The sequence below is a fragment of the Actinomyces qiguomingii genome (assembly GCF_004102025.1).
Lineage (GTDB): Bacteria > Actinomycetota > Actinomycetes > Actinomycetales > Actinomycetaceae > Actinomyces > Actinomyces qiguomingii.
This window is the reverse complement of the sequence record NZ_CP025228.1, coordinates 2,189,878-3,112,623: the sequence shown is the minus strand read 5'-3', so window position 1 is coordinate 3,112,623 and position 922,746 is coordinate 2,189,878. Positions and strand designations below refer to the sequence as shown.

Annotated in this window: 817 protein-coding genes, 7 tRNA genes, 3 rRNA genes, 1 other RNA gene, 12 pseudogenes, 3 CRISPR repeat arrays and 1 riboswitch (1 of these 844 only partly in view); of the genes and pseudogenes, 481 read left to right on the top strand and 359 right to left on the bottom strand. The window is 67.0% G+C overall.

The genetic code is table 11. The annotated features are described in order from the left end of the window. The 31 genes and pseudogenes from rplW to rplQ all read left to right on the top strand — a co-directional run. A protein-coding gene (rplW, locus tag CWT10_RS13150) for a 50S ribosomal protein L23 (RefSeq protein WP_103063278.1) crosses the window boundary here: on the top strand, positions 1-120 show its 3' end. Its footprint begins 186 nt before the window's first position; only the last 120 of its 306 coding nucleotides appear in the window; its start codon lies beyond the left edge, outside the window; its stop codon occupies positions 118-120. Between the two features lie 21 nt (positions 121-141). Beyond that, positions 142-978 carry a 50S ribosomal protein L2 gene (gene rplB, locus CWT10_RS13145; RefSeq protein ID WP_103063277.1) on the top strand — a complete coding sequence of 279 codons (837 nt, stop codon included), beginning with the start codon at positions 142-144 and terminating at the stop codon, positions 976-978. A 12-nt stretch (positions 979-990) separates the two neighbouring features. Continuing rightward, complete coding sequence (gene rpsS, locus CWT10_RS13140) at positions 991-1,269, top strand: 30S ribosomal protein S19 (RefSeq protein ID WP_103063276.1); 279 nt, start codon at positions 991-993, stop codon at positions 1,267-1,269. Positions 1,270-1,299: 30 nt separating this feature from the next. Next, positions 1,300-1,677, top strand: a complete 378-nt coding sequence (rplV, locus tag CWT10_RS13135; RefSeq protein ID WP_103063275.1) for a 50S ribosomal protein L22 — start codon at positions 1,300-1,302, stop codon at positions 1,675-1,677. After that, entirely contained in the window at positions 1,677-2,477 is an 801-nt protein-coding gene (gene rpsC / locus CWT10_RS13130) for a 30S ribosomal protein S3 (protein WP_103063274.1), read from the top strand. Before rplV ends, rpsC begins: the two co-directional genes overlap by 1 nt. Positions 2,478-2,480: 3 nt before the next feature. Further along, the gene (gene rplP, locus CWT10_RS13125) at positions 2,481-2,900 is read left to right on the top strand and encodes a 50S ribosomal protein L16 (protein WP_103063273.1); all 420 of its coding nucleotides are present in this window, start codon (positions 2,481-2,483) and stop codon (positions 2,898-2,900) included. After that, positions 2,900-3,145 (top strand): 50S ribosomal protein L29, encoded by a 246-nt coding sequence (gene rpmC, locus CWT10_RS13120; RefSeq protein ID WP_103063272.1) that lies wholly within the window; start codon positions 2,900-2,902, stop codon positions 3,143-3,145. Before rplP ends, rpmC begins: the two co-directional genes overlap by 1 nt. Next, the gene (gene rpsQ / locus CWT10_RS13115; RefSeq protein WP_416171712.1) at positions 3,142-3,456 is read left to right on the top strand and encodes a 30S ribosomal protein S17; all 315 of its coding nucleotides are present in this window, start codon (positions 3,142-3,144) and stop codon (positions 3,454-3,456) included. Before rpmC ends, rpsQ begins: the two co-directional genes overlap by 4 nt. A 384-nt stretch (positions 3,457-3,840) precedes the next feature. Beyond that, a complete protein-coding gene (gene rplN, locus CWT10_RS13110; RefSeq protein WP_103063271.1) occupies positions 3,841-4,212 on the top strand; it encodes a 50S ribosomal protein L14 in 372 nt (123 codons plus the stop codon). 3 nt (positions 4,213-4,215) lie between these two features. Beyond that, positions 4,216-4,560, top strand: a complete 345-nt coding sequence (rplX, locus tag CWT10_RS13105) for a 50S ribosomal protein L24 (protein ID WP_103063270.1) — start codon at positions 4,216-4,218, stop codon at positions 4,558-4,560. Positions 4,561-4,562: 2 nt separating this feature from the next. Further along, positions 4,563-5,144 carry a 50S ribosomal protein L5 gene (gene rplE, locus CWT10_RS13100; RefSeq protein ID WP_103063269.1) on the top strand — a complete coding sequence of 194 codons (582 nt, stop codon included), beginning with the start codon at positions 4,563-4,565 and terminating at the stop codon, positions 5,142-5,144. Between the two features lies 1 nt (position 5,145). Continuing rightward, a complete protein-coding gene (locus tag CWT10_RS13095; RefSeq protein WP_092532989.1) occupies positions 5,146-5,331 on the top strand; it encodes a type Z 30S ribosomal protein S14 in 186 nt (61 codons plus the stop codon). A gap of 58 nt (positions 5,332-5,389) precedes the next feature. Next, positions 5,390-5,788: a 30S ribosomal protein S8 gene (gene rpsH, locus CWT10_RS13090; protein ID WP_103063268.1), complete on the top strand. Its 399-nt coding sequence runs from the start codon at positions 5,390-5,392 to the stop codon at positions 5,786-5,788. A 21-nt stretch (positions 5,789-5,809) separates the two neighbouring features. Next, complete coding sequence (gene rplF / locus CWT10_RS13085; protein ID WP_103063267.1) at positions 5,810-6,349, top strand: 50S ribosomal protein L6; 540 nt, start codon at positions 5,810-5,812, stop codon at positions 6,347-6,349. A gap of 2 nt (positions 6,350-6,351) precedes the next feature. Then, the gene (gene rplR / locus CWT10_RS13080; RefSeq protein ID WP_128683482.1) at positions 6,352-6,726 is read left to right on the top strand and encodes a 50S ribosomal protein L18; all 375 of its coding nucleotides are present in this window, start codon (positions 6,352-6,354) and stop codon (positions 6,724-6,726) included. Positions 6,727-6,757: 31 nt separating this feature from the next. Beyond that, positions 6,758-7,465 (top strand): 30S ribosomal protein S5, encoded by a 708-nt coding sequence (rpsE, locus tag CWT10_RS13075; protein WP_103063265.1) that lies wholly within the window; start codon positions 6,758-6,760, stop codon positions 7,463-7,465. Beyond that, positions 7,465-7,680 (top strand): 50S ribosomal protein L30, encoded by a 216-nt coding sequence (gene rpmD / locus CWT10_RS13070; RefSeq protein ID WP_103063264.1) that lies wholly within the window; start codon positions 7,465-7,467, stop codon positions 7,678-7,680. Before rpsE ends, rpmD begins: the two co-directional genes overlap by 1 nt. 1 nt (position 7,681) lies before the next feature. Next, a complete protein-coding gene (gene rplO, locus CWT10_RS13065) occupies positions 7,682-8,152 on the top strand; it encodes a 50S ribosomal protein L15 (protein WP_103063263.1) in 471 nt (156 codons plus the stop codon). A 202-nt stretch (positions 8,153-8,354) separates the two neighbouring features. Continuing rightward, positions 8,355-9,257, top strand: coding sequence for a transposase (locus tag CWT10_RS18035; RefSeq protein ID WP_128683480.1), 903 nt, complete (start codon positions 8,355-8,357; stop codon positions 9,255-9,257). Beyond that, on the top strand, positions 9,215-10,507 hold the full coding sequence (secY, locus tag CWT10_RS13055) for a preprotein translocase subunit SecY (protein ID WP_103063261.1): 1,293 nt from the start codon (positions 9,215-9,217) through the stop codon (positions 10,505-10,507). The genes CWT10_RS18035 and secY overlap by 43 nt, the downstream gene beginning before the upstream one ends. Beyond that, the gene (locus CWT10_RS13050) at positions 10,504-11,088 is read left to right on the top strand and encodes an adenylate kinase (RefSeq protein ID WP_174721967.1); all 585 of its coding nucleotides are present in this window, start codon (positions 10,504-10,506) and stop codon (positions 11,086-11,088) included. Before secY ends, CWT10_RS13050 begins: the two co-directional genes overlap by 4 nt. A 24-nt stretch (positions 11,089-11,112) precedes the next feature. Continuing rightward, positions 11,113-11,994, top strand: coding sequence for a type I methionyl aminopeptidase (gene map, locus CWT10_RS13045; RefSeq protein ID WP_103063259.1), 882 nt, complete (start codon positions 11,113-11,115; stop codon positions 11,992-11,994). 274 nt (positions 11,995-12,268) lie between these two features. After that, positions 12,269-14,920, top strand: coding sequence for a sialidase family protein (locus tag CWT10_RS13040; RefSeq protein ID WP_103063258.1), 2,652 nt, complete (start codon positions 12,269-12,271; stop codon positions 14,918-14,920). A 74-nt stretch (positions 14,921-14,994) separates the two neighbouring features. After that, positions 14,995-15,612 carry an alternate-type signal peptide domain-containing protein gene (locus CWT10_RS13035; RefSeq protein WP_103063257.1) on the top strand — a complete coding sequence of 206 codons (618 nt, stop codon included), beginning with the start codon at positions 14,995-14,997 and terminating at the stop codon, positions 15,610-15,612. A gap of 37 nt (positions 15,613-15,649) precedes the next feature. Next, positions 15,650-16,213: a signal peptidase I gene (locus tag CWT10_RS13030; RefSeq protein ID WP_103063256.1), complete on the top strand. Its 564-nt coding sequence runs from the start codon at positions 15,650-15,652 to the stop codon at positions 16,211-16,213. 191 nt (positions 16,214-16,404) lie between these two features. Continuing rightward, positions 16,405-16,626, top strand: a complete 222-nt coding sequence (gene infA / locus CWT10_RS13025; protein ID WP_003781847.1) for a translation initiation factor IF-1 — start codon at positions 16,405-16,407, stop codon at positions 16,624-16,626. A gap of 33 nt (positions 16,627-16,659) precedes the next feature. After that, positions 16,660-16,773: a 50S ribosomal protein L36 gene (gene rpmJ / locus CWT10_RS13020; RefSeq protein WP_009748913.1), complete on the top strand. Its 114-nt coding sequence runs from the start codon at positions 16,660-16,662 to the stop codon at positions 16,771-16,773. Positions 16,774-16,931: 158 nt separating this feature from the next. Further along, entirely contained in the window at positions 16,932-17,306 is a 375-nt protein-coding gene (gene rpsM / locus CWT10_RS13015) for a 30S ribosomal protein S13 (protein ID WP_103063255.1), read from the top strand. Between the two features lie 58 nt (positions 17,307-17,364). Continuing rightward, complete coding sequence (gene rpsK, locus CWT10_RS13010) at positions 17,365-17,766, top strand: 30S ribosomal protein S11 (RefSeq protein ID WP_092532957.1); 402 nt, start codon at positions 17,365-17,367, stop codon at positions 17,764-17,766. A 153-nt stretch (positions 17,767-17,919) separates the two neighbouring features. Continuing rightward, complete coding sequence (locus tag CWT10_RS13005) at positions 17,920-18,921, top strand: DNA-directed RNA polymerase subunit alpha (RefSeq protein WP_103063254.1); 1,002 nt, start codon at positions 17,920-17,922, stop codon at positions 18,919-18,921. A 30-nt stretch (positions 18,922-18,951) separates the two neighbouring features. Continuing rightward, a pseudogene (gene rplQ / locus CWT10_RS13000) lies at positions 18,952-19,473 on the top strand (50S ribosomal protein L17); the annotation flags it as partial. Between the two features lie 159 nt (positions 19,474-19,632). On the opposite strand, the gene CWT10_RS12995 reads toward rplQ, so the two are convergent. Further along, entirely contained in the window at positions 19,633-20,391 is a 759-nt protein-coding gene (locus CWT10_RS12995) for an ROK family protein (protein WP_103063252.1), read from the bottom strand. Positions 20,392-20,916: 525 nt separating this feature from the next. Here CWT10_RS12995 and CWT10_RS12990 point away from each other — a divergent pair. From CWT10_RS12990 to glmM, 6 genes are all read left to right on the top strand, one after another. Continuing rightward, complete coding sequence (locus CWT10_RS12990; protein ID WP_103063251.1) at positions 20,917-21,615, top strand: ABC transporter ATP-binding protein; 699 nt, start codon at positions 20,917-20,919, stop codon at positions 21,613-21,615. Next, entirely contained in the window at positions 21,612-23,825 is a 2,214-nt protein-coding gene (locus tag CWT10_RS12985; protein WP_103063250.1) for a hypothetical protein, read from the top strand. The genes CWT10_RS12990 and CWT10_RS12985 overlap by 4 nt, the downstream gene beginning before the upstream one ends. A 226-nt stretch (positions 23,826-24,051) precedes the next feature. Further along, a complete protein-coding gene (gene truA / locus CWT10_RS12980; RefSeq protein ID WP_199176346.1) occupies positions 24,052-24,999 on the top strand; it encodes a tRNA pseudouridine(38-40) synthase TruA in 948 nt (315 codons plus the stop codon). 237 nt (positions 25,000-25,236) lie between these two features. After that, entirely contained in the window at positions 25,237-25,680 is a 444-nt protein-coding gene (gene rplM, locus CWT10_RS12975; RefSeq protein WP_103063248.1) for a 50S ribosomal protein L13, read from the top strand. 43 nt (positions 25,681-25,723) lie between these two features. Further along, complete coding sequence (gene rpsI / locus CWT10_RS12970; RefSeq protein WP_103063247.1) at positions 25,724-26,215, top strand: 30S ribosomal protein S9; 492 nt, start codon at positions 25,724-25,726, stop codon at positions 26,213-26,215. Positions 26,216-26,354: 139 nt separating this feature from the next. After that, positions 26,355-27,713, top strand: a complete 1,359-nt coding sequence (gene glmM / locus CWT10_RS12965) for a phosphoglucosamine mutase (RefSeq protein WP_103063246.1) — start codon at positions 26,355-26,357, stop codon at positions 27,711-27,713. Between the two features lie 2,117 nt (positions 27,714-29,830). Here the strand turns inward: glmM and CWT10_RS12960 are convergent. Together CWT10_RS12960 and CWT10_RS12955 are read right to left on the bottom strand one after the other, a co-directional pair. Beyond that, positions 29,831-31,339 carry an NAD(P)(+) transhydrogenase (Re/Si-specific) subunit beta gene (locus CWT10_RS12960; RefSeq protein WP_103063322.1) on the bottom strand — a complete coding sequence of 503 codons (1,509 nt, stop codon included), beginning with the start codon at positions 31,337-31,339 and terminating at the stop codon, positions 29,831-29,833. Between the two features lie 4 nt (positions 31,340-31,343). Continuing rightward, positions 31,344-32,906: a Re/Si-specific NAD(P)(+) transhydrogenase subunit alpha gene (locus CWT10_RS12955; RefSeq protein ID WP_103063321.1), complete on the bottom strand. Its 1,563-nt coding sequence runs from the start codon at positions 32,904-32,906 to the stop codon at positions 31,344-31,346. Between the two features lie 339 nt (positions 32,907-33,245). Here CWT10_RS12955 and CWT10_RS12950 point away from each other — a divergent pair, with 339 nt between their 5' ends. The 4 genes from CWT10_RS12950 (at position 33,246) to CWT10_RS12935 (ending at position 37,224) form a co-directional block, all read left to right on the top strand. Further along, positions 33,246-33,878: an NADPH-dependent F420 reductase gene (locus tag CWT10_RS12950; protein WP_103063320.1), complete on the top strand. Its 633-nt coding sequence runs from the start codon at positions 33,246-33,248 to the stop codon at positions 33,876-33,878. A 153-nt stretch (positions 33,879-34,031) separates the two neighbouring features. Further along, positions 34,032-34,418 carry a winged helix-turn-helix transcriptional regulator gene (locus tag CWT10_RS12945; protein WP_103063319.1) on the top strand — a complete coding sequence of 129 codons (387 nt, stop codon included), beginning with the start codon at positions 34,032-34,034 and terminating at the stop codon, positions 34,416-34,418. A gap of 1,484 nt (positions 34,419-35,902) precedes the next feature. Beyond that, positions 35,903-36,127, top strand: a complete 225-nt coding sequence (locus tag CWT10_RS12940; RefSeq protein ID WP_103063318.1) for a hypothetical protein — start codon at positions 35,903-35,905, stop codon at positions 36,125-36,127. 719 nt (positions 36,128-36,846) lie between these two features. Next, entirely contained in the window at positions 36,847-37,224 is a 378-nt protein-coding gene (locus CWT10_RS12935) for a hypothetical protein (RefSeq protein ID WP_103063317.1), read from the top strand. A gap of 101 nt (positions 37,225-37,325) precedes the next feature. Here the strand turns inward: CWT10_RS12935 and coaA are convergent, their stop codons facing one another. Continuing rightward, positions 37,326-38,324 carry a type I pantothenate kinase gene (gene coaA / locus CWT10_RS12930; protein ID WP_103063324.1) on the bottom strand — a complete coding sequence of 333 codons (999 nt, stop codon included), beginning with the start codon at positions 38,322-38,324 and terminating at the stop codon, positions 37,326-37,328. 152 nt (positions 38,325-38,476) lie between these two features. On the opposite strand from coaA, the gene glmS reads away from it, so the two are divergent. The 9 genes from glmS (at position 38,477) to CWT10_RS12885 (ending at position 49,468) form a co-directional block, all read left to right on the top strand. Beyond that, positions 38,477-40,411 carry a glutamine--fructose-6-phosphate transaminase (isomerizing) gene (gene glmS, locus CWT10_RS12925; RefSeq protein ID WP_103063316.1) on the top strand — a complete coding sequence of 645 codons (1,935 nt, stop codon included), beginning with the start codon at positions 38,477-38,479 and terminating at the stop codon, positions 40,409-40,411. Between the two features lie 135 nt (positions 40,412-40,546). Beyond that, positions 40,547-42,196, top strand: coding sequence for a bifunctional ADP-dependent NAD(P)H-hydrate dehydratase/NAD(P)H-hydrate epimerase (locus CWT10_RS12920; protein ID WP_233188176.1), 1,650 nt, complete (start codon positions 40,547-40,549; stop codon positions 42,194-42,196). A gap of 58 nt (positions 42,197-42,254) precedes the next feature. Continuing rightward, complete coding sequence (alr, locus tag CWT10_RS12915) at positions 42,255-43,616, top strand: alanine racemase (RefSeq protein ID WP_103063315.1); 1,362 nt, start codon at positions 42,255-42,257, stop codon at positions 43,614-43,616. Next, entirely contained in the window at positions 43,613-44,227 is a 615-nt protein-coding gene (gene tsaE, locus CWT10_RS12910) for a tRNA (adenosine(37)-N6)-threonylcarbamoyltransferase complex ATPase subunit type 1 TsaE (protein ID WP_103063314.1), read from the top strand. Before alr ends, tsaE begins: the two co-directional genes overlap by 4 nt. A gap of 15 nt (positions 44,228-44,242) precedes the next feature. Then, complete coding sequence (gene tsaB, locus CWT10_RS12905) at positions 44,243-45,016, top strand: tRNA (adenosine(37)-N6)-threonylcarbamoyltransferase complex dimerization subunit type 1 TsaB (protein ID WP_103063313.1); 774 nt, start codon at positions 44,243-44,245, stop codon at positions 45,014-45,016. A 53-nt stretch (positions 45,017-45,069) separates the two neighbouring features. Further along, positions 45,070-45,606, top strand: a complete 537-nt coding sequence (locus tag CWT10_RS12900) for a GNAT family N-acetyltransferase (protein ID WP_103063312.1) — start codon at positions 45,070-45,072, stop codon at positions 45,604-45,606. A 327-nt stretch (positions 45,607-45,933) separates the two neighbouring features. Next, positions 45,934-46,680, top strand: coding sequence for a succinate dehydrogenase cytochrome b subunit (locus CWT10_RS12895; RefSeq protein WP_174721966.1), 747 nt, complete (start codon positions 45,934-45,936; stop codon positions 46,678-46,680). Between the two features lie 17 nt (positions 46,681-46,697). Further along, on the top strand, positions 46,698-48,698 hold the full coding sequence (locus tag CWT10_RS12890) for a fumarate reductase/succinate dehydrogenase flavoprotein subunit (RefSeq protein ID WP_103063310.1): 2,001 nt from the start codon (positions 46,698-46,700) through the stop codon (positions 48,696-48,698). Continuing rightward, on the top strand, positions 48,695-49,468 hold the full coding sequence (locus CWT10_RS12885; protein ID WP_103063309.1) for a succinate dehydrogenase/fumarate reductase iron-sulfur subunit: 774 nt from the start codon (positions 48,695-48,697) through the stop codon (positions 49,466-49,468). Before CWT10_RS12890 ends, CWT10_RS12885 begins: the two co-directional genes overlap by 4 nt. Before the next feature lie 54 nt (positions 49,469-49,522). On the opposite strand, the gene CWT10_RS12880 is transcribed toward CWT10_RS12885, so the two are convergent. Continuing rightward, on the bottom strand, positions 49,523-50,581 hold the full coding sequence (locus tag CWT10_RS12880; RefSeq protein ID WP_103063308.1) for a hypothetical protein: 1,059 nt from the start codon (positions 50,579-50,581) through the stop codon (positions 49,523-49,525). A 165-nt stretch (positions 50,582-50,746) separates the two neighbouring features. On the opposite strand from CWT10_RS12880, the gene CWT10_RS12875 reads away from it, so the two are divergent. After that, positions 50,747-52,234, top strand: coding sequence for a L,D-transpeptidase family protein (locus CWT10_RS12875; RefSeq protein ID WP_103063307.1), 1,488 nt, complete (start codon positions 50,747-50,749; stop codon positions 52,232-52,234). 48 nt (positions 52,235-52,282) lie between these two features. On the opposite strand, the gene CWT10_RS12870 is transcribed toward CWT10_RS12875, so the two are convergent. Next, positions 52,283-52,999, bottom strand: coding sequence for a TetR/AcrR family transcriptional regulator (locus CWT10_RS12870; protein WP_103063306.1), 717 nt, complete (start codon positions 52,997-52,999; stop codon positions 52,283-52,285). Between the two features lie 169 nt (positions 53,000-53,168). Here CWT10_RS12870 and CWT10_RS18130 point away from each other — a divergent pair, with 169 nt between their 5' ends. The 3 genes from CWT10_RS18130 to tsaD all read left to right on the top strand — a co-directional run bounded on the left by CWT10_RS18130 (position 53,169) and on the right by tsaD (position 58,047). Next, positions 53,169-55,088, top strand: coding sequence for an ATP-binding cassette domain-containing protein (locus tag CWT10_RS18130; RefSeq protein ID WP_168190771.1), 1,920 nt, complete (start codon positions 53,169-53,171; stop codon positions 55,086-55,088). Between the two features lie 142 nt (positions 55,089-55,230). After that, a complete protein-coding gene (locus CWT10_RS18125; RefSeq protein WP_463604182.1) occupies positions 55,231-56,907 on the top strand; it encodes an ABC transporter ATP-binding protein in 1,677 nt (558 codons plus the stop codon). 75 nt (positions 56,908-56,982) lie between these two features. Further along, positions 56,983-58,047 (top strand): tRNA (adenosine(37)-N6)-threonylcarbamoyltransferase complex transferase subunit TsaD, encoded by a 1,065-nt coding sequence (tsaD, locus tag CWT10_RS12860; protein WP_103064234.1) that lies wholly within the window; start codon positions 56,983-56,985, stop codon positions 58,045-58,047. A gap of 204 nt (positions 58,048-58,251) precedes the next feature. Here the strand turns inward: tsaD and CWT10_RS12855 are convergent, their stop codons facing one another. Beyond that, positions 58,252-59,517 carry a glutamate--cysteine ligase gene (locus tag CWT10_RS12855; RefSeq protein ID WP_103064232.1) on the bottom strand — a complete coding sequence of 422 codons (1,266 nt, stop codon included), beginning with the start codon at positions 59,515-59,517 and terminating at the stop codon, positions 58,252-58,254. A gap of 97 nt (positions 59,518-59,614) precedes the next feature. Continuing rightward, positions 59,615-60,907: a class I SAM-dependent methyltransferase gene (locus tag CWT10_RS12850; RefSeq protein ID WP_103064231.1), complete on the bottom strand. Its 1,293-nt coding sequence runs from the start codon at positions 60,905-60,907 to the stop codon at positions 59,615-59,617. Positions 60,908-61,226: 319 nt separating this feature from the next. On the opposite strand from CWT10_RS12850, the gene CWT10_RS12845 reads away from it, so the two are divergent. The 3 genes from CWT10_RS12845 (at position 61,227) to guaB (ending at position 64,178) form a co-directional block, all read left to right on the top strand. Next, on the top strand, positions 61,227-61,922 hold the full coding sequence (locus CWT10_RS12845; RefSeq protein ID WP_233188377.1) for a SanA/YdcF family protein: 696 nt from the start codon (positions 61,227-61,229) through the stop codon (positions 61,920-61,922). 284 nt (positions 61,923-62,206) lie between these two features. Further along, the gene (groES, locus tag CWT10_RS12840; RefSeq protein WP_103064229.1) at positions 62,207-62,503 is read left to right on the top strand and encodes a co-chaperone GroES; all 297 of its coding nucleotides are present in this window, start codon (positions 62,207-62,209) and stop codon (positions 62,501-62,503) included. Positions 62,504-62,654: 151 nt separating this feature from the next. Continuing rightward, on the top strand, positions 62,655-64,178 hold the full coding sequence (gene guaB, locus CWT10_RS12835) for an IMP dehydrogenase (protein WP_103064233.1): 1,524 nt from the start codon (positions 62,655-62,657) through the stop codon (positions 64,176-64,178). A gap of 112 nt (positions 64,179-64,290) precedes the next feature. Here guaB and CWT10_RS12830 read toward each other — a convergent pair whose 3' ends face one another. Then, positions 64,291-65,055 carry an exonuclease domain-containing protein gene (locus CWT10_RS12830; protein WP_103064228.1) on the bottom strand — a complete coding sequence of 255 codons (765 nt, stop codon included), beginning with the start codon at positions 65,053-65,055 and terminating at the stop codon, positions 64,291-64,293. Positions 65,056-66,242: 1,187 nt separating this feature from the next. Here CWT10_RS12830 and CWT10_RS16840 point away from each other — a divergent pair. The 8 genes from CWT10_RS16840 (at position 66,243) to CWT10_RS12795 (ending at position 75,628) form a co-directional block, all read left to right on the top strand. Next, positions 66,243-66,380: a hypothetical protein gene (locus tag CWT10_RS16840; RefSeq protein WP_158247704.1), complete on the top strand. Its 138-nt coding sequence runs from the start codon at positions 66,243-66,245 to the stop codon at positions 66,378-66,380. Positions 66,381-66,736: 356 nt separating this feature from the next. Then, positions 66,737-68,047, top strand: coding sequence for a hypothetical protein (locus CWT10_RS12825; protein ID WP_103064226.1), 1,311 nt, complete (start codon positions 66,737-66,739; stop codon positions 68,045-68,047). Continuing rightward, positions 68,037-69,161 carry a GuaB3 family IMP dehydrogenase-related protein gene (locus CWT10_RS12820; RefSeq protein ID WP_103064225.1) on the top strand — a complete coding sequence of 375 codons (1,125 nt, stop codon included), beginning with the start codon at positions 68,037-68,039 and terminating at the stop codon, positions 69,159-69,161. Before CWT10_RS12825 ends, CWT10_RS12820 begins: the two co-directional genes overlap by 11 nt. A gap of 403 nt (positions 69,162-69,564) precedes the next feature. Continuing rightward, on the top strand, positions 69,565-71,748 hold the full coding sequence (locus CWT10_RS12815; protein WP_233188376.1) for an alpha-galactosidase: 2,184 nt from the start codon (positions 69,565-69,567) through the stop codon (positions 71,746-71,748). Between the two features lie 134 nt (positions 71,749-71,882). Continuing rightward, the gene (locus CWT10_RS12810; RefSeq protein WP_103064223.1) at positions 71,883-72,791 is read left to right on the top strand and encodes a carbohydrate ABC transporter permease; all 909 of its coding nucleotides are present in this window, start codon (positions 71,883-71,885) and stop codon (positions 72,789-72,791) included. Positions 72,792-72,806: 15 nt separating this feature from the next. Further along, a complete protein-coding gene (locus tag CWT10_RS12805; protein ID WP_103064222.1) occupies positions 72,807-73,754 on the top strand; it encodes a carbohydrate ABC transporter permease in 948 nt (315 codons plus the stop codon). 8 nt (positions 73,755-73,762) lie between these two features. Beyond that, positions 73,763-75,139 carry an ABC transporter substrate-binding protein gene (locus CWT10_RS12800; RefSeq protein ID WP_103064221.1) on the top strand — a complete coding sequence of 459 codons (1,377 nt, stop codon included), beginning with the start codon at positions 73,763-73,765 and terminating at the stop codon, positions 75,137-75,139. 222 nt (positions 75,140-75,361) lie between these two features. Beyond that, positions 75,362-75,628 (top strand): HPr family phosphocarrier protein, encoded by a 267-nt coding sequence (locus tag CWT10_RS12795; RefSeq protein ID WP_073328472.1) that lies wholly within the window; start codon positions 75,362-75,364, stop codon positions 75,626-75,628. A gap of 340 nt (positions 75,629-75,968) precedes the next feature. On the opposite strand, the gene CWT10_RS12790 is transcribed toward CWT10_RS12795, so the two are convergent. Further along, on the bottom strand, positions 75,969-77,057 hold the full coding sequence (locus tag CWT10_RS12790) for an integrase core domain-containing protein (RefSeq protein WP_128683167.1): 1,089 nt from the start codon (positions 77,055-77,057) through the stop codon (positions 75,969-75,971). Beyond that, positions 77,057-77,404 (bottom strand): hypothetical protein, encoded by a 348-nt coding sequence (locus tag CWT10_RS17475; protein WP_128683201.1) that lies wholly within the window; start codon positions 77,402-77,404, stop codon positions 77,057-77,059. Before CWT10_RS17475 ends, CWT10_RS12790 begins: the two co-directional genes overlap by 1 nt. A gap of 635 nt (positions 77,405-78,039) precedes the next feature. On the opposite strand from CWT10_RS17475, the gene CWT10_RS12780 reads away from it, so the two are divergent. Next, positions 78,040-78,636, top strand: coding sequence for a ribonuclease H family protein (locus CWT10_RS12780; RefSeq protein ID WP_103061881.1), 597 nt, complete (start codon positions 78,040-78,042; stop codon positions 78,634-78,636). Positions 78,637-78,718: 82 nt separating this feature from the next. Further along, positions 78,719-79,054: pseudogene (locus CWT10_RS12775) on the top strand (transposase); the annotation flags it as partial. A gap of 141 nt (positions 79,055-79,195) precedes the next feature. Here CWT10_RS12775 and CWT10_RS12770 read toward each other — a convergent pair. The 4 genes from CWT10_RS12770 to CWT10_RS12755 form a co-directional block, all read right to left on the bottom strand. Beyond that, positions 79,196-80,380 carry an acetate/propionate family kinase gene (locus CWT10_RS12770; protein ID WP_103061880.1) on the bottom strand — a complete coding sequence of 395 codons (1,185 nt, stop codon included), beginning with the start codon at positions 80,378-80,380 and terminating at the stop codon, positions 79,196-79,198. Between the two features lie 95 nt (positions 80,381-80,475). Next, positions 80,476-82,530: a phosphate acetyltransferase gene (pta, locus tag CWT10_RS12765; protein WP_103061879.1), complete on the bottom strand. Its 2,055-nt coding sequence runs from the start codon at positions 82,528-82,530 to the stop codon at positions 80,476-80,478. 301 nt (positions 82,531-82,831) lie between these two features. After that, positions 82,832-83,830 carry a sugar phosphate isomerase/epimerase family protein gene (locus CWT10_RS12760; protein WP_103062347.1) on the bottom strand — a complete coding sequence of 333 codons (999 nt, stop codon included), beginning with the start codon at positions 83,828-83,830 and terminating at the stop codon, positions 82,832-82,834. A 93-nt stretch (positions 83,831-83,923) separates the two neighbouring features. After that, a complete protein-coding gene (locus tag CWT10_RS12755; RefSeq protein WP_103062348.1) occupies positions 83,924-85,123 on the bottom strand; it encodes a Gfo/Idh/MocA family protein in 1,200 nt (399 codons plus the stop codon). A 355-nt stretch (positions 85,124-85,478) separates the two neighbouring features. Between CWT10_RS12755 and CWT10_RS12750 the strand changes: the two genes are divergently transcribed. Continuing rightward, positions 85,479-86,531 carry a LacI family DNA-binding transcriptional regulator gene (locus CWT10_RS12750; protein ID WP_103062349.1) on the top strand — a complete coding sequence of 351 codons (1,053 nt, stop codon included), beginning with the start codon at positions 85,479-85,481 and terminating at the stop codon, positions 86,529-86,531. Positions 86,532-86,609: 78 nt separating this feature from the next. Here the strand turns inward: CWT10_RS12750 and iolG are convergent. The 3 genes and pseudogenes from iolG to CWT10_RS12735 form a co-directional block, all read right to left on the bottom strand. Continuing rightward, a pseudogene (gene iolG, locus CWT10_RS12745) lies at positions 86,610-87,598 on the bottom strand (inositol 2-dehydrogenase). A 14-nt stretch (positions 87,599-87,612) separates the two neighbouring features. Further along, positions 87,613-88,695, bottom strand: a complete 1,083-nt coding sequence (locus CWT10_RS12740; RefSeq protein ID WP_103062351.1) for a transaldolase family protein — start codon at positions 88,693-88,695, stop codon at positions 87,613-87,615. Between the two features lie 408 nt (positions 88,696-89,103). Beyond that, on the bottom strand, positions 89,104-89,850 hold the full coding sequence (locus CWT10_RS12735) for a GntR family transcriptional regulator (protein WP_103062352.1): 747 nt from the start codon (positions 89,848-89,850) through the stop codon (positions 89,104-89,106). A gap of 268 nt (positions 89,851-90,118) precedes the next feature. On the opposite strand from CWT10_RS12735, the gene iolC reads away from it, so the two are divergent. The 13 genes from iolC to CWT10_RS12670 all read left to right on the top strand — a co-directional run bounded on the left by iolC (position 90,119) and on the right by CWT10_RS12670 (position 106,357). After that, the gene (iolC, locus tag CWT10_RS12730; protein WP_103062353.1) at positions 90,119-91,108 is read left to right on the top strand and encodes a 5-dehydro-2-deoxygluconokinase; all 990 of its coding nucleotides are present in this window, start codon (positions 90,119-90,121) and stop codon (positions 91,106-91,108) included. A 12-nt stretch (positions 91,109-91,120) separates the two neighbouring features. Next, a complete protein-coding gene (locus CWT10_RS12725) occupies positions 91,121-91,999 on the top strand; it encodes a Cgl0159 family (beta/alpha)8-fold protein (RefSeq protein WP_103062354.1) in 879 nt (292 codons plus the stop codon). Further along, positions 91,996-92,883, top strand: coding sequence for a 5-deoxy-glucuronate isomerase (iolB, locus tag CWT10_RS12720; protein WP_103062355.1), 888 nt, complete (start codon positions 91,996-91,998; stop codon positions 92,881-92,883). Before CWT10_RS12725 ends, iolB begins: the two co-directional genes overlap by 4 nt. Before the next feature lie 56 nt (positions 92,884-92,939). Next, complete coding sequence (iolD, locus tag CWT10_RS12715) at positions 92,940-94,847, top strand: 3D-(3,5/4)-trihydroxycyclohexane-1,2-dione acylhydrolase (decyclizing) (protein WP_103062356.1); 1,908 nt, start codon at positions 92,940-92,942, stop codon at positions 94,845-94,847. 80 nt (positions 94,848-94,927) lie between these two features. Beyond that, on the top strand, positions 94,928-96,421 hold the full coding sequence (locus tag CWT10_RS12710) for a CoA-acylating methylmalonate-semialdehyde dehydrogenase (protein ID WP_103062373.1): 1,494 nt from the start codon (positions 94,928-94,930) through the stop codon (positions 96,419-96,421). A 240-nt stretch (positions 96,422-96,661) separates the two neighbouring features. Further along, entirely contained in the window at positions 96,662-97,705 is a 1,044-nt protein-coding gene (locus tag CWT10_RS12705; RefSeq protein WP_218937320.1) for a Gfo/Idh/MocA family protein, read from the top strand. Between the two features lie 72 nt (positions 97,706-97,777). Next, a complete protein-coding gene (locus tag CWT10_RS12700) occupies positions 97,778-99,313 on the top strand; it encodes a sugar ABC transporter ATP-binding protein (protein ID WP_103062357.1) in 1,536 nt (511 codons plus the stop codon). A 2-nt stretch (positions 99,314-99,315) separates the two neighbouring features. Then, on the top strand, positions 99,316-100,323 hold the full coding sequence (locus CWT10_RS12695) for an ABC transporter permease (RefSeq protein ID WP_103062358.1): 1,008 nt from the start codon (positions 99,316-99,318) through the stop codon (positions 100,321-100,323). A 77-nt stretch (positions 100,324-100,400) separates the two neighbouring features. Next, on the top strand, positions 100,401-101,360 hold the full coding sequence (locus tag CWT10_RS12690) for an ABC transporter substrate-binding protein (RefSeq protein WP_103062359.1): 960 nt from the start codon (positions 100,401-100,403) through the stop codon (positions 101,358-101,360). Positions 101,361-101,778: 418 nt separating this feature from the next. Further along, on the top strand, positions 101,779-102,720 hold the full coding sequence (locus CWT10_RS12685) for a sugar phosphate isomerase/epimerase family protein (protein ID WP_103062360.1): 942 nt from the start codon (positions 101,779-101,781) through the stop codon (positions 102,718-102,720). A gap of 86 nt (positions 102,721-102,806) precedes the next feature. Beyond that, positions 102,807-103,817: a Gfo/Idh/MocA family protein gene (locus CWT10_RS12680; RefSeq protein WP_103062361.1), complete on the top strand. Its 1,011-nt coding sequence runs from the start codon at positions 102,807-102,809 to the stop codon at positions 103,815-103,817. 33 nt (positions 103,818-103,850) lie between these two features. Continuing rightward, positions 103,851-104,723 (top strand): sugar phosphate isomerase/epimerase family protein, encoded by an 873-nt coding sequence (locus tag CWT10_RS12675; RefSeq protein ID WP_103062362.1) that lies wholly within the window; start codon positions 103,851-103,853, stop codon positions 104,721-104,723. Positions 104,724-104,902: 179 nt separating this feature from the next. Next, complete coding sequence (locus tag CWT10_RS12670) at positions 104,903-106,357, top strand: sugar porter family MFS transporter (RefSeq protein ID WP_103062363.1); 1,455 nt, start codon at positions 104,903-104,905, stop codon at positions 106,355-106,357. A gap of 1,723 nt (positions 106,358-108,080) precedes the next feature. Here the strand turns inward: CWT10_RS12670 and CWT10_RS12665 are convergent. Beyond that, a complete protein-coding gene (locus CWT10_RS12665) occupies positions 108,081-109,097 on the bottom strand; it encodes a LacI family DNA-binding transcriptional regulator (protein ID WP_158247600.1) in 1,017 nt (338 codons plus the stop codon). A 213-nt stretch (positions 109,098-109,310) separates the two neighbouring features. Between CWT10_RS12665 and CWT10_RS12660 the strand changes: the two genes are divergently transcribed. Continuing rightward, complete coding sequence (locus CWT10_RS12660; RefSeq protein WP_103062365.1) at positions 109,311-110,465, top strand: zinc-binding dehydrogenase; 1,155 nt, start codon at positions 109,311-109,313, stop codon at positions 110,463-110,465. An 18-nt stretch (positions 110,466-110,483) separates the two neighbouring features. On the opposite strand, the gene CWT10_RS12655 is transcribed toward CWT10_RS12660, so the two are convergent. From CWT10_RS12655 to CWT10_RS12645, 3 genes are all read right to left on the bottom strand, one after another. Beyond that, on the bottom strand, positions 110,484-110,990 hold the full coding sequence (locus tag CWT10_RS12655; RefSeq protein ID WP_103062366.1) for a pre-mRNA-splicing factor: 507 nt from the start codon (positions 110,988-110,990) through the stop codon (positions 110,484-110,486). 90 nt (positions 110,991-111,080) lie between these two features. Then, on the bottom strand, positions 111,081-112,007 hold the full coding sequence (gene iolE / locus CWT10_RS12650; RefSeq protein ID WP_103062367.1) for a myo-inosose-2 dehydratase: 927 nt from the start codon (positions 112,005-112,007) through the stop codon (positions 111,081-111,083). 59 nt (positions 112,008-112,066) lie between these two features. Beyond that, positions 112,067-113,263, bottom strand: a complete 1,197-nt coding sequence (locus CWT10_RS12645) for a Gfo/Idh/MocA family protein (protein WP_103062368.1) — start codon at positions 113,261-113,263, stop codon at positions 112,067-112,069. Positions 113,264-113,458: 195 nt separating this feature from the next. Between CWT10_RS12645 and CWT10_RS12640 the strand changes: the two genes are divergently transcribed. The 7 genes from CWT10_RS12640 (at position 113,459) to guaA (CWT10_RS12610) (ending at position 119,898) form a co-directional block, all read left to right on the top strand. Then, a complete protein-coding gene (locus CWT10_RS12640) occupies positions 113,459-114,187 on the top strand; it encodes a sulfite exporter TauE/SafE family protein (protein WP_416171696.1) in 729 nt (242 codons plus the stop codon). Positions 114,188-114,277: 90 nt separating this feature from the next. Further along, positions 114,278-115,879, top strand: a complete 1,602-nt coding sequence (guaA, locus tag CWT10_RS12635; protein ID WP_233188046.1) for a glutamine-hydrolyzing GMP synthase — start codon at positions 114,278-114,280, stop codon at positions 115,877-115,879. Positions 115,880-115,975: 96 nt separating this feature from the next. Beyond that, positions 115,976-116,221, top strand: coding sequence for a type II toxin-antitoxin system RelB/DinJ family antitoxin (locus CWT10_RS12630; RefSeq protein WP_103062371.1), 246 nt, complete (start codon positions 115,976-115,978; stop codon positions 116,219-116,221). Continuing rightward, the gene (locus tag CWT10_RS12625) at positions 116,208-116,540 is read left to right on the top strand and encodes a type II toxin-antitoxin system PemK/MazF family toxin (RefSeq protein ID WP_103062372.1); all 333 of its coding nucleotides are present in this window, start codon (positions 116,208-116,210) and stop codon (positions 116,538-116,540) included. The genes CWT10_RS12630 and CWT10_RS12625 overlap by 14 nt, the downstream gene beginning before the upstream one ends. 259 nt (positions 116,541-116,799) lie before the next feature. Beyond that, positions 116,800-118,110, top strand: a complete 1,311-nt coding sequence (locus CWT10_RS12620) for an ISL3 family transposase (protein ID WP_103062545.1) — start codon at positions 116,800-116,802, stop codon at positions 118,108-118,110. Positions 118,111-118,327: 217 nt separating this feature from the next. Beyond that, complete coding sequence (locus tag CWT10_RS18025; protein ID WP_103061806.1) at positions 118,328-118,564, top strand: type II toxin-antitoxin system RelB/DinJ family antitoxin; 237 nt, start codon at positions 118,328-118,330, stop codon at positions 118,562-118,564. 350 nt (positions 118,565-118,914) lie between these two features. Beyond that, complete coding sequence (gene guaA, locus CWT10_RS12610) at positions 118,915-119,898, top strand: glutamine-hydrolyzing GMP synthase (protein ID WP_199176296.1); 984 nt, start codon at positions 118,915-118,917, stop codon at positions 119,896-119,898. Between the two features lie 377 nt (positions 119,899-120,275). Here the strand turns inward: guaA (CWT10_RS12610) and CWT10_RS17700 are convergent, their stop codons facing one another. Next, positions 120,276-120,404, bottom strand: coding sequence for a hypothetical protein (locus CWT10_RS17700; protein ID WP_269843702.1), 129 nt, complete (start codon positions 120,402-120,404; stop codon positions 120,276-120,278). Positions 120,405-120,469: 65 nt separating this feature from the next. Between CWT10_RS17700 and CWT10_RS17090 the strand changes: the two genes are divergently transcribed. From CWT10_RS17090 to CWT10_RS12585, 5 genes are all read left to right on the top strand, one after another. Then, the gene (locus tag CWT10_RS17090; RefSeq protein WP_199176297.1) at positions 120,470-120,841 is read left to right on the top strand and encodes a Fic family protein; all 372 of its coding nucleotides are present in this window, start codon (positions 120,470-120,472) and stop codon (positions 120,839-120,841) included. A 46-nt stretch (positions 120,842-120,887) separates the two neighbouring features. Next, a complete protein-coding gene (locus CWT10_RS12600; protein WP_103061808.1) occupies positions 120,888-121,415 on the top strand; it encodes a GNAT family N-acetyltransferase in 528 nt (175 codons plus the stop codon). A gap of 343 nt (positions 121,416-121,758) precedes the next feature. Beyond that, a complete protein-coding gene (locus tag CWT10_RS12595; RefSeq protein ID WP_103061809.1) occupies positions 121,759-123,021 on the top strand; it encodes an ATP-binding protein in 1,263 nt (420 codons plus the stop codon). A gap of 166 nt (positions 123,022-123,187) precedes the next feature. Beyond that, on the top strand, positions 123,188-123,412 hold the full coding sequence (locus CWT10_RS12590; RefSeq protein ID WP_269843703.1) for a helix-turn-helix transcriptional regulator: 225 nt from the start codon (positions 123,188-123,190) through the stop codon (positions 123,410-123,412). Between the two features lie 316 nt (positions 123,413-123,728). Then, on the top strand, positions 123,729-124,988 hold the full coding sequence (locus CWT10_RS12585) for an ATP-binding protein (protein WP_103061810.1): 1,260 nt from the start codon (positions 123,729-123,731) through the stop codon (positions 124,986-124,988). Positions 124,989-125,100: 112 nt separating this feature from the next. Here the strand turns inward: CWT10_RS12585 and CWT10_RS12580 are convergent, their stop codons facing one another. Further along, positions 125,101-126,348, bottom strand: coding sequence for an ATP-binding protein (locus CWT10_RS12580; protein WP_233187990.1), 1,248 nt, complete (start codon positions 126,346-126,348; stop codon positions 125,101-125,103). 300 nt (positions 126,349-126,648) lie between these two features. Between CWT10_RS12580 and CWT10_RS12575 the strand changes: the two genes are divergently transcribed. Both CWT10_RS12575 and CWT10_RS12570 read left to right on the top strand, forming a co-directional pair. Further along, complete coding sequence (locus CWT10_RS12575; RefSeq protein ID WP_103061812.1) at positions 126,649-127,659, top strand: aldo/keto reductase; 1,011 nt, start codon at positions 126,649-126,651, stop codon at positions 127,657-127,659. 413 nt (positions 127,660-128,072) lie between these two features. Beyond that, positions 128,073-129,566 (top strand): ATP-binding cassette domain-containing protein, encoded by a 1,494-nt coding sequence (locus CWT10_RS12570; protein WP_103061813.1) that lies wholly within the window; start codon positions 128,073-128,075, stop codon positions 129,564-129,566. Between the two features lie 112 nt (positions 129,567-129,678). Here CWT10_RS12570 and CWT10_RS12565 read toward each other — a convergent pair whose 3' ends face one another. From CWT10_RS12565 to CWT10_RS12555, 3 genes are read right to left on the bottom strand one after another with little or no spacing between them, the layout of a single operon-like run. Continuing rightward, the gene (locus tag CWT10_RS12565; RefSeq protein WP_158247580.1) at positions 129,679-130,794 is read right to left on the bottom strand and encodes a substrate-binding domain-containing protein; all 1,116 of its coding nucleotides are present in this window, start codon (positions 130,792-130,794) and stop codon (positions 129,679-129,681) included. A gap of 44 nt (positions 130,795-130,838) precedes the next feature. After that, complete coding sequence (locus tag CWT10_RS12560; RefSeq protein ID WP_103061815.1) at positions 130,839-131,822, bottom strand: ABC transporter permease; 984 nt, start codon at positions 131,820-131,822, stop codon at positions 130,839-130,841. Continuing rightward, entirely contained in the window at positions 131,819-133,333 is a 1,515-nt protein-coding gene (locus CWT10_RS12555; RefSeq protein WP_103061816.1) for a sugar ABC transporter ATP-binding protein, read from the bottom strand. Before CWT10_RS12555 ends, CWT10_RS12560 begins: the two co-directional genes overlap by 4 nt. Positions 133,334-133,592: 259 nt before the next feature. Here CWT10_RS12555 and CWT10_RS12550 point away from each other — a divergent pair, with 259 nt between their 5' ends. Beyond that, the gene (locus CWT10_RS12550; protein ID WP_103061817.1) at positions 133,593-134,612 is read left to right on the top strand and encodes a LacI family DNA-binding transcriptional regulator; all 1,020 of its coding nucleotides are present in this window, start codon (positions 133,593-133,595) and stop codon (positions 134,610-134,612) included. Between the two features lie 22 nt (positions 134,613-134,634). On the opposite strand, the gene CWT10_RS12545 is transcribed toward CWT10_RS12550, so the two are convergent. The 5 genes from CWT10_RS12545 to CWT10_RS12525 all read right to left on the bottom strand — a co-directional run bounded on the left by CWT10_RS12545 (position 134,635) and on the right by CWT10_RS12525 (position 140,140). Beyond that, the gene (locus tag CWT10_RS12545; protein WP_103061818.1) at positions 134,635-136,557 is read right to left on the bottom strand and encodes an ABC transporter permease; all 1,923 of its coding nucleotides are present in this window, start codon (positions 136,555-136,557) and stop codon (positions 134,635-134,637) included. Next, complete coding sequence (locus CWT10_RS12540; RefSeq protein WP_103061819.1) at positions 136,554-137,351, bottom strand: ABC transporter ATP-binding protein; 798 nt, start codon at positions 137,349-137,351, stop codon at positions 136,554-136,556. Before CWT10_RS12540 ends, CWT10_RS12545 begins: the two co-directional genes overlap by 4 nt. 113 nt (positions 137,352-137,464) lie before the next feature. Further along, complete coding sequence (locus CWT10_RS12535; protein WP_103061820.1) at positions 137,465-138,460, bottom strand: sensor histidine kinase; 996 nt, start codon at positions 138,458-138,460, stop codon at positions 137,465-137,467. Beyond that, positions 138,457-139,173, bottom strand: a complete 717-nt coding sequence (locus tag CWT10_RS12530; protein ID WP_103061821.1) for a response regulator transcription factor — start codon at positions 139,171-139,173, stop codon at positions 138,457-138,459. The genes CWT10_RS12535 and CWT10_RS12530 overlap by 4 nt, the downstream gene beginning before the upstream one ends. Before the next feature lie 46 nt (positions 139,174-139,219). After that, positions 139,220-140,140 (bottom strand): LysR family transcriptional regulator, encoded by a 921-nt coding sequence (locus CWT10_RS12525; protein ID WP_103061827.1) that lies wholly within the window; start codon positions 140,138-140,140, stop codon positions 139,220-139,222. Between the two features lie 153 nt (positions 140,141-140,293). Here CWT10_RS12525 and CWT10_RS12520 point away from each other — a divergent pair, with 153 nt between their 5' ends. Beyond that, positions 140,294-141,277 (top strand): alpha/beta hydrolase, encoded by a 984-nt coding sequence (locus tag CWT10_RS12520; protein WP_103061822.1) that lies wholly within the window; start codon positions 140,294-140,296, stop codon positions 141,275-141,277. A gap of 373 nt (positions 141,278-141,650) precedes the next feature. On the opposite strand, the gene CWT10_RS12515 is transcribed toward CWT10_RS12520, so the two are convergent. The 3 genes from CWT10_RS12515 to CWT10_RS12505 are packed head-to-tail and all read right to left on the bottom strand — an operon-like array spanning position 141,651 to position 144,961. Further along, positions 141,651-142,865 (bottom strand): ABC transporter permease, encoded by a 1,215-nt coding sequence (locus CWT10_RS12515; RefSeq protein WP_174721965.1) that lies wholly within the window; start codon positions 142,863-142,865, stop codon positions 141,651-141,653. Further along, complete coding sequence (locus CWT10_RS12510) at positions 142,852-144,000, bottom strand: ABC transporter permease (protein ID WP_103061823.1); 1,149 nt, start codon at positions 143,998-144,000, stop codon at positions 142,852-142,854. Before CWT10_RS12510 ends, CWT10_RS12515 begins: the two co-directional genes overlap by 14 nt. 1 nt (position 144,001) lies before the next feature. After that, positions 144,002-144,961, bottom strand: coding sequence for an ABC transporter ATP-binding protein (locus tag CWT10_RS12505; protein ID WP_332881172.1), 960 nt, complete (start codon positions 144,959-144,961; stop codon positions 144,002-144,004). A 97-nt stretch (positions 144,962-145,058) separates the two neighbouring features. Between CWT10_RS12505 and CWT10_RS12500 the strand changes: the two genes are divergently transcribed. Together CWT10_RS12500 and CWT10_RS12495 are read left to right on the top strand one after the other, a co-directional pair. Continuing rightward, positions 145,059-146,252, top strand: coding sequence for a sensor histidine kinase (locus tag CWT10_RS12500; protein ID WP_103061825.1), 1,194 nt, complete (start codon positions 145,059-145,061; stop codon positions 146,250-146,252). Continuing rightward, positions 146,249-146,896, top strand: coding sequence for a response regulator (locus tag CWT10_RS12495; RefSeq protein ID WP_103061826.1), 648 nt, complete (start codon positions 146,249-146,251; stop codon positions 146,894-146,896). Before CWT10_RS12500 ends, CWT10_RS12495 begins: the two co-directional genes overlap by 4 nt. A gap of 502 nt (positions 146,897-147,398) precedes the next feature. Here the strand turns inward: CWT10_RS12495 and CWT10_RS12490 are convergent. The 3 genes and pseudogenes from CWT10_RS12490 to CWT10_RS18020 form a co-directional block, all read right to left on the bottom strand. Continuing rightward, positions 147,399-148,972 (bottom strand): annotated as a pseudogene (locus tag CWT10_RS12490) (IS1634 family transposase). Positions 148,973-149,382: 410 nt separating this feature from the next. Continuing rightward, positions 149,383-150,066, bottom strand: coding sequence for a response regulator (locus CWT10_RS12485; protein ID WP_103061992.1), 684 nt, complete (start codon positions 150,064-150,066; stop codon positions 149,383-149,385). Next, complete coding sequence (locus CWT10_RS18020; RefSeq protein ID WP_103061993.1) at positions 150,063-150,902, bottom strand: sensor histidine kinase; 840 nt, start codon at positions 150,900-150,902, stop codon at positions 150,063-150,065. Before CWT10_RS18020 ends, CWT10_RS12485 begins: the two co-directional genes overlap by 4 nt. 196 nt (positions 150,903-151,098) lie before the next feature. Here CWT10_RS18020 and CWT10_RS12475 point away from each other — a divergent pair, with 196 nt between their 5' ends. The 10 genes and pseudogenes from CWT10_RS12475 (at position 151,099) to CWT10_RS12430 (ending at position 165,358) form a co-directional block, all read left to right on the top strand. After that, the gene (locus tag CWT10_RS12475) at positions 151,099-151,806 is read left to right on the top strand and encodes an ABC transporter ATP-binding protein (RefSeq protein ID WP_103061994.1); all 708 of its coding nucleotides are present in this window, start codon (positions 151,099-151,101) and stop codon (positions 151,804-151,806) included. Next, positions 151,803-152,576 (top strand): ABC transporter permease, encoded by a 774-nt coding sequence (locus CWT10_RS12470; RefSeq protein ID WP_103061995.1) that lies wholly within the window; start codon positions 151,803-151,805, stop codon positions 152,574-152,576. The genes CWT10_RS12475 and CWT10_RS12470 overlap by 4 nt, the downstream gene beginning before the upstream one ends. Position 152,577: 1 nt before the next feature. Further along, entirely contained in the window at positions 152,578-153,267 is a 690-nt protein-coding gene (locus CWT10_RS12465) for a hypothetical protein (protein WP_103061996.1), read from the top strand. Positions 153,268-153,829: 562 nt separating this feature from the next. Then, positions 153,830-155,011, top strand: a complete 1,182-nt coding sequence (locus tag CWT10_RS12460) for an ISAs1 family transposase (RefSeq protein WP_128683221.1) — start codon at positions 153,830-153,832, stop codon at positions 155,009-155,011. A gap of 505 nt (positions 155,012-155,516) precedes the next feature. Then, entirely contained in the window at positions 155,517-156,983 is a 1,467-nt protein-coding gene (locus CWT10_RS12455; RefSeq protein ID WP_103063000.1) for a DUF3375 domain-containing protein, read from the top strand. Continuing rightward, positions 156,980-157,762, top strand: a complete 783-nt coding sequence (locus CWT10_RS12450) for a DUF4194 domain-containing protein (protein ID WP_103063001.1) — start codon at positions 156,980-156,982, stop codon at positions 157,760-157,762. The genes CWT10_RS12455 and CWT10_RS12450 overlap by 4 nt, the downstream gene beginning before the upstream one ends. Then, positions 157,755-161,138 (top strand): ATP-binding protein, encoded by a 3,384-nt coding sequence (locus CWT10_RS12445; RefSeq protein WP_158247638.1) that lies wholly within the window; start codon positions 157,755-157,757, stop codon positions 161,136-161,138. Before CWT10_RS12450 ends, CWT10_RS12445 begins: the two co-directional genes overlap by 8 nt. Position 161,139: 1 nt before the next feature. Next, the gene (locus CWT10_RS12440) at positions 161,140-162,432 is read left to right on the top strand and encodes a DUF3322 domain-containing protein (protein ID WP_103063003.1); all 1,293 of its coding nucleotides are present in this window, start codon (positions 161,140-161,142) and stop codon (positions 162,430-162,432) included. Positions 162,433-163,147: 715 nt separating this feature from the next. Further along, positions 163,148-163,417, top strand: coding sequence for a response regulator transcription factor (locus CWT10_RS12435; protein ID WP_244936744.1), 270 nt, complete (start codon positions 163,148-163,150; stop codon positions 163,415-163,417). A gap of 294 nt (positions 163,418-163,711) precedes the next feature. Beyond that, positions 163,712-165,358 (top strand): annotated as a pseudogene (locus tag CWT10_RS12430) (IS1634 family transposase). A 103-nt stretch (positions 165,359-165,461) separates the two neighbouring features. Here the strand turns inward: CWT10_RS12430 and CWT10_RS12425 are convergent. Beyond that, positions 165,462-166,232 carry an SDR family NAD(P)-dependent oxidoreductase gene (locus tag CWT10_RS12425; protein WP_103063211.1) on the bottom strand — a complete coding sequence of 257 codons (771 nt, stop codon included), beginning with the start codon at positions 166,230-166,232 and terminating at the stop codon, positions 165,462-165,464. Between the two features lie 346 nt (positions 166,233-166,578). Between CWT10_RS12425 and CWT10_RS12420 the strand changes: the two genes are divergently transcribed. From CWT10_RS12420 to CWT10_RS12385, 8 genes are all read left to right on the top strand, one after another. Continuing rightward, positions 166,579-167,337, top strand: a complete 759-nt coding sequence (locus CWT10_RS12420; RefSeq protein ID WP_233188173.1) for a class I SAM-dependent methyltransferase — start codon at positions 166,579-166,581, stop codon at positions 167,335-167,337. 250 nt (positions 167,338-167,587) lie between these two features. After that, positions 167,588-168,598 (top strand): LacI family DNA-binding transcriptional regulator, encoded by a 1,011-nt coding sequence (locus tag CWT10_RS12415; protein ID WP_103063209.1) that lies wholly within the window; start codon positions 167,588-167,590, stop codon positions 168,596-168,598. 111 nt (positions 168,599-168,709) lie between these two features. Continuing rightward, positions 168,710-170,365: an ABC transporter substrate-binding protein gene (locus tag CWT10_RS12410; protein WP_103063208.1), complete on the top strand. Its 1,656-nt coding sequence runs from the start codon at positions 168,710-168,712 to the stop codon at positions 170,363-170,365. A 49-nt stretch (positions 170,366-170,414) separates the two neighbouring features. Then, positions 170,415-171,395 (top strand): ABC transporter permease, encoded by a 981-nt coding sequence (locus CWT10_RS12405; protein WP_103063207.1) that lies wholly within the window; start codon positions 170,415-170,417, stop codon positions 171,393-171,395. Positions 171,396-171,407: 12 nt separating this feature from the next. Beyond that, positions 171,408-172,340: an ABC transporter permease gene (locus CWT10_RS12400; protein WP_103063206.1), complete on the top strand. Its 933-nt coding sequence runs from the start codon at positions 171,408-171,410 to the stop codon at positions 172,338-172,340. A gap of 1 nt (position 172,341) precedes the next feature. Beyond that, on the top strand, positions 172,342-173,382 hold the full coding sequence (locus tag CWT10_RS12395) for an ABC transporter ATP-binding protein (RefSeq protein ID WP_103063205.1): 1,041 nt from the start codon (positions 172,342-172,344) through the stop codon (positions 173,380-173,382). Continuing rightward, entirely contained in the window at positions 173,379-174,437 is a 1,059-nt protein-coding gene (locus CWT10_RS12390; RefSeq protein WP_103063204.1) for an ABC transporter ATP-binding protein, read from the top strand. Before CWT10_RS12395 ends, CWT10_RS12390 begins: the two co-directional genes overlap by 4 nt. Beyond that, positions 174,434-176,014 (top strand): glycoside hydrolase family 32 protein, encoded by a 1,581-nt coding sequence (locus CWT10_RS12385; RefSeq protein ID WP_128683478.1) that lies wholly within the window; start codon positions 174,434-174,436, stop codon positions 176,012-176,014. Before CWT10_RS12390 ends, CWT10_RS12385 begins: the two co-directional genes overlap by 4 nt. Positions 176,015-176,038: 24 nt before the next feature. On the opposite strand, the gene CWT10_RS12380 is transcribed toward CWT10_RS12385, so the two are convergent. From CWT10_RS12380 to dapD, 4 genes are all read right to left on the bottom strand, one after another. Continuing rightward, complete coding sequence (locus CWT10_RS12380) at positions 176,039-176,794, bottom strand: succinate dehydrogenase/fumarate reductase iron-sulfur subunit (RefSeq protein ID WP_103063202.1); 756 nt, start codon at positions 176,792-176,794, stop codon at positions 176,039-176,041. After that, positions 176,791-178,752 carry a fumarate reductase/succinate dehydrogenase flavoprotein subunit gene (locus tag CWT10_RS12375; RefSeq protein WP_103063201.1) on the bottom strand — a complete coding sequence of 654 codons (1,962 nt, stop codon included), beginning with the start codon at positions 178,750-178,752 and terminating at the stop codon, positions 176,791-176,793. Before CWT10_RS12375 ends, CWT10_RS12380 begins: the two co-directional genes overlap by 4 nt. Further along, positions 178,749-179,567, bottom strand: a complete 819-nt coding sequence (locus tag CWT10_RS12370; RefSeq protein WP_199176343.1) for a succinate dehydrogenase cytochrome b subunit — start codon at positions 179,565-179,567, stop codon at positions 178,749-178,751. Before CWT10_RS12370 ends, CWT10_RS12375 begins: the two co-directional genes overlap by 4 nt. 181 nt (positions 179,568-179,748) lie before the next feature. Beyond that, complete coding sequence (gene dapD, locus CWT10_RS12365) at positions 179,749-180,726, bottom strand: 2,3,4,5-tetrahydropyridine-2,6-dicarboxylate N-succinyltransferase (protein WP_103063199.1); 978 nt, start codon at positions 180,724-180,726, stop codon at positions 179,749-179,751. Between the two features lie 118 nt (positions 180,727-180,844). Between dapD and CWT10_RS12360 the strand changes: the two genes are divergently transcribed. From CWT10_RS12360 to CWT10_RS12350, 3 genes are all read left to right on the top strand, one after another. Beyond that, complete coding sequence (locus CWT10_RS12360) at positions 180,845-181,576, top strand: histidine phosphatase family protein (RefSeq protein ID WP_103063298.1); 732 nt, start codon at positions 180,845-180,847, stop codon at positions 181,574-181,576. Between the two features lie 248 nt (positions 181,577-181,824). Further along, entirely contained in the window at positions 181,825-182,472 is a 648-nt protein-coding gene (locus tag CWT10_RS12355) for a hypothetical protein (RefSeq protein ID WP_103063297.1), read from the top strand. Positions 182,473-182,986: 514 nt separating this feature from the next. Continuing rightward, a complete protein-coding gene (locus tag CWT10_RS12350; protein ID WP_128683476.1) occupies positions 182,987-183,250 on the top strand; it encodes a hypothetical protein in 264 nt (87 codons plus the stop codon). 12 nt (positions 183,251-183,262) lie between these two features. On the opposite strand, the gene CWT10_RS12345 is transcribed toward CWT10_RS12350, so the two are convergent. From CWT10_RS12345 to CWT10_RS12325, 5 genes are all read right to left on the bottom strand, one after another. Beyond that, complete coding sequence (locus tag CWT10_RS12345) at positions 183,263-184,927, bottom strand: ABC-2 family transporter permease (RefSeq protein ID WP_103063197.1); 1,665 nt, start codon at positions 184,925-184,927, stop codon at positions 183,263-183,265. After that, positions 184,924-185,736, bottom strand: coding sequence for an ABC transporter ATP-binding protein (locus tag CWT10_RS12340; protein ID WP_103063196.1), 813 nt, complete (start codon positions 185,734-185,736; stop codon positions 184,924-184,926). Before CWT10_RS12340 ends, CWT10_RS12345 begins: the two co-directional genes overlap by 4 nt. A gap of 108 nt (positions 185,737-185,844) precedes the next feature. Next, positions 185,845-186,567 carry a response regulator gene (locus CWT10_RS12335; protein WP_103063195.1) on the bottom strand — a complete coding sequence of 241 codons (723 nt, stop codon included), beginning with the start codon at positions 186,565-186,567 and terminating at the stop codon, positions 185,845-185,847. Continuing rightward, positions 186,564-187,829: a sensor histidine kinase gene (locus CWT10_RS12330; RefSeq protein WP_103063194.1), complete on the bottom strand. Its 1,266-nt coding sequence runs from the start codon at positions 187,827-187,829 to the stop codon at positions 186,564-186,566. The genes CWT10_RS12335 and CWT10_RS12330 overlap by 4 nt, the downstream gene beginning before the upstream one ends. A 59-nt stretch (positions 187,830-187,888) precedes the next feature. Continuing rightward, positions 187,889-188,344, bottom strand: a complete 456-nt coding sequence (locus CWT10_RS12325) for a PLD nuclease N-terminal domain-containing protein (protein ID WP_103063193.1) — start codon at positions 188,342-188,344, stop codon at positions 187,889-187,891. A gap of 61 nt (positions 188,345-188,405) precedes the next feature. Between CWT10_RS12325 and CWT10_RS12320 the strand changes: the two genes are divergently transcribed. Both CWT10_RS12320 and CWT10_RS17460 read left to right on the top strand, forming a co-directional pair. After that, positions 188,406-189,773 (top strand): AMP-binding protein, encoded by a 1,368-nt coding sequence (locus CWT10_RS12320; RefSeq protein ID WP_332881189.1) that lies wholly within the window; start codon positions 188,406-188,408, stop codon positions 189,771-189,773. A 281-nt stretch (positions 189,774-190,054) separates the two neighbouring features. Further along, positions 190,055-190,471, top strand: coding sequence for a hypothetical protein (locus tag CWT10_RS17460; RefSeq protein WP_233188162.1), 417 nt, complete (start codon positions 190,055-190,057; stop codon positions 190,469-190,471). Positions 190,472-190,487: 16 nt separating this feature from the next. On the opposite strand, the gene CWT10_RS12310 is transcribed toward CWT10_RS17460, so the two are convergent. The 9 genes from CWT10_RS12310 to CWT10_RS17455 all read right to left on the bottom strand — a co-directional run bounded on the left by CWT10_RS12310 (position 190,488) and on the right by CWT10_RS17455 (position 195,709). Continuing rightward, on the bottom strand, positions 190,488-190,961 hold the full coding sequence (locus tag CWT10_RS12310) for a hypothetical protein (protein WP_233188161.1): 474 nt from the start codon (positions 190,959-190,961) through the stop codon (positions 190,488-190,490). Positions 190,962-191,037: 76 nt separating this feature from the next. Beyond that, on the bottom strand, positions 191,038-191,913 hold the full coding sequence (purU, locus tag CWT10_RS12305) for a formyltetrahydrofolate deformylase (RefSeq protein WP_103063191.1): 876 nt from the start codon (positions 191,911-191,913) through the stop codon (positions 191,038-191,040). A gap of 483 nt (positions 191,914-192,396) precedes the next feature. Then, entirely contained in the window at positions 192,397-192,933 is a 537-nt protein-coding gene (locus CWT10_RS12300; protein ID WP_103062304.1) for a P-loop nucleotide/nucleoside kinase family protein, read from the bottom strand. Positions 192,934-194,378: 1,445 nt separating this feature from the next. Next, positions 194,379-194,501, bottom strand: coding sequence for a type B 50S ribosomal protein L36 (gene ykgO / locus CWT10_RS12295; RefSeq protein ID WP_103062046.1), 123 nt, complete (start codon positions 194,499-194,501; stop codon positions 194,379-194,381). A 29-nt stretch (positions 194,502-194,530) separates the two neighbouring features. Next, entirely contained in the window at positions 194,531-194,782 is a 252-nt protein-coding gene (locus CWT10_RS12290) for a type B 50S ribosomal protein L31 (protein WP_103062047.1), read from the bottom strand. A gap of 40 nt (positions 194,783-194,822) precedes the next feature. After that, a complete protein-coding gene (rpsN, locus tag CWT10_RS12285) occupies positions 194,823-195,128 on the bottom strand; it encodes a 30S ribosomal protein S14 (protein ID WP_103062048.1) in 306 nt (101 codons plus the stop codon). Further along, the gene (gene rpmG / locus CWT10_RS12280; RefSeq protein WP_103062049.1) at positions 195,128-195,301 is read right to left on the bottom strand and encodes a 50S ribosomal protein L33; all 174 of its coding nucleotides are present in this window, start codon (positions 195,299-195,301) and stop codon (positions 195,128-195,130) included. The genes rpsN and rpmG overlap by 1 nt, the downstream gene beginning before the upstream one ends. Beyond that, positions 195,301-195,537, bottom strand: a complete 237-nt coding sequence (gene rpmB / locus CWT10_RS12275; RefSeq protein ID WP_103062050.1) for a 50S ribosomal protein L28 — start codon at positions 195,535-195,537, stop codon at positions 195,301-195,303. The genes rpmG and rpmB overlap by 1 nt, the downstream gene beginning before the upstream one ends. Before the next feature lie 34 nt (positions 195,538-195,571). Beyond that, on the bottom strand, positions 195,572-195,709 hold the full coding sequence (locus CWT10_RS17455; RefSeq protein ID WP_233188015.1) for a hypothetical protein: 138 nt from the start codon (positions 195,707-195,709) through the stop codon (positions 195,572-195,574). A 6-nt stretch (positions 195,710-195,715) separates the two neighbouring features. Here CWT10_RS17455 and CWT10_RS12270 point away from each other — a divergent pair, with 6 nt between their 5' ends. Then, entirely contained in the window at positions 195,716-196,744 is a 1,029-nt protein-coding gene (locus tag CWT10_RS12270) for a GTP-binding protein (protein ID WP_233188016.1), read from the top strand. A gap of 61 nt (positions 196,745-196,805) precedes the next feature. Continuing rightward, positions 196,806-206,052: a CRISPR direct-repeat array (repeat unit 28 nt; unit sequence GGATCATCCCCGCTCGCGCGGGGTCGAC). Positions 206,053-206,108: 56 nt separating this feature from the next. Here the strand turns inward: CWT10_RS12270 and cas2e are convergent. The 8 genes from cas2e to CWT10_RS12230 all read right to left on the bottom strand — a co-directional run bounded on the left by cas2e (position 206,109) and on the right by CWT10_RS12230 (position 215,281). After that, a complete protein-coding gene (gene cas2e, locus CWT10_RS12265) occupies positions 206,109-206,501 on the bottom strand; it encodes a type I-E CRISPR-associated endoribonuclease Cas2e (RefSeq protein ID WP_103062191.1) in 393 nt (130 codons plus the stop codon). Beyond that, positions 206,495-207,433 (bottom strand): type I-E CRISPR-associated endonuclease Cas1e, encoded by a 939-nt coding sequence (gene cas1e / locus CWT10_RS12260; RefSeq protein ID WP_103062190.1) that lies wholly within the window; start codon positions 207,431-207,433, stop codon positions 206,495-206,497. Before cas1e ends, cas2e begins: the two co-directional genes overlap by 7 nt. Positions 207,434-207,436: 3 nt before the next feature. Next, on the bottom strand, positions 207,437-208,120 hold the full coding sequence (cas6e, locus tag CWT10_RS12255; RefSeq protein WP_103062189.1) for a type I-E CRISPR-associated protein Cas6/Cse3/CasE: 684 nt from the start codon (positions 208,118-208,120) through the stop codon (positions 207,437-207,439). Then, entirely contained in the window at positions 208,111-208,848 is a 738-nt protein-coding gene (gene cas5e, locus CWT10_RS12250; protein WP_103062188.1) for a type I-E CRISPR-associated protein Cas5/CasD, read from the bottom strand. The genes cas6e and cas5e overlap by 10 nt, the downstream gene beginning before the upstream one ends. Next, positions 208,848-209,975 (bottom strand): type I-E CRISPR-associated protein Cas7/Cse4/CasC, encoded by a 1,128-nt coding sequence (gene cas7e / locus CWT10_RS12245; protein ID WP_103062187.1) that lies wholly within the window; start codon positions 209,973-209,975, stop codon positions 208,848-208,850. Before cas7e ends, cas5e begins: the two co-directional genes overlap by 1 nt. A 1-nt stretch (position 209,976) precedes the next feature. After that, complete coding sequence (gene casB / locus CWT10_RS12240; protein WP_233188031.1) at positions 209,977-210,582, bottom strand: type I-E CRISPR-associated protein Cse2/CasB; 606 nt, start codon at positions 210,580-210,582, stop codon at positions 209,977-209,979. Positions 210,583-210,674: 92 nt separating this feature from the next. Beyond that, positions 210,675-212,333: a type I-E CRISPR-associated protein Cse1/CasA gene (gene casA / locus CWT10_RS12235; protein ID WP_103062185.1), complete on the bottom strand. Its 1,659-nt coding sequence runs from the start codon at positions 212,331-212,333 to the stop codon at positions 210,675-210,677. Beyond that, positions 212,330-215,281: a CRISPR-associated helicase/endonuclease Cas3 gene (locus tag CWT10_RS12230; protein WP_103062184.1), complete on the bottom strand. Its 2,952-nt coding sequence runs from the start codon at positions 215,279-215,281 to the stop codon at positions 212,330-212,332. The genes casA and CWT10_RS12230 overlap by 4 nt, the downstream gene beginning before the upstream one ends. A gap of 331 nt (positions 215,282-215,612) precedes the next feature. On the opposite strand from CWT10_RS12230, the gene glyA reads away from it, so the two are divergent. From glyA to CWT10_RS12215, 3 genes are all read left to right on the top strand, one after another. Further along, positions 215,613-216,932, top strand: a complete 1,320-nt coding sequence (gene glyA, locus CWT10_RS12225; RefSeq protein ID WP_103062183.1) for a serine hydroxymethyltransferase — start codon at positions 215,613-215,615, stop codon at positions 216,930-216,932. After that, entirely contained in the window at positions 216,929-217,831 is a 903-nt protein-coding gene (locus tag CWT10_RS12220; protein WP_103062182.1) for a bifunctional methylenetetrahydrofolate dehydrogenase/methenyltetrahydrofolate cyclohydrolase, read from the top strand. The genes glyA and CWT10_RS12220 overlap by 4 nt, the downstream gene beginning before the upstream one ends. A 259-nt stretch (positions 217,832-218,090) precedes the next feature. Further along, positions 218,091-219,164: a hypothetical protein gene (locus CWT10_RS12215; RefSeq protein WP_128683472.1), complete on the top strand. Its 1,074-nt coding sequence runs from the start codon at positions 218,091-218,093 to the stop codon at positions 219,162-219,164. Positions 219,165-219,737: 573 nt separating this feature from the next. On the opposite strand, the gene CWT10_RS12210 is transcribed toward CWT10_RS12215, so the two are convergent. After that, positions 219,738-220,610 carry an exodeoxyribonuclease III gene (locus tag CWT10_RS12210; RefSeq protein ID WP_103062180.1) on the bottom strand — a complete coding sequence of 291 codons (873 nt, stop codon included), beginning with the start codon at positions 220,608-220,610 and terminating at the stop codon, positions 219,738-219,740. Between the two features lie 154 nt (positions 220,611-220,764). Between CWT10_RS12210 and CWT10_RS17790 the strand changes: the two genes are divergently transcribed. After that, positions 220,765-221,187: an acylphosphatase gene (locus tag CWT10_RS17790; RefSeq protein WP_332881178.1), complete on the top strand. Its 423-nt coding sequence runs from the start codon at positions 220,765-220,767 to the stop codon at positions 221,185-221,187. A gap of 9 nt (positions 221,188-221,196) precedes the next feature. Here the strand turns inward: CWT10_RS17790 and CWT10_RS12200 are convergent, their stop codons facing one another. The 4 genes from CWT10_RS12200 to galK form a co-directional block, all read right to left on the bottom strand. Continuing rightward, entirely contained in the window at positions 221,197-222,555 is a 1,359-nt protein-coding gene (locus CWT10_RS12200; RefSeq protein WP_103062179.1) for an ABC transporter permease, read from the bottom strand. Continuing rightward, positions 222,552-223,370, bottom strand: coding sequence for an ABC transporter ATP-binding protein (locus CWT10_RS12195; protein ID WP_103062178.1), 819 nt, complete (start codon positions 223,368-223,370; stop codon positions 222,552-222,554). Before CWT10_RS12195 ends, CWT10_RS12200 begins: the two co-directional genes overlap by 4 nt. Continuing rightward, on the bottom strand, positions 223,367-224,422 hold the full coding sequence (locus CWT10_RS12190) for an efflux RND transporter periplasmic adaptor subunit (RefSeq protein ID WP_233188030.1): 1,056 nt from the start codon (positions 224,420-224,422) through the stop codon (positions 223,367-223,369). Before CWT10_RS12190 ends, CWT10_RS12195 begins: the two co-directional genes overlap by 4 nt. Before the next feature lie 225 nt (positions 224,423-224,647). Then, a complete protein-coding gene (galK, locus tag CWT10_RS12185) occupies positions 224,648-225,949 on the bottom strand; it encodes a galactokinase (protein ID WP_103062176.1) in 1,302 nt (433 codons plus the stop codon). 134 nt (positions 225,950-226,083) lie between these two features. On the opposite strand from galK, the gene CWT10_RS12180 reads away from it, so the two are divergent. The 10 genes from CWT10_RS12180 to deoC all read left to right on the top strand — a co-directional run bounded on the left by CWT10_RS12180 (position 226,084) and on the right by deoC (position 236,811). Next, a complete protein-coding gene (locus CWT10_RS12180; protein WP_103062175.1) occupies positions 226,084-226,629 on the top strand; it encodes a 2'-5' RNA ligase family protein in 546 nt (181 codons plus the stop codon). 40 nt (positions 226,630-226,669) lie between these two features. Further along, positions 226,670-227,833, top strand: a complete 1,164-nt coding sequence (locus CWT10_RS12175; RefSeq protein ID WP_103062174.1) for a mannose-1-phosphate guanylyltransferase — start codon at positions 226,670-226,672, stop codon at positions 227,831-227,833. A 249-nt stretch (positions 227,834-228,082) separates the two neighbouring features. Beyond that, a complete protein-coding gene (locus tag CWT10_RS12170) occupies positions 228,083-229,180 on the top strand; it encodes a BMP family lipoprotein (RefSeq protein WP_103062173.1) in 1,098 nt (365 codons plus the stop codon). A gap of 162 nt (positions 229,181-229,342) precedes the next feature. Next, on the top strand, positions 229,343-230,869 hold the full coding sequence (locus tag CWT10_RS12165; protein WP_103062172.1) for an ABC transporter ATP-binding protein: 1,527 nt from the start codon (positions 229,343-229,345) through the stop codon (positions 230,867-230,869). Next, entirely contained in the window at positions 230,866-232,167 is a 1,302-nt protein-coding gene (locus tag CWT10_RS12160) for an ABC transporter permease (RefSeq protein ID WP_103062171.1), read from the top strand. The genes CWT10_RS12165 and CWT10_RS12160 overlap by 4 nt, the downstream gene beginning before the upstream one ends. Positions 232,168-232,170: 3 nt before the next feature. After that, positions 232,171-233,463, top strand: coding sequence for an ABC transporter permease (locus CWT10_RS12155; protein ID WP_103062170.1), 1,293 nt, complete (start codon positions 232,171-232,173; stop codon positions 233,461-233,463). 74 nt (positions 233,464-233,537) lie between these two features. Next, on the top strand, positions 233,538-233,960 hold the full coding sequence (locus tag CWT10_RS12150) for a cytidine deaminase (RefSeq protein WP_103062198.1): 423 nt from the start codon (positions 233,538-233,540) through the stop codon (positions 233,958-233,960). Positions 233,961-234,025: 65 nt separating this feature from the next. Beyond that, on the top strand, positions 234,026-235,345 hold the full coding sequence (locus CWT10_RS12145; RefSeq protein WP_199176305.1) for a thymidine phosphorylase: 1,320 nt from the start codon (positions 234,026-234,028) through the stop codon (positions 235,343-235,345). Next, positions 235,302-236,147, top strand: a complete 846-nt coding sequence (locus tag CWT10_RS12140) for a hypothetical protein (protein ID WP_233188029.1) — start codon at positions 235,302-235,304, stop codon at positions 236,145-236,147. Before CWT10_RS12145 ends, CWT10_RS12140 begins: the two co-directional genes overlap by 44 nt. A gap of 13 nt (positions 236,148-236,160) precedes the next feature. Further along, positions 236,161-236,811 carry a deoxyribose-phosphate aldolase gene (deoC, locus tag CWT10_RS12135; protein WP_103062169.1) on the top strand — a complete coding sequence of 217 codons (651 nt, stop codon included), beginning with the start codon at positions 236,161-236,163 and terminating at the stop codon, positions 236,809-236,811. A 39-nt stretch (positions 236,812-236,850) separates the two neighbouring features. Here the strand turns inward: deoC and CWT10_RS12130 are convergent, their stop codons facing one another. Next, on the bottom strand, positions 236,851-237,843 hold the full coding sequence (locus tag CWT10_RS12130) for a LacI family DNA-binding transcriptional regulator (RefSeq protein ID WP_103062168.1): 993 nt from the start codon (positions 237,841-237,843) through the stop codon (positions 236,851-236,853). Positions 237,844-237,974: 131 nt separating this feature from the next. Here CWT10_RS12130 and CWT10_RS12125 point away from each other — a divergent pair, with 131 nt between their 5' ends. The 6 genes from CWT10_RS12125 to CWT10_RS12100 are packed head-to-tail and all read left to right on the top strand — an operon-like array spanning position 237,975 to position 244,006. Then, positions 237,975-239,267: an MFS transporter gene (locus CWT10_RS12125; RefSeq protein WP_103062167.1), complete on the top strand. Its 1,293-nt coding sequence runs from the start codon at positions 237,975-237,977 to the stop codon at positions 239,265-239,267. 36 nt (positions 239,268-239,303) lie between these two features. Next, the gene (locus CWT10_RS12120; RefSeq protein ID WP_103062166.1) at positions 239,304-240,149 is read left to right on the top strand and encodes an MBL fold metallo-hydrolase; all 846 of its coding nucleotides are present in this window, start codon (positions 239,304-239,306) and stop codon (positions 240,147-240,149) included. A gap of 56 nt (positions 240,150-240,205) precedes the next feature. Continuing rightward, complete coding sequence (locus CWT10_RS12115) at positions 240,206-241,408, top strand: metal ABC transporter substrate-binding protein (protein WP_103062165.1); 1,203 nt, start codon at positions 240,206-240,208, stop codon at positions 241,406-241,408. Then, entirely contained in the window at positions 241,405-242,247 is an 843-nt protein-coding gene (locus tag CWT10_RS12110; protein ID WP_103062164.1) for a metal ABC transporter ATP-binding protein, read from the top strand. Before CWT10_RS12115 ends, CWT10_RS12110 begins: the two co-directional genes overlap by 4 nt. Further along, positions 242,244-243,134 (top strand): metal ABC transporter permease, encoded by an 891-nt coding sequence (locus CWT10_RS12105; protein ID WP_103062163.1) that lies wholly within the window; start codon positions 242,244-242,246, stop codon positions 243,132-243,134. Before CWT10_RS12110 ends, CWT10_RS12105 begins: the two co-directional genes overlap by 4 nt. Before the next feature lie 8 nt (positions 243,135-243,142). Next, complete coding sequence (locus CWT10_RS12100; RefSeq protein ID WP_332881177.1) at positions 243,143-244,006, top strand: metal ABC transporter permease; 864 nt, start codon at positions 243,143-243,145, stop codon at positions 244,004-244,006. Here the strand turns inward: CWT10_RS12100 and CWT10_RS12095 are convergent. Then, positions 243,972-245,708 (bottom strand): phospho-sugar mutase, encoded by a 1,737-nt coding sequence (locus CWT10_RS12095; RefSeq protein WP_103062161.1) that lies wholly within the window; start codon positions 245,706-245,708, stop codon positions 243,972-243,974. The two genes, CWT10_RS12100 and CWT10_RS12095, sit on opposite strands and share 35 nt — an antisense overlap. A 178-nt stretch (positions 245,709-245,886) precedes the next feature. On the opposite strand from CWT10_RS12095, the gene CWT10_RS12090 reads away from it, so the two are divergent. Continuing rightward, a complete protein-coding gene (locus CWT10_RS12090; protein ID WP_103062195.1) occupies positions 245,887-246,714 on the top strand; it encodes an LOG family protein in 828 nt (275 codons plus the stop codon). A gap of 139 nt (positions 246,715-246,853) precedes the next feature. Continuing rightward, complete coding sequence (locus CWT10_RS12085) at positions 246,854-247,021, top strand: DUF3117 domain-containing protein (RefSeq protein WP_103062160.1); 168 nt, start codon at positions 246,854-246,856, stop codon at positions 247,019-247,021. Positions 247,022-247,128: 107 nt separating this feature from the next. On the opposite strand, the gene CWT10_RS12080 is transcribed toward CWT10_RS12085, so the two are convergent. Continuing rightward, a complete protein-coding gene (locus tag CWT10_RS12080; RefSeq protein ID WP_103062194.1) occupies positions 247,129-247,764 on the bottom strand; it encodes an O-methyltransferase in 636 nt (211 codons plus the stop codon). A 160-nt stretch (positions 247,765-247,924) separates the two neighbouring features. On the opposite strand from CWT10_RS12080, the gene CWT10_RS12075 reads away from it, so the two are divergent. Further along, positions 247,925-248,779: a twin-arginine translocase TatA/TatE family subunit gene (locus CWT10_RS12075; RefSeq protein WP_128683470.1), complete on the top strand. Its 855-nt coding sequence runs from the start codon at positions 247,925-247,927 to the stop codon at positions 248,777-248,779. Between the two features lie 75 nt (positions 248,780-248,854). Here CWT10_RS12075 and CWT10_RS12070 read toward each other — a convergent pair whose 3' ends face one another. The 3 genes from CWT10_RS12070 to CWT10_RS12060 form a co-directional block, all read right to left on the bottom strand. Further along, positions 248,855-250,009, bottom strand: coding sequence for an Mrp/NBP35 family ATP-binding protein (locus CWT10_RS12070; protein WP_103062158.1), 1,155 nt, complete (start codon positions 250,007-250,009; stop codon positions 248,855-248,857). Between the two features lie 167 nt (positions 250,010-250,176). Next, positions 250,177-250,800 (bottom strand): DUF1003 domain-containing protein, encoded by a 624-nt coding sequence (locus tag CWT10_RS12065; protein ID WP_103062157.1) that lies wholly within the window; start codon positions 250,798-250,800, stop codon positions 250,177-250,179. After that, a complete protein-coding gene (locus tag CWT10_RS12060) occupies positions 250,793-252,085 on the bottom strand; it encodes a magnesium transporter MgtE N-terminal domain-containing protein (protein WP_103062156.1) in 1,293 nt (430 codons plus the stop codon). Before CWT10_RS12060 ends, CWT10_RS12065 begins: the two co-directional genes overlap by 8 nt. Before the next feature lie 98 nt (positions 252,086-252,183). On the opposite strand from CWT10_RS12060, the gene CWT10_RS12055 reads away from it, so the two are divergent. After that, positions 252,184-253,014 (top strand): YflT domain-containing protein, encoded by an 831-nt coding sequence (locus tag CWT10_RS12055; protein ID WP_233188028.1) that lies wholly within the window; start codon positions 252,184-252,186, stop codon positions 253,012-253,014. 55 nt (positions 253,015-253,069) lie between these two features. Next, positions 253,070-253,915, top strand: a complete 846-nt coding sequence (locus CWT10_RS12050) for a sugar phosphate isomerase/epimerase family protein (RefSeq protein ID WP_233188033.1) — start codon at positions 253,070-253,072, stop codon at positions 253,913-253,915. Positions 253,916-253,937: 22 nt separating this feature from the next. On the opposite strand, the gene CWT10_RS12045 is transcribed toward CWT10_RS12050, so the two are convergent. The 3 genes from CWT10_RS12045 to CWT10_RS12035 all read right to left on the bottom strand — a co-directional run bounded on the left by CWT10_RS12045 (position 253,938) and on the right by CWT10_RS12035 (position 257,849). Then, complete coding sequence (locus CWT10_RS12045; protein WP_103062154.1) at positions 253,938-254,861, bottom strand: cation diffusion facilitator family transporter; 924 nt, start codon at positions 254,859-254,861, stop codon at positions 253,938-253,940. Between the two features lie 77 nt (positions 254,862-254,938). After that, the gene (locus tag CWT10_RS12040) at positions 254,939-256,573 is read right to left on the bottom strand and encodes an aminopeptidase P family protein (RefSeq protein ID WP_103062153.1); all 1,635 of its coding nucleotides are present in this window, start codon (positions 256,571-256,573) and stop codon (positions 254,939-254,941) included. Between the two features lie 112 nt (positions 256,574-256,685). Further along, entirely contained in the window at positions 256,686-257,849 is a 1,164-nt protein-coding gene (locus CWT10_RS12035; protein WP_416171690.1) for a Gfo/Idh/MocA family protein, read from the bottom strand. 57 nt (positions 257,850-257,906) lie between these two features. Here CWT10_RS12035 and CWT10_RS12030 point away from each other — a divergent pair, with 57 nt between their 5' ends. Next, positions 257,907-258,752 carry a PHP domain-containing protein gene (locus CWT10_RS12030; RefSeq protein ID WP_103062152.1) on the top strand — a complete coding sequence of 282 codons (846 nt, stop codon included), beginning with the start codon at positions 257,907-257,909 and terminating at the stop codon, positions 258,750-258,752. A 60-nt stretch (positions 258,753-258,812) separates the two neighbouring features. Then, complete coding sequence (locus tag CWT10_RS12025) at positions 258,813-259,448, top strand: MarC family protein (RefSeq protein WP_103062151.1); 636 nt, start codon at positions 258,813-258,815, stop codon at positions 259,446-259,448. Between the two features lie 19 nt (positions 259,449-259,467). On the opposite strand, the gene CWT10_RS12020 is transcribed toward CWT10_RS12025, so the two are convergent. Beyond that, positions 259,468-261,222: a DEAD/DEAH box helicase gene (locus CWT10_RS12020; RefSeq protein WP_416171689.1), complete on the bottom strand. Its 1,755-nt coding sequence runs from the start codon at positions 261,220-261,222 to the stop codon at positions 259,468-259,470. A 276-nt stretch (positions 261,223-261,498) separates the two neighbouring features. Between CWT10_RS12020 and CWT10_RS12015 the strand changes: the two genes are divergently transcribed. Further along, positions 261,499-262,161, top strand: a complete 663-nt coding sequence (locus CWT10_RS12015) for a ferritin-like fold-containing protein (protein WP_103062149.1) — start codon at positions 261,499-261,501, stop codon at positions 262,159-262,161. 58 nt (positions 262,162-262,219) lie between these two features. On the opposite strand, the gene CWT10_RS12010 is transcribed toward CWT10_RS12015, so the two are convergent. Further along, on the bottom strand, positions 262,220-262,969 hold the full coding sequence (locus CWT10_RS12010; RefSeq protein ID WP_103062148.1) for a sulfite exporter TauE/SafE family protein: 750 nt from the start codon (positions 262,967-262,969) through the stop codon (positions 262,220-262,222). A gap of 506 nt (positions 262,970-263,475) precedes the next feature. Between CWT10_RS12010 and CWT10_RS12005 the strand changes: the two genes are divergently transcribed. Beyond that, on the top strand, positions 263,476-263,700 hold the full coding sequence (locus tag CWT10_RS12005; RefSeq protein ID WP_103062147.1) for a hypothetical protein: 225 nt from the start codon (positions 263,476-263,478) through the stop codon (positions 263,698-263,700). 192 nt (positions 263,701-263,892) lie between these two features. Here the strand turns inward: CWT10_RS12005 and CWT10_RS17085 are convergent, their stop codons facing one another. The 6 genes from CWT10_RS17085 to CWT10_RS11980 form a co-directional block, all read right to left on the bottom strand. Then, complete coding sequence (locus CWT10_RS17085; protein ID WP_425321000.1) at positions 263,893-264,135, bottom strand: integrase core domain-containing protein; 243 nt, start codon at positions 264,133-264,135, stop codon at positions 263,893-263,895. Continuing rightward, positions 264,108-264,983, bottom strand: coding sequence for a DDE-type integrase/transposase/recombinase (locus tag CWT10_RS17080; protein WP_244936740.1), 876 nt, complete (start codon positions 264,981-264,983; stop codon positions 264,108-264,110). The genes CWT10_RS17085 and CWT10_RS17080 overlap by 28 nt, the downstream gene beginning before the upstream one ends. Next, positions 264,983-265,330 carry a hypothetical protein gene (locus CWT10_RS17450; RefSeq protein WP_128683201.1) on the bottom strand — a complete coding sequence of 116 codons (348 nt, stop codon included), beginning with the start codon at positions 265,328-265,330 and terminating at the stop codon, positions 264,983-264,985. Before CWT10_RS17450 ends, CWT10_RS17080 begins: the two co-directional genes overlap by 1 nt. Positions 265,331-265,350: 20 nt before the next feature. Further along, complete coding sequence (locus tag CWT10_RS16950) at positions 265,351-266,046, bottom strand: hypothetical protein (protein WP_174721964.1); 696 nt, start codon at positions 266,044-266,046, stop codon at positions 265,351-265,353. Positions 266,047-266,174: 128 nt separating this feature from the next. Further along, entirely contained in the window at positions 266,175-266,849 is a 675-nt protein-coding gene (locus CWT10_RS11985) for a DUF6318 family protein (protein WP_128683468.1), read from the bottom strand. A gap of 238 nt (positions 266,850-267,087) precedes the next feature. Next, a complete protein-coding gene (locus CWT10_RS11980; RefSeq protein WP_103061953.1) occupies positions 267,088-267,303 on the bottom strand; it encodes a DUF3107 domain-containing protein in 216 nt (71 codons plus the stop codon). A 232-nt stretch (positions 267,304-267,535) separates the two neighbouring features. Here CWT10_RS11980 and CWT10_RS11975 point away from each other — a divergent pair, with 232 nt between their 5' ends. Together CWT10_RS11975 and CWT10_RS11970 are read left to right on the top strand one after the other, a co-directional pair. After that, positions 267,536-271,045: a UrvD/REP family ATP-dependent DNA helicase gene (locus CWT10_RS11975; RefSeq protein ID WP_103061954.1), complete on the top strand. Its 3,510-nt coding sequence runs from the start codon at positions 267,536-267,538 to the stop codon at positions 271,043-271,045. Beyond that, positions 271,042-274,464, top strand: a complete 3,423-nt coding sequence (locus tag CWT10_RS11970) for an ATP-dependent helicase (protein ID WP_103061955.1) — start codon at positions 271,042-271,044, stop codon at positions 274,462-274,464. Before CWT10_RS11975 ends, CWT10_RS11970 begins: the two co-directional genes overlap by 4 nt. Here CWT10_RS11970 and CWT10_RS11965 read toward each other — a convergent pair. Then, positions 274,458-275,651, bottom strand: coding sequence for a phosphotransferase (locus CWT10_RS11965; protein ID WP_103061956.1), 1,194 nt, complete (start codon positions 275,649-275,651; stop codon positions 274,458-274,460). The two genes, CWT10_RS11970 and CWT10_RS11965, sit on opposite strands and share 7 nt — an antisense overlap. Positions 275,652-275,928: 277 nt before the next feature. Between CWT10_RS11965 and CWT10_RS11960 the strand changes: the two genes are divergently transcribed. The 8 genes from CWT10_RS11960 (at position 275,929) to prfB (ending at position 281,927) form a co-directional block, all read left to right on the top strand. Further along, positions 275,929-277,215, top strand: coding sequence for a TadA family conjugal transfer-associated ATPase (locus CWT10_RS11960; protein ID WP_103061957.1), 1,287 nt, complete (start codon positions 275,929-275,931; stop codon positions 277,213-277,215). Next, positions 277,215-278,066 (top strand): type II secretion system F family protein, encoded by an 852-nt coding sequence (locus CWT10_RS11955; protein ID WP_103061958.1) that lies wholly within the window; start codon positions 277,215-277,217, stop codon positions 278,064-278,066. The genes CWT10_RS11960 and CWT10_RS11955 overlap by 1 nt, the downstream gene beginning before the upstream one ends. Further along, positions 278,063-278,992 (top strand): type II secretion system F family protein, encoded by a 930-nt coding sequence (locus CWT10_RS11950; protein ID WP_103061959.1) that lies wholly within the window; start codon positions 278,063-278,065, stop codon positions 278,990-278,992. Before CWT10_RS11955 ends, CWT10_RS11950 begins: the two co-directional genes overlap by 4 nt. Positions 278,993-279,090: 98 nt before the next feature. Continuing rightward, entirely contained in the window at positions 279,091-279,291 is a 201-nt protein-coding gene (locus tag CWT10_RS11945; RefSeq protein WP_103061960.1) for a hypothetical protein, read from the top strand. Next, entirely contained in the window at positions 279,281-279,712 is a 432-nt protein-coding gene (locus CWT10_RS11940) for a TadE/TadG family type IV pilus assembly protein (protein ID WP_103061961.1), read from the top strand. Before CWT10_RS11945 ends, CWT10_RS11940 begins: the two co-directional genes overlap by 11 nt. Continuing rightward, complete coding sequence (locus CWT10_RS11935) at positions 279,709-280,218, top strand: peptidase T4 (protein WP_233188004.1); 510 nt, start codon at positions 279,709-279,711, stop codon at positions 280,216-280,218. Before CWT10_RS11940 ends, CWT10_RS11935 begins: the two co-directional genes overlap by 4 nt. Further along, on the top strand, positions 280,215-280,730 hold the full coding sequence (locus tag CWT10_RS11930; protein ID WP_416171682.1) for a glycosyltransferase: 516 nt from the start codon (positions 280,215-280,217) through the stop codon (positions 280,728-280,730). Before CWT10_RS11935 ends, CWT10_RS11930 begins: the two co-directional genes overlap by 4 nt. Before the next feature lie 75 nt (positions 280,731-280,805). Next, entirely contained in the window at positions 280,806-281,927 is a 1,122-nt protein-coding gene (gene prfB, locus CWT10_RS11925) for a peptide chain release factor 2 (RefSeq protein ID WP_103061962.1), read from the top strand. 47 nt (positions 281,928-281,974) lie between these two features. Here prfB and CWT10_RS11920 read toward each other — a convergent pair whose 3' ends face one another. From CWT10_RS11920 to CWT10_RS11915, 3 genes are all read right to left on the bottom strand, one after another. Continuing rightward, positions 281,975-282,496 carry a type II toxin-antitoxin system RelE family toxin gene (locus CWT10_RS11920; RefSeq protein WP_103061963.1) on the bottom strand — a complete coding sequence of 174 codons (522 nt, stop codon included), beginning with the start codon at positions 282,494-282,496 and terminating at the stop codon, positions 281,975-281,977. Positions 282,497-282,836: 340 nt separating this feature from the next. Further along, positions 282,837-282,965: a hypothetical protein gene (locus CWT10_RS17695; protein ID WP_269843707.1), complete on the bottom strand. Its 129-nt coding sequence runs from the start codon at positions 282,963-282,965 to the stop codon at positions 282,837-282,839. A gap of 123 nt (positions 282,966-283,088) precedes the next feature. Next, positions 283,089-284,135, bottom strand: a complete 1,047-nt coding sequence (locus CWT10_RS11915; RefSeq protein WP_103061964.1) for an LD-carboxypeptidase — start codon at positions 284,133-284,135, stop codon at positions 283,089-283,091. A gap of 151 nt (positions 284,136-284,286) precedes the next feature. Here CWT10_RS11915 and CWT10_RS16835 point away from each other — a divergent pair, with 151 nt between their 5' ends. From CWT10_RS16835 to ettA, 3 genes are all read left to right on the top strand, one after another. After that, positions 284,287-284,748, top strand: a complete 462-nt coding sequence (locus CWT10_RS16835) for a hypothetical protein (RefSeq protein ID WP_146032373.1) — start codon at positions 284,287-284,289, stop codon at positions 284,746-284,748. Further along, positions 284,657-285,172 carry a CPBP family intramembrane glutamic endopeptidase gene (locus CWT10_RS11910; RefSeq protein ID WP_103061965.1) on the top strand — a complete coding sequence of 172 codons (516 nt, stop codon included), beginning with the start codon at positions 284,657-284,659 and terminating at the stop codon, positions 285,170-285,172. The genes CWT10_RS16835 and CWT10_RS11910 overlap by 92 nt, the downstream gene beginning before the upstream one ends. Positions 285,173-285,469: 297 nt before the next feature. Further along, positions 285,470-287,152, top strand: a complete 1,683-nt coding sequence (gene ettA / locus CWT10_RS11905; RefSeq protein ID WP_103061966.1) for an energy-dependent translational throttle protein EttA — start codon at positions 285,470-285,472, stop codon at positions 287,150-287,152. Between the two features lie 732 nt (positions 287,153-287,884). Continuing rightward, a CRISPR array of direct repeats spans positions 287,885-288,282; the repeat unit is 38 nt; unit sequence GTCTCAATGCACCTGGAGGTGCGAGGTGCTTCCTGACC. 1,228 nt (positions 288,283-289,510) lie between these two features. Here ettA and CWT10_RS11900 read toward each other — a convergent pair. The 3 genes from CWT10_RS11900 to ptsP form a co-directional block, all read right to left on the bottom strand. Continuing rightward, entirely contained in the window at positions 289,511-290,854 is a 1,344-nt protein-coding gene (locus CWT10_RS11900) for an Ig-like domain-containing protein (RefSeq protein ID WP_103064075.1), read from the bottom strand. Between the two features lie 283 nt (positions 290,855-291,137). Then, positions 291,138-292,133: an acyl-CoA thioesterase gene (locus CWT10_RS11895; RefSeq protein ID WP_103064076.1), complete on the bottom strand. Its 996-nt coding sequence runs from the start codon at positions 292,131-292,133 to the stop codon at positions 291,138-291,140. Continuing rightward, positions 292,130-293,827, bottom strand: coding sequence for a phosphoenolpyruvate--protein phosphotransferase (gene ptsP / locus CWT10_RS11890; protein WP_103064077.1), 1,698 nt, complete (start codon positions 293,825-293,827; stop codon positions 292,130-292,132). Before ptsP ends, CWT10_RS11895 begins: the two co-directional genes overlap by 4 nt. A gap of 193 nt (positions 293,828-294,020) precedes the next feature. Between ptsP and CWT10_RS11885 the strand changes: the two genes are divergently transcribed. The 3 genes from CWT10_RS11885 to CWT10_RS11875 all read left to right on the top strand — a co-directional run bounded on the left by CWT10_RS11885 (position 294,021) and on the right by CWT10_RS11875 (position 297,214). Further along, the gene (locus CWT10_RS11885; protein ID WP_103064078.1) at positions 294,021-294,251 is read left to right on the top strand and encodes a PTS sugar transporter subunit IIB; all 231 of its coding nucleotides are present in this window, start codon (positions 294,021-294,023) and stop codon (positions 294,249-294,251) included. A 293-nt stretch (positions 294,252-294,544) separates the two neighbouring features. After that, positions 294,545-296,701 carry a 4-alpha-glucanotransferase gene (gene malQ / locus CWT10_RS11880; RefSeq protein ID WP_103064079.1) on the top strand — a complete coding sequence of 719 codons (2,157 nt, stop codon included), beginning with the start codon at positions 294,545-294,547 and terminating at the stop codon, positions 296,699-296,701. Between the two features lie 54 nt (positions 296,702-296,755). Continuing rightward, positions 296,756-297,214: a PTS sugar transporter subunit IIA gene (locus CWT10_RS11875; protein ID WP_103064080.1), complete on the top strand. Its 459-nt coding sequence runs from the start codon at positions 296,756-296,758 to the stop codon at positions 297,212-297,214. 108 nt (positions 297,215-297,322) lie between these two features. Here the strand turns inward: CWT10_RS11875 and pepN are convergent, their stop codons facing one another. Continuing rightward, a complete protein-coding gene (gene pepN / locus CWT10_RS11870) occupies positions 297,323-299,914 on the bottom strand; it encodes an aminopeptidase N (RefSeq protein WP_103064081.1) in 2,592 nt (863 codons plus the stop codon). 282 nt (positions 299,915-300,196) lie between these two features. Between pepN and CWT10_RS11865 the strand changes: the two genes are divergently transcribed. The 13 genes from CWT10_RS11865 to CWT10_RS11805 all read left to right on the top strand — a co-directional run bounded on the left by CWT10_RS11865 (position 300,197) and on the right by CWT10_RS11805 (position 315,049). Further along, entirely contained in the window at positions 300,197-301,264 is a 1,068-nt protein-coding gene (locus tag CWT10_RS11865; RefSeq protein ID WP_103064082.1) for a substrate-binding domain-containing protein, read from the top strand. 19 nt (positions 301,265-301,283) lie between these two features. Continuing rightward, on the top strand, positions 301,284-302,789 hold the full coding sequence (locus CWT10_RS11860; protein WP_103064083.1) for a sugar ABC transporter ATP-binding protein: 1,506 nt from the start codon (positions 301,284-301,286) through the stop codon (positions 302,787-302,789). A gap of 33 nt (positions 302,790-302,822) precedes the next feature. Further along, complete coding sequence (locus CWT10_RS11855) at positions 302,823-303,908, top strand: ABC transporter permease (RefSeq protein WP_158247691.1); 1,086 nt, start codon at positions 302,823-302,825, stop codon at positions 303,906-303,908. Next, on the top strand, positions 303,901-304,782 hold the full coding sequence (locus CWT10_RS11850; protein WP_103064085.1) for an amidohydrolase family protein: 882 nt from the start codon (positions 303,901-303,903) through the stop codon (positions 304,780-304,782). The genes CWT10_RS11855 and CWT10_RS11850 overlap by 8 nt, the downstream gene beginning before the upstream one ends. Before the next feature lie 86 nt (positions 304,783-304,868). Continuing rightward, the gene (locus CWT10_RS11845) at positions 304,869-305,810 is read left to right on the top strand and encodes a sugar phosphate isomerase/epimerase family protein (RefSeq protein ID WP_103064086.1); all 942 of its coding nucleotides are present in this window, start codon (positions 304,869-304,871) and stop codon (positions 305,808-305,810) included. Beyond that, positions 305,807-306,742 (top strand): ribokinase, encoded by a 936-nt coding sequence (locus CWT10_RS11840; RefSeq protein WP_103064087.1) that lies wholly within the window; start codon positions 305,807-305,809, stop codon positions 306,740-306,742. Before CWT10_RS11845 ends, CWT10_RS11840 begins: the two co-directional genes overlap by 4 nt. A 177-nt stretch (positions 306,743-306,919) precedes the next feature. Further along, positions 306,920-308,245: an MFS transporter gene (locus CWT10_RS11835; protein WP_103064088.1), complete on the top strand. Its 1,326-nt coding sequence runs from the start codon at positions 306,920-306,922 to the stop codon at positions 308,243-308,245. A 143-nt stretch (positions 308,246-308,388) separates the two neighbouring features. After that, the gene (locus CWT10_RS11830; RefSeq protein WP_158247692.1) at positions 308,389-309,285 is read left to right on the top strand and encodes a DeoR/GlpR family DNA-binding transcription regulator; all 897 of its coding nucleotides are present in this window, start codon (positions 308,389-308,391) and stop codon (positions 309,283-309,285) included. Continuing rightward, entirely contained in the window at positions 309,282-310,349 is a 1,068-nt protein-coding gene (locus tag CWT10_RS11825; RefSeq protein WP_199176384.1) for an alcohol dehydrogenase catalytic domain-containing protein, read from the top strand. Before CWT10_RS11830 ends, CWT10_RS11825 begins: the two co-directional genes overlap by 4 nt. 169 nt (positions 310,350-310,518) lie before the next feature. Then, positions 310,519-311,346, top strand: a complete 828-nt coding sequence (locus CWT10_RS11820; RefSeq protein ID WP_103064090.1) for a class I fructose-bisphosphate aldolase — start codon at positions 310,519-310,521, stop codon at positions 311,344-311,346. A gap of 43 nt (positions 311,347-311,389) precedes the next feature. Beyond that, positions 311,390-312,847: a xylulokinase gene (locus tag CWT10_RS11815; protein ID WP_103064091.1), complete on the top strand. Its 1,458-nt coding sequence runs from the start codon at positions 311,390-311,392 to the stop codon at positions 312,845-312,847. A gap of 47 nt (positions 312,848-312,894) precedes the next feature. Further along, a complete protein-coding gene (locus tag CWT10_RS11810) occupies positions 312,895-313,899 on the top strand; it encodes a 2-hydroxyacid dehydrogenase (RefSeq protein WP_199176385.1) in 1,005 nt (334 codons plus the stop codon). A gap of 46 nt (positions 313,900-313,945) precedes the next feature. Then, positions 313,946-315,049 (top strand): glycerate kinase, encoded by a 1,104-nt coding sequence (locus CWT10_RS11805; RefSeq protein WP_103064092.1) that lies wholly within the window; start codon positions 313,946-313,948, stop codon positions 315,047-315,049. Positions 315,050-315,225: 176 nt separating this feature from the next. Here the strand turns inward: CWT10_RS11805 and CWT10_RS11800 are convergent, their stop codons facing one another. The 3 genes from CWT10_RS11800 to CWT10_RS11790 form a co-directional block, all read right to left on the bottom strand. Then, complete coding sequence (locus CWT10_RS11800; protein ID WP_103064093.1) at positions 315,226-316,308, bottom strand: LCP family protein; 1,083 nt, start codon at positions 316,306-316,308, stop codon at positions 315,226-315,228. Between the two features lie 22 nt (positions 316,309-316,330). Next, positions 316,331-317,302 (bottom strand): LPXTG cell wall anchor domain-containing protein, encoded by a 972-nt coding sequence (locus CWT10_RS11795; protein ID WP_103064094.1) that lies wholly within the window; start codon positions 317,300-317,302, stop codon positions 316,331-316,333. A 293-nt stretch (positions 317,303-317,595) separates the two neighbouring features. After that, positions 317,596-319,728 carry a M13 family metallopeptidase gene (locus CWT10_RS11790; RefSeq protein ID WP_103064095.1) on the bottom strand — a complete coding sequence of 711 codons (2,133 nt, stop codon included), beginning with the start codon at positions 319,726-319,728 and terminating at the stop codon, positions 317,596-317,598. A gap of 86 nt (positions 319,729-319,814) precedes the next feature. Between CWT10_RS11790 and CWT10_RS11785 the strand changes: the two genes are divergently transcribed. Both CWT10_RS11785 and CWT10_RS11780 read left to right on the top strand, forming a co-directional pair. Beyond that, complete coding sequence (locus CWT10_RS11785; RefSeq protein WP_103064096.1) at positions 319,815-320,273, top strand: ribose-5-phosphate isomerase; 459 nt, start codon at positions 319,815-319,817, stop codon at positions 320,271-320,273. Positions 320,274-320,351: 78 nt separating this feature from the next. Continuing rightward, positions 320,352-321,326, top strand: a complete 975-nt coding sequence (locus CWT10_RS11780; RefSeq protein WP_103064097.1) for an Fpg/Nei family DNA glycosylase — start codon at positions 320,352-320,354, stop codon at positions 321,324-321,326. A 138-nt stretch (positions 321,327-321,464) separates the two neighbouring features. On the opposite strand, the gene CWT10_RS16830 is transcribed toward CWT10_RS11780, so the two are convergent. After that, positions 321,465-321,920 (bottom strand): hypothetical protein, encoded by a 456-nt coding sequence (locus CWT10_RS16830; protein ID WP_158247693.1) that lies wholly within the window; start codon positions 321,918-321,920, stop codon positions 321,465-321,467. 30 nt (positions 321,921-321,950) lie between these two features. Continuing rightward, positions 321,951-324,110 (bottom strand): PspC domain-containing protein, encoded by a 2,160-nt coding sequence (locus CWT10_RS11765; protein WP_103064100.1) that lies wholly within the window; start codon positions 324,108-324,110, stop codon positions 321,951-321,953. A 136-nt stretch (positions 324,111-324,246) separates the two neighbouring features. On the opposite strand from CWT10_RS11765, the gene CWT10_RS11760 reads away from it, so the two are divergent. The 14 genes from CWT10_RS11760 to CWT10_RS11700 all read left to right on the top strand — a co-directional run bounded on the left by CWT10_RS11760 (position 324,247) and on the right by CWT10_RS11700 (position 345,503). Next, a complete protein-coding gene (locus CWT10_RS11760; RefSeq protein ID WP_342353541.1) occupies positions 324,247-325,641 on the top strand; it encodes a PspC domain-containing protein in 1,395 nt (464 codons plus the stop codon). Between the two features lie 35 nt (positions 325,642-325,676). Beyond that, complete coding sequence (locus CWT10_RS11755; protein ID WP_269843813.1) at positions 325,677-326,381, top strand: response regulator; 705 nt, start codon at positions 325,677-325,679, stop codon at positions 326,379-326,381. 118 nt (positions 326,382-326,499) lie between these two features. Then, positions 326,500-327,564, top strand: coding sequence for a 3-isopropylmalate dehydrogenase (locus CWT10_RS11750; RefSeq protein WP_103064102.1), 1,065 nt, complete (start codon positions 326,500-326,502; stop codon positions 327,562-327,564). Positions 327,565-327,730: 166 nt separating this feature from the next. Then, entirely contained in the window at positions 327,731-328,900 is a 1,170-nt protein-coding gene (locus CWT10_RS11745) for a branched-chain amino acid aminotransferase (RefSeq protein ID WP_103064103.1), read from the top strand. Positions 328,901-328,974: 74 nt separating this feature from the next. After that, complete coding sequence (locus tag CWT10_RS11740; RefSeq protein ID WP_103064104.1) at positions 328,975-330,102, top strand: LCP family protein; 1,128 nt, start codon at positions 328,975-328,977, stop codon at positions 330,100-330,102. 126 nt (positions 330,103-330,228) lie between these two features. Further along, positions 330,229-331,479: a UDP-N-acetyl-D-mannosamine dehydrogenase gene (gene wecC / locus CWT10_RS11735; protein ID WP_103064105.1), complete on the top strand. Its 1,251-nt coding sequence runs from the start codon at positions 330,229-330,231 to the stop codon at positions 331,477-331,479. Positions 331,480-331,581: 102 nt separating this feature from the next. Next, complete coding sequence (locus CWT10_RS11730) at positions 331,582-334,515, top strand: CDP-glycerol glycerophosphotransferase family protein (protein WP_158247694.1); 2,934 nt, start codon at positions 331,582-331,584, stop codon at positions 334,513-334,515. Then, complete coding sequence (locus tag CWT10_RS11725; RefSeq protein ID WP_233188342.1) at positions 334,508-336,436, top strand: CgeB family protein; 1,929 nt, start codon at positions 334,508-334,510, stop codon at positions 336,434-336,436. The genes CWT10_RS11730 and CWT10_RS11725 overlap by 8 nt, the downstream gene beginning before the upstream one ends. A gap of 58 nt (positions 336,437-336,494) precedes the next feature. After that, entirely contained in the window at positions 336,495-337,070 is a 576-nt protein-coding gene (locus tag CWT10_RS17070; RefSeq protein ID WP_199176386.1) for a helix-turn-helix domain-containing protein, read from the top strand. A gap of 64 nt (positions 337,071-337,134) precedes the next feature. Continuing rightward, positions 337,135-337,434 carry a hypothetical protein gene (locus CWT10_RS17065; RefSeq protein WP_199176387.1) on the top strand — a complete coding sequence of 100 codons (300 nt, stop codon included), beginning with the start codon at positions 337,135-337,137 and terminating at the stop codon, positions 337,432-337,434. A 61-nt stretch (positions 337,435-337,495) separates the two neighbouring features. Continuing rightward, complete coding sequence (locus CWT10_RS11715; RefSeq protein ID WP_128683464.1) at positions 337,496-339,925, top strand: CDP-glycerol glycerophosphotransferase family protein; 2,430 nt, start codon at positions 337,496-337,498, stop codon at positions 339,923-339,925. A gap of 41 nt (positions 339,926-339,966) precedes the next feature. Then, positions 339,967-341,130, top strand: a complete 1,164-nt coding sequence (locus CWT10_RS11710; protein WP_233188344.1) for a glycosyltransferase family 2 protein — start codon at positions 339,967-339,969, stop codon at positions 341,128-341,130. Positions 341,131-341,264: 134 nt separating this feature from the next. Next, the gene (gene tagD, locus CWT10_RS11705; RefSeq protein WP_103064109.1) at positions 341,265-341,660 is read left to right on the top strand and encodes a glycerol-3-phosphate cytidylyltransferase; all 396 of its coding nucleotides are present in this window, start codon (positions 341,265-341,267) and stop codon (positions 341,658-341,660) included. Between the two features lie 21 nt (positions 341,661-341,681). After that, positions 341,682-345,503, top strand: a complete 3,822-nt coding sequence (locus CWT10_RS11700; RefSeq protein ID WP_103064110.1) for a CDP-glycerol glycerophosphotransferase family protein — start codon at positions 341,682-341,684, stop codon at positions 345,501-345,503. A 197-nt stretch (positions 345,504-345,700) separates the two neighbouring features. Here CWT10_RS11700 and CWT10_RS11695 read toward each other — a convergent pair whose 3' ends face one another. The 8 genes from CWT10_RS11695 to CWT10_RS11660 all read right to left on the bottom strand — a co-directional run bounded on the left by CWT10_RS11695 (position 345,701) and on the right by CWT10_RS11660 (position 355,710). After that, the gene (locus tag CWT10_RS11695) at positions 345,701-346,612 is read right to left on the bottom strand and encodes an ABC transporter ATP-binding protein (protein WP_103064111.1); all 912 of its coding nucleotides are present in this window, start codon (positions 346,610-346,612) and stop codon (positions 345,701-345,703) included. After that, a complete protein-coding gene (locus CWT10_RS11690) occupies positions 346,596-347,522 on the bottom strand; it encodes an ABC transporter permease (protein ID WP_233188345.1) in 927 nt (308 codons plus the stop codon). The genes CWT10_RS11695 and CWT10_RS11690 overlap by 17 nt, the downstream gene beginning before the upstream one ends. Beyond that, complete coding sequence (locus CWT10_RS11685; RefSeq protein ID WP_128683462.1) at positions 347,519-349,258, bottom strand: glycosyltransferase; 1,740 nt, start codon at positions 349,256-349,258, stop codon at positions 347,519-347,521. The genes CWT10_RS11690 and CWT10_RS11685 overlap by 4 nt, the downstream gene beginning before the upstream one ends. Continuing rightward, complete coding sequence (locus tag CWT10_RS11680; protein ID WP_103064113.1) at positions 349,251-350,495, bottom strand: glycosyltransferase family 4 protein; 1,245 nt, start codon at positions 350,493-350,495, stop codon at positions 349,251-349,253. The genes CWT10_RS11685 and CWT10_RS11680 overlap by 8 nt, the downstream gene beginning before the upstream one ends. A 5-nt stretch (positions 350,496-350,500) precedes the next feature. After that, positions 350,501-351,538: an MraY family glycosyltransferase gene (locus tag CWT10_RS11675; protein WP_103064114.1), complete on the bottom strand. Its 1,038-nt coding sequence runs from the start codon at positions 351,536-351,538 to the stop codon at positions 350,501-350,503. Beyond that, entirely contained in the window at positions 351,535-353,412 is a 1,878-nt protein-coding gene (locus CWT10_RS11670) for a polysaccharide biosynthesis protein (RefSeq protein ID WP_103064115.1), read from the bottom strand. The genes CWT10_RS11675 and CWT10_RS11670 overlap by 4 nt, the downstream gene beginning before the upstream one ends. Positions 353,413-353,505: 93 nt before the next feature. Further along, complete coding sequence (wecB, locus tag CWT10_RS11665) at positions 353,506-354,693, bottom strand: non-hydrolyzing UDP-N-acetylglucosamine 2-epimerase (protein ID WP_103064116.1); 1,188 nt, start codon at positions 354,691-354,693, stop codon at positions 353,506-353,508. A gap of 231 nt (positions 354,694-354,924) precedes the next feature. Beyond that, the gene (locus CWT10_RS11660) at positions 354,925-355,710 is read right to left on the bottom strand and encodes a DUF6270 domain-containing protein (protein ID WP_103064117.1); all 786 of its coding nucleotides are present in this window, start codon (positions 355,708-355,710) and stop codon (positions 354,925-354,927) included. Positions 355,711-355,894: 184 nt separating this feature from the next. On the opposite strand from CWT10_RS11660, the gene CWT10_RS11655 reads away from it, so the two are divergent. Beyond that, positions 355,895-357,652 carry an alpha-isopropylmalate synthase regulatory domain-containing protein gene (locus tag CWT10_RS11655; RefSeq protein ID WP_103064118.1) on the top strand — a complete coding sequence of 586 codons (1,758 nt, stop codon included), beginning with the start codon at positions 355,895-355,897 and terminating at the stop codon, positions 357,650-357,652. A 74-nt stretch (positions 357,653-357,726) separates the two neighbouring features. Here CWT10_RS11655 and CWT10_RS11650 read toward each other — a convergent pair whose 3' ends face one another. Continuing rightward, positions 357,727-358,590, bottom strand: coding sequence for a polysaccharide deacetylase family protein (locus tag CWT10_RS11650; protein WP_103064119.1), 864 nt, complete (start codon positions 358,588-358,590; stop codon positions 357,727-357,729). Positions 358,591-360,363: 1,773 nt separating this feature from the next. Here CWT10_RS11650 and CWT10_RS11645 point away from each other — a divergent pair. After that, positions 360,364-360,594: a hypothetical protein gene (locus tag CWT10_RS11645; protein ID WP_103062947.1), complete on the top strand. Its 231-nt coding sequence runs from the start codon at positions 360,364-360,366 to the stop codon at positions 360,592-360,594. 688 nt (positions 360,595-361,282) lie between these two features. Here the strand turns inward: CWT10_RS11645 and CWT10_RS11640 are convergent. From CWT10_RS11640 to CWT10_RS11445, 42 genes are all read right to left on the bottom strand, one after another. Further along, positions 361,283-361,666, bottom strand: a complete 384-nt coding sequence (locus tag CWT10_RS11640) for a hypothetical protein (RefSeq protein ID WP_128683455.1) — start codon at positions 361,664-361,666, stop codon at positions 361,283-361,285. Beyond that, positions 361,659-361,961 carry a phage holin gene (locus CWT10_RS11635; RefSeq protein WP_103061596.1) on the bottom strand — a complete coding sequence of 101 codons (303 nt, stop codon included), beginning with the start codon at positions 361,959-361,961 and terminating at the stop codon, positions 361,659-361,661. The genes CWT10_RS11640 and CWT10_RS11635 overlap by 8 nt, the downstream gene beginning before the upstream one ends. A 15-nt stretch (positions 361,962-361,976) precedes the next feature. Then, the gene (locus tag CWT10_RS11630) at positions 361,977-362,939 is read right to left on the bottom strand and encodes a peptidoglycan recognition protein family protein (RefSeq protein WP_103061595.1); all 963 of its coding nucleotides are present in this window, start codon (positions 362,937-362,939) and stop codon (positions 361,977-361,979) included. A gap of 47 nt (positions 362,940-362,986) precedes the next feature. Beyond that, positions 362,987-363,601, bottom strand: a complete 615-nt coding sequence (locus CWT10_RS11625) for a hypothetical protein (protein ID WP_103061594.1) — start codon at positions 363,599-363,601, stop codon at positions 362,987-362,989. Positions 363,602-363,735: 134 nt separating this feature from the next. Further along, positions 363,736-364,527 carry a hypothetical protein gene (locus CWT10_RS11620; RefSeq protein WP_103061593.1) on the bottom strand — a complete coding sequence of 264 codons (792 nt, stop codon included), beginning with the start codon at positions 364,525-364,527 and terminating at the stop codon, positions 363,736-363,738. An 18-nt stretch (positions 364,528-364,545) separates the two neighbouring features. Then, positions 364,546-365,655 (bottom strand): hypothetical protein, encoded by a 1,110-nt coding sequence (locus CWT10_RS11615; RefSeq protein ID WP_103061592.1) that lies wholly within the window; start codon positions 365,653-365,655, stop codon positions 364,546-364,548. Further along, on the bottom strand, positions 365,652-366,452 hold the full coding sequence (locus tag CWT10_RS11610; protein WP_103061591.1) for a hypothetical protein: 801 nt from the start codon (positions 366,450-366,452) through the stop codon (positions 365,652-365,654). Before CWT10_RS11610 ends, CWT10_RS11615 begins: the two co-directional genes overlap by 4 nt. Continuing rightward, positions 366,452-370,801, bottom strand: a complete 4,350-nt coding sequence (locus tag CWT10_RS11605) for a tape measure protein (RefSeq protein ID WP_128683453.1) — start codon at positions 370,799-370,801, stop codon at positions 366,452-366,454. Before CWT10_RS11605 ends, CWT10_RS11610 begins: the two co-directional genes overlap by 1 nt. A 47-nt stretch (positions 370,802-370,848) precedes the next feature. Further along, positions 370,849-371,235, bottom strand: a complete 387-nt coding sequence (locus CWT10_RS11600; protein ID WP_103061589.1) for a hypothetical protein — start codon at positions 371,233-371,235, stop codon at positions 370,849-370,851. 47 nt (positions 371,236-371,282) lie between these two features. Further along, on the bottom strand, positions 371,283-371,648 hold the full coding sequence (locus CWT10_RS11595; RefSeq protein WP_103061588.1) for a hypothetical protein: 366 nt from the start codon (positions 371,646-371,648) through the stop codon (positions 371,283-371,285). Then, positions 371,648-371,812 (bottom strand): hypothetical protein, encoded by a 165-nt coding sequence (locus tag CWT10_RS16825; protein ID WP_158247566.1) that lies wholly within the window; start codon positions 371,810-371,812, stop codon positions 371,648-371,650. Before CWT10_RS16825 ends, CWT10_RS11595 begins: the two co-directional genes overlap by 1 nt. A 24-nt stretch (positions 371,813-371,836) precedes the next feature. Then, on the bottom strand, positions 371,837-372,499 hold the full coding sequence (locus CWT10_RS11590; RefSeq protein ID WP_103061587.1) for a hypothetical protein: 663 nt from the start codon (positions 372,497-372,499) through the stop codon (positions 371,837-371,839). A gap of 34 nt (positions 372,500-372,533) precedes the next feature. Further along, positions 372,534-372,932: a hypothetical protein gene (locus CWT10_RS11585; RefSeq protein ID WP_128683451.1), complete on the bottom strand. Its 399-nt coding sequence runs from the start codon at positions 372,930-372,932 to the stop codon at positions 372,534-372,536. A gap of 6 nt (positions 372,933-372,938) precedes the next feature. Beyond that, on the bottom strand, positions 372,939-373,319 hold the full coding sequence (locus CWT10_RS11580; protein ID WP_128683449.1) for an HK97 gp10 family phage protein: 381 nt from the start codon (positions 373,317-373,319) through the stop codon (positions 372,939-372,941). A 5-nt stretch (positions 373,320-373,324) separates the two neighbouring features. Beyond that, positions 373,325-373,684: a hypothetical protein gene (locus CWT10_RS11575; protein ID WP_103061584.1), complete on the bottom strand. Its 360-nt coding sequence runs from the start codon at positions 373,682-373,684 to the stop codon at positions 373,325-373,327. Further along, positions 373,681-374,085, bottom strand: coding sequence for a hypothetical protein (locus CWT10_RS11570; protein WP_103061583.1), 405 nt, complete (start codon positions 374,083-374,085; stop codon positions 373,681-373,683). Before CWT10_RS11570 ends, CWT10_RS11575 begins: the two co-directional genes overlap by 4 nt. Next, on the bottom strand, positions 374,009-374,218 hold the full coding sequence (locus CWT10_RS11565; protein ID WP_128683447.1) for a hypothetical protein: 210 nt from the start codon (positions 374,216-374,218) through the stop codon (positions 374,009-374,011). The genes CWT10_RS11570 and CWT10_RS11565 overlap by 77 nt, the downstream gene beginning before the upstream one ends. Positions 374,219-374,233: 15 nt before the next feature. Then, entirely contained in the window at positions 374,234-375,199 is a 966-nt protein-coding gene (locus CWT10_RS11560; protein WP_103061582.1) for a phage major capsid protein, read from the bottom strand. Positions 375,200-375,258: 59 nt separating this feature from the next. Further along, positions 375,259-375,684: a hypothetical protein gene (locus CWT10_RS11555; protein WP_103061581.1), complete on the bottom strand. Its 426-nt coding sequence runs from the start codon at positions 375,682-375,684 to the stop codon at positions 375,259-375,261. A 158-nt stretch (positions 375,685-375,842) separates the two neighbouring features. Then, complete coding sequence (locus CWT10_RS11550) at positions 375,843-377,006, bottom strand: VG15 protein (RefSeq protein ID WP_103061580.1); 1,164 nt, start codon at positions 377,004-377,006, stop codon at positions 375,843-375,845. A 6-nt stretch (positions 377,007-377,012) separates the two neighbouring features. Beyond that, a complete protein-coding gene (locus tag CWT10_RS11545; RefSeq protein WP_103061579.1) occupies positions 377,013-378,404 on the bottom strand; it encodes a phage portal protein in 1,392 nt (463 codons plus the stop codon). A 26-nt stretch (positions 378,405-378,430) separates the two neighbouring features. Next, positions 378,431-379,870 (bottom strand): hypothetical protein, encoded by a 1,440-nt coding sequence (locus tag CWT10_RS11540; protein WP_103061578.1) that lies wholly within the window; start codon positions 379,868-379,870, stop codon positions 378,431-378,433. Beyond that, a complete protein-coding gene (locus tag CWT10_RS11535; protein ID WP_128683460.1) occupies positions 379,779-380,087 on the bottom strand; it encodes a hypothetical protein in 309 nt (102 codons plus the stop codon). Before CWT10_RS11535 ends, CWT10_RS11540 begins: the two co-directional genes overlap by 92 nt. 240 nt (positions 380,088-380,327) lie before the next feature. Beyond that, the gene (locus tag CWT10_RS11530) at positions 380,328-380,504 is read right to left on the bottom strand and encodes an HNH endonuclease (protein WP_233187960.1); all 177 of its coding nucleotides are present in this window, start codon (positions 380,502-380,504) and stop codon (positions 380,328-380,330) included. 80 nt (positions 380,505-380,584) lie between these two features. After that, entirely contained in the window at positions 380,585-380,887 is a 303-nt protein-coding gene (locus CWT10_RS11525; RefSeq protein ID WP_103061576.1) for a hypothetical protein, read from the bottom strand. After that, positions 380,884-381,642, bottom strand: coding sequence for a hypothetical protein (locus tag CWT10_RS11520; RefSeq protein WP_128683431.1), 759 nt, complete (start codon positions 381,640-381,642; stop codon positions 380,884-380,886). The genes CWT10_RS11525 and CWT10_RS11520 overlap by 4 nt, the downstream gene beginning before the upstream one ends. A gap of 32 nt (positions 381,643-381,674) precedes the next feature. Beyond that, positions 381,675-383,024, bottom strand: a complete 1,350-nt coding sequence (locus tag CWT10_RS11515) for a hypothetical protein (RefSeq protein WP_103061574.1) — start codon at positions 383,022-383,024, stop codon at positions 381,675-381,677. 95 nt (positions 383,025-383,119) lie between these two features. Further along, positions 383,120-383,464: a hypothetical protein gene (locus CWT10_RS11510; protein WP_199176281.1), complete on the bottom strand. Its 345-nt coding sequence runs from the start codon at positions 383,462-383,464 to the stop codon at positions 383,120-383,122. Beyond that, positions 383,461-383,724: a hypothetical protein gene (locus CWT10_RS11505; protein ID WP_103061573.1), complete on the bottom strand. Its 264-nt coding sequence runs from the start codon at positions 383,722-383,724 to the stop codon at positions 383,461-383,463. The genes CWT10_RS11510 and CWT10_RS11505 overlap by 4 nt, the downstream gene beginning before the upstream one ends. 17 nt (positions 383,725-383,741) lie before the next feature. Next, positions 383,742-384,248, bottom strand: coding sequence for a single-stranded DNA-binding protein (locus tag CWT10_RS11500; RefSeq protein WP_103061572.1), 507 nt, complete (start codon positions 384,246-384,248; stop codon positions 383,742-383,744). Continuing rightward, positions 384,248-384,838 (bottom strand): hypothetical protein, encoded by a 591-nt coding sequence (locus tag CWT10_RS11495; protein WP_103061571.1) that lies wholly within the window; start codon positions 384,836-384,838, stop codon positions 384,248-384,250. The genes CWT10_RS11500 and CWT10_RS11495 overlap by 1 nt, the downstream gene beginning before the upstream one ends. Before the next feature lie 2 nt (positions 384,839-384,840). Beyond that, positions 384,841-385,614, bottom strand: coding sequence for a nucleoside triphosphate pyrophosphohydrolase family protein (locus tag CWT10_RS11490; RefSeq protein WP_128683428.1), 774 nt, complete (start codon positions 385,612-385,614; stop codon positions 384,841-384,843). Further along, entirely contained in the window at positions 385,611-386,042 is a 432-nt protein-coding gene (locus CWT10_RS11485) for a RusA family crossover junction endodeoxyribonuclease (protein ID WP_103061569.1), read from the bottom strand. Before CWT10_RS11485 ends, CWT10_RS11490 begins: the two co-directional genes overlap by 4 nt. Next, the gene (locus CWT10_RS11480) at positions 386,039-386,311 is read right to left on the bottom strand and encodes a hypothetical protein (protein ID WP_103061568.1); all 273 of its coding nucleotides are present in this window, start codon (positions 386,309-386,311) and stop codon (positions 386,039-386,041) included. Before CWT10_RS11480 ends, CWT10_RS11485 begins: the two co-directional genes overlap by 4 nt. Then, positions 386,308-387,243 (bottom strand): hypothetical protein, encoded by a 936-nt coding sequence (locus CWT10_RS11475; RefSeq protein ID WP_103061567.1) that lies wholly within the window; start codon positions 387,241-387,243, stop codon positions 386,308-386,310. Before CWT10_RS11475 ends, CWT10_RS11480 begins: the two co-directional genes overlap by 4 nt. Continuing rightward, the gene (locus CWT10_RS11470; protein ID WP_103061566.1) at positions 387,240-387,587 is read right to left on the bottom strand and encodes a hypothetical protein; all 348 of its coding nucleotides are present in this window, start codon (positions 387,585-387,587) and stop codon (positions 387,240-387,242) included. The genes CWT10_RS11475 and CWT10_RS11470 overlap by 4 nt, the downstream gene beginning before the upstream one ends. Continuing rightward, positions 387,584-388,033: a DUF4326 domain-containing protein gene (locus CWT10_RS11465; protein ID WP_103061565.1), complete on the bottom strand. Its 450-nt coding sequence runs from the start codon at positions 388,031-388,033 to the stop codon at positions 387,584-387,586. The genes CWT10_RS11470 and CWT10_RS11465 overlap by 4 nt, the downstream gene beginning before the upstream one ends. Then, entirely contained in the window at positions 388,030-388,455 is a 426-nt protein-coding gene (locus CWT10_RS11460) for a hypothetical protein (RefSeq protein ID WP_128683425.1), read from the bottom strand. The genes CWT10_RS11465 and CWT10_RS11460 overlap by 4 nt, the downstream gene beginning before the upstream one ends. A 140-nt stretch (positions 388,456-388,595) precedes the next feature. Continuing rightward, positions 388,596-389,276, bottom strand: coding sequence for a hypothetical protein (locus tag CWT10_RS11455; RefSeq protein WP_103061563.1), 681 nt, complete (start codon positions 389,274-389,276; stop codon positions 388,596-388,598). Further along, positions 389,273-389,521: a hypothetical protein gene (locus tag CWT10_RS11450; protein ID WP_103061562.1), complete on the bottom strand. Its 249-nt coding sequence runs from the start codon at positions 389,519-389,521 to the stop codon at positions 389,273-389,275. The genes CWT10_RS11455 and CWT10_RS11450 overlap by 4 nt, the downstream gene beginning before the upstream one ends. After that, positions 389,518-389,646: a hypothetical protein gene (locus CWT10_RS17690; protein ID WP_269843693.1), complete on the bottom strand. Its 129-nt coding sequence runs from the start codon at positions 389,644-389,646 to the stop codon at positions 389,518-389,520. The genes CWT10_RS11450 and CWT10_RS17690 overlap by 4 nt, the downstream gene beginning before the upstream one ends. 71 nt (positions 389,647-389,717) lie before the next feature. Further along, positions 389,718-390,056, bottom strand: coding sequence for a helix-turn-helix domain-containing protein (locus CWT10_RS11445; RefSeq protein WP_103061561.1), 339 nt, complete (start codon positions 390,054-390,056; stop codon positions 389,718-389,720). Positions 390,057-390,373: 317 nt separating this feature from the next. On the opposite strand from CWT10_RS11445, the gene CWT10_RS11440 reads away from it, so the two are divergent. Further along, positions 390,374-391,006 carry a hypothetical protein gene (locus tag CWT10_RS11440; RefSeq protein WP_103061560.1) on the top strand — a complete coding sequence of 211 codons (633 nt, stop codon included), beginning with the start codon at positions 390,374-390,376 and terminating at the stop codon, positions 391,004-391,006. 356 nt (positions 391,007-391,362) lie between these two features. Here CWT10_RS11440 and CWT10_RS11435 read toward each other — a convergent pair whose 3' ends face one another. Further along, positions 391,363-391,788 carry a helix-turn-helix domain-containing protein gene (locus CWT10_RS11435; protein WP_103061559.1) on the bottom strand — a complete coding sequence of 142 codons (426 nt, stop codon included), beginning with the start codon at positions 391,786-391,788 and terminating at the stop codon, positions 391,363-391,365. Between the two features lie 106 nt (positions 391,789-391,894). Here CWT10_RS11435 and CWT10_RS11430 point away from each other — a divergent pair, with 106 nt between their 5' ends. The 4 genes from CWT10_RS11430 (at position 391,895) to CWT10_RS11415 (ending at position 393,943) form a co-directional block, all read left to right on the top strand. After that, positions 391,895-392,326, top strand: a complete 432-nt coding sequence (locus tag CWT10_RS11430) for a helix-turn-helix domain-containing protein (protein WP_103061558.1) — start codon at positions 391,895-391,897, stop codon at positions 392,324-392,326. Between the two features lie 101 nt (positions 392,327-392,427). Next, the gene (locus CWT10_RS11425) at positions 392,428-393,042 is read left to right on the top strand and encodes a DUF433 domain-containing protein (protein WP_103061557.1); all 615 of its coding nucleotides are present in this window, start codon (positions 392,428-392,430) and stop codon (positions 393,040-393,042) included. After that, the gene (locus CWT10_RS11420) at positions 393,039-393,455 is read left to right on the top strand and encodes a hypothetical protein (RefSeq protein ID WP_103061556.1); all 417 of its coding nucleotides are present in this window, start codon (positions 393,039-393,041) and stop codon (positions 393,453-393,455) included. The genes CWT10_RS11425 and CWT10_RS11420 overlap by 4 nt, the downstream gene beginning before the upstream one ends. Before the next feature lie 95 nt (positions 393,456-393,550). Continuing rightward, entirely contained in the window at positions 393,551-393,943 is a 393-nt protein-coding gene (locus tag CWT10_RS11415; RefSeq protein WP_128683423.1) for an ImmA/IrrE family metallo-endopeptidase, read from the top strand. A gap of 116 nt (positions 393,944-394,059) precedes the next feature. Here CWT10_RS11415 and CWT10_RS11410 read toward each other — a convergent pair whose 3' ends face one another. From CWT10_RS11410 to CWT10_RS11185, 48 genes are all read right to left on the bottom strand, one after another. Beyond that, positions 394,060-394,983, bottom strand: a complete 924-nt coding sequence (locus CWT10_RS11410) for an LAPAL motif-containing putative phage structural protein (protein WP_103061554.1) — start codon at positions 394,981-394,983, stop codon at positions 394,060-394,062. A gap of 196 nt (positions 394,984-395,179) precedes the next feature. Beyond that, a complete protein-coding gene (locus CWT10_RS11405; RefSeq protein WP_103061553.1) occupies positions 395,180-396,565 on the bottom strand; it encodes a tyrosine-type recombinase/integrase in 1,386 nt (461 codons plus the stop codon). A gap of 339 nt (positions 396,566-396,904) precedes the next feature. After that, entirely contained in the window at positions 396,905-397,288 is a 384-nt protein-coding gene (locus CWT10_RS11400; protein WP_128683455.1) for a hypothetical protein, read from the bottom strand. Next, positions 397,281-397,583: a phage holin gene (locus tag CWT10_RS11395; RefSeq protein ID WP_103061596.1), complete on the bottom strand. Its 303-nt coding sequence runs from the start codon at positions 397,581-397,583 to the stop codon at positions 397,281-397,283. The genes CWT10_RS11400 and CWT10_RS11395 overlap by 8 nt, the downstream gene beginning before the upstream one ends. A 15-nt stretch (positions 397,584-397,598) precedes the next feature. Next, entirely contained in the window at positions 397,599-398,561 is a 963-nt protein-coding gene (locus CWT10_RS11390) for a peptidoglycan recognition protein family protein (RefSeq protein WP_103061595.1), read from the bottom strand. A 47-nt stretch (positions 398,562-398,608) separates the two neighbouring features. Next, complete coding sequence (locus CWT10_RS11385; protein ID WP_103061594.1) at positions 398,609-399,223, bottom strand: hypothetical protein; 615 nt, start codon at positions 399,221-399,223, stop codon at positions 398,609-398,611. Between the two features lie 134 nt (positions 399,224-399,357). After that, complete coding sequence (locus tag CWT10_RS11380; RefSeq protein WP_103061593.1) at positions 399,358-400,149, bottom strand: hypothetical protein; 792 nt, start codon at positions 400,147-400,149, stop codon at positions 399,358-399,360. Positions 400,150-400,167: 18 nt separating this feature from the next. Continuing rightward, positions 400,168-401,277 carry a hypothetical protein gene (locus tag CWT10_RS11375; protein WP_103061592.1) on the bottom strand — a complete coding sequence of 370 codons (1,110 nt, stop codon included), beginning with the start codon at positions 401,275-401,277 and terminating at the stop codon, positions 400,168-400,170. Then, positions 401,274-402,074, bottom strand: a complete 801-nt coding sequence (locus tag CWT10_RS11370) for a hypothetical protein (RefSeq protein ID WP_103061591.1) — start codon at positions 402,072-402,074, stop codon at positions 401,274-401,276. The genes CWT10_RS11375 and CWT10_RS11370 overlap by 4 nt, the downstream gene beginning before the upstream one ends. Next, positions 402,074-406,423 carry a tape measure protein gene (locus CWT10_RS11365; protein WP_128683453.1) on the bottom strand — a complete coding sequence of 1,450 codons (4,350 nt, stop codon included), beginning with the start codon at positions 406,421-406,423 and terminating at the stop codon, positions 402,074-402,076. Before CWT10_RS11365 ends, CWT10_RS11370 begins: the two co-directional genes overlap by 1 nt. Before the next feature lie 47 nt (positions 406,424-406,470). Next, entirely contained in the window at positions 406,471-406,857 is a 387-nt protein-coding gene (locus CWT10_RS11360; protein WP_103061589.1) for a hypothetical protein, read from the bottom strand. 47 nt (positions 406,858-406,904) lie between these two features. Then, a complete protein-coding gene (locus tag CWT10_RS11355; protein WP_103061588.1) occupies positions 406,905-407,270 on the bottom strand; it encodes a hypothetical protein in 366 nt (121 codons plus the stop codon). Then, the gene (locus tag CWT10_RS16820; RefSeq protein WP_158247566.1) at positions 407,270-407,434 is read right to left on the bottom strand and encodes a hypothetical protein; all 165 of its coding nucleotides are present in this window, start codon (positions 407,432-407,434) and stop codon (positions 407,270-407,272) included. The genes CWT10_RS11355 and CWT10_RS16820 overlap by 1 nt, the downstream gene beginning before the upstream one ends. 24 nt (positions 407,435-407,458) lie before the next feature. Beyond that, complete coding sequence (locus CWT10_RS11350; protein ID WP_103061587.1) at positions 407,459-408,121, bottom strand: hypothetical protein; 663 nt, start codon at positions 408,119-408,121, stop codon at positions 407,459-407,461. Between the two features lie 34 nt (positions 408,122-408,155). Then, on the bottom strand, positions 408,156-408,554 hold the full coding sequence (locus CWT10_RS11345; protein WP_128683451.1) for a hypothetical protein: 399 nt from the start codon (positions 408,552-408,554) through the stop codon (positions 408,156-408,158). A gap of 6 nt (positions 408,555-408,560) precedes the next feature. Next, a complete protein-coding gene (locus CWT10_RS11340; RefSeq protein ID WP_128683449.1) occupies positions 408,561-408,941 on the bottom strand; it encodes an HK97 gp10 family phage protein in 381 nt (126 codons plus the stop codon). Positions 408,942-408,946: 5 nt separating this feature from the next. Continuing rightward, a complete protein-coding gene (locus tag CWT10_RS11335; protein WP_103061584.1) occupies positions 408,947-409,306 on the bottom strand; it encodes a hypothetical protein in 360 nt (119 codons plus the stop codon). Next, on the bottom strand, positions 409,303-409,707 hold the full coding sequence (locus tag CWT10_RS11330) for a hypothetical protein (RefSeq protein ID WP_103061583.1): 405 nt from the start codon (positions 409,705-409,707) through the stop codon (positions 409,303-409,305). Before CWT10_RS11330 ends, CWT10_RS11335 begins: the two co-directional genes overlap by 4 nt. After that, positions 409,631-409,840, bottom strand: a complete 210-nt coding sequence (locus tag CWT10_RS11325; protein ID WP_128683447.1) for a hypothetical protein — start codon at positions 409,838-409,840, stop codon at positions 409,631-409,633. The genes CWT10_RS11330 and CWT10_RS11325 overlap by 77 nt, the downstream gene beginning before the upstream one ends. Positions 409,841-409,855: 15 nt before the next feature. Then, complete coding sequence (locus tag CWT10_RS17060; protein ID WP_218937319.1) at positions 409,856-410,149, bottom strand: hypothetical protein; 294 nt, start codon at positions 410,147-410,149, stop codon at positions 409,856-409,858. Next, the gene (locus tag CWT10_RS11315; protein ID WP_128683445.1) at positions 410,146-410,820 is read right to left on the bottom strand and encodes a phage major capsid protein; all 675 of its coding nucleotides are present in this window, start codon (positions 410,818-410,820) and stop codon (positions 410,146-410,148) included. Before CWT10_RS11315 ends, CWT10_RS17060 begins: the two co-directional genes overlap by 4 nt. 59 nt (positions 410,821-410,879) lie before the next feature. Then, entirely contained in the window at positions 410,880-411,305 is a 426-nt protein-coding gene (locus CWT10_RS11310) for a hypothetical protein (RefSeq protein ID WP_103061581.1), read from the bottom strand. A 158-nt stretch (positions 411,306-411,463) separates the two neighbouring features. Continuing rightward, positions 411,464-411,847: a CdiA C-terminal domain-containing protein gene (locus tag CWT10_RS11305; RefSeq protein ID WP_128683443.1), complete on the bottom strand. Its 384-nt coding sequence runs from the start codon at positions 411,845-411,847 to the stop codon at positions 411,464-411,466. Continuing rightward, on the bottom strand, positions 411,834-412,298 hold the full coding sequence (locus CWT10_RS18120) for a VG15 protein (protein WP_483396344.1): 465 nt from the start codon (positions 412,296-412,298) through the stop codon (positions 411,834-411,836). The genes CWT10_RS11305 and CWT10_RS18120 overlap by 14 nt, the downstream gene beginning before the upstream one ends. A gap of 337 nt (positions 412,299-412,635) precedes the next feature. Further along, positions 412,636-413,160 carry a phage portal protein gene (locus CWT10_RS11295; RefSeq protein ID WP_244936739.1) on the bottom strand — a complete coding sequence of 175 codons (525 nt, stop codon included), beginning with the start codon at positions 413,158-413,160 and terminating at the stop codon, positions 412,636-412,638. Between the two features lie 49 nt (positions 413,161-413,209). Next, positions 413,210-414,028, bottom strand: coding sequence for a hypothetical protein (locus CWT10_RS11290; RefSeq protein WP_128683437.1), 819 nt, complete (start codon positions 414,026-414,028; stop codon positions 413,210-413,212). Positions 414,029-414,054: 26 nt separating this feature from the next. Continuing rightward, the gene (locus tag CWT10_RS11285; protein ID WP_128683436.1) at positions 414,055-414,300 is read right to left on the bottom strand and encodes a hypothetical protein; all 246 of its coding nucleotides are present in this window, start codon (positions 414,298-414,300) and stop codon (positions 414,055-414,057) included. Between the two features lie 267 nt (positions 414,301-414,567). Continuing rightward, positions 414,568-415,044, bottom strand: coding sequence for a P-loop NTPase family protein (locus tag CWT10_RS11280; RefSeq protein WP_128683434.1), 477 nt, complete (start codon positions 415,042-415,044; stop codon positions 414,568-414,570). 457 nt (positions 415,045-415,501) lie between these two features. Continuing rightward, on the bottom strand, positions 415,502-415,723 hold the full coding sequence (locus CWT10_RS11275) for a hypothetical protein (protein WP_128683433.1): 222 nt from the start codon (positions 415,721-415,723) through the stop codon (positions 415,502-415,504). Between the two features lie 238 nt (positions 415,724-415,961). Then, entirely contained in the window at positions 415,962-416,138 is a 177-nt protein-coding gene (locus tag CWT10_RS11270) for an HNH endonuclease (protein WP_233187960.1), read from the bottom strand. 81 nt (positions 416,139-416,219) lie between these two features. After that, positions 416,220-416,522, bottom strand: coding sequence for a hypothetical protein (locus CWT10_RS11265; RefSeq protein ID WP_103061576.1), 303 nt, complete (start codon positions 416,520-416,522; stop codon positions 416,220-416,222). After that, positions 416,519-417,277: a hypothetical protein gene (locus CWT10_RS11260; RefSeq protein ID WP_128683431.1), complete on the bottom strand. Its 759-nt coding sequence runs from the start codon at positions 417,275-417,277 to the stop codon at positions 416,519-416,521. Before CWT10_RS11260 ends, CWT10_RS11265 begins: the two co-directional genes overlap by 4 nt. 935 nt (positions 417,278-418,212) lie before the next feature. Further along, complete coding sequence (locus tag CWT10_RS11255) at positions 418,213-418,659, bottom strand: hypothetical protein (protein WP_168190769.1); 447 nt, start codon at positions 418,657-418,659, stop codon at positions 418,213-418,215. 95 nt (positions 418,660-418,754) lie between these two features. Beyond that, positions 418,755-419,099 (bottom strand): hypothetical protein, encoded by a 345-nt coding sequence (locus CWT10_RS11250; RefSeq protein WP_199176281.1) that lies wholly within the window; start codon positions 419,097-419,099, stop codon positions 418,755-418,757. Continuing rightward, positions 419,096-419,359 (bottom strand): hypothetical protein, encoded by a 264-nt coding sequence (locus CWT10_RS11245; protein ID WP_103061573.1) that lies wholly within the window; start codon positions 419,357-419,359, stop codon positions 419,096-419,098. The genes CWT10_RS11250 and CWT10_RS11245 overlap by 4 nt, the downstream gene beginning before the upstream one ends. A 17-nt stretch (positions 419,360-419,376) precedes the next feature. After that, positions 419,377-419,883, bottom strand: coding sequence for a single-stranded DNA-binding protein (locus CWT10_RS11240; protein ID WP_103061572.1), 507 nt, complete (start codon positions 419,881-419,883; stop codon positions 419,377-419,379). Continuing rightward, positions 419,883-420,473 carry a hypothetical protein gene (locus CWT10_RS11235; protein ID WP_103061571.1) on the bottom strand — a complete coding sequence of 197 codons (591 nt, stop codon included), beginning with the start codon at positions 420,471-420,473 and terminating at the stop codon, positions 419,883-419,885. Before CWT10_RS11235 ends, CWT10_RS11240 begins: the two co-directional genes overlap by 1 nt. A 2-nt stretch (positions 420,474-420,475) precedes the next feature. Continuing rightward, on the bottom strand, positions 420,476-421,249 hold the full coding sequence (locus CWT10_RS11230) for a nucleoside triphosphate pyrophosphohydrolase family protein (RefSeq protein ID WP_128683428.1): 774 nt from the start codon (positions 421,247-421,249) through the stop codon (positions 420,476-420,478). Then, positions 421,246-421,539 (bottom strand): RusA family crossover junction endodeoxyribonuclease, encoded by a 294-nt coding sequence (locus tag CWT10_RS11225; RefSeq protein ID WP_128683426.1) that lies wholly within the window; start codon positions 421,537-421,539, stop codon positions 421,246-421,248. The genes CWT10_RS11230 and CWT10_RS11225 overlap by 4 nt, the downstream gene beginning before the upstream one ends. A gap of 135 nt (positions 421,540-421,674) precedes the next feature. Beyond that, the gene (locus CWT10_RS11220; protein WP_103061568.1) at positions 421,675-421,947 is read right to left on the bottom strand and encodes a hypothetical protein; all 273 of its coding nucleotides are present in this window, start codon (positions 421,945-421,947) and stop codon (positions 421,675-421,677) included. Next, the gene (locus tag CWT10_RS11215) at positions 421,944-422,879 is read right to left on the bottom strand and encodes a hypothetical protein (protein WP_103061567.1); all 936 of its coding nucleotides are present in this window, start codon (positions 422,877-422,879) and stop codon (positions 421,944-421,946) included. The genes CWT10_RS11220 and CWT10_RS11215 overlap by 4 nt, the downstream gene beginning before the upstream one ends. Continuing rightward, complete coding sequence (locus tag CWT10_RS11210) at positions 422,876-423,223, bottom strand: hypothetical protein (protein WP_103061566.1); 348 nt, start codon at positions 423,221-423,223, stop codon at positions 422,876-422,878. Before CWT10_RS11210 ends, CWT10_RS11215 begins: the two co-directional genes overlap by 4 nt. Further along, the gene (locus CWT10_RS11205) at positions 423,220-423,669 is read right to left on the bottom strand and encodes a DUF4326 domain-containing protein (RefSeq protein ID WP_103061565.1); all 450 of its coding nucleotides are present in this window, start codon (positions 423,667-423,669) and stop codon (positions 423,220-423,222) included. Before CWT10_RS11205 ends, CWT10_RS11210 begins: the two co-directional genes overlap by 4 nt. Next, positions 423,666-424,091, bottom strand: a complete 426-nt coding sequence (locus CWT10_RS11200; protein WP_128683425.1) for a hypothetical protein — start codon at positions 424,089-424,091, stop codon at positions 423,666-423,668. Before CWT10_RS11200 ends, CWT10_RS11205 begins: the two co-directional genes overlap by 4 nt. Positions 424,092-424,231: 140 nt before the next feature. Next, positions 424,232-424,912 (bottom strand): hypothetical protein, encoded by a 681-nt coding sequence (locus tag CWT10_RS11195; RefSeq protein WP_103061563.1) that lies wholly within the window; start codon positions 424,910-424,912, stop codon positions 424,232-424,234. Continuing rightward, on the bottom strand, positions 424,909-425,157 hold the full coding sequence (locus CWT10_RS11190; RefSeq protein WP_103061562.1) for a hypothetical protein: 249 nt from the start codon (positions 425,155-425,157) through the stop codon (positions 424,909-424,911). The genes CWT10_RS11195 and CWT10_RS11190 overlap by 4 nt, the downstream gene beginning before the upstream one ends. Continuing rightward, positions 425,154-425,282: a hypothetical protein gene (locus tag CWT10_RS17685; protein WP_269843693.1), complete on the bottom strand. Its 129-nt coding sequence runs from the start codon at positions 425,280-425,282 to the stop codon at positions 425,154-425,156. Before CWT10_RS17685 ends, CWT10_RS11190 begins: the two co-directional genes overlap by 4 nt. Before the next feature lie 71 nt (positions 425,283-425,353). Further along, positions 425,354-425,692: a helix-turn-helix domain-containing protein gene (locus tag CWT10_RS11185; RefSeq protein WP_103061561.1), complete on the bottom strand. Its 339-nt coding sequence runs from the start codon at positions 425,690-425,692 to the stop codon at positions 425,354-425,356. Positions 425,693-426,009: 317 nt separating this feature from the next. On the opposite strand from CWT10_RS11185, the gene CWT10_RS11180 reads away from it, so the two are divergent. Then, positions 426,010-426,642, top strand: a complete 633-nt coding sequence (locus CWT10_RS11180; protein WP_103061560.1) for a hypothetical protein — start codon at positions 426,010-426,012, stop codon at positions 426,640-426,642. 356 nt (positions 426,643-426,998) lie between these two features. Here the strand turns inward: CWT10_RS11180 and CWT10_RS11175 are convergent, their stop codons facing one another. Then, positions 426,999-427,424 (bottom strand): helix-turn-helix domain-containing protein, encoded by a 426-nt coding sequence (locus CWT10_RS11175; RefSeq protein ID WP_103061559.1) that lies wholly within the window; start codon positions 427,422-427,424, stop codon positions 426,999-427,001. A 106-nt stretch (positions 427,425-427,530) separates the two neighbouring features. On the opposite strand from CWT10_RS11175, the gene CWT10_RS11170 reads away from it, so the two are divergent. The 4 genes from CWT10_RS11170 to CWT10_RS11155 all read left to right on the top strand — a co-directional run bounded on the left by CWT10_RS11170 (position 427,531) and on the right by CWT10_RS11155 (position 429,579). After that, positions 427,531-427,962: a helix-turn-helix domain-containing protein gene (locus CWT10_RS11170; RefSeq protein ID WP_103061558.1), complete on the top strand. Its 432-nt coding sequence runs from the start codon at positions 427,531-427,533 to the stop codon at positions 427,960-427,962. A 101-nt stretch (positions 427,963-428,063) separates the two neighbouring features. Continuing rightward, positions 428,064-428,678 (top strand): DUF433 domain-containing protein, encoded by a 615-nt coding sequence (locus tag CWT10_RS11165; RefSeq protein WP_103061557.1) that lies wholly within the window; start codon positions 428,064-428,066, stop codon positions 428,676-428,678. Continuing rightward, entirely contained in the window at positions 428,675-429,091 is a 417-nt protein-coding gene (locus CWT10_RS11160) for a hypothetical protein (protein ID WP_103061556.1), read from the top strand. Before CWT10_RS11165 ends, CWT10_RS11160 begins: the two co-directional genes overlap by 4 nt. A gap of 95 nt (positions 429,092-429,186) precedes the next feature. Next, positions 429,187-429,579 (top strand): ImmA/IrrE family metallo-endopeptidase, encoded by a 393-nt coding sequence (locus tag CWT10_RS11155; protein ID WP_128683423.1) that lies wholly within the window; start codon positions 429,187-429,189, stop codon positions 429,577-429,579. A 116-nt stretch (positions 429,580-429,695) separates the two neighbouring features. Here the strand turns inward: CWT10_RS11155 and CWT10_RS11150 are convergent, their stop codons facing one another. From CWT10_RS11150 to orn, 4 genes are all read right to left on the bottom strand, one after another. Then, positions 429,696-430,619, bottom strand: a complete 924-nt coding sequence (locus CWT10_RS11150) for an LAPAL motif-containing putative phage structural protein (protein WP_103061554.1) — start codon at positions 430,617-430,619, stop codon at positions 429,696-429,698. 196 nt (positions 430,620-430,815) lie between these two features. Next, the gene (locus tag CWT10_RS11145) at positions 430,816-432,201 is read right to left on the bottom strand and encodes a tyrosine-type recombinase/integrase (protein ID WP_103061553.1); all 1,386 of its coding nucleotides are present in this window, start codon (positions 432,199-432,201) and stop codon (positions 430,816-430,818) included. A gap of 130 nt (positions 432,202-432,331) precedes the next feature. Then, a tRNA-His gene (locus tag CWT10_RS11140) sits at positions 432,332-432,407 on the bottom strand. A gap of 216 nt (positions 432,408-432,623) precedes the next feature. Further along, positions 432,624-433,244 (bottom strand): oligoribonuclease, encoded by a 621-nt coding sequence (gene orn / locus CWT10_RS11135; RefSeq protein ID WP_103061599.1) that lies wholly within the window; start codon positions 433,242-433,244, stop codon positions 432,624-432,626. Between the two features lie 72 nt (positions 433,245-433,316). On the opposite strand from orn, the gene CWT10_RS11130 reads away from it, so the two are divergent. After that, complete coding sequence (locus tag CWT10_RS11130; RefSeq protein WP_103061552.1) at positions 433,317-433,601, top strand: hypothetical protein; 285 nt, start codon at positions 433,317-433,319, stop codon at positions 433,599-433,601. Between the two features lie 594 nt (positions 433,602-434,195). Here CWT10_RS11130 and CWT10_RS11125 read toward each other — a convergent pair. Continuing rightward, a tRNA-Arg gene (locus tag CWT10_RS11125) sits at positions 434,196-434,271 on the bottom strand. Positions 434,272-434,407: 136 nt separating this feature from the next. Here CWT10_RS11125 and CWT10_RS11120 point away from each other — a divergent pair. The 4 genes from CWT10_RS11120 (at position 434,408) to CWT10_RS11105 (ending at position 441,395) form a co-directional block, all read left to right on the top strand. Next, on the top strand, positions 434,408-437,128 hold the full coding sequence (locus CWT10_RS11120; RefSeq protein WP_103061551.1) for an ATP-binding cassette domain-containing protein: 2,721 nt from the start codon (positions 434,408-434,410) through the stop codon (positions 437,126-437,128). A gap of 73 nt (positions 437,129-437,201) precedes the next feature. Continuing rightward, positions 437,202-438,797 (top strand): GTPase domain-containing protein, encoded by a 1,596-nt coding sequence (locus CWT10_RS11115; protein ID WP_103061550.1) that lies wholly within the window; start codon positions 437,202-437,204, stop codon positions 438,795-438,797. After that, a complete protein-coding gene (locus tag CWT10_RS11110) occupies positions 438,794-440,281 on the top strand; it encodes a GTPase (RefSeq protein WP_103061549.1) in 1,488 nt (495 codons plus the stop codon). The genes CWT10_RS11115 and CWT10_RS11110 overlap by 4 nt, the downstream gene beginning before the upstream one ends. Before the next feature lie 445 nt (positions 440,282-440,726). Next, positions 440,727-441,395, top strand: a complete 669-nt coding sequence (locus tag CWT10_RS11105; RefSeq protein WP_103061548.1) for a single-stranded DNA-binding protein — start codon at positions 440,727-440,729, stop codon at positions 441,393-441,395. Between the two features lie 54 nt (positions 441,396-441,449). Here the strand turns inward: CWT10_RS11105 and CWT10_RS11100 are convergent, their stop codons facing one another. Then, complete coding sequence (locus CWT10_RS11100) at positions 441,450-442,025, bottom strand: TY-Chap domain-containing protein (RefSeq protein ID WP_103061547.1); 576 nt, start codon at positions 442,023-442,025, stop codon at positions 441,450-441,452. Between the two features lie 150 nt (positions 442,026-442,175). Here CWT10_RS11100 and ftsE point away from each other — a divergent pair, with 150 nt between their 5' ends. From ftsE to smpB, 4 genes are all read left to right on the top strand, one after another. Then, on the top strand, positions 442,176-442,865 hold the full coding sequence (gene ftsE, locus CWT10_RS11095; protein WP_103061546.1) for a cell division ATP-binding protein FtsE: 690 nt from the start codon (positions 442,176-442,178) through the stop codon (positions 442,863-442,865). Between the two features lie 71 nt (positions 442,866-442,936). Continuing rightward, positions 442,937-443,851 carry a permease-like cell division protein FtsX gene (gene ftsX, locus CWT10_RS11090; RefSeq protein WP_103061545.1) on the top strand — a complete coding sequence of 305 codons (915 nt, stop codon included), beginning with the start codon at positions 442,937-442,939 and terminating at the stop codon, positions 443,849-443,851. Between the two features lie 59 nt (positions 443,852-443,910). Then, on the top strand, positions 443,911-445,227 hold the full coding sequence (locus tag CWT10_RS11085; RefSeq protein ID WP_103061544.1) for a peptidoglycan DD-metalloendopeptidase family protein: 1,317 nt from the start codon (positions 443,911-443,913) through the stop codon (positions 445,225-445,227). 173 nt (positions 445,228-445,400) lie between these two features. Then, entirely contained in the window at positions 445,401-445,910 is a 510-nt protein-coding gene (gene smpB / locus CWT10_RS11080) for an SsrA-binding protein SmpB (RefSeq protein ID WP_103061598.1), read from the top strand. A gap of 144 nt (positions 445,911-446,054) precedes the next feature. Here smpB and CWT10_RS11075 read toward each other — a convergent pair whose 3' ends face one another. Then, the gene (locus CWT10_RS11075) at positions 446,055-447,050 is read right to left on the bottom strand and encodes an aldo/keto reductase (protein ID WP_103061543.1); all 996 of its coding nucleotides are present in this window, start codon (positions 447,048-447,050) and stop codon (positions 446,055-446,057) included. A 174-nt stretch (positions 447,051-447,224) separates the two neighbouring features. Between CWT10_RS11075 and ssrA the strand changes: the two genes are divergently transcribed. After that, positions 447,225-447,596, top strand: a transfer-messenger RNA (tmRNA) gene (gene ssrA, locus CWT10_RS11070). A 113-nt stretch (positions 447,597-447,709) separates the two neighbouring features. Further along, positions 447,710-448,558 (top strand): hypothetical protein, encoded by an 849-nt coding sequence (locus tag CWT10_RS11065; protein WP_103061542.1) that lies wholly within the window; start codon positions 447,710-447,712, stop codon positions 448,556-448,558. Positions 448,559-450,308: 1,750 nt separating this feature from the next. On the opposite strand, the gene CWT10_RS11060 is transcribed toward CWT10_RS11065, so the two are convergent. The 8 genes from CWT10_RS11060 to CWT10_RS11025 all read right to left on the bottom strand — a co-directional run bounded on the left by CWT10_RS11060 (position 450,309) and on the right by CWT10_RS11025 (position 455,545). After that, positions 450,309-450,551: a hypothetical protein gene (locus tag CWT10_RS11060; protein WP_103062200.1), complete on the bottom strand. Its 243-nt coding sequence runs from the start codon at positions 450,549-450,551 to the stop codon at positions 450,309-450,311. After that, complete coding sequence (locus tag CWT10_RS11055) at positions 450,548-450,787, bottom strand: hypothetical protein (protein WP_103062201.1); 240 nt, start codon at positions 450,785-450,787, stop codon at positions 450,548-450,550. Before CWT10_RS11055 ends, CWT10_RS11060 begins: the two co-directional genes overlap by 4 nt. Next, a complete protein-coding gene (locus CWT10_RS11050) occupies positions 450,784-452,076 on the bottom strand; it encodes an AAA family ATPase (protein ID WP_128683421.1) in 1,293 nt (430 codons plus the stop codon). Before CWT10_RS11050 ends, CWT10_RS11055 begins: the two co-directional genes overlap by 4 nt. Beyond that, on the bottom strand, positions 452,073-452,600 hold the full coding sequence (locus CWT10_RS11045) for a hypothetical protein (protein ID WP_103062203.1): 528 nt from the start codon (positions 452,598-452,600) through the stop codon (positions 452,073-452,075). The genes CWT10_RS11050 and CWT10_RS11045 overlap by 4 nt, the downstream gene beginning before the upstream one ends. Continuing rightward, on the bottom strand, positions 452,597-452,830 hold the full coding sequence (locus CWT10_RS11040; protein ID WP_128683419.1) for a hypothetical protein: 234 nt from the start codon (positions 452,828-452,830) through the stop codon (positions 452,597-452,599). The genes CWT10_RS11045 and CWT10_RS11040 overlap by 4 nt, the downstream gene beginning before the upstream one ends. After that, on the bottom strand, positions 452,827-453,051 hold the full coding sequence (locus CWT10_RS11035; RefSeq protein ID WP_103062205.1) for a helix-turn-helix domain-containing protein: 225 nt from the start codon (positions 453,049-453,051) through the stop codon (positions 452,827-452,829). Before CWT10_RS11035 ends, CWT10_RS11040 begins: the two co-directional genes overlap by 4 nt. 152 nt (positions 453,052-453,203) lie before the next feature. Next, the gene (locus tag CWT10_RS11030) at positions 453,204-454,187 is read right to left on the bottom strand and encodes a hypothetical protein (RefSeq protein ID WP_103062206.1); all 984 of its coding nucleotides are present in this window, start codon (positions 454,185-454,187) and stop codon (positions 453,204-453,206) included. Further along, complete coding sequence (locus CWT10_RS11025) at positions 454,184-455,545, bottom strand: tyrosine-type recombinase/integrase (RefSeq protein WP_128683417.1); 1,362 nt, start codon at positions 455,543-455,545, stop codon at positions 454,184-454,186. Before CWT10_RS11025 ends, CWT10_RS11030 begins: the two co-directional genes overlap by 4 nt. A 594-nt stretch (positions 455,546-456,139) precedes the next feature. Between CWT10_RS11025 and CWT10_RS11020 the strand changes: the two genes are divergently transcribed. Both CWT10_RS11020 and CWT10_RS11015 read left to right on the top strand, forming a co-directional pair. Beyond that, a complete protein-coding gene (locus CWT10_RS11020; protein WP_128683415.1) occupies positions 456,140-456,964 on the top strand; it encodes a MerR family transcriptional regulator in 825 nt (274 codons plus the stop codon). Between the two features lie 175 nt (positions 456,965-457,139). Continuing rightward, a complete protein-coding gene (locus CWT10_RS11015; protein ID WP_103062208.1) occupies positions 457,140-457,952 on the top strand; it encodes a hypothetical protein in 813 nt (270 codons plus the stop codon). A gap of 95 nt (positions 457,953-458,047) precedes the next feature. On the opposite strand, the gene CWT10_RS11010 is transcribed toward CWT10_RS11015, so the two are convergent. After that, on the bottom strand, positions 458,048-458,638 hold the full coding sequence (locus CWT10_RS11010; RefSeq protein ID WP_103062209.1) for an NAD(P)H-dependent oxidoreductase: 591 nt from the start codon (positions 458,636-458,638) through the stop codon (positions 458,048-458,050). Between the two features lie 99 nt (positions 458,639-458,737). Between CWT10_RS11010 and CWT10_RS11005 the strand changes: the two genes are divergently transcribed. Together CWT10_RS11005 and CWT10_RS11000 are read left to right on the top strand one after the other, a co-directional pair. Further along, positions 458,738-459,370 (top strand): TetR/AcrR family transcriptional regulator, encoded by a 633-nt coding sequence (locus CWT10_RS11005; RefSeq protein ID WP_103062210.1) that lies wholly within the window; start codon positions 458,738-458,740, stop codon positions 459,368-459,370. A gap of 99 nt (positions 459,371-459,469) precedes the next feature. Continuing rightward, on the top strand, positions 459,470-460,588 hold the full coding sequence (locus CWT10_RS11000) for an alpha/beta hydrolase fold domain-containing protein (RefSeq protein WP_103062211.1): 1,119 nt from the start codon (positions 459,470-459,472) through the stop codon (positions 460,586-460,588). A 41-nt stretch (positions 460,589-460,629) separates the two neighbouring features. Here the strand turns inward: CWT10_RS11000 and CWT10_RS10995 are convergent, their stop codons facing one another. Next, entirely contained in the window at positions 460,630-461,355 is a 726-nt protein-coding gene (locus CWT10_RS10995; protein ID WP_233188035.1) for a FadR/GntR family transcriptional regulator, read from the bottom strand. Positions 461,356-461,560: 205 nt separating this feature from the next. On the opposite strand from CWT10_RS10995, the gene CWT10_RS10990 reads away from it, so the two are divergent. The 13 genes from CWT10_RS10990 to CWT10_RS10930 all read left to right on the top strand — a co-directional run bounded on the left by CWT10_RS10990 (position 461,561) and on the right by CWT10_RS10930 (position 476,728). Continuing rightward, positions 461,561-463,186 carry an ABC transporter substrate-binding protein gene (locus CWT10_RS10990; RefSeq protein WP_103062212.1) on the top strand — a complete coding sequence of 542 codons (1,626 nt, stop codon included), beginning with the start codon at positions 461,561-461,563 and terminating at the stop codon, positions 463,184-463,186. Between the two features lie 236 nt (positions 463,187-463,422). Next, entirely contained in the window at positions 463,423-464,388 is a 966-nt protein-coding gene (locus CWT10_RS10985; protein WP_103062213.1) for an ABC transporter permease, read from the top strand. Next, positions 464,388-466,532, top strand: a complete 2,145-nt coding sequence (locus tag CWT10_RS10980; RefSeq protein WP_103062214.1) for a dipeptide/oligopeptide/nickel ABC transporter permease/ATP-binding protein — start codon at positions 464,388-464,390, stop codon at positions 466,530-466,532. The genes CWT10_RS10985 and CWT10_RS10980 overlap by 1 nt, the downstream gene beginning before the upstream one ends. After that, a complete protein-coding gene (locus CWT10_RS10975) occupies positions 466,532-467,356 on the top strand; it encodes an ATP-binding cassette domain-containing protein (RefSeq protein WP_103062215.1) in 825 nt (274 codons plus the stop codon). Before CWT10_RS10980 ends, CWT10_RS10975 begins: the two co-directional genes overlap by 1 nt. Before the next feature lie 46 nt (positions 467,357-467,402). Next, on the top strand, positions 467,403-468,320 hold the full coding sequence (locus CWT10_RS10970) for a dihydrodipicolinate synthase family protein (RefSeq protein ID WP_103062216.1): 918 nt from the start codon (positions 467,403-467,405) through the stop codon (positions 468,318-468,320). A gap of 1 nt (position 468,321) precedes the next feature. After that, a complete protein-coding gene (locus tag CWT10_RS10965) occupies positions 468,322-469,344 on the top strand; it encodes an ROK family protein (protein WP_103062217.1) in 1,023 nt (340 codons plus the stop codon). 49 nt (positions 469,345-469,393) lie between these two features. Beyond that, on the top strand, positions 469,394-470,083 hold the full coding sequence (locus CWT10_RS10960; RefSeq protein ID WP_103062218.1) for an N-acetylmannosamine-6-phosphate 2-epimerase: 690 nt from the start codon (positions 469,394-469,396) through the stop codon (positions 470,081-470,083). A gap of 198 nt (positions 470,084-470,281) precedes the next feature. Continuing rightward, positions 470,282-470,566, top strand: coding sequence for an HU family DNA-binding protein (locus tag CWT10_RS10955; RefSeq protein ID WP_103062219.1), 285 nt, complete (start codon positions 470,282-470,284; stop codon positions 470,564-470,566). A gap of 214 nt (positions 470,567-470,780) precedes the next feature. Next, entirely contained in the window at positions 470,781-471,590 is an 810-nt protein-coding gene (locus CWT10_RS10950) for an ABC transporter ATP-binding protein (RefSeq protein ID WP_103062220.1), read from the top strand. Further along, positions 471,566-473,296: a transporter gene (locus CWT10_RS10945; RefSeq protein WP_103062221.1), complete on the top strand. Its 1,731-nt coding sequence runs from the start codon at positions 471,566-471,568 to the stop codon at positions 473,294-473,296. Before CWT10_RS10950 ends, CWT10_RS10945 begins: the two co-directional genes overlap by 25 nt. Before the next feature lie 314 nt (positions 473,297-473,610). Beyond that, positions 473,611-474,348, top strand: coding sequence for a glucosamine-6-phosphate deaminase (gene nagB, locus CWT10_RS10940; protein WP_103062222.1), 738 nt, complete (start codon positions 473,611-473,613; stop codon positions 474,346-474,348). 182 nt (positions 474,349-474,530) lie between these two features. After that, positions 474,531-474,911, top strand: coding sequence for a DUF3039 domain-containing protein (locus tag CWT10_RS10935; protein ID WP_103062240.1), 381 nt, complete (start codon positions 474,531-474,533; stop codon positions 474,909-474,911). Continuing rightward, a complete protein-coding gene (locus CWT10_RS10930; RefSeq protein ID WP_103062223.1) occupies positions 474,908-476,728 on the top strand; it encodes a DEAD/DEAH box helicase in 1,821 nt (606 codons plus the stop codon). Before CWT10_RS10935 ends, CWT10_RS10930 begins: the two co-directional genes overlap by 4 nt. 91 nt (positions 476,729-476,819) lie before the next feature. Here CWT10_RS10930 and CWT10_RS10925 read toward each other — a convergent pair whose 3' ends face one another. Together CWT10_RS10925 and CWT10_RS10920 are read right to left on the bottom strand one after the other, a co-directional pair. Further along, on the bottom strand, positions 476,820-477,215 hold the full coding sequence (locus CWT10_RS10925) for a hypothetical protein (protein WP_128683414.1): 396 nt from the start codon (positions 477,213-477,215) through the stop codon (positions 476,820-476,822). 87 nt (positions 477,216-477,302) lie between these two features. Next, positions 477,303-478,697: a nicotinate phosphoribosyltransferase gene (locus tag CWT10_RS10920; RefSeq protein WP_103062225.1), complete on the bottom strand. Its 1,395-nt coding sequence runs from the start codon at positions 478,695-478,697 to the stop codon at positions 477,303-477,305. A gap of 76 nt (positions 478,698-478,773) precedes the next feature. Between CWT10_RS10920 and clpS the strand changes: the two genes are divergently transcribed. Genes clpS through CWT10_RS10895 form a run of 5 tightly spaced genes read left to right on the top strand, consistent with a single transcriptional unit; the run spans position 478,774 to position 482,135 of the window. Then, positions 478,774-479,193, top strand: coding sequence for an ATP-dependent Clp protease adapter ClpS (gene clpS / locus CWT10_RS10915; RefSeq protein ID WP_103062226.1), 420 nt, complete (start codon positions 478,774-478,776; stop codon positions 479,191-479,193). Next, the gene (locus CWT10_RS10910; RefSeq protein ID WP_103062227.1) at positions 479,193-479,870 is read left to right on the top strand and encodes a DUF2017 family protein; all 678 of its coding nucleotides are present in this window, start codon (positions 479,193-479,195) and stop codon (positions 479,868-479,870) included. Before clpS ends, CWT10_RS10910 begins: the two co-directional genes overlap by 1 nt. Before the next feature lie 31 nt (positions 479,871-479,901). Further along, a complete protein-coding gene (gene murI / locus CWT10_RS10905) occupies positions 479,902-480,810 on the top strand; it encodes a glutamate racemase (RefSeq protein WP_218937341.1) in 909 nt (302 codons plus the stop codon). Further along, a complete protein-coding gene (locus CWT10_RS10900) occupies positions 480,807-481,607 on the top strand; it encodes an MBL fold metallo-hydrolase (protein ID WP_103062229.1) in 801 nt (266 codons plus the stop codon). The genes murI and CWT10_RS10900 overlap by 4 nt, the downstream gene beginning before the upstream one ends. A 3-nt stretch (positions 481,608-481,610) precedes the next feature. Then, the gene (locus tag CWT10_RS10895) at positions 481,611-482,135 is read left to right on the top strand and encodes a DUF485 domain-containing protein (protein ID WP_103062230.1); all 525 of its coding nucleotides are present in this window, start codon (positions 481,611-481,613) and stop codon (positions 482,133-482,135) included. A gap of 325 nt (positions 482,136-482,460) precedes the next feature. Here the strand turns inward: CWT10_RS10895 and rdgB are convergent, their stop codons facing one another. From rdgB to CWT10_RS10880, 3 genes are all read right to left on the bottom strand, one after another. Continuing rightward, complete coding sequence (rdgB, locus tag CWT10_RS10890) at positions 482,461-483,207, bottom strand: RdgB/HAM1 family non-canonical purine NTP pyrophosphatase (RefSeq protein ID WP_103062231.1); 747 nt, start codon at positions 483,205-483,207, stop codon at positions 482,461-482,463. After that, on the bottom strand, positions 483,207-484,040 hold the full coding sequence (rph, locus tag CWT10_RS10885) for a ribonuclease PH (protein ID WP_103062241.1): 834 nt from the start codon (positions 484,038-484,040) through the stop codon (positions 483,207-483,209). Before rph ends, rdgB begins: the two co-directional genes overlap by 1 nt. Before the next feature lie 48 nt (positions 484,041-484,088). Continuing rightward, positions 484,089-484,170: transfer RNA gene (locus tag CWT10_RS10880), tRNA-Leu, on the bottom strand. Between the two features lie 202 nt (positions 484,171-484,372). Here CWT10_RS10880 and CWT10_RS10875 point away from each other — a divergent pair. Then, positions 484,373-485,494 (top strand): Gfo/Idh/MocA family protein, encoded by a 1,122-nt coding sequence (locus CWT10_RS10875; protein WP_103062232.1) that lies wholly within the window; start codon positions 484,373-484,375, stop codon positions 485,492-485,494. A 117-nt stretch (positions 485,495-485,611) separates the two neighbouring features. Here the strand turns inward: CWT10_RS10875 and CWT10_RS10870 are convergent, their stop codons facing one another. The 4 genes from CWT10_RS10870 to pip form a co-directional block, all read right to left on the bottom strand. Continuing rightward, on the bottom strand, positions 485,612-486,091 hold the full coding sequence (locus CWT10_RS10870; RefSeq protein WP_103062233.1) for a peroxiredoxin: 480 nt from the start codon (positions 486,089-486,091) through the stop codon (positions 485,612-485,614). 243 nt (positions 486,092-486,334) lie between these two features. Beyond that, the gene (locus CWT10_RS16815; RefSeq protein ID WP_168190768.1) at positions 486,335-486,499 is read right to left on the bottom strand and encodes a hypothetical protein; all 165 of its coding nucleotides are present in this window, start codon (positions 486,497-486,499) and stop codon (positions 486,335-486,337) included. A gap of 320 nt (positions 486,500-486,819) precedes the next feature. Continuing rightward, positions 486,820-486,896, bottom strand: a tRNA-Lys gene (locus CWT10_RS10865). 105 nt (positions 486,897-487,001) lie between these two features. Then, on the bottom strand, positions 487,002-488,069 hold the full coding sequence (gene pip / locus CWT10_RS10860; RefSeq protein WP_103062234.1) for a prolyl aminopeptidase: 1,068 nt from the start codon (positions 488,067-488,069) through the stop codon (positions 487,002-487,004). 70 nt (positions 488,070-488,139) lie between these two features. Between pip and CWT10_RS10855 the strand changes: the two genes are divergently transcribed. The 4 genes from CWT10_RS10855 (at position 488,140) to CWT10_RS10840 (ending at position 490,710) form a co-directional block, all read left to right on the top strand. Beyond that, positions 488,140-489,060 (top strand): ATP-grasp domain-containing protein, encoded by a 921-nt coding sequence (locus tag CWT10_RS10855; RefSeq protein ID WP_103062235.1) that lies wholly within the window; start codon positions 488,140-488,142, stop codon positions 489,058-489,060. A 121-nt stretch (positions 489,061-489,181) separates the two neighbouring features. After that, positions 489,182-489,820, top strand: a complete 639-nt coding sequence (locus CWT10_RS10850) for a MarR family transcriptional regulator (RefSeq protein WP_128683412.1) — start codon at positions 489,182-489,184, stop codon at positions 489,818-489,820. Beyond that, the gene (locus CWT10_RS10845) at positions 489,817-490,230 is read left to right on the top strand and encodes a hypothetical protein (protein WP_103062237.1); all 414 of its coding nucleotides are present in this window, start codon (positions 489,817-489,819) and stop codon (positions 490,228-490,230) included. The genes CWT10_RS10850 and CWT10_RS10845 overlap by 4 nt, the downstream gene beginning before the upstream one ends. A gap of 96 nt (positions 490,231-490,326) precedes the next feature. Further along, on the top strand, positions 490,327-490,710 hold the full coding sequence (locus CWT10_RS10840) for a YccF domain-containing protein (RefSeq protein WP_103062238.1): 384 nt from the start codon (positions 490,327-490,329) through the stop codon (positions 490,708-490,710). 160 nt (positions 490,711-490,870) lie between these two features. On the opposite strand, the gene CWT10_RS17445 is transcribed toward CWT10_RS10840, so the two are convergent. Then, positions 490,871-491,482, bottom strand: coding sequence for a hypothetical protein (locus CWT10_RS17445; protein ID WP_233188036.1), 612 nt, complete (start codon positions 491,480-491,482; stop codon positions 490,871-490,873). Between the two features lie 273 nt (positions 491,483-491,755). Beyond that, positions 491,756-492,520: a CRISPR direct-repeat array (repeat unit 37 nt; unit sequence GTCTCAATGCACCTGGAGGTGCGAGGTGCTTCCTGAC). Positions 492,521-493,220: 700 nt separating this feature from the next. Between CWT10_RS17445 and CWT10_RS10830 the strand changes: the two genes are divergently transcribed. Further along, positions 493,221-493,733, top strand: coding sequence for a GNAT family N-acetyltransferase (locus CWT10_RS10830; RefSeq protein ID WP_103063325.1), 513 nt, complete (start codon positions 493,221-493,223; stop codon positions 493,731-493,733). Positions 493,734-493,775: 42 nt separating this feature from the next. On the opposite strand, the gene CWT10_RS10825 is transcribed toward CWT10_RS10830, so the two are convergent. Continuing rightward, positions 493,776-496,466 (bottom strand): DEAD/DEAH box helicase, encoded by a 2,691-nt coding sequence (locus CWT10_RS10825; protein WP_233188177.1) that lies wholly within the window; start codon positions 496,464-496,466, stop codon positions 493,776-493,778. A gap of 134 nt (positions 496,467-496,600) precedes the next feature. On the opposite strand from CWT10_RS10825, the gene CWT10_RS10820 reads away from it, so the two are divergent. The 6 genes from CWT10_RS10820 to CWT10_RS10795 all read left to right on the top strand — a co-directional run bounded on the left by CWT10_RS10820 (position 496,601) and on the right by CWT10_RS10795 (position 505,110). Next, on the top strand, positions 496,601-497,839 hold the full coding sequence (locus tag CWT10_RS10820) for a DUF4241 domain-containing protein (RefSeq protein ID WP_103063333.1): 1,239 nt from the start codon (positions 496,601-496,603) through the stop codon (positions 497,837-497,839). A gap of 126 nt (positions 497,840-497,965) precedes the next feature. Then, positions 497,966-499,426: an alanine/glycine:cation symporter family protein gene (locus CWT10_RS10815; RefSeq protein ID WP_103063326.1), complete on the top strand. Its 1,461-nt coding sequence runs from the start codon at positions 497,966-497,968 to the stop codon at positions 499,424-499,426. A 71-nt stretch (positions 499,427-499,497) separates the two neighbouring features. Beyond that, positions 499,498-500,994, top strand: a complete 1,497-nt coding sequence (locus CWT10_RS10810) for an alanine/glycine:cation symporter family protein (RefSeq protein ID WP_103063334.1) — start codon at positions 499,498-499,500, stop codon at positions 500,992-500,994. A gap of 3 nt (positions 500,995-500,997) precedes the next feature. Next, on the top strand, positions 500,998-502,479 hold the full coding sequence (locus tag CWT10_RS10805; protein WP_128683410.1) for an alanine/glycine:cation symporter family protein: 1,482 nt from the start codon (positions 500,998-501,000) through the stop codon (positions 502,477-502,479). A 219-nt stretch (positions 502,480-502,698) separates the two neighbouring features. Continuing rightward, the gene (locus CWT10_RS10800; RefSeq protein ID WP_103063328.1) at positions 502,699-504,216 is read left to right on the top strand and encodes an alanine/glycine:cation symporter family protein; all 1,518 of its coding nucleotides are present in this window, start codon (positions 502,699-502,701) and stop codon (positions 504,214-504,216) included. Between the two features lie 66 nt (positions 504,217-504,282). Further along, entirely contained in the window at positions 504,283-505,110 is an 828-nt protein-coding gene (locus tag CWT10_RS10795) for a fumarylacetoacetate hydrolase family protein (protein ID WP_103063329.1), read from the top strand. Between the two features lie 49 nt (positions 505,111-505,159). Here the strand turns inward: CWT10_RS10795 and CWT10_RS10790 are convergent, their stop codons facing one another. After that, a complete protein-coding gene (locus CWT10_RS10790; protein WP_103063330.1) occupies positions 505,160-506,401 on the bottom strand; it encodes a MalY/PatB family protein in 1,242 nt (413 codons plus the stop codon). 35 nt (positions 506,402-506,436) lie between these two features. Beyond that, positions 506,437-507,195, bottom strand: a complete 759-nt coding sequence (locus CWT10_RS10785) for a hypothetical protein (protein ID WP_103063331.1) — start codon at positions 507,193-507,195, stop codon at positions 506,437-506,439. 796 nt (positions 507,196-507,991) lie between these two features. Here CWT10_RS10785 and gltX point away from each other — a divergent pair. The 4 genes from gltX (at position 507,992) to CWT10_RS10765 (ending at position 510,281) form a co-directional block, all read left to right on the top strand. Continuing rightward, positions 507,992-509,560, top strand: coding sequence for a glutamate--tRNA ligase (gene gltX, locus CWT10_RS10780; protein WP_103063908.1), 1,569 nt, complete (start codon positions 507,992-507,994; stop codon positions 509,558-509,560). Between the two features lie 383 nt (positions 509,561-509,943). Then, positions 509,944-510,015, top strand: a tRNA-Gln gene (locus CWT10_RS10775). A gap of 84 nt (positions 510,016-510,099) precedes the next feature. Then, positions 510,100-510,172, top strand: a tRNA-Glu gene (locus CWT10_RS10770). A gap of 33 nt (positions 510,173-510,205) precedes the next feature. Further along, positions 510,206-510,281 (top strand) — tRNA-Glu (locus CWT10_RS10765). A 317-nt stretch (positions 510,282-510,598) separates the two neighbouring features. On the opposite strand, the gene CWT10_RS10760 is transcribed toward CWT10_RS10765, so the two are convergent. Continuing rightward, on the bottom strand, positions 510,599-511,741 hold the full coding sequence (locus CWT10_RS10760) for an IS1249 family transposase (protein ID WP_128683330.1): 1,143 nt from the start codon (positions 511,739-511,741) through the stop codon (positions 510,599-510,601). Then, a complete protein-coding gene (locus CWT10_RS10755) occupies positions 511,644-513,020 on the bottom strand; it encodes an IS1249 family transposase (protein WP_280525554.1) in 1,377 nt (458 codons plus the stop codon). Before CWT10_RS10755 ends, CWT10_RS10760 begins: the two co-directional genes overlap by 98 nt. 670 nt (positions 513,021-513,690) lie before the next feature. Here CWT10_RS10755 and CWT10_RS10750 point away from each other — a divergent pair. From CWT10_RS10750 to CWT10_RS10710, 9 genes are all read left to right on the top strand, one after another. After that, positions 513,691-515,325, top strand: coding sequence for a ribonuclease J (locus CWT10_RS10750; protein WP_103063685.1), 1,635 nt, complete (start codon positions 513,691-513,693; stop codon positions 515,323-515,325). Between the two features lie 47 nt (positions 515,326-515,372). Beyond that, complete coding sequence (locus tag CWT10_RS10745) at positions 515,373-516,287, top strand: PfkB family carbohydrate kinase (protein WP_103063686.1); 915 nt, start codon at positions 515,373-515,375, stop codon at positions 516,285-516,287. A gap of 54 nt (positions 516,288-516,341) precedes the next feature. Next, a complete protein-coding gene (locus CWT10_RS10740) occupies positions 516,342-519,044 on the top strand; it encodes an FtsK/SpoIIIE family DNA translocase (RefSeq protein WP_128683407.1) in 2,703 nt (900 codons plus the stop codon). Positions 519,045-519,197: 153 nt separating this feature from the next. Further along, positions 519,198-519,815 carry a CDP-diacylglycerol--glycerol-3-phosphate 3-phosphatidyltransferase gene (gene pgsA / locus CWT10_RS10735; protein ID WP_103063665.1) on the top strand — a complete coding sequence of 206 codons (618 nt, stop codon included), beginning with the start codon at positions 519,198-519,200 and terminating at the stop codon, positions 519,813-519,815. Beyond that, positions 519,812-520,369 (top strand): CinA family protein, encoded by a 558-nt coding sequence (locus CWT10_RS10730; RefSeq protein WP_103063666.1) that lies wholly within the window; start codon positions 519,812-519,814, stop codon positions 520,367-520,369. Before pgsA ends, CWT10_RS10730 begins: the two co-directional genes overlap by 4 nt. A gap of 164 nt (positions 520,370-520,533) precedes the next feature. After that, positions 520,534-520,956, top strand: coding sequence for a helix-turn-helix domain-containing protein (locus CWT10_RS10725; protein WP_174721963.1), 423 nt, complete (start codon positions 520,534-520,536; stop codon positions 520,954-520,956). Positions 520,957-521,094: 138 nt separating this feature from the next. After that, entirely contained in the window at positions 521,095-521,331 is a 237-nt protein-coding gene (locus CWT10_RS10720; protein ID WP_103063667.1) for a DUF3046 domain-containing protein, read from the top strand. A 206-nt stretch (positions 521,332-521,537) separates the two neighbouring features. Then, on the top strand, positions 521,538-522,731 hold the full coding sequence (gene recA, locus CWT10_RS10715; protein WP_103063668.1) for a recombinase RecA: 1,194 nt from the start codon (positions 521,538-521,540) through the stop codon (positions 522,729-522,731). Next, a complete protein-coding gene (locus CWT10_RS10710; RefSeq protein WP_103063669.1) occupies positions 522,731-523,291 on the top strand; it encodes a regulatory protein RecX in 561 nt (186 codons plus the stop codon). The genes recA and CWT10_RS10710 overlap by 1 nt, the downstream gene beginning before the upstream one ends. Before the next feature lie 77 nt (positions 523,292-523,368). Here the strand turns inward: CWT10_RS10710 and CWT10_RS10705 are convergent, their stop codons facing one another. Next, the gene (locus CWT10_RS10705) at positions 523,369-524,661 is read right to left on the bottom strand and encodes a hypothetical protein (protein ID WP_128683405.1); all 1,293 of its coding nucleotides are present in this window, start codon (positions 524,659-524,661) and stop codon (positions 523,369-523,371) included. 194 nt (positions 524,662-524,855) lie between these two features. Here CWT10_RS10705 and CWT10_RS10700 point away from each other — a divergent pair, with 194 nt between their 5' ends. After that, entirely contained in the window at positions 524,856-526,394 is a 1,539-nt protein-coding gene (locus CWT10_RS10700) for an NAD(P)/FAD-dependent oxidoreductase (protein WP_103063671.1), read from the top strand. 6 nt (positions 526,395-526,400) lie between these two features. On the opposite strand, the gene CWT10_RS10695 is transcribed toward CWT10_RS10700, so the two are convergent. The 4 genes from CWT10_RS10695 to CWT10_RS10680 are packed head-to-tail and all read right to left on the bottom strand — an operon-like array spanning position 526,401 to position 529,830. Continuing rightward, positions 526,401-527,333 carry an amino acid ABC transporter permease gene (locus CWT10_RS10695; RefSeq protein ID WP_103063672.1) on the bottom strand — a complete coding sequence of 311 codons (933 nt, stop codon included), beginning with the start codon at positions 527,331-527,333 and terminating at the stop codon, positions 526,401-526,403. After that, positions 527,330-528,010: an amino acid ABC transporter permease gene (locus tag CWT10_RS10690; protein WP_103063673.1), complete on the bottom strand. Its 681-nt coding sequence runs from the start codon at positions 528,008-528,010 to the stop codon at positions 527,330-527,332. Before CWT10_RS10690 ends, CWT10_RS10695 begins: the two co-directional genes overlap by 4 nt. Before the next feature lie 36 nt (positions 528,011-528,046). Then, positions 528,047-528,961: a glutamate ABC transporter substrate-binding protein gene (locus tag CWT10_RS10685; protein WP_103063674.1), complete on the bottom strand. Its 915-nt coding sequence runs from the start codon at positions 528,959-528,961 to the stop codon at positions 528,047-528,049. Positions 528,962-529,008: 47 nt separating this feature from the next. Further along, positions 529,009-529,830 carry an amino acid ABC transporter ATP-binding protein gene (locus tag CWT10_RS10680; protein ID WP_103063675.1) on the bottom strand — a complete coding sequence of 274 codons (822 nt, stop codon included), beginning with the start codon at positions 529,828-529,830 and terminating at the stop codon, positions 529,009-529,011. Between the two features lie 230 nt (positions 529,831-530,060). On the opposite strand from CWT10_RS10680, the gene miaB reads away from it, so the two are divergent. Then, positions 530,061-531,764: a tRNA (N6-isopentenyl adenosine(37)-C2)-methylthiotransferase MiaB gene (gene miaB, locus CWT10_RS10675; protein WP_103063688.1), complete on the top strand. Its 1,704-nt coding sequence runs from the start codon at positions 530,061-530,063 to the stop codon at positions 531,762-531,764. A 54-nt stretch (positions 531,765-531,818) separates the two neighbouring features. Here the strand turns inward: miaB and CWT10_RS10670 are convergent, their stop codons facing one another. Beyond that, positions 531,819-532,871 carry an FAD:protein FMN transferase gene (locus CWT10_RS10670; RefSeq protein WP_103063676.1) on the bottom strand — a complete coding sequence of 351 codons (1,053 nt, stop codon included), beginning with the start codon at positions 532,869-532,871 and terminating at the stop codon, positions 531,819-531,821. Positions 532,872-533,060: 189 nt separating this feature from the next. Between CWT10_RS10670 and CWT10_RS10665 the strand changes: the two genes are divergently transcribed. The 14 genes from CWT10_RS10665 (at position 533,061) to CWT10_RS10600 (ending at position 547,687) form a co-directional block, all read left to right on the top strand. Then, positions 533,061-534,806: an FTR1 family iron permease gene (locus tag CWT10_RS10665; protein ID WP_103063677.1), complete on the top strand. Its 1,746-nt coding sequence runs from the start codon at positions 533,061-533,063 to the stop codon at positions 534,804-534,806. 31 nt (positions 534,807-534,837) lie between these two features. Beyond that, positions 534,838-535,479 carry an iron transporter gene (locus tag CWT10_RS10660; RefSeq protein ID WP_103063678.1) on the top strand — a complete coding sequence of 214 codons (642 nt, stop codon included), beginning with the start codon at positions 534,838-534,840 and terminating at the stop codon, positions 535,477-535,479. 87 nt (positions 535,480-535,566) lie between these two features. Beyond that, positions 535,567-536,838 carry a DUF2318 domain-containing protein gene (locus tag CWT10_RS10655; RefSeq protein WP_103063679.1) on the top strand — a complete coding sequence of 424 codons (1,272 nt, stop codon included), beginning with the start codon at positions 535,567-535,569 and terminating at the stop codon, positions 536,836-536,838. Then, on the top strand, positions 536,839-538,128 hold the full coding sequence (locus CWT10_RS10650) for an ABC transporter permease (protein WP_103063680.1): 1,290 nt from the start codon (positions 536,839-536,841) through the stop codon (positions 538,126-538,128). Positions 538,129-538,176: 48 nt separating this feature from the next. Continuing rightward, complete coding sequence (locus CWT10_RS10645; protein WP_103063689.1) at positions 538,177-539,496, top strand: ABC transporter permease; 1,320 nt, start codon at positions 538,177-538,179, stop codon at positions 539,494-539,496. 1 nt (position 539,497) lies between these two features. Next, positions 539,498-540,274: an ABC transporter ATP-binding protein gene (locus CWT10_RS10640; RefSeq protein WP_199176364.1), complete on the top strand. Its 777-nt coding sequence runs from the start codon at positions 539,498-539,500 to the stop codon at positions 540,272-540,274. Beyond that, a complete protein-coding gene (locus CWT10_RS10635; protein ID WP_233188238.1) occupies positions 540,271-540,831 on the top strand; it encodes an FMN-binding protein in 561 nt (186 codons plus the stop codon). The genes CWT10_RS10640 and CWT10_RS10635 overlap by 4 nt, the downstream gene beginning before the upstream one ends. 88 nt (positions 540,832-540,919) lie before the next feature. Next, complete coding sequence (locus CWT10_RS10630) at positions 540,920-541,393, top strand: YbjN domain-containing protein (protein WP_103063682.1); 474 nt, start codon at positions 540,920-540,922, stop codon at positions 541,391-541,393. Then, the gene (locus CWT10_RS10625) at positions 541,390-542,085 is read left to right on the top strand and encodes a type III secretion system chaperone family protein (protein WP_233188239.1); all 696 of its coding nucleotides are present in this window, start codon (positions 541,390-541,392) and stop codon (positions 542,083-542,085) included. The genes CWT10_RS10630 and CWT10_RS10625 overlap by 4 nt, the downstream gene beginning before the upstream one ends. A gap of 97 nt (positions 542,086-542,182) precedes the next feature. Next, positions 542,183-543,160, top strand: a complete 978-nt coding sequence (miaA, locus tag CWT10_RS10620; RefSeq protein ID WP_233188240.1) for a tRNA (adenosine(37)-N6)-dimethylallyltransferase MiaA — start codon at positions 542,183-542,185, stop codon at positions 543,158-543,160. 16 nt (positions 543,161-543,176) lie between these two features. After that, positions 543,177-544,139, top strand: coding sequence for a diaminopimelate epimerase (locus CWT10_RS10615; protein ID WP_103063684.1), 963 nt, complete (start codon positions 543,177-543,179; stop codon positions 544,137-544,139). Positions 544,140-544,360: 221 nt separating this feature from the next. Beyond that, entirely contained in the window at positions 544,361-545,653 is a 1,293-nt protein-coding gene (clpX, locus tag CWT10_RS10610) for an ATP-dependent Clp protease ATP-binding subunit ClpX (RefSeq protein ID WP_103063692.1), read from the top strand. 50 nt (positions 545,654-545,703) lie between these two features. Next, positions 545,704-546,039, top strand: coding sequence for a chorismate mutase (locus tag CWT10_RS10605; RefSeq protein WP_103063693.1), 336 nt, complete (start codon positions 545,704-545,706; stop codon positions 546,037-546,039). A 442-nt stretch (positions 546,040-546,481) separates the two neighbouring features. After that, positions 546,482-547,687, top strand: coding sequence for an IS110 family RNA-guided transposase (locus tag CWT10_RS10600; protein ID WP_128683273.1), 1,206 nt, complete (start codon positions 546,482-546,484; stop codon positions 547,685-547,687). A gap of 1,300 nt (positions 547,688-548,987) precedes the next feature. On the opposite strand, the gene CWT10_RS10595 is transcribed toward CWT10_RS10600, so the two are convergent. Then, positions 548,988-550,628: a variant leucine-rich repeat-containing protein gene (locus CWT10_RS10595; protein WP_103064151.1), complete on the bottom strand. Its 1,641-nt coding sequence runs from the start codon at positions 550,626-550,628 to the stop codon at positions 548,988-548,990. Positions 550,629-550,811: 183 nt separating this feature from the next. Between CWT10_RS10595 and CWT10_RS10590 the strand changes: the two genes are divergently transcribed. Further along, a complete protein-coding gene (locus CWT10_RS10590; RefSeq protein ID WP_233188369.1) occupies positions 550,812-551,111 on the top strand; it encodes a chorismate mutase in 300 nt (99 codons plus the stop codon). On the opposite strand, the gene CWT10_RS10585 is transcribed toward CWT10_RS10590, so the two are convergent. The 7 genes from CWT10_RS10585 to valS all read right to left on the bottom strand — a co-directional run bounded on the left by CWT10_RS10585 (position 551,080) and on the right by valS (position 563,219). Next, positions 551,080-551,721, bottom strand: a complete 642-nt coding sequence (locus tag CWT10_RS10585; protein ID WP_158247696.1) for an ATP-binding cassette domain-containing protein — start codon at positions 551,719-551,721, stop codon at positions 551,080-551,082. The two genes, CWT10_RS10590 and CWT10_RS10585, sit on opposite strands and share 32 nt — an antisense overlap. Further along, complete coding sequence (locus CWT10_RS10580; protein ID WP_233188360.1) at positions 551,714-553,672, bottom strand: hypothetical protein; 1,959 nt, start codon at positions 553,670-553,672, stop codon at positions 551,714-551,716. The genes CWT10_RS10585 and CWT10_RS10580 overlap by 8 nt, the downstream gene beginning before the upstream one ends. Positions 553,673-553,769: 97 nt before the next feature. Then, positions 553,770-554,180, bottom strand: a complete 411-nt coding sequence (locus CWT10_RS18015; RefSeq protein WP_103064155.1) for a lactococcin 972 family bacteriocin — start codon at positions 554,178-554,180, stop codon at positions 553,770-553,772. Between the two features lie 173 nt (positions 554,181-554,353). Beyond that, positions 554,354-556,177 (bottom strand): AMP-dependent synthetase/ligase, encoded by a 1,824-nt coding sequence (locus CWT10_RS10570; protein ID WP_103064195.1) that lies wholly within the window; start codon positions 556,175-556,177, stop codon positions 554,354-554,356. A 92-nt stretch (positions 556,178-556,269) separates the two neighbouring features. Next, positions 556,270-558,072 carry an AMP-dependent synthetase/ligase gene (locus tag CWT10_RS10565; protein ID WP_233188370.1) on the bottom strand — a complete coding sequence of 601 codons (1,803 nt, stop codon included), beginning with the start codon at positions 558,070-558,072 and terminating at the stop codon, positions 556,270-556,272. A 265-nt stretch (positions 558,073-558,337) separates the two neighbouring features. Beyond that, entirely contained in the window at positions 558,338-560,251 is a 1,914-nt protein-coding gene (locus tag CWT10_RS10560) for an AMP-dependent synthetase/ligase (protein ID WP_103064157.1), read from the bottom strand. 148 nt (positions 560,252-560,399) lie between these two features. Then, positions 560,400-563,219, bottom strand: a complete 2,820-nt coding sequence (gene valS, locus CWT10_RS10555) for a valine--tRNA ligase (protein WP_103064158.1) — start codon at positions 563,217-563,219, stop codon at positions 560,400-560,402. Positions 563,220-563,479: 260 nt separating this feature from the next. On the opposite strand from valS, the gene CWT10_RS10550 reads away from it, so the two are divergent. Next, positions 563,480-564,055, top strand: a complete 576-nt coding sequence (locus tag CWT10_RS10550; RefSeq protein ID WP_103064159.1) for a hypothetical protein — start codon at positions 563,480-563,482, stop codon at positions 564,053-564,055. Here CWT10_RS10550 and CWT10_RS10545 read toward each other — a convergent pair. From CWT10_RS10545 to CWT10_RS10535, 3 genes are all read right to left on the bottom strand, one after another. Next, positions 564,052-564,729 (bottom strand): YveK family protein, encoded by a 678-nt coding sequence (locus tag CWT10_RS10545; protein WP_103064160.1) that lies wholly within the window; start codon positions 564,727-564,729, stop codon positions 564,052-564,054. The genes CWT10_RS10550 and CWT10_RS10545 overlap by 4 nt on opposite strands. 72 nt (positions 564,730-564,801) lie before the next feature. Beyond that, positions 564,802-565,989, bottom strand: coding sequence for a DegT/DnrJ/EryC1/StrS family aminotransferase (locus tag CWT10_RS10540; RefSeq protein WP_103064161.1), 1,188 nt, complete (start codon positions 565,987-565,989; stop codon positions 564,802-564,804). Beyond that, positions 565,986-567,890, bottom strand: a complete 1,905-nt coding sequence (locus tag CWT10_RS10535) for a polysaccharide biosynthesis protein (RefSeq protein ID WP_103064162.1) — start codon at positions 567,888-567,890, stop codon at positions 565,986-565,988. The genes CWT10_RS10540 and CWT10_RS10535 overlap by 4 nt, the downstream gene beginning before the upstream one ends. Positions 567,891-568,169: 279 nt before the next feature. On the opposite strand from CWT10_RS10535, the gene CWT10_RS10530 reads away from it, so the two are divergent. Further along, the gene (locus tag CWT10_RS10530) at positions 568,170-569,600 is read left to right on the top strand and encodes a lipopolysaccharide biosynthesis protein (protein ID WP_103064163.1); all 1,431 of its coding nucleotides are present in this window, start codon (positions 568,170-568,172) and stop codon (positions 569,598-569,600) included. Positions 569,601-569,704: 104 nt separating this feature from the next. On the opposite strand, the gene CWT10_RS10525 is transcribed toward CWT10_RS10530, so the two are convergent. From CWT10_RS10525 to proC, 5 genes are all read right to left on the bottom strand, one after another. Beyond that, positions 569,705-571,264 (bottom strand): O-antigen polysaccharide polymerase Wzy family protein, encoded by a 1,560-nt coding sequence (locus CWT10_RS10525; protein WP_103064164.1) that lies wholly within the window; start codon positions 571,262-571,264, stop codon positions 569,705-569,707. Continuing rightward, on the bottom strand, positions 571,261-572,547 hold the full coding sequence (locus tag CWT10_RS17680; RefSeq protein ID WP_103064165.1) for a glycosyltransferase: 1,287 nt from the start codon (positions 572,545-572,547) through the stop codon (positions 571,261-571,263). Before CWT10_RS17680 ends, CWT10_RS10525 begins: the two co-directional genes overlap by 4 nt. Further along, positions 572,547-575,048 (bottom strand): ATP-grasp domain-containing protein, encoded by a 2,502-nt coding sequence (locus CWT10_RS10515; protein WP_158247697.1) that lies wholly within the window; start codon positions 575,046-575,048, stop codon positions 572,547-572,549. Before CWT10_RS10515 ends, CWT10_RS17680 begins: the two co-directional genes overlap by 1 nt. 49 nt (positions 575,049-575,097) lie before the next feature. Then, complete coding sequence (locus CWT10_RS10510; protein WP_103064167.1) at positions 575,098-575,793, bottom strand: sugar transferase; 696 nt, start codon at positions 575,791-575,793, stop codon at positions 575,098-575,100. Between the two features lie 161 nt (positions 575,794-575,954). Beyond that, on the bottom strand, positions 575,955-576,779 hold the full coding sequence (gene proC / locus CWT10_RS10505) for a pyrroline-5-carboxylate reductase (protein ID WP_103064196.1): 825 nt from the start codon (positions 576,777-576,779) through the stop codon (positions 575,955-575,957). 183 nt (positions 576,780-576,962) lie between these two features. Here proC and CWT10_RS10500 point away from each other — a divergent pair, with 183 nt between their 5' ends. From CWT10_RS10500 to CWT10_RS10490, 3 genes are all read left to right on the top strand, one after another. Further along, a complete protein-coding gene (locus CWT10_RS10500; RefSeq protein WP_103064168.1) occupies positions 576,963-577,580 on the top strand; it encodes a hypothetical protein in 618 nt (205 codons plus the stop codon). A gap of 342 nt (positions 577,581-577,922) precedes the next feature. Further along, on the top strand, positions 577,923-579,686 hold the full coding sequence (locus tag CWT10_RS10495) for an alpha,alpha-phosphotrehalase (RefSeq protein WP_103064169.1): 1,764 nt from the start codon (positions 577,923-577,925) through the stop codon (positions 579,684-579,686). Positions 579,687-579,700: 14 nt separating this feature from the next. Continuing rightward, entirely contained in the window at positions 579,701-581,716 is a 2,016-nt protein-coding gene (locus CWT10_RS10490) for a PTS sugar transporter subunit IIABC (RefSeq protein WP_103064170.1), read from the top strand. Between the two features lie 77 nt (positions 581,717-581,793). Here CWT10_RS10490 and CWT10_RS10485 read toward each other — a convergent pair whose 3' ends face one another. The 8 genes from CWT10_RS10485 to CWT10_RS10450 form a co-directional block, all read right to left on the bottom strand. Then, entirely contained in the window at positions 581,794-582,564 is a 771-nt protein-coding gene (locus tag CWT10_RS10485; protein WP_244936738.1) for a UTRA domain-containing protein, read from the bottom strand. Positions 582,565-582,738: 174 nt separating this feature from the next. Beyond that, a complete protein-coding gene (locus tag CWT10_RS10480; protein WP_103064171.1) occupies positions 582,739-583,446 on the bottom strand; it encodes a sirohydrochlorin chelatase in 708 nt (235 codons plus the stop codon). After that, positions 583,443-584,324 (bottom strand): sulfite exporter TauE/SafE family protein, encoded by an 882-nt coding sequence (locus tag CWT10_RS10475; RefSeq protein ID WP_103064172.1) that lies wholly within the window; start codon positions 584,322-584,324, stop codon positions 583,443-583,445. The genes CWT10_RS10480 and CWT10_RS10475 overlap by 4 nt, the downstream gene beginning before the upstream one ends. A 37-nt stretch (positions 584,325-584,361) precedes the next feature. After that, entirely contained in the window at positions 584,362-585,123 is a 762-nt protein-coding gene (cobA, locus tag CWT10_RS10470) for a uroporphyrinogen-III C-methyltransferase (protein ID WP_103064173.1), read from the bottom strand. 71 nt (positions 585,124-585,194) lie between these two features. After that, a complete protein-coding gene (locus tag CWT10_RS10465) occupies positions 585,195-586,547 on the bottom strand; it encodes a sulfate adenylyltransferase subunit 1 (protein ID WP_103064174.1) in 1,353 nt (450 codons plus the stop codon). Between the two features lie 74 nt (positions 586,548-586,621). Then, positions 586,622-587,554, bottom strand: coding sequence for a sulfate adenylyltransferase subunit CysD (cysD, locus tag CWT10_RS10460; RefSeq protein WP_103064175.1), 933 nt, complete (start codon positions 587,552-587,554; stop codon positions 586,622-586,624). Between the two features lie 54 nt (positions 587,555-587,608). After that, positions 587,609-588,451: a phosphoadenylyl-sulfate reductase gene (locus CWT10_RS10455; RefSeq protein ID WP_416171725.1), complete on the bottom strand. Its 843-nt coding sequence runs from the start codon at positions 588,449-588,451 to the stop codon at positions 587,609-587,611. 44 nt (positions 588,452-588,495) lie between these two features. Continuing rightward, entirely contained in the window at positions 588,496-590,217 is a 1,722-nt protein-coding gene (locus tag CWT10_RS10450; protein ID WP_174721962.1) for a nitrite/sulfite reductase, read from the bottom strand. 1,377 nt (positions 590,218-591,594) lie between these two features. On the opposite strand from CWT10_RS10450, the gene ileS reads away from it, so the two are divergent. The 13 genes from ileS to ndk all read left to right on the top strand — a co-directional run bounded on the left by ileS (position 591,595) and on the right by ndk (position 609,243). Beyond that, a complete protein-coding gene (ileS, locus tag CWT10_RS10440) occupies positions 591,595-594,954 on the top strand; it encodes an isoleucine--tRNA ligase (protein WP_103064178.1) in 3,360 nt (1,119 codons plus the stop codon). A gap of 1,112 nt (positions 594,955-596,066) precedes the next feature. Beyond that, entirely contained in the window at positions 596,067-596,279 is a 213-nt protein-coding gene (locus tag CWT10_RS18010) for a nitronate monooxygenase (RefSeq protein ID WP_103064179.1), read from the top strand. Positions 596,280-596,531: 252 nt separating this feature from the next. After that, on the top strand, positions 596,532-597,326 hold the full coding sequence (locus tag CWT10_RS10425; RefSeq protein ID WP_103064180.1) for an MBL fold metallo-hydrolase: 795 nt from the start codon (positions 596,532-596,534) through the stop codon (positions 597,324-597,326). Between the two features lie 815 nt (positions 597,327-598,141). After that, on the top strand, positions 598,142-598,888 hold the full coding sequence (locus CWT10_RS10420; protein WP_233188365.1) for a sugar transferase: 747 nt from the start codon (positions 598,142-598,144) through the stop codon (positions 598,886-598,888). Between the two features lie 2 nt (positions 598,889-598,890). Continuing rightward, a complete protein-coding gene (locus CWT10_RS10415) occupies positions 598,891-599,649 on the top strand; it encodes a glycosyltransferase family 2 protein (RefSeq protein ID WP_103064182.1) in 759 nt (252 codons plus the stop codon). A gap of 65 nt (positions 599,650-599,714) precedes the next feature. Further along, complete coding sequence (locus CWT10_RS10410) at positions 599,715-600,875, top strand: glycosyltransferase (RefSeq protein ID WP_103064183.1); 1,161 nt, start codon at positions 599,715-599,717, stop codon at positions 600,873-600,875. 77 nt (positions 600,876-600,952) lie between these two features. Beyond that, positions 600,953-601,978 (top strand): EpsG family protein, encoded by a 1,026-nt coding sequence (locus tag CWT10_RS10405; protein ID WP_233188367.1) that lies wholly within the window; start codon positions 600,953-600,955, stop codon positions 601,976-601,978. Then, positions 601,975-602,409, top strand: coding sequence for a serine O-acetyltransferase (locus CWT10_RS10400; RefSeq protein ID WP_342353539.1), 435 nt, complete (start codon positions 601,975-601,977; stop codon positions 602,407-602,409). Before CWT10_RS10405 ends, CWT10_RS10400 begins: the two co-directional genes overlap by 4 nt. An 88-nt stretch (positions 602,410-602,497) precedes the next feature. After that, a complete protein-coding gene (locus CWT10_RS10395) occupies positions 602,498-603,940 on the top strand; it encodes a lipopolysaccharide biosynthesis protein (RefSeq protein WP_103064185.1) in 1,443 nt (480 codons plus the stop codon). 288 nt (positions 603,941-604,228) lie between these two features. Continuing rightward, entirely contained in the window at positions 604,229-604,996 is a 768-nt protein-coding gene (locus CWT10_RS10390; protein ID WP_233188368.1) for an ATP-grasp fold amidoligase family protein, read from the top strand. Between the two features lie 118 nt (positions 604,997-605,114). After that, complete coding sequence (locus CWT10_RS10385) at positions 605,115-606,479, top strand: tyrosine-protein kinase domain-containing protein (RefSeq protein WP_158247698.1); 1,365 nt, start codon at positions 605,115-605,117, stop codon at positions 606,477-606,479. Between the two features lie 325 nt (positions 606,480-606,804). Beyond that, complete coding sequence (locus CWT10_RS10380) at positions 606,805-608,673, top strand: bifunctional folylpolyglutamate synthase/dihydrofolate synthase (RefSeq protein ID WP_103064188.1); 1,869 nt, start codon at positions 606,805-606,807, stop codon at positions 608,671-608,673. A 135-nt stretch (positions 608,674-608,808) separates the two neighbouring features. Beyond that, entirely contained in the window at positions 608,809-609,243 is a 435-nt protein-coding gene (gene ndk / locus CWT10_RS10375) for a nucleoside-diphosphate kinase (RefSeq protein ID WP_103064189.1), read from the top strand. Positions 609,244-609,368: 125 nt separating this feature from the next. Here ndk and CWT10_RS10370 read toward each other — a convergent pair whose 3' ends face one another. The 3 genes from CWT10_RS10370 to CWT10_RS10360 all read right to left on the bottom strand — a co-directional run bounded on the left by CWT10_RS10370 (position 609,369) and on the right by CWT10_RS10360 (position 613,017). Then, a complete protein-coding gene (locus CWT10_RS10370) occupies positions 609,369-610,562 on the bottom strand; it encodes an IS1249 family transposase (protein WP_280525553.1) in 1,194 nt (397 codons plus the stop codon). 250 nt (positions 610,563-610,812) lie between these two features. Continuing rightward, entirely contained in the window at positions 610,813-612,072 is a 1,260-nt protein-coding gene (locus CWT10_RS10365; RefSeq protein ID WP_103062984.1) for an ABC transporter permease, read from the bottom strand. A 3-nt stretch (positions 612,073-612,075) separates the two neighbouring features. Beyond that, a complete protein-coding gene (locus tag CWT10_RS10360) occupies positions 612,076-613,017 on the bottom strand; it encodes an ABC transporter ATP-binding protein (RefSeq protein ID WP_103062983.1) in 942 nt (313 codons plus the stop codon). A 309-nt stretch (positions 613,018-613,326) separates the two neighbouring features. Between CWT10_RS10360 and smc the strand changes: the two genes are divergently transcribed. The 16 genes and pseudogenes from smc (at position 613,327) to CWT10_RS10280 (ending at position 632,779) form a co-directional block, all read left to right on the top strand. Next, positions 613,327-617,058 (top strand): chromosome segregation protein SMC, encoded by a 3,732-nt coding sequence (gene smc / locus CWT10_RS10355; protein ID WP_244936737.1) that lies wholly within the window; start codon positions 613,327-613,329, stop codon positions 617,056-617,058. Between the two features lie 107 nt (positions 617,059-617,165). Next, on the top strand, positions 617,166-617,519 hold the full coding sequence (locus CWT10_RS10350) for a hypothetical protein (protein ID WP_103062992.1): 354 nt from the start codon (positions 617,166-617,168) through the stop codon (positions 617,517-617,519). Between the two features lie 81 nt (positions 617,520-617,600). After that, positions 617,601-618,803, top strand: coding sequence for a signal recognition particle-docking protein FtsY (ftsY, locus tag CWT10_RS10345; protein WP_103062982.1), 1,203 nt, complete (start codon positions 617,601-617,603; stop codon positions 618,801-618,803). A gap of 208 nt (positions 618,804-619,011) precedes the next feature. Beyond that, complete coding sequence (gene ffh / locus CWT10_RS10340) at positions 619,012-620,709, top strand: signal recognition particle protein (RefSeq protein ID WP_103062981.1); 1,698 nt, start codon at positions 619,012-619,014, stop codon at positions 620,707-620,709. Positions 620,710-621,418: 709 nt separating this feature from the next. Next, positions 621,419-622,906, top strand: coding sequence for an alanine/glycine:cation symporter family protein (locus tag CWT10_RS10335; protein ID WP_103062980.1), 1,488 nt, complete (start codon positions 621,419-621,421; stop codon positions 622,904-622,906). Positions 622,907-623,220: 314 nt separating this feature from the next. Next, positions 623,221-623,664 carry a 30S ribosomal protein S16 gene (gene rpsP / locus CWT10_RS10330; protein ID WP_103062979.1) on the top strand — a complete coding sequence of 148 codons (444 nt, stop codon included), beginning with the start codon at positions 623,221-623,223 and terminating at the stop codon, positions 623,662-623,664. Between the two features lies 1 nt (position 623,665). Next, the gene (locus CWT10_RS10325; RefSeq protein WP_103062978.1) at positions 623,666-623,902 is read left to right on the top strand and encodes an RNA-binding protein; all 237 of its coding nucleotides are present in this window, start codon (positions 623,666-623,668) and stop codon (positions 623,900-623,902) included. A gap of 467 nt (positions 623,903-624,369) precedes the next feature. Further along, positions 624,370-624,921 carry a ribosome maturation factor RimM gene (gene rimM, locus CWT10_RS10320; RefSeq protein WP_103062977.1) on the top strand — a complete coding sequence of 184 codons (552 nt, stop codon included), beginning with the start codon at positions 624,370-624,372 and terminating at the stop codon, positions 624,919-624,921. An 86-nt stretch (positions 624,922-625,007) separates the two neighbouring features. Next, a complete protein-coding gene (gene trmD, locus CWT10_RS10315) occupies positions 625,008-626,525 on the top strand; it encodes a tRNA (guanosine(37)-N1)-methyltransferase TrmD (RefSeq protein ID WP_174722007.1) in 1,518 nt (505 codons plus the stop codon). A 291-nt stretch (positions 626,526-626,816) separates the two neighbouring features. Next, complete coding sequence (rplS, locus tag CWT10_RS10310) at positions 626,817-627,167, top strand: 50S ribosomal protein L19 (RefSeq protein ID WP_103062976.1); 351 nt, start codon at positions 626,817-626,819, stop codon at positions 627,165-627,167. Between the two features lie 110 nt (positions 627,168-627,277). Continuing rightward, positions 627,278-628,093 carry a signal peptidase I gene (lepB, locus tag CWT10_RS10305; RefSeq protein ID WP_233188129.1) on the top strand — a complete coding sequence of 272 codons (816 nt, stop codon included), beginning with the start codon at positions 627,278-627,280 and terminating at the stop codon, positions 628,091-628,093. Then, a pseudogene (locus CWT10_RS10300) lies at positions 628,090-628,779 on the top strand (ribonuclease HII); the annotation flags it as partial. The gene lepB and the pseudogene CWT10_RS10300, both read left to right, overlap by 4 nt. A gap of 151 nt (positions 628,780-628,930) precedes the next feature. Continuing rightward, positions 628,931-629,236 (top strand): DUF2469 domain-containing protein, encoded by a 306-nt coding sequence (locus tag CWT10_RS10295; protein WP_103062974.1) that lies wholly within the window; start codon positions 628,931-628,933, stop codon positions 629,234-629,236. Positions 629,237-629,289: 53 nt separating this feature from the next. Continuing rightward, complete coding sequence (locus tag CWT10_RS10290; RefSeq protein ID WP_233188128.1) at positions 629,290-629,865, top strand: YraN family protein; 576 nt, start codon at positions 629,290-629,292, stop codon at positions 629,863-629,865. Continuing rightward, entirely contained in the window at positions 629,865-631,442 is a 1,578-nt protein-coding gene (locus tag CWT10_RS10285; protein ID WP_103062973.1) for a YifB family Mg chelatase-like AAA ATPase, read from the top strand. Before CWT10_RS10290 ends, CWT10_RS10285 begins: the two co-directional genes overlap by 1 nt. Next, on the top strand, positions 631,439-632,779 hold the full coding sequence (locus CWT10_RS10280) for a DNA-processing protein DprA (RefSeq protein ID WP_103062972.1): 1,341 nt from the start codon (positions 631,439-631,441) through the stop codon (positions 632,777-632,779). The genes CWT10_RS10285 and CWT10_RS10280 overlap by 4 nt, the downstream gene beginning before the upstream one ends. A gap of 333 nt (positions 632,780-633,112) precedes the next feature. On the opposite strand, the gene CWT10_RS10275 is transcribed toward CWT10_RS10280, so the two are convergent. Both CWT10_RS10275 and CWT10_RS10270 read right to left on the bottom strand, forming a co-directional pair. Beyond that, entirely contained in the window at positions 633,113-633,952 is an 840-nt protein-coding gene (locus CWT10_RS10275; RefSeq protein WP_103062971.1) for an ABC transporter permease subunit, read from the bottom strand. Then, positions 633,949-634,878, bottom strand: a complete 930-nt coding sequence (locus tag CWT10_RS10270) for an ABC transporter ATP-binding protein (protein ID WP_103062970.1) — start codon at positions 634,876-634,878, stop codon at positions 633,949-633,951. The genes CWT10_RS10275 and CWT10_RS10270 overlap by 4 nt, the downstream gene beginning before the upstream one ends. Positions 634,879-635,237: 359 nt before the next feature. On the opposite strand from CWT10_RS10270, the gene CWT10_RS10265 reads away from it, so the two are divergent. Beyond that, positions 635,238-636,179, top strand: a complete 942-nt coding sequence (locus CWT10_RS10265; protein WP_179952365.1) for a tyrosine recombinase XerC — start codon at positions 635,238-635,240, stop codon at positions 636,177-636,179. Positions 636,180-636,281: 102 nt separating this feature from the next. Here CWT10_RS10265 and CWT10_RS17435 read toward each other — a convergent pair whose 3' ends face one another. Further along, complete coding sequence (locus CWT10_RS17435; protein ID WP_233188127.1) at positions 636,282-637,019, bottom strand: M23 family metallopeptidase; 738 nt, start codon at positions 637,017-637,019, stop codon at positions 636,282-636,284. 521 nt (positions 637,020-637,540) lie between these two features. Between CWT10_RS17435 and rpsB the strand changes: the two genes are divergently transcribed. Together rpsB and tsf are read left to right on the top strand one after the other, a co-directional pair. Beyond that, positions 637,541-638,473 (top strand): 30S ribosomal protein S2, encoded by a 933-nt coding sequence (rpsB, locus tag CWT10_RS10255; protein WP_103062968.1) that lies wholly within the window; start codon positions 637,541-637,543, stop codon positions 638,471-638,473. Between the two features lie 50 nt (positions 638,474-638,523). After that, entirely contained in the window at positions 638,524-639,363 is an 840-nt protein-coding gene (gene tsf, locus CWT10_RS10250) for a translation elongation factor Ts (protein ID WP_103062967.1), read from the top strand. A gap of 107 nt (positions 639,364-639,470) precedes the next feature. On the opposite strand, the gene CWT10_RS10245 is transcribed toward tsf, so the two are convergent. From CWT10_RS10245 to CWT10_RS10230, 5 genes and pseudogenes are all read right to left on the bottom strand, one after another. Further along, complete coding sequence (locus CWT10_RS10245; RefSeq protein ID WP_103062966.1) at positions 639,471-639,887, bottom strand: hypothetical protein; 417 nt, start codon at positions 639,885-639,887, stop codon at positions 639,471-639,473. A gap of 2 nt (positions 639,888-639,889) precedes the next feature. Further along, complete coding sequence (locus CWT10_RS10240) at positions 639,890-641,536, bottom strand: hypothetical protein (RefSeq protein ID WP_103062965.1); 1,647 nt, start codon at positions 641,534-641,536, stop codon at positions 639,890-639,892. After that, complete coding sequence (locus tag CWT10_RS17430; RefSeq protein WP_233188126.1) at positions 641,533-642,246, bottom strand: ABC transporter ATP-binding protein; 714 nt, start codon at positions 642,244-642,246, stop codon at positions 641,533-641,535. Before CWT10_RS17430 ends, CWT10_RS10240 begins: the two co-directional genes overlap by 4 nt. Before the next feature lie 303 nt (positions 642,247-642,549). Next, positions 642,550-642,948, bottom strand: a pseudogene (locus CWT10_RS18005) (CPBP family intramembrane glutamic endopeptidase); the annotation flags it as partial. Between the two features lie 1,016 nt (positions 642,949-643,964). Beyond that, positions 643,965-645,290, bottom strand: a complete 1,326-nt coding sequence (locus CWT10_RS10230) for a PqqD family peptide modification chaperone (RefSeq protein WP_103062963.1) — start codon at positions 645,288-645,290, stop codon at positions 643,965-643,967. Between the two features lie 476 nt (positions 645,291-645,766). Between CWT10_RS10230 and pyrH the strand changes: the two genes are divergently transcribed. The 9 genes from pyrH (at position 645,767) to CWT10_RS10185 (ending at position 655,054) form a co-directional block, all read left to right on the top strand. After that, positions 645,767-646,519: a UMP kinase gene (pyrH, locus tag CWT10_RS10225; protein WP_103062962.1), complete on the top strand. Its 753-nt coding sequence runs from the start codon at positions 645,767-645,769 to the stop codon at positions 646,517-646,519. A gap of 87 nt (positions 646,520-646,606) precedes the next feature. Beyond that, on the top strand, positions 646,607-647,164 hold the full coding sequence (gene frr / locus CWT10_RS10220) for a ribosome recycling factor (RefSeq protein WP_103062961.1): 558 nt from the start codon (positions 646,607-646,609) through the stop codon (positions 647,162-647,164). Between the two features lie 51 nt (positions 647,165-647,215). After that, positions 647,216-648,145, top strand: coding sequence for a phosphatidate cytidylyltransferase (locus CWT10_RS10215; protein WP_103062960.1), 930 nt, complete (start codon positions 647,216-647,218; stop codon positions 648,143-648,145). Between the two features lie 185 nt (positions 648,146-648,330). Further along, complete coding sequence (rlmN, locus tag CWT10_RS10210; RefSeq protein ID WP_233188133.1) at positions 648,331-649,560, top strand: dual-specificity RNA methyltransferase RlmN; 1,230 nt, start codon at positions 648,331-648,333, stop codon at positions 649,558-649,560. Further along, positions 649,557-650,102 (top strand): DivIVA domain-containing protein, encoded by a 546-nt coding sequence (locus tag CWT10_RS10205; RefSeq protein ID WP_103062958.1) that lies wholly within the window; start codon positions 649,557-649,559, stop codon positions 650,100-650,102. The genes rlmN and CWT10_RS10205 overlap by 4 nt, the downstream gene beginning before the upstream one ends. Continuing rightward, a complete protein-coding gene (gene dxr, locus CWT10_RS10200; RefSeq protein ID WP_103062957.1) occupies positions 650,099-651,418 on the top strand; it encodes a 1-deoxy-D-xylulose-5-phosphate reductoisomerase in 1,320 nt (439 codons plus the stop codon). Before CWT10_RS10205 ends, dxr begins: the two co-directional genes overlap by 4 nt. Before the next feature lie 13 nt (positions 651,419-651,431). Then, positions 651,432-652,748 carry a M50 family metallopeptidase gene (locus CWT10_RS10195; RefSeq protein WP_103062956.1) on the top strand — a complete coding sequence of 439 codons (1,317 nt, stop codon included), beginning with the start codon at positions 651,432-651,434 and terminating at the stop codon, positions 652,746-652,748. 125 nt (positions 652,749-652,873) lie between these two features. After that, the gene (ispG, locus tag CWT10_RS10190) at positions 652,874-654,055 is read left to right on the top strand and encodes a flavodoxin-dependent (E)-4-hydroxy-3-methylbut-2-enyl-diphosphate synthase (RefSeq protein WP_103062987.1); all 1,182 of its coding nucleotides are present in this window, start codon (positions 652,874-652,876) and stop codon (positions 654,053-654,055) included. Between the two features lie 30 nt (positions 654,056-654,085). Beyond that, positions 654,086-655,054 (top strand): GNAT family N-acetyltransferase, encoded by a 969-nt coding sequence (locus CWT10_RS10185; protein ID WP_416171709.1) that lies wholly within the window; start codon positions 654,086-654,088, stop codon positions 655,052-655,054. A gap of 869 nt (positions 655,055-655,923) precedes the next feature. On the opposite strand, the gene CWT10_RS10180 is transcribed toward CWT10_RS10185, so the two are convergent. Both CWT10_RS10180 and CWT10_RS10175 read right to left on the bottom strand, forming a co-directional pair. Next, positions 655,924-656,229 carry a transcriptional regulator gene (locus tag CWT10_RS10180; RefSeq protein WP_103062985.1) on the bottom strand — a complete coding sequence of 102 codons (306 nt, stop codon included), beginning with the start codon at positions 656,227-656,229 and terminating at the stop codon, positions 655,924-655,926. 5 nt (positions 656,230-656,234) lie between these two features. Further along, positions 656,235-656,909, bottom strand: coding sequence for a hypothetical protein (locus tag CWT10_RS10175; protein ID WP_103062955.1), 675 nt, complete (start codon positions 656,907-656,909; stop codon positions 656,235-656,237). A gap of 611 nt (positions 656,910-657,520) precedes the next feature. On the opposite strand from CWT10_RS10175, the gene CWT10_RS10170 reads away from it, so the two are divergent. Both CWT10_RS10170 and CWT10_RS10165 read left to right on the top strand, forming a co-directional pair. Beyond that, positions 657,521-659,356 carry a proline--tRNA ligase gene (locus CWT10_RS10170; RefSeq protein ID WP_103062954.1) on the top strand — a complete coding sequence of 612 codons (1,836 nt, stop codon included), beginning with the start codon at positions 657,521-657,523 and terminating at the stop codon, positions 659,354-659,356. Further along, positions 659,343-662,249, top strand: a complete 2,907-nt coding sequence (locus CWT10_RS10165) for a DEAD/DEAH box helicase family protein (protein ID WP_103062953.1) — start codon at positions 659,343-659,345, stop codon at positions 662,247-662,249. The genes CWT10_RS10170 and CWT10_RS10165 overlap by 14 nt, the downstream gene beginning before the upstream one ends. Here the strand turns inward: CWT10_RS10165 and CWT10_RS10160 are convergent. Then, a complete protein-coding gene (locus CWT10_RS10160; protein WP_244936736.1) occupies positions 662,237-663,121 on the bottom strand; it encodes a Tat pathway signal protein in 885 nt (294 codons plus the stop codon). The two genes, CWT10_RS10165 and CWT10_RS10160, sit on opposite strands and share 13 nt — an antisense overlap. A 248-nt stretch (positions 663,122-663,369) precedes the next feature. Here CWT10_RS10160 and CWT10_RS10155 point away from each other — a divergent pair, with 248 nt between their 5' ends. From CWT10_RS10155 to infB, 4 genes are all read left to right on the top strand, one after another. Then, positions 663,370-663,846: a ribosome maturation factor RimP gene (locus CWT10_RS10155; RefSeq protein ID WP_103062951.1), complete on the top strand. Its 477-nt coding sequence runs from the start codon at positions 663,370-663,372 to the stop codon at positions 663,844-663,846. 76 nt (positions 663,847-663,922) lie between these two features. Beyond that, the gene (gene nusA / locus CWT10_RS10150; RefSeq protein ID WP_103062950.1) at positions 663,923-664,969 is read left to right on the top strand and encodes a transcription termination factor NusA; all 1,047 of its coding nucleotides are present in this window, start codon (positions 663,923-663,925) and stop codon (positions 664,967-664,969) included. A gap of 112 nt (positions 664,970-665,081) precedes the next feature. Next, on the top strand, positions 665,082-665,417 hold the full coding sequence (locus tag CWT10_RS10145; RefSeq protein WP_103062949.1) for a YlxR family protein: 336 nt from the start codon (positions 665,082-665,084) through the stop codon (positions 665,415-665,417). A 90-nt stretch (positions 665,418-665,507) separates the two neighbouring features. Continuing rightward, on the top strand, positions 665,508-668,474 hold the full coding sequence (infB, locus tag CWT10_RS10140; RefSeq protein WP_103062948.1) for a translation initiation factor IF-2: 2,967 nt from the start codon (positions 665,508-665,510) through the stop codon (positions 668,472-668,474). Between the two features lie 525 nt (positions 668,475-668,999). On the opposite strand, the gene CWT10_RS16805 is transcribed toward infB, so the two are convergent. From CWT10_RS16805 to rarD, 5 genes are all read right to left on the bottom strand, one after another. Further along, the gene (locus CWT10_RS16805) at positions 669,000-669,161 is read right to left on the bottom strand and encodes a hypothetical protein (RefSeq protein ID WP_168190766.1); all 162 of its coding nucleotides are present in this window, start codon (positions 669,159-669,161) and stop codon (positions 669,000-669,002) included. A gap of 402 nt (positions 669,162-669,563) precedes the next feature. Further along, positions 669,564-669,830: a hypothetical protein gene (locus tag CWT10_RS18000; protein ID WP_158247699.1), complete on the bottom strand. Its 267-nt coding sequence runs from the start codon at positions 669,828-669,830 to the stop codon at positions 669,564-669,566. Beyond that, complete coding sequence (locus CWT10_RS16800) at positions 669,814-669,975, bottom strand: hypothetical protein (protein ID WP_158247700.1); 162 nt, start codon at positions 669,973-669,975, stop codon at positions 669,814-669,816. The genes CWT10_RS18000 and CWT10_RS16800 overlap by 17 nt, the downstream gene beginning before the upstream one ends. 147 nt (positions 669,976-670,122) lie before the next feature. Then, on the bottom strand, positions 670,123-670,380 hold the full coding sequence (locus CWT10_RS17995) for a transposase (protein ID WP_174722006.1): 258 nt from the start codon (positions 670,378-670,380) through the stop codon (positions 670,123-670,125). Positions 670,381-670,489: 109 nt separating this feature from the next. Next, the gene (rarD, locus tag CWT10_RS10125) at positions 670,490-671,476 is read right to left on the bottom strand and encodes an EamA family transporter RarD (protein WP_103064201.1); all 987 of its coding nucleotides are present in this window, start codon (positions 671,474-671,476) and stop codon (positions 670,490-670,492) included. Positions 671,477-671,785: 309 nt separating this feature from the next. Here rarD and rbfA point away from each other — a divergent pair, with 309 nt between their 5' ends. The 5 genes from rbfA to CWT10_RS10100 all read left to right on the top strand — a co-directional run bounded on the left by rbfA (position 671,786) and on the right by CWT10_RS10100 (position 678,090). Continuing rightward, positions 671,786-672,229, top strand: a complete 444-nt coding sequence (gene rbfA / locus CWT10_RS10120) for a 30S ribosome-binding factor RbfA (RefSeq protein WP_103064202.1) — start codon at positions 671,786-671,788, stop codon at positions 672,227-672,229. Further along, positions 672,226-673,236 carry a tRNA pseudouridine(55) synthase TruB gene (gene truB / locus CWT10_RS10115; RefSeq protein ID WP_233188373.1) on the top strand — a complete coding sequence of 337 codons (1,011 nt, stop codon included), beginning with the start codon at positions 672,226-672,228 and terminating at the stop codon, positions 673,234-673,236. Before rbfA ends, truB begins: the two co-directional genes overlap by 4 nt. 115 nt (positions 673,237-673,351) lie before the next feature. Further along, complete coding sequence (locus CWT10_RS10110; RefSeq protein WP_103064203.1) at positions 673,352-674,392, top strand: bifunctional riboflavin kinase/FAD synthetase; 1,041 nt, start codon at positions 673,352-673,354, stop codon at positions 674,390-674,392. 185 nt (positions 674,393-674,577) lie between these two features. Further along, complete coding sequence (locus CWT10_RS10105; RefSeq protein ID WP_158247701.1) at positions 674,578-676,563, top strand: beta-glucoside-specific PTS transporter subunit IIABC; 1,986 nt, start codon at positions 674,578-674,580, stop codon at positions 676,561-676,563. A 90-nt stretch (positions 676,564-676,653) separates the two neighbouring features. After that, entirely contained in the window at positions 676,654-678,090 is a 1,437-nt protein-coding gene (locus CWT10_RS10100; protein WP_103064205.1) for a glycoside hydrolase family 1 protein, read from the top strand. Positions 678,091-678,207: 117 nt separating this feature from the next. On the opposite strand, the gene CWT10_RS10095 is transcribed toward CWT10_RS10100, so the two are convergent. After that, positions 678,208-679,104, bottom strand: a complete 897-nt coding sequence (locus CWT10_RS10095) for an extracellular catalytic domain type 1 short-chain-length polyhydroxyalkanoate depolymerase (RefSeq protein ID WP_233188374.1) — start codon at positions 679,102-679,104, stop codon at positions 678,208-678,210. Between the two features lie 22 nt (positions 679,105-679,126). Between CWT10_RS10095 and CWT10_RS17425 the strand changes: the two genes are divergently transcribed. Continuing rightward, positions 679,127-679,315: a hypothetical protein gene (locus CWT10_RS17425; protein ID WP_233188375.1), complete on the top strand. Its 189-nt coding sequence runs from the start codon at positions 679,127-679,129 to the stop codon at positions 679,313-679,315. Positions 679,316-679,520: 205 nt separating this feature from the next. Further along, on the top strand, positions 679,521-679,790 hold the full coding sequence (rpsO, locus tag CWT10_RS10090; RefSeq protein ID WP_103064206.1) for a 30S ribosomal protein S15: 270 nt from the start codon (positions 679,521-679,523) through the stop codon (positions 679,788-679,790). Between the two features lie 73 nt (positions 679,791-679,863). Here the strand turns inward: rpsO and CWT10_RS17785 are convergent, their stop codons facing one another. From CWT10_RS17785 to fucO, 4 genes are all read right to left on the bottom strand, one after another. After that, positions 679,864-680,214, bottom strand: coding sequence for an ATP-binding cassette domain-containing protein (locus CWT10_RS17785; RefSeq protein ID WP_332881199.1), 351 nt, complete (start codon positions 680,212-680,214; stop codon positions 679,864-679,866). Between the two features lie 2 nt (positions 680,215-680,216). Continuing rightward, a complete protein-coding gene (locus CWT10_RS17780) occupies positions 680,217-680,342 on the bottom strand; it encodes a hypothetical protein (protein WP_332881200.1) in 126 nt (41 codons plus the stop codon). Positions 680,343-680,942: 600 nt separating this feature from the next. Then, positions 680,943-681,383 carry a hypothetical protein gene (locus CWT10_RS10080; RefSeq protein WP_103064208.1) on the bottom strand — a complete coding sequence of 147 codons (441 nt, stop codon included), beginning with the start codon at positions 681,381-681,383 and terminating at the stop codon, positions 680,943-680,945. Positions 681,384-681,436: 53 nt separating this feature from the next. After that, a complete protein-coding gene (fucO, locus tag CWT10_RS10075; RefSeq protein ID WP_103064209.1) occupies positions 681,437-682,588 on the bottom strand; it encodes a lactaldehyde reductase in 1,152 nt (383 codons plus the stop codon). Between the two features lie 514 nt (positions 682,589-683,102). On the opposite strand from fucO, the gene CWT10_RS10070 reads away from it, so the two are divergent. The 3 genes from CWT10_RS10070 to dapB all read left to right on the top strand — a co-directional run bounded on the left by CWT10_RS10070 (position 683,103) and on the right by dapB (position 688,185). Then, on the top strand, positions 683,103-685,469 hold the full coding sequence (locus tag CWT10_RS10070) for a polyribonucleotide nucleotidyltransferase (RefSeq protein ID WP_103064210.1): 2,367 nt from the start codon (positions 683,103-683,105) through the stop codon (positions 685,467-685,469). Between the two features lie 250 nt (positions 685,470-685,719). Continuing rightward, positions 685,720-687,081 carry a M16 family metallopeptidase gene (locus tag CWT10_RS10065; RefSeq protein ID WP_103064211.1) on the top strand — a complete coding sequence of 454 codons (1,362 nt, stop codon included), beginning with the start codon at positions 685,720-685,722 and terminating at the stop codon, positions 687,079-687,081. A 351-nt stretch (positions 687,082-687,432) separates the two neighbouring features. Next, positions 687,433-688,185 carry a 4-hydroxy-tetrahydrodipicolinate reductase gene (dapB, locus tag CWT10_RS10060; RefSeq protein WP_128683397.1) on the top strand — a complete coding sequence of 251 codons (753 nt, stop codon included), beginning with the start codon at positions 687,433-687,435 and terminating at the stop codon, positions 688,183-688,185. 92 nt (positions 688,186-688,277) lie between these two features. On the opposite strand, the gene CWT10_RS10055 is transcribed toward dapB, so the two are convergent. Continuing rightward, a complete protein-coding gene (locus tag CWT10_RS10055) occupies positions 688,278-688,901 on the bottom strand; it encodes a GNAT family N-acetyltransferase (protein WP_103064212.1) in 624 nt (207 codons plus the stop codon). 145 nt (positions 688,902-689,046) lie between these two features. Between CWT10_RS10055 and dapA the strand changes: the two genes are divergently transcribed. After that, positions 689,047-689,943, top strand: a complete 897-nt coding sequence (dapA, locus tag CWT10_RS10050) for a 4-hydroxy-tetrahydrodipicolinate synthase (protein ID WP_103064213.1) — start codon at positions 689,047-689,049, stop codon at positions 689,941-689,943. Between the two features lie 123 nt (positions 689,944-690,066). Further along, the gene (locus tag CWT10_RS10045) at positions 690,067-690,672 is read left to right on the top strand and encodes a hypothetical protein (protein ID WP_128683395.1); all 606 of its coding nucleotides are present in this window, start codon (positions 690,067-690,069) and stop codon (positions 690,670-690,672) included. Positions 690,673-690,675: 3 nt separating this feature from the next. Here CWT10_RS10045 and CWT10_RS10040 read toward each other — a convergent pair whose 3' ends face one another. The 11 genes and pseudogenes from CWT10_RS10040 to CWT10_RS10005 all read right to left on the bottom strand — a co-directional run bounded on the left by CWT10_RS10040 (position 690,676) and on the right by CWT10_RS10005 (position 701,186). Then, on the bottom strand, positions 690,676-692,463 hold the full coding sequence (locus tag CWT10_RS10040) for an AMP-binding protein (protein ID WP_103064214.1): 1,788 nt from the start codon (positions 692,461-692,463) through the stop codon (positions 690,676-690,678). Continuing rightward, positions 692,460-694,343, bottom strand: coding sequence for an AMP-binding protein (locus CWT10_RS10035; RefSeq protein WP_103064215.1), 1,884 nt, complete (start codon positions 694,341-694,343; stop codon positions 692,460-692,462). The genes CWT10_RS10040 and CWT10_RS10035 overlap by 4 nt, the downstream gene beginning before the upstream one ends. Before the next feature lie 387 nt (positions 694,344-694,730). Beyond that, positions 694,731-694,904, bottom strand: coding sequence for a hypothetical protein (locus tag CWT10_RS16795; RefSeq protein WP_158247702.1), 174 nt, complete (start codon positions 694,902-694,904; stop codon positions 694,731-694,733). A gap of 211 nt (positions 694,905-695,115) precedes the next feature. Then, entirely contained in the window at positions 695,116-695,367 is a 252-nt protein-coding gene (locus CWT10_RS16790) for a DDE-type integrase/transposase/recombinase (RefSeq protein WP_158247703.1), read from the bottom strand. Between the two features lie 196 nt (positions 695,368-695,563). Continuing rightward, entirely contained in the window at positions 695,564-695,758 is a 195-nt protein-coding gene (locus CWT10_RS16785) for a hypothetical protein (protein ID WP_168190765.1), read from the bottom strand. Between the two features lie 799 nt (positions 695,759-696,557). Next, positions 696,558-696,782 carry a hypothetical protein gene (locus tag CWT10_RS10025; protein ID WP_103064049.1) on the bottom strand — a complete coding sequence of 75 codons (225 nt, stop codon included), beginning with the start codon at positions 696,780-696,782 and terminating at the stop codon, positions 696,558-696,560. 72 nt (positions 696,783-696,854) lie between these two features. Continuing rightward, positions 696,855-697,109 (bottom strand): recombinase family protein, encoded by a 255-nt coding sequence (locus CWT10_RS17675; protein ID WP_269843806.1) that lies wholly within the window; start codon positions 697,107-697,109, stop codon positions 696,855-696,857. Next, positions 697,072-697,404: a recombinase family protein gene (locus CWT10_RS17670; RefSeq protein WP_269843809.1), complete on the bottom strand. Its 333-nt coding sequence runs from the start codon at positions 697,402-697,404 to the stop codon at positions 697,072-697,074. The genes CWT10_RS17675 and CWT10_RS17670 overlap by 38 nt, the downstream gene beginning before the upstream one ends. 374 nt (positions 697,405-697,778) lie before the next feature. Further along, positions 697,779-698,063 (bottom strand): annotated as a pseudogene (locus CWT10_RS17990) (Fic/DOC family protein); the annotation flags it as partial. A 190-nt stretch (positions 698,064-698,253) separates the two neighbouring features. Next, positions 698,254-698,451 carry a hypothetical protein gene (locus tag CWT10_RS10010; RefSeq protein WP_103064048.1) on the bottom strand — a complete coding sequence of 66 codons (198 nt, stop codon included), beginning with the start codon at positions 698,449-698,451 and terminating at the stop codon, positions 698,254-698,256. A 209-nt stretch (positions 698,452-698,660) separates the two neighbouring features. Beyond that, positions 698,661-701,186, bottom strand: a complete 2,526-nt coding sequence (locus CWT10_RS10005) for a HelD family protein (RefSeq protein ID WP_103064047.1) — start codon at positions 701,184-701,186, stop codon at positions 698,661-698,663. A gap of 376 nt (positions 701,187-701,562) precedes the next feature. Between CWT10_RS10005 and CWT10_RS10000 the strand changes: the two genes are divergently transcribed. Then, a complete protein-coding gene (locus tag CWT10_RS10000; protein WP_103064046.1) occupies positions 701,563-702,480 on the top strand; it encodes a PAC2 family protein in 918 nt (305 codons plus the stop codon). Positions 702,481-702,543: 63 nt separating this feature from the next. Here CWT10_RS10000 and CWT10_RS09995 read toward each other — a convergent pair whose 3' ends face one another. Then, positions 702,544-703,302, bottom strand: coding sequence for a spermidine synthase (locus CWT10_RS09995; protein ID WP_103064045.1), 759 nt, complete (start codon positions 703,300-703,302; stop codon positions 702,544-702,546). Between the two features lie 180 nt (positions 703,303-703,482). Between CWT10_RS09995 and dinB the strand changes: the two genes are divergently transcribed. From dinB to dnaE, 24 genes and pseudogenes are all read left to right on the top strand, one after another. Continuing rightward, entirely contained in the window at positions 703,483-704,721 is a 1,239-nt protein-coding gene (gene dinB / locus CWT10_RS09990) for a DNA polymerase IV (RefSeq protein ID WP_103064044.1), read from the top strand. Positions 704,722-704,937: 216 nt separating this feature from the next. Continuing rightward, positions 704,938-705,318 (top strand): DUF3040 domain-containing protein, encoded by a 381-nt coding sequence (locus tag CWT10_RS09985; protein WP_103064043.1) that lies wholly within the window; start codon positions 704,938-704,940, stop codon positions 705,316-705,318. Positions 705,319-705,978: 660 nt separating this feature from the next. Then, positions 705,979-706,410 carry a division/cell wall cluster transcriptional repressor MraZ gene (gene mraZ / locus CWT10_RS09980; RefSeq protein WP_103064042.1) on the top strand — a complete coding sequence of 144 codons (432 nt, stop codon included), beginning with the start codon at positions 705,979-705,981 and terminating at the stop codon, positions 706,408-706,410. Between the two features lie 281 nt (positions 706,411-706,691). Beyond that, the gene (gene rsmH, locus CWT10_RS09975; RefSeq protein ID WP_103064041.1) at positions 706,692-707,765 is read left to right on the top strand and encodes a 16S rRNA (cytosine(1402)-N(4))-methyltransferase RsmH; all 1,074 of its coding nucleotides are present in this window, start codon (positions 706,692-706,694) and stop codon (positions 707,763-707,765) included. Further along, positions 707,762-708,232, top strand: a complete 471-nt coding sequence (gene ftsL / locus CWT10_RS17420) for a cell division protein FtsL (RefSeq protein ID WP_233188328.1) — start codon at positions 707,762-707,764, stop codon at positions 708,230-708,232. The genes rsmH and ftsL overlap by 4 nt, the downstream gene beginning before the upstream one ends. A gap of 38 nt (positions 708,233-708,270) precedes the next feature. Then, entirely contained in the window at positions 708,271-710,055 is a 1,785-nt protein-coding gene (locus CWT10_RS09965) for a peptidoglycan D,D-transpeptidase FtsI family protein (protein WP_103064068.1), read from the top strand. Between the two features lie 72 nt (positions 710,056-710,127). After that, positions 710,128-711,756: a UDP-N-acetylmuramoyl-L-alanyl-D-glutamate--2,6-diaminopimelate ligase gene (locus CWT10_RS09960; protein ID WP_103064040.1), complete on the top strand. Its 1,629-nt coding sequence runs from the start codon at positions 710,128-710,130 to the stop codon at positions 711,754-711,756. After that, complete coding sequence (locus CWT10_RS09955) at positions 711,753-713,225, top strand: UDP-N-acetylmuramoyl-tripeptide--D-alanyl-D-alanine ligase (protein ID WP_103064039.1); 1,473 nt, start codon at positions 711,753-711,755, stop codon at positions 713,223-713,225. Before CWT10_RS09960 ends, CWT10_RS09955 begins: the two co-directional genes overlap by 4 nt. Next, positions 713,222-714,310 carry a phospho-N-acetylmuramoyl-pentapeptide-transferase gene (gene mraY, locus CWT10_RS09950; RefSeq protein WP_103064038.1) on the top strand — a complete coding sequence of 363 codons (1,089 nt, stop codon included), beginning with the start codon at positions 713,222-713,224 and terminating at the stop codon, positions 714,308-714,310. Before CWT10_RS09955 ends, mraY begins: the two co-directional genes overlap by 4 nt. 85 nt (positions 714,311-714,395) lie before the next feature. Then, entirely contained in the window at positions 714,396-715,919 is a 1,524-nt protein-coding gene (gene murD, locus CWT10_RS09945) for a UDP-N-acetylmuramoyl-L-alanine--D-glutamate ligase (RefSeq protein WP_103064067.1), read from the top strand. Position 715,920: 1 nt separating this feature from the next. Next, positions 715,921-717,207: a putative lipid II flippase FtsW gene (gene ftsW / locus CWT10_RS09940; RefSeq protein ID WP_233188326.1), complete on the top strand. Its 1,287-nt coding sequence runs from the start codon at positions 715,921-715,923 to the stop codon at positions 717,205-717,207. Then, entirely contained in the window at positions 717,200-718,471 is a 1,272-nt protein-coding gene (locus tag CWT10_RS09935) for a UDP-N-acetylglucosamine--N-acetylmuramyl-(pentapeptide) pyrophosphoryl-undecaprenol N-acetylglucosamine transferase (protein ID WP_233188324.1), read from the top strand. Before ftsW ends, CWT10_RS09935 begins: the two co-directional genes overlap by 8 nt. Then, positions 718,468-719,985, top strand: coding sequence for a UDP-N-acetylmuramate--L-alanine ligase (murC, locus tag CWT10_RS09930; protein WP_416171724.1), 1,518 nt, complete (start codon positions 718,468-718,470; stop codon positions 719,983-719,985). The genes CWT10_RS09935 and murC overlap by 4 nt, the downstream gene beginning before the upstream one ends. Continuing rightward, a complete protein-coding gene (locus CWT10_RS09925) occupies positions 719,982-720,926 on the top strand; it encodes a cell division protein FtsQ/DivIB (RefSeq protein WP_103064036.1) in 945 nt (314 codons plus the stop codon). Before murC ends, CWT10_RS09925 begins: the two co-directional genes overlap by 4 nt. Before the next feature lie 148 nt (positions 720,927-721,074). Continuing rightward, positions 721,075-722,331 (top strand): cell division protein FtsZ, encoded by a 1,257-nt coding sequence (gene ftsZ / locus CWT10_RS09920; protein ID WP_103064035.1) that lies wholly within the window; start codon positions 721,075-721,077, stop codon positions 722,329-722,331. Between the two features lie 3 nt (positions 722,332-722,334). Beyond that, positions 722,335-723,141 carry a purine nucleoside phosphorylase YfiH/LACC1 family protein gene (locus tag CWT10_RS09915; RefSeq protein WP_174721960.1) on the top strand — a complete coding sequence of 269 codons (807 nt, stop codon included), beginning with the start codon at positions 722,335-722,337 and terminating at the stop codon, positions 723,139-723,141. Between the two features lie 135 nt (positions 723,142-723,276). Beyond that, entirely contained in the window at positions 723,277-723,738 is a 462-nt protein-coding gene (locus tag CWT10_RS09910; RefSeq protein WP_103064034.1) for a cell division protein SepF, read from the top strand. A 15-nt stretch (positions 723,739-723,753) separates the two neighbouring features. After that, entirely contained in the window at positions 723,754-724,041 is a 288-nt protein-coding gene (locus CWT10_RS09905; RefSeq protein ID WP_103064033.1) for a YggT family protein, read from the top strand. 234 nt (positions 724,042-724,275) lie between these two features. Continuing rightward, positions 724,276-724,491, top strand: a pseudogene (locus CWT10_RS09900) (DivIVA domain-containing protein); the annotation flags it as partial. 113 nt (positions 724,492-724,604) lie between these two features. Next, entirely contained in the window at positions 724,605-725,213 is a 609-nt protein-coding gene (locus tag CWT10_RS09895; protein WP_174722004.1) for a DivIVA domain-containing protein, read from the top strand. Between the two features lie 212 nt (positions 725,214-725,425). Continuing rightward, the gene (lspA, locus tag CWT10_RS09890) at positions 725,426-726,001 is read left to right on the top strand and encodes a signal peptidase II (RefSeq protein ID WP_233188322.1); all 576 of its coding nucleotides are present in this window, start codon (positions 725,426-725,428) and stop codon (positions 725,999-726,001) included. Further along, a complete protein-coding gene (locus CWT10_RS09885; RefSeq protein WP_103064030.1) occupies positions 725,998-726,918 on the top strand; it encodes an RluA family pseudouridine synthase in 921 nt (306 codons plus the stop codon). The genes lspA and CWT10_RS09885 overlap by 4 nt, the downstream gene beginning before the upstream one ends. A 188-nt stretch (positions 726,919-727,106) precedes the next feature. Beyond that, a complete protein-coding gene (locus tag CWT10_RS09880) occupies positions 727,107-727,736 on the top strand; it encodes a GNAT family N-acetyltransferase (RefSeq protein ID WP_103064029.1) in 630 nt (209 codons plus the stop codon). Positions 727,737-727,746: 10 nt separating this feature from the next. Beyond that, positions 727,747-731,358, top strand: a complete 3,612-nt coding sequence (gene dnaE / locus CWT10_RS09875) for a DNA polymerase III subunit alpha (RefSeq protein WP_103064028.1) — start codon at positions 727,747-727,749, stop codon at positions 731,356-731,358. Between the two features lie 154 nt (positions 731,359-731,512). On the opposite strand, the gene CWT10_RS09870 is transcribed toward dnaE, so the two are convergent. Together CWT10_RS09870 and CWT10_RS09865 are read right to left on the bottom strand one after the other, a co-directional pair. Beyond that, complete coding sequence (locus tag CWT10_RS09870; RefSeq protein WP_103064027.1) at positions 731,513-732,016, bottom strand: hypothetical protein; 504 nt, start codon at positions 732,014-732,016, stop codon at positions 731,513-731,515. A gap of 207 nt (positions 732,017-732,223) precedes the next feature. After that, positions 732,224-732,463: an RNA-binding S4 domain-containing protein gene (locus CWT10_RS09865; protein WP_103064026.1), complete on the bottom strand. Its 240-nt coding sequence runs from the start codon at positions 732,461-732,463 to the stop codon at positions 732,224-732,226. Positions 732,464-732,563: 100 nt separating this feature from the next. Between CWT10_RS09865 and CWT10_RS09860 the strand changes: the two genes are divergently transcribed. Continuing rightward, on the top strand, positions 732,564-732,965 hold the full coding sequence (locus tag CWT10_RS09860; RefSeq protein WP_103064025.1) for a hypothetical protein: 402 nt from the start codon (positions 732,564-732,566) through the stop codon (positions 732,963-732,965). A 159-nt stretch (positions 732,966-733,124) separates the two neighbouring features. On the opposite strand, the gene CWT10_RS09855 is transcribed toward CWT10_RS09860, so the two are convergent. After that, positions 733,125-734,723 (bottom strand): xylulokinase, encoded by a 1,599-nt coding sequence (locus tag CWT10_RS09855; protein ID WP_103064024.1) that lies wholly within the window; start codon positions 734,721-734,723, stop codon positions 733,125-733,127. A gap of 278 nt (positions 734,724-735,001) precedes the next feature. On the opposite strand from CWT10_RS09855, the gene CWT10_RS09850 reads away from it, so the two are divergent. Together CWT10_RS09850 and CWT10_RS09845 are read left to right on the top strand one after the other, a co-directional pair. Next, a complete protein-coding gene (locus tag CWT10_RS09850) occupies positions 735,002-735,763 on the top strand; it encodes a hypothetical protein (RefSeq protein ID WP_103064023.1) in 762 nt (253 codons plus the stop codon). A gap of 67 nt (positions 735,764-735,830) precedes the next feature. After that, positions 735,831-735,986: a hypothetical protein gene (locus CWT10_RS09845; RefSeq protein ID WP_199176380.1), complete on the top strand. Its 156-nt coding sequence runs from the start codon at positions 735,831-735,833 to the stop codon at positions 735,984-735,986. Positions 735,987-736,070: 84 nt separating this feature from the next. On the opposite strand, the gene CWT10_RS09840 is transcribed toward CWT10_RS09845, so the two are convergent. Beyond that, entirely contained in the window at positions 736,071-737,174 is a 1,104-nt protein-coding gene (locus CWT10_RS09840; RefSeq protein WP_103064021.1) for an ADP-ribosylglycohydrolase family protein, read from the bottom strand. A gap of 120 nt (positions 737,175-737,294) precedes the next feature. Here CWT10_RS09840 and CWT10_RS09835 point away from each other — a divergent pair, with 120 nt between their 5' ends. The 19 genes from CWT10_RS09835 (at position 737,295) to CWT10_RS09745 (ending at position 759,022) form a co-directional block, all read left to right on the top strand. Continuing rightward, positions 737,295-739,715 (top strand): glycoside hydrolase family 3 N-terminal domain-containing protein, encoded by a 2,421-nt coding sequence (locus tag CWT10_RS09835; protein ID WP_233188320.1) that lies wholly within the window; start codon positions 737,295-737,297, stop codon positions 739,713-739,715. 9 nt (positions 739,716-739,724) lie between these two features. Next, positions 739,725-741,107: a histidinol dehydrogenase gene (gene hisD, locus CWT10_RS09830; RefSeq protein ID WP_103064020.1), complete on the top strand. Its 1,383-nt coding sequence runs from the start codon at positions 739,725-739,727 to the stop codon at positions 741,105-741,107. A 491-nt stretch (positions 741,108-741,598) separates the two neighbouring features. After that, positions 741,599-742,978, top strand: coding sequence for a glycosyltransferase (locus CWT10_RS09825; RefSeq protein WP_233188318.1), 1,380 nt, complete (start codon positions 741,599-741,601; stop codon positions 742,976-742,978). Continuing rightward, positions 742,975-743,658 carry a hypothetical protein gene (locus CWT10_RS09820; RefSeq protein ID WP_103064019.1) on the top strand — a complete coding sequence of 228 codons (684 nt, stop codon included), beginning with the start codon at positions 742,975-742,977 and terminating at the stop codon, positions 743,656-743,658. Before CWT10_RS09825 ends, CWT10_RS09820 begins: the two co-directional genes overlap by 4 nt. Positions 743,659-743,707: 49 nt before the next feature. Then, complete coding sequence (gene wecB, locus CWT10_RS09815) at positions 743,708-744,919, top strand: non-hydrolyzing UDP-N-acetylglucosamine 2-epimerase (protein ID WP_233188316.1); 1,212 nt, start codon at positions 743,708-743,710, stop codon at positions 744,917-744,919. Further along, a complete protein-coding gene (locus CWT10_RS09810) occupies positions 744,920-746,845 on the top strand; it encodes a DUF2334 domain-containing protein (RefSeq protein WP_233188314.1) in 1,926 nt (641 codons plus the stop codon). Positions 746,846-746,855: 10 nt separating this feature from the next. Beyond that, on the top strand, positions 746,856-748,487 hold the full coding sequence (locus CWT10_RS09805) for a Tat pathway signal sequence (RefSeq protein ID WP_103064018.1): 1,632 nt from the start codon (positions 746,856-746,858) through the stop codon (positions 748,485-748,487). Between the two features lie 102 nt (positions 748,488-748,589). Next, positions 748,590-748,692, top strand: a riboswitch (SAM riboswitch). Between the two features lie 8 nt (positions 748,693-748,700). Further along, positions 748,701-749,897 carry a cobalamin-independent methionine synthase II family protein gene (locus CWT10_RS09800; protein ID WP_103064017.1) on the top strand — a complete coding sequence of 399 codons (1,197 nt, stop codon included), beginning with the start codon at positions 748,701-748,703 and terminating at the stop codon, positions 749,895-749,897. Positions 749,898-749,934: 37 nt separating this feature from the next. Continuing rightward, positions 749,935-751,233 (top strand): cation:proton antiporter, encoded by a 1,299-nt coding sequence (locus tag CWT10_RS09795; RefSeq protein WP_103064016.1) that lies wholly within the window; start codon positions 749,935-749,937, stop codon positions 751,231-751,233. Positions 751,234-751,265: 32 nt separating this feature from the next. Next, complete coding sequence (locus CWT10_RS09790) at positions 751,266-752,477, top strand: histidinol-phosphate transaminase (RefSeq protein WP_103064015.1); 1,212 nt, start codon at positions 751,266-751,268, stop codon at positions 752,475-752,477. After that, a complete protein-coding gene (hisB, locus tag CWT10_RS09785) occupies positions 752,474-753,073 on the top strand; it encodes an imidazoleglycerol-phosphate dehydratase HisB (RefSeq protein WP_103064014.1) in 600 nt (199 codons plus the stop codon). The genes CWT10_RS09790 and hisB overlap by 4 nt, the downstream gene beginning before the upstream one ends. Then, positions 753,073-753,957, top strand: a complete 885-nt coding sequence (locus CWT10_RS09780; protein WP_103064013.1) for a hypothetical protein — start codon at positions 753,073-753,075, stop codon at positions 753,955-753,957. Before hisB ends, CWT10_RS09780 begins: the two co-directional genes overlap by 1 nt. A 43-nt stretch (positions 753,958-754,000) precedes the next feature. Then, a complete protein-coding gene (gene hisH / locus CWT10_RS09775; RefSeq protein ID WP_103064012.1) occupies positions 754,001-754,666 on the top strand; it encodes an imidazole glycerol phosphate synthase subunit HisH in 666 nt (221 codons plus the stop codon). Between the two features lie 52 nt (positions 754,667-754,718). Next, the gene (gene priA, locus CWT10_RS09770) at positions 754,719-755,459 is read left to right on the top strand and encodes a bifunctional 1-(5-phosphoribosyl)-5-((5-phosphoribosylamino)methylideneamino)imidazole-4-carboxamide isomerase/phosphoribosylanthranilate isomerase PriA (protein WP_103064011.1); all 741 of its coding nucleotides are present in this window, start codon (positions 754,719-754,721) and stop codon (positions 755,457-755,459) included. A gap of 90 nt (positions 755,460-755,549) precedes the next feature. Then, the gene (locus CWT10_RS09765) at positions 755,550-756,305 is read left to right on the top strand and encodes an SseB family protein (protein WP_103064058.1); all 756 of its coding nucleotides are present in this window, start codon (positions 755,550-755,552) and stop codon (positions 756,303-756,305) included. Positions 756,306-756,602: 297 nt separating this feature from the next. Continuing rightward, positions 756,603-757,250, top strand: a complete 648-nt coding sequence (gene infC, locus CWT10_RS09760) for a translation initiation factor IF-3 (RefSeq protein ID WP_103064010.1) — start codon at positions 756,603-756,605, stop codon at positions 757,248-757,250. 118 nt (positions 757,251-757,368) lie between these two features. Then, a complete protein-coding gene (rpmI, locus tag CWT10_RS09755; RefSeq protein WP_103064009.1) occupies positions 757,369-757,563 on the top strand; it encodes a 50S ribosomal protein L35 in 195 nt (64 codons plus the stop codon). A 30-nt stretch (positions 757,564-757,593) separates the two neighbouring features. Then, complete coding sequence (rplT, locus tag CWT10_RS09750; RefSeq protein WP_103064008.1) at positions 757,594-757,974, top strand: 50S ribosomal protein L20; 381 nt, start codon at positions 757,594-757,596, stop codon at positions 757,972-757,974. 139 nt (positions 757,975-758,113) lie between these two features. Beyond that, positions 758,114-759,022: a TrmH family RNA methyltransferase gene (locus tag CWT10_RS09745; protein ID WP_103064007.1), complete on the top strand. Its 909-nt coding sequence runs from the start codon at positions 758,114-758,116 to the stop codon at positions 759,020-759,022. 468 nt (positions 759,023-759,490) lie between these two features. Here CWT10_RS09745 and CWT10_RS09740 read toward each other — a convergent pair whose 3' ends face one another. From CWT10_RS09740 to CWT10_RS09715, 6 genes are all read right to left on the bottom strand, one after another. Further along, positions 759,491-760,801: an ISL3 family transposase gene (locus CWT10_RS09740; protein ID WP_103062545.1), complete on the bottom strand. Its 1,311-nt coding sequence runs from the start codon at positions 760,799-760,801 to the stop codon at positions 759,491-759,493. Between the two features lie 59 nt (positions 760,802-760,860). Beyond that, entirely contained in the window at positions 760,861-761,247 is a 387-nt protein-coding gene (locus CWT10_RS17985) for a WD40 repeat domain-containing protein (RefSeq protein ID WP_416171675.1), read from the bottom strand. 370 nt (positions 761,248-761,617) lie between these two features. Next, positions 761,618-765,040: a pentapeptide repeat-containing protein gene (locus CWT10_RS09730; protein WP_103061829.1), complete on the bottom strand. Its 3,423-nt coding sequence runs from the start codon at positions 765,038-765,040 to the stop codon at positions 761,618-761,620. After that, the gene (locus tag CWT10_RS09725) at positions 765,037-765,534 is read right to left on the bottom strand and encodes a toll/interleukin-1 receptor domain-containing protein (RefSeq protein ID WP_103061830.1); all 498 of its coding nucleotides are present in this window, start codon (positions 765,532-765,534) and stop codon (positions 765,037-765,039) included. The genes CWT10_RS09730 and CWT10_RS09725 overlap by 4 nt, the downstream gene beginning before the upstream one ends. Beyond that, positions 765,531-766,235, bottom strand: coding sequence for a toll/interleukin-1 receptor domain-containing protein (locus CWT10_RS09720; RefSeq protein ID WP_103061831.1), 705 nt, complete (start codon positions 766,233-766,235; stop codon positions 765,531-765,533). The genes CWT10_RS09725 and CWT10_RS09720 overlap by 4 nt, the downstream gene beginning before the upstream one ends. Then, positions 766,228-768,627, bottom strand: a complete 2,400-nt coding sequence (locus CWT10_RS09715; RefSeq protein WP_128683391.1) for a toll/interleukin-1 receptor domain-containing protein — start codon at positions 768,625-768,627, stop codon at positions 766,228-766,230. Before CWT10_RS09715 ends, CWT10_RS09720 begins: the two co-directional genes overlap by 8 nt. Before the next feature lie 341 nt (positions 768,628-768,968). Between CWT10_RS09715 and CWT10_RS09710 the strand changes: the two genes are divergently transcribed. The 4 genes from CWT10_RS09710 to CWT10_RS09695 all read left to right on the top strand — a co-directional run bounded on the left by CWT10_RS09710 (position 768,969) and on the right by CWT10_RS09695 (position 772,396). Further along, on the top strand, positions 768,969-769,736 hold the full coding sequence (locus CWT10_RS09710; RefSeq protein ID WP_103061833.1) for an amino acid ABC transporter ATP-binding protein: 768 nt from the start codon (positions 768,969-768,971) through the stop codon (positions 769,734-769,736). Positions 769,737-769,793: 57 nt separating this feature from the next. Next, positions 769,794-770,786 carry a glutamate ABC transporter substrate-binding protein gene (locus CWT10_RS09705; protein WP_103061834.1) on the top strand — a complete coding sequence of 331 codons (993 nt, stop codon included), beginning with the start codon at positions 769,794-769,796 and terminating at the stop codon, positions 770,784-770,786. Positions 770,787-770,891: 105 nt separating this feature from the next. Continuing rightward, complete coding sequence (locus tag CWT10_RS09700) at positions 770,892-771,545, top strand: amino acid ABC transporter permease (protein ID WP_103061835.1); 654 nt, start codon at positions 770,892-770,894, stop codon at positions 771,543-771,545. Beyond that, the gene (locus CWT10_RS09695) at positions 771,542-772,396 is read left to right on the top strand and encodes an amino acid ABC transporter permease (protein ID WP_103061836.1); all 855 of its coding nucleotides are present in this window, start codon (positions 771,542-771,544) and stop codon (positions 772,394-772,396) included. The genes CWT10_RS09700 and CWT10_RS09695 overlap by 4 nt, the downstream gene beginning before the upstream one ends. A gap of 34 nt (positions 772,397-772,430) precedes the next feature. On the opposite strand, the gene CWT10_RS09690 is transcribed toward CWT10_RS09695, so the two are convergent. Continuing rightward, a complete protein-coding gene (locus tag CWT10_RS09690; protein ID WP_174721958.1) occupies positions 772,431-772,985 on the bottom strand; it encodes a hypothetical protein in 555 nt (184 codons plus the stop codon). A gap of 29 nt (positions 772,986-773,014) precedes the next feature. On the opposite strand from CWT10_RS09690, the gene CWT10_RS09685 reads away from it, so the two are divergent. From CWT10_RS09685 to CWT10_RS09660, 6 genes are all read left to right on the top strand, one after another. Next, the gene (locus tag CWT10_RS09685; protein WP_103061837.1) at positions 773,015-773,599 is read left to right on the top strand and encodes a TetR/AcrR family transcriptional regulator; all 585 of its coding nucleotides are present in this window, start codon (positions 773,015-773,017) and stop codon (positions 773,597-773,599) included. A 255-nt stretch (positions 773,600-773,854) separates the two neighbouring features. Then, complete coding sequence (locus CWT10_RS09680) at positions 773,855-775,177, top strand: SWIM zinc finger family protein (RefSeq protein WP_103061838.1); 1,323 nt, start codon at positions 773,855-773,857, stop codon at positions 775,175-775,177. Then, positions 775,174-776,640, top strand: a complete 1,467-nt coding sequence (locus CWT10_RS09675) for a DUF5691 domain-containing protein (protein ID WP_103061839.1) — start codon at positions 775,174-775,176, stop codon at positions 776,638-776,640. The genes CWT10_RS09680 and CWT10_RS09675 overlap by 4 nt, the downstream gene beginning before the upstream one ends. Next, positions 776,637-777,728 (top strand): ATP-binding protein, encoded by a 1,092-nt coding sequence (locus CWT10_RS09670; protein ID WP_103061840.1) that lies wholly within the window; start codon positions 776,637-776,639, stop codon positions 777,726-777,728. Before CWT10_RS09675 ends, CWT10_RS09670 begins: the two co-directional genes overlap by 4 nt. Then, positions 777,725-779,998 (top strand): DUF5682 family protein, encoded by a 2,274-nt coding sequence (locus CWT10_RS09665; RefSeq protein ID WP_103061841.1) that lies wholly within the window; start codon positions 777,725-777,727, stop codon positions 779,996-779,998. Before CWT10_RS09670 ends, CWT10_RS09665 begins: the two co-directional genes overlap by 4 nt. Next, a complete protein-coding gene (locus tag CWT10_RS09660; RefSeq protein ID WP_103061842.1) occupies positions 779,995-781,227 on the top strand; it encodes a VWA domain-containing protein in 1,233 nt (410 codons plus the stop codon). The genes CWT10_RS09665 and CWT10_RS09660 overlap by 4 nt, the downstream gene beginning before the upstream one ends. Here the strand turns inward: CWT10_RS09660 and CWT10_RS09655 are convergent. Both CWT10_RS09655 and CWT10_RS09650 read right to left on the bottom strand, forming a co-directional pair. Then, on the bottom strand, positions 781,207-781,566 hold the full coding sequence (locus CWT10_RS09655) for a DoxX family protein (protein ID WP_103061843.1): 360 nt from the start codon (positions 781,564-781,566) through the stop codon (positions 781,207-781,209). The genes CWT10_RS09660 and CWT10_RS09655 overlap by 21 nt on opposite strands. A 2-nt stretch (positions 781,567-781,568) precedes the next feature. Then, positions 781,569-782,174 (bottom strand): TetR/AcrR family transcriptional regulator, encoded by a 606-nt coding sequence (locus CWT10_RS09650; RefSeq protein WP_103061844.1) that lies wholly within the window; start codon positions 782,172-782,174, stop codon positions 781,569-781,571. A gap of 365 nt (positions 782,175-782,539) precedes the next feature. On the opposite strand from CWT10_RS09650, the gene CWT10_RS09645 reads away from it, so the two are divergent. After that, positions 782,540-783,508: an inositol-3-phosphate synthase gene (locus CWT10_RS09645; protein ID WP_233187993.1), complete on the top strand. Its 969-nt coding sequence runs from the start codon at positions 782,540-782,542 to the stop codon at positions 783,506-783,508. A 220-nt stretch (positions 783,509-783,728) separates the two neighbouring features. Here the strand turns inward: CWT10_RS09645 and CWT10_RS09640 are convergent, their stop codons facing one another. The 3 genes from CWT10_RS09640 to CWT10_RS09630 all read right to left on the bottom strand — a co-directional run bounded on the left by CWT10_RS09640 (position 783,729) and on the right by CWT10_RS09630 (position 784,941). Next, entirely contained in the window at positions 783,729-784,124 is a 396-nt protein-coding gene (locus CWT10_RS09640) for a type II toxin-antitoxin system VapC family toxin (protein ID WP_103061845.1), read from the bottom strand. Beyond that, positions 784,121-784,378 carry a type II toxin-antitoxin system Phd/YefM family antitoxin gene (locus CWT10_RS17775; RefSeq protein ID WP_174721957.1) on the bottom strand — a complete coding sequence of 86 codons (258 nt, stop codon included), beginning with the start codon at positions 784,376-784,378 and terminating at the stop codon, positions 784,121-784,123. Before CWT10_RS17775 ends, CWT10_RS09640 begins: the two co-directional genes overlap by 4 nt. A 95-nt stretch (positions 784,379-784,473) precedes the next feature. After that, the gene (locus CWT10_RS09630; protein ID WP_103061847.1) at positions 784,474-784,941 is read right to left on the bottom strand and encodes a MarR family winged helix-turn-helix transcriptional regulator; all 468 of its coding nucleotides are present in this window, start codon (positions 784,939-784,941) and stop codon (positions 784,474-784,476) included. Positions 784,942-785,028: 87 nt separating this feature from the next. Between CWT10_RS09630 and CWT10_RS09625 the strand changes: the two genes are divergently transcribed. Beyond that, complete coding sequence (locus CWT10_RS09625; RefSeq protein WP_332881173.1) at positions 785,029-785,346, top strand: hypothetical protein; 318 nt, start codon at positions 785,029-785,031, stop codon at positions 785,344-785,346. Between the two features lie 111 nt (positions 785,347-785,457). On the opposite strand, the gene CWT10_RS09620 is transcribed toward CWT10_RS09625, so the two are convergent. From CWT10_RS09620 to CWT10_RS09600, 5 genes are all read right to left on the bottom strand, one after another. Then, on the bottom strand, positions 785,458-787,101 hold the full coding sequence (locus CWT10_RS09620; RefSeq protein WP_233187994.1) for an ABC transporter permease: 1,644 nt from the start codon (positions 787,099-787,101) through the stop codon (positions 785,458-785,460). Next, entirely contained in the window at positions 787,098-787,955 is an 858-nt protein-coding gene (locus CWT10_RS09615) for a MerR family transcriptional regulator (protein WP_103061848.1), read from the bottom strand. Before CWT10_RS09615 ends, CWT10_RS09620 begins: the two co-directional genes overlap by 4 nt. Positions 787,956-788,031: 76 nt before the next feature. Beyond that, positions 788,032-789,666: an ABC transporter permease gene (locus CWT10_RS09610; RefSeq protein WP_103061849.1), complete on the bottom strand. Its 1,635-nt coding sequence runs from the start codon at positions 789,664-789,666 to the stop codon at positions 788,032-788,034. Continuing rightward, positions 789,663-790,619, bottom strand: coding sequence for an ABC transporter ATP-binding protein (locus CWT10_RS09605; protein ID WP_103061850.1), 957 nt, complete (start codon positions 790,617-790,619; stop codon positions 789,663-789,665). The genes CWT10_RS09610 and CWT10_RS09605 overlap by 4 nt, the downstream gene beginning before the upstream one ends. 69 nt (positions 790,620-790,688) lie before the next feature. Then, complete coding sequence (locus CWT10_RS09600; RefSeq protein WP_103061851.1) at positions 790,689-791,537, bottom strand: MerR family transcriptional regulator; 849 nt, start codon at positions 791,535-791,537, stop codon at positions 790,689-790,691. A 193-nt stretch (positions 791,538-791,730) separates the two neighbouring features. Between CWT10_RS09600 and pheS the strand changes: the two genes are divergently transcribed. From pheS to CWT10_RS09500, 20 genes are all read left to right on the top strand, one after another. Then, a complete protein-coding gene (pheS, locus tag CWT10_RS09595) occupies positions 791,731-792,819 on the top strand; it encodes a phenylalanine--tRNA ligase subunit alpha (protein ID WP_103061852.1) in 1,089 nt (362 codons plus the stop codon). Position 792,820: 1 nt separating this feature from the next. After that, positions 792,821-795,475, top strand: coding sequence for a phenylalanine--tRNA ligase subunit beta (gene pheT / locus CWT10_RS09590; protein WP_103061853.1), 2,655 nt, complete (start codon positions 792,821-792,823; stop codon positions 795,473-795,475). A 78-nt stretch (positions 795,476-795,553) separates the two neighbouring features. After that, complete coding sequence (locus CWT10_RS09585; protein WP_103061854.1) at positions 795,554-796,048, top strand: flavodoxin domain-containing protein; 495 nt, start codon at positions 795,554-795,556, stop codon at positions 796,046-796,048. Positions 796,049-796,165: 117 nt separating this feature from the next. Beyond that, a complete protein-coding gene (gene argC, locus CWT10_RS09580) occupies positions 796,166-797,266 on the top strand; it encodes an N-acetyl-gamma-glutamyl-phosphate reductase (protein WP_174721955.1) in 1,101 nt (366 codons plus the stop codon). Then, a complete protein-coding gene (gene argJ, locus CWT10_RS09575; protein ID WP_103061856.1) occupies positions 797,263-798,459 on the top strand; it encodes a bifunctional glutamate N-acetyltransferase/amino-acid acetyltransferase ArgJ in 1,197 nt (398 codons plus the stop codon). Before argC ends, argJ begins: the two co-directional genes overlap by 4 nt. Beyond that, entirely contained in the window at positions 798,456-799,394 is a 939-nt protein-coding gene (gene argB, locus CWT10_RS09570) for an acetylglutamate kinase (protein ID WP_103061857.1), read from the top strand. The genes argJ and argB overlap by 4 nt, the downstream gene beginning before the upstream one ends. Next, positions 799,391-800,638, top strand: a complete 1,248-nt coding sequence (locus CWT10_RS09565) for an acetylornithine transaminase (protein WP_103061858.1) — start codon at positions 799,391-799,393, stop codon at positions 800,636-800,638. The genes argB and CWT10_RS09565 overlap by 4 nt, the downstream gene beginning before the upstream one ends. Continuing rightward, positions 800,635-801,198 (top strand): arginine repressor, encoded by a 564-nt coding sequence (locus CWT10_RS09560; protein WP_103061859.1) that lies wholly within the window; start codon positions 800,635-800,637, stop codon positions 801,196-801,198. The genes CWT10_RS09565 and CWT10_RS09560 overlap by 4 nt, the downstream gene beginning before the upstream one ends. A gap of 70 nt (positions 801,199-801,268) precedes the next feature. Further along, positions 801,269-802,492 carry an argininosuccinate synthase gene (locus tag CWT10_RS09555; protein WP_103061860.1) on the top strand — a complete coding sequence of 408 codons (1,224 nt, stop codon included), beginning with the start codon at positions 801,269-801,271 and terminating at the stop codon, positions 802,490-802,492. A 94-nt stretch (positions 802,493-802,586) separates the two neighbouring features. Beyond that, on the top strand, positions 802,587-803,951 hold the full coding sequence (locus tag CWT10_RS09550; protein ID WP_233187995.1) for an O-antigen ligase family protein: 1,365 nt from the start codon (positions 802,587-802,589) through the stop codon (positions 803,949-803,951). Positions 803,952-804,063: 112 nt separating this feature from the next. Continuing rightward, positions 804,064-805,587: an argininosuccinate lyase gene (argH, locus tag CWT10_RS09545; protein WP_103061862.1), complete on the top strand. Its 1,524-nt coding sequence runs from the start codon at positions 804,064-804,066 to the stop codon at positions 805,585-805,587. Between the two features lie 12 nt (positions 805,588-805,599). Further along, positions 805,600-806,310: a DNA-3-methyladenine glycosylase gene (locus CWT10_RS09540; protein WP_103061863.1), complete on the top strand. Its 711-nt coding sequence runs from the start codon at positions 805,600-805,602 to the stop codon at positions 806,308-806,310. Next, positions 806,307-806,942, top strand: coding sequence for a class I SAM-dependent methyltransferase (locus CWT10_RS09535; RefSeq protein WP_103061864.1), 636 nt, complete (start codon positions 806,307-806,309; stop codon positions 806,940-806,942). Before CWT10_RS09540 ends, CWT10_RS09535 begins: the two co-directional genes overlap by 4 nt. Next, positions 806,939-807,604 (top strand): endonuclease III domain-containing protein, encoded by a 666-nt coding sequence (locus CWT10_RS09530; RefSeq protein ID WP_103061865.1) that lies wholly within the window; start codon positions 806,939-806,941, stop codon positions 807,602-807,604. Before CWT10_RS09535 ends, CWT10_RS09530 begins: the two co-directional genes overlap by 4 nt. A 181-nt stretch (positions 807,605-807,785) precedes the next feature. After that, a complete protein-coding gene (gene tyrS, locus CWT10_RS09525) occupies positions 807,786-809,048 on the top strand; it encodes a tyrosine--tRNA ligase (RefSeq protein WP_103061866.1) in 1,263 nt (420 codons plus the stop codon). 344 nt (positions 809,049-809,392) lie between these two features. Then, positions 809,393-810,959, top strand: a 16S ribosomal RNA gene (locus tag CWT10_RS09520). A 386-nt stretch (positions 810,960-811,345) separates the two neighbouring features. Further along, a 23S ribosomal RNA gene (locus tag CWT10_RS09515) occupies positions 811,346-814,553 on the top strand. 343 nt (positions 814,554-814,896) lie between these two features. Beyond that, positions 814,897-815,015: ribosomal RNA gene (rrf, locus tag CWT10_RS09510) — 5S ribosomal RNA — on the top strand. The 16S, 23S and 5S rRNA genes sit together here, the layout of an rRNA operon. A gap of 92 nt (positions 815,016-815,107) precedes the next feature. Then, positions 815,108-815,863, top strand: coding sequence for a polyphosphate--glucose phosphotransferase (ppgK, locus tag CWT10_RS09505; protein ID WP_103062069.1), 756 nt, complete (start codon positions 815,108-815,110; stop codon positions 815,861-815,863). Between the two features lie 83 nt (positions 815,864-815,946). Further along, positions 815,947-816,342, top strand: coding sequence for a NifB/NifX family molybdenum-iron cluster-binding protein (locus CWT10_RS09500; RefSeq protein ID WP_199176304.1), 396 nt, complete (start codon positions 815,947-815,949; stop codon positions 816,340-816,342). 151 nt (positions 816,343-816,493) lie between these two features. Here the strand turns inward: CWT10_RS09500 and deoD are convergent, their stop codons facing one another. Further along, positions 816,494-817,210 carry a purine-nucleoside phosphorylase gene (gene deoD / locus CWT10_RS09495; protein ID WP_103062067.1) on the bottom strand — a complete coding sequence of 239 codons (717 nt, stop codon included), beginning with the start codon at positions 817,208-817,210 and terminating at the stop codon, positions 816,494-816,496. A gap of 336 nt (positions 817,211-817,546) precedes the next feature. On the opposite strand from deoD, the gene CWT10_RS09490 reads away from it, so the two are divergent. The 8 genes from CWT10_RS09490 (at position 817,547) to CWT10_RS09455 (ending at position 827,307) form a co-directional block, all read left to right on the top strand. Beyond that, positions 817,547-819,124 carry a sodium-dependent transporter gene (locus CWT10_RS09490; protein WP_103062066.1) on the top strand — a complete coding sequence of 526 codons (1,578 nt, stop codon included), beginning with the start codon at positions 817,547-817,549 and terminating at the stop codon, positions 819,122-819,124. Between the two features lies 1 nt (position 819,125). Next, a complete protein-coding gene (locus tag CWT10_RS09485) occupies positions 819,126-819,299 on the top strand; it encodes a methionine/alanine import family NSS transporter small subunit (RefSeq protein WP_103062065.1) in 174 nt (57 codons plus the stop codon). Between the two features lie 70 nt (positions 819,300-819,369). Further along, positions 819,370-820,194: an HAD-IIB family hydrolase gene (locus CWT10_RS09480; RefSeq protein WP_103062064.1), complete on the top strand. Its 825-nt coding sequence runs from the start codon at positions 819,370-819,372 to the stop codon at positions 820,192-820,194. Positions 820,195-820,304: 110 nt separating this feature from the next. After that, positions 820,305-822,041 carry a metallophosphoesterase family protein gene (locus CWT10_RS09475; protein ID WP_233188019.1) on the top strand — a complete coding sequence of 579 codons (1,737 nt, stop codon included), beginning with the start codon at positions 820,305-820,307 and terminating at the stop codon, positions 822,039-822,041. Between the two features lie 131 nt (positions 822,042-822,172). Next, on the top strand, positions 822,173-822,919 hold the full coding sequence (locus tag CWT10_RS09470; protein ID WP_103062063.1) for a vitamin K epoxide reductase family protein: 747 nt from the start codon (positions 822,173-822,175) through the stop codon (positions 822,917-822,919). Next, positions 822,916-823,656: a metal-dependent transcriptional regulator gene (locus CWT10_RS09465; protein ID WP_103062062.1), complete on the top strand. Its 741-nt coding sequence runs from the start codon at positions 822,916-822,918 to the stop codon at positions 823,654-823,656. Before CWT10_RS09470 ends, CWT10_RS09465 begins: the two co-directional genes overlap by 4 nt. A 17-nt stretch (positions 823,657-823,673) precedes the next feature. Next, complete coding sequence (locus CWT10_RS09460) at positions 823,674-824,144, top strand: HIT family protein (protein WP_103062072.1); 471 nt, start codon at positions 823,674-823,676, stop codon at positions 824,142-824,144. Between the two features lie 202 nt (positions 824,145-824,346). Beyond that, a complete protein-coding gene (locus CWT10_RS09455; RefSeq protein ID WP_103062061.1) occupies positions 824,347-827,307 on the top strand; it encodes a leucine--tRNA ligase in 2,961 nt (986 codons plus the stop codon). Between the two features lie 151 nt (positions 827,308-827,458). Here CWT10_RS09455 and CWT10_RS09450 read toward each other — a convergent pair whose 3' ends face one another. Beyond that, positions 827,459-829,453: a helicase HerA-like domain-containing protein gene (locus CWT10_RS09450; protein WP_103062060.1), complete on the bottom strand. Its 1,995-nt coding sequence runs from the start codon at positions 829,451-829,453 to the stop codon at positions 827,459-827,461. A gap of 1,026 nt (positions 829,454-830,479) precedes the next feature. Between CWT10_RS09450 and CWT10_RS09445 the strand changes: the two genes are divergently transcribed. The 4 genes from CWT10_RS09445 to holA all read left to right on the top strand — a co-directional run bounded on the left by CWT10_RS09445 (position 830,480) and on the right by holA (position 834,959). Then, positions 830,480-831,310, top strand: a complete 831-nt coding sequence (locus tag CWT10_RS09445; protein WP_103062059.1) for a DegV family protein — start codon at positions 830,480-830,482, stop codon at positions 831,308-831,310. 108 nt (positions 831,311-831,418) lie between these two features. Next, positions 831,419-832,204 (top strand): helix-hairpin-helix domain-containing protein, encoded by a 786-nt coding sequence (locus CWT10_RS09440; protein WP_233188018.1) that lies wholly within the window; start codon positions 831,419-831,421, stop codon positions 832,202-832,204. Then, on the top strand, positions 832,201-833,922 hold the full coding sequence (locus CWT10_RS09435; protein WP_103062058.1) for a ComEC/Rec2 family competence protein: 1,722 nt from the start codon (positions 832,201-832,203) through the stop codon (positions 833,920-833,922). The genes CWT10_RS09440 and CWT10_RS09435 overlap by 4 nt, the downstream gene beginning before the upstream one ends. Before the next feature lie 2 nt (positions 833,923-833,924). After that, entirely contained in the window at positions 833,925-834,959 is a 1,035-nt protein-coding gene (gene holA / locus CWT10_RS09430; protein WP_103062057.1) for a DNA polymerase III subunit delta, read from the top strand. Positions 834,960-835,023: 64 nt separating this feature from the next. On the opposite strand, the gene CWT10_RS09425 is transcribed toward holA, so the two are convergent. The 3 genes from CWT10_RS09425 to CWT10_RS09415 form a co-directional block, all read right to left on the bottom strand. Then, positions 835,024-836,511 (bottom strand): DUF1846 domain-containing protein, encoded by a 1,488-nt coding sequence (locus CWT10_RS09425; protein WP_103062056.1) that lies wholly within the window; start codon positions 836,509-836,511, stop codon positions 835,024-835,026. 275 nt (positions 836,512-836,786) lie between these two features. Beyond that, complete coding sequence (rpsT, locus tag CWT10_RS09420; protein ID WP_103062055.1) at positions 836,787-837,047, bottom strand: 30S ribosomal protein S20; 261 nt, start codon at positions 837,045-837,047, stop codon at positions 836,787-836,789. 228 nt (positions 837,048-837,275) lie between these two features. Continuing rightward, positions 837,276-837,908, bottom strand: coding sequence for a type II toxin-antitoxin system PemK/MazF family toxin (locus tag CWT10_RS09415; RefSeq protein ID WP_103062054.1), 633 nt, complete (start codon positions 837,906-837,908; stop codon positions 837,276-837,278). A 180-nt stretch (positions 837,909-838,088) separates the two neighbouring features. Between CWT10_RS09415 and CWT10_RS09410 the strand changes: the two genes are divergently transcribed. From CWT10_RS09410 to CWT10_RS09400, 3 genes are all read left to right on the top strand, one after another. Beyond that, the gene (locus CWT10_RS09410; protein WP_233188017.1) at positions 838,089-838,481 is read left to right on the top strand and encodes a GntR family transcriptional regulator; all 393 of its coding nucleotides are present in this window, start codon (positions 838,089-838,091) and stop codon (positions 838,479-838,481) included. Beyond that, positions 838,478-839,362, top strand: coding sequence for an ATP-binding cassette domain-containing protein (locus CWT10_RS09405; RefSeq protein ID WP_103062053.1), 885 nt, complete (start codon positions 838,478-838,480; stop codon positions 839,360-839,362). Before CWT10_RS09410 ends, CWT10_RS09405 begins: the two co-directional genes overlap by 4 nt. Before the next feature lie 141 nt (positions 839,363-839,503). Next, positions 839,504-840,190 carry a hypothetical protein gene (locus CWT10_RS09400; protein WP_128683389.1) on the top strand — a complete coding sequence of 229 codons (687 nt, stop codon included), beginning with the start codon at positions 839,504-839,506 and terminating at the stop codon, positions 840,188-840,190. On the opposite strand, the gene CWT10_RS09395 is transcribed toward CWT10_RS09400, so the two are convergent. From CWT10_RS09395 to CWT10_RS09380, 4 genes are all read right to left on the bottom strand, one after another. Beyond that, entirely contained in the window at positions 840,187-841,497 is a 1,311-nt protein-coding gene (locus tag CWT10_RS09395; protein ID WP_103062545.1) for an ISL3 family transposase, read from the bottom strand. The two genes, CWT10_RS09400 and CWT10_RS09395, sit on opposite strands and share 4 nt — an antisense overlap. Positions 841,498-841,791: 294 nt before the next feature. After that, positions 841,792-842,649, bottom strand: coding sequence for an ABC transporter permease (locus CWT10_RS09390; protein WP_103061495.1), 858 nt, complete (start codon positions 842,647-842,649; stop codon positions 841,792-841,794). A 5-nt stretch (positions 842,650-842,654) separates the two neighbouring features. Next, complete coding sequence (locus tag CWT10_RS09385; RefSeq protein WP_233187950.1) at positions 842,655-843,491, bottom strand: ABC transporter permease; 837 nt, start codon at positions 843,489-843,491, stop codon at positions 842,655-842,657. Beyond that, positions 843,491-844,513 (bottom strand): ABC transporter ATP-binding protein, encoded by a 1,023-nt coding sequence (locus CWT10_RS09380; protein WP_233187951.1) that lies wholly within the window; start codon positions 844,511-844,513, stop codon positions 843,491-843,493. Before CWT10_RS09380 ends, CWT10_RS09385 begins: the two co-directional genes overlap by 1 nt. A 199-nt stretch (positions 844,514-844,712) precedes the next feature. Between CWT10_RS09380 and CWT10_RS09375 the strand changes: the two genes are divergently transcribed. Next, positions 844,713-846,050 (top strand): sensor histidine kinase, encoded by a 1,338-nt coding sequence (locus CWT10_RS09375; protein WP_425320999.1) that lies wholly within the window; start codon positions 844,713-844,715, stop codon positions 846,048-846,050. Next, positions 846,047-846,745: a response regulator gene (locus tag CWT10_RS09370; RefSeq protein WP_103061473.1), complete on the top strand. Its 699-nt coding sequence runs from the start codon at positions 846,047-846,049 to the stop codon at positions 846,743-846,745. Before CWT10_RS09375 ends, CWT10_RS09370 begins: the two co-directional genes overlap by 4 nt. Before the next feature lie 92 nt (positions 846,746-846,837). Here CWT10_RS09370 and CWT10_RS09365 read toward each other — a convergent pair whose 3' ends face one another. The 7 genes from CWT10_RS09365 to CWT10_RS09335 form a co-directional block, all read right to left on the bottom strand. Then, positions 846,838-848,025 carry a YeiH family protein gene (locus tag CWT10_RS09365; RefSeq protein WP_103061474.1) on the bottom strand — a complete coding sequence of 396 codons (1,188 nt, stop codon included), beginning with the start codon at positions 848,023-848,025 and terminating at the stop codon, positions 846,838-846,840. After that, positions 848,025-848,222, bottom strand: coding sequence for a hypothetical protein (locus tag CWT10_RS09360; RefSeq protein ID WP_103061475.1), 198 nt, complete (start codon positions 848,220-848,222; stop codon positions 848,025-848,027). Before CWT10_RS09360 ends, CWT10_RS09365 begins: the two co-directional genes overlap by 1 nt. Before the next feature lie 360 nt (positions 848,223-848,582). Beyond that, positions 848,583-849,458 carry a tryptophan synthase subunit alpha gene (trpA, locus tag CWT10_RS09355; RefSeq protein WP_103061476.1) on the bottom strand — a complete coding sequence of 292 codons (876 nt, stop codon included), beginning with the start codon at positions 849,456-849,458 and terminating at the stop codon, positions 848,583-848,585. A gap of 1 nt (position 849,459) precedes the next feature. Beyond that, complete coding sequence (trpB, locus tag CWT10_RS09350; RefSeq protein WP_103061477.1) at positions 849,460-851,751, bottom strand: tryptophan synthase subunit beta; 2,292 nt, start codon at positions 851,749-851,751, stop codon at positions 849,460-849,462. Beyond that, on the bottom strand, positions 851,748-852,845 hold the full coding sequence (gene trpD / locus CWT10_RS09345; protein WP_103061478.1) for an anthranilate phosphoribosyltransferase: 1,098 nt from the start codon (positions 852,843-852,845) through the stop codon (positions 851,748-851,750). The genes trpB (CWT10_RS09350) and trpD overlap by 4 nt, the downstream gene beginning before the upstream one ends. A gap of 60 nt (positions 852,846-852,905) precedes the next feature. After that, on the bottom strand, positions 852,906-853,559 hold the full coding sequence (locus CWT10_RS09340) for an anthranilate synthase component II (protein ID WP_103061479.1): 654 nt from the start codon (positions 853,557-853,559) through the stop codon (positions 852,906-852,908). 1 nt (position 853,560) lies between these two features. Then, complete coding sequence (locus CWT10_RS09335; RefSeq protein ID WP_103061480.1) at positions 853,561-855,255, bottom strand: anthranilate synthase component 1; 1,695 nt, start codon at positions 855,253-855,255, stop codon at positions 853,561-853,563. A gap of 425 nt (positions 855,256-855,680) precedes the next feature. On the opposite strand from CWT10_RS09335, the gene CWT10_RS09330 reads away from it, so the two are divergent. Then, a complete protein-coding gene (locus CWT10_RS09330; RefSeq protein WP_199176278.1) occupies positions 855,681-858,725 on the top strand; it encodes a glycoside hydrolase family 3 protein in 3,045 nt (1,014 codons plus the stop codon). 40 nt (positions 858,726-858,765) lie between these two features. Here the strand turns inward: CWT10_RS09330 and trpB (CWT10_RS09325) are convergent, their stop codons facing one another. Continuing rightward, a complete protein-coding gene (gene trpB / locus CWT10_RS09325; RefSeq protein ID WP_416171665.1) occupies positions 858,766-860,097 on the bottom strand; it encodes a tryptophan synthase subunit beta in 1,332 nt (443 codons plus the stop codon). Between the two features lie 368 nt (positions 860,098-860,465). Here trpB (CWT10_RS09325) and CWT10_RS09320 point away from each other — a divergent pair, with 368 nt between their 5' ends. After that, on the top strand, positions 860,466-862,871 hold the full coding sequence (locus tag CWT10_RS09320) for a glycoside hydrolase family 3 N-terminal domain-containing protein (RefSeq protein WP_103061482.1): 2,406 nt from the start codon (positions 860,466-860,468) through the stop codon (positions 862,869-862,871). A gap of 67 nt (positions 862,872-862,938) precedes the next feature. Here CWT10_RS09320 and CWT10_RS09315 read toward each other — a convergent pair whose 3' ends face one another. After that, the gene (locus CWT10_RS09315; RefSeq protein ID WP_103061483.1) at positions 862,939-863,724 is read right to left on the bottom strand and encodes a hypothetical protein; all 786 of its coding nucleotides are present in this window, start codon (positions 863,722-863,724) and stop codon (positions 862,939-862,941) included. Positions 863,725-863,965: 241 nt separating this feature from the next. Here CWT10_RS09315 and CWT10_RS09310 point away from each other — a divergent pair, with 241 nt between their 5' ends. The 4 genes from CWT10_RS09310 to CWT10_RS09295 all read left to right on the top strand — a co-directional run bounded on the left by CWT10_RS09310 (position 863,966) and on the right by CWT10_RS09295 (position 871,240). After that, complete coding sequence (locus CWT10_RS09310) at positions 863,966-866,890, top strand: glycoside hydrolase family 3 C-terminal domain-containing protein (RefSeq protein ID WP_103061484.1); 2,925 nt, start codon at positions 863,966-863,968, stop codon at positions 866,888-866,890. Positions 866,891-866,894: 4 nt separating this feature from the next. After that, positions 866,895-869,312: a glycoside hydrolase family 3 C-terminal domain-containing protein gene (locus tag CWT10_RS09305; RefSeq protein ID WP_103061485.1), complete on the top strand. Its 2,418-nt coding sequence runs from the start codon at positions 866,895-866,897 to the stop codon at positions 869,310-869,312. A 72-nt stretch (positions 869,313-869,384) separates the two neighbouring features. Continuing rightward, positions 869,385-870,023, top strand: a complete 639-nt coding sequence (locus CWT10_RS09300) for a hypothetical protein (RefSeq protein WP_103061486.1) — start codon at positions 869,385-869,387, stop codon at positions 870,021-870,023. Between the two features lie 128 nt (positions 870,024-870,151). After that, positions 870,152-871,240 carry a glycosyltransferase family 2 protein gene (locus tag CWT10_RS09295; protein WP_158247565.1) on the top strand — a complete coding sequence of 363 codons (1,089 nt, stop codon included), beginning with the start codon at positions 870,152-870,154 and terminating at the stop codon, positions 871,238-871,240. Between the two features lie 37 nt (positions 871,241-871,277). Here the strand turns inward: CWT10_RS09295 and CWT10_RS09290 are convergent, their stop codons facing one another. Beyond that, the gene (locus tag CWT10_RS09290) at positions 871,278-872,615 is read right to left on the bottom strand and encodes a GHKL domain-containing protein (RefSeq protein WP_103061488.1); all 1,338 of its coding nucleotides are present in this window, start codon (positions 872,613-872,615) and stop codon (positions 871,278-871,280) included. Beyond that, positions 872,612-873,346: a LytR/AlgR family response regulator transcription factor gene (locus tag CWT10_RS09285; RefSeq protein WP_233187952.1), complete on the bottom strand. Its 735-nt coding sequence runs from the start codon at positions 873,344-873,346 to the stop codon at positions 872,612-872,614. The genes CWT10_RS09290 and CWT10_RS09285 overlap by 4 nt, the downstream gene beginning before the upstream one ends. A 225-nt stretch (positions 873,347-873,571) precedes the next feature. Here CWT10_RS09285 and glf point away from each other — a divergent pair, with 225 nt between their 5' ends. The 9 genes and pseudogenes from glf to hemW all read left to right on the top strand — a co-directional run bounded on the left by glf (position 873,572) and on the right by hemW (position 882,284). Beyond that, positions 873,572-874,726 (top strand): UDP-galactopyranose mutase, encoded by a 1,155-nt coding sequence (gene glf / locus CWT10_RS09280; protein ID WP_103061489.1) that lies wholly within the window; start codon positions 873,572-873,574, stop codon positions 874,724-874,726. Positions 874,727-874,873: 147 nt separating this feature from the next. After that, positions 874,874-875,227: a hypothetical protein gene (locus CWT10_RS09275; protein ID WP_103061490.1), complete on the top strand. Its 354-nt coding sequence runs from the start codon at positions 874,874-874,876 to the stop codon at positions 875,225-875,227. A 1-nt stretch (position 875,228) separates the two neighbouring features. Continuing rightward, positions 875,229-876,632, top strand: a complete 1,404-nt coding sequence (locus CWT10_RS09270; protein WP_233187953.1) for a hypothetical protein — start codon at positions 875,229-875,231, stop codon at positions 876,630-876,632. 30 nt (positions 876,633-876,662) lie between these two features. Next, entirely contained in the window at positions 876,663-877,217 is a 555-nt protein-coding gene (locus CWT10_RS09265) for a hypothetical protein (RefSeq protein WP_244936734.1), read from the top strand. A gap of 78 nt (positions 877,218-877,295) precedes the next feature. Then, complete coding sequence (locus CWT10_RS09260; RefSeq protein WP_233187954.1) at positions 877,296-877,856, top strand: hypothetical protein; 561 nt, start codon at positions 877,296-877,298, stop codon at positions 877,854-877,856. Positions 877,857-877,981: 125 nt separating this feature from the next. After that, a complete protein-coding gene (gene lepA, locus CWT10_RS09255) occupies positions 877,982-879,853 on the top strand; it encodes a translation elongation factor 4 (RefSeq protein ID WP_103061491.1) in 1,872 nt (623 codons plus the stop codon). A gap of 62 nt (positions 879,854-879,915) precedes the next feature. Continuing rightward, positions 879,916-880,050: pseudogene (locus CWT10_RS17415) on the top strand (MOSC domain-containing protein); the annotation flags it as partial. A 57-nt stretch (positions 880,051-880,107) separates the two neighbouring features. Next, entirely contained in the window at positions 880,108-881,016 is a 909-nt protein-coding gene (gene trmB, locus CWT10_RS09245) for a tRNA (guanosine(46)-N7)-methyltransferase TrmB (RefSeq protein ID WP_103061492.1), read from the top strand. Then, on the top strand, positions 881,013-882,284 hold the full coding sequence (gene hemW / locus CWT10_RS09240; protein WP_103061493.1) for a radical SAM family heme chaperone HemW: 1,272 nt from the start codon (positions 881,013-881,015) through the stop codon (positions 882,282-882,284). Before trmB ends, hemW begins: the two co-directional genes overlap by 4 nt. Positions 882,285-882,548: 264 nt before the next feature. On the opposite strand, the gene CWT10_RS09235 is transcribed toward hemW, so the two are convergent. Continuing rightward, positions 882,549-882,731 carry a hypothetical protein gene (locus tag CWT10_RS09235; protein ID WP_103061494.1) on the bottom strand — a complete coding sequence of 61 codons (183 nt, stop codon included), beginning with the start codon at positions 882,729-882,731 and terminating at the stop codon, positions 882,549-882,551. 148 nt (positions 882,732-882,879) lie between these two features. On the opposite strand from CWT10_RS09235, the pseudogene CWT10_RS09230 reads away from it, so the two are divergent. Then, positions 882,880-884,453, top strand: a pseudogene (locus CWT10_RS09230) (IS1634 family transposase). 305 nt (positions 884,454-884,758) lie between these two features. Here CWT10_RS09230 and CWT10_RS09225 read toward each other — a convergent pair. Then, a complete protein-coding gene (locus CWT10_RS09225) occupies positions 884,759-885,556 on the bottom strand; it encodes a transposase family protein (RefSeq protein WP_128683388.1) in 798 nt (265 codons plus the stop codon). An 881-nt stretch (positions 885,557-886,437) separates the two neighbouring features. On the opposite strand from CWT10_RS09225, the gene CWT10_RS09220 reads away from it, so the two are divergent. Continuing rightward, a complete protein-coding gene (locus tag CWT10_RS09220) occupies positions 886,438-887,841 on the top strand; it encodes a sodium:proton antiporter (RefSeq protein WP_103062845.1) in 1,404 nt (467 codons plus the stop codon). 223 nt (positions 887,842-888,064) lie between these two features. Here the strand turns inward: CWT10_RS09220 and CWT10_RS09215 are convergent, their stop codons facing one another. Further along, positions 888,065-889,138, bottom strand: a complete 1,074-nt coding sequence (locus tag CWT10_RS09215; RefSeq protein WP_179952363.1) for a DUF3097 domain-containing protein — start codon at positions 889,136-889,138, stop codon at positions 888,065-888,067. 185 nt (positions 889,139-889,323) lie between these two features. On the opposite strand from CWT10_RS09215, the gene hrcA reads away from it, so the two are divergent. Next, positions 889,324-890,391 (top strand): heat-inducible transcriptional repressor HrcA, encoded by a 1,068-nt coding sequence (hrcA, locus tag CWT10_RS09210; protein WP_103062847.1) that lies wholly within the window; start codon positions 889,324-889,326, stop codon positions 890,389-890,391. Positions 890,392-890,468: 77 nt separating this feature from the next. After that, a complete protein-coding gene (gene dnaJ, locus CWT10_RS09205) occupies positions 890,469-891,590 on the top strand; it encodes a molecular chaperone DnaJ (RefSeq protein ID WP_103062848.1) in 1,122 nt (373 codons plus the stop codon). 59 nt (positions 891,591-891,649) lie between these two features. Here dnaJ and CWT10_RS09200 read toward each other — a convergent pair whose 3' ends face one another. Further along, positions 891,650-892,483, bottom strand: coding sequence for a YggS family pyridoxal phosphate-dependent enzyme (locus CWT10_RS09200; RefSeq protein WP_103062849.1), 834 nt, complete (start codon positions 892,481-892,483; stop codon positions 891,650-891,652). 55 nt (positions 892,484-892,538) lie between these two features. Between CWT10_RS09200 and CWT10_RS09195 the strand changes: the two genes are divergently transcribed. Further along, positions 892,539-893,405, top strand: a complete 867-nt coding sequence (locus tag CWT10_RS09195; protein WP_103062850.1) for a 16S rRNA (uracil(1498)-N(3))-methyltransferase — start codon at positions 892,539-892,541, stop codon at positions 893,403-893,405. 9 nt (positions 893,406-893,414) lie between these two features. Here CWT10_RS09195 and CWT10_RS09190 read toward each other — a convergent pair whose 3' ends face one another. Then, entirely contained in the window at positions 893,415-893,672 is a 258-nt protein-coding gene (locus CWT10_RS09190; protein ID WP_103062851.1) for a hypothetical protein, read from the bottom strand. 511 nt (positions 893,673-894,183) lie between these two features. On the opposite strand from CWT10_RS09190, the gene CWT10_RS09180 reads away from it, so the two are divergent. The 5 genes from CWT10_RS09180 to CWT10_RS09160 all read left to right on the top strand — a co-directional run bounded on the left by CWT10_RS09180 (position 894,184) and on the right by CWT10_RS09160 (position 897,793). Next, positions 894,184-894,885, top strand: a complete 702-nt coding sequence (locus CWT10_RS09180; protein WP_128683386.1) for an alcohol dehydrogenase catalytic domain-containing protein — start codon at positions 894,184-894,186, stop codon at positions 894,883-894,885. Positions 894,886-894,890: 5 nt separating this feature from the next. Beyond that, entirely contained in the window at positions 894,891-895,250 is a 360-nt protein-coding gene (locus tag CWT10_RS09175) for a zinc-binding dehydrogenase (RefSeq protein WP_103062854.1), read from the top strand. A gap of 275 nt (positions 895,251-895,525) precedes the next feature. Beyond that, positions 895,526-896,194, top strand: a complete 669-nt coding sequence (locus tag CWT10_RS09170; protein WP_103062855.1) for a TetR/AcrR family transcriptional regulator — start codon at positions 895,526-895,528, stop codon at positions 896,192-896,194. 70 nt (positions 896,195-896,264) lie between these two features. After that, positions 896,265-897,050: an ABC transporter ATP-binding protein gene (locus CWT10_RS09165; RefSeq protein WP_233188111.1), complete on the top strand. Its 786-nt coding sequence runs from the start codon at positions 896,265-896,267 to the stop codon at positions 897,048-897,050. Continuing rightward, positions 897,047-897,793 carry an ABC transporter permease gene (locus tag CWT10_RS09160; RefSeq protein WP_103062856.1) on the top strand — a complete coding sequence of 249 codons (747 nt, stop codon included), beginning with the start codon at positions 897,047-897,049 and terminating at the stop codon, positions 897,791-897,793. Before CWT10_RS09165 ends, CWT10_RS09160 begins: the two co-directional genes overlap by 4 nt. A 253-nt stretch (positions 897,794-898,046) precedes the next feature. Here the strand turns inward: CWT10_RS09160 and CWT10_RS17405 are convergent, their stop codons facing one another. Beyond that, complete coding sequence (locus tag CWT10_RS17405; protein WP_233188112.1) at positions 898,047-898,355, bottom strand: ATP-binding protein; 309 nt, start codon at positions 898,353-898,355, stop codon at positions 898,047-898,049. Between the two features lie 527 nt (positions 898,356-898,882). Further along, positions 898,883-899,047: pseudogene (locus tag CWT10_RS17400) on the bottom strand (AlbA family DNA-binding domain-containing protein); the annotation flags it as partial. Between the two features lie 329 nt (positions 899,048-899,376). On the opposite strand from CWT10_RS17400, the gene CWT10_RS09150 reads away from it, so the two are divergent. The 6 genes from CWT10_RS09150 to CWT10_RS09125 all read left to right on the top strand — a co-directional run bounded on the left by CWT10_RS09150 (position 899,377) and on the right by CWT10_RS09125 (position 905,412). Then, entirely contained in the window at positions 899,377-900,453 is a 1,077-nt protein-coding gene (locus tag CWT10_RS09150; RefSeq protein ID WP_233188113.1) for a PhoH family protein, read from the top strand. Continuing rightward, positions 900,450-900,908 (top strand): rRNA maturation RNase YbeY, encoded by a 459-nt coding sequence (ybeY, locus tag CWT10_RS09145; RefSeq protein ID WP_103062857.1) that lies wholly within the window; start codon positions 900,450-900,452, stop codon positions 900,906-900,908. The genes CWT10_RS09150 and ybeY overlap by 4 nt, the downstream gene beginning before the upstream one ends. Beyond that, positions 900,905-902,224: a hemolysin family protein gene (locus CWT10_RS09140; protein ID WP_103062858.1), complete on the top strand. Its 1,320-nt coding sequence runs from the start codon at positions 900,905-900,907 to the stop codon at positions 902,222-902,224. The genes ybeY and CWT10_RS09140 overlap by 4 nt, the downstream gene beginning before the upstream one ends. Beyond that, entirely contained in the window at positions 902,217-903,254 is a 1,038-nt protein-coding gene (gene era / locus CWT10_RS09135; protein WP_103062859.1) for a GTPase Era, read from the top strand. The genes CWT10_RS09140 and era overlap by 8 nt, the downstream gene beginning before the upstream one ends. Before the next feature lie 156 nt (positions 903,255-903,410). Beyond that, positions 903,411-905,144, top strand: a complete 1,734-nt coding sequence (locus tag CWT10_RS09130) for an alpha/beta hydrolase (RefSeq protein WP_103062860.1) — start codon at positions 903,411-903,413, stop codon at positions 905,142-905,144. Positions 905,145-905,169: 25 nt separating this feature from the next. Beyond that, positions 905,170-905,412, top strand: coding sequence for a hypothetical protein (locus CWT10_RS09125; protein ID WP_103062861.1), 243 nt, complete (start codon positions 905,170-905,172; stop codon positions 905,410-905,412). Between the two features lie 23 nt (positions 905,413-905,435). Here the strand turns inward: CWT10_RS09125 and CWT10_RS09120 are convergent, their stop codons facing one another. The 5 genes from CWT10_RS09120 to CWT10_RS09095 form a co-directional block, all read right to left on the bottom strand. After that, positions 905,436-907,187, bottom strand: coding sequence for an ABC transporter ATP-binding protein (locus tag CWT10_RS09120; protein WP_103062862.1), 1,752 nt, complete (start codon positions 907,185-907,187; stop codon positions 905,436-905,438). A gap of 558 nt (positions 907,188-907,745) precedes the next feature. Beyond that, a complete protein-coding gene (locus CWT10_RS09115; protein ID WP_103062863.1) occupies positions 907,746-908,093 on the bottom strand; it encodes a type II toxin-antitoxin system PemK/MazF family toxin in 348 nt (115 codons plus the stop codon). Between the two features lie 296 nt (positions 908,094-908,389). Continuing rightward, positions 908,390-908,614, bottom strand: coding sequence for a helix-turn-helix transcriptional regulator (locus tag CWT10_RS09105; protein WP_103062865.1), 225 nt, complete (start codon positions 908,612-908,614; stop codon positions 908,390-908,392). A gap of 1 nt (position 908,615) precedes the next feature. Then, the gene (locus tag CWT10_RS09100; protein ID WP_103062866.1) at positions 908,616-909,467 is read right to left on the bottom strand and encodes an ABC transporter permease; all 852 of its coding nucleotides are present in this window, start codon (positions 909,465-909,467) and stop codon (positions 908,616-908,618) included. After that, positions 909,464-910,399, bottom strand: a complete 936-nt coding sequence (locus CWT10_RS09095; protein ID WP_103062867.1) for an ABC transporter ATP-binding protein — start codon at positions 910,397-910,399, stop codon at positions 909,464-909,466. Before CWT10_RS09095 ends, CWT10_RS09100 begins: the two co-directional genes overlap by 4 nt. A 333-nt stretch (positions 910,400-910,732) precedes the next feature. Between CWT10_RS09095 and leuA the strand changes: the two genes are divergently transcribed. Genes leuA through uppS form a run of 3 tightly spaced genes read left to right on the top strand, consistent with a single transcriptional unit; the run spans position 910,733 to position 914,113 of the window. Continuing rightward, positions 910,733-912,514 (top strand): 2-isopropylmalate synthase, encoded by a 1,782-nt coding sequence (leuA, locus tag CWT10_RS09090; RefSeq protein WP_103062868.1) that lies wholly within the window; start codon positions 910,733-910,735, stop codon positions 912,512-912,514. 11 nt (positions 912,515-912,525) lie between these two features. After that, entirely contained in the window at positions 912,526-913,275 is a 750-nt protein-coding gene (gene recO / locus CWT10_RS09085) for a DNA repair protein RecO (protein WP_103062869.1), read from the top strand. A gap of 1 nt (position 913,276) precedes the next feature. Next, positions 913,277-914,113 carry a polyprenyl diphosphate synthase gene (uppS, locus tag CWT10_RS09080; protein WP_103062870.1) on the top strand — a complete coding sequence of 279 codons (837 nt, stop codon included), beginning with the start codon at positions 913,277-913,279 and terminating at the stop codon, positions 914,111-914,113. Positions 914,114-914,167: 54 nt separating this feature from the next. On the opposite strand, the gene CWT10_RS16780 is transcribed toward uppS, so the two are convergent. After that, a complete protein-coding gene (locus CWT10_RS16780; RefSeq protein ID WP_158247625.1) occupies positions 914,168-914,338 on the bottom strand; it encodes a hypothetical protein in 171 nt (56 codons plus the stop codon). 771 nt (positions 914,339-915,109) lie between these two features. Here CWT10_RS16780 and CWT10_RS17980 point away from each other — a divergent pair. Both CWT10_RS17980 and CWT10_RS09065 read left to right on the top strand, forming a co-directional pair. Then, entirely contained in the window at positions 915,110-916,258 is a 1,149-nt protein-coding gene (locus tag CWT10_RS17980) for a radical SAM/SPASM domain-containing protein (protein WP_103062871.1), read from the top strand. Between the two features lie 27 nt (positions 916,259-916,285). Then, the gene (locus tag CWT10_RS09065; RefSeq protein ID WP_103062872.1) at positions 916,286-917,497 is read left to right on the top strand and encodes an MFS transporter; all 1,212 of its coding nucleotides are present in this window, start codon (positions 916,286-916,288) and stop codon (positions 917,495-917,497) included. A gap of 543 nt (positions 917,498-918,040) precedes the next feature. On the opposite strand, the gene CWT10_RS09055 is transcribed toward CWT10_RS09065, so the two are convergent. The 5 genes from CWT10_RS09055 to CWT10_RS17395 all read right to left on the bottom strand — a co-directional run bounded on the left by CWT10_RS09055 (position 918,041) and on the right by CWT10_RS17395 (position 922,223). Next, on the bottom strand, positions 918,041-918,202 hold the full coding sequence (locus CWT10_RS09055; RefSeq protein ID WP_103062873.1) for a transposase: 162 nt from the start codon (positions 918,200-918,202) through the stop codon (positions 918,041-918,043). A 24-nt stretch (positions 918,203-918,226) separates the two neighbouring features. Further along, complete coding sequence (locus tag CWT10_RS09050; protein WP_128683380.1) at positions 918,227-919,585, bottom strand: IS256 family transposase; 1,359 nt, start codon at positions 919,583-919,585, stop codon at positions 918,227-918,229. Positions 919,586-919,599: 14 nt separating this feature from the next. Further along, positions 919,600-919,737 carry a transposase gene (locus CWT10_RS17975; RefSeq protein WP_425320992.1) on the bottom strand — a complete coding sequence of 46 codons (138 nt, stop codon included), beginning with the start codon at positions 919,735-919,737 and terminating at the stop codon, positions 919,600-919,602. Positions 919,738-920,787: 1,050 nt separating this feature from the next. Beyond that, positions 920,788-921,876, bottom strand: a complete 1,089-nt coding sequence (locus CWT10_RS09040; RefSeq protein WP_128683167.1) for an integrase core domain-containing protein — start codon at positions 921,874-921,876, stop codon at positions 920,788-920,790. Continuing rightward, a complete protein-coding gene (locus tag CWT10_RS17395) occupies positions 921,876-922,223 on the bottom strand; it encodes a hypothetical protein (RefSeq protein WP_128683166.1) in 348 nt (115 codons plus the stop codon). The genes CWT10_RS09040 and CWT10_RS17395 overlap by 1 nt, the downstream gene beginning before the upstream one ends. Between the last annotated feature and the right edge of the window lie 523 nt (positions 922,224-922,746).

The following is a 922,746-nucleotide window of genomic DNA, read 5'->3' as shown; positions in this document are numbered from 1 at the left end:
AACCGCCGCGGCAAGACCCGCCGCACCCGCACGGGCATCGGCAAGTCGAAGGACACCAAGCGCGCGATCGTGACACTGCGTGAGGGCACCATCGACATCTTCGGCGACGTGACGGACTGACACGGAAGGTAGAAGATCTAGATGGCAATCCGTAAGTACAAGCCGACCACGCCCGGTCGCCGCGGCTCCTCCGTCTCCGACTTCAGTGAGCTGACGCGCAACCGTCCCGAGAAGTCGCTGGTTCGGCCACTGAGCAAGACCGGTGGTCGTAACTCCTCCGGTCGTATCACCACCCGCCACAAGGGCGGCGGGCACAAGCGCGCCTACCGGCTGATCGACTTCCGGCGGCATGACAAGGACGGCGTGCCCGCGAAGGTCGCGCATATCGAGTACGACCCCAACCGCACCGCCCGCATCGCCCTGCTGCACTACGCCGACGGGGAGAAGCGCTACATTCTGGCACCCGAGGGACTGCGTCAGGGGGACCGGATCGAGGCCGGGCCCGAGGCCGACATCAAGCCCGGCAACTGCCTGGAACTGCGCAACATTCCCACCGGCACCGTGGTTCACGCGGTCGAGCTGCGGCCCGGCGGCGGCGCCAAGATCGCCCGCAGCGCCGGCACCTCGGTGCAGCTGGTTGCCAAGGAGGGCAAGTACGCGCAGCTGCGCATGCCCTCTGGCGAGATCCGTAACGTCGAGGCCGCCTGCCGGGCGACCGTAGGCGAGGTCGGCAACGCCGAGCAGTCCAATATCAACTGGGGTAAGGCCGGCCGTATGCGGTGGAAGGGCGTGCGCCCGACCGTACGCGGTGTGGTCATGAACCCGGTGGACCACCCCCACGGTGGTGGTGAGGGCCGTACCTCCGGTGGCCGCCACCCCGTATCGCCCTGGGGCAAGCCTGAGGGCCGTACCCGTCGTCCCAACAAGTCCAGTGACCGGCTTATCGTGCGCCGTCGCCGGACCGGCAAGAAGCGCTGATAGGAGCCAGTCATGTCGCGAAGCCTGAAGAAGGGCCCCTTCGTCGACGAACACCTGCAGAAGAAGGTGGACGTCCAAAATGAGAAGGGCACCAAGAACGTCATCAAGACCTGGTCCCGTCGTTCGGTCATCACGCCGGACTTCATCGGGCACACCTTCGCCGTCCATGACGGCCGCAAGCACGTCCCGGTGTTCGTCACCGAGTCCATGGTGGGTCACAAGCTCGGTGAGTTCGCGCCCACCCGCACCTTCCGTGGGCACGTCAAGGACGACCGTAAGGCGCGTCGCTGACGGGCGCCGTAGAGTTTGAGAGGCAAGAACATGGAAGCCAAGGCGCAGGCCAAATACGTGCGCTGCACGCCGATGAAGGCACGCCGGGTCGTGGACGTGGTCCGCGGCAAGCGCGCCGTCGACGCTGTGGGCGTGCTGCGTTTCGCACCGCAGGCCGCTGCGGTGCCCGTCCGCAAGGTCATCGAGTCCGCCATCGCCAACGCCCGGTACCAGGCCGAGCGCGACGGTGAGCGCTTCGACGAGAACGACCTGTTCATCACCGAGGTGTACGCCGACGAGGGCCCGACCCTCAAGCGGTTCCGTCCGCGCGCCCAGGGACGTGCGGCCCGCATCCTCAAGCGCACCAGTCACATCACCGTCGTCGTCGGCGATCGCGCCGACGCCCCCAAGCAGGAAGGAGCCCGGTAATGGGGCAGAAGGTCAATCCGACCGGGTTCCGCCTGGGCATCACCACGGACCACCGTTCGCGCTGGTTCGCCGACTCCACCAAGCCCGGTCAGCGTTACCGCGACTTCGTGGACGAGGACGTGAAGATCCGCCGCCTGATGGAGAACGGCATGGAACGTGCCGGCATCTCCAAGGTCGATATTGAGCGCACCCGGGACCGGGTCCGCATCGACCTGCACACGGCCCGCCCCGGCATCGTCATCGGGCGACGCGGCGTGGAGGCCGAGCGGCTGCGCGGCCAGCTGGAGAAGCTGACCGGCAAGCAGGTGCAGCTGAACATCCTTGAGGTCCGCAACCCGGACCTGGACGCCCAGCTGGTTGCTCAGGGCATCGCGGAGCAGCTGGCCAGCCGCGTGTCCTTCCGTCGCGCCATGCGACGCGGACTGCAGTCCGCCATGCGCGCCGGCGCCAAGGGTGTGCGCGTGCAGTGCTCGGGCCGCCTGGGCGGGGCGGAGATGAGCCGCAGCGAGTTCTACCGCGAGGGCCGCGTGCCGCTGCACACCCTGCGGGCCAACATCGACTACGGCTTCTACGAGGCCAAGACCACCTTCGGGCGCATCGGCGTGAAGGTGTGGATCTACAAGGGCGACATCACCGAGCGCGAGTTCGCCCGTCAGCAGGCTGAGTCCACCCAGCGTGGCCGGGGCCGTGGCGAGCGCCGTGGACGCCGTGGTGAGCGTGCCCCGCGCCAAAGCGAGCAGCAGGCCGAGCAGGCGCCGGCCACCGACAACGCTGCCCCCGATCAGGGAACGGAGGCCTGAGCCGTGCTCATCCCCCGCCGTACCAAGTACCGCAAGCAGCACCGCCCGCACCGTTCGGGCATGTCCAAGGGCGGAAACCAGATCGCCTTCGGTGACTACGGCATCCAGGCCCTCGAGCCCGCTTACGTCACCAACCGGCAGATTGAGGCGGCCCGTATCGCCATGACCCGCCACATTAAGCGTGGCGGCAAGGTGTGGATCAACATCTTCCCGGACCGCCCGCTGACCAAGAAGCCCGCCGAGACCCGCATGGGTTCCGGTAAGGGCGCCCCGGAGTGGTGGATCGCCAATGTCAAGCCCGGACGCGTCATGTTCGAGCTGGGCGGGGTGGACGTGGAATTGGCCCGGGAGGCCATGCGCCGCGCCCAGGCGAAACTGCCTATGAAAACTCGTTTCGTGACTCGTGAGGGTGGTGACATCTGATGGCTATCGGCTCCAAGGGACTGACTCCAGCCGACCTCGATGCCATGGACAACGAGCGACTCGCAGAGGAGCTCTCCAAGGCCAAGGCGGAGCTGTTCAATCTTCGCTTCGCCTCCGCGACCGGGCAGCTGGAGGACCACGGCCGCATGAAGGCCGTGCGCCGGGACATCGCCCGCATCTACACCATCGTGCGCGAGCGCGAGCTCGGCATCCGCACTGCTCCGAGCACCGAGGAGGCCAAGTGAGCGAGCAGACCACCCACAACGAGACCGGCCAGAACGAGCAGTCCGGCACCGGCGCTCCCGAGCGCAACCACCGGAAGGTGCGCCGCGGCTACGTCGTGTCGGACAAGATGCAGAAGACGATCGTCGTCGAGGTCGAGGAGCGCTACAAGCATTCCCTGTACGGCAAGGTCCTGCGTCGCTCCAAGAAGTACAAGGTGCATGACGAGCACAATGACGCCCACCCCGGCGACCTGGTGCTGATCATGGAGACCCGCCCGCTCAGCGCAACCAAGCGCTGGCGACTGGTGGAGATCATCGAGAAGGCCAAGTGACCTCACTTCGGGCCATGTTGGCCGGCTGATCCGATCGGCCGCATCACAACTCACCTTCCGGCTACGCCGCAGTCACGGGTTCTCCCGTCGGCTGCGGCGTAGCCGTCTGCGCTTAGCCGTCGGGTGCCGGTGAGCAAGGGCACAGGCCCGGACTTCCGGCTCGACTACCGGTCAATACCCGCATTGCACTAGGGTTGGGGAGTTGCGCGCGCCCTAGGTGCGCCCGACAGAGACCTCGTGCCCGTGCACCTGTGTCTGTCGGGTCCCGCGTACCGGGGTCGGCCCGCCGTCGGTGGGTGTTGCGCACAGGAAGAAGGAACGTTCGGCCAGGCTCGTCCCGCCAAGCGCGGGGTGAGAACCGGCTCGACGACAGGAGAACACTCAATGATCCAGCAGGAGTCGCGACTAAAGGTCGCCGACAACACCGGTGCTAAGGAGATCCTTTGCATCCGCGTGCTCGGCGGCTCGGGTCGGCGCTATGCGGGCATCGGCGACCAGATCGTCGCCACCGTCAAGGACGCCATCCCCGGCGGCAACGTCAAGAAGGGCGATGTGGTCAGGGCTGTGGTCGTGCGCGCCGCCAAGGAACGTCGCCGCCCGGACGGCTCGTACATCCGCTTCGATGAGAACGCGGCCGTCCTAATCAGGGATAAGGACGGTGAGCCGCGCGGCACGCGCATCTTCGGCCCCGTCGGCCGTGAGCTTCGCGAGAAGAGGTTCATGCGCATCGTTTCACTCGCCCCGGAGGTGATCTGACCCATGGCACGTGTCAAGAAGGGCGATCAGGTCATTGTCATCGCCGGCAAGGACAAGGGCAAGACCGGCCGGGTCCTTCGGGTCATCCCGAAGGAGGACCGGGTTGTGGTCGAGGGCGTGCAGCGCGTCACCAAGCACACGCGTCCTCGCCAGACCGCCCAGGGAGCCCGCGCCGGCGGCATCGAGACCGTCGAGGCCCCCATCCACATCTCCAACGTGATGCCCATCGACCCCAAGACCAAGCAGCGTACCCGCGTCGGCTTCAGGGTCGAGGAGGGCGTGCGTCCCAATGGCCGCAAGCGCATGGTGCGCGTGCGTTATGCCAAGAAGTCCGGGGAGGATCTGTGACCATGACCGAGAACACGGCTCAGACCACGGCTGCCGCCGTCACCCCCCGACTGAAGACCAAGTACGCCGACCAGGTGCGTCCCGCCCTGCAGAAGGAGTTCAACCACTCCAATGTCATGCAGGTCGGGCGCGTGGTCAAGGTAGTGGTCAACATGGGCGTGGGCGAGGCCGCCCACGATTCCAAGCTGATTGAGGGCGCCATCCGCGACCTCGCAGCCATCACCGGCCAGAAGCCGCAGGTGACTCGTGCCCGCAAGTCGATCGCCCAGTTCAAGCTGCGCGCGGGACAGCCGATCGGCGCCCACGCCACGCTGCGCGGTGACCGCATGTGGGAGTTCCTTGACCGGCTCATCTCGATCGCCCTGCCGCGCATCCGCGACTTCCGCGGGCTTAGCCCGAAGCAGTTCGACGGCAACGGCAACTACACCTTCGGTCTCACCGAGCAGTCCGTGTTCCACGAGATCGACCCAGACGCCATTGACCGCGTGCGCGGCATGGACATCACCGTGGTCACCACGGCCAAGACCGATGAGGAGGCCCGCTCGCTGCTGCGGCAGCTCGGCTTCCCCTTCAAGGAGAAGTGACATGGCAAAGACCTCTCTGATCGCGAAGGCGAACCGCAAGCCGAAGTTCGGCGTCCGCGCCTATACGCGCTGCCAGCGCTGCGGCCGGCCCCGCTCGGTGTACCGCAAGTTCGGCCTGTGCCGCATCTGCCTGCGTGAGATGGCCCTGAGTGGCCAGCTCCCCGGCGTGAGCAAGTCCAGCTGGTAAGAACTTACGTCGCAGGTCCGAAGAGGAAACCGCGACGAGGAAGGGCGCAGGCCCACTCATGACAATGACAGACCCGATCGCAGACATGCTGACCCGTCTGCGCAATGCCAACAACGCATACCACGAGACCGTCTCCATGCCCTCCAGCAAGCTGAAGGTGAATATCGCCAATATGCTGAAGAACGAGGGCTACATCGACGGCTACGAGGTTACCGACGCCCAGGTCGGCAAGACGCTCACCCTGAACCTGAAGTACGGTGCCAACCGGCAGCGTGCCATCCAGGGACTCAAGCGCGTCTCCAAGCCCGGTCTGCGCGTGTACGCGAAGTCCACCAACCTGCCCAAGGTCCTCGGCGGCCTGGGGGTGGCGATCCTGTCCACCTCCTCCGGCCTGCTCACGGACCGCCAGGCCGAGTCACGGGGCGTAGGCGGCGAAGTGCTCGCCTACGTCTGGTGAGAGAAGGAGCGGAGAAGAAACATGTCTCGTATTGGACGTCTCCCCGTTCCGGTCCCCGCCGGAGTGGACGTGACCATTCAGGGCAATGATGTGACGGTCAAGGGCCCCAAGGGCACCCTGAGCCGCACCATCGCCCAGCCGTTGACGGTCGCCCGCCAGGAGGACGGCTCCATCCTGGTAACCCGGCCGAATGAAGAGCGCCGCTCGCGCTCGCTGCACGGCCTGTCCCGCACGCTGATCAACAACATGGTGATCGGCGTGACTGAGGGCTATTCCAAGGAGTTGGAGATCGTCGGGACCGGATACCGCGCCGCCCAGAAGGGCAGCGGCATCGAGCTGTCTCTCGGCTTCTCCCACACCGTCGTCGTCGACGCTCCCGAGGGTATCGAGTTGAAGGTGGATGGCACCTCCAAGGTGATTGTCTCGGGCATCTCCAAGGAGCAGGTCGGCGAGGTCGCCGCGAATATTCGCAAGATCCGCCCGCCGGAGCCCTACAAGGGCAAGGGTGTGCGCTACGCCGGCGAGAACGTGCGCCGCAAGGTCGGAAAGGCTGGTAAGTGACCATGGCTTATGCGATCAAGAGGGACAAGACCAAGAACGTTGCCCGCAAGATCCGCCACCAGCGCGTGCGCAAGCGCGTGTCCGGCACTGCCGAGCGCCCCCGCCTGGTTGTCAGCCGCTCCAACCGGCACATGGTGGCTCAGGTCATCGACGACACCATCGGACATACGCTCTGCTCGGCCTCCACCCACGAGGCCGCCGCTCAGGGCGTTGAGGGCCACAAGGTCGGCGCGGCCCGCCGCGTCGGTGAGCTAGTGGCCGAGCGCGCCAAGGCGCTGGGTATTGAGAAGGTCGTGTTCGACCGTGGTGGATACAAGTATCACGGTCGCGTGGCGGCCGTAGCGGAGGGCGCCCGCGAGGGCGGCTTGGATTTCTGAGCCGGACGACGAGAGAGTTAAGGAGTTTCTGATGGCTGCACCGCAGCGAGACAGGTCCGCGTCGTCTGACGGCTCGGCCCGGCGTGAGGGCGAGCGCGGCGAGGGCCGCGCGCGTCGCGACCGCAACAACGATCGCCGCGACCGGGGCACCGGCCGTGGCAATGACGACAAGTACATCGAGCGTGTCGTCACCATCAACCGCGTGTCCAAGGTCGTCAAGGGCGGCCGCCGCTTCACCTTCACGGCGCTGGTCGTGGTTGGTGACGGAGAGGGCACCGTCGGCGTCGGCTACGGCAAGGCGAAGGAGGTCCCCGCGGCTATCGCCAAGGCCGTTGAGGCGGCGAAGAAGGAGTTCTTCAACGTCCCGATGATCCGCCGCACCATTCCGCACCTGGTTCAGGGTGAGGACGCCGCTGGCATTGTGCTGCTGCGCCCGGCCTCACCCGGTACCGGAGTTATCGCCGGTGGCCCGGTTCGCGCCGTCCTGGAGTGCGCGGGCGTGCACGACATCCTGTCGAAGTCGCTCGGCTCTTCGAACGCGATCAACATCGTCCACGCGACGGTCGCCGCGCTCAAGCAGCTCGAGCAGCCCGAGTCGGTCGCGGTGCGCCGTGGTCTGCCCCTGGAGGAGATTGCGCCGCAGTCGATGCTGCGCGCCCGGGCCGAGGGCGAGGCTGCCAAGCGCGCAGAGGCCGAGAAGAAGGAGGCCGAGAAGGCCGCTGAAGGAGTGGGTGCGTGATGGCTGACGCCGCAACTGCAAAGACACAGCACGACGCCCGGCAGATCAAGGTCACCCAGGTCCGCTCCGGGATCGGGGGTACCCGCCGCCAGCGCGAGACCCTCAAGGCCCTTGGCCTGCGCCGGATCCGCCAGTCCGTGGTCCGCGAGGACAACCCGTCCGTGCGCGGCATGATCGCCAAGGTGGCGCACCTCGTCACCGTTGAGGAGGCCTGAGATGGCTGACACGAACAAGCAGGAGGAGGGCCGGGTCATCCGGCTGCACGACCTCCGCCCCGCACCGGGGGCGAAGAAGGCCAAGACCCGCGTGGGTCGTGGTGAGGCCTCCAAGGGCAAGACCGCCGGTCGCGGAACCAAGGGCACCAAGGCCCGCAACCGGGTGCGTCCCGGTTTCGAGGGCGGGCAGATGCCCCTGCACATGCGGCTTCCCAAGCTGCGCGGCTTCCGCAACCCGAACCGGGTGGAGTACCAGCCCGTCAACGTGGGACGTATCGCTGAGCTGTTCCCGGCCGGCGGCACCGTCACCGTTGAGGATCTGGTCGCCAAGGGCGCGGTGCGCAAGGGCCGGCTCGTGAAGGTGCTGGGCGGCGGCGAGGTGACGGTCAAACTTGACCTCACCGTCGACGCCTGGTCGAACTCCGCAAAGGAGAAGGTCGAGGCCGCGGGCGGAACGCTGGCGGGCCGCTGAGTGCCGGTCGGATGCGGCGGTCGGGGCTGAAGCTCTACAGGCGTCGCATCCGATAGTCGGCGCGCAGCATGACGAATACGACGGCTCCGGCCGGGCAGGGATTTTCCCAGCCCGGCCGGAGCCGTTATTCCGCCGCCCTTATTGACGCCCCGCGCGTACGCCTCCGGCTCCGACGTATGGGTTCGGCCCCGACGCACGCGTTATGGAGTTTCCGTGTCTGGAGATCGCCTGGCTTCACAACGCGTGCGTGTGGCGGGAACTTCTAGGTGTGCGCGGTTGCCGTACCGGAGTTCGGCGGCGCTTCGGGTTTGAGGGCTTGGTTCGTGTGGGTGTGTGTTTGCGGGCCCGTCCCATCGTTCAGGTGGACCGGGTTGGTTTCTGTGGTTGTTGGGGGTGGTGTGGGTATGGGTCCGGTCGGCTGCCGGCCTCGTACTTGGACCGGGTTTCTGCCGTTGGACCGTCTGAGAGTGCGTTTCAGGTGGTCCATCCGCAGGCAGGTGGTCCAACCGCAGGCAGGTGGTCCATCCGTGGCCGCCTATCGGGCCAACAACCTCACCGAAGGCAAGACCCAGAAGGACAAGGCCTCAAGACCCTCGAGACCGGTTTGCCTGACACCCTCGAAGAGCTGAAGTCGGCGGGCCAGACGCTGAACCAGCGGCGCAAGGACATACTCGCCTACTTCGACCATCCCGGCATCTTCAACGGGCCCACCGAAGCGGTCAACGCACCGCCTGGAACCTTGACGCGGCATCGCCCTGGGCTTGCCGAACCTGACCAATTGCATCACCCGCGGCCTCATCCACGTCGGAGGCTTCCGCAACCAGCTGCTACACCCTCGAACCTGAAGAGCCGGTTTGGCGGGGCCGGGGCAGGGCGGCGTGACCGATACCCCGTTTCGCAGCGACGTACGGGCGTGGCGTGTGCGGCCGAGAGGGGTAGTGTGACCCAGGGCTGCACTCTGCGGTTCTCCCGCGGGTACCGCCCGGGCGTCTGTCTATGCGTCACAGGTGTGGACAGACGCGATGCCCCACATCCACAACCAGCCGTCCATCAGGAGACCGAGTGTTCAGTGCGTTCATCCAGGCGTTCAAGACGCCGGATTTGAGGAGAAAACTCCTGTTCACCCTGGGAATTATGGCGTTGTTCCGGATCGGCTCGGTGCTGCCCACTCCCGGTGTGCATCTGGCCAACGTGCAGATCTGTGTGGGGGAGAGCCAGGATGAGGGCCTGCTCGGGTTGATCAACGTCTTCTCCGGCGGCGCCCTACTGCAGCTGAGCGTTTTCGCGTTGGGCATCATGCCCTACATCACAGCCTCCATCATCATCCAGCTGCTACGCGTGGTGATCCCGCGTTTCGAGGAGCTGCACAAGGAGGGCCAATCGGGCACCGCCAAGCTGACCGAGTACACCCGCTACCTGACCATCGGGCTGGGCGTGCTGCAGTCGGCCACGATCGTGGCCACTGCCGCCAACGGCAACCTGTTCACCGGTTGCTCGGTGCCGGTGATCCCCGACGACTCGCCGTTGAATCTGGCGTTGATGATCGTGACCATGACCGCCGGCACCGGCCTGATCATGTGGCTCGGAGAGCTAATCACCGAGCACGGCATCGGCAACGGCATGTCGCTGCTGATCTTCACCTCGATTGTTGCCGGCATGCCGCAGAACCTCTTCTCCATTCTGGGTGGCTCCGGCGGTCCGTCTCGCTTCCTGGCGGTGGTGGCCGTCATCCTGGTGGCTACGCTGGCGGTGGTTTTCGTTGAGCAGGCCACGCGACGCATTCCCGTCCAGTACGCCAAGCGCATGGTTGGGCGGCGTCAGTACGGCGGGTCGACCACCTATATCCCTATCAAGATCAACACCGCGGGCGTCATCCCGGTGATTTTTGCTTCCTCACTGCTGGCCATGCCGCAGTTGGTGGCGCAGTTCGGCAGCCCCACCAGCTCCTGGGTGCAGTGGATCGCTACGAACCTGCGGCAGACCGACACGATCTATCTGGTGGCTTATGGTGCACTGGTCTTCGCTTTCACCTTCTTCTACACGGCCATCACCTTCAATTCCGAGGAGATCGCCGATAACATGAAGCGGTACGGCGGCTTCATCCCGGGCATCCGGGCCGGAGAGCCGACCGTGCGCTACCTCAGCTATGTCATCAACCGGATCACCGCGGCCGGAGCCGTCTACCTGCTGATCCTCGCGCTGTTGCCGACGCTGGCTGTGATGCAGCTGGGGCTGTCCCAGAATCTGCCGTTCGGCGGTACGACCATCCTGATCATGGTGGGGGTCGGTTTGCAGACGGTCAAGGAAATCAACTCCCAGCTGCAGCAGCGGCACTACGAAGGGTTCCTAGCATGAGCGCACGCATGGTCATCCTCGGCCCGCCCGGGGCCGGCAAGGGTACCCAGGCCGCCCGCATCTGCGAGCGGCTGGGCATCCCCGCCATCTCCACCGGCGACATCTTCCGTGCCAATGTGGCCGGCGGCACCGAGCTGGGCCGACAGGCCAAGCAGTACATGGACGCCGGAGAGTACGTGCCGGACTCGGTCACCAACGCCATGGTCGCCGACCGTCTATCCGCCGACGACGCCGCCGATGGCTTCCTACTGGACGGTTACCCTCGCACCGAGGCGCAGGTCCACGAGCTCGACACCATGCTCGCCGCAGCTGAGCTCGCCCTGGATGTGGTCCTGGAGATCACCGCCGACGCCGAGGTGGTGGTGCAGCGCCTGCTGGGGCGCGCCGCCGAGCAGGGGCGCGCCGACGACACCGAGCCGGTGATTCGGCGACGGCTGGAGGTGTACGCCGAGCAGACCGAGCCCCTGGCGGCTGTGTACGAGCGGCGGGGCCTGCTGGTGCGTGTGGACGGTGTGGGTGAGCTGGATCAGGTCACCGACCGCATCATGACGGCGTTGGCTGCCCGCGGCGTAACCGCCTGAGCGGGGTAATGCGGGCGGATCAAAATGCTGACGCGTGAACGCATTCAGCTTAAGAGCCCCGACCAGGTAAGGCACATGCGCCGAGCCGGTCTCGTGGTCGCGGATATCCATGCTGCCCTGCGGGAGGCGGTGCGCCCCGGCATCACCACAGGAGAACTGGACGCGGTTTCCGCCGACGTCATTGCCCGCGCCGGAGCGCGCTCCAACTTCCTGGGCTACCACGACTACCCGGCAACCGTGTGCATCTCCGTCAACGATGAGGTGGTCCACGGAATCCCCGGCCAGCGGGTGCTCCGGGCCGGCGACCTGGTCACCTTCGACTGCGGTGCCTACATCTCCGACGACGACGGCGTCCAGTGGCACGGTGACGCTGCCTTCACCACGGTTGTCGGCGGCAGCTATGCCACCGATGCCGACCGGGTGCTGGATACCACCACCCGACGGGCACTGTGGGATGCCATCGCCGCTCTCGCCCGCGGCGTCGCCGGCGACGCCGGCGGGCGGGCCGGAAGGCTGAATGTTGTGGGTGACGCTGTTGAGGCCGCAGTCGCGGCGACGATCGAGCAGGAGGGCGTGCGCCTGGGGATCCTGGAGGACTACGTGGGTCACGGGATCGGCACCGCCATGCACATGGCCCCGGATGTGCTCAACTACTCGGTCAAGCGCAAGGGCCCCAGGCTACGGCCCGGCATGGTGCTAGCCATTGAGCCGATGCTGACCTTGGGCTCAGCGGAGGTGGACGAGCTTGACGACGGCTGGACCGTGGTCACGCGGGATGGCGCCCGCGCGGCGCAGTGGGAGCACACGGTTGCGCTTGTTCCCGGGGGAGTGTGGGTGCTCACCGACCCTGACGGGGGAGTGGAGGGCTTGGCCCCCTACGGCCTGCAGCCCCGCCCCCTCGACTGACCTATCCCCGCCCCCACTGCCGAGGTCGGTCGACGTTACTGCCGAGGTCGGTAGATGTTACTGCCGAGGTCGGTCGACGTTACTGCGGAGGTCGGTCGACATGGCGGGTGATGCCGCTCGCGATACGTACCGCATCAGCGCGGTCCGGCTGAACGGTCGACGCCGACTTCTTGTGATTTGTCTGACCAGCGGGGTTTCGCTACACTGAGCTAGACATCAGACATCGCACGTCTGATGTATCCCGTGGCAATGATGCCCTACCGAGAGGAATCCCATGAGACCAAAGCGGTTCTCTGTTCGCCGGCTGGGGGTGCTGCTCGCATCTGGTGCGCTCGCCGTCGCCGGTCTGGCAACTGCCGTGCCGGCCGCCGCCGTGATAGTCGATGCTGCTGAGCTAGATGTGGAGATCGTGCTCGATCCCGACGACGGCCCAAAAGACGTCTATGACATTGGAGAGACGATCGGCTTCCAGCTGAAGGTGACCAATAGGTCCACGCAAACGCGCTCCGTGACCGTCACGGACTCCAACCTCACCAACTACGCCGGCTGCAAGTGGCGTTCCATCGATCCCGGGGCCACCAAGACGGACTGCAAGTCCACAGCAGCGAACCGTTTCATCACGCATGTGGTGACCAAGGAAGACGTCCTGACAGGTTCCTTCACGCCGAGCGTGACACTGAAGACGCAGCAGGCCGGTTATGTCGGAGACACAATCGCCACCACTGGAATGATCAGCGGGGAACCCGTATCCGTACGCGCCTCGCACTTCTGGATCGACTCCCTAAACGCTCAGGGAAGCACCGACGCCGTCTTCCGTGCCGGGGATGAGGTGCTCTATACGGCGACGCTCGCGGGCGTCTCCCAGCAGCACAGCTACGTGGTGGTCGACTCCGCCTTCGACGCCGTCGGGCAATGCGAGTCCGACCAAGCAGGAACCGTCAGCTGCGGACCCCTCAAGCACACGATCACCGATGCCGATGCCCTCAACCAGAGCTGGCAGCCGACCGTGACCATTGCCGCTGTCGATACCGAGGGCAATGAGGTGCACCGGGAGACCGCATCGGCTCCGTCGCTGAGTGTCATTGGCGATTACCCGCAGGCCGGACCCGCACCCGCTGCCGACGCCGATCCGGGCCTAGAGGGCGACATAACCGACCCGGTGGCCTTGGCGGAGAGTCGAAACGGGGTCAACTACCGGATTCCGGCCATCGCGACCGCACCGAACGGTGATCTGTTGGTCTCCTACGATGAGCGTCCCACGGGAAACTGGATGGCCAGTGGTGGCGACTCGCCCAATCCCAACTCGATCGTCCAGCGCCGTTCCACCGATGGCGGGAAGACCTGGGGGCCGCCGACCTATATCCACCGGGGCAATCCCACCTCGGACACGTCACTGATTGAGGGCTACTCGGACCCGTCGTATGTGGTGGACCAACAAACTGGCACGATCTTCAACTTCCATGTCAAGAGTTTTCGGGCAGGCCTACCTAACGCCTCGTCGCGTGACAACAACCCCGATAACCGCGACGTGGTACATGCGGAGGTCTCCGCGTCCACCGACAACGGCTACACCTGGACACACCGGGTCATTACGGAAGTGGTCAACCCGGACCGTTCCAGCGTCTGGCGCTTCGCGGCCTCAGGGCAGGGCATACAGATTCAGCACGGCGCCTACGCCGGCAGGCTGGTGCAGCAGTTCACCGAGGCTCCTTATCGTGGCGGGCCCCAGATCGCCTTCTCCGTGTACTCCGATGACCACGGTGTTACGTGGCAGCGCGGTCAGGGCATCGGCACCCATATGGATGAGAACAAGGTAGTGGAGCTGTCCGACGGCTCGCTCATGCTCAATTCCCGTGACCGTGACTCCTCCGGACGGCGCATCGTCGCCACCTCCCCCGACGGCGGACACACCTGGACCGGCGAACGAATCGCTCAGGATCTGCCGGACTCGCGTAACAACGCCCAGCTCATCCGTGCCTTCCCCAACGCCGCCGGCGACGATCCGCGAGCGAAGGTGCTGCTGTTCACCAATGCGCCGGGCTATCCGGGCACCAACTCATGGAGTGCGCGTGACCGGGGCACCATCTCGGTGTCCTGCGACGACGGGAATACCTGGCTGCCGGCCAACCAGCGCATCTTCCAGGCGGGCAACACCGGGTACTCGACGATCGCCGTCCAGCAGGACGGGCGCCTCGGACTGGTCAGTGAGGACAATGGCAGGGGCATCTATTACCGCAGCCTGCCGTTGAGCTGGATCGGATCCCGATGCCCGTCGATCAGTGCCGCACCCGCAACCGTTGAGACCGGCACGCGCAGCGTTCGGGTCTCGGTCACCGCAACCGACGCCGTGGCAGCTGCAGTCAGTGGCACGCTGGTCGCGGTCGGTCTGCCGGCCGGATGGAGTGCCTCGGAGATGAAGCTTGAGTCCGGCGCCGATGCCGCCATCGAGCTGGCGCTGCCCCGTGACGCCGCATTGGGTGAGCATACGCTCACCGTTGAGCTGCGTGGAGACGACGGTGCGACGCTGGCGAGCACTTCCGGCGTGGTGACGGTCACCGCAGCCGCCCGCCCGGCCTATGTGGATCAAGTTGCCGCCTCGGGCAATGGCAGCGTGCTTTGGGGCGACTGGGACGGTGACGGTCACGCCACTTACGGCGTGCGGGTGGGTACCCGCGTCATCCTGTATGCGAATAACACTCCTGATGCCCGACCCCTAACCGTGCTGGTGCTTGGCCGGGCCTCGGACCGGGTGTACGTGGGTGACTGGAATGGCGACGGCCGGGACAGCCTCGCGCTCGTACGCGGGACCACGGCATTGCTGCAAGTCGATCCGCTGACCACCGCCATGCAGTCGCAGAGGGTGGACAGGGGCGAACTCGAGGTGATCCGCGAGAACGGCAAGGACGTACTGCGCCCCAGGGCCTGACACGTCGTCGTCTCGGGGGCTTGAAACAACCCATATCTCTCATTGTCAATCACAACCACTACAGGAGGTTTTCCATGTCTCGTCCCACTCGTGCTCTGGTGGCCATTGGTGTCGCCGCTGTGCTCGTAACCGGCTCCGGAGCCACCTTCGCCCGCTGGTACGACGAGCGTGCGATTGATCCAGGCAGGATCACCACCGGGAGTCTGTCTCTCAGTCCCGTCGCTGGCTCGGACTCCTGGCTGATCAACCGGGCCGACGAGGACTCCGACGCGGACCCGTCCGTTCCGTTCGACCCGGTGACCGATCGTGTGGTCCCCGGCGATGTGGTCAGCTACACCACCCAGGTGAAAGTGAGTCTGGTGGGCAAGAACCTGCGGGCCTCTTTCGCCGTCCTGCCTCCAGACGCCAAGGAGCTCGGCGACGACATCGTGGCCCAGGTGGAGAGTGCCGAGTGTGAGGGGGCGAATCTCAGCCTGCTCACCGAGGCGGACAACGGCAAGATTTGCACGGTCAAGACCACCATCACCTATCCGATCGGCGCTGACGACACCACCTCTGCGCTACCGGAGAAGAATCTGGGCAACTCCGCCGGCATTCACGGCGAGGGCTGGCAGGCCGCACCGCAGGCCCAGGGGCGAACCATCAGCCTCGACGGATACAAGCTTGTCCTCGAGCAGAACGCACGTCCCTAAACACGCGCGGTGCGGCCCATCAGCGCTGCGTGGGTCGGTGACCGTGGCGGCGAGAGTCACTGAAACGCTCGCCGCCACGGCGGTGGTGGTCGGGGTGATGCTCCTGGCCCTGGTCCCCGCCATTACCGGTTGGGTGCCGCTGGTGGTGCTGACCGCGTCGATGTCGCCCGGCATGCCGCCGGGCAGCCTGTTGGTGGTCGAGTCGCTCAACCGGGAGCGAGCGGCGCATCTGGAGATCGGCGACGTGGCCGCCTACCTGCCCACGGCGGACAGCGACGTGTTGGTAACCCATCGGGTGGTCGGGATGGCTGCTGGCGCCGACGGCAGTGTGACCTATTCATTCCAGGGTGACGCAAACTCCAGGCCCGACCCCGAGCCGGTGCGGCCGGAGCAGATTCGGGGGCTGCGGCGGTACCATGTGCCGGTGCTGGGGCGGGTATTGGCCGTGCTTTCTCCCGACGGCAAAAGAGTCGGCAGGATGGTACTCGTCACTGGACTGGCGTTGTACGCTGTGTCGCAGTTGGCGGCAGCCATATGGGAGCGGCGCAAGCGACGCGCCGGGGGTGCCCCGTCCAGTGTGTCGGGAAACACCGCCCGATAATGCCCCTCTGCGGTGGTCAGATACGACGGATTTGCCGTATCGTTGGCAGTCGGCGCGCCTGAGGCGTGGCGCCCCGCTGTCATGTCCACCGCAAAACTGGCAACAGCATGGTGGGGCGGCCGCCAGGTGTGTCATGCCGGCGGCGTCGTCGCCGGGAGGAGTTTCCAGCGAGAAAGCACCGATGGAGGAACATGGCTAAGAAGGACGGCGTCATCGAGGTCGAGGGATCGGTCGTCGAGGCCCTTCCGAACGCGATGTTCCGGGTTGAGTTGAGCAACGGGCACGTCGTGCTCGCGCACATCTCGGGCAAGATGCGGCAGCACTACATCCGCATCCTGCCGGAGGACCGCGTGGTTGTTGAGCTCAGCCCCTACGACCTGTCCCGGGGCCGCATCGTCTACCGGTACAAGTGACAGTCCTCCCCGGTGGGGGGACGGAGGAACATCATGAAGGTCAAGCCGAGCGTCAAGAAGATCTGTGACAACTGCAAGGTGATTCGTCGTCACGGCCGTGTCATGGTCATCTGTGACAACCCGCGGCACAAGCAGCGTCAGGGCTGACTGCCGCGGGCCGTCGGTCCTGTATCGGCGGCGAACAATCCAGCACTCACCCCAGTGGCGCTGCGCGCCACCACCCCCGGTTCCTGGAGGCCGGGGCCACCGGTAGGCGGTGGAGGGGATGGGTGACGACCTCCGGGAACACATAGGAGAACCACACAGTGGCACGCATTTCCGGCGTCGACCTGCCTCGCGAGAAGCGAGTCGAGGTCGCGCTGACCTACATCTACGGAATCGGACGCACCCGCGCCCTCAAGACCCTTGAGGCCACGGGGGTGAGTCCGGACACCCGCGTGAAGGACCTGACTGAGGACGAGCTGGTCGCCCTGCGCAACCACATCGACTCCAGCTACCAGGTTGAGGGCGACCTGCGTCGTGAGGTCCAGGCGGATATCCGCCGCAAGATCGAGATCGGCTGCTACCAGGGGCTGCGCCACCGCAGGCACCTGCCGGTCCGCGGTCAGCGCACCAAGACCAACGCCCGTACCCGCAAGGGCCCCAAGCGCACCGTGGCCGGTAAGAAGAAGGCCAAGTAACCAGCCGTCATCCGGGCGGGGAAGGCCCGGGGAATAGATCTGATCCGAAGAAGGAAGCATGCCCCCTAAGACTCGTTCCACTGCGCGTAAGCCGCGCCGCAAGGACCGTAAGAACGTCACGCACGGTCACGCCTACATCAAGTCCACCTTCAACAACACCATCGTTTCCCTGACGGATCCGGCCGGATCGGTCATCGCCTGGGCCTCCTCCGGCCAGGTCGGTTTCAAGGGCTCACGCAAGTCGACGCCGTATGCCGCCCAGCTTGCCGCCGAGGCCGCCGCCCGGCGTGCTCAGGACCACGGCATGAAGAAGGTCGACGTGTTCGTCAAGGGGCCCGGCTCCGGTCGGGAGACGGCGATCCGCTCGCTCCAGGCCGCCGGACTCGAGGTCGGCTCCATCACCGACGTCACCCCCCAGGCACACAACGGCTGCCGCCCGCCGAAGCGGCGCCGCGTCTGAAACCACTATCGATGCCTCGCCTCCGCGCCCGCGGCAGGCGGGGCCGGCCATTGGCTCCGCCCCTGAGCGGCGGACCGGGCCTCGGCGTGCGCCGATGGCCAACACCATGAGTAACGGCGTCATATAGCGGGCGCCGCGACGAAAGGAACCCCAGTGCTCATTGCACAGCGACCCACACTCTCCGAGGAGGTCATCGAGGAGGACCGCCGCTCGCGGTTCATCCTGGAGCCCCTGGAGCCCGGCTTCGGCTACACGCTCGGAAACTCACTGCGCCGCACACTGCTGTCCTCGATTCCGGGCGCGGCGGTGACTTCTGTGCGCATTGAGGGCGTGCCCCATGAGTTCCGCACCATCGCCGGAGTCAAGGAGGACGTCGCCCAGATCATCCTGAACATCAAGGAGATTGTCCTATCGTCTGAGAATGACGAGCCGGTGGTGATGTACCTGCGCAAGTCGGGACCGGGCGTCGTCGTCGCCGGCGACATCACCCCGCCGGCGGGCGTAGAGATCCACAACCCCGACCTGGTGATCGCCACCCTGAATGAGAAGGGCAAGCTGGAGATCGAGCTTACGGTTGAGCGCGGCCGCGGCTACGTGTCGGCCAACCAGAACAAGGATCCTAATGCCGAGATCTCTCGCATTCCGGTTGACTCGATTTACTCGCCGGTCAAGAAGGTCTCTTACGCGGTAGAGGCGACCCGTGTGGAGCAGCGCACCGACTTCGATCGCCTGGTGGTTGACGTGGAGACCAAGGTCTCCATGACCCCTCGTGATGCGCTGGCCTCAGCCGGAAAGACGTTGGTTGAGCTGTTCGGGCTGGCCCGGGAGCTCAACGTGGAGGCCGAGGGCATTGAGGTCGGCCCCTCACCGATGGATCAGGCCCTGCAGCAGGACCTGGCCATGATGATCGACGAGCTGGACCTGCAGGCCCGCTCATCCAACGCCCTCAAGCGCGAGGGCATCCACACCGTCGGTGAGCTCGTCGCGCGTAGCGAGGCCGACCTCCTCGACATCCGCAACTTCGGTGCCAAGTCGATCTCCGAGATCAAGGACAAGCTGGCCGAGCTCGGGCTGTCCCTCAAGGGGTCCCCGGTCGACTACGCCCCGGAGGGCGATTACACCAACCCCACCTTCAGCGACGAGCAGCAGGCCTGACGCCGGCTCGCCATTCCACTAGGAGACAACATGCCTCGCCCCACCAAGGGTCCCCGGCTGGGCGGATCCCCCCAGCACCAGCGCCACATGCTGGCCAACCTGGCTACCCAGCTCATCGTCCACGAGTCGATCACGACCACGGAGGCGCGCGCTCGGCGTCTGCGCCCCTACGTCGAGAAGCTCATCACCAAGGGTAAGCGCGGCGACCTTCACGCCCGTCGCACCGTGATGAAGAAGGTGACGGACAAGTACGCCGTTTACCGTCTTTTCGATGAGATTGCCCCGCAGATGGCCGACCGCGATGGCGGTTACACCCGCATTATTAAGACGGCTCCGCGCCGGGGTGACAACGCCCCTATGGCGGTGATCTCTCTGGTGCTGGAGCCGGTGGCCAAGAAGAAGGTTGTCGACGACGCCGTGCGGACCGCCAAGCGCGCGGCCGAGCAGGCCGTGGCGGAGGTTGAGGAGACGGCCGCAGAGGTCGAGGACACCCCCGTTGCCGAGTCTGCGGAGGAGGCGGCGCCGGTCGAGGATGAGGCCGAGAAGACGCAGGCCGAGGACTGAGCCGCCGGTGAGTTCCCGGTAGGGCTGCATACAACAGCGCATCAGGTGAGGGTCGGTCGCCGCGGGGCGGCCGACCCTCACCGTTTTCGAGCTCGGCGGCGGGGCCGGGCAGGCACCGCCGCGTCACGGGGGAGGGGCGGAGTGCGGTTAGGGGCGGGTCATCTCCCAGCAGCGGGCGCCGCCGGTCATGCCCGCCTCATTGGGGACGACGACGACGTCGTCGCCGATCTTGTTCAACTGGAAGGCGGTGATGCGGCGGGAGTTGCCGCCGCCCAGGTAGAGCCGGTCCCACATGTACATGGGACGCAGCGCCTCAACCACGCGCCGCACCCGCCGCGACCAGTGGGCGTCGCCCAGGCGCAGCCGCTCGTGTTCGCCGATGTAATCGTCGTAGGTGAGTCCCCAGCGCACCGGTCCCTGGGAGACCTCCACGTGGGGCGCGAGCACGCCGTTGTCGAAGACGGCATTGCCCAGGCCCGTTCCCAGGGTCACGATCATCTCCAGGCCGTGACCGGTGACGACGCCGGCGCCGGCGACCTCGGCGTCGTTGAGCACCAGCACGGGGCGGCCGAGGGCCGCCTCCAGGTTCCCGCCCATGTCGAAGCGCGCCCAGGCCTCAACCAGCTCGGGCAGCACCCGGGAGCGCGGGCCGTCCCTGGTGATGTAGTGGGGGGTGGCGATCACGACCCCGTGGCGGATCATGCCGGGCATGCCCACGGTCACCCGGTCGGCGGGCGGCAGCTGGTCGGCCAGTTCCTTGATGGTGTCCACCAGTAGCTCGGGCGGCAGCGGGTAGGGGGTGGGGGTGCGCAGGGCGCGGGAGATGATGGCGCCGTCGGCGTCGAGTACGGAGGCCTTGATGCCGCCGCCGCCGCAGTCGACGCTGAGCGTGGTCGTAGTGCTCACGCCCCGACGCTACCGCCTCCGGCGCTCAATGAGCATGTCGGCCGTACCGGTGGCTTGGCCACAAGTGAAGGCGCGCCGCGCCGGAGAAAAGGATATAAGCGCATACGAATGCACAACAATCTCGCATCTTGGCACTAGGGTAACGGTGTGTGTGCGCTAGGTGTTGGTTTGGCGGCGCAGATAATTCCTGTTGACAGGCCGGGAATTCCGTGCCAAGATGTATGCGTCACTGGCGTTGGTGCTGGTGGCGGTGTCAACCACGGGGGCGTCCGCAAGTCGTTCCGGTAACACGGTCACCATTACGGATACGGCTGCGGAAAAGCACTCGGTGTATGCGAATGTCAACAACACCCGCAATCGTCTCGACAATACTGCCGGGAGGGGGGCTTCGGTCTCGCGGACCTACGGCTTCAGGGTTACCTCTGTGAGAGCGTGTGTGAATATTCAGCGGGCGAGCGACCGTTGCTCCAACTGGGGCTGAACGGGCAGGTTGCCCAACGGTCTAGTAGGAGTCATATACCCGCCATGAATGCTACGAACATCGTGCCTCCCGAATCGGATGTGTCGGCCCTCGTTATGGACGGGGTCAGCTTCTCCTACGGCAAACAGCAGGTGCTCCACGATGTGTCGCTGACCGTCCCTGCGGGGCGGTCAGTGGCCATAGTGGGCCCCTCCGGCAGCGGCAAGTCCACGCTGCTGTCGATCGTCTTGGGACTGCTGAAGCCGGACGCGGGCAGGATTCGCATTACCGGTAAGCCGGTGGACGCGGGGCTGTCCGGGGCGACCTCGCGCCTGCGCCGCGAGACTATCGGCATGGTATTCCAGTCCGGCTACCTGCTCAACGAACTCAGCCCGGTGGAGAACGTGATGCTGTCCGCGTTGGCCGCCGGTGTGGACGCGGGCGAGGCCCGCAAACGGGCTGAACACGCACTGAGCGAGTTGGGGCTGGCCGAACTGGAACGGCCCGTGGGCACCTACTCCGGCGGGGAGCAGCAACGTGTGGCCATCGGGCGCGCACTGGTGAATTCTCCCCAACTGCTCGTTGCGGATGAGCCCACCGCCTCCCTCGACCCCGACAACCGGCAGGCGGTGGTGGACCTGCTGCTGGGGCAGGCGAGCACACGCGGCTGTGGCATTCTCCTGGTCACCCACGACATGAGCGTGGCCGAGCGTGCCGACGCGGTGCTGCGCCTGGCCGACGGACGCCTGGAGCCACAGTTGTGAGTGGTGCACTGCTAAAGGGATTGGTCGGGGTTGCGCGTGCGCTGCGGCGCCAGCATGCCCATGCCGGCACGCGCGCCGGCGCAATCGTAGTGGCACTCGGAACCTTCCTCACCTGTGTCGGGGCACTCGGAGCCGTCTTGGCCGCCGCCACCGTTGACCTGCGTACCGAGCGCTCGGCTGCGGCCTCCCCGGTCTTTGTGGACTCCGAAGACGACGCCCAACTGCTGTACCACTACGCCTACGGCAGCAGCAATGACCGCCCCGTGACAATCGGCGTGATCGAGCCGCTCTCCGGTGACGCACCGTTGCCCCCGGGTGTGGATCAGTGGCCAGAGCCTGGCCAGGCGGTGGTCTCCCCACAGCTCGCGGAAGAACTCACCGGAGATGCCGCCCTGAACTACGGACAGGTGGTCGGCACTATCGACCCGACCGCCCTAGAGAGTCCCACCGAGCGACGCGTGTACATGCGCCCAACTTCCGATGCGCTGCAAGCCGAGGCGATGTTCCCGGTTTCGGGCTTCGGGGCGCCGCCGGAAGACGAAGACATGATGCTTCATGGCGTCGGCTATCTCTACGGCAGCCCCAAGGGCGAGACAGTGCCGCTGGCGCTCATTGCGCTGTCAGTCACCGGGCTTATCACCGTGGCCGCCGGTGCCTGTGTGGGCGCGCAGTCGCTGCGCCGCGACGGGCTGATGTTCATGACCATCGGCCTGCAGCGCCGCCATATGGCGATCGTGGATGCGCTCGAGCTTCTGCGTGCGACGCTCGTCGGTGCCGTAGGCGCCGGGGTGCTGCTGGCGGTCGCCTGCCTGCAGGACATCAGCATCCCATTCCTGGATACCCGGTACCTGGCAACCGACACCCGCGCAGCCCTGGTGGTCTTCATCGTGGCCCTCTTGGCGGCTTGGCTGGTGTCCAACCTGGCGCTCATCCTGGCCCGTGCCGCGGTGCGGCGTCTGGGAGGAAGGTACCGGTCCCGGGGTGGCGAGCCCAACCGCGGGCTGGCCAGTTCCATCTGCCTGTTCGCCATTGTGGCAGCCGTCAGCGTGCCGCAGCTTTGGCCGAACTGGCCCGATAAGACAATCCTGTGCACGCTGGCCGGCGCGGTGGTCGCCGTAACCGCGTGGGCGCCGATTACTGTCTGCACCCAGGCCATCGGCGCCGGGCTCGCGCGAGCAGGGCTGTGGCGCCGCTCCCCGGGGGCCCTGGTGGGAGGCCGGGTGCTGCAGCGGCAGACCGTGCGCAGCAGGCGTCTGGCCACCGGGGTGTGCGCCGCGGTCCTTATGGCTGGATTTGTACAGCTGTGGGTTGGCTCGCTCGGGGTGGCCTACTACGGCTCAGTCGCTAACAGGGACGCCTTCGGAACCAGCGTGCTGGAGATCACCAGCCGTATTGACACAAGTGCCTTCGTGGCGGCGCTGCCTGAGAATACGGGTGTGGTTGGCGTGGGTCAGGCTGATTGGGACGAGGAGCTGCAGCAGGACGTGACCACGCTTAGTGCCGACTGCGTGACGCTCGAGGCACTGGAGCTGGATTGCCCTGCCGGCGGTGCCGAGCGCGCCACCCTGACCACGGCTCGCCAACGCTACGTGGCCGGAGCGCAGCTGGCGGATGTCACTGCGGTGGATGCCACCGCCGCGGTAAGCGATGACCAGACTCTCGTTCTCGTCTCTCTGGACGGCAGCGATCTGGACACTAACCAGTTGCAGGCGCTGGCCAGCGAGCGCATCCCGGGTGCGGTGGTTGGCCTCCGCTCCGAGTGGATCGTCTCCGGCGTGGACACCCTCCTCAAGGCCAACTGGGTCATCACGCTCGCCATCGTGGGGCTCACTGGCGTATTCGTGGCGCTCGCGGTGGTTGTCGCCACCGACGCCCGCGGGCTCGGCGCGCTACTAGCGCCGCTGGGCTCCCTGCTGGGCCGACCCCGGATAGCCTCTGCCGCCGCGGCCTGGAGCGCGGGCGTGCCCCTGCTGGTTTCGGGCGGATTCGGCGTGCTCGCCTACCAGATCATGCCCATGGGCATGGACAAGGTCACCGGAACAACGGACGAGTTCGCCACCCTGTGGCACCCCAGTCCAGCATTCACCGCGGCGGCGCTGGCGCTGACGGTGGTGGCCGCGCTCGTCGCCGCGGTGCTGGCCGGCAACCTGGCGCGGCGCTACGTGCGCGCCTGGCGTCCGGGCGCCACCGCGGCCGAGCTGCGCAGATAGAGCTTTCGTCCCTGGGTGCGCGTGCGAAGGACCGGGCTGGCTGCTGAAGATGTCGCCGTTGCTTTTGCACGACCCTGGGCCACGTTGCACGACCCTCGGGTGTTTTGCGCGACCCCGGGGTGGTCGTGGAACGCACACCAAGGTCGTGCAAGTGGGACGTGGCCCGACGTCTAGCACCGAGGCGGACGGGCTAAGGCAGCACCCGGGCTGTGGTGTCATGGTGCCCATGAGCAATGCCCCCGACTCGACGCGCCCCGAGTCGGTGCGCGTGCGCCTGGACCTGGCCTACGACGGCACCGGTTTTCACGGCTGGGCGGCCCAGCCCGGACAGCGCACCGTGGAGGGTGTGCTGACCGATGCCCTGGCCACCGTGCTGCGGTCTCCGGTGCGGCTGACCGTGGCCGGGCGCACCGACGCCGGCGTACACGCGTGCGGGCAGGTAGCCCACCTGGACGTACCCACCGCGGCCTGGCGGGCGCTACCCGGGCGCTCGACGCGTACCCCCGAGCAGGCCCTGCTGGATCGACTCGCCGGCGTGCTCGCCCGCGAGGCTCAGCACGGGCCCGTCCCGGCCCCCCGCGGCACCGGGGACCTCGTAGTGCACGGTGCGCGCCTGGTCCCCGCCGCCTTCGACGCCCGCTTCTCCGCCCTGACCCGCCGCTACCGCTACCGCATTGCCGACGGCGGCCCCACCGGTGCCCCGCGCGACCCCGCCCGCCGCGGGCAGGTCCTCTGGCTGAACGAGACCCTCGACGTCGACGCCATGCAGGCCGCCGCCCAACCCCTGCTCGGCGAGCACGACTTCCTGTCCTACTGCCGTCCCCGTGCGGGCGCCACCACCATCCGCACCCTGAAAGAACTATCCTGGCTGCGCCTGCCCGCCGACGCGCCCGGCGCCGACGGCGGCCTGGTGACCCTCACCGTCGTCGCCGACGCTTTCTGCCACTCCATGGTGCGCTCCCTGGTGGGGGCCGCCCTCACGGTCGGGACCGGGCGGCGAGACGTCGACTGGCCTGCCCGGCTGCTGGCCGCCTGCAGCCGCGAACAGGCGGCACCCGTAGCCCCCGCCCACGGCCTCACCCTAGAAGCTGTCAGCTACCCCGCCGACGCCGATCTGGCCGCTCAGGCCGAGCGGGCCCGCACCCTGCGCCGGGTGCCGGGCTGTTGCGAGTGACTGCGGGCGTGTCAGGTTTCACGGCCCCGGGGACACCACCGGCTTTGACCGTTCAGAGCGGCTGCCGGTAGGGTTGGGCAACGTCGTGCAGCATGCGATCACGTTCGTGGTGCCATCCCACTCGCCACTTGCGGCCGGTGCTCCGACCACCTCATCTGACCATGGCGGTCCCGCCGATGCCAGCGTCCGCGCTGTATTCGCGTGCCCGCCCGCCAAAAAGAAACGAAGGCAACGCCAGTGCGCACGTACACACCGAAGCCAGGCGACGTCAAGAAGAACTGGTACGTCATTGACGCCAGTGACGTTGTGCTCGGCCAGCTCGCAGCCAAGGCTGCCACCCTGCTCCGTGGGAAGCACAAGCCGCAGTTCACCCCGAACGAGGACTGCGGCGACTACGTCGTCATCATCAACGCCGACAAGGTCGTCCTTACCCGCGGTAAGGCCGACAAGAAGTTTGCCTACCGCCACTCCGGCTATCCGGGCGGTCTGACTGCCATCTCTTACCGGGAGCTGCTGGCCACCCGCCCCGAGCGGGCCGTGGAGAAGGCCGTCAAGGGCATGCTCCCCCACAATCGTCTGGGCCGCGCCCAGCTGAAGAAGCTGAAGGTGTACGCCGGCCCGGAGCACCCGCACGCCTCTCAGAATCCGCAGAGCTACGAGCTCACCCAGGTCACCCAGTAAGCGCCCAGCGCCCGGCACCCGATAAGCAAAGGACAGACACATCGTGGCTGAGACCACCGTCGACATCGACGCGCTGGACGAGGACAACGCCCCCGCCAGCTACACCACCGAATCCACGCCCACCGAAGGGCGCGGCCAGTCCATCACCGCCCCTGGCATGGGGCTAGGCCGCCGCAAGGAGGCCGTTGCCCGCGTCCGCCTCATTCCCGGCACCGGCCAGTGGAAGATCAATGGCCGTGAGCTTGAGGACTACTTCCCCAACAAGTTGCATCAGCAGCTCGTGCGCGCCCCCTTCACGCTCCTCGAGCTCGAGGGCCGCTTTGACGTGGTTGCCCGCATCAACGGCGGCGGAATTTCCGGTCAGGCCGGAGCCTTGCGCCTGGGTATCGCCCGCGCCCTGAACGCGATTGACCGTGAGGCCAACCGTCCGGCCCTGAAGAAGGCCGGTTTCCTGACCCGTGACGCGCGCATTGTGGAGCGCAAGAAGGCCGGTCTGCACAAGGCCCGCCGTGCTCCGCAGTACTCCAAGCGCTGACCGCGGCGGCGCGGACACCGTATTCGCCGCACCGAGCAAAGCGTTGCATACCGGCGGTCACCTCCCGACGCGGAGGTGACCGCCGGATTACGTTCTGGCGTGTAATGATGGGCCCGCTTTCAACCAACAGGAGGATCCCATGACACGACTCTTCGGCACCGACGGCGTCCGTGGACTCGCCAATGAACTGCTCACCCCTGATCTCGCAGTCAGCCTCGGCCGCGCCGCGGCTAGTGTGCTGGTCGGCTCGGATGAATCCCCGCACCGGCTGGGCCGCCGTCCCCGCGCCGTCGTCGGCCGCGACACCCGTGCCAGTGGTGAGTTCCTCGACCACGCCATCAGCGCTGGCCTGGCCGCCTCCGGAATGGACGTCACTCGGGTGGGCGTGCTGCCCACCCCCGCCATCGCGCACCTGACCGCCAGCCAGGATGTCAGCCTGGGCGTGGTTATCTCCGCCTCCCACAACCCCTTCCCGGACAACGGCATCAAGTTCTTCGCCCGCGGCGGCTACAAGCTGGAGGATGCCGTGGAGGACCGCATCGAGGCGGCCCTGAGCGAGGACCTTCCCCGCCCCACCGGCGCCGACGTGGGCCGCGTCATCAAGGGCGAGACGGTGGCCGATCAGACCTACATCAACCACCTGGTGGACTCCGTGGCCACCGACCTGTCCGGCCTGCGCATCGTGGTGGATGCCTCCAACGGCGCCGCCAGCAGTGTCGGCCCCGCCGCCCTGCGCAACGCGGGCGCCGAGGTGATCGCCATCAACGCCTCCCCGGACGGGCTGAACATCAACGCCGACTGCGGCTCCACCCACCCCGAGCAGCTGCAGGCCTACGTGCGCAGCGTCGGGGCGGACATGGGGGTGGCTTATGACGGCGACGCCGACCGCTGCCTGGCCGTGGACGCTGAGGGCAACCTGGTGGACGGTGACCAGATCATGGGCCTGTTGGCCGTGGGCATGAAGGCCGACGGCACCCTCGGCTCCGACACGCTTGTGGTCACTGTGATGAGTAACCTCGGCCTGATCCTGGCCATGCGTGAGCACGGCATCCGCATCGTGCAGACCGGCGTGGGCGACCGCTACGTGCTGGAGAAGATGCTGCAGGGCGGTTACACCCTCGGCGGCGAGCAGTCCGGGCACGTCATCGACACCCTCCACGCCACCACCGGCGACGGCGTACTCACCTCCCTGCGCGTGGCCGCCCGCATGAAGCGCACCGGCAAGTCCCTGGCCGAGCTGGCCAGCATCGTGCAGCGGCTGCCGCAGACGCTCATCAACGTCCCCGGGGTCGACAAGGCCGCCGCCGGCACCAACAAGGCGGTGCAGGATGCCGTCGCCGACGCCGAGAAGCAGCTTGGACAGACCGGCCGCGTGCTCCTGCGCCCGTCCGGTACCGAGCCGCTGGTGCGCGTGATGGTGGAGGCCGCCAGCCAGGAGGAGGCTGACCGCGTGGCCGCCGGCCTGGCCGCCGTCGTCAAGGACAACCTCGCCCTGTGACGCGGCCCGACGCCGGGGGCGGCGGCCTGCGACTGCTGGACGCCGCGCATTAGCACGCGCTTGCCGCCGAGTCCCCGGTTCGTCAATGCCTGCGCGGGTGCCCATCGCCTTGATCGGGCGCGACCTCGACTTGCGCGTGGTGGAAGAGGCGGTCGCCACTAGCGGTTCGGCTGTCCCCCTCACGGAGACGGCGGCGGCCGCCCTCTTCCACGACCGAACTTTGGTGGCGCGGCCGCGCCAGGCGCCAGGACCGGGCCGATGTAGTGGCCCGTCCGGTTTGGTGGCCCTTCCGGTTTGAGGCGCGTCCGCCGAGTTCGGTCGATATAACCATCGAGTTCGGTCGATATGACGATCGAGTTCGGTTGGTGGGGTTGGCGGGGTGGGGGAGTGTCCGGATTCGGCACGAACGATGTTCCTTCGTCCGACGTCGTCTACCAGGTCCGCATGGTTTCAACGAGTCTGAGGGTGTGTGTTGGGAGGGGCGGGGTGTTTGTGCCGATTCTGGACACTTTGGCTCCCAGGTGCCGGCCTACCGCGTTGATGTGGTGGGCAGATCAGGGCGTCTGGTTGTAGGCCGGGTCCTTCCTTTGTTCGATCGGGCCGCGGTTGGACCACCAGCTGCCGTTGGACCGTCTGGCTGCCGTTGGACCGTCTGGCTGCCGTTGGACTGCCTGGAACGCACTCTCAGACGGTCCAAGCGCAGGAGCCCGGTCCATGCGCAGTAACGCGGTCCAAGTACGCGGCCGGCAGCCGCCTGGGTCCACACCCACCACCGCCAGCACCCTCAAACTGGAAGAGCCGTTTTGGGGCCGGGGTCGGGGTTGGTGGGTTTACTACTCCGGTTGGAGCTCTACTACTCCGGTTGGAGCTCTACTACTCCGGTTGGAGCTCTACTACTCCGGTTCGATGTCTACTACTCCGGTTCGGGCTCTACTACGCCATTTAGGTGTTTGTTGAAGGCCTCTGGACCGTTCAGCAGAGTCCTAAGTGGCGTACTCAACGGTGAAGTGGCGTAGTAGAGGTCCCGGCGGGGTTGGTGGGTGTTCGAGGTGGTGCTTGCCGGGGGCGTTGGTGGTCGGTGGTGTTGGTTGGGTGTAGGTGGGTGGTGTCCGGGGCTGTGGCGTGCGGTGCTGGTGTGGCGTGTGTGGTTGGTGGGGTGTGGCGGTGAGGTTGCGATTTGGTCTACGGTACAAAGTTTGGTGCGTTTTGACCCCGACTTTTCCGCATGACTTCGTTGAAAGTTGGTGGCTGGAGGGGGCTTGGGGGGTGTCGGTGGCGCTTGGCTTGTTTTCAACGAAAGGTGGTAGTTTTGGGGTGGTGTTAGCCGGTCTCGTGGGGTGCTTGCGGGGTCGGTGGCGATCTGGCCTCTGGAAGTGGCGGTATGACGCGGTTTCCAGAGGTAGGGGTCAGGAAGCACCTCGCACCTCCAGGTGCATTGAGACGATAGTGGCCAGGCGACAATCAACAATATCATTGGCGTCAGGAAGCACCTCGCACCTCCAGGTGCATTGAGACAGGCAGCCGTCTGAGTGGTGTACACCACCACCCGACGTCAGGAAGCACCTCGCACCTCCAGGTGTATTGAGACGTTCTCGAAGGTGTGACCCGCCGCGGTATTTACGTCAGGAAGCACCTCGCACCTCCGGGTGCATTGAGATGGAGGTGCGCCTGCCTCCCGATCGTCGAGTTCGGTTGTTGTGACGATCGAGTTCGGTTCTGCGCGGTTTTTGGCTTTGGGAGTGGGCCCGGGGTGTGGAGACCCAGTAGGGATGGAGGGCCGGTGGGGTGGAGTGTTCCCGGCGTGCGTGCCGGAACGATCTGGTGGTTTCGTGTGTCCACTGCGGTGGTCGCGGCCGCCGGTGGTTTCGCCACGTGTCGGGCGCCGGATGCTGGGGTGGAGTGTCGGATTTTGGGACAAGCGCTGCCGACGCCAACGTCAAGCGCTGCGGCATCGGTATCACTCCAACGCCCTGTTCACCGCCGCCAACGCCTTCGGGGCGCCTGATGCACGGCTTCTTCACCGCAGGTACTCGTACGTGAGGGACTTAGCGGCCGGGCCCCGCGCCGTTCGCCGGTGCGGGGCCCGGCCCGGTTTCAGGGGAGTTCACCGCATGGACTCACTCCATGGCGCGGATGACTTCCTCCACGGTCTCCTTGGCATCGCCGAAAAGCATGGCGGTGTTGTCCTTGAAGAACAGCGGATTCTGCACGCCCGCGTAGCCTGAGGCCATGGAGCGCTTGAACACCACGACCCGCTTGGCGTCCCACACCCGCAGCACCGGCATGCCGGCGATGGGGGAGCCGGGTTCCTCAGCGGCCGGGTTGACCGTGTCGTTCGCGCCGATGACCAGGACGACGTCGACGTCGGAGAAGCCATCGTTGACCTCGTCCATCTCCAGCACGAGGTCATAGGGGACCTTCGCCTCAGCCAGCAGCACGTTCATGTGCCCGGGCAGGCGGCCGGCCACGGGGTGGATGCCGAAGGTGACGTCCACGCCCTCCCTGCGCAGCATCTCCGTAAGCGTGGCCACCGGATACTGTGCCTGCGCCACCGCCATGCCGTAGCCGGGGGTAATGACCACGCGCTTGGCATCCTGCAGCGAACGGGCCACGGCTCCCACGTCGGTGCGCTGGATCGCGCCCGCCTCGCCCTCTACGGGGGCGGCTACCGACCCCTCAGTGCCGTAGCCGCCCAGCAGCACGGCGACGAAGGAGCGGTTCATCGCCTGGCACATCAGGTAGGACAGGTAGGCGCCGGAGGAGCCCACCAGGGCGCCGGTGATGATCAGCAGGTCGTTGTTGACCATGAAACCGGTGAAGGCGGAGGCCCAGCCGGAGTAGGAGTTCATGATGGCCACAACCACGGGCATGTCACCGCCACCGATGGCGATCACCAGGTGTGCGCCCAGGGCCAGGGCGATCACCGTCATCACCGCCAGGCACACCCAGGCTGCCGTAGAACCGGAGGGCAGTGCGATGAAGGCAATCATCAGCACCAGGCTGACCAGCAGCGCGGCGAGGTTGAGTCTGTTGCGGCCCGGCAGGGTGATCGGTCGGCCTGGCACGCGCCCGGCCAGCTTGAGCGCCGCCAGCACCGAACCGGTGAAAGTCACCGCACCCACGAACACGCCCAGGAACACCTCGCCCAGGTGAAAGCCGCCCAGTGACTCGGCCAGCGCGTCGGGGGAGGCGTAGGAGCTGTAGCCCACTAACACGGCGGCCAGGCCGACCAGGCCGTTCAGGACGGCGATCAGCTGGGGCATGCCGGTCATGGCGACTTTTCCGGCCAGCACCATGCCGATTACGGCGCCTATGCCGATCGCCAGGAAGATCAGGACCGCCGTCGTCACCACGCCCTGACCGGGGTCGGAGGTAAGCGCCAGGACAATGGCGGCCGCGATCGCAACCCCCATGCCGACGGCGCCGGCAATGTTCCCGGTCACCGCCGTCTCGTGGCGGGACAGCCCAGCGGCGGCCGCGATGAACAGCACCGCCGCGGCGACGTAGGCCAGTGCTACCGGCGAGGGCAGAGCCAGGCCGACGCCGTCGCTCGCGGCGGCTGAGAGCTCGGACGGCACAGCCGCAGACGTGAATGCGGGCAGGCAGGCAGCAGTTGCGCGGGACATGCCCTCACTCCTTCCGGAACATGGCGAGCATGCGGTTGGTGACCGCGAAACCGCCGAAGACGTTGATGGATGCGAGCATGATCGCGATGAAGGCGACCGCGCTGACCGCCGGGTTGTCGTTGCCGACCTGGGAGATGGCGCCCAGCAGGATGATGCCGGAAATGGCGTTCGTCACCGACATCAGCGGCGTGTGCAGTGCCGGGGTCACGTTTGAGATGACGTGGAAGCCGAGGATGATCGCCAGTGCCAGCACAATGTAGTGATTGGTGGCGGCGGCGGGGGTGACCAGCACCAGTGCGGCGAGGGCCGCGACGGCCAGCGCGACGCCGATTTTCAGGTGGCGGCGCGAGCGCGCCCGGGCGGCGGCCTCGGACTCGGCCTGGGCCTGCACCTCGGCTGCGGACCGCTCCGGGGCCGGGGCTGCGGGCGCCGCCTTGGGGGCAGCCGAGACCGCCACTGGCGGCGGAGGCCACAGCAGTTCGCCGGCCTGGCACACGGTGATCGCCCGCACCACCTGGTCGTCCAGGTCCAGGGTTAGATTACCGTCCTTGGCGGGCGTGACCAGCGTGAGCAGGTTGAGAATATTGCGGCCGTACAGTTGGGAGGCCTGGGCCGGCAGGCGCTCGGCCAGGTCGGTGTAACCGACGATGATCACTCCACCCTCGGTCGTGACTACTTCTCCGGGCACGGTCAGTTCGGTGTTGCCACCGTTGGCTGCGGCCATGTCCACGATCACCGAGCCGGGCTGCATGGCGTCTACGGCGGCCCGGTCCAGCAGTAGCGGGGCCTTCCTGCCGGGGATGTTCGCCGTCGTGATCACGATGTCCGCGGCGGCGGACTGCTCGGCGTACAGCGCGTTGGCCAGAGCTGCCTGGTCGGTGCTCATCTCTTTGGCGTAGCCGTCGGCGGAGACCTCCTGGGCGGTGGGAACGGGCACGAACTCGGCGCCCACCGACTTGACCTGGTCGGCCACCTCCGGACGAACATCGGTTCCCTTGACAACGGCTCCCAGCGAGTAGGCGGTGCCGATTGCGGCCAGGCCGGCCACACCCGCGCCGATTACGTACACGGAGGCGGGCGGAAACTTGCCGGCCGCGGTCACCTGGCCGTTGAGCAGTCGCCCGAAATGTGTGGCGGCCTCAATCACGGCCCGGTAGCCGGCCAGGTTCGCCTGGGAGGAGAGCACGTCCATGGACTGCGCTCGCGAGATGCGCGGCACCGTGTCGATCGCGAGAGCCGTCAGGGAGTGTTCTTGTAGGGCCTGAACGAGTTCCGGACGACGGGCGGGATCGAGCCGGCCGATGAGAGTGGCGCCGGGGTGCATGAGGTCGAGTTCGGCGTCGTCGGGAGCATAGGCGGTGACGACGACGTTACAGCCCCAGGTCTCGTCACGATCGGCGAGCCGGGCACCGGCATCCTCGTAGGCGGTGTCGGGAAAATGAGCCGGCGCTCCGGCTCCGCGCTGGACGACGACGTCGTAGCCCAGGCGGGTCAGTTGCTCGACCGTCTGCGGGGTGGCCGCGGTCATGGAACGGTCCGGAGGCTGACAGGGGATTCCCAGACGCATAGAAACTCCTTTCAGCGGGCGCGCCCGGCGGCGCAACTCGGCTCTGCGCGGGGAAGGCGGGTGCGCATGGGGTGACTGGCATAACAGTAGAACGTGGCGGGGGAGGGTGTCACGTGGTATCACACCGCCGCCGGAGGCGGGGTGGAGGCGCCTGCCATGCCAGGCGCTCGGCGTCGGCCCGGACACCGCCGCCGGACGCGGGCTGGAGGCAGGTAGGCCGGCTACTCACCCCCGCGCCCATACTGCGGCTCAGCTCACACTGATGATCTCTTGTGGAAAGTGAGTATCCGCGAGAGAGTAACGTTTGTCGGAACCGCCGCACGCAACAAGGAGAACATCGTGGCTACTACTTCACTCCCGTCCGTCACCGTTTTCGGGGCCGGCGCTATCGGCTCCGCCGTCGCACAGCTCGCCGTCAAGGCGGGAGCCTCCGTCCAGGTCCTGGCCCGCGACGAGACGAAGGCTGCCGCGGCGGCCGACGGCGCGACCGCAGGAACCGTCGGCGACGCCGTCACCGGCACCCTGGTAGTCCTGGCCCTGCCCTACCCGGCCATCGCTGAGGTGTTGTCCGCATACCCGGCCGACACCTTCGCCGGCAAGATCGTGGTCGATCCCTCCAATCCGATCGACTTTGGCACGCTCGACTCGGTCGTCGCACCCGGCTCCTCCGCTGCTGCGCAGGTTGCCGACCGCCTGCCCGGCGCGCAGGTCGTCAAGGCCTTCAACACGAACTTCGCCGCGACCCTCGCCACCGGCACCATCGCCGGTGAGCCGGCCACCGTCTATGTCGCCTCGGACAGTCAGGACGCCAAGGCGACCTTGCGTGGGCTCGCGGAGGCTGCGGGCCTGGCGTATGCGGACGCCGGAGCGCTCAAGCGGGCGCACGAGTTGGAGGCCATGGGTGCGCTCCAGATAGGCCTGGCCCTGAGCGAGCAGGTCGCCTGGACCGGAGGCTTCGCCGTCGTCAAGTGAAGCTGTCCGCCGGGCAGCCCACCAACCGTGTGACGCGTGTGCCCGCCGCCCTACTCGGGACGGCGGGCACAGCCCTGTACGCTGTACCTTCATCAGGGATCGATATAACCCATCGGTCGGGTGTCGACGGCGGGGTGAAGGGAGGACCAGCGCATGAGCGCGGCAGGCGAGGGCGATCACGCCTATAACCCCTACACTCGATCCTGCCCCTCGCGACGGCTGCTGCGTGAGCTCGGCGAGCTGTGGAGCGTACTGGTCTTCGGCGCCCTGTACGACGGCCCGCTGCGCTTCACCGAGATTGCACGGCGGGTGGACGGCATCTCCACCAAAATGCTCACCCAGACGCTGCGTACGCTCGAGCGCGACGGTCTGGTCAGCAGGGAGTACTACACCGAGTCGCCTCCGCGCGTCACCTACGCGCTGACCGAGCTGGGGCGAGACCTCGCCGATGTCATGGATGCCCTGGAGAAATGGGCCGTCGGGCACATGGATGAGGTGCTCGCCGCCCGCGAGGCGTACGACGCCGAGCATGCGGGTTAGCCATTTCCCGCAGGCCCCAGCTGTTGTCGGCGCTGGGGATCGCTGCCCGTAGCCCGCGTCTACTACGCCACTTGGGCGTTGGGTACGCCGGTTAGGCGTTGGTTGAAGGGCGCGGAGGCCTTCAGTAAAGGTCTAAGTGGCGTAGTAGAGGCCGAACGGGCGTGGTAGACACCCGCGGACGCGCCGGCGGTGACGCGGTCGGACGGTGGTAGAGGCCGGGCCGGCGTAGTAGACATCTGCGGGGGTGGCCGGGGTGGAGGTCTGGTCTGCGATTCGTGGTTGCGGCTGTTGTCGGCGCTGGGGATCGCTGCCCGTAGTCTCTCGTGTGCTACGCCACTTAGGCGTTGGGTACGCCACTTAGGCGTTGGGTACACCACTTAGGCGTTGGGTACGCCGGTTAGGTGTTGGGTGCGCCGGTTAGGTGTTGGGTATGCCGCTTGGGCGTTGGGTGCGCCGGTTAGGTGTTGGTTGAAGGCCCTGGAGGCCTTCAGCAAAGGTCTAAGTGGCGTAGTAGAGACCGAACCGGCGTAGTAGAGGCCGAACCGGCGTGGTAGACACCCGTGGTTGCGGCCGGGGCGGAGGTCTGGTCTGCGATTCGTGGTTGCGGCTGTTGTCGGCGCTGGGGATCGCTGCCCGTAGTTCCTCGTGTGCTACGCCACTTAGGCGTTGGGTACGCCGGTTAGGTGTTGGGTACGCCGGTTGGGTGTTGGGTACGCCAGTTAGGTATTGGGTACGCTGGTTAGGCGTTGGTTGAAGGGCGCGGAGGCCTTCAGCAAAGGCTTAAGTGGCGTAGTAGAGGCCGAACGGGCGTGGTAGACACCCGCGGACGCGCCGGCGGTGACGCGGTCGGACGGTGGTAGAGGCCGGGCCGGCGTAGTAGACATCCGTGGTTGCGGCCGGGGCGGAGGTCTGGTCTGCGATTCGTGGTTGCGGCTGTTGTCGGCGCTGGGGATCGCTGCCTGTAACCCTCGTGTGCTACGCAACTTGGGTGTTGGGTACGCCGGTTGGGTATTGGGTACGCCGCTTGGGTGTTGGGTACGCCAGTTAGGTATTGGGTACGCTGGTTAGGCGTTGGTTGAAGGGCGCGGAGGCCTTCAGCAAAGGTCTAAGTGGCGTAGTAGAGGCCGAACCGGCGTGGTAGACACCCGCGGACGCACCGGCGGTGACGCCGTCGGACGGTGGTAGAGGCCGGGCCGGCGTAGTAGAGACCGAACCCGCGTAGTAGAGGCCGGGGCGGCGTAGTAGACACCCGCGGGGCCGGGCCGGGTCGGGCTGGGCCGGATGGGGTCGCGCGCGTTGGCGGCCGTGCGCTTCTGGCAGCAGCGGCGGTGGCTGTGAGATAACCCTCCTGCCGGGGCGCGAGGCGGCACGGCGACTCTGCTGCGGTCAAAGTAACGGGATGGATGCGGTGGTGGCATGTCCTGCTGCCGGTCCGGGACCGACCGGGGTCAGGCCCCGCCCGCGAGTCGATTGAGGGAGTTGACATGCCTGCGTCCGTTCACAACGATCCGCCCGATTCGTACGGGGGCGTCCCCGCAGTCGGCGCGTCGATGCAGGCACCGGAGGCGCTGGTGCGCCGGCCAAGCTCCTTCACCTACGTCTTCGGCGGATTCTTCGCGCTGGTGGGAATCATGTTTCTAACAATCGGCTCCCGGTTGCTCGCCTTCGGGGTAGCCGTGCCGCCGTTAGCCGAGGTCGACGAGATCTGAATATGGGCTGAGTCTCGCGGCTACGCACGCGAAGTCGGCTACGCACGCGAAGTCGGCGCCGCACCGGTCGGAGCGATACCGCCGTCACCGTCCGCGCCGGAGACAGCCCCCCGATACGGCGCTCGATACGACGGGCCGTATGCGGCGCCGCCGGCGCCCGCAGGCGGACTATCGCCCGAGGATAGGGCCTCCTCGCCGCTGACGCCGAGGTGGAGCACCGCCGCGTCGCCACCGCCCAGCACATCGAGTATCGGCGCGCATATCCCCAGGAGCAGCGATGACTGAATACACCCGGCAAAGCCCCCAAGGCGGGTCCGATCGCGGTGCCGCACCCTTTTGATGTTCACGGCATACATTCACGAGGCCTGCTACGGATGGTTCACCTGTCCTGGCCCGATTCCCGTGCCGGATTCATCGTCGTCACAGACGCCACCGGCAAACACGCCCCGGTGACCGTGGTAGAGGTGGAAACGGCTGGCAAAAGAACGAGACTGCCCGCTCCGCGCCTAATCCTCCCGAACGCGACTCGAGGTCGAGGCCGACGCCGTTTGGTCCTGGGCGCTGGCCCGCGGCTACGCCAGCGAGACCGTGCCCGCTCTGCGCACCCGGCAAGGCGTGGACCCACGTGCCGCGCAAGCCATACAAAATGCCCCGACCTGAAACCATCAGGCCGGGGCGTGGACCCACGTGCCGCGCAAGCCATACCTTCCATAGGAGTGGTGCCACGCGCCCTGCCCGTCGATCGGACACTGCTTGCCCATGAGCCCCTGATGCTCAGGGACAAGCCGAACTGGCGCGGTCTCATCCCCAACATCGTCATGCTCTTGTTCCTATGCATCGTGGCGCTGCCGGCGGTGCTCGGTCCGGAGTGGACGTCGCAGGCATTTGCCGGAGTGTTCCGGGAGGACGGTACGCTGCGCGTGCCCGGCACGGCGCGTTTCTCCAAGCATGAGGACCAGGCCCTGCTGGCCGCTGCGGCCGCGGTGGAAACGATCTGGGAGTGGGGCGGCTCCCGTGCAGCTGCCTACGACGACGGCTCCTACTGGCCAGTCCCCAACGACGAAATCGAACAGGAGCGCCGCGCCAATAATCGCTGAATCGCTTATCTCATGTCCCGCCGCTTCATGCAGCAGGCGGACACAGTCGGCCGTCACTGACGGTCGGCGCTGCCGCAGGGTCCCAACTCGGTCGGGAGCAGTCAGGCCTTGCGCAGCAGCACCCGGCTCATGTGGTGGTCGGCGTCCTTGCGCAGCACGAGCGTGGCCCGTCCGCGCGTGGGGGCGATGTTCTCCCGCAGGTTGGTCAGGTTGATGCTCTCCCACACCTCGTTGGCCGCCGCCAGGGCGATATCGTCCGGGATGGCCGCGTAACGTCGGAAGTAGGAGTTGGGGTCCTTGAATGCGGTGTGCTTCAGCGTCAGGAAACGATCCAGGTACCAGCGGCGGATGTGCTCCGGATCGGCGTCCACGTAAATGGAGAAGTCGATGAAATCGCTCACCGCCAGCGCCGACGCCGCCGGCAGACCGTCGTCGTGAACCACCCGCCGCCCCCGAGGCGCGGGCTGCAGCACATTCAGCCCCTCCAGCACCAGCACGTCGGGGTGCTCCACCACTTTCTTCGCTCCCGGCACGATGTCATAGACGGTGTGGGAGTACACCGGTGCTTCCACCCTGGGCGCACCGGACTTCACCGCGGTCACGAATTCCAGCAGGGCGCGCTGGTCGTAGGACTCCGGGAAGCCCTTGCGTGCGGTCAGCCCGCGCTCCTCCAACACCGCATTGGGCAGCAGGAAGCCGTCGGTGGTCACCAGGTCCACGCGCGGGGTGTCGGGGAAGCGGGCCAGCAGATGGGCGAGCAGGCGCGCCGTCGTCGACTTGCCGACGGCCACCGAACCGGCCACAGCCACCACGAACGGCGTCGGGCGCTCATCAACCCCCAGGAAGCCGGCCGTGCGGCGGGCGCGCTCACGAGCGGTGGCGATGAAATGCTCCAACAGCGCCGTCAGCGGCCGGTAGACCACGTCGACCTCCGGCAGGTCGATCGGGTCGCCCAGGCCCCGCAGCTTCTCAACATCCGCCTGGGTCAGCGGCAACGGCGCAGAGGATGCCAGCGCACGCCACTGGTCGCGGCGCAGCTCGATGTACGGCGAGGGAGCCGCTCCGGACGGCGCCGCGGGGCAGACGGGGGTGTTCACCATGCCAGTGTGGCGCATTGTCACCTTACCCGCACGCGCCGCCGTCCCCCCGAGGCTGTGACGGTGCACCTCTCAATCGGTCATCGCTCCGCGTGTCAGTCCACATGCAGCAAGCACGTTGAATCGGGAGGCGGGTTGGTGGTTCGATCAGCCACATGTGTGGAATCGTCGGCCACGTCGGCCCCCTGACCTCAATCAGCTCCGCAGACGCCCCCGGCTCCGGCCGCTCCCTGGAGGTACTGCTGGACGGACTGTCCCGCCTGGAGTACCGCGGCTACGACTCGGCCGGCATCGCCCTGGTGCGCCCCAACGGGACCGAACGACTGACAACCGTGAAGGCCGCAGGCAAATTGGACAACCTGCGCGCAGCCTTGGACGGGGCCAAGCCCGCCCCGGCCACCGCCGGCATCGGCCACACCCGCTGGGCCACCCACGGCGGCCCCACCACCGCTAACGCCCACCCCCACCGGGCCGGCTCCCTGGCGGTCGTCCACAACGGCATCATTGAGAACTTCCGCGCCCTGCGCGCAGAGGTTGAGGATGCGGGTCGCACCCTGCTTTCCGCCACCGACACCGAGGTTGTCGCCCACCTGCTCGACCTCGACTTCACTGCCCGGCTGGCCGCCGCGGGCGAGGCCGACGCCGTGGAACCGGACGCGGCCGCCGCGGCCCTGGTTGAGTCCATGCGCGCCGTCACCGCCCGCCTGGAGGGAACCTTCGCCCTGCTGGCCGTCACCGAGTTCGCCCCCGGCGCGATCGTCGCGGCCCGGCGCTCCAGTCCGCTGGTGATCGGCCTGGGAGAGGGGGAGAACTTCCTCGGCTCGGACGTGGCCGCCTTCGTCGCCTTCACCACCCACGCCGCCGAGGTCGACGACGACCAGGTCCTGCTGCTGACCGCCGACGCCGTCACCGTGTGGGATGCCGCCGGCAACGTCGTCGCCCCGCGCACCTGGGAGGTCTCCTGGGACGCCTCGGCCGCCGTCAAGGGCGGGTACGAGACCTTCATGGACAAGGAGATCCACGATCAGCCCACCGCCGTCGCCGACACCCTGCTCGGACGCGTCAACGACCGCGGCGAGCTGGTGCTGGACGAGATGCGCATCGAGCCGACCGTGTTGCGCAGTATCGACAAGATCATCGTGGTCGCCTGCGGGACGGCCGCCTACGCCGGGCATGTGGCCAAATACGCCATTGAGCATTGGTGCCGTATCCCGGTGGAGATCGAACTCGCCCACGAGTTCCGCTACCGCGACCCGATCGTTTCGGAGAAGACCCTGACCGTGGCCATCTCCCAATCCGGGGAGACCATGGACACCATTCACGCGGTCCGCCACGCCCGCGAGCAGGGCAGCCGGGTCCTGGCCATCGTCAACACCTACGGCTCGACCATCGCCCGTGAGGCCGATGCGGTCCTGTACACCCACGCCGGGCCGGAGGTGGCCGTGGCCTCCACGAAGGCCTTCATCGCCCAGATCACCGCCTGCTACCTGCTGGGCCTGTACCTGGCGCAGTTGCGCGGCAACAAGTGGCCCGACGAGGTCGCCGAGTACTTGGACAACCTGGGGCGGATGCCCGCCAAGATTGAGCGCCTGCTCGCCGAGCAGGAGGACATGGTGCGCGAGCTGGGGGAGCAGCTGGCCGACCGGAGCTCCTTCCTGTTCCTGGGGCGGCACGTCGGTTATCCGGTGGCCCTGGAGGGGGCACTGAAACTCAAGGAGGTCGCCTACGTGCACGCCGAGGGCTTCGCCGCTGGTGAGCTCAAGCACGGCCCCATCGCTCTGGTAGAGGACGGGCTGCCGGTGTTCGTCATTGTGCCGACCCCGCGCCGCCCCGTTCTGCACGACAAGGTTATCTCCAACATTCAGGAGGTGCGCGCACGTGGCGCCCGCACCATCGTTATCGCCGAGGAGGGCGATGAGGCGGTCACGCCCTTTGCGGACACCGTGATTCACATCCCGGCCGCCCCGACCCTGATGTGGCCGCTGCTGACGGTGGTGCCGTTGCAGATCTTCGCCGCCGCCCTGGCCAAGGCCAAGGGCCTGGACGTGGACCAGCCACGCAACCTGGCCAAGTCCGTCACCGTGGAGTAGCCGGTGGCGCTAACGCTGTGACGCGATGATGATGGGACGGTGAGTACCGCCATAGGACCCGGCCCTGTGCCACGCCCATTCGATTCCATCAGCGGTGGCGGCGCCGACGCTCGGAGCGCCCCCGGACGGGCAACGGTGGCCGCCCGCGCCTACCCCGCCCGCGCCGTCGCCGACGCCGAGGCGGCGCTGACCGCGGGCACCGACCGTTACATGCACTCCGCCGCGCATGCGCTGGCACTTGCCGCCGTGGAGGAGCTCCGGGAGGTGCGTGGCACCGTGCCCGGGGCGCGCGTGCTGCTGCTGGTGGGTGGCGGGCACAACGGCGGGGATGCCCTGCTGGCAGGCGCCCTGCTGGCGCGCCGCGGCTGCGCAGTTACCGCCGCCCCCGCAACCGACTCCTCCCGCTTACATGCCACAGCGCTGGCGGCGGCTCGCGCCGCCGGAGTGCGCCTGGCAGCAGAGCCTCGGTCCGCGGCCCGCAGCGCCGCCGGAGGGGGCGGGGGACGGGTCGGAGTCGACCTGGTGATCGATGGGCTGACCGGCATCGGTGCCACCGGACCGCTGCGGTCCGCCGCGGCCGAACTCATCGCCCCGCTGCGCGACGCCGGGCAGCCGGGGGAGCGGGACTTCCGGGTGCTGGCCGTGGACCTGCCCTCCGGCCTCGGCGTGGATGACGGTACTCTGCCCGGTCCTGTGCTGGCCGCCGACTGCACCGTCACCTTCACCTGCTACAAGGCCGCTCACCTGCTGCCGCCCGCCGCACCCCTGTGCGGGCGAGTGGAGGTGGCCGACCTGGAGTTGCCGGTGCCGGCCGGGACCGCGCTGACAGTCAGGCCCGCGGATGCCGAATTCGGCCGCCTGCTGCGCGTGCCCGGGGACCGCGACCATAAGTACACCCGGGGCGTGGTTGGCTTGTGGGCCGGCAGTCAGACCTACCCGGGGGCAGCGGTGCTGGCCGCATCGGCGGCTGTGCGCACCGGTGCAGGCATGGTGCGGTTGACCGCACCGCAACGGGTGGTGGATCTGGTGCTCGCTCGCCGCCCCGAGGTCGTGCCCGCTGACGGGCGCTGCCAGGCGCTGGTGATCGGCCCCGGCACTGACCCGGCCGACGCCTCGCGCGCCGCCGAACTTGACGCGGCCCTACAGCGGACGCTCGGCGACCATGGTGAGCCTGTCTACGCGGTCATTGACGCCGGGGCCTTGCCCCTGCTGGCCGCCCGGGTCACCGCCGGGGCCCGCTGCGCACCGCGACATGTGCTCACCCCGCACGCCGGCGAGGCGGCCGCTCTGCTGAGTGCACTGGGGGAGGGGACAACGCGGGAGGCCGTTGAGGCGTCCCCGGCCGCCGCAGTGCGTTGCCTGGCGGAGGCGACCGGGGCCAGCGTGCTGTTGAAGACGACGCCGACGCTGATCGCCTCCCCGGCTGGGACTGTGCTGTCGGTCGGCTCCGGCCCGGGTTGGTTGGCCACCGCCGGCAGTGGAGATGTGCTGGCCGGCATTATCGGCGCCCTACTGGCGGCCGTTCGGGCCGATGTTGACAACGGCGTACTTCCAGCTGTCCGGGGCGCTGAGGCGGTGGACGCAGCCCGCTGCGCGGCCCTGGGGGTACGGCTGCATGCACTCGCGGCCGCGCGGGCGGCGGATACGGCAGTAACCACCGCGGCCGGACGGCCGTATGAGCGCGCGGGACATCCGGTTGCCGCGTTGGACCTTACCGAGGCGATCCCGGCGGCCTGGGAACAACTCTGGAGAGCCAGCCGGAGCCGATGTTCTGGACGAGGATGACAAGCCGCACCGGTGTCACAGGCCGCGTCTGGACAGGATCATCACCGAGTCGGTGGCGATGACCAGGCGCCGGGCCGCATGGAGTGGAACAATCAGTCCCGTGAACGCGTCCACTGGCACCCCGCTTCCAGCGACGACCTCCCGCGCCGTCATCGACCTCGACGCCATCGCCCACAATGCCCACGTGCTCGCCGCGGTTGGCGGCGTGCCCTGGATGGCGGTGGTCAAAGCCGACGCCTACGGTCACGGCCTCGCCCCGGTGGCCATCACCTGCCTGCGCGCCGGTGCCACCTGGCTGGGGGTGGCCCAACTCGCCGAGGCCCTGCACCTGCGTGCTCTGCTCGACGCTGCAGGTGTGGCCCGCCCCGCTCACCACCCCGACTCCGTCCCCACCTCCGAGCGTCCCCGCCTGCTGTGCTGGCTGATGCCCGTGCTCACCCCCGAACAGGCCGCCGCCCCCGGATCCGTGCTGCGCGCCGCGCTCGCGGCCGGAATCGACCTGTCGGTGTCCACTCGCGCCCAACTAGACGCCATCGCCGCCGCGGCCCGTGCTGAATCGGCCGCTGCCGGAGTCCCCGCCCGCATCCACCTCAAGGTTGATACCGGCATGTCCCGCGGCGGCGCGGCCGCGGCCGACCTGCCCGCCCTCGCCGCCGCGGCCAAGGCCGCCGAAGACGAGGGCACCGTCGCCGTGGTTGCGCTTTGGAGCCACTTGTCCCGCGCCGAGGAGCTCGGCTCCGGCTCCACCGCAAAACATCTGTCCCGCTTCCTGGAGGCTGAGCGGACAGTGGCCGAGGCCGGCCTGAACCCGCGGCTGCGTCACCTGGCCGCCACCGCCGGGCTGCTCTGGCATCCGGACGCCCGTCTGGATCTAGTGCGCATAGGCATCGGCCTGTACGGGCTGTCCCCTGATCCGGCCGTGGCGAACTCCGCGGCCTTGGATCTGGTGCCGGCCATGCGGCTGGAGGCGCCGTTAACCCAGGTCAAACGCATCCCGGCCGGACAGGCGGTCTCCTACGGCGGCACCTGGCGCGCCCCCACCGACCGCTGGCTCGGGCTAGTCCCCCTCGGTTACGGTGACGGAGTCCCCCGTGCCGCATCCAACGGCGGTCCGGTGGCCGTGGGCGGCATTCGCTCCGCCATCGTTGGGCGGGTGTGCATGGATCAGGTGGTCATCGATCTAGGTCCGGCCACCACACCGGAAGGTGCACCACTGGACCCTCCCGCTGCGGCCGGCGACGTGGCCGTGCTGTGGGGCGCTCCCGATGCGGTGATCCCCGCCGCCGACGAGTGGGCCCAGGTCTGCTCCACCATCAACTACGAGATCGTCACCCGCCTGGGTGAGCGCGTCCCGCGTGTATACCTGGGCCGCGATGCCGCCCGTATCTCCTCCCTGCATGACCAGGAGCCGCGCGCATGAGCAAGCGTGAAGTCTGGAGCACCGCCCCGAGGGCCGGAAGCGTCACCGTTCCCACCGACTCCGCCGACGCCACCCGGGGACTCGGCGCCCGCGTCGCCGCACTGCTGCGAGCGGGGGATGTGGTGGTACTAACCGGTGGGCTGGGGGCAGGTAAGACCACCCTCGCTCAGGGGATTGGTGCCGCCATGGGGGTGCGGGGCCGCATCTGCTCGCCGACCTTCGTCATTGCCCGCGTACACCCCGCCCCCGGCGCCGGCCCCGACCTGATCCACGTGGACGCCTACCGGATCTCCGGCCTGGAGGAGCTTGACGCCCTCGACCTGGACTCCTCCGTCGCCGAGGCGGTCACCCTGATGGAGTGGGGTGAGGGCAAGGCCGAGGCGCTTTCGGAAGACCGCCTGGAGATCACCGTCACTCGCCCCCGCGGCGGACTGGCCGCCGCCTCGCCCACCGGTCACAGTGAAACAGGCACGGTCACCGACCTGGCCCGGGCCGACGACGGGCAGCGCGTCATCACCATCACCGCGGTCGGGCCCCGGTGGGACGGCGTGGACCTCGGTGCGCTGGCCGTCCAGGACCCCGGCCACCGACCGCACAGCCGGGACCACTGATCTAGGCTTGCGCCCGTGCGCATCCTCTCCATTGACTCCTCGTTCGGAACCCAGCTGCTCGTAGCCGATGTGCTGGGCGCGGCGGCGGACGAGGCCTCCGCCGCCGGCACCACCCTGAGGGTACTGACTACCGCGCAGCAGGACAGCCCCCGCCGTCACGCCGAGTCCCTGGGGCCCATGCTCGCTGCCGCGCTCGCGCACCCAGATGTGGCCCAGGCCCCGCTTGACGCCGTGGTCGCGGCCACCGGTCCGGCCCCCTTCACCGGGCTGCGCGCCGGACTCGTCACCGCCCGCACCGTTGGACGTGTGCGCGCCATTCCCGTGTACGGTGTCCCCAGCCTCGATGCGGTTGCCCGCGCCGCCCTTGATGAGCTCGGGCGCCAGGGCCGGGAAACGGCCTCAGCCACCGTGCTGGTTGCCACCGACGCCCGCCGCAAGGAGGTCTACACCGCTCGGTACCGGGCCCGGGGCTCCGACGACGTCGAGCGCCTGGGCGACTACGAAGTCCTGCCCCCGGCCGTTGTGCGCGAGCGGGCGGAGCGCGGGCAGCTGCCGCCTCCCGACGCGGTGGCCGGATCCGGTGCCGCCCTGTATCCCGAGCTGGCGGACGGAGGAGAGGTTCTGGTGCCTGTTTCGGGTGACGTTGCCACCCAGGTGCGCATCGTCGCGGCCCGGCTGCGTATGCTCCCCGGCCCGGGGGAGGAGGCGCTGGCGGCGGCCGGACTGGGCGCGCAGCCGCTGTACCTGCGGCGACCGGATGTGCACATGCCGGCAGGGCGCACCCAGTGAATCCGGTCACGCACGATACCGACCACTCGCGGGCGGAAGTAAGGCTGAGGCCCATGGTCCCCGCCGACATGGAAGCTATCTCCCGCTTGGAATCACAACTATTCGGTGCCGAGGGCTGGAGTCCGGCAGTGCTCGCCGCCGAACTAGACCGCACCACTGGCCCGGGCGCCGACCGCACCTATCTGGTGGCCCACCTGGCCGCCCCGGTCGATAGGGGCGTTTCAGACTCGGGTCTTGGTGCTGGCGCTCTCGATGCGCTTGCGCAGGTCGGCGCGGGCGGGTCCGAGGCCATTGTGGGCTACGCAGGCCTCTGGTACGGGGACGGGCGGGGTGATGCCGACCTGCTCACCATTGCCACCGTTGCGGCCGCCCGCCGCCGTGGGGTTGCCACGGCCCTGCTGACGGCTCTGCTGGGCGTGGCCGCGCAGGCGGGATGCCGCGCCGTCCTGCTTGAGGTGCGCGCCTCTAACGAGGGCGCCCAGCGCCTGTATGCCGCCCACGGTTTCACTCCGATCGGCCGCCGGCGGCGCTACTACCTGGCGCCGGTGGAGGATGCCGTGGTCATGCGCCGGTCATTGAGCGCCACCTGAACGGTCTCCTACTGTTCGCGGTGCTTATCCGAGAGGTGATCCGGGCATCTTCAAGGATCGCTGCAGACGGCTGATATTTGTCTGACAATGATGTGACGAAATGGTGGCGCCCACTGATGGCGGCGGGTCGGATGCGACGGGCCGAGTGACTGCCTACCGCGGCTGCTGTGCCGCCGCTTTTCCGCGCTATGGCAAGGATTCGCCGATTGCTGCGGAGGGTGGGCGGGGGGATTGGGACTATCGGCCAATGGGCGTTCGTAAACTGCATCCGTGGTGAAAACGTCTGCTCCCCCCAACAAGAGGGCCGCGTACACGACGACGGTCTTCATGAAGCGTCTGATGGCCTGGTCGGGCATCGCCTTCATCGTCTATTTGGTGCTCCACGCCTACGGCAACACCCACTACTTCCAGGGCGAGATCGCCTATGACCACTATGCGGTCTGGCTGCGTACCCTGCTTGAGCCCCTGATGCCCTACAGCGGCGTGCTGTGGCTACTGCGCTTGGTTCTCTTGGCGTGCCTGTTGGCCCATGCGGGCAGTGCCTTCCACCTGTGGCACCGCAACCGCAAGGCCCGCGGCAATGACAGGTATGAGGTCAAGAAGGCGGGTGCCGATTACTTCGCCTCCCGCTATGCCATGCGCACCATGCGCTGGGGCGGCGTGATTCTGCTGCTGTTCATCATCTGGCACATCCTGCAGTTCACCACCCTGACGCTGACGCCCGGGGGCGAGTACGTGCATGGTCGCGCCTACGCCAACATGTACTACGGCTTCCAGTTGTGGTGGGTCTACCTGATTTACCTGGTGGCACTGGTGGCCCTGTGCCTGCACGTGTGGCACGGCGTCTGGTCGGCGTTGCAGACACTCGGCGCCACTCGCGGCAGCACCATCCCACTCATCCGGCTGATTGCCTTCATCGTCGCCTTCGGCCTGTTCGCAGTGTTCATGTCCGTGCCGACGGCGATCCTGTTCGGCTGGGTGGACGCCCCGATGGCCGCGGCCGACTACTACCCCCAGTTCTGCGACGCGATCGGCTCGGCTTCCGAGCAGTTCGCTCACTGCGCTGCCCACTGATCGAGAGTGAGTGAATGATGACCGAACTCATCGACGGCCTGTACCTTCAGGGCGAGAAGATTGCCGACACCAAGGCTCCACACGATGTCCCCATTGCGCAGCGCTGGGAGCAGCGCAAGTTCAACGCCAACCTGGTCAACCCCGCCAACCGGCGCAAGCTGGATGTGATCGTGGTCGGCTCCGGCCTGGCCGGCGGCGCCGCCGCCGCGTCGCTGGGGGAGCAGGGCTACAACGTCAAGTGCTTCTTCTACCAGGACTCCGCCCGGCGGGCCCACTCGATCGCCGCCCAGGGCGGCATCAACGCCGCGAAGAACTACCGCAACGACGGCGACTCCGTCTACCGGCTCTTCTATGACACAGTCAAGGGGGGTGACTACCGCGCCCGGGAGGACAACGTCTACCGGCTGGCGGAGGTCAGCGCCAATATCATCGACCAGTGCGTTGCCCAGGGCGTGCCCTTCGCTCGCGAGTATGGCGGACTGCTGGACAACCGCTCCTTCGGCGGGGTGCAGGTCTCCCGCACTTTCTACGCCCGTGGTCAGACCGGCCAGCAGCTGCTGATCGGGGCCTACCAGGCTCTGGAGCGGCAGGTTCATGCCGGCACGGTCAAGGAGTACCGTCGCCACGAGATGGTTGAGCTGATCGTCGTGGACGGCCGTGCCCGCGGCATCGTCACCCGCGACATGGTCACCGGTAAGATCGACACCCACCTGGCCGACGCCGTCGTGCTGTGCACCGGCGGTTACGGCAACGTGTTCTTCCTGTCCACCAACGCCATGGGCTGCAACGCCACCGCTATTTGGCGGGCATACCGCAAGGGCGCCTACTTCGCCAACCCCTGCTACACCCAGATCCACCCGACCTGTATCCCCCAGTCCGGCGACTTCCAGTCCAAGCTGACCCTGATGAGCGAGTCGCTGCGCAACGACGGCCGCATCTGGGTGCCCAAGAGGGCCGAGGACTGCGACAAGGACCCGCGTGAGATTCCCGAGGAGGACCGCGACTACTACCTGGAGCGGATCTACCCCGCCTTCGGAAATCTGGTTCCGCGTGACATCGCCTCCCGGCAGGCGAAGAACATGTGCGATGAGGGCCGCGGCGTGGGCCCCGCCATCAAGGAGCGCGACGCCCAGGGCAATGAGCGCATGATGCGCCGCGGCGTCTACCTGGACTTCTCCGAGGCCATCGGGCGGCTCGGCCGGGACGCCGTCTCCGCCCGCTACGGGAACCTGTTCGAGATGTACCAGCGCATCACGGGTGACGACCCCTACGAGGTTCCCATGCGCATCTACCCGGCCGTGCACTACACCATGGGCGGGCTGTGGGTCGACTACGACCTGGAGTCCAACATCCCGGGCCTGTATGTGGCTGGCGAGGCCAACTTCTCCGACCACGGCGCCAACCGCCTGGGGGCATCGGCCCTCATGCAGGGACTGGCCGACGGCTACTTCGTGCTCCCGGACACCATGAACGACTATCTGGCGGACATGCTGCGCGAGGGCAAGGTCGATCCGGATGCCCCGGAGATCGCCGAGGCCCGCAGGAGCGTGGAGGACCGCGTCGAGCGGCTCATGGCGCTGCGCGGCACCCGCTCAGTGGATGACTTCCACATGGCGCTCGGCCGCATCATGTGGGAGTACTGCGGCATGGAGCGCCGCGACGAGGGTCTGCGTGAGGCCATCGGTCAGATTCGCGCCCTCAAGGAGGAGTTCTGGCGGGACGCTCGCATCACCGGCGAGGCCATGGAGCTCAACCAGGCACTGGAGAAGGCGGGCCGGCTGCTCGACTTCTTCGAGCTGGCCGAGCTGATGTGCATCGACGCCCTGCACCGCCGCGAGTCCTGCGGCGGCCACTTCCGCGCTGAATCCCAGACCCCCGAGGGTGAGGCGCTGCGCCACGACGACGAATTCCTCTACGTGGCGGCCTGGGAGTGGGGCGGCGAGAACCAGCCTCCGATCCTCCACAAGGAGGACCTCATCTACAAGGACATCGAGCTCAAGCAGCGGAGTTACAAGTGAACATCAAGCTGAAGATCTGGCGCCAGAAGAACCAGAACTCTAAGGGCCATTTCGAGGAGTACTCGATGACCGGCATTGAGGAGCACATGAGCTTCCTCGAGGTCCTCGATCTGCTCAACGAGCAGCTCTTCGCCGAGGGCAAGGAGCCCGTCGCCTTCGACTCGGACTGCCGCGAGGGCATCTGCGGGCAGTGCGGCGTGGTCATCAACGGGCAGGCCCACGGCCCGATCCGCTCCACCACCTGCCAGCTGCACATGCGGCACCTGGCGGAGGACCCCTCCTTCAAGGACGGCTCCACCATCACCATCGAGCCGTGGCGCTCCACCGGTTTCCCGGTGCTAAAGGACCTGATCGTGGACCGCTCCGCCCTGGACCGCATTGTCCAGGCCGGCGGCTACATCTCCGTCAACACCGGCGCCGCCCCCGAGGCGCACTCCGTGCCCGTGCAGAAGGACAAGGCCGACGCCGCCTTCGAGGCCGCCGCCTGCATCGGCTGCGGTGCCTGTGTGGCCGCCTGCCCGAACGCCTCCGCCATGCTGTTCACCGGCGCGAAGATCTCCCACCTGGGCCTGCTGCCGCAGGGGCAGCCCGAGCGGCTCGCCCGCGTGGTCAACATGCTCAACCAGCACGACGCCGAGGGCTTCGGCGGCTGCACCAACATCGGTGAGTGCGCGGCCGTGTGCCCCAAGTCGGTGCCGCTGGAGGTCATCACCCGGCTGAACCGCGACCTCGGCCACGCCCTGTGGAAGGGACAGAAGACCACCGCCTGAGGTGCTTGACTTCGGCTGAGGCCGCCACACCTGTGCGCCGCGCAGCGGCTCCGCTCAGAGCCGCTGCGCGGCGTCGTATACCTCCCGTGACTGCTCACGTGGGTAGCCGCTGTCTCGGTCAACTTTGCCGTCGTGCATGTCGTAATACACGCAGGAGTAGCCGGAAGTGCCCTTGACCGCACCGGCCGCGGTGCACAGCTTTACGTCGGTGAATCCTTGTGCCCCGTCAATAGCGGCGAGGATCGGGGCGGCATGGTCAAGGGCAGGAGTGTCCTCATCGCCTAGGGGTAGACCGCGTACTTCGATGGTGGGTTGAAGCTCGTTGCCCGGATAGGTGTTGGTTGTATCTATTGACAGCTTCGGCTCGATGCCGGGTTCGAGCTGAATCGACGTTACTTTCTCGATGACCTCGCGTGGCGGCTGATTTACCGGGGTGGATGTGATCTCCACGCTCCATCCGCCGTAAGTCGTAAAGCGATCAATGAGCCGAACATCAGTGAAACGATCGCTGAAGAGACGATGGGCCAAGAGAGTCGAGGGGACCTCATCGACCTCGCCGCGCTCCAGAACGAGCGAACCAAGCCCCACATCCACGGACTGGACGCCGTCTTCGGCCAAGTCGGTGGCGATGTCGAGCAGTTCCACCCTGCGGGTTCGTGTCTTGGCGGTGAGCTGCTCGGCGGTGATCTCCCCAGAGGTGGAGGGATACGGAATCGTCATACCGCCATGGCGGATGACAGCAGTCGAACCGTACTGCCACTCCAGGCTGATCCTGAACTCGTTAGCGGTGACGAGACTGCTGCGCATGGACTCCTCCAGCGCACCGTTGAAAACAGCTGCGGCGGACTTCGCGCTCGTGTCCGGAACCAGAGTGACCTTGGCAGTGAGACTGCATCCCGTCTCCATGTACGGAACGCAGTAGACCGCCGCGCGTGCCACGGCGTCCTGATTACTCAGCCAGTGGTGCATGTATGTCTGCCCCTTCTCAATGCAACTTACGAACGGGAGCAGGATCATCAGCGCCAGGGCGAGCACAATCGTCACTCTCACGAGCGTGGGCGGCCGGGCGTTCTTGGCGGCGACGGCGGCGGTGCCCTGGGAAGGCGCATTCATATACGGATCGTGACAGGTTTCTGCGATGTCCACCAGGGGCAGTGCTCCCCGGAGCAGCACTCCCCGTCGCGTGTGTCACAGCCGTGGCAGGTGATTATTCACAGGTGATGGCGGTATCGTGACCTTCTCCCCATCAGGCTCAGTTACACTTCCTTGGCCGGAGGTATGGTGAAGAGGTTCCCGCAGTGGCGACGCGATGACGCTGCGCATACGCCCAGACACGCAGTGGACGGCGTGCGCGCCCGTAGGCGACTGCTGTCGCTGCTACTCGCGCTCATTCTGGCAGCTCCGCTGGCGGGCCTGACCGGGCGCGCCGCCTACGCCGCAGACCTGGCCCCAGCCGGCGCGAGCGTCGGTGGGCAGAGCGTGGCCGGTATGACCCGCGATGAGGTAGCCGCCGTCGTCACCAGTCAGGCGGCCGACACCACTGTCTCCGTGACCGTCGCCGGGCAGACCATAGAGATCCCGCTGGAGCAGGCCGGCGGTAGCATCGATGCCGTGGCGCTGGCCGATGCGCTCATCGACGGCGCCGACCTCACCGACTCGACGGCTCCGCATTTCGTGAACAACGCTGGAGGAGGATCGGCCGCCTCCGTGGATGCCGATGCCGTCGCCGCCCTGGCCGACCGCATCGACGCCCGAGTCGGCACTCCCGCGGTGAATGCGTCCATTCAACCCACCGCCGACGGGGACGCATTCGAAGTCGTGGACGGCTCCCCGGGGCGGGGCGTGGATCGGGACTCCTTGACCGAACTGGTGGAGACCGCCACCCTGACGGTGACCTCCCAGAGCATTGAACTGCCATTGGAGGACGTCGTCCCCGCCGTCTCCGATAAGGCCGCCGAACAGGCCGCCGCCGCCGCCGACGCACTCATCGCCCCGGCGGTGACCCTTACCGGTGCAGGGAAGACCATTGAAGCCGACGCCGCGACTCGTGCCTCCTGGGTGGGCACCACCGTCATCGACGGTGAGCTCGTGCCCGTGCTGCTGAAGGAGAGTGTGGCCGCCTGGGTCGATCAGGCGGCAGCCGGCATCGAACTGGACCCGATCAGCGCCATCGACAATGTCGACGCCGACGGTGATCTGCTCGAACCCGCTCGGCCGGCTCAGGCGGGTCTGGAGGTCACCAACCGCAGTGCAGTCACCGACGCGATCATTACCTCCCTGGACGCGCACCAGCCCTACACCGGAGAACTGGCAACCCAGGAGGTGGCGGCCGACACCGAGCAGCGGGTCGTCTCCTCCGGCACGGACCGCTTCGCCTACACCGCCGCGCCCGGCGAGAAGTGGGTAGACATTAACCTCACTGACTCCACCATCACCGCCTACGAGGGATATGAGCAGGTACACGGTCCGATCCTCATGAACCACGGCGGACCCGGGAATGAGACCATCACCGGCACCTACCAGGTCTATCTGAGCTACGAGAAACAGGACCTGGGCTGCACGGCCGGCTGGTCGTACTGCCAAAAGGACGTGCATTGGGTGACCTACTGGCACGGAAACTACGCCATCCACTCCGCCCCCTGGGCCAAGCACTTCGGCGTCGGTGCCGACGCCGGCTCACACGGCTGCATCAACCTCCCGGAGGAGGAGGCCCACTGGTATTACGACTGGGCCGAGACCGGCACCGTCGTCGTCAGCCATTACTGAAGTCATTACGGCGCCGCGGCGGCTTCGGCCTCCTGTTCGGCCTTTTGTCTACTCGCCGCCTACCGGCCGCTCGGCAGTACTGGCGATGCCGCGGATGATGACCTCAATCTTGCGGTCCAGCCAGCCGCGTTCGGCCCAGCTGCTGGAGGGCGCCAGCTCGGCGGGCAGCTGCGCCGCTCGCCCGTCCGCCTCGTAGCGCCTGCGGGCCTCCTCCAGACCGCTCGGGGTATCCGGGCCTTCTCGCTCGTCGGCGATCATCCCCTCCGGCGAGGTTCTCGGTGCCTCGCCGGAGGGGGCGCGGGCTACCTCAACCTGTAGGTGCACGCTGATCACCGTGTCGGCGATGAAGTCCAGTGCCAGGACGGCGTCGTCGGGGGATAGGCCGCCTTGCGTGAGCGCGCGCTGCGCCTGGGTGATGGGCCGGGCGAAGAACTGGTAGGCCCAGGAGGTTGACACCAGCACGCCGGCCAGTCCGGGGCGTTCCTCCAACAGTGCCCACAGATGCTCGGCGTAGTCGCGTGCCACCCGCCGCCAGGGACCGGTCAGGTCGGAGAAGTCGGTGTCGGCGGCCACTCGCTCCAGGCAGGCACGTAACAGATCCTCGCGCGAGCTGATCGTGCGGTACAGCGCCGAGGTCGCCACCCCCAGTCGCTGGGAGACGTCGGAGAGCGTAAACCGGGCGATGCCGATCTCAAGCGCGGCATCTACCACGTCCCGGCGGGTGAAGCCGGGTTTGGGCCCGGTGGGATTGCCAAGACGAGTCATGTGCCCGACCTTACGCGGTCGGCCGTGCCCGTGACGGCGCGGCCGGCGCCGGGCGACGCACGTCGCGTCCCATGAGTCGCTTTGAGTACGGCACTTGCCTGCCGCCCCCAAGAGAACTAAGGTCACGCTCAGTCAATAGAGAAAACCGTTCTTGATTGGAGTGTGAGGCATGCCCGCTGCACGTACCGCGACCACGAACGCATCCCCGACCCGGGCGCCGGACGCCTCCCTCCCGGCCGTCGCGGGGCAAGCGGTCGCCGCCGAGCACGATGAGCGGGGAGCCGGCCCACGCCCCGGCACCGCCGATGCCGGTGACGATCGAGCTCGCGCCATCGCCGGGCAGGCGGCCGTAAAACGCCTCGGTGCGCCGGTACGCTCCCGGCTGCGGCTCGGCCAGGCACTCGTCGTCGTCTCCGGGCTGCTGTCCATCGCCCCGTATGTGGCGCTCGTGCAGCTGGGCGACATCCTGCTGGCGGCGCATGACGCCGGAGCGGATCCCGACCCGGAGCGCGTGCGCGCCACGGTGATGGTGCTGATCGGCGCCTATTCCACCCGCCTGCTGCTGTACTCCCTGGCCCTGCTGATCACCCACTTCGCCGACCTCGCCCTGCGCGACCGACTGCGCCGCGACATCGTCGCCCGGCTGGCCCGCACGCCCCTGAGCTGGTTCACCTCCTCCACCTCCGGACGGCTGCGCAAGGCGGTGCAGGACGACACCACCACCGTGCACACCGTCATCGCCCACGGGCCGGTGGAGCGCCTGAATGCGGTGGTTACCCCGGTGGCGCTCCTGGCCTGCGCCTTCTGGATCGACTGGCGCCTGGGACTGTTGAGCATCGGCACCATCCCCCTGTTCTTCGCCACCTACTCCCTGTCCATGCGCGGCATGAATGAGAAGACCATGGAGATGGATCGCCGCCTGGAGAACATCTCCTCCGCCATGGTGGAGTTCGTCGCCGGTATTGGGGTGGTCAAGGCCTTCGGGCGGGTCGGCCGCGCCCACGCCGCCTACCTGCGCGCCGGCGACGAGTTCTCCACGTTCTACCGCGCCTGGGCCATGTCGATGATGAATATCAGCTGCCTGTCCATCACCTGGGTTTCCATCCCGGTGCTGCTGCTGGTCAACCTGGGCGGCGGCGCATTGCTGGCGCACGCCGGAGCGGTCACGCTGCCGCAGATGCTCACCACCACGCTTATCGCCCTGGTGCTGCCCGGAGCCATGGTCACCATCGCCTCCGTCTCCTGGTCCTACCAGCAGGCCGGGGCGGCCGCGCTGCGCCTGTGCGACATCCTCGACGCCCCCACCCTGCCCGCCGCCGTCCACCCGCGCCGCCCCGACGGCGCCCGGGTGGAGATCGAGCACGTGTCCTACTCCTACGGCGACACCCTCGCCGTCGACGACGCCTGCCTCACCCTGAAGCCCGGCACCGTCACCGCCCTGCTGGGACCCTCCGGCTCCGGCAAGACCACCCTGGCCACCCTGATCGCCCGCTTCGCCGACCCCGACACCGGCGCCGTACGCATCGGCGGGGTGGACCTGCGCGACATGGACGAGGACACCCTGTACGAGACCGTCTCCTTCGTCCTCCAGGACCCCCAGCTGCTGACCGCCACCATCGCCGAGAACATCGCCCTGGGCCGCCCCGGCGCCACCAGGGAGCGGATCCGCGCCGCCGCCCGCGTCGCCCAGATCGATGACTTCATCATGACGCTCCCAGACGGCTATGACACCGTCGTCGGCCGGGAGGTCGCCCTGTCCGGTGGGCAGGCCCAGCGCATCGCCATCGCCCGCGCCGTCCTGTGCGACACGCCGGTGATCCTGCTCGACGAGGCCACTGCCTTCGCCGACCCGGAGTCGGAGGCGGAGATTCAGCAGGCCCTTTCGGAATTGGTCAAGGGCCGCACGGTGCTGGTGATCGCCCACCGGCCCGCCGCCGTCCGCGGCGCCCACCGCATCGCGGTCATGGACCACGGCCGCATCACCGCCGCCGGCACCCACGCCGAACTGCTGGCCGAACCCCACTACCAGGCGCTCCTGCGTCAAGGCGGCATCGACGTCGACGACCCCCAGGAGAACAGCCATGACTGAAACCATGAACTCGGCCACACCGACCACCGTGAAACCGACCGCGGTCGCCCGGGCCGGAGATCATCCGGACGCCTCCCGCTCCCTGATGGCCCGGTACCACCGCCTCATGGGCCCCGTCGCCTGGCGGCAGGTGATCGGCGGCATGGGAATCGGCGTCCTCAGCGGCATCTTCTCGGGGCTGGCGCTACTGTTCCTCCTCCCGGCCTCCGTGGCGCTGGCGACCGGCCGAAGCAGCTGGGGGCTGGGCTTCGGCACCTGGCTGATCGTCCTCGCCGTCCTCGCCGTCGCGGCCGCCGTCGGCGACTACTCCAGCCAGCGGATCGGCATGACGGGCGCACTCGGCTTCCAGCACGACGTTCACTACGCCATCGGCGACCAGGTTGCCCGCGTGCCACTGAGCTGGTTCACCGCCGACTCCGCCGGCGTCATGTCCCGCGCCGTGTCCCGGGAGATGATGTCGCTGTCCGAGTCGGCGGCACACTTCCTGAATTCGCTGAGCACCACGGTGGCCGGCTGCGTGGTCATCTGGCTCGGCTCCTGGGCCTGGGACTGGCGGCTGGGGCTGCTGCTGACCTGTGCGGCGCCGCTACTGGCCGTGTTCCTACGAGTCTCACGCCGTCTGATCGACCGCGGCAAGGCCGTCTCCGAACCCGCCGAACGCGAGCTCGCCGCCCGCATCGTGGAGTTCGCACGCTGCCAGGGGGCGTTGCGCTCCTGCCATGCGGGTACCGACTACCGCCAACTGGCCGACGCCTTCGACGTCGTCGCCCGCACCTCCCGCCGCGGCCTGTGGTGGGAGACCGCCGGCAACCTGGTCAACGGAGTCCTGGTCCAGATCATCATCGTCGCCATGATCGCCCTGTCTGCGGCACTGACCGTTTCCGGCGCCTTGGAACCGCTGCAGGCGGTCGTCACCATCGGCATCTGCCTGCGCTTCACCACCATGCTCGACACTATCGGCACCACCGCCGCCGGCATTGAGGAGCGCCGCCAGATGATGAACCACCTCGACGCCGTCATGGACGTGCCCCCGCTGCCGGAGCCGGCCACCGCCGCCGCGGAGCCCGAGCCCGGCGCTGTGGAGCTGGACGATGTCCACTTCTCCTACCGGGCCGGAACGCCGGTGCTGCGCGCAGTGAGCATGCATGTGCCCGCACACTCCATGTGCGCCATCGTGGGCCCGTCCGGCAGCGGCAAGACCACCATCGCCCGCCTGGTCGCTCGTTTCTACGACGTCGACGCCGGCACCGTGCGCGTGGGCGGCACCGATGTGCGTGACATGCCGGTGTCTCAGCTCATGGGGCATATCTCCATGGTCTTCCAGGACGTCTACCTCTTCGATGACACCCTGGAGGCCAATATCCGCGTCGGCGACCCCGGTGCGGATGATGCCCGGGTGCGCTGGGCGGCCGACCTGGCCGGAGTGAGCGAGATCGTGGACCGATTGCCCGACGGCTGGGACACGCGCGTCGGCGAGGGCGGGCGGGCCCTTTCCGGCGGGGAGCGGCAACGCGTGTCCATCGCCCGCGCCCTGCTCAAACGCGCTCCGATCGTCCTGCTGGATGAGGCCACCAGTGCCCTGGATGCGGAGAACGAGGCGCATATCGTGGCCGCCATGCAGGAGCTGCGGCGCACCTCGACGCTGTTGGTCATCGCCCACAAGCTGGAGACCATCGCCGCCGCCGACCAGGTCGTCGTCCTGAACGAAGCCGGGCAAGTGGCCCAGCACGGCGCCCACGCCGACCTGGTGGACGCCCCCGGCCCCTACCGGGACTTCTGGAGCTACCGCAGCCGCGCCGCCGGTTGGCGGATCGTGTAAGCGGGGCCCGGGGCTCGCTACAGCGCCCGCCCGGGGGACCCGTCAGGGCAACTGGGGCGGCTACGCTTGGGCGCCGTGAGTGAACCTTTGATCCTCGGCATCGAGTCGACCTGCGACGAGACCGGCGTGGCCCTGGTGCGTGGGCGCGAGCTGCTCGGCGATGTGGTGGCCACCTCCATGGACGAGTACGTCCGCTTCGGCGGCATCATCCCCGAAATTGCCTCCCGCGCCCACCTGGAGGCATTCCTCCCGACCCTGGATGCGGCCCTGGAGCGGGCCGGAGTGGATTTGGGTGATGTCGACGCCATCGCCGTCAGCGCCGGCCCCGGGCTGATCGGTTCCCTCACCGTCGGCGTCAGCGCCGCCAAGGCCCTGGCCGCCTCGCTGGGCAAGCCCATCTACGGCGTCAACCACGTGGTCGGGCACATTGCCGTCGATGAGCTTATCGACGGGCCGGTGCCGGAGCACTTCATCGGCCTGATCGTCTCCGGCGGCCACTCCAGCCTGCTGGACATCCACGATCTGGCCACCGACGTCGTCGAACTGGGCGGTACCCTCGACGACGCCGCCGGGGAGGCCTTCGACAAGGTCGGCCGGCTGCTCGGCCTGCCCTACCCGGGCGGACCGCACGTGGACCGGCTCGCCCAGCAGGGGGATGTGGAGGCGATTCGCTTTCCACGCGGACTGGCCGCTGCTAAAGACCGTGAGCGCCACCGCTACGACTTCTCCTTCTCAGGGCTGAAGACGGCGGTGGCCCGCTACGTGGAGTCCCTGGCGGACGCCGGTCGGCAGGTGCCCGCCGCGGACGTGTGCGCCGCCTTCTCCGAGGCGGTCAATGACTCGCTGACCGCCAAGGCGGTACAGGCCTGCTTGGATACCGGTTGCGACACCCTGGTGATCGGCGGCGGCTTCTCCGCCAATTCCCGGCTGCGGGCGCTGGCGGCGCAGCGCTGCGAGGCGGCCGGAATCACCCTGCGGCTGCCGCCGCTGAAGTACTGCACGGACAACGGTGCACAGATCGCCGCCCTGGGCGCGGCGGCCGTGCGGGCGGGCGTGGAGCCGAGCCCCCTGGACTTCGCCCCCGACTCCGGCATGCCGTTGGAGGTCCCTGTAGCCGGACGCCGAGTTCGGTCGATATGACTGCCGAGTTCGGTCGATATGACTGCCGAGTTCGGTCGATATGACTGCTGGCCTGCCTGGCTGCGCTTGGACGGCCTGAAACGCGCTCTCATACGGTCCAAGCGCAGAGACCCGGTCCAAGTAGGAGGTCGGAAGCAGGCCGGGTCCACACCAACGACTCACTCTCAAACCCGAAGAGCAGGTTATTTCGACCGGTCTCGGTGGTTATTTCGACCGGTCTCGGGAGGAGCGGCGCGCGGGCGAGACCGGGCCGGGGCGGATGTCATCGGTCACCAGGGCCGTCACCTCGGCGGGTGTTAGCGGCCTGCCGGCGCGCACCTCCTCCAGCAGCAGACGCATGGCCGCCTCATTGCTGCTCGCCGCTTCGGCGGCGGTGAGCTGACGCTGGTAGGAGGCGCCAGCGGCCAGCGTTATGCGCACGCTATCAAGCTCCGCCTCGCAGCCCAGATCCGCTGCCACCGGCTCCAGGTCGGTCAGCATTCGCTCGACCGTTTCCGTAACCAGTTCTTCCGTGCCGGCGGAGTCGGTAATGAGAATCGCGTCCATGCCGTAGCGGGCGGAACGCCACTTGTTCTCATTTACGTACCAGGGGGGCAAGGCATCCAGCTGCTCACCGCGGTCCAGACGCCGTGAGAAGTCCTCCACCAGGCACTGGGTCAGGGCGGCGATGCCGCCCAGCTCGGTGAGGTTGGTGGCGGCGTCGCAAGAACGGACCTCGATGGTCCCCAGGCGTGGTGACGGGCGCACATCCCAGCGGACCTCCGTGAAGTCCTCAATGACACCAGTGTGGACCATGTCGCCGACGAATCCCTCCAATTCGTCCCAGGTGCCCAGCTGATGCGGCGCGCCGGCGGTCGGCAGCTGCTGGAACATCATGGCGCGGTTATCCGCGTACCCGGTCGAGGCCCCCGCCCAGAACGGGGATGAGGCGCTCAAGCACTGCAGGTGAGCGGCGCGGGTGAGCAGTGCCGACAGGATGGGCAGGACCTTGCCCCGGTCCTCAATCCCCACATGTACATGCGTGCCGAAGATGAGCATCTGATGGCCCCACAATCGGGTGCGCTCCACCAGTCGGGCGTAACGCTCGGCGTCTGTGACTTTTTGTACGAGCGGATCGGCGAAGGGGTGAGTTCCGGCACTGGCCAGCTCCACTCGCAGCGGCTCGGTGACCGGCAACAGCCGGTCATAGGCCAGGGCGATGTCCTCAATGCACTCGGCGACCGTGTGGCGGGCGCCGGAGACCAGTTCCACGGTGTTGAGCATCATCTCGCCGTGGATATTCGGGTCGTCGCCAACCGGGCGCAGAATGTCAGCCGCGCATTGGCGCAGATCCAGACTGTCACGATCTACGAGCTGCAGCTCCCATTCGATGCCGAGCGTGGAGCGCTCGGAATGGGTGAATGGCAGCGTCTGTCGGTGGGTGAGGTGTGAGTTGAGCGGTCGAGTGAAGGCCGGTGTGGTCGGTGTCATGGCGGTGCTCCTCACGTAGGCGGATGAGCGGTCTACGAGTCTGGGAGGGGGAAGGCGCCGATGGCGCCGGGCCTGCGGCTACCGGATCGGAATCGGATCAGGTGGCCACAGGCTCGGAACAGGCAGTAGTGACGGCCTCGACGACGAGCACGGCTCCCCTGGGGGAGCGGTCGCGATCTATGCCGCGGGGGCCGATGCGTGTCAGCAGCCAGGTCTCCGCGGCGTCGCCGTGCGGACGTAGCGAAGCACGCAGCGCCTCGGGGGAGGTGTCCACGCCGCGGGCGTGTATCTCCAAACGCCCGATGCCGCGGCTGCGTACGCGAGAGCGCAGGGCTTTTAGGTGCAGGGGCAGCACCTCCACCAGTCTCCAGGTGCGTACGAAGGGGGTAAGGGCCGCGTCGGCCTGTGCGTGGCCGGTCAGGTAGGCGATGCGGTGGCCGACCGGTTGTGCTTCCAACTGTTCCGACAGGTGGGCGACCAAACCGGCGCGGATGGCGGCGCCGTCGGGCTCATGAATGAAGGGCCCCAGAGAATCGGAGCCGGCAACCGGGTCGAGCTGCTCGGGTGGAGCCGACGGATCGGTGCAGTCCGGGTCGACCAGCACGTGGGCGGACACCTCTGCATCTGGGAGTGAGCGCAGCACCAGTGCGGAACGTCCCGGCCCCTCGACGGCGAGGGGGCCGCACCAGATACCAGCCTCAACCACCTCCCGGTCCACGCTCACCCATTGCACATGGGAGTCCTCGGGCAACAGCGCATGGTCGATACCGGGAGCGGCCTTGAGGCCAAGTGCTGGCACCTTCTCCCGCAGAGCCAGGACCTGCTCCAGCGGCGGGGACCACTGGGCCGGGTCGTCGATACGTTTCCCGGCACTGCGGCGGGCAGGATCGCTGAAGACGGCATCAACACCCTCGGCCGACAGGTCGACGTCGAAGGCGTCGATGCAGCGCACCTCGGCATTGGGGAAGGGTGAGAGATTCATGGTGGCGAGTGCCGCCGTCGGCTCATCCCGCTCGACGGCCAACACTCGCGGGCACAGGGCGGCTAGCGCCATGGAGTCCCCACCGATGCCGCAGCCCAGATCCGCTACATACTGGACTCCGGCGCGCGCGTAGCGGGAGGCGTGGCGAGCGGAGACAGTCAGCCGCGTGGCCTGTTGCAGTCCGTCGGCAGTGAACAGCATGCGTTCGGCGAAGGGGCCGAACTTGGCGGCGGCGCGTCCACGCAGCCGCTGTTGGGTCAGCGCGGCTGCCACCAGCGCAGGTGAATGGCCCTCACGGCGCAGGGACTCGCCCAGGGCGAGGGCCTGCTCGGATCGATATGGCGGCAGGGAGTCGAGCAGCCGCCAACCGTCGGGGGTCAGCAGCGGGGCGAAGTCGGATCCGTCCATCGCCCAGAATCATGACACGGCATCCCGCCTGCGCGCCGCATCGGGAGAGCTGTTTCACTCTGCGGTACATCCGGACGTCCTCAACTCGGTGTCGCGGCCCGAAGTGCCGGGGCTGTAGCCCCCTGGGTGGCCCATAGCGCGTACAAACGCGGGTCACAGGGTGCGTGGGCGGAAGGCGGCGCTGCCACCTCGAGCCCTGATAGGCGCTACGCTGGCACGCCTGATGGGATGCAGCGGGTGTCCGTCCCCGCGCGCACCGCGAGCCGCCCCGCGGTATAGCAATAGACCTCGGCCGCCGGTCGGGAGAAGGAGGACCTGCGTGGCACGACGCAACACTCGCCGCCGTTGGCGGTGGGCCATTGGAGGGCTGGCTGCGCTCGCAGTGGCGGTGGTGGCGCTGCCCAATACCTGGGTGTGGGTGGCCTCTGCGGGACATGTGACCGATAATGGCGCCGCCGATGACGACGCGACGGCGCCGGTTGCCATCGTGTTGGGGGCATCGGTCTACTCGACCGGGGAGCCCTCGCCGTGGTTGCGTTATCGCCTGGATGTGGCCGTGGATCTATACGATTCGGGGCGCGTGGACGCCATTTTGGTGTCGGGCGACAACGGCCATGAGACGTACAACGAGCCCGTGGCCATGTACGAGTACCTGGTGTCGGCCGGTATTCCGGCGGAGGCGATCGCCGTGGACTATGCGGGATTCGACACCTACGCCACCTGTGTGCGTGCTCACGACGTGTTCGGCGTCTCCGAGGCGATCGTCGTCAGTCAGGACTTCCATGAGCCGCGGGCTGTCACGCTGTGCCGGGCGGTCGGTGTGGAGGCGACCGGCGTGGGGGACACGCGTGCCCGCGCCAACCGCAGCACCTGGACCTACAGTTGGCTGCGCGAACGTGGAGCCGTGATCAAGGCGGCCTGGGATGTGGCCACTGATCGTACGCCGCTGCTGGGGGATCGGGAGACCAGCGTGGACGAGGCGATCGCCTGGACCCGCGCCGACCGGGAGGAATGAGTTCGGGCGCCGTCGTTCCCGGTGTCCTTGAACGGGGGCCGACGGCGACCGGTGCGCGCATTCGGCCGCGCATCCCGACTGCGGATCAGGATCGGAGGATTTAGCACTCGCGTTGACTGAGTGCTAATGGTGCGCGTAGATTCTCTTCCGGCGCGTGAAGTGCTTCGGCTCGTCGCGCGACCCGCAGCTCACACGTGTCGGACCGACCCCCGCGACGGCGGCTTGGCACCTCGGGATGCGGCATCCAGTCATTACACACTCAAGAAGCGAGAAGGGGAGAACGCATGTCGATCTCCATCAAGCCGCTCGAGGACCGGATCGTCGTGCAGACGGTCGAGGCCGAGCAGACCACCGCGTCCGGGCTGGTCATTCCGGACACCGCCAAGGAGAAGCCGCAGGAGGGCAAGGTCGTGGCCGTGGGCCCGGGCCGTGTCGACGACTCCGGCAAGCGCATTCCGGTTGACGTCGCCGAGGGCGACGTCGTCATCTACTCCAAGTACGGCGGCACTGAGGTCAGCTACGAGGGCGAGGATTATCTGATCCTGTCCGCCCGTGACGTCCTGGCGGTCGTCACCCGCTGACTCGGTAGCTCGCCGATTCATTCGAGCTCGCTGTGGGGTGTCAGGCATGCGCCTGCCGCCCCACAGTCGTGTCTGGACGACGGCGTGGGTGTGGCTGGCTGTGGCGGATCTCGACGTGCGTCGCCCGCCGCGCGGGTTTTACGATGCTTCCGTGAGCGACCCGATCACCAGCCCCGACATCTTCGCCCCCACCGGACTGACCTACGACGACGTGCTCCTGCTGCCCAGGCTCACCGACGTCATTCCCTCCGAAGTCGATACGACCTCCCGCCTGACCCGTAGGATCTCGCTGGCCACCCCGCTGCTCAGCGCCGCCATGGACACCGTCACCGAGTCCGACATGGCTATCGCCATGGCCCGACAGGGCGGCATCGGCATCCTGCACCGCAACCTGTCGATCGAGGAGCAGGCCCAGCACGTGCGCCGGGTCAAGCGCTCGGAATCTGGCATGGTCTCAGATCCGGTCACGGTGGGCCCGGACGCCACCATCTCCCAGCTGGACGAGCTGTGTGGCCACTACAAGGTCTCCGGCCTGCCGGTCGTCGACGACGCAGGCAACCTGCTGGGCATCATCACCAACCGCGACCTGCGCTTTGTGCCGACTGAGCGCTGGGACACCCTGACCGTGCGCGAGTGCATGACCCCGCGCGAGCGCCTGATCACCGGGCCTGCCGGCATCTCCCGCGAGGACGCGAAGGCGCTGCTGGCCGAGCACCGCATTGAGAAGCTGCCGATCATCGATGCCGACGGCCGCCTGTCGGGCCTGATCACCGTCAAGGATTTCGTTAAGACCGAGCAGTACCCCAACGCCACCAAGGACGAGGCGGGCCGTCTGGTGGTCGGCGCCGCCGTCGGCTACTGGGGTGACACCTGGGAGCGGGCCGGCGCCCTGGCAGAGGCGGGCGTGGATGTGATCGTGGTGGACACCGCCAATGGCGGTGCCAAGTTGGCCCTGGAGATGATCTCCCGGCTCAAGCGCGACCCGGCCTTTTCCGGCATTGAGGTGATCGGCGGGAATGTGGCCACCCGGGAGGGTGCGCAGGCCCTCATCGACGCCGGCGTGGACGCCGTCAAGGTGGGGGTCGGCCCCGGCTCGATCTGCACCACCCGCGTGGTGGCCGGTGTCGGCGTCCCCCAGGTGACAGCCGTTTACGAGGCCGCTCGCGCCTGCACCCCCGCGGGCGTGCCGCTGATCGCCGACGGCGGGCTGCAGTACTCCGGTGACATCGCCAAGGCGCTGGTGGCCGGGGCCGATACCGTCATGCTCGGTTCCCTGCTGGCCGGCTGCACCGAGTCCCCCGGCGACCTGGTGTTCGTCAACGGCAAGCAGTGGAAGCGCTACCGTGGCATGGGGTCGCTTGGGGCCATGAGCTCGCGCGGCCGCAAGTCATACTCCAAGGACCGCTACTTCCAGGCCGACGTCTCCGGGGATGACAAGATCATCCCCGAGGGCATCGAGGGGCAGGTACCCTTCTCCGGTTCTCTGGCGGACGTCGTCTACCAGCTGGTTGGCGGGCTGCACCAGTCGATGTTCTACGTGGGTGCCCGCAACATCCCCGAGCTGAAGGCCAATGGCCAGTTCGTGCGCATCACGGCGGCTGGGCTCAAGGAGTCCCACCCGCACGATGTGAAGATGACCGTCGAGGCCCCCAACTACACCGGCCGCGAGTCTTGACCTGGGCGTTCCGTGAGGTATCGCTGGCTCGCGGCGGGCGCTGGCTGGGCACGCTGCGCGCCTTCATTGGGCGTGTCGTGAGCCCTGGGGAGCCGGTCCGCCGTCGGCGCTTTCACATGCCGTCGGGCAGTGGCCAGGAGGTGTTGACGTCGGGCGTGCGGCCACGGCGGCGCAGGAACTCGTTGAAGGAAACCGCCCAGTCACGGTGCGCCGCCGCTTGCCAGGACATCAGCTCCGCGCGGGGGATGCGGGCGACCTCCGGGTGGGCGTAGGCCATGGCGGCCAGCACGTCGAGTGTGGCGACCACGTCCACCTCGGCGGTGTGCAGGCCTCCCGCCTGGGGATCCACGCCGTAGAAGGCGCAAAGGTCCGCAAGGCGCCTTTTGCCCCCGCGGTAGCGGTCCATACGCCGATCAATCACCAACGGATCCACCACCGGGCCAAGTTCTCGTCCCAGCCGCTGGCGCACGGTGGGCAGGCCGTGCCGGGCAAGCTCGGACTCCAGCAGCGTCAGGTCATAGGCGGCGTTGTATGCGACCACGGGCGTGCCAGTGGACATCGCTCGGGCAAGCGCCGCCGCTACCTCCTCCAGCACCTGGTCTACCGGGCGGCCCTCGGCGCGGGCGCGCGCCGTGGAGATGCCATGCACCGCTGTAGCCGACTCCGGAATCGGCACGCCGGGATCGGCCAGCCAGGTGGTGACGCGCTGGGGGTGCGTGCCATCGGCACCGCGCGGGCCGCGGTCGACCAGCGCGGCCGTAACCAGCCGGTCCGCGGTGGGGGACACCCCGGTGGTTTCGGTGTCGAATCCAAGAAGCGGGCCGCAGACCCAGGAATCGGGTGCCGTGGCCGGGATGGATGCTGGTTGCTCGCTCATGTGCCGAGTGTGCCACCGACATGCGACACGAACCGTGTGTACTTATGTGGGTTATCGGTGGGGACGCGGCGCTTGAGGCGCGTGTCATGAGGTGATGACGGGGCGTGGGGACCCGGGGCTTGACAGGCGTTGGGTACGCCGGTTAGGTGTTGGGTGCGCCGCTTGGGCGTTGGGTGCGCCGGTTAGGTGTTGGTTGAAGGCCCTGGAGGCCTTCAGCAAAGGTCTAAGTGGCGTAGTAGAGACCGAACCCGCGTAGTAGAGGCCGGGCCGGCGTGGTAGACACCCGCGGATGCGCCGGCGGTGACGCGGTCGGACGGTGGTAGAGGCCGGGCCGGCGTAGTAGACACCCGTGGGGGTGGCCGGGGTGGAGGTCTGGTCTGCGATTCGTGGTTGCGGCTGTTGTCGGCGCTGGGGATCGCTGCCCGTAGTTCCTCGTGTGCTACGCCACTTAGGCGTTGGGTGCGCCGGTTAGGTGTTGGGTGCGCCGCTTGGGCGTTGGGTGCGCCGGTTAGATGTTGGTTGAAGGCCCTGGAGGCCTTCAGCAAAGGTCTAAGTGGCGTAGTAGAGACCGAACCCGCGTAGTAAAGGCCGAACCGGCGTAGTAGACACCCGCGGATGCGCCGGCGGTGACGCGGTCGGACGGTGGTAGAGGCCGGGCCGGCGTAGTAGACACCCGTGGGGGCGGCCGGGGCGGAGGCCTGGCCTGCGATTCGTGGTTGCGGCTGTTGTCGGCGCTGGGGATCGCTGCCCGTAGTCCCCGTGTATGGAACGCCAGGTGGTTTTTGGACTTGGGGGATGGCTTCGATTTCCTGTGATCTGATAGTTGGGATGATGGATGTGACGAAGGCGAAGTACTCTGAGGAGTCGCTGTGAGCAGGTTGCCCGCCGGGGTGGTTGAAGGGGGCCTCCTGTTCGGCCTCGGCCAGGCGGGCGCGGAAGGTTGGCAGGTCCCGGCCCCCAACCCTGTGGCTCTCCAGCCTCGGCCAGGCGGGCGCGGAAGGTTGGCAGGTCCCGGCCCCCAACCCTGCGGCTCTCCAGCCTCGGCCAGGCGGGCGCGGAAGGTTGGCAGGTCCCGGCCCCCAACCCTGCGGCTCTCCGGCCTCGGCCAGGCGGGCGCGGAAGGTCGCCCGCCGGGGTGGTTGAAGGGAAACCGGGCGATAGCATCGGTCGCCGCCTCCTATGGTCTGGTGCCCCAGTCGGTGGGCAACTGGATCGCCAAATGCAGGAAGCAGCACGCCGACGCCCAGCAGCACAAGAGCGAGTCCGAGGCGCAGGACCTTGCCAGGGCCAAGGCCGAACGGCACAAGGCGAAAATGGAGCTGTGAGCGTTTCTCATCAGAACCGGCGGCTCGGGGAGGAGAACGGCGCGATGGCGCGGTAGATGTCGGTTGAGATCGAGGATTGAGGTCATGGGGGACCGCCATAGGGGACCGCCATGGGGGACCGCAGTGCCATCGCGTTGTCTCGGATCTTCCCCGTCATCACGCAGATCCTGGTCGGTCCGGGGCTCCTGGCGAGAAAGGCTCAATGTTGTTTCGTGTGAACCGGTTTGGGTAGCATCAGGGGTGATAGTGAGCGCCCGCAAGGACGTCGCTCACTTCATATTGCTGGAGGTCTGGGCCGAACACCTGGGCCTCCAGTGCTGTCCGGATGCTGTCTGGATGCTTGGAAGGGAGCGCAGATGCCAGGTGCGGAGCCCATTGTGTCCGCCCTCGCCGGGGCGCTGCGCCGTATCTGGGGCACACCCTCCGAGCAGTACCTACGCGAGTCTCGGCCAAGGCGGCTCCTGCACGCCGCCCTCGGGCACAAAACCGGCCAGGAGGCACTGCTGGCCGCAGCGCGGCGCTCTCTGGCACCCGCCGCTGTGCATGAGTACTCGCCGGACGCCCTCACGGAGGCGACCCAGCGGGTCGAACGAGCCTTGCAGGGACACGATCTCAGCGAACTGGCCATCCAGGCGGCAACCCACAAGGCGGCGGTTCTCGCCGTTTTGGTCGAGGCTTGTGACGATGGAGATATGCAGGCCGAGGGTGCCGTGGACCTCACTGTGCGCATGATTGATGCTGCTTTGAACACGCTGGTGACGCTGCTGCGCGAGGAGCCCGGTTTGCTGCCCGCGGTGGCAGTGACAGGACTGGGCCTGATGGGTGATGTGCACAGCGGACAGGCGGAGATCTCTCAGAAGCTGCAACACCTTGAGGAAATGCTGGCTGGGGGCTTGGCAGACCTGAACCAGGGGAAACCGCACCGCGATCCTTATCCAACCGTGTTGCTCCCCCTGCTGAGTGAGCCTCGGATGCGACGATACCGGGAGCTGACGGACAGTGACGAGGCCGCGCTGCGCCTGTACCAGTGGAACATCGACATGTCTGCCGAGCTGTATGCCTCGCTGCACCTGGTGGAGGTTCTCATGCGCAACTCGATTGACATGGCGCTACGCGCGTGGAACGCCACTCAGGAAGGCTCCGACGGTTCTGAACTGTGGACCCTGGCACCTTGCTCACAGTTACACAAGCAGCTCGGAGCGGATCTGGCTGAGGCAGAGCAGCGTGTACAAGCGGCGTTCCGGCGCCGGCCCCGATCTCAACGGCCCGAACACCCCACTCATGATGACATGATCGGGCAGCTTCCCTTCGGCGCCTGGGCCAAACTCATGCCGCGTCGTCACAGGCGACGTGGAGCCAGCAGGTGGTTGTGGCGCCAGGCCCTCCACCAGGGATTCGCCAACCTCGATCCGGCTTCGGAAGAGGCGCCGTTTCTTCTCGCCGACGCTGTCAGTCGTCTGCATGCAGTGCGTAATCGGGTTGCTCATCTTGAGCCAGTGCTGTCCAGTGAGGAGATCCGCCGCACGTATCGTGACGTGCGGCTCGTTCTGGGAGCCATGGCGCCCGAGGCCGAGGAGTGGTTCATTTCCCAGCAGCGGCTGACTCGGTTGCTGCGCGACCGTCGGTACAGAACCGAGACAGAAAGGACAATCACGGATGAGCGGTGAGATCGAGATCGGGCGGGACAAGCGCGCCCGGCAGGCCTACTCCTTCGACGACATTGCCCTGGTCCCGGCGCGCCGCACCCGCGATGTGCGTGACGTACGCGTGGACTGGCAGCTGGACGCCTACCATGTGGACCTGCCGGTGATGGCCTCGCCCATGGACTCGGTGATGAGTCCCGAAACGGCGATTCTGGTCGGGCAGCTTGGCGGCATCGGCGTCCTGGACTTAGAGGGCCTGTGGACTCGCTACGAGGATCCCACCTCCGCCCTGGAGCGTATCCGCTCCGCCGCACCCGAGCAGGCCACCGCCGTGCTGCAGGACGTCTATCGGCCCCCGGTGCGTCCGGAGCTCATCACCGCCCGGCTGGACAAGATCCGGGAAGCCGGCGTCGTCGTCGCCGGGCGGCTCAGCCCCTCCCAGACCCAGCGCCACTGGCGCACCGTCGTCGGCGCCGGCGTCGACCTGCTGGTCATCCGCGGCTCGGTGGTCTCTGCCGAGCACGTCTCCGGATCGGTCGAGCCGCTAAACCTCAAGCGCTTCATCTACGAGCTGGACGTGCCCGTAGTGGTCGGCGGCGTGACCACCTACACCGCGGCCCTGCACCTGATGCGCACCGGCGCGGCGGGCGTGCTGGTCGGCCAGGGCGGAGGCGCCTCCTCCTCCGTGCGGCAGGTCCTTGGTTTGCACATGCCCATGGCCACCGCCGTCGCCGACGTCGCCGCCGCCCGCCGTGACTACATGGACGAGTCCGGCGGCCGCTACGTGCATGTGATCGCCGACGGTTCGGTCGGCAACTCCGGCGACGTCGTTAAGGCCATCGCCTGCGGCGCCGACGCCGTCATGCTCGGGGCCGCACTCGCCCGTGCCGAGGAGGCTCCCGGCGGCGGCTACCACTGGGGTGCCGAGGCCCGCCACGAGCGGCTGCCCCGCGGATACCGTAGCCATGTCGGCACCGTTGGCAGCATGGAGCAGATCCTAACCGGCCCCTCCCGGCGGGCCGACGGCACCCTGAACCTAATGGGTGCACTGCGGCGCACGCTTGCCACAACCGGCTACGCCGACGTCAAGGAGCTGCAGCGCGTTGAGATCGTGGTCGCCCCATATGAGCCGAGCTGACACGTGCGCTGTCCCCGACACGTACGCGTTTTGGAGCTTTGCGGTGCGCGGCTTTGGGAAACCGGCTCTTCGGGTTTGTGAGGGCGTGGTGGGTGTTGGCGGGTGGTGTGTGGGCGTGGCCGGCTCCCGGTCTCGCGCTTGGACCGGGGTTCTGCGCTTGGATCGTCTGAGAGCGCCTCTCAGGTGGTCCATCCGTGGCTAGGTGGTCCATCCGCAGCTGAACGGGCTGTCGGAGGGGCACATGTGCTTCGGTGGCGGACGCAGTCCATCCGCGGTGCTTGACGCCACTCATTTCTTCGGCTATAAAATAATCTGCGTGCCCCGGCCGAGTCGCAGCGGCCACCCCACGCGGGCACTCACCCAGGATCCCAGCTGCGGATCGAGACAAGTCGAAGGAGACGCCGTGACCGATTCCCGTACCGTCCACCTGCGCCGCGGCGGCACATCGCTCGTGTTGGCTCTGTTGCCCGACCGGCACCCCGTCGTGCGCCACTGGGGGGAAGACCTGGGCGCCTTCGACGCAGCGGCACTGGCCGACGTCGGCGTGGCCCAGACCATGGGGACCGGCAACAATCAGACCTGGACCACTCCCGACCTGCCGGTGCTGCCACTGCCGCACCTGGGCTGGTCGGCCCGTCCCGCGGTCCTGCTGCATCGCGCGGATGGATCGGTCTTCTCAGTGCATCCGCAGACAGTCACTCATGAAGTGGAGACCGTGGACGGACCCGGTGGCACCGCCGACGTCGTCACCTCCTCCGCCACCGATCCGACCCACGGAATCGAACTGACCACCGTGCTGCGGCTGGAACCCACCGGGCTGGTGCGCCTGCGCGCACTGGTCACGGACACCGCCGGAGCCGACGTCGCCCCCCTTGAGATCGACGAGCTCACCCCCGTGCTGCCGGTGCCGTCCGACGCCGCGGAGCTGCTGGACTTCACCGGTCACCACGCCTTCGAGCGGCAGATTGTGCGCACTCCCTTCACCCCCGGCACCCGGCTGCGAGAGTCCTGGGAAGGGCGCCCCGGCCATGACGCCGCCACCTGGCTGGTCGCCGGCACCCCCGGCTTCGGCTGGCGTCGCGGACGCGTGCACGGTGTTCATCTCGCCTGGTCCGGCAACACTCGCGCCTTGGCCTCTCATCCCGCACAGGGATACCGGCTGCTCGGGGCGGGGGAGCTGCTCCAGCCCGGCGAGGTCGTGTTGACCCCAGGACAGTCCTATTCCACCCCCTGGCTGGTGGGCTCGTGGGGTCAGGGCCTGGACGCTCTTGCCGCCCGTTCGCATGCCCATGTGCGCGCCCTGCCCTCCTACCCGCGCCGACCCCGGCCGGTCCTGCTCAACATCTGGGAGGCCGTCTACTTCAACCACGATCTGGACACTCTCAAGGCACTCGCCGATGAGGCCGCAGCGATCGGTATTGAACGTTTCGTAATTGACGACGGCTGGTTCGGCTCCCGCCGCAACGACACCTCTGGCCTGGGGGATTGGCAGGTCTCCGCTGAGGTTTGGCCCACTGGGCTGGAGCCGCTGGCCGAGCATGTGCGCGCCCTTGGCATGGAACTGGGGCTGTGGTTCGAGCCTGAGATGATCAACGTGGACTCCGAGCTGGCCCGTGCCCATCCTGACTGGATCCTGTCCGACGGGGCCGGCGGTGCGGTTGAGCACCGCCACCAGCGGGTGCTGGACCTGACCGCACCGGGCGCATGGGACTACCTGTACGGAGCCATTAGCGATCTAGTGGACCGGCTGGAGATTGCCTACATCAAGTGGGACCACAACTCCCCGGTGCTCGCCGGGGGGCATATGGCCACCAACGCGGAGCTCGGCACCCGCTACGGCGCCCCGGCGATCCACGAGCAGACCCTCGCCCTGTACCGCCTACTGGATGCGCTGCACGAGCGCTTCCCGGGTCTGGAGATCGAGTCCTGCTGCGGTGGCGGCGGACGTATCGACCTGGGGATAATTGAGCACACCCAGCGGGTATGGACCTCCGACTGCAATGACGCCCATGACCGGGCCAACATCAACCGTGGCACCATGACGCTTCTGCCGCCGGAATTGATCGGTACGCACGTCGGCTCGGGCCGCGACCACACCACCCTGCGCAGCCTCGACGTCTCCTTCCGGGCGGCAACCGCCCTGTGGGGGCACATGGGGGTGGAGTGGGATCTGCTGTCCGCAACCGACGCCGACAAGCGGGGCCTGGCCGACCTGATCGCCCTGCATAAGCAGCTGCGGCCCCTGCTGCACGCCGGCACCGTGGTTCACGCCGACGTCGACGAGGACGACGCCGTGCGCATACAAGGTGTCGTTGCCCCGGATCGCTCCGAGGCCCTATTCGGACTGACCAGCCTAGGGCAGGCACTTACCTGGCCCGGTGCCCCCCGGCCCCTGCCCGGCCTGGACCCGAAGCGCAGCTACCGGGTGCAGTTGGCCGCCCCCCTGTATGAGGGCCACACCTACGAGGCCGCCTGGACGCGTCCCGAGGGCGTCGTTCTGCCGGGCTCCTACCTGGTGACCACCGGGCTTTCTCTGCCCGTAATCCACCCCGACCACTCGCTGCTCGTGCGCGTCACCGCCGTCTGAGCGCTGAGTGAGTTGTGAGTGAGATGAGCGAGTACTGACCGAGCCGTCGCCCACCGGCGCTGTTCCCAACGGTCCGCACCAACGGCTTCAAACCACCACCGATATCCCCATCAAGAACGGAGCACTCACCTCCCATGTCCACAGCAAACGCCGCGGTGACGCCGGCGCTGCGCAGGAAACCGAAGGATGACCGCCTGCTGGGCATCGCCTTCATCATTCCCGCCGGCATCGGCCTGATCGCCTTCTACCTCTGGCCCCTGATCCGGGGCATCTGGTTGTCCTTCACCGAGTACAACCTGCTGACCCCGGAGCAGTTCACCGGCCTGGCCAACTATCAGCGCATGATCGGCGACTCCATCTTCTGGAACGCGGTACGCGTCACGCTGGAGTACGTGGTGATCAACATCGGACTCCAGACCGTGCTTGCCCTGGTTATCGCCGTGCTCATGCAGCGGCTGACCCAGTCGACCCTGGTGCGCTCGATCGTGCTGACCCCCTACCTGGTGTCCAACGTGGTCGTAGCCATGCTCTGGCTGTGGATCCTGGACAACACCCTGGGCATCTCCAACGAGATCATCTCGGCGATCACCGGGGAGAGAGTCAACTTCTTCTCCTCGGCCCTGGCCATCCCCACCATCGCCGTGATCAACGTATGGCGTCACGTGGGCTACACCGCGCTGCTCATATTCGCGGGCCTGCAGTCGATCCCCAACACGGTCTACGAGGCCGGCAAGATGGACGGCGCCAGCGAGTGGACCATGTTCTGGAAGATCACGGTGCCGCTGCTGCGGCCCATCCTGGCGCTCGTGCTGATCATGACGATGATCGGCTCCTTCCAGGTCTTCGACACCGTCTCGGTGACCACTCAGGGCGGCCCGGTCAACGCCAGCCGCGTGCTGCAGTACTACATCTATGACATGGCCTTCGGGCGCTTCCAGTTCGGCTACGCCTCCGCCATGGCGGTGGGGCTGCTCATCGTCCTGGCCGCAATCACGATTCTCCAGTACCGCATGACCCGTGCGGGCGAGACGGACCTGGACTGAGAGGAACAACGAACCATGAGCACTCTCACCACCACTGCCGCCGACTCCGCCGCGAGTCGCCAGGACGAACGCAAGCGGGAGGACAAGAAGGGCGTGTCCGTCGGACGGGTAATCGCCTGGATCTTCATGGCCCTGGTCATGATCAGCACGATTCTGCCCTTCTACTGGGTGCTGCGCACCGCCCTGTCCTCCAACGCCGGGATCACTTCCGATCCCACCTCGATCCTGCCGGTCGACTTAAACCTGCGCGGCTTCGCCCGCGTGTTCGGCATGCAGTCCACCGAGGAGGCGCTGGCCGACGGCGGCTCCGGCGCCTCGATGAACTTCTGGATCTATCTGCGCAACTCGGTGATCGTGGCCACGCTGGTCACCGCCGGCCAGGTGTTCTTCTCCGCCATGGCCGCCTACTCCTTCTCTCGCCTGCGCTGGCGCGGCCGGGACGCCGTGTTCACACTGTTCCTGGCGGCCCTGATGGTGCCCTCGATCTTCACGCTGCTGCCCAACTTCGTGCTGGTCAAGCAGATCGGGCTGATCGACAACCTGCTGGGCGTCGCTCTACCCACCATGTTCATGACGCCCTTCGCAGTGTTCTTCCTGCGCCAGTTCTTCATGAACATCCCGCGCGAGCTGGAGGAGGCGGCCCTGCTCGACGGCGCCTCGAAGATTCGCGTGTTCTTCCAGCTCATCCTGCCGATGGCCAGCGCGCCCATCTCCACCCTGGCGATCATCACCTACATCACCGCCTGGAACGACTACTTCTGGCCCCTGCTGGTGTCCTACACGGACTCCTCGCGCGTGCTGACCGTGGCCGTGGCCGTCTTCCGCTCTCAGGCTCCTACCAGCGGCACCGACTGGTCCGGCCTCATGGCCGCCACGCTCGTGGCCGCCCTGCCGATGCTGCTGCTGTTCATGGCGGCGGCCAAGCGCGTCGTTAACTCCATCGGCTTCACCGGAATCAAGTGAGGGACCAGATGAACAACAAGCTCATGCTCACTCGCCGCGGCCTGTTCACAGGCGCATTCGCCGGAGCTGCGGCGCTGACGCTCGCGGCCTGCTCCGGCAATGACGAGCAAGCCAAGTCCAACACCATCGACTACTGGATGTGGGATGCCAGCCAGGAACCGGCGTACCAGGCCTGCGCGGACCGCTTCAAGGAGAAGACGGGCATAACCGTCAACATCACCCAGATCGGCTGGGGTGACTACTGGACTAAGCTGACCGCCGGCTTCATTGCCGGCACCGGCCCGGACGTATTCGTGGACCACATCGCGAAGTTCGCACAGTTCGTGGACCTGGACGTGCTGGTTCCGCTCGACGAGCAGCCCGCCTGGTCTGGCGTCGACGAGTCAGCCTTCCAGGAGGGCCTGCTGGACCTGTGGAAGGGCGAGGACGGCCACCAGTATGGCTGCCCCAAGGACTGGGACACCGTGGCGCTGTTCTACAACAAGGACATGCTCGCCCAGGCCGGCATCACCGAGGAGGAGATCCAGAACTGCGATTGGAACCCCGAGGACGGCGGCACCTTCGAGCGCATCGTCGCCCGGCTCACCGTGGACCAAAACAAGGTGCGCGGTGATCAGGAGGGCTTCGATCCCAAGCACGTGGCCGTCTACGGGCTCGGCATCCAGGACTCCGGCTCCAGCGACGGCCAGACCCAGTGGAGCCCCTTCACCGCCACCGTGGGGGATTGGCACTACACGGACCAGGAGACCTGGGGGACCCACTACCGCTACGACGAGGAGGACTTCCAGCGCACACTGGACTGGTACTTCGGCCTGGTGGACAAGGGATACCTGAACCCAAACGGGGCCTTCTCGGACGCCACCAGCACCGATATTCAGCTCGGTTCGGGGGCCATCGCCATGGCGATTCACGGGGCGTGGATGTTCAACACCTTCGCCGGTCTGGATGTCAATGTGGGCATAGCGCCCACCCCGATGGGCCCGAATGGCAACCGCGCCTCCCTGTTCAACGGTCTGGGAGACTCGATCGTCAAGGACTCCGACAAGGTAGACCTGGCCTCCCAGTGGGTGGCATTCCTGGGTACCGCTGAGGCGCAGGACATCGTCGCCTCCTACGGGATCGTCTTCCCGGCGATCTCCTCCTCCACGGAGAAGGCCATTGAAGTGTTCGAGGAGACCGGATTGTCGACCGATGCCTTCACCGTGCACCTGGAGGAGGGCGGGCAGACCTTCTTCTTCCCGCTGACCTACTTCGGCGCCGACGTCAACGCGATCATCACCCCGGCGGTGGATGCGGTCTGGGTGGACCGGGTACCGGCGGCCACACTGAACAGGTACAACGATCAGGTCAATCTGCTGTTCGAGACGTCCGCGCACGGCGATTGAGTGGCCAGTTGCAGGCCGTTGATGCGGCGATTGACCGGCGAGTGGTGCGGCGATCCATACGGCAATTGGCGCGCGGACCGTATTCGTGGCGTTATTTGCAGCCACGGGGCGGCGAAGTCGGGTAGTGTGAGCCTGACATCAGCCGTCGTGCTGGTTCATATCAGCGCACAGGTGCAATCCCTGCATCCCGGTGCTGATCCCGGTTCTCTCAAAGGAGTACACATGGCCCAGGTCACCGCCACTATCGCCTCCAAGGTCGGCCTCCACGCCCGTCCTGCCGCGACCTTCGTAAAGGCCGTAGCGGAGAAGGGTGTCCCCGTCACCATCGCCAAGGAGGGCGGCGCTCCCGTTGACGCCTCCTCGATTCTGGGCGTGATGACGCTCGGCGCCGGCTTCGGCGACGTCGTCACCCTCGCCTCCGACGCCGACGGCGCGGACGGCGCCCTGGAGGAGCTCAAGGCCCTCCTGGAGACCGACCTCGACGCCTGAGGCACTAGCGCCGTAAGACGCGCCGCCTGCCGCCCGCCTCCCTGAGGCGGGTGCGCAGGCGGCGCGTTCTTTGCAGTGGGACAGGACGCGGCGATGGCCCTCGGGGCCCACAGGGTCCCAGGGCTTCGCTTGTTTCTGAGTCCTTCCGCCTCCGGTTGGGGCCAGCGGCGCGAATGCGGTGCTGGCGGTCGGCGTGTCGTGGGGCGTTCGCCGGCGACCTGCCCTGTTTGGGCTGTTTTTCTTTGTTTGGACCGTCAGCCTCCATTTGGACCGCTTCGCTCCGTTCGGACCGCCGTAGTGTGACCTGTTTCAGCGTTAATGTCCGCTTGGGGCGGTTGGATCAGACATCATCGTGGTCTTCTTGGTTGGTTTGATTGTCTCGTTGTTTGCGGTTGTAGGCAAGGCGCTGCTGAGCGGCCCGTTTCAGGCCTTCCTGGCGGGCCTTGCGGATGGCCGGCCCGCGCCCGGTGTGCTCGTCCAGGGGTGTGACGTAGCCGATTCCGGAGTGCAAGCGCTGGCTGTTGTACTCGGTGCGCACAGAGTCGAGTTCGGCCCTCAGGACAGCGGGATCGGTGATTGCCAGCAGGTGAGGCCACTCGGCCTTGAGTGTTCCGTTGAGGGACTCGATCCAGGCCTGGTCGGTCGGAGTCGCCGGCCGTCCGAAGTGCTGGGCGATGGCGACCATGGCCATGAACCTGCGGGTGTTGGCAGCAATCATCTGGGAGCCGTTGTCGGACACCGCCAACAGGATCGGGGTCAGTTCATCGTCTCCGTCAAGCGTCAGCCGGCGCTTCAGGGCCTGGGCTCGTTCCAGGGCGGCCTCGAGCAGGCCTTCGGCGTCCAGGGCCTGCTCGAAGGCGAGGCGGACCTGGTGGTGGGTCTCCTCGCTGGAGACCACATGGGTGATCCACTTGCGTGAGACCAGATCCTCGATGATCAGCACAGTCATGCCGCAGGCGGTGAAGTGAGTGGAGTCGTAGATCCAGATCGAGTTGGGCTTGTACGTCGCCCAGTCGGGGAACGGACGACGCTTGGAGCGCGCTGGCCGGGCGGGATGCCTGAACCGAAGCTCGTGGTCATTCAGGACCCTGCGGACGGTGGAGGCCGACGCCCAGAACAACCCGTTGTAGGAGCCTCGGTGAGCCAGGCGACGGTGAGAGAAGTCCTTCTCACCGAAAGTCTCGAAGGCGTCCACAATCGCCTCGATCTCGCACGGCATCAGGGCATTGACAGCGGCGCCAGGCCGGGCGTCGGCCAGTCCTACCCCGTTCTGGCGCCGTTTCCAGCGCCGGTAGCGTCGCTCGGCCAGTCCCAGGACCTCACAGGCCTTAGCCACGGTCCAGCCCTGACCGGTGGCGTAGTCCACCAGCTCCAAAAGCCCCTGTTTGACGGGCGCATCCACCCGGGCGGGGACCGGGGCACCGGGCATCAGACCGAGCCCCCTTTTTTCTCCAGCACCACCAACTTCACCGCCTGCTCCGTCACCGTACGGGTCAAGCGGTCGATCTCGGCCCTGGCCTGCTCAAGCTCGACATCACGAGCCGACTTGCCAGACGAACCCGGACGCGAAGCCGACAACGCGTCCAAGGCGCCTTGCCTGGCGACCTGCCGCAGCCTCACGATCGTGGAGCGGTCCACTCCGGCCTCGGTCGCAGCCGCCCCCACCGTGACCTCCTCTCGCATCAGCCTTACGTAGATCTCATACTTCTGCGAAGGCGACAAGAACACCTTGGCCCGACGCCCAGAACCCCTCGTCGTGTCAGCATCACTGCTCATCGCGCACCCTCCTCAAGGTGTCACGAAGACCCTACCCATGCGGTCTGATCCTCAGCCCAAAACCGGACACGAACGCTGAAGCAAATCAAAGTGTGCTGTTATGTCTCAGACGGTCCAAGTGAAGAAACGCGGTCCAAGTGGAGGGCCGGGGCCCGACCGGGTTCACAGGATCCACGCCGTCGATGCCCAACATGCCGCCCAATAAAACGCCCCCTGGGGCGCGCGGGGCGAGGATGACAGCGACCGTGGCCTAGGCCTGCGACCCGGAGCGGCACAGAGACGGCAGCACACGGCGCGAGAAGCGCAGGGAGCGCGGGGGATCATTGGAGGCGGGGGAGCGCTGTAGGCCGGGGGAGCGTTGGAGACGGCGTTGGGTACGCCACTTCGGCCTCTACTACGCCACTTCTGCTTTTACTACGCCCCTTCAGCCTGTGCTGAACGCTCTGCAGCCCTTCAGCAAACACCTAACCGGCGTAGTAGAGAACCAACCGGCGTAGCAGACGACCTCAACCACCACACCAGCCAGCCTCACACCCACAAGCACCAAGAGCCCCATATCTATCCACTTCAGCATTCGGCCGGCCTGTCGCCGTGAGGTGAGATAAGTCGGTGAGTTGAGCCGGTAAGGTGCGGGCATGACGATCATTGCTGCGGCGGACGGCTCCGCCCTGGGCAATCCCGGACCGGCCGGCTGGGCCTGGTACGTGGACGACGACTGCTGGGCCGCGGGAGGCTGGGAGAACTCCACCAACAACCGCGGTGAACTCACCGCTGTGCTGGAGTTGCTGCGGGCGACCGCCCAGGCGGGCCTGGCCGGTGAGGAGCTGCTCATCCAGGCCGACTCCCAGTACGTCATCAACTCCCTGACCAAGTGGATCCACGGCTGGAAGAAGCGCGGTTGGCGCAAGGGCGATGGCAAACCGGTGCTAAACGATGATCTGATGAAGCAGTTGGATGCAGCCATGCGTGGGCGCAAGATCCGCTTCGAATGGGTACGTGGACATGTGGGCCACCCCATGAATGAGGCCGCCGACCAGCGTGCCCGCGCGGCCGCCACGGCCTACCAGCGGGGCACGGCCGTGCCCGCGGGTCCCGGCTGGACCCATCGCGGCGATGCGTCGCCCAGGATGGCGGGAACTGCTGCCGGGGCGCAGCAGCGGCCTACTGAAACAGATGATCCGAGTACCGAGCGTGTACGGCAGGTACCTGCGGGTCCCGACGCACTATTCTGATTATGGGGGCGACCTTCTCATGCCAGCGGGGTGGCCGAACAAATCGAAGAGTTCGCGTCAGTAGGTCATGGCTCGCATGTGGGTTGTTGGCCCCAGCGGTGCCGGGGCTCGGGGGGCTTGCCCCTCCCCGGTGGACAGGGGCAAGCAAGGCACCAAGCGCTCAGTGATGGTCGAAGGCCACGGCATCCCCATCGGGGTGGTAGTTGCCCAGGCCAACCGTAACGACTCCCCGCTGCTGGCCCCCACCCTGGCATGCCTGAGCCAGTTCGGCTTCGATCCGCCCGAGCGCATCACCGTGCACCTTGATGCCGGCTACGACAGCCGCAAAACCCGCCAACTGCTTGAGGTGCTGGGCTGCGACGGGCAGATCTCGACCAAGGGCACCCCCGGCCAGGCCGGCAACCGATGGGCGGTCGATCTACTGCCAAGCAAACTCAAACCACCCTAACCACCCGAGAAGGTGTATTAGGGCTGAGTGTCGGAACGCCGTCCGCGACGCAGCTGTCTGAACTGCCCGGAAGCAACCAGGTCCGGCTTTAAACCGGGCCTGACAGGCGCCTCAGAGCAGCGTCATGGCCTGGCGGGCGATGGCCAGCTCCTCATTGGTGGGGTAGACCAGCACGGCGACGGCGGAGTCCGGGGCGGACACCACACGGCCCTCGCCGGAATGGGCCGCGTTCTTCTCGGCGTCGAGCCGCATGCCCGTGTAGCTCAGACGCTCCACCAGTTCGGCGCGCAGGCGGGCATCGTTCTCGCCGATGCCGGCGGTGAAGGTCAGGGCGTCCAGGCCGCCCATGACGGCGGCGTAGGCGCCCACATACTTCACCAGGCGGTGCAGGTAGATGTCCATCGCCTCGCGGGCATGCTGCTCACCGGCGTCGATGCGCTTCCACACCTCCCGCATGTCATTGTCTCCCGTCAGGCCCTTCATGCCGGACTCGCGGTTGAACAGGTAGTCGATCTCATCGGCGCTCATACCCGCCACTCGGGCCAGGTGGAAGACGGCGGCCGGGTCGATGTCCCCGGTGCGCCCACCCATGACCAGGCCCTCCAGCGGAGTCAGCCCCATGGAGGTCTCCACGGCGCGGCCGGCCACTACGGCGGAGGCGGAGGCGCCGTTGCCCAGGTGCAGCACGATCTGCTTGAGATCGTCGCGTCTCAGCAGGGCGGAGACCTGTCCGGAGACGAACTGGTGACTGGTTCCGTGCGCGCCGTAGCGGCGGATGGAGTACTTGTCGGCCACATCGCGCTTGAGGGCGTAACGCGCCGCCTCCTCCGGCAGGTCCTGGAAGAAGGCGGTGTCGAATACGGCCACGTGCGGCACATCGGACAGCAGTTCCAGCCCCACCTCAATGCCCTTCAGGTGGGCCGGGTTGTGCAGCGGCCCCAATGGCACCAGTTCACTGATCTTGCTGATCACGTCGTCGTCTATCAGGGCGGGGCCGGAGAAGTAGCGGCCGCCCTGCACCACGCGGTGGCCCACCGCCACGATATTCGCCTCGGACAGGGTCGGGCCCTGTTCATCGAACAGGCGCAACACCTCTGACAGGCCGAAGCCGTGGTCGGGGACCGGCTCGTCCACCTGGGTCTTGTCTCCGGCCCGGCGATGAATGATGGTGCCGGTCTCCTCCCCGATGCGCTCCACCAGCCCCGAGGCCAGGGACTGGCCGGAGTCGGGGGCGACGAGCTGATACTTGATTGAGGAGGAGCCGGAGTTGATGACAAGGACGGTCCGGGTGGTCACGGTGAGCCTTTCTTACGGGCGGGTTCTAACAGATGTGCAAACTTGCTGTGCCCGCCGCGGCCGACCGTTCGAACGCGGGGCGACGGCGGAGAATATCAGTCCTGTGCCTGGACGGCGGTGATCGCCACGGTGTTGACGATGTCCTCCACCAGGGCGCCTCGGGACAGGTCGTTGACCGGCTTGTTCAGGCCTTGCAGGACCGGTCCGATGGCGATGGCGCCGGAGGAGCGCTGCACCGCCTTGTAACCGATGTTGCCGCTGGACAGGTCGGGGAAGATGAACACGTTGGCGCGCCCCGCCACCTCCGAGTCGGGGGCCTTCTTCGCGGCGACGGTCGGGTCGATGGCCGCGTCGTACTGGATCGGTCCCTCCACGGCCAGTTCCGGCGCCTTGTCCCGCACGATCCGGGTGGCCTCACGCACCTTGTCCACATCCGCGCCCTTACCGGAGGTGCCGGTGGAGAAGGACAACATGGCCACGCGCGGCTCCACCCCGAACTGTCTGGCGGTGGCGGCGGAGGAGATGGCGATGTCGGCCAGTTGCTCAGCGGTCGGGTCGGGGTTGACGGCGCAGTCGCCATACACCAGGACCCGGTCCTCCAGCAGCATCAGGAACACCGAGGACACGATGGAAGTACTCGGCTTGGTCTTGATGATCTGGAAGGAGGGGACGATGGTGTGGGCGGTGGTGTGGGCCGCCCCCGAGACCATGCCGTCGGCGTCGCCCATGTGCACCATCATGGTGCCGAAGTAAGACACGTCCTGGACCCGCTCGCGCGCCTGCTCCAGGGTGACGCCCTTCTTTGCTCGCAGGCGAGCGAACTCGGCGGCGTACTTCTCTAGCAGCTCGGGGTCGGCGGTGGACACCACCCGCGCGGAGGAGATATCCAGGCCCAGCTCGGCGGCGCGTGCCCGAACCGCGGTCTCGTCGCCCAGCAGGATCAGGTCGGCGATGCCACGGCGGGCAATGACGTCGGCGGCGCGCAGGATGCGGTCGTCGTCGGGTTCGGGCAGCACAATGGTCTTGCGATCGGCCCGGGAGCGCTCGATCAGCTCGGCCTGGAACATGATGGGCGTGACGACCTCGGTGGGTCTGACCTCCAGGGCGGCCAGCAGGGCGTCCACGTCCGCCTCCTGTTCGAAGGTGGTCACGGCGACGTCGAGCTTGCGGGAGGAGGCCTGCCCCAGTCCGCCCTGCAGTGAGCCGGCCACCGAGGCGGCGGCGAAGGTGTCCAGCGGGGAGGTCATTACCGGTAGCGGCAGGCGCAGCCCCTCAATCAGGCGCAGGGCATGCGGAGCGACCTTGAACCCGCCGTTGAGTACCAGACCCGCCAGATTCGGGAAGCCGGTGGAGGCCTGTGCGGCGGCGAGCGAGATCAACGCGGCGGAGCGGTCCGCGGGGACGATCACCACCTGCCCCTCGTTCAGACGCTCCAGCACGTGGGAGACATCCATGGCGGCAATCAGCACGCCCTCGGCCTCCCTTTCCAGCAGGGCCTCATCCCCCGCGATCAGAGTGCCCTCGACGGCGCACATGACCTCACGTACGGACGGCGCCGCCAGCAGCGGCACCTCCGGCAGTGTTGTGGTGGCAACATCCTCCAGCCCCTTCAGGGAGGCGGCGACCGCGGCGCGCGTGTCCGCGGGGCACTTATTGGCGACGACGGCGACGGTGCGGGCATGGTTGTCGGCGATCTCCGCCATGGAGACCTCGACGCTGCCGCGCACATCCTCCGGGTCGCCCTGGCCGGAGACCACCAGCAGCACGGGCACCCCGATGTTCGCGGCGACCCGGGCATTGAGGGCTAACTCCGGGTTGCCGACGACGTCGGAGAAGTCCGAGCCGTCGATGATGACGACGTCGTGCTCACGGGCGACCGCACGGTAGGCGTCGACGATGCGTGACAGAGCCTCATCGGGGTCGGCGTGGAACTCGTCCCAGGTCACGCCGATGCACTGCGCGGCCGATGCGGTCGAGCCGCAGCGGCGCAGCAGCAGGTCGAGGAAGGGTTCGTCCTCGCGGGAGGCGACGAAGGGGCGGAAGACGCCCACCTTCGCCACAACCTTGGTGAGGGAGGCGACCAGGCCCAGAGCCACGGTCGACTTGCCGGTACTGGCATTGGGGGAGGCGATATAAATGCTGCGCGCCACGGTGAAGCCTTCCTTTATCTGCGTCTCGACATCGAGTGGGTGCGCCGCGGACGGCCGTAGCGCATCAGATCCAAGTTTGCCCCAACTGGCGCGATCATGGGGCCCGCAGACACGGTCTGTAGGAGATTTGTCCTATTTGCTGGTCATGCGGCGGGCAAGACGGGGCAGGGGCGGGCGGGAGGAGGGAGTCTCGGCTTACCATCCGCGGCCCGCGTTCGGCGGGCCGCTCCCGCCGGCCCCGGCCACACCTTTGCCCCCTCCTCCCGCCCGCTTCGGGGTGGGCAAGCGACTCCCGGCCGTTTCAGAGCCTGGCTGCGGCGTCGAGCAGGTTGGCAGCCGAGAGCTGCAGCCCCTCGACGTTGCCGTACTCGGCGTCCTCGTGCTCGATGTTGACGTTCATGTCCGGGTTCACCGCCGCGATGGCGCGCAGGAACTCGGCCCAGTAGTCGGTGTCGTGGCCCAGGCCGAAGGCGACGAAGCGCCAGGCCGGGTCCTGCGGCCAGGCGGTGGTCCAGTAGCCGTAGGCGACCGGAGTCTTGTTCTCCGCCTCGGCGGGCACGTGCCCGAAGTCGGTGTCGAGCACTCCGCGGTAGGCCACGCCGGGGAAGATCTTGGTGTCCTTGGCGTGGACGTGCCCGACCAGGCCGCCCAGGCGCTGGGTGGCTGCGATCGGGTCCATCTGCTGCCAGAACAGGTGTGAGGGATCCATGTTCACCTTGATGTTCGTGGCCCCGGTCTCCTCGATCAGCCGTTCGAAGGCGGGAATGTTGAACACCAGATTGCGCGGGTGCAGCTCCAGGCAGACCTGCACGTCATTGTCCCGTGCCAGGGTGTCGATCTCCTTGAAGAAGGGCACCACCACGCTCCACTGGTAGTCGAGGATCTCCATGTCGATGCCGTTCCAGGGGTTGACCACCCAGGTGGGGTACTTCGCCGTCGGGTCGGTTCCGGGCGTTCCGGACATGGTGACGATTTCGCCGACGCCGAGCAGGCCCGCCAGCCTGATGGCGTTGCGGATGTCCTCGGCGTGCTTGATGCCCTCGGCGGGCAGCGGTGATACCGGGTTGCCGGAGGTGTTCAGGCCGGACAGGCGCATGCCGCGCTCGGCGAAGATACCCAGGTAGTCCTCCCGGGCGGCCTGGGAGGCCAGTAGCGCATCGACGGGGCAGTGCGGGGAGGGAATGAAACCGCCTACGTTGACCTCCGCGCCGGTCAGCCCGGCCTCCTTCAGGACGTCCAGGGCGGCCGGAAGTGGGCGATCCGACAGGCAGGCGGTGTAGGCGCCGTAGTTCAGTGCCATGGGATGTTCTCCTTGTGGTTCTTGGGCGTGGTTGTTGGGCACGTGGTAGTGATCGCGGCCGAACCGTCCGGCGGAGCGGATGGTTTGGGCGGCTCACTTGTTGAAGGGAGTGAGGTCGACGGCAGCGCCGTCGTTGGCGGCGGAGGTTGCCACTGCGTCGGCGATGACCATTTCGCGGTAGCCATCGGCGAAGGTCGCGCAAGGCGGCAGGGCGCCGTCGGTGATGCCCGCAACCTGTTGGAGGAAGGCATAGGCCTGATAGGTGAACTGTTCGATCTGGCTTAGGCCCACGCCGCTGAAGGCCATGGAGGAGCCGCGCTCGAAGTAGGGGAAGGTTGGGTTGACCAGCACCTGGCGGGCGCCGCCCAGGCCGGCGGGGGAGTTGACGTCATCGACCTTGATCTCGCCGCAGCGGGCCAGGTCCCAGGAGGCGCGTCCCTTGGAGCCGAGCACATCCAGCGTCATGGCGTTGGGCATGTTCCAGGCCACGCGCGAGCAGGAGAAGGTGCCCACCGCGCCGCTGGCGAAGTGCCCGGTGAAGGTGGCGACGTCGTCGTTGGTGACCTCTGCCAGCTGAGCATCGGTGGTGTCCAGGGCGGTGCCGCGGGTGATGTGCCCCTTGGCTATGGGGCGCTGCTTGATGGAGGTCATCAGTGCGCCTCCGGATACGGAGACCAGGGGGCCGCAGATGGTCTCGGCGGTGTCGATCAGGTGGCTGCCAACGTCGCCGAGCGCCCCCGATCCCATGGGGCCGGAGTAGCGCCAGGACATGGGGGTGTTGGGGTCGACGCCGTAGTCGCACCAGTAGCGGCCCTCGAAGTGGTTGATCTCGCCCAGGTGGCCCTCGCGGACCAACTTGGCGATCTCGGCGATGGCGGCGTTGCGACGGAAGGTGAAGCCGATGGCGGTGACGGTGTCGGCGGTCTCCTCGGCCTCAGCCATGGCCTTGGCGGACTCGAGAGTGTCCGCCAGGGGCTTTTCACACAGGACGTGCTTGCCGGCCCGGATCATGGCCTCAGCGATCTCGCGGTGCAGGGCGTTGCCCACCACGATGGAGACGATGTCGATGTTGGGGTCGTCGGCGATGTCGCGCCAGTCCGTGACGACCTTCTCATAGCCGTAGCGTTCGGTGGCGTCCTTGGCGAAGGGCTCGTAGGTGTCGGCGATGGCGGCCAGGTGGACCTTGGGCAGCCCCAGGTCGTAGACGGTGCCGACCTGGCGCCAGGCGTTGGCGTGGGCGGTGCCGGCCATACCGGCTCCGATTACGGCGACTGACAGGGAGGTATTGCTCATGATGTGTCCTCGTTGACGGTGGAGATGACGGTGTGCGTGCATGCACGACGGCGAGGGCCAGCTGAGGGCTGCGCCGAGAACCGCGGCAACACATGAATTCACGCGCGTGAATTCATTGCGAAGAGTATGTCCCGTGCGCGGCGTCCGCGTCAAGGGTTGGGAGCCGGGGACTTCAAAATTAGTTAGGACAATTCCCATGGGTTTTGAGTCGTACCCGGTTCTCCCGGGCCGAGAGGGAGAGCTGGAGATGCAAGCGGCTCCGGCCGCTTCGGGCAGCCTCTTAGAATGCGCTGAACATGCCGTCCGGGGTGCCTCGGGCGGGATCTTGGAGCAGGCCTGCAAGAGAGGAGCCTTCATGTCCGTCGACCGCGTCCCGCGCGTCACCATCGCCATGGTCGCGGCTCGCTGCCGCCGCTCGGTTTCCACCGTCTCGGCGGCGCTGAACGGGGCCCCGGGCGTGGCCCCCCACACCCGGGAGGAGATTCTGCGGATCGCCGATGAAATGGGCTACGAGGCCGATCCCCGTGCGCGTCTGCTCCGCCGCAGCCATTCCGGACTCATCGGAGCGAGCTTCACAGTTGGGCAGGCCTTCCAGGGGCTGATCGTCGACGGCCTGTACCGGGCCTGTTCCGGGCTCGACCATTCGCTCGCGCTGGCAGCCGTGACGCCGCACCGCGACGGCGTCACCGGGGTGCGGGCCCTGCTCGCCGATCACTGTGAGGGGTTGATCCTGGTCGACCCGACCGTACCGGAGGACATACTCGTTGCGGCGGAGAACCGTGTGCGCACCGTGGTCGTGTGCCGAACCACCACCGTGGCCGGCATCGATGAGGTGCGCTCCCGTGATGACCACGGCATTGCCGCCCTGGTTGACCATCTGGTGGGTACTGGTCGGCGCCGCATCGTTTATCTTGACGGCGGTACCGAGTCCGCCTCCGCGGCCCGCACCGCGGCTTACCGCGATGCGATGGCGGCGCACGGCCTGGCGCAGCTGGCGCGTGTACTACCCGGCGGTGCCGATGAGGATGCCGGTGCCCGTGGCGCGGGGATGCTCGCTGAGGCGCCGGTTGCGCCCGAGGCCGTCATGTGCTTCAACGATCACGCCGCTGTGGGGGCATTGATGGAGTTGCGACGGCGGGGCATGCGGGTGCCGCAGGACGTCGCCGTATGCGGTTACGACGGCATCCCCGTTACGGCGTCGTCGGCCTTCTCATTGACCACGGTGCGCCAGGACGCTGTCGCCATTGCCGCGGTCGCAGTGCGCACTCTTCTGGGGCGGGTGCATCCGGACCGGGGGGAGTTCTCGCGGGCGGGGCTGCCCGAGGGCGTTGTGTGTCAGATGCGCGCACAGGGCGGCCGCTCCTATCTGGTCGCGCCCGAACTGGTCGTACGTGACTCGACGGCTTGACCCGGCCGCCCGCAAGGGGACGACCGGGTCAAGTCAGAGGAGTTGCCGTGGGCAGACGATAGTGTCGTTCTTGACGGCTCAGCTCAGGAGTACAGGCTGGCCGGTGTTGGCCGACTCGGTGGCGGCCTCGGCAATGCGCAGGGCTGCGACGGCGTCGGCGATACCCGTCGGGGGAGTGGTGTCCGCCTCGACCGCCTCAATGAAGGCCGACAGCTCCAGCCGGTAGGCGTCGGCGTAGCGCTCCAGGAAGAAGTCCAGGTAGGGCTCCTGGGCATCGGTGACCTCGGCATTAGACAGGCGCACCGTACGGGCGCGAACGTTCTCCGCGAAGAGGGCGCCGTCCCGTCCCGAGGCCTCCAGGCGCTGGTCGTACCCGGAGGCGCAGTGGCGGTTGTTGATAATCGTGGCCACCGCGCCGCTGGCCGCCTTGAGCGTGACGACGGCGGCGTCGAAGTCTCCGGTCTCGGCGATGGCCGGGTCCAGGTGCTGGCCCACGGCGTGGACCTCGACAATGTCCCCCAGGAAGAAGCGGGCGGTGTCGAAGTCGTGAATGGTCATGTCGCGGAAGATCCCCCGGAGACCTTGATGTACTCCGCCGGCGGGGCCGCCGGATCGCGGGAGATGATGGTCAGCTGCTCCAGCTTGCCGATCCTCCCCTCCTGTACCGCGGCGTGAACGGCGGCGAAGGACGGGTCGAAGCGCCGGTTGAATCCGAACATGACGGGAGTGGCGACGGCGTCAAGCTCGGTGCGAGCGGCGTCGACGTCCTTCATATCCAGGGCGATCGGCTTCTCGCACAGCACTGCTTTGCCGGCTCTGGCGGCCGCCAGCAGATGAGGGATGTGCAGCGGCGTCGGGGAGCCGATGACGACGGCGTCAACCTGTGGGTCGGCGAAGACCTGCTCGGCCTCCTTGCAGGAACGGGCACCGTATTGGGCGGCCAACTCCTCGGCGGCATCGCCGAAGGGGTCGCACACAAGAGCGAGATTGGCCTGCGGGTGGGCCGCCACGGTGCCGGCGTGTACATGGCCGATGCGGCCGGCGCCGATAATGGCAATGTTAAGCATTGGAGAACCGCCTTCTATCGCTCAGGGCTGGGCATGATGACGTCGCGCACCAGGGCGTCCAGGTCCGCGTCGGCCTGGAGGAAGCCACGCAGTGTGCGGCGAGTGGCGCCGTAGGACTCGAACTCCTGCGGCGTCATGCCGTCAGGCTCGTAGGCACGCACGAACTCGGGGATCGACAACAGTGTCTTCATGATCTCCGGGGCGACGGGCACGTCGATCCGCGGCTCGACCTGGTAATCGGAGTCGTTGATGAGCTTCTGCCACTTGAAGGGCGGGGAGACCACCAGGTCACCGCCAACCAGCTCCGACCAATGCATGACGTTGCGGAAGGCGGCCGACAACACCCGGGCGCGCAGACCGCGCGACTGGAATTCCTGATAAGCGCGCTTGAGAGCCGCCACGCCACACCACTCCAGGTGGCCGGGGTCGATGAACAGCTCGTCCCGCTTGGCTACGATCTTGATCCAGTCGTCCAGGCGGCCACCCATGAGCGTGACGACCGGCCCCATGGTGGAGATGTCCTTGCCCTCGGCCTCGCGCCGCTTGAGTCCGCGCTCAATCGCCTCCCCGGCGGTTATTGCCTGCGGCACCGAGAATGAGACCGTGACGTTGACCGACACGCCGCGGTAGGTGGCGTCCTCGATTGCCTCAATGCCGGTTGCGGTTGCGGGAATCTTAACGATGATGTTCTTGGCGAGCTTGGAGAACTCCTCGGCCTGATCGGCTAGGGCCTTGGCGGAGCGAGCCAGGCGCGGGTCGGTCTGCATCGACAGACGACCGTTGCGGCCCTTGTGCTCCTCGAAGATCGGCTCCAAGAGCTTGGCAGCGTCGATGCTCAGTTCGCGCACGACCTGCCAGCCGATTTCGGACTCGCTGGCCTCGGGCATCTCCTCGGCCAGCTCGGCGATCCGCGGGAGCCAGCGCTCCTTCTTCTGATTGATGCAGGTGTAGGCAATCGTCGGGTTGCAGGTGGCGCCCACGCCGCCGAAGGAGATGGACTGACTCAGCTCGTCGGGATCGGCTGAGTCGTTCCACAGCGCGGTCGGGGTGGTGCGAGAGGCCTCGAGAAGTGGGCCTGGGGTGTATTCGATGCTCATCGGCGTGCTCCTGGATTTAGCGTGGGCCACCGGCGTCTTCGACTGTGTGGTCCGTTGATCCAATTCAAGCGCCGGGAGGCAATACTGTCAAGCGTTTGTACTGACAAATTTGGTGTGGTCGGTGTTGGTGGATGTTGGCAGGGTGTCCTGCGGTTCAGGGCTCCCGCCTGCGGGTGCCCGAGGCGGACGGGTGCCCGAGTTCGGTCGTTGTTACCATCGAGTTCGGTCGATATGACCATCGAGTTCGGTCGGTGGCGCCGAGGGGTGCGGGGGAAGTGCCCGTGAAGGTCCTGGCGTGGGCGCTTGCGGATCACATGTGCGCCGACCTGGTGTGCCAGGTGAGCTGGCATGGCGGTGTGGGCTGGCCGGAGGTATGGGTGCCTGGTTCTATGCGAGCCGAGTGCGGCTTCAGCCGGTGAAGAGGGAGGTTTCGAAGGAGTAGCGCGAGGCCCGGTAGATGTGGTTGCCGTACTCGATTACCCGTCCCGTGGAGTCGTAGGTGGTGCGCTTGGCTGTCAGCAGTGCGGCGCGGCGGCGCTCGTCCAGGGCCTCGGCCTCCCTGGTGGTGGCGTTGCGGGCGCCGATGATCTGCTTGGCGGTTGCGGGAATGACTCCGCGTGCGCGCAGTAAGTCATACAGTCCGGCCTGCTCCAGTTCTTCCCGAGTCGGAGCGATGGCGGCCGGCAGTAGGTTGTCCATTAGGGCGATCGGCTCGCCGTCCGCGCTGCGCAGGCGGCGCATGTGGGTGACCTCCGTGCCGGGTGCAACCTCCAGCTGTGCGGCCTCCTCCTCGTTCGCCGGATGCGTCGTGTACTCCAGTAGAGCGGTCTGGACCTTGTGACCGGCGGCGGTCAGGTCCGAGAGCAGGCTGGAGAGCTCCATGGGACGGCGCACATGTGGGGAGGCGACCACCGTACCGGCGCCGCGCCGGCGGGAGACCAGGCCGCGATCGGCCAGGGACTGCAGTGCCTGACGGGCGGTGGGGCGTGACACCTGTAGGCGCTTGGCCATCGACACCTCGTCCTCAATGCGGGTCCCAGGCGTCAGCTCGCCCTCGAGTATGAGCGCCGCTAGGGCCTCCGCTATCTGGGCATACAGCGGAAGCTCGCTGGAGCGATCGATGGTGATCTCTGGCTGGAAGGGCGTATCCGACATGCAAGCTCTCTGAAAGGATGATCGATGGGCGTATTCTACGGCGCCCATGCGTCCGCGGGTGGGCGATCAAGCGTCGACTTCGACTCGTCCATACGGTGAGCGCCCACCCGAGCGCGGCGATGGCGGGTTCCTCCCGGCGGACACTCCAGCCTGGCGTGCGGACGTTTGTTCTGACAAACCTCTTGACTGCGGGCTGGTTGTGAGGCAGGCTTCTCACTGCGGGCCCTCGCAGGCGCTCCGCCCCGACGACGTGGAAAGGGATGCCGATATGACCGCTCCTTCGAGCACGCCGCCGCTCGATGCCCTGATGATCGGGCGCTGCGGAATCGACATCTACCCGCTCCAAACGGGTGTCGGGCTGGAGCACGTGGAGAGCTTCGGCAAGTTTCTGGGTGGCAGTCCCACCAACGTGGCCGCCGCAGTGGCGCGATACCGGCACCGCTCCGCCGTGATCACCGGGGTGGGAGATGATCCCTTCGGGCGCTTCGTGTGCTCGGAGATGCGCAGGCTGGGCGTGTATGACGACTACGTCGTCACCAAGTCCGACTTCAACACCCCCGTCACCTTCTGCGAGATCTTCCCGCCGGACAACTTCCCCCTGTACTTCTATCGTGAGCCCTCAGCCCCCGATCTGGAGCTGACCGACAACGATATTCCCGGCGACGCCGTACGGGAAGCGGCCATCTTCTGGATCTCCGCCACCGGGCTGAGCAAGGAGCCCTCGCGCTCCGCTCATCACGCCGCCCTGGACCTGCGTGGGCGCAGACAGCACACCGTGTTGGACCTGGACTACCGCGCCATGTTCTGGGAGGACGAGGCCACCGCGCACCGGGAGGTCGCCGCCGTCCTGCCCAAGGTCACCGTGGCCATTGGCAATCGCGAGGAGTGCCGGGTCGCCGTCGGCCATACCGATCCCGACAATGCAGCCGACGCGCTGCTGGAGGCGGGTGTCGAACTGGCCATTGTCAAGCAGGGCCTGGAGGGTACCCTCGCTAAGACCCGCGATGAACGCGTCGAGATCCCGGTAACCCCGGTAGTCACCAAGAACGGTCTGGGTGCGGGGGACGCCTTCGGTGGCGCCGTGTGTCATGGGTTGCTGTCCGGCTGGTCATTGGAGAAGATGATCTTTGCCGCCTCCACGGCCGGCGCGATTGTCTCCTCGCGCCTGGAGTGCTCCACCGCGATGCCCACCGAACCGGAACTGCTCGCCCTGATGCGCACCCACCGTGAGCTCGTACCCACCCTGCAGAACCTGTGAGGGGAGTGGAGCATGCCTGATACGCCGCTAACCGACCGGATCGTTGAGATCCGCACCCATGCCCCCGAGCGCATCGCTCAGGCGCTTGCCGATCGCCCCCGCGCCGTGCTCCCCGAGGGCGATGGCAAGCTCATGATCATCGCCTGCGACCACCCCGCCCGTGGGGCGCTCGCGGCCGGCACCGATCCCATGGCCATGGCATCCCGGGAGCAGGTGCTCGCCCGCTGCGCCACCGCCCTGTCACGTCCTGGTGTGAACGGCTTCCTCGGCACCGCCGACCTGATTGAGGATCTGGCGCTGCTGGGCGCCCTGGACGGCAAACTCGTATACGGCTCCATGAACCGCGGCGGTCTGGTCGGCTCCGCATTTGAAATGGATGACCGCTTCACCGGCTACGACGCCGCCGGGGTGGTGGGGGCGGGGCTGGACGGCGGCAAAATGTTGCTGCGCATAAACTACTCGGACCCCGCCACCGCCGACACCATCTCGGCCTGCGCTGCCGCCGTCAATGCCCTGGCCGAGCGCGGAGTCATGGCCATGGTGGAGCCATTCATCTCCCGCTGGGAGTCGGGCCGCGTAGTCAATGACCTCAGCCCCGACGCCGTGATGACGGCCATGGCCATCGCCTCCGGCCTGGGCCGTACCTCCGCCCACACCTGGCTCAAACTGCCTGCCGTGGCGGATATGGAGCGCGTCATGGAGGCCTCCACACTGCCCGCCCTGATCCTGGGCGGGGCTGTTTCCCCGGACGCCGCGGCCGCCCGGGAATCTTGGGCCAGGGCGCTGGCCCTGCCCACCGTCAAGGGACTGGTAATCGGCCGTTCCCTCCTGTTTCCCCCAGACGACGACGTAGCCGCCGCCGTCGACAACACCGTAGGACTGCTCTCATGAACGACACCGCCCCACACGCATCCGACATCTACGTGCCCGCAGGCTCCAGCGGTCACGACACCCTGACCGTAGACGTCGATCCCGCCCGCGCGGGCTGGACTTACTGCGGGCTGCGCGTGTGCGTGCTCGCCCCGGACCGCTCCGCCACCCTGGAAAGCGGTGAAAACGAGTTGCTGGTGCTACCGCTGGAGGGGGCCGCCACCGTGCTGGTGGACGGGCGGTGTTACGAGCTAGCGGGCCGCAGCGGTGTATTCGAGGAGATCACCGACTACTTGTACGTGCCGCGCGGCAAGACATTCACCATCACTTCCCACGGGGGAGGTCGTTTCGCCCTGCCGGCGGCCGTGGCCTGCCGCGACCTGCCGGTGGCCTACTACGGGCGCGACCAGGTGCGCACCGACTTGCGCGGTGCGGGGGACTGCTCCCGGCAGGTGAACAACTACGCCCTGAACAACGGCGTGGACACTTCGCACCTGCTGTGCTGCGAGGTGCTCACCCCGGGGGGCAACTGGTCCTCCTACCCGGCCCACAAGCACGACGTCGCCTCCGCTGATGAGCGCGAGCTCGAGGAGATCTACTACTTCGAGATCCGCAACGCCCCGGATGGGACCCCCGGTTTCGGACTGCACCGCACCTACGCCTCCAGCCCGGAACGCCCCATCGACCTGTGCACCGAGGTCCGCCAGGGGGACGTCGCCCTGGTTCCTTACGGCTATCACGGCCCCTGCGTGGCCGCGCCCGGCTATGACATGTACTACCTCAACGTCATGGCCGGCCCGGCCGAGGACCTGGTCTGGTTGGCGCCCGACGACCCCGCGCACCACTGGATCCGCAGCACCTGGGAAAGTCAGGAGATCGACCCGCGCCTGCCCATGACGCATTGATGACCTGAGCTACGCTCCAATCCACCAACCGCCCTAATGCAGAAGAGAACAATCACATGAGTAACGAGGCCTACACGGGCACTATCCGCCTGACCGTCGCCCAGGCGACCATCCGTTTCCTGTCCAACCAGTACTCCGAGCGCGACGGCGTCGAGCAGCGACTGATCGCCGGCGCCTTCGGCATCTTCGGCCACGGCAACGTCGCTGGCATCGGCCAGGCGCTGCTGCAGAATGAGATCGCCCCCCTGGAGGGGGAAGAGCCGATGCCCTACATCATGCCCCGCAACGAGCAGGGGCAGGTGCATGCGGCCGCCGCCTTCGCCAAGACCACTAACCGGTTGCAGACCTACATGTGCACCGCCTCCATCGGTCCGGGCTCACTCAACATGGTCACCGGCGCTGCCCTGGCCACCACCAACCGCCTGCCCGTGCTGCTGTTCCCCTCCGACCAGTTCGCCACCCGCGTGCCCGACCCGGTGCTCCAGCAGCTGGAGGACCCCACCACGCTGGACGTCACCGTCAACGACGCCTTCAGGCCCGTGTCCCGGTTCTTCGACCGCATCAACCGTCCCGAGCAGCTGATTCCTTCGCTGCTGGCCGCCATGCGGGTACTCACCGATCCAGCGGACACCGGCGCCGTGACCATCGCCATGCCGCAGGACGTCCAGGCAGAGGCTCATGACTGGCCGGTTGAGTTCTTCCGCAAGCGCGTGTGGCACGTGCGCCGTCCCGTGCCCGAGCCGGCCGCCCTCGAGCGCGCCGTAGCCCTGATCCGCGCCGCCAAGCGGCCGCTGTTGATCGCCGGCGGTGGGGCCATCTACTCCGAGGCCTCCGAGGAGCTGCGCGCCTTCGCCACCGCCACCGGCATCCCGGTGGCTGACACCCAGGCCGGCAAGGGCGCCATCAACTTCGACCACCCCTGCGCCGTCGGCGGGGTCGGCTCCACCGGTGGTGACTCCGGCAACCACCTGGCAGATCAGGCCGATCTGATCATCGGCGTCGGTACCCGCTACTCCGACTTCACCACTGCTTCCAAGACCCAGTTCAAGAACCCCGACGTCAAGTTCGTCAACGTCAACGTCGCCGCCTTCGACGCCGCCAAGCAGAGTGCCGAGATGGTGGTCGCCGACGCCCGGGAGGCCCTTGTGGCCCTGACGCGGGCTCTGGCCGACTACCACGTCGATGCCGCCTACACCGAGGAGATCTCCCGCGAGCGCCAGGCCTGGTTCGCCGCCATCGACAAGTGCTACCACCTGGGTCATGCCCCGCTGCCGGCACAGACCGAGGTCTTCGGCGCCCTCAACGAATTGCTGGGTGACCAGGACGTGGTCATCAACGCGGCCGGGTCCATGCCCGGTGATCTGCAGGCCCTCTGGCAGGCCCGTACCCCCATCCAGTACCACGTGGAGTACGCCTTCTCCTGCATGGGTTATGAGATCCCGGCGGCCATGGGCGTCAAACTCGCCCGACCGGACAGCGAGGTCGTCTCCATAGTCGGAGACGGCACCTACCAGATGCTGCCCATGGAACTGGCCACGGTGGCTCAAGAGGGCGTGAAGGTCATCTACGTGCTGCTGCAGAACTACGGATTCGCCTCCATCGGCTCGCTGTCGGAGTCCCACGGCTCCCAGCGATTCGGCACTAAGTACCGGCGGCGCGGCCGGGGCGGGCACCTGCAAGATGAGGACAAGATCGCCGGGGTGGACATCGCCGCGAACGCCGAGTCCTGGGGCCTGAAGGTGTACCGGGTTGCCACCATCGCGGAGTTCAAAGAGGCCTACGCGCAGGCGCACGCCGGCGATGAGGCCGCCATGATCCACATCGAGACCGACCTGTACGGGCCCAACCCGCCGTCCTCCTCCTGGTGGGACGTGCCGGTGTCCGGAGTTTCCAACCTGGAGTCCACGCGGAAGGCCTACGAGCAGTACGTCGAGGATCGAAAGCCGCAGCGCCACTACCTGTGACTCACACACCGTCTGAACTAAGCTGAAGAGAACCCAAGAAGGAGTCAGTAATGACACAGACCACGCCAGCGGCCTCCGAGCTGCGGACCATCGCCCACTGGGTTGACGGCAAACCCTACGAGGGCAGTCCGATTGGCCGCTTCCCGGTGGAGAATCCGGGCACCGGCCAGGTGGAGGCCGAGCTGTTGCAGGCCTCGGACGCGGATCTGGACTACGCCGTCGAGGTGGCCATACGGGCGCAGAGGGAATGGGGCAAGTACTCCCTGGCCAAGCGCACCGCTGTCATGTTCCGCATGCGCGAGCTGGTCCTGGAGCATCAGGATGAGATGGCCCGGATGATCGTGGCCGAGCACGGCAAGAACTACTCCGACGCCGTCGGGGAGATCCAGCGGGGACGGGAGACTCTCGACTTCGCCACGGCGATCAACCTTGCGCTGAAGGGGGAGTACTCCTATGACATCTCCACCGGCGTGGATATCCACACCTTGCGTCAGCCGGTAGGTGTGGTTGCAGGCATCTGCCCCTTCAACTTCCCGGCCATGGTGCCCATGTGGATGCACCCGATCGCAATCGCCACCGGCAACGCCTTCATCCTCAAGCCCGCCTCCGCGACGCCGTCGGCGGCCCTGCTGACCGCCGAGCTGTACAAGGAGGCGGGCCTGCCCGACGGCGTGTTCAATGTGGTCTCCGGTAACCGCAAGATGGTGACCAAGGTGCTGGAGCACCCGGGTATCGACGCTATCTCCTTTGTGGGCTCCACCCCGGTGGCGCATATCGTGCAGGACACCGGCGTCACCCACGGCAAGCGGGTGCAGGCGCTGGGTGGGGCCAATAACCACGCCATCGTCATGCCCGACGCCGACCTGGACTTTGCCGCCCAGCACATCTGCGCCGCGGCCTTCGGCGCCGCCGGTGAGCGGTGCATGGCCCTGCCCGTCGTCGTGGCCGTCGGCGGGATCGGCCCGGACCTGGCCCGGCGGGTGAAGGCGTATGCGGAGAAGATCAAGGTCGGCTACGGCATGGACGAGGGCGTGGAGATGGGACCGGTCATCGACGCCAAGTCCAAGGAGAACATCGTCGGCCTGATCAATGAGGGCGAGTCCAAGGGCGGTGAGGTGGTCCTGGACGGCCGCGGCCTGGTGATCCCCGGCCATGAGAACGGCCACTTCCTGGGCCCCACTATTGTTGACAACGTTCCGCTGGACTCAGAGCTGTACCAGCAGGAGGTGTTCGGGCCGGTGCTCTCGATCGTGCACGCGGAGACCTACGACGAGGCCATCAAGATCGTCAACTCCTCTCCGTATGGCAACGGCTCGGCCATCTTCACCAACGACGGCGGGGTCGCCCGGCGCTTCCAGTTGGACGTTGACGCCGGCATGGTCGGCATCAACGTACCGATTCCCACCCCGGTCGCCTACTACTCCTTCGGCGGGTGGAAGGAGTCTCTGCTCGGGGACACCCACATCCACGGGCCGGAGGGCGTGAAGTTCTATACCCGGGCCAAGGCGATCACCTCCCGCTGGCCCAGTGAGAAGACCTACGCCGCCACCATGTCCTTCCAGCGCGAGGAGTGATTGTCTGTGCGAGTCCTCGCCCCGCAGGGGCTTGTCTGCGGGGCGAGGGCTCGTTGTGCTGCGTCCGCCGCTGGGCACGGGACGTTTGCGACGCAAGAAGTAGCGTGTGATGACACTCAACTGTGCTAGAGTTTTGTCACGACATTTCGAAGTGGTGAGATTGCGGGCGAGGGCGCTTACGCTCCATCAGAATGCGATTGCCTGCAAGGTGTCTCGCCTTGCCTTGAAACGAGGTCATCGATGGTCCAGACAACTTATTCTGGGATTCATTGCGCCCTTCTGGGTGCGGGTCGCATCGGTCGGGGGCACGCCGCGGCATTAGCCGCGATCGAGGAGGTCGTGCTGACCGTGGCGGATGCCGATCCTGAGCGCGCCCGTGAGGTGGCTCAGGGCCTCAAGCCCGCCTCGGGCACAGCGGTTGAGCACACCACTGCCGAGCAGGTATTCGCCTGTCCGGAGGAGTACGACGCCGTCGTCATCGCCACACCGACCGCGACCCATGAGGAACTGGTGCTGTCCTGCGCCCGCGTCGGTCTGCCGTTCTTCTGTGAGAAGCCGTTGGCCTCCGATCTGGCCGGCACCCAGCGCTGCATCGACGCAGTCAGCCAGGCCGGGATCGCCTCCCAGATCGGCTTCCAGCGCCGCTTCGACCCCGCCTACAGTGAGGCCAGGCGGCGGGTCCGAGCCGGCGAGCTCGGACAGGTCCATCGTGTTCACATGCTCACTTGCGACCAGAACCCGCCGCCAGAATCCTTCGTGGCGATGTCCGGCGGTATCTGGAGGGACTGCCTGATCCACGACATTGACGCGCTGCGTTGGGTCACTGGTCGCGAAGTCGTGGAGGTGATGGCCTTCGGCCAGGTGCGGGGCGCCGATTATTTCCGCACTTACGGCGACATTGACGAGGGCGTGGCCCTGATGCGCCTGGACGACGGCACCCTGGTGACGGCTCAGACCTCCCGTAACAACGGGCAGGGCTACGACGTGCGGATGGAGATCTCGGGAACCCGCGCCAATGCCACTGTAGGCCTGGAGCCCAAGGTTCCTCTGGTCAGCGTGGAGCCCGGCGCGGACTTCCCCGGCTCGGAGCCCTGGGTAGATTTCATCGCCCGCTTTGCCGACTGCTACGGCCGAGAGCTACGCGCCTTCATTGACGTGGTGGCGGGCCGAGCGACAAGCAGGTGCGATGCCCGTGAAGCACTGGAGGCGCTGCGGGTGGCCATCGCCCTGGGCGTCTCCTACGAGCAGGGGCGGCCGGTGCGGCTGGAGGAGATCCAGTCCTGAGCGCCCCGCGGGCGCCCGGGCGGTGGGGCCTGGGCGCGCAAACCATTACTCACAGGAAGGAAAGTATGCGAGATGACGAGTGACGGCGCTGGCGCGCCACTCATCGAGGTCGAGGGAATTACCAAAAGGTTCCCCGGCGTCCTGGCACTCGACCGGGTGCAATTCACCCTCAGACCGGGGGAGGTGCACTCCCTGGTCGGTGAGAACGGGGCGGGCAAATCCACTTTGATGAAGGTCTTGGGCGGCATCCACCAGCCCGATGACGGCACCATCCGCCTGAAGGGTCAGGAGACGACGATTCGAGATCCTCTGGACGCCCAGTCCAAGGGCATCTCAATCATCCACCAGGAACTCAACCTCATGCCCGATCTCACGGTTGCGCAGAACATCTTCTTCGGCAGGGAGCAGTACAACGGTATCCGCTTCAATCTCTCGCCGTCCAAGATGCGCCGGGCCACCGATGAGCTCTTGGAGCGGGTGGGCCTGAACCTCGATCCCGATGCGATGGTCGGAGACCTGACGGTCGCCACCCAGCAGATGGTCGAGATTGCCAAGGCGCTGTCCTTCAACGCCAAGGTCCTCATCATGGATGAGCCTACGGCGGCGCTGACCGAGCGGGAGACCGAGGCTCTGTTCAAGGTCATGGACGACTTCGTCACCGAGGACACCGCGATTGTCTACATCTCACACCGGATGAATGAGATAAAGCGGGTCTCGGACACCATTACCGTCATGCGCGACGGGCAATGGATCGCCACCACGCCGGCTGCAGGTCTGAGTGTCGACAGCATCATCGAGCAGATGGTGGGCCGGCGCATCGACTCCAACATCCGGCCCACGCCCCTGGAGGGCGAACCCGAGACGGTGCTGAAGGTCGAGAACCTTTCGACTAAGGATCTGCTCAGGAACGTCAGCTTTGAGTTGCGTCGCGGAGAGATCCTGGGATTCGCCGGACTCGTAGGCGCTGGGCGCACCGAGACCGCGCGTGCCCTCATCGGCGCCGACCCGCACACCTCGGGCACCATCGAGGTTGAAGGCAAGCGGGTACGTATCGATTCCCCCGAGCAGGCCGTCAGACATTCCATCGCCTACCTGTCGGAGGATCGTAAGCGCTACGGGCTCCTGTTGGAAAAGGATCTGGTGGAGAACACCGCCCTGCCCTCCTACCGGTCATGGGCGCGCGGCATCGTCGTCGACGACTCCAAGGCGGCCTCCACCACCGATACCTACGTGGATCGGTTGCGGGTCAAGACTCCCTCCATCAATCAACTGGCGCGCAACCTCTCGGGTGGCAACCAACAGAAGGTCGTCATCGGTAAGTGGCTGGCCCGGGACTGCGACATTCTCATCTTCGATGAGCCGACGCGCGGCATCGACGTCGGCGCAAAGGACGAGATCCATGACCTGCTCAACAGCCTGGCTGCCCAGGGCAAGTCCATTATCGTCATATCCTCGGAGATCCCCGAGGTTCTGCGCCTCTCCCACCGGATCGTGGTCATGTGGGAGGGACGGGTCACTGGGACCCTCACCAATGAGGAGGCGACCCAGAATTCGATCATGGCGCTGGCCACCGGCCAGACTACCGAGCAGACAAAGGAGCCCAAGTGAGCATGTCACTGTCGACGAACCTGTTGCAACGGTCGAAAAAGGGGGTGAAGACCGGATTCCTCCAGCGTCACTCCTCCCAGGTCCTAGTGGTGGTATCCGAGCTCATCCTCATCATCGTCTTCTCGATCGCCAGCCCGTTCTTCTTGCAGGTCTCGAACTTCTCGGCGCTCCTGCTCGACGCGTCCGTTTACGTGCTGCTCTCGCTGGGGCTGACCTTCGTCATCGCCACGGGCGGGATCGACCTGACCCCGGGCTTCGGCATAGCCTTCACCGGGGTGTGCCTGGCAGTGGTCATGAAGTGGGCGGCTGCGTTGGGGATGAGCACTCCGGTGGTAATCGTGCTGGGAGTTCTGGCCGGCCTGCTCTCCGGCGCCGCCCTGGGCTGCATGAACGGCCTGCTTGTCGCCTACCTGAGAATGCAGCCCATGATCGCCACGCTGGCCATGATGCTCGTCGCCTGGGGTATGGCCATGGTCATTTCGGGAACTTCGGCGATCCCGCTGTCTGAGTTCAGCTCCTTCCTCACCCTCGGGCAGGGGAAGACCCTAGGCATCACCAACGCTGTCTTCCTTCTGGCCGTTGCCGCCACAATCGCCTGGTATCTGCTCAATCGCACCCTTATCGGCCGCTACGCCCTGGCGATCGGCTCCAATGAGGAGGCCACGCGCCTGTCCGGTGTCAACGTGCGCCGTTGGAAGTTCTATGTCTACGCCCTGGGCGGTACCTTCACCGGCACGGCCGGTATTCTCATGGCCTCACGCCTGGCCTCCGGCAAGCCCGACGTGGGCCAGTCCTATGAGATGTACGCGATCGCCGCGGCAGTGCTCGGAGGTGCCTCCCTGCTGGGCGGTCGCGCTTCGGTCGTGGGCTCGGTCGTAGGCGCCATTGTCATCGCCACCATTCGCAATGGTGCGGTGCTCATGTCTATCCCGGACCAGTGGCAGAAGGTGCTTCTGGGCATCGTCGTCCTGGCCGCCGTGTACCTCGACACCCGTCGTCAGAAGAAGTGATACGAGCCATAGCGCTCACTTCACCCCAGGCCCGGAGGCGGGCCAAGACCATCCATGAACAACAAGGAGATCTGATAATGAACCTATCCCGACGCCACGCTCTGGCCGCCGGCCTGACCCTCATCCCCATCGCCGGTGTTGCCGCTTGCAGCCGCTCGGAGGGAGGCGATAACAAGACCATCGCCGTGGTGGCCAAGGGCTACGCCAGCCCCTTCTGGGCGACGGTGAAGGCCGGCGCCGAGGCTGCCGGCAAGGATCTCGGTATCACGGTGACCTTCAACGGTCCCGACACCGAGACCGACGTCCCTCGCCAGAACGACCAGCTCCAGCAGGCCCTGGTTAAGCGGCCCGCCGCACTGGTCTTCGCCGCTCTGGACTCCGATGCCCAGGGCACGGTGCTCCAGCAGTTCGCCGATGCCTCCATCCCCGTGGTGGCCTTCGACTCCGGTGTGCCGGGATCGGATATCCCGGTGTCCACGGTGGCAACCGACAATAAGGCGGCCGCCGCCGAGGCTGCTACGCGGCTGTCTGAACAGCTCAACGCCACCGGCAAGGTCGCTATCATCTGCCACTCCCAGACCTCCTTGACCGGGCAGGACCGCGAGCAGGGCTTCCGGGAATGGATCACGGCCAATGCCCCGGGCATCACGATCGTCGATGTCCAGTACAACAACTCAGACCAGGCCATCGCCCAGCAGCAGACCGCGGCGATCATCCAGGCCAATGCCGACCTGGCCGGTATCTTCGCCACGGACGACGACGGCGCGGTGGCTGCAGCCCAGGCCGTGCAGACCGCGGGGGCGAGCGCCAAGGTTGTCGGCTTCGACTCCGGTAAGCCTCAGATGGACCTCATCACCTCTGGCGCAATCACGGGATCGGTCACCCAGAACCCCTACCAGATGGGCTACCAGGCGGTGACCACCGCTAAGCAGGTGGTCGACGGCGAGACCGTGGAGAAGTTCATCGACTCGGGCTACTACTGGTACGACGCCACCAACATGCAGGATCCGGAGATCCAGGAGGCCGTCTACGACTGATCCCCGTGACGAAGAGCCCTGAACTCCGCACCGGCCCCACCACCCCGCGGTGGTGGGGCCGGTGCGCGCACTCCCGGCTTGAATGTGCAAGCGTTTGGTGCGCCGGAGACCGGTTGTAGTCGGCTGTGGCGGTGTTCGTGGGGCGATGCCGCCACGGTGATGACGCCGCGGTGATGACGTCGCGGTGATGACGCCACGGTGATGCCGCCGCGGCCCCAGGGTCGGGCCGAGGGGTCTGCTGACGCTCGCGGTGGCGCAGGCCCGACGCGGGCTCTGGGGGTCGAGAAAATTTGTCCGGACATAACTCTGGCGTTTTGGGTGGACGGCGGCTACACTCGGTGGTGTCCGAAACGATTCGGACGTGCGGGACGGTTCCCTCATCGTCTCGAGCAACCGATCTGAACTCTCAGGAGTGACAATGACGTCTACCGCCTCGAAGGCTGTCAACACCAACGACCCGAAGTACTCCAAGCTCACCATCGGCGTGTGTCCGGACCAGTGGGGTGTCTGGTTCGCCGACGATCCCAAGCAGATGGCTCCTCGTCAGGCCTGGGAGGAGATGGCCGAGGCCGGCTTCGAAGTCATCGAGACCGGCCCGTGGGGATACTTCCCCACCGATCCCAAAGAGCTCCAGAAGTGGTGCGACGAGTACGGCATGCGTGTCGTCGCCGGGACCGGCTGGGGAATTTTGCACAAGGCGGAGGCCTGGCCCGAGACGGTCAAGCATTTCCGTGAGATTGCCGAGACCCACGCGGCCGTCGGCGCGGAGTACATGGTCCACCTGCCCCCGCTCTACCGCGATGACAAGACCTGGGAGTGGACCGACGACCGTGTCCTGTCCGACGACGCCTGGAAGCTGTATGTCGAGCACGCCAACGCCCTGGGGCAGATGCTGCTGGACGAGTACAACCTGAAGATGGTGCTGCATCCGCACGGTGACTCCCACATCGAAACGCCCGAGGAGATCGCCCGCATCTTCGACGCCACCGACCCCAAGTACGTCAACCTGTGCCTGGACTCCGGTCACGTCGTCTACGGCGGCGGCGACCCGGTGGAGCTGTGCAAGAAGTACCCCGAGCGCATTACCTACGTGCACATCAAGGCCTTCGACGAGGACATCACCCGTGAGGCCCATGAGAAGGACTGGCCCTTCGGCGAGGCCGTCACCAAGGGCGCCTCGGTCTGCCCGCCGGCCGGCCTGCCGGAGATGCACGCCTTCGTGGATGCGCTGGCCGAACTGGACAAGCCGATCTACTGCATCTGCGAGCAGGACTGCTACCCCTGTGACCCGTCCTTCCCCAAGCCCAATGCCATCAACATGCGCACCTACCTGGCCGAGTGCGGCCTGGGCCTCGCCTGAGCGGCGACACTCGGCGGCCCCAACCGGGGCCGCCGATCAGGCGGCAAGCCTTCATCTACCACGAATCCTCAAGGAAGAGAGAAATCATGACTGTTCACATTGGTCTCATCGGTGCCGGCGGCATGGGCCGCGCCCACCTCGCCCGCATCGCCAATGATCTGTCCGGCGGCAAGATCGTCGCCGTGGCGGACATCAACCACGACGCCGCCGCGGCGGCCGCCGAGCCCTACGCCGCCAAGGTGTATGACACCTCCGAGGAGTTGATTGGCGACCCCGAGGTCGACGCCGTCGTGATTGCCACCTTCGGCAAGGTTCACGCCCCCGACGTCATCAAGTGCATCCAGGCCGGCAAGTACGTCCTGTGCGAGAAGCCCCTGGCCACCACCGCCGAGGATTGCATCAAGATCATGCAGGCCGAGCAGAAGGCCGGCAAGAAGCTGGTCACCGTCGGCTTCATGCGCCGCTTCGACGCCGCCTACAACGAGATGAAGGCCGTCCTGGAGGCTGGCGAGAACGGCCAAGCCCTCCTGGTCCACAACCGCCACCGCAACCCCTCCGTCCCGGAGTCCTACACCTCCCGCATGGCCATCGACGACACCGCCATCCACGAGATCGACACCATGCGCTGGCTGCTGGGGGAGGAGATCGTCAAGGTCCGCGTCGAGCGCCCGAAGTCAACCACCCACCGCTTCGAGCACCTGATCGACCCGGTTGTGGTGGTCATGTACACCGAGTCCGGCGTGCGCATCGACGACGAGGTCAACGTCAACCTGCAGTGGGCCTACTCCATCGAATGCGAGCTCGTGCTCGAGACCGCGGCGGTGCGCCTGGGCGACCAGGAGAAGATCCACATCCGCGACGCCCACGGCAACCGCAACGCCATGTGCGGCTCGCACATCGACCGCTTCCAGGCCGCTTTCAACCGCGAGTTCCAGGAGTGGATCAATGCCGTCGCCCGTGACGAGCACACCGGCTCGAGTTCCTGGGACGGCTACGCCGCTACCTGTGTGGTCGATGCCGCCGTCGCCTCCCTGGAGGACTCCTCCTCCCCACTGGTAGACGTCACCCTCATTGACAAGCCGGACTTCTACGCCTGAGTGGCCCGGCCGGATACGCAGAGGAGAGACACCATGGTTGATATCGCACTTGATCCGAACATGTACTACCTGAGCATGTCCACCGCGGACACCCTGCACAAGGCCGCGCAGCTCGGATTCAAGTATGTGGAGCTATCGCCCAACAACGAGTTCCATCTCTGGCACCACTATCCCAAGGCCGACCGGGCCTTCATCGCTGAGCTCAAGCAGGCGGAGAAGGACTCCGGCGTCAAGGTGCGTACCTTGAACCCCGTGTTCAACTGGTCCTCGCCAGACGAGGCCGAGCGGCAGGCACAGGTGCGCAACTGGCGGCGCCTGCTGGAGCTGGCCGACGCCCTGGATGTGCGCGACATCGTCTCGGAGTTCTCCGGCGACCGCAACCGCGCCAGTCGCTCCGAGCAGCAGTGGTACAAGTCCATTGAGGAGCTGATCCCGCACTTCGAGAAGTACGGTATCCGCCTGAATATGGAGGCGCATCCCTACGACTTCGTCGAGTTGCACGACCGGGCCCTCGAACTCGTCCGATCCGTGGACAAGGACTGGCTCGGGTACGAGTACTGCTGCCCGCACACCTTCCACCTGTCCGACGGCGCCGGTGACGCCGACCGTATGATCCGCACCGCGGCAGCGGCGGGCAAGCTCCGTGAGGTGCACGTCTCCGACGGCTTCAACCACCGCATCAACGACGGCAACCGGTACATCATCAACCCGCCGGGTGCCGACGTCACCGTCCACCAGCACAACGCCATCGGCAACGGCGAGGTTCCCTGGGATCAGGTCTTCTCGACGCTGCGCGAGGTCGGCTTCGACGGCGTGATCTCCGTTTGCATCTTCGGCTGGCATGAGCGGGCCGACGAGTACAACAAGGCCGCGCTGGAGCGCCTGACCCAGGAGCTCGGAGCCTGAATCCGGGGCCGGCCGCTTCCGCGCGGCGTGGAGCGACCGGCCCCTAACGCCTATAAGTCATTCAGCAAAATCGACGTTCGTAAACAGTGGGTTGGATCATTTGCGGGAATTTGTCCTGATATTTGGTCTTTGTGTGTATTAGCCCATCCTCGACTGATCGAACCGACAAAGGAGTCAATGTGTCCCATAGCCCAACTGCTACTGCGCAAAGCGGTGGCGCCAAGCTTCCTCCACTCACGCCCGGTCCCTACCGTGCCCGCCTGACCGTCGTCGCCCTGATCGCCACCCTGGGAGGTCTGCTCTTCGGCTACGACACCAGCGTCATCAACGGCGCCCAGAGCTTCATGGTGCGGCCCGACCAGTTGGATCTGACCGAGTTCGGTCTCGGCATCGCCGTCAGTTCGCTGCTGTTCGCCAGCGCCGTCGGTGCTTTGACCGGCGGCCGCATCTCGGACAGGATCGGCCGCAAGACCACGATCACCGTCATGGCCTCCCTGTTCATCGCGGGTGTGGTGGTCGTCGTCACCGCCGTCAATTTGCCCATGCTGGCCGTGGGCCGCGTCATCCTGGGGCTCGCCGTGGGCTCGGCCTCCGTGGTGGTTCCCGTCTATCTGGCCGAGCTCGCGCCGTATGAGATCCGCGGTTCCCTGGCCGGCCGCAACGAGATGATGATCGTGACCGGCCAGCTCCTGGCCATTGTCATGAATGCCATCATCGGCAACGTCTGGGGCAGCCAGTACCCGTGGGTGTGGCGAGCCATGTTCGCGCTGGCGGCTGTCCCCGCCATCCTCCTGCTGCTCGGGGTGACCCGCCTGCCCGAGTCCCCCCGGTGGTTGGCCGACAAGGGCCGCGAGGAGGAGGCCCTGAAGATCCTCGACGACCTCAGGCCCGAGGGACGGGCAGCGCCCGAACTGGCCGAGATTAAGGCCGCCAGCCGGGAGGAGGCCAGTCGGGTCAACATGTCAATCAGGGAGATCTTCTCCAACAAGAATCTGGTGCGCATTGTCCTCATCGGCTGTGGCATCGGCTTCTTCCAGCAGACCACCGGCATCAACTCCATCCTCTACTACGGTGAGCGGGTGCTGGAGGAGTCCGGCTTCGATACGGGCGCTGCCCTCATTGCCAATATCGCTCCGGCCACGATCTCGGTCATCGCCGCGATCATCGCCCTGCAGATGATGGACCGCTTCTCTCGGCGCAAGACCTTCCTGTGGGGCTACGGCCTGGTTGCGGTTTCGCACGTTCTCATTGCCTCAGCGGCACATTTTCTGCCGGAGGGAGGCGCCAAGCCCTTCGTGCTGCTGGCGCTGATCGTGTTCTTCGTGGGGGCCATGCAGCTGTGCCTGAACGTGGCCACCTGGGTGACGCTTTCGGAGATCTTCCCGCTCAAGATGCGGGCCTTCGGCATGGGCCTGTCGGTCTTCGTGCTGTGGATGACCAACTCCATCCTGGGACTGGTCTTCACCAGTGTCATTGCGGCCATCGGGCTGTCCATGTCCTTCCTCGCCTTCGCTGCGTTGAACGTCGTGGCCTTCATCTTCTTCTTCTTGTTCGTGCCCGAGACCAAGGGGCGCACGCTGGAGCAGCTTGAGGCCGATGTGATGAGCGGCGAGCTCTTCAAGCGCGGCGGGTGAGCCCATCGCGTTCCCGGCGCGTGCCGGGGACAGCGCAACGCATGCGCCCCGGTTGGTTGGGGAAGGCCCTGGCCAACCGGGGCGCTGCGGCATTCCTAAACGGTGAGAATTCGCATCTCATTCAGCAGTGTCTGGGCCACCAGGTAGAAGTTCGGCTGTGGGCAATGGGCGTGTAAGCCGCTCCGAGCATTGCCGGTTCTTCCGGTATGAGGGTGTGTTTGCCGAGTTCGGTCGTTATTACCATCGAGTTCGGTTGGATCGTCTGGCTGCGGTTGGATCGTCTGGCTGCGGTTGGATCGTCTGGCTGCGGTTGGATCGTCTGGCTGCGGTTGGATCGTCTGGCTGCGGTTGGATCGTCTGGCTGCGGTTGGATCGTCTGGCTGCGGATGGACCGCCTAGCTGCCGTTGGACCACCTGAAACACGCTCTCAGACGGTCCAACGGCAGAAGCCCGGTCCAAGTACGAGGCCAGCAACCAGCCGGGACCGCATCCACCCGCTACACCCTTAAACCAGAAGAGCCGCATTGTCGGCCGCTGTGGTTGTGGCGGATGCGTTCCAGGTTCCAGTGAGTCCTGGCTAAACCGGCTCTTCATGTTATGGGGTGGTCTACTACGCCTGTTGGTGGTCTACTACGCCGGTTCGGTGTTTGTTGAAGGGCTGTGGAGTCTTCAGCCGAGGTCGAGGTGGCGTAGTAGAGGTCGAGGTGGCGTAGTAGACGCTATCTCTCTGCGGCCAAAGCCTCCCGCGCCTCCCGTGCCGCTCTTCCAGCGCCGGGTGCTTCCAACGCCCGTGGGGAGTGGCCCTAGCAGGCCTGTGCTGCCATACCTGCCATGTGCCCCTCAGCTCGTGGATCTGGGTGTAAGAAAGGGTGGTGGACGGGGCGATCGTCCGCAGTTCCAGTCTTCGTGTTGCGGGGACTGGGCCAGAGGCTCGTCCCTGCCGACAAGGAACGCAGCTCCACCACACCCTCAGACACGAAGAGCTCTCAAACCGGCTCTGCCGGTTTGAGGGTGTAGTGGGTGGGTGTGGGACCGGCCGGCTGCTGGCCGCGTACTTGGACCGCGTTACTGCGGTTGGACCGTCTGAGAGTGCGTTTCAGGTGGTCCATCCGCAGCCAGGGGGTCCGACAGCAGGCAGGTGGTCCGGGTGAGGGCGTGTTGGTTCGGGCCGGTGCGATTGCCTTGGACGCCGGCGCACCCAAGGTCAACGGTCAAGATGCCCTAGGCCGCGGACGTCGCCGGCATGGCCGGCAGCCAGGCCCGGCCTGGCAGCGGGCCGGGCTGGACGGTGGGCCCAGTTGGGCCGCGTGCCCGGTTCATCACTAAAGGCGTCCCAGCCGATCGGACAAGGGGGGCCGGGACGGCGACCAGAAGGCCCTGGCCTGCTCACCTCATCAGGACGGCAGGCCGGAGCATGGGAGCCAAAGTGTCCAAAATCGGCACAAACACCCCGCCCCACCCAACAGGCGCCCTCAGACTCGTCGGAACCATGCGGATCTGGTGAGCGACGTCGGGCGGGGGAACATCGTTCGTGCCGAATCTGGACACTTCCCCCGGGCCCACCGACCCCACCAACCGAACTCGATCGTCATATCGACCGAACTCGATGGTAATAACGACCGAACTCGGTGGTTATATCTACCGAACTCGACGGTTATTTCGACCGAACTCGGTGGTTATATCTACCGAACTCGGCGAGCACACCCTCAAACCGGCAGAGCCACTAAGCCGTCGAAGAGGCGCGTATTACCAGCTGACCTTCGGCGTGGATGTCCTGTGGGGGAGGCGGTGAGTCGGGGTGTCGGGTCAGGGAGTCGGCGCGTTCGAGGAGGAGTCGTACCGCCTGCTCGGCCATCTCGCGAGCGGGCTGATTCAGACTGGTGAGCGCGAATTCGCCGTGTCGGGCCAGATAGGTGTTGTCATAGGAGGCCAGGGGGGCAGGGGCGGCACCGCCGGAACCGAGTTCCCGCAGCACGGCCACGGCCTCAATGGCCAGCATGTCGTTATGAGCGATCAGGCCCATCCGGGGGGTGCCGGCGTCCAGTAGACGGCGAACGGCGGCGCCGGCGTCGTCGTCGCTGGCCACCTCGGTGGTCATGGGCAGACCCGCATTGCGGGCGGCCCGGTATAGAGACTCCTCGCGAGCGAGGCGGGAGGCGGTGTCGCCGACCCCGGGGGCAACATACGCCAAAGAATTCGCCCCGCGAGAGACCAGGTGGCGGACGATCTGTTCGGCGGCGTGTCGCTCGTCGATGTGGACGGCGTCGACATGCCCTCCGGGCGGGAGTCTACCGATCAGGCAGGTGGGAGTCTCCTCGCCCAGTGCGACCAGCTGCTCATCGGTCAGCCACGGGGATACCAGTATCAACCCGAGTACCCGAACGCCCAGGAGAGAGTCGATCGCTCGGCATAGTCGGTCCTGATCCTCCGCACCGACCGTGACGAACACGGTCAGTCCGTGCTCGGCGGCGACGTCGTTCAGGGAGCAGGAGACCTCCTCGAAGAAGGCGTTGCGCAGGTTCGGCAGCACCAAGCCGATCGTCGTGGAGCGCCGGCGTGCCAGTGCCGAGGCGGACGTATTAATGCGATAGCCGAGGGATGCGGCCACTTGCATGATGTGTGCACGTGTACCGTCTGCCACTCTGGGGGAGCCGCTAAGAGCGAGGGAAACCAGGCTGCGCGAGACTCCGGCGGCTGCGGCGACGTCGGACTGGGTGACGGCGTGGCCATTGGTGGACATGGCTTGCCCCTCCTCTCGGCACTGGCGCGGATGCGGACGGGAGGACTGTAGTCCATATGGTGGGCGCAATGAGTTTGCGGCTGGATGTTCGTTTACCGATCGGAAGCAGGCCGGCATGCTTTGTCAGGACAAAGCGTGCCGGATGTGTTAGGCTGTACCCAGGCCTCGCGCCAGGGCGCGATCGTCGCGTCCGCCTCAGGAGAGACACTCACCATGACGAGCAACGAAGCAGTCCATAACACCATCATCCCTGAAACCATGCGCGCCGCCGTGCTGCGCGACCCCGCGGTCGGCCTCGAGCTTGAGACCATCCGCACCCCGCATCCCAAGAACGGGGAGGTCCTGATCAGGGTCGCCGCCTGCGGCCTGTGCCACTCCGACCTGCACGTGATCGGCGGCGCCATCGCCTTCCCGCTTCCGGCCGTGCTCGGCCACGAGGTCACCGGCACCATCGTCGAGCTCGGCCCCGGCAATGAGCACGCCGGCCTGAAGGTCGGTCAGAACGTCGCCGGCGGATTCCTCATGCCCTGCGGGCAGTGCGAGGCCTGCGCGGCCGGCCGCGACGAGCTGTGCGGCCCCTTCTTCGACCTGAACCGGCTGAAGGGCCTCCTGTACGACGGCACCACCCGCCTGGCCACGCTCGAGGGCGACCCCATCCACATGTATTCCATGGGCGGCCTGGCCGAGTACGCGGTCATCCCCGCCACCTCCGTGGCCCCCGTACCCGACACCCTGGACCTGGTGTCAGGCGCCATCCTCGGCTGCGCCGCCATGACCGGCTACGGGGCCGTGCGCCGCGGCGCCGACCTGCGTTTCGGGGAGACCGTCGCCGTCGTCGCCACCGGTGGGGTGGGTACCAACGTCGTCCAGGTGGCGCGCGCCTTCGGTGCCAGTGAGGTCATCGCCATTGACGTCTCCGACGACAAGCTCGCCCCCATGCCAGGTTACGGCGCCACCGCCGTGGTCAACTCCGTCACCCAGGACGCCCGCGAGGAGGTACTGAAGCTGACCGGCGGTAGGGGCGTCGACGTCGCCTTCGAGGCGCTCGGCATCCCCGCCACCTGGAAGACCGCCCTCGATGTGCTGGCCGACGGCGGCCGCATGGTCCCCATCGGCCTGGGCGCCGGCGTGCAGACCGCGCAGGTGGAGATCAACCGCACGGTGCGCCGCTCGCAGCGAATCCTCGGCTCCTATGGCGCCCGCACCCGCCAGGACCTGCCGGCCGTGGTCGACCTGGCAGCCCGCGGCGTCATCAACTACCAGGACGTCGTCTCCCGGCGCTTCCCGCTTGAGGAGGCGGGTGCCGGGTACGAGGCCCTGCGCAACCGCCAGATCCAGGGGCGTGCGGTAGTGGACATGAGCCTGTGAGATAGGCGCGGGAAGAACTCAGCCGATGCTGCGTTCCCCGGAGGCGGGTTGATCCACAGGGATGTTGTTGCGGCTGTGCCGCAGAGCGGCAGATGAAAATGCCAGTCCAACGATTCCCAGTAGGATGAGGGCGCCTGCGGGGAATGTGATCTCCCAGAAGTAGTCCCGGGCGAGCGCAGGCGCTCGCGTTATGGACCAAACGCCGCCGAGGAACCCCAGGGTGCCGGCGCCGGCCAGTATGGAGGCGCCATGGATCGCGGTGCGCAACAGGCGTCGCACTGACTCCCAGGGTGTGAAGATCTGAACGACGGGCAGTGCCAGCCAGGCGGAGTAACCTGCCATGCACCACAATGCCGCCATGCGCAACGGGGAATGTGTCATTGCGTCAAGCAGGTGCCCCATGGCGAGCCGCACCAGAAAGATCCATACTGCAACGCAGTATGCGATGAGAAGGGCGTCATTCCTGGTGAAGCCCGTGGTGTTGCGGTTCCAGCGGGAGACGTCGGTGAAGAATCCGTGAATCATGATGATGGCTCTGCGATAAGCTGTGTGTTATCGGGCAGCATCCTGTAGTCCTCGCCGTCGAGGGCACACCGCTATCGGCGAGGAGTGGATTCAGGCATTAAACAGCGTCGACTCGATGTAGGCGCGGGCCTTGGCCCCGTACTCGTGCGGGTTGGCGATCGCCGGGTCCTGCTCGGCCTCCACCAGGATCCAGTCCCGGTAGCCGTGGTCGATCAGGAACTTGTAGGGCTCGGTGAAGTCGATCATGCCGTCACCGGGGACGGTGAACATGCCCGCTAGGAAGGAGTCCAGGAAGGAGCGCTCCAGCCGCTTGGACTCCTCCAGCTTCTCCGGGCGCACGTCCTTGAAGTGCACATGCGCCACCCGGTCGATGGTGGCCTGAAGCAGGCCCATGACGTCGCCGTCACCGACGAAGGCGTGGCCGGTGTCGAACAGAAGGGAGACCTTGTCCGGGTCAGTCAGCTCCATGAGCTTGATGGTCTCTGCCTTGGTCTGCACCACGGTGCCCAGGTGGTGGTGGTAGACCAGGGTGAGCCCGTGCTCTTTGGCGATCTCGCCAAGACGGTTCAGGCCCGCGGCCAGCACCGGCCACTGCTCATCGGTGAGCACCGGCTTGTCGGTGAAGATGCATACGTCGCGCTTGCCCTGCACGGAGCCGGTCTGCTCGGAGACGACCACGCGCGTGGCGCCCAGGAACTGCAGGTACTCGCAGGTGGCGGTGAACTCCGGGATGACGGCCTCCACGCCGTCGCGCACGATGAAGGAGGAGAACCACTGGGCGACGATCTGAATGCCGCGGGCCTCGGCGCGCTCCTTGGCGACCTCCTTGGCGGGGAACCAGCCGGCCACCTCGGTGCCTTGATAGCCCAGGTCAGCCAGATCCAGCAGCATGTCCTCCAGGGTGTTGAAGGCGCCGACCTCCTTGATGTCGTCGTTGCGCCAGGAGATGGGGTGCATGCCCCAGGTGATGCCGTGGGGGTCGTTAATGGCGGTGGCGGGGTCGAGGCGGAAGCTCATGAGCGATCTCCTTCGGAGCGGTTGGTGTGGATCTGTTTGGCTGTGATTAGCTGGCGGGTTCAGGTATCGAAGGTGGTGCGGCCCTGAACGCGGGCGACCTCGTGCCACTGCCCGTCGGCCGCGGAGGCGACGACGGCGGCGTCAACCTCGGCGGCGCACCAGGCGTCCGCGGCGGAGGGGGCGTGCTGCTCGCCGGTCAGGACGGAGCGGATGAACTGGGCGGCCTCAATGGACTTCAGATCATCGAAGCCCATGGACGTGCCAATCGCGGGCTGGTAGCGGTGCCATTCGCCCCAGGCGGGGCCGGCCATGGCGCGGCGGTAGCCGTGGGTGGGGCCGCCGTCGACGTCCAGGCAGACCTCAAGCTCGTTGAGTCGTTCGAAGTTCCAACGGGCCGAGCCCTGCGTACCGTAGACCTCCACCACGTACTCGGCGCGCGGTCCCACGCTTACGCGCGAGGACTCCATGGTGGCGACGGCGCCGGACTCGAAGCGGGCGAGCATGCCCACGTAGTCTTCGTTCTCAACCTCGCCGACCTCGTCGCCGATTTCGAATCCGGAGTGGCCGATGCCCATCTTGGTGGGGATGGGGCGCTCCTTGATGAAAGTGTCGGTCAGGGCGGTCACCGAGGCGATGCGGCCGATCAGGTACTGGGCCAGGTCCGCCCCGTGGCTCATCAGATCCGGGACGACGCCGGCCCCGGCCTTGTCTCGGGAGGCGCGCCAGGTCAGGGGGCTGCGGGGCGAGGAGTTGTAGTCGGCGATGAACCAGACACGGGCGTTGGTGATGCGGCCAAGCTTCCCGGAGCGGATAAGCTCACGCATGTACTCAATCGCCGGCACGTGCCGGTAGTTGAAGCCGACGGCGGTAACCAGTTCGGCGGCCTCGGCGGCGCGGGCGATGGTCTTGGACTGCTCGGCCGAGGTGCCCATGGGCTTCTCGATCCAGAACGGCTTGCCGGCCGCCGCGGCGGCCAGAGCAATCTCCTGATGCAGGTAGTTCGGAGAGGCGATGGAGACGACCTCGACCTCCGGGTCGGCCAGCAGCTCGCGGTAGTCGGAGTAGGCGCGCTCGAAGCCCAGGTCCTCCACGGCGGCCCGCTGCGTCTCCTCGATCGGGTCGGCGGCGGCCACGAGGCGGGCCTCGACTCCCAGTTCGGGGAAGCGCTCGGACAGGGAGCGGTAGCTGCGGGCGTGCAGGCGGCCCATCCAGCCCAGGGAGATGACTCCGACTCCGATTTGGCGTTTGGTGCTCATGGGTGACTCCTTCGCCGACCACCGTGGTCGTAAAGTGGCGAGTATTCAAGGTGATTGGCGCGATAACACGTGTCGGCGGTGACGTGACAGCAGCGTATTCGGTGATCATTTGTCCTGTCAAGCGCCGAGCTGGAGGGGTGGTCCAAAGGCGACCTCCGGCGGAGGTGCAGGCCTTAAGATGGCTTTGTGCAGACAATGCTGTCCACCCCGACCTGGCTGGTTCTCATCGTCGCCGCCGCCGCCATCGGCCTGGCCAAAACCGCCCTGCCCGGTGCGGCCACCCTTGCCGTGGCCCTGTTCGCCACCGTTTTGCCCGCCAAGGAGTCCACCGGCACCATGCTTGTGCTGCTCCTGGTGGGGGACGCGCTGGCAATCAGCATGTATCGCCGCGACGCCGACTGGGGCACGCTGCGCCGGCTCGTCCCCGGGGTGCTCGCGGGCGTGGTTCTGGGCGCGCTCTTCTTGCGCGTGGCCTCCGACGAGGTCACCAAGCGGTTCATCGGCGTGCTGCTGATCGCCCTGATCGCCATCACGCTGCTGCTCATGCGCCTGCCACATCCGCCGCAGATTCAGGGCCGGGTGGGTCGCGCCGTCTACGGCACGCTGGCCGGCTTCACCACCATGGCTGCCAATGCCGGCGGGCCGGTGACCAGCATGTACTTCCTGGCCTCCCGGTTCTCCGTGGCCACCTTCCTGGGGACAACCGCCTGGTTCTACTGCATCGTCAACCTGGTTAAGCTGCCCTTCTCCATCGGCTTGGGCATTATCCGGCCCGATACGCTGTGGATGGATTTGGTGCTGGTGCCGGTTGTGGTGGCTGCGGCACTGGGAGGGCGCTGGCTGGCAGGGCACATGGACAACAAGGTCTTCGACCCGCTGGTCACGGTGCTCACGGCCCTGTCTGCCGCCTATCTGCTGATATGAGGACGGGCCCGGCAGGGAGGCGTGCTGCCAATAGGGGCGGCGGGCATGCGCCGTCGTTGGCACACGACCGCAGCCCGCTATCCTGTGCCGGTGACGACAATTCCCCATGGCGCCACCGGGGATGAGGAGGGCCGAACCGGTCCCGTCCTGGTGGTGGACTTCGGCGCCCAGTACGCCCAGTTGATCGCCCGCCGCGTGCGCGAGGCGAGCGTGTACTCCGAGATCGTGCCGTACACCATGTCGGCTGTCGACATGCTCGCCAAGCGGCCGGCCGCCATCATCCTGTCCGGCGGGCCCGCCTCCGTGTACGCCGACGGCGCCCCCGGGGTCGATCCCGCCCTGTTCGAGGCGGGCGTGCCCGTGCTGGGCATTTGCTACGGCTTCCAGACCATGGCCCAGGCCCTCGGCGGCACTGTCGGGCGCACCGGTACCCGCGAGTACGGGCACACCGAGGCCGACGTCGACCCCGACTCCTGCCTGTTCTCCGGCACCCCCGCCCGGCAGGCGGTGTGGATGAGCCACGGCGACGCCGTGCAGGCCGCCCCGGATGGCTTCACCGTCACCGCCTCCACCTCACAGACGCCCGTGGCCGCCTTCGAGGATCCCGCCCGGCACCTGTACGGGCTGCAGTGGCACCCGGAGGTGCTGCACTCGCAGTCCGGGCAGCGGGCACTGGAGAACTTCCTCCGCGACGGCGCCGGCATTCTCGCCACCTGGACGCCGGACAACATCATCGACGAGCAGGTCGAGGCCATCCGGGAGCGCGTGGGCGACGCCCACGTCATCTGCGGCCTGTCCGGCGGCGTCGACTCCTCGGTGGCCGCGGCCCTGGTGCACCGGGCCATCGGGGATCAGCTGACCTGCATTTTCGTGGACCACGGCCTGCTGCGCGCCGGCGAGCGCGAGCAGGTGGAGCGCGACTACGCCCGGGGCATGGGCATCCGCGTGATCACCGTGGACGAGTCCGAACGCTTCCTGACCGCGCTTGCGGGCGTGAGTGAGCCGGAGGCCAAGCGCAAAATCATCGGCCGGGAGTTCATCCGCTCCTTCGAGGCCGCCCAGCGGCGCGTGATCGCGGAGGTGGGCGCCGCCGGCGGGGAGATCAAGTTCCTGGTGCAGGGCACGCTGTACCCGGACGTGGTCGAGTCCGGCGGCGGCGAGGGCGCCGCCAATATCAAGAGCCACCACAACGTGGGCGGCCTGCCCGACGACCTGGACTTCGAGCTGATCGAGCCGCTGCGCGCCCTGTTCAAGGACGAGGTGCGCGCCATCGGCCGGGAGCTGGGTGTGCCCGAGGGGATCGTGGCCCGCCAGCCCTTCCCCGGGCCGGGGCTCGGTATTCGCGTCATCGGCGAGGTGACGGCGGAGAACCTGCGCATCCTGCGGGCGGCGGACGCGATCGCCCGTGAGGAGCTGACGGCGGCGGGGCTGGATGGGGAGATCTGGCAGTGCCCGGTGGTGCTGTTGGCCGATGTGCGCTCGGTGGGAGTGCAGGGTGACGGGCGCACCTATGGGCACCCGGTGGTGCTGCGGCCGGTGAGTAGTGAGGACGCCATGACGGCGGACTGGGCGCGGCTGCCCTATGAGGTGTTGGCTCGCATCTCCACGCGCATCACCAACGCCGTCCCGGAGGTCAACCGTGTGGTGCTGGACGTGACCAGCAAGCCCCCGGGCACCATCGAGTGGGAGTAGCGGCGAGGTCTACCTGGCAGCCAGGGCTAGCTAGCGTGAAGGTATATTCTGCACCGTTTCGTTGATATGATGTGTCTTGAAGGAAGGCGGCATGTCATGGCAATGAGACAGATAGCCACGAGGGTTGACGCGGAGCAGGCGGAGCTCTTCAAGGAGACCACGAGGAAGCTCGGCACCACCCCGGCGGACGCGCTGCGCATGTTCGTGACCGCCTTCAACAGTCACCGTGGCTTCCCTTACGACGTGCGCCTCTCGGAGGACGTCGAGCCGTTCGCCACCGAGGAGGACGCCACCAGGTTTGCGACGGACCTGTCCCTGAGGGCGATCAATGAGGCGCGGTGAGGTTTGGACGCTGCGGAACGACGCCTATGCGAGCAAGGCGCGATCGGTAGTTGTCGTGCAGAGCGATGAACTGACAGGCTTCGGATCGGTTGTCCTGTGCCTATTCACGAGCTTCGACTCGCGCGACATCCCCACGAGGGTCCCTATCGACCCGAGTGAAGGTAACGGGCTTGCGAAACCGAGCTACGTGATGACCGAGAAGATCGTCACTGTGGACAAACAACTTCTCGGAAAGCGAGTTGGTATCCTGGACAAAGATGACATGGCAGAGGTCTCGCGGCAGCTCATCGCCGTCCTAGGGTTGCAGGCATCAAGCTGAAGAGATTCTTCCGGTCTGGGCGTGGGAGCTTACGCGTGGGGCTGTGTGTCAGGGGTGGAAGTGGCAATATCAATGACAAACACTCCCGATGCCAGCGAGAGCGGACCCGGTACCCGCATGATTCCAACGTTTGTGGCTCTTCGTGTTTGAGGGTGTGGTGGTGGGGTAGTCGTGGGTGCGCGTGTCGCAGGGGCGGGTAGGGGTCGAGGTCCCCGATGATTGGTGGTTGCTGAACACCACCGATCACGGAGACCTCGACATGGCCGAGACTACCTTTGCTGCCCCTGATTTTGCTAGTTTCCTGGGCCTGGACGCGCTGGGACTGACTGTCACCGGCATGCGCATAGATGGCGGCGGTGCACTGGTGGAGTGTCGGCTGCAGGTCTGCGAGGAGGATGCGTTCTGCCGGGTCTGCGGGGCCCAGGGCGCCCCGGTGGGGACCGTCGCGAGGCGGCTGGCGCATGTTCCGGTGGGCTGGCGCCCAACCCACTTGCTGGTGCGGCTGCGCCGGTGGCGCTGCCAGGGCTGTGGGCGTGTGTGGAGGCAGGACGCGTCTCGTGCGGCCGCCAAGCGGGCGAGGCTGACCTTGGCGGCCAAGGAGTGGGCGATCCGGGCCGTGGGGGTGGAGTTCATGTCCATCTCGCGTGTGGCGGCAGCTCTGGGGGTGTCCTGGCACACCGCCAATGAGGCCGTCCTTGAGCGGGCCAAGGACCGCTTGATCAATGATCCTGGACGTCTGAAGGGTGTGGAGGTCATCGGGGTGGATGAGCATGTTTGGCGGCACACCCGCAAGGGCGACAAGTACGTCACCGTCATCATCGACCTTACACCCGTGCGCGACCGTACCGGCCCCTCCCGCCTGCTGGACATGATCGAAGGCCGCTCCAAGCAGGCCTTCAAGCAATGGCTCCAGGAACGCGACGAGGACTGGCGCAGCCGGATCGAGGTGGTCTCGATGGATGGGTTCGCGGGCTTCAAGACCGCCGCCGCCGAGGCCCTACCCGGCGCGACGGAGGTCATGGACCCCTTCCACGTGGTCGCGCTGGCCGGGGACAAGCTGGATGAGTGCCGCCGCCGCACCCAGCGCGAGACCACCGGGCGGCGGGGCCGTAAGGACGACCCCCTGTACAAGGCCCGCAGGCTGCTGCGCACCGGGGCGGGCCTGGTGAGCGACAAGGGCTGGGAGCGTCTCGAACAACTGTTCGCCGACCCCCACAACACTCCGGTAGAGATCATGTGGGGCGTGTATCAGAAGATCATGGCCGCCTACCGCGCCAAGGCCCCCGCCCAGGGCAAGACCCTGATGGAGAAAGTGATGCAGACCCTCACCACCGGCGTGCCTGACGCCCTCGAAGAGCTGAAGTCGCTGGGCAAGACCCTGGCCCAGCGGCGCGAAGACATACTCGCCTACTTCGACCACCGCGGCACATCCAACGGACCCACTGAAGCAGTCAACGGCCGCCTGGAGCACCTACGCGGCATCGCCCTGGGCTTCAGGAATCTGACCAACTACACCATCCGCAGCCTCATCCACGCCGGAGGCTTCAGACAACAGCTACTACACCCCTAAACGCGAAGAGCCCGTTTTGTTCGCTGCCGCCGACGCCCCTGGGCGCGTTTGTCATCGATTTTGACATCTTGGGTTCCTACCCATCGAGACGCGGTACGGCGGTCAGCTATGACCTGCTGGCTAGCGGGTCGGCGTCCGGCACGCGCTGCGCATGTTTGTGCGTGAGCCACCCAAGTGGCCTGGGTGGCTCACCCTCTGCGGGGAACGCGTGTTGTAAATGTATACACATATGCGTTACCCAAGCGGCGAGGTGATTGCTGTGCAGAAGTCTGCGACGCTTAATCTGCGAGTCGACCCCGAGGTCAAGCGGTCCGCGGAGTCCGTCCTTGCGCGGCTGGGCATATCCACGTCCACCACCGTCGACATGTTTCTCCGGCAGGTTTCTCTCACGGGGGCAGCCCCTTCAGGGGCGCGCTACCAGAGGCGCCGAGGTCGGTTGATGTCAGCGCGATGACCGACGAGCAGCTGCGCGAGGCGTTCATGAGGAGCCTGCTCGAAGCGAGGAACGGTGAGGGGGTCGAGGCGGCTGCAGCGTGGTCCCAGTTGAGGGATGAGCTCATCAATGCATGAGTACGAGGTTCGCATCGTCCCAGCTGCGATCGACGGGACTTCGGGCTCCTGAAAGCAGCCGAACCGCTTGAGATCGGGCACGATGAGATCAGAGATGCCGACGACGCCGCCCGCAATCATTGTCGACGACGGTTGGGGCGGGCTCCATGGAGCGCACGGCCTCTTCCGCGCCATCGCGGGGACGGCAGTAGAGTCGGGCGCGAACCCGCGCACGCGACGATGAAGGAGACGGCCGTGGACTTCACCTCCAACCAGCGCCCCGCCAACATGGAGCGCATCACCACCCCTGAGCTGGCGGACGCCTTCATCGCCGAGGCCGTCGAGGCCGTGCGCGCGCAGGTCGGTGACGGCAAGGTGCTGCTGGCCCTTTCCGGCGGCGTCGACTCCTCCGTCGTCGCTGCCCTGCTCATCAAGGCGATCGGCAAGCAGCTGATCAGCGTCCACGTCAACCACGGGCTGATGCGCAAGGGTGAGTCCGAGCAGGTGATCGAGGTTTTCCGGGACGGACTGAGCGCCAACCTCGTCTACGTCGACGCCACGGACCGGTTCCTGAACCTGCTGGCGGGCGTGGCCGAGCCCGAGGCCAAGCGCAAGCTCATCGGCGCCGAGTTCATCAATGTGTTCGCCGAGCAGGCCGCGGGGCTTGAGGGCGTCGGCTTCTTGGGGCAGGGCACCATCTACCCAGACATTCTCGAGTCCGCCGACGGCGTGAAGGCCCACCACAACGTCGGCGGCCTGCCCGAGGACATGGACTTCGAGCTCGTCGAGCCCGTCAAGCTCCTGTACAAGGATGAGGTGCGCGTGGTCGGCCGCCGGCTCGGCCTGCCGGAGTCCATGGTGGAGCGCCAGCCCTTCCCCGGCCCGGGACTGGGGGTGCGCTGCCTGGGGGCGATCACCCGCGACCGCCTGGAGGCACTGCGCGAGGCCGACGCCGTCGTCCGCGAGGAGATCGAGGCCGCCGGCCAGGACATTTGGCAGTACTTCTGCGTGGTACCGGATATGCGCGCCACCGGCGTGCGCGACGGCAGGCGCGCCTTCGACTGGCCCGTCATCATCCGCTGCGTCAACACGGTCGACGCCATGACCGCCGAGGTGCCCGAACTCGACTGGCCGCTGCTGCGGCGGATCACCACCCGCATCCTGGCGGAGGTCCCCGGCGTGTGCCGGGTGGCCTACGACCTGACCCCCAAGCCCATCGGCACCATCGAGTGGGAATAGGCAGGTAGAGCGAGGGGCGCGCGACGGGCTACCCCAAACAAGTGCAGCATGCTGCAGCCGGTTGGGAATGTGGCATGGAACCTGGGCCGCCGAATAGACGGCGCCGGCCCCTACAATCGTGTCCGATGACGATTGATGACGATGCGCCGGTGACGCGGCCATCACCCGCGGCGACGACGCCCTTGCTGAATGATGCCCCGGAAGGCGTCAACGTGCCCGGATCACCGCTACTGGCCCGGCTGCGAGCGGAGAAGGCGGAGAGGATTAAGGGCGGGATCTACCACCGCCTCCAGATCGACCTCACCTACTCCTCGAACCGGATTGAGGGCAGTCGGCTCTCCGAGGAGCAGACCCGTCTCATCTTCGAAACCCGAACGCTAGACGCCTCCGAGGGGCCGGTGCGCGTGGACGACGTCGTCGAGACCTCCAACCACTTCCGCGCCATCGACGCCGTAATCGACCATGTGGGTGAGCCGCTCACCGAGGGCGCGCTTAAGCGTCTGCATCGCATTCTCAAGGCGGCGACCGGCGAGCCGCCAAGGAATGGTTCGCCGTCGGCGACTACAAGCGCGTGCCCAACGAGGTCTCCGGGATGCCGACGACGCCGCCCGAGGACGTGCCTGAGGCGATGGGTGCGCTCCTGGCCCGCTATCGTCCGGCTCGGCGCCACACCCTGGAGGAGATCATTGACATGCACGTGCGCTTCGAGCGCATCCACCCCTTCCAGGACGGCAACGGCCGGGTCGGGAGGCTGATCATGCTGGGTGAGTGTTTGGCAAGTGGCGTCGTGCCCTTCGTCATCACCGACGATATGAAAGCCTCCTACTACCGGGGCCTGCGCGAGTGGGATTCGCAGCCCGGATTCCTGTTGGAGACCTGCCGTGGCGCGCAGGACCGCTTCAAACGGCACCTCGACTACTTCCGCATCCCCTACACCGGCTGAGCGTCCGGCCAGCCGCAGAAACCGGGTTTTGCTTACCATGGTGCCCATGGTGATCATCGAAGACGATGCCGTCGCGATTCGGCCGCTGCGGCCCGAGGAGACGCCCCTGTTGGAGGACTTCCTGCTGGAGGCCGTTTACGTGCCCGAGGACTTCACCGGGCAGGTGCCGCGCAGCGTGATCTACGAGGACCCCAAGTGCCGCGCCCACTTCGAGGGCTTCGGAACGCTTCCGGATGATCGGGCACTGGTTGCGGAAGTGAACGGCCGGGTGGTGGGCGCCTGCTGGGTACGCACCACAGAGGGATACGGCCACCTGGACGCCTCCACACCGGCCTTCTCGATCTCCCTGTACCGGGAGTATCGGGGCCGGGGTATTGGCACGCGCCTGCTGCGCCGCATGCTCCAGGAGCTGCGGGAGGACGGCTACGCGCGCGCCTCCCTCGGAGTCGCCAAGGCCAACCGGGCCGTGCGCCTGTATGAGCGAATGGGCTTCCGCATCGTGGGTGACGGCGTCGACGAGACCGAATGGCTGATGGTGTGCGATCTCCAAGACGCGCCCGCTGGCCCGCGGTAGGACCGAGAACGCCCCTTGCCGGTACGGCGGCATCCAGCCGACTATGCCGTCGTCGGCCAGGAGGCGGTCGCCCCAATCCCGGGCGCCTACTCCTTCGAGGATGCGGTCGCGCCTCGGCGGATGGTGGAGATCGGCGTCGGCCTGGTGATGGACGGGGCTCGTGCCCTGAGCGATGGCGTTCATCGTTAGCGGCCTGGTGCGGCCGGTTGAGGCTTGCGATAGCGCCGACTGCCCGGTTGTAACGGCGCCAACTATCCGGTTGTAACGGCGCCAACTGCCCGGTTAAAATGATGTCGACTCTCGGGTTGGGGTTGGTCTTGCGGTGGATTGAGGAAGGCAGTCGATGACCGATACGAGCTACCGTCCTCGCGTCGTTGACGCACTCATTAGCGAGATCCTGGGCTATTCGGGCGGGCTTCTCATTGAAGGCGTGCGCGCCTGCGGCAAGACCATGACCGGACGGCAGCATGCGGCATCCGAGGTCGCCCTGGATTCGGGTCTGCCGCAGATTCGCGCCGCGCTCGACCTCGATCCTGCGTTGCTGCTGGAGGGTGATACTCCCAGACTGATAGACGAGTGGCAGCTGGCGCCGGACCTGTGGAATGCGGTACGGCGGGAGGTCGACTCCAGGCAACGGCCTGGACAGTTCATACTCACCGGTTCCTCGGTTCCCGCCGAGGATGCTACGCGGCATTCTGGGGCCCACCGGATCTCCAGGGTGCGCCTGCGGCCGATGACCCTGTTCGAGCGGGGCCTGGGTACAGGGAAGGTCTCGTTGGCGGCACTATTCGACGGCGAGGCGCCGGCGCCTGCGCTTGACTCCGGCACGAGCGTCCGAGAGGCGCTGGACGCACTGGTCCACGGCGGCTGGCCGGGCGACGTCGATGCCACCACTGCGCAGGCGCAGCGGCATCTGCGCGACTATGCGGAGGATGTCGTCAACATCGACATGGGGCGGCTCGATGGGGAGCCGCGTCGCGATCCGATCAGGTTACGTGCGCTTTTGCGCTCTCTGGCGCGCCATATTGCCACCGAGGCGTCGTTCACCACCATCGCGAGGGACGTGACGACTCAGGCGCTCAGCGCAGAGACCGCCGCGAGCTATGTCAACGCCCTTAGGCGGCTCTTCATTGTCGAAGAGCAGCCCGCGTGGGCTCCGCACCTGCGCTCGCGCTACGCGGTGCGCACCTCATCAAAACTCCATTTCGTGGATCCCGCCCTGGCTGCAGCCATCACCGGGACCTCGGCAGAGCGCCTGATGCAAGACCTGGAGACCGCCGGGTTGTGGTTCGAGTCCCAGGTTGTGCAACATCTGCGTACCTTCGCTGAGTTGCGGGGTGGGCGTGTATACCACTACCGGGACAAGTCGGGAAAGGAGGCCGACGCCGTCGTCGAGTTCGATGACGGGCGCTGGGCTGCGTTTGAGGTCAAATTGGGGCAGCGACAGATAGCGAAGGCCCAGGACTCCCTGGCCGCGTTCGTGGCGGATATTGACACTCGACGTACGCCCGCACCGGTCTTCACCGCCGTCGTGACTGCGGACGGGCCCACCATGAAGCTACCCGACGGCGTCCTCACCTTTCCCCTGAAGGCCTTGTGCCCGTGATCGGCTATGGGGTGGCGATGCAACAACCCGTTGCTCGACGGGACGGGGCGCCTGTGCTGTTCTTAGGTGGCGGCAGCGCTGGGAAGCCGTGAAAGAGGAGGCCGATATGGCAATCGGAGAAGACATCGCCGAGGTCCGAGTGGAGCGGGAATAGACGCAGGACGAACTGGCACAGCGGGTCATAGTCACCCGGCAGGCGGTCTCGCGCTGGGAGACCGGCGCCACCACCCCTGGTATCGACATGTGCAAACTGCTGGCCGCCGCGCTGGACGTGCCGGTAACGCGTCTGCTCGAGGCGCCGCCCGGACCCCACTGCCAGAGCTGCGGCATGCCTATCCCAAAGGACGAGCAACACGGCACCTGCGGCGCTGGCAGAAGTGATTTGGCGTGAAATTGCGTATTTGGGGGTGCGGTGGCGGCGGCAGGCTCGTTCGCCAGGGCCTGCTGAGGCGCACCCCAGGGAGGAGGCAGAAAAAATCTAGACTCGGCAGAAACGCCGTCGATGTCAATTCTGAACATCATCGGCCTCACCCGCCCGCCGCATTCTCGAACCGGAAGAGCCGGATCGGGGCCAACTGACGCAACAGATCCGGTCCAACTGACGCAACAGATCCGGTCCAACTGACGCAACGGATCCGGTCCAAGTCGCGCAGTCGGGTAGGCTGGCGGCGGAAGGGTGCGGGATTCGGAAGCTGGAGGAACGAGCCATGCGCTATCTGCCACGACTCGCAGACGACCTGCTTGGCGAGGCCCTGGCGATCAGCGGTGCGGTGCAGGTCAGGGGGCCGAAGTGGTGCGGTAAAACCGCTACCTCCTTACAACAGGCCGGCAGCGTCATCTACCTCCAGGATCCTGACCACAGCCGGTCCTACCTCGCGCTCGCGGATGCAAAGCCCTCCGCGCTGCTGGAAGGAAAAACGCCGCGACTCATAGACGAGTGGCAGATGGCGCCGCAGCTGTGGGACGCGATCCGCTTCGCCGTCGACCGTCGCGGCGAGCCGGGGCAGTTCATACTCACCGGCTCATCCACGCCGACTGTACAGGGCATGCATTCCGGCGTTGGGAGGATTGCCTCCCTGGTCATGCGGACCATGACGCTGTTCGAGTCGGAGGAGTCCGCTGGGCAGGTGTCTCTAAAGGCGCTTTTTGACGGAGAAACGGAGATCGCCGGTGTCGCCACGCTTGACGTGGAAGACATGGCAAGGGTGCTCTGCCGCGGCGGCTGGCCTGCCGCCGTCACCGCAGGCGCAGCGGCGCCGGTCGGACGCCTGGCAAGGAACTACGTTGAGGGCCTGGTCGACTCCGACGTAGCCCGCATGGACGGGGTGGCCCGGAACGCCACCCGCATGCGTGTGCTCATGCGCGCCTATGCGCGCCACGTCTCCACTCAGGCCTCACAGGCCACGATCGCGGCCGACCTAGCGGTTGATGAAGCCTCCATGGCACCCAACACGGTAAGCGACTACCTCGACGCGTTGGCGCGCGCCTACGTGATCGAGGATCTGCCCGCATGGAACCCTGCGCTGCGTTCGAAGACCGCGATCAGAACCAGCCCGACCCGTCACTTCGTGGACCCGTCGATCGGTGCTGCCGTCATGCGCTGGACTCCGGCTGACCTGTTGCGTGACTTCGAGACCTTCGGACTGCAGTTCGAATCGCTGTGCGTGCGCGACCTAAGGGTCTACGCCGAAGCCAACGACGGGACGCTCTTCCACTACCGTGACAAGACCGGCCTAGAGGCGGACGCCGTCGTGGTCCTCGCTGACGGACGGTGGGCGCCGGTCGAGGTGAAACTCGGTTCCGCGCAGCTTGACGATGCTGCTGCCCACCTGCGTCGCCTGCGGGACCGTGTGGACTTGGACCGAATGGGCGAGCCGTCCTTCCTTGCGGTGATCACCGCTGGATCCACCGCTTACCGCCGAGATGACGGCGTCTTCGTCATCCCCCTGGCATGTCTGCGCAACTGACAGCGCGGCGCTGGCGTGATCGCGTAGCGGCCACCCCGACGACGCGCCGCCGGTGATTACTAATCGCACGACTGACTTCTAGGGGGCCGTGAATGGCGACGGGCCACAACCGCTAGATCGCCCAGACGGGTACCGCCTGTATGTCGCGCGTAATGGGGTAGGGCTCCCTCGTCTGGCAGATAACGTGCCCGAAGCCGAACTCATAGCCCGTAATACGCTCAAGACGCGAGAAGCTCTTGGTAGCTTCTGCGCCGATCTGCACGCCCAGCTTGACCTCCACGGGGTGCAGGACATGCCCTTGCTGGATCACCAAGTCGATCTCGCGTTTCTTCTGGTCACGGTAGAACCACACATCATGGAGATTCGCCCCGGCGTTCATGTAGCTCTTCAGCACCTCGGATACGACGAATGTCTCGAAGACGTGTCCGGCCGCGGCGCCGTTGCGCAACGCGTCCGGCGTCGTCCAACGCGTGAGATGACAGACCAGGCCCGTGTCCATGAAATACAGCTTCGGGGTCTTGGTGAGCCGCTTGTCGACGTTGGACCAGAACGGCCGCAAGATACGGACAATGCCCGACGCCTGGAGCACGGACAGCCATGCCTTGACGGTCTTACGGTCTACCTCGGCCACTCCGGCGACGGCGGAGGCATTGAACAGCTGTCCGGAGCGCGCCGCACAGGCGACCATGAAGTTGTAGAACTTCATCTCATCACTGACGTTGACGAGGTCGCGGACGTCGCGTTCGAGGTAGGTCCTGACATAGTCTGCGTAGAAGGTGTCCCAGTCTTGGGAGGCGTCCTGCAGCTCGGGCATGGAGCCGCGATGGATGTGGGTCCAGAGGTCGAAGCCGTCGGGGACGGCTCGCACCTCTGACTGCTTGAGTCTGGTTGGTACGTAGGCTCCCTTCCCGGTGGAGCCGACCAGCTCCCTCAGGGAGAAGCCGCCCATTTCGATGATTCTGATACGGCCAGCCAGGGAGTCGCTGACGCCTTGCATGAGTTGGTATGTCTGTGAGCCCGTTAGGACGATCTGTCCACGCGCGTCGGACTGATCCACGATGAACTTGACGGTGCTGAACAGCTCGGGGACGCGTTGCACCTCGTCGATGAGGAGGGGTATGTCGTGGCTCTGGAAGAACAGGAGCGCGTCGGTTCTGGCTGTGACGTAGTCCAGGGGGTTCTCAAGAGAGACGTAGTCGAATGCAGGGCTGAGGTGCCTCTTTAGCATGGTGGTCTTACCCACTTGACGAGCTCCCGTCACAAGGAGCACCTTGCCCTGAGACAGTATTGAGTCAACGGTGTCCTCGACCTCGCGCGGAATGTACATGGCAACGCTCCTCTTTTGGAAGAAGCCTCTCATGGCTCACGCTGTCGGTCAAATTTAGGAACGGTACTCCCGAATTTTGCCGTTCGTGGCTGTCAGACGCACTGCATGTTGGTCTAGCCCGGTTGGGCTGTGATGCGGCTGCTTGCGTTTGAGGGCGTGGTGTCCTGCGTCCGTGTCGCCGGGGCATGAACTCGTTGGACCGCTACGAGGGGTACTGTCAGAACCTGGCGGTTCGGGCACCGCCCGGGGCACGCTAAGGCCGGGACGACGGCGTCGCCGCCCCACGCGCCCGACGCGCACGAACCGACTCGCGAACCCTAGGAGACTCAGGCAATGGAGTACACCAAGCTCGGAACCACGGACATCACCATCCCCCGCCTGTGCATCGGCGGCATGAGCTTCGGGAGGGTCTTCCCCGACTTCCACCAGTGGGTCATCGACCAGAGCGCCACCCAGGCGGTCATCGCCCGCGCCCTGGAGCTCGGCGTGAACTTCATCGACACCGCCAACGTCTACGCCCGCGGCACCAGCGAGGAGTTCATCGGCGCCTCCCTGAAGAACCTCGGCGTCAAGCGGGAGGACGTGGTACTCGCCTCCAAGGTCTACTTCAACGAGGGGCACCTGTCCCGGGAAGCGATCAACCGGGAGATCGAGGGGACCCTGGAGCGCCTGGGCACCGACTACCTGGACCTGTACATCATCCACCGCTTCGACTACGACACCCCGGTCGAGGAGACCATGGAGGCGCTGGACGGCCTGGTGAAGGCGGGCAAGGTCCGCGCCCTGGGCGCCTCGGCCATGTACGGCTACCAGCTGCACAACCTGCAGGCGGCGGCCGACGCGGGCGGCTGGACTCGCTTCGCCTCCATGCAGAACCACTACAACCTGCTCTACCGTGAGGACGAGCGCGAGCTGATCCCCGTGTGTGACCAGTACGGGATGTCGCTCACCCCGTACAGTCCGCTCGCCTCCGGTCACCTGACCCGCCCCACCTGGGACTCCGAGTCGGTGCGTTCGGCCACCGATGGCACTATGCGCGCCAAGTACGACCGCGACCGCGAAATCGACATGCCCATCATCGAGCGCGTGGCCGAGACCGCGGAGAAGCACGACGTTCCCATGGCGGATGTGGCACTGGCCTGGCACTGGGCACGGGGCGTGGACGCACCGATCGTCGGCTGCTCGCGGCCCAGCCGGGTCGACGACGCCGTGCGCGCCCTAGACCTCAAGCTCACCGAGGAGGAGATCGCCTACCTGGAGGAGCCGTACCGGCCTCACGAGCTGGTCGGCCCGCTCGCCCGCCCCGGCGACAAGCCCCTCGCCGGCGCAACCGCGAGCAAGTGACTGGACCATGATCGAAGTGCTCCGCCCCGGCAATGCTGCTGCTCCCGCCGGGGCGGAGCTGCATCCTGTGCCCCGACTGGGCGCCACGCGGCAGTGGACTAACGCCACGGCTGGGAAAAGTCACGGCAGGGCTGGACGAGTGCGCGCCAACCCAGTAGCGTCGGATGCATGAGGAAGTAGCGATGCCCCCACGGGCGCACGGAACCAGACTCAGCTCATGAGGCCGTGCCCGGGGTGCAGCATCGCTGACCCGCATTCCGATGGGTCGTCGGCCCGAGCTCGTGCCGCATCCGGCTCAGACTGAACCCGCTCCAGCGGGCGCGCAGCCCTCCGCACAAGTGCGGCCCCGTCGGAAAGTCCTTATCGCGAACAACCTGCACCGCCGCGCGGCCTCCCATCTTCAGGAGGACCGCATGCATTTCGCCCTGTCCGATATCCACTACACCTACCCCGGCGCCGCCTCCCCGGCGCTAGCCGATATCACGGTCACCTTCCCGGCCGGCTGGACCGGCGTCGTCGGCGACAACGGCTGCGGCAAGACCACACTGGCACGCATCGCCTGCGGCCAGCTGAAACCCGACGCCGGCGCGGTGACCTCGCGGCTGGTGGCCCACTACTGCGCCCAGGACGCCACCGCGCCGCCGCCAACGCTGACGGACTTCGCCTGCGCCTACGACGAGGTCGCCATGCGGCTGCGGCGCGGCCTCGGCGTCGACGACGCCTGGGCCTGGCGCTACGACACGCTCTCAGGCGGGCAGCGCAAACTGGTCCAGATCGCCTGCGCGCTGTGGGAGCAGCCAGATGTGCTGGTGGTGGACGAACCGACCAACCACGCCGACGCCGCCTCCCGCGCAGCCATCCGCGCCGCCCTGGCGCGCTTCAGCGGCATCGGCATCCTCATCTCCCACGACCGCGCCCTGCTGGACGCGCTGTGCACCCAATGCCTGTTCATGAGCGCTGGCAGCGCCGTCATGCGTCCGGGCGGCTACACGCAGGCAGCCGCCCAGGCCGAGCTGGAGCGCGACACCGCCCTCCAGCGGCGTGAGGCGGCCAGACGCGAGCGGCGGCGCTTGGCTCGGGAGACCCAGCGACGCCGCGAAGAGGCGTCCCGCACCGCCTCCCGCCGTTCCGGACGCAACATCGCCAAGCACGACAATGACGCGCGCTTCCGCCGGCGGTTGGCCGTGGTGAGCGGGCAGGACGGTAAGACGGGCAGGCTCGCCTCCCGCATGGAGGCCCGGCTCGCCCGCGCGGACGGCGAAGTGGAGTCCACCAGGATCGATAAGCGCTACGACGGCGAAGTCTGGGTTGATGCCGCCCCGAGTCGCCGTCCGGTGCTGCTGCGAACCGAGCCGTTGGTCCTGCCACTGGGGGAGACGGCGATGCTGCACACCCCGGCGCTGCATCTGGACAGCCGCGAGCATGTGGCACTGGCGGGTGACAACGGCACCGGCAAGACCACGCTCGTCGGCGCCCTGCTGAGGCGTCTGCCGCAGGACGCCACCTGCCTTTATGTGCCCCAGGAGCCCGACCGGGCGACGATACGGGCGACGTTGGCGCGTCTGGCCGGGCTGGATGCCGAAGGCAGTGGCCGGGTGCTCTCGATCGTCGCCAGGCTCAACTCCTCTCCGGAGCGGGTCCTGGAAGGGGAGACGATCAGTCCCGGGGAGATGCGCAAGCTTATGCTCGCACTCGGCATCCTCGACCGGCCGGAGCTGATCGTTATGGACGAGCCCACTAACCATCTGGACATCGGCTCCATCCGGGCGCTGGAGGGGATGCTGGCGGCATTTCCTGGGGCGCTGCTGCTCGTCTCCCACGACGCCGCCCTGGTGGAGGCGACCACCTCCACCACCTGGCGGATTCGCCGGCAGGACGCAGGAGAGCTGCGGCTGGTCGTGGAGTAGGCGAGCGATGCCCGGTCGCCATCGCCAAGGCACTACGGGTCGCGGGCACCGTGGAACAGGTGTGGTGGCCGGGCAGTGTGTTACCGCCCGGCCACCACCTCCTCTCAGGCGCTCAGTCGTACAGCAGCACCGAGATGTCCTCATCGTCGACGTTGGAGGAGTCGTACCAGTGGGAACCGGTGTCCACGTCCCCAACGCTTTCGCCGTTGGCCGCCTGCACGGCGAGGGTGACCGCCTGGTAGCCCATCTGGTAGGGATCCTGGGTCACCGAGCCGAGGAAGGCCCCGGAGCGCACGGCGTCCTTCTGGGAGGTGCCGGCGTCGAAGCCGACCACCAGCAGATCCTTGTAGCGGCCGGAGTCGCGATCCAGCTGGGAGGCGTCTGCGGTGGCGCTGATGACCCCATTGACGGCGTCCTGGTTCGCGGCGAACAGCGCGACCAGCCCGTCCGTGGACAGGATCGACGTGGCCGCGGACTGAATGTCCGCCTGGCTGGTGGTCGGCGGCACGGTCACCACGATCTTCACCTTGGCGGGGTTGGACGACGGCGTCGTCCAACGCTGCTGCCCGGACACGTCCACCGCCCCGGCCAAGCCGTCGAGCTTCTCCAACTCGGTAACCAGGGCGGCGGTGAAGCCGTCCACGCGCTGCACGATCGAGCCGGAGGTCGAGTCCTGGGCCAGCACCCCAATGACGGCGGGGGAGTCCGCGCTCGCGGAGGCCAGGGCGGACTGCAGATCCGCGTTGGCGGCGAGGTTGGTGGCGACGTTGCCGCCGGCGGCCTCGTTATCGGTGGTGGCGGTGGCCAGCACCGCGCCGGAGGCGTCGTCGGGCACGCCCGAGTCGAAGCCGATCACCGGGATGTCCTGGTTCTTGGCGTTCACCAGGGCGTCCTGCACGGCGTCGGGCTGGCAGGCCGCCAGGGCGATCGCGGCCGGCCGCTGGTTGACCGCAGAGGCCAGCTGCTCCACCTGCTGGGAGACATTGCTCTCCGCGTCGGGCCCGTTGGTTTCCAGGTCGACGCCGAGCTCGTCGGCGGCATCCTGCGCGCCCTTGAAGGCGGCCTGGTAGAACTGGTTCTGGTAGCTCTTGGAGATGATGATGACCTTCATCTTCCCGTCCGAGCTGGCCGAGCCGCCGTCGTCGCTGCAGGCGGCCAGCAGCGAGACCGATGCGGCGGATGCCAGGGCCGCCGTCAGCGCGGTCCTGCGAGTGAGCATGGTGGACATGGTTTTTCCTTTCATGGGGTGGGACAGAAGAGCGGATGACGGGTTCAAGCACGGCCGGCGCGGCGGGTGCGGATGACGTCGAGCAGAACTGCGAGCACCACAACGACGCCGATCAGGACCTGCTGCCACTGCACCGGCAGGCCCATTGACAGCAGGCCCGTCTTGAGTACGGAGATGACGAAGACGCCGATGATGGTTCCCCACAGGGAGCCGACGCCGCCCGCCAGTGAGGTGCCGCCGATCACGCAGGCGGCGATGGCGTACATCTCCTGGCCGTTTCCGGTCTGCGGGGTGATGGAGGAGAAGGTGGCGGCGTAGATGATGCCGGCCAGGCCGCAGAAGAAGCCGTTGAGCACGTAGACCCAGAACTTCCAGCGCGACACCACGACCCCCGAAAGCTCGACGGCCTCCTCATTGGAGCCGATGGCGTAGGTGTAGCGACCGAGCTTGGTACGAGTCAGGATGAACCAGGCGATCACGAAGAAGGCCGCCAGCCAGACAATGCCCACGGGCAGATCTCCCGCCTTGTACAGAACCGTCTTGAACCAGCCGTCCTCGGAGGTCAGGCTCGGGTAGGTCTGCGTCTGCACCTGGGCGATCACCGCGCACAGACCCAGGGACGCGAACTGCATGCCCAGGGTGGCGATGAACGGTGGAATGTGCAGGAAGCCGACCAAGACGCCGTTACCGATGCCGAAGGCGATACCGGTAGCCAGTACGATCAGCAGCGCTACGGCGATCGGCAGGTCCCAGACGTTGTAGGCCACGCCTCCTACCAGTGCGGAGCCGACCATAACCGTCCCGGAGGACAGGTCGATGCCCGCCGTGATGATCACGAAGGTCATGCCGATGGCCAGGAAGCCGATGTAGTAGGAGGAGTCGAGGATCGAGACGAAGGTGCTGGGGGACAGGAAGTGGTTGCCGAATACGGCGAAGAACGCGTACAGGATTACCAGCGCGGCCAGCGCCATCAGCTGTTGCATGGGCAGTGCGCGCAGTGGGGTGTTCTTGATGATGTTTGCGCTCATGCCGCGCGACCTTCTTCCTGCTTGGTGGCCAGTTCCATGATCTTGATCTGAGTTGCCTCGGAGGCGTCGAGCTCCCCGGTCTTGCGTCCTTCCCGCATGACCACGATGCGGTCGGACAGGTGCAGGACCTCGTCGAGGTCGGAGGAGACGAGGATGATTGACTTCCCCTGTGCGACCAGGTCGCGCATGAGCTGGTAGATCTCTGCGCGCGCACCGATGTCGATGCCGCGTGTGGGCTCGTCGAAGATGAGGATGTCGACGTCGCGCAGCAGCCACTTGGCCAGCACCACCTTCTGCTGGTTACCGCCGGAGAGGTTGCGCACCCGCTGGCGCGCTGTCGGGGTCTTGATGCGCAGCATGTCCACGTACTTACGGGTTGCGCGTTGCACAGCCCGTTCGTGCACCACTGTGGCGGTGGTGAAGGCGTCGTAGGACGCCAGGACCGTGTTGTCGGAAACCGACAGGCCGGTGACCAGACCGAAGCGCTTGCGGTCCTCAGACAGGTAGGCAATGCCGGCGCGAATGGCGTCCTTGGGGCGGTGGAAGGAGGCCTCGGCGCCGTTGACCTCCAGCCGCCCGGCTGTGGGACGATCCGCACCCGCCACAATCCGCATGGCCTCGGTGCGACCGGCGCCGACCAGGCCGGCGAAGCCGAGGATCTCCCCGCGATGCAGCGTGAAGGAGACGTCCTTGACCTCGGCGGAGGCCAGGTGCTCCGCGCGCATGACGACGGGGGCGTCGGGCGGCACCTCCGAGTGGGGCTTGGGAGTGTTGACGACCTGCCTGCCCACCATCAACTCGATGATCTCGTCGAGATCGGTTTCGGCAGTCTTGAGCGTGCCGACGTGTGCGCCGTCGCGCAGGACCGTGATGCGATCGGAGATCGCCATGACCTCGTGCATGCGGTGGGAGATGTACACGATCGAGACGCCTTGATCCCGCAGTCGCCTTATCCGCTGAAGCAGTTCGGCGCTCTCCGCCTCGGACAGGGCCGCCGTCGGCTCATCCAGGATCAGCACCTTGGTGGCTTCAAAGGACATGGCGCGCACGATCTCAACCAGTTGTGCCCTGGAGACCGACAGGTTCCGCAGCAGAGTCTGCGGGGCGACGTCGACCTCGTGTTTGGCCAGCAGCTCCTGAGCGCGTCGATTCAGCGCTCGATCGGAGATCAGCAGGGAGGAGGACTCCCGGCCGATGAAGATGTTCTGCGCCACCGTCAGGTCGGCCATCATGTTGAGTTCCTGGTGGACAATGGCGATGCCGGCACGCTGGGCGTCGCGGATGGAATGGAAGGCGGCGGGGGCGCCGTCATAGTCGTAACTGCCCTCGAAGTCCGGGTGGATGCCGGTGAGGATCTTCACCAGGGTGGATTTTCCGGCGCCGTTTTCCCCGACGAGGGCATGCACCTCCCCGGGCAGCAGGTCGAAGGAGACGCCGCTGAGAGCTTGCACGCCGGGGAAGGATTTGGAGACGTCTGTCAGTCTCAGCCGTGGTGGTTGTGGTGGTGCCATATCTGCTCCATTGCTTGAGGTGGTCCACGCTCGGCAGCGTCGGGCGCGGTGGGAGGAACCGCCGGAGCGGCCATCGGGACGGGAGTTACTGGAGCGCCACCAAGTGGCGGCGTTCCAGTACTGACAACGATGTCAATCGCAGTCACGATGCTACGGTTGGTTTCCACTCGGGTCAAGTGCGTTTCGAAAAATCGGGGAGGCGACAGTGACGTCATACTCGTCCGCAGGCTCGGCGTCGGAGGGACAACGTCGGCCCACCATGAAGCAGGTGGCCCGCTTGGCGGGAGTCGGTGTGAAAACAGTTTCGCGTGTGGTCAACGGCGAACCCAATGTCTCCGACGCCACCGCCGAGCGGGTCTGGGATGCCGTGCGCGAGCTCGACTACCACGTGGACCTGCGCGCCGGCAGCCTGCGCCGCCCCGGTGGGGCCACGCGCACCATCGCCCTGCTGGTGGGCAGCGTGGACAACCCCTTCGCCGGACAGCTCCACCGGGGCGTGGAAGACGTAGCTCGGGAGCACGATGTGGCGGTGCTGGCCTCCAGCCTGGACGAGGAGCCGGAGCGGGAGGTGGCGGCGGTTGAGGACTCCATCAGGCGCCACGTGGACGGCATCATCGTCAACACCACCACCGTGGACGGGGCCGCCCTGGAGCGGGTGCTGCACTTGGGGGTGCCGATCGTATTCGTGGATCGGGCGCCGCACGGCGTCGAGGCGGACCGCGTTACCAGTGATACCCGTGTGGCCGCCGAGCGAGCCACACTACATCTACTTGAACGGGGCCACCGGCGTATTGCCCTGCTCACCGAGCGCCTGAATGTGGCCACTGCGGTGGAGCGCCGAGAAGGATTCACTGCGGCTTTCGGTGCCTACGGCGCCGATGCCGATGGTGCGATCGTCATCTCCGGGCTGGTGGGGGCGGCGGCGGCCGAAAGCGCTGTCACTCGGTTGGCCTTGGGGCCGCGGCCGCCGACGGCGATCTTCAGTGGGCAGAACTTTCTCACCGAGGGGGCGCTGCACGCGCTGCATAGGCTGGAACTGCGCGACCGGATAGCGCATATAGGCTTCGACGACCTGCCGCTGGCGGACATGCTTCAGCCCGCGCTCACCGTGGTGCGCCAGGACCCCCAGCGCATGGGACGAGTGGCCGCGCAGCGCCTGTTCCGCCGCTTGGAGGGTGAGGCCCTCCGGCCCGAGCACATCGTGATCCCCACGCAGTTCATCACTCGCGGCAGTGGGGAGATCGAGCCGGATGATCGGCTCGATCGCCCCACCTCCTGAGGTGCCCGGAGTACGCGTCCGCCTACTGCGGGTCCTTCAGGAAGATGCGCACCTTGGCCGAGAAGCGACTGCTCAGGAAGGCGAAGTAGCCGGCTTGCAGGGCGAGCAGCGGGATGAGGATGATCAGGAAGCGCCCGTACAGGAGCCTGGAGGCGATCCGTGCCATTACCAGGTAGTTCATGGCGAAGCCCGTGTTGACGACCGCCAGCAGCACCGGAATGGCGAACAGTACCAGCAGCTGCCTGCGCTGCACACGCAGAATCTCCCGCAGCGACATGCCCATGCGGTGCAGGTTCCGTGTGATCGGCAGGTTGTCCCGCACGCTGGAGACCAGCCGGAAGTAGATCAGGCTGGCCGAGGCGGCCATGAAGACCGCGGAGAACAGCACACCCACGTAGGTGAAGATCTGGTGGCTGTACTCCTCGGCGTCGATCGAGTCAATGCGCGGGATGAACAGGAAGCTCTCGCCATCAGCCATCCCGACGCCGATCGCATTGCGCACCGTGGTGGACAAGGCGCGGGCGCCGGAGTCATGTAGGGCGTCGTCGAAGTCGAACAGGTGGGCACGCATGGAGGTCGTGCGCGGCTGTTGGGAGATTGCCTGCAGCGTCTGGTCGGCGACCACGTAACAGTCAATGTTGCGCGGACTGTCGAGCAGCCGGGTGCCGGTGCCCACCACCGCGAGTTCGCCGACGCCATCCACGCCGACCGTACTCCCGGTTGTTTCGCTTGCTCCACTGATATCGAGAGCCTGGCCGGCCGCCAGGTCGGGGTGCTCTCCGGTCACCCGGCCGTACTGCTCCACGGATACGAACTTAGTGTCCACCAGGCCTACATCGTCTCCTTCCCCCAGGAGGACGAAGTCCAGCGTGTGCTGCTGGGGATCGATGCCGTTGGCGGTCAGCTCCCCGTCTATGAGCGCGAGGTCCGCGGCCTCCCTGTCGTTGTCGCCGAAGGCGTAGTAGGTGACGGCGAACGGGGTGCTGGCCGTGATATCGGCGCGGACGGACATGACCAGGGAGATGGAGGCGGTCACGGCGCAGAACGCCGCGGTGAGCAGCATGGCGGAGATGAACATGGAGGTCACCCCGCTCTTCAGGCGGTACAGCAGAGCCGAGACCCACAGCGCGTTGCCGCCGCGCAGGTAGCGGCGTGAGTGCTTCTGGATGCCGGTGATGGCCAGGAAGACGAACTGGCTCAGAATCAGGAATGTGCCCACCATGAAGCACCCGATGAGTACGTAGTTGAGCGTCTTCTCCAGGGCGTTGTCGATCAGCGCCGGGGCGGATCCCGCATAGCGCGGGTAGAAGGTCAACGCGTATCCGAGTAACAGCACCACCGCCCCGACAACGGCCAGCGGGCTGGAGAAGCGCACGCCCTTGGCCTCGTGCCCCGAAGAGGAGAGCAGTTCGAGTATGGGGCGCCGGGACAGGCCGCGAACCAGGAGCAGGGTCACCAGCACGAACACCACTGCGAATCCGATCGCCGTATCGCGGATCGGCGCCAGGGGAGTCTTCCAGGTGATGTCGGACAGGCGGACGATGCGCGCCATGATCAGTACCGACAGATGGCCGAAGGCCGTCCCCACGAGCATGCCGACCACAATGGCGCTGGCCCCGATCAGGGAGTTCTCCGCCAGCAGCATGCGCCGCAACTGGCGGCGCGACATGCCCATGGCTCGCAGAGTGCCGAAGGTGCGCCTGCGCCGATCCACGAAGGAGTAGATCGAGAGCGACAGGAACACGACCGCGAACACGAGCACGATCACCGAGGCCATCCGCATGAACAACTGGATGCTACTGCCGTCCTGATCCAGCTCGGGGTGGTCGGCGTTGACGGCGAAGATGAAGAAGATCGTGACGGTGAAGACGCTGCTCAACCAGTAGGCGATGTAGGTCTCCGTATCGCGCAGGACGTTGTGCTTCGCGAATTGGCAGAGTGTCATCGTCCCTCACCACCGATGAGCTTGAGCACGTTCAGAATCTCGTCGTAGAAGGCCAATCGGTCGTCCTCGCGATACAGCTCGGAGTGCACGGCGCCGTCCTTGATGAACACCACCCGTTTGCACCAGCTCGCGGTGCGCGCATCATGGGTGACCACGATGGTGGATACGCCCTGGCGCTTGTTGAGATCGGAGAAGATGCGCATGACGTCCTGTGCGGCTGCCGAGTCGAGATTTCCGGTCGGCTCGTCCGCGAGCAGCAGCTGCGGTTCGTGAATGATCGCCCGCCCGATGGCCGCCCGCTGCGCCTGGCCGCCCGAGACCTCATGCACCCGGTGGGCCAGGACATCCCCGATGCCGAGCTGCTCCGCCACCGCCCGGGAGCGGCGCCGCATGCGGGCGGGGCTCTCATCCGCCGCCAGCATGAGTGGCAGCATGATGTTCTCCTGAATGGTCAGCGTGTCCACCAGGTTGAAGTCCTGAAACACGAAACCCAGCCGCTTACGACGGAAGACCGCGGCCTCCTCCTCGCTCAGGTCGGCCGGGTTCTGACCGCCGACGCGTACGGTGCCCGAGGTGGCCGGCAGGATTCCCGCCACCAGGTTCAGGACCGTGGACTTACCACTGCCCGAGGGGCCCATGATCGCGACCAGTTCGCCCGCGTCTACCCGCAGCGAGAGCTGATTGACGGCCTTGACCCTGACCGTGTCTCCGTAGATCTTGCTAACGCCCTCCAGTGACACCACGGCCGGTCCGGGCTGGTGGGTCACGGTGTTGCGTATTGCTGCTTCAGTCATCGTTTGCCCCTTTCATGTGTTCGGCAACTGCCCTTAAAGCTATTGCCCGTACAGGGGCGCGAACCATCGAAGCGGGTGACGGCGGGTGACAATCGCTGTCACCCGCGGTGTGGTCAGGCGGCCGCGCCTGCGCTTGCGCCGAAGCGCACGGTGACGGTGGTTCCCTCATCGACGGCCGAAGTGATCCGCAGCGAGTGCCCGAGCCGTTCGAGCACCTGCTTGACCAGGTACAGGCCCACTCCGGATGACTGTGAGCCCGCCCTACCATTCGAGCCGGTGTAGTACAGGTCGCATACGCGCGGCAGGTCGCGGGGACGAATGCCGCAGCCGGTATCGATGACACTCAGCTGTGCGCCCTCCGGTCGGGCGCCGATGCGTACCTCTACCGAGGATCCCGGTTCGGAGAACTTAACGGCGTTGTGGATCAGCTGGTCCGCGACGAAGCCGATCCACTTGCGATCCGTGGTCACCACGACGTCCTCACCGGTGCAGGTGACGCTCACTTCGCTCTGCCGGAACAGCCGCTGATTCTGCTGCATGACCGTAACTGCCAGATCGTCCAGATGCACCTGCTCGGTCACCAGATCATTCTCGAAGCGATCAATCCGAGCCAGGCTCAGCACCAGGTCCAGCTGCCGCTGCAGCCGGTCGAGTTCACACAGGATCGGGAAGGGGTCACGGCTCCCCTCGTCGTCCTGCGCCAGCAGGCGGATGACGCTGAGCGGCGTCTTCATCTGGTGCACCCACTGAACGATGTGGGTGCGCCACTGCTCGGTCGCCGCCTGCTGCTCCGTTAGCAGTCCCAGGTAGCGCTGATAACTGGCGTTGCCGTGCCGGATGAAGGCATTGACGAGCGGATCGGTGGACTCCTGCCCGAGCAGCTCCTCCAGGACCCGACCCGGGGAGTCGAGCCAGCGATACAGCCGCCGACGCCGGAAGTAACGCACCACCAGGGTGGTTGCCAACAGGAAATCGGAGAGTCCCAGGAAGTAGGCCATGCCGCCGGTGGTGTTGAATCCGCCGACCCGCTGATAAAGCGGCAGCAGTCCGCACACCAGGAGGGCGAACAGCGCGATGATTCCCAGGTGCTCGCGTAGAAACAGTCTCACGCAGCGTTCCCCCCGCCGCTGTCATCCGCCCCGACGATGAGCCGGTAACCGTATCCGCGTACGGCTCTGAGTTCCACTGCCGCACGACGCCCGGACAGGCGATTGCGCAGCCGGCGAATATTGACGGTCAGGGTGTTGTCCTCCACGTAGGCGGCGTCCTCCCACGCGGAGACGAGCAGCTGTTCACGCGAGGCGGCATCCGGATACCTCTGCAGCAGTGCCTGCAGCAGCCTGGTCTCCGTGAGGGACAGCTCCACCTCGTCTCCACCTATGACCGCCAACTGGCGTCCGGGCAACAGCGTCAGATCTCGGACCGTGAGCGCGTCATCGGCGTCGGTCGAGCTCAACTCACCGTAGGCGCGCCGTATGACGCCGCCCACCTTCGCGAGCAGCAGCTCCGGATCGAAGGGCTTGGTCAGGTAGTCGTCCGCACCCGACTCGATGCCCCGTACCTGATCACCGGTGGCGTCCCGGGCGGACACGATGATGATGGGGACCTTGGAGACCTCCCTGATGCGGCGACACCAGTAGAAGCCGTCGTAGCGCGGCAGATTCACGTCCAGCAGGACGACGTCCGGATCGGCCCGCTCGACCTCGTGCAGCAGGTCTGCGAAGTCGGATGCCGCGGTGCAGTCGTACTGGTAGCGCTCCAACAGGCCGATGATGCCGCGTGCGAGCGCCGCATCGTCCTCCACCACCAGAACTCTGTACACGTGATCAATTCCTTCCCGGCGATCTCGACGCCGACCGCGGCCGCACTCACAGGCTAGTGGATGGTGCGGGCGTGGCGTCGTCGTCGACCAGTGAGGCGCGCAGACGGTCCAGGAAGCGCTCCGCGATGGGGGACAGGGTCTGCCGGCGGCGCCAGATCAAGTACATGCGGGACTCCAGGGCGGGCTCGAACGGGCGGAAGGCCAGGCCGCTGGACTCGCTCGTGGCCACCAGACGGTCGAAGGTGAGCAGGTAACCCAGGCCCTCGCGGGCGAACACTGAGCCGTTGTAGGGCAGGCGGAAGGTGCCCTCAAGTCGCAGCTCGCCCATGCGGCTGCCGGCCCATGCCGGGATGTCCCGTGCCCAGGACTGCTCCGAGCAGAACAGCGGCAGTCCCACCAGGTCGTCCACGGTGACGGCCTCCTTAGCGGCCAGGGTGTCATCGCGCCGCAGTACCACGCCCCACCTGTCCGCCACGGGCAGCGGCAGCGTCTCATAGCGGCTGAAGCGCTCGCCGTCGGGCTCCTCGACGATCGCGGCGAAGTCGAGTAGGCCCCGGTCCAGCTTCTCGGTGACCTGCTCGGTGTCGCCGCTGGTCACGTGGTAACGCAGCCCGGGGCACTCCTGCTTTAGTCGCTTGAGCTGGCGAGCGAGTAGGCCAACCTGAAAGGATTCGGCCAGTCCCAGGTAGAGGTCGCCGCCGGTGACGTCGCCCAGGGCGAGGAAGTCGTTCTCGATGCGGTCCGCCAGGCGGAGGAGGTCGTCGGCCCGCTCCCGCAGCAGACGTCCCTCTTCGGTGAGCTCAATGCTGAAGGAACGCCTGACGAACAGCTTGTGCCCCAGCTCCCGCTCCAGCGCCTTCATCTGCTTCGAAAGCGTCGGCTGCGAGACGTGCAGTTGGGCGGCGGCCCGAGTCATGTTCTCCTCGCGGGCCACGGCCGCGAAATAGCGCAGCGTGCGAATCTCCATACCCGCAACGATATGCCGAATAGGCATGACATACATGCAAAACAGTCATTAGCGTCATGTCATCTGGGTGGCTAACTTGGACGCCAGAGGCGCCGCAGCACCGCGCCGTGGCGTTACAGATCGCCTCAGATCCAGAGATCGGAGCATCACGCAATGAGCGCTGACAACCTAGAACTGACCCAGGAGTGGGACAAAGTCTTCCCCCAGTCCGACGCCGTGAACCATGAGAAGGTCACCTTCCACAACCGCTTCGGCATCGCCCTCGCTGCCGACCTGTACCGGCCCAAGGACGCCGCGGGCAAGCTGCCCGCACTGGCGGTTTCCGGCCCCTTCGGCGCCGTCAAAGAGCAGTCGTCCGGCCTGTACGCCCAGACCATGGCCGAACGCGGCTTCCTCACCATCGCCTTCGACCCCAGCTTCACCGGCGAGTCTGGCGGCACGCCCCGCTACATGAATTCCCCGGACCTCAACATCGAGGACTTCCAGGCCGCCGTCGACTATCTGTCTGTACGCGAGGACGTCGACCCCGAACGCATTGGCATCATCGGCATCTGCGGCTGGGGCGGCATGGCCCTGGCCGCCGCGGCCGCCGACCCGCGCATCAAGGCCGCTGTGGTGTCCACCATGTATGACCTGAGCCGGGTGGCGGCCAACGGCTACTTCGACTCCTCCGACTCCGCCGAGGCTCGTAACCAGATGCGTGCCTTAGTGGCCGCCCAGCGCACCGCCGACTACCGTTCGGGCAGTTACGCCGTGGCCGGGGGTGTCGTGGACCCGCTGCCCGATGACGCCCCCGACTTCGTCAAGGACTACTACGCGTACTACAAGACACCCCGCGGCTACCACCCCCGCTCCCTGAACTCCAACGACGGCTGGACCGTCATCGGCGGGTCCTCGCTGATGAACGCGACCCTGCTGGGCTACATCGAGGAGATCGAGAACGCCGTCATGATCGTCCACGGGGAGGAGGCGCACTCCTACTACATGGGCAAGGACGCCTTCGCCCGGCTGCAGGGGGACAACAAGGAATTCGTCTCCATCCCCGGCGCCTCCCACACCGACCTGTATGACGGTGGCGCCAGCGGCGCCATCCCGTGGGAGCGGATCACGGAGTTCCTGCGCACCAATCTCGTCTGAGCGGTGTTCGCCGCTCGGGTCCGGGTATTCGGGCGGCCCAGCACCGGTGGGTCGCCCGAACACCCGGACCCGGCCTCCGCTGCCTTGGGGACACCTGTCTTGGTGACGGCCGAAAGGATAGGCGTCCATCCGTAGCCACTTTGGGCTGGAGGGTCCGGGCGTTCATTATGGGATCCCGCGTGGTTGCGCCGTTTTGCGGCTCTTCTGGTTTATGAGCGTAGCGGGTGGGTGTGGGCCCGCTGGCCCCGCCGACCGAACTCGATGGTTATATCTACCGAACTCGATGGTTATATCTACCGAACTCGGCGAACGCGCCTCAAATCGGAAGAACCACATTTCTTTCGGGCATGCGTGCCGCGACGCCGGTCTCCGGCTAGACCGCCGCACGTGCCCGTGAGCGGCCGACAGCCAGGCCCGCCGCTCCGATGGCGATGGCGAACAGGGCGCATATCCCGCAGTAACCGAGCAGTGGCATCAGCACCTGGGCGGAGGTGGAGACGGCGTTGAAGGCCCCGGCGATGGCCTGGGTCGCCCAATATCCGGGCGTGAGCCGCGCGACCGCGATCACGGCGTCGGGCAGCATATCCAGGGGCGCCCACGCCCCCGCCAGGACGGAGAATGCCATGCCGCCGATGACTGCGATGGCGTTCGCGGCGTTCTCCCCCAGTCGCAGTTGCCCCACGAGGAAGCCCATGGCTACTCCGTTGAGCGTGTAGGCGGCCAGCGCCAGGCCCACGATCCCCAACTGCGATGCCGAAGCGCCGATGCGATCGGCGGCGAAGACTGCGGTGCCCAGGCAGAAGAACCACAACCATGCCACCAGGCCTATCAGCTGACACGCGCCGAGCAGCCCCAGGCCGCGTGAGCGGCCGGTCACGGGCGCGGAAGACACGCGGGAGTGTACGGCAGGTCGATTGAGGGCGGCCATGAGCACTGCAATCGCTACGATGCAGAAGGCCGTCAGCGGGAACAGTGAGAACAGCGTGTACAGCTTCAAGGACTCCGGCAGGAGGAGCGCGTCTTGGGTGATGAGCCGAGCGGCGGAGCCGCCGCGCATTGAACCTTTTGCCAGGGTCACGGCCCGCTCCACGGACTGTTCGGCGGACTGGGCGCCGGTGGCATCCGTGTTCAGAGCACGCAGATAGTCGTAGACCTGGTTCAGGTACGAGTTGGTGTGCACGTTCATCAGTGAGCCCAGGTAGGACCGGTAGCTGACGACGGTCTCCACGGCGGGCGGCTGGGTTCCGTCCTGGGCCGCGGCCTGTAGCTCCTCGCCGAAGCCGGCGGGGATGATCAGGATGTACTGGATGCGGTCCTTGGCGGTGGCGTCCTGGAGTGCCTGCTTGGTGTCTTCCAGCGGCTGGGTGTTGCCGACGGAGCCCACGTATTCGGTCAGTGCCCGGGACACCGCGGAGTCATCACGGTCGATCACGGCCACATCAGCCGTCACCTGGGTGACGCCGGCGTCGGTGGCATTGCCGGAGCCGGTCCCGACGAACACGGCGCCTACGCTCATGAGCACCAGGTAAATCAGGATGTAGAGGCGGTGCGCCGCCAGAATCCGCAGCGAGGTCTTAAAGGTGCTCATGGTTCGTCCTCCGCATACGGATCATGGCGATTATGAAGAACATGACGGTCATGCCCGCAAGCACGGTGCAGCTGCGAGCGAATGGCTCCAGGGAGTCGTAGTAGAGCAGCCCGTAGAAGCAGCGGGTCGCCTGCCACAGGGGATTGAGCTGGGCCGCCAGCGGGGCGCTGAGTTCGATGGCATTGGCCAGTCGCTGTGAGGCGGTGCCGTACAGCCCGCAGAACAGGGCCAGTAGGCAGCTGATTGCCGAGACTCCGCCCAGCGGCATCCGCGGGAAGGTCCCCAGGACCGAGCCGGCGGCGCAGGCCATTAGGCTGGAGATCCCGATTGCCACCAGGCAAAGCGCCGTGTAGGGGCCGAAGTCCACACCCACCACGAAGCGCATGAAGGCGAAGGCGATGATCAGGCAGGCCCAGGTGCATGCCCAGGCCGCGGACAACGTTCCCAGAAGCAGCCTCCACCGCGGCAGCGCCCCCAGATTGCGGCGTGCCGCCAGGGGCCCTGAGGGAGCGGTGATATCCTGGATGGCGACTACCGCAATCGTCATGCCCATGCCGCTGGTGAAGGCGAGCAGCGCGAAGTAATAAGGCACCTCGGGCTTTCCGGGCACGCGGGTGACCTGGAGCTCGGTGGTGAATGCGTGGCGGTCCTGTACTGCGGCGGCGGCATCCGCGGGCGGTGCTCCCGCGGCGATCAGCGAGGTGATCTCGTCACGGCTGCGCACGTAGGTGTCCAGCATGGCGCGCAGTACCGGGGTGGTGGACAGGTCATTGCCCTCCGGGGACAGGTGCAGCACGGGGGTGCCGCCCTGGACCGCGATATAGCCGACCGTGTCACCCTCCTGAACGGCCGCCTCGGCCTGCTCCGCGGTGTCGTAGGCCACGGGATCGAGCAGCCGCAGTTCGGCGTCGTCGGCGGAGACGGCGTCAAGGGCGCCGTCCAATCCCGCCTCGGCCGCGTAGGCATCATCATGAACGATCCCGACCCGGAGGGGGTCGACGGCGTAGCCCGCCTCCAGCCCGGAGAACATCATCATGAACATCAGGGACAGTGCGATCGGCAGACCGAGTGTCCACAGCAGCAGGATCCTGTCGCGCAGTAGTTGGAGCACCTGGTAACGGAAGACGGTGCGCATATCAGGCCGCCTCATCGCGCAGGGCCCGGCCGGTGATCTCCAGGAACACGTCGTTCAGGGTGGGCGGCTCGGAAGTGATCCGCCCGCATACCACGCCCACCTCGGCGAGTGCTTCGAGGACGTCGGCCAGGTTGTGCGCCCCCGGCGTGCACTCGACGATCAGCTCAGGTGCCTCATAGGCGACGGCGCGAACATGCTCCGCCCGGCGTACCGCCTCCAGTTCGCGTTCCCCGATCTCGGCGGGCGACAGCACCTCCGCGCGAATCCGCTCACCGGTGCCGATCATCGCCTTCAGCTCGCTCGCGGTGCCGGCGGCGAGCTGCTTGCCCCGGTCCATGATGATGATGCGTGTGCACAGCTGCTCTACCTCCTCCATGTAGTGGCTGGTGTAGACGATGGTGGCGCCGTGGGCATTGAGGCGCTTGATGCCGTCGAGGATGGCGCTGCGGCTCTGCGGGTCCACGGCCACGGTGGGCTCATCCAGGATGATCAGTTCTGGCCGGTGGGCGATGCCGCAGGCGATGTTCAGGCGGCGCAGCAGCCCGCCGGACAGCTTTTTAGGACGGAACTTCGCAAATCGGCCCAGGTCTACGAAATCGATCGCCTCCTGCACTAACTCGCGGCGGCGGGAGCGATCGGAGACGTACAGGGAGCAGAAGGCGTCTATGTTCTCCCACACCGTGAGTTCCTCGAAGACGGCCACATCCTGCGGCACCACCCCGATTCGCCGCTTGAGCTCGTAGGCGGTGGCCGACATCGGCTCGCCGAAGATGCTGATCTCGCCCCGGTTGTAGGTGAGCAGTTGCAGTATGCAGTTGATCGCTGTGGTCTTACCCGAGCCGTTGGGGCCGAGCAGGCCAAGGATCTCGCCTGAAGTGACTTCTAGCGACAGCCCGTCCACGGCGACCAGATCCCCATAGCGTTTGACCAGTTTTTCAACGGCGACCGCTGCTTCGGTCACGCCGGCTCCTCCCACTCGTATGTTGCGCACGGGAAATATGGTTCCGGGAAGAAGACGGTGTCGGAAGTGCCTGCTGTCATGAGGCGGCGCCGGGGACATGATAAAAGTCAGGGGCGTCGTCGGCTCCACCGGCGGGCTCGGCATCGTCCATAATCGAGGTGTGAGGGAGCTGACGGACAGGGCCGTAGTGCTGGGAGCCTGTGTCGCCTTAGTGCTGGCCTCCGGTATGCCCACGCCGACGGTGGTCGTGTGGTTCCTGGTTGCGGTCATCTGCTCCGGGGCCTGTGCCGCCTTAGGACAGTGCTCGGCTCTCGGCGCCCTGCCGGCCGCCTATCTGCTGGTGGCGTGTGCCTGCTCCGCGGCCGTCGCGGGGGCGCCTGTTGCCGTCTACGAGTTGGTCGGGGTGACTTCGGGACGGGGCCGGTGGCTCTGGGGCGGGGCGGCGGTGTGCATAGCGCCGCTGGCAGTGGCGCTGTGGCGCGGTCTGAGCATCAGTGCGGTGGGAGCGGCGGTCCTGGCCGCGCTGGCGGCGCTGCTGGCGGTGCGTACCGGCCAGGTGGAGCGGACCCGTGGTGCTTTGCATGCCGTCCGCGACGATTTGCAGTACCGGGTCACCGCCTTGCAGGAGACACAGACGCGGCTGGAGGAAGCCCAGGAGTACGAGATGCGCGCCGCCGCCCTGTCCGAGCGCACCCGGATCGCCCGGGACATCCACGACGGCGTCGGGCACCTGCTCACCCGGATGCTGTTCCAGGTGCACGCCGCCCAGGTTGCCCATAGGGGCGCCCCGGAGGTGGTGGCCGATTTGAAGCAGATCGAGCAGACCGCGGATGAGGCGCTGTCGGCCATGCGTGCGGGTGTTCACGCCCTGGATGATGCGGGTGAGGATCTGGCGGTGGCGCTGAACCGGTTAGGAGCCGGCTGCGGCATCCCGCAAGTCAAGATCGACTGCGCCCCGGATGCGTCCTTACCTGCGCCGGTAACGCGGTGTCTGGTCGCTGTGGCACGTGAAGCCCTGACCAACGCGGCCCGCCACGGTGAGGCGAGAAGCGCCTGGGTAACGGTCACCGACTTCCCCGGGTTCTGGCGGCTGACCATCGCCAACGACGGCGCCGTCCCGGCGTGGGCCGAGTCCCCGCAGCCGCTGTGGAAGGCGCAGCCGGATGCTGAAGGTCCGGGGTTGGGCATGCGGTCCATGATCGACAGGGTCGAGTCCCTGGGCGGTACGCTGCGGGTTCTGCTGCGCCCCAGGCTCACAGTGCTCGCCACCATCCCGAAGGAGACCGCATGAGGGTACTGGTCGTCGACGATGATCTCCTGCTGGCCCGCTCCCTGGCCACGATTCTGGGGGCGGAGCCGGATATCGACGTGGTCGGTGTGGGCGCAAGTCGTCAGGAGGCGGTGGCGGGCTTCCGGGAGCGCAGACCCGACATCGTGCTGATGGACATACAGATGCCCGGAAGCAATGGGCTGGACGCCGCAGAGCAGATACTGGCGGTGGACCCGGATGCGCGGGTGGTGTTCCTAACCACCTTCACTGACGACGATTACATCGCGCGAGCGCTGCGCATGGGTGCGCGCGGATACCTGATTAAACAGGACGTGGTGCAGATCGCTCCGGCCTTGCGCAGCGTCATGACTGGAATGAGTGTCCTGGAAGGAAAGGTGCTCGAACGCACCGCCGCCATGGGATTGGCGGCGGACACGGCGACGCCAGAGGACACGCGTCCGCCCGTTTTCGACGCACTGACCGAGCGTGAGTACGAGGTGGTTCAGGCCGTCAGCGACGGACTCGACAATGCCGAGACGGCGGGCCGACTGCACCTTAGCGAGGGCACCGTGCGCAACCACATCAGTGCAATCCTGGCTAAGCTCGGCCTGCGCAACCGCACCCAGATCGCGGTGCTCTACTACCGCGGCTCCCAAAGGCCCTGACCCGGGCGTAACCGTGTCCGCTCGTTTCAGGGCTCTTCTCAGGGTTATTCGTGTTTGGGGGTGTGGTGGATGGGTGGGGTGTGTGGGTGGTGGTTTGTGTGTACGTCCCGGTGGGCGCGGTGGGCGGGGACGGGATGGCTCGCCGTGAGTCTCGGTGGATCGCGGTGGCTCGCGGCGGATCGTGCCCGACGGTTCGGGTGTTGCGGACGACGATTCTCCACTTCTTTCGACGGTTCGAGGGGCGGGCGCACGAGCCGTCGTTGTTCATGCCGAATCGTTGGTGGTACCTGACGAACCGTCCGCCTCGTGATGCCATCCCATGAAACCGCCCCATGGATGTCGATTTACGACCTTGGGGTGCGGTTCACGACCACCCCAAGGTCGGAAACCACACCCCAAGGTCGGAAACCAGCACTTCGCGCTTGAGGACGCGGCCGCCCGGAACAACCATGCGGAGGCCGTCCTCGGGCGCCGCGCCACGTTCGACCTGACTCCTGACGGTTTAGTGCCCTGCGGTGTTCAGGTTGTTGAGGATTTGCTGCGCGGTCTGGGTGGTCTGGGGTTGGGCGGTGATGTGGTGGCCGTTGATGGTGATAGTTACCTCTTGAAGCGGCTTCAGTTCGCGTACGAGCCGCTTGATGCTCACACCGGTGGCGGCTTGTAGGTGGCGGGCGACGGCCAAGGATGCCATCACCACGGTGAGGTGGGCCTGGATGGCGTGGTGGGTGTGGTGGAAGACGGGCCTGGCGCGCAGGTCGTGCTTGGACATGCGCAAGGGACTGCTCCACGTGCCACAGCTCGTGATAGGAAGCAATCACCTGGCTGGCGGGCATCACCGATGCGGGGATATTGCTCACGTAGCCTTTCAGCCCGGCCAGCCGCTTGGCTCGGGCCAGAGCCTTCTCGTCGAGGACCTGGTCGCCCTTACGGGTGGTCACGGACCTGGTCCCCTTGGGGCGCCGGTCCCCAGCAACGACCGCCCGGGCCCTGTTCTCCTGGGAGGTCAGGGTCTTGCTGGTGCCGGGCGAACCTCTTGGCGGAATACGCCCAGATCGCGCGCCACGAGCCCGCAAACTCCGCTGGGCTCCAGACCGGCTCATCACGCAGCTTCTCGTCCCTCTCGGTCGAGCGCGTGCCGCGGCGTGGGGTGATGGTGTCGATGATCTGCCCATCGGCCAAGGCGTCCCCGTGCCAGGCGAAGTGCGCGGCCAGATCTGCCGGGGCCTTGGTCATGCGGGACCCGACGATGAATCCCAAGCCGGCCTGGTCGAGTGCTTCGAGGTTGGTTGCGGAGAGCATGCCGGCGTCCGCCACCACGACCAGGTGCTCAATCCCCGACGCCTCCCGGAACTCCTCGATCATCGGCACGATCGTGCTGGTCTCGGCCTTGTTGCCCTCCCAGCAGCCAACACGTAACGGGAAGCCCGTCCGGTCCACCAGCAGCCCCACGATCACCTGCGGGTCCACCCTGCGCTCCTTGGAATAGCCCACCCGTCGTAGGTCGTCCTCCTTCTCCGCCTCGAAGTACAGGGTCGTCACGTCATACAAACACAAGGACAAGTCCCCTGCGGCACTCACGTGCCGCAGGCAGGCGGCCTGGATATGGGAGCGGTAGTCGCCGGTAACGCAGCGCGCCAGGGACCGGAACAAGGAGCGTGGGGTCACAGCGTCAACTCCGAGCTCTCCCAGCACGGCGGGGACCTGCTCCTTGCTGGTGGGCTCCACGAGTCGGGCCAGCACCATCTGCCTGAAGCTCTCATCACCACCCACCGCTTCACCCAGCCCCAGGGCCTCATACGCGCCCGACAGGACATCCCACAACAGCACTGAGCGCTTGGACTCAACCACCGCCGGCGCGGCCTGGCCGGCGGCCTGCGGTGTCAGGCCGGCCAGGTCCAAAACGCCCTGGCCGCCCCGGATCTTCTCCCGTCCCGCCTGAACCAGGGCCGCCAGCTCCGCCTCGTCGTGCGCTGAGCCCAGGTGCTCCACAATCCGGCGCACACCATGCTCCTTAGCCACGATCTGCACCGCCGTAGCACCAGAAGCGGTACGCACCTTACGGATAAACGGGCTCACACCCCTACACCCTACCCGCCACCGGATTAGTGCCCCACAACCACCAACCCAACCACACCACACCAACGAAAAACCCCAACCACCCCAACCAGCTGTCAGGAGTCAGGTCGGGCGCCGCGCCACGTTCGAACACGGGAGACTGCGTTCGGGTGAGCGAAGAGGCCGTCACACGGCCGACCAGAACACACCGCCGACCACACCCCCAAACACGAAGAGCCACAAATGCTGGTTCTACGAGGTCGCTGCGGAGGCAGGATCCTGCGACGCCCCGCGCACAAAGCCGCTGGACCAGCTCCCGCCGCGGATCCGGCCTATCAAGGAGGCCTGTGGCATTCACCGTTACTGAACGCCGGCCAAGCGGTGCGGCGAACCGCCGCACCGTGTGGGCTACGGCGTCTTGGCTGCTGTTCCTATCGCGTCCCCATGAGCCCGCCTTCGTAGGCGGCAATGACTAGCTGGGCCCGATCGCGCGCGCCCAGTCGGCGCAGCAACGCACCCATATGGCTCTTCAGCGTTGAGTGGGAGATGCCCAGCCTCTCTTCAATATCGTCGTTAGACAAGCCACTGGCGACAAGTCGAAGAACCTCGGTCTGACGGGACGTGAGGGCAGACAGAGGTACGGAGAGGACCTCAGCGGGGTGAGCATGAGCGATAACCGTTGAAAGTACTCCTGGAGAAAGCAGCGACCTACCCGCGTTGATCGTCCGTACGGCATCGATGACGCCTTCCGGCGGCGTGTCCTTAAGCAGGTATCCAGAGGCACCGGCACGTAGCGCGCGAAATACCGATGCATCATCATCGAACACAGTGAGCATGCACACTTTGGTGCAGCGCAGTGCGGCATCGGAGCAGATCGCTCTCGTCGCCTCGATGCCGTCGCTGCCATTCGACAAATGTATGTCCATTAGTATGACGTCGGGAAGCAGACTGCGGGCGGCTGCCAACGAACTGGCCGCATCAGTTGCTTCGGAGACGACGAGGATGTCCGCCACCGGGTTCAGTATGGTGACGAGCGAACGGCGCAGTAGCGTCTGATCATCGACGATCAGTACGCGTATTTTGGTGCGCGCTTGATGAATAATGGAGGTGTTCATGGCCGACTCCCGCCTGGGTCCGGAATTATCGCCTCCACAAGGAAGCCGTTCCCGACCTCGGTGGTCACAAGTGTCCCTCCCAATTCGTGACAACGGCGTGCCAGTGTAGCGAGTCCTGTTCCTCCTCCGACAGACGAGTGTCTCCCCGGCTCAGGCACATCGTTGTAAACCGTCACCTGCAAATTATCGTCTTCGCGGGAGACCTGGACGCGAACTCGTACGTGACCGGCGTGTCGGGCGACGTTGGCCAGAGCCTCCCGAACAACCGAGGTAAGTATCCGCTTGACATTGGCGCCGTAGATCGGAGTAGCGCTCTCGGATACCTGGACATTCAAGCCTGCCTGCCGCCACGAAAGCACTTCATCGCGCCAGCCCTGCGGATCGGAAGCACAGCATGAGGAGGGCGACAGCGACGCCTCATCCGCCGAACGCAGCGTTGCGAGGAGTTGCCGCATGTCTGCAGTCGCGGCACGTGCACTGCTCTCAATGTCCCTCAGTGCCCGGCGCGTACCGGCCTCGTCGAGCAACGGCTCAGTGCTCGCATGCAAAGTAATCCCTGCGAGTCGATGTGAAACCAGATCGTGGAGGTTCTCTGCGAGGCGGAGACGCTCTGTACGTGCAGCATCGGCGACGGCACGTGCGCGAGCCAGACGATAGTGGTTCGCACGATCACGGCTTCTAACCACAACGGCCCAGACCACAGCTGCGAGGGCGGTCGCCAACACCACCGGGGTGGTGCTACCCCCACGGTCGTCCGGTCCCGTGACGACGATCCCGGCAACCGCTAGGGCGGCTACCGCACGGGCTAAGACTCCATGAGGGCCGGAGCGATACATGTCCTAATCATATGGCCTGGAGGCGAAGACCGCACCAGCAACAGCACCAGCACCAGCATACGCGTGGGCGGCTCCTCCGTGAGCGATTGGGACACACGATGGCTTCTCGACAGGATGGGCCCGTGGGCTGACGTGCCGCGAGAATCCGCCCTGAGGCTGATTCCCCTTCGAAGCCGCCGATGCGACGATCGACCACATGATCGTAGTTGACGAGGTGGTGAAGCGCCATGGTTCCCGGACTGTATTACACGACGTGTCGTTCACGGCTAAGGCAGGAAAGGTGACCGGATTCGTCGGGCCTAACGGTGCTGGCAAGTCTTCAACGCTGCGTATACTCCTTGGACTCGACCGTGCGAACTCGGGCAGGGCGACTGTTGACGGGAAGAACTACCGAGACTTACGGAACCCGTTAAGAATAGTAGGTTCGATGCTCGACGGTGCCGGAGCCAATCCGACGCGCACCGCCCGTGCACATCTGAGCTGGGTTGCCACCAGCAACAAGATTGCGGCAAGCCGAGTAGCTGAGGTGCTTGATCAGGTGGGGTTAAGCGAGGCATCCGGTCGTCGTGTAGGGACGTATTCGCTTGGGATGGGACAGAGACTGGGGCTCGCCACTGCGCTACTAGGCGATCCCGAATACCTGATTCTCGACGAACCGGTGAATGGGCTTGACCCAGAAGGGGTTAGATGGATACGCCGCCTGCTACGCGCACATGCGGATCGGGGAGGCACCGTCTTGCTGTCATCGCACCTGATGAGCGAGCTGGCGGAGATAGCAGATGATGTTGTCATGATATCCGGAGGTCGTGTCACCGCCGACGGCCCACTCTCCGAGTTTACGGCGGCGTACGGGAATCTTGAGGACGCGTTTTTTGCCCATATGCGAAGTGCGGAGTCCCCATGAACCTGGTAAAGGCTGAGCTGCTGAAGCTAATGACATTGCCATCGGTCTGGGTCGCGTCCGCGCTCGCGTTCATTGTGCCGGTTGGTTTGGCGTGGCTGAGCGCGAGCACTGTTCACCGTGCACTGAGTACCAGTGATACGTCCAGTCTTGTAAGTGCTTCCACTGCGGACGCGGGATTCGGCCAAATGACTTACGGCACGATCGGAATCGTTGTGCTCGGAGTAGTCGCGATGTCCAGTGAGTATGCGAGGACGGCTCAGAACGTCGGAGCAAGTCGCCAAGTGACCACGACCATGGTTGGCGGACCGAAGCGAATGCAGACAATTGCCTCCAAACTCGCAGTTCTTGCGGTTTGGACTGTAGGGCTTGTAATAGTGACGCTTCCAAGTTCATTGGCTGTTTCCAAGGTCGTGCTGGGAGACTATGCAACAGATCCGGATGGTGAGTTGCTCCGGAAAGCGGTCGGTGTTGTGTTGTATTGGCTGTCTATGGCGCTGTTGTCCTATGCGTTCACGTCCGTGACGCGCAATGGGGCTTTGTCCCTGATTGTGCTTGTCGCTAATAGTTCTGTGGTGTCTTTCAGCTTATTGATTTCGCAGCTAACCGATGCGGCGCGATATTTACCGGACACCGCGGGTGTGTCGATGTTTCTTACCGACACACCGATATCATCGCCGCTTCAACCCGCCTCGGCGATGTTCGTAACGTTTGGTTGGCTGATCGCATCTGTGCTGACAGCTTCTTGGTGCTGGGTTAGGAGGGACGCATAGTATGGCGACCATTTTCGCAGAGTCAAAGAAGTTAATGACGCTCCCCTCGATATGGATCGCATGTGCGTCGACTCTCGGCCTCGGTATATCGGTCACGCTAGTGCTTTCAAAGCGGTCTAAAGATGTGTTGTTGGTGCACGGTGATGTCGGGGCATTGCTGATGGTGCCGGATTACGTCCTGTACGGCGTGCTGGTCATAGGTGTGTTGGGCGCGGTCACCGAATATCAGGGCGGACAGGTATACACGTCGATGACCGCTGTTCCCGATCGCGTCAAATTGGGTGCGGCAAAGGGGGTGGTGGTAGGATTTTTGGCTGCTGGCGTGTCGATAGCGACCATGTCGGCGTCCGCATTGGCAGCGCATCTAGGCCCGGTGGAGGAGGTATGGCCAGTAGTGATGCGTAGCTGCATTTACTTGTCCGTGATGGCTTTGCTGGCTTTTTCGCTCGGGTTGATGTTGAGGTCTTTGGTACCTGCATTAGTTGTGTCATTATGCATGTTGGTCGTCTGCCCGACGGTGCTGGCTCCGATAACGTCCTTGGGCAAGTGGGCGCCTAGTAGCCTCGGTTCTGATTTGTTCGTGACAATTAGGGCTCCCGCCGATTGGAAGACGAAGATGCTTGTCCTGGTGCTCTGGGTCATGTCTATAGGCGGATGTGGCTACGCGCGTTTTGTGAATGACGACGGCTGATGAGAGTATGCGGAGACTATCGGTTCTTTCGAAGGGGCTATAAGACAGGATGCCTGTGACGTCTTTGCAGAGTCCGATTCGCTCTTACGCGCCCTTCCGTGTGTTGGTGCGCAACTCTGTAAGACAGACGACCCCGCACCCACGCCTGCGAAATGACTCCAAGGCTAATCCCCCCGGTCCGTTCCCCTAATCAGTGATCACCATCCGCCCGCCACCATGGGTGACTTTCGCCCCCTCTGATCATTCGGTAAGACATGGGCAAGATATCAAGTCCACAGCGGCTGGCCCTGCGCCGGACCACCCGGAACCACCAACAAGGTAACAGGGTGCAGTACCGGGCGATCCGAGTGCTGGCAGGCTCCGCTCGGACTGTGATGAGATGGCCTCGATGGGGTCGAAGGGCGATTTCCTTTGGGCTTCGCGGAGGCCCAGGGGGTCGGCAAAGTCGGTGTCTGGGTTGGGGGTTGTTAGGGTTTTTCGGCGTGTTGGTGGGGGTGCGGCGCGACCCGCCGGTGAGGATATGTGGTGCTAAATCAACATCATCACGGAAGGTCGCGCCGCTGTGTCATCATCCACCACTCCTGCCTTGTCGCGCCAGCCCCTGACAGGGGTGTTCGCCACTGTCCCGGACCCGCGTGATCGGCGCGGGTGCCGTCACCGACTCGATGTGGTGCTGGCTTTGGCGGCGGTGGGGGTGCTGGCCGGCTGCCGCACCCTGCTGGCGATCTGGGAGCACGCCCAGGACCTGACCGGCGGCCAACTACAGCAGCTGGGACTACCACAAGACCGGGGCATCCCGTCGGAGTCGACGATCCGCCGCGCCCTGGCCGGCCTGGACGCCGACGACCTTGACGCTCGGATCGCCTCGTGGGTGCTCACCCGCACCGGCACCATCGACGGACGCAGGATTATCGCGGTGGACGGCAAGACCATGCGCGGCGCCAAACCCAAGAACAACAACAGCGGAGACGGTGATGATGGTGGCGGTGGGGTGCCGCACCTGCTGGCGGCGCTGGACCAGGGCACCGGGGCGGTGGTGGCCCAGCAGCGCGTGGCCGACAAGACCAGTGAGATACCCGCCCTGAAACAGCTGCTGGCGCCCCATGACCTTACCGGCGCGGTCGTGACTGCTGACGCACTGCACACCCAGACCGACACAGCGCAGTGGATACGCGACCGGGGCGCCGACTACCTGCTGACGGTCAAGAACAACCAGCCCGGCCTCAAAGCCAAGCTCAAGGCCCTGCCCTGGAAGGACGTCCCCGCCGTGTCGGGGGTTGACACCTCCCACGGTAGACGGGTGCGCCGCACCATCAAAGCCGTGGCAACGCCGGACTGGATTGAGTTTCCCGGGGCGGCCCAAGTACTACAGGTACGCCGCACCCGCACCACCACCAAGCACCAGCCCGACGGCAGCAAGAAGTCCAAGCGCACCACCGAGGTCGTCTACCTGGTCTGCTCCATACCGCCCGAGCAGGCCCCGCCCGAGCAAGTCGCCGCCTGGATACAAGGCCACTGGGCGATAGAAAACCGACTCCACTGGGTACGGGACGTGACCTATGACGAGGACCGCCACCAACTGCGCACCGGCTCCGGGCCGCAGGTGATGGCCACCCTGCGGAACCTGGCCATAAGCCTGATCCGCACCATCTACGACGACCCGGCCACCACCAGCATCGCCTCAGCCAACCGGGCCATGACACGAAGACCCACCAAAGCCATCAAACTCCTAACAACCCCCTAACCACACACCAACTTTGCCGAGCCCCTGCGCGGAGGCCGGGGCCCTGATACTGGCTGTACGGGGCCGAACTCATCCTTAGGCCGCCACTACCTCGACGCTCACGGCACCCCAGGCAGGGTATCGACGACGCCCGTGTTCGCCACCGCCGAGTGGGCGCAACTGGCCTGGCACGACCCGGCCTCACTCCGTCATAGGCATACACGCTCCGATCGAGCACGACCTGGCCTACATCCCACCATCACAAGAAGACACCGACAACGCCGACGCCGAAGACGTCTGCAAGCAGACCACCACCAACCAACCCCAGCCGGCATACGCCGCGCCAGATAAACAACCTCTACGCAACCCGGGGCTTGACAGGCCGCGCCGTACCCGTTTTAACACACTGAAAGCCCGGCCATTAGGCAACCAACCACTGACTTCGCCGAACCCCTTGGGATTAGGCTTACGCTTGTCGTCGGGATCGACGGCTGGATGCTGCGTGCTACGAGAGAGGAACCCACCCATGTCTGCGGTGACCATGGCGTTGGCGCTGCAGCGCCTGCGTGAGCAGTCGCCGATTCTGGCACTCATGCGCCAAGAGACGATGCCCGTTGTAGCCGCAGAGTTGGCCACCTATTTGGGCGGGGAGGATCGGAGCCTACCCGCCGCCGAGCTTTACGAGCTCATCGATGCCGACCTGGAGGAACTACGCCGCCAGGGTTTCGAACTTGACCGCACCGCCCGTGCGTACTGCGCCGACTGGCTGCGCTCCGGCCTGCTGATAAGGCACCCGGCCCCGGCTGGGCGCGGCGAGGTTTTTGAGCTCTCGCCCGCTGGACATGACGCCATCCGCTTCCTGGAGAAGCTGGCCGAACCACGCTCCACCGTCACCGAATCGCGCCTGACCATGATCATGGACGAGCTGGAGCGTCTGGCGCACGACACCGACGACTCCCTCGGCTCCCGCCTGTCCGCCCTGGAAGCGGAGCGTAGACGCATTGATGAGCGCATCGCCCGCACTCGGGCCGGTGACTTCGCACCCGCCGATCCGCGGGTGGCGGCCGCCAGACTGATGGATGTGATGCGCGACGCCCGCGATGTTCCGGCCGACTTCGCACGCGTGCGCCAGTCCATGGCCTCCCTCAACCGCCGCCTGCGTCAGGACCTCATTGAGGACGACTCCCCGCAAGGTGACGTACTTGAAGATGTCTTCTTGGGTGTGGACCGCATTCACGACAGCCCCGAGGGCCGGTCCTTCGATGCCTTCTACGGCCTGGTCATGGACGCCGAGTCGGGCAGCCGCTTCACCGACGCCGTCGACGCCCTCGCCGCACGGCCGCTTACCGAGCACGTGCCCGCGGGCACCATGGCCTACCTGAGCGACTACCTGCTGCGGCTGCAGGAGGAATCCCTGGACGTGTCTCGCACCATGGGCAACTTCTCCCGCTCCCTGCGCCAGTTCGTCCAGTCCCGGCAGTTCGAGGCCTACCGAGAACTGGGGGAGAGGCTGCGTGCCGCCCAACATGCCGGCGTGGAGGCGGCCGGCTCCCTGAGGCTGCTGGACCGCATGGAATGGCAGATGGAGTTGACGACGGCGAGCCTGCGCTCGGTGGGGCGCCTGGCCCTGCACGTGCCCTCCGAGGTGGAGGCGCCCCGGCAGGTCACCACCCGCCGCGGTACCGCCGTGGACTGGCAGACGCTGCACGCCCTGGTGCGCGAATCCGAGATCGACTTCGAGGAGCTACGCGCCAATGTGGCCCGGACCCTGCGCGCCCGCGGTCCGGCCACCATCGGCCAGGTGCTCGCCCAGTACCCCGCCACTCAGGGGCTGGCCTCCGTGGTCGGCCTGTATGTGCTTGGAACCCGTCACGGGAGGCCAACCGGTAAGGACGAGCACGTCTCGTGGCGGCAGGGGGAGGCGATGGTTGCGGCCCGCGTCACCAGCACTTACCGTTTTGAAAACCCCGAGCCCTTCGAGGAGCCGCGATGACCATGCCCACGGACGACGTCGACACCCCGACTGCCATGTCCGCTGTGGCAGAACCCGAAGCCGCCGCCTCTGAGGCATCGGCCGCAGACGACACCCAGTTGGCCGACGCCCTGTGGCCCGGGGACACCGGCACCCTGCCAGCCGAGGTCCGCGCCGTGCTGGTGCGCCTGGTGCAGGGCCCCTACGTCTCCCAGAGCACCGCTCCCAACCTGTGGGCCACACTAGTCGCCCATGAGCGCATCATCCGTTCCCGCTTGGCAGACCTCTTCCTGGACCTGGCTGTGGATCTGGATGAGGAGATCGCCTTCGCCCGCAACGCCGATATCGACGGTGCCGGACCGGGACTCATGCGCAAGGTGACACTCAGCTTCGCCGACACCGCCCTGCTGTTGCACCTACGTCACCTACTGCTGCGCGCCGCGGCGGCGGGGGAGCGCGCCTATGTGGGCATGGAGGAGATGGTCGACAACCTGTCCCAATACCGCGACCCCGGGGATACGGACCTCGCCCTGGTGGCCAGGCGCGCCCGTGCCGCCGTCAAACGCATGGTGGACTACAAGATCCTCACCCCGCTGGAGGCGGACGACCGCTACGAGATCATGCCGATCCTCGCCCTGATCGTCACCCCCGACGTCGTGGCCGGGCTCGAGGCCGAGTACCTGGCGGCCCGCGGTCAACGGGCGGAGGAGACCGGTGACCGGGAGGACACGGCAGCCGACGAGGGCTTTGGACAGGCCGTCGCGCAGGCACCAGCCGATGGGGAGACGACCGATGCCTGATCTCTTCGACGCCCTCGATGCCGCCGATCCCGCCGTGGCAGAACCGGCGCCCGGACAGTACCGACTCGCCGAGATGCAGCTGATCAACTGGGGCACCTTCACCGACCACCATGTGATCTCCGTGCCGCGGCGCGGCCTGCTGCTGACCGGCGAGTCCGGGTCGGGCAAGTCCTCCATCCTGGATGCCATGACCGCCATCATGGTGCCCCCTGGCGAGGCGCGTTTCAACGCCGCCGCCTCCGGCACCACCACCGGGGACCGTGAACGCGGCCTGATGTCCTATGTGCGCGGCGCCTACCGCAAACAGTCCGACGACGAGACCCAGGAGATCCGCACCGCCCACCTGCGCACCGGCCCCACCTGCTCGGCCATCTCCATGACCTGGACCAATGGCGCGCCTGTCGGCGCCGGGGAGCACACAGCCGTTACCACCGTCAGTGCCGTACGCGTGTTCCACGTCAAGGGCTCCTCCCTGTCCGCACAAGACCTGTCCAGCGCCTTCGTGCTACTGGACGGCCCGATCGACCTGACCGAGTGGGTCCCGCTGATCCACCGGGGTATCAACGCCCGGCGCATCACCAGTGCCTTCCCCAGCGCCCAGGTATCCGGCCGCTACCCGAACTTCGGTGCTGCCCTGCGCCGCCGACTGGGTATCGGCACGCTTACCGCGCAGCGGCTGCTGCACCGCGCCCTGGCCGCTAAGTCGTTGAACTCGCTGGATGCGCTGCTGCGTACTTTCATGCTGGACGAGCCCGACACCTTCAACCTGGCCGATACCGCGGTGGAGCAGTTCGTCCAGCTGCGGGCTGCCCACGCCGCCGTGGTTGACGCCCGCAAACAGGTGGAGGTGCTAGACCCGCTGCGCCAGGACTGGAAACGTCGCGAGGCCGCCCAACGCACCCGTGACCGGGCCCGACATCACCAGGACCTGCTGCCCGTGTACGAGGCTCGCGTCAGCCGCGAGGAGGCTCAGCACGAGCTGGAGCGCATCCACGCCCGGCGCACCGACCTGGACGCCCAGCTAATGCAGCTGCGAGCCGACCTGGAGGCCAACGAGGCCGATCAGCAGACCATGCGCGATGCGATCATCCAGGGTGGTGGCGGCAGACTCACCGATGCGGAGAACGCCCTGGAGGCAGCCGAGGCCGATCTAGATCGCAGGCGGCGGGCCCACCGAGACTACGCGGATCAGCTGGCGCAGCTGGAGGTGGATCCGCCCGCCAGCCGCGCCGAGCACGCCCGCGTCACCCGCGTACTGCAGGAGGAGGCCGACCATCTCGCCGCGGTCCAGGACGCGGACCGCCTGGCCGAACCGATTGCCCGACGCGCCGAGGCCGACGCCCGGCTGAGTGCGCTCAGGCAGGAACTGTCCTCGCTGGCTCGCCGCCGCTCCCGCATCGACTCTCGCCGCAGCGAACTGCGCGACCGCCTGGCCGACACCATCGGGCAGCCGCCGGCCGCACTGCCCTATGCCGGTGAGCTCGCCGATATCACCGCCCCGCAATGGGCCGGCGCACTGGAGCGGCTCATGGGCGGATTCGCCCGCACCCTGGTGGTTCCTGAGGCACTGTTCGAACAGGTCGCGCGGCTCATCAACGACCAGCACCTGGGGATGCGCCTGGAGTTCGTACGCGCTGACCTGACCGACACCCGTGTGGAGTCGACCGATCCGCGGGCCGCGGCACGCAAGCTCGCCGTCGCCCCGGGACGTTTCGAGAAGTGGATGCGCGCCGAGCTGTCGCGGCGCTTCCCGCATGTGTGCGTCGACGACGTCGCCGAACTGTCCGCACACCGCCGGGCCCTGACCATCCAGGGGCTGGTGAAGGGCGGTTCCCGGCACATCAAGGACGACCGTTTCCGCATTGACGACACCTCCCGTTGGGTGATCGGCACTCGCAACGAGGAGCTGGTGGAGGAGCTGCGCGGGCGTCTGGCCCGGGCCGAGCAGGATCGTGAGCGGGCACAGCAGCGAATCGCCTCCCTGGAGGAAGAGCGCCGCGAACGTGTGCGGCGCGCCAATGCCTACACGCGCGTTGCCGCGGTCGGTTGGGAGGAGATCGACGTTGCCGCAGGCCAGGAGCGTGCCGCCCGCCTGCGTGCCGAACTGGACACGCTACGCAATGCCCTGGAATCGGCGGACAAGGAACTAGCGCCCCTACGCCGTCGTCATGAGCAGTTGCGTGAACAGGGACGTATCCTGCACGCCGAACTCGAGGAGAGCCTGGCCACGCGGGGGAGCCTGGAGGAGGCGGCGCGCCGCTGCGAGCGGACCATCTCCGACGCCGAGCAGCTGCTGGCCGGACGTGAACTGACCCAGACTGAGGCGCAGGAGCTGCAAGAGCGACTGCGTGCGCATGGACGCACCCTGAACCGGGCGAGCATCGGCAGACTCGTCGGTCTTGTCCGCCAGGACCTGCAAACCGAGGAGAGACGCGCCCAAGGCGCCCTCGGCGCCGCCGAGAACCGGCTCCTGCGCCAGCAGCGCCTGTACGCGCAGCAGTGGCCCGGCCGCGCCGTCAACCTGGTGCCCGACGACGTCGCCTCGGTCCCCGACTTCCTGCTGCTGCTCGACCAGTTGCGCTCCGACCGACTGCCGGAGTTCGAGGAGCGCTTCCACAAGCTGCTGGCGGAACAGTCGCAGAACAACCTGGGGCAGCTGGCCTTCCGAATCCAGGGCTCCGACCGCCAGGTGCGTAAACGCATCACGCCGGTCAACGAGTCGCTGGCCGCCACCCCCTTCGACCGCGAGAAGCAGCACTGGCTGCGCATCGAGACGCGCTCATGCCGCTCCGGGGAGGTGACGGAGTTCCTCGCCGACCTCAAGGCCATAACCGAGGGCGCCTTCAACCGGGATGATGCCGCCGGAGCCGAGGCACGCTTCGGAAGGATGAACGCCCTGCTCGAGCGGCTCGGCTCCGCCGAGACCACGGACCGCAGCTGGCGGCGTCGAGTGCTAGACACGCGCCTGCACATCACCTTCGTGGCCGTCGAGTACGACGACTCCGGCGCCATGATCGACGTCTACGAGGGCAGTGGCGGCCGCTCCGGCGGGCAGGGGCAGAAGCTGGTCACCTTCTGCCTGGCAGCGGCGCTGCGCTACCAGTTGGCCGATGCCGGCGCGCAGGCGCCCCGCTACGGGACCGTCGCCCTGGACGAGGCCTTCGACAAAACCGACGTGAACTTCACCCGGGCGAGCCTGGAGGTCTTTGACTCCTTCCGTTTCCAGCTCGTGCTGGCCACCCCGTTGAAGATGCTGCAAGTGATTGGCCCGCACGTGGGCGGTGCCGCCACCGTATCCAACCCCACCGGACGCGACTCGCAGATCGGACAAATCCTCATTGAGGACGGCGCCCCCGCCGAGGACGGGAAGAGCTGATATGCCGGGCACGGCAATGCGTTCCCCGCAGGAGGTGCGCGAGCTGCTCGCCGTGCGCTACCGGCGCGGCGTCGTGACCTGGCTGGCGGCGGCGGGAACCGCCCCGAATTGGCCTGTGGCGCTGCCGCTGCACCCGCCCACCGCCGCGCAGGCCCGCAGGGACCCCGCGCACGTCGCCAGCTGGATCTCCGCCTGGGAGAAGGCCGACTCCGGAACCCTGCCCTGGCGGGTGAACTTCGAGGAACGCGCCTGGTCCGGCTTGGGTCGGCAGCTAGTGCCGGTGCGAGTGGAGATCAACGAGCCCCGGGCGGTGGCGCAACTGACCGGGAACCTGGAGGACTGGGATCTGCTCAACGGGCGCGTTAATCACCTAGCCCACCAGTGGGGAGCGGATACCGACGCCGCGCGGGAGGCCTGCGCGACTGCTGTCGGTCAGGTGCTGGCGGCGGTGCGCAAATGCGACGCGGAGAACTTCGACCGGGCACTGCGCGTCATCGACTGGATGGCCGCCCACCCCGATTCCGGCATGTTGCTGCGCCAGGTACCCGTGGAGGGTATGGACACCAAGTGGTTGGAGCGCCACCGCTCCCTGGTGCAGACGCTATTGGCGGCCCGCCGGGAGCTGGACGCTCTGCCCGGCGGTCGGGATCTGGGCCTGCGCCAGGAGACGCGGCCACGCGACGTGATAGTGCTTGATCCGGCGCTGCGCCCCCGGGCGCCGGGCATGCCCGCCGGTTCCGCCATCCGTCACCTGCGGATTGACTCTGAGCAGCTGGCAGCCATGTGGACGGCCGGCAGCCGCCCGGCCCCAGGGGTGGTCGTCGTGTGTGAGAACCGGCAATCACTGCTGTCGCTGCCGGACATGGAAGGCGTGATCGCCATACACGGGGGCGGTTACGCCGTGGACGTCATGGGCGCACTGCCCTGGGCTACCAGACTGCCCCTGGTGTACTGGGGCGACCTGGACCAGGACGGCTTCGCCATCCTGGATCGAATGCGTCACCACCACGGCGACGTGACCTCAGTACTCATGGATACCGCCACACTGGATCGTCACCATAGTCTGTGCGTTCCTGATCCGCACCCGCAGGCAGGTCGCTTGACCCGGCTGACAGCAGCGGAGGAGCAGACGCGTACTGCTCTGCTCGACCGCGGGGGAGTGCGTTTGGAGCAGGAGCGCATCGCCTGGGACTGGGCCGAGCCTCACCTGCGTGCCGCCGTAGTCGCCGTCGGTGCATCGGCGGGCGAGTACCGAGCGGATCATTACGACGATTCGTCCCAGAGGGTGATCTAGGCCCATAGACTCACCGCATCATCAGTACCGGTGGCAGCTAAACCGGCTCTTCCGGTTTTGGGGGTGTGGTGGTGGGGTTGTCGCGGGTGTGTGTCGGGGTGGTGGTGGCGTTCGTCCTGCGCCTATGTATGTGCTGCACGACCTTGGTGTGTTGTACGACCACTCCGGGGGCGTGGGACGCGCATGAGGGCTGTGTAGCGTTGCCGGCGATCGCCCGCCCCAGCACGTCCGCGGTCGTGGAACGCGCACGAGGGATGTGTAGCGTCGCCCAGGGTCGTGCAAAACGTCGCCCTGGCACGCCGCCGGGAGTGCCCGGCGCCGGCATGTTTCCCGCCCCTGCCTGGGTGGCGTGGGCAAGGCGTGCTGCTCCCAGGCGCTCGTGGGCGCCCTTTCGTCCAGGGATTTGGACCGCCCGCTCCCAGTTGGATCGCCTGCCTGCGGTTGGACCGGGCTCCTGCGGTTGGACCGTGTCTGGGGTTGGACCGTCTCATACGCGCTGTTATGTCTCGGACGCGCTTTCAGACGGCCTAACAGAAGAAGCCTGCTCCAAGTGCGGGGGTCCCGGTGCGAGTGCGGGGGTTTCGGTGCGAACACCGAGCGGTTGATGGCGGGCCTGCCCACGACATGCCGGACCGAGGCACCGCGCTCCGGTCGATAGCCCGTGGTGGTTCGGCGGAGGGCTTGGCTGCGAGGTCGTCTTCGGGCTGACAAGGACGTGTTCGCCCGGCTGCTTGATCACTGCCTGCCCGCTGCGACCTCCTCGACTGCGCGCTTGGAGACCCTGACCTCGCGGCAACGCGAAGTGCTCACGCTGATCGCCCGCGGAATGTCGAACACCGAGATCGAGGCGGAACTTGGGATCACCCGCGCCACCCGTCGCAGTCACGTCACCGCCCTGCTGTCGCGACTGGGCGCCCGAGACCGGGCGCAACTGGTGATCGCCGCCTACGAGTCCGGGCTGGTGCGGGCCGCGAAGCAGCCGTAGCTGTCATGGAATGCAGCACTTTCGAACGTCGATCGTTCTCGGTGGAGAGTCGAACCGCATGATTACGCGTCTGCTGCCTCCGATGTGGGTTTGGTGTGGTGGGAAAGTGCTGCATTCTGTGCCACTTTCGACGCAGTTGCCCGCCGCCCGGCCGCCTGCTTGAACGAAGTGGCTCGGACCTGACTCGTGCCGTTTTTGGTGACATGACGTCGGGATCGGGGTTTTTCGTTGGTGTGGCGTGGTTGGGTTGGTGGTCGTGGGGCACCAATCCGGTGGCCTGTAGAGTGATGGGGTGTGAGCCGGTATGTTCGTAAGGTGCGTACCGCTTCTGGTGCTACGGCGGTGCAGATCGTGGCTAAGGAGCATGGTGTGCGCCGGATTGTGGAGCACCTGGGCTCAGCGCACGACGAGGCGGAGCTGGCGGCCCTGATTCAGGACGGCAGGGAGACGATCCGGGGCGGCCAGGGTGTGCTGGACCTGGCCGGCCTGACACCTCAGGCCGCCGGCCAGGCCGCGCCGGCGGTGGCGGAGGCTAAGCGTTCGGTCCTGCTGTGGGATGTGCTAACGGGCGCGTATGAGACGCTGGGCCTGAGTGAGGCTACTGGTGGGGATGAGAGGTTTATGCAGATGGTGCCGGCCCGTCTCGTGGAGCCCACCAGTAAGGAGCAGGTCCCCGCCGTGCTGGGCGAGCTCGGAATTGACGCCGTAACCCCACGCTCCCTGTTCCGGTCCCTGGCCCGCTGCATGACCGGTGACTACCGCTCCCGCATTCAGGCGGCCTGCCTGCGGCACGTCACCGGCCGCGGCGACCTCAGTCTGTGTTTGTATGACGTGACGACCCTGTACTTCGAGGTCGAGAAGGAAGACTCCCTGCGGCGGGTGGGCTACTCCAAGGAGCGCAGGGTCGACCCACAGGTCATTGTGGGGCTGCTGGTGGACCGGACGGGCTTCCCCCTACAGATAGGCTGCTGGGAGGGCAACAAGGCCGAGACCAGCACGCTGATCCCCATGATCCAGGAGCTGCGGGAGGCGTCGGGGATCGAGCACCTGGTGGTGGCGGACGCTGGCATGCTCTCAGCCGGCAACCTTTGGGCCCTTCATGATGCGGGTATGGGCTTCATTGTGGGCTCGCGCATGACCAAGGCGCCGGCGGACCTGGCGGCGCACTTTACCTGGCATGGGGACGCCTTGGCTGACGGGCAGGTCATAGACACCATCACCCCACGTAAAGGTGCCACCAGCAGGGAACGCGACCGGAACGTCCGCGATGAGCCCGTCTGGAGTGCTCAGGCGTATCCCGGGTCGTGGCGGGCGATCTGGGCCTACAGCGCGCGCCGGTTCGCCCGGCACCAGCAAGACCCTCACCGCGCAGGAGAACAAGGCTAGGGCGGTGGTCGCCGGCCAGCGGCGCCCCAAGGCCACCAGGTTCGTCACCACCCGTAAGGGCGACCAGGTCCTGGACGAGAAGGCTCTGGCCCGCGCCAAGCGGCTGGCCGGGCTGAGAAGGCTCTGGCCCGCGCCAAGCGGCTGGCCGGGCTGAGAAGGCTCTGGCCCGCGCCAAGCGCCTGGCCGGGCTGAAAGGCTACGTGAGCAATATCCCCGCCACCGTGATGCCCGCCAGCCAGGTGATCGCCTCCTACCACGAGCTGTGGCACGTAGAGCAGTCCCTTGCGCATGTCCAAGCACGACCTGAAGGCCAGACCCGTCTTCCACCACACCCACCACGCCATCCAGGCCCACCTCACCGTCGTCATGGCCGCCTTGGCCGTCGCCCGCCACCTACAAGCCGCCACCGGCATCACCATCAAACGGCTCGTACGCGAACTGGGACCACTCCAAGAAGTCACCATCACCATTAACGGCCACCACATCACCGCCCAACCCCAGACCACCCAGACCGCGCAGCAAATCCTCAACAACCTGAACACCGCAGGGCACTAAAGTGAGACGACTCAGGCCAGGTGACCGGCTGCCCCCCCCGGTGGAAGGTGGTTACGCGCCATCTGAACTGGTCGCTTGGCGGCATAGTTCTGCCACGGGAAGGCTAGAGGAAGGCGCCGTTGCAGACCTGGATCACCTGACCGCGCACGGCCCGGCCCATCTTTGAGGCCAGGTATAGGCACGCATAGGCCTGGTCCATCGGGTCGCACTCCGGACCGGGGAAGTAGACGTAATGCTGAGAATGCTCCAGCATTTTCTTTCCCCCGGGCTGCTCGCCGGCCTTGTTGGCCACATGTGCAGGCGTCACCGTGGCACCGGGGGCGACGGCGTTGCAGCGGATATCGGTGTCGTTAAGCAGCATGGCCACGTTCTTTGTCAAAGTGTTCAGCCCGCCCTTGGTGGAGGTATAAGCGGCGCCGCAGAAGGGCCGCTCCCCGTTGACCGAGGAGATGTTGATGATGCATCCGGCGTTCTTGGGCCGGAAGATCTTCAGTGCTTCGCGGATGTAGCGCATGGGACCGGCGAGGTTGGTGTTCATGACGTAGAGCATCCAGTCGTCGTCGGTGTCATCGATCGTCTTCTGCTCACCGATGCCGGCGTTGTTGATGAGGATGTCCAGGTCGCCGAACTCCTCCAGCACGCGGGCGAAGACTCGCTCGGTGTCCTCCAGACTGGTGACGTCCGCAACTATGCCGACCGCCCGCCCGCCCTTGGCGCGAATGGCTTCAACGACGTCGTCGAGTTGCTCGGCATGGCGGGCGGTGACGGCTACGGCGGCTCCCTCGTCGGCGAACAGCTCGGCCATTGTGCGGCCCATCCCGTAGCTGGCCCCGGTTATCAGGGCGACCTGGCCCTTGAGCATCTGTGCTTCCATGACTGCTTCGTCTCCTTCAGTGCGGGCGTGGTGGCAGGCGTAAATCGCCTGCTGCTTCGCCTGGCGCCCGGCATCGGTCTTGATGTTAGGCGGTGCGGCGAGGAACGCGCCTGGCCCTGGGAGTACTCCTCGGCGGTGGTGACGAGCGCATCTGAGCTGTGCTGGGCACGGTGGCAATAGGTGTGCGCGGCACCACTTTATGGCTTCGGCGTGAGGTGAGGCTAAACTTTTGCACATGGCAGACCAACGTCCTATTTCCGAGGCCAGTGGCACTCCCGAGGCGACTGAGCCGGTGACTGTTCCCGTCAGCTCATCACAACCGCCCCTGCCCTATGCCGACCGTCCGATGGCCAGTGCGCCCGGTCACTGGGTGCTGGCTCGTGCCGGCAAGCGCGTCCTGCGCCCCGGTGGTGCCGCACTGTCCACGGCCATGCTGGGCCGTGCTCGTCTGGCCGGTGCTGACGTCGTTGAACTCGCCCCTGGACTGGGGCGCACGGCGGCGGAGATTATTGCCGCGGCCCCGGCCTCGTACACAGCCATCGACCGGGATCCCGATGCCGCCCGGCGTGTGGCTGCGGTGGTCGGCGACCGCGGCATAGTCAAACAGGGTGAGGCCGCGCATACCGCGCTGCCCGACGCCAGTGCCGATGTGGTCATCGGTGAGGCCATGTTGACCATGCAGAGTGATAAGGCCAAAGCGGCGATTGTTGCGGAGGCGGCCCGGGTGCTGCGTCCTGGAGGGCGCTACGCCATTCATGAGCTCGGTGTGGTCCCGGACGACATCGACCAGACCCGCTATACCGAGCTGCGCAAGGACTTGGCGCGCGCCATTCACGTCAACGCTCGCCCCATGACGCAGGCCTCCTGGCGGCAGCTGCTCCAGGATGCCGGCCTCGAGGTCGACTGGGTCGGCACGGCCCCCATGGCACTGCTCAAGCTGGGCCGTAATCTGCGCGACGAGGGGCTGGGCGGCTTCGCCCGCATCGCCCGCAACGTCCTGACCGACTCCGAACTGCGCCGTCGTGTTTTGCTTATGCGACGTACCTTCAAGCGCTACGAGCAGGACATGGTGGGCATCGCCCTGGTGGCGCACAAGCCCGAATAGAGCGTGTTGCCGCAGCCGTCCGGCACGCCTGCGAAGCGGAGCGATCGCGAATCGGTGCCGACATCCAGACTGGAGGGCTGCTCATCGCCGTCACACTGTGATGAGCATCACGTCGACTAGGTGTGTGCGGGTCTTGACGCGTGCTTCCTGACTGTGGCTAACATCTTATCGCGCTCCAGTTACGCGCGTTAGTAACGCGCGTAATCGAGGGTGTATCAGACTGTGGCTTGCCGAGAATCGAGGAAGACTCATGGCTGCACGGCGGCGTAGTGCGACGATGGCCGACGTTGCTCGGGTCGCTGAGGTGTCACGCACAACGGTGTCCTTCGTGCTGAACGACCGTCCCGGCAGTGCCATCCCGGAAGAGACCCGCCGGAAGGTGCTTGCTGCGGCCAAGACCGTAGGTTATCGGCCCAATGCCGGTGCGCGGGCCCTTGCGAAGCGGCGCACGGGCATCTTGGGTATGGTCACCGAGATCGTTACCGGCCCCTTCGCCGCAGCCACCGTCGTCGGAGCGCAACGGCGTGCGGCGCAACTCGGGAGGACCATCTTCATTATGGCCTCCACCGGTGAGCCGGAGCTGGACAAGCAGGCCTTCGCCACGATGCTCGAACACAGAGTCGAGGGGATCATCTACGCAACCGGCTCGCACAGGGCGGTGCATCTTCCGCAAGAGGCTGCGGAACTACCGACCGTGTTGGTGCACTGCTTCGATGCCGACACCGATATTCCTGCGGTGCTACCCGACGAGGAGCAGGCCGGGGTGTTGGCCACCCGCGCTCTGGCTGATGCGGGGCATCGTCGGATCGGTCTCATCGAGCTCGATCCCGCAATTCCGGCTGCTGTAGGGCGCCGCCGGGGCTACGAGCGGATCCTGTCCGAATGTGGCGTGCCGGTGGACGAGTCGCTCATCGTCGTCGGCGGTGCGACTGCCCAGGGCGGTTACCTTGCGGCCCGTCGGCTGCTGGAGGACCACCAGCCGCCCACTGCCATCTTCTGCGCTAATGACCGTATGGCGATGGGTGCTTATGACGCAATAAAGGAGCGCGGTCTGAGTGTTGGCCGAGACATTGCCGTGGTGGGCGTCGACAACCAGGAGATCGTTGCCGAAGGGCTGCGCCCCGGGCTCACCACGGTGGCGCTGCCCTTCGAATCACTGGGCCGGTACGGGGTAGACGCCCTTGACGCCATGGCCAACGGTAAGGAGGTGCCCCGCCAACAGTTTATGGACTGTGCGCTGGTGGCGCGCCAGTCCGTCTAATCGCTTACTGCGCGGCCCGCCCGCTGGCGATATCCCACCCGGTGCAGTACACCGCACACATGCTCTGACCCCCACCGACTCCACCCTTCAATGACGAAAGGAACCACTGACATGTCTCCCATATCCCTGTCCCGTCGCCAGGCCCTCGCCGGAGGGATGATCGGCTCGGTAACGGCCCTTCTCGCACTGGCCGGCTGCTCAACCGACTCCGCCGAGGGCTCCGGTCGACTGCTCACGATCCCTCGCGAGGACATGGGCACCTTCACCCGCAACTTCAATCCGTTTTCCCCCAACAGCGCGCCTATGACCGCGCAAGCCGTGTACGAGCCGATGCTGATCTTTAACGCGGTGCGGGGCGATACCGTGCCGTGGCTGGCCGAGTCGTGGGAGGTCGCTGATGACGGCATGTCCATGACCTTCCACCTGCGTGAGGATGTCACGTGGTCCGATGGCAATCCTCTTGTCGCCCAGGACGTGGTCACCACCTTCGACGTCCAGCTCAAAACGCTTGGCGGCTACGACTACCTGGACACGGTCTCCGCCGAGGATGATCACACGGTCGTATTCACCTTCTCCCGCGCGTACTCCGTGGCCCTGTACGAGCTCGGCCAGCAGCTCGTCACGCCAGACCACGTGTGGTCCAAGATCGCCGACCCCGCCAAGGACACCAACGAGAACCCGGTCGGAACCGGTCCGTTCACGGAGATCGCCAACTTCCAGGCGCAGTCCTTCGACCTCATGCCCAACCCGAACTACTGGCAGAAGGATAAGGTCAAGATTCCCGGCATCCGTATGCTCGCCTTCGCAGGCAACGACGGCGCGAATCTGGCCGCCATCAACGGTGACGTCGACTGGGCGCCGCAATACATGGCGGACATTCAGACCGCCTATGTGGACAAGGACTCCGAGCACCGCCACTACTGGTTCCCCGGTATCGGCTCAACGATTCAGTGGACGCTGAACACCACCAAGGCGCCCTTCAACGACCCCGCGTTCCGCAAGGCGGTGAGCCAAGCCGTCGATCGTGAGGCTGTGTGCCTAACGGGCATGAGCGGCTATGCCGACCCGGTCGACACTACGGGGATGGGGGAGGGATTCGACGAGTGGAAGGATCCGGAAGTGCTCGAGTCCCCGCTGTGCACCTATGACGTGTCGGCTGCGGAAAAGGCGCTCGACGACGCCGGCTATACCAAGGGCCCCGATGGCAGGCGCAGCAATCCCGACGGCAGCGAGCTCAGCTTCTCGATCTCGGTGGGCTCAACATCCTCGGACTGGCTGAGCGTTGCGCAGATCATTGTGCAGAATCTGGCCGATGTTGGGATCACTGCCACCGTGGACTCGCCGGACTGGTCCGAGGTCACGTCCTCCCTGGAGAACGGAAGCTTTGATACCGCGGTGTGCTGGTCCTCTGTCGGAGCCACGCCTTACACCTACTACCAGTCCGCCATGTCGGTGGACAAGGTCAAGCCGGTCGGCGAGCAGACATTCGAGAATTACCACCGCCTGGGCGACCAAGAGGCCACCGCTCTTCTGGCGGAGTTCGCCGCCACGTTCGACGAGGCCGAGCAGAAGGAGATCTGCAAGCAGATCCAGGCTCGCTTCCTTGAGATCTGGCCGGTTATTCCGTTGTTCCCCGGCCCGGAGTGGGGGGCCTACACCGACATCAACTTCACCGGCTGGCCGACTGAGGAGGACGCATACGCCTCCCTCAGCACCAGGTCGACGACTACGGTGCTGATTCTCACGAGCCTCGAGCCACGGGCCTGAAGCCCCGTCGGTGCGACTCGTCCACACGACGGCGCAAGGAGAATGACGCATGTCCTACGTCCTAAAACGGCTGGGATTCTATCTGCTCGCATTCTGGGCCTCGATCACCCTGAACTTCCTACTGCCCCGATTGATGCCGGGTGACCCGGTATCACGCATGTTCGCCAAGGGCGGTGCGAAACTCACCGAGGAGCAGGCCCTACAGCTACAGCAGCTGTTCGGTCTTGACAACCGCCCGATGTGGCAGCAGTACATCTCGTACATCAAGTCGATGCTGACAGGCGACATGGGAGTATCCATTTCCCGCTTCCCCAGTCCGGTGTCGGAGGTGATCGGCAGTCAGATCGGGTGGACTATCCTCTTGGGCGCCGTCGCCCTCCTGATCGCTGTGCTGCTAGGAAATCTCCTCGGGATAATCGCCGCCTGGTACCGCGGTGGCTTCATCGACTCCGTTTTCCCCCCGCTGCTGGTGTTCCTGGGGTCATTCCCCTACTTCTGGCTGGCCATGGCGGGCCTGTACGTCTTCGGCACCGGCCTGGGTTGGTTCCCGCTGCGGCACGCATTCACCGCCGGCATTGTGGCGGACTGGGCAAGCCCCGCCTTCCTCGCTGATGTCGCCTACCACCTGGTGCTGCCAGCGTCCACCATTGTGCTGGTGTCGCTGGGCGGCTGGGCGCTGGGGATGCGCAACACGATGATTTCAACCAACTCTGAGGACTATATCGTGATGGCCGAGGCCAAGGGGCTCAAGCGCTCCCGCATAATGCTGCGGTACGCGGCACGTAACGCGATGCTTCCTTCGGTGACCAGCTTCGGCATGTCCCTGGGGTTCATCGTCGGCGGCTCGATGCTCACCGAGGTTGTCTTCGCCTACCCGGGTGTCGGCTACCAGCTGCTCAGTGCTGTCAATGCGCTCGACTACCCGCTTATGCAGGGGATCTTCTTTACGATCACGGCCGCGGTGCTCGCCGCGAACTTCCTGGTCGACATCGTCTACGTCCGCCTCGACCCGCGCGTGCGGACCGCCTGAAAGGAGCCAGTCATGGGAAACCCACTGGTAGCCATGCCATCTGCGCGGATCCGTCGCTCAACCGGGATTCTGCGCAGTCTCCTGAACTCTCGCAAGGCTCTCTTCGGGATCGCGGTTCTGCTGCTGTTCATCGTCCTGGCCCTGCTGGCGCCCGTCATCAGCCCCGGCGACCCGGCCCGGATCACCTCCTCTATGGCTGCGCCTCCCAGCGCTGAACACTGGTTGGGTGTTACTCCGAAGGGACAGGATGTGTTCGCCATGACGCTGTGGGGAGCGCGCTCCTCGCTGGCGGTCGGGCTCAGCGTCGGCGTCATCGCGACCTTCGTGGCCCTGCTCATCGGATTGGCGTCGGCCTACTTCGGTCGTGCGGTCGACGGCATACTCGCCGTTGTAACCAATGTGTTCTTGCTGCTTCCTGGGCTCCCGCTGCTGGTGGTGCTCGCGGGCTTCATGCCTCCGGGTCAGGGGACGATCATTATCGTCCTGGTGGTAACCGGCTGGGCGGGCGCCGCCCGGGTGATGCGCAGCCAGGCGCTGTCGGTGCGGGGGAAGGACTTCGTTGCGGCCGCCCTCGTTACGGGTGAGCGTCCGCTGCGGATCATGTTCGGAGAGATTCTGCCGAACATGGCTTCGATAGTGATGTCCACGATCCTCGGCTGCGTCAATGCGGCCATCGGCAGCCAGGCTGGCCTGGAGTTCCTCGGCCTGGGCGACTCCTCGGTGGTCTCCTGGGGGACCAACCTGTACTGGGCATCGAACGACGGCGCGCTCATGACCGGTCGCTGGTGGACCTTCCTGCCGTCGGGTCTGTGCATCGCCCTGGTGGCGTTCGCGCTGGCAATGATCAACTTCGGCGTGGATGAGGTCACCAACCCGCGTCTGCGCAAGCCCTCGAAGCGCGCCCGCAAGGCACTGCGTGAGGGCGCGACTGTGGTGGAGGTCTGACATGGGTGAAACAACGAGCGCTTCGGTGGGCCTGGGAGGTACCGGCCGTCGGCGCGAGGATGACAAGCCACTATTGGTGGTTGACGGTCTCCGTGTGGAGTACAGCGGTGACGCCCGTTCCGTGATCGGTGCGGACCGTGTGACCTTCACAATCGGCAGGGGAGAGGTCCTTGGGCTTGCCGGCGAGTCCGGCTGCGGAAAGTCCACCACGGCCAATGCGATCATGCGGCTGCTCAAGCCCCCAGCCGAGATCACCCACGGATCGATCACCTTCGACGGTCGTGACGTGCTAGGCATGTCCGCGGAGGAGCTGCGCCAATTCCGGTGGCGAGAAGTGGCGATGGTCTTCCAATCCGCGATGAACGCGCTCAACCCGGTGATGACGGTGGGGGACCAGATCATTGATGTCCTTACCACCCATGAGCGGGTCTCCAAGCGGGAGGCGCGCGAGCGCGCCGCAGAATTGCTGGGAGTAGTGGGTATACCCGCCGATCGGCTAAAAAGCTACCCGCACCAGCTCTCCGGCGGTATGCGGCAGCGCGCGGTCATCGCCATAGGTCTGGCACTCAACCCCTCGCTGCTCATTATGGACGAGCCGACCACCGCGCTCGACGTGGTGGTTCAGCAGGAAATCATGGAGCAGGTGACCGAGCTCAAGGAGCGTTTGGGCTTCTCCATCTTGTTCATCACCCACGACATCTCCTTGATGGTTGATATCTCCGACCGCATGGGTGTCATGTATGGCGGGCGCCTGGTGGAGATGGGACCGTCTAAGGAGATCTTCTCCGACCCCTTTCACCCCTACACGCGCGCATTGATGGGGGCATTCCCCCCGATCAGTGGGCCGCGGTTGCGCCGCACGGGCCTGTCTGACTCCCGCGACGGCGCGGACCGCCCCTGGGCCCGTTCCATCGCGGACCTCGTTGAGGTTGCGCCCGGACGCTGGGTTTCCCCCGTACGGGGTGAGCAGCCGCTGCCTGCGTGCGCGCGCAGTTACGGCAAGCCCTCGCAGACCGACTATGCCGACAAGGAATTGCCATGAGTGAGCAGCTGATCGTAACCCCGCCCCTGGGGGACCCCGTGCTGAAGATTGAAGACCTGCATAAGGACTTCAGTCAGGGCGGCCTGTTTACGCGGAAAGTCGTCCACGCCCTGTCCGGCGTCGACCTAACCCTCCACAAGGGGGAGATCCTCGCACTGGTGGGCGAGTCCGGATCGGGCAAGTCCACGATCGCCAGAATCGTCTCGCGACTCGACAAGCCCACCTCGGGACGGTTCCTGGTTGACGGACGCGACATCCTCGCCGAAGAACCGCGCCGGGTCTCGCGGTCCTACCGCGGTCGCGTACAGATGGTGTTCCAGGATCCCTTCGGGTCACTCAATCCGGTGCACACGATCGGCCACGTACTGCGCCGTTCGCTCGCTCTGCACCAACCCGGAAGGCGGGGTGCGGAGCGTGAGCGGGCCGCCGAGGAGCTGATGGAGACCGTTGGGCTAGAGACGAGCATGCTCGACTCCTTCCCGCACCAGCTTTCGGGCGGTCAGCGGCAGCGTGTCGCAATTGCGCGGGCGCTGGCCTGTGAACCGGAGATTCTGCTTGCCGATGAGCCGACATCCATGCTCGACGTGTCGGTACGCATCGGTATTCTCAACCTCATGCTCAAGCTCCGCGACGAGCGGGGGCTCTCGATGCTTTACATCACCCACGATCTTGCAAGTGCCAGGTACGTCGCAGACACTACGGCGGTGCTGTTCGGCGGAGAGCTTGTGGAATCGGGGCCATCGGTAGACATAATGGCTGACCCGGACCACCCCTATACGCGGCTGCTGCTGTCTGCGGTTCCGGACCCTTCCCGGCGGCTCGTCCTGACGAAGGACGAGCGGCAGGCACTGCGCCGCCAGGTGCTTCACCCCACATCCTGCCCGCACGCAGGTGATGCCGAGCCCTGCTCGGAAACGGAGCCGGTGCGCCACCGCGTCGGCGCAGACCACTGGGTGCGCTGCCACCGGTACGCTCCCAGAGGTGCCGCAGGCACCGCACTGACCACCGAGATGGGCAGTGGAGTGCAAGCAACTGAGGAGGCCGTAGCACCGTGAGCACCGTATGCCCCGAGCCTGCGCCTGCGGATGGCAGAGGGGTCCAGGAGGAACTCGTGATGCGCGCGGAGGCCGATCCGCTCCTGCCACGTTTCCATTTCACACCGCCCGCAGGTTGGATGAACGATCCGAACGGTCTGCTCCAGCGCGATGGGCTGCACCACCTGTTCTACCAGTACAACCCGCTGGGGCCGGCGCACCACCGGATCCACTGGGGGCACGCGGTCTCACGAGACCTACTGAGCTGGATGGACCTACCCATCGCTCTTTCCCCTGCCCGCACAGGCGAGGGCCCGGATGAAGACGGGTGCTGGTCAGGGGTTGCGGTGGTCGACGACGGCCATCCCACGATCGTGTACTCCGCCAACCGCGGGGGTCGCCAGACGGCGGCTCTTGCGGTTGCTGCCGATGCCGCGGATCCGCTGCTCGTCGAGTGGGAGAAGGACCCGCGTAATCCGGTGATTGCCGACCCTCCCGGTGAGCTGCCGGTCACTGACTTCCGTGATCACTGTGTCTGGCAGGAGCCAGACGGGTCTTGGACGCAGCTGATGGGGGCGGGAACCACGGACCGTGGGGGCGCGGTAGTGCGGTATACCTCTTCGGACCTGCGCAACTGGACTTATTGCGGGCCGATTCTCGTCGGCTCGGACTGGCGGGCGGCCCCGGAGGATCCCTGGACTGCCACGATGTGGGAGTGCCCCGATCTCATCGCCCTGCCGCCGTCTGGCCCTGACGGCCGAGCCGACGGGGCCGGCGGCTCGGCGCGCCACGCCCTGATCTTCTCCGCATGGCACCAGGGGCATCCCCAGGAGACTCTGGCATTCGTCGGCGATTACAGCGAGGGTCGCTTCCACCCTGCCCGCCTGCAGCGCGTCGACTGGGGCGGGCGCTTCTGCTACGCCCCCCAGAGCTACCTGGATGAAGCCGGCCGACGCATCCAGTTCGGCTGGATGCCGGAGGCGCGTGATGAGCGTGGCGTGGCCCGTGCCGGCTGGTGCGGTGTGATGACAGTGCCACGGCTGCTGTCGGCCCACGACGGCGCTCTCGCCGTCGAGCCGGTGCCGGAGCTCGCCCGGCTGCGGGAGCGGCACGAGTCGATCCCGCCGGGCGCCGTTGATGGCGCGCGGCCGGCCTCGTCCATTTGCGGCGGCGGGCTGGACATCGAGCTGGAGCTCAGCCTGGACATGTGCGGATATGCGGAGGTCGTCCTCGTTCATGGCGGGGGTGTGGCGGGCAGGGGGGAGAGAACCGTGATTCGTGTGGAGCGGGGTGCTCAGAGCTGTGTGGTTCGCGTGGATCCTTCGCATGCCTCGCATGAGCCCGGGGTCGAGGCCAGGGCGGTGACCATGCCCGTGCGTACCAGCGGCGACGCCGATGATCCGGTGCGCCTGAGGGTGCTCCTGGACCGCTCAGTCCTGGAGGTTTTCAGCGACTGGCGTGCGGTGTCTGCCCGCATCTACCCGGCCGACCCGGAGTCGACCCGTGTTGTGCTCGCAGGCGAGCGGGCCCAGCTCAGCGTCGGCTCGGTGTGGACTATGCGGTCGACTCGGCGCGCGGGGCGCCGCCTGCGGCCGTAGCTGCGCCCCGCGGGCACAGCCGCGTCAGTCGTCGCGGCTGCGCCCGCGCAGGCCAGCTCGCAGCACCTCCCGGTTCAGGGCGGCTATCGCCGTCAGCGGTATACCCGCAGGGCAGGCCGGAACGCACTCCCCGTACAAGGAACACGGACCGAAGATCTCGTTAACCGTCTGCGCCATGCGCCGCGCCCGCCGGGAGCGCTCATGGCGGCCCTGCGGCATCAGCGACAGGTGCGCCAGCTTCGCTCCGGCGAACAGCATGGCCGCACCGTTGGGGCAGGCGGCTACACACGCCCCGCAGCCGATGCAGGCGGCGAAGTCGAGCGCCTGCTCGGCCTGCAGGTAGGGCTGTGCGACGGAGTCGGCGTCCGGGGCCGTGCCGGCAGCAACGTCCACCGTCCCGCCGGCACGAATCAGTTCATCCAGCGCGGTGCGGTCCACCACCAGGTCGCGGATGACCGGGAAGGCCTCCGAGCGCCACGGCTCCAGGCGGAAGCGCGTCACCCCGGGGAAGGCCCGCAGATGCTGACGGCAGGCGGGGGTGTTGTCCTGCGGGCCATGCGGCTTGCCGTTGACCAGGAAGCCGCACATGCCGCACACGCCCTCGCGGCAGTCGGACTCGAATACGACTGGTTCGCCGCCGCCCTCGATTATCTGATCGTTGAGGTGGTCCAGCAGCTCGAGCAGGCTCATCTCCGGCTCGGCGTCGTCCACGGCGTAGGACTCGAAGCGGCCGTTGGCGCGCGGCCCGTCCTGCCGCCATATCTCCAGTTCGACTCTCATCGGTAATCCCTCACCTGCATCGGTACCAGCGAGAAGTTCAAAGGTTCACTGCGGCGCGTGTGCCGACCGGAGGCGTCGGTCAGCCAGGCGGACACGGTGCACCACTGGGCGTCGTCGCGCTTGGCCTCGCCCTCGGCGGTGGCGTACTCCTCCCGGAAATGGGCTCCGGCGGATTCACGCCGGTCCAGCGCGTCCAGGATCATCACCTCGGCCAACTCCAGGAAGTCGGCCACGCGCAGTGCCTTCTCCAACTCCTGGTTCAGCCGCTGCGGGCCACCGACGATCTTCACATCCGCCCAAAACTCCTCACGCAGCGCCCGCACCTGCTCCAGTCCGTGGCGCAGCCCCGCCTCGGAGCGACTCACCCCGCAGTCGGCGTACAGGATTTCACCCAGACGCCGGTGGAACCAGACGGGCCGGTGGGTGCCTCCCACCGCCAGCAGAGCCTCCACCCGGCTGCGGGAATCAGCGAGTGTGTCGGACACCTCCGGGGCGTCGTCGGCCAGCACACCGGTGCCCACCAGCCCGGCCAGGTAGTTGGGCACCGACAGCGGCAGCGTGAACCAGCCGTCCACGGAGGCGCTCAGCAGCGAGTTCGCACCCAGCCGGTTGGCTCCGTGATAGTTGTTCGACGCCTCCCCACCCACGAACAGTCCGGGAATGGTGGACATCTGGTCGAAGTCCACCCACAGGCCGCCCATGGTGAAGTGGGCGCCCGGCGCGATACGCATGGGCACCTCGTAGGGGTCCTCGCCGGTGGCGTCCAGATACATTTCGAACAGGTTGCCGTAGCGGGCGGCGATCACCGGCTTGCCCAAGCGTTGAAGGGCATCACGGAAGTCCAGATAGACGGAGTTGCGCAGCGGGCCGACGCCGCGCCCGGACTCGATCTGTTCACGGGCGTTGCGGGAGGCGACGTCGCGCGGGGTCAGGTTGCCGAAGGCCGGGTACTTGCGCTCCAGATAGTAGTCGCGCTCATCCTCCGGGATGTCGTTCGGGGGCCGGTCGTCCCCAGGCTCCTTGGGGACCCAGATGCGCCCGTCATTGCGCAGTGATTCGCTCATCAGCGTGGTCTTGGACTGCCAGTTCGAACTGACCGGCAGTGCAGTGGGGTGAAACTGCACCATGCAGGCGGAGGCGAAGGCGGCGCCGCGGCGGTGGGCTCGCCAGGTGGCCGAGGCGTTGGATGCCATCGCCAGGGTGGAGTAGTGGAAGACGGAGCCGTAACCGCCGGTGGCCAGCACGACGGCGTGCGCCGTCCAGGCCCGGATGTCACCGGTGAGCAGGTCACGGGTGATAATGCCCTGGGCGCGGCCATCGGCGACGATCAGGTCCAGCATCTCGGTGCGCGAGTGCATGTGCACGCTTCCGGCGTCGATCTGCTCCTGCAGCGCCTGAGCACAGGCGACCTCCAACTGCTGACCGGTCTGTCCGCGCGTGTAGTAGGTGCGGGAGACCTGCACGCCGCCGAAGGAGCGGGTGGCCAACTGGCCGCCGTACTCGCGGGCGAAGGGGGCGCCGATGGCGTACATGTGGTCGATCACCCGTACCGATTCCGTGCCTAGGCGCACCACGTCGGCCTCGCGACCGCGGTAGTCGCCGCCCTTGACGGAGTCCTTGACGAAGCGGTTCAGGGAGTCGCCGTCGACCTTGCGCGCCCGGGCGGCGTTGATCCCGCCCTGAGCGGCCACGGAGTGTGCCCGGCGGGGCAGGTCGTGCAAGCTGAAGCACTCCACCCGGTAGCCGAGCCGCCCCAGGGTGGCGGCGGCCCCGCTGCCGGCCAGGCCGGTGCCCACTACGATCACGGTCAGGCGCCTCCGGTTGGCCGGGTTGACCAGCCGGTACTCATCGCGCCGACGTGTCCATGCCTCCTGAGGCGGGCAGTCGGGCAGGCGCGGGTCCAGGTCGGGGCCGACGTCGTACAGGTCGTCGACCGGCGGCGGGGGGACGGCACTCATGAGATCACTCCGCTCAACACCAGAAGGGGCAGCATGCCGTTGCCCACAGCAATGGCCAGGGCGACGGCGATGGCGACTACCAGGCAGAAACGCCGCAGCCGGGTGCCTGTGCCGCCCAGGTCGTTGACCACCGACCACAGTCCCTGCGCCAGGTGCACTCCGATGGCCAGCATCACCAGGCTGTAGAAGATCGCCATCGGTGGGCGCGACAGGCTGGCGATCAGGTTCTCGTAGGCGTAGGCCGTCAGTTGGCCGTCGGAATGTGTGGCGGCCATAAAGCCCTGGGAGGACACCAGGCGGCCGATGGTCAGGTCCAGAAGGTGCACGAAGATGAAGACGAGCAGTAGGCCGCCGGTGAAGATCATGGAACGGGCGCCAAGGGTGCGTGGATGCATGTTCTGCCGGCGGAAGGAGCCGCGGGCCTTCCGGCCCCGCCACCACAGGGTGATGCCCCCGGCAACATGCAGGACCAGGCAGGTTCCCAATACCAGTCGCAGAATCCACAGCACGCCCTCGTGGGGGACGAGCGGGTAACCGATCTCCCGGAGCCATTCGGCGTAGTGGTTGTAGGCCTGTGCCCCCTGGAAGGCCTTGAGGTTGCCGATCATGTGGACCAGCACGAACATTCCCATGATGGTGCCGGTGATCGCCATGGTCGTCTTCAGCACGGTGAAGGACGGGCGGGCGCGGCGCCGTGGACGGGGCGCGGGCAGGTCGCCGTGTGAGGCTGTGGGGGGTGCGCCGTCGGCGGGGCCGGCGAGGCGCTCACCGCTGGAAGGACCGGTTTGGGAGGGGGAGCGGGTGGATGTGGACATCGGAGCTCCCATCGACAGACGACTTCAGGACCAGCTACACAGCTATCGTAATGCGTGTCACAAAGAATGAAAGCTGACGCGCCGATTGTCTTGCATGGTGGTCGCGGTCGTCTCTTTCAATGGACTGCGGGGGCGGGGCGTTTCCAGGTGCCCCCGTGCGGGTCCGTCCGCGCGACCGGCCCTAGCGGGAGGCGGCCTGCGGGGCCAGTTCGATTCCCTTGCCTCCCCGGGAGAGGGCCTCGACCGCCCCGGACTGGGAGTTGCGGCGGAACAGCACATTGGATGCGCCCGCCAGCTCGCTGGCGGGAACCACCCGCGGCTCCTTGAACAGCCCGTGCGCACCGGGCACAACCCCTCCCTGCGGCATCAACGACACACGTGTGCCGGCAGTGACGAACAGACCGGCCTCCACCACGCAGTCGTCGCCCAGGGGGATCCCCAGACCCGAGTTGGCGCCCAGCAGGCAGCGCTCGCCCAGTGCCACGCGTCGGCCATTGCCGGAGGCCAGTCCCATGGTGGAGGCGCCGCCGCCGATGTCGGAGCCGTCGCCGATGACCACCCCCTGAGCGATGCTTCCCTCCACCATTGAACGGCCGAGGGTGCCCGCGTTGTAGTTGACGAAACCGCCATGCATGACGATGGTGCCCTCCGACAGGTAGGCGCCCAGCCGCACCTTCGCGGCGTCACCGATACGTACTCCCGTGGGTAGAACGTAGTCGGTCATGCGCGGGAACTTGTCCACCGACAGCACCTGGACCGGGTGCCCCAGTGAGGCCTGCAGGCGGATGCGGGTGGACTCGAAGCCGTCCACTGCGCAGGGGCCCGCCGAGGTCCATACCACATTGGGCAGGCGGGAGAAGATGCCATCCAAGTTGATCGTGTTAGGCAGCACTAGCCGGTGGGAGAGAACGTGCAGGCGCAGATACGCGCCGGCCACCGTCTGGGGGGCGTCATCAAGGTCGGCCGAGGTCCGTACCACCGTGGTATGTACGCCGCGCGCCGGGTCACGGCGCTCCATGGAACTGAGCGTGGCCAGCAGATCGGTGTCGCCGTCCGCGGGCGCCTGGCCCAGGACCGGCCGCGGATACCAGACGTCGAGGGTGTTGCCGTCGTCGGTCACGGTCGCCAGGCCGAGACCCCATGCGCTGCGAGTCGTCATGGACGCACCATACGGGACGTGCGGCGGTGACGCACGATGCGCCGCAGCGGCATCCGGGACAGTGATCTCGGCGCCGGGCGGCGTCGTCAAGCGGGAGCAGGCGTGCGACAATCGCGGCATGGCGCGTACCACCATTCACCTCATGCGGCATGGCGAGGTCCACAACCCCGAAGGCGTGCTCTACGGACGCCTGCCCGGCTACCACCTGTCCGAACTCGGCCGCCGGATGGCCGAGCAGGTCGCCGAAGTACTGGCGGCCTCCGGCCACGACATCGCCGCCGTGATCACCTCCCCGCTGGAGCGGGCGCGCGAGTCGGGCGCCCCCACGGCGCGGGCCTTCGGTCTTGCCCCCAGCTGCGATGCGCGGCTGATCGAGGCCGATAACCACTTCGAGGGAGTGCCCATCAACCGGGACCGGAAGATTCTGGCGCGCCCCGAGCACTGGCGCTACTACCTGAATCCGCTGCGCCCCAGTTGGGGGGAGCCGTACACCCAGCTGGTGGACCGCATGAGCCAGGCCGTGCGCGCCGCCATCCCCCAGGTGGAGGGCCGCGAGGCGCTTTTGGTGTCACACCAGTTGCCCGTGTGGGCGCTGCGCCTGCGCCTGGAGGGCAGATCTCTGGTGCATGATCCGCGACGCCGCCAGTGCGCGCTCGCGTCACTGACCTCGCTCACCTTTGATGGGCGCACCCTGGTGGGGCTTTCCTACTGGGAGCCCGCCGGGGACCTGCTGCGCCGAGCCGCAGACATGGTGCCCGGAACTTCAGCCGCCGCCGAAAACGTTGGGGCCGGTGGAGCTGAAGCGCCCAATGGTTCCGCTGGCGCCGAGCGCGCCGCACAGGACGCATGACCGGCATGCCCGTACCGTCAGGCCCAGAGCGGTCCGACGACGTTGTTGACGGTACCGACCCGGGAGGTTCCGTTGACCCGAACGTATCCGGTGGGCAGCATGCGTCTGCTGATCGAAGCGCAACTGTTGGCTCGGCAGCCCCGGCCGGATCGACCGTGGGCGAGCTGGTTCCCGCTCTAGGTGCCGAAGTCGTTCCCACCGCCCCGCCCCGGCCCGCGCCGCAGCGGCCCTGGACTGGCCAGGACTTCGTGTGGTGGAACACCGCCGGCGTGCTCACCGCCCTGCGGGCCGGACGCCGTCCCAACCCCGTCTCCCCGGTGGTGGACCCCATCCGCGCCGTCTTCGCCCCCGATGAGGTCATGCTGGCCACCTGTGATGCGGAGATGTTGCTGTGGCGGCGTGGCGACGCCACCTATAACCCCTCCCGCGGCTTCTTCCTGGCTGGTGGTCCGGTGGGGCTGGCGCTGACCGCCGCATTCTTCGGCGGGCAGGCCTACCTGAACTCCCGGCGCAAGCGTGCCGCCGAGGCCGACGCCGTAGAGAAGTGGCGGCACCTGGCATACGCCCGACTGACGGTTTCGACCCACGGCATCTATCTGGGCACCGGCGAGGGCGTCATGCCGATCGCCTTCGCCGACGTGCAGGAGGTGCAGCTGACCGAGGTGGGTGAGGTGGTGATGGCGGCCGCCAATGCGTCGGGCTCGGCGCGCTGGAAGCTGCGCGCCCAGTGGTCCGAGCTGATCCTGGTGATGTGGGCGGCCCAGTACCTGCCCGGTCACCCCCAGCTGGTGGGGCGCACCTGGCTGCCGGCGGACTGGTTCGTGCACGCCGCTGCCTGGGGCTACGCCGTGGACACCTCCAACTGGCCTCGCTATCAGCCGCCTGCGCTGGACTGACTCCAGTAAGCTGTGTGGGCATGGCAAGGGCCCGAGCGGCTGCTACCGCTTGTGCAATTTGCGGCCGTGCTTCCGGTTCTTGTACAACGCGCTCATCCAGCCTCAACTCCTTCCCTGTGGGCTTTTTGGCTGAGCTGTGTTGACTTTCCGGGTTGCACCGCGGGGGATGTCAACCGTCTCAGAAGTACTGTTTCTTCTCGATGGAGAGAGGTTGTTCTCAATGATGACCGGAAGGCATGCGATGGTGTTCGCGGCCACGGGTGCGGCTGCGGCTTCGATAGGAGGCGTGGCATACGCTTCCGAGGGTGCTGCGGGAGGATCGGACGAGCAATCTGCGATCGACTCCACCGCTGATGGGCTGCGGCAGATTGAACAGTCTGGAGGTATCTATCTCGACAATGGAGAATTCGTTCCCGTTGATCTCGACGCGCTGTTTGATCAGATTAAGGGTGAGGCTGACGGGGGCGGTGGGTATGCTCGTCGTGGCTGCCGTCGAGTGCGGTATTAAAGCGGCTTGATCGAGTTGAAGATGAAGATGGGACGCAAGGCGCTCGCGATTCTGGTCCTGGTGGCATGCACGGCTGCCATCGCGCTGCCGACCGCACTGTGGTTCGGCCTGGGTGAGCTCATTGTCGGAGGTTCCTGGAAGGACGTCCGCTTCGAGGTTATCGCAACCCTGGTGGGTCTTACCTTGATTGGTTGTGCCGAGGTCGGTTGGGAGCTGTGGAAGGAACGCGGCAAGCAGGACGCGCATCAGAAGCGTCCCAGAAAGCGATGAGCGTGCTGGCCGTCACTCGTGGTGCCGGGTGGCGATGGCCCGGCCCCGGGTGGCGCTGACGGTGAAGGCGGCCAGGCCGATCGCCAGGCTGGCCGCAGCGATCGTCCCCCAGCGCCCCGGGTAGGCGCCCGCCGCCTGAATCCAGCCCCACGGCGCCAGGCGCCACAGCGGCGTCGCCACCAGTGCCTCGTTGCCGTCGATCACCAGGCCCACCAGGAACAGGCCCACGCCAACGATCACCGTCGCCGCCATCCCGGCTACCTGTGCCAGCGCATGAGCGAGCGCCGCCAGCATGAAGGCCACGAAGGGCAGCACCATGAACATGTACACGGGCGCACCCAGTCCGCTCAGTTCAGACACGGTGGGGAACAGTGGCGCCCCCAGGCAGGCGATGGCCCATGCCGGAATCAGCGCCATGGCCAGCAGCACCATTGCCCAGGTCAGCGCCGCCGTAGTCAGGGTCGCCGGCCGGGCTCGCAGCACCAGGCCCCGCCAGGCGTCGGCCTGGGCGCGCCATGCCGTGGCTCCCGCCACCCAGGCGGCTATAGGTGCGCCCGCCAGGGCGAACAGCGGCATCGCGTAAGCGGCGGAGTAGCCCGCCTGCGTCAGGCCCAGAAGCGCCAGCAGCACGGCCGTAAGCAGCGCCCACAACCGCCAGGGCAGGCCAAGGCCGACCGCACGGACGGTGCTGCGCGAGCCCGGTGTGGCCAGGGCACCCAGTACCACTTGGGATGTGCGCTCAGGGGTATGCGGGTTTCGGTCAGATGGGCCGGGTGCTCGGCGGTCACGGCGCGCTGCGGGGAAGTACCGCAGTCTCGCGCCCGTTGGCGCACTAGTCGTCCGGTGCACGCCCAGCATTGCCGCACCCACGCCGAGCAGGCACAGACCGGCGCTGCCCAGCACGCCCGGCGCCACTGGGTAGTCCCACACCGGCGAGCCCGGCTCCAGGGAGAGGCCGTTGGCGTGCACCTCCAGCAGCGGCAGGGTCGGGCGCATCGCCCAGGTCCACGGCAGGGCCCACCAGGACCGCGTCTCCGCATGCAGCGCGCCCGCGGCCGACCACACCAGCGCCAGCGCCGGGGCCAGTCCGACGGCGATGCCGCCGAGCCACTGGCCCAGCGCCAGTCCCCAAACACTCGCCCCCGTGACCGACACCCACATCACCAGGGCGAACAGCAGGTACTGGCACCACGGACCCCAACCGGCGCCGCGCACAAGCGCGTCAATCACGATCGGCGCCAGCACAATGACCTGCGAAACCAGGGCCGAGGCGGCCAACACGGCCACGCGTGCCGCCACGGTCAGTGCCGGGATGTTGGCCCGCCAGGCGGTCCCGCCGGCCCGGTGGCGCCGTTCGCGCCAGGCCGTCATGGCACCGGTCAGCGCTCCCATGGGCAGGGCGAAGGCGGCGGGGTAGGGGTTGAGCCACGGCAGCACGCCGTCATTCCAGCCGTCGGCGGTGCGGGCGGCATGCGCCACCAGCAGCGCATGCAGGGCGAAAACCAGTACTCCCACCGGAACGCCCCAGGTGGCGGTGTGCCTACTACGAGCTAACTCTGCGCACAGTACGGCACCGATGCCGGGCAGGGGCCGCCGTCGGGAGGCAGGCGGGGACTGCGTCCGGTCCGTCTGGGAGGGGACAGTCTGGGAGCTTGCTGTACTGATACCGGTGGTCATTTGCGTGCCTCCTGCCCGTCGTGCCGTTCGGCTCCGGTGACGGCAGTGAGAAATGCCTCCTCCAGGTCCTGTCCGGCGGCGGCGAAGTCGACCAGCGGCCCCTCATAGACCATGCGCCCGCCCGCGAGCACACCTATGTCATCGCAGGTACGCGCCATCTCCCCGAGCATATGGCTGGAAACGATGACGGTGCGCCCGCCCGCAGCCAGCTCGCGCAAAAGATCGCGCAGCCAGATGATTCCCTGCGGGTCCAGGCCACTTTGCGGCTCGTCCAGTACCAGCACCTCCGGGTCGCCCAGCAGTGCCATCGCCAGGGCAAGGCGCACTTTCATGCCGGTGGAGAAACTGCCCGCCCGTTTGCGGCCGGCCTGCCCCAGGCCGACCTGCTCCAGCAGCGGGTCGATCACCTCCGGGGCGGTACCGGTCAGCAGACAGTGGATGCGCAGGTTGCGGCGGGCGGACAGCTGCGGGTAGAAGGCGGGTCCGTTGATGCTGGCCCCCATATGCGTCAGGCTCTCGCGGCCCAGGGGCTTGCCCAGCACCTCGATTGAACCGGCGGTGGGGCGCAGTAGCCCCAGCGCGGCGTTGAAGGTGGTGGACTTGCCGGCACCATTGAGCCCCAGCAGACCGTATACGCGGCCCGGACGGGCGGTCAGGCTCAGGCCGGCCAGCACCTTTAGTCTGCCGTAGCTGACGTGGACGCCCCGCAGTGCCAGCCCGGGTGGGGTGATGACAGCGGCGGGTACGTGGGATGAGGTGGGGGTGGAGAGCGGTGGTGCGATGGAAGGGGATGACGATTGTGTGCTCATGGGCTCAGCGTCCGCCCGTCCACCCCGGTGGCGGATCCCCACATGGGACACCAGAGGCCGCTCGGCTTCCGGTTCGGCCTCCCCCGAAAGGGGGAGGCCGGTTGCCGTCTACAGAACGGTGCTAACCATCCCGGTTTGCAGGGCGTGAATGACCAGCTCAACCCGATTGCGGCAGCCGGTGCGGCCCAGTAGCGCCTTGACATGCGTCTTCACGGTCGACTCGGCGATGTACAGGCGCGCCGCTATCTCCGGGTTGGTCATTCCCCGACAAACCAGTTCAAGCACGTCGCGCTCGCGGCCGGTCAGCTTCTCACCGGGCAGCAGCCCCACAGGGAAATTCGGTTGGGATGTGCTCGCCGTCGACTCTCCCTCAAGGGCGCGGAGCACATAGGGGGTGATGACCGGATCAAGCCAGGCCTGGCCGGCGGCAACGGCGCGAACCGCCGCAATGAGATCATTTGGGCCGGAGTCCTTCACCAGGAAACCGACCGCCCCGGCTCGCAGTGCCCCCATCACCAGTTCCTCCTCCTGGAAGGTGGTAAGCATGAGCACACGGGTGGTCCGAACGCCTTGGCCGCTCAATTCCGGATCGGTCAGAATCCGCTGTGTTGCCGCAATACCATCAAGACCCGGCATGCGGATGTCCATCAGGACCACGTCGGCCGTCTCGCCACGTTTATGAGCCCGGCGCAGCACGTCAAGCGCCGACCGCCCATCATGCGCCGTAGCAACCACATGCATGTCCGCCTGGGCGTTCAGAAGTGTGCTGAAGGCTGCGACTAGCAGCTGCTGGTCATCGACGACGGCTATGCGCAGTCGACCTGCGCTCACTTGCCCTCCTCCGGGGTGGGGCCGGTTGGGAAGTCCGCAGGAAAGACGGCATCCAACACAAAGCTGTCTCCGGTCTCGCTGCAAGGGCGGGCGTCCAGTCGGCCATCTATTAGACGCAGCCGCTCGGCCATGCCCGAAAGACCGCTGCGATACGAGAAGTCGGCGGGGGACGGGTCCGCCACCGGGTTGGTGATGTGCACCTCGCAGTGACCGTCGTGCTGGGAGACGGTGATGCGGACACTGCCGGTGCCGTGCTTGGCGGCGTTGGCCAGTCCCTCGGAGACGATGCGGCTCAGTGCCAGACGCTGCAGCGCCGTCCAGTGCTGGTTCCAGGCGGCGAGTTCAGCCGCGTTGGGCAGATCGGCTTCCACCTCCAGGCCGGCGTTGCGGGCATGCGCGACCATATCGGGAATACCGGCCAGGTCCGCTATAGGGAGCATTGTCCTCTGGGGCGTCGAGTCGCGCAGCAGGGCGACCATTTCGCGCGTGGAGGCGAGAGCACCCGCGGCGACGTCGCGCACCGTTGTCAGTGAGTCGTGGAAAGCCTCAGGGGTGCCCAGCGTCAGTCCCGCATCTGCCTGCATCTGGACTGCGGTAAGCCCATGACCGACCAGATCGTGTAGTTCCCGCGAAATGGTCAGGCGTTCCGCCGCCACCGCCCTGACGGCGGCTTCGGTGGCGATCTGGTCCAGCAACTCGGCGTCGCCGCGGCTCCGTAACGCCCACAGGTAGACGGCGGTCACCACGAGCACACAAGCGAGGGCGAAGCCGAAGGGCGGATAGTTGAACATGTGGGCGGTGTGCGGGTTGACCGTGTACACCGTCTGCGGGTTGATAATCGCGCCAACAAGCGCCACCTGCAGTGCCACTACGCCCCAGCGCCGGTCCGGTGCCCAGCGAGTTAGCGCGTGCAACGCCGTCGGCACCGCCATGATGATCGGTGACAGACCGAGGTTGACCGGGGTGAATCGTAGGAGAGCCACGTAAGCCACCATGGCCAGGTAGACGATCAGGCCCGAGATCACGGGGGAACGGTGCCGAAGTGGCTGGGCCACGGTCACCACCAGCGCCACCAGAGTGTTAGCCACATAGGCCGGGTGCGGTCCCCAGGTAGACATCAGCGTGAAGTCGGCCAGCACCACCAGGGCGAACAAGACGGTCAGCACCGCATCGCTGAGTGGAATCCGGAAACGCGCGGGCCCGATCAGGCGGCAGGAACGATGCCAGTTCAGGGCGGTCGAGGTCGGAAATCCAGAAGACATAGCGCTCACAGACGCGTCATTTACGGGTGTGCCGCCCCTGCTGGCGGCGCTGGACCGGGTCACGACGCTGGGGAGCCGTCGGAGGGGATACCCGGCTCACCCGCATCACCGCGGCCATCGGAGTCATCGCCCGACTCCTCATCGTCCTCCCGCTCCGCAGCGGCCGAAGTATCCTGCTCCTGCCGGCGGCGGCGCCGAATGTCACGCTCCAGGCCGGCCAGGAACTCGGGATCGTCGTCGGGAGCCACCGGGCGAGGGCGCTCAGCCAAATGCAAACCCGCACTCTCCTGTGATGACCACACGGTGCGCTCGATCTGTCCGCCGCGCTCCTCGGCGGCACGCACCCGGGAGGTGATGATCCAGGCGAGCGGCCCCACAACCGTCATGGCCAGGATGATCAGAATCCACATGGGTTTGGGCAGATGCGCTGGCATGTTCTCCGCCGGCGTGCGCGCGCAGTCAAGCACGGCATACAAGGCCAGCGCGAAGACGATGATGTAGAGGACGACACGCACGTACCTACCCTAACTGTTCTTGTGGATGTGTTGGTGGCCGTTTCCGTGCCACCCTGGTCATGTGTCAGCGACAACCAGCTTCGCCCGCCCGTTGTTCCTGCTGCGCGGGGGCACCCGCCCCGATGACGTCGCCGCCATGACTGCAGCTGTGCGCCGACGCATTGAGGACGGGGACGGTGCCGGCAGGCGCCCCCTGTTGGTCCCCATCGGGGGTGACGAGGACGAGGCGACGGTCTTGTCCGACCTGTCCCGGCGGCTGGACCCGTCCGGACCTGCCGGAGACCCGGAGACCGATATTGTGCTGCGCACCTCCGGCTCCACCACCGGCACCGGGGCCCTGGTGGCCATGAGCATGTCCGCTCTGACGGCCTCGGCGCGGGCCACGCACGCCCGTCTGGGCGGTGATGGAGTCTGGGTGCTCGCCCTGCCCGCGCATCACGTCGCCGGCCTGCAGGTGCTCATCCGCTCCGTCCTGGCCGGCCGCGAACCAGTGGTAGTCGACACCGGCGGCGGCTTCGACCCTGGAGCGCTTGCGGACGGGGTGGAGCGCGCGCTGGCAGCCGGACACGGGCCGGTGCGGGCGTCCCTCGTGCCCACTCAATTGGTGCGCGTGCTGGCCCCGGGGCAGGAACGGGCGGCCGCCGCCCTCGCCTGCGCCGACGTCGTCCTATTGGGCGGCGCCCCGGCCGATCCGGCTCTGCTGGAGCGTGCCCGCGCCGCCGGGGTGCGTGTGGTGACCACCTATGGCATGAGTGAAACCGGCGGTGGCTGCGTCTACGACGGCGTGCCGTTGGACGGCGTCGAGGTGTGCATTGAGGACCCCGATGCGGTCGGCCGCGGCAGGATCGTCCTGTCCGGGCCGGTGTTGGCGCAGGGGTACGCCGACGCCGACCGTGCGGGCTCGGCGGTCTTCCGCGAGTCCCGGGGCTGCAGAGCTGAAATACGACCCGGCGGAGGCGGCGAGGGCGCCGGCGGACCAGCGTCCCCGGCAGCCCGCCGCGAACTGCTGACCAGCGATCTGGGACGGTTCATCACCGGCCCGGACGGCGTGCGGACACTGACCGTGCTGGGGCGCGCGGACGAGGTGATCATCACCGGCGGCATCAAGGTGGTGCCCCGGGAGGTCGAGCAGGTGCTCACCGCCCTGCCCGGAGTTCAGGAGGCCTGCGTGGTCGGGCTGCCCGACGCCGAGTGGGGCAGCGCCGTGGTTGCCGTCGTCGTGCCGGAAACGGGAGAGCAGATCGGCGACCGCTCGGCCTGGGGGCAGCGGTTGCGGGCCGCGGCGCGACAGCGACTGGACGGCGCCCATGCTCCCAAGCGCGTCGTCGTCGCCGAGGCGCTGCCGCTGCGCGGGCCGGGAAAGGTCGATCGGCGGGCGGCTGCACGGCTGGCCGGTGAGGCTGGCGTGTTCGGCCGGGACTTCGCATAGGCCCGCCGTCTCCCGGAGCGGCTCGCCGTGTATCTGCTGCTCGCCAGCATCTACCTGGCCTTCATCACTCTGGGACTGCCAGACTCGCTCGTGGGTGCGGGTTGGCCCGTCATGCACGAGGACCTTGGGGGTACCGGTCTCCTTCGCCGGGGCATCACCTTCATAATCGCCGTCGGCACCATACATCTCCTCCCTGGCCTCCGAGCGGTTGACCCGACGCTTCGGGGCGGGGCTGGTCACCACCGTGAGCGTGGCGATGACGGCCGCGGCGCATCCCCGGGGTGCCCTCCATCCCGCTCGCATTCTTCGCCTACTGCGCCTTCGAGCAGACGGCCATGCTGTGGAGCGCGACCTTCTTCGTCTCCGACCGGGGCTTGGACGCCTCCGCGGCGGCATCCTTCGGCGCCCTGTTCATTCTGGGACTGACCGCGGGCCGCTTCCTGTCCGGGTTATTCGCCGACCGGGTCGGGGACCGGGCACTGATCCGCGGCGGCTTCCTCCTAGGGGCCGCCGGTGCGGCGCTCATCGGCATCCAGATGGCGGCCGCCTATACGGGGACCACCATCATGCCGCCGTTGTTCGGAATCCTCTCCGGCCGGGTCGGCCTGCGGCTACTGCCCTTCTACCTCCTGGCCCTGGCTCTGCTGGGCCTGGTGATGACCGAGCGGCTCAATCGGCTGACGCACCGGCGCTCCTGAGGGCGCGGCAGGCGGGTCACAGGCGCACGAGCTCGACGAGCATCCAGGCCGCCGCCAACGTGTAGAAGCAGGCGTACAGGGCGTGCAGCGGCAGGTTCAGGCGCAGGTAGCGGGCGGCGGCGTCGGCGGAGATCGGCCGGCCGGAGACCAGCGTCTCCTCCGGCTCGGTGAAGCCGGTCAGCCGGTGGGCGACCAGCAGCAGGGGCAGGGCGACCACGCCGAGGACGCGACCGGTCAGGGGCGCGTGCCAGCCGGCGGCGAGCGCCGCCGCGGCTGTGAGAAACTGGATGAGCATGGCCGCGGCATAGACCGTCTTCAGGTGGGTGCGACGTCGGAAGGGCGCGTAATGGCGCTGCAGCTCCTCGATCCGGCCGGTGCGCACCATATGGCTGAAGAAGCCGCCGATCGTCAGGCAGTACATGACCAGGAAACCGGCGATCATGGCGGTGGCGAGTGCGGCGAGCAGACTCAGGACGAGGGGCGCGGACACGGCGGCAGTGTTTCTCCGTCGCCGTGCGGGCACAAGAGGCGTCAGGAAAAACCGTGCCGGGGGATGGGCGTGGGCGTCAGGCGAAGACGACGGTGCGGTGACCGTTGAGCAGCACCCGGTGCTCGGCGTGCCAGCGCACTGCCTGAGCCAGCACCCGCCGCTCGACGTCCTGCCCCTTGGCCCGCAGCATATCCACGGAGTCCTCGTGGCCGGCGCGGGTGACGTCCTGCTCGATGATGGGTCCCTCATCCAGGTCGGGAGTGACGTAGTGGGCGGTGGCGCCGATCAGCTTCACGCCGCGCTCGTGTGCCTGCCGGTAGGGATTGGCGCCCTTGAAGCTCGGCAGGAACGAGTGGTGGATGTTGATCACCCCACCGTGGAGACGCTCGCACAGGGCGGGGGAGAGGATCTGCATGTAGCGGGCCAGCACCACCAGCTCAACCTCCAGGGAGTCCACCAGCTCCAGTAACTGCGCCTCGGCGTCGGTCTTGGTCTCCTTGGTGACCGGGATGTGGTGGAAGGGGACCCCGTAGAAGTCGGCCACCGGCTGCAGAATTTCATGATTGCCGACCACGCCGACGACGTCGATCGGCAGGCCCTGGCTGCGGGCGCGGAAGAGCAGGTCGGTCAGGCAGTGACCCTCCTTGGAGACCATGATCAGGGTGCGCATGGGGCGACCGACCTCATCCAGCGACCAGGTCATGGAGTAGGTGCGGGCGAGTTCGGCCAGGTCCTTCTCCAACTCCTCACGCGCCACAGTGGTCTGCACTTGCACGCGCATGAAGAACAGGCCGGAGACCTCGTCGCCGAACTGCTTGGACTCGGTGATGTTTCCGCCGCGCCGGGCCAGCGCGCCGGAGACGGCGTTGACGATGCCGGGGCGGTCGGGGCAGGACAGGGTCAGGACGAGGTGGCGGGCGTCAGCGGGCGCGGTGGGGGCGGACGTGGTCATGGCAGGAGGGTAGCCGGGCGCGGCGGAGGCGGGGTAATGGGGCTCTTCCGGTTTGGGGGTGTGGTGGTTCATCGGGTGGTGGCGTGTGTGTCTGGGTTGGCGGGTGCGTGCGCGGCTGGGCTGGGCGGGGCGGGTTGTCCGCTGAGACCGGCACTTGTTACACGCTGAGACCGGCACTTGTGACGTGCCGAGGTGGTGGGTGGCGTCTTGGTGTCCGTGGTGGATCTGGCGCGACGGTTCGTACCTTGGCTCGACGGTTCGTACGTTGTGGTCGACGGTTCGTACCTTGTTGTGACGGTTCGGCACCCAGAGGTACGTACCGTCGCCGGAAGTGCCGAAGCGCTGTTGCCAAGTGACGAACCGTCACGCTAAGTGACGAACTGTCATGCGAAGTGACGAACCTTCATCCGAGGGCGCACGGGCGCACACGCCGGGCCCGCGCCCGGGCGGATGGCTCGGGGGAGGGGACGGGTGGCGGGCGGGTCAACAGATCGAGGCGGCGCTTACGGCGGCGCGGATAGCCGCGGCGGCATCCTGCGGACTGGTTTCGACGGTGTCGATGCGCAGCACGCCGGCGTCGTCCCACGGGTGGTACTCGCGTGCCCGTATTGCCTGCCAATCGGGCACCTCTAGGCCGGGTATGTCGACGTCGCGGCTCTCGGCGCGTTCGCGGTGAATAGCGGGATCGGAGCAGAGCAGTTCGACCTCGATCAGAACCGCATTGTGAGCCCGGGCGGTCTCCCGCCACGCGTCGCGGGTTACTGGCAACGGGTTGACGCACTCGGCAAGAACGTCGTTTCCGCCGTCCAGCAGATCGCCCGCCACGGCGTAACCCACGGCGTACCCGGCGCCCTGGACGCCGCCGTTGCCCATCTCGCCGGAAGCGTGCAATGCCTGCTCGATTGAGTCGATTCGAACGTAGGACAGAGCGCCGTCGCGGTTGAGTTCGCGAGCCACGGTGGACTTCCCGGTGGCGGGCAGCCCGCCGAGGACAATCAGGACGGGAGGGGAAGGCCGCATGCCCCGAGCGTACGCTCGGGGCTCCAAGGTTGCCATGCTACGAAGACGGGGCCGGAAAACCGGTGGTCTCGGTCTGTTTTCAGCTCTTGCAGTTCAAGGGTGTGGTGGTTCTGGGTGGGGTGGTCGTTCGGGTCCGTGAGGACATTTAGGCGCTGTCAGGCTGTTGGAGAGGTCGTTGCGGGGTGGAGAGTTGGTGCGTTCTGGTGTGGGTTTGTCTGGTAGTGGTAGTAGTTTGCTATGAACGGTGACGGTTTGTGCGCTTGCTCCGCGAGTCGTCGCGGCAGGTAGCGATTGGTAGACGTCAGTGCACGAGTTGTCGGGCTAAGGCGTGAACCGCTGGTCTGAGCGCGCGGATGGCCGGGTGTGCTGGTGATCTCCCGGCAAGGCGCCAGGTTGGCTTGCTGCGCGGATGGGCTTCAAGGATCGGCATTCCGGTTTGCGCTGCGCAAGTGGGAACGCTGGGGGCCGCCGTGTCATCTTGAGCGCTTGCGCACTCAGGGCGGGCCATGGCAACGGTGGTGGTCTGCGCGGTGTCGACACCACCTCCTGGCTCAGGGTGAGTGGGGCTTGGCGCATTGACGCATAGGGTGCGCGGGCCCTTGGGGCGGTGCGGCAAGTCAGGCACGCACCGGAAGCACCGGGCCGGTGCGGGGCCGGTGCAGGGCCGGTGCGGGGCCGGCGTTGGGTACGCCCCTTCGGCGTCTACTACTCCTGTTAGACCTATGTTGAAGGCTCCCGAACCCTTCAGCAGACACCTAACCGGCGTAGTGGACGCCTAACCGGAGTAGTAGAGCACGAACCGGTGTAGTAGACGCCCCCGGGCCACGGCCACCAGCACACCGCCGCCCCGCAAACACCAGCAAGCTCATTAACCAGTTCTCCCAGTTTGAGGACGCTTGTGAGCTAGGTGGGAGCTGACGACCCGACGGGCCGCCCGGCGAATAGAGCGCCAGCGGATTTCATGGCGGCCGGAGTGACGCCGGCGGGAGTAGTGCCAGCGAGCTTCGTGCCGGCGGGCTTCATGCCGGCCGGTCTGATGCCAGCCGGGGGTGGGCGGTGCGTCCGGGCGCACCGGCACAGAGCCGAAGGTCCAAATTCAGCACAAACGCCGCCAGCAACCGCCGGGGCGGTTGCTAAAACCGCGTGACTCCAGCACCCTACCCACGACCAGCGGCTTGGCCAGAGTCACTTACGCCGATACTGGACACCTCGAGCACCGGGGCATCCTCGCCTGCCCCGCCCCTACCTGGCCCGCATCCCTGCAGTCGGACCGCACTTGTCCCGTTGGACCACCCAAGAATGCTTCTGAGGCGACCCAACTACGCGCAGCCACTCCAAGCAGCCAGCCAGTCAGCCCAACCACCAGCAGACGCACACCCCAGACACCACCCCATACCCCGAAACCCGGAAGAGCCCGTTTTCGCGTTCCGTCCCGCGGCTTGTGCTTAGCGCTGACGGGCCTTGAAACGCGGGTTCTTTTTGTTGATGACATAGGTATGGCCGCGACGGCGCACGACCTTGCTGCCCGGTTGCTTGGCGAGTGAGCGGATGGAGGCGCGGACCTTCATGGAGTCCCCTTTCGGTGTTTGTGACGATGTCAGTGGGAGCGTTTGCCATAGCGCCTCTGGAACTTCTCCACCCGGCCGGCCGTATCCATGATGCGGCCCTTTCCGGTCCAGAACGGGTGTGAGGCGCTGGAGATGTCGACGTCTACCAACGGGTAGCTGTTGCCGTCTTCCCATTGGATGGTGTGGGGCGACGTAATGGTTGAACGTGTGAGGAAGGCAAAGTCGGCGGACTTATCGCGAAAGACCACCGGGTGGTAGTCGGGGTGGATTCCTGGGCGCATGCAGCAGCTCCTTCGTTGTTCTGAGCGATAGGTTGAGGATCTACCAGGAGGACTTGGTGATGCCGGGAAGCTCTCCGCGCAGCGCCATCTCCCGGAATCGGACGCGGCTCACTCCCGCCTTGCGGATGAACCCGCGGGGGCGCCCGTCCACGGCGTCGCGGTTGCGCAGTCGGGTGGGAGAGGCGTCGCGGGGAAGTGCGTGCAAGGCGGTCATGGCCGCGCGACGCGCTTCCTCGCTAAGGGCGGGGTTGACGCTCGCCCGTTTCAACTCCGCCCGTCGCTCGGCGTAACGGGCTACAGTCCGACGCCGGCGCGCATCGGCGGCGAGTTTGGATTTCTTGGCCATCAGCGGGACTCCTTGAATTCGACATGACGGCGAACCACCGGATCGTATTTGCGCAGGATCAGACGCTCAGGCGTGTTGCGGCGGTTTTTGCGGGTGACGTAGGTGTATCCGGTGCCGGCGGTAGAGACCAGCTTGATGACCGGACGCAGATCCCTGGCCTTGACGCCGGCCATCAGACTCGCTCCCCTCTAGCGCGCATCCTCGCGACGACGACGTCGATGCCCACCTGATCGATGATCTTGATGCCCTTGGCGCTGACCCTCAGCTTGACCGTCCGCCCCAGGGAGGGCACCCAGTAACGTTTGGTCTGCAGATTGGGCAGCCACCGGCGCTTGGAGCGGCGGTGGGAGTGTGAGATCGAGTACCCGGTGACCGGACGGGCGCCCGTGACTTGGCAGTAACGGCTCATGAGAGGCACTATATGCGAACGATTCTCATTGTCGTCAACTGGAGGTTCCGTGCACTGCCTCACGCTCATAAGCGCCGTCGACCCGTTGCTGCTCGACCTGATAGCTCTCGCTCTTCACGGTGAAGGGGCGCTCGTCATACAGGCGAGTCTCATTCCTGGGCAAGGAGAACACGGAGTGGTGCGGCTGACCGCTGCATGGCCACTCGGCTCCGTCGGGACCGCCTGCCGTACCACATCGGTGATCGACATTCCGCGTTCGAAAGACTGCTGGACCTGCTCGCTGCGAGAGGTGCTGGTCGCCGTCGGCGAGGATCGCGCCAGAATTGAACCGGATGGAACCACCGTCATCCTGCTTCCCGTCGGAATCGAACTGGTCCACCTGGTTCCCGGTCTGGCTGAGGAGCTAGAACTCGTACCGGGGGTAGCTCTGGCTGGAATTGCACATATTATTGATGTCGACTCCGCTGAGGAGAACCTGTTGGAACACCGGCCGTTGGCGGAGTTGGCTGGTGACGCCTACGGAGACGACAGGCGCTGCAGCGGTGAGATCCACATGGTCGCCATCGGGTATGCGGACGTGGTCGTAACCATCGGCGAGGACCTGGTTGGCCACGATCTGGTGGAACATCTGCGCCCGCACGACACACTGCTCCTGCCGGGCCTGGATGCACCGTTGCTTTCCGAGTTGTTGAGCATTAGACACGACGTTGATTCGGCGCTCGAGCGCGTGCACCCAGCCACCATCAGGGCGTGGGGCGGGCCCGACGAGCACGGCGTGCGCACTTTGGACCTGTCCTCCGAGCTGCCCTTCCACCCCGGGCGGCTGCGCGAGTTCGTCGCTGACCTGGCCGGACGCGGTCTGCTCGCCCGCGGCTGCTTCTGGCTTCCCAGCCGTCCTGGGCGCGTGTGCACTTGGGAAGTCGCCGGCGGCGTGGTCAGCGTGGGCGACGCCGGGGCCTGGGATGCGGCGCCGCGTAGGGAGACGACTGAGGTGAATGAACCAACCGTTACGCCGATCGGAGGGTCTCTAGGTGATGCAGACGGGCCGCGATGCCACCTGGTTGTCACCGGAGTGGCGGATGAGGTGCAGTGCGCTCGGGTGGCCGATGCCTTTCATCGGATTCTGCTGCGGCCGGACGAAATGGGGGAGGCGCTGGCCTGGGCCGGAGCTCCAGACGGCTTAGAGGACTGGTTCGGGCAAGAGTGAGTGAAGCATCGGTGGCGGTGGGTGCAGTCGGAAGTGAATCATCCTGTGCATGTGGGAGGTGGGACCATCTCCGTTCGCGCGGGGTCGACTCGGCCGCTAGCTCAGCCATGGAGCCGAACTCGGGATCATCCCCGCTCGCGCGGGGTCGACAGGTTGAATGAGGATGATCGTTCGCCGGCCCAGGGATCATCCCCGCTCGCGCGGGGTCGACACCGGCTGTACGACAGCGGGGACGAGGCCGGTCGGATCATCCCCGCTCGCGCGGGGTCGACCTGGTAGGCGTCCGGGTCAGGCTCGGCTCCCTCGGATCATCCCCGCTCGCGCGGGGTCGACAACTGGCACAGCCGGGGCGCAGCGGCCCAGCAGGGATCATCCCCGCTCGCGCGGGGTCGACTGGACACCAAACTGGATCGTCGACGACAGCGCGGGATCATCCCCGCTCGCGCGGGGTCGACGCCCATGGCCGGGCCGACGGCGTTCTTCCAGGAGGATCATCCCCGCTCGCGCGGGATCGACGCCGGCAATGCGACTGCTGGCAGCCGTTTTTTCGGATCATCCCCGCTCGCGCGGGGTCGACGTCACGGTCACGCCCAGGTCCTCCATGGCTGCGGGATCATCCCCGCTCGCGCGGGGTCGACCCAGCTATTCGGCGGATGATGAGATCGCCACCCGGATCATCCCCGCTCGCGCGGGGTCGACCGGCCCCGGCGCATCAGCGCCCGGAACTTGCGGGGATCATCCCCGCTCGCGCGGGGTCGACTACGACGCCGTGCTCATCGACTGTCCGCCGAGCGGATCATCCCCGCTCGCGCGGGGTCGACCAAACGTCTAGTTGCAGGGTAACCTCAGTGGTGGGATCATCCCCGCTCGCGCGGGGTCGACGGGCACTCCCGCCCAGTTGGTCCCTGCACTCTCGGATCATCCCCGCTCGCGCGGGGTCGACCGGCGGCTCATCGAGAAAGTCATTGGAGTCTCCGGATCATCCCCGCTCGCGCGGGGTCGACAGCGCAGGTAGACGGTCTGCGCCCTCTCCCACGGGATCATCCCCGCTCGCGCGGGGTCGACGAGCTACCTACCACGTCGGCCTATGGAAGAGCCGGATCATCCCCGCTCGCGCGGGGTCGACGTCCGCATCCGCCGCGCCGGAAAACCCATCCGGGGATCATCCCCGCTCGCGCGGGGTCGACCCGACCGCGCGCGCCAGCTTGTCCAGATCGGGCGGATCATCCCCGCTCGCGCGGGGTCGACGCCGTGTTCATCCGCTGAGGGGCCACACCAGACGGATCATCCCCGCTCGCGCGGGGTCGACAACAAGCTGCGAAGCGCAGGTCAGACCATGGTAGGATCATCCCCGCTCGCGCGGGGTCGACCAGCGGCGCGGTGGCCACTGGAAACCGTCGCGCGGATCATCCCCGCTCGCGCGGGGTCGACAAGCTGAGCACCTGCGCGAACGTCGACTTCCCGGGATCATCCCCGCTCGCGCGGGGTCGACTTTCGTCAGGTCGAAGAGGGTCTTCCGGTCATCGGATCATCCCCGCTCGCGCGGGGTCGACCATGCGTCCCACCCACAGCCCCTCAGGCATTTCGGATCATCCCCGCTCGCGCGGGGTCGACCTAATACACCGGGCCATCCCCGCTACCGCGGGGGGATCATCCCCGCTCGCGCGGGGTCGACGTTGGGGGTGGGGGCGGTGAATGTGAGGCGGGCGGATCATCCCCGCCCGCGCGGGGTCGACCGGCTGCCTCCCCGGGCGGTGAGGGCCGCCGGGGGATCATCCCCGCTCGCGCGGGGTCGACCTGTATCGGTCGCTGGCCTCCATCAGCAGGCGCGGATCATCCCCGCTCGCGCGGGGTCGACCTCTCGGGTGTCAACCGTTTGGGTTATGCGGCCGGATCATCCCCGCTCGCGCGGGGTCGACACCGCCGCCCTCACCTTCGAGGCCGGCACCACCGGATCATCCCCGCTCGCGCGGGGTCGACGTCGAGGCGTAGCTCGGGGTGTGTGGCCCAGGGGGATCATCCCCGCTCGCGCGGGGTCGACTTGCCGATAATACGGACGGCCGCCGAAATCAGCGGATCATCCCCGCTCGCGCGGGGTCGACCTACTGCGGGCCGGGGCCGTCGCGCAGATGAGCGGATCATCCCCGCTCGCGCGGGGTCGACGCGTGGGCGCGGCGGTACTCGGCGCGCACCAACGGATCATCCCCGCTCGCGCGGGGTCGACCTACTGCGGGCCGGGGCCGTCGCGCAGATGAGCGGATCATCCCCGCTCGCGCGGGGTCGACGCGTGGGCGCGGCGGTACTCGGCGCGCACCAACGGATCATCCCCGCTCGCGCGGGGTCGACCTTGACGCCGAGGACGCTGACGTGGAGGCCGCGGGATCATCCCCGCTCGCGCGGGGTCGACTCCCACACCAGCCCCCCGGGCACGGTGGTCGTGGGATCATCCCCGCTCGCGCGGGGTCGACCCCTCACGCCGGCCGCCGAGTCCCCGGTCTCGGGGATCATCCCCGCTCGCGCGGGGTCGACAGCGGCATCCCCAATCTGCGCCCGCCCGATCGCGGATCATCCCCGCTCGCGCGGGGTCGACGCTGTCGGAGCTGATCCCCGCTACCCCCGCAGCGGATCATCCCCGCTCGCGCGGGGTCGACTCGCCGACGACCAGGCGGACGTGGCCTACACCCGGATCATCCCCGCTCGCGCGGGGTCGACCACCAGCAAGGCCGGCAGACCACGATCTTCGACGGATCATCCCCGCTCGCGCGGGGTCGACGCGAGCCGGCAGCGCTTGCGCGCCGGAAAGCACGGATCATCCCCGCTCGCGCGGGGTCGACGCAATGACCACGACCACGACCACCACGCTCAACGGATCATCCCCGCTCGCGCGGGGTCGACCCTAACGCGCTTACAGGCTGAGTGTTATGGGCCGGATCATCCCCGCTCGCGCGGGGTCGACGGTGTTCGCCGCACTACGTGACCTCCTAGGGCAGGATCATCCCCGCTCGCGCGGGGTCGACAGCGTCGCCGACGTCGACCAGCCCTACCAGCACGGATCATCCCCGCTCGCGCGGGGTCGACCGGCTGGCGGGTGGGGTGTTCTTTTTCGACCGGTGGATCATCCCCGCTCGCGCGGGGTCGACCTCGTCGGAGCTGCCATAGCCATATCGGGCGTCAGGATCATCCCCGCTCGCGCGGGGTCGACGCCCTATGGGGCGCCGAGAAGCCGGGCCTCGCGGGATCATCCCCGCTCGCGCGGGGTCGACGCCCTATGGGGCGCCGAGAAGCCGGGCCTCGCGGGATCATCCCCGCTCGCGCGGGGTCGACTTCGGGCCGCTCAGGCCAACTACAAATATTTTGCGGATCATCCCCGCTCGCGCGGGGTCGACTTTTACTATCGAACTACGCCGCATCGAACATTAGGATCATCCCCGCTCGCGCGGGGTCGACGCGTCCACGTGCAGGTGCAGGCGCCCCTCACGAGGATCATCCCCGCTCGCGCGGGGTCGACGGCGAGGAGCTCGGTCGCGAAGGCGTGGCGTAGGGATCATCCCCGCTCGCGCGGGGTCGACCCTGTGGGGCTGGTCGCGGACGTGTTCGGCGGGGGATCATCCCCGCTCGCGCGGGGTCGACCCCGCCAACCGGCAGGCCCGAGACGAGATCACCGGATCATCCCCGCTCGCGCGGGGTCGACCCATAGCTTCTCCTCTCAGGCGCTGGCGAGGAAGGATCATCCCCGCTCGCGCGGGGTCGACGACGCGATGCCGGAGGCGTGACCCCATGACTGAGGATCATCCCCGCTCGCGCGGGGTCGACGACCGCTGGCACGACCGGTTTGAGCTGGGCCGGGGATCATCCCCGCTCGCGCGGGGTCGACTTCCACGGCGTGTCCTGGTAGCCGGTGGCCGTGGGATCATCCCCGCTCGCGCGGGGTCGACGCAGAGTTCAATGATCAGCCAATCCACATCACCGGATCATCCCCGCTCGCGCGGGGTCGACCTCGCTCATGATGTTCCCCTTTCGATTGAGCGAGGATCATCCCCGCTCGCGCGGGGTCGACGGGAAATCGGTTTCGAGACCGTCGACATGTTCCGGATCATCCCCGCTCGCGCGGGGTCGACGGTGTCCGATTGCGGGTCGCGGTCAGCACTGTATGGATCATCCCCGCTCGCGCGGGGTCGACGAGGTGCTGGATGACGATGGGCAGACGCCAGCGGGATCATCCCCGCTCGCGCGGGGTCGACCTCCAGAGCGACACCGCCAGCCTGCGTGTCCTGCGGATCATCCCCGCTCGCGCGGGGTCGACACTGGCACGTGAAGGTACCCGATCTGAATTCACGGATCATCCCCGCTCGCGCGGGGTCGACGGTAGGCCATTCACTGAGACGCCGCCGGGTCAGGGATCATCCCCGCTCGCGCGGGGTCGACTCCCCACTTGGTGCGCTGTATCCGCGGGCGAGCGGATCATCCCCGCTCGCGCGGGGTCGACGGCCGAGGCGATCCGGGAGAGAGCCCAGCAGGCGGATCATCCCCGCTCGCGCGGGGTCGACGACAGGTCGACTGTCTCGTAGTCGACGCCGGCCGGATCATCCCCGCTCGCGCGGGGTCGACGTATAGCACGATAGGATGGGAAGCATGGAACGGGGATCATCCCCGCTCGCGCGGGGTCGACTTCCACCCACTCACCCTCGCCGTAGGGAGGGGGATCATCCCCGCTCGCGCGGGGTCGACTGTACTAAATGTGCCGGGTACAGTGGCCCGCTCCGGATCATCCCCGCTCGCGCGGGGTCGACTCGTAGGCGATGTCCGCCGTCCGGTACAACGCGGGATCATCCCCGCTCGCGCGGGGTCGACTCGCGGCGGGTGCCCAGTCTCCGCTTCACGTGCGGATCATCCCCGCTCGCGCGGGGTCGACACGCAGTGGCGACCGACGCCAATGTTGCAATTAGGATCATCCCCGCTCGCGCGGGGTCGACTCCAGAAGCAGTACAGCACGTCACGCATTTCAGGGATCATCCCCGCTCGCGCGGGGTCGACAGTCGTAGCAATGTTCCGCGCCGAGCCCTCTCCGGATCATCCCCGCTCGCGCGGGGTCGACGAAAAACTCCCAGACGGTGGCCCAAAAGGCGTCGGATCATCCCCGCTCGCGCGGGGTCGACCCCTCGATAAACCACCGCGCATCACAGTGCACCGGATCATCCCCGCTCGCGCGGGGTCGACCCCAAAACGCGTCTTGCGCATCCTCCATCTCGAGGATCATCCCCGCTCGCGCGGGGTCGACGTTGAAATCGTCGACGGGCAAGCAGATTCAAGAGGATCATCCCCGCTCGCGCGGGGTCGACGCGTGCTGAAGGAACTGCAAGCAGATGGCTATGGGATCATCCCCGCTCGCGCGGGGTCGACAGCCGTAGCAGCGTTCCTCGCCGGGCGCTCTCCGGATCATCCCCGCTCGCGCGGGGTCGACTCGTCCATAGCCATACTGACAATCCGAACGTCAGGATCATCCCCGCTCGCGCGGGGTCGACATGGCAAGCGCTAGCGCGATGAACAAATTCGTGGGATCATCCCCGCTCGCGCGGGGTCGACGCCATCAACAGATCAAAATTCTGAGCCTTCAACGGATCATCCCCGCTCGCGCGGGGTCGACAACTTCAACTCACCCGTGTATTTGCGGATAGCCGGATCATCCCCGCTCGCGCGGGGTCGACACGAGCGGGATCACCCTACGGCCCGCCGCCGACGGATCATCCCCGCTCGCGCGGGGTCGACGCGCGAATACGGATAGTTCGAGCGAGACTACGAAGGATCATCCCCGCTCGCGCGGGGTCGACGTGTTGAGCCACTCGAGGTCTTCCTCGCTGACCGGATCATCCCCGCTCGCGCGGGGTCGACAGGGTGAGATTGATTACACGGCGCCGCGGCCAGGGATCATCCCCGCTCGCGCGGGGTCGACCGCTGGAATCTACAGCATTATCGGCTGGGTCCAGGATCATCCCCGCTCGCGCGGGGTCGACCATAGAATTGGCGTCGACAACAATGCCGTCGACGGATCATCCCCGCTCGCGCGGGGTCGACCTACCAGTGGAGGCAATCCCCAGCGCGTTCGCGGGATCATCCCCGCTCGCGCGGGGTCGACTTCCACGGCGTGTCCTGGTAGCCGGTGGTCGCGGGATCATCCCCGCTCGCGCGGGGTCGACAGTCGCACTACGCCCGCATGTGTGGACGTATGCGGATCATCCCCGCTCGCGCGGGGTCGACCATCTCGGCCTGGCTGATGTGGGCTCGGCTGAGGGATCATCCCCGCTCGCGCGGGGTCGACACGCCTCCGGAAGCGACCGTCGACGACGGAGCGGGATCATCCCCGCTCGCGCGGGGTCGACCCCGCTAAGGCCCTGGAGGCCGAGGCCGACGGAGGATCATCCCCGCTCGCGCGGGGTCGACGGGGCGCCGGTTCCATCCCCGGCGCCCCCTCTGGGATCATCCCCGCTCGCGCGGGGTCGACTTCTCGATAGCGCCGTTGAGATCCTCGGCCGCCGGATCATCCCCGCTCGCGCGGGGTCGACTGGCATTCGCAATCTGTATAACAACCCGACACAGGATCATCCCCGCTCGCGCGGGGTCGACCGCGGCCTACATGACGGCGAGGCCGACGCTGTAGGATCATCCCCGCTCGCGCGGGGTCGACCTCCTCGACGCTGTACCCGGCGGCCTTGAGCGCGGATCATCCCCGCTCGCGCGGGGTCGACACTGGGCTAGGCGATCGACTGTGCGGAGTTGCTGGATCATCCCCGCTCGCGCGGGGTCGACGTCAACGGCGCCGGAGCGACCGCCGAAGCCGAAGGATCATCCCCGCTCGCGCGGGGTCGACATTACTTGGCGTCATGGACATCCAGTTATACACGGATCATCCCCGCTCGCGCGGGGTCGACCGAATTTGGTACCGTGCACGCCGGGCGACAGGCGGATCATCCCCGCTCGCGCGGGGTCGACAGGTTGGATCACGCCAGCCGCCCCGAACGCGACGGATCATCCCCGCTCGCGCGGGGTCGACGCCACCTGACCGCGCGCCTTCCGCCCGAACGCGACGGATCATCCCCGCTCGCGCGGGGTCGACAGGTTGGATCACGCCAGCCGCCCCGAACGCGACGGATCATCCCCGCTCGCGCGGGGTCGACGCGTTTGACGGTTGCCTGCGAGGCGGCCGGTGCGGATCATCCCCGCTCGCGCGGGGTCGACGACGCCCACGGCCTTGCCGAGTTTGAGGGCCTGGGATCATCCCCGCTCGCGCGGGGTCGACGGCCGAGGCGATCCGGGAGAGAGCCCAGGAAGCGGATCATCCCCGCTCGCGCGGGGTCGACTAAGGCGGATCTCGGCCTCGACCGATTCGGAGCGGATCATCCCCGCTCGCGCGGGGTCGACACATGGGGTTCGGCAACTTCGTCGACCATCGAGGGATCATCCCCGCTCGCGCGGGGTCGACCTCTGGGCGGAGTGTTTTGGTCGGTGGCGTATGGGATCATCCCCGCTCGCGCGGGGTCGACTGTTAGTTGAGGTGCGGTCCGTCCGGTGATGGCGGATCATCCCCGCTCGCGCGGGGTCGACCCCGCCGCCGCCACCGACCGCGAGGTCGAGCGGGGATCATCCCCGCTCGCGCGGGGTCGACCCCGCCGCCGCCACCGACCGCGAGGTCGAGCGGGGATCATCCCCGCTCGCGCGGGGTCGACTCTGAAAGCGTTAACCATTGAGAGGCGCTGCGAGGATCATCCCCGCTCGCGCGGGGTCGACATACGCCGCCACCATTGGCCTGGGAACCGACAGGGATCATCCCCGCTCGCGCGGGGTCGACGATCGAATGCGTCTACCGAGTACGCTTCGCGTAGGATCATCCCCGCTCGCGCGGGGTCGACGGCTAATATGCCGGCTTCGAATTCTACCAGCAAGGATCATCCCCGCTCGCGCGGGGTCGACATTCTGCTCTCCTTTAATCCGGGCTTCCCTAACGGATCATCCCCGCTCGCGCGGGGTCGACTCGCTATACCAGACCGCCGGGGAAGAGTCGAACGGATCATCCCCGCTCGCGCGGGGTCGACTACCGGTCCCAGGCGGCCCGGTCGCCGTAGAACGGATCATCCCCGCTCGCGCGGGGTCGACTCCCTATCACAATGGCCTAACCCTGTACCCGAAGGATCATCCCCGCTCGCGCGGGGTCGACGCGGAGAGCGCGGTAGAGCCGGTCAAAGTCCGCGGATCATCCCCGCTCGCGCGGGGTCGACGGTGATCCGGGGATCGTTGAGGGCGGCGTCCAGGGATCATCCCCGCTCGCGCGGGGTCGACGGACCGGTGATCGTGATGGCATTCGATCCGTTCGGATCATCCCCGCTCGCGCGGGGTCGACTTCCGTAAGGATGTCAATAACGCTCTGTGTTGAGGATCATCCCCGCTCGCGCGGGGTCGACTGATCTTGATCGTCCCCTGTTCCGCGGGACCGAGGATCATCCCCGCTCGCGCGGGGTCGACATGGCAAGCGCTAGCGCGATGAATGAATTCGTGGGATCATCCCCGCTCGCGCGGGGTCGACAGGTCTTCCTCGGAAACCTTAACACTGATGGTCGGATCATCCCCGCTCGCGCGGGGTCGACATCCAGGAACAGTATGACGTTATTGAGATGGCGGGATCATCCCCGCTCGCGCGGGGTCGACCGGCTACGGCACCACCATGGCGGGGTTCTTCGCGGATCATCCCCGCTCGCGCGGGGTCGACGAAATATCCTGGCTGCCACTATCGGTTTTTGAGGGATCATCCCCGCTCGCGCGGGGTCGACTTCTCAATAGCACCATTAAGATCCTCAGCTGCTGGATCATCCCCGCTCGCGCGGGGTCGACCATCAGAGAATCTGCTTTCCGAATGCCTTGGGAGGATCATCCCCGCTCGCGCGGGGTCGACTTAAGAACCGCGACATTGGACGGGTCCTTCAACGGATCATCCCCGCTCGCGCGGGGTCGACAGGTAATCGCGGCCCCTCTGGGAGCGGGCCATCGGATCATCCCCGCTCGCGCGGGGTCGACGGCGAGAGTTATCGCGATGATGGTTTGACCGTGGGATCATCCCCGCTCGCGCGGGGTCGACCTCAACTACGGCATCCCCGACAAGAACGGCGTGGGATCATCCCCGCTCGCGCGGGGTCGACGTCGATCCTGGAGGACACATGCCCGACCACGTAGGGATCATCCCCGCTCGCGCGGGGTCGACACGCGGTCCAGCAGGTCCCCGCCGTCGGCCCGGGGATCATCCCCGCTCGCGCGGGGTCGACGCTTGTAGATCCTTGGATTCCCAACGCCCCGAAGGCAGATTCTACACGTGATTCCTTTACTGCTGACCTAGTGCCCGCTCCGCCGTGTTGCGGAAGCGGCGGCGTCTGGCTGCGATCGACCATGATTCTTTGGCGGGCTTTACTGCGCCGGGAATCGACTTGGCCCCTTCGATCTGCCGGTACGGTGTGCGCATCACGATGCAGCCCTCGATATCGACGGGATCGCGGTCATGACCAAGTGATGCGATTTCGAAGTGCTGCTCAGAGCGCGCAGACCAGATGAGCAGTGCCCTACCGTCGCCTATGTATGCCCTGACGAGCTCCCATAGTTGTTCACGCACCCTGGCGGACAGATGCCCGACGAACACGCCCGGGCTCACTTCGAGCAGCCAACGTGTCATGGCGCCGCGCAAAGAAGCAGGTGCGGCGGAGAGAATCAGCACTACCATCCGCCTGCATCCTCTTCCGAATAGTTCGCGCCACCGGCAACTAGTCGCCGCTGGTAATCCCACAGGGAGACCACGTTGACGCTCAGGTCCTCCTCCTCCTCGACGCCGAGTAGGCCACGGATGTCCTTGACGGCACGTTCGATGACGCGTAGCTCGAACACCTTGTCGCGCACTCGGCGCCTGGTGGTGCCCCTCAGATCTTCCATGCCCTCGGCAACGACATCGAAGGCCATGGGGATCGTCGTCTCCGCCTTGTAGAGGTCAGCGATGTCGTACACGAAGGAACGCTCGTGCCCGGTATGTACGAAGCCCAAGCCGGGCGAACAACCCAGCGAAACAATGACGCCGTGCACTACCCCGTACAGGGCGGCGTGGGCGGCGGAAAGCGCCTGGTTGATCGGATCCGAGGCCTCGAAGTCGTCGGGTCGGTAGTCGCGGCGGGTCCAGGGAACGCCGGTCCTGCGCGAGTTCTCCCGGTAGATTTCGCGCACGCGGGCGCCTTCTCGACCGCGCAGCTGCTGCATGGTGAGGCCGCTGACATCCTCGCCGTGGAAGCGCATGGAGTACATCTCACGGGCCACCCGCAGACGCTTCTGTGGCGAGGAGACTCTGGCCGCTTGTTCCTCCAATAAACGGGTGGAGGTGGCCAGCGAGCGTCCGTGCGCGTAATAGCGCACGCCCCGTTCTCCCACCCAGACGGCGGTCGTTCCACACTCACCCAGCAGACACATGGCCTGGTGGCTCACCGAGGTTCCGGGCCCCAAAAGCACCGCGATCAATGAGGCTGCCGGGACCCGGACAGTGCCCTGGTCATTGCGCGCAGTAAGCGCTCCGTCCTCGCGATGCACTACACAATGCTCCGCATAGAGGAACGTCATGCGGTCCTGCACGCGCGGGAGCGCTGTCACGGGAACCGGCAGCATCCGGGCCATGGTTTAGCGCCGTCCCACTCTTGCGAGAGTCAGGAGTCCGCAGCCATAGGCCTTTGAACGCCCGATACCCGCCACTAACGCATGACGGAGCTTGTCCGGATTGGTCACCTGCAGAACGCCTTCATAGACGGTCCGGTTGATCGTGACTCGGTCGCGCACTTCGGCGTCGGGGCGCTGGCGGTTGAAGATCGGACGTTCTCGGCGGACGACGACGACGGACTGCGCTGCTTCGTCGTCGTCCCCTTCGGTGGGGACAAGCTCGAATCCGTAGTTGGGGGTGCGGTTTATCAACCACTGCCGTTGCTGCTCAACGGTCACATGGCCGTACCGCTTTCCCCGTTTGCCGGGTCCCTGAGCGACTGAGCGCGAGGGGTTGGCGGCTAGACGGAACGCCCACAGCTGGCCAGAGTCAAGCTGGTTCAGAAACGGCGAGTAGTCGAGAGTTCGGGCCTGCAAATCACGAACGCCGGCATCGGCCACGAGCTGTGTGCAGTCGGGCTCCGAGGGGGTGAGCAAGTACAGCGAGGTAGATGCTCCGGGGTCAACCCGCCACAGGACCCTACCTGCGCCGTCCCCAGAATCTTCTCCCGCTGCTTTCATGACGACGGCGTGCATGACCTGCGGCGAACCCAAGTACTTGCGAGCCAGGCGCCGAGACGGATCGAGGCCAATCTTCGTCAGGAACACTGTGCGGCCTCCTCCACATCGGCCATCGGATCGTGGGCATCCACTGATGAAGACGGCTTATCCGCCGGTGCCGTCAGTGGTACTTCCAGCCGTTCTACTTGACGGAACCCGTACTCGCGCCGGCGCGGATCGAAGGACAGCGGAACATCACGACTTCCGCGGAGATCGCCCCTGTGCTCTTCTTCGGGCACGGCATCCAGGTCCAGGAGTAATTCGGCGTTGAAAGCCGAGTGTCGATGGCGCCGACGGAACCACGGCGAGGCCAGCCACGGCTCCTCCCTGAGGGCATCGTAAAGCGGCGCATCACGCAGTCCCAAGGACACAGGCTGCGTCGGCGGACACGACCGTCTACCCAGATACAGGGGGAAGACGGGATGCTTGACCGCCTCGTCCAGCCCTTGAAGGAGTGCATCGTCTCCCTCGATTCCGGCCAGGAATACGGCATCGGTGAGGTAGTAGCGCTCTGACAGTGGCATGGAGTCCTTGCCGTCGAGCGATCGGGCGGTGTGGAAGTCGCGGATCACAGTGCCGGGCTGGTCCTTACGGACGCCGAAGCGGAGCCGAAGCAGATCTTCGATCGGATCTGTCCGACGCCGGCCGACGGCGGAGGCGAGCATGCCGAGCACGCCGCTCTTGGTGGGGGCAAGTTCCGTGGCGCGAACGGTGAAACGAGACTTCACCCCCCACGCCTGCATAGGGCCGGCGAGTCGTAGCAGGAGAACAGCCATCAGGCCTGCTCCTCGTCGGCTACGCGTGCAGCCACGGTCTCCCGCAGACGGCCGGACAGATCCGCGAAGGAGACCCGTTCGCCCAAGGATGCGACGGCGTCGGAGTCCTTCAGGGAGACGATAAAGCTCGCGACGGGCCGCAGGCCGTAGGTGCCTTCCACCGCGTGCGCATGCTCCGCGAGCGCCTCGACAGAGCGGGCAAGGTAGCCGCGGGTCTCGTCGGTACGGACCGGCTGCTCGAAGGCTCCCACCAGTGAGACCGGCTGATCGTCACGTACGGAAACAACAATCGCCTCGGGCACGGTCCGGTTGGCGAAGGTGTTCTGCTTGCCCGTCGGCATGGACAGGCAGAAACCCTTGACGAAGACCTCAAGGGCGCGCAGGGCGGCATCGCTGTTGCCCAGGTTCTCGGCTAGCAGATCGAGGTTGACGGTGGCGTACCGGTACACCGTTGCCGAGGAGAACTCGACCGTACCCATCATGCCGGCGCCGGCGTCCTCCTCTTCGGAGCGTGACTTCGCGTCGTCGACGGCGGTGAAGAAGTCATACTCGTTCTCGGCGGCGTGGGTGGAGATCGCGTGCGCAACCTGGCAGGCAGCGTCTACGTTGAGGTCGGTGTCATCAGCGACCATGCGGCCGAACAGCGACACGTCGACGGCGTGGGCCTCCTTGAATATCTTCTTGACTTCCTTGGCGTCAAGCTTCTCGCCGCTCCTAGCGGCAGCTATCGCCAGTACTGCCAGTCGCGCGACCTGACTCGTTGAGAGGAACAGCAGGTAGCCGGACTCCTGCGGAGCGTCCTTCTTTCCCCGCGGCGGAGACAACTTGATCTTGGCTGCCTTGAATACTTCCTCAGCCAGTGCGGGAGCGGATTCGGTGAGGTCGGGCGCCTCAGCCGCGATCCTGTCTGCCAACAGTTCTACGACGCGCTTGGTGCGGATGCCGACGTCGGAGGCGTCCAGGAGCTCGTTGAAGTACAGGCGCGTGGCCCGCTTCCAGGACTGGCTGGAGACGCGAAGCCGTCTCACGCCACCGTAGACGGCTGACTTCGGGGAGCCGGAGTCGTCGCGGTTGACGCAGGACGGCGGCAGGTTCTGGATGATGTGGAGGTCGACGTAGGTGCTCATTTCAGTTCTCCGGGGTTGAAGGTGTGGGGGCGGAATCGATAGTTGTTGTGCCGGTGGGTGACGTGGAGTCGTCGGTGGCAGTGAGCCGGCCGTACTGGCGGGACCACCTCAGTCGGACGTCTTTGGCACCTCCCGGACGTTGGAAGTCAACTAGGTCGTCGGCGAGCATGGCGTGATCCAGGAGGATGCGGTGGGCGCGCAACTGGGAGACGAAACTCCGCAGATGATGGCGTAGCTCGCCGATAGTGGTTGAGGTCACCAGGGCGTTGAACCGTGCCCGCGCGGAGGGGTTCTCCTGGTCGTGCGGACCGATTAAGTCGCGCGCCGCGCGGCCAAGGCCTACTCCGGGCTGGAACATCCCTTCGGTCCGCGACTGCTGATGCACGGCATACAGGGTCATGGCGGTGTGCACGGCGAGCTCTTCCCATGTGGGAGCGTCTCCGGCACTGGACACTACAGGCACGGCGGTCAACGACCAGACCTCGGGGAGCTCCCCGGGGAGGCGGCTTGCCGCCTTGCGTAGGGCGGCAACGTCGGCGCGCCCCTGAGACTCATTGCGCAGGTAGCGTGCCTGGAGGCCATTGGGCCCGCCTAGGCGCTTATCCACGAGTTGCCCGGCGTTCTCTCGAAGTCTGCGTCTCGGCTCTTGCGGTGGCGCTGTGCTCTGGGGCCCTTTGGGAGCATCAGCTTCTTGCTGCGTCATGCAACTGTCCTCTCTTCTTCATCATTGGGTGTGTCCTCGCTATCGGGCGGAGGGATGATCTTGTTGAGCGCCGCACGGAAGAAGACCAGAGCACGGCTGACGTCCATGCGTCCGGGACCTTCGCCTCGCCCGGCATATGCCGTCTCCGGTGCGGCGGAAGCGAGTGCGTCCTGCTGACGCCAGGCCTCCGAGAGCACAAGCGTCCGCCATTGATCACGCCCCGCCGTCGGGTCGATTTCCGCCAGGGAAGCGAGCCAACGGGGGAACTCCTCATCAATCACCTGGTAGAAGGCGGTGCTGGCGCGGTCGCGGGCTGCCGTGGCCGTGTCCGGGCTGCCGCCACTGGCGCGGTCTAGATTTGCGGCGAGATTGCGTAGCGCACCGGCTACCTGCTCGGTCTGCTCCATGGCGTCCCGGACCACGGCAACCAAGCGCGTTTCCTTGGGATCGAGCAACCGGGCCGGTAACGCGAGGACATCGTCCACCAGTTCCTCCACGACGGCCTCTTTCGAACCGTATGCAATGCCGGTGGCGTGCAGCGGTATGAGGCCTGACATCGGAACGATCTCATTCATCATGAGCACCTGGTAAAAGTCCACCACGCCGGGAGACATAAACCTGGTCACCTCTCCTGCGCCCTTGACTGTCAGCGAGGGGCTGAGCTGCGCGATCAGCGAGGACAAACCCCGCCAGAAGGCCCGATCCGTCGGCAACTTGCGCGGCATGTAGACGGGGGCCTTGAGCTTCTTGGTCTGCGGCTCGGAGAAGCGCCACGCCGTCATGGGCTCAACGGAGAAACGGTTCTGCGGGGTTGCCTTGTCCCCGTTCCCGAGGAAGAGCCCAGTCACCGACTCGTCGTCACCGTGCAGCAGGACGCGCCGCGTCTGCCACGTGTAGCAAGAGACCGGGCCGGTCGGTTCCAGTGCCGGCGCACCTGCCGGGCCATCGGGATCTCGCTCCCATGGGGCGAGGTCGAGCTCCGAATTGACTTCGCGCAGACCCCCGGTCGCTTCGCAGACTACGGTGTTGAGCAGCAGCGTGCGCTCCAGGTTTTCTCCGGTTACAGCTACGGCGCCGATCTGGCCGGTCCAGCCCGGGCCGATCGGGTATCCCTTTCCATTCTTTACCTGCGGGTCGCCAACGGCGCCGGACCGAATACCTGAGGGATCGTAGGCGTGGACGTGTACCAGCCACCTGGCGGCCTCCGCCCAACCGATGGCATCCAGGCCCTCGGCGATACGGGTGGTGAAGAAGGGATTGCCGTTGGGCACGTCCACGATCAGGGACTCCAAGCCCGAGATCTTGCCTGAAGCCGAGTGAATCCCGGCCACCTGGAAGAACGGCTGCTCGGGGTCGCGCAGATCGAATCGATCCCGGAAGCGCTCCAGATAGGCGGCGGCGTCCGTCCCGAGCCTTCCCGCTTCGTCCCAGTACTCCTCCCACGTGTCCAGGTCCTCCGGACCGTCCATGGCCCGGTGGCAGATGGCTAGGAGTAGACGCAGAATCGCCATGTCCTGACTGGCGATGTCGCCGTGGATGCCCTCAATGTCTTGTGCATCGCGGAAGAGGGCGAGGAGAGAGACCTCAGCGGGCATGCCGTCGAGTCGGGTCACCCTGATCCAGGGCTCGTCGAGAAGATTGAAGCTTGCTGTCATGCGTTGCGGACCTCCTTTAGCCCGGTGGTGGATGAGTATTCGAGTGTGGTCCCGGCCAGCTGTGCCCGGCCGTCCTCGAGGAGAAGGAAGAGCTGCCCCCGGAGCTGTGGATCAGCCTGCCACGCGGGTACGACACGAATTTCGAGCTCTTGTATCGCCCGGTCTAGCTTGTCTCCCCTGGTGACACCCGCCGGCAGCCGCACGGAGGACATCGCCATGGCCCGTACAACGTCCCGGCTGGGAACCTGATCCGTCGGAATCGGAGCTCCGGGGGCTTCGGGTGCGTGTATCAGCGTGCGCAGTTCTTCCTGCCCTCCCTCCCGGTGAAGCTCGAGCAGCATAACCTCCAGCGAGTCCTCGCCGTCGCGGACCTGCGCGTGCCCGGTCTCCTCGTTGTCCGACGCCGTAGTGTGAAGCCAGTCGATCAGCGAAGTGGATTTGCCACTGCTCTTGGGTTCTTCCAGGAGGAACGCCCGCGCGGCGTTCTGCTTCATCTGGAGCTCTTGCGCGTAGGCGTCTCGCGCTTGCGCGAGCGCGTTCTGCCACGCCGGTGGCACGTTGGCGCCAGCTCCATAGACGGCCTCGATCAGTCCGTGGACGTCGTCGGGCACCCTCACGATGCCGCTGGCGTCGACGACGCTGCGTAAGGCGGCGGCGCTGAGCAGCATGTCGTGCCCGCCATAGATCGTCGCAGCTCCGCGTTCAAGTGAAGGCTCGCTTGAACCCGTTGGCGGAAGCCAATCTATGTAGCAGGTGGGTGTAGCGAGCCGGGGCGGCCGCGGGCGCTGATGGCGGTGCAGTCGCCCCATGCGCTGAAGCACCAGGTCGACGGGAGCGAGGTCGGTGACGAGCAGGTCGAAATCGACGTCTAGAGACTGCTCCACCACTTGCGTGGCAACGACGATGGCGCGATGCGGGCGTTCGGGATGGTTGCGCGGCGGGCCGAAGCGGCGGAGCAGCTCAGCGTCCTTGGCAAGACGATCACCGATGGTGAAGCGGGCATGGTTAAGGGTGACGTCGTCGCCGAAGTGCTCGCGCAGAGCCTCGTAGGTCTCCTGAGCGCGCCCGACGGTGTTGCGGACAACAAGGGCGCAGCCGCCGTCGGCGAGCTTGTCCTCCATCAGCGACAGCAAACCGTCTTTGCCGAGCTGTCGGATCTGGGCGGTGGAGCGACGCCCCGCGGAGGTAACCGGGATGACCTTGGTGGATTCGCGACCGGCAGCAACCAAGCACGGGAAGGGCGTATTGATCGTCTCGGGGTTGGAGCGTTCGCTAAGCCGCTGACCGTTGGACAGCTGCAGGCCGCGGCGGTACGCATCCACCATCGCCGTGCAGCGTGCCTCCGACAGCGTTGCGGATAGCAGCACCACCGGCACGCCGTAGGCGGCCAGCCAGGTCAGCGCCCGGTCAAGGTAGGTGTTCATGTAGGTCGAGTAGGAGTGCACCTCATCGACCACAACTACCTTGCGGGACAGGCCCAGGTGGCGCATCGCCAGGTGCGGCGAGCGCATCGCGCCGAACAGCAGATGGTCAACGGTGGTGACGACGAAGTCCGACAACATCGACTTCTTCCGCCCGTTGAACCAGGCCATGATGGCCACGTCCGCCGCGCGCCGCCCTGCTGCGTCAAGCGGTTGCCTGCTACGCGCCTCCTGTTCGTCCCAGCCGATGCCCGCGGGCCGGGGACCGTCCGCCCGCTCGCCGCCGAGAGAACCGAACAACCGGTCCCGCAACTGGTACCCGCGGCGCCGTAGCTCCCGTGCCTCCTCATTCAGACGGGCGCGGCCGTGAATCAACTGCACAGCGAAGTCCGAGGGAGCGCCGTCGTCGGCGTATGCCCGCTCGACGGCGTCCAGCCAGTCCAACTTGCGGGAGAACATGGCGTCGGTGGTGGCCTGGGTCGGCAGGGCGAAGAGGATACCGGCCCGTCCCGTGCGCGCGGCAAGCACCTCGGCGGCCATGAGCGCCGACTCGGTCTTGCCCCCACCAGTGGAATCCTCAACGACCAGAATCCCGGGGAGCTCCATGGTGCGGGCGGCATCGAGCGCCTGTGTCTGAACATCGGTGGCGCACGCGCCGTCGGGCAGCTTGAACCGCTGTGTCAGCAGCGAGTCGGCATCGATGCCGGTGTCGCGCGGGTGCCACGGCGTCGGGATCTCCAGCGGCGACAGGCCCCGCTGAACACGGACAGCATGCGCGTCGGGTGGCAGCAGGGTGGCGCCGTCGTCGTCCAAGGGAAGCAGCGGGAAATAGTCCTCGGTTGAAGCGATCCAGTCGGCCACGATGACCAGGCCGGATAGCTCGACCAGGAACGGCTGGGACCACTTTCGGCGACTCCATGCGCCTAGCAGGGGAGCAGCGCCGGTCCTGCTTGTCACCAGATTCAGTAGCTCGCTGCGTGCGGCGGCCCAGGGCTCGTCACCGAGCAAGTGGTCGCGTCCTGCGATTTCGGTGGTGAGGTTTGCCGTAGTGGGAGGGATGCCGTGATGGGCCCCGACGACGGAGGCAAGCGCCGTGCGGCCACCCCGGGTACCGGCGTACTCCGTGCGAAGCCAGCGCTGGAGGACGAGGTGCCCAGCCAGGCCGTGCGGCAGCCTGCGGCGGTCGTCAGCGTCGAGCGGCTCGTGCCGCAGGCCGACTTCTCGCATCCGATCACCAAGGTGCGGGACCTTGCTGGAGAAAGCCGGCGAACACTTGCCGATGTCATGCACGCCTGCGATCCAGGAAGCCAGCAGACAGAACTCGTCGACGGGGGAGAGGCCAGAATCGGACTCGGCGAACTCGCGCTCAATGAGATCCCGGACGGTCGGCGCCAGCCAGTTGCGAGCCAGGTGCTCGGCCACGGCCGCACTGTCCAGCAGGTGCAGCCACAGCGGCAGCCATACGCGGCTTTCGGGATCGTATCCGGACTTCGCCCACACGGACCGGGCGGGAGCTGAGAGTGTCACGGGACTCCTTTGTCTGAGAGGATGCTTGACAGTAGATCTGTAGAGACGGTGAGCGTGCCAGTATGAGAGAGCTGTCATATACTTGTGATCTACGTCTGCTGGCGCATGTGATCTCCGAGTTCCCCGCCTGGCCCTGCCGCGCCGTCGGCGCTAGCATGGGGCCGTCGTCGCGACTGGCGAAAAGGTGGTCACCACCGGGGAGCGACGGCACGTCACGGGACCGCTCGCACCCCGCGCTGGCTCGGGACGCAGGAATGGAGAACCTGGTCGCCCGCCTGGGCCGAGGTCGACGCCAACGCGCGGCCCGCGCTGCGCATACATCAGGAGAGCCATGACCGACTCCGCGGCCACCGCCCGCACCGCCCTAAACAACCAGTCCCTGGCCGACCTCGATCCGGAGATCGCCGCCGTCCTCGACGACGAGCTTGCCCGCCAACGCGGGACCCTGGAGATGATCGCCTCGGAGAACTTCGTGCCGCGCGCGGTCCTGCAGGCGCAGGGGAGCGTGCTGACCAACAAGTACGCCGAGGGCTACCCCGGGCGCCGCTACTACGGCGGCTGCGAGGTCGTCGACGTCGCCGAGTCCCTGGCCATCGAGCGCGCCAAGGCCGTCTTCGGCGCCGAGTGGGCCAATGTTCAGCCACACTCCGGCGCCCAGGCCAACGCCGCCGTCCTGCACGCCCTGGCCAACGGCGGCGACACCATCCTCGGCCTGTCGCTCGCCCACGGCGGTCACCTCACGCACGGCATGAAGATCAACTTCTCCGGCAAGAACTACCACGCCACCGCCTACGGTGTGGACGAGACCACCCACCGCATCGAGATGGAGCAGGTGCGCCAGGCCGCCCTGCGCGAGCGCCCCCGCGTGATCATCGCCGGCTGGTCCGCCTACCCCCGCCACCTCGACTTTGAGGCCTTCCGCTCCATCGCCGACGAGGTCGGCGCCGCCCTGTGGACCGACATGGCGCACTTCGCCGGGCTGGTCGCCGCCGGAGCGCACCCCTCCCCGCTACCGTGGTCCGACGTCGTGTCCACCACCGTACACAAGACCCTCGGCGGTCCCCGCTCCGGCATGCTGCTGACCAACCGCGCCGAGCAGTGGGGCAAGAAACTCAACTCCGCCGTCTTCCCCGGCCAGCAGGGCGGTCCGCTCATGCACGCCATCGCCGCCAAGGCTGTCGCCATGAAGATCGCCGGCACCGAGGAGTTCAAGGACCGCCAGGCCCGCACGCTTGAGGGCGCCTCCATCCTCGCCCAGCGCCTGCTCGCCGACGACGTCGCCGCCGCCGGCATCAAGCTGGTCACCGGCGGCACCGACGTCCACCTGGTGCTGGTGGACCTGCGTGACTCCGCCCTGGACGGCCAGCAGGCGGAAGACCTGTTGCACGAAGCCGGCATCACCGTCAACCGCAACGCCGTCCCCTTCGATCCGCGCCCGCCGCGCGTCACCTCCGGACTGCGCATCGGCACCCCGGCCCTGGCCACCCGCGGCTTCGGGCCCGCGGAGTTCACCGAGGTTGCCGAGATCATCGCCACCGCCCTGGTGGCCGGCGCCGCCGGCAACGCCGACGACGAGTTGCTCGCCTCCCTGCGCGGCTGCGTGCGCACGCTCACCGACGCCTTCCCGCTCTACCCGGGGCTGGTCCAGTGAGGGCCCCGTGGAGTGGTCCCGCCCGCGTCCTGGACGGCAAGGCGACCGCCGCCGCCCTCAAGACCGAACTGGCCGGGCGCGTGGCCGCCCTGCGTGAGCGTGGCATCACCCCCGGTCTGGGCACGGTGCTGGTTGGCGAGGACCCCGGCAGCGTGAAGTACGTGGCCGGCAAGCACGCCGACTGCGCCGAGGTCGGCATCGAGTCGATCCGCGTGGACCTGCCCGCCACCGCCACGCAGGCCGAGATCGAGGCCGCCATTGACCGCCTCAACGCCGATCCCGCCTGCACCGGCTACATCGTCCAGCTGCCGCTGCCCGCCGGCATCGACACCAACGCCATCCTAGAGCGCGTCGACCCCGACAAGGACGCCGACGGCCTGCACCCCACGAACCTCGGCCGCCTGGTGCTGCGCGGCACCGGTCCGATCACCTCGCCGCTGCCGTGCACGCCGCGCGCCTGCATCGAGCTGATCACCCGCCACGGCATCGACCTGGCCGGCAAGAACGTGTGCGTCATCGGCCGCGGCGTCACCGTGGGCCGCTCCATCGGCCTGCTGCTGATGCGCAAGGACGTCAACGCCACCGTCGACGTCTGCCACACCGGCACCCGGGACCTGGCCGAGCACGTGCGCCGCGCCGATGTCGTCATCGCCGCCGCCGGCTCGGCCGGCATCATCACCGCCGATATGGTCGCGCCCGGAGCGGTGGTGCTGGATGTGGGGGTCTCCCGCGTCGTTAACCCGGACACCGGCAAGGGCCGCATCATGGGTGACGTCGCCGACGGCGTCGACCAGGTGGCCGCCTGGCTGTCCCCGAACCCCGGGGGAGTCGGCCCGATGACGCGTGCGCTGCTGCTGGCCAACGTCGTCGAGATCGCCGAGCGCGACGCCGTCGACTGACGGTTCGTTAGTTCCTGTGACGGTTCGCTACTTAGCGTCAACGGTTCGCTGCTTCTTGCGACGGTTCGTGCGTCTATCCCGCGAACCGTCGCGGTTCATGACGAATCGTGGGTGCTACCTGACGAACCGTCGTCGTAGGTGATGAACCGTCAACCTGCCGTCAGTTGCCGGAGTTCACAGGGGCGTTTCGTGCACCCCCTGCCGACAGCCATTCACAGGGCCGGATGCAAGGTCCCGTGTTGTCTCTCAAGCTGGGCGCATGACCAAGCATGCCTCCACCGCCGCGCTACCGACTGTCATCGCAACGACCGGATATGGCAGTAAGACGCTCGCTTCCGCTATCCCGCTAATGCGTGGGATGGCACTGCTGCCACAGGCTCCTGCCGCGCACTGGGCCCAGAAACGTGAAGTGACGATTGCCAGGGCATTCGCGGCAGTCCGCGCGAGTAAAAGGATCACTGCGATCGCCTACGAGACTGCCGTCATCATGCACGGTGGGTCGATCCGCCGATCTGAGCCAGATATTGACGTCTTCTGTCCCTATCGGCCGGGCCGGGGCGTGGTTGCCCTCCCGCAGGTGATCTACGGTGGGACGCTCGCGAGGCGGGCTCCCGCCAGCGGTCGAATCCCGTTGGACCGCGCAGAGCGGCTGGGGCGCCCGGTGGCGCTACGGCGTCACTATCGCGAAGACTTGGGGCCGAATGACATTGTCACCATCAATGGTGTGCCGGTTACTTCTCTCGCACGCACGCTGACCGACTGCCTGCTCGACCTGCCGCCTGCAGACGCGCTGGTGGCGGGTGACTCAATGCTGAGAGTGCACTGCCACCCCGACCACTGGCGGAGTCGGGAGGCCAACATGCGGTGGCAGGAATTGGTTGCCGATGTCGAGGCACGGATAGATTCGTACCGCCACCGCAACGGGACCGGCCGAGCCCGCGGTTTACTAGAATTGCTGTCTCCCTGGGCGGAGTCGCCAGGTGAGAGCGAGCTGCGCCGGATTCTCCTGGCGGCCGGGCTACCGCAACCGGAACTCCAGTACCGGGTCGTTGCCGAGAACAATGAGTACTTCCTGGACTTGTCCTGGCCGGACATCATGCTTGACGTCGAGTTCGATGGTGCACTGAAGTACGCGGGTGATGACGTGGTGTTCCAGGAGGGGATTCGACAGGATCGGCTCAAGCGGGCCGGTTGGCGTGTAGTGCGTTTCAAGACGCCGGCGCTGCGCGATCCCGACGCGGTGATCCGCGAGGTGCTCGACGCGATTCCCCAGGACACTGCATGGGCGTTGCAGCCTCGGGCTTGGATGAATGCGCTCAGTCCACTTCCCTGAGGATACTGTTTGCCGGGCGCGCGGCGGCGATCCAGGTGACGGTATGGGTGTGCAGCCGTGAAGCGCCGTCGCTCGCGCCAGAAACGGTGGCTCGCCGCCGACGGCATCACCCTCCGCTCCCTCGCGCCGTCGCTCGCGCCAGAAACGGTGACTACGACGACGCCGGTACAGTCGGCGGTTCGTTAGTTCCTGTGACGGTTCGCTACTTAGCGTCAACGGTTCGCTGCTTCTTGCGACGGTTCGTGCTTCTATCCCGCGAACCGTCGCGGTTCATGACGAATCGTGGGTGCTACCTGACGAACCGTCGTCGCTGGTGACGAATCGTGGGTGCTACCTGACGAACCGTCGTCGCTGGTGACGAATCGTGGGTGCTACCTGGCGAACCGTCGTCGCTGGTGACGAATCGTGGGTGCTACCTGGCGAACCGTCGGCGGGCCGCCGCACTGGCGCGGCGATGAGGCAGGCACGAGAGTCCCACGGGGCCGATACGCATATCGATAGACAGGGCTGTGCCCACTACCTACTCAACTCGCTCGGGTACGCCGAGGGGCTCCTGGCGTCGGAGGGATCGCCTCAGAGGTCGTAGTCGACCACCAGCGGGGCGTGATCCGACCAGCGTTCGGCGTAGCTGGGCGCCCGGTCCACGGTGAAGGAGCTGGCCCGCTCGGCCAGTTGCGGCGTGACCACCTGGTAGTCGATACGCCAACCGGCGTCGTTGTCGAAGGCCTTGCCGCGCTGCGACCACCAGGTGTACGGCCCCTCCGCGTCGGGCGCGAGGCTGCGGGCCACGTCCACCCAGCCGGCCCCGAACCAGCGCTCCAGATAGGCGATCTCCTCATCCAGCACGCCCGCTGACTTGTTGTGGTTGGGGCGCCAGTTCTTGATGTCCTGCTCGGAGCGCACGATATTGAGGTCACCGGCTACAAGTACCTGTGGCCCGCCCGCAGCGGCGGCCGAAAGCAGTGATGCCATGCGCAGGTCCACCAGATCCAGGTGGGCGTACTTCTGATCCATCTTGATTGTCCCGACCTGGCCGGAATGGAAGTAGGCGGACACCACCGTGAACGTGGATGCCGTCGTCGCGTTCGGACCGGATTCGGCCGGCTCGGCGTCGCTCGACTCCGAGGACGTCGTCAGCTCCACCTCCAACCAGCGGCCGGAGTCCACATCCGGCTCCTCACTCCCCGGCCCGCTGACCCCGCGGCGCACCGCGCCAATCTCCACCGGCGCCCCCTGACGCACTGCGACGGCGACTCCGGCCCTGCCCTTGACCCGACATGGCCAGATCACCGACTCATACCCAGGCAGTAGCGCCGCTGCCGTCGCTTCATCTGCACGCACCTCTTGCAGCAGGAGGACATCAGGGGCACAGGTTTCCAGCCAGGCGGCCATGTTCTTGCGGGCGGCGGCACGGATGCCGTTGACATTGATGGAGGCGACGCGCATAACGCCCGAGTGTACGTGGGCCTGGGCATGGTCGGGAACTACAGCCTGCGCGTGCCGGTAAGAGCCGGTCAGCGGATGTAGAAGCAGTCGTATCGACCGTTCCCGGTGGTTGCGGGCACTGTGATGAGGCCGTTTTTCCTGCGACAATAGCGGCATGCAGCGCAGGTTCTTCGATGTCTTCCGTCGCCCGGCGAGCAAGCCCGAGTCCGTTGACATGGCAGGCGACGCCGCCGATGCCGGCAACAGCGCCCCGGGTGACTCCACAGGTGCCGGAGCTTCCAGCGTCCCCGGTGCCGAGCAGCGGCGTACCATCCATGCCATTGTCTCCGGACGCGTGCAGGGCGTCGGCTTCCGCTGGTCCTGCATGGAGGAGGGAGAACGGCTAGGACTGGTCGGGGAGGTGCGCAACCTTGACGACGGCGATGTGGAGGTGCTGGCGCAGGGCCCGCCCGAAGACGTGGCCCGGTTGATCGCCTGGCTGTATCACGGCCCGCGTTGGGCGAACGTGGCCTCCGTGCGCGTCACGGACATGAAGTCCGGCAGCCTGCGGCACCGCGCCTTCGTGATGGGCAACTGAAGCCGGTGGTCAGTAGCGGATCGCGTCGATCGGCTTGATACGTACCGCCACCAGGGCCGGAATGATCCCGGACAGCGCGCCCACCGCAGTGGCGGCGATTAAGCCGATCAGGGCCGCAGACATGGGGAACGGCGGCAGTGTCTCCACCGCCACTCCCAGCATTGCACCCAGTGGCGCAATGCGCATGCCCACGATTGCGATCCCGATACCGATGACGCCGGCGACCACGGTAGCCACCACCGACTCCAGCATGATGGAGAAGAAGATACGTCGGCTGGTAGCCCCGAAGGAGCGGCGTACCCCGATCTCGTGAATGCGCTGGCGTACCGTCACCATGGAGATGTTGATCAGGCTCAGCGCTCCCAGAACCATGACCAACACACCCGCGATGGTCACCGACTGGGTGAAACTGGAGGTATTGATTCCCTGGGTCTGTGCCGAGTTGGAGGTCGCAAAAGTGGATCCCGCCCCGAATTGGGCGTCCAGATCGTGCTTAGCGAGGTTTATCACCTGCTGCTCCTGCTCCTGCCCCGCCCAGATCTCCAGCACCGGAGCTGGCAGGGAGGCGCGAGCCTCGTTGGTAAGCCATTGCTCGTGCGGAACGCGTAGCGCGTAGGCCCTGACTGTTTGTGTGCAGTCCTGCGCATACTCGGGGACTCCCTCGCACCAGGTAAGGTCATCAGGCTTGAGCACACCGACTATCGTGTAAGTCGTCTGCGCGGGAGAGTAGGAGTGCACCGTGATAGGGCCGTCCAGGGTCGTGTGGCCCAACTGTTCCAACATGCCCTGTGAGACTACCAGTGACGGAGACAGGTCGTCCTCGTCGTCGGCGGAGAACCAGCGTCCCTGCCCCATACGGGTGTTATGAAGCGTGGCGTAGCCGGCGCTGACTACGGTGGCCTGCACATTACGCGTGCCGTCAGGGAAGGCGATGCGCAGCTGCTGATCGTAGCTGGTCGCCCAACTCTTGGCCCCGTAGCGCTCTACCAGGTTGGCCTCGGCCGTGGCGATCTTATTGGCGATCTCCGGTGCCGACTGCGAGCCATCCTCGGTCGCGCCGGAACTGCCGTCGGCGCCGAGACCGCCGTCAGCGCCGATACTGGCGCCGTCCGACGCCACTGAATCGTCGTCCACCCCTCGGCCGGTGGGATTGACTTCGATCCTGACGGTACCCGGGCGACCTGCGAAGGTCGCGATCTCCTGGTCGATGATCGCACTGGTCACCTCGCCCAGGGCGATGACGAAGGTCATGGCGGCCACGGCCGCACCGACCCCCACCAGGGAGAGCATGACCCGCAGTTTGCCGATGCGCAGCTGCGCCCAGGCCTCAACCAGGGCGCCGAAAAAACCCGTCAAGAAGCGGATCATGACGCAGCCTCCTGCATGGTGTGCCGTCCTGCCGACGGGGCCTGTCCCGGCACTCCCGCTGCAGAGGTCTGTGCGGCGCCGGCGATCTCCTCAGTGAACTCGTCCAGGCCCCCGATACGCTCGTGGTGCACCGTGATCGGTGTCAGCACACCTTGACCCAGTCGATACTGGGTGCGGGCGCGACCGGCCACGGCCAGATCGTGGGTGATGATGATGAGTGCGGCGCCGGTCTCTCGACACTGGCTCTCCAACAGCTCCATCACCATCGTGCCGGTGTCGACGTCGAGTGCCCCGGTGGGCTCATCGGCGAGGATCACCCTCGGACGGCGTGCCAGGGCGCGCGCGATGGCGACGCGCTGCTGTTCTCCGCCCGACAGGCGCCCGATGGGGGCATCGATCTTGTCCTCCAAACCAACGGAGGCCAGCAGTTGCTCGGCGCGTCGGGTGCGGGTCCAGAAGGCCGAGCCGGTGTCGTACAGGAGCGGTGCCGCCACGTTCTCCGTGGTGGACAGGCCGGGGATGAGGTTGAAGGACTGGAAGACGTAGCTGAAGGTCTGTCCACGCAGGTGAGCCCGCCTGGCCTCCCCCAGACGGCGGGTGTCGCGTCCGTCCACGGTGTAGGCGCCGTCAGTGGGCTGGTCGATCAGACCGATCAGGTTAAGCAGTGTGGACTTGCCGGTGCCGGACCGGCCGACTATGGCCACGTGGTCGCCGGCCCTAACATCGAGGTTGACGTCGGTGAGTATGTGCAGCGGTGGGGAGTCGGGCACCTCGAAGGTGCGGGCGATGCCCCGCATGCTCAGCAGGGGATTCACAGGATCTCCTCGCCGTTCTCGTCGTAGCAGGCCGACCCGTCGGGCTCGCAGGTGTTCGGCTCCCCCATACGCTTCGTGTCCTTGTTCGGGACGAACAGGAGGATCTCGTCCCCCTCGGCCAGTCCTTCGGTGATTTGGATATTGGTTCCGTCAGTGATTCCCAGGGAGACCTCCCGCTTCTCAGCGGCCTGCGGGTCGGCGGGGTCGGTGACCACCCAGACGTTCCCCTTGGTGACGGATCCCTCCACCGCGGTCACGGGCACCACCAGTGCTCCGGAGGCCGAGCCGCCGTCCACGCCGATGGTGACTGACATGCCCGGGAATACCTGCTGGTCGGAGGGCACCGCGCAACGGACCTCCACGCTGGTGCCGTCACCGGTGGTGGTCGTGACCTGGCCGCTCTCACTGGTGGTGGTAGACGTCTTCTCCCGGGTGCCGATCTTCAAACCCGTGCACTCGAACGGCGCCGGGCCTCCCTCGGCGGAGATGATGGCCGAGGACGGGGCATTGGTGAGTCGATACTGCTGATTGGCGGAAATGGTTCCTTTGGCGGAGTGCGTGCCGGGAGCGACGGTGGCGACAACCTGGCCCACGCTGGTCTGCTGCGCCTCAATGACGTTGAAGGAGACCACGCCGCTGGAGGGGGCGTAGACGGTTGACCAGGTGACCTTGTCGGGCACGGGCGTCTGAACGGGATTGCCCTGTTCATCGGTGCTCACCGTCGGCTCCTGCGGCTCCACCAGCTTGAGGTAGATCAGGGGCTCTCCCTGGGTGACTGTCGCCCCCTTGCCGACGGCGAAGGAATCGACGACGCCGTTGAGATTGGCCTGCGCCTCCACCGCGGCGTCCTCGACGATCTGCCCTTTGACATCCACGGTGTTGGAGATGTCCCCGGTGGCGACCACGGTGGTTTGGGTGGCGGCGTTGATGCCGGGTTCAATCTCCGCCGTCGTGCCTGCCCCGGAGTCCGGGAAGAAGGCGATCTTGACCAATGCGATGGCGATGACGGCGGCTATCAGGATCTTGATGGTGGGCAGGACATAGCGCTTCACGGCACACCTCCGGTTGCCCCTCATGGGAGGGAGCGGCGGCCAGGGACCGCCTGGTTATGGGATGGGCCAAGGCGTGGGTGCCGAGACCCTGTAGACGTCACGAGACTATGTCAGAAGGAACCTCGACACACTCATCCGCAGGTAGGAGAAAATCCTGATTCCTTCAGCTCGGGCGCTCAGGGTTCTCCTCCATGCGGAGGAGGCGGAGCAGCGCGCGGGTGTTGTTCACGCCAGGCGGCCCGCCGGAGCGGAGGGCACCGCGTTTAGGAATGCCGGGGCGGCGAATCCGTGGGCCGCATAGGCGTCGACGACGGCGCGCGCCACAGTATCGACGGCATCCGAGTCCACCAGTGCGATGGCGCTGCCGCCGAAGCCGCCCCCGGTCATGCGCGCGCCATGGGCGCCGGCCTCACGGGCCGCCTCAACGGCGACATCCAGCTCGGGGCAGGTGACCTCGTAGTCCACCCGCAGTGACTCATGGCTGGCGTCCATAAGCGCCCCCGCCCGCGCGAGCCTCTCGCCGACCAGCGGGGCGCCGTCCTGCAACAGTGATACCAGGTCGCGGGTCCGATCGATCTCGGAGACAACGTGGCGGGTGCGTGTCACCAGGACCTCGGCGTCGGCTGCGCCGCTCTCGCGCAGCCTTCCCAGGGCGTCTTCGAGCGCCCCTCCGGTGATGTCGGCCAACAACTCGACTCCGAGGATTTCGGCGGCCCGCTCGCAGGCCGAGCGGCGCGCTCCGTACTGGCCGTCCACCAGGGAATGCTTCGCCTTGGTGTCGATCACCAGCAGCGTCAATCCGGCGGCCGCCAGGTCGAATGGCACATGCGTCACCGAGCCGTCACGGCAGTCCAACTCTAGAGCGTGTCCGGCGCGGCAGCGCATGGAGGCGGACTGGTCCATGCCGCCCGTGGGGGCACCCGCCATCTCGTTCTCGGCACGGATGCAGGAGTTGACCAAACGGGCCCGGCCGGCGTCGTCGGGCTCTTGTGCTGTTCCTGCCAGGCCCAGGGAGCAGACATCATTCAGGGCGACGGCGGTGGCGCACTCCAGGGCGGCGGAGGAGGACAGGCCGCCACCCAGCGGCACGCACGAATACAGGGCGGCGTCGAAACCACTGAGAGGCCCTAGGCCATCGCGTTCCAGTGCCCAGGCCACACCCGCCACGTAGGCGTTCCAGTGCCGGACCTCGCCGGGTGTGCCCTTCGGGCCGATGGCGTCCAGATCGAGCACGTCGATACTTTCGCGCGTCTGCGGGGACACCAAGCGGATGGTGCGGTCCTCGCGGCGGCGCAGCGCCAGGTGGGCGCGGTGCGGCAGAGCGATGGGCAGGGCCAGGCCGCCGTTGTAATCGGTGTGTTCGCCAATGACATTGACACGTCCGGGCGCGTACCACACGCCGTCGGGCGCGGCGCCGAAACAGTCACGGAACAGGGTGGTGGCGGCCTCGACTCCCTCCTGCGGGCTAAGTGCGGGGGAGAAGACGGGCTCGGATCCGGCGGCGGGCTGTGGCTCGGTGAGCGTCATACAGCCATTCTGCCAGATGAACAGCTACTGTCGGCAGGAGTCCCCGAACCGATTCCGGGATGATCCCCGGACCCGCCCGGGGTAAGGTGCAGCTGCCACTCGATCGTGCCCGCAAGAGGAGGAGCGCACACCTTATGAAGGTTCCCGCGCCCACGCCCAGTCAGTGCGTACTGGGCGTCACCATCGCCCTGCCCGAGCCCTGGGCGGCGCGCGTGCGCAGCGTGCGGCTGGCGGTCGGCGACCCCCACGGTAATGCCGTCCCGCCGCATGTCACCCTGCTTCCCCCCACGGCCGTGGAGAAGGCCGATCTGGCGGCCGTCACCGCCCATGTGTCCCGGGTCGCCGCCCGCACCGCGCCCTTCGCCATGCGTGCTGCCGGCGTGGGCACCTTCCGGCCGGTCAGCCCGGTCGTCTTCCTTGATGTGGCCGAGGGCGGTGCCGTCATTGACGCCCTGCAACAGGAACTGCGCGCCGCGGATGGACCACTGCATGCACCCCTGCGCTTCCCGTTCCACCCACACATCACCATTGCCCACGAGGTCGACGACGCCGCCCTGGATCGTGCCGTAAGCGCCGCGCGCAATATCGCGGCCAGCTTCGTAGTGGACCGCATCCACCTTCAGCGGCTCGCCTCGGACGGAAGTTGGGCCTCGCTGGCGACGCCGACGCTGGGCGCGTAGGCGATTCTGCCACGGGAGGCCCAGCCATTAGCCTGATGCGGTGAACGCCGAGCTCCACGTCAATTCCTCCGATGACGCGGTCGCCCCCACCCCGACCGCCGAGGCCGTCCATGTGATTATTCCCGCGGGCGGTGCGGGCACCCGGTTGTGGCCGCTCAGTCGCAAGGGCCGCCCTAAGTTCCTGCTGGACCTGACCGGTGCCGGGGCCAGTTTGCTGCAGTCCACGGCGGCGCGGCTGGCGCCACTGGCAGCGACGATCACCGTGGTCACCGGGGCGGCCCATGTTGCCGCCGTCGCCCGGCAACTCCCGGATCTGCCCGAGGAGAACCTGCTGGCCGAGCCGGCCCCGCGAGACTCCATGGCCGCCATCGGCCTGGCCACCGCCCTGATCGCCCACCGGCACGGGCGGGAGGCGATCGTAGGCTCCTTCGCCGCCGACCACCTGGTGGCCGATTCTGTCGCCTTCCAGAACGCCGTGCGCCAGGCGGTCGCTCTCGCCGGGGCAGGCTGGCTGGTCACCATCGGCATTGAGGCCACTGGTCCGTCCACCGCCTTTGGCTACATTCACGCCGGCGAGGCACTGGACGTGCCCGGCGCCCCGGACGGGCGCCGCGTGCTCGACTTCACCGAGAAACCCGACGCCGCAACCGCCGCCCGCTACCTGGCCACGGGTGACTACCGTTGGAACGCCGGCATGTTCGTGGTGCGCGCAGGTGTGCTGCTGGACTACCTGGCGGACAACCGACCGGCGCTGGCCGCCGGTATCGAGGAGATCGCCGCCGCCTGGGACACCCCCGCGCGCGACGCCGTCATGGCACGGATATGGCCCGATCTGGAGGCGATCGCCATTGACCATGCCATCGCCGAACCCGTGGCCGCCGCCGGCGGCGTGGCTACCGTCCCCGGCAATATGGGCTGGGACGACGTCGGCGGATTCGACACTCTGGCCGCGCTGATCCCGCCGCGCCAGACCGGAACGGCCGCCGGAGCCGGAGTGCTGGGAGAGGCGGACGTGGAGGTGGTGGGCGCGGACGGCGCCCTGGTGGCCTCCAGTACCAACCGCAAGGTGGTGCTGCTGGGCACACCCGGCGTAATCGTGGTTGACACCCCTGATGCTCTGCTGGTCACCACTCCCGACCATGCGCAGCAGGTAAAGGACGTTGTCGAGCGGCTCGGGAACGCCGGGGAGGTAGCGCTTCTGTAACGGCCGCATGGAGGCTTGCAACGAGTGTAAGAACCTGCAAGGCCAGCCCTGATGTCGGGGCGTCTGCGCTCCCTTTTCCAGGTTGGCCCAGATTTGCGGCGCGGGTCACGTCATGGTCGCAATCCGGCGGTCTGACGCCGTTTGTACAGTGGGGGCCGACGAAGCGTCTATGCTGGTGGCAGAGCCCGTGCCGTCCCGGCCAGCTCCTTGCAAGGGCGCAAGCCCCGGACCTCATCTGGAGACACGACCGTGAAGAAGAAGTATCCCGCCATAACGCTCGGCCTGGTCGCCGCACTGTCCCTCGCCGCCTGCGGTGCGGCCCCGGACTCAAGTTCGTCGGGTGGAGACGCCGGTGATTTCCTGGCCTGCATGGTCTCCGACGAGGGTGGCTTCGACGACCAGTCCTTCAACCAGTCCGGCAAGGAGGGTCTGGACCGCGCCGCACGTGAACTCGGTGTCCAGACGAAGGCGGTAGAGTCCCAGTCCGACGCCGATTACCCGACCAACGTCGACTCCCTCATCCAGCAGAACTGCAACCTGATCATCGGAGTCGGATTCAACCTGGCGGCGCATCTGACCGCCGCCGCCGAGGAGAACCCAGACGTTGAGTTCGCCCTCATCGACTCTCGCTTCACCGACGCCGACGGAAACGTGGTTGAGTTGGACAACGCCAAGCCGCTGATCTTCAACACCGCCGAGGCCGCCTACCTGGCCGGCTATGCCGCCGCCGGAACCACTAAGAGCGGCAAGGTCGCAACCTACGGCGGCATGGCGATCCCCACCGTGCAGATCTTCATGGAGGGCTTCGCCAAGGGCGTGGCCAAGTACAACGAGGACAACAACGCCAAGGTGGAGGTGCTCGGCTGGGATCCCAGCAACCCGGGTTCAGGCTCCTTCATCGGCAACTTCTCCGACACCGCCGCGGGCAAGCAGTTGACCGAGCAGTTCCTCTCTCAGGGTGCTGACATCATCCTGCCGGTGGCCGGACCGGTCGGTTCCGGCACGCTGGCCGCGGTCAAGGAGGCCGGCAGTGATGACAACGCGATCGTCTGGGTGGACGCCGACGGCTACGTCACCACCGAGTCCGACGGTGGTAGCAAGTACATGCTGACCTCCGTTCTAAAGGGCATCGACACCGCCGTCTACGAAGCCATTGAGGAGGCCTCGTCCGGCGGCTTCACCTCGACTCCCTTCATCGGAACGCTCGCCAATGACGGCGTCTCCATCGCCGACTACCACGACTGGTCCCCCAAGGTGCCCAGCGAGGTCCAGAAGCAGGTCGAGGCGCTCAAGCAGCAGATCATCGACGGCGAACTCGACGTCTCCACCCCCTACGACCCTTCCTGACGGGAGCAGAGCAGGTCAACCGGTGACGCCGTCGTCCTCGACGGGGCGACGGCGTCACCGCCGCCCGGGCGCATCCCCTCCCCGCGTTGTCGACATCGCCTTACCGGCGTATCTCAATCACAGAACCATTATTGTCTTAACCCACAGGAAGCGAGCCCTTTCGTGTTGCTCGAGCTCCGCGGAATCACCAAGGTCTTCGGATCCCTCGTGGCCAACGACCACATCGACGTCACCGTCGAACCCGGCCAGATCCACGCCCTGCTGGGCGAGAACGGCGCCGGCAAGTCTACACTCATGAATGTCCTGTACGGCCTGTACGAACCCGATGACGGCGAGATCCTCATCGACGGCCGGCCGGTCACCTTCAAGGGACCAGGAGACGCCGTCGCCGCCGGCATCGGCATGGTCCATCAGCACTTCATGCTGGTGCCCGTGTTCACCGTGGCCGAGTCCGTGGCGCTGGGCTACGAGCCCACCGGGACCGCCGGCGTCATCAACGCCAAGGCGGCGGGGGACAAGGTGCGGGAGATCTCAGAGCGCTTCGGCTTCGACGTCGATCCGGACGCCTACATAGAGGATCTGCCGGTGGGCGTGCAGCAGCGCGTCGAGATCATCAAGGCGCTGTCCCGTGACGCCAAGGTCCTCATCCTCGACGAGCCCACCGCAGTGCTCACCCCGCAGGAGACGGACGAACTGATCGCCATCATGCGGGACCTCAAGGCCGCCGGGACCTCCATCGTATTCATCACCCACAAGCTCCGCGAGGTGCGCGAGGTCGCCGACACCATCACGGTCATTCGCCGCGGCAAGGTAGTGGGGGCGGCCGAGCCCACGGCCTCCCAGACCGAACTCGCCGGCCTCATGGTGGGCCACTCCGTCTCCCTCACGGTCTCCAAGGATGAGCCGAAACTCGGTGACGTCGGCCTGGAACTGACCGACATCAGTCTCATCGACGACGGCAACACGCTGCTCGACGACGTGAGCCTCCAGGTCCGCTCCGGTGAGATCATCGGCGTGGCCGGAGTACAGGGCAACGGGCAGACCGAGCTGGCCGAGGTCCTGCTGGGACTGCGCGCCCCCACGGTCGGCAGCGTGCGTTTCGGAGAGCAGGATGTGACCGCCCTGGGAGTGCGCCAGCGCCTTGGGGCCGGTCTCGGCTTCGTGCCCGAGGACCGCTCCACCGACGGCATGGTGGCCGCCTTCTCCGTGGCCGAGAACATGATCCTCGACCGCTTCCACGACCCGGCCTTCGGCTCGGGCCCTTCCATCAGCCCCACGAAGGTTCGGGATCACGCAGAGCAGCTGCGAGACGAGTTCGATGTGCGCGTCACCGACGTCGCCGATCCCATTTCCACCCTGTCCGGAGGAAATCAGCAGAAGGCGATCCTGGCGCGCGAGCTGTCTCGCCCGCTGAAGGTGTTGGTCGCCTCCCAACCCACGCGTGGGCTCGACGTCGGATCCATCGAATTCGTCCACAAACGCATCGTGCAGGAGCGTGACAACGACACCGCCGTTTTAATCATCTCCTCCGAACTGGATGAGATCTACTCCCTGTCAGACCGCATCGCCGTCATGTATCGCGGCCGGATCGTGGGCGTGGTCCCGGCGGACACGCCCCGTGATGTGCTGGGCCTGATGATGGCCGGTGTACCCCTTGACCAGGCCCGTGCCCAGGAGGAGAACCGATGAGCGAAGCCACCCCCGACGGTGCCACCACGGCGGCGCGGAAGCAGAAGGACCGCACGCCCGCGACAAGTACCGATAACCAGCCGGAACGGCCTGGTCTGCTTCGGCAGATCGCCGAGTCCAACACGCTCATGGGCGTGCTCGCGGTCATCTCCGCCATGATCGTCGGTTCGCTGTTGATCCTGATCGCGGACGACAACGTACGTACCACCGCCGGTTACTTCTTCGCCCGTCCGGGAGACTTCATAGGCGCGGTTGGAACCTCCCTGGCAGATGCATACAGTGCGCTGGCGCGGGGCGGCGTCTTCGACTGGCAGGCCTCTTCGGCGGCGCGCATGTGGCGCCCCGTCACCGAGACCCTGACCGTGGCCACGCCGCTGATTCTGGCGGGGCTCGGTATGGCGGTGGCCTTCCGGGCCGGCCTGTTCAACGTGGGTGGTCAGGGACAGATCATCCTCGGCGCTGTCGTCGGCGGATACGCGGGCTTCGCCTGGGATATGCCCGGCGGACTGCACCTGCTGGTGGCCGTGCTCGGCGCCATCCTCGGCGGCGCCCTGTGGGGTGCCATCCCCGGCGTGCTGCGCGCCACCACCGGTGCGAGCGAGGTCATCACCACTATCATGCTCAACTCCGTGGCCGCCTACCTGCTGGCGCACCTGCTCACCACGGCGACCTTCATCGGGGCCGGCAATGCCAACCCCAAGTCGCTGCCGGTTGCCGACACAGCCAGGTATCCGCTACTACTCGGAAGCCCCTTCCGCCTTCATCTGGGTTTCATCGTGGCCCTGCTGGCCGCCGTCTTCGTGTGGTGGCTGCTGGAGCGCAGTGAGATCGGCTTCCAGTTCCGCGCCACGGGCCTGAACCCGCAGGCAGCGCTTACGGCCGGCATTAATGTGCCGCGGATAACCGCCCTGGTCATGGTCGTCTCCGGTGCCCTGTGCGGCCTGGCATCCACCGCACCCGTGCTGGGCACCCAGCACTATCTGACCGGCTCCATTGCGGGCAGCATCGGCTTCGACGCCATGACGGTGGCGCTGCTGGGACGCTCCACTCCGCAGGGCACGGTCCTGGCAGGCCTGCTCTTCGGGGCGCTGACGGCCGGCGGCACCACCATGCAGGCCGCCACCGGCACTCCCATCGACATTGTGCTGGTGCTGCAGTCCATGATCGTGCTGTTCATCGCGGCCCCACCGCTGGTGCGCGCCATCTACCGACTACCTGCGCCCGGCACCTGGCGGCGCCGTAGCCGCGGCGCCGTAGCCACGGCTGCCGCCGTCGCCGCAGACAAGAAGGAGGCCTGAGCCATGACCGCGACACAGACTGCCAACCCGCCCCGGGACACCGGCCCGGATGCCGAACCGGTCGCCATCCTCGAGCCGATCGCCTACAAGCTGCCGGTCACCGGAATCGTTGTAGTAGTCATAGAGCTGCTTATGGGTCTGGCAGGACATGGTGATACGAGCTTCCAGCTGTCCACGAAGGCCGACTTCCTCAACCTGCCCGTGATCACCCTCGGGGCCCGTCCGCTCATCGTGAGCATGGCACTGGCCGCCGCGGCACTGACTGTCTACATGTGGTTGCGCGCGGTCAGGCGTGCGAAGCTGAGCACCTGGGTGGGGCTAGCACTGGGCGCCACGTTCATCATCGCCTTCCTCACCTGGGCCGGCGCCGGACGCTCCACCGTCATTCCCGTGGTGACGATCCTGTCCTCCACACTCGCCCTGTCCGTGCCGCTAGTCTTCGGCGGACTCGCCGGAGTGGTGGGGGAGCGCTCGGGGACCATCAATATCGCCATTGAGGGCCAGTTGTTGGGCGGCGCCTTCCTGGGCGCGGTGGTTGCCTCGATCGCCAAGACTCCTTGGGCCGGTCTGATCGCAGCTCCCTTCGCCGGCATTATGGTGGCCCTGCTGCTGGCCATGTTCGGACTCAAGTACCGGGTGAACCAGATCGTGGTCGGCGTGGTTCTCAACGTTTTCGTGTCGGGGTTGACCAGCTTCCTGTTCTCCACGGTGCTCACCGACAATCCGGCTGGACTGAACACCTCGATGCGCCTGCCCACCCTGCCCATCCCGGTGCTCTCACGGATCCCGATCATCGGCCCGGTGCTGTTCCGGCAGACGATCCTGGTGTATCTGATGTATGTGGCCGTGGCAGCGCTGTCATTTATGCTCTTCCACTCCCGTTGGGGTCTGCGCATGCGCGCCTGCGGTGAGCATCCGCGGGCCGCGGACACCGTCGGCATCAACGTCATGCGCACCCGCGTCAACAACCTGATGCTGGGCGGTGCGCTCGCTGGCCTGGGCGGTGCCTTCTTCACCATCGGCTCCGGCCTGGCCTTCACCAAGGACATGTCCGCCGGCAACGGCTACATCGCCCTAGCCGCCATGATTCTGGGCGCCTGGAATCCGGTGGGCACCTTGTGCGCCGCGCTGCTGTTCGGCTTCGCCACCTCGGTGGGCCAAACCCTGTCCGTGATCGGCTCTCCGATCCCGGCCAACATCATCCTCATGATCCCCTATATCGTGACGATATTCGCCGTCGCCGGTTTCGTGGGTCGGGTGCGCGCGCCCGCTGCGGAGGGGGTGCCGTATCCGTGATCGGTGCTGAGAATCACCCGGCGGCGCCCGCCCGGGCGGCTTCCGACGTCGCCACCCCGGTTATCGAAGCGGACATGTGGATGCGGCTGCGGGCGCTGGCCGCCGAGGCCATGCGGTGTGCGTACGCGCCCTACTCCCGCTTCCGGGTGGGGGCGGCCGCCCTGGTTGACGACGGCCGCTTCGTATCTGGCTGCAATGTGGAGAACGCCGGTTACGGGGTCACCCTGTGCGCCGAATGCGGCCTGGTGTCCGAGCTCGTGCGCACGGGCGGTGGCCGGCTGGTCGCCTTTGTGTGCGTCGACGGGGACGGGCGCCCCTGCTCCCCATGCGGCCGCTGCCGCCAGGTGCTGTCAGAGCACGCCCACCCGGACATGCTGCTGGCCATGCCGTCGGGGCTGATGACAATTGACCAGGTGCTTCCCGACCGCTTCACCAGCGCCGACATCGACCGGGTTACCGCCACGCCCGCGCAGACAGCAGGAGGAGACAGGCAGTGACCGTAGTTAATGCATCGGGTAATCCGATTTCCGGCACGGCAGGCGCTGACTCGGCGCCCGAAGCCGTGGAGCCCTTCGACGCCGTCGACGTGATCGCCGCCAAGCGCGACCGCCACCGGCTCGCCGACGCCCAGATCGACTGGGTCATCGACGCCTACACCCGCGGCGTGGTTGCCGATGAGCAGATGAGCGCCCTGGCCATGGCGATCTACCTCAACGGCATGGACCGGAGCGAGATCGCCCGCTGGACCGAGGCCATGATCGGCTCGGGGGAGCGCATGGACTTTTCCGCCCTGGGACGCCCCACTGCGGACAAGCACTCCACCGGAGGGGTGGGTGACAAGATCACCCTGCCTTTGGCGCCGCTGGTGGCCGCATTCGGCGTCAGCGTCCCCCAGCTGTCCGGCCGGGGCCTGGGACACACCGGCGGCACCCTGGACAAGCTCGAATCCATCCCCGGCTGGCGGGCGGCGCTCAGCAATGACGAGATCCTGTCGATGCTGGCGCCCGACGGCCCCGGCGCCGTCATCTGCGCCGCCGGCAGCGGCCTGGCCCCCGCCGACAAGAAGCTGTACGCGCTGCGCGACACCACTGCCACCGTCTCCTGCGTGCCGCTGATCGCCTCCTCCATCATGAGCAAGAAGATCGCCGAGGGCACCGGCGCGCTAATCCTGGACGTCAAGGTCGGCTCCGGCGCGTTCATGAAGGAGATCGGCCAGGCGCGCGAGCTTGCGCAGACCATGGTGGCGCTCGGCACGGACGCCGGCGTGGTCACCCGCGCTTTGCTCACCGACATGTCCACGCCCCTGGGGCTGACCGCCGGCAACGCCCTGGAGGTGCGCGAGGCCGTCGAGGTGCTATCCGGTGGGGGACCGGCCGACGTCGTCGACCTGACCGTGGCGCTGGCGGGGGAGATGCTTGACGCCGCCGGACGTCCGGTGGATGAGTCGGAGCTGCGCGCCGCCCTCGTGGATGGACGTGCCATGGACGTTTGGCGGGAGATGATCCGCCGCCAGGACGGGGACCCCGACGCGCCTGTGCCCGTGGCCGCCGAGACCGAAACCGTCACTGCCGCCGCGGATGGCGTGCTCACGCGCCTGGATGCGCTCGGCGTAGGCGTGGCCGCCTGGCGACTGGGGGCCGGTCGCGCCCGCAAGGAGGACCCCGTTCAGGCGGTTGCCGGTGTCGAGATGCACGCCAAGCCGGGAGACCAGGTTCGCGCCGGGCAGGTGCTGCTCACCTTGCACACCGCCACTCCCGAGCGCTTCGAGCGGGCCCGCGCCGCCCTGGAGGACACGATCAGCATCTGCCCCGCAGACTCCCCGGAGGCGCAGGATGCCGTTGCCCGCCGTCGCGCTGGCGTGGTGCTGGATCGGATTGTCTGACGAGGCCGTGGTGGACCCGATCGCGTCGGCCGTATCACTGCCGAAGGTGCGTGTGGTCAACGCCCGTTTGCGCGTGGGCTCCTTCACCGCCGCCGGCAGCGCCATCACCCTCACCCAATGCGACGCCACCACCTGCGGCGCCACGGCGGTCCAGGCGGCCCGTCTTCTGCTCGGCGCCCCGGCCACCGCGACGGCGCCACCGCCGAAGACCGCCCGCCCGGCTCTTGCGCTGCGCGACGCCCTGGCTGCCCAACAGCGGCGAGTGCAGCACGCCATGAACCGTCGCGCCGGCGGCCCCCTCGGCCCCCTGCCCTGGACGCGCCACCTGGGATCAACCCCCTGGGCGGTGGCCGCCCAGATGACGCGCCTCCGGTTGGAGGCGGGCCTGCCGGTCGGGGCATACAGTGTCGGCCGGGTCGATGACCGCGGCCCGCAGTGGCCCGCTGTAATTGCGGGACTGCGCTCCTTGCTCGCCGACGGCGTCCCCGTGGTCTTGCTCACGGGTGGTCCATTGCTCAGGTACCGGAGCGATAGCGGACGACGAATCCGCCGCCTCCTGCGCAACGTTCCCGCCGCCCCGGCCATCCCACGCCACTACGTGCTGGCCGTGCCCTGGGACGCCATCGGGCGGAAGGATCCCGGCGCCGGTCAAGCTCATATCTACGAACCCTCCAGCGGCACCGTACGCGCCCTGGATCTACTGGCACCGCGGCGGCCATCCGGACCCGGCCCACGTGAGCTGGGCTACTGGCCGCGCGTACTTGCCGTCATCGCCCCATCACCCTTCACCGAAGAGAGCTGACGAAAGGAAAACCATGTCCACCCGTGCGCAGGTCGCAGCCATAATTGACCACACCCTGCTCAAGCCAGAGTCCACCGGCGCGCAGGTAGCCGAGCTGATCGCGCAGGCGGCCGAGCTCGGCACCTACTCGGTATGCGTATCCCCGAACCAACTACCGGTCCAGGTTCCTGCCGGGCTGCACGTGGCTACCGTGTGCGGCTTCCCGTCCGGCGCCCACGCCACTCCCGTCAAGGCCACCGAGGCCGCCGATGCCGTTGCCAAGGGTGCGGACGAGGTGGACATGGTGGTCAACCTCAAGCTGGTCAAGGAGCATGACTACGCCGCCGTGGAGGCGGACATCCGCGCGGTCAAGCAGGCCGTGGGGGACAAGCTGCTGAAGGTCATCATCGAGTCCGCGGCGCTGGTCGACGATGAGATAGTCGCCGTCTGCCGGGCCGCCGCGGGTGCCGGCGCCGACTATGTCAAAACCTCCACCGGATTCCACCCGGCCGGTGGTGCCTCGGTGCACGCCGTGGAACTCATGCGCGCCACGGTGGGAGATCGGTTGGGAGTCAAGGCCTCCGGCGGCATCCGCACCGCGGCCGATGCGCTGGCAATGATTAACGCCGGCGCCACACGGCTGGGCGTATCCGCGACCGTCGCCATACTCGACGGTCTGGAGTGACCGTGCCGTCGGCCTGCGGTGTGAGTGGCGGCACCGAGGTCAGGCGGACTCGCGCTCGATGACGCGAACTCCGAGGGACGGATCGGACACCGAAGGCTGGGACGCTCCATTGAGCAGAGCGATCACCGAGTTAACAATATGTTCTGACCAGACATCGGACTCGTTGATGGCCAGTGTCGTGAGCGGCGGAGACAGATAGCGGCTCAGGGTGAGGTCATCAACACCGATGACTGCGAGGTCGCTGGGCACAGTCAGGCCCAGTCGATGCAGGGCCGTCAGGGTTACGGCTGCCGCGTCATCGTTGAAGGCGCCTACGGCGTCCGCGCGTCCGACAACGTCGGACAGGGCCTCAATGAGATCCGTAACTGCTGACGGGGATCGGGCGTCGCACTTAACGGTCCCCAGAAGTGCCGCCTCAGGATGCGCTTCAACGGTGCGAGCGAACGACACCCTGCGCTGCTCGAGTGGGATTCGGGACCGATGAGCGCGTGCGTCCGTTACGTATATGAGGCGGCGGTATCCACGATCGAGGAGGTAACTCGCCTGCGTCGTACCCATCAGGGACTGGAGTCCGGAAAAGGTGTACTGCGCCGCCGAGGGTAGCAGCAGCGGGATGTCCAGCCGCTCGACGAGTTCGGTGTCCTGTTCATCGAGCTCGACGAGGGAGACGATGGCTCTGGGCCTAAGCTCTTCAAGCAGCGCCTGTAGGGGCGTTGCCGTCCCCGCGGTGCGTGAGAAGACAGTGGTGAGTCCCCGAGACTGGAATGCTCGGGCGAAGGACTCCCACATGTAGTCGCTGAGGTCTGCGGCGCTTCCCCCGGCGGAGAGCACCAGAATGATGTCGCTGACTCCCTTGCGCAGCGCGCGGGCGGCGGCGGAGGGAACATACCCCAGCTCGGCGGCGGCGGCGCGCACGCGTTCGCGGGTCTCCTTGGGGATCGCCGCATCACGCCCGTTGAGCACGAAGCTCACTGTGGTGCGCGAGACCCCGGCGCGTTTGGCGACATCGTGGGCGGTTACTCGCTTCGGCATCCTGATGTGGTCCCTCCCCTTGAAGCGGACCGCCGCTTGACAGTGGTGGCCCGCCCGCTAGACTAGTCCACGCCAGTAACACGAATTAGTAAATCGTGTTTTCAATTGCGTAGCGCTTCAAAGGAGATGCCATGAGCGCACCGATCACGAACTCCTCCGAATCGCTGGAGCCCTCCGCCCACGCATATCCGGTAGGTCGCACCCTCACGGTCCTGCTTCCCGCCATCGTTGCCCTGTACGGTGTTTATCAGGGGACTCAGCAGGTGCTCTGGCCGGCGCAGGTGGCCGCGGTGTCCCCGGACGGCAAGGTGCAGATTCTGGCGATCTCCGGACTAGTCGGCGGCATTCTCGGCACGATCGCTCTGCCTGTTGGCGCGGCGATCTCTGACAGAACGCGCACTAGCCTCGGCAGGCGCACGCCCTGGCTGCTCGCCACCTCAGGGATCGTCTTCGTCGGGTGCGCCCTGCTCGGAGTGTCGTCGAGTGTGCCGCTGATGCTCCTCTTATGGGCCATAATCTCCGGCTTCGCCAACTGGTACCAAGGAGTCATCTACGCAATCGTGCCCGATCGCATTCCAGAGGAGAACCGTGGCGTGGCCTCGACTATCGTCGGCCTGGGGCTGCCGCTTGGCATCCTCATCTTCGTCAACCTGGTGGCGCGGGTCTCGCAAATCCACGGCTATCTCATCGTCGGAGGGTTCCTTGTCCTGGCGACGCTTCTCTTCGTCGTCGTCGCCAGGGAACAGCCGTCCGACACCGGCTCGCGTGCTCCCCAGGCGGGCTCTGCCGCGCGGCGCAAGGGTGCCGTACGTCCGGCCGAGATACTGGCCTTCTTCTCCGGATTCAAAAGCTGGGACTTCTCCATGGCCTTCGTCTCCCGGCTCATCCTGTTCTTCGGCTTCTTCACCATGAGCGGGCTGAACTTCTACGTACTGAGCGACTTCATAGGGGCTGAGGCTCTGCCTGGTGGAGACGTCGCTGCCGCGGTTGCCACGCTCGCCACCATATCGACGATTTCGCAGCTGGTCGCCGTCCTCATCTTCGGTAAGCTTGCCGATGTCCTGGACCGGCGCAAGGCGACCGTCGGCATCGCAGCCCTGGGGCTGGCCGTCGCCTTCCTGCTCCCGCTGTTCATGCCGACCTGGACGGGCATGGTCGCCTACAACATCATCTCCGGCGCATGCATGGGTGTCTACTTCGCCGTCGACGTTGCCGTCATGTCGCTGGTGCTGCCGGACCCGGAGAACGCCGGTCGTGACCTCGGCATCCTCGCCATCGCCACTTCGGTGCCGGCGATGCTCGCCGGCGTCGTCGGTTCGACTCTGCTGACCGTCACGGGTACATACGCCTCGATCTTCGTCTTCGGCGTCGTCTGCTCGATCCTTGGCGGTATTGGCACGTTCCTCATCCGTAAGGTCCGGTGACTCGGACTTACTGAAGATAGGAGAGGAGACACCCGCATGTTCCCCTACTACACCGCCGCGCCGGTCACCGAGAGCGTGACCGCCATCCGGAGCGTCATGGATGAGATTCTCTATCTCATCCGGGGCGAGGATCGGGCCATCCTGATCGACACCTGCTCCGGAGTGGGACACCTGCGTGACTTCGTTCGCAACCTCACCGACAAGCCGCTCACCGTCCTGCTCACTCACGGGCACGTCGACCACGCGATGGGCGCCCCCGAGTTCGAAGACGTGCACCTGAATCGCCTGGACAGGCCGGTCTACGACGAAATGGCGCCGCTTGCGGTTCGCAAGGAATACATCGCGATGGGGGTCGGGGACCGGATCAATGAGATTACCGCGGATGACTACGTCCCTCCGTACCCGGTGTCCCTCCTGCCCCTGGAGGACGGGGATTCCTTCGACGCCGGGGGGATCCATGTGGACGCCTTCCACTTCCCGGGACACACTCCCGGCATGACGGCGCTCCTCATCCGCGAGGAGAGGATCCTCATCCTGAGCGATGGATGCAACCAGCGGACCTTCCTCTTCGACCACAACTCCGTGAGCGTCGAGGAGTACCGCGAGAACGTCCTGGCCCTGAAGAAGCGCACGGCAGGCCATTACGACCGCCTGTTCGTTTCGCACGGGACCATGGAGGTCCCCCTGTCCATCCTCGATGAGGCCGTCGAATTGTGCGACGTGGTACTGAGTGGTCGCGCCGACGACGTGCCCTTCGAGTTCATGGGGCAGACGGCTTACGTGGCGAAGTCGTTCGACGAGGCGACCGGGATGCGTCGAGACGGGCGGTTCTTCAACATGGTCTACAACAAGGATCGCGTGCACCGCAGGCCGAACGCCTGAGTCCGGTATGACGCTCGACTTGAAAGTTTCGGGTACCCGAAACTATCATCCGGTGCATGAGAATCGTTTTCAGTTTGCGGCGCCCCGCGGGGCTCGCAGCCCTCGTAGCCCTGTTCGCCGCGCCCATTGCCGCCTGCTCGGTCGACAACCCCACGGGCGCAACCGCCAACGTCCTGAAGGTGGTAGCCTCCACCACTCAGATCTGCGACTACGTCACCCAATTGGCCTCGGGCGGTCAAGACCTGGCATTCACGCGTACGGGCGCCGACGGTGTCACCGCCGAACTCGGCGCAGCTCCTGACAATGCCAAGGCGCACCTGGCTCTTACCTGCCTGCTGGCGCCGAACGCTTCCGCACACGACCACGAGATGACCGCGAACCAGTCCCGCGCCCTGAGTGAGGCGGACCTGTTCCTGGTCAACGGAGTTGACCTGGAACATTTCCTGGATGATGCGGTGACCGCCTCCGGATTCAAAGGCACCATGGTGGTCACCTCCGGCGTGCTGACCGCGCAAGAGGTAGACGGCGATGCGGATGCGGCCGCTGCCAGGCAGGCGCAGGAGGACGAACTCCCCTACACAATTGATCGGGGCGTCCAAGCAGTCAATGTTCTTCCCTGGCCCTTTGCCCCCCAAGAGGGGGAGGAGGCCGAGTTCCGTTACGACCCGCACGTGTGGACCGCGCCCGCCAACGCAGTCGTGCAGGTGAACAACATCGGCAACGCTTTGATTGCCGCGGATCCGGACTCGGCGCAGACCTTGCGTGCACACGTTGAGGCCTACACCGACCGCCTGCGCGAACTAGATGACTGGGCGGCGAACTCGCTGGAGTCGGTGCCCGCAGACAAGCGGGTGTTGTTCACCAGTCACGACGCCTTCGGATACCTCTCCAATGCCTACAGCATCCGTTTTGAGGGGGCTGCGCTCAGCGATTTCAACGCCCAACAGGACGCCACCGCCCAGAAGATCCAGGAGACTGCCGATGCCGTGAAGAGTTCCGGAGCCGTCGCGATCTTCGCCGAGAACTCCAACAATCCGCGGTCCGTGGAGAAAGTCGCTGAGTTGGCCGCAGTCACCGCAGTGATCGGCGATGAGGCGCTTTACGGCGACTCGCTGGGCGAGCCCGGCTCGGACGGAGAGACCTATATCGGTTCGTTGCTGCACAACGTCACCAACCTGACCAGCGTGTGGGGAGGCGAGGTAGCTCCGCTCCCCGAGCAACTCAGCCCATGGACTCCCACCCAGACGGTGCAGCCATGAGCAGTGGCGCTCGGCCCCTCAGGCAATCAGCGGCGGAGGTGGTGATCGAGTTCGTGGAGGCGGCTTTCGCATACGGGGGAGTTCCCGTTGTCACCGGGGTGACCGGATCGGTTGAATGCGGTGGGGGACTAGCCTTGGTGGGCCCGAATGGTTCAGGCAAGACGACGCTGCTGAGATCCGTAATCGGCATGGTAGACATCGTCTCCGGCTCCGTGCGGGTATTGGGTGCCGCACCCGGACGTACACGACCCGGCGCTATCGCCTACGTTCCGCAGAGCAGCGACCTGGATCCGACGTTTCCGGTAACCGCGCTTTCAGTGGTGCTCATGGGAACCTACCCCGAGCTGGGGATACTGCGCCGCCCGGGACGGGAACAGCGCTTGCGCTGCCGGGAGGCCCTCAAGGCCGTCGGCTTGGCGCAAGCAGCCGACCGACGCTTCGGCACTCTGTCAGGAGGTCAACAGCAGCGGGTGCTGCTGGCTCGCGCCATCGCCTCGCGCCCGCAGATCGTGCTGCTTGACGAGCCCTTCAACGGTCTGGACCAGCCCAACCGAGATGCATTGCTGCGGATTGTGTCCGATCTGAAGGAGGCTGGCGTCACCGTCGTCGTGTCCACCCATGACCTGGTGCTTGCGCGCGCGGTCTGCGAACAGGTGGTGCTGCTGGCCGGCCGCCAGATTGCTTTCGGTCCTCGCCAGACGGTGCTGGTTCCAAGGTACATAGACGAGGCCTTCGGGAAGGCGGCCGCAAAAACGCTGCTGCCGTCCGGAGCGGCCGCGGTCGACCGCGGGCCCGGCACTGCCCCAGCGCAGCGGGTCGGGCCCGGAGCGCAACCATGAACGAGTTCTCGCAGTGCTTGGAATGGTTGCGCCTGCAACTGGTCGACGTTCCTGGGCTGCAGCCGCTGGCAGGAGCCCCTTACCTGTTCAGGCCGCTGGTGATGCTGGTGGTCCTTGCGATTGTGGCTGCACCCGTGGGAGTACTGGTCAATCTGCGCTCAGCGGAGTTCCAAGCCGAGGCGCTCGTTCACGCGGTGTTCCCCGGGATCGTCATCGGGGCGATCTGCGGGGGAATCGATACGGTCGTACCGGCAGCGGGCGTAGCCGGGGCCGTAGCGGCAGGAGTGTTGACCCTGATCAGTCACCGTGCCAGGACTGAGGCGTCGGAGGCGGGCACCGCTGTAGTGCTCACCGGCTTCTTCTCGGTAGGCGTGATACTGCTGTTGCGCGCCGGAGACCGGTCCGGCCAACTCGAGGCCCTTACCTTCGGCAGGCTCCTGGAGGTCACAGACCCACGGCTGGCACAGGCCCTGGTGGCATGCGCACTCGCCCTATTGCTGGTCACTGCGACATGGAAGGAGCAGATAGCCAGGGCCTTCGACCCCGTGGGCGCTCGCACCGGTGGGCTACGCGTCGCCCTGCTCGACCTGGTGCTGAACATGGCTATTGCCGCGGTCGTCGTGTCAGCCGCTACGGCCGTTGGCACGCTGCTGGTGATCGGCTTTCTCACGATTCCCGGAACCACCGCCAGATTACTGGCTAAGGACGTGTCCGGAATGCTCGGTGTGGCCCTGGGCACCGGTCTGGGCGGCGGTTATGCGGGAATGCTGCTGGCCACCATGCCACTTCCGCGCCCGGTGTCTGCGCAGGCATCTGTGGTGATGATGATGGCGGCCGTACTTGTGGTGGCGGCGCTGGTCCTCGTGCGGCGGAGGCGGCGGGGATGAGGGTATCCATGGAACTGTTGGCCCTGCCCCTGGTTGAAGTCGTGCTGATGGGGGCGTTGTCCGGTTTGGTGGGTGCCTTGGCGCTGATGAGCCGGCGCATTTTCTTCGCCGAGTCAGTCACCCACGCCACCTTCCCCGGCGCGGTCGCCGGAGTCGTAGCGGTGACGGCGGCTGGAACCGCACTGACTGGTGCCCGAGTCGGGTACGAGGCTCTCTCGCTCGCGGTAGTTCTCGGAGCGGTGCTGGCGTGCGCGCCGATGATCTGGTTGATGCGCCGTCTCAGTGAGTTTCCCGGCGTCTCCTCACAGGCTGCCGCCGGCATAGTGCTGGCCGTGGGCTTCGCCTCGGGGCATCTGCTGAGCACCTGGTTCGCGCCGTTGCCGCTGAAGGTAGACGGGTTTCTGACAGGCTCGGTGCTGAACGTCAACCGCGCCGATGCTGCTTCGACGGCGGTGGTGCTGGCCGTGACCACGATCGTAGTGGCCGCGACCGCGCACCACTTAGAGCTGTACTGCTTCGACGCCCTCGCCTACCGGGCGGCGGGGCTGGATCCGCGGCTTCCGGAGTGGACGATACTGTTCCTCATCTGCCTCAACATCGGCGTACTCATACCGGCTGTGGGCACGATCCTCCCGATCGCATTGATGGCCGCACCGCCGGCCGCGGTCCGCCCCTGGGCGCGATCGACGCCGGGCCTGCTGGTCGGCTCGGCGGCGTTGGGCGCTGCCTGCTGCCTGGCGGGGCTGTGCTCGGCAATACTCCTGCAATGGTCTGTCGGGGGGACAATCGCCGTGACCTGCGGTCTGGCATACGTGCTATCGAGACTATGCCCACACGTCATATCCCCAGCACGCCACGCAGGTCGGCCTTGATGTTCTCCAGGCGCTTGGCGGCGGCGCGGCGGGCCACCTCCACCGGTTCGTCGACGGCCACCGGCATGACCACCTCGCAGTAGCACTTGAGCTTCGGCTCGGTGCCGGAGGGACGCACCACTACCCGGTCGTCGGCGGCGGTTTTGAAGATGAGGCCGTTGGTGGCGGGCAGGCGCTGCCCGTTGCCGTCGGCGGCGCCGTCCATCAGGTCGAAGACGTCTACCACCGGGGAGCCTGCCAAGGTGGCGGGCGCTCCGCCGGCACGCAGACGCTCCATGGCTTCGGTGATGAAACTGAGGTCCTCCACGCGCACGCTCAGCGGGCTGGTGGCATACAGGCCGTGCTCGCGCGCCAGCCGGTCCAACAGATCATCCAGCGTACGCCCCTGCTGTTTAAGCGTGGAGGCCAGCACCGCTAGGCGCGCAGAGGCGGAAATGCCGTCCTTGTCCCGCACTGCGGACGGATCGGCGCAGTATCCGAGCGCCTCCTCATAGCCGAATACCAGATTCGGCACGCGACTGATCCACTTGAAGCCGGTCAGCGTGATGCGGTGACCGAGTCCGTGCGCCTGTGCGATCTTGCGCAGCAGCCGGGAGGAGACGATCGAGTTGGCCAGCACGCCGGTGCCATTGAAGGCTGCCAGCTCGGCGGCCTGCTCTCCTAGAAGCGAGCCGACCTCATCTCCGGTCAGTTGTCGCCAGCCGCCGCGGGCGTGCTCATCCGGCACGGCGGCGGAGCAGCGATCGGCATCCGGGTCATTGGCGATGACCAGATCGGCTCCCACTTCCCGTGCTCGCGCGAGGGCCAGATCCAGGGCGCCGGGCTCCTCCGGGTTGGGAAAGGTGACGGTGGGGAAGTCCGGGTCCGGATCGAACTGCTCGGGCACCACGACGACGTCGTCGAAGCCCACCCGTGTCAGCACCTGCTGGCATATCTGTCCGCCCACGCCGTGCATTGGCGTCAGCACGATTTTGAGGGGGGCAACCGCCCTGGTGCGGGCGGCCTTGACCGCCCGCTGCACGTACTGCTCAACCATCTCGGCACCGATCGTCTCCCAGCCGGAATCGGGCATGGGCACCGAGGACAGCGGTCCGACGGCGGCGATTTCGGCGGCAATGCCCGCGTCGTGGGGCGGGACGATCTGTGCGCCCTGTCCGGAGCCGGTCTCCGCACGACCCCCCAAATAGACCTTGTAGCCGTTGTCCTGCGGAGGATTGTGTGAGGCCGTCACCATGACACCGGCGTCGGCACCCAGGCGACGCAGGGCGAAGGCGAGCACGGGCGTGGGGCAGTGGGAGTCGAACAAGATGGCATGCCCGCCCGCGCCGGTTACGACGGCGGCGGTGTCACGGGCGAAGCTGGCCGAGCGGTGGCGCGCGTCGTAGCCGATGACGACGCGGAACCCGTCCCCCAGCATCTGGTGCAGGTAGGCCGATAGTCCGGCAGCAGCACGGATGACGACGACGCGATTCATGCGATTGGAGCCGCCACCCAGTCGCCCGCGCAGCCCGGCGGTGCCGAACTGTAGGCTGCCTGAGAAGGCGTCTGCCAGGGCGGCCGTTGCCGCGGCGTCGCCATCACGGTGGGCGGAGAGCAGGTCGCTCAACTCCCGGCGGGTATCGGGGTCCGGATCCTCGGCGATCCAGGAGGAGACGGCGAAGTCAAGATCACTGGTGGCCGCACGCTGGGGCGGATATGTCATGGGGCGACCGTACCGTGCCGAGGATGGTGGACGCCGCGCCCGTGAGCGCTGTCATGAGTGGTGGTGCGCACATCCGGCGCACAGGAACGCGCTCGGCCTGGGTGTCATTGCCACAAATGGCGGCCGGTGGGGGATCATGCCCCCTATGGCTAACAATGTGGTAGACGATGTGTCAGACATGACGAGTGGATCGGCGACCGGCGGATCTGCACCCGCGAAGAACGGCTCGCGTGAGACTTACCGCACCGGGCCGGTGATGCTGCGCGGCGCTCAGATTCCAACTCGCACCACCGACGCCCGCTTCCTGGACCGCCGCGACGACGCCGACTGGCTGCACACCGATCCCTGGCGCGTGCTGCGCATCCAGTCGGAGTTCGTCGAGGGCTTCGGGGCACTGGCCGAGGTGGGACCGGCAATAAGCGTGTTCGGATCGGCTCGTACCCGGGCGGGCGAACGCGCCTACGTCCTGGCCGAGCAGATCGGGGCCGGACTGGTCCGGTCCGGATACGCCGTGATCACCGGGGGCGGCCCCGGCATTATGGAGGCGGCCAACAAGGGGGCGCGTGAAGCCGGTGGTATTTCCGTGGGGTTGGGCATTGAGCTGCCCCACGAGCAGGGCATGAATGATTATGTGGATCTGGGTGTCAACTTCCGGTACTTCTTTGCCCGTAAAACTATGTTCTTGAAGTACTCCGATGGATTCGTGATCATGCCCGGCGGCATGGGTACGCTCGACGAACTCTTCGAAGCCGTCACCCTGGTGCAGACCCAGAAGGTGCCGTCCTTCCCGATTGCCCTGGTCGACTCCTCCTTCTGGGGTGGCCTGGTGGACTGGCTGCGTGAAACCCTGGTGGCTGCGGCCACGATCGACGCGGCCGATGTGGCCTTGCTGCAAGTGGTTGATACCGCGCAGGAGGCGGTCGATTTCGTGGTGGATGCCGCCCGCACAATGCGCGCCAACGGGCTGACTCGCACTCCCGACCGTTCGGAATGGGTGGCTCAGTGAGGTGCCGCGCCAGAGGTCGCAGGATGGGGTGGCAGGCGTGGATTCAGCCACGTTTGCGCCCGAAGTGGCGTCATTATGCCGTAGAATGGACCTGGGAGAAGCGGTAGAAGTCCGCGAATCATCAGTGAAAGGGGAGCATATGGCTGCCATGAAACCCAGGACCGGCGATGGGCCGCTTGAGGTCGTCAAGGAGGGCCGCTCCATCATCATGCGAATGCCGCTCGAGGGCGGCGGGCGTCTGGTAGTCGAGATCACACCCGAGGAGATCAAGGAGCTGCAGGAGGCCCTGGCCACCGTCAAGTACTGAGCGGAATATCGCAACAGCGCTGCAAACGTTAGGTCGGTTACGCCGGGTGGATTCAGGCCCGGTGCTGGTGCGTGTTTGTCAAGATCTCCATCCGTCCCGCGGGTGGGTCACGCCTGCCGGACGGCAACCAGCAGACCGTCGTCGACCGGCAGCAATGATGCGTGCAGACCATCCTCATCTCGCAGCATCTTGCCCAGTTCGCGCGTCGCCACGGTGGTGGCGTCGCGGCGTGCCGGATCGGCGACGTGGTCCTTCCACAGTGCGTGCGTGACTACCAGAACACCGCCCGCGCGCAGCATGCGGATCCCCTGTGTCACCAGTTCCGCCGCCTCCTGCGGGGGCACATCCAGCACTACCATGTCATAGGACTGGGCGGCCATACGCGGCAAAACATCGGATGCCCGCCCCTGAATGATGCGGGTGCGGGAGCCGGGGTAGCCGGCCTCGTCGAAGGCGCGACGGGCCTCGCGTTGAAACTCCGGTTCTACGTCGATGGTGGTCAGCACGCCGTCGGCGCCCATGCCCGCCAGGAGCCACAGACCCGACACGCCGGTGCCGGTGCCGATCTCGGCAACGGATTTGGCTCCTCCGGCCGCGGTCAGCATGCGCAGGACGGCGCCCGTGGCCGGAGAGACCGGGTCTGTGCCCAACTCGATGCCGCGCAGGCGCGCCTGCGCGGCGGGCTCTGCCTCGACTGGGAACTCCTCGGTGTAGGACCAGCTCAGTGTCTTGTCGGCAGCCACCATATGTCCCTTCTGCGGCGCCGGGCCGCGTAGCCGTAACCAGTGACCCCGGCGGCGCCGGATGTCCGGCCCGGAGTCAACACCCATTGTTTCAGGTCCGGTCCACTTCCCGTGGCGGCGTGACTGCCTGGTTGCCCATAGTGCTCCCTATACTGGCGTCATGTTTCCGGGCATCTCGGGTGCGGAGTTCTTCGTCCTCCTACTGGTTCTAGTGGTGGTGGTGGGTCCCCAACGCCTACCCGAATACACTCGCAAGCTGACCCAGGGCGTGCGCCGACTGCGTGTCTTCCTGGACAACGCCAAGACTCAGATCGCCGAGGAGGTCGGTCCCGAGCTCAGCGAGTTGGACCTGTCGGACCTGGATCCGCGCAACTACGACCCCCGCAAGATCGTGCGCGACGCACTGGGCGAGGACCTTGATGCGATCCGCCGGGACCTGACCAACCCCTTCCAATCGGTTCTGGATACCGCCAAGGAGGCCAGTGACGAGGCCGCCGCTGCCGTGAGCGGTAAGACCGGGAACAGATCTAAGCCTCTTTCGAAGATGATCGAGGACAAGGCCGAGCAGACCCGGGCCGCTCGGGCCGAGCGGGAGAAGGATCCACAGCAGGCGGCGCAGGAGGCCGCCGCCGTCACCGCCGAGTTGCCGCAGGTCGACACGGTCTCCTCCACCGAGGGGCAGGCCGATGCCGCACAGGTAGACGAGACCACGGAATCCGTCGACGCCACCGCCGACGCGGCCCGCATGGCGCTGGAATCGGGGGAGGTTGTTACTGCCGAGATCCCCGAGGTCTCCGAGACTGCCGAGGTCTCCGAGACTTCCGAGATTTCCGAGGTCTCCGAGACCATAGGTGAAGACGCTGTGGCGGCGGATGTCCCCTCCAGCCTTGCCGCCGAGCAACCCCAAAAGGAGCCGACTCGGGCGCGCCGCCCCGTGTCACCGCGAGACATTGTGCGCGCCGCCAATGAGGCCGCCCGCACCCGCGCCGAGGCGGCCACCGCCGCGGTCGCCTGACGGCATCGGTGCGTTGTGGGGCGCGCGCCCCGGACCAGCTTGCGTGGGGCCGCGCAGATGCTAAACGGTCAACCGTCAGCCGGCGGCGTCAACCGGGCTGATTGACAGCGACATGCCGGAAAGGCCGCGTGCACGGTGCCCGAGTTTACGTGCCACGGCGGCGAGTTCGAGCGCGGCCGGGGAGTCCACGGCGGGTGCGCCATCGGAGGCGATGGCGGCGGGAACACCGGCGTCGGAGCCTTCACGCAGTCTGATGTCCAGCGGCAACTGCGCCAGCAGCGGTACCTCGTAGCCGAGCGCCGTAGTCAGCGACGCCGACACCGCCCGGCCGCCGCCCGAGCCGAAAATCTCCAGGCGGGATCCGTCCGGCTGCGGCAGGTAGGACATGTTCTCGATGACGCCGGCGACCTTTTGATGGGTCTGGGAGGCGATCAGCCCGGTACGTTCGGCCACCTCTGCGGCGGCTGTCTGCGGCGTGGTGACTACCAGGATCTCGGCATCCGGCAGCAGCTGCGCCACTGAGATGGTCACGTCACCGGTTCCCGGCGGCAGGTCCAACAGCAGCACATCCAGATCGCCCCAGAACACGTCGGAGAGGAACTGCTGTACCGCTCGGTGCAGCATAGGACCGCGCCAGACGACCGGCTGCTTGTCCTCCACGAACATGCCGATGGAGATCACTTTCACCTCATGCGCGATGGGTGGAACGATCATGCCGTCCAGCTGGGTGGGCACCTGATCCACACCCAGCATGCGGGGGATGGAGAAGCCGTAGATGTCGGCATCCACGACTCCGACGCTCAGTCCCTGCGCGGCCATGGCGGCGGCCAGATTGGCGGTCACGGAGGACTTGCCCACACCCCCCTTACCGGAGGTGACCGCGTAGACGCGGGTCAGGTTACCGGGCTGGGTGAAGGGAATCACCGGTTCGGCCGCACCGCCGCGCAGACGAGTGCGCAACTCGGCCCGCTGCTCATCGGTCATCACCCCCAAGTTGACACGCACGTCGGTGACGCCGTCCAGGGCGCCGACCTCCTTGGATGTGTCAGCGGTGATGGTGTCTCGTAGCGGACAGCCGGCCACGGTCAGCAGCACCCCGACGGTGACCACGCCGTCGGCGGCGATCTCAATGGAGTCGACCATGCCCAGGTCGGTGATCGGGCGGCGCAGCTCGGGATCGATCACCCGTGCGAGCGCCTCGCGGACCGCGTCTTCGGTGGGGAGGCTCATGCCACAATCCTATGGCGCGCCGAGCGCGCCACCGCAGGCCGTAATGGTGGCAAGGAGCACGCCGACAGCGGAAACGGCTCCGGCGTCATTGGGGCCCGAAGGGCCGAGCGGGCCCAATGCGCGCCCAAAGCAGGGATAAATGTGCGCCCAAAGCAGGGATAGCTGCATCAGCCGCCATGCTCGGGGGCCGAGCCTGCCTCCGAGCCCCCCGCGCGTCCGGCGGCGAAGGAATCCGGTGCCTCGGCGGCGTCCTGGCCCTCCTCCACGAGGTCGTCGTGCAACTCTTCGCGGGTACGGCGCTCCTCCGCCAGCAGCTCCTCCAGCACGGTTCGCAGCTCCGAACGCACGAAGTCGCGGGTGGCGACATCGTTCATCGCCAGTCGCAGGGAGGCGATCTCCCGGGTCAGATACTCGGTGTCCTCCAGGTTGCGCTCGGCGCGCTGGCGGTCCTGCTCGGCGATGACACGGTCGCGGTCGTCCTGCCGGTTCTGTGCCAGCAGGATCAGCGGCGCCGAATAGGAGGCCTGGGTGGAGAAAGCGAGATTGAGCAGAATGAAGGGATAGGGATCCCAGGGGGCGTCCTCGTTGATCTTCGCTAGCAAGATATTAGCGGCGATCCAGGCGACTACGAAGATCGTCATATAGGCCACGAACTTCGGCGACCCCATGAAACGCGCGGTCGCCTCGGCGAAACGCCCGAATCCGTCTGAACGCGCCGAGCGGCGCGGCCCCAGCCACCGCAGTAGCCGGGAACGGCGGCGGGTGATCGGCTGGTCGAGCTGGTCAGCCATTGGCACTCCTCTCAATCATCTCGTCGGTGACGGCGTCGTCCGCCTCCCGCCAGTCGTCGGGCATGAGGTGGTCCAGGACGTCGTCCACGGACACCGCCCCGAGCAGGCGACCGGCGTCGTCGAGCACGGGCAGGGCCGTGAGATTGTAGGTCGCCAGCAGACGTGTGACAGTACCGATCGAATCGTTGGCGTGAACGCCGTCCAGGTCCTTGTCCAGCACGGATCCAAGTAGCTGTTGCGGGCGCTCGCGCAGCGCGCGTTGCAGGTGCACCATTCCCAGGAAACGTCCCGTGGGTGACTCCAACGGTGGACGGCACACGAAGGCGATTGCCGCCAGTGCCGGCGGCACCTCCGCCTTACGGGCCTGCGCCAGGAAGGACGCCACCGTGGACTCAGGTGGCAAAATGATCGGCTCGGTCGTCATCAGACCGCCGGCGGTGTACTCGTCGTAGGTCAGCAGGCGGCGCACATCCTCCGCCTCCTCCGGCTCCATCAGATCCAGCAGCTGGGCGGCCATGGAGGCGGGCAGGGCGGAGACCAGGTCGGCGGCGTCGTCGGGCTGCATGGCGTCCAGAACATCCGCGGCGCGGGAGGCGTCCAAGCCGGACAGCAGGGCCACGGCCTCATCGTCGGACAGCTCCTCGGTGGCATCGGCCAGGCGCTCATCGGACAGCTCGGCCGCCACTTCGAGCTGCCGGGCCAGAGGCAGGTCGGAGAGCACATCGGCCAGGTCGGCGGGTTTGAGCCCCTCCATGGTGGCCAGCAGGGCGGTGGCGCCCTGCTGGTCGGCGGAGCCCGCCAGGCCGGTGACCTCGTCCGGACGGACGGTGAAGGTTTCTCCGCGGCGTAGCCCCAGCGGGCCGGATGAGCCTCGTTGGACGAACAGGCGCGTCACCTTCCAGTCCATGCCGCGGTCGCGTTCAATGGCGACGTCCCGGATGGTGACCTCGCCCGAACCGTCGCGCATGGTGACCACACGGTCGAGCAGTTCGCCGATTACGAGCGTCTCCACCCGGCGCTGCTCGAAGCGGCGGATGTTGACCAGGCCGGTAGTAATGACGGCACCAGGTTCTATGGCCGTCACCCGTGACAGCGGCAGGAATACGCGGCGGCGCCCGGCCACTTCGATCACCAGGCCGACGGCCCGCGGTTGCCCACGCAGGCGGATCAGCACGACGACGTCGTGCACCTTGCCAACTGCGTCCCCGATCGGATCGAAGACGGTGGTCCCCACTAGCCGGGCGACGAATACCCTCACAGTGCTGCGCGTCTTGGTGTTGTCCACAGTCGCAGCCTAATGGTGCGTAGGGCGCTGCGTGGCTTCACATTTTCGCCGCACGATGAAGTCCCACCGGCTGCCGACCCAAGTGGAACGATGTGTCCATGAGCACGAGCCAGTTCTCCATGCAGGCCGCGCCGTTGGGCATGGCGCGGGGAAGTATTCCGCGTGGCGACGAGGTCGCCTCCTTCGCGACCTACGCCGAGGCGCAGCACGCCGTCGACTCTCTGTCCGACGCGGGCTTCCCCGTCCAGTACCTGGCCATTATCGGGACCGACCTGCGCCAGGTCGAGCGTATCACCGGGCGCATGAGCTGGGGTCGGGCGGTGGCCAACGGCGCGGTGTCGGGGCTGTGGATCGGCCTGTTCTTCGCCGCCATGATGATGCTGCTCGGCCCTCGTGAGGGCACGGGCACGGTGCTGATCGCGGCTGTGATCATGGGCGTCATCTGGGGGATGATCTTCCAGGTCGCCGCCTATGCCCTAACCCGGGGCAGGCGCGATTTCACCTCCATCAGTCAAGTGGTGGCCTCACGTTACTCCGTGATCGCCTCGCAGCTGGCCGGTGAGGCGGCGCGGGCACTGGCGGACAGCCCTGGCAATCTCACCCGCGGTGGTGAGGCTGCACGCCGTGCTGAGGAGCGTCGGGCCGCCCGGCAGCAGGCGCGTGGGCAGGGCAGCAGCGCCTTCGGATCCCGCCCGGATGAGCAGCCCCGTTTCGGTGTGCGCCTGCCCGAGGGTGTGGATCCGCAGACCTATTCGCAGGACCGGACCTCCTCCGCCGCGCCCTCGGCCTCAACCGCTCCCTCAAGCGGGATGGACTCCCAGCCGTCGCCGACCACCGCTGAAGCGGTCGAATCTCAGACAGATGAGCCGGTCGTGGGTCACAATGAAGACGATGATGACCCCTACCGCCGTCGCCCCGACGACGCGTGAGACGCGCTTGACCACGGCCAGCTCCGGGCCGTACGTCACGGGCCGCGGCATCCCGGTGGGGCTGTCTACCGCGTCGGTCTACCCCGGTGAGGCGGCCGACACCTTCGCCCTGGCGGCGCAGCTGGGTTACGACGGCGTCGAGGTCATGGTGTGGGGTGAGAAGGCCACCCAGGATGCCAGCACCCTGTTGGGATTGGCGGAGCGCCACGGCGTGAATGTGCTGGCCATTCACGCGCCCACCCTGCTGCTGACCCGCGCCGTGTTCGGCGCCGAGCCCTGGGGCAAGGTCGACCGCTCCATCGAGTTGGCCCAAGCCGTGGGGGCTCCAGCGGTGGTGCTGCATCCGCCATTCTTCTGGCAGGCCCGTTACGCCCGCTCTTTCGTGGCCGGCGTGGCCGAGCGCGAGGCCGCGACCGGCGTGCGGCTGTGCGTGGAGAACATGTTCACCTGGCGGCCCCGCAATGCACACTCCACCCGCGACTTCCAGGCCTATTTCCCCACCTGGGACCCGGTCGGCCAGGGCTACCGCTCGGTGACCCTGGACATTTCTCACGCGGCGACCTCCGGCTCCGACGCACTGGCCATGGCCCGGGCGCTCGGACCCACCCTGCGGCATGTGCACCTGACCGACGGGGTGCCCGGTTTTCGCGACGACCACCTCCTGCCCGGCCAGGGCGATCAGGACTGCGCCGGGGTGCTGCGTCACCTGACGCACACGGACTTCGGCGCGGCGGGCGGTCAGGTCGTGGTCGAGGTGAACACCCGCAACATGAGCACGCACGAGCGACGCGAGGGCCTGGCCAGTGCGCTCGCCTTCGCCCGTGAGCATCTGGAGGGAGACGGCGACACCGGCTCCGTGCACGTACCCGCCCCGACGCGCCGCCGCTTCCGCGACGCCTAGCCGGGCGGCCGGGCGACTGGTGTCAGGCGCAGGCCGCGGACTCGTGGGCGCGGTGGGCGGTGGGCTCGAGTTGGAAGGTGGCGTGCTCGATACGGACGGGGAAGTGTTCGGCGACACATGCCTGAAGGGCGTCCAGAACCTCGTCGCTCCGTCCCCGCGCCAGGCAGGCGTCGCTGACCACCACGTGCGCGGTGAGCACCGGCAGTCCCGAGGCGACCGTCCAGGCGTGCAGGTCGTGCACCTGCTCCACATCGTCCACCGCCAGTAGGTGGCGACGCACCTCCGCCAGGTCCAACTCTTCAGGGGTGGCCTCCATGAGCACGCCGACGGCGGAGCGCAGCAGGATGAAGGCCCGCGGCGCAATCAGGGCCACGATCACCAGGGAGGCGACGGCGTCGGCACGCGCCCAACCGGTCGTTGCCGTGACGACGGCGGCGACGATCACGCCCACGCTGCCCAGGGCGTCATTGGCGACCTCCAGGAACGCGGCCCGCAGGTTCAGGTTCTGATCACGGCCACCGGCCAGGACCACCAGGCCCACGACATTTGCCACCAGGCCGACCCCGCCCATGATCAGCATGCCGTGCGCCTCGACCTCGGCGCCGCCTACCAACGCGATCACGGCCCGTACGCCAACGATGACGCCGACGGTCCCCAGCAGGGCCGCCTGGACAGCGGCGCCCAGGATCTCCGCGCGTCGCAGCCCCCAGGTGGAGCGGTCGGTGGCCGGCCGGGTTGTCAGCTGCGCAGCCACCAGCGCCATCGTCAAGCCGACGACGTCGGTGAGCATATGGCCGGCGTCGGCAAGCAGAGCCAGTGATCCGGTCAGCATGGCGGTCACGACCTCGGCCACCAGCACCCCCGCCGTCAGGGCGAGGACGATGGCGAGTCGACCGCGGGAGGCGCCGCGTCCGTGGGTGTGCGAGTGTTCATGAACCGGCGGCACGACTCAATGATAACGATCCGTGCCGGCTCGGCCCCAGGGCCGTCAGCAAAACGGCTGTGCCGCAGGTCTGGACGGCCTCAGCCGATGAGCCCGCTCACCCAGGCCTCCACCTCGTCCACGGTGCGGGGGATCGCCTGCGTCAGGCGCCGTACGCTCCCATCGGCATCGACCACGACGTCGTCCTCAATGCGCACGCCGATGCCGCGCAGCTCCTCCGGGACCAGCAGGTCGTCGGCGCGGAAGTACAGGCCCGGTTCAATGGTGAAGACCATGCCGGGACGCAACTCGGCCTCCATGCTCATCTCCCGGCGTGCCTGGGCGCAGTCGTGCACGTCCAGTCCCAGGTGGTGGCTGGTGCCGTGCACCATCCAGCGGCGATGGAACTGGCCGTCCGGGCCCAGGGAGTCGGCGGCGGTGACGCCGTTGGGCAGCATGCCCCACTCCTCCAGGCGGGCCGCAATCACCTCCATGGCGGCGGCGTGCACGTCCCGGAAGCGGCAGCCGGGGGTGTTCGCGCGGGCGAAGGCCGCGTGGGCGGCGTCCAGGACCGCCTGGTAGACGCGGCGCTGCGGGGCCGTGAAACGGCCGTCCACCGGGATGGTGCGGGTGACGTCGGCGGTGTAGAGGGAGTCGACCTCCACGCCGGCGTCCACCAGCACCAGTTCGCCGGGGCGCACGGCGCCGTCGTTGTTGATCCAGTGCAGGGTGTTAGCGTGGTTACCGGCGGCGGCGATGGTTTCGTAGCCCAGACCGTTACCCTCCTCACGGGCCTTGGCGCCGAAGGCTCCCTCCAGGACGCGTTCGCCGCGCCAGTGCCCGGTGGCCCGCGGAATGGAGCGGATCAGGTCGTCGAAACCGGCTTTAGTGGCGTCGACGGCCCGCTGCAGCTGCTCGACCTCCCAGGAGTCCTTGGTCAGGCGCAGTTCGCTGGTGGCCTCCGCCAGGGCGTCGTCGACCTGCTGGGCCGCTTGTCCGGCGGCCAGGCCGGCGGCGGTGCGCACCCGGTCCACCAGTGCGGTCACGGCCTGGTCGGCCTCGGCCACAACCCGTAGCTGTACGCCGTCCGGGCCGGCATCCTTGGCCAACGCATCCTCCAGGGAGTCGATATGGGCACAGCGGATGCCGGTGGCCGCCTCGACCTCCTCAATGGAGGGGCGCAGACCCACCCAGAGCTCGCCATAGCGGGTATCAGCGTAGAACTCCTCGGACGAACGAGAAGCGCGGGGGCGGAAGTACAGCACCGCCTCGTGGGTGGGGGCGGACTGCGCGCCCTGTGGGCCGCCTGTGCCCTGTGCATCATCGTTGACGCCGTGCCCGCCGCCGTCGGCGCTTGCGGTGCCCAGGGGCTCCAGGACGAGGACGGCGTCCGGCTCGAAGTCGGTGCCGGTGCCGGCCAGGTGAGCGAAGGCCGAGTGCGGGCGGAAGCGGTAGTCGCAGTCGTTATTGCGGGTCACCAGCCCACCGGCGGGGATGACCAGGCGGTCGCCGGGGAAGAGCGCCCCGAGAGACTCCCGGCGGGCGGTGGCCCAGGGGGCGGACTCGTTGCGGGAAGGAAGCTCCTGCGGGCGCGGACCCCAACCGGAGCCGATGAAGTCGCGGAAGGCCCGGTTGGTGGGGCGGTGTGAGCGGTTGTCACCGCGCTGGGCGAGAGACTGGGGAACCGGGGCAGCCGCGTCTGCTTCGGCGGGGGCGTCGGTCTCGGAAGCGTTCATGGCCCCATAGTGGCACGGTCGCCGACGTCCAAGCGCACCGGGCGGGCGGCTTCGCGCCCGGTGTATCCGGCCGGAGCGGAGCCGAGCTCGAACGGCGTGCGCGGTGGGCCGGTCAGTCCGGGTCACCCGGGAAATGCACTCCGACCTGGCGTCGGGCCTCGTACAACACCTCCACGGCGGCCACCGAGTTGGCCAGCGGGTGCAGGTCGGACTCCCTGGACCCGGAACGCACCAGGCGCGTGAAGGCATCCAGCTCATATGCGAGCACCGGGCCGGTACGCTGCACCGACAGGTCCTCGACGGCGTCCTTCCCGTCCGCGCCATGCAACTCTATGTGCTGTGGCCACTGGCAGTCGTCCAGGGTCAGGACCGCACGGTCGCCGGCGAGTGCTGAGCCGACGGCAGCCTGTGAGGTCTTGGAATGCAGACAGACCACCTCGAAACCGGCGGGCCCGGCGCCGCCGGCGGGTGCCGGGGCGGGGCCGCCATCGGCCGACGCGGCGTCGTAGCCGAGCACGATCGTGCCCAGGGCATCCGCCCCCGAGCCCAGCAGCACACCGGAGGCGCTGACTCGCACCGGCGTACCGAACAGGTGAATCGCCAGACTGACCGGGTATACACCCAGATCCATGAGAGAGCCACCGCCCAGGGCCGGGTCGAAAACCGGTGGCAGCGCGCCGGAGCGGTAGGCGTCCATGCGGGAGGAGTACTGCTCCTTGACCAGCACAGCCCGCCTAACCGGCCCCAGCCGGTCCAGGTGCTCCCGCACCACTGCGATGCCGGGCTCGAAGGCGGGCAGCCATCCCTCCATGAGCAGCCGGTCGGCGCGGCGGGCAGCCTCCACCATGGCCCGGGCCTGAGCTGGTGTGGTCGCAAAGGGCTTCTCCACCAGCACGTGGCGGCCGGCCTCCAGCGCGGCGAGCGTGTGCTCGGCATGCAGCAGATTGGGGGAACCGACATAGACGACGTCGATCAGCGCGGCGCCGTCGTCGTCCCGTGCGGAGAGCATCTCCTCCAGGGAACTGAAGGCGTAGGGGATGGCGTGCTCGGTGGCGAATGCGGCGGCCCGTTCGGCGTGCGCGGAGGTGACGGCCACGATCTGCGCGCCGGGTACGGCACGGGCCGCCTCCACGAACCAGCGGGCGATGAAACCGGCACCGATCATGCCGAAGCGGATCGGAGCGGTGGCGGTGGATGAGGAAACAGAGGAAGGGGCCACGGGGGAGCCCGCGGGAGCGGAGGGACCGTGCATGCGAGAGGGTGTGGCGGCGCTCATATCGTCAGAATAGCAAGTAGCGGAGGTCACAACCGGGGACGTCTTTACACTTGACCGGTGCGCATTGACCCCCACACTCACTCCTCCTGCTCCGATGGCACGGATACCCCCGCACAGCTGATGAAGGCGGCGGCGGTCGCCGGCCTTGACGTCGTCGGCCTGACCGATCACGACACGACCGACGGGTGGGAACAGGCGGCCGACGCAGTAACGGACACGGGCGTGAGTCTGCTGCGCGGTGCGGAGATCTCCTGCTCCGCCGACGGCGTCACCCTGCATCTGCTCGCCTACCTGTTCGACCCCGACTACGCCCCGCTGGCTGATGCTCTGGCCCATGCCCGCCAGTCGCGTTCGGAACGCACCCGGCGCATGGTTGAGCAGATCGGGGTCGACTACCCCATCACCTGGGAGGACGTGCTCGCCCAGACAACTGACGCCACCACCATCGGCCGCCCGCATATCGCCGATGCGCTCGTGGCCGCCGGGGCCTTCCCCGACCGGTCCGCCGCCTTCGCCGGACCGCTGGCTACTTCCAGCCCCTACTACGTCCACTACTGGGCGCTGGACCCGGTGGAGGCATGCCGGCTTGTGCGCGACGCGGGGGGAGTGCCGGTGGCCGCCCATCCGCGCGCCGCCAATCGACAGCGTCGGCTGGTTCCGGACGCGACCTTCAACCGGATGGCTCGGGCGGGTCTGGCCGCACTCGAGGTCGACCACCGCGACCACACGCCCGCTCAGCGGGAACAGGCCCGCGCACTGGCGCAGGAGCTCGGGCTGGGCGTCTCCGGCGCCTCCGACTACCACGGCGCCGGCAAGCCCAACCGGCTAGGGGAGAATCTCATGCCCCCGGCACTGTTGAAACGGATCGTCGCCGAGGGCACGCTTGCGCTGATCACTCCCTGATCTGCGCCGTCCCCTTGCTCCAGTCACAACAGATCGGCCCGTCCACAACCAGCTTTGCCCATGCTCAACAACGTATTCGACCCTACGCTCTTCGCCACCGCCTTGACCACCATCCTGGTAATCCAGGATCCGCTGGGAGCCATCCCCATCTTCCTATCGCTGACCAGCCGCCAAACCAAGGCGGAGCGCACGCGTTCGGCCCGCCAGGCCACCCTGGTGTCATTCGCGGTTATTCTCGCCTTCGCGATCTTCGGGCGCTACATTCTGCGTTTCCTGGGTATCACCGTGCCGGCGCTGCAGGTATCCGGTGGGCTGCTGCTGTTACTGGTGGCGCTCGAACTGCTAACCGACCGCGTCGATGAGCACCCGGATCCGGACGCGGTGGCGACTAATACCGCCCTCGTCCCCCTGGGCACACCCCTGCTGGCGGGACCGGGAGCGATAGTCGCCACCATGGTGGCGGTTGATTCGGCACCGGGGCCGATGATCGGCTGGGTGAGCGTGACCGGAGCCATTGTGGTTACGCATATCGTCACCTGGGCGGCCCTGAGGTTCTCCGTGGGACTGCACCGACTGCTGGGCGAGTCGGCCATCCAGGTGCTCACCCGCATCTTCGGTCTGCTGCTGGCGGCTATCGCAGTGCAGATGATCGCCGACGGCGTGCTCGCCTACGTCGACACCTTAATGACGCGTTGATGGTTGCCCGAGGACGTGCTCAGGACTCGGCACGGCCACCATGGGTGCGACGCCGGTTGCGCTTGCGGTGAGGCCTGTCGCCCTGAGTGGACGCGGTGCGACCCGATCCCCTGGCACCGGCGGTGGAGGTTCTCCCCGCCCCGCTACGGCGGCTGTGTCCGCGACCTTGTCCGCGGCCGCCACGCGTGTCGCGTGAGTGGTTGCGTCTGCCGGTCTCGCCCAGGTCCTCGATCTGCTCGGCGTCCAAGCCCGCAAGTACCCGTTTGCTGCGCGGGAGTCTCCCGGTGACGTCCCGGGGGATGCCGAGGTCGGCGTACAGGTGGTCAGAAGTGTGGTAGGTCTCCACCGGCTCCTCAATCGGCAGTCCCAGGGCCTTGGCGATCAGCCGCCAGCGGGACACGTCATCCCAGTCGACGAAAGTGATGGCAGTGCCCGAGCCTCCGGCCCGTCCGGTGCGGCCGATGCGGTGAACGTAGATCTTCTCGTCCTCGGGGCACTGGTAGTTGATTACGTGGGTGACGTCGTCGACGTCGATTCCGCGCGCCGCCACATCGGTGGCCACCAGCACGTCGACCTTGCCCTTGCGCAAGGCACGCAGCGCCTGCTCCCGGGCACCCTGCCCCAGGTCGCCGTGCAGAGCGGCGGTGGCGAAGCCGCGCGCCCCCAGATCCTCGGCCACACGGGCGGCTGTGCGCTTGGTGCGAGCAAAGATGATGGTGCGACCGCGGCCCTCGGCCTGCAGAATACGAGAGAGCACCTCAACCTTGTTCAGGGCATGGGCGCGGTAGACGACCTGCTGGACGGTCTTAACCGTCATGGAGTCGTCGCCCGGATCCTGGGCGCGGATATGGGTCGGCTTGGTCATGTAGCGGCGCGCCAATGCGACGACAGCGCCCGGCATGGTGGCGCTGAACAGCATGGTGTGACGATCGGAGCGGGTACGCGACAGGATCTTCTCCACGTCCGGGAGAAAACCCAGATCCAGCATCTCGTCGGCCTCGTCCAGCACCACGGTGGTCACGTGTGTCAAGTCCAGGACCCGGCGGTCCATCAGGTCAATGATGCGGCCGGGCGTGCCGACGACGATCTCGGCTCCGCGCTCAATGGCCTCGATCTGCGGCTCATAGGCGCGTCCACCGTACACCTGAGCGATGCGCACGGTGCGTTTGGCGGCGGCTCCGGCCAGTTCCTCGGCGACCTGCTTGGCCAGCTCCCGCGTGGGCAGGACCACCAGCGCCTGCGGGGAACCGGCGGCGGGGTCCTCATCCCAGCCCTCCTCGCCGGGGCCGAGGGTGTCCATGAGCAGGGGAATGCCAAAGCCAAGGGTTTTGCCGGTGCCGGTCTTGGCCTGACCGATGATGTCCTGACCACGCAGCGCAATCGGCAGGGTCAGCGCCTGGATCGGGAAGGGGTGGATGATGCCCTTGTCCGCCAGCGCCTGACAGATCTCTTCCTCGACGCCGAAGTCGGCGAAGGTGCGCGTGGTCAGGTCGGACTCGGAATCGGCCTCGGTGATGTCAGGCTTGGCGTCATCCAGGACCGGGGCGTGAGCCTGGGCGGTGGAGATGATGCCGGAGGCAGAGTCGGGCGGTGCGGCGGGCTGATCTGCGGGCTCGACCGACCGCGCCCCGGATGCCGATGGTGATGCGAATGATTCAGTTGTTGCGGTCTGCTCGGTCACGGTGTGCTTTGTGCTTTCGGTTGTTCTGGGCCGAGGGCCCGGATGGTAGGAGCGCGCAGCGTACCGATGTACGGCGTCCGCGCCTGCGGTCATGTGCGGCAGCCGATCGCGAAGGACGCCTCGCACGTGGCCGTGGCGGGCAGGCGAGGCCGAAGGACATGACGACGGGCATGGCGACCGGGCAACCTGGGACCAGCCTAGATGATCGGGTCGAAGGGATGTGGCTGTTGACGTGTTTTCCGGCTCACCTGGAAAGGGGCTGCGGGGGCACCGGGGGAACGCATCGGGCAGGACGATGAAATATGCGGCGTCGTCTGGAAAGGTCCTGGAGGACGTCCATGCGACAGGCTCAGGGCCTAACCTGGTTACATGACGAGCTTACTCTCCCCCGCCGACCGGACCTCGGCTGCATCGCCATCACAGCACGCGGCGGCCGTGGCCGGGCTGGCAGCCTACGCGCGGACCATCGCCTGCACCCGTTACGCAAAAGACGCCGACAAGGCGCCCGACATGTCTTCGCGCGTCGAGCTGCTGCGCATGAGTGCGGAGGCGGTGGCATCCCTGGATCGCCTGCATCAGGAGGCGTCTGCCGCGGGAGTCGATGTGTTGACGGCTGCTGCACCCTTCATCGGAGCTCTGGGTGACTTCGATGAGCGACTGCGGCCACTGGACTGGTATGAACGGCTGACCAAAACCTACCTGACCTTCGGACTGCTGCGGGACTTCGTCGTCGCGCTCGCGGATACACTCGCCGCGTCATTGCGCGATTTGCTGACGCGGGAGGCCGACACCGATCGTCTCGCCGCCTTCGCCCCGGCACAGCTGGTACCGGCCATTGATGCCGACACGCAGCTCGCGGCTCGTCTGGGACTGTGGGGGCGCCGTGTGGTGGGTGAGGAGATCGGCACCATGAAGCGGCTGCTGGCAGCGGCGCCGGACTTGGCGGCCTCAGGTGCGGATGCCGAGGCGCTGCATGAGGCCCTTTCTCAGGGGGCGATTACCCGTATGCGCGGACTGGGGCTGCGGGTCTAGGCGAGCGGCGTCGTCGGGAAGCATCAAGGGTTCCGGAAGCGTCGTCGTCGGGGCGGGATCACCGGCCGAACAGTAACCAGGCGGTAAGTACCAGCCCGCCGACCACGACGGCGGCATGAATGACCCGCTCGGGAATGAGTCGCTGAATCAGGGGCGCCACGTAACCGCCGGCGAAGGAGCCGATGCCGACGGCGATTGCCGCGCCCCAGTCGACCCTGTCCTGCACGATGAACAGCACGGCGGCGGAGAAGTTGGACAGGGTCAGCATGGGTGTCTTCATGACAATGGCGGCATGCGTGTTCATGGGTGTGCCCAGGGTACACAGGGCGAAGAAGAGCACCCCCGCGCCGGCGCCGAAGTAGCCGCTGTAAACCATGATCGCGGCCATTAGGGTCAGGAAGGCGGGGGCGGCCAGGCGGTAGTTGGCGGCGCCTTGCCGCAGCCACGGACTGAGGGCGACCATCACGGTCGCCAACAGTACGAGCCAGGGCACGATGGCCTCGAACACTCCCGGTGGCGCCACCAGCAGCAGCGTCCCGCCCACGAGCCCGCCGACGACGGCGATGAGTACCTGCGGGAGCAGCGGGTAGTAGCGGATCTGCCTCAGCCGGTCCCAGGAGGTGATCAACGAGCCGATGCCGCCGGGAATCAGGCTGACCGTGTTGGATGCGTTGGCGACCACCGGGGGCACGCCCAGGGCCACCATCGCCGGGTAGGAGACGAGCGAGGCCATCCCCACCAGGTAGCCGACGATGCCGGCGACAACGCCGGCGAGGAACAGTAGGGCGTAGGTGATTACGGGCGACATCGCGGATCAGCGTAGTCGCCGGAGCGGATCGGGTTGGGAGCGTGGGGATGTGCGCGCATTTGAACATCCCCGGAAATGGGGTTCTTCCGGTCGAGCCGTATTCGCCGAGTTCGGTCGATATTACCAACGAGTTCGGTCGATATGACGATCGAGTTCGGTTGGTGGGGCTGGTGGGGTGGGGAAGGGCCCAGAATCGGCACCCCCGCACGTGGACCGCCTGCCTGCGGATGGACCACCTGAAACGCACTCTCAGACGGTCCAACCGCAGAAGCCCGGTCCAACCGCAGGAACGCGGTCCAAGTACGAGGTCGGCAGCCGGCCGAGCCCACACTCGCCCACAACACCCTTAAGTCGGAGGAGCCGGAAATGGTCGTGTGGAACACCTTGCCGTGAGGCATGATACTGCCGGGCTGCGGCCGGGAGCGTGGACACCCTCGGCGGGTCCGCAGGCGAAGCAGATTCGCACTAAGCCATGAGTAGCAATCCCGAACCGGAGAGGGGATCACATGTTCATCCGCCGCGAGGCCATCGCCGTCCGCTGTGACCACGAGGGGTGTGAACGCATGGTCGCACACCGGGTGGTGGACACTGTCCATGACCCGGATGGCACGGCGATCGAGCGGGTACTGGCACTGAGCTACACCGAGCACGACGCGCTGCGTGCGGCCGAGCGAGACGGCTTCAAGATCATGGGCGACCACGTGTTCTGTGAGAAGCACGACCGGCTGTAGCACCTGTGGATGTGGATGCGCATGGGCGATGGTGGTGGTGGGGCTGGGTTTGGTTAGTGTCGTTTTTGGGTTTCGGCTTGGTCGGTGAGGTAGGTGAGGGTGCGGACGATGTTGTAGGGGGTGGTGGTGTTGGTGGTGGTGATGGTTCCGACTGACCTGTTTCAGCGTTAATGTCCGCTTGGGGCGGTTGGATCAGACATCATCGTGGTCTTCTTGGTTGGTTTGATTGTCTCGTTGTTTGCGGTTGTAGGCAAGGCGCTGCTGAGCGGCCCGTTTCAGGCCTTCCTGGCGGGCCTTGCGGATGGCCGGCCCGCGCCCGGTGTGCTCGTCCAGGGGTGTGACGTAGCCGATTCCGGAGTGCAAGCGCTGGCTGTTGTACTCGGTGCGCACAGAGTCGAGTTCGGCCCTCAGGACAGCGGGATCGGTGATTGCCAGCAGGTGAGGCCACTCGGCCTTGAGTGTTCCGTTGAGGGACTCGACCCCGGGCCTGGTCGGCCGCGTGTCGCCGGCCGTCCGAAGTGCTGGGCGATGGCGACCATGGCCATGAACCTGCGGGTGTTGGCAGCAATCATCTGGGAGCCGTTGTCGGACACCGCCAACAGGATCGGGGTCAGTTCATCGTCTCCGTCAAGCGTCAGCCGGCGCTTCAGGGCCTGGGCTCGTTCCAGGGCGGCCTCGAGCAGGCCTTCGGCGTCCAGGGCCTGCTCGAAGGCGAGGCGGACCTGGTGGTGGGTCTCCTCGCTGGAGACCACATGGGTGATCCACTTGCGTGAGACCAGATCCTCGATGATCAGCACAGTCATGCCGCAGGCGGTGAAGTGAGTGGAGTCGTAGATCCAGATCGAGTTGGGCTTGTACGTCGCCCAGTCGGGGAACGGACGACGCTTGGAGCGCGCTGGCCGGGCGGGATGCCTGAACCGAAGCTCGTGGTCATTCAGGACCCTGCGGACGGTGGAGGCCGACGCCCAGAACAACCCGTTGTAGGAGCCTCGGTGAGCCAGGCGACGGTGAGAGAAGTCCTTCTCACCGAAAGTCTCGAAGGCGTCCACAATCGCCTCGATCTCGCACGGCATCAGGGCATTGACAGCGGCGCCAGGCCGGGCGTCGGCCAGTCCTACCCCGTTCTGGCGCCGTTTCCAGCGCCGGTAGCGTCGCTCGGCCAGTCCCAGGACCTCACAGGCCTTAGCCACGGTCCAGCCCTGACCGGTGGCGTAGTCCACCAGCTCCAAAAGCCCCTGTTTGACGGGCGCATCCACCCGGGCGGGGACCGGGGCACCGGGCATCAGACCGAGCCCCCTTTTTTCTCCAGCACCACCAACTTCACCGCCTGCTCCGTCACCGTACGGGTCAAGCGGTCGATCTCGGCCCTGGCCTGCTCAAGCTCGACATCACGAGCCGACTTGCCAGACGAACCCGGACGCGAAGCCGACAACGCGTCCAAGGCGCCTTGCCTGGCGACCTGCCGCAGCCTCACGATCGTGGAGCGGTCCACTCCGGCCTCGGTCGCAGCCGCCCCCACCGTGACCTCCTCTCGCATCAGCCTTACGTAGATCTCATACTTCTGCGAAGGCGACAAGAACACCTTGGCCCGACGCCCAGAACCCCTCGTCGTGTCAGCATCACTGCTCATCGCGCACCCTCCTCAAGGTGTCACGAAGACCCTACCCATGCGGTCTGATCCTCAGCCCAAAACCGGACACGAACGCTGAAGCAAATCACGACCACGGGGGTGGTGGTGCCGCCGTTGGGGGTGTAGGTGGCTTTCCAGGTGGTGGTAAGGGTGGTGGTGACGTCGGTGGCTGTGCGGGTGTAGCGGTGGGTGAGGGTCTGGTTGGGCCAGGGTGCGCCGGGGTCGGTGGTGGTTGTGGTGGTGCCGTCTCCCCAGTTCCAGGTGTAGGAGGTGGGGGTGGCGTGGATGGTTACTTCGGTTCCGGCTACGGTGGTGGTTAGTACCTGGGTGTCGGGGCTGGTGTAGACGATGAAGTCCTTGGTTAGCAGTACTTCTGGGCCTGGGGGTTGGCGGGTGATGCCTGAGCCCTCGGCCAGCAGGGTGGACACATTGGCGGCAGTGACCTTAACCACCACGGTGGTGCCGTCGGAGGCTTGGACGCTGGTTGCCGCCGCGGCATCGGTGGCGCACTCGTCAGGATCAAGCACAACAGCACGCATTCCGACGTTCACGCCCATTCTCATACCGAAGCACATGGCATAAGACAAACTCGCCATAAAAGCGGCCCTCTCATCGAACACCCCACCAGTGCCGCCCTCAACAGTGACACCGCCCCCACCCGACCCACCCGGAACCGACACCACCACATCATAAGACACCTCACCAGAAACAATCACCGAACTACCATGCGCGTCAGTGCTGAAACTATGTTCGGAACGCGTATCAGCGAATGCGGCGGGGGTAACAGCAAGCCATAATGAGAATATTATGACGAACGTGGCGTTGTGTGTGTTGACCCGGTGTTTCATTCAACTTCGCCTCCCTCTTCTAGATCAACTATCTCTATTGCCCAATTGTGGCCACTCCAATACAATTGGACCAGTAAGATGTCTTCCGTTCGCGTAATGTGCAGGGGAGGCTGGCCATCTCCTGGATACTGATCACGTTCCTGGGATGTTACTTGGGCACGTACTACGTAGCGGTTGGGGTCTTCTTGGTCTGTCCACCACGCCAGGGGTGTGACGTCCGGCTCCCATAGGTCGATCCAGCCACCTGCATCGTGTAGTTCGGTGGCGTTGTTAATGACGCTATCGCAGAATTCGCAGTTGTCGTCACTCATTTTCTCGAAAGCATCTATGTCGCCGGTGGCGTAGACGTATGGGTAGAGGTTGAGGAAGTATGTGGCTGCGGTGATGGCGCCTTCGGGGGTGAACTGTGGGGTGTAGGGATCAGGCGGCTCCATGGCCAGGGCGGTGGCTCTGGCCGCGGCCTGTTCCGGCGACAGCGTGGGCGCGGCACTAGCACTGACAGTCGCTGATGGGGTCCAGGTGGGACTGAAACCACTGGTGGCGCTTCCACGCGAACAACCCCCACCCAGTGCCAGCCAGGCAACCACCACGGACAAGGCCGCCAGACGAGCGAACCCGACCGCAGCCCGGCGCCGATGCGGCATCGAATGGAGTAAGGGGACGGTAGACATAACGGGCACGGCCTCCTCGGTGAGGACCCTAACGGGACTAACAGGCGCGCCAGCCAAAGCGCCGACGCCAGGCAACCGTACCCACACACCCACCACAACCGCCACCCCCAACCAACACCCTGTGGAAAACCCATCGCACCCCGGCCACAACAACCGAACTCGACGGTTATATCGACCGAACTCGACGGGAGGGGGGAGGGGGAGAGGAGGGGTGCGGAGGGGGAGAGGAGGCGGCGGGTCAGATGCCGAAGCCGACGCGGCGGGGGGAGGACTCCCCGATTTCGATGTAGGCGAGCGAGCCCGCAGGGATGAACACCTTACGGCCCTTGTCGTCCGTCAGGGTGACCGAGGAAGTGGCGGCATCGGCGACGGCGGCGAGGATCTCCTCCTGGGAGGCGGAGGTCTCCACCGAGAGCTCGCGCGTGGAGTGCTTGATTCCAATGGTGACCTGCATGGGTGCTCCTTCAATCAGGATCCGGGCCGCCCGCTAGTGGGTGAACGACCGCGGTGGGGTGTCTACCCTGATCCTATGGGCCTTACGGCCGTATCTGTTCGTCTGAACCGCGGGAATCCCGGGCATTTCGCGCCGCGCGGACACCACGGAGGGCAGGGCTCGTACCGATCCGGGGCTCAGAAGACGTTTAGGGTGTTCAGTTCATGTCTGACCCACGTGATGAGATGGGCCCATGACCAGTTCCGCCGGCGCCCCCCGCCTTCTGCCTCCGCTCGTGCAGCCACCGCTTCCCGCGCCGGACGCCTCCGCCGCTCGGGTGCTCGCCCGTGCCGCGGACGGTACGAACCTGGTGATCCTCGGAGCCCCCGGAACTGGCAAGACCACCACAGCGCTGCGCCTTCTGATCGAGGCGGTGACCGGCCGCGGCAAGGACGCCGTCCTACTCGCCCCCACACGTGTCCGTGCGGATCGCCTGCGCGAGCGCGCCTCTCATCTGCTTAAGCTCGCCGGCGCCCGCTCGGGCACGGTTCGGGTGCGCACCCCCGCATCTCTCGCGCTGACCATCCTGCAGACCTCCCTGACCCAAAGAGCCGACCCGTTGCCCGCCCCCGTGCTGCTCGCCGGGGCGGAGGAGGACGCCGCCCTGGCGCGGCTACTGCGCGGCACCACTTGGGGGGATCTGCCCGCCGAGGCCGTGGAGTCGCGCGCCTTCCGCACAGAGCTGCGCAATCTGTTGGCCCGCGCGGGGGAGCTCGGCATCGACGCGGATGAACTGGCCCGACTTGGAGCCGAGCTCAAGGTCCCCATCTGGCAGCGCGCCGCCGAGCTTCTGCGCACCTGGGACGCGCAGGGTCGTCCCAGCGCCGCCAACCGCGGCACCGTCCGCGAGATGGACACTGCTCGCCTGCAGGATCGCGCCCGCGAAGCTTTGAGTACCTGGGATGACGACGGCGTGCTAGTGCCCCGTCCCGTACCCGATGTCGTCATCGTTGACGACTATCAGGACTGCACGGCCGCCACTGCCCGTATGCTGGTTGCCCTCACCGTCCCTGACGCCGCCGGCCACCGTGCCCAGATCATCGCCCTGGGTGACCCCGACGCCGCCGTCGAGGTCTTCCGCGGCGGCAACCCGAGCCTGCTCAACGCCGCCGAAGACCGTTCCGGGCTTGCAGCCGAACGGCTGACGCTGGATGCCGTACACCGCGGTACGTCTGCACTCGCCCGGGTGTGGGCCGCACAGGCCGATCGCATTCCCATTACCGGCACCGCCACCCACCGCCATCCTCAGCCCCCCGAGTACGTCAAGCACATCAACGCCGCCGACGCCGCAGCCCCCGGTGGCGTAGAGGTCCTCATTGCCTCCGGCCCACTCCAGCAGTCAGCTCAGATCGCCCGCATTCTGCGCTCCGAGCACGTCCACCGAAACACATCCTGGGACCGGATGGCCGTGATTGTCCGCTCGGCCGGAACCGCCCGTGCAGTGGGCCGCGAGCTGCGCCACCACGGCGTCCCCCTGGCCTCCAGCACCCCTGCCGTCCTGCTGCGTGCCGAACCCGCCGCGGCTGCGATCATCAACGTATGCCGCGCAGCCCTGGGCGGTGCCCTCGGTGAGGCCACATCTCCCCCCGAACGATCCACGGCCCTCGATCTGCTCACCAGTCCCCTGATCGGGCTGACCAACCTGGATCTGCGCCGCCTGCGCCGCCGCCTGCGCGCCGATCGGTCCGCCCAGGGCAGTTCCGATGACAACCTGCTAGGCCTCCTGGCCGAGCCCGCGGAGGCGGCGGCCGTGGCCCGGGAGCTCGCCGATGAGCCGTTGGCCGAGCAGGCCGCGCGGATCGAGCGCGCCAGCCGGGTGATCGCCGCTCTGCGACGAGTAATGGACGCCGCCGAGGGCGCCGGTGCTGACCGTGTCGATGTTGAGTCGCTCCTGTGGGCGGCCTGGCAGGCCTCGGATTGTGCGGAGGCGTGGCGCGCCACGGCGCTGACGCCGCACACCTCCCGCACCGCCGCGCTCATGGCAGAGGCGGCCGAGCACGACCTGGACGTGGTCACCGTTCTGTTTAAACGTGCGGAGGTGTGGGCCGAGCGTCACCCCGGCGGGAAGGCCACCGCCTTCTTGGATGAACTCGTCGCGGAGATCCTGCCCTCGGACACCGTGGCCCCGCAGGGTATCCGGCCACCCGGCGTCGCCGTCCTCACGCCCGCGGCAGCGGCAGGAGCCCAGTGGGAGGTGGTCGTCGTCGCCGGGGTGGAGCGGGAGACGTGGCCCGACCTGCGGCTGCGTGATGGCCTGACCCGGTCCGGTCTGCTGGTCGATGCCGTCACCGGGCGCCTGCCGCTCGCCGCCGACGGCGTACACCAGGCCGCTCAGGACCCCGCCGAGGCCCGCAGCCAGGTCCGCGGTGACGAGCGTCGTATGTTCCTTTCAGCTATCTCCCGCGCCAACCGCCGCTTGGTGGTCACCGCCGCACTGGATGCCGACACCGCTCCCTCACCATTCCTGCTCGAGGTCGCGGCCACGGCCGAGCAGAGGATCTTCAATGACGATGGCAAGCTCGAGGTCGCTGCGGACGTTGGCGACCTGACCCTGCCCGGGCTCGTCGGGCAGCTGCGCGCCGCAGCCGTCGCCGGCCGGTTACAGGGGGCTGATGCCGAGGCTTGCCTGCGCGGCCGGCAGGCCGAGCGGCTGCTGGCCGTACTCGCCCGCGACGGCGTCAGCGCGGCTGATCCCGCCAACTGGGCCGGCCTGGGGCTGCCGACCTCCACTACGCCCCTGGTCACCCCCGGCAGGGAGATTCGCATCAGTCCCTCCGACGTCGATGCCATCACCAACTGCCCGTTGAGGTGGTTCCTGCAGCGCAACGGCGGCGGCACCGGCGCCGGTAATGCCCAAAGGGTCGGCGTGGTAGTACACGGCCTGGCGGAGCGTGCCGAGCGGGAGGGGCTGCGCGGCGAGGCGCTGCGTCAGGCCCTGGAAGACGTTATGCCGGAGCTGGGATACCCGGACACCTGGCTGGGTGACCTTGACCGCAAGCGCGTGCGCGACATGATCGACCGGCTCGACGCCTACCTGCATTCGGGTACCGCTCCCGCCCTGGTGGAGCGGACGGTGGACGTTCGCCTGGACCTGCCCGTGCCCGAGGACGGCAAGCAACAAAGCGTCGTCGCCGGCGGTGGTGAGTCCGGGGCGCGGGCCGACGGCGAAGGTCCGGCCGGAACCGGAGCCGCAACCGTTGCCGGTGGCCCCATGACAGCGGGCGAGCGGATACCGGTGCGCGTGCGCGGGCGCATCGATCGCCTGGAGTTTCTTGACGGCGTCCTGCCCGACTCCTCCGCCGACGGGGTGCTACCCGCCGGGCAGGGGCAGCGGGTGCGCGTCATCGATTTCAAGACTGGCGGCGGCAGGCCGAATGGAGCGAGTCACCACGCGCAGCTTGCCACCTACCGCATGGCGCTGGCCGCTGTTGGCTATCAGGTGGATGGCGCCGGTCTTGCAATGCTTGGAATGGCACCGCGCAAGACGAAGGATCGTGGCGTGTACATGGCGCCCGATGGGTTGGTGCTCGCGCCCAGCCCCGACCCGGACACAGGGGAGGAGTGGGATGTGGAGCTGCTAGCCCGCGCCGCGCTGGATGTCTCGGGTCCGACTCTGCTGGCTCGCCACAACAAGGACTGCAGCCGGTGCTCCTTCAGAGCCAGCTGCCCCGTTGACCCCGCAGGAAGGAGGACCGTGGCATGAATGCCGCCGACCTCACTCCCGAAGTCCTGGCAGAAAGGCTGGGGTTGCACTCACCCACCGCGGAGCAGTCGCAAGTCATCGCCTACCCGTTGCGGCCCCTGCTGGTGGTCGCCGGCGCCGGCAGCGGCAAGACCGCCACCATGAGTCAGCGCGTTGTCCACCTGGTTGCCACCGGTGCTGTCCGCCCCGACCAGGTTCTGGGGCTGACTTTCACCCGCAAGGCCACCGCTGAGCTGGCTGAGCGCGTCTCCATTCGGCTCACCCAGCTGGCCGGCAGTGGCCTGATCACCGGCGTCGACGGCGCACCCGAGCCGACCGTGGCCACCTACGACTCCTTCGCCGGCTCGCTCGTGCGCGAATACGGCCTGTACGTCCGCGCCGACCCGGACGCCACCGTGATCACCGAGGCCCGCAAATGGCAGATTGCCAGCGACATCATTGAGCGGCGTACCACTCCATTACCCATGGAGACCAAGTCAAGTGCGATCGCCGCCGTCCTGCGCGCAGACAATGCGTTGTCCACGAACCTGCTCAGCGTCGACACCGCTCGCGAGGAACTGTCAGGGCTGCATGAACTATTCACGGGGCTGGCAGGCACCCGCGGGGTGGCCAGCGACTTCGCAGGCACGCCGGAAACCATGGAGGTGTGGCTGGGCACGCTCGACGCCGTGCAGGACTTCCGGGACTACAAACGCCGCCACGGACTGGTCGACTTCGGCGACCGGCTCGAACTGGCATGCCGCATCGCCGAAGAGGTGCCCGAGGCGGTGGCGGCCATGCGCGCGCAGTTCCCGGCGGTGCTGCTGGACGAGTTCCAAGACACCTCCGTTGCCCAGGTGCGGCTACTGTCCGCCTTATTCGCCGATCAGGGCGTCACCGCCGTTGGCGACCCGAATCAGGCCATCTACGGCTGGCGCGGCGCCAGTGCCGGCGCGCTGGACACCTTCCACGATCGCTTCAACCCCACCGGCGTGCAGACCGTCGCCGGCGGCGGCGATCCCAAGATCGAGACGCCGGTGCTGCAACTGTCCACAGCCTGGCGCAACGACTCCGCGGTCCTCGCCGCCGCCAATGTCATCTCCGGGCCACTGCGCAGTCCCGAGCACCGGCCCGGCGACGCCGCGGTCGGATACGTGCCGGTGCGTGAATTGCAGGAGCGTTCGGCCGCCGACGGCCTGGGTGCCGGGAAGGTGCTTGCCGCCTTCCTCACCGACCCGTTGCAGGAGGCCGAGGTGGTTGCCGACTTCATGCAGGAGCATTGGCACCCCGATGCTGAGTTGGCCATCCTGTGTCGCGCCCGCAGCCAGATGACGCCGGTGGCCGAGGCGCTGGAGGCGCGCGGGGTTCCCTACGAGGTGGCGGTGTCGGGCGGCATGCTCTCCATCCCCGAAGTGGCGGATGTGCGCGCCCTACTGACCGTGACCGCAGACCCTGAACGCGGCGACCGGCTCATGCGCCTGCTTACGGGAACCGATATCGGCGCTGCCGATTTGCGTGCCCTGCAGAGCTTCGCCCGTGAGCTTGCGCGCCGGCGGGACCGGGCCGACGGCGCCGGTGCGCACGCGCCGCTCAATGGCGTGGATGCGCAGTCCGCTACCGAACAGCTCGAGGAGGCGGCCCTGTCCGAGGCGCTAGAGGAACTGGCCCGTCGCGACGACGCCGCCCGCGCTTCCAATACCCGGTCACCCGGGCGGGTCCCGGCTGAACCGACTGCGATTGACACGGCAGTCACCGGCCTGACTGAGGCGGGCCGGCGGGCGGCGCTGCGGATCGCCCGGGCCCTGCGGCGGGTGCGCGGCGCGCTAGCGCTGCCGTTGCCGGACCTGGTGGCCGTGGCCGAGCAGGCCCTGGGTCTGGATGTTGAACTGGCGGCGCGCGTCGGCAATCGTATGGGGCGGCGCGCCCTGGACGCCTTCCGGGCCACCGCCGAACAGTACGCCGCCGATGTTGAGGTTCCCACCGTCTCCGGGTTCTTGGAGTTGCTTGAATATGCGCACAGTGAGGAACGCGGGCTGGAGGCTCCCGAGGTCGAGCCCGAGCCGGGTGCCGTACAGATCATGACCGTCCACGGCGCCAAGGGACTGGAGTGGGATCATGTGGCCATGGTCGGCCTGACGGAGACCTCGTTCCCCTCCTACCGGGGCAGTCCGGTGGCAGCCGGCATGAAAGTGCGTACGAATGCCTGGATGACCTCTCAGGGAGAGTTTCCCTATACCCTGCGCTCCGACGCCGACCAGCTGCCGCCCTTTGAACTCGGTAGCATCGACTTCCCCCTGGGCGCCGGGGTGAAACTGAGCCCGGACGAGAAGGCGCAGATCAAGGATCTCAGGGAACAGTACCGACTAGCGCTCGGACGTAACCTGATTGCTGAGGAACGCCGTCTCGCCTACGTGGCCGTCACTCGCGCCCGCCATCACGTGCTGCTGACCGGCTCACACCTGGTCAAGGAGGGCAATACCGTCAAACCCGCCTCCCGCTTCCTGGCCGAGTTGCGCGATGCGCACCTGCTTGCCGAATTCGGTCCCGGCTTCACCGCTGTACCCGAGGACGCCGTCAACCCCGTCGGGGTCGCGCAGGCGCCCTGGCCGGTGACGCAGCCGGCCGCCCCGGGTTCGGAACGGGCCGCTCGCATCGCCGTCGCCCAGTCCGTGACTCGTGCCATGACCGCACCCGGTGCCGCGGCTGACACGGATATGGCCGAACCAGACGCGGATGGTGTGACGGATGCCGGTTTCAATGAGCATGTGGCCCGCTGGTGGGAGGACGCACGCCTGCTGTTGGCCGAGCGCGACGCCGCCGCGGCGGAAACACCCACGGTCCGCCGACCCGCCCACCTGGCCGCCACCCGTCTGGGTGAACTGCGCGATGACGAGGCTCGATTCGCACTGGAGCTGCGTCGCCCGCTGCCGGCCCAACCGCAGTCCGCCGGAAGGCTGGGCACGGTCTTCCATGAGGCCGTCGCGCAGCGCCTGAGCAGCCGCGCCACCCTGTTCAGTCTGGAAGACGCCGGCGTCCCCGACACCCTTGCCGGACCGGATCACAAGCGTGTAGAGCGCTGGCTCGACGTCGCCGCCAATCACCCGCTGCTGGACGGTTACCAACTTTGGGCTACCGAGGAATCCCTTGAACTCACCGTAGGCGACACCACTCTGCGCTGCCGCATCGACGCCATCTTCAAGGAACCGGACACCGGCGACTACCTGGTGGTCGACTGGAAGACCGGCCATGTGCGCGTGCCGGTCGACCAGCTGAGCGTGTACGTGCACGCCTGGTCTGCGAAAGAGGACGTACCCACTGAGAGGATACGAGCCGCCTACCTGTACGTGGACGAACCCGGTGGATACGTCGATGAACTCGACAGCGCCGACCTCCAAACCTTGGCGGAGATACGCCAGCCCCTGGAGGCGCGGGATCAGTGAGCGCCTGAGCCTTCCGCTTCGTCGGCATGCGCGTTGCTGCCGCCGGCGCCCTCCCCGGCATCCTCAGCGGGCTCGTCCACCAGCACCATCTTGACCTCACTGGTGGTCGCCTCCGGCTCGGCCGGCTCCTTGTCACCGGGCACCGGCGCCAGGCGCGGACCGGTGGGCTCCACCAGCGGCTCGTCACCGACCTGATCGGCCAGGTCGGTCAGCATGGACACGGCGTCGTCGACGATGGAGTCGCTGTGGGAGCGCACCCCATGCATCAACCACCGGGCCAGGCTCAACTCACTGACCAGTTCCGCCCGATCCCGCAGGTGCCGGTCAACGCCCTCCACGCGCGCCAGATCGTAGGCGGACTCCACCGCGTCCAGGCAGTCCACGGGCACGGAGGCATACACCCAGGCCATGTCCTCGGCGGGGTCTCCCACATGCGCCTGCCCCAGGCCGCGCACCGCCACCACTGCACCGCCCGCGGTCAGCACGTTCTCAGGCGCCAGATCGCCGTGCACCACCACCGGCCGGAAGCGCCACAGTGTCGAGTTCTCCAGCGCCACCTCCCAGCGGGCCAGCAGTGCCGGCGGCACCTTGCCGGTTCCGGCGGCGTCGTCAAGCAGGCTTAGCCAGCGGTTGCGCACATCCTCGGCGTCGTAGACGGGAAGGCCCGCCTCGGAGACCACGGTGGTGGGCAGATCGTGCAACTCGCCCAGTGCCTTGCCGAGTCCTGCCGATAGGCCGGGGCCCGGCCGCAGCGCAGCGACGTTCATGGGGCGCCCCTCCATATGGCTGCGCACCTGGATGTGGCTTGCCTCCAGGCGCAGTGCGCCGGCGGGGCGCGGTACGTTGAAGGACAGTCGACCGTCGTCTACCACTCTTCCGATGCGGCGCAGCACCTCCGCTTCCGCCTCCAGGGTCGCACCGGTCGCATCGTCGTGGGTCTCGAGAACCTCCCAGTGACGCCCCTGGGTGTCGACGACGCCGACCACTCGCAGGGCGGGGGAGTGCTCCTGGGGGAGTGCCAGGCGCGCCGGGTCGAGTCCGGGAACCGCGACCGCGGCCAGGGCCGCCAGGGCTAGCGGGGAGCGCTCGCGGGCGCTAGTGGCTGCGGGCTCCGGCTGCTCCGACGCTCCGGAGTGCCCCGACGCCGGGGTGTTGGGGTCGGATGGTCCGGTGGGCGGTTGCGACATGTCTCCACCGTAGGCGAGGAACTCGCCTGTCGGGGCTCCGCCGCGCCCCGGAGGCCGCCCGTCTTTCAGACGATTACCTGATTTCGTGCACCGGCACGGGTGCTGGTGGAGGATCCGAGGAGTTTTCCACAGGTTACTGATACGGACTGGCGCCTATGTCCGGTCGTGACCTATGGTCGGCGCGTGAGGCTCCTCAGCGCTGAGCCAGCGTCACGCACACCACCTGCAAGTCAGCTGCCGTACAAAACCCCAATACGATCAACCCTGAGAGGCCGCCATGGATGCCGCAGCGCTGCTGCACTCCGAGATCCGCGAGCTGGTCCGGCGCCGCGGCGTCGACCCGCTGACGCAGACCGCTGCCCTGCAAGCGCTCGTGGCCGAGGCGAGCGCCGACTACGTCGCCCGCGCCGACGCCGGACTGGTCCCTCCCCTGTCCGACCCCGAGGACGCCGGCGCCCGCGCCGTGGACGCCCTGGCCGGTTTGGGGCCGCTGCAGCACTACCTGGATGACGAGGCGGTGGAGGAGATCTGGTGCAATGCTCCGGGTCGCGTGTTCGTGGCCCGCTCCGGCCGCCCCGAGTTGACCACCACGCTGCTGGAGGATGAGGAGTTGCGCGTCCTGGTGGAGCGCATGCTGCGCGTCTCCGGGCGCCGCCTGGATTTGGCCAGCCCCTTCGTGGACGCCCAACTGCCCGGCGGTGAGCGCCTGCATGTGGTGATCCCACCCATAACTTCGCAGCACTGGGCGGTGAATATCCGCAAGCACACCTCCCGGGCGGCGCGTACGAGCGAGCTGGTGCGCATGGGGTCGCTGACCGCGCAGGCGGCCGCCTTCCTGGACGCCTCCGTGCAGGCGGGGCTCAATGTTCTCGTCTCAGGTGCCACGCAGGCTGGAAAAACCACCATGGTGCGTGCCTTGGCGGGCGCCATCCCCGCCGGACAGCGCGTGATCACCTGCGAGGAGGTCTTCGAGCTGTCCCTGCGCAACCGAGACTGCGTGGCCATGCAGACCCGCGCCGCCAACCTCGAGGGCGTGGGTGAAATCAGCCTGCGTCGGCTGGTGAAGGAGGCGTTGCGCATGCGGCCGGACCGGTTGCTGATCGGTGAGGTCCGGGAGGCCGAGGCCCTCGATCTGCTGATCGCCATGAACTCCGGGCTTCCCTCCATGTCCACATTGCACGCCAATTCCGCCCGCGAGGCGGTCATCAAGATCTGCACCCTGCCACTGCTGGCGGGTGAGAACGTCAGTGCGACCTTCGTGGTTCCCACGGTCGCCGGAGCCGTGGATCTGGTGGTTCACCTGGACCTGGGGTCCGACGGGCACCGCCAGGTCCGGGAGATCGCCGCCTTGTCCGGGCGGGTGGAGAACGGCACTATCGAGATGTCTGATGTCTTTCACCGCGACGACGCCGGGCGGCTGGTACGCGGCCCGGGCCTGCCGCCCGCACCTGAACGCTACGCCCGCGCCGGCCACGACCTGGCCGCCTTGCTCACCGAAGACGTTGCGCGCACACGTCGTGGCCGGCGCGCCGCCGCTCGTGCCGACACCGGGGAGTGGTCCTGATGGGTGCCCTGGCCGGGCTGCTGGCAGGCAGCGGCATGATCCTGATCTGGCTCGCCCTGACCGGCGAGCCGCCCCGGTGGCGCTCGGCGCGGCAGCGGCGTCTGACGGACCTGCTGGTGCAGGCGGGGGTCGGCCGCACCAGTCCGGCCGTATTCGTGCTCGGCAGTATCGTCCTGGGGACTGTGGTCGCCCTGGTCTTCTTGGGTGTTTCCGGCGCCTGGTCGATCGCGGCCGCCTTCGGCGCCATCGCCGCCGGCGCGCCCCTGCTGGTCGTCTCCTCACGGGCGCGTGCTCGTCGCAGCAACCTGCGTGAGGTGTGGCCGGAGGCGGTCGACACGCTGGTGTCGGGTGTGCGCGCGGGCATGAGCCTGCCCGAGGCGTTGACCAATCTGGGAGAGCGCGGCCCCGAGGCCATAAAGGAGGAAATGCGAGCCTTCGGCGTCGACTACGCCACCAGCGCCCGTTTCGACCAGGCACTGGACCGGCTCAAGGCCCGCTTGGCCGATCCGGTCGCCGATCGTATCGTCGAGGCCCTGCGGTTGGCACACGAGGTCGGCGGCAGTGACCTGACTACGCTGCTGCGTTCGTTGTCGCGGATGCTGCGAGAGGACATGCGTACCCGTGGTGAGCTGGAGGCCCGCCAGTCCTGGACGGTAAACGGGGCGCGCGTGGCGGTGGCGGCCCCTTGGATCGTGTTGGCACTGCTGTCCACCCGCCCTCCGGCAGCAGCCGCCTACGCCAGTGCCACGGGCGCCCTGGTCCTGGCCGTCGGCGGGGCGGTGACCCTGGTGGCCTACCGGCTCATGCTCCGGCTCGGCCGCCTGCCCGAGGAAGAGCGGGTGCTGCGATGAGCCATGTCCTCGCCGGTGCACTGACCGGCCTGCTGGCCGCCTGCGGCATCCTGCTGGTCAGCGATGCCCTGCGACGTCGCCGTCCCACCCTGGTCTCGCGCCTGGAGCCCTACGTGCAGCCGCGCCCCAGCACCTCGCGGCTGCTGAGCGCAGCACCGGCTGCCGACGCTCAGACCGTCAGCGGCCTCCTGCTGGAGACGGTCACCCGGCTCGGCGGCCTGCTGGAGGCGATCGGCTCCTCCGCCGAGTCGGTACGCAGGCGCCTGGCCCGCTCCGGGACGGGACTGAGTTATGAGGAACTACGCACCCAGCAGCTGCTGTGGGCCGTGGCCGGACTGGCCCTCGCCGTCGGCACCGGGTTGGCACTATCGATGACCGGGCGGGTCAACGTGCCGCTGCTGCTGATTCTTACGCTGCTGGCAACCGTCGGCGGGGCGGCGGCCCGTGACTGGTGGCTTACGCGCACCGTGGAGCGGCGTCGCGAGAGAATCGAATCTCAACTGCCCGACGTCGTCGAACTCCTGGCCCTCGTGGTGGGCGCCGGTCAGGGGCCTGTCGCCGCCATCGAGCGGGTCACGCAGGTGGGACGCGGCGAGCTCATCGAGGAACTCGAACTGACCGTGGCGGACGTTAATTCCGGAACCGTGCTGACCACTGCCTTGGCCCATCTGGAGGAACGGGTCGGCTCACTGCAAGTGACCCGCCTGTCGGAGGCCATTGCGATCGCTCTGGAACGTGGCACCCCGTTGGCTGATGTGCTGCGCGCACAGGCCGCCGATGCGCGGGAGGCCTCCCGGCGAGCCCTCATGGAGGAGGGTGGGCGCCGTGAGATCGCTCAGATGGTGCCCGTCGTCTTCCTCATCCTGCCCATCACCGTCGTCTTCGCCCTCTTTCCGGGCCTGTTCGTGCTGCGGATCGGCCTATGACCTGATTGCCCGCAGATCCGCCTGTGCCCGTATCCCAGCACTGCGCCACACCACCTCCTCGAAACCGTCATACAAGTCATCAAGAAACGGAGAATCCCATGCACACCCTCAAGCGTCGTCTCAGCATCTACCTGCAAACCCGGCTCCGCAACCTGCACGACGAGCGCGGCGATGTGCCCGGCTGGGTGCTGGTCACCCTCATGACCGCCGGCCTGGTCGTCGCCCTGTGGGCGGTGGCCGGTCCGACGCTGACACAGGTGTTCAACGACGCCATCGCCAAGGTCACCGGTGCCATCTGAACGGGGAGCTCTTCACCGCGAGAAGGGCGAATACGGTGCGGCCGTCGTCGACTTCGTGCTCGTCGGCGTCCTCGTGATCGCCGTGTCGCTGGCCCTGCTGCAGCTGGCCCTGGGGATGCACGTGCGCAATGTGCTCACCGACGCTGCCGGGGAGGGTGCGCGCCGTGCCGCCCTGGTCGGCGGCACCACCGCCGAAGCGGACGCGCGCGTGCGTGCCCTGGCCGGTGCCGCCCTCGCCGACGGCTACGTCCAGGACGTAACCGTCACCCGCACCAGTTCCGACGGCGTGGTGGTTGTGCGCGTGGACGTGACCGCGCCCCTGCCGATGCTGGGCCTACTGGGGCCAGGTGGGACGCTGCACGTTACCGGGCACGCCGTCGACGAGGCCGCGCTGGTGGGCGTGGATGGGGGTGAACCGTGAACGGTCGGGGCATCAGCCGGTGCGGTGCAGGCGTCGGCGGGCGGCGGCTGCGCCCGCGTGTGCGGTGGCTCCTGCGCGGTCTCGCTCCGCCCGGGGTTGAACCGGAGGCGGGCAATGCGCCGGTGGAGTTCATCGGCTGGACTGTGGTCCTGGTGGTGCCCGTGGTCTACCTGCTCATTGCCCTCGCGCAGGTGCAGGCCGCCTCTTTCGCTGTGGCCTCGGCTGTTGATGCCGCCAGCCGCATCCTGGAGGTGGAGCGTGGCGAGGTGGCGGTTGTCCACGCCCGCACCGCTGTGGGATTGGCCCTGTCGGATCAGGGACTCGACGTGGACCCCGCCAGTGCTATGACCGTGGCCTGTGCGGATACCCCCTGCAGTGCTGCAGTGGTGCGAGTGGAAACCGGTGTAGACCTGCCACTGCTGGCCTGGGCCGGAGTGGGGCGAGATGTGGTCGTCATAGACGCCGAGCGTTCGGTCACTCTCGCCGGAACGGGGGACGATCCATGACTTTGGTCGCGCACAGCCGCTGGCACACGATGCGCGAGCGGGTGAGGTTGGCTGCCGGAAGGATGTGTCGGGTCAGTGGTGCGGAGGACGGACAGACCCTCCTGCTGGGGGTAGGGCTGATCGCCGTCGTCCTAGCGCTGACGCTGGTAGTGGCTTCGGCCACGGCCATCTACCTGGACTTGAAGACCCTGACCTCCCTGGCCGATTCGGCCGCGGCCGCAGCCGCCGATGCGGTAGATGAGGACTCCTACTTCGGCGGTACCACCACGCAAGCCGGGCCCGGTGCACTGTCCGATGCCGGTGTGCAGCTTGCGGCGTCCGCCGATTTGGTGAAGCAGCCGGTTGACCTGAGTGATTTGCGGATCCTGGAGGCCTACAGTCCAGATGGCGCCACCGCCGTGGTCACCCTGAGCGCCCACTCGCGGCCGCCCTTCCTGCCCTGGGGCGTGATCCCCGCAGCGGGCTTCACCATCACGGCCACCGGAACTGCTCGGGCCACCACCGGCATGTGAGGCAGCCCGCCGCCGTCGGAGATGACTGGGCCCCGGCCGTCGGCTCGGTCCGCGGGTCTGTTCTAGACTCGGCCCGTGGCCACAGACTTCCCCGCCGAGATCGAGCAGCTCCGACACACCTACGCCTCCGTCGTCGCCGTGACGGACCCTGAGGCGCTGCGCGGGCGCATCGCCGAGCTGTCCGAGCAGGCCGCCGCCCCCGACCTATGGGATGACCCCGACGCCGCCCAGGCCGTCACCTCCGCCCTGTCTCACGCGCAGGCCGACCTCAAGCGCGTGCAGGCGCTGGGCGGACGCATCGACGACCTGGAGACCATGGTGGAGATGGCAGGGGAGGAGTCCGGGGAGGACGCCGCGGAACTGCTCGCCGAGGCCGAGCAGGACCTGGCCGGGGTGCGTAAGGACCTGTCCGACCTGGAGATCCGCACCCTGCTGTCCGGCGAGTACGACCAGCGCGACGCCGTGGTCACCATCCGCTCCGGCGCGGGCGGTGTGGACGCCGCCGACTTCGCCGAGATGCTGCTGCGCATGTACACCCGCTGGGCGGAGCGTCACGACTACCCGGTCAAGGTGCTCAATACCTCCTACGCTGAGGAGGCGGGGCTGAAATCCGTCACCTTTGAGGTGCACGCCCCATACGCCTACGGCACGCTCAGCGTGGAGGGCGGCACCCACCGCCTGGTGCGCATAAGCCCCTTCGACAACCAGGGACGCCGCCAAACCTCCTTTGCCGCGGTGGAGGTTATCCCGCTGATTGAGTCCACCGACCACATCGACGTTCCCGAGGCCGACATCCGCGTTGACGTCTTCCGCTCCTCCGGTCCCGGCGGCCAGTCCGTGAACACCACCGACTCCGCGGTGCGCATCACGCACCTGCCCACCGGGCTGGTGGTGTCCATGCAGGATGAGAAGTCCCAGATCCAGAACCGCGCTGCCGCCATGCGCGTGCTCCAGTCCCGCCTGCTGCTGCTCAAGCAGCAGGAGGAGGACGCCAAGAAGAAGGAGCTGGCCGGCGACGTTAAGGCCTCCTGGGGTGACCAGATGCGCTCCTACGTGCTCAACCCCTACCAGATGGTCAAGGATCTGCGCACCAACTATGAGGTCGGCAACCCCGACTCGGTGTTCGACGGCGACATTGACGGCTTCATCGACGCCGGTATCCGCTGGCGCAAGCAGCAGGAGCAGGCCGCCGACTGAGCCTGCGAGAGCGGTCTTCCCGGCCGGCGGCGGTCCAGGTGGCCTGTTCAGCGGTACACGTCGCGGCGGTGTCCGAGCGTGACCACAACGACGACGAGTCGGCCGTCGTCGATCGTGTAGATGATGCGGTATTCGCCCACGCGTACCCGCCAGGCGGGACGGCCTTTGAGAGGGCGGCATCCGGGAGGGTGCGGGTTGGTGGCAAGCAGGGCGATCGCCCCCTGGATTAGGTCGTGTTGTGTAAGTCGTTTGTGGTGGTTGTTCGGTTCTGGTGCTGTTGAGGGCGTTGTCCCGGGCCAGGTTGTCGGTGGGGGTGGGTGCCTGCGGGCGGGCCGGTTGTGTGCTCGGTGAGGGTCGTTGTATGCAGTCAGGCGCGCAGGGCATTGCCGCGGTGTCGGGGTCGGGTTGCCGACGGTCGAAGGGGGTCGGTGGGTCTTGCACGGCCGCGTTGGTGGCTCTTCCGGTGTGAGGGTGTGGTGGTTGGATCCCGGGTTGCGGTGTGGTGGTCGTTTTCGGGTGTGTGAGGTCGTCTTCGGTTGGCGTCGGTCTGTTGAGGACGACCTTGTCATCTCCGGGCCCTTCACATTCTGAGGGTTTCGGGCTGAAAAGGACGTTCTCGCCGGATCGGGGTCGTCCTCGGGCTGACGGGGATGTTGTCCGGCGTGTCGTGGGGGGTGTCCGCCGTCGGCGTGCCTTGTTTGGACCGTTTCTTTCTGTTTGGGCCGTCAGTCTCCATTTGGACCGCTTTGCTCTGTTTGGACCGCCGTAGTGTGCTACTGGGGCGGTCCGGACCGACGCCAGGGGTCCAAACCGACGTAAGGGGTCCAAACAGAGGCGGGCGGTCCAAACCCTGGGCGCGCCTGGGGCTTGACACGCCCAACCGCCACCCAAGCACTGACATAACAGGACCTAGGCCGCCGGGCTGATGAGAACAGCTGCGGTCCAGCCCCGCTTGGTCAGGAAGACGGCGCCTTCGCGGGCATCGTCCACAAGCGCGGGGAGTTCTGCGCCGACGCGAGACATGGTGACGACAGTCATATTTCAAATGAACATCTCGCTCGATGAAATGCACATGGAGGTTGTCGGCTCTTCGAGGCTGATGGTGCCATGGGCGTGCGGATGAAGTCTTGGCGCGGTGCAAGAGACGATCCGCAAGAGTCGTCAGGCGTATGAGGCAGTGATCCGCCGGGAAGTGGCGTCGACGGTGAGTGTGCCGCCGTGGGGGAGGATCCACTGGGGCCGGGTGTGCCCGAATGGGATTCCAGTGCAGACCGGTGCCGCCGTGTTGTAGCGCCGGATGATCTCAAGTGCGCCCTGAGCCTGCTCCTGCCGATATTGTGCACGCGCCTGAGCATCAGGAGAGGTCTGGAGACTGGAGGCGGGCGGCCGGGCCAGCAGGACGGCTGCTGCGGCTTCAAGCACTCCTCGTTCCCCCAAGGAGCGCAGCATGCCCGCAACCAGTTCCCGACTCGGCAGTATTTCGGAGGTCTCCAGCATCAGCACGCAGCCATCAAGGGCACTGGCATCGGCCAGGATGCGCCCTGCGGCGAGGCCCAGAACCACTACCTCCAAACATCCGCCCCAGCCGGGCCCGCTGATTACCGTGGCCGGCCCGTCCCAAAGCCATGGCTCCGTCTGCTCACGGGTCCCGTACTCGGTCAGCGCTCGCGGGTCGGCCCAGTCCTTGCCGAAGTCCTCCGAGTATCCCGGCTCGGTGATCTCCAGTGTCTCACCCGTCAGCAGTGCGGCGCGCAGCGAGGCGCGATGAATGGCGTCCACGTCGGGCCCGGGCCCCAGGTGAACCTGGGTGGCGCCGCCGTGGAAGCTGCACACACCGTGCGACCACAGCCAGTGGTGAAGATTGGTGTTGTCGCTGTAACCGAGTACCGGCTTGGGATCGCGCAGGAGCGGCTCGGGATCAAGGAGGGGCAGGACCGTCATCTCGTCGTCGCCGCCCGCAGTGGCGATGATTGCGCGGATGCTCGGATCGGCGAAGGCGGCATTCAGATCGTCGGCGCGTTCGCCCGCCGACGCTCCGAGACGGCGGGTGGTGGGGAACTCCACCGGCACCAGGCCGGTTATGGCGCGAAGCCGCTCCAACGCCTGCTCATGAACTGCGGGCCCGATCGCGGGCGCAGCCAGCGACGGCGACAGCACCGCGATCTTGTCGCCCGCTTCGGCCTTCCGGGGGCGGGTAACTGGGTTCATGCCCTTGAAGTGTAGCCGGGCCTTGCGCGGGGCCGGGGCGGTAGGGCCACTCGGGGAGAACCCGTATAGATCCCTGAATCCGCGGCGTGTCGGCCCTGGTTATCGCCGTCGGCTCTGGAAACGGTGACTCGCGCCACTTAACGTGATCGATATGGGCGCACACGAGATCACTGGGGCAGGAGTCAAAACAGATGCGGAGCTGGAGGCGCGAGCGGGCCGGCCGGGCCCGGGCGGCGCCGTGCTACGGGTGGTGATCGCCATCGCGGTCATGCTGCTGAGCGCCACGGTGCCGGTGCTCGTCATGGCCATACCGGGAGTGCAGGCGCTGCTGGACGGAAAGGTCTTCGGCCGGGGGACCGCTGGGCTACTGGCGCTCTGCCTGGCCGTCCTTGCAATCATGTCCACGGCGACCCTGGTCGCGTTCGTGTGCACCCGGCTGCTGATCAACCGCTTGGACCACGCGAGCCCCACCGCCCCTGGCGCTGCGACCGAGCCCGCGGGCGCTGACCTGGTGCGTCGGCATGATCGCCCTCGCCTTCGCGGTCATGCCGGTGGCCGGAGCCGTAGACGAAGCGCTCGGCATCGCCCGGGAGGAGTCCGCCATGCCGGGTGACACGTGGTGGTCGGCGATCCTGATTCAGATCGCCCTGGGGTTCTTCCTGCAGGGGATTCCCGAGGAACTGGTGTGGCGGGGCTGGCTGTTCCGCTCTCTCGGCTCAACCCGGGTGGCGGCAGCCGTATCGGTGCTCGCCTTCACCGTCATGCACTTGATTTCTCAGGGCGGCCAGCAGAGCTGGACCGAGCGTGTCATCTACTTGGCCATGCCCTTCGGCTTCGGGGTGGCGGCGATGGCCGCCCGCTGGGTGTCGGGCTCGACCTGGGCGGCTGTGGGCGTGCACGGAGGATTCCATCTGTCCAACCTGTTGGCGGTGAGCACCGGCGTCCCCGTGGACGAACCGGTCACCTGGGCTGTCATCGGCTTTCTGTGGCTGGTTGCAGGGGTGATCGTGCTGCTACTTCACAAGGCGCGCCGGTAGCGTGAATGGTGCTGGCTGAGGGCAGGCTTGATGTCGATTCACGACCTTGGGGAGCGTTTTACGACTACCCCGGGGTCGTGGAACGTACCCCAAGGTCGTAAACCGCCAACCGGCACGCACCGCCGGGCACACGTGCACGGCGTCACGGTCCGGCGTCGTCGCCCCGGTCCCTCCGCTCCCGTAGGCTGGGTGGTGGTGCGCGCCGACGACGAAGGCCGCGCCCCGGCGAGTCCGGGGGAGTGGCGTCGTCGGGGCGCGAGTGAATCCGAGCAACCCTTCGAAAGGCGTATCAGACCTGTGGCTGAATTCATCTACCAGATGATCAAGGCGCGCAAGGCGCACGGTGACAAGGTCATCCTGGACGACGTCACCATGGCTTTCCTCCCGGGGGCCAAGATCGGCATGGTCGGCCCCAACGGCGCTGGCAAGTCATCGATCCTGAAGATCATGGCCGGCATCGACCAGCCCTCCAACGGCGAGGCCCGGCTGTCCCCGGGCTATAGCGTCGGCATCCTGCTGCAGGAGCCGCCGCTGAACGAGGAAAAGACCGTGCTCGGCAACGTGGAGGAGGGCGTCGCAGAGATCAAGGGCAAGCTCGACCGGTTCAACGAGATCTCCGCCGCCATGGCCGACCCCGACGCCGACTTCGACGCGCTTATGGCGGAGATGGGCACCCTGCAGGACCAGCTCGACGCCGCAAACGCATGGGACCTTGACTCTCAGCTGGAGCAGGCCATGGATGCCCTGCGCTGCCCCCCGCCGGATGCCGAGGTCAAGCACCTCTCCGGTGGTGAGAGGCGCCGAGTGGCCCTGTGCAAGCTGCTGCTGGAGGCGCCCGACCTGCTGCTGCTGGACGAGCCCACCAACCACCTTGACGCCGAGTCAGTGCTCTGGTTGGAGCAGCACTTGAAGGCCTACAAGGGCGCCGTCATCGCCGTCACCCACGACCGTTACTTCCTGGACCATGTGGCCGAGTGGATCGCCGAGGTCGACCGTGGTCACCTTTACCCCTATGAGGGCAACTACTCCACCTACCTGGAGACCAAGGAGAAGCGTCTGGAGGTCCAGGGCAAGAAGGACGCCAAGCTTGCCAAGCGTCTGAAGGATGAGTTGGAGTGGGTGCGTTCCTCCGCGCGCGGGCGTCAGGCGAAGTCCAAGGCCCGCTTGGCCCGCTATGAGGAGATGGCCGCGGAGGCGGAGCGCACCCGCAAGCTTGACTTTGAGGAGATCCAGATCCCGCCGGGTCCGCGCCTGGGTAACCAGGTCCTGGAGGCCACCAAGCTCACGAAGGGTTTCGATGGGCGCACCCTGATTGACAACCTGTCCTTCACGCTGCCGCGCAACGGCATCGTCGGCATCGTGGGCCCCAACGGGGTCGGCAAGACCACTCTGTTTAAGACGATCGTGGGGCTGGAGCCGCTCGACGACGGCGAGTTGAAGATCGGCAAGACGGTCAAGCTTTCCTACGTAGACCAGAACCGTGCGGGCATCGACCCGAAGAAGACTTTGTGGGAGGTTGTCTCCGACGGGCTGGACTACATCCAGGTGGGCCAGGTGGAGATGCCCTCGCGTGCCTACGTGGCCTCCTTCGGCTTCAAGGGCGCCGATCAGCAGAAGCCGGCTGGCGTGCTGTCCGGTGGTGAGCGCAACCGTCTGAACCTGGCGCTCACGCTGAAGCAGGGCGGCAACCTGATTCTGCTGGACGAGCCCACTAATGACCTGGACGTGGAGACGTTGTCCTCGCTGGAGAACGCGCTGCTGAACTTTGCGGGCTGCTCGGTGGTCATCACCCACGACCGCTGGTTCCTGGATCGTGTGGCCACCCACATCCTGGCGTGGGAGGGCACCGAGGATAACCCGGCCTCTTGGTACTGGTTCGAGGGGAACTTCGCCTCCTACGAGGAGAACAAGGTCCAGCGCCTGGGTGTCGAAGCAGCTCGTCCCCACCGCGTCACCTATAGGAAGCTCACGCGCGACTGAGCCGAGCGGAAAGGCCGCTTGCGGTCTTTACCGAGGCGATGGAGTCGCGTTGCGGGACGGAGGACGAACACGCGCGACCCTGGTGGTTCGTGCACTCACGCCAAGGTCGCGCAGTCACACCACCGTGGTACTTGTTGCGGGTGGGGCGCAAGGCCGTTGATGTCCATTCTGGACACTTCTGGCCTGCGCCCCACCGCGACTTTTACGGCCGCGCATTCATCCTTACCCGGCCAGCATCCCTACCTTCCTTCATTTTCACATGCGCGAACCGGAAGAACTTCCAAGCCGAGCAACAGGGGCCCGGCCGAGGAGAGACATTGCGGTGTCGAAGTGTCCAGATTCGGGACGAACTACCCCGGCGGCGTTGGTGACGGCGAGTAGAGCGTTGGAGTGATGCCGACGTCGCAGCGCTTGACGTTAGTTCCAGCGTTGTTTGTCCGAAAATTGGGCACTCCGCCCCAGCGCTCAGCACCCGGCACGTGGCGGAGCCGCTGGCGGCCGTGACCGCCGCAGTGGACACACGAAACCACCAGATCGTTCCGGCACTCGCATCGGGATCACTCCACACCACCGGCCCACCAACGCCCCTGCTGGGTCCCCACATCCTTGCCCATCCCTCAGCCGGAAAACCCGCGCAGAACCGAACTCGGCAGTAACGTCGACCGACCTCGATGGTTATAACAGCCGAACTCAACGATGGGGAGCAACGCCGCTGACCCGTTGTTAACGGGTGTCTCAATGCACCTGGAGGTGCGAGGTGCTTCCTGACACAACGCTGTCCGTGAACTCGACCTTGTCTCCTCCTAGTCTCAATGCACCTGGAAGTGCGAGGTGCTTCCTGACACAGGATCGCTCCTCGTTCTCCCAACGTCACCGTAGGTCTCAATGCACCTGGAGGTGCGAGGTGCTTCCTGACTCGACCGCAATGGTGACGGGTCTATTACCGAGGTCTCAATGCACCTGGAGGTGCGAGGTGCTTCCTGACCCGTTCCAGCAATCTCATATGCCGAGTCGACGTTAGTCTCAATGCACCTGGAGGTGCGAGGTGCTTCCTGACCACCAAAAATATCTGCAAACAAACCGCCGAAGCTCGTCTCAATGCACCTGGAGGTGCGAGGTGCTTCCTGACCCCTACCTCTGGAAACCGCGTCATACCGCCACTTCCAGAGGCCAGATCGCCACCGACCCCGCAAGCACCCCACGAGACCGGCTAACACCACCCCAAAACTACCACCTTTCGTTGAAAACAAGCCAAGCGCCACCGACACCCCCCAAGACCCCTCCAGCCACCAACTTTCAACGAAGTCATGCGGAAAAGTCGGCGTCAAAACGCACCAAACTTTGTACCGTAGACCAAATCGCAACCTCACCGCCACACCCCACTAGCCACACACACCACACCAGCACCGCACGCCACAGCCCCGGACACCACCCACCTACACCCAACCAACACCGCCCCTCACCAACGCCACCGGCAAGCGCCACCTCAAACACCCACCAACCCCGCCGGGACCTCTACTACGCCACTTCACCGTTGAGTACGCCACTTAGGCCTCTGCTGAACGGTCCAGAGGCCTTCAACAAACACCTAAGTGGCGTAGTAGAGCCCGAACCGGAGTAGTAGAGCCCGAACCGGAGTTTTAAACCTACCGACCCCGGCCCCGGCCCCAGCACGGCTCTTCCGGTTTGAGGTGTTGGTGGTGTGTGTGGGCCCGGGCCGCTGCCGGCCGCGTACTTGGACCGCGTTACTGCGGTTGGACCGGGCTCCTGCGCATGGACCGCGTTCTCGCGGTTGGACCGTCTGAGAGTGCGTTCCAGGCAGTCCAACGGCAGCCAGGGGGTCTAACGGCAGCCAGGGAGTCCAACCGCAGCTAGACGGTCCATCGGCAGCCAGACGGTCCAGTCCCAGCCGATCGGACAAGGAAGGACCTGGTCTACAACCACACGCCCTGACCTGCTGGCCGCACCAGGACGGTAGGCCGGCACCTGGGAGCCAAAAGTGTCCAGAATCGGCATGAGCATGCTGCCCCTCCCAGCAGCCGCCCTGAAACTCGTTGAAACCATACGGACCTGATAGACGACGTCGGGCGGGGGAGCATCGTTCGTGCCGAATCCGGACACTCCCCCCGCCCCGCCAACCCCACCAACCGAACTCGATCGTCATATCTACCGAACTCGATGGTGATAACGACCGAACTCGGCGAAGATGCTTCAGGCCGGACTGGAAGAGCCGGACCGGAAGAGCCGGACCGGAAGAGCCGAATAAAGCGGGTGGGGCCGCGGATCGATTCGATCCGCGGCCCCACCCGCTTAATCGTCGGGAGGAGATGCTCTCAGCCCAACAACGGGTTCAACACCTCACTTGCGAGCGCGGGCGCGGTAGACCGCGGCCCCACCGAGGATCAGCAGAGCACCTGCACCGAGTACCAGCGCCAGACCGTTGGAGCCGGTACGCGCCAGCGCGGGCGGTCGCGTGGCCGAGGACTTAGCTGCGGGCGTGGTAGCCTTCGCGACCGCACTGGGCGATTCCGAGGCCTGAGAGGGCTGGCTCGGCGCTGCGGATTCCGAAGGAGCGGCCGCGGAGGGCGACTCACTCGGGGTCGCAGACTCGCTAGGGGTCGGCTGTGCCGGAGTCGGGGTCTGGCTTGGGGCCGGGGACTCCTTCGGAGTAGAGGGCGTCGGGACCCTTCCGGTTGCGGAACCGCCGCCGTCACGCAGGATCACTTTCGCCTCGCTCTCAATGTCCCGACTACCGATGATGAGCGTAGCGCGGTCGGTCCAGGGGCCGGCGCCAGTGAAGTTCATCGGCAGGATGATCCGGGCGAACTGACCTACGGGAATCACTACGGTCCCGCTGATGGAGTTGTCCTCGCAGCTGGTCACGGTCACCTGTGTGGGTGTGCCGCCGGTGGGGTCTCCCCATACGTTGCGGCCGGTGTATGAGTAGGCGGAGGCTTCGCAGGTGAAGGCCTGGTTGGGGGAGGTGAGCTCATCGGTCCACCCCAACGTCACGGAGTCGGCGCCGGCGGCCATCTCCTGGGTGATGGTGGGGGTCTGGAGCGTCACATTGCCGGTGCTTACGCCCTGTGCGTTAGGGGCAGGGGCGGAGCCGAACTTCGCCAGATAGTTCGGCATCTCGGTGCAGTTACCGACGCACTCGCCCACCGGAACCTCGAGGATCTTCTCGCTGCCGTTGGTGCTGAAGGTGAGAAGCTCGGTAGTGGAGGGCGTGATGGCGCTGGTCAGTCGGGTATCGACCCAGCCGTTCAGGGAGATGTCGTGGTGGGATTCGACGTAGTCGGTCAGGGTGATGACCAGACGGCCCTTCGAGCCGTCCTCGTCGGCCACGTAGGTCATGGTGGCGGCGGTTTGGCCGTCCTCGGTGTCCAGGTTCCAGGTGGTCCCGGAGTCGAAGCGCAGCTTTTCCGGGGTGCTGATCTCATAGGTCTGACCGGCACAGTGACCGTCGTTGAGCTCAAGGGTGAACTGAAGCTTCAGCATTTCCCAGGCGACCACCGCGTTGTCGGCGGACACCGGCTCATCCTTCTTGAGAAGCGTGATGTCGGGGGTTTCCGATGTTGCGGTGCACGTGCCTTCATCGGCACTGGCCGGGCTGAAGAACGCGGCGGGAACGATCAGCGCCAGGGCAAGTACCCCCGAAGCGATCAGCGCCAGGAGGCGTGGTACGGCGCGGGAACGCATGGTGCTCCTTATTCTAGGCGGGTATGGGCGTACAGAAGACGTGACTGCCGCCACGGAACACCACTGTCATGTCGCGGATCCGGAGGATGCCGAGTGGAAATATAACAGTTGAGTGCTGCGGAGGCAGGTCTCTGTTAAGCATCATACCTGCGCCTAGCATCGGATAGTGGGGTTTGAGGGTGTATTCGCGGTGTACTCTGTTGCGTTTATCACCGGATAGCTAGTATGTCGGTTGCTAAGGGCGTCATGTGGTGGGGGCGGATATGCCCATCGAGTGACATTGTCAGGATGAAGGGGTCGGGATCGACCCGCCGTCATCCCCTTCGGCCACGCGAATCGCCCAGTCGCCACCGCCCTTGGAGGTGGCTGTAGGGGTGCGAATCATTCCCTCCTGGGCGATGGTTGACACCAGTCTCCCGGCGGAGTCGAAGACCTCTGCGCGCGCCATGGAGCGTCCACCCTGGGAGGTCGGCGAGTCCTGTACGAACAGCATCCAATCCCCAGCATCCACGTCCCGATGGAACCATTGGGCGTGATCCAGGGTCGCCAGGCTCATGCCCTCGCTGCGCCAGGACAGGCCTTGGCTGCGTAGCGCAGGTTCCAGCATGACCTGGTCGCACATATACGTCAGCAGCGCCCGATGGACGGTCTGGGTGGCGTCCGGCGGAATCGTGCCGCGTGAGCGCACCCACAGATGCTGGTGTCCCTGTTTCCGCCGACTCGGACGCAGGTAGATATTGCCCTCCACGTGGCGGATGTCAAAAGCCGTGGTGCGTCCCAGGAACTTGGCCACCGGGTGGTCGATGGAACGAAAGATCTCCAGGCCGCTGGTCAACTCCTCCGGATTTGGGACGTCGGGGGCCGCCAACTGCACCTCCGTGCCGTCCTGCTGCTCCTGGAAGGAGGAGATCATGGTCAAGATCGGCGTGCCGTCCTGGGTGGCTGTGGTTCGGCGCTGAGAGAAGGAGCGCCCGTCATGCATGCGCTCAACCTCGAAGCGCAGCGGCTGACCCGGTCTGCCGCCACGCATGAAGAAGGCATGAACCGAATGCGGCTGGCGCGGTCCGTCACCGTCGTCGACCATGGTGGCGGCGGCCGCCAGCAGTCCCTGGGCGACTACCTGGCCGCCGTAGATGCGCCCAGACAATTGCGGCAACGAGGAGCCGGTGAAGGCGTCGTTCCCGTTCCCCCCGTCGGCCGCCGGGTCCAGGGCGAGTATCCGAGTGACGGATCCGAGTGGTTCGGTGGTTGCGGGGGGAACGGGATACGGCTGCGTCAAAGGCCGAGCTCCTCCAGGATCGGCAGTTCGGTGCGTACCGCCTGCCGGGCTTCCTCGGCCGTGGCCGACGCCGTGGCGATGTCGGCCAGTCGCCGGCACTCGGCCAGGTCCACCGACTTAAGGACGGCGTCGACATCGGGCAGAGCGCGGGCCGTCATGGACAGGCTGGCCACGCCCAGACCCACCAGCACCGTCGCCAACGCCGGGTCCGCGGCGGCCTCGCCGCACACGCCCACAGGACGTCCATGCGGGGCGGCGCCGTCGCAGGCCTGCTTGATCAGCCGCAGCACGGCCGGCTGCCAGGCGGTGGACAGGTCCGCCAGCGAGGACAGCAGGCGGTCGGCGGCCATCACGTACTGCGTCAGATCATTGGTGCCGATAGAGGCGAAGTCAGCGTGCTCGAACATCTTGTCGGCCATGATGGCCGCCGAGGGCACCTCGATCATCATGCCCGCCGTCTGCAGGCCGTAGGAGCGGGCCTTATCGGTGAAGGCCTTGGCCTCCTCGGCCGTGGAGATCATGGGGGCCATGACCCACACCTTCGCATTAGTTTCGGCTTCGGCCCTGGCCAGAGCCTCCAACTGGTGGTCGAGTACCTCCGGGTCGCGGCGCGTGGTGCGGTAGGCGCGCACGCCCAGGGCCGGATTGGCCTCGGTGGCGTCGGTGAGGAAAGGCAGCGGCTTGTCGGCGCCGGCATCCAACGTGCGCACCACCACCTTCTTACCCGGGAAGGCGGCCAGCACGGCCTTGTACGCCTCTACCTGCTCGTCGACGCTGGGCTCCTCCGGCTGATCCAGGAAGCAGAACTCGGTGCGGAACAGCCCCACACCCATGGCGTTGGCCTCGGCCGCCGAGCGGGCTGCGGCGCCGTCGCCGACATTGGCGAGCAACTGCACCTCGTGGCCGTCCTTGGTGGCGCCATCACCGTTGAATACACGCACCCGGCTGGCCAGTTCGCGGGCGCGCCGCAGCTGATCCTCGCTCGGGTCCAGCACGATCGAGCCCTTGGTGCCGTCCACAAGCACGATATCGCCGTCGGAGAGTTGATCGGTGACGGCGGCGCCCGTTCCTACGATCGCGGGCATGCCCAGGGCGCGGGCCAGGATCGCCGTGTGGGACGTCGGGCCACCCTCGGAGGTTACGAAGGCCACGACCTTCTCCGGATCGAGCAGGGCGGTGTCTGCGGGGGCGAGGTCCTCGGCCACCAGCACGAAGGGCTCCGGCAGGCGGGGGATGCCGGGCATGGGCGCGTCGGTGAGTACCGCCACGATGCGGTCGCGCACATCCTGTACGTCCCGCGTGCGCTCGGCCATATAGCCACCAAGTGACTCCAGCATGGAGGCCAGCGTGCCGGCGGCCTCCCACACGGCCCGCTCGGGAACCAGACGGCGTTCGCGGACCATGGCCTGCGCCGAGGATGTCAGCGTGGGGTCGGCCGCCATCTGGGCGGTGGTCTCCAGCAGGGTGCGACCATCGCCCTTGGCCTCGGCGGCCGATAGTTCTAGGCCCTTCTTGACGGTCTGTGCGGCCGCGGCGATGCGGTCGCACTCCTTCTCGGTGTCACGGTTCGGGTCCAGGGTGGCGATCTCGGGCTCGGCGATGCCGGGCGCCATGCGGGCAACGGGACCTGCGACGAGCCCGGGGCTCACGCCGATGCCGGACAGAGGGGTGGGGTTTGCGGCGGACGGGGCCATATGGTGCTCCTCAACGGTGACGGAGAACGGAGACGGATGTCACGGCTCATTGTGCACCGAGTCTGTGCTTCGTGGAACGATTCTGCCATTGGATGAATGACGATTGGCAGGCGAGAAGGGGTTAGAGGCCGCCCCCGGGCGCCGTGAACTGCGATAAAGTGACGTCGAGCACGAGGAACTACTAGGAGCGCGCATGAGTACTGCAGCTGAAATCGTCGCCGGCCTGGGCGGGCGGGAGAACATTTCCGACCTGGAGCCCTGCATCACCCGCCTGCGGGTGGAGGTCGTTGATCAGGAGAAGGTTGATGAAGAGGCCCTGCGTGCCACCGGCGCCTTCGGCGTGGTCCGTTCCGGCCGGGTGGTGCAGGTGGTGGTCGGCCCCACCGCGGATGCGATTGCCCAGGAGATAGCCGACCTGGACTGACCGTCACCAGATGTCGTTGGTCGGCCGTCGTCACTTGGGCGGTCGCCCGCCCGGCCGTTACCCCGCAGAGCGGGGCGGTCGGGCGTAGGTTCCCACGCGGTGAAAGTCCTCGGTGTGGGGGACTGGCGTGGGCGCGGATCGTGTGAAACGCTTGCTGTAAAAGATGTTCCCGCCCGTCGGGCCGCCGTGCAGTCGCTTCGGTGCGCGGGGTCATCCCTAGATAACATCCCCGGTCCCAAGCGCCCGGGTACGTCCTCGCGCGCACGCGCGACCGAACATTAGGCTGAACCGCCATGACCGACTCCACCGCATCCGACCTCCCCGACGAGAGCCTGAAGCAGCTCGCCGAGGCCCATGGGGTCTCAACCGAGTACTGGGACTATCACGGCAACCTCGCCGCTCCCTCGCGTCGTACCCTGGTCGCCGTCCTGGCGGCCCTGGGTGTCAAGGCGGCTAACGCGCAGGAGGTAGAGGACTCCCTGCGTGAGGCTAGCCTTGCCCCCTGGCGCCGCACCCTGCCCCCCACCGTGGTGGTGCGGGCCGGTTCGCAGGCGACCGTGCCGGTGCACCTTCCCGACGACGCCCGCGTACAGGTGTATGTCAATCTGGAGGGGGGAGACAGGCTGCAGCTGCTGCAGACCGACGATTGGACTGCGGCGCGCGAGATCGACGGCGTGCTGATCGGCCAGGAGTCCTTCGTCATCCCCGACGATCTGCCGCTGGGCTGGCACACCATCGTCGCCAATATTGAATCCGCCTCCGGCGAGAACACCTACTCGGCGACCGCGGCCCTGGCCGTAACTCCCGACCACCTGGACCTGCCCGCCTCCCTGGGGGGACGTGGCTGGGGTGTCATGGCCCAGCTGTACTCGATCCGCTCGCGCGGATCATGGGGAATCGGCGACGCCGACGATCTGACCGAGTTGGCCGGGTTCCTGGGTGATGAGGGGGCGGACTTCCTGCTCATCAATCCGATGCACGCCGCCGAGCCCGTCGGGACGATGACGCCGTCGCCCTATTTGCCGGTCACCCGCCGCTTCGTCAACCCCATCTACATCCGTCCCGAGAACATCCTTGAGGTTGCGCGCCTGTCCGGGCCGCGCCGCTCGCTGGTGCAGTGGGCGCATGAGGAGGTCGCCGACGCGAATCTGACCGCCGACGCCATTGATCGGGACGCCGCCTGGAAGGTCAAGCGAGAGGCCCTGGAGGTCATTTTCGCTGCCGGCCGCTCCCGCTCCCGGCAACGGGACTTCGAGCGCTTCCGTGAGGCTCAGGGACCGGGCCTGGAACGCTTCGCGTTGTGGTGCGCGCTTATGGAGAAGCACGGCAGTTTCGAGGACTGGCCCGAGAACCTCAAGGACGCTTCCAGTGCCTTTGTGGCCAATGAGGCTCGTACCCTTGCCGACCGCATAGACTTCTACGCCTGGTTGCAGTGGATCGTCGATGAGCAGCTGGGACGTGCCCAGGCGGAGGCCAAGGCGGCCGGAATGAGCCTGGGACTGATGGACGACCTGGCCGTCGGCGTGCATCCGCGGGGTGCGGACGCCTGGGCGGAACCGGAGGCCTTCGCCTCCGGCGTCGGGGTGGGAGCTCCACCGGATATGTACAACCAGCTGGGACAGAACTGGTCCCAGCCGCCGTGGGATCCCGGTCGGCTGGCGGAGACCGCCTATGCGCCCCTGCGTGAGATGGTGGGCACGGTGCTACGGCATTCCGGTGCGCTGCGCATAGACCACATAATCGGACTGTTCCGCCTGTGGTGGATCCCCGACGGCCTGCGCGCCGATCAGGGGGCCTACGTGCGTTACGACCACGAGGCGATGATCGGCGTGGTTCTACTGGAGGCACACCGTGCCGGCGCCGTGATTATCGGTGAGGACCTGGGCACCGTGGAGCCCTGGGCGCGCGAGTACCTGGCCAGCCGTGGGGTGCTGGGCACCTCCGTGCTCTGGTTCGAAAAGCAGGAGGACAACGGCTGGCCGCTGGAGCCGGGCGCCTACCGCCACCTGGCTCTGTCCACCGTAAACACCCACGACCTGCCGCCCACCGCCGGCTACCTGGCCGATGAGCACGTGACGCTGCGCGAGCGGCTCGGGCTGCTGACCGAGCCCGTTGATCAGGTACGTACCGAGGCCCGTATTGAGCGTGAGCGCATGCTCACCCGTCTGCGTGAGCATGACCTGCTGGGGGACAATCCCTCTGAACGGGAGACCGTGGAGGCACTTTACCGCTACGTGGTGCACACGCCGTCGGCCCTGGTGGGGATCTCGCTGGTGGACGGCGTTGGGGAGCGCCGTGCGCAGAACCAGCCCGGCACGGACAAGGAGTACCCGAACTGGAAGATCCCGCTCGCGGATGGGTCGGGCGAGGTCGTCCTAGTGGAGGACCTGCCGGACAATGTGCGCCTGGCGAGCCTGCTGACCGCGGTGCGCGAGGAGTTCGACCGCTGAGAGACCGGATCGTCGGGACTGGTGTAAAACCGGCTCTGAATCGGAGGTCAGGCAATGAGCATAATCATCCAGTCGCCACTGGCGGGGACAGTGGTAAGTGCCGCGCAGGTGCCGGACCCGGTCTTCTCCACCGGCATGCTCGGGACCGGGCTGGCGATCGATCCGGATCGCGCCGCCGGAGAGGTCACCGTGCTGGCGCCCATCACCGGCACGGTCGACAAGGCCCACCCTCATGCCTTCGTGGTTTCCGACGGCGCCGGCCACAGCGTCTTGGTGCATCTGGGCCTGGACACGGTCCAGTTGGGTGCAGAGGGCTTCAGGATGCATGTGGCCGAGGGGGAGGCCGTCGCCGCGGGGGATCCGGTAGTCACCTGGTGCCCGGCCGGCGTCGAAGCCGGTGGTCGCAACCCGATCGTTCCGGTAGTTGCACTGCAGGCGGACGCCTTGCAGATCATCCCCAGTCCCGAAGGCACACGCATAAGCGCAGGCCAAGCGCTGATGACCTGGAACTGATCGGCCACCCTCCCGCCGGCGCGCCGCATGGCCGAACACCGCGGCCACAGGGGGAGCGGAGACCGGTCATTGGGCTCCGCTCCCCGCTCCACCGCAGGGGTTTGGGTCTTAGCCCGCCACGGGCCCGGAGTAGGCCTGGACCTTGACCACCCGCCGGGTGTCGTCCAGGTTCTCGCTCACAATGCGCCGCAGCGCGGCGGGGACATCCTTGTGGGAGTCCAGCCAGCCCTCCAGCGCTGACACCGGGTCCACGCCGGGCAATCCCACCGCGGTGGTGGACCACAGCCTGGCGAGCAGGTTCTCAGCCATGTGGAAGGTGCGTGAGGACCAGATGCCGTCGACCTCCTTGACGTATTCGGAGATGTAGGGGACGAGCAGCTCCGGATTCCGTTCGACCATGCGGAATCCGGCGAGCATCTTCACCTGCGTCTCATTGGGCAGGGCGGCGTTGTCCACCAGCTCGCGCCAGGCGGCCGCCTTCGCCTCGGGTGTGGGTACGGCCGCACGCGCCTGGGCGGCGCGCTCGCGTCCCGTCGTGGTGCGGTCGCGCGCCTCCTCGGCGGCGATCTCGGTCTCACCGCGGCGTCCGGCGGCCACCAGACCCACCAGCAGCTCCCAGCGCAGATCCTGATCCACCACCAGCTCCGGCAGGGTGTCGGAGCCGTCCAGCCAGGCGGCGACGGCGTCGAGCTGGGCATCGGTGACGGCATGGGCAGCGATGGCGCGCACCAGCTGCAGCTGGGTGTCGCTGCCCGCCTCGGCTGCGCGCGCCAGGTCAAGCAGCGTGTCGGTGGCACGTTCCGCCGCGTCTGGGCGTGCGGACGGCGGCAGGTAGGTCGACAGGCAGGTCGCTACCCGTGCCAGCAGCCCCTGCACGACGCTGGAGTGCGTCTCGGTGCGTAGGGCGCACAGTGCGGCGGCCAGAAAATCGGCAGCCGGTAGCTCGCCGTCGCGCACCATATCCCAGGCGCTGGCCAGAAGCAGCGAGCGCGGCAGCGAGGCGGTGAAGGCGTCCACGTGCTCCAGGCCGGTGGTAAGCGAGGCGGTGTCTAGGCGCACCTTGGAGTAGGTCAGGTCTTCGTCATTCAGGAGCAGTACGTCGGGGCGGGCGGTGCCAATCAGCTCGGGCACCTCGGTGCGCGCGCCGGTGACGTCGAGCTCGATACGACCGGTGCGTTCCAGTGCGGTCGGTTCCTGGGCTACGAGCGTGTAGGAGCCCAGCACCACCCGGTGGGGACGCAACGAGGCCGGCGAGCCCGTGGGAATCTCCTGCACAATCGCGGCGGAGGTGATCACGTCGTCGGCGCCGGTGGTCAATTCCAGGCGCAGGGTGGTAACGCCCGCCTCCTGCAGCCATACCCGCGTCCAGGCCGAAAGGTCGCGGCCGGAGACCCGCTCCAGCTCGGTGAGCAGATCGGCCAAGGTGGCGTTGGCGTAGGCGTGGGCGGACAGATAGTTCTTGATACCGGCGAAGAAGGACTCCCGCCCCACGTAGGCGACCAGGGCGGATAGTACGGAGGCGCCCTTGGCGTAGGTGATGCCGTCGAAGTTGACCTCAACATCGTGCAGGTCGTTGATGTCCGCGGCTATCGGGTGAGTGGAGGAGAGCTGGTCCTGGTTGTAGGCCCAGTTCTTCTCCAGCACCTGGAAAGTGGTCCAGGCGTCGGTCCAACGGGTCGCCTCTGCAACGGCGAGAACGGAGCAGTACTCGGCGAAGGACTCGTTCAGCCACAGGTCATCCCACCACTTCATGGTGACCAGGTCTCCGAACCACATATGCGCCAGCTCATGCAGGATGGTCTCCGCGCGGCGCTCGACGCGGGCCTGTACGGGCCGGGAGCGGAAGATGTAGTCGTCGCGGTGGGTGACGATGCCGGCGTTCTCCATGGCGCCGGCGTTGAACTCGGGCACGAAGGCCTGGTCATACTTGGTGAAGGCGTACGGGGTGCCGAACAGTTCCTCGTAGTAGGCGAAGCCGCTCTTGGTGATCGCGAGGATCTCCTCGGCGTCCATGAACTCCCGCAGGCTTTTACGGCAGTACACGCCCAGGGGAACACTGCGGCCGTCGGTGGCCGTGTAGACGTCGGTGGCGCCCACGTAGGGGCCGGCCACGATCGCCGTGATGTAGGAGCTGATGCGCTCGCAGGGTGCAAAGGCGAAGGTACGGGTTCCGGCTCCGGCCGGTGTGGGCGCGGGAGTGGGGGAGTTGGACAGCACCGTCCAGTTCTCGGGCACGGTGACGGTGAAGCGGAAAGTCGCCTTCAGATCGGGCTGCTCGAACACGGCGTATACGCGGCGGGCGTCGGGAACCTCGAACTGGGTGTACAGGTAGGTCTCACCGTCGGCGGGATCGGTGAAGCGGTGCAGCCCCTCACCGGTGTGCATATAGGCGCAGTCGGCGACGACGGTCAGTTCATTGTCTGAGCGCAGATCCGCCAGTGCGATGCGCGAATCGGCGAACACCTCCTGCGGGTCGAGCGCGGTCCCGTTGAGCGTGACGGCGTGGACGGCGGGGGCGATCAGGTCGATGAAAGTTGATGCCCCCGGGGTGGCGGTGAAGCGCACCGTCGTGGTGGAGCGGAAAGTGGCGTTGGTGGGATCCGGGGCGCCGGACAGATCCAGGACGACGTCGTAACTGTCGGTGGATACGACGGCGGCGCGTGCCACCGCCTCCTGACGGGTTAGGTTCTGGCCGGGCACGAGAACTCCTTGAGTCGGTTTGGTCGGTGATCCGGAGCGGCGAAGCGGGTCCGCGCGCTCCCGGGTGATTGTCCCACCGTGCGCCGAAGGCCAGAAATCGGGGACGTACAGGACCTTGCAGCCTCCGGACGCCCCGCGGCAAACGATCGGTGCAATCACTGAAGGGCGGGTGAAGTGATCGATCGTTGCGTCTTGCGTCACATCAACGATCGATGTAATCATTAACTCACCCGCGCTGACCGCACCGAAGCGGAGCGCCTTCAGTGAGGAAGTTGTGGACACATGAACAGTCTTCGAATCAAGCCCCTGGCCGTGCTGTGCGCCGCGGTCGCATCATTGGGTCTTCTCGGGTCCTGCACCCCCGCCGACGAGGGCGGCTCCGGAGGCTCCGGCGACGGCGTTGATGTTGTCTCCCTGGTGGACGCGGAGGGCAAGACGCCCATTGAGGACATCGAGGGCGAACTGGGTGAACCGACCGCCGGATCAGACATCCGCCTGTGTTACATCACCAGGACGCTGTCGAACGAGTACTGGAGCTTCGAACGCGACGGCTTCGAGGAGGCGGCCAAGGAGTATGGCGTGGAGTACGAGACCTACGCCGTCAACGATGAGGCGTCGATAACCGAGCAGCTGGACAAGGCCCAGTCGGCGATGAGGTCCGGGTGCTCGGCGATCCTGGCCTCCCCGATTTCCGCGACGGCCTTGGACTCCGTCTTCGAGAACGCGATCTCCCAAGGAATCCCCGTGATCATCCTCAACGACGCCGCCAGCAGCGTCACGGGCACCGTATACGTCGGCCCCGATGCCACCACCATCGGCGCAACCGCGGCGCACTACATCGCGGAGCAACTGCCAAACGGTGGAAAGGTCGCCATGATCGAGGGCGACCCGGGGTCCTCCAACGCCCAAAACCGTGGCGCCGGTTTCCGGGAGACGCTTGCGGCCGACTATCCGAGCATCGAACTGGTCGCCTCCACCACAGCCAAGTGGGACACCGCCCTGGCCAAAGACACCGCTGCGGGCATGCTGACGGCCAACGAGGACCTGGCAGCCATTTACTGCCAGAACGACACCATGGCGCTGGGCGCCATGTCCGCCATCCAGGAGAAGGGCAGGCAGGGGCAGGTCGTCCTGGTGGGCACCGATGGAATCCCCCAGGCCAAGACCGAGATCGCCAATGACAACGGTTACACCGCCACCGTCTCCGAGCGGCCGATGACCGAGGGCGCCAGCGGTGTGAAGGTCGCCCTGTGGATGTTGGCGGGCAACCGGGTTCCCGCCTTCGTCGACGTTCCCGCCTTCGTAGTCGATGAAGCGAATGTGAACGACTACATGACCGGCATGCCGTGAATGCACGGAGGGACAGATCATGACTTCCTCCCAGCCGCTCCTGAGAGTCGAGGGGATACGCAAACAGTTCCCCGGCGTTCTCGCCCTGGCGGATGTGTCTTTCGACCTGCACCACGGCGAGGTGCTCACGCTGGCCGGTGAGAATGGTGCTGGCAAGAGCACCTTCCTGCGGATACTGAGCGGATCACTGCTCCCGGACCGCGGGACGATCAGCATCGAGGGACGGGTTCGCAGCGAGTACACTCCCGATTCCGCCAGGCGCGATGGCATCGTCATAGCGCATCAGGAACCGGCGATCGTGCCCCAGCTCACGGTCGAGCAGAACATCCTCATAGGACTGGGGCGCGCCGCCCGCCGGGCCGCCGCGGGTGCCGTGTCGGAGGCCATGAGGGATGTGCGCCGCATGGGATTCGACTTCACCGCGGACCGGCCCATGCGAACACTGAGCCCGGCCGAACGGCATGCGCTCACAATCGCGCGGGCCTTCGCCTTCGGCGCGAAGATCGTGGCGCTGGACGAGCCCACCACCGCAATGGTGGAACAGAACGCCTCTGCGGTGATTGAACGGGTCAGACAGCTGGCGCATGACAAGCGCGTGGGCATTCTCTTCGTCTCCCACAAGATGAACGAGGTGATGAGGATCTCGGACCGGGTGGTGGTTCTGCGTGACGGCCGCGCGAGCTTCGATGAGAGGATCGCCGACACCACTTCACGGGACATTGTGCGGGCCATGGTCGGGCGGGAGCTGCTCGATTACCAGCGCCCCAAGCGGGATCTGCAACACAGCCCGACTCTGTTGTCCGTCCAGGCGGCCACGCATCCGCGGGGCGTGGGCCCGGTGTCATTCGCCGTGCGCGGCGGGGAAGTGCTGGGCATCTCCGGACTGGTGGGCTCCGGCCGTACCGAGCTGCTGCGCGCCATAATTCACGCTGATGCCCGCACCGCGGCCAGGGTTTCGCTTGCGGGGCGGGCTGTGAGTATTCGCAGTCCGCAAGACGCCAAGCGGGCGGGCATCGCCTTCATTCCGGAGGACCGGAAGAACCAGGGCCTGGTCCTGCTGATGGCCGCATACGAGAACTTCGCGCTCCCCAACGGCTCGATGATGGGTTCCCGGATGGGGGTGGTTTCTCCACGCAGACAGACGACGGCGGCGGCGAAGCTGTCTACGTCGGTCGCCCTGAGGCCCAAGAATGTTATGGCCAAGGCACGTGACTTCTCCGGCGGGAACCAGCAGAAGATCGTGCTGGGGAAGTGGCTGACCACCAATGCGCGCGTCTTCCTATTCGACGAGCCCACCAAGGGCGTCGACGTCGGCGGGCGCGCCGAGATCTACGCCCTCATTGACGATCTGACGCTTCAGGGCTGCGCAGTAGTCGTCGTCTCCTCCGATATGCCCGAGATCATCGCCCTGAGCGACCGCGTCCTGGTCATGAAGGAGGGGCGCGCGGTTGCGGAGTTCTCGGGAGGGGACATCAACGAGCACAAACTCGTCGCGGCCGCGGTGGGCGTGGACGACGCCGCCTGATGCGACCGGCTGAACTCTGGAACGAGAATGGACATGAATGACATGACAAGCAAAGTTGCGGCGTGGCGCTCGCGCATCAACGCCCAGACCTTCACCATCGCGATCGCCGCCCTGGTTATCTACCTGGGGTTCGGCGTGCTGAATCCCAGATTCCTGGGGCTGGACAATCTGCGGGACGTCGCCATCTCGGCCTGCGTCAACGCCCTGATCGGGCTCGGCATGACCTTCGTGATCATAACCGGCGGCATCGACCTTTCGGTCGGCTCGATCGCGAGCCTGTCAGGCATGGTCAGTGCGGCGCTGATGGTCAACCAGGGAGTGAATCCGTATCTGGGATTCCTGATCGGTCTGGCGGTTGGTGCCCTGTGCGGTCTGGTCAACGGGGTCCTGGTGGCGCTTGTACGTCTGCCGCCCTTCATAGCGACGCTCGGAACCATGTCGGTGTTCCAGGGCCTGGCATATGTGGTCACCGACGGCCTGCCCGTGTACAACATCCCCAAACCCTTCGTGATGATCCTGAACTCCCGGGTGATGGGAGTGCCGACCTCGGTTGTGGCGGTAGTCATTTGTGCCGTCCTGTGCTGGTTCCTGCTGCGGCGTACGGTGTTCGGCCAGAACGTCATTGCCACGGGAGGCAGCGAGGAGACGGCCTGGCTGTCAGGGGTGAACGTGGCTCGGGTCAAGATCTGGGTGTACGTACTGGCGGGCACCCTGTCGGGCCTGGGAGGCATGGTTGTGGTGGCCCGCATCTCGGCGGCACAGTCCGAGGCCGGTGCCCCCTACCAGATGACGGCGATCGCGTCCTCGGTGATCGGCGGCGCCAACCTCATGGGCGGCGAGGGCTCCATCGGCGGAACGATTATCGGCGCCCTGATCCTTGGGGCACTGACCAATGGTCTGGTGCTACTGAGCGTGCCGAGCTTCTACGAACAGATCGTAACGGGCCTGGTGGTCGTGATTGCGGTCACCTTCGATCAGGTCGGGAAGAACTGGCCGGCCCTGAGGCGCGGCACCAAACGGCCCGAGGGCACTGAAACGCCGCGGGGCGAGGACCAGCAGGCGCAGTCCGGCTCCGGTCGGATGGAAAAGGCGACCACGCCGGAGACCGAACATGCTTGACCTGCCGGTTGTCGATGCACACCATCACCTGTACAGACTGGCCGACGGCTACCCCTGGTTGAGCGGGCCACCGCAACCTCGGTACCACGGGGACGACACCCGGCTGCGCCGCGACTACCTCATGGAGGATTACCGCGCGGACTGCGCCGGGATCCCGGTGATTGCCTCGGTGGTGGTGGAGAACGGTGCCGCCCGGCCGCTGCAAGAGGCGCAGTGGATCGACGGTGTGCTGTCAGGGTGTCCAAGCGTGCAAGTGGCCAAGGCGGACCTGCTGGACGGTGGCGTGCCAGCCGTGCTGGAGCGCTATGCGCAGTTGCCGACGCTCCGAGGCGTGCGCGACATCCTCAACTGGAATCCGGATCCCTATTACACCCACCGCGACCGCGACGCAATCATGGATGAGCCGGTGTGGCGGGACAACTTCGCCCGGCTCGAGCCCCTGGGCATGTCTTTCGATCTGCAGGTGTTCCCCGAGCAGTTGCCCGGGGCCGCCCGCCTGGCGGACGCCTTCCCCTCCACACGGATAATCCTGGATCACCTGGGCATGCCCACTGACCGGGATGCGCAGTACCTGCGGCGGTGGGGCGAGGCGCTGCGGGAGTTGGCCCGGCGCGAGAACGTGTTCGTCAAACTCTCGGCGTTGGGGACAACCGACCACCACTGGACGAAGAGCTCCATCAGGGGCCCGATCCTGACGGCGATCGATGCCTTCGGAGTGGAGCGTGCCATGTTCGCCAGCAACTTCCCGGTCGATTCGCTCTACTCCGACATGCCGACCCTGTACTCGGCCTTTGACGCCACGGTGGCGGATTTCACCCGGGAGGAGCGGTGCCGGTTGTTCGCCGGCACCGCTATCGAGGTCTACCGCATGTAGGGGTGGGACAGCGCAGATCGGCATAACCGGTGTCTTACAGCAACGACGGAATCGGCCTGCTAGCGCCGATCGATTAGGAGGAACCAATGGAGTATTCGGCCAGAATCAACTCGTACATCAAGCAGGGAATGAGCGTGCCGGAGGCACTGGCCGCGATAGCCGGCGTCGACGGCGTCGGCTACGTGGACCTCAATTATCCGGAGCACTTCGCCCGCGACGGCGTGGAAGGCATCCGGAACGCACTGGCGGCTGCGGGCCTGCGACTCAACTCGATCGCGGTGAGATTCCGCAGCGACTTTAGTGCCGGAGAGTTCACCGGACCGCGGCCGGGAGTTGCCGACGACGCCTACGAGCTGGTGGGCGACGGCGTGCGTGTGGCCGAAGACCTCGGCAGTGACCTGGTGACCCTGTGGCTCGGATACGACGGCTACGACTACGCCTTCCAGAAGGACTTCGTAACGGCGACCGAACAGCTCGTCGGCGTGTATCGGCGCCTGGCGGATCAGCACCCGCACATGCGCTTCAGCATCGAGTACAAGCCTTATGAGGAACGCGTTCACACGATGATTCCCAGCAGCGGCTTCGTTCTCTACCTGCTGCAGCGCATTGACCGGTCCAATGTGGGAGCCACCTTGGACTTCTGCCACATGATCATGGCGCGCGACTATCCCGCGCATGCGGCCGCGCTCCTGCTGGCGGATGGGAAGTTGTACGGAATCCACCTCAACGACGGGTACGGAGGCAGCGACGACGGAATGATTGTGGGCTCCGTACACCCCTGGGAGACCCTGGAACTGCTGTACTGGCTCCGCCGGGGCGGCTACCAGGCCCCGATCTACTTCGACACCTTCCCGGTGCGGGAGGACGCGGCCGGCGAACTGCGGGCCAATGTGGCGGCGACCAATGCCCTCCTGGAGATGCTTGAAGGGCAGGAGCACAACCGGTTCCAGGAGGTCGCCGACTCTCAGGATGCGCTGGAAGTCGCCGTGCTGCGCCTGGAGCTGCTGGGCAGGGGTGAAAGATTATGACCGGCGCCATCCCGACATCGGGCAGCGTGCTGGTGGTCGGCAGTTTGAACACGGACCTGACCGTGTATGTGGATAGACTCCCCAGGCCCGGGGAGACTGTCTGCGTGGCCCGTGCCGTCACCAGCTTCGGGGGCAAGGGGGCCAACCAGGCGATCCAGGCGCGCCGACTGGGAGCAGCGGTGACATTTGTTGGTGCGGTTGGTGGCGATGACCGGGGAGACGACTATCTGCGCCATATGGAGGCGGAGGGGATTGAGCTGCGAGTGGCGCGGATCGGCGACCATGAGACCGGGCTGGGATTCGTGCACTGCACCGCGGACGGAACCGTCTCGGCCACGGTGGTATCCGGCGCCAATGCGCGGCTGTCTGCGGCGGCAGTGGAGGCGGCTCTCGCCCGCGGCCCCCGGCCCGGACTGATTCTCACGCAGAACGAGATCCCTGCCGAGTCGGTGATCGCCGTCGGGCTTAAGGCGCGCGAGATGAAGGTGACGGCGGTTTTGAACGCCGCTCCCTACGTATCGTACGGGCAGGAGTTGCATGGCCTGTTCGACTTCCTCATTGTCAATGAGGAGGAGGCGCTGGCGTATGCGGGGCACGAGGCTGCGCCGCAGGACATTTCCGGGTGGTTGCGATTGGCGGCGCAGTTGCGGTCAATCGCCCCGGAGGTGATTGTGACGCTCGGTGCGGCGGGAGCTGTGTATGTGGGAGGGCGGGGTGAGCGTGCGGTTCCGGCGTTCCACGTACAGGCCGTGGACACCACGGGTGCGGGGGACTCATTCGTCGGGACCCTGTGTGCCGCCCTGGTGCGCGGTGAGGACCTCGACTCCGCCCTGGAGCGCGCGACGATTGCGGGCGCACTGACCACCCTGGGAGCCGGGGCGCAGGAGAGCATGCCGGGGGAGTCCCAGATCTTCCATCCGCCTAGTACTTAGGTCCCACGCAATATCGAGGCAATGATCGAAACGATCGATAGCGTGAACGAAGTGATCGATCGGGCTTGACTGGGATGCGGTTGGAGGCGAGGATGGTGCTGCCGAAATGATCAAAGCGATCATTTGCGGTTCCTTGAGTGAGTGAACCGTTCAGTGCTGAGGTACAAGGAGGTATCCATGACGGCATCAGCCAAGGTCCGGGAGCGCAGGCCGGGCAAGACCAACTGGCGGTGGGTAGTCGCCGTCGTCTGCGCCATCGGGTTGGCCATCAACTACGTCGATCGCTCCGCGATCTCGGTGTCCCTGCCCTACATGACCGAGGATTTCCACATCACCCCCGGCCAGCAGGGGTTGATCCTGTCCGCCTTCTCGTGGTCCTACGCGATCATGCAGATTCCGGCGGGTTCGCTTATCGACAAGTTCGGCGAGCGCGTCATGTTCGGCGCCTCGGTCTTCGTGTGGTCGGTGTGCACCGGCGTGACCTTCCTGGCCAGTAGCTTCGGTGTGCTGTTCGGGCTCAGGCTGGGACTGGGGATCGGAGAGTCCGGTGCCTACCCGGCCTCGGCCAAGACCGTCTCCCGCTGGTTCCCCCAGCGTGAGCGTGCCCGCGCCACCTCCGTCTACGACTCCGGCGCCCGTATCGGCTCGGCTATCGCCACTCCTGTGATCGCCGGGATCATCGGCCTGTGGGGCTGGCGCTGGGTGTTCTTGATCGCCGGGGTGATCGGGGTGCTGTGGGCCTTTGGATGGTGGGCGCTGTATCGCCGTCCGGAACTGATCGATGCAATCGGCCAGGAGGAGATGGACATCATCACCGAGGACCGTGATCAGGAGATGCGTGAAGCGGCGGCCGCCGGCACCGAGAAGGCCATTCCGGTGCTCATCCTGCTGCGCAAGCGGGCGGTGTGGGCCATGATGATTGGCTTCTTCTGCGTGAACTTCGCGGTGACCTTCTTCCTGACCTGGTTCCCCACCTACCTGGTCGACGAACGCGGCTTCGACCTGCTCAGGCTTGGGGCCTTCGGAGCAATACCGCCGATCTGCTCCATCATCGGCTCATGGAGCGGCGGCCTGATCAATGACGCCCTGCTCAAGCGCGGCTGGTCCGTCACTCGCGTGCGTAAGACCTGCCTGGTGACCGGCATGTTGCTGTGCGCGGTGATCGGGGTGGCCGCCTTCGTCCCCACCGCGGGGCTGGCGCTGGCGTTGATGTCGGTGTCCTACTTCGGATCCGCCTTCACGATTGTCACCATCTGGTGCCTGCCGGCAGACTTCGTTCCTGCTTCCACGGTCGGTGTGCTTGGCGGAACCCAGAACTTCTTCTCAAACATCGGCTCCGCACTGAACCCGATCGTCATCGGTTTCCTGTATGGGGCCACTGGCGCCTTCGGGCTGCCGCTGCTGTTGTCCGGGGCGGTATCCGTGTTGGGCGCCGCGGTATTCGCCTTCATGCTGCCGAAGGTTGAGCAGATCGACTTTTCCCAGGATGCGGTGGCGTTGTGAGACGAGCAATGGACGTGGTCGCCGCCGCTCCCGGCGCAGTGGCGCTGGGGGCCGCGGTGCACCCGCCACGAGACGTGCTGCACACGGTTTCATCACCGCCCATTGGACACGACCCAGCCACAACAGCAAAAGGAGGTGGGACGATGCGGTCAGAAGCGATTCTCAACGACCAGGGAGGCATCATGTCCATCATCGTCCGCTCCGGCGTCACCGACGAGCCCCGTACCAAGGGGGAGCGACGGCGCGCACGACTGGTCGAGATGCTCGGTGAAGGGTCGGGAAAACGGGCCTCGGTCAATGAGCTGGCCCGGGCACTGGATGTGTCCGTGGTTACGATTCGCCGAGATCTGGCCCTGTTGGAGAAGGATGAGATCATCTCCCGTACCTACGGGGGGGCCTCCCTGGCGCCGGGCCGGCGCGAACTGACCATGGCGCAGCGCGAGGTCTCCAACGTGGCGGAGAAGGAGGCAATCGCCCAGGTGGCGGTCTCGCTCCTGCATGAGGGCGACCTGGTGATCCTCGACGCCGGTTCCACCGCGGAACGCATCGCCGCCGCCATCGACAATCGCTTCGAGCTCACCGTGGTCACCAATGGATTGCGCTGCATCAATCGGCTCGTGGGTCAGGACAAGGTCCACGTGCTCGTCCTGGGCGGCAATCTGCGCGGTATCAATGAGACCATCTGCGGGGGCGACGCCGAGATGACCCTGTCTCGCATCTACGGGAACATAGCCTTTGTGGGCGCCGACGCCGTAAACACCGAGCGCGGTATCGCCTCACGCACCTACGACCAGTCCCGGCTGAAATCGATGATGCTGCGTCAGGCCGCGCAGGTCTACGTGATCGCCGATTCCAGCAAGCTGGACGATGACACCGACTATCCCTACTGGTCGCCGCTGCCCCACGAATGGGCCTTGATCACCGATGCCTCCGCAACCCAGGAGCAGTTGGATGCCTTGGAGGACCGTGGTGCCACCACCATTTTGCTCGCTGGCGAGCAGAACTTAGATGACAGACCCAAACACGAGGAAGAACCATGACTGTCAATACGACCGTCGACCTGCACGCCACCATGAGGAAGGCGGTACTACACGCCCCGAACGACATGCGGATAGAGCAGGCGCCGATCCCCGCGCTCCAGCCGGGCGACGTTCTGCTTAAGGTGACCGGCGCCCTGCTGTGCGGCACAGATGTGCGCATCTACACCGGCCGCAAGACCCGCAACGTCTCCCTGCCCTCCACGCTGGGGCACGAGCTGGCCGGCGAGGTGGTGGCAGTCAATGGCGAATTGCCCGACGCCGTGGCCATGGGTGACCAGGTGTGCGTCTACCCGCTGGTTCCATGCGGCACCTGTTCGGCCTGCTCCAAGGGACACCCGAACATCTGCCGCAACCGCGTCGCCTTTGGATACCAGCTCGACGGCGGACTGTCGCAGTACGTGCGGGTGCCGGCCCGCGCCCGCGAGAACCTGATCCCGATCAACAATGTCTCCGCCCTGGAGGCCGCGATCGTCGAGCCGGTCTCCTGCGCCCTGAACGGCCAGAACCTGGCCAAGGTGGCCGGGGCGGACACGGTCCTGGTGGCCGGGGCGGGGCCGCTCGGCCTGATCCACATCCGCCTGGCCAAGGCCCAGGGGGTGCGCCAGGTCATCTCCGTGGAACCCAACCAGGCCCGCCACGACATCGCCCGCGCCTCCGGGGCGGACCTGGTGCTCACGCCGTCGGACAACATTGCCGACCGGATCCGGGAATTCGCCCCCGAGGGCATTGACGTGGTCATCATGGCCATTGGCCGCCCCGAGGCCATGACCCCCTACCTGGGTGTGCTCGCCCCCGGCGCCCGCATCTCCGTGTTCGCCGGCTTCAACTCCGGGGCCAGGCTCGAGTTCGTCGCCAATGACATCCACTACAACGAGTACGAGATCGTCGGCGCCTCCTCCTGCCGCCTGGAGAACTTCCAGCAGATCGCCCCCATGATCAATGACGGCCGGCTGAAGGTGGCCGACCTGATCGGCACGCAACTGCCGCTGGACCGCGCCGCGCAGGCCATTGACCTGGCCGCCTCCGGCGCCGATATGCGGGTGGGCGTCGACGTCTGGGCCTGAGCCCCGGCGACTGGTCTCACCCCTCCTCCGGCTCGCGTTGCCGACGCGAGCCCCGGTCAATGCCCCCTTTTTTAAGTCACTGACTCCACTTCGCACACCGGGCCGGCATTGGACCGGGCCGCACGCCACCACCACCACATCACCACCAAAACAACAAGGAGAAAGCACCATGTCCGTGTACTCGCTCAACCCCGTCGGCACCACCCCCGCCCTTGGCCGCCAGCTACGCCTACGCCGCCTGCTCGGCGCGGACGGCCGCATGATGTCGGTGGCCCTCGATCAGGCCGTTCCGCGCGGCGTCGCCCCGCGCCTGGCCGACATCAAGAACACCTTCAATCGGATCATCGCGGGCGAGCCCGACGCCTTCACCGTGTTCAAGGGCATCGCCGGCCACCTGCTTTGGGACACCGACATCACCGTCCCACTGATCATCAAGGGCTCCACCTTCTGTGTCGACTTCCACCCCACCTATGACGCCACCGTCGCCTCCGTCCACGACGCCATCCGCCTGGGCGCCGACGCCCTGGCCATCGGCATCTCCGCCGGCTCGGAGCACCAGGCGGCCATGCTGGAGATGATGTCCGCCACCACCCAGGAGGCGCACAAGTGGGGCATGCCGGTCATCTGCCACGCCTACCCATCCGGTGAGCTGTGGGGCGACCGCAAGGGCTCCACCGAGTCCGTCATCTACGCGGCCCGGGCCGCCGCCGAATGCGGGACCGACATTGTCAAGACCTGGTACACCGGCTCCGCCGCGGAGTTCAAGCAGGTAGTCGACGCCGTCCCCACGCCCGTAGTCGCCGCCGGCGGCGCCCCCGCCCCCAAGCCCATCAACGTGCTGGAGCAGGCCGCCGCGGTGATGGAGGCCGGCGGCGTGGGCATGACCTGCGGGCGCAACATCTGGCAGGCGCAGGACCCCGCCAAGATGGTGCGGGCGCTGCGTGCGGTGGTGCACGACGGCCTGGCCCCCTCCCGGGCAGCCGAGCTACTGAACTGACACCGGACAAGGATCAACACAGCTAGGAGACGGAGGTTCAACGATGAGCACATTCGTCGGAATCGATTTGGGGACTTCGGCCACCAAGGCCGTAGTTGTAGACACCGGCGGCCAGGTGATCGCCCGGGCCCGCTGTGCCCACCCGCGCTCACGTGCCGTGCAAGGACGCGTGGACCCGCGGGCCTGGGAGCAATCCATCCGCGGCGCGCTGGCCGAGCTGGGGCCGGCCCTGACCGGGGCGAGCGGCGTGGGCATCGACGTCCACTGTCCGGTCGCGGTGCCTCTGGACGCGGCCGGGAGGGCCTGCGGATTGGGAGTGGTGTGGGACAACAACATCCTGCGTTACTACTTCAACCAGTTCTCGGATCAGCGCACGGAGCAGGCGCTCGCGGCCACGGGGAACCACCCCTCACAGTCGACCTTCATGGCGCTGGCCCACCCCTACCTGCGCAATCACGACGCCGACGCCTTCGCCGCCATGACCACTTTCGGGATGGCCGGCACCTGGCTCGGCGCCCTGCTGACGGGCCAGACCGCACTGGACCCCACCCAGGCCTCCTACTCCGGCATCTTCAACACGCTGGAGCCACAGCGGGGGTGGATCCAGGAGACCGTCGAGCTGCTTGGCATCGACCCGGCCACGCTCCCGCCGGTCAAGCACGCGGTGGAGATCCTCGGCACCGTCACCCCCGAGGCCGCCGCCGACTTCGGCCTGCCGGCCGGCATCCCCGTGTCGGTCGGCTCCGCGGACACCCCGGCCGCCTCCTACGCCCTGGGCACCAGGCCCGGCACCAAGCCCTTCTTCATCATGGGCACCACCCATGTGATCAACTCCTGCCTAAACGCCCCGGACACGCGCGCCACCGCCCTGCAGCGCTGCGGCAACCGGCCGGGGGAGTGGCTGATCAACGGCGTGACCAACGGCGGTGACGCCCTGGCAACCGGGGCGCTGGTGGCCGGCTTCGGGGAGGCCGGCGGCGGCGTCGATGTGATGATCCGTACCGCCTTCGAGATCTCCCGCGAGGATGCGGTCACCGCGCCGTTCTTCATCCCGCACGTCATGCGGGAGCGGGGGCCGTTGTGGTTTGAGGCGCCCTGCGCCCGGCTGGTGGACATCACCCGCGAGACCAGCCGCGCGCAGGTGGCCCGCGGGATCATCGACGGCGTGCTGCTGGTGGACCGCATGGTGCTCGGCTCCTGCGTGCCCAAGGGCTCGGGCTCCATCTACGTCACCGGAGCCTTCGGGGCGGACAAGGCCTTCCCCCAGATGCTCGCCGACATCCTCGACGCCGATCTGGACCTGGTGGACGAGTCCTACCTGCCGGCCATCGGTGCGGCCGGCATGTGCGGCGCCACCGTTGCCGAGCTGGTCCTGCCGGAGGTCGACTCCCGCAGGGTGAGTCCGCGTCCGGACTGGGTGGCCATCAACGATGACCGGTGGGACGCCTTCCGCGCCTCCTGGAGGGACGCCACCGGGCGCGAGCTCCTGCCGGAGCTGTGAACCACTCACAACGCCAATTCCTTTTATCATCCACGAAGGACTCACTCATGACCGCTTCAAGCAATAGTGTGGAGAACATGACGCCGACCAGGTCCGTATACATTGCCCGGTTGCTGACCGACTCGGTCACCCGCGAGCTCGACTCCCACCCCGGGATCAGCTTCGACATCGGCCAGGAGACGCCGCCCGCCCGTGCCGAGCTGCTGGAGCGGGCGGCCGGGAAGGACGCCGCCATTGTGACGCTCACCGAGCGCATCGATGAGGAGTTCTTCACCGCCGCCGGCCCCAATCTGAAGGTGGTGGCCAATGTGGCCGTCGGCTTTGACAATATCGACCTGGATGCCGCCGCGCGTCACGGCGTCACGGTCACCAACACTCCCGGTGTGCTCGACGGGGCCACCGCCGACCACACCTTCGCCCTGATCCTGGCTCTCGGCCGGCGCATTGTCGAGGCCGACCGTTTCATCCGCGAGGGCAAGGACTGGGTGTGGGGTCCGCGCATGTTCGTGGGCCTGGACGTCTCGGCAGGTGCCACCCTGGGCATAATCGGCCTGGGCCGCATCGGCCGGGCCGTGGCTCAGCGTGCTCGTGCCTTCGACATGCGGGTGCTCGCAGCCGATACCACTCGTCCGCTGGGGACCGATGTTGACGGTGTAGAAGTCGTCACTCAGCGTGAGCTGCTGGCCGCATCCGACGTGGTCACCCTGCACGTGCCGCTCCTGCCCTCTACCCGTCACCTGATCAACCGTGACACCCTTGCCCTGATGAAACCGGGTGCCTACCTGGTCAACTGTGCTCGCGGCGGCGTTGTTGACGAGCGGGCGCTGATCGAGGCGCTCGATTCCGGACACCTGCGCGGCGCCGCCATCGACACCTTCGAGGGGGAGCCGCGCGTGAACCCGGAGTTGATTGCCCGGGAGCAGGTGGTGCTGACCCCGCACACGGCCAGCGCGGGTGAGGCGACCCGTGATCGCATGTGTCGACTCGCCGTCGACAACGTCATTGCTGTGCTGGCCGGGCGCGAGCCGCTGACCCCCGTCACGACCGGGTGAAATGAGCGCCTGGGACGGACCGCCACCGCAGAAGAAGGAATCCACCATGAAGATTGTTCTTGCCCCCGACTCTTTCAAAGAGAGTATGACGGCCCAGCAGGCCGCCCAGGCTATGGCGCTCGGGGTCCACGACGTGCACCCCGACGCCGACACGCTTATGGTCCCCATGTCCGACGGCGGCGAGGGCTTCGTCGATGCTGTCACCGCGGCTTGGAACGCCCGGGTCATCGCCGCGGATACCGTGGACGCCCTGGGGCGCCCCATCCGGGCCGTCTACGGGCTGGACGGCGCCCGCGCGGTGATGGACGTGGCCAGCTGCGCAGGCCTTGAACTGATCGATCCCGCGGACCGTGACGTTCTGCGCTCCAACACCGCCGGGCTGGGACTGCTCATCAAGGACGCCATGGATCATGAGGCGCGGAGCATCATGCTGGGCATCGGGGGCTCGGCGACCAACGATGTGGGTCTGGGCATGCTCACCGCCCTGGGGGCGCGGTTGCGGGGCCCGGAGGGGGAGGAAATCGCCCCCTACCCGGACCAGTTCGACCGTATCGTCGAAATCGATATCTCCGGATTGGATCCGCGACTGTCCCAGACCCGCTTCCAGGTGGCCTGCGATGTGAACAATCCGCTGACCGGCCCCGAGGGCGCCACCGCCGTGTTCGGCCCGCAGAAGGGCGTGAGTCAAGAGCTCGTGCCCCGCCTGGATCGGGCGCTGGCGCAGGTGGCGCGCATAAGCGGTAAGGAGGCTGCGGCTGCCCTGCCCGGGGCCGGTGCGGCGGGCGGTCTGGGTTTTGCCCTGCGGGTATTCCTCCAAGCCAGTCTTGAGCCGGGGGTCGAGTTGGTGGCGCACGCCGTGGACCTGGCCGAGGCCGTGGCCGGTGCGGATCTGGTGCTGACCGGGGAGGGATCGGTGGACGCCCAGACCCTGGCGGGTAAGACCCCCGCCGGGGTCGCCCAAACCGCCGCGCAGGCCGGTGTGCCCTGTGTCATTTTCGCCGGGCGCATCAAGGCCGGGGCCGAGAACCTGCTCGCGCACGGCGTCAGGGACCTGGTCGCAATCAGTGCCTCAGATGAGCCCGTGGCCCATGCTCTTAGCCACGGTCGGGAGAACCTGCGCCGCGCCGTCGGCGATTATCTGCGGAGCTGATCCCCCGGCAGGCGTGGGGCGGCGGCCCGTCGTCGATTTACGACCTTGGGGTCCGTTTTACGACCACCCCGGGGTCGTAAATCAACCCCGGGGGTCGTAAATCAACCCCGGGGGTCGTGAATCAGCCCCCGGGGGTCGTAAATCAGCGGTATGTGAGGTCTGCCGTTCTCGGCGAGTCAGTCGGCGGGGGTGCACGCCCCCGGCGTGTACCCGTACTCGGCCAGGGTCGCATAGGTCTGGTCGTTGGGCGGTGCGGTGAAGCTGTCCCCGACTGGGTCGGCGGGGACATTCACCAGATTCATTCCGCCAGCTGCATCCGCTTTCGCTGCGCCTCGTGCCAGGCGCACCAGGTCGATCAGGCCGGTGCCGGCATCGACGCCCATATTCCCGGTCAGCGTCCAGGCGAGCGATTGCGCCGCCAGGGGATTATGTGCCCGCTCCACCAGGGCGGTAAAGACGGCGCGCATGACAAGGCCGGTGAAGCGACTGCGACGCTCGGCCCCCTCCTGCTCAGACAGCATCAACCACTGCCCTTCGCGCAGCACCTCGGGGTGCCGGGAACGGACCAGAGCCAGTGCGTCCACGCCGTTGAGGTGCTGTGTGCCCGCGGCGTCGATCTGAAGTCCGGAGTAGGTGTCGCGCACCGGCTCATCTACCTGCACCTGCACGCCTCCGAGCGAGTCGACGATCTGTGCGAACTGGGCCATGTCGATGGTTACGACATGTGAGGCGGCCACACCGTAGGCGGAGCACAGGGAGTCGACGGTGTACTGCGGGCCCTGCAGGAAGGATGTGGCCAGGCGCTCGTCGAACAGCTGTCCCTGCGCCACGGTCAGATCACGCGGCAGAATCAGCACGTTCAAGCCGGAGGCGGCCGGCTGAATCAGTGCGACCACGTCGGCACGCGACTCCTCGCCCACATCTTCCACGCCGCCGTAGCGGTCCGGGCCCTCAGGCAGGGAGGTACGCGAGTCGGTGCCGACCACCAACCAGGTCTCCGCCGCAGCGGCTGAGGCGGCCTGGTCGGCCGTGGTCAGGTCGGCGTGTGGCAAATGGATGTCGAAGCGCTCCAGACGCGCCCACAACACACCGAGGTCACCCAGTGCGAGCACCAGCAGGACGGTCAGTACGGCACTGAGGGCGGCTATACGCGGCCGTCTGCGTCCCCAAGCGCCAAACCGCGCCCACCAGGCGGAAAGTGCCTGGTGGGCGCGGCCGAGGATACTGGTCACTGCGGGCGAGTCATCCGAGGGGGTCATCACCCGGCTAATGGACTAGCGATCAGGCGCGGCGACGGGCGCGCAGAATCACGGCGCCGGAGGCAAGCAGGCCCGCAGCCAGGATGCTGAGGGTCAGGCCCGCACCACCGGTCTTGGCCAGTTCCTTACCGGAAGCCTTGGCCGGGACGGTGGCGGCGACGGTCGCAGAGGTGTTGGTACCCGTACCCGTGTTCGTCTTGTTGTTGTCCGTGATGGTGGTGTCACCGTCGCGGTTGTCGTTACGGGCGGTGTTGCTGTACACGCCACCCGACACGGTCACCAGCGAGACGGAGTCGCCGCCCTCGCCGTAGCGGGAGCCGGCCAGGCGCAGCACGTAGGTGCCATCCGGGACGGAGGGGGCCGGGAAGGTCCCGTTGAAGTTGCCGTCCTGGTCCACGGTGCCCGTGCCGATGGTGGCGACAGGAGCGGCGTCGGCGGAGTCGGCGTCGGCCTCGCGGATCAGCGTGTTGGTGACGGTCTCACCCGGGGTCAGACCGGAGGCAGTGATCTCGAAGGACTGCTGGCCGGCGACATCGCCGTGGATAATGTAAGAGCCGTCGAAGCTGGTGCCGTCCAGGATGATCTGCTCACCGGCAACGCCACTGAGGCTTTCGTTGTAAGAGACGCACTGGGCGATGATGTACCAAGGGTCGACATTGGGGTCGCCGCCGACCTCGGCGACGGCGGTGGACAGGTCGAGGGTGGCGGTCCAGCTGCCGTCCGCGCCCGCAGTCGTGGTGACGTAGGACGACTGGGTGCTGGCCTCGTTGTCATTGGTCAGCGCCACACGCACCTGTGCGGGGCTCTGCGCGCTGCCGCAGCCGGAACCGGTGACAGTAATGGACGAGTTGGGGTCGACCACGCGGCTGGTCGGAGCGTCCAGCGTGAAGCCGTCCTCGGTGGTGTCGGCCAGAGCGGGGGTGGATACGGCCAGGCCGCCGGCCACGAGGGCGGCGGTGGCACCGATGGTGGTGATAGAGCGTCCCAGACGCATAGATCCTCCAATTTGGGATTGACAAGACACGACGCGGGGCGGCGTCGAGCTGTTCCCAGCCTTCCTGGATATCGGTTTGAAGACAACCCCGGCCGGTGTGATTTACCTGTAATCCCGCGCTTGGTCAGCGCCACACGAGTCACATCAGTAACACAACTAGGACTTGGGGCCCAGCGAACCTGTGTTTTGGGTATGTGCTGGTGGGGAGAAGTCCCCATGTGGTGCGGCTCGCACCGAGGCGTACCAGTAGCCGTCCACGAGTCTCGGGGAAGCTGCGTGGCACACCCCTGGACTCACCAGATGGTCACGCGCTCCTGTGGTTCGAGCCATAGTGCATCGCCCTTTGTAACCCCGAAGGTCTCATAGAAGGCATCCACGTTGCGCACGATCCCGTTGCACCGGAACTCGGCGGGGGAGTGCGGGTCGATCGTCAACAGCAGTTCGGCGTAGTCGTCCCGGCTCTTGCTGCGCCAGATGCGGGCCCATGAGTAGAAGAAGCGCTCCGCTCCGGTGAGTCCATCGATCACCGGGGCCCCGGCCACAGAGTCGATGCCGACATCCGCCAGGGCCAGTGCATAGGCCTTCAGTGCGATCCCCACTCCGCCCAGGTCGCCGATGTTCTCCCCAATCGTGAGCTCCCCGTTGACATGGGGCGCCGTGTCCGCCTCCTGGCCATCTGCCTCGGCACGTGCTACCAACGCCGCCGGGCGGTAGGCGTCGTACTGGGCGATCAGTGCGCGAGTGCGGGCCTCAAAGGCCTCCCGGTCCGCCTCGGTCCACCAGTCGGTCACCTTGCCGTGTCCGTCGAAGGTGGAGCCCTGGTCATCGAAGCCATGGCCAATTTCGTGCCCGATCACGGCGCCGATGCCGGCGTAGTTGACGGCGTCGTCGGCGTCCGGGTCGAAGAATGGCGGCTGCAGGATCGCCGCCGGGAAGACGATCTCGTTCATGGTCGGGTTGTAGTAGGCGTTGACCGTCTGCGGCGTCATGTGCCACTCCTCCCGGTCAACCGGGCGGCTCAGCTTACGCAGGGCGCGGGCCAACTCGAAGGCCTCTGCTGAGCGCACCGAGCCGACCACGTCGCCGGGCGTGACCGTGACGGCACTGTAGTCGCGCCATGTGCTCGGGTAGCCGATCTTCGGGGTGAATAGGGACAGCTTCTCCAGGGCGCGTTCGCGGGTGGTCGGGCTCATCCACTCCAGGGAGGAGATCGACTGGCGGTAGGCCTCGATCAGACGGGCAACCAGACGTTCCATGCTCGCCTTGTGGGCGGGCGGGAAGTGTCGGGCCACGTACAGCTCGCCCAGTGCCTCGCCCAGCGTGCCCTCGATCAGGGCTACACCCCGCTTCCAGCGGGCCCGCAACTCGTCCACGCCCTGGAGCGTGTGGGAGTAGAAGTCGAAGTTCTCCTCCACGAAGGCGCGCGAAAGCAGTGTCGCGCGACCGTGTACCAGATGCCAGGCCGCCCAGGCGCGCAGATCCGCCAGAGGAGTCCGGTGCCATACCTGCGCCAGGTGCGGCAGATAATCGGGCTGCTGGACGATAGTCTCCTTCAGCAGTGATCCCGGCTGCTCGCCGGCGGCCTGCGCCGCTTCGACCACGCCGTCGTACCAGGCCTGCCAGGGGAAGAGGGGAGCGGACTTTTCCAGGTCCTCCCAGGCGGTGGGGTTGTTGATCTTCTCAATATCGCGGCAGGCGACCCGATCCCAGTGTCCCTCGGCGAGTGCCGTCTCCACCGCCATGATGCGTCCGGCAAGTGCGTCCGCGTCCGTCCCCAGGCGGTCCGGCAGGCCCGCTAATTCGAGCATGCGCCCCACATGGGCCACGTAGGCCTGTCGGATCTCCGCCTGGTCCTGCTGTCGATAGTAGGACTCATCGGGCAGACCCAGGCCCGACTGCGCCATCCAGGTGGTGTAGTGGTCCGGATCGTTCAGGTCCACCTCGACGGCGATGTCCACCGGTCCGGTGAAGCCGGCGGCCAGGTGGGCGCCCAGGGCGCGCGCCAGAGCCTCCTTGTCCGCCGCCGCCAGCACGGGCTCCAGTTCGGGGGCGAGCGGCTCGGCTCCGAGCGCCTCGATCCGCTCCTCGTCCAGGAAGGCGGCGTACAGTGCGCCGAGCTTGGCCGTCGGGGTGGTGGGCACGCCAGCGCGCGGTGCTTGCGCCAACTCCTGGAGGATGTCCCTGCAGGCCGCCTCTGCTGCGTCGCGCAGCACCAGGAAGGAACCGGTGGCGGGACGGTCGGCAGGGATCGTCGTGGTAGCCAACCAGCTCCCGTTGACATGGCGGAACAGGTCGTCCTGGGGGCGCACGGAGGAGTCCGCCGCCGCGGTCTCGTAGACGCCTGCCAGTACGGCGGCGTGCGAGTCCGTCGACGCCGGTGCGTCGTCGGCGCTGGCGGAGGAGGAGGTGTCGCTCGGATCGGTCATGGCGCAACGCTAGCCCGAGGGTGCACATATGCCCGTATCCGCGGGCGCGGTGCCCTGGACCTGTTCGCGTGAGGCACAATTCATCCATGCGCATTCACATCGGTACCGACCATGCCGGATTCGAGCTCAAGGGCGTTCTCGTTAACCGCTGGCGGGAGGCCGGCCACGAGGTGGTTGACCACGGCTGCTACGTCTACGATCGCTTGGACGACTACCCGGAGTTCTGCATCGCCTGCGCCGAGGCGGTGGCAGCAGATCCGGGCAGCTTGGGGGTGGTGCTGGGCGGCTCCGGCAATGGTGAGCAGATCGCCGCCAACCTGGTCCACGGCATCAGGGCGGCGCTGGTCTGGAACCAGGAAACTGCCCGGCTGGCGCGTCAGCACAACGATGCCAACGTGGCCGGTCTGGGCGCCCGAATGCACTCTATAGAAGAGGCCATTAAGATTCTCGATGCGTTCATAGGTGAACCCTTCGGCGGCGAGCAGCGCCACCAGAACCGGATCGACCAGATGGCCGCCTACGAGCGTTCCCGCGAGCGCGCCTGACGCCGTTCGTGGCGGGAACGGCGACGGCTAGTGAGATGCGTTGCGGTGGTACCGTAACCATCGTGTAGCGTCATCGGTATGCCTGAAGGTCACACCGTCCACCGCCTAGCCAATGCCCTGAATGAACTCTACGGCGGCCAGCGCCTGGTTGTCTCGTCCCCGCAGGGACGTTTCTCCGCTGGGGCCGCTCGTTTGAACGGCCAGATCCTCCTGGGCGGGCAGGCTCACGGCAAGCAGCTGCTCCTCCCATTCGCGCCGGCATCAGACGTTCCCGTGGATTCCTCGGATGTCACCTGGCTGCGCGTTCATCTGGGCCTGTACGGTTCCTGGACCTTCGACGGTGACGCCTGTTTCACCGCACCACACGCCATCGGGGCGCCTCGCCGCAGGCTCGGGGAGCGCGGAGAACAGGCTCTGGCCCGTGGTGGCGGCTCGGCGCTGTCCGGACTGAGCGGTGAGGAGCCCGCGCCTGTTGCGCCCGCCGACTGGCGACCCCCCGAGCCCCGCGGCGCTGTACGGCTGCGCCTGGCCGGGGAGCATGGGGTGGCCGATCTGACGGGACCGACGGTATGCGAGCTGTTGGACGCCGACGGCGTGGAGGCGGTGCGCCGCCGCCTGGGACCCGATCCGCTGCGCTCTGACGCCGATCCTGAGGAATTCATTGCTGGCGTGCGCCGACGCAGGCGGACGGTCGGAGAATTGCTGTTGGACCAGTCGATTCTGGCCGGAGCCGGCAACATCTTCCGGGCTGAGGTCCTGTTCCGGGCCGGCCTGTCCCCGTTCCGGTCGGGCAACCGGATCAGTGCCAGGCGGCTGCGGGAGATTTGGGATGACCTGGTGTCGCTCATGGAGTACGGGGTCGCCACCGGTTTCATCACCACGGTGGAGGCCACGGATGTACCCGAACCACTGCCCGAAGACGATCCGGAGGCCGGGCGCTGGTATGTCTACCACCGCGCGTTCCGTCCCTGCCTGCGCTGCGGCACCCGGATCGCGGAGCGGGTGATCAGCGGGCGACGCCTGTTCTGGTGCCCGGCCTGCCAGGCCTACTGAGGCGCCCTCGCTACCATCGAGTTCGGTAGAAATAACCACCGAGTTCGGTCGAAATAACCACCGAGTTCGGTCGAAATGACCATCGAGTTCGGTAGAAGTGGCTGCGGCTGGGACGGGATGACAGTGCTCTGCGGTCGTTCAGGAGCCGGGTTCCACCGGCCGACGGTGGGGCAGTAGGGCCATGACCAGCAGTGCCAGGCCGAGTCCGGCCAGCAGAACTATCACCGCGGTGACGAGGTCGATGCGCGTGCCCATGGCGACGGCGAGTAGTAGACCTCCCAGTACCAGCAGGGTTAGCCCCCACACCAGGGTGCCGGCCTGCACGCCATGCGGTGCGGCCGTGCGCGGTGCTGTGGGTGCGTCCTGCGGCTGCGCTCCCGTCTGCTTAGGCGACCCACTCCAAACGTCCCCCTCAGGGGTTGCGGCGTCCGACTCGCCGGTATGCCGCGCCGCGCCGGTGTCGGTGGTCTGGGTGGTTTCGGCCGTGTCGGTGGTCTGGGTGGTTTCGGCCGTGTCGGTGGTCTGGGTGGTTTCGGCCGTGTCGGTGGTTGTGCCTGTTGCCTCGGTGTTGTTGTTAGTGCTGTTGTCGTTCATGATCAGCTCCTTGAAACTAGAGGTGGTGGATCAGTGGGTCGCAGTGGCGGTGGGCTCCGCCGTGGTTGCCGATTGCGAAGGCTCGGCGACGCCGGACGGTGCGCCGGATGGCTCCGCCGATGAACCGGAAGCGCCGGTCTCGGTTTCGGCCCTAAGTGCCTCGCCGACGCAGTCGTCCCAGGCCCGGCGGCCCACACCGACCAGGTCGGGCACGGTGTACCAGTCTCCGCCGTACCATCCGTGGTCCTCCCAGTCATCGAGATCATCCGCATCATCCGAAGCTGCCGATTCCTCCAAGGCGTCGGTGACAGCATCGCTACACTTGATGGCGGTATCGGTGTCGATAGCTGCGTGCGTCATGCCGGTGACGGGGAGCGAGCCATGGGAGTTGCCGTTTTCGTCGACCCAGGACTCCACGATCCAAGCCGTGCTGTCCGGGACGCCGTACCAGGTCACCTGGTTGGGCCGCTCGTCAATATTCACGGCACCGGCGCCGACCTCAATGTCCAGTCTCAAGGCGGTGCCGGTCTGCCGCGCGACGGGGGACGTAAACGAGATCTTCTCGCCCGGATACCAGCGCTCGGAGCGGTAGGTGGGCACCGAATCGCCGTCGACCGTGTAGCGGTTGCGCTGCCAGACGCTGTGATCGCTGATGACGCCGTCGTTGATACTCCAGTCGCTCGTGGTGTTCGCGTAGGTGGTGCCGAGCCCCACCGTGGAGTCGACGGCGAGGTTTTGCTCAGCGCTCGTGCGGATGGTTACGCTGCCGGCGCCGACGCTGAGCGCAGCCCGCACACGCGGTTCCTGGCCTGAGGGCATGCCGGTAAGGTCGATGACGACCTGGCCCACGGCGTAATCGCCCAGTATCACGGTGGTGTTCGCGTCGCCGTGGGTGCCGGCGAACTGGCGCTTAAGGTCATCCCAGGTCAGCGTCACCGTATGGGTGGGTAAACGCCAAGTGGTGTCCCTGGAGGTCAGGGCGCCTTGCGGCACGCTGGTGCCGAATACCAGGGCGGGCACGGCCACCATGGCGGCCAGCCAACCCAGGGCGGTCATCCAGCCGCCGCGGCGTCCGCGCAGGGCGCTGATGGTTACCCCCGCCCCGAGGATGGCGGTCACGGAGCCGACCGCGGCGAGCCATGCCGCCAGTGGGCCCATGTCGTCGAGGTACCAGAGCAGCACGATCGCGGCGAGGCAGCACAGGATCACGCCGGCGATGCTCAGGGCGAGGCGCCGTTCCGGGCCGGGACGGCGGGGCTGTACGGGTGCGACGGGCCGGGGAGCCGGGCCTCCGGCCGGCACGGCGAACACAGGTGCGCCGGCCGGACCTGCGGGTGTGGGGGCGCCGGCGACCCGAGGGTTGGTGTGGTGCCCGGGCGTGCCGGGAGTGGGCGTGCCGGGAGTGGGCGTGCCGGGAGTGGGCGTGCCGGGCTGCGAAGTCGGCGCCTGCGGTCTGTAGTGGGGTGGAGCGGCACTCGGCGCACTAGTCGGGCCCGGGTAACCGAAACCGCCGGTCGGCATCGGCCGCGGCTGATACGGCCGTCCGTGCCTGCGGGCGGCGCGATAGCACCAGAACACGGCCGCCAGCACCAGGAAGGTGCCCACGAAGGACCAGAAGACGTCGTGATAGCCCCAGCCGAGCCAGCCGCGGACGTACCAGGAGGGGAGCAGACCGTGATCGAGCACCACCCAACCGGAGATGAAGGTCGCCACCGCCCCAGCGAAGCCGGCATCGAAGTCGCCGCCAAGGGCCTGCTCCAAGTGGATACGGCCGTCGGACTCCTCCGGCATGAGCGCCCAGCCCAGTCCGTACAGCACCAGTCCCAGACCGGTGAACACCGTCAGCACCACCCAGACGCAGCGCACCAGGGTTGGGTCCAGACCCAGCCTGCGGGCCACTCCTCCGGCCACACCGCCGATCCACCGCTCATCCGGGCGAACCAGGCCGGTGCGGCGCAGCGAATCGAAGAATCCCGCTGCGGCCGGCCGGTACGGCGGCACCGGTCCGCCGCCTCCTGCTGGCGGGAAGCCGGCGTCCGGCTGTGGGGGCCCGGCGTCCGGCGGGGGAACGGGGCCGCCGGATTGTGCCGTGTGTCCAGGATCGGGAGCGGGGCCCTGTTCGTGGGATGGTCCGTGGGACTGTCCGTGGGGCTGGGCGGCCGACGGATCGGGAGGGGGTACTTCACTCATGAGCCCATGGTCCGGGTTGCGGCGGTGCTGGCGCGATGGGGGTACCCCCTGAACCGTCCCCGATTCCTGCTCGACGTCTCCCTGAATTCAGCCTGCCCGTCTGCTCCGCACCCGTCCGGCGTGCCACCATGGGGCCATGACCCAAACGGTTCCCGGAACGCCCTCCCCATCCGGGCACCGGTATGCGTCCGCACCGTTGGGTGCGCATATATCGCAGAGGGGGACCGGAGCCCCAATGGGGGTGAAGGATGCGGGCACCCCCGCTCATACCCGCCCGCCACTGCGACGCCCGCCCCGCCGGGCCCGGCGTCCCTGCCCGTCGCGGATCCTTAGCGGTGTGTGCGCTGGGCTCGCCGTCCACTTGGGCCAGCCGGTCGGAGCTGTGCGACTGGCCATTACGGTTATGACCGTAGTCGGTGGGGCTGGGGCGATGCTCTATCTGTTGCTGTGGGCACTCGTTCCCGCCGGCGATCCTCTGAGCCCGGCGCCGCTACCACCCGTACAGGCGCGGCTGGCCTCGCGACTCGCAGGGCACAGCGCCTCTCAGCCGCTGCTAACCGCGCGCCTGCGCGGCCTGGCCGGGGGTACGGCCCTGCTGGTGGCCGCCGTACTCATCGCCGCCTGGCGCCAGGGCGCCTTCGCCAGTGGGGCGGGCTGGCTGCTGCCGCTGATACTGGTCGCCTCTGGTGCCGCCCTGGCCTGGTCTCAGGCCGACTCCCTGACAGGTCCGGCCAGGGAGCCCGGCACCCTGCTGCGCCTGGCTGGCGGCGTGGTGCTGGCGGCCGTCGGTGTGCTGCTGCTGATAGGCGGTGACACCCCGCCGCGTGTGCTGCTCACCGGCGCTCTGACCGGCGGAGCACTGGTGCTCGGTACCGGCCTGGTCCTGGCGCCGCTGTGGCTGCGCACCAGCCGCGCGCTGTCGGATACGCGCGCCGCCGAGGCGCGCCAGGCCGAGCGCGCCGACATCGCCGCGCATCTACACGACTCCGTCCTGCAGACCCTCACCCTGATCCGTAAACGCGCCGACGATCCTGAGATGGTGGCCCTCCTGGCCCGCTCGCAGGAACGCGAATTGCGCGCTTGGCTGTATACCGATCGTCCTGAGGCCGCCACCTCCACCGCCGACGTCCTGCGCGACCTGGCCGCCGAGATTGAGGACCGTCACGGCATTGAGGTCGAGCTGGTTATCGTGGGAGATCGGCCTCCGGACCCGAGCACACAGGTAGTGGTCGCCGCGGCCAGGGAGGCCCTGTCTAACGCCGTGCGCCACGGCACGCCGCCGGTGAGCGCTTACGCGGAGATCACCGCCGACCACCTGGAAGTGTTCGTCCGTGACCATGGAGCCGGATTCGATCCCGCCATGGTGCCGACCGACCGCCACGGAGTGAAGGAGTCGATTATCGGCCGCATGGAGCGTCACGGCGGGCGCGCCACGGTGCGCTGCCGTGAATCCGGCACTGAGGTGCACCTGTACCTGTCCGCCCCGATCGCCCCCTCGCCGCAATCGCCCGCACAACCGCCTGCGCAATAGCCGACCGCGTCCCGTTTCAGAACCAGGAGCCCCCAGTGACCCAGACCCAGCCACCCGAACCCACCCGGCCCGATGCCCCGCTCACTTTGCTGCGCATTCTCGTAGTCGACGACCATGCCCTGGTCCGCGCCGGCGTGCGCGCGGAGCTCGCCGCCGACGCCCCCGACATGGAGGTGGTGGCCGAGGCCGACGACGTCGAAGGCGCCATAGCCGCCGTTCACGCCCTTACCCCGGACGTGGTCCTACTAGATGTGCACCTGCCCGGCGGCAACGGCGGGGGAGGGGCCGAGGTCGTCTCCGCCTGCCGAGATGTGCCCGCCACCCGCTTCCTGGCCCTGTCCGTCTCCGACGCCTCCGAGGACGTGGTCGGCGTCATCCGCGCCGGTGCTCGCGGTTACGTCACCAAGGCCATCTCCTCAACCGACCTGGCCCAGGCGGTACGGCGTGTTGCCGGCGGGGACGCCGCCTTCTCCCCACGGTTGGCCGGTTTTGTGCTGGACGCCTTCGGCGCCGGCGCGGGGGAGGTGGCCGTGGCCGACTCTGAACTCGACCGGCTCTCCGCCCGTGAACGGGAGGTCATGCGGCTGATCGCCCGCGGCTACACCTACAAGGAGTGTGCTGCCGAGTTGTTCATCTCGGTCAAGACCGTGGAGACCCACGTGTCCTCCGTGCTGCGCAAGCTGCAGTTGTCCAACCGCAATGAACTCACCCGTTGGGCCGCCGCTCGCCGCATCGTGTAGATGGTGCGGGGAAGGCGGAGGGGCGGTCCCTGCCGTCCTCGTACTAGGCCCGCTCGGGGCCGCGCCGGTATCTGAGATGCGCGCCCCGCAGGGGGGCTGCTCCGCCTAGGGTCGCCGCATGACGCAGACCATCAAGCTTGCAGTGATTCCCGGTGACGGCATCGGCAAGGAGGTGGTGCCCGAGGGGTTGAAGGTGCTCAAGGCCGCTTTGAAGGACTCCGGCGTCTCGTTGACCACCACCGCCTTCGACCTGGGTGCCGAGCGCTGGCACCGCACCGGCGAGACCATCACCGATGCCGAGCTTGAGGACATCAAGGGCCATGATGCGATCCTGTTGGGTGCCGTCGGCGACCCCTCCGTCCCCTCCGGTGTGCTCGAGCGGGGGCTGCTGCTGCGTCTGCGCTTCGCCCTGGACCACTACGTCAACCTGCGGCCCTCCAAGTACTACCCGGGTGTGGCAACGCCCCTGGCCAATCCCGGGAGCATTGACTTCGTAGTCGTGCGCGAGGGCACCGAGGGCCTGTACTGCGGCAACGGCGGCGCCGTTAGGGTCGGGACTCCTCAGGAGATCGCTACCGAGGTCAGTGTCAACACCGCTTATGGAGTTGAGCGCGTGGTGCGTTACGCCTTCGAGACTGCCCAGGCCCGCCCGGCACACCGCCTCACCCTGGTGCACAAGCACAACGTGCTCGTCAACGCGGGGCATCTGTGGCGTCGCACCGTGGAGGCCGTGGGAGCCGAGTATCCCCAGGTGAAGGTGGACTACTCCCATGTGGATGCCGCCACCATTTATCTGGTCACCGACCCGGGCCGCTTCGATGTGATCGTCACCGACAACCTCTTCGGCGATATCCTCACCGACGAGGCCGGGGCCATCACCGGTGGCATCGGACTGTCGGCTTCGGGCAATCTCAATCCGGTCGGCCAGTTCCCCTCCATGTTCGAGCCGGTTCACGGTTCCGCTCCGGACATCGCCGGGCAGGGCAAGGCCGACCCGGTGGCCACGATCTCCGCCGTCGCCATGATGCTCAACCACCTGGGCATGGCGCAGGCCGCCGCCCGGGTGCAAGCCGCGGTGGACGCTGATATGGCGACCCGGGCGGCCGCCGAGGCCACCGGCGCCCCGCTGGTGCGCACCACCAGTGAGATCGGGGATGCCATCACGGCCGCCGTATGCGGCTGACGCAGGCCCACCGGAGGGGGCAGGAGGTCTCAGCGGGCGATAGCGGGCGACGCCGTCGTCGGCGCGCCGTACGGGACTGTCACCACCAGATGAAGGCGTGGGATCGCATGGAATCAGCATGTGAGAGAACGCTGTCCGCCCCGTGGGGCGACGGTACAGTGCCGGTATGTCTGTGACCCCAGCCGCTGCCTCCACGCCCGATTCCCTCACCACGCCTCTGGCCCGTGCCGCCGCTGTCCCGGTCCCTCCCGCCGACTCCCTGGCCGGCCGCTTCCCCCGGCAGCCCCATCCGCACCCGGCCAGTGACGCCGAGAGATCCCAGGCGCTCACAGACCTGCACTTCGGCAGGGTGTTCACCGACCACATGGCCCATGCCCGCTGGACCCGCGACGGCGGGTGGGCGGAACACGCGATTGTTCCCTACGGGGAGTTGACCCTTTCGCCCGCCGCCGCCGTCCTGCACTACGCGCAGGAGATCTTTGAAGGCATCAAGGCCTACCGCCATGCCGACGGCTCGATCTGGACCTTCCGGCCCCGCTATAACGCCGCCCGGATGAACCTGTCAGCCCGGCGCATGGCGGTGCCGGAACTGCCGGAGGAGGACTTCATTGCCTCATTGGTGGATCTGGTGCGTGCCGACGCCGACTGGGTGCCCTCCGGAGAGGGGGAGTCCTTGTACCTGCGGCCATATGCCTTCGCCTCCGAGCCCTTCCTAGGGGTGCACGCCTCCAACACCATCGACTACTACGTAATCGCCTCCCCATCCGGCGCTTACTTCACCAACGGGCTTCAGCCCATCTCCATCTGGGTGGACCAGGACTACCACCGTGCCGGCCGTGGCGGCACGGGTTTCGCCAAGACCGGCGGAAACTACGCCTCCTCTCTGCTGCCCCAGCAGGAGGCGGACGCCCAGGGGTGTGATCAGGTGTGCTTTCTGGATGACGTTACCGAGGAGAACCTTGAGGAGCTCGGTGGCATGAATGTTATGGTCGTCGACGCCGACGGCACCGTGCGCACGCCCAGCCTGACCGGCACGATCCTGGAGGGCAATACGCGCAGCGCCATCATCAGCTTGCTCCTGGACTCTGGCCGCAGGGTCGTGGAGGAGACCATCCCTCTGGAGCGGCTGCTGGAGGACATCTCCTCCGGCAGGGTCCGCGAGGTTTTCGCCTGCGGCACCGCGGCCGTCGTGGTACCCCTGGGACGCCTCAGGGGCAGGGACTTCGACGTGGCCATCGAGGGCAGCGAGGTAACCCACGACATTTACGAGCGGCTCACCGGCATCCAGTACGGGCGTCTGGAGGACCCCTACAACTGGATGTACCGTCTGGTCTGACTCGCAATCGGCTTGTGATCAGATCCCTATAATAGCGGGGGGTTCGGGCTCGACCGGTGTGGTCAGATTGGGCCATGAGCGACGATGAGCAGCGCGGCGGCGAGGACGCCCCCGGTGACATGAAGGCCGATGTGCTTGGCGGAGTCGGGCGGAGCGAGACCCTCGACGGGAATGACCGGAAGAGCCGCAGTGGACGGCGCTGGCGTATCGCCCTGGTATCCGTGCTCGCCGTCGTACTCGTGCTCGTCGCCGGAACTGCGGTCGGCGGGCTGTGGCTGCGCAACCGCCTGTCATCCAACATTGAGACGATCGGTGACCCCTTCGCGTCAATCGCCGCCGGTGACCGCGCCCCCGAGCAGGAATCCGACTCGCCGGCCACGAATATTCTCGTCCTCGGCTCAGACTCTCGTATTTCCGCCGGCGACCCCAGCCAGTGGGAGGCCGGCGCCCAGCGCACCGACGCGATCATGATCGTGCAGATAAGCGGTGACCGCGAGGACGTCTCGGTGATGTCCATCCCGCGAGACTCCTGGGTGGATGTCCCCGGTTACGGGGAGAACAAGATCAACGCCGCCTTCTCCCTCGGCGGGCCCAGCCTGTCTATCCAGACCGTGGAGCAGCTCACGGGCGTGCGCATAGACCACTTCGTGGTAGCCGACTTCGAGTCATTCAGCGGCATCACTGACGCGATCGGCGGCGTGACCCTAAACCTCAAGAACCCCCAGACGCTGGCTGGCACCGAGTTCGGGCAGGGTGCGCAGGTGCTGAACGGTGAGCAGGCGCTCGCCTATGCGCGCGAGCGCTCCAGCCTGCCCGGTGGCGACTTCGACCGCGTCAACCGGCAGCAGGCATGGATGCGGGCCATGGTCGGAGCGGTGCGCAATAACGGCATACTGTCCAGCCCGACCAAGCTGTACTCCTTGCTGACCACGGTCACCCAGACCCTGGCCGTGGACGAGGGTTTTACAATCGGTGTGTTGCAGTCGCTGGCGGTGGATCTGCGCGGCTTGCGCTCCACGGACATCAACTTCATGACCGTGCCGACTTCCGGCGCCGGTACCAGCGCCGACGGCCAGTCGATAGTCCTGCTCGACGCCGAGGCCTGCGCGCCCCTGTTCGAGGCCTTCCAGAACGATGAGGTCGAGGACTTCCTGGAGGACAATCCCGACGCCGTCGCCCTGCTTCCGGCCACGGTTAACTGACGGTATTCACTTCGGACGTATGTATTAGCGTCGGGGTTTTACGCGCCCTGATTGGCTAGTCTGTTAGCAACACAATGGTCAGGATTCCCCACTGGCCTTGGTCAACCCTTAGGAGATACCCCGCCCATGACCTCGATTTGTGTGGTTGGACTCGGTTACATCGGTCTGCCGACTGCGGCCGTGCTAGCACGCGCGGGCGCCGAGGTGATCGGGGTGGACGTGTCTGAGAGGCATGTTGATGCGGTCAACCGGGGAGAGCTGCCCTTCGCGGAGACTGGCCTGGACAAGGTCGTAGCCGACGTCGTTGCCCGGGGCCGGTTGCGGGCACAGACGCACACGCCACCCGCGGAGGTGTACATCGTGGCGGTGCCGACGCCCTTCAAACGGGGAACCACCGGCGCCCATGAGGCGGACCTGTCATATATAGAGGCTGCGGCGCGGGGGATTGCGCCGCAGCTGGTAGGCGATGAGCTGGTGGTATTGGAATCCACCTCACCTCCTGGGACCACCGAGCTCTTGGCTGAGATGATTCTGGGGGAGCGGCCGGACCTGTCGCTGGACGGAACCTGCGGGAGACCGGTGGTGCACTTCGCGCACTGCCCGGAGCGGGTGCTGCCGGGACGGATCATGGCGGAGATAGTCGGCAACTCCCGGATCATTGGCGGCCTCACGTCGCGGGCCGCCGAGTTGGTACGGGATCTTTACGCCACCTTCTGCGAAGGTGAGCTGCGGCTGACGGACGCCAGGACGGCGGAGATGGTGAAGCTGACGGAGAACGCCTTCCGAGACGTGAATATCGCATTCGCCAATGAGCTGTCGATCGTCGCTGAGAAGCTCGGAATCGATGTGTGGGAGCTGATCGAGTTGGCGAACCTGCACCCGCGGGTGAGTATTTTGCGACCTGGTCCGGGGGTGGGCGGCCACTGCATCGCCGTGGACCCCTGGTTCATTGTGTCAGCCGCACCGGATGAGACAAGAGTGATTCGGGCGGCGCGCGGCGTCAACGACTCTAAGCCGCTGCATGTTATTGAATGCGTGCGCGAAGCTGTGGCGGGGCTGGAGTCACCGACGATTGCGGCGTTGGGATTGACTTTCAAAGCGGACGTGGACGATCTGCGCGAGTCGCCGGCGCTTTCCATCACCCGGGATCTGGGGAGTCAGCTTCCCGACGCCGAAGTACTAGTGGCGGAGCCGAATATTGCTGAACCGCCCGCAGCGCTTTCCGGGCTGCCGCACGTCGCCTTCGTGGACTACCGGGAGGCGATCGCTCGCGCGGACGTGGTGGTGCTGTTGGTGGACCACAAGGAGTTCAAAGACCTAGACCGGACACTGCTCGCGGGCAAGCGCATCGTCGACACCCGCGGCGCCTGGCGCTGAAACGCCCGGAGCTTACCGGAGAGTAACGACGCAATGGGACTTCGCGGCACACTTGATCGCCTTAGCGGCCTGCGCGCCGTCACGCGGCGACAACGGCCCGCGTTGAGCGTAATTGTCGTGGCCGGTGTGGGCTCCCGCATTGAACGTTCGATTCGCTCCTTGCTCAACCAGCGTCAGGGCGAGACCGAGGTCTTAGTCGTCGTCACTCGGGGCTGCCCGACGGCGGAACGTGACGTCCTTCGTGAGCTGGCTTCTCGTAACCGCCGTGTCCGCGTAATCGCGGGAGGATTGACGACGGCGCTCGGCGCGGCCCGGGGCCGGATGCTGACGGTCGTTTCTGCAGCCGACGCCGCAGCCCGTGGCGGATATGCCGGGGTGCCCGCCGACGGTGCGGTCCACCTCGGGGCAGCCAGGCCGCTCAGCCAAGAGCCCGGTGCGCATGCGGTGGAGCCGCGCCGACTGTGCGGCATCATGTCCGCGCCCGCACTGCTGGATGGTTTCAATCCCGGCAGAGTGATCGCCCCCACCGGTACCTGGATCACGGCCGCGGCGGGGATCCGGGAGCAGTCCCCGCAGACGCTTGCTCGCGCCGCTGCACTGCGGATGGTCCTTGACGCGGAGCCGATTGTGATCGAGCCTCAGGATCTGATTCTTACCGCCAACGCCCCGGAGTCCTCCTGGCAGGCGTGTCTTGTGGCGCTGGTGAACGGTGTGGCCGCGGATCGCCGGACACTCGGTGGTCGGGACGAGTCCCTGCTCGGAGTCCTGCATTATCGCGCCATCCTCGATCTGGCTGCCGGAGTGCCGGACCAGCCCGATGATGCGGTGGAACGCCTGCGTGTCCTTGCCCGCAGTGGTCTTGTGGACGCACAGGCGCTTACACGGGCCGCCCTGCCGATTACCGACCGCCTATTGCTGTGGGTTCTGGCGCACGCCGACCAGGCCGACCTGCTCGAGGTGTTGGCGTCCCGTTACGAGGACACGCCTGCCGTCCCCCTGACTGCTGCGGCGGGCGGCCTGCGCGCCGATCCTCCTGTGCTTGAGCGGATCGCTCCCATTCCCGAGCAGGTCCGGGCCGTCACGGAGGCTGATCTGCACATCCGCCAGGTGCTGCGGGCATGCCGGTGGATTGGTGAGGACAGGCTCCAGCTGGAGGGCTGGGCGTATGTGCCGGGCCTGGATCCCGGCGCCCATCCCGCGCCTGAGCTAGTCCTAATAGACGCTGATGGCCGGGAGATTACCGGCGTCGACGTCGAGCGTCATGCAGCGCCGCTCGCGGATCTGGAGGCCGAGGACCCCTGGCGCAGTTACGCCGGTTCCGGTTACCGCGCAAGCCTCAGCCTGGCGGGCGTCCCGCCTGTCCCCATGCGGGTGCGGTTACGCCTCCGGGTAGCCGGCCGGCTGCTGGCGCAGCCGGTGCCGCCGCCACTGGGGGCGCGCCGCCCGCGCACGTCGGCCACGGGGTGGAGCGCCGCGGCCGACGGCGGGGCATTGGTTATTCGTCCCACGCGTCCGGAGCAGTTGCGATCCGGCGGGGGCAGGCTCCTTCCGGCCCGGGTGATCGTCGACCACGCCCGTCTGGACGGCGGACGGCTCCGAGTGGGAGGTTCCGGTCCCGTTCCCGCCGACCTGGCCATCACTGCCGCCTCCTCCAACGGAAGCTTCCCGTTCACGACGACCGTTGCCTCAGATACCTGGTCGGCGGAGTTGGACCTGGGGGACCCGAACCTGCCCTCCGGCGGCTTCGTCTTGCGCTGGTCCTCTGTGGGCGGCGAGGGGTGCTGTGTCACTGGTGCAGCCCTGGACGGGCCCCCGACCGAGCTGGCCGGGCGCGTACGCCGTGTGCGCCTGCGTCCCCAGGTGGACGGGGGTCTGGAATTGAGCATCATCGCGCCGGTTGACCCGCAGTACCGCTCCCGGTACGGCCAACACCTGTTGATCAAGGAGGAGTGGGGACCGCTTGTACCCGGGATCTTCTTCGAGACCTTCGGCGGCAAGTCCGCCGGCGACAATCCCGGTGCCATCCGCGACGAACTCATCGCCCGCGATACGCGTGCGCCGCTGTGGGTATCCGTGCGGGACGGGACGGTGACCGTGCCGGCCGGGGCCACGCCGATCGTCGTCGGCACCCCCGAGTGGTTCCGCGCCCTGCGCACCGCCCGCCTGCTTGTAGTCAATGACCACCTGCCCCACTGGTTCACCAAGCGCCCAGGGCAGGGCCTGCTGCAGACATGGCATGGCACGCCGATCAAGCGGCTGCTCAATGACGCCCCTCGCGCCTCCGTCACCTTGCCCTACCGGCGCCTGATGGCCCGCCAGGTACCCCAGTGGGACCTCCTGCTGGCGCAGTCCCCGGCCGCTGCGGCTGATCTTCGCCACGGGCTGGGGTACGTCGGGCAGGTATTAGTGGGCGAGCAGCCGCGCAACACCGGCCTCCTGGGCGGGCAGGCGCAGGCACGGCGAGTGCGTACACAACTGGGCATCGGCCCGGACGAACCCGTCATCCTGTACGCGCCGACCTGGCGGGAGGGACTGCGACGCCCCCACCAGGACGCTCTGGAACTCCTGGACGCCGGCGCCCTGGCCCGCGCTACCGGCGCCGTGGTGCTATTGCGCAGCCACCATATGAATACCCTGCGGGCGGAGGCCGACCGCGTGATCGGCGTGGGCCGCTACCCGAGCATCGAGGACCTTATGCTCGCCTCCGACCTGCTCATCACCGACTACTCCTCGGTGATATTCGACTGGGCCCTGACCGGCCGCCCGGCCCTACTGCACCTGCCGGACCTGGAGGCGTACCGGGATCGGGAGCGGGGCTTCTACCCGGACTGGCCGGCCGACTCGGGTTTGCCCGTCACCCGTACCCAGGCGCAGGTGCAGGCCCGCGCGGCCGAGCTGCTGGCCGCTGGTCCGGTGCCCGCGGTGGTGGATCCCGCACCTATTCGCGCAAGTCTGGACGCCGTGTGCGCCTGGATCGATACGGTGCTGCCGGGTGCGGTGCCGGCCCGCCCTGGCGAGGAGGAGCCTCATGAGTGACCTGTTCCGCATGGCCCGCAAGACCCTGTGGCATGCCCGCCACGGCGGAGTCGCCGGGGTCAGGGAGTTCCGGCGTAGGCGGCGGGCAAGCGCCTGGGCCCGGCCGTCCGGGCGCCGTCGCGTGCGCAAGGGGCAGGTCGCCTTCCCTGCCTGGGAGGTTCCCGCACCCGACGCCGCCCCGCCCCGCCACGACCTGACCGTCGGCGTGATTGCGGACGAGTTCACCGCCCTCGCACTCCAGTACGAGTGGCGGCCCGTAGTGCTGACCCCAGCCGAGTGGCGCGAGCAGATCGCCGCTGAGCCGATTGACCTGCTGTTCGTGGAATCCGCGTGGCACGGCAACGGGGATGCCTGGCGCTACCAGGTGATCGGCAGGAACGGGCCCTCCACCCACCTGCGGGAACTGGTTGCGCACGCCCGCGACGCCGGCATTCCCACGGTGTTTTGGAACAAGGAGGACCCCGCCCACTACGACGAGGCGATTGCAACCGCCCGCCTGTTCGACTGGGTGTTCACCACGGATGAGACTCTCCTGGACCGCTACCGCACCGAGCTGGGCCATGACCGCATCGGCGTGCTGCCCTTCGCCGCCCAACCCACCATCCACAACCCGGTGCGCCTGTGCGACGACGACGGCCGCCCCGTCCCGCTGCGGGATATCGCCTTCGCCGGCATGTACTTCGCCCACAAGTATCCCGAGCGGCGTAAGCAGATGGAGACGCTGCTGGGCGCCGCCGTGGACGCCGCCCCGAAGCTGAGCCGGGGCCTGGACATCTTCTCCCGCTACCTTGGCGCTGACGCGAACTACCAGTTCCCCGCCCCCTACGACGCCTATGTGCGCGGCTCGCTGAGTTACCCGGAGATGCTGTCCGCCTACCGCGGCTACAAGGTGTTCCTGAACGTCAACTCGGTGGTCTCCAGCCCATCCATGTTCGCTCGCCGGATCTTTGAGATCACCGCCTGCGGCACCCCGGTGGTGACCATGCCCTCGCCCGCTACCGGGCGTTTCCTGCCCGCCGGGACGCTCGCCGTCGTCGGCGACCGCGAGGAGGCCTACTGGGCGGAGCGGGCCCTGGTGAGCAATCCCGAACTGCGCGACCGCATGACCTACCTGGCGCAGCGGGAGATCTGGCTGCGGCACACCTACACCGCCCGCGTGGACCAGGTGCTGGAGGCGGTCGGCCTGGGGGAGCGGGCCTACCGCCGCCCCACCATCGCCCCGCTCGTATCAACGATTCGTCCCGAGCGTCTGGACGGCGTACTGGACACCCTCGCCCGCCAGCAGCACGTCGAGCTGCGGCCCATCATCCTCACCCACGGCTTTGAGGCACCGGACGCTGCCCGCGCCCGCGCCCGCGAGCTGGGCCTGGAGGTGGACTGGGTTGTGGGCGAGGCCACCGACTCGCTGGGGGCCAACTACAACCGCATGCTGGAGCGGGCGGAGACCGACTTCATCGCCAAACTGGATGATGACGACCTGTACGGCGACTACTACCTGTTCGAGTCCCTGGCCGCCGCCGACTACGCCCGCGCCGAGGTGGTGGGCAAGCACGCCCACTTCGTCCACCTGGAGGGTGAGAACGCCGTCGTCCTGCGCTTCCCCGAGTGGGAGCACCGCTACACGGCCTTCCTGTCCGGGCCCACGCTGGTGGCCACCACCCAGCTGGCGCGCCAGGTGGGCTTCCCGGACACCACCATCGGGGAGGACACCGGCTTCCTCAAGCGGGCGTCCACCGCCGGCGCCCGGATGTACTCCGCCTCGCGCTTCGGCTTCGTGCAGCGCCGCGGCGCCGGACCCGGCCACACCTGGGGCATCTCCTCCGCGGAGGTGCTGGCCACCGGCCGGATCTCCCACTGGGGCGCGCCAGGTGACGCGGAGATTCCCGGCTGGGATGCGTTGATCGGGGTGGAGAGTGACTAGCGCCCACTGCGGTTTCGGGGATTGTCACGTGAGGAACGTACGTGCCAGAATCGCACACATGGTAGAGGTCACGCCGCAGTCCCTTGGCCTCCGTATCCGTGAGGCGCGTACGCGTGCCGGCTTGAGCCAGCAGCATCTGGGCGAGCAGGTGGGACTTGAGCGGACGGCGGTCAACAAGATCGAGGCGGGCACGCGCAAGGTCTCCGCGCTTGAGCTCTCCGACATTGCCCGCGCGCTCCGCGTACGCATGGCCGCCTTTTTCGAGGAACCGGTTGCCGCGGTGGTAGCCCATCGCTCCTCCCAGGGGCTTGACACCGTGGACTCGCAGATTGACGCACTCCTCGCAGACCTCGCTGACGAGGTTCGGCTGATCCACTCGCTACGTCCCCTCACAGCGGCTGCCCCGACGGAGGCATGGGAGCGGCCCGATTCCGAGGAGAAGGCCGAGGCGATGGCGGCGAGGGCTCGGGGACTGCTCAACTATGGCCAGGACGAGCCAGCTCGTGCGATCCAGGACCACCTGGCCGCAATCGGCCTCCTTGTCTTTACGCAGCCCCTCGGCGCCGGCTGGACTGGATGCTTTCGCGCGGGCCTTCCTGCTTCCGCGCGAGGCTACAACGGAGCGATGGAATGAGATCGCAGAGCGGTCTGGGATGCGTACGGCGGCGGTCATCATCGGCAGCGAGTATCGGGTGGACATGTCAACTCTCGCACGTCGCCTGGGCGACCTGGGCGTCGTCTCTGCATCTGAGGCGGGGGATATCCGGGCCGTTCGGACCACCCAGGCAGACATGATCGAGTTCGACCTTCATCCCACCGAGGAGTTGGCCGGGACGACGCAGCCGCGTGCTTTCCAACGCGCGGTGCTCGAGCTCGTGCGCGAGGAGGAGATCAGCAGGGAGCGTGCGGCCGACCTTCTGTGGGGCCTGGTTGACGTGGAGGATCTCCCGGTACCGCCTACGAGGGAACGAACCGCGATCTGGGAGGACATCTCGTGAGCGATGCGGCGAAGGTGTATGCCTTCGACACCGGGAGGGTTATTCATCAGGAGCACCTTTGTTGAGGAACGGCATTGTCTTTCGTGACCGGGAGGGGATCCTCCACGGTGCTATGAGTCTGCGCGTGGTGGTCATTGTCGACGGCGGCGGGGACCTGGAGACCACACTCATCGGCCTTGCGGATGAGCGGATCAGCGACGTCGTGGTATGCGTGGGCTCCGGCGGTCCCACCCCGGCGGAGGCTGCGGCGCTCGCGGATCATGGCCTGGAGCCAGTGGTTGGGGAGACACCACTGGCTGCAGCGCGCCTGGTTCTTGCCGGCCTGCGCGGCATCAGGGTGCTGGTGCTGCGGGCCGGGGACGTGCCCGAGCCCGGGCTGATCGAGGAACTGCCGGTAGGCGGCCGTGCCAATGTGGTCATGGTGCCGCTCAAGCGAATGGTTGACGGCCATGTCTCCGACACCCACCCGCTGCGGGCTCGCTTTACCCACGGGGCCCGCGACTCCAACCTGCTGGAAGAGCCTCACCTGTTCACTCAGCGGCTGGGGGGCGCCATCATGGATGTGCCCGCGGGCGGCCTCCCGCCCTGGGACGAGGCCGACGCCGATGGCGCCACGCTGTTGATCCGCCTGCTTGCAAACACTGGCCAGCGGGTATGCCTGCACGATGGGCCGGGGATCATAGAGCGTCCCCGGCCGGAGGAGCCGCCGCCGCTGTCCACGCTGCCCGAGTACGTCCAGGTACTGGAGCGGGACGTTCCCGCCTGGTATGCCGCGGCGGAGGAGCAGGGCGGGCTCCCAGCCTGGGTGCATCAGCTGGTACTGGCACGCCTGATCGAGGTTACCGACGCCGACCGGGGCCTGCGCTTCGCCGCGCACACTATGAGCCAGGTCGAACGCGCACGCGTGGCCGAGCTGCTGGTCGGCGTGCTTGCACGTGTGCCCGCGACCCAGGCGGAGGCGTACTGCGCCACGCCGGTTGCTCTCAACCGGCTGGCGGCACTGCTTGCCGCCACCGGTGCCCGCCTGCCCGAGCCCGTCCTGCCATCGGAGCGCCCTTTCCGGGCCGACCGCCAGGTGTCATACTTCTTCACCGGCTCCCTGCCTAGAGAGCAGTGGTACGTCGACGGCGAGCCGGTTGAGCCGACGAGCGCGAAGATCGTCGACCACACCTACTTTGATCACGTACTCGTCTACGAGCGGCTCGTCTGGCTTCCCAAGGGGACCTTGACCGCCGTAATCGACGACCGCGAGGTCACCCCCGCGCCATACCGGGGTATACGGCGCCCGCCCGCGCCCTCGCCGGCCTCGGCAGTAAGGGCGCGGCGAGCCCTAACGCGGAGGCTACGGGCGCTGCGACGTCGCATGGCCCGGCTGACCGGCCGCCGCAGCGGCACGGTACCGGAGCGCACTCGGGCGGATGGGGGAATGCCACGGGTGGACGCGCCGGCGGTGACGCCGTCGGACGCTCCCCGCACCTGGCTGTACATGGACCGCCACGACTCGGCCGGGGACAACGCCGAGCCCCTGTACCGCTACGTGCGCGAGCACGCGTCGGGTATCCGTCATGTGTTCGTCATCGATCGCCGCTGCGCTGACTGGGACCGGCTGGAAGCGGACGGTTTTGAGCTGGTCTGTCCGGGAACGGCTGCATTTGAGACGGCCTGGGCGCAGGCTGACACGCTGCTGCTAGCTGACGTCGGCGACCCCGTCATAGCCGCACGCCTGATGGGATCGGGAACGCGCAGGGACCAACGGGTGGTGTTCCTACAACACGGCGTGACCATGCGTCACATGTGGAGGTGGTTCAACACCCGCCGTATTGACGTGCTTATCACCGCCCACCAGGCCGAGTACACCGCGATCACCGCCGACCACAGCCCCTACTTGCTCACCGACCGGGAGGTGTGGCTGACCGGTTTCCCACGCCATGACGCCATGCACGCTCTTCTTGGGCGCAAGCGCGATCGGGTGGTGCTGGCACCTACCTGGAGTCCGTGGCTTTCGAGGACACTGGACAATGACCCAGGACGCACCGACCTGCTCGCCGGCTTCTACGCGCGCTGGCTCCAACTTGCCGAGGCCGTGAGAGAGTCCGGGTTAGATGTTGTGTTGTTCGTGCACCCCAAGCTTGCCCTGACTACGCCTGAATGGTTCAGGAGCCTGGCCGTGCCCACCACCACGGGCACGGACGTGCCCGAGCAGTTGTCCCGGGCCTGGGCCGTGATCTCGGACCGCTCCTCGATCCTGGATGATGCGATGCTGCTCGGAGCCGTGGCGATCGTTTGGAGTCCGGACGGCACCGCCGATGCCGACGCCTACCGCCGCATGCATGTGGCGGCCGGAGCGGTCTCGGCCGAGAGTATCGGGCAGGCGCTTGCCGCCGCGCTGGACGCGCGCGACGGAAGACTTCAACCAGCATCGGAGCTGATCATCCCGGATGCGGCGGCGCGCGAACGGATCCTGTCCCAACTGCTGAAGGAGAGGATCTAATGGCGTTGATTCGTCGCCTCCGGATTGATAGTTGCCCAACCGTGTCACTGGTGGTCGCGGTGTATGGGGTGGCCGAGTACCTGCCGGACTTCCTTGCCTCGTTGGAGGCACAGGATTACCCCCATGACCGCTTGGAAGTTGTGCTTGTTCTGGACGGCGTGGTGGACCAGAGCCCCTCAATCTGCAGGGACTGGGCTGATCGAACAGACCTGCGTACCCAGGTCATCGAGACCGACAACGGCGGTCAGGGGCGGGCCAGGAATCTCGGTCTGGCGCGGGCCGCAGGAGAGTGGATAGGCTTCCCCGACCCCGACGACGAACTCGTACCCGCCTTCATCTCAACTTTGATGGCTGCGCGGGATGCTGACGTGGGTATGCTGATTGGACGTACCCTTGTCCGTCAACGCGGCGTTTCCTACCCGCATCCGTTGGACTTCAGGTTTCGGCGGGGGGTCAAGGGCACTGATGCGAAGTTGTCCCCGGACGTCGTACAGCTGTCTACCCACGAAGTGTTGATCCGAGGTGACCTAGCTCGGCGGTGCAGGTTTCCAGAGGATCGGGACGCGCCAACCTTCGAGGACGGCATGTTCATCGGTATGGTGCGTGTGCTGAACTCGCGCTGTGTGGTGGTTCCTAAGGCCGTCTACTACTACAACAAGCGCACAGCCGGAGACTCGGCGGTACAGACTGCTTGGGGGCGGCCCGGACGGTACCTTCAACAGTTCACCGAGCGCTACCTGCCTTACCTGGAGCTGACCGGAGGTGCTCCATGGGCGCAGCAGACCGTCCTGTATGACCTGGGCTGGTACTTCGGCGTCGTTGACCGGGGGGAAGTCCCCGGCATGCCGGGCGTCGCTGAGCGGCACGAGCTGCTGATGCGGTGCCTGGCTAAGCGGATCGATGCCGAGTTGATCCAGCGCGCACCGTGGCCCCATCTGAGTGCGGACGCGCGTGCGCGCATGCTGCTGTGGAAAGGTAGGGAAGCGGTTGCCGTCATCGGAGCGGGCCGGGTAACGAGCCTTTACAGTCGAGCTCCCCTGACCGGCTCTCCCACGCCGGCGAAGTACTGGGGGCGGGAGTGCGGCTACGTGGTGTACGACGAAGCCGCTGAACGAGCCTATGAACCCGCGCGGTGCGCACGACTGACGGAGCAGGCTCGGCAGCCATATGTTTATAATGGGGCCGCGACTGGTGCTGTTTTGTGATCCTCTCGGCGTACCTGAGGCAGGAGAGCCAGGAAAGACGCGGCTAGAATCGCTTCATTCGCGTTTCCGTGCCTGCAGCATTCTGGCGTGCGCCCGACCGGAGCGCGACTCTCCAACACCCATACCGAGGATCCATGAAGCGCGTTATAACCTATGGCACTTACGACCTGCTGCACTACGGACATATCGAGTTGCTCCGTCGCGCGAAGGCGCTCGGCGACTACCTGGTGGTGGTGCTGTCCTCGGATGAGTTCAACGCCGGGAAAGGTAAGAAAGCCTATTTCTCATACAACGAGCGTCGCCGAATGCTTGAGGCGATTCGCTATGTGGATCTAGTTGTTCCCGAATACACTTGGGAGCAGAAAGTCGACGACGTGAGGAAGTACGACATCGACGTGTTCGTCATGGGGGATGACTGGAAGGGCAAGTTCGACGAGCAGCTTGCAGGCCTATGCGAAGTGGTCTATCTCCCACGCACGCCGGAGATCTCCACAACCCAGATCAAGAACGACATGCAGCAACGCAGCTGATTACTCCGAGTATCATCAATAATGAAGAGCGAGATTCTCAATAAGATCGGGATTGTCGAAGAACGGCTCGGGATGACGGCCCAAGCTGTGAGCACGCATCGCGCTGCCGGGAAGGGCACTCCGAACAAGAGTTACGCACGCGCGATTCGCATCTTGGTGGAACAAGAGCGATATGAGGAAGCGATAAGCGTCGCCGAGGAATGGACAGACGCAGCGCCTGAATCTGGAGCCGCATGGAACCGACTTGGTTTTCTCATGCATCGCATGAAGCGCTATGAAGACGCGATAGCGGCTTACACTAGGTCGATCGCTGCAGGAGGAGAGACGAAGGAGCAAGCGGTATATCGACGCGGTCAGTGTCGTTTCGCGATTCGAGATGATGATAGCGGCCGCGCGGACATGTGGGAGGTCGCCGAGGTTCCCGAGTTTAGCGAAAAAGCTATTCAATACCTCTATGAAAATCTAGCTCATCGTGGGGGAAACCTTGCTGATCTGCGCAAGTGCCTATATGTCGCTGTGCGACTCTTCCCGAAGTCGCAAAAGTACAGGTGGAAGCTGGCTGAACTAGAGTCATCACTGTCGAATTGGGTGCGCGCGGCGGAAATTCTCCAAGGGCTAGTTGATGATAATGTCGCCGGATATCGCGCAAGATTTCTGCTCGGCTCGTGCTACGAGAAAATAGGTCGACTTGCCGATGCAGACGCAACGTATCAGAGTGCTGTTAAGTACGTTAAGCCGGAAAACAAGAAGTACGGCCTCGGCTCGGTATTTGTCTCCGAGCGTCGATGGGATGCGGCAGCGCGTGCGCTGCGCGCTGAGGTTGAGAAGAAACCGGCGCTTGCTCGCGACGCCGAGTTTCTTTATCAGCTCGGCATCGCGCTAGAGAACTGCTTCTTGTGGAGTGAAGCGTCACGTGCTTACGCGATGTCGGTTCAGATTGCTCCGAAGAGACAGTACACCACATTTCGTCTGGCTGCTTGCCTCGAACGTCGGCAGGACTTTAGGGCTGCCTATGATACATATCTTGCGGCGGCAACCGTCGGGCGCCGAGACAATTCTCACGGCATGTTCCATGCAGCAAGAATGGCGCTTATGCAGAACAATCGCGAGGCAGCTGTAGCTTGCTTCCTGGCGTGCGCCGAGCGTAAGAAATGGCCCGAAGTGGATCTCGACAACAAATCGTCTTCGACATATCGACCGGCTATTCCTGATGACATGATTCGCGGAGCTAGTAGTTCTTGTCGTCCGAGTGCACTGGTTGCTGAGGAACGTCGTAGTGTCATTAGGGAACTGCTTAGTCGTGGTGACTTCGAGCAAGCCCTCACGGTCGCCGAATACCAGTTTGCGGCCGGTGAAAACCTCGACCCCGAAGACGCGTGGATCCTTGGCTGGCTCCTTCTGAAGTCTAGAGCCGATGTAGATCGCGCGATCTTGGTGTTCTCTCGAATGCACCCGTCAGTGACTCCCTACGTTGACGCAGCGCGTTACTCAAATGACACGTTTAAGCGATTCCTTCAGGGATACGTTGAGGATATGCAAACGCTTCCGATCGACGACAAGACAATTTTGTATGAAGTTGGTCATGGCTCAAGCATCTCTTGCAACCCGCGCGCGATTTTTCATGCGGCTCTGTCGTCAGAGCGGACCAGGAATTTCACTCATGTTTGGGTCGTCAACGATGATACAAACTTACCCGCGGATGTTCTCGGATTGAGGAATGTTGTTCTCGTGCGCCGCGAGACACCACTCTATTTCCGTTACCTCGCAACTGCGAAATACCTCGTTAATAATACGTCATTTGGAAGTTATTTCATTAGACGCGACGGGCAGAAATATCTCAATACTTGGCATGGCACACCGCTCAAGGCGATGGGAAAGGCGATTTCAAACGAATTTCTTGGATACGGTAACATTGCAAGAAACATGCTTCAATGTACCGAGCTCGCGGTTGGAAATCAGTGGACCGCAGACGTGTTGCTTAAGGAAGATGACGTAGAGCGTATTTTCCCGGGGAGGATTGTGCTGGATGGTACTCCCCGGATCGACAATATTTTCAAGGATGAGGGTGCGCAAGCGGATGTGTCAGCCGTCATCACCGATGGGACGCAGCGGCCTTTGCTTGCTTACGTTCCGACTTGGAGAGGGCAGATCAATGCGGGAGGCGAGATCGAGTTTGATCCTATAGTGGAAATCGAAGCACTCGAGGCCTTTGAACGTGCCGGTTACCAGGTAGTCTATTCGGCTCACAGATTCGTCCGTGAATTGGCTAAGGGGACAGCTTTGGAACGCTTCATGGTCCCTCTCGATGTCGATCTGTATGACCTCCTCGCGGTCGCTGACGTGCTAGTTACAGACTATTCGTCCGTGTACTTTGACTACCTCGTTAGGGATCGCCCGATAGTCTTCTACTGCTACGATCTTGAGTCTTACACGTCCGAGCGTGGCATGTACGACGTCCCGATGCCTGGACCCGTGCACACAACTTTGGAAGACACCGTAGGATCGCTTGCGCGGATTTTGGAAGGGGAGGACGACTGGCAGGATGCGAGGAGGAGCGCTAGTCTGGCTTTTGTAAACCGAGAGGATGGACATGCATCTGAGCGGCTCCTCGAAACACTTCTCGCTCCGTCTACTCAGATACCGGAACGGCGTAGAGGTAGAACAATGGTGCTGCGTGCCTCGTGCATTCCGAATGGTATAACCGCTTCGCTGCGATCGTTGTGTGCCGCATTCATAGAAGAGAACGGACCTGGAAGTGCGACGGTTCTTGTTGATCGTAGCAGCCTCACGACTGAGAGTTCCCGCGCCGATCAGCTGAGAATATTTCCTGATGGTGTGTCGGTTTTGCCGCGTAGTGGTGGGCTTACGCTGACACCGGTGGAGCAGTATGTCAACCAGCTCGAGTTCGACGGATGGGTGCGTCTCGTGGAAGAACAGGTATCTGTGGTCCGCGGTGCCTACGCGCGCGAGTTCCGGAGGATGTTTGGCGGCGCCAGGTTTGATGCATCGATTGACTTCGACGGTTATTCGAGGTTTTGGGCGCGTATAATGGCTGGAGCGCCTGAGGGAACGCGGACCGGGATTTTCCTACATAGTGAAATGGACGCGGAACGACGCGAGAAGCATGTCGAGTTGTCGAGGGTAACTCGACTGTACGATGATTTTGATGTTGCGGTTTCAGTATCTGAGTCAGCAGAGCGCGCAAATTGCGAAGCGTTCCCTGCGCTGCGTGTGGGGAGTCGCTCGATTTCGGTTAACAACCTTGTGGATGCGCATCGTATCGATGGGCTTGCCCGTGAGGCTCTCCCCGAGAAGCTAGTCGATTTTTTGACTGGGCACGACGGTTATGTCGTCGCAGTTGGTAGGCTTTCGCCGGAGAAGGGGTATGACAGGTTGATACGTGGCTTCGCGCGCGTTGAGTGCCGGAATAATCTTGGCCTGGTGATTGTTGGGGATGGTCCTTCTCGAGCCGTTGTTGAGAACGAGATACATGGGGCTGGATTAAATGGCGACGTTCTAATGCTCGGCTTCCTGGAGAACCCTTACCCTGTTATCGCGCGCTCGGCAGGTCTCTGTCTGTTTTCCCGTTGGGAAGGACAGGGAATAGCGTTGCTTGAAGGGATGTATCTCCGCGTGCCAGTGGCGGCAACTGACATTCCTGGCCCTAGGAGCATCATTGAGGCGTTTGGTGGACTTCTTGTCCCGAGCACCGATGCGGGTGTCGCAGAGGGAGTCCGCGCACTGGTTTCGCGTGAGGTCGAGCCGTCTGCCATAGATGTTCATGCTTATAACGGGGAGGCGTTTCGGAAGTTCCGTGAGGCCTTTTTCCCCGGGGTGTCATGAGGCTTTCGGGCGGGCGTTATATTGTTTCCATTTGGGGATTGCGTGTAGCGGCTGGGTGTTCTCGCGTCGGAACGATGGTCGATAATGCGGTTTCGAGTTTCGGCCTCGTCCAGCCGCGTCGGGTCCGCTAGCGATTTTGGTCCTTCTTGCGGAGTAGCGCGTGATGACGACGAGAAAGTGCCTGTATGGTGCGGTTACTAATATGCGTGCCTTGGTGAGCGTTTGTAGATGTCGGGATCGGCGATGACAGGTTCCCGTGCCGCCCACTTGTCGCGGCAGCGGGCCAGGATCTCGTCAGCCTTGGCGAACTCATTCTTGGTGATGTTCCAGGACCACCAGCGGTAGTCGTGGGCAATTTCTGGGCCCGGGCCGTCGCCGATAATCTCGCCCTCCATCAGCCAAATCGCCCGCGAACACATCTCCTCGATCGTCTGCGCCGCGTGGCTCACGATGAACACGGTGCCCGCAGCCTTGCGCAGCTCTGCCATCTTGCGCTCGCTGCGCTCCTTAAAAGCCGCGTCGCCCGTGCTTAGCGCCTCATCGATCAAGAGAATGTCTGGGTTCGCCGCGGCGGCGATCGCGAACCGGAGGCGTGAGGCCATACCCGAGGAGTAGGTCTTCATCGGACGGTAGATGGCCTTGCCGATGCCGGCCAACTCCACCACCTCCGGCAGCAGTTCGTGGGCCTGCGCTTTCGACAATCCCATGGCCAGACAGCCAAGGATGACGTTCCGCTCCCCGGGAAGGTCAGGCACCAGGGCCGCATTCACACCTAACAGCACCGGGGTTGACCGGGCCATGACCGTGCCGCTTAACGGCGTCTCCAGACCAGCGATAATCCGCAGCAGTGTGGACTTACCCGAGCCGTTGCGGCCGAGGATACCGATCGACTCACCGGCCCGTGCCACCAGGGACACCCCCTTGAGTGCGTCCACGGTCACCTTCGGCCGCTGTCCGGTGAGTCGTAGCAAGGCACGCGTGGTTGGTGAGACGGCGCGCATGACGGCGGCATCACTGGAAGGGGAGCGATAGCGCACGCGCACGCTCCGAACAACGACGGTCGGATCGGTCATCACCGAATCTTCCCTCGCCTCAGCGCTCCACTCCATAGTCCACCTCCTTGACCCAGAAGAACACGAATCCTAGAACCATGGTGCCAAGCGACCAGGCGGCCAACAATGCCCATGAACGCCCATTGGGTACGGCGCCGTACAAGATGCAGTCGCGGTACATGGTGAGGATCAGATACCCGGGATTCACATCCATGAAGGAAAGCATGGTCGGATGGTTTACGAAGCGCTCATAGGAGAAGAAGACGCCCGAACCGTAGAACCAGAACTGGGTCAGGAACGGCCAAATATTGCGCATGTCCGGCAACAGTGCAGTGATACGTGCGGCGAAGAACGTCAATCCCAGCCCGAATATGAACTGCAGCAGGAAGATGGGGAACACCAGCGCCCAGTGCCAGGTGGGCAGCGCATGCGGCGGCAAGATCATCACCAGCAGCAAAACCGCCACCAACGGCGGCAGCGTGTCGATCGCTGAACGCAAAGTGTAGGAGATCGGCAGAACAGCGCGAGGGAAGGAGAAACCCCGGATCATATTCCGGCCGTTCCTGATGACCTGGCTGCCCCCCGTGATCGCCCGCTGCAGGGGTGGGAAGAGCGTCACGCCGACGATCAGATAGCCGATGAAGTTATCGATCCCCCGGGACGTCTGCAGCAAAATGCCGAAGATGACGAAGAACACGAGGGAGTCCAGCATCGGCTTAACGATCAACCATGCATTACCGAGCAGAGTTCCGCGTTGAGACCCCAGTGCCTTAGCCCGGGCGTCGGCCCAGATGAAGTGCCGACGCTGCCACAGTTGTCCAACGTACTCCCCGAGTCGCGGGCGTCGGCCCACGGGGGAGAGCTCCTGGAGCTGCTGCGCGGAGACCACATGGGAACTACGCACGTACTCGTCGTACGCGCGGTCGAGCCACGTCATGGAGAATGACTCCTGCGGCTGCGCGTTCATATAAGCTCCTCATACAGTGCGGCGTAGAGGCCGCCGTTACGACTCCATGTGGGCAGACCGGCGGGAACACCGGGGCGAGTCCCATTCTGCCCGCTAGCTACCGCATTCCTTGGGTGCCCGGCCGCGGTGCTCATGGCCGTGGCCAAGGCCACGACGTCCTCCGCGGGGAAAACGGCGCCTTCCCCCCGGGCAGCCACCTCCCGCAGGGCCGGCAGATCGGACACCAGCACCGGTCGCCCCAGCGCCATGGCAGTGAAGGGCTTGATCGGTGTCACCGATCGGCACACCGGTGTGTCCTTCCTGGGCACACAGAACAGGTCCAGCGCCTGATACCAGGCCAGAGCCTCATCCTGCGGCACCCGTCCCGGCAACACACACACCTGCGGCCCCAGGCCGAGCTCGGCTGCGTGCGCTTCCAACCCCGGTCGACTCACGCCGTCGCCCACCAGCAGGCAGCGCACATCCACACCGTTCGCACGACACCGGGCCACCGCCTCCAACAGCACGTCAAAGCCCTCATAGTCCACCAGGGAGGAGACAGAACCTACCCAGAAGCCATCGCGCGGCAGCCCCAGCCCGGCTCGCGCCTGCGCCGCGCCCACCTCGGGCGCCTCCAACACCGCATCATCCACGGCGTTAGAAATGATCCTGATGCGCTCGGCCGGTACGCCACGCTCAATCAGGTCCTCACGTTGCACCTGCGACAGGACCACCACCGCATCGGCCGCCAGCGCCATCTCCGTCTCCTTGGCGCGCAGTAGGCGGAACCGTTCCGATTCCAGGGCTTCCGCCTGCTGGTCGGCCGGGCGGGAGGCCACCCACGTCTGCTCCAACACGCCGCGCATCTCATACACCCACGCCAGCCCGTATGACCGGGCCACGGCCCGCGTGACCAAAGCGTTCTGGAAGTTCGTGGTCGTGTGCAGCACCTGCGGGCGGAATGCCTCCACCTCGCGCGCCAGCAGGCGGGTCATCTGCACCAGCCGCGCCGCCGGCGTCGGCGCCAACCGGGTCGGCAGCAGTCTGCGATATTCGATCCCGTCCACTACGTCCTCCCTGGCCGCGCCGACCATCCCCACCGTCACCGGATAACCGATCCGGGTGACCGCCCGTACCTGGGTGCCCGCAGCGCGTTGAGCCCGCAGCACCGCGTGCGAGCGCACCGCATAGCCCGACTGGGTGCGCGGGAAGGAATTGGTCAACACGTGCAACACGCGTACGGGGCCGTCGGTTCGCCGAACCGACCAGGCGGGGGAGGGGATGACCGGCGGGAGCGTGAAACCCGGACTCATCACCGCCAGCTGTGAACGCAGCCGTGCCCGCTGTGCCTGCGCCCGGTGCACGCCGTCGAGCATCCCAATCGCCTGTTGCAAGTGCCCCCGAGACCACAACTGGCGAGCAAGCACTACCGGCGGCTGGGCGGCGGCGTCTGGGAGGACCCGGCCGAGTTGGACCGCCAACTCAGCCGCCAGATGTCGGCCCACCACAGTGCGCGGCTCGACCTGTGCCAGCACCTGGCCCGCCTGGGCATGCCGGTCGGCGAGGAACTCGCCCAGAGCCAAACGCACCGAGCCAGTCCCTGCTCTGGCGCTGATGGTCCGCGCCAGGTGTCTGCGCACTCCGGGCGGCAGCCGCCTGGCCGCCTGCACTGCCAGCAGCAGCGGATCCTCCCCCAGATGTTGGGCGGCGGTAGCCGCCAGCAAAGACAGGTTCCGCAAGCGTTGAACCTCAAACATCCGCGACCTCCTCCAGTAGCGACTCGTAGCGGGACACTAGGGATGCCTGGTCTGCATGCGTCTCCAGCCAGCCCGCGCCACCGGTGGCGGAAAGTCGGCTGCGATCGGCGGCCAGCCCCGCCCATAACCCCGCCAGCGCCTGCGGATCCTGGGGAGAGACGACGTCGCCGGCTCCGGATGCGCGCAGGATTGCGGCAGCCTCACCCGCCACTGCGCCGCTGATGTGCCGCCCGGTGGCCATGACCTCATACAGTTTGGACGGAATCGTCAGCGACATCGCTGGCCAGTCCTGCAAGGACACCAACACCGTATCCGCCCACGTGTACTGTTCGCCCACCCGCTGGGCTGGGATGGGAGTCAACACCTGCACCGGGGCATTCAGCCGCACCGCCTCCTCGCGTACTGCCGCGACCTGCGCTCCCTCGCCGACGATCCGCAGCACAACTGGTGCTCCCCGCCGGGCGGCCAGGGCCGCGGCCCGCACCGCGCCGACCATCCCCTGGGCCCGGCCCACCGTGCCCAGATACAGCACATGCAGGGCGCCGTCCTCCCGCGACGCCGGTACTGGCGGAGGCGGCACCGCCAGTGTGGGTGAGGTGTTCCGCACCGTGACCACCCGCCCCAGGCCGCGCTCGCGTAGCACCGCGGCGAAGGACTCCGTGGTAGTGACCACGGCGTCGGCGTCGCGCTCCAACCGGGTGATGACCGGCGGAAGGGCCCCGCGCATGGCCTTCGCGACTCGACGCCGCAGACCGGGCCCGTCCCCGCCGGCCCAGCTGGAGGCCGAGTCCAGAATATCCGGCCAGGCATCGCGTAACTCGGCCACCACCGGTCGGTGCAGCGCCCGCCCCAGCGCTAGAGCGGCCGGCAGCGTCGGCAATCCCGGAACGGAGCCGACGACGACGTCGGGCCGCCGTGATCCGGTGAAGCGCCGCAACCCCAAACGCAGGGAGTCGGCCGCCGCCACCGCCTGATCAGCGCCCCGACCGCCCAGACCCGCGTCGTAAGGGCGGAAGGCGGTGCGATGGATCATCGCCCCGGTAGCGTCCCGGCAGGCCGCACCCGGGCCGTGACGTGGATCGGCGTCGAGCAGGCGCCCGGATGGGTAGTGCGGGGGCGGGGCCAGCACCGCCAGCTCATGCCCTCGCTCTACCAGACCACTGGCGAGCCACCGCCAACGCTTCTGCGGCGCGCCCGTCTCCGGCGCCCAGTAGTGAGTCAGCAGCAGGATTCTCATTGCTCCTACCTCACCGGCCTGAGCATGCGGAATGGGTCACCGGCTCCCACCGCCAAGGGCAGGTACAGATAGGCGGCCAGCACCATGAGGATGATCCCCCAGGCGAGCGCCTGCTGGTCCAGCACCAGCCCCAACCACGCCAGGGCCGAGCACAGTGCGGCCGTGCCCGCCACCAGCAGTGCCACGGCCCAGTGTGGCCAGCCGAAGGTAACCAGGCGCTGGTATACGTGCAGCTTATGCGGCTCGTACCAACGTTGCCCGGTGCGCACCCGCATGAACAGGGTGAAGCCGGCATCGGTCACCAGCACCAGCAGCGGGGCCACCGCCGCATTCGGAGCAACCCCTGAGGCCAAACAGACCGTGGCCGCGAAGGCCCAGGCGCCGCCCAGTGCGTACGAGCCCGTATCACCCAGAAACAGCCGGGCACGGGGCGCGTTGAAGGGCAGGAACCCCGCGGCGGCCCCCGCCACCGTGATCATGACGAAGCCCAGCCCCGGCACCGGCTGTGCCACGGCGACCACCACGAACCACAATGCCGATACCACCGCATGCCCAGCCGCAAGTCCGTTCGCCCCGTCCATGAAGTTGGTGGCGTTGACCACCCCGGTCGCGCATACGGCCACCGGCACCGCCACCCACGGATCGGCTCCCACCTGCGCGGCTGCCGCCAGGCCCAGGAACAGGCCCAGCCCCAACTGCAGGCACAGGCGTGACTGTGTGGACAGAGCGAACAGATCCTCCACCAGACCCACGATCGCGAAGGCAAGAATCGCCACGAACCCCAGCATCACCGTGCTGAAGTGAACCATCAGGCCGGCGAACCCGACTCGGTTCCAGGCAACGGCGGGCGCAACTCCCATCACCACCACCGCCGCGAGCACCACGGCCAGGCCACCGCCACGTGGCGTTGGCGCCGCATGTAGTGAACGCCCCACTGGGATATCTACGACCTGGGCGCGCCGCAGCATCGGGATCAGTACCAGCGTCGCCAGCACCGACGTGACCGTGGCGGCCAGGAAGCCGAGGATGAGGGCAAGTATCATGCCCCGCTCTCTGCTTCCATCCAACGGCGTACCAAGGCGCCGTGCTGACCCCACTGAGCGCGTTCGCGTAGGTCCGCGATGTCCTCAAGCTCCTGCATCGGATATGACGGCACCGCGGTCTGCGAGATCAGCGGGTGGTTCGGACGCCGATCCTCCTCATCCCGGCCAAACAGCTCCTCGGTGAGTTTCTCACCCGGGCGCACACGGGTATAGGTGACCTGGGCGTCGGGGTGGCCCATCAGAGTGGCGAAGCGTCGTGCCAGCTCCTCAATGTTGTGTGGCTCGCCCATGTCCAGGACCAGGACCTCGCCAGAGTGGCCGAGCACCCCGGCCTGCAGCACCAGCTGACAGGCCTCATCCACGCTCATGAAGAAGCGCTCCATGCCCGGATCCGTGATAGTCAGCGGCAGTCCGCGTTCCAGCTGCGAGGCGAAGGTCAACAGGGCTGAGCCTCGTGAACCCAACACATTGCCGAAGCGCACCGACATGAAGCGGCGCTCCGATGCCAGCGTGCGGCCAATGGTCGCCGTGAGCCGCTCGGCCACTCGCTTGGAGTAGCCGAGCACACACTGCGGGTCCGCGGCCTTGTCCGTGGAGATGTTGATGAAGCGCCGCACGTCATGGCTGGCCGCCGCCAGCAGCAGGTCACGCGTGGCCGCCACATTCGTCAAGAACGCCTCCTCCGGGAAGCGCTCTGTGAGCGTAACGTGCTTCAGGGCGGCCGCGTGGAAGACAATGGTGGGCCGGTTCTCGTCGAATAGGGCCTGGATGAAGCCCGGGGTGCGCAGGTCACCGAGAATCAGATCGGGAGAATCGAGCATCGCCTCGCCGTCCAACGAAAGTTGGACCGCGTGCAGGGCCGAGTCATCCCGGTCCACCATGATCAACCGGGCCGGCTCGTAGCGGGCGATCGCCTGACACAGCCGGGAGCCGATCGACCCTCCCGCGCCCGTCACCAGAACCCGCTCGCCGGTCAAGTAGGCGCCTATGGCGTCGACGTCGGTGTCGATCTCCCGGCGTCCCAGCAGGTCCGCTATCTGTGGGGGCCGGAAGACATCGGTTGTCTGGAACTGGGAGGCATCGGGACGATACGAGGGCGCACGATCCACTAGCTCCTTCATGGCGGGCATGATGCGGATCTCCAAGCCGAGGGCATGGGCCTTTTCCACCACGTCGTCGACCTTGTCCGGACCGGCGGAGGGGACCGCCAGCAGCACCAGATCGGCGCGTGTCTCGGCGGCCACCTGCCCGAGTGCGTCCCATGGGCCGAGCACACGAACACCGCTGATGCGCAGGTGGCGTTTGGCCGGATCATCGTCCAGGATCGCCACTGGCGTGAATACGTAGTTTTGGTCCTGCTGCATCAGACTGATCGCCTGAGTGCCTCCGTATCCCGCGCCCAACACGATCGTGCGTCTGCTGCGGTGCGCCGATGGCCGTCGGAGCCACGTGACGAAGCTCCGATACAGCCAACGCGCCAACAGGTGCAGAGTCAATGCGACCGCGCCGGACACCGCCGCGGCCCCCGGCGGCAGCAGAGAGTCCTGCGCCAAGGCGCAGACGAGCATGAGCACCGCCGCCACCAGCAGATCGGTGACCAGGATTTGCGGCATCTCGTCACTCGTGGCGAAGCGGGCACGACCCCGCAGGAACAGGCCCCAGGCCAACAACTGCGCAGCCAGCGCGAGCAGAATCGTCACACCCATGCCCGTGCCGACGGGATAACGGGTGCCGCCATCAATATTCAAGGAGACGACCAATACAATCGCCAGGACCCATACTGCGCAGTCCAGGGCCGGAATGGACCCGTGGGGCAGGTGCAGGCGGGAGCCGCCGATGTCCGCTGTCTGCCAGGTGGAATTGGAATCAGCCATGAAGGATCTATCTCCTACTCAGAGCATTCAGGGGGTGACCTGCCGCGCAATGGGCGGTTGAGCAAGGTGCAAAGGAATGGGAAGGCATGTCCTTCACAGCGACGGTGACCTCAGCTGATCAACCGGACGTGAAGCGGCGGGCTGGAAATCGGGCAGGCGTTCACCCGCGTCCAGCAGTGCGGCAATGGCGGCCACGGCGCGTGCCGCAGCCTGGCCGTCCCCGTAGGGGTTTGCGGCATGAGCCATCTGCTGATAAAGGGCGGGAGAGTCGATCAGGGCGGATACCTCCGCTACCAGGCGGTCCTCGGAGGTGCCGATAAGGCGCACGGTGCCAGCCTCCACACCCTCGGGACGTTCGGTGTTCTCTCGCATTACCAGCACCGGCTTGCCCAGGCTTGGAGCTTCCTCCTGCACGCCGCCGGAGTCAGTCAATATGATCTGCGCGGCACCCATAACGGTGGTGAACTCACCGTACGACAGTGGTTCGGAGACGAGTAGGTTATCCAGACCCTCCACGCGGGGCAGCACGGCCTCCCGCACCAGTGGATTGCGATGCGCCGGCAGCACGATCAGATGCTCCGGGTAACGGTTCGCCAGGCGTGCCAGCGCCCGGCCCACATTTGCCATCGCCTCACCCCAGTTCTCGCGCCGGTGTGCCGTCACCAGGATCATCGGTTGGTCTTCGGCGATTGCCCGGCGCAGGCGCGCATCAGTGGGCTGAATCTGCTGGGCCCGGGTGTGCAGTAGGGCGTCGATCACCGTGTTACCGGTGACAACCACTGTCTGCGGGTCCACCCCCTCACGCAACAGGTTCGCGCGAGATGCCGCAGTCGGCGCCAGGTGAAGCGCAGCCAGCTGTGTGGTCACCCTCCGATTCGCCTCCTCAGGGAACGGCGATCGCAGATCACCCGAGCGCAGGCCGGCCTCCAAATGAACAACCGGCACCTGACGATAAAAGGCCGCCAGCGCAGCGGCTGCCACTGTGGTTGTGTCCCCTTGCACCAGGACGGCGTCGGGGTTCAATTCGGCCAGGAGCGGGTCCAGACGGGCGAAAATCTTTGCGGTAAGCGTGTTCAGGTTCTGCCGCGCCTCGAAAACGTCGATGTCATGGTCGGGTGCCAAGCCGAAGATGTCATTGACCTGCTCTAACATTTCCCGGTGTTGGCCGGTAGAAATAAGTGTGGGCTGCAGGGCCGGATGTTCCTGCAGCCCGCGCATCACCGGCGCCAGTTTGATCGCCTCGGGGCGTGTGCCGTAGACGACCATTACGCTCCTGCGCATGGGAACTCCTATGGGGAAGTGGGGGTCAGGAATGATCATCCTGACATAGACGTTTCAAAGGATAGCTCGCATGTACGCGGTCCCCTTCCGGAACTGCTGTGCGCTGCCACACCGTTGCCTTCACCGCTGCTGTCGTCGCCATCTGCCGCGACCTTCCGCAGGAAGGCGGCTTGCGCACACCTGAGAGCGGTAGCGAGTGCGTCAGGCCGCGACCTTCCGCAGGAAGGCGGCTCAGCGCAGGGGCTGCGCCCCCTGGGAGTCGGAGGAGGCCTTAGCCGCAAAGCGGTCGATCTGATCCGCCAGCCACGCGTAGGCGGCGTCCTGATAGTGAAACGGCGCCGGACCCCAAGTGTGGTGGGTGCCCGCAACGGTCAGCTCGTCGGGCAGGCGCAGCACCCGCACACCCGTAGCCTGCGCCGCAGCCTGGTAATAGCGCTGCGCAAACCAGTTCGCCTCCACCGCGCCCACGCCCCACGACGTCGGCGTCTTCGCCCCGTCCTCGTCCACGATTGCCCAAGCCGTTTGCAAAAGCAGCGTCCGGTCGGCCAGACCCAGGCTCTCCAACTCAGCGCGCCAGGCCGGCAGCGCTTCGGCCCACCGCTCGAAGTGCTGGTTCGAACCGAACTCCAGTAGACGCGCGCCCTCCAGCGAGTCGTACAGGCCCGCCGTGAGTCCCTCGGTGGTACGGGTCAGCAGCTCGCCGTCGGGCAGCTCCAGTACCCCCAGCCGCTCATCCACGATGTCCCACAGCAAAACATCCGTATCCTCCGCTGCCGTAGCCAGGCGGGAGCGGCGATCCCCCGCCAGGTCTCCGGCGTGCACGCGACTGACGAAAGCGGAGGCCAGTCCGCTCAAATCAACGATATCCCCCGCAATTTGCGATCCCGCAGAAAGCAGGGATTGGCGCGCTACATACGCCCCGACCCGCCAACCCCGAGCCCGCAGGACCTCAACAGTGTCTCGGCTGACGCAGGAGCCGAACACGGAAGCGGTTCGCTTGACGCGGGTGTCGCTCATCGGGTCCTCCTCCACGACGACGCACGGACAGACAACGCACAGACGCTACCGGGCTCACCATGCCCACGCCACGGATCGACGCGCCGGGTGAGCACCCTCTCAAACTGGGGCGGTCGTGGGAGCAGACACCACGTCAGTGTGTGACAGACTCTCCGGTAAACACCCACCGGAGAAGGGGGCACACATGCCCGCAGGTAAGCCCAAGGCCGTAGCCGCTTACGACACCACCCTGCGTGACGGCGCCCAGCAGCAGTCCATCGCCTTCACTGTCGCCGACAAACTCGCCGTCGCCCGACTCCTGGACGAGCTCGGCGTGGCCTACATCGAGGCCGGCTGGCCCGGCGCCATCCCCAAGGACACCGAGTTCTTCGCCCGGGCCCGCACCGAGCTGGAACTGCGCACCGCACGGCTGGTTGCCTTCGGATCCACCTGCAAGGCCGGCGTGTCCGCCCAGGAGGATCCCCAGGTACGTGCCCTGCTTGAAGCCGACACGCCCGTAGTCACGATCGTCGCCAAGTCCGATCCGGTGCATGTAGAACGGGCCCTGCGCACCAGCCTGGAGGAGAACCTGCGCATGGTGCGCGACACGGTGGAATTGCTGGTCGGCGCGGGCCGGGAGGTCATGGTGGACCTGGAACACTTCTTCGACGGCGTCGACCACGCCACAGCCCAGGCCGGTCAGGCGGCCGGTGCGGGCACATCCACCGCCGTCGGCGCGGAAGGTGCGGCCGGTACGGAAGCAGTGGGCGGCGAGCCGCACCTGCCCTACCCTCTTGCCGTCGCCATTGCCGCCGCACATGCGGGAGCCAGCGCCGTGATCCCCTGTGACACCAACGGCGGAACGCTCCCCGACGTCGTCGGGAAGCGGGTCGCGCGACTGCGCGACGCCCTGCAGGCGGCCGGGCATGAGGATTGCGCCATCGGTATCCACACCCACGACGACGCCGGGGTCGCCGTCGCCGGGGCCCTGGCCGCCGTTGAGGCCGGGGCGCGGCAGGTGCAGGGTTGCGTCAACGGAATGGGGGAGCGTACCGGTAACGCGAACCTGCTCACCCTGATCGCTGACCTGGAACTGAAGACCGACTTCACGGTGCTGCCCGGCGACGCCGAGGAACGTGCCCGGCGTCTGTCCGAACTGTCGGCGGTCTCCCGACGGGTCGGTGAGATCGTCAACCGGCCGCCGTCGGGTCGCCTGCCGTACGTGGGTGCCAAGGCCTTCGCGCACAAGGCCGGGCTGCACGCCTCCGCGATCCGGGTGGACCCCGGCCTGTACCAGCACATCGACCCGGAACGCGTGGGCAACACCATGACCATGCTGGTCTCGGAGATGGCCGGGCGCGCCTCCATTGAACTCAAGGCCCGTGAGTTCGGCATCGACGCCTCCGGCGACCGTGAGCTGCTCACCCGGGTGACCGAGACCGTTAAGGCGCGCGAGGCCGCTGGCTACACCTACGACGCCGCCGACGGCTCCTTCGAGCTGCTGCTGCGTGCCGCTCGCGGGGACCTGCCCGAATACTTCCGGGTGGAGTCCTGGCGCGCCTCCATCCAGGCCCGGCCCCTGCCTGGGCAGCGGTTGCTGTCCACCGAGGGCGACACGGTCACCGAGACCGAGGCCACCGTGCGCCTGTGGGCCGGCGGGCGGCGCTACGCCGTGCTGGGGGAGGGCAACGGGCCGGTCAACGCCCTGGACCACGCGCTGTGCGCGGCCCTGGAGCAGGTCTACCCCGAGACCGCCGACTTCGAGCTGACCGACTACAAGGTGCGCATCTTGGACACCGAACGCGGCACCCGTTCGGTGGTGCGGGTACTGATCGACATCACCGACGGGGAGCGGACCTGGTCAACCGTGGGCGTGGGCACAGACGTGGTCGAAGCATCCTGGGAGGCGCTGATCGACGGGCACATCGTGGGCCTGCTGCGCCGCGGCGTGCCGCCGCGGTAGCGCTACCGGCGGGCAGCGGGCCCCAGGCCGGCGCGGGTGGAGGTACCGGCGCGGAGGATGCCCGCGCGCCGGGATCAGACGCTGCGACTGTGGCCCGGCCCGAAGTAGACGTCATCAAGAGTCACGGTCCGCAATGCCCGCTCTCGCAGGATGTCGATGATCTGTCCGTACAGATGGGTGACAGTGGGGGCGTTGGCGTGGCCCAGAACTATATGTTCGGCCTGGAGCCATGTGTTTGCCTCGCCCAGCAACACCTCCTGGGTCAGCAGACCCGAATCGCCGAAGGAGCCGTACCACATTGCCTGTGTGGTGTAGCCCAGTTGCGCACATACCGAATCCGTCCAGTCGTTGCGGTAACCGAACGGAGGCCGGACGAACGGTGTGCCGGTCACGCCGAAATGGGTGTTCAGCAGCGACTCGCACTGCGACAACTCGGAGATGATTCCCGATTCGGTGAGTTCGGTCAGTCCCGGGTGCGTCCACGTATGGTTCCCCAGCTGCACCTGTCCGGACTCCACCAGCGGCAACATCTTGTCCTTGCAGTCGATCCAGCCCGGATAGTAACCGGTCACGAAGAAGGTGAGACGTACCCCGGAGTCGGCGGCGAAGTCTAGGTAGGCGTCGATCACTGAGGCGTCCGCGCCGTCGTCGATGGTGATCGCCACGACGTTGCCAACGCCGTCGGGCAGGCCGGTGATCAGTGGCCCGGGACCTTCAGGGGCGGGCAGCTCGGGAGGGCCGTCCTGGAGCCATAGGGGGCTGCGCGAGGGCGTGGGGGATGGGGGCCGTGGCGCGGTGGGGGAGGAGGTCGGCAGCGCCGCGATTCGCTGTTCGGCGGCGGGTGTCGGCGTGCTCGCGGTTTTTTGACTCGCGGAGCAGGATGCCAGGGCGCCGACGGTGCCCGCGGCGAGCATGAGCATGAACTCTCGACGGTGCACGGGCGGTCCTCCCAGGTAGTGGTGGCGCGTATTATGCCAAGCCTCGCATGGCGGCTAACGGCCTGTCCTCGTCGATGGGAATGAGATGGAGCGCGAGTTTGACCACCTGGCTGCGGATGGACTGCCTGAAACGCACTCTCAGACGGTACAACCGCAGGGACGCGGTCCAAGCGCAGAAGCGCGGTCCAAGTACGACGCCGGCAGCCGACTCGGGCCGACACTCACCACCGCCAACACCCGCGCGAACCAAACCCTCAGACCCGAAGCGCTCGAAAACCCCTAGGGGCGCGAGCAAAGCCGTGGCGGCGCCCATAGAAACAGCCCGCGACACGCCGGTCTAAAGCACCACGCTCGCGCCGATAACCGGCTCTTCGTGTTTGGGGGTGTGGTGGGTGGTGTGCTCTGGGCCGTCCGGGCGGAACTCTCCCGCGTCCGAAGGCGCCGTCCCGGGTTCGGGCGTGGTTCGGAAGCTGTTCCTGTGCTTGAGCGCGGCCCTGGTGTTTGAGGGCGGCCTTGGCGTCGCTGTTGCGGTGGACTGTGCTGTGGGGCGTTGAACTGCACCGGGTTTGATGGAGGCAGTGAATACACGGAAGGGATCACTGCCGGGAGTGCACAAAGGAAGTACCCCGAAGAGGGCTGCGGGAGCGGGCCACCAGGATGGGGTGTGCAGGGGCCCGTCGGGACCCCGAGCGGTCTAAGGGGGCGAACCTGGAGGATCGCCGAGGAGTTGGGCGCCCCGCCCCGAGGGGTTGCGTACCTGGGTGATAGAGGGGCCGAGGTCGACGCGGGCGCCCGGCCAGGAACCACCACATCCGATGCTGAGCGGATCAGGCAGCTGGCGCGAACTGAGGCGGGCGAACGCGATCCCAAAGGAGCGTGTCAGTTGTTTTTCGCGGCCGACACCAGGCCGCCCGTCCCGCTGATCTGTAAGTACATCGACTCCCACAAGGAGGAGTTCGGGGCCTGTGCCGGTCTGCCAGGTGCTGACCAGCGCCGATGTCAAGATCGCCCCGAGCACCACTTGCGCAGCCAAGACCCGTCCCCCATCAGCAAGGGCTGTGCGCGACCAGGCTCTAAAGGCTGAGAACCGGGCGGGTTCATGAGAACAACTACTGCGCGGCTGGGGGCCCGCAACATGGCATGCGATGCTGAATCGGCCTGAGTCCTGTGAGCGGCATGGGCTGGGGCATGCGGCGCCTGCTGCACCGCGGGTGCGTCTGATGCGGGCCATGGGGTTGCACGGCCACCGGCCGCGCCAAATCACCGCGTACCACGCGCAGCGCTCCCAAGGGAGCAGTGCCCGGCGGACCTGGCGGGCAGGCACTTCAGCGCGTTCAGGCCCAACGAGTTGTGGGTCGCTGACATTCCCCCACTACGTGGGAGGTACCCCCACCTACGTGCGCACCCTGTCCGGCTGGGTGTATGTGGCCTTTGTCACTGACGTGTACTCGCGTCGGATCGTCGGCTGGCAGACCTCAACGAGCTTGTACACCGACCTGGCCCAGGGGCGCCTTGAAGATGGGTATCTGGCAGCGCCAGCGCGAGGGCGCGGATCTGAAGGGCCTGATTCACCACTCCGACCGCGGGGTCCAGTACCGGGCCATCCGAGTGCGGGCAGGCCCTATCCGACTGTGATGCGGTGGCCTCGGTGGGCACCCGAGGGAGACTCATACGACAACGCTCTGGCCGAGGCCCTCAACTCACTCTATAAGGCCGAGCTCATCCGTAACCGGCACTACCTCGACGACCACGGGCCCTGGCAGGGCATCGACGATGCCCGTGTTCGCTACCGCCGAGTGGGTGCACTGGTCGGGCAACACCCGGCCTCACTCCGCCACAGGCATGCACGCTCCGATCGAGCACGAGCAGGCCTACACCCCACCAGACGACACCGACACCATCACCGAGCCCGAGCCCGAGGCAGAGGCCGAGGCAAAGGTCATGGACGTCGGCGAGCAGACCACCATCAACCAACCCCAGCCGACAACCACCGGCGCCAGATAAAACACCCTCCACAAAACCCGGGGCTTGACACGTGAGGTGCTGGTTTTCGACCTTGGGGTGTGGTTTACGACCCCGGAGTGGTCGTGAATCGCACCCCGGGGTCGAAAATCGACATGACCGGCCGTCTTGCACACCATCGCCGGGGGTCTATGGGTGCCACCGACCCCGGGCACAGGGCCAGACAGTTCGTACGTTCCACTTTTGATTCGTCACCCAGCACTCCCACGATTGGGCATCTGGCACACGCCAATGAACACGCCAACAGCCCACACCCCCAAACAGCGGCACATTGGGCTGCCGCCACCAAGGCGGCACGACATCAAAACCACTGAAACCACCCCAGGGTTGTCCCCCCAGGGGGCTTCCCAACACCACGCAGTTCCCACACGTTGCGCACAAATGACGGGCTTTAAGGCAACACATGCCGGCGCCCAAGATGTTGACCGCCACTCTTCATTCGAATTGCAGCGTTTCATGCTGGGGGTGGCTGACGGGGCTTGAACGCACCGGGCCGACACCAGCCGACGATAGCACGCGAGGACTTTCGCGCGGAATGACGCAGACACGATAACCGGAGACGACAGGTCATGCCACCCCGAACCAGCGGATTTCGGACACCGGTGTCCGAACGAAGCAACGGCCCCTCCCACCCCATGACGGGGCAGAAGGGGCCGAAGACCGAGAGACGTCAGAGGTCGTCCGCGAGCGCGGGCGGGATCTCTGGCTGGATGGGGGCGGGTGTGCCGTCGGGGATGAGCGCCAGGCAGTCGTGTCCCCAGGTGAGGAGCTGTCGGGCGTAGGCGATGGCGTGCCACCTGTCCCTCTCAGCGTCGTCGCGGGCGTCCACCAGGGCATCCACGCGCGCCTCGGAGGCGGCCAGTGCACGCTCGAGGGAGGAGACTCGCTCGGTGAGGGATTCGACTACGGCGCGCAGTGTGGTTACCTCGGCGCCCTGGCGGGCGAGCTGGTAGTCCTCCCGGTGCATGCGCCGGCTGGTGGACTGTCCGGCCAGGACGCCGGCGAGGCCGACCGCCGCGACGATGATCGGGGTGATGATTGCCGGGTCAGTCACCGGTCCCACCGCCCGAGCCTGACACCGGGGTGCCGTCGTCATCATCCACCGGCGTGCCCACGATAGGGGCCTCGTAGACGCCGCCCGTGTGGATGGCGGCGAGGACGAGCGCGGCGACGGCGAGCACCTGCTCGGCCACCTGCGCCCACGCCTCGGACTGCTCTCCGGTGATGACGCCGAGGGCCGCGAGCGCAGCCAGGATTGCGGCCACCGCAGAGTAGAGCGCTCGACGCCGCTCGGGCGTCAGCCAGGACAGGATGGTGCGGTCCTCGGTGAGTGCTACGTGCTTTCCCATATTGGTGGTCTCCGTTCACTTGGCGAGGAGCTTGCCGGAGTTGGCGTAGGAGCTGTTGAGCATGTGCTGGAGCATGCGGATGGTGTTGGGGCCTGCGATGCCGTCGACCCATTTGTCCCAGTTCGCGCCGTTCAGGTCGGCAGGGCCGCCGGACTGCCGCATCCACTGGGGAGACTTGTGGGCGGACCAGTACTGGAAGGCCTTCCACGTCTTGGGGCCTGCAACACCGTCGGCGTCGAGTCGGGTGGCGCCAGTAAGGGTGCGTAGCGCGCCGGCGGACACGGCCCCGTCGAGGAATCGCTGGAGCCGCTGGTATGCGGCGGCGGCTGGCGTGCCGGAGGTGGTGATGGTGACGCCCATGACCTCCTGTAGGCGGCGCAGGGTCGGGGAGCCGAGCACGCCGGAGATGGCGAGTTGGCGGGCGCCGTCGGTGCCGGTGCGGGCGTCGAGCGCCCGGTCCGCCGCCGAGGAGGTGGCTGCGGGTTTGGCTGGCGTGGTGGCAGTGCTGGTGGTCTTGCCGGCGCGGATCTCGTCCGCCCGCGTGGATAGGCGAGCCAGCTGGGAGTACCAGCGGCCCGGGCACGCCGTGGACATGTAGTCCTGGTGTCCTCGCAGAGGCAGGGGGCCGTGCTCGTCGCGGATGGCGGCGACCAGCTGGGCGACGGACTCGAAGTCGCCCGCGGTCATCTCGGGGCGGCACTCGATGCCGATGCCGCGGGGGTTGCCGGATGCGCCGGCGTGCCACGCACGGTCACGGTCGGAGACGATCTGGGTGCGCCTGCCCGCGCTGGCGACGTAGTGGGCGGAGGTGTTGCCGCCGGAGCGGCACAGGTAGTCCACCACGCCCTGGTGGGACTGCCCGTCCACACCCCAGTGGTGAATGACGATCACGTTGGGGCTACCCGCCGGACGCCCCGCCGAATAGTTCGGAGACTGCTTCACATCGGTGACGGCCTTATTAGGCGAGATAGTAGACATGAGTCCTCCCTTACTTTCTTGAGTTGTGTGGTTGGTGGCGTTGGGGGTCAGGCGGTGGACCAGACGCCCGATACCTTGATTGCGGTGGCGGTCTGGGGGGATCGGACGTGTACGTTGCCGTTGGTGTGGGACACCTCAACCACGGCGCCGCCGGCGACCGGGGGCGTCGCGCCGTGGACGTAGAGCGTGGCGGCCAGCTGCAGAAAACCGAGGGTGCCGTAGACACTGGCGGAGGGCCGCCAGCCGCCAGGCACCACCAGCACGTCCGTGACCCGTGAGGCCGGGACATTGCCCGTGTTGGGCTTCAGCACGCCCCAGCACATGACGAGTATGCCGGTCCGCCTCAGCCAGAGACGACTACCCGACCAGGAGCCGGCACCGGACACCGTGGTCGCCGCGTAGGCGCCAGGCGTACAGATCGTCCAGGCGGTCCCGTCCCACGACACGAGCTGTTGCAGGTCCGTGCGCCACACCAGCACCGGATCCGCGGCGGATGCGGTCACGCCGGCGGCCGCGAGCCGGGTTACGTGCTGGGTTGCGGCGGAGGCCGACGTGCACGTGGGGATAGAGGGGATGGACAGGGACAGGTCGAGGAGGGATTGGCGGGAGGCCTGGTCGGTGCCGGCGGGGACGGTGTGTCCGCGTGCGTCCTTATAGCTCACTAGGTGCCTCCTCAGGCTCGGGTGCTTCGGTGTGGGCGGTGGTGTCGGCGATGATGGCGCCGCAGATGGGGCATACGGTCCACCCGCCGGCGGCAGTAGCCGTGTTCATCATTCGGGTGCCTCGGTTCTCGGCGTTATTGGGTGGTTTGGTAGGTGAGGGTGATGGACATTGACTGGCCGCGGCCGCCGACGGCGCCGTAGTCGGAGCCGACCATGGCGAGGCCCTTGCCTGCGAGGAGTCTGGGGGCGAGGGCGGTGATGTTCAGGCGGGAGGTGCCGGTGCCCGTGATGCTGACGGAGGCGGTGGATCCGGACGGGGAGGGGCCGGTGCTGGTGCGGTCGGCGGCCTGGACGGTGGCGGTCCAGGTGCCGCGGTTGGAGCCGTTGCCGGTCAGGGTCAGGGTCGCGGAGGTGATGGCGGTGGCGTGCAGGCTGGTGATTGCGGGCCCGTAGGTGGCCATGCCGCGCAGGGTCCCGGAGGCACCGATGGCGCCCTGGTAGAGGTCGGTACGGCCCCCGTACCGGCTTGTGTTCCACTGGTCCCAGCCCTGGCCGGCCCGGTGCGTGCCGGACCAGTCCGGAGTGACGGTGACGGTGCGGGTGACGGTGACGGGCTGTCGGGATGCGGCGATGGCCTCGGCGGACGGCGGCGTAGGCGTCTCGGTCTTGGGTGGGGACGCGGGGCCGAGCACGTGCACTGGGCGGCCGGTCTCGGTGTCCATGAGCACGTGGGCGGTGGTCACGCCTGTCCAGACGGAGGCTGTGGCAGGGAGCGTGACGGCGCCGGAGTCCAGCAGTGCCACGGTCACGGTGCGGCCGTCCTCGGCGACGCCGACGACGGTGGCCACCATGACCTGGGACCTGTCGGACCCGGACCTGGGGACCTGGTCCGCCGGGGCGGCGTCGAGCGCGTCCAGTATCTGCATACCGCGGTCTCCTCCCGGTCAGGTGTCGATCGCGACGTCGACGCGGGCGGCGCCCGTGTAAAGCAGCGGCAGCTCCACGGCGGCGACACGGCCCCACAGCTCTACCGGGGCCGCGCCGATGACGTCGTGGCTGTACAGCCTGACTGGCTCGTCCAGCTGCAGGGACGGGTCCGGCGCCAGCTCGACCGGGATGGTCGTCGCTCGCCGGATGGAGGAGGCGAGCATCGTCTGCGCACTCCTGGCGGCGATCGCCTGCGACGTCACCAACGGGCTGGACCAGAAACGTGTGACGATCCCGTACGGGCCTGTCACTGACAGGGGGCCGCTGGTTTGGGACGCGACTGCCTGGAAGGTGGGCCGGCCGGCATCGTCAGTGTCCTGCCCACGGGCGACGACCCGGTTGTAGACCTGCTCCCGGGTCCATGACCGCTTCACCCCGATGACGGTGCCGTCGACACCGTCCGTGAGCACCCGCACGGGCGCCGTAGTGATCTCATCAGCGGGCGGCAGCAGGTACAGGACGCCGTCACGGCCCTCACGCAGGCGGGCCGGCCACGCATCCGCGATCTCGTACACGGCGTCGATCCGCGACTCGCCCCACGACATGGACGACGGACATGCGCGGTCCGTCAGGGCCTCGTCGATGACCACGCCCATCTGCGTCCCGATTAGGCGGCGGATCTCCGAGGCCAGGGTGCCTCCGGTGCGGGGCACGGTCAGGGACACCAGCCGGTTCTCCTCCGTCCTGTGGAGCAGGCTCTTGGCCGACACGGTGACCGTGTCGGTGTCGGTTTCCGAGGAGATGATGATGAAGCGACCGGCGGGCTCGGTGTACTCGGATCCGTCGACCAGCGACGTGACAGTGACGGTAACTTGCAGCTCCTGCCCGAAGCACGCCAGAGGCGCCTCGGGATGATCAGGGGTGAAGTCACGGGCATTCTCGGCCTCGCTGGCGGCCCCGTACCGGGGCACGGTCAGAGATAGCGTGCCCTGCACCTGTTGCCCCACCGTCCAGGACACCGACCCGCCGGCCACTGGAACCTGCCCGAGCCACTGCGATCCCAGCCACGAGTCCACGCGCGCGGAGTAGGTGTAGGCGCCCGTCAGCAGCCCCTCCGGCAGGCTCATGCCCCGACCTCCTGCCACAGCACGCGGTCGAATTCGTCCCAGGTGCCGGCCGCGGCCGGGATCTGCGCCCAGGTCAGGCCGGCGGCGTCGACGTCGTCCCATACTGAGGTCGGCACCAGCACGTTCGGCTCCGGCACCGACACGATCGCTCCTTTGAGCGTCCAGATCCGCTCCGCTACGTCCAGCCGGCCCGTCCGGGCGTGAGACACGCTCGTGAGCGCCATGACCGTCACCAGAGGCACATCGCACGTCCCCCACCGGCACTGCCAACAGCGTGCGGGGTTGTGAAACAGTGCCACCACCGCCGGGCGGGCCGCGAGCGCCAGCATCGCTTCCGTGTCGGCAGGGGTGGTGCGCGTGGTCAGGGAGATGGTGCCCGCCCCCATGGAGGGGGCGAACACGGCCACCGGGGTGGGGCGGCCGGGGACCTCGTGCAGGGTGACCCTGGGGTCGGTCTCGCGGGCGTCGTCTCCCTGCCACAGCAGGTCCACGGCGCCGCCGCCGGTGATGTCGGTCAGCAGCGAGCGCCCGGCCCAGGGGCGCCGTACCGCGGCCGATGCGGCCTGGCCGCCGTCCCAGGTGGCCCGGTAGGTGACCGGGGTGTTAATCGGGCAGATTGGGTCGCCTAGGACCACCTGGGTGCCGTCGGAGGTGCGGGCGCCCGCACGCACCGCCCATGAGTGGCCGGTGGTGTGTCCGGTGACCGTGTACGGGGCGCCGGCCGGGACGGTGCCGGCCTCCACCACCACCTGGATGATGGGTGCCTGACCGGCAGGTACTGACGCCAGGACACCCATCAGCGGCTCCTCCCGGTGAGCTGCGCCCGCCGACGGGCCGCGGCCGTAGAGACCGTCTCAATGTGGGCGTCCAGGGCGGTGCGGTCGTCCAGGACCAGGCGGACGTCGGTACCGTCCAGGGAGCTGGCGAGGTCGGCGCCGCGGTCCGCGAGCGCGGTCAGCGTGTTCCACTGGCTGCGGGTCAGGATCGCCTCGGGGCCGCGGGTGGCGTTTACGGCGAGCGTCAGCCCCTCGGGGAGGACGCCGCCGGTGTCGAACGTTTTGGCGATTCGCCCGACGGTCGGGGAGCCCCAGATCGCGATCTCACGGGCGGAGGCGCCCACATGCGGCTCCTCGATCATCTTCCCGCCGCCGGAGTAGATCGCCACGTGGTGGGCCGGGTTGCCCCAGAACAGCAGGTCGCCAGCAGTCTTCTTGTCCCAGGAGATGGGCTTGGCCTTGGCCTGGTAGCCGGCGGCGGTCAGCCGCGGCCAGTTCCAGCCGAGGCCCCTTGCTGCATAGTAGACCAGGCCGGAGCAGTCCAGCCCCGGCGGGATACTGGAGCCGCCCCACACATAGGGGGTGCCCAGGTACTTGCGGGCCTGGCCGGGCAGTCCACCCGTGGAGGTCACCCCGTCAGAGCCGCGTTTGAACCACTGCGCGATGGAGTCGAACCATTTACCGGGCATCGCCTTGATCACCTGCTCCCACATGCTGTCTCCCATTGTGGCCAGCAGAGCTTTGGCGGGAGCGGTTACCAAGCTGGCTATCGCGCCGAGCGGGTCGGCCAGGATGTCTGCGACGGCGGACGCCGTATCCTTCAGCCAGTTCTTGGTGCTGTCGAAGCCAGATTTGAGAGCGCCCCAGATACCGCCTTCCTTGAAGGCTACTTGCCCTTTCTTACCGCCGCGGTCTCCGACGGTGGCCAGGCCGGCCCCGCGGGAAGCGTTGACAGCGTCCAACCAGGGCTTGCCACCAAGAGCGCGTAGGGCGTCCGGGCGAATAATCCCCTCACCACCAGACAGCCGTAGTGCCCCGCCACCGTCCGGGCTGAAAAATGTATAAACATCCCGCCCGGGCGTGTAGCCGGGGGTCATGGTCTGGAATACTCCACCGGTCGCATATCCGGCGATCGGGGTGACGGACGGCATCCGCAGGGACAGGCCGACTTTGCTGGCGATCGAGTCGAAGGCCTTTTTAATGCCGTTCGTGTAAACGGTTTTGATCACGAAGTTGACCGGTTTGGCGGCATACTCCTTGACCTTGTCCATCGCGGCCTTGACCGCGTCCCGCAGAGTAGTGAAAGCACTCTTAACCGAGTCGGCGAAGGACTTGATTTTAGGCAGGATCGTGTTCGTCAGAGTGTTCGCCACCGTCGTGATCGCGGTCTTAATGCCGTCCCACACCGGTTTGACGACGTTGTTGTACAGCCAGGTGAAGATCGGCCCCAGCGTGCCGTTAATGAAGTTGCGCAGCGCCATCAGCACCGTCTTGATAGAGGTCCACGCAGTGGCGATGGTGGTTCTAATGCCGGCCCACACCGGTTTGACGACGTTGTTGTACAGCCAGGTGAAGATCTTGCCGAGCTGGTCTCGGACCACGATCACGACCGCGCCGATGATGGCCGCAATGGCCGTACCGACTGCCTGAATGAGCGTCTTAATACCGTTCCACGTCGGTTTGACAATGTTGTTGTACAGCCAGCTGAAGATGTTGCCGACGGCCTGGATCGCGGCCTGAATCGCCGGCGCCACCGTGCCGCTGATGAAGTCCGCCACCGTGGAGATCGCGCTCTTCACCTTTTCCACTACGGGTTTGACCGTGGTCGCCCAAAAGCCCTGCACCGCCGGGACGACGGTGCCGGTAACCCAATCCACCACGGCGCTAATGGTGTTCTTGACGGCCTCGAACGCGGTCGTGACGACTTTCCGGAACGTCTCGCTCTTCTGCCACGCCACCGCAATACCTGCGGCCAGGGCAACCAGAGCGATGACGATCAGGCCAATCGGATTCGCATTCAGAGCGACGTTCAGCAATCCCTGGGCTATGGACCAGGCGGTGGTGGCGATCTTGATCGCGGTGATGGTGGTCTTCCAGGTCACCAGGGCGCCCACGATGATGCCCACTGCGGCCTCATTGTCCAGGATCGCCGATGCGAGGTCGATCGCCCATTTCAGCAGCGGCAGGCCCACCGACAGCAGTCCGTCCAGCAGACCCGGCAGGACCGGGAGCACCACCTGGGCGACGTCGGCCAGCAGATCCGCCAGCACCGGCAGAGCGCCCGCGAGCGCGTCCCCGAGCGTGGCCGCCACATCCACCAGTGCCGGCCCCAGGATTGCCAGGACGTCGGAGATGACCGGCAGCACCGTCTGGGCCAGTGAGGTCAGGGACGGGGTGATCGCGGTGATCGCCTGAGCCAGGGTGTCGCCCATGACGGCGGTCAGATCCCCGATGGTGGACAAGACCGTCTTCGCCGGCTCGGCCAGGCCGCCCATGACCGACCCGATGGCCTCGACGGCGCCGCCGAGAGCGTCACGCAGCTCCGGGGATGCGGCGACCATGGAGGTGATCAGGCCCGCCACCACGCCCACGGGGCCGGACATGGTCGGGATCATCTTGCCGATGAGCGGGATGCCATTGGCCCATTGGGACAGCAGGCCCGCGCCGGCACCGAGGGCCGGCAGCAGCGTGGACACTAAAGTCCCGGAGCCGATGCCGTCCAGGGCATCCTTCGCCCCAGACAGTGCCCCAGACAGCCCCTCCATGAAAGGGCCCGCGGTCTCCTTGATGCGCTCGACCGCGCCGGCCACCTTCTCAGACAGGGTCGCCCCGACACTTTCCAGCACGGGCTTGACCAGGCTGGTGACCTGGTCGGCCACCTCGATAACGCCACCGAGAGAGGACCGGATGGCGGGCATGATCGGCTCGAACGCCGCCGCGCCGAGGCGTCCGAGGGCGGCGTAGGTGTTGGACACCGCGCCGCGCACCGTGTCCGCGGATGCCAGGGCGGCGCCGGCAGAGTTCGCCTGCACCGCCTTCAAAAAGTCGTCGGAGGAGACCAGGCCGGCGGAGATGTCGGACTGGATCTGCTCCAGGGTGACGCCGGACTCCTCCGCCAGCCACTGGAAAATCGGGATACCCCGGTTCGCCAGCTGGTACATGTCCTGCGTCTGCACCTTGCCCTTGCTGATGACCTGGTTGAACACCAGGCCCACGTTCTCCAGGCTGTCGCCGGACAGGGTCGCGACGTCCGCGATCGAGGACAGGTAGGAGGTCAGCTGCTCGCCTTGCTTGACGCCGGAGGCGACAGCCGACGCCGCGATAGTGGCGGCGTCGCCCAGCCCGAAGGCAGTGCCCCGCACCGAGTCCAGGGCGGAGTCCATGATGGAGGACACCGAGTCGGCGTCATGCCCCAGTCCCCGGAGCTTGGCCTGCGCGTCCTCAATACTCAGCGCCCGGCTGATGCCGCCCTTGATGGCGATACCACCCACAACGGTGGCCACCGCACCCGCAGCGGACGCCGCCGACTGCGCCAGGGCCTTGACCGCCTGCCCGGCCACGGACGCCACCTGCTTAAGGCCGGAGATCCCAGCCGAGGCCATAGTCCCCAGAGCCGTCTTGACAGCATGTGCGGCCTGCGCCAGCTTGCCCAGGGCGGTGTCACCAGACGCCGCCTGAGTGCGCAGCTCGCCCAGACCCGTACGCACCCCCGCGAGCGCGGAGCGCACGCCGTCCAGGTCACGGGCAGCGCCCGCCTTGACCAGCTCCACCCCAGACGCCGCAGTACGCTTCAAGCTCGTGAGCGTGGACGTCGTCTCCCCGGTCCGCCTGCTCAGAGCCTCCTGGGCGGTGGCGGCCTTGGCGGTCGCCTCCTCCAGGGTGGAGCGTGCCCGAGTCAAGGCGGCGGCAGCCTTATCCGCCTTCGCGTCGGCGGCAGCCGCCCCCTCCCGCGCCTTCGTCAGGTTCTGCTCGGCCTTCGCAATCGCCGCCTCATCGCCCGATGCCCGAGCCTCAGCCAGCGCCTCCTCAGCCCTGGTGACCTTCTCAGAGGCGGCGACCTCGCCCGCCCGGGCCTCCTCGACCTCCTTGGACGCCTTGGTGACCGCCTCCTGCGCGGAGGTCACCGCAGCGGCCGCGGTCTCGGCCTCGCGGCGCAGCCTCGGGGTGGACTTGCCCAGCGAGTCCGCCAGGTCGTTGGACACATCCTTCCCCAGGGAGGACGCCGTCTTGCGGAAGTCCGAGCTGAAGGTGGTGGCGGCCTTATTTGCGGCCCCACCCATGGAGGAGGTCACCTCAGTGGTGACCCGCTTCCCGAAGCCCTTGAGCGAAGGCGCCACGTCCACGAAGACAGTACCGGCCTGATACGCCACCCAGACCACCCTCCCCTACGGTCAGGGCCACACATCGGGTGGCCGGGTCAGTCAAGAGCTTCGAGAGCGTGCGGTGTCATCTGCGCGATCAGGTCACGCAGACTGTCCGCCTCCAGGCGAGCCATCGCCCGAGCGACCGCCGACGGGCCCGGGCGCGGATACCTCGGTGGCTTCCGCTTCCGGTCCGTCAGCCCCGCCGCGATCAGGTCATAGATGTCCGCGAGCGCAGCCAGGACGGCGGTGTAGTCGCGCGGTGAGACGCTCTTGCGGGTGTCCCCGGTGTCGGGGGCGTTGGCGAGGGCCTGGGCCAGTTCCTCCGCTATCTGCTCGTCCTGGGTCATGGCGACCCAGGTGCGTGAGGTGGACGGCAGCTGGCCGATCAGGTCGATCAGCTGCCGCCACCTGTGCTGCGCCGCCGCGGCTCCCAGGTCCACGCCGTAGTACTCGTGGAGGTCGGCGCGGACCTGGGGGCGGAAGCGGGTCAGGCAGAGGCGGAGGAAGCGTCTTCCCCCTCGGTGCCGGCGGCCTCCTCGTAGTAGTCGTTGACCTGCTTGATCATGGCGGCGACGGTGCGCATGGACGGGTTGGCGGCCTGCAGCGCCTTGTAGTCCTTCTCGGACAGCCAGGAGGCCAGCAGGGTCTGCAGGCTGAACCCTTCGCCGTATTCCTCGGCGTGGTTGAGCATGGTCAGTACGTGGTCGGCCTGCTCGAACGGAAGGTCCTGGATGGCGGGGAAGGTCACGTACTTCGACTTGCCGATTCCGACGCGGAAGGGTTCGGGGGAGGTCTCCGCTTCGATGGCGGAGATCTTGGACAGGCTCGTGGTGACCGTGATCTTGTCAGCCATCACTTGCCGCCCTTAGCATCGGTCTTGGCGGGCTTCGGGTCAGCCTTGGGGGCCGGGTCGGGGAGTCGTTTCCATCCCTGTGCGGTCAGGGTGACGATCTCGGTGGGGTTGTTCGTGGTGATCTCGACGGTCTTGTCGTCGATCGTGTTGGTGAAGGTAGCCATGTTGTTGTTCCTTTTGGCGGTGGGTCAGTTGCCGGCGGAGAAGCCGAGGGCGTCCTTGTGCTTGAGCGGGCCGGTGCCGCCGAAGTAGTGGCGGCAGGGGGTTCCCAAGGTGGTGTCGGTGAAGACGTTCAGGGTCAGCTGCAGCTGGACGGCGTCGGAGGAGTTCCAAACCTCTTCGGGCACCTCGGCGAGCTTGACCAGCGGGTAGCCCTTGCCGACCAGCCACTGGTCGGAGGCGGGGCCGTCCTGGGAGACGACCAATGCCCGGAACTCCTCCTGCATGGGCACGGGCGCCTCATCCCAGTGGATCTCGCCGGTGGTGGGGTCCTGGGTGGCGGAGGACAGGTCCACGCCGTAGATGAGCTGCTGCAGGTTCTTCTTGAGCGTCTCGTAGACGGTCACCTGAATGGACTTGGCGACCTGGGTGATGTCGGAGCGGACCGGCTCGATATAGCCGAGCGCCTCGACGTCCTCGGTAGTGGTGTCGGCGGCGAACGTGTAGCCGTCGGGGGTGACCAGGCCGACCGGCCACCACTCGGTGGGCAGCTGCACCAGGCTGGTGGGAGTATCCATCAGCTTCTCCGGCAGCGTGGCGCTGGTGGGCGCCAGAAACATAAGCGCCCCCTTGGTCTTGCGCACCAGGTTGCGGTTGTCAGAGGAGGACTTCAAGCTGTCGAACGTAGGCACGACGTTTCCTTCCAGTTACGTGGATCAGATCGGTTTAGAGGAATCGGTGGACGACGCCGTAGACCGCCGCAGCGGTGTCCACGGTGTCGGTGTAGGGCTGGCCGGTCGGCAACGACTCGGCACGCACCTCGTCGATGTAGCCGGCCGGCGTGTCATGCGGGCCGCCCACGAGCGCGGCGTGTGCCAGCTCGGCGATAGACACGGCTGTCGGGGCGCCATCCGTGGTGGGGGCCTGGGCGTAGACGATGGCGCTGATGCGGTCCAGCCGGTCAATGTCGGTCTGGGAGCCGCCGCCGGCCGCGGCCACATGCACCACAGGCAGATGGTCCAGGGCCTGGACGGTCAGTACCCGGCAGGTAGCCAGAGTGGTGCCGTCACCGACTGGCAGGCCCTCCAGGACCGCACGAACCATCTTCACAGGATCAGAAGACACGGGCGATCACCTCTTCTTGGCGGCGCGGGCCGCCCTGGTACCGGCTAGGGCGCCGAGCATGTGCTGCCCCGGTACGACGACCCTGTATCCCTCCACGCCAGGCACGGCGGTACCGAGGTGGCCGAACTCGACGGCGGCCGCGTGCTCGGCGTCGGAGATGATGCGGGCGCCAGCGCGCACCGACGTTCCGCCCTTGCGAGTGCGCACCACCGTCTGGGAGGACTCAACCCGCCACGACGCCGCAAGCGCGCCCGAGCGGTGAGGAGTCGCGGCCCGCACCACAGGCAGCATGTCCTGCGCCTGGGCGAAGATCGCCGTCCCCATCTGGGAAGAGGCCAGCAGCCGGTCCAGGCCCGCATGGTTGAGCACCATCCGTGGAGAGGGCACGGTGATCACACCTCCTGATGCCGACGGGTCATGGTGACGGCGACGCCGAGCGGCCAGTGGGACGGGGACCGGTCCACCAGCCACGAGCCGGCCAGCGGGTGAGGTGCAGGGACAGTGATCACGTCACGGTGGTGGATCTGCACGCCGGGCGGTGCGTAGAGCGTGGCTGTGTCCTCGGAGCCCTCGGGCGGGGCCAGGCTCCCGTCAGCGGGCTGAGCCGCCGACGACGGGACCACCACCACGCCAGCAACAATCGCGGGCGGGTCGGCCGGTGCGAGCATCCCGTCGGCAGTGCGCTGGGACGGGCCGGTGACCGTGACGTCGGTGCGCCAGGAGTCCGGCAGCAGATCGAGGATGCTCCTCACGGCGTGCGCTCCGAGACCAGCGGGGCGGAGACCATGTGCCGCCGCCACGGGCGGAGCATGATCTGATCCTGCCGAGTCAGCCACACGCCCCCGCCCTGCGAGTCCACGGAGAACCCCTGCGAGGTGGCCAGCGGCCCCGTGGTCACAGACATGGTCGCCAGCCCCACAGGCACATCACCAGGCCGCGACAACGCCCTGGAGATCATCTGCGCAGTCACATACCGGACCACGCCAGAGGCGTCCTCCGGAGGCTCCTGCCCCAGGAACCCGCGAATCAGAGCAGCAGCGCCTACAGCCAGGTGGGGCACGGCCGCGGCCTCGCTGTCAGTCAGCGCCCGCCTTAGAGCGGCCGTGACGTCGGCCAGCAGATCCGCGTCCACCGGCTCGGGCTCCTGCGCCATCGTCCCCCACCTCCTCAACGTCGCGCTCCTCGGCCTCCTGCCAATCCGCGAGCGCGGACAGGATGGTGTGGAGCCGGTGGCCGGGCGGGTAGGAGACCTGGGCTCCGGTGTGCCGGTGAACGAATCGGGTCATGGTGTCTCCCTGTGGTCAGGCGGCCGGGGTGACTGCGCCGACGGGGTTGCGGGTGACGGCCTCGGTGTTGTTCTGGGCGACGATGTTGCGCAGGCAGTAGGCGTAGCGGGCCTTGAAGCGGAGGGCGACCATGTCCTTCTCGGCCAGGTTGATGCCGTTGACGGTGGCCTGGTCGAGGAACTTCACGGTGATGTCCTGGCGGACGCCGATGCGGACTGCGGTGGAGTCCACGATCAGGGCGGTGGCCTTGGTGGCGTCGAAGACGGGCTGGTCTCCGGCGACGGTGCCGCGTGCCCACAGGGTGGTCATGCCGGCCACCTGGTCGGTGGCGCCGGGGGTGGCGGACAGAGACGGCAGGTAGATGGGGGTGCCGTCAGTGTTGCGCAGGTTCGCCAGCTGCATGCGCAGGGAGCGGCGGGCGATGAGCTTGTCCGGCTCGAACTCGCCGTCTCCGATGACCAAGCCGGCGTTCTGCAGGATCGCGCCGACCAGGTCGGAGGCCGGGTCGGTGGCGGAGATCTGGGTGAGGTTGCCGGAGGCGGTTGCGGCGGCGAACAGGTCGGGGTCGGTCCAGGTGGCGGGCTTGTTCACGCCGAACAGGACCGCGGCGTCCAGGGCGTAGCCCATGGCCTGGCCGCCCAGGCGGGTGATCTCGCCCAGGATGTCCTCGGTGGCGTCGTCCACGACGTTCTCGTGCACGGGGATGATGACCGCGACTTCCTCGGCGACGAGGGTCTTGTTCGCCCAGGAGAACTTGGAGGTGGGCTTGGTGCCCTCGTCCGCGGTGGAGTCCTCAGTGACCCAGTTGGCGTGCGGGATGGTCGCAAGGACCGGCAGCCGCTCGGTCTTGGTTCCCATGGACACAGTCGGGAAGGCCTGCAGCACGATGGAGGAGTCCACGGCGGCGTTCAGGAAGTCGGTGGAGTACGCGTCCTGGATGAGGCCGGCGACCTCGGCGCGCGTAATGTCAGCGGTGGGCATGATCAGTTTGTCCTCTCAGACGGTGAATAGTTGGATCGGATCGGTCGGTATTGGTGGGGTCATTCGGCTCCGCGCATGCGCCGCAGAGCAGCCGCGGCGGCGGCCTTCGGGGACGGCGGCTCCTGCTGTGGGGATGACCCCGACCGCAGGCCCGGCTGCCGCAGCTTCGGCGCGGGCTTCTTCGGCGTGGTGGCGTCACGCCAGGCGAGCAGAGCCTGGGCGGACGCCTCCAGCTCCTCACGAGTCGAGCCGGTCAGGGACTCCGCCGGCACACCAGTGGAGGCGGACACCTGCAGGGCCAGGCGGGCACGCTCAGAGTCCGCCAGCTTGGACTCCAGCTCCGCCGTCCGCGACAGCGCCTGCTCATAGTCGGCCGGCAAGTGCGCGGCGACGTAGGCATCCGCCGCCTCCTGCGAAGTGATCGGCTCAAACCCGCCAGCAGGCGCCGACGCGTCAGCAGAGGCGGTGGGGGTGTCATCAGCCATGTTGGCGTTCTCCAATCTTGGGCATGAGAAAACCCTCGTCCGAAAAAACGGCCGAGGGTTGAGCAGATATGGGCAACGTTTGCGAGGGTATGACGAAGGCGGCTGGGCTACCCGCAGCACGGGAAATCGTGCCATGGTGGGACGCCTGCCGCCTTCACCTACAGGATAGCTGACTTCGCGTGACGAGTCACTACACTGTCGTGATCGATTACCAGAACCTCTACTAGCCGCGACTGTCCCTTGAACCGTCTCGCGATCTGTGATTTCGCGACCGAGTCATTGAGTCCACAGCGTCGCAGGTCGATTGCCATTCTGTCGGCTTGTCTCCGCGCCTTCTTGAACTGGTCTGCAATCGTGCTCTTCTCAGAGCTTCCCTCAGGGCTCTTGAACTCCCAGACAACGCCGTCGATCTCAACATCAGGGTTCTTCACCCCTGGGGTGTTGTCAATCATGCGGAACACTATGTTGTAACCGTGCTCGGCAAGGGTGTCCGCGGTGCGTAGCTCATGTGCTGCGACGTCGAGCCCATCAGGGACGGTCACAGCCCCAGGGACGGTAACCCGCGGGACTATTGCCGCCTTCGGTGTGAGTCCGTCGTCTTCCAGACCGTCCAGGTACGCCTTGAGTTGGCGCCGCTGGGCCTCGGAGATCTTCCGCTTGGAGGCCGTGTACTGGTGGACGTTAACCTCCTGACCGCCGTAGGCGGGGGCGGCGGTGCACTTGCAGTGGTCGTGGGCGGCGAAGCGGACCGAGTCTGCGCCGTAGACCTCGCCACGGCCGGCCAGCATGTTGCAGAACTTGCAACCGCCGTGGCTGATGCGCCGCCAACCCGTGGCCCGTGGGTCTGCTGCGGCAGATTGCATGACCGTCTGCCGGTCCGCGTCCCGTACCCGAAGTTCGCCGGCGGCCTTGACCGCCTTGGAAGCGTCCCGCATCGCGGCCTCGGGAGAGATCCCGTCGCGGATGCGCTGCTTAACGCCGGCGGGGCCAAGCGCGTCCAGGGCGGTCTCGATCTCCCGGATGACCACGTCCGCCTGCAGACCGGGCCGGAGAATAGTCATGCCCTGGCCGGTGAACAGGCGTGACCAGTCCTGGCAGAACTCGGCGGCGATGTCGGCGGCCTGCTCCTGATGGGACGAGACCACCTCCACAGCATGCCGCAACCAGTCGGCCCGCGTCTGGTCCAGACGGTCCAGGTCCAGCAACTGCCAGGTGACGTCCATCTGCCGGTTGAACTCCACCAGAAGCTCATTCAGCGCCCGTTCATGCCCGGCCTGCACAAGCTCAGCCGTCAACCGCGCCGGGCGACGATACAGCGCCACGGCCCACTACTCCTTACCGGTGCCCGCCAGCATGGGCGGCGCCGCGAGCGCGGTGATGCCGTCGGGGGTGTGGTCGACGTCGAGGCGGTCGCGGATGGCCTTGACCTGCTGCTGGGTCATACCGGGCACGAGTGGCATCAGGAGGTCGATGGGGACGCCCTGGGAGGAAAGCTTGGTGATGCCGTCGATGATCCCGCCGAAGGAGCGCGCCTCGGTGTCGCGCCAGATGACCTCGGCGCCGTGCGGGACGGTTCCCTGACCGGAGGTGGTCTCGACGGCGAGGTGCAGTGCCAGTTCCCAGGACTCGCCGAAGGCACGGCGCTTGGCGTCGAGCTTGCGCTGCTGGGCGGTCTCAGCGGCCCACAGGGCCTCGGCGGACAGGTTCGCCATCTGGCCGGTGATCTGTGCGGGCGAGATCTGGGCGACCTGGGCGATGTGCTCGACGATTTCCCGGAGCACGGCGTTGTAGGGCTCGACGCTGGCTGCTGGCAGGGCTGTTGCCTTCACGTCGGTGTCCTCGAAGGTCCACACGCGGGAGGAAGATGCCTTGAGGACTTCGTTCTCGCCGGCGGTCCAGCCGCTAATGACCTTTTGAGGGAATGCGCCGAAGCGGGAGACGATGTGCCGATCGAAGTTGACCTCGTTCAGGGCGCGCTGTGAGGCGATCAGCGGGGCGACCTCACCGATCGGGCCGGAGTCGGCGTCCCCGCCGTTGACGAACCGCACCACCGGGCACACCGGGGTGCCGTCGTAGGTGGCGCGGTGCGGGAAGGCGGCCTCGTCGTCGATGACGGCGGCTGCAGCCACGTGAGACAGGGACGCGGTCTTCGTGCGGGCAAGGTCTGCGACGGTGCCGAGGTCGAGCGGGTAGACCCACTCGTCATCCATCAGGGCGCCCCGCAAGCGCTTCACTCCGCCGACAGTCTGGACCCACACTTCCATAGCGCACACCGGGAACGGGGACACGTCGTCGTGCGCGTAGAGGGCCACGAGCTGGCGAGGCGAGCGGGGCAGCCACTCGACCGGGCCGTCGTCCATGAGCGGGCGCAGCACCAGGTAGGAAAGGCCGTAGACCAGGGCGGGGCGGTGGACCTCGTCCTGGCGGGCGTCCATGCGGGCGCGCTGCCAGAGGTCCCAGCCGGCCGCGTCCGCAGCCTTGTCCGCAGCCCGGTAGCCCACCACTCCCAGGTTCTGGGCGAAGGTGTCCACAACCATGCCGATCACGTTGCGCTTAGCGACCACCGCCAAGTGCTTGATCTCCGACTCGGCGCCCTTGGGCACCTCGGGTGTGCCCGCCTGCCCGGTAAGCCACCGGCGCAGATTCTCGCACTCGGCCAGGTCCCGGCGGCGGACCGTGAGCATCTGGGTGATGCTCTCGCGGATCTGGGCCTCATCCATCACACGACACCACCAGCCCCTCAGACTCAAACGAATGTTGCGCGGTTCGAGCGGCGCTGGGAGATCCGGTCAGACATGGCCCCATGCAGGGCCAGGGTGCAGGCCACCAGCGGCGTGATATCCGCTGCCGCGTTCTTCCGATGCCACGCCCACGCATCACCGAGCGACCGCTTCCGGGCCACCGCGAGCGCCGAGTTGAGCACGGGAGTGTCCAGGTGGCGGAGAGTGTCCTCCATGACGGCGTCGTAGAAGGAGCCGCAGGCGGCGGCCATCTCGGCGGCGTCCGTGGTAGTGACTTTCAGCCCCTTCTTCTGCAGGGGCTCGACCAGGGATGCGGCGGGGCCGCGCTTGTCGATCACGACCGTGCGGATGCGCTGGCGTGCGTAGATGCCGGCTACCCGGTCGACGATCCAGCCGACGTTGTTGCGGTTGTCGATCACCTCAACGTGCCAGCGGCCGTCCGAGCGTTGGCCGGCGACGGCCACTGACCCGGATTCGCGGCCCGGCTGCACGTCCACGGCGAGGGCGAGCCGGTCCACCGGGTTGGAGGCCATGTCCGCGCAGCGGAGCCAGGTAGCGGCGTCGATGACGGCGTTGGTTGAGACCTCGTCCCACATGCCCAGGCGCTCTCGGGCGAAGCCCTCTTCGGACAGGTCGCCGCGCTCGTCCATGATGGTGTCGCGGCTGATGCGGATGCCGTAGCCGGGGTTGGCGGTCGCCCAGGTCTTCTCGTCGTCGTAGTCGGCGTCGTTGGGGGCGGACCACTCGGCCCAACAGGTCGTGTCGGAGGACCCGGACAGGGCCGATGCGCGGAAGCGGCGGAAGATCTCGCCATCAGCCTTCGGGCCGGGCGGCGTGCCGGTGAGGATCAGCTGTGGGTTCTGCTGGGGGCCGGCCGCGTTCGTGGACCGCAGGGCCTCCATGGCGTCCTCGCCGAAGTCCTGCGCCTCGTCCGCCACGATCGTGTCCACCGTGAACCCGCGGGCGGAGCCCTTCGAGCGGGCCACGAACTCCACGCTGCCGCCGTTGTCGAGCACGATGGCCTCCTGGCCGTTCGTGCGGCGGATCTCCACGACCTTGGCAGCCAGGTCCGGGTACTTGCGGGGGTTGTCGAAGAAGGTCAGCAGGCGGCGGAACGCCTTGCGGGCGGTCTTGACCTCGTGCGCGGTGTGCAGGAACGCTTCCCCGATCACGGCCATGCCGTACAGCTCCCGGGCCTCGATCACGGCGTTCTTGCCGTTCTGACGAGGGACGGACAGGCCGCAGCGGGAGTGAGTCCACAGGCCGTTGGGCTCGGTCGCGAGCCAGTCGGACAGGACCATGGCCTGCCAGTCGTCCAGTTCCAGCCCGTAGGCGGCGGCGATGTCGGCGGCGTCAGCCCCGTCCAGGCGGGACGCCCCGTCGGCGGCGACCCTCAGCCGGGGAGTCTGGGCGCCGATCACGGCGCCGGGCAGCGAGTTCGTCAAGGGGACTGCTCACCGCCTTCTGGCCGGCACCCTCCGACGCTTCAAGGGCTGCGATCTTGTCCATCACGGCGGACAGCTGGCGGCTGATCGTCGCCACGCCCGCCGGGTTCGTGCCCGGCTTGATCAGGTCCAGCTCCTCAGCCAGACGACGCCGCTGAGCCCGCAGCACACGCAGCCGATTCCCCGACCGCACAGCCGACTCAAACGACCGAGACACCGCCCATCACCACCCCGATTCCGCTAGCCCGACGCCAGGAGCAGCCGAGAACGGCCACCACGGCCACATGCGCCGGGAAAACGGCGAAATACCAACGAAAACGCCGAAACCCGGGAAAACGGTCGGGGGGATGGAAACCAGGGGTCGGGGGGAGATTGGTAGCATTGCCGGGCCTGCTACCGGCTGGGCCGAGGGGGTCATCCCCCTCCCGACGGACCGCCCGGCCGCCTTAGGGTAGCCTTACCAGATCCGGGAGGTCCGGAACGGCCGCCGAAGATCCCGCTTCCCGATCCCACGAGAAGCATTGCACGAGCGATGAGCCGGGCGAAGATTCTCCAGCTCGTCGCCACCACCAAACGCGGCTGGAACGACGTGATCCGCGGTGTCCGCGCCAGGTCGCCCGCAGATCCAGCACACGTCCGAGATCGCGAGCAGCTTCGCGCGGTTCGCGCGATAGCGGCGATTACCAGTCCGGGACACTCACACCACCAGACCTCTCAACACTGATCAGGGCGCACGTGTCCCGCTGCACCCAATTGTGCAATCTGATCTGCCGTCTGTCCAACACCACCAGCAGGCTGGGCGCGCCGACCACGCCGCCACCCCACCATGTGCGCAGCAGCCTCCACCTCCAGTACATCCCCCCAGGCCACCCACACCTGCCGCCCCACCCGCTGAGAGCGCACCTGCTCCCGCCTGATCCACGACCGCAGCGTCCACCCAGACAACCCCGGCACCCGGTCCAGTGCCACGATGGTGGGGATCCACTCGGTGCCGTCCGGGCCGACCACGCCGGTCACGAGGCCGCCTCCGCGGCGGTTTGGGCTCGGGCCAGAGCCAGGGCACGGGTGTGCTGCCAGTCCTCCTCGCCTAGCGCCTGCCCGCAGGCAGGCAGGGTGCACCGCACGGTCGTGGACGCGCCCGCCGTCGAGGGCGGGATCACCACCAGCGACAGGCAGCCGCAGTGCGGGCAGCGCACGTTCGTGACCCGACGCTCGGGCTCGGCCATGGGCCACCGGGCCAGCGCCCGAGCAGACGCCGTAGCCAGATCCGACAGGAGATCCCCGGCCCAGGGCTGGGCGGTGACCCAGTCCAGGTGCGGGGCCAGCCACTCCACCAACGATGCCGTGGCGTCGGGCGTGGTGGGGCCGATGGGCTCGGCATCGCCGTCGGCGTCCGGCTCGGTCCAACGCGTCAGCCCAGCCGCAGGAGCAGTCACGCTACGCTCGGCGGCCACCTCACCACACCAGGAGGCGACCATGGCGTGCAGGTCATCCACGGCGACCAGCGGAGCCGGGTAGAGCATGCCCTCACCCGGACGCGCCCCCGAGCTGCCGGTGTCGGTGTGGCCCGACGGCGAAGACACCGACGGGGCAGCCATCTCGTGCAGGTGATCCACCAGGCCCGGCAGGCCCGCCACCGTCGAGGTCAGGCGGCCCACACACCACGAGCACAGACAGGCGCCGTCCTCAGCCGGACGTGGCAGGCACCCCCGGCACTCCACCACCTGGCCCGCCCGGTCCGTGGCGGTGCCGTCACAGTCCGGCGCGTGCATGCCACGGATTACGCACCCGGATACGCATGTGGTCATCGTCGTCTGACTCCCTTCCCGCGCTTGCGTATGCGGGAGCCGGAGACAGCTGTGGGAGGGGATCCGCTGCGTGCGACGGAGTGCGCCTCCCGGCCAGTCCCGTCTCCGGCCCACCCCGGCCCAGCCCTGCCAGGACCGGCACAGCCCGGCCCTGCCGGTCCCGACTCTGCCCGGCCCGTCCCGTCCCTACCCGACCCGGCATATCCAGATTCCGGACCCGGCGGATCTGCTGGGATCTGCTTAGATCTACTGATACCGGCCTCCGGCGTGTCTGGCTCCTGCGGCAGGGCCTCGTCGGTGTCCATCGCCGGATGAGCTGCCCTCCCCGGGCGGGCGGCGCCGGGGTCACACGCCGAAGCGTGGCTACCCGCGGACGCGCCGACCGACCCGGATGGAGCAGGCCCAGACTCTGGGATACCCGCGGACGCAGCGTGATCAGTGCTGCCGGGGTCACCAGCCGGTGTGGACGACGGCACGCTGCCCGGCTGGGAGCCGGGGCGTGCGCTAGCGCCGGCGCCGGGGTCACACGCCGAAGCGTGGCTACCCGCGGACGCGCCGACCGACGAAGACTGCGCAGGAGGCCGGGACACAACGGTGCCGGCACGCAGAGTTTTTGTTCCTGCCGGAGCAAGCTCCGGAGGCACCATCTGGTACAGGGCCAGGATCTCGGCGTGCTCGTTGAGCCACTCCCGAGTCCGGGGACTGTAGTAAGGGCGAGCCGGGGGAGGCAGCAGAGGCAGGACGCGGTCGGCCGCCCGCATCGCCTCTTCTCCCTTCAGCCCCTTGGAGGCGTTACCTCGTATGGAGTTGCACGAGGTGCACGCGACTACCTCGGTCTGCCACGAGCCGGCATGGCCAGGCAGACGATGGTCGTAGGTACCACCCTTGCCGCCCTTGCGGTCACGCCAGTTGACAACTTTGCCGCAGTACCGGCAAGCGTCGCCGTCCCGGTGACGGACCGGGACCGTGATCGCGTAGTTGCTGTTGTTGTTCTTCCGCTCCCGTTCCCACGCGACCTCCTCGGCGGTCTTGAGATGGAAGAACTCCGGGTCGTCGATCAGCCGGAACAGTCTTCTGCCCGACTCCGAGTCGGTCTCCAGCTGCCCGTAGCCTGCGAACTGTGCCATGTCCAGCAGACGCTCAGCCCGCGAGCGCGAGCCGGCGACCTGAATGCAGGTTGAGAACATGACCACGTAATCGGTCAGGTACTGGGCGCTCATAGTCGCCAGGCGGCTCATGAATCCGAAGACCTCGTCGATGGAGGACTCCGTGGCGTCCGGGTGTTCGGCTACCGCCAGGACGATGGGGTGCATCGCGGCGGTGTCGGACATGCGCAGCCAGGCCACAGGCGGGTCCTCTCAAACTAGACGGGCGAAGGATGAAGAGCGGAATGCGCGAGGCCGCACGCGGGCGGGCTCCGGATGCAGGCTGAGGGCATTGGTCAAGCCTCTTGGGACGGGGTGGCGCGTTTTCGACCGCCACGCCCCCGTCGGCGACGCCGCCGGCGACGAGACGGGGCAGGCTGGTACGTGGCCTCAAAAATGTCGGGCTTGCACGGGTACAGCTCGTCTTTGACGCCCTTTATCAGCCAGTCTCCGGGGCTGGCCAGCATATTGCCCTCCAGCGTCTCGACGACTAGGTAGCCGTCTGGCGTTGGAGTCAGGGCCATACCCGTTTCAGCGGCCCACATTTGAGTGATGACGTTGCATTCCGGGCTGCCGTCCAGCTGCACAGCCTCGACGACAACGGGGCGCTTGACATAGCGGCCCGGTTTGGCACTGCTCATAGGACGGCCCTCCAGATGACGATGACCAGGGCCGCGAGCGCGGATAGGAGGACGGCGCCCAGGCCGGTGAGGATGAGGCCGCCGATGACCCGGCCGACCGTGTATGCGGGGCCTTGGCTGGTGGGCTCGGGCGGGTGGAGGTCTGCCATGTGGGGTTTCCTTTCTCTGAGGAGAAGGGACTGGACGATGTAGTAGGTGATGAAGGCGCCTGCGAGGTAGACGGCGAAATGCAGGAGTTCTCTCGCGATGATGGCGGTCATGAGGTCTTCCGATCGATTTAGAACGGGGGCTCGTCGCCGAAGCTGGTGTTGCCGCCGCCGGTGTCCCAGGGGTCGTCGGCCTGGGCCGGCTGCTGCTGGGGTTGGTGTCTGCTGGTATATGGGCTGGCATGATTTCCGGCGGTTTGCCCGCCCTGGCCGGGGCGGGTACGGGTGACCTGGGCTGTGGCGTAGCGCAGGGAGGGGCCGATCTCGTCGACTTGTAGCTCCACCACGGTGCGGTTCTCGCCCTCGCGGGTGGTGTAGGAGCGCTGCACCAGGCGGCCCTGTGCGATCACGCGGGTGCCCTTGGTCAGCGTCTCCGCGCAGTTTTCGGCGGCGTCGCGCCAGACCTGGCAGCGCATGAACAGGGTGGTCCCGTCACGCCACTCCTGGGCCTGCCGGTCGAAGATGCGCGGGGTGGAGGCGATCGTGAACGAGGCGACCGCCAGCCCCGACGGCGTGAACCGCAACTCCGGATCACCCGTCAGGTTGCCGATCAGCGTGATGACAGTGTCGCCGGCCATCAGTCCGCGTCCTCTCCGGTGTCAGCTACCTGCACGAGGGCCCGGGTTGCCTCCGCGACCCGCATGGCCCGGACGATGAGCCGGCAGCCCGGCGAGGTGCGCGGATCAGCTGCGTCGAGCTCGTCCAGCCGGGCCGCGAGCGTGCGGATAGCCTCGGTGGGGACGACGGACAGGGCCTCCCAGTCGTCGATCCGGTCATAGGAGAGGCTCGCGGACACGTGGGCCTCGAGCTCTGGCAGGTAGTAGGCCTCGCTGCCGTAGCGGACGGCGATCTGCCCGGCGATGTCTCCGGGCTCCTCTGCCCATCCGTCCAGGACGCGTACGAGCGTCGCGGTCGGCCACAGGGGCTCCGGCTCCCGCAGACGCTCCGGCTCAGGCGCCGGGTCAGAGACGATGACCCCCACACGGGCGTACTCCTGGTACCGGACCGGCAGCCCGCCACGCGTGGCCACGACGATGTACGGACCGTCGTCACCTAGCGGGTCGACACGGCTGATGCGCGTGATCTCCCGGCTGCCCAGCTCGTAGACGCGCATGCCGGGGGCCAGATCGGTAACCAGGGTGGGGCGGATGATGATGGTCTCGGTCATGATCAGTTCTCCTCGGGGTCAGTGGTGGGCGGGTGGGGTGCCAGCTGGCGCATGGCCCACTCGACCTCGGCGGGGGGCTCACGTCGCGGCCAGATGGCGAGTTCGGCTGCGAGCTGGTCTGCTGCCTGCTCGCTGATCTCTGGGTAGTACTCCCACACCCCGCCGCTGTAGATCTCCAGCAGTGTGCGGGTGTGGTCGAGCAGGAGCGTGCGAAGTGCCTGCCAGTAGTTGCGGGGGTCCCCGTCCTCGGTCGGCTTGGGTCGGTCGGCCAGGGCACGGGCCAGCCATGCGACCGCCATGGTCGCGGTCTGCACCAGCTCGTCGACGAGGTTGCCGCCGTGCCCGGTGGGCGTGTCGGCGTCCGGGGTGAGGGCGCGAGCGACCTCGCCTACCTCCTCGCTCAGGATCGCCGCCCGAGCGTCATCCGACATGTCGGGGTGGTACGGGGTCATCCCCGCATGCTTGCTGTGGGCTCGGTCGTACTCGGCGCGCACACGGTGCCAGATCTCCTCCTCCGTGAGACCGGAGGCGTCCACCGCCCAGGCGACAGTCCACCTGGCCAGCTCCGCCAAATGTTGGGTGTAGCGCCAGTGGACAAGCGCTTTGGCCGCGAGCTCGTGCAGCGTGCCCAGCCGCTCCGCGTTCGAGGCCCCGCGGAAAAACACTCTCGGATATCTCGCCGGGTGCCGGACCCAGGTGATCGTCTCGGCGATCGCCGTCGACGGCTCCGAGCTGAACAGCGATGGCGCCGACCACATGTCGGAGTGTCGGGTCATGACCATGTCCCCTCTCCCAGGTCGAAGACAGAAACACGGAATGTGTAGGTGCACTGGCCCCACCGTGCGGGGGACAGCTCGGAGGATGCTTCCAAGTGCGGGCCAACCAGGTGCCGGGTGTCGTCATCCGGGAGCAGACCCGCATCCACCAGCCCGTCCACAATCGGCTTGACGGTGGGCATGAGGTTGTGCGTGTCCCGCCGGCGGCGATCTGGGAAGAGGCTCTCGATCACGATCCGTGCCCGCTCCAGCCTGGGGGCGCGCGAGAACCGGGCAGTCTGCTCCGCCATCGTCCGGATCGTCTTTGCCCGCGCATGGCGGTGACGCCAGTGCCGGTGGTCATTGGCGGAGATCACCTGGTCAGCGCCCAGCACTATGGCCGTCTCCCACACCGGTGCGACATCCGAGGCATAGGGGTGAGTGATCACCGGGTCTCACCCCTGACCAGCGGTTCCTGGTGCAGGTACCGCGTGTAGTACTCGACCCGGCCGGGAGCGACGTCAGGGGAGTCCGGCAGATAGTCGTGGCTTATGTAGTCGGCAATCTCGGCCAGGACGGCGGCGGCCGTGCGCCGCTCCCGACCCTGGGCCGCGACGACATCTGACACGGAGTCCTGGTCGTACGGCTCGGCCGGCACGTCTGCCGTGTACTCCCGGTCCTGCCCGATGTCGGGCTGCACGGTGATGGCGATCCTCATGCCGCATCACCACCCACGGGATCGTCGCCGTCGCCGTCACCGTCGGCGTCGGGGTCGCCGTCTGTGTCCTGCTCGTGCAGCCAGGCTGACAGCTCCGTCACCATGGCGTGAGCGGACTCCTCCGTGGCCTCGCCGCCGACCGGGGCACCGTCCAGCAGGAGATCCATTAGCGCCGCGACGGCAGGCCCGTCATAGGCCGCCTCCGCCGCAGGGACGGCGTCCGTGGTGCCGTACACGCGTAGGCAGCCGAGCACCACCAGGCCCGCCGCCTCGGCCAGGTCCCCGTAGGCGACCAGCCCCATACCCGTGGCGGTGACCCGCAGCGGCAGCGCACCCAGCGCCCGAGCGGTGGGCGCCCAGCGGGCCAGGGTCTTGGGCAACAGGCTGCACGTGGTGCGCACAGCCAGCGGCTGGGAGCAGGTGTGGGCGATCATGGCGGCGGCGTCCACGCGCTGCTCGTCATCGGTGGGGCCCCACTCGCCCATCGCGGCCACCCGCACTGTCCGCCCCACCAGCGTCCCCGAGACGTCCGTGGCCTGGATACTCCGCCCGTCGGCGGGCACATCCAGCCGCACCGTCTCACCACCCACTCGCCTGAAAACGGCGAGGACGGTTTTGGCCGCACCCTGGGACAGGTCCAGCTCCACCCGGTCGATCACCCTGGCGCCTGGTCCGTCGCCGTCGATCACGACGGCGTCGTCAGCGTCCTCCAGCGGCACCGTCGCCATGATGGCGGACTCGGAGTCCGTGGCCAGCAGACACAGCCGCATACCAGCGACATCCAAGACGACGCGCAGGCGGTCGCAGCCCGGCCCGGATTTGTCTGTCCCCACATGGGGGATGGTGGCCGCGAGCGCGGTCAGCAGGTCGGGCATTGGGAGGGTTGCGTGCAGCATCACCCCCAGCGGGGCAGGCGCAGTGGCAGATGTCATGATGGGTCCTCCTGGTCGAGTAGTGCGAGTAGTGAGTCGGTGCCCTGCCCGTCCGGCACCGATGCCGTGTGGGTCAGGCGGTGGTAGGCGCCGGCGCAGGCCCGGCACATCCGGGCGTCCTCCAGCGCCCCCTGGATGCGCTCCGGGCTAGCGGGGCGGACAGCCTCGGCCACGTACGGGATGCGCAGGTCGGGGGTGCACAGGCGAGTCACGTCCCGGTAGGTGCCCCGCAGGCGGACCACAGCAGGGCCGGGCTGGCCCAGGTGGATCACCGGTAGGGCCGGGGAAGCCAGCACCAGCAGCTCCAGCTCAGGCGCAGGAGCGGGTGTGGGTGTGGTGGTCATGGCGTCACCGCCTCACACTCAGCCGGGGTGATCCGGGACAGATCAATGTCGCGTGGGCTGATGCCGGCGGCCAAGGCCAGCAGCACGTCCGCGTGGCAGGGCTCGTCCAGCGGGCACCAGCACGCCAGATCACGGCCCGCCAGGGCCTCCACGATCATGCTGGTGAGAGGAGATACAGGGGCGGTCTCGGCCGGCAGCAGCACCAGGTCCCAGCGCACCCACGCCAGGTACGCCGACACCGCCTCCCGCCTGGTCTGCGGCCGGAGCACGGCCTCACTCCGCCCCGGCACGCCCAGCAGAGCAGCCGCTCCAGGCTCGGAGACCACTCGGTACTCGCCGCCGACGGCGAACGGGCTACCCCACCGGGTGGGGCGCCCGACGTAGACCGCCCCGTCGGGCATCCGCCACCCCGCCTTGCGCCGCCGCTGAAACCGCCGGGGGCTCATGCCGCCACCCCCACAGCCTCGGTCTGGTCGGGCTGGGCTGATCTTGGCTCGTGCCCCAGTACCCGAGCCTCAGCCTCGGTGGCGGGCCGGACCGTCAGGGTCAGCAGGATGGTCGCACCAGTCCCGTGGCGCACGTTGCGGCGCGGCCGAGACATCGCCACCAGGCCCTCCCGGCGGAGCTGGTCCGCCAGGTCAGCCAGGCACTCGATCTCCTGCTGCACCATGGACATGTCGCCGGGCAGCATCCGCCACAGCCACGTCACCTCACGACCCAGGGATGGAGATGCCACCATGGCGTCGGTCTCCAGGCCGGCCAGACGCCGCAACGACAGCCCAGCCGACCGAGGCACGCTCCCAGAGGCGCGGGCTACGGACTCGGCGGCCTCCGCCGCATGCTGCACCCGCCGGCACTGATGGCACATGCCACGCCCCGAGTGCGCCACAGTCCCCGACCAGCCCGGCTCACTGGCAGCCCGGCCGGCAGGCCGCATCGGCCGCTCACAGCCTGCGCAGGGGATCGGGCCCCGGGACCAATCCAGACGCCGCTGCACACGCGTCCCCATCACAACTCACCCCCAGGCAGGTCCAGGCGCAGGTACTCGGCCGCCGCCACCGCGGAGGCATCACCCTCACGGGCCAGCTGGGTCAGCATCTCCCGCACCCGCCGAGGCGATATCAGCGCATCAGCCAGTGTCATCAGCGCCGATCCCATCCACCCCGATGGGGCCACCAGCTCGCAAACCATCCCCGGCACACCGTCGCCACCCTCGGCGTCGTCGGCGCCGGTGCCGTCCGTGACCGTGGTGGCCTGCCCGCCAGGGGTCAGCACCATCCGCAGATGAGCATGCGGCACGGCATATATCCGCTCAGCAGCCGCATCCGTCTCATGCTCGACCGCCCTATCGACGATCCGCGCGGCCGCCGCCAGCACCTCCTCGACTCCACCGTCCTCGTGATCGGTGTCCTCACGGGCGGTCTCCGGGGTCGGCGCCGATGCCGCAGCGCCGCCACCACCTGCCGGACCATACGGGACGGCAGCAGCGCCCACATCCGCCGGGGCGGGCCCGTCACCGGCCATGATCATCAGGACGGCGCCCAGGCCACCCAGGCCCAGGGCCAGCAGCGACAGCCCCGACATCACCGGCGCACGGCCCGTGACAGCCAGCCACGCCTGCACACAGCCGACCAGCACGCCGACGCACAGCAGGCACGCCCCCACCGCGATCCTCCGCTCCACACTCATCGCACCATCGCCTCCTCACGGGTGGCTGCGGAGGCAATGCGGGCCAGGTACTCCACGCACGGGCACGGCTCGCCGGCCATGTGGTGGTAGCCGTCGCACCGGTCATCAGTGCACCCGCACCGGTCACCCGGCCACCGGGCAGTGTCAGGACCGCAGTGGTGGGCCACGTACTGGCGCACAGTGATCCCCTCAGCGGCGATAGTCGCGCGGGCGGCGCGAGACAGGCCAGACACACGAGCAGTCATCGGGCCGGCACCTCCTTCACAGCGTTGTCGTCGGTCGGGGCCAGGCGGAGCACGGCGCGCACCACGTCGACCAGTCGACGTCTTTCCGCCTTGTGGCGGGCCTTGTAAGATTGGGTTCGAGCCATCGGTTTTCCTTTCACTTGCTTGGCTCACCGGCCGCCGGCAGATACGTTGCTGGCGGCCACTCTTTTCTTGGTCAGATGGCGTAAAGGCGTCGCCGGCGACGGCGAGACGAAGACGCCAGACGCGCGGGCACAGCGAGGCGACCAGACCGAACCATGTCAGTGACCGCGTCGATGTCCTCCTGCCTCGCAGCAGCAGCACGACGGGCCTCAGCAGCCGCAGCAGCCGCCTCCACGCGGGCCTGCCTGTAGGCATCCAGATCCGCACGACGCACACGCCACGGCCCCCGCTCACTCAGCTGATAGGCCGGCAGCACGCCCGACGAACACAGCTCCGTCACCCGCTGCCGCGAGCAACCGAGCACCTGGGCGACCTGCACCGTCGTCAGATCCGGCTCCAGAACCTCACTCACCGCACCTCACCCCCATCCGGGACGTCACTGGTGGGGTGGGCGGGGCCGGCGCAGCTACGAGACACCAGCCCCGCCCCGCACCCAGCGCCGCACAACCGGCAGGAGTCAGGCCGGCCGACGGCGGTGTGCACCTCCTCGGCGGTCTTATCCCCATTACCCCGCGACGACGCCGGGCCCTCAGCCGCCACGTCGCCGCTCACCGAGGAGGCGGCAAGATTTTCCCGACCCGGGGTCGGGGCCTCCTCGGTAGGCTCCGAAGCACCAACCGACCCGCCGGCATCGGAGCCGACGGCGGAACCCACCGAGGAGGAGTCATCGTGGACGCGTCTCTCGCCATTGATGCCGTCAGTACCAGCATCGGCGCCGGCGGCCTGCTGATCGCGACCCTCGCCAATCGTCGAGCGAAGCAGGCCAACCGACAGGCGGAGATTGCCAACGATCTTGCCGCGCGTAGCCTCGCCAAGGCCGAGGAGGCAAATCGCATCGCTGAACAGGGAAACCAGATAGCAGGCGACGCGAACGCGGTCGCACAACGGGCGCTGGCCGCACAGGCGGACACCGTCAAGTACTGCTGGCGACTCAAGATCGACAGCGACCTTGCCGTACTCGCTGTCAACGACAGCGCTCACACGGCGCACCAGGTGACCGTCATCGTCGACCGTGACGGCCACGTCGAAGCAAGAGCTCAAGCCGATCACTGCCCGGCTTTCGGTGAGCTCCCACTCGACCTCACGAGCCTGATCGAGCAGGAGATCGAACAGGAACGACGGGCCGCCGCCGCAAGGGCATGTGCCCCCGACGGAATGGTCTTCATCGGCAGACAAGCCCGCCGCATCAAACTTCGGGTCACGGTCAACGCCGTCACCGACGCCGGAGTGCCGCACAGCGACGTCAGCGAGGAGATCCTCGCCATAACCGACAAGACGGCCAAGGTCGCCCGGAAGCGCTGACATCACGCGACCTCCTCGTCGCCGGCGAGCCGGCGCGATCACAGCGGGCTGAGTCTCCGAGCGGTCTCCGTCCGCCGCTGCCGGCGACTCGGACTTCCCAGCCGGCCCGGTCTCACCAGCATCTGGGGCCTCCGTCGTCTGCTCCTGCTGCTGGCGCTCCAGTTCCCGTCGAGCATCCGCATCACGCGACAGGGTGACCAGATAGTTGTCGATTACTCCTTGCAGCCAGCCCACCGTCTGGGCGGCCCCGGAAACCTGCTCATCAGTCGCCGTCCCCAACTCGAGCATCGGCAGCTTCGGCTCCTCCGACACCTTGAGACGTCGGGACTCGCCTAGCTCCTCATCCCACACAGACATCACGCCACCTCCTCGTCGGAGGAGCGGTGCGTGGCCGGGTCCTCGTCACCGGACAGGTGCCGGGCCGCATCCTCCAAAGACCAGCACGAATCGCACGCCTGCTCGTGGGCCAGCAGAGCCTCCGCCGGCACACCCGCGAGCGCAGCACCCACACGCTCGACCGCGGCGATGCCTTGCGCCTCGACGGCGGGGGACGGGCCGGAGGCGGCCACGGATTGCGGACGCCTGCTGCGCCGCAGTAGTTCCCATCCAGGCACGCCGAGGGCATCACCGATAGCCACGAGCTCGCCGACCTTGAGGTCGGCATGCTCGTTCAGCCGCAGGGACAGGTACGGGCGTTTAAGCGACACTTCGTCCGCGAGCGCGGTCCCCGTGATGCCACGGCGCGCCATCTCGGCTCGGATCTCGGACGCGACCGACATCATTCCTCCTCCCGTTCGCGATTGCGAACACCTGAAAGAATGATGCTCGCAATCGCGAACGTTGTCAAGAGGGATTGCCAGGCGTGTTCGCATGTGAGAACATCACGATATGGGTAGCAGGTCGATTGAGCAGCACCCGGCCGATGTGAGGGTGTCTGAGGCGCTCGGAGGCGCACTGGAAGACAGCGGGATGAGCTTGCGTGAGCTCTCGCGCAGGTCTGGTGTGCGGCTTACTCGTCTCGGCGACGTGCTCCGCCGTGGTCGAGCGATGACAGTAGGCGAGCTGGAAGCCATCGCGGGAACGCTCGGCCTTGATCCGGTGGAAGTGCTGCGCGAGGCGCAGGAGAGAGCCCGCGAGCGCGAGCGTGCCCAGGTCGTGCAGCTGGGGGAGCGTCGTCCTGATTGGCCGGAGGAGCTGCCGCCGGAGTGGGAGCTGGCAGCGCAGATCCAGCCCGGGGCGGATGAGGAGCTGGCGGAGACGACCGGCTGGCGTGACGACCTTGGTGAGGAGTCCCAGGACATCCCCTACGAGGAGGACTGACGAATGGGCGGCGATGATGCGGCTCGTCACGCTGACAGGACGTGCCCGGCCTGGGACAATGGACCTGTGCCGGCTCGCGTCCGAGAGGAGGTGAACGACAGATGGCGTTTCCACTCAACCTCACGTCCGTACTGACAGGCGTGACCCCGAGCCAGCTGAGGAGCTGGCGTGACAAGGGGTTGCTCGTGCCCGAGGTGAAGCCCAAGCGGCCGCCCTTGTACTCCCTGCGAGACCTGATCGCCCTGCGCTCCATCGCCCGCCTGCGCAACGAGATCTCCCTACAGAAGATCTCCGCCGCCTTCGAGAACCTCGATGTGCTGGACATGGCCGAGCACCCGTCTGCCTACCGGTTCGGCACCGACGGCACCACGATCTTCGTCGAAGCTCCAGATGACCAGGGCGTCTACGACATCCTCAAGTGCCCGGGGCAGAAGGACATGTTCACCTTCGAGCAGCTCGCCGAAGCATTTGAGAACTTCCGCGGCGACAAGGTCGTCGACCTCCGCCGCCCGGCTGAGCACATCGAGGTCGACTTCGGGCGGATGGGAGGCTGGCCGACAATCGCCAGCACCCGCATCCCCTACGACACGATCGCCCAGGTCATCGACGGCGAGGAGATCACCGTCGACAACATCAGCGACTACTACCCGGCCGTCACCGCCGAGGCCGCCGCCGACGCCGTCGCCTTCGACGCCAAGGTCAGGAGCGTCGCGTGAGACCAGCAGAACTCTGGTTCTACATAGACGAGAACATCGCCGACGGCGTTCACAAGACCCTCGCGAGCGTCTACCGCGTACACCGCTTCCGCACGCCGAAGGATGAGGGCCTCACCGGCGGGGTCAAAGACATCCAGCTCTTCCACGACCTCGCCCTGAGAGGCTTTGACGCCATCATCACCATGGACGGCCGCCAACTGGAGAACCAGGACGAACGCGACGCCCTCGCCGCCAACAACCTGCACTGGATCGGCTTCAACATGCCCACCACCAGAGGCGCAGACGCCATCGCCAGGCAATCGGCCACAATCCTCGCAGGGATGCCCTACGTCCTCGACCACTGGGCCAACAAGCCCACCGCATACCACCTACCCGACCTGCCCGGCACCCCACCAGACATCGAGCCTCTCTGACCCAGTAGCCGCGAGCGCCGCGCCGACGCTTGTAACCGAGGTACTACAAGCGTGGACGATATTCGTGTCCGAGGTCGCGGCTAGCATCCCCGCTCGTGAGACCAACGATGGACACCCTGCTCGCCGCCGCTGACAAGCAGCAGGTGTTCGTGCGGTGGCTGAACATGCCGGAGGGGTGGCGCGGCGCCTACCATCTCCCGTCACGGACCATCTACCTGCGCAAGGGCATGGACGAGTGCGCAACCGTGCCCACCCTCATGCACGAGCTGGCCCATGCCTCCCGTGGGGATGACGGCCACCAGACCCGCCCCGTGGAGGCCCGCATAGACCGCCAGGTGGCCTGCCGTCTTATCACCTCCGGCGCCTACCGAGATGCCGAGGCCCTGGTGGGTCCGCACCCGGGGGCTCTGGCCGTCGAGCTCGACGTGCCCAGATGGGTCGTGGTCGCCTACCGCGAGACACTGCGCCGTCACAAGATCGTTGCCTAGAGAGCTGCCAAAACCACACGGGAGCGCCGGACGCAGCGCAAAGATAAGGACACCACTGCACACATAGATCGCCGCCCCTTCCCGATTTGGGAAGTGACGGCGATCCGCCGCTTTATTCACTGGTCGAATAGGGTCGGCGGCTCGTGCGGGTGGTGCACATCAATTACTCGCAGAATCCGATAGCGGCGGCGAGCCCTTTTATGCTTGGGCGGATAGACGATCTCTACGACCGCGTCAATCTCGTCATCGGCCTGGAAGGAGGTGGCATGTGATGCCACGTCGCCGAGGAAGTCATCATCTTCGACCATTGCGGTGAATTCTGCAGGAAGCCCGCTGACGGAATCGGTGGTTTCGAAGCGCCATGGCCCATCATCGAACGACAACCTGAGCACCTTCAAGCGCATCTGCTTCACCTCCATGGTCTCACTTTCAAACTCCGGGAGAGGCTCGAAGAAGGCACGGTCCGCCGCAGTAACCTCCTCCGGGTCATCTGCGCCTACAGTCACGGAGGTGACTCCCGGCCGAGTAGTCGGGCGTGTGAAGTCACGCGCGCCGTTGATGAAGACGTTCGAGGACGAGATGTTTAAGACGATGCCCGGCTCCGTGATTTGTTCACCGTCATCCAGCGTTGCGGTCTGCATGCCCTTGCCGACATCCTGGCGTTCTACGATCTTGCGTCCCCGTAGCTTCTTCAATACAGCAAGAGGCTTCTTGATCAGGGAACCGAAGGTTACCCCGGTAATTCCTACCGCGGCACCAAGCGCGGCGACATCCTCACTTAGGAACCACTGCTTCACAGCCTCAACCCAGGTGAGGTCCATCGTCAAAACAAGCTCGGTGGCAAATGAACCGTGTTCGGTCGCGGTCACCCGCAAGTCGATGTTCTCAGCCTTTGGGGCAGCCTCCTGGACAACCGCCTGCACCATCTGCGAGTACCCCATGAGTGCGCGCCCGTAGTCGCCGGCTGTCATCGTGCCGTCGTCAACAGCTTCCCCGTGGAAGGCGAAGACGACCTGTTCCTTGTACGTCTTCTTGACCATGCTCCGATCCTCCCAGACCCCACCGACATCATCAGTGTCTAGAACCGGCTGTTCCTCTGCGGACGACTGGGGCGGCGACGATGCGGGAGCCATAAGGAGACCTCGGGGGAGTGCACGGGCTCCGTGAGTGTTCACGGTTGAGTGACCGCATACTAACGGCCTCCTTCGTCGCTTGACGTCAGTTTGAACTACGCGGTCAGGCCGCTGTGATCCCCGCGGGGGCCTCCACCACCGTGATCTCATCTCCCGCGAGCGCGTCGGTGAGGGTGGTCAGCTGGGCTTGCAGGGCGGCCATTTGAGCGGCGAGGGCGGCCGCGTCCAGGCCCGCCTCGGGCTGTGCGGGGGCGGGCTCGGGCGGGGTGGCGTAGGTGGGGGAGGTGATGTTGACGATGGCCTCGGCGGCGTCGGTGGCGGCGGCGTAGGCGTCGGGTGTGAGGTGGCCGTAGGTGTCTACGGTGGTGGTGATGGACTTGTGGCCGAGGCGGCGTTGGACGGCGATTATGGGGACGCCGGCGCCGAGCAGGAGGCTGGCGTGGGTGTGGCGCAGGTCGTGGACCCTGGGAGTCTTGGTCAGGCCCGCTTCCCGGGCGCGGGCGAGGGCGGGCCTCCACACGCGTGTGGAGAAGTGCTGGGACTGGATGCGGGCGCCGTTGCGGCTGGTGAACACGAGGGCTTCGGCGGGGCGGCCGGCGGTCATGTCGCCCAGCTGGCGGGCGAGCGGGCGGGGCAGTGCAATGGTGCGGGTGGTGGCGCCCTTGGTGCCTCCCAGGTAGACGCCCTTGTCGCCCTTCTTCCAGGCCCGGCAGATGCGGGCGGTGGGCGGGGCGGCGGTCAGGTCGAGATCTGCGACCTGCAGGGCGGTAGCCTCGCCGAAGCGGGTACCGGTGCCGGCGAGGAAAGACACCAGGGGCCGCCAGTAGGGGTCCACGGCGTCGATGAGCAGGCCGAGCTCATCACGGGTCAGGAAGGTGGTGGAGGCACCCTTGACATCGTCGGACGGCACCCGCACGCCCTGGGCGGGGTTGGCCTGGATCAGGCCCTCCTCCACGGCAGTCTTCAAGCACTGGGACAGCAGGCGCTGAGCCTCCCGGATCGTCTTGGACGACAGCGGCCGGGACGCCGCGCCCTGGGTGCGGGGGCGTGCCTGCGTGGCGCGCATAGCCCCGACCCAGGCGACCACCACCTGCCGGGTGATCTGGGTCAGCAGCAGCGACCCAAGGGGCCCATCCAGGTACCGGCGGTACTGGCTGCGGTAGCCGGCCACCGTGCCCGGCGTCGCATACGTGCCCACACGCTCCAAATAGGCGGAGAACCAGACGCGCAAAGTAGGCACCTCACGCTCGGCATCGGCCGCGTCCAGGGCCGCGAGCGCGGCGGGGCCGCCCAGTGCGGAGACGAGGTCGCAGAAGGACTCGGCAGCAGCACGGGTGGGGAAGGACTCCTGGTGCTTGGAGGAGGGGTCCCCGGGGATGAGGGGGAAGCGAACCGAGTAGCGGGTGGTGCCGTCGGCGCGGCGGCGGGCGGACACTACGGGCCGGCGGCGGCGCGGGGCGAGTGCCGTCGGCGCGGGGGAGGCGGGCATGGTGGCTCCTGTGCCATGAGGGTGCCCTAAAGGCCCCGGACGACGGGACTTTCGGACACCGTTCGGACACCGCACGCCAGCGCCTTACGTACCGACCGCCACTATTCGTTGCAATAGCGGCGTTTCGTGATGGGGTGGCTGACGGGGCTTGAACGCACCGGGCCGACACCAGCCGACGATAGCACGCGAGGACTTTCGCGCGGAATGACGCAGACACGATAACCGGAGACGACAGGTCATGCCACCCCGAACCAGCGGATTTCGGACACCGGTGTCCGAACGAAGCAACGGCCCCTCCCACCCCATGACGGGGCAGAAGGGGCCGAAGACCGAGAGACGTCAGAGGTCGTCCGCGAGCGCGGGCGGGATCTCTGGCTGGATGGGGGCGGGTGTGCCGTCGGGGATGAGCGCCAGGCAGTCGTGTCCCCAGGTGAGGAGCTGTCGGGCGTAGGCGATGGCGTGCCACCTGTCCCTCTCAGCGTCGTCGCGGGCGTCCACCAGGGCATCCACGCGCGCCTCGGAGGCGGCCAGTGCACGCTCGAGGGAGGAGACTCGCTCGGTGAGGGATTCGACTACGGCGCGCAGTGTGGTTACCTCGGCGCCCTGGCGGGCGAGCTGGTAGTCCTCCCGGTGCATGCGCCGGCTGGTGGACTGTCCGGCCAGGACGCCGGCGAGGCCGACCGCCGCGACGATGATCGGGGTGATGATTGCCGGGTCAGTCACCGGTCCCACCGCCCGAGCCTGACACCGGGGTGCCGTCGTCATCATCCACCGGCGTGCCCACGATAGGGGCCTCGTAGACGCCGCCCGTGTGGATGGCGGCGAGGACGAGCGCGGCGACGGCGAGCACCTGCTCGGCCACCTGCGCCCACGCCTCGGACTGCTCTCCGGTGATGACGCCGAGGGCCGCGAGCGCAGCCAGGATTGCGGCCACCGCAGAGTAGAGCGCTCGACGCCGCTCGGGCGTCAGCCAGGACAGGATGGTGCGGTCCTCGGTGAGTGCTACGTGCTTTCCCATATTGGTGGTCTCCGTTCACTTGGCGAGGAGCTTGCCGGAGTTGGCGTAGGAGCTGTTGAGCATGTGCTGGAGCATGCGGATGGTGTTGGGGCCTGCGATGCCGTCGACCCATTTGTCCCAGTTCGCGCCGTTCAGGTCGGCAGGGCCGCCGGACTGCCGCATCCACTGGGGAGACTTGTGGGCGGACCAGTACTGGAAGGCCTTCCACGTCTTGGGGCCTGCAACACCGTCGGCGTCGAGTCGGGTGGCGCCAGTAAGGGTGCGTAGCGCGCCGGCGGACACGGCCCCGTCGAGGAATCGCTGGAGCCGCTGGTATGCGGCGGCGGCTGGCGTGCCGGAGGTGGTGATGGTGACGCCCATGACCTCCTGTAGGCGGCGCAGGGTCGGGGAGCCGAGCACGCCGGAGATGGCGAGTTGGCGGGCGCCGTCGGTGCCGGTGCGGGCGTCGAGCGCCCGGTCCGCCGCCGAGGAGGTGGCTGCGGGTTTGGCTGGCGTGGTGGCAGTGCTGGTGGTCTTGCCGGCGCGGATCTCGTCCGCCCGCGTGGATAGGCGAGCCAGCTGGGAGTACCAGCGGCCCGGGCACGCCGTGGACATGTAGTCCTGGTGTCCTCGCAGAGGCAGGGGGCCGTGCTCGTCGCGGATGGCGGCGACCAGCTGGGCGACGGACTCGAAGTCGCCCGCGGTCATCTCGGGGCGGCACTCGATGCCGATGCCGCGGGGGTTGCCGGATGCGCCGGCGTGCCACGCACGGTCACGGTCGGAGACGATCTGGGTGCGCCTGCCCGCGCTGGCGACGTAGTGGGCGGAGGTGTTGCCGCCGGAGCGGCACAGGTAGTCCACCACGCCCTGGTGGGACTGCCCGTCCACACCCCAGTGGTGAATGACGATCACGTTGGGGCTACCCGCCGGACGCCCCGCCGAATAGTTCGGAGACTGCTTCACATCGGTGACGGCCTTATTAGGCGAGATAGTAGACATGAGTCCTCCCTTACTTTCTTGAGTTGTGTGGTTGGTGGCGTTGGGGGTCAGGCGGTGGACCAGACGCCCGATACCTTGATTGCGGTGGCGGTCTGGGGGGATCGGACGTGTACGTTGCCGTTGGTGTGGGACACCTCAACCACGGCGCCGCCGGCGACCGGGGGCGTCGCGCCGTGGACGTAGAGCGTGGCGGCCAGCTGCAGAAAACCGAGGGTGCCGTAGACACTGGCGGAGGGCCGCCAGCCGCCAGGCACCACCAGCACGTCCGTGACCCGTGAGGCCGGGACATTGCCCGTGTTGGGCTTCAGCACGCCCCAGCACATGACGAGTATGCCGGTCCGCCTCAGCCAGAGACGACTACCCGACCAGGAGCCGGCACCGGACACCGTGGTCGCCGCGTAGGCGCCAGGCGTACAGATCGTCCAGGCGGTCCCGTCCCACGACACGAGCTGTTGCAGGTCCGTGCGCCACACCAGCACCGGATCCGCGGCGGATGCGGTCACGCCGGCGGCCGCGAGCCGGGTTACGTGCTGGGTTGCGGCGGAGGCCGACGTGCACGTGGGGATAGAGGGGATGGACAGGGACAGGTCGAGGAGGGATTGGCGGGAGGCCTGGTCGGTGCCGGCGGGGACGGTGTGTCCGCGTGCGTCCTTATAGCTCACTAGGTGCCTCCTCAGGCTCGGGTGCTTCGGTGTGGGCGGTGGTGTCGGCGATGATGGCGCCGCAGATGGGGCATACGGTCCACCCGCCGGCGGCAGTAGCCGTGTTCATCATTCGGGTGCCTCGGTTCTCGGCGTTATTGGGTGGTTTGGTAGGTGAGGGTGATGGACATTGACTGGCCGCGGCCGCCGACGGCGCCGTAGTCGGAGCCGACCATGGCGAGGCCCTTGCCTGCGAGGAGTCTGGGGGCGAGGGCGGTGATGTTCAGGCGGGAGGTGCCGGTGCCCGTGATGCTGACGGAGGCGGTGGATCCGGACGGGGAGGGGCCGGTGCTGGTGCGGTCGGCGGCCTGGACGGTGGCGGTCCAGGTGCCGCGGTTGGAGCCGTTGCCGGTCAGGGTCAGGGTCGCGGAGGTGATGGCGGTGGCGTGCAGGCTGGTGATTGCGGGCCCGTAGGTGGCCATGCCGCGCAGGGTCCCGGAGGCACCGATGGCGCCCTGGTAGAGGTCGGTACGGCCCCCGTACCGGCTTGTGTTCCACTGGTCCCAGCCCTGGCCGGCCCGGTGCGTGCCGGACCAGTCCGGAGTGACGGTGACGGTGCGGGTGACGGTGACGGGCTGTCGGGATGCGGCGATGGCCTCGGCGGACGGCGGCGTAGGCGTCTCGGTCTTGGGTGGGGACGCGGGGCCGAGCACGTGCACTGGGCGGCCGGTCTCGGTGTCCATGAGCACGTGGGCGGTGGTCACGCCTGTCCAGACGGAGGCTGTGGCAGGGAGCGTGACGGCGCCGGAGTCCAGCAGTGCCACGGTCACGGTGCGGCCGTCCTCGGCGACGCCGACGACGGTGGCCACCATGACCTGGGACCTGTCGGACCCGGACCTGGGGACCTGGTCCGCCGGGGCGGCGTCGAGCGCGTCCAGTATCTGCATACCGCGGTCTCCTCCCGGTCAGGTGTCGATCGCGACGTCGACGCGGGCGGCGCCCGTGTAAAGCAGCGGCAGCTCCACGGCGGCGACACGGCCCCACAGCTCTACCGGGGCCGCGCCGATGACGTCGTGGCTGTACAGCCTGACTGGCTCGTCCAGCTGCAGGGACGGGTCCGGCGCCAGCTCGACCGGGATGGTCGTCGCTCGCCGGATGGAGGAGGCGAGCATCGTCTGCGCACTCCTGGCGGCGATCGCCTGCGACGTCACCAACGGGCTGGACCAGAAACGTGTGACGATCCCGTACGGGCCTGTCACTGACAGGGGGCCGCTGGTTTGGGACGCGACTGCCTGGAAGGTGGGCCGGCCGGCATCGTCAGTGTCCTGCCCACGGGCGACGACCCGGTTGTAGACCTGCTCCCGGGTCCATGACCGCTTCACCCCGATGACGGTGCCGTCGACACCGTCCGTGAGCACCCGCACGGGCGCCGTAGTGATCTCATCAGCGGGCGGCAGCAGGTACAGGACGCCGTCACGGCCCTCACGCAGGCGGGCCGGCCACGCATCCGCGATCTCGTACACGGCGTCGATCCGCGACTCGCCCCACGACATGGACGACGGACATGCGCGGTCCGTCAGGGCCTCGTCGATGACCACGCCCATCTGCGTCCCGATTAGGCGGCGGATCTCCGAGGCCAGGGTGCCTCCGGTGCGGGGCACGGTCAGGGACACCAGCCGGTTCTCCTCCGTCCTGTGGAGCAGGCTCTTGGCCGACACGGTGACCGTGTCGGTGTCGGTTTCCGAGGAGATGATGATGAAGCGACCGGCGGGCTCGGTGTACTCGGATCCGTCGACCAGCGACGTGACAGTGACGGTAACTTGCAGCTCCTGCCCGAAGCACGCCAGAGGCGCCTCGGGATGATCAGGGGTGAAGTCACGGGCATTCTCGGCCTCGCTGGCGGCCCCGTACCGGGGCACGGTCAGAGATAGCGTGCCCTGCACCTGTTGCCCCACCGTCCAGGACACCGACCCGCCGGCCACTGGAACCTGCCCGAGCCACTGCGATCCCAGCCACGAGTCCACGCGCGCGGAGTAGGTGTAGGCGCCCGTCAGCAGCCCCTCCGGCAGGCTCATGCCCCGACCTCCTGCCACAGCACGCGGTCGAATTCGTCCCAGGTGCCGGCCGCGGCCGGGATCTGCGCCCAGGTCAGGCCGGCGGCGTCGACGTCGTCCCATACTGAGGTCGGCACCAGCACGTTCGGCTCCGGCACCGACACGATCGCTCCTTTGAGCGTCCAGATCCGCTCCGCTACGTCCAGCCGGCCCGTCCGGGCGTGAGACACGCTCGTGAGCGCCATGACCGTCACCAGAGGCACATCGCACGTCCCCCACCGGCACTGCCAACAGCGTGCGGGGTTGTGAAACAGTGCCACCACCGCCGGGCGGGCCGCGAGCGCCAGCATCGCTTCCGTGTCGGCAGGGGTGGTGCGCGTGGTCAGGGAGATGGTGCCCGCCCCCATGGAGGGGGCGAACACGGCCACCGGGGTGGGGCGGCCGGGGACCTCGTGCAGGGTGACCCTGGGGTCGGTCTCGCGGGCGTCGTCTCCCTGCCACAGCAGGTCCACGGCGCCGCCGCCGGTGATGTCGGTCAGCAGCGAGCGCCCGGCCCAGGGGCGCCGTACCGCGGCCGATGCGGCCTGGCCGCCGTCCCAGGTGGCCCGGTAGGTGACCGGGGTGTTAATCGGGCAGATTGGGTCGCCTAGGACCACCTGGGTGCCGTCGGAGGTGCGGGCGCCCGCACGCACCGCCCATGAGTGGCCGGTGGTGTGTCCGGTGACCGTGTACGGGGCGCCGGCCGGGACGGTGCCGGCCTCCACCACCACCTGGATGATGGGTGCCTGACCGGCAGGTACTGACGCCAGGACACCCATCAGCGGCTCCTCCCGGTGAGCTGCGCCCGCCGACGGGCCGCGGCCGTAGAGACCGTCTCAATGTGGGCGTCCAGGGCGGTGCGGTCGTCCAGGACCAGGCGGACGTCGGTACCGTCCAGGGAGCTGGCGAGGTCGGCGCCGCGGTCCGCGAGCGCGGTCAGCGTGTTCCACTGGCTGCGGGTCAGGATCGCCTCGGGGCCGCGGGTGGCGTTTACGGCGAGCGTCAGCCCCTCGGGGAGGACGCCGCCGGTGTCGAACGTTTTGGCGATTCGCCCGACGGTCGGGGAGCCCCAGATCGCGATCTCACGGGCGGAGGCGCCCACATGCGGCTCCTCGATCATCTTCCCGCCGCCGGAGTAGATCGCCACGTGGTGGGCCGGGTTGCCCCAGAACAGCAGGTCGCCAGCAGTCTTCTTGTCCCAGGAGATGGGCTTGGCCTTGGCCTGGTAGCCGGCGGCGGTCAGCCGCGGCCAGTTCCAGCCGAGGCCCCTTGCTGCATAGTAGACCAGGCCGGAGCAGTCCAGCCCCGGCGGGATACTGGAGCCGCCCCACACATAGGGGGTGCCCAGGTACTTGCGGGCCTGGCCGGGCAGTCCACCCGTGGAGGTCACCCCGTCAGAGCCGCGTTTGAACCACTGCGCGATGGAGTCGAACCATTTACCGGGCATCGCCTTGATCACCTGCTCCCACATGCTGTCTCCCATTGTGGCCAGCAGAGCTTTGGCGGGAGCGGTTACCAAGCTGGCTATCGCGCCGAGCGGGTCGGCCAGGATGTCTGCGACGGCGGACGCCGTATCCTTCAGCCAGTTCTTGGTGCTGTCGAAGCCAGATTTGAGAGCGCCCCAGATACCGCCTTCCTTGAAGGCTACTTGCCCTTTCTTACCGCCGCGGTCTCCGACGGTGGCCAGGCCGGCCCCGCGGGAAGCGTTGACAGCGTCCAACCAGGGCTTGCCACCAAGAGCGCGTAGGGCGTCCGGGCGAATAATCCCCTCACCACCAGACAGCCGTAGTGCCCCGCCACCGTCCGGGCTGAAAAATGTATAAACATCCCGCCCGGGCGTGTAGCCGGGGGTCATGGTCTGGAATACTCCACCGGTCGCATATCCGGCGATCGGGGTGACGGACGGCATCCGCAGGGACAGGCCGACTTTGCTGGCGATCGAGTCGAAGGCCTTTTTAATGCCGTTCGTGTAAACGGTTTTGATCACGAAGTTGACCGGTTTGGCGGCATACTCCTTGACCTTGTCCATCGCGGCCTTGACCGCGTCCCGCAGAGTAGTGAAAGCACTCTTAACCGAGTCGGCGAAGGACTTGATTTTAGGCAGGATCGTGTTCGTCAGAGTGTTCGCCACCGTCGTGATCGCGGTCTTAATGCCGTCCCACACCGGTTTGACGACGTTGTTGTACAGCCAGGTGAAGATCGGCCCCAGCGTGCCGTTAATGAAGTTGCGCAGCGCCATCAGCACCGTCTTGATAGAGGTCCACGCAGTGGCGATGGTGGTTCTAATGCCGGCCCACACCGGTTTGACGACGTTGTTGTACAGCCAGGTGAAGATCTTGCCGAGCTGGTCTCGGACCACGATCACGACCGCGCCGATGATGGCCGCAATGGCCGTACCGACTGCCTGAATGAGCGTCTTAATACCGTTCCACGTCGGTTTGACAATGTTGTTGTACAGCCAGCTGAAGATGTTGCCGACGGCCTGGATCGCGGCCTGAATCGCCGGCGCCACCGTGCCGCTGATGAAGTCCGCCACCGTGGAGATCGCGCTCTTCACCTTTTCCACTACGGGTTTGACCGTGGTCGCCCAAAAGCCCTGCACCGCCGGGACGACGGTGCCGGTAACCCAATCCACCACGGCGCTAATGGTGTTCTTGACGGCCTCGAACGCGGTCGTGACGACTTTCCGGAACGTCTCGCTCTTCTGCCACGCCACCGCAATACCTGCGGCCAGGGCAACCAGAGCGATGACGATCAGGCCAATCGGATTCGCATTCAGAGCGACGTTCAGCAATCCCTGGGCTATGGACCAGGCGGTGGTGGCGATCTTGATCGCGGTGATGGTGGTCTTCCAGGTCACCAGGGCGCCCACGATGATGCCCACTGCGGCCTCATTGTCCAGGATCGCCGATGCGAGGTCGATCGCCCATTTCAGCAGCGGCAGGCCCACCGACAGCAGTCCGTCCAGCAGACCCGGCAGGACCGGGAGCACCACCTGGGCGACGTCGGCCAGCAGATCCGCCAGCACCGGCAGAGCGCCCGCGAGCGCGTCCCCGAGCGTGGCCGCCACATCCACCAGTGCCGGCCCCAGGATTGCCAGGACGTCGGAGATGACCGGCAGCACCGTCTGGGCCAGTGAGGTCAGGGACGGGGTGATCGCGGTGATCGCCTGAGCCAGGGTGTCGCCCATGACGGCGGTCAGATCCCCGATGGTGGACAAGACCGTCTTCGCCGGCTCGGCCAGGCCGCCCATGACCGACCCGATGGCCTCGACGGCGCCGCCGAGAGCGTCACGCAGCTCCGGGGATGCGGCGACCATGGAGGTGATCAGGCCCGCCACCACGCCCACGGGGCCGGACATGGTCGGGATCATCTTGCCGATGAGCGGGATGCCATTGGCCCATTGGGACAGCAGGCCCGCGCCGGCACCGAGGGCCGGCAGCAGCGTGGACACTAAAGTCCCGGAGCCGATGCCGTCCAGGGCATCCTTCGCCCCAGACAGTGCCCCAGACAGCCCCTCCATGAAAGGGCCCGCGGTCTCCTTGATGCGCTCGACCGCGCCGGCCACCTTCTCAGACAGGGTCGCCCCGACACTTTCCAGCACGGGCTTGACCAGGCTGGTGACCTGGTCGGCCACCTCGATAACGCCACCGAGAGAGGACCGGATGGCGGGCATGATCGGCTCGAACGCCGCCGCGCCGAGGCGTCCGAGGGCGGCGTAGGTGTTGGACACCGCGCCGCGCACCGTGTCCGCGGATGCCAGGGCGGCGCCGGCAGAGTTCGCCTGCACCGCCTTCAAAAAGTCGTCGGAGGAGACCAGGCCGGCGGAGATGTCGGACTGGATCTGCTCCAGGGTGACGCCGGACTCCTCCGCCAGCCACTGGAAAATCGGGATACCCCGGTTCGCCAGCTGGTACATGTCCTGCGTCTGCACCTTGCCCTTGCTGATGACCTGGTTGAACACCAGGCCCACGTTCTCCAGGCTGTCGCCGGACAGGGTCGCGACGTCCGCGATCGAGGACAGGTAGGAGGTCAGCTGCTCGCCTTGCTTGACGCCGGAGGCGACAGCCGACGCCGCGATAGTGGCGGCGTCGCCCAGCCCGAAGGCAGTGCCCCGCACCGAGTCCAGGGCGGAGTCCATGATGGAGGACACCGAGTCGGCGTCATGCCCCAGTCCCCGGAGCTTGGCCTGCGCGTCCTCAATACTCAGCGCCCGGCTGATGCCGCCCTTGATGGCGATACCACCCACAACGGTGGCCACCGCACCCGCAGCGGACGCCGCCGACTGCGCCAGGGCCTTGACCGCCTGCCCGGCCACGGACGCCACCTGCTTAAGGCCGGAGATCCCAGCCGAGGCCATAGTCCCCAGAGCCGTCTTGACAGCATGTGCGGCCTGCGCCAGCTTGCCCAGGGCGGTGTCACCAGACGCCGCCTGAGTGCGCAGCTCGCCCAGACCCGTACGCACCCCCGCGAGCGCGGAGCGCACGCCGTCCAGGTCACGGGCAGCGCCCGCCTTGACCAGCTCCACCCCAGACGCCGCAGTACGCTTCAAGCTCGTGAGCGTGGACGTCGTCTCCCCGGTCCGCCTGCTCAGAGCCTCCTGGGCGGTGGCGGCCTTGGCGGTCGCCTCCTCCAGGGTGGAGCGTGCCCGAGTCAAGGCGGCGGCAGCCTTATCCGCCTTCGCGTCGGCGGCAGCCGCCCCCTCCCGCGCCTTCGTCAGGTTCTGCTCGGCCTTCGCAATCGCCGCCTCATCGCCCGATGCCCGAGCCTCAGCCAGCGCCTCCTCAGCCCTGGTGACCTTCTCAGAGGCGGCGACCTCGCCCGCCCGGGCCTCCTCGACCTCCTTGGACGCCTTGGTGACCGCCTCCTGCGCGGAGGTCACCGCAGCGGCCGCGGTCTCGGCCTCGCGGCGCAGCCTCGGGGTGGACTTGCCCAGCGAGTCCGCCAGGTCGTTGGACACATCCTTCCCCAGGGAGGACGCCGTCTTGCGGAAGTCCGAGCTGAAGGTGGTGGCGGCCTTATTTGCGGCCCCACCCATGGAGGAGGTCACCTCAGTGGTGACCCGCTTCCCGAAGCCCTTGAGCGAAGGCGCCACGTCCACGAAGACAGTACCGGCCTGATACGCCACCCAGACCACCCTCCCCTACGGTCAGGGCCACACATCGGGTGGCCGGGTCAGTCAAGAGCTTCGAGAGCGTGCGGTGTCATCTGCGCGATCAGGTCACGCAGACTGTCCGCCTCCAGGCGAGCCATCGCCCGAGCGACCGCCGACGGGCCCGGGCGCGGATACCTCGGTGGCTTCCGCTTCCGGTCCGTCAGCCCCGCCGCGATCAGGTCATAGATGTCCGCGAGCGCAGCCAGGACGGCGGTGTAGTCGCGCGGTGAGACGCTCTTGCGGGTGTCCCCGGTGTCGGGGGCGTTGGCGAGGGCCTGGGCCAGTTCCTCCGCTATCTGCTCGTCCTGGGTCATGGCGACCCAGGTGCGTGAGGTGGACGGCAGCTGGCCGATCAGGTCGATCAGCTGCCGCCACCTGTGCTGCGCCGCCGCGGCTCCCAGGTCCACGCCGTAGTACTCGTGGAGGTCGGCGCGGACCTGGGGGCGGAAGCGGGTCAGGCAGAGGCGGAGGAAGCGTCTTCCCCCTCGGTGCCGGCGGCCTCCTCGTAGTAGTCGTTGACCTGCTTGATCATGGCGGCGACGGTGCGCATGGACGGGTTGGCGGCCTGCAGCGCCTTGTAGTCCTTCTCGGACAGCCAGGAGGCCAGCAGGGTCTGCAGGCTGAACCCTTCGCCGTATTCCTCGGCGTGGTTGAGCATGGTCAGTACGTGGTCGGCCTGCTCGAACGGAAGGTCCTGGATGGCGGGGAAGGTCACGTACTTCGACTTGCCGATTCCGACGCGGAAGGGTTCGGGGGAGGTCTCCGCTTCGATGGCGGAGATCTTGGACAGGCTCGTGGTGACCGTGATCTTGTCAGCCATCACTTGCCGCCCTTAGCATCGGTCTTGGCGGGCTTCGGGTCAGCCTTGGGGGCCGGGTCGGGGAGTCGTTTCCATCCCTGTGCGGTCAGGGTGACGATCTCGGTGGGGTTGTTCGTGGTGATCTCGACGGTCTTGTCGTCGATCGTGTTGGTGAAGGTAGCCATGTTGTTGTTCCTTTTGGCGGTGGGTCAGTTGCCGGCGGAGAAGCCGAGGGCGTCCTTGTGCTTGAGCGGGCCGGTGCCGCCGAAGTAGTGGCGGCAGGGGGTTCCCAAGGTGGTGTCGGTGAAGACGTTCAGGGTCAGCTGCAGCTGGACGGCGTCGGAGGAGTTCCAAACCTCTTCGGGCACCTCGGCGAGCTTGACCAGCGGGTAGCCCTTGCCGACCAGCCACTGGTCGGAGGCGGGGCCGTCCTGGGAGACGACCAATGCCCGGAACTCCTCCTGCATGGGCACGGGCGCCTCATCCCAGTGGATCTCGCCGGTGGTGGGGTCCTGGGTGGCGGAGGACAGGTCCACGCCGTAGATGAGCTGCTGCAGGTTCTTCTTGAGCGTCTCGTAGACGGTCACCTGAATGGACTTGGCGACCTGGGTGATGTCGGAGCGGACCGGCTCGATATAGCCGAGCGCCTCGACGTCCTCGGTAGTGGTGTCGGCGGCGAACGTGTAGCCGTCGGGGGTGACCAGGCCGACCGGCCACCACTCGGTGGGCAGCTGCACCAGGCTGGTGGGAGTATCCATCAGCTTCTCCGGCAGCGTGGCGCTGGTGGGCGCCAGAAACATAAGCGCCCCCTTGGTCTTGCGCACCAGGTTGCGGTTGTCAGAGGAGGACTTCAAGCTGTCGAACGTAGGCACGACGTTTCCTTCCAGTTACGTGGATCAGATCGGTTTAGAGGAATCGGTGGACGACGCCGTAGACCGCCGCAGCGGTGTCCACGGTGTCGGTGTAGGGCTGGCCGGTCGGCAACGACTCGGCACGCACCTCGTCGATGTAGCCGGCCGGCGTGTCATGCGGGCCGCCCACGAGCGCGGCGTGTGCCAGCTCGGCGATAGACACGGCTGTCGGGGCGCCATCCGTGGTGGGGGCCTGGGCGTAGACGATGGCGCTGATGCGGTCCAGCCGGTCAATGTCGGTCTGGGAGCCGCCGCCGGCCGCGGCCACATGCACCACAGGCAGATGGTCCAGGGCCTGGACGGTCAGTACCCGGCAGGTAGCCAGAGTGGTGCCGTCACCGACTGGCAGGCCCTCCAGGACCGCACGAACCATCTTCACAGGATCAGAAGACACGGGCGATCACCTCTTCTTGGCGGCGCGGGCCGCCCTGGTACCGGCTAGGGCGCCGAGCATGTGCTGCCCCGGTACGACGACCCTGTATCCCTCCACGCCAGGCACGGCGGTACCGAGGTGGCCGAACTCGACGGCGGCCGCGTGCTCGGCGTCGGAGATGATGCGGGCGCCAGCGCGCACCGACGTTCCGCCCTTGCGAGTGCGCACCACCGTCTGGGAGGACTCAACCCGCCACGACGCCGCAAGCGCGCCCGAGCGGTGAGGAGTCGCGGCCCGCACCACAGGCAGCATGTCCTGCGCCTGGGCGAAGATCGCCGTCCCCATCTGGGAAGAGGCCAGCAGCCGGTCCAGGCCCGCATGGTTGAGCACCATCCGTGGAGAGGGCACGGTGATCACACCTCCTGATGCCGACGGGTCATGGTGACGGCGACGCCGAGCGGCCAGTGGGACGGGGACCGGTCCACCAGCCACGAGCCGGCCAGCGGGTGAGGTGCAGGGACAGTGATCACGTCACGGTGGTGGATCTGCACGCCGGGCGGTGCGTAGAGCGTGGCTGTGTCCTCGGAGCCCTCGGGCGGGGCCAGGCTCCCGTCAGCGGGCTGAGCCGCCGACGACGGGACCACCACCACGCCAGCAACAATCGCGGGCGGGTCGGCCGGTGCGAGCATCCCGTCGGCAGTGCGCTGGGACGGGCCGGTGACCGTGACGTCGGTGCGCCAGGAGTCCGGCAGCAGATCGAGGATGCTCCTCACGGCGTGCGCTCCGAGACCAGCGGGGCGGAGACCATGTGCCGCCGCCACGGGCGGAGCATGATCTGATCCTGCCGAGTCAGCCACACGCCCCCGCCCTGCGAGTCCACGGAGAACCCCTGCGAGGTGGCCAGCGGCCCCGTGGTCACAGACATGGTCGCCAGCCCCACAGGCACATCACCAGGCCGCGACAACGCCCTGGAGATCATCTGCGCAGTCACATACCGGACCACGCCAGAGGCGTCCTCCGGAGGCTCCTGCCCCAGGAACCCGCGAATCAGAGCAGCAGCGCCTACAGCCAGGTGGGGCACGGCCGCGGCCTCGCTGTCAGTCAGCGCCCGCCTTAGAGCGGCCGTGACGTCGGCCAGCAGATCCGCGTCCACCGGCTCGGGCTCCTGCGCCATCGTCCCCCACCTCCTCAACGTCGCGCTCCTCGGCCTCCTGCCAATCCGCGAGCGCGGACAGGATGGTGTGGAGCCGGTGGCCGGGCGGGTAGGAGACCTGGGCTCCGGTGTGCCGGTGAACGAATCGGGTCATGGTGTCTCCCTGTGGTCAGGCGGCCGGGGTGACTGCGCCGACGGGGTTGCGGGTGACGGCCTCGGTGTTGTTCTGGGCGACGATGTTGCGCAGGCAGTAGGCGTAGCGGGCCTTGAAGCGGAGGGCGACCATGTCCTTCTCGGCCAGGTTGATGCCGTTGACGGTGGCCTGGTCGAGGAACTTCACGGTGATGTCCTGGCGGACGCCGATGCGGACTGCGGTGGAGTCCACGATCAGGGCGGTGGCCTTGGTGGCGTCGAAGACGGGCTGGTCTCCGGCGACGGTGCCGCGTGCCCACAGGGTGGTCATGCCGGCCACCTGGTCGGTGGCGCCGGGGTGGCGGACAGAGACGGCAGGTAGATGGGGGTGCCGTCAGTGTTGCGCAGGTTCGCCAGCTGCATGCGCAGGGAGCGGCGGGCGATGAGCTTGTCCGGCTCGAACTCGCCGTCTCCGATGACCAAGCCGGCGTTCTGCAGGATCGCGCCGACCAGGTCGGAGGCCGGGTCGGTGGCGGAGATCTGGGTGAGGTTGCCGGAGGCGGTTGCGGCGGCGAACAGGTCGGGGTCGGTCCAGGTGGCGGGCTTGTTCACGCCGAACAGGACCGCGGCGTCCAGGGCGTAGCCCATGGCCTGGCCGCCCAGGCGGGTGATCTCGCCCAGGATGTCCTCGGTGGCGTCGTCCACGACGTTCTCGTGCACGGGGATGATGACCGCGACTTCCTCGGCGACGAGGGTCTTGTTCGCCCAGGAGAACTTGGAGGTGGGCTTGGTGCCCTCGTCCGCGGTGGAGTCCTCAGTGACCCAGTTGGCGTGCGGGATGGTCGCAAGGACCGGCAGCCGCTCGGTCTTGGTTCCCATGGACACAGTCGGGAAGGCCTGCAGCACGATGGAGGAGTCCACGGCGGCGTTCAGGAAGTCGGTGGAGTACGCGTCCTGGATGAGGCCGGCGACCTCGGCGCGCGTAATGTCAGCGGTGGGCATGATCAGTTTGTCCTCTCAGACGGTGAATAGTTGGATCGGATCGGTCGGTATTGGTGGGGTCATTCGGCTCCGCGCATGCGCCGCAGAGCAGCCGCGGCGGCGGCCTTCGGGGACGGCGGCTCCTGCTGTGGGGATGACCCCGACCGCAGGCCCGGCTGCCGCAGCTTCGGCGCGGGCTTCTTCGGCGTGGTGGCGTCACGCCAGGCGAGCAGAGCCTGGGCGGACGCCTCCAGCTCCTCACGAGTCGAGCCGGTCAGGGACTCCGCCGGCACACCAGTGGAGGCGGACACCTGCAGGGCCAGGCGGGCACGCTCAGAGTCCGCCAGCTTGGACTCCAGCTCCGCCGTCCGCGACAGCGCCTGCTCATAGTCGGCCGGCAAGTGCGCGGCGACGTAGGCATCCGCCGCCTCCTGCGAAGTGATCGGCTCAAACCCGCCAGCAGGCGCCGACGCGTCAGCAGAGGCGGTGGGGGTGTCATCAGCCATGTTGGCGTTCTCCAATCTTGGGCATGAGAAAACCCTCGTCCGAAAAAACGGCCGAGGGTTGAGCAGATATGGGCAACGTTTGCGAGGGTATGACGAAGGCGGCTGGGCTACCCGCAGCACGGGAAATCGTGCCATGGTGGGACGCCTGCCGCCTTCACCTACAGGATAGCTGACTTCGCGTGACGAGTCACTACACTGTCGTGATCGATTACCAGAACCTCTACTAGCCGCGACTGTCCCTTGAACCGTCTCGCGATCTGTGATTTCGCGACCGAGTCATTGAGTCCACAGCGTCGCAGGTCGATTGCCATTCTGTCGGCTTGTCTCCGCGCCTTCTTGAACTGGTCTGCAATCGTGCTCTTCTCAGAGCTTCCCTCAGGGCTCTTGAACTCCCAGACAACGCCGTCGATCTCAACATCAGGGTTCTTCACCCCTGGGGTGTTGTCAATCATGCGGAACACTATGTTGTAACCGTGCTCGGCAAGGGTGTCCGCGGTGCGTAGCTCATGTGCTGCGACGTCGAGCCCATCAGGGACGGTCACAGCCCCAGGGACGGTAACCCGCGGGACTATTGCCGCCTTCGGTGTGAGTCCGTCGTCTTCCAGACCGTCCAGGTACGCCTTGAGTTGGGCGCCGCTGGGCCTCGGAGATCTTCCGCTTGGAGGCCGTGTACTGGTGGACGTTAACCTCCTGACCGCCGTAGGCGGGGGCGGCGGTGCACTTGCAGTGGTCGTGGGCGGCGAAGCGGACCGAGTCTGCGCCGTAGACCTCGCCACGGCCGGCCAGCATGTTGCAGAACTTGCAACCGCCGTGGCTGATGCGCCGCCAACCCGTGGCCCGTGGGTCTGCTGCGGCAGATTGCATGACCGTCTGCCGGTCCGCGTCCCGTACCCGAAGTTCGCCGGCGGCCTTGACCGCCTTGGAAGCGTCCCCGCATCGCGGCCTCGGGAGAGATCCCGTCGCGGATGCGCTGCTTAACGCCGGCGGGGCCAAGCGCGTCCAGGGCGGTCTCGATCTCCCGGATGACCACGTCCGCCTGCAGACCGGGCCGGAGAATAGTCATGCCCTGGCCGGTGAACAGGCGTGACCAGTCCTGGCAGAACTCGGCGGCGATGTCGGCGGCCTTCTCCTGATGGGACGAGACCACCTCCACAGCATGCCGCAACCAGTCGGCCCGCGTCTGGTCCAGACGGTCCAGGTCCAGCAACTGCCAGGTGACGTCCATCTGCCGGTTGAACTCCACCAGAAGCTCATTCAGCGCCCGTTCATGCCCGGCCTGCACAAGCTCAGCCGTCAACCGCGCCGGGCGACGATACAGCGCCACGGCCCACTACTCCTTACCGGTGCCCGCCAGCATGGGCGGCGCCGCGAGCGCGGTGATGCCGTCGGGGGTGTGGTCGACGTCGAGGCGGTCGCGGATGGCCTTGACCTGCTGCTGGGTCATACCGGGCACGAGTGGCATCAGGAGGTCGATGGGGACGCCCTGGGAGGAAAGCTTGGTGATGCCGTCGATGATCCCGCCGAAGGAGCGCGCCTCGGTGTCGCGCCAGATGACCTCGGCGCCGTGCGGGACGGTTCCCTGACCGGAGGTGGTCTCGACGGCGAGGTGCAGTGCCAGTTCCCAGGACTCGCCGAAGGCACGGCGCTTGGCGTCGAGCTTGCGCTGCTGGGCGGTCTCAGCGGCCCACAGGGCCTCGGCGGACAGGTTCGCCATCTGGCCGGTGATCTGTGCGGGCGAGATCTGGGCGACCTGGGCGATGTGCTCGACGATTTCCCGGAGCACGGCGTTGTAGGGCTCGACGCTGGCTGCTGGCAGGGCTGTTGCCTTCACGTCGGTGTCCTCGAAGGTCCACACGCGGGAGGAAGATGCCTTGAGGACTTCGTTCTCGCCGGCGGTCCAGCCGCTAATGACCTTTTGAGGGAATGCGCCCGAAGCGGGAGACGATGTGCCGATCGAAGTTGACCTCGTTCAGGGCGCGCTGTGAGGCGATCAGCGGGGCGACCTCACCGATCGGGCCGGAGTCGGCGTCCCCGCCGTTGACGAACCGCACCACCGGGCACACCGGGGTGCCGTCGTAGGTGGCGCGGTGCGGGAAGGCGGCCTCGTCGTCGATGACGGCGGCTGCAGCCACGTGAGACAGGGACGCGGTCTTCGTGCGGGCAAGGTCTGCGACGGTGCCGAGGTCGAGCGGGTAGACCCACTCGTCATCCATCAGGGCGCCCCGCAAGCGCTTCACTCCGCCGACAGTCTGGACCCACACTTCCATAGCGCACACCGGGAACGGGGACACGTCGTCGTGCGCGTAGAGGGCCACGAGCTGGCGAGGCGAGCGGGGCAGCCACTCGACCGGGCCGTCGTCCATGAGCGGGCGCAGCACCAGGTAGGAAAGGCCGTAGACCAGGGCGGGGCGGTGGACCTCGTCCTGGCGGGCGTCCATGCGGGCGCGCTGCCAGAGGTCCCAGCCGGCCGCGTCCGCAGCCTTGTCCGCAGCCCGGTAGCCCACCACTCCCAGGTTCTGGGCGAAGGTGTCCACAACCATGCCGATCACGTTGCGCTTAGCGACCACCGCCAAGTGCTTGATCTCCGACTCGGCGCCCTTGGGCACCTCGGGTGTGCCCGCCTGCCCGGTAAGCCACCGGCGCAGATTCTCGCACTCGGCCAGGTCCCGGCGGCGGACCGTGAGCATCTGGGTGATGCTCTCGCGGATCTGGGCCTCATCCATCACACGACACCACCAGCCCCTCAGACTCAAACGAATGTTGCGCGGTTCGAGCGGCGCTGGGAGATCCGGTCAGACATGGCCCCATGCAGGGCCAGGGTGCAGGCCACCAGCGGCGTGATATCCGCTGCCGCGTTCTTCCGATGCCACGCCCACGCATCACCGAGCGACCGCTTCCGGGCCACCGCGAGCGCCGAGTTGAGCACGGGAGTGTCCAGGTGGCGGAGAGTGTCCTCCATGACGGCGTCGTAGAAGGAGCCGCAGGCGGCGGCCATCTCGGCGGCGTCCCGTGGTAGTGACTTTCAGCCCCTTCTTCTGCAGGGGGCTCGACCAGGGATGCGGCGGGGCCGCGCTTGTCCGATCACGACCGTGCGGATGCGCTGGCGTGCGTAGATGCCGGCTACCCGGTCGACGAATCCAGCCGACGTTGTTGCGGTTGTCGATCACCTCAACGTGCCAGCGGCCGTCCGAGCGTTGGCCGGCGACGGCCACTGACCCGGATTCGCCGGCCCGGCTGCACGTCCACGGCGAGGGCGAGCCGGTCACCGAGGGTTGGAGGCCATGTCCGCGCAGCGGAGCCAGTAGCCGGCGGTCGATGACGGCGTTGGTTGAGACCTCGTCCCACATGCCCAGGCGCTCTCGGGCGAAGCCCTCTTCGGACAGGTCGCCGCGCTCGTCCCATGATGGTGTCGCGGCTGATGCGGATGCCGTAGCCGGGGTTGGCGGTCGCCCAGGTCTTCTCGTCGTCGTAGTCGGCGTCGTTGGGGGCGGACCACTCGGCCCAACAGGTCGTGGTCGGAGGACCCGGACAGGGCCGATGCGCGGAAGCGGCGGAAGATCTCGCCATCAGCCTTCGGGCCGGGCGGCGTGCCGGTGAGGATCAGCTGTGGGTTCTGCTGGGGGCCGGCCGCGTTCGTGGACCGCAGGGCCTCCATGGCGTCCTCGCCGAAGTCCTGCGCCTCGTCCGCCACGATCGTGTCCACCGTGAACCCGCGGGCGGAGCCCTTCGAGCGGGCCACGAACTCCACGCTGCCGGCCGTTGTCGAGCACGATGGCCTCCTGGCCGTTCGTGCGGCGGATCTCCACGACCTTGGCAGCCAGGTCCGGGTACTTGCGGGGGTTGTCGAAGAAGGTCAGCAGGCGGCGGAACGCCTTGCGGGCGGTCTTGACCTCGTGCGCGGTGTGCAGGAAACGCTTCCCCGATCACGGCCATGCCGTACAGCTCCCGGGCCTCGATCACGGCGTTCTTGCCGTTCTGACGAGGGACGGACAGGCCGCAGCGGGAGTGAGTCCACAGGCCGTTGGGCTCGGTCGCGAGCCAGTCGGACAGGACCATGGCCTGCCAGTCGTCCAGTTCCAGCCCGTAGGCGGCGGCGATGTCGGCGGCGTCAGCCCCGTCCAGGCGGGACGCCCCGTCGGCGGCGACCCTCAGCCGGGGAGTCTGGGCGCCGATCACGGCGCCGGGCAGCGAGTTCGTCAAGGGGACTGGCTCACCGCCTTCTGGCCGGCACCCTCCGACGCTTCAAGGGCTGCGATCTTGTCCATCACGGCGGACAGCTGGCGGCTGATCGTCGCCACGCCCGCCGGGTTCGTGCCCGGCTTGATCAGGTCCAGCTCCTCAGCCAGACGACGCCGCTGAGCCCGCAGCACACGCAGCCGATTCCCCGACCGCACAGCCGACTCAAACGACCGAGACACCGCCCATCACCACCCCGATTCCGCTAGCCCGACGCCAGGAGCAGCCGAGAACGGCCACCACGGCCACATGCGCCGGGAAAACGGCGAAATACCAACGAAAACGCCGAAACCCGGGAAAACGGTCGGGGGGATGGAAACCAGGGTCGGGGGGAGATTGGTAGCATTGCCGGGCCTGCTACCGGCTGGGCCGAGGGGTCATCCCCCTCCCGACGGACCGCCCGGCCGCCTTAGGGTAGCCTTACCAGATCCGGGAGGTCCGGAACGGCCGCCGAAGATCCCGCTTCCCGATCCCACGAGAAGCATTGCACGAGCGATGAGCCGGGCGAAGATTCTCCAGCTCGTCGCCACCACCAAACGCGGCTGGAACGACGTGATCCGCGGTGTCCGCGCCAGGTCGCCCGCAGATCCAGCACACGTCCGAGATCGCGAGCAGCTTCGCGCCGGTTCGCGCGATAGCGGCGATTACCAGTCCGGGACACTCACACCACCAGACCTCTCAACACTGATCAGGGCGCACGTGTCCCGCTGCACCCAATTGTGCAATCTGATCTGCCGTCTGTCCAACACCACCAGCAGGCTGGGCGCGCCGACCACGCCGCCACCCCACCATGTGCGCAGCAGCCTCCACCTCCAGTACATCCCCCCAGGCCACCCACACCTGCCGCCCCACCCGCTGAGAGCGCACCTGCTCCCGCCTGATCCACGACCGCAGCGTCCACCCAGACAACCCCGGCACCCGGTCCAGTGCCACGATGGTGGGGATCCACTCGGTGCCGTCCGGGCCGACCACGCCGGTCACGAGGCCGCCTCCGCGGCGGTTTGGGCTCGGGCCAGAGCCAGGGCACGGGTGTGCTGCCAGTCCTCCTCGCCTAGCGCCTGCCCGCAGGCAGGCAGGGTGCACCGCACGGTCGTGGACGCGCCCGCCGTCGAGGGCGGGATCACCACCAGCGACAGGCAGCCGCAGTGCGGGCAGCGCACGTTCGTGACCCGACGCTCGGGCTCGGCCATGGGCCACCGGGCCAGCGCCCGAGCAGACGCCGTAGCCAGATCCGACAGGAGATCCCCGGCCCAGGGCTGGGCGGTGACCCAGTCCAGGTGCGGGGCCAGCCACTCCACCAACGATGCCGTGGCGTCGGGCGTGGTGGGGCCGATGGGCTCGGCATCGCCGTCGGCGTCCGGCTCGGTCCAACGCGTCAGCCCAGCCGCAGGAGCAGTCACGCTACGCTCGGCGGCCACCTCACCACACCAGGAGGCGACCATGGCGTGCAGGTCATCCACGGCGACCAGCGGAGCCGGGTAGAGCATGCCCTCACCCGGACGCGCCCCCGAGCTGCCGGTGTCGGTGTGGCCCGACGGCGAAGACACCGACGGGGCAGCCATCTCGTGCAGGTGATCCACCAGGCCCGGCAGGCCCGCCACCGTCGAGGTCAGGCGGCCCACACACCACGAGCACAGACAGGCGCCGTCCTCAGCCGGACGTGGCAGGCACCCCCGGCACTCCACCACCTGGCCCGCCCGGTCCGTGGCGGTGCCGTCACAGTCCGGCGCGTGCATGCCACGGATTACGCACCCGGATACGCATGTGGTCATCGTCGTCTGACTCCCTTCCCGCGCTTGCGTATGCGGGAGCCGGAGACAGCTGTGGGAGGGATCCGCTGCGTGCGACGGAGTGCGCCTCCCGGCCAGTCCCGTCTCCGGCCCACCCCGGCCCAGCCCTGCCAGGACCGGCACAGCCCGGCCCTGCCGGTCCCGACTCTGCCCGGCCCGTCCCGTCCCTACCCGACCCGGCATATCCAGATTCCGGACCCGGCGGATCTGCTGGGATCTGCTTAGATCTACTGATACCGGCCTCCGGCGTGTCTGGCTCCTGCGGCAGGGCCTCGTCGGTGTCCATCGCCGGATGAGCTGCCCTCCCCGGGCGGGCGGCGCCGGGGTCACACGCCGAAGCGTGGCTACCCGCGGACGCGCCGACCGACCCGGATGGAGCAGGCCCAGACTCTGGGATACCCGCGGACGCAGCGTGATCAGTGCTGCCGGGGTCACCAGCCGGTGTGGACGACGGCACGCTGCCCGGCTGGGAGCCGGGGCGTGCGCTAGCGCCGGCGCCGGGGTCACACGCCGAAGCGTGGCTACCCGCGGACGCGCCGACCGACGAAGACTGCGCAGGAGGCCGGGACACAACGGTGCCGGCACGCAGAGTTTTTGTTCCTGCCGGAGCAAGCTCCGGAGGCACCATCTGGTACAGGGCCAGGATCTCGGCGTGCTCGTTGAGCCACTCCCGAGTCCGGGGACTGTAGTAAGGGCGAGCCGGGGGAGGCAGCAGAGGCAGGACGCGGTCGGCCGCCCGCATCGCCTCTTCTCCCTTCAGCCCCTTGGAGGCGTTACCTCGTATGGAGTTGCACGAGGTGCACGCGACTACCTCGGTCTGCCACGAGCCGGCATGGCCAGGCAGACGATGGTCGTAGGTACCACCCTTGCCGCCCTTGCGGTCACGCCAGTTGACAACTTTGCCGCAGTACCGGCAAGCGTCGCCGTCCCGGTGACGGACCGGGACCGTGATCGGCGTAGTTGCTGTTGTTGTTCTTCCGCTCCCGTTCCCACGCGACCTCCTCGGCGGTCTTGAGATGGAAGAACTCCGGGTCGTCGATCAGCCGGAACAGTCTTCTGCCCGACTCCGAGTCGGTCTCCAGCTGCCCGTAGCCTGCGAACTGTGCCATGTCCAGCAGACGCTCAGCCCGCGAGCGCGAGCCGGCGACCTGAATGCAGGTTGAGAACATGACCACGTAATCGGTCAGGTACTGGGCGCTCATAGTCGCCAGGCGGCTCATGAATCCGAAGACCTCGTCGATGGAGGACTCCGTGGCGTCCGGGTGTTCGGCTACCGCCAGGACGATGGGGTGCATCGCGGCGGTGTCGGACATGCGCAGCCAGGCCACAGGCGGGTCCTCTCAAACTAGACGGGCGAAGGATGAAGAGCGGAATGCGCGAGGCCGCACGCGGGCGGGCTCCGGATGCAGGCTGAGGGCATTGGTCAAGCCTCTTGGGACGGGGTGGCGCGTTTTCGACCGCCACGCCCCCGTCGGCGACGCCGCCGGCGACGAGACGGGGCAGGCTGGTACGTGGCCTCAAAAATGTCGGGCTTGCACGGGTACAGCTCGTCTTTGACGCCCTTTATCAGCCAGTCTCCGGGGCTGGCCAGCATATTGCCCTCCAGCGTCTCGACGACTAGGTAGCCGTCTGGCGTTGGAGTCAGGGCCATACCCGTTTCAGCGGCCCACATTTGAGTGATGACGTTGCATTCCGGGCTGCCGTCCAGCTGCACAGCCTCGACGACAACGGGGCGCTTGACATAGCGGCCCGGTTTGGCACTGCTCATAGGACGGCCCTCCAGATGACGATGACCAGGGCCGCGAGCGCGGATAGGAGGACGGCGCCCAGGCCGGTGAGGATGAGGCCGCCGATGACCCGGCCGACCGTGTATGCGGGGCCTTGGCTGGTGGGCTCGGGCGGGTGGAGGTCTGCCATGTGGGGTTTCCTTTCTCTGAGGAGAAGGGACTGGACGATGTAGTAGGTGATGAAGGCGCCTGCGAGGTAGACGGCGAAATGCAGGAGTTCTCTCGCGATGATGGCGGTCATGAGGTCTTCCGATCGATTTAGAACGGGGGCTCGTCGCCGAAGCTGGTGTTGCCGCCGCCGGTGTCCCAGGGGTCGTCGGCCTGGGCCGGCTGCTGCTGGGGTTGGTGTCTGCTGGTATATGGGCTGGCATGATTTCCGGCGGTTTGCCCGCCCTGGCCGGGGCGGGTACGGGTGACCTGGGCTGTGGCGTAGCGCAGGGAGGGGCCGATCTCGTCGACTTGTAGCTCCACCACGGTGCGGTTCTCGCCCTCGCGGGTGGTGTAGGAGCGCTGCACCAGGCGGCCCTGTGCGATCACGCGGGTGCCCTTGGTCAGCGTCTCCGCGCAGTTTTCGGCGGCGTCGCGCCAGACCTGGCAGCGCATGAACAGGGTGGTCCCGTCACGCCACTCCTGGGCCTGCCGGTCGAAGATGCGCGGGGTGGAGGCGATCGTGAACGAGGCGACCGCCAGCCCCGACGGCGTGAACCGCAACTCCGGATCACCCGTCAGGTTGCCGATCAGCGTGATGACAGTGTCGCCGGCCATCAGTCCGCGTCCTCTCCGGTGTCAGCTACCTGCACGAGGGCCCGGGTTGCCTCCGCGACCCGCATGGCCCGGACGATGAGCCGGCAGCCCGGCGAGGTGCGCGGATCAGCTGCGTCGAGCTCGTCCAGCCGGGCCGCGAGCGTGCGGATAGCCTCGGTGGGGACGACGGACAGGGCCTCCCAGTCGTCGATCCGGTCATAGGAGAGGCTCGCGGACACGTGGGCCTCGAGCTCTGGCAGGTAGTAGGCCTCGCTGCCGTAGCGGACGGCGATCTGCCCGGCGATGTCTCCGGGCTCCTCTGCCCATCCGTCCAGGACGCGTACGAGCGTCGCGGTCGGCCACAGGGGCTCCGGCTCCCGCAGACGCTCCGGCTCAGGCGCCGGGTCAGAGACGATGACCCCCACACGGGCGTACTCCTGGTACCGGACCGGCAGCCCGCCACGCGTGGCCACGACGATGTACGGACCGTCGTCACCTAGCGGGTCGACACGGCTGATGCGCGTGATCTCCCGGCTGCCCAGCTCGTAGACGCGCATGCCGGGGGCCAGATCGGTAACCAGGGTGGGGCGGATGATGATGGTCTCGGTCATGATCAGTTCTCCTCGGGGTCAGTGGTGGGCGGGTGGGGTGCCAGCTGGCGCATGGCCCACTCGACCTCGGCGGGGGGCTCACGTCGCGGCCAGATGGCGAGTTCGGCTGCGAGCTGGTCTGCTGCCTGCTCGCTGATCTCTGGGTAGTACTCCCACACCCCGCCGCTGTAGATCTCCAGCAGTGTGCGGGTGTGGTCGAGCAGGAGCGTGCGAAGTGCCTGCCAGTAGTTGCGGGGGTCCCCGTCCTCGGTCGGCTTGGGTCGGTCGGCCAGGGCACGGGCCAGCCATGCGACCGCCATGGTCGCGGTCTGCACCAGCTCGTCGACGAGGTTGCCGCCGTGCCCGGTGGGCGTGTCGGCGTCCGGGGTGAGGGCGCGAGCGACCTCGCCTACCTCCTCGCTCAGGATCGCCGCCCGAGCGTCATCCGACATGTCGGGGTGGTACGGGGTCATCCCCGCATGCTTGCTGTGGGCTCGGTCGTACTCGGCGCGCACACGGTGCCAGATCTCCTCCTCCGTGAGACCGGAGGCGTCCACCGCCCAGGCGACAGTCCACCTGGCCAGCTCCGCCAAATGTTGGGTGTAGCGCCAGTGGACAAGCGCTTTGGCCGCGAGCTCGTGCAGCGTGCCCAGCCGCTCCGCGTTCGAGGCCCCGCGGAAAAACACTCTCGGATATCTCGCCGGGTGCCGGACCCAGGTGATCGTCTCGGCGATCGCCGTCGACGGCTCCGAGCTGAACAGCGATGGCGCCGACCACATGTCGGAGTGTCGGGTCATGACCATGTCCCCTCTCCCAGGTCGAAGACAGAAACACGGAATGTGTAGGTGCACTGGCCCCACCGTGCGGGGGACAGCTCGGAGGATGCTTCCAAGTGCGGGCCAACCAGGTGCCGGGTGTCGTCATCCGGGAGCAGACCCGCATCCACCAGCCCGTCCACAATCGGCTTGACGGTGGGCATGAGGTTGTGCGTGTCCCGCCGGCGGCGATCTGGGAAGAGGCTCTCGATCACGATCCGTGCCCGCTCCAGCCTGGGGGCGCGCGAGAACCGGGCAGTCTGCTCCGCCATCGTCCGGATCGTCTTTGCCCGCGCATGGCGGTGACGCCAGTGCCGGTGGTCATTGGCGGAGATCACCTGGTCAGCGCCCCAGCACTATGGCCGTCTCCCACACCGGTGCGACATCCGAGGCATAGGGGTGAGTGATCACCGGGTCTCACCCCTGACCAGCGGTTCCTGGTGCAGGTACCGCGTGTAGTACTCGACCCGGCCGGGAGCGACGTCAGGGGAGTCCGGCAGATAGTCGTGGCTTATGTAGTCGGCAATCTCGGCCAGGACGGCGGCGGCCGTGCGCCGCTCCCGACCCTGGGCCGCGACGACATCTGACACGGAGTCCTGGTCGTACGGCTCGGCCGGCACGTCTGCCGTGTACTCCCGGTCCTGCCCGATGTCGGGCTGCACGGTGATGGCGATCCTCATGCCGCATCACCACCCACGGGATCGTCGCCGTCGCCGTCACCGTCGGCGTCGGGGTCGCCGTCTGTGTCCTGCTCGTGCAGCCAGGCTGACAGCTCCGTCACCATGGCGTGAGCGGACTCCTCCGTGGCCTCGCCGCCGACCGGGGCACCGTCCAGCAGGAGATCCATTAGCGCCGCGACGGCAGGCCCGTCATAGGCCGCCTCCGCCGCAGGGACGGCGTCCGTGGTGCCGTACACGCGTAGGCAGCCGAGCACCACCAGGCCCGCCGCCTCGGCCAGGTCCCCGTAGGCGACCAGCCCCATACCCGTGGCGGTGACCCGCAGCGGCAGCGCACCCAGCGCCCGAGCGGTGGGCGCCCAGCGGGCCAGGGTCTTGGGCAACAGGCTGCACGTGGTGCGCACAGCCAGCGGCTGGGAGCAGGTGTGGGCGATCATGGCGGCGGCGTCCACGCGCTGCTCGTCATCGGTGGGGCCCCACTCGCCCATCGCGGCCACCCGCACTGTCCGCCCCACCAGCGTCCCCGAGACGTCCGTGGCCTGGATACTCCGCCCGTCGGCGGGCACATCCAGCCGCACCGTCTCACCACCCACTCGCCTGAAAACGGCGAGGACGGTTTTGGCCGCACCCTGGGACAGGTCCAGCTCCACCCGGTCGATCACCCTGGCGCCTGGTCCGTCGCCGTCGATCACGACGGCGTCGTCAGCGTCCTCCAGCGGCACCGTCGCCATGATGGCGGACTCGGAGTCCGTGGCCAGCAGACACAGCCGCATACCAGCGACATCCAAGACGACGCGCAGGCGGTCGCAGCCCGGCCCGGATTTGTCTGTCCCCACATGGGGGATGGTGGCCGCGAGCGCGGTCAGCAGGTCGGGCATTGGGAGGGTTGCGTGCAGCATCACCCCCAGCGGGGCAGGCGCAGTGGCAGATGTCATGATGGGTCCTCCTGGTCGAGTAGTGCGAGTAGTGAGTCGGTGCCCTGCCCGTCCGGCACCGATGCCGTGTGGGTCAGGCGGTGGTAGGCGCCGGCGCAGGCCCGGCACATCCGGGCGTCCTCCAGCGCCCCCTGGATGCGCTCCGGGCTAGCGGGGCGGACAGCCTCGGCCACGTACGGGATGCGCAGGTCGGGGGTGCACAGGCGAGTCACGTCCCGGTAGGTGCCCCGCAGGCGGACCACAGCAGGGCCGGGCTGGCCCAGGTGGATCACCGGTAGGGCCGGGGAAGCCAGCACCAGCAGCTCCAGCTCAGGCGCAGGAGCGGGTGTGGGTGTGGTGGTCATGGCGTCACCGCCTCACACTCAGCCGGGGTGATCCGGGACAGATCAATGTCGCGTGGGCTGATGCCGGCGGCCAAGGCCAGCAGCACGTCCGCGTGGCAGGGCTCGTCCAGCGGGCACCAGCACGCCAGATCACGGCCCGCCAGGGCCTCCACGATCATGCTGGTGAGAGGAGATACAGGGGCGGTCTCGGCCGGCAGCAGCACCAGGTCCCAGCGCACCCACGCCAGGTACGCCGACACCGCCTCCCGCCTGGTCTGCGGCCGGAGCACGGCCTCACTCCGCCCCGGCACGCCCAGCAGAGCAGCCGCTCCAGGCTCGGAGACCACTCGGTACTCGCCGCCGACGGCGAACGGGCTACCCCACCGGGTGGGGCGCCCGACGTAGACCGCCCCGTCGGGCATCCGCCACCCCGCCTTGCGCCGCCGCTGAAACCGCCGGGGGCTCATGCCGCCACCCCCACAGCCTCGGTCTGGTCGGGCTGGGCTGATCTTGGCTCGTGCCCCAGTACCCGAGCCTCAGCCTCGGTGGCGGGCCGGACCGTCAGGGTCAGCAGGATGGTCGCACCAGTCCCGTGGCGCACGTTGCGGCGCGGCCGAGACATCGCCACCAGGCCCTCCCGGCGGAGCTGGTCCGCCAGGTCAGCCAGGCACTCGATCTCCTGCTGCACCATGGACATGTCGCCGGGCAGCATCCGCCACAGCCACGTCACCTCACGACCCAGGGATGGAGATGCCACCATGGCGTCGGTCTCCAGGCCGGCCAGACGCCGCAACGACAGCCCAGCCGACCGAGGCACGCTCCCAGAGGCGCGGGCTACGGACTCGGCGGCCTCCGCCGCATGCTGCACCCGCCGGCACTGATGGCACATGCCACGCCCCGAGTGCGCCACAGTCCCCGACCAGCCCGGCTCACTGGCAGCCCGGCCGGCAGGCCGCATCGGCCGCTCACAGCCTGCGCAGGGGATCGGGCCCCGGGACCAATCCAGACGCCGCTGCACACGCGTCCCCATCACAACTCACCCCCAGGCAGGTCCAGGCGCAGGTACTCGGCCGCCGCCACCGCGGAGGCATCACCCTCACGGGCCAGCTGGGTCAGCATCTCCCGCACCCGCCGAGGCGATATCAGCGCATCAGCCAGTGTCATCAGCGCCGATCCCATCCACCCCGATGGGGCCACCAGCTCGCAAACCATCCCCGGCACACCGTCGCCACCCTCGGCGTCGTCGGCGCCGGTGCCGTCCGTGACCGTGGTGGCCTGCCCGCCAGGGGTCAGCACCATCCGCAGATGAGCATGCGGCACGGCATATATCCGCTCAGCAGCCGCATCCGTCTCATGCTCGACCGCCCTATCGACGATCCGCGCGGCCGCCGCCAGCACCTCCTCGACTCCACCGTCCTCGTGATCGGTGTCCTCACGGGCGGTCTCCGGGGTCGGCGCCGATGCCGCAGCGCCGCCACCACCTGCCGGACCATACGGGACGGCAGCAGCGCCCACATCCGCCGGGGCGGGCCCGTCACCGGCCATGATCATCAGGACGGCGCCCAGGCCACCCAGGCCCAGGGCCAGCAGCGACAGCCCCGACATCACCGGCGCACGGCCCGTGACAGCCAGCCACGCCTGCACACAGCCGACCAGCACGCCGACGCACAGCAGGCACGCCCCCACCGCGATCCTCCGCTCCACACTCATCGCACCATCGCCTCCTCACGGGTGGCTGCGGAGGCAATGCGGGCCAGGTACTCCACGCACGGGCACGGCTCGCCGGCCATGTGGTGGTAGCCGTCGCACCGGTCATCAGTGCACCCGCACCGGTCACCCGGCCACCGGGCAGTGTCAGGACCGCAGTGGTGGGCCACGTACTGGCGCACAGTGATCCCCTCAGCGGCGATAGTCGCGCGGGCGGCGCGAGACAGGCCAGACACACGAGCAGTCATCGGGCCGGCACCTCCTTCACAGCGTTGTCGTCGGTCGGGGCCAGGCGGAGCACGGCGCGCACCACGTCGACCAGTCGACGTCTTTCCGCCTTGTGGCGGGCCTTGTAAGATTGGGTTCGAGCCATCGGTTTTCCTTTCACTTGCTTGGCTCACCGGCCGCCGGCAGATACGTTGCTGGCGGCCACTCTTTTCTTGGTCAGATGGCGTAAAGGCGTCGCCGGCGACGGCGAGACGAAGACGCCAGACGCGCGGGCACAGCGAGGCGACCAGACCGAACCATGTCAGTGACCGCGTCGATGTCCTCCTGCCTCGCAGCAGCAGCACGACGGGCCTCAGCAGCCGCAGCAGCCGCCTCCACGCGGGCCTGCCTGTAGGCATCCAGATCCGCACGACGCACACGCCACGGCCCCCGCTCACTCAGCTGATAGGCCGGCAGCACGCCCGACGAACACAGCTCCGTCACCCGCTGCCGCGAGCAACCGAGCACCTGGGCGACCTGCACCGTCGTCAGATCCGGCTCCAGAACCTCACTCACCGCACCTCACCCCCATCCGGGACGTCACTGGTGGGGTGGGCGGGGCCGGCGCAGCTACGAGACACCAGCCCCGCCCCGCACCCAGCGCCGCACAACCGGCAGGAGTCAGGCCGGCCGACGGCGGTGTGCACCTCCTCGGCGGTCTTATCCCCATTACCCCGCGACGACGCCGGGCCCTCAGCCGCCACGTCGCCGCTCACCGAGGAGGCGGCAAGATTTTCCCGACCCGGGGTCGGGGCCTCCTCGGTAGGCTCCGAAGCACCAACCGACCCGCCGGCATCGGAGCCGACGGCGGAACCCACCGAGGAGGAGTCATCGTGGACGCGTCTCTCGCCATTGATGCCGTCAGTACCAGCATCGGCGCCGGCGGCCTGCTGATCGCGACCCTCGCCAATCGTCGAGCGAAGCAGGCCAACCGACAGGCGGAGATTGCCAACGATCTTGCCGCGCGTAGCCTCGCCAAGGCCGAGGAGGCAAATCGCATCGCTGAACAGGGAAACCAGATAGCAGGCGACGCGAACGCGGTCGCACAACGGGCGCTGGCCGCACAGGCGGACACCGTCAAGTACTGCTGGCGACTCAAGATCGACAGCGACCTTGCCGTACTCGCTGTCAACGACAGCGCTCACACGGCGCACCAGGTGACCGTCATCGTCGACCGTGACGGCCACGTCGAAGCAAGAGCTCAAGCCGATCACTGCCCGGCTTTCGGTGAGCTCCCACTCGACCTCACGAGCCTGATCGAGCAGGAGATCGAACAGGAACGACGGGCCGCCGCCGCAAGGGCATGTGCCCCCGACGGAATGGTCTTCATCGGCAGACAAGCCCGCCGCATCAAACTTCGGGTCACGGTCAACGCCGTCACCGACGCCGGAGTGCCGCACAGCGACGTCAGCGAGGAGATCCTCGCCATAACCGACAAGACGGCCAAGGTCGCCCGGAAGCGCTGACATCACGCGACCTCCTCGTCGCCGGCGAGCCGGCGCGATCACAGCGGGCTGAGTCTCCGAGCGGTCTCCGTCCGCCGCTGCCGGCGACTCGGACTTCCCAGCCGGCCCGGTCTCACCAGCATCTGGGGCCTCCGTCGTCTGCTCCTGCTGCTGGCGCTCCAGTTCCCGTCGAGCATCCGCATCACGCGACAGGGTGACCAGATAGTTGTCGATTACTCCTTGCAGCCAGCCCACCGTCTGGGCGGCCCCGGAAACCTGCTCATCAGTCGCCGTCCCCAACTCGAGCATCGGCAGCTTCGGCTCCTCCGACACCTTGAGACGTCGGGACTCGCCTAGCTCCTCATCCCACACAGACATCACGCCACCTCCTCGTCGGAGGAGCGGTGCGTGGCCGGGTCCTCGTCACCGGACAGGTGCCGGGCCGCATCCTCCAAAGACCAGCACGAATCGCACGCCTGCTCGTGGGCCAGCAGAGCCTCCGCCGGCACACCCGCGAGCGCAGCACCCACACGCTCGACCGCGGCGATGCCTTGCGCCTCGACGGCGGGGGACGGGCCGGAGGCGGCCACGGATTGCGGACGCCTGCTGCGCCGCAGTAGTTCCCATCCAGGCACGCCGAGGGCATCACCGATAGCCACGAGCTCGCCGACCTTGAGGTCGGCATGCTCGTTCAGCCGCAGGGACAGGTACGGGCGTTTAAGCGACACTTCGTCCGCGAGCGCGGTCCCCGTGATGCCACGGCGCGCCATCTCGGCTCGGATCTCGGACGCGACCGACATCATTCCTCCTCCCGTTCGCGATTGCGAACACCTGAAAGAATGATGCTCGCAATCGCGAACGTTGTCAAGAGGGATTGCCAGGCGTGTTCGCATGTGAGAACATCACGATATGGGTAGCAGGTCGATTGAGCAGCACCCGGCCGATGTGAGGGTGTCTGAGGCGCTCGGAGGCGCACTGGAAGACAGCGGGATGAGCTTGCGTGAGCTCTCGCGCAGGTCTGGTGTGCGGCTTACTCGTCTCGGCGACGTGCTCCGCCGTGGTCGAGCGATGACAGTAGGCGAGCTGGAAGCCATCGCGGGAACGCTCGGCCTTGATCCGGTGGAAGTGCTGCGCGAGGCGCAGGAGAGAGCCCGCGAGCGCGAGCGTGCCCAGGTCGTGCAGCTGGGGGAGCGTCGTCCTGATTGGCCGGAGGAGCTGCCGCCGGAGTGGGAGCTGGCAGCGCAGATCCAGCCCGGGGCGGATGAGGAGCTGGCGGAGACGACCGGCTGGCGTGACGACCTTGGTGAGGAGTCCCAGGACATCCCCTACGAGGAGGACTGACGAATGGGCGGCGATGATGCGGCTCGTCACGCTGACAGGACGTGCCCGGCCTGGGACAATGGACCTGTGCCGGCTCGCGTCCGAGAGGAGGTGAACGACAGATGGCGTTTCCACTCAACCTCACGTCCGTACTGACAGGCGTGACCCCGAGCCAGCTGAGGAGCTGGCGTGACAAGGGGTTGCTCGTGCCCGAGGTGAAGCCCAAGCGGCCGCCCTTGTACTCCCTGCGAGACCTGATCGCCCTGCGCTCCATCGCCCGCCTGCGCAACGAGATCTCCCTACAGAAGATCTCCGCCGCCTTCGAGAACCTCGATGTGCTGGACATGGCCGAGCACCCGTCTGCCTACCGGTTCGGCACCGACGGCACCACGATCTTCGTCGAAGCTCCAGATGACCAGGGCGTCTACGACATCCTCAAGTGCCCGGGGCAGAAGGACATGTTCACCTTCGAGCAGCTCGCCGAAGCATTTGAGAACTTCCGCGGCGACAAGGTCGTCGACCTCCGCCGCCCGGCTGAGCACATCGAGGTCGACTTCGGGCGGATGGGAGGCTGGCCGACAATCGCCAGCACCCGCATCCCCTACGACACGATCGCCCAGGTCATCGACGGCGAGGAGATCACCGTCGACAACATCAGCGACTACTACCCGGCCGTCACCGCCGAGGCCGCCGCCGACGCCGTCGCCTTCGACGCCAAGGTCAGGAGCGTCGCGTGAGACCAGCAGAACTCTGGTTCTACATAGACGAGAACATCGCCGACGGCGTTCACAAGACCCTCGCGAGCGTCTACCGCGTACACCGCTTCCGCACGCCGAAGGATGAGGGCCTCACCGGCGGGGTCAAAGACATCCAGCTCTTCCACGACCTCGCCCTGAGAGGCTTTGACGCCATCATCACCATGGACGGCCGCCAACTGGAGAACCAGGACGAACGCGACGCCCTCGCCGCCAACAACCTGCACTGGATCGGCTTCAACATGCCCACCACCAGAGGCGCAGACGCCATCGCCAGGCAATCGGCCACAATCCTCGCAGGGATGCCCTACGTCCTCGACCACTGGGCCAACAAGCCCACCGCATACCACCTACCCGACCTGCCCGGCACCCCACCAGACATCGAGCCTCTCTGACCCAGTAGCCGCGAGCGCCGCGCCGACGCTTGTAACCGAGGTACTACAAGCGTGGACGATATTCGTGTCCGAGGTCGCGGCTAGCATCCCCGCTCGTGAGACCAACGATGGACACCCTGCTCGCCGCCGCTGACAAGCAGCAGGTGTTCGTGCGGTGGCTGAACATGCCGGAGGGGTGGCGCGGCGCCTACCATCTCCCGTCACGGACCATCTACCTGCGCAAGGGCATGGACGAGTGCGCAACCGTGCCCACCCTCATGCACGAGCTGGCCCATGCCTCCCGTGGGGATGACGGCCACCAGACCCGCCCCGTGGAGGCCCGCATAGACCGCCAGGTGGCCTGCCGTCTTATCACCTCCGGCGCCTACCGAGATGCCGAGGCCCTGGTGGGTCCGCACCCGGGGGCTCTGGCCGTCGAGCTCGACGTGCCCAGATGGGTCGTGGTCGCCTACCGCGAGACACTGCGCCGTCACAAGATCGTTGCCTAGAGAGCTGCCAAAACCACACGGGAGCGCCGGACGCAGCGCAAAGATAAGGACACCACTGCACACATAGATCGCCGCCCCTTCCCGATTTGGGAAGTGACGGCGATCCGCCGCTTTATTCACTGGTCGAATAGGGTCGGCGGCTCGTGCGGGTGGTGCACATCAATTACTCGCAGAATCCGATAGCGGCGGCGAGCCCTTTTATGCTTGGGCGGATAGACGATCTCTACGACCGCGTCAATCTCGTCATCGGCCTGGAAGGAGGTGGCATGTGATGCCACGTCGCCGAGGAAGTCATCATCTTCGACCATTGCGGTGAATTCTGCAGGAAGCCCGCTGACGGAATCGGTGGTTTCGAAGCGCCATGGCCCATCATCGAACGACAACCTGAGCACCTTCAAGCGCATCTGCTTCACCTCCATGGTCTCACTTTCAAACTCCGGGAGAGGCTCGAAGAAGGCACGGTCCGCCGCAGTAACCTCCTCCGGGTCATCTGCGCCTACAGTCACGGAGGTGACTCCCGGCCGAGTAGTCGGGCGTGTGAAGTCACGCGCGCCGTTGATGAAGACGTTCGAGGACGAGATGTTTAAGACGATGCCCGGCTCCGTGATTTGTTCACCGTCATCCAGCGTTGCGGTCTGCATGCCCTTGCCGACATCCTGGCGTTCTACGATCTTGCGTCCCCGTAGCTTCTTCAATACAGCAAGAGGCTTCTTGATCAGGGAACCGAAGGTTACCCCGGTAATTCCTACCGCGGCACCAAGCGCGGCGACATCCTCACTTAGGAACCACTGCTTCACAGCCTCAACCCAGGTGAGGTCCATCGTCAAAACAAGCTCGGTGGCAAATGAACCGTGTTCGGTCGCGGTCACCCGCAAGTCGATGTTCTCAGCCTTTGGGGCAGCCTCCTGGACAACCGCCTGCACCATCTGCGAGTACCCCATGAGTGCGCGCCCGTAGTCGCCGGCTGTCATCGTGCCGTCGTCAACAGCTTCCCCGTGGAAGGCGAAGACGACCTGTTCCTTGTACGTCTTCTTGACCATGCTCCGATCCTCCCAGACCCCACCGACATCATCAGTGTCTAGAACCGGCTGTTCCTCTGCGGACGACTGGGGCGGCGACGATGCGGGAGCCATAAGGAGACCTCGGGGGAGTGCACGGGCTCCGTGAGTGTTCACGGTTGAGTGACCGCATACTAACGGCCTCCTTCGTCGCTTGACGTCAGTTTGAACTACGCGGTCAGGCCGCTGTGATCCCCGCGGGGGCCTCCACCACCGTGATCTCATCTCCCGCGAGCGCGTCGGTGAGGGTGGTCAGCTGGGCTTGCAGGGCGGCCATTTGAGCGGCGAGGGCGGCCGCGTCCAGGCCCGCCTCGGGCTGTGCGGGGGCGGGCTCGGGCGGGGTGGCGTAGGTGGGGGAGGTGATGTTGACGATGGCCTCGGCGGCGTCGGTGGCGGCGGCGTAGGCGTCGGGTGTGAGGTGGCCGTAGGTGTCTACGGTGGTGGTGATGGACTTGTGGCCGAGGCGGCGTTGGACGGCGATTATGGGGACGCCGGCGCCGAGCAGGAGGCTGGCGTGGGTGTGGCGCAGGTCGTGGACCCTGGGAGTCTTGGTCAGGCCCGCTTCCCGGGCGCGGGCGAGGGCGGGCCTCCACACGCGTGTGGAGAAGTGCTGGGACTGGATGCGGGCGCCGTTGCGGCTGGTGAACACGAGGGCTTCGGCGGGGCGGCCGGCGGTCATGTCGCCCAGCTGGCGGGCGAGCGGGCGGGGCAGTGCAATGGTGCGGGTGGTGGCGCCCTTGGTGCCTCCCAGGTAGACGCCCTTGTCGCCCTTCTTCCAGGCCCGGCAGATGCGGGCGGTGGGCGGGGCGGCGGTCAGGTCGAGATCTGCGACCTGCAGGGCGGTAGCCTCGCCGAAGCGGGTACCGGTGCCGGCGAGGAAAGACACCAGGGGCCGCCAGTAGGGGTCCACGGCGTCGATGAGCAGGCCGAGCTCATCACGGGTCAGGAAGGTGGTGGAGGCACCCTTGACATCGTCGGACGGCACCCGCACGCCCTGGGCGGGGTTGGCCTGGATCAGGCCCTCCTCCACGGCAGTCTTCAAGCACTGGGACAGCAGGCGCTGAGCCTCCCGGATCGTCTTGGACGACAGCGGCCGGGACGCCGCGCCCTGGGTGCGGGGGCGTGCCTGCGTGGCGCGCATAGCCCCGACCCAGGCGACCACCACCTGCCGGGTGATCTGGGTCAGCAGCAGCGACCCAAGGGGCCCATCCAGGTACCGGCGGTACTGGCTGCGGTAGCCGGCCACCGTGCCCGGCGTCGCATACGTGCCCACACGCTCCAAATAGGCGGAGAACCAGACGCGCAAAGTAGGCACCTCACGCTCGGCATCGGCCGCGTCCAGGGCCGCGAGCGCGGCGGGGCCGCCCAGTGCGGAGACGAGGTCGCAGAAGGACTCGGCAGCAGCACGGGTGGGGAAGGACTCCTGGTGCTTGGAGGAGGGGTCCCCGGGGATGAGGGGGAAGCGAACCGAGTAGCGGGTGGTGCCGTCGGCGCGGCGGCGGGCGGACACTACGGGCCGGCGGCGGCGCGGGGCGAGTGCCGTCGGCGCGGGGGAGGCGGGCATGGTGGCTCCTGTGCCATGAGGGTGCCCTAAAGGCCCCGGACGACGGGACTTTCGGACACCGTTCGGACACCGCACGCCAGCGCCTTACGTACCGACCGCCACTATTCGTTGCAATAGCGGCGTTTCGTGATGGGGTGGCTGACGGGGCTTGAACCCGCGACCTCCTGGACCACAACCAGGCGCTCTACCGACTGAGCTACAGCCACCATCGGGCGACAGCGTCGCACCGAGTCGGTACTTTATCGGCTAGCCCGTGCTGGCACCAATCCGGACTCCGTGTACTGCGTCACCCTCGCGGCAGGGGAGCGAGAGTGCGTGCCGACCCGGCCCGGGTGCAACCGCCGCGGTGCCGGCGCCTGCGCGCCCGGACGACGCCGTCGGCCGGGGAGGCGACTCCGGGGCGGGCGGCGGAGACGACGTCGTCAGAGCAGCTCAGCTGTCGGGTGCGCGATGACTCGGTCGGCGACGGCCTGGCACTCCTCGCTCGACGGGCCCTCGCCCGCGGGGAACAGCACCTCGCGGTAGTAGCGCAGCTCGTCTATCGACTCCAGGATGTCTGCCAACGCGCGGTGACCGCCGCGCTTCTCCGGGGCGTGGAAGAAGGTGCGCGGGAACCAGCGCTTGGCCAGCTCCTTGAGGGATGAGACATCCACGATCCGGTAGTGCAGGTAGTCGATGAGCTCGGGCATGTCGCGGACCAGGAAGGCCTTGTCGGTGCCGACGGAGTTGCCGGCCAGCTGCGCGGTGCCCGCCTCCGGCACCAGGGACTTCACATAATCCAGGACGGTACGGCCAGCCTCCTGAAGCGTCAGGCCGTCCTTCAACTCCTCCAGCAGGCCGGAGCCGGTGTGCATCTCGCGCACGTAGTCGCCCATCTGCTCCAAGGCGGCCGCCGGGGGCTTGATCAGCACGTCGATGCCCTTGCCCAGCGGCTTGAGCTCGTAGTCGGTGACGATCACTGCCACCTCGATCAGCGCGTCCGCCTGAAGGTTCAGGCCCGTCATCTCGCAGTCGATCCAAACCAGGGGATCGGCGGTAGTTATCTGTCGACTCACGGTCGCCGAGTGTAGACCCGGTTCGAATGATGGCTCGGGCACTGATGTACCTTGTGGCCCATGACAGCGCAGGACGTCAGTGCGGAGATGTTGGACAAGCTGACCTATCAAGTCGAGCGCGAGCGGGGTGCTGACAAGCTATGGCGGGCGCTGGTCGTGATCTGGGCCCTGGTGTCGGTGGTGCTGAGCCGCTCTGGCGTTATGACGGTGGCACTGCTGGCGGTGGTCCTCATCCTGGCCGCCGGTCTCGTGGGCGGGTGGCTTGTACACCTGCGGCGCTTGAAGGAACTACAGCGCCAGTTGAATGACGCCATAACCCAGGCGGAGGCCTACGGAGACGAGTAGCTTCCGGGTGGTGCACCCGCGGTGAACCATGGACGCGGTTCACCGGTGTCGCTGGCCTGTCCCAGAGCACTCGACGAGGGTGACCAGGCAAGATGCGTGTTGCGAAGCCGGAGTGGCACCCGCCACCGCGACTCCGCGGGTCGCCCGGGTGAATGGTGGCCCAGCCGAATCGTCGACCAACGTTCGGTTGCGGAAAGTCGCAGTAGGCAGCATCTGTTATCGCCTGGTTCTATCAGGCATCGGATACGACTACGGTGGACGACCTTGGCTGCCCCCTCTACTCCTGTGTCGTCAGGTGGGGGGAGCCGGACACCTGTGGTGTACTTGGACCGCGTTCCTGCGGTTGGACCGTCTGAGAGTGCGTTTCAGGCGGTCCATCGGCAGCCAGGTGGTCCATCTGCGGCTCGGCGGTCCAGATTTCGCTCCTGAGCAGGCGGGCATCCTGTTAGCGGCTCGGGAAAGCGCCCTGGCGGGCCGGCCGACGGCGTTGGCGGCAATCTCAGACACATCCCGTCTCCGCACGCCAACAGCTGCGGAGACCGATACTGAGAATGGAACAGGCTCCGCCCACCATGTCACACGTGGACTTGTAGTTGGTGCCCCCGCCCGGACTCGAACCGGGAACCTGCGGATTAGAAGGCCGATGCTCTATCCATTGAGCTACGGAGGCTTGCCGGAACAGCGTACGTCACCATGGGCACAAGTTCCCAGTCGGCAGCGACGTGCCGGCTGTTCACCGGCGCCCGGCACAGGTATCGTTTCGGCCAAGCCGATGGGCCTTGCCCCCAATCCCCGGAAGGACACCCGTGCCCGCAACAGCCCTTGCCGTGCGTCTGACCAACGCCCCTGCCTACGAACAGCCGCGCATCTTCACGGCTGCGTTCACAGTTGGCAGACGGCCCACCTGCGACGTCGTCGTGTCCACATCCAATGTGGTCTCGGGCGAACACCTACGCGTCACTCCTACGCCCGAAGGTTGGGTGATCGAGTGCATTTCGCGTACAAACGGCATGTTGGTTGCCGGGCAGGACGCTCGCCGCGTCCTGGTTACAGGCCCAACCCGCGTGTACCTCGCCAACAGCTCGGGGCCCGGCATCGACTTCGTCCCCACGCAGTTGCCCGGCTCGCCCCAGGAACCGCAAGCGGACCCGGGGGCCGTTTCTGCCGCTGCGGCCCCGGCCGCTCCGGCCCCTACACCCACCCCCGCCCCGACGCAGATACCGCCCGCATCTGCTCCGGCCCCCGCGCCGACGCAGATACCGCCCGCCGTCGGCAATCGGGCGCCCGCATCCGCGCCGACCGGATATGGGGCTTCCGCGGGCTCTGCCGCATCCGCGCCGACCGGATACGGGGCCTCTGCGGGCTCTGCCGCATCGGCAGCCACCATTGCCGGACCGCCCGGGCATCCCAGCCCCCCAGGATCGGCCGCATCAGGTGGTACCGGTGGCTTTCCCACCGGACCACGCAGAACCGTGGCCAAGGTGACCATCACCTCATCCGGCACCATCGGCCGTGCCCCGGACGCCAGTCTGCGACTGGATGATCCGCGGGTGTCGGGTCATCATGCGCGTGTTGACCTGACCCCGCAGGGGATTGTGGTGACCGATCTGCGTTCCACCAATGGCGTGTTCGTGGGGCAGCAGCGCGTCCAGAGTTACACGGTGACCGAGCCGACCACCTTCGGCATGGGGTCGACCTTCGTGGTCATCAGCCCGGACGGCACCTGTGAGGTGCAGGTGGCCACCGCCGCCGGCGAGCTGGTTGGACGCGACCTGACCTTCTCCGTCAATGACGGCAAGCTCACCTTGTTGGACGGAATCTCCTTCTCCCTGCCCGGCAATGAGCTGCTGGCCGTGGTCGGTCCCTCGGGCGCGGGGAAGTCCACCCTGCTCAAGGCGCTGACCGGTGAGCAGAAGGCCCAGCAGGGGCAGGTCCTGTTCGACGGCCTGGACGTGTATGAGCACTACCCGGTGATGCGCAATAAGATCGGCGTGGTCCCCCAGAATGACGTGGTTCATTCCGCGCTGACCGTGCGTCAGACCCTGGAGTACGCCGCGGAGCTGCGCTTCGCCAAGGATGTGTCCAAGGCCGAGCGAAGGGCCCGGATCGGCGAGGTGCTGGAGGACCTGGACCTGTCTGAACATGTGGACAAGAAGGTCAAGCAGCTCTCCGGTGGTCAGCGCAAGCGCGTATCAACGGCCATTGAGTTGCTCACCCGCCCCTCGCTGTTGTTCCTGGATGAGCCGACCTCCGGTCTGGACCCACAGCTGGACCGGGATGTCATGGAGCTGCTGGCGTCCTTGGCGCACGGCACTCGTCCCGGAGACACGGGCCGTACTGTGGTGGTGGTCACCCACAATGAGAACCATATCGATCGGGCCGACAAGGTCCTGATCCTGGCCGCGGGCGGTACTCCCGTGTACTTCGGGGCGCCCCGTGAGGTGATCGGGTACTTCAGTCAGCGCCTGGTTGAGTTCGGGCGGGCCGGACGGTTGGTGGTTAATGCGCCCCGGGGAGGTTTCCCCGATCCGGTGTCGATTGAAGGATTCGCCGATGTCTATGCACTGATCCGCAACCACGCGCCTGAGCTGCGCGCCCACTTGGAGGCCACCGTGCCCTCCACTCGGCGCGGCGATGGCCGGAAGATCACCACTACGACGAGCGCCGATGAGCGGCAGTCCCCTCAGCAGACCGCAGCGCGACAGGTCTCCACCCTGGTGCGCCGCCATCTGCGGATCATTGCCGCCGACTCCTCCTACCTGCTGTTCATGTTGGCCCTGCCGGTGATCATCGGCCTTCTCACCAAGGCCATATCCGGCACCAATGGATTCGCCGTCCCCGATCTGCCCGATCCGACTCCAGAGGAGCCGTGCGTGCGTTACTCCATGCAGGCCCTTGAGCTGCTGGTCATCCTCATCACCGGCGCGGCCTTCTCCGGGATGGCCGCCACCATCCGTGAACTCGTCGGTGAACGTGACGTCTATCTGCGGGAGAAGGCAGTGGGGCTGCGGGCCGGCTCCTACCTGGTGGCCAAGGCGCTTGTGCTGGCGCTGATCGTCACGGTGCAGACCGCCGCCATGGTCGGTATCGCACTGGCGCTCAACAAGGCCCCCACCGACGCCGTCCTACTGGGGTCGCCGGGCCTGGAACTGGCCGCATGCTGCTGGGTGGTCGCCTTCGTCTCCGGATTGCTGGGGCTGGTAGTCTCGGCCTTCGTATCGTCCTCCGAGCAGGTCATGCCGGTTCTGGTGGTCACGATCATGGCGCAGCTGGTGCTGGCAGGCGGGGTCATCCCCATCGCCGGTCGGGCGGTGTTCGAGCAGCTCGCCTGGTTCATCCCCGCCCGTTGGGGTTACGCCATGGCCGCCTCCACGGTGCAGATGAACGACATCCTGCCCAACCGTGCCGAGGACCTGTGGGAGCACACCGCCTCACAGTGGGCCACTGACCTCGGCCTGCTGTGTGCGATCGGACTGGTCTGCTTCCTGGCCTGCTACATCGGTCTGTCTCGCCGTGACCGCCGCTGATCGACCAGGTGACCGGGGATCGCAATGGCGGGTCGATTCCGGCTGTGACCCGGCTTCCGCCTAAAGTTGTGCCATGGCCTCATCTGCTTCCCCGCTGCCCGCCGGAGAAGACGTTCCCGTCTCTGCGCTCAGCCGCGCACAGCTCATCGACGTCCTCACCGACACGGTGGGGGATCTGTCCAATCTCGATCTGAGTCTCAATGCCGAGGGCGCCCAGGACGCGCGTCGCTTGCGTGCCGGACTGGTGGCCCAGATCCGCGACCACGTACTGCCCCGACTCGCCGACGCCGACATCCCGGCGATCGTTGTGGTGGGAGGCTCCACCGGGGCCGGTAAGTCCACGCTGGTCAACTCCGTGCTCGGTGAGGAGGTCTCCGATGCCGGTGTGCTGCGCCCCACCACCCGCACTCCGGTGCTCGTGGTCAACCCGGAGGACGAGGCCGCACTCGCCGACCACCCGATCGCCCAGGTCTGCCTCACCGTGACCTCCGCTGCCATCCCCGCAGGACTGGCGCTCGTGGACGCCTCGGATCTGGACTCCGTCCAGGAGACCAACCGAGCACTGGCCGTCCGATTGCTTGAGGCAGCCGATCTGTGGCTGTTCATCACCACAGCGGCCCGCTACGGCGACCACACCCCCTGGGTCTCCCTGGAGGAGGCCGCCGGGCGCGAGACCCCCATCGGCGTCGTCCTGAACAGGGTGCCAGCAACGGTATTGCCTGAGGTCCGTCGGGACCTGATTGAGCGCCTGGATGCACTCGGTCTGGCCGAGTCCCCCTTCTTCGTGGTTCCCGATGCTGGGCCGCACGAGGGCCTGCTGCCCGAGGCCTCCGTAGCCGAGCTGCGAGACTGGTTGCAACTGCTGGCCGGCCGGCACCGGGCCGCCGGTCTCGTGCGGCGTACCGGACGCGGCCTGTGGACCGGGCTGCGCGCCGATCTGATTACCCTCGCCGACGGCGTCGACGCCCAGGATGACGCCGCCACCCGCCTGGAGGAGGCCTCCCAGCGTCTCCTGACGGCCCCTGGCGCGGATCTGCGTGCCGACGTCGAGCGCGGAACCTGTGGGCAGGGTGCTCCCACCACGCGGTGGGTCACGCTCGCCTCCTCCGGAGGCCCACTGGCCCCCCTGGCGCAGGGCGGCAAACTCCGCTCCGGATGGTTCGGCCGCACCCGCAAGGCGCGTGCCGCGGCGCTGGCGACCCTTGCCGGTGACGCCTGCGAGTCCATAGTCTCCCGTCTGGAAGCGGCCGTCGTCTCCGTCGGCGACGACGCCGTACGTATCTGGGATGCCGCTGGCGCAGCCGCTCATGCCGCCGAGCTTCTGCCGACCAGCACCGACGCTCCCGCCGTTGTGCAGGCCTGGGCATCGGCGCAGCACGCCCGCATAACCGCCCCTCCCAAAGGACTCACCCAGCAGGGCGCCGGTGATCTGGTGATAGCCGCCGCAGCCGGTATTGAGGGCGCCCGCGCCGCCGCGGAGCGGCAGGGACTGGGACAGGCGGTCACGGACGCCAAGGCCTCCTTGATGCAGACACTGACCGATGTTCTCGCCGCGACGGTTCCGGCCGGCGCGGCCCGAGCTCTTGCCCCCGACCCCGCATTAGCCGCCGCGCTAAGACTGCGCGCCGGTGAGATCGCACCGTTCACCCGTCCTGGAGCCTCCGCATGACTTCGAACCCGACCGCCAGCCCCTCCGGGGGCCACGTGCTCGACGCCGCCCACCTCCAGGCGCGCCTGGATCGTCTGCGCGCCGCCCTGGACGACTGCCCCACAGAGATCCCCGCATCCCTGTCCATGCCAGCCAGAGATCGTCTGGACGAGGTTGCCGAGCGACTCGCCCTCGGCGTGGACCACACGGTGGTGGCACTGTTCGGCGGCACCGGCTCCGGCAAGTCCTCGCTGTTCAACGCTCTGACCAGCCTGCAGTTCGCGGATGTGGGCGCCCGCCGCCCCACTACCTCCCTCGCCACCGCCTGTTCATGGGGCGATGACGCCGCCGCTCTGCTGGACTTCCTCGAGGTCGTAGATGACCGCCGCATCCGCCGGGAGTCGCTGCTGGATGCCACCGACCAGGACGCCTTCGCCGGCTTAGTGCTGCTGGACGTTCCCGACTACGACTCAGTCAGCACCGAGCACGCCTTGCAGGTGAACCGACTGGTGCCGTTGGCCGACATCCTGGTGTGGGTGGTAGATCCGCAGAAGTATGCCGACGCGGTACTGCACGAGGGTTATCTGCGTAAACTCGGTGCCCGCCAGGAGGACATGCTCGTGCTGGTCAACCAGGTGGACACACTGCCCGCCGGCGGCATTGACACGCTGCTGGCGGACGTGCGCTCCTTGTTGGCTGCCGACGGCCTGGAGGATGTGCAGGTGCTACCGGTCTCGGCGGTGCGCGGCGACAACCTTGGCGCGGTGCGTGAACTGTTCTTAGAGCGAGTCTCTCGCGAGTCCAACGCGGCCCGCACCGCCTCCGCCCAGCTCGATGCCATAGCCATGCGACTGCGCCCGGCCGCTGCGGCGCAGCCCGTGGCCACTCGCCCTGAGCTCGCCGACGCCGCCGTCACGGCGCTCATGCACGCCTGCGGCGCTCAGGCAGTTGAAGACTCCGTGCGCACCGGCTTGGCGCGCACCTTCCCGCGCGCCATGGCCCGCCCGGGACCGCCTGCCCGCGACGCCGTCGCCTCCATTCAGACGACCTGGCTGCGCCGCACCACCGAGGGATTGCCCGCCGCCTGGCTGCGCAGCGTGGAGGCCGCCGTCGCCACCCCGGAGGCGCTTGCCGCGCGCACTGCCGAGGCCGCCGGCAGTGTGCAGTTGCCTCGGCACCGCGTACCGTTGATCGAACTGGCCTGGTGGGGCGGCACGCTCGCCGCAATCGTCGGGGTGATCTGGGCGGTTGTTGGCCTGCTGCAGGGGCAGGTCTCCGCCGTTGGACTGATTGCGCCACTGGCCGTCTTGGGCGTCGGACTGGTGGTGGCGGTGGCGGCACTGGTCGCACGGCGTTCGCGGGCACACCGGGAGGCGGCGGAGTACGCACGGGCGGTTCGGGCTCGACTGGTGTCAGTAGTTGCCCGTGATCTCACCCGGCCCGCCGACGGCGTGCTGGTACGGCACCGGATGCTTCTGCAGGCGCTGGAAGTACCTCACCAGTAGTGCGTGGTGACCGGGACGGGGCCTCCTGTGAGACTCCTGTGCCGGAACAATCTTGTACGTGTGTGGCGGTTGTACGCTCGTGTGCACTCGCGGTCTGAAGGCGTTGTGCAGTTGGTGCCGGTGCACGCCATTATCTGGGCTCCGGTTGGGGTTGTAGGGCGGTGGCCCGGGCGTTCTTGCAGATGGGCTTGGGTGCATGACGCCGGACCATTACGACCGATCTCGTTGGTTATTTCTACCGATCTCGCGGGAGGGAGAGAGGGGGAGAGGGGAGGAGAGCCGGGGAGGATCGGGGAGGGGCGAGTGAGGGGGTCACCGGCGTCCACAGGCGGCGTTCGTGCAGGGGGGACTGCCCCGCCGTTAACAGGCCGGTGGCGGTGCCGGGCGTGGCTGCGGGACCGTTGAGGCAGCCGGCACGGTGCCGGCCCCGATGAAGGAGCATCCCATGAGCCGTCAACTCGATTTAGTCCTCCAAGGCGTCCTCGGAACGAATCCCGCCGTCACCCGCACCGCCAGTGGGCGTCCATACTGCTACTTCCGCGTGGCCACATCCCCGTCCTTTCGCACCGCGCAGGGCTGGCGGGATGGGCAGACCATCTGGTTCACCGCCAAGTCCTGGGGGCCGCTGGCCGAGAACCTCGGCCGCTCCCTGCACAAGGGCGACCCCGTGGTGCTGGTGGGACGTTTCTCCCAAGAGAGCTGGTCAAATGGGACGGAGGAGTTTCTGACCAACGTGCTGACCATCTCCTGCGGCGGCCACGACCTGACGCGTGGCGAGTCGCGCTTCATGCGCATCGTCCACTCCGCAGCCGCCGACACCACCGAACCCGGCGAGTCGGAGGGGTCGGAGGCGTCGGTTTCCACCACCTCCTCCGGTTCGGCCCAGACCGCCGAGTCCGCGCCCACGCCGGACGATGCCGGGGCGGTCGCCGGACACGCCGCCCCGGAGGGGCAGAACCCGCCGCCGTCAGAGTTCCCCTCCGGCACACACCCGGCGCCGACGCGCCGCCTTGAGGAGATGAATGAGCCCAGCGGTGAGACTCCCGGCGCCGTGCCCACAGGCATCGCAGGGCGTGTCGCCCCGAGTTACGTGCTCGCCGACGAACACGACTGATTCCACCGCAATCCGGGCCCGGTAGCGGCCAGGACCGGGCGCTACCCTCAGCCCTTAAGACCTCGGGTGCGGACCTGTCGGTTCAATGAGGACGGACAGGTCCGCCGGATGCGCGACGTCGAACACCTCGATCAGCACCCGCACCGCCAACTCGGCAGCCGCCCGCGCGTGCGTCGTACACCGCACCAGCGCCGCCTCGTCCCATTGCCAACCCAACGCGCAAAGGGCTGCCAGGGCGTCGTCGCCGAGCAGGGCGCGTCCATCGCCGTCCAGCTGCGGCACAGTCAGTTCCACACCGGCGGGGACCGGCCTGACCGCCAGGATCGGCGCCAGACACGAAGGGGCCAGGCGGTGACGGCGCCGCAGCAGACGCAGTGATCCGGTGGGGCGTGCGTGGGCAGCCGTGGTGGCGGACATGATCGGTGCCGCGGCCTGCAGCCGTACCGTCGCCGGATGGCAAATCCCCATATCGTCTCGGGGGCGCGCTGCGGGTGCGACCATGGCATCAGCGCCGGCAGCGTCCGCAACCGGGCGGTCGGACCCGGTTAGCAGGTCGGTGAGCGAGGGGATGAAGCGGCTCCAAGAACCGACGTCGAGCGGGCCATCGTTGTTAGGGAGCGTTGCCGGCATGTTCGGAACGGTAGAACGTCTACGCGGGACTCACCACATCCCGAGTCGGTGAGTTCGGGCGTGTCACGCCCGGAATTCCGGGTGTCACTGATTACCGTGGCTTGCAGTCCCGGCGTGCCTGCGTCGGCCGCAAGCAGGAAGCAGCTTCCCATGATTCGATTCGATAACGTCTCCAAGGTGTACAAGCGTGGAGCTCGGCCCGCGCTCGACGAAGTCTCCATTGAGATCGAGCGCGAGGAGTTCGTGTTCCTGGTGGGTGCATCCGGCTCCGGCAAGTCCACCTTCCTGCGCCTGACCCTGCGCGAGGAGCGCCCCACCTCCGGTGCCATTCATGTGCTCGGACGCGACCTGTCGCAGATATCCAGTTGGAAGGTGCCCAAGCTGCGCCAGGAGATGGGCTTCGTTTTCCAGGACTTCCGCCTGCTGGAGAACAAGACCGTCTTCGAGAACGTCGCCATCGCCTCCCAGGTGATCGGCAAGCCCCGACACTACATCCTCTCAGCCGTGCCTGAGGCTCTTGATCTGGTGGGGCTGTCCGGCAAGGAGAAACGCCTGCCCCATGAACTGTCCGGTGGCGAACAGCAGCGCGTGGCGATCGCCCGGGCGATGGTCAACCGCCCCAAGCTACTCATGGCCGATGAACCCACCGGTAACCTCGATCCGTCTACCTCTGTGGGCATCATGCGGCTGCTGGATCGCATCAACCGGCAGGGTACAACCGTGGTCATGGCCACCCACGACGATGAGATCGTCGACCAGATGCGCAAGCGGGTCATCGAACTGAAGGCCGGTGAGGTTGTGCGCGACCAGGCGCGCGGCGTCTACGGCTCGGACCGTTGAGACCGCAGGTGTGGGCCGTGAGAGCCGCAACGACTGTGAATCCCGTGAGAGAGAGGTAATGAGGTAGCCGCATGCGATTCCGTTTCATCATCTCCGAGACCTTCAAGGGGCTAAGCCGCAACCTGGTAATGACCGTCTCAGTGATCCTGGTGTCCTTCGTGTCACTGCTGTTCGTCGGAGCCTCGGTGCTGCTGCAGAACCAGATCTCTGTAATGAAGGGCGACTGGTACGACAAGGTCGAGGTCAGCGTCTACATGTGCCCGACCTCCTCCACGGTGGCCGCCTGCGCCGAAGGTGAGGCCACCCAGGAACAGATCGATGCGGTCGAGGATCTGGTCAACTCCGACACGCTGGCCCCCTACATCGACGAATACACCATCGAGTCCAAAGCCGAAGCCTACGTGCGCTTCATGGACGCCTACGGCGAGTCGCGCATAGGCCGCAACGCGACCGAAGACATGATGCCGGTGTCCTTCCGCATCAAGCTCGTCGACCCGGAGAAATATCGGGTGGTGGCCGAACAGTTCACCGGCCGGGCTGGCGTGGAGCGCGTCATCGACCAGAGAGAAACACTCGATCCCCTGTTCGTGGTTATGAACCGGGTCTCCTGGATCACCGGGGGACTGGCCGCGATTCTGGCGTTGACCGCGGTGCTACTGATCTCCACCACGATCCGCCTATCCGCCATGAGTCGATCCAAGGAGACCGGCATCATGCGGCTGGTCGGAGCCTCGAACCTATTCATACAGCTGCCCTTCATGCTTGAGGGCGCCATTGCCGCGCTGGTCGGTGCGATCGGCTCCGTGGCCGCACTGTGGGCCGGAGCCCGCTACATCGTCACGGACTGGTTGGCTACAGAACTGAAGTTCACCGCCTTCATTGGCACCGGCGATGTGCTGCGGCTGGCGCCCTGGCTGCTGTTGGCGGCCGTCATCCTGGCACTGTTGTCCTCCGCCTTCTCACTGTCCAAGTACACGAGGGTCTGATTGTCATGCTCCCGCTCCAACTCCCATCCCAAGCTCGCTTTCCGTTGCGCCGGTTCCCCATGCACCGTCATCTCCGGCGTCGGGCGCGCGGCGTCGCCGTCGTCGCCACTGCCCTGACGCTGGTGGCCGCGCCGATCTCGGTCGTAGCGCTGGCAGATGAGCGCCAGGACGCCGTCGACGACCAGGCCGCCGCCCAGCAGAAACAGGCCGAGCTGGCTTCCTCCCTGGAGGGTGTGTCGGCGCAACTCGGCCAGGCCTATATCGACCTGCAGAACGCCGAGTCCTCCCTGTCTGCAGCCCAGTCCGAACTCGACGACGCCGAGACCGTCCTGGCGGAGAAGGAACGCGAGCAGCAGACCGCCTCCGATCGCCTGGACGTGGCCGAGTCCGATCTGGCCGCCCTGCAGGAGGAGTCGGAGCAGACGCAGACGAACGTGGATGAGAACGCCACCTCCGTGGCCGACCTTGTGGTGGCCACCTACCAGGGCGACAGTGCGATCACCTCCTGGACCTACGTGTTCTCCTCCGACTCCGTTGATGAGCTCACCGATAGGGCCTCCACCATGGAAATCGCCACTGGCGTGCAGGAGTCCGTGTTGTCCGCCGCGGAGGAAGAGCGCGCGCAGGCCGCCAACCGTGAGGCGCGTCAGGACGCCGCCACCGAACGCGTCGCCACGCTCAAGGAGGAGGCCGACGTCGCCAAGGAGGCCGCCCAGACCGCAAAGGATAACGCTGAGTCCAAGCGCGATGAGGTGGTCGCCCTTAAGAGCGACAAGGAGACCGCCGCCGCGGACCTGGAGAACCAGAAGGCCGACCTTCAGGAGCAGCAGGCGCAGGCGGAGGCCGATGAGGCCGCCGCCGCAGCGGAGATTCAACGCATCGACGCCGAGAACCGCGCCGCCGCCGCCAAGTCCGGGCAGAGCGTGGCAAGTTCCGGCAGCACCGACACCGCGTCCCTGGGCACCGGAAATATAGGAAGACCGCTGGCCGGCCCGCTCGTAATCACCTCCCCCTACGGTTGGAGGATGCACCCGGTCCTGGGTTACATGCTGCTCCATGAAGGCGTGGATCTGATGGCCTTCACCGGTACACCGCAGTATGCGGCGGTCTCCGGCACGGTCACCTCAACCACCGACTATGGCGGCACGGCATGCGGCAAGAGCGTGACCATCAATGGCGGAATCATTGACGGTCAGTCCGTCCAGGTCCGGTATTGCCACCTGTCGGCGCAACAGGTGTATGTCGGGCAGACGGTCACCAAGGGGGAGCAGATCGGCTTGACCGGAGCGACCGGTGGGGTCACCGGGCCGCACTGCCACTTCGAGGTGTACCTCAACGGGGTGACGGTCGACCCGATGAGCCTGCCCGGGTTCTGAGGAGCTGGCAGGCGGGTCCCAGCGGGCGGTTGATAGTTGCGTGCTGCGGGCATTAGGCGGGGTGCCGCACAAGTCTTGGCGGGCGTCGTCGGCCCAAGTAGGATGCGGCGCCGTGGCCCGATGGTCCGGGACGAGGGAAGGAGACGCCGGTGGCCAAGAGGAAGACCGAGGGGATGAGGAAACCCACCCCGGCGGAGCGCGCCAAGGCGGCCGCCTCAGCGCACAAGACCATCGCCCGCAACCGCAGGGCGACTCACGATTATTTCATTGAGGACCGCTATGAGGCTGGACTCGCCCTGACCGGCACCGAAGTGAAGGCGCTGCGCATGGGCCGGGCCTCCCTGACCGAGGCGTGGATCGAGATCGACCGCAACGGTGAGGCCTGGCTTCAAGGCGCCCATATCCCCGAGTATCTGCAGGGCACCTGGAATAACCACTCACCGCGCCGCAAGCGCAAGCTGCTGCTGCACCGCGCCGAGCTGGACAAGCTCGCCCAGCGGGTGCAGGCCAAGGGATACACGATCGTTCCGCTGGAGCTGTACTTTACCGGCGGGCGGGTGAAGCTGGAGATCGCGCTGGCACGCGGTAAGCAGGACTGGGACAAGCGCCAGGCATTGCGGGAGGCGCAAGATAAGCGCGAGGCGGCGCGGGCCATGGCGGCCGCCAACCGCCGGCGCGGCTGAAATCGGCTGTAAGGCCCAGCGCGGGCCGCCCATCGCTCGTTCTGACGGCGTCGAGCGGCGAGGGTGCGTACTCGGTGCCGTCGAGCGATTTCTCCTCTGGGAGTGCGCGGCCCAACGACTGCTACGGCGCCTGGGCGGTTCGCTTCACCAGCGGTCGTGCACATGGGCGCGGATGCGCCGGTCGTACAGGTCCTCCAGAGCCGCGTGCAACTGGTCGCTCAGCGGTTCCAGGGCGGCGGCCGCGGCGTTGGCGCGGGCCTGTTCGGCGTTGCGCGCGCCGGGGATCACAGTGGTCACGCCCGGCTGATCCAGTATCCAGCGCAGCGCCACCTGGACGGGGGTGGCGCCCGCTGGGCCGAGTTCGCGGCACAGGGCGGTGAACTCCCGGGCGGCCTCAACGCCGACGTCGAAGGGCACTCCGGAGAAGGTCTCGCCGATGTCGAAGGCGGAGCCGTCCCGGTTGTAGTTGCGGTGGTCGGAGGAGGGGAAGGTGGTGTCCGCGGTGTAGCGGCCGGACAGCAGCCCGGAGGCCAGCGGCACGCGGGCGATGATGGCGGTGCTGGTGGCCTGCGCCGTCGGCAGCACCTGCTCAAGCGGCTTTCGGCGCAGGACGTTGAGGATAATTTGCACGCTGGCGCAGCCGGGGCGGCGCATGGCGTCCAGGGCCTGGGCGCAGGTCTCCACGCTGACGCCGTAGGCGCGGATGCGTCCGGACTCGACCATCTCTTCCAGCCAGTCCCAGGTGCGCTCGGCGGCGATGACCTCACTGGGCGGGCAGTGCAGCTGCACCAGGTCGAGGGTGTCCACGCCCAGGTTCTTCCGGGAGCGGTCGTTCCAGGCCAGGAAGGCTTGGCGCGTGTAGTTCTCCGGGGTCTGTTCGACGCGCCGACCCATTTTGGTGGCCACGGTGAGTCCGGCCTCGGGGTGTGCGGCCGCGAAGGCGCCAACGAAGCGTTCGGAGCGGCCGTCGCCGTAGACGTCGGCGGTGTCGATGAAGGTGACGCCGGCATCGAGCGCGGCCTGCAGGGTGGCGGTGGCCGCATCGGCGGTTACCTCACCCCAGTCGGAGCCGAGCTGCCAGGTGCCGATGCCAATGGCGGAGATGTCGCGGTCCAGGGCGGGCAGTGGGCGGGCCTGCATGATGTGTGCCTCCTATGAGTCGAGCCGATGTCACCAGCCTAGCGGCACTAGTGACTCGGCGAAACAAAATCAGTGGCGAAGATCTCGCGGCTGCCGCGGCGGGCGTTGGTACCCTTGTAGAGCTGAGCTTTCAGCGGGTTCCCGTGCGGAGTACCGGGCGGGAAAAACTCAACAGGGGATGATCGGTTTCGACGACGGTCGTGGATTCAGGAGAAGCGGGTCGAGGATGCACAGTCATCTCGTCAACGCTCTGTGCGAACCAATAGGTGCCGATAACACTCGCACCGACTTCGCCCTCGCCGCCTGAGGCGAGCCTCGAAGTCCGTCAGCCCGGGGGAGCTTCCGCCCCGGTTCCTGGCGTCATCTAGGAAGCCACTGCTGGGGCCCCTCGCCACCGGGGGCCCCGGGACTCTCAGGTGGCTGAGCCCGTCGGCGTCCTTGTTCGCGTGAGACGCCGGGGCTGAGAAAACTCAGCAGCGAACTGCACCCGGAGAAGTCCTGTTGCACCACCGTCGGACCGGGGTTCGATTCCCCGCATCTCCACTATCCGTTGAAATACCAACGAAAACCCTCCCGCGGCCCCCTCTGTGGGGTCCCAGTGGGGTCAGGAAAGGTCACGAATCGGCACGGGCGCGCCTGAACAGGAAGGCCCCTACGCCATGACCATTCCCACCCTCCCCGCCGCTGCTGCCCGCCGCGCCCTCGCCCGAGCGGTCATCGTCCGCCCCGGCGACGTCACCGGCGGCGAGATCCGACGCCTCTTCGGCCCCGGCGCCGACCTGAAAGTACGCCGGGCACCACTGTGCTACCTCCCAGACACCAACCGCCCCGGGCGCACCTACTGCGACGCCGCCACCGCCCACCTACAGAGCGGGCAGGTCGCCGTCGTCGAGGTCGCCTACCACCTGCCCACCTCACTGCTCGAATGGGTCGCCGCCGGCGCACTGCGAGCCGCCGAACAGGCCGGCCGCGAGCGCCACACGGCCCGATGCCACCACCACGCCGGCTGCCGCACACTCACCATCGCCCTGGACACCTCCGGCGGCCTGGACGCCGATCTGCGCGCCCTCGTGGCCGACGTCGAAGCCGACAACAACAACGACGAGGGTGCCAGGGTCGCAACCAACGACGACGGCGCCGGGGTTGACCGCCGCATCACGGCCAGGGCGTGCGGGTGGATTCTGCACGAGGGCGGAAGCCTGAGGGACGCCGGCCAGCTGGCACGGTGGGCGCGCAACGCCTGGTGGGCGAACCGGCTCGGCCTGCCGGGGGCACGCAGCCGGGGCGTGATCGTCGCCGCCGACGGCACACTGCTCGCCGAGACCCGCAGGCACGGGCACGGGCCCGGCCCCTACACGCAGCACGTGGTGCTCGCGGACATGTTGCGGCTCACCGGCGGCGAGTACCCAACCGAGATCGGCATCGCCATGGGCCGCATCCGCCAGGCTATCGGCCAGCCCGTGGCGCACGCGAGGTTCTCCGAGCTGTGCGAGGGGCCCGGCCTGTAGGGGCGTTCAGATCATGCCGGCACGCGCTCGCGGCCAGGTGCGGGCGGGGAGTGGGCTCCCCCTCCCCGAGGGGCAGGCCGGGTCGCGCGATATATAGGGAGAAGCAATGGCTTCGGAGGGGTGTCTACCGGGTGGACATCCCTCCGTCCTCTGCGGGCGTGGGGCCGGGGGGTACACAGAAGTGTGCACCCCCGGCGGGATGCTCCGTCCTCTGCGGGCGTGGGGCCGGGGGGTACACAGAAGTGTGCACCCCCGGCGGGATGCTCCGTCCTCTGCGGGCGTGGGGCCGGGGGTTCCGTCCGCCAGGCGGACCGAACGCCCGTGAGGCCTTTTCCGCCCCTCCGCGGAATACGACGGGGCGCCAGCGGCTCCCAGAACTTTCCCGGTGCCGGGAAACTTCGGCGGTGCCGCCATAGTTTCGTTTCCGCGTGCGGAGTTTCCCGAGCCTCCTCGGAAAAGCCCTTCGTCGGCGCACCGCGGGGCCGCGAAGGGGGGTACGCGAACGGGCAACCCTAGCGGCCCGCGGGGACGGCGGCGAAGGGGGGTGTCAGCTGAGCTGACACCCTTCACGGCTGCCGCACGCGAGGTCTCCGGTGACGCCGCCGATAAGGCAGCGCCCGCCGGTCTCAGACGGTTTTTCCCGGCGCCGGGGAAAACCTCTCGGTGCTGGTGTGGGATGATCCGGGGGCGCCCCTGGTGCTTCACCGCCCGGGGGCAGGGCGGGGGTTGAAGGTACTTCGGTTACTTTCAACCCCCCGCCGTTAGTTTTTGTCGGCGCCGACAAAAACCCTCGGTGCTCACCCCGCCGGTTCCGGGCGCTGCCAGGCGGAACCAATCTGCCCCTGAAAGGGTGTGAGTCAGGCTCACCTCCCTTCGCCGTCGGCGGCGCGCTTCGCGGGGCGGCGTGTAACGAAACCCGGGCATGCAGGTGGCCTCTCACGCGCGCGAGCACGGCCCCGTGTCCCCGTACCCAGTGGGGGCGCGAACGGCCCGCAGAATCGCTTACAGGCGGCCTCACGGGGCAGGAAAAACATGGGGGAGACATGCACGCTGCCCCGGGGCTGCTATCCCGCGGTTACCGGCCAAGGGTGGGCGGGGGGAGTCACCCCCACGGTGGCCGGTGGGCTCAGTAGCGCTTAGGTGATCGGGCCGGAATCTTGGACCCGTCGCGCCTATCTGCCGCCTCCCCGGCGGTCCCGCGGGCGGCGCTGTCTAACCCCTCCCCCTGGGGGGCGCCGGCCGGGTGGGCGCGGTGCGCTCGTGTTCGTCAGGTTGAGTGTTGCGGGTTGCGCTCGCGGCCCCGCGTGGCCGTCGCGGGGAGTGCTGGCCGGGCGCGGCCACGCCTCGGGTGCGCTTCCGGCCGTTGGTGTGCTCACCGCGTGCTTCGTGGTTTGTCGCGTGAGTGTTCGCGCGTTTCGACGTCGAATCGGCGTCGCGCTACCCGCTGTTTGTAGCAGTCATTGTCTGCGCTTTGAGTGCTTCGCCCGCGCTCGCGGTTCAGTGCCTCGCGTCGTCAAGGGAAACACGGCCGGAATCGCTCACGTAAGGCCGATAGGCGGGGCGAACAGGGCGGGTACGTGTTCCCGCCTACAGGATGGGGGTGGTGCCGTCTGTGGGGCATACAGGGGGTTCTCGCGTGGGGTGCGCCGAATGTATCCCGCGGTGTCCGGGAGCGCCCGGCCGGTGAGCCCGCGAAGGGGCACGCAGTTGGTGCGGTACCTTCGCGGGCCTTCCCGGCGTCCCGGCGGCTCTAGGGCCGGTGGCCGCGTTCGGCGCGTAGCACGTCCAGGGCCTCGGCGATATCCGGTCTGTGCCCGAGCTGGCGTTGCACGCGGTCGAGTGCCCGCTGCCCGCGCCGGACCCATAGGGCGGGCAGGTTCATTACGCCGGTGCCTGCCTGTTGGGCGTGGGCGCGGATCGTGTCGGCGTCCAGGTCTAGCAGTAGGCCCATCTCCTCGGCGTCGAGCATGAGCTGCCCGTTGATCATCTTCACGCTGTCCTCCTTCTCGTGTTCAGGTCGGGTTGGCGCTCGCGGATGCGCCGCCCGGTGGGGGTGTCGGCACAGGTCGGGTGCATGCCGTTGTCGCCGGGGTATGGGGTGCGGGGCAGGTGGCACACGGGGCACCAGTAGCCGGTTAGGGCGATGAGCCTTGCGCCGGGGATCTGCACTTCACCCGTGTCCACGGCCCACGCGTTGCCGTGCTCGTCGAAGAGGATGCCGTTGCTCATGGCCGTCCACCTCCCGCGAGCGCGAGGCCGGTTGACCCGTTGCAGTCGGCGCATAGGTCGGGCTCAGGTGCGCCGTGCGGGCAGCTGTCAGCCTCGGCTGGTTGCGGTGGTGTCTCCTCTTCGTCCGTCGAAGGTGTCATCGAAGGTGCTGAAGGTGTCGTCTTTTCAGGACATGACACCTTCAGCACCTTCGTGGCACCTTCGGGCTCGAAGGCCCACACCCAACCCTGCCCCATGCTGGCCTTGCAGGTGGTGATCCTGGGGCTCTTGCAGCGGCGGCGGGCGTTCTTCAATGCCTGCTCACCGAACCCCGCTTGGCGTCCCGCCTTGATCACCTCCCCGGCACCGGCCTCCCCGCCCTGGGAGCCGATGAAGTCGACAATGAACGCCTCGGCTGCGCTGCGCTCGTCGGCGTCCTCACCGTCATCCTTGGCTCGCAACAGGTCGGTTACGGAGCGCTCGGAGATGCCCTGCGGGGTGAAACGCCCGATATGGGTTTCCTCCCCGTTGGGCAGTGGAACCGTGGCCTCTTCAATGGTGTACTGCAACGAAGGTAGCGAGGCAGCGTCCCTGCCGAGGCTGTTCTTCGTCTGGGACACCACACGGCAGTTGTTGTCGTCGTCGCGGGCGAAGGCGAACACGGAGCGGGGCACGTCCGTAAACGCCTTCGATTCGGACACGGCCATGATCGGGTCTGTGTGGGCGCCCTTGTTGTGGTGCGCGATCCCCAGCACGACGCTGCCGGTCCGGTCGGCGATCCTCACGAGAGGGTCAAGCATCTTGCGTACCTCACGTGACCGTGACGCGCTCAGCCCGTCTCCCAGAAGGGACATGAGCGGGTCGACGACCACAAGCGCTACGTCGTTCGCGGTGATGGCGTCTTCCAGGGCGGTGTTGTCCCGGGGCAGGCTCATGGTGACTTCGTCCCCGAAGGCTTCCTGCACTTGCACGCGCCCGACCTTGGACAGGTCGGCGCCGGCGGCCATGAGGCGGGGGACAAGGGTGTACTCCCATGAGTCCTCAACGGCGACGTACAGCACCTTTCGCGCCTGGCCCCGGTATGCGCCGGGCAGGGTTCCTCGGGTGATCTGCGCGGCCAGCCAGATACCGAAGGATGACTTGCCGGTTCCCTCTCGCCCGGCTGCGAGGGACAGGGAGCCGACGGGTATACGCCCGTCGCCGTCGTGCTCCCAGGCCCAGCGGACCGCCCTGGGCGTGATGGTGTCCGCCCATGTGACGCGCAACTGCCGTGCGTCGTCGTCTTCAATGAAGGGGGAGGTGTCGCTCATGCTGCTACCCCCGCTTCACGAAGGCGGGCGCGCTCGCGGACCGCCCGCTCCATGATCGATTCCCGCGGGGTGGGGTCCACGCTCGCCGCGAGCGCCCGGTTCACCTCGTCCAGGAACGCCCGGTGCGAGGCCGCGAGGGCGCGGGCGAGATCCCGCTGCCCCTCCGCGTATCCGGCCGCGCGGGCGAGCGGCCAGGCGGCCTGCACGGCGTCTACGAACCCGGTGTAGTAGCCGTTGGTGTGTGCCCGCTGCTCGGTGAGCGCTACCTGAGCCATGGCCTCGTTGGTGAGCTGGCCGGGGTTGGTGGCCCACGCCGGGGCGGTGGCCGGGGGCTCGCACAGGTGCAGGGCTACGACATGGTCGTAGGCGGTGTTTACGGCCTGTTCGACGGCGGCGTGCCGGCGCTCGGCGGCGGCCTCCACGTCTACGGGTGGCAGTCCGGCGACGTCGAGGGCGGGCGGCATCCCCGGGATCGGCGCCGTCGGCTCCTTCGGGGCCTTGGGGGTGTTGGTGCTGGTGCTCACCGGTGGGCCTCCCATCCCTGGGAGGCGCGCACGGCGGCCTTGAACTCGTCGGCGGCGACGGCCAGCCGGGCCAGCAGCCGACGGGTTGCGGTGTTCAGGGCGGCGATGCGGTGGCGGGCGTGAATGTGACGGTGGCCCCGGCTATGATTGGGGGCGAGTCCATCACTGTTCAGGCTCGGGTGCCCCGCCGGCTCGTTTCCCCGGCGGGGCGCCTTCATGTTCGGGCTCATGCGGCCTCACCCCTGGTGGTGAGGTAGGCGGGCACGTCGAGCCCGAGCCGAGTCAGCTCGGAGATGGGGATTCGGACGGACTTCCCGAGCTTCACGGCCCGCAGATCACCGCGGGCGATCATGTTGCGAATCGTGTTGGGGGACAGGTCCGCGAGCGCTGCGGCGTTGTCTACGGTCAGGTTGTAAGCGGCCTGTTTGGCGGCGCGCTTGGGTGCGGTCATGGTTTGGGTTCCCCTTCGTGGGTACAGCCGAGAAGGCCCTTGTTAGGGGCCTGATTTCGGCTGCCGCTCCCACTCACTAGGGAAGGCTCCGGGCTGACCTGACCGGACTAGGTACCCCAACTAGTACCACGTCCGCCGGACACGTTGCAACGCTACCTGTGGTTCAGCACCGCCAAGTAGTCTTCCACGCTGACCACTCGGAGACCGGCCCGGTAAATGAGCTCGGCCGCATCTAATGCCTCCTCCTCGGTCAAGCCGGGGATATTGAATTGGCGGCCGCACTCGCACTGCCGAATAACGGCGGGCGTGAACCCATCCTCCCGTTCGTCACCCTCGGGCAGGATTCCGCTCCACTCCGCTTCGAAATTGTCCAGCTCTAGGCTGTTAGCAGACTCATGAAATGCCACGATAACGACGGCGCGCGCCCCATGCGTGCGGTGCCAGGCGGGACTATTGCCGCCGTCGCACATGACGATGACTCCGTTCTCGAAAAGTTCGTTTCCCAGGCCTCGCACGTTAACGCCGTCCCTCGTCGAAGGCTCGTTCACTGCCATACTGGAGTTCGGATACATGGCCTTCTCGCGAACGTAGCGTTCCCACTCCTGGTCTGGTACCTCCTGACGCCAGGACCAGAAAGCGCGGTGCGCGGCCGGTAGGTCATGCACGTTCACGCTGGCGCCCTCACGGGGGGCGTCATCACCAAGGGCGGTGTACTCGCGGGCAGCCCGGTCCAGGGCCGCAGCAAGACCCTCCACCGATACGGCGTCCGGGGTGGGCCACATGCACGGGCACGCCGGTAGTTCAATACTCTGTACCAGTCCCTCGGTTTCCGCGATTTCTAGGAGCTGGTCAAAGGAGATGTCGAGGTCTAGGAAACGGTCTTCGACCGTTTGCACGCCGAAGGGTCCGGTGCCTGCCCTGGGCATGTCGGCTAGCCGCTTCGCCCGCTGCCCGGGCGTCTCCGGGCTCTTCGGCTCCGGCGGGGCAAGGGGCCGCCAGCCGGGGACCAGTGTCGCGGCCTCGTCCCTCACGAACCGGGCCAGTATCCAAGGCCTCCTGCCTCCGTGCCCGTTGCGGCGGCTCTTGATATGCCACTCGCCCCGGTCGCAGACGATCTTCACCACGTCGGTGCTCATGCTCTCCTCCTGTCGTTCAGGGAGACGACGCCCGCGCTCGCGGCCCGCTCCGCCTCAGCCCGCGCCGCCCACGTATCCGCCCCCGGCTCCACCGAAACGGCCATACGGTCCAGAATCGCCCGCTCATAGTCCGCGTCCGCCCGCTGATAGGCCATCGCCTGCTCCGGCTTACTCCACCCGTACCGGCGCATGAGCGCTGCCGACGTCGCCCCCGCCTGCCCGAACCGGGTAGCCGAGTAGTGCCGGAACATGTGCCAGCCACCGAGCTTGTCCGCCGGAATCACGATGCCGGCGTCCGCGAGCGCACGGTCAAGCCACACGCGGGCAGCCGAGTCACGCAAGTACTGGCCGGGGTCCGTGGCCGCCCCGAACACGGGGGCGTCCGCACGGGCGGGCGTGTACCGGTCCAGGTGCTCGGCCAGCGCCCGGGCTGTGGCGGGGGTGATCTCCACGCGCCGCTCACCCGCCCGGCTGCGGTGCTTCGTCTTCGTCGCCCCGCGCACCAGCTTCGCGCCCTTCCGGTGCAGCGAATAGCGCACGTCCACCCATGCGGCCCGCTTCCCGATCACCACGTCCTCACGGTGAAGGGCCAGCGCCTCGTTGATCCTCAGGCCGCCGTCCGCCAGCAGCAGCACCAGTGCCCGCGCCTCGGGGCGGATCTCGTCGGCTATCGCCTGCACCTGCTCGGGGCTGAGAAGGTACCTCTCCCCGCGCACGGCGTCGGCCCGCCCGCCGGCCTCCACCCGGCAGGGGTTGTCCGCTAGGGAGGTCCCGGTGGACTTCACGGCGTCGTTGAGCATGGCCCGCAGCGTTGAATACGCGTCGGCGCGCACCTTGCCGGACACGTCGGCGTCGAAGTCGTCGAACCACTCCTGGACCGCCTGGGGTGTCAGGTCGATAAGCCGCACCGGCCCGAGCCGGGGCAGGATGTGCCGGTGGAGGCGCGAGCGGTGCGTGCGGATCGTGCCCGCTGCCCCGCCGGCGCCGCCCCGCCGCTCACGGCCCGCCAGCCACGTTTCCGCCCAGTCGGCGACGGTGACGCCGTCCAGGCGGGCGTGCAGTGCCGCCTCGCGCTCGCGGGCCTCCTCTTCGGCGCGCACGACGTCGGGGTGCTTCCAGGTGCCGTTGTCGATGGTGGCCTTTACGGCGCTCAGCCACGCCTCAGCCTGATTCTTCGTGGTGAATGTCTGGGGTGCTTCGATCCGGTCGCCGCGTAGGGGCGGCTGCGCTCTGGGGTCCCGGTAGCGGGCGCGCCACGACACGGGCTGCGGCTTCGTCTTGCGCCTACCTGCCCTGTAGTCGGCCAGCTCTTGGGGTCGGTAGCGTGGCTCGATTGTCCCGAACACGCGTCGTGGCAACGTTTCCTCCTGGTGGTCTGTGGGGTCCCAGTGGGGTCAAGCATACCGGCAAGGGTGGTGTTTGGTGGTCTTTGGTGGGTATGCTGTCCCCAAGCCGAAACCGGACCTTTCGGCGCCACCACAACTAAAACCGCGTCATCGTGCCGCTTCGCGCATTTCCACCAAAACCGGGGCTAAATATTCCCCGCATCTCCACCATGAACCTGCTGGCGCTGACATGTTGACGCGCCAGCAGGTTTTTTACGTTTGCCTCTGGCTTCGATCGTGCGTGTAAGAGTCAGGTCATCGGCGTTGAGACGGTGTTTCAGTACGCGTCTTGGCGTTGATCGGTGTGGTGCTGGAGGCGGTCTTTCTTTAGCGCGACCTTGGCGACCTTCCGCGACCTGCGTGACATTCCACGACCTTCGTGCACGTTGCACGACCACCCCGGGGTCGTGAAACAGGCACCAAGGTCGTGGAGCACCGCCCGGGGTCGTGCAAAACACTGGTGGGGCAACCATTGCAGGCGGCTTAGGGATGCGGGGCCACGGCGTCCCGCCCGCCGATAACTCTGAGGGTTGACCCTGACACGGTGTTAGGGCGCATGGTGGAGCCATGGCCGAGACCACGAGCCTCATGACGATCGGGGAGTTCAGTTCACTCACTCGCCTTTCGGTACGCATGCTGCGCCACTACGACGCTCACGGTGTCCTGGTGCCCGTGGACGTTGACCCGTGGACGGGATACCGCCGCTATGCGCCGCACCAGCTGCGTGACGCCGCGGACATCCGGAACCTGCGTGATGTCGGGTTCGGCGTCTCCGCCATCTCCGCCCTGCTCGCTGCCCGCGGCACCCCGGCATGGTCGGCTGCGCTGGAGCTCCAGCGCGAGACCGTCATTGAGGAGACGCGCGCCGCCCAGGCTCGGTTGGCTCTCATCTCTCGCCTTATCGAAGGAGAAACCAACATGTCCATCACCGTCGAACGCCGCACCATTGCGGCCATGACCATTGTCGCCCTGCGCGACGTCGTCCCGACCTACGCCGATGAGCACCTTCTCTGGGCTCGTATGATGCCCGAGATCACCCGGCAGGGCATCAAGCCCATCGGCCCGTGCGGAGTGATCGAACACGACGCCGAGTTCACCGAGCGCGATGTCGAGGAGGAGATCTTCCTTCCCGTCGCGCCCGGAACGACGGCGGAGGCTCCCCTGCAGGTCCACGAGCTTCCGGCTCGGGACTGCCTGGTGGCCCACGTCGTCGGGCCCTACGACCAGATCACCGGGGCTCATGACCAGCTGGCCAGCCGAATCGCCGCAGAGGGGCTGACACCGCTGGCCGACGACTCCCTGGCGGGCAAGGCGTTCAACATCTACCTCACGACGCCGGACGAGGCGCCGGCAGATGAGCTCGTCACCGAGGTGTGCATCCCGCTCGGCTAAGGGGGCAGTCGCGCGAGTTCCAAGCCCCTGGAGGGGTTGTGGCAATCCACCTCGTCGGTGAAGCACCGGGATGGATACCTCGTCGGCGAGGTGGATTGTCCTGGACCGAGCCCGCGCCGCCTGGACGGTCTGAAGAGCCACTTATCGTATCGGACCTTCGTGAGATCCTGTCGGCATGGAGAACAACTACCTCGAGGCGGTCGGGTTTCTGGCCGACTGGCAGGCAACGTACGACCTGCTCCCGCTGCCTGCGATGGTGGGCCTACCGCGCAACGATCAGTTCAACCACATCGCGGTCTACACCGATGACTCAGGGGCCAACATCTGCCTGTTCGAGACGGCGGACGGAAGCTCGAGAGAGTCGCTCACCGTGGCCGGTCCCGCGCGCGTAAGCGTGGAAGGCTGGCAGGTCGTACCGGGCGTCGCGCATCTCAGCGTCCTCTACGAGGATGGCGAGGAGATGACTCGCCTGCTGATTTGGGTCGATGACCCGCACATGTACCCGGTACACGGGCTTGAGGCAGATGGCCCGGTCGCCCGCTTCCGCGACTACCGGGTTGGTGCGATCGCGGTGGACGTCGAGGTGTTCGACTCGGAGGAGGAGTGGAAGAAGACCCAGACTCCGATCAGCATGAAGGACTCGCCGGCAAAGAGGATGGACGCAGACCTGCCCGACGAGGTCTACATCGGCCCGCAGTTTGTCGCGAGCCCGTGGCTGTTCGCGCTCTACGGCGGCGAGGCCGGGCCGGAAGATGCCAGCCCCATAGGCATGCTGAAGGCTGTCTGCAATGAGGTGACGATCGTGACGAACCGCCTCACCGGAAATCAGTGGTACAAGGTGAACGCCGCTTGCGGATTCCCCATCACATTGGGGCTGCCCATCGACACAGCACCCGCGCCCCGCCCCGGGAGCGTGGTGGACGGCAAGGCGTTTCTCACGGGCACGACGGGATTCTGGCTAGCCGACTACCAGGATCCGTACGCGTAGCGCAGCGCGCAGCGTCGCGGATCCTCGGAGGCTGAGTGAGGTCGGCCCCCACCCCAGAGGGGGAGACAGCCGGGCAGCGCCGATCGACTACCGCATCAACCGAGGTGCTTGTTGAGGTGGTCGCGGTAGGCAGCGAGGTCCGCCTCGATGCTGGGGTTCTTGAAGATGTCGAAGATGCCGAACTCGGGCAGCACCTCGAAGCCGCAGAAGCGGAAGGTGCAGGTGATGTCGCTGAGCATGTCCGCCAGCGACCGCCCCTGGAGCGTCGGATTGGACGGCTCATCGAACGCCTCCCGTGGTGCGTTCCACGTGGTGCAGACGAGCGCCTTGCGCGGTGCCATCAGCCCACCCGAGCCGTACGGCTTGGTCGGATCCTTGCGCGTGCGGCCGTCTCCGGTCAAGAAGGTCTGATCGTGCAGGCCCACGTTGAACACCTCGTCGGTGTACTTCTTCCAGATCCACGGTGCGGAAAACCAGTTGATGGGAGTCTGCACGACTACGACGTCGGCGTCGAGCATCTTCTGGGCCTCTTCGGCGGGGTCGTAGCCGTCGGCGATCTTGGTTTCGACGACCTCGTCACCGCGGGCCTCGAAGAACTCCCTTGCGACGGCCTGCGCGGAGGCGTTGAGGGTGCCCTCCGACCAGTTGGGGTAGGGCAGGTGGGCGTTGATCAGCAGTGCTTTCATGGGTACCTTCCCCTTCAAATAGAGGGTGTGTCGGGTCCGAGCTGGGCTCGGTGGAGCGTATAACCGACAGGGTGTCGGTTGCAACTCAAGGGGAGACGCATGGGGAATGTGAGGGCCAGGACGGATGCGGAGGTTGCCGCACGCAGAGCAGAGATACTTGACGCGACGGCCGCGCTGCTGGCCGAGCAGGAGTACGAGTCCGTCACCCTGGCCGCGATAGCCAAGAAGTGCTCGATCGCGCGTCCATCCGTGTATCACTACTACGCCACGAAGGAGGAGGTCTATCTCGACCTAATGCGGCGCGAGTACGCCGCATGGGCAGCGGAGATGCGCGTGAGGCTAAAGCGGCGGATGGGGCGGGAGGAGTTCTGCCGAGAACTCGCCAAGTCGCTGCTCGGCCGCCGGCTCATCCTGCAGCTTCTCGCTATCAACGACGCCTCGCTGCGCAGCAAGTGCGGCGAGGAGGCCATCATGGACTTCCAACGCGATATCCACCCGTTCTTCGTTGAGCTTGCGGAGGTTCTGCGCAAGCAGTTCCCCAATGCGGCCGAGTCCGAGCGTGAAATGTTCCGGACGCAGCTCACGATGTACAGCTACAGCATCTACCCACTGCTCAGCTACCCAGAGGGGTTCGTGGCGCAGGTTGGACGGATGAATCTCTACGGCGAGGTTGCGCCGATTGAGGATCTGGTGACGAAAGGTCTCATGCTCCTCAGCGCCGAACTGCACTAGTCGAGGGATTCGGTTTTGAAAGCGGCATCACGAGCGCTCCCGGCCACACTGCCAGCACAGGGCCTCTTCAAGCCACCTTCTCACGCGTACTCTCCGCCCATGACGCCGACGCCCCGCCCGCCCTACGAGCCCGCCACCGCGCTCGTACTCCAGCGCCTCGAGGCCGCTGGCGGGCTCCCACCTCTGAACAGCGCCACGCTGCCCGCCCGTCGCGTCCCGGTCGCCCAGCGCCGCGCCGCCTTCCTGGCGGCCCACCCGGAGGTGCGCCTGCGCGAGGAGGCCCTGACGCGCAACGACAGGACCGTCATGCCCCTGACGGTGGTGCTCCCGGCCGACGGTGTGGTACGGCCCGGCGCCCCGCTGCTGCTATCCATCCACGGCGGTGGCAGGGTCATGGGTTGCCGCTACGACGATCTGGCCGCCCCGACCGACTGGGCGCGGCACTTCGGCGGCATCATCCTCGCCCCGGAGTACCGCCTGGCCCCGGAGCACCCCGCGCCGGCCGCCGGGGAGGACTGCCTGGCGGCGCTGACCTGGGCCGCCAGGCACGCCGCGGACTATGGGGCGGATCCGGAACGCATCGTCGTCGTCGGGCCCAGCGGCGGTGGGGGACTGGCCGCCTGCCTGGCCCTGGCCGCCCGCGACCGCGGTGGGCCCCGGGCGCTGGGCTATCTGCTCGACTATCCGATGCTGGACGACCGCACCGGGCTGCCCGGCCCCGACGGCGTGGTGCAACCGCCGTCGGCCCGCCAGTTCCCCGACGACGGACTGTGGCCGTCGCACTGGAACGACTGGGCCTGGGAGCAGATCCTGCCCGGTCGCCGCGGCGGACCCGAGGTGAGTGAGTACGAGGCGGCCGGCCGCGCCGTCGACCACCCCGGCGCCCTGGCCGGGCTGCCGCCGGTGTTCCTGTCGGTCGCCGGGGCCGAGACCTTCCGGGACGAAGTGGTCTCCTTCGCCACGGCCCTGTGGCGCGATGGCGGGGACTGCGAACTGCACGTGTGGCCGGGCGCCACCCACGCCATGGAGTACGTCAGCGCCACCTGGCTGCGCGATGCCTTGGAGGCCGAGCGGATCTCGTGGCTAACCCGGCTGTTGGAGCCTGAGGATCCACAGGGGAACCTGGCGCGGGTGATGGGGGAGGGGACCTTTCCGACGATCGGAACGGCCGGCGCTGCCGGTGAGTCGGAAGTCGAAGTCCACCGCCTCGGCACGTAACGTCGACCGATCTCGGTGGTAACGTCGACCGATCTCGGTGGCTATATCGACCGATCTTGGCGGAGGGCGTTCATGAGGGGCGTGTAATGGGTCACTACCGCCTCGCGGTAGGCCCTTACGTCGCCCACGCGTGCGGCCTGCAACATCGCCCGATGCGCGTTGGCGGTCTTGATGATGTCCTCCGGATGCGGGGCGTCGAGCATGGGAACCGTCAGGGTGTGTACGGCCCAAAAGGCCTCCATCAGATGCGCGAAGAGCTGATTCGGTACCCGCGCCAACAGCATGTCGTGGAAGCTGCGGTCCTGGTCGGTGAAGGTCTCGCCGTGCTCAGCCAGGGTCTCCATCTCATCCACCACTGCGTCGATCTCGCTGTCTTCCCGGCCCCGCCACGTCTCGACCACCGACTCCGCCAGGGCGGAGTCGAGGGTGCGGCGCACCTCCACCACCTCGCGCAGGCTGCGGTAGTCGTCTCCGGGTTTGAGCAGGCCGCGGAAGACGAGGGACTCGACCATGGGCCGCATGGAGACCTGCCCTACGAACATGCCATGGCCGTGGCGCACCTCCACGATGTCCAGGGCCGCCAGGGTGCGCACCGCCTCCCGCACGGAGGAGCGGGACACCTCCAGGGTCTCGCACAGCTGCGACTCGGTCGGCAGCGGGTCGCCGGGTTGAAGGTGGGACTGGAGGATGTAGTCCTTGATGGCGTTCATTGCGTTGGAGGCCTGCGTCGTCGGTCCGCTTGTGGAGGCGTAGGTGCCTCGCTTCATGTCCACCACGGTGATCGTTCCTCTTGAGCTTGGGTTCCGGGGTTCTGCTTGCATGTGTCTGCTCTGCCAGGGGGCCGGGGGATGGGCCCCTGGCAATCGTTACACATAATCCACAAACCGTCCGGGGATTGATCAGATGTCCTATGAGATGCTACAGTCATACTACCAACGTCAGACAACAGACGTCCGACTTCAGGAGACCTCAATGTCGTTCTCATCTCCCCGTGCATCCCGCCGCGGTTTCATCCGACTAACTTCTACCATGAGCGCAGCCGCCGGCCTGGCCGCCGCTCTTGCTGCCTGCGGCGGCTCGAACTCCTCCGGTTCGTCCACCACGGCGGCAAATGATCCGTCCGCCGTGGCCGCCGCCTCGAACGCAGATGGCGTCATCACGGCCGGCATCTCCTACGAGTTGGGCACCAACGGCTACGATCCGATGACCACCACGGCGGCTCTTACCGTGGCCGCCAACTGGCACACGCTGGAGGGGCTGACCGAGCTCCACCCGGCCAGCCGTGAGTGCTATGCCGCTCTCGGTGCCGAACTGCCGAAGAAGGTCGATGACACCACCTATGAGGTCGCGCTGCGAGACGGTGCCAAATTCTCTGACGGCACCGCAGTGACCGCCGACGACGTCGTGTTCTCCTTCGAGCGCGTACTGGACCCGGCGAACAGTTCGCTGTACGCCCAGTTCCTCACCTTCCTGGACGCGGTGGAGAAGAAGGATGAAGCCACCGTCACTGTCAAGACCAAGCATCCCTACTCCCTGGTCGCCGAGCGCCTAAGCGTGGTCAAGATCGTCCCGAAGGCCGCCGTGGAAGCCGACGCCGCCGCTTTCGATATGAATCCCGTCGGCTCGGGCCCCTATGTGATGACCGACAACGGTGCCGCCTCCCAGACCATCGTTTTTGAGCGTAATGACAACTACAACGGCCCGCACCCGGCCCTGGCCGAGTCCATGACCTGGCAGATCCTGCCCGACGACACCACGCGCACCAATGCGATCACCTCCGGCACGGTGCAGGCCATTGACGCCGTACCTGTGGCGAACCTGGCCACCATGCAGGAACCGATTGCGGTCTCGGCCGAGCAGGGCTTCTCCCTGCTGTTCGCGATGTTCAACAACGCCAGGTTCTCCGATGTCAAGGCGCGTCAGGCGATCATGTACGCCCTTGACTACGCCAAGATCTGTGATACCGGCATGGGCACGCTGGCGACTCCGGCCACCTGCTTCGTCCAGGAGGACCACCCCGCCTACAAGCAGGCCGCCACCGTCTACACCTATGATGCCGACAAGGCTAAGTCCCTCCTGGCCGAGGCGGGCGTGACCAGCATCAACCTGCTGTGCTCGGACCACGGCTGGTTCTCCTCGGTGCGCCCGATCATCCGCGAGAACCTTGAGGCCCTGGGAGTAAAGGTCAACTACGACGAGAAGAAGTCTGCGGACGTCTACTCCTTCATCGACTCCGATCAGGGCGACTGGGATGTGGTGATCGCCCCCGGCGACCCCTCCGTCTTCGGTGACGACGCCGACCTGCTCATGCGTTGGTGGTACTCGGGAGACACCTGGACCGAGACCCGTCTGCACTGGAAGGGCACGGAGTCCTACACCGCCATTCAGGCCGCGCTGGATGAGGCGGTGCAATTGGACGGTGACGCCCAGGTGGCCAAGTGGCAGGAGATCTTCGACATGATCGCCGCCGATGTGCCGCTCTATCCGATCTTCCACCGCAAGACGCCGACCGCCTACGATTCCGAGAAGCTGGTCGGATTCCAGCCGATCGCGCTGACCGGTCTGTCCTTCGTCGACGTCGGTACGAAGGCGGAGTGAGGCGGACCGCCTCCTGAATGCGGCGGCGGTGGTCGCTGCTGACGCGAGTGCGCGGCGCCGTGGCACATGGCCGCGGCGCCGCGCACCGTCGTTCAGGTGTCTTGCGAGGCACTTGACATCAGACATCAGACAACCGATGATTGTCTTGGGTCGACACGGCAGCCGACCCGAAGGCGCCCGGTCAACCCACTGCACCGAAACGGCCGAACCCGAAACCACAGCAAAGGAGCACATCAGTGTCCAACCTCCTCCGCCTGATCGGAAGGCGCCTGGTGGCGCTGCCGATCATGGTGTTGGGCGTGACGCTGCTCGTCTTCGTCGTCATGTCATTCTCCTCGGCGGATCCCGCGCGCCTGGCGCTGGGAGAGGCCGCCTCGGCTGACGCCCTTGAGCAGTACCGCGAAGCCCACCATCTCAACGACCCGCTGCTGCAACGCTTCTGGGACTACCTGGTGGGCCTGGCTCACGGTGACCTGGGCACGACCTTCACCGGTGTGAAGATCAGCGACATGGTCGCCCAGGCCTTCCCCATCACCCTGCAGTTGACCTTCATCGGCATCTTCGTCGCCGTTGTCGCGGCCACCGTCCTCGGTGTGATCGCGGCCCTGTACCGGGACGCCTGGCCCGACCAGGTCATCCGGGTCATCTCCATCCTGTGCCTGGCCACTCCGTCCTTCTGGCTGGCCCTGCTGCTGATCCAGTGGTTTGGCGATATCCCCGGCGCCACCGGTACCTTCCCCTCGGTGGTCACGCAGTGGACGTCCTTCGGTGACGACCCCGGAGCCTACGTGCGGCAGGTATTCCTGCCCGCCCTGGCAGTGGCGGTGCCCAACACCGGCACCCTCACCCGCGTGGTGCGCACCGCCATGGTCGAGGAGCTCGACCGCGACTACGTGCGCACCGCCATCGGCGCTGGCATTCCCAAGCACGTCGTCGTGGCCCGAAACGTGCTGCGCAACGCCCTGATCACTCCGCTGACGGTGTTGGGGCTGCGGCTCGGATACGCCATGGGCGGCGCCGTCGTCATCGAGATGATCTTCAACATCCAGGGCATGGGCCAGCTGATCTTCCAGGGCATCACCCGCAACGACGTCAACATCGTCCAGGGCGTGTCCATCACCGTGGCGCTGGCCTTCATCATCATCAACATCATCGTTGACATGCTCTATGTGCTGGTCAACCCGAGGATCAGGAGCGTCTGATGCCCCACCGTCGCACACTGAACAAGGTCTCCGCCCCCGGCCTGCGCTTCCAGGGCTGGCGGCGGCTGCCGCTCGGCTCCAAGATCGCCGTGCTCGTCCTGTCGGCAATCGCCCTGATGGCAATCTTCGCGCCCTTAGTGGCGCCTTATAACCCGGGAGCCACCGGCCTTGCCTCATCGGAGATCGTCACCCACGTGGAGGGAATCGGCGACGTGGTCTCCTCCGATCCCGCGGTCGCCCCCTCGCTGCAACACCTCTTCGGCACCGACGCCACCGGGCGAGACATCTTCTCCCGCGCCGTATACGGCGCCCGTGTATCGCTGGTGGTCGGGCTGAGCGCCACCGGCATCGCCCTGGCGTTGGCCTCCGTGCTCGGCGCCGTGGCCGCCACCAGCCGCAAGTGGATCGGCGAGGTGGTCATGCGCTTGCTGGACGTGGTGATGTCCTTCCCCGGCATCGCGCTCGCCGCCGTGCTGGTGCTGGCCATGTCCGCCTCCGGATTGCCAATGGTGGCGGTGATCATCATTGCCACCGCAGTCGTCTACACCCCGCAGCTCACCCGGGTAGTGCGCGCCAATATTCTCGCCCAGTTCGGTGAGGACTACGTGGCCGCCTCCAAGGTGATGGGGGCCCGAGTGCCGTGGATCCTGGCAAAGCACGTGGTGCGTAACTGCGTCGCCCCGATCATGGTCTACGCCACCGTCCTGGTGGCCGACGCCATCGTCTTCGAGGCCTCGCTGTCATTCATCGGCGCAGGCATCAAGGCCGTCAACACCCCCACCTGGGGCAATATGCTCTCCGAGGGCAAGGCCCTGCTGCTGTCCGGTCACTGGTGGCCGACCTTCTTCCCCGGGCTGATGATCCTAATCACCACCTTGTGCCTGAACATCCTGTCCGAGGGGCTGACCGACGCCATGGCCGCCCCGCGCATCCGCGCGCAGGTGGACGTCGAGGCCGACGAGGAGGCCATGCAGACCCAGCAGGCCTGGCAGGAGGCCGACCACGCCGTGCGGAACAACGCCGACGACGCCGCAGACGCCACCCCCGGGGGCCAGAAGAGCGCCCTGACCGGTGTTGTCGCCCCCGCCGCCGAGGAGGTGCCGCTGGCTCAGCGCCTGAGTGCCCTGCGCGAAGCCGAACTTGCCCGCGGTGATCGCTTGGTCTATCCCACCCCGGATGCGGAACCCGTGCTGGAGGTGGAGGACCTCTCGATCGCCTTCCCCGCCCAGCATGGGGACGTCAACATCGTCGACGGCGTGTCCTTCGCTGTGCGTCCCGGCGAGACCATGGGACTGGTCGGTGAGTCCGGCTGCGGCAAGTCGATAACCTCCATGGCGGTGATGGGCCTGCTGCCGCCAGGCGCCCGTATAACCGGGAGGATCCGCTTCCAGGGGCGCGAACTGCTGGAACTGAGCCCCAAGGAACACAACGCTCTGCGTGGACATGAGATGGCCATGATCTACCAGGACGCCCTGTCCTCCCTGAACCCCTCCATGCTCATCCGCTCCCAGATGAAGCAGCTCACCTCCCGCGGCGGCACCCGCAGCGCCGAGGAGCTGCTTGAGCTGGTGGGCCTGGACCCGGTGCGCACACTTAAGAGCTACCCGCACGAGCTGTCTGGCGGGCAGCGTCAGCGCGTACTGATCGCCATGGCTCTCACACGCGACCCCAGCCTGGTCATCGCCGACGAACCCACCACCGCCCTGGACGTCACCGTCCAGAAGCAGGTCATCGACCTGCTCAACCAGCTGCGCGACAAGCTCGGCTTCGCCATGGTGTTCGTCAGCCACGACCTGGCCCTGGTGGCCAAGGTCGCCCACCGCATCACCGTCATGTACGCCGGACAGGTGGTCGAGCAGGCCGCCACCGCGGAGCTGCTCACCAACCCCGTCCACGAGTACACCCGCGGACTGCTCGGAGCGGTGCTGTCCATCGAGGCCGGCTCCAAACGGCTGCACCAGGTGCGCGGCACCGTGCCCAGCCCGCAGGAATTCGTATCCGGCGACCGCTTCGCACCGCGCTCGTCCCACCCCGACGTCGGCCTGCACACCCGCCCGGTGCTCAGGCCGGTGTCCGGCGCCGCCGAGCACTACTACGCCATCACGCCCGAGCTCGAGGCGATCCTCGCCCAGGAGGCCCACTGATGCCCACCGACAAGTACACCGACTGGAACCCAGAGACCGACCCGGTAGTCGAACTGCGCCATGCCCATGTGATCCACAAGTCGCGCACCGGCAAGCTCTTCCGGCCCGACACGGTACACGCCGTCAACGACGTGTCCTTGAAGGTCATGCGCGGTCAGACACTGGGGCTGGTGGGTGAGTCCGGCTGTGGGAAGTCCACCACCGCCCGCGTCATGACCGGACTGCAGCCGCCCACCCGCGGTGAGGTCTTCTTCAAGGGCCGCCGACTCGGGCACTCCGCCGCCGACCGGCGCGCCCTGGGGCGCTCGGTGTCCGTCGTCTTCCAGGACCCGGCCACCGCCCTGAATCCGCGGATGATTGTGCACGACACGCTTATCGACCCCCTCAACGTCCACGGCATCGGCACGCCCCGTGAGCGTGAGGCCAAGGTCCGTGATCTGCTGCACCTAGTGGGTTTGCCGCCCAGCGCCCTGGACGTGCTGCCCCGCCAGATCTCCGGCGGCCAGCGCCAGCGGGTGGCCATCGCCCGGGCGCTGGCCCTGGACCCGGACATCATCGTTGCCGACGAGCCCACCTCCGCCCTGGACGTGTCCGTGCGAGCCCAGGTCCTGAACCTTTTGCAGGACCTCAAGGCCGCACTCGGTCTGGGCCTGGTGTTCATCAGCCATGACATCAATACGGTCCGCTACGTCTCCGACTCCATCGCGGTCATGTACTTCGGGAAGATCCTGGAGCTGAACACGACCGCTGAGATCTTCGCCCATCCCCAGCAGGAGTACACGCGCACCCTCCTAGGCGCCGTGCCCTCTCTGCTTCAGGCCTGACGGCCCTCGCATCTAGACCACGACTCCTCCCCAAGGAACTGTTCACATGCACACCCGCTTCACCGGCGTTATCCCCCCGGTCATCACCCCCTTCCGACACGGCGAGGTGGACCTCGCCTCGCTCGACCGCGTAATCGACCTCCTGATCTCCTCTGGCGTACACGGCCTGTTCGTCGGCGGCTCCTCGGGCGAGGTCGCCTATCTGACCGACTCTCAACGCGACACCGTCATCGCCGCCGCCGTAGAGCGCGCTGCCGGACGCGTGCCGGTTCTGGCCGGTGCGATCGACACCACCTCCCGCCGTGTCATTGAGCAGGCCAAACGGGCCGAAGCTCTCGGCGTAGACGCCGTCGTGGCCACCTGCCCCTTCTACGCCATCAACGATGCCGCCGAGATCGCCGACCACTTCCGCGCGATTGCGCAGGCCCTGGCCGTGCCACTGCTGGCCTACGACGTGCCCGTACGGCTGAACGGCAGGAAACTGGAACGGGACATGCTTGTGCGCCTGGGCTCCGAGGGTGTCCTTGCCGGCGTGAAGGACTCTTCGGGCGACGACGTCGCATTCCGCCGTCTGGTGACGGCCAACGCCGCCGCCGGGCACCCGCTGGTAGTACTGACTGGCCACGAGTGCGTCGTCGACGGCATGCTGCTGCTAGGCGCCGACGGCTGCGTACCCGGATACGGCAATGTCGAACCCCGCCCCTATGTGGAGATGTGGGGGGCCGCGTGCGCCGGCCGCTGGGATGAGGCCCGCCGCATCCAGGATCAGCTCTGCGCCGGATTTGAGATCGTTTACGCCCCTCGCGGGCGCTCGGCGGATGCCACCGGTATCGGCGCATTCAAGACCGTTATGGCGGCCCAGGGCACGATCGACACCAATGAGATGGCCTTCCCGGTGTCCGCCCTTGAGGGTGACGCCCGCGACGGCGTCCTGGCCATCGCCCGCGCCCGGGGTCTGATCTGAGATGACCGCCGCACCCGGAGGGGATGACCGCCCGCCCGCGGTGGACGACGTGCTGGTGGGGGTGGACGTGGGCGGCACCAAGATCGCCGCGGCACTGGTGGCCCCCGATGGCCGGCTCCTGAGCCCAGTACGGGAGGCGCCCACACCCGCCCACGCCGGCCCCGCCGTGATGCTTGACGCCGTCGCCCGCCTAGTCGTGGTGGTCACCGGGCAGCACGGGGACGGCCATGTGCCGCGGATCGTGCCCGCGGCGGTGGGCATCGGCTCGGCCGGTGTGATCGACGCCCGGCGCGGCACGGTTATCTCCGCCACCGAGGCCATCACCGGCTGGGCCGGCACGGACATCGCCGGGGGAGTGGCGCAACGGCTGTGGGCCGCCGGTCTACGAGGACCGGATGGGGCCGTTCCCCCGGTGCACGTCGACAACGACGTCAATGCCTACGCCGCCGGCGAGGCCTGGATCGGGGCCGGGAAGGGCGTCGAGGCCGCGCTAGTGGTTGCGGTCGGCACCGGCGTGGGCGGGGCGATAGTACTCAACGGACGCGTACATCACGGGGCGCACTTTCTGGCGGGGGAGCTGGGACATATGCCCGCAGGCCTGGCCGCGGGGGAGCGCTGCACCTGTGGGCGACTCGGACACCTGGAGGCGGTGGCCGCCGGGCCGCAGATAGCCCGCCGCTACCGGGAGGCCACCGGCGCCCAGGAGGTGGCCGGAGCCCTGGCGGTGGAGCGACTGGCCACCGCCGGGGACCGCACTGCCCGTCGCGTGTATTGCGAGGCCGCCACCGCACTGGGGCAGGCCATCGCCGGTGTCGTCACCGTGCTCGACCCCGCGCGGGTCATCATCTCCGGGGGTCTGGCCCGCTCCGGCGACCTGTGGTGGGGGCCCCTACGCGAGACCGTGCGCCGTGAACTGGTCGGCCCGGCGGCTGACGGCCTTGAACTGCTGCCCGCCGCCCTGGGCACAACCGCGCCCATTATCGGCGCTGCACACGAGGCCGCGCTGCGCCGGGCCGGTGCCTGACAGGGACATCCTCGCCATGATCCACAACCGCAACAAGGAGACACCACCCATGCCCACCCTCGACCCCGTGCTTGAGCGCCTGCGCGGAGGCCTGATCGTTTCCGCCCAGGCCTATCCCGGTGAGCCCATGCGCGACCCGCGCACCATGGATCAGATCGCCAGGGCCTGCGTGGCCGGCGGCGCCGTCGGCATCCGCGCCCAGGGCCTGGCGGATCTGACTCTGATCACCCAGCACGTGGATGTGCCCGTCATCGGACTGTGGAAGGACGGCCACGAGGGCGTGTTCATCACCCCCACCCTCACCCATGCGATCGCCGTGGCTGCCACCGGCGCCCAGATCGTCGCCCTGGACGGAACCCGCAGGCCCCGGCCCGACGGACTCGACCTGGCCCGTACGATCACCGAGTTGAAGGCGGCCCGCCCGGGCGTGCTGGTAATGGCCGACTGCGGCAGTCTGGACGACGCCCGTGCCGCCCAGGACGCCGGCGCGGACATCCTGGGCACCACCCTGGCCGGATACACCGGGGAACGGCCCAGGACCACGGGCCCGGACGTAGAACTGATCGATCTGATCGCACCGATCGCCCAGGTGCCGCTCATTGTGGAGGGACGCGTGCATACGCCCGGCCAGGCGGCACTGGCGATCGACCACGGCGCCTTCGCCGTTGTGGTCGGAACCGCAATCACCCACCCGACAACCATCACCTCCTGGTTCGTCGACGCCGTCGCCGGAAGGTGATGAAGCCTATGAGGCGGATGTGATGAATGTGCTCAATGTGTTTGATGTGAGCCACAAAACGGCACGCCACGCCGGGGAAAACGCCGTCATATCTGACAAATCGCCCCGTTTATGCATAGCGTTGCGGCCAGCGGCACCGCTCCGGCGTGCCCAACCGTCGTCTAGACGTACGACAACCACCTACCGAGAGGCAGTTATATGTCCATCAACCGCACCGAGCTCATCGCCGCCATCGCTGAGAAGGCCGGCCTGACCAAGACCGACGCCGATGCCTTCCTCGGCGCCTTCCAGGACGTCCTCGTTGAGAACGTCGCCAACGGCGAGGCTGTCAAGATCACGGGTCTGATGAGTGTCGAGCGCGTCGAGCGCGCCGCTCGTACCGGCCGCAACCCCCGCACCGGCGAGGAGATTCAGATTCCGGCCGGACATGGCGTGAAGCTGACCGCCGGGTCCGCCCTGAAGAAGGCCGCCTCCGGCAAGTGAGCCCTTAAGGCTCGCCTGGATCGTGCGGGCCTGCCGACGGCAAGGCCCGCCGATCCCTAGTTCACAAGGCGCGTCGCCCCAGCGGGCGGCGCGCCTTTCACGTGCGCTCGCGCCCCACCACCTCAGCGAGTTCGGTCGAAGTTACGTGCGAGTTCGGTCGTCGCGGTGTCCCGCCCGGGATCACCAACAAGGTAACGCGTGATAGCTTCAAGCCATGGTTACCTTGCCGCCCGTTTCCGCGACCGGACAGGCCGAGACTGGCTCGCGTTCCGCCCTGGTGTTCGACCGCCTGGCCAAGGCCTTCGGTCAGAAGGTAGCCGTCAATCTGCTCTCCCTGTCCATCCCCGTCGGCAGCCTTTATGGCATCGTCGGCCCCAACGGCGCCGGCAAGACCACCACGCTGTCTATGGCCACCGGACTGCTTCGGCCCGACGCCGGCCGTGCCCTGGTCCATGGCGTAGACGTGTGGAACGAACCCGCCCGCGCCAAGTCCCGGCTGGGCGTCCTGCCCGACGGGCTGCGCACCTTCGACCGCCTGAGCGGCCTGGAACTGGTCACCTACTCCGGGTTGCTGCGTGGCCTTAAGCGCGAGGTCGTCCTACCCCGCGCCACCCAGCTCCTGCATGTGCTGGACCTGTGGGACGCAGGCTCTGCCCTGGTGGCCGACTACTCCGCCGGCATGCGCAAGAAGGTGCACCTGGCTTGCGCCCTGGTCCACTCGCCCAGCGTGCTGGTGTTGGACGAGCCCTTCGAGGCGGTAGACCCCATCTCCGCCAAGACCATCCAGGCCATTCTCACCGACTTCACGGCCGCCGGCGGCACCGTCGTCATTTCCAGTCATGTCATGGCCACCGTGCAGCGCCTGTGCACCCATGTGGCCATCATCGCCCAGGGGCGCGTCGTCGCCGCCGGAACCACTGCTGAGGTGGCCGCCGGTGAGGACCTGGAGGACCGCTTCGCCCAGCTGGTCGGCGCACAGACCTCCCGGGAGGAGCTGTCATGGTTGCGACCCTCGTCCGCCTGAGGTGGCGAATCACCCTCAATGCACTGCGCAGCAACGTTTGGGCCGCAATAGGTCTGCTCCTGGGCACCGCCGGAGCGGTCTCGCTGCTCGCTCCGCTGGCGGCCGGCGCCGCCGCCCTGGGACGATTCACGTCCCCAACCACCGTCACCGTCGTACTCGGCGCCGCGGGATCTTTGATCGTGATCGGCTGGACCCTGATGCCGCTGCTGGTCTCCGGAATGGACGCCACCCTGGACCCGCGCGCCATGGCCGCCTGGACGGCACCCTCATGGCAACTGACAGTGGGACTGACCGCGGCCGGAGCAGCCGGAGTGCCGGGCATAGTCACCGGCCTGGCCTTGCTCGCCCCCGCCCTGACCTGGGCGGCCGCAGGGCGAGTTGACGCCGTCGTGCTCGCGCTGCTGCTCGCCCCCGCAGCCCTGGTGACCGGCGTGATGCTGGGGCGCAGCGTCGTCGTCGGCGTTGGGGCCGCCTCCTCCCGACGAGGCCGTGACCTGCTCGCCGTCCTCGGCTCCATCGTGGTGATGGTCCTCGCCCTGCTGCCCTCCCTGCTGAGCAACATACTGGACATGGAGCGACTGGAGTTCGATGGCCTCGTCGGGATCGCCAGAGTAATGGGCCTGACCCCCTTCGGCTGGGCGCTAGCCGCACCCGGCTACCTCGCCCAGGGGCAGGTGATGACGGCGGTGTTGCTAGCCGTGGGCGCCCTGATGCTGCCGCTGGTTCTGCTGCCGATCTGGCATCGCGTGGTGGTCCGCGTCATGACCGGGACCACCCACACGCGGCGACACTCGCGCGCCTACCGCGTCCGTGAGGTGGCGGGCGGGGACGACGGCGCTGCGCAGCCCGAGGTGCTGCCCTGGCAGCGCCGCCTGGCCCGCATCAGCTCGGGCCCGACGGCGGCGGTGGCGGCACGCTGCCTGCGCTACTGGCGCACCGACCCGCGCTACCTGGCGCAGATCGTGGTGCTTGTGATGATCATCGCGCTGCTCGCCGGCATGATCGGCGCCAACCTCACCAACGTGGTGAACTCCGACCCCAACACAACGACGGTGATGCTCATCGGCATCGGCCTGGGCCCGGGGCGAGCACCCGGTACGCTGTTCATGCTGGGACCGGTCGCCGCGCTGATGTGCGGCTGGATGATTCACGACGACCTGGCCTTCGACTCCACCGCCCTATGGACCCATCTGGCCGCCGGCCTGCCCGGGCGCAGTGACAGGCTGGGGCGCGCGCTCGCAGCTGCCACCTGGCAGTTGCCGTTGGTGATCGCCGTCCTACTGGCGTGCGGATGGGGCACCGGCAACTGGCATGAGGCGCCTGCCTATTTGGGATTGAGCCTGGGCATGTACGGCGTCGCTCTGGCGTGGTCGAGTCTGACCAGCGTGCTGCTGCCCTATGAGACGAATCCGCCGGGGGAGAGCCCCTTGAAATCGCGCACCTCCGGAACCGCATTCGTCGCGGCTCTGCTGCAGATGCTGGGAGTGCTGGCCATTGTGGCCGGCTGTGTGCCCCTGATCGCACCCCTGATCGTCATCGCGATCCACGACTCTTGGCGGTGGGGCTGGCTCCTGCTCGCGGGGGGCGTGCTGTGGGGCGGGGCGGCCGCCTGGGGCGGGACGTTCCTGGGAGGGCGCCTGCTTGACCGGCGCTACGTGCGTCTGCTCGCCACAATCCGCTCCTGGTCCGGACACGACGTCGCCTGACGACCGCCGTGTGCTTGCAACCGGGTGCGGGGCATTCGTCTGGCAAGTACGCGTTTTGGACTTTGCGCGTGCTATCCCGGGGCAAGCTCTAGAACGCGCGCGTGAGGTGGGAAGTCATACGTGGGGCGGATGCTTGGGTCCGCCTCGCGTCGGCATTGTTCTTCGACATCAAAGGCTCGCCTTCCGTCAGCCTGTTCCCTCACGCCGTAGCATTGATGCGCGATGCGGCCGCGCCGCCCGCCGGCCCCATGGATGAGGCCGCCAGATCCGCTTCACTCACGCAACCTTCAACCAAGCGAAATAAGGAACCAACAATGGAGCTCGTCATCCTCGACACGGCCGAAGAGATCGCCTCCCGCGCCGCCGACGTCATCGAATCCCTGCTCTCCGACAAGCCGAACGCCATCCTGGGCACCGCCACCGGCTCCAGCCCCCTGCCCCTGTACGACGAGCTCACCCGCCGCTGCGCCGCCGGCCGCATCTCCTTCAAGGACGTCACCGGCTTCATGCTCGACGAGTATGTCGGCCTGCCCGAGGGACACCCCGAGCGCTACGCCACCTTCATGGAGCGCAACCTGCGCTCGCGGGTGGACATGGCCCCCGGCGCCCTGCACGGCCCCGACGCGCTCGCGGATGACCTGGAGCAGGCCTGCGCCGACTACGAGGCACAGATGGCAGCGGCCGGCTACTGCGACCTGCAGATCCTGGGAATCGGCGCCGACGGGCACATCGGCTTCAACGAGCCCGGCGGGCCGCTGGACTCCGCCACCCACGTCGATGTGCTCACCGAGCAGACCCGCTCGGACAACGCCCGGTTCTTCGACGGCGACATCGACGCCGTCCCCACCCACTGCCTCACCCAGGGGCTGGGCACCATCATGAAGGCCCGCAAACTGGTCCTGATCGCCACCGGCGTCAACAAGGCGGAGGCCATCGCCCACCTGGTGGAGGGAGAGATCACTCCCCAGTGGCCGGCCACCGTCATGCAGAACCATCCCGATGCGCTCGTGCTCATCGACCACGCCGCCGCCGGTCTGCTCAAACAGCGCTGACCGGCAGGGCAGGCGCATCGTACGGCATGAGTCCGCAGGGCGCCCGGCTCTGCTCGTGCTCGCCGCGGGCCGGGCCGGTGCGGATTCATTCGGTGCGCACCGATCCGAAACCTGCCTGAAGGAGAGGGCCGCCACAACATCGGGATGCGGTGGCCTCCGACTGGCGGCATACACTAAGGCACATGCGTCAGCTCACCGCCAGGCCTCAGGTCAGTACCGACCCCGCCGGACCCGGTTCCCCCGGCGAGCCGGTGGGTGAACCCGCACAGTCGTCCGGAACCGCCGTCCTCGAACGCGAGGAGCTCAAGTCCACTGACGACGGCGATGCTGACCGCTTCGCCCACTATGTGCGCAAGGACAAGATCGCGGCCGCGGCCACCACCGGGCGTCCCGTCGTAGCCCTGTGCGGGAAGGTGTGGACGCCCGGGCGCGACCCGTCGAAGTACCCGGTGTGTCCCACCTGCAAGCAGATCTACGAGCAGATGCGTCCCGGCGGCGACGGCGGCCAAGGCGGCTCCGGTCCGCGGCGCCCCCGCTTCCCCTTCGGACGAGGCGGTCGGTGACTTCCGCGCCCCGCCCCCGCCCGCAGCACAACCCGACCCAGCCATCCATATTCGCCGCGGAGAACCTCTCCCCGGCCTACCCTCGGCGTGCCGCCTGGGGGACTACGCGTCCGCTGCGCGCCTGGCAGGCCGCAGCCCTGAAGCAGTACCTGGGGGAAATGCCGCGCGACTTCCTTGCCGTTGCCACCCCCGGCGCCGGCAAGACCACCTTCGCGCTGCGCATCGCCACCGAATTGCTCACCGCCGCAGACGTACACAAGGTCACCGTCGTTTGCCCCACCGAGCATTTGAAATACCAGTGGGCGGAGGCTGCCGCCCGGGTGGGCATCCGCATCGACCCCTCCTACACCAACTCCCAGGGGGCGCTCGGCTCTCAGTTCGACGGCGTGGCTGTCACCTACGCGCAGGTGGCCGCCAATCCCAATCTGCACCGCGCTCGCACCGACCGCACGCGCACCCTGGTGGTCCTCGATGAGATCCACCACGGCGGCGATGCCCGCAGCTGGGGAGACGCCATCCGGGAGGCCTTCACGCCGGCACGCCGACGCCTGTCTTTGACCGGCACGCCCTTTCGCTCCGACGAGTCCCCGATCCCGTTTGTCACCTACACCGAGGAGGCCGGCGGTATTAAGCGTTCCCGGGCGGACTATTCATACGGCTACGCCGAGGCCCTGGCCGACGGCGTGGTGCGGCCGGTGATGTTCATGAGCTACTCGGGGCAGATGCACTGGCGCACCAAAGCCGGCGATGAGGTCGCCGCCCGGCTGGGCGAGCCGCTGACCAAGGACATGGAGTCCCAGGCCTGGCGCACCGCCCTGGACCCGGGCGGGGAGTGGATCCCCGCTGTGTTGGCCGCCGCCGATCAACGTCTTACCGAGGTGCGGCGCCAGGTACCCGACGCCGGCGGCCTGGTGATCGCCTCGGACCAGAACTCCGCCCGCGCCTACGCGAAGCAGCTGCGTGCCATCACCGGGCAGGCGCCCACCGTGGCGCTGTCGGATGACTCCGGCGCCTCCAGCCGCATCGAGACCTTCTCCGCCTCCAATGACCGTTGGCTGGTGGCGGTGCGCATGGTCTCCGAGGGCGTGGACGTGCCTCGGCTGGCGGTGGGCGTGTACGCCACCTCGGCGTCCACGCCGCTGTTCTTCGCCCAGGCCGTCGGTCGCTTCGTGCGCTCACGTGCCAAGGGGGAGACCGCGAGCGTCTTCCTGCCCTCGGTGACTCCGCTGCTGGCCCTGGCCGGTGAGATGGAGGCCGCCCGTGATCATGTGCTCGGTAAGCGGGGCCGATTCAATGAGGACGACCTATTCGGTTCCCCGGAGGATCGGCTGCTCGCCGAGGCTAACAAGTCCGAGAGCGCCTCGGACGATCTGCTGGGCGGCTTCGAGGCGATGGAGTCCACCGCGGAGTTCGACAAAGTTCTGTTCGACGGCGGCGAGTTCGGCACCGGTGCCATGGTCGGCAGTCCCGAGGAGCAGGAGTACCTGGGGCTGCCCGGGTTGTTGGAGCCCGAGCAGGTAACCGCTTTGCTGCGTCAGCGGCAGAACCAGCAGATCAAGCAGCAAAAGCGCCAGAGCGCCGCCGAGGCGCAGCGGCGCGCCAACTCCGGGGTCGATGACGCCCGTAGGCGCGCCGCTGCCCGCAAGGAGCTGTCCAAGCTGGTGGGGGCCTGGGCGCGCCGCTCCGGGCAGCCCCACGGGGTGGTTCACACCGAGCTGCGCCGCGTCTGCGGCGGCCCGGAGGTCGCCCAGGCCACCACCGAGCAGATCGAGGGGCGCATCCAGACGCTGCGCCGCTGGTTCGTCGGGCGGCGCTGAACGTTTCTGCTCGCCGACGCCGATGCGGGGCTGCCGACCGCACGTCAGCGGGGGCGGGCGCGGCGGTGGCTTGCCCGGTCAGGACCGGGTGTTACTGGGCTATCAGGATGTTGCGGATGAAGGCCCTGCCGGCGGGTGTGGGGGCCCACTGCGGGTGACGCGGGGAGCGTGCCAGTACCCCACTGCCACGCGGGAACGCAAGGGTCCTCTTGGCGGCCTGGCGGAATAGCAGCACGGGTTGCACCTGGTCCTCGTGGGCGTCGGGCGAGCCGGCCCAGGATGGATCGATGTGCGCCAGGGCGCCGTGGACGTCCTCCGGGGGCAGGTGGCCGGCAGCGGTCAGCGGTACGCCGTCGAGGAGGTGTTCAAGGAACCAGTGAGCGGTTGCGGAGTCGAACTCAGCCATATAAGTCAGCGCTTCCTGCGGGTCGCAGTCCACGAGCTCGATACGGATGGTGACGGCGGGCGGCATGCTGGTGTTGCTCATGACATGTAGTGGTCTGTGTCATGGCCGCGGGTGAAACCGTAAGCGGTGGTCGCGTGTAGCTGAGGATATTCGATGCGGGCCTGCGGCTCAGCCGCGCAGCGCCTGGCGGTTGTCGAGGTCAACGTGCCGGGTCGGGATCGCCGGGTCGCCCTCGCTCAGACGCCAGCCGTCGTAGGGCAGTTCGGCGCGCGCCACCTGATGGCGCTCGGCCGCAGCCGCCAAGGCCTCCGGGCCCCGGTGCTCCTCCACAATGACGCCGTCGCGCACCAGATCCACCTGTAGCGGACGTGCCTGAGCCTTGTCTAGGGCATCCAGGGCATCGGCCTCGGAGCGCGCCGAGATGATCAACTCCTCGGTGGCCGAGCCGGCGCCGTTGAGCACGCGGCCGGCCCATTTGCGGCCGCCGACCGTCGACTTGCCGCCGGTGGAGAACTTGGCGACCTGATGCATCCGACCATCGGCACCGGCGCGTTCAACCAGCTTGTACACCAGTGCCGCCGTCGGCCGACCCGAACCGGTGACCAGCTTGGTTCCCACCCCGTAGGAGTCGACCGGGGCCGCACCCAGGGCTGCGATCGCGTACTCGTCCAGATCGTTGGTGACGGTGATCTTCGTCGTCGTCGCCCCCAGGGAGTCCAATTGGGCGCGCACCTTGAAGGCCTCGGCCACCAGATCGCCCGAGTCCAGGCGCACCGCCCCCAGCTCACCGCCGCCGGCACGTGCCGCCGCCACCGCCCGGGCCACGCCGTGTTCGATGTCATAGGTGTCTACCAGGATGGTGGTGCCCGGGCCCAGGCTGGTCACTTGAGAGGTGAAGGCCTCCTCCTCGGTGTCGTGCAGTAGGGTGAAGGAGTGGGCGGAGGTGCCAAAAGTGGGGATGCCGTAGCGCATGCCCGCCTCCAGATCACTGGTGCCCACGAATCCGCCGACGATGGCCGCCCTGGCCGCGGACACCGCCGCCCGTTCATGGGCCCGGCGCGCTCCGAACTCCACACAGGGCCGTCCGTGGGCGGCGATGGTCATGCGGGACGCGGCCGCCGCCACCGCACAGTCGTAGTTGTAGATGGACAGGGCCAGGGTCTCCAGGATGCAGGCCTCGGCGAAGGTGCCCTCCACGGTGAGCAGTGGGGAGCCGGAGAAGTAACACTCGCCCTCGGCGTAGCCGCGGATCGTCCCGGAGAATCGGTAGGAGCGCAGAAAGTCGATGGTGTCGCTATCGACGATGCCGGCGCGGTGCAGATAGTCGACCTGGGCGTCGGTAAAGGTGAAGCGCTCAATGGCGTCCAGGAGCCGGCCTACTCCGGCGACCACGCCGAAGCGGCGCGAGGCCGGCAGGGTGCGACCGAACAGCTCGAATACGCTGGCTCGCTCGGCCACGCCTGCGCGCAGCGCAGCCTGCAACATGGTCAACTCGTACATGTCCGTTAGCAGGGCGGTGCTGGAAGCGGGCGAGGCGTGAACCTGCCGTGGATTGGCTGTCATGACAGCCAACTTACCGCAGGAGGACGCGTGATGAAACAACCCCGCCTCCACCGGCCCACGCGGCTAGGCTGGGCGTATGCAGACCGAACTGCCCGTCGTCTCCACCTGCGTCCCGGAGGCGGAGACGCTGACGGATGTCCGTGCCACATCCCGACGACTGTGGTGCACGGTTGTCCACGACGACCCCGTCAACACGATGGACTACGTCACCTGGGTATTCCACACCTACTTCGGTTTTTCCATACCACTGGCCCGCAACCGCATGATGCAGGTGCACACAACCGGCCGGGCCGTCGTCTCCCGCGGTGCCCGCGAACGCATGGAGGTTGATGTCACCGCCATGCACTCTTACGGGCTGCATGCCACCATCGAGCCTCTCGGAGACGACGACGCCCCCGGACCGGATGGGGGCGGCGGGAGCTCCCCCGGTGGCGGCCCGTCCGGTTCCTGGGGCGGCCCGTCTGGTTTCGGCGGCGGCCCCGCAGGAGCCGCCTGATGCGTGGATTCCGGCCCGACGCCGAGGGCTGGGCCTCCAGCCTGGAGCCGTGGGAGCGCGAGTATCTGGCCGGCCTGTTCAAGCAGATCGCCGACCTGCTCGGCGCCTCGGGCCCAGCCGGCGCCGCGCCCGCCCCCACAGGAGGACAGACCCCCGTTCGTCCCGGTGAGAGTTCTCGGGACGGTGACGTGCTGGCGGCGCTCGATTTCGACCCCGAACCGATCGAGTCGGTGCAGGAGCGGCGCGTTGTCTCACCCTCCCTGGAGCCACTGCTGGATGTGCTCTTGCCCGATGCCTCCGAGGATCCGGACGTCGCCGTCGAGATTGCCGCACTGACCCGCGACCGTCTGCGTGCCGATAAGCGGTCCCGACTGGAGGAGGTGGTTTACGAACTACTTGAGCCCACCGGGCCCGGTGGTGCCGTCCTTGTGCCCGCCGGCAGGCAGGACCGTTGGCTGGGCGCCCTCAACGACGCGCGCCTTGTACTGGCCGAGCGTCTGCGGATCGACTCTCCCGAGGCGGCCGAGCAGGTACACGCCGTGGCCTGGGAGCAGGCCCCGAGCGACGAGGAGGATGCCGCCCGCTGGAATCGGGCCATGGCCCTTTCCTATGACATGTTGTCCTGGTGGCAGGAATCACTGGTGGCCGTGCTATTGAATGGGGAGGGGTCCGCATAGTCTCGGCGCTGTGAATGATGCGGCCATCGGGATGTTCGACTCCGGCGTCGGCGGCTTGACCGTGGCACGTGCGGTCCTCGACCAGCTGCCGGGGGAGCGGTTGCTCTACATCGGTGACACCGCCAACACCCCTTATGGGCCTCGCCCGGTGCAGGAGGTGCGCCGTCTGGCCCTGAATGTCATGGATGAGCTGGTCGACTCTGGCGTCAAGATGCTGGTAATCGCCTGCAACACGGCCTCAGCGGCGGTTGTGCACGAAGCCCGCAACCGCTACACCCGCGGCAAGGGAGTGCCCGTGGTGGAGGTCATTCACCCGGCGGCCCGTGCCGCCGCCCGCGTCACCCGTAACAGACGTATAGGACTGATCGCCACCCAGGGCACGGTCGACTCCAACGCCTACGCCGACGCCTTGGCCGCCGTACCCGGCATCAACCTGTTCTCCCAGCCCTGCCCACGATTCGTCGAACTGGCTGAGAGTGGTACTACTACCGGCCCACAGGTCATGGCCACCGCCGAGGAAAGTCTGGCGCCCGTCAAGGCGGCCGGCGTCGACACCCTCATCCTGGGCTGCACCCACTACCCGCTATTGGCCGGCCCCATCTCATACGTTATGGGAGAGGACGTGACCCTGGTGACCTCCAGTCAGGAGACCGCCAAGGACGTCTACCGCGAACTTGCCCGTAGAGACCTGTTACGTGCCCCCGGGGCAGCGGCGCCCAGCCACGAATTCCGCTCCACCGGGGACCCGGATTCCTTCTCGGTGCTGGCCCGCCGCTTCCTGGGCCCGGAAGTCGGTCGCGTACACCGGGTCGAGCCGGGAACCGCCGTCGCCGAGGTGCATCCGGCAGCCCCTTCGGCAGAAGAGACGGGGATCCCGGCCCCCGCCGCCAGTACGCCGGCCCCCGCCCCCATCCCCGATTCGAGCGAGGTCCCTTCATGAAGCTCACCATCGTTGGCTGTACCGGCTCCATGTCCGGTCCCGACGCCGTCGCCTCCTCCTACCTGGTGCAGGCCGACGACGTGGCCGGGCGTACCTGGTCGGTAGTGCTCGACCTGGGTCCCGGCGCCATGGGGCAGTTGCTGCGCTACCTGGATCCGGCCGAACTGGACGCGATCGCCATCTCCCACTGTCACGCCGATCACATGGTTGACCTGGTGGGCATGCACGTGTACCGCCGGTGGAATCCGGCCGGCTGCTTGGACCCCGTGTTGACGCTCGGTCCGGGCGAGCTACTCTCGCGTCTCAACGGGGTAGACGGAACTTCGACGCGAGAGACCTACTCCACTGAGTTCTCCTTCCGTGTCGTGGAGGCGGGGGAGGCGGTGCGAGTCGGTCCGCTGATCATCACCCCTTTTCCGGCCTTGCATCCGGTGGATGCCTTCGGCTACCGGGTGGAGGGTCCCGGACACGATGGCGATCGGGTCAGCCTGGCCTTCACCGGCGATACCGATCTGTGCGAGGGCATTGAGGCAATGGCCGACGGCGTCGACCTGCTGCTGGCAGAGGCGGCTTTCCTGGAGGGGCGTGATACCACGCGTGGCATCCACTTGACCGGCCGCCGTGCCGGGCAGCTTGCGGCCGGCACCAGCGGCCGGGGCGGACGCCGTCCCGCCGGTCGGCTCGTGCTCACTCATATCCAGCCCTGGACCGATGTCGACGCTCCGCTGGCCGAGGCCGCCGCCGTCTACGGCGGCCCCCTGACGGTTGCCACCCCCGGTGCCTCCTGGGAGCTGTGAGCAGTGCAGGAACAGCAGCGAGACGAGCCCGGACGCATCAGCTACACGCCGCCAGTGCCTGACGGGCCGGATCGGCCCTGGACACGCGGGCGCCGCACCCGCTGGTGGCTGGTACTGCTGGCCGATACGGTTTCGGTGGCGCTGGTCGCCTGCTTCGCGGCTGCGTCGTCCCATGATCTGATCCAGGTGCCCGGCCTGGCGGTCCGCGGCGCAGTCGCCGTCGTTATCGCCTGGACGGTCGCGTGGCTGGTGCGCCGTCCCGGCGATCACCTGGAGGTGGGGTGGCCGGACGGCGCTTCAGTCATTGTGGTGACCTGGGCCCTGTGGAGTGGTTTGTACCTGTGGCGGGCACCTGCGGGGGCGAGCACCGGAACGGGGGCGTTCGCGGTGATGTTGGCCGCGTTCTTAGTGGTGTTCTGCGGTGGCTGGCGCAGTTTGTACGGCTACGTGAAGGCGCATGACTCGTTGGTGCCCAAGGGGGTCCAGCGCCGTCTGGACGCCCAATCCCGCCGAGATCGGTCAATATAACCGCCGAGTTCGGTCGATATAACCGCCGAGTTCGGTCGAAGTGGCGCAAAGCCTCATCCTCGACAATTTGGCGTGGCTCTCTCGTAGGCTCCTCGGCGTTCTGGCACGCCAACCAGTGTCCTTTGAGGCACTGCCAGCCCAAGTAAGCCCGTGCCAAGGACCGCAGCATGGCCGACGACACGATAGCGGCGTTGGCGTGCCAGCACCAACAGTTCTTCCTCCGCTGGGGCCTGATGGAACTCAACAGGAACGAGGTTCCACAGCCACACACGAAGGGCCCGTTACTTCGACCGACCTCGGTGGTTATTTCGACCGAACTCGGTGGTTATTTCGACCGAACTCGGTGGGTGGGGATTGAAGGGGACAGCAGCTCGCGCAGGGCGGGGGCCAGGGCACGCAGGGCCTGACCTCGGTGGGAGATGGTGTTCTTCTCCGTCGTGCTCATCTGCGCCGTCGTCCGCCCGGAACCTCCCGGGGCGTCCTCCTGGACCGGCACGAAGATCGGGTCGTAGCCGAAGCCGCCGGCGCCAACCGGCGCGTGCAGTAGCCGACCAACCATGGAGCGCTCCACCACGGTCACTGACTCCGACTCACCGGCTCGGCCCGGCACCACCAGCACCGCGGCGCAGGTAAAGCGTGCCGTGCGATGCGGGTCGGCGATGTCGGCGAGCTGCGCCAGCAGCAGCCGCAAGTTGGCCTCGTCGTCGCCGTGGCGGCCCGACCAGCGGGCCGAGAATATGCCCGGTGCTCCACCCAGCACGTCCACGCACAGCCCGGAGTCGTCGGCAACCGCCGGCAGACCGGTCGCCTGGGCCAGGGCGCGTGCCTTGAGGGTGGCATTGGCGGCAAAAGTCAGCCCGTCCTCCGTCGGCTCGGGAGTGCCGAGCCCGGCCGAGGAGATGATCTGCTCGGCCGTAAGCCCGGCCACCAGAGGTGTCAAGATTGCGCGCAGCTCGGCTAGCTTTCCCGGGTTGTGGCTGGCCAGCACCAGCCGGGCACCTGCGGGCACTGCCACTCCAAGATCGGCCGACACCGTCGCGGTGCCGCGCTGCTCGGGCTGAGCGGTCCCCATCAGGCCTCCTCGACGCCAGTTGCCGGGCCGTTTCCTGCGGAGGATTGTTCGGACTGAGCGGCGGTCGACACGGTGAAGGGGGCATCCTCCGGACCGGCCAGGACGCGAGCCTGAAGCGCGGCCAGCTCGGCATTGCCCTTGGTGGCTAGGTCGAGCAGGGCGCCGAGCTCGGCGCGGTCGAAGGGGGCATGCTCGGCGGTGCCCTGCACCTCGATGAAGGCGCCGGCACCGGTCTGGACCACATTCATGTCGGTCTGGGCGCGCACGTCCTCCTCGTAGGGCAGATCTAGGCAGGGGACGCCGTCGATAATCCCGACGGACACCGCCGAGACCGAGTCGGCAAGGACCCGTTTGCCGGCACGGGGCTTGACGTAACCGCGACGCGTTCCCCAGGCGACGGCGTCGGCCAGGGCCACATAGGCACCGGTAACCGCCGCGGTGCGGGTGCCGCCGTCGGCCTGCAGCACATCACAGTCCAGGGTGATCGTGTTCTCGCCCAGGGCGGCGACGTCGATCACCCCGCGTAAGGAACGGCCGATCAGGCGAGAGATCTCGTGGGTGCGGCCGCCGACCCTGCCACGCACGGATTCGCGCCCGGAGCGCTCGGAGCCCGCCCGCGGCAGCATCGCATACTCGGCCGTCACCCAACCTTCGCCACCGCCCTTGCGCCAGCGCGGCACGCCCTCGACGAAGGAGGCGACGCACAGAACGCGGGTGCGGCCGAACTCGACGAGAACCGAGCCTTCGCCGTTGACCTGCCAGTTACGGGTGATGGAGACGGGGCGCAGCTGATCGGGGAAGCGGCCGTCCTTACGTGTCTTGGTGTCAGTCACGCGGCCCAGGTTACCCGGGCCGCGCGAGGGGGCCACCCTGACAGTCAGTGCGCGAGAAGGGACTCGAACCCTCACGCCCGAAGGCACCAGAACCTAAATCTGGGGCGTCTACCAATTCCGCCACTCGCGCTCGTGGCCGGGCCGAACTTCCGACTGACACAGGAGGTGTCGGCCCGAATGTGTTCGGCCGGAGGCCGGAGGACAGCCTAGCAGTGCTCGGCGAGTGCATCTCGCGGCTGCAGGGGCGCGGGTCATGCCGACGCATGGGCCGCCGGCTGTGCCGTTGGGCCGAAGGTATGGCGATGAGTGCCGACGCAACCTAGGATTTTGACATGGCGCAAAACAATTCCTTCCGTACTCGTGACCAGCTCCCCGCGGTCCCCGCTCCTGTGCTCCAGGCCCTGGCCGACGCCGGTGCCCCCTTCGACCTGGCCGCCGCCGTCCCCGAGCCGCAGGACGCGCCCGCTCTGTGCTGGGGCATTCTCGGCGCGGGCGGCATCGCCTCCACCTTCGCCACTGACGTGCCCGCCTTCTCCTCGGGGCGGATTGTCGCCGTCGGCAGCCGCGACCGCGCCCGGGCACAAGCCTTCATTGATGCCCACCCGGATGCCGGCAAGGGTCAACCGGTGCACGCGCACGGCTCTTACGAGGCTCTCGTCGACGACCCGGACGTGGACGCCGTCTACGTGGCCACACCGCACAACTTCCACTGCGAGCAGGCGCTTTTGGCGCTGACGGCGGGCAAACCCGTGCTGGTGGAGAAGTCCTTCGCCCGCAACGCCGCCGAGGCGCGCAGGGTCTTCGACGCCGCCCGGGCCGCGGGGCTTTTCGCCATGGAGGCGATGTGGACGCGTTTTCTTCCCGGGCAGGTGCTGGCGCGAGCGCTCGCGGGCAGCGGGGCACTGGGGGAGTTGCGCTACGTGCGTGCCGAGCACTTCCAGTCGCTGGAGCATGTACAGCGTCTGGTCCGACTCGACCTGGCAGGTGGGGCGCTGCTGGATCTGGGGGTGTATTCGGTTAGCTTCGTCCATTCCCTGTTGGGTGTGCCAAGCGCGCTGACGGCCGTCGGGCGGCTGTCTTCGGGCGGCGTCGACCTGGATGAGACGATAGCCATGGAGTATCCGGGCGCGGTGGCAGTGGCCGCGTCGAGCATGGCGGCGGCGTCTGACACGGGGGCCGAGGTGGTGGGTACCCGCGGCAGACTGGTTGTGCAGAAGCGGTTCTACCGGCCCACGCCCCTGCAGATCGTTGTGGGGGAGGGGCCGGGAGTGCCGCGCTATGAGTGGGATGCCTCGCTGCCTGGTGGTTTTCAATTCCAGGCCGCCGAGGTGGCTCGCTGCCTGGCCGCGGGCAGAACCGAGTCCGAGACCATGCCGTGGAGCGAGACGCTGGCGGTGCTGGAGACCATGGACGAGGTGCGCGGTCGGCTCGGAGTCATCTATCCGGGCGAGTGAAGGAGGGGCTCCGGGGCTCGCCTCCTTCGTCATTTCGACCGATCTCGTTGGTAACGTCGACCGATCTCGGCGGGGCTGCTGGGCCGGCGGTCCTCAACTCGGTCTTTAACTCGGTCCTTAACTGACGATGCCGAGTTCCCGGCGCAGGCGGTCAACGTGTCCGGTGGCGCGCACGTTGTACAAACCGAGGATTACCCTGCCGTCGGTTCCTACCACCACGGTGGAGCGGATGGTGCCGATGGTGGTACGCCCGTAGTTCTTCTTCTCTCCCCACGCGCCCCAGGCCTGCATGACGGCGTGGTCGGGGTCGGACAGGAGCGGGAAGGGCAGGGACTGCTTCTCGGCGAAGCGCGCCTGTGCGGCGGGCGGGTCGGGGGAGATGCCGACGACGGCGTAGCCCGCCTCCCGCCATCCCTCCAGCGAGTCGCGGAAGTCGCAGGCCTCCTTGGTGCAGCCGGGCGTCTCCGCCCGCGGATAGAAGTAGACGACCACGCCGTGCTCGGCGCCCTCGCGCAGGGTCGATAAGGACACCGGGTTGCCGGATTGGTCGGGGAGGGTGAAGTCGGGGGCGGTGTCGCCGGCGGTGAGTTGGGCCATGGGATTCTCCTGTCGCCTGATGGGTTGGTACTAACCCCGCAAATGTAGTGCGTCGCCGTCGCGGTGGGTATGAGGAGGGCCGCTACCGCAGTGGTTGTGCGGCGGCGGGTTGCCGGTGCGAACGGTGCGCTCTGGATCTGTGCGTTGCGGTGAGGTTCGCTGCCCGACTCCTCAGTGGGATCGCGGTTGTCCACTGGGACTGTCTGAGAGTGCCGCATGGGCGGTCCCAGTGGAGGTGGTGTTTCAGGCGGCGGGTGCCAACGCGTCTTGCGCGGCCCGCAGACGCTCGAGTGCGCGCTCCAGGCGCGACGGCGAGGCCGTGGAGCCCAATGACGCCAACTCGGTGCGGGCGGCAGCCAACTCGCGCTCGGCGGCGGAGCGAGAACCGTTGGATGTGAGCAGATGCATCTCTTCCTTCCCTTCATGGCCCTGTGGGCCCCTCTGTGCCGGGCGGAGTGCAGGTGGTTCCTGCGGCCCGGCGTATTGTTCATTGGTGCCGACCCACGGGCCGCGCAGCAGCGCGTTGACCTTCGTGTGGGCCGAGGATCGGCGCGGTGCCTGCACACTGTGGTGCTGGCCGCGACTCCGATCGACGCAGGGGCAACAACAGTGGCTACGAGAGGAATTCCCGAGCCGATTTGGTGCGGTATGCCGTGCGGAAAGCGGCGGTGGCGGAAACAATGCCCACCGGCTCCGGCGCGGCTGTGCAGCTGTAGTGCTGCCCTGCGTGGTACCCCCTCAGGGACTCGAACCCTGGACACCCTGATTAAGAGTCAGGTGCTCTGACCAACTGAGCTAAGGAGGCCTGGTCATCCAGGCGTTCCTGCCTGGCGACAGATGGAACTGTACGCGCCTGCCGCCGCCGCGTCCAATTCAAAGTGCCTGAAAATGCCGTTGTGTGTGGGAAGTCTCAGGAGTGTCGGCTGGGTCTCTCTGCTCGGATGGCGCAGGACGGCGGGGCTAGCAGCTCGGCGAAACGGTCGGTGGCGTTGATGAGGGTTGAAAGCGTCTGCGGTTCGGCGAAGGAGTGCCCAGCCGTTGGCGAGATGTGCAGCTGCGCCTGTGGCCAGGACCGGTGCAGAGCCCAGGCGGTGCCCATCGGGCATACGACGTCGTAACGCCCCTGGACGATCACGCCCGGTATGCCGTACTCGGCCAGCAGGCGTGCGCCGTCGATGAGCTGCCCGTCCTCCAGCCAGCCGCGATGGTGGAAGTAGTGGTTCTCGATGCGTGCGAAGGCGGTGGCGAAGGTTGGATCTTGCACCTGGTCGATGTATGCCTGGTCGCGCAACAACGTGGAGGTTGCCGCCTCCCAGGTGGTCCATGCGCGGGCGGCGGGCACATGCACCGCCGGGTCGGGGTGGCTCAATAGTTCGTGGTAGCGGTCGATGAACCCGCCTGGGGCGACGCCCTCGCCAGCAGCTGCCACGTAGGCCTCCCACTGGTCGGGCCAGATCATGTCTGCGCCAGCGCCCTCGTAGAACCAGTCCAGTTCGCGCTTGCGCAGCGTGAAGATGCCGCGCAGAACCAGTGCCAGTACGCGGCGCGGATGGCGCTGGGCGTAGGCCAGTGCGAGCGTGGAGCCCCAGGAGCCGCCGAAGACTAGCCAGGACTTCACTCCCAGGTATTCGCGCAGCCGCTCCATGTCCGCCACCAGATGCCAGGTGGTGTTGGCGCTCAGGTCCGCCTCCGGCTTCCAGGCCTGCGGCAGGGAGCGGCCGCAGCCGCGCTGGTCGAACAGGATGATCCGGTAGCGCGCCGGGTCGAAGCAGCGCCGGTGCTCGGTGGAGCAGCCGCCACCGGGGCCGCCGTGCACGAATACAGCCGGTATGCCTCCCGGATTCCCGCAGGTCTCCCAGTAGATCCGCTGCCCGTCGCCGACGTCGAGCAGGCCGGAGTCGTAGGGTTCGATGGCCGGGTAGAGGTCGCGTGGGCGGCTCGCGGTCGGGGGTAATGACGCCGTCGTGGATTCGTGCATGAACTCATTGTGGTGGATCCGAGCTGCGAGCGGGGCGCATGGAGTCGTCTCGGGCGGTAGCGTAGGGTGCGTGAACGCCCCGATCGTGACCCTTGCCACCTCAGTCGATTACGCGGACCTTGATGAGGACGACCGCGGGCTGCCCGACGCGCTGCGTGAACGTGGCATCGAGCCGCGGGTGGCGGTGTGGAATGACCCGGATGTTGACTGGGAGAATGCGGGCGTGGTGGTGCTGCGTTCTGTGCGCGACTACGCCAAGAACCGCAATTACGCGGACTTCCTGGCCTGGGCGCATGCGCAGGGCCGGCTTCTGAACCATGCCGACGTCGTGGACTGGAACTCTGACAAGCACTACCTCAAGCGTATGGCGGAGTTGGGGGTCCCTATGATCCCTACGACCTGGCTGGAACCGGAGGCCGGCTACTCCAAACATCAGGTGCACACCCGCTTCCCCGCGCACGGCGATTTCGTGGTCAAGCCCGCCGTGTCCTCCGGCGGGCGCGGCACCGGCCGTTACACCGCCACAGACGCCAAGTCCCGCGCCGACGCCATTAATGACACCATGCACCACCTGGGCCGCGGTCGCAGTGTGATGGTGCAGCGGTACCTGGAGGAGGTCGACCGCAAGGGCGAGCTGTCCCTGGTGTACTTCAACGGTGTGCTGTCCCACGCGGTGGAGAAGGCACCTATGCTGCATCCCTCCTTCCGGTCTGTGGACGAGGTGCATGAGGAGATCGTCACCGCCCGCGAGCCCAGTGAGCAGGAGTGGCTGTGGGGTGAGAGGGTCCGCAAGGCCATCCATACGATCATCAAAGAGCGCTCGGGCCGGGACATGCAGCTGTTGTTCAACCGGGTGGACGTCGTCGGTGACGGGGAGGGCGGCTTCTATCTGATGGAGGTCTCCCTGATCGACGCCGGCCTGTACCTCGGCTCCGCCCCCGCCGCCCTGGACAACTTCGCCGACGCCATCGCCCAGCGTGTCTTCTGGTGAATGAGAGTCTCCGCTGGGTGGTGCGGATCACCGACACCTAGAATCATCCACTGAAGGTTGATCCATGAGGAATCAACCGTGAGTGGTTGACCAGTGGGGATTGTGGTGTGATTATGTGGGTATGTACGTGTTTACTGTGGACCAGGTCGCCAGTAGAGCCGGAGAAGATGAGATCCCGGGTCTTGTCCGCCTGCTCGCCGATATCCCCACATCCGTTCCCTTCGAGAGAACGGTCGGAGATGAGGCTCAGGGTGTGGTTCGTGATGCGGATGCTGCTGTCACATGTGCGCGTCGTCTTATGACGGTCGGCGGGTGGCATATCGGCCTTGGAATCGGCTCTGGGCGCCTTGGTGAACAGGGGGCTCGTTCCGGCGCAGGAGCGGCATTCATTGCGGCGCGGCAGGCGGTGGAGGAATCCAAGTCGTCACGTCTGTCGCTTGCGGTTCGTACTGGCGCCTCCGGTCAGCAGGCGCGTATCGCGGCCGGGGATGCGGAGGCGGTGCTACGACTCCTGGGCGTGTTAATCCGCTCACGTACCGCGGCTCAACGCGCGGTGCTCGCTCTCCTTGACGACGGGCTCAGCGGGAAGGAGGCGGCCGAGCGGCTCGGAGTTAGCGGCCAGGCCGTGTCCAAGCACCGCCTTGCCGCACGCTACGACGAGGAGATAGCCGCCCTACCTGCTATAGAACGGCTCCTGGGGCGGGCGCATCGCCTGTCCGTGGCTCCGGAGGCGACGGCCCGCCCGACAGGTGCCGCATGACCCCGCTGTCAGCCCTGGTAGTCGCCTTGAGTTTGGCCCTCTCCGTCTTCGGGGGCTGGGGAACCGTCGCCCTGGTGCTGCGTTGGGCCCGTGTTCCTGAACTGCCGCCGTCGCGGGAACCCACGCCAGCCGGCTCCACCGCCCCGGTCCTGTCTCCGCGTGATGACTCGGTGTCCCCGGTTCTTCGCGGCGGAACCTGGATAGGAGTGCTTGAACGTCTGGCGACGACGGGCGCCCTGCTGTCCGGGTACGCCACGCTCATTGCGGTGGTCGTCGCGGTCAAGGGGCTCGGACGCTGGGCGGATCTGCGGGACAATCCGGGCTCAACGGAGCGATTCATTATTGGCACACTCGCCTCGCTGACCTGGGCTGGTGCCTGCGGAGTAATAGGCCGGGAGCTGCTGGGATGAGCGCGTAAGGACTAGGAGTGCCCTCAGGGATGAGTCAGGGTCTCCTCCTGCGTGCGGATGAGGCCGCCCGGGACAGCGTGGGATACAACATTCAGCATGCGTACTCTGCTCAACATCATCTGGGTGGTCTTCGGCGGCTTCTGGCTGTGGCTGGAGTACATCTTCTTCGGCATTATCGCCTGCCTGCTGATCGTGACGATCCCGGCCGGCATCGCCTCCTTCCGCATCGCTTCATACGCGCTATGGCCCTTCGGGCGGGAGGTGGTGGAGACGCCACATGCGGGTGTTATGAGCGGGCTGTCCAATGTGATCTGGTTCCTGGTGGCCGGGCTGTGGCTTGCCATCGGACACATCACCACCGCGGCCGCGCAGGCGATCACGATCGTCGGCATCCCGCTGGCCGTCGCCAACCTGAAGATGATCCCGGTGACCTGCTTCCCCTTCGGCAAGCAGATTGTGCCTGGCCGCGGCATCATCTGAGTCGGGCCACTGCTGGCAGCAGTTCCGGCCAGCACTGCCTTAGCTGTCACCGCTCGCCCCGTCGCGGACTGGCGGGCTCAGCAGAGTTCGGGCGTTCGTGCGGCGTTTTTGGCGGGGCCGCGTGGTCTGCAGTGGTGTGCGCGGCTGATCCGCCTGGACTCTAGGTCAGGGCTTTTGCGCGTGCTTGCAGCCTGTGCAGTCCGCGTAGCACCGCTTGGCGGTGCTTGTGGCTGAGCATCCATCCCGGGAGCCTCTGTTCCACGCCTCTTCCGGCGTTTGAATTCCGCTTGCGGCGCAAGTCGGCTCCCAGAAAGTCGATGAGGTACTCGGCGTGGTCCTGATTGGCGACCCAAAGGCTGCGACCGGCGCAGGGCTCGGTGAGGAAGAAGGGCAGGCCGTAAAGGGCGTCGTGCCCATCGGCCACTCGGATGGAGACATGTGTGTCGATCAGCTCCTGACGGGTGCCGCACGCGCAGGTGCGTGACGGGCGTGAGCGGGCGGACACTCTAGTTCTTGTCGTCTCACGCCGACCGCAGGAGGGGCAGCGCCAAAACAGCTCCGCGGGAGTCGGCTCGGCGGGTAATGGCCTGTCGTTCTCCCAGCGTCCGCAGCACCCGCACATCCATCCGGATGCGGCGCCCGTGGCCTGCCAGGTGCAGGCGGTGCAGAAGACCCCGCGACGCACCACGTGAGCGGGGCCGGCACAGCGGGGGCATACGACCCACACGTCCAAGCGGGGGACCGCGTACAGAATCCCGGCTGTCTTCGCCACCTGGCAAGGCTACCTCCGACGGCTCCGGGTGGGACCAGTTGCCCGTATGCCCCATGGTGTCGTTCCGTCTGGGTGCTGGCCACAGCAGGGGACGACGGCGGTCGAGTGTTGGGCGGCAACGCTTCGTCACGGCCTACCCACAGCTTATTGGAGAGGTGAAGCTGCGCAGGAACCAGCGAACCCTCGGCCGAAGTAGGTGAAAGGCTGTGGCGCCTGGAGGTGCGAGGTGCTTCCTGACACATGGTGGCCTGCGTCGCCGTTTTCACGTGGTTTGTCTCAATGCACCTGGAGGTGCGAGGTGCTTCCTGACGGTCTCCTGATGTTTTGGGTCTTCGTACCAGTGACGTCTCAATGCACCTGGAGGTGCGAGGTGCTTCCTGACGGCGTAAACCGGCGGTGGGCTGGCTCGAACCGGCACGTCTCAATGCACCTGGAGGTGCGAGGTGCTTCCTGACTTAGTAAAAGCTGCGCTGCCACCGCAGCTACGCGCGTCTCAATGCACCTGGAGGTGCGAGGTGCTTCCTGACCCCTCACTGGCGAAGCGATCTCGTACGCCGCCCTTGTCTCAATGCACCTGGAGGTGCGAGGTGCTTCCTGACGGGGGTCGAGGGCGCCTTCGCACTGTTAGGGGCGCAGGTCTCAATGCACCTGGAGGTGCGAGGTGCTTCCTGACCGGAGACGCCGAACCCGGAGACGCCGAACCCGGAGGTCTCAATGCACCTGGAGGTGCGAGGTGCTTCCTGACCTACGAAGGACTAGACGACTGGGTGCGCGATCTGATGTCTCAATGCACCTGGAGGTGCGAGGTGCTTCCTGACCGTCAACAATGGCGATGTCGACGACGGCTAGGGCAACGTCTCAATGCACCTGGAGGTGCGAGGTGCTTCCTGACGCTAGACTGGGGCTTCCCTTTAGCTCTCGTTGTGACGTCTCAATGCACCTGGAGGTGCGAGGTGCTTCCTGACGAGTTATCATGGGCTGGCAACTTTATGCCGACAACGGTCTCAATGCACCTGGAGGTGCGAGGTGCTTCCTGACCCCTGCCTCTGGAAACCGCGTCATACCGCCACTTCCAGAGGCCAGATCGCCACCGACCCCGCAAGCACCCCACGAGACCGGCTAACACCACCCCAAAACTACCACCTTTCGTTGAAAACAAGCCAAGCGCCACCGACACCCCCCAAGCCCCCTCCAGCCACCAACTTTCAACGAAGTCATGCGGAAAAGTCGGCGTCAAAACGCACCAAACTTTGTACCGTAGACCAAATCGCAACCTCACCGCCACACCCCACCAGCCACACACGCCCTACCGGCACCGCACGCCACAGCCCCGGACACCACCCACCTACCCCCAACCAACACCACCGACCACCAACGCCCCCGGCAAGCGCCAACGCGAACACCCACCTACCTCGCCGGGACCTCTACTACGCTACTTAACCGTTGAGTACGCCACTTAGGACTCTGCTGAACGGTCCAGAGCCCTTCAACAAACACCTAAGTGGCGTAGTAGAGCCCGAACCGGAGTAGTAGACCCCGAACCCATACATCAGACGCACTGACCACCCGGATGACTGGCTCTTCGCGTTTGTGGGTGTGGTGGTTCGGGTAGAGGTTGTGATGCCGGTGGTCGTTGTCGGGCCTAGGGAAACGTTCTCGGGCCAGCCGGGATGTCCTCGGCCCGACGGCTCCGGCAGTCGCAGGGCTGGGAGTTGCCCATACGTGGAAGGCTGGGGGCATGAGCAGCACCTGCGCCTCCGCCCCCGAGCACGAGCATGCGCCGACCATCATTGAACTCGGCGCGCGGGACGCGGGCGAGATCCTGACGTTACAGCGGGCCGCCTACATCACCGAAGCCAGGGCACACAGTGACTTCGGCCTCCCGCCCCTGACGCAGACCCTCGCCGAGCTGCAGGAGGAGCTCTCAGGCCCCGCCGTCACGGCGTGCGGTATCCGAGATCACGGCCGTCTCATTGCGTCCGTGCGTCTGCGGCACAGCGGAGACGCGGTTGAGCTCGGACGGCTCATCGTCGCCCCCGACCGTCAAGGGCAGGGCCTGGGTACCCGGCTTCTGCGTCACGCCGAGGCTGTCTTCCCGGACGCGCGGGAGATACGGCTTTTCACCGGGGAGCACAGCGCCGCCAACATTCGGCTCTACAGACGGCTCGGCTACTGCGAGACCGGGAGAACACCCGCAGGCGCCTACCAACTCCGCCACTTCGTTAAGCCGCTCGCCCGACCTGGCCGGTAGGAGTCAATCCCTCTAACAGACCGGCCGTCCCGACGCCGCCCCTCAGCTCTGCGGGCCGACACGCAACAGGTGCACAACGGCGGCCTCTGCCCGGTCGCACTCGTCCAGGTCCACCAGGGCCGTGAGCCGCCAGTCGTGGTCTCCCGCCGAGTCCTCCAGGATCTGAGTAGCCAACCACACGCGCCGCCCCGAGCCGTCCAGCGCCTCGCGCGCCCGCTCCGACACCCCGGCCGCCGCCAGCGCAGCATCATCCGGCGCCTCATCCAGTGGTGCCAGCGCCACCGCCCGGGCGGGGGTGTCCGTGCTGATCCAGTCGTACTCGTCCCAGTAGCGGCCCAGGGCCGCATCCCAGCGGTCCTCGCCCCAGCCGGACGCGGCGTCCAGGCGTCCCAGGCCCTCGACGTCGTCGCGGGCCATGAGCTCCACGCGGCGGAACATCTCCCGGCGCACCGCCACCCGGAAGGCGTGCAGGTTGCGGGTAAAGGGCAGCTTGCCATCGGCGTCAGCCCCGAAGGCCCGCTCCGCCCCCGCGGCCTGGTCGGCCCGGTCCGCCTGCAGCAGATCCGCGCCCTCCTGCGCATGCCCGGACTGGGCGGCGCCCAGCGCCTCCCACTCATCCAGCAGGGAGGAGTCCACGGCGCGCACCAGGTCGCCCAGCCAGTCGGTCAGCTGCTCCACCTCCTCGGTGCGGTGCTCCTCGGGCACCACCTGCCGCAGCGCCCGGTAGGCGTCGGTCAGGTAACGCAGCACCACGCCCTCGCTGCGGCCCAGGTCGTAGCGAGAGATCAGGTCAGAGAAGGTCATGGCGCTCTCCACCATGTCCCGCACCACCGACTTCGGGCTCAGCTCATACTCGGCCGCCCACGGGTTGGACTGCTTGTACATCTCCAGCGCCGGAGCCAGCAGCTCCGCCAGCGGCTGCGGCCAGGTGATGTCCTCCAGGGCCGCCATGCGCTCCTCATAGTCCATGCCCTCGGCCTTCATGGCGACCACCGCCTCGCCGCGGGCCTGCCGCTGCTGGGCGTATAGCAGCGGCCGCGGATCGTCCAGGGTCGCCTCCACCACCGAGACCACGTTGAGCGTGTGCTCGGGGTCCTCCAGGTTCAACAGGTCCATGGCCGCCAAGGCGAACGGCGCCAGCGGCTGGTTCAGGGCGAATTCATCGGGCAGGTCCACGGCCAGGCGCAGCCGGGGGCGGCCATCGGCGGCAGCCTGGGCGGAGGAGACGTGCTCCAGCACCCCGGCGGTGCGCAGAGACAGGTAAATCTCTATCGCCCGGCGCACGTGCCGTCGCCGGGAGGCCTCCGGCTCATGCACGCGCTCAAGCAGCTGCGCCATGGCCTGGACCGGATCGCCGTCACGCTCCATCAGGTTCAGCACCATGGTGGTGGTGACCTGGAACTGGCTGGTCAGCGTCTCCGGCGCGGCGTCGCGCAGCCGCTCGAAGGTCTTGTCCGTCCAGTTGACGCGCCCCTCGGGCGCCTGCTTGCGCACGATCCGGCGGCGCTTGCGCGGGTCATCGCCCGCCTTGGCCAGGGCGCGCGCATTCTCAATGACGTGCTCGGGCGCCTGCACGATCACGTAGCCGCGGGTGTCGAAGCCGGCCCTGCCGGCGCGCCCGGCGATCTGGTGGAACTCCCGCGCCGTCAGGTGCCGCTCCTTGGCGCCGTCGAACTTGACCAGGCTGGTCAGCACCACCGAGCGGATGGGCACGTTGATCCCCACCCCCAGGGTGTCGGTGCCGCAGATGACCGACAGTAGTCCCGTACGTGCCAGGCGCTCCACCAGCCGCCGGTAGCGGGGCAGCATGCCGGCGTGGTGTACGCCGATCCCCGAGCGCAGCAGCCGCGACAGGGTACGCCCGAAGCCCGGCCCGAAGCGGAAGTCGCCGATAGCCGCCACCAGCTCCTCTTTGCGCTTCTTGGCGCCCAGGTCCACGCTCAGCAGTGCGGAGGCCCGCTCCACCGCCTCCTTCTGGGAGAAGTGCACCACGTAAACGGGCGCCTTGTCCTGCTCCACCAGCCGCTGCAGCAGATCGCCGATCGGCTCGATCGCGTACTCCCACTCCAGCGGCACCGGGCGCACGGCGTCGTCGACGACGGCGACCTCCCGGCCCGTGCGCTCGCGCAGGTCCCGCACGAAGAAGGACACGTCCCCCAGCGTGGCCGACAACAGCACCATCTGCGCCTGCGGCAGCTCCAGCAGCGGCACCTGCCAGGCCCAGCCGCGCTGCGGATCGGCGTAGTAGTGGAACTCGTCCATCACCACCGTGTCCACGTCCAGCGCCTCGCCCTCCCGCAGTGACTGGTTGGCCAGGATCTCCGCCGTGCAGCAGATGATGGGGGCGGCGGCGTTGATGGAGGTGTCACCGGTGACCATGCCGACGTTGTCCGCCCCGAACAGGCCCACCAGCTCAAAGAACTTCTCGCTGACCAGCGCCTTGAGCGGGGCCGTGTAGTAGGAGCGGCCGCCACGGGCCAGGGAGGCGGTGTGCGCGGCCAGCGCGATCATCGACTTGCCCGAGCCGGTGGGAGTGGCGGCGATCACATGCCTGTCGGACAGGATCTGGCTCAGGGCCTCATCCTGGTGCGGATACAGCGGCCGTCCACTGGACTCGGCCCACTCGGCGAAGGCCAGGTAGACCTCCTCCGGCTCCGGGACGCGCTCGGGATCATCGGCGGGGATGAGGGAGTCGAGCATGACGTTGAGCGCGGGTGCGGTTGGGGCTGGCATGCGGTCATCGTCTCATGACGTCTGGCCGGCCCCGCGACGGTCGCCCCGGTTTACGCTCCTTGACGGCCTCCCAGTTGACGGACACGAATGTGGCAGTCTTGCGGGATACCGTCACCTTCACGATTGGACCGGATATGGATCCGCGCAACCGAGTAGAAGCGTTCCTGGCGGACTATGCCGCCGCCCACGCGCGGGTCAAGCCGCTGTTCTATCCGCCGGATGACGAGGACGCATCCGCCGACCGGCATGCCGCCGTATTCGGCGGATCTCGCAGGCGGAGGAGGGACAAGGGTGATTCAGGCCCTGATCCCTTCGAGGCCTGGAGTGAGGCGATGTACGCCGTTGATACGGCCCACCGAACCGAACGGTCCTGGGTTAAGCGCCGGTACGGCTTCTCCTCATACAGCGACTACAGCCCGCAGACCTGCAAGGTGGAGCGGGTCGAGGAATACGGGAACTTGGCGCGGGCACGGATGACGCGTACCGGCGTCCCGGGCGGGTCCATAATCGAAATAACTCTGCTCAACCAGGCCGGGGACTGGCTCATAGACAGGATCGACGAGTACCACGAGAATCCCGGCCAGCCCCTGGTGCCCGAGGACCGGCGAGGCAAGTGGCTGCAGGCGCCGGATGGGATGGCGCCCTATGAGGACATTCTCCTCAGTCCCGAGGTGGACAGCCCGAACCCCGGTGCGCTGTTCCACGACGGCTGGGCCCGCGATCCTGTGGACGAATTCGAGCTGGCGCAGCGGGTTGATGAGACCGAAGGACCCCAGTGGCAGCGGGCGCTCGCCGAGGCCCAGCGGCGCTCACCGGTCCGACGAATCAGGGTGCAAACGATCGGTTCCTTCCCACATGGCGGACTACTCGCCGTGGGAGACGCCGGTTCGCAGACGAGCATGATGTACACGTGTGCGCTGCGCGTGCGGCCGGGGATCGCCACGGCCCAGGCGCTGCTGGCGACCATCGACACCAAACAGGGGCCTTACGAGCGGGTCGCCGCGGTGCGGGCGGTACTCGACGACGGCGAGCCCGTGCGGTGGTGTGCTGCTGCGCTCTTCCCCGGAGTCGGGACCGCGGTGGGCGTGGACTCGGGCACCGCCGCGATCGTCGACGCCGCCGCATACATAAGCCTGACGCGGCGGCAGTGGTGGAACGCCTGGAATCCGTTCCCGGAGCGCCGCTGGGAGGATATGACGATGTTCGACTGTGGCACCGGACCCATTGGCGTCATGACCAGCTCCGGCTGGGGGGACGGTACCTACGCCGTGTACTGGGGGCTGGATCGCGACGGCCACCCGTTGCAACTCATGATCGACTACGGGGTCGTCCAGGAGGCGGTGGCGTCGCCGCTCGGACAGTCGCGGCCCTGAGCGGGTGCGTCTGTCACCTGGGTGATACCGACGGCGTATGAGTATGCGGACGGATAATGGTTCTCGGCCCGGACTGTGACATGATGCCGCGCGTTCCCGTATCCCCACGCGGAAGGGCGCTAGTTCATGGAAGCTCTCGCAGACAGCCTGCTTTCGATCGCCGACTGGATCACCGCGCATATAACCATGTGGGTGCTGGTCGGCACAGGCCTGTTTCTGACAATTCGTACCCGGGGCGTGCAGGTGCGGCACCTGCCTGGCATGGTGCGGGCGGTGACCTCCTCCCGCTCCGGGGCCCGCGGCGGCATCTCCTCCTTCCAGGCCTTCGCCATCTCTCTGGCCGCCCGTGTGGGGGTCGGCAACATCTTCGGGGTGGCCGCCGCCCTGCTGATGGGCGGGCCCGGAGCCGTGTTCTGGATGTGGGTGGTGGCCCTGGTAGGTATGGCCACCGCCTTCTTCGAGGCCACCCTCGCCCAGATCTTCAAGGTCCGTGCCGACGACGGCTCCTTCCGCGGCGGCCCCGCCTACTACATGCGCGCCGGCGTGGGCAGCCCCGTGTTGGCCGGCGTCTACGCCGTCATCACCCTGGTCACCTGCGGTTTCATCATCACTTCCGTGCAGTCCAACGCCGTGGCCGGCACACTCCTGGGCGCCATCGGCGACGACGGCGCCGCCATCGCGGGCTTCGGCGGACTGTCCGCCGCCCAGCTGGTTATCGCTGCCCTGGTCTTCGTGTTCACCGCCATGGTCATCTTCGGCGGCATCCGCACCGTCGCCCGCGTGACCGAGTGGATGGCCCCCATTATGGCCTCCATCTATATCGTCCTGGTGTTCATCATCTGCGTGATGCACCTGGGCCGCTTCGTGGAGGTGCTTGGCCTGATCATCTCCTCCGCCTTCGCCCCCCAGCCGCTGGTGGGAGGCCTGGGCGGAGGCATCCTGGCCGCCGTCGTCAACGGCACCAAGCGCGGCCTGTTCTCCAATGAGGCCGGCCAGGGCACCGCCCCCAACGCGGCCGCAACCGCCACCGTCTCTCACCCGGTGCAGCAGGGCCTGATTCAGTCCCTGGGCGTATTCATCGACACGATTGTGGTGTGCACCGCCACCGCCTTCGTCATCCTCATCGCCGGACCCGAGGTGTGGGGCGCCGACGGCGCCAACCCCTCCACCTTGACCATCATGGCCGTCTCCCACGAGCTGGGCGGCTGGACCATCCTGCCCATCGCAGTCCTGATCTTCGTGCTCGCCTATTCCTCAATCATCGCCGCCTACGTCTACTCCGACACCAACATGTCCTTCCTGACCGGCGGCAAGACCTGGGCCACCTGGACCGTGCGGGTGGTCTCGGTGGTCTCCGCCACTGTCGGTGCTGTGCTGTCGCTCGACGTCGTCTGGAACGCCGTCGACATCGCCATGGCCGTAATGACCGTCACCAACCTCATCGCCCTCATCCTGCTGTCCAAGTGGGGGGTGGGTGCCCTGCGCGACTGGGAGGCCCAGCGCAGCGCCGGGGTTGAAGAACCCGTCTTCGTTGGGCGCGACAACCCCCACCTGCCCGGAGATGTCCCCGGCGACGTCTGGAACTGACCCGGAACCGACTCTGTCCGCCCCGCTACCTTGAATCCCACCGGCTAGGAGCCCCGATGGCAGTACCCACCATGACCCTCACCAACATTGAGGACACCCTCAATCAGATCGACGACATCTTCTACACCTATTTGCTGGCGGCGCTGCTGATCGCCGTCGGTATCTACCTCACCATCCGTACCCGAGGAGTGCAGGTCAGGCATTTCGGCTCCATGCTGCGGGCCATCGCCTCCTCCCGCTCCGGTGCCGCGGGTGGCATCTCCTCCTTCCAGGCCTTCGCCGTCGGCCTGGCTGCCCGTGTGGGCATCGGCAATATCGCCGGGGTGGCGCTGGCCGTGGTAGCTGGCGGTCCCGGCGCCCTGTTCTGGATGTGGGTGGTGGCCCTGATCGGCATGGCCACCGCCTTCACCGAGTCGACCCTCGCCCAGGTATTCAAGGAGCGCGGTCGCGACTTCACCTTCCGCGGCGGGCCCGCCTACTACATCAAGAACGGGCTGGGCTCGAAGTTGTGGGGCTCGATCTTTGCGGGCATGTGCATAGTCAGCGTCGGCGTCACCGTGGTGATGGTCCAGACCAACTCCCTGGCCGGCGTCATCAATGCCACCGTCCCCGATGTGGCCCCGTGGATGGTAGGAGTGGCGCTGGTGCTGCTCACCGGCCCGGTGGTGCTCGGCGGGCTGAAGTCCGTTGCCCGGGTAACCGAGGTGGTCGCCCCATTCATGGCCCTGGCCTATGTGCTGGTCACCCTTGTGGTTATCGTGATGAACGCCGGTGAGATCCCCACCGTACTGGGGCAGATCATCCGCGGTGCCTTCGGGCTTGACCAGGCCCTGTTCGGCACGACCGGCGGCGTAATCGCCGCCATCCTCAACGGTGTGCGCCGGGGTCTGTTCTCCAACGAGGCCGGACTGGGCACAGTCCCCAATGCGGCCGGCACCGCCACCACCACCCACCCGGTACGGCAGGGCCTGATCCAGTCCTTCGGCGTGTTCGTGGACACCGGCCTGGTGTGCACCGCCACCGGACTGCTAATCCTGTTGGCCACCGACACCTACCGGCCCGGCGATGAGGGGCTAGTGGGCGCCGTTTTGACTCAGCAGGCCGTGGCCGAGCACCTGGGGCAGTGGACTACCTGGCCGATCGTCATACTGATCTTCGTGCTGGTCTTCTCCACCGTGCTGGGCTGCTACTCCTACTCCCAGGTCAACGTCAACTTCCTGGGCGGGGAGAAACGCGCCGAGCAGGCCTTCGGCGTCCTGCTGACCGTCGCCGCTTTCGCCGGCACCGTGCTGACCCTGCCGATCGTGTGGGCGCTGACCGATATCGCCCTGGGGCTGATGGGTGTGCTCAACCTGGTGGTGATAGTGTGGCTGTTCCCATGGGTGCGCGGCGCTCTGCGCGACTGGGAGGCCCAGCGCGCCGTCGGAGTCGAGCCGGTATTCATCGGCCACGGCAACCCCGAGCTGCCCGGTGATGTGCTTCCCGGCGTGTGGGAGCCCGTGTCGGACCCGGCCACCCCCAATCACTTCGACTCCGGCCACGCCGCGCCGAAGAATCTGGAGGGCTGAGCCGTGCACGCCCTGAACAACTTCCTATCCAGCACCTCCAACCTGCTGTTCGGCACCGTCCTGATCTGGCTGCTCCTGGGTGCAGGCGCCTGGTTCACCATCCGCACCCGCGGCCTGCAACTGCGCCACTTCTTCTCGATGGTCCTGTCAGTGGCCTCCTCCCGCTCCGGCGCCGCGGGCGGGATCTCATCCTTCCAAGCCTTCGCCGTGGGACTCGCCTGCCGGGTAGGCACCGGGAACATCGTCGGCGTGGCCCTCGCCCTGGTCCTGGGCGGACCGGGCGCCGTATTCTGGATGTGGGTGGTGGCGCTGCTGGGCACCGCCACCGCATTCGCCGAGGCCTCCCTGGGGCAGCTGTTCAAGGTGCGTCGCGGGGACGGCACCTACCGCGGCGGGCCCGCCTACTACATGGCCCGTGGCATGCGCCTGCCAGTACTCGGAGGGGTTTTCGCCGTCGTTTTCATGGTTGCCAACGGCCTGGCCATGCCGATGGTTCAGGCGAACGCCATGACGGCGGCGCTGGGTGCCTCCACCGGCCTCACACCCTGGCAGGGTGCGGTGATCGTCACCATGCTTGTAGCCCCGGTGCTGCTGGGCGGGTTGCGCTCGGTGGTGCGGGTAACCGAATGGCTCGCCCCCGCGATGGCGGGCCTGTACCTGCTACTGGTCCTGGCCATCATCGTCAGTCATCCGCTCCAGGCGGTGAACGCGGTGGGCGAGATCTTCGCCGGCGCCTTCAACCTACGCGCGGGGCTGGCCGGCACCACCGGAGGCGTCATCGCGGCGCTGCTCAACGGTGTCCGCCGGGGCCTGTTCTCCAACGAAGCCGGCCTGGGCGGGGCCGCATGCGCGGCCGGCTCGGCCACGGTTGCGCACCCGGCCCAGCAGGGATTCGTACAGGTTTTCGGTGTGCTGGTGGACACCCTTTTTATCTGCACCGCCACCGCCCTGGCCATTCTCATCGCCGGCGGCTCCGACCACAGCATCTACTCCCTGCTGGTAGCCGGCGCCGAAGATCCGGACATCTCCGGTACCCTCACCCAGACCGCCATCGCCGCCGTCCTGGGGCAGTGGACCAGCTGGCCCATGACACTGCTGGTGTTCGTACTGGCCTACTCCACGATCCTGGGCGCATTCTCCTATGCCGAAGTGTGCCTGGATTATCTCACCCGCACTCCGTGGGTGACGACGGCGCTGCGCACCGCCGCCGTCGTCTGTGCCTTCATCGGCGGTGGTGCGGCCCTGACCACCGTATGGACATTAGCCGACGTGCTGCTTGGCGTCGGCGCCGTCCTGAACCTGATCGCCCTGGTGGTCCTGACCCCGTGGGCCCTGGGCGTGCTGCGTGACTGGGAGGCTCAGCGGCGCCAGGTGCGCGCAGGCCACAAGCCGGAAGCCGCAGTCCGCTTCGTCGCGGCAGCGAACCCGTACCTGCCTGACCAGTTACCCGGCGACGTCTGGGACGACCGGCTCGGACCGGCGTGAGGTCACCATCCCTCCTGGATCCTCAGACAGCAGTGAGATTGGAGACACCGCCGGCTATTACGACATTCAACTGAAATAGAGTGTCCATAACCTGTAACAGCGGTCGGCTTCGTCGCCGACTCCGCTGAATCGAATGTTCACCGATCGCCCGGGTTCACGTCCTGCGACGTGCTCCCGTACGCCCATCAAGCGGCGCCCCCCGACTACGTCCGGAGACACATGAATCCCACGCTCCTGCCCAACGCCGGCTTCTTCGACGGCCCCGCTGCCGTGCTCGAGGACATCTCCGACCACCTTTACGGTGACCTGTTGGCCTGGCTGCTGATTGCGGCCGGCCTGTACTTCACCTGGCGCACCCGCGCCCTGCAGCTGCGCCTGTTCACCCAGATGCTGCGGACCATCAGCTCCTCCCGCAGCGACGTGGGTGAGGGCATGTCCTCCTTCCAGGCCTTCACCGTCGGCCTGGCCTCCCGCGTGGGCACCGGCAACATTGTCGGCGTCGCCATCGCCATCACCATGGGCGGTCCCGGCGCCGTGTTCTGGATGTGGATCGTGGCGCTGGTGGGCATGGCCACCGGATTCGTGGAGTCCACGCTCGCCCAGATGTTCAAAGTCTCCCACCCCGACGGAACCTTCCGCGGCGGACCCGCCTACTACATCCACAAGGGTCTGGGCTCCAAGACGCTGGCGAGCGTCTTCGCCGTCGTGATCACCTTCGTATTCGGCTTCGCCTATGAGGCCACCCAAGCCAACGCCATCTCCAATGTTCTCAAGGGCACCTTCGGCGTCGAACCGTGGGTGACGGCGATTGTGCTGGTCGTGATCACCACCCCCGTGGTCTTCAAAGGCATCAAGCGGGTGGCCGCCATCACCGAGTGGCTGGCACCGCTGATGGCCCTGGTCTATGTGATCATCGCCGTGGTCATACTGGTGCTCAACATCGACGCGATTCCCTCTGCCCTGGCCTCTGTGTTCAAGGGGGCCTTCGGTTTGGACCAGGCGCTGTGGGGGCTCGGCGGCGGCTTCATGGCCGCCACCCTGAACGGTATTAAACGGGGACTGTTCTCCAACGAGGCCGGAGAGGGCTCCGTCCCCAATGCCGCCGCCACCGCCACCGTGCACCACCCGGTCCAGCAGGGCTTCATCCAGTCCATGGGCGTGTTCGTGGACACGATTGTGGTGTGCACGGCCACCGCCCTGATCATTCTGCTGTCCGGCGTCTACGACCCCGCCACCGCCGACCGCGACGCCGCCGGCACGCTCACCGTGGAGTCCGTGAGCGCCGTGCTCGGACCGTGGTCCCAGTATCTGATGGCGATCGTGGTGTTCGTATTCGCTTACTCCTCGCTGTTGGGCAACTATGCGTATGCGGAGGTGAATATGGACTTCTTGCGCGGCATGGGGCACAGCCACTACGGCGTTCGCGCCATGATCGTGGTCGCCGCCGCAGTCGGGGCGGTGGCCTCCCTGTCCTTCGTGTGGAACCTGTCCGACGTCGCCATGGGAGTCATGGCGATCATCAACATCATCGCAGTGGTATTGCTGGGCAAATGGGCCTTCGGCGCTCTGCGCGACTGGGAGCAGCAACAGCGGGAGCTCGTATCCGGTACGCGAGACAAGATCTACTTCGTGTCCACAGCCAATCCCCATCTTCCCGCCGAGCTTCCCGGTGACATCTGGACCGAGGAGGCCGAGTCCTTGCGTGAGTCAGAGCCGAGCGGGATCAGCGCCGATTGAGCGGCGCCCTGACCCAACCCGCCGCTCAACCTCCCGGTCATGAGGATGATCGTCTAGGGTCGCGCCATGAAGATCGCACGCTTCTCCACCGGAGCCGAACTCCGTTATGGCATAGTCGACGGCCTGCCCGCCGATGAGGCCGTCCCCTGCGGAGAATCCGCCGGACGCCTGCTGGCGCTCAAAGGCGACCCGTTCTACACCGCGCCGGAGGCTACGGGGGAGGCGATTGCCCTGACCGAGGTGCGCCTGGTCTCCCCGGTGATTCCCCGGTCCAAGGTTGTGGGCATCGGCAAGAACTACGCCGCCCATGCGGCCGAGATGGGCACGGCCGCCCCACCTGAGCCAATCGTCTTCATCAAGCCCAATACGGCCGTCATCGGCCCCGATACCCCGATCGTGCTGCCCGAATGGTCCGATGAGGTCCACTACGAGGCCGAGCTCGCCGTCGTCATCAAATCCGTGGTCAAGAACGCATCACCGCTTCAAGCGGCCGCAGCGATCCTTGGCTATACGGTTGCCAACGATGTAACTGCCAGGGACTGCCAACGCGCAGACGAAACCTGGACCCGCGCCAAGGCCTTCGACACATCCTGTCCGCTCGGTCCCTGGATTGAGATTCCCGAGCCCGGCGCCGACGGCCCCGGATTCGATCCGGCCAGCGCCGTGGTGCGGGCGCGCGTGGACGGGCGCATCGTGCAGGAGGGCACCACTGCTGACATGATCCATCCGGTTCCCGAACTGATCGCCTACGTTTCCCGGGTGTTCACGCTGCTGCCCGGCGACGTCGTGCTCACGGGCACGCCCGCCGGTGTGGGCGAGATCCGCGCCGGCCAGCGTGTCGCGGTCGAGGTCGAGGGCATCGGCTCCATCAGCAATCCGGTTGTGACCAGCTGAGCCGGGCGCAGTCGCGGTCTGCCCATCCGCGGGGGAAGAAGGCCTCTCCTCAGGCGTGCAGGTGGGCGACGGCGTCGGCCAGGCGTTGCCCGATCAGCTCTGTGATGCGCCGTCCGGTGGCCAGGTTCAGTCGGCAGAAGGACTCGTAGCCGATGCCGAAGGTGGCGCCGTCATTCATCGCCACCCCGGGTTCGCGCCGGAAGAACTCCGCCGGGCCGACTCCCTGGGGCAGAGGCAGCGCAGAGCAGTCCAGCCAGGCCAGGTAGGTGGCTGACGGCACCGTCATCTCCACACCGTCGATTGCGCTCAGCGCCTGCGCCACGAGCCGCGCATTGGCGCGTACATATCGGTTCACACAGGCATTCCACTCCCGCCCCTCCCGCAGCGCGGCCACGGTCGCCCGCGCGCCCAGCAGCGATGCCTCATTAGCCAGGTGATGGGATAACGGGTTGGTGTCCCACGCCCTGCGCGCTTCGGCGGAAGCGATCAGCTGGGCGCATTTGAGGCCGGGCATGTTCCAACCCTTGGAGGCCGCGGTGGCGGTGAAGGTCAGATCGGGGTCGGCGGTCGGGCGGGAGGCGTAGGGCAGGTGCGTCGCGCCGGGGTCCACAATGAGCGAGGAGTGGATCTCGTCGGCGAAAACCGGCACCCGGTAACGCCCGGAGAGGACGGCGACGGCGTCCAACTCCTCGGCGGACAGCACCCGCCCCACCGGATTCCATGGGTTGCACAGCACCAGCAGGCCAGCGCCGTCGGCCATGGCCGCCTCAATGCGATCCAGATCCAGTTTCCAGCTAACGGCGCCACCGGCGTCGCGGCTGGGCAGGGCGGGCACCTGCACGCACTGACGCCCGTACATGCCGGGGAATGAGAGGAACGGCATGTATGCGGGCGTCGGCACGATTACAGCGCTGTTAGGCCGGGTGTGGTGCGCGATCACCGCGCCGAGCGCGGAGAGCACATCCGGCAGCAGGCTCACGTCCTGAGCCCGGACCGACCAGCCGAAGGCCTCATGCTGGAAGCGGGCCGTCTCCTCCCGTACTGCCTGGCCGATCTGCGGGGGCAGGTAGCCGTAGGAGCCATCTGTGACAGCGCGTTGAAGCACGGCGGTGACCGACGGCGCCGTCCCGAGGTCCATCTCCGCCACCCAGGCGCCGATCACATCGCCGGGGTACATGGTCCATTTCAGCGAGCCGCGCCTTTGCATCTCCGCGGGACTGAGGGCGTCGAAGGCCGCTTCTGTGGCGACGTCGTCGAAGGCGGGCATCGAGTCGGCGTTGGGGGCAGTCATGTGAGCAGTGTATGGAAGAAGCGGAGGCTGGCGCCTCAGACCATGTCGTCGTCCTTACTCGTGGAGGAGTCGGAGGAGCTGGAGGAGGTCTCCGGCGTGCCGTCCTCCATCTTGGCCGGGCCCGGGTTGACGATGTGCGTCTGCGAGACCATCTCTTCGAGTTCGGTCTCGTCGATGGCGTCGATAGTGCAGGTGTAGTTCAGCGCCATCATGACGGGCATCTGCTTGGTGGTGAACACGCGTATCCAGGTGATCGCCTTGTAATCGTTCCTGTCGCTGCTGTAGTTGGTCTCGACCTTGATCATCTCCACCGGGTTGCCCGACAGGTCGGTGACCGTGGTGTCGGTCTTCTGCGTGGAGCTGATGTTGCGGTAGTCGTCTTCGAAGTCCTCGACCCACGCGTCGGCCTGAAACTGAGTCTCCTGCTCGTCGCTGTACTCAGTCTGCGGGTAGACGTTCTGGATGCTCTCGTATAGGCACTTGCCGTCGGTGGTGTTCAACTCGTTGCGACCCTCCACATCTAGCGTCTCCACACGCCACCCGTCGAACTGGATGGGGAAGCGCCAGTAGGCGTCGTCGTCGACGTCTCCGGTCGAATCGTCGGCGGAGCGATCCTGCGGACTGGGCTCGGCATCCGGGTCATCGGCGGAATCTGTCTGCTGGGTCTCAGGAGCCGCGGTTACCGGAGCCTCGTCCTCGCAGGCGACGATTCCGGGCAGCGCAAGGCCCAGCGCGAGCAGCGCCGCTGCGCGGCGGCGGACGAGGGATGCCTTCGGGGACGGTGAAGTGTTCATGGAGTGCTCCTGGAAGTAGATTACGGGGATATCACTTACGTTAGCGGGATACGGCGGCGATCGCCATGGGGAGTGCTCCCCAGTCCTCGCCCTTCGACCCCCGGACGTTGTGGAGCCGCGCCCAGGCCGTTTAGCCCTGCAAGGCCCGGGGTAGCCGTCGAGTACACACTGCCGAGCAGCGCTCTAGAGGGCCCGGGGACTCGGGACAAACATGGTGCTATAGGCCAGCGTGTCACAGGGGCTGCTCCTATGGGCGCCACCACGACTTTGGCCGCGCCCTTGGACGAGGCGTGCTCAGGACGGCGGTAGCACCGCCACCCAAACTGGCCCCCAGATGAGCCCTGCCGACTGCCGACCTCATACTTGGACCGCGCTACTGCGCTTGGACCGTCTGAGAGTGCGTTTCAGGCAGTCCAACCGCAGCCAGACGGTCCAACGGTTCTCTGCGTATATCGGCCAGCGGTGAAAGCGTAGGTCCCGGCCCCCAACCGTGCGGCTGTCCGCGTATACGAAGTCAGCGGGTCCCGCTGCCGCAGAAATACGCCTACCTGAACCCCGATCCTCCAGCTCGACCGCGCGCCTCCAGCTCGACCGCGCGCCTCCAGCTCGACCGCAGTATCCCCAGTTGAACCGCCTGAAACTGCGTCTCGGGCGATCCAAGTACAGCTAGACGGTCCCAAGACGGTCCAAGCCACGAACCGTCGACACGAACCCACCAACCACCACCACTCGTCAACCCACCCCCGTCAACCCACCACACCCCCAAACACGAAGAGCCGGTTAGGGTTGACCCATCATGAGCGAGAACACCTTCAAGCCCCCGGCCCCGCCAGCATCTGGACCCGTGCCGATTCGCGTCCGCTTCTGCCCCTCGCCCACCGGCACACCGCATGTCGGCATGGTGCGCACCTGCCTGTTTAACTGGGCCTACGCGCGACACACCGGCGGCACCTTCGTGCTGCGCATCGAAGACACCGACGCCGCCCGTGACTCCGAGGAGTCCTTCGAGGCGATCCTCGACTCGTTGCGCTGGCTCGGCCTGGACTGGGACGAGGGTGCGGCTAAGGGCGGTCCGCACGCACCCTACCGCCAGTCCCAGCGCACCGAGCTGTACCGTCAGGTCGCCAAGGAGCTGTTGGAGGCCGGGTACCTGTATGAGTCCTTCTCCACGCCCGCGGAGATCGAGGCCCGTCACCGCGCCAACGGTGAGGACCCGAAACTCGGCTACGACGGCTACGACCGCGACCTGAGCGAAGAACAAAAGGCCGCGTTCCGCGCCGAGGGGCGCCTGCCCGTGCTGCGCATGCGCATGCCGGATGAGGACATCACCTTCCACGACCTGGTGCGCGGCCCGGTCACTTTCAAGGCCGGTTCCGTGCCCGACTATGTGGTGGTACGTGCGGGTGGTGAACCGCTGTACACGCTGGTCAATCCCGTCGACGACGCCGCCATGGGCATCACCCATGTGCTGCGCGGGGAGGATCTGCTGTCCTCCACGCCTAGGCAGGTGGCCCTATACCGCGCCCTAATTGAGATCGGAAGGGCGCAGCGGATGCCGGAGTTCGCCCACCTGCCCTACGTGATGGGGGAGGGCAACAAGAAGCTATCCAAGCGCGACCCCGAGTCCAACCTGCTCATCCACCGCTTCCGGGGCATGGCGCCGGAGGGGCTGTTGAACTATTTGGCCCTGCTGGGCTGGTCCCTGTCCAAGGACGAGGATGTATTCACGCCAACTCAGCTGGTGGACGCCTTCGAGATATCCGATGTCAATCCCAACCCGGCGCGCTTCGACGTCAAGAAGTGCCAGGCCATCAACGCCGAGCATCTGCGCCGGCTGAAGGGTGATGACTTCCGCAACCGGCTGGTGCCCTACCTGGCCGATGCCTACCCCGATCCGGCCGACCCCGACTGGAGCGCCCGGCCCCTGGTCAGCGCGTCCGCCTTCGCCGAGTTGACGCCGCGCGAGCAGGAGATCCTCGCCGCCGCCGCTCCGCTGATACAGACTCGTATCCAGCTGCTGCGTGAGTCCCGTGACATGCTTGGCTTTCTGCTGGTCGATGACGCGGCGCTGGAAATCGATGAACGGGCCGTTTCCCGCCTGAAGGACTCCGCCCCGCAGGTGCTCGACACCGCGATCGCCACGCTCGAGGCGTTGCCCGGACCGTGGCGCACCGAAGTGTTGGAGGAGGCCCTGCGTGCAGCCATTGTCGACGGCATGGGAATCAAACCGCGTCTGGCCTTCGGGCCGCTGCGGGTGGCCGTCACCGGGCGCCAGGTCTCTCCACCCCTGTTCGAGTCAATGGAGATCCTGGGGGCCGGGCCATCCCTGGCGCGCCTGCGTGCCCTGCGCTCCCGACTGGGCTGAGGCCGGGCGGCTCCGAAACGGCGGGGTAGGCATCTCCCGGACGCGTTGCGCGCTCGCCTACGTGCTGTGAGTTTTGCGACGTTCTGGTGCGGGGAAACCGGTAGTTTCGGTTTGGGGGTGCAGGGTTGGTTCGCCGTGTCCGGGGTTGGCGTCTGTGTGTACGGAAGGGGCGGCGGCGAGGGGGCCCGCCAGCACCCGTGCGGCGACCGCCACCCCTCCACACCTCCGAACCGGGAAAGCCGTCGTAGATGCGAGCCTTGAGGCCAGGGTGGGGCGCGTGGGGTGTGGTTGCACTCACGGCCCGGCGATTTGGTGTCGGTCGGGAGGCCGTGTAGATTACCGATCGCCGCCCGGGCGCAAGACGCGCGGGTGCACCGATCTCTTGGGGTATGGTGTAATTGGCAACACAGGTGATTCTGGTTCATCCATTCTAGGTTCGAGTCCTGGTACCCCAGCCGAGCGCTGACGAGCCGTCCGTCGCCCATCATCATTGTTGGGGGCGAGTGCGGTCCGGGTGGCTCGCACAACTCAATATCCTCGCCCCGTTCGTCTAGCGGCCCAGGACACCGCCCTCTCACGGCGGCAGCACCGGTTCAAATCCGGTACGGGGTACGAGCCACGGTTCCTCGCGGAACCGGTTGGCAGGCCCCGTTCGTCTAGCGGCCCAGGACACCGCCCTCTCACGGCGGCAGCACCGGTTCAAATCCGGTACGGGGTACCATTGCGCGTCGCGGTCCCGAGCGCGCGGATCAGAAGACCCGGCCTCTTGTGGCCGGGTTCTTGCTTATCTGCGCGAGTCCAGGTTATCGGCGGGATATCGGGTTATAGGCGCAAACGTGGGTTATAGGCGTAAACGTGGTGCTTTAGACCGGCGTGTCGTGGTGTTCTAGCTGGTTCGTCCGGCCCAGCCTTTGCGGGCCCAGAGGCCTTCTTCGGGGGTGGGTGTGGTGCCCCATCCGGCGGGGTGGCTGGTGGTGGGCTTGTTTGTTTGGGTTATAGGCGTAAACGTGGTGCTTTAGACCGGCGTGTCGTGGTGTTCTAGCTGGTTCGTCCGGCCCAGCCTTTGCGGGCCCAGAGGCCTTCTTCGGGGGTGGGTGTGGTGCCCCATCCGGCGGGGTGGCTGGTGGTGGGCTTGTTTGTTTTGGGTTTGGGTGTGCGGGCGCGCTGGGGGCGGCCTTGGGTGTGCCAGTCGGCCAGGATCACCGCGGGCGTGGCCGGTGCCTGGGTGTAGGTGTGCAGTGTCCATTCGGCGATGGCAGCCTGGTGATCAGTGGTGGCGCCGCGGTGGTGGCGCAGCCGGTCGCGGACCTGGGAGTTGATGGACTCTATGGGGTTGGTGGTGCGCTCGGCGGGGGTGGGGCGGGGCTTGCCGTCCGGGTCGGTCAGGTAGGCGAACAGCTGGCCCTGCTTGGCCAGGCGTTCCAGGCGCCGCCAGGCGCGGCGCGCCCGGGGGTGGGTGTACCACCACTTGCGGCCGGTGCGGGCGGCGGTTTGGGGGTCCTGCTGGGCGGTGGTGCGCTGATTCAGCCAGTCCTTGTACTGGATGCCGTAGTCGTTCAGGGTCACCAGCCACCTGGTGGCCTGCTCGGTGGTGGAGATACTCAGCAGTTTGCGGGAGTGGCGTAGTAGGGCCTTGCCGGGGGTGGTCTTGGGATGGTGGGTCAGGTCACGGACGGTGTCGCGGTGCACGTGGATCAGACACCGCTGGATGGGAGTGCCCGGCCAGGTGGCGGCGATGGCCTTCAAGGCGCCGCCGGCCCCGTCGGTGGTTGCCAGGTCGGGCGGGGCCAGGTCGGCTAGCAGCGCCTGGTAGGCCGCCGCGCTCTCGGACGCGGCCCACTGCCAGGCGATCACGTGCGTGGGACTGCGGGCCACCAGGAGCACCCATTTGTGGGCCAGCCACATCCCGTCGATGAAGATCTGGGAGTACACCTCGCCGGTGACCGGCGGCTTGGGTACTGGGATGTCCCAGCACCAGGCCGTCCGGCGGCGAAACGCCCTGCCGCTACCACCGGAGATGTCGGCCTGGGAGCGGCTGCCGGTCGCCCAGTCGATGAATTCGCCCAGCACCGCCTGTTCGGCCCTACCCGGCGAGGGTGGGCGCGGCGCGGTGGCCAGGGACCGGCAGGCGGTGCACTTCCACCGCCTGGTGCCTGCGGCGGTGCGGCCGGACTTCTTCATCGGGGTCTGGCAGATCGGGCAGAGTCTTGCTCGTGGGGACCGTGTTCTCACGGCACGCACATCTACCCGCGAATGTCAAGCACCGCCCCGGATTAACCTCCCAGACCATAATCACTCCGACTTTCCCGCACCACAGCAACCAAAACCCCGATCTTAAGCACCACGTTCGCGCCGATAACTCGTTTGTTTTGGGTTTGGGTGTGCGGGCGCGCTGGGGGCGGCCTTGGGTGTGCCAGTCGGCCAGGATCACCGCGGGCGTGGCCGGTGCCTGGGTGTAGGTGTGCAGTGTCCATTCGGCGATGGCAGCCTGGTGATCAGTGGTGGCGCCGCGGTGGTGGCGCAGCCGGTCGCGGACCTGGGAGTTGATGGACTCTATGGGGTTGGTGGTGCGCTCGGCGGGGGTGGGGCGGGGCTTGCCGTCCGGGTCGGTCAGGTAGGCGAACAGCTGGCCCTGCTTGGCCAGGCGTTCCAGGCGCCGCCAGGCGCGGCGCGCCCGGGGGTGGGTGTACCACCACTTGCGGCCGGTGCGGGCGGCGGTTTGGGGGTCCTGCTGGGCGGTGGTGCGCTGATTCAGCCAGTCCTTGTACTGGATGCCGTAGTCGTTCAGGGTCACCAGCCACCTGGTGGCCTGCTCGGTGGTGGAGATGCTCAGCAGTTTGCGGGAGTGGCGTAGTAGGGCCTTGCCGGGGGTGGTCTTGGGATGGTGGGTCAGGTCACGGACGGTGTCGCGGTGCACGTGGATCAGACACCGCTGGATGGGAGTGCCCGGCCAGGTGGCGGCGATGGCCTTCAAGGCGCCGCCGGCCCCGTCGGTGGTTGCCAGGTCGGGCGGGGCCAGGTCGGCTAGCAGCGCCTGGTAGGCCGCCGCGCTCTCGGACGCGGCCCACTGCCAGGCGATCACGTGCGTGGGACTGCGGGCCACCAGGAGCACCCATTTGTGGGCCAGCCACATCCCGTCGATGAAGATCTGGGAGTACACCTCGCCGGTGACCGGCGGCTTGGGTACTGGGATGTCCCAGCACCAGGCCGTCCGGCGGCGAAACGCCCTGCCGCTACCACCGGAGATGTCGGCCTGGGAGCGGCTGCCGGTCGCCCAGTCGATGAATTCGCCCAGCACCGCCTGTTCGGCCCTACCCGGCGAGGGTGGGCGCGGCGCGGTGGCCAGGGACCGGCAGGCGGTGCACTTCCACCGCCTGGTGCCTGCGGCGGTGCGGCCGGACTTCTTCATCGGGGTCTGGCAGATCGGGCAGAGTCTTGCTCGTGGGGACCGTGTTCTCACGGCACGCACATCTACCCGCGAATGTCAAGCACCGCCCCGGATTAACCTCCCAGACCATAATCACTCCGACTTTCCCGCACCACAGCAACCAAAACCCCGATCTTAAGCACCACGTTCGCGCCGATAACTCGCAAACGTGGCTTCTGCACTTGGACCGTCTTCCTGCGCTTGGACCGTCTGAGAGCGCGTTTCAGGCGGTCCATCCGCAGCTAGGAGGTCCATCCGCAGCCGGCCCAGTAAGCCAGCACCGAAGAGCCAAAGTGTCGGGTTATCGGCACGAACACGCCGTCCGGGCCAGCAAGCGCCCTCAGATTTATTGGAATCATGCGGTTCTGGAGGGCGGTGCCGGGCGGGGGAACATCGTTCGTGCCGAATCCGGGCACTTCCCCCGCCCCGCCGGCGCCATCGACCGAACTCGATGGTCATACCGACCGAACTCGATGGTCATATCGACCGAACTCGGCGAACGCACCCTCAAACCGGAGGAGCCGGTTATCGGGGGTTATCGGCGCGAATGTGTGCGGTCATGGCATGCCATGGATGTCCGTCGGCTCAGCCCATGCGCACCTGCGCCCCTCTTTGGCTCACGAAGGCTGCACGAGTGGCTACACTCGCCGCCGTGACCAACTTCCCCAAGCTCTCCGCCCCCGGCCCGCTCCCCGATGGAGCGATGCGCATCGTCCCCCTGGGAGGCCTCGGCGAGGTCGGGCGCAACATGACCGTGTTTGAGCTCGACGGCAAATTGCTCATCGTCGACTGCGGTGTGCTCTTCCCCGAGGAGGACCAGCCCGGCGTCGATCTCATCCTCCCCGACTTCACGTACATTGAGGACCGTCTCGACGACGTGGCCGCCATGGTGCTTACGCACGGCCATGAAGACCACATAGGCGGTGTGCCCTACCTGCTGCGGCTGCGCCAGGACATTCCCCTGATCGGCTCCGACCTCACCCTCGCCTTCGTGGCAGCCAAGCTCTCCGAGCACCGCATCCATCCGGTGCTACGCGTAGTCGCCGAGCACGAAGAGGTCTCCTACGGTCCCTTCGATCTAGAGTTCGTAGCCGTCAACCACTCCATTCCCGACGCCATGGCCGCCATGATCCGCACCGCGGCGGGTTCGGTGCTCATCACCGGCGACTTCAAGATCGACTCCCTGCCCATTGACGGGCGCATCACCGACCTGCGCTCCTTCGCCCGGTTCGGAGATGAGGGGGTGGACCTGTTCTGCGTGGACTCCACCAACGCCGAGGTCCCCGGCATGATCGGCCACGAGAACCAGATAGGTCCGGTTCTGGACGGCGTCTTCGCCGAATCCGATCAGCAGATCATCGTGGCCTCCTTCGCCAGCCATGTGCATCGCGTCCAGCAGGTTCTCGACGCCGCCGCCCTACATGGCCGACGGGTCGCCTTCATCGGCCGCTCCATGGTGCGCAACATGGGAATCGCCGCTGAACGCGGCTTCCTGAAGGTCCCCGAGGGGGTGCTGGTCAACGCCAGGGACGTCACCTCGCTTCCGCCTGAGGAACGCGTGCTGATGGTCACCGGCTCCCAGGGCGAGCCCATGGCCGCCCTGTCCCGCATGGCCCACGGCGAACACCGCTCGGTAACCGTTGAGCCCGGAGACACGGTCATCTTCGCCTCCTCCCTGATCCCCGGCAATGAGAACTCCGTGAACCGGGTCATCAATCAACTCATGCGCCTGGGGGCGCGTGTGGTCCACCAGGGCAACGCCAGGGTGCACGTATCCGGTCACGCCTCCTCCGAGGAACTGCTGCACGTGTACAACATCGTCGGCCCCCGCAACGTGATGCCGATACACGGTGAGATCCGCCATCTGGTCGCCAACGGGGCGCTGGCCGTAAAGACTGGTGTGGATCCGAGCCGGGTGATGCTGTGTGAGGACGGCGTCGTCGTCGACTTGGCGGAGGGAAGGGCCCGCATTGCCGGATCGGTGCCCTGCGGCTACGTGTACGTGGACGGCTCCTCGGTGGGGGAGATCGATGAGAGCGAGCTCAAGGACCGGCGCATCCTCGCAGAGGAGGGCTTCGTGTCCGTCTACGCCGTGGTGGAGACCTCCACCGGCACGATTCTCGCCGGCCCCGACATTCAGGCCCGGGGCGTGGCCGAGGACGACTCCGTGTTTGACGAGGTCCTGCCCGACGTCACCAATGCGCTCGCAGTCGCTCTAAATAAGGGCAACGCCGATGCCCACTCCCTCCAGCAGGCCATGCGGCGCACCCTGGGCCGTTGGATCGGCCGACGCCTGCGTCGCCGGCCCATGATCGTTCCCGTGGTAATCGAAGCATGAGCTGGATCCGCAGCAGACTGATCAGTCAGGGCAACGGGCACAAGGCCATGCGCCGCCCCGCATGTTTCATCTCCACCGGCTCGGTCCTGATCGACCTGCCCCTGCACGTCGAACGCGTTCCCGCGCCCGGGGGTGCCGTCACAGCCTCTTCCTCCGGGCCAACCGTCGGCGGCGGTTACACCGTGGTCTCCGCCGTCGCCCGTCAAGGACTGCCCGCAGGCCTCGCCGCCACCCTGGGCACCGGCCCCAACTCGGCCCAGGTGCGCGAGACCATGATGCACGACGGCGTAGAGCTGCTCGTGGAGGAGCTGGTTGGGGATATCGGCACCTGCACCACCCTGATCGAGCCCAGCGGGAGACGCACCTTCATCACCACCGAGGGCGTGGAGGCGGAGCCGCAACTGGAGGACCTTCAGCGTCTGGAGCTGCAGGCGGGCGACTGGGTCTACGCCACCGGCTACGACCTGGTGCACCGTTCGAGCCGTGACGTGCTCGCCTCCTGGCTGCTCGGCCTTCCGGACGGCGTCGGACTGGTTATCGACCTAGGACCCGTCCAGCCGGAGATACCCGACCACGTGCTGCTGCCCATCCTGCACCGCACCACCCTGCTGACCGGCAACCATTTCGAAACCATTCAGCTTACCGCCCGCCTGGGCAGTCCCGAGGCGCTGCGCCGCGCCTGCCCCGACGGCCTGCTGGTGCGGCGCACCGGCGCGCACGGATGCGTCATGTGGCCGGTTGGCGGCGATCGCGTAGAGGTTCCCGGCTTCGCCCGGGATGTGGTCGACACCACCGGAGCTGGCGATACCCACACGGGTGTGCTGGTGGTCGGCCTCATGGATGGGCTCGACGTCGTCGCCGCCGCCCGGCGCGCCAATGCGGCCGCAGCGGAGGCCGTAAGCCGAATCGGACCCGCACGCGCTCCCCGCCGAGACGAGATAGACGCGCTCCTGGGCGTCTAGCCCGGCGTGGCTGGCGCGCCGCGCCACGCCAGCGCGGGTAGCGTTACGGGCACCATGGCCAACCCTCGCACCAAGACCTCACCGCCCTCCTCCCGGCCCTCTGGCGGACACTACCGCCGCACCGGCTGGGCATTCGTCGTGCTGGCGCTCGCCGTCGTGATCGGCCTGCGCGAGTGGTTTGGCATCTCCGGCGCCGCCGGCGGCGTGCTGCACCACATCGCCGCCGGGCCGCTCGGGGTGCTCGGTATTGCCGTGCCAGTGCTGCTGGCAGCCTTGGGTGTGGCCATGCTGCGGGCGCGCACCTTCTCCGGCGCTCCGGTGCGCGTGGGCGTCGGCTGCCTGGGAGTACTCACCGGCGTGGCCGGCATCATCCACGTATGCTCCGGCAACCCCTCCCTCGACTATGGGATCGCTCCCCTGGAGGAGGCCGGCGGGCTGCTGGGGTGGGTGGTCGGATACCCCCTGGCCACGCTGTTCAGCGCGGTGGGCGCCGTCATCCTTTTCATTCTGCTGATCGCCTTCTCATCCTTGGTCATCTCCGGGAGGACGGTGGCCGAGATCCGTGAGCTCATGGCCGAGCGCCACGGCCACGGGGCCGACGCCACCCCCGCCAACCTGGCCACCCGCACCTTGGGGCGCGTGCGCCGGGCCGTGGCCGGAGCGGACCATGACGACGACGCCCCCACTGCCCGGCTTGACGCCTACGACGGCGATGAGCCCTTCCGCTCAGCCCTGGAGTCAGACAAGCGGACTCGCGGCTCCGGGCGGCGCAAGCGCACCAGAGATCGTGCCGAATCCGTCCCCAGCGACGCGGTCACCAGCGTGCTCCCGGACCCGCCGGTCGACGTCCCCCTGGAATCTGACACGCAGGACACCCCCGCGCGGCGCCCCAAGTCCGCCAAGACCTCCAAGACCGCCAAGGGAGGGGGCAAGCAGGGCGCGGCGAAAACGGAGACGGCGGCCCCGGTCACCCGCTCCGAGCCCGACGCCGTCACCCAGGAGACCCCCGCCGCCCCCGACGAGCAGGACTTCGCCGATGCCATCGCCCTGGGGCAGATGGAGCTGCCGGACGGCTCCACCTACCGCCTTCCCGAGGACTCCCTGCTTGAACCGGGCCACGGCCACGCCACCCGCACCGACGCCAATGACGCCATTGTCAACAGGCTGCAGGACGTGTTCACCGAATTCGGTGTGGACGCCACCGTCACCGGCTATACGCGTGGCCCTCAGGTCACCCGTTATGAGGTCCACCTGGGGCGTGGTGTGAACGTCTCCCGGGTGACCGGCCAGGCCAAGAACATCGCCTACGCGGTCGGTTCGGATGAGATCCGTCTGCTCACCCCGATTCCCGGAAAGAGCGCCATCGGTGTGGAGATCCCCAACTCCGACCGGGAGATGGTCAAGCTCGGGGATGTGCTGCGCTCCCAGGCTGCCAAGAAGCAGGCGCACCCGCTGGTGGTGGGCCTGGGCAAGGACGTCGAGGGCGATTACGTGGTCACCAACCTGGCCAAGACCCCGCACCTGCTGGTGGCCGGCCAGACCGGCTCCGGAAAGTCCTCCTTCGTCAACTCCATGATCACCTCCATCATGATGCGGGCCACGCCCGAGGAGGTGCGCATGGTGCTGGTGGACCCCAAGCGCGTGGAACTGACCATCTACGAGGGCATACCGCACCTGATCACCCCGATCATCACCTCCCCGAAGAAGGCCGCCGAGGCCCTGGAGTGGGTGGTGCGGGAGATGGACGCCCGCTACGACGACCTGGCCTCCTTCGGCTTCAAGCACATCGACGACTTCAATAAGGCGGTGCGTGCCGGCGAGGTGCAGCCGCTGCCCGGCTCCCAGCGAGTGATCGCTCCCTACCCCTACTTGCTGGTGGTGGTCGACGAGCTGGCGGACCTGATGATGACCGCTCCCAAGGACGTCGAAGCCTCCATTCAGCGCATCACGCAGCTGGCGCGCGCCGCCGGCATCCACCTGGTGCTGGCCACCCAGCGCCCGGTGGCCCAGGTAGTTACCGGACTGATCAAGTCCAATGTGCCCTCCCGGTTGGCCTTCGCCACCGCTTCCCAGTTGGACTCGCGCGTCATCTTGGACCAGAACGGTGCCGAGACCCTCACCGGCCAGGGTGATGCCCTGTACCTGGGGCCAGGCGCCTCCACGCCTGTGCGTGTGCAGGGCTCCTGGGTGACCGAGTCGGAGATCCGCTCGGTGGTCGACCATGTCAAGAGCCAGTTGCAACCCGAGTACCGCGAGGATGTGATCGTCCCGGAGGTAAAGAAGCAGATCGATGAGGAGATCGGCGACGACATGGACCTGCTGCTGCAGGCCGCCGAGCTGATCATTACCAGCCAGTTCGGCTCCACCTCCATGCTCCAGCGCAAACTGCGGGTGGGCTTCGCCAAAGCGGGGCGGCTGATGGACCTGCTGGAGACTCGCGAAGTTGTGGGCCCCTCCGAGGGCTCCAAGGCCCGTGACGTGCTGGTGCAGCCCGAGCAGCTGGAGGAGACCCTGGCCTGGATCAAGGGCGAAGGGTCTGCGCCCGGAAGCGAGGAGTCCGACGCCGAGGCCCCGGGGGATGACGCCGATACCGTCGTGGCGGACGCCGTCGCCACGACGACGCCGCCCACCGACCGCTACGCTGACACCCCGCTGGACTCGGCCCGAGAGGATGAGTCAGAGTCCTGGGACGATCTGGCGGCTGAGGAGGACTCCGAGGACGCCTGGAGCCTGACCGGCCGCGGCGCCTCCTGGTGAATTAACCGGTGGCAATCCGCCGCCTGCACCGCCGAGGTCGGTCGTAGTTACGCACGAGGTCGGTCGTAGTTACGCACGAGGTCGGTCGAAGTAACGACCGAGGTCGGTCGATGTGGTGCGTAGGCCGGGCCGCAATCATCTAGGCTGGTGGCGATGAACACCACAGCCACCGAGCCGGGCGACGCCCGGGCAGTGAGCGGGCCCCCGCTGCTCAATATCGCCAATGCCCTGACGGTGCTGCGGCTGATCCTGGTCCCAGTCTTCATCTGGCTTATGCTCCACAACGGTCAAGGGGCGCATCTGGCCGCCACGCTCGTGTTCATTGTGGCGGCCATAACCGACAAACTGGACGGGCAGCTGGCCCGTTCCCGGGGTCTGATAACCAGTTTCGGCAAGATCGCCGACCCCATCGCTGACAAGGCACTGACCCTGTCCGCCTTCGTACTGCTGTCGGTGTCCGGCCGCCTGTGGTGGTGGGTGACGATCGTCATCATTGTGCGGGAACTGGGCATCACCGCTTTGCGCTTCGTTATGCTGCGCCGCGCCGTGATGGCGGCCTCCCGCGGCGGCAAGCTCAAAACCATGCTGCAGATGGTCGGGATCGTCGGGCTGCTCACCCCCTGGCCGCTGTTCCTGTCGGAGTTGTTCGCCACCGTGTTCATGGTCATTGCCTACGCCGCCGTCGGAGCCGCCCTGGTGGTAACCGTCGTCACAGGAGTGGACTACGTCATACAGGCCTATCGCATCGCGCGCAGGAGGCAGATCCCATGACCACGCCGGTGGAGCAGACCGCCTCCGGGCCGGATGCCCCGGTGGCAAGCAGCACACTTGTGGAGGCTGCCCGATTCCTGCTGGCCAAGGCGGGGGAGAAAAAACTCTCGCTGGCGGTCGCCGAGTCCCTGACCGGCGGTGAGGTCGCCTCCACACTGGTCAGTGTGCCGGGGGCCTCCGCGGTGGTACTCGGCGGGGTTGTCGCCTACGCCCCCCGGATCAAGGAGGAGGTGCTCGGCGTGGACTCGCAGCGACTGGCGGTAACAGGTGCGGTCGACGACGAGATTGCCAAGCAGATGGCCGTCGGCGTGTCCCGGCTCATGGGTGCAGATATCGGACTGGCCACCACTGGTGTGGCGGGCCCCGGTGCGGCCGACGGGCACGCGGCCGGAACGGTGTATGTGGCCGTCACCTCACCGTGGGGAACGCTGTCCCGGGAACTGCACCTTCCCGGTGATCGTGAGGCGGTGCGTGACGGCGCCACCACGGCCGTGCTGGCGCTGGCCGGGGCGCTTCTCGAAGCCGCTCCCGGCCTCGGCACGGGTAGCGCGTGAGGTCGAAATGACCTGCGAAACCCGTCAGGAGGGACGACCTGGGCAATACCGACGCGGTCCCCAGGTTGTTTCCAGACTTCTCAGTAAGGATCTGAACAACGCCGCCGGGGGAGCACCCGCCGGAGGCGGGAATGAAACCGCCAGATGAATGGTTGTGCCACACGATGAACAACGTGACTCACCCCCGCACCACCCGTCCCGCGCGCCCGACGGGCCGCGTACCGATGCGGCAAGCCTCCGCGGCGGGGCACGGCGCCGTCGTGGAATCCACGACGAACAAGCATGAGAACATCCTTCTGCGCCGTGAGATCGGCGAGGTGCTGCGCTCCGTACGCCAGCACCAGGGCCGCACCCTGCGCGAGGTCTCCAGTCAGGCCCGTGTCTCCTTGGGCTACCTCTCCGAGGTTGAACGCGGCCAGAAGGAGGCCTCCTCCGAACTCCTGGCCTCGATCTGTCAGGCCCTCGACGCGCCTTTGTCGGCGGTGCTGCGTGAGGTATCCGATCGCATCGCATTGGCCGAGGGCGTGGCCGTGCCGGACACGGTCCCCGAGGAGCTCATCCGTCAGCAGGGCCTGACTCTGCGCTGAGGCGCAGAGTCGATACCGCGCCTGTTTCGCGTTCTTCAACCGTGCCCGGTCGTGGGCCGCTGCGGCGGTCGCGCCCGGGCACGGTTGTGCTCCTGGTGCGGGTGCCACATCTGTCAGTCACTTAGCACGAGGAATCCTATGAAGCACTCGGAGTTCTGGCGCGCCGTCGACACGGTGTTCGGCGCCGCCTATGGCCGCTCGCTGGCACAGGATCTGGTGCTTACCAGCATTGGAACCACCGGAGTTCAGGCGTTGGACAATGGCGTGCCACCGCGGGAGGTCTGGAATGCCCTGTGTGATGAGACGGATCGCAGCGATGCGGATCGCTGGGTACTGCGCGACGACCCGCGCAGACGTCGCCGCGACACGCGGTGAACACTTCTCGCATTCGAACAAGTGTTCGCCTACTGTGTTCCACAGGCGGCGTTCGCGCACCCCGCATCCACAGGGATGATTAAGGGGCGGTGAAACATGTCAGTGGTCCGGCATAACGTCGTTCGCGGGCCCCGGAGAGGGGCGCCGTCACCAGGACCAGCCGTATCCACCGCGGCGGCGAGCCGCTCAAGAACAGAGGAATACCAATGCCCACCGCAACCCAGACGCAGGACCGTTCCAAGGCTCTGGCCACCGCTCTGGCCCAGATCGACAAGTCCTTCGGCAAAGGCTCTGTCATGCGCCTCGGCGATGACATCAGGCCACCTGTATCCGTCATCCCCACCGGCTCTGTCGCACTCGACGTTGCCCTGGGCATCGGCGGGCTGCCCCGCGGCCGTATCGTGGAGATCTACGGCCCGGAGTCCTCCGGTAAGACCACGGTGGCTCTGCACGCCGTGGCCAGCGCCCAGAAGGCCGGCGGCAACGCTGCCTTCATTGATGCCGAACACGCCCTGGATCCGGTTTACGCCAAGGCCCTTGGTGTGGACACGGACAACCTCCTGGTGTCGCAGCCGGATACCGGCGAGCAGGCCCTGGAGATCACGGACATGCTGATTCGCTCCGGCGGGCTCGACATCATCGTCATTGACTCCGTTGCCGCCCTCGTGCCCAAGGCGGAGATCGAGGGAGAGATGGGCGACTCGCATGTCGGTCTGCAGGCCCGGCTGATGAGCCAGGCGCTGCGTAAGATCACCGGCGCCCTTTCCTCCACCGGCACCACCGCCATCTTCATCAACCAGCTGCGGGAGAAGATCGGCGTCTTCTTCGGCAATCCCGAGACCACTACCGGCGGCAAGGCGCTGAAGTTCTACGCCTCCGTACGCATCGACGTGCGCCGCACCCAGACCCTTAAGGACGGCGACCAGCCGGTCGGAAACCGGACCAAGGCCAAGATTGTCAAGAACAAGATGGCTCCGCCCTTCAAACAGGCCGAATTCGACATCCTCTACGGCCGTGGCATCTCCCGTGAGGGCGGCATCATCGACCTGGGGGTGGACAACGGCATCGTGCGCAAATCCGGAGCCTGGTACACCTACGGCACCGACCAGCTCGGCCAGGGCAAGGAGAACGCCCGCGCCTTTCTGAAGGACAACCCCGAGTTGGCCGATGAGATCGAGCACAAGATTCTGGCCGCCCTAGGCATCGGTGAGCCCGGCCGGCAGGCCCGTGAGGGCGCCGAGCAGGAAGCCGCTGAAAAGGTTGCGGCGGAGAAGACCAAGGCCCGTGCCGACGCCGCGCCTAAGAGCTCCGCCGCGTCCAAGGCCGGCGGACGCAAGAAGAAGACCGCCGCCGTGGAGGAAGCCGATGCCATGTTCGGCGAGGACGCCGGCGGCTTCTGATGCCCTGGCTGAATCCTGACGCACACACCGAGCAGGTCGAGGCTGCCAGGGACATCGTCCTGCGGCGCCTTGACCGCTCGGCGGCCCCGCGCGCGGCCCTCGCCCAGTTGCTGGAGCGCAAGCAGACCGATCCTGCCGTGGCCCAGGAGGTTCTGGACCGGCTTGAGGCGGCCGGGGTGATTGACGACGCCGACTACGCCGCCCGCCTGGCCCGCACTCGTTTTGCGGAGAAGGGAGCCGCCCGGCGTGCCATAGCGGACGAACTGCACCGCAAGGGCGTGGGGGAGGGGCACATCCGTGCCGCCCTGGCTCAGATCGACGGCGAGGACGAGGAGGCGGCCGCCCTGGCGTTGGCACGCAAACGACTCGCCGCCAGCCGGGGACTCGAGCCCGCCGTGCGCCGACGCCGCGCCCTGGCCGCACTGGGACGCAAGGGGTACGGCGCCGGCGTGGCCGCGCGCGCCGTCGAGCAGGCCCTGGCGGAGGAGAACGCCGACTCCGATACCGGTGGCGTGGCAGGGGCTTGGCTAACGGATCCGGCAGCCGACTGGGGCGCTTAGGCCACCGCCGTACCGGCGGCCGGGCCCGGGGTGCACCAGCACCTGACCAGGGCCGGCCAAATAGCCGGCATTCAGCGTCATTCCTGCGGGATCAGCAGGTCACGGTAGTCGTAGACGTCCACGAATGTGACCTCGGAGCCGTCGACGATTTGGACGATGTGGTCGGAATGCACCTCGACTGGACCGAGGCTGTCTCTCAGCTCGACGGCTTCGGAACGGTCGGCTGGAACCAGCCAGGTGCCCCGCACGTCCGCGCCGGACAGGTTGGAGGCGAGCAGAAGGTTGCCGTCCGAGAACTCGCCGACGATCTCGGCTTCGGTAGTGGGGGCGAGATCGGCCAGGCACTCCAGGGAGTTGTCATCGAGGGCGACGCGGGCGAGGCCCGCATACAGGGCGGTGTCGGAGATGGTCGGATACAGGTGATTATCGCCCAGTTCACACGTACTGGTGTCGACCTCGGTAACGGCGCCCGTCTCATCGACCAGCCACAGATCCTCGTTATGCTTCAGTCCCAGGTGCGTGGGACCGGGAATGTACCTGATGCTGTCACTGTCGGCGGTGAGCAGCTCTGTGGAGCCGAGCTGCACGATGTTGTTGCTGGCGTCCTGCTTGTTGGTTAGTGTGAACAGCGGTGCGCCGCGCCACTGGGCCACGTCGCTCAGCTGGAAGTCGCCGTCCGCAGAGACCAGGTCATACCAGCTGGAACCGGTGACGGCGAGGTCTGCGTCGACATACAGCACGCCGGAGGTAGTCGAGTCGTCCTCCATGACAATGGCGCCCGCGAAGTCCTCATTCGTGCGCACGGACACTCCCGCCAGATCGGCGGCGCTGGTCATCAGATCCGCGGAGACGGCCTCGCCGGTCTCCACCTGCAGCCAGGTGACCCGGCCGGCCATGGCATGGGTCTTCTGCAGGAGTATGGCTCCATCATCATTCCTCTCGGTGGAGCCCCGGAACCACACCGAGACGACGCCGATCGCCGGGTCCACGCTCAACCTCAGCTGCATGTCGGCCGCGCCGTCGGGCACCGGCACCGTGGTTGACCAGACCTCGGTACCGTCCCACAGAGCGCGCCGGACCGTCAGATCCGCAGAGGCGTCCGCACGCGGCTCGATGTAGGTGACGCCTGCCTCGTCCGCGCAGACCGTGTCCGGTTCGGCCTTGAAGCTGAGTGTGGTGGCGGTTAATCCCGACGCCGCTAGGTTCTGGTCTGCCAGCGGGGTCTGTGTGCCGTAGGTAGTGCGGCTCGGCGTGGCGGCCGCGGAGGAGTCGGCCTCCGTCGCCGTGGGGGAGGAGCATGCTGCCGCGGCAGCCACGACGGTTACAGCGAGAAGTGTCGCGCTTGGCCGGAGAAGGGTACGGAACCTCATTTCTACCTTTCTGACGATGGGGAGAGCGGGAGGTTGGAAGCGTATCGGTATCGTTGTCCAACAGCATGAGCGTTGCGATCCTTGAGATGGACCGTGCCTCGTTCCGTGGAAGGTTGGCCATATGTGGTGTGGTTCATGGGGTGAGACGGCACCGGCGCTTCTTGGTTAACTGAGGCAGCCCTTACATTTGGACCATGAGAGGTTCTGTTGCCATCGCCCTCGGCGCCGTCGGCCTCGCCGCCACGGGCGCCGCGCTCACCTTGACCATCCGCCCCCGGCGTGCGCATGTGCCTGCAGTCGCCGTCGGCCGGGGAGGCCACCGCCCGCCACGCGTAATCATCGCCGGCGGCGGCTACGTCGGCTTCACCGCCGCCCGGGAGCTGCGCAAGCGCCTCAACACCGATGAGATTGAGATCGCCGTCGTCGATCCGCGCCCGTACATGACCTACCAGCCCTTCCTGCCGGAGGTAGCCGCCGGATCCATTCAGCCGCGGCACGTGGTCGCCTCCCACCGGCGCGGCCTGGATGGGATCACCATTCTCACCGGCTCGGTCGCCGCCATTGACCACACCCGCCACACCATCACCATTACACCACCGACCCCCGAATCCACGCTTGTGGTTCCAGAGCCCTACCCACTGACCTATGACCACCTGGTGCTGGCCCTGGGCGCCGAGGCTCGCACCCTGCCCATTCCCGGCCTGGCCGAGCAGGCCCTCGGCTTCAAACAGGTCGAGGAGGCCCTCGCCCTGCGCAACCGGGTGCTGTCTCATATTGAGGAGGCCGCCTCCACCTGGGACCACGACCGCCGTCGACGCCTGCTCACTTTCGTATTCGTGGGCGGCGGCTTCGCCGGCGTGGAGGCGATCGCCGAGCTGGAGGACATGGCCCGGGCCGCCGTCGCCAAGATCCCCAGCATCGAACAGGACGACGTGCACTTCGTGCTGGTGGAGGGCACCCGCCGCATCCTGCCGGAGCTGACCGAGGAACTGTCCGGCTACGGGTTGCAGCAGCTGCGCGAGCGCGACATCGACGTGCGCCTGTCCACCTTCCTGAGCTCCTGCGTGGACGGGCATGTGGTCCTGTCCGACGGCACAGAATTCGACGCCGACACCATCGTGTGGACCGCCGGCGTCAAAGCGGCACCGGTACTCGCCGACTCGGATCTGCCCATCGAGGGGCGGGGCCGGGTCACCACGCTGCCGACGCTGCAGGTTGCCCGCGACGGCGTCGTCGTAGATGGCGCCTGGGCGGCCGGGGACTGTGCGGCCGTCCCGGACCTTACCAGCGCAGAACCTGGCGCCACCTGCGCCCCCACCGCTCAACACGCCGTCCGCCAGGCGAGGGTGCTGGCCGAGAACCTGGTCGCCGCGCTCACGGCGGGCGCCGAGGGTCAGGCGGACCTGACCGCCTACCGGCACGAAAATCTGGGCACCGTGGCCTCTCTCGGCATCGGCAAGGGGGTGGCCCGCATCATGGGACACAACCTGCGCGGCTTCCTGGCCTGGACCGCACACCGCGGCTACCACGTGTACGCCATGCCCACATTGAACCGGAAGGTGCGCATCATGATGGACTGGCTGGCCGCCGTCGTTTTCCGCCGCGATCTGGCCAGCTTCGGCTCAGTGGCCGCACCCGGTGCCGCCTTCGCCGCTGCCGCGGAGCACGACGCCCGGCTGGCCCGCAGGCGCGCGGAGCAGGAATCCCAGGCGACAACAGCGGCAGGACAGTAGCGGGTATCAGCGGCGCCGTCTTCGACCGGAGCGCCCAGGATCCGGTGGCACCGGTCCGGCGGGGGCGGGAATATCAGCGACATCCGCCGCGGTCGCGATGCCGGTAAATGTGCTCATCTGCTCGCTGGTGCGACGGCTGAGCCGGTCGGCCAGACGCTGCGCCGCCCAGGACATGCCGAAGTTGAGCACCACGAAGATGGCGGCCGTCACCATTAGGGCGGGGATCAGATTCGCCTTGGCGCTGCCCAGAAGGCTGCCGGCAGCCAGCAGCTCGGAATAGGTGATGATGTAGCCCAAGGCCGTGTCCTTCAGTGCCACGATCAGCTGACTGATCATGGCCGGCATCATCGCCACCAGCGCCTGCGGCAACTCGATAAGGCGGCGCGAGCGGGACGGGGTGAGCCCGATCGCCAGGGCCGCCTCACGCTGCCCGGAGGGCAGGGAGTGGATTCCGGAGCGGACCAGCTCGGCCACAACCGAGCCGTTGTACAGGGTCAAGGCCGTGACCACGCCCCAGAAGGCCGCCGAAGTGGAGGGGACGAAGGGGACCTGGGAGAACATGAAGTAGAAGAACAGCATGAGCACTAGGACCGGTACGGCCCGGAAGAACTCCACCACCACTGTACTCACCCAGCGCACCGGGCGGGCATCGGCCAGTCGCCCCAGCCCGAAGACGACGCCGAATACGAAGGCTGCCACAAGAGCCACGGCGGCAGCGCGAAGCGTCGCCCACAGGCCGGGCAGCAGATAGTCGCCCCAGGCCGAGGCAGTCAGAAAGGGCGCCCAGCGAGCGGCTGTGAACTGGTCCTTGGCCGCCAGGGCGGCGATCAGCCATACGCCCAGGGCCGCCAGCACGACGATGCCGGTCACGTTGCCGATGCGCTCACGGCGCCTGGCCCTGGGGCCCGGCAGATCGAACAAGAGGGACTGGTCATTCATCGTGCCACCGCCAGTTTCCGGGACAGAGAGGTTGTCAGCAGCCCGATCGGCAGGACGATGATGGTCCAGCCGATGGCGAAGACCGCGAAGATCGCCAGCAGGTGCTGCGGGGAGAACTCGAACATGTCGGACATGACCGATGCGGCCTGAGAGACGCCAGCTGCCGAGGCGACCGTGGTGTTCTTGGCCAGTGCGATCAGAGTGTTGCCCAATGGAGCCACCGCCCCGCGCAGAGTCTGGGGCAGGACGATCGAGCCCATGGTCTGTCCGAACCTCAGGCCGATTGCGCGGGCGGCCTCCGCCTGCCCGGGCGGGACGGTGTTCAGTCCCGAGCGCAGGGCCTCGCACACGAAGGTGGCGGTGTACACGCTCAGGCCGAGTACCGTCAGCCAGAAGGAGTTGCGCGCCAACCACTGCTCGCCCCAGCGGCCCGAGACAACTATGCCGAGCTGGCCGTACACGCCCAGCGAGCAGGCCAGGATGATCAGCGTCAGCGGGATGTTCATGACGATATTGGTGAAGGCCGCCGCGAAGGCGCGCAGCGATCCCATGGGGCACACCCGCATGATCATCAGGATGGTGCCGAGCAGGGCCGCGCCGATCGCGGAGAAGACGGTCAGCTCGATATTGACTAAGAACGCGCCGAGGACGTCGTACTGGGATAGAAGCTCACCCAATGGATCTTCCTTTCCTTCCTTCCGATTCCGGGTCCGCTACTCGCACAGAGAGTCGTCAACCACGGGCGGGTTGAGAGCGGCGTCGGGGTCGAAGGCGGTGCCGACATTGTCCTGAAGCAGTCGGTCCCAGGTGCCCTCGTCGATGATCTCGGTGATGGCCCGATTCACGGAGCGGCACAGATCGCCCTGACCCTTGCGCAGGCCGACGCCGTAGTGTTCCTCGGAGAAGGCGTTACCGACCACATGCACCTTGCCCGCGTAATTTGCCTGGGCCGCGAAACCGGCCAGGATGATGTTGTCGGTGGTCACGGCGTCAACGGTGCCCGCGGACAGGAACTCCACGCACTGGGAGTAGGACCGTACGGGGAACAGTTGGAGGGTCCCCGATGAGTAGTTGTCACGGATCGTCTGGGCGGAGGTGGACCCCTCCACCGAGCACAGGATGCGCCCGTCCATGTCATCGGGTCCGGAGATGCCCGCACCGGTACGCACCAGCAGGTCCTGCCCGGCGATGAAGTATGGGCCGGCGAAGGCGACCTTCTCTCGGCGCGCGTCCGTGATCGAGTAGGTGCCGATGACCAGGTCCACCTGGCCGTTCTGCAGCATCGTCTCGCGCTGGGCGGAGACCGCCTCCACCCAGACGATTTCGTCCTGCGAATAGCCGAGCTTACTGGCGATGGCCCGGCCCATGTCGACGTCGAAGCCGGTGTAGCGTGCGCCGTCCTTCAGTCCCATGCCGGGCTGATCGAATTTGATGCCGATGCGGATGGTGTGCCCGGAGCCGCCGGAGCCCCCGCTGGCGCAGGCGGCCAGGGCGGCGCCCAGGCAGAGCCCCAGGACTACGGCGAGCAGTGCACGGGCGTGGCGGACCAACCCGGCGCACGTGCGCCGTCGCGCCCCAGACAGGCGGTGAGAGCGCCGGATGCCACGTGAGTGGTGAGAGGTGAGCATGTCTACCTCCTGTAGGTGGCGGGTCGTCGAAGTGGTCTGCTTTGCGGTCAGTGGGTGATCAGTTTGGACAGAAAGTCCTTGGCGCGTTCGGTGCGCGGGCTGGTGAAGAACTCGTCGGGTGCGGCCTCCTCCACGATCGCGCCGTCGGCCATGAAGACCACGCGGTCGGCGGCCTGGCGGGCGAAACCCATCTCATGGGTGACGATGATCATGGTCATGCCCTCTGCAGCCAGCTCGGCCATGACATCGAGCACCTCCTTGACCATCTCAGGATCGAGGGCGGAGGTGGGCTCGTCAAAGAGCATCACCTTGGGCCGCATCGCCAGGGCACGGGCGATTGCGACGCGCTGTTGCTGCCCGCCGGACAGCTGGGCCGGGAACTTGGAGGCCTGGGAGTCGACTCCCACACGCTGCAACAGCCGACGGGCCTCCGCCTCGGCCTCGCTCTTGGAGGCGCCGCGGACCTTGATGGGGCCCAAAGTGACGTTGTCCAGGATCGTCTTGTTGGCGAACAGGTTGAAGGACTGGAAGACCATGCCGACCTCCGCCCGCAGTCCGGCCAACTCCTTGCCCTCCTGCGGCAGTTCCTGCCCGTCAATGCGAATCGTGCCGGCATCGATGGACTCCAGCCGGTTGATGGTGCGGCACAGGGTCGACTTGCCCGAGCCCGACGGCCCCAGGACGACGACCACCTCCTGCCGGTGGACGGACAGATTGATGTCCTTGAGCACATGCAGATCACCGAAGTGCTTGTTGACGTCGATGAGTTCGACGAGCACGTCGCGTCCACCGGGGCGGCCGCCGCCCGCGGCGGATATGATCGGCTCGGCTGCGACAGTGCGGGCGGGGGCGGACGAAGAGTCACTCATATGCCTTATGACATACCGTGGCCGTGTCGGGAATGGACCGGTCGTGTTTCCGAGGCATTACAACGACTGGGCGTCGTTGTTACAAAATTCACGCGCGTATTCGTTGACCTGCGTGTGAGCCCTCCACCTGCAGTCAGGTGCCGAGGGGCGCGGTTGTGGGCGCCGTTAGCGGCGTGCTTCGGATCTTCCCGTGCTTGGGAGTCGATCATTTAGACTGCCTGACGATGACCATGCTCGAAGCTCCCCGCGCCAGTGATGTCGGCCAAGCCGGCGGCACCGTCGGTGGTACCCGCGCCGCGGCCGCCCCCAGTGCCGTCCCGTCGCGCGGACGGCTGCCGCGCACCTACCATGTGCGCACCCTCGGCTGCCAGATGAATGTCCACGACTCCGAGCACATGGCCGGCCTGCTGGAACAGGCCGGGTACCGCCGCGCCGAGGACGTTCCCGAGGTCGCCGCGCGCGCCACCACCGCCGGCGACGGTGGTGCCGATGTGGTGATCATCAACACTTGCTCCGTGCGGGAGAATGCCGCCACCCGCCTGTTCGGCAATCTCGGACAACTCGCCGCCGTCAAGCGGGAGCGCCCCGGCATGCAGATCGCCGTGGCCGGCTGCCTGGCCCAGCAGATGGGGGAGGGGATCGTCGAGAAGGCCCCATGGGTCGACGTCGTTTTCGGCACCCACAACATCGACGTGCTGCCCGCCTTGCTGGACCGCGCCCGTCACAACCGCGAGGCCGCCGTGGAGATCGAGGAGTCCCTGAAGGTCTTCCCCTCCACTTTGCCTACACGGCGCGAATCCGCCTACGCCGCCTGGGTGTCCATCGCGGTGGGCTGCAACAACACCTGCACCTTCTGCATCGTGCCCTCCCTGCGCGGCAAGCAGCGCGATCGGCGCCCCGGGGATGTGCTGGCGGAGGTGGAGGCCGTGGCCGCCCAGGGCGCCATTGAGGTCACCCTGCTAGGGCAGAACGTCAACTCCTACGGAGTCGGCTTCGGTGAGCGCGGCGCCTTCGCGGGCCTGCTGCGCGCGGCTGGGAACGTGGAGGGCATCGAGCGGGTGCGCTTCACCAGCCCGCACCCGGCGGCCTTCACCGACGACGTCATCGACGCCATGGCCGACACACCCACCGTTATGCCTAGCCTGCACATGCCGCTGCAGTCCGGCTCGGACCGGATCCTGCGGGCAATGCGCCGCTCCTACCGTACTCGGCGGTTCCTGGACATTTTGGAGCGCGTGCGCGAACGGATCCCCGAGGCCGCCATCACCACCGACCTGATCGTCGGCTTTCCTGGGGAGACCGAGGAGGACTTCCAGGCGACCCTCGACGTCGTCGAGCAGGCCCGCTTCGCCTCCGCCTTCACCTTCGAATTCTCCCCGCGCCCGGGCACTCCGGCCGCTGGTATGCCTGATCAGGTGCCCACCGAGGTGGTCAAGGAGCGCTACGCCCGTCTGGACCAGCTGGTTCGGCGCATCGCCCAGGAGGAGAACGAGCGCCAGGAGGGGCGCGTCGTCGAAATCCTTGTGGCCGAGGGGGAGGGGCGTCGTGACCGGGCTACGGCGCGCGTCTCCGGGCGCGCCGCCGACAACCGCCTGGTGCACGCTGCTGTGCCGTCCGGGCTGGCGGCTGGCGACTATGGAGCCGGTGCCCCGCGGCCCGGTGACATGCTCACCGTCCGGGTTACGCATGGCGCCCCCCACAACCTCATTGCGGACTCCGCCCGCTGCGGCGGAGCCGGCGGGGCGCTCAGGGGTGATGCGGGGCGCAGCGCCGGGGACCGCATCTGGCCAGATGACGGCCCCGCCCTGTTCGAGGTGCGGCGCACCCGCGCCGGGGACGCCTGGGAGCGGCGGCGCCGTGAGGCCCGCGCGGAGCCGGAGCCGGATGCGGCGCCGGTGTCAATCGGCATGCCCACCATTCGTGTCCGCGCCTGAGTAGCTGGCTCGGATCGGACCGACCTCGGTGGTTATTTCGACCGACCTCGGTGGTTATTTCGACCGAACTCGGTGAGGGGTGGTGAAGAGCTCGGCGGGCAGGTCGCTCCAGGTGCGGGAGGTGGCGGCGGAGCCGTCAGCCCGCAGCAGGGCGAAGTCGTAGGCGAATCCGGCTGCTGCCAGGCGGGCCGGATCGGCCACGAACAGCGCCGTGGCCAGCCCATCTGCCTCGGCGCAGCCGCGTGCCACCGTCCAAGAGGCGACGACGGCGCTCGCCCCCGCCACCGGCAGACCCGTGTGCGCATCCAGGATGTGGTGCAGGCCCGGACCCCAGGTGCGGTGGGATAGGCCCGAGGCGCATACGGCACCGTCGGTCAGCTCCACCGCGCCGATCACATCCCCAGTGCTTCCGCCCGCTTCGTGGGTCGTCGCATTGCCTTGCGCGCCCTGGATGCCTTGCGCGCCCGGGATGCTGCCGCCCACCCCGGGAAGCTCCAGGCCGATGCGTACCGGCTCGCAGCTGCGCACCAGCAGGTCCCCGCCGGCATCGATCAGGTACTCCTCGTGGGCGGCCTCTTGCAGCCAGCCGGCGAGCAGGTCGGCAAGGAATCCCTTCCCGGCCGCACCGACGTCGACAAGCGCCGGCTCGCGCAACACTAGGCGGTCGCCGTCGTGGCGAGCCCAGGCCGCCCAGGTGGGGCGTCCGTGCGCCGCGCCCAGGCGTTGTGCGGCGCCATCGCGTACCACGAAGCTGTAATCGGCGTCGTAACCGAGCTCCGCCAGGTCTGCGCCGGCCAAGGGATCAATGCGCCCACCGGTGGCCGCATGCAGCCGGTCGTACAGGTCCAGCAGCGTGCTCGAGCCCGCAGGCAGACTCAGCTCCACTCCGCCGTCAACCCGCCGGGGAAGACCTCCGGCGGCGGCCCGGCGCACCAGCGATCCGGCGCGAAAGCGCGACCAGACGTCCTCGAAGGCGTCTATGCGCGCCGTGATCTTCTCGCGCAGCGTGTCGGTCAGGGGCGAGCATGTATGCACGCTCCAGTGGCAGCCGGTGGCATTGAATCGCCAAGTCTGGTCGAGCCCGCCAGGGGCCTTCAATGCGTGCATGCACCCTTCCTGACCTGGTCCTACGTCGAGTATCCGATCATGACGCCCGGTCAGCTCTACACCCGACCGGTTTTGACGCAACCATTTAAGTGAGCCTAGTCTTTCGGATACAGGTCTGGCTCACCTATCCGTTCGCCTACGAACGGACTGGCCGCCCGCCTTGCTCAGCACGTGAAGGAACCCGCTCGCATGCCCCAAGACCCGGTCCACACCCGCCCCGCGCCCCAGCCGGTACGCGTCGCCGTCGTTCTCGGAGCGGTTCTGCTGCTGCTCACCGGTGCTTTTTCGCACGGGTGGACCACAGCGCGGGCGGCGCAAGCGGATACGGACTACGACTCCTGGACCGCGGTGGCGCAGGCCATCTCCAATCAGCTCGAAGACGCCGTGGAGTCCTACACCTCCGGCGACACCTCCGGGGCCGCCGCTGCCTTCCAACGCGCCTACAACTCAGGTTACGTAGCGTCCAACCTGCAGGTCGTCACCACCGAGAACCTCGGGGCGGAGGTCGCCGCCGAGCAGCGGCAGGCCTTCACCGATCTGCGCCGGGCCGCATACACCGCCGACAATGACGAGACAATCAGCTCTGGCGTCACGGAACTGTCCGACTCCCTGGCCGACACCGCCGCGCGTCTCGACGGCCTAGGCGATCTGGCCGACCCGCGCACCTACGCCGCCGAGCAGGCCGCCACCATCGCCACCGAGCGGGCCGAGCTCCAGGCCAGCACGACCAGGGTCAATGAGGGGCGCGGCGAGCGCACCTGGGGCGAGGTGGCCGATGAGATGAATGAACTCATCGACTCCGGCGTGGCCAAGGCGGCGGCGGGTGATGGGAAGGGCGGCGCCGCCCAGGTCAACACCGCCTACTACGGCTACTACGAGAAGCTAGGCTTCGAAAAGACCGTCATGGCGGCCATATCCGGCGATCGGGTCTCTCAGGTGGAGAACCAGTTCAAGATCGTGCGCAAGGCCATGATGGGTGGCGAGGACATCGAGACGATCACCGCCGACGCCGAGCTCCTCAAGCGCTATCTGAGTGAGGACGCCGCCGCTCTGGACGGCGGGGCTGCCGAGAGCATCAGCCCCATCAAGGCATTTATCACCGGGTCCTTCGGGCAGGCTTTCTTGATCCTGCTGCGCGAGGGCCTGGAAGCGATCCTCGTGGTTGCCGCTGTGATCGGCTACCTGCTCAAGGTGGGTATGAAGGACCGGGTCAAGTACATCTACGGCGGTCTGGCGGCGGGTCTGGCCTGCTCCGGCCTGGTGGCGCTGGCATTCGCCTGGCTGTACGACTCCGCCTCTGCCCACCAGGAGATCCTTGAGGGCGTGGTGGCGCTGGTGGCCATGGTCATGCTGCTGTTCACATCCAACTGGATGCTGTCGAAGTCCTCGGTGGCTTCCTGGAACCGCTACATCAAGGACAGGACCGAGGCCTCCATCTCCGACGGCGGATTCTGGGCCCTGGCCTCCTTGTCATTCCTGGCAGTGTTCCGTGAGGGTGCCGAGACCGTATTGTTCTACGAGGCCCTGTTTGCCATGGATCCCGGCGGCTCTGCCAGTATTTGGCAGGGATTCGCCGCGGGTGTGGCGGTGCTCGTGGTCATCTTCCTGCTCATCCGCTTCACCAGTGTGAGGATTCCGCTGCGGCCCTTCTTCGCCATCACGAGTCTCCTCATGGCCGTCCTCGTCGTCATCTTCGCCGGCGGCGGCGTCCACGCCCTCATTGAGGGCGACATCATCCCGGCTACCTATATTCAGGGATGGCCCACGTATGACTACCTGGGCCTGTACCCCTACCGGGAGACCCTCCTGTTCCAGGCCTTCATGGCCGTAGTCGTGATCGCCCTGTCCGTTGCCTCCGTGCTGCGTCACCGCCGTGTTGACGTCGCCGCGGCAGGGGCAGACGACGCGGCCGGGAAGTCCGGGGCAACCGAATAAGTACCCGATCAACCGCAAAGGAAGTCACCCCATGCGATCCCTCAAACTCGTCAGTGCCGCTGGAGCGCTCGTCCTGGCCGGGACCCTCGGCCTGGCCGCCTGCTCCTCCGACAAGGCCGCAGACGCCTCCTCCGATGCTGCCACGCAGGCCGCCGCGGACTCCGGTGATGACGCCGGTAACGAGGCCGGATTCGAGGAGTTCAGCGTCAACGAATCCCAGGAGGACCAAGAGGCCGAGGGCCAGATCAGCGTCAACCTGGTCTACTTCCGGCCGGTGGACATGGAGCCCGCCGGCGCCGCCGGACTGCCCGCCTCGCAGGCGGACCTGCACCTGGAAGCGGATGTAACCGCCCTGGCCGACAACACCCTCGGCTACGGCGCCGGCGACTTCGTTCCCGGCCTGACCGTGGATTACTCCATCGCCCGCGCAGACGGCTCCGGCGAGGTGGTGGAGGGCACCTTCATGCAGATGAACGCCTCCGACGGTCCCCACTACGGCGGCAACATCGCCCTGGGGGATGCGGGCCAGTACAAGGTCACCATCACCATCCACAGTCCGGAGGAGAACGGCTGGGTGCTGCACACCGATCCCGACACCGGCGTCAAGGGTCGCTTCTGGACCGAACCCATCGAGCTCACCTGGGACTGGGACTACACCCCCATGGAGTGGTGAACCCGCGGTGAGCGCGCCGCCGCCGCGCGGCCCGCAGGAACCGGCGAACAGATATAGGCAACCGATATCGAGAGGAGCACCTTCGCAGTGCTGGAACGTTTCGTTTCCGTTGTTGGAGGGGTCACGCTGCCATTCCTGCTGTACGCCGCCCTGGCGGCGGTGCTGACACCGGCATCCGTGGAGGGGTGGCCGCGTGCCAGCCGCTGGCGCCTGGTGTCTGCCCTGACCGGCACCGCCGGGGCGCTGGTCTTCGCGGCACTGCGGGCCACCTCGGTGATCGACCGGCGCACCAGCGTCAACATTTCCACCCTTATCGCCTGCGTGATTGTGGATATGGCCCTGGTTATGATCCTCGCCCTGATGGTCCGCCGCCCCACCTGGGGTGGGGACGGGCGGCTGGGCGCAGCAGCGCAAGTCCTCTCCTGCCTGGCGATCGCACTGGCCTTCTTCCGTGCGGTGCCGGAGGTGGTACTGCAACTGGCCGCCTTCATCGAGCCGGGAGAGGAGGTGCTGTCCTCGCAGATGCTGCTGCGCGTGCTGGGCTTCATCGCCGGTTGGGTGGCCGTGGCGGTGCTGGCCTTCAGCTACTACCGCACGGTCCGGCGGGCGCCCGTGGGCCTAACCCGTCTGACTCTGCTGGTGTTCACCTTCCTCTTCGGGTTGACGCATCTGGCCCAGCTGGTGCGGGTGTTGCAGTCCGCTCACCGGATCAGGCTCGGTGGGACCGGCTTCCGAGTCATGACCTGGGTGACCAATAACGCCGGCGGCTTCATCCTGCTCGCAATCGCCGCGCTTTGGCTCGTCCCTATGGTCATCGCCCTGGTGCGGGTGTTGGGGCCGACTCCGGCAGCGCCCAATCCAGCGCGCACGCGGGCCCTGCGGGCAGACCGTCGCCGCTCACGCAGGTGGGTGCTCGCCTCGACAGCGGGATTCGCCGCCCTGGTGGCTACCCGCACCGTGGCCGTGGCCAAGGTCAACGAGGTACCCACCCTGTCCGACCCGGAACCCTACGAGCTGGCCGGCGACGCCGCCGTCGTGCCCGCCACCACCCTGGCTGACGGGCACCTGCACCGCTTCGCCTACCAGGCCTCAGGAGGCACTGAGGTCCGCTTCATCATGATCCTGAAGAACGGCGGCGCCTACGGGGTGGGCTTGGACGCCTGCGAATCCTGCGGACCGGCCGGTTACTTCGAAGCCGACGGCAAGATCATCTGCAAGCGCTGCGATGTGGCCATCAACCCCGCCACCATCGGATTCAAGGGCGGCTGCAACCCGATCCCCATCGAGTTCACGGTGACCGACGGCGCGGTGAGCGTGCCGCTGTCCGTCCTGGAAGAGGGGGCGGAGGTGTTCGCCTGAATGTTCTTCGCCCGGGTACTTCACCGCTCCTTCACCCGCCAGCTGTGGCGGCGCTCCCTGATCGGCCTGACCGTGGCGCTGTGCGCCTGCGTGTCCGTGGCCATGCTCGGTGTTGTGTTGGACGTCGGAGACAAACTGAATGCCGAGTTGACCGCATACGGTTCCAATATCGTGGTCAGGCCCAGGGCCGACGCCGTGGTGTCCAGCCTGTACGAGACCGACGAGGACGCCGAGGCGACCGCATTCATTGACGAGGACGAGGTGCCGGGCATCAAGACGATCTTCTGGGCCTACAACATCGTCGACTTCGCCGCCGGGCTCACCGGTCGCGTGGACGTATCCTCCACCTCCGCTCAGGCCACCGACCTGACCGTCACCGGCACCTGGTTTGACAAAGAACTGGACCTGCCCACAGGGCAGACCGCCACCGCCGGAGTCACCACCTTGCGCTCCTGGTGGACCCTGGAGGGGGCGTGGCCCGCCGACGACGCCGATGAGGCGGTTGTGGGCACCGCCCTCGCCCAGCGCCTGGGCGTGACCACCGGTGACACTCTCACCCTGTCCACCGCATCCGGCGAGCGCGCCCTGGCCATCACCGGCGTGTACACCTCCGGCGACGACGATGAAGCCTCCCTCTACGCGCCGCTGGCGGTTGTCCAGGAGCTCACCGGACACGTCGGCCAGGTCGATCAGGTCGAGGTCAAGGCCTTGACCACCCCGGAGAACGACCTGTCTCGCAAGGCGGCCCGCAACCCCAATGTGCTATCCGCTGCCGAGTGGGAGACCTGGTACTGCACCGCCTATGCCTCATCCATCGCCTACCAGATCGAGGAGGTCATGCCCGGGGCGGTCGCCAAGCAGGTGCGACAGGTCGCCGCCGTTGAGGGCAAGGTGCTGGAAAAGACTCAGGCGCTGATGATCCTGATGACCGCTTTGAGCCTGCTGGCCGCGGTCCTCGCCGTCGCCTCCCTGACCACGGCCTCACTGGTGGAACGCACCGGCGAGTTCGCCCTGCTCAAGGCCGTGGGCGCCTCCTCGGCGTCCATCAACCGGTTGATACTGGCCGAGACCGCCGTACTTGGCCTGGTTGGCACGGTGCTGGGGGCGCTGGCGGGCTCCGGCGTGGCCCAACTGATCGGGCAGGTGGTCTTCGGCTCCTCCATTACCATGCGGCCGATGGTGTACGTGCTGGTCGCCGTGCTGGTGACGCTGGTACTGCTGGTGGCCACCGCCTCCTCCATGCGCACCATCTTGAAGATCCAGCCCGCAACCGCCCTGCACAAGCGGTGAGGGGGCTCGATGAACGATCGACTCCGCCGGCCCATGACCAATCGGCCCATGACCAATCGGCGCATGTTTGCCACCATGCTTATCGGCGCCATGCTTAGGCGCCGCTCGCGCGCCCTCGCCGCGGTCGGTTCCTCAATGGTGGGGGCGGCCGCCCTGTTCTGCCTGGCCGCGATCTGTCTGGCCGTGCCCGCCCAGATGAGTGCCCAGATGCGTCAGTACGGTGCCAATCTCATCGTGATGCCCATTGCGGCCGGCACGGGTTCAGTCGTTGGCGACCCACCCGCCGCGGATGCGGACGCGGGCAATGCAGCCGAAGGGACTGATGGGGGCGGATCGGGCGCGGCCCGCATCAGCGACTCCGACCTGGGGGTCGTGGACGCCGCCGTCGCCGCCGCATCCGGATACACCGTCGACGAGCTGGCCACCGCCGCCTACCGCTACGAGACGATCCGGATCAACCGCTCCCCATACCTGCTGGCCGGTATTGACGTTGATGCGGTGCGTGCCCTCAACGGGCATTGGGAGATTGAGGGCGATTGGCCGCGCGAGGGACAGGCGCTAATCGGCCTGAATGTGGCCGAGTCTGCCGGACTGGGCGTGGGCTCGGTCGTCACCGCCGAATATCTTTCTAGCGACAACCTCGCCTCCGTCGGGGACTCGGGCGCCTCCGCCACGGCCGCGGCCACCGGTGATCCGGCCAAGGAGGACGAGACCGCGGCGGGGCGGGCCCAGTGGCGGGTATCCGGCATTGTGGACACCGGCGGTGAGGAGGACGACATCGTCTACGTCCCCACCGAGGCGGTCGAGTCGCTGACCGACAGCGCCGACGCCGGCTACGACGTGGTGGAATTCTCCGTGGACACCGCCGTGGTTAGCGTGGAAGAGGCCGCGGCCGCCGTGACCGACTCCGACGCCGCCGGTCGCGTCGCCGCCCGACCGGTGTCCAAGATTTCCTCCGGCGACACCCGTATCATCACCATGCTCAACACCCTGTTCTGGGTAGTGGCAGTGGTGGTACTCGGCCTGACTCTCGTGGGCGTGTCCACCACCATGACCGTCATCGTGGCCGAGCGGCGCAATGAGATCGGCCTGCGCAAGGCGCTGGGTGCCTCCGGCGGCTCCATCGCGGCCGAGTTCTTCGCTGAGGCCGCCCTGCTCGGAATGATCGGTGGGACTATAGGCACCGCCATCGGCCACGGACTGGCCGTCGCCGTCGGCCTGGGGGTGTTTGATCGCCCCATTGGATTCAGCTGGTGGCTGGCGTCCGCATCCGTGGCCCTGACGACACTGGTTGCCGTCATCGCCTCATACTCTCCGGTGCGCCGCGCCTCGCGCATCGACCCCGCGCTCGTGCTCAGGGAGGAATGACATGACCGATACGCCCACCGAGCCGTATGCCGACTCCCAGGCATCGGCGGCCGACGACGTGCTACTGGAACTGCGGCAAGTGTCAAAGATCTACGGCGATCTGCATGCCGTGGACGACCTCAGCCTGAGGGTGCCGCGCGGGCAGTGGCTGTCCGTGGTCGGCTCGTCCGGCTCGGGTAAAACCACGCTGATGAACATCATCGGATGCATGGACACGCCCACCCGCGGCTCCGTGCTCCTGGACGGGCGTGAGCTGGGCAGGCTCAACGCCGCACAGCTCACTGACATTCGTAAGAACGTGATCGGACTGGTCTTCCAGCAGTTCCACCTCATCGGGCACCTGACCGCCATCGAGAATGTCATGGTCGCTCAGTACTACCACTCCATGACCGACCAGAAAGAGGCGCTGGCGGCCCTGGACAAGGTGGGGCTGGCCGACCGCGCCCACCACCTTCCATCCCAGTTGTCTGGTGGTGAGCAGCAGCGCGTGTGCATCGCCCGGGCGCTGATCAACCACCCGCAACTGGTGTTGGCCGACGAGCCCACAGGTAATCTCGACGAGGCCAATGAGCAGCTGGTGCTGGACATCTTCTCTCGTCTGCACCGGGCCGGTACGACCCTGATAGTGGTCACTCACGACGCCCATGTGGCCTCCTGCGGGCAACGGCAGATCCTGCTCAACCACGGGCGGCTGGTGGGGGAGAAGATCAACACCGCCGGTGCCGGGCGCCGCGAGCGCGATATGCTCGACTTCGGCCAGGAGGAGGAGCAGGTATGAGCACTCGAATGCGAGCCCCGGAGCTGAATACGGCCGTCACCCGTCCCGCCCGGCGCCCCCTGGCTGCCGTCGGAGCGGTGATGGCCGTTGCCGGACTGGCCGGCTGCGGCGGCGGAGAGGTCACCCCTGCCCAGGACGAGTACGCCGGACGGGCGCAGACACACGATCCGACCGTGCTGGCCACCGACTCTGATGATGCCCCCACCGCCTCAGCCACCCCCACCGGCGGCCCCTATGCCGACGGGCAGTACACCGCCCACGAGTCCTACGGGGTTGTCAACGAATTGGTGGAGGAGGACTCCATTGATGTCACCCTCGCTCTGGAGGGCGGCTACATAACCGACGTCTCAGTGACCGGTCACGCCCTGACCGGCACGTCCAGGCAGTACATCTCCGACTTTGCCGAGGAGATCGGTCAAGCGGTGGTGGGCCGCAGCATTGAAGACGCGCACGTGACCGCCCTGGCCGGAGCCTCGAAGACCTCGGAGGCCTTCAACGACGCCGTCGACGCCATTGCCGCACAGGCCGCGGCCGACGGTGCCACCACCGCTCCCTGACTGTTCGGGCGGGGAAAGAGAACGATTCTCGGCTCACCGTCCGCGAAGCCACATGGGAAACACCCCGGTCGCCGGTTAGGCTGGGGCCATGCCGCAGTTCGGACCCGCCAGTGCAGCCGACGCCCCCGCCGCCCCGGCGCCGGTCGACGTCGATCGCATCATGGACTGCGTGCGCGGCCTGGGCCTGCGCTTCTTCCTTGATGACGAGGGGGATATCGGTATCCCCTGGCGATACGTCACCGTTCACGCCGTTTTCCAGGGCGATCGTGCCCTGCAACTGCGCGGCGTGTGGCACCGCATTGCCGACACCGAACACCTGGCCGATCTGCGTCAGCTGGTGGAGGACTGGAACTCCACCCGCATCGGACCGAAGGCCTACCTGACCATCGCCGACGCGGGGGTGGTGCGCCTGCACGGGGAGGTCACCTACCCGTTGGGCGCCGGCATGACCGACGCGCAGTTGGAGGACTTCATCTTCACCGGCTGCCGTCTCATCGTCGCCCTCATGCGGGAGGCGGAGCAGGCCTTCCCCGACCCAATCCGCGGAAGACTCGACCCGTGAGCCGCCGCCCGGGCCGGCGGTGGACCGACTTCATCGCTCGACTGTTCTCCAAGTCCTGGGACCCGCGCGTCTCTGACGGCCGGGACGCCCCGGCCGGTGGCCGACGTCCCCGTGGCGGTGGTCGCCGGCTGCGGCGTCCCGGGCCGGTGGATCTGGCCGACTTCGAGATCGACTACCCCGAACGGCCGATCGCTGCCGCGGATGCGGCTGGCTCGGACGCCGCGCAGGCCATGGGCTCCGCCATGCCAGCGCGGGCGGACAGTGAGCTGACTGCGCCGCTGACGCTTGACCGTATCGAGGCCACACTCACCGGTGACATGGGTTATGCGGTGCGGCGGCACCGCAGTGATGGTCACACCGCGCTGCTGGGCACCTGGGACGGCTACCCATTCGTGATTGAGATCCCTGAGGATCACAAGGACTGGCTGCTCGTCTCGGGAGATTGGGACAAGCCCGCCGCGGAGGGGGAGCGGGACGAACTGGCGGCCTCGGTCAACGACTGGAACCGGGACAAGTACTTCCCGACCGTTGCCCTGGTGAACACCCCGGCCGGACCGCTGGTGCGCGCTACCTACTTGGTGGGGATGCAGCCCGGCGTCACCGACGCCCAGCTGCGCCTGCACCTGGACACCGCATTGTCGGCATGCACCCAGGCACTTAGTCGGGTCAGGCCCCTGCTGCCTGATCTATGAGCCTATGAGCGTCGAACATCGGGCCCGGGCCGAACAACCCCACCGGGGGGCGCGCGGGCTAACGGGACGGGCGGGGTCGTCGTCGAAGCAGGACGGCTTGGGGTCGAAGACACAGGTGGCCGTTGTCGGCCCCACCGCCACCGGGAAGTCCGCGCTCGCCCTGGACCTGGCGGATGCCCTGGGGGGCGGAGCAGAGATCCTCAACGCGGACGCCTTCCAGCTGTATCGCGGCATGGACGTAGGCACCGCGAAACTGGCCGTTGATGAGCGGCGCGGCTACCCCCACCACCAGTTCGACGTGCTGGAGGTTGATCAGGAGGCAAATGTCGCCTCCTATCAGATCCATGCCCGGTCTGACCTGCGCAGTATCGTCGCCCGCGGCAACCGCCCCATTGTTGTGGGCGGCTCCGGACTGTACGTGCGCGCCGTCACTGACGCCCTGGACTTCCCCGGGACCGACCCGGCAGTGCGCGCCACCCTGGACGCCCGTGCCCGCAGGGAAGGAGCCACCGCGCTGTGGGAGGAGTTGCGGCGCGTAGACCCCGTCGCCGCCGCGCGTATCGATCCTGGTGATGTGCGGCGCATTGTGCGCGCTCTGGAGGTAGTCCGGCTCACCGGCCGTCCCTTCTCCGCCTCACTGCCCCGCTACGCGGACCTGGTCCCCACCGTGCACCTGGCGCTCAACTGGGACCGTGCCGTGCTGAACGAACGCATTCAGGCTCGTGCCGAGGCCATGTTCGCCTCCGGGCTGCTGGAGGAGACCGAGTCCCTGCTGGCCCGCGGCCTGCGAGAGGGGCCCACCGCATCCCGTGCTATCGGTTACGCCCAGGCCATCGCCGTCCTTGACGGCCGCATGAGCGTTCAAGAGGCGATCGATGACACCGCTGGCGCTACCCGCAAGCTGGCCTCCAAACAGCTCAAGTGGTTCCGTCGCGACCCGCGTGTGAAATGGCTCGACGTCGCCGCCCAGGACACCTGGGAGTCAGGGGAGCCTCGCCGCGTCGTCGAACGAGCCGCCGAACTCGTAAGGGAAGCCGACCGGCATGTCATGGCCGGCTTTGCTCACACCGGATAGGCAATAGGGTGGCCCCATGACCATCGCCCCCGGCCTGGCCGGCCGCACGCTCATCAAGGGCCACGCCGCCGGAAACGACCTAATCCTGCTCATCGATCCCGAGCAGGAGGCCGATATCACCGCCGCCGATATCTCCGCCGTCTGCGACCGCCGCACGGGCCTGGGCGGTGACGGCCTGGTGCGGGTGGTGCGCACCGCCGCCCTGTCCGGAACCGAGGACTTCCGCGTCGCCGTGCCCGAGGCCGAATGGTTCCTGGACTACTACCTGGCCGACGCCGTCCCAGTGACCGGCGTGGGCGCCGCCTACGGTGACGCCTGCCGCCTGCTGGCCGCCGCCCTGGACGCCGAGGGCATCGCGCCACTGGCCGACGGCGACTCGATTACGGTCGGCACCCGTGGCGGCGCCCGCACCGTGACCCGCCTGGGCGAGCTCTGGGCCGTTGACATCGGGCCCGCTCGCTTGGCCGAGATGGACGTGGCCGAGGCCGACCCCGCCGACGAGGGCTGGGACACCGCGGTGCGTATCCCCGGACTTGAGGATGAGCGGGCGGCCCTAAGCCTGGATCTGCCCGGCCGACACCTTGTCGTGGCACTGGGCGAGCAGACCGAGCTCGACGCCGTCGATCCGGGTGCGTTGAGCACCGACGGTGCGGTGGCCTACAGGCCCGCGCCGGGCGTGGATGCCGTGTTGGGACTGGTGGTGCCGGCGGGGGAGCGCACCGATCCGCAGACCGGTGCACGTGTGGGGCTGGGCCGCATGCGGGCGCTGACTCTCGGAAGGGGCGGCGGCGTCGAGTTGTGTTGCGCGGTGGCGGTGGCCCTGCACGAGTGGACCGGGCCTAACGCGCCCGCCGAGTATCTGTTGTATCTTCCCGACGGTCAGGTCGGTGTGCATGTCGGTGACGCCCCGCTCGCCGACCACGCCGCCCTGGTGGCGACCGGGCCGGTGGAACTGGTCGGCCGCATCACGCTTGTCTGAGCGGCACCTTGCCCAAGCATGATGTGCGGTCCCTGACTGTGGGCCCAGCAGTGGGCGCATCTGGGCGGGCTTCAGGCCGCATAGTGCCTATCAACAGGATTCGCCAGGAAGATTCGTATGGACACACCGTTGCGAAGACTATAGCCGCGGCGGCCTGGGACCCGTAGGCTGGGATGGTGTCCGCGGCCTGCGGACGCACCCGAAAACGGGAGGGAATCCAGGTGGCACGCAGCGCCGAGAGCGTCGACCTACTCAAGTGCTCCTTCTGCGGCAAGAGTCAGAAACAGGTCAAGAAGCTCATTGCGGGACCCGGGGTCTACATCTGTGACGAGTGCATCGAGCTGTGCAACGAGATCATTGATGAGGAGTTGGGGGCCTCCAGTTCCGGCGTGCCGCTGGAGCTGCCCAAGCCGCAGGAGATCTTCGACTTCCTCAACCAGTACGTCATCGGCCAGGAGGGCGCCAAGCGCGCCATGAGCGTGGCCGTGTACAACCACTACAAGCGCGTGCAGATGCGTGAGCGCGCCGTGGCCGAGGGCGATGGGCTGGAGTTGGGTAAGTCCAACATCCTGCTGCTGGGCCCCACCGGCACCGGCAAAACCCATCTGGCGCGCACGCTGGCCCGGCTGCTCGACGTTCCTTTCGCGATCGTCGATGCCACCGCCCTGACCGAGGCCGGCTATGTGGGGGAGGATGTGGAGAACATCCTGCTTAAGCTCATCCAGGCCGCGGACGGGGACGTCAAGCGTGCCGAGAAGGGCATCATCTACATTGATGAGATCGACAAGATCGGCCGTAAGGCCGAGAACCCGTCCATCACCCGGGACGTGTCTGGGGAGGGCGTGCAGCAGGCCCTGCTGAAGATTATTGAGGGCACCACTGCCTCCGTGCCGCCGGGCGGCGGTCGCAAACATCCTCACCAGGAGTTCCTGGAGATCGACACCACGAATATCTTGTTCATCGCCGCTGGAGCATTCTCCGGCATTGAGGAGATCGTCCGTCAGCGGCGCCGTCGGGAGGCCGGCGCGCAGATAGTCGGCTTCGGCGCAACCCTGGCCGCGGATCATGCCGAGGACGTCTTCACCACCCCGGTGCGTCCCGAGGACCTGCACAAGTTCGGGCTGATCCCCGAGTTCATTGGACGGCTGCCGGTGATAGCCACCGTGCACGACCTGGGCGTGCCGGAGCTGGTGCGAGTGATGACCGAGCCCAAAAATGCTCTGCTCACCCAGTACGAGTACCTGTTCAGCCTCGACGGCGTCGAGCTGGAGATGACGGATGAGGCCATCCAGGCGATCGCCTCACTCGCCCTGGAGCGTAAGACCGGTGCCCGGGGCCTGACCAGCATTGTTGAGGAGGTGCTCGGGCAAGCCATGTTCGAGGTGCCCTCCATGCCGGAGGTCGGCCGAGTCGTGGTGGACGCCGATGCCGTACGTGGCAGGGGTGTCCCGCGCTACGAGCACGGCAGCGGCACCCTGTCGGCCACCTCCAAGGGCAGGACCCGTACCGCATGAGCAATCAATCGCCGGACTCACTGGCGAGTCCCGCAGGCGCCGGCGCCGGGATGCGAACGGAGTCGGAGTCATCGTCGGGCGCCGCCGGTTCGGTGCCGCCGCGGCTGGTCGCTTACCGTGCGACCATCGACAACCTTGATGCTGCCCTGATCCACCTGTTGGCGGAGCGTTTCCGTTGTACCCGGCAGGTGGGCTGGCTCAAGGCGGACCTGCACCTGCCGCCCTCGGATCCGGCTCGCGAGGAGCAGCAGGTGGCCCGGCTGCGGGCGCTGGCCGAGGAGGCGGGCCTGGACCCGGTGTTCGCGGAGAAGTTCTTCGCCTTCATCGTGGCCGAGGTGATCCGCCACCACGAGGCCATCCGCGAAGAACTGTCGGAGGATGACTGAAGCCGCTGACTGCCGCAAGTGGCACCGCCTGCCCTAACAACCATGCGATGGTAATTCGGTGCTACACCTCTAAGCGCGAAGAGTACGTTTATCTGGCTCTTCCGGTCGAGCCGTGTTCGCCGAGTTCGGTCGAAATCACCGACGAGTTCGGTTGGTGGGGCCGGCGGGGCGGGGAAGTGTCCAGATTCGGCACAAACGAGGATCCCCGTTACCTTGTTGGTGGTTCCGGGAAGTCCGGGGCCGGGCCAGCCGCTGTGGGCATGATGTCTTGCCCCTGTCGTTTGATGATCCGGGGGGTGTTGTCACCCATGGTGGCGGGCGGGTGGTGATCGCTGATTAGGGGAACGACCCGCCGCAGCGCGGCGATGTCTTTCGTAACGTGGGTGCGGGGCCGTCTGCCTGACAGGCTGACCCACCAACGCACGAGAGAGGCGCAGGAAAGGTGAACATCGAGGATGTGGAGGTCTTCGTCGGTATCGACGTGGGCAAGGCCGAGCACTGGGCCACGGCCCTGACCGACGACGGGAAGAAGATCTTCGACAAGGCCCTACCCAACGACGAATCCAGGCTTAGGGACCTGTACGAGCGTCTGGGTGAGCATGGCCGGGTCCTGGTGGCTGTGGATCAGCCGGCAACGATCGGGGCCCTGGCGGTGGCGGTGGCTCAGGCGATGGGTATCACCGTGGGCTACCTACCCGGCCTGTCCATGCGCAGGATCGCCGACCTGACCCCGGGCAATGCCAAGACCGACGCTCGCGATGCGGCGGTGATCGCGGATGCTGCCCGCACCATGCCCCACACGCTGCGAGCGATCGACGCCTCGGACAAGGACGCGGCCGCGTTGAGCATGCTCACAGGGTTTGACCTGGACCTGGCCCGCCAGGTCAATCAGACCGCTAACCGTATCCGGGGCCTGTACACCCAAATCCACCCAGCCCTGGAGACTGTGCTGGGCAAGTGGCTCGAACACGACCCAATACTGGAGGTGATCGCCGCCTGGCCCACCCCAGCCCACCTGCGCAAGGCCGGCCGGGCGCGGATTGACGCCAAGCTCAAATCCAAGGGCGCCAAGCGCCATGCCGCCTGGGCAAAAGCCATCACCGACGCCCTGAACAAGCAGACCGTCGTGGTCGCTGGTACCGACGCGGCCGGGGTGGTGCTGCCACACCTGGCCCGCCAGCTCATCGCCCTACACGCCCAACGCGACGATGTCGCCGCCCAGGTTGAGGCCCTGGTGGAGGCCCACCCTCTTTACCCGGTCCTGACCTCCATGCCCGGGGTGGGGGTCAGGACCGCCGCCGTCTTCCTGGCAGAGACCGCGGGCAAGACCTTTCCCTCCGGCGCCCACCTGGCCTCCTACGCCGGCCTGACACCAGTCACCCGGCGGTCGGGGTCCTCCATACGCGGCGAGTACGTCTCCCACGCGGGCAACAAGCGCCTCAAGAGAGCCATGTTCCTGTCAGCCTTCGCCTCCCTCAGATCCGACCCCGCATCCCGGGCCTACTACGACCGCAAACGCGCCCAGGGCAAGCGACACAACCAAGCCATACTCGCACTCGCACACCGCCGCATACTCACCCTATACGCCATGATCCGAGACGGATCCCTCTACGACCCACCAGCCCAACAACTACCCGCCGCCGCTTGACAAACCACATAGGGGCACCCCCCCGCCCGAAGCCGTGCACCAGATCCGCATGATTCCAACGAATCCGTGGGATCCTGCCGGCACAGGCGGGGTGTTCGTGCCGTATCTGGTTCTTCCGGTTTGAGGGTGTGGCGGTTCGCCGGGTGTGTGCGGCTGGGTGAGGTAACACACCGAGACCGGCACTTGTAACACGCCGAGACCGGCACTAATGACGTACCGAGGTGGTAGTGCTTTGGTGTCGGCTTTGGAGTGGGCCTGACGGTTCGTATGTTCTGGTCGGCGGTTCGTCACTTCCCACGACGGTTCGGCACCTAGAGGCACGAACCGTCGTGGGAAGTGCCGAAGCGTTGGTGCCAAGTGACGAATCGTTGCCGTTCATGACGAACCGTCGTGCGGGGCACACGGGCGGACACGCCCCAGGTCCGTGCCCCTCAGCGGCGCATGCGCGCCCGAGGCGCCTGGGGTCGCGGCATTATTAGCAAGCAGCGGAATCACTGTAAGTACTGAGCGGTGCCGTCGACGGCCGCCGCTCCGGTCGGCGTTTGGATGGTCTCAACGGCCCTAACGAATCGTTCCCGCAAGGCCCGGCACTGCCCGCCCGACAACATCCCCGTCGGCCGGAGAACGTCCCTGGTTCGGCGAAGACGTTCTCATCAGCCCGATAATGCCCTTACCGGCCCGAAACCCGCCCGAATGTGGAGGGTTTGGGGAGGAAGAGGTCGTCTGCGGCAGATCGGCACCCATCGAAGACGACTTCCCACACCCGAAAACGACCACCACACCGCAGCCCCGGACCCAACCACCACACCATCAAACCGGAAGAGCCCCGTATCTGGATACTTTGGCTCCCAGCTGCCGGCCTACCGTCCTGATGCGGTAAGCAGGCCAGGGCGTCTGGTCGCCGACCGGCCCCCCTTGTCCGATCGGCTGGGATGTCTTTGGCTTTGAACCTGCCCGCGGCCCAGTCGGGCCTGCCGCCGACCACGTTCGCGGCCTACGGCATCTCAACCCTGACCGCGGGCGCGCCAGCGTCCAAGGCAACCGTACTAGCCAGAACCAACACCCCCACACCCCGACCACCTACCTGCCGTTGGAGCACCTGGCTCGTTGGACCGTCTGGCTGCCGTTGGACCGTCTGAAACGCACTCTCAGACGGTCCAAGCGCAGAAGCCCGGTCCAACCGCAGGAACGCGGTCCAAGTACGAGTCCAGCAGCCATCCGGGCCAACACCCACCACTGCCAACACCCTCAAACGCGAAGAGCCCCTAATTCATCCTCATAAACCCAGGGTCAAGGCCGCCTAGTTACTCCCGGGTGCGTAGGCGGTGAGTCGGTTATGGAGGCCGTCATGGACCACGATCAGTTCGGAATTTAATAGGTAGTACGCCTCCTCCTCGTCGAATCTGTAGTCGGAGATGGTCATCAGCTCGGCGTCTGAAACAGTCCAAATGCCGCGCAGGGATAGCGCCGACGCGGTCTGCATGGGTGAGGAGGCAGTGAGCATGAGCAGTGATTCATCCGTAGAGAATTTGAAGTAGGATGTGTAGTCGATTTTGCAGTTCCACTCTTCGGCCGTAGCGGCTAGTTCGGTGTCATCTACGAAGTAGGTGTAAGTGCATAGCGTGTCATCGCGAGTGTTGTACTCCACATCGATCCGTAAACGTGTCCAGCTGTAGTCGCCGTCGGTGATGATTCCGCGATACTGCTCGGCGCTGATATGCGGGAGATCGAACAGGTACGGCGCACCGCGAGTCGTGTCCGCATCGCCTCTGAAAGTTTCCATCTGCTGCCCGGATGGCGACATCACCGTGTATTCGTTCCCGTCGGTGTCGCTCTTTATCCACCCATCGGACGTGGAAGTGAGCCACTGGCCGGATTCGAGTTCGAAGTCTATGACATCTCCGGTGGCGATATTGACGACCTTGTCGAAGCTGACACGGACATAGGTGACATTTTCGTCCTGATACACGTCGTTGGCCTCCGGGTACACCCTCTGGCGGCGCTGCCGAAAGGCATACCCCGAATCCTCTATCGTCGTCTTCCACAGGGTGGTGGAGGGAGCGTCTGCGGACCAGCCGGTGCAGGTGTCACTAATGCGGCAGTGGTAGGCGTACGTGCCTACGATCTCCGGTTCGGTGCCTTTCTCCCAGGGGGCGTTCTGAGCGCTTCCGTCTGCGGGCGACAGCAACTCGTCCCCAACGATCAGATAATCACCCCAGTACTCGAAGCGGAACCCGTCGTCATCGGCAGAGGCTTGGGTCCGCCATTGTTGTTTCGGTTGGGGCCCGGAGACATCGTAAGCGGTGACGGTCTGTTGATCGCTTTGGGGACCGGGCTGGGCCACTACGAGTTGATCTCCATGTGCGCGAACAGAGGCGTTCGCAGATACGTCCAGGGTCCATAGTTCATGCGAGCCCTCGGCCCAAGCGGAAGAGAGGTCACGTGCGGCGGGACGCGACGTCATGTGACGCACGAAGGCGGTCACGCCAACTCCGGCCGCCACCAACACGATGACCCCCAGGACAGCTCCAATGATCAGCGGCCGGCGGCTCTTCCTCACCGGTGGCCGCAAGGAGCTTGTCGGCGGGGCATAGGCCACCGCCGGCTGGTAGCCGACCGGGGCTCGGCCCTGGTACCCCGTCTGGTTGATCGGTGCCGGCTGGTATCCGGCGGCCGGTGGGGGCAATGCAGGCGGGTAGGTGTGCGGCTGTGGAACCGCGTGGTCACGATGCGCCAAGGCGGCCTGTACAGCAGGATCGTTTGATAGGCGTAGCCAGGCCAGCAGTTCATGGGAGGCAGCCGGATTGGCCGCCAGGAACACGTGCAGGTCAGGTCTGCGAGCAGCAATGGCTGTCAGCTCCGCCGGCGGAGTCAAAGATGATGCCGCGGCGGAGCGGTCTGCGTCGGGCCGGTAGGGGTGTCCAGGCGGAACGGCACTCATAAAATGATCATAGAGTGAACAAGGACACGAGGTTAAGGGATGTGGCGCGCCAGCACCGCATACAGCCCCATTTCAGTGGAAACCGATCTCGGCTCCGGCTGTATCGGCAAGGCTGTATCACACCCGAGCGTAGAGCTCGTCGATCTCCTTGGAGAAGCGCCCGATCGCCTCGTCCCGCCGCGGCTGGTCGCTTACCGTGCGACCATCGACAACCTTGATGCCGCCCTGATCCACCTGTTGGCGGAGCGTTTCCGTTGTACCCGGCAGGTGGGCTGGCTCAAGGCGGACCTGCACCTGCCGCCCTCGGACCCGGCTCGCGAGGAGCAGCAGGTGGCCCGGCTGCGGGCGCTGGCCGAGGAGGCGGGCCTGGACCCGGTGTTCGCGGAGAAGTTCTTCGCCTTCATCGTGGCCGAGGTGATCCGCCACCACGAGGCCATCCGGGACGGGGTTGTCAAAGGTCGACCCGATGATCCGCGCGCTTGATAATGCCGGGGTCGTGGGTGGCCACGAGAACTGCGGCCGACGCGTCATTCCACTCCTCCATTGCGTCGGTGACCAGCGAAGTCAACTCGTCGTCTGCTCCGGCGGTTGGTTCGTCAAGAATCACGAGGCGAGGTTCCTCCATGAGGAGCGTACGTGCGAGGGCCACGCGCATCCGTTCCCCACCGCTGAGTAGACCTGTGCGGCTACCGGCGATTTGAGTGATCCCCACTCTGTCCAGGGCCTCGGATGCTCGTGGTTTGCGCTGACGCCGGGGAAGTCCCAGAGCCCACGCGGCGTGCCGGAGCGTGGCGTCTACGGTCCACGAATCCTCTAGTAGGAGGTTCTGGGGTTGAAGGATGATCCTGGTGCGGTGTGCCCGCCTGATGTCGCGCGGGCTCATGTGGGTGGAGGCGACGCCGTCAATGGCAACAGTTCCCATGAAGTCGAGGTCGTACAGGCCCAGGCACCAGGCCGCGGTGGTCTTTCCGGACCCGTTGGGTCCGGTGAGTGCGGTGATGCTCCCTTCTGCGAGGGACAGGTCGAGGCTATCGATGAGAAGGCGCCCGCCTCTGGCAATGGTTAGACCTTCGGCGGTTAGTGTGTCAGTCATGGCGGGTGGGCCTCCTGCGGCGAAGACTGGCGGGGCGGGCGGTTTCATATCGGGCGCCGACGACGACAGCAGCGATGAGCGCGAGCGCGCATGCTGCCTGGGTGATGACTAGCTCATGAGTGGACTGGACCAGAAGCGGCCGGGCGAGGATGAGTAGTGGCACAGCAACGAGGATCATTGCAAAAAAGTGCTCGGTCAATCGGCGCTGACCCAGCAGGCGAGAGATCTCACGCCTGCGCCTGCGGGACTGTGACCAGGCGCGTGCCGCGATTCCCGTGCTGATGACGGCGCCGATGGCTGAGACTAGGAGAATGAGGGCGTGTAACGCCACCGTCCTTGTTGTCTGCTCCAACATGGCCGTGTTTCCGAAGCCCACCGTGTCGAGGCGGCCCACGAGGTCCTCTACCTGATGCTCGCGAAGATATTCGCGCATATCCGTCACGGATCGTTCGGTGAAGACCGCCGCTCCCTGAGTGATAGCGGAAACATAGTTATCGGGGGAGAAGAAACCGTCGGGGACGACCGCAATGAGGCAGTCGCTGGTACGAGTTCCCTCAGCGCTGAGGAAGTAGCTGATGGAGGGCAGGCGCGCGGGCAATGCGGTGCCGATATCCTCCTGGTCGCTTATGGCAACGGTGATATCGCCGCTACTTCCACCATACTGGGCATTGAAGCGTGCCTCCTGTTCTAGCGCCTGTGTAAGTGCGCTATCCTCATGCGCCAACATCCGGGCACGGTACAGGGCGACCTCGCCATCATTGACTGCGGGCAGCCCGTAGTGGGAGGCGGCCGTGTTGTTGAGATAGAGGGTGGGTGGACCGCTACCATCCGGAGTGGAATTATCGGGGATCGCCCAGGCGAGTAGTAGGCGGTGCTCTTTCTGTGCCTGCGTGACGAGAGAGGTCAATTGGGGTGTCTTGATGTTAAAAGTATGCTCGCTGACGGACCAGAGGCCGAGCGATGTAGCGTGAGGGAGGGACTGCTGGGCCTGCGCCTGATTTCGCATGGCCTGCGCTTGGAGTGTGTTGTTGATGAGAGTGGTGCTCGCGGTTGAGAATGACCACGTCATTATGATAGCGAGCACATAGGTGGTGAGGGCAACCCCGTGACGCGGATATGCCGCTGCGCCGGGTCGACGCAGAGACTCGGTGGAGACAATGGCCCAGCCAGCCACACTACCCATGAGGGTCGTTCCTAGTCCCGCCGCAGCGGACCAGACGATCAGCTCAGCGGTCATGCGATGGATGCTTAGAACCGCTGAGGAGTAGATGTCGTAAGCCACAATGAGGCCAACCAGTGCAAGGGGGAGTACTAGCCACCGGCATGCCATGAGGAGATTTCGTCTTAAGAGGTCGAGCGCCAGGTGCAGGTGGGAACTCCCCAATACCCGAGCATATCTGTACGGTTCCGTCTGATGGGCTGTGACGAGGGCGAGTACAAGCGCAAGGACCGCCTGTGCGAGGAGCAGACTGCGGCCCGGCTCGGACTCGACGACGGTCGATAATACCAAGCCTGGATCTAAAGTCTTGGATACGCTGATCTTCTGTCCCCACTGGGCTTCCATCCGGTTGATGAACCGGTTGACATTGTCGGCTGAGCCGATGGCGTACCACCCACCCAAGGCGTCCTGCTGAGTTGTGCTGCCGCTGTACACGATTGACTCTGACAGAAAGACTGACCCCAGTGGCGGGCGGATGTAGTCATCAGGCTTGTGGCCGATGATCTCGACAGAGGTCGTCGAAATTGGGGTGGAGTCGACGGATTCGTCGAACTCGGTGATGTGGCGAACTTGGGAGACCTCAACGCCTGTATGCTCGGCGACCTGTTCAACCTCTTCGGGCTGGACACCGGTCTCACTGATGATGACATAACCGCTTGTATCTGCGGGGAATTCGTAGAGAAGCGTCTGCGGGACTAGGAGGACCGTCGCCAGACACAGTGCGAGATTCAAGGCCCACGTGGCTCTGAGAAGGTTATTCATATACGTTTAACCGCTGCGGGCGACGTTATCGAGTGGAGTCGTCGCCCGCAGTCGAAGGTCGAGGGTCTCAACAGAACCAGTAGAAGGCCTCGTTGGTGCTGGGTGAGCGGCGAACCTGCGCGTTCGACCACTTGCCGGGTCCGGTTTTAGTGCTGCGCACGGTGATCGCCCCGTTGTAGGTTTGTACCGATGAGCCATGGCATCGTTTCGGATGATAGAACCGCGAATACACGATCGTCCCGGTTGTGCCGTACCTCCATATTCCACCGGCGACCCTCCTTTTGTAGGAGCCAACAATCCCGGTGGGTTGGATGAGTGCTGAATCAGGTGAGTTGTCAGTGATGACAACTGAACCGTGCTCAGTCGCGTCCTCGGGGATGGGACTTTCGGCCGCTGCGGCTGTAGGTGCAGCACTTAACCCGACGGCAAGTAGGAGAGCTGTGAGGAGAGCGGGAATTCTGTTCGCATACGAAGACATGGCCAACTCCAGTGTTGTGATGTTCTCGACGATAGTTTGGTTCGAGAAACCTGAGGTTGGTTAACCTTACCTGAAGGCTGATGCCTGATGTCTGCCCGTAGGTCACGAGTGTATCGCAGTTGAGAGTGATTATCGTGGGAGCTGATGCCGGTAGGATCTGGGACCCTGATGCTTCACAGCCGCCGATACAGCTCGTCGATCTCCTTGGAGAAGCGCTTGGTGGCCTCATCGCGCCGCAGCTTCAGCGAGGGCGTGAGCAGCCCGTTGTCAACGGTGAAGTCTCCCGGCAGTACTGTGAAGGTGCGGATCGATTCCGCCTTGGAGACCGCCTCATTGGCACGCCCCACCGCCCGTTCCAGGGCCGCGCGCACGCGCGGATCCCGGGTGGCGTCCACAGGGTCCATGTCCGGCAGCCCGTGGTTGGACAGCCACAGGGGCAGCATCTCCGCATCAAGCGTCACCAGGGCGCCGATGCACGGCCGATTGTCTCCGACCACCAGTACCTGGCTGACCAGCGGGTGCCCACGCAGTCGATCCTCCAGCACCGCGGGGGCCACGTTCTTGCCGCCGGCAGTGACGATCAACTCCTTCTTACGGCCGGTGATGTGCAGGAAGCCGTCCGCGTCCAGGGCTCCCACATCCCCGCTGCGCAGCCACCGCATGCCGCCTGCCGCGGCCCGATCCGCATCCGTGTGGGCCGACTCCGTCGCCTCAGGCTCGGCGACAAAAGCCTCGGCCGTGGCCTGCGGGTCGTTGTGATAGCAGCGGAAGGTGCCGATTCCACTGATCAGGACCTCGCCGTCGTCATCCAGCCGAATGGTGGTGCCCGGTAGGGGCACGCCCACCGAGCCGATCCGAGTGGCGGCCGGCAGATTCACGGTGCAGGGGGCGGAGGTCTCGGTGAGCCCGTAGCCCTCCAACACCGTTACGCCGGCACCGCGATAGAAGTGCCCCAGTCGCTCTCCCAGCGGGCCTCCGCCGGAGACGACGTGAGTCACACGGCCACCGAGCAGGTCGCGCAGGGTGGAGAACACCAGTCGGTCGAAGGCCGCCCGCTGGACGCGCAGTCCCCGGCTCGGCCCGGCCGGGGTGTCCAGGGCGCGGGAATAGGCGATCGCCGTCTTAGCGGCCAGCCGGAAGACCTTCTGCTTGGCGCCGGAAGCCCGCGCGTCGGCCGCGTTGTAGATCTTTTCGAACACGCGCGGCACCGCCGCCACGAAGGTGGGGCGGAAGGAGGCCAGGTCGGTAACCAGGTTCTTCACATTCGGTGCATGCCCAAGCACGCCTGCCGAGGAGCACACGATGGCCATCTCCACGAAGCGGCCCAGTACATGTGCCAGAGGGAGGAACAGCAGGGTGCGGGTCTCCGGCGCCTCCAGCACCTCCGGCACGTGGGCGCAGGCGTTGACGCACAGGTGCACCAGGTTGCCGTGGGTGAGTTCGGCACCCTTGGGGCGCCCGGTGGTGCCAGAGGTGTAGACGATGGTGGCCAGGTCGCTGCTGGTCAGGTGGGCTGTGCGCGCATCCAGCTCGGCCGGCCGCACCCCCTTCCCGGCGGTGATCAGCTCCGTGATGGCCTCCCTGGCCAGGCTCAGCACCTTCAGATCGGACAGAGCCTCATCCTGCTCAGCCAACCCTTGCAGCATCGTCTCCATGGGCCGGTCTTCCACAACCACTAGCCGCACGGCGGCGTCGGTCAGGATCCAGCGGGCCTGCTCCACCGAGGAGGTCTCGTAGATGGGCACGACGACGAGTCCCGCCTCCCAGGCGGCGAAGTCCAACAGGGTCCACTCGTAGCAGGTGTGGGCCATGATGCCCAGGGTGTCTCCTGGCTCCAAGCCAAGGGCGACCAGACCGCAGGCCACCTCCCGCACCTGATCACGGAAGGCCTGGGCGGACATGTCACGCCAGCGTCCGCCCACGGAGGACTTGCGCGCGATCAGTGGGCCGGAAGGCTGCCTGCGCACCCGCTCGGCCAGCGCCCACGGCGCCGTCATGCCCGTGTGCAGCGGCACCAGCAGCGGGGTCGACTGCTCGGTTGAGGCGGATGCAGCCGAATCCTGCGTGGCGGCGGCTGTGACTTCCTGGTTCACTCCTGGGGCCCCCTCTTGGTGGTGGAGTAGATGTCGGCGACAACTTCGGCGTAAGTCTCCATCACCAGGCTGCGCTTAACCTTCAGCGACGGAGTGAGAAGCCCGTTGGCCTCGGTGAAATCGGCTGTGAGCACCCGGTAGGTGCGAATGGACTCAGCGCGGGAGACCGCCCGGTTGGTGCGGGCCACGGCCCGGTCCAGTGCCGCCAACACCTGCGGGTGGGTGGAGGCCTCGACCACGTCCATCTGCGGCAGATTGTGGTTGGTCAGCCACTGCGGCAGCATCTCCTTGTCCAGAGTGACCAGGGCGGAGATGAAGGGCTCGCCGTCACCGATCACCAGTACCTGGCTGACCAGTGGGTGCCCGCGCAAGCGGTCCTCCAGGATGTTGGGGGCCACGTTCTTCCCGCCGGCAGTGACGATCAACTCCTTCTTACGCCCGGTGATCCGCACCCAGCCGTCCTCATCGACCGAGCCGATGTCCCCGGTACGGAACCAGCCGTCGTCGGTGAAGGCGGCGGCCGTCGCCTCGGGATTGTTGTGGTAGCGGGAGAACACGCCCAGTCCGGTGACTTCCAATTCACCGTCCTCGCCCACCCGTACCCGGTTGCCGCATACCGGCGGGCCCACGGTGCCGATCTTGTTCAAGATGTCCAGATTCACCGAGGTCGGGCCAATCGTCTCGGTCAGCCCGTAGCCCTCCAGGATTATCAGGCCTATACCCCGGTAGAAGTGGCCCAGACGTTCGCCCAGCGGCCCACCGCCGGAAATGGCGTAGCGGGCATTGGGGCCGAGCAGATCCCGGATGGTGCGGTAGACGAGTCGGTCGGCGACCGCATGGGCCGCCCGCAGCCTGCGTGAGGGACCGGCGGGGGTGTCCAGGGCCCGGGAATAGGCGATCGCCACCTTGGCCGCCCAGCGGAAGGTCCGCAGTTTCGCCCCCGACCCGGCCTTGGCGTCAGCGGCGTTGTAGATCTTCTCCATCACCCGCGGCACCGCCAGCACGTAGGAGGGGGCAAAGGCCTTCAGATCAGGCAGGAGGGTCTTGACATCGGGGGTGTGGCCCAGCACCCCGTTGCCGGCGATGGCCAGAATTTGCAGGAACCTGGCGTAGGAGTGTGCCAGCGGCAGGAACAGCAGCAGACGCGTATTGGGGGAGTTGAGCAGTTCCGGGATCCACCGCACTCCGTTCCAACCCAGTCCGGCGGCCTGCCGGTGAGTGATCTCCACGCCCTTGGGCTGCCCGGTGGTGCCGGAGGTGTAGATGATCGAGTAGACGTCCTCGCAGGTCAGCGCTGCGGAGCGGGCCTCAAGCTCCTCCCGGGGCACGCCCCGGCCGGCCTCGGTGAGGGTGGCGACGGCGTCATGATCCAGGGACAGCACCTTCACACTCGCGCCAATACGATCGGCGGCTCCGCGCACCAATTCGGCGAGCACGGCGGATTCGGTGACTACGAGCCGGATGTCGGCGTCGGCGATGATCCACTCGACCTGCTCGGCGGAGTCCGTCTCATATATCGGCACGGAAATCATTCCGGCACGGGCGATGGCCATGTCCAGCAGCGTCCACTCATAGGAGGTGTGGGCCATGATGCCCACCGATGCGCCGGCTTGCAGGCCAACGCCCACCAGGCCGGAGGCGACGCGGGCGACATCCTCACCGAAGGCGTGTGCCGTCACCTTGTCCCACGAATTGCCCAGCTGCGTCTTGCGCTCAATGAGGGTGGCGTCCGGGTTGCGGGCGATACGATCGGCCAGCAGCCAGGGAATGGTCCAGGTCTGCTCGGGCTCCTGAACCATGGGGCTGGCCGCGGCGCCGTCAATGACGCAGGGCGAGCCGGCCTCGGAGGGTACGCCGGTGGACATGAGGTTGGATGATCGTGGGGCCACCGCGACATTCTCGCAGGTCGGGAACCGGTTGCGTGCGAGATGGAGGCACCAAACCAACAATGAGTCTTAGAGGTTTCCTCTAAGCTGTGGTCTCGATCTCACCGCCACACCCGCCGCCTATCCGCCGCCTGAACCGTGGGCCCGCCCGGGGTACCGGGCGGGGGTAGGGACGGACTCACTGGGCCTGCACGCCAACCGGCCCGCCGTACAGGTCATCGATCTCGGCGGCGAAGCGCTCCAGGGCCGCACCGCGGCGCACCTTCAACGACGGCGTGAGCAAGCCGTTCGCCTCGGTGAATTCGGTGCTGAGCACCCGGATCTTACGGATCGACTCGGCACGGGAGACATGGGCGTTGGCACGTCGAACGGCCCGGTTCAATGCCGTCAGCACCTGGGGGTGGGTGGCCGCCTCGGAAACGGGCATCGGGTCCAGACCGTGGGTGCGCAGCCAAGCCGGCAGCATCTCGGCGTCGAGCGTGATCAGGGCGGACACGAATGGGCGCTGCTCGCCAACCACCACGACCTGGCTGATCAGCGGGTGGCCGCGCAAGGCGTCCTCCAGCGGAGCCGGGGAGACGTTCTTGCCGCCGGCGGTGACGATCACATCCTTGGCGCGGCCGGTGATGGTCACATAGCCGTCCCGGTCCAGGGAGCCCAAATCGCCGGTACGGAACCAGCCGTCGTCGGTGAAGGCGGCCGCAGTCGCGTCTGGGTCGTTGTGATAGCCCTGGAACACGGATGGTCCCTTGAGCAGGATCTCGCCGTCGGCGCCGATGCGCACCGCCATCGGCGGCAGAGGCGGGCCGACAGTGCCGATCTTCGACAGCCGCGGGGTGTTGACCGCGATCGGGCCGACCGTCTCGGTGAGCCCGTAGCCCTCCAGAACCGGGATGCCCAGGCCCCGGTAGAAGTGGGCCAACCGCGGGGACAGTGGGGCGCCGCCGGAGATGATCCAGTCGGCGTTGTCGCCCACCAGGGCGCGGATACGCTGATAGACGAGCCGGTCGGCCGCGGCCCGCTGGGCGCGCAAAGCGGGGGAGGGGCCGGCCGGGGTGTCCTGCGCGCGGGAGTAGTCCACAGCGACCTTCGCCGCCCAACGGAAGATCCGCCGGGCGTGGCCGCTGGCCGCCCGGGCGTCGGCCGAGTTGTAGATCTTCTCCAGCACCCGGGGCACCACCAGCAGGTAGGAGGGGCGGAAGGAGGCCAGATCCGACAACAGGTTCTTGGTGTCGGGAACATGCCCCATGATGCCCTCCCCGGAGATCTGGAAGACCTCCAGGAAGCGAGCAAAGACGTGGGCCAGCGGCAAAAACAACAGCAGGCGCGAGTCTCGCCCCATGGCGATCTCCGGCATCCACAGGTGGGCATTGGAGCACAGATCGGTGAAGTTGCCATGCGACAACACCGTCCCCTTGGGGGAACCGGTGGTGCCGGAGGTGTAGACGATGGTGGCGATGGAGGCGGTGGTCAACGATTCGGCGCGCGCGGTCACCCGCTCGCGTTGCACGCCGTGTCCTGCCTCAGTGATCATGTGTAGGGCGCCGGTGTCAAGGGAGAGCACTTCCACTTCCCGGCGATCCAGCGAAGCGGCCGCGGCGCGCACCAGTTCAGCGGTGGTGATGGATTCGGTGACCACTAGGGCGGCCTGGGAGTCGGCCAGCACGAAAGCGATCTGCTCGGTCGAGCTGGTCTCGTAGATGGGCACGGGCACCAGTGCTGCCGTCCAGCAGGCAAAGTCCAACAGGGTCCACTCATACCGGGTGCGCGACATGATCGCCACCCGCGCCCCCGGCTGAAGCCCCATGCCGATCAGGCCGGCGGCGACGGACAGCACTTCGTCGTAGAACGCCTGCGCGGTTACCGTCTGCCAGGCCTGGCCGATCTCCTGCTTGCGGGCGATCAGCGGGCGGTGGGCGGAGCGTCGCACCCGGTCTCGCAGCATGGAGGCAATGGTGGTGCGTTCGTCAATGCGGATGAGGGTGGGGGCCTGCCACTCCAGTGCGCCCACTGGCCGACCACCTGGAGGGGCGACGTCGGGCGGTGCTGCTTGGGTGAAGGTCTCTGCGGAATCCGCGGAGGTGGAGGTCATGATGCTCTTCTTCCTAGGCCGACACGGGTGGCCGGCCCGGGACGGGACCGGTGCGCCCCGGCCCGGGTGATGCAGTCCTCACCATACCGCCTATCCTCTCCCCATACCCATAGTCTCGTGACTACCGCACCCGGCAGGAGGAGCCGGTTCAGCCCCGCTTGGCGGGCTTGGCCGGGGGCTCCCCGAGCTCGACCGCGACCACCCGCATCGGGGCGCCCTCACCGGAGGCGGGGGACAGCACGAGTGGGCCGGTGACCTTGGCGGCCTCAACCAGGTCGGCGCGCACCAGTTCAATGTCGGCGGTAACGTACTCGGACACCACCAGCTGTACCGACAGGATCGGCGTCTTCTGACTGGTCTTGGCCTCCGATTTCACCTTGCGCAGGGCCGCCAGGGCGGCCCCGGCGTGGGTGACGAGCTCGGCGTCGGCGTCACCGGTGGCCTCGCGCAGCGGCGCGGCCTCGGGCCAGGCAGCCCGGTGCACAGATCCGCTGCGGTACCAGCTCCACACCTCCTCGGCGGCGAAGGGCAGGAAAGGTGCGAACAGGCGCACGAAGGTGTCCACGGCAATGGCCAGAGTGGTGCGGGCGCTGCGCACCGCGGCCGGGTCGTGGGAGGCGCCGAAGTCGTTGGCGCGGTCCTTGACCAGCTCGATGTAGTCATCGCAGAAGGTCCAGAACAGTGACTCGGTGACCTCCAGGGCCCGGGAGTGCTCTAAGCCCTCAAAGGCGGTGGTGGCCGCGTCCACCACATCTGCCAGCGCCGCCAGCAGCGCCCGGTCGATGGGCTCGGTCACCTCGGCCGCGTTCAGGCTCGGGGCGGGGGCGGCCGCCTTGGCGGCCGCGTCTGCGTCCCAGGGGATGCCCATGGACAGGGCGAACTTGGAGGCGTTCAGCAGCTTGATGGCCAGGCGACGCCCGATCTTGATCTGCGTCTCCTCGAAGGCAGCGTCCAGGCCCAGCCGGGCGGAGGCCGCCCAGTAGCGCACGGCGTCCGAGCCGTACTTCTCCAGCAGGCCCATGGGGGTGACCACATTGCCCTTGGACTTGGACATCTTCTTGTGGTCGGAGTCCAGGATCCAGCCCGACAGTCCCGCGTTGGCCCACGGCAGGGCGCCGAACTCCAGGTTGGCGCGCACCACCGAGGTGAACAGCCAGGTGCGGATGATGTCCTGGCCCTGGGGGCGCAGGTCCATGGGGTAGACGCGCGCGAACAGGTCCGCGTCCGTCAGCCAGCCTGAGGCCAGCTGCGGGGACAGGGAGGAGGTGGCCCAGGTGTCCATGATGTCCAGCTCGCCCACGAAACCGCCGGGCTTGCCGCGCTGTTCCTCGGTGTAGCCGGCGGGCACGTCGCTGGAGGGGTCCACCGGCAGGGCGGACTCGTCGGGGGTGATCACGGCGTCGTAGTCGACCTCGCCGTCCTCACCCACCCGGTACCACAGCGGGAAGGGCACGCCGAAGAAGCGCTGGCGGGAGATCAGCCAGTCGTTGTTCAGACCCCCCACCCAGTTCTCGTAGCGCACCCGCATGAAGTCGGGGTAGAAGTTCAGTTCCTTCCCGCGCTCAAGCAGCTCGTCGGCCAGGTCTGCGCCGGAGGCGGGGTTGGTCCAGGCCTTACCGCCGTTGCGGATGTACCACTGGCGGGAGGTGACGATCTCCAGCGGCTTGTCGCCCTTCTCGAAGAAGTTGGTCTGGCGTACCGTCTTGGTGGGCTCCCCGCGCATCTCCCCGGAGGCGGACAGCGCCTCCACCATCACCTGACGGGCCGAGTAGGTGGTCTTACCCGCCATCTCGGCGTAAGCCTGGCGGCCGGTCTCGGTGGTGATCCAGTCCGGCGTCTCGGTCTCGATGCGCCCGTCCTTGCGCAGGATGGCGCGCAGCGGCAGGTTCAGGTCGCGCCACCAGTCGATGTCGGTGGTGTCACCGAAGGTGCAGCACATGGCGATGCCGGCGCCCTTGTCCATCTCCGCCTCCGGATGCGGCAGCACAGGAACCTCCACCCCGAATACGGGGGAGGCCACCGTAGAGCCGAACAGCGGCTGGTAGCGCTCGTCGTCGGGGTGGGCCACCAGGGCCACGCAGGCGGCTAGCAGCTCAGGCCGGGTGGTCTCGATGCACACGTCGGCGGTGCCGTTCGGACCGGCCTCAATGGGGGCGCCCGCCGCGGCGGCGGTGGCGGCGGCCTCGGGGTCGACGACGTGGAAGGCCAGGCGGTGGTAGAAGCCTGGGTACTCGCGCGACTCGATCTCAGCCTGGGCGACGGCGGTGCCGAATGTCACATCCCATAGGCCCGGCGCCTGCGCCTGGTAGGCCTCACCGCGTTCCAGGTTGCGCAGGAAGGCGGTCTGGGCGACCTTGCGGGCGCGCTCACCGATGGTCTGGTAGGTCTGCTTCCAGTCCACGCTCAGCCCCAGGCGACGCCACAGGGCCTCGAACTGGGCCTCGTCCAGGGCGGTCAGGCGCTCGCACAGCTCCACGAAGTTGCGCCGTGAGATCGGCACCTGATCCCGGGCCTTGATCGACTTACCCTCACCACCGGTGTGCGGGGGGGTGAAGTCCGGGTCATAGGGCAGGGCCGGGTCGCAGCGGACCCCGAAGTAGTTCTGCACCCGCCGCTCGGTGGGCAGGCCGTTGTCGTCCCAGCCCATGGGGTAGAACACGGCCTTGCCGCGCATGCGTTGGAAGCGGGCCAGAGTGTCGGTGTGGGTGTAGGAGAATACGTGCCCCACATGCAGGGAACCGGAGACGGTCGGCGGCGGGGTGTCGATGGAGAAGACCTCGTGGCGCTCGGCGCCACGGTCGAAGGCGTAGACGCCGTCGCGATCCCAGCGCTCCTCCCAGGTCTCCTCCAGCCCGTCGGTGCTGACCCTTTCGGGCACACGCGGGGAGTGAAGCTCGGAGGGAAGGAAACGGCCCTCAGCCGGGGCGGCGGGGGTGGGCGCAGCGGACTGGGCGACGGACTCAGACATGGCTCCGATTCTGTCACGGCCCGCGGGCCCGCCCGCAGCTGGAGGGGCCGATGCGTATGTGAGGTGGACAACCGGGCATGACGCCTCCATTGCGGCAACGCGTCAACACCGACTCAGCACGGCGTCAGATGGCTTCGCGGGCTTGCGGGCTCAGCGAAGGATGGCAGCATCTTCCCGCCGAGCCGGACGGTGCTCCGACCGGCTGATATCAATTGACAACAAGGAAACGGTCAAACCGATTGGGAAATGGGAAAGGACTGATGGGGCCCTACAACATGGCGAGTCCGGTGATCGAGGCCGGGGATGAGGAATCGACTCGGGCGTCCGCGCCCTCAACGCGTGCCCCCTACGAACTGAAGCTGGACATGACCGCGCGAGTGCGCGGGGCGGGAACTTTTAACGTGCTGTGGCCCGGCGGCGAACTGGCCACACGCTCCAGTCAGGCGGTGGTGATGGAGGCGGCGGGACTGCTGCGTCGTCTCGGAGTGGACGTGCGGATACGAATGGGATCCGCCCCGCAGGCCGGGCAATGGGCTGACACGGTGCTGGTGATCGACGACGGCGGGCGCGAGCCGGGGTCCCTGGAGGCGGACCTGGAGACTGCGGTCGCCCTGGGAGAACAGGTGGTGCTGTGCACCTGCGCCCCCGACGCCCTGTCCACCGAACGACTGTGCGGATTGCGCGCTCAGGTGCGAGTGCTGTCGCCTGCCGACGCATCGCTGCTGGCAGCCACCTGGTTGGCCTTGGCGGGGCATGAGAGTCAGGGCCCCGACGCAGTCGGCGATCCGAATGACGACCCCGCCCAGGGTGGCACAGTCGACCGGGTGAGTTCTTAACCGGCGCCGGTCGCCGCGGTTCCCGGCTGGGAACGCGAGTCGGTACGTGAACGGGCCGTAGGTGACTGCGCCCTCGGTGAGCGGCCGGTCCGGCGAGTGGCCAGTAGGAAGGCCACCACCAGGCCGGACATGACGCCGCAGACGGCGCCTGCGGCGGCGTAGCGGAAGGTGGAGGGCGACTGGGTGACCGCCCCCACTTGCGCCGAGCTGAGCAGCTTCAGAGCCACGGGGTAGTCGCCACCGGCCAGCGACCCCAGGTCGTTAGAGGCATGAGCCACCACGGCGTCGGCCACCGCGATCGCATCCTGACGCTCAGGTGCGGACACCCGGATCTCGATCGCCGGGGAGCCGGTCACCCGCGACGCCGAGATCCAGGAGGCCACTTCCGTCGGGGACTGCGTCAGGCCCAGCTCCTCAATCACATCCTGGGCCACCGCCGGCGAGGTGATTACCGGCAGGAAGCCGTCGGTGGCGGCGTTGGCGACGGTGGCGGCGTAGGAGTAGCCGGTCATGCCCTCCTCCGGATCCACATCCACCTGCACGTAGGCCACTGAGCCGGCGGTGTAAACCGGTGGCGTGGTCGCGGCGAGCACGCCACCGGCCGCTCCGCCTACCACGCCCAAGGCGACGATCCAGGCCAGGCCTCGGCGCACGAGGGTCATCAGTTCCTGCATTGCTTTCAGATCCTTTGTTCGGGGCGGCCTGTCCGCTGACGCCGATCAGATGGTGGAGGTCGAATGCCGTGCCTAAGCACGCCGCAGCGCGGACGCCAATGCCCCGCACACCTGCTTCACGTCCGCGTCGCTGAGTGCCAGATGCAGGGGCAGGGTCAGCTCCTTGGCGTAGAAGTCGTAGGCGTTGGGGAAGTCGGCGATGTCAAAGCCGAGCTTGCGGTAGGCGGTCAGCAGCGGCAATGGCTTGTAGTGGACGTTGGCCGACACCCCTGCCGCATACAGGTCCTGGATGATCCAATTGCGTTCGGACACCTCCGCAACCGGCAGTGCGGCGATCGCCAAGTGCCCGGAGGAGACCACCCCCTCGCCGTCGTGCGGGAGCAGTTTCACACCCGTGCCGGCCAAATGCTCGGCGTAACCGGCAAGCAGCTCCCGGCGCCGTTCCAGGCTCTGGGCGTAGCGGTCCAGCTGGGACAGCCCCAAGGCGGCCAGTGTGTCTGGCATGTTGCACTTGTAGGCGGGGGCAATCACGTCATACTCCCAGGATGATCCCTGGGACTTGGCTAGGGCATCCTTAGTCTGCCCGTGCAGCGAGTAGGTGCGAACCCAGTGGACGAGTGCCTCACGGTCGGTAGGCAGATCGGAACGCCAGGTCAGCGCCCCGCCCTCCGCCGTCGTCAAGTTCTTCACGGCGTGGAAGGAGAACGCGGTCAGGTCCGCCAAGGAGCCTGCGGGCGTCTGCCCCAGCGATGCGCCCAGCGAGTGCGCCGAGTCCGAGATGATCACCGGACGGCCCAGCGAGGCGCCCAGCCCGGAATCGATCCGGCCGCGCCCGTCCAGCAGGTCGGCGAGCGGGCGGGAGTCGAAGGGGATCCCGGCCAGGTCCACGGTAATCACCGCACGTGTGCGATCAGTCACGGCGGCGGCGATACGTTCGACTCCGGGGAAGGGGGTGCCCGGTTCGGAGTCGACCATGACGATCTTCGCGCCCACGTGATCAATCACGGAGGCCGACGCCGTGTAGGTGTAAGCGGGCACCACCACCTCATCGCCCGGTCCAACGCCGGCGGCGCGCAGTGCCAACTCCAGGGCGGCGGTCGCGGAACTGAGCGCCACCGCCTCGGTGGTGCCGGCCCACTGGGTCAGCCGCTCCTCGAAGCGGCGGCCAACCGGGCCGGAGGTGATCCAGCCGGAGCGCAACACCTCCACCACCGTACTGATGTCTTCCTCGGTGAGGGTGGGCGGGGAGAAGGGGATCATCGCAGCGCCTCCGCGGAGTCGGGGACCTGGACGGCGTCGACGTCCACGTCGGCGGGCGCATCAGAAACCGGGGCGGTGGAGGCCACCACCGAGGCGCGGTCGGTGTCGAGACCGGCCAGTGGATCCTCTCCCACCGCCCAGGCATGGAGCTCCTCAATCTCCTGCAACGACTGCTGAGTGACCCGTACGTGGCTGACAAGCGGGTGGAAGGGGCGTTCACCGTGCTCGGAGCGCCCGACCAGCTCCTCGGAGAGCTTCTCTCCCGGTCGCAGACCGGTGAACTCGATGTCGACCTCCTTGCCGGACTGGGCGATCAGTCGGCGGGCGACATCGACGATTCTCACCGGCTCGCCCATATCCAGGACCATGGTGTCGCCCGGGCGGCCAAAGGACCCGGCTTGCAGCACCAGCTCGCAAGCCTCCGGGATGGTCATGAAGAAGCGCTCCACATCCGGGTGAGTGACCGTGACCGGCCCTCCCTCCTCGATCTGGCGCTTGAAGGTCCACAGCATGGAGCCGCGGGACCCCAGAACATTGCCGAAACGCACCGAGACGAAGCGTCGACCGCACTGCCTGGCGGTCGCCGTCGTCATGCGCTCGGCGGCCAGCTTGGTGCGGCCGAGCACCGAAGTGGGGTCGGCCGCCTTGTCGGTGGAGATGTTGACCAGGGTCTGTACGTCGTACTTCAGCGCCAGCTCGAGCACGTTGCGTGAGCCCAACGCATTAGTCTTCCAACCCTCCTCCGGATACATCTCCAGCATCGGCAGGTGCTTGAGCGCCGCCGCGTGGAAGACCACCTCCGGGCGATGCTCGGCGAAGACGGAATCCAGCGCAGCACGGTCACGGATGTCACACAGCACCATATCTCGGGTATCGAGCAGGCCCTTGCCGTAGATGTCCAGCTGCACGGAATGCAGGGCCGACTCGTCGCGGTCCAGCAGCACCAGCTCCCTGGGGCCGAAGCGATGAATCTGGCGGGCGAGCTCCGAACCGATCGAGCCGCCGGCACCAGTGACCAGGACGGTGCGTCCGGACAGATAGCTGGCGATCTGAGAGACATCGGTGTGGATCTCGCGGCGTCCGAGCACCTCCGCCAGGTCGATCTCCCGAATGTCGGAGATCTGCAAGGCGCGGCGCGCCAGCTGGCGGACGGGCACGATGGTCATCACACGGATGCCGTGCTCGGCGCAGCTGGTGGTCACCGCCTTGAGGCGGTCGGCGGGGAAGTCGGCCACGGCGATCACCACCGTGGCGGCCGAGGCGTCGGCGCAAACGTCAATGAGATCGTCCACGGTGCCGCGCACCGGCACCCCCAGGATCCGCAGGTTGCGTTTGGCCGGATCGTCGTCAACCAGGCCCACAGGGTTGAAGGGCGAGGCGGCGTCGAACTTGGTCAGGTAAATGATCTGCTGCCCCACCCGGCCCGCGCCGACGACGATCATGCGGTCCTGACCACGGGCGACGCGCCGGTAGTACTGGGAGGCCTGGTAGGTGGTCACCAGTCGTACCGCGAAGCGGGCCGTAAGCGCGGCCAGCAGCGCCAGGGCGACGACGGCGGCGAGCGTGAGCGTGCGCAGGGGGCTGCCGGTGGCGGCGGCCCAGACTGCAGCCACGCCCAGCATCACCAGCGCGGATACGGCGAACTGCGTGGCGATGGCAGCGGTCTCATCGAATGAGCCCACGTGGTAGCGACGCCGGTAGGTCAGCAGCCACAGGTAGCCCAGGCACAGGCTGACGGCGCTGCCCACGGCGGCACAGGCCAGGACGGTCAGGGCGGCGGAGGAGGCGAAGGCGTCACCGTGCAGCTGGCAAGCCAGGAAGGCCCCCAGCAGCCAGAACACGGTGTCGATGACGGGTAGTAGTAGCGCTTGTCTTTCAGGGGCGGATGTATTCGGTCGCATGATTGGTCACGTATCTCTTGGCTGGAGACCGACCCAGGACTCAGGGCGGCACCCCCGCGCCCGCCGCAACGTCGAACGCGTAGAAGAGACTCTGACGCGGCTTCAACGTCAAGAATGCGGAACGAGGGCCAATGACATTTAAGACGCAAAACCGGCGCGGGTCAAACACCAACCGTTTGACGAGCACGGTGCGTGCAGGCCAGCATGGGGCAGGTCATCGCAGACTGGCGCCCTGAATCCGTCTGCGCCCCGCCGCGATGACACGTGAGGAGAATCTCTGTGTCCACCGCCTCCCCCACCGGCCGCAGCCTGACCCGGGGCCTGCCCTGGGTCCTGGTTGGCAACATCCTGTACATGCTCTCCGCGGCGTTGCTGACGCTCGTGCTGCCGCGGATCATCTCCGTGGCCGACTATGGACTGTGGCAGTTGTACCAGCTGTACGTCATGTACTTCGGCTACGTGACCTTCGGCTACACCGACGGCGTGTACCTGCGCCTGGGCGGTAAGCGTTGGGCGGACATGCCCAAACGGCGCCTGTCCGCGGGTTTGATCCGGCTGTTCGCTCTGGACCTGGCCGCCTGTGTCGGCCTGGCGGTATGGGTGTGGGCCCGCGCCCCGGAGCAGCAGCGGGCGCTGATTCTGGTGCTGGCGGGGGCGGGGGCACTGTTCTACGTGCCGCGCACGCTGGTGACCGTGGTCCTGCAGATCGCCGGCCGGGCGCGGGCCTTCGCGCTGGGCACAGTGGCGGAGCGGCTGGTGACATTCATCGGCGTCGGTGGCGCCCTGCTGGTGGGTGTGCGCGAAGTCATCGTGTTCATCATCTTTGACGCGCTGGGCAAGGCCCTGGGCCTGGTGATCGCGGTGCTCATAGCCCGCGGTGTGTTTCTGAGCCGCCCGGACCTTAGCTGGCAGGCCACCCGGGAGTTCTTAGCCGACTGCGGGGCGGGCATGTTTGTGCTGGTGTCCAACCTGGCCGCCGCCCTGATCACCTTCGTGGTGCGCTGGGCGGTTGAGGATCACTGGGGCATCGAGATGTTCGCCCAGGTGTCCCTGGCCTTTCAGTTCACCACCATGTTCATGGTCCTGGTCAACTCCGTGTCGATCTCGGTGTACCCGCATCTGAGCAATCTGGATCGTGGACGCTACGCCGAGGCCTACGCCGCCCTGCGCTCGCGGTTCGTCACTCCGCTGGTGCTCATGCTCGGGCTCTACTTCCCATTGGCGTGGGCGTTGCGGGCATGGCTGCCCAACTACGCGCAGGCGATCTTCTTCCTGGCCCTGCTGTTCCCTCTGAGCGTGTATGAGACCAAGAGTCGCGGACTGTCGGTGGTGTTCTTGAAGGTGATGCGGCGGGAACGGCTGATGGCCGTGATCAACGTGGCCTGCTTGGGGCTGGCGGTGGTGGGTACCTGGTGGACGGTTTACCTGTGGGGGTCGGCGACGGCGGCCGTGTTCCTGATCGCCGTGGTCTCAGCGGTCCGGTCGATCGCCTCGGAAGTATTGATAAACCGGCTCATTGAAGTGCCCATCCTCCTGGACACCCTCACCGAGCTGCTGGTATGCGCCGTCTTCCTGGCGGCAGTGGCTGCAGGCGGGCCCCCGCCAGCGCTGGTGGCGGTTTACGCGACCCTGGCCCTGTACGGGTATGTGCATCGGCATGCGTTGCCGGGGTTCGCGCCCCGGCGGCGGGGCAGGCATGTCGCCGACTGATGAGCACTTGGCAAGGGATGCGTCAAGGTACCGCTGTGCGCGCCGAAGGTGAAGGGCGCGTCATGTCGACCGAACTCGATGGTTACGTCGACCGAACTCGATGGTTACGTCGACCGAACTCGATGGGTGTGCGGGTGGCGGGCTGAGTCCGCCTCGCGCAGGAGCGCCGCGGCCAGTGACAGTATCGACACGGCTGCGAGTGCCACCACCACGCTGGGAGTCAGCCAGGTGCTCAGGAAGCCAGTCGCGCTGCCGCGCGGCGCCCACAGCACGACGGGCACGATCATCAGGCGCAAGCCGTTGCTCAGCGGCCGGCCCTTAACCAGGTGGCACGCCCAGACGCATAGGGCGCCGTACACGGCCCCTCCCACCAGCACGCCCGCATAGCCGTAGTCGTAGAACAGCTCGGCGATGAATGAGGAGCCGGTGCCGCGCCCGCTTAGGTATTGCGGACCCAGCAGGGTGTAGGCGAAGGCGTGGGTGAAGGAGCCGCCGTGCAAGGCGTGCTCCACGGTGTTGCCGTGATAGACCTGGTATCCCAGCAGCCGAGCTAGCAGCCCGGAATGCAGGAACTCTCCCATGTACCAGTCCCTGGGTATGAAGTCGGCGTAGGCATAGGCGTTGCGCACCACTGTTGAGCTCACGCCCTGCCCGTACAACAGTTGCAGGATCGGATTGCGGCCGTCGGTGTCGGAGGCGACCGCGCCGACGCCACGCGCCGACTCCACGGCCGCCAGCACGGCGGCCATCAGCGGCACGGCAATGGCTCCGACGATCCGGCCCGTTGTGCCTATGCGCCAGGCGCCCGGAGGATCCTGGCGCGAGCGCACGATCCAGTAGGCGAGGATGATGACCACGCCGCCGACGAAGGTGCCACGCTGCCCGGTCAACAGGCTCAGAACCAGATAGGCCGCCCAACCGGTGGCGGCGGCCGTCACCTGGCGGCGGGGTGGGAACAGACCCAGATAGATCGTCAGCATCAGTGGCAGCATGATCTCGATGCGCCGCAGCCCGTACAGCGAGCCGGAGGCATCCTCCAGATCGGAGAAATCCGTGTAATAGGACAGGTAGCCATTGGCCAGCACGTAGCGGGCCCGTAGCGCCACCGATATCAGGGACAGGGCCAGTGTGACCCAGAACAGACAGCGCACGATCGATGGATCGGCCAGGACAGTGCCGCCGGGCCTGGCGGCAGCGGCGTAGCCGTGCCCCGTCTCCTCTGATGGCATGTGCGGACGGCGCCTGCGGGCCTGCAGCGCGCTCACGGCGCTGGCGCCGGCGACGATACCGAGCAGACTCAGCGCCAGGCACAGCTGCAGGTGCTCGGTCTGGCCCGGCGGCGCCTGGCTGGTTTCGTAGCGGAAGAAGTCGATCGTGATCTCCCGCCCGAGCAGCAGTACGAAGAAGGACATCAGGAAAGCCGCCAGGATGGTGCGTTCCACCAGGCGGGCGGCGGCGAATAGCACCGCGTTCAGCCACAGCAATAGGATGAGTGTCCAGGACGGCGACGCCTGGGTGAACAGGGCCAAGGCCACCACTGCGAGGTTGCAAAGGGCGCCTACAAGCCCCAGTCCGGGCACAGACCCACCCGGCAAGGTGAGGTAGGGGCGACGGTGGCGAGGACCGCCGACCGCCGTGCGCGCCCCCGCTCGGCCAGGACTCATGCCCGCCCCTTGCGCCGGGCGGATCGCAGGGGTGCCCCCTCATCCGGCAGGCCGGCCAGTTCCCCGGCGAAGTCGGTGTACAGTGCGCGCGCGTCACAGTTGTCCTCCCAGGTGCGGCGAGCACCTGAGCGCAGCGCCGCATAGGCGCCCTCATCCAGTCCGGCGATCTTCTCAATGGCGCCGCGCACCTGTTCCGGTGTCGGATCAGCTGGCAGCAGTATTCCGTTGACACCGGTGCGTACCAGTTCTCCAGTGCCGCCCACGTCGGTGGCGATCACCGGAATGCCCGCCGACAGCGCCTCCATAATGGATACCGGCACCCCCTCGGAGGCGGAGACATTGACCAGCAGGTGACGGGGGGAGAGCACGTACTCCTCGACCAGGTCGGTATTGCGTACGAAGCCCCGCCAGGTAAGCGTCACATTCTCACCCAGCTTCTGGGCGGCGCGGGCATCGATCTGCTCATGCAGCTCTCCCTCCCCGAAGTGATCCCACTGGATCGGCAGGGAAGTACCGGCGAGCGCGTCGACGAGCAGGTCCAGCCGCTTGACGGGCACGATCGTCGAGCAGGACACGATCCGCAGCGCCTCCCGGCGTGGCGGGACCGCGGCAGGGACGCCGTGATCGGTGGTTCCCAGGCGGGAGACCACCGCCTTGCCCACCGCCTCCGGGTGCCGGTCCAGCAGGTAGCGCAGCCCGTGGTCGGCCACCAGGTAGATGCGGTCCAGGTCGGCCACCGTCTGCGTCCGCAGCGGCAGATAGCCGCGGGGGGAGTACTCCTCGTACAGGTCGGCGCGGTGGGCGCGTGCCACGGAGGCGGTGCGCCGGAAGCGGCGGCGCAGCCGGGCGGCCATGTAGGGCTGGTAGGCGAAGCGGTAGGAGTAGAAGACCACCTCATCGTCCGGCTCGGCACCGGCCTTATTCAGCAGGCGGCGTATCTGGGCGGCCTCATGGTGGGCGCGGCTGAGGAAGATGAACAGGGTCACCACCTGCCCAGGGGCGAGTCGGCGTCGGCGGGCCAGATCGCGCAACTCCCGGTACAGGTTGGGATCCCCCAGAACCCGGAAGGAGCCCAGCAGATAGAACAGGCGTGAGCGGAAGGGGATTGGATGCGCCCTCACCCCGTCCGGCAGCTCACGTACGTTACCGCGGTGCTCCTCGCGCACCGACAGCGACATGATGTCCACCCGGTCGAATCCCCGCAGGTACTCCAGCTCGGTGGACAGGAAGGGCTCCCAGTTGCCGTAGGGGAAGGCATTGGCCAGGATCACAAGTCGCTTCATCACGCCTCCTCAAGGTTGAACTCGACCTGGGAGGCGATCTGTTGCGCCCGGCGACGGCACTGCTCCAGGTCCGCTCCGCGCACCACCACCTGCCCGAGGCAGTCGTTGGAAGAGGTGAAGCCATCGATCCGGTCACCCGGGCCGCGGAACAGGCTCAGGTCCACCGCCCACTCGGGCAGGTCGGCGGGAACCGTCACGGCGGTCACGACGCCGTGGGCGTCGGGGTCGGTGAGCATCATTCCCAGGGCGGCGCCGGACCAGGGCGCGCGTCGCGCCCAGGCGCCGACCACATCCAGGTCCAGGGCCTCGCGGGCCACCAACTCGTAGTAGTTCACACCGTGCACGGCGCTCATCAGTTCCGGCAGGCCATTGGCCCCGGCCCGGGCGGTCAACTCGATTACGTAGACCTTCCCGTCGCAGGCCATCAGGTCGATATTGACGGCGCAGTTGTCCAGTCCCAAGGCCCGCACCGCGGCACCGATCACCTGACGGGCCTGCGCCTCCAGTTCGGCGTCGTCGGCCGGCACATGATGACCGACGGGGATGGGCAGTCCACCATCCGCCAGATCATCGCCATGAACGGTGATGTGGAGGAGCTCGCCGTCGTGCACCAGTGCCTGCGCGCCGAACTCACGTCCATCCAGGAAACGCTCGACGATTACCGTGCCGTGGCGGCTGAGGTCGCGGGCGCGGTGCAGTGCCTCACGGGCCTGGGCGGGCGAGGACACCTTGAACACCCCCGAGGAGCCCTGCAGGTCGGCGGCCTTGACCATGGCCGGCAGGCCAACCTCGTCCAGGGCGGCGGCAAGGTCATCCGGGGAGGTCAGTTCACGGAAGGGGGCGGTGGGCACCTCGCACTGGGCAAGCCGGCGCTTCATGGCCGACTTGTCCATACACAGTCGGGCACGGGCACGGTCGATGCCACGCAGATCCAGCTCCTCGACAACCGCGCCCAGGGCCTCCAAGCCCGTATCCAAACAGCTGGTGGCCACGGCGTCGACGCCGACCCGACGCGCCTGCCGGGCCACCTCATCCGGGTCGAGCAGATCCACGTCGATGGCCTCGTCCGCCTCCTTCAGCCCCGGGGGCGATCCGGCCGTGAGGCTGGCGACCACCGCGGTGGCACCCAGCCGCTTTACGGCACGGATCAGCCCGAGCTGACCGCGTCCCGCACCGATAATCAGGACCCGGCGACCCTGCGCGGGCAGGCCGGAGCGCCCAGCCGGGCGAGGAGCGGGAGCGGCCTGGTCGACCTCAATGGTGATCAGGTCGCGGGCCTGCTCGCAGGCGGTGATGGCGCTGGCGCGGTCGGGACCGGAGGCCACCACAACGCCCAGCCGGTCCGTGCTGGAGTGCAGCGGGGTGATCGTCTCTCCCGGCTGTGCGAGGGTGATGACGGCGTCGACGCCCTCTACGCCCCGTGCCCGGTCCAAGCCGTGGAAGGCGCGCAGCACGCCCTCGGGGGCGGTTAGGAAGCGGATGGCTGCGGCCCGCCCGGATGACGGCGGCACCTCGATCCTGTCACCACATGCCTGTCGCAACACCAGTCCAAGAAAGTCGATGCCGGTGGAGCCGGGCACTACATGGGAGGAGACGAAATCACCGGCCATCCGGCAGCCGAATTCGATTAGCACCGGTCCGGCGTCGGTGAGCATCATCTCCACATGTGCGGGCCCCAGGTGCATGTCCACCGCGGCCAGACACCGAGCCACCAGGCCGTGGGCTGCGGCCAGGGTGTCGGCGTCCAGATCGGCGGGCTGGGTGTGACCGGTCTCGATGAAGTGGGGGCTGCCGGTGGTGTCCTTATCGGTGGTGGCCAGGACGTGGTACACGTCGTTAACGCACAGCACCTCGCAACTTATCTCCCGCCCCACCAGTAACTCCTCGACGATGACAGCGGACTCCTGGGAGGGCGCCAGGGCGTAGTCCAATGCCCCCGGAAGATCGGCCTCGGTGTTCACCTGCACCACGCCGCGTGAGCCCGAGGAGTCCAGCGGCTTGACGATGCACGGCAGCCCCAATTGGGCCACAGCCGCCCGCAATTCGTCCAAGTCGGAGGCCAGGGCGAAGCGGGGGTGGGGGATGCCGGCTTGGGCGACGGCCTGCAACATGAGTGCCTTGTCCGTGCAGGCGGCCGCCGTCTCGGGGGACACCGCAGGCAGACCGTGAGCCCGGGCGACAGCGGCGATCGCCCGCACCGGTCGGTCGGTGCCGACCGAGGTGACTCCGGCCAGTTCACGGTCACGAGTCAGGGCCAGCAGACCGTCTACGTCGGTGGTGGACACGGAGGCGAACTCGTCGGCCAGGACCGCTCCGGGCACATTCGGGTTGGCATCGACTACCAAGGTGCGCATGCCCAAGCGGCGGGCCGCTCGGATCATGGGCACCTGGAGGGCGGATCCACCCAGGATCAGCACCGGCGGGCGGTTGGCGTCGGCGTCCCGGTTGGTAACGGCGTCGGTGACCGGGACGGTGGCGGAGGGGGATTCAGGGGAGGTCATGGATCTGAGTCTCCTGTCAGTGACTGTTTCGAGGTTCCGCGCCGGCCGCCTATCGGGACGCGGGTGCAGCGGGCTGCTGCGGGGACGAGGACTGTGAACCGCCCTCCCGGGTCGAGGAGTAGACCGATCTGCCCGTAAGAACCGTCTGGATGGTCTTGAGCACAATGCGCACATCCAGGCCGAAGGACAGGTGGTCGACGTAGTAGCAGTCGGCCGCGTAACGCTCGGGCAGGGTGGTGGAGTTGCGGTAGAAGGCCTGGTTGTAGCCGGTGATGCCCGGCCTGACCGTCAGTCGCCGCCGTTCGTCCGCCCCCATGCGGTCCAGCGGCTTGGTAGCCAGATTGGGGCGCGGCCCGATCAGGCTCATGGTGCCGTTCAAGACGTTGAGGAACTGGGGAACCTCGTCTATGGAGGTGGAGCGCAGCACGCGGCCCACCCGGGTGACACGGGCATCGGTGCGGGACGCGACGGAGGAGGAATCGGCGTTGCGGATATCCGGCGCCCCCACTGACATGGACCGGAACTTGAAGATGCGGAAGGGACGGCCGTGGCGGCCCCACCGCTCCTGCCGGTAGAAGACGGGACCGCCGTCGTCCAGCTTGATGGCGGCCCCGACGCCGAGGGTCAGCGCACCCAGAACCGGCATGACCGCGATGGCAGCGGTCACATCCAGGGCGCGTTTGCCGTAGCGCGCGTAGAAGGTCTGCGGATGTTTCCAGGTGATCAGGGTCGCCTGGTCTGCCATGGGTATTCCCCTTTCAATGGCTTCACCGGGGCAGCAGTTGAGTGGTGTCAGGACCGCCGGGTTGGGTGTTGTCAGAAGTGATTGTTGGTAACGGTCAGGAATCAAGTACGTCTACAGCCTAGCCGGTCGGGCGGGCGCGTGCACGGTGGGGGACTGAGAGATTAAGCGCTCAGCTCCCGGTCCCGGGCGATGATCGCCTCGACGCCCGCGATTACGGCGGGAGAGAAGCCCGCGCGTTCCAATGCCACCAGCCCGGCCACGGTGGTTCCGCCGGGGGAGCAGACGGCGTCGATCAGATCGGCGGGGGTGCGGCCGCGTTCGCCGTCGGCTTGGGCCATCTGCGCCGCCTGCACCGTCAGCGCCGCGCCGAGCACGGCCTGGGTGATGATCTCGACGGCCTGCGCCTTGGGGATGCCGGCCGCTACTCCGCCACGCGCCAGGGCCTCGATGAACTGGAACACGAAGGCGGGGGAGGAGCCCGCCAGGGCGGTGAAGGCGGAGAAGTCCCTCTCCGCCAGCACCTGGGTGCGGCCCACGGCTACCATCAAGGCGCGGGCCGCATCCAGGTCGGCCTGGGTGGCCGATGCACCTGCGGTCAGGGCGGTCATGGAGCGGCCCACGGCGGCTGCCATATTCGGCATGGCCCGCACCACCCGGACGCCCGGCGGCAGTAACTCCCCCAGGCGCTGGGTGCTCACTCCCGCAGCGATCGAGAGCACCAGGGGAAGGCGCTGGGACAGCACGCTGGACAACGAGGTCAGCACCGTCGGCACCACATGCGGCTTGACCGCGAGCACCACCACATCGCTGGCCTCCACCAGTTCGGCCGCCTCCATCTGGCGCGCCCCGGTAGCCCGGGCCAGCCGGTCCGCCGAGTCGTGGGCGCTGGTGACCAGGATGGAGGCGGCAGGCATCCCCGCAGTAATGGCTCCCCGCACGATCGCGCCGGCCATATTGCCCGCACCGATGAATCCGTAGACCGTCATGCCCCCAGAGTAGTCCGCAGGTGTGTCCAAGACCGCATCCGCGCCCGGCATGATGCGTCCGGCGAATGAGGCACAGCTTCACCACAGCACCGGCACGTGGGAGTCTCAGGCGTCCTTCGTACCTTGAGCCTCGCCCCGCCACGGGGTGGATTACCACAAGCTGACAGGACAGAGGACCGATAGATGACCACGTCCAGGCCCGACGACTTCGATGTCACCGCCCGCATTCCAGCCGAGAATCCGCCGGGAGCCTCGAGCGCCGACTCCGCCTCGGCGTCGGTCGGCGCCGATGCCGCACTGGCAGAAGGATCGCCGCAGCGGGTCGGCGGCCAGAGCATTCCGCTTGCGGACGATCCTGACCCTCAGGCGGCTACGCCGGTGGGTGCATCGCCCGTCTCCACACCGGGTGCCGGTGTCCGGGCCGAAGGGGGACGGTCCTGGTACAGGCGCAGGTGGGTCGCTGTTCTCGCCGTGATCGCGTTGATGGGGGCGTCATTCGGCGCCGGCTGGGGCACTAATGAGTTGCTGTCCTCCGACGATGCCCCGGCGGGCGTCGAGCGGGACGACTTCGACCCGCGGCAGGGCGGTCCAGGTGGGCAAATGCCCGGTGGTGACGGTCAGATGCCGGGTGGCGGCCGAATGCGTGATGGCGACTTCGGGCAGATGGATGGTGGCTTCGGCTCCGGCCGGACCACCCCTAATGAGGATGCCCCCGGTGGATTGGGTGGCGGCCTAGAGGGCGATTCCGGCTCCGAGGATGGTGGCAGCACCGGCGTGTTGCAGGAGAGTACCTCCGCCTGATTGAGGCGTTGTCAGGTCGTGGCTCGGCGGGTGGTCCTTCCGGTGACGGCCGGCCGAGCCGCGGTGCCGGGGTGACGTGGCACGGATTGCAGCACTTTGGCTGATGTGTGTCTCGTCGCCGCGACGGGAGTTGGCGTGATTGTGCGGTTTGTTCACCCCGAGGCGCACGTGCGACCTCGAAAGTGCTGCATTTCATGACAATCCCCTCACAGTGGGACGAGGCGGTGACCAGGGGTGTGCGTCACATTGGGGTGCTTGTACTTGCGGTGAACCTCCCCGGCGTGTGTACTTGTATATACAAGTTGCCGCGCGGGAGCGGCAGCGTGATTCCACGGAGTACCCATGAGTTTTCACGACGCTGTCGTCTACCAGGTCTATCCGAAGTCCTTCCGGGACACCACCGGTGACGGTGTTGGCGACCTGCGCGGGATCATCGAGAAGGTCCCGTACATCGCCTCCCTGGGTGTGGACTACGTCTGGCTCAACCCCTTCTACCTCTCGCCGGGTAGGGACAACGGCTACGACGTGGCCGACTACCGCGCGGTGGACCCCGCCATGGGCACGATGGAGGACTTCGACGAGCTCGTGGCCGCCCTGGCCGAGCACGGCATCAGCCCCATGCTGGACATGGTGCTCAACCACGTGTCCACCGAGCACGAGTGGTTTCAGCGGGCCCTGGCCGGCGAACAGCGCTACCGCGACTACTTCTACCTGCGGCCTGCCCGCGGCTTCGATCAGGCCGGGGAACCGATTCTGCCCACCAACTGGGTATCAAAATTCGGTGGCCCCGCCTGGGCGCCCTTCGGGCCCGTGGATGATTCCGGCCGGCCTCGCGGCGGGGAGTACTACCTGCATCTGTTCGATCCCGGCCAGGCCGACCTGGACTGGCACAACCCCGAAGTGCGCTCCCGCGCGGCGGAGGTAGTCAACTTCTGGCGGTCCCACGGCGTGCGCGCCTTCCGCTTCGACGTAATCAACCTGATCGGCAAGACCGAGCCCCTGGCGGACGCCCCGGCCGGCACCGACGACCGCCTGGTCTACACCGACGGTCCGCTCGTGCACGACTACCTGCAAGAGCTGAGCCGGGCCAGCTTCGGCCAGGACCCGGACTCCGTGACCGTGGGGGAGATGTCCTCCACCTCCATCGCCGCCTGCGTGGATTACACCAACCCCCAGCGGCGGGAGCTTTCCATGGTGTTCAACTTCCACCACCTCAAGGTCGACTACTCCGACGGTCAGAAGTGGACCCGGGCCGATCCGGACATCCCCGCCCTTAAGCGCATCCTCAACGACTGGGCCCTGGGCCTCCAGGCCGGCGGCGGCTGGAACGCCCTGTTCTGGAACAACCATGACCAGCCCCGGGCCATCAACCGCTTCGGCGATCCGGAGCGCTACCACTACGAGTCCGCCACCATGCTGGGAACCGCCATCCACCTGCTGCGCGGCACCCCCTACATCTACATGGGGGAGGAGATCGGCATGACTGATCCGGACTACACCCACATCGAGGACTATGTGGATGTCGAGGCCCTGGGCGCCTACGCCGAGCTGGTGGCCGGTGGACGCGGTGAGGCGGAGGCCTTCGGCATTGTCCACGCCAAGGCGCGTGACAACGCCCGCACCCCCATGCAGTGGGACGCCACCGCCGGTGCCGGTTTCACCTCCGGCACCCCGTGGCTGCGCCCCACCAATGCCGCGAGGATCAACGTGGCCGCCGAGGAGTCCGGGGGTCGCATCCTGCCCTACTACCGGCGCCTGGTGGCGCTGCGCAAGGCCGAGCCGGTGATCGCCGAAGGCGACTATTCCCCCTGGGCGGAGGACAACCCCGATGTCTTCGCCTACATACGCAGTCTGCCCGCGGGACCCACCTCGATTGCCCCGATTGACACACACACCCGTGTCGAGGAGGCCGGCCGGGAAGCCCGCGCCCGCCTGCTCGTCTTAACCAGCTTCCGTGGCCGGCCGACCACGGTTGAGATCCCCACCGAGTTCCTCGCCGGCGAGGTTCTCATCGGGAACTACCCCGTACGGACACTCAGCCCCGTGCTGACCCTGTCCCCCTACGAGGCACTCGCCATCATCATCCGCAATCCCAAGTCGCTCTGAGAGGAGCACCGTATATGTCATCACCATCCATCCCAGACCGGGTTCTGGCAGCGCCAGTAACCGGCGCGATCATTGCCCTTGCCGAGGTTCCCGACCCGGTCTTCTCCTCCGGAGCCCTGGGGGAGGGTTTCGGTGTGCTCCCCTCCTCCGGCGAGGTGGTTGCACCCGTTTCCGGCACCGTCACCATGGTTGCCGAGACCGGTCACGCAGTTGGCATCGCCACTTCCGATGGCCTGGAGGTGCTCCTGCACCTGGGCGTTGACACCGTAGAACTCGCCGGACGCCCCTTCAGCCTTTCTGTCCGCCTGGACCAGGAGGTCCGCGCCGGCCAGTCCCTGGGCAGCATGGATCTGGCTGCTATCACCGCCGCCGGCAAGGACACCACCACCATCGTGGCCGTGACCAATTCGGCCAAGGCCCTGGCCGAGCTGCGGATCGTCCCGGGGCAGGCGCAGGCCGGTGCCGATGTGGCCACCGCAGTCCTGAAGCGGACGGCCGACTCGCCCACAGCCGCAGCCGATGACGGGCTGACCGGTTTCGACGCCACCGCCCGCGACATCATCGCCGGGGTGGGCGGGGCCGACAACATCCGCTCGGTCATCCACTGCATCACCCGGGTGCGCTTCTACCTCAAGGACGAGTCCCTGGTCGACGACGCCGCGGTCACCAGCGCCGACGGTGTGATCGACGTTGCCCGCGCGGGCGGGCAGTACCAGGTGGTCATCGGCGCCACCGTCGGTGACGTGTACGACGCCGTGGTCAAGCAGGTTCCGCACCTGGCCGAGGGTTCCGACGAGGCGGAGGCGGCCCCGGCGGCGCCGAAGCCGACCACGGCCATCGGTTGGGTCAAGTACGGTTTCTCCTCCCTGATCGGTGTGATCACCGGCTCCATGATCCCCGTGATCGGCGTGCTGGCCGCCTCCGGCATTCTCAAAGGGATCCTGGCGCTGCTCACGCAGTTCAACATCGTGGACACCGGCACCTCCACCTACACCTTCATCGACGCCATGGCCTCGTCGATGTTCTACTTCCTGCCCATCATCATCGGCTTCACCTCGGCTCGCCGGCTTGGTGCGGACCCGATCATCGTCGCCATCATCGGTGGGGTGCTCACATTCCCGTCCGTGGTCTCCATGGCCAACTCCTCCGCGGAGGACTACCACGTGATCGCTCGGATCGGGCGGACTGTCTTCAACTCCGATTTCTTCGGCATCCCGGTCTCGCTGCCCGAGGGCAACGCCTATGCCTACTCGATCTTCCCGATCATCGTGGCCTCCTGGCTGGCCAGCAAGATCGAGCCGTGGCTGAAGAAGTGGATTCCGGCGGTGGTGCGCTCCATCTTCGCCCCGCTGCTGGAGATCTTCATCGTCTCCACCCTGGTGCTGGTGGTCTTCGGCCCGATCGTGATGACGATCTCCGGCGGTATCGCCCAGGCCGTCAGCTGGGTGCTGAGCCTGTCTTATCCGGTGGCCGGACTTCTGATCGGCGGCTTGTACCAGTGCCTGGTCATCTTCGGACTGCACTGGGCCGTCATCCCGATCATCTCCCAGCAGATTGCCGATCCCGGCTTCTCCCCGCTCAATGCCATTGTCTCCGCCTCCATGATCGCGCAGGGTGGCGGTGCCCTGGCCCTGTGGGTCAAGGCCAAGAGTCCCCGCATCAAGCAGCTGGCCGGTCCGGCCACGATCTCCGCCCTTTGTGGGGTGACCGAGCCCGCCATGTACGGCCTGAACCTGAAGTACGGGCGCGTGTTTATCACCGCCTCTATCGGCGGCGCCGTGGGCGGCCTGCTAACCGGACTGTTTGACGTCAACATGTGGGGCTTCACCGGTGCATTCGTCGGCTTCCCGTCCTTCGTCAACCCCGAGGGCATCGACGGTTCCTTCACCGGCTTCTGGATCGCCTCATTCGTGACTCTGGCCGTATCCTTCCTGGCCACCTACTTCTTCGGCTTCAAGGAGTCCGACTTCGAGGCCGAGCGCACGGTGGAGAAGGTGCGCTTGGGCAACCGTGAACCGGTGGCCCGCTGAGTTCTAGGGCTTACCGGCGAACCGGCCCGGCCGACGTGAGCGTCAATGCCACGTCGGCCGGGCCGCCGGCATTTCCGTCACCGGTGGGAGGGCAGGCGCTGGGCCGTTGAGATGAAGCCGAATGTCTCCGGAACATGGTGGGAGCGGGTGTACTCGAATGGCACTCCGGAGGCGTCAAAACCCAGCGATTCCGTCACCCCCACGCAGTCCAGGCCTCCCAGATCCAGGTGACGGCGGTCCAGCTCATCTGCGGCCTCGATGGTGATCATGCGTGAGGCGGTGGCGATACGCACTCCCAGAGCGCTCTCCAGGTAGGCGTAGATGGAGGTCTCCGCGGCATCACGGGGGATATCGGGCACTACCGAGCGCAGGAAGCGGTTGTGATCGATGATCGCGGGTCGCTCATCCAGCAGGCGCAGACGCCGCAGGTACAGCACCTGGGTGCCCGCCGCCAGCCCGGAGATCCGTGCCGTGGTCTGCGTGATGGTCTCCACCGTTGAGGACAGCAGGATCGTGCGCACCGGTGTGCCGATGCGCTGGCCGGCCTCAGCCAGGGACTCGATACCCGACAGGAAGAACAGTGAGGACGATCGCGGCCGGTAGATCACCTGGATGCCCTTGCCGTGAATGGGTTGTACGTAGCCCTGGGAGCCCAGATACTGCACCGCCTTACGCACCGTGGGCCGGGTGGTGGCGAAGTCCGCGCACAGCTGATTCTCGCTGGGCAGGAAAGAACGGAAGGGAAAGGTCCCGTCCTGGATATGAGTGCGCAGGTACTCGTAGATCTCCTGATACTTCGGCACGTTCGCGCGTTTACGCCGACGAGCAGACTGAGAGGTGGACGACATGCGGTGCTCTTCTCCCATCCGGGCACTCCTGGGGCATCAGGCCCGCATAAGCTTATCCGCCCGGCATGATCACGCCGGGCAAGTCCTCGGGGTGTCTTGCCCCGCATGCGGTCCTTGGCAGCTACGCATCCTGAAGGAGGCGGTGATGTCGGATGCCCGCCCGGGCTGGAGACGTCATGGCGCGGCACGACCGCCGCCGGTGGCCGTCCGGTAGCGCCGAGCGACCACCTGGGCGACCGCCGGGTGCGCTCCGATGGGGGCGGAAACGAAGTCCGCCTCGCTGCGGTGTAGCGCACGGGAGAACTTGCCCTCGGCCAGTAGGTAGGGGGCCACGGCAATCGCCCGCGCGCCCTCCCGCCTCCAAGCGGACACCGCATCATGGGCTGCGGGCGAGGTCTTGGCCAGGTATGCGGGCCTGACGGGGATGCCGAGCTCCCGCGCCAGCAGCGCCGCCGCCTGCTCGGTCTCCCGCACCGGCCGCCTTCTGAACGAGCCCGAGCCGGCCAGCACGACACCGTCCAGGGCGGTGACGGCCGCGTGTGCCTGCGCCGCCGCCCGGCGGAAGCGGTCGGCCACCACGTTTACAATCGACGGTTCGGGGCCCAGATGCCGGGTGGCGTTGCCGGATCCGTGCTCGGCAAGCAGGTCGGGCAGGTCGTGCAGGACGTGGTAGCCCCCGCCCAGGAAGAATGGCACCACGACGGGATTGTGCAGCCCCGAAAAGGCCTCCCGGGCCGTGGGGTTCTGGAACTCCACGTAGCCGTGGCGTACGGCAACTCCCGGCAGGAGAGCCGCCACCTGAGCGCTGACCTGTTCGAGGACCGGGTGGGCGCCGGGCGCGCGGGTGCCGTGGGCCAGTACCACCAGAGGACGCGCGCTCATGCCGCCTGCACCTTAGGGACACCGTTGGCGCGGCGGCGCACCGTGAAACCGATGAGCGGCGCCAGCACCGCAATCAGGGCCGACACCGTCCAGGTGGTGACCGGGGCGCCCAGGTCGAGTGCCTGCAGGAGTGTCGCCGTATTCGTCACCACGATGAGGCCTCCGATGGCGGTCCCCAGGGCGGCGCCCGGTATCCGGGACACCGCCCAGGCGGCCAGCGGCGCGGCCAGTACGCCGCCGCCCAGCAGGGCGATCACAACGCCGAAGTCGATTCCGGCCGTCCCCAGGCCCAGGAGGAAGCCCAATGACGCCATCACGCTGACGATGAATTCGGCGGTGTCCACGCTGCCGACCACGGTGCGCGGGGCGGTGCGGCCGCGCGACAGCAGGGTGGTGGTCACAATCGGCCCCCAGCCACCGCCGCCGGTGGCGTCGATGAAGCCGCCGACCAGGCCTAGCGGTGTCAGCAGCCGGAAGGTATGGGGGCTGGTGCGTGCGGTGGCCCCGGTCGGCGGACGGAGGGCGAAGCGCACGAGTACGTAGAGACCCAGAAGCAGCAGAATGGTGGCGGTCACGGGCGTGGCCGCCGAGGTGGCGACCCGGGCGAGCACGGTGGCGCCCAGGAAGGCGCCGAAGGCGCCGGGGATGGCCAGGCGGGCCACCAATGCCCGATCCGTGTTTCCCAGGCGTAGGTGGGACAGGCCCGACACCAGTGTGGTCCCGATCTGGGACAGGTGGACGCTGGCACTGGCCAGCGCCGGGCTCAAGCCCACGGCGAGCAGCAACGAGGAGCTGGTGACGCCGTAGCCCATGCCCAGGGTTCCGTCCACGAGTTGCGCGACGAGCCCGACCAGGGCGAGGACGATGAGTGCAAGCATGATGATCTTTCAGGGTCGTCGGGATCCTCACCGGTCATCACCCGGGGATGATCCGCGTGTTCCATGCGGGACTGACGGTGACGACGTCGCCGATGACGATGACTGCGGGAGCTTTGACACCGACGTCGGCGGCGACGTCGGGCAGACATCGCAGCACGGTGGTGGTCACTCGCTGGTCTGGCAGGAAGCCGCGTTCGACAATTGCGGCCGGGGTGTCGGGGTCGGCCCCGTTGTCCAGGAGGATCGCCATGGTGGGGCCAAGGCGGGTTACGCCCATCAGCAGGATCAGCGTGTGGTCGCCTCGCACCGGCACGGTCGACCCCAGTTCCTCATGGGCGGTGACCACGGAGAATCCCCGGGCCAGCCCCCGGTGGGTGGCCGGGATGCCGGCGGCGGCCGGCACGGCGATGGCCGAAGTGACCCCGGGAACGATCTCGACGACGACGCCGGCCGCCCGGCAGGCTGCCGCCTCCTCGCCGCCGCGGCCCAGCACGTACGGGTCGCCGCCCTTGAGCCGCGCCACGCGACGCCCGGCGCGGGCCCGCTCCACCAGCACCGCGTCGATCCGGTCCTGAGGCATCAGATGGTGGCCCGGGCGCTTGCCCACGTCGATCACCTCGGCGTCGGGTCCGGCGGCCTCCAACAGCTGGCGCGGGGCGAGACGGTCGATGACGACGACGTCGGCCCGCCGCAGCAGCTCCAGGCCCCGCACCGTGATCAGCCCTGGGTCCCCCGGGCCGCCTCCGATGAGCGCCACCCAACCGGTGCCGGGACGGTCGGTATCCGGGATTCTTTCCATCTCCGGCGCGGGCCGCCCGGCTACTTCCGGCGCGGGCCGCCCGGCCGTGCCCGCGGCTGTGCTCGCCCGGTTCATGCTGCCAGCGGTGCGGACGCCCGCTGGCCATCCAGGCGCACCATGCCCGCGGCGAGTGTCCAGCCGTCGAAGGGGTCTACGAGCAGGAAGGCACCGTCGCTGCGGGAGCGGGCGTAGTCGGCCACGGGAAGCGGTTCGGACAGGCGCAGGCGGATGGTCCCGATGTCGTTGAGGGCCAGGGCGCGGGCGGGCGCGGCGGTGAGGTCGTCGAGATTGAGGACGCCGTCGACCGCGGTGATGATCGCCTGGACGGTGCGCGTCCCGTGCTTGACGAGCACCCGGTCGCCCGGCCTGGTGGGGCGCTCGGACAGCCAGGCGACGCGGGCGGCCAGCTCCCGGCGCAGCGCCGGCGGGTCGGCGGCGGAGGCGAGGAGATCACCGCGCATGATGTCGATGTCATCGGCCAGCCGCAGGGTCACCGACTGGCCGGCACGTGCCTCGGTCAGGGCGGTGTCAGCGAGGTCGATGGCGGCGACCCGGCTGCGGCGCCGCGAGGGGAGGACCACCACCTCATCGCCCACACGGACCGATCCGGCGGCGACCCGCCCGGCGTAGCCGCGGTAGTCGGACAGGCCGTCGGCCGCTGCCCCCTGCGGCCGGATGACCAGCTGCACGGGCAGGCGGAAGGCCCCGTCGGCCGACGTGGTGTCGGCCGGAATGGTCTCCAGCAGCTCCAGGAGGGCGGGGCCGCGGTAGAAGGGAGTTCGCGAGGATCGGTGCACCACGTTGTCTCCCTCCAGGGCGCAGGTCGGCAGCGCCCGCAGGTCCGTGACCCTCAGCTCGGCGCCGGCGGTGCCCAACTCGGCGACGATCGCGTCGTAGACGTCGGCGGAGAAGTCCACCAGGTCGATCTTGTTGACGGCTACCACCACGTGCGGGACTTTCAGGAGCGCCGCCACCGCCAGGTGCCGGCGGGTCTGCTCCACCACGCCGTGGCGGGCGTCCACCAGCAGCACCACCACGTCGGCGGTCGATGCGCCGGTGACCGTGTTGCGGGTGTACTGCACGTGGCCGGGGCAGTCGGCCAGGATGAAGGAGCGGCGGGGCGTGGCGAAGTAGCGGTAGGCGACGTCGATGGTGATGCCCTGCTCCCGCTCCGCGCGTAGGCCGTCGGTGAGCAGGGCCAGGTCGGCGTGGGTCAGGCCGCGGTCCAGGCTCACCTGCTCCACGGCGGCGAGCTGGTCGCGCAGCACCGACTTGGAGTCCACCAGCAGCCTGCCGACCAGGGTCGACTTGCCGTCGTCGACGCTGCCGGCGGTGGCCAGGCGCAGCAGGCCCGTGGTCTTAGACGGTTGCGGGGCGGATCGTTTCGGTTCGGGGTGTGCGGACTGGGAGGGGGTGATGGTCATAGGTTTCTCCAGGGGTGCGTGTCTGGTGGGTTCGTGGGGTGGGACGGGTGTCGGAGCGGGAGCCGGAACCGGACTCAGAAGTAGCCTTCGCGCTTGCGATCCTCCATGGCGGACTCCGACAGGCGGTCGTCGGCCCGGGTGGCGCCGCGCTCGGTGAGCGTGGAGGCGGCCACCTCGACGGCGATCTCGTGGTTGCTGGCTGCGGTGGAGTCCACGGCACCGGTGCAGGACATGTCGCCGACGGTGCGGTAGCGCACGGTGCGGGTGGTGACTTTCTCACCTTCGCGCGGCCGGGTTACCGGGGTGACGGCCAGCCACATGCCGTCGCGTGAGAAGACCTCCCGCCGGTGGGCGTAGTACAGGCTCGGCAGGGCGATGTCCTCACGCTCGATGTAGCGCCACACGTCCAGCTCGGTCCAGTCGGACAGGGGGAAGACGCGCAGGTGCTCACCGGGGCAGTGACGCAGGTTCAGCAGCCGCCACAGCTCGGGACGCTGGTTGCGCGGATCCCACTGCCCGAACTCATCCCGCAGGGAGACGATGCGCTCCTTGGCGCGCGAGCGCTCCTCGTCGCGGCGGGCACCGCCGATGACGCCGTCGAAGCGCTCGGACTGGATGGCATCCAGCAGCGGTCGGGTCTGCAGCGGGTTGCGGGTGCCGTCAGCCCGCTCCCGCAGGCGGCCGTCGTCGATGTAGTCCTGCACCCGGGCGACGAGCAGGCGCGCTCCGGTGGCGGCGACGGTCTCGTCCCGGTAGGCGAGTACCTCGGGGAAGTTGTGGCCGGTGTCCACATGCAGCAGGGGGAAGGGCAGCGGTGCCGGCCAGAACGCCTTGCGGGCCAGGTGCAGGATCACCACGGAGTCCTTACCCCCCGAGAACAGCAGCACCGGGCGCCGGCATTCGGCGACCACTTCGCGGATGATCCCGATCGCTTCGGACTCGAGGGCGTCGAGGTGATCAGCGGGGGTGGTGGTAACGCTGGTAATGCTGTCTGTGGCTGTGGTCATGGGGCTGTCCAATCGGTTCCGCGGTTTGATGTGCAGGGGCGTGCGGGCGGGGTGTCACAGGTGGATGCCGCACTCGTTCTTGGCGAATCCGGCCCAGCGTCCGGAGCGGGGATCCTCGCCAGGGGCGACGCGCCGGGTGCAGGTCTGGCAGCCGATCGACGGGTAGCCGTCAGCCAGCAGCGGGTTGACGACGACGTCGTGTGCGGCCGCGTACTCCAGCAGGTCCTCGAAGCTCCAGGCCGCCAGCGGGTTGAGCTTGACGATCCGGTGGGTCTCATCGAAGGTGACCAGCGGGGCGTCGGCGCGGGTGGGGGAGTCCTCGCGGCGCAGGCCGGTGGCCCAGGCCTCGTAGCCGGACAGGGCGCGCGCCAGGGGCGCCACCTTGCGTAGGTAGCAGCATTTGGTGGGGTCCCGCTCGTACAGGCGCGGCCCGTACTCGGCATCCTGCTGGGCGATGGTGAGCTCGGGCAGGACGTCTATGACGGTGACGTCCAAGGTGCGGGCGACGGCGTCACGGGTCTGCTCGGTCTGGGGGAAGTGGAAGCCGGTCTCCAGGAACAGCGTGTCCACGCCGGGAATGCGGGTGGCCACCACATGTGGCAGGACGGCGTCCGCCATGGAACAGGCGACGGCCAGAGAGCCGGGGAAGGTCTCAGCCGCCCAGGCAACCACTGCCTCGGCGGAGGCCTTCGGGCCCAGCCGTGCGGCGCCGTCGGCCGCAATGCGGCGCAGCTTGGCCTCGCTGCGACGGGGGGCCTGCGGGGAGCGAGGGTGGTTGGCGCCGCGCGCGACTAACCGGCCGTAGGGGCTGAGGTCCGCAAGGGTTGGAGCGGGGGATGGAGTTGAGGATGCAATGGGGGCGCTCGCCAGGGCGGCGTCGGCGGTCAGGGCCGGGATGGTGGCCGGGCGCAGTCCGGCCAGGGGTGCGATGTCCTCGGTGGTCATACCAGTTCCTCCTTAGGTGCTCGCTGCGTCCACTGGGAGAAGCTCTCCTTAGGGGCGCGTGCGGCGGCGTAGCGGCGCACGACGCGCTCGATGTAGTCGGCCAGGTCGGTGGCGGCCACCTTCAGTCCGCGCACGGTGCGTCCCAGCTCGGCCTCCTCGTGGCCGGCGGAGGCCAGCCCGCCTCCCAGGTGCACCTGGAAGCCGGGTACCTGCTGGCCGTCGACGGTGATGATCTGCCCCTTGAGGCCGATGTCGGCGATCTGGATGCGGGCGCAGGAGTTGGGGCAGCCGTTGACGGAGATGGAGATCCGGCGCTCGAGGTCGAGGTCCGCCAGGCGCGCATCGAGCTCAGCGCCTACCCGCGCCGCTAGGGACTTGGTCTCCACGATGGCGAACTTGCAGAACTCCAGGCCGGTGCAGGCCAGCAGTGAGCGGGTGAACGGGCCGGGGGAGGGGTCGATGCCAAGCTCCTGCAGCCCGGCCACGGCCTTCTCCACGTGCTGCTCGGGCACGTCCAGCAGCAGGATGTTCTGCAACGGGGTTGTACGCACGCGATCGGAGCCGACCGCCTCGGCGAGGTCGGCCAGCCCCAGCATGGTGTCGCCGGACAGGCGGCCGACGGGCGGTTTGCCGCCGATCCAGTAGCGCCCGTCCTTCTGCCGGTGGACGCCGATGTGGTCGGCCTCGCCCACGGGCGGTGCCGGGGCGGGGCCGTCGGCCAGCTGGTAGCCCAGGTAGTCCTCCTGCAGGACCTGGCGGAACCTCTCCGGGCCCCACTCGGCCATGAGGAACTTCAACCGGGCCTTGTTGCGCAGGCGGCGGTAGCCATAGTCACGGAAGAGCCGGATAGTGGCCCACCACACGTCGGTGACCTGGTCAGGCCGTACGAAGGTGCCCAGGCGCTGCCCGAGGAAGGGCGCCGTCGACAGGGCGCCGGCGATCCACAGGTCATAGCCGGGTCCGAGCTCGGGGTGCTCCACGCCTACGTAGGCGATGTCGTTGATCTCGTGGAGGATGTCCAGGGTGGGGGAGCCGGTAAAGGCGGTTTTGAACTTGCGTGGAAGATTCGAGATCTCGGGGTTGCCGAGGAAGGTGTTGCGGATCTGGGCCGCGGCGGCAGAGGGGTCGATGATCTCGTCGGGGGCGATTCCGGCCACCGGGGAGACGAGGATCCCGCGTGGGGTGTCGCCGCACGCCTCAATGGTGATCAGGCCGACCTCCTCCAGCCGGCGCCACAGCTCGGGCACGGACTCGATCTGGATCCAGTGCATCTGGAGGTTCTGCCGGTCGGTGACGTCCAGGGTGCCGCGGGCGAACTCGTTCGCCGCCCGGCCGAGCACGCGCATCTGACGCACGGACAGGGACTGGCCGTCCATTCGTACCCGCTGCATGAAGTACCGGTCGGATAGTTCGGCGGGGCTGAGCTGGGCGGTGCGGCCGCCGTCAATGCCCTGCTTGCGCTGGGTGTACAGGCCCCACCACCGAAAGCGGGTGTGGAGGTCGTCGTCCGGGATGGCGTCGAAGCCGGCGGCGGCGTAGGTGGACAGGATGCGGTCGTGCGCGCCGAGCGGATCGCCGTTCTGCTTGACGACCTCGTTGGGGTTCAGGGGCTCGCGGCCGTCAATGCGCCACTGGCCGTTGGCGCGGCCGGCGCGCGGCGGGCGGATGGCGCGGCCTGCACTGGCGTCGCTTGCGGGCGGGTTCTTTATCGGGCTCATGTCTCCTCCAGGCTGGTGGTGCATGAGCGTCCGGAGTCATCGGTTCGGGGACTCGCTCCGGGGCGGTGTTCTCAAGTGACTGCCGACTGCCAGCCGGGAGTGGTCTACTTGGTGCCGCGCGGCTCCGGACGCCTCGGTGCGCCGGATTCCGTGTGCGGCAAAGCCGCGGTGGGTCAGGCGCTTAGCGGGCCTGACAGCACATGACTCGAGTGGAGCGCAACCACGCCCCGCGGGACTCCGCGGCGGCGAGCAGGGGATGCGCTTGGGTCATGTAGTGCACCTTAAGGACGCGGCGACGGCGGGCACAACCGCGCGGCCGGATAGTGAGACGACGTCATGTCATGCGGTGGAACGGTGCTCGTAGACGACCTTAGCGCGGTCGGCTGCCGAAACACGGTCGGCTGCCTAAACACGGTGGGCTGCCGACCGGCGCCGCCCCGGGTTTGGACCGCCCACGTCGGTTTGGACCCCCCTGCGTCGGTTTGGACCCCCTGCGTCGGTTTGGACCCCCTGCGTCGGTTTGGACCGCCCCAGTTGCACACTACGGCGGTCCAGACAGAGAAGAGCGGTCCAGACAGAGAAGAGCGGTCCAAACAGAGACAAGCGGTCCAAACGGGAGTTGTCGGCGCTGGTGTGTGTGCAGGATCGGGGGTCTCCTCGAAGTAGCGGGGGAAGAACTGGGGCGGCTTTCGCCTCGGAGCGCGCGGCGGACGGTTTGTGGCGGGCAGCGTGCGGCGGACGGTTTGTGGCGGGCAGCGTGCGGCGGGCAGCGTGCGGCGGACGGTTTGTGGCGGGCAGCGTGCGGCGGGCAGCGTGCGGCGGACGGTTTGTGGCGGGCAGCGTGCGGCGGACGGTGAGTGCCGGTGGGAAAGCTCGACACAGGCACGGGGCGGCACACCCATCCCAGAAGAACGCCTCCAAACCCGCAGGGACCGGGCACCACGTAACCACCACAAGAACACCTTCACAAGACCACGCCCGCGCCGGTCCAGAAAACCGCGCCCACACCGATCACCCGCGCGCCCAAACCGGGGGTGTGGCGAGGATGACGCTACTTGGAGCCGTCTGGGAATGGTCGGGTGCGCGGTCCGCGGTTACACTCACCGCCACAGGCATCGACCCGGCCATCACCGGTGAGCCTCCGGAAGAACCGGTCCCTGCACGGCAGGGCCCCAAGTAGAACCGGACGGGACAGCCCGTCACAGCTGCGAATCAAGCGGTCCGCACCGGTCTGGCCGGAGCGGGCAAGCGAGGTGGTACCGCGGTGCGGTTCCGCCGTCGTCGGAGCCTCGGCGCGGTGGGCGGCGTCGTCCTCGTGGATACCGGGCCCGGACCCATCGGGCCGCCGACTACGAGCGAGACGCGAGGCAAGACGATATGGCTGAAGAGCCCACCGCCGCCCGGCACACGGGCGCCGCCTTCTACCCCCTGCACCGCCCCGGCCAGAAGGTCGACCCGTCCCCCTCCTTCCCCGCCATTGAGGAGGACGTCCTGGCCTACTGGAAGCGAGACGCCACCTTCCAGGCCTCCATTGACGCCCGTCCGGTGCTGGATGACGATGGCCACAGCAATGAGTTCGTCTTCTATGACGGCCCGCCCTTCGCCAACGGCCTGCCCCACTACGGGCATCTGCTGACCGGCTACGTCAAGGACGCGGTCGGCCGCTACCAGACCCAGCGGGGTCGCCGCGTGGAACGCCGCTTCGGCTGGGACACGCACGGTCTGCCCGCCGAGCTTGAGGCGCTCAGCGAACTGGGTATCGACGACGTTACCGAGATCACCCGTCCCGGCGGCCTGGGTATCGAGAAGTTCAACGCTGCCTGCCGCACCTCCGTGCTGCGCTACACCAACGAATGGGAAGACTACGTAACCCGCCAGGCCCGCTGGGTGGATTTCGACAACGATTACAAGACCCTCGACCCCACCTACATGGAGTCGGTGATCTGGGCCTTTAAGACTCTGTATGACAAGGGCCTGGCCTACCAGGGGCACCGGGTGCTGCCCTATTGCTGGCACGACCGCACGCCACTGAGCAACCACGAACTGCGGATGGACGACGACGTCTACCAGGACCGGCAGGACAACACCGTGACTGTGGGCCTGCGGCTGGAGCAGCGGTTGGACGCCGCACATCCGGACGCCGCTCCCGAGCTGGCCCTGATCTGGACCACTACCCCATGGACCCTGCCGTCGAACTCCGCCGTCGCCGTCGGAGCGGACATCGATTATGTGACCGTGCGTGTGGACGCCGACCTGGACTCCCCTGTGGCCGGCCAGGATGTGCTGCTCGCCCGCGACCTGCTGGGCGCTTACGCCCGGGAACTGGGGGAGGACCCGCAGGTACTGGCCGCATACAAGGGAAGCGATCTGGTGGGGGTGAGGTATGCACCCATCTACGACTTCTTTGACGACGCCGCCCACCGGGCGCAGGGCGCCGCCCCCGGGCCGGCCGCCTGGCAGATCATCGCCGCCGAGTACGTCACCACCACCGAGGGCACCGGCCTGGTGCACCTGGCTCCCGCCTTCGGTGAGGACGACATGTACACCTGCCAGGCCCACGGAGTGGGCACGGTTATCCCCGTCGACGACGGCGGGATCTTCACCTCCGAGGTGCCTGACTACGCCGGCATGCACATCTTCGACGCCAATAAGCCGATCACCGCCGACCTGCGCGACGGCACCGGCCCGCTGGCCCGGCGCGAGGCGGCCGTGCGCGCCGTGCTGGTGCGGCAGGCCTCCTATGTGCACTCCTATCCGCACTGCTGGCGCTGCCGCAAGCCGCTGATGTACAAGGCCGTCTCCAGCTGGTTCGTGAAGGTCACCGCCATCCGCGACCGCATGGTGGAGCTGAACCAGGAGATCACCTGGGTGCCCGGGCACGTCAAGGACGGCATCTTCGGCAACTGGCTGGCCGGCGCCCGCGACTGGTCCATCTCCCGCAACCGCTTCTGGGGCTCGCCCATCCCCGTGTGGGTGAGCGACGACCCGGCCTACCCGCGCACCGATGTCTACGGGTCCTTCGCGGAGCTGGAGCGCGACTTCGGCGTGGAGGTTAAGGACCTGCACCGGCCCTTCATCGACTCCCTGGTGCGCCCCAACCCGGACGATCCGACCGGTAAGTCCATGATGCGGCGCATCCCCGACGTGCTGGACTGCTGGTTTGAGTCCGGCTCCATGCCCTTCGCCCAGGTCCACTACCCGTTTGAGAACGTGGACTGGTTCGAGTCGCACAACCCTTGTGACTTCATTGTGGAGTACGTGGGGCAGACCCGCGGCTGGTTCTACACGCTGCACGTGCTGGCGACCGCCCTGTTCGACCGCCCCGCCTTCACCACCTGCGTCTCCCACGGCATCCTGCTGGGCAACGACGGGGCGAAGATGAGCAAGTCCCTGCGCAATTACCCTGACGTCCAGCAGGTCTTTGACCGCGACGGGGCCGACGCCATGCGCTGGTTCCTGCTGTCCTCCCCGGTTGTGCGCGGAGGCAACCTGTCCGTCACCAACAAGGCTATCCGCGACACGGTCCGCCAGGTGATGCTGCCGCTTTGGAACACCTGGTACTTCTACAGTCTGTATGCCGCACAGGCCGGGGAGGAGGGCGCTTGCTACCTCACCGACGGCGTGGATCTTGACGATGCTGCGCTGTTCGGCCCTAAGGGGGCCTTGGATGTGATGGACCGCTACATCCTGGCCCGCACCAGGGATCTGGCGATCACCGTGGCCGCCCAGTTGGATGCCTATGACGTCACCGGGGCCACACACACCGTGCGCGAATTCATCGACGTACTGACCAACTGGTACCTGCGCACCTCCCGGTCGCGGTTCGTCGACGGCGGCGCCGAGGTGGCGCGTCCCGCCTTCGACACGCTTGCCACCGTGCTGCGTGTGCTCATGCAGGTGATTGCCCCGTTGGCTCCGCTGCTGGCCGAGGAGATCTACCGCGGGCTGACCGGGGAGCGTTCCGTGCACCTGACCGACTGGCCCGTGCTGCCTGCGCATGTGGCCGACCCCGCGCTGGTTACGGCGATGGACGAGGCGCGCGATGCGGTCTCGGCTGCGCTGAGTCTGCGCAAGGCCGACAAGCTGCGCGTACGCCAGCCACTGCGCACACTCACCATTGCCACCGCCGATCCGGCCGCTCTGGCGCCCTTCACCGCGCTGATCGCCGATGAGGTCAATGTCAAGCAGGTGCGGGTGGTGGACGCCGCCGACGCCGGCTATGAACTGACCGAGGAGCTGGCCCTGAACCCGCGCGCCTTTGCGCCGCAGGTCCGCAAGCTGACCTCCAAGCTCTTCGCCGCAGTCAAGGCGGGGGAGTGGGAGGTCACCGCCGACGGTGATGTGCGCTTCGAAACGGTCCTGCTCGACGGTGGTCCGGTGGTGTTGGAGGCTGAGGACTCGGCCTTCACCCTGTCCACGCGGATCGAGGTCAGTGATGACGCCCTGTCTGCCACGGTGCTGCCCTCGGGCGCCTTCGTGGTGCTGGACACGGCGCTGGATGACGACCTGGAAGCCGAGGGTTGGGCCCGTGATCTTGTGCGTGTGCTGATGGACGAGCGTAAGGCCGCGGGCCTAAACATCGGTGAGCCTGCACGCGCGACGCTGATGGTACCGGCGGATAAGCAGGCATGGACCGGTGCCTACCTGGATCTGATCAAACGCGAGGTCAGCTGCGTGGAGTTGCACGTTACGGTCGCGGATGGGCACGTGCCCAGCGCCGAGGTGACGCGGGCTTGACGCGGGTTTGCCGCGTGAGTGTTGAATAGACAGGACGCCCTTCCACCGCATACGGCCGGCCTGACGCGGGTTTGCCGCGTGAGTGTTGAATAGACAGGGGAACGGCGGTCAGTGGCGGGTTGGCAACGTCTGCGCCCATTGCGCAGGCGGCTCGCCGCTGGCCGCTGGTCCTGCTCACGTAGCACAAGTCGCACTTTTATCCCGGGCGCCTGCGGTATCGGGTGATATTCGATCCCCGGATGCGGGGACAACCGGGCAGCCAGAGCCGGAACCACGCCGATACCACGGTCGGAGGCCACGTAGACAAGCCACTGGTTGTAATTGGCGCAGTAGGTGACGTGTTGTGGAGCCGGCTCCCACAGGGACGGCTGAGTGGTCCCCGTTACCCGGTTGATGACCAATGGGTGACGCGCCAGTTCTGCCCAAACACGTCCGGCAGCGTCGGAGAAGCGGGAGATGTGACGAGCATGAGGCAGAAAGCGGCTACCCGCTGCGATCGTGCCCATTGCCTTCGTGTCGCGTTCCAGCAGACGCGTGCCCAGTCGACGTTCGAATTGGGCCAGTGTGCGTGAAAGAGCCGGTTTTCCGGCTCTTCCGGTTTGGGCCGTGTTCGCCGAGTTCGGTCGATATAACCATCGAGTTCGGTCGATATAACCATCGAGTTCGGTTGGTGGGGCTGTCGGGCCCTGGGGAGGTGTCCGGATTCTGCACAAACGATGTTCCCGTACCCGAAGCGGCCCACTGCAGCCGCATAGTTCCAACGAATCTGAGGGCGTCTGCTGGGAGGGGCGGGGTGTTTGTGCCGATTCTGGACACTTTGGTGTTTCATGTGCCGGCCTACCGCCCTGGTGCGGCGGGCAGGTCTGGGCGGTTGTCGACCGGGCCCTTCCTCGTCCGAACGGCTGGGACTCGGAGCTGCGGGTGCTGGCGGCGGACACGCGTGGCCCTTCCTTGTCCGATCGGCTGGGACTGGACTGCCTGGCTGCGGTTGGACTGCCTGAAACGCACTCTCAGACGGTCCAAGCCCAGTAGCGCGGTCCAAGTACGGGGCGGCAGCCGGCCAGGCCCACACCCACCACCGCCAACACCTCAAACCGGAAGAGCCGGTTAAGCTGCCGATTGTTGTCACTGGTGGGATAACCACTCCTGCCGAGGTGCGCGGGTGGATAGGACGCGCCGAAGCGGTACAACTGGGAACGGCCGTTCTTGAGGCCGACGAGGCGGGGACCCACTCCCTGTATCGGGCCGCGTTGCGTGACGAACGCTTTACCGACACGGTTGTCCCCCGTGCGTTCTCAGGCCGCTGGGCGCGCAACCATGCGTAATGGATTCACTGACGCCTTCGGGCAGTATGCACCCGCCGCCTACCCTGCCGTAAACTGGCTGACAAGCGGACTGGGCAGGGCTGCCGCCCACGCCGGTGACGTTGATAACCTATCTTTATGGGCTGGCACTGGCTAGCCTTCCGCTGCCACCGGCCCGGTTGCCGCAATCGTTGATAAACTCTTCGATGGAGCGACGGCGTAGACCCTCCGGTAAACCTGACTTTATGCCTTTCATCGCACAAGGAGAGCTTCATGACTGGGACCCTGCCGCGTCACGCACTCGGCTTCCTCATGGTCGGTGGTCCGAGCGTCGTCATCGATCTAGCCGGTCAGCGGCTGGTGATCGATCCGACCTTCGACCCTCCCACCGATTATGGGGTCCTGCGCAAGACTCATGGACCTGCGGTACAGGCGCAGGCCGTCGCGGACGCCGATGTGGTGCTGGTCAGCCACGCCGACCACGCCGACAACCTCGACGTGTCGGGAAGGGCCTTCGCCCTGGCTGCACCGCGACTGCTCACCAACCCGGGGTCGGCACGTCAGCTCGGGGCACACGCTAAGGGCCTGGATCCGTGGGAGTCGGCCAAAATAGGTGATGAAGTGACGGTGACTGCAGTCCCGGCCCAGCACGGTCCCGCCGACGGCGAGGTAGACACCGCCGGACACATCAACTGTGAGGTCACCGGCTTCGTCATTCAGGCGGATGGCACAACCGTATACGTCAGTGGCGACAATGCCTCGCTGGCATTGGTTGTGCAGGTGCGGCAGCGCTTCGGCTCCATCGACCACGCGATCCTGAATGCTGGGCGAGCGACGGTGCCCGCCAAGTTCGGGGGCCGGCCCCTGAGCCTGTCTGCCGAGCGAGCCAGCGCGGCCGCGCAGGTGTTGGAGGCGCCGCACGTCGTCGTAGTCCACCAGACCGGTTGGGAGCACTTCATCGATGGCCCAGGCGCCACCATAAGGGCCTTCCGGGATGCCGGCATCCTTGACCGCCTGGACCGCACGCCCGAGGGGGAGTGGAGCGTCGGCCGACTTGATGCCAGCTGAACAGGAAGCCCGCGGATCGTGTGGCAGCGGCGCTGCAACTGCGCAGCGAAGACCCAAGTAGCCCAAGGGACTCGGGCCGCATGGGATAGGTACTTGATCGACAACGACCACGGTATGGCCCCCAAACTGTTCTGCCCGGTCATCCCGGCCTGCTCTTCTTCCGGTTTAAGGGGTGCGAATTGAGGGACGTGGGGTGACGGCGCGCTGGCCGAGGATGTGCAGTTGTCCGGTGTCGGAGCGCGCGTCGGAGGCGTTTGTGCCGAATTGAGACATTCCGCCCCGGCGTCCCTACACCGTCGCACCCGCTCCAAAAATGCTCCCTGAGCGGGAGCATCCGTTGGCCGTTTAGTGTTACGGTCATGCCCTTGGGAAACACTCGTTGCCTGTGCCAAAGCACAGAGCGTAGTACCGATGCGGCACCGTTAGGTGAGATCGCTTGTATGTGTCGCCCTGTGAAAGTACCATACTGTTGTCGGCAGTGAGTACTGTGACCGGCGTCGACCTTATCGAAGAGGAGGACTCGCAGGCCTTGATGCGACCCTGAACCAAGTCCGCCTAAACATCGACCGCGTTGAGGCGGCAAGCGGATTCTGTACCTCGATAAGGCGAGCCTTTCATGAGGAGAGATGGAGCTATCAGCGCGGCACGTCTTATGTCCATGAAGCCAACCGAGTGGCAGTGGATATGAATCTGAACCCGAAGTCGGGTCATTGACCGGCAAATTCGACGACGCCACCGTTCCTTCGGGCGCTGGCGGAACCTTGTAGAAAAGCAGGCGCGTCCCGTTTGGTGGGATCTCAATGTGTGGGAGGCACATGTCGAACCTACGTGCTGATCCGGCTAAACGGATCACGATGGTCCTGCCTTCCTGGCAGGATCTTCCTCCGGAGATGCGGAACGATGCCGTACGGCCATACTACGACCGCTTGGCCGAACGGCAATGCGAGTTGCGCCTCAAAAGACTGCTTGATGTCACGGGAGCGGGCGCAATGCTGATTGCCTTCGCCTGGCTGTTTGCCATCCTGCCAATCATAATCAAGGTGGAATCACCTGGACCCGTATTCTTCCGGCAGAAGCGCGTGACGCAGTTCGGTCGCGAATTTGAGATACACAAGTTCCGTACCATGAAGGCGGGCTCTCATCTGGCGGGAGAGCAGCTCACTTTACACAACGACGCCCGAGTCACCAGGGTGGGGGCCTTCCTCCGTCGGTACAGGATCGATGAGGTCAGCCAACTGATCGACATTCTGCAAGGAAATATGAGTTTCGTGGGCACGCGTCCCGAGGTCCCAAAATATGTGCGTAAGTACACTCCGGAGATGTTGGCGACGCTGCTGCTTCCTGCGGGTGTTACTTCTACCGCAAGTATAGAGTTCAAGGACGAGGCACAGTTGCTGACGTCAGTAACCGACGCCGACCGGGCATACGTCGAGTACATTCTTCCGCGAAAGATGGCTTTCAATCTGAACGATATTAGAGAATTCAGCATAGCCCGGGACTTCAAAATCATGTTGGCGACCCTTCGTGCGGTCCTGATTGACAGGGGAGCTGGAGAGCTATAACCATGAACCCGGAACCCGGCCTAGTATCGGTCATTATGCCTGCCTACAACAGCGAGCCGTTCATAGCGCAGGCGGTGCGTTCCGTGCAGGCGCAGACGTATTCCAAGTGGGAGTTGATCGTGGTGGACGACTGCTCGACAGACGCCACCGCCGAGGTGGTGCACGAGCTTTCCCGCGAGGACTCGCGCATATGCTGTATCAGACTCCCCCGGAACTCAGGTGCCGCTGTTGCCCGCAACCGGGCTATGAAGCGGGCTCGTGGACAGTACATGGCGTTTCTTGACTCCGATGATCTGTGGCACCCCGAGAAGCTCGAGAAGCAGGTGCGGTTCATGCGAACCAAGTCGGTTGCCTTCACTTGCACTGCGTACCAGCAGTTCACTGATCCCGGGATGCGCCGGGGGAAGGTGATGCGTAGTCCTAGGCGGATCTCCTACCGGCGCCTGCTCCTGGATTGCCCCGTGGGAAACTCAACGGTGATGTATGACGTTTCCCGGATGGGCAAGTTCGAGGTGCCTGATATCCGGAAACGGAACGACGACGCCTTGTGGTTGCGAATGCTCCGGCAGGAGCCGTACATATGGAGTATTCCCGAGGTGCTCGCCGCTTACCGTGTCAGGGCCGGATCGATATCGAGTAACAAGCTCGATCTCGTGACGTACCATTGGACGCTGTACCGACAAATAGAACACCTTAGTATTGCGAGATCTGTATTTCATCTGATAGTATGGGGAGTGATCAAGGTGTTTCGGCTTAAATAGTGGCCGACGCCGGATCTGCCGCTCGTAACGACTTTTCGATAGGGACAGAACAAAGGAGTGCGACAATGAATCAGCGCCGTGGGGCGGAGCGTTTACCGCAGTCCGTTCGAACCCCTCTGCGGGTGTTGCACATTCACTCTTCCCTAACGGTTCGTTCGGGTGTGATGGGCGTTCTGATGAACTACTTCAGACATATCGATCGCAGTAGGGTTGTATTCGACTTCTACACCTACTACCACCCCTCGGATACAACGTATCAGGATGAGATTGAGGACCTGGGTGGCAGGTGCCTTGAGGGCCCTGATAGTAAGAACATCTTGACGATACGAAGGCATCTGGCGAGGGTTCTGAAGGAACATGGGGGCGAATATAGTGTTGTGCATATTCATGATCCCATGCTGGCAAGATTTCTGTATCCGGTGATTCATCGAAACGGAGCTGCCACAGTAATAGTTCACTCGCACTCCACCGGATATTCGGGTAGTAGAATAAGGGCGTTCCGCAATTGGCTCGCATGCAGGAACATTCGACGCTACTCGGATGCGCGCATGGCGTGCTCATACGAGGCCGGCGTCCACCTGTTCGGATCTCTTAGCTTCACCATCATGCGGAATGCGATTGAAGTTGAACGGTTCGAGTTCAACTCCGACGTCAGAAATGCGATACGGGGTGAGTTCGGGCTCGATGACAGATGCGTCATAGGACACGTCGGCCGTTTTAGCGAGGAGAAGAATCACGCACTTCTGTTGTCTGTTTTCAAGGAATTTCTTCGGCATGAACCCTCGAGTAGGCTCCTTTTGGTCGGGGACGGGCCGTTAAAAGAGCACTACGAGGCCGTTGCTCGCGAGCAGGATCTGGCGGACCGGGTCATGTTCCTCGGACACAGCGGACGGGTGTCAGAGCTGTACCAGGCGATGGACGTATTCGTTCTCCCATCGAGGTTTGAAGGGCTCGGCCTGGCCGGTGTCGAGGCACAGTGCGCCGGCGTCCCTGTGGTCTGTTCGGATAGAGTGCCGGGTGAGATTGAGACGCTGAACTGCTCGTTCGTTCCGTTGGCCTCGCCGCCGGATGCCTGGGTCAGACGGATTGAGTCGGTACGCCTACGCACCGATCGGGGTAGAGAGCTCGGTGTCGAGGCGACGCGCCGGAGGGGTTACGACGTGGCCGAGGCGGTGGGTGAGATGGTACGCCGATATGAGGCACTCTCTCAGATCGGTAGACGGTGATGTGGCTACATTATGCGCTTTTCGTCTGCCTGTTGCTGGCTAGCGGCTTGTCCTTCGGATCGCGAACCGAAGGTGGCGTGAAGGGCACGTTGACACTCCTTGTCGCGACCGGTGGCTTCATCGTGCTTAGCTCTATGCGCGCCGTTACCGTGGGTAGCGACACTCGTGAGTACAGGAGGGTGTTCCATTCCATTGTCGGAGCCGATTCGCTGGAGGAGGCATACTCCGTCAGCCGTTTTGAGCGCGGCTATGTGGTTTTGAACTACGTTGTCAGCAGGGTCACGGACGATTTCAACGTGTTCCTGCTCGTGCTGTCCATAGTGGCCTTCGGCGCCATCTTCATATTTATTCATCGTTACGCGTTCTCAAACTCGGTCGCCGTACTGCTTGCCTTCGGCATGTCGGTCTTCTACGACGTCATGCTGGCGCTCAGGCAGGGCGTCGCGGTGGCACTCTTCCTGTTCGCGTTCCCGGCGTTGCTTAACCGTAGGCCGGTTCACTACGTGCTTCTGATACTGCTCGCATCACAGTTTCACAGTTCCGCACTATTACTGCTTCCGCTATATTTCGTGACCTCTATTAGTGCCCACACGTTCGCGGGCTGGCTTAAGGCGGGTACTGCGGTGGTGTTCCTAGCGGCGATGCTGGGAGCAATACTGACGCGATTCGGCCCGGCGTTGACCTACTACGGGCATTACCTCAATTCGGCCTACGCGGAAGGGGGAGTCAGGTCCGCCACGGTGCTGGGGATATGCGTGAGGATAATGATAGTCGTGGTTGCGGCGGGCTGCGGCTGGAAGACGGCGGTGGACGATGACCCGTCGGGAAGGACGCGGGTGCTCCTGGCCTTCGTGCTGCTGGATCTCGGTGTGATGGTGGTTTCGCTAGGTTTCAACTTGCTGGACAGGATCGAGATGTACTTCACCCTGCCATTCGTCGTCGGGGTTGCTAACGTGATATCGCATGGCGATGTTCGTCATCGGATTGGGGCCCAGGTGTTGACTGTTCCGCTGTGTTTTGCACACCGGACGGTGGCACTAACGGTTCGGCCGGAGTGGTTCAACTTGTTTCCTTACGTCAGTTTCCTTCAGGAAGGACGATGACCATGGACCCGGTATACCGGTGCTATTCAGTTGCGCGTTGGCTCGCCGGACACCGTATGCGTATCTTCGCGTACGCTGTGAGAGCGTTCATGCGAATGGTTTTCGCTTGCGATGTACCGTATGCGGCCCGAGTAGGTGCAGGAACAAAGTTTCCCCACCATGCGCTTGCGGTGGTGATTCATCCCGACGCCGTGATCGGCGAGAGCTGCACGATATCCCATCAGGTCACGATCGGCGGAAGGAAGGGACTCAAGGAGGTCCCCATCATTGGGGACAGGGTGTTGGTCGGATGTGGTGCCAAGCTATTGGGGCCCATCGTGGTCGGAGACGATGCCGTAATTGGTGCTGGAGCAGTCGTGCTCTCCGATGTTCCCGCGGGTGCAACAGCTGTTGGCGTGCCAGCGCGGATCGTGGACGGTGAGCGGTCTTGAGGAGAGGTCATGAGAGCGCTGTGGTGATGCTGTGTCGATGGCATGGCGGCTTGTGATCGGAGGACCGCGATGACGGAGAGGGGCACTCATGGCCGCAGGTGATAGGGGAAGGCTCCGCGAGCTGATCGGCAACACGTTCGTGTTCGCCGTCGGCACGCTGGGCGTCAAACTGGTGTCGTTCATCCTGATGCCTCTGTACACGACGGTGATGACAGTTGAGGAGTACGGAGTCGCGGAGCTTGCCAACAACAGTATGGAGATACTGCTCCCGGTCATGTCGCTGGGTGCCGTTGAGGCGCTGTACAGGTTCTCGATCGATGACGGAATTCGGAAGACCAGTCTGTTCACCAACGCAGTGATTCTACTTGGGGGAGGTATCGTCTGCGTCGGCGCCATGTGCGCCGCGGCCCATTTCGTGTTCGGATACTCGTTCGCGCTAGCCGTGTTCGTTCTCTTCGCATCCGTATGCGCCTACAAGGGTACCGCGCAATTCGCAAGGGGGTGCGGACACGTCAAGAGGTATGTTCTTTACGGGATGACCAATGCCGTGGCCCTACTGGTGGGAACCTACGTGTTGGTGGTGCGCGCCGGCGCGGGCGTATCAGGGTATTTGTGGTCATATTCGATAGCGCATTTCGTGGCCTCCACGATGGCCTTCGCGATGTCTCACGAGTATCGATTCCTTTCACCGTCGAGTTTCGATGGCCGATTACTGCGGAGAATGCTCGGTTACAGTCTGCCACTAGTACCGAACTTGATCGCCTGGTGGATTGTCAGCATATCCGGAAGGTACGTTGTGCTGTGGAGCAGAGGCGCCGGAGATGCGGGCGTATTCACAGCCGCCAGCAAACTGCCGGCGATCATCAACCTGGGCACCTCGGTGTTCCAGCTGGCTTGGCAGTACTCTGCTTCTAAGGCGATCGGTTCGCCTGGCAGCGGGGTGTTCTTTGCGCGTGTGCTGCGCGGTTATGCGTGGGCGGTGCTCGTGCTGTCCGGAGTCGTGATCGCGATGAGCAGGTCAATATCGGAGTTCTTGTTGCGATCGGATTTCGGTGTTGCCTGGAGATATGTTCCGCTACTAATGCTCGCCGCGGCTTTTGGGGCACTATCGATCTTCTTCGAGAGTTTCTACCAGGCACTGATGGACAATCGCATGTTGATGGTTTCGACGTTGGTTGGCGCGGTGGTGAACGTCCTGGTTGGCATGCTGCTGTCAATGGTGCTCGGTATCTGGGGGGCTGTGATCGGTATGCTCTCGGCATATGTGGTGATGTTCGGAATCCGAATGTATGACATTAGGAGAAGAATCTGGTTGCCCACGAGTGCGTTGAGGATATTAGGTCAGTTGGCGCTGGTTGGAGTTATCGCCTGTGCGGCGTCGCTCGAAGCTTCCCCGTTGGCGGCGAGCATTATCTGGGCTTCACTGATACTGTTGCTGCTGTCGGACTGGGGGATGGTGGCGGCACTTGTAAGACAGACGCGCGGTTGGATCGGTTCCCACACCGGAAGGAGGGGCAGTGGCGGTTCATAGGAAATTTGACGCGAGAGCTGGAGCACACTTGGGGCGGGCCGACTGTTCCGGTTGGTTCGTGCCGGCTCGGCCGGGTTATTGCGTAGTCAGAGGTCTCGTTCAAGTTGGGGGTTTGACATGGATGTCACGGGTATTGTGAAGAGGATCGTCCCGCGTTGGGTGCTGGCCCGGGGATTGCGCGCGTTGCATCAACGCAACTGTCGGCTCCAGCCGGAGGAGTATCGCGCGGCCCTGGTGCAGTGGTGTTGGTTGATGCGGCGTCCGTGCGAACTTGACGATCCCCGTACATTGGCCGATAAAATTCACTGGCTCAAGCTGTACGATTCGACTCCTTTGAAGGGGCGGCTGGCGGACAAGTTCCTAGTCAGGGACTGGGTGGCAGAGCGTATCGGTGCGGACTACCTCGTGCCGTTGCTGGGTGTATGGGACGATCCGAATGACATCGACTTTGACAAGCTTCCGGAGAGTTTTGTGCTGAAGGCCACGCATGGCTCCGGCTGGAATATAGTCGTTCATGACAAGGATGAGCTCGATTTGACGCGCACTCGGCGTAAGCTTGCGGACTGGTTGACCTGGAGGCATGCCATGCGCGGCGGGTTCGAACTGCACTACGAGTTCTGTGAGCCGCGCATCGTTTGTGAGAAGCTGCTCGAAGACGGCTCGGGCGGCCTGCGGGACTACAAGTTCATGACCTTCGACGGCGTCGTTCAGTTCATATTCGTCGTCGATGGCAGATTCTCCCGTATAGAACGCGGAACCTATCTTCCCGACTGGACTAGGGCGCCGTTCGAATACGTCGGGTACGGGGATATCGCTGGGGATATCGATCCGCCTGAGAGATTGGATGAGATGTGCCGCCTGGCGGAGGAGCTCGGTAGGGGATTCGCCTGTGCCAGAGTGGATTTCTACGAGGTCGAAGGACGCGTCTTCTTCGGTGAGATCACCTTCACCGACGCAAACGGCACGTCCTTCTTTGTGCCGGAGATCTATGACGTGGTTTTCGGAGACAGGCTAGTGCTCCCGGAGAAGAAGACGTTCAAGGGGGTTATGCTGTGATTACCAGAAACCGCTGTTGGGGTACCGCCGAGTCCGGAGGCGGGTGCAGTCGGTGCCGCGCTCGGGTTCACGGCTGCTCGGCGCGGATGCGATCGGGCACATGGGAGGTGATCGGTTCATGACGCTGAACGGACTGTTGGCCCTGAGCCGACAGCGCATCGGCAGCCTGGCGCTGGTGATTGTGTTGAGTATGTTGGCGGCGCTCGGCGCGGTGGCTGCGCTTCCGGTGACCTATACGGCCAAAGCCGTCGGTTACATGCGGGTGTACGTGCCGGACAACGTCGCGGACACCACCGACTCGTATTACGTGGCAACCCAGTTGGCGTCTCGCAAGATCGATGCGGTCATCCCGGTGCTCACCTCGGAGACGGTAGGGCAGCGTGTCGTCGACTCCCTCGGGCTGGATGAGACTGCGTCGCAGATCGCGAGATCGTTGACGGCGTCACATGCGGAGAATACGGCAACGGTGGTGGTCACGGCGACGGCGTCCTCACCAGAGTTGGCGCGGCGTGTGGCCGATGAGGCAATCATTCAATCGGCCCAGGAGGTGCGCGAGTTGGAGGGGGACCGGTACCCCGCGGAAATCGTGCTGATGTCATCATCAGAGTTGTCAGAAACTACCCGTTCCCCTTCGAGCATGAGGTTCGTCGTTCTCGGCGCCCTCGGCGGCCTGGTTCTGGGTTATATTTGGATCATTCTCCGAGAGGTCACGGACAATACCCTGCGCGGGGTCGATGATGTTCGTGCCGCTGGCGATTTGAAAGCGCTGGGAGTTGTTCCCTACTCGAAGTCCATCAGCCGGGTGGGCCCCGGACGGACGGCGGCCCCCGCCGTCGAGGAGGCGATGCGCCGTCTGCGGACCAATGTGCTGCACGGGGGCGGCAGTGGTGGCAGCCTCATTGTCACGTCGCCGGCGGCGGCGGACGGTCGCACTACGGTGGCGGCGCGCTTGGCTAGGGTATTCGCCCTGGCGGGTGAGCGGGTAGTGCTGGTAGAGGGTGACCTGCGTGCACCGGCGCTTGCCGAAACATTCGGGGTGGATGCGGATGCATCGGGGCTCTCGCAGTTGCTGGCTGGGGACGCATCGGCTGAAGAGGTTATGACGGTAACGTCGATTCCGGGCCTGAAGTTCATTCCCGCCGGACGGATGCTGTCAAATCCGTCTGAGTTGCTCGCGTCTTCGACAATGGCTGCCCTGATCGCTGAGCTGGAGGCGGACCATATAGTGGTTATCGACTCTCCTCCGGTATTGCCTTACGCTGATGCGGCGGTAATGGCTGAACGCGCTGGCGGCGTGTTATTGGTCGCTCGTGCGGGGCGTACTACGGTTGATGATTTGCAGGAGGCGATGCTGGCCATTGAGCAGGGCAACGGCGTGGTCGCGGGCGTGGTTCTCAACCGGGTGTCCTCCCGATGGAGACGGCGCCCGTTCGGAGCGGTGCACAGTGAGGCGCCCGGCGGGGATCGTCGGGAACGGCACTGATCATAGGCTCTTTGTGTTTTGGGGATGTGGCGGTAGGGCTGAGGCGCACTTTGGCCCTCGGGTGCCGGCCAACGGCCTGGGCGCGGCGGCTAGGACAGGGGATCTGGACACCCACCGGCCCAGCACCTTGCTGGTGGTCCTGGGGGTCCATGCCCAACAGCCAGGCGGTCACAGGTCGGCCCCTCCCCGAGGTCGGTCGTTGTTACCGTCGAGTTCGGTCGATACGGTTTTGAAAGGGGAAGCGACATCCGGCCCGACCTCCCCGTAGCCGATCATCTAGGCTTGCCCGGGTTCGTCTTCAAGCAGGAAGCGGGAACGAAAGCACATGAGCAGCGAGCAGCACGAGCAGGGCGCCCCCTCCGGCCAGGGGCCGCATTCCCACCCCGGGGCCGCCTTCGGCATCCCCGTCGGCGCCAGTGGTGAGGACGTCGTCGACGCCGTCTATGGCCCGGGCGGTACACGCTCCGGCGTCGACCCCGAGCTGCTGCCCTACCTGGAGGCCGCCGATTCCTTAGAGGGCAAGACTCTGGCTCAGGCGGCTGAGGAACGCGCCGCAGCAGACCGCAGTCGCGAACAGGCGGAGGCCGAGGACCTGGAGGCCTTGCGTGAACTCGTCGCTGCCAACATGGTGCCAGGCGGTGATCTCGAGCGCTTGGACGCCCTCCTGACCGAGGTCGACGCCGACGACAGCGACGACTGGGAGGACTGGGAACCGCTTCTTCCCGACAGCGACGACAGCCCCGGCTACGACCCGACCGACGCTGCTGACGCCGCCGTCGCCGAGCGTCACCGCGCCGACCTGACCGCCGCCGCACACGCCGTCGAGGTGTCCGTGCGGATGCGGCAGGTTGAGGCGGAGATCCTTTCCCGGGCGCCCGAGCACCGCGTGCAGCCTTCGCTGGAGCGCGTTGCGGCTGTGCTCGACATCCTGGGCAACCCTGAACGCAACTACCGGATCGTGCACGTGGCCGGCACCAACGGCAAGACTTCCACCGCGCGGATGACCGAAGGCCTGCTCGCCGCCACCGGCATGCGCACCGGACGTTTCACCAGTCCCCACCTGGCCACCATCCGCGAGCGCATCGCCCTGGACGGCGAGCCCATCAGTGAGGACGGTTTTATCGCCGCCTGGGAGGATGTCGCTCCCTACATCGAGATGGTCGACGCCCGCTCCCAGGCCGAGGGCGGGCCGCGGCTGAGCTTCTTCGAGGTGCTCACCGTCATGGCCCTGGCGGCTTTCGCCGACCATCCCGTGGACGTGGCGGTGATCGAGGTCGGCATGGGCGGTACCTGGGACTCTACGAACGTGGTACCCGGTGACGTCGAGGTTATCACCCCGATCGGGCTTGACCACGCCGCCTGGCTTGGCAACACCCTTCAGGATGTTGCCGCAAACAAAGCTGGCATCATTAAGGACGGCGCCACGTTGATTACCGCCGCGCAGCCGGAGCCGGTGCAGGAGGTCATCGCCGCGGCCGCCGTGGAGCATGATGCCTTGTGGCGGCGGGAGCTAGATCCCGATGAGGACCCGCTGGCTCCTAACGCGGGTGTGCTGCGCGTGTTGGACCGCGTGCCCGCCGTGGGTGGTCAGATGGTCACTTTCGCTACTGCTGCGGCCGTTTACGAGGATGTTTTCATTCCCGTCCATGGCGCCTTCCAGGCCCACAACGCACTGATCGCCCTCGCCGCCGCGGAGGCCGTATTCGGCGGCAGATCCTTGCCAGCGAAAATCGTCGAGGACGGATTCACCTCCGTCACCGCCCCCGGCCGCCTCGAGGTGTTGCGCTCGAGCCCAACCGTGATTGTGGACGCCGCCCACAACCCCCACGGCATGGCCGCGCTGGTTCCCGCAATTGAGGAGATTTTCGGTTTCCAGCATCTGGTCGCCGTCGTGGGCCTCATGAAGGACAAGGACGCCGAGGGGATTCTCTCTGTGCTGGAACCCGCATGCGATGCCGTTGTCTGTGTGTCCGTCGACTCTCCGCGGGCGATGGACGCCGAGGATCTGGCCGCTGTGGCGCGTGAGGTGTTCGGCGCCGATCGGGTCGCGGTGGCGTCCACCCTGCTGGCCGGGGCGGAACAGGCGGTGACTATGTCCGAGGGCTTCGATGCTCCGCTGACCGCCTCCGGTGTGCTAATCGTCGGCTCCGTGGTGCTCGCCGCCCAGGCGCGGGCCCTTTTCGGCAAGCCCTGACCCCGAGGTAGATCGAAGCTGCGCGCCGAGGTCGGTAGATATGGCAGCGGCGCTGGTTGGGCTGTCATCTACACTCGGTCGAGCGGCCGCTGCTAACGCCGGCGGTCATCATCCCTCCCCAACGGAAGGAACGTCATGTCAGACGCCCCCGAACGTATCCTGGTCCTGCTCAAGCCCGACGCCGTGGAGCGGCACCTGACCGGTGAGATTCTGCGACGTATCGAGGCCAAGGGATACGACCTCATCGCCCTGAAACTGGTGGTGCCCACCGCGGAGGTCCTCGCGGCCCACTACGCCGAGCATGTCGATAAGCCCTTCTACCCCGGGGTGGTGGAGTACATGACTCGCGGCCCCGTCGTCGCCGTCGTCGTTGAGGGGCAGCGCGTGGTAGAGGGGGTGCGGTCCGTGATGGGGGCGACCGATCCGACACTGGCGGCACCTGGCACTATCCGCGGCGACTTCGGCCGTGACTGGGGTACCAGTGCTATTCAGAACCTGGTGCACGGGTCGGACTCGCCGGCCACCGCCGAGCGCGAGATCGCCATCTGGTTCCCTGACCTGGCTAACTGAACCGGGCTGTGGAGGCGGCGTAAAGCAGATGGGGCCCGCACCGTAGTGGTGCGGGCCCCAACACTTCACCCAATTCAGGGTTATAGGCGTAAACGTGGTGCTTTAGACCGGCGTGTCGTGGTGTTCTAGCTGGTTCGTCCGGCCCAGCCTTTGCGGGCCCAGAGGCCTTCTTCGGGGGTGGGTGTGGTGCCCCATCCGGCGGGGTGGCTGGTGGTGGGCTTGTTTGTTTTGGGTTTGGGTGTGCGGGCGCGCTGGGGGCGGCCTTGGGTGTGCCAGTCGGCCAGGATCACCGCGGGCGTGGCCGGTGCCTGGGTGTAGGTGTGCAGTGTCCATTCGGCGATGGCAGCCTGGTGATCAGTGGTGGCGCCGCGGTGGTGGCGCAGCCGGTCGCGGACCTGGGAGTTGATGGACTCTATGGGGTTGGTGGTGCGCTCGGCGGGGGTGGGGCGGGGCTTGCCGTCCGGGTCGGTCAGGTAGGCGAACAGCTGGCCCTGCTTGGCCAGGCGTTCCAGGCGCCGCCAGGCGCGGCGCGCCCGGGGGTGGGTGTACCACCACTTGCGGCCGGTGCGGGCGGCGGTTTGGGGGTCCTGCTGGGCGGTGGTGCGCTGATTCAGCCAGTCCTTGTACTGGATGCCGTAGTCGTTCAGGGTCACCAGCCACCTGGTGGCCTGCTCGGTGGTGGAGATGCTCAGCAGTTTGCGGGAGTGGCGTAGTAGGGCCTTGCCGGGGGTGGTCTTGGGATGGTGGGTCAGGTCACGGACGGTGTCGCGGTGCACGTGGATCAGACACCGCTGGATGGGAGTGCCCGGCCAGGTGGCGGCGATGGCCTTCAAGGCGCCGCCGGCCCCGTCGGTGGTTGCCAGGTCGGGCGGGGCCAGGTCGGCTAGCAGCGCCTGGTAGGCCGCCGCGCTCTCGGACGCGGCCCACTGCCAGGCGATCACGTGCGTGGGACTGCGGGCCACCAGGAGCACCCATTTGTGGGCCAGCCACATCCCGTCGATGAAGATCTGGGAGTACACCTCGCCGGTGACCGGCGGCTTGGGTACTGGGATGTCCCAGCACCAGGCCGTCCGGCGGCGAAACGCCCTGCCGCTACCACCGGAGATGTCGGCCTGGGAGCGGCTGCCGGTCGCCCAGTCGATGAATTCGCCCAGCACCGCCTGTTCGGCCCTACCCGGCGAGGGTGGGCGCGGCGCGGTGGCCAGGGACCGGCAGGCGGTGCACTTCCACCGCCTGGTGCCTGCGGCGGTGCGGCCGGACTTCTTCATCGGGGTCTGGCAGATCGGGCAGAGTCTTGCTCGTGGGGACCGTGTTCTCACGGCACGCACATCTACCCGCGAATGTCAAGCACCGCCCCGGATTAACCTCCCAGACCATAATCACTCCGACTTTCCCGCACCACAGCAACCAAAACCCCGATCTTAAGCACCACGTTCGCGCCGATAACTCCCAATTCAGGAACGCAACTTCGACCGACCTCGTTGGTTATATCGACCGACCTCGTTGGTTTTATCGACCGACCTCGGTGGAGGAGGGTGAAGGTGAGACGAGCGCGACGCACGTTCGTGGTCAGGCGGAGCGACGGAACAGGACCTCCTTGAGGGGGACCCGCGCGCCGGTGCGGGTGATGGCCCGGGTGTACACCGTTGCCGCCAGCCACACGAATACCGGGATGAATACCAGCGCCAAGGCTAACGCGGCCAGCTGCTCGCCCCAGGAGGATACGCCCAGCACCAGCCGAGCGGGCATCAGGAAGGGCGCGAAGGGCGGCACGTAGGCCAGCACCCGGTACACCAGCGCGGATGGATCCTGCAAGGCCATTACGAATGACAATATGTATGGGATCATTAACGTCATGGTCAGCGGCATGACCGCGGTGGCCACATCCTCCTGGCGGCTGACCAGAGCGCCGGCCGCTGCATAGCCGACTGCGAAAATCGCGTAGCCGACGATCATCCACACGATCATGGCGACCAAGGCGGTGTCAACGTCGACGGCGCCATCGGGCAGCACACCGCTGAGCTTGGCCGTCACGCCGGCGACGACTCCTATTAGCCCGTAGGAGACCAGCACGGCGGTGCCGGTGCCGATTACCTTGCCAGCCAGCAGGGATGTGGGGCGCACGCAGGCCAGTAGGATCTCCACGATGCGGCTGGATTTCTCCTCCACCACCCCCATGGCGATTATCTGGCCACCGCCCATTACGATGATGAACAGCAGGATGTCGATGATCAGGAGCACGGTGTAGCGGGCTCCGAAATCGGCGGAGTCCTGGTCGGGCGGGTCAAGTGCCTCTACCTGGGGCACGGCCCCCGCCAGGGACTCGGCCACCTGGGCGGGCTCGCCGCCCAGGGCAGTGATCTCGCCCGACAGGGCGGCCTGTTGCAGAACATTGGTAACCGCGGCCACGACCGCCTGATCAACATTGCCCTGCTCGGTGACTTTCAGGGCCGGGGAGGGGCCGGTCAGGTCGAGGACCATGTCGAGTGTCGTGTCTTCGTCGCTGTCGCCGCTGATTCCCAGGGCGGCCTCGGCGTCGGAGATGTCGGTAGTAACCTTGATGGGCAGGCCATTGGTGCCGGTGATCTGCTCCAGGGCGGGCTCGAGCGCGGTGGCAGCGCCGGTGTCGGGGGCGGACACGCCCAGCCGGTAGGGCTCGTCCTCGCCGCCCGTGAGGTGGGCGACCGCGAGAATCCCGCCGACAGCCAGGATCAGCATGACGAGTGTGGAGATCACCGCCGAGCGCTTGAACAACTGTATGCGTAACTCGCGGCCGGCAACGAGGCGGATCTCCTGGGAGCGGGAAATGGCTTGGGGGGTGGTGGACACGGTTCAGGCCTCCTGTCCGGTCGTGGGTGCGGCTAGCACGTCGCGGAAGATGTCAGTCAGCGGGCGGGTTACGGGGCCGAGTTCGCGCAGTCGCCCCAGGCGCTGAGCGGCCTCCAGCAGGCGCTGCTCGTCGGGTCCGCCGGCGACGATGCTGACACGTGCGCCCTCGGCGATGGGCTCGGCACTCGCCTCCACTGCGGGGGTGCCTGCGAGCATGGCGGTGGCGGCTTCGACGGCGGCCGCGGGTGCGCCTGCGACCTCGACGACGGCGTGCCAGCGGGGTTCAGCACCGGCCTGCAACTCGGCGACAGTGCCGTCGGCCACCAGTTGCCCCTCGCGGATAATGACCACGCGGTCGCACAGGCGCTGCACGACGTCGAGCTGGTGTGAGGAGAACAATGTGGGCACGCCGGCGGCGGCCCGCTCCCGCAGCACCTGGCTCATGACGTCCACCGCCACCGGATCCAGGCCGGAGAAGGGCTCGTCAAGGATCAGCAGATCGGGATCGGACACCAGGGCCGCAGCCAGTTGGACGCGCTGCTGGTTGCCCAGGGAGAGCTTCTGCACCTCGTCCTCGCGCCGTGCGGAGATCTCCAGTCGCTCGGTCCACTGCTCGCTGGCCCGGCGGGCCGCGGGGGCCGTCACCCCGTGCAGGCGGGCCAGGTAGGTCAGCTGCTCACCGACCTTCATCTTGGGGTACAGGCCTCGCTCCTCCGGCATATAGCCGATACGGCGGCGCAAGGCGGCGTCGACCGGCGTGCCGTCCCAGGTCACCGAGCCGGCGTCGGTGGTCAGCACCCCCATGACGATGCGCATCGCGGTGGACTTGCCGGCGCCGTTGGCGCCCACGAAGCCCACGATCTCGCCGTCGCCCAGGCTGAGGGACAGATTGTCGAGAGCCTGTAGTTTTCCGAAACGTTTGGACAGGTTGGTGATTTCGAGCACGGATACTCCAATCGGAACCGGTTGTGTCAGGTCCGCTTGGTGAGGTCCTGATCCACCGTTCCTGGGGGTTCTGCGATGGGTGGCAGGTGCTCTATCTCCTTTGGATGATGAGGTTTGTGAAGTACCGCGATGACCCGTTGGAAGGGAGTTCCTGCCGGGTAGGAGTCTATGACGACGTTGAGACGGTGTGTGGTGATGACCATCTGGTGGCCGGACTGGGGCGGTGACGGGGTTGGTCGGGGCGGCTGGTGTGGGCCGGATTGTTCTGCTTCCGGCTATTGTTGGCGTGTGCACCTTAAGACGTTGACGATGAAGGGGTTCAAGTCCTTCGCCTCGTCGACCACCCTCCGCCTGGAGCCGGGGATCACCGCTGTGGTCGGTCCGAACGGCTCGGGCAAGTCCAATGTGGTGGACGCCCTGACCTGGGTGATGGGGGAGCAGGGGGTCAAGAACCTGCGCGGCGGCTCCATGGCCGACGTCATCTTCGCTGGTGCCGGTTCTCGCCCCGCTCTGGGACGCGCCGAGGTCTCCCTGACGATCGATAATACCGACGGCGCCCTGCCCATCGACTACAGCGAGGTCACCATAACGCGCACCCTGTTTCGCGGTGGCGGCAGTGAATACCAGATCAACGGCACCACCTGCCGGCTGCTGGATGTGCAGGAGCTGCTGTCCGACACAGGCATGGGGCGGCAGATGCACGTGGTGGTCGGTCAGGGCCAACTCGACGCCGTCTTGAGTGCCACCCCGGAGGAACGTCGCGGCTTCATTGAGGAGGCCGCCGGAGTCCTCAAGCACCGGCGTCGTAAGGAACGGGCGCTGCGCAAGCTCGACTCCATGGCCGCTGACCTGACCCGGCTAACCGATCTGACCGCGGAGCTGCACCGCCAGCTCGGGCCACTGGCCCGGCAGGCCGCCGTCGCCCGCCGCGCCCATGTCATCCAGGCAGAGGTGCGCGACGCCACCGCCCGGCTGCTGGCCGACGACGTGGTGCAGGTGCAGTCCCTGCTCGAAGCCGGCCAGGAGGATCAGGCTCGTCTGGCGCATCGTCGCGCCGAATTGGAAGAGTCCGAGCGCCTGGCCCGTGCCGAGCTGGCGGAGCTGACCGGCGTCGAGTCCACCTCCGGGCAGCGCCTGGCCCGCGCCACCGCCACTTGGGAGGAGCTCACCGCCGCGGCCCAATCCCTGGGCGCCCTCGCCGATGTCGCCGCCGAACGCGTGCGCGGCCTGGCGGAATCCCCCCGCCCCGTGGCCGGCACCGACCCCGATGAATTGGACCGCCGCGCGCAGCAGGCCGCTGCACAGGAGGCCGAGCTGGCCGCCGCCGTTGAGGCGGCCCGCCGTGCCCTGACCGATGCCACCGGGCAGCGTGTGGAGGCGGAGGCCGCCGCGACAAGCGCGGAGCAGGCGCTTGCGACCCTGCAGCACCGCCGCGCCGAGCATCGCGAGGTGCTCGCCCGAGCCGGCGGACGCCTGGCCTCCGCTCGCTCCCGCCATGAGGCCGCTCGCGCCGCCGTCGAGCAGGCACGCGCCGGCGTGCAGGCCGCCGAGGAGCGCGCCTCGGCAGCCGAGCGAGCTCTGAGGCAGGCTAAATCCTCCTCTTTTGGTGCCGACCTGCCCGAACCGACGGACACCTCCGATCCGGCCGAGGCCGCCGTCGGAGAGCAGGCACGGGCCGCCGCCGCCCATGAGGCGGCCACCGCTGCACTCAACGACGCTCGCGATGAAGTCGCTGCCGCTACCGACGCCCGCCGTGAGGCCGCTGCCGAGCTGGCCACCTGGACCGCCCGTCGCGATGCCCTCGCCTTGTCGCTTCACTCCCAGGACGCTACTGCTGAGCTCGCCGAGGTTGGCATCCCCGGCGTGGTGGGCCCGCTCGCCGGATCCGTGACCGTGGCTGCGGGCTGGGAGGACGCGCTGGCCGGTCTGCTCGGCGAACTTGCCGGGGCGGCGGTGATAGCCGATGCCGACGCCGCTGCTGCCGCCCTCGCTCACGCCCGTAGCCGGGAGGCAGGTGGGCTGCGTTTGATCATTCAGGATGCCGGTGAGCTGGACGACGACGGCCCGACACCTGCGGATCAGTCGACGGCTCTCGCGGATCGGACGCCGCGCGGCGCCCGGCCCGCCGCCGCGCTCATCACCGCCGACTCCCCGGAGTTGACCCGTGCGCTGAACCGGCTCCTGGCCGGCACCTGGGTGAGTGCGGATCTGGAGACCGCCCGGGAGCTGCGCAGCGCCGTACCAGAGGCAGTGGTTGCCACTCGCGACGGCGATGTACTGGGCCCGGTCTGGGCCACCGGTGGTGGTGGTGAATCGTCCTCGGTGCTCGCTCTCGCCGCGGCCCACGAGGAGGCCGACACTCGGGCCACCGCCGCCGCGCAGATGGAGCGGGAGGCCGCCGCCGGGCTCGACACTGCCCGCGCGCGGGAGGCCTCCGCCGGTGCTGCCGTGGCTACTGCGCTTGAACGGCTGCGCGCCGCCGACGCCGAGGCCGCCCGCGTGGCGGAGAACCTAGCGCGTCTGAACTCTGCCGCCCACGCCGCAACGGAGGAGACTGGCCGGGCCCGGCGCGTCCTGGAGCGGGCGGAGGCGGAGGCCGCTCAGCGTGCTACCGAGCTCGCCACCGCACAGGCCGCTCTCGCCGACATCGAGAGCCGGCCGCCCGCCGTCGGCGTTGCCGAAGTTGATGGCACCGCCGCAGCCGGACAAGCAGCCGATATGGATGCCGCCATCGACAACGCCCGCGCGATGCGTGAGGACACCGCGGCCGCGGCCGCGGCGGCCCGCACCGCCGAGACGGAGGCCCGCCTGGCCCTGCGCACCGCCGAGGAGAGGGAACGCAGCGGTCGTGGTCGCTCCGACTCTCTGCGCCAGGCGGCAAGGCGCGAACGTGAGCAGCGCGCCGCCGCCGCGCGCGCGGAGAAGGCCCGTCAGGCTCGACTGGCAACAGCCGCGCAGGTGCGTGACCAGGCCCGCATTGCCGCCGAGTCTGCCCGCACCTGGGTAGAGCAGGCCCAATCCGAACGCACCCGTATTGAGGCCGAGCGTTCCGAAGCTGCTGCCGCAGGAGCCGAGGTACGTAAACAACTGGACGCCCTGGGGGCAGAGCTGACCGGCCTGTCCGATGCTGCTCACCGCGATGAGGTCGCCCGGGCCGAGCAGAACATGCGCCTGGCGAATCTGGCCGAGCGGGCGATGAACGAACTCGGTCTGGAGATCGATCCGCTCGTGGAGGAGTTCGGCCCCCACATGCTTGTGCCCCAGCTCGTGGTCGATCAGAAGGATAAGGACGGTGCCGTGCCCGCGGCCGCGGGCGACGGCGCCCCGGCAGTCGACGACGAGAGCGTGGATTACTCCGGCGCCCAGCCAACCGGCCGGCCCTATGTGCGCGCCGAGCAGGACAAGCGTCTGGCCCGGGCGAACCGGGAACTTGCCCGCCTGGGAAAGATCAATCCGCTGGCACTGGAGGAGCACGCGGCCATGGAGGAGCGACACCGCTTCCTGTCCGAGCAGCTCGCCGATCTCAAACAGTCTCGCGCGGACCTGCTGCGTATCGTGGAGGACGTGGACCGCCGGGTGCAGGAGGTGTTCGCCCAGGCATACGCGGACACGGCCCGCGAGTTCGCCGCGGTCTTCGATCGGCTCTTCCCCGGCGGTGAGGGGCGCCTAGTACTCACCGACCCCGACGACATGCTCACCACCGGCATCGACATTGAGGCCCGGCCCGCCGGGAAGAAGGTTAAGCGCCTGTCCCTGCTGTCCGGCGGGGAGCGCTCGCTGGCGGCAGTGGCGCTGCTGGTGGCGATCTTCCAGGCGCGGCCCTCGCCCTTCTACGTCATGGACGAGGTCGAGGCGGCCCTGGACGACACCAACCTCGGGCGGCTGCTGGACATCTTCACCGAGCTGCGGGACTCCAGCCAGCTGATCATCATTACCCACCAGAAGCGCACCATGGAGATCGCCGACGCCCTATACGGCATCACCATGCGCGACGGCGTCACCCAGGCGGTCTCCCAGCGGCTCTCACCCGACCCCCAGTGACGCGGGGGACCATGTCGGGTGAACTGTGATGCACGCGGCGCTGTCGGATGGGCGACACGAGGTCCCTCCTCGGCGGAACCGTCAGTAACGGAAGGCAGAATATGCCCATGGGTTCCATGCTCCTTCCACTCGCCGTCGTCCTCGTCGCCGCTCTGATCGTGCTCGGCCTGGTCGTCGCCGAGCGCTACCCGGTCGCCACCTGGCGCGAACGGCTGCGCGAGCTCGCGGGGGTGGCCCGGGCGAAGGAGGAGCACGTCACCGTGGTGCCGCAGGAGGCCCGTCTTGAGGAGCTAATGACCCGCGACGACTCGGCGGTATACGTCGGCACGGAGTCCTTCTCCGGGCTGGTGGATGTGGTGGAGAAGGCCATGGACACTGCTGAGGCCAAGACCGCCGAAGTGCGCCGTCACAAGGACGCCGCGGCGGCGCGTCACGGCCGGCAGGCGGCTGCACAGCACTGACCGGGCGCTGACACTGCGCTGAAGCGCCCCTGGAGGGCGCATGCTTGCCTGCCCCCGTGGGCGATCGGGCATGATGGGTCCATGGATCCCTTGCTGATCGTCCTCATAGTCGTGGTGGTGCTTGCCGTCCTTGGCGGCATCTGGTTCTACGCGGGGCGCAATCGCGGCACCGAGGTGGGACCGGAGATAAGCCCCCACAAGCCCACCAGTGCCGACGACGTCCTGCTCACCCCGCCACAAGAGCAGACCTCCCAGTCGCACACGCCCCCCGGACTTTCCCCGACCGAGGAGGAGGCGCCGCAGCCGGCCGCAACCGCCACGCTTGAGCGCCCCGAGTCGATTCCCGGACGCATGCAGCGCCTGCGCTCGCGACTGGCCGGCGCCGGCGGCTTCGGGCGGGCTGTCCTGGCGGTCCTGTCACGGGGCGATCTTTCTGAGGCCGACTGGGAGGAGATCGAGGACACCCTGCTGACCTCGGACCTGGGCCTGGAGGTCACCACTGCCCTGATGGATGAGCTGCGTACGCAAGCCAAGGTTTTGGACACCTCTGATCCGCAGGCCATCCGCGGGGTGCTGCGCCAGGAACTGCTGCGGCTCGTCGACCCCGACCTGGACCGCTCGCTGAACCTGAACCGCCCCGAGCCCGCCGAGGGCTGGGATGCCTCCGCAGGACGGCCTGCCGCGGCCGTCCTCATGGTCGGTGTCAACGGCACCGGTAAGACCACCACCTGCGGGAAACTCGCGCGTGTGCTCGTAGCCGAGGACAAGAGCGTCGTCATGGGGGCCGCAGACACCTTCCGTGCGGCTGCCGCCGACCAGCTCACCACCTGGGGTCAGCGCGTCGGTGTTGAGGTCGTGCGCTCTGAACGGGAGGGCGCCGACCCCGCCTCCGTCGCCTACGACGCCGTGCGTGTGGCCGCTGAAGGGGATGCGGACGTCGTTGTGGTTGACACGGCGGGGCGTTTGCAGAACAAGGCCGGCCTGATGGATGAGCTCGGCAAGATCAAACGCGTCATGGAGAAGGCCGCCGAAGTGGGGGAGGTGCTGCTGGTGCTGGACGCCACCACCGGGCAGAACGGCATGCGCCAGGCGCAGGTCTTCTCCGAGGCGGTCGGTATCACCGGCATCGTGCTGACCAAGCTGGACGGAACCGCCAAGGGCGGCATCGTCGTCACTGTGCAGAAGGAGCTGGGCGTTCCGGTCAAGCTCGTCGGCCTCGGCGAGGGCGCGGACGACCTGTCGCCCTTCGATCCGGAGGGCTTCGTCGACGCCCTGCTCGGTTGACATGCCGTGGCCGTGGCGAGCCGTCGAAGCCGTCGCGCATCCATGCCCGCCGTGGGGCAGTGAGCGCGCGCACGTCCCCTAAGGCGGGACGGCGCGGGTTCGCACCGCTATCCTGAAGTGTGCGCCGCGCGGTGCCGTTCTCGGCGTCGGCGCGGACAGTCAGCCAAGCCCTCCAACCCTGCGCCTTCGCGCTAAGGAAGGACACCGCGTGTTCGGCAACCTCTCCGACCGGCTCACCGCCTCGTTCAATTCGCTTCGCGGCAAGGGCCGCCTGAGTGAAGCGGACGTGGACGCCACCGTCTCCGAGATACGCCGCGCCCTCCTTGAGGCCGACGTCGCCCTGCCGGTGGTGCGCTCCTTCACCGCCGCCGTGCGGGACAAGGCTAAGGATGCCGCCCGCTCGCAGGCTCTGAACCCGGCCCAGCAGGTCGTCCGGATCGTCAATGACGAGCTGATCGAGGTCCTGGGTGGTGAGTCCCGGGAACTCAACTGGGCGGACCGTGGCCCCACCGTCATCATGCTGGCCGGTCTGCAGGGTGCCGGTAAGACCACGCTGGCGGGCAAGCTCGGCCGCTGGCTCAAGCAGGAGCACAAGCGCACTCTGCTGGTCGCCTCTGACCTGCAGCGTCCCAACGCGGTCACCCAGCTCAGCGTGGTGGCCGAGCGCGCCGGAGTGGACGTGTGGGCTCCCGAGCCCGGAAACGGAGTGGGCGATCCGGTGGCGGTGGCCCGCAGCGGCGTCGAGCAGGGACGGGCCAACGGATACGACGTCGTCGTCATCGACACCGCCGGCCGTCTGGGTGTGGACGCGGAGATGATGGATCAGGCGATCCGTATCCGTGATGCCGTAACCCCCGACGAGATCCTGTTCGTGTTGGACGCCATGGTCGGTCAGGACGCCGTCAACACCTCCGTCGCCTTCCGGGACGGGGTCGGCTTCACCGGCGTGGTGCTTTCCAAGCTTGACGGCGATGCCCGGGGCGGTGCCGCCCTGTCCGTGCGTGGGGTCACCGGTGCCCCCGTGCTGTTCTCATCCACCGGTGAGGGACTGGACGACTTCGAGCGCTTCCATGCTGACCGCATGGCCTCCCGCATCCTGGACATGGGTGACCTGCTGACCCTGATCGAGCAGGCCGAACGCGCCTTCGATGAGAAGGAGGCTGAGGACGCCGCCGCCAAGCTCGCCTCCGGCACCTTCACCCTGGAGGACTTCCTGTCCCAGCTGCGGCAGATTCGCAAGATGGGCTCAATGAAGAAGCTGTTGGGCATGATGCCCGGAATGGGGCAGATGCGTGAGGCCCTGGAGAACTTCGATGAGCGGGAGGTCGACCGCATTGAGGCGATCGTCTGCTCCATGACTCCGGCCGAGCGGCGGGACCTGTCCATTCTCAACGGCTCACGGCGCTCCCGCATCGCCAAGGGATCCGGCACCAGCGTGCAGGCGGTCAACGAACTGGTGGACCGCTTCGAGGCGGCAAAGAAGATGATGGAGGCCATGGCATCCGGCGGCCCGGGGGCCATGGGCGGTCCGGGTGGTATGGCGGGAATGGGCTCGCTGCCGGCCACCGGCAAACGCTCCAAGGCGCGGCAGGCCCCCAAGGGCAAGAAGCGTAAGGGCGGTAAGAAGGGCCGCTCCGGCAATCCGGCCAAGGCCGCCCGGCAGGCGCGCGAGGCTGCAGCCGCCCGCGCACAGAAGAGCTCCGGCGCCGCTGACACGCCCGCCCCGGCGCCGGCGGGCTCCGCCTTCGGTCTGGGCCAGGCTGCTGCTCCCGCTCCTGCGGCAGCCGGCTACGGCATCATGCCCACTCAGGACGACGCCTCACAGCAGTTGCAGGCGAGCGGCGACGAGGTCGCCGACGCCATGGCCGCCCTGCCGGAGGACCTGCGCCGCCACCTGGGCCTGTAAGCCCGCAGGCAATCGTCGGGCAACCGGCAAGCGTCGCGTCGGTTTTTCGCTGTCTGGGCCCGATCGGAATACTCGCCGCATCACGCGAACGGTGGTTCTTCGCCCGTTCCCGAGCGGGCGCGTCCGTCGGCGGTGAGTACCGCCATCCTCTGGTAGTAGCCGCTTTGGAGATGCCTGTTTACAAGCGCGGCTTCGGGAAGGTCAACCTCGTTTCCGTTCAATGTGCATGCAGAAGTGCTCCGGCACTGTAGGACTACGTCGGCCCAGGGAACCTGGATCAGTTCGCCGGTCGACGGGTCGAGCAGCCGGTTTGCCCGGGTGGTTCTACGACGGAGCTCGCGGTGTGGGGCGCGGGAGAAGCGGGGCTGGAGCCGATGAGCTGACGTGGCGGGCGGATAGACCTGGGGGCGCCGGGAGGACGAATACCGCGTCGAGAGAACAGACTCACGCCCCAAACATCACGGTACGGTCAAGTGAGGAGAGGGCTGTCCGGATTCGGGGCAAGTCTGGTTGGAGAACCGGGTCTCCGGTTGACAGTCGCTGGACTCATGCGGCTGCGAAGCCGGCGAACGACTCGGCGGCGGGCGCTTGGCCCGGACCGTGGCATCCGGCTCGGTCTGGTGTCCCACTCCTTGTGCATCGGCCATCTGCGTCCGCTACCTGGGGTAACCTCACAGCGCCCCGCCATCCCCGACGGACGGAAAACACAGTGTCCGCTGCACTCACCAACGCCCTGTCCAGCTTCGAGGGCTTCGTCTCCGGCAACATTCTGGTCTGGATCCTTCTGGGCACCGGCCTGTACCTGACCGTACGCACCCGTGCCGTCCAGTTGCGGTTCTTCATGCGTGCCCTTCGCCTCGTGGCCCACTCCCGACACCAGCGTGGCTCGCTGTCCAGCTTTCAGGCTTTTGTGATCGGCCTGGGCGGGCGCGTTGGCACCGGAAACATCGCCGGTGTGGCCCTGGCCGTCACCCTCGGCGGTCCTGGGGCTCTGCTGTGGATGTGGGTGGTGGCGATTCTCGGTATGGCCACCAGCTTCGCCGAGTCGACGCTCGCGCAGGTGTTCAAGGTTCGCAACGCCGATGGGATTTTCCGGGGCGGCCCCGCCTATTACATGGAGCGTGGCATCGGCCGCGGCGCCCTGGGCCGGGGCATGGGGGTGGTCTTCGCGGTTATGCTCGTGTTCTCATACGGCCTGATCTTCCCGATGGTGCAGTCCAACACCATCGCTGTGACTCTGTCCGAGGCCCACGGTGTGAGTATCTCGGCAACGGCCATTGTGCTGATCGTGTTGACGGCGCCGATTCTGCTGGCCGGCATGCGAGTTGTGGCCAAGGTGACCGAATGGCTCGTGCCGCTGATGGCCCTGGCCTATCTGGTGGTGGTTCTGGTGGTCATCGTCGTGTCCATCGACCGAGTTCCCGGGGCCTTCGCCGACATCTTCGCCGGCGCCTTCAACCTACGTTCTGGTCTGGCCGGCACCGGTGGCGGCATCTTCGCCACCTTCCTCAATGGCACCAAACGCGGTCTGTTCTCAAACGAGGCCGGCCAGGGCTCCTCGCCGAACGGCGCCGCAACGGCCGATGTCGCCCACCCCGTGACCCAGGGGCTAATTCAGGCGCTGGGCGTGTGTGTGGACACGATCGTGATCTGCACCGCCACCGGGCTCACCATCCTGCTCGCCTCCCCGGCCGTCTACACCCCCGGCGTCGAACCGCAATGGGCGAAGACCACCCTGGTCCAGCACGCCCTGGCCGATGCCGTCCCCGGCGACTGGGTCATCTGGTTCATGAGCTTCGTGGTGGTCACCTTCGCCTACTCCTCGGTGCTGGGATACTCGGCCTTCGCCGAGATCAACGTCAGCTACCTCGGCGGCGGCCGCCTAGCCGGCATAGTCCTGCGGCTGGCCATGACCATCGCCACCGGGATGGGTGCGCTGGCCGCCCTGGAACTGGCTTGGGCTATGGCCGATGTGGCCCTGGCACTGATGACGATCCTGAATCTGGTGGCCGTACTGTGGTTGTCCCGCTGGGTGTTCGCCACTCTACGGGACTATGACGCCCAACTGGGTGACGGCGTGGCCGAGCCGGTGTTCATCACCCCCGGTAATGCGCTGCTTCCCGGCGAATTGGATGGGGACATCTGGACTGCCGACCGGGCCGTCCTGCGCCAGGAGAGTCTCCACGAGGAGATCTGACCCGCCTCCTAAGCCGTTGTTACGCGGTAATGAATCGCCGCCGCGCCGAAATCGGGCCGCTCGGGCCTGGGGGAGTGACGGAGTGCCGGACCACAGCGGGGCCTGTGGGCGATCTCGCACCGAATCGATGGGCCCCGGGAAGCCACCGGGCTGGCATGCGGCGGCGTCGCTCTGGCAGAATGCCTGGCTGTACTCGACCGTTCCCGGTCCCTCTCCCGGTGCGATCGCGTCTGGGCCCCAACCGGCCCCCGTTGCTGTAACCCCACAGGGAACCGGCATGGGCCAAACCATCGAGAACCAGGAGTTTCAACCAAGTGGCAGTCAAGATTCGCCTCAAGCGCCTCGGCAGGAAGTTCGCGCCCTTCTACCGGGTGGTCGTCGTCGATTCCCGTAAGAAGCGCGATGGCCGTGTCATCGAGGAGATCGGCGTTTACGACCCGATGCAGGAGCCCTCACTGATCCGTATCGACTCCGAGCGGGCCCAGTACTGGCTGGGCGTGGGCGCGCAGCCCTCCAACACCGTGTTCAACCTGCTGAAGATTACCGGCGACTACCACACCTTCAAGGGACTGAAGGGCGTCAAGCCCCGCCTGAAGGTCAAGGACGCCGATGCTGAGGCGGCGGCGAAGCAGGCGGCGGTTCAGGCCGTCGCGGACGACGCCGAGAAGCGCAAGGCCGATGCCGCCGTCGCCCAGGCGAAGGCCGAGGCCGAGTCCCAGGCCGAGGAGCCGACCGAGGCCGCTGCCGAGGAGGCCTGACGTGCTCGCCGACGCGCTCGAACACCTGGTGCGCGGTATCGTCGACAATCCCGACGACGTCACTGTGACCTCCCGGACGCTGCGCCGCGGCGACCTGCTGGAGGTGCGGGTCAACCCGGAAGATCTGGGCCGTGTGATCGGTCGCTCCGGCCGTACCGCGCGCGCCCTGCGCACGGTGGTTGGCGCCCTCGCCGACTCCCCGGTGCGCGTTGATGTCGTAGACACTGATCGCCGCTGAGGAGCACAGTCCCGAACGAGCCAATACCGCCGCCCGATCCCGACAAGGGGTCGGGCGGCGGCATTTTCCAGCTTCTTGGGGTTATCGGTGCGAACGTGGTGCTGTAGACCAGGGTGCAGGGTGTTGCGGCTTGTCGCGGGCTGTTCTTGTGGGCGCCATGGTCTTGACCATGCCTTTGGGGGAGGTGTGGCCAGGGCGGCAGTGGCACCCAAGCTGGCACCCAAGTGGTCCCGGCCAGCTGCCGGCTGCGTACTTGGACCGGGTTCCTGCGGTTGGACCGCGGTTTTGCGGTTGGACCGTCTGAGAGTGCGTTTCAGGTGGTCCAACGGCAGCCAGGTGGTCCAACGGCAGCCAGGTGGTCCAACGGCAGCCAGGGGGTCCATCCGCAGCTGGGCAGTCCAATAACCCGAATGTGCGCAGCGGACGGGTGCGTACCGGGGCTGGCAGCGCGGGGTAGGTTAGTTCTCGTGCTGCTAACCGTCGCCGTCATCGGCCCCGCCCACGCGCTCAAGGGCGAGGTACGCCTGGATGTCCGCACCGATGACCCGGAGGGCAGACTCGCTCCCGGCAGCGTTCTTCCCGTCGAACCCGCCATCGGTCCCGCCGCCGCCGGGAGCCTCACCGTTTCCCGGCTACGTTTCGATGGACACCGCTGGTTCGCTGCCTTCGTCGAGGCTACCGACCGCACTGCCGCGGAGTCGCTGCGCGGCGTCGAACTGTTGGTCGAGGCCGAGGCTGAGGAACCGGAGGACGACGCCTGGTACGCCCATGAACTGGTCGGGCTGCGGGCGATCCAGCTCTTGCCCGGTGGCTCGGTGCGCGAGCTCGGTGAGGTCAGCGGCCTGGAACCGGGTGTGGCCCAGGATCGGCTGTTGGTGCGCACCCCCCAGGGGCAGGAGGTCCGGGTCCCCTTCGTAGAGCAACTCGTGCCCGAGATCAACCCCGACGCCGGCACCGTCGTAATCGACCCTCCCGGTGGACTGTTCCCCGGGGTGGGTGAGCCGGAGGAGGCCCGGTGAGCCGTACCGCCGATTCGATGTCAGTGCGGGCGGAGGAGGATGTGCAGCAGTCGGCGCATGCGCCCGCCGGGCGGCCCAATGGGCCCCTGCGCCTAGACGTGGTGACTATCTTCCCCGACTACCTGCGGGTTCTGGACCTGTCCCTGATTGGGCGCGCAGATGCCGAAGGCCTGCTGGACCTGCACGTGCACGACCTGCGCGACTGGACCCATGACCGCCACCGCACTGTGGACGACACCCCCATCGGCGGGGGAGCGGGTATGGTGATGAAGCCCGACGTGTGGGGCGCTGCTCTGGACGACATCGTCTGCGCAGCCCTGCCCGGCGGGGCGGTTGCAAAGGCACCGGGCACCCCAGTCGCCGAGGGGGACCAGGCTCGGCAGGAGGGGCCCCGCCGCGTGTTGGTGATCCCCGCCCCCTCCGGCGAGGTCTTCACTCAGCGCACCGCGGAGGACCTGGCCGGTGCCGACCAGCTCATTTTCGCCTGCGGCCGTTATGAGGGCATCGACGCCCGCGTTGGCGCGTATTACGCCGCGTGCGGAGTGGAGGTGCGCGAGCTGTCCATCGGCGACTACGTGCTCAACGGAGGGGAGGCTGCCGCCCTGGTCATGATCGAGGCCGTCGCCCGCCTGCGGCCTGGCGTGCTGGGCAACCCCGAATCCATAGTCGAGGAGTCGCATGCCGGCACCGGTCTGCTGGAGTACCCCGTATACACCCGTCCCGTGGCCTGGCGCGGGTACGACCTGGCGGCCACCGAACCGGTGCTACTGTCCGGCGACCACGCCCGCGTCGCCCGGCACCGCCGCGATCAGGCCATCGCCCGTACCGCCGAACGGCGGCCCGACCTGATCGCCCGGCTCCGTCCAGCCGAACTCGACGCCGGCGACCGCGCCGCCCTGGCCCGCAACGGCTGGGTCGCACCGGCTGGCGCCGCCCACCCGGTGCCGCTCGTGGTGCGTCCGGCCGTGGACGGCGATCTGGTCGCCCTCGCCGACCTGGCTGCGCGTACCTTCCCCGACGCGTGCCCGAGTTCCCTCACGCCGGAACAGATCGCGGCGCACATCGCCGTCAACCTCTCCCCGCAGCGACTGGCCCTCTGGCTGGAGGACCCGCGTGTGGTGCTCACCGTCGCCGAGCTCCCTCAGGGCCTGCCGGCTCCCCCGGGCGAGACCGATGCCGAAGCACTGCCAGCCGGCGCCCTGGTCGGTTACAGCGCCGTCGTGGCCGAGATCCTCGACGCCGATGGCGCCCTCCCGGCCGGACTTGATCCGCGGCCCCCCGCGGTCTCGGTTCCGCCCGGCCCCGACGGCGCGCAGGCACTGGCGGCGGAACTATCCAAGGTCTATGTCGACGCCCGTCTGCGTTCGGCCGGCATAGCCGCCACACTCCTCGCCGAGGCCGTAAGCGTCGTCGACAATATGGGCGTCACCGCCCTGTGGCTGGGTACCAATGCGGCCAACCGGCGCGCGCAGAAGGCATACCGGCACGCCGGCTTCCGCAAGGTCGGCACCCGCACTTATGAGGTCGGCGGCAGCCGTTGTCGTGACGTCGTCATGGTCCTGCACCCGCAGGTGAAGCTGCCGCGGCCGGGTCGGTCCGGCTGACGTTCCGACTCGGCTCCTGCGGATCGGGGATGTTGTGGCTGGTTGGTACTGTTGGCGCTCGGGTCGCGTGAAATCCAGCACGTAGCACGCCCGGGCCGTCTCAATGGTGCAGCGCCTGTGGCAGACTAGACCGGCCGCGGGCCTCGGACCGCCCCTGCCACTGGGGAGGCGGTCAGGAGCAGGACCCGCAGGCGCAGGAATGCGGCAAATACCGCCTGCCCGGCAACCCGGTCCGGCGGCGCCGCCCGTTTATCGCCCGCTGACCAGTGGCACGGGCGAGGAGAGAAGTCAATGACCAACCTGATCGACGAGATCGACGCCGCCTCACTGCGTGAGGACATCCCCAGTTTCCGGGCCGGTGACACCCTGCGGGTGCACGTCAAGGTCGTGGAGGGTTCCCGCAGCCGTATCCAGGTATTCCAGGGCGTCGTCATCGCCCGCAGGGGCAGCGGCGTGTCCGAGACCTTCACCATCCGCAAGATCTCCTTCGGGGTCGGAGTCGAGCGCACCTTCCCGCTGCACACCCCCACGATTGACAAGATCGAGGTCGTCACTCGCGGTGATGTGCGCCGCGCCAAGCTGTACTACCTGCGCAACCTGCACGGTAAGGCGGCTAAGATCAAGGAGTTCCGCACTAACTGAGGGTCCGGAGGCCTCCGAGCCCGCAGGTGCCCGGGGCCCGCGGGTCCCGGGCACCCACACACTCCAGCTTCGACCCTGAAGCCATCCAGCCACTATGCGAGAGGGAGACGGTGAGCGCACCGCAGGAAGACGCCGAAGGCATGCCTGAAGCCGTCTCCACCAGCCCCGATGCCGCGGCATCCGTTGAGGATGAGTTGCCGCCCTCCTTCCAACCGGTCCGCCGCTCCGCCCCCGACGATGACGCCGAGCCCGTCGCCCGGCAGCGCCGCGGTTCCACCCTGGCGATAGTGCTGGTAGTACTGCTGGTAGTGGCCCTGGTGAAGACCTACGTCGTCCAGACCTTCGGCATCCCCTCCGGATCCATGGAGGACACCCTGCTGGAGGGCGACCGGGTGGCCGTGACCATGTATGACGCCGACGACGTCGAACGCGGCGATATCATCGTATTCACCGATCCGGACAACTGGCTTAACGTCGCCGAGCCCACCGGACTCAAGGGCTTGATCCAGGATGCGCTGACTGCCTTACGTCTACTGCCCGAGGACTCCGGACACCACCTGATCAAGCGTGTCATTGGCGTGGGTGGAGACCATATAGTGGCCGACGGCAATGGCTCGCTGACCATCAACGGCGTCGAGGTCGATGAGTCCTACCTGAAGCCCGGGCGCTCGGCATCCGATGTCGCCTTTGACGTGACGGTGCCCGCGGGACATGTGTGGGTGATGGGCGACAACCGCGCCAATTCCGCCGACTCCCGCTTCCACCAGGACGACGCCAACGGCGGATTCGTCCCCTTGGAGGACGTGGTCGGGGTGGCCAAGGCCGTGGTGCTGCCGCTGTCGCGCATTGGGGGACTCGACGCCCACGGCGTCTTCGACACCGTTCCCGATGCCGCCGCGACCGCCAGCTCTGGGACGGTCCCGTGACTCCCACACGCATCCGGCCTGATCGCGAGCTGGAGGAGGCACTGCTCGCACAACACCAACTGGTGGGCGGCATGGACGAGGTTGGCAGGGGAGCCCTGGCCGGTCCCGTCAGCGTTGGCCTGGTAGTCGTCTCGCGCGCCACGGCGGCGACCTTCCCGGCTGACCTGGCAGACTCCAAAAGGCTCACGCCCCGCCGCCGGGAAGCGCTTGTGACCCCCTGTCGTGAATGGGCCGCCGACTACGCCGTCGGCCACGCCACCCCGACGGAGATTGACGCACTGGGCATTGTCGGTGCCCTGTGGCTGGCCGGACGCCGGGCCCTGGCTCGGGTGTCCACTCGCGGTCACCTGCCCGGCGCCATCATCCTGGACGGCAGTGTCAACTGGCTGCATCCCACCGCTGCGCCCGGCCTGGCTGAGGCGCTTGTAGGGGACGGCGCCGCGGCGTCGGTTCCCGTGCCTGTTGTGCATACGCGCGTGAAGGCGGACGCCCACTGCGCCGTGGTGGCGGCAGCCTCTGTGCTGGCCAAGGTTGAGCGAGACGCGCTCATGGCCGGGCTGCCCGACCCGGGCTACGGTTGGGCGCGCAATAAGGGCTACGCTTCGCCCGCCCATATTGAGGGCCTAGCCCGGCTTGGCGCCAGCGACATCCATCGTCGCTCTTGGCACCTGCCCGGGCTGGAACGCTTCCCAACCGAGGTCGCAGGTTCCGACGCTGCGCCTGTGGGCGCAGATGCTTCCGACGTGCCATTGCAGGTGCCGGCTCGAGCCGCAGCTGTGGCCGACGCGCCCGCGGGACCTGCTGCCGGAGGAGAGGCCCGTTGGGCATGATGAGCGAATGAGTGCCGAAGACCTGGAGTCGTATGAGAACGAGTTGGAGCTCGATCTGTATCGCGAGTACCGCGACGTCATCTCCCTGTTCTCATATGTCGTCGAGACGGAGCGCCGCTTCTACCTGGCCAACGCCGTGGATGTGCAGGTGCGCACCAATGGCGGTGAGGTGTTCTTCGAACTGACTCTTGAGGACGCCTGGGTTTGGGACATCTACCGGGCGAGCCGCTTCGTGAAGTCGGTACGCGTGGTCACCTTCAAGGACGTCAATGTGGAGGAGCTGACCAAGCCGGAGATGGATATTCCTTCCTGACTCGACGCCGGGGCGGTCCGGGAGGAACTCACCGGATTCCACAGGTGCGGTTCGTGCAGGGTCAATCCACAAAGATCGAACCGCCCGCTGGCCTCCTGTCCGGTCCCGCAGGCACGCTGGTGGCGGAGGTCAAGCACATGCAATCCGCGTCACCCGTCCCACGGCGTACGGCCGCAAGCGCCGCAGCCGCCAACCGTCCCCTCGCCGTCGACTCCAAGCCACAGGCCGCCGGTCCGCCGTCCCGCACCGACTCCCGGCGCCTGATCGGGCAGCGTGGTGAGGCCATCGCCGCCGACTATCTCAACGACTTGGGCTGGCGCATCCTCGACCGCAATTGGCGGCCGGGTCCTGGTCTGCGTGGAGAAGTCGACATCGTAGCCCTGCAGCCGAGCCCCGCCGGCCCCGAAACACTGGTGATCGTGGAGGTCAAAACGCGTACCTCGGGTGTCGCCGGTCCGCCCGCCGCAGCCGTCGGCCCACTGAAGCTGCGCCACCTGCGCTCTCTTGCCGCCGCCTGGGCGGCCGCCCACCCCGTGCCTCGTACGGGCCTGCGCCTGGATGTGGTCTCCATTCAGCTGCGGGAAGGCCTGCCGGCTCTGCTGCGCCACCACCGGGGGGTGGGGGACTGATGGGACTGGCACGCACTCTCGCCGTCACCCTGACGGGGCTCGCCGGGCACCTGGTGGAGGTGGAGGCCCATTCCGCACACGGGCTGCCGGGATTCACTCTCGTAGGTCTGCCGGATGCAGCCGTGCGCGAATCACGTGAACGAGTCAGGGCCGCCCTGTCCACCTGCGGGGTTACCTGGGGTGAGCACCGCCTGACGGTCAACCTCTCCCCGGCCGACCTGCCCAAAACCGGCACCGGCTTCGACCTGGCACTGGCGCTCGCAGTTCTGGGCGCCCGCGGTCAGCTGCCGGAGCGTGCCGTCGCCCACCTGGCCCGTACCGCGTACATCGGGGAGCTTGGCCTAGACGGCTCCATCCACCCGGTCCGCGGCATCCTGCCGGCCGTTCGAGCCGCCGCCGACGCCGGCGTGACCGAGGTGGTAGTCGCCGCCGGCGCCGGTCGAGAGGCCGCCCTGGTGCCGGGTGTAGACGTCACCGCCGTCAGCCACGTCGGTCAGCTGCTGGAGCGTTACGGCGGGAGGCTTCCCGGTCGCGCCCGCGAGCTGATGCGTCAGGCGCGCAGGCAGGCCGCGGCCCAGGTGGCGCATCGGGTGGAGCGGCCCGTGTCGGCAAGTGAACCCGATCTAGCCGATGTCGTTGGGCAGGCGCAGGCCCGCCATGCCCTGGAGGTTGCGGCAGCGGGTGGGCATCACCTGTTGCTGGTCGGCCCGCCGGGTGCGGGCAAGACCATGCTCGCCGAGCGCTTGCCCTCTATCCTGCCGCCTCTGAATCCCGAGGATGCCGTCACCGTCACCTCCATTCACTCCCTGGCCGGCACCTTCAACGCCGACACCGGCCTGCTGACCCGCCCGCCACTGCGCGCTCCCCACCACACTGCCACGCGAGCAGCGGTCATTGGTGGCGGTTCCGGCTCGCCCCGCCCCGGTGACGTCTCCCTGGCGCACCGCGGTGTGCTGTTCCTCGACGAGGCCCCGGAGTTTCCCGCTGGTGTACTCGACTGCCTGCGCCAGCCCCTGGAGTCCGGGTATGTCACCATTGACCGGGCCGCCGGGCGCGCCACCTATCCGGCGGCATTTCAACTGGTGCTGGCCGCCAATCCCTGCCCCTGTGGGCGGGCCACCGGCCGTGGCCTGGAGTGCACTTGCACCTCGCTGCAACGACGCCGCTACTTCTCCCGCCTATCCGGACCCCTGCTGGATCGGGTGGACATCCAGGTGGAGGTCGCCGCCGTAACCGCCGACGACCTGGCTGCTGGAGCCGCCGGCGAGCCCAGTGCCGTTGTCGCCGCCCGCGTCGCCGAGGCGAGGGAGCGGTCCGCCCACCGGCTGGCCGACACGCCCTGGCGGCTTATGGGGCAGGTACCCGGAGGTTGGCTGCGCTCACCCGCCTCCGGTACCGATCCCGCACTGCTGGCCCCGCTTATGACCGCGCTGGACCGCGGCGACCTGACCCTACGGGGCGTAGACCGGGTGCTGCGGCTGGCCTGGACCTTGGCCGACCTCGGTGCCCGCCCGGTACCCACCGTAACCGACATCGGCGCCGCCCTGGCGCTGCGCACGAGAGGAGCCCGCCCATGAACGCGCGGTTTGAACCCTATCCGAGACCCACAGCGGACCTGGGATCGGTCACCCCGCTGGCATGGGATGACGACGAGGCACTGGCCCGGGCCACCTGGTCCCGACTGGCCGAACCCGCCGACGCCCACGCCTGCGCCCTGGTCGGAGGCCTTGGGGCCACCGCCGCCTTGGAGTGGCTCACGCAGGAGGCCCTTGACGCCGAGGGCCGGCCCCGTCCCGCCCCGCGGCCACCCCTACCGCCACGTGGTGACGCTGCCCGTGCCGGAGCTGATTGGGCCGCCGCTGCCGGGCGCTGGGCGCCGCGTCTACAAGGCCTGGACATTCGCCGCGAGCTGGATGTGTTGGAGCGCCTGGGCGGCAACCTGGTGCTGCCCGGTGAGGCGTGGTGGCCGCCGGGTCTGAACGACTTGGAGCGTGCGCCACACTGCCTGTGGGTGCGTGGCGATCCCGCCCTGCTCGTGTCTCGCAGTAACGCCGAGCCGAGCGGAGAGACCGCTTTAGATGCACCGCGTATGCGTGAGGATCTGGTGCCCGCCGGGCCGGGTACCGGCCGTGCACTGGCCCTGGTTGGGGCCCGCGCCTCCACCGACTACGGCGAGCACGTCACCTTCGACATGGCCAGTAGCTTGGCGGCCAAGGGCGTAGTGGTCATTTCCGGGGGCGCCTTCGGGATTGACGCCGCCGCGCACCGTGGCGCCTTGCGCACCGGCGCTACCGTGTCCGTGTCCGCCGGGGGAGTGGATCGGCTCTACCCGGCGGGCAATGCCGACGTGCTGGAGGAGGTGATCGCCGCCGGCGCCCTAGTCGCGGAGGTGCCGCCGGGCTGCCAGCCCGGTCGCCACCGCTTCCTGACCCGCAACCGGCTGATTGCCGCCATGAGTGATGCCACCGTCGTCGTGGAGGCGGCTTGGCGCTCCGGCGCCCTGTCTACTGCCCACCATGCCCTGGAGGTGGGCAGACCGGTGGGGGCCGTGCCCGGGCCGGTGACCTCCATGGCGTCGGTGGGTTGTCACCGGCTGCTGCGACAGGGTGCCGTGTGCGTCACGGACGCCGACGAGGCGCTGGAACTAATCACGCCTCTGGGCGCTACTGACGCCGAGTCGGCCAAGGCCGCAGACCCCGCCAATGCTGGAACCGGGCTACTGGACGGATTGGAGGGGCCGACGGCCGCCGTACTGGATGCTCTGCCCGCACGTGGCGATGCCGGAGTGGAGTCGATTGTGCGCGCTGCGGGTCTGAGCGAAGGCGAGACCATCGCGGCCCTGGGGTTGCTGGAGCTTGAGGGTCGGGTGGAGCGCCGGGGTACTGCCTGGCGCCGTGCCCGCAGGCGCCGCTGATAGGGATTCCGGATCAGGACGGCGGGCTGCGTCCATATGCGGCTCTTCCGGTTTGACAGTGTCGAGTTCGGTCGATATAACCATCGAGTTCGGTCGATATAACGATCGAGTTCGGTTGGTGGGGCTGGTGGGTCGGGGGAATGTCCGGATTCGGCGCAAACGATGTCCCCGCGCCCGACGGCGCCCACCAGATGCGCATGATTCCGCATCGGTGGTGCTGAAGAGGGGGCGCCAGGGGCCCTTGGCTCGTTGGTGCGGAAGCGGCACCACCATACGCAGACACCGAGGGTGCTCCAGCGGAAGAGCCCCATTTCATCTGCCCGCCGTCTCGCCTCAGCGCCCGATATCGCGGCGGGACAGAGCCACACAGGCGACTGCGACCAGTGCTGCGCTGAGAACCCACAGCAGGGTTAGACCGCCCCAGTCCCAGCCCTGGCTTAGGGGAGCGTTTCCGAAGGCCCAGTGATATGGGGATAGGTAATGCAACCAGTTCAGGCTGGTGGACATGTTGCCGACTGCATTCAGTGCATAGCCGGCCGCGGCTACCGCGGCTCCGGCTGCGAGCGCGCTGGTACTCCGGCCCGTAAGCGCACCGGTTGCCAGGGCCGCGGTTCCCGCTAGCAACACAAGCCCGGCCCAGGCGGTTGTGGCGGCCAGTATGTTACCCAGCGTCAGCCCCAAGTCGAACACCGGAGTGAATGCCGCCAACATCACCACGGTTGCAACGGATAGGATCATTACTCGTGACAGCAGCGCCGCAGCGCTTTCGGCGGCGTACTGCACACGCCCCACGGCGTGGGCGACAGTGAGCTCAAGCCGCCCGGACTCCTCCATCCCGGCAATGAAACGTGCGCCCCAGGCGATGGCTGCGATCGCTCCGAGCACGAAGCCCAGCAGCCCGAAGAAGGTTGCCTGCGTGTAACCCGCGCCGGTGGCGATCTGGTCGTATCCCATGACGGTGACCAGATCCTCGGGCAGGGTATCGATGATGCCGGCGATCTCCGGCGTCTGCAACGACGGGTAGATAGGCAGATACAGGGCCAGCACTGCGCAGATAGCCACCGCCCAGCCCAGTAGTGAGCGGGCACCATCGGCCAGGTGGCGACGCAGGATCGGTACGGGCGCCCGTGCTGCGGCGCCGTCGGGAGTGGTAGGGGTGCTGGAAGCGCTCATGCGGACTCCTGCTGCTTTTCCTGGGCGTACAGGTTGAGGATGGACTCCTCCAGATCGGGCTCCGCAATGGCCAGTTCCTCCACCGTCAGGCGTGACAGGGCTTTCACCACTTTATCCGCGCTGCCGCGGAAGGAACCCGAAATGCGCAGTTGGTCCCCGGAAGTCGGTTCGACCCGCAGATCACTCAGTAGTTCCGGCTCTACCAGGCCAGCGCGAAGCTCCGATTCGGTCGTTCCGCTGAGCAGCGCCCGCAGTCGTGATACCGCCGCTGGGCGCAAAGAGGAGACCGCGCCTTCGGCCACAATGCTGCCGTGGGACAATACGGCGGCCATATCGGCTGCGTGCTGGATCTCGCTGAGAATATGGGAACTGAGCAGCACGGTTTGCCCGGCGTCGCGCGCCTGACGCACCAGGGTCAGGAACTCCCGCTGGATAAGGGGATCCAGTCCGCTGGTGGGCTCATCAAGGATCAACAACTCGGGAGCGTGCATGAATGCCTGGATCAGCCCGAGCTTCTGTTTGTTCCCCTTTGACAGGGTGCGGACGGGACGGCTCAGGTCCAGCCCTAGGCGCTCGGCCAGGGACTCGATCCTGCCGGGGGCCACCTGCCCGCTGATCTCAGCCAGGTGCTTGAGCAGTGCTGCGCCGCTGGCACGTTCACTGAGGTTGAGTTCACCTGGGAGGAAACCTACGCGGCGCCGCAACTGGGGGCAGTCGGAGGCGGGTGATTCGCCAAGCACACGCACAGCGCCGCTGGTGGGCCTCATAATGCCCAGAAGTATGCGCATCACCGTGGTCTTACCCGCTCCATTGGGACCGATCAGCCCGTAGACGCAGCCGCGCTCGACCTTCAGGTCGATGCCACGCACCGCGTGCACCTGCCCGAAGCGCTTGTGCAGCGATTCAATGGTGATGACTGCCGACATGAGCTCTCCTGACACTTCAGAATGGGTCTACCGAAAACCCCCGGAACTGAGGCATCAAGTACCCGCCGACAACTACCGAACACACCGAGCATGCTACCGAGCCGATGTGGGAGGAACAACCCCCTGTCCACGAGCCGGACTCGATGGTGATTTCAGCCGATCTCGACAAGCACACCTCAGACCGGAAGAGCCGAATTTGGGCAGCGCACCACGGTCGAAACTGGATGAGCCACTAGACTGACTACGTGTGTGAGCACTCTGCGGACTCTAAGGCTGGTGAGGCATCTGCAACGGTCTTGCCTAATGGGGGACGACATACGAGGCCGGCCGATGCGCGCCGGTGCGACACCCGGGCCGGGCTGTTGGACGCCTTCGCCCGCTACTTGGACCTGCAACGGGGTCTTTCCGCGCATACAGTGCGGGCCTACCGCAGCGATCTGGGCGACCTGCTGAGTTTCCTAGGCGTTGGTGCAGGAGACGACGAACCGGTGGGGCCCGCCCTCGGCACCCTGGATTTGCCAGACCTGCGTGCCTGGCTGGCCGCAATGTCCGCCGCCGGTGCTGCCCGCACCACCCTGGCCCGTCGCGCCGCTGCCTGTCGCACCTTCTCCAATTGGGCCCACCGCAACAAGCTGCTGAAATCGGATGTAGCTGCACGCCTGCGCTCGCCCCGCGCCGATGCTCGCCTGCCCTCGGTGCTCACCCCCGAGCAGGCCGCCGCCCTGCTGGATGCGGCGGCTGATGTTGTTGCCGAGGCCGGGGCGACGGCGGGTGATGACGCCGATGCCTACGCGGCCCGAGCACTGGCCCGGCGCGACCGGGCGATTCTTGAGGTGCTTTACGCCACCGGCATGCGCGTATCGGAACTGTGCTCCCTGGACCTGGGGGACGTGGACGCCTCCCGCCGTACCATGCGGGTCCTGGGCAAGGGCGACAAGGAACGCACCGTTCCCTATGGGGCACCCGCCGCCGCGGCCCTGCAGGACTGGCAGGATGCGCGTGAGGTCGTTGCAGCGCCCGACGCCGGGACGGCCCTGTTCCTGGGTGCGCGCGGGCACCGCATTGGACCGCGGGCGGTGCGCGATATCGTCCATCGGGCTACCGCCCGTGCCGGTGTGCCAGACCTGGGCCCCCATGGGCTGCGCCACTCCGCGGCCACCCACGTGTTGAGCGGGGGAGCGGATCTGCGCAGCGTGCAGGAGCTGCTCGGGCACTCCTCGCTGGCCACCACCCAGCGCTACACGCACGTATCCGCCGAGCGTTTGCGAGCCGTCTACGCCCAGGCGTTCCCGCGGGCCTGACGGCTGCTGCTGACGATCCTGTCTTATAACCGGTTGGCGCTGACCGCGGTCGGCGGAGCCAGCATCCAGTGGTCCGGTGGGCTCCAGTGGGTCCGGCTGCGCTCAGTTCACCGGCTTGAGCCGGATGACGGCCGGCTGGAGCAGCCGCAGCGGGTTGACGTAGGTTTTGGGGCCGGTTCGGGCGCCCCAGTGCAGGGCATCGGCTCCGTCGGCGCGGTGGCCGGTTTGCAGCGTGCCGATCACCTGGCCGCGTGTGACGACTTCGCCCGCCCTGACCGACGGCTCGACCGGCTCATAGGTGGTGCGGATGCCGTCGGCGTGGTCGATGGACACCACTGGCCGCCCTGCCACCATGCCTGCGAATGCCACTGTGCCGTCGGCGGCTGCCAGCACCGGCGAACCAGCGGCCAGCGCCAGATCCACGCCCCGGTGTCCGGAGCCCCACACCACCGCCGGCGGATCGAAGTCCGCCAACACCGTGGTGGCGATTCCCGTTGGCCAGCCGTAGCGCACCGCCGTGGCCAGCATGCCCGGCAGGGAGGCAGGCCGATTCGGCGCCGGGACCGCCACCAGTGCGTGCAGTGTGTTCGGATGATCACCCCGCTGGACTGTGACCGCCTGCCACGGGGAGGGGTCGGCAGGTGGGGCCGTGGCACCTGCCGACGCAGGAGCGGGTGCTAGCAGGAGGGCGGTGCACGTCGCCAATGCGGCACAAACACAGGCCAGGCGTCGAATCCGCTGCCGCATCCCTGCGGGAAACAGTCGTGAAGGGGCGTCGGGGTGGCATCCGGTGGAGGCGACGGTGCCGACGGCGGCGTGGACGGACGTGATGTTGCTCATGGCAGCAGGGTGCTCCGGTGCGCGCTGCGGCGCATCTGCGAGCACGCTCGCCTGTGGACGACCGGTCCGACTGCATGTCTCCAAACTGCCCTGTGGACACCGGCGGTCTCCTACGGCCACGCGGCTGGATGTCTCGGGATGGCGAGGCTCGTTTACAACCGGGGCCGTGGGGACGTGGGGATGCGGCGGCGCTGTGATAACCTCGCGCCCGCAGCCCTGTGCGGGTTCGGCGATCTACGCCGTTCCGGTGCGAGGCTGACTTCGCGTGTCCGCGCCCACTTCGCCGTCGGCGAGGAGGGAACGTCCTTTTGGGCGCCATGGCCGAGGTCCCGCACCGCACAAGCACCGCGGGTGGCCGGGCGTCGCGGACACCAGGCCCCATGCCCGGCCACGGGCAGCCGCGCCCCGTAACCGGGGACTGCGGTCAAAGGGGAACAACCACCCATAACCGGGCGCCCCATCCGTACCGCGGTGGGTCGCCCCAGACCGCGCGTCCGCCGGGCGCGCCTGAAAGGACCCCCATGGCGATTGTCACCATGCGCCAGCTGCTTGAGAACGGTGTGCACTTCGGCCACCAGACCCGCCGTTGGAACCCCAAGATGAAGCGCTTCATCCTCACCGAGCGCAACGGCATCTACGTCATCGACTTGCAGCAGTCGATCGACGGCATCAACACCGCCTACGACTTCGTCAAGGAGACCGTCGCCCGCGGCGGCAACATCTTGTTCGTCGGCACCAAGACTCAAGCGCAGGCCGCCGTGGCCGAGCAGGCCCAGCGCGTCGGCATGCCCTACGTCAATCAGCGCTGGCTGGGCGGTATGCTCACCAACTTCGCCACTGTCCGCGGTCGCCTGGATCGCATGAAGGAACTCGAGCAGATCGACTTCGACGACGTCGCCGGCTCCGGTCGCACCAAGAAGGAGCTGCTCATGATGCGCCGCGAGAAGGACAAGCTTGTCAAGACCCTCGGCGGTATTCGCGACATGGCCAAGCCGCCGGCGGCGGTGTGGGTGGTGGACACCAAGAAAGAGCACCTGGCCATTTCCGAGGCGCAGAAGCTCGGCATCCCCGTGGTCGCCGTCCTGGACACCAACTGCGACCCCGACGAGGTCACCTACGCCGTTCCCGGCAACGACGACGCCATCCGCTCCGTCGCCCTGCTGACCCGCATCATCGCCGACGCCGCTGCCGAGGGCCTGGTGGCGCGCTCCGCCGGTCGCGCCCGCACCGGTGAGGAGGCGGAGGTCCCTGCGGCCGAGGCCGAGCCGCTGCCCGAGTGGGAGGCCCAGCTGCTGGCCGGCGCCGAGAACACGGACACCGCCGCGAGTGACGAGCCGGTCGCCGAGGCGGCCGCGCAGGCCGAGGTCGCCGCTGAGCCGACCGCCCAGGCCACTGTGAGTGAAGCCCCGGCGGCTCCCACGGATAGCGAGCCTGCTCCCGTTGAGCAGGCCTGAGTCCAGTAGCCGTCAGTTCACTCCATTCTTAGCAATTCCAGGAGATATCCATGCCCAACTACACCACCGCTGACATCAAGGCGCTGCGCGAGAAGACCGGCGCCGGCATGCTAGACGTCAAGAAGGCGCTCGACGAGGCGAACGGTGACGCCGAAAAGGCCATCGAGATCATCCGCGTCAAGGGCCTGAAGGGCATCGCCAAGCGCGAGGGCCGTTCCGCCTCCGCCGGCCTGATCGCCGCCAAGGTGGTTGACGTCGACGGCGCCCAGGTGGGTGTGCTCGTCGAGATCAACGCCGAGACCGACTTCGTGGCCAAGAACGAGAAGTTCCTCGACTTCGCTGACCAGGTGCTTTCCGCTGCCCTCGACTCCGGCGCCGAGAGTGCCGAGGCCCTGGCCGAGGTCGCCATCGACGGCACCACCGTCAAGGAGCTGACCGACTCCATGCAGGCCGTCATCGGCGAGAAGATCGTCGTGCGCCGCGTCGGCCGCCTGGCCGCCGACCACGTCGAGCTGTATCTGCACCGCACCAACCCGGACCTGCCCGCGCAGGTGGGCGTGCTGGTCGGCACCGACGCCGCGGCCGGCGAGGTCGCCCACGACGTCGCCATGCACGTGGCCGCTTACTCTCCGCTGTACCTGGACCGCGACTCCGTCCCCGCCGAGGTCGTTGAGAAGGAGCGTGCCATCGCTGAGGAGACCACGCGCGCCGAGGGTAAGCCCGACAAGGCCATCCCGAAGATCGTCGAGGGTCGCATGAACGGCTTCTACAAGGAGAACTGCCTGGTGGACCAGGCCTACGCCAAGGACCCCAAGACCACGGTCAGTAAGGTTATTGCGGCCACCGGCGGCAAGCTGACCGGCTTCGTCCGCTTCCGCGTCGGCGCCTGAGCCATCGCGATCCAGCACCGGGGTCCCCGTGGGTGAGAGCTCGCGGGGACCCCGCCTCATACCCGGACTCCTACCCGGTCCGGCTCCGAGCTGTCGCGCGGGGGCGCTCAGGACACCAGGATCGCGACGAGTCGATTCCAGCTGGTGCCGTGGGCCTCCAGGTACTCATTCAGGCGGGCGTCGTCCTGCTCCAGGGCGGCCGCCGCCAGATGACGCGCGGAGACGGCGGAGTCGACCGCCAGTGCCACCGCCCGCACCGAGGCCGCCTTGGCACGGTCGTCGAAGCCGATCGGCCGGGGCAGCAGCCGCCCCAGGCCGCGGCGGGGAGCATCGGCGGTCGCCTCCTTGACCAGCTCTTCCCAGCTCAGTCGGTGGGGCGAGCCCACCAGCGCCTCCACCTCGCGGCTGGTGCGGAGCGCGGCGACGAATACATCCAGGGGCTCGGCGTTGCCTGCGCCCCGTTCCTTCGCCACCGCGCGTGCATCCTTGAGCACCGTCTTGGCGCTCTCATCCATCCCTGACATGGTTACTCCTTTGTTCCCTGGAGATTGTTGATGGTGGTGCTGAGATCTGTGGAATCCGCGACCTGGTTGGTCCGCACCGTGTAGCGGGAGGCGGACCATGTCGCCAGCGCCATGTGCAACAGCGCCCAGGACACCAGTGCGGCGGCCACCGCCTGGGCGGCAAATGCCACATACACGGGATACCCGGGCGCCAATGCTGCCGTGCCCTGCCCGATGGCGAAGAGCAGCGGCCCGCCGAGGGCGGCCAGCCCACCGACGCCGGCGGTCAGACGATTCGAAACGCCCCGCACGGCCAGGAGCGCGGCGGCTACGGAACACGCCGCGGCGAACAGGGGCCAGGTGATCGCGCATCCGAGCGCGACGCCCACGGCCTCGCCGGGCAGGTGGGCGCGGGCACCGCCGAAGACGGTCAACAGGCAGATGGCCGATGCCTGCAACGCGGGCAGGAGACAACTCCATGCGCCCACCGCCAGGGCGCTTCGGCGGGTACTGCTCGCCGTGGCGAACAGCGGATAATGCGCCTGCGCCACGGCGCCGTCCAACGCGCCTGAGGAGACCGCGAATCCGCCCACGATCATGAAGGCGAGCAGCCACCACTGCGGCAGCAGCAGGCCGACCAGGTGACCGACCGCATAGGCCGCCAGCGCCTCGGATACGAGGACCCTGCCGGAATGTCGACGTCCCGCCTCCCACCACTGGCGGACGGCGAAGGCGGCCGCCCCGTGCACGACGGCGGGCATGCGTCCGCTTCTCGCATGAGCCGGGCGCATGAGTGCCAATGCCGCGGAGGCGTCCCGGCTGTCGGCCAAGTCTAGGATCGCCGCGATCTGGTAGGCGGGCGCCGCCCACACGGGAGTCAGCCGGGGCGCCAGGGCGATCACCGCCGCGTAGGTCCCTGCGGCGGCCGCGGCGAGCAGCACGGTCGGCCACCAGCGGGCGGTCATGACTGTGAAGACGTCGCCCAGCACGTTCAGCGCCCCCACCCCCTGTTCCGGCACGCGGGCGGTCACGATCCACAGCACGGCGGCCGCCGGAGTCCACCACGCCAGGGTCAGGAGCGGGCGCGTGCGCGGCCAGGCCCACGCCGCACAGCCGCAGGCCAGGCGGGCACTGGTCATCCAGGCGCCGAGTGCCGTGAGCACTGCCCACAAGCGCAGGCGTGAATCGAGGTTCGCCCACCATGCGGGCGCCAGTGAGATGAGCACGGCGGCCACGTAAAGGCCGCCGATCACCGGGGCCGGCAGGCGGGCGAGAACGCCGGCGGTGAGTGGAGCACGAATCAACAGGCCGGAATCGACGACGCCGATTTCGCCGGTGCCCATAATGACGGGAGGCCGGGCGACGGAACGGGCGCCCCAGACCGTGATGCCGCCGACCAGCGCCGCACCGAGCGCGTCTCGCAGCAGCGGGTCGTGAATGGCCGATGCGCGCGCGTATGGGGGCGCCACCAGGATCCAAAGCAACCGGGCGCTGACCAGCACCACGCCGATGCAGGCCAGTCGGCCCGGCCAGTGCGTGAGCATCCCGCCCACTTTGTGGCGAATGCTGCGCCAGCGCGCCGCCAACAGAATCGCGATCAGCCGCGGGGCGCGTGGCAGGAGGCGTTCATTCGCGGAGGCCCCAGAGGTCGGCGTGACGGGGATGCTCATGGTGCCGCCTCACTCATCCCGTCGAAGTCGGCCAGCCGGGGCCGGGAGGCCGTGCGGTGGCTGACGGCGGCGAAGGCGGCCTCAAAGGCGGTCCTCTCACCGGATGCGTCACCCAGCCGTATGAACTGCGCGGGCGTTCCGGAGAACACGAGCTCGCCGTGGTCCAGGACGATCAGCTCATCGGCCACCCGCTCTGCGATGTCCAGTCGGTGCGTCGACACCAGCACGCAGCGCCCCTGGTCGCGCAGTTGCTCCACCAGGAACATGAGCATCTCCTGGCCGGCCGGGTCTAGGCCGTCGAAGGGCTCGTCCAGGATGAGGACCCGCGCACCCTGACGCACGGCGCAGGCGAGCATCAGTCGTTTCTTCAAGCCCTTCGACAACTTGCTGGCCAGCACGTCGGCGTGTTCATCCAGGCCCAGCGCCTCCAGGAAGTGCTCCTCCTGCGTCTGACTGAAGCGGCCGAGGTCATAAACCGCTTCCACGAGCCGCAGATGCTCCCGCACGGTCAACAGCGGGTAGACCAGTGAGGAGTCCGGAACATAGCCCACGGCGCGGTTGGCGAATGTGTCGTCACCCGGCAGCGCAATGCGCGCGCTCCCGTGGCTGATCGCCTCGTGGCCCACGAGAATCCGCATGAGGGTGGACTTGCCCGCCCCGTTTGGGCCGAGGATGCAGGTAATGGTGCCGTAGCGGACGTCCAGAGTCACATCATTTAGCGCGATACTGCTTCCGTAACTCTTAGTCAGGGCCTGTGTCTCAATAACGCTCGCTGCTGAATCAGAGTGCAACGACACTATCTCGCTTCGCGACGTCAGAAGTTTGTCTGTTCGACCCCGCCGGATATCGGCACCCGGGTCATGTGACGGATCGTATAAGGAATGTTCGGCATGTAGTCGTCGATGCCGCAACAACGTAAAGAAGGGGAGCACAAATAACGCGAGGAGGGGGAGTAATGTGTAGGTAAAGGAAGTACGCAGGATAGGGGCCGACAGTGTCACATAATCAACCGTGTAATGCGCGACAATTGCAGCAAGAATACCGTAACGTTCTGTCAACACAACCAGCAACAATCCTAAAAGCAACAACTCCAGTATTCGCGAAACGGAGGGGATCACCCCGTAGTTTGCGTGGATTAAAGCCCACGCCAAGGAGGTTAGAAGCGCTGCGACATGTCGGCTTCCCGTCATTGTCGTGAGTCGACGAAAAGCAAACCAACGAAAGAGTGTCTCCTCCTGGATAGATGCGACGAGACTTGAAGCAAGCGGAGTCAGAATCGGAACAACGGTTGCGATAGAATGCACGTCAGGTGGACTGAGACGTACCGAAGTGACCCCGCTCTGATTAGACAACGCATAACCAAATGCCGACGTTCCAAGCCACAAGGACGCCAGACAAACGCCAGGAAGCATGGAATTCAAAGGAGAGTAGCCTGCGTGGTTAGATCTTAGCGGAGAATGTGGTGTCGGCAGACGAATAGCGGCTTCGCCGCATAGCTTTACCGTTGCGAACAACAGGACTGCAGCGAAACCGTTGCTCAGGAATACTGCTATTCTATATGAATCGGATGATATGCCAGCCGGAGGTGCCGTAGTGCTGCCGCTAATGTTATTTGCTGCCGAGACCATTACAAGGATGGCGAGTACAATAGTCACCACAGTGAGAACAGAGGACCCGTTGTGATGGTCGCTGTGAAGGACAGTTCCGGCTGCGAGTACTATGAACACCAGAGAGGATATGAATCCGATTGTGGATGCCACCTCGCCCAGAAATGAAGACCGTTGAATTTGCGTCAAGTGCGATTCGGGAATGCGAACACTTTGAGTGAGTGATACGAGTGATCCGCTGTGCGTCAACGCATAGTCAACAGTGACGGGGGTGGAGCCATTAGTCACTACGGACCAGTTGAATTCTGCCCCGGTGTTGGCAACAATCTCGTCTACTTCTGTGCTTGACAACGAGTCGGGAGCGCCGTGCGTGTGCGCCCATTCTGCGATAGCCTGAACTGACAACCGTGAAGCGCTGTCTTCTTGGCATTGGAAACCATCGATGGTTCCATCTAACATAACGTCGATTCGACAACCAGAGTTTTGGTCTGCCACAGACCACACATAGATGGGTAGCTTAACCACATCAATGACAGACAGACCGGACAACGTCGCCCAACTTGCGGCCGCCGAATCCGATGATGTTGTCGGTCTAGCTGCTTGATAAGACGTCAAGCCGACTTGTTTAGCAAAAACCGATGCCGTGTCCGCCGCGTCTGACGCGGTGAATGAGCTGTGTACCCGCGGGTACGCTGAAGATGACAGAATGTTGAAGCACATCGCGCCAATTGTAAGTATCCCAAAGGCCAGTGCCGCATGCGCTATTCCTTGTAAGCGGCTATTTTGACAATTTCGAGGCCGATGCATTGATGTTAACTCCGTTACCTCGCGGACGAAAGCACCTGTGCGAGCGGAGTGCTACGCCACCAGCAGCCCTTACGTTTTCCCCACGTAGCGGCCGCGGCATGGCAACGGCCGCACATAGGAGCGAGAGCGCATTCAGCGCACGCATCTGCGCCCGGAGACTGTGCATGTTCTAGTAAACGAAAGTAAGGGCCTGAGAGAGCTTCTTCCATGGGATGGCGGTACACGTTACCGAGTGTGATGTCGAGTAGTGGGCACGGATTAACATCGCCCTTGGCGTTTACGTGCATGATTAAATGTCCGGCTCCACAGGAGGAGGGCAGCGAACCTTCAGTCAGCGCGAGTTCTTGGAAGTCGCCTGTTTCTTCCGAGCGGTTAAGCGAGAAATCGGCGGATGAATACTGAGCTATGATGCGATCCCAGTCATCCTGGAGTTCGCGCACCTCTTCGTCGGTCAAAGCTAAACCTGCCTGTGCCGCTCGACCGACAGGAAAGGTAAGACCTAGTCGAAATGCTGCGGCTCCAGCCTCACGGCATCGTTGCACTACCTCCTCAACTTCTCGATAGTTCAATCGGTTAGCTGTCATCGCTACGATGACAAGTGTCCCAGACTGAGATAAACGTGTTACGTTGTTCATAGTCCGGGTGAACGCGTCTCGGCCGCCTCGAATCAATTCGTGTGTTGACCTTAGCTCATCAATGCTTGTTTGAATTGTTGCGGCGTCGTTGCGCATCAATGCTTGTAGTGCTTGTTCGGGCACTGAATAAAGGTTGGATGCGACGCGCAAAAGGCGCATCAGCGAAGTCGTGGCCTCAAGTATTTCTAGAAATCCGGGATGCATTGTTGGCTCTCCGCCAGTGAGTAAAACCGAGTAGGTTCCGTGACGTGCCAAATAGGCCAACGCGTCAATCACTTGTTCGGTTGCGGGGTATATACCGTTCCCCAAAGATGCCGAAGCGTAACAGTGTATGCAGCTGAGGTTGCATGAAGAAGTAAGTTCGAATGATGACAACAGGGGAATCCACGAGTCGTAGGACCCGGTTATCTGGTGGGGCGATGATGGCTCTTGTTGGGGCTTTTCGCTTATACTTATGGTTGTCTTTGCGGCAGATTCTGCAAGAAAAGGAAGAACAAGTGCCTCAACCGTGCGTCGTCCCTCATTATGACGTTTCGCCATGATGTCGTATATCGTGTCGATGCTACGTGTTCCGTCGCATAGCTCTAGCACGTCGGTGCCTGTGCGATTGATGCGTTCCGTCGAAGTTTCGGAATCCAGCAAGTAGTAGTAGCCCGCGTCGGGTTGGCGGTGAAGGATGGCTTGGGTGTTGAGGCGTGGGTACATGGGCTTCTTCTTCGAGTTATATGCGTCGGCCAGCGGAGCTGGGTGAAGCGCATTTTGGCGCGCCTCACCCAGCTCTTTCTGTTAGTAGTAGCGTAGACTGCAGAAGCAGCGCACGCGGCTAAGAAAGCTGCGAATGCGACTGTGCTGCATACGGGGACGGCACTCATGCATGCAAATGCAGTGCCTTGATACTTGGGAGCCTCCATGGCTATCACCTCCTCTGTGAGGTCAGGGAATATGGTTGGCAGTATAGGCGATTGACTGCGGAGTCTCTACGTATGGCTTGCTGGAAATCGTCTGGAAACTAGCTGTGATTTATTGACTGCTTCGCTCGCATTGTGCTAGGTAAGGCGGCCCTTTGTTCAGGTTTGCCGGTGTGAAGAAGCTCGTAAGGAGACTACGCGGTAGGCTGTGCCGAGCGCCCACGCGCGAGCCGCCCGTCCAACCATCCGACCCCGAGCCAGGAGGCACCACGCATGAGTGAGTCCCCAGAACGCGACGATCGCATCGCTCACGGCACACACCCCCGTCGGGTGCTGCTCAAGCTCTCCGGCGAGGTCTTCGGCGGCGGCTCGGTGGGCCTGGACGCCGACGTCGTCGCCGACGCCGCCGGGCAGATCGCCACCGCCATCGATCAGGGCGTGCAGGTTGCCGTGGTGGTCGGGGGCGGGAACTTCTTCCGCGGCGCCGAACTGTCAGCCCGTGGGATGGACCGCGCCCGCGCCGACTACATGGGCATGCTCGGAACAGTCATGAACGCCCTGGCCCTGCAGGACTTCATTGAGAAGGCCGGCGTGCCCGCACGCGTGCAGTCCGCCATCACCATGACCCAGGTGGCCGAGCCCTACATCCCCCTGCGCGCCATCCGCCACATGGAGAAGGGCCGCGCCGTCGTCTTCGGCGCCGGCGCCGGCATGCCCTACTTCTCCACCGACACCGTCGCCGCCCAGCGCGCCCTGGAGACTCACTGCGACGAACTGCTGGTCGGTAAGAACGGGGTCGACGGCGTGTACACCGCCGATCCGCGGCGCGACCCGACCGCCGTCAAGCTGGACCGCCTCACCTACGGCCGCGCCCTGGCTGACGGCCTGCAGGTCGCTGACGCCTCCGCCTTCGCCCTCAGCCGCGATAACGCTCTGACCATGCGCGTGTTCGGCATGGGCGAGCATGGCAATATCACCCGGGCCCTGCTGGGAGAGGATATCGGCACCCTCGTCACCCTCGACTGAACCGCCGGGCACCGGCTCCGCGCGATCACCTGCCCTCTCACACACTCTTGACCGACTAGTACTGCAAACGAACAAAAGGAACCCACCATGATCGACGACGTCATGCTCGATGCCGAGGACAAGATGGACAAGGCCCTCGACGCCGGCAAGCACGAACTCGCCGCCATTCGCACCGGCCGCGCTAATCCGTCCATGTTCAACGGCATCATGGTCGACTACTACGGTGCGCCCACGCCTCTGCAACAGCTCGCCTCAATCACCATCCCCGAGGCGCGCTCGGTAATTGTCAGCCCCTACGACCGCGGGGCCATGAAGGAGATCGTTACCGCAATCCGGGAGTCGGACCTGGGCGTCAACCCCACCGACGATGGCACGGTCATCCGCGTCACCCTGCCCGTGCTGACCGAGGAACGTCGCCGCGACTACGTCAAGCTCGCCCGCTCGCGTGCCGAGGAGTCCCGCGTCCAGGTGCGCGGTGTGCGCGCCAAGGCCAAGAAGGAGCTGGAGGCCATCAAGCGCGACGGCGAGGCCGGCGAGGACGATGTCAAGCGCGCCGAGACCGAACTGGATGCTCTCACCAGGCGCTACGTGGACCAGATAGACACCGCCCTGGCCGCCAAGGAGTCCGAGCTCCTCGAGGTCTGAGCGCTCGCCCCATATAGCCCCATCGCACTACAACACCCCGCCGTGAGCCTGTTGTCCACCTTGCTTGCCCCGCCACCGACGCGCAACCGCACCCCGCTGCCCCCAACCGGGCGGGCGGGGCGCAACCTGCCTGCCGCAGTCGCGGTTTCCGTAGTCCTGGTAGGGGCGGTCCTGGCGTCACTGGTGTTCAACAAGGCTGCCTTTGTGGGCGTGGTGGTTGTCGCGGTGTGCGGCGCCCTGTGGGAGCTGGCCGGGGCCTTCGCCCGCAAGGGTATTCGGCTACCTCTGGCGCCACTGTGGATAGGCACGTTGGGCGTGGCGGTGTGTGCCTGGAAGGCGGGCGCGGAGGCTGCGTTGGGCGCATATATCGCCACCGCCGGCGCTTGCGTGGTCTGGTGCTTCATGGACCAGGCTGAGGCCGAGTCTGGAACCGCCCTGGAGGAGGCCGGTCACGACGTGCTGCGCACCGAGGCGCACGACGCCGTGCGGCGCTCCCGCTCCGTGGATGCCTCCGCCTCCGTATTTGCCGCCACCTATCTGCCCTTCCTGGCCGGATTTGCGGTGTTGCTGGTGGCCCAGCCACATGGCGTGGGCAAGGTCCTGATGCTGATAGCCCTGCCCGCCGCCAATGACACCGGCGGCTGGCTGGCCGGCATCACCTTCGGCAGACACCCCATGGCACCCCGAGTCTCCCCCAAGAAGTCCTGGGAGGGCTTCGCGGGCTCGTTGGCCGCGGCCGTGGGCGCCGGAGTGGCCTGCATGTGGGCGCTGGGCGGGCCACTGCCGGCCGGTGCGATGCTCGGCGCTACCATTGTGGTCATCTCCACACTGGGCGACCTGGGGGAGTCCCTGCTGAAGCGTGATTTGGGACTCAAGGACATGGGCACGCTTTTGCCCGGTCACGGAGGACTCATGGATCGCCTCGATTCCATCCTGGTGGCTGCCCCGGTGGTTTACGTATTCAGTCTGCTGGTCGGATGAGGCGGGGTGAGAGGCATGATTCCGACTCCGCGTCATCGGCCTCCGATTGTGACTGATGCCGTGGCACCGTCGAGGCTGCGCGAGTACCCTGCCGGTTCGGCCCCATTCGCATGCGGCCTGAAGGAACCGAGAGGACCACAGACCCCGTGAGTAGCACCCACGACGCAGTTCGCGCCCGTAGGCGCCTGGCCCCCACGGATACGACACGCCCGGGCGCCGATCGCCGCATCCAGGTGCTGCCCACGGATCAGCCGCCCGAGGGTGCCACCACGCCCGATGCCCGCCCCCGCCTGTCATTCGCCGTCCCACCCGCCCGTGGCAAGGCTCCCCGGCACCTGGCCGACCTGGACCTGCCCGGCCGCAAACGGGCGCTGCGCGAGGCCGGCCTGCCCGCCTTCCGTGCCGACCAGCTCTCCCGGCACTACTTCACCCGCTTCACCCGCGAGCCGGAAGAAATGACGGATCTGCCGGCTGCCCAGCGCGAGCAGCTCTGTGGGGAGCTGCTGCCGGAGCTCATCCAGGAGGTGCGCGCTTTGCGTGCCGACGGTGGGCGCACCATCAAACACCTGTGGGCACTACACGACGGCGTGCGCGTGGAGTCGGTGCTCATGCGCTATCGGGATCGCACCACCCTGTGCGTGTCCTCACAAGCGGGCTGCGGCATGGCCTGCCCCTTTTGTGCCACCGGCCAGATGGGGCTGACCCGTAACCTGACCACCGGGGAGATCGTCGAACAGATCCGTCACGCCGCCGCCCTGTCCGAGGCGGGCGGCCTGACCGGTGGACGCGCGCGCCTGTCCAATATCGTCTTCATGGGCATGGGCGAGCCCATGGTCAACTACAAGAACGTGGTGGCGGCCCTGCACCGGATCATCGACCCGGCCCCGGAGGGTTTCGGCCTGTCTGCGCGCGGCGTGACCGTCTCCACCGTGGGGCTGGTCCCGCTCATCCGTAAGCTCGCCGGTGAGGGGCTGCCGGTAACCCTGGCCGTGTCCCTGCACGCCCCGGACGATGGACTGCGCGACGCCCTGATCCCGGTCAACTCCAAGTGGAAGGTCGGGCAGCTGCTGGATGCCGCCCGCGACTACTTCGAGGCCACCGGCCGGCGCGTGTCCATTGAGTACGCCCTGATTAAAGACATGAACGACCACGCTTGGCGGGCTCGGCTTCTCGCCGACGAACTCAACCGCCGTGGCCACGGCTGGGCCCACGTCAACCCGATTCCCCTCAACCCCACCCCCGGATCAATCTGGACCTGCTCCGAGCCGGAGGTTCAGGACCTGTTTGTCGACACGCTCCGCCGTGCCGGCATCACCACCACGGTGCGAGACACTCGTGGCAGCGACATCGACGGCGCCTGCGGCCAGCTGGCCACCGAGGCGCTCAGCCAGGAAAGGGCGGCGCACATCCGATGAGCGACATGTTCCCCAGAGTCGGCTTCCTCAAGCAGGGCTACCGGGTCTCGCAGGTGGACGGCTACTTCGAGACCGCCCGGGAGATCTACGACGCCGGCGAACTGTCCGAGATGGACTCCGAGGGTGTGCGTACGGTCGCCTTCGACATCGTTCACGGCGGTTACCGGCCCGATGCGGTCGATGCCGCCCTGGACCGGCTCGAAGCCGCCTTCTTGCAGCGCCGTCGCGCCGAGTACGTAGCCGCAAATGGCCGCAAGGCCTGGATGGATCAGGTGGCGCAACTGGCTACCACGCTGTATCCGCGGCTGTTGCGTCCCGCGGGTGAACGCTTCGCCCCCGCCTCCCGGCAGGGCTACGACAAGGATGCCGTGGACGCCCTTATGGACCGTATCGCCGCTTATTTCGACTCCGACGGCGCCCTGACCTCCGCGCAGGTGCGTGCCGCCGTGTTCCCCTCCGCCCGCGGAGACAAGGCCTATGACGAGGCCAGTGTTGACCGGTTCCTCGCCCGGGCCGTAGAGGTCCTGCTGTCGGTGGAATGACCATGGCCGTCACAGCCGCAGACGGCGGTATGCGCGCCGTCGTACTACTGGGCTCCACCGGTTCCATTGGCACCCAGGCGCTGGACATCATTGAGCATTTCCACGCTAATCGGGCCGTCCCGGGCACCTTCGCGTCCGGGTCCGTATCGGCGCTGCGGGTGGCGGGCCTGGCTGCGGGCGGCGCTAGGCTCGAACTGCTTGCCGAGCAGGCCGTAGCCCATGCTGTGCCCCGCTTGGCGGTGTCGGCCGCAGGAACGAATACGGTCGCCCATCTGCGCTCCGCCCTGGCCACCGCCGCCGCCCGTGCCGGCAGGCCCGATCCGGTTGAGCAGATCCTCACCGGTCCTGACGCCGCCACCGACCTGATCGCGGCCGCCGGTGTGGGGGAGGGGGACGTGGTCCTCAACGGCATAACCGGCTCGGTGGGGCTGGCGCCCACCCTGGCCGCTCTGCGATCGGGCGCCACCCTGGCCCTGGCGAACAAGGAGTCTCTTGTCGTGGGTGGGGCACTTGTTAAACGGGCGCTGCGCCGCCCCGGGCAGGTGGTGCCAGTGGACTCCGAGCATTCGGCCATCGCTCAGGCGCTGCGCTCCGGCGTGCACGAGAAGGGACTGACCAGCCCCACTATCACCGGCCGCAGTGAGGTGCGCCGCCTTATCCTTACCGCCTCCGGCGGTCCCTTCCGCGGACGGCGCCGTGATGATCTGGCAGAGGTCACAGCCGCTCAGGCACTGGCCCACCCCACCTGGGCGATGGGTCCGGTGGTCACCGTCAACTCCTCCACCCTGGTTAACAAGGGTTTGGAGCTGATCGAGGCGCATCTGCTGTTCGACGTCGACCCCGCCGAGATCGCCGTGGTCGTGCATCCCCAGTCGGTGGTGCATTCCATGGTCGAGTTCATCGATGGAGCCACCATCGCCCAGGCGTCTACTCCCGATATGCGCCTTCCCATAGCCCTGGGCCTGACCTGGCCCCGTCGTCCGGACCTGGTCGGGCCGGTGGCTCCGCAATCCTGGGATGAGCCCACCGCCTGGACCTTCGAGCCGCTGGACGCCGATACCTTCCCGGCGGTGGAGCTCGCCCGCGGAGCAGTCGCGGCATCTGCTACCCACCCGGCGGTATTCAACGCCGCCAATGAGCGGGCCGTGGACGCCTTCCTGGACGGGCGGCTGCGCTGGTTGGACATCGTCGCCGTGGACGCGCAGGTGCTGGAGGCCCACACCGGGATGCGCGACCCCGAACTTAATGACGTGCTCGCCGCGGATACCTGGGCGCGCGCCCGCGCCGACGAGCTGATCGCTGCCCGCACTCGCTGACCAGGAGACATTCTTGAGCCACACCCTCGCATATGTTCTGGGCATTGTCATCCTCATCCTGGGGATCGCCGTGTCCATCGCCCTGCACGAATTCGGCCACATGCTGCCGGCCAAGCACTTCGGGGTGAAGGTCCCCGAGTACTTCATCGGTTTCGGCCCCAAGCTGTGGTCCTTCCGGCGTGGAGAGACCGAATACGGCATCAAGGCCATCTGGCTGGGCGGCTACGTGCGATTGTTGGGCATGCTGCCGCCAGCCCGCCCCGGTCATCCGGATAAGCCCGGCTCCATGATCGCCGAGGCTCGCGAGGAGGCACTGGCCGAGCTCGGCCCCGACGAGCAGGACCGCGCCTTCTACCGCCTGAGCGTGCCCCGCAAACTATTGGTCATGGCCGGTGGCATCTTGACCAATCTCGCCTTGGGCATCATCTGTCTAACCGTCGCACTAGGCGTGGTCGGTCAACCCGGCCGCACCACGACCGTCGCCTCGGTCGCGCAGTGCGTCTCATCAGATATCGATGCCGGCGCCGCCTGCACGGACGCCGACCCCGTCGCCCCGGCGGCGGCTGCGGGTCTGCAGAAGGCAGACACCATCATCTCGTGGGGCGGCACCCCCACTAGCACCTGGACCGAAGTGCAACAGGCCATCGCCGCGGCCGGTACCGAGCCGGTCGACGTCGTCGTACGGCGCGACGGGACCGAGCGGGTTCTGTCTGTCACCGCCGTGCGGGCGCCCCGGACCGTTTTGGATGACGACGGCACCCCATTGATCGGCTCCGACGGCGAACCGGTTAAGCAGCTGCGCCCCTATGTGGGTATTGAGCCCTCCCTGGGCACCATCCGCACCCCGCCGAGCGAGATCCCGCAGGTGGTGGGTGGCGCCGTGGTCCAGACCCTGAAGGCGATTGTCACTCTGCCAGTCGGGCTGTATCACGCCGTGGCCGCCGGCCTGGGGCTGGAGGATCGCAGCGCGGATGGCCTGGTCAGCCTGGTGGGGGTAGGACGTATCGCCGGCCAGGTCACCAGCGCCGGTACCGGCACGGATACCGGCCTGCCGCTGTCGGTGCGCCTGTTCTCAATGCTGAGCCTGCTCGGCTCCCTGAACCTGGCCCTGTTCGCCTTCAACCTCATTCCGCTGTTGCCGCTGGACGGCGGACATGTGGCCGGCGCCTGCTGGGAGGGGCTGCGGCGCCTGTGGGCGCGCGTACGCGGACTGCCGGATCCTGGATATACCGACACCGCCCGGATGCTGCCGGTGGGGCAGGTGGTCTTCTACCTGCTGATAGTCATGGCCTTGATTCTTGTCTGGGCGGATATCGTCGCCCCCATCTGAGCTGAGCCCGTCGGCGTAGTCCAGCCCGATGCGGCCGCGGCGGTGCTGCTGTTGGGAGGCAAATCGCATCCGATGTGACCGGGGCGCCACCGCAGTGGGGTGCGCCCGGTGCCATACTGGGAGTCGTGACTGAAGCGATCGCTCTTGGTATGCCGACCGTGCGTGAGGAGCCCCCGGTGCTGGCGCCGCGTAAACCAACCCGCAGGATCGATGTGGGCGACGTTCCGGTAGGCGGTGACGCCCCGATCTCCGTGCAGTCGATGACCACCACCAAGACGCACGACATCGGGGCCACCTTGCAGCAGATCGCCGAGCTGACGGCCGCCGGCTGCGACATCGTGCGGGTCGCCTGCCCCACGGACAAGGATGCCGCCGCGCTGGGGGTGATCGCCAAGCAGTCGCGTATCCCCGTCATCGCCGATATCCATTTCAACCCCAAGTACGTTTTCGCCGCGATTGAGGCCGGCTGCGGGGCCGTACGCGTCAACCCGGGGAACATTCGTCAGTTCGACAACAAGGTGGCCGAGATCTGTAAGGCTGCCTCCGACCATGGCACCTCACTGCGCATCGGCGTCAATGCGGGCTCCCTAGACCCGCGGCTGCTCAAGAAGTATGGCAAGGCCACTCCTGAGGCGCTGGTGGAGTCCGCCGTGTGGGAGGCGAGCCTGTTCGAGGAGTGCGGCTTCAACGACTTCAAGATCTCCGTTAAACACCATGATGTGGTCACGATGGTCCAGGCATACCAGTTGCTCAGCGAGCAGGGGGACTGGCCGCTGCACCTGGGCGTGACCGAGGCCGGCCCCGCTTTTCAGGGCACCATCAAGTCCTGTGCGGCCTTCGGCATTCTGCTGGCCCAGGGCATCGGCGACACCATCCGCGTCTCCCTTTCCGCTCCGCCGGTGGAGGAGGTCAAGGTCGGCACCAAGCTGCTGGAGTTCATGGGGCTGCGCGAGCGCAAACTGGAGATCGTCTCCTGCCCGTCCTGCGGGCGTGCCCAGGTGGACGTGTGGTCACTTGCCGAGTCCGTGGAGGAGGGGCTCAAGGACGTGTCCGCTCCGCTGCGGGTAGCCGTGATGGGCTGTGTGGTCAACGGCCCCGGTGAGGCTAGGGAGGCGGATCTCGGCTGCGCCTCGGGCAACGGCAAGGGACAGATATTCGTACGCGGTAAGGTCATAAAAACCGTCCCTGAGGACCAGGTGGTTGAGACCCTGCTGGAGCAGGCGCAGGCGATGGCCGAGCAGATGCGCGCCGAGTTCGGTGAGGAGGCCCTGGAGGGCACTTCCCCGAGCGTTGTCGCCAGCGCCTGAGCCCGCCTGGAACCAGTAAGCCGCTCCCGCGTGAACCTGTTCGGTCGTCGCCCGCCGGCTCCGCTGACTCCGCTGGACCCGAGCCGTCTGAGCGGACTGTTGGAGTTGTGTGCCCTAGACCCGGTTGTCGGCGTTGCCCTGGCCCACCAGGTGCTGCGCTGGCCCAGCTGGGCCCGGGGAGACGTGGTCGCTGATGACCCGTGGCGGCCGACCGCAGCGGCCTGGGCCAGCGGATCACTCATACCTGTCGGTTTGTCCGCCCGACCGGAGTTGGGCCATCCCGGTGCGGGCCCCGAAGTGGCCCGAGCCCTGGCCGCTCACGCCCGTAGACGGCTGACCAGTCACGGCTCGGTGGCCGGGGCGGTGGAGGATGTCGCGGCTGTCTGGGAGCACCTGGCGGCCGAGGGCGTGCACTCGCGCGAGGAACGTTGGGAACAACCCCTGCTGGTAGCTCCGCAGGTGTCTGGGGGTGCGCTGGCCGATGAAGCGTCGACGCGGCGCCCGGGCCTGGCCTGGGCCGCGGCGGACGTGCACCGGGCTACACCCGCGGAGGAGTCCCTGGTGCTGCCGGCAAGCGTGGACATGTTCACCGGAGAACTCGGTTACGACCCGACCGCCTCGGGATCCTCCTACGCCAGCCACGTGAACTGGTTGATCGCCTCTGGGCGCAGCTATGTGCTGCTCGACGACGGCGCCGGAGCGCCCTGCCAGGCCGACGGTCCGCGCGCCGTGGCCTTCAAGACGGATGTTGGCGCGCTCTGGTCTGCGCCTGGAGGGGCGGTTGCGCAGCTCACCGGGGTGTGGACCCGCCCTGACCTGCGTGGGCGCGGTATTGGCTCCGTGGCGCTCGCGGCGGTTGTGGATGCGGTGCGGCGTGATCATGTGGGCATGGATGGAACCGTGAGCCTATATGTGAACTCCTTCAACGCCGCCGGCCTTGGGCTGTACGCCTCCTTAGGCTTCCGGCGTGTGGGAACCTTCGCCACCGTGCTGCTGTGAGCGGGTGGCTCGCGGGGGGCTGATAGGGATCGGGCGATGGCGTTGGTCGCGGCGTCCTATGGTCTGGTGGCCCAGAGGGTGGGGAAATAGGTGGCGGATTATAGGGGCTCTTCGCGTTTAGGGGTGTGGTCGGCGGTGTGTTCTGGTCGGCCGTGTGACGGCCTCTTCGCTCACTCGAACGCAGTCTCCCGTGTTCGAACGCGGCGCGGCGCGCGAGGACGGGCTTCGCGTGGTTGTTCCGGGCGGCCGCATCCTTGGGCGTGAGGTGCTGGTTCTCGACATCCATGGGGCGGTTTCATCAGATGGCATCGCGGGGCGGAGGGTTCGTCAGGTGCCACCAACGATTCGGCATGAACAACCACGGCTCGTACAACCCGCCAAACCGCCGAAACAAGTGACGAATCGTCGACTGCAGCACCCGAACCGTCGGGCCAGCACCCGCACCGTCGGGCACGATCCGCCGCGAGCCACCAAGACTCACGGCGAGCCATCCCGTCCCCGCCCACCGCGCCCGCCGGGACGTACACACAAACCACCACCCGCACACCCCACCCATCCACCACACCCCCAAACACGAAGAGCCAGAAATGCCTCAACATCTGCCGCGGTGATTCGATGCCCAACATGCATGACCGGAAGATCGGTCTCCGGATCGATCTCTAGGGGTGTATCGGGCTTGAGTTGTTCTTAGCCGCGACGCGTAAGATCGGCCGCCGCTGAGAATATGGAGGTCTTCCTTTCCTCGGCGAGCCGTTTGATCTGGCGGTGTACGGCGGGTGGCAGATCAACGGTGGTGCGCACGGCTGCATCGTACAGTGATGTGCTGTGAGTGCACCAGGCACCTGGTGCACTCACAGCGGGCGTCGGCGTTACTCGTTATCCAGCAAGGCGCGTAGCTGCCGGGTGTAATCGGCGAAGGCGACGCGGCCGCGGGCAGTAAGTGAGACGTAGGTGGCGGGGCTGCGACCGTAGAAGGTCTTGCTCTGCTCCACGTACCCCGCCTCCTCCAGTCTGGTCAGATGGGTGGACAGGTTGCCGGCCGTCATATCCAGCAGTTGACGCAGCCTCGGAAATACGAGCCTGTCTCCTTGGGGGATCGCAGCCAGGGTGGCCATGATCCGCAGGCGGGACTGGGCGTGAATGACCGGGTCGAGCTGTTCGGCTGCGCGATTCATCGTCATCACGCTCCCGCGCTGCTGCTTTGGCGACGGTCTAGCAGCACCGATGCGGCGCCGGCCATCAGCAGGCCGCCTCCGCCGGCGAGCGCCATGATGGCCCACAGCGCGTGTCCGCCCACGACGGTGGCCGCCGTGGTGACCACCAGTATCCAACCGCCGGTGACGGCCATGGGGATCTCCTCCCAGATGGCGGCGCCGGCGAGGAACATCACCCCGACCACCAGGCACGGCAGGGCGTTGGAGAGGATTGAGATCATGTCAAATGCCTCGGGGGTGCCCAGTTCGCGCAGGAAGGCGCCCAGCCGTCCGGAGATGGTGAAGGCCAGAATCAGGCCGCCCATCCAGGCCAGTCCTTGTATGGTGCCGACCCACGCGGTACGGCCGTACAGCCCGCGGGAGCGCCGAGCGATGTAGACGCAGGTGAAGACGGCGGCGGCGGCCAGGCAGCCCAAGAAGACCAAGAACGGTCCGGACGCAAGCGTATAGTCGGCGCGGACGTTGAGGCCGCAGACTCCGTAGCCGATGAGCCAGGCCAGGCCACAGGCGGTGTAGAGCGGGGCGGAGCGAATCTCAATGAGGTGCCGGTAGGCGCTGGTCTGCTCACCGATGACGGCGAGTGCGGCTGCCGGCTCGAGTCCGTCGACTTCTTTGGTGGGGGAGCCCGGTGCGGGGGTCATGGCGACTCCTATGGTGATTCAAAGTGGTTTGTTGGACAAACTGGCGACGTCAGTCTACACCAACTAGTTTGCATCGCAAACCCCATCCGTTCCGCCGTGTCTTTCCGCCCGGCTCCGCTCATGCATCCCTGCTCGTTCTCACCCGGTGTGATCAGCCCCAGGGGGACGCGCTACGCCACTTGCCTCTGCGTGACCGAGACCTATACGGAAGATCCGGTCAGTGCTCCTGAAGGGCCTGTCGGGAGTGTCGTTGGGGTGCGCGGTTCCCGTTGCGCCGGTTGGGTCCGGCGGCGCCGTTAGGGCCTCCGTAGAGGCGGGTCGAGGCGGCGGCTCCGAAGACTTCGGTGCGCGTCGCCAGGGCGCCTTTGTTTAGTAGACGGTGTCATGGAATGCAGCACTTTCAAACGGGGTGTGGCAGCGGTCGCGTCGGCGAACCGCGCGATTCTGCGGCTGTACCGAGCTGTTCACTTCAGCGTTCAGACCAATGTGCTGCAATCCGTGCCACTCGGGGCGCAGGCGCCGTGCTGGGCTGCGCCGTGGCCGCTCCGCAGGTCCGCTCGGCCGGTCCGCTATCGACTTCGCCCGGCACCAACACCGCGTAAGATCGCCACGTGCTTCAGACGATGTCCCAGGCCTTCATCCGAACTCTGCGCGAAGACCCCGCCGACGCGGAGGTCGACAGCCACAAACTGCTGGTGCGTGCCGGTTACATACGCCGCGCCGCCCCCGGCGTGTACACCTGGCTGCCGCTGGGACTGCGCACCCTGCGCAAGATCGAAGCGATTATCCGCGAGGAGATGGACGCCATCTCCCAGGAGGTGCTCTTCCCTGCGCTGTTGCCCGCGGAGCCCTACAAGGACACCGGCCGCTGGGACGACTACGGGCCCACTTTGTTCAAGCTGACCGACCGCAAGGACGCAGATTACCTGCTGGCCCCCACGCATGAGGAGATGTTCACCCTCCTGGTCAAGGACCTGTACTCCTCCTACAAGGACCTGCCGGTGTCCATCTACCAGATCCAGACCAAGTACCGTGACGAGGCCCGTCCGCGCGCCGGAGTCATCCGCGGCCGCGAGTTCGTAATGAAGGACTCCTACTCCTTCGACATCGACGATGCCGGACTGGAGGCCTCCTACCAGGCGCATCGCGCGGTATACCAGCGCATCTTCAAGCGCCTGGGCCTGGAGTACGTGATCGTCAACGCCATGAGTGGCGCCATGGGCGGCTCGCATTCCGAGGAGTTCCTGCACCCCTCGCCCATCGGCGAGGACACTTTCGTGCGCACCGACGGCGGCTACGCGGCCAACGCGGAGGCGGTCGCCACCCCCGTGCCCGCGGACGTGGACGCCTCCGGCGTTGGCCCGGCCCGCGAGGTGGACACTCCTGATGCTTCCACCATCGAAACCCTGGTCGACTTCCTCAACTCTGCTCATCCGCGCTCCGATGGACGCGTCTGGACGGCCGCGGACACTCTCAAGAATGTCGTCGTGGTCCTCACTTACCCCGGTGGGAGGCGTGAACTGCTGGTGGTGGGGATCCCCGGCGACCGCGATGTCGACATGCGGCGCCTGGGGGCTGCCGTCGCCCCAGCCGAGGTGGAAATGGCCTCCGACGCCGACTTCGCCACTCACCCCGAGCTCGTGCGCGGATACATCGGCCCCACTGCCATCGGCCCCAACTCGCCGAGGCGGCGCGTGGAGCGAGACGCGGAGGGCAATGAGGTGCTAACCGGCTCGGTGCGCTACCTGCTGGACCCGCGGGTGGTGCCCGGCACCGCCTGGGTCACCGGCGCCAACGCCTCCCAGCGGCACGTGCTCGACCTGGTGGCAGGACGCGACTTCACCGCCGACGGCACCATTGAGGCAGCCGAGATCCGTGAGGGCGACCCCGCCCCCGACGGCTCCGGACCGCTGCACCTGGCCCGCGGCATCGAGCTCGGCCACATCTTTGCCCTCGGCCGTAAGTACGCCAGCGCCCTGGATCTGACGGTCCTGGACGAGAACGGCAAGTCCCGTATCGTCACCATGGGCTCCTACGGCATCGGCGTTACCCGTGCTCTGGCCGCCCTGGCCGAGTCCAACCACGACGAGCAGGGCCTGGCCTGGCCCATCCAGGTGGCGCCCTTCCAGGTACAGGTCCTGGCCACAGGCAAGGACGACGCCGTCTTTGAGACCGCCGCCCGTCTCGCCGCCGCGCTGGATGAGGCCGGAGTGGAGGTCTTGTACGACGACCGCCGCAGGGCCAGTGCCGGAGTGAAGTTCAAGGACTCCGAACTGCTTGGCATGCCCTATACCGTGGTGGTGGGGCGCGACCTGGCCAGGGAGGGCACCGTGGAAATCCGCGACCGCCGCAGCGGCGAGCGCATCTGCGTGCCGGCCACCCAGGCCGCTGCCCGGGTGCGTGAGCTGGTAGGTGCGGCCCTGGCCTGGGAAGATGCCGCGCACTAGTTGCGGTGCCTCAGACCCGCAGCGACCGCTGTCCGGCTGGAAGCTGACGGTGCCGTTGCGCGACTACCAGGCGGATCTGCTGCGCGCCGTGGAGCCGGCCGACGGCGCGCGCCTGCACCTGGTGGCACCGCCGGGATCCGGCAAGACCCTGATCGGCCTGGCCTTGGCGCGCGCCAATGGGCGTCGAGCCCTCGTGCTCACGCCCACTGCCCTAATTCGGCAGCAGTGGTGTGAGCAGGCCAGAGCATACTTCCGCGACGCCGCCGGCGGGCCACCGCGCGTGCGCGATGATCTGACCAGAGGTGAAGACGCCCCGCAGGATGACTCCGGCGCCCCGGTTCCCGCCGACCTGACAGTGCTCACATACCAATCCCTGGCCGTGGTGGACACTTCCGCGCCCTGGCGGGCCGCGGCCCGTCGGCGCTGGCTCGAGGAGCTCATCGACTCCGGACAGACCCCGGGGCGCGCCGAGTCCTGGCTGGAGGAGTTAGCCGCGAACAATCCGGCGGCCTACCGCTCCGGCATCTCCCGGCGCGCCTCCGCCATCCGCTCCTCGCTGGCCTCACTGGACGCGGAGGATCTGGCCTCCCTGCTGCATCCAGCGGCCCGCCGCCGAATCGACGCGTTGGTGGATGCAGGCGTGGCCACCGTAGTAGTCGATGAATGTCACCACCTGCGCGCCCACTGGGCGGCCGTCGTCCACTACCTGCTGGCTCGCCTCAAGGCCGCGGGCGCCCAACCCTGCCTGCTCGGCCTGACGGCAACACTGCCCTCCCCGGAGGACAGGTCCCTGGGCCGCTACCGTGCCCTGTTGGGCAAGGTCGATTATGAGATCCCCGTCCCAGCCGTGGTGCGCGCGGGCTGTCTGGCGCCGAGCCGCAGCCTGGTGCGCTTCACCCTCCCGGACCCGCAGGAACAGGCATTTCTGGCCCAGGCCGGTGCTGAACTGGAGCACCGCCTTGACGAACTCCTACTCAGCCCGGATGGCATCGACTTCCTAGTACACACCGTCGCACCGGCGGTGGAGGACCTGGCCGAGCCCCTGGGCATGGACGACGGTGCCCTCACCGCCCGCATGGTGTCCGGCTTTGACGCCGACCCACAGGCCGCCACAGCTGCCGGGGCGCTGCTGAGGAACCGCCTGGGCGCCTACAACCCCACCGAGCAGACGACCGCGCTGGTGCCCCTGCTGCCCGCCACCCGACTGCTGGACGTCGATGAGACCCTGGAGCTTCTGGGCCGTTATGCGCTAACCCGGCTGCTGCCCGATCCCGCCCGCCGCGGTCAGTGGGAGGACACCAAGGAGCTGCTGGCCGGATACGGTTACCGGCTGACCGACTCCGGACTGCGCTCCGGGCGTTCGCCGCAGGACGCCGTGTGTGCGGCATCCCTGGCCAAGGATGTGGCCGTGGCGGATATCCTGCATGCCGAGTACACCTGTCTGGGGCAGCGGCTGCGCGCCGTGGTCGTCACCGATGCCGCCGAGCGCTCGGCCGCCCACCGCGCTCTAGACGCTGTCGGCCCGCGCGCCGCTTCGGGGGAACAAGCCACTCACGGCGGTGCGCTGCGTTGCTTCACAACCCTGCTGACCGATGCCCTGGTGCGCGAGCTGCATCCCGTGCTCCTGACCGGACGGCACCTGCAGTTGGCCTCGGCGGACCACGAGTTGCTCGACCGTCTGCGCGCCGACACCGGGTTGGAGCTGCCTGCCGTCGATGACGGCTGGACCCTACGCGTGAGAGGTGCACAGGCGGGGTCCGCCCGGCTGGTGCGGGCCGTGAGCGCTCTGATGGACCAGGGCGTGGTGCGCCTGGTTGTGGGCACGCGCGGCCTGCTGGGGGAGGGGTGGGACTGTCCGGCAGTGAACACCCTGATCGACCTGACCACTGTGACCACGGCCACCTCTGTGCAGCAGTTGCGTGGTCGCACGCTTAGGTTGGACTCGAACTGGCCCGCGAAGGTCGCCCACAACTGGTCGGTCACTTGCCTGCTGCCCCGTCAGGCGGGAGCGGGAGCCGGCAGCGACTTGGACCGGCTCCGTAGACGCCACGAGTACCTGTGGAGTGCCGTGCCCGATTCAGCGGCGGCCATCCGCACCGGGCTGGAGGCCGCCCTCGAGCCGCGCCAGCGCCGCCTTCTCGACGCCGTTCGTCACGGCGCCGACGCCGAAGCCATCGGCGCCCTGAACGCAGCCACGACGCTCGGTCCCCGCGAGTGGGAACGACGCGCCTGGAACGCACCACCGCCTGTGGGTGCCGCCAGCGGGCGCGATTCGGATCTTGAGCGGATGGGGCAGGAGGCACAGCTCGTCTCGCTTGCCTCGGCGGACGGACTGATACGGCGTGGTGATCCCGTCGAGCTGTGGCGAGGTGCTGCGTTGAGCGTCATGGCCGGGCTCATCGCCGCCGAGCGAATAGGCACAGATATCCGGGCACTGAGCCTGACGGAGTCCGGCGTGGCGCGCATAGCCTTCATAGGTGGCGTAGACACCGACCGCCGGCTGGTGGCGCAGACTCTGGTCGAACTGGCTTCCGCACCGCGGCGTGCTCCGCGGTTTGTGTTAGAGGTTCCCCGCTGGACGCTGCGCGCGGCCTGTGCGCCGGGGCGACTGCGGCGCTTACTCGGCCACGGCCTGGACGCCCTGGACCGGGCCCGTGGACGCGACCGCCTGTATCTGGCGGTTCCACGCACCCTGGGGCGATCCCGGCGGGTGGTCACCGCCTTCGTTGAGACCTGGGTAACGCAGATCGGACCGTGCCGCCTGCGTCTGGTGCGTGAAGAGGAAGATCTGTGGGCCCTGGTCGCCGCGCGTGGACCGCTGGGGGCCGGCGAACTGGTTCAAGTCAAGCGTGCGCGCACCTGGATCGACTTACCTGCGGCTCAGTCGAGATAGCCGGGAAGCGGATCGTCCACGGCGGCGCCCCATGCCCGGGCGCGCAGGGCCGCTTCCAGGGCGGCGTCAACGGTTATCTCGGTGGCATTGGCGCCGGCCGCCCTCACCCCGGCCAGCTCTGTCTCCTCCACCCGCTGCCACACCTGCCGCGCCCAGGTGACCTCCAGCGATGTCGAGTCGTCCGCCCTCGCGGTCGGGGCGGCGTATGCGGCCAGGCGGGTGTCCTGTCCGCCCAGCGCCACCGACGCGCTGACCACCGCCTTGGCATAGGCCACATCCGCCAGGGCGCGGGTGTGGTTCGCACCCGTGGAACGTGCTGCGATTTCCTCAGAGGCGTAGCGGGCGGCGTCGTAGGCTGACAGCAGGTCGCCGGGCAATGCCTCGGTCAGCGCGGATGCATCACGCCCACTGACCGCCACTGCTGCTGCGTCCAACCGGGTTGCCTCCAGGGACCAGGCCACGGCCAGGGCTGCGTAAAGGCGGGCAGCGTCGTCGTCGGCACAGGCCGCTGCCGCCTCGCGGGCCAGGGCGGTCCCGTCGGTCAGCGCCGTTGTCAGGTCGGCGGTGGACACGTCCGCAGCGGCCGACGGAACCGGCGGGACGGTCTGGTAGCTGGTGGGCACCGGTGTAGCCCACGGGTCCCACACGCCGCCCAGGGCGTTCAACTGCGTGGCGGCGCTTGCGGCGATGGCATCGACCGGGGCGGAGGGCTGAGCCGTGCCGGAATCGGATACCACCTGGGCGATCGAGGCGATCAGGGCCGCCTGTCGGGCCAGACCGTCCCGCACCACTTCATGTGGGGGCGCCGTCGGCAGCGAGGCGGGGGAGCCCTCGCCCACTCGCAGTCCGCAGGCACCGGTTGCCGACGTCACCGCCACGAGTGTTGCTGCGCCTGCCCGGCGCAGCAACACACGCCGAGAAACACCTGCCTCGCATTCCCCGGCCGAGTGGCGGCGCCTGACTGCGGGGGCGGGAGTTGCGATGGAATCGATGGTGTGCGTCGGTGTCACATGGTCATCCTCGCACGGGCGGGTAGCATGGGGTCGATCAATCCGATCCGACTTGAAGCCACACAAACACGATCAGCCCCCACCGGGCCCATCACGGGAGGAACCTCCATATGACCGACGCGTCCGCCCGGAGCCAGGAGCAGAGTCTGCGCCGGCTGCTCAATCCCATTGTCGAGGAGTCCGGGCTCTTCCTGGAGGACGTGCGCCTGGACCGCGCCGGCAGGTACACCACGCTGCGGGTGGTGGTAGACCTGCCCGACGGCCCCGGCGATCTCGACCTAGACACTCTGGGGGAGGCCACCCGGGCCATTTCAGACGCCGTGGACGAAGCCGACCCCGTTCCAGGCCAGTACACCCTGGAGGTCTCCACCCCCGGCGCTGAACGGGAACTGGACACCCCCCGTCACTTCCGCCGCGCCGTCGGCCACCGGGCGGTGATCACCCGCGCAGTGGGCGGACAGGAGCACACCGTTGAGGGAATGCTCACCGCCGCGGATGAGACCAGCATCACCATCGGAGTGGATGATGTGCCCCAGACCATCGCATTGGCGGAGGTGACCGCCGCCCATATGGTCGTGAGCGTCTAAGCGTGGCCCGGCCCCCGCGCCGATCTCATGACGCCAACGACCGCCCGGAAGACGACACGGAGGAATATTAGGAATCATGGACATCAACATGCCGGAGCTGCGAGGCGCAGCCGACGAGTTGGGCATTGACCTGGACAACCTGCTGCCCGCCATTGAGGACGCCATTCTGGGTGCATACAGCAAGGTGCCCGGCGCCATCCGCGGCGCACATGTGGAGATCGATCGCCGCAGCGGACACATGACGGTGCTCGCCCCCGAGGTGGATGAGAACGATGAGCCGACCGGGGAGTACTTCGATGACACCCCCGACGACTTCGGCCGTATCGCCCAGGCTACCGCGCGCTCGGTGATTGTCCAGCGTATCCAGGACCGCCGTGATTTCGAGGTCCTGGGCGCCTTCAAGGACAAGGCTGGCGAGCTGATCTCCGGCACCGTGGAACAAGGGCGCGATCCGCGTCTGGTCCACGTTCGCCTGGACGGCGAGCATGAGGGCATCATGCCTCCACACGAGCAGGTGCCCGGTGAGCGTCACCGGCACGGCGATCGCATCCGCGCCTATGTGACCGAGGTCTCGCGCGGCCCCAAAGGTGCACAGATCATCCTGTCACGCACCCATCCGGGCCTGGTGCGCAAGTTGTTCGAGCGGGAGGTGCCCGAGATCGCTTCCGGCGATGTGGAGATCGTCTCCATCGCCAGGGAGGCCGGGCACCGTACCAAGGTCGCGGTCAGTGCGCGCGTGCGCGGTGTGAACGCCAAGGGCGCGTGCATCGGCCCCATGGGGCAGCGTGTACGTGCGGTCATGGCCGAGTTGGGTGGGGAGAAGATTGACATCGTCGACTACTCCGAGGACCCGGAGCGCTTCGTTGCCAATGCCCTGTCTCCCGCCCGGGTCTCCTCGGTGACCGTGGTAGATGCCCAGGAGCACGCCGCACGCGCAATCGTTCCTGACTTCCAGTTATCGTTGGCGATCGGCAAGGAGGGGCAGAACGCGCGCTTGGCAGCACGGCTGACGGGCTGGAAGATCGACATCCATGCCGACACCGAGGCCGGAGAGATCGCTCCCGGTCATGACTCCCGCGCCGACGACGTGACTGGTCCCTCAGTTCCCGGCGCCCAGGACTGACGTCCAACCCGGCTACACTTTCTCTTGGCCTGCCTGTAGGCGGGCGTCGGGCTTCGGCGCGACGCGCCGCAGGCCGGGCAGTCGACAACGAGCGGAAGGACGCGGCCAGCCGGTGGTCAACACGCCCCACGTGCCCGAACGCACCTGTGTCGGCTGTCGCGGTAAGGCGCCCCGGGCGCAGTTGCTGCGCCTGGCCCTGACGGACAGCGGCGAGTTGACCGTCGACGCCCTGGCTCATCTGCCGGGGCGTGGCGCATGGATCCATCCGGATCCGGCATGCGTCGAGCTCGCCGAGCGCAGGCGCGCCTTCGGGCGCGCGCTGCGCATGCGGGAGTCACCCGATGTGGCCCCCGTGCGCGACTGGGTCGAGCTCCATGGGGCGGAACGCGGTCGAACACACTCGCCGTCCCCGACCGGGCGACGGCACACCGATAGCAAAGGCGGGTAGGAAGCTGATGGGCACCCGATGAGTACCCGGCGATGAGCTGCCTCTACTAGCGCCCACCCTGTCCGGGGTGGGCAACCGGACAGGAGAAAAGTGGCAAAACCACGCGTTCACGAGCTCGCGAAGGAGCTCGACCCCACTGGCAAGAGGATCACCTCTAAGGTGATTCTGGCCTGGCTCAAGGATCAGGGGGAATTCGTCAAGGCGGCATCCTCCACCGTGGAGCCTCCCGTCGCTCGCCGGGTTCGCGAGCACTTCTCCGCGTCGAGCGGCGAGGATAAGAAGACCCCCAAGCCGGCGGCTCCCAGACCGTCGGCTCCGGCGCCTAAGCAGGCCGCCTCCGCGCCCAAACCGACGGCGCCGAAGCCCAGTGCGCCCGCACCGAAACCGCCGGCCCCGACGCCCAAGCAGACGCAGTCCGCACCTAAACCCGCGGACAGGCCGGAAGCGCCTAAGCCGGCGGCCCCTGCGCCCAAATCGAGTGGTGGGCCCAAGCCGGGTGCTGCGCCCAAGCCCGCTTCCTCTAAGCCCGCACATCCAACTCCGGGTCCGCGGGCATCGCAATCGTCTTCATCGCCGAGTTCCGACCGGCCTGCGCGTCCGGCGGCGCCTACTCCCGGTCCGCGGCCGAACGCACCCACGCCCGGTCCGCGCCCCGGTGGCCCGCGGCCGGGTAACAACCCCTATGCGACCTCCCAGGGCATGCCGCGTCCCGCCGGCTCCGGCCGTGGCCGGGGCAAGGGCTCTCGCTCGGGCGGCCCGCGGCCGGGTAACAACCCCTATGCGACCTCCCAGGGCATGCCGCGTCCCGGTGGTTCGGGCGGTGGGCGTGCGCAGGGCGGGCGTTCCGGCCAGAGTGGACCGCGGCCCGGCGGTTCGGGCGGTGGGCGTGCGCAGGGCGGGCGTTCCGGCCAGAGCGGACCGCGGCCCGGCGCCCGTTCGGGTGGTCCTCGGCCCAATCCCGGAATGATGCCGGGCAGGTCCTCTGTCGGGCGTCCCGGTGCTCCTGCCCGTGGAGGCCAGGGTGGCCGTGGCGGTCGCCCCGGCTCCGGTGGTCGTGGAGGATCAGGCGGGGGCCCGCGCAGTGGCTTCGGCGGCGGTCCTCGCGGGGGCCGCGGAGGCCGCGGTTCCACGCAGGGCGCCTTCGGACGTGGTGGCGGTGCACCGCGCGGACGCAAGTCGCGTCGCGCCAAGCGCCAGGAGTTCGAGCAGCAGAGTGCACCTACGATCGGTGGCGTAGTCGTCCCTCGCGGCGACGGCTCCACTCCGGTGCGCGTGCGGCAGGGTGCCACGCTCACGGATCTTGCCGAGAAGATCAACGCCAACCCGGCGGCGCTGGTCACCGTGCTGTTCCATCTCGGTGAGATGGCCACCGCCACCCAGTCCCTGGACGAGGACACCTTCGCCCTGCTGGGAGCTGAGCTGGGCTATGACGTGCAGATCGTCTCGCCCGAGGATGAGGACCGCGAGCTGCTGGAGTCCTTCGACATCGACCTGGCGGCCGAGGAGGCCGGTGAGGACGATGCCGAACTTGTGCCCCGCCCGCCCGTGGTCACTGTCATGGGGCACGTCGACCACGGTAAGACCAAGCTGCTTGACGCTATTCGCTCCACCGATGTGGTCGCGGCGGAGGCTGGCGGCATCACCCAGTCCATCGGCGCCTATCAGGTGCGTGTCAATCTGGGTGATGAGACCCGTCCGATCACCTTCATCGACACTCCTGGTCACGAGGCCTTCACCGCCATGCGCGCCCGTGGCGCGGAGGTTACGGATATCGCGATCCTGGTGGTCGCCGCCGATGACGGCGTCATGCCGCAGACCGTTGAGGCACTCAACCATGCCCAGGCGGCCGGTGTGCCGATTGTCGTAGCTGTCAACAAGATTGACAAGGACGGCGCCAACCCGGAGAAGATCCGCGGTCAGCTCACCGAGTACGGTCTGGTGCCTGAGGAGTATGGCGGCGACACCATGTTCGTGGATATCTCCGCCAAGCAGCGCACCAATATTGACGGCCTGTTGGAGGCGGTTCTGCTCACCGCCGATGCCGCCCTGGATCTGCGCGCCAATCCGGACTCCGACGCCCGCGGAGTGACGGTGGAGGCGAAGCTGGATCGGGGCCGCGGCGCGGTGGCCACCGTGCTGGTGCAACGCGGTACCCTGCGGGTGGGCGACCCGATCGTCGCCGGCAGCGCCTACGGGCGCGTGCGTGCCATGTTCGACGAGTACGGCAACACCTTGGAGGAGGCCGGCCCGGCCCGGCCCGCCCAGGTGCTGGGATTGACCAATGTCCCCAGCGCGGGCGACTCCTTCATCGTCGCTCCCGACGACCGCACCGCCCGGCAGATCGCCGACCGGCGGGAGGCTGCCGGACGTGCCGCGGAACTGGCCAAGCGCCGCAAGCGTGTGTCTTTGGAGAACCTCACCGATGTCCTGAAGGAGGGCAAGGTCGACACTCTCAACCTCATCCTTAAGGGTGACAGTTCGGGTGCGGTCGAGGCGCTGGAGGACTCGCTGCTCAAGATTGACGTGGGCGACGAGGTGGCCCTGCGAGTCATCCACCGTGGCGTGGGAGCGGTTACCCAGAACGACGTCAACCTGGCAACCGTCGACTCCGCCGTCATCATCGGCTTCAACGTGCGTCCGGCCGTCCGGGTCGCTGAGTTGGCTGACCGCGAGGGTGTGGACATGAAGTTCTACACGGTCATCTACAACGCCATTGAGGACGTCGAGGCGGCCCTGAAGGGCATGCTCAAGCCGATCTACGAGGAGGTCGAGTTGGGCACGGCCGAGATCCGCCAAGTCTTCCACTCCTCCAAGTTCGGTTCGATCGCCGGCTCGATCGTCCGCTCCGGTGTAATCAAGCGCGGTGCCAAGGCCCGCCTGGTGCGCGACGGTGTTGTGGTGAACGGGGAGCTCACGGTGGAGACGCTGCGCCGGGAGAAGGATGACGTCACCGAGGTCCGCGAGGGCTACGAGTGCGGTATCAACCTGGCCTACCGTGACATCGCCGAGGGCGACGTCATCGAGACCTGGGAGATGCGCGAGAAGCCCCGCGACTGACCCGTCTGGACGCAGATGCCGGTGGCACCACCTCCTAGGCGGTCCACCGGCATCTGCGTTCCCAAGTTATGGCGCGGTTGGCTGAGGCGATGCCGGTGGTGGTCGGGCCTGCCGTAGATGGTGGGGATCAGGCTTATGGCCAGGTTCCTCAGGGTGGCCATCACCTGGGGCGCGTTGCCGGTGCACAGTTGGTGGCGGTCCCATGGTCATAGGCGGGCGTCCCGAACTTAAGTGGAGGCGGTTGTTTATCGCCCAGCGTCCGTGTGTCCAGGCTGCTACTTGCTCGGGCTGGGTGTCCTGCATGGGGGTGGGCGGCAGATGAGGTAAACGACCTCGGTGACTGGCTTGGTGCTGCGCTTGCTGTTCTTGCCTGTATGGGTGGTGCGGGTGCGGCGCACCTGTAGCACCTGGGCCGCGCCGGGGAAGTAGATCCAGTCGGGGGTCTGGACGGCTTTGATGGCTCTTCGTGTTTGAGGGTGTGGTGGATGGGTGGGGTGTCAAGCCCCGGGTTTTGTGGAGGGTGTTTTATCTGGCGCCGGTGGTTGTCGGCTGGGGTTGGTTGATGGTGGTCTGCTCGCCGACGTCCATGACCTTTGCCTCGGCCTCTGCCTCGGGCTCGGGCTCGGTGATGGTGTCGGTGTCGTCTGGTGGGGTGTAGGCCTGCTCGTGCTCGATCGGAGCGTGCATGCCTGTGGCGGAGTGAGGCCGGGTGTTGCCCGACCAGTTGCGCCCACTGGGCGGTAGCGAACACGGGCATCGTCGATGCCCTGCCAGGGCCCGTGGTCGTCGAGGTAGTGCCGGTTACGGATGAGCTCGGCCTTATAGAGTGAGTTGAGGGCCTCGGCCAGAGCGTTGTCGTATGAGTCTCCCTCGGGTGCCCACCGAGGCCACCGCATCACAGTCGGATAGGGCCTGCCCGCACTCGGATTGCCCGGTACTGGACCCCGCGGTCGGAGTGGTGAATCAGGCCCTTCAGATCCGCGCCCTCGCGCTGGCGCTGCCAGATACCCATCTTCAGGGCGCCCCTGGGCCAGGTCGGTGTACAAGCTCGTGGAGGTCTGCCAGCCGACGATCCGACGCGAGTACACGTCAGTGACAAAGGCCACATACACCCAGCCGGACAGGGTGCGTACGTAGGTGATGTCCACACGCCCACAACTCGTTGGGCCTGAACGCGCTGAAGTGCCTCTTGACCAGGTCCGCCGGGCACTGCTCCTTAGGAGCCGACCGGGTCGTCCTGGGCGACTTCGCACGGCGTATGCCGTGCAACCCCATGGCCCGCATCAACCGCTCCACGGTACAGCGGGCCACATGCCCCAAACCATGACGCTCAGACTCCTCAGGACGGTTCAGCATCGCATGCATCTTGCGGGCCCCCACCCGCGCAGTAGTTCTTCTCATGAACCCGCCCGATCTCGGCCTTCAGGGCCTGGTCGCGCACAGCCCTTGCTGATGGGGGACGGGTCTTGGCTGCGTAGTAGGTGCTCGGGGCGATCTTCATGCCTGACTGTGTCAGGACCTGGCAGATCGGCACAGGCCCCGAACTCCTCCTTGTGGGAGTCGATGTACTTACAGATCAGCGGGACGGGCGGCCTGGTGTCGGCCGCGAAAAAAGCCGACGCGCTCCTCAAGATCGCGTTCGCCCGCCTCAGTTCGCGGTTCTCGGCCTCCAGCTGCCTGATCCGCTCAGCATCCTGACTGGTGGTTCCCGGCCGGGCGCCCGCGTCGACCTCGGCCCCTCTATCACCCAGGTACGCAGCGCCTCGGGGTGGACACCCAACTCCTCGGCGATCCTTCTGATCGCCCCCTTAGACCTCTCGGGGTCCCTACGGGCCTCCACAGCCATCCTGGTGGCCCGCTCCCGCAGCTCCTCAGGATACTTCCTTTGTGCACTCCCGGCAGTGATCCTTCCGTGTATTCACTGCCTCCATCAAACCCGGTGCAGTTCAGGTCATGGTCCCTGCTGTTGTCACACTTTTCGTATCCGCCGTCTCAGGCGCGTGACGGTGCCGCTTTCAGCGCTCGCCCAGGTGCGGACGTCGCGCCAACTGACGCAGCAGGTCGGTGATGAATACGATCACCGCCACCCACACCAACGCCGTCGAGATCCAGCGCGCCGGCGAGATCTCCTCGTGGAACACCGCCCAGGCCAGCAGGAACTGCATGACCGGGGTGATGTACTGGCTCAGACCCACGATCGAAAGGGGCACCCGCCGCGTCCCGGCGGCAAACAGCAGCAGCGGCGTGGCCGTCACCGGGCCCGCTAGCACCAGCCCGGCCGCCAACGCTCCAGACGCCGTCGCCCCCTGCAGCGCGCCGTGCCCGCCCGCGTACAACCAGGCGAAGTAGGCCAAAGCCACGGGCGTCATGCAGCCGCTCTCCACCGTGAGCCCGGTAAGCGCATCCACCTGCGTGCTTACGCGCTTCTTCACCAGCCCGTACACTCCGAAGCTGAATGCGAGCGACAGGGATATCCAGGGTAGTGAGCGTTGCGCGACCACCAGCACCATGATCGCTACGATGGCAATACCTACGGCGATCACTTGCGCCAGCCGCAGTCGCTCACCCAGGAAGAGCGCTGCCAGAACCACCGTCACCAGCGGATTGATGAAGTACCCCAGAGCCGCATCGGCCGTGCGGTCGGAGTTGACCGCGTAGACGTATACCAACCAGTTCACCGACACCAGCAGGCCGGCGATCCCTAGCACTACGAGGATGCGCGGCGTGGTGACCGCTGCACGCAGCGTGGGCCAGGAGCGGCGCAGCGCAGTCAGGGCCAGGCAGGTCACCAGCGTCCACACCAGTCGGTGCCCAATGATCTCAACGCTTCCGGCCGCCTGTAGCAGATGGAAGTACAGCGGGAACATGCCCCACAGCAGGTAACAACCGAGCACCATCGCTACGCCCTGGGAATCGCCGGTGGCAGCGCCGCCCCGAGGCTTGGCGGAGTCCGGGTTGGCGGGACGCGGACCGGATGCGGGGGAGCGAGTGGAGGAGGTCACGTGTGGTGGTCCTATTCGAGTGAAGGCAGTGGGTCCGAGGATATTCCCTGTCGGGCCCACGGTCCCTGATATGTAGCGTGTGGTGCAGACGCATCCGATGATCAGGGGGCGTGGCAGACGGCCACCGCTCGCATGCGGCGCATGCAGTTGCGGGCAGCGAGCGGCTTGGTCCGGCTGTGCCGTAATCTGGCGATCGGACTGCCGGTGGTGCACAATAGTCCGTCCGCCGGTTCCAGGTATGTGGACGCACCGCAGCCGTTGCCGGCGGCCGTCCGCATCCGCGTCCGTCTTCAGTGCTAAGGAGTCCTCATGGCCGACGCAGCCCGCGTCCGCAAGGTCGCCGACCACATTCAGGAAACCGTCGCCCGCCTCCTTCAGAGCAGGATCAAGGACCCCAGGATCGGTTTCATCACCATCACCGACGTGCGCGTGACCGGTGACCTACAGCAGGCAACGGTCTTCTACACCGTCTACGGCACCGACAAGGAGCAGGAGGACACTGCTGCCGCTCTGCGCTCGGCCACCGGTCTGATCCGTTCCGAGGTCGGCCGGGCACTCGGCATCCGCCTGACCCCCTCGATCACCTTCCAGCCGGATTCATTGCCCTCCCAGGCGCAGGCCTTCGAGGACGCCCTTACCAAGGCGCGTGCCCGAGACGAGGAGATCGCCCGTACTTATGCGGGTGCCACCTATGCGGGCGACGCCGATCCCTACCGCCATGATGACCAGGACGAGGAGGGGAGCGGGGCGTGAACGGCCCCGCCGGAAGGCGTATCGACGTCCCCCGCGGCTCCATCACCTGCCCGGATGGGTTGTTGGTGGTGGATAAACCCGCCGGTGTCACCAGCCACGATGTGGTCGCCATGACCAGGCGCATGGCCGCCACCCGTAAGGTCGGCCACGCTGGCACCCTGGATCCCGCCGCCACTGGAGTGCTGCTGTTGGGTATCGGCCGGGCCACCCGCTTCCTGACCTATCTGGTCGGCGCAGACAAGACCTACTGGGCCACGGTCCGCCTGGGCCAGACAACCATCACCGAGGACGCCGACGGCGAGGTAACCGCTTCTTCCGGCTGCGTGGCCGCACCCGGCCTGTCCGCCCGCCTGGACGCGGCCCTGAGCGAGCTCAACGGACCAATCATGCAGGTCCCCTCCGCGGTCTCCGCCATCAAGATCGACGGCGTGCGCTCCTACGCGCGCGTGCGGGGCGGCGAGGATGTCGACCTGCCCGCCCGTCCGGTGACCATCCACGCCCTGGCGCGCGTCGGCGAATTGCGCCCCGTGACGGCCGCGGACGGCACCGCCGTGGTCGACGTGGACCTGGAGGTGCACTGCTCCTCTGGCACCTATGTGCGTGCCCTGGCCCGCGACCTCGGCCGCGGCCTGGGCTGCGGGGCGCATCTGACCGCGCTGCGCCGCACTGGGGCGGGCCCCTTCACGGTCGACCAGGCCGCCACCATCGCCTCCCTGTCCGCCGTCGTCGCCGCCGGACAGGTCCTGCCCGTGCTGCCACTGGCCGTCGTGGCCCGCCGCTGCTTCCCCGCCGTCGCCCTGGACGATGCCGAGGCACGCGCCCTGCGCCAAGGTCAGCCCCTGCCCGCCGCGGTACTCGACCGGGCCCAGGATCCTAAGCACCCGGTTGTCCCCAAGGCCGCTGCCGCGCCGAGCGTCGCCGCCGGGTTCGACCCGGCGGGGCGGCTCGTGGCACTGTTGGCACATAAGGGCGGGCGTACCCGTCCTGTACTAGTACTGTCCGAATGATGCGGCGGCCGGTGGAAACCGCCCGGCCGCTCTCAACCCAGGAGACACCTTTGCGCCAGACCCCGATCGCCGGCATACCTCGGCACCTCGGTGACGCGGACTGAGGCGGCGCGCAGTGGAGATCTGGTACGGCGCCGAGCAGGTGCCCGCAGCCCTGAGGGACCCGTCCGGGCCCGGCAGCATCGTCACCGTCGGTGTCTTCGACGGCGTACACCGCGGTCACCAGGCGATCCTCGCCCGCGTCGTGGAGCGCGCCCGGCGGGCGGCCGGAGTTAACGGGAGACGCCCGCAGGCCATCGCGTTGACCTTCGACCCGCATCCGGCGACGGTGCACCGCCCCGAGACCCGCCTGCCCATGATCGCCTCGCTTGCCGACCGGCTGGAGTCCCTGGCGGACACCGGTCTGGACGCGGTGCTGGTGGTTCACTACACCCTCGCCTTCGCCGATCAGGGGCCGGCGGAGTTCGTGCGCGACTGGCTCGAAAGGCTGCTTGGGGCCCACGCGATCGTGGTCGGGGACGATGTGCGTTTCGGCCGCGGCAACAGCGGCGACGCCGCTACCCTGCGCCGGATCGGGTGCGCCGACGGCCTGGACGTGGAGATCGTCGCCGACGTCGTCGCCCCCGAGGGCCGCCGCTGGTCCTCCACCTGGGTGCGCGAACTACTGGAGGCCGGCGACATGCGCGGCGCGGCCGAGGTCCTCGGGCACGTCCACCGGCTGCGCGGCACCGTCATTCACGGTCACCGCCGCGGCCGCGAACTCGGCTTTCCCACCGCGAACCTGGACGCCGCGACCGCCGGAGTGGTCCCGCCCGACGGCGTCTACGCGGGCTGGCTGGTGCGCTCCCCGCAGGCGGGGGTGGCCGGTGGCACGGGGGAGGAGCGGCTGCCCGCTGCCATCTCCATCGGCACCAACCCGACCTTCGACGACGTGCCCGACCGCACCGTCGAGGCGCATGTACTCGGCCGCGCGGACCTGAACCTGTACGGGGAGGTCGTGGTGATCGAGCTGGTGGAGCGGCTGCGCCCCATGCTTGCCTTCGACGGCCTGGAACCGCTGCTGGCACAGATGCGTCAGGACGTGGTAGACACCGCCGCTGTGCTGGCCGTGCCCGTGCCCGAACCCATCCGTCCCGAGGATGTCACCGCCGTTTGAGCCTGGGGTGCCACCCGTGAATCGTCAGCGAAAATCGGGCTGCGCTTTCCCGGTCGGACCTGCTAGCGTGTGATGGTCGCGCCCCCAGTCACAGGCTCGGCATCAACTACCTGTTCCGCCGTACTAAAGAGCCAGCAGAGCGCTGAGCCTGTTGCCGGCGGACTCGCATGACTCAAGGAGGATTCATGCCCAAAACCGTGGATTACGAGGCCTTGGCCGTAGACATCCTCGAAAATGTCGGCGGCGAGGCGAACGTCGCCCAAGTAGTGCACTGCGCCACCCGTCTCCGCTTCAATCTCAGGGATGCGTCCAAGGCAGACAAGGAGACGATCAACACCCTGCCCGGCGTGGTGACCGTGGTTGAATCCGGCGGCCAGTTCCAGGTGGTGATAGGCAATTCCGTCCCCAAGGTGTTTGCCGGGCTGCCCACCTCATTGCGCGAATCTGAGGGCGAGGACGCCGGGGCGGGCGCGGCCGGCGGTAACATCCTGTCCAAGGCCGTCGACATCCTGTCCTCCCTGTTCACCCCTATCCTGGGACCCCTGTGCGCCGTCGGCATCCTCAAGGGCCTGCTGCTCATGGCCGTCGCCTTGAACTGGGTGAGTTCCACTTCAACGACTTATCAGATCTTCTACGGCATCTCCGACTGCTTCTTCCTGCTGCTGCCGGTCTATTTGGCTGTCACCTCCGCCAGGAAGTTCCGCGTCAACCAGATGACGGCGATCACCATTGCCGCCGCCATGCTCTACACGCAGTTCGGCACCATCCAGATGCCCGTCGACGGCGAGTTGGTCGACACCAATCTGCGGGCCTGGGGGCAACTGGGAAACACGATCAAGTTCTTGTTCATCCCCGTCAATCTGCAGTCCTACACCTCCACGGTCATCCCCATAATCATCGCCGTCTGGCTCGCCAGCTACGTGGAGCGGCTCGGCAACTGGATCTTCCACGAGTCGCTGCGCAACTTCCTGACCCCGCTGCTGGTGCTGGTGGTGATTGTCCCGGTCACCCACATCGCCCTTGGACCGGCCGGGGTCTGGCTCGGCGAGGGCATCGCCGCGGTGCTGCTGGCCATCTACAACTTCGCACCCTGGCTGGCGGGCATCGTGCTGGGGGCGTTGTGGCAGGTCCTGGTGATCTTCGGTGCGCACTGGGGTCTGGCCCCGGTGTTCATCAACAATCTCACCACTCAGGGCTACGACCCGCTCAAGGCCCTGGTCTTCGCACCCGTTTTGGCGCAGGCCGGCGCCGCCCTCGGCGTCTTCCTGCGGGCCCGCTCCGCCAAGACCAAGGCGCTGGCGGGGTCGGCCGCCGTCGCCGGCATCTTCGGCATCACCGAGCCCGCCATCTACGGGGTCAACCTGCCCCGCAAGCGTCCGTTCATCATCGGCTGCATCGGCGGGGCGCTCGGGGGTGCCTTCGCCGGGGCCACCCACACGCTGGTATACGGCACCGGTGCCGCATCGGTGCTGACGCTTCCGATCGGCTTCGGCAGCGTCGACGACGGCCCCTCCACCTTCAAGTGGCTGGTCATCTCCACCGCGATCGGCTTCCTGGTGGGTGTTTTCGGCACCTACTTCTTCGGTTTCTCCAAGACCGAGCGCGACAAGGACATCGCGGCCTGGGAGGCGGAACTCAACGAGTCCGAGGAGGAGGTTGCGGCGTCGGCGCCGCAGGGCACGGTGGTTGTGGCCGGCGCCGACGGAGCCGTGCCCATTGTGGAGGACCTGGAGATCCTCGCCCCGGTCACCGGGCGGGTCGTCGCCCTGAAGGAGGTGGCCGATGAGGCCTTCTCCTCCGGCGCCATGGGGGAGGGACTGGCGGTCCTTCCCGCCGACGGCACCGTGACCGCACCCATCAGTGGGGAGGTTATCGTCTCCATGGGCCACGCCTTCGGCATCCGCGCGTTCACCGGCGCCGAGGTGCTGGTGCACATCGGCCTGGACACCGTTGGGCTCAAGGGGGCGCCCTTCACCCAGGTGGTTGCCCAGGGAACCCGGGTCAAGGCCGGGGACGTGCTGGCGGTTGCCGACCTGGAGGCGATCCGGGCGGTCGGACTGGACCCGACCACGATCGTCATCGTCACCGATGCCACCGCCTTCTCCAAGGTAGATCCCCTGGCCGACGGGGTGGTGGAAGCCGGCGACCCCCTGCTAATAGCGGTCCGCTGACAGATCCGTGCGTCTCCTGCGCCGCCGCTCCGGAGCCGCATCGCAGTGCTCCGTCACACACGAATCCCAACATCCAGCCAAGGAGTACGAATGCAATACCGACAGCCGCCGTCCTTCCCCGAGACGTTCCTGTGGGGGGCCTCAACCTCTGCCTACCAGGTGGAGGGTGCCTGGGATGAGGATGGTAAGGGGCCGTCCGTGCAGGACGTCATTACACATCCCGAGGGCACCACCGACTTCAAGGTGACCGCGGACCACTACCACCATGTGGAGGAGGACGTGGCGCTGATGAAGCAGATGGGATTGCGGGCCTACCGCTTCTCCATCGCATGGACCCGCATCATTCCCGACGGCGACGGAAAGGTGAATCCGGCTGGAGTCGCCTTCTACCACCGCCTCATCGACGCCCTGCGCGCCGCCGGCATCGAACCGATCGTCACCATGTACCACTTTGACCTGCCGCAGGCGCTCCAAGAGGTAGGCGGCTGGGCGAACCGACGAACCGTCGACGGCTTCGTCGAATTCGCCCGTGTTCTCTTCAACGAGTACGGCACGAAGGTGCGCTACTGGCTAACCATCAACGAGCAGAACATGATGATTCTGCACGGCAAGATGCTCGGCACCACGCTGCTGGACGGCGACGCCGCCCAGCGCGACCTGTACCAGCAGAATCACGGCATGTTCCTGGCGCAGGCCCGCGTCATGATCCTGTGCCACGAGATGCTGCCGGAAGCGAAGATCGGGCCGGCCCCCAATATCGCCTACGTGTATCCCCAGTCGTGCGACCCGGCGGATGTATTGGCCGCCGATGACCTCAACGCCATCCGTAACTGGCTCTACACTGACCTGGCGGTCAGGGGGCGCTACCACTCGACCGTGTGGGCGTACCTGGTGGAGAAGGGTTGGGAGCCGAAGATACAGGAGGGAGACATGGAGACCCTGGCCGCGGCCAGGCCCGACTTTCTCGCCTTCAACTACTACACCACCGCTACGGTGGCCGCCCCCACGGGGGACGCTTCCGATGAGTCCACCCGTCCGGGCGATCAGCAGATGACCCGTGGAGAGATCGGCCTGTATAAGGGCGTTGACAATCCCAACCTGCCCCGCAACGCCTTCGGCTGGGAGATCGACCCCATCGGTTTCCGCACCACCTTCCGGGCACTGTGGGACCGCTACCATCTGCCGCTGCTGGTCACCGAGAACGGCCTGGGCGCGTTCGACCAGTTAGCCGACGACGGTCGTGTCCACGACGACTACCGCATCGACTACCTGCGCCAACACATCGAGCAGATGCGGCTGGCACTGGCCGACGGCGTGGAGATACTCGGATACTGCCCCTGGTCGGCCATTGATCTGGTCTCAACCCACCAGGGCTTCCGCAAGCGCTACGGATTCATCTTCGTCAACCGCGACGAGTTCGACCTGAAGGATCTGCGGCGGGTCCGTAAGGACTCCTCATACTGGTACGGGCGCCTGATAGCCACGCGTGGGGAGTCCGTGAACGAGGCGACGCCCGAGTACACCTGACACCGATCCTGATACCGGGTGGTATTGAATGCGGCACTGAACGGCGCCGGCAGCGCCGGGCCTAAACTCTGGCCCGGCGCCGCCGAGCACGACGCTCGTCTCAGCGGCGCGCGTTCGTCACTGCCCAGGATGCGCGGCGAAGAACTCCCACATCAGCTGCGAGGCGTTGATCTCCTGGGTGATCGTGCCCAGGGCGGACAGGTCCACGCTCGTTCCCGGCCAGGTGTGGCCGCCGGCGTCCACCGTGTACAGCTCCACCGCGGCGCCACCCTCACAGGAGTCGTAGCGGGTCACGGATACATGATCGCTCACCTGCTCGGTGGCCGGTTCGGCGGTGCAGCCGTCCAGCTGCGCCCAGGTGCTCACGGCCGCCTTCACGCCGTACCCCCAGCGGGCGTCGTCGTTGCCGTCATAGGGATTGACCACGTCGTCGGTGCCGTGGAACGTCAGCACGGATACCGGCTGCGCCGGGGTGCAGGTCGAAGGATCGATCGTGGCCGCATCGTCGGCGGCCCTGCCGGCACGCAGTCCGGCCACGGGTGCGATGGCGGCGATCAGATCGGGGCGCTCGCAGGCCAGGGCGCTGGCCATGCGGCCGCCCCCGGAGTATCCCGTTGCGTAGACGCGGCCGGTATCCACACATGCCTGCTCGGAAAGGGAATCGATGACGGTGGCCAGGAAGGCTATGTCATCGCGGGCGTCGTCCGGCGGGTACTCACCGGCGGTGGTGGGTACCCCGGGCACGTTCCACGCCCAGTTGCCGTCAGGCAGCGGATCGTCGGCCTCCAGGGCTATCGCTGCGGTCGGCTCGGCGACGATGAAGCCCTCTTCCGCGGCGTCGGCCACCGCATCCAGGCCACTGATCTTCGCCTGGGACACGCCGTTCGAATTGGAGCCGTGCAGATCCAGCACTAGGGGGAGCCGCACGGCGGGGTCGGCGCCCTCGGGTACGTGTATCCGGACCGGATAGGTTTGGCCAGCGAAGGCCACATCAACGGTCTGCGTTCCTGACATCTCGCGGCTGCACGCAGGTGCCGTGGCATCGGCCACATCGGTGGACACCTCAGATCCGGCGGGTCCGGATGAGGAGGAGTCGGCACTGCATCCGGAGACGGATGCGGTCAAGACGAGTGCGGCCATGGACACGCAGGAGATCAAGGTGAGCACGCGGCCGCGTACGGAGGACTTCAACAACGGATCTGGTGAGGACACAGGGGACTCCTGAAGCAAGTGGAAGTGATGGAAGTAACAGGATGCTAGCAGGTGGGGTTGTCGGGTGGGGCCGTTATGTGTGCCGGATGCCACCGAATGCGGGGGAGAGTCCGGCGTTCCGCGGCTGATATGGTGGCTCGGCCGTCGATCGGCCGCGGACGTGTCAAGCCCGGGAGAACCAGCCCCGGCGCTCCGCGCAACGAGAAACAGGAGCCATCGTGTCGATTTCCCCCGAACGCAAGCAGGAGCTAATTGCCGAGTACGCCACCCACGAGGGCGACACCGGCTCCCCGGAGGTCCAGGTCGCCATCCTGTCCGAGCGGATCTCCAACCTGACCGAGCACTTCAAGTCCCACGCGCACGACCACCACTCCCGCCGCGGCCTGTACCTGCTGATCGGTAAGCGTCGCCGCCTGCTGGACTACCTCGAGCGTGAGGACATTGAGCGCTACCGCTCCCTCATCGCCCGCCTCGGCATCCGCCGCTGAGATCGGCCAACAGGCGATACCGGCCCCGCCACCGTGAAGGTGACGGGGCCGGCGTGCATGGTCGGGTGGTGCGTTACACCGACTGACGGTTGAGCGCCGCGGATACCCGGGCCAAACGCTCCGCCGACTGGTCTTCGCGGTAATGACCGAGTTGCAGGTCCTCCTCGACGCCTCCGTCCACGAGTACAAGCACGCGGTCGGCGCGTGAGGCCACCTTGGCGTCGTGGGTGACCATGACAATGGTGGTGCCCTGCGCATGAATCTCCCCGAGCACGTCGAGGATACGGGCGGCGGTCGCGCAGTTGAGTGCTCCGGTGGGTTCGTCGGCGAAGAGCACCGCCGCCTCGTTAATGAGAGCCCTGCAGACACCGGCCCGCTGGAGCTGACCGCCGGAGACCTCCGCCAGTGCCCTCTCATCGAGCATAGTCAGGTCGGTATCCCGCAGCAGGACGGAGTCTCCGCTAGGGCGGACACGGCCAGAAGACCGAGGCGCGTGAAGTACTGCCCCGCAAAGGCGTTTCGTGTGGAGCCCAGTGCCCGCAGAATGTCCACTTGGGATTCCTTCCGGGCCAGGACCATAACCACGAACACAGTGGTGACGAGGAGGACGAGAGCCAGGGCGATGGTGGTTCTTCCGGTTTGTGGTGTGTTCGCCGAGTTCGGTCGAAATAACCATCGAGTTCGGTCGATATGACGATCGAGTTCGGTTGGTGGGGTCGGTGGGCCCGGGGGAAGTGTCCAGATTCGGCACGAACGATGTTCCCCCGCCCGACGCCGCTCACCAGATCCGCATGGTTCCAACGAGTCTGAGGGTGTGTGCTGGGAGGGGCGGGGTGTTTGTGCCGATTTTGGACACTTTGGCTCCCAGGCGCCGGCCTTTCGCCCTGATGCGGTGAGCAGGCCAGGGCCTTCTGGTCGCCGTCCCGGCCCCCTTGTCCGATCGGCTGGGACGCCTTTAGTGATGAACCTGGCCCGCGGCCCAACCGGGCCCACCGTCCAGCCCGGCCCGCTACCAGGCCGGGCCTGGCTGCCGTTGGACCACCTGAAACGCACTCTCAGACGGTCCAACCGCAGATACGCGGTCCAACCGCAGTAACGCGGTCCAAGTACGTGGCCAGCAGCCGGCCGGTCCCACACCCACCCACTACACCCTCAAACCGGAAGAGCCGCGATGGTGCAGGCCATGGCCGCGACAATTCGGACCTGTGTGGCGGTAGCCCCAAAGAGGTGTGAGGCGTATTCGTTCATTCCCATCACCTGCACTTCTGGTAACGCGGCACGCAGGTCGGCCACTACGGCTGAGATCGCATATGAGTCGTCGATATCGGCGTAGATGGTTCGCCACAGCGCGGGTGCGGCGTCGTCGATGAGTGCTTTGGCGGTCAGGCCGTTGTTGGTGATGTCCTGATAGATGCCGGTGACCTTCAGGCTGAGATCGTCCGGCGGATTGGCGCGGGTTCTCCAGCGTCGGCCGAGGGCGTCCGTGACGCCGGCTGCCGCGTCAGTGAGACCGCGGGAATGCTGATGAGCGGCGTCCCAATTTCCTCGCCAGACATGTTTGGACCGCCCCAGCCGCGGGCTGGGGCGGTCCAAACCAATCCCGACCGACTCGGCCGATTCGCACCGAGTCGAGGGTGCGCGGAGTCTTACAGCAGCGAGCGGTACAGCGCCTCGATGTCCTCCCGGGTGGCCGGCCGCGGATTGCCGGGGGTGCACACGTCGGCGAAGGCGTCCTCGGTCAATGCGGCTATACCGGACTCATCCACCCCCACCTCGCTGATGCGGGTGGGGTTGCCCAGGTCGCGGGTCAGCTGGGCGATGGCGTCGACGGCGGCCTGACGTGCCTGGTCCAGCGGCATCGTCTGGGCGTCCGCCACCCCGAAGGCCTCGGCGATGTCGCGGTACTTCTCCCCGGTGTACTCGGCGTTGAACGCCATGACGGGGGCGAGCAGGATGCCGTTGGCCACCCCGTGCGGCGCGTTGTAGCGCCCGCCCAGCGGGTGCGCCATGCCGTGCACGAGCCCCAGGCCCACGTTGGAGTAGGCCATGCCGTTGATGTAGGCGGCCAGGCCCATCTGCTCCACCGCGTCGGCGTCGCCCTCGGCGGCCTTGCGCAGGTTCTTGGCGATCATCTGGATCGAACGCAGGCACAGGGCGTCGGACAGCTCCCAGGCGCCGGGCGTGATGTAGCCCTCAATGGCGTGGGTGAGCGCGTCCAGGCCGGTGGCAACCTTCAGGCTCCGGGGCATGCCGTCCATGAGGTCGGGGTCCACCACGGCGATCACCGGAATGTCGTGCGGATCCACGCACACGAACTTGCGCTGGCTGGCGGTGTCGGTGATGACGTAGTTGATCGTGGTCTCCGAGGCCGTGCCCGCCGTGGTGGGTACGCCGATGATGGGGGTGCCCGGGTTCTTCGTGGGGGAGGCCCCCTCTAGGCTGAGCACGTCCTCGAACTCGGGGTTGGTGGCGATCACCGAGATCGCCTTGCAGGTGTCCTGCGGGCTGCCGCCACCCAGCCCAATCAGGACGTCGGCGCCGGAGTTGCGGAAGGCGGCCAGGCCGGCCTGTACCTTTTCCGCCGGCGGGTTGGGTACGACGTCGGAGAAGATTTCCCAGGCGATGCCGGCCCCGTCCAGCAGGTCGGTGATGCGCGTGGCGGTGCCGTTCTCGGCCAGGACCGGATCGGTGACGATAAAGGCCTTGCTCAGGCCGCGGGCGGTGATCTCGGTGGGGATGTTGGCGATGGCGCCGCGTCCGAAGTAACCGGTCTGGTTGAAGATCATGCGGTAGGTCATGGATGCGCTCCCTTGGGTTGTGGTCGGCGTCGTGCGAACGGGCGGGTCCGCCATGACCTCATCCCGTAGTTGAAACGATTGCATGTGGATCTCTGCAAGTGGTAGGCCCGAAGGTCCCGAGCTGGCCGGCGCGTCCTATTTCACGTTGCAAGGTGGCTCCGCCGTCCCCGCCGAAGCTGTCGAAACGGTAGGATCTAGCCGTCCGTCTTCGAATCTAAGGGCTGAGGCTAGGTGTTCTCCAGGCGCTGGCAGGTGTTCCTCCGAATATGCGTCCCGGATTTGGCTCCCGGGAGGAGCCCCCGCCGCCGGAACTGGAAGGCGCCGCAACTGCGTCGCCGGCCCGGTGCCAGCCCTGGGGGAGCGGACCCGGCGACCGGGATGGACCCGGCGGCCGGACGGCATGGCCCGTCGGTTTTCGGTGGTGGCCTCCGGACAAGCGTACGCGCAGTTCCGTGGGCCTCGATCGAAGGCCACGGCCGGCCGAACGATCAACACAGAAAGAGACACGTCACATATGTTCCTTGACGACCCCGAGGTCACGGCCGCCGAGGCCGTGATCGACAATGGCCCCTTCGGCAAGCGCGTGGTCCGCTTCGAGACCGGGCGCCTGGCCAAGCAGGCCGCTGGTAGTGCCATGGCCTACCTGGACGCTGAGACGGTCGTGCTGTCTGCCACCACCGTGGGCAAGCACCCCAAGGACCAGTTCGACTTCTTCCCGCTCACCGTCGACGTGGAGGAGCGCCAGTACGCCGCCGGCCGTATCCCTGGCTCGTTCTTCCGCCGTGAGGGCCGGGCCGGCACCTCTGCCATCCTCGCTTGCCGGCTGATCGATCGCCCGTTGCGCCCCTCCTTCGTCAAGGGCCTGCGCAACGAGGTGCAGGTGATCGAGACCGTGCTGTCCATTCACCCCGATGAGGCCTATGACGTTCTGGCCATCAACGCGGCCTCCATGTCCACCCAGATCGCGGGCCTGCCCTTCGCAGGCCCTGTCGCCGGCACCCGTCTGGCTCTCATCGACGGGCACTGGGTGGCCTTCCCCCGTTACTCCGAGCTCGATCGCGCCACCTTCAACATGGTGGTCGCCGGGCGCGTACTGGAGGACGGCGACGTCGCCATCATGATGGTTGAGGCCGGGGCCACCGACAACGCCTGGGATCTGATCGCCGCCGGAGCCACCGCACCCACCGAGGCCGTGGTGGCCGATGCCCTGGAGGCTGCCAAGCCGCATATCAAGGCTCTGTGCGAGGCGCAGCTGGAGGTGGCTAAGCACGCCTCCAAGCCCACCGCTGACTTCCCGCTGTACCTGGACTACACCGACGAGCAGTACGACGCCGTAGAGAAGGCCGCGCAGGCCCATGACCTGGCTGCCGCCATCGCCACCGAGGGCAAGCAGGCTCGCGACGAGGCCACCGACGCCGTGCGTGACGCGGTACTTGCCGACCTGGCCGAGGCCTACCCGGAGGAGGAGGACGTCAAGGCCCTCAAGGCCGCTTTCCGCTCCGTTACCAAGAAGCTCGTGCGTCACCGCACCTTGACCGAGGGGGTGCGAATGGACGGCCGTGGTCTGAAGGACATCCGCACCCTGGCCGCCGAGGTCGAGGTGCTGCCCCGGGTGCACGGCTCGGCCATCTTCGAGCGCGGCGAGACTCAGATCATGGGCGTGACCACCCTGAACATGTTGCGCATGGAGCAGCAGATCGACGACCTCTCGCCGCTCAAGCACAAGCGCTACATGCACCAGTACGTCTTCCCGCCCTTCTCCACTGGTGAGACCGGTCGGGTGGGTGCCCCTAAGCGTCGTGAAATCGGCCATGGAGCCCTGGCTGAGCGTGCTCTGGTGCCGGTGCTGCCCAGCCGCGATGACTTCCCCTACGCCATTCGTCAGGTCTCCGAGGCTCTCGGCTCGAACGGGTCGACCTCCATGGGCTCGGTGTGTGCCTCCACCCTGTCACTGCTTAATGCCGGAGTGCCGCTGCGTGCCCCGGTGGCCGGCATCGCCATGGGACTGATGCATGAGGAGATCGACGGCGAAACCAAGTGGGCTACGCTTACCGACATCCTCGGCAGTGAGGACGCCTTCGGCGACATGGACTTCAAGGTTGCCGGAACCCGTGACTTCATTACCGCGCTCCAGCTGGACACCAAGTTGGACGGCCTGCCCTCCGACGTCCTGGCCGGTGCTCTTGGCCAGGCCCGCGATGCCCGCCTGTTCATTCTGGACGTGCTCGCCCAGGCGATCGACACCCCCGATGAGATGGCTCCCACCGCCCCGCGCGTGCTGACCGTACACATCCCGGTGGACAAGATCGGTGAGGTCATCGGCCCCAAGGGCAAGATGATTAACCAGATCCAGGAGGACACCGGCGCCGAGCTGACGGTCGAGGACGACGGCACCATTTACATTGGCGCCTCCGACGGCCCCTCTGCGGAGGCCGCCCGCGAGGCCGTGAACGCCATCGCCAACCCGCAGATGCCGGAGATCGGGGAACGCTTCGTCGGCACCGTCGTCAAGACCACCACTTTCGGCGCCTTTGTTTCGCTGACCCCCGGCAAGGACGGTTTGCTGCACGTATCCCAGATCCGGCGGCTCGTCGGCGGCAAGCGCGTGGAGAACGTCGAGGATGTGCTGGGCGTGGGAGATAAGGTCGAGGTCGAGCTGGCGGAGATTGACCAGCGCGGCAAGCTCAGTCTGCACGCGGTTCTCACCGAGGAGCAGTTGGCCGCCGAGGCCGAGAACCGCGCCCACCGCGATGAGATCCGCGGCGATGGTGACCGTAGGCCCCGCCGCCGGCGTGAACGGATCGACGATGAGAGCGAGCGCCGGGAGCGCCGTCCGCGCCGCCGTCGCATGCGCACGGTGGAGTCCTCCGATCAGGAGTGACTGACCCGGTAAACCGGTGAACTTTGAGAGGGCCGGGCTCCGCGCGATCGTAACGATCAACCGGACCCCGGCCCTTCTCTGTCTCCTCTGTCCCCTCCCGCCGAGTTCGGTCGATATGACTGCCGAGTTCGGTCGATATGACTGCCGAGTTCGGTCGACGTGGCGGCGGACTGCTCGTCCCGGCCCGACACTCGCCTCGCCGCCCTGGACCCGTGCCGCACTGCCTGAAGCAATCATCTAGGCTCGTGCGGTGACCACTTCCGCCCCGACCGGCACCGAAACCAGCTTCGCCGAAGTCTCCCTCGACCGCGCACCCGCGGCCGCCCCCGGCACCGAACTCAGCCTCGTTGACGACGGCGCCGCCATCCGCCGCTCGATCCTGCCCGGAGGGGTGCGGGTGATCACTGAGCATGTGCCGGCACTGCGTTCGGCCTCACTGGGCATGTGGTTCGGCGTCGGCAGCCGCGATGAGCGCGTCGGCCAGGAGGGCTCAACCCACTTCCTGGAGCATCTGCTGTTCAAGGGCACCGCCTCGCGCAGCGCCCATGACATCGCCGAGGCCTTCGACATGATCGGTGGCGAGTCTAATGCCGCGACATCTAAGGAACACACCTCCTACTACGCCCGTGTGCTGGGCCCCGACGACCTGAGCGCCCTGGACGTGCTTGCCGACATGGTCACCTCTTCCCGCCTGGACCCGGACGAGGTGGAGACCGAACGCGGCGTGATCGTCTCCGAGCTCGCCGACGCCGCAGATGACCCTGCCGAGATCGCCCAGGAGGCCTTTGCCCGTGCCACCTTCGGTGACGACACTCCGCTGGGACGCCCCATCGGTGGCACCTACGAGACCGTATCGGCGGTGCCCCGCGACGCCGTCTGGGAGCACTACCAACGCACCTACGCCTCCGACGCCCTCGTGGTAGCGGCTGCCGGTGCGGTAGACCACGAGGAGATCTGCGCGCGGGTCGCCGCCGACCTGGCTGCAGCCGGCTGGGACACCACCGGCGCCGTGGCCCCGCGCCCGCGTCGCTTTGAGACCGAACCCTTAGCCGAGCTGACGGTCCATGACGTCACCGTGATCCGGGAGGTTGAGCAGTCTCATGTCTTCCTCGCCTGCCAGGGCATTCCGGCGCTGGATGAGCGCCGCTGGACCATGAGCGTGCTCACCACCATCCTCGGCGGCGGCATGTCCTCACGCCTGTTCCAGGAGATCCGAGAGAAGCGCGGCCTGGCCTACTCAACCTACGCCTTCGACACCCCCTACGCCGGCGCCGGTGCCTTTGGCCTATACGCCGGCTGCGCCCCCGGTGACGTCGAGGAGGTGCTGGCGGTCATGGCCGGCGAATTCGAGTCTTTGGCGGCCGACGGCGTCACCGAGCGCGAGCTGGAGCGCGCCCGCGGGCAGATCCGCGGCTCCATGGTGCTCGGGGGAGAGGACTCCCTGGCCCGCATGGGGCGGCTGGGCCGTGCCGAGGTCGTCACCGGTCGCCTGCGCTCCATGGAGGAGAACCTGCGCCGCCTGGACGCGGTTACGGCCGACGACGTGCGCGCCCTGGCGACGCAGCTCGCCGCCCAGGAGCGTTGCCGCGTAGTAGTTGGACCGGGTGCCTGAGGCGAGGAGCGGCGGGCGGCGTCGTCGCAATTACGATCGCCGCGACGGTGAGGACGCGTTGACGGCCGGGGCTCACCCTTGCGGCTGCTTCTGTTGGAGTCTCCGGGGGGCCCAGTTCAGGTGGACCAGAGCCGCACACACGGTAGCGACGGCGACGACAGACAGTGACGAAACGACGCTCTCGCTGCGTGCGAACTCCCGGACCTTTCTCACCAGGTTTTGGAACGTGTTGCTTGATGAGTCATCGCCGAGGTGCGACGCGGACGCCTCCTTCGATGTGAGGCAGTGCACAAATATTAGTTAGAGGGCTGGATTGTCCCGGCTCTGGACATCCCTGGCTAGGATTCCCGCATGAGCATTGCTGTTGCCGTTGTTGGCGCCGCAGGGCGCATGGGGTCCACCGTCTGCCAGGCCGTCCAGGACGCCGACGGCCTCCAGCTCGTCGCCCGCCTGGACCAGGGCGACGAACTTACTCCCGCCACCCTGGCAGGTGCCGATGTGGCAGTTGACTTCACCCACCCGGCCGTCACCGAGGACAACGTCCACGCCCTGATCGATGCCGGCGTGGACGTGGTGGTGGGTACCACCGGTTGGACGGATGAGTCCTACGAGCGCGTGCGCGGGCACCTGGCCCGGCCGGAGGCGGGCGGTCGCAGCGTCATCATCGCTCCGAACTTCGCCCTGTCCGCGGTGCTGGCCATGAGTTTTGCCGCCAAGGCCGCCCGCTACTTCGAGTCCGCCGAGGTGATCGAACTGCACCACCCGAACAAGGTGGACGCCCCCTCCGGCACCGCCATCGCCACGGCCCGCGGCATTGCCGCTGCCCGTGCGGAGGCGGGGCTAGGGCCGGTTCCAGACGCCACCGAGACCGACCCGGACGGCGCGCGCGGCGCCGTGGTCGACGGCGTGCACGTGCACGCCGTGCGCCTGCGTGGTCTCACCGCCCACGAGGAGGTCGTGCTCGGCAACCCCGGTGAGCAGTTGACCATCCGCACCGACTCCTTCGACCGCGCCAGCTTCATGCCGGGCGTGGTGCTCGCCGTGCGCGAGGTGGGCGCACGCGAGGGCCTGACCATCGGACTGGACCAGCTGCTGGACCTCTGACGACGCCCAGGGCTACCTGGGCGGCCGCGCGCCGATCCGGGGCGTGCGCGAACGACGACGCGGGCCCCGGTTGGCCCGGTCGTCCGACGCGGTTACAACACGGCCGCCCAGCAGTCTTCGATGATGCCTTGACCGACGGGCAGCTCACGGAAGGAGCCTGTGCGCCGCAAGCCCGCCTGCTGTAGGAACCCTGCCAGTGACTCGTCCCCACGGACCGCCCACACCAGCAGCACGCCTGCCCCTTGGACGCGCGCCTGCTCCGTGGCGGCCGCCAGCAGCCGGGAGCCGTGCCCGCGGCGCTGCCGCTCCGGGGCAACGCCGAGGGCGGTGATCTCCATGCCTTGCTCGGTGGGGCCCGGTTCGGTATCCGCGTCGCCGGGTGAGGGAGCAAGGCCGATCAGGCCCGCAACTTCGCCGCCGTCGCCGATCGCCACGAGCACGTGGTGCGCTGGTGATGGCGGGCTCAGCACTGCCTGCTCCCAGCCGGCAGCGATCACCGGCGCCGCCACCATCGCCTCCACGCCAGCGGGCAGCGGCGCTTCATGAGCGGCGAGGTGGGCAGCGCGCAGTGAGGCCAGCATGGCCGCGGCATGCACCCGCCCGATATCCTCCAGATCTGTGCCCGCGGCCTCGCGCACGAAGTTCCCGGGTGTGGGTGTCTGGGGGGCAGGAGGCGTGCCGGAGGCGTCGTCGCCGGGGCGGCGGAAGTCGTTCATGCGCCCGAGCCTATGCGTCCCCGCGGTCTCGCCGTGGGTGACTCGCCTTGGTTCAGCTGCCGTCAGTCGGCTGCCGCCCGCAGGTGCGCGCCCACCCTGTGATCGCTCGCCACATGCGCGGGGTAATGACGTTAGTCTGCTCACTATGAGCACTCTGCCCAGCCGCTCCTTTGGTTCCGTAGGCGTAGCCATGGTCACCCCCTTCACACCGGAGGGAGAGATCGACGTCGAGACTGCCCAAAAGCTGGCTGTCTCTCTGGTCGACGATGGTGCCGACATGATCCTGCTGGCCGGTACTACCGGGGAGGCTCCGACCACCCACCTGCCAGAGAAACAGACCCTGCTGCGGGAGGTGAAGGACGCGCTGGCCGGGCGGGCCATGCTGGTGGCCGGCGCCGGCTCTAATGACACTGCCCATGCGGTGCGCATCGGGGTCGGCTCCCAGGAGGCCGGCGCGCAGGGGCTGCTCATCAACGCCCCCTACTACAACCGGCCCAGCCAGGAGGGCGTCTATCGGCATATTATGGCGGTGGTTGAGGCCACCGACCTGCCGGTCATGGTCTATGACATCCCCGGCCGCACCGGCGTGAGGATCACTGACGACACCCTCGCCCGGCTGGCCGAGCATGAGCGGGTACTGGCGGTTAAGGACGCCACCGGCGATGTCGAGCAGGGCTTCGAGCGTATGGAGGCCACCGGCCTGGAGTACTACTCCGGCGACGACGGGCTGAACTTCGCGTGGCTCACTCACGGTGCCAGCGGCGTAGTGTCCGTGGTCGCCCACGCCGACGCCCACTCCTGGCGGGAGATGATCCGCGAGGTCGACGCCGGCGACCTGCCGGGCGCCCGCGCGGTGGCCCAGCGCATGCGCCCGGTGGTGCGGTCCATTATGGGCGGCGGTCAGGGTGCGGTGATGGCCAAGGAGGCGCTGGCTCTGCAGGGCCGCATCCCCAGTGCCACTGTGCGCCTACCCCTGGTGCGCGCCACCGCCGCCGAGGTCGCCGCCCTGCGCGACAGTCTCGAGGCCGCCGGGCTGCTGTGATAGATGCCGCATGTAATGAGCTTGAGTTCACAGTAAATCGAGAGGTGGAGAGGTGAACTTATGCGAAATATATAATGCCGGCGACATAGGGGAGAGTAGTTAGGGAAGTCTTTGGGGGTATAAGTGGAATATAGTGCAGAGCAGGTGTCCGCACTGGGGGTTCTTTATGAGGCCCAGAGAAGTGCCGAACGTGACAATCAGAAGGTTGTGTTCGAGGTCCTGGGCGTCATTGTGGCGCTTGTTGCCGCGACGGGTGTCATAGGAAGCGTATATACTGGCGCAGTGCCTTCGCTTGTATATGCACTGTTAGGATTTTCCGTAATAGGGATTGTGTTGTTTTTGACGCAGTTGCTTGCAGTTACCAAAGCCAGAAATGAATCGATCAGTATTATCGAAGGTCATCTGGTATCCGCTGCGCAGCTTGCAGATAAAAGGAAGGAGATAGGGTGGTATGCGGAGCGGAGGGTCAATAATGTAGGTTTTAGGAGCGAGCGGTATAACGTCCTGCTATGGGGATTGATTCCCTTGATGTATTTGATCGGATTTCTGGCTGTCCTCTGGTTGGCGCCCTATTGCATCTATAAGCTGTGGGTTAGCGGCAATTGGTTTTGGATGACCTCATCTATATTACTGGTCGTGCTTGGCGTGTATGCCACATTGGTGATGATTTCGGTTTCGCTGTCATTTATTGGAGTAAATGCTTTTAGACCGCTCGCCTGGGATCAATGAGGTTCATCGATGATGCGGCTGTGCCGCCTTGTGACCCGTGGCGTCAGCGCGTCCGATGATCTGCTCGCGCACCACGCGGCGCAGGATTTTGCCGATCGGGGAGCGGGGCATCTCCTCGATGATCTCCAGGTGGCGCGGCAGGGCGTAGTGGGGGAGCGTCTGCTCGGCGTGTGCGCGTACCGCGTCCAAGGTGACCGCTTCGGCCGGTGTGCCGGGCTCCAGCACGATCGCAGCACACACCAGATCCCCGCCCGCCCCGCCCGGCAGCCCGACGACGGCAACGTCCGCCACACCCTCCATGTTCAGGATCGCCGCCTCCACCTGGGAGGGGTAGACGTTGAAACCGCCGGTGAGGATCAGCTCGCGCCGCCGATCGGCCATCCACAGGAAGGAGTCCTCCCGGCGCACCATGTCCCCGGTGCGCAGCCAGCCGCCCGGTAGCATGGCGGCCGCCGTAGACTCCGGATCGCCCCAGTAGCCGGCAAAGACCTGCGGTCCGCGCACCAGCAGTTCGCCGGGCTCGCCGTCGGGAACCTCCCGCTCGGGGTCCGGCGTGTCCGGGTCAACGACTCGGATATCTGTCGAAGCGAAGGGCAGGCCCAGCGCCCCCAGACGGCGGCTGGGTCCCATGGGCGTGCCTGAGACGATCGGGCTGGTCTCAGTCATCCCGTAGCCCTCCACGAAGTATCCGCCGGTGGCGGCCTCCCACTCCGCGCCCACGGCTGGCGGCATCGGGGCCGCCCCGCACACGCCGTAGCGCAGGGTCTTCAGGGATACACCCTTCTTCTGGGCGCCCCGCAGGATCCGCTCGAACATCACCGGCACCCCCACGAAGAACGTGAAGGGGCGGCGCTGGTGGGCCTCCAGCACCTGGCTGACGGAGAACTGCGGCAGCACCACCTGGGTGGCGGCCTTCTGCACCGCGCAGAACACATTGAAGGTCAAGCCGAAGGCGTGGAAGAAGGGCAGCAGCGCCAGGAAGGTCTCCCCGCCCTCGTGCAGCATCGGCACCCAGGCGATCGCCTGGTTGGCGTTAGCGCGCAGGTTCTTATGCGTGAGCATCGCGGCCTTGGGCATGCCGGTGGTGCCGCCCGTGTGCAGCAGCACGGCCACGTCATCCCCGCCCGGGTGCTGCCATGAGGCCTCCAGTCGCGGCGCACGGGCCACCTCCCGGTCCCAGGAGCGCACCCCCGCCGGCAACGAGTCGGCCCGCATGGAGGCGCGGGTACGACGCGCCCTGGCCACGGGTAGGCGCAGGGCGGCGCGTAGCCGGGCGGGCATGGCGGCGGACAGATCCACACTGAACACCGTGCGACCGCCCAGCGGGTCGGCTTCCGTATCCGTGCCGCCGGCCGCCGTCGACGCCGGATCCAGCACCAGTTCGACGCCCTTCTCCCAGGCGATCACCACCCGCGCGCCGTGGTGGGCCAGCTGAGCGCGGATCTCCTGGGCGGGGGCGAGCGGATTGTGCTCGGCGACGATCGCCCCCAGGCGTAGCGCCCCGTAGATCGCCACCACGTGCTGGGGACAGTTCGGCAAGAGCAGGGCAACCCGGTCACCGGCCTTCACACCTGCTTGGCGCAGTAGGCCCGCGGCGCGCTCGGAGGCCTCGAGCAGCTCCCGGTAGGTCAGGGTAGCCCCCATGAAGTCCAGTGCCACCCGGTCGGCGTAAAACTCGGCTGCGGTGCACAGCAGTTCTCCCAGGGGCCCTTCCGGGACATCAATGACGGCGGGGATATTCGGCTGGTAGTGCGGCCGCCGGTAGTGTTCGGCGTCCTGGGCGCCGCTCACCGGACCTGCTCTCCGGCATCGGCGGCCTGCCCAGGCTCGCCGCGGCCCACTTCGCCCAGACGCTCCACCAGGGCGGTGGCGGCCGACTGGGAGGCGGCGGCCGCCGTCGCCGCCGCGCCAACGGCTGCCTCCCGGGCTGCCAACAGTTCCTCGCGCACTACCCGGCGCAGCACCTTGCCGATCTGCGAGCGCGGCATCTCCGTAAGGATGGCGACCTGCCGGGGCAGCGCATAGTGCGACAGGGTCTTCTCCGCCCAAGCGCGCACCTGCTCCAAGGTGACTGTCTGCCCTTCCTTGGGCAGAATCGCGGCCACCACGGATTCGTTGCCGGCCTCCGCCGGCAGACCGACGACGGCGACCTCCTCCACCTGCGGCATGGAGCGCACCGCCGCCTCCACCTCGCTGGGGTAGATGTTGAAGCCGCCGGAGATGATCAGCTCCTTGCGGCGGTCGGCCATCACATAGAAGCCGTCCTCCTCCTGGCGTACCAGATCCCCTGTGCGCAGCCAGCCTCCCGGCAGCATGACGGCGTCCGTCTCTTCCGGGTTGTTCCAATAACCGATGAACACCTGCGGGCCGCGCACCACCAGTTCACCTATCTGCCCCGGCTCCACCTCCACCTCGGGATGGTCGGGGTCCACCAGGCGCACGTCGGTGGACGGGTAGGGCACGCCAAGCGCTCCGGGGCGCCGCTCCGGTGAGATCGGATTGCCCAGGATGATGGGAGCTGTCTCGGTCATGCCGTAGCCTTCGATGATGACGCCGCCGGTGGCTTCCTCCCAGGCGTCGGCCACGGCCTTGGGCGTGGGTGCCGCTCCGCACACAGCGATCTTGCAGCTAGACAGGTCAGAGCCGGTGGCGCGGGCCCGGGTTACGATCCGGTCGAACATGACCGGCACCCCCGGGAAGAAGGTGGCCGGGTGCCGCTTCCAGGCGGCCAGCACCATATCGGCCCCGAACTTGGGCAGTACCACCTGGGTGGCGGCCAGCCCCACGGCGCATAGCAGTGACAGACTCAGCCCGAAGGCGTGGAAGAAGGGCAGGACGGCGTAGAAGGTCTCCTGGCCGGTCTCACAAGTCTGGGAGGCCCACGCCAGGCTCATTTCCGCGTTGGCGCGGGCGTTGGCGTGAGTCAGCTGGACCGCCTTGGGGGTGCCGGTGGTGCCGCCGGTGTACAGCAGCACGGCCACGTCGCCCACGCCCGGCAGTGGGTGGCCCGAGGGCAGCGGCGGGGTGGCAGCCACTAGGTCGTCCCAGGAGCTCACTCCGGCGGGAACCTCGGCGCGCAGCTCGCGGCGTTGGGATCTGGCGGCGGCCACCGGTAGTTTCAGCGCCAGGCGGCTGGTCCAAGGCAGCCCTCGTGATAGATCCACCGAAAAGACCCGCGCGTGTGACATGCCGGCGTCTTCCAGGGAGCCGGCGGTCTGCACCATGCGCGCCAGGGATTTTTCCCAGGCGATGATCACTCCGCCGTGGTGCATCTGGATCTGCTCACGTATCTGCGCGGCAGGGGCCAGCGGGTTGTGCTCGGCCACGATTGCGCCCAGCAGCCAGGCGGCATAGGCGATCACGACGTGCTGGGGACAGTTCGGCAGGATCACTCCGACGACGTCACCGCGGCCCACGCCGAGTCTGTGCAGCGCCTCCGCAGCACGTGCCACCTGTTGGCTCAACTCCCGGTAGGTGGTGGCCCGCCCCATGAAGTCAAGGGCGATACGATCCGGAAAGCGGCGGGTGGCGTCGGCGAGCATGCAAGACAGAGGCTCGGTAACGGGTGCTATAACGCTGGGCACGCCGGGGGCGTAGTGAGGGCGCAGAAAAGCCGCCGAGACGGCGTCGGAACGCTTCTGCTCTCCGGTCGCCTGGTCAAAGCTGGTCATCGTTCACCTTCCCGAATTCCGCCTACATCCGACGGGCATCTTACCTACGTAACCGTAACCTACGGTCGCGTAGGTGTGTGGGAGCCCGAAGACCGAGTCGCTTATGGCGTAACCTTCGCTGCGTCGTGGCGGCCCATCCGGGTCCTGCGTGGCGCGCCGGGCCGAGCCTCCGCGTAACCCCGGTGAACCGTCTGGCTCTTCGGATTTGAGGGTGTGGGTGGGTGGAGGGCTGGGGCACGTTGTCGCGGGCTTGCCCGCGTCCTCGAACCGGCCTGCGTCGCCCTGCCCACACCGGCTTGTCCGGCAACCGGGGGAGTAGCGGCCGGGTCTGCACACCACAGCCGCCCGAGCAAAGCCTGTCAAGCCCCGGGTTTTGTGGAGGGTGTTTTATCTGGCGCCGGTGGTTGCCGGCTGGGGTTGGTTGGTGGTGGTCTGCTCACCGACGTCCATGACCTTTGCCTCGGCCTCTGCCTCTGCCTCGGGCTCGGGCTCGGGCTCGGTGATGGTGTCGGTGTCGTCTGGTGGGGTGTAGGCCTGCTCGTGCTCGATCGGAGCGTGCATGCCTGTGGCGGAGTGAGGCCGGGTGTTGCCCGACCAGTTGCGCCCACTGGGCGGTAGCGAACACGGGCATCGTCGATGCCCTGCCAGGGGGCCGTGGGAGTCGAGGTAGTGCCGGTTACGGATGAGCTCGGCCTTATAGAGTGAGTTGAGGGCCTCGGCCAGAGCGAAGCCGAAAGGAAGTCGCCCTCGGGTGCCCACCGAGGCCACAGCATCACAGTCGGAGGGGGCCTGCCCGCACTCGGATTGCCCGGTACTGGACCCCGCGGTCGGAGTGGTGAATCAGGCCCTTCAGGTCGGCTCCTTCCCGCTGGCGCTGCCAGATACCCATCTTCAGGGCGTCCAGGGCCAGGTCGGTGTACAAGCTCGTGGAGGTCTGCCAGCCGACGATCCGACGCGAGTACACGTCAGTGATGAAAGCCACATACACCCAGCCGGACAGGGTGCGCACGTAGGTGATGTCCACACGCCCACAACTCGTTGGGCCTGAACGCGCTGAAGTGTCTTTTGACCAGGTCCGCCGGGCACTGCTCCCTTGGGAGCGCTGCGCGTGGTACGCGGTGATTTGGCGCGGCCGGTGGCCGTGCAACCCCATGGCCCGCATCAACCGCACCCGCGGTGCAGCAGGCGCCGCATGCCCCAGCCCATGCCGCTCACAGGACTCAGGCCGATTCAGCATCGCATGCATCTTGCGGGCCCCCACCCGCGCAGTAGTTGTCCTCATGAACCCGCCCGATCTCAGCCTTTAGAGCCTGGTCGCGCACAGCCCTTGCTGATGGGGGACGGGTCTTGGCTGCGTAGTAGGTGCTCGGGGCGATCTTGACATCGGCGCTGGTCAGCACCTGGCAGATCGGCACAGGCCCCGAACCCCTCCTTGTGGGAGTCGATGTACTTACAGATCAGCGGGACGGGCGGCCTGGTGTCGGCCGCGAAAAAAGCCGACGCGCTCCTCAAGATCGCGTTCGCCCGCCTCAGTTCGCGGCTTGTCGGCCTCCAGCTGCCTGATCCGCTCAGCATCGGATGTGGTGGTTCCTGGCCGGGCGCCCGCGTCGACCTCGGCCCCTCTATCACCCAGGTACGCAGCGCCTCGGGGCGGGGCGCCCAGCTCCTCGGCGATCCTCCAGGTTCGCCCCCTTAGACCTCTCGGGGTCCCTACGGGCCCCTGCACAGCCATCCTGGTAGCCCGCTCCCGCAGCCCTCTTCGGGGTACTTCCTTTGTGCACTCCCGGCAGTGATCCCTTCCGTGTATTCACTGCCTCCATCAAACCCGGTGCAGTTCAGCCGCCCAAATGCCGGTTTACATTGGAAGCACGCGCACGCTGATTCTCGGCCCGAATCCGCACGCACTGGTCCGCCCGCCGCACCAGGGTGGTTGGCCGGCCGCTCAAGCCCGATGACCGAATTCGATCGTTTATGGGTCAGGCGCCCACACCAAACGAACAGGCCCACAATCTTCGACCAGCGCTAGCGAGTCAACAGGCTCGCCTCAGGCATGGACATGCAACGCGTCTGGCCGACACTCGACGCACCAGCAGTCAGCTCGCGGCAGCCGGCAAGGCCCTGCTCGACGCCGGCGACATCACCCGCACCGAAGCAACCAAACTCTTCGGCCTCACCAAGCGTGAGCGCGCCGTCGCACTCCCGTCGCGGCGACGGTCAGAGCCGAGCGTCGCGGATGCGGCCGACCAGCAGCCAAACACAGTCACGGATCCAATCCGCCAGCCGGATAAGACCGACAACTAGCCAGCTAAGAACGCGAACGACACCAGCGAACAACCATGCCGCGACGTTGGACAAGACGCCCGCGGCACCTATCGCGATCATCAGGATACCGAAGAAAAGGGCGATCACCACAGCGATCAGCAGCCACGCAAGACCCATCGCTCTACCCTCTTCAGCTCGTCAGTACGACTCTCATCGTGCCACGACTGCACCCGGCCTGTCACGGGTACCTTAGGTGCCGCTCTGGGCGCGGGCCAAGGCGCGGCTGACACTCGACCGTCCGACACCGAGCACGCCGGCAATAGCCGCTATTGTCTGCCCATCCTCACGTATACGCCGCGCCTCACGGACCCGCTCAGGAGTCATCACGGTCGGCCGACCGCCAACACGACCACGCGCACGAGCAGCCGCAAGCCCCGTCATGGTGCGCTCACGCACCAGATCACGCTCAAACTGAGCGAACGCCCCCGCCACATGAAACAGCATGAAACAGCAACCTACCCGTCGGTGTCGTCGTATCAATCGCCTCCGTCAACGAACGGAAGTCGATCTTGCGATCCCCCAACGACTCCACAACCTCGATCAGGTGGGGCAGGGACCGGCCCAGCCGATCCAGCTTCCACACCACGAACGTGTCGCCGGCACGCAGATAGTCCAAAGCCGCGTCAAGCTCAGGCCGCGAAGCCCTCGCCCCCGACGCATGGTCAACGAAGACCCGCTTACACCCCGCCGCCCGTAACGCATCGACCTGCGCGTCCGGGCTCTGATCCGCCGTCGACACCCGCGCATACCCGACCACGCTCGCCTCGACCGCCCCCGACCCCTATACGGAGCATCCCCGCCACCATCAGGACGCTGACGCCCCGCAGCCAAGCGACGCTCGATCTGCTTCCCCAGACGCTTCCTAGTTGCCGCCCGCCGCCCCTCGGGCACACCACGGGAACGGGCAGGCACAACCTCACGGGCCAGCACCTGCGCCAAGCGGTCATTGCGGCCCGTTGCCTGGCTGTAGAAGCGCGCCGCCACGAACTCCTCACGCCCCGGCGTACCCGGTGCAAAGCGGGACGGCTCCAGCCTCCAACCAGCCTGCTCAGCCAACTGGGAGAAGAACACGAACTGACTGCGCGTATTCCCCTCACGGAAACTGTGCGCCACATTCAGCTCCCCCCAAACCTCCGCCAACTCCACAACGAACCGCTCGCGATCCAACCCCCGCAGCCAGTCCAACCCTGCAATCCGCCGGTACTGCTCCTCGACCGCCCGACCCAGCTCAGGACCCGCCGGGAAGTACCGGTAGGGCACCAGCGGAGCCTGAGGATCCCCCACCGGGAAATTCACAACATCCGGACCCATCTTGACCATGAACGTCGCCGGCCCCACCCGCTCCTGCCCCGCCCACTCATACACATCCTGAAAAATGTAACGGTGGATAGCCTTCATGTGCGCGTAGTCGAAACACCCCACAACCGGGTTCTCAGCCGGATCTGGGTAGCAGCCTCCTCCAGGCACCGCAGCACAGCCGGATCATTCTCCCCATACGGCTTACCAGGTGCGGTGAACTTGTTCCGCAACACAGACGTACCCGGAATGAAGTAGTCATCCCAGGTACGAAACACGGGTCGACGGGCTATCAGCCCTGGATGTGGCGGCGCGCTACCCCCACCGCCTCATCGCCCGTCATCTCACCGCGAGCAACACGAATCACCAGGTCGCGCACGAACGGGTCCGTGACCTCATGACCAGCAAGGGCCAACGCAGCATCAGCAAACGCAATCCTCTCTTGAACCTCCGCCTCCTCGACCTGGGTAATCGTGACGTTGACGCTCATGACGGCCTCCTTCTCCTAAACACCCCAATTCTACTCGACATCACGAAACTCGTCTAGGCAACGTTTTGGGAGGATTTGGTTTCGGGCACGGGTTCCGGGAAATCCACACCCGCACGGCGGTGGCATCCACCCGGCTACTGTGACCCTCGCCCACAAACGATGGTTATAGCAGCCGAATTCGGTAACTACCTCTCACGCCGGAAGAGCTCCTAAAGTCCGACGGGTAACGGAACTCGGGAGATCACCCGCAGACGCCGGGTCGGACGGGTCATTGCCACATACAGGTCGCCGGGGCTGGTCCCCCCGATGGTTGCGGGATCCACTAGCACCACCACGTCGAACTCCAAACCCTTGGACAGGTGCGGATCCATCACCGCCAAACGGCTGCGCAGAATATCGCCGTCCTGCGCACGCATGGCCTCCGCCAGTGCCGGGTCCTCGGTGAGGATCGCTGCGGTACTCCGAACTTGCGGGGTGATCACGGCAATGCGGCCGGCGTCGGCGCCCACCGCCGCATCCAGCGCCTTCGACTCCTGGATCAGCGCCTGACGCAGGGCTTGCGCCCAAGCGGTGTCAGCCGCGGTGTCGTCCGGTCCGCCGGTAGTCGCTGCGGGGGAGTGGGAGAGGTCATCGACACCCAGACAGTCGGGTAGGTCCCGCACCGAGGCGACCGGGTAGGCGACCGGTGCCCCGAACCCATCCGCCACCCGCTCCGCGGCACGCATAATGGTTGCCGGCGTGCGGTAACAGACGGTCAGCGCCTCCTCGCGCAGAGGTGTTGAGGGTCGCTCGGCGCCGCCTGCGCGCCCGGCCTTGCGGCGCTCGCGGGGACGCGTACCCAGGGCGGAGAGCACATGCCGCCACGAGGGCGGCCGGCTTGGTCCCGAGTACTGGGCCAGATCCCCAACGATGGTGAAGGAGCGCACGGGGCAGCGGCGCGCCAGCGCCCGCCACGCCATGGCTCCCAGTTCCTGCGCCTCGTCGACGACGACGTGTCCATAGGTCCAACTGCGGTCGGCCCGGGCGCGCTCTGCCAGGGTCAGCGATGGTCTCGAGTCCTGCACGCGGTCGGCCAGCATCTCCGCGCTGACCATGCCATCGCCAAGTCTCTGCGATTCGATGGCCTGCGCGGCGTAGGCCACCAGGGAGTCACGGCGCCGCGCTTCCAGACGGGCGCGGCGAGCCTCGGCGTCCTCACTGGGACCGAGCAGCTCCGCCAACTCATCAATCAATGGCACGTCCGCCTCCGTCAGTTCACTGCCCGCCGGCCGGATCAGCAGCCGACGCTCGGACGGCCGCAGTTCGGGGGCGAGCCGGGCCAGCAGCTCCGGTCGGGACCACAGTCGCTCCAGCAGGCCAACCGGTGTGGTCGGCATCCAGCAAAGGTTGATCTCCCGGCGGGCATCACGGGCCGTGCGAATGTCTTCCCGGATCCAGGCGCGCGTGTCGGCGTCGGTGGCGTCCTGGTGGGTGGCGGCGGCGAACTGGTCGGTCAAGCGCTCCAACAGCCACAGCACGAAGGTCTCCCGCGCCAAGTTGTGCGGCTTGCCGCTGCGCCGGGCGCGGGAGGCAGCCTCGCGCACGTCGTCCGGCTCCAACTGCAGGCGCGTTCCTTGGACGACGATGTCCCGCGGCTCGGTGGGGATGCGCTGCAACTCGCGCACCGCCCGGCGCAGAATGTCCGTCCACACCCAGCGGGACTTGATCTCGGCCACCTCGGCCGGCTCGCCGCCGCGCGCATGCACGCCCGGCACCAGGTCCGCCAGCGTCGTCGAGACCACGCCCGTCTCCCCCAGGGAGGGCAGAACCTGTTCGACGTACCGCAGGAAGGTACGTGAGGGGCCCACCAGCAGCACCCCGGAACGCTCCAGGCGCTCGCGTTCGGCGTAGAACAGGTAGGCCACGCGGTGCAAGGCCACTGCCGTCTTGCCGGTGCCGGGACCGCCCTGCACCACCAGCACGCCCCTGCCGTCGCCGGTCACCACCCGGTCCTGTTCGGCCTGGATGGTGGCGACGATATCTCCCATGCGGCCGTCGCGCGCCGCCGACATGGACGCGATGAGTGCGCCCTCGCCCTGTAACCCGTCGATGGCCGTACGCCCGCCGTCCGCCTCCGGCCCGGAAGAGGAGACCGCTGCCGGGGCGCCCGCCGCCTGCACGTTGATCAACTCGTCCTCCAAGCCGATCACGCGTCGGGCGCGGGTATCGATGTGGCGGCGTCGTAACAGACCCATGGGGTCGGAGGCGGTGGCCTGGTAGAAGGCCCGGGACAGTGGGGCACGCCAGTCGAGCACCACCTCGCGGCGGCGGGCGTCATGCAAACCGATACGTCCCACGTAGTGGCGCCGGCCCGCCGCAGTGACCGCGTCGGCCGTCTCGAAGGCGGCCTCAGAACCGTCATGAGCCGGATGCGCCATGTCCATGCGCCCGAAGACCAGCCGATCCTCGACCCCCTCCAAGGAGGAGATCAGCTCGGCGTAGTGAACCGCGTATGCGTCCCGCTCGCCGCGCGACTGGTGCGTGCCGGAGGCTCCGCGCGCCTGCGTGGCCGCTAACGAGTGGCGCGCCGCCGCCAGCTGCCGGTCCAGTTCGCCATAGGCCACATCAACCACCTTCTGCTCCGAGGCGATCTCTCGGTCGCGGGTGGTGGCCGCAGCCGGGGGACGGTCCGGGGACTCGATCGGCTCGGGCGATCCGGAGGAGGGACGGTGCTGGCTCACAGGACCTCGCTTCATATGCGGCCTCACGGGGGACGGTTCGAACAAGGAATTGACGAATTGACGAATGGACGAGACGGCGGTGGTGGCAGGAGTGCCGATGGTGTCGTGTACGGTTGTGACGGGTCGGCGAGCTGTGCCCTGCGGGGCGGCACTCGTGCCGACGGGGATCGCCCATTATCTCCCCATCGGCCCGATCAACCACCCGGGTCCCTTCCTGTTCGCCGGGAGTGGAGCCGCGGCTCGCTGCGGGGTACCGCCGGCCGGGCCGGGAACATGCGCCGCCGCCCCGGTGTTGCACCAGCCGACGCACGTTCGTACGCGCGGACCGCAGCGGCCCGAGGCGGCGTCGGCATCAGAGATTACGAGCGCCAAGAGCGCGGGAGGAGGAGCAATGCGACCGCTATACACCGTGGAGCACCCTGAGGGGGAGCCCGTCTCGCCGCGTGTGCTCCTGTACCACTTCGAGGGGGCCATGGACGCCGGTCACGCCGGCTCTCTTGCCGTAGAACAGCTCGTCATGACCTTGCCCCATACGCGCCTGGCCACATTCGAAGTGGACCGTCTGATCGATTACCGGGCGCGACGGCCGATTATGACCTTTGACCGCAACACCCTCACCGAGGTTGTCATGCCCGAGCTGGTCCTGGATCTGTTGCAGGACGACGACGGCGAGGACCTGCTGCTCCTGCACGGTTCGGAACCCGATTACCGCTGGCAGGAGTTCACCGAGGCGGTCACTCATCTGGCGGTGTCCATGGGGGTCAGCCAGGCCGTTGGCATCTCCGGCATGCCCATGGCCATTCCACACACCCGCCCCACCTACGTGCATGTACATGGTTCGCAGCCCGATAAGCTCAAGTCGCATACCGAGGTGTTCGGCCGGGTGGAGTTCCCCGGCTCCATGAGTTCCTTCCTGGAACTGCGCCTGGGTGAGGTGGGCATCGACTCGCGCGGCCTGTCGGCCTCAATTCCGCATTACATCGCCCGTGACGACTTCCCGCAGGGGGCGGCCGCGCTACTGCGTGCGGCGGCCGACAACACGGGCCTGGCGCTGCCCCTGGGAGACCTGGAGGCGGCCGCCAATATAAATCGTGCCGAGATCGATGCCGAGGCCGCCCAGCAGCCGGAGGTCAGCGCTGTCGTAACCGCCCTGGAGGCCCAGTACGACGCCATGCTGCAACAGGCAGAGGGCATGAGCTTCGAGGGCTCCCCGACGCTCGACCTGCCTAGCGCCGATGAGATCGGTGCCCGCCTGGAGGCATTCCTGGAGGCGAACGAGAACACCTCCGGCGACGGCCTGCAGCCCTAGCACGAGCCGGTTGGGCAGCGGTGGGGCTGCTGCGGCTGCCCAACCGAAGGGAGTGGAGACTTCTCACCCGGTGACGGACTGACGCGGCAGGGCCGGATCATCGGCCCGCCATGCGCGCACGGGCAGTGGCAGGCGGCGCACCGCTCGCTCCACGCGGTCCACCTCCTGTTGCGTCAAGGCGCGATCGCGGGCCATGAGCACCAGGTTCCCGCGGCGTCTGCCCCGTACAACTGCGGGATCGCCTACGACCAACACACCCTCGAACAGGTGGCGCAGATGCGTCAGTTCCGCCGCCACCGCAGCGCGCGGCGGACAGACGGCATTAGCCAGGTAGAGCCCCTCCGGTGCCAGCGCGCGTCGACATTCCAACAGAAAATCGCGGCTCATACAGGTGGGCGGAACCTGACCGTCGGCGAAGACGTCGCGCACCACCGCGTCCCACTCCTGCGTGCGCAGCGTCCCCACAACCTGTGCGGCATCACCCACGCGGATACGCAATCGTGGTGCGCGCGGCAGATCGAACCACTCGCGCACTTTGCTCGCCAGCATGGCGTCTATCTCCACCGCCAACTGGGTGGAGTCGGGCCGGGCGGCGTCCCAGGCCCGGGCCAGGGCGCAGCCGGCCGCTCCCAGGTGCACCGCGTGCATCGCCGTCTTCGGTCCGTGTAGGGCGCAGACGATCGCATCCATCTGTTGCAGATACTCGAAGTCCAGATGCGTGGGGTCGCGCAGGTCTATCCAGGATGACTCGGCGTCATTGAGCAGCAGCAACACCCCGGAGTCCCTATGCTCAAGGCGTGCCGTGGCGTAGCAGGTCTGCACGGGCTCCGTCGGCAGGGAGGCGGGGGAGGCCCCGCCGCCCCGGCCCCGTCTTCTGGAGCGGCTGGGCGGTTGACCACGTGTCACAGGGGCACGTTATCGTGGCAGTGTTACACGCCGTCTCAGCACGCGCGGACCGAGTTTGCTTGCGCGGCGCGGGGATGCGCGGAGGAGGGTACGGATATGAGCCGGGCACCGCGGGCGGATGCAGCACGCCGCTCCTGGGGTGAGGACGACTCCGCCACCCCCATCCTGCACGTGGATATGGACGCCTTTTTCGCCTCGGTGGAGCTGCTGGAGCACCCCGAACTCGCTGGCCGTCCCGTGATTGTCGGTGGTCGTGACGGCCGCGGTGTCGTCTCCGCCGCCTCCTATGAGGCCCGCGCCTTCGGTGTTGCCTCGGCCATGCCCATGAACGAGGCCATGCGTCGCTGCCCCCAGGCGGTCGTGCTGCCGGTGCGTCACGGCCTGTACTCCGCGGTCTCCCGGAGGGTTATGAGTGTTCTTGGTGAAGTGACTCCGTTGCTGGAGCGGGTCAGCGTTGACGAGGCCTTCCTGGATGTGTCCGGCGCTCGGCGGCGCATGGGCGCGCCGGTGGAGATCGGCCAGTGGATACGCCGGGAGGTGCGCAGCCGGGTGGGTGTGCCGGCCTCGGTGGGCGTGGCCGCCACTAAATTCGTGGCCAAGCTCGCCTCCGCCCACGCCAAGCCGGACGGGCTGCTGCTGGTTCCGGCCGATGCCACCCAGGACTTCCTCAACGTGCTGCCGGTTGGTGCGCTGTGGGGCGTGGGGGATAAGAGCGCCCAAGCGCTGGCCCGCTGGGGCATCACCGAGGTGCGGCAACTGGCCGCGACCGACGTGCGCCGACTGGAGCGCATCCTCGGTCCCGCGGCCGCCCGCCATTTGCACGACCTGTCCCACGGGATTGATCCGCGCCCGGTCACCCCACTGCGGGAGGAGAAGTCCATCGGCACCGAGTCCACATTCTTCGACCACCTGACCGACCGCGAACACGCCCGGCGGGTCCTACTTGATCAGGTCCATCAGTGCGCGGCCCGCCTGCGCGCCGGAGCACTGCGCGGTCGCGTGGTGGTTCTCAAGGCCCGCGGCGCGGACTTCACCACGGTAACCCGCTCTCGCACTCTGTCCGCTCCAACAGATCTGGCACGCGACCTGTTCGCCGTGGTCGAGACGCTTTTTGAAGCCCTGCCCACCCCGGGTGGCGGCTTCCGTCTGCTAGGAGTGCGAGTGGAGGGCCTGTCGCGCGCCGACGACGGTGTCCAGCTGCTCCTTGACGACGATCCGCGCCGTGGCGCCCCCGAGCGGGCTGCAGACGCGGTGCGCCGGCGGTGGGGCGAGGACTCCCTCGCCCCCGCCAGCTTGCTGACCCGGCCGGCATCCGGACGTGACCCCGGAGACTGAGATTTAGGTGGCCCGACTGGCGGCCTGGCGTCATCCATCCCGATCACCTGCCGGGAAGATCCGGGGATCGGGAATTGTTGTTTTCCGACGAGGGGACGCTCCGGTTTTCCTCCTGCGACGACGACGGCCTATCCTTGACGGTTGTGCAGACGGTCAGGCGGAGGCGACCCCTTCCAGGCCGTCCAAGTAGGCCCACAAGCGGAAGGGAGGCGTGCCATGGCATTGTCGGAACGCGAGCAGCAGGTGCTACGCGACCTTGAGGAACAACTCAACGATGAGGACCCGTCGCTGGCTGAGACTATGCAGCATGCCGAGAGGACACTGCGGCGGCCCTCGCCGCGTCGTATCGGTGCCGGCATCGCCCTTGTGCTCCTAGGCCTGACCGTCGTGATCTCCGGTGTGGCCGTCGGCAACGGTATCGGCTCAATACTTCTGGGGGTAGTCGGCTTCGCACTGGCGGTGTGGGGCGTCACCTGCATGCTCACCGGCGCCTCTCCCAAGGACAGCGCTGCGGGCTCCGGTGACGTCAAGCGGTCTTCTTCCTTCATGCAGCGTCAGTCTGAGCGCTGGGACCGGCGCCGCGACAGCCGGAATTGATCACTCACCAGCGACTGGCCACAACCGGCACCAGCGGCGTGCCGAGACCCTTTGACACGGCACACCGTTGAAGCGGGGCGACACGCCGGTGTGCTTTCCGCGTAGACGGCGGCCACTGGCGCTGCCCACGGCGGTGAAGCGGCAAAAACCATCCGCGACCCTCAGCTCCCGACTTGTCTTTGACCAGCAGTCGGACCTCGTCTCACCGACAGGATCGAGCGGTGTGCGACGACTCGGACCTAGGGGCCCCGAAGCGATGGGGGCTGCCGCAGGAAGCCTTGCTGCCGAGGAACGCCGTCGCCGGCATCCGCTGAGGGGCATCTCGGGAGGGCGGCGCCACCGGGTGCCCGCAGCCGCAGTCATCCTGCCCCTCCACTTCCCTCCACCTTTGGCTCCACCCGGCCCCGTGCACCCCGCCGAGCCCGCCTGAACGTTGCCGGTGGCCCGCATCGCCACGCCCGCACCGTGGCGGACCACCCCCTTCCCCCCACATCCCTCCACCACAGAGGATTGGCTTTATATCGGGAAAAGATGGGGGACGTCTCGGGAGCCGACGCGATCGTGATCCCGTAATGCGGCCGCATTGTGGAAGAAAAGGGAGGGAAGTGGAGTAATGTGGTGGGCATCGGATCGTCGAGGGGGGAGAGGAGTGAGCTCCGCATGTTCCTGGGCACACACGCTCCCCGCCTTGATGAGAAGGGGCGGCTCATCCTTCCGGCGAAGTTCCGTGAGGAGCTCGCCGGGGGTGTGATCCTCACCCGCGGACAGGAGCACTGCATCTACGCCTTCACCTCCGCCGAGTTTGAGCGTATGTACGCCCAGCTGCGGGAGGCGCCCCTGGCCCAGAAGCAGGCGCGCGACTACGTCCGCGTAATGCTTTCGGGCGCCGACTCTCAGATCCCTGACAAACAGGGACGCATCACCATCCCCGCGCCTCTGCGCGCCTACGCCGGCCTGGGCCGAGACCTCGCGGTAATCGGCGCTGGCGCACGCGTGGAGATCTGGGACGCGGGGGCATGGGAGACCTACCTGGCCGCCCAGGAACAGATATTCGCCGATACCGCAGAGGAGATCATCCCCGGGTTCTTCTGATCCGGTCGCACGCCGGCCTGAAAACCACATACCGCCGCCCGAGGGCATCTGCGCATCCGCGCCTGGATGCCCCCCGAAGGGCCACCAACGGACCCCGTTCCGTGAGGTCTCCGCCCGCCGCAGCGTCCGACATCTCTTCCCCGGTGCCGGAACCCGCGGGAGGAGTCCTGGCGCAACGGCGTACCCAGATGATGCAGCAAGCCACATAACGCTACAGAGCCGAATAAGGGCGCCCCAGTGGGCGCGCGACCGACCCGGACCAGGATGGAAGGAGGAACACCGTGAGTAATGCCCCCGCCGCGCAACCGACGGCATCCGCCGATGACGCGGCCGGACGGCACACGCCCGTCCTCCTGAAACGATGCCTGGACCTACTGGCCCCGGCCCTAAACGTCCCCGAGCCGGTAATGATCGACTGCACGCTCGGAATGGGCGGGCACACCGAGGGCGCCCTGGAGCGCTTTCCCGAGCTGACGGTCATCGGCATGGACCGCGACCCGCAGGCCATAGCCCTGGCCAGCGCCCGTCTGCACCGCTTCGGCGACCGTTTCAGCGCCGTGCAAGGGACCTACGACACCGTTGACGTCGTCGCCCGCCAGGCCTCTCGCCGCGCCGACCAGGCGGTGGACGCCATCCTCATGGACCTGGGGGTTTCCTCCCTTCAGCTCGACGACGCCGACCGCGGCTTCTCCTACGCCCGCCCGGCCCCGCTGGACATGCGCATGGACCAGTCCGCCGGGCAGACCGCCCAGGAACTGCTGGACACCGCCGACGAGCGTGAACTGGCCCGCATCCTGCGCATTTACGGCGAGGAGCGCTTCGCCCCGGGGATCGCCGCCGCCATCGTGCGTCGGCGGAATTCGGGCCGTCCCGTTACCGATACCGCCGAACTGACCGAACTGGTGCGCCAGTCCATCCCTGCCGCCGCTCGGCGTCGGGGCGGCAATCCGGCCAAGCGCACCTTCCAGGCGCTGCGCATCGCCGTCAACGGTGAACTCGACCTGCTTCAAAGTGCCCTGCCACGCGCCCTCAACGCCCTGCGGGTGGGCGGCCGGCTCGTCGTGGAGTCCTATCACAGCCTGGAGGATCGCATTGTGAAACGGGTTCTGGCCGCCGGCGCTGCCCCCGAGGTCCCCGCCGACCTGCCCGTCATTCCGGAGAACTTGCAACCCTATTTGGAGCCGGTCACCCATGGCGCGGAGAAGGCGGATGCGGCCGAGCTAGCCGCCAATGCGCGCAGCGCCTCCGTGCGGCTACGGGCGGTTGAGCGCACACGGCCAACAGAACAGGCGCCCGCCCCGTACGCAACCGCAGCAGCACCAATGGCAAAGACACGAGGAAGGAACCGTCGATGACCACCGCAAGGGTCCGTCGTAGCGCCACGGCCAATCCGGCCTGGTCTTCGCTCACCGACGGCGCCACCGCCCGCGCCGCCGACCGCACCGCATCGCGCCCCGCGGCGGAGACCCCGGCAAGACCGGAACTGCGTGTAGTGCGCGGCATTGTCCCCTCCCGGCGCACATTGCCCTTCCTCGCCCTGGTGATCGGCATCCTCGCCTGCGCGCTGGTGTCGACCATGATGTTGAATGCGCGCATGGCGGAAACGGCCTACAAGATGAAGACCGCACAGGTTGAGCTCAATATCCTGTCCGACCACATCGAGACCGTGCGCGCGGACGTGCAGGAGGCTTCCGCCGCGGACGCGTTGGCGTCGCGCGCGGCGGAGCTGGGCATGGTCCCTGCGGCCGCGCCCGGCGTGATCGACCTGTCTGACTCCACTGTGGCGGGCGGCACCGCCGCCGAGGCGGAAGACGCCCAGTGAATCCAGTCGACCCGAGCAGACGTCGTGTCCTGCAGCTGATGGGGCTGGCAGGATTCGGTGCGTTGGCGGGCAGAACCGCCTGGTTACAGGTTGTGGACGGCCCGACGCTGGCCGCTCAGGCCCAGGCCGAGCGCACCGTCACCTGGGTCAATCGGGCTCCTCGGGGTGACATCCTGGGGCGCGACGGCACGATCCTCGCCTCCTCCGCCGTGTCCTACGACATCGGTGTTAACCAGGTGAAGGTCGCCCAGTACGAGCGCACCGAGGTGCGCACCGACCCGGCCACCGGACAGGCAGGTAATGTCGTCATCGGGCACGGCGCTGCAGCAGCCGCCCAGCAGATGGCCGAGATTCTGGGGATGGATGCCCAGGAGTTGGGTGCCAAGATGGTGGGGGATTCCACATATGTGGTTATCGCCGAGGCCGTTTCCCCGGACACCTGGCGGCGCATCAACGCTCTGGCGATACCTGGTGTCGAGCCGGATCAGCGCACTCGGCGCACCTATCCGGCCGGCTCGGTAGCAGGAAATGTCCTGGGGTACACCTATGAGGGGGATGGGCGTACGCTCATCGGCTCCGCGGGATTGGAGCTGACCCAGAACGAGCTACTGACCGGCGTCGATGGTCAGGGCAGCGTGGAGGTCGGCAAATCCGGGGCCATAATCCCCACCGGGGAGCAAGAGGAGATCGCGGCCCGGCCGGGCACCGGCGTGCGCACGACTATCAACCCCGACTTGCAGGCCGTCGCTCAGGAGGCGATCGATCAGGTCGTGCAGGCCCAGGGCGCCGACTGGGGTAGCGTGGTGGTTATGGAGCCCGCCACCGGCAAACTGCTGGTACTGGCCGACTCCGGAGCCGTGGACCCGGCCAGACCCGCGGACACCCCGGAGGCTTCTCGTAACGCGCGCAGCGTCCAATCCATTTTCGAGCCCGGCAGTGTCGGCAAGGTGATCACCTTCGCGGCAGCCCTCGAGGAGGGCACCATGGATCCGCAGGACACTTGGACCATTCCGTACAGTTGGACCGCTGCCAACGGTCAGAGCTTCCACGACTCCCACTATCACGAGACTCAGACCCTCACTTCGGCCGGGGTGCTGGCCGAATCCTCCAACGTGGGCACCGTGCAGATCGGTGAACAGCTTGAGGACCAGGTGCGGTATGACTACTTGAAGCGATTCGGCTTCGGGCAGCTGACCGGCATTGAGATGCCCGCAGAATCCGCCGGCATGGTTTCGGCGCCCGCCGACTGGGACGACCGCACGCGTTACACCACCATGTTCGGCCAGGGTATCGCCGGCACCGCCCTGCAAGCGGCACAGGTGCTGGCCACAATCGCCAACAAGGGCGTGCGCGTGGCCCCGCGGCTGATCGATGCCTGGATCGATGACGACGGGAATGCCACGCCCCAGCAGACGCCCGACGGCGTGCGGGTCATCAGTGAGCAGACCGCCGATACACTCACCGAAATGCTGATCGGCGTCACTCAGGATGGCGGCACCGCGGAGTCCGCCTCCATCGACGGTTACCTGGTGGCAGGCAAAACAGGCACCACTGAGATCCTCACCCAGGAGGGCACGGTGGCCTCCTTCGCCGGCTTCGCCCCTGCGCGCGATCCGGCAATCGCCGTGGCCGTGATCGTGTACCGCCCCAAGGACACCTACGGTGGTACCGTCTCCGCGCCGGTTTTCCGCAAGGTCGCTCTGGCAGCCATGCATACCCTGGGCATCGCCCCGGATCCCGGTGTCATTGCGGCACAGGCGGCGGCCGAGGCGGATGCGGCCGCCGAGACGGCGCAGAACGAAAGCGCAGATGAGGAAGGATGAGTACCCTCGTCCTGGCATGCGCCGCCCGCGCCTGGCGGCCGCCATCGTTGTGTCACGATAGATTGGGAACCCATGAGCAACCACGCCTACGAGTCGGCCGCCCGGCTGCGCCCGCACCGGTGTACGCCCACGCCGCTGAGCGAACTCGCCCGGGCCTTCGCGCTGACCCCTGCCGTGCGTGAGGACGGCGGCACCGACCGCTTGGAGGGACTGGCCGTGAACGGGGTCAGCGTGGACTCCGGCGATGTGGCCGCCGGAGAGTTGTTCACCGCCCTGCCGGGCTTCAAGGCCCATGGGGCCGCATACGCTCCCGAGGCGGTCGCCGCCGGCGCGGTTGCCGTGCTGACCGATCCGGCCGGCGCCGCCACGGTGCACGCCAAGTGCCCGGGCGTCCCGGTGCTCACCCATCCCGACCCGCGCGCCGTCGTCGGTCCGCTGGCCGCCGCCGTCTACCACCAGCCGGGTGAGCACCTGCTCACCACCGCCGTGACCGGAACCAACGGAAAGACCACCACCTCCTACTTCCTCGACGCGATCTTGTCCGCCCACCGGGGCGCCTGCGTGATTGCCGGGACTGTTGAACTGCGCGTGGGCGGCATCTCGGTGGAGTCCCCTCGCACCACCGTCGAAGCCCCGGTGCTCCAGCGCATGCTCGCCCTGGCCGCCGAGGAGGGCGTGGGCGCCGCCAGCCTGGAGGCATCCAGCCACGCAATCGTGCTGCACCGTCTGGACGGGCTGGTTGTAGATGTCGCCGGCTTCACCAACCTGCAGCGCGACCACCTCGACTTCCACAAGACCATGTCGGAGTACCTGGACGCCAAGGCGGGGTTGTTCACCCCCGAGCATGCCCGCCGTGCCGTCATCTGCGTCGATGACGAGTGGGGCGCCCGGCTGGCACGGCGCGTTACCGAAGCCGGACACCTGCCGGTGGACCGGGTACGCGCCTACCCGGCCGCCGACACCGGGGCTGCCGCTTGTGGCGGCGCCGACTGGTGGGTCAGTGACGCCGCCGTCTCCATGACCGACGCCGCCACCACCTTCATTCTGCACGGCCCCGACGGCGAAACCATCACCGCCTCCTGCCCGCTGCCCGGTCTGGTCAACGTCCAGAACGCAGCGCTGGCCCTGGTCATGGCCATCCGCGCCGGAGTCCCGCTTGATACGGCCGTGGCCGCCCTGGCCGGTGCTCACAACATTCCCGGCCGCATGCAGCGCATCGCCAGCCGCGACGGAGTGCGCGGAACCTGCATCGTGGACTTCGCTCACACCCCCGACGCCATGGAGCTGACACTGAAGGCGGTCAGGCAGATCACTCCCGGTCGGCTGATCGTCGTTTTCGGATCCGATGGTGACCGCGACCGCGGTAAGCGCCCCATGCTGGGTGCGGTCTGCGCCCGCCTGGCCGATGTGCTCGTCGTCACCGACGAGAACCCCCGCAGTGAGGACCCCCAGTCCATCCGAGACGCCGTTCTGGAGGGGGTGCGCTCCGTACGCCCCGACCTGCACGACGTGGAGGAGATCACCACTTGGCGCGGTGACGCGGTACGTCGCGGCGTCGAGCTGTGCGGCCCGCAGGACACGGTCATCGTCACCGGCAAGGGACACGAGCCCTTCCTGGAGCTGGCCGAGGAATTCATCCGCTACAACGACGCTCCCGTCATGCGGGAGGCCGTCAACGCCAAATGGGGTGAGCCCGCATGATTGACCGCCCCTTGTCCGAAGTGGCGGCTCTGGCCGGGGGAGAACTGCTGCCCGTTGACACGGTCACCGACCTGTTGGCGGCGACCGTGTCAACGGTGGTGACCGATTCCCGTAAAGCCGGTCCCGGCGCCCTGTTCGTCGCGTTGGCCGGTGAACGCACCGATGGGCACGTCCACATTGGCTCCGCCGCCGCCTCAGGTGCCGGAGCCGCCCTGGTCAGTGACGTGGATGCCGCTCGAGCCGCTCTGGCAGACGCCGCCGAGTCCCTGCCGCTGATCGTGGTGCCCGATACCGTCGCGGCGCTGGGATCACTCGCCCGTGGACATCTGGCCGATCTGCGCCGCCGGGCCGCGCAACGCGCAGCGGCGTTGACCGTCGTGGCGGTCACCGGATCGGTCGGTAAGACCACCACGAAGGACCTGACCCGCCAGCTGTTGGCCGCGCAGGCCCCCACCGTGGCTCCGGTCGCCTCTTTCAATAACGAGATCGGCCTGCCGCTGACCGTATTGGAGGCCGACGCGTCCACCCGCTACCTGGTGCTGGAGATGGGTGCCTCCGGCCCGGGGCATATCACCTACCTCACGGATATCGCCCCACTGGATGCCGCCGCCGTTCTCATGGTCGGCCATGCGCATATGGAGGGCTTCGGTTCGGTGGACGGGGTGGCCCGGGCCAAGGCCGAGATCGTCGACGGGCTGGTGCCCACCGGCACGGCCGTCCTCAACCTGGACGACCCCCGCACAGCGGCCATGGCTAACTCGGCCCCCCAGGCGCTGACCTTCTCCGCCTCCGGAGCGCCGCATGCCGATATTCGGGCCGCCGCGGTAGAGCTCGACGCCGACGCCCACGCCGTTTTCGACCTACATCTGCCGGGCCTGGCCGAACAGCGCGTGCGACTGGCGATTCCAGGGGCTCACAACGTTGCCAACGCCCTGGCCGCCGCCGGCCTGGCCCTGGTCGCCGGTGCCGACCCAGAACGCATTGCCGCAGGCCTGGAAACGGCCCGCCTGGAGAGCCCCCATCGCATGGACGTGAGCCGTCTGGGCCGGGAGGTGCTGCTGATCGACGACGCCTACAACGCCAATATCGACTCCATGGCCGCGGCCCTGAAATCACTCGGCGCCCTCGCCGGCAACCGGCGGCGGGTCGCCATCATCTCCGAGATGCTGGAACTGGGGGCCTCCTCACGGGAGGACCACGCCCGCACCGGAGAACTGGCAGCCGCCGCCGGTGTGAGCCTGCTCATCACCGTCGGTGGCGGTGCCGCGCCGGCCGCCGCCACTGCGCGAGCCGCCGGCCTGAAAGTGCTTGAGTTGCCGGATGCCGATGGGGCACTGGCGGCACTGGACGCCCCCGATGGTCCACTGCGCGACGGTGATGCCGTTCTCGTCAAGGGATCTCACGGCTCCGGCGCCTGGCGCCTGGCCGACCACCTCCGTGACAGCCTCAAGGAGATGCACGCCCAATGACAGCAATCCTCGTGTCCGCGGCGGTCGGCCTGCTGACCACCCTGCTCGGCACGCCCCTGCTCATCCGCTTCCTCCACAAGCGCGAGTACGGGCAGTTCATCCGGCAGGACGGTCCCCAGGGACACTTCACCAAGCGCGGCACTCCCACCATGGGCGGACTGGTCATCATCATCGCCGCCGTCCTGGGTTATGCCACCGCCAACCTGATCGAGCTGCGCACTCCGCACGTTAGTGGCGTGCTGCTCGTCTTCCTCATCGTGGGTCTGGGACTGATCGGTTTCCTGGACGACTTCGAGAAGATCTCCAAGCAGCGCTCACTGGGGCTCAGTCCCTGGCAGAAGATCCTCGGTCAGGCCTTCATCGGCATAACCTTCTCCGTAGCGGCATTGAACTTCGCCAACCGCAACGGACTGACCCCCGCCTCCACCCGCATCTCCTTCGCGCGAGACTCGAATCTGGACCTCGCCTTCGCCGGCGCGGTGGGCGGAATCATCCTGTTCACCATCTGGTCCAACTTCCTGATTACAGCCTGGTCCAACGCCGTCAACCTGACCGACGGGCTTGACGGCCTGGCGGCCGGCGCCTCCGCCATGGTGTTCGCCGCCTACACCCTCATCGGCGTATGGCAGACCAACCAGTCCTGCACCTACGGGCACGGTGATGTGGTGGCGACCCTGTGCTACCAGACCCGGGACCCACGAGACATGGCCATGATCGCCGCCGGCCTGATGGGAGCCTGCTTCGGCTTCCTGTGGTGGAACGCCTCGCCCGCCAAGATCTTCATGGGTGACACCGGCTCACTCGCCCTGGGCGGCGCCGTGGCTGGACTGTCCATCCTGACCCGCACCGAGTTCCTCGCCGTGCTCATCGGCGGCCTGTTCGTCGCCGAGGTCATGAGCGACATCATCCAGGTGGTTTCCTTCAAATCCACGGGAAAGCGCGTGTTTCGCATGGCCCCGGTGCACCATCACTTCGAGCTCGGTGGCTGGACCGAGGTCAATGTGGTGATCCGCTTCTGGATCATCACCGGCGTGTGTGTGGTGCTCGGCCTGGGCCTGTTCTACGCCGAGTACCTGGTCTCCTGATTCGCCGCAAGGGGCGCACCCCCACGGCGTGCCCGCGGCAACCGCAAGCAGACATACATGAAGTCGAGGTTAGGCAGCGATGAGCATGAGCACACCGGTCGAGGCGCTGTGCGGGGCGCGCGTAGGAGTGGTGGGACTGGGACGCACCGGAATGGCCGTCGTCGACGTCCTGGTCGGCCTGGGAGCTCGCGTGAGCGTGTTCGACGCCCGCAGCGGCGCCATCGACGCCCTGGCCGATGCGCTCGGGGCCGACACGGCCGCGCAGCTGGATGGCGCCCTCGCTGGTGAGGACGCCGCGATTGCGGAGGCCATAACCGGCAGCGATCTGCGCCTGCTGATCGTCTCGCCCGGTGTGCCCGCAACTGGGCCGGTGCTTGGAGCCGCTCGCGCCAAGGGACTGGAGGTATGGAGTGAGATCGAACTGGCCTGGCGGCTGCAGCGCTCCTCCTCACGCCCTAATATCCCTTGGCTGGCGGTCACCGGAACTGACGGCAAGACCACAACCGTCGGCATGCTTGCGGCGATTCTAGCCGCTGCCGGACTGGAGGCGCCCGCCGTCGGCAATATCGGTGCACCCGCCATCACCACGGTCGCCGCCGGGAGGGCCGATGCCCTGGCCGTGGAGCTTTCCAGTTTCCAGCTCCACTCCACCCGCACTCTCGCCCCCCTGGCCGCCGCCTGCCTGAACGTGGCCACCGACCACCTGGACTGGCACGGCTCTATGGCCGCATACGCCGCCGACAAGGCCCGTGTATACGCCCGAACCCGCCGCGCGGCCATCTACAACGTCGCCGATGGCGTCACCATGACCATGGTTGAGGACGCCGATGTCGCACCGGGTTGCCGCGCCATCGGGTTCACCACCGCGGCGCCGGCGCTGGGCCAGATCGGTTGTGTGGAGGACCTGCTCATCGACCGCGCCTACCACGCCGACCGGCGCCACAGCGGAGCCGAGCTCGGCACACTGGCGGATCTGGCCCACCTCGCACCCGGTGGTGATGCCTCCCAGCTGCCGACCCACATGGTTGCCGACGCTCTGGCCGCGGCCGCTCTGGCACTTGCCACCGAGGCCGTCGCCGCCGATCCGGCGGCCATCGCCCGCGGCCTGCGCGCCTATCGGCCCGGCGCGCACCGCATCGTCACCGTCGCCCAGGGCGGGGGAGTGAACTGGATCGACGATTCCAAGGCCACCAATCCTCATTCGGCCCAGGCCGCCCTGACCGCGCTGCGCGAAGGTACCGGTGTGTGGATCGTCGGTGGTGACACCAAGGGAGCCTCCCTCCACGACCTGGTGCGGGCCGTCAGGCCGCACCTGCGCGGTGCCGTAGTGATCGGCAGGGACCAGGCGGCGGTGCTGGAGGCACTGGCCGAACAGGCCCCGGGACTGCCAGTCGTCACGACTCCGCACGGGCGTCCTGAGGCCGTCATTGACGCGGCGGTCACGGCGGCCGCCGCCATGGCCCGGCCCGGAGACACCGTCATGCTCGCACCCGCCTGCGCCTCCTGGGACCAGTTCGACTCCTATGTACAGCGCGGCGACCTGTTCGCCCGCTACGCCGACCGGGCCGCACAGGCAGCGGCCTCAGCCCCGGACCAGGACGGCCACTGATATGGCGGACGATACTCGCGCCGTGCGCCACGGCCCCGGCCGATGGCTGCGCCGGACGGGCGCCGACGGCCCCGTCAAGGGCGAGAGCAGCACACTGAGCTACTACGCCCTGCTGATCGCCACGCTATCCCTGCTCGCCTTCGGACTGATCATGGTCTTCTCGGTGCAGTCGGTGACCGCCGCCGCTGACGGCGGCAATGCCTTCACCACTTTCACCAAGTACCTGGCCTTCGCAGCCGTAGGCCTGGTCGGCATGGTGGTGCTGTCCCGGCTGCCCCTGCGGGCGCTCAAACGCCTGGCCTGGCCGGCGCTGATAATCGCTTTCGGCCTGCAGCTGCTGGTGTTCATTCCCGGCATTGGCATAGACGTGTACGGCAACCGCAACTGGATATCCCTGCCCGCGGGCCTGGGCACCGCCCAGCCCTCGGAGTTCATCAAGTTGGGGTTGTGCCTGTATCTGGGGACCATGGTGTCCACCCGACAGGATGCCTTCTTGGGCGGCGTGGACACGGGGAGGAAGCTGTTTCGTTTCCTCGGCTGGGTCGTGACTCCGGCCGGTGTCGGCATTGGACTGGTCATGGCCGGCGGCGACTTGGGTACCGTGATTGTGCTGACCGCCCTGGTGGCCGGTGCGCTGTGGCTGGGCGGACTCGGATGGCGCTGGTTCGCGACCCTGGGTACGGTGGGCCTGGTCTGCTTCGCCGGCGCCTCCATGCTGTCTGCCAACCGTCGTGCCCGCATCCTTTCCTGGCTGCATCCCGAGCGCTACGATCCGCTCGACGTCGGCTACCAGCCTCAGCACGGACGCTACGCCCTGGGCACCGGAGGCTGGTGGGGTGTGGGGCCGGGGTCCTCACGGCAGAAGTGGGGGTACCTCACCCAGGCTGACTCCGATTACATCTTCGCCGTTCTGGGGGAGGAGTTCGGGCTGGTCGGCACCTTGCTGGTGATCCTCCTGTTCGCCGTCATCGGCTGGTGCTGCTTGCGCATTATCCGCCGCAGTGACTCCCTGTACGTATCGGTGGTCACCGGTGGCATCATGACCTGGATCGTCGGGCAGGCGCTGATCAACATGTCCGTGGTGGTAGGACTGCTGCCCGTCCTGGGCGTGCCGCTGCCCCTGGTCAGTGCGGGAGGTTCCGCGCTGATATCCGTGCTGCTCGCCGTCGGTGTGCTGCTCGCCTTCGCCCGCAACGAGCCCGGCACACCTGAGGCACTGCGCTCCCGCGCCGGTGCCGTACGCCGTACGCTGGCCGTCATCGCCCCGCGCAGGAGGAAACGTGTCTGACAGCCCTATCCCGGAACCCACCCCGGCCGTCTCCAAGAGTCGGTCATTGCGGGTGCTGCTGGCCGGCGGCGGCACCGCCGGCCACGTCAATCCCCTCCTGGCCACCGCTGCCGCACTGCGCGACGGCGCCACCGGCGGCGATCCGGAGACCGAGATCCTGGTCCTGGGTACTAAGGAGGGGCTGGAGGAACGTCTGGTCCCCGAGGCCGGATACCGGCTGGCATACGTCCCCCGCGTCCCCATGCCCCGACGTCCCACCGGCGACCTGCTGCTGCTCCCGCGTCGCCTGCGCCGAGCCGTGACAGCCGCCGCCGACGCCATCACACAGGTTGATGCCGACGTCGTGGTGGGCTTCGGCGGATTCGTCTCCACCCCCGCCTACCTGGCGGCCCGCAGTGCCGGTGTTCCGGTGGTCATCCACGAACAGAACGCCCGGGCCGGACTGGCCAACCGGCTCGGTGCCCGTTGGGCCGGAGCGGTGGCCCTGACCTTCGCCTCCACCCCGCTGACCGCCTCGCACGGGCGCACCGAGGTGACCGGCCTGCCGCTGCGTCCCGCCATCGGTGGCCTGGTCGCCCGCCTGCAGGTCGACGCCGAGGCCACCCGCCGTGAGGGTGCCGCCGCTCTCGGTCTGGACCCAGCGGCCACGACCCTGCTGGTGACTGGCGGATCGCTCGGCGCCCAGCATCTGAACGAGGTCATGTCCGAGTGCGCCGCACGATTGCCCGAGGATTTGCAGGTGCTGCATCTGACCGGCCGCAATAAGGACACTCCCGTGCGCACCGCCCTGGAACAGGCCGCCGGCCGCGCTCCCGGGCTGCTCGAGCGTTACCACGTTCTGGATTACCTCAACTCAATGGAACAGGCCTACGCCTGCGCCGACGGCGTCATCTGCCGTTCCGGCGCCGGCACGGTCGCCGAGCTGACCGCCCTCGGGTTGCCCGCTTTGTACGTTCCGCTGCCGATCGGCAACGGCGAACAGCGCCTGAACGCCGCCGACTGTGTGGCTGCGGGCGGCGGACAACTGGTGGCCGATGCCGATCTGGGGGCCGGTGACATCCTGGCCTTCACCGCGCTGCTGACAGACTCTTCTCGGCGTCGGCAGGCGGCCGCGGCCGCCGCCTCAACCGGGGTGCGCGACGGAGCCGAGCGTTTGGCCGCCCTGATCCGTGAGGTCGCCGCCGGCGGCCCCGGGTCCCGCGCCGGCGACGCCAATGACCGAGCCGATGCAGACGGCACCGAGACCCAGGAGCACAACCAGTGACCGCGGACCACTCATCCAACTGCCCCCCGAATCCGCAAAACGTACCGGCATCGGATCAGGACCTGACCGGTCATGCCTTCCATCTGATCGGCGTTGGCGGTGCAGGCATGTCCGTGGTGGCCCAGATCCTGGCCGAGCGCGGCGCCGTCGTCACCGGCTCCGACGCCAATGGGGGCGATGCCTTCGAACAGTTGCGTCAGCGGGGGATGGACGTGCGTGTGGGCCACAGAGCGGCCAACGTTCCCCCCGCAGCCACCGTGGTGGTTTCCACCGCCATCAAAGACTCCAACCCCGAACTGTTGCTGGCGCGCGAACGCGGCCAGAGAGTCATCCACCGCTCTGAGGCCCTGGCACTGGCGGCACGTGGCCGCGACTTCGTCGCCGTCGCCGGCGCCCACGGCAAGACCACCACGTCGGCGATGCTGGCCCAGGCATTGACCACCGCCGGTCAGGATCCCTCCTTCGCCATCGGGGGAGTGGTCAGCTCGTTGCACACCGGCGCCCACTTGGGGACCGGCCGCGCCTTCATCGCCGAAGCCGACGAGTCCGACCGCTCTTTCCTCAACTACGCGCCCACCATTGAGATCGTCACCAACATCGAACCCGATCACCTGGACAACTACGGCACGCCAGAGGCCTTCGCGGCGGCATTCGTGGCCTTCTCCGAGCGTCTGGAGTCCGGAGGCCTGTTGATCGCCTGCGCCGACGACCCCGGCTCCCGGCACTTGGCCCGGACCGCCGCAGCCGCCGGCACTCGCGTCACCACTTACGGCACCACCGCCCGAACCGACATTCCCGGCGGGCCTGTGCCCGGCGCCGCCCACGTGCAGGTGATCATCACCCGCCGCCGCGCCGTCGGGACGGAGGCCGAACTGGTCCGGTGGGAGCCTGATGCCGTCGCACCCGCTGTTGGACTGGTGCCGCTGGAGCCGACCATCCCGGGGGACCACGTAGTACTCAATGCCGCCGCCGCCTGGGAGGCTGGTCTCGAGCTCGGCGTAGAGCCACTGGCCATGGCTCGCGCCCTGAGCGGCTTCGGTGGCTCCGGGCGCCGCTTCGAGGACCGCGGGGAGGCGGGAGGCGTCCGTGTCATCGATGACTACGCCCACCATCCGACCGAGATCGAGGCGCTGCTGACGGCTGCCCGAGAGGTCGCCGAGGAGCGTGGCGGACGCGTTATCGCAGTGTTCCAGCCGCACCTGTTCTCCCGCACCCGCAACTTCGCCGAACGCTTCGGTACTGCTTTGGCCGCAGCTGATTACACGATCGTGTCCGCGATCTATCCCGCACGTGAGACGCAGGCCGATTTTCCCCAGGTCACCGGGCAGACGGTGGTGGACCATATCTCGGGCACGGCCCGCTACCTTGCCGATCCGGCGGTGGCCGCCCGCGCCGCCGCCGAATTCGCCCGTCCGGGAGACCTGATCCTGACCATCGGTGCCGGGGACGTGACCCGGCTCGGTCCGGTGATCTTAGACCTGCTCGCCTCCCTGCCCGACCCGGAACGGGCATGATGCGCAAACCCAGTGTGCCCAGACGCCGCGATGCCGAGGCCCTCCCGCCAACGACTGCTTCCGGTGGGAGGACCCCGGACGCATCCGCCTCGGTGACTGCTGTTGGAGCCGCCTCAGGCACCCCCGGACGGGCCGGCAACGGCCCCGGTGACGGCCATGAAGCAAATGAAAGGGCGCTTTCGGTCCCGGGTGATCATCGCGAACGGGCGGTCTCCACGAGCCTGAGCGACCGGATCGACGAGCGCCGTCGCGCCCGCCGCCGTCTGCGTCGTGGGTGGATACTGCGCATTGGCGCTGTCGCGGTGGCAGTGGCACTGGTGGTATGGGCGGCGCTGTTCTCGCCACTGCTGGCCCTGCGCACCAGCAGTATCACCGTCACCGGCGCCGACGATACGGTTGACGCCGTCGCGGTGCAGGAAACCTTGTCCGAGCATGCCGGTCGCTCCTTGCTGAGCCTGGACGTGGCCTCCCTAGGGCAGGAGGTCGCCGACTCGCTGGTGCGGGTGAAGGCGGCGGAGGTGGCCCGGTCCTGGCCCCACGGTCTGGAGGTGAGGCTGACCATGCGCGTGCCGGTGGCGGTGCGTCCCACGGATAACGGCTATCAGGTGCTGGATGATGAGGCGGTGGTCCTGGAGACGGTCGAGCAAGCTCCTGCGGACCTGGCCGTCATTAAGACGGACCCGGGACGAGAGCTGTCACAGGCGCAGGTGTCGGCCGTGACCGAGGTGATCGGCTCGCTGAGTGCCGATGTGCGGGAACGCGTGTCCGAGGGCGCCGTCTCGGACACCGCGCGGGTGACCTTGACCCTGGATAACGGTGCCACCGTGGTGTGGGGGGAGGCCACCGACAGCGAACTGAAGGCCCAGGTGCTGGCGGTGCTGCTCGGGCAGGAGGCGGACACCTACGACGTGTCCAGTCCGCACAGTCCGACCACCTCCTGACACGCCGAAGCCAAATACACCTCCGGCGGGCAGGAGCCTCATAGCGTTGGGCACGTCATCGGAAGAATGACATAAGTATAGACCTCGACTTTAGGTTGAAGGTTGAGGGGAGTCCCTTGGGACTCGGCACCGAACGCGGAGGCAGACAGTGGCGGAATCGCAGCACTATCAAGCAGTTATCAAGGTGGTGGGCGTCGGCGGCGGCGGCGTCAACGCCGTCAACCGCATGATCGAGGCCGGCCTGCGCGGCGTCGAGTTCATTGCCGTCAATACCGATGCCCAGGCGCTGCTCATGTCCGACGCCGACACCAAGCTGGACGTCGGACGCAATCTGACCCGCGGACTGGGCGCCGGCGCCGACCCGACAATCGGCCGCAAGGCCGCGGAGGACCACGAGGACGATATTCAGGAGGCCCTTGAGGGCGCGGACATGGTCTTCGTGACTGCCGGCGAGGGCGGGGGGACCGGCACCGGTGCCGCACCCATCGTCGCCAAGGTGGCCCGCTCCCTGGGTGCGCTGACCATTGGCGTGGTCACTCGTCCCTTCGCCTTCGAGGGACGGCGGCGGGCCACGCAGGCAGAAGACGGCGTAACCAACCTGCGTGCAGAGGTGGATACGCTCATCGTGATCCCCAATGACCGGCTGCTGCAGATCGCCGACCGCAACATCAGCGTGGTCGACGCCTTCAAGCAGGCGGATCAGGTGCTGTTGCAGGGCGTTCAGGGGATCACCGAGCTGATCACCACCCCCGGTCTGATCAACGTGGACTTCAACGACGTCAAGTCCGTCATGCAGGACGCTGGCAGCGCCCTGATGGGCATCGGCTCGGCAACCGGTGAGGACCGCGCCCTTACCGCCACCGAGCAGGCGATCGCCTCTCCGCTGTTGGAATCCTCCATTGACGGCGCCCACGGTGTACTGCTCTTCTTCCAGGGCGGTTCCGACCTCGGGCTGTTCGAGATCTCCGAGGCGGCCAATCTGGTGCGCGAGGCCGTCCACCCGGAGGCCAATATCATCTTCGGAAACGTGGTTGACGGCGCCCTGGGTGATGAGGTGCGCGTTACCGTCATCGCCGCCGGATTCGACGAGGATCCCGCCGTCGGCTCGGGTGCCGACTCCCGCGGTGCGAACCTGTCGCGCGCGGCCGCCGCCGCGGCCCCCGCCCGCACCAACAGCCCCGCCACTGCGGCCCGGGGCGCCCATGCCGCAGAGAACCCGGTCACCCGCCCCGCACCCGCGGTTCCGGCAGCGCCCCCGGTCGCCGCCCCGGCGCCCGTGACCGCCGAGGTGCCGACCTTTGTCGATGAGTCGGAACCGCAGACGCAGCCCGAGCTGACCGTCCCGCGGGTCATCGGCGTGGACGCCGAGAAGGACGATATCGACCTGCCCGACTTCCTGCGCTGACCCGTGCGCCAGGAGGAGCTCGCCGGATCTCTGATCGAGGCCGAGATCGGCCCCGGTGCCCGCGCCTGCTTCACCACCCGTAAACCGGTGTCGGTAACGGAGGGCGGCCCGTACGCGGGCTTCAACCTCGCCCTTCACGTCGGCGACGACTCGGCCCGGGTTGCACAACACCGGGACCGTCTCGCGCGGACGCTAGGCGTGACTATGGGGCTCGGCGGCAGGGCGGGCATTGCCTGGATGAATCAGGTCCACTCGATTCGCATCGCCGCCGCTGCCGTGGACACCGCACCCACGGCCGATGCGCTGCTGCTCGAAGCCCGCTGCGCGGCGTCAGTCGATCCGGGCGGCGGGCGAATGCTCCCGGCGGCCGCTGCGGTCCTGGTGGCCGACTGCGCGCCGCTGTTGTTGGCTGGTGACGGTGGCGCCGTGGTGGCGGCGGTGCATGCCGGACGCCGCGGACTGCTGGAGGGCATCGTCCCGGCGGCGGTGGCGGCGATGGTGCGTGCAGGAGCTTCCCCGTCCGGTATTTGGGCCGCCGTGGGACCAACCATCTGCGGCGCCTGCTACGAGGTGGGCGTCGACCTGCATGACGCGGCGGCGCGAATCGAGCCTGCCTGCGCCGTCACCACGCGTTGGAATACCCCCGGCATCGATCTGGTCGCCGGTATAACCGCCCAACTGGAGCGGTCCGGAGTACAGCACATTTGCGATGTGCACCGGTGCACTTACGAGGACCCCGAGCTGTTCTCCTACCGCCGCGACGGTGTCACCGGTAGGCAGGCCGGAATCGTCATGCCGGTGCGCAAGTGAAGAATCAGACGCTGCTCGGTGCGCATCGGATGACACGCCGCGGCGAATCAAACGCCGGGGCGCTTAGGCCCGATACCGTCGACCACGTCCGGGTCGCAGGGCCGGACGGACAACCGGACGGACAAGGAGCAACTCATGAGCGCGCTGCGAAAAATGACCAATTTCCTCGGCTACTCCGAGCCCGCCGACGAGGACTACGCCGACGCCGCCGAGACCACCCACGTCGACTTCACTCAGGATCTGGCACAGGAGTATGCCGAGGACGACGCTGACGCCAATGTCTACGAGGTGCCCTTCGAGGAGACGCCTGCGCCGGATCTGCGTCGCATCGTCACCGTGCACCCGTCCACCTACAACGAGGCGCGCGTGATAGGCGAGGCATTTCGAGACGGAGTGCCGGTGATCGTCAATCTGACCAACATGAGCGAGTCGGATGCCCGCCGCATGGTTGACTTCTCCGCCGGCCTCGTATTCGGTCTGCACGGAGCCATCGAGCGCGTCACTCCGCGCGTGTTCCTCCTGACTCCAACCTCCGTGGCGATTGACGACGGCGAGGGCTCCGAGGACGCCCACGGCCGCTTCTTCAACCAGAGCTGACCGGTTTTGGTGCACATGCTCTCCGTCATCAGGATCCTGTGGAGTCTGCTGGATCTGTATGTGCTTATCCTGCTGATCCGGGTGGTGCTGGACTGGGTCCAGTTGTTCGCCCGGAGCTGGCGGCCCACCGGTGCCGTGCTCGTCGTGGCCAATGTCGTGTACGGACTCACCGATCCGCCACTGCGCCAGATCCGTCGGTTCATGCCCCTGTTGAGGCTGGGCGGCCTTGGTATTGATTTGAGCTTCCTGGTCCTGTGGCTCGGCATCTTCGTCGTCCAGCGCCTGCTCCTGCTGCTGGTATGACGCGAGTCTCCGGGAGCCGTAGAACATCACAGTGACAACACGGCGCCCCCCTGTTGTGTGATGGTATCGTGATTGCCGGCATCTTCGAGTGACGCCGGGGTGACGCCGGCAACGCGATATGCCTCTCAGATTCTCCGATGCCCAGGTCTGGAGCTCGTGTTCGGGTAGTGTGCCCGCACGAGAGCCCGGCCGGCCGAGCTCCTTCTACGATCCGACGATGCTGAGGTGACTGCCGTGACGCTGACAACGGACGACATACTCAACAAGAAGTTCCGGGCGACCAAGTTCCGCGAGGGATACGAGCGGGACGAGGTCGACGAGTTCCTCGATGAGGTTATCGACGCCATGCGCAGACTCGAGAACGAACTGGCGTCCGAGAGGTCCCGAACGGCTCGGCTGGAGCGCGCCAACGCACGTCTGATGGGGATGGGAGGTGTGACGCCGGGCGCATGACATGCGCGTCCAAATGTGGCCTGAACCTGGAGTTCAGGTAACCTGTCCGCATGAGTCGCCGGTTCTCCGGTGCTCGTGGCATCTATCGTAACGACACCGAGGTGACGACAATGACGCTGCTGACCGCAGACGACGTCCTCAATAAGAAGTTTCAGGCAACCAAGTTCCGCGAGGGATACGAGCAGGACGAGGTCGACGAGTTCCTTGACGAGGTCGTCGAGTCCATGCGCCAGCTCGAGGCCGAGAACGCCGACCTGAAGTCCAAGCTGGAGGCCGCCAACGCCCGCATCGCCGAGTTGGGCGAGGGCGCTCAGGCGACGCCGGTGCCGGTTTCCACCCAGGAGACCACCGTGGTCGAGCCCGTCGTCGAGCGGGCCCCAGTCATCCAGGGAGCGGGCGAGTCTCAGGAGCCGGTGGCCGCCTCCGGCATGCTCGAACTGGCTCAGCGCCTGCACGACGAGCACGTTGCCAACGGCAGGGCCGAGGGCGAGCGCATCATTGCCGAGGCGCGCGCCACCGGCGAGCAGGTGGTCCGGGAAGCCGAGGACCAGCGCAACCGCACTCTGGCGCAGCTGGAGAAGGAGCGTTCCGGTCTGGAGCACAAGATCGACGAGCTGCGTCGCTTCGAGTCCGATTACCGCACGCGCTTGAAGAGCTACCTGCACAACCTGCTCACCACTGTCGAGGACGGCAACGAGTCGGCCACACCTAACCTGTAACGGTTGGGCCGACGCCCACGTGCGGCGTCGTGCATCCGCCGGTCGGGGCAGCCGGTTCCAAGCGGGACCCGGCCTCGGCCGGCTGGTGTGGTGCACCTCGTCGACCTGCCGTATCCACCATTCAAGACCCGCGAGGGACCATGAGCGAGACTCCCGAGCCCGTCACACCGATCCGGTCCAACGCGACCTGCGCCCCCGGTCACCCTCCTGTCGTGGATGATGCCACTGATGCGGAACACCCGCGGACCAGGGCGAGGATCTCATGGACTCCGCGTCGGCGCCGTCTGGCGCTTCTTTGGGCTCTGGCTGTGTTAGTGGTGGTGGTCGATCAGTTGACCAAGATCCTGGCGGTGGCGGCACTGTCTGATGGACACCGCGTACGTCTGCTGGGCGACTGGTTGACGCTGGTACTGGTTCGCAATCCGGGGGCCGCCTTCTCCTTGGCGACCGGGCAGACCTGGATCTTCACCTTGATCGCCGTGGTCGTGACGGTGGTGGTGGTCCGTGTGTCGCGGCGGCTGGGATCCGCGTGGTGGGCGGCCGCGCTGGGCCTGGTATTGGGCGGAGCGGTAGGAAATCTGATCGATCGCTTGGCTCGCGCCCCCGGAGTGATGCGCGGTCACGTCGTGGATTTCATCGATTACGGCGGCTGGTTCGTGGGTAACGTGGCCGACATAGCCATTGTCTGCGCCGCCGGGATCATCATCGTGCTCTCCCTGCGCGGCCGTGAGATTGACGGTACGCGCGTTGGCGAGGAACGTGGCGATCACGCGGAGGCAGGCGCATGAGTCTGCGGCTTCTGCCCGTCCCGGAGGGGCTGGTGGGCCAGCGCCTGGACAGCGCCCTGGCCCGGATGACCGGGCTGTCCCGGTCCAAGATCGGCGTACTGTGCACTCAGGGCCGGGTGTGGTTGGACGGGGTCACCGCCGACAAATCGGTAAGGCTGGAGCCGGGGGCCACCATTGAGGTCGACTTGCCGGCTCCGCCTCCGGTCCAGCCGGTGTCGACGCCCGTGTCTGGACTGGGCATCTTGTACGAGGACGATGACATCGTGGTGGTGGATAAGCCCGCCGGTGTAGCCGCGCATCCCTCCGTCGGTTGGGATGGGCCCGACGTGCTGGGGGCCTTGAAGGCCATGCATGTGCGTGTGGCAACCTCCGGCGCTGCGGAGCGTCAGGGCATTGTCTCGCGCTTGGATGTGGGCACCTCCGGGGTGATGATAGTGGCCAAGGGGGAGCGCGCATACTCGGTGCTTAAGCGTGCCTTCCGCGAGCACAACGTGGATAAGATCTACCACGCACTCGTGCAGGGCCACCTGGACCCATCCTCGGGCACGATCGATGCCCCCATCGGCCGTCATCCCGGACGCGAGTGGAAAATGGCGATCATTGAAGGCGGACGCGCATCGATCACCCACTACGACGTCATTGAGGTCATGCCCGGTGCCAGTCTGGTTCAGGTGCACCTGGAGACCGGGCGCACCCACCAGATCCGTGTGCACATGGCCGCCGTTGGCCACCCCTGCGTGGGTGATGCCACCTATGGAGCCGACTCCGCTCTTACCGCTTCAACCGGGCTTCAGCGGCAGTGGCTGCACGCCACGGAGCTGACCATCACCCACCCGATCACCGGCGGCAAGCTGACCTTCCGCAGTGACTATCCCGACGACCTGGTCCACGCCCTGGATGTGCTGCGCCTCCCCTGATCTCCCGCCCCGCCACTCCGCCACCCCGCCACTCCGCCACCCCTCCACCCCGCGAGTTCGGTCGACGTTACTGCCGAGTTCGGTCGATATGACTGCCGAGTTCGGTCGATATGACTGCCGAGTTCGGTCGACGTGGCTCCTGGTCGGAGAGCTATTCTGGCCACCCGGCCGTACTTCGGAGGTGAATCGTGTCCCATGACCCGGTCCGGGCCGGTTGCTCGCCTGTGCGGATCCAGCCGCTGCATGCAGTCCTTGAACCAATCACATTCGCCACAGCCTACGGTGACGACGCCGATCCAGCGGTTGACGGGCTGCGACTGGGACTTGGGGATGTACGGCTGGAGGTATTCGTCCAGGAGCAGAACGTTCCATTGGCTCTGGAAATAGACGCCCGGGACTTCGAGGCGACCACCGTCCATGTGCTCGCCTCCGGTGCCGACGGCGCCCCGCTGGGGGCCGCGCGCCTGCTGTTAGATCCCGAGCACCTAGGTGAGGTCCACCTGGGCCGCCTGGCCGTACGGCGGGCCGTCCGCGGTACGGGGCTCGGCGTACGCCTGGTCCGCGTCGTCGAGCAGACTGCCCTGACATATGCCGGCGTGCCCGCGGGCATCCTTGGTGAGTCTGAATGCCCCGCCAGGCAGTCGGACGTAGTAGGTAGGGCGGGAGTCGACGACGTCGTCGTTACTGTGATGCTTTCGGCACAGGAACAAGCGGTGGGCTTCTACCGGCGGTGCGGCTACCGGGTGCTGACCGCAGAGCGATACCTCGACGCCGGCATCTGGCACCAGGACATGGCCCGCACGCTCTCCCGCCCTTAGAATGAGCCGCATGGCAGAGGCGAGTGCGGCACGGACGGCAGACGAGCAGGCGGAAGGCAAGGAGCCCCACGACGACTTCGTCCACCTGCACGTCCACACCGACTATTCGATGCTCGACGGAGCCGGCAAGATCAAGGACTATGTGGCCGAGGCCAAGCGTCTTGGCCAGCGCGCCCTGGCCATCACCGACCACGGCTACATGTTCGGCGCCTACGAATTCTATGCCGCGGCCAAGCAGGCCGGCATCAAGCCCATCATTGGGGTTGAGGCCTATATGACGCCAGGCACCTCCCGTTTCGACAAGACCCGCGTGTTCTGGGGTGAGGAGTCGCAGCGCTCCGACGACGTCTCCGCCCGCGGCTCGTACACCCACATGACTCTGCTGTCGCGCAACGACGAGGGTCTGCACAACCTGATGCGCATGGATTCCTTCGCCTCCCTGGAGGGGCAGTGGGGTAAGGCGCCACGTATGGACCGCGAATTGCTGTCCCGTTACGCGGGCGGCCTCATAGGCTCCACCGGTTGCCCCTCCAGTGAGGTGCAGACCCGCTTGCGCTTGGGCCAATGGGATGAGGCCCTGCGCGCCGCCGGTGAGCTGCAGGACATCTTCGGCAAGGACTTCTTCTACGTCGAACTGATGGACCACGGACTGGAGATCGAGCGGCGTGTCACCAAGGACCTGCTGCGCATCTCCGAGATCCTGGGCGCGCCCCTGCTGGCCACCAACGACTCCCATTACGTGCGTCCGGAGGACCGCACCATCCAGGACGCGATGCTGTGCATCAACTCCGGCTCCGTCCTGTCCGATCCCGACCGCTTCAAATTCGACGGCGACACCTACTATCTGCGGCCGGGGCGGGAAATGCGCGCCCTGTTCAAGGAGATGCCCGAGGCATGCGACAACACCCTGCTGGTGGCCGAACAGTGCAATGTCACCTTCCAGACCGTGGATGAGGGTGCCTCCTTCATGCCCGTCTTCCCCGTGCCCGAGGGGGAGACCATGGAGTCCTGGTTCATTAAGGAATGCTGGAAGGGCATGGACAGGCGCTTCCACGGCGAGATCCCCGAGGAGTGCCGCAAGCAGGCCGAGTACGAGATCGGCGTGATCGTGCAGATGGGCTTCCCCGGGTACTTCCTGGTGGTGGCCGACTACATCAACTGGGCCAAGGACCACGGCATCCGAGTGGGGCCGGGCCGAGGCTCCGGCGCCGGCTCCATGGTCGCCTACGCCATGGGCATCACCGAGCTCAACCCGCTGAACCACGGTCTGATCTTCGAGCGCTTCCTGAACCCCGAGCGTATCTCCATGCCGGATATCGACGTCGACTTCGACGAGCGTCGGCGCGACGAGGTCATCGAGTACGTCAAGCAGAAGTACGGGGACGACCGCGTCAGCCAGGTGGTCACCTACGGCGTCATCAAGGCCAAGCAGTCCCTGAAGGACTCTTCCCGCGTGATGGGCTACCCCTATGCGGTCGGCGACCGGCTCACCAAGGCGATGCCGCCCACCATCATGGGTAAGGACATCACCATCAAGGGCATCTTCAACCCCGAGGACCCGCGCTACGGTGAGGCGCAGGCCTTCCGGGACCTGCACGCCGAGGATCCGGACGCGCAGAAGATCGTCGAGTTGGCCGGCGGACTTGAGGGAATGACCAGGCAGTGGGGCGTGCACGCCTGTGCCGTGATCATGTCCAGTCAGACACTGACCGATATCATCCCCATGATGCAGCGTCTGCAGGACGGCGCCTACATCACCCAGTTCGACTATCCCACCTGTGAGCACCTGGGCCTGCTGAAGATGGACTTCCTGGGTCTGCGCAACCTCACGGTCATCTCCGACGCCCTGGACAACATTGTCGCCAACGGCAAGGAAGCGCTGGACATCGACCACGTCGAATTGGATGACAAGTCCACCTATGAGCTGCTGGCCCGCGGCGAGACCCTGGGCGTCTTCCAGCTGGACGGCGGTGGCATGCGAACTCTGCTGCGGTTGATGAAGCCCGACAACTTCGAGGACATCTCCGCCGTCGGCGCGCTGTATCGACCCGGGCCGATGGGTGCGGAGTCGCACACGAACTACGCCCTGCGCAAGAACGGGCTGCAGGAGATCACCCCGATTCATCCCGAGCTCAAGGAGGCCCTGGAGCCGATTCTGGGCACGACCTACGGCCTGATCGTCTATCAGGAGCAGGTCATGAAGATCGCCACCGACCTGGCGGGCTTCTCGATGGGTAAGGCCGACGCCCTGCGTAAGGCCATGGGTAAGAAGAAGATGGACATCCTGGAGAAGATGTTCGTGGAGTTTGAGGCCGGGATGGTCGAGCGGGGCTTCTCCAAGGAGTCCGTCAAGGCTCTGTGGGACGTGGTGGTGCCCTTCGCCAAGTACGCCTTCAACAAGGCCCACTCTGCCGCCTACGGCGTGGTGTCTTACTGGACCGCCTACCTCAAGGCGCACTACCCCACCGAGTACATGGCGGCGCTGCTGACCTCCCAAAAGGATAACAAGGACAAGCTCGGCGTGTACCTGGGTGAATGTCGTCACATGGGCATCAAGGTGCTGCCGCCGGACGTCAATGCCTCCCGTGCCCAGTTCTCCGCCGTCGGGGATGATGTCCGCTTTGGACTCGGTGCGGTGCGCAATGTTGGCGCCAACGTCGTCGAGGCCATTGAGAAGGCCCGCGAGCAGAAGGGTGACTTCACCAGCTTCGAGGACTTCCTCGACAAGGTCCCGGCGGTGGTGTGCAATAAGCGCACTATCGACTCCCTGATCAAGGCCGGCGCTTTCGACACACTGGGTAAGTCGCGGCGCGCGCTGCAGGCCTGCCATGAGGAGTTCGTCGATGAGATTATCGGGGTCAAGCGCAACGAAGCCGCAGGCCAGTTCGACCTGTTCGCCTCCCTAATGGGGGACGGTGATGGCGCCGGGGCGGGTTTCGGCTCCGGTCCGGTGTTCTCCTCAGAGGTTCCCGACCTGCCCGAGTGGGACAAGAAGGACAAACTCGCCTACGAGCGCGACATGCTTGGCCTGTACGTCTCCGACCATCCGCTGCTCGGGCTGGAGAGTGCTCTGGCAAAGCTCGCCGACACCGAGATCTCCGACCTCATTGAGGACGACGATCGGCCCGACGGCGCCATGGTCACCATTGCGGGCCTGATCACCGCCCTGAACCGGAAGACCACCAAACAGGGCAACCTGTGGGCCATTGCCCAGATCGAGGATCTCGGCGGCAGCATCGAGGCACTGTTCTTTCCCTCCACTTACCAGACGGTTTCCACCATGCTGGCCCCAGACACGGTGGTGACACTGCGCGGGCGCTTGAACCGTCGTGATGGTCAGGTCGCTCTATATGTGCAGGAGATGACTGTGCCCGACGTGTCCAGCGCCACCCACGAGGCGGTGACGATCACCTTGCCAACCAATCGCTGCACCGGACCGCTGGTGGAACAGTTCAAAACGGTGCTGGAGAAGCACCCAGGGATGTCGGCGGTACGACTGACGCTGACGAGTCCGGGTCGGGAGGTGCGCACGCAGTTGGACAATTCGTTGCGCGTGGAGGCCTCGGCGGCCTTCTACTCCGACATCAAGGCACTGCTCGGGCCCGGCTGCCTCAAGCGCTGACCGTCGGCCGGCTAGTGCTGGGACAGTGATATATCGGGCCGCAGAGGGCCCGGTGCCGCGGTCTGTGGGCGCGACGACGGCCTGCTGAGACCTTGTGCGCCCTACTGCGAGCTTTTACGTGTGTCCGCGGTACGCGTTTCGTGTGCTCGGTGGCCTACAGCCACAGGTCCTTCCGGCGTCGTGTCAGGCGCGCTGCGGATGGTGGGAATAAGTCCACCGGCCGCCGCCCGCGGGACTCGCGATCGCGCAGGTCACTCCATTCGACGCGGTGTACCTGCCAGCGCTCCTGTATTTGCGGATCCGGTAGGCCGACGGCGTGGACGACCCTGCGCAGCGCGCTTTCACCGGGAGACTCAGCCCGAGGATCAGCCATGGCTACAACGGCGCGTGCTCGTCGCTTGCCGGCGCGCAGTCCCTGCTCCTCAATCATCGCTTTCAGCGTGTCAACCGCGGCGGCCTCGTGCGTGCGACTGATCGCCGAAGTATGAGTGTGCAGCACGGCCTCGCACCGTGCCAGCGTTATGTACTGCCGCTGCAACCACAGTGGAGCGGTCGAGTCCGGAGGCGGTACATAGGCGCCCCGATCCACCGCGATCAGGTTGTTCCCGGCGGGTAGGGAACGGTGCGTGCGCTCGGCGGTTAACTTGACGGAGGGCAACGGTGGAGGTGTCGGGTAGGACCGCATGGTCCAAGCCTGGGGCGGTTACGGGCAGTGGGTTGCGAGGGCTGTTGATGGAACGTCTGTGGGGTGTCGCGAACGCTCCCTGTGGACGCCGGTAAGCGCACACGGCCGTGCCGCCCCGGTGGGCGACGACCCACCGTACTGGACGCCGTACGCGGGCGGCAGGCGGGACGGCCGGGCGGCTCAGGGCACCGCGGTCACGACGGCGCCTGCTGCGCCGGTGGGCAGCTCTACGACGACGACGTCGCCGGCGGCTAGGCGGTGCCCCCTGCGGGTCTCGATCTCCCCATTCACCGTTACATCGCCGGACTGGATGGCGATGCGTGCGTCAACCCCATCTTCCACCAGGCCCGCGAGTTTGAGGAATTGCCCGAGCTTGATCTCGCCGGAGACGGTCACGGAGGGGAACGTGGATGCAGTCATGCGCTTATCTTGGCAGGGACCACATTGTGCTCGCAGCTGTGGCCGCAGTCCCAGCCCCGGATCTACGCCCGCCCCTGCACCCGGATGGGAGGATGAACGGGTGTCATCGTCTGCGACTGGGCCCGCACCCGCACCCGGACTTCCACCCGGGGTCGGGCTCGTGCTGACCGTGGGGGAGCGCTATGCGGTGGGCGAGCGCAGGTACACACTCACGCCACGGCTGGCGGAAGCCGTGGTGCGGGCGCGCGTGGTGCTCATCGACGTCGCCGCGCACCGTGAGGTCATCACCTACGGTGAGCTCAGCGAGTCTATCGGTGGCGCCGTTCTGCCTCGCCACATGGGTCCATTGCTGCACATGCTCGGATACGACTGCGCCGAGCGTGGCGAACCGAGTCTGCCGGCGTTGGTGATCAACCAGGCCAAGGGCGAGGTCGGCACCGATGACGACGCCTGGGCGCCGCTCGAGCGCAGCGCCTGCTGGGAGTACTGGGCTCAAGGATGAATGAGAAAACGCAGTACGGGGTTGTATGTCGAGCTGTGGGAGGAGCTTGTTGTCAGTGAGGCTATGGCGACGCAGCTGCACTATTGAGAGGACTTGGGGGCGTGTTCTGGCCAATGGCAGGGCGGCGATGCCCGGCCCGCCGCCGTCCGGGGAGATCGGCTAGAACACCTCAGTGGCCGTGTGCTCCAGCGGCAGAGCGGCGACGAAGCGCTCGAGGTAGCGGTCGTACTCGGCGACCTCCTCCGGTGTGGGGGTGATGGTGGTGACCTCAAGATCAGTGAAGACGCACCGATCCAGGTAATCCTCCAGGGGCATGTCTGCGCCGCTGAGAAGGTAGCCGGCCAGCAGCGCCATACCCCAGGCGCCGCCCTCCGCCGCCGCCTGGCCGACCGATACGGGCGTGTCGAAGGCGGCCGCCAAGACCCGTTGGGGGATTTCGGGCGTCTTGAAGATGCCACCGTGGGCGAACATCGAGTCGATCGGCGCGTCGGCGTTCTGCTTGAGGATCTTCAAACCGTAGGCCATGGAGGCGAAGGCGGCGAACAGGTGCGAGCGCATCAGGCCGGACAGGGAGAACCGGGTGCCGGGCCGGCGCAGGGTAAGCGGGCGACCCTCCGGCAGGGAGACGATGGCGTCTCCGGACAAGAAGTTGTACGACAACACCCCGGCGTCGTCCATATTGCCTTGGGCCGCGGCGCCCAGGAGGACGTCGAACAGTGGGCCCTGCTGGATCGGGTGGCCGATGGCGTCGGCGAACTGGGAGAAGACCTCCACCCAGGCGTTCAGGTCGGAGGTGCAGTTGTTGGCGTGCGCCATAGCGACCGGGGCTCCCGCCGGCGTGGCCACCAGGTCGATCTGCTCCACCAGGCTGCGCAATGGCTGCTCCAGCACGATCATGGCGAAGGCGGAAGTGCCCGCGGAGACATTTCCGGTGCGCGGGCGCACCGAGTTGGTTGCTACCATGCCGGTGCCGGCGTCGCCTTCCGGCGGGCACAGCCTCGCCCCGGGCCGCAGCGTCCCGGTGGGATCGAGCAGGCTGGCCCCTTCGGGAGTTAGTAGGCCGGCGTCCTGCCCCGCAACTGCGATCTTCGGCAGGACGTCTCCCAGACGCCACGGCACATCCACGCTGCCGTCGAAGGCGGCTAGCATGTCGGCGTCGAAGGATCGGCCGTCGGGACCGATGGGGAACATGCCGGAGGCCTCGCCCACGCCCAGCACGTGCCGACCCGTGAGCCGGTAGTGGACGTAGCCAGCCAGAGTGGTCAGGTGGGCAAGGCGCGCCACGTGCTCCTCACCGTGGGTGATGGCGTGGTGCAGGTGTGAGATTGACCAGCGCTGTGGGATGTTCAGCCCGAACAACTTCGACAGCTCGCGGGAGGAGTCCTGGGTGAAGGTATTGCGCCAGGTCCGGAAGGCCGCCAGTAGCTCTCCGTTGACGTCCAGGGGGAGATAACCGTGCATCATGCCTGAGATACCGATTCCTCCCACCTCGGACAGCGGCGTGCCGTAGCGCTGCCGGTATTGGCCGGCAAGGTCAGCGTAGGCGGCCTGTAGGCCGGCAACGACGGCGTCCATGGAGTAGGTCCATACGCCGTCGACCAGTTCGTTCTCCCAGGTGAAGCCGCCGTCGGCGAGTACGGCGCCGGTGGGATCGACGAGCACGGCCTTGATGCGGGTCGAGCCGAACTCGATGCCTAGGGCGGTGCGGGTCGAGTCAATGTCTGCGGGGGTGGCTGCCGGGCTCATGCGTTGCTCCATTGCTGTCGGGATGATTGCTTGCCTGCCGAGTGCGGCGTCGCGCCCGGCTGTCGTCATTGGGCCATGATAGTGGGGAAGGCCGCGGAATGTGAACGTTCACTGTGGTGCTGTTGGGGTATGCACCGAATAACCTGCCGGCAAGCGCCGATGGATGTCTCCGTGGGCACACCTGATTGGCGGCACCGCCTCCCGCGCGTGGAGCGGTGAGGACGCCGCTGTCAGCGACTCCCCGGTAAACCCTCCGGATTCATGTCCGACCCTCTGGGTACCGTCCACATATGATCGAACCCACCTGCAACCCTTGCTCACCTGACGGACGCGCAGGCCCGCTCGCCGGCGGCGACCCGTCGCCCTGGCCGACGCCGGATGTGCCCTACCTATTCGACACCGGTCTGGTCCTGCCGACGGCGCTGATAACACGCGCCGGCCCCCACACCGCCTTCGTGCGCGTCTTCCCCCTAGAAGCGACGGCACGTGTGGCCGGGCTCGCGCGGCGGGCCGGGTTTTGCTTGAACCCGCCTGGGCCCGAAGCCGACTGGTTGCTCCTGGCCGACCCCGATGTCCTGACAGATGTACAACTGGGGGAGCTCGCGGATGCCCTCAACGTAGCGGGGCTGCGTGCCTTCGCCTATGCCGATGCCGGACCGTCCGGGTCGTGCGCGGGCGAGCAGACTTCTCCGCGCCGCCTCGGTGCGCAACGACCGGAGGCGGTGGACGGCACCGTTTTCGTGGAGGTTGTGTTGCATGATCCGCTGTTCGGCCAGGGCCCTGAGGCGCCGCCATCGGCCTGGACGGTCGTATACGGTCCTACCGAGGACCTGGAATTGCTGCAGGAGGCGGCCGCGGAACGCTTCGTGATTGAGCCGGTGCCCGAGATCGGGGCAGTGGCGGCGCTGCGGATCGAACACGCGGAGGTGGCGGCGGGGCTGACCAGCATCGAGGCGCTGGTGGCCGAACTTGACGCCGCCCTGCGGGAATGCGGCCTGCAAGGACCCGTGCACATCGTTGATCGGCGGGAGGCGCCGGATGACGTCGGGTAGCGCCTAGAGGCGGCGTTTCGATGGCACCCGGATCGTGCCACCCAACCGGTATCACCCCCGGTTGGCTATGATTCTGCCGCTGAATGAGCGCCAGGATCGACTGCTCAGAGAGCTGGCCGCGGCCCAGAACATCTGCAAGCATCAGGCCGCCGCACGCGCGATTGTGGAGATGGCTACGCGCCACCTGCACCAGGATCGGGTGAGAGAGCTTTCCGATCTTTGATGCCTATAAGCGAGTAGTCGACGTCGCCGCGAGTGGAGTCGAGTGGCAGCGGATAGCAAGTTGGCTGAACGGCAAGGGAGTGCCTTAGCGGCTCAGCCCGGCACTCGCTGTCGCCCGGGCCAGGGCGCGCAGGTCGGTGGCCGTGCGCTCGGCGTCGTCGCTCCGCCGCGGCAGGCCGTGCACGGCCGCGACCCACCGCGGGTCAAGCGCACTCGCCCCCAGGTAGCTGCCCGCGATCGCACCGGTGATGGCCCCAATCGTGTCCTTGTCCTGGCTGGCGCGCACGGCCCGGTCCAATAGTGCCTCCATCCAGATGCGCGCCACCTCCTGGCGGTCGCGTCCCATGGGCGCTCCGGAACGGTTGCCGACGCGGTTGGCGAAGGTGAAGGCGAGGGTCGCATGTCCGAGCGCATGCACGGTGAAGCCGTCGCCTGAGGGCGGCTCCTGGCAGTGGGCGGCATCCAGGATCCCGCCGTCGAACAGGTCATGCCAGTACCTTCGCCGCTCGGTGGGGATCAGGTCGAGGGCGGCCAGGGCATTGGCCCCGAAGTACGGCATGCCCTGCCAAGGAGGCGCCATGATGTTGGCACGGATCATCTCGGCCTGGATCACGCAGGAGTCCCCCGCCAGCGGGTCGGCGTGCGTCAGTTCGGCCACCGCCCGGGCCGCCGCTGCCGTCGCCCTGCGGTTGCCCAGGCGCGTCAGCCCCACGATCCCATTGCGCATGAGCGCGCCATTGCCCGCCGTCTGGCCGGTGCGCGCGTGCAGGGCCTTGGCGGCCGCACGCATACGGGCGGCGATCCCCGGAGCCTCGGCATCGGCGGCGACGGCGCCGATCACCTCCCGGGTCTGGGCGCCGACGTCGGTGGCGCCGTCGACGGTAACCCAACGGCACCAGCCGCGCGCGATCTTATCCAGGGCCGTATCCTCGCTCAGGTCCGCACCCGTGGCCGCGACCTGAGCGATGTACAAAGACATCTGGGTGTCGTCGCTCCACTCGCCCGGCGCATAGTCGCCGAAGCCGCCGCCGAGCAGCCGCGGAAGGCCCTCCAGAGGCACATCGCCCGGCTCATAGGGCACCCCCATGACGTCACCGACCGCCTGCGCCAGCAGCACGCCCTCCACGCGGTCTAGCTGGGAGGGAGTCAGGGAAACCGTGCGGGCGTCATTCGGACGAGTGGATCTCATGGTGGCAGCGTAGGCGTTGAAGGTCGGCGGTCCTCGGCATTGGAAAACTCATGCGCCTTTGGCGCGCCCGTGACATGCTTGGCCACAGCGACCATGCAGTCGCCAAGCGAAGGAGCATCCGTGACCACTGAACCCGCATCCCGCCCCGACTCGCCCGCTGCCACCGGCGATGCCGCGACCCCGGTCACGCTCCACCCCCAGCCCGACGGGCCCACCCTGGGAGTCACTTCGGCTCCGGTGATCGAGGTCGACGGTCACCTGTTCAAGGACCTGGCACGCACCGGGAAGCTGCTGCCCTACGAGGACTGGCGATTGCCCGCCGCCGAGCGTGCCGCCGACCTGGCCTCCCGGTTGAGTCTGGAGGCGATCGCCGGACTCATGCTCTATTCGCCCCATCAGCCGGTCCCCAACCCCGGGACGGGCCCCTTTGCTGGCACTTACGGCGGCCGGGCCTACTCCGAGGCGGGTGTGCCTGCCTGGGCACTGACCGATCAGCAGCGCACTATGCTCACCGTCGACCACGTCCGCCACGTGCTCGCCTTCACGCTCCAAGATGCACAAACGGCCGCCCGCTGGAACAACGCCATGCAGGCGCTCGCGGAGGCCGAGCCGATGGGAGTGCCGGTGAATACCTCATCCGACCCCCGCAACGGCGCCGCGGTGGCCTCCGGAGCCGAGTTCGCCACATCCGCCGCCGACGTCTCCCGCTGGCCCGAGGGACTGGGCATGGCAGCCCTGTTCGATCCCGCACGTGTGCGTCAGTATGCCGCAATCATCTCCCGGGAGTACCGGGCCCTGGGCATCACCACGGCGCTCGGCCCGCAGATCGACATCGCCACCGACCCGCGCTGGATGCGGCTGCAGGACACCTGGGGGCCGCACGCGGGCCTGGCGGCCGACTACACCCGCGCCTACTGCGAAGGCATGCAGACCACCCCGGGTAACGAGGCTGGCACGGCAGTCGGTCTGACGGGCACCCCGGCGGACGGCGAACTGCCGCCGGTCGCTGTGGCCGTGGCGGACCCCGGCTGGGGCAGCGCATCGGTATCGACCATGGTCAAGCACTGGCCCGGCGGCGGCACCGGTGAGGGCGGCCGCGATGCCCACTACGGTTTCGGCAAGTTCGCCGTGTACCCCGGCGGCAATGAGGCTGAGCATCTGCGCCCCTTTGAGGCGGCCTTCCATCTGGCAGGCCCCACCGGCAGCGCTGGCGCCGTCATGCCTTACTACACGATTTCCTGGCACTACCGCACTGCGGATGGACAGGTGCTCAACTGCGGTGAAGGTATTGATGCCGACGGCGGTTCCGGCCCGGTGCCGCCGCGCGCCAATGCCTACCACCGCGGCATCGTTCATGACATGCTGCGCGAACGCTATGGCTTCGACGGGGTGGTGTGCACCGACTGGGGCATCACCGCCGATCCCGATCCGGAGATCGATCACTTCGGTCAGCGTTGCTATGGCGTGGAGGATATGGACGTGGTCGATCGTCACCTGCTGGCCATCGACAACGGAGTGGACCAGTTCGGCGGCAATAGTGAGGCCGCTCCCATAATCGAGGCCTACCGCCGCCTGGTGGAACGTGATGGGCAGGCCGCGGCGCGCGCTCGTTTCGAGGCCTCCGCCGCTCGCCTGCTGCGCGTATTCTTCCGTGCCGGCCTGTTCGAGAACCCCTACCTGGATCCGGGCGCCTCCGCGGCCGTAGTCGGTTGCGAGCCCTTCACGACCGCCGCCCGGGCAGCTCAGCGCGACAGCCTGGTAATGCTCAAGAATCGGTGTGTCAGGGACGATTCCAGCAGGGAGTGCGTGCTGCCCTTCGGCCCGCAGGTACGACGCATATGGGTTCCCAACCGCCGGATCGAAGCTCAGCCGGGTTTCATGCGTGGGGGAGAGCCCGCGCACGACGTCGACCCCTTCGTCTCCGCCACCTGCCCTTACGTACGGGTCGCGGACCCGCGGGAGGCCGACGCCGCCGTTGTTTTCATCGAGTCTCCCCTGTCCGACCCCTACTCGACGACGGACCGGGAGGCCGGCGGCAACGGCTACCTGCCGTTGACGCTTCAGTACCGCCCCTACACCGCCACCACCGCCCGCGCCCGCTCCCTGGCGGCCGGCGACTTTCGGGAGACCGGCGACCGCACCTACCGCGGCAAGACCAACCGGGCCGCCAATGAGAGCGACCTGGACGCGGTAATCGCCGCCCGGAAGTCGATGGGGGATCGGCCTGTCGTTGTGGTGGTGCGCATGCACAATCCGGCTGTTTTGGCCGAACTTGAGCCCTATGCCGATGCGATTATCGTCGAATTCGGCGTGCAGCAGGAGGCCGTGTGGCAGTTGCTTGCCGGGGACTTCGAACCCAGTGGCCTGTTGCCGGTCACGCTGCCCGCCTCCATGGAGGCCGTGGAGCAGCACTGTGAGGACCTCCCCTTCGATTATGCGGCCTACACCGACTCCACCGGTCATGTCTACGCCTTCGGTTACGGCCTGAACTGGTCCGGGGTCATCGACGATGAGCGCAACCGCCGCTATCGGAGCCGGTAGGCTCGCTCCATGCTCCTCAACCGCATCGACCTGCGTGACTCGAAGCTGACGGCAGCGGAACTGGCGGCGGCACTGCCCCGCGCCGACCAGGACGTCGCCGCGGCCTTGGAGGCCGTGGCTCCCACCATCGCCGACGTGCGTGAACGCGGCGCCACCGCCCTGCGCGATGCGGCCGAGCGCTTCGACCACGTACGCCCGGTTCATCTTCGTGTGCCCGCTGCGGCCTTGCAGCAGGCCCTGGAGGGCCTGGAGCCGGCCGTACGCGAGGCCCTGGAGCTGTCCATCGCTCACAACCGTGCCGGACACGCCGCCCAGTTGCCCACCGAGTGCGACACCGAGATCATCCCCGGGGGTCACGTACTCCAGCGCTGGATCCCAGTTCGCCGGGTGGGCCTTTACGCGCCCGGCGGCTTGGCCGTCTACCCCAGCTCGGTGGTGATGAACGCCGTCGCCGCCCAGGTGGCCGGTGTGGAGCAGATCGCCCTGGCCTCCCCGCCGCAGGCGCAGTTCGACGGTCTGCCGCACCCAACGGTGCTGGCTGCCTGCGCCCTGCTGGAGATCACCGAGGTCTACGCCGTGGGCGGCGCCCAGGCCATCGCCATGTTCGCTTACGGTGTTCCAGCCGTGGACGACGTCGACCGCGCCGATTCCCTGGCTGCCGGCGGCGACGGACGCACCCTGTGCGAGCCGGTGGATGTGGTGGCAGGACCCGGCAACGTGTACGTGGCGGCCGCCAAACGCGCCGTGCGTGGGGTCGTTGGTATCGACGCGGAGGCCGGCCCCACCGAGATCGCCGTCCTGGCCGACTCTGGCGCCAACCCCGAGTTCATTGCCGCCGACCTGCTCTCCCAGGCCGAACACGACCCCAATGCCGGCTCCGTCCTGATTACCGACAGCCCACGGCTGGCAGACGAGGTTGATGCCGCCCTGGCCCGCCGTCTGGAGCGCACCCGGCATCGCGAACGCGCACGCATCGCCCTGGCGGGCAGGCAGTCGGGGATCGTACTGGTGCGGGATCTGGATCAGGCCGTGGACGTGGCCGACGCCTACGCCGCCGAGCACCTGGAGATCCAGACCGCCGATGCCGGCGCCGTCGCCCGCCGCATCCACAATGCCGGCGCCATCTTCGTGGGCCCCTACTCCCCGGTGTCGCTTGGGGACTATCTGGCCGGTTCCAACCACGTGCTGCCCACCGGAGGTACTGCGCGTTTCGCCGCCGGCCTTAGCGTGATGGCCTACCTCAAACCCGTGCAGGTCATTGAGTACGGCGCCGATGCGCTGGGAGCCATGACCACGCCGTTGATCGCGCTGGCGCAGTCCGAGAACCTGCCGGCCCACGGCGAAGCGGCCCGTGCCCGGCTGGACATCACGCCCTTAAATACGAAGAGCTAGATTCCATCTCGCTTTCCGCGTGTGAACACACAATTCAACCGGCATGTTAGGCTGACCGGAAGTTGGTGTGATGGATGTCAATGTTGTCAAAAAGTGTTCGCGAAGGTATTCGCGCTTGATCGGTGCTAGGCTCGTCTCAGTGCGCGGCCGGTGTCGCGGTGGGGCGGTCTGCCTCTGTCGCGGTCATTGGGTGCGTGCGCCCTGGTTCCCTGCGTGCGACGGGTTGTCATGTTCTACTCATCATTCTCAATCGGGCTTGTATCCGCGGATGGCTGCGGGCTTCATTGCGGCTTGGCGGTCCTTGCTCGCGTGCTGCTGGATCTCGCGGGATTCAGCTTTCTGCTGATCGCACTAGTGTTCGTGTTTCTAAATACTTACGGTGCCGTGATTGTGTGGTGGCATCGTCGCTCAGTGCGACGGGCTCGAACCGGTTCGTCCATCAACGTTGTGACGCGGCATCCCGTAGAACCCCCGTCCAGGAGGCTCGCCGCATGAACACCATGGCGTACTTCGGGCCTGGGGGGCGGGCCGCGGATGTCATTGCCCACCTGGACCTGCTCGGCTCGGTGGCGGCCGCAGCGATGGTGGTTGTGGCGCTGACGTACCTGTTCTCCCTCGCCTGCGCCGCATACACCCTGTCAGGACGGCGGAATCGCGACCGGAAACGAGGCCGGCAGCTCTTGCGTCCCGTATCCGGGCCGCTGCAAATCGTCGTGCTCATGCCGTGCCTGAACGAGGAGGCGGTCATAGGACCCTCGGTCGAGCGGCTCCTGGCTGATCCCGATCCGGCGTTGCACGTCCTGGTAATCGACGACGGATCGGATGACGCCACCAGTGAGATCGTTCGCGGCATCAAGGACCCGCGTGTGGGGCTGCTGCGACGGGAGCCGCCTAATGCCCGCAAGGGCAAGGGTGAGGCGCTCAACCAGGCCGTCGGCGTGATCCGCGAGCGCTATCGGGATGCCGACCCCGAGCGCGTAATCGTCGGCGTGGTTGATGCCGACGGGCACCTGGACCCCACGGCCTGGGATGTGGTCAGAAGGGCCTTTCGGGCTGACGATGTGGGTGCCGTGCAACTCGGCGTGCGTATTTCGAATCGGCATGGCTCACTGCTGGCAAGGATGCAGGACATAGAGTTCGTGACCTTCACCTCGATCTTCCAGCAGGCGCGCCGTCGTCTCGGAAGCGTGGGCATGGGGGGAAACGCCCAGTTCGTGCGACTGGCCGCCCTGGACGCCCTAGGTGCCAAACCGTGGACCCGGTCCCTGACCGAGGACTTCGATCTGGGTATCCGCCTTAATGCCACACGCTGGGTCAATGAGTACCGGGGTGAGGCGGCGGTACACCAGGAGGGGGTGACCTCCCTGCGTCGACTGGTGCGCCAGCGCACCCGTTGGTTCCAGGGCAATCTGCAGGCCCGTGGCCTGTTGGGGTTCATTGCGCTGCGGCTGCGCGGCGGTGCCCGCGCTGACACGCTGTGGCAGGTGCTCAGCCCCTATCTGCTGATCGCGGGCTCGTTGCTGACGGTGTCCTTCACGCTGATCCTCGGCCTGTGTGTGGACAATGCGGTGCGCGGGGTCCCGCAGTCCTGGTCATGGGTTCCTGGCGCCTATCTTCTGGCCTTCGGCCCCTCATACCTGTGCGCGCTGGTGTATTGGCTCTATGTTCGTCAGGAGGGATCCGGTCTGATGCGCTGTATTGCATGGTGCCATGTCTTCGTGGTCTACGGACTGCTGTCCGGCGTGTACGGATGGCGCGCACTGACGCGGGAGATCATAGGACGTTCCGGCTGGGCCAAGACCGCCCGTGAGGCCACCCGCGCACCAGGCGTGCTCGCCACCGGTATGCCCCTGGGGCAGGTGCAGCCATGAGCGGCGGCAATCACCGGTATTCGCGGCGACGGGCGGCGAAGCTGTTAGCGGCCCTGCTCACGATCACCGTCGCGGTGGTATTGACCGCGGTCACCTTCGTGCGAGGGGAAGGCATGACCTGCGCCGACTGGCGGCTCGTATTCGACGGTTACGGCGCGGCGGCATGCCAAGCCCAAACGGTGACGCTCACCCCCGCGGCGGCAACCCGTGCCGATGAGACCCATGCGGGCCTGGCCACTTCCGAGACGGTCGTCGTGCAAGCAGGACGAGTCACCGCTGGCCAGGCGACCGTGCTGACCCGCAAACAGCTGCGTCGGGGTAATGCGCCCAATCCCTGGGAGGTCGCCTGGCTACTGTGGAGCTATCAGGACAATGACCACTTCTATGCACTTGCGCTTAAGCCGAACGGATGGGAGGTGTCCAAGCAGAACCCTGCCTATCCCGGGAAACAGCAGTTCTTGGCATCCGGCAACACTCCCGTGTTCGCCATTGGTCGCTCATACCGGGTGACGCTGAAGGTGGACACCACCACCCCCGGCACGATGCGCGCCGAGATCGCGGTAGACGGCGAAGACCTTGTGACCATCACCGACACCGACTCGCCCTACCGCGCCGGCCCGCTGGCCGCCTACACCGAAGACGCAGCCGTCGAGGTAACCCTTCGACCGGTCAGTCCCTGATGTCGGCGCCATTAGTCCCACACCGGCCCCTGAACTCTTAAGGACCAAGATGATTGACACCGTTCCCGCCCCCGCAAACGGCGCGCCGCAGCGCGTCATGCTCGTATACGGCACCCGGCCCGAGGCCATCAAGATGGCTCCGCTCGTGCAGGCACTGAAACGTGACCCGCGCTTCGAGCCGGTTGTGGTTGTGACCGGACAACACCGGGAAATGCTCGATCAAGTCAATGAGTTCTTCGGCATCACTCCGGATGTCGACCTTGATATACATCGGCCCGGTCAGAGCCTCACCCAGGTGACTGTGGGAACACTCGAGGGGGTCGAACGCGCCATCGCCGAGTACCAGCCAAACCTGCTGGCCTCCCAGGGCGACACCACCTCGGCTTTTGCCGCTGGACTGGCCGGCTTCTACCAAAGGGTGCCGGTGGCCCACGTCGAGGCCGGGCTGCGCACGGGCTCCGTCTCCTCCCCGTTTCCCGAGGAGGCCAACAGGCGACTGCTGGCGCAGGTGACCGATCTGCACCTGTGCCCGACATCCCTGGCCCGCGCCAATCTGTTGCGGGAGAACACCGACCCTGCCGCCGTGGTCGTCACCGGCAACACCGTCATTGACGCGCTGCTGGAGGCCGTCGAACGGCCGGTTCCGTTCAGCGACCCCGCGCTCGTGCGGGCCACCGCCGATCCCGGCCGTCGCATAGTGCTGGTCACAGCGCATAGGCGGGAGTCCTGGGGCAGGCCGATGCACGGCATTGGTCGGGCTCTGGCCCGCATCGCCCGCAGCCACCCCGATGAGGTGATCGTCCTGCCCGCACACCGCAATCCGAAGGTTCGCGCGGCGCTGCTGCCTCACGTGGAGGGCCTGGACAATGTAGTGGTCACCGAGCCGCTCCAGTACGGACAGTTCTGCACCCTGATGAACCGGTCCCACCTGGTATTGACGGATTCCGGCGGCATACAGGAGGAGGCTCCGGCACTGTCCAAGCCCGTGCTCGTCATGCGGGAGAACACTGAACGACCCGAGGCGATCGACTTCGGCGTCGCCAAGCTGGTGGGCACCGACGAGCAGGCCATTGTCGAGTCGGTGAGCCGTCTGCTGGACGACCCCGACGCATACAACGAGATGGCGGGCGCCGCCAATCCTTACGGTGACGGGCGTGCCTGTGCCCGCATCGTCGCCGCCATGGCGGCGCTGACCGGCCTGGGCCGACGCCTGGCCGATTTCACCCCCGACCGCTCCACCCCCAACACAGAGGAGAGTTGAATGAATCGCCTGTCCCTGAATCGAAGCCGCGGCGTGCCCCTGGGCATCATGTTGGCCGCGGCCGCGCTGGTGCTGCAGACAGGAGCCGGACCGGCCGTGCCCGCGACGGCTGCCCCGGCCGCGCCTGTTGCGCCTGGGGCGCCCGTTGCATTGACGGACGCCACCCAGGAGGCACCGGTCGAGTCCCCTCCCGAGCCGGCGGCGGCTGCTGATAGGGTTCTGCCACTGGTGGCCGCCGGCGTCGTAGATGCCGCGGAGCTGGAGCAACCGGCGGATGCGGCCCCGCCGCCGCAGGTACGCGATCTGCCTCAAGGCGTGGCCCTGCCGGGTTCGGCGCGCACCTTCTCCACCGAACAGGCCGGCCCGGCACGCACCCTGGTCCTGTTCGACTCCACCGGCTCTTACGCGCACCTTGGCGAGTACTACGCTTTGGGCATGGGGATGCTGGCCTCTCACTCCGGCACGGTGACGACCATGCCGGTGACCGACTATGTCGCGGGATTGGCCGGCTCCTACACCGCCGTGATCTACACGGGCTCCACCTATGACGAGCCGCTGCCGCAGGCATTCCTAGATGACGTGCTGACCGGTGACGTGCCCGTGCTCTGGTCTGGATTCAATATCTGGCAGCTCGCGGCTGACGCCGAGGACCGCGCCGCCTTCGTCGCCCGCTACGGGTGGGACGCCGCCGACTCCTACATCAACTCCGCCGACACGGTCACCTCGGTGAGCTACAACGGGCAGTCCCTGAGCCGTAACGCCCTGAATTCCGGTGGCATCACCGCCCCCCACATCATCAGCCCGCAGGACGTCACGGTCCTGGGAAGCGCACAGTGCACCGACGCCGCCGGCGCCGCCACCGACTGCGCAGCTGTCGCCCAGTCCACCGGCAGTTCCTTCCCCTGGGCCGTGAAATCCGCGAACCTCACCTATATCGGTGAGGTCCCTCTTTCCTACCTGTCCGAGACCGACCGCTACCTGGCCGCGGCAGATATTGTGCTGGACACCCTCCAGCCCGGGGCGGCGGCCGTACGGCAGGCGGCCGTGCGCATCGAGGATGTCAGCCCGGCCACCACGGGCGCCGAGTTGCGCACCATCGTCGACTATCTGACCGGGGCGGGCGTCCCGTTCCAGATCGCCGTGGTACCCGTTTACACCGATCCGAACGGTGTTTACAACGACGGCGTTCCCGAGACCCTCACCCTGGCGGATAACCCGGAGCTGGTCGAGGTGCTCCGCCACGCCGTCGCCAACGGCGGCACCCTGATCCAGCACGGCACCCGCCACCAGTTCTCCACCCTGGATAATCCGTACAATGGGGTCAGCACGGATGACTTCGAGTTCATTCGCTCCTGGTGCACGCAGACCAACGACAACACCGCCCCGGCGGTCGCTTGCGCCAACGACTCATGGGTGCAGATCGGCGGTGAGCTGCCCGGTACCGACGCCGCCTGGGCCACCCGGGAGGTGCTGGAGGGGCGGGCGATCTTCACTGAGGTCGGCCTGCCAGAGCCGACGGTGTTTGAAACACCCCACTACGCGGCCACGGCCGCCGCATACCGCGGCATCAACGAGGTCTACCAGGTGCGTTATGAGCGTGAACTGTTGCACGGGGGCCTGCTGACCGGGCGCAGCGGCGGGGACTTCGACTACTACGGCCAGTTCTTCCCATACGCCGTGAACGACCCTTACGGAACGCATGTGCTGCCTGAGAACCTGGGCAACGTCGAACTCGAGTCCTATAACCAGCACCCGCCGCGCCTGCCCGCGGATATCGTGGCCGCGGCACAGGCGAATCTGGTCGTCACCCACGCCACGGCGAGTTTCTTCTTCCACCCCTACTACGACGTCTCGCTCCTGCAAGAGGTCGTTGAAGGAGTGCGGGCGCAGGGGTACACCTTTGTGGCCGCCACGGATCTGATCTGAGAGGAAACCGATGGAAATCGCACGAAACGATTCCGGCGAGTCGCCTGAAGACTGCGGCTCACTGGTTGAGGCCCGGGACGAATCGGCGCGATCGGCGTGCGTGTCGCGCCGAGGGGCACTCGGTGTGGCGTCGGTCGGGGCCGCCGCCCTGCTGCCGGTGATTGCGGCTTCACTGAGGGGGATAACGGTAGCCGGAACCGGTCCCGAGTCCTCGTCGACGGCGGCCGGAGGCGGGCAAGTGCTGCTCGATGTCGCCGGGGCCGATGGCAGGCTTCTTGATCTTGATGCCCTGGTGGAATTGCAGGTCAATGGCGCCGACGCGGACACCCGTGACGACGCCCTGCTCGATGCCGCCACGTTGGAGCTCATCGAGTTGGCTCCCCTGGAGCCGCACGCCCAGGCCACGGCTGCCCTGGAGCTGCCGGCGGGCCGCGCAGCTTGCCTGACCCTGTCGTGGCCGACGAGTCACGGATACTCCGCCCTGTTCGCTGACCTGCCCGGGCCGGGCCGCTACGCCCTAGCGGAGCTGGCCGCACGCGGCCTGCATAAGGCACAGGAGGAGATTCAGACCCAGCTTCGGTCGATTGCCGAGACTAAGGCGCAGGAGATCGACGCCTTGCGCACCCGCACCGGGCAGGCCCTGCAGAACTGTGAGGCCGCAACAACCCCGACCGAGCGCGCCGTGGCGGCCAATGCCGCCCTTGAGGCGGCCACCACGGCGCAAATAGCTCAGGATGAGGCCGGGACCCGGCTGGGTCCCGAAGCCGCGATGCTGGGCGTGACCTTCACCTCCGTGCCCCTACCGGGTAAGTCCGCGCAGGCCGTTGCCAGGCTGACCGAGGCGGGGCGCCAGTCGCTGGTGCGGATCGTGGTAGACGATACGGACGATCCCGAGGAGATGGCGGGATGGCGCCGGTGTGCGGCCGAACTCCACGATGCGGGCGCGCAGATCATGGTGCAGATAGGTGACTCGCAGGTGCTCAATGACTTCGACGAGGCCTCCTGGACCCGGAGGATCGATGCGCTCGTCGCCGCCTTCCCCGACGCGGATGCGTGGGAGATAGGCAACGAGCTCGCAGGGGAGTGGACCGGCCCCAATGCCGTGGAGCGGACGCTGCAAGCGGCCCGGGCGCTGGCAGCCGCCCCGGCGACCGCATCCGCGCCCCGTTTGCTGACCGTGTACTACCAGCTCGGACAGGGGACGGCCGCCGAGTCCGTCATGTCTTGGACCGCCAACAATCTGAAGGGGGAACTCGCCGAACTGACCGACGTCGTCGGACTGTCGGTCTACCCGCAGTGGCATCCGCTGGGATCCGGGGCCAGGCGGGTCCTGGAGGTTCTGGGGCGGATGGTCGCAGACAAGCCCACGGCCCTGACCGAACTGGGCTACGGAGCGCAGGACCTGGACGACGGGCCGTGGTGGTTCGGCTCCGCCGACGATACCGGGGCGGGGCGCGATGCAGTGGCCCGGCATCTCACGGCGGTCGCTCTCGGACAGCCGCGCGCCTGGGCCGCCCCACTGTGGTGGTACTACCTGCAGGACGACGGTCTCGCGGCCACGGAGGATTCGGCGGTGCAGCAGAGCGGGGCCGGGGCGGTCTCACAGGAACTGGTCGCGGCGGCGCGCGTGGAGTCCGCATAGCCGGTCCGCCCACTGTTGCCGTAATGGCAGCAATGGCAACAACCCGGCGCGCGGCCACGCCGTCGGTGTCGGTAAGCGGGGATATCTTGATATGGTGTGCGCGCACCATCCAGAGCGGCTGAGAGACCTGGCTCGTCGACGCCGCAGCAACCACGCCGTCGGCTCGCGTCCGGCGGTGCGGTGCTCCCGCCAGGACCGATGGAAGGACCTGAAATGGCCACGCAAATCCGCACCACCCATGTAGGCTCCCTGCCCCGCACCGATGCCCTGCTCGAGGCCAATGCCGCGCACGCGGCCGGCACGCTGGACGATGCCGGGCTCGCGACGATCGTCGCCGAGCAGACCGACGCCGTCGTCTCCCGGCAGGCCGAGATCGGGCTGACGACCGTCAATGACGGCGAATATGGGCACGCCATGACCGAGAAGGTCGACTATGGCGCCTGGTGGTCCTACTCTTTCAGCCGCTTCAGTGGCCTGGAGCTACTGGACCAGCTGCCCGAGCGCAAGCCCACCCCGGCCGGCAAGCTCGAGCTGGATGCCATGACGGATCGTCGTGACTGGGTCGCGTTCGCCGACACCTACGCCGACCCCACTTCCGGCATCCACTTCTCCGCAGGGCGCCCCTGGGTGTTCCCGGTGGTGACCGGGGAGATCCGCTACATAGGACAGGACGTCGTCGCCCGTGACATTGCCGCACTCACCCGCGCCCTGGAGCGGGCTGGTAAGCCGCTGAACGAGGGCTTCCTGGCCTCCGTCAGCCCGGCGTCGGCTGCGCGCGTCGGCAATTACCACTACGAGGATGACGAGGCCGCCGTATGGGCCTGGGCCGATGCTCTGCGTGAGGAGTACCGGGCGATCACCGACGCCGGGCTCACCGTCCAGATCGACGCCCCCGACCTGGCCGAGTCCTGGGACCAGTTCATCAGTGAGCCGTCCTTGGAGGACTACCGCCGCTTCTCCGCCGTGCGCATTGAGGCCCTTAACCACGCCCTGCGCGGAATTGATCCCGCGCAGGTGCGTTATCACGTGTGCTGGGGCTCATGGCACGGTCCGCACTCAACGGATCTGGGCTTCGACAAGATCGTCGACCTGGCCCTGTCCGTGAACGCCAACGGGCTGAGCTTCGAGGCAGCCAACGTCCGTCACGAGCACGAGTGGAAGATCTGGCAGGATACCGAACTGCCCGACGGCAAGTACCTGATTCCTGGCATCGTCTCCCACGCCACCAATGTGCTGGAGCACCCCGAGCTGGTTGCCGACCGCATTGAGCGCTTCGCCCGACTGGTCGGCCCCGAACGCGTAGTCGCCTCCACCGACTGCGGCCTGGGCGGACGCGTGCACTCCCACATCGCCTGGGCCAAGCTCGCCTCCCTGACGGAGGGCGCTCGGCTGGCGTCCACGCGCTTGTAGTCCTCTTCACAGGGGCAGGGCCCTAGGCTCTGCCCCTGTGGAGACGCTGATGATCGCGGTGGCGGGTCTGCTCGTCATCGCCGCATGCAACCAGCTGGCCCCTAGAGTGGGGGTGGCTTCGCCCCTGCTGCTTCTGGTGCTTGGCATCGGGATCGGCTTCCTGCCCTTCGTTACGGCGATTGAGCTCAATCCGGAGATCGTTTTGGAAGCGGTGCTGCCGCCACTGCTGTACTCCACGGCCGTATCGATGCCGGTTGCGGACTTTCGTAGAGAGTTGCGCTCGGTGTCCGCCCTGGCGGTCGGGCTGGTGGCCGTGTCCGCTGTTGTGATTGGCCTGGTGGCGCACATGCTGGTGCCCGCAATCCCTCTTCCCTGGGCCATTGCCCTGGGGGCGGTGCTGAGCCCGACCGATGCCGTGGCCATCGCAATAGTGCGTGGGTTGGGTGTCACTGACCGCATCATCACGATCCTGGAGGGGGAGGGACTGTTCAACGACGCCACGGCCCTGATCCTGTTGTCCTCGGCGGTTTCCGCGGGGGTTGCCCGCTCCACCGACTCTCTTGAGCCGGGTGCGCTGGCCGCCCAGTTCCTGACCTCGCTGGCGCTGGCACTATTCATCGGCTGGGCGGTCGGGACGTTGGCGGTGCGTGTCCGCGCACGTATCAGCGAGTCCACGGCGGACACGGTGGTGTCCTTCACCGTGCCGTTCCTGGCGTCGCTACCCGCCGAGTACCTGGGCGGCTCCGGCCTGGTGGCGGCGGTGGTCGCCGGCCTGATCACCTCCTATCGGGGCCCGTGGCTGTTGTCGCCGGTGCACCGCGTGAACGCCCGGCACAATTGGCGCACCATCGAGTTGATTCTTGAGGGCGGCGTCTTCCTGTTTATGGGGCTGCAGGCCTACGGGATCGTGCAGGAGGTGGCCGAGGTCGGATACGGCGCGCGCACCGCCGTCATCCTCGCCGTCAGCGCCTGGGTGTTGACTGTGCTGGTGCGCCTGGTATTCGTTGCTCCGATGCTGGTGTGGCTGGGCTGGGTGCGCCGACGCCGTAGTCGCCGCCTGGAGTACTTCACGTCCGAGCCACTGGGGCCCCGTGAGGGCGCCGTCATCATCTGGGCCGGGATGCGTGGCGCCGTCACCCTGGCGGCCGCCCAGACTCTGCCGCTGTCAACGCCTGCGCGGCCGCTGCTGCTGCTGGTGGCGCTGCTGGTGTCCGGCGGGTCGCTAATCGTCCAGGGACTGACTCTTGACCCCCTGATCCGTCTGATGCGCCCACGCATGGCGCAAGATGACGACGCACAGACCACGACCGTCGACTTGGCTGTCACGCCGGGGTGATCGCACCTGGAATCCGCGTAGACTCTCACCCCGTGACAGTGCTCCCGCTGCGGCCCGAGCTACGCGGCTGCGAACCGTACGGCGCCCCCGAATTGGACGTGCCGGTGCGCCTGAACGTCAACGAGAACCCCTACCCGCCCAGTCCCACGGTGATAGCAGACATCGCCGCGGCGGTCAGTGAGGCGGCCGCCGGGCTCAACCGCTACCCGGAGCGGGACCTGCCCGCCCTGCGCGCCGCCCTGGCCGAATACCTGGATGTGGAGTCCGGTGTGCTCCTGGACCGGGAGCAGATCTGGGCGGCCAATGGTTCCAATGAGGTCATGACGCACGTGCTGCAGGCCTTCGGCGGGCCGGGTCACACCTGCTTGTCCTTCACACCCACCTACTCCATGTATCCCGAGTACGCCCGCAATACCTTCACCCGCTATGTGGCCGGGCCCAGGCGGGAGGACTTTACCCTGGATATAGACGCCGTGGCCGCTACCATTGAGGCGGAGCGCCCCGCAGTCGTCATCTTGGCCAGCCCCAACAACCCCACCGGCACCGCCCTGCCGCAGGCGGACGTGGTTGCCATATTGGAGGCCGCCCGCGGACGCGGCCCCGCAGATAGCGCCGACGGCTCCGGGCCCTGCGACTGCGTGGTGGTGATCGATGAGGCCTACGGGGAGTTCCGGCGGCCCGGCGTGCCCAGCGCCCTGGAACTGCTCACGCTCACCGAGGCCGACGGCGCCCCCCGGCACCCGCATCTGGCCGTTACCCGCACCATGAGCAAGGCTTTCGGCATGGCCGGACTGCGGCTGGGGTATCTGGCCGCTTCGCGTGAACTGGTGGACATGCTGCGCATCGTGCGCCTGCCCTACCACCTGTCCGCACTGTCTCAGGCGGCCGCCCTGGCGGCACTGGACCACCGCGAGGAGCTGATGAGTCAGGTCGCCTCCCTGCGTGACGAACGCGACGCCCTGGTGGATTGGTTGCGTGCATGCGGCTGGATCGCCCACGAATCCGACGCGAACTTCGTCCTGTTCGGCCCCTTTGCCGATCGGGAGGCGGTTTGGCGGGGACTGCTGGAGCGCGGAGTCCTAATCCGCGTGGTCGGTCCCGAGGGGTACCTGCGGGTGTGTGTGGGCACCCCGGAGGAGATGGAGCGGTTCCGCACCGCTTTGCTGGCAGTCACCGGAACCACGACCAGGCGATCCGGGAATGAGGCCAACCACACCAAGGTCAACCAGGAGAAGAACGCATGAACCGCACCGCGCGCATACAACGCAGCACCAGTGAGTCCTCCGTCGTGGTCGAAGTCGACCTGGATGGCACCGGCAGGACCGATATATCGACCACCGTTCCCTTCTACGACCATATGCTCACCGCCCTGGGCAAGCACTCGCTGATCGACCTGACGGTGCGTGCCACCGGGGATACCGACATCGACGTGCACCACACGGTGGAGGACACCGCCATCTGCATCGGCGAGGCTCTCAAGACCGCCCTGGGGGACAAACGCGGCATCAAGCGCTTCGGAGACGCCCTTGTGCCGCTGGACGAGGCGCTGGCACAGGCCGTTGTGGACCTGTCCGGCCGCCCCTACCTGGTGCATGACGGCGAGTCCGAGGCCTTTGTACACCACCTCATAGGCGGCCACTTCACCGGTTCCATGGTCCGCCACTGCCTGGAGGCGATCGCCTACCACGCCGGTATCTGCCTACATGTGCGCGTCGTCTCTGGACGCGACCCCCACCATATCGCCGAAGCCGAATTTAAGGCCCTGGCCCGTGCCCTGCGCGCTGCCGTCGAACCCGACCCGCGCGTCGACGACATCCCTTCAACCAAAGGCGCCCTGTGATGCATGACGACCACATCTCCAACCCGGGTGGCCGGGGTGACGACGATCCAGACATCGACGCCGAGTTCGCCGCGATTATGGAGGGAATCGATTTTCCCTCCGACTTGCCTGCACCCCCGGGAGCCGACGGCGAGGATTCTTCCGATGGCACTGGCATGCCAGAAGACACCGGACCGGTCTCTCCCAAGGACGTGCCCCACAACATTTACGGGGTGCCCGGCACCGCTGATTCTGCGGACTGCGCAGATGAGGCCGGGCTGACCCCCGAGCAGCTGGCCGAGGTCCAGGCCCTGGCTGCCGCTCTGGATGCCGACTCTGGAGCTGACTCCCGGCCCAGGGCGGTCAAGGTCGCTGTGGTGCTGACCCCGCTGGCCAGCGCCGAGGCGCTTGCGCACCTGTGCGCGGCCTCAGGCCTGGATTGCACGGTGGTGCCCACCTCCAGCGGCGCCATCGCGGTCAAGGAGTTCGTGTCCGCACATGCCCAGTGGGATATCGCCGAGCTTCTGGGCGGCGCCGACACCGAACCTGCCGAGGCCGCCGAGCTGGCCGGGGCCCTGTCCCGCCTCAGCCGCGCCGGCGTAGTGCTCATGACTGCGGACCTGGCTACCGACGCCGGCGTTGAATCCGGACTGTCGGGCACCATCACCGCCCGCCGGTACTACAACGGAGAGGCGGCGGAGGAGACCAGTGCCGGGCTGTTGCTGGCATCTGCGGACCAGGAGTTGGAGGACATTCTGCTGGGCGTTACCCAGGCACAGAGTGTGGCGGGCGCCATCAGCACCAGTGATGTCAAGCCGGGGCGGATCATCCGCTGGTTCGGTCGCGGCTTGCGGCCCCGTGGCAGGGGCGATAGGGGTCACGACGATGATCAGACCAGTAGCTGATACCGATGGCCTTCCCGGCGCAGCAGATGGGTAGGGTGTGCCCGTGAGGCAAGCACACGTCGTCGTCCTGGCCTACGGAAGTGGGAATGTGCGTTCGGCCGTGCGCGCTCTTGAGCGCGTCGGAGCGGACGTGGAGTTGACGGCGGATGCCTGCGCGGTTGAGAACGCCGATGGGCTGGTGGTGCCCGGCGTTGGCGCCTTCGCGGCGGTGATGAAGCAGTTGCGCGACGTTAACGCCCCCGGGCTGATAGACCGCAGACTTGCTGGCGGCAGGCCGGTGCTGGGCATCTGCGTGGGCATGCAGGTCATGTTCGAGGCATCCACCGAGCACGCCGAGGATTTGGGGGACCAGTTGGTTACCGGCCTGGCCCAGTGGCCTGGCACCGTCTCCCGCCTCAATGCGGACATCGTCCCCCACATGGGCTGGAGTCGGGTCCGCCCGCCGGCCGACAGCGTCCTGTTCGACGGTCTGAGTGACGCCGACGGTTCCGAACACTTCTACTTCGTCCACTCCTATGCAGCCAAAACTGATCCCGCCGAGCTGCTCGGTCCTGGGCGCACCTGCCCGCCCCGCACCACCTGGGCCACCCACGGCGAGGACTTCGTGGCCGCGGTGGAGAACGGGCCGCTGACCGCTACGCAGTTCCATCCGGAGAAATCTGGCGACGCCGGTGCACAGCTGCTGCGTAACTGGTTGACCACCCTCTGAACCCTGTGCTGCGCGCACCGTGCGCGCAGCCGCCACTCCAAGGAGACCGCCCATGCTTACTCTTCTACCTGCCGTAGACGTTGCCTACGGGAAGGCCGTCCGGCTGCTGCGGGGCGAGGCCGGAAGCGAAACCGATTACGGCAACCCCATTGATGCGGCCCGGGACTGGGCTGTGGCCGGTGCCCAGTGGATTCACCTGGTGGATCTGGATGCGGCCTTCGGACGTGGCACTAACGCCTCGCTGCTGGCCCGTATCGTCGGCGAGGTGGAGGTGAACGTGGAGCTGTCCGGCGGCATTCGCGACGACGCCTCTTTGGAGCGCGCCCTGGCCGCCGGTGCTGCGCGCGTGAACCTTGGCACCGCCGCCCTGGAGGACCCGGCCTGGACCGAACGGGTGATCGCCGAACACGGAGACAAGATCGCTGTTGGTCTGGACGTGCGCGGAAACACCTTGGCCGCTCGCGGCTGGACCAAGGAGGGTGGTGATCTGTGGGAGACGCTCAACCGCCTGGATGACGCCGGGTGCGCCCGCTACGTGGTCACCGACGTCACCAAGGACGGCACCCTCATGGGCCCCAATATCGAGCTGCTGCGCAGGGTGTGTGAGCGCACCTCCGCTCCCGTGGTTGCCTCCGGCGGCATCGCCCACCTGGACGACCTGCGCGCCCTTAGCCGCCTGGAGCACTACGGTCTGGAGGGGGCGATCGTCGGCAAGGCGTTGTACAACGGGAATTTCACACTCCAGGAGGCGCTGGCCGTCAGCCGTGGCGAGGACTCCCGGTCCGGAGCGTGATAGCCCATGTCTCAGACCCCTGGAAACCCGGAGTATTCCAACAACTCTGCGCGTTCGCAGCTGCCTGATGATCTGCAGGCAGCGGCGGCGATGGCCGCCCGCGGCCGTTTGGAGCGGCTGCTGGCAGCCCCCACTCCCTTCTCCAAGGATGACGGCTCCGCCGACCCCGCCGTCGTGGCAGCACTTGCGGAGCAGGACTTGCCGCACCACGAGTACCTGGACCGGCTGCTCGCCGCACTGACGGCAAGCCGACTGATAGTGCCCGTAGCGGCACACGCCGTCGGGGGACCCACTCAACTGCGCCTGGGGGAGGCAGCGTCCGCTGTCCCGGTACATGAACCGCACACGGCCGACGCCGCGCAGGACGCCGCAGAACTGGCCGTGCGGCTCGATGACGGCCATCTGGCCCTGCCGGTGTTCACCTCCGCGGCCGCCGTCGCGGCCTGGCGAGCGGACGTGCGCCCCGTTCCGGTCACTCCGCAGCGCGCCGCCCAGGTCGCCTGTGCCCAGACTGATCAGCTGTGGGTGCTGGATGCGGGCACCCGCGATCTGCGCCTGCCCCGACCCGCCGTGGTGGCCCTGGCCGGCGGAGAGGAATGGATCCCCTCCTGGCGCAACGAGCCGGTTCAGGCCGAAGTGGCCTCGCAGCTCGGCGCTGTTAAAGGGGTCACCGGCGTGGCCTTCGCCCCAGGGGAGCAGGCGGAGTTGCGCGTATTCATCCGGGTCGACGCCTCCGCTGGCACGCCTGCCGTGGCTGCCGCGCTGGAGCAGTGCCAGTACGTAATGGTCAACCCGGCCTGGGGCGAGTTCATCGACACCGTTGAGCTTTGCCCCGTTCCTGCCTGACGGCGGGCGTGTATGGTCATATTCACTTTCTTCTCGGTGGTGGTGGTCGGCACGTGGCACAGTGGGGCTGCTAAACTGCCACCGACCGGCCGGAGGCATGTCTCCGGCGCGCAAGCGGAGAAATCCCACCTGGGTCCCTCAAGGGGCCGGGTAATGCGAGGAGTTTCCTCGCGGTCGCGGCCGTCTCAGGCGGCTGTGGCTGTGCTCGCAAGAGCACATGAGAGGCCTTCGTGCGCGAAACGCGGCGAAGGCCTTCTTCGTTGCGGCGGTCGCCGCTTCCAAGAGTGAGGAACAGTCATCAGCGAGCCCCGTATCAACGAACGGATCCGCGTCCCCGAGGTGCGACTGGTCGGCCCCAGCGGTGAGCAGGTCGGCATTGTCCGGGTGGAGGACGCCCTCCGCCTGGCCGAAGAGGCAGGCCTCGACCTCGTTGAGGTCGCCCCCGACGCACGCCCCCCGGTGTGCCGGCTCATGGACTACGGCAAGTTCAAGTACGAGTCGGCCATGAAGGCACGCGACGCCCGGCGCAACCAGGCCAACACTCAGCTCAAGGAGATCCAGTTCCGTCCCAAGATCGACGAGCACGACTACGCCACCAAGATGGGCCACGTTCAGCGTTTTCTCAAGGGCGGGGACAAGGTCAAGTGCATCGTTCGCTTCCGTGGGCGCGAGCAGTCCCGCCCGGAGTTGGGCATCCGGCTGCTGCAGCGTGTGGCGGAGGAGGTCTCCGAGCTGGGCAACATCGAATCCCATCCCCGCCAGGACGGCCGCAATATGGTCATGGTTCTGGCTCCCACCCGTAAGAAGGCCGAGGTCAAGTCCGACCAGCGTCGTCGCCGTGAGGCGGCGCGTGCGAGCCGCCGCGCCGAGAAACAGGCAGCCCGGGCGGCCCGTGAGGCCAAGGCGGAGCCGAAAGCCACCGAGGCGACCACCGAGGGCGACTGACAGCGTCCGAGCAGCGGGCCGCCGTCGGCGTGACACGACAGACCCAACCCCGTCACCATGACGAGGTCACCAGCCCCCGACTCCAACAGGTGCCGGGGACCGAGAAGAGGAAATTAACATGCCCAAGAACAAGACGCACTCCGGTGCCAAGAAGCGCTTCCGGGTCACCGGGAGCGGAAAGCTGATGCGCGAACGGGCCGGCAAGCGCCACCTGCTGGAGGTCAAGTCCTCCCGCCGCAAGCGCAGGCTGTCCAAGGACCAGGTCGTCGCCCCGGCCGACACCCGCCAGGTCAAGAGGCTGCTCGGTCGCTGACCGGCCCACAACACAACAAGGAGTCATCACATGGCACGTGTGAAGCGGGCTGTTAACGCCCAGAAGAAGCGTCGTACCGTACTCGAGCGCGCCTCCGGCTACCGCGGGCAGCGCTCCCGCCTGTACCGCAAGGCGAAGGAGCAGGTCACCCACTCCGGCGTGTACGCCTTCCGCGACCGCCGCGCCCGCAAGGGCGACTTCCGTCGCCTGTGGATCCAGCGTATCAACGCCGCCGCCCGCGCCGAGGGCATGACCTACAACCGGTTCATGCAGGGCCTGGGCCTGGCCGGGGTTGAGGTGGACCGCCGCATGCTCGCTGAGCTGGCCGTCAACGAGCCCGCTGCCTTCAAGGCGCTGGTGGACACCGCTCGCAAGGCTCTGCCCGCGGACGTCAACGCCCCCAAGGCCTGAGCCCGTCGGCGCCCGCCGGTTGGGCGCATCGGTCGCTACGTGCGGCCTGCATTTCGAGCCGACCTCCGCAATCAAGCCCCGCCCCGACGGCGTGGCCCGGTTGCGGGGGTCGGTCTTGTACGGCCGGTAATCTGCGGCCATGAGCACGAGCGCGATCCTGGACAACCCAGCTGCTACCCGCATCACTCGGGTGGCAGGGTTGGCCCGCCGCACCGCCCGCAGCAAGTACCGGCGCTTCCTGGTGGAGGGGCCTCAGGGCGTGCGTGAGGCTGTCCGCTGCGCCGCCGGGCATGTGCTGGATGTCTACTTCACTGAGCAGGCGGCCCGGGCGCACGCCGATATTGCTGAAGCTGCCGCGCGGGCGGGCCTGTACATCCACCTGGTTACCCCCGAGGTCATGGCGGCCATGAGCGCCGATGCCCAGGGGGTGCTCGCCGTGGTGAGGACCGATGCCGTGGCGGCCCGACCGCAGCCTGGGGCCAGTGGGGGAGGGGCGGAGGCTGCCGCACCCGTGACGGAGAGCGACGCCGCGCGCGAGGCCGACGCCTTCTCAGGCTCGGTCCTGGAGACGGCCCTCTCCGGAGCGCGCCTGGTGGCGGTGTTGACCGAGGCCCAGGACCCCGGCAATGCCGGCACCATCATTCGCGCCGCTGACGCCGCCGGCGCCGACGCCGTGGTGCTGGTAAAGGGCGGCGTGGATCCGACGAACCCGAAGGTCGTGCGCGCCACGGCCGGCTCCCTGTTCCACCTGCCGGTGCTGGCCGGTGTCACGTTGGAGGAGGCCGTGCACGCACTGCGGGCGGCGGGGCTGAGGCTGCTGGCCGCCGACGGGCACGGCACTGTGAGCCTGTTCGACGCCGAAGCGGGGCTCGGCGAGCCGTCGGCCTGGCTGCTGGGCAACGAGGCCCGTGGGCTGGCGCCTGCGGCCTTGGACGTGGCGGACACGGTGGTCTCGATCCCGATCTACGGAATGGCAGAGTCCCTGAACGTCGCCTCCGCCGCCGCCATCTGCCTGTACGCCAGCGCCCGGGCGCAGCACCAGGTGTGAATCAGGAATCTGCCTGCTTCAGCGGTGGCAACGGGCCGTACAGTTCTGCCGGTAGACGGGTCATCTGGCCTTCAACCACGACGGCGTAGCCAAGCCAGCGCCAGGCCTCACGGCTGGTCCCGAGCACCTCCTCAGTCACCGCATCGCGAACGACTACTTCCCCTTCAGGGAGTGGCTCGATGATGACTCCGACTGGCTGTCCTGTCTCAGCATCCCATTGGCGTGCGCCGTGAGGCCCGCTGGTGAGGATGCGGGTGCCATCAGGAGTCCACGCACCTCCCTCGGCGTAAGCGCAGGTAAGCGTGCAGACCCGACGACCGCTTATGGCATCCCAAACACGGACACCGTCGTTCCCGACGGTGAGAACTCGGGTGCCGTCTGGATTCCAGGAGCCTGTACGGGCCTGAATGGAGGTCAGATGTTGAAATAGATGTCCGGTGACTGCATCCCGAATCTGGCTCTTCGCGTTTAGGGGTGTAGTAGCTGTTGTCTGAAGCCTCCGGCGTGGATGAGGCTGCGGATGGTGTAGTTGGTCAGATTCCTGAAGCCCAGGGCGATGCCGCGTAGGTGCTCCAGGCGGCCGTTGACTGCTTCAGTGGGTCCGTTGGATGTGCCGCGGTGGTCGAAGTAGGCGAGTATGTCTTCGCGCCGCTGGGCCAGGGTCTTGCCCAGCGACTTCAGCTCTTCGAGGGCGTCAGGCACGCCGGTGGTGAGGGTCTGCATCACTTTCTCCATCAGGGTCTTGCCCTGGGCGGGGGCCTTGGCGCGGTAGGCGGCCATGATCTTCTGATACACGCCCCACATGATCTCTACCGGAGTGTTGTGGGGGTCGGCGAACAGTTGTTCGAGACGCTCCCAGCCCTTGTCGCTCACCAGGCCCGCCCCGGTGCGCAGCAGCCTGCGGGCCTTGTACAGGGGGTCGTCCTTACGGCCCCGCCGCCCGGTGGTCTCGCGCTGGGTGCGGCGGCGGCACTCATCCAGCTTGTCCCCGGCCAGCGCGACCACGTGGAAGGGGTCCATGACCTCCGTCGCGCCGGGTAGGGCCTCGGCGGCGGCGGTCTTGAAGCCCGCGAACCCATCCATCGAGACCACCTCGATCCGGCTGCGCCAGTCCTCGTCGCGTTCCTGGAGCCATTGCTTGAAGGCCTGCTTGGAGCGGCCTTCGATCATGTCCAGCAGGCGGGAGGGGCCGGTACGGTCGCGCACGGGTGTAAGGTCGATGATGACGGTGACGTACTTGTCGCCCTTGCGGGTGTGCCGCCAAACATGCTCATCCACCCCGATGACCTCCACACCCTTCAGACGTCCAGGATCATTGATCAAGCGGTCCTTGGCCCGCTCAAGGACGGCCTCATTGGCGGTGTGCCAGGACACCCCCAGAGCTGCCGCCACACGCGAGATGGACATGAACTCCACCCCCACGGCCCGGATCGCCCACTCCTTGGCCGCCAAGGTCAGCCTCGCCCGCTTGGCGGCCGCACGAGACGCGTCCTGCCTCCACACACGCCCACAGCCCTGGCAGCGCCACCGGCGCAGCCGCACCAGCAAGTGGGTTGGGCGCCAGCCCACCGGAACATGCGCCAGCCGCCTCGCGACGGTCCCCACCGGGGCGCCCTGGGCCCCGCAGACCCGGCAGAACGCATCCTCCTCGCAGACCTGCAGCCGACACTCCACCAGTGCACCGCCGCCATCTATGCGCATGCCGGTGACAGTCAGTCCCAGCGCGTCCAGGCCCAGGAAACTAGCAAAATCAGGGGCAGCAAAGGTAGTCTCGGCCATGTCGAGGTCTCCGTGATCGGTGGTGTTCAGCAACCACCAATCATCGGGGACCTCGACCCCTACCCGCCCCTGCGACACGCGCACCCACGACTACCCCACCACCACACCCTCAAACACGAAGAGCCCCGAATCTGGGCTCCCTCATCGCCACAAGTGAGGATACGGGTGCCGTCAGGATTCCATGCGGTTCTGCTGACATTGGCCGCAGGCAACCTGGCAATATTCTCGCCGGTTGTCACTCCCCATACACGCACACTGCCTGTACTGTGAGTGACGACTCTGGTTGCGTCCGGACTCCAAGAAGCATTGCGGGCGAACTTGGTATCGAGAGTCAGAGTACTCCGTTTGTGTGCAGATGTCACAGTTCGCCATATGAGGGCGCCCTCTTCAACTATGACAATAATGTCGGAACTATCAGGGCTCCATGCTGCTCCATATGTGTTCATAGGCACGAAAAGAACCTCATCGCCGGTGGTGGTGTCCCAGATGTGTCCACCTTCTTTCTCGACGGTGAACAGATGTCTGCTGTCGGGACTCCAGACTCCACCGTACGTGGCGCTGTCGGTAAGGGTCAAGCATATCTCCCCGGTGACTGCGTTCCAAATATGGGCACCTAGTGCGTCCGTAACGTAGACACGGGAGCTGTCGGGGCTCCAGCCCCCGGCAGGCGCACGGTGGCTAGTAAGCGTATGGGTGATGCGTCCTGTATATGCGTTCCAAACCCGTGCACCGTTGTCACTCAGGGTGAGAACGTGGGTGCCGTCGGGACTCCATAGTGGAAAGTCCGTGATACCACGAGTCAACGTAATGGCTGCGTTACTTGCGTCGGTCCGCCATATATATATATACGCCCTGATTTGTGTTGGCGACTACATGTGCGCCATTTGGACTCCATGCGCACGATGTTGTGTAGTGTTTAGTGAGATTGATGATCATATGTCCGGTGTCGGCGTCCCACACGTAGGCTCCATCGGATCCCCACGTGAGGACTTTGGTTCCGTCGGGACTCCAGGACGCTGACCGAGCGTACAGAGTGGCGAGTTTGTGGCTAAGACGGCCAGTAGTTCCGTCCCATATTTGGGTACCGTCGGCACCAACCGTCACCAACTGCTTTCCGTCTGGACTCCATGAACCTCCGTCACTATCATAGATTGTAAGCGTTGCGATGCGCTCGCCGGTACAAGAATCCCATATTGAATGTCCAGACGAACCAACGGTGAGAAGGCGATGATCGTCGGGGTGCCATGCGCAAGTATACACATTGCTAAGAATGTCTAACGTGCGGATAAGCTCGCCAGTAGCAGCGTTCCACAACTTGATGTCTTCTGTAGTGACGGTGAGTATTAGGATGCCGTCCGGACGCCAGAAAGCCTCGTTAACGCGGTCATCACCGAGACTCAATACGCTTTGGCCGGTATCGGCATTCCATATTATGGCGCCGTTGCTGCCTGTAGTGAGGATATTGGAGGCGTTGGGGCTCCAGGCGCCCGCACGGGTGTTCATCGTGGTGAGTGTGTGGGTGAGGCCGCCAGTGTTGGCGTCCCACACCCGGGCGCCATTCGGGCCTGTGGTAAGGATGTGGAGTCCGTCTGGGCTCCACGCGCCTGTGGTGGTTGTGGCTGTAGTCAGGGTACGAGTCTGTTCGCCGGTGACGGCGTCCCAGATCTGGGCTCCGTTGGGGCCTGCGGTGAGGATGCTGAGCCTTTCTGGATTCCACTCTGCGGTCGTTATACGGAATGGCGGCAAATAAAGTTCAGGTGAAGTCGTGAATGGAACTGCCTGTTCGTCTATAGGCGCATTGAGTACGTCTGGTCCTGAATGGCTTGATCGGCTAAATAGTAGTTGTGTGCGATATGTCGTTGCGCTTCCAATGTCTAGCCTGGAAAGATCGCAGTATCGGAATATAGTGCCCGTGAGATCGCTACCTGTAAGGTTGGCGCCGGTGAGCGTGCAGGAGATCAATCTCGTCCGCCGGAGCGATGAGCAATGCCAGTCAGAGTTGTCAAGCTTGACATTTGTGAGGACGGCATCATCTAGCCTAGCGTTAGAAAAGTCGATGCCAGTCAGGTCAAGTACCTGCTGGTTCTCCACTCCTATTTGCCAGCTGCTGAGATCAACGTCCGCCAAGTTGAACTCACGGGTCGAGATATTCGGGAAGCCGCGTTGCCTAGCCAGCAAGACGTAGGAGAATGCTAGAGTCCGCGCGCGCGGAGTACCTTCATGCGCTACTCGAGTAAGGGTCTTCAGTGCCTGTTGCCGGTCAGGCGGGTCCAGCGCGTCAAGAAGCTCACCAAAGAAGACGAGCGACTCTTGGCTCGTGCGGGGAAGATCCCATACATTGAGGGCTTCGCCGGAATCGGGATCGTCGCCTAGAAGAGCCTCGACGAGACCCTTGGCCAGGAAATACTCCAGGAGTGAGGAGTGAGCGAAGGTGAAGACGTCTTCGCGGCGTGAGAGGAAGGTCGCCGTGCGTAAGTCCTGCTTCCACTGGTCCGGCATCCACTCTCTGTACTCAAGCTTCAGCTCGCGGTGATCATCTAAGAAGCGTAGCATCCACGTTTCCATCCAGTCCGCAGGCCAGGTACGTCGTTCGGACTTCCACACCTCAACGGCCATGCGACTCATGAGGATGCGCTTGTGCTCAGACTTAAGCATGTGCTTAGCGTCGTCCCGTTCCAGCCAGCGGTGAACGAAACGGCCATAAAGATCCACCGCGCGGAAGCGTCGCCCGTCTGCGAGTGCCTGTTCTATATCTGGCAGCACATCCCGAATCATGTTGAGCATGACCGGCTGCTTTGCCAGCGAACGGAGATCGTGAACGGAACTGATCATCTCCAGCAGTCTTTGCGGATCCGAACCCGGAATATTGCGTTCCAAGTACTCAAGAATCTGCTCCTCCTCAAAGGGAAGCATGGTGAGTACCAGGTAGTCCTCACCGCGAACCCACTCGCGATTCTGATTGGAGAAGAATGAAAGCTCGTCGCGGACTGAGCGGAAATACTGGCTCCGGCACGTGAGCATGAGCTTGCTGAGGGCTTTGCCGGCGTCATTAGTCAAGGTCAGCACTTGGAGCAGGCCTCGCGTCAGTTTCTGGCCCTCGCGCTCTTCCAGGTGCACTAAGACCTCGTCCAGTCCATCAAAGATGACGATGCATTCGTGGCTCCTGATGGTCTCAATGACCTGATCTACATTCACCGGATGCGGGGAGCTCTGATTGATCATCTGCTCGAGCATGGAACGTAGCCCGAAGTTGCTGAGTCTGCTCGTGGTGAGGTCGCGTAAGTCGAAATAAAGGGGTAGTGGGGCATCGGTGCCGGCTTCGTCTTCGTATTCATCAAGTAGTCTGCGGGCAAATAGAATGGAGGTGGTCGTCTTTCCTGTGCCCAGATCTCCCAGAAGTGCGCAAAGACGGTTGCTTTGGGTGGAGTGGTCGGTTGCCCATTTTTGAAGCCTGTCGATCGCTACAAAGCGGTTGCTTGAAGACTGGCGAGAGCGATCGTCTACCTTGCTGTAAGTGAGATCGAGCGATTCGGAGAACTTGCCCAGGTATGCCTCCGACTCGATGAATTCCGTATTCTCAGAAAGTCTTGCTGCCGCGAGACGTTCGCGCGCCAGCTGCGCAGGGTCAGCAGGGTCGGCTGGGGCTGTGTAGGTGAATCTCTCGCGATCTTGACGAAGCTGATCGCGTACCCTGCTTGCTACATGTTGTGCGATCTCTTCTCTCGCAGCCGTCGTGCGTGCGTTGTGGTATGCGCGACCTGGAATGACGGCTTTGCTGTCGAAGGGTGCGAAGCTGGCGCCCTGAGGCAGCTCCTTGAGACGGACCAGCACCGGGTGAGGAAAGTGCTCGTGAACCTGCTTGCTCTCATCGTCGTCGGCCAGGTAACTCGGGCTGAGAAGTACAACCGCGGCGGAGGCCGCACACAGATGCTCCTCGCGAACCGTGGTGATGTCTTCGCCGAGCGGAGTATCGCTTGATGTCCACACCGTCACCTCGTACTCATCACGAACGAGGGTCTTAAGCTGTATGGTGATCTCCTCCGCAAGTTTCTCGGCCAGGCCTTGGTCTTTCGTGGAGAAACTGATGTATACCGTCACCCGCTTCGCGATTGGATCGCTTTCAGTGGCGTATGCCTCCACTGATGCGTCTCGTAAGTGGCGCTGCTCCTGCGCATCTAATAGGGCGGATAGTTCAGCGGGTGGCAGGGGACGTGACACATGTTCATTGGAACCGCTCATCGATAGCCTCCTCGGTCAGACAGACGATCAACGACGCGTTCGACGAACTCGCGGGCGAACCGGTCCTTTTGTACGGAGCTGCTCAAGTCCCCGTACGCGTAGTGACCTTGGCCGTCGGAGCGCGGCATCCGGTAGATCTGGCGCTTCTCGATGCCCAGCAGCTCAAAGTCGTCGCGCAACGGCACAGACCTGAGCATTAGGGGCAGAGTCGGCTTGTTCGGGGCGTCACCGACCCCCGGGACTTCGTGTGCCCGGACGAAGTCTGAGGTGAGAAAACTCGGGCTGAGCAATTGAACGATGTAGTCGCTCTCTTCCAGTCTGCTGAGGATCTCCGGCTCCCACTCCTCACCGGGCGTGATGACGGAGTCCTCCCACCAGGACACGTGGTAGTTGCTCAGCATCTTGAACTGGGGCCGCAGGCGCCCGAGCAGATCCCTCTTGAGGCGCTCGTCATCGTGCGCCCAAGACAGGAAGAACTTGACCTTGGTCTTCACCGCAGTTCCCTTCCTTGTGCCTGTGAGGCTCGGGGCCCGATCCGATCATTAAGCCAGTTGAGCACACTCGGCTCGTCTTTATAGCTTGCCTTTGACCATGCGGGTCGCCGCTTGCCACCCGACCACTTGACGGCGTCCCTGACCTGACGGTTCTCGGACGCGGCGCGCACCACCCTGCTCCACTCTTCTTCGCTCAGCCGTCCGGCCAGAGCCAGCAGATCGGCGCAACCCCGCGTCTGACTGTAGCTGCTAGACGTCTCCAACACTTCAAGTAGGCCGTCAACCAGCGCATCACGCGTAGCCTCCTGGCTGGCAAGCCACTGCACAACGTCTCTCGCGATCACCTCCGGTTGATCGGGGTTATCCGCGATCAGCGCCTGTGTGCGTGCAAGGAAGCCCGCCGGGGACTCGCCGTCGGCGTACTGAATCCACAGGATTGGCACATGCCTTCCGAGCGCCCAGCCGATCTCCTGCTGGCACCACGGACGAGCTGAGTAACCTTTGGTACCCACGCTTACGAGGGCGGCGCTGGACTCCAGCTCGGTTCGGATTGCTTGCTCCCAGTCGGTGCCTGGAAGTATTGCGTGCCGTGCCATTACGGCATCAACATGCAGCTCGGACAGCTTGTCGTGCAGCTCCTGCGCCGCCTTCCCACCAGCAGCGCCCTCGTTATAGCTCAGGAACACCTTGACGTTAGGCATCGGTGCCTCCAGCGACCGTGGCGCCGGCGCTGAGTCCGCGCACGATCAGGCCTGCAAGTTCCGAAGCGCGCTGAGTAGTTGCCAGGCGCTCCAGGTCCGCGGCATCCAACCCCGTCAGAGACGGATCGAACCGATCGGCTATCTCCGCGACGGCGTCGCGGTAGGCCGGCAGTGCACGGACGGCGGCAAGCGAAGCCTCCGACATCGGGTTACCGGCTCCAATCCCCAACTCGTGGGCGAGCACAGCGGCCGCACCGCCGAAGCCACCCGCGATGAACAGTGGCTGCCCTGCGCGAACCGAGTGCAGGGCCTCCTCAACTATCCCTGGAATACCTCCCACGTAGCCGTCGGGAGTCACTTTAGAAGCCGGTATCGTCTTCCCGCCGATCAGCAGCCTGGCGTCGCAGAAGTGCGGTAGCGCACCGCGCACAGTGCTATAAGCACGTGCCAGAACCGCGGGGTCGCGGTCAGTCCACAGTTGTGCTTCATCAAGGTCGATTAAGTGTCCGTGCTCGTCGACTACGTCGATACTCCCAACAGCCGCGAAAGCCTCCGTAGTACGCGCGAGGTGCTCCAGCGCCTCACGGTCTGACAGGACCATGCGCGGCACGGTCAGGGTGAACATGTCACCGGGATGGAGCCTTTGCCCCGCAACGCGCGTGCCGCTGTGCCGGTGCTGTTCCTGTTTCGCGGTCTCGACATACCTGCCCACGGTATCGATTACCGCCGCCGTGAGATCCAGTGCATGGGTTTTCAAGGCTCCCGCGTAGGTGATCCCACCTCCGGCCAGCAGCATCATCTGGGTGACCTCCGCCACGGCCACTTTTAGATGCCGACCAGACAGGCCGCATTCGGCCAGATCCGGGCTCTCAGCCATGGAGATGCCGAGCATCAGCGTTGAAAGTGGGCGCTCCAGTGCCAGGTTTGGTGTGGTCAGCGATGGCTCGCCGCCGCCCCATACGCCTCCAGCGGCGAAGAAGGTACGGGGCGTGAGCAGGTGCACCTGGTCTCGCTCATACCCGGACAATGCGCAGAGCTTGACCATGATCTCATGCTCCGGCGGCAGCAGCGGCGGGTCCGGGTGCAGTAGCCAGAGGTGGTGATCCTGGGGGAAAGCCTGCTTATGCGCCGTCAGAAACCCCGTGAGCATCAACGGCTCGGGCGGATGCACGGGGGCCGCATCGAAGCCGTCATTGTTGGAACTACTCGCCCCAGCCGTATCCTGGGAAGACGCGCCCAACCGCGCCTCTACATCACGAGGAATCTCCTGGTGCCGCCACAGGGCCCGCTTGAGGGCCTCATCAACCAGGCGATTCAGCGCCGTGATCACCGCCCGCTCCTGCGTGGCGGTCAGTGAGTCCCGGGACTCCAGGCCGCCTGCCGCTCCATCATGCTCCGTCGTCGAGTCCACGGGGTAGGCCACGGTTGGCACGTGATCCATCAGGAATGATCCCCGCTGCTCCCCGCTGGCCAGCGAACTCAAACACACAACGGGCATGTCCGCCTGCTTGGCCTCTAGTACCTCCCGCTGTGTCCACTCCCGCGAGGCGTACTTGTCGGTGCGGACCATCAGCAGGGCACTGTGCCTGGCACGATCGCGTATGGCGGCGTCCCACTCCTGTCCACCCTGGAGATCATGGAGATCAATGAATGTATCAAGCCGGGTCCGGTCGGCCAGAGCCTGAACCTTGGCAACCGGACCATGCGGAGTCACGCTCACACGGTCCGCCCGGGGGATGTCGTCGCGCGCGTGAGACACGAAGACGGTGAGCCTGTCAGGATCCCCCGGCTCTGGCAGCAGCTCCTGGACGATTGTCTGCCCGAGATCGCGGGCCAGCGCTCCGTGGGCGGCAGCGGGATCACCATCGGAATCCTGCCTAAGAGTGACGTACCTGGTCACTCCCTGAAGCTCCATCAACCGGGCCACAGGGCTGCCCTGTGACTCGATACGGTTCCTAGGTAGGGCAGGCAGGACCAGGACCTTGCCGCGAGCCGCGTCGTCATCCCGCAGGCGCAGCAGATCCTCCAGGTACTCTCTCCAGGGCCCGTTCTCCATACTGGCCCGCACCAGCCGCCGACCAACCACCACGAGCACCACGGAGAACAGTGCCGGGGAGTGCGCAGCCGTGGGCCCGCTACCGGCACTGCCGATCCGGGTTGTGATCGGCGGTGGCGTGCTGGATCCGGGGGCAGGCACCGACCTCCCGTAAACCTCCACTGCACTACCGGCGAGCCCGGAGAACACCTCGGAGTGGTAGTGGTCGAACAGGGCGTCGTGGACACTCCTACCGATCGGATCCGAGGGGTGCCAAACTACGAATATGTCTAGAACCGTGGGGGAGGGTGCAGGACGGCGGGAACTGACAGCGTCGTCGATGGCGGCAGGGCTCATGACCAGATGATAAGGGGTCACTACTGCAGGAAGAGTGTTTCCTGGACTGGAGGTCCGGGCTTCTGCCCCGTCTCAATCACCGAGACGGGGCTGTGATGCAGCTCCCAGTGTGCCCGGATGCTGGATACCTGCGCAGGTGCCCCCACACTTCGGGTGCTAATGTGCAACCGGCGCGCACAATGCGATCCACCTGGATCGTCCCCGGGCGCCGCCACGGTGGCCGGGAGGCCCGGACGTCGCGTAACCGAACCGGAGGGAACACAGTGGTCATGCGAATGTGTTGCTGTTGCTGTTGCTGAGACAGCCCGGCCCCATTCGCCCCTACACGAGAAGAGGCTCCTATGCCTGCTCCCGCTAACCCTGCCAACCCGGAACGACCCCTCGTACGCATCAGCCACGTCAACAAGTACTACGGAGACTTCCAGGCGCTGAACGACGTCTCTTTGGATATCCACCGGGGTGAGGTGGTTGCCGTCATCGGGGCGTCCGGCTCCGGCAAGTCAACTCTTTGCCGCACCATCAACCGGCTTGAGACGATACAGTCCGGCGCCATTGAGATCGACGGCGAGCTCCTGCCCCAGGAGGGACGCGAGCTGACGCGGCTGCGCGCCGACGTGGGCATGGTGTTCCAGTCCTTCAACCTGTTTCCGCACCGCACCGTGATGGACAACATCACTCTGGCGCCCATCCGCGTACGCAAGGTCCCCAAGGCCGATGCCGAGGCCCGCGCCCAGCAGCTGCTTCAGCGCGTCGGGCTTGCCGACCAAGCCACCAAACGTCCTCCGCAGCTGTCCGGGGGGCAGCAGCAGCGAGTCGCCATCGCCCGTGCCCTGGCCATGGGCCCGAAGATCATGCTCTTCGACGAGCCCACTTCCGCCCTGGATCCGGAAATGATCAACGAGGTCCTGGACGTCATCAAGGACTTGGCCGCCGAGGGCATGACCATGCTCGTGGTCACCCACGAAATGGGTTTCGCCCGATCCGTAGCCGACCGTGTCGCCTTCATGGACGGCGGCCAGATCGTCGAACTGGGTGTGCCCGAGGAGTTCTTCTCTGCCCCGCGTACCGAGCGGGCCCGTGACTTCCTGTCCAAGGTGCTCAGCCACTGAGCCGGGCGCCGTCAACCGTTTCAGCTATTCCATCAGCCACCGTCGAAAGGAATCACCATGTCTGTTCTTCCCGGCCTGTCTCGCCGCGGCCTGCTGACGGCCGCCGGCGCCGCCTCGCTCGGCGCCGTGCTGGCGGCCTGCGCCGACACCGGCGCCGACGGCCAGGCGGTCGATGCCTCGGCCTCCTCCGGCGTCGACTACGACACCGTAATTAACTCCGGCCCCGTCGCCGCCGACGACGTCGTGGCCGCCTCCACCTGGGCCTCGGCTGTCAAGGACGCGGGTCTGCTCAAAACCGGTGGCACCAAGACCTCCGAGGTGTTCTCCATTGAGGACCCCGCCACCGGGCAAGTCTCCGGCTTCGACGCCGCGCTCGCCCAGGCACTGGCGCGCTACATCATCGGCGGTGACGACGCCCGTTCCCTACTGGAGGTCACCCAGGTCACCTCCGACACCCGCGAGACGATGATCGAGAACGGGCAGGTGGACGCCGTCTTCGCCACCTACACGATCACCCCCGAGCGCGCGGAGAAGATCGCCTTCGCCGGCCCCTACTACGCCTCCGGGCAGTCAGTGATGGTGCGCGCCGACGAGTCCGACATCAACGGCGTTGACGACCTGGCCGGGGTGAAGGTCGCCGTGCAGTCCAACTCCTCCTCCGGCCCCGCCCTGGACGATGCTGCCCCCGACGCCGAGCAGGTGCAATTCACCGACCACGCCAGCTGCGTGGCCGCGCTTGAGGCCGGCCAGGTGGACGCCTACGTCGTCGATCAGTCGCTCCAGCTCAGCGAGGTGCAGTCCAACGACGCCGTTAAGATCGTCGGTGAGCCCTTCACGGAGGACCCCTACGGTATCGGCCTGCCCAAGGACTCCGACGCCCAGGCATTCGTGAACACCTTCCTGCAAACCATTTACGACGACGGCACCTGGAACGCGATCTGGGAAGCCACCATCGGCGCCATCATCGGCGGTGAGGCACCCGAGCCGCCCGCCCTCGGCTCTGTGCCCGGCTCCGAAACAGACGCCGCCACGGCGTCGGCAACCAACTGACGCCGGTCGACCGCCCGGACCGATACCAGTCCGCTCGCACAACACACGCGTTGGGGCGGCCCACCCTCGGGGTCCGGCCGCCCCAACGCTCCGGAGGAGGTGCCTATGAATGTCATCACCGATAACCTCGGCATGATTGGCCAGGGCCTGGTCACGACGCTGACGATCTCCATAATCGGATTCGCGTGCGCGCTCGTCGTCGGGACAGTGATCGCGATCTTCCGCGTCAGCCCGATCCCGCCACTGCGGGCCCTCGGAGCCGTCTGGGTCACCGTCGCCTGCAACATCCCCACCTTGTGCCTGATGATTTTGGCGGCTTTTGCAGCGCCCCGGGCTGGCGTGCCGCTGTCCCTGTTTGCCGCTGCCGTCACCGCCATCGTCTTCTCCGCCTCTGGCTTCGTATGCGAGACGGTGCGCTCGGGCATCAACTCCGTGTCTAAGGGCCAGATTGAGGCGGCCCGAGCCCTGGGCATGCCCTTCGGTCTGATCATCGGCACCGTGGTGCTGCCCCAGGCTCTGGCCCGCACCATTCAGCCTCTGGTCAATATCTTCATCTCCTGCCTGATCGGCTCCTCTCTTGCCGCCGCGATTGGCGTGCCCGAGCTGACCAACGTCACCCAGCAGCTGAATCTGCGCTATGCGCAGGCGGTGATCACCTTCCTCACCTCCGGGCTTACCTACCTGGCCATTGCCTTCCTGGCCACTAAGCTCGGGGGCCTGCTGGAGCGTCGCATCGCCGGACGGGAGGCTCGCGCATGAGTACTTTGACGGCACCCGGCCCGGCCCGTGCGACCGGTGCCGCCGACGCCGACTTGCTCTTCGATGCCCCTGGCCCCAAGGGACGACGCCGCATCCTTATCGGGTCGGTGCTGGTTACCCTGATCATCCTGGCACTCGCCGCCGCGGCTCTGTTCCAGCTCGGCCAGGCGGGTCAGCTCGCCTACCCCAAGTGGCGTTATTTTCTGGGGCAGTCGGTGGTCTCCTACCTCGGGCGGGCCCTGGCCGACACCCTGCTGGTTACCGTAATGGCTGCGGCGCTGTCATTCCCGCTGGGCATCTTGCTGGGGTGGGCCCGGATGAACCGCCTGCGGTTGATACGCGTGCTGTTCGGCGCCTGGATCGACACCATGCGCGCCATCCCCATGCTGCTGCTGATCTACTTTTTCCTACTGGCGGTGCCGCGCTGGGGGCCGACCCTGTCGCCCTTCTGGATGCTCACAGTGCCCATCGTCATGTGCTCCTCGGCGACTACGGCGGAGGTCTTCCGCTCCGGAGTGCTCGCTCTGGATCGCGGCCAGAGCGAGGCCGCCCAGGTGCTGGGCCTGAGCGAAGCCCAGACCATGCGGCTGATCCTCGCACCCCAGGCGCTGCGGCTGATGCTGCCTACGCTGATCACTCAGCTGGTGACCATCCTCAAGGACTCTTCCCTGGGATACGTGGTCGCATACCTGGAACTGATGTACGCGGGCCGCCTGCTTACCTCCTCGGCGCGCGTCACCGCACACCTGGACGTCTACCTGCCGGCTTATGTCATCATTGCCGTGATCTACGTACTCATCAATTGGGCCCTGGGCGCACTCGCCCGGCGCGTGGAGGCACGCACGCGCTGAACGGGGCAGGGGCCGGAATCCCATCACCCGGCGCTTATCGGGGCGTCCGCTGGGCGCGTCGCCTCCAGTAACCCACCAGAGCCGCCGTCAACGCGACCGGCCAGATGAGCATGGGCGCGTAGGCGATCGTGAGAACGGTGACCGCGCCGGGACTCATGCCACTGGTGGGCGTCAGTCCCTCCGCCAGTCCCAACCACCTGCTGGCAAACCGCACCGTTGTGCAGCCGATGATCAGGTACAGCAACGCGTCGCCCAGCCCACCGATGACGATGGGCAGTATCCGGGGGAGGGGATGTCCACCGATCCCAGGCACCCACTGCGGCACCCGCTCGCCCCACGGGTAGCACAACCCCAGGCACAGTGCGGCGGCGCAGAGCTGAACGGCCTCCAGGCCCAGGACGTAGGCCGTTCTGGCACCGCCGTCGCGGTAGACCTGCGCATACCTGAATCCGGTATCGACGCCGACGAGCATGGCCAGGCGCCATAGCGCCGACGGTATAACCGAGCAGAAGGCCGCCCAACAGGCGACCTTCGCCCAGCGCTGCGGCTCGCGGCCAACGGTGGGTGAGGATGCGGTTTTAGAATCCATGTTCTAAATCATACCCGTACACTCCTGCCGTGGCAAGACCCGAGAAGTTCAGCTCAGACGACATTCTTGATGCTGCTGCCCGAGTAGTTCTTACCCGCGGCCAGCACGCCACGGTTGCCGAAATCGCCGACGAGGCCGGCGCGCCCGTCGGTTCGGTCTACTATCGCTTCGGCTCACGCGAGGAGTTGCTCGTCAGTCTCTGGCTGCGTTCCGTGCGTGATTTCCAGCAGGGTTTCATAGCGGCCTGCCGCCTGGAACCCGCCGCCGACGCCGTGGTGGCCGCGGCGCAGCACATTCCGGTCTACTGCCGTGAGCATCCGGCGCAGGCGCGCGCCATGACCCTCTATCGGCAGGCGGAACTGGTCCGTGCCGCTCCCGCGGCTCTGCGAGGCGAGGTGGCGGTTGTCAACGACGAGGTCAACGCCGTCTCGGAAGATCTAGCTCGCCGACGCTATGCGGTAGTCGACGAGCACAGGATCGCTTTGTTGCGTACCGCCACCAGGCAGTGCCCCTACGGCCTGGTCCGTCCCTATCTGGGTGGTGCGATCCCCGGTTGGATCGATGAGGCGGCTGTGGCCTGTGCCCGGGCCATTGCTGCGCTCGGCGACCGATGAAGAGCTGACCGTGATGACTCGGCCGCGAATGAAGCGGCAAAGGGGATGGCGGCAGCCAAGTGCAGCCAAGTCCGGCCCGGTGAACCGGCAGGCTCACCGGGTTCCTCACCTCGCGACAGGCCGGCCACCACCACATCCACAAACCGGAAGAGTCGCGCTGCTTAAGGTACTTCAAAGGCCGTTGAACGGAGCGCTTCGTCGCAGCGCCACGGACTAGGTCCGATACTTGTCCGAGACCTCCACTATGGTGATGTCATGACCTCACCGGATACTCGACGTTGGGACTCCGAGCGCGTCGACGCCCAGGCGCCAGACGCCCAGACGGCCAGGGCGGGTCTCAAGCTGGCCGTGCCGGATCGGTGGCCCGGGCTCGGGGTCTCCGATGCCCTGCTGTGGGGCCTGTGCCAGGGATCGGGCAAGAAGCCCTACCAGGTGTGTGTCGACCTGTCTGGCCCCGCCTACAAGTGCTCCTGCCCGAGCCGCAAGTTCCCCTGCAAGCACGCCGTCGCCCTGCTCCACCTGTGGGGCCAGGGTGAGGTCGGGCAGGCCGAGCCCGCCGATTTCGCCGAGGAGTGGCGCAGGCGCCGGGCCGACCGTGCCGCGAAGGCGGCCGCCAGGACCCCCAGGGGCGAACGCTCCGCCGAGCAGAGGGCCGACGCCGAGGCGCGGGCCGCCCGCCGCGAGCAGCGCATCACCGACGGGCTCGCCGATCTCGACCGCTGGCTGGGTGACCAGCTGCACGAGGGGCTGGCCAGGGCCGGCGGGCGTCGTGGCGATGAGCTGCGCGACATGGCCGCTCGGATGGTCGACGCCCAGGCCCCCGGCATGGCCACCCGGCTCACCGCGCTCGCCGACGTCAGCGATGCCACCCCCGGCTGGCCCGCGGCAGTCGTCGAGGGGTTCGGCATGATGCGGCTGCTGACCAGGGCCTGGCAGCGCCGCGCCGAACTGCCCGAGGACGTCGTGGACACAGTCCGCTCCCACCTCGGCGTGCCGGTGCACGCCGAGGACGTCCTCGCAGGCCCCGGCATCGAGGACACCTGGGCCGTCCTGGGCATGCGCGACAGCCGCGAGGGTCGGGTCGTCGCGCGCAGCGTATGGCTGCTCGGCCGGCGGACCGGCCGCTGGGCGCTCCAGCTGTCCTTCGCGGCGAACCACGTGGGGCTTCCGGCCGACCTGCTCCCCGGCCAGCAGGTGGACGCCAGCGCCCACCCCTACCCGGGCCGCGGCCAGCTGCGCTGCGCCCTCTCGGCACAGCGCGAGCCCCAGCCGCTGTCCTGGCAGCCCCAGCCGGTCGGCACCGCCGCGGCGCGCACGGCATGGCGGGACGCGGTGGCCCTCGACCCGTGGGCCGAGAACCACCCGGTGCTCGTCGCCGGACACCTGGCCGTCGACGACTCGGGCGGCTACGCCCTGGGCGACGACGACGGGGCGCTGCCGCTGATCGGCGGCCTCGCCGGCCTGCGCAGGCTCGCCCTGACGGCGGGCCGCGACGAACTCGTCGCATTCGGCGAGCTCTCCACCGAGGGGCTGCGGGCGCTGAGCGTCCTCGACGGTGGGCGGGTGAGGTCGCTGTGAACGGCTTCGGTGAACTGGTGAGGTGCGCGACGGTGGGGCTGGGCACCCGGCCCCTCACCACCGACGGCCTCGAACCCGAGGTGCGGTCGGCCCTTGCCGAGGACTCGGCCACGGCCGCAGACCTGGCACTCGACGCGGCCGCGGCCTACGCGGTCGCGCACCGCGCCCGGATCGACTCCCCGCAAACCCGGCCGCTCCATCTCCCGCCCCGCCCCCGCGAACCCGTGCCACCGCGCCTGGCGGCAGTGCTCCGCCGCCTGTTCGACGACCCGGCACAGCGCCCGCTGTTCTCCGAGGCCCTGAACCTGGTCGGCGCCCAGGGCTGGACCCTGCCCGACGATCTGCTGCTGCACGTGCTGGACTTCTTCCCCGGAACCCACCACGCCCACGTGGTCATGGACGACAGGGCCCGGGCCCTGTTCGACACCGACACCCCCGGCAGGGACGAGGACCCGCGGCGGGACCGCGCGTTGTGGCTCGAGGGCACCTCCCACCAGCGGGGCAACTACCTCGAGCAGGTGCGCCGCGATGATCCCGCGGCCGCCTGGGCCCTGCTCGACGACGGCACCTGGCTTGGGGAGGAGCCGAAGATGCGCTCCTGGATCGTGAGCAGGGTGGAGGTGGGGCTCGGCCCCGACGATGAGCCCCACCTCGAGGCCCTCCTCGACGACAAGCACGTGGCCGTCCGGGCGGCCGCGGCCCGTCTCCTGGGCTCGATCGAGGGCTCGAGGATGGTCCGGCAGGCCGAGGAACTCGTCAGGACCTACCTGGCGGTTAGCGCGGGCCCGCCCGATCCCCCCGTGATCGCCTGCACGCCGATCGAGTTGACCGACGAGCTCATCCGCGACGGCTACGACTGGAAGCATGACTTCGGCACGCCGATGCCGGTCACGCGGCTGCAGCTGGCGGTGAGTCGCGTCCCGTCCCGCCGCCTGCCGGGGCTCATCGGCCTGTCCACCACCGACCTCGCGTCCGCCCACGTGCTCCTCGAGGGTGCCGACATCAGCGAGGCGTTCCGGGACACGCTCAAGGGCTCGGCCCGAAAACACCATGACGCGGAACTGGCCGAGGCCCTTCTCAGGGCCCACCCCGAGCCCAGCAGACTCCTCGACGTCCTCGACGCGGGCCGGCGTGAGCAGGTGATCCTGGAACTGTTCGACACGCCCGCCCTGGTCGAGTTTGGCGGGCGCTTCTGGCCCCGGCCACTGTCCCGGGCGCTGTTGCGCCGGCTCGCCGAGGCCATCGCCTGGTGCACTGCCCGCCGGGGGCTGTCGTTCAAGCTGTTCGAGCTGTGCACGGTCATGGCACAGGGCGCCCCGGCGGAGCTGATTCCCGAGGCCCTGTCCCTGCTCGAGGCCGTCCCAGTCACGGCCAAGCAGGACACCCGGAGCATCGAGCAGGGGCTGAGCCATCTGCGCGGACGCCAACAACTCATCCGGATCATCGACGAGGAGACCCCATGAACGACCAGATCACCCTGCTGCGCCCCCACGCCGAGCAGCGCTACGCCGGCGAGCTGGCCGCCCTGGCCGCCGTGGACGACCGGCCGAGACCCGTCAACTGGCGGCTCTCGCCCTGGGCCGTCGTCACCTATCTCATGGGCGGCACGCTGGGCGACGGCACCGTCATCACGCCCAAGTACGTGGGCAACCGGCGGCTCGCCGAGATCGCCGTCGCCACCCTGGCCACTGACCGCGCCCTGCTGCTCCTCGGCGTGCCCGGCACCGCCAAGTCGTGGGTGAGTGAACACCTCGCCGCCGCCATCAGCGGCAGCTCGACGCTGCTCGTGCAGGGCACCGCCGGCACCGCCGAGGAGGCCGTCCGCTACGGCTGGAACTACGCCCGGCTCATCGCCGAGGGCCCCTCGCAGGCCGCACTCGTGCCCTCACCCGTCATGGAGGCCATGGGCTCGGGCCGCATCGCCCGTATCGAGGAACTCACCCGCATGCCCTCCGACGTCCAGGACGCCCTCATCACCGTGCTCAGCGAGAAGACCCTGCCCGTGTCCGAGCTCGGCAGCGAGGTGCAGGCCCGCGGCGGCTTCAACCTCATAGCCACCGCCAACGACCGCGACCGGGGCGTCAACGACCTGTCCTCGGCCCTGCGCCGCCGCTTCAACACCGTGGTGCTCCCGCTACCCGCCTCCGCCGAGGAGGAAGTGCAGATCGTCACCCGCCGCGTCCGGGACCTCGGCTCGGCCCTCCAGCTGCCGCCCGCCGACCAGGCGGTCGACGAGATCCGCCGCGTCGTCACCGTGTTCCGAGAACTGCGCCAGGGCGCCACCGAGGACGGCGCGACGAGCCTCAAGAGCCCCTCAGGCACGCTGTCCACCGCCGAGGCCATCTCGGTGGTGACGAACGGGCTGGCCATGAGCGCCCACTTCGGCGACGGCGTGCTGCGCCCCAGGGACGTGGCCGCCGGCATCCTCGGCGCCGTCGTCTCCGACCCGGTGTCGGACCGGGCTATCTGGACCGAATACCTCGAGACCGTGGTGCGCGAGCGGTCCGACTGGACCGACTTCTACCGCGCCTGCCGTGAGGTGGACGAGTGAGCAGCGCCGAGGTCGCGGCGCTCCCGCCGGTGCGGGTCTTCGGGGTGCGCCACCACGGGCCCGGATCGGCCCGCGCTCTCGCGGCCGCGCTCGACGTCTACGCTCCGGACTGCGTGCTCATCGAGGGTCCCGCCGACGCGGACAAGCTCATCGAATGGGTCGCCGACCCCGCCATGAGGCCGCCCGTGGCGCTGCTTGCCTGGCAGACCGACCGTCCCGCCAATGCCGCGTTCTGGCCGATGGCCGTGTTCTCACCGGAGTGGCAGGCGCTGGGCTGGGCCGCCCGGCACGGCGCCGAGACCCACTTCATGGACCTGCCCGCCGCCATGACACTCGCCGCCACCGGCCGGCAGGACCCGGCGGGCGAGGAGGGCACCGAGGCCGTCCGGCCCAACGGCGACGCCGAAGCACTGGCCGGGGAGGCGCCCGAGGGGGACCCGCAGGCCGGCCACCGCACCGACCCCATCGGCGAGCTGGCGCGGATCGCTGGCTATGACGACCCAGAGGTCTGGTGGGAGGACGCGGTGGAACTGCGCAGCGAGGGGGACCCCTTCGACGACCTCACCGGGGCCATCGGACTGCTGCGCGAGGCCGCCCCCGAGACCGATCCGCGCACCCTGCGCCGCGAGGCCCACATGCGCAAGGTGCTCAGGGCCGCCAGGCGGCGCGGCCACGAACGGGTCGCCGTGGTCTGCGGGGCCTGGCACGCGCCGGCCCTGACCGGCCCGGCTCCCACCGTCAAGGCCGACAACGCCCTGCTCAAGGGCCTTCCCAAGGTGAAGACCGCCCTCACCTGGGTGCCCTGGACACATGGCCGACTCGCCACCGCCAGCGGCTACGGGGCGGGCATCGACTCCCCGGGCTGGTACCACCACCTGTTCACCGCCCCTGACGAGCCCGTCGCGCGTTGGTTCACCCTGGTGGCCAGGTCGATGCGCGAGCACGACTTGCCCGTCTCCTCGGCCCACGTCATCGAGGCCTCCCGCCTCGCCGAGGCCCTCGCCGCCCTGCGCGGGCGCCCTCAGCCTGGGCTCGGCGAGATGAGCGAGGCCACCTGGTCGGTGCTGTGCGCCGGCAGCAGCGTCCAAGCGGATCTGGTGACCCGCGAGGTGGTCGTCGGCCAGGCGCTCGGCGAGGTGCCGTCGGGTGTACCCATGGTGCCCCTGGACGCGGACCTGCGGGCCACCGCCCGCAGCCTGCGCCTGACCATGAGCGCCACGAAGCGGACCATCACTCTCGACCTGCGCAAGCCGAATGACCTGGCGAAGTCCCAGCTGCTGCGGCGCCTCGCCATCCTCGGCATCGACTGGGGCAAGCAGGGCCGCGCCCGCGGCACCGGCACCTTCAAGGAGGCCTGGGAACTGCTGTGGGACCCCGAGTTCTCCGTGGCCGTCATCGAGGCCGCGGCCTTCGGCAACACCGTGGCATCGGCAGCGGGCAGCGCCCTGCTCACCCGGACCTCGACGCTTCCCGAGGTGACCGCCGCCGTCGAGCAGGCCCTACTCGCAGACCTCGGCGAGGTGCTGCCCGAGCTGCTGGCCACCCTCGACGAGCGCGCCGCCGGAGAACCAGATGTCCTGCACCTGCTGCAGTCGATCCCCGCCCTGGCCAGGGGCATGCGCTACGGCGACGTGCGCGGCACCGACACGCACGCGCTGAGCTCCGTCGCCACGACCGTGCTGACGCGCGCCTGTGCCGGCCTGCCGGCGGCGGCCTCAGGCACGAGCGAGGACGCCGCCTCGGCCCTGCGCCGGGCCATCGACGACGTGCAGGGCGTCGTCGCCCTGCTCGACGAGTGGTCCGGCCGGCTGTGGCTGGACACGCTGCGCTCCCTGCTGGCCCTGAGGGCCCTTCCCGGCCTGCTGTCCGGGCGCATCGTGCGTCTCCTGCTCGACGGCGGCAGTCTCACCGCCGACGAGGCGGCCCGTCGCCTGGGCAGGGCACTGTCACCGGGGGCCGAACCGGAGCGCCAGGCCCACTGGATCGAGGGCTTCCTCGCCGGCAGCGCCCTGCTCCTGCTCGAGGACCGCCAGCTCCTCACCGTCATCAACGAATGGGCCACCGGCATCCCCGACGAGGCCTTCTGCCGCGTCCTGCCGGCGCTGCGGCGGGCCTTCGGCGCGTGGTCCACGGCCGAGCGCCGGATGCTGGCCGGACAGGTGGTGCGCCTGGGCGATCCGCAGACGCAGGCCGTCGAGGCGACAGAGGACTTGCAACACGCCGGCCCGGTTCTGGAAACGGTCGGCGCAATCCTGGGAGGCGGACGATGAGCGTGGCACCGGTGACGGGCGATCAGCAGACCGGCCCCGGACCGGTCACCACCGAACAGCGCTGGAGACTCATGCTCGGCACGGATGATGCGGATAGGACGGGTCGCAGCGTGCTTACCGTGGAGCAGCAGGCCATGGACCGCGCGCTGGCACGCCTCTACGACACCGGTGACGACGGCGAGCAGCGGGCCGGCCGGAAGAGGACTTCACGGCGCGGTGGGCTGGACGCCTCGGCGCCGTCCGTGGCGGCCTGGCTGGGGGACATTCGGCGCTATTTCCCCAGTCGGGTGGTTCAGGTCATGCAGAACGACGCCATCGAGCGATTCGGTCTGGCGGCAATGCTGACCCAGCCGGAGATACTCGAGACCCTCGAACCCGACGTGCACCTGGTGTCAGCTCTGGTACAGCTGTCGTCGGTGATCCCCGAGGAGTCGAAGCAGACGGCCCGCCAAGTAGTGAACACGGTGGTCGAGCAGGTGACCGAACGTCTTGCCAACACCATGCGCCAGTCGGTCCGCGGCGCCCTCGACCGGGCCAACCGCACCGCGCGGCCGCGCCCGAGCGACATCGACTGGGGCCGCACCATCGCCGCCAACCTCAAGAACTACCTGCCCGAGCAGCGCACCATCGTGCCCGAACGGCTCGTCGGCTACGGGCGCCGGCACCGCGGCGTCCAACGCGAGTTCGCCATCTGCCTAGACCAGTCGGGGTCGATGGCATCCTCGATCGTCTACGCCTCGATCATGGCGTGCGTCATGGCCTCGATTCATTCGCTGCGTACGAGTCTGGTGGCCTACAGCACCGACATCGTCGATCTCACATCCATGCTCGCCGACCCGGTCGACGTGATCTTCGGCACCCAACTCGGCGGCGGCACCGACACGGCCCCGGCCCTCGAGCACTGCCGTCGCTCCATCACCAGGCCCCCCGACGCCGTCGTCATTCTCATCAGCGACCTGTACGACGCCCGCCCCGAGCGCATGATCGATCAGGTGCGGCAGATCCGGGCCGACGGCGCCACGATGATCGCGCTGCTCACATTGAGCGACGACGGCGTGCCCTCGTACAACCGGTCGGCCGCAGCCGAGCTGGCCGGGCTCGGAGTGCCGGCGTTCGGATGCACACCGGACGCCTTCCCCGAGTTGATCGCCGCGGCCATTGAGGGACGGGAGATTGGTGCATGGGCGGAGCGTCGGGAAGCCGATCCTCTATCCCGTGAAGGAGACTGACGCTGTGGTAAGCGCCAGGGCCAGCATGCCCAGGCAGTTGATCCACAGCTCGCGGCCCATGAACCCTGCCCTGACGTGGGCGACGACGGCGCACAGGAAGTAACAGATCACGCCTGTGCTGGCGGCGAGCGCGACTCCCGGCACGCGCAAACCGATAAACAGGCCGACGGCCGCCAAGACCTTGACGACTATAAGAGTCCACCACCACTGTCGCGGAAACCCCACCCCGGTGAGACAGTCGCGGATGAATGCGGGCGGTCTCAGTGACAGGATGGCGTCACCCAGCAACACAACTGCTAGCAGGACAATCAGCCATGGGAAGTGGGGGAGCAGTATCATTGTCACCTCTTCTCATCGGAGGCCGTCAGGAGCGGACCGACCGCATTGCGAACTCTGTCGGTCAGCCTGGACGTCTCGGCTCCCGGTGTGGACGCCCATTCGAGGAGCGCGCCCAGGTAGGCCAGGTATGTAGTTGTGGCGCGCTGTTTTGCGGCCGTCGTCGAACAGCCTGTGATCGTGACGAAGACGTCCTGGAGTTCGTTGATCAAGTCCTCACGCAGCTCGTCGAAGACCCTCGAACCGTGAGCACCGGATATGAGTACCGCTCCGTAGGACCGGGCGAGGTCGGGGTTGCGGCCGAACAGTTCGATAAAAGGGAGGAGGACGCCGAGGAGCGCCTCGGTGCCGTCGCCTCCGCCTTCGGCTCGGACTTGGGTGCGGCTGGCCGGAGGGCGGCTGGTGTGCAGCGCCTCGATGCGTTCGTCGAAGCATGCCACCAGCAGGCTGCTTTTGTCTCCGACGTACATGACGGTTCCCACACTGACGCCGGCGTCCGCCGCGATGTCCCTGATGGTCGTAGCGTTGAAACCTTTCTTCTCGAACAGTCTGCGCGAACTTGCCAGGACCCGAACTCTGGTGGCATCGCGTGCTTCGGCGCGCGTGGGCATCAATCCTCCTTAGACTCGGCACATCTAGAACGCGTTCACTGAACGTGTTCAGTCACTATACTGAATCTTCCGTTCGAGTGCAAGACCAACATTGGCGACGAGCCGCGGACTAGGGTGCGCCAAGCGGACGCCGGGTTGCGGCATTCGCTGAATGCCGCTAATTCACGGGCGTGACATGCTCTGAGCGGGGCGGATCGCTAGGATCGCGCGCGTCATATCCTCGAACGGTCGCTGCGGGCCGATTAGGAGAACAGATGAGCAAGATGCGTGTCGCCATCGTCGGCGTGGGCAACTGCGCGTAGTCGCTGGTACAGGGCGTCACCCATTACGCCGATGCCGAGCCGACGGACACGGTGGGCGGCCTGATGCACGTCCAGTTCGGCGACTACCACGTCTCGGACATTGACTTCGTGGCCGCCTTCGACGTTGATGCCGCCAAGGTCGGCCTCGATCTGGCCGATGCCATCAACGCCTCAGAGAACAACACCATCAAGATCGCCGACGTCGCCACCACCGGCGTGAGGGTGCAGCGCGGCGTCACCCTCGACGGCTTCGGCAAGTACTACCGCGAAACTGTTCAAGAATCCTCCGAGCCTCCGGTCGATGTGGTCCAGGCGCTAAAGGACGCCCGTGTTGACGTCGTCGTCTCCTACCTGCCGGTCGGCTCGGAGGAGGCCGACCGTTACTACGCCCAGTGCGCCGTCGACGCCGGCTGCGCCTTCGTCAACTGCCTGCCGGTATTCATCGCCTCCGATCCGGCCTGGGCGCAGAAATTCGCCGACGCCGGCCTGCCTATCATCGGTGATGACATCAAGTCCCAGATCGGCGCCACCATCACCCACCGGGTGCTCGCCAGACTCTTCGAGGAGCGCGGCATCACCATCGACCGCACCTACCAGCTCAACGTCGGCGGCAACATGGACTTCAAGAATATGTTGGAGCGCGAGCGACTGATGTCGAAGAAGATCTCTAAGACCCAGGCGGTCACCTCCAATGTCGCCACGCGGTTCGCCGACAAGGACATTCATGTCGGCCCCTCCGACTACGTCGGTTGGCTGGACGACCGCAAGTTCGCCTTCGTGCGTCTGGAGGGCCGCAACTTCGGCGGCGCCCCCGTCAGCCTGGAGTACAAGCTCGAGGTCTGGGACTCCCCGAACTCCGCCGGCGTGGTCATCGACGCCATCCGGGCGGCGAAGATCGGCCTGGACCGCGGCATCGGCGGACCGCTGCTGTCCCCGTCATCCTTCTTCATGAAGTCACCGCCGCAGCAGCGCCCCGACGAGGAGGCCATGGACTCCACCGAGGCCTTCATCCGGGGAGAGGTCGAGCGCTGATCGCTCGACCCGCCACGCACACACGCAGGCCGGCCCGCAGCAGCCATGAGTTGCTGCGGGCCGACCTGCGTACTTGTGACTCAAGCCGGTCGTCGCATGCGCTGACCGCCTTTGTGCAGTTGGACCGCGTACTTCTACTTGGACCGTCTGAGAACGCGTATAAGGCGCTCCAAGTGGGTGCGCACTTCCGGGCGAACCTCGACGGTGCCCTGGGAATCAATCATCTGGGGGCGGTCACCGTCAGCCCTCGTTGCAGCGCAGCTTGTTGCATTTCCCGGTCGTAAGTGAGGAGCAGGTCGGAGCGTACGTTCAGGGCAACTGTGAGGTGGATCGCGTCTGCCGCACGCAGCCCCGCCGTGTCTCGCGCTGCGTTGAGCAGATGCTCCCGCGAGATGTCAATGAGTTCGATCCCCGACAGTAATGATGCGGTTGACTGCATATCGAGCTGTCGGCGTCGTCGAGCGGCGCAGTACAGCTCTGTGTGCAGCAAGAAGGAGGAGCACAGAGACAAGCCGTTCGCGGTCTGCTCGGTCAGCCAGGTGGCTAAAGGATCCGACTCGGCTTCCTCGATGAGAAGCTTGAGTGCTGCGGAGGTATCCAGGTAGCAAATGGTCATTGCTCGCCGCGCAGGTCGTCCAGTATATCTTTTGAGCTGAGTCCTCGCGCGCGGTTTAAGGCGTTGAAGTCTGTGGGGACCGCTGGACGCGTAGCTCCTTGCCGACGCAGTAGAGCGAGGCGGTCCTGGGTGATGGGCACAAGCTCGGCTACGGGACGTCCGTTGTTGGTGATCGCGAAACTCTCGCCGGCCTCCACTCGGCGGAGGATTGCGGCGCTGTCGTTCCGTAGTTCGCGGTGTGGAATCGTAGTCATGACCGTCACTCCGTAGCAAGCGTAGCACAGATCGTCTACGCGACAATCCAATGCGGGTTGCCTCCCGTGACGGCGACCGAATCCTGTGGGGCGCGCTACTGATTCCGGTTCTGGTGCATGTCGAGCTCCGTCAACAGCGTGCTCAGGGCGGCCCGCCCGGCGGGAGAGAGGATGCTGCGGATGCCGGCGTCCAGCGCTTCGGCCGCCACAACGGCGCTAGCGAGCAGCTGCCGCCCCTCGGGGGTGACTTCGATCTTGTGAGCCCTGCGATCGTTGCGGCTGCGGGTCTTGCGCACGGCTCCCAGATCCACTAGTTGGTCCACCAACGTCACCACCAGGCTCGGTGCGACGTGCAGTCGGGCCGCGATGTCGCGCTGCGAGGATGCCAGCCCGGCGTCGACGACGGCCAGCAGGCCCACTTGCTTGTGGGTCAAGCCCGACGGTGCAATCCGCTCGGAGAAGTCCCGGGTGACCCGCGCGCCGAGCATGCCCAGTCGAAAACATGCGGCGGACAGGATCGCTTCACCGACGTCCTCTGCGTTGCCGACCCCTGTCGTCTTCATGGGAAGATGATACTCTATTGAATCATTCAGTACTGAACGATCTGGGTGGTTGACATGCCGTGGTGGTTGGCACTTCTCAACTCCGTCATGGCAGCCGCATCGGTGATTGCTGCTGCGGCGGCGTTGCTCCGCCCGGGGCTGCTGGCGCCGAGCGGCACAGGCGGCGACGCTGATCGCTTCTATCCGGCGATGTATGCGGCCAGGGCGGTGCCGCTCGGCGTGGTGGTTGCGTGCGTCGTCTGGTTGACGCCCGTGTATCCGCTGACTCAGCTCGTCTTGGCTGTTGCCGCGCTCGCTCAACTCGGTGATGTGGTGATCGGTATAGTGCGTAGGCAACTCGGCATGGCAGGCGGAGCCCTCGTCGCGGCCGCATGTCACCTGACCGGACTCACTGTGCTTCAGTAAACAGTGACGGCGTGGCGGTGCCGATCGGCGACTTTGTGCGAGGTGTATATCGGTCAAAACGCAGGTGATCTATCGGTCAAAACGCGGTCGTTCTGTCGGTCAAGACGCCGATCAGGAACCTGACAAATCGCGGCCTCGGTAGAAGGCCAGGCCGGCGGCGGCGCCGACAACGCCGATGGCCGCCTGCACCGCCAGTGGTGCCCAGTCGGGGTCGCCGACGACGTCGAGGTGGTGTCCGAGGACGCTCAGGTCCTGCGCCCAGGTCGGCAACTCCACCAGTCCGCCGAAGAAACGGACAAACACGCTCCAGGCGATCACCGCCCACACGACCCCGAAGCGTCGCGGCGCCACGCCGACCACCGCCAGGGCGATGCCGATCGCCGCCAGCACTCCGGGCAGCTGGCTGACGGTGAATACGAAGGCCCGCTCCACGGCATGATCCTCGGTGAGCCGGGAACCCGTCGCGGCGGCAAGCACTCCCCCCGAGAGCGCCAACAGCCCGGTGGCCCGAACTGCGGCTGCACCGCCCCGCAGTCCCAACAGTCGGACGCGTGACAAACCGACGGAGGCCTTGAGCTCGACCAGGCCGGTCCGCTCCTTAGAGACGAGGGCATTGATTGGCTGCACTGCGGCCACGGCCACGAGCAGCACGGTGATGATCGTCAGCAATGACAGGTACTGCTCGACCGGACCGCCGTCGGCCATCTTCTCTATGTACGCACTGGTCTCCGAGCCCGGCTCCAACAGGCGAGTGAGGTCGCCCGCCATAGCGCCGAACAGTGCGGAGAAGCAGGCAATTGCAGCGGCCCATGCCAGGGTTGAACGTGTGGAAAGGCGCGTGAGTAGGTCGGCGTAGCCGCGGATCCGCCAGCGGCGCCCGTTGGTTGAGTGGTCGGGAAGGTAGCCGGCGGCATACTCCCGGTGCGTGTATAGCGCTCCGGCCACCGCCACCAGGGCGACGGTTATCCCACTGCACACGGCCAGCGGGGCGGGGTTGTCGTCGGTGTAGGGGGCGACCAGGTCGCGCCAGCCCAGCGGCGTGGTCCATCGCAGCCAGGCGGCACCGAACTCATCGGCCGCCACCCGCAGCACGAAGGCAACACCCAATGCGCACAGGGCGAGGCCTCGCGCCTGACGCGCCTGTCGACACAACTGACACGCCAGGGCCGCAAGGCCGGTGAAGGCCCAGCCCGTCACCGCGGCCGCACCCGCCAGCGCCCAGGCGCCGGGAAGCGTCAGCTCCGCCACTTGAGTGGTTGAACCGGTCAGAACCACGCCGACGCCGAGCGAGACCGCGCCGACCGCACCGCAGCACGCGAGAACCGGCGCCATGAAGGGAACCCAGCGGCCGACGCCTGTGCCGCGGAGCACTGCGGACATGCCCTCCTCCTCATCGGCACGCATTGTCCGACAGGTCAACAACACCGCCATGAGGCTGATGCAGAACAACAGGTAGGCGCCGGTCTCCCACTGCACCAACTGCCCGATACGTCCCGGTAGCGGCAGGACCCCGTACAGCAGGCGCGTACCTGGCGTGTCGCGCATGCTGCTGACGAGTAGCTCCCGGGTCCGTAGCGATGGATACACACGTTCATATGCCGGGGGCGTCACGGCCGCTAGCAGCCACAGGGGCAGGCACCAGGCCAGTACCTGCCACCGCAGGCGCCGCCACAGCAGAACCAGGCACGGCCACAGTCGCCACAGCGTCGTCACGGCGGAAGTCGGGGCGGGGGAGTCGGCGGGGAGAGGCGTCACAGTACGAGTCGCCTCCCGCCGGCCGATCGGTGGATCGCCGCCGCGAAGTCGGGATCGGCCAGCATCAGGTCGAGCAGCTCGCTGGTGAAGACCCGGTGGACTCGAAGCGGATAGCTTACGGTCGAGAGGACCCCGATCAGGTCCCACAGGGGGCGTCCAAGGGCGCCCGCGGGAAGGTCGTTCAGGACGGCCAGCGAGTTCCCCCTGTGTCGTAGCGCCAGCGCCCACGACTCCTGCGCCAGCTGTGCTGCACCCGCCTCGCCCGTCTGCTCCAACTCGGCGAAGGCGCATATCTGCCGGGCGCACACGTCTCGCTCGGCGGCGTCGAGTTCCGCAACGAAGCGACTCGCGCTGGCGGGAATCATTCCGCGCGCGGCCAGCGCCATCATGAGTCGTCGTTCCCCGGCCAGGACCTTCAACGCCCGGTCCCGGACCGAGGGCTCCAGGTCACCCATCCGGGCGGCCACGTCATCATAGAAGTGGGTGAGCACTGTGGGCAGCGGCGAAAGACCGCCGCCGTCGGCGACCCGGGCGATGAGTTCATCGACGCGATCGGCCTGTTCGCGCAGCAGCCGCTGCCGCTCCTCGACACTTTTGCGCGCCGCCCGCAGGTCCCGCAGTACCGCGTCACGGTCAGTGCCCTGCTCGTCCGCGGCGAGAATCTGAGCGACTCGGCTCAAGGACATGCCCCGGTCCGCCAGCCAACGGATACGCAGGAGCCGGGCCAGATGCTCGACGCCGTAGTCCCGCCGCCCTCCCGCAGACGGCGGGACCGGAAGCAGCCCGAGCCGATGGTAATGACGCACCGCCCGCGTGGTGGTCCCGGCGAGGTCGGCCATCTCCTTGACGCGCATGCCCACATCCCAGCAAGCGACCCTGCGTCGCTGTCAATCGCCAGGCAGGGGCGGCGGTACGGGCGTGGCCCTCGATTCAGCCGGCTCCACTCAGGTTGCGGCGTCGGTAGGCCACCAGGCCGACGGCGGCGCCGACCGCTCCGATGGCGGTCTGCACCGCCAGCGGCCCCCAGTCCGGGTTGCCGACGACGTCGAGGTAGTGGCCCAGCACGCTCAGGTCCTGCGCCCAGGTCGGCAGGTCCATCATGCCGCCCAGCAGCCTGGCGAAGGCGCTCCAGGCGATCACCGCCCATACGACGCCAAAACGTTGCGGCGCCACGCCGACCACCGCCAGGGCGATGCCGATCGCCGCCAGCACTCCGGGCAGTTGGCTGACCGTGAACACGAAGGCCCGCTCCACGGCATGATCCGCGGTGACCTGCGTGGCGGTGACTGCGGCCAGCACGGCACCGCACAGCACCAGCAGAATCGTCCCCACCGCCGCCGCCGAGGCCGCCTGCATCAGGAACAGACGCCGGCGCGGCACCCCGACGGCAACCTCGGCCTCCACCAGTCCGGCGTCCTCATCGGCGGCGAGGCGGCCCGCCTGCCCAGTCGCCGCCACCGCGATCAGCAGCACCAACAGCACGGTCATCAACGACATGAACTGTTCCATCATGTCGGCGCCGGCCTGTACCAGCATGTCCACGTATTCGGCGATGCGAGCGTCCCGCATCATGTCCAGGATGCCCTCGGTCATAGAGCCGAATAGTGCGGAGAAGCAGGCAATTGCCGCGGTCCATGCCAGGGTTGTGCGTGTGGATAGGCGCGCGAGTAGGTCGGCGTAGCCGTGGATTCGCCAGCGGCGCGTGCTGGTGGCTCGGTCGGGCAGGTAGCCGTCGGCATACTCCCGGTGGGCGTACAGGGTTCCGGCTATTGCCGCTAGTGCCCCGCATATTGCGGTGCATATGGCCAGTGGTAGGGGGTTGTTGTCGGTGTAGGGGGCGACCAGGTCGCGCCAGCCCAACGGGGTGAGCCACCGCAACCAGGCGACACCGGATTCATCGGCCGCCACCCGCAGCATAAAGGTAACCCCGACGCATGCCAGTGCCAGGGGCCGGGCGCCGGCGGCGCTGCGCGCCAACTGGCAGACCACGGCGGCCAGCCCCGCGAAACCCCAGCCGACGATCGCGGTCACTCCTGCCATTGCCCAGGCGCCCGGTGCGGTGAGCCCCTCGATCTGCGTGGCCTCGGCCGCGAGTGTGCCGCCCACCAAGACGGCCAGGACGCCGATCGCCGCCCAGATCACCAGTACCGGGGCGAGGAAGGGCACCCACCTACCGGTGCCAGTGTCCCGCAACAGCTCGGTCAGGCCCTCGTCCTCATCCGCGCGCAACAGGCGGCAGGTCAGCAGCACTGTCATCAGCGCGGTGCACACCAGCAGGTAGGTGCCTCCCTCCCACTGCACCAGCTGGCCGATGGTGCCCGGGTCGGGTAGCTCGCCGTACAGCAGGCGCGTGCCCGGGGAGGCCCGCAGCGCCTCGACCACGGCATTGCCGCCCGCACCACCGGCGCCACCGGCTTCGGAAAAGTAGGCGTCCTGGTAGGCCGGCGCGAAGGACGCCATGCCCAGCCATAGGGGCAGGATCCAGGCGAGCGCCTGAATGCGCAGCCTCCGGGCGGTCAGCCTCAGCGCGCGGCCCAGACCGCGCAGCTGGTCGTGGGCGCTCATCCGCGCACCTCCTCGTAGTGACGCAGGAACAGGTCCTCCAGGCTCGCCGGCCGGCAGATCACGTCGGTGGCTCCCTGCGCGGCGACGGCGGCCAGTACCTGGGGAACCCGGGCGGAACCCACCTGCACACTCAGGCGGCCGTCCTCCACAGACAGATCGTCCTCCAGCTGCGGCAGCGACGCGGCTATGCCGCGCAGCAGATCCGCGTTGCCGCCGACCTCGATCTGGGTACGGGCCAGCTGCTGCAGCCGGGTCAGGTCGCCCTGCTCCACCACACGCCCGTCCTTGATGATCGTCACGGCGCTGCACAGGCGCTGCACCTCGGCGAAGATGTGACTGGACAACAGCACGGTGCGCCCCTGGGCCGCGGCCCGGGTCACCTCATCCATGAAGACCTGCTCCATCAGCGGGTCCAGGCCACTGGTCGGCTCATCGAGAATCAGCAGGCTGGTAGGTGCGGCCAGCGCCGCCACCAGCGCCACCTTCTGCCGGTTGCCCTTGGAGTAGGTGCGCACCTTCTTGCTCGGGTCCAGGGCGAAGCGCTCGATCAACTCCTCCTCCCGGGCGCGGTCCCGCCTGCCGCGCAGACCCGCCAGGGCGTCGAGCGCCTGTCCACCGGTCAGATTCGGCCACAGTGCCACATCCCCGGCCACGTATGACACCTCCCGGTTGATTCGAGGCGCCTCGCGCCGCGGGTCGCGCCCCAGCACGCGCACCCTGCCGCCGTCGGGGTGGTACAGGCCGAGCAGGGTGCGGATGGTTGTGGACTTTCCCGCCCCGTTCGGGCCGAGGAAGCCGTGCACCTGACCGGCGGCGACCTCCAGGTCCAGCCCGTCCAGGGCGGTGAAGCGCCCGAAGCGCTTAACCAGGCCCTGCACCTGGATCGGAGCGTCGGTGCCGGTCGGATTTGTGGCCCCGACGCCGGCGCGGCCACTGTCTTCGTGTGGTGTCATCAGTGGTGTCCTTTCATGGGGGTGCGGTAAATGGAATCGGGATCAGGGACGGTTTGGAGCAGAAGCTGCTTACAACGCGGGCTCGTCACCGGCCAGACGCCGAATGACGACGGCGAACTCCGGGTCCGCCATGAGCAGTTCCAGGAAGCGATCGAGGTACAGGTGCTGTGCCGGTCCGGTGTAGGCGTTGGTGATCATCTGGGTCAGTCGCCAGGTGGTGCGCCCCGGCGACCCGGTCGGAAAGTCGGCGAATGCGGCCAGCGCCGTACGGCGGTGCCGGAGGGTGTACTCCCAGGTCTCCTCGGCCAGGTCGAGGGCCGCGGTGCGGGCGTCCTCTCCGCGCAGCTGCTCCAGGCGGGCGATCTGGGTGTAGATGCGCACACCCGCCTCCCACTCGGCGCCATCCAGCTCGGCCAGGAAGGCGCCGATGCTCTCGGGGACCAGTCCCAGGGCGGCCAGTGCCGTCACCACCTGCCGCTCGGCCCGCAGCCCGCGGGCATTGAGTCCCTCCTCCTCAAGCCGTTCCTGCACGGCGTCGTAGAAGCGCACCAGCAGCTGGGGGATGGGCTCGAGTCCCTCACCGTCCTGGACCCGGGCGATCAGCTCGTCGATGCGGGCCTCCTGCGCCTGCAGCTCGCGGCGACGTGCGATAACCGTGCCGCGGGTGGCTCGCAGGTTGTGCAGCACCGCCTCGCGGTCGGCGCCGCCCGGATCCTGCGCGAGTACCTCGGCGATCTGCGCCAGGGGTAGCCCGCCGTCGGCCAGCCAACGGATCCGCATGAGCCGGGCCAGGTGCGCCACGCCGTATTCCCGCCGCCCGCGCACCGTCGGTGGCACCGGCAGCAGCCCCAAGCGGTGATAGTGACGCACCGCCCGTGGGGTGGTGCCGGCCAGATCGGCCATCTCCTTGATGCGCATGCACACATCCCAACAGGTGACGTAACGTCACCGTCAAGACCCGCCCGCGTACGTGTCCGCATAACACGTTGCGCACCGCCCACGGGCGGGATACGCCCCAGGCGCGCATCTGAGACGATTTCGGGCGCTCGCGCGACGCGGACTAATCTGACCCCGGAGAGAACCCGACTCAACTGGTGGAAGGCAACCGCATATGACTGACGCCCCCGGCGCCCTCTCGCCAACGGACGAGGCCGGCGTCAATAACCTGGTCGAACAGGCCCTGACCGCTATCGCCGCCGCCGGCGACCTGGCCGAGCTGAAGGAGGTGCGCCTGACCTACGCTGGCGACGCCTCCGCGCTGGCCCTGGCCAATCGGGAGATCGGCCGGCTGCCCGACCGTGACGCCAAGGCCGCCGCCGGCAAGCTGCTCGGCGGCGCTCGTGGCCGCATCTCCGCTGCCCTGGCTGAGCGCCAGCAGGTGCTCGAGGCCGAGGCCGAGGCGACGATGCTGGCCACCGAGGCAGTCGACGTTACCGTCCCAACCGACCGCACTCCCGCCGGTGCCCGCCACCCCCTGGATGTTCTGGTCGACGAGGTCTCCGACTTGTTCACCGCCATGGGCTGGTCCATCGCCGAGGGCCCGGAGGTCGAGCACGAGTGGTTCGACTTCGATGCCCTCAACTTCGATGCCGACCACCCCGCCCGCCAGATGCAGGACACCTTCTACATCGACGGCGCCTCCGTGGGCGGAGCTCCCGGGGCCACGGCGAACCTGGTGCTGCGCACCCACACCTCGCCCGTGCAGGCGCACGTGATGCTGGAGCAGGCCCCGCCGATCTACGTGGCCTGCCCAGGCAAGGTGTTCCGCTCTGATGAGCTCGACCAGACCCACACCCCGGTCTTCCACCAGGTCGAGGGCCTGGCGGTGGACAAGGGCCTGACAATGGCACATCTAAAGGGCACGCTGGACCACGTTGCCCGTGTCATGTTCGGCCCCGAGGCACGTACCCGCCTGCGTCCCTCATTCTTCCCCTTCACCGAGCCCAGCGCGGAGATGGATCTGTGGTTCCCGCAGAAGAAGGGCGGGGCCGGCTGGATCGAGTGGTGCGGCTGCGGCATGGTCAACCCCAATGTGCTGCGCGCCTGCGGCGTCGACCCGGAGGTCTACACCGGCTTCGCCTTCGGCATGGGCCTGGAGCGCACCCTCATGCTGCGCCACGGCATCGCAGACATGTACGACATTGTCGAGGGGGACATCCGCTTCTCTCAGCAGTTCGGCACCACCGGAAGGGGAAACTGACATGCCTTACGTCCCGATCGAGTGGCTGCGCGAGCACGTCGACGTTCCTGTTGGCGCAACCGCGGCCGAACTGGCCGCCGACCTCGTCAAGGTCGGCCTGGAGGAGGAGCGCATCGTTCCCCCCGCCGTAACCGGCCCCCTCGTCGTCGGCCGGGTGCTGACGCGGGAGGCCGAGGAGCAGAAGAACGGCAAGACCATCAACTACTGCCGCGTCGACGTCGGTCAGTACAACGACGCCCCCGGCACCGGCAAGGAGCCCTCCGAGCTGCCCAGCCGCGGCATCGTCTGCGGCGCCCATAACTTCGAGGCCGGCGACCACGTGGTGGTGTCCTTGCCCGGCGCGGTCCTGCCCGGCGACTTCGCCATCGCCGCCCGCAAGACATATGGGCACATCTCCGACGGCATGATCTGCTCCGAGCGCGAGCTCGGCATTGGCAACGACCACTCCGGCATCATCGTGCTCGAGCGCTGGCTGGCGGCCCGGGGTCGGGATGGTGAGGCCATTCCGACCCCGGGCACCGACGCGATCGGCCTGCTCGGTCTGGGGGAGGAGGTCCTGGAGATCAACATCACTCCGGACCGCGGCTACTGCTTCTCCATGCGCGGCGTCGCCCGCGAGTACTCCCACGCCACCGGTGCCTCCTTCACCGACCCTGCCGACGGCGGCAACCCCGAACTCTTCCCGCAGGGGGTCGCCCCCGCCGGTGAAGACGGCTTCCCCGTCCGCTTCGCCGAGGACACCGCCCCCATTCACGGGCGCCCCGGCGTGGACCGCTACGTGGCCCGGGTGGTGCGCGGCATCAACCCCGGTGCCGCCTCCCCGAAGTGGATGCAGGACCGCCTGAGCGCCGCCGGAATGCGCCCGATCAGCCTGGCCGTGGACGTGACCAATTACGTGATGCTGGACCTGGGCCAACCCCTGCACGCCTTCGATCTGAACAAGCTGGCAGCCCCGATCGTGGTGCGCCGCGCCCGAGCGGGGGAGACCCTCACCTTCCTTGATGAGGTCACCCGCACCCTGGACGGTGAGGACCTGCTAATTTGCGACTCCCCGGCCGGAGAGGGCTCGCGCGCCCTGGTGCTGGCGGGCGTCTTCGGCGGCGCCGAGACGGAGATAGATGCCGAGACCACCGACGTGCTCATTGAGGCCGCCCACTTCGACGCCGTGTCTATCGCTCGCTCCGCCCGCCGCCACAAGCTGTCCACCGAGTCCTCCAAACGCAACGAGCGCGGCGTGGACACCGAGTTGGCGCCCGTGGCCGCGCAGCGCGCCGTCGACCTGCTGGTCCGCTACGGTGGCGGCACGGCGGATGCCGTCGCCACCGACGTCAACCGAACGGTCGCGCCGGCGCCGCTGACCATTCGCGCCGACGCCGCGCAGCGCCTGACCGGCGTCGCCTACGGCACCGCCCGCGTCACCGAGCTGTTGCGCGCCATCGGCTGTACGGTCCAGCCAGCCGGCACCACTGCCGATGGCGGGGAACTGCTTGCGGTCACCCCGCCCACCTGGCGGCCGGACCTGGTGGGCGCCGCCCACTTCGCCGAGGAGATCGCCCGGCTGGACGGATACGACAACATCGCCTCTATCATGCCGGTGGCGCCGGCGGGCACGGGCCTGACCGTCCGGCAGCGGGCCCGGCGTGACGTCGTGCGCGCTCTGGTCGATGCCGGGTTCACCCAGGTGCTGTCCTACCCGTTCATCGGTGACGTGCACGACAGGCTCGAGCTGCCCGCCGACGATCCGCGCCGAGCGGCGGTGCGCCTGGCGAACCCGCTCGCCGATGACGCCCCGCTGCTGCGCACCAGTGTGCTGGACTCCCTGTTGGAGGTTGCCCGCCGCAATGTCTCCCGGGGCCTGGACGATGTCGCGGTTTTCGAGATCGGCTCCGTCACCCACCCGGCAGGCACCGTGCCGGCTCCGATCCCCGGGGTGGATCGTCGCCCCTCCGACGCCGAGATCGCGGCGCTGAACGCCGGCATCCCGACCCAGCCCACGCATGTGGGCATCGTGCTGGCCGGAGACCGGGAGCGCGCCGGAGTACTGGGCGCCGCCCGCCCCCGGGACTGGGCAGACGCCATTCAGATGGCGCGTACCGTGGCGGCCGCGCTCGGTGTGGACGTCGAGGTCGGCACCCCGCAGACGCCCTACGCCCCCTGGCACCCGGGCCGCACCGCCGAGGTACGGCTGCCCGCGATCCGGCAGGGCCGCGAGTTGGTGCCCGGAGTCCTGATCGCCTACGCCGGCGAACTGCATCCGCGCGTGGCCCGCAGCTTTGGGCTGCCGCCGCGCGCCTGCGCCGTCGAGATCGACTTGGAGCCGCTGCTGGCGGCCGTCGCCGATGCCGGCGTCCTCCAGGTGCGCCCCGTGTCCACCTTCCCGGCTGCCAAGGAGGATGTCGCCCTCGTCGTTGACGAGTCCGTCCCCGCGGCTGCGGTTGAGCAGGTGGTGTGTGAGGCCGCCGGGGACCTGGCCGAGGAAGTACGGCTATTCGACGTCTTCCGCGGCCCGCAGCTGGGGGAGGGACGCAAGTCGCTGGCCTTCTCCCTGCGCCTGCGCGCCGCCGACCGCACGCTGACCGCCGCGGAGACCGCTGCGGTGCGTAAGCGCGTGGTCAAGCGCGCCGCCAAGCGTCTGGGGGCCGAACTGCGTGCCTGATTGTGGAGGTGGTCACGCTTGCCTCCCAGGAGGCCTGACCGGCTGCCGAAACCGGCTACAGCCGGTGATACTGGCGCCATGAGAATCCTGCTCACCTCATCCTCCCGACACGGCTCCACCGACGAGGTCGGAGCGGTCATCGCGCAGGAGCTGCGCGCCGCCGGGCACGACGTCGATCAGGCCCGTCCCGAGGACGTCGCCGACATTGCTGGTTATGACGCCTTCGTGCTGGGGAGCGCCGTTTACATGACGCGCTGGACGCCGCAGGCCATCGACTTCACCGAGCGTTTCCGTGAACAGTTGCGTTCACGTCCGGTTTGGGCCTTTTCGGTGGGACTGTCCGGACTGCCCAAGGGCAAGATCTCCGACCCGCACCGCATCGGTCCGGTGCTGCTGTCAATCGACACTAAGGACCATGTGACCTTCGCCGGCCGCTTTAACCCCGCGGATCTGTCCCTGCGTGAACGTTCGATTGCTCGCATGGGCGGTGCCTCCGAAGGCGACTTCCTGGATCTGGATGCCGTGCGCGCCTGGGCCGGTTCCATCACCGCCGCGCTCGCAGCGTCCGCATGAGGTATGTGGCCGGTGGGCCGCCGCAATGCGAGTGCGCGCACGGGCTGTGAGTAATCCGACCCTGTATGAGCAATTACTGGATGTGTATATCTATCCAGTTCGATGTATTGTTATCGCGTGACATGGACAGCAGCGGTCGCGGGTGCGACCGGATACGCCGGTGGAGAGGTTCTGCGCCTCCTATCCGCACACCCGAATATTGAGATCGGTGCCGTGACGGGCAGTTCCTCGGCCGGTACGCGCCTGGGCCAGCACCATCCGCACCTGCTCGCCCTGGCCGACCGAGAGGTCACCCCGACGGACGTCGCACACCTGGCCGGACATGACATTGTGTTGTTGGCGCTACCACATGGGGTTTCCGGAGCTATTACCGCAGCCCTCGAGGAGGCGCCCGGCAGGACACCCATCCTCATTGACTGTGGTGCCGACCATCGGCTGACCGACGCCGAGGCGTGGAACAGCTTCTACGGAACGGAGTATGCCGGCGCCTGGACCTACGGCATGCCCGAACTACTGCATGCCGGCGAGTCTGAGGCTCTCGCCCAGCGTGCCGAGCTCGCCTCAGCCGGCCGCATTGCCGTCCCTGGATGCAATGTCACCGCTGTTACGCTCGCCGCCCAGCCTGGCATTGCCGCCGAACTCATTGATCCCGGCAGGATCAACGCGGTCTTGGCTGTCGGCTACTCCGGCGCCGGCAAGGTCCTCAAGCCCCATCTGACCGCCTCTGAGGCTCTTGGCTCCGCCCAGCCCTACGCAGTCGGCGGCACCCACCGCCACATTCCCGAGATCATCCAGAATCTCCAGGTAGCTGGCGCTGCGCCCGGTGCCGTCCACCTGTCCTTCACTCCGGTGCTGGTGCCCATGAGCCGCGGCATACTCGCCACCGTGACCGCCCCGGTCACCGCTGAAGTGCGCGCCGCCGCAAATCCCGATGCCGTGCTGCGCGAGACCTGGCAGCGCGTCTACGGCACCACCGGCGCCGGTGAGCCGCTGATCCACCTGCTGCCCGAGGGTGTGTGGCCCGTAACCGGCGCCGTGGCAGGGACCGGCCTGGCCACTGTGCAGGTCGCCTATGACGCCGGCGCCGGCACCGCAGTGATGATCTGCGCCATTGACAATCTCGGCAAGGGCACCGCCTCGGCGGCGATCCAATCGCTGAATCTATGCCTCGGGCTATCCGAGACCACCGGGGTTATCAAGGAAGGAGTCGCCCCATGAGTGTCACTGCCGCCTCCGGCTTCCGGGCCGCCGGCATTCACGCCGGCCTGAAAGAGTCCGGCAAACCTGATCTGGCCCTGGTTGTCAACGACGGGCCGCTGGACGTGGCCGCCGGCGTGTTCACCACCAATCGGGTCGTCGCCGCCCCCGTGCAATGGTGCCGTCGTGTGCTGGCGGGTGACGGCGGAGCGGCGGGATCTGCCCGCGCCGTCATCCTCAATTCCGGTTCCGCCAACGCCTGCACCGGACCCCGGGGCGCCACCGACACCGCCGCCACTGCGGCCCATGTGGCCGAATTGCTTGGCGAGGACCGCCCGGGCCTTGGGGCTGACTCGGTGCTGGTCTGCTCGACCGGCGTCATCGGTGTGCCGCTGGACATGCCGGCACTGGAAGCGGGTGCCGCCAAGGCGGTGCGCGAGCTGGCCGACACCCCGCAGGCCGGCCGCGCGGCGGCGACCGCGATCATGACCACCGACACCGTTTCCAAGGAGGATTCCCTTCACCTGGACGGCTGGAGCATCGGCGGCATGATCAAGGGTGTGGGCATGCTCGCACCGGGCATGGCCACCATGCTGTGCGTTATCACCACCGACGCCGTCATCGGCGCCGACACCGCCCACCGGGCGCTGTCTTGTGCGGCTGCACGCACCGTGGGCCGCATTAACTCCGACGGCTGCATGTCCACCAATGACACCGTCCTGCTCCTGGCCTCCGGCGCATCCGGCAGGGAACCCGCGGCAGACGTGTTCTTTGGTGCTGTCCAGGAGCTGCTGACCCGGCTCGGGCGCCGGCTGGTGGCCGATGCGGAGGGCGCCACCCACGACATCGCCATCACCGTCACCGGCGCGGTCACGGAGGCTGCGGCGGAGGCCGCGGCCCGCACCGTGTCCGCCTCCAACCTGCTCAAATGCGCCATCGCCGGTGAGGACCCGAACTGGGGGCGTGTCGTCGCCCAGCTCGGCACTGTCCCCGAGGCGGTGTGCCCCTTCAATCCCGATGAGGTCGACGTCGCCATTAACGGGGTGACCATCTACCGGCATGGCGCCCTCGGCGAGGACCGCTCCATGGTGGACATGACCCCTCGTGAGACTCGCATCGACATTGAGTTGAGCGCGGGTGACGCCTCCGCCACCGTCTGGACCAACGACCTCACCCACGGCTACGTCACCATCAACGCGGACTACACCACATGAGCACCGAATCACCCACCGATCACCTGACCCCGCCGCAGAAGGCCTCCGTCCTGCTGGAGGCCATGCCCTGGCTGCGCGCCTACAAGGGCGCCACAATCGTCGTCAAATATGGCGGCAACGCCATGGTTGATGACTCCCTTAAACGTGCCTTCGCCGCGGACATACTGTTTCTACACCAGGTCGGGCTGCGCCCCGTGGTGGTGCACGGCGGCGGTCCCCAGATCAGCGCCATGCTGGCCCGCCTCGGCATCACCTCCGAGTTCAAGGGCGGCCTGCGCGTGACCACCCCCGAGGTGATGGACGTGGTGCGCATGGTGCTCACCGGCGGGGTGCAGCGTGAACTGGTCAGCCTCCTCAACGAGTACGGTTCCGCCGCCGTCGGTATCTCCGGAGAGGATGGGGGACTGCTGCGTGCCCGGCAGCGCCTGGCCACCGTGGATGGCGAGCGCGTCGACATCGGCCTGGTCGGCGACGTGGTCGAGGTGGACCCCCGCTCGGTGATAGAACTGCTCGACCAGGGGCGCATTCCGGTGGTCTCCTCAGTGGCCCCGCTGGTGGCCGACTCAACGACGGTGCTCAACATTAACGCCGACACCGCGGCGGCTTCCCTCGCCGTGGCCCTGAAGGCGCAGAAACTCATCATGCTCACCGATGTTGAGGGCCTGTACTCCAACTGGCCCGATAAGGGCTCCCTGGTTTCCCGCATCGGGGCCGATGCCCTCGAGGCACTCCTGCCCGAGCTGTCCAGCGGCATGATCCCCAAGATGGAGGCCTGCCTGCGGGCGGTGCGCGGCGGTGTCGGCCAGGCACACGTCGTCGACGGCCGTCAGCCCCATTCCATGCTGCTGGAGATCGTCACCGACGACGGCGTGGGTACCGTCGTCCACCCCGACGTCATTCCGCAATCGCGCACGAAAGGCGGCGCCACGATATGAGTAAACATCCCACAGCTTCCACAGCCGGTTCCAACGTGAGTTGGAACACGGCCTGGAGAGCGCTGTATGCAGGCGCTGTCATGAACACCTTCGGCACGCCTGGGCGCGTGCTGGTGCGTGGCGAGGGCACCCATGTCTGGGACGTCGACGGAAATGAGCTCATTGATCTGCTCGCCGGCATCGCCGTCAACTGCCTGGGGCATGCCCATCCGGCCCTGGTTGCCGCCATCACCGAACAGCTGAACACCCTGGGACACATCTCCAACCTGTTCACCTCCCCGGCCCAGGTCACCTTGGCCGAGGTCCTGGCAGATCTGGTGTTCCCAGTGGAACCCCAGTTCGCACGAGCCTTCTTGGCCAACTCCGGCACGGAGGCCAATGAGGCGGCCTTCAAGATCGCGCGTCGACACGGCGGCCCCTCCCGCCCGCGCATACTCGCCCTTGAGGAGGCCTTCCACGGCCGCACCATAGGGGCGCTGGCATTGACCCACAAGGCCGCCTACCGTGAGCCCTTCGAACCCCTGCCGGGCGGGGTGGAGTTCCTCCCCGCCGGCGACGTCGACGCCCTACGCAGCGCACTGGGGACGGATGTGGCCGCGCTATTCGTTGAACCCATCCAGGGTGAGGCCGGCGTGCGTCCGCTACCGGCCGGGTATCTGGAGGCCGCCCGTGAACTGACCTCGGCCGCGGGTGCACTACTCATAATCGATGAGGTACAGACCGGCATGGGGCGCACGGGCGCCTGGATGGCCCATCACCTGCTCGCTCCGGACGTCGTCCCGGACGTCGTCACTCTCGCCAAGGGGCTTGGCGGCGGCATGCCGATCGGTGCCGCGGTGGCGACCGGAGCGGCGGCCGAGCTGCTTGGCCCGGGCCAGCACGGCACCACCTTCGGCGGCAATCCTGTGGCCGCGAAGGCAGCTCTGGCAGTGATCGAGACCATCGAGACCGATGGCCTGCTTGAGCGAGTGACCGCGCTCGGCGACCGGTGGGCCACTGAACTTGCGGCCGTTCCCGGGGTCACCGAGGTGCGCGGAGCCGGCCTGCTACGCGGCATCGGCCTGGCTGATTCCGTGGGTCCGGCGCCCGAGGTCGCCTCCGAGCTGGACCGGCGCGGGTTCATCGTCAACGCTCCCCGCCCGGACACGCTCCGGCTGGCACCGCCCTTTATCCTGTCCGACGCCGACGCCGACGCCTTCACCCGAGAGCTTGCCGACGTCCTGGCTGGACGGGCGGCAGCATGAGCGCCCGCGTAGACGTCCAGGCCTCTGATTCCGGGGCGACGGCACCCGCGACCAAGGCGGCCCGGCACGCCCTGATCACTAAGATCCTGGGCCACGAACGCATCCGTTCCCAGGCGGAGTTGCGCGACGCCCTGGCCCGCCACGGGGTAACCGCAACCCAGGCCACGCTCTCCCGTGATCTGGTGGAATTGCGTGCCACCAAGGTCCGTTCTACGGGCGGCACGCAGGTGTACGCCATACCTGAGGCCGGCGCGCCCGGCCAGATGCCGCCCAATGGAGTGGGCGCCGATCCTCTGTCCGACCACACCAGCGCCCGCCTGGCCCGTTGGTGCGCCGACCTGGTGGTCACCGCCGAATGGGCCGGAAATCAGCTGGTCCTGCGCACCCCCGCCGGGGCGGCTCAATTGCTGGCCAGCGCCGTGGACGACGCCATGCTGCCCGGCGTCCTCGGCTGCATCGCCGGGGACGACACCGTTCTGGTCATCACCCGTTCCGAGGCGATGGCCGCCGAGGTCGCTGCTCACCTGCTTGCCCTGGCCGACCCCGGTTCGCGCGGCTGAGCACTCCCTACCAGTAACCCAACCAGTATCTGTCCCACTCAGACACCACAGAGAAAGAATCACAACGCATATGAGCAAGCACCAGGACCGCGTCGTTCTCGCCTACTCCGGGGGCCTGGACACCTCCGTCGCCATCGGTTGGATCGGCGAGCAGACCGGCCGAGAGGTTGTCACCGTAGCCGTGGATGTCGGCCAGGGAGGCGAGGATCTGGAGGTTATCCGCCAGCGCGCCCTTGATTGCGGCGCCGTTGAGGCCTATGTGGCGGACGCGAAGGACGAATTCGCCTCCGAATACTGCATGCCGGCCCTGAAGGCCAATGCGTTGTACGAGGGCAAGTATCCCCTGGTGTCCGCCCTGTCGCGCCCGGTGATTGCCAAGCACCTGGTGCGGGCCGCCCGCGAGTTCGGCGCTAGCACTGTTGCCCATGGTTGCACTGGTAAGGGCAACGACCAGGTGCGTTTCGAAGTCGCCATCACCTCCATGGCCCCAGACATGAACTGTCTGTCCCCGGTGCGGGATCTGGCCCTGACCCGGGATGTCGCCATCGAGTACGCCGAGAAGCACGACCTGCCGATCGAGACCACGAAGCACAATCCCTTCTCCATCGACCAGAACGTGTGGGGCCGCGCCATCGAGACTGGATTTCTGGAGGACCTGTGGAACGCCCCCACTAAGGACGTCTACGTCTACACCGACGATCCCACCTACCCGCCGCTGCCCGATGAGGTCATAATCCACTTCGAACAGGGCGTGCCCACCGCCATCGACGGCAAGCCGGTCACCCCCCTGCAGGCGGTGCAGGAGCTCAACCGCCGTGCCGGGGCCCAGGGTGTGGGTCGTATCGACTTGGTCGAGGACCGGCTGGTGGGTATCAAGTCCCGGGAGATCTACGAGGCGCCCGGGGCGGTGGCGCTCATTGAGGCGCACCAGGCGCTGGAGGCCGTCACCCTGGAGCGGCTCCAGCGCAGGTACAAGCGGCAAATGGAACAAGTCTGGGCCGATCTGGTGTACGAGGCCCAGTGGTACTCCCCGCTCAAGCGCTCCATGGACGCCTTCATTGAAGACACCCAGAGGTACGTCACCGGTGATATCCGCATGGTGCTGCACGGCGGCCGGGCCACCGTCGACGGGCGCCGCACCGATACGGGCCTGTATGACTTCAACCTGGCGACCTATGAGACCGGCGACACCTTCGACCAGTCCTCCTCGCGAGGTTTCATTGAGATCTACGGCATGCAGTCCAAGTTGGCGGCCGCGCGCGACGTGCGCGTGGGCCAGGGTATGACCTTCTAACACCGAGATCGGTTGATATAACCGTCGAGATCGGTACAAGTGGTCGGCTCACCGTACCGAGGAGCCGACCACTTGTATGGGGAGGAGACCACCGGTGAGGAGCGCGTCAACCGATGATCGGGTTCGCGGACGTGAGATCGTCCGCGGTTCACGGCGCCCGCTGCTACCCGCCCTGGGAACCTGGGCCTTCTTTCTGACCTTCTCCGGTCAGGGGGTGCGCGATCTCGTCGGATGGTGGGCATTCGGCCTGCTCGCCGCGCTCAGTGGACTCGCGCTCTTGGCAGTGTTCATACATGAGGGGCACCGCGTGCCCTGGCGGGCCCTGCCTCCGGTGACCTCCGCTTATGTCCTCGTCTGTGTGCTAAGCGTCATATGGTCCCAGTATCGCAGCGAAACGGCTCTGGCGGCACTGTTGATGGTCGCCACCAGCGCCACCGGTGTGCTCCTGGCCTGTGGGCTTTCGCTGAGGCAACTGACCGACGCCCTCAGCCGCGCCCTTGAAGCGACTCTCGTGCTGAGCCTGCTGCTGGAGGTCTGGGTGGCGCTGGTACTGCGGCATCCGCTCATACCCCTGTACATGCGGGACTGGGATGAGGTGCCGATCTCCTACTACTGGGTCAACGGGGATCTGTTCAACGGCGGACCGATTCAGGGCATTGTCGGTAACCGCAACCCGTTGGCCTTCATCGCGCTGCTCACACTTCTATGCGTGGTGGTGCGTCGCGCCGACCGTCGGTTGCGGCTGCCGGGGCTGGTTATCTGGACGTCACTGTCCCTGCTCGTGCTGGTGCTCGCCGGGTCGGCGACCGTTTCCGTGGCCCTGATCGTATGCGTTGCCGTGTGCCTGCTGCTGTGGTTGGTGCGGCGCGTGCAGCCCCGGCTGCGTCCGGCGGTGCTGACGACGGCGATGGCCCTGGGGGTGGCGCTCATCGCCCTGGCGATCGGTCAACACTCACAGGTGACTGCAGTGCTGGGGCGCAGCACGGACATGTCGGGACGCTGGGAGATCTGGCAGCGGGTTCTGGAGTTGTGGGAGGATCACACCATCCTGGGGTGGGGTTGGATCATGTATTGGGTGCCGTGGCTGCCGTTATTCGCCACTCTTGTGATACGCCCAGATGGCACCCCCACCATGAGCGCCCACAACGCCTATATAGAAGCGCTGTTCCAGACCGGTGTTGTCGGGGCTGCGCTAGTCGTTGTTCTGGTCGTACTGCTTCTGTATCGCTCCTTCCGGTTGGCGCTGCACAACATTGACTCCGATGCCTCGGTGCTGCTGCCCGCCCTGCTGATGACGGCGATGACCGTGCAGTCCTTCACCGAGTCCCGGCTGCTGAGCGAGGGCAACTGGGTGCTTGTTTGCGCCCTGGGTACCTGGCTGGGGCTGCACCGTATTTATGAGCGCAACCGCAGCGAGAACGATGCCGCTATCGGCCGCGGAACAACTGTGCGCACCTGAGCCTATGAAGCCGCCCCGACCCCGGCGGCGGGTCGGAGACCGGCCTCCTCACCTACGTCCGGGCATCGGGCCAGGTGCCGTAATACCCTAACGATGCGTCATGATGGGGACCATGACGAGTCAGCCGCGCCCATCCCCGTCCGCTTCGGAAGCTCCCGAGGCCCCTGCTGGCATAAGCCTGTGGGGCGGCCGCTTCACAGGCGGCCCCGCCGACGCCCTGGCAGCCCTGTCGGTCTCCACCCACTTCGACTGGCGCCTGGCCCGCTACGATATCGCCGGGTCGCGTGCGCACGCCCGCGCCCTGCACACCGCCGGACTGCTCGACGCCGCCCAGCTGGAGGGCATGCTTGCCGCCCTGGACCGGTTGGAGGACGACGTCGTCTCCGGCGCCTTCGCCCCGACACCCGCGGACGAGGACGTGCATACGGCGCTTGAACGCGGACTTTTGGAGCGCGCCGGTCAGGAGCTGGGAGGCAGGCTACGCGCGGGCCGCTCCCGCAACGACCAGATTGCCACCCTGATCCGCATGTACCTGCGCGACCAGGCCCGCCACCTGGCTGGACTCGTGCTCGACGTCGTTGACGCTCTGATCGACCAGGCGGCCGCCGCAGGCGAGGCCATCATGCCCGGCCGCACCCACATGCAGCACGCCCAGCCGGTGCTGGTGGCTCACCAGCTACTGGCCCACGCCTGGCCACTGATGCGAGACGTCGAGCGGCTGCAGGACTGGGACGCGCGCGCCGCCGTCAGTCCCTACGGCTCGGGCGCACTGGCCGGCAACACGCTCGGACTCGACCCCGACGCCGTCGCCGCCGACCTGGGCTTTGACGCCGCCTGCGAGAACTCCATTGACGGCACCTGCGCGCGCGACACGGTCGCCGAGATCTCCTTCGTCCTGGCCATGACGGCCGTGGACGTATCCCGCCTGGCGGAGGAGATCATCATCTGGAACACCAAGGAGTTCGACTTCGTCACCCTCGACGACTCCTTCTCCACCGGCTCCTCCATCATGCCGCAGAAGAAGAACCCCGACGTCGCCGAGCTCGCCCGCGGCAAGGCCGGCCGCCTCATTGGCGACCTGGCCGGTCTGCTGGCCACCCTCAAGGCCCTGCCGCTGGCCTATAACCGCGACCTGCAGGAGGACAAGGAACCCGTTTTCGACGCCGTCGACACGCTCGCTGTACTGCTGCCCGCAGTCTCCGGCATGGTCGCCACCATGCGCCTGAACTACGAGCGCATGGCCGCGCTGGCGCCCCAGGGCTTCTCCCTGGCCACCGATATCGCCGAATGGCTGGTCAAGCAGGGGGTTCCCTTCCGTCAGGCCCACGAGCTCTCCGGTGCCTGCGTGCGTGCGTGCGAGCAGCGCGGCATCGAGCTGTGGGAGCTGACCGACGCGGACTTCGCCGCCATCGACCCGCGACTGACGCCGCAGGTGCGCACGGTGCTCTCGGCAGCCGGCTCCGTCGCCGCCCGCGCCGGCCACGGAGGGACTGCGCCGGTGCGTGTGGTGGAGCAGTTGGCCCGCGGTATCGAGCACTCCGCCGAACTGCGCGTGTTCTTCTGGGAGGGCTCGCTGCTTGACGGTCCCGCCGATCCCGGGGCCGAGGCCGGCGGGACTACCGTCCGGGAGTCATAGGGACGGGCGCGCATGACGTGGCCGGATGCGGTGGGGACGGATTCTCCCCGTGAAGACTCCGCAGGCGCGCCAGGTGTACCCGCGGACGTTGCCCGGTTGCTCGCCGGCGACCCGGTTGACGTGGCTCCGCGGCTGCTCGGAGCGGTGCTGACCACGCGCTGCCCGCAGGGGGCGGTGTCGGTGCGCCTGACCGAGGTAGAGGCCTATCGGGGCAAGGCCGACCCGGGCTCCCACGCCTACCGCGGCCGCACCGACCGCAACGCCTCCATGTTCGCGGCCGCCGGCACCGTCTATGTCTACTTCACCTACGGCATGCATTTCTGCGCGAATATCGTCTGTGGTCCAGTCGGGGTCTCACGCGCCGTACTGCTGCGCGGTGGCGAGGTGACGGACGGACTCGACTTGGCGCGCCGGCGTCGGCCCACCGCCCGCACCGACCGCGATCTGGCGCGTGGTCCGGCCCGGCTATGTCAGGCGCTCGGTCTGACCCGGGAGGACGACGGCGTCCGGCTCGGTCCGACGGGCTCCCGCGTGGCTCTGACGCTGCCCGAAGAGGGGACGGGGCCCGAGCCCGGGCGCATCCGCACCGGCCCGCGCACCGGCGTGGCCGGACCCGGCGGTGACGGTGTCGTCTACCCATGGCGCTTCTGGATCGACGGTGAGCCGACGGTCTCTCCCTACAAGCCCGCCCGGCCGCGCCGCCGAGGAAGGACCGGACCATGAATACCCTCCCTCCCACATACCCCCGCTACTGGAACCACAATGCGGCCTTCCACGACGAACTCGTGACGGACGCCGCCCGCCGCGGCGGGCGCGCCCTGGACGTGGGCTGCGGCGAGGGGCTGCTCCTGGAACGGCTCGCGGCCGTATGCGACCAGGTCATCGGGATCGAGAACGATCCCGACGCTGCTAGTCGTGCCCGCGCACGCCTGGCAGGACTTCCCGGAGCCGATGTGCGGCAGGCAGACGTGCTGGAGCCGGGCGCGACAGACGACCTTGGAGAGTTCGACACCGTCACCTGTGTGGCGGTCCTGCACCACCTGCCGCTGGAGGCGGGGTTGGAGCGCCTGGCCGCATTGGTGGCTCCGGGAGGGCGGCTCCTGATCGTCGGGCTGGCCGCCAACGCCTCCGCCGCGGACTGGGCGCTGAGCGCACTGAGCGTGGCGCCCATCCGGATCGCTAGCCTGCTGCACGGTGAACGGCGGGATATCGGCGTGCCCACGGCCCCGGCCCGCGAGTCACTGCGGGAGATTCGTGCGGCGGCCGCCCGGATACTGCCAGGGGCCCAGGTGCGCCGTCGCTTCTACTGGCGCTACTCATTGGTCTGGGACCGCCCTATGGGGGCGGGGCGATGACCGGCGACCTTCGCCCGCTGCCGGTGCGCGACCTACTGACGCTCCTGCACGCCGCGCTGGGGGAGACTCCGGTATGGCCCGCGCAGACCCCCTTCGAGTACGTGTGCGGGATCGTGCTGGTGCAGAACACGTCCTGGACGAATGTCGAGCGTGCCCTGGCGCTGCTTCGGGAGGCCACCGATTTCGAAGCGGAGGAACTGCTGCGCCTGACCGACGCGGAACTGACCGCGCTGATTCGCCCGGCCGGCTTCATGCGGGCCAAGTCGCGTTCGCTGCGCGCCTTCGCCGCTTGGATGCTGTCCGCGGACGGGAGGGCAGCTGTGAAGCTGGGCGACGACGCCCTGCGCGCCGCGCTGCTGTCCTTGCCCGGTATTGGGCCGGAAAGTGCTGATGTGGCGGCGCTGATGGTCTATGGCCGGCGCCGTTTCATCTTCGACGCCTACGGGCGGCGTCTGCTACGGCAGGCCGGCTACGCCGTCGGCCGTGACTACGAGACCACTCGGCGGGCGCTTGAGGCCGACATCGATGCCGAAGGACTCAGCCACGGGGAGCTCGTCGACCTCCACGGACTGATTATCGAAGCCGGCAAGCGCGCCCGGGCTGCCGGCGGCTGGGAGTCCTACGGCCCCATGATCGGCATAGGCGGACCGCATTCCCGGTAGCCGCTGCGTCGGTGCGGGGAGAAGGGGGCGGGTCTCGGTCTGCCATGGATGAGGGTGGATGCCCGTTCTTCTGACACTTCGTCTGGTATGCGGCACAGCCGTGGCAGACTAGCCCGCGCCGGGCAACCGCCCCGGCCCCGGCCCGCATGTGCCGGGAGAAAACATGGGAAGGCACAGGACCGTGACCGACATCCTGGACGAGTTGCAGTGGCGGGGTCTGATCGCCCAGCACACCGACATCGATGCGCTGCGGGCAGCGCTGAACGCCGGGCCGATCACCTTCTATTGCGGCTTCGATCCGACCGCGCCCTCCCTGCACCACGGTCACCTGGTAGCGGTCAAGGTCATGCGCCACCTGCAGCTGGCCGGCCATCATCCGCTGGCGCTGGTGGGTGGCGCCACCGGGCTCATCGGAGACCCGCGGGCCAAGGGGGAGCGGACTCTCAACACCAAGGAAGTGGTCGCCGAATGGGCGCAGGGATTGCGGAAGCAGCTTGAGCACCTGCTCGACTTCGACGGCGACAACCCGGCCCGCATCGTCAACAACCTGGACTGGACCGCTGGGCTGAGTGCGATCGACTTCCTGCGGGACCTCGGCAAGCACTTCCGCATGGGGACCATGCTGTCCAAGGACATCGTGGCGCGCCGCCTGGCCAGCGAGGAGGGCATCTCCTTCACGGAGTTCAGCTACCAGATCCTCCAGGCCAACGACTACCTGGAGCTCTACCGCCGCTACGGCTGCACGCTGGAGGTCGGTGGTAACGACCAGTGGGGCAACCTGGTGGGTGGCATGGACCTGATCCACAAGGTCGAGGGCGACTCGGTGCACGTCATGACCAACCCGCTGATCACCAAGGCCGACGGGACCAAGTTCGGCAAGAGCGAGGGCGGGGCCATCTGGCTCAACCCGGACATGCTAAGTCCCTATGCCTTCTACCAGTTCTGGCTCCAAGTGGAGGACACGGACGTTATTCGCTTCCTCAAGGTCTTCACCTTCCTGCGGCGTGAGGAGATCGAGCGACTGGAGCAGAGCGTGGCGACCAATCCGAAGGCACGCCAGGCCCAGCGGGTTCTGGCGCACGAGGTCACCACCTGGGTCCATGGCTCAGAGGCAACCGCACAGGCTGAGGCGGCGACTACAGCACTGTGGGGAAGGGGGGAGCTGAACGAGCTCGATGAGGCGACGCTTGCCGCCGCCACCGCGGACCTGCCTGCTGCCCCCCTTGCGGTGGGCAGCTCGACGATCGTGGACCTCCTAGTCGCCGCAGGGCTGGAGAAGGGGCGTAATGCGGCGCGCAAGACGGTGGCCGCGGGCGGTGCCTACCTGAACAACGTCAAGGTCACCGATGAGGATGCGCCGGTGACACCAGAACAGCTGCTCGCCGGCGGTGTGGTGCTGGTGCGCAAGGGGCGACGCAATCTCGCGGTAGCGCGATGCGCCTGAGATCAGGCCTTTCCTCCTGACTGTGGCTGTTGTCACCGCCCGCCGGTTTGACCCTCGGCCGCCGGCTGCGTAAATTCTTCACTCGCCGCCGGCCGAGGGGTGACTCGCGGAAGGCGGAACCGGAAACTGAAAAGGGCTGCTCAGCGAGACGGGGATCACGGATCTCCGGTTTGACCCGGCTCGTGCAACCCGCTAAAGTTCATCCGGCGCTTCCGAGAAGAGGCGGGTTGCCTTAGGGCTCCGTGGATACTCGGTGGGTGTGTTGTTTGGGATCTCGATAGTGTGTCGTGTTTGTTTGTTTGGTTGGTGTTTTTTTGTTGGTTTCTTTGTTTGGTTTTTTGTTTTGTTTGGAGAGTTTGATCCTGGCTCAGGACGAACGCTGGCGGCGTGCTTAACACATGCAAGTCGAACGGGCCTGCTTGCTTTTTTGGTGGGTGGGTTAGTGGCGAACGGGTGAGTAACACGTGAGTAACCTGCCCTCTTCTCCTGGATAACTGCTTGAAAGGGCGGCTAATACGGGGTGGTCTGGCCTGCCTGCATGGGTGGGTTGGTATAGGTTCAACTGTTTGGTTGTTCTGGTGGGGGATGGGCTCGCGGCTTATCAGCTTGTTGGTGGGGTGATGGCTTACCAAGGCTTTGACGGGTAGCCGGCCTGAGAGGGTGGACGGTCACACTGGGACTGAGATACGGCCCAGACTCCTGCGGGAGGCAGCAGTGGGGAATATTGCACAATGGGCGGAAGCCTGATGCAGCGACGTCGCGTGAGGGATGGAGGCCTTCGGGTTGTGAACCTCTTTTTCCGGTGGTGAAGGCCTGCTCCTTGTTGTGGGTGGGTTGACGGTAGCCGGGTTAGGAAGCGCCGGCTAACTACGTGCCAGCAGCCGCGGTAATACGTAGGGCGCGAGCGTTGTCCGGAATTATTGGGCGTAAAGGGCTTGTAGGCGGCTGGTTGCGTCTGCCGTGAAATCCTCTGGCTTAACTGGGGGCTTGCGGTGGGTACGGGCTGGCTTGAGCGCAGTAGGGGAGGCTGGAACTCCTGGTGTAGCGGTGGAATGCGCAGATATCAGGAGGAACACCGGTGGCGAAGGCGGGTCTCTGGGCTGTTGCTGACGCTGAGGAGCGAAAGCGTGGGGAGCGAACAGGATTAGATACCCTGGTAGTCCATGCTGTAAACGGTGGGCACTGGGTGTGGGGGCCCTTTTCCGGGGTTTCTGCGCCGTAGCTAACGCGTTAAGTGCCCCGCCTGGGGAGTACGGTCGCAAGGCTAAAACTCAAAGGAATTGACGGGGGCCCGCACAAGCGGCGGAGCATGCGGATTAATTCGATGCAACGCGAAGAACCTTACCAAGGCTTGACATGGGCTGGTTGCTGCCGGAGACGGTGGTTCCCTTGCTGCTTTTTGTGGTTTGGGCTGGCCTGCAGGTGGTGCATGGTTGTCGTCAGCTCGTGTCGTGAGATGTTGGGTTAAGTCCCGCAACGAGCGCAACCCCTGTCTCGTGTTGCCAGCACTTCGGGTGGGGACTCGCGGGAGACTGCCGGGGTGAACTCGGAGGAGGGTGGGGATGACGTCAAATCATCATGCCCCTTATGTCTTGGGCTTCACGCATGCTACAATGGCCGGTACAGTGGGTTGCGATGCCGTGAGGCGGGGCGAATCCCTTAAAGCCGGTCTCAGTTCGGATCGGTGCCTGCAACTCGGCACCGTGAAGTTGGAGTCGCTAGTAATCGCGGATCAGCAACGCCGCGGTGAATACGTTCTCGGGCCTTGTACACACCGCCCGTCACGTCATGAAAGCCGGTGACGCCCGAAGCCCGTGGCCTTATGGGGAGCGGTCGAAGGCGGGGCTGGTGATTGGGACGAAGTCGTAACAAGGTAGCCGTACCGGAAGGTGCGGCTGGATCACCTCCTTTCTAGGGAGTTTTGTTTGGTGCTGGCTGGGCAGGCGGACACGTCGCTGGGTTTGGGCTGCTGCTTGTGTGGTGGTGGTTTGGGTCTGGTGGGGCTTTCTTCTTTCCTGCTGTTTTGGTGGTGGGGGTTGGGGGTGGCATGCTGTCGGGTTCCGGGGCTGCGCGCCCTGGTGGCTTGTTCCTTTCTGGTGCTGGTGTTTCCTGCTGTTTGGTGGGTGCTGGTGTTGGGGGGTTGTGGGCTGGTTGGTTGTGAACTGTATAGCGGATGCGAGCATTGTTTTTGTTTGTTTGTTTTGTTGTTGTTTGTGGTTGTCTGCTTGGTTTTGTTGTTGTTCGTGGTTTGCTTGTTTTGTTTGTTTTGCCTGTTGTTGTGTTTTGGTTTGGTTGGTTGTGTTGTTGTTTTGGGCGTTCGGTGGATGCCTTGGCACTGGGAGCCGATGAAGGACGTGGTGGCCTGCGATATGCCTCGGGGAGCCGGCTTGCGGGCTGTGATCCGAGGGTTTCCGAATGGGGGTACCCGGCACGAGTTGTGTCGTGTCACCTGCCCTTGAATTGATAGGGGGTGGGGGGTTACGCGGGGAAGTGAAACATCTTAGTACCCGTAGGAGAGGATATTCTGTGAGTAGTGGTGAGCGAAAGCGGATTAGGTTAAACCGTGGTCGTGTGATTACTCGGCAGGGGTTGCGGCTGCGGGGTTGTGGGGCGTGTCTGTTTGGTCTGCTGCCGTGGGCCGGTGCGTTGGTTGGTGGGTAGCCGGATTCTCTGGGATGGGGAGCCGTAGAGGGTGATAGCCCCGTAGGTTGAACCTGCTGGTCGCGTGCTTGGGCGTGTTTTTTCCCCTTTTTCGCGTGGGGTTCGTGGAGTCTTGCGTGAGTCTGCCAGGACCACCTGGCTGCCTAAATACTTCCTGGTGACCGATAGCGGATTAGTACCGTGAGGGAATGGTGAAAAGTACCCCGGGAGGGGAGTGAAAGAGTACCTGAAACCGGGCGCCTGCAAGCCGTCAGAGTCTGCTGGCCCTTTTTTTGGGTTGGTGGGTGGTGGCGTGCCTTTTGAAGAATGAGCCTGCGAGTCATGGCGTGTCGCGAGGTTAACCCGTGTGGGGTAGTCGTAGCGAAAGCGAGTCTGAAATGTTGTTGGGCGTTGTTAGTGGCGCGTTGTGGACCCGAAGCGGGGTGATCTACCCATGGCCAGGTTGAGGCGCGTGTAAGAGCGTGTGGAGGACCGAACCCGCCTCGGTTGAAAACGGGGGGGATGAGTTGTGGGTAGGGGTGAAAGGCCAATCAAACTCCGTGATAGCTGGTTCTCCCCGAAATGCATTTAGGTGCAGCGTTGCGTGTTGCCGTGCGGAGGTAGAGCACTGGTTGGTTGAGGGGCCTTACAGGGTTGCTGATGCCAGTCAAACTCCGAATGCCGTATTGGTTGAGCGTGGCAGTGAGACTGCGGGGGATAAGCTTCGTGGTCGAGAGGGAAACAGCCCGGATCGCCGGCTAAGGCCCCTAAGTGTGCGCTAAGTGGGAAAGGATGTGCGGTCGCGGTGACAGCCAGGAGGTTGGCTTAGAAGCAGCCATCCTTGAAAGAGTGCGTAATAGCTCACTGGTCGAGTGGTCGTGCGCCGATAATGTAGCGGGGCTTAAGCGTGCCGCCGAAGCCGCGGGCCTGTCTGCCCCTTGTTTTAGGGGGTGGGCGGGTGGTAGGGGAGCGTCCTGCGTTGGGTGAAGCCCGGGGGTGACCGTGGGTGGACGGCGTGGGAGTGAGAATGCAGGCATGAGTAGCGAGACCGGGGTGGGATTCCCCGGCGCCGTATGACCAAGGGTTCCAGGGGCAGGTTCGTCCTCCCTGGGTGAGTCGGGGCCTAAGGCGAGGCCGACAGGCGTAGTCGATGGATGACGGGTTGATATTCCCGTACCGGTGGAGTACCGCCCATGCTGACGTGCGGGTGCTAACCCACGCCCGGCTGGTCTTTTTTGCTTCGCTCGTGTGCTTTCGGGCGTGCGGGTGGGGTTGGGCCGGTGGGTCTGGGGGTCCTCCGTGCTGGTAGGCAAGCGTGTTAACAGGGGTGACGCACTTTGGTAGCCCGGCGGGGCTTATGGCTTGTCCCGTTCAAGCGTGTGGCCCGGCGCCCAGGTAAATCCGGGTGCCATGCCTCCCTGTTTTTGGGGGGTTGGGTGAGGCGTGATGGTGACCCTGCTTGTTTGGTGGGGGATAGTGGGGTGATCCTGTGGTGCCTAGAAAAGCCTCGACGTTAGGTGCTTCACCGCCCGTACCCTAAACCGACACAGGTGGTCGGGCAGAGTATGCCCAGGCGGGCGAGTGAATCATGGTTAAGGAACTCGGCAAAATGCCCCCGTAACTTCGGGAGAAGGGGGGCCCGAGCCTTGAAGCCCTGTGCGGGCTAGGGGTGAGGGTCGCAGTGACCAGGGAGGAGCGACTGTTTACTAAAAACACAGGTCCGTGCGAAGCTGTAAGGCGATGTATACGGACTGACGCCTGCCCGGTGCTGGAAGGTTAAGAGGATCTGTTAGTCCCATTTTTGTGGGGTGAAGCGGTGAGTCTAAGCCCCAGTAAACGGCGGTGGTAACTATAACCATCCTAAGGTAGCGAAATTCCTTGTCGGGTAAGTTCCGACCTGCACGAATGGCGTAACGACTCCTCTGCTGTCTCGACCATGAGCTCGGCGAAATTGCATTACGAGTAAAGATGCTCGTTACGCGCAGAAGGACGGAAAGACCCCGGGACCTTTACTGCAGCTTGGTATTGACGTCCGCTATTGTTTGTGCAGGATAGGTGGGAGACTGTGAAGCGGTCGCGCTAGCGGTTGTGGAGTCGTTGTTGGGATACCACTCTGATGGTGGCGTGCGTCTGAACCTGGGCCCGTGATCCGGGTTAGGGACAGTGCCTGGTGGGTAGTTTAACTGGGGCGGTTGCCTCCTAAAAGGTAACGGAGGCGCTCAAAGGTTCTCTCATCCTGGTCGGTAACCAGGTGTTGAGTGCAAGCGCACAAGAGGGCTTGACTGTGAGACTGACGGGTCGAGCAGGCACGAAAGTGGGAGCTAGTGATCCGGCGATCCCGTGTGGGTGGGTCGTCGCTCAACGGATAAAAGGTACCCCGGGGATAACAGGCTGATCCTGCCCAAGAGTCCATATCGACGGCATGGTTTGGCACCTCGATGTCGGCTCGTCGCATCCTGGGGCTGGAGCAGGTCCCAAGGGTTGGGCTGTTCGCCCATTAAAGCGGTACGCGAGCTGGGTTTAGAACGTCGTGAGACAGTTCGGTCCCTATCCTCTGCGCGCGTTGGAGACTTGAGAAGGGCTGTCCCTAGTACGAGAGGACCGGGACGGACGAACCTCTGGTGTGCCAGTTGTACCGCCAGGTGCATGGCTGGTTGGCTACGTTCGGGTCGGGTAACCGCTGAAAGCATCTAAGCGGGAAACCGTCTTCAAGATGAGGTCTCCGCAAACCCCCCACATGGGGGGTTTGGTAGGCTCCCAGTTAGACTACTGGGTTGATAGGCCAGATGTGGAAGCAGGCAGCCCCTGTGGGGTGAATCCTGTTTGTGAGCTGACTGGTACTAACAACAGCCGATACAACACAAGCACCCACCACAACAAAGCAGGTGGGCAAGCACCCACCACAATCAAGCAGGTGGGCAAGCAAGCAGGTAGCGCCGTTGGGTAACCACACCCGAGCACGACACCACCAACAACAGATCAACAAACCGGGGAAGCATCCCCGGCAAACACGCACAATGACAAACCCCACACCACTAGGGGCCCGCACCACAATAGTGCCAACGCCCTGGTGGCAGGCAACCACCCCCCCGAAACAAAACAAGGCGGGGTGGTTGGGCGCATCCGCTGTACGGTTCACAACCCAGCCAGCACACCAGCCACCACCACACCCCACCCAAGGGTCAGGGGTTGTTGGCGGATGCGTGGTGCCGGTGGTCATAGCGGGGAAGCAACGCCCGGATCCCATACCGAACCCGGAAGCTAAGCCCCCCAGCGCTGATGGTACTGCCCCCCACAGGCGGGCGGGAGAGTAAGACACCGCCGGCACCACACACCCACCCACAACCCAACACCCAACCAACACCAGATGGGTTATCCTGCTCACCGACGTACCGAACTGGACTTCGAGGGAGATAGCGATGACTTCGGTGGCATGCGGGATCGACATCGGTGGCTCGGGGATCAAAGGCGCCCGGGTCGACCTTGACACAGGCGAGTTCATTGGTGACCGCATTAGGATCGTGACTCCGCAGCCCTCCACGCCGCAGGCTGTGGCGGAGGTGTGCAAGCAGGTGCTCGACGGCCTGGGTATCAGCGACAATGTGCCGGTGGGTATAGCCCTGCCGGCTCCGATCGTGCACGGTAAGGTCCCGTTCATGGCCAATCTGGATGAATCCTGGGTGGGAGTTGATCTGAACGAGCTCATGCAGGATCGTCTGGGACGGTCGGTCACTGCGCTCAACGACGCGGATGCCGCCGGTATGGCGGAGGTGGCGTTTGGCGCTGCGAAGGGCGTTAAGGGGACGGTGATCGTGACGACGCTAGGTACGGGCATCGGCTCCGCCATCATCGTTGACGGCAACCTGGTGCCGAACACCGAGCTCGGACACCTGGAGATCGACGGCTACGACGCAGAGAAGCGGGCGTCCTCCGGACAGAAGGAGCTCCAGGACCTGTCCTGGAAGAAGTGGGCCAAGCGGCTCCAGCGCTACTACTCGCATGTCGAAATGTTGTTCTCACCTGACCTGTTCGTCGTCGGTGGGGGAGTGTCTAAGAAACACGAGAAGTTCCTTCCAAGGCTCACTCTCAAGACTCCGATCGTCCCGGCGCAACTGCTGAACACGGCAGGCATCGTCGGCGCGGCATATCAGGCCGCACGGCGCCAAAGCGAGTGAGCCGTATCCGTACTGCTTTGTCTATGCCGACGTCCTTAGCGGCGGTTCGTGTACGGCAGGTCCGCAGGGTTACGGTGGATACCGTGAATCTGGCAAGCATTGAGCCGGCCTCCGGTGCCGCGACCACAGTCCTGATCCCCGTTACTGAGCACGGTGACATGGAGCCCCGGTTCGGGCGAGCGCCGCGGGTTGCCGTCGCCACGGTCGTGGACGGCATCGTGACCACCTGGCGGGAGTACGCGGTGGGTTGGGACGCCGCTCACGATGCCGGAACACCGGGATCCCATCACGCCCGAATCGTCAGGTTCCTGAATGACCATCGCGTTGACACCATAGTCGCCGAGCACATGGGTGTTGGCATGCGGCGAGTAGTGGACCGCATGGGCATCCGTCTTCTGACAGTTCCTGGCGGCGCGGCCCGCCAGGCCGTTTCACTGGCGCTGGCCAGCGCGGAGGCGGCCCGGAAATCACCCCACTGAACGGCGGTCAGGCGGCCCACGCCCCTCCCAAGGCAACACCCGGCCTCCGCCGGTCGAGACACACCGATAGGCGGAGGCCGGGCCGTCGTCCGGATCGGCCTGTGACGGCACGCGTGGGCCAGCGCAGACTACCGCCGATGGACGGCGATAGTCAGCTCAGCGCCGCGGCCAAGGCCAGTGCGAGAGAGTCTTGGAAACGGGTCTCCCGTTCGGTGGAGCTCATGTCCGCGGAGTGGTCGAGTAGGTGATCAGAGATTGTCAGCACCGCCAACGCCTGCTTACCGAACTCGGCTGCTACGCCGTACAGGGCAGCCGCCTCCATCTCCACGCACAGGGTGCCGTAGTGCGCCAGGCGCTCGGTCTGTCCATCGGGCGTGAAGTAGAAGTGGTCCCGGGAGATGATGGTGCCGGCGTGTAGCCGCTCACCCATTCCTGCCTCGACACCCGCGCGGTAGGCGGCAGTGGCCAGACGGAAGTCCGCGACGGCGGAGAAGTTCACACCCGGGATGCGCAGCTGATTCATGGCCGAGTCGGTGTGAGCACCGGTGGCAATCACGACGTCGCCTACACGCACCTGCTTGCCGATGCCTCCGGCCGTGCCAACCCGAATGATGCGTTCCACCCCGTATAGATTGAACAGCTCGGTTGCATAAATGGAGAAGGAAGGCTGACCCATGCCCGATCCCATCACAGACAGCGGTTTGCCGTTGACGGTGCCGGTGAAACCGAGCATGCCGCGTACGTCTGTCACCAGCCGGGCATCGTCCATGACGGTCTCGGCGATGCGCTGTGCGCGCCGCGGATCTCCGGGCATAAGAACCGCGGGGGCGAAATCGCCGGGCTCGGCGGCAATGTGGGGTGTGGCCATGGTTGTCCTTTCAATAGTGTGTACACATGCTGTGTCGCCGTGAGTTCTCGGCGAGCCGAGCGCCCCGGCGAGCGCAACATGCTAGTGTCGCACATCCCACAACAATGGTGGTGCGGGGTGGACCGATGGGTGCTCATACGAGACATCTGAGGGCTGCGCTTGCCGCTGGCACCGCTGGAGGGAAGGGGATCGCCCGGTCCCAGGCCGATGCCGTCCGCATGCCGGGACGTGGTAGGCGAGTCCTCCGGCTGCGACTATCGTCCTAGCGATTCTAGGGCTGTGCCAACCGCGCGGCCGACCGGCCACGCCGGTTCCAGACAACCCGGAAGGTCATTAATGCCATCGAGCCCCGGATCCTCAACCGCCACACAGATGCCCCCGCGCGAGCAGTGGAGCGGGCAACTCGGATTTCTCATGGCCGCGATCGGCTCCGCGATCGGTCTGGGCAATATCTGGCGCTTTCCCGGCACGGCCTACAACAACGGCGGCGGCGCCTTCATGGTTCCCTACATCGTCGCTCTGCTGATCACTGGACTGCCCGTGCTCTTCCTAGACTACGCGTTGGGCCACCGGTTCCGCGGGTCGGCCCCGGCAGTCTTTCGGCGTGTCGCCAAGCGGTTCGAATGGCTTGGCTGGTGGCAGGTCTTCATCTGCTTCGTCATCATGACCTACTACGCGGTGATCGTCGCCTGGGCGCTGCGCTACACGCTGTTCTCCTTCACCACCGCGTGGGGTGATGACGCCGCCGGATTCTTCAGCGACTACATCGGACAGACCACCCTTGCGGATCCGTCAACACCGGCTTACTCGCCGATCCCCATCCTGGGAGTGGTAATCCCCCTGGCTCTGGTGTGGGCCTTCGGAATTTTCGTGGTCGCCCGTGGAGTGTCCAGGGGCGTGGAGCGAGCCAATAGAGTCTTCCTCCCCGTGCTGGTAGTCATGTTCATCGTTCTGGTGGTCAGGGCGATCCTCTTGCCCGGCGCAACAGACGGGCTCAACACCCTGTTCACTCCCGACTGGAGCCGGCTGACCGACTACACCGTGTGGGTGGCGGCCTTCGGACAGATCTTCTTCTCCCTGTCCATCGGCTTCGGCATCATGCTGACCTACGCCTCCTACCTCAAGCGCCGCTCCAACCTTGTGGGCACCGGCTTCACCGCAGCCTTCGCCAACTCGTCCTTCGAGATCCTGGCTGGGATCGGGGTGTTCGCCACGCTCGGATTCATGGCTCATGTCGAGGGTGTGGCCGTGGCCGAGCTTGAGGGCATCCAGGGGGTCGGACTGGCGTTCATCACCTTCCCTACGGTCATCTCCGAGATGCCGGGCGGCGCCCTGTTCGGCGTGCTGTTCTTCGCATCTTTCTCCATGGCAGGGCTGACCTCATTCATCTCCATTCTGCAGGTGGTGACTCCGGCCATAGGGGAGAAGCTCGGCTGGTCCAATGGCAAGGCGACAATGGCGGCGGGACTGCCCAGTGCGGCGCTGTCGCTGCTGCTGTTCGGCACCGCATCGGGCCTATGGGATCTGGATATCGTCGACGCCTACATCAACTACATCGGTGTGGTCGGATCCGCCATCGTCATGTGCATCGGGCTGGGCCTGGTGCTGCGCCGCCTCAAGGAGCTGCAGCGACACCTCAACCTGGTGTCCGACACGCGGCTGATCGGCGGATGGTGGCGGATCCTCGTCTCGTTGATCGCCCCACTGCTGCTGGGATACATGTTCATCCAGAATGTCTGGTCCTATGTGACTGATGGCTATGACGAATACTCAGCCGCGCTTCAGGGCGTCTTCGGCTGGGGCACCATCTTCCTCGTCGCTGTCGCCACCGTCGTGTTCACCTCAATGCCCTGGCGCACGCCGGTCGATGACTATCAACCGCTGGACCTGGACGTGCTCGAGGAGGTGAAGTGAGATGACTGGAGAGGCAATCGCCGTGATGCTTATCGCCATCGTCATCATCTGGGGTGGCTTGGCCGTCTCCGTGACCGCGCTGATGGTGCGCGGCCGCCGCGAGGATGTTGACGCTCGTGAGGCCGCTCTCGCCGCCGCGCACGAGCATCTCAGGAATCCGCAGGACGCCCCGTGACGGAGGCCGATATTCCTCCAGTAGCCAAGCGTGTTCCATACCGGCACTGACTTGCGACACAATGCGCCCTATGCCCTCAACTCCGGACATTCCGCCCGCGGCACTTGCTGACGCGGCTTGGACGCCTCCACGACTCGTCGCCTTCGATCTGGACGGGACACTCGCCCCGTCCAAGTCGCCGATGCCCGAGCCTATGGCCGCATCCTTATGTGCGCTGCTGGATGTAGTGCCGGTATGCATTATTTCCGGCGGGCAGATCGGACAGTTCCACGAGCAGGTGCTGTCGCGTCTGAAAGCCAGCGCCTCACAGTTGGGACGGCTTCATCTGATGCCGACCTGCGGCACCCGTTACTACCGGCGTGATCCCGATGCCGGCGAATGGGTGCTCGTATACGACAACGACCTCACTGCCGACCAGGTAGAGCGGGCCTGCGCGGTTGTGGAGGCAGAGGCCCGTCGCCTGGGATTTTGGGAGCAGCACACCTGGGGGCCGGCGCTGGAAGACCGTGGTGGCCAGATCACCTACTCCGCTCTGGGACAGCGGGCCCCATTGGACGCCAAACAGGCGTGGGACCCCACAGGAGAGAAGAAAGGACGCCTGCGAGACGCCGTCGCGGCCCGGCTGCCCGACCTTGAGGTCCGTTCCGGTGGTTCCACCAGCGTGGACATTACACGCAAGGGCATCGATAAGGCCTACGGCATGAGCAGGCTGGCCGAGCAGACCGGCATCCCATTGGAGCGCATGCTGTTCGTGGGGGATCGTCTTGAACCCGATGGGAATGACTATCCGGTCAAGGCGTTGGGAGTGCCGTGTCGGGCCGTGGACACCTGGGAGGATACCGCCTGCCTAGTGACCGAACTGGCTGCGCGCCTTGGCGCGAAGGACCGGAGCTGACCGGCGTGTGGGACACCGCGCGGGGCGTACTCGATGTTGTCACCGGTGGTTTAGGGCGTATTCGCGCTGCCGGTGGACGCTGGTGGCGGGGGCGTACCGACCGCTTCCGCATGGCTGCGCGTACCGCCCTGCTGCTGGTGGTCACCGGCGTCGTCTCGCTGGGAGTGGGCGTGTCGACCGCGACGGCCGGGTCTCCCCTCGGGCCGCACGAAGCCACCTGGTCGGTAACGCTGGATTCAACGCTTACCGTCGACCTCGGTCCGCTCGGGTCGGTCGCCATGGACTCCCCGGCCGGTGTGCTCGGTGTCGAGGTGATAGTCGGTGAGATTCCAGGCGAACCTGACCCCAACGCCGTTTCCGCCGAAACACTCGGTCAGGCTTTGAGCTCGGACGGCGCCGCCTATGTAGCCCTGATGACCCACCCCGAGCTGACGGTTGAGCGTGGTCTGCGAGCCCTGGGGGACGACGCCCTGCGTCGCGCTGGCCTGGTTGAATCGGTGCTGCTGTGCCTGGTGACGGTTAGGCGCCTGGCCGGACTGCGTCTAACCCGCCGTATTCACCGCCGGCTGCCTGGTAGCGCCACGGGCCTGCTGACGGCTACCGCAGTCGCAGTCGCCGTTGCTGTCCTCGTTCCGGCGGTGCGCACCGGACCGGACAGGGGCACGCGGTTGGAGGTCCTGGCCGGTACGCCCGTGGCTGATGCCACCCTATCCGGCCGCGTGGCGGACATTGTGCAGGCATACGGTGGCCGCATCACCACCTTCATGGAGGAGAACACGGTCTTTTACACGGCGGCGCACGACAATCTCAGGACGGCCTGGCAGGCCTCGGCTGCCGTTGACGGCGCAGTCGATGTCACCGCCTCCCAAGGGGTTGTCGACTCTGACAGCGTTGCCGCCGCCCTCCAGGTCGCTTCGGCGCGCGGCACCACGCCGTTGGCGGTTGCCACCGCCACTCCTTCCGGAACGACGGCGCCCTCCCCGACTCTCACACCCTCAGCCACGGCCCCGGCCACCGCCTCGACCACGATGCCGGTGACAGGGGCCTGGGCGGTGGATCAGGATGAGAACATCACCGCCGTGCTGTCCACCGACCTTCACTGCAACCTTGATGTAATTGCGTTCACCGGACTGTTGGACGAGCTCGTCGGAGCCGACATTCACATGGACGACGGCGACCTGACCATGACTGGTAGTCAGCCCGAGTCGATCTGTGTCGATGCCCTGTCCAACGCCGTCCCGGCTGGTGTCGCCCGCATCGCCACCCTCGGCAACCACGACTCCGAATCCACCGCTGAGCGACTGCAAGCCCAAGGATGGACCGTCACCGACGGCACCGTGCAGGAGGTCGCCGGACTGAGAGTACTCGGCGACGTCGATCCGGACCGTACCTCCGCCGGCGGCACGGTCCAACGTGGCGAGGAGAACGCCGCCCAGCTGGGCGCCCGCCTGGCCGACACCTCCTGCCAGGCGGCACAGGCGGGTGATCGGGCGGACGTGGTACTCATCCACCAGCCCTACACCTTCAGCCCACTGGTCGCCGATGGCTGTAGCCCGCTACTGATAGCCGGACATGTCCATCAGCAACGGGGCATGACCACTACGGCAGGCAGAAATCTTGACGTCGCCCAACTGGTCTCCGGGGCCGGCAAGGGCGGCACCTCCATAGGTCAGGTCACCGAGGACGCCTACTTGCACGTGTTGTCCTTCAATCCCGACGGCGATCTGGTTGCCTGGCGCACCGTCACCCTGCATGCGGACGCATCCGTAACCGTGGGTGCCTGGCAGCCGATTCCCGGTGCGCAGCAGTCGGCGGAGCCGACGGCGTCGGAGCCCGCACAGCCGTGAGGTGGGCCAATGGTGATATTGGCGTGACTAATGCCCATTCGCCCCGGGGCGGTCGCAGAGGCACAATGGGGGCGCGCCCCGGAGTTGCCGGGGTGCGCCCCCTTCAGGAGAGAGGCTGAGGAGATCCGCCGATGGCGCATGTGCCCACACAGGCCGAGGTCGACGCGATGATCGACGCGATGAGCGAGGAGGAACTCGACGCCTACCTGGACGGCGATTCCGGTGCGGCCTGCGCCGATCCCGGGCCGCCCGACGGCCGCTCGCAGCCAGCCGGGGCGCAGACCTGGCAGAGGACCAGCGGTGCTCCCATCTCGTATGCGGCGCTGCTAATCATTGGCTCCGTCTTCGGTATCGGGGCGTGCTGGGAGTTGATGGTCAGTCAGATAAGCCAACTGCGCCAACCCGGGGCCGGACTCGTATGTGACATGAGTCCCCTGGTGTCGTGCGGGGACTCCTTGAATGTGTGGCAAGGCAACCTATTGGGCGTCCCCAACTCCTTCATCGGCGCCATGGCCTTCGCCGTGCTGGCGCTGATCGGTCTGCTCCTGGCCTCGGGGATTGCGCTGCCCCGCTGGGTGTGGTGGGGGCTGGTGGCCGGCACCGTAGCAGGCATCGGTTTCGTTGCCTGGTTCCTGGCGGTGTCGGTACTCGTCTTCGGCAAACTTTGTCCGTTTTGCACACTCATCTGGGCGGTGACCATTCCGATCGCCACCAATACCTGGGCTTGGGCCGCCCAGGGCGGACACCTCGGCTTGCCGTCCGGTGCTGTGCACCGCCTGGTGGCCGCACGCTGGTGGATCGCCGGCGCCATGTACATTGCCATTGCAGTCATAGTGCTGGTTGCCTTCTGGGACGGTTGGGCGGCGATGCTCAGATGACTTCTGCCGCCGAGACCTCCGCAGATGGCTCAGCCGTCACCCAGGACTACCTCAAGGCCGTGTGGGCGGCCAGCGAGTGGGGCGGCAAAGGCGCGTCCATTACCGGACTTGCGCGCCGCATGGGGGTGGCGCCTTCGACCGCATCGGAGAACGTGGCCCGGCTCGTGGAGGCGGGGCTGCTGGAGCACGTCCCATACCGGGCCGTCACCCTGTCCGAGCGTGGGAGGCGGCTGGCCCAGGGCATGGTGCGCCGTCACCGTCTGCTGGAGACCTATTTGGTGGAGGCGCTCGGCTTCGAATGGGATGAGGTCCATGCCGAGGCGGAGGTACTCGAGCACGCGGTCTCCGACCGGTTGCTGGCCGCGCTAGACGCTGCCCTCGGCCACCCGGTTCGAGACCCGCACGGAGATCCGATTCCGACTGCGGACGGCAGCGTGATCGTTCCTGAACTGCGCTGCGTGGACACTCTGACAGTAGGACAATCGGGTGTCGTGGGGCGCATCAAGGATGATCCCGATGTTCTAAAGCAATTGTCCTGTGCCGGCATCGGGCTGGATACGAGGGTGATCGTTGCGGGCCGCAGCGGTGGGGGTTCCAACGCGGAGAACACCCCAGTCCGAACCGTGGTACGCGCCTTGGATGGGGACGCCTCGGTTCAAGATGCGCCCGACGTCGTCGTTCCCGCCAGCAGCCTCTGGCTCTTGGAGCACAGGGGAGCGGTGAAGCGGCCACAGTGATCATTTACGCTGGGACTGTGACCGACACAACCAGCCCCGCACCATCCGTATTCAGCAAGATCATCAAAGGCGACATCCCTGGACGCTTCGTCTGGGCCGATGAGATCTGCGTTGCCTTCGCCACGATCGCCCCCCACACCGACGGGCATGTGCTCGTGGTGCCGCGTGAGCAGGTCGTCTCCTACGTGGACGCCTCCGACGAACTCATCGCCCACCTGGCTGTCATCGCCAAACGCATCGGCCGCGCCCAGACACGCGTGTTCGACGCCGCCCGCGCCGGCGTAATGGTGGTCGGCTACGAGGTCGATCACCTGCACCTGCACGTGCTGCCCATCCGTGCCGAGGCGGACGTGGCCCCCGCGGCCGCCCGCCCCGACGTGCCCGCCGCCGAGCTCGATGCCGCCATGGAGCGCCTGCGCGCGGGCCTGCGCGAGGACGGCTGGGGCGGCAACGTGCCCGCATCCCTGGGCTCCCCGGCCCTCGCCTGAGACGCATCCCGGCCCCCGCACCCGCCATGAGGGTGCTGGGCGTGACCGGCGTCGCGGCTTCACCAGTCGGACCGACGCCGGCCGCGGGCTGGGCGGGGGATAGGCTGTCCCGCAGCAACGGGGCCGCGCGCCGTTCGGCCTGACCGCCGACGGCACCGCGGCCCCGCCCCATCCACACGAGCCTTGAGGGAGCACTCCCGCGATGACGGAGAACACCCGGTCGCAGCAGACCACCGACAACCCCACGCCGTACCGGTACACGGCCGAACTGGCCGGACGCCTGGAGACCGCCTGGCAGGACCGGTGGGAGCGCGAGGGGACCTTCAACGCCGACAACCCCGTCGGATCCCTGGCCGGCCCCGACGCCGCCAAGGAGAAGTTCTTCCTGCTGGACATGTTTCCCTACCCGTCCGGCAAGGGGCTGCATGTGGGCCACCCGCTGGGCTACATCGCCACCGACGTCGTGGCCCGCTTCACCCGCATGACCGGCAAGAACGTGCTGTACACCATGGGGTATGACGCCTTCGGCCTGCCCGCCGAGCAGTACGCCGTTGCCACCGGACAGCATCCGCGCATCTCCACCGAGGCCAACATCGCCAATATGCGCCGCCAGCTGCGTCGGCTCGGACTGTCCCACGACCCGCGCCGCTCGCTGGCGACCATCGACGTGGACTACGTGCGCTGGACCCAGTGGATCTTCCTGCAGGTGTACAACTCCTGGTTCGACTCCGACGCCCCCCGCCGCGACGGTCGCGGCACCGGCGCCGCCCGCCCCGTCAGCGAACTGATCGACAAGCTCGCCTCCGGGCAGGTCCCCACCCCCGACGGTCGCCCCTGGGCGGATCTGACGCCGGGGGAGCAGGCAGACATCGTCGACTCCCATCGGCTCGCCTATGTCTCCTCCGCCCCGGTCAACTGGTGCCCGGGGCTCGGCACCGTCTTGGCTAACGAGGAGGTCACCAGCGAAGGCCGTTCCGAGCGCGGCAACTACCCCGTGTTCAAGCGGAACCTGCGCCAGTGGATGATGCGCATCACCGCCTACGGCGACCGGCTGGCCGAGGACCTGGACACGGTGGACTGGCCCGAGAAGGTCAAGACCATGCAGCGCAACTGGATCGGCCGCTCCGAGGGTGCCGAGGTGACCTTCGCCCTGCCCGGGGCCGACGCCGTCGGCGCCAGCCTAAGCGAGCTGACCGTCTACACCACGCGACCGGACACCTTGTTCGGGGCCACCTTCATGGTGGTCGCCCCGGAGCACCCGCTGCTGGGCGGCCTGTCCGGCGCCAGCTCGGAGCAGGACGCGGCTGCTCTGACCGTGCCGCAGGCCTGGCCCGAGGGCACTCGGGACGCCTGGACCGGCGGCTACGACACGCCCGCCCAGGCGGTGGCCGCCTACCGGGCCCGCGCCGCCCAGGCCACCGAGGCCGAGCGCACCGATGAGGATCGCACCAAGACCGGCGTCTTCACCGGCCTGTTCGGCACCAATCCCGTCAACGGCAAGCCGATTCCCGTATTCGTTGCCGACTACGTCCTGATGGGCTACGGCACCGGCGCCATCATGGCCGTCCCCTCCGGCGACCAGCGCGACTGGGACTTCGCCCGCACCTACGACCTCGACGTCATCGCCACGATCGCCCCGCCGGAAGGCTTCTCCCTGGACGAGGCCGCCTGGACTGGTGACGGGCAGATCATCAACTCCGCCAATGCCGAGATCAGCCTCAACGGCATGGGCAAGGACGAGGCCAAGGCCGCCATGACTGCTTGGCTGGAGTCCAAGGGCTACGGCCACGGTGCCGTCACCTACCGACTGCGCGACTGGCTGTTCTCCCGCCAGCGCTACTGGGGCGAGCCCTTCCCGATCGTGTGGGACGAGGACGGCCGCCCCCACGCGCTGCCCGAGTCGATGCTCCCGGTGGAGCTGCCCGAGGTCAGCGACTACTCCCCGCGCACCTTCGACCCCGACGACGCTGCCTCTTCCCCGGAGGCGCCGCTAGGCAAGGCCGACGACTGGGTGGAGGTAGAACTCGACCTCGGTGACGGCAGGCGCAAGTACCGCCGCGAGACCAACACCATGCCCCAATGGGCCGGTTCCTGCTGGTACGAGCTGCGCTACATCGACCCGACCGACGCTGACCACCTGGTCGATCCCGCCAACGAGGCCTACTGGATGGGGCCCCGCCCGGAGACCGGAAACACCGCAGGCGGCACCGACCTGTACGTCGGCGGCGTCGAACATGCTGTCCTGCACCTGCTCTACTCCCGCTTCTGGCACAAGGTGCTCTTCGACTTGGGGGTGGTGTCCTCCTCCGAGCCCTACCACAAGCTGTTCAACCAGGGCTACGTGCAGGCCTACGCCTACACCGACGCCCGCGGCCAGTACGTGCCCGCCGATGAGGTGGAGGAGACCCAGGGGGAGGACGGCAAGCCCGTCTTCACCTGGCAGGGGCAGCCCGTGAGCCGCGAGTACGGCAAGATGGGTAAGTCCCTGAAGAACATCGTCACCCCCGACGACATGTATGACGCCTACGGCGCCGACACTTTCCGCGTCTACGAAATGAGCATGGGCCCGCTGGACCAGGACCGCCCCTGGGACACCCGCGCCGTCGCCGGCGCCCAGCGCTTCCTGCAGCGGTTGTGGCGCAATGTCGTAGACGAGACCACCGGTGAGGTGACCGTCTCCGACGCTCCCGCCGATGAGGCCACTCGTCGCCTGGTGGCCCGCACCATCGTGGGCGTGCACGAGGACTATGAGGGCATGCGCCTGAACACGGCCATCGCCAAGCTGATCGTGCTCAACAACCACCTCACCGGTTTGAAGACCGTGCCGCGTGAGGCCGTGGAGGCCCTGGTACTCATGGCCGCGCCTGTAGCCCCGCACATCAGCGAGGAGATCTGGCAGCGCCTCGGGCACACCCGCTCTCTCGCCCACGAGTCCTTCCCGACCGTCACCGATGAGGCGCTGCTGGCGGCTGAGAAGGTCACCTGCGTGGTGCAGGTCAAGGGCAAGGTCCGCGACCGTCTGGAGGTCGACCCCGACATCGACGCCGCCGAGCTGGAGAAGCTCGCCCTGGCCGCCCCCGGCGTGGTCCGCGCGCTGGACGGCCGCGGCGTGCGCAAGGTGATCGTGCGCGCCCCCAAGCTGGTGTCCGTCGTCCCCGAGTGAGGGGGCGGCGTTGAGAATCTGCTGCTCGGTCGGGCCGTGCACACGGGCCTCGGCCAGCAGCGTGTGCAGACGCGACAGCCACGCGGCGGCCCCGGTCAAGTCGCCGACGGGGCGATAACGGTGCCGGACTTGGCGTTGGTGACTACCAGGGTCAGCGGCCGCGCAAGATGTTTCCCAGGATGGAGCGGGTGATCTGGCGGCCGGCGGAGCCGATCAGCTTCTCCACCTCGCGTTGACGCCGTTCTGCCGCCCGCTCCCGGGCCCGCTGCTCGCGCTCGGCCGCCTTCTCTGCCTCACGCTGCAGCCGCTCGGCGGTGCGCTGGGCCTCCCGGGCGGCCTGGGCCTCGGCTTTAGCCTGTGCCTTGGCCGCCTCCTGCGCAGCCTTGTCCGCAGCGGCCTGCGCTTCGGCCTCGGCGCGCGCGGCTTCGGCCCGGATGGCCTCCTGCGCGGCGCGCTTGGCCAGCAACTCGTAGGCAGACTCGTTGTCCACCGCTTCGGCGTATTTGGGAAGCAGTGGCGAGGACGTCAGCAACGACTGGATCGTGGCTGGCTGGGCCGGACCCATGACCGCGGCCGGGGTGTTCACGACGACGGGCGCAACCGGCGCGGGTCGGCCCTTCTCATCCAGCACCGATACGACCGCCTGCCCCGTCCCCAGGCCGGTGAGCACCCGCGGCAGATCCAATGGTGAGACCGGGAAGGTGGACACGGCCTGCTTCAGCTTGGTCGCATCGGCCGGTGTGTGTGCCCGCAGTGCGTGCTGGATGCGGCTGCCCAGTTGGGCGAGCACCGCCTCGGGCACGTCCGTGGGGGACTGGGTGATGAATACGATGCCGACCCCCTTGGAGCGAACCAACCTGACCGTGCGGGTAACCGCCTCCAGGAAGGCCTTGGAGGCGCCGTCGAAGAGCAGGTGCGCCTCGTCGAAGAAGAACACCAGAACCGGCTTGTCCGGGTCACCGACCTCGGGAAGCACCTCGAACAGCTCACCCAGTAGCCACATCAGGAAGGTTGACAGCAGCCTTCCCTGGGACTGGATGTCCGCCAGCTCCAGGGAGGAGATGACGCCGCGGCCGTCGGCAGCGGTGCGAAGCAGGTCGCGTACGTCCAGGGCCGGTTCGCCGAAGAAGACCGCGCCGCCGGCGGCCTCCAGGGCGGAAACCTGCCGCAGGATCACCCCGGCCGTCGCGGTGGACACCCCGCCGATGCCGCGTAGCTCCTGCTTACCCTGCTCCGTGCTGGTGAGGTGATCTACGACGCTGCGCAGGTCCTTCAGGTCAATTAGTGACAGCCCCTGCGCATCTGCCCAGTGGAACACAAGCTCCAGCGCGGAGCTCTGAGTGTCATTTAGGCCCAGCACGCGGGATAGCAGCACCGGTCCGAAGGCCGTGACGGTGGTGCGGATAGGCGTACCGGCGGGCACACCCGCTGTGGCGGCCGGCTGAGCAGCGGTCCCCTGCGCGTCGCCAAGCGTGAACAACTCCAGCGGGAAGCCACGCCCCTGCCAGGCCTGCCCGGTGGCGGCGTTACGGGCCGTGAGTTTCTCGGAGACGACGCCGGCCTCCGCCAGTCCCGTCAGGTCACCTTTCACATCGGACAGGAATACTGGTACACCGACCGTGGAGAGCCCCTCCGCGAGCAGTTGCAGCGTGCGGGTCTTGCCGGAGCCGGTGGCGCCGGCGACCAGGGCGTGCCGATTGAGCAGACCGAGCGGGATGCCCACGTTCACGCCGGGCACCGGGGCGGGCTCCGCAGTCGGCTCCTGGGCCGGGCCGTCCTTGCTGGGGTAGTCCAGGTAGGTGCCCACCGGCAACACGGGGCCGGAAAAGGCATAGCCGTCTCGCACGCGTGCGGCATAGCCGGACATTGCTTCCGGCTCCCCGGCCGGGGCGTCCTGCGGTGCCGGTGGACCGGGAGACGCCGGTTCCGTGGCCGCTGGTTCCGCGTTGGTGTCCTCCTGCGGCTGAGCCGGCGCGTCGATGGTTTGGGGCGAGGAATCGGCGGTGGTCTCGGTCTGGGCGGCGAGCGCAGCCTCCAGGGCCGCCTGAGCCGCGGCCGCCTTCGCGGCAGCGGCATCCGCAGCCGCCTGTGCCGCTTCGGCCTTGAGACGGGCGAGCTCGGCGGGGTCCGGTGTGGTAGTCGTCATGCCCGCATCGTATGCGCCCGCGCGAATTCTCCGCCGAGTTCGGTAGATATAACCATCGAGTTCGGTCGAAATGACGATCGAGTTCGGTCGATATAACCATCGAGTTCGGTTGGTGGGGGCCGGCGGGGCGGGGGAAGTGTCCAGATTCGGCACAAACGAGGACCCCCGTCCGGCGCCGCTCACTAGATCCGCATGATTCCAACGAATCCGTGGGCGCCTGCCGGCACAGGCGGGGTGTTAGTGCCGATTCTGGACACTTTGGCTCCCAGCTGCCGGCCTACCGCCCTGATGCGGTAAGCAGGCCAGGGCGTCTGGTCGCCGACCGGCCCCCCTTGTCCGATCGGCTGGGACGTCTTTGACGATGAACCGGGCCCGCGGCCCAGCCGGGCGCGCAGGCCAGCCCGGCCCACAGCCAGGCCGGGCCCGGCTGCCGGCCGTGCCGGCGACGTCCGCGGTCTAGGGCATCTTGATCGTTGACCTTGGGTGCGCCGGCGTCCAAGGCAACCGCACCTGCCCGAGTCAGCACCCCCGCACCCGGACCGTCTGGCTGCCGTTGGGCCGTCTGGCTGCCGTTGGGCCGCCTGGCTGCCGTTGGGCCGTCTGGCTGCGGATGGACCACCTGGCTGCCGTTGGACCACCTGAAACGCACTCTCAGACGGTCCAACCGCAGAAGCGCGGTCCAAGCGCAGAAGCCCGGTCCAACCGCAGTAACCCGGTCCAAGTACGAGGCCGGCAGCCGGCCGAGCCCACACCCGCCACCGCCAACACCTCAAACCGGAAGAGCCAGTTGCGGTCCGATTGATTTCTGCCACTACGGCGTGGTGATGGACGTGGCTCTCGCGGAGGAGCCTGCCCTGCATGCCCCCGCCTCTTCCGAGACCGACGGCTACCAGTGTTGGCGGCTTGGTGATCCGTCGAATTTGAGCGCTCCCGCCCTCGCTGCGGTCGGGACCTGCCGGGCATGACACGCCCCGGCGGCCCTCGCCGGGCATCGGGATGAAGGCATAGGAGGTTTACGCTTCGGGCATGTCGCTCACCGTGGTCACCGACTCGGCCGCCTGCCTGCCCCCGGCGCTCGCGGAGGCGCGCGGTATCGTGGTCGTCCCCCTTCACGTGGCACAGGACGACGACGGCGCGGCGACGACTGCGCGCCCGTCGGTCTCCGAGCTTGCCGACGCCTATCGCCTTGCCGCCCAGCACGGCGATGAGGTCCTCGCCCTGCATGTCGCGGCCGCTCTGTCGGGCACGGTCGACAACGCCCAGCTGGCGGCGCGCGAACTAAATGCACAGGACATACCAGTAACCGTGGTGGACTCCGGGGCCTCCGGCGGCGCACTGGGGCTGGCTGCCCTGGCTGCCGCCGAGGCCGACGACGCCCGCCGGGGTGCCGCCCGCGCCCGTGAGTCGGCCGCCCGATCCCGCCTGTTCTTCCTGGTCCAGGACCTGTCCCATCTGCGTCGCGGCGGCAGGCTCGACCGCGCCACCGCCTTCGTCGGTGGAACCCTGGGCATCCGCCCCATCCTGACCATCGGTCCGGACGGGATCGGCGTCGTGGAGACCGTACGAGGCGCCGCCCGCGCCCGCCGTCACCTGATCGCGCAGGCGGTGCGCGCAGCAGGCGGAACCGCGCTGACCGGCCCCCGCCCGCCGGCCATGCCTGTCAGACTGGCCGTGCACTACGGAGACGACCCTGCCGACGGGCGCGCCCTGGAGAATGACCTGGCCGATGCCATGGTTGAGGCCGGCGCCGTCGTCGAGTCCATCATGCGTTCCCCCGCCGACCCGGCCAGCAGCGTGCATCTGGGGCCGGGTGCACTCGGAATAGTCGTGGCCCCACATCTGGATCCTCCGCGATAGCTCGATAGGGTGCCCGCCGCCGTCCACAGTCGTGGTTCGACGCAGCCTTGGGCAGTGGTGTCCACAGGCGCCGAGACGGACGGGCACCGGACGCCCTACCGTCGACGCATGAGTGGAAAGCGGGTAGCGGACCGGCTGGGCAAACGTCCCCTGGCAGACTTCATACGGATCGCCTGCTCCACAGATCCGGCCGAGCCCGTGCGGCGTCCGCGGCGCCTCGCCCTCGCACCCAGGGCAGCTATTGGCCTAGGAGTTGTCCTGGTCGTATTTGCGTTGGCACTGGCGCTGCGCACCGTTCTAGTTGCGCCCCAATCCGGTCCGGAAGTCCGCACCACGACTACCGCTGCCGATGACGCCACTGCCGCGGCGATCCTACCGGTAACCGACCCGTTGGCCACCGCGGCCCCCACGGAGGCCGATGCGGGCGGAGAGATCGTCATCCACGTGGCCGGCGCTGTCGCCACCCCCGGCGTGGTCGTGCTGCCGGCGGGAGCACGTGTCATAGACGCCCTGAACGACGCTGGTGGCGTGCTGCCCGACGCGGACACCGACCAGCTCAACCTCGCCCGTATCCTGACCGACGGAGAGCAGGTGCGTGTGCCGCACCAGGGAGAGGACACCTCCACCTGGCAGGCCGATACCGGCACGGGTGATGCAGCCGACTCTAGCGGGGCGGACGGCGGTGGCTCGGCAGCGACCGACGGCCGCATCAATATCAACACGGCCACCGCGGCCGAACTGGAAAAACTGAGCGGCATCGGTCCCGCCCTGGCCCAACGCATCGTCGACTACCGCGCCGACCACGGCCCCTTCACCTCCGTAGACGAATTGACGAATGTCTCCGGCATCGGCGCCGCCAAGCTCGAGGCCCTCCGGGATGAGGCGACCGTATGAGCTCCACGCACGAGCTACCGCGCGAGCAACGCACTCATCGCACCGCTCCCGCTCCCTGGGACGATCCGGCAACGCTGCGCCGCCTGTCCCCACGGCACCGCGCCCGCCACGCCATTCGTGACAGTGCCCCGGAGCCGCTCGACCTGCGGCTGATCCCGTCCGCCATCGGCGCCTGGGCGGTAGCCTTCTGGGCTGTCGGGCTGGACGGGACCCGTCCCTGGATGCCGATTGCCGTGGTTGCTGGCGTGAGCGCTGCGGCGGCGATCCCTCTGGCCCTGGCCGCGGCCCGTTTCCGTCCGCCTCGTCATCGGCACGATCCTCGCCCCGGAGCTGATGCTCCCAATGGTGCTGCCGTCGGCTCGCTTACGGCCTCACTGCTAGTGGTGGCCTTGACGGTGACGGCGGTGCTTACGGCCGCCTCAGCAGGGTCCTGGGCACGCAGTCGCGACCCGCTGACCGTCGCCGCCCGGGAGAGGCGCACCGTCATCCTAGTCGGTACGGTCACTCGTACGCCGCGCGCCACCGCCACCGCCAGGTCGACCACGGTCCTGACCACGCTCACCGTCCACACCGTCGACGGCGCCCCCTCCAGGTTGTTGGCCACCGTGCTGGGAGGTGCCGACTGGCTCACAATCCCCATGGGTGCTCCCGTGCGTGTGCAGGCGCGTCTACAGGCTGCCGCCCCAGGCAGTGCCGAGGCCGCCATCATCGGCGCGAATGCCGACGTGAGCGTCACCGGCCCCGCCAACGGGATGCTCGGTACCGTCGGCTCCCTGCGCGACGGGCTCAGCGCCGCCGTCGGGAAGGAGCCCGCCTCGACAAGCTCCCAGACTGGAGCTCGCATGACCTGGCCGGCCGGCGCCCGCTCCCTGGTGCCCGGAGTCGCACTCGGCGACGATCACGCCCTTCCCGCACAGGTGCGCGAAGACATGCGCACAGTCTCAATGACCCACCTCACCGCCGTCTCGGGACAACACGTGGCTATCGTCCTGGGGCTGGTGCTGGCCGGCCTGGGAGTCCTACCCCGCTGGTTGCGCGCCGCCGTCGGCGCCCTGGTCCTGGCTGGACTGGTGATACTCGTACGTCCCGATGGGTCAGTGCTGCGGGCGGCGACCATGGGCGCCGTCATGCTCATCGGAGTTGCCGCAGGACGACGCTCCGCCTCCCTTCCCGCCCTGTGTGTCGGCGTGATCGCGCTGCTCCTGGCCGACCCCTGGCAGGCCCGCGACTACGGCTTCGCCCTGTCGGTGCTCGCCACGGCCGGTATTTTGCTCGGCGCCGCACCCTTGACGGCCCTGCTGGCGCGACGCCTGCCGCGTCCACTTGCGGCCGGGGCGGCCCTGCCACTGGTAGCCCAGATCGCCTGTGCCCCGGTGCTGGTGCTGCTGCGCCCAACGGTCGGCCTGTGGTCCGTGCCCGCGAATGTGCTGGCCGCCCCGCCCGTGCCCGTGGCCACCGTGTGCGGCATCCTCGCCGCCCTTCTCGCGCCGCTAAGCCCACATGCCGCCGCGGTGATCGCCTGGCCGGCGACGGCGTCCTGCGCCTGGTTGGCTTTGGTGGCCCGTGCCTTCGCCCGCCTGCCGGGCGCATCCATCGCCTGGCCGGGGCAGGTCGGCGGGGCGGTGCTCCTGGCCGGACTCGAGGTCGCGGCGCTAGCCGCGCTGTACTGGCGTCGGCGACGGCGCACACGCGACCCGGCCAGGCATGGCAGGCTATGACTATGGCAGCCAGATCCTCCCGCGGCACCCGCCGCGCCCCCGCAGGACCGGCCTGGGACGAGGTCGACCTGGCTCCGATCGTTCTGATTCGGGCGGGGGCGGAGCTGCTGGCCGACCGGGCGGTTGCCCGGCTGTTGGCCCGGGCACGCCAGCAGGATCCGGCTACGGAGATCACCACCGTTGAGGCCGCCACCTACGAGTCCCACCAACTTGACACACTTGTTTCTCCCTCCCTGTTCGGTGAGCCCAAGCTCGTGCTTGTTCCGGCCCTGGAGCAGATGACCGATGCACTGCTGACCGACCTGCTCGCCTACCTGCCTGCACCTGCCCCGGATGTCGCTGTGGTGCTGAGGCACAACGGCGGCCAGCGCGGAAAGAAGCTGCTGGACGCGCTAGCCAAGTCCCCCTACCCGGTGTGCACCATCCAGGCGGTAAAATCCGCCAAGGATAAGGCGGCCCTGGTGACCGCGGATGTGCGCCGGGCCGGACGCCGGATAGACTCCGACGCCGTCGGGGCACTGGTAGATGCGCTGGGAACCGATCTGCGGGAGCTGTGTGCCGCCGCCCAGCAGCTGATTGCCGACACCCAGGGCGCCATCACCGTTGATACCGTCAACACCTACTACGCCGGTCGCTTTGAGGCCACCGGTTTCACCGTTGCGGACGCCGCCGCGGCTGGGAACGTGGCCAAGGCCGTAACCGCGTTGCGTCATGCGATCGCCACCGGCACCGACCCGGTTCCCATCGTCGCCGCCCTGGCCATGAAGATCCGCCAACTCGCCCGGGTGGCGGCCATGGGGGGGCGGAGGGGGCTGACCGCCCGTGATCTGGGCATGGCGCCGTGGCAGGCGGAGCGGGCCCGCCGTGAGCTGACGGGCTGGTCCGATGACGCCCTGGCCGTGGCGATCCAAGCAGTCGCGCGTGCCGATGCGGAAGTCAAGGGCGCTTCGCGTGACCCCGTCTACGCCGTCGAGCGGGCCGTGGTCACCATCTGTGATGCCCGCCGCGGGCACCTGCCGACTGCGTCGGGACACTGAGACAGCGCCCAGTACCGTTCTGGTGAAACGACCTGTAGGCGCGAGCACACGGCAGTCGCCGCGGTCAGCGTTTCTTGTACAGCGTCTTGGTGGCGTAAACGGGCTCGTTGGTCACCTGGATGCCGAGCGCACGGAAGATTCCCTCATCCACCGGCCCCAGGATCGTCGAGGTGTGCACGTCGCAGCCCCGCAGACTGCCCAACTCGTCCAGTGCGCGGGCGGCATTGACGTCCCCGTTGGCCGACACCGCCAGGGCGATCAGCACCTCATCGGTATGGAGACGCGGGTTACGACTGCCCAGGTGGCGGGTCTTGAGTGTCTGGATCGGCTCAATCGACTCCTTGGCCAAAAGCTCCACCTCCGGGTCAATGCCGGCCAGTCGCTTGAGCGCATTGAGCAGCATGGCTGAGGAACATCCCAGCAGGGGGGAGGTCTTGCCCAACTCGATGGAACCTTCCGGCAACTCGATGGCGGCCGCTGGCGCACCGGTTTGCTGCGCTAGCGCCAACGCGGGCAACACGACGGGGCGGTCCTCCTTGGCGATGCCAAGCTTACTCATCAGCAGCGCGATGCGACCGGACTGTACGGGTTCCAGCATGTCCCGCTTCTCGGCGACCAGTGCCTTGTAGTAGCGGCGAATGACCTCCTGCTTGGAGGCGTGGCGACAGACCTGGTCGTCACTAATGCAGTATCCGACCATGTTCACGCCCATGTCGGTGGGGGATGAGTAGGGCGAAGTGCCGAGGATCTCCTCGAACAGTCGGGAAAGTACCGGGAACACCTCGACATCGCGGTTGTAGTTGACGGTCTGCACACCGTGAGCGGCCAGGTGGTAAGGATCAATCATGTTCACATCATCGAGGTCGGCAGTGGCGGCCTCGTAGGCGATATTGACCGGATGGTCCAACGGCAGGTTCCAGATGGGGAAGGTCTCGAACTTGGCGTACCCGGAGGCGATACCGCGCCTGTGGTCGTGGTAGATCTGGGACAGGCACGTGGCCATCTTGCCCGAGCCCGGGCCCGGGGCGGTCACGACGATCAGGTCTCGACTGGTCTCGATGTACTCGTTGCGCCCGTACCCCTGCTCGGAGACGATGCGGGCAACATCATTGGGGTAACCGATGATGGGGTAGTGGCGGTAGACGGGGATGCCGAGTTTATCCAGCTTGCGTTTGAACTCGCTGGCCTGTTGGTTGTCATCCGTCCACTGGGTGATCACGACGCCGCCCACGTACAGCCCGTAGTCACGGAAGGCGTCAACGTGACGGAGTACCTCATCCCCGTAGGAGGTGCCGTGATCGGCGCGAATCTTGTGGCGGGAGAAGTCCTTGGCGTTGACGGCGACGATGATCTCCACGTCGTCGGCCAGTTCGGCGAGCATGACGATCTTATTGTCGGGGGTGAAGCCTGGCAGGACACGGGAGGCGTGCATATCGTCGATGAGCTTTCCGCCGAACTCGAGGTAGAGCTTTCCGCCGAACTGAGCGCGCCTGTGGGCAATGCGTTCGGACTGCATCTTGAGGTACTTGTCCCGATCGAACCCGATACGCATGCGTTCTCCTTACGGTCGCCTGAAGTTGCGGCCGGGCGGGAGAGCGCCGGCCTGGCGAATGCTAACGCCATCGGCACATGCAGATGTAACTGATCCACTGGCTGGAAGTCGGATGCAACGGCACAGACCGGCGCCTTCGCGCCGATAACCCATTCCCGGCAGGAGCCCGGCGGCCAAGAGCTCGGGCGTGTTGCGCGGCAGGCATGGGCACACATAAGCAGGGACGCCTCTCCGATAAGAGACGCCCCTGCTGGCGCAGCTTGGTGCGCTACAGATCACATGGCGTTGACACGCTTGGCCAGCTTGGACTTACGGTTGCGGGCCTGGTTGCGGTGAATGACTCCCTTGGAGACGGCCTTGTCCAGCTTGCGGCAGGCCTTGCGCAGGTGCTCCTCGGCCGCCTGCTTGTCACCGGCCTCAACCGCCTCGCGCGTACGACGCACGTAGGTCTTGAGCTCGGACTTGACGGACTTGTTGCGCAGGCGGGCCTTCTCATTGGTCCTGATGCGCTTGATCTGAGACTTGATGTTCGCCACTGTGAGTGAAGCTTTCTGGTGTCTGAATGGTCAACGGCCGGAGAGAGGGTTGGCGCCGCGGGCGGACATGAGGTGGTGAAGCACCCGGCTGGCCCGGTCGCCGGACCCCGAAGCCGGCCAGGCCAGAGGTCCAAAGGGCACTCTAGCACCAGGCGCAGGCACTGATCCCGGCCGGATGAGCCCCGCTGACGTGAGGTGCGTCGCGCTACTTCCGACCGCCTCGTGCGGTCAGGCCCAGTGGACGCGCAGGGCAGTAACGACGCCGTTGAAGGTGGCCCGGTTCATGGTGGCACCCTCGCGGCGCACCACATCGGGTTCCACGAGCAGCAGCCGGTCCAGGCGCACCTCGCTGGGGCGGCCCTTGGAATCCCACGGCCCGGTGCCGACATGGTGCCAGTAGCGGCCCCAGCGAGCCTCCTGGGCGGCGTCGAGATCGTGGTCCTTGCTGGTCAGCTGCGCGACGACGAGTCGCTTGCCGTGCCGCGCCAGGACGAGTACGGGCCGGTCCTTGCCCTGGGTGGGGTCCTCCTCGAAGGGCACCCAGGTCCATACCACCTCGCCAGGATCGGCGTCGCCGTCGGAGTAGGGGGAGTAGGTGAAGTCCGGCAGGCCCAAGGAGGCGACGTCGTAGCCGGCGACGCCGTCGTGCGCGCCTGCGCGGGAGCTGCGGGCACCCGGCAGGGAGGTAGTGCGGGAGGCGCCTTGGCCGGCGCTTCCCGGCCGCTTTGGCCCGGAGTCGGCTACGGCGCGTTTGCGCGACTTCTCACCGGTGGCCAGCTCCTTCTCAATCGCGTCAGCCACCGCATCCTTGGCGGTGGCGGCGAAGATTCTGGCGATCCGCTTGAGCAGTGGGGAGGGCATGAGCGAGACCCTACAGTCGCCGGTGGGAGTTTGTGGATTTCTGGCTGACCGATGCGGGGAAGGTCTCCACAATGGCCTGGCAGGAGGCAGGCGACGGGGGCGAGGCAGCACGAGGCGGTTTGACGCCCATATGGTCATATGGTTCACTAGTCATGTAATGAACCAGTGAGGGAGTGTTCCGTGGAACTCGACTCGACCACGCCGATCTATAAGCAGATAGCCGACGACATCCGTCACCAGATCCTCATGAGGGCGCTGACTGACGGGGATCGGGTGATGTCGACCACCCAGTACGCCGCCACTTACCGGATAAACCCGGCTACTGCCGCCAAGGCGTTCGCTCAGCTGATCGAGGAGGGGCTTCTCGTCAAGCGTCGCGGCCTTGGCATGTTCGTAGCTGAAGGCGCCCGTGAACGTCTGATCGTCGCCGAGTACACCGGATTCATTGATCAGACCTTCTCCGCGGTTGTCCGCCAGGGGCTTGCGCTCGGTATCGACGCGAACGCCCTTACTGAACAGATCCGCGTCATCTACGCCGAAGACGCCACGAATCGGACCAGGAGCGAACGATGATCCGCATTAACTCCCTCACTCACACCTATCGTGGGACGACGGTTCCCGCGCTCGACGACGTCTCCGTGGATATCGCCGAGGGGTCGATCACCGGAGTGCTCGGCCCTAACGGATCCGGTAAGACCACGCTATTCCATGCTCTTGTCGGTTACATCGGGCCGGCCTCTGGCGCCTTCATCATCAATGGTCACGAAGTATCGCGAGAGCAACGGATCGCCCTGGGGGTGTATGCCGGCGACAATGCGTACTCCGCTGGTGTTTCTGTTAGGTCCTTATTGCGTCTGGTCAGTTGTCGGCACACCTGGGACGAGGGCAGATTTGCCCGACTCAGTGATCGTTTCCAACTCGAGCTCGGCGGTAGCCTCGGTCAACGGTCACAGGGCGAGCGCTCGCTCTTCGTGACCGCAATTGCTTTGGCCTGCGGTGCTCCGATCACAATGCTCGATGAGCCCACCGACGCGCTTGACGTTCCTACGCGCATGGCGTTGACGGAGGAGATCATTCGCGCTTCCACCGATGCTGCGGAGGCGGGGACTCCGCGTACGTTCCTGGTTGCCAGCCACCTGGTGTCCGAACTGGAGTCCCTGATTGAGAATGTCATCGTGCTCTCCGCGGGCAGGGTCGTCCGTGTGGATACCGCCGAGCGCCTGCGTGCCCACGCGCTGGCGCTTGTCGGTCGGCCCGAGGTGATCCGTCGGATCCTCGAGGCCGACGCCGAGTCCCGCATCCTCTCCGAGCGTCAACTCGGCCGCCTCGTTCGGATCGTCGCGACGGGGCTCACCGATGCCTGTCTGGACGCCCTCGTCGCCGCAGACGTCCAGGTTCAGCCTCTGTCGTTCCAGGACAGTTTCGTATCACTCATAGACCACAACATGGCCTGAAGGCTTCCGTGACCATGGTGCTGCATGTAGCTGGTCGAGCAGCGGACCGGATCGTGCTCGGCTCGGCCTTGTCGGGCTTGAGACCGAGGTACTTGTCCGTACGGGTCCGGCTGTTCTTATAACAACTAAGGACTATTTCGCATGACTATTCTTCCTCTTGCTTCAAACCGTGATGGACGCGCTGGTGGAGTGCTGCGGAAAGACTTGCTGCCCTTGCTCAAATATGCTCTCGGTGAGACGTTGTGGCTATGGTTGACGGCGGGTCTTATAACGGCCTTCAGTGGCTTGTTCAATCATGTGGTTCCATTGCTGACCAATGGGGCTATCAGACCCTTGGACGGTCTTGGTTTCGCAGCGAATTCAACTTGGATCTTGATGTGGACGCTCCTGCTGTTCACGAACGGGGTGCTGCAGGCAATGTCGGCTATGCCATATATGGCCTTGGCGGGGGTGGGTCCTCGTAGGGTCCGTGTCGTGAACTCTCTGAGCGTGTTGATCACTGTTGTTGGAGCGCTTCTTGTCTGGGCAATTGGCTTTCTGATTCTGCCTACCCAGCTGCATTTCACAGATAGGACGGCGCTTGACTCGTTGAAGCTGGGACCCGTGACTGGGTGGACCTCCGGCACTTGGTGGCAGGTTCTCATTATGGCGTTCATCTGGGTCGTGTTCGCCTCATTAGGTCAGGCGGTCGGGCATGCGTACAGACGAGGCCTTCGGCTCGCGCTCATGGTAGCCATGACATATGCGGTAATACTCATGGCATGCGTCGGATCCCTCAATCTCTTCCTCACGAACGGCGGCAGTGTTATCGCGGCTCTTCGCGTTTAGGGGTGTAGTAGCTGTTGTCTGAAGCCTCCGGCGTGGATGAGGCTGCGGATGGTGTAGTTGGTCAGATTCCTGAAGCCCAGGGCGATGCCGCGTAGGTGCTCCAGGCGGCCGTTGACTGCTTCAGTGGGTCCGTTGGATGTGCCGCGGTGGTCGAAGTAGGCGAGTATGTCTTCGCGCCGCTGGGCCAGGGTCTTGCCCAGCGACTTCAGCTCTTCGAGGGCGTCAGGCACGCCGGTGGTGAGGGTCTGCATCACTTTCTCCATCAGGGTCTTGCCCTGGGCGGGGGCCTTGGCGCGGTAGGCGGCCATGATCTTCTGATACACGCCCCACATGATCTCTACCGGAGTGTTGTGGGGGTCGGCGAACAGTTGTTCGAGACGCTCCCAGCCCTTGTCGCTCACCAGGCCCGCCCCGGTGCGCAGCAGCCTGCGGGCCTTGTACAGGGGGTCGTCCTTACGGCCCCGCCGCCCGGTGGTCTCGCGCTGGGTGCGGCGGCGGCACTCATCCAGCTTGTCCCCGGCCAGCGCGACCACGTGGAAGGGGTCCATGACCTCCGTCGCGCCGGGTAGGGCCTCGGCGGCGGCGGTCTTGAAGCCCGCGAACCCATCCATCGAGACCACCTCGATCCGGCTGCGCCAGTCCTCGTCGCGTTCCTGGAGCCATTGCTTGAAGGCCTGCTTGGAGCGGCCTTCGATCATGTCCAGCAGGCGGGAGGGGCCGGTACGGTCGCGCACGGGTGTAAGGTCGATGATGACGGTGACGTACTTGTCGCCCTTGCGGGTGTGCCGCCAAACATGCTCATCCACCCCGATGACCTCCACACCCTTCAGACGTCCAGGATCATTGATCAAGCGGTCCTTGGCCCGCTCAAGGACGGCCTCATTGGCGGTGTGCCAGGACACCCCCAGAGCTGCCGCCACACGCGAGATGGACATGAACTCCACCCCCACGGCCCGGATCGCCCACTCCTTGGCCGCCAAGGTCAGCCTCGCCCGCTTGGCGGCCGCACGAGACGCGTCCTGCCTCCACACACGCCCACAGCCCTGGCAGCGCCACCGGCGCAGCCGCACCAGCAAGTGGGTTGGGCGCCAGCCCACCGGAACATGCGCCAGCCGCCTCGCGACGGTCCCCACCGGGGCGCCCTGGGCCCCGCAGACCCGGCAGAACGCATCCTCCTCGCAGACCTGCAGCCGACACTCCACCAGTGCACCGCCGCCATCTATGCGCATGCCGGTGACAGTCAGTCCCAGCGCGTCCAGGCCCAGGAAACTAGCAAAATCAGGGGCAGCAAAGGTAGTCTCGGCCATGTCGAGGTCTCCGTGATCGGTGGTGTTCAGCAACCACCAATCATCGGGGACCTCGACCCCTACCCGCCCCTGCGACACGCGCACCCACGACTACCCCACCACCACACCCTCAAACACGAAGAGCCGTTATCGCCCTGTTCCTGTGCTTGGCCGCGCTGTCGTCGGTCATGCCGACGGCATGGGTGCTGGCAGGGGCCGGCCCGATACGTTCGGGCCGGTAGGGCATGACTGACCCGCTGACGATGACACCACTGGTCTGCTCCGCGTCCTCAAACAACCGGCAGACCTGTCCGGTCAGGCACGGGGCGTCGCCCTTCCGGCCGCGTAAGCCAGCAGTGCCCAGAAGACCGCACCGCCTGCCGCGGCCCAGGCCAGGATGGGGCCGACGCTGCTCCATTCCAGGCCGCCGGCGTCGGTCAGGGCGCTCGATCCAAGCGTCAGCGCCCGCGTCACCAGCGAGTAAGGCCACAGCCCTGCCAGGGACCGCGACTGGTAGGCGACGGCAATGCCGATGACGGCTCCCGCCAGCCCCAGGGCCACGGGCGCAGCGAAGGACCGCAGCCGCATCGACAGGGCCGACTGCCAGCCCACCAGCGGCACTGCCGCCACCACCGCCAGCAGTGCGCAGACCGTGAAGCCGATGGGCAGGCCCCCATCCAGGTGCAGGAGCACCAGACCTGACAGCCACGTGGCGATGACCAGGAGCATCTGCATGACCGCTAGCGGGACCAGGACCACAGTGGTCTTCGCCAGCGCTAGCGCCGCCGGTGAGTGCGGTGTCGTGGCCATGTAGTTCCAGGATGAGCTCCGGTGCTCGGGCCGCCACGCCGCCGCCACCAGCAGCGCGACGGCGATCGAGAAGAAGAACAGCCCGTAGAATAAGGTGACTTGGCTGGTGAAGGCCTCCAACGTAGGCGACAACACCGCCTGGTTCATCGCGAAGTTGACCGATCCGGAGACGACGGCGAGCACCGGCAGCACCGCCACGATCGACCACACCAGGGACCGGCGCAGCTTGAGCGCCTCCACCACCAGCAGTGCCGCCCACCCGGCACGACGCACGGGGCGGCCTGTGCCGCAGGATGCGGCCGGAAGAGCAGGGGTCGGTTGCGTTGCGCCGGAGGAGTCGCCGGGGCCGAAGAGGCCGGGCATGCTGATCACCTCTCTATCCGATCCAGTCGTGCGGTCACTAGCAGGAAGCAGGTGGCCGCCAGGCAGAGGAACCCCGCTATCCAGCCCATCGGGGGAGTCACGATCGCCACCTCGCCCAGGCGGGTGCCGGTCTGGGCGACGGGGCAGATCAGCGCCCAGTAGCCCCAGGGCAGCAGACGCGCCAGCCACTGCGGGGCGAGGAACATGTATACGGCGACGAATGCCCCCAGCAGACCCACTCCCACGCACAGGACCTGGTTGTCGACGAGTGCGGCGAGCAGGACGTGCAGCGCGCACATGGCCAGGTCAATGGCAACCAGGCCGATGGTGTAGCCGGCCCACGCCCATACCGGCAGCGGCAAGGTGGCGCCGACGGCGCGGGCCACGCCCGTCAGCGCCACCGTCTGCAATACCAGCGCCGGCACGAGCACGGCTGCCAAGGCTGAGAGCTTGGCCCGGCATAACCGTCCCGGCGTCAGCCCGGCCGTCGCAGCCAGGTACCAGCCGGCGGAGGCGTGCTCGATATCCGTCAGCCGACTGGCCACCACGGAAACCAGGATCGGGGAGAACAGGGCGTTGACCAGCGCATACTGCAGCAATAGCGCCTCCCAGGGGCGCCCGGCCGGATCACTCAGGCCAGCCTGGGAGGACGCGGTCAGCGGCGCGGCGAGCAGGAGAGCCGCCAGCTCCAGCACGACGACTACCACCGTGGTGTGCAGCCGCCGCGTCTTGGCCAGCTCCAACCGGACGGCGGCGGTGAAGGGGATGCGCCGTTCAGCGGTAGACGGGGATACGGCGCGTACGCTAGCGGAGGGGGCGGTGCCCCAGGACAGGGCAGTCATCACAGCGCCCCCGCTCCGCCAGTCAGGTCCATAAAGACGTCCTCCAGGCTCTGCGACTCGCGCCGCAACTCATGTACGGCAATCCCCTGCGCCACCAGACGTCGCACCAGCTCGGCTACGGCGTCGGGGGACAGGCCGGGGATGCGTACGCCCGCCTGCGTTGGAGTCATGACGCTCGGGCGGTCCGCTGCGGCGCCGGCCTGAGTTCCCGTCCCGAGCCCGGCCAGCAGCGCCGGCGTGACCGCCTCCGGCCGGGGTGTGACTAGCAGCAGGTCCGGCACTGAGCGACGCATGAGCTCGGCGCGCGTGCCCTGAAATACCAGGCTCCCGGCTGACAGGACGCCGATTACGCCCGCCATGCGGTCGATCTCATCAAGCAGGTGACTGGAGACCATCACCGTCACCCCCTCACCCGCCAAGGACACCAGCAGCTTGCGGATCTCCTCGATGCCGGCGGGGTCCAGACCATTGGTCGGCTCGTCCAGGATGAGTAGCTCAGGCTGCCGGGCCAGTGCCATGGCAATCCCCAGGCGCTGCTTCATGCCCATCGAGTAGGTCTTCACCAGGCGGTCACGGTGCGCGGTCAGGCGCACCAGGGCCAGCGCCCGCTTAACCTGCGCATCAGACAGTGCCAGCATCCGCTGCACCAGGCGCATGTTCTCCGCGCCGGTCAGGTGCCCGTAGCCGGGTGGCTGCTCAATCATGGAACCGATGCGCGCCATGAGTGCTCCCCGGTGGCGCCGGTCGAGTGGGGAGCCGAAAATGCGGATGCTCCCGGAGGTCGGCGTGAGCAGGCCCAGCAGCAGTTTCATGGTCGTGGACTTGCCGGAGCCGTTGGGACCCAGGAAGCCGTAGACGACGCCACGGGGAATTACCAGGTTGAGGCGGTCGACGGCGGTGCGTGCAGTGGCGCCCCTGCCGAAGGTCTTGGTCAATGCCCCGGTGACGACGACGGCGTCCGACGCTCCCGCCGCGGCGTCGCCCCGGTTACGCCCGGGATGGGTGAGTGCGACTGTGTCCATGCCCTGCAGCATTCCTGGTTGCGCCGCCGATGGCGTCAGGCCCGAGTCGGAAGTTCGGCTGCGTGCGGGCGCTGGACTCATACCCGGGTATGACGACCGGCTCCCGTCGTGCCGCTACCGTCGATCACCGGATGACGACCGGGGCGGGAGGTCCCGCTCGCGGGCGTAGAGAGGTAGCACGAGGATGAACGACGGCGGGGTGGCGGGCGCAGGAGTACCGGTATCAGGCTCAGGCTCTGGAGAGCGGCGCCGCAGGACGTGGTCCCGCCCCGGAGCGGCCGACATGCTGCTGGCCGCGGCTCTGGCCTACCTGTGCGCCTGGAATCCGCCTGCGCCGCCGGACTCGCTGCCCGGTGCGGGTATACGCGCGGAACTGGGTGATGGTGGTGCTTACCTAGTCATCCTGACAGTGTGCTGCGTCGGCATCGCCCTGAGGCGTGTCGGCCCGACGGCTGCGGTCGTCGTAATCGGTGCGGCCCTGACCGGTCACGTGCTGATCTACGATGAGCTATCCGTGCTTGCCGTCGCCGCCTGCCTGGTGGCGGCGGAGACCTGCGCCAGCCGCGTGCCGCGTCCCCACGCCTGGCTCCTGCTGGGACTGGGGTACTTCGGCGGCGCCGTCGGCTCCCTGCGCGCCGCCAACGAGCTGATCAACCCGCCCGTCCCGGGATCCGAACTGATCATCCTCACGGTGACTTGGGCCTTCATTACCGTCGCCGTCCTGGTGGGCCTGCTGCGCAGACGTTCCCGCGAGCGGGTCGAGCAGGCCCTGGAACGCGCCCGGATCCTGGCCTCCCGCCAGGAGGCTGAACGGCACCTGGCGGTCAGCGCCGAAAGGCAGCGGGTCGCTCGGGACGTGCACGACCTGCTGGGGCACTCACTGTCCGTTATCGGGATGCAGGCCGAGGGGGCCCGGGCCGTCCTGTCTACCGATCCTGACGCCGCCGCACAGGCGCTGGCGGTGATCGGAAGTACGAGTCGGCGTGCCGTTGCCGAGGTGCACTCCCTGGTGGACATGCTAGGCGCCGACCGCGAGGCGCCGACAGCGGCCCAGGCTGTTACGCGGCCGGACGGGACCGGGGCACCGGCCGGCGCGCTACCGGGCCTTGATGACATACCACGACTGGTCGCGCAAGTGCGGCGGGCGGGTGTGCCGCTTACCCTCGACCTGCGCTATTACGCCGAGCCTCCGGCCCCGGTGGGCGCGGCCGTGTACCGCTGTGCGCAAGAGGCCTTGACCAATGTGATGCGGCACGCAAGCGGCGCTACTGCCTCGGTTCGAATACTGGCCGATGAGGACCGGATCGACCTCGTCGTCGAGAATGGGCTCCCGGGCCCCGCCGGGGGCGTAGCGGCGGGGACAGCGGCGCGAAGAGGAAAGGGACTGACAACCATGCGCGAGCGTGCAGCGGCGGTCGGCGGGCACCTCGAGGCCGGGGAATGTACCGAGGGCGGCTGGCGCGTGCACGCCGTCGTACCGGCATCACCAACCGGGACCGGGGTGCAGGAACCGGCACGTCCGGGGGAGGCGGCATGAACGCCTCCATCAGGGTGGCGCTGGTGGATGACGAGCCGCTGTTCACTGCAGGACTGGCCATGCTGCTTGAGGCGCAGCCGGACATTGAGGTGTGCTGGCAGGCCACCGACGGCGGCCAGGCATTGCGGCGGGCGCAGGACGACCCAGTGGATGTGGTCCTGCTGGATGTGCAGATGCCTGGTATGGACGGCCTGGCCACCACCCGGCGCCTAATTCAGGCGGGGGCGCATGGCCGCATCGTCATCCTCACCACCTTCGATACCGACGGATACGTCATGGGCGCCATTGAGGCGGGCGCCTCGGGCTTCCTGCTGAAGAACACACCCCCGGAGCGCCTCATCGAGGCAGTGCGCACCGTTCACGTGGGTGACTCGGTCATCTCGCCCGGACCTACGCGGCGGCTTCTGACCGCCGTCCGCACTGGTCAGGAGAAGCAGGTCGGCGCCAGCCCCCGGCATGCGCGGCTGCCAGACGGGCTGACACGGCGAGAGACGGAGGTACTGGCCCTGATCGCCCGGGGGCTGACCAACCAGGAGATCTGCGACCGGCTGTGGCTGTCCATGGCGACTGTGAAGACGCACGTGACCCACTTGCCGGCCAAGACCGGGGCGCGGGACCGGGTGCAGCTGGTGCTGCTGGCACTGCGCACCGGCGTCGTCGACGTCGATGAGCTGCTGACCGAGCCCGCGCCATAGCCAACCGGAACCGTCCGGATCGGGACGCGGCCTGGTCCCGGTCGGCGTCGGCGGTGCGGGGGAAGGTACACCGCCTACCCCGACCGGAACCGCTAGAACAGTCCGCCGAAGGCCCAGCCGAACAGGGCCTGGGCGTAGAGCAGGCCTGCCACCAGATTGCAGAGCGTGCCGGCGAGGAACACCAGCACGGGCTTCCAGCCGGCCTCCCGCAGGGCGCCAGCACGGAACTCCAGGCCGATTGATACGAAGGCCAGGGTGAAGAACAGGGTCTGCAGCGCCTTGGCGGAGGCCAGGCCGGTGCTCAACCAACTGGTTTCGTCCGCGACCAGGCCGGGCGCGGCGGCGGCGATGGCGGAGACCAGTACCGACGCGGCGATGAAGCCGAGAACGAACTTCGGGAAGCGCTGCCAGACCTCGTGCCAACCGGGACGGGACGCGGCGGTGCTACCGGCGCCGCGGTCCACGCGCAGGGAGAACCAGAGGGACAGGCCCACGGCTACGAAGCCGATCAAGGCGTTCTGCGTCATCTTCACAATCGCGGCGAATTCGAGCACCTCCTCACCGGCGACGGCCCCGGCGGCGGTCACTGCCGCGGTGGTGTCGATGTTTCCGCCGATCCAGGCTCCCGCCACCGGCGCGGACAGCCCCATCAGGGCGGCGAGCCAGGGCAGCAGGAAGATGCTCGGCAGGGCGAAGACCACAACCAGCCCGGCCGTGTAGGCGAGCTGTTCTCGCTTGGCGTTGACGGCGCCCGCCGCCGCCACGGCGGCCGAGACCCCGCAGACCGACAGTGCGGTGGCCAGCAGCGCCTTCAGGTGCGGCTCCACGCGCAGCAGGCCGGCGATCCACCAGGTGAACAGGAAGACCGTCGAGATCATGAGCAGGGCCTGAATGACTGCAGGCGCCGCCGCCGAGGCGATCACGTTGATATTGACGGTGGACCCCAGGAGTACCAGGCCCGTCTTGATGAAGAACTCGGTGCGGAACGCCGCGGACAGGCGCTCCATGACTCCCAGCGCGGACAGGATTGCATTGGCGGCGAAGCCCAGGGCGATGGCGTAAACGGGAAACTCGATCGTTCCGGCGATCGCGCCGAACCAGGTGCCCTCGCTCCAGGCGGGGATATGGCTGCTGAGGTAGTCGACGGCGGCGGCCAGGCCGACGACTACGATGACGCCGAGCACGGTCCAGCCCGGGGAGGTGGACTCCGGACGGGTACCGGGGCTGCGCTCGGCGTCGGGGACGGTGGCGGCGGGTGCGCCGACGCGGGTACCACTCATCACAGCCACCCCGAGATGTCCGGAATGATGCCGAGCAGGGCGAGGCCGAGCAGGGCAAGGCCGGTGATGGTGGCGAGCCAGTCCTCGCTCAGGGAGAACTTTCCGTCGCCGTCGGGCGGGATGACCGTGGTGGGCGGGACGTCTACATGACTGTCCGCGGCCTTGGTATTACGGTACGTGTGGCTGGCAGGGGGCATGGCAGACCTTTCGGGTACTGCTGCGTACGCGTCAGGACCTGCCCCGACAAGTGGGGCCCGCTAGGGGACAGACACATCAGGAGTCGTCGGCAGGCACCTGCCGACGCAGCTCGTGTCTAAAGGGATGGCGTGTCAGTCGGCAGCGGTGATGCGGATACCGCGACACATACACATCTCGGCCGCGCCGAAGCGGTCGACGGCGGTGCCAGCGACCAAACGGAACGGGACATGACTGAACACACTTGGGACCATAGGGCAGGGCGGAGGCGACTATCCAGGCCTGTCCGCATGGCGAACCGCGGTGAGACTCGGCACGTAACTTCTACCGACCTCGGTGGTTATTTCGACCGACCTCGATGGTTATTTCGACCGACCTCGGCGGGTGGCGGCCTTCATGGCGGCGACGAAGTCGCGCAGCTCGGCCTGGAGGGATTCCAGGGCGGCGGCGTACGCGGGGGAGTCCTCACCGGAATCCTGCGCCAGGCGGGCCAGTGTCGGCACGTGGGACTCGATAATCTTCACCGTCGCCGAGCCGGAGATCGCCCCATCCGCGCCTGCGGCAATCGCCTCGGCCACCTGCTCGGGAGCCGAGATGCCGAAGCCCAGCATCACCGGCGCGGCCGCGTCCTGCCGCAGCCGCGCCACCGACTGCGCCAGTCCCGCGGTGGAGGAGGCGCGCTCGGTGCCGGTCACGCCGGCCCGGGAGACCGCGTACACGTAGCCGCGCGAGGCCGCCGCCACCGCATCCAGGGTCAGGGCGGAGGCCGACGGCGGAGCGATGTAGACGGCGTCGATCCCGGCGGCCGCGGCGGCGGCGGAGAACTCCGCGGACTGGCGCACCGGCACGTCCGGCAGCAGCACCGAGTCGATGCCGGCGGCGGCGCAGCGGGCGTAGAAGTCCTCCAGCCCGATTGCGAAGGGCACATTGCCGTAGATGAGCATGCCGATGGGCAGCTGAGGGTGGCGCGCGCGCACCCGCGCCACCACCGCCAGGCAGTCGGCCAGGCTCGCCCCGGCGCCCAGCGCGCGCAGGTGTGCGCGCTGAATGGTCGGCCCGTCGGCCACCGGGTCGGAGAAGGGGGTGCCGAGTTCCAGGGCGTCCGCGCCACCGGCGATGAGCGCCTCGATAATGGCCTCGGACGCCGTGGGGGTGGGGTCGCCGACCATGACGAAGGGCACGAAGGCGCCCTCCCCGGCGTCGGCCAGACGGGAGAACATGGCGGGGTAGCGGCTCATTTCAGGCCTCCTCTGGCACATGGCTCGGCGTAGACGGTGCGGTGGCCGCCCCGGTGCGCGTCAGCGACAGGTACTCGGTGCGCTTGCCCATTTCCTCGACCATGGCGGCGGCCCGGGCAACGGCGGAGTCCTCGGAGAAGCTTCCGCCCAGGCGCATGCGCACCTGCTCCAGGTCCTTGTCCCCGCGCCCCGACAGGCACACCAGCAGGTGCGGGGTGGGCGCGTCGGCGGGCGTCTCGCGCGCAATCTTCAGTGCCTGGGCGAGCGCGTGGGCGGACTCCAGGGCCGGGATGATGCCCTCCCAGCGGCTCAGCAGCCGGAAGGCCTCCACCGCCTCGTCGTCGGTGATGGCCAAGTACCGGGCGCGCCCGGAGTCGGCCAGCCAGGCGTGCTCGGGACCGACGCCGGGGTAGTCCAGCCCCGCCGACACGGAGAAGGACTCCTCCACCTGTCCCTCCAGGGTGCGCATCAGGTAGCTGCGGGCGCCGTGGAGAATGCCGGTGGTGCCATTGTTGATGGGGGCGCCGTTGCGGGGCGTGTCCAGCCCCTCGCCGGCCGGCTCCACCCCGATCAGGCCGACGCCGACGTCGTCGATGAACTCGGAGAACATGCCGATCGCGTTCGAGCCGCCGCCCACGCAGGCGATCACCTGATCGGGCAGCCGCCCGGTCAGGGCCAGGATCTGGGCGCGCGCCTCAATAGAGATGCAGCGGTGGTATTCGTGCACGATTGTGGGGAAGGGGTGTGCCCCGGCGGCCGTGCCCAGCAGGTAGTGGGTGGTGGCGAAGGAGGCGGTCCAGTCGCGCAGGGCCTCGTTGACGGCGTCCTTCAGGGTGCCGGCGCCACTGGCCACGGGCACCACCCGCGCCCCCATCAGCTCCATGCGCTCCACATTGGCGGCCTGCCGCACCACGTCGGTGGCACCCATGTAGATGGTGCAGTCCAGACCCAGCAGGGCGCACACCATGGCGGTGGCGGTGCCGTGCTGGCCGGCGCCCGTCTCGGCGATGATGCGGGTCTTGCCCATGCGCTTGGCCAGCAGCGCCTGCCCCAGCACCTGGTTGCCCTTGTGGGCGCCGCCGTGCACCAGGTCCTCCCGCTTGAGGAAGATGCGGGCGTTGCCCTCGCGGGGCAAGTTGTGCAACTCGGTCACCGGGGTGGGGCGCCCCAGGTAGCGGCGCAGGAGCTCGTCCAGCTCGGCGGCGAAGGACGGGTCCGACTGGGCGTCGATAAAGGCATCCTCGAGCTGGTCCAGTGCGGGGATCAGCAGCTCGGGCACGTACTGGCCGCCGTAGGGGCCGAAGTAGGCACTCAGCCGCGGGTGCGTGTGGTCGGCGTGCTCCCGGCGCACCGGGACCGCGTCTGTTGCGCCGCCACTGGGCTCGACGGCGTCCGCGGCAGCGGGGCGCGCCGCATCCCTTGTGGGCATGGGCACGGCGGTGGCCAGCGCCTCGGCCACCACTCCCGGGTCGGGGGCCGCGGACAGGGCCGAGCCGATCAGCAGGGCGTCCACCTGCCCGGCCAGACGCCGCACGTCGTCGGCGGTCTCCACCCCGGACTCGCCCACCAGCACCACGCCCGACGGCGCCAGCGGCGCCATCTGCTCCGTGCGGGAGATGTCGGTGGCCAGGGTGCGCAGGTCGCGGTTATTGATGCCGATCACCCGCGCCCCCAGGGCGGTGGCCCGGTGCATCTCCTCCTGGGTGGACACCTCCGTGAGCACCTCCATGCCCAGCGAGTGCGCCAGCTGCGCCAGCTCGGCGTAGACGTCGTCGGGCACCACCGAGAGCATCAGCAGGATCGCGTCCGCCCCCAGGCTGCGGGCGGCCAGCACCTGGACCGGATCGACGATGAAGTCCTTGCACAGCACCGGCACGTCGACCACTGCGCGCACGGCGGCCAGGTCCTCGAAGGAGCCGTTGAAGCGGTCCGGCTCGGTCAGCACCGACACGGCCGCCGCCCACGGCGCGTAGGCGCGGGCCAGCGAGGCCGGGTCGTAGTTGGAGCGGATGGTGCCGCGCGAGGGCGAGGCAGACTTGCACTCCATGATCAGGGCGGGACGCGGGCTCACGTGCTTGCCGGAGCGGGTGCGCAGGGCGTCGGCGAAGGAACGCCGGGACGGCTCCAGCTGCTCGGCGCGCAGGTGCCCGAAGCGGGCGCGCAGCTCGGGCAGGCGCTCGCGCCGCGCGGCCACGATCGTATCCAGGACGGTGCCGGTGGCGATCAGTCGTTCGTCTACGGGCCGCAGCTGCGGCCGGTCGGCGGTGCCGGAGGACGGGGTGGCGGCGCTCATCGGGTCTGCCCAGCCTTGGACTGCGCCTTGGTCATGGAGTCCAGGTGCTCGGCGACCCGGCCGCTGGCCAGCTGGTCCAGGGCCATACGGGTGCCGTCGGCCAGGTTGTCGGCCGGTCCGGCCAGGTACAGCAGGGCCCCGGCGTTGACGGCGATTGCGTCGCGGTGCGCCGGCTCGCCCCGGCCGGCGAAGACCTCCCGCAGCAGGGCGGCGTTCTCCTCCGGCTCGCCGCCCAGCACATCCTCAAGGGTGTAGGTGGACACGCCCAGTTCCTCTGGCGTGACCTCGTATGCCTTCACCCCGCGCGGGGTAGCTTCCCGCACCTGGGTGGCCCCGTGCACGGCGATCTCATCGGTGCCGGCGCCGTGCACGATCAGGGCCCGCTTGCGACCCAGCTTGACCATGGTCTGGGCGATCATGTCGAGGATGTCCGGGTTGGCAACACCCATCAGCTGGTAGGTCAGGTGGGCGGGGTTGAGCAGGGGGCCCAGCACGTTGAAGATTGTGGGCGTGGCCAGGGCCTTGCGGATCGGGGCGACGTGCCGCATGGCCGGGTGGTAGGCCTGGGCGAACAGGAAGGTGAAGTGGTCGCGCGCCAGGATCTCCACCGCCTGCTCCGGGGTGACGTCCAGGGGCAGGCCCAGGGCGGCGACGACGTCGGCGGCCCCGGTCTTGGAGGACACGGCCCGGTTGCCGTGCTTGGCCACGGACACACCCATGGAGGCCGCCACGATGCCGGCGCCGGTGGAGATGTTGATGGTGCCCACGCCGTCGCCGCCGGTGCCGACCACATCCACCAGCGGGAAGGTGACCTCGGGGAAGGGGCGGGCGGCGTCACGGAAGGCGCTCGCGGCGCCGGCCACCTCGTCGGCGGTCTCGCCGCGGGCGTGCAGGGCGGCCAGCAGGGCGGCGGTCTCGGCCTCGGACAGGTCGCCGGCACCGAGCGCGGCAAAGACAACGCCGGTCTCGTCCTGGGTCAGGCGCTTGCCCTGAATCACCTCACGTAGCAGGCGGTGGGCGTCCTCGGCGTCGGCGATTGCAGTAGCAGTATTCACGGTATTGATGGCGTTGTTCTCTGCGGGTGCGGGGGTCATGCTGTGCTCCTTGCAGACGAGGTTGGAAATAACGGGAAAGTGGTGCGGAAAACAGCGGGCTCAGGTGGTGGCCGCCCGGGCGAGGTCCGCGGTAAGCGCCTGCAGGATTGCGGGTCCTTGCGGCGTGAGGACGGATTCGGGATGGAACTGCAGCCCTACGACGGGGCGGGTGCGGTGGCGGGCGGCCATGACCACGCCGGGACCGACAGGATCTTCGGCTCCGGTCACCGCCAGCGGCGTCAGCGCCGCGGGCAGCGCGCGGGTGCCCAGTGAGTGGTAGCGGGCCACGTCCAGGCGGCCGTCGGGCAGAGACTCGAAGGCCGGGTCGGTGCGTCCGGCCCCGGTCACCTCCACGCGCACGCTGCGGCCGTGCACGGGACCAACCCGGTCAACGGTCCCACCGCAGGCCTCGACAATCGCCTGGAAGCCCAGGCAGATGCCCAGCGTGGGGACGGCGTGCGCAATGGCGGCGTCGATGAGTTCCATCAGGCTCCCGGAGGTGCGCGGGTGTCCCGGGCCGGGGGACAGGCACAGCACCGGGCGTTCGCCACGTCCGGGGCATCGGGCTGTATCCGGTTCCGCCCGCAGCGCCCGCAGCACCGTTGAGACCGGGGCCGTGTTGCGGTAGACCTTGATGCTCGCTCCCAGGGAGGCGAACTGGTCGACCAGGTTGTAGACGAAGGAGTCGCGGTTGTCGAGCAGGACCACGTGCATGTCAGCGCCTCTCTTCCCGGGCGGCGGCCGCGGGGGCTGGGGCCTCGTCCGCGTCGGGGTCGATGTCCGTGTCGATGACGAGCTCCGCTCCCTGGGAGGCGGCGACGGCCGCCAGCACCGCACTGGCCTTGTGCATGGTCTCGGCGGCCTCGGCGGCGGGAACCGAGTCTGCTACCACGCCCGCGCCGGCCTGTACCAGGGCGGTGCCCGCGCGCACGAAGGCGGAGCGGATGACGATGCAGGTGTCCAGTTCACCGTCGCCCCGGAAGTAGCCGACCGAGCCGCCGTAGCTGCCGCGGCGCACCCCCTCGGCCTCGCGGATCAGCTCGGCGGCCCGCAGCTTGGGGGCGCCGGTAAGGGTGCCCATGGTCATAGAGGCGCGGAAGGCGTCCAGGGCATCGAGGTCTGGGGCCAGCTGCCCGGATACCTCCGATACCAGGTGCATCACCCGGCTGTAGCGGTCTACGCGCAACAGGTCCTCGACCCTGCGGGTGCCGGGGACCGATACCCGGGCGACGTCGTTGCGGGCCAGGTCCACCAGCATCACATGCTCGGCGACCTCCTTGGCGTCGGTGCGCAGTTCCAACTCCAGGCGCGTATCCCGCTCGTGGTCGACGGCGCCGTCGGGCGCCAGGCCCCGCGGGCGGGTACCGGCAATGGGCCGGATAGCTACCTGCCCGGTCTTGGCCGAGTGCAGCAGCGCGGACTCCGGGGATGCGCCCAGCAGTTCGAAGTCCGGGGCGCCGACGTAGAACATATACGGGCTCGGGTTGGATGTGCGTAGAGCGTGGTAGGCGGCCAGCGCGTCGGGGCAGGGCAGGGTGAAGCCACGGGCCGGCACCACCTGGTAGACGTCCCCGGCGGCGATGGACTCCTTCATGGACTCCACCACGGCGGCATAGTCGGCGTCGGACTGCGTGGGCACGGCATGCAGGACCGGACGGGTATCCGCCGCGGCGGCCCGCCCCGCAGGCGCGGGGTCTGCGGCGTGGGCGGCGGGCGCCCGTTCCGCGAGGGCGTCGGCTGCGGCGGCCAACGCATCCATGTTGGCGGCCAAGTCGGCGGCGTCAACGGAGGCCCCCACCAGTGTGGCCGTGCGGGTGGGGTGATCGATCACCAAGATGATACGGGCGTCGTAGAAGAGGTAGTCGGGGCAGGTGTTGGTGCCCATCGTCACCTCAGGCAGCGCCTCGAAGGTGGCCAAATAGTCGAAGGCGAACACGCCCGCCTCCAGCGGCAGGTGCGGGTGGTCCACGCCGGTAGCCGCCAGCACGCGCAGCGGCTCAATGGTGGAGGTGGCCTTGAGGCGCTCGCGCTCCTCCAGGTCTTCGGCCACGGGAGGGAAGGTGAGGGTGAGACTGTCTGCGGCCTCGGCGGTGATGTGCACGGGAAGGGCGGAGCGCAGCCGGTCCAGGGCGGCGGCGCCGTCGGCGGGCGCCTGGGGGAGGGCCTCGACGGTAACACTGCGTCCCTGGCAGGTCAGCCGGGCAGAGGATTGAAGGACGGCAATGGTGGTGCGCGAAACCTTCGTGGCGATGTCGACGGATTCCAATAGGACCGCATCCAGAGGGCGCGGGCCGTCGGTGTCCTGTGCGGTGGCGATCAGGCCTGCCCGCGCCAGGTACTCCAGCAGCCGGCCGGCATCATCCTGATAGCGCACCGACCGCGTCAGCACGGTGGGCTGGGGTAGCGTCATCGGTTGCCTTCCTGATTGGTGCCACCAGTGGGAGCCGCCCCGTATGCGAAGAGCCCGCCTGGTGGCGAGCTCTTATGATCCGGCGCCGGCTACGCGGCACTAGTGGCTCGCCCGTTGAGGAGCCACCACCACTGGCTGGTGCGGAGCACGTTCACGGGGGGAACAGTAGAACGGGAAGTGGGCAGGTCCAAATCGGTGACACGTGGTGAGACGGGACCGGGGCGGTGGCGGCACGGGCGAGCACCATGATCATGAGGGGAACAGGGGACAGGATATGCGGCGCGGTGGGCAGATTATGCGCCGCCAGCCTCTTGCGGGTGACGGGCGTCATAAAGTGGTAGCCGCCAATGTTGGCTCAATCGGCGCCGTGCGCGCGGCGCCCCACGACCCCACCCACTGTTCCCGACTGCTCATAGGAGAGTAACGTGCTCCAACTCCTCATCAACATCCTGACGCCGATCCTTGGAGGCATGGGAGTTGCGCCGGCTGACGTCGAGACATACGTCCACGAATGCTCCGGCTACATCTACGCCCTCCTCGCCATCATCCTGGCTGCGATCGCCGTAGCCATCGGCGCCCACTGGCTGGCCAAGAAGGGCGACCGCCATCTATGGCGCTGGGGAGCCGGCCTGGCCACCGTGTTGTCCGTCGTCGTTATCGGCAACCTAGTGGTATTCGGTCCGCTCCACTCGACCGTATCGATCCTCGTGAACGGCCAGGGCAGTGTCTCACAGGCCTCGCGTGCCGCCTCCGAAGAGATCATCGGCCGGGTAGGCGACGAGGGCTTCGTCCTTGCGGAGAACGACGACGACCTGCTGCCGCTGCCCGCCGAAACCACCAACCTCAACGTCTTCGGCTGGGCCTCGACCATTCCCATCTACGGCGGCACCGGCTCCGGGGCGGCCGATATGTCGAGCGCCACCGGCGTGCTGGACTCCCTGCACGATGCCGGCTACGCCACCAACGACACGTTGACCGAGATTTACACCGCTTACCGGGACACTCGTGAGTCCCTTGGTACCACCGGCACCATCGGCTTCACCGACTGGACTTTGCCGGAGCCGACGGCAGCGGTCTACACCGATGAGGTGCTTGACGAGGCCAAGGACTTCTCGGACACCGCCGTGGTCGTCCTGGCCCGCTCCGGCGGTGAGGGGCAGGATCTGCCCACCGACATGAAGGCGGTCATCGACGGCGACTACGCCGAGATGGCCAACACCGTTGCCGGTGGCAATGAGCGATACCGCTATTTCGACTCCGAGTACACCAATAACGGCGACTACGACGACTTCGAGGCCGGGCAGCACTACCTGCAGCTCTCGCGCACCGAGAAGGACATGCTGCAGATCGTCAACGACAACTTCTCCCAGGTGATCGTCCTGATCAACTCCAACAACACCATGGAGCTGGACTGGTTGGACGAGTATCCCTCCATCAAGTCCGTGCTGCTTGCGCCCGGAACCGGTCAGAACGCCATGGGGGCGCTGGGGCGGATCCTGTCCGGTCAGGTCAACCCCTCCGGACGTACCGTGGACATGTTTATCAACGACCTGACCTCCACTCCCGCCTACAACAACTTCGGCAACTTCACCTACACGAACGTTGACGATCTGGTGGAGCAGTACACCGCCGCCGACCCCGGCTTCCAGGGCGTACTGGGACGCGTAAGCTACAACGAGGGCATCTACGTCGGCTACCGTTACTACGAAACCGCCCACGACGATGCGGTGGAGGGCTTCGACTACGACGCCGCCGTGCGCTACCCCTTCGGCTACGGGCTGTCCTTCACCGACTTTGGCCATGAGATCACCGCCTTCAACGCCGACGGAGACGATGTGCAGGTGACGGTCACCGTCACGAACACTGGGGATACGGCCGGCAAGGACGTGGTTCAGTTGTACTCCACGCCGCCGTACACCAACGGCGGCATTGAGAAGGCCTCCGTCAACCTGGTCGACTTCGCCAAGACCGAGCTGCTCGATCCCGGTGCGACTCAGGCGATAGACTTCGTGATCCCTAAGGAGAAGCTGGCCTCCTACGACTCCTCCGCCATTAAGACCGAGGGCGGCGGCTACGTGTTGGAGGCTGGCGAGTACACCATCTCGGCGCGTTCGGACTCCCACACCGTGTTGGACTCGCAGACCTTCACGGTGGAGGCGGACATTGACTACTCCGCCGATGGGCGCGCCTCTGACGGTGAGGCGGCCACGAACCGATTCGAGGATTACTCCGCCCATGATGTCACCTACCTGTCACGAGCGGGCGGATTCGCGAACTACGCCGCAGCAACCGCCGCGCCGAGCGCGCAGGACCTGACCATGACGGAGGAGGAGAAGGCCTTCATCGACTCCTACTCGGTGGCCAATTACAACCCGGCCGACCACGAGGATCCGGAGGCGGTTATGCCCACCACCGGTGCTAACGGCGACCTGAGCCTACGCGACATGACCGGCCTGGCCTATGACGATGAGCAGTGGGAGCGCCTGTTGGACCAGCTCACCGTCGAGGAGATGTCCGAGTTGGTCGCCGTCGGCGGTTTCCAGACGGTTGCGGTCGGCTCTATCGACAAGCGGGCCATGCTCGACTCCGATGGTCCCGCCGGCCTGAATGACTGGGTGATCGGTGTCATGGGCACTCCCTATCCGGCGGAGGTGCTCGTGGCCCAGACCTGGAACAAGGAGCTGGGGGCAGAGGTGGGGGCCGGCATCGCCCAGGAGTTCGTCGATGCGCACATCTACGGCTGGTACGGCCCCGGCATGAACATGCACCGCACCGCCTTCGGCGGCCGCAACTTCGAGTACTACTCCGAGGACGGCGTGCTGGCAGGCGAGATCGCCTCGGCCACCTCGAACGCCGCAGCGGCCAAGGGCGTATACCCCTACATCAAGCACTTCGCGATGAATGACCAGGAGATCAACCGCTGCACGCTGTTGCAGACCTTCGCCACCGAGCAGACGATACGGGAGATCTACCTCAGGCCCTTCGAGATCGTGGTGAAGAACCGGCAGGAGGGGCCGTACGCGGTCATGTCCGCTTTCAACTTCATCGGCAACCGCTACGCCGGTGCCAATGCCGATCTGCTCAACGGAGTCCTGCGCGATGAGTGGGGCTTCGAGGGCATGGTGCTCACGGACTGGTACGGCTCATACGGTTACCAGATGACCATGGACTCGGTGCTCAACGGCAACGACATCATGCTCGGCATGGGCACCCAGGCCCGCTCGGAGATAGAGAACCTGGACTCACCGACCATGGTCACGGCGCTGCGGCAGGCCTCGAAGAACGTGCTGTACACCGTGGCCAACTCCGGCAACTACACCGTGGAGACCGATGAAGGCGGCATCGACCGGCTGACCAGGATGGCGATCATCATTGATGTGGTGACCGGCCTGCTGTGCGTCGGTGCGATGACGGCGGTGGTGCTGCGGTGGCGTTCCAAGCGGGCCAAGGCACGGGCGAGCGACCAGTGAGCTGCTGAAGAAGAGCACAGGCCGGAGACGGGTACCGCAGTCAGGACAAGTGCTCGCGCACCTCGTCCATGTCCTTGTCACCACGGCCGGACAGATTCACCAGCAGCAGCGGGACGGCGTCGGGTTCGCCCGGCGCCGTCCGCTCGGCGTGACCGCGGGCGATCTTCAGCGCCTGGGCGAGGGCGTGCGCCGACTCCATGGCGGGGATGATGCCTTCGTGGCGGCTGAGCAGGCGGAAGGCCTCCAGCGCCTCGGCGTCGGTGACGGCAACATAGGTTGCCCGCCCTGTATCCGCCAGGTAGGCGTGCTCGGGGCCGACCGAAGGGTAGTCGAGCCCGGCGGACACCGAGTGCGAGGGCAGGACGGCGCCGTCGTCGTCGAGCATGACGAAAGAGCGCATGCCATGTAGCACGCCGGTGCGGCCGGCGTTGATCGGGGCGCCGTGCTCACCGGTTCCCAGGCCCCGCCCGGCCGGCTCCACGCCGATCAGCTGCACCGACGGGTCGTCAAGGTAGGCGGCGAAGGCTCCGATGGCGTTGGAGCCGCCGCCCACCGAGGCGATGACGGCGTCGGGTAGGGCCCCGTAGCGCTGCCGGACCTGGCGGCGGGACTCGTTGGAGATCACTTCCTGGAAGTGCCGCACGATCGAGGGGAAGGGATGCGGCCCGGTGGCCGATCCCATCAGATAGAACGTGTCTTCCAGGCGGGTGCACCACTGCGCCAGGGCGGCGTCGATCGCATCCTTCAGGCCCGCCTGCCCGGCGGTTACCGGCACCACGGTGGCGCCCATCAACTCCATGCGCTCTACATTGGGGCGCTGCCGCTCCACATCGTGCGCGCCCATGTAAATGGTGCACTCCATGCCCATCAGTGCCGCCACCATGGCGGTGGCGGTGCCGTGCTGGCCGGCGCCGGTCTCCGCAATCAGCCGGCGCTTACCCATGCGCTTGGCCAACAGCGCCTGGCCGAGGGCGTTGTTGCCCTTGTGCGCGCCGCCGTGAGCGAGGTCCTCCCGCTTAAGCAGTATGCGGGCCCCGCCGGAAAGCGGCAGATGGCGGCACTCGAAGATGGGGGTCTCCCGCCCCAAGTAGGTGGTGCGCAGCTCCGCCAATTCGGCCTCGAAGGCCGGGTCGGCCACGGCCTCGGTGTAGGCGGCCTCAAGCTCGTCCAGCGCGGGCAGCAGCTCGGAGGGGACCTCCTGACCGCCGAAGCGCCCGAAGTAGGCGGGCAGAAGCGTTTCGCGGGGCAGGTCGGCGCCTGGCGGGGGAGGGGTGTAACCGGGTGCGTCGGGCCCGAGCGGCCCGGTGGGTACGCGGTTGGCGGTGGGGGCGGCCCCAGGCGGGGCTGCCTGCGGATCGGCTTGGGTGGGCACTGAGTCCTCCTGAACTGGTTCCATCGCCGACGGCGCTCGCCTTCGCGAGGTTAGAGACGTTCCCACCTGCGGGCAAAAGCACGCCCTGGTGTCTCATATGGCGGGACCACGGCGGCGTGGTCGTAAGTGGTTCCGCAGCGGCGCAGGTTATGCGTCGCAGCCGACAGATTGCGCTTAAGTTTCCGTCTGGTATGAGCTGCATCTCATAGAATGCTCGAAGTTCGGGCCTCCCTGTGCAGGCACCGACACGGCGCTAGTACTCACAATTGCGGTTAGGAGTTCCTCGACGTCGTGCCTGCCGATGCCTGGTCCGAGCGGATGACCTTCGCCCACCGGGGCGGTCATCGAAACCCTGCAAGGAGAGATCAATGAGGATCAAGCGAATAAGAATCCCGGCCGCCGCCATGCTGACGGCTGCCCTGGCCCTGGCGGGATGCACCTCAGGCGGTTCCACTGCCGATGCGACTGCATCCGCCACCCTCGAGAACGACGGCAACACCTATATCACCCAGGAAGTGGACGATGGCCAGACGCACTTCATCCGCGTCGTCAACCCCAATGGCGGTCAGGTGCTGACCTACTCCGCCGACGGCGGTATGACCATCATTGAGCAGACCGACGGCGAGTACACCTACGCCTTCAAGGACTTCAACGGCAATGGTGAACTCGACCCGGCCGAGGACTGGCGTCTGGAGGGCAGCGAGCGCGCCGCCGACTACGCCGTCGGCCTGTCCAAGGAGCAGATGGCCGGGTTGATGCTCTTCTCCGCGCACGAGCGCGCACCCGAGGACGGGCTGACGACTGAGCAGCAGGAGTACCTGTCCGAGTCCTACCTGCGGGCGGTGCTCAATGCGGGCGGCTCGGATGTGACCGCAAACGTGCAGTGGGTCAACCAGATGCAGGCCTATGTGGAGACCCTCGCCACGGCCGACACCCCCTACATTCCGGTCAATTTCTCCTCCGACCCGCGTTCGGACGCCTCTGGAGACGGCTCCTTCACGGGCGTCGGCGAGATCTCCAGTTGGCCTGGATCACTAGGGCTGGCAGCTACCTTCGACCCCGACACGGTGCTCCAATTCGGTCAGATGGCCTCCCAGGAGTACAAGAGCCTCGGCATTGGCACCGCCCTGTCTCCCCAGATTGACCTGGCCACAGAACCGCGCTGGCTGCGCGTGGCAGGCACCTTCGGGGAGAACTCAGAGATGGCCGGGACCATGGCGGCCAACTATGTAGCCGGTTTTCAGGGGACCTACGCCGAAGCCGGCGGTGAGGCCGCCTGGGGCGAGGACTCGGTGGCCACCATGATCAAGCACTGGCCTGGGGACGGCGCCGGCGAGGGTGGGCGTGAGTCCCACACCAACGCGGGCAAGTACGAGGTCATGGTGGGTGGCAACTCCGCCGAGCACAGGGCGGTGTTCCAGCAGGCACTGGACTCCTCGGCGGTGATGACCTCCTACTCCATCACCCTGGGCGGTGACGGCGAACCTGAGTACGCCCAAAGGAAGGGTTCCTCCTATGACGACGGCAAGCTCAGGGAACTGCGTGAGGGCAACTCCTACGACGGCGTCGTAGTCACCGACTGGGGCGTTACTCGTGCTACCACCGACCCTGATGACCCGGTGATTGCCACGGGTTGGGGCGCGGAGGACCTGAGCGTAGAGGAGCGCCACTTTGAGATCATCAAGAACGGCACCGACATGTTCGGCGGTAACAACGACGCCGCCCCGGTGCTTGCCGCCTATGACATGTGGCAGACCGCCTATGATGCCGGCAACCTGGACGTGGACGCCCGCACCCGCTGGCAGCAGTCCGCGGCCCGTATCTTGACCATGTCCTTCAACATCGGCGCCTTCGACAACCCCTTCCTGGACCCGGCCGCATCCCAGGCACAGGTGGGTTCACAGGACAAGGTCGACGCCGGCCAGGAGGCGCAGCTGAACTCGATCGTCACGCTCAAGAACGATGGCGCCATCACCCTGGACCCGCAGGCGGACTGGTCGGACAAGACCGTCTACATCCCACAGACCTATGACACCGGATTCAATAGCGCCTTCACTGAGGCGGAGTACACCGAGGGGCCATCCCTTGACGTCGACACGGCCGCACAGTACTTCGGCGAGGTCGTGACCGATGAGGTCGAATACGACTCCGAGGGCCGCGTAACCGGATACACCGCCCCCGACCTGGCCGATGTTGACCTGGTGTTGGTGGGCATGCGCTCGCCGATCAACGGCACCAGTTTCTCCAAGGCCGGGTGGAACGAGGAGCAGGACAGCTGGTACCCGCTGTCACTCCAATACGGCACCTACACGGCTGACGGCGATAATGTGCGCCGCACCTCGATCTCCGGGGATGTCCGCGACGACGGCAGCAGGGAGAACCGCTCCTACTACGGTGCTCGCTCCCAGATCTCCAATGCTGCGGATCTGGACGCCATTAACCGTGCCGCCGATGCGGTGGCCGCCTCGGGCAGGGACATTCCCGTCGTTGTGGCGCTGAAGGCCACCAACCCGGTGGTTCCTGCGGAATTCGAAGCGCGGGCCGATGCCATCGTGGTGGGTTTCGGCGTCGCCGACGAGGCGCTGATACGGGTCGCGCTCGGACTGCACGAGTCCAATGGGCGCCTACCCATTCAGTTCCCCGCCGACATGGACACGGTGGAGGCCAACCAGGAGGACGTGCCCGGGGACCTGACGCCCTACACCGACTCCGCTGGCAACGCCTACGACTACGGCTTCGGTCTACACCTGGACGGAACCGTGATTACGGACTGACAGGTCAGGCCTTGGGCGGCAAACCGCGGCGGGCAGTGGCAGGCGCTGCCCGCCGCACAGGCCTGTGCTAGCTCCAGAAGATGGTGTTCACCGAGCCGACCCACGCCTCGTACTCCGGTCCGGTCCACCCGGTTCCCTCCGGCGCGGTGGGATCGCGACGGAAGGCCGCTGGATTGGCGGCCGGCCCCTGGAGCAGTACCTGGCGTAGGGGCTTGGCGCACTGGAAGTTGAGCGCGGACTGCACCCGGTTCAGGCCCCGACCAAGCTCCCGCGGGTCACCCGGACGCTTTCCCGGGAAACGGCCCTCGGCGGTGGCCCGAAGCAAGTAGAGGGCCAGGTTAGGTGCGGAGAACCAGTTCATGTTGAGCTGCAGCTTGCGTCCGAGCTGGTCGGACACGAGGGATGAGCGCTGGCCGGTATTACGGAAGGAGACGATGTCCTGGTGGGGGATCTGTACGGCGCGGCCACGCCAGTCGGTTCCGGCGATCAGCGTGGGAGCGTCGATAAGGCTGGTGTTGCGATAGATCGCCAGGGTGTAGCAGCAGTAGCCGACGCACAGGAGAGCCGAGGCGGCGATGATCCCGGCGGCCCGCAGATCATCAATGACGGGCAGGGCGAGCAGGACCAGGAGGATGACACCACAGCCAAACAGGATGACCAGGCCGATTAGGAGCCTAGCGCCGGGGCGCTGGACGGGGTACTCGTAGGTGGTAGTCCCCGTCCCCGGGGCGGGCTCGGTGATGCGGGCCCTGTCCGGGCGGGCTCTGCCCCGCAGCAGGGGGAGCGTCAGTATCACCATGATGATGGTAATCGCGTAGGCGGCGATCATTATGAGTATGCGTGCGGTTTCCATTGATCCTCCTGGGCCGTGGCTTCGAAACCCACTGACAGGTTATGCATCCGAACCGACAGATCGAGCGGTCGTGAGGATCGCGCGGCTCGGCATCGGCTGAAATAGGATCGCATGTCAATCACCGGCGGGTCGCGGCCCTGAAGGCCCAGTGCGTGGGCGCTGCGGACTGCGGCCCGCCAGTGAACTTCCCCACCCCTCCTTGCGCTTCTTTGCGAGGAACACACAGAGAGGTGTCCCGGCAGTGTTGTCGATCAACTGGAACGACGTATGGAATGTAGTGGCGAGCCTGCGCCCGCAGCTCATCACCATCGGTGTGGCGCTGCTGGCGGCGCTCATCATCACTGTCGCCGTGCGCAGACTCAACACGCCGACTCGTAAGCTGGTGCGTTCTACCACCTGGATCGCCGCGGTGGTTGTGGTCGCGGTTGCCGTGACCGGCATGATGTACGGCGGTCTGAAGACCATCCTGGATCTGTCTTCAGGCTCCGGCACGCTCACCGACCAGACCAAGGCGACTGTGGAGGAACTCGGCAACACGATCTCCGATGAGGGCATGGTTCTGCTGAAGAATGAGGGAGCAACCCTCCCGCTTCAGGACGGCGCTGCCATCAACGTACTAGGCTGGGCCTCCACGAACCCTGTCTACGGCGGTACCGGCTCCGGCTCACTGTCCCCTGACAATCCCACGACCTCCCTGCTGGACGGCCTGCACAACGCCGGCTTCCAGACCAACACGGAGCTGAGCGACTTCTACACCGGCTACCGTGCCGAGCGGCCTGAGGTTGGCATGTTCGCGGCCGACTGGACCTTGCCCGAGCCCACCTCCGATGACTACACCGACGCCCTTGTCAGCTCCATCCAGGACTTCTCCGACACCTCGGTGGTAACCATTGCCCGCTCCGGTGGTGAGGGATTCGACCTGCCGCTTGACGTCAACGCGGAGGTGGCAGCTAACGGCGCTTTCTCCTACACGGACAACTCCACCACCCAGACCGACTTCGCCGACGGGCAGGGCTACCTGGAACTCACAGCCCCCGAGCGCGACCTGATCCAGCTGGCCAAGGACAACTCCGAGACGGTGGTAGTCGTCTACAACGGTGCCAACGCCTTCGACCTGTCCGACCTGGCGGCGGATCCCGAGATCGACGCCATCATCTGGGCGATCCCCGGCGGCCAGGTGGGCTTCAACGCTCTGGGCCGTATCCTCGACGGCGAGGTCAACCCCTCCGCCAAGACCCCTGACACCTTCGTCGCGGACCTGAAGGCGTCCCCGGTCGCCAACAATTTCGGAGACTTCACTTACACCAACATGGAGGAGTACGGCCAGTCCTCACCCTTCACCGAGGGCACCACCTACCCCGGCTTCGTCAACTACGTGGAGGGCATCTACGTCGGCTACCGGTGGTATGAGACCGCCGCCGTCGAGGGAGTCATCGACTATGACGCGCAGGTGGTCTACCCCTTCGGTTACGGCCTGTCTTACACCACCTTCACCCAGGAAATGGGTGAGCTCAGCCGTGATGCCGACGGCGCCATCAGCCTCGACGTGACCGTCACCAACACCGGGGACGTGGCCGGCAAGGACGTCGTGCAGGTCTACTACACCGCCCCCTATACCAACGGCGGCATTGAGAAGTCTGCCGTGAACCTGGTCGCCTACGGCAAGACCGGCTTGCTCGAGCCCGGCGCCTCCGAGACCGTCACCCTCACCTTCGCCGAGGATGACATGGCCTCCTACGACTACCGGAATGCCAAGGCCTACGTGCTGGAAGAGGGCGAGTACACGATCTCCGTGCGCTCAGACTCCCACACGGTGATCGCCACGCAGAGTCTCACGGTCGACGCGACCATCACCTACGACTCCGAGGACAACACTCACGCCGGTGACGTCACGGTTGCGACCAACCAGTTCGACGCCGCCGCGGGCGATGTCACCTACCTATCCCGTGCGGATTCCTTCGCCAACTATGACCAGGCCACGGCCGCCCCGACCAACCTGGAGATGTCGGCGGAGCACCAGGCCGCTTTCATCGCCAACTCCAACTACGACTCCACGGCCTTCGACGACGACACCGACGAGATGCCCACCACCGATGCGCGCAACGGCCTGGTCCTGGGTGACATGCATGGCCTGGACTACGACGATGAGCAGTGGGACCAGCTGCTCGACCAGCTCTCGGTTGCCGACATGAACGCCCTGATCGCCAACGGCGGCTACGGCTCGGTGGCCGTGGACTCTGTAGGCAAGGTGCGCGTCTCGGACGTGGACGGACCCGCTTCGCTGAACAACAATTTCACCGGCGTGGGCTCCATTGGTTTGCCGTCGGCAGTGTCAGTGGCCGCCACCTGGAATCAGGAGCTGGCACACGAGTTCGGCACCGCGATCGGCACCATGGCCCACGACATGGACGTGGCCGGCTGGTACGCGCCTGCCACCAACACCCACCGCTACGCCTACGCCGGCCGTAACTTCGAGTACTTCTCCGAGGACCCGGTCCTGGCTGGCACGCAGGTGGCCCGGGAGATCCAGGGCGCCAAGGAACTGGGCGTATACGCCTTCATTAAGCACTTCGCCATGAATGATCAGGAGACCAACCGCACCAACATGCTGGCCACCTGGTCCAATGAGCAGGCGATTCGCGAGATCTACCTGAAGTCCTTCGAGATCGGCATCAAGGAAGGCGGTGCCGGCGCGGTGATGACGGCCTTCAACTACATCGGCACCGTCTACGCCGGTGCCATGCCCGAGCTGCAGCAGACTGTGCTGCGCGATGAGTGGGGCTTCCGTGGTATGACGTTAACGGACTACTTCGCAGGCTACGGTTACCAGAATGCCGACCAGCTCACCCGTAACGGCGGTGACATGATGCTCGCTACCACCGACATAGGCGTCAACTCCGTGCAGAACACCTCTGCTACCGGGGTGATCGCCATGCGGGAGGCCGCGCACAACATCTTGTACACGGTGGCCAACTCGTGGATCTACGACAACGGCCAGCCGCAGGCCCAGCGGGCCTCCTGGGAGTACGTGACCTGGGGCGTACTGGCGGTGCTCGCGATCGCCCTTGCCGCTCTGGAGGTACTCGCCATCCGCCGCTACCTGCGCCGCAGGGCAGAAGCGACTGCCGCCGTCGGCGGCTCCGACAGGGACTCCGGCAAGGAGTAGGGCCATGACCGTCGCCGCCTCGGAACTCAGTCTCCTGGAGGCCGCCGCCCTGCTCTCGGGCGCCTCGGAGTGGGACTCCCGCGCCCTGCCAGCGCGGGGGGTGCCCTCCTTCGTGCTGTCCGACGGTCCCCATGGGGTGCGTCGTCAGCTCGGTAGCGGCGATCACCTCGGTATCGCCGCCTCCGAGCCGGCCACCTGCTTCCCGACGGCGGCCACAGTCGCCAATTCCTGGGATCCCGACTTGGCCGAGCAGATGGGCCAGGCACTGGGACGGGAGGCACTAGCCCTCGGCGTGGACGTGCTCCTGGGGCCGGGGATGAACATCAAGCGCTCTCCGCTGTGCGGTCGCAACTTCGAGTACTACTCCGAAGACCCTGTCTTGGCAGGCCGCATGGCCGCCGGCCTGGTCCGCGGCATCCAGTCCCAGGGGGTAGCCGCCACTCCCAAGCACTTCGCCGTCAACGGGCAGGAACTACGCCGCATGGCCTCCGACTCCGTGGTGGATGAGGCCACCATGCGGGAGATCTACTTGACCGCCTTCGAGATCGTTGTGCGTGAGGCCGCCCCCCGGGCCTTGATGAGCTCATACAACCGGGTCAACGGCACCTACGCCAACGAGCATCCGCACCTGCTCACCGACATCCTGCGCCGGGAATGGGGCTTTACCGGACTGGTGGTCTCCGACTGGGGCGGCTCTAACGACGCCGCCGCGGCCGCCGCCGCGGGCTCCTCCCTAGAGATGCCCGCGCCGGGACTGCAGTCCGCCCGTGAGATCGTCGCCGCGGTCGAGGAGGGGCGCATTAGCCGTGACGCCGTCTATGCGCGCGCCGCCGAGGTCATCGCCATGGCGACCCGCGCGCCCTCGGCCCGCGCCGCGCAGACGGAGCGCCCCCGCTTCGACGCCGACGCTCACCACGAGTTGGCGCGAAGGGTCGCCGAGGAATCCATAGTGCTGCTGCGCAACCAGGACGCAGTCTTGCCGCTTGCCGCAGGCGCCAGGGTCGCCGTCGTCGGTGACATGGCCCGCACGCCCCGCTACCAGGGCTCGGGTTCCTCCCAGATCAATCCCACCCGAGTTGAAAGTCTTCTGGAGGAACTGTCCTCCACTGACCTGGAACTGGTGGGTTATGCGCAAGGGTATGACCGGCAAGGCGCACCCGATCAGGCCTTGCTCGATGAGGCCGTGGCTCTGGCCGGCCGGGCAGACGTGGTCCTGGCCTGTATCGGGTTGGACGAGCTGTCCGAGTCCGAGGGCCTGGACCGCTCGCATATGCGCCTGCCGCAGGTGCAGACGCAGCTGTTGGAGGCCTTAGCCCGTGCCAACCCCGATGTGGTCGCAATCGTCTCGGCCGGATCCGCCGTGGAGACCGGCTGGGAGGAGCACACCCGGGCGGTGGTGCACACCAGCCTGTCCGGGCAGGCCGGGGCAAGCGCGGTGCTGCGGGTGCTCACCGGGCAGGTCAACCCCAGCGGACGCCTGGCCGAGACGTATCCGGTGCGCTATGAGGACAATCCGACCTCCGCCTGGTTCCCGGCCACGGGGGAGCTTGCCCTGTACCAGGATGGCCCCTACGTCGGCTACCGCTACTACACGACCACCGACACGCCCGTGGCCCACCCCTTCGGATTCGGCCTGTCCTACTCCAGCTTCGACTACTCCGGGCTGAGCCTGGACGAGGCCGGCGCGCACCTGACGGTCACTAACACCTCCGCCGTCGACGGCGCCGAGGTGGTGCAGCTGTACGTCACTGCACCGACGGATGTGTGGGGGCCGGAGCGCGAGCTGAAGGGCTTTGTGAAGGTGCCCGTGGCGGCGGGGGAGTCGGTGACCGTGACCATCCCCTTCGACGACTACACCTTCCGCCGCTACTCTACCGCGGAGGGGCGGTGGATACGGCCGGCCGGCACCTGGACGGTGCGGGTAGGACGCAATGTGGAGGACCTACCGCTTCAAGCCCCTTGGGAGGTCGACGGCCACCCGGTCGCCCGTGCCAATCCGGCCCTGGGCCACTATCTGGACGGCAAGGTCAGTCAGGTCACAACGGCAGAATTCGGCGTGCTGCTGGGACGACCGGTGCCGCAGTCGGTCCCCTCCGGACGGATCGGCTACAACAGCCCGGTTTCGGACCTGGCCCAGGGTCGCAGCCGCATCGGGCGGACGGCCGTGAAGGTGCTCCAGCGGCGTAAAGCCAAATCCGATGCTTCGGGCAAACCTGATCTGAACATTCTGTTCATGCTCAACATGCCGCTGCGCGCCATGGGCAAGATGACCGGCGGCATGGTGTCCACGGAGATGGTCCACGGCATCGTCGATTTCGCCAATGGCCACGGCCTTCGCGGCCTGCGGGCCATCGTGGGCGGCTTCTTCCGCAACCGACGTCAGGACAAGGCCACTCAGCGGCGGCTGGACGCCCCCCGCTGACCCGGCCTCGCCATCAAGAACACGGGCTCCTGCCCGCCCGGTCCCCACCGTCAAGAGAAAACGAGACCCCGCATGAAATCGATCACCGCCTGGTGGCATCGTTTCGAGGAGCGCCACGAAACCGGCTCCCAGTTCATCGTCTTCTTCATCCTGTCCAACGGCGTCACGCTGCTGCAGCTCATCCTGATGCCGCTGTTCCGGTGGATTTTCGGATTCACCTCGCTGCAGGGCACCACCTTCCAGTTCCTACCGGTGGGGTCCTCCGCAGGCAGCCCCGTCTACCTGTTCGACTATGTGGCCGGCCCCATCCAGGACGATGGCTCCGGTGGCGGGCTGGCCTACTTCCTGGCCGTGGAGATCACCCTGCTGATCGCCCAGGTCATCAACTTCTTCGCTCAGCGCAACATCACCTTCAAATCAAACTCCTCGATCTGGAAGGCGGCTTTCTGGTACGCCCTGGCCTATGTGGTCATCACCATCGTGGCCGCGGCCCTCCAGGTGCTCTACAAGGAGCCGATCTACTCCTGGTGCAAGGGCACGCTCGGAGCCTCCACCGGGGAGACCGTGGCCGATGTAGTGACCATGATCATCAATGCGGCCATCTCCTTCTGGGTGTTCTTCCCCATCTTCAAGGTCATCTTCAAGCGGGTGCCCGATGCTGAGGAGGCACAGCCAGAGGAGAACGAGGCGGATGTACGGTCGGTCGATTGAGCGACGCGCCGCCCCGGTCCGGTAGTGTCATATCCGTCAATACACGTCAGTGACTCGTGCGCGGTCCGGATGCATGCTCGGCAGCCGTTGAGCGTCCGCTGAGTCCGCCGAGTAAGGAGCCTCACCCGGTGTCCGCAACCCCACTGATCACCTTCGTTGTCCCGGCCTACAACGCCGAGGACTGCCTGAGCCGTTGCCTGTCCAGCCTTGTGGCGGCCGATGACGGGGGAGGCGCCCTGGAGATCATCGTCGTCGATGACGGCGCCACTGACGGTACTGCGCGGCTCGCCGATTCCTACGCGCGAGCACACACGGCGGTACGCGTCATCCATCAGAAGAACAAGGGCCATGGCGGCGCCATCAACACCGGGATCGCGGCAGCGCGGGGGACCTGGTTGAAGGTGTGCGACGCCGATGACGCTATTGATCCCGGCGCCTTGCGCGCGCTGATGAGTTCATTGCGCGCCTGGCGACGGTCCGGCACCGAGCCCGATCTGGTTGTCACCAATTTCGTGTATGTACGCGAGGGCACCGCCTCCTGGCATCGTCTGAATCACGGGCCAGCGCGCCAGAGCTGTCGCGGAGTCCGGCTCGGTCGCCATGCTGTGCGCTTCAGGACACGGCTTCCTAGAGGCCGCATTGGTGGCTGGGAGGACGTCGGACGCTTCAGGCCGGACCAGTACCTGATGATGCATTCTCTGGCATACCGGCGGGAGGTGCTGGCGCGCTCGGGGATGCAGCTGCCCGAGCACTGCTTCTACGTTGACAATTTGTTCGCCTTCGAGCCGCTACGGCACGTGCGCACGCTGACCTACCTGGATCTAGACCTGTACTACTACACGGTGGGTCGGGCCGGGCAGTCCGTTGCCGACGACGTGATCGTGAAGCGTCTGGACCAGCACGACCGGGTGAACGCGCTGATGCTCGAGGCGATGCCCCACGAGGGTGAGGTGCCTGCGGCGCTGCTGCGCTACCTGGTGCACATCTACACCATGAGTGCGGTGGTCATAACCACCATGGCGTTGCGCTCGGGCACACCTAGGAATCTGGTCATTAAGCGGCAATTGTGGGAGCGCCTAGACACCACCCGACCGGACGTGTCTCGGCGTGTACGCGCCTCGGTGATGGGGCGGTTAATGACGCTGCCTGGGCGCCCCGGGAACTGGTTGCCCGTGGCCGGCTACCAGGTGGTCCGCAGGGTGCTCGCCCTGAACTGAACGCGGCACACCGGCATGGTCCGGTCTCCGTGCAACACTAGCGCCGGTCTCGGCCAGGGGTCTGGGCGGGTATCGGCAGCAGCACGCGCAGTATGAAGGTGCGCTGCGGGCTCTCGCCGGCGGTGACCTGTCCGCCGTAGGCCTCGGCGGCGGCCCGGACCGCGCTGAGGCCGAAGCTGTGAATGGCGGCGTCCTTCTTCGGGGTCAGCGGGGTGTCACCGGCGGCCGCCACCACCGGCGCGGCGGCTACCGGGTTCTCCAACTCCATCAGCACGAAGCCCCGACGCGCCCGGACGTCGAAGCGGATCCACCGGTCCGCCTGGTCATCAATACGAGCGACGGACTCCAGGGCGTTGTCCAGGGCGGTGCCGACCATTGTGGCCAAATCAGCGGCAGCCACGAATCCGAGCGCGGCGCCGTCGGCAATCACAGTCATGCTGACCTCGGAATCCAAGCATGCCTGTTCCCGGTCGGTGAGGATAACGTCGAGCACGGGATTGCCGGTGCGCAGGAACACCTCGTACGGGCGTACAGACTCCTCCAGGTCGCTGAGCCTCTCTAGACGGACCGCCGGATCCGGCTCAGCACGCACCGACGCGATCATGTGCCGCAGGTCGTGGTACTTACGGTTGACGATGTCGATCGCCCGCTTAGAAGTCAGGTACTGCTCGTACTGTGAGTGCAGCAGCGCCTCGGATGTGGCCAGCTCGAAGGTAGCCCGATTTTGCAGATCCACCTCTCGCTGGGCGTACAGAATGATGAAGCCGCACAGGTCCACGAGCGTACGGATGTAGAACACCTCAGCGCCCAACCTTCCGGAAAAGGGCGTAGCCGTACTCAGGAAACTGAGATTGGACATGGCAAAGGTAATAGCGGCGATGGCCGCCGCTCCTGCCACCGTGGCTACGGTCGGCACCACATCACTGCGGAATCTGGAGCGCTCCAGCAGATAGACACCGCCTAGCACGACGCCGTCGACGACGATTACACTAAGCGAGGCGGGCGGTGTGCCGGCATGGTCACCGATGAGGAAGAGCTCCAGCTGCCACTCCAGGGAGGCCACCAGCTCGGCGGCCACGAAGGCCCGCACCACCAGGTAGGTGGAGCGGCGCAGCGATCCGCTCAGTGCCAGGTGCAAGATGACCCACATGGCGGCCACCGCTCCCAGCATGCCGAACAGCCACAGGGAGATCGGCAGACGGCCGATCACCTCCTGATAGCCGCACAACAGTGGCAGCGCCGCCGCCATAACCACCACGCCCCTACGTCGGGAGTCCTGAGGACGCCAGGTGGCCAGCACGTACAGCAGACACGCGCCCCATTCTGAAAGGGCGGTCCACAGTCGCGGAATATCTGGCAGCGCCTCCTCGATCACGGCAGCGTCCCGGAGACGTGCTCGGTCAGCGCGCGCATGAACTCCTTCTTACGGGGGCGGGAGATGCGCAGCGCCTGGCCGGTGGACATGACACTGTCCTGGTCACGCACCGCCACCACGTGGCGCAGATTTACGATGTAGCAGGAGTTCGACCGGAAGAACCCATGCGGCGCCAGCTGCGGCTCCATCTGCTTGAGCGACCCGCTCAAGGTCAGCTCGTCGTCGACCAGGTGTACGTCCAGACGGTGTCCGGAGGACTCCAGATAGACGATGTCGCGCACGGGGACGCGTCGCAGCCCGGAACCGTCCTTAAGCACGATGCCGGTGCCGTCACGCCTTCCCAACAGGTTCCGGGCGCGGCTGAGCTCATGGTCGAAGGAGGCGTAGGGGAAGGGCTTGACCAGATAGCCGAGGGCGGAGACCTCGTAACCGTTGATCGCATACTGGTGGGCGGCGGTGATGAAGATGATGACGACTTCCGGGTCGACCTTTCGCACCGCCCGGGCGGTGGCGAGCCCGTCGGTGCCTTCCATGCGTATGTCCAGAAGCAGTACGTCATAGATGGGGCGGAAGTCGGCGAGGAGATCGTCGCCGTCGTCAAAGGTGCTGACCTCCAGCTTCACGGCGTGCTCCCGGGCGAAGCGCCCGAGGTAGTCCGATAGAACGCGGCGGTGACGGGCATCGTCTTCGACGACGCCGATGCGGATCATGGAGGAGGGGATGGTACTCACTTCACTCGTCGTTGACGGTTGGGGATGTCCCGGCGCATGGAGACTGCCTCCGGGGCTGTCCGGGACACGTCAACGGCGGATGGCCACGCGGGCGCCGGAGACGACGGCCGAGACCGTGCTAGTGTACCGGCACCGTGGCCGTCGACCGCGACTTCGGCACAATGCACGGGCGAGTAGACGGGCGAGTTGGTTGCGCGACGTCGAGTAAGGACGAGGAACTGACGTATGCGGGCAGACCTGGTAGTAGTCGGTGCAGGGCTTTTCGGGGCCACGATCGCGCAGCGTGCCGCCGAGGAGCTGGGCGTGTACGTGGTGGTGGTAGACCGACGTGACCATCCGGGCGGCAATGCCTACTCCCGGCCTGACCCGGACACCGGTATCGAGGTGCACTGCTACGGCTCCCACATCTTCCACACCTCCAATGAGCAGGTGTGGGCCTACGTCAACCGGTTCACGGACTTCAATGCCTACCGGCACCATGTCTACGCCAACCACGCCGGAGAGATCTACCCGCTGCCCATCAACCTGGGCACCATCAACCAGTTCTTCCGAGCTGCCCTCGCACCGGAGGCTGCCCGGGCGCTGATCGCTGAGCACGCTGCTGAAATCACGGGCGAGCCCGGCAACCTGGAGGACAAGGCCATCAGCCTGATCGGCCGCCCCCTGTATGAGGCTTTCATCCGCGGCTATACCGCCAAGCAGTGGCAGACCGACCCCACCGAGCTGGATGCCGCCATCATTACCCGGCTGCCGGTACGTCTGAACTACAACAACCGGTACTTCTCAGACCGTTATGAGGGCATACCCGCTGGCGGATACGGGCTGTGGGTTGAGCGCATGCTGGATGATCCGCGTATTGAGGTGCGTCTGGGGGAGGACTTTCTGGACGGCGGGGAGCTGAGTCGTCAGGCCTGTGTCGGCCGAGTGCCGGTGGTCTACACCGGCGCGCCGGACCGCTTTTTTGACAATCGTTTAGGCCCTCTTTCCTGGCGCACCCTCGACTTCGAGACCCGCGTCCTGCCCACCTGGGACCATCAGGGCACCGCCGTGATCAACTATCCCGACGCCGAAGTTCCCTACACCCGGGTACACGAGTACCGCCACTATCATCCCGAGCGGAACTACCCTGACGACGCCACAGTGATAATGCGGGAATACTCGCGCATGGCCACCCCCGCCGATGAGCCCTACTACCCGGTGGGTACGGCAGCTGACCGCGCACGGTTGGCCGGCTACCAGCAGCTGATGGCCGAGTTGGAGGACCAGCCGGTGGCGTTCGGCGGGCGCCTGGGTTCCTACCGGTACCTGGATATGGACCGCACCATCGCGGCGGCACTGGAGTGCTTCGAGCGCGTGGTGCGGCCGTGGTTCCAACCGTGAGGGGCCCGACGGGGGCCGCTCCGTCTGGTCGGCTCCCTCACCTTTGTCACGCTCTTGACACGAGCGCGTCACGGTGATTGGCTTGCGCCCGGTTCACTAGCTGGGCGCGTTGCAGGCGGGCTCATCCCTGACACTCTGGAGGTTTTCGTGGCAGACGCGGATATCCGTATTGTCGGAGGCGACCTGGAGATGCTTGCCGCCTCCTTAGGGGAGCTGCGTGACGGGATTGGCTCCTTGGGCCTCTCCGGACCTTTGGAGAGGATCGGCGCGGCCATGCCGGGCTCGCGGAGTTCAGGTAGTACCGGGTCCGCCGTGAGCGGGTTGGAGAGCCAGAGGGCATCTCTGGGAAGCCGTTACGGGGACGTGGGTGAGGGTGTCCGGGACCTGGCGTCCGCACACCGGCGCAATGACGAGTTTGTGGCCCGGGAGGCGGTAGCGATCGGGGATGCCGTTTCGGAGGCCTCGGTCACCCAGTGGGCGCGCGCCCGGGGGATGATGTGAGATGGCGACGTGGAGTGATGTGTTGAACTGGAACCCTGAGCCGCTGATCGACGCCTCGGATGGGCTGCATAGCCTCCACACTTCCTTAATGAGAATGGCCGATGATGCAGAAGTCGCGAGTTCACGGGTGGTTTCGAAGGCACCCAGCGTGGAGGCCGCGCTTGCGGCGCTGCATCGGTGCAGAGTCTCTCACAGCGAGATGAGCGAGCGGGTTGGAGTCCTCGCGCGTGCCACTGCCGACGCCAGCGAGGGTGTGACCCAGGTGCGACGCAAGGTATTGGCCTGTCAGGACTTCGCTGATGAGCACCCCTACCTGACGTTGGGTGCTGACGGCTCGGTCGCGGTATCCCTGGCCGAGGCCGCTAGTAGCGGCGCCGGGAAGGCCGCTGGCAGCACCGCGGCGGCGGCAGGTCCTGTGAGAATGGTTGCCGTGGGTCCGGGCGGGGCCGTGGTGGAGGCCGCTCAGGCTCAGGCTCACGCCGCCGAACTGACGGAGATGGTCTCCTCCGTGCTGGCCATGGCCACCCAGGTTGATGAGCAGTATGCGACCGTCCTAGCCGGCTCGAGCGATGATGACCCGGATCACGCCAGATCTGGACGGCAGCGGACTGATCCTCGGGACAAGGAGGACAGCCGCAGGAAGGTCGAAGACAGTAACAGAAAAACGGAGAGCAACCGCAGGAGCGGGAACGATGACCCTGAGACGCAGGGCAAGACGGAGCTCGGCGATCCGGTACCTGGAGAACATGCTGAGATGCCGGGGGTGACCCCCTGGGTCTATCCGGGGGATACCGCCAAGGAAGGCTCCGGGGCATACGGGAGTCGGTCAGCCGATCCGTTAGATCATCTTGTCCACGAGGCGGCCACAATCGGCGCGATCGTCAAGGCCTCGGACTGGCCGGACGCATCAAGAAATCTGCTGCACTTCTTGGGTAATAGCGGGGACCCGCAGGAACTCGACGCCGACCGCATGCTGGAAGATGTTGACGGGTTGAATACAAAAACGCAAGAAGCCGTCAAAACTATGGCAGAGGCAGCGCGTAATGATGCTGAAGCCTCTGGCGTTACCGAGCCGGTCACCTACCCCTTCACCACTAAGTGGGAGGGGTACTACATCAGAGCAGAGGAGGATCAGAACTGGTTCTATGCCACGGGAGGTTGTAACTACGCGACGGATGGGACCGTGACGGTCTACCCACCCACGGCGGACAACCCGGAGTGGACCTACTCCTATGATTACCGTGTCCATGTGGCGGACCGGTACAATTGGGATGGAGACAAGTCAACGCAGATCGGCCCCTTTGATGTTAGCGATAAGCAGCTCCAGGAGTTGCATCGTGCTGGTTTGGCTCAGGAGTATGACATGTCGGGTGAGTCTTCGGTTATGCGTGGGACTGGGTCGTGAGTGGGGTGATGTGTGGTGAGGCGTTTGGTTTTGGCCGGTGAGCAGGTGACTGGCCGGCAGGTGCTTGTTGTGGTTGCGGTGTTGGTGGGTGTGGGGGTGTTCTGGGTGCTTTTTGTGGTGGGGTATTTGTTTTTTTCGAGTGCGCAGGTTGAGAGGTCGGAGGCTAGGGCGTCGGCGTCGGCGAGTGCTGCTGGGGTGCAGGTGGGGGCGCCGTGTCCGGCGGATGTTGAGCATCTGGATGAGATCCTCGCGATCGGGCAGGCTAATAGTCTTCCGGAGGGAGCGGAGGTGGTGTCGGTTGAGCCCGCGGTGAATTTTGCGGAGGCCTATCCGGGCGGGTGGGGGTACGTTATCGAGTTCACCGCTAGCGACCAGGCCATACGCGACTACATTACTAATCGCATCGGATATAACGGTGACTACATTGATGCCTACCCGACGACTGATCCGAACGCTGATGGCGCAGAGGATGTGGATCTAAGTGGGGTGACCGCTCCATGGGAGGCTGGTTTTGGAAACGCGCACCTGTTTCTTGAGCGTCCTTTGGGTCGGGGGTGGTTAGTGATCCGTGGGGGTGGCAGGTGATAGTTTGTGTCGGGTGAGTCTTCGGTTATGCGTGGGACTGGGTCGTGAGTGGGGTGATGTGTGGTGAGGCGTTTGGTTTTGGCCGGTGAGCAGGTGACTGGCCGGCAGGTGCTTGTTGTGGTTGCGGTGTTGGTGGGTGTGGGGGTGTTCTGGGTGCTTTTTGTGGTGGGGTATTTGTTTTTTTCGAGTGCGCAGGTTGAGAGGTCGGAGGCTAGGGCGTCGGCGTCGGCGAGTGCTGCTGGGGTGCAGGTGGGGGCGCCGTGTCCGGCGGATGTTGAGCATCTGGATGAGATCCTCGCGATCGGGCAGGCTAATAGTCTTCCGGAGGGAGCGGAGGTGGTGTCGGTTGAGCCCGCGGTGAATTTTGCGGAGGCCTATCCGGGCGGGTGGGGGTACGTTATCGAGTTCACCGCTAGCGACCAGGCCATACGCGACTACACGGAGACTTACACTGTGGTGTCTGGTAGTAATATTGAAATGCATTCAGAGGCGACGCCTGTGTCAAAGACTGACGGGTTGGAGGATATCGACGTGCAGAATGTGTCGAATCCGATGCGTACTCGACTCCGTGAGGCTGTTCTGGTTCTTGAGCGTCCTTTGGGTCGGGGTTGGTTGGTGATCCGTGGGGGCAGCATGTGACGGGCTCGCCGTCGGGCATCACACCCGCGCTGGCATGGCGGTCCGCCCGGCGCATGGGAGAATCGACCCAGATTTCTGTCCTGCGCCCGGGCCTGAGGTCCGAGGCGCCGTCTTGGAAGGCTTTCGTGTCACCCATCCCCACATCCGAGCAGGCCGAGTCCGTCGCCCCCGCAGCCACCGAACAGGCCCAGATCCGCAACTTCTCTATCATTGCGCATATCGATCACGGCAAGTCCACCCTGGCGGACCGGATGCTGCAGGCAACCGGCGTCGTCGCCCCGCGTGACATGCGCGCCCAGTACCTGGACCGCATGGACATCGAGCGCGAGCGCGGCATCACCATCAAGTCTCAGGCGGTGCGCATGCCGTGGGCCATGGCAGGTGAGGACGGCGTCACACGCGCCTACGCCCTGAACATGATCGACACCCCCGGGCACGTCGACTTCTCCTACGAGGTCAACCGGTCCCTGGCCGCCTGCGAGGGCGCTGTCCTGCTGGTCGACGCCGCCCAGGGCATCCAAGCCCAGACGCTGGCCAACCTTTACATGGCCATCGAGGGCGACCTGACAATCATCCCGGTGCTGAACAAGATTGATCTGCCAGCCGCTGAACCCGACCGATATGCGGCGGAGATCGCCTCCCTGATCGGCTGCGAGCCGCAGGAGGTGCTGCGCGTCTCCGGGAAGACTGGAGTCGGCGTGCCCGAGTTGCTCGACCGCATCGTGCAGGCCGTTCCGGCGCCGTCCGGGGACCCGGCTGGCGCCGCCCGCGCCATGATCTTCGATTCCGTCTACGACGTCTACCGTGGTGTGGTCACCTACGTGCGCGTCATGGACGGTGCCTTGAAATCCCGCGAGCGCATCAAGATGGTTTCCACCGGCGCCGTCCACGACCTGTTGGAGATCGGCGTCATCAGTCCCGAGCCGGTTCCCACGCAGGGGCTGCGCGCCGGAGAGGTCGGCTACCTCATCACCGGCGTGAAGGATGTGCGTCAGTCCAAGGTCGGTGACACCGTCACCTCCGCCGCCTCCCCGGCCGACGAGCCGCTGGCCGGGTACCAGGACCCCAAGCCCATGGTCTTCTCCGGACTGTTCCCCGTGGACGGTTCCGACTTCCCGGCGCTGCGCGATGCCCTGGACAAGCTCAAGCTCAACGATGCCGCGCTAACCTACGAGCCGGAAACCTCGGTGGCGCTCGGCTTCGGTTTCCGCTGCGGCTACCTGGGGCTGTTGCACCTGGAGATCATCCGCGAGCGATTGGAGCGCGAGTTCAACCTCGACATCATCTCCACAGCTCCGTCGGTGGTCTACCAGGTCACCATGGAGGACCACACGGTGCACACGGTGACCAATCCCAGCGAGTTTCCCGAGGGTAAGGTCCGCGACGTGCAGGAGCCGGTGGTGCGCGCGACGATCCTGACCCCGAGCGAATTCATTGGCGCGGTTATGGAACTGTGCCAGTCCCGCCGCGGCACCATGGACGGCATGGACTATCTGTCCGAGACCCGCGTGGAGATGCGCTATCGGCTGCCGTTGGCTGAGATCGTCTTCGACTTCTTCGACGCACTGAAGTCCCGCACTCGCGGTTACGCCTCCCTGGACTACGAAGCCGACGGTACTCAAAGCGCCGAGCTGACCAAGGTGGACATCCTGCTCAACGGTGAGCGGGTGGACGCCTTCAGCGCCATCGTGCACAAGGATTCCGCCTACTCATACGGACAGAAGATGACCCGACGGCTTAAGGACTTGATCCCCCGCCAGCAGTTTGAGGTGCCCGTGCAGGCAGCGGTTGGCAGCCGCATTATTGCCCGGGAGACCATCCGTGCTCTGCGCAAGGACATGCTCGCCAAGTGCTATGGCGGCGACATCACCCGTAAGCGCAAACTGCTGGAGAAGCAGAAGGAGGGCAAGAAGCGTATGAAGGCCGTCGGCCGCGTGGAGGTTCCCCAGGAGGCCTTCATCGCGGTGCTCGGCGCGGATCAGCCCACCGGTAAGTGAAACGGAGCCACCGATGGGTAGCCGCCACGATACTGGCCGGGCCATCAGTCGAACGCGTTAGGGTGGGTGGTGCCGGTCTGAAACTGATCACCACCCTGGCACGGTGTCTGGAGGCGCCCCATGCCGGGGCAGACGGTCGCCATGCGGATGAGCCCTCACCCTTCCGCAATGGCTACCCGGTGGGCGCCGTCGGGGCATAGCTGTGCACCAGTCGCACATGACCGTTCGAACACAAACCAGGAGGAACCGAACCCGTGACGCAGCAGCACCCTCCCCGTTCGCACGCCATCCGATCCCGGGTGCGCTCCTACTCGCGGGCAGGGGGGCGTCTGACCGACGCCCAGACCCGCGCCCTGGAACGCTATGGCTCCAGGTACGTGATCGACGTGCCCAGAGCCGACGCGATCCGCACCGTCGATCCGGCGTTCCGACTGGCTCCGGCCTCCGTATTCGGGCATGTAGGCCTCCTGCGGCCGCTCATCGTGGAGGTGGGCTCGGGTGCCGGGGAGGCAATCCTGGCGCATGCCGCCGCCCACCCGGGAGTGGATCACCTGGCCGTCGAAGCCTGGGAGACGGCGATTGCCAGGATCGTGGCGGGCGCCGCCAGGTTGGGGCTGCGCAACCTGCGCGTGGTCCCCGCCGACGCTGCTCAACTATTCGCCACTGCGCTGCCGGTGGGCTGCGCCAGCGAGGTGTGGGTGTTCTTCCCAGACCCGTGGCGCAAACCTCGACATCGCAAGCGTCGCCTGGTCAACATCACATTCGCCGACTCCGTGGCCCGGGTGCTGCGACCGGGAGGGGTGTGGCGAATGGCCACCGACTGGGCGGACTACGCCTGGCAGATGCGGGACGTGCTGGAGGAGGTATCCGCCCTGCCGGAGGGCGTGGAGGCAGACTCCACCGGCCCCTACTTCCGCTACCCCGACGCCGGGGCGCGCGCCGACCTGGGCTCCGACACCGCCGAGGAGGGCAGCCCCGGTAATGGCTTCGATCCCGGGTCGCCCGCGGGTGTACGTGGCGGCTGGTCACAGCGCTACGAGGGGCGGGTGCTGACCCGCTTCGAGGACAAGGGCATTCGTGCCGGGCGTACCATCCGTGACCTGACCGCGGTGCGCACCGGGGAGATCTGGGTGGCGCCCCGGCGTCAGGCGGTGGCCTTTTGAATCCCGCCCAGCCAGTCGGGGCGCCTCTGCCCGGAGCGGGGGAGCTGCCCGAGCAGGTGCGCCCTGGGGCGGCGTCCTCGGGCTGGGAGCGTCCCTTCTCGGTGTACCTGCACGTGCCCTACTGCCGGGTGCGCTGTGGCTACTGCGACTTCAACACCTATACGAACCTGGCCATGGGTGGCGGGGCGTCGGCGAGCGACTACGTGGACACGCTTGCCGGCGAGCTGCGCCTGGCCCGCCGGGCCATGGACCGGGTCGGCCTGCCGCGAAGAGCGCCGCGGACCGTGTTCGTGGGCGGGGGCACGCCCACCATGCTGCCCGTCGGTGACCTGGCCCGCATGCTGCGCCTGGTGCGGGACACCTGGGGGCTAGCCGAAGGGGCCGAGGTGACGACGGAGGCCAACCCGGAGACGGTTGACGAGCGCTACCTAGCGGCCCTGGCGCAGGCCGGCTTCACCCGGGTGTCCTTCGGCATGCAGTCGGCGGTGCCACATGTGCTGCGCACCCTGGACCGTACTCACACCCCCGAGCGGGTGCCGCAGGTGGTGGCCTGGGCGCGACGAGCCGGTTTGGACACGAGCCTGGACCTGATCTACGGCACGCCGGGGGAGTCCATGGAGGACTGGCGCCGGTCCCTTCAGGCGGCTGTTGAAATCGGTCCGGACCACCTGAGTGCTTACGCCCTGGTGATCGAGGAGGGCACTCGCATGTGGGCCCAGGTGCGCCGTGGTGAATTGCCCCTGCCCACGGACGACGACGAAGCCGCCAAATATGAACTCGCCGACGCCCTGCTGTCCGGTGCCGGCTACGAGTGGTATGAGATCTCCAACTGGGCGCGGCCCGGGCATGAGTGCCTGCACAACCAAGCGTACTGGCGCGACTGGGACTGGTGGGGCGCCGGGCCGGGGGCCCACAGCCATCTTGGGGACGCGCGTATATGGAACACCAAGCATCCGGTGGCCTGGGCGGGCCAAGTGGCCTATGGGCAGCTGCCCGTGGCCGGACACGAGGTCATTGATGCCGAGTCCCGGGAGCTGGAGCGGGTCATGCTCGGTATCCGCACGCGTGAGGGCCTGGACCTGGCTGGCCTGACGCGGCTGGGTGAGGAGACGACGGCGGAGGGTGCCCCGAGGCGGCTCGTGGGAGCGATCGGGAAGTTCGTTGCCCAAGGGCTGCTCGACGGCGTCGCCGCCAAGGCCGGCCGCGTGGTGCTGACCCTGCGCGGCCGACTCATGGCTGACACGGTCACCCGGGCGCTCGTCTACTGAAGTAGCGGGGCGATAGACCCTGCAGAACCGTTGAGTTGGAGTCCGTGCGATGTCACGCTGAGGGCAGACGATGACGCGTCTGCGTGCTTAGGGCACGAGATCAATGGTGTTGGAGCAGGCCCCGATCACGGCGTCGTCATGGCTGGCCACGACGATCGTTTTACCGGCTTTTCGTGTTTAGGGGTGTTGTAGTTGGTTGCGGGAGCCGCTGGCGTGGATGAGGCTGCGGATGGTGGTTGTTGGTTAGATTCCTGTAGCCCAGGGCTATGCCGTGTAGGTGTTCCAGGCGGGGCGTTGACTGCTTGGGTGGGTCCGTTGGATGTGCCGCGGTGATCGGTAGTGGGCCAGGATGTCGTCGTGCCGCTGGTTGAGGGTCTTGGCCAGCGACTTCAGTTCTTCGAGGGCGTCAGGCACGCCGGTGGTGAGCGAGTCGATGACCTCGCTCATCAACTGCTTGCCCTGGGTGGGGGTCTTGGCGCGGCGCCCGACCTGACTCCTGACAGCTGGTTGGGGTGGTTGGGGTTTTTCGTTGGTGTGGTGTGGTTGGGTTGGTGGTTGTGGGGCACTAATCCGGTGGCGGGTAGGGTGTAGGGGTGTGAGCCCGTTTATCCGTAAGGTGCGTACCGCTTCTGGTGCTACGGCGGTGCAGATCGTGGCTAAGGAGCATGGTGTGCGCCGGATTGTGGAGCACCTGGGCTCAGCGCACGACGAGGCGGAGCTGGCGGCCCTGGTTCAGGCGGGACGGGAGAAGATCCGGGGCGGCCAGGGCGTTTTGGACCTGGCCGGCCTGACACCGCAGGCCGCCGGCCAGGCCGCGCCGGCGGTGGTTGAGTCCAAGCGCTCAGTGCTGTTGTGGGATGTCCTGTCGGGCGCGTATGAGGCCCTGGGGCTGGGTGAAGCGGTGGGTGGTGATGAGAGCTTCAGGCAGATGGTGCTGGCCCGACTCGTGGAGCCCACCAGCAAGGAGCAGGTCCCCGCCGTGCTGGGAGAGCTCGGAGTTGACGCTGTGACCCCACGCTCCTTGTTCCGGTCCCTGGCGCGCTGCGTTACCGGCGACTACCGCTCCCATATCCAGGCCGCCTGCCTGCGGCACGTGAGTGCCGGAGGGGACTTGTCCTTGTGTTTGTATGACGTGACGACCCTGTACTTCGAGGCGGAGAAGGAGGACGACCTACGACGGGTGGGCTATTCCAAGGAGCGCAGGGTGGACCCGCAGGTGATCGTGGGGCTGCTGGTGGACCGGACGGGCTTCCCGTTACGTGTTGGCTGCTGGGAGGGCAACAAGGCCGAGACCAGCACGATCGTGCCGATGATCGAGGAGTTCCGGGAGGCGTCGGGGATTGAGCACCTGGTCGTGGTGGCGGACGCCGGCATGCTCTCCGCAACCAACCTCGAAGCACTCGACCAGGCCGGCTTGGGATTCATCGTCGGGTCCCGCATGACCAAGGCCCCGGCAGATCTGGCCGCGCACTTCGCCTGGCACGGGGACGCCTTGGCCGATGGGCAGATCATCGACACCATCACCCCACGCCGCGGCACGCGCTCGACCGAGAGGGACGAGAAGCTGCGTGATGAGCCGGTCTGGAGCCCAGCGGAGTTTGCGGGCTCGTGGCGCGCGATCTGGGCGTATTCCGCCAAGAGGTTCGCCCGGCACCAGCAAGACCCTGACCTCCCAGGAGAACAGGGCCCGGGCGGTCGTTGCTGGGGACCGGCGCCCCAAGGGGACCAGGTCCGTGACCACCCGTAAGGGCGACCAGGTCCTCGACGAGAAGGCTCTGGCCCGAGCCAAGCGGCTGGCCGGGCTGAAAGGCTACGTGAGCAATATCCCCGCATCGGTGATGCCCGCCAGCCAGGTGATTGCTTCCTATCACGAGCTGTGGCACGTGGAGCAGTCCCTTGCGCATGTCCAAGCACGACCTGCGCGCCAGGCCCGTCTTCCACCACACCCACCACGCCATCCAGGCCCACCTCACCGTGGTGATGGCATCCTTGGCCGTCGCCCGCCACCTACAAGCCGCCACCGGTGTGAGCATCAAGCGGCTCGTACGCGAACTGAAGCCGCTTCAAGAGGTAACTATCACCATCAACGGCCACCACATCACCGCCCAACCCCAGACCACCCAGACCGCGCAGCAAATCCTCAACAACCTGAACACCGCAGGGCACTAAACCGTCAGGAGTCAGGATCAACTGCTTGCCCTGGGTGGGGGTCTTGGCGCGGTAGGCGGACATAATCTTCTGGTACACCGCCCAGGTGGTCTGTTCCGGTGTGTTGTGGGGGTCGGCGAACAGTTGTTCGAGACGTCCCCAGGACTTGTCGTTCAGGAGCCCGGCGCCGGTGCGCAGCAGGCGCCTGGCCTTGTGCAGGGGATCGTCCTTACGCCCCCCGGCCGCCCGGTGGTCTGGCGCTGGGTGCGGCGACGGCACTGGTCCAGCTTGTCCCCGGCCAGTGCTACTACGCGGGTAGGGGTCCATCACCTCCGTTGCGCCGGGTAGGGCCGCGGTGGCTGTCCTGGGAACCGGTGAAACCGTCCGTAGCGACCGCCTCGATCCGGCTGCGCCAGGCCTCGGGCTGGTCCTGGAGCCACTGCTTGAGCACCTGCTTGGATCGGCCCGGGGCCATGCCCCGGCAGACGGGACGGGCCCGTCCCGTCGCGCACCGGGGTCAGGTCAATAATCACCGTCACGTACCGGTCGCCCTTGCGGGTATGCCGCCAGGCAATGGGGGCACCTCTCGCTTGAGAGCGCCAGCGCGCGGGGGAGTCGTCTACCCCGTGGACCTCCACACCGGCCAGACGGCCGGGATCATTGATCAAGCGGTCCTTGGCCCGCTCAAGGACGGCCTCATTGGCGGTGTGCCAGGACACCCCCAGCGACGCTGCTACGCGCGCCACGGACATGAACTCCACCCCCACGGCCCGGATCGCCCACTCCTTGGCCGCCTGGGTCAGCAAAGCCCGCTTGGCCGCGGCCCTAGAACAGTCTTGGCGCCACACGCGATCGCATCCCTGGCAGCGCCACCGCCGCGACCGGACCAGCAGGTGTGTGGGACGCCAGCCCAACGGCACGTGCGCCAGGCGCCTGGACACGGTCCCCACCGCCACGCCCTGGGCCCCACACCGCCTACACAACGCATCCTCCTCAGCCACCCGTAGGCGGCACTCCACCAGCGCCTCGCAAGGGGTGATCCGCTGGCCGGTGGCAACCAGCCCCAGGGCGTCCAGGCCCAGGAAACTAGCAAGATCAGCAGCAGTGAAGGTAGTGTCAGCCATGTCGAGGTCTCCGTGATCGGTAGTGTTAAGCAAACCCCAATCATCGGGGACCTCGACCCACACCCGCCCCTGCGACACGCGCACCCGCCACTACCCACCACCACACCCCCAAACACGAAGAGCCATTTATGTGTGCATGGTCGCTCCTTGCGGGATCACTGTCTTGTCAGTGCGTCGTTGTGGCGAAAGTTGTGGCGTGCGTCTAGGTCGGACACCACAATCTAGGTTTGACGATAACCTATGCGACTGTCGACATCGGCGTGTTGGTCTCCGCAGTTCTGCGGCAGGACGTGCGAGGTGTAGTACGCATCCTAGAGCCAGGAGCGCAAGCGCGCTCGATTACCGCGCACCCCAGAACGAGTTCTATCCGGGAGTTTGCCAGGGTTACGGGTATGGCGCCTCCCGGCCGTCGCCTCCGGCTACACACCTTTCCCTACAGCCCGGCCGCTCAATCGGCGATGTACTGTCCTGAGCGTGGTCCCGCATCATCGACAACAATGTCGTGCAGTCGGAGAACGTCGCTGCGCTGAGGCCTTCGCACTGATCGGCTTCCTGCCGTACGTCGCCGGAGCCGCGACCGTGATCGACTAGGCTATCCCCAGCCCGCTGGCGCCTCTACAATGGCTGCTCGTGCCTGTCCGAGCGTTCATGTCCGCAGACGTTGCTCGCCAGCCGAGTTTGGGCTGACGCATCCAGATTGGCTGGGCAACGCCGTCGTCGGGCGGCTGCTGCGCCGAGGCGACGGCGTGCTTCCGGTCACCTTGCGCCCGAGACGCGCCGTTGTCTCACGAAGCGGAACGGCTATCGTCATAGGGTGATGCAAGCGTCGCCGCCTCATTGATGGGCGACCTGCTAACCGACCCCGAACTGAGGAGTCTCACGTGGAGTTGCAGTGGTGGTCCGTACTGCCATTCGTAGTCATGCTCGCCTCGATCGCGGTATTTCCGCTAGTCCCGGCGACATCCCACTGGTGGGAGAAGAACTCCAGCCAGCTGACGGTCGCCCTGGTCCTGGGCATCCCGGTAGCCGCATGGATGTGGATCGCCCTGGGTTGGGAACCCGTCTTCGCCGCCGTGGTTGAGTACGTGCAGTTCATCTCGCTGCTGTTGGCGCTGTTCGTTGTCTCCGGCGGCATCTTCCTCAAGGGCGACATCCAGGCCACCCCGCGTAACAACACGATCTTCCTGGCGGTCGGCGGTCTACTGGCGAGTTTCGTGGGCACAACCGGCGCGGCGATGCTGCTGATCCGCCCGCTTCTGAACACCAACCGTGAGCGTGAGTATCGGGTCCACACAGTCCTGTTCACCATCTTCATCGTAGCCAACTGCGGTGGCTTGCTGACCCCGCTGGGCGATCCGCCACTGTTCCTGGGCTTCCTGCGTGGCGTACCCTTCACCTGGACCTTCGGTCTCGTCGTCGAATGGCTGTTCGTCAACTCCCTGCTGCTGGCGAGCTACTTCGCCCTGGACACCTGGTACTACTCCCAGGAGCCCGCCGCCGACATCCTCGCCGACAAGACCGAGATCGAGCCTCTGGGACTGCGGGGAGCCAACAATCTGGTCTGGTTCGTAGTCATCATTGCTGCCGTGGCCTTCGCCCCGTCCATCGACGCTCACGCCATTGAGGAGGGGCACGCCGCCTTAAAGGATTGGATCCCGCTGCGGGAGATCATCATGCTCGCGGCCGCTGTCGCCTCCTACAAGCTCGGTGATAAGCGGGCCCGCTTCGAGGACAACCAGTTCGAGTGGGGCCCGATCGCGGAGGTCGCTGCCCTGTTCATCGGTATCTTCCTGACCATGATTCCCGCGCTGCGCTACTTGGACGAGGTAGCCGGCAGCCTCCCCCTGAACGAGATCACGTTCTTCGTGTTCACGGGCGGGCTGTCCTCCCTGCTGGACAACGCCCCTACCTATGCCACCTTCTTCGAGATGGCCGGTCAGGTTGCCCACCCGGGCGGTGCGACAGTTGCGGGTGTGCCCGAGCTGTATCTGCGTTCCATTTCGCTGGGTGCCGTGTTGTGCGGCGCGCTCACCTACATCGGCAACGGTCCGAACTTCATGGTCAAGTCCGTGGCCGAGGCGCGTGATGTGGAAATGCCGTCCTTCGGTGGTTACATCGTCCGTGCCTACATGTACCTGGGGCCGATCCTGGTAGCCATGGTCCTGCTGTTCATGTCCAGCTCGCTTTGGGCTAGGCTCGCCGGTCTCGTACTGGTGTTGCTGCTTCTTGCCAACAATGTCAGGCTGCTGCGCTCCAGCCGCCGCCTGGCGCTGGCCGACGCCTGACGACGCCGGTCACGCAGCCTTGGATTATGACGGCAGGGGCCGGGATGCTCGAGGGTGCCCGGCCCCTGCCGTTGTGGCTCGTCTTTACCAACCATCGGCCTGTGTCGAGCAGGCCTGTTGACCGAACTCGGTGGTTATTTCGACCGAACTCGGTGGTTATTTCGACCGAACTCGGTGGGGTTGGGATTGGGCGGGAGGCGGGGGAGGCGGGAGAGCAGAGGCGTTAGCGGGTTCCGGGGGCGGTGACGAAGTCGATGAGCTCCTCCATACGCCCCAGCAGACTCGGCTCCAAATCCTTGTAGGTGCGCACCGTGGCCAGGATCCGCTGCCAGCCATGGGCGATGTCGGCCTGATCGGCATGCGGCCAGCCGAGCGCCTCCAGGGTGCCGTGCTTGATATCCACCCCGCGGGGCACCTCCGGCCAGGCCTGCAGCCCCACCCTTTCGGGACGCACGGCCTGCCACACATCCACATACGGGTGTCCCAGAATCAACACATTCTCCCCGCCCGGCATGGACCGTACATGTTCGGCGATGCGCGACTCCTTTGACCCGGGAACCAAATGGTCCACGAGCACACCTGCTCGCCGCTGCGGCGAAGGCCCGAACTCGGTCATGATCTCCTCAAGGTTGTCTACGCCGTCGAGCATGAGGACCACTACGCCCTCGTGGCGCAGATCGTCACCCCACACCTTCTCCACCAATTCGGCGTCGTGCCGGCCCTCAACCCATATGCGAGAGGCGCGCGCCACCCGGGCCCGCTCGCCCTCCACGGCGTAGGAGCCCGACGCGGTCAGTCGGCGCCCGGAGGCACTAACGGGTCCTGCGGGTGGACGCTTGCGTGGCGCGGGCGGGTCCACGATCACGGGTCGGCCCTCCAACCAGAAGCCCGGCCCCAGCGGAAAAGCGCGGCGTACCCCCCGGCGATCCTCTAAAACCATCACATGCTTGCCGCCGGACTTCTCCACGGCCACAGCCGCACCCACGAACCCGGTCTGCCGGTCCTCCAGCACCATGCCACGCTTCAGCGCCACATGCACCGACTCCGGCCGTACCGCCGTCGGGCCTATGCGGTGGGGGTCCGCCGACAGCACGTCCCCGCCGTAGCGGTTTCGTGCCGAGGGGCGCGGGGGAGATCCCGGGTCCGAGAGCCGGCCGGTACCTCCGGCAGTGCCAGCGGCACCGGCTTTCGGTGGTGCCCCCGCCTGCCGGCGTGCGGCCTGCTCGCGCAGAGCCTGACGGCGGGCAGCGGTGGCGCCGGGGACGGCGCCGGGACGGCGGGGTGCAGGTGTGTTCACTCAGGGCACGGTAGGGGAAGGTCACGCGATACGCACTGCTGACTCGCCGCGCCACGGCGTAGGATGGCACTCGTGCCCAAGGAGTGCTAAATGCAAACCGCTCCCGGCGGCACCCGGGCAGGACCGTCATCCATGTGGGCGGCGCCCGCAACCCCAACGAGTGACAGATGAGGAAGGAGAACCCCATGTCGGATGACCGTCGACTGAAGGTGTTGTCCGCCATCGTCACCGACTATGTGCGTACCCGTGAACCGGTGGGCTCACGCGCCCTGGTGGAGCGCTACCGGCTGGGCGTGTCCCCGGCCACCATCCGTAACGACATGGCCACCCTGGAGGATGAGGGCTACATCCACCAGCCTCACACCAGTGCGGGCCGCGTCCCCACGGAGAAGGGCTACCGCCGCTTCGTCGATGAGGTGGCCCGCATCAAGCCCTTATCCGCACCCGAGCGCGCCGCCATCAATGCTCTGCTGTCCGGGGCGGTTGACCTGGAGCAGGTCGTCGCGCGCACCGTGCGCGTGCTGGCGCAGCTGACCGGTCAGCTCGCCGTCGTCGAGTACCCGAGCCTGCGACGCACCACACTGCGCCACCTGGAGCTGGTGGCCCTGGGGCCCACCCGCTTGCTGCTGGTCATCATTACCGACACCGGCCGCGTGGAACAGCGCACTGTGGGCCTGTCCGGCCGGGGGCCCAGTGGGCTGGTGGATCCGGCCGTCCTGGAACGGCTGCGGGTGCGGCTGAACACGGCCCTGGTCGGCCGTCGCGCCGTCGACGTCCTCCCCGTGCTCAGCGCTCTAACCGAGCAAGCTCCTGACGATGAACGCGCTGTGCTGGCGGCGGTCACCGACGAGCTCATCGCCGCCCTGCGCCCCGACGCCGAAGAGCGCATAGTGGTGGCTGGCACCGCCAACCTCGCTCGTTCCTTGGATTTCTCGGCCATTGGTGCGCTGCTGGACGCGGTCGAGGAGCAGGTGGTGCTGCTGCGACTGTTCACCTCCGCCGACGCTTCCCACCGCGATGGCGTGGATGACACCGGCACCACCGTACGGATCGGTTCGGAGACCCATGAGGAGGCACTTGCCGAGGCATCGGTGGTCTCCGCAGCCTATGGCCCCGGCAGCGGCGCCGCCGTCGCCCACCTGGGCGTCATCGGCCCCACACGCATGGACTACCCGGCCACCATGGCGGCCGTACGCGCCGTCGCCCGCTACCTGTCCCGGTTCCTGACCGGCACCGAAGGAGCCGCAACCTGAACCTGCCGCCGTGACGCCGAGCGCGCCGGCCCCACGAACAGACGACACCCACCGATCATGAAGGAACACCAGTAAGCGTGAGCGACTACTACGACGTCCTCGGCGTCACCCGCCAGGCCACGGCCGAGGAGATCAAGAAGGCCTACCGCAAGAAGGCCCGGCAACTGCATCCCGATGTCGCCGGTCCGGGGCACGAGGACGAGTTCAAAAAGGTATCCACCGCATACGAGGTCCTCTCGGACTCCGAGAAGCGCCAGATGTATGACCTAGGTGGGGAGGACGCCCTGCACGGCAACGGCGGCTTCGGCGGCGGCTTCACCGGCGACTTCGGTAGCTTCTCCGACCTGTTCCAGCAGGCCTTCTTCGGTGGTGCCGCAGCCCGCGGCCCGGCATCGCGCACCCGCCGCGGACAGGACTCCCTTTTGGCGGTGGACGTGGATCTGGCCGAGGTGGTGTTCGGCGCCACGAAGACCGTCACCGTAGACACCTATGTTGTGTGCGACACCTGCCACGGCTCATGCTGCAGCCCCGGTACCTCACCGGTGACATGCTCCGAATGCAACGGTCAGGGATCCGTGCAGCGCATGCAGCGCTCCCTACTGGGCAATGTGGTCACCTCCACGCCCTGCCCGCGCTGCCAGGGGTACGGCACCGTCATCGCCTCGCCCTGCAAGGACTGCGATGGCCAGGGCCGCCAGCACGTGCGCGCTCCCATCGAGATCAACATCCCGGCGGGCGTTTCCACTGGCACGCGCATCCGCATGTCCGGCCGCGGCGAAGCAGGCCCCGCCGGCGGTCCCAACGGTGACCTATACGTGGAGATCCACGAGAACGAGCACGAGGCCTTCACCCGGGAGGGCGACGACCTGTACACCGAGTTGCGGGTGCCTATGACCGCTGCCGCCCTGGGAGCCACGTTCCCACTGGAGACCTTCGACGGTCGGCGCAACGTGTCTGTGCGTGCCGGCACCCAGGGTGGGGATGAGATAGTCCTGTCGGGCCTGGGAGTGGGCCGGCTGCGGCGCTCAGGCCGCGGCGACCTGCGGGTGCAGATGGTGGTGGAGACCCCCACCCATCTGGGTGAACGGCAGCGCGAATTGCTCGCTGAACTGGCATCTCTGCGGGGAGAGGACGGCTACGCGCCACCCAAGGACGAATCCGTCATGGGCAAGCTCAAAGAGAAGTTCTCCGGACGCTGAGCGAGGTTGGGTGCCGGGCGCGGCGAGCAGCAGGACGGCCGCCCCTGAGCCGCCCGGTGTCAACGGCGTCCCGGTCCCGCGGATGCTTGGGCCTGCTGCGGGACCGAGCGCGCCCCGAAGATCGCCTGGCCCACGCGCACACAGGTGGAGCCGGCGGCGATTGCCAACTCGAAGTCTCCGCTCATACCCATGGACAGCTCGCCCGCGCCGATGGTTCCCGCCTGCAGACCGGCGTCCCGCAGGGCGCGCATGATCCGGAAGCACTCACGGATGCGGTCGGCGTCATCGGTGTGTGCGGCCAGCGTCATCAGGCCGCGCACCCGCAGGGAGGAGTAGGCCGGCAGAGCCGCCAGGAAGTCGGCGACCTGCTCCGGACGCAGGCCGAATTTGGAGGCCTCCCCGGAGGAGTTGACCTGCACGTACACGTCCAGACCGCGGCCGGCCGCCTGCAGCCGCCGGTCCAGTGCCTCGGCCAGGCGCAGCGAGTCCAGCGCCTGGAATTCGTCGGCGAAGGCGGCCACGTCTCTGGCCTTGTTGGTCTGCAAATGGCCGATCAGTGCCCAGTGAATGCCCAGGTCGGCCAGGTTCGCAGCCTTACGTTTGGCCTCCTGCACCTTGTTCTCCCCCATTTGGGTGATACCGGCGTCGTAGGCGGCCCGCAGTCGCTCCTCCGGCACCGTTTTGGAAACCGGCAATAGGCGAATCTGGTCGGGGTCCCGGCCGGAGGCGCGGGCGGCAGCATCAATGCGGGCGCGCACGGCGGCCAGATTGCGGCGGAAGTCTTCGACTGTGGTGGCCGTCGGCGCGGTCGATCCGGTTAGGGCCGTGGCCGGTGGGTCGGTGACAGGCCGTGCGGCAGTGGCTGGCTGTGGGAGGGACGCGGGATCGGTCATGTGCCGTGACGCTAGCACTGCGGCACCGGTGTGCCGGTGAACGTACGCTGAGAGGGTGACTGCGCCCGTGTTCATCTTCACCCCCGAGACGCTCGAGCCCGCCGGGGCGGCTGACATCGCCGCCCCCGGGGACGGGCTGATACTGAACGGCCCGGAAGCTCACCATGCGGTCTCCGTGAGGCGCCTGCGCCCGGGAGAGCGGGTCGACCTAGTGGACGGGCGGGGCCTGCGCCTGGTGTGCGAGGTGACCGACGCCGAAGGCGGACGGCGGGGGCGCCTGGGCGTACGGGTGGTGCACCGGGTCCAGGAACCCGACGCGAGGCTGAAACTGGTGCTGGTGCAGGCGCTGGCCAAGAGTGGGCGCGATGAGCAGGCGGTGGAGACCGCCACCGAGGTCGGCGCCGACCAGGTGGTGCCCTGGTGGGCCGAGAGGTGCGTGTCCGTGTGGCGTGGGGTGAAGGCGACCCGGGGGCGCCAGCGTTGGCAGGCCGCCGCACGCGAGGCCGCCAAGCAGTCGCGGCGGGCGCGCGTGCCCGAGATCGCGGAGCTGCTCACCACCGCCGAGCTGACCGACTGGGTGCGTCAGGTGTGCGAGGCCGGCGGGACGGCGCTGGTCTTGCACGAGGAGGCGACCAGGCCGATCGGCGATGCGGCGCTGCCGGAGACACGGGTGGGTGTGGCAGCGTCGGAGGCGGCTGGCGCAACCGAGGGCGACTCTCGGGAGGGTGCTGGCGGTGTGGGAGAGGCACCGGTGCTCGCCGTCGTCGTCGGGCCCGAGGGCGGGATCGGCCCAGCAGAGGTGACGGCGCTGGAGGACGCCGGGGCGACCACGGTGCGCCTGGGGCCGTATGTGCTGCGTACGGCGTCGGCAGGGCCGGTAGCGCTCGCGGTCCTCGCGCAGCGCGCCGGCCTGTGGGGCTGAGGCGGGTCTCTAGCAGGGGGACGAGTGGCCGAAACGCTTGTGCGCGGCCTGTTTCGAGACACCGAGGGCCGCGCCTATTACTGTCCATGACTCACCGGCCGCACGAGCGTCGGCGACGGCGCGAGCCAGGTCTTGTTCCGCGTCTACCACGTGTTTTTTCGCGGCGATGATGCGCCGGAAGTGCGTGGCGTCGCGTGAGGGCGTGCGCGCCGGGTCGAGAAACTGCAGCCCGGCATCCGGAGAACTGGTCGTAGTTGTTCGCTGCATGGGAATCACTTCAGATAATCGTAGAACTTCGGCCGTAGACGGTCTGCATGGATAATGCGGGCTGGTGCGGCTGAAGGAACAGCGACCAACTCAAGCAGACTCGAATCCATCGCTGGGCCAATCACGAGTAATCGATCCTCCCCGTCATACTCGTACTCCACCAGTCGCAACGCGTTCTCCCAGGCGTGGGCGACGTCATCGGCTGAGACACCATGTTTGAGGGCCGACCGAGTAACCCTCATTCGTCAACCTTACGTTGACGAGTTTGGTTAGTCAAGAGTGCACCACGCGGCGTACTCCGCCATACCGTTGCGGTACTGATTCGTTGAGGTATCGCGCGTACAGGATCCCACTCTCCACTGACGCGAATTCGGGCGCATCGACTCCCTCCGCTGGGACCGGTGCGCGGGCGCAGCGATACGATGCGAACAGACCATGAAGGCGGCGGGGCTGGCTCGTCCGGGCGCATCGCCACAGGCTTGACCAGCCGCCGGAAATCCAGTAGAAGACCGTGCCTGACATCATGACCGCCCTACTGCTCGACCGTCCGGCCGGGCCCGCGGATCTGGCCTCCGCCATGCGAGTCGGGGAGGTGAGTGTCCCCGAGTCCGGCGTGGGACAGGTCCGGCTGCGCGTGGAGGCCTGCGGGCTGAACCCTGTCGACTGGAAGGTCGCCCGCGGCAGCGCAGCCTGGAGTTGGCCGCACATCCTCGGCTTGGACGTCGCCGGCACCATTGACGTTATCGGGCCCGGCGTCACCACCCCGGCCGACGACGGCACCTCCGCGCTGCGTCCCGACCTCGCCGTCGGCGACCGCGTCGCCCTGTACCACGATCTACGGCGCCCGGGTGGACTGGCCCAGTACACCGTCGTCGATGCCCTCGCGGTTGCGCACGTGCCCGCGGCGGTTACCGCCGTAGAGGCGGCCGCCCTACCAAGTGCGGGCATGACCGCCTACCAAGCGCTGGTGCGACGTCTGCGCCTGGCCGCCGAGCAGACGGTGCTCATCACCGCCGGCGCCGGGGGAGTGGGCGGCTACGCCATCCAGATCGCCAAAGGTCTCGGCGCCCGCGTCATCGCCACCGCGTCGACGACCAAGTTGGAGGCCGTGCGCGCGCTCGGTGCAGACGAGGTCATCGACTACCGAGTCGCGGGCGGCCCCGAAGCCGTCGCCATGGCCGCGCGTGCGCTCACCCCGAGCGGCACGGCCTAGATGCCGTGCTCGACACCCTCGATTCCGCTTCGGCGACCGCGAACCTGGGTGCGCTCACCTTCAACGGCGGCCTGGCCTTCATCGGTGGGCGGCCCGACCTGGCCGCCATCCCGGGGTTCACGATTTCGCCGTCGATCCACGAGGTCTCCCTGGGGGCGGCCTACTCCGCGGGTGCTGCTCGCGATCGCGCCGACCTGGCCGCCATGCTTGCCGGGCTGCTGGAGCTCGTCGCTGGCGGGAGGCTTAACACCCGCGTGGCTGAGACTATGCCGCTGGACGAGGTGCCCGCCGCCTACGCCCGACTCGCCCGGGGCCACCAGATCGGCAAGCTCGTCTGCGACGTGGCCGGATCGGCCGGTGCGTGAGCTCGGGTGGGGGTGTGTTCGGCGGAAAAGTGTCCATCCGTCGCCACTTTGACGGTGCAGTGCCCATTCGTTCGCCGGAGGAACCACAGCTGCGCCTGCTACAGAGCCGTTGTTGTTGTTGCGGGAACGGCTGAGTCGATATCTGAAAGTGGCGACAGATGGACACATTTGGGTGCGGACGCCGTGTCGGTGGGGGCGGTTGTCTGCTGAAGCTCGGCACCAGGACGACACCGAACGTATCCTTCGACCTGTCAATAGTCGCGCAGGAGGGTGAGATGGGCACGCGGGGTCGCAGGCGGGCCGGGAGCCCGGATGCCCGGCGGGCGATTTTAGAGGCGGCCCGCGCCGCCTTCGCCCGCGACGGTTACAACACCTCGCTGCGCGGCATTGCACGCGAGGCGGGCGTGGACCCGGCGTTGGTGCACCACTACTTCCCGGAGCGATCCGATTTGTTCGTCGAGGCAGTCTATGACGGGCCGGACGGGCCGCCGATGGACCCGAGTGTTCTTGACGAAGTCCGGCGCCTGCCCTCATCCCGGCAGGGGGTGGCACTGGTGCGTGTGTTCATCACTCAGTGGGATCGCATGGGCCAGGAACGCTTTTCCGCGCTGCTGCGCGCGGCACTGACCAACGAGGGCATGGTGGCGCGGGTGCGCAAGCTCGTGGTCGGAGCTCTGGTAACCCCATTGGTCGCGAAGGTGGCACCCGACCGGGTGCGGCTGCGCTCCCAACTCATCGCCGGACATCTGGTCGGACTGGGCATGGCGCGCTGGGTCGCCCGCCTCGACGCCGTGGCCGCGGCGAGCCCGGAGGAACTCGCTGCCGCCGTCGGTCCGGTGATCCAGCACTACTTGACGGGCGAGATTGGCGCACAAGACGGCGTCGCCCGTGGGCAAATCGCCGATACCGACTCCGACTCTCGGGCCCAGGGAGCCGCGGGCTGAGTCGCCGAGCGTTGGCGTGCACAAGGCGAGCGGCCTTGCCGTGCAGTGGTGGCTCCCTTATATTCATCACATGATGAAAAACGGACGGGACACCGGCCGTGGTGGCTACGTGCCCACCGAAGTGGCCGCGCCCCCGAGCGCCGTCATCGTTCGTGGGCTGCGGGTGCGGCGCGGCGGCACCGAGATCCTGCGTGGCCTGGACCTTGATCTGCGACCCGGCTCCGTCACCGGCCTGCTAGGCCCCTCTGGCTGCGGCAAGACCACCCTGATGCGCGTCCTCGTCGGCGTGCAGCACTACAACGGCGCGGTCGAAGTGCTGGGGAAGCGGCCGGGCGTGCCCGCCGTACGCGACCGGGTCGGCTATGTGACGCAGGCGGCGGCCGTGTACAAGGACCTGACCGCCCGCCAGAACCTGCGCTACTTCGCCGCACTGGCCGGTCGGCGCGCCCGCGACGTCGACGAGGTGCTGGACACGGTGGGCCTGACCGACCTGGCCGACCGGCGCGTGAGCACCTTCTCCGGCGGCGAGACCGGCCGGGTCTCGCTCGCCTGCGCCCTGGTGGCCGGACCGGAACTGCTGATACTCGACGAACCGACGGTCGGCCTGGACCCACTGACCCGGGAGGGGCTGTGGGCGACCTTCCGGGATCTGGCCGATGCGGGCGCCACCCTGCTGATCTCCAGCCACGTCATGGACGAGGCCCTGCGCTGCGATCGCGTGCTGCTCATGCGCGCCGGCCGCTTCCTGGCCTCGACCACCGCCGCCGAGCTCCTGGCGCGCACCGGCGCCGACACCCTCGACGCCGCCTTCCTCGACGTCGTCCGGAGGGCGGAGCGCGGGGAGGGGGAGCGATGAACACGCGCACCTTCGCCGCCACCGTCCGCCGCGTCCTGGCACAGCTGGCGGCCGACGGGCGCACCCCCGGCTTGATCATGGTGGTACCTGCCGCCCTGCTGACCCTGCTGTACTTCGTCTACTACGACTATCCGCACGGAGAGCAGCTGTTCAACCGGATTGCCGTGGCCATGATGGCGATCCTGCCGATGCTGGTGATGTTCCTGGTTACCAGCGTGACCATGCTGCGCGAGCGCGGCTCCGGCACGCTGGAGCGGCTGTGGACCACACCCCTGCACCGCGCCGACCTGCTGCTCGGCTATGCCGCCGCCTTCACCGCCACGGCGGTGGGCCAGTCACTGGTGCTGTGCGCGGTTGCCGCGTGGTGCCTGGGGGTGCAGATAGCCGCCTCCTGGGCGTGGGTGATCCTCACCGCGCTGGTTGACGGCTTCCTGGGCGTGGCACTGGGCCTGTTCGTCTCCGCCTTCGCCCGCACCGAGTTCCAGGCGGTCCAGTTCTTCCCCGTGATCATCGGCCCGCAGATCTTCCTTTGCGGGCTGCTCGTGGCCCGCTCCCAGCTGCCGCGGGTGCTGGAGCTGTGCAGCAACGTGCTGCCCATGAGCTGGGCCGTGGACGCCGTCGGCGAGCTCAGCGCGAATACCGCACCGACCGCCGCCTTCGCCGCCGACTTGGGGCTGGTGGCCGGGGCAGGCGTGACCATCCTCGCGGTGGCCGCCCTGACCGTGCCGCGGCGGGTGCGCTAAAACGGATGCAGGCGGCGGCGTTGCCGGGGAAGCAGGGGCACTTGGCTCTTCTGATTGGGAGTGTGTTCCCGTGCCTGTGCGACTGCCGCCCTCGACGTGGGCCGCCGAATGTGCCTGGTGCTGCCGACCATGCGCTCAAACCGGAAGAGCTGGCATTGGATGCCTGCTATCGCGTTCATTCGGTTGTTCCCGTGAGAATGCGAAGGTAGGCGCGGGCGGTGTGTTCGCTGCGCCGACTTGGTTTCTTAGTGCCTCATCTTGGTGCCTTGGTGCTTTGACTTCGTGCTCCGACTTGGTGACTCGACTTAGTGACTTGGTGCTCCGACTTGGTGACTCGACTTAGTGACTTGGTGCGCTGACTTGGTGAGTCGCCCGGTTTGCTTGGAGTACCTCCATCCACGCCCGACTTGTTCGCATGTTCGCCGCTCTTGGCCGGGTCGTGGCTGGGCACGTAGATCGTGACCCGCACACGGTCCTGGATCTCCTCAATGACGGGCTCGGGCAGGCCGGCCTCAGCCACCTGCTCGAAGACGCGCTGGATTCCGGTACCCCACTGCTCCATGATCCCGGCTTCGCGGAAGAGACGATCGCCTCGCGGATCGGTTCGATGGGGATCGAGTAAACGTCGCGGCGCCGGACTTCGCCGAAGACCGCGGTCTTGTAGGCGTGCTTGAGCAGGAACTCCACGGCGGGGTCGACGGCCAGCGCCATGGGGCCGTGAATCTCGGTCTGGTCGAAGATGTCCGTGCCGTGCGGGCCGCGCAGGCGCCCGCACTGGACCCAGGCGGAGGACAGGAAGCGCGTGGGGTCGGGGCAGGCGGCAAGGATGCCCGCATTGGTGGGGACGGTCTGGTCACCCTGTTTGGCAGCGAGGCCGAGTGCCAGGAGGTCATCGGCCGACGTGTCGCGTCCGCGCAGCTCGGAAAGGACCTGCAGATCCAGGTCCTCCAGTGTGGCGCGTGGTTCGGGAAGGTTTTCGAAGGCGATGCCGCGGGCGTTGCGTTCGAGTTCGGCCACCAGCGCGGGGTCCGCCTGCCGCGTGGTGGAACCGAGGCGCACGTAGACGCCGGCTTCCGCACCCTGGCGGGTGATGTAGTGAGGTCGGCGAGTACTGAGTGGCACATCAACAACGAGCACCGTCTTGTCTGCCAGCGTCACCAGATCGATCGCGGGGACCAGCTGGGGTGAGATCCGGTCATCGATGAGGCTGGCGACGCGTTCCTCCTCGGCGAGTGGGTCTTGGACACCGACCACCGTGCCGTCGTCTGCTACACCGATGACCAGCCGCCACCCGCCGAGTTCGCGAAGGCGACAATCGTCCGCAGCGGCCCGCCGGGTGAAGACAGGTCGTGGTCGAACTGGAGGGTTTTGCCCCTCGTTGATGGCGATGCGGCCTTCAGACCTGAGGGTAAGGATGTCCTGAGGCAGAACTGTCACCGATGTCCTGAGACATCACACCTGAGGGTAAGGAAGGCCGATCCGGACCAATCCGTTGGGCCGGGCCATATCTACCGACCTCGGTGGTTATTTCTACCGACCTCGGTGGTTGGGGAGTGCTACCGGCCGGTAGCATGGGCGCCAAGATGACGAATTCGCCCATCACACCAGCAGCCGCGTCCGCAGACATCACCCGCAGCCTGACCCTGCCCGACGACCTCGCCCCCGTCGCCCTACTCGGCGCCCGCGATGAGGTGCTGCGCGCCGTTGAGCGCGGCTTCCCCGACATCTCCGTACACGTGCGGGGCACAACCGTGACGGTAACCGGCGCCGCCGCCCGCGTGGACATGGTGATTGTGCTGCTGTCCGAACTGATTGATGTAGCCCGCGCCGGCATGCCACTGACCGCCGACGCCGTCGACCGGGCCATCAGCCTGCTGGATGCCTCCGCCCGCCCGGCCGAGGTTCTTACCGACGAGGTCCTGACCACCCACGGGCGCTCCATCCGTGCCAAGTCACTCGGCCAAAAGGCCTACACCGATGCCATCGAGAACTCCACCATCACCTTCGGCATCGGCCCGGCCGGCACCGGCAAGACCTACCTGGCCATGGCCAAGGCTGTCGACGCCCTGGTACGCAAACGCGTCTCTCGAATCATCTTGACCCGCCCGGCCGTGGAGGCGGGGGAGAACCTCGGCTTCCTGCCCGGCACCCTCACCGACAAGATCGACCCCTACCTGCGGCCGCTGTACGACGCCCTGCACGACATGCTCGACGCCGAGGCACTGCCGCAGCTGATCGCCGCCGGCACCATTGAGGTCGCCCCGCTGGCCTACATGCGCGGCCGCACCCTTAACGACGCCTTCATCATCCTCGATGAGGCTCAGAACACCAGCCCCGAGCAGATGAAGATGTTCCTGACCCGCCTGGGCTTTGGCTCCAAGATGGTGATCACCGGGGACGTCTCCCAGATCGACCTGCCGGGAGGCCGCCCCTCCGGGCTGCGGGTGGTGCGTCGTATCCTCGACGGCCTGGAGGACATCAGCTTCTGCGACTTGACCGCCGCCGACGTGGTGCGTCACCGGCTCGTAGGTCAGATCGTTGACGCCTACGATCGCTACGATGCCGAGCACGCCGACAAGTCCGGCGCGGAGCCGGCCCCCCGCCGTGGTGGCCTCCGCCGCCGCACGCCCTCCGAATTCCGAGACAGGAACCGCCCATGACCACCGAGGTCATCAACGAGACCACCACGCCCATCGACGCCGCCGAGTTCGCCGCCTTGGCCGATCACGTGCTGTCCAATATGCATGTCAGCCCCCTGGCCGAGCTGAACATACTGTTCATCGACCCCGAGCCCATGGCCGAACTGCATGTGCGCTGGCTTGGCCTGGAGGGCCCCACGGATGTGATGAGCTTTCCCATGGACGAGCTGCGCCCTGGCACAGCCGAGAACGAGGCTCCTCCGGGCACCCTCGGTGACGTGGTGCTGTGTCCACAGGTGGCCGCCAGACAGGCCCTTGAGGCCGGCCACAGCGCCGTGGAGGAGATGCTCCTGCTCACCGTCCACGGAATCCTGCACCTGCTCGGCTACGACCATGCCGAGCCGGCGGAGAAGAAGGAGATGTTCGACCTCCAGCGCACCTTGCTGCTGACCTTCCTGGCGGAGCGGGGCAAGTGACCGCCACCCCCACTGTTCTGCTGCTGGTAGCGGCCGTGGTCGCGCTCGGCTTCGGGATGGCCCTGTCGGCGGGGGAGGGGGCGTTGACCCGCATGACCCGTGCCGCCGCCGAGGACCTCGTGGAGGCCGGCCGCCGCCGTGCCGACCGGGTGGTGGTCCTGACCGCTGAACGCGATCGAGTGCTGGCCGCTGTGGCCGGCCTGCGCGCCGGCGTGGACATGCTGGTAGCGGTCCTGGTGACCCTGGGCGTGGCCGGCCGCTTCGAGAAGTGGTGGCAGGTCCTACTGGTGGCGATCGCCCTGAACCTGGTGCTGCTGGGCCTGCTGGTTGGCGTCTCCCCGCGCTCGGCGGGCCGGCGCAACCCCGCCGGTACCCTGCTGGTGCTTGCGGGCATGTTGGAGAGGGTCGACTCCTTGGGCGCTCCCTGGCGCTGGCTGCAGGCACGCTTCGGTCACGTCTCCGCCCTCACCGACGCCGACATGCGTGCCGAAGTCACCGAGGATCTGCGCGAAATGATCGACGAGATCGGCGACTCCGAGACCATTGAGGACGAGGACCGTGAGATGATGCGTTCGGTCGTGGAGCTTGGCCAGACGCTCGTGCGAGAGGTTATGGTGCCCCGCACAGATATGGTCACCATTGAGCAGCATAAGCCTGCCTCGGCCTCCATGCGGCTGTTCATCCGTTCCGGATACTCGCGTGTGCCCGTGATCGGGGAGGACGCCGACGACGTGCGTGGCATCCTGTATCTGAAGGACTTGTTGCGGCGCCTGTCCGACCATCCCGAATACTGGGAACGACCTGTGGTGTCTTTCGTACGTGAGGCTACTTACGTGCCCGAGACCAAGCTCGCCGATGACCTGCTGCGCGAGATGCAGCTGGGACACTTCCACATCGCCCTTGCCGTTGACGAGTACGGTGGCATCGCCGGCCTGGTCACCATGGAGGACCTGCTGGAGGAGGTCGTCGGCGAACTGACCGACGAGCACGACCATGCCGAGCCTGTGGCCGAGGATCTGGGGCAGGGCATCTTCCGCGTACCTGTCCGCCTGGGCCTGGACGCCCTCGGCGAGCTCTTCGGCCTGGAGATCGACGACGACGACGTCGACACCGCCGGCGGGCTGCTAACGAAGGCCATAGGCAGGGTGCCGCTGCCCGGTGCCAGTGGCGACGTGCAGGGTGTACACCTGGTAGCCGAGGAGGCTACCGGCCGGCGCCGGCAGGTAGCCACGCTGCTGGCCTCCCGCTCCGACGCCGTCGACGCCGCCCCGCCAGCACCGACACCCCACGACCAAACCGACGAATCCGATGAGTGAGGCAGAAGCGATGACCCACACCACTGACGCCGATGGCTTCCCGATCCTCCCCGACGATCTGGACTCGGCAGCCGCAGACCCCGCCCGCGCACCCATCCCCTTGCCCGACTATCCCGAGGACTTCCGGGCCGGTTTCGTCTGCCTGCTCGGCCGGCCCAACACCGGCAAGTCCACCCTGACCAATGCGCTGGTGGGAACAAAGATCGCCATCACCTCCGGCCGCCCCGAAACCACCCGCCACAACGTCCGTGGTGTGGTCAGCCGGCCCGAAAGCCAGCTGGTGCTGGTGGACACCCCCGGATTCCACCGCCCGCGCACCCTGCTCGGCCAGCGCCTGAATGACCTGGTGCGCGAAACGCTCACGGGCGTGGACGTGGTCGCCTTCTGCATACCCGCCGGTGACAAGATCGGTCCCGGCGACCGGCTCATCGCCCGGGAGTTGGCCGCCCTGGGCAAGCCCGTAGTCGCCGTCGTCACCAAAACCGACACTGTCTCCCGCCCTAACCTGGCCAAGCAGCTCCTGGCCGTCAATGAGCTCGGTGACTGGGCGGATATCGTGCCGGTATCAGCCGTCAAGGGGGAGCAGATCGATGTGCTGGAGGAGGTCCTGACCGCCCACCTGCCCCCTTCGCCGCCGCTGTACCCCACCGACTCCGTCACCGACGAGCCCCAGGCAGTTATGGTCGGTGAACTCGTCCGCGAAGCCGCTCTTGAGCGCCTGCATGAGGAACTGCCGCACTCGCTGGCCGTGGTCGTCGATGAGATCGTCGACCCGGCCACCGCCGAGAATGCCGGCCGAATCAAGGGTGCAGGCAATCGCCTGCAGGTTCGCGTCAGCCTCCTGGTTGAACGCGACTCCCAGAAGGCCATCATCATCGGCCGGGGCGGTGCCAACCTCAAGACGATCGGCACCCAGGCCCGCCACGGCATCCAGGAGCTGCTCGGCCGTAAGGTATACCTTGACCTGCACGTGCGCACTGTCAAGGACTGGCAGTCCGACCCCAAAGCTCTGGCCAGACTCGGATTCTGAACACCGCCCGCCATGCACCCACTCCCCGACTCCCACAAGCGGCCCGAAGTTAAGCGGCGTGGTGCCCGGCCCAAGGCGAAATCGGTGCGCCGAGTTGGCCCAAAACGGCAGCCGGCGCGCATAACCGTGGCCGAACTTCGCTCCGGCTGGAGGTGGATGCGCGAGTTCCCGCGCCGGGCCTGGACGCTGTTGTCATGGCTGTGGCGCACCGAACGGCGACGCACCCTGATCGTGTTGGCGGCCGCATTCATCGCAGCCGTGCTCATGGGATTGCTGGGGACCGGGGGACGGGAGATCTGGGAGATACTCCTCACACTCGCCCTGGGGGCTCTGGTGCTGGCGGTATCCACCGACCACCGCACCATTGGCGGGATTATGGTCACCGCCCTTGCTCTCAGCCTCATCGGCACGCTTGCGGGACCTCGTTGGAACCCGCAGCCGGTCGCCGATTCCCTGACTCCGTATACAACCGACACCGCCATCGGCGGCACGGTGGATACTGCAGCCGTCGGCACCTATCGCGTTCAGACCACCAAAATCACCATCACCCAGGCCAACGGTGATGAAAGCACCGCTCTGTTGCGCCGACCCATCGGCGTGGAGGATGACACCCCGGGGGTGATCTTCATGCACGGCGCCGGCACCCACACCTTCTGGGGCTTCTCCGAACAGGCCGAGTCGCTTGCCTCCGCCGGCGTGACCACGCTGGTACCCGGCAAACCCATGGAGGATTACTCCGCAACTGAACGCGACTACCTGTCCATGGCCGAAACCTACCGGCACAGTCTGGATTATCTGATCGCCCTGGAGGGCGTGGACAGCGGCGACATAGGCATATACGGCGAATCCGAGGGCGCCATCCCCGCGGTGGTACTGACCGCCGAGGATGACCGGGTTGCCTTCCTGATCCTGGCCAGCGCTCCGGTGGTGCGGCTGCGCGAGCAGGCGGCGCTTGCCGTGGACACCTATATGCGAAATGTAGGAGTTCCGCAGGCCCTGCTGGATCTGATTCCGCGCGTGCTTGGCTCCGCCAACATCCCCGGCGGCGGCTTCGAGTACGCCGACTTCGACTCCGTGACCTACCTGGAGACCATCACCGTCCCGGTGCTCATGCTCTACGGCACCGCCGATGCCTCCATGCCGCTGGTGCAGGGGCCTACAACCGTGCGGGAAGCGCTGCAGGCCGCCAACAACGATCAGTTCACCGTCAGGTACTACGACGGCGCCAACCATGGGCTCAAACTCGGTATCTCCACCGACGGTTCGCTCGCCCCGGGGGTGACCCGCGACCTGTCCCGGTGGGTGACCGGCCTGCCGGACACCGCCTCCGCCCAGCCGCATGTGGCTGGCGCCACCCCCACCCAGGCCTACTGGGCACAGGCTCCCGACCCCACTCGCTGGTATGCCTCAGGGGATCTGATGCTCACCACTCTCATAATGGGTTTCGGGCTGATGGTGGCGGCCGGCGTCGGCTGGCTACTCGGGCAGGCGCCACGATTGCGTGGACGCCGCGGCCTGCACCTGCCCGACCCCATCGGCCGGTGGGCCACCTCCCTGTGCCTGAGCGTAACAGCAGCCTGGTTACTGTACGTGGTCTACATCCTGGGGGTGGCCTCCCTGGCCACCAGTTACCGCACTAACCATTTGTTCTCCTACGGCGGCTGGGTGGTGGTCCAGTTGGTGGCGATGGTCGCCGTGGTCATGCTCGTCAAGCTCGCCTATCGAGCCCGGCGCATGCGGGCGGCGACGCATGCCGCCAATCGGGAGCGCGGTGAGAAGGGACGCTGGCTGACCGTGCCCGCCGCAGCCGTGCTCACCGCGGCGATGATTGGGGCTGCCACGCTGCTGGTGGCCATCGCCTACTGGGGACTGTTCCCCATGCTGGTGTGAGTGATTGGGAGAGTGAAGGCAGGCCGTGAGGGCCCTGAACTTGATCGCGACAGCATTTCGGCTGCGGCGAGTCAAGTTCATGTTGGTGCTGCTGCCCGTTTCCAGGCCGCCATGCGGCGCCATTCTCAGCGTGCTCGACGAGGTGCGCGAGCGGGTAATCCTGCTCGAGGACGGGCTGGTGGCCGCCACCGTGGACATGCGCGCCGGCGGTGCCGAACGGGCCTACCTGGACGCCTTCGGAGTCGCCGAGGGATCCAGCGGGTCATAGGGCCAGGTGAATCCGTGAACCGCCTACCGGGGCGTCCCGATCCGCAGGGCGGCGATGAACTCTTGGTAGAGGCCGTCGCGCTCCAGCAGTTCCGCGTGTGTGCCCTCATCGCGCACCTGCCCGTCTTCCAGGACGATGATGCGGTCGGCGTCGACGACGGTGGACAGGCGGTGGGCGATCGTCACCACTGTCCCCGCCTGCGCGAGCCGGAGAATCGCCCTTTGAATCGCGGCCTCGCTGATACCGTCCAGTTGGGCGGTCGCCTCGTCGAGCAGCACCAGGTCGGGGGAGCGCAGCAGGGCGCGCGCAATGGCGAGTCGCTGCCTCTCCCCGCCGGACAGGCTCGTGGCGGCCACCTGCGCATTCAGCCCCTCAGGCAGCCTACGCACCGTGTCCGCCAGGCCGACGGCGTCGAGCGCCTGCCACACCTCCGCATCGTCGGCCTCCGGATGCCGGTAGTTAACGTTGTCCCGGACGGTGCCCGGGATGACCGGCGTCTCCTGCTCCACATAGGAGATCCGCGAGCGGACTTGATCGATACTCAGGCGCTCGTAGGGCACGCCGTCGAGCTCAAGGCTTCCGGAAGTCGGTTCGAGGAAGCGCAGGAGCAGGGAGAACACCGTGGTCTTGCCCGCACCGGAGGGACCGACCAGGGCGACGTGGCCGGTACGGGGGATCTCCAGGCTAACTCCGCTCAGGGCCGGCTGCTCCGTATCGGCGTACTGGGCGATGACGTCGCGCAGCACGATCCGGGGCGAGTCCTCCGCATCGGCGACTTCAGCGGCGCCGCCCGGAACCGCGTGCAGATCCTCGAGCTCAAGATGCTGGGTCTCGCGAATGCGTCCGGCCGCCGCGATGCCGGACTGCAGCTGGGTGAAAGCCATGGTCAGGTCGCTGATCGGAGCAACGAGATTGAAGGCGTACAGCAGGAACGCGACCAGCGTGGATACGGCCAGCGCCCCGGTACTCACCCGCCAGGCCCCGAAACCGAGGATGGCGATGATTCCCAGCTGTAGACCGCCACCGGCAACGACCCCGGTCATGGCCGAGATCCACACCGAGCGGATTGCGAACTTGGCCGCGGTCTGCGCCCGATCCTGGGAGGCCGCCACCTCTCGGTCCTCCGCACGTGAGGCCTTAACGGTGCGCAGGGCGCGCATACCAGACTCGAGCGAGCCGCCGAGCTCGCCCAGCGAGTCCTGGGCGCGCTTATCGGCCTCACCGATCATGGGCATCAGGATGATCAAGGGGACTGCGATGACCACGAGGGTGATGAGCGTGGCGATGAGCAGGGGTACGTCGAGGACCAGCATGAGCGCGACGGTGCCGACCAGTGCCACCGCTCCGTCCACCAGCTGAGTGACGGAACTGGTGGTCGCCTCCCGCAGCAGCACCGTGTCGCTGGTGACGCGGGTGACCAGTTCACCGGTGCGGATGCGCTGCACCTGGAGCAGCTTGGCGCGGAAAAACCGGCTAATCAGGGAGCGGCGCGCGTCCAGCACGATGTTCTCCGCCAGCCGGCCCAATACCACGTACTGCGCGAAGCCGGCAATCGCCCCCACCACGAACAGACCGATCAGCAGCCCCACCGGCTGCAGCAGATTGACGCCCGTTCCCAGGGTGTCCAGGACCCACTTGGTCACCATGGGGGTGGCCAGCGAGGTGGCGGTTGTCGCCAGCCCGAGCACGACCCCGAGGGCCAGCACCTTCCGGTGCGGTTTGATGTACTCCCACAGGACACGTATGCGCTCCCGGTTCTCCTCGCGCGTCGCCATGAGGCCAATGAAAGCTCAAGTGTCGTGGGGTGCGGGTGAGGTTAGCCCAACAGCTGAATTCCATATCGACCGGCTTCGGCGAGGGCGGGCGCCCGGAGCGCCTCGGCTCAGGTGAGGGGCGGGAACTCCTCCAGGGAGAACACCGACTCCACAGGCGTATACATGACCGCTCGGGGTGCGGACCCGGCGTGTTCGCCCGGGCGCACCGGATGACGGTTCGTCACTTCGCATGACGGTTCGGCACTAGACACCAACGCTTCGGCACTTCCGACGACGGTACGTACCGGAGGGTGCCGAACCGTCACAACAAGGTACGAATCGCTGACCAGAACACACGAACCCTGACGCGAAGGTACGAACCGTCGCGTCAACACAGTCGCGGCAACACACGAACCCCCAGGCCCACACACCCTCAAACGCGAAGAGCCGGTAATCCTGCTCAAGGACGGGCTGGTGGCCGCCACCGTGGACGTGCCCGCCGGCGGCGCCGAGCGGGCCTGCTTCGAGGTCTTCGGGCAGTGAATGGGCACGCATTGACGTCACGCTCTGGATGGTGATCTACAGGGCCAAGTGAAGCCTTAATGCGGCATCAACCTTGGCCATGAGCTCTGTCGGCAAGTGTCCTACCACCTGACCGAGGCGTTGAACCGCCACAGAACGTACCTGTTCTGCCTGTGCCTTGGAATCCAATGACAACCCGGTCGACTCCGCGGGGAGAAGGACTTGGAACGGGAGAACACGCTCGGTTGAGCTCGTGACTGGTACCACCGTTACAACACCTCGGCCGAGAACCGCGGCCGCCGTGTTGGCATCGTCGTTGCTCACCACGACGGCAGGTCTACGCTTGTTTGCTTCGCTGCCTATCACGGGATCGAGGTTTACAATCCGTATCTCACCGCGCAGCATCGTCGTTCCCATCGAGCCCATCGGCGACTGTCGTGTCCCATTCGGATGAGTCTGGGGATTCCGCCCAGTCCCTCCAGGCTTCCACGTAGGCCTTACGCAGGTTCTCCCGGTGAAGATGACGTATGGCCGTTTGGACTCCCGCTGATCTTGAGGGAAGGCCTTCCTGGTTTATGTACTCGTCTAGGAGCGCTAGATCCGCTTCACTCAGACTCACACTCAGTTTCATACTTAATATGCTACCACCGGTCGCCTTGAGGTGGGACCTTGGTGGTAGGACTGGTATGGCGATTTCGTGCTCAGCTCAGCGGCGGGAACTCCTCCAGGGAGAACACCGATTCCACGGGCACATCGAAGTAGCGGGCGATGCGCAGCGCCAGGTACAGCGACGGGGCGTACTCGCCGCGCTCCAGATAGCCGACCGTCTGGTAGTGCACGCCGAGCGCTTCCGCCAACTGCCTTCGGCTGACCCTACGGTCCGCACGCAGCACGGCGATGCGGTTGTGAACGACCTCTCCGGACATCTCACAGCCCAGTCTGTGAGCGGATCGTCGACTGGGTGCGGCTCAGGCCGCCGATCGTCTCCTTGCGGAAGCTGCGGCGAATGACCGGCGGCACCAGCCCGAAGCCGACGACGATCCAGGCCAGCAGCACTCCGACGGCCAGCACCGGGTGGAAGCTGCCGCCGATCTCCCAGGACGGATCGCCCACAAGCGCCCAGCGGGTCAGGTGCCCGGACCAGTAGGTCGGCAACACCATCTGAATGCCCTGCACCCAGCCCGGCAGCGCGGAGGTCGGGTAGCAACAACCGGCCACGAACAGCGCGAGGCAGATCACCATGTTCACCATGTAACTGTAAACGCCGCGGATGAACACGCTGAGGAAGAACCCGAGCGGCGCGCACGACAGCGAGGCCAGCGCGGCAATAAGCAGGCAGAGCAGTGCCGTTCCGGTGGCGGGCATAGCGACATCAATGAACAGGACAGTTCCTAGAAGGATCATCGCCTGCATGATGAAAACCAACACCACGGTGGACAGCGTCTTGCCGATCGCCCAGGTGAGCGGTCCGTGTGGGAGGATGCGCACCCGCAGCAGTGCGCCCCCGATGCGATCGGTATAGGTTTCCGCTCCGATCTGTATCATGACGAGACTGGCGAAGCCGCCGACGCTGCCGGCCGCGAACATGGTGCCGAAGGCACTGGTGGAGTCGAGTCCGCGGAGCGGACCATTGCTTATCCGGGAGACGACCAATATGGCGGCCACTGTAAACAGGATGGACGTCGTTCCGGCTCCCACGATGCTCGGGCGCAGGTCGCCGTAGGCCTGGCGCGCCGCCGCACGCAGTACGGGCAGGGGCACAGATCGGGTGGGGGTCATGGCCTAGGCTCCTTGGCGGTGGGGTGGTGGTCGGATGGTAGTGAGCGTTCGCGGGCGTCCGTGCTCGTCGGCTCTGGCTCTGCGGGCTGGGAGACCAGGGCGAGGTAGGCCTCTTCTAAAGTGGGGCGAGTGACTGTCAACTCGCTGATCGTGTCCAGGTCCAGCTGCTGCAGGAAGCGCTCGGGGGCTGCGGTGGCGTGCACATGGTGCTCGCCTTCCTGCATCCAGGTCACCTCCGCCTCCCGGCCGATGCTCTCACGCAACTCGATGACGGTGCCGTCGGCGATGATCCGGCCCGCCGCCATGATGACCACGCGCGAGGCCAGGCGCTCGGCCTCGGACAGGTCGTGTGTGGTCATCAAGACGGTGGCGTCGTCGTCGACGCGCTCCATGATCAGATCGTGCAGGCGCGCCTTGGAGACGGGGTCCAGCCCCGTCGTCGGCTCATCGAGAATCAGAAGCTCGGGTTGACCCAACAGCGCCGCGGCGAAGTCAAGCGTGCGGCGTTGCCCTCCCGAAAGTCGGGAGAGGCGTGAATTGGCCTTGTCTTCAAGCCCCACGGCGTCGAGCACCTCAGACACCGTGGCTGCACGCGTCGTCGCTGTCAGCAGCATGGAGCGAATCCATTCCAGCTGGTCCTTGACCCGCCACTTGGCGTGATCGGTCCAGTTCTGCTGCACCAGCCCGATCCGCGCCCAGAATGCGGCGCTTGCGCGGCGCGGATCGGTGTCGAATACGCGGACGCTGCCCGCGTGCGGGCGCAGCGAGCCGAGCAGATTCTCCACGAGCGTGGTCTTGCCGACGCCGTTGGGGCCCAGCAGGCAGACCACCTCGCCGGGCTGGACCGTGAGGCTGACGTCGTGCAGCACCGGGTGCTTGCCGTAGGCGAAGTCGACGCCGCGGGTTGTAATCGCGGGCGGGGCAGGGAACATAGCTGCTCCTTCCTGGTAGGTACACTACGGAATATAGCAGACCTACTACATATTGCGTGCGTGACTGACGAGTGCTGTGGTCGCGAGTCGCGAGAGTTGCTCGTCCTCGCGCCGTCCACACTGTGATCCGACGTGGCGAGGAAGCGGAATCGGGGTACCGTGTGTCCGTGCGCGCGACCTTGGTCCGGGAGCGGAACCTCCTGCTTAGTCGCCGCGGCGGGGCCTGACCAGGCCGGCACCCCGACCGCGGCTTACTTCGCGTAGCCAGCCACCCCCGGCGCGCCGGGCCCCGGCGCCGGGAACCAAGCACATCTGCTCAGGAGAACCAGACCCATGCGTACCGCTCGCCCCGCACCCCAGCAGCCATCCGGCATGCCCTTCACCAAGTACCGGCCCTTCCTCGACACCGTCGACGTTTCCCTGCCGGACCGCACCTGGCCGAACAACCGCATCACCCACGCCCCCCGTTGGCTGAGCACAGACCTGCGCGACGGCAACCAGTCCCTCATCGAGCCCATGGGGCCCGCCGCCAAACGCGCCATCTTTGACCTGCTGGTGCGCATGGGCTTTAAGGAGATCGAGGTCGGCTTCCCCGCCGCCTCCCAGACCGACTACGACTTCGTGCGCTCCCTGGTGGAGGACGACGCCATCCCCGAGGACGTCACCATCTCCGTGCTGACCCAGTCCCGCGAGGACCTGATTGACCGCACCCTGGACGCCTGCGTCGGCGCGCCGCGCGCCACCGTCCACCTGTACAACGCCCTGTCCCCGCTGTTCCGCGAGGTTGTCTTCCGCATGGGCAAGGACGACATACGCGAACTCGCCGTCGAGGGCACCCGCCAGGTCATGGCACGGGCGGAAAAGGTGCTCACCGATGAGACCATCTTCGGCTACGAGTACTCCCCGGAGATCTTCGTGGACACCGAGCGCGAGTACTCCCTGGAGGTCTGCGAGGCCGTAATGGGCGTGTGGCAGCCCGAGGGTGACCGCGAGATCATCCTGAACCTTCCCGCCACCGTCGAGCGCGCCACCCCCAATGTCTATGCCGACCAGATCGAGTGGATGAGCCGCAACCTGTCCCACCGCGACGCCGTATGCCTATCCATCCACAACCACAACGATCGCGGCTCCGGCATCGCCGCCGCCGAGCTCGGCATGCTCGCCGGCGCCGACCGTGTGGAGGGCTGTCTGTTCGGTCACGGCGAGCGCACCGGTAATGTCGACCTGGTCACACTGGCCCTCAACCTGTTCAGCCAGGGCATCGACCCCATGCTCGACCTGTCCGACATTGATGAGGTGCGCCGCGTCGTCGAGCATTCCACCCAGATGGACGTGCCCCCGCGCACCCCCTACGCCGGCGAGCTCGTCTACACCTCCTTCTCCGGCTCCCACCAAGATGCCATCAAGAAGGGTTTCGCTGCCCGCGCCGAAAAGGTCGCCGCCAAGGTGACCGAGGGCATGAGCCAGGACGAGGCGGACGTGGCCGTGCCCTGGACCATGCCCTACCTGCCCATCGACCCCCATGACGTCGGCCGCTCCTACGAGGCCGTGGTCCGGGTCAACTCCCAGTCCGGCAAGGGCGGAGTGTCCTATCTGCTACGACACACCCACAACCTGGATCTGCCGCGCCGCTTGCAGATCGAGTTCTCCAACATCGTCCAACACCACACCGACACCTACGGTGGCGAGGTCGATGCCGACGACCTGTGGTCGATCTTCACCGACGAGTACCTGCCCGCCTCGGCGGCACCCGGTGTCGATCTGCCCACCTGGGGCCGTTACAGCCTCAAGGGCGCCACGCTCACCGCCGTCGGCGATGACGAGTCCATTCTCACCGTCACCATCCAAGACGGAGACGAACGCAAACTGCTGCTGACCGCCTCCGGCTCAGGTCCGCTGGATGCCTTTGTCACCGCCCTGGAGCAGACCGGAGTCCAAGTGCGCATCCTCGACTACGCCGAGCATGCGCTGAGCGAGGGCCGTGACGCCCGCGCCGCCTGCTACGTCGAATGTGAGGTCGGTGGCCAGGTGCTGTGGGGTGTCGGCATCGATCACTCCATCACCACCGCCTCCTTCAAGGCGGTCATCTCGGCCGTCAACCGTGCCATGCGCTGACGGAGACGCCGTTGGGTGAGAGGCTCTACCGGGACGAGGCCATCGTTCTGCGCACCTACAAGCTGGGCGAGGCGGACCGCATCATCGTGATGCTCACCCGCGCACACGGGCAGGTGCGTGCCATAGCCAAGGGGGTGCGTCGCACGACTTCGCGTTTCGGTGCGCGCCTGGAGCCCTTCTCCATGATTGATGTGCAACTGCACGCTGGGCGCAACCTGGATGTGGTCACCCAGGCGGAGACCATCGACCCCTTCGGTCGCAATATCGCCGTCGACTACGCCATGTTTACCTGCGCCGAGACCATGGCCGAGACTGCCGAGCGCCTCACCCGCGACGACGGCGACCTGGGCACCACCGAATCTCCACAGCAGTTCCTGCTGTTGTACGGAGCACTGTCAGCCCTGGCGCGCCGCCGCCACGCCCCCGGTCTGGTACTCGACTCCTACCTTCTTCGGGCCCTCGCCCTGGCCGGCTGGGCGCCCTCTTGCTACGACTGCGCCCGCTGCGGCGCACCCGGGCCACACACGGCCTTTCATGTGCAGGCAGGCGGTGCAGTCTGCTCCGCCTGCCGACCCGCCGGCTCCGTCGACGTCGAACCGGGCACCATGGCACTGCTTGGCGCCCTGCTTTCGGGCAACTGGGAACTGGCGGACGTATCGGCGGCGCGTCAGCGCGCCGAGGCGTCCGGATGCGTCTCGGCTTATCTGACATGGCATCTGGAGCGGCGCCTGCGCTCTCTATCCCTGGTCGAAAGGGCCTGATATGTCGGAGAATTCGGAGAATAAGGACTCTGCGCCCTCCAATGACGCGGTCCTGGAGCGGCGCCCGCTCGACGTCGTCCCCCTGCACCGCGAGGGGCTGAACCCGCCCGCCCTCAACCCCGATGCCGTGCCTGCTCACGTCGCCTGTGTCATGGACGGCAATGGCCGCTGGGCCAACGCCCGCGGCCTGCCCCGCACCGAGGGGCACCGGGTGGGGGAGTCGACCATGATGGACGTGATCGCCGGCGCCGTTGAACTTGGGGTCAAGGAATTGAGCGTGTACGCCTTCTCCACCGAGAACTGGAAGCGTTCGCCGGCGGAGGTGCGCTTCCTGATGGGCTTTACCCGCTCCGTGCTGCGGGCCCAGACTGATGACCTGCTGGCCTGGGGTGTGCGCGTGAACTGGGTTGGGCGCGAACCGCGGCTGTGGAAGTCGGTGCTCAAGGAGGTGCGCCGCTCTGAGCGCATTACTGCCGGAAACGACACCATGGTGCTGAATATGTGCCTGAACTATGGCGGCCGAGCGGAGATCGCTGATGCCGCCCGCGCGATTGTTCACGACGTTGAATCGGGGCGGCTGCGGGCGTCGTCGATCAGTGAAAAGACGGTGCAGCGATACCTGTATTCCCCGAACATGCGGGACGTGGACCTGTTCATCCGTACCGGCGGGGAGCAGCGCACCAGCAACTTCCTGATGTGGTCCTCGGCCTACGCGGAGCTGTACTTCTCCGACCTGCCCTGGCCCGAGTTCGACCGCACCGAGCTGTGGCGCGCCTGCGAGGCCTACGCGCACCGTGAGCGCCGCTTCGGCGGCGCCGTCGACCGGGTCAGTAGCTAATCTCGCGATTGGAATCGACAGGTGCACACTGGCTCCAGGTAGGTGGGTGCCCAGCTAGTGAACTGCACCGGGTTTGATGAACTTGCTGCCGCCTGCGAAGTCCATTCCCGTGATGGGGAAGGGGATATTGTCCACGGCCTGGTCCAGGGTTGCCTTGATGTGCTTCTCGGCGCCGCCCACGGATGGGTCGGGTGAAGGCCCCGGCCGGTGAGCACGGTTGGTCATGTTCCCGGTGCGGGCGAACTCGCCCCTGCGGGCAGCGGACCGCAGCGGCGTGACGGTAACGGGCCTCGAAGAACCCCGCCGGCTGCACGGGCCTCGCCCGCCGGCCCTTGCGGGGGCCTGGCGGGTGTTGCGCAACCGGCGGGCCGGCCATTGGTGGTGCTCTTGCCGCGCAGGCGGCCACTTGGCCCTGGCAGGGGCGGGTTAACGGTCGATGGCCTGTCGCGCTCATAGACACCCGGCTCACGCCGCACCTGGTGGCTGTATCGGTCCTGACCGTCTACGAGCTCGCCCGCGGCCCTCCCGGCAGGCCCCGGGAGCGGCGGCATGGACACCTTCATGTATTTGCCGCAACTGGCCCGCCGCTGGCCGCCCACACGCGCTGGAGTACCTTTAAGGCGTCGTAGGAGTACTTGCGCGCCCTGGGCCTGGGCTCGGACCTGCCAGTTCTTGGTGGGCGCTTGGCTACCGCCCTCAGGCGTCGCCTGGAGCCCTCCCGGCACCCGACCGGTCACCGCGCACACATCACCCCGGCATCCTCCCCTTGTCCTTCTCTGGGCGCCTTGGCATACGCCCCCGCGTACTACCCCTGGTGATCTCCGCCCTGGCCTGCACCAAACAACCCACCACCGCATGCCCACCACGATCCGCGACTCTCGCGAGCAGCACCCGGATGAGGCACCGAACCACTTTCGCGGGCACCTAAGATGAGTCACGTCGAACCATTGACACATCGAGATCCGTACAGCATCATACACTAACGATCAACGATACATGGGATCGAGAACCATGAGACCGAGTTTCAACGGTGTGGAGCCACCAACAACGAACGAGATGCCCCTGCACCTCGTATGGGCTTTAACGAACGCGTGCAATGTTCGCTGTATCCACTGTTACGCATCTTCCGCCGCAAGGCTGCCCGATGAGCTACAATACGACGAGATCATTCAGAACGTTAATATTCTCGCGAACGACGGGTTGTTGGACTTAGCAATTAGCGGAGGCGAGCCTCTGATGGTGAAGCATCTAAACCATATTGTGGAACACGCAGTTGGGCTCGGGGTCAACGTCGGAATTGGAACCAATGGCTGGGCTTTGACTTCAACCAGGGCTAAAGAGCTTGCATCCGCCGGAGTCGGTCGAATCCAGATATCGCTCGATGGCATGCAACGAACGCATGATATCGTTCGACGTCGAGCGGGCATGTTCGACAGGGCCAAGCGAGCAATCGAAAACAGCATAGATGCAAGCCTCAAAACTAAAGTATGTTTTACGATCCACCGTGGCAACTACGAACAACTATACGAAGTGTTTGAATACGCCTTGGAACTCGGTGTCAGTGGGTTCAACTTGTCTCAATTGGTGGCCACAGGAAGGGCTTCAAAAGACCTTGATCTGCCGCCGTCGCAATGGCGAGACATACTGATGTGGTGGCATGATATGCGGCGCCGACATCCCGAAGTTGATATGAGCACCCATTTGGCGCAAATCGCCCTAGTCGCTCCTGAGTTGACAGGTTCACCGATGTTTCGAGGATGTCAGGCAGGAATGGCGCAAGGTGCAATCGCTGCGAATGGCGATGTGTATCCTTGTGTTGTCCTGCCATACACCGTTGGAAACATCAGGCGCCTGTCAGTACGCGAGATATGGACAAATTCGCCGGTCCTACGAACGCTACGCGATCGTCGAAACCTTGCGGTTGCGTGTCAATGCTGTCCTATCCGCGAGAAATGTGGCGGTTGCAGAGGAAACGCTTATGCACTTACTAGCAACATGTACGAGTCCGATCTCCGCTGCCGGTACCGCCCGACCGATGAACATAATGGAATAAGTTACGCAAATCTAGATGACGATAGGGAGCAGCGCAACTCTAGCGGAGAATGTGAACTCGGTTCGCAACGGAATGACAACATGACGTCATGACAATGCACTGAGCGGAAGGTTTCATTAGTGAATGACATTGTAACGAAGAGCGCGGTCGAACAACTGCCGAAACAAGTATACTACATTGCATTCGCTACTTTTGCGAATGCGCTCGGCACGTTTCTAGTGCCATTCTTGCCGCTGTATCTTGAGCATTTGGAGACGGCCTCCGCGAACATCGGCGCAGCGGTGTCATGTTACGGGGCAGGATGCCTAATCGCATGCCTTGCGGGAGGTGGCTTGTCCGACCGCGTCGGTCGCAAACCAGTGATATTCTTGAATCTGGCGCTTAGCGCCGCCTTTACTTGCCTGATTGCGTTCATACATAACTATCTAGCCGTCCTGGTCCTCGTATTCTTTATCGGTGTATGTGCAGGAATGTCAAGACCTGCGACTAACGCGCTCATTGGTGACATCATTAGTGAAAACACCGCGACAAAAGCATATGGAATATTGTATTGGGCGGGAAACCTTGGCTTCGTTGCCTCGTCGGTTATCGGAGGCGCAGTTGCTATGCGATCCTTCACTGCTTTGTTTATGATCGACGCTGGCACCTGCCTCTGCGCCTTGGCTGTACTTGTATTTGGGCTATCCGGTCGATCGAAACAGCATACATCTGTTGTAAAGCGCCCGAAGGTATGTCCAAAAGGTAGCGCCAATGTTCCGACGCTTGCAACCATAATCAGCGTGGCACTCTTATGCTGGGTCATTCAAACTCAGGCATGGGCTGCATTGCCTCTGACAATCGTGTCGCGTGGGATGTCCTCCCTCGACTGGGGATTTATTTCCGCTGCTAACGGGTTGACTATCATCGTAGCACAGCCAATCGTTAATCGGATTATTGAGGCAAGCGGAGCCCGCAATTCGCTTGCAGCCGGATGCGTAATCATAGGCATCGGTTTTAGCACGACTCCGCTTTGGTGTGATCTTCTAGGCTTCCTTGTCCAGACAGCAACGTGGTCGATCGGCGAGGCCTTCGTCGCTACGACCTCACCTGCCCTAATTGCGATGCATTCTGACGCTGCTAGCCGGGGGCGATGGATGGGATACTCCGCCGCCGCGTTTTCCCTCGCAAGCATCGTCGGCCCAGGCGTCGGCGGATGGTGTATTGAAAACGATGTCGACGAGGCCCTTTGGCTCACATGCGCCATCTTAGGATGTCTCGCGGCATTGTTAGCGATGCGTGGTATTCGAGTATCGACCGGAGGCCCCAACACGGAGGTCAGAGATGTTGGTTGATAAATACCAGCTTGTGGCATCGATGTCAAATGAGTTGCCTGCACACATATATATCCACGTCCCGTTGTCCGGCTCTTCGTGTTTAGGGGTGTAGTAGTTGGTTGCGGGAGCTGCCGGCGTGGATGAGGCTGCGGATGGTGGTTGTTGGTTAGATTCCTGTAGCCCAGGGCGATGCCGCGTAGGTGTTCCAGGCGGCCGTTGACTGCTTGGGTGGGTCTGTTGGATGTGCCGCGGTGATCGGTAGTGGGCCAGGATGTCGTCGCGCCGCTGGTTGAGGGTCTTACTCAAAGACTTCAGCTCTTCGAGGGCGTCAGGCACGCCGGTGGTGAGGGTCTGCATCACCTTGTCCATCCGGGTCTTGCCTTCGGAAGGGGGTCTTGGCGCGGTAGGCGGACATAATCTTCTGATACACCGCCCAGGTGGTCTGTTCCGGTGTGTTGTGGGGGTCGGCGAACAGTTGCTCGAGACGCTCCCAGCCCTTGTCGCTCACCAGCCCCGCCCCGGTGCGCAGCAGGCGCCTGGCCTTGGTGCAGGGGATCGTCCTTACACCCCCCGCCGCCCGGTGGTCTCGCGCTGGGTACGCCTGCGGCACTCATCCAGCTTGTCCCCGGCCAGCGCGACCACGTGGAAGGGGTCCATCACCTCCGTCGCGCCGGGTAGGACCTCGGCGGCGGCGGTCTTGAAGCCCGCGAACGAGCCTGTCAAGGTTTCTGTGTAAGCGGGTTGTTGTTACAGGTAGGGGCGGATTCGTTCGGGGTAGGCGGCGGTGAGCTGGGCGAGGGCTTGTTTCCAGTTGGTGGTGACTTGTCCTTCGACCATGCGGCCCTTGGCCTTGCGTTTGCTGGCGGGTAGGTTCTTCTCCTTGTCCCGTTCTCTGGCGCGCTTGTCCTCGATGTTGCAGATGGCCAGCCACAAAAGCTTCACCGCTGCCTCATCGGAGGGGAACTGTCCCCGGTTCTTCGACACCTTGCGCAGCTGGTAGTTCAGGGACTCGATGGAGTTGGTTGTGTAGATGACCCGGCGCAGCATCGGCGGGAACGCCAGGAACGGCGTGAACCGCTCCCAGGCCCTCTCCCAGGTCGCCACCGCCTCGGGATACTTGGAGCCCCACTGGTCGGAGAAGTCGGCCAGGGCCTGTAGGGCGGCCTCCTCGTTGGGGGCGGTGTAGACGGGCTTGAGCGCTTTGGCGACCTGCTTGCGGTCCCCATAGGCCACGAACCGCATCGAGGCGCGGATCAGGTGCACCACGCAGGTCTGGACCAGGGAGTCGGGCCAGGTCGCCTCGATCGCCTCGGGCAGGCCGACAAGTCCGTCGCAGCACACGATCAGCACGTCCTTGATACCGCGGTTGGCCAGCTGCGCGCACACGTGCGCCCAAAACGAAGCGCCCTCCTCGGCCTGCACCCAGATACCCAGCACGTGCTTGATCCCGTCCATGTCGACCCCTACGGCGATGTGGGCTGACCGGGTGGTCACGCGGTGGTCGGCACGGACCTTGATGCGGATGGCATCGAGGTAGATGACCGGGTAGAACTCCTCCAGGGGACGGTTCTGCCACTCCATGACCGCATCGCACACCGCGTCGGTGACCTTACTGATCGTCCCGGCCGACAGCTCCACACCCAGGGTGGTCTCCAGGTGGTGGCGGATCTCCCGCACGGTCATGCCGCCCGCGTACAGGCTCACAATCATCGAGTCCAGGCCATCCATGCGCCGCTGGCCCTTACGCACCAGGCGGGGCGTAAACGAGCCGGCCCGGTCCCGGGGGACCTCGATCTCGAAGGAGCCCACCTCCGAATCGATCATCTTGGTCGTGGTGCCGCCCCGGGCGTTACCACGGGCAGCCTTGGCCGGCTCGCCTTTCTCGTAGCCCAGGTGGTCGGTCAGCTCCGCCTGCAGGCCCCGCTCCAGCGCCTCCTTCAACAGCGCCGGCAGCAGACCGGCAGAACCGGTGAGCTCCACCTTGCCGGACTCGACCTGCTCAAACAGATCATCCAACGCACCAGAGGCGGCTAGCTCCCGGGCCACACCACTACCAGTCGGAACGGTCCCGGAGGGGGCGGTCTTCTTCTCGTCAGTCACAGTCATGACAGTAGGTCCTCTCAATCAGGGCTTACACAGACCATTGAACACGCTCCCGCGAACCCATCCATCGAGACCGCCTCGATCCGGCTGCGCCAGGCCTCGGGCTGGTCCTGGAGCCACTGCTTGAGCACCTGCTTGGATCGGCCCGGGGCCATGCCCCGGCAGACGGGACGGGCCCGTCCCGTCGCGCACCGGGGTCAGGTCAATAATCACCGTCACGTACCGGTCGCCCTTGCGGGTATGCCGCCAGGCAATGGGGGCACCTCTCGCTTGAGAGCGCCAGCGCGCGGGGGAGTCGTCTACCCCGTGGACCTCCACACCGGCCAGACGGCCGGGATCATTGATCAAGCGGTCCTTGGCCCGCTCAAGGACGGCCTCATTGGCGGTGTGCCAGGACACCCCCAGCGACGCTGCTACGCGCGCCACGGACATGAACTCCACCCCCACGGCCCGGATCGCCCACTCCTTGGCCGCCTGGGTCAGCAAAGCCCGCTTGGCCGCGGCCCTAGAACAGTCTTGGCGCCACACGCGATCGCATCCCTGGCAGCGCCACCGCCGCGACCGGACCAGCAGGTGTGTGGGACGCCAGCCCAACGGCACGTGCGCCAGGCGCCTGGACACGGTCCCCACCGCCACGCCCTGGGCCCCACACCGTCTACACAACGCATCCTCCTCAGCCACCCGTAGGCGGCACTCCACCAGCGCCTCGCAAGGGGTGATCCGCTGGCCGGTGGCAACCAGCCCCAGGGCGTCCAGGCCCAGGAAACTAGCAAGATCAGCAGCAGTGAAGGTAGTGTCAGCCATGTCGAGGTCTCTGTGATCGGTAGTGTTAAGCAAACCCCAATCATCGGGGACCTCGACCCACACCCGCCCCTGCGACACGCGCACCCGCCACTACCCACCACCACACCCTCAAACGCGAAGAGCCGCTTTGAGTAGATCATCGGCGGTGACGCACCCGTGCGGTGGCGAGGGTCGCCAGGTCGGTGTCCACTTCTTCTCAGCCTCCAGCTGGTGAGGAAACGGTTCTTGCAGCACCGATCGTGCGAGGTCCTCACCCAACATCCCATCCCCCACGCCGACACTCACCCCTTGGAATCAATCATCTAGGGTCTCGGCCAAGAAGATGACTGCGGCCGGGGCCCCGCCCCGCCCGTTACCTTGTTGACCTGTTTCAGCGTTAATGTCCGCTTGGGGCGGTTGGATCAGACATCATCGTGGTCTTCTTGGTTGGTTTGATTGTCTCGTTGTTTGCGGTTGTAGGCAAGGCGCTGCTGAGCGGCCCGTTTCAGGCCTTCCTGGCGGGCCTTGCGGATGGCCGGCCCGCGCCCGGTGTGCTCGTCCAGGGGTGTGACGTAGCCGATTCCGGAGTGCAAGCGCTGGCTGTTGTACTCGGTGCGCACAGAGTCGAGTTCGGCCCTCAGGACAGCGGGATCGGTGATTGCCAGCAGGTGAGGCCACTCGGCCTTGAGTGTTCCGTTGAGGGACTCGATCCAGGCCTGGTCGGTCGGAGTCGCCGGCCGTCCGAAGTGCTGGGCGATGGCGACCATGGCCATGAACCTGCGGGTGTTGGCAGCAATCATCTGGGAGCCGTTGTCGGACACCGCCAACAGGATCGGGGTCAGTTCATCGTCTCCGTCAAGCGTTAGCCGGCGCTTCAGGGCCTGGGCTCGTTCCAGGGCGGCCTCGAGCAGGCCTTCGGCGTCCAGGGCCTGCTCGAAGGCGAGGCGGACCTGGTGGTGGGTCTCCTCGCTGGAGACCACATGGGTGATCCACTTGCGTGAGACCAGATCCTCGATGATCAGCACAGTCATGCCGCAGGCGGTGAAGTGAGTGGAGTCGTAGATCCAGATCGAGTTGGGCTTGTACGTCGCCCAGTCGGGGAACGGACGACGCTTGGAGCGCGCTGGCCGGGCGGGATGCCTGAACCGAAGCTCGTGGTCATTCAGGACCCTGCGGACGGTGGAGGCCGACGCCCAGAACAACCCGTTGTAGGAGCCTCGGTGAGCCAGGCGACGGTGAGAGAAGTCCTTCTCACCGAAAGTCTCGAAGGCGTCCACAATCGCCTCGATCTCGCACGGCATCAGGGCATTGACAGCGGCGCCAGGCCGGGCGTCGGCCAGTCCTACCCCGTTCTGGCGCCGTTTCCAGCGCCGGTAGCGTCGCTCGGCCAGTCCCAGGACCTCACAGGCCTTAGCCACGGTCCAGCCCTGACCGGTGGCGTAGTCCACCAGCTCCAAAAGCCCCTGTTTGACGGGCGCATCCACCCGGGCGGGGACCGGGGCACCGGGCATCAGACCGAGCCCCCTTTTTTCTCCAGCACCACCAACTTCACCGCCTGCTCCGTCACCGTACGGGTCAAGCGGTCGATCTCGGCCCTGGCCTGCTCAAGCTCGACATCACGAGCCGACTTGCCAGACGAACCCGGACGCGAAGCCGACAACGCGTCCAAGGCGCCTTGCCTGGCGACCTGCCGCAGCCTCACGATCGTGGAGCGGTCCACTCCGGCCTCGGTCGCAGCCGCCCCCACCGTGACCTCCTCTCGCATCAGCCTTACGTAGATCTCATACTTCTGCGAAGGCGACAAGAACACCTTGGCCCGACGCCCCCAACCCCTCGTCGTGTCAGCATCACTGCTCATCGCGCACCCTCCTCAAGGTGTCACGAAGACCCTACCCATGCGGTCTGATCCTCAGCCCAAAACCGGACACGAACGCTGAAGCAAATCACTTGTTGGTGGTTCCGGGCGGTCCGGGACCGGTCACCGCGCACACCTCATCCAGCATCCTCCCCTTGTCTGCCTTGGACGCCTTGGCATACGCCCCTGCGTACTACCCCTGGTGATCTCCGCCCTGGCCCCCACCAGTCAACCCGCCACCGCATGCCCACCACGATCCGCGACTCTCGCGAGCAGTACCTGGATGCGGTACCGAACCACTTTCGCGGGCACCTGAGATGAGTCTCGTCGATGCCTTGACAAGGCCTCCGTGGGCGCGCACAGTTGATGCCAGGAGGAGAGTTCTCCTCTCTCCCTACCACGCCAACGGAGACGAAATGGAAGACCTGAACCAGTCCTTGTCGACAAATGAACCTGACGACGTCAACATGCCTGAAAAAAACGTCCCTCACCCGAAGACGAGCAACTCGTGGATCAGCTTCGGGCT

Coding starts and splice junctions, on each gene's coding strand:
- CWT10_RS09490 (WP_103062066.1), top strand. CDS start 817,547: ATGCCATCGAGCCCCGGATCCTCAACCGCCACACAGATGCCCCCGCGC.
- CWT10_RS09660 (WP_103061842.1), top strand. CDS start 779,995: ATGAGCGTGGCACCGGTGACGGGCGATCAGCAGACCGGCCCCGGACCG.
- CWT10_RS09405 (WP_103062053.1), top strand. CDS start 838,478: ATGATCCGCATTAACTCCCTCACTCACACCTATCGTGGGACGACGGTT.
- CWT10_RS11200 (WP_128683425.1), bottom strand. CDS start 424,091: ATGTGCCATCAGTGCCGGCGGGTGCAGCATGCGGCGGAGGCCGCCGAG.
- CWT10_RS11790 (WP_103064095.1), bottom strand. CDS start 319,728: ATGACCGATCCGAGCGACACCTCCTCCTCCGCCAGCGCCGACGACGCA.
- CWT10_RS13095 (WP_092532989.1), top strand. CDS start 5,146: ATGGCAAAGACCTCTCTGATCGCGAAGGCGAACCGCAAGCCGAAGTTC.
- CWT10_RS11065 (WP_103061542.1), top strand. CDS start 447,710: ATGACCATTCCCACCCTCCCCGCCGCTGCTGCCCGCCGCGCCCTCGCC.
- CWT10_RS09965 (WP_103064068.1), top strand. CDS start 708,271: ATGGGGCTGGCAGGATTCGGTGCGTTGGCGGGCAGAACCGCCTGGTTA.
- CWT10_RS11690 (WP_233188345.1), bottom strand. CDS start 347,522: ATGAACGCGCAGCCGCAGGAGTCATTCTCCATGACGTGGCTCGACCGC.
- rpmI (WP_103064009.1), top strand. CDS start 757,369: ATGCCCAAGAACAAGACGCACTCCGGTGCCAAGAAGCGCTTCCGGGTC.
- CWT10_RS09805 (WP_103064018.1), top strand. CDS start 746,856: ATGGAAATCGCACGAAACGATTCCGGCGAGTCGCCTGAAGACTGCGGC.
- CWT10_RS11380 (WP_103061593.1), bottom strand. CDS start 400,149: ATGCAGATACTGGACGCGCTCGACGCCGCCCCGGCGGACCAGGTCCCC.
- CWT10_RS11210 (WP_103061566.1), bottom strand. CDS start 423,223: ATGACCACCACACCCACACCCGCTCCTGCGCCTGAGCTGGAGCTGCTG.
- CWT10_RS09555 (WP_103061860.1), top strand. CDS start 801,269: ATGAGCAAGCACCAGGACCGCGTCGTTCTCGCCTACTCCGGGGGCCTG.
- CWT10_RS09050 (WP_128683380.1), bottom strand. CDS start 919,585: ATGACTGTGACTGACGAGAAGAAGACCGCCCCCTCCGGGACCGTTCCG.
- CWT10_RS09800 (WP_103064017.1), top strand. CDS start 748,701: ATGGCCACGCAAATCCGCACCACCCATGTAGGCTCCCTGCCCCGCACC.
- CWT10_RS09585 (WP_103061854.1), top strand. CDS start 795,554: ATGAGAATCCTGCTCACCTCATCCTCCCGACACGGCTCCACCGACGAG.
- CWT10_RS12875 (WP_103063307.1), top strand. CDS start 50,747: ATGGTGAAGAGGTTCCCGCAGTGGCGACGCGATGACGCTGCGCATACG.
- CWT10_RS10730 (WP_103063666.1), top strand. CDS start 519,812: ATGACCACGCCGGTGGAGCAGACCGCCTCCGGGCCGGATGCCCCGGTG.
- rplF (WP_103063267.1), top strand. CDS start 5,810: ATGTCTCGTATTGGACGTCTCCCCGTTCCGGTCCCCGCCGGAGTGGAC.
- rpsN (WP_103062048.1), bottom strand. CDS start 195,128: ATGGCCAAGAAATCCAAACTCGCCGCCGATGCGCGCCGGCGTCGGACT.
- CWT10_RS11290 (WP_128683437.1), bottom strand. CDS start 414,028: ATGGATGAGGCCCAGATCCGCGAGAGCATCACCCAGATGCTCACGGTC.
- CWT10_RS09710 (WP_103061833.1), top strand. CDS start 768,969: ATGCCTGCTCCCGCTAACCCTGCCAACCCGGAACGACCCCTCGTACGC.
- CWT10_RS11970 (WP_103061955.1), top strand. CDS start 271,042: ATGAATGCCGCCGACCTCACTCCCGAAGTCCTGGCAGAAAGGCTGGGG.
- CWT10_RS10820 (WP_103063333.1), top strand. CDS start 496,601: ATGGATCCGCGCAACCGAGTAGAAGCGTTCCTGGCGGACTATGCCGCC.
- CWT10_RS09425 (WP_103062056.1), bottom strand. CDS start 836,511: ATGCGTATCGGGTTCGATCGGGACAAGTACCTCAAGATGCAGTCCGAA.
- CWT10_RS10800 (WP_103063328.1), top strand. CDS start 502,699: ATGAATCCCACGCTCCTGCCCAACGCCGGCTTCTTCGACGGCCCCGCT.
- CWT10_RS11670 (WP_103064115.1), bottom strand. CDS start 353,412: ATGGCTGATTCCAATTCCACCTGGCAGACAGCGGACATCGGCGGCTCC.
- CWT10_RS12160 (WP_103062171.1), top strand. CDS start 230,866: ATGAGCGAAGCCACCCCCGACGGTGCCACCACGGCGGCGCGGAAGCAG.
- CWT10_RS11810 (WP_199176385.1), top strand. CDS start 312,895: ATGACCGCTTCAAGCAATAGTGTGGAGAACATGACGCCGACCAGGTCC.
- CWT10_RS11645 (WP_103062947.1), top strand. CDS start 360,364: ATGCCCGTGTTCGCTACCGCCGAGTGGGTGCACTGGTCGGGCAACACC.
- CWT10_RS09470 (WP_103062063.1), top strand. CDS start 822,173: ATGGCGCATGTGCCCACACAGGCCGAGGTCGACGCGATGATCGACGCG.
- rplS (WP_103062976.1), top strand. CDS start 626,817: ATGACCAACCTGATCGACGAGATCGACGCCGCCTCACTGCGTGAGGAC.
- CWT10_RS11825 (WP_199176384.1), top strand. CDS start 309,282: ATGACTGTCAATACGACCGTCGACCTGCACGCCACCATGAGGAAGGCG.
- CWT10_RS12620 (WP_103062545.1), top strand. CDS start 116,800: ATGGCCGAGACTACCTTTGCTGCCCCTGATTTTGCTAGTTTCCTGGGC.
- CWT10_RS09565 (WP_103061858.1), top strand. CDS start 799,391: ATGAGTAAACATCCCACAGCTTCCACAGCCGGTTCCAACGTGAGTTGG.
- CWT10_RS11800 (WP_103064093.1), bottom strand. CDS start 316,308: ATGACCCCCTCGGATGACTCGCCCGCAGTGACCAGTATCCTCGGCCGC.
- mraZ (WP_103064042.1), top strand. CDS start 705,979: ATGTTCCTGGGCACACACGCTCCCCGCCTTGATGAGAAGGGGCGGCTC.
- murI (WP_218937341.1), top strand. CDS start 479,902: ATGTTCGACTCCGGCGTCGGCGGCTTGACCGTGGCACGTGCGGTCCTC.
- CWT10_RS12735 (WP_103062352.1), bottom strand. CDS start 89,850: ATGTCGGATACGCCCTTCCAGCCAGAGATCACCATCGATCGCTCCAGC.
- CWT10_RS09435 (WP_103062058.1), top strand. CDS start 832,201: ATGAGCTCCACGCACGAGCTACCGCGCGAGCAACGCACTCATCGCACC.
- CWT10_RS09560 (WP_103061859.1), top strand. CDS start 800,635: ATGAGCGCCCGCGTAGACGTCCAGGCCTCTGATTCCGGGGCGACGGCA.
- CWT10_RS10410 (WP_103064183.1), top strand. CDS start 599,715: ATGAATCAGCGCCGTGGGGCGGAGCGTTTACCGCAGTCCGTTCGAACC.
- CWT10_RS11765 (WP_103064100.1), bottom strand. CDS start 324,110: ATGAGTGAAGTACCCCCTCCCGATCCGTCGGCCGCCCAGCCCCACGGA.
- priA (WP_103064011.1), top strand. CDS start 754,719: ATGCTTACTCTTCTACCTGCCGTAGACGTTGCCTACGGGAAGGCCGTC.
- CWT10_RS11225 (WP_128683426.1), bottom strand. CDS start 421,539: ATGGCGGAGCAGACTGCCCGGTTCTCGCGCGCCCCCAGGCTGGAGCGG.
- CWT10_RS11975 (WP_103061954.1), top strand. CDS start 267,536: ATGACCAGTTCCGCCGGCGCCCCCCGCCTTCTGCCTCCGCTCGTGCAG.
- CWT10_RS12540 (WP_103061819.1), bottom strand. CDS start 137,351: ATGACTGAAGCAGCAATACGCAACACCGTGACCCACCAGCCCGGACCG.
- CWT10_RS09640 (WP_103061845.1), bottom strand. CDS start 784,124: ATGACCATTTGCTACCTGGATACCTCCGCAGCACTCAAGCTTCTCATC.
- fucO (WP_103064209.1), bottom strand. CDS start 682,588: ATGACCTACCGCATGATCTTCAACCAGACCGGTTACTTCGGACGCGGC.
- CWT10_RS10155 (WP_103062951.1), top strand. CDS start 663,370: ATGACCGACGCGTCCGCCCGGAGCCAGGAGCAGAGTCTGCGCCGGCTG.
- CWT10_RS12660 (WP_103062365.1), top strand. CDS start 109,311: ATGACGAGCAACGAAGCAGTCCATAACACCATCATCCCTGAAACCATG.
- frr (WP_103062961.1), top strand. CDS start 646,607: ATGATCGACGACGTCATGCTCGATGCCGAGGACAAGATGGACAAGGCC.
- rpmJ (WP_009748913.1), top strand. CDS start 16,660: ATGAAGGTCAAGCCGAGCGTCAAGAAGATCTGTGACAACTGCAAGGTG.
- CWT10_RS09440 (WP_233188018.1), top strand. CDS start 831,419: ATGAGTGGAAAGCGGGTAGCGGACCGGCTGGGCAAACGTCCCCTGGCA.
- CWT10_RS09745 (WP_103064007.1), top strand. CDS start 758,114: ATGAGCACGAGCGCGATCCTGGACAACCCAGCTGCTACCCGCATCACT.
- CWT10_RS11700 (WP_103064110.1), top strand. CDS start 341,682: ATGAAGAGCGAGATTCTCAATAAGATCGGGATTGTCGAAGAACGGCTC.
- CWT10_RS10630 (WP_103063682.1), top strand. CDS start 540,920: ATGCCGCAGTTCGGACCCGCCAGTGCAGCCGACGCCCCCGCCGCCCCG.
- CWT10_RS12150 (WP_103062198.1), top strand. CDS start 233,538: ATGTGGATGCGGCTGCGGGCGCTGGCCGCCGAGGCCATGCGGTGTGCG.
- ppgK (WP_103062069.1), top strand. CDS start 815,108: ATGACTTCGGTGGCATGCGGGATCGACATCGGTGGCTCGGGGATCAAA.
- CWT10_RS12810 (WP_103064223.1), top strand. CDS start 71,883: ATGTCCACAGCAAACGCCGCGGTGACGCCGGCGCTGCGCAGGAAACCG.
- CWT10_RS10645 (WP_103063689.1), top strand. CDS start 538,177: ATGACCAATCGGCGCATGTTTGCCACCATGCTTATCGGCGCCATGCTT.
- CWT10_RS10925 (WP_128683414.1), bottom strand. CDS start 477,215: ATGAGCAACACCAGCATGCCGCCCGCCGTCACCATCCGTATCGAGCTC.
- leuA (WP_103062868.1), top strand. CDS start 910,733: ATGCGTACCGCTCGCCCCGCACCCCAGCAGCCATCCGGCATGCCCTTC.
- CWT10_RS09150 (WP_233188113.1), top strand. CDS start 899,377: ATGACGAATTCGCCCATCACACCAGCAGCCGCGTCCGCAGACATCACC.
- rpmB (WP_103062050.1), bottom strand. CDS start 195,537: ATGAGCCGTTACTGCCAAGTCACGGGCGCCCGTCCGGTCACCGGGTAC.
- CWT10_RS11195 (WP_103061563.1), bottom strand. CDS start 424,912: ATGAGTGTGGAGCGGAGGATCGCGGTGGGGGCGTGCCTGCTGTGCGTC.
- CWT10_RS11985 (WP_128683468.1), bottom strand. CDS start 266,849: ATGTCTACCGTCCCCTTACTCCATTCGATGCCGCATCGGCGCCGGGCT.
- CWT10_RS10720 (WP_103063667.1), top strand. CDS start 521,095: ATGAAGCACTCGGAGTTCTGGCGCGCCGTCGACACGGTGTTCGGCGCC.
- CWT10_RS09235 (WP_103061494.1), bottom strand. CDS start 882,731: ATGAGCGAGGTCATCGACTCGCTCACCACCGGCGTGCCTGACGCCCTC.
- CWT10_RS09765 (WP_103064058.1), top strand. CDS start 755,550: ATGGCCGCCCGCGGCCGTTTGGAGCGGCTGCTGGCAGCCCCCACTCCC.
- CWT10_RS11960 (WP_103061957.1), top strand. CDS start 275,929: ATGGATGCCGCAGCGCTGCTGCACTCCGAGATCCGCGAGCTGGTCCGG.
- CWT10_RS12120 (WP_103062166.1), top strand. CDS start 239,304: ATGTTCCCCTACTACACCGCCGCGCCGGTCACCGAGAGCGTGACCGCC.
- CWT10_RS10740 (WP_128683407.1), top strand. CDS start 516,342: ATGGCCAACCCTCGCACCAAGACCTCACCGCCCTCCTCCCGGCCCTCT.
- CWT10_RS10725 (WP_174721963.1), top strand. CDS start 520,534: ATGAACAACGTGACTCACCCCCGCACCACCCGTCCCGCGCGCCCGACG.
- CWT10_RS11050 (WP_128683421.1), bottom strand. CDS start 452,076: ATGAGCGACACCTCCCCCTTCATTGAAGACGACGACGCACGGCAGTTG.
- CWT10_RS09040 (WP_128683167.1), bottom strand. CDS start 921,876: ATGCCCGGTGCCCCGGTCCCCGCCCGGGTGGATGCGCCCGTCAAACAG.
- CWT10_RS18130 (WP_168190771.1), top strand. CDS start 53,169: ATGCCCGCTGCACGTACCGCGACCACGAACGCATCCCCGACCCGGGCG.
- CWT10_RS11285 (WP_128683436.1), bottom strand. CDS start 414,300: ATGGCCGCCGCCTGCGGCTCCTTCTACGACGCCGTCATGGAGGACACT.
- wecC (WP_103064105.1), top strand. CDS start 330,229: ATGACCTCGATTTGTGTGGTTGGACTCGGTTACATCGGTCTGCCGACT.
- CWT10_RS16830 (WP_158247693.1), bottom strand. CDS start 321,920: ATGAACGACAACAGCACTAACAACAACACCGAGGCAACAGGCACAACC.
- CWT10_RS11785 (WP_103064096.1), top strand. CDS start 319,815: ATGCGCATTCACATCGGTACCGACCATGCCGGATTCGAGCTCAAGGGC.
- CWT10_RS12055 (WP_233188028.1), top strand. CDS start 252,184: ATGAGCACGAGCCAGTTCTCCATGCAGGCCGCGCCGTTGGGCATGGCG.
- CWT10_RS10515 (WP_158247697.1), bottom strand. CDS start 575,048: ATGACCTCCCCTGAATCCCCCTCCGCCACCGTCCCGGTCACCGACGCC.
- CWT10_RS09190 (WP_103062851.1), bottom strand. CDS start 893,672: ATGCAGCGAACAACTACGACCAGTTCTCCGGATGCCGGGCTGCAGTTT.
- CWT10_RS11175 (WP_103061559.1), bottom strand. CDS start 427,424: ATGATGTCGGTCGCGTCCGAGATCCGAGCCGAGATGGCGCGCCGTGGC.
- CWT10_RS12085 (WP_103062160.1), top strand. CDS start 246,854: ATGGCTGCCATGAAACCCAGGACCGGCGATGGGCCGCTTGAGGTCGTC.
- rpmG (WP_103062049.1), bottom strand. CDS start 195,301: ATGGCCGGCGTCAAGGCCAGGGATCTGCGTCCGGTCATCAAGCTGGTC.
- CWT10_RS10685 (WP_103063674.1), bottom strand. CDS start 528,961: ATGCTCACCTCTCACCACTCACGTGGCATCCGGCGCTCTCACCGCCTG.
- CWT10_RS12445 (WP_158247638.1), top strand. CDS start 157,755: ATGCCTGATCTCTTCGACGCCCTCGATGCCGCCGATCCCGCCGTGGCA.
- CWT10_RS10920 (WP_103062225.1), bottom strand. CDS start 478,697: ATGACAGCCAATCCACGGCAGGTTCACGCCTCGCCCGCTTCCAGCACC.
- pip (WP_103062234.1), bottom strand. CDS start 488,069: ATGCACGAATCCACGACGGCGTCATTACCCCCGACCGCGAGCCGCCCA.
- CWT10_RS10965 (WP_103062217.1), top strand. CDS start 468,322: ATGACCGCCGCACCCGGAGGGGATGACCGCCCGCCCGCGGTGGACGAC.
- CWT10_RS09655 (WP_103061843.1), bottom strand. CDS start 781,566: ATGATACTGCTCCCCCACTTCCCATGGCTGATTGTCCTGCTAGCAGTT.
- nagB (WP_103062222.1), top strand. CDS start 473,611: ATGGAGCTCGTCATCCTCGACACGGCCGAAGAGATCGCCTCCCGCGCC.
- CWT10_RS10790 (WP_103063330.1), bottom strand. CDS start 506,401: ATGACTGCCCCCAACGCCGACTCGATGCCCGCCTTCGACGACGTCGCC.
- truA (WP_199176346.1), top strand. CDS start 24,052: ATGAGCAATGCCCCCGACTCGACGCGCCCCGAGTCGGTGCGCGTGCGC.
- glmS (WP_103063316.1), top strand. CDS start 38,477: ATGTGTGGAATCGTCGGCCACGTCGGCCCCCTGACCTCAATCAGCTCC.
- rplX (WP_103063270.1), top strand. CDS start 4,216: ATGGCACGTGTCAAGAAGGGCGATCAGGTCATTGTCATCGCCGGCAAG.
- CWT10_RS17980 (WP_103062871.1), top strand. CDS start 915,110: ATGGGATCGAGAACCATGAGACCGAGTTTCAACGGTGTGGAGCCACCA.
- CWT10_RS12880 (WP_103063308.1), bottom strand. CDS start 50,581: ATGAATGCGCCTTCCCAGGGCACCGCCGCCGTCGCCGCCAAGAACGCC.
- CWT10_RS12345 (WP_103063197.1), bottom strand. CDS start 184,927: ATGACCACCGGTATCAGTACAGCAAGCTCCCAGACTGTCCCCTCCCAG.
- CWT10_RS11355 (WP_103061588.1), bottom strand. CDS start 407,270: ATGGCTGACAAGATCACGGTCACCACGAGCCTGTCCAAGATCTCCGCC.
- CWT10_RS10175 (WP_103062955.1), bottom strand. CDS start 656,909: ATGACCCCCGCACCGGGCTCCCCCACCAAAGAAGTCGACGGACTCGAG.
- CWT10_RS09780 (WP_103064013.1), top strand. CDS start 753,073: ATGCATGACGACCACATCTCCAACCCGGGTGGCCGGGGTGACGACGAT.
- CWT10_RS16795 (WP_158247702.1), bottom strand. CDS start 694,904: ATGCACGCTCCGATCGAGCACGAGCAGGCCTACACCCCACCAGACGAC.
- CWT10_RS09865 (WP_103064026.1), bottom strand. CDS start 732,463: ATGACTGCATCCACGTTCCCCTCCGTGACCGTCTCCGGCGAGATCAAG.
- CWT10_RS12755 (WP_103062348.1), bottom strand. CDS start 85,123: ATGAGCAATACCTCCCTGTCAGTCGCCGTAATCGGAGCCGGTATGGCC.
- CWT10_RS18015 (WP_103064155.1), bottom strand. CDS start 554,180: ATGTCTTCGTATGCGAACAGAATTCCCGCTCTCCTCACAGCTCTCCTA.
- CWT10_RS10025 (WP_103064049.1), bottom strand. CDS start 696,782: ATGGGTCTTGCGTGGCTGCTGATCGCTGTGGTGATCGCCCTTTTCTTC.
- CWT10_RS09715 (WP_128683391.1), bottom strand. CDS start 768,627: ATGAGCCCTGCCGCCATCGACGACGCTGTCAGTTCCCGCCGTCCTGCA.
- CWT10_RS10825 (WP_233188177.1), bottom strand. CDS start 496,466: ATGCCAGCCCCAACCGCACCCGCGCTCAACGTCATGCTCGACTCCCTC.
- CWT10_RS10485 (WP_244936738.1), bottom strand. CDS start 582,564: ATGTCGTCCACCTCTCAGTCTGCTCGTCGGCGTAAACGCGCGAACGTG.
- CWT10_RS11475 (WP_103061567.1), bottom strand. CDS start 387,243: ATGACATCTGCCACTGCGCCTGCCCCGCTGGGGGTGATGCTGCACGCA.
- dinB (WP_103064044.1), top strand. CDS start 703,483: ATGAGCCGGGCACCGCGGGCGGATGCAGCACGCCGCTCCTGGGGTGAG.
- CWT10_RS12900 (WP_103063312.1), top strand. CDS start 45,070: ATGGTCCCCGCCGACATGGAAGCTATCTCCCGCTTGGAATCACAACTA.
- CWT10_RS11795 (WP_103064094.1), bottom strand. CDS start 317,302: ATGCGTCTGGGACGCTCTATCACCACCATCGGTGCCACCGCCGCCCTC.
- CWT10_RS17690 (WP_269843693.1), bottom strand. CDS start 389,646: ATGGCTCGAACCCAATCTTACAAGGCCCGCCACAAGGCGGAAAGACGT.
- CWT10_RS11945 (WP_103061960.1), top strand. CDS start 279,091: ATGCACACCCTCAAGCGTCGTCTCAGCATCTACCTGCAAACCCGGCTC.
- CWT10_RS12390 (WP_103063204.1), top strand. CDS start 173,379: ATGAGTGAGCAGCTGATCGTAACCCCGCCCCTGGGGGACCCCGTGCTG.
- CWT10_RS10395 (WP_103064185.1), top strand. CDS start 602,498: ATGGCCGCAGGTGATAGGGGAAGGCTCCGCGAGCTGATCGGCAACACG.
- CWT10_RS09340 (WP_103061479.1), bottom strand. CDS start 853,559: ATGCACGTGGTCCTGCTCGACAACCGCGACTCCTTCGTCTACAACCTG.
- CWT10_RS12405 (WP_103063207.1), top strand. CDS start 170,415: ATGTCCTACGTCCTAAAACGGCTGGGATTCTATCTGCTCGCATTCTGG.
- CWT10_RS12890 (WP_103063310.1), top strand. CDS start 46,698: ATGACCGAACTCATCGACGGCCTGTACCTTCAGGGCGAGAAGATTGCC.
- ftsL (WP_233188328.1), top strand. CDS start 707,762: ATGACCACCGCAAGGGTCCGTCGTAGCGCCACGGCCAATCCGGCCTGG.
- CWT10_RS12110 (WP_103062164.1), top strand. CDS start 241,405: ATGAGCAGTGGCGCTCGGCCCCTCAGGCAATCAGCGGCGGAGGTGGTG.
- CWT10_RS09540 (WP_103061863.1), top strand. CDS start 805,600: ATGACGTGGCCGGATGCGGTGGGGACGGATTCTCCCCGTGAAGACTCC.
- CWT10_RS09820 (WP_103064019.1), top strand. CDS start 742,975: ATGAGCGGCGGCAATCACCGGTATTCGCGGCGACGGGCGGCGAAGCTG.
- CWT10_RS10495 (WP_103064169.1), top strand. CDS start 577,923: ATGAGTTTTCACGACGCTGTCGTCTACCAGGTCTATCCGAAGTCCTTC.
- CWT10_RS11425 (WP_103061557.1), top strand. CDS start 392,428: ATGGCGTTTCCACTCAACCTCACGTCCGTACTGACAGGCGTGACCCCG.
- CWT10_RS12425 (WP_103063211.1), bottom strand. CDS start 166,232: ATGGAAGCACAGATGCTCAAGGGCCAGGTCGCCCTGATAACCGGGGCC.
- CWT10_RS11745 (WP_103064103.1), top strand. CDS start 327,731: ATGTCTGTGACCCCAGCCGCTGCCTCCACGCCCGATTCCCTCACCACG.
- argB (WP_103061857.1), top strand. CDS start 798,456: ATGAGCACCGAATCACCCACCGATCACCTGACCCCGCCGCAGAAGGCC.
- CWT10_RS18025 (WP_103061806.1), top strand. CDS start 118,328: ATGTATACACATATGCGTTACCCAAGCGGCGAGGTGATTGCTGTGCAG.
- CWT10_RS12015 (WP_103062149.1), top strand. CDS start 261,499: ATGACGAGCTTACTCTCCCCCGCCGACCGGACCTCGGCTGCATCGCCA.
- CWT10_RS09955 (WP_103064039.1), top strand. CDS start 711,753: ATGATTGACCGCCCCTTGTCCGAAGTGGCGGCTCTGGCCGGGGGAGAA.
- CWT10_RS11915 (WP_103061964.1), bottom strand. CDS start 284,135: ATGAACCCAGTTACCCGCCCCCGGAAGGCCGAAGCGGGCGACAAGATC.
- CWT10_RS11310 (WP_103061581.1), bottom strand. CDS start 411,305: ATGGCTGATGACACCCCCACCGCCTCTGCTGACGCGTCGGCGCCTGCT.
- holA (WP_103062057.1), top strand. CDS start 833,925: ATGGCAGCCAGATCCTCCCGCGGCACCCGCCGCGCCCCCGCAGGACCG.
- CWT10_RS12100 (WP_332881177.1), top strand. CDS start 243,143: ATGGAACTGTTGGCCCTGCCCCTGGTTGAAGTCGTGCTGATGGGGGCG.
- iolC (WP_103062353.1), top strand. CDS start 90,119: ATGACCGCTCCTTCGAGCACGCCGCCGCTCGATGCCCTGATGATCGGG.
- CWT10_RS10550 (WP_103064159.1), top strand. CDS start 563,480: ATGGGGCCCTACAACATGGCGAGTCCGGTGATCGAGGCCGGGGATGAG.
- CWT10_RS12020 (WP_416171689.1), bottom strand. CDS start 261,222: ATGACCGCAGGCGCGGACGCCGTACATCGGTACGCTGCGCGCTCCTAC.
- CWT10_RS11130 (WP_103061552.1), top strand. CDS start 433,317: ATGACAGCGCAGGACGTCAGTGCGGAGATGTTGGACAAGCTGACCTAT.
- CWT10_RS10565 (WP_233188370.1), bottom strand. CDS start 558,072: ATGGTTCAGGAGCCCGAGCAGACCTGGACCATTCCCTGGCTGCTGGCC.
- CWT10_RS09960 (WP_103064040.1), top strand. CDS start 710,128: ATGAGCAACCACGCCTACGAGTCGGCCGCCCGGCTGCGCCCGCACCGG.
- CWT10_RS11145 (WP_103061553.1), bottom strand. CDS start 432,201: ATGCCCGCCTCCCCCGCGCCGACGGCACTCGCCCCGCGCCGCCGCCGG.
- CWT10_RS12360 (WP_103063298.1), top strand. CDS start 180,845: ATGGCGCGTACCACCATTCACCTCATGCGGCATGGCGAGGTCCACAAC.
- CWT10_RS10595 (WP_103064151.1), bottom strand. CDS start 550,628: ATGAGTGCCGTTCCGCCTGGACACCCCTACCGGCCCGACGCAGACCGC.
- CWT10_RS09730 (WP_103061829.1), bottom strand. CDS start 765,040: ATGAGCGGTTCCAATGAACATGTGTCACGTCCCCTGCCACCCGCTGAA.
- CWT10_RS10635 (WP_233188238.1), top strand. CDS start 540,271: ATGAGCACTCGAATGCGAGCCCCGGAGCTGAATACGGCCGTCACCCGT.
- CWT10_RS10810 (WP_103063334.1), top strand. CDS start 499,498: ATGACCCTCACCAACATTGAGGACACCCTCAATCAGATCGACGACATC.
- CWT10_RS11000 (WP_103062211.1), top strand. CDS start 459,470: ATGACGCCGACGCCCCGCCCGCCCTACGAGCCCGCCACCGCGCTCGTA.
- CWT10_RS11395 (WP_103061596.1), bottom strand. CDS start 397,583: ATGGGAAAGCACGTAGCACTCACCGAGGACCGCACCATCCTGTCCTGG.
- CWT10_RS09095 (WP_103062867.1), bottom strand. CDS start 910,399: ATGTTCCCTGCCCCGCCCGCGATTACAACCCGCGGCGTCGACTTCGCC.
- CWT10_RS09395 (WP_103062545.1), bottom strand. CDS start 841,497: ATGGCCGAGACTACCTTTGCTGCCCCTGATTTTGCTAGTTTCCTGGGC.
- CWT10_RS12825 (WP_103064226.1), top strand. CDS start 66,737: ATGCCAGGTGCGGAGCCCATTGTGTCCGCCCTCGCCGGGGCGCTGCGC.
- CWT10_RS12585 (WP_103061810.1), top strand. CDS start 123,729: ATGCGCTATCTGCCACGACTCGCAGACGACCTGCTTGGCGAGGCCCTG.
- CWT10_RS10990 (WP_103062212.1), top strand. CDS start 461,561: ATGTCGTTCTCATCTCCCCGTGCATCCCGCCGCGGTTTCATCCGACTA.
- rplB (WP_103063277.1), top strand. CDS start 142: ATGGCAATCCGTAAGTACAAGCCGACCACGCCCGGTCGCCGCGGCTCC.
- CWT10_RS13040 (WP_103063258.1), top strand. CDS start 12,269: ATGAGACCAAAGCGGTTCTCTGTTCGCCGGCTGGGGGTGCTGCTCGCA.
- CWT10_RS10840 (WP_103062238.1), top strand. CDS start 490,327: ATGCGTACTCTGCTCAACATCATCTGGGTGGTCTTCGGCGGCTTCTGG.
- CWT10_RS12290 (WP_103062047.1), bottom strand. CDS start 194,782: ATGCGCCCAGGAATCCACCCCGACTACCACCCGGTGGTCTTTCGCGAT.
- CWT10_RS11260 (WP_128683431.1), bottom strand. CDS start 417,277: ATGCACGCGCCGGACTGTGACGGCACCGCCACGGACCGGGCGGGCCAG.
- rpsC (WP_103063274.1), top strand. CDS start 1,677: ATGGGGCAGAAGGTCAATCCGACCGGGTTCCGCCTGGGCATCACCACG.
- CWT10_RS11010 (WP_103062209.1), bottom strand. CDS start 458,638: ATGAAAGCACTGCTGATCAACGCCCACCTGCCCTACCCCAACTGGTCG.
- CWT10_RS12215 (WP_128683472.1), top strand. CDS start 218,091: ATGACCAAGCATGCCTCCACCGCCGCGCTACCGACTGTCATCGCAACG.
- CWT10_RS10975 (WP_103062215.1), top strand. CDS start 466,532: ATGCCCACCGACAAGTACACCGACTGGAACCCAGAGACCGACCCGGTA.
- rpsK (WP_092532957.1), top strand. CDS start 17,365: ATGCCCCCTAAGACTCGTTCCACTGCGCGTAAGCCGCGCCGCAAGGAC.
- CWT10_RS10180 (WP_103062985.1), bottom strand. CDS start 656,229: ATGAATCGCGCAGCCGAACAGCTCGACCCGGTCATTCACGCCCAGTCC.
- infA (WP_003781847.1), top strand. CDS start 16,405: ATGGCTAAGAAGGACGGCGTCATCGAGGTCGAGGGATCGGTCGTCGAG.
- clpS (WP_103062226.1), top strand. CDS start 478,774: ATGCAGACCGAACTGCCCGTCGTCTCCACCTGCGTCCCGGAGGCGGAG.
- CWT10_RS10035 (WP_103064215.1), bottom strand. CDS start 694,343: ATGACCAGCTTTGACCAGGCGACCGGAGAGCAGAAGCGTTCCGACGCC.
- CWT10_RS09100 (WP_103062866.1), bottom strand. CDS start 909,467: ATGACCCCCACCCGATCTGTGCCCCTGCCCGTACTGCGTGCGGCGGCG.
- CWT10_RS10995 (WP_233188035.1), bottom strand. CDS start 461,355: ATGAAGCGAGGCACCTACGCCTCCACAAGCGGACCGACGACGCAGGCC.
- CWT10_RS12630 (WP_103062371.1), top strand. CDS start 115,976: ATGGCAATGAGACAGATAGCCACGAGGGTTGACGCGGAGCAGGCGGAG.
- CWT10_RS11760 (WP_342353541.1), top strand. CDS start 324,247: ATGACCCAAACGGTTCCCGGAACGCCCTCCCCATCCGGGCACCGGTAT.
- CWT10_RS11455 (WP_103061563.1), bottom strand. CDS start 389,276: ATGAGTGTGGAGCGGAGGATCGCGGTGGGGGCGTGCCTGCTGTGCGTC.
- CWT10_RS12550 (WP_103061817.1), top strand. CDS start 133,593: ATGAAGCAGGTGGCCCGCTTGGCGGGAGTCGGTGTGAAAACAGTTTCG.
- CWT10_RS12600 (WP_103061808.1), top strand. CDS start 120,888: ATGGTGATCATCGAAGACGATGCCGTCGCGATTCGGCCGCTGCGGCCC.
- rpsS (WP_103063276.1), top strand. CDS start 991: ATGTCGCGAAGCCTGAAGAAGGGCCCCTTCGTCGACGAACACCTGCAG.
- rplO (WP_103063263.1), top strand. CDS start 7,682: ATGGCTGACACGAACAAGCAGGAGGAGGGCCGGGTCATCCGGCTGCAC.
- CWT10_RS12125 (WP_103062167.1), top strand. CDS start 237,975: ATGAGCGCACCGATCACGAACTCCTCCGAATCGCTGGAGCCCTCCGCC.
- CWT10_RS09385 (WP_233187950.1), bottom strand. CDS start 843,491: ATGACTGCCCTGTCCTGGGGCACCGCCCCCTCCGCTAGCGTACGCGCC.
- CWT10_RS09925 (WP_103064036.1), top strand. CDS start 719,982: ATGATGCGCAAACCCAGTGTGCCCAGACGCCGCGATGCCGAGGCCCTC.
- CWT10_RS12685 (WP_103062360.1), top strand. CDS start 101,779: ATGACGTCTACCGCCTCGAAGGCTGTCAACACCAACGACCCGAAGTAC.
- CWT10_RS10695 (WP_103063672.1), bottom strand. CDS start 527,333: ATGAATGACCAGTCCCTCTTGTTCGATCTGCCGGGCCCCAGGGCCAGG.
- CWT10_RS11410 (WP_103061554.1), bottom strand. CDS start 394,983: ATGGTCAAGAAGACGTACAAGGAACAGGTCGTCTTCGCCTTCCACGGG.
- trpB (WP_103061477.1), bottom strand. CDS start 851,751: ATGAGCGCCGCCACCCCGTCCTCCGGCACCGCCGACCGGCCGCAGCTG.
- CWT10_RS17435 (WP_233188127.1), bottom strand. CDS start 637,019: ATGAGCAACATCACGTCCGTCCACGCCGCCGTCGGCACCGTCGCCTCC.
- CWT10_RS17775 (WP_174721957.1), bottom strand. CDS start 784,378: ATGACTACGATTCCACACCGCGAACTACGGAACGACAGCGCCGCAATC.
- CWT10_RS11105 (WP_103061548.1), top strand. CDS start 440,727: ATGAGCCGTCAACTCGATTTAGTCCTCCAAGGCGTCCTCGGAACGAAT.
- CWT10_RS10510 (WP_103064167.1), bottom strand. CDS start 575,793: ATGGCAGACCAGGCGACCCTGATCACCTGGAAACATCCGCAGACCTTC.
- CWT10_RS10240 (WP_103062965.1), bottom strand. CDS start 641,536: ATGAGCATCCCCGTCACGCCGACCTCTGGGGCCTCCGCGAATGAACGC.
- CWT10_RS09610 (WP_103061849.1), bottom strand. CDS start 789,666: ATGAGCGCCCACGACCAGCTGCGCGGTCTGGGCCGCGCGCTGAGGCTG.
- CWT10_RS09895 (WP_174722004.1), top strand. CDS start 724,605: ATGACGCTGCTGACCGCAGACGACGTCCTCAATAAGAAGTTTCAGGCA.
- CWT10_RS12330 (WP_103063194.1), bottom strand. CDS start 187,829: ATGTCTTCTGGATTTCCGACCTCGACCGCCCTGAACTGGCATCGTTCC.
- CWT10_RS11215 (WP_103061567.1), bottom strand. CDS start 422,879: ATGACATCTGCCACTGCGCCTGCCCCGCTGGGGGTGATGCTGCACGCA.
- map (WP_103063259.1), top strand. CDS start 11,113: ATGCTGACGCGTGAACGCATTCAGCTTAAGAGCCCCGACCAGGTAAGG.
- CWT10_RS10245 (WP_103062966.1), bottom strand. CDS start 639,887: ATGTCAGGGATGGATGAGAGCGCCAAGACGGTGCTCAAGGATGCACGC.
- CWT10_RS12025 (WP_103062151.1), top strand. CDS start 258,813: ATGCTCAACAACGTATTCGACCCTACGCTCTTCGCCACCGCCTTGACC.
- dnaE (WP_103064028.1), top strand. CDS start 727,747: ATGGCAGAGGCGAGTGCGGCACGGACGGCAGACGAGCAGGCGGAAGGC.
- hrcA (WP_103062847.1), top strand. CDS start 889,324: ATGTCGGATGACCGTCGACTGAAGGTGTTGTCCGCCATCGTCACCGAC.
- CWT10_RS12465 (WP_103061996.1), top strand. CDS start 152,578: ATGGCGACCATTTTCGCAGAGTCAAAGAAGTTAATGACGCTCCCCTCG.
- valS (WP_103064158.1), bottom strand. CDS start 563,219: ATGTCTGAGTCCGTCGCCCAGTCCGCTGCGCCCACCCCCGCCGCCCCG.
- CWT10_RS11630 (WP_103061595.1), bottom strand. CDS start 362,939: ATGTCTACTATCTCGCCTAATAAGGCCGTCACCGATGTGAAGCAGTCT.
- rpsB (WP_103062968.1), top strand. CDS start 637,541: ATGGCGATTGTCACCATGCGCCAGCTGCTTGAGAACGGTGTGCACTTC.
- CWT10_RS11315 (WP_128683445.1), bottom strand. CDS start 410,820: ATGCCCACCGCTGACATTACGCGCGCCGAGGTCGCCGGCCTCATCCAG.
- CWT10_RS11845 (WP_103064086.1), top strand. CDS start 304,869: ATGGAGTATTCGGCCAGAATCAACTCGTACATCAAGCAGGGAATGAGC.
- CWT10_RS09905 (WP_103064033.1), top strand. CDS start 723,754: ATGCTCTCCGTCATCAGGATCCTGTGGAGTCTGCTGGATCTGTATGTG.
- CWT10_RS12870 (WP_103063306.1), bottom strand. CDS start 52,999: ATGACTCGTCTTGGCAATCCCACCGGGCCCAAACCCGGCTTCACCCGC.
- ndk (WP_103064189.1), top strand. CDS start 608,809: ATGTCAGACGCCCCCGAACGTATCCTGGTCCTGCTCAAGCCCGACGCC.
- CWT10_RS11165 (WP_103061557.1), top strand. CDS start 428,064: ATGGCGTTTCCACTCAACCTCACGTCCGTACTGACAGGCGTGACCCCG.
- CWT10_RS12475 (WP_103061994.1), top strand. CDS start 151,099: ATGATCGTAGTTGACGAGGTGGTGAAGCGCCATGGTTCCCGGACTGTA.
- CWT10_RS11235 (WP_103061571.1), bottom strand. CDS start 420,473: ATGACCGAGACCATCATCATCCGCCCCACCCTGGTTACCGATCTGGCC.
- CWT10_RS12895 (WP_174721966.1), top strand. CDS start 45,934: ATGAAGCGTCTGATGGCCTGGTCGGGCATCGCCTTCATCGTCTATTTG.
- CWT10_RS09650 (WP_103061844.1), bottom strand. CDS start 782,174: ATGCCCACGCGCGCCGAAGCACGCGATGCCACCAGAGTTCGGGTCCTG.
- CWT10_RS09360 (WP_103061475.1), bottom strand. CDS start 848,222: ATGCCCCCTGCCAGCCACACGTACCGTAATACCAAGGCCGCGGACAGT.
- CWT10_RS10640 (WP_199176364.1), top strand. CDS start 539,498: ATGACCGATACGCCCACCGAGCCGTATGCCGACTCCCAGGCATCGGCG.
- CWT10_RS09845 (WP_199176380.1), top strand. CDS start 735,831: ATGATTCTGCCGCTGAATGAGCGCCAGGATCGACTGCTCAGAGAGCTG.
- CWT10_RS11815 (WP_103064091.1), top strand. CDS start 311,390: ATGAGCACATTCGTCGGAATCGATTTGGGGACTTCGGCCACCAAGGCC.
- CWT10_RS09840 (WP_103064021.1), bottom strand. CDS start 737,174: ATGAGATCCACTCGTCCGAATGACGCCCGCACGGTTTCCCTGACTCCC.
- CWT10_RS09305 (WP_103061485.1), top strand. CDS start 866,895: ATGACCGTCGCCGCCTCGGAACTCAGTCTCCTGGAGGCCGCCGCCCTG.
- CWT10_RS12740 (WP_103062351.1), bottom strand. CDS start 88,695: ATGAGCATCGAATACACCCCAGGCCCACTTCTCGAGGCCTCTCGCACC.
- CWT10_RS09600 (WP_103061851.1), bottom strand. CDS start 791,537: ATGCGCATCAAGGAGATGGCCGATCTGGCCGGCACCACCCCACGGGCG.
- wecB (WP_233188316.1), top strand. CDS start 743,708: ATGATTGACACCGTTCCCGCCCCCGCAAACGGCGCGCCGCAGCGCGTC.
- CWT10_RS11230 (WP_128683428.1), bottom strand. CDS start 421,249: ATGACCCGACACTCCGACATGTGGTCGGCGCCATCGCTGTTCAGCTCG.
- CWT10_RS12510 (WP_103061823.1), bottom strand. CDS start 144,000: ATGCGCACCGTCTTCCGTTACCAGGTGCTCCAACTACTGCGCGACAGG.
- CWT10_RS10945 (WP_103062221.1), top strand. CDS start 471,566: ATGGTTGCGACCCTCGTCCGCCTGAGGTGGCGAATCACCCTCAATGCA.
- CWT10_RS09315 (WP_103061483.1), bottom strand. CDS start 863,724: ATGGAAACCGCACGCATACTCATAATGATCGCCGCCTACGCGATTACC.
- trpA (WP_103061476.1), bottom strand. CDS start 849,458: ATGAGCCGCTACCCCGCCATGTTCTCCCGTCTGGCCGACGCCGGGGAG.
- CWT10_RS12675 (WP_103062362.1), top strand. CDS start 103,851: ATGGTTGATATCGCACTTGATCCGAACATGTACTACCTGAGCATGTCC.
- CWT10_RS09450 (WP_103062060.1), bottom strand. CDS start 829,453: ATGACGACTACCACACCGGACCCCGCCGAGCTCGCCCGTCTCAAGGCC.
- CWT10_RS09160 (WP_103062856.1), top strand. CDS start 897,047: ATGAACACGCGCACCTTCGCCGCCACCGTCCGCCGCGTCCTGGCACAG.
- CWT10_RS11390 (WP_103061595.1), bottom strand. CDS start 398,561: ATGTCTACTATCTCGCCTAATAAGGCCGTCACCGATGTGAAGCAGTCT.
- dapD (WP_103063199.1), bottom strand. CDS start 180,726: ATGACGACTCGCAGCGCATGGGGTCTCGGCCTGGCGACCGTGACCGAC.
- CWT10_RS12850 (WP_103064231.1), bottom strand. CDS start 60,907: ATGGACGGATCCGACTTCGCCCCGCTGCTGACCCCCGACGGTTGGCGG.
- CWT10_RS12855 (WP_103064232.1), bottom strand. CDS start 59,517: ATGACACCGACCACACCGGCCTTCACTCGACCGCTCAACTCACACCTC.
- CWT10_RS17065 (WP_199176387.1), top strand. CDS start 337,135: ATGTCAACTCTCGCACGTCGCCTGGGCGACCTGGGCGTCGTCTCTGCA.
- CWT10_RS10230 (WP_103062963.1), bottom strand. CDS start 645,290: ATGTACCCACGCCTCAACACCCAAGCCATCCTTCACCGCCAACCCGAC.
- CWT10_RS10105 (WP_158247701.1), top strand. CDS start 674,578: ATGCCCAAAACCGTGGATTACGAGGCCTTGGCCGTAGACATCCTCGAA.
- CWT10_RS11910 (WP_103061965.1), top strand. CDS start 284,657: ATGATCGCCCTCGCCTTCGCGGTCATGCCGGTGGCCGGAGCCGTAGAC.
- CWT10_RS12690 (WP_103062359.1), top strand. CDS start 100,401: ATGAACCTATCCCGACGCCACGCTCTGGCCGCCGGCCTGACCCTCATC.
- CWT10_RS11370 (WP_103061591.1), bottom strand. CDS start 402,074: ATGGGTGTCCTGGCGTCAGTACCTGCCGGTCAGGCACCCATCATCCAG.
- CWT10_RS12210 (WP_103062180.1), bottom strand. CDS start 220,610: ATGCGCGTCGCCTCCATCAATGTCAACGGCATCCGTGCCGCCGCCCGC.
- CWT10_RS09630 (WP_103061847.1), bottom strand. CDS start 784,941: ATGAAGACGACAGGGGTCGGCAACGCAGAGGACGTCGGTGAAGCGATC.
- CWT10_RS10670 (WP_103063676.1), bottom strand. CDS start 532,871: ATGCACGCATTGAAGGCCCCTGGCGGGCTCGACCAGACTTGGCGATTC.
- galK (WP_103062176.1), bottom strand. CDS start 225,949: ATGACGCTCACCGAGCCACAGCCCGCCGCCGGATCCGAGCCCGTCTTC.
- cobA (WP_103064173.1), bottom strand. CDS start 585,123: ATGGAAAGAATCCCGGATACCGACCGTCCCGGCACCGGTTGGGTGGCG.
- CWT10_RS12695 (WP_103062358.1), top strand. CDS start 99,316: ATGTCACTGTCGACGAACCTGTTGCAACGGTCGAAAAAGGGGGTGAAG.
- CWT10_RS12790 (WP_128683167.1), bottom strand. CDS start 77,057: ATGCCCGGTGCCCCGGTCCCCGCCCGGGTGGATGCGCCCGTCAAACAG.
- CWT10_RS09485 (WP_103062065.1), top strand. CDS start 819,126: ATGACTGGAGAGGCAATCGCCGTGATGCTTATCGCCATCGTCATCATC.
- CWT10_RS10815 (WP_103063326.1), top strand. CDS start 497,966: ATGGAAGCTCTCGCAGACAGCCTGCTTTCGATCGCCGACTGGATCACC.
- CWT10_RS12795 (WP_073328472.1), top strand. CDS start 75,362: ATGGCCCAGGTCACCGCCACTATCGCCTCCAAGGTCGGCCTCCACGCC.
- iolB (WP_103062355.1), top strand. CDS start 91,996: ATGAACGACACCGCCCCACACGCATCCGACATCTACGTGCCCGCAGGC.
- CWT10_RS11470 (WP_103061566.1), bottom strand. CDS start 387,587: ATGACCACCACACCCACACCCGCTCCTGCGCCTGAGCTGGAGCTGCTG.
- CWT10_RS10500 (WP_103064168.1), top strand. CDS start 576,963: ATGACCACGTCCAGGCCCGACGACTTCGATGTCACCGCCCGCATTCCA.
- era (WP_103062859.1), top strand. CDS start 902,217: ATGAGTGAGGCAGAAGCGATGACCCACACCACTGACGCCGATGGCTTC.
- CWT10_RS17975 (WP_425320992.1), bottom strand. CDS start 919,737: ATGGCCCCGGGCCGATCCAAGCAGGTGCTCAAGCAGTGGCTCCAGGAC.
- CWT10_RS11545 (WP_103061579.1), bottom strand. CDS start 378,404: ATGGATGAGGCCCAGATCCGCGAGAGCATCACCCAGATGCTCACGGTC.
- CWT10_RS10465 (WP_103064174.1), bottom strand. CDS start 586,547: ATGACCATCACCCCCTCCCAGTCCGCACACCCCGAACCGAAACGATCC.
- CWT10_RS10010 (WP_103064048.1), bottom strand. CDS start 698,451: ATGAGCGTCAACGTCACGATTACCCAGGTCGAGGAGGCGGAGGTTCAA.
- CWT10_RS12525 (WP_103061827.1), bottom strand. CDS start 140,140: ATGGAGATTCGCACGCTGCGCTATTTCGCGGCCGTGGCCCGCGAGGAG.
- CWT10_RS10205 (WP_103062958.1), top strand. CDS start 649,557: ATGAGCGACATGTTCCCCAGAGTCGGCTTCCTCAAGCAGGGCTACCGG.
- CWT10_RS09320 (WP_103061482.1), top strand. CDS start 860,466: ATGAGGATCAAGCGAATAAGAATCCCGGCCGCCGCCATGCTGACGGCT.
- tagD (WP_103064109.1), top strand. CDS start 341,265: ATGAAGCGCGTTATAACCTATGGCACTTACGACCTGCTGCACTACGGA.
- CWT10_RS17695 (WP_269843707.1), bottom strand. CDS start 282,965: ATGACTGTCGTCACCATGTCTCGCGTCGGCGCAGAACTCCCCGCGCTT.
- CWT10_RS09690 (WP_174721958.1), bottom strand. CDS start 772,985: ATGGATTCTAAAACCGCATCCTCACCCACCGTTGGCCGCGAGCCGCAG.
- CWT10_RS10540 (WP_103064161.1), bottom strand. CDS start 565,989: ATGATCCCCTTCTCCCCGCCCACCCTCACCGAGGAAGACATCAGTACG.
- CWT10_RS11980 (WP_103061953.1), bottom strand. CDS start 267,303: ATGCAGGTCACCATTGGAATCAAGCACTCCACGCGCGAGCTCTCGGTG.
- CWT10_RS09680 (WP_103061838.1), top strand. CDS start 773,855: ATGACCTCACCGGATACTCGACGTTGGGACTCCGAGCGCGTCGACGCC.
- CWT10_RS10870 (WP_103062233.1), bottom strand. CDS start 486,091: ATGGCCCAACTCACCGCCGGCGACACCGCCCCCGACTTCACCCTCCCC.
- nusA (WP_103062950.1), top strand. CDS start 663,923: ATGGACATCAACATGCCGGAGCTGCGAGGCGCAGCCGACGAGTTGGGC.
- CWT10_RS10450 (WP_174721962.1), bottom strand. CDS start 590,217: ATGAGCCCGATAAAGAACCCGCCCGCAAGCGACGCCAGTGCAGGCCGC.
- CWT10_RS11495 (WP_103061571.1), bottom strand. CDS start 384,838: ATGACCGAGACCATCATCATCCGCCCCACCCTGGTTACCGATCTGGCC.
- CWT10_RS11855 (WP_158247691.1), top strand. CDS start 302,823: ATGAATGACATGACAAGCAAAGTTGCGGCGTGGCGCTCGCGCATCAAC.
- CWT10_RS12640 (WP_416171696.1), top strand. CDS start 113,459: ATGCTGTCCACCCCGACCTGGCTGGTTCTCATCGTCGCCGCCGCCGCC.
- rpmD (WP_103063264.1), top strand. CDS start 7,465: ATGGCTGACGCCGCAACTGCAAAGACACAGCACGACGCCCGGCAGATC.
- CWT10_RS09465 (WP_103062062.1), top strand. CDS start 822,916: ATGACTTCTGCCGCCGAGACCTCCGCAGATGGCTCAGCCGTCACCCAG.
- CWT10_RS10350 (WP_103062992.1), top strand. CDS start 617,166: ATGGGTTCCATGCTCCTTCCACTCGCCGTCGTCCTCGTCGCCGCTCTG.
- CWT10_RS11020 (WP_128683415.1), top strand. CDS start 456,140: ATGGCCGAGACCACGAGCCTCATGACGATCGGGGAGTTCAGTTCACTC.
- hisD (WP_103064020.1), top strand. CDS start 739,725: ATGCTCCTCAACCGCATCGACCTGCGTGACTCGAAGCTGACGGCAGCG.
- CWT10_RS09615 (WP_103061848.1), bottom strand. CDS start 787,955: ATGCGCGTCAAGGAGATGGCCGACCTCGCCGGGACCACCACGCGGGCG.
- CWT10_RS12340 (WP_103063196.1), bottom strand. CDS start 185,736: ATGAGCACACAATCGTCATCCCCTTCCATCGCACCACCGCTCTCCACC.
- CWT10_RS16805 (WP_168190766.1), bottom strand. CDS start 669,161: ATGCACGCTCCGATCGAGCACGAGCAGGCCTACACCCCACCAGACGAC.
- CWT10_RS10700 (WP_103063671.1), top strand. CDS start 524,856: ATGAGAGGTTCTGTTGCCATCGCCCTCGGCGCCGTCGGCCTCGCCGCC.
- CWT10_RS16815 (WP_168190768.1), bottom strand. CDS start 486,499: ATGCATCTGCTCACATCCAACGGTTCTCGCTCCGCCGCCGAGCGCGAG.
- CWT10_RS12990 (WP_103063251.1), top strand. CDS start 20,917: ATGAATGCTACGAACATCGTGCCTCCCGAATCGGATGTGTCGGCCCTC.
- CWT10_RS18035 (WP_128683480.1), top strand. CDS start 8,355: ATGGAGTTTCCGTGTCTGGAGATCGCCTGGCTTCACAACGCGTGCGTG.
- CWT10_RS12750 (WP_103062349.1), top strand. CDS start 85,479: ATGTCCGTCGACCGCGTCCCGCGCGTCACCATCGCCATGGTCGCGGCT.
- CWT10_RS09670 (WP_103061840.1), top strand. CDS start 776,637: ATGAACGACCAGATCACCCTGCTGCGCCCCCACGCCGAGCAGCGCTAC.
- ileS (WP_103064178.1), top strand. CDS start 591,595: ATGGCTGAAGAGCCCACCGCCGCCCGGCACACGGGCGCCGCCTTCTAC.
- CWT10_RS12375 (WP_103063201.1), bottom strand. CDS start 178,752: ATGAGTGCCGTCCCCCCGCCGCCGGTCGACGACCTGTACGACGTCGGC.
- CWT10_RS12940 (WP_103063318.1), top strand. CDS start 35,903: ATGCCTGCGTCCGTTCACAACGATCCGCCCGATTCGTACGGGGGCGTC.
- CWT10_RS11505 (WP_103061573.1), bottom strand. CDS start 383,724: ATGACCGCCATCATCGCGAGAGAACTCCTGCATTTCGCCGTCTACCTC.
- CWT10_RS10005 (WP_103064047.1), bottom strand. CDS start 701,186: ATGAAGCGAGGTCCTGTGAGCCAGCACCGTCCCTCCTCCGGATCGCCC.
- CWT10_RS10490 (WP_103064170.1), top strand. CDS start 579,701: ATGTCATCACCATCCATCCCAGACCGGGTTCTGGCAGCGCCAGTAACC.
- CWT10_RS12700 (WP_103062357.1), top strand. CDS start 97,778: ATGACGAGTGACGGCGCTGGCGCGCCACTCATCGAGGTCGAGGGAATT.
- CWT10_RS11560 (WP_103061582.1), bottom strand. CDS start 375,199: ATGCCCACCGCTGACATTACGCGCGCCGAGGTCGCCGGCCTCATCCAG.
- CWT10_RS10585 (WP_158247696.1), bottom strand. CDS start 551,721: ATGACTGACACACTAACCGCCGAAGGTCTAACCATTGCCAGAGGCGGG.
- CWT10_RS11240 (WP_103061572.1), bottom strand. CDS start 419,883: ATGGCCGGCGACACTGTCATCACGCTGATCGGCAACCTGACGGGTGAT.
- CWT10_RS12575 (WP_103061812.1), top strand. CDS start 126,649: ATGGAGTACACCAAGCTCGGAACCACGGACATCACCATCCCCCGCCTG.
- CWT10_RS09645 (WP_233187993.1), top strand. CDS start 782,540: ATGCACGTCCAGTTCGGCGACTACCACGTCTCGGACATTGACTTCGTG.
- CWT10_RS11435 (WP_103061559.1), bottom strand. CDS start 391,788: ATGATGTCGGTCGCGTCCGAGATCCGAGCCGAGATGGCGCGCCGTGGC.
- CWT10_RS11885 (WP_103064078.1), top strand. CDS start 294,021: ATGAGTACTGCAGCTGAAATCGTCGCCGGCCTGGGCGGGCGGGAGAAC.
- CWT10_RS12130 (WP_103062168.1), bottom strand. CDS start 237,843: ATGCCGAAGCGAGTAACCGCCCACGATGTCGCCAAACGCGCCGGGGTC.
- CWT10_RS09985 (WP_103064043.1), top strand. CDS start 704,938: ATGGCATTGTCGGAACGCGAGCAGCAGGTGCTACGCGACCTTGAGGAA.
- rplV (WP_103063275.1), top strand. CDS start 1,300: ATGGAAGCCAAGGCGCAGGCCAAATACGTGCGCTGCACGCCGATGAAG.
- deoC (WP_103062169.1), top strand. CDS start 236,161: ATGTCCACCCGTGCGCAGGTCGCAGCCATAATTGACCACACCCTGCTC.
- CWT10_RS16780 (WP_158247625.1), bottom strand. CDS start 914,338: ATGACCAACCGTGCTCACCGGCCGGGGCCTTCACCCGACCCATCCGTG.
- CWT10_RS12300 (WP_103062304.1), bottom strand. CDS start 192,933: ATGCGGCCTTCCCCTCCCGTCCTGATTGTCCTCGGCGGGCTGCCCGCC.
- CWT10_RS12155 (WP_103062170.1), top strand. CDS start 232,171: ATGACCGCGACACAGACTGCCAACCCGCCCCGGGACACCGGCCCGGAT.
- CWT10_RS10000 (WP_103064046.1), top strand. CDS start 701,563: ATGCGACCGCTATACACCGTGGAGCACCCTGAGGGGGAGCCCGTCTCG.
- CWT10_RS10760 (WP_128683330.1), bottom strand. CDS start 511,741: ATGAAGAAGTCCGGCCGCACCGCCGCAGGCACCAGGCGGTGGAAGTGC.
- dxr (WP_103062957.1), top strand. CDS start 650,099: ATGACCATGGCCGTCACAGCCGCAGACGGCGGTATGCGCGCCGTCGTA.
- CWT10_RS10545 (WP_103064160.1), bottom strand. CDS start 564,729: ATGCAGGAACTGATGACCCTCGTGCGCCGAGGCCTGGCCTGGATCGTC.
- CWT10_RS11820 (WP_103064090.1), top strand. CDS start 310,519: ATGTCCGTGTACTCGCTCAACCCCGTCGGCACCACCCCCGCCCTTGGC.
- CWT10_RS11900 (WP_103064075.1), bottom strand. CDS start 290,854: ATGCGTTCCCGCGCCGTACCACGCCTCCTGGCGCTGATCGCTTCGGGG.
- CWT10_RS17395 (WP_128683166.1), bottom strand. CDS start 922,223: ATGAGCAGTGATGCTGACACGACGAGGGGTTGGGGGCGTCGGGCCAAG.
- CWT10_RS09850 (WP_103064023.1), top strand. CDS start 735,002: ATGATCGAACCCACCTGCAACCCTTGCTCACCTGACGGACGCGCAGGC.
- proC (WP_103064196.1), bottom strand. CDS start 576,779: ATGACGGTCTACGGATTCATCGGTGCGGGCAATATGGCCGGCGCGATC.
- CWT10_RS12830 (WP_103064228.1), bottom strand. CDS start 65,055: ATGAGCGAGCAACCAGCATCCATCCCGGCCACGGCACCCGATTCCTGG.
- deoD (WP_103062067.1), bottom strand. CDS start 817,210: ATGGCCACACCCCACATTGCCGCCGAGCCCGGCGATTTCGCCCCCGCG.
- CWT10_RS09810 (WP_233188314.1), top strand. CDS start 744,920: ATGAATCGCCTGTCCCTGAATCGAAGCCGCGGCGTGCCCCTGGGCATC.
- CWT10_RS12005 (WP_103062147.1), top strand. CDS start 263,476: ATGTTCATCCGCCGCGAGGCCATCGCCGTCCGCTGTGACCACGAGGGG.
- CWT10_RS10875 (WP_103062232.1), top strand. CDS start 484,373: ATGGCGCAAAACAATTCCTTCCGTACTCGTGACCAGCTCCCCGCGGTC.
- CWT10_RS11055 (WP_103062201.1), bottom strand. CDS start 450,787: ATGAGCAACGGCATCCTCTTCGACGAGCACGGCAACGCGTGGGCCGTG.
- ykgO (WP_103062046.1), bottom strand. CDS start 194,501: ATGAAGGTCCGCGCCTCCATCCGCTCACTCGCCAAGCAACCGGGCAGC.
- CWT10_RS12520 (WP_103061822.1), top strand. CDS start 140,294: ATGAGCGCTGACAACCTAGAACTGACCCAGGAGTGGGACAAAGTCTTC.
- hisB (WP_103064014.1), top strand. CDS start 752,474: ATGAACCGCACCGCGCGCATACAACGCAGCACCAGTGAGTCCTCCGTC.
- CWT10_RS12095 (WP_103062161.1), bottom strand. CDS start 245,708: ATGACATATCCGCCCCAGCGTGCGGCCACCAGTGATCTTGACTTCGCC.
- CWT10_RS17985 (WP_416171675.1), bottom strand. CDS start 761,247: ATGAACACATATGGAGCAGCATGGAGCCCTGATAGTTCCGACATTATT.
- CWT10_RS17070 (WP_199176386.1), top strand. CDS start 336,495: ATGGTAGAGGTCACGCCGCAGTCCCTTGGCCTCCGTATCCGTGAGGCG.
- CWT10_RS09365 (WP_103061474.1), bottom strand. CDS start 848,025: ATGAGTGGTACCCGCGTCGGCGCACCCGCCGCCACCGTCCCCGACGCC.
- CWT10_RS10400 (WP_342353539.1), top strand. CDS start 601,975: ATGACCATGGACCCGGTATACCGGTGCTATTCAGTTGCGCGTTGGCTC.
- CWT10_RS13050 (WP_174721967.1), top strand. CDS start 10,504: ATGAGCGCACGCATGGTCATCCTCGGCCCGCCCGGGGCCGGCAAGGGT.
- CWT10_RS11685 (WP_128683462.1), bottom strand. CDS start 349,258: ATGTTTGAGGTTCAACGCTTGCGGAACCTGTCTTTGCTGGCGGCTACC.
- cas7e (WP_103062187.1), bottom strand. CDS start 209,975: ATGAGCACCTACGTCGACCTCCACATCATCCAGAACCTGCCGCCGTCC.
- CWT10_RS12545 (WP_103061818.1), bottom strand. CDS start 136,557: ATGACACTCTGCCAATTCGCGAAGCACAACGTCCTGCGCGATACGGAG.
- CWT10_RS10095 (WP_233188374.1), bottom strand. CDS start 679,104: ATGTCAGGAACGCAGACCGTTGATGTGGCCTTCGCTGGCCAAACCTAT.
- CWT10_RS11620 (WP_103061593.1), bottom strand. CDS start 364,527: ATGCAGATACTGGACGCGCTCGACGCCGCCCCGGCGGACCAGGTCCCC.
- miaB (WP_103063688.1), top strand. CDS start 530,061: ATGCTCGAAGCTCCCCGCGCCAGTGATGTCGGCCAAGCCGGCGGCACC.
- glmM (WP_103063246.1), top strand. CDS start 26,355: ATGACACGACTCTTCGGCACCGACGGCGTCCGTGGACTCGCCAATGAA.
- CWT10_RS17680 (WP_103064165.1), bottom strand. CDS start 572,547: ATGAAGCGACTTGTGATCCTGGCCAATGCCTTCCCCTACGGCAACTGG.
- CWT10_RS17790 (WP_332881178.1), top strand. CDS start 220,765: ATGCAGCGCAGGTTCTTCGATGTCTTCCGTCGCCCGGCGAGCAAGCCC.
- CWT10_RS12565 (WP_158247580.1), bottom strand. CDS start 130,794: ATGTCCACCATGCTCACTCGCAGGACCGCGCTGACGGCGGCCCTGGCA.
- CWT10_RS09695 (WP_103061836.1), top strand. CDS start 771,542: ATGAGTACTTTGACGGCACCCGGCCCGGCCCGTGCGACCGGTGCCGCC.
- CWT10_RS11865 (WP_103064082.1), top strand. CDS start 300,197: ATGAACAGTCTTCGAATCAAGCCCCTGGCCGTGCTGTGCGCCGCGGTC.
- CWT10_RS11950 (WP_103061959.1), top strand. CDS start 278,063: ATGAGCCATGTCCTCGCCGGTGCACTGACCGGCCTGCTGGCCGCCTGC.
- CWT10_RS11955 (WP_103061958.1), top strand. CDS start 277,215: ATGGGTGCCCTGGCCGGGCTGCTGGCAGGCAGCGGCATGATCCTGATC.
- CWT10_RS11015 (WP_103062208.1), top strand. CDS start 457,140: ATGGAGAACAACTACCTCGAGGCGGTCGGGTTTCTGGCCGACTGGCAG.
- CWT10_RS10165 (WP_103062953.1), top strand. CDS start 659,343: ATGCCGCGCACTAGTTGCGGTGCCTCAGACCCGCAGCGACCGCTGTCC.
- CWT10_RS09300 (WP_103061486.1), top strand. CDS start 869,385: ATGAAATCGATCACCGCCTGGTGGCATCGTTTCGAGGAGCGCCACGAA.
- CWT10_RS10100 (WP_103064205.1), top strand. CDS start 676,654: ATGCAATACCGACAGCCGCCGTCCTTCCCCGAGACGTTCCTGTGGGGG.
- CWT10_RS10980 (WP_103062214.1), top strand. CDS start 464,388: ATGCCCCACCGTCGCACACTGAACAAGGTCTCCGCCCCCGGCCTGCGC.
- CWT10_RS12570 (WP_103061813.1), top strand. CDS start 128,073: ATGCATTTCGCCCTGTCCGATATCCACTACACCTACCCCGGCGCCGCC.
- coaA (WP_103063324.1), bottom strand. CDS start 38,324: ATGGTGAACACCCCCGTCTGCCCCGCGGCGCCGTCCGGAGCGGCTCCC.
- CWT10_RS12400 (WP_103063206.1), top strand. CDS start 171,408: ATGGGAAACCCACTGGTAGCCATGCCATCTGCGCGGATCCGTCGCTCA.
- CWT10_RS12420 (WP_233188173.1), top strand. CDS start 166,579: ATGGCCAGTGCGCCCGGTCACTGGGTGCTGGCTCGTGCCGGCAAGCGC.
- CWT10_RS11405 (WP_103061553.1), bottom strand. CDS start 396,565: ATGCCCGCCTCCCCCGCGCCGACGGCACTCGCCCCGCGCCGCCGCCGG.
- pyrH (WP_103062962.1), top strand. CDS start 645,767: ATGAGTGAGTCCCCAGAACGCGACGATCGCATCGCTCACGGCACACAC.
- rpmC (WP_103063272.1), top strand. CDS start 2,900: ATGGCTATCGGCTCCAAGGGACTGACTCCAGCCGACCTCGATGCCATG.
- CWT10_RS11635 (WP_103061596.1), bottom strand. CDS start 361,961: ATGGGAAAGCACGTAGCACTCACCGAGGACCGCACCATCCTGTCCTGG.
- trpD (WP_103061478.1), bottom strand. CDS start 852,845: ATGACCCCCGCACCCGCAGAGAACAACGCCATCAATACCGTGAATACT.
- ybeY (WP_103062857.1), top strand. CDS start 900,450: ATGACCACCGAGGTCATCAACGAGACCACCACGCCCATCGACGCCGCC.
- CWT10_RS12705 (WP_218937320.1), top strand. CDS start 96,662: ATGGTCCAGACAACTTATTCTGGGATTCATTGCGCCCTTCTGGGTGCG.
- CWT10_RS11150 (WP_103061554.1), bottom strand. CDS start 430,619: ATGGTCAAGAAGACGTACAAGGAACAGGTCGTCTTCGCCTTCCACGGG.
- CWT10_RS12725 (WP_103062354.1), top strand. CDS start 91,121: ATGCCTGATACGCCGCTAACCGACCGGATCGTTGAGATCCGCACCCAT.
- iolE (WP_103062367.1), bottom strand. CDS start 112,007: ATGAGCTTCCGCCTCGACCCCGCCACCGCCATTAACGACCCCCACGGC.
- CWT10_RS12805 (WP_103064222.1), top strand. CDS start 72,807: ATGAGCACTCTCACCACCACTGCCGCCGACTCCGCCGCGAGTCGCCAG.
- CWT10_RS10560 (WP_103064157.1), bottom strand. CDS start 560,251: ATGACCTCCACCTCCGCGGATTCCGCAGAGACCTTCACCCAAGCAGCA.
- CWT10_RS11500 (WP_103061572.1), bottom strand. CDS start 384,248: ATGGCCGGCGACACTGTCATCACGCTGATCGGCAACCTGACGGGTGAT.
- CWT10_RS09400 (WP_128683389.1), top strand. CDS start 839,504: ATGACTATTCTTCCTCTTGCTTCAAACCGTGATGGACGCGCTGGTGGA.
- CWT10_RS17685 (WP_269843693.1), bottom strand. CDS start 425,282: ATGGCTCGAACCCAATCTTACAAGGCCCGCCACAAGGCGGAAAGACGT.
- CWT10_RS11610 (WP_103061591.1), bottom strand. CDS start 366,452: ATGGGTGTCCTGGCGTCAGTACCTGCCGGTCAGGCACCCATCATCCAG.
- CWT10_RS10525 (WP_103064164.1), bottom strand. CDS start 571,264: ATGAGTCCTGGCCGAGCGGGGGCGCGCACGGCGGTCGGCGGTCCTCGC.
- CWT10_RS17450 (WP_128683201.1), bottom strand. CDS start 265,330: ATGAGCAGTGATGCTGACACGACGAGGGGTTCTGGGCGTCGGGCCAAG.
- CWT10_RS12395 (WP_103063205.1), top strand. CDS start 172,342: ATGGGTGAAACAACGAGCGCTTCGGTGGGCCTGGGAGGTACCGGCCGT.
- uppS (WP_103062870.1), top strand. CDS start 913,277: ATGTCGGAGAATTCGGAGAATAAGGACTCTGCGCCCTCCAATGACGCG.
- CWT10_RS12035 (WP_416171690.1), bottom strand. CDS start 257,849: ATGAGCGCCGCCACACCCTCTCGCATGCACGGTCCCTCCGCTCCCGCG.
- CWT10_RS11490 (WP_128683428.1), bottom strand. CDS start 385,614: ATGACCCGACACTCCGACATGTGGTCGGCGCCATCGCTGTTCAGCTCG.
- CWT10_RS11780 (WP_103064097.1), top strand. CDS start 320,352: ATGCCTGAAGGTCACACCGTCCACCGCCTAGCCAATGCCCTGAATGAA.
- CWT10_RS17060 (WP_218937319.1), bottom strand. CDS start 410,149: ATGACCACCCTGTGGGCACGCGGCACCGTCGCCGGAGACCAGCCCGTC.
- CWT10_RS18020 (WP_103061993.1), bottom strand. CDS start 150,902: ATGTATCGCTCCGGCCCTCATGGAGTCTTAGCCCGTGCGGTAGCCGCC.
- CWT10_RS09380 (WP_233187951.1), bottom strand. CDS start 844,513: ATGGACACAGTCGCACTCACCCATCCCGGGCGTAACCGGGGCGACGCC.
- CWT10_RS11875 (WP_103064080.1), top strand. CDS start 296,756: ATGAGCATAATCATCCAGTCGCCACTGGCGGGGACAGTGGTAAGTGCC.
- CWT10_RS10955 (WP_103062219.1), top strand. CDS start 470,282: ATGTCCATCAACCGCACCGAGCTCATCGCCGCCATCGCTGAGAAGGCC.
- CWT10_RS12945 (WP_103063319.1), top strand. CDS start 34,032: ATGAGCGCGGCAGGCGAGGGCGATCACGCCTATAACCCCTACACTCGA.
- CWT10_RS09625 (WP_332881173.1), top strand. CDS start 785,029: ATGGCAGCCGCATCGGTGATTGCTGCTGCGGCGGCGTTGCTCCGCCCG.
- cas2e (WP_103062191.1), bottom strand. CDS start 206,501: ATGGTAGTGCTGATTCTCTCCGCCGCACCTGCTTCTTTGCGCGGCGCC.
- CWT10_RS11110 (WP_103061549.1), top strand. CDS start 438,794: ATGACTTCGAACCCGACCGCCAGCCCCTCCGGGGGCCACGTGCTCGAC.
- CWT10_RS10710 (WP_103063669.1), top strand. CDS start 522,731: ATGCCCTGGCTGAATCCTGACGCACACACCGAGCAGGTCGAGGCTGCC.
- CWT10_RS11100 (WP_103061547.1), bottom strand. CDS start 442,025: ATGCCGGCAACGCTCCCTAACAACGATGGCCCGCTCGACGTCGGTTCT.
- CWT10_RS10680 (WP_103063675.1), bottom strand. CDS start 529,830: ATGAGTGACTCTTCGTCCGCCCCCGCCCGCACTGTCGCAGCCGAGCCG.
- CWT10_RS11030 (WP_103062206.1), bottom strand. CDS start 454,187: ATGAGCACCGACGTGGTGAAGATCGTCTGCGACCGGGGCGAGTGGCAT.
- glyA (WP_103062183.1), top strand. CDS start 215,613: ATGACCGACTCCGCGGCCACCGCCCGCACCGCCCTAAACAACCAGTCC.
- CWT10_RS16835 (WP_146032373.1), top strand. CDS start 284,287: ATGGGCGCACACGAGATCACTGGGGCAGGAGTCAAAACAGATGCGGAG.
- dapA (WP_103064213.1), top strand. CDS start 689,047: ATGAGCACTCTGCCCAGCCGCTCCTTTGGTTCCGTAGGCGTAGCCATG.
- CWT10_RS10795 (WP_103063329.1), top strand. CDS start 504,283: ATGAAGATCGCACGCTTCTCCACCGGAGCCGAACTCCGTTATGGCATA.
- CWT10_RS10950 (WP_103062220.1), top strand. CDS start 470,781: ATGGTTACCTTGCCGCCCGTTTCCGCGACCGGACAGGCCGAGACTGGC.
- CWT10_RS12680 (WP_103062361.1), top strand. CDS start 102,807: ATGACTGTTCACATTGGTCTCATCGGTGCCGGCGGCATGGGCCGCGCC.
- CWT10_RS17475 (WP_128683201.1), bottom strand. CDS start 77,404: ATGAGCAGTGATGCTGACACGACGAGGGGTTCTGGGCGTCGGGCCAAG.
- CWT10_RS11830 (WP_158247692.1), top strand. CDS start 308,389: ATGCGGTCAGAAGCGATTCTCAACGACCAGGGAGGCATCATGTCCATC.
- CWT10_RS09740 (WP_103062545.1), bottom strand. CDS start 760,801: ATGGCCGAGACTACCTTTGCTGCCCCTGATTTTGCTAGTTTCCTGGGC.
- CWT10_RS09270 (WP_233187953.1), top strand. CDS start 875,229: ATGGCGACGTGGAGTGATGTGTTGAACTGGAACCCTGAGCCGCTGATC.
- CWT10_RS11805 (WP_103064092.1), top strand. CDS start 313,946: ATGAAGATTGTTCTTGCCCCCGACTCTTTCAAAGAGAGTATGACGGCC.
- CWT10_RS11450 (WP_103061562.1), bottom strand. CDS start 389,521: ATGACTGCTCGTGTGTCTGGCCTGTCTCGCGCCGCCCGCGCGACTATC.
- CWT10_RS10615 (WP_103063684.1), top strand. CDS start 543,177: ATGACCATCGCCCCCGGCCTGGCCGGCCGCACGCTCATCAAGGGCCAC.
- groES (WP_103064229.1), top strand. CDS start 62,207: ATGTCGATCTCCATCAAGCCGCTCGAGGACCGGATCGTCGTGCAGACG.
- recA (WP_103063668.1), top strand. CDS start 521,538: ATGCCCACCGCAACCCAGACGCAGGACCGTTCCAAGGCTCTGGCCACC.
- CWT10_RS10910 (WP_103062227.1), top strand. CDS start 479,193: ATGCGTGGATTCCGGCCCGACGCCGAGGGCTGGGCCTCCAGCCTGGAG.
- CWT10_RS10750 (WP_103063685.1), top strand. CDS start 513,691: ATGCGCATCGTCCCCCTGGGAGGCCTCGGCGAGGTCGGGCGCAACATG.
- CWT10_RS12065 (WP_103062157.1), bottom strand. CDS start 250,800: ATGGCTGACCAGCTCGACCAGCCGATCACCCGCCGCCGTTCCCGGCTA.
- smpB (WP_103061598.1), top strand. CDS start 445,401: ATGAGGAAACCCACCCCGGCGGAGCGCGCCAAGGCGGCCGCCTCAGCG.
- CWT10_RS09225 (WP_128683388.1), bottom strand. CDS start 885,556: ATGGCTGACACTACCTTCACTGCTGCTGATCTTGCTAGTTTCCTGGGC.
- CWT10_RS09335 (WP_103061480.1), bottom strand. CDS start 855,255: ATGACGCTACCCCAGCCCACCGTGCTGACGCGGTCGGTGCGCTATCAG.
- CWT10_RS11115 (WP_103061550.1), top strand. CDS start 437,202: ATGGCCTCATCTGCTTCCCCGCTGCCCGCCGGAGAAGACGTTCCCGTC.
- CWT10_RS12625 (WP_103062372.1), top strand. CDS start 116,208: ATGAGGCGCGGTGAGGTTTGGACGCTGCGGAACGACGCCTATGCGAGC.
- CWT10_RS12495 (WP_103061826.1), top strand. CDS start 146,249: ATGAGGGTACTGGTCGTCGACGATGATCTCCTGCTGGCCCGCTCCCTG.
- CWT10_RS16825 (WP_158247566.1), bottom strand. CDS start 371,812: ATGGCTACCTTCACCAACACGATCGACGACAAGACCGTCGAGATCACC.
- CWT10_RS11930 (WP_416171682.1), top strand. CDS start 280,215: ATGACTTTGGTCGCGCACAGCCGCTGGCACACGATGCGCGAGCGGGTG.
- CWT10_RS12665 (WP_158247600.1), bottom strand. CDS start 109,097: ATGTCCACCAATGGCCACGCCGTCACCCAGTCCGACGTCGCCGCAGCC.
- CWT10_RS12645 (WP_103062368.1), bottom strand. CDS start 113,263: ATGAGCACCAAACGCCAAATCGGAGTCGGAGTCATCTCCCTGGGCTGG.
- CWT10_RS09720 (WP_103061831.1), bottom strand. CDS start 766,235: ATGCCTAACGTCAAGGTGTTCCTGAGCTATAACGAGGGCGCTGCTGGT.
- CWT10_RS12200 (WP_103062179.1), bottom strand. CDS start 222,555: ATGATCCGCTTCTTGACGGGTTTTTTCGGCGCCCTGGTTGAGGCCTGG.
- ftsY (WP_103062982.1), top strand. CDS start 617,601: ATGGATCCCTTGCTGATCGTCCTCATAGTCGTGGTGGTGCTTGCCGTC.
- rplE (WP_103063269.1), top strand. CDS start 4,563: ATGACCGAGAACACGGCTCAGACCACGGCTGCCGCCGTCACCCCCCGA.
- CWT10_RS11205 (WP_103061565.1), bottom strand. CDS start 423,669: ATGAGCCCCCGGCGGTTTCAGCGGCGGCGCAAGGCGGGGTGGCGGATG.
- CWT10_RS10415 (WP_103064182.1), top strand. CDS start 598,891: ATGAACCCGGAACCCGGCCTAGTATCGGTCATTATGCCTGCCTACAAC.
- CWT10_RS09455 (WP_103062061.1), top strand. CDS start 824,347: ATGACGGAGAACACCCGGTCGCAGCAGACCACCGACAACCCCACGCCG.
- CWT10_RS09165 (WP_233188111.1), top strand. CDS start 896,265: ATGATGAAAAACGGACGGGACACCGGCCGTGGTGGCTACGTGCCCACC.
- CWT10_RS12955 (WP_103063321.1), bottom strand. CDS start 32,906: ATGCGTCTGGGAATCCCCTGTCAGCCTCCGGACCGTTCCATGACCGCG.
- CWT10_RS17675 (WP_269843806.1), bottom strand. CDS start 697,109: ATGCTGTTTCATGTGGCGGGGGCGTTCGCTCAGTTTGAGCGTGATCTG.
- CWT10_RS10295 (WP_103062974.1), top strand. CDS start 628,931: ATGAGTGCCGAAGACCTGGAGTCGTATGAGAACGAGTTGGAGCTCGAT.
- CWT10_RS16800 (WP_158247700.1), bottom strand. CDS start 669,975: ATGAAGATCGCCCCGAGCACCTACTACGCAGCCAAGACCCGTCCCCCA.
- CWT10_RS12470 (WP_103061995.1), top strand. CDS start 151,803: ATGAACCTGGTAAAGGCTGAGCTGCTGAAGCTAATGACATTGCCATCG.
- CWT10_RS10570 (WP_103064195.1), bottom strand. CDS start 556,177: ATGACGGCGCCGTGGGCGCTGGCCGAGCGGGTGCGCAGGCAGCCTTCC.
- pheS (WP_103061852.1), top strand. CDS start 791,731: ATGACTGACGCCCCCGGCGCCCTCTCGCCAACGGACGAGGCCGGCGTC.
- CWT10_RS12780 (WP_103061881.1), top strand. CDS start 78,040: ATGACGATCATTGCTGCGGCGGACGGCTCCGCCCTGGGCAATCCCGGA.
- rpsH (WP_103063268.1), top strand. CDS start 5,390: ATGACAATGACAGACCCGATCGCAGACATGCTGACCCGTCTGCGCAAT.
- CWT10_RS11840 (WP_103064087.1), top strand. CDS start 305,807: ATGACCGGCGCCATCCCGACATCGGGCAGCGTGCTGGTGGTCGGCAGT.
- cas1e (WP_103062190.1), bottom strand. CDS start 207,433: ATGGCCCGGATGCTGCCGGTTCCCGTGACAGCGCTCCCGCGCGTGCAG.
- CWT10_RS10285 (WP_103062973.1), top strand. CDS start 629,865: ATGGGACTGGCACGCACTCTCGCCGTCACCCTGACGGGGCTCGCCGGG.
- gltX (WP_103063908.1), top strand. CDS start 507,992: ATGAGCGAGAACACCTTCAAGCCCCCGGCCCCGCCAGCATCTGGACCC.
- rplN (WP_103063271.1), top strand. CDS start 3,841: ATGATCCAGCAGGAGTCGCGACTAAAGGTCGCCGACAACACCGGTGCT.
- ftsE (WP_103061546.1), top strand. CDS start 442,176: ATGATTCGATTCGATAACGTCTCCAAGGTGTACAAGCGTGGAGCTCGG.
- CWT10_RS11220 (WP_103061568.1), bottom strand. CDS start 421,947: ATGAGGATCGCCATCACCGTGCAGCCCGACATCGGGCAGGACCGGGAG.
- CWT10_RS11920 (WP_103061963.1), bottom strand. CDS start 282,496: ATGACAAGGTCGTCCTCAACAGACCGACGCCAACCGAAGACGACCTCA.
- CWT10_RS11615 (WP_103061592.1), bottom strand. CDS start 365,655: ATGAGCCTGCCGGAGGGGCTGCTGACGGGCGCCTACACCTACTCCGCG.
- CWT10_RS09855 (WP_103064024.1), bottom strand. CDS start 734,723: ATGGAGCAACGCATGAGCCCGGCAGCCACCCCCGCAGACATTGACTCG.
- CWT10_RS10475 (WP_103064172.1), bottom strand. CDS start 584,324: ATGCTTGCACTCATCGTCCTCGCCCTGGTCGGGCTCGTCGCGCAACTC.
- CWT10_RS12410 (WP_103063208.1), top strand. CDS start 168,710: ATGTCTCCCATATCCCTGTCCCGTCGCCAGGCCCTCGCCGGAGGGATG.
- tsf (WP_103062967.1), top strand. CDS start 638,524: ATGCCCAACTACACCACCGCTGACATCAAGGCGCTGCGCGAGAAGACC.
- CWT10_RS12580 (WP_233187990.1), bottom strand. CDS start 126,348: ATGAGAGGCTTCTTCCAAAAGAGGAGCGTTGCCATGTACATTCCGCGC.
- CWT10_RS12455 (WP_103063000.1), top strand. CDS start 155,517: ATGTCTGCGGTGACCATGGCGTTGGCGCTGCAGCGCCTGCGTGAGCAG.
- CWT10_RS12180 (WP_103062175.1), top strand. CDS start 226,084: ATGAAGGTTCCCGCGCCCACGCCCAGTCAGTGCGTACTGGGCGTCACC.
- CWT10_RS12115 (WP_103062165.1), top strand. CDS start 240,206: ATGAGAATCGTTTTCAGTTTGCGGCGCCCCGCGGGGCTCGCAGCCCTC.
- iolD (WP_103062356.1), top strand. CDS start 92,940: ATGAGTAACGAGGCCTACACGGGCACTATCCGCCTGACCGTCGCCCAG.
- CWT10_RS17080 (WP_244936740.1), bottom strand. CDS start 264,983: ATGCCCGGTGCCCCGGTCCCCGCCCGGGTGGATGCGCCCGTCAAACAG.
- CWT10_RS10845 (WP_103062237.1), top strand. CDS start 489,817: ATGACCCCGCTGTCAGCCCTGGTAGTCGCCTTGAGTTTGGCCCTCTCC.
- CWT10_RS11565 (WP_128683447.1), bottom strand. CDS start 374,218: ATGACCCGATTCGTTCACCGGCACACCGGAGCCCAGGTCTCCTACCCG.
- tsaE (WP_103063314.1), top strand. CDS start 43,613: ATGAGCAAGCGTGAAGTCTGGAGCACCGCCCCGAGGGCCGGAAGCGTC.
- CWT10_RS12655 (WP_103062366.1), bottom strand. CDS start 110,990: ATGATTCACGGATTCTTCACCGACGTCTCCCGCTGGAACCGCAACACC.
- murD (WP_103064067.1), top strand. CDS start 714,396: ATGAGCACACCGGTCGAGGCGCTGTGCGGGGCGCGCGTAGGAGTGGTG.
- CWT10_RS12075 (WP_128683470.1), top strand. CDS start 247,925: ATGTTTCCGGGCATCTCGGGTGCGGAGTTCTTCGTCCTCCTACTGGTT.
- CWT10_RS10275 (WP_103062971.1), bottom strand. CDS start 633,952: ATGAGCGCTTCCAGCACCCCTACCACTCCCGACGGCGCCGCAGCACGG.
- CWT10_RS12450 (WP_103063001.1), top strand. CDS start 156,980: ATGACCATGCCCACGGACGACGTCGACACCCCGACTGCCATGTCCGCT.
- CWT10_RS10830 (WP_103063325.1), top strand. CDS start 493,221: ATGAGCAGCACCTGCGCCTCCGCCCCCGAGCACGAGCATGCGCCGACC.
- CWT10_RS09445 (WP_103062059.1), top strand. CDS start 830,480: ATGTCGCTCACCGTGGTCACCGACTCGGCCGCCTGCCTGCCCCCGGCG.
- CWT10_RS11555 (WP_103061581.1), bottom strand. CDS start 375,684: ATGGCTGATGACACCCCCACCGCCTCTGCTGACGCGTCGGCGCCTGCT.
- CWT10_RS09700 (WP_103061835.1), top strand. CDS start 770,892: ATGAATGTCATCACCGATAACCTCGGCATGATTGGCCAGGGCCTGGTC.
- CWT10_RS09885 (WP_103064030.1), top strand. CDS start 725,998: ATGAGTCTGCGGCTTCTGCCCGTCCCGGAGGGGCTGGTGGGCCAGCGC.
- dapB (WP_128683397.1), top strand. CDS start 687,433: ATGAGCATTGCTGTTGCCGTTGTTGGCGCCGCAGGGCGCATGGGGTCC.
- CWT10_RS09705 (WP_103061834.1), top strand. CDS start 769,794: ATGTCTGTTCTTCCCGGCCTGTCTCGCCGCGGCCTGCTGACGGCCGCC.
- ftsX (WP_103061545.1), top strand. CDS start 442,937: ATGCGATTCCGTTTCATCATCTCCGAGACCTTCAAGGGGCTAAGCCGC.
- CWT10_RS12485 (WP_103061992.1), bottom strand. CDS start 150,066: ATGAACACCTCCATTATTCATCAAGCGCGCACCAAAATACGCGTACTG.
- CWT10_RS13035 (WP_103063257.1), top strand. CDS start 14,995: ATGTCTCGTCCCACTCGTGCTCTGGTGGCCATTGGTGTCGCCGCTGTG.
- CWT10_RS11750 (WP_103064102.1), top strand. CDS start 326,500: ATGACGCAGACCATCAAGCTTGCAGTGATTCCCGGTGACGGCATCGGC.
- CWT10_RS11860 (WP_103064083.1), top strand. CDS start 301,284: ATGACTTCCTCCCAGCCGCTCCTGAGAGTCGAGGGGATACGCAAACAG.
- CWT10_RS10650 (WP_103063680.1), top strand. CDS start 536,839: ATGTTCTTCGCCCGGGTACTTCACCGCTCCTTCACCCGCCAGCTGTGG.
- CWT10_RS11250 (WP_199176281.1), bottom strand. CDS start 419,099: ATGAGCAGTGCCAAACCGGGCCGCTATGTCAAGCGCCCCGTTGTCGTC.
- CWT10_RS09535 (WP_103061864.1), top strand. CDS start 806,307: ATGAATACCCTCCCTCCCACATACCCCCGCTACTGGAACCACAATGCG.
- CWT10_RS11075 (WP_103061543.1), bottom strand. CDS start 447,050: ATGCAGGCCCGCCCACTGCCCGCCCTGGACCGCGACATCTCCGCCATT.
- CWT10_RS10660 (WP_103063678.1), top strand. CDS start 534,838: ATGCGATCCCTCAAACTCGTCAGTGCCGCTGGAGCGCTCGTCCTGGCC.
- CWT10_RS11680 (WP_103064113.1), bottom strand. CDS start 350,495: ATGAGAATCCTGCTGCTGACTCACTACTGGGCGCCGGAGACGGGCGCG.
- CWT10_RS10605 (WP_103063693.1), top strand. CDS start 545,704: ATGCGAACGGAGTCGGAGTCATCGTCGGGCGCCGCCGGTTCGGTGCCG.
- CWT10_RS18125 (WP_463604182.1), top strand. CDS start 55,231: ATGGGAATCGGCGTCCTCAGCGGCATCTTCTCGGGGCTGGCGCTACTG.
- CWT10_RS11460 (WP_128683425.1), bottom strand. CDS start 388,455: ATGTGCCATCAGTGCCGGCGGGTGCAGCATGCGGCGGAGGCCGCCGAG.
- CWT10_RS11835 (WP_103064088.1), top strand. CDS start 306,920: ATGACGGCATCAGCCAAGGTCCGGGAGCGCAGGCCGGGCAAGACCAAC.
- glf (WP_103061489.1), top strand. CDS start 873,572: ATGCGGGCAGACCTGGTAGTAGTCGGTGCAGGGCTTTTCGGGGCCACG.
- CWT10_RS11005 (WP_103062210.1), top strand. CDS start 458,738: ATGGGGAATGTGAGGGCCAGGACGGATGCGGAGGTTGCCGCACGCAGA.
- CWT10_RS09130 (WP_103062860.1), top strand. CDS start 903,411: ATGCGCGAGTTCCCGCGCCGGGCCTGGACGCTGTTGTCATGGCTGTGG.
- CWT10_RS10425 (WP_103064180.1), top strand. CDS start 596,532: ATGACTGGGACCCTGCCGCGTCACGCACTCGGCTTCCTCATGGTCGGT.
- CWT10_RS10850 (WP_128683412.1), top strand. CDS start 489,182: ATGTACGTGTTTACTGTGGACCAGGTCGCCAGTAGAGCCGGAGAAGAT.
- CWT10_RS10785 (WP_103063331.1), bottom strand. CDS start 507,195: ATGAACACTTCACCGTCCCCGAAGGCATCCCTCGTCCGCCGCCGCGCA.
- CWT10_RS10070 (WP_103064210.1), top strand. CDS start 683,103: ATGTTCCTTGACGACCCCGAGGTCACGGCCGCCGAGGCCGTGATCGAC.
- CWT10_RS17785 (WP_332881199.1), bottom strand. CDS start 680,214: ATGCTCGATGAGAGGGCACTGGCGGAGGTCTCCGGCGGTCAGCTCCAG.
- CWT10_RS09200 (WP_103062849.1), bottom strand. CDS start 892,483: ATGACCGATCCCGCGTCCCTCCCACAGCCAGCCACTGCCGCACGGCCT.
- CWT10_RS12800 (WP_103064221.1), top strand. CDS start 73,763: ATGAACAACAAGCTCATGCTCACTCGCCGCGGCCTGTTCACAGGCGCA.
- CWT10_RS12070 (WP_103062158.1), bottom strand. CDS start 250,009: ATGAGCCTCCCCACCGAAGACGCGGTCCGCGAGGCGCTCGCACGGGTG.
- CWT10_RS09170 (WP_103062855.1), top strand. CDS start 895,526: ATGGGCACGCGGGGTCGCAGGCGGGCCGGGAGCCCGGATGCCCGGCGG.
- CWT10_RS12595 (WP_103061809.1), top strand. CDS start 121,759: ATGACCGATACGAGCTACCGTCCTCGCGTCGTTGACGCACTCATTAGC.
- CWT10_RS11675 (WP_103064114.1), bottom strand. CDS start 351,538: ATGATACTTGCCCTCATCCTCGGCTTCCTGGCCGCCACGGTCACGTCG.
- CWT10_RS10935 (WP_103062240.1), top strand. CDS start 474,531: ATGCGTCAGCTCACCGCCAGGCCTCAGGTCAGTACCGACCCCGCCGGA.
- cysD (WP_103064175.1), bottom strand. CDS start 587,554: ATGACCACAGCCACAGACAGCATTACCAGCGTTACCACCACCCCCGCT.
- CWT10_RS09115 (WP_103062863.1), bottom strand. CDS start 908,093: ATGCTGCGCGGTGAGATACGGATTGTAAACCTCGATCCCGTGATAGGC.
- CWT10_RS09825 (WP_233188318.1), top strand. CDS start 741,599: ATGAACACCATGGCGTACTTCGGGCCTGGGGGGCGGGCCGCGGATGTC.
- CWT10_RS10970 (WP_103062216.1), top strand. CDS start 467,403: ATGCACACCCGCTTCACCGGCGTTATCCCCCCGGTCATCACCCCCTTC.
- pheT (WP_103061853.1), top strand. CDS start 792,821: ATGCCTTACGTCCCGATCGAGTGGCTGCGCGAGCACGTCGACGTTCCT.
- wecB (WP_103064116.1), bottom strand. CDS start 354,693: ATGCGCAGGAGCGTAATGGTCGTCTACGGCACACGCCCCGAGGCGATC.
- CWT10_RS11695 (WP_103064111.1), bottom strand. CDS start 346,612: ATGGAGTGGAGCGCTGAGGCGAGGGAAGATTCGGTGATGACCGATCCG.
- CWT10_RS10270 (WP_103062970.1), bottom strand. CDS start 634,878: ATGTCGGCAGTCATCACCATTGAATCGCTGCACAAGCGCTTCGGGCAG.
- CWT10_RS09530 (WP_103061865.1), top strand. CDS start 806,939: ATGACCGGCGACCTTCGCCCGCTGCCGGTGCGCGACCTACTGACGCTC.
- CWT10_RS12515 (WP_174721965.1), bottom strand. CDS start 142,865: ATGAGCACCTTTAAGACCTCGCTGCGGATTCTGGCGGCGCACCGCCTC.
- CWT10_RS11595 (WP_103061588.1), bottom strand. CDS start 371,648: ATGGCTGACAAGATCACGGTCACCACGAGCCTGTCCAAGATCTCCGCC.
- CWT10_RS17700 (WP_269843702.1), bottom strand. CDS start 120,404: ATGCAGACGCTTAAGCGCGCCCTCGGTGAGCGGCTCACCCACATGGTC.
- CWT10_RS16820 (WP_158247566.1), bottom strand. CDS start 407,434: ATGGCTACCTTCACCAACACGATCGACGACAAGACCGTCGAGATCACC.
- CWT10_RS11480 (WP_103061568.1), bottom strand. CDS start 386,311: ATGAGGATCGCCATCACCGTGCAGCCCGACATCGGGCAGGACCGGGAG.
- CWT10_RS12820 (WP_103064225.1), top strand. CDS start 68,037: ATGAGCGGTGAGATCGAGATCGGGCGGGACAAGCGCGCCCGGCAGGCC.
- ftsW (WP_233188326.1), top strand. CDS start 715,921: ATGGCGGACGATACTCGCGCCGTGCGCCACGGCCCCGGCCGATGGCTG.
- CWT10_RS10745 (WP_103063686.1), top strand. CDS start 515,373: ATGCGCCGCCCCGCATGTTTCATCTCCACCGGCTCGGTCCTGATCGAC.
- CWT10_RS10055 (WP_103064212.1), bottom strand. CDS start 688,901: ATGAACGACTTCCGCCGCCCCGGCGACGACGCCTCCGGCACGCCTCCT.
- CWT10_RS10420 (WP_233188365.1), top strand. CDS start 598,142: ATGTCGAACCTACGTGCTGATCCGGCTAAACGGATCACGATGGTCCTG.
- CWT10_RS11660 (WP_103064117.1), bottom strand. CDS start 355,710: ATGAGCGACACCCGCGTCAAGCGAACCGCTTCCGTGTTCGGCTCCTGC.
- CWT10_RS11965 (WP_103061956.1), bottom strand. CDS start 275,651: ATGTCGCAACCGCCCACCGGACCATCCGACCCCAACACCCCGGCGTCG.
- CWT10_RS11190 (WP_103061562.1), bottom strand. CDS start 425,157: ATGACTGCTCGTGTGTCTGGCCTGTCTCGCGCCGCCCGCGCGACTATC.
- CWT10_RS09105 (WP_103062865.1), bottom strand. CDS start 908,614: ATGTCCGGAGAGGTCGTTCACAACCGCATCGCCGTGCTGCGTGCGGAC.
- casA (WP_103062185.1), bottom strand. CDS start 212,333: ATGACAGCAAGCTTCAATCTTCTCGACGAGCCCTGGATCAGGGTGACC.
- CWT10_RS11430 (WP_103061558.1), top strand. CDS start 391,895: ATGGGTAGCAGGTCGATTGAGCAGCACCCGGCCGATGTGAGGGTGTCT.
- CWT10_RS12010 (WP_103062148.1), bottom strand. CDS start 262,969: ATGTCGCCCGTAATCACCTACGCCCTACTGTTCCTCGCCGGCGTTGTC.
- CWT10_RS11330 (WP_103061583.1), bottom strand. CDS start 409,707: ATGGCGCAGGAGCCCGAGCCGGTGGACGCGGATCTGCTGGCCGACGTC.
- CWT10_RS09390 (WP_103061495.1), bottom strand. CDS start 842,649: ATGCCCGGCCTCTTCGGCCCCGGCGACTCCTCCGGCGCAACGCAACCG.
- CWT10_RS11465 (WP_103061565.1), bottom strand. CDS start 388,033: ATGAGCCCCCGGCGGTTTCAGCGGCGGCGCAAGGCGGGGTGGCGGATG.
- mraY (WP_103064038.1), top strand. CDS start 713,222: ATGACAGCAATCCTCGTGTCCGCGGCGGTCGGCCTGCTGACCACCCTG.
- alr (WP_103063315.1), top strand. CDS start 42,255: ATGACCAGGCGCCGGGCCGCATGGAGTGGAACAATCAGTCCCGTGAAC.
- CWT10_RS11035 (WP_103062205.1), bottom strand. CDS start 453,051: ATGACCGCACCCAAGCGCGCCGCCAAACAGGCCGCTTACAACCTGACC.
- CWT10_RS09120 (WP_103062862.1), bottom strand. CDS start 907,187: ATGGCGACGCGCGAGGAGAACCGGGAGCGCATACGTGTCCTGTGGGAG.
- CWT10_RS10900 (WP_103062229.1), top strand. CDS start 480,807: ATGAAGCTCACCATCGTTGGCTGTACCGGCTCCATGTCCGGTCCCGAC.
- CWT10_RS12960 (WP_103063322.1), bottom strand. CDS start 31,339: ATGTCCCGCGCAACTGCTGCCTGCCTGCCCGCATTCACGTCTGCGGCT.
- CWT10_RS10280 (WP_103062972.1), top strand. CDS start 631,439: ATGAACGCGCGGTTTGAACCCTATCCGAGACCCACAGCGGACCTGGGA.
- argJ (WP_103061856.1), top strand. CDS start 797,263: ATGAGTGTCACTGCCGCCTCCGGCTTCCGGGCCGCCGGCATTCACGCC.
- CWT10_RS10705 (WP_128683405.1), bottom strand. CDS start 524,661: ATGAGGTTCCGTACCCTTCTCCGGCCAAGCGCGACACTTCTCGCTGTA.
- CWT10_RS12380 (WP_103063202.1), bottom strand. CDS start 176,794: ATGAGAGTCGAACTGGAGATATGGCGGCAGGACGGGCCGCGCGCCAAC.
- CWT10_RS11570 (WP_103061583.1), bottom strand. CDS start 374,085: ATGGCGCAGGAGCCCGAGCCGGTGGACGCGGATCTGCTGGCCGACGTC.
- CWT10_RS11725 (WP_233188342.1), top strand. CDS start 334,508: ATGAGTGACCTGTTCCGCATGGCCCGCAAGACCCTGTGGCATGCCCGC.
- purU (WP_103063191.1), bottom strand. CDS start 191,913: ATGACCACGTCCGCCCCCACCGCGCCCGCTGACGCCCGCCACCTCGTC.
- CWT10_RS11085 (WP_103061544.1), top strand. CDS start 443,911: ATGCACCGTCATCTCCGGCGTCGGGCGCGCGGCGTCGCCGTCGTCGCC.
- CWT10_RS11655 (WP_103064118.1), top strand. CDS start 355,895: ATGCCCGCAGGTAAGCCCAAGGCCGTAGCCGCTTACGACACCACCCTG.
- CWT10_RS12040 (WP_103062153.1), bottom strand. CDS start 256,573: ATGAACGCTTCCGAGACCGACGCCCCCGCCGAAGCAGACGCGGCTGCC.
- CWT10_RS09480 (WP_103062064.1), top strand. CDS start 819,370: ATGCCCTCAACTCCGGACATTCCGCCCGCGGCACTTGCTGACGCGGCT.
- malQ (WP_103064079.1), top strand. CDS start 294,545: ATGACCGACTCCACCGCATCCGACCTCCCCGACGAGAGCCTGAAGCAG.
- CWT10_RS09370 (WP_103061473.1), top strand. CDS start 846,047: ATGAACGCCTCCATCAGGGTGGCGCTGGTGGATGACGAGCCGCTGTTC.
- CWT10_RS12440 (WP_103063003.1), top strand. CDS start 161,140: ATGCCGGGCACGGCAATGCGTTCCCCGCAGGAGGTGCGCGAGCTGCTC.
- CWT10_RS10665 (WP_103063677.1), top strand. CDS start 533,061: ATGCCCCAAGACCCGGTCCACACCCGCCCCGCGCCCCAGCCGGTACGC.
- CWT10_RS12370 (WP_199176343.1), bottom strand. CDS start 179,567: ATGTCCACATCCACCCGCTCCCCCTCCCAAACCGGTCCTTCCAGCGGT.
- CWT10_RS09910 (WP_103064034.1), top strand. CDS start 723,277: ATGAGCGCGCTGCGAAAAATGACCAATTTCCTCGGCTACTCCGAGCCC.
- rbfA (WP_103064202.1), top strand. CDS start 671,786: ATGGCCGACGCAGCCCGCGTCCGCAAGGTCGCCGACCACATTCAGGAA.
- ptsP (WP_103064077.1), bottom strand. CDS start 293,827: ATGGCCCCGTCCGCCGCAAACCCCACCCCTCTGTCCGGCATCGGCGTG.
- CWT10_RS12105 (WP_103062163.1), top strand. CDS start 242,244: ATGAACGAGTTCTCGCAGTGCTTGGAATGGTTGCGCCTGCAACTGGTC.
- CWT10_RS18000 (WP_158247699.1), bottom strand. CDS start 669,830: ATGCTGAACCGTCCTGAGGAGTCTGAGCGTCATGGTTTGGGGCATGTG.
- CWT10_RS10960 (WP_103062218.1), top strand. CDS start 469,394: ATGCCCACCCTCGACCCCGTGCTTGAGCGCCTGCGCGGAGGCCTGATC.
- CWT10_RS11520 (WP_128683431.1), bottom strand. CDS start 381,642: ATGCACGCGCCGGACTGTGACGGCACCGCCACGGACCGGGCGGGCCAG.
- CWT10_RS10380 (WP_103064188.1), top strand. CDS start 606,805: ATGAGCAGCGAGCAGCACGAGCAGGGCGCCCCCTCCGGCCAGGGGCCG.
- CWT10_RS12760 (WP_103062347.1), bottom strand. CDS start 83,830: ATGGCACTGAACTACGGCGCCTACACCGCCTGCCTGTCGGATCGCCCA.
- cas5e (WP_103062188.1), bottom strand. CDS start 208,848: ATGGCTGTTCTCCTGCTACGACTCGCCGGCCCTATGCAGGCGTGGGGG.
- CWT10_RS17405 (WP_233188112.1), bottom strand. CDS start 898,355: ATGGAGCAGTGGGGTACCGGAATCCAGCGCGTCTTCGAGCAGGTGGCT.
- argH (WP_103061862.1), top strand. CDS start 804,064: ATGACGAGTCAGCCGCGCCCATCCCCGTCCGCTTCGGAAGCTCCCGAG.
- CWT10_RS11325 (WP_128683447.1), bottom strand. CDS start 409,840: ATGACCCGATTCGTTCACCGGCACACCGGAGCCCAGGTCTCCTACCCG.
- rplT (WP_103064008.1), top strand. CDS start 757,594: ATGGCACGTGTGAAGCGGGCTGTTAACGCCCAGAAGAAGCGTCGTACC.
- CWT10_RS11170 (WP_103061558.1), top strand. CDS start 427,531: ATGGGTAGCAGGTCGATTGAGCAGCACCCGGCCGATGTGAGGGTGTCT.
- pgsA (WP_103063665.1), top strand. CDS start 519,198: ATGAACACCACAGCCACCGAGCCGGGCGACGCCCGGGCAGTGAGCGGG.
- CWT10_RS09415 (WP_103062054.1), bottom strand. CDS start 837,908: ATGCCCTCCCCACTGCTCAAGCGGATCGCCAGAATCTTCGCCGCCACC.
- CWT10_RS11510 (WP_199176281.1), bottom strand. CDS start 383,464: ATGAGCAGTGCCAAACCGGGCCGCTATGTCAAGCGCCCCGTTGTCGTC.
- CWT10_RS12090 (WP_103062195.1), top strand. CDS start 245,887: ATGACGAGTGGATCGGCGACCGGCGGATCTGCACCCGCGAAGAACGGC.
- CWT10_RS12555 (WP_103061816.1), bottom strand. CDS start 133,333: ATGGCACCACCACAACCACCACGGCTGAGACTGACAGACGTCTCCAAA.
- rplR (WP_128683482.1), top strand. CDS start 6,352: ATGGCTTATGCGATCAAGAGGGACAAGACCAAGAACGTTGCCCGCAAG.
- CWT10_RS12560 (WP_103061815.1), bottom strand. CDS start 131,822: ATGAGCGCAAACATCATCAAGAACACCCCACTGCGCGCACTGCCCATG.
- rdgB (WP_103062231.1), bottom strand. CDS start 483,207: ATGGGGACCGCTCAGCCCGAGCAGCGCGGCACCGCGACGGTGTCGGCC.
- CWT10_RS10385 (WP_158247698.1), top strand. CDS start 605,115: ATGACGCTGAACGGACTGTTGGCCCTGAGCCGACAGCGCATCGGCAGC.
- CWT10_RS11850 (WP_103064085.1), top strand. CDS start 303,901: ATGCTTGACCTGCCGGTTGTCGATGCACACCATCACCTGTACAGACTG.
- CWT10_RS10480 (WP_103064171.1), bottom strand. CDS start 583,446: ATGAGCGCGCGTCCTCTGGTGGTACTGGCCCACGGCACCCGCGCGCCC.
- CWT10_RS12415 (WP_103063209.1), top strand. CDS start 167,588: ATGGCTGCACGGCGGCGTAGTGCGACGATGGCCGACGTTGCTCGGGTC.
- CWT10_RS12500 (WP_103061825.1), top strand. CDS start 145,059: ATGATAAAAGTCAGGGGCGTCGTCGGCTCCACCGGCGGGCTCGGCATC.
- CWT10_RS11375 (WP_103061592.1), bottom strand. CDS start 401,277: ATGAGCCTGCCGGAGGGGCTGCTGACGGGCGCCTACACCTACTCCGCG.
- rpsE (WP_103063265.1), top strand. CDS start 6,758: ATGGCTGCACCGCAGCGAGACAGGTCCGCGTCGTCTGACGGCTCGGCC.
- CWT10_RS09475 (WP_233188019.1), top strand. CDS start 820,305: ATGGCTGCGCGTACCGCCCTGCTGCTGGTGGTCACCGGCGTCGTCTCG.
- CWT10_RS11245 (WP_103061573.1), bottom strand. CDS start 419,359: ATGACCGCCATCATCGCGAGAGAACTCCTGCATTTCGCCGTCTACCTC.
- CWT10_RS09605 (WP_103061850.1), bottom strand. CDS start 790,619: ATGACACCACACGAAGACAGTGGCCGCGCCGGCGTCGGGGCCACAAAT.
- CWT10_RS10535 (WP_103064162.1), bottom strand. CDS start 567,890: ATGCGACCGAATACATCCGCCCCTGAAAGACAAGCGCTACTACTACCC.
- smc (WP_244936737.1), top strand. CDS start 613,327: ATGAAGGGGTTCAAGTCCTTCGCCTCGTCGACCACCCTCCGCCTGGAG.
- CWT10_RS11740 (WP_103064104.1), top strand. CDS start 328,975: ATGAGCGACGATGAGCAGCGCGGCGGCGAGGACGCCCCCGGTGACATG.
- CWT10_RS11040 (WP_128683419.1), bottom strand. CDS start 452,830: ATGAGCCCGAACATGAAGGCGCCCCGCCGGGGAAACGAGCCGGCGGGG.